Genomic DNA, 922,746 nt, shown 5'->3' on the forward strand with positions numbered 1-922,746 from the left:
GAGAAATCAAAAGTAATGGAGCTAACGCCGCACGCGATTATCTCCATAAGCACGCAGCCGGGAAACTTTCCGCCCCAGTCTTATCGGAGGGGACGTCATGAAACGCTCCCTCCTGATCTCCGGCTTTATCGCCACGGTCGTCACCGCCTTCGCCGCGGCTGGCATGTCATCCGGTGAGCTAGACCTACCCGGCCTGAACCAGCGCATCGACAACATCGACGCCCGCACCACCAACAACGAGCAGGACATCGTGAAGCTCCAGAAGTCCACGCAGACGGCCCCGGCCGAGCATATAGATGTGCCAGTGGTTCAGACAGCAGCTCCGACTGTGGCCCCTGTGCAAGCTACGGAAATTTCCGTAGCATCCCCTTCCCCAGCTACTCCGGCTCCTACGCCAGAGCCGACCCCTTGCGTTGCTCCAGTGATATCGAACGCACCAGGCATCACCATCACCGTCATCGGTGGAGGCTGCCAGTGAGGATTCGATATCGAATGAACCGCTACAGGATCCCCTTATCCTGGTGGCGATACATCCTCTCTAGCAGCACGCGAGGAAACATCATCATTCGGTTCGGTCCCAGTTGGCATCTTTGGATATTCATCAAATAAGCAGGAGCTCACACATGGGCAGCAAGCGTCGGAAATTCATCAAGATAGACCAGGTCGAGTCATATGCCACCGTTGGCCGGCTAGGCATCGGAGATCCCATCGTCCTGGTCTGCGGCGACATCGAAGTCACCGTCACCGTAAACAAGCTCGCGCGCTCTCGCCGATTGCCTGAAGAGGAGGCACGGTAGTGAGAAAGCGCTCCGCCTATCTGCCAGGCAACAAGGTACTGCCGGAAACCAAAGGCGCCTTCACTGAGGCGGCCGAGCAATTGGGCATGACGTCGACGATGATGCGGCTCTTCGCGACAGCGCAGAGGTTCGGCCATATCAAGACTTCGCACGGCAAGCTAAGCGAGGTGATTGAGCGGGAGATGAAGCGGTAATGGAACACCTGGTACCCACCCTCGATACCTGTAAGAAGCTCAAGGCGGCCGGATTCCCGCAAGAAGTGGTGTACTCCTACGGCAGTCTGCTGAGTGAGGAAATTGGATTGCTCACCAAAGCTGCATATGAAACCTATGTAGGCGTCGACTCTGACGGCACGGTTGGATGCCAAGAGTGTGAAGGCGAGGACAAAGGGCGTGACCAGCTAGTCGCCGCTCCCACCGCCCAGGAGATAGCCGACCACCTGAATGGCGGATCAGCTTTTCAGCTGTACTCACAAGGAGACGAAGAACTCGGCTATAACGGCATGCCAACCTATGCCACTGAATGCGGCGGTGAAGCAGCCATAGCCACCACCATGGCTGAAGCCCTCGCCCTGCTGTGGCTGAAACTGCAGGAGACGAAGTAGTGGGATTCGAGCCGAACTACGAGCCCATCCAACTCCTACCCGGCCAGGTGGTCTACAACGACCCGGACGGCTTACTCCAGGCACAAAAAGAGGAGCAGCCGAAGAAGACTGCTCCTCGTAAGCGGAAGCTGGATTCATTGTCAGATTGGCCAGGCTTCAAGGCGGTGAAACGATGACCCCGCTCGTGGAGTGGTGGTCAAAAAGGCCGATTTAGCGCCGAGCTGCCCCCGTCACCACAGCAATCAGCCCCACCGCAATCAGCACGCAAATCATAGACAGGACGAAGGCCCACACCGGAGTCTGAGAGCTGGCCGCCACGCCTGCTGAAGCAATCAGGCCCACAATCAGGCCGACCAGGATTCCACGCCTACGATCCATCACGCACACCTCATCGGGAAGCCCCACAAAGAGTTCAGGTAGATTCTCAGTCTATTCGGGCAGTAGCCGTTTGTAGCGATGTAGAACGCCGCCAAAGTGAGAATGAAGGCGGAGAACGGGCAGACCCAGCCAGCCGTTTGCAGGCAGATAGTCCCGGCCACCGCCGCCGCATAGCCGGAAGTCACAGCGCCCTGGTCTGTCCGGTCCAGGTCGACATATCCGCCGAGCCACCAGTAGTCGGGATCGAGCCCCCCGACGGAGACCGTGGGAACCATTTGAGGAACGGCAGCCTGGGCGATAGCAGCAGAGCCGGCCGTCAGACCCAGGGCGAGTAACACCACCAAAAGTATTTTTTTCACCATGAATTGAGCGTGGCACCGCGGGATATATGAGGGCAAAAAAAGAAATCAGGGCTGGAGCCTAAATAAGTTCCAACCCTGATTCTTTATTTTGAAGCTGGGGAGTTGCGGTCCTAGTCTGATATCAGCCGATACCAGCTAGACGTGCGCACCTTTTTCCTGGCTGGTATCGGCCTTAGCTCGCGGCCTGGTACTTCTCGATAATGTCTTGCTGGATACGGCCACGGGTGTTCACGCTGTAACCGTTTTCGATCGCCCAGAGCCGAACAGCCTTGGTATCAAGGCCGGACCCACTGGACTTGCGACCAGCGGGCCGACCGCGGCCACCGGAAGTCTTACGAGCAGCTTGGGTAAAGCGCTGCAGGGCTTCGCGGAGCTCATTGGCATGTTCGTCGTTGAGGTCAATCTCGTATTCTGCGTTGTCCAATGAGAAGCGGATCGTTTCGCTGGCTTCCGATCCGTCTATATCGTCCGAAAGAATCACTACTGTCTTTTGTGCCATGCATAAAAGACTATCACTTGGAGGGCAGCTTAATTACGACTACTTCCTCTGACGAACCTCGGCGGAATCCAAATCGGTCAGCGCTCGAACTGCACCGTTGACGATCCTTTTGGAGGGGTGGTCCTTTTTCAATTTCCCGTACTTATCTAGGTCGATGTTCCCAACATCTTCGGCGAGCTTGTTGATGATCTGGGTATCTAGGTTTGCCGCGGCAATCTTTGTTCTGGACTCGGCAGCTATAACCTGGCTCCCATGCCAACTGTTCTTTATCTCAATCAACTTGGGAATCAGTCGTCCAAAGCGGGCGAGGACATTGGCTGTGACGTAAGTGACCAGCAGAGTGATCTCAAGGGGACTGTGGAGGGATACGGATTCCACGGTGATTTTCGCTCCGCGTTTCAGTCCAAATGGAGTCCATTTACCCGCGCCGGCACGGATCGAGTAGGACCCGTGTCCGCGGACCGACGAAGTTATGACCTGTCGGCGTGCGACACCCCGTCCGCGTAAGCTCCCTGCGGCGCGTCGGGCGGGGTTGGCTGGTACAGGGCGCCCGTTCAGGATTGCGCGGGGGCTGACAAGCAGCTTCACCAGTGAATCTACGTCCTGTATCCGGGTCGCCAGCTGCACGGGTGTGTAGTCGCGCGATACAAACTTCAGACGCACTTCAATCTCGGTATCCGAAACAGCCGTGGGCGCTAAAGTAGTGCCGCCAGCAGACTCGCTCATGTTCTCCCCGTCCCAATATCTACTTCCGACCACAGTAGTAGTCACGGCAGGGGAATACCGACATCTGAGATGGGGCGCGTCACGGTCCTATTGCTCTTATTGCACACCGCTCTCATAATCAGGTCACAATGGCCAGACCCACCAAATACACGAAATCCTTGGCGAAGAAGGCGCAAGCTTATCTAGATAGCTGTGTCGATACTCATGAGGTAGTGCGGTCAGGCAGCCGACTCGCGGTCCGCAAAATCGTCAAGGTTCCCACGGTGGAGGGCTTGGCCCTAGCTCTCAACATCAGTCGCGACACCGTATACGCCTGGGCCCAGGACAAGACCAGGCCTGAGTTTTCCGACACCTTAGAGAGACTGCAGGCAGTCCAGGCTGACCGTCTCATCCAAGGTGGTCTCGGCAGTGAATACAAGGACTCCATCGTCAAGCTCATCCTGTCCGCCAAGCATGCCTACATCCCCAAGACGGAAACCAGGGAAGTCGACGACTGGGACGATCTAATGAATCGTGCTGAGGAAATAGACGATGCCGACCCTGACACCGAAACAAGCACAGACTCTAACTAGGGCCATCCGCAAAAGCCCGAAGTTCTTCCTCCGTGATTATCTGGGGGCAGATCCCTGGCCGATGCAGATCAGCATCATTCAGAGTGTCCGCGATAACCGCGTCACGACCGTCCGCTCCTGCCACGGTATCGGCAAGTCTTGGATAGCCGCACGTACCGCCGCCTGGTTCCTTATGGCCTATCCGAATTCGGTAGTCGTAACCACGGCGCCGACTGGCCGCCAGGTGAAAGAGATCCTCTGGCGCGAGTTCCGCGTGGCCGCCAAGAAAGCCAGATACAAGTTCCCCGGTAAGACGCTTACCACCCAGCACGAAATCAGCGACAAGTGGTACGCCATCGGGGTGTCAGCCAAAGACCCGGACAACTTCCAGGGCTTCCATGCTGACCACATCCTCGTCATCGTGGATGAGGCGGCCGGCGTGAACGAACCTATCTTCGAAGCGGTGGACGCCCTGGTCACCAGTGCCAACGCCCGCGTACTCTACATCGGCAACCCGACCAGCGTCGGCGGCACGTTCTACGATTCCCATCGCAGCCACTTGGCGAGCAAGCTGCACGTCTCCTGTTGGATAACGCCCAACTTCACTGAGAACGGCATAGCGCGTTGTGAGGCCATCGACTGCAAGCAGCCGAACCATCCGGCGGAAGCGGTGGTGGAGGCCATCGAGAGCGGCCGAGAACAGTCCCCAGAGTGGAAGACTCCGCGTCCTCACCTGGTGTCAGTGCGCTGGGTGTACGAGCGCATCTTTAAGTGGGGCATCGGCACACCGCTGTGGGACAGCCGCGTCGAGGGGGAGTTCCCGAAGTCAGGCACGCGCGCCCTCATCGCTTTGAACCTGGTGGAGGCGGCCATGTCCGACGAGCGGCATGCTGAGGTGAAAGTCGGCCCTTCGCGCTTTGGTGTCGACTCCGCCGGCGGCGGCGATATGAGTGCCATCTACCACCGCCGTGGCCAGAAAGGCGAGAGCATCCGCGCCTGGCTGACGCCGGACACCACTGTCATCAACGACGAGATTGAGAAGCTCAATCCAACTGACCACGAGACCCAGGTAAAGATTGAAGCCATGGGCCTGGGCATCCCGATTTACAACACAGCCGCGCGCAAGGTCCGAGAGAATCCCCACTGGCTGCACAAGATCATCGCCGTCAATACCTCCAATCCGCCGACCGTCAAAGACCCAGGGCCGGGGGAGTACGAGTTCGCCAACCTTCGCGCTGAGATGTGGTGGAGCGTGTCGCGCTTGTTTATCAACGGCGACATCGCCATCCCCGACGACGAGGAACTGAAGGTCGAGCTGTCGGCCGTGGAGTGGTATCTAAAGAACGGCAAGATTCACGTGGAAGACAAGAAGGAACTACGCAAGCGCATCGGCCGCTCACCTGACCGTGGTGACGCGTTAGTCATTTCCTATGCCCCCGTCGAAGGCGGCAATAACGTGCTCGTCCTGGATAAACCGGAAACCAAACGCCTGGCTCCTGAGACATACACAAGTGGGTTGCTAGGAAAGCAGTTCTAGTCTCATAATGCGAGCAATGGATGAAGCCAACAAAAGCATAGAGGCAGCTGCCAAGAAAAGTACCGCGCAATATCGGGAGCTTGGCGAATCCGGGACTTTAGTTTTTAGTGGCATTATCACCGGCGAGGAATACAGCCCGGATCTGATGGGGCATAAGGCCGCCGTCGTCTATGACCGCATGCGGCGCAGTGACGCCACGGTCCGCTCCAGTCTGCAGGCGGTGTTCCTCCCCATCATGCAGGCCGAATGGACCTTCGAAGCAGCCAGCGAGGATGCCGCCGACGTGGAGATGGCCGAGTTCTGCAATGAGAACTTCTTCACCATCCTGGACTGGCACGGCTTCCTGTCCGAAGCATTGACGTATCTACCGTTCGGGTACGCCGTCTTCGAGATGGTCCTCGAGCTGCGCCCGGTGAACGGCAAGGAGCGCATCGTCCTATCCAAGCTGGCCTTCCGCAAACAGAAGAGTATCTACCGCTGGAGTTCGGACAAGTTCGGCGCCGGCATCACCCAGATGCTAGCCAATGGCGATTCGCCGGAGACGCCGTTGGAGAAGCTCGTCATCTTCACCAACCAGAAGGAAGGCGAAAACTACGAGGGCATCAGCGTGCTGCGCTCGTCCTATCAGAACTGGTTCATCAAGAGCGCGCTGTACCAAATAGATTCCGTCGCTCATGAGCGCCACGGCCTAGGTGTCATCGATATCGTGGAGCCTGCCCAGGCTGACGATACCGACCGCCAGATGCTTATCCGAGCAGCCCGCGCCTTGCGCGCCAACGAGCAGTCTTACATCAACCACAAGGCTGGTTGGGATATCGGCTTTATGGATATGAAGTCACAGACCCTGCGCGACATGATGCCGAGCATCAACCATCACGATCGGCAAATCAGTAAGAACGTCCTGGCTCAGTTCCTGGAGCTGGGCGCCAGTAGTGGCAGCGGCAGCCGTTCGCTCAGCGAAGACCTCACAAGCTTCTTTACCCTTGCCGAGAAGGCTACGGCTCAGACCATCATTGACACGCTCGCCCGTACGGCCATCAAGACGCTGGTCGACCTTAACTTCACCACCGACAAATATCCCAAGCTCAAGGCCAACGGCCTGGACGACGAAGCGCTGCCGGTGTTCTCGGAGGCCCTATCTAAGTTGTCCGCGGCCGGCGCAATCACGATGGACGACGACATTGAGAACCGGTCACGGGCGGCCATTGGCGTGAAGCCGCTGCCCAAGGATCACGTCCGCGAAAAGCCAGCTGCCAAACCTAACCCTGAAAATCCGATGGACCCTGATTCCAAGACGAATATCAAAGACGTGCCGGACGAGAAGGCGAAAAAGAAGGTTAGCGCCGAGGCGAAGATCCGCAAGGCACGCCAGTTGTATCAGGAGTTGGACGAGGCACTCGATGAACAGCGAGCTGCTTGACGCCAGGGAAGAACTCGGCCGCGTCATCCGAGCATCGGAGGAATGGGAGAACACTTACCGGAAGAACCCTGCGATATTCGAACGCCTGCTTCGCGCTGAACGCCGTCTGGAGCGCCACACGCTGGTCTATTTGCGTGGGCTGGCAGAACGGGCGCCTGCTTTGGTTCGCTGGCAGTACGTGCCCTTACACATTGCGTCAGAAGACCCGCTGGTGGATGACAGCGACCGAGTGCGGGAAATCGAAGCGACGATATTCATCGCCTTGGTACTGCAGGACATCGGCGACCTGTACGCCGTCGGCATGGATGCGGCCTTCGAAATCTATGAGACGCCAGTCAGCATTGACCGCCTAACGGAGCTGCGCCTCGACGCCGCCCGCGATCACGTCGGCCGGCTGATCAAGGACATCACCGACACCAATCTCAGGCTCATCCGGAAGTCAATAGAGACCAGCATCGCCATGGGGGAGTCCGTCAGCGATAGCGTGAACCGGGTGCAGCGCATCATCCGCAATCACGTGCGCGCCGAGATGATCGCCAGGACGGAAACAGTGAATGCGTATCAGAGCGGCCTGATGGTCTTCGGATATGAGACCGGGGCTGAGTCGAAGACGTGGCTAGCGAAGCAAGCCGGCGCCTGCCGCATCTGCGCTCCGCTGCATGGTGTCACCGTACCCCTCGACCAGGCATTTCAAACTCTAATTGGACCGAAGCTGCGGCCCACAGCGCATCCGCGATGCCGCTGCGATATGCGGCTGAATTATCCGAAATAGTTGACAGGTTATTTAAGTAGCCCCAATACTAAAAATAAGAACGCCGGTGAAGCGACGTCCTCTATAACCATAATAGGGATAACACTTCATTGTCACAACACGCTCACCTTTACCGGGCGATAGCAATCAAAGCCGATTCCAGCGGCAATTTACCGACTGAGATTCAATTACTCACTCCTGGCAACTGGAAAACTCCCTGGCATGGTGACTTCGAAATCACCCAGGCCGACATCTCGCAGTTTGCAGCCAACTTTGCCGCTGGCATCTCCCGCGTCAACAAGACCTCTCCGCTGCCCATCAACTACGACCACTCTTCGGGCGCGGCAGCTGGCTGGATACACGGTCTCGAAGACCGCGGCGCCGATGGTTTGTGGGGGACCGGCATCGAGTGGACCCCGAGCGGCGCCCAGAAGGTTCGTGACCACGAGTACGCCTTCTTTTCACCTGAGTTCAATACCCGAGACCTGATGTACGAAGACCCAGAAGAGGCGGGCACTCGCGTTCCAAACGTGCTGAGCGCCGCCGCATTAACCAATAGCCCCTTATTCAAAAAGCTAAAGCCGGTGATGGCGAGCGAGGGGGGAAGTAAAGGAGAAGACCGTATGAAGTTAGAAGACGTACGTAAGAAGGCATTGGCCGATCTCGACGACGCCGAGAAGAAATTTCTCGCAGAACACAAAGACGAACTGACGGTGGAGGAGCGCAAGTCCTTCGACGTTCAGACGGACGCCGATAAGGCTGCCGAGCAGGAAGCTGCCGATAAGGCTGCTGCCGACAAAGAGGCCGAAGAAAAAGCTGCCGCTGAGAAGGTTGAGGCCAGCGCCAAGACCGTCACTATCAACGCTAGCGACCTGGCCAAGCTTAAGGCCGACGCTGCTCGTGGTGTAGAGGCTGCCGAGAAGCTTGCCCGGACTGAGGCCAGCTCATTCGTGAGCGAACACATCGCCCGCGGCGCTATCAAGAGCGGCCAGAAAGATGAGGCCGTCGAGATCCTCTTGGCTTCCTCACCGAAGCAGCGCGAGAACCTCGAGAAGTTCTTGAAGGGCCTGCCCGAGAACAAGCTCATCACCGCCGGCGAGATGGGTGGTGGCGGAGACGGGGGCACCGACAGCCAGACCGCTGCGGACGAGCTGGACAAGCTCACGAGCGACTACGCCGCCGAGAAGAAGATCAGCTACGCCCAGGCACTGCAGCACGTTGCGAGCGCCAAGCCAGAGCTTTACGCGGCTGCCAACAAAGTAACCGGTAAAGGAGATCAAGAATAATGGCTAAGTTCATCGAGGGGAATCACTTCAGCGCACCTGCTGCCGCTGACCTGTCCGCCCTGCAATACAAGGTCGTCAAGCTCAACTCGAGCGGCAACGTCGTCGCGGCCACCGCGGCTACCGATGTCCTCCTGGGCGTGCTCGACAACACCCCAGTCAGTGGTGAGCTGGCAAGCGTCTGGCTCCGCACATCGAACGGCACCTTCAAGGTGAAGCTCGGTGGAACGGTGGCTGTCGGCGACGCCGTCACCAGCAACGGCAGCTCGGTCGGTATCGCCACCACCACGGCTGGCAATCAGATTCTTGGCTACGCGGTTCAGGCCGGCGTTAGCGGCGACATCATAGAAGTAATGCCTTCAACGGCGAAGTACTAGGAGAAAGGTTAAATGCCTCAATTAAAAGATCTACGACGTAATCCGGTACTCACCAACGTATCGAAAGCTTGGAAGAACGATCAGCTCAGTTTCATCGCTGACCGCGTATTCCCAACCCTGCCGGTCGACGAAGACAGTGGCTACTACTACGTCTACGACAAGACCAACCTGAAGAACGTGGATTCCCGCATTGCTCCCAATAGCAAAGCGCTGACTCCCGAGATTGAATACAACCTGACGAAGACCGCCTTTGGTCCTCTAGAGAAGCGCAAGCTGAAGGTGTTCGTCGATGAAGACGAACTCAAGCGCAGCAAGCCCCCGTTGGATGCCCGTGTCGACGCCACCGAGATCCTGACCGAATCGTTCATGATCAACAAGGAAGCCAACGCCGCCGCCCTGCTGAACAACACCAGCATCATCACCCAGAACACGACCCTGTCGGGCACGAGCCAGTGGAGCGACTTCGGTAACTCCAACCCGTTCAGCGACATCGTCGCCGGTATCACCGCCATCAAGCAGAACGGCTTGAAGCTGCCGAACACCCTTGTCATGAGCTGGGAAGTCTGGGCCGTCATTCAGAACCATCCCGATTTCCTGGAGCGCATCAAGTACACCCAGACTGGCGTACTGACCACCCAGGCGTTGGCTGGCCTGCTTGGCATTCCGAACATCGTCATTGGCATGGCTGCTGTGAACAGCGGCAAAGAAGGTCAGAGCGACTCCTTGGCACCCATCTGGGGCAAGAACGTCTGGCTCATGAATATCAACGCGACTCCAGGCATCAAACAGCTGAGCGCGGGTTACACCCTGCAGCTGACCGATGGCCGCGGCGTTGATAACTACGTCTCGAACGACCCATCCGGCGAGTTCGTCCGCATCAGCGACTTCTACCTGCAGTACATAATGGCGTCGGAGCTGGTCTACGGCATCTACGCTGCAGTGGCTTAAGGAGAAAACCTCATGGGACTCCTAGGCAAACGATATGGACGGATAGCGGGTGAGCCAGGCGTAGTCAGCGTGGCCACCAGCTTCGAAACCGGTGAGCAGGCGGCGGTGAAGGTGTTCTTCCCCTTCCCGGTCCGCATCACCAAGATCCGCGGCATCGTCACTAAGGCGATTGCCGCGACGGACACCGGGACAATCACCGGCGCCAATGCTACGGGTGCCTCGACTGGCGGCGTATTGACCGCGGCTATCAGCGCGGCGCTGAACACCGAGTACTCGGCCACCCCGACCACCAACAACACGGTAGCCGCTGACTCGTACTACAAGCTCACCGCCGCCAAAACCACGGCCGGCGGCAAGATGAACGTAACTCTTGAATATGTGAGGGCCTAAGAATGCGAATCGAAGTAACCAAACACAATAACGTCAGGCACAACGAAGTCCTGTACGTGGCCGGCTCAGTGTTCGAGGCTGATGATGAGTCGGCCAAAGCGCTGGTCGAAGCTGGCGCTGCAGTAGTGGTCGCCGAAGAAGAAGTAGAGGAAGTCGCTGAAGCTACAGAGGAGCCCGCTGAGGCATCCGAAGAAGCGGAAGAGACTGAGACTGCACCCGAAGCGGAAAAGCCTGCTGAAGCGGCTAAGGAGGCGCCGAAAAAGCCGGCCGCTCCTAAAAAGAAGTCAGCGCGAAAAGCGTAATCCGACACGCTTCAACTGAGGTTCAATAATAGAAGCCGCCCAGATGGGCGGCTTCTATATTACTGGACTAGGCGATTCCCATAGCTGCTCGAATTCTCAGGCAAACAGGGCTTAGGGCGGCGCTCAGGTTTCCGTCTGTCCGCCGGCCTGCGTAGTCCAGCGCAGTCACGCCGTTCAAGTCGCTAGGGAGGTGGATTTGATCCTCACGAGACTTGACCATGAATGTCTTTGCCCGCCCTAAAAGTCCTGTGAAGAGTCCTAGCTCAAAGATTAGGTTGTCTCTGGCGACGGGCGCTGTGCTGTCACGCATGGTGAGGATATCGTCAGCGGTAAGTACGATGACAGCGCAATCAAAGGACACCGCGCTCTCCACGAGTGTCTCTATGGTCGTCATAGACGGTTGGAACAGGTTCTGGTTCCAAACGGTGCATTCGGCAACGTAGTCGAGGTTAGCCTGGATTTGCTCCGCCACGGGCAACCCCTCGGCAGAAGAACCGATAAATATCCTGGGCCTGGGGTTCGCAAGTGGTTCAACCGGTTCCCTTGGCTCCGTCGCACCAGACGATATCGCCAAGACTGCCGCCTGAAGCTCGTTGAGTCTGCCTGAAAGGGATCTCACCTCACCGAGGATTTCGGACAGGACTGCCTCTGTCGGCTTGTCGGTGCGCGTGCCGATCAGTTTGAGCTTTCCCTCGGACTTGAAGTTCAGCGAGGGTAGGGCCGTAGCTAGCTCCTCCTCCAGCTTTGGAGACCAAATGCCCAGCAGCCGATCTAGCTTGGTCTGATTGAGCGGATCATCGGAAAGCTCGTTGAGCAGAGTGACCAACGAGCGAATTCCTGGACTATCTAGTGCGACAGCGCGATTTGAGGGGAATGACCGGCCCAGTTCATTAGGAGAGAAATCTATACATACCGGCATGATCAGCGGCCCGGCTTCTTGCAAAGCGTAATACTCATCCCGAAATGATTCGGAGAGCATGTTTTGGCGCGTCAGACACAGCAAGACAGCCGATGCATCCTGAAGATTTTGTTGGATCTCGTGAGCCACGAGATGGCCGGGGCGCGCATCCGTGGACGCTAGCCAAGGCTCTATCGACTGGAGTACTTGCGGTATCCAGTTGCGGAGTGCCTGAGCTGCATGTTGGCTGACCTCGCCTGACCAGCTGATGAAGACCTTCATAAGGACGAGAATACAGCGATTCACTTGCCCTTAGTGTTCCGTCCTCGGCGGATTCCTATTCGCTATTGCTAAGGAATGAGCAGTGGCCCATAGTAAAAGCAGAATTTACAAGGCAATAAATCAATGGCCAGCGCCCTATATCCGCCCTTCAAACAAAGTCTGCTTTCGCAAAACCCGTCCGTCGATTTGGACACCGACACAATCAAAGTCGCACTGGTCAACGTTTCAACGGATTACACCTACTCCGCTGCCCACCAGTACAAGTCGAGCGTGACCAGCTACTCCGGTACGACGGACCAGACGCTCACCAGCCCAACCGTAGCCTTGGGCGTCTTCGATGCGGCGGATTCCACGTTCACCTCAGTAGCCATATCCGGTGCCAAGACGGTTCAGGCCTTGGTCGTCTACAAAGACACCGGCTCCGCTGCCACCTCGCCCCTGATTGCCTACATTGACGGCTTTACGGCGATTACTCCTAACGGCGGCAACATCACGGTGACTTGGGACAACGGCGCAGCTAAAATCTTCGCGCTGTAAGTCATGTCATTTCTCACTGGCACAAATACTGAACTCATCTACGCCAACACCGCCGCTGGTACAGCTAAGGCTTCGTTCACATCGGAAGTCGCTATCAACGATGTCGCCGGTATGGGCGCACAAGCCTCGCTGCCGCCGTTCTTCTTCTCATCCAGCCCAACTACCACGGGGAAGGGGTTCGCAATCGTGGCCCGTGGCATCCTAAGCTCCACCGCCACCCCAACTTACACGTTCACTCTCCGTCTGGGTGCGGCCGGTTCAACTACTGCCGCCATCATCCTCGGAAGTGCTGCTCTAACCACCGGTTCCGGCGTGACCAACCAAGTTTGGGAGTTCACCGGTGAGTTCTTCATCCAAGCTCCTGCTGGGGCAGCCGGTGCCAACACGACCGGCCGTGGTACGGGAATGCTAAAGAGTCCTGGCATCGCCAGCCCATTCATGGCAGCCCTCTTTGGTGGAGCAGCCTCTCCTGGAACCGTGGCGACCATCGACACCTCGATAACCAACTACTTCAACTTCAACGTCACCTGTAGCGCCTCAAGTGCTTCCAATAGCATCCAGTTGCAGCAGCTCGAAATCTTCGGACTCAACTAAGCCAGGGAGGTAAGCTCTCATGGCATTCGTTCAGTCAGCAAAATACGCAACTCCGGGCGGGGGAGGATCTACTGGTAATGCCGTACTGGGAGCTTCACCAACACCGGGGAACTACCTAGTTGCCAGCTACATCTTCTGGAATTCGCTGACCCCGACCACTCCGACCGGCTTCACGGTTCTTGACCAATACAACACCACCAACGGTGGAGCGGTTGGCATCAAAACCTACTACCGAGTCGTGCAAGCAGGCGATTCCGCCACCATCGCGGCCACCATGTCTGCTTCCGACGATTGGAGCTTCGTAGTTGCTGAGTTCTCCGGTATCGGTGGAGTAGAGAGCTACGTCAACCACACTCAAGCCCTCGGAACGGCGACAACGCTGGCCTCTTCGGCCGTCACGCCGACTCACCTAAATGACCAATTCCTCGCCATCTTCGGCCAACAAGCCGGAACGGTAAATGGCGCAACTGATTCTCTGCCGGCGGGATGGACAATCGACCAGACGGCTCGTTCAGACTTCAACTCCGGCATCATCGGACACAAAGATAGCCTGACATCGGATACCACCACGGCCATCAGCGTAATTGATACGACCACCGCCCAGGGTGGCACCCGCGATAAGGGCAGCACGATAATCGTCCTTTACCCGACAGTAATGACCGGAGCTTACATCCCTGCTCGTATCCCTAACCGCAAAGTCGGTCCAATGGCACTCCGGCGCAAGTGGCGACAGCCGAGTTGGCAGAGCTACGCCATGTCTGACTCTGCGCAGAGTATTAGCCCGACAGGGATACCTTCAACTGCCGCCATCGGTTCTCCGGCAGTCTCGCCAGGTGCTGTTGACATTTCGGCTGCCGCCATTGGTGCATCCGCTAGCTTCGGCACCCCCACAGTTTCACCCGGTCCAGTAGCTATCACTGTCACCGGCATAGCTTCTACAGCGCTGATGGGAAGTCCTGCGGTATCTCCAGGACCTGTCAATATTTCAGCCTCGGGAAATGGTTCGGCCCTCTCACTAGGTAGCCCGACACTTTCGCCCGGCGCAGTCTCGGTACCTCCGACCGGAGTAGCTTCCACAGCGGCTGTTGGTGCGCCTACTTTGAGTCCTGGAAGTGTTGCAATCTCCACGACCGGTGTCGCTAGCGGTTCAGCGGTCGGGACGCCGGTACTCACGCCAGGTGCTAGTGACGTTTCGCCGACGGGTGTGGCATCAACAGTGACGATTGGTTCACCAACGCTTTCACCTGGGGCCGCCAGCGCCAGCCCAGCGGGGGTGGGTTCAACGGCTTCAATCGGAAGTCCCAGCCTTAGTTCGGCGGCCACCCTGCAGCCAACATCCATTGATTCCACTGCCGCGCTTGGTTCGCCCACTCTTACCAGTAGCGCGAGCCTGATTCCGAGCGGCATTGCATCCACATTGTCACTCGGTTCCCCCACGGTTGCATTGGTGGACAGTTTGGTCGTCACCCCCAGCGGAATAGTCTCGACAGCGGCGATCGGTTCACCGACTTTGGTGCCTGGCCCGGCCGCTGTAACTCCTGCGGGTATCGCCAGCACTGCCACCATCGGCAGTGCAAGTCTTGAACCTGGCGGAGTGACCATTGCTGCGACTGGCATATTGTCCACTGCCTCGATCGGTACACCTACATTGATAGCGGGCGATGTAAACCTGGCTTTGACCGGTATTGAGAGTTCTCTGGGCATCGGTTCAGCGATACTTACTTTGGCTGGAGGATTCCAGGCTGAGGCAGACATAACAATCTTGCCCGTCGAGGACTACGGCGCTGTGACGGCAGTCAACGAAGCGGCCACGAGCTTGGGGATGGGAGATGATCCCACTGTCACCCGCCTCGGCGGCGATGACGTGACGGTCCTTTAGGACCGCCGCTTTTCCTCCCGGCTTTGTGGTGGATCGGCCTGGAGCGCAGCAGCGAGCTCCTCTGGAGAGTTTGCCGGCAAGAGCGCCTTACCGGCCCGTCGTTCGCACCCGGGAGTATTTGGAGCCACCACCAAAAAAACCTCGAGGTCGCCTTGCTTTGGCCGGTAGGAACCCATGTACTGCCTATCGTCTACGAACCAATTGAGGTTTATCCGATAGGGCGGTGTCTTCTTGTGAAGCTTGAACCAGGCGTCCAGCACCGTTTCGGCAGTCGTTCGCGCGGATCGTGACGCCTCTTTTAACTCTCTCGCCGCATTTCGCTCAGCATGTTGGCGGTCTAGCTCCCGATGGATCATTCCTATCGCTCTGGAATTGTTATCGATCACCTCGTTGTGTTCCTCCCGGTCGGGGTTACTCCAGTGGAGTTTGTCCCGCTCCCGCCGCCGCTCCCTCATAATCTGCTCGCTACTATGCTTCATCTCGTGTAGCTCCGCGATAGTTCTGCCCCGTAAGTAGTCGTCGCTATAGAGATCCATGCTCGAGTTCACCTTCTGCTCTAGCAGCTTCCCCAGCCCGCCGCGGTGTAGAGCAATCGTACGGAGAACAGGTGGACGGCTCTAGTACTCTTGGCCAGTGGATGATTTTTGGGGATGGATCAACGCCCAGTTCGGCAACATACTCGGTGTCTTAGGCTTAGTCACGGGCTTCTGGTTCTACTGGCTCTCGCGCAAGCCGAAGCGCTTCGGTTGGCAGACGATCAGCAAGACCAAGATCATGGCCCACCAGAGCGAAGTGCTGCCGCTGCAGGTGATGTATGCGGGGAGAGAAGTTACTAGTCCCAACATTCTCGTTGTGCGTATTGGAAATACAGGCAAGGCCGTAATCCATGCGGCTGACTTCGACGGTCCGGTCAAGATTACGTTCGGAATAAGTACCCTCCTATCCTTCACATTCAGCTCATCGGATGAGGGAATCAGCGTGGCTGTCGAGCAGGATCTCAACTCCCTTGCCTGCAAGCTATCGATGCTGAACCCAGGCGAGTGGGTGGAATTTCAATTTGTGACGGACGGCCCACTGGAGGTCCCGGAGGTTCATGCCCGGGTCGCAGGCCAAAATGGTCCGACCCCGAATATGTCTGATTTGCGGAGAAGGACGTGGCAGCCCGTAGTTTACTCAGGACTAGCCTTGGCATTCACTGGGATACTCCTGACCATCGTAATGGGTAGGTTTTTTGAAGTGGGCTGGGGCTGGATTTCACTAAGCGGCATTGGGCTTGGCTTATTGGTATGGGCGGCCAGTCGCGTCGATGTAAGTTCCGGCTGGGCTAAGACACCTAAAGCTGGAAAACGCATAAACTCTTAGTAATACGTTCCGTTCGGTGCTTTAATAAAAACATATGAGTACTACCCTACAAGCTGATTCATTTGCACCGGCCAACATAAAAGAGCGGGCCGTTCTTGATGCAGATGTAGCTGTAGCGGCAACTTCTCTCACTCTCAAGTCCAATCAAGGACTGGCGGTAGGGGATTTCCTGTATCTAGGCGCTCTTAACCAGGAAGGCTGCGAGAAAGGTGTCATCCAGTCACTCAGCGGGGCCACCGGTGTAACCCTGATCGCAGGCGTGGGATTCGCCCACAAGCGATTTGAGCCGGTTACAGCCGTTCTAGGCGACCAAGTGCATTTCTATCGGGCGGCCAACGTGGACGGCACTGTGCCGGCCGACAGTGCTTTTGCGGGCATCCTGACACCGGCTGACATCGACCCGGACCAGCCGTCGACATATCGGGTGGATTCCACGGGTGGTTCCGGCTATTGGTACAAGGTCACCTATTACAGCTCGACGGCGGCCGCTGATGCCACTGACCTGGCAGCGGCCACGGCTGTCCGCGGCGCCGACTACGCCCACTACGCATCCTTGAATGAAATCCGTGGCCGTGCCGGATTCGGCAAGAACCTCAATCTGCTCGACTCCACAATCGATTCCTGCAGGCGCGCAGCTGAATCGGAGATAAACGGAGCATTGGCTGGCAAGTACACCATCCCGTTTGACAAGCCTGTTCCCGAATTGATTCGTCATATCGCCACTGACCTAGCCGCTGGCTTCCTGCTGCTCGATCAGTACGGCACGCTCAGCGATGGCTCGACCAAGGACGGCGCTGCTCGAGTGAAGGATGCCAGGGCGCAGCTCCTGCAGATCCAGACCGGCGCCACTTCCGTCGTGACGGTGGACGGCAGCTCCCTGGCACAGGCAACTACTTCGGCCTCCAGCAATCTCTATGACGAGACCACGGACAGCGGTATCACGGGCGGTGACGACGAGCGCATCTTCCGCATGAGTGACTTAGGGAGCCGCTTCTAAATGGGCCTCAACATGAAAATCGAAATCACCGGCGACAAAGCGACGATGGATCGCCTGGCTGCAATGGGCGACAGTTTGGAGCGCATGCCGGATGCCATGCGGGAGACCGGCACCTACCTAAGGGAGTTCTTTTCTGGTGAGGTATTCGCCTCCCACGGTGGAGCAATCGGTATGGCCTGGCCCCGGCTCAGTCCTCGCACTGAAGCCGAGAAGGCTCGTGAATTTCCCGGCCGGCCGATGCTCGTTCGTACCGGGCTGATGCAGCGCTCGTTCCGCTCATCGTTCACGGACAGCTCGGTCCGCGTCCGCAACACTGCGCCCTACTTCAAGTACCACCAGTCCGATCTGCCGCGGACCAAGTTGCCGCCGCCGGGCAATGATGGAGCTGGATGAGGCCCGGCAGCGGGTCATCGCCAACATCGTCCGCAGGGCTGTCCAACGTAAGCTGGCGGCGCTGTAGATGTACGAGACAGCTACCCAGCGCATCGTTCGCTTCCTCAAGGACCTGTACCCGAATGAGCCGTTCAAAGCGGTCTACGACGGCGACCCCATCCTCATCGCTAAGTCCAATCTGCCGGCGCTTGCCGTGCAATTCCTAGGTAACCGAAACTCCAGCGGCCCGACCGGGACTGATCGGGTGGAGAGCGAAACCATAGTCATCAAAGTCATCCTCGACGAGGAGGACGACTGGGGTGCCAGTGAAGAACAGGAGCTGACGCAGGCGCGCATCCGGAACCTCGTGGAAGCCCGTGACGTTAGTGGCAACTACCTGCCCCAGAGCATCAAGGGCGCGCTGCGTAGCAAGCTCAGCTTGGAAGGGGCAGCCCTCGATGCCGACATGCAATTTGAGCTGGGCTCATTAGCGCGGCCGAATGACACCATTACTGCTGAAGGCCACCTGACAATTACCGTCAGTTATTTGGTCGGCATTCCTAATCGCTCTTGACCTTATTCAGGAAGCGCTAAATACTGAGATTATGAAGACGTTGTACAAGTATAAAAATCAATCGAAGGAGGTTTTGATACTTGTAGGATTTGGCGTTCTCAAGCCGGGCGAATTCATCACATCGTCCGTACAAATTGAGAATCCCAACCTCAAAGAATTAACAAAGGACATCACCAGTGGCTCTTAGCGATCAAGGATATGCGGCTTTTAAGAAACAGACGGCTGCAGCCACCGCGGTAGTTCCCGATACCTTCGTACCCCTGTACGACGAGACCCTGACAACGAACCTCAACCTGGATGACGACACTCCCATCGTCGGTTCCAAGTTCGCCCGCCTCCAGTCCCTCCAGGGCCAGCGGGACCATGGCGGCGATCTGACGGTCATGGCCGAGCCGAACACCACAGCTCAGCTTCTCGACATGCTGCTGACCCGTGGTTCAGTTACCGGTTCCAACCCGTACACCTGGCCCTTCACACTGGGCTTCACAGACCCAAACTCATACACCCTCGATATTTCCAACGGCGTCACGGTCTCCCGCTACTGGGGTGTCCAGGCTTCGAAGATTTCGCCGGTATTCGCGAAGAACGAGATGCAGCACAAGGTTTCCGTCAGCGCCCTCGGTTCGTTCCTCGGCCGCGAAATCGCCAGCATCTCCACTATTACGCTCACCCTCAAAACCGACTACGACCCCACGCCAACAGCGGGTCTGGTTGTCGGCGACCTGGTAGCCATTTGGAAGGCCTCAGACGGCACTCTGACGTCGTTCACTATCTCCAGCCTTACTGCCACCACCGTCGTACTGAACTCCACCGCCGCGGCCTTTGCAGCTGGTGACATGCTCGTTCTGCGGCCGGCTACTGCATCGCTACCTGCCCTATATGCCACCCCGTTCTCCTGGGCTCGTACTCAGTTCTGCTTCGGGGCTACTGCTGCGGCAGCCCTATCTGCCACTCATACGGCACTAGAGCAGGGCTCGACCTGGACCGTTCTGCATGACTTCAAAGACGACAAGGGTGAGAAGCGCTCCGGCGGCTTGGACCCAGTTGCACTGCTGCGCAAGCGCGGCGACCTGGACATCAAACTCACCAAGATATTCAGCGGCCCGGATGAAGCGAAGAACTTTACCGGAATCAAAAAGGTTGCTCTCGTCATCCGCTGTTACGCAGCGGCCTCCAATGGCACCACCTACGAGCTACGCATCACCATGAACAACCTGAAGCTCATCAAGGGCGGTGATAAGCCCAAGCTCAAGGTAGGGGAGTGGGAGTACTACGAGCTGGAGTACCACCCCGATTACGACACGTCGGATGCTTCGGCCTGGGACTTGAAGGTCATTAACGCGATTGCTGCTACTTAGAACTAATTAGGAACCATCCCCATGAGCAAGCCAGAGTTCGTCCTTCGGGAAACTATTGAGTTTACGACCCCATATACCAAGAAGCCCGTAGTCATGCGCGGGTACTTCAGTGGCGCCCAGTTAGAAGAGATCGAAGAAGCTCTGACCGTTGATGCCGACCGTGACGGCGAGACGCTCAGCTTCAAGCTGACCGCCATGAAGGCCGCCGGCGCCAAGGCCATGGAGCTGGCGCTTATCAGCGTGGACGAGAAGACAGAGGGCTTGCTGGAGCTCGTCCGCAATCTGCCTGGCCCGGATTACCGCTACATCGTCCAAAGGGTCAAGGGAGTCCGCGACTCAAGCGATATCGTCCCAAAAGACTAGCCCAGCTTGGGGCCGAATACGTCAGATTCATTGAGGCCCGTGCAAAAGGTGAAGCGGCTGAACGGAGCCCGATATTCTCCGTTCTCGATATCTGCGAAGCCTACGGCTGGACAATTCAGGAATATGCCGCACAGCCCCCGTGGTTTTTGCAGCTTATTGCGATTAAGATGGGCATAGATAAGAGCAATAGAAATTAGTGGCATCCAATCCCGAAGTCAAAATTGTAATCAGTGCCCAAGACAATGCCAGCCGGGCGATTTCCGGTGTTTCTAACTCCATCCAAGCCTTAGCGGGCTCCGTCATCGCCCAGCAGGCCATCTCTACTCTCACAAGTCAGTTCGACGCCGCTGTCGAAGCGTCAAACCGTATGCGCAACTCCCTGGTAGGCGTTACGAGCGTAGCCAACGCTTTTGGCCAGGATTCGGAGAAGACGCGTGAGGCCGCCAAGTCACTGGCCAGCGACGGCTTAGAGTCCGTTAGCGAGGCTGCCACTCAGCTGAAGAACCTGCTATCCAGCGGCTTTAGCCTGGACCAGGCCATCCAGATCATCGACCGCTTCAAGGACACCGCGGCGTTCGGCCGGCAGAGCGCCCTTGGCTTTGGTGAGGCGGTGTCCGGCGCCACTGAAGGTATCAAGAACGGCAACTCAATTCTGTCGGATAACGCCGGCCTGACAAAGAACCTGTCAGTCATGTTGGAAGAGGCGGGCTTCAGCGCCCAGGACTTATCCCGCGCATCCTCTAACGCCACCATCCGGCAGGCGTTGTTCAACGGCATCATGCGGGAGAGCGCACCACAGCTCGGTGACGCGACCAGACTGTCGAATGAATACTCCGGCGCACAGTCCCGTCTTTCCACGGCCGTCTTCAACACGCAGGCGCGCTTGGGCGACCTCCTGAAGCTCGGCCTCGGACCATTGACTTCCGGGACAGCGAACTTCATCGGCACGCATCAACAGGCCATCGTCTCGTTCGCCGGAGCAGCTGGTGCCGCCATCGCTTTCGGCGCCACCCTGCTGGGGCTCGCATCTGTCGTGCGGTTCGTGACGCTGGTAATGGGCGGGCCGCTGGCATTGGTGCTGACGGCGATTTCCGCCATAGCTGGCGTAATTACTTTTGGTGCGTTCGCGAAGCTCCAAGATCAGATGCTCGGCACGGGGCAACAGTTCGATGCCAGCGCAGGCCAGATCAAGAACTCAGCCGGCGGCCTCGATAGCGCCGGCAAGAAGGCGCAGGACTTGGCCGAAAAGCTCAAAGACATCGATGAGAACGTGGTGAAGGCAAATCGCGATTTCGCCCAGTCCCTAGCGGACATCCTGAAGAACCATGACAACACCATCAGCGACCTGAACAAGCAAGCGACGGAGGAGAAGAACGCATTCGCCAGAGCGCAAGAGGACAAAGCGGACAGCTTCAAGCAGTCGCAAGACGAAATGGCCCGCCGCCATGAAGAGCAGGTGCGCCAAATCGAGCGGGACCTGGCTGAGGAAAACGTCAAAGGGCGCTTTGCCGACCAGCGGCGCATTCAGGACCTTCAGTTGCGTCTTGCCCAAGAAAATGAAGACTACGACCACAGCACGTCCGAGAAGAAAACGCAGTACGAGAAAGACACCGCCAACGCCGCTGAACAGCACGCCAAGAAGCTGACGGAGCTGCAGACGAAACTCGATACGGAAAAGTCGTTCCTCCAGCGCCACTCAGCGGATCTGCAAGGTATCCGGGCTGCGGATGCCCTTGACGAGATTCAGAAGTTGAAACAAAGCCACGCTGACCAGTTGCGGTCGTTCGAAGACCAGCGGCAAAAGGTCGTTCAGAGCTCCCAGCAAGCCGCGAACGGTATTGCCAACGCCTACAGCGGCATTCCTTCGCAGGTCAACGCAAGTGCCTTCTCCGGACTCGGAGACCGCTTAGGCAAAGACATGGGTAGGGCATTGAAGGATGCCTTCCTGCACTCAGCAGCCGACTTCTTCAACAACATCGGAAACGCGGTTGGCCACTGGGTGCTCGACAACAGCGGGCTAGACAAGCTGCCGCAGGGCTGGGCGCGGCCGCTCATGCACAGTCTCGGAGTCCCTGGCTTTGCCGGTGGTGTTGAGAACTTCCAAGGTGGCCTGGCCTACGTCCACCAAGGTGAGGTACTCGTCAACATGGCCCGGGGCACTTCGGTGATTCCGGCCCGGCAGGTGCAGGCCGCGGTTGGCCAAGGCGGCGGAGGACACACCTTCAACATCACCAACAACAACTACAACCAGGTGGACGTCAGCGGGGTGACGGACGAGATTATGTGGGGCCTGCGAGTTGCTTAGTACTTTCAACATCGACACGCTCCAGATTCATGGCGGCAGCCAAAGCAGCTACATCCTCACCGATGTCACGGGCCTGGACGCACCGGACATCCGGCTGAGCTCCTACGAGAATCCGGGTGAGGACGGGTTGACCGTCAGCACTCAACGCTACGGTGGCCGCCTGCTCACCCTTCCTGGCGTTGTTCAGGGTTCCGACGTTGCCACGTATCTAGCGGCCCGTCGGGCTTTGTCCTACGCCTGTCGAGTGCGGCACGACAGCTTCGGACTAGTGAGCGGCATACCGCTGACGTTCACGACCTTAGACGGCGCCAGCTACAGCGTGACGGGATATATCAAGCCACCGTTGCGCATGAGTGGACCGCATCCGACATGGGCGCCTTTCCAAATCAGCTTCCTCTGCCCAGACCCTGCCATCTATGGCACGACTTTACTGACTACCGGACAGGTCAGTGTGGCTACCGGCGGCGGTTTCACATTCCCGGCTACATTCCCAATCACGTTCACCACTGGCACCGGCGGTTCCGGAACGCTCAACAACACGGGCACGATGGACACTTGGCCGCTCATCTATCTGCGCGGCGCAATGCAGAACCCTCGTATCTACTCCGTGCAGCGGGGGGCCGCCCTGAAGCTCAACTACACGACGACCAATGCCAGCGACCTCATCGTCATCAACATGCGCAACAAGACCATCATGCTCAACGGTTCGGTGAATCTGCTGCAGTACCGGGACTCGGCTGACCGCGCCTGGTTCTCCCTCCCACCGGACGTGAACACTATCCTGTTCGGGACGACGTCGTCGGGTGATACCGGCACGATGGAGGCGACGGCGTACCCGGCGTACCAGAGCATATGAGGCCGTCAGACTGGTCTATCGAGCTGTGGACGAATGGCATCCAAACGGCCGACTTGGGCGGCCGGGCCAAGGGGCGCCGCATCAAGGAATCGCGCAATGAGTCGGACGACATCAGCTGGGCTCTCGACCTCAATGAGCTGAAGCGCTACTGCCGCAGCATCGGCACCACGCCAGGCAATCTCATCCAAGATGGCATCACCGAAGTCAGAGTGAAGAAGTACGAGAACTACATGGCGGGCGGCACCATCGTCCATACCCAGAAGGTGCGTAATGCCCAGTCAGAAGTACTCAGCATCCGGGCCCGCGGCTTTTTCGATCTCCTAGCTGACCGATACACGTCGGGCCTCCGCACTTTTACGGATGTGGAGCGGACCACAATCCCTTGGACCCTGATCGATGAGTCGCAGTCTCAAGGCGCCCTGTGGAACTTCGGCATTACCCAAGGGCTGGTTGCGCCTTCCCTGGGCGTCTATAGCCGGCAGTATCAGAACACGCGGCTCAAGGACGCGATTCAAGACCTGACGAAGCTGCAGACCGCCTTCGATGTGAAATTGATGGCCGACAAGACGTTTAACGTCTACGCCCAATTGGGCTCGCTGCGACCCGACATCGTCTTTGAGTACCCGGGCAACTGCAAAGAGCTCACCACTGATAGCGACGCCACCAACCTGGCGAACATGCTGTACCTGCTGGGTAGCGGCATCGGGCAGCAGTCACTACTTCAGCTGGATCTCCCTGATGCGAATTCCCAGATCGATTACAAGGTGCGTGAGAAGCCGCTGGTCCTCTCGGACATCCTGGATAGCGGAACTCTCAATGACTACGGCCTGTCGTATCTGGCCGCCTGGGCTCGAGCCTTTGAGATACCGAAGGTCAAGTACGACGGACGAAGAGGACCGGCGGTCTCGGATTACATTGTCGGCGATTACGTCAGCGTGCGCGAGACCGACGACCCGGACACCCAGCTCAGCGGCCTGTTCCGGGTTGAATCGCGGGAGATAGTCATTGACGATAACGACAACGAAGACGTAACCGTGGAGTTTGGTCGATGATAAACCGCACAACGCAGACTCATGAGACTGAACTTATCCGACGCCTCCCGGCGGCGGAGCGCAGCATCCGAGACCTCAAGAATAAGCAGCTTATCGGGGCCGATAGTTTGCCTGTCGTCAAATCCACTGACATCAGCATCACGACGGTCTACACGGCCGGAATGGCCGGGGGAGTCGTGTTCAATATCTACGCCGACGTAAAGCGCCTCTATTTGTCGGAAGTGCGGGTAACTTTCTTCCTCGATAACGACAACAACGATGCCTACGCCTGGCCGTACGGAGCTAGCATCACGCCAAGTATGTTCCAAGCCAGTCAATTCTATGACTGGAACCGCAGTGATGAACTCGGAGCGGGCAATAAGAGCTACGTCTTCTTCATGAAGAACACCGACACAGTCTCGCACACGGTCTATATGCACTCGCAGCTAATCTACCCATCACAAGAATTGATAGTCTAGGAGGTATATGAATATAAAACGCACAATTGTAGATACTAAGAACGGACCAGCCTTGGTCCAGCAAATCCCTGGTATTAGCATTCAAATAATCGGAGCTGTGTCCGAGGCTGAAGTAGACCCTACCGATGCGGACTGGAAAGATATGCATAAAAAGTTAAAGACAGGAAAGCTTGATTTTGCTACAGTCAAAAAAGAACATGGCATAACCGAGGTACAAAGCAATTAGCACTTACGCGGTCGGCGGCGGAAAGATTGACCAAGAAGGCTTTCTAAAGGCGATTCTTTTGGTGTTCCGGCCAGGCCAGTCGCAGGGGCTGAACCTCACGCAGCGGGCGGCCGGCGCCAACATGAGCGTCGACGTAAACCTCAACGGCTCCTATGCTGGTGGGCTCTTGGCTACCAGTGCCAACGTCCCCTACTTCGGCTGGATTGACGCGGTCACTAACTGCACCGTTTCCGCCTCGAGCCCGTCGAATCCCCGCATCGATACCGTGGTGGCGTGGGTGGATATCTCGGCTCTGAGTTCCGGCGTCACAAATAACGTTGGCGCCTTCAAGTTCACGGCTGTTGCCGGCACGGCGGCCGCCAGCCCTGTAGCCCCCAATTCTGCCGCCATCCAGACTGCCATTGGCGCCGGCAATCCTTACCTGACTCTCGGCAACTTGGCCATCGCCACCTCGGCAGCTTCGGTAGTCAATGCCAACATCACAGATACGCGCGTACCGTCAGCCCTGGCCGTGCCTCGTTTGTACGGCGGCTCAAGCAATACACTCGGCCATCTTGTGCCAAACCAGGCAGACGGCACCGTGGTGACAACGACGGACACGGGGAGCGTGAGCACGGCGATGCTGGCCGACAGTGGTGTAACGGCTGCGAAGCTGGCCACTAGTGCAATCACACTCGGATATGCACAGATAACTACCAACTTCACGACGGCGAGTACCAGTGCTGTCCAAGCGACAGGGTTGACCGTCACAGTAGCGGTTCCTGCCGGGGGTCGCAAGGTGAAAATTACCGTCTTTTCCGATACAACCTACTGCACCACAGCCGGCGGCTTGGTCACTATGTCAGTTTGGGACGGTGTCGTAGGGTCCGGTACTTTACTTTCGAGAACGGTGACTTACGCTCCAACTAGCAATACAGGAGCCCCAGCCACTGCAATGGCCGTTGTCACTCCTTCGGCTGGCTCAAAAACTTACAACGTGGGACTGTCAACGTCCACGGGGACAGGCGGCATTGAAGCGCTTGCTACAGCTCCAGCTTTCATTCTGGTGGAAGCGATTTAGGCAACCTCGATGGACAGTCCTTCTTCCCTCGCCCTTATCGGAATAGTCGGAACGGTCGTCGCTGGCCTGTTCAAGCTGGTCACGGACACCATCAAGGCCAACACTATAGCCGTGAAAGAAATGGCTGACTCCAGCCGGAAGATCGCGGAGGCTACCGAAAAGGGCAACCGGGAAGCTAAAGAGCGCAACGGCCACCTGGGTGAGCAAAACGTCCAGATAACCCAGTTGATTGTCGGCCAGACGGACGTGCTCAGCGACATCAAGGAAAGCAGCCAAACTACTGCCGACACCACCGCCCGTGTGGAGAAGGTACTCCGAGATTCCGCTAAAACCCTCACCCAAACGGAGACCGACAAGAGCGAGGCAGCCGAGACGGTAAAAGACACCTTGGCGCAGAAATAGCCACTTGTAATTACTAGCCCAAGCTACATACTGAAATTACATAAGAGGATTCAACCAATGTTTGGGCGCCGCCGCAAGAAAGATCAAGAAGCCCTCATAAATGAAATACTTCGTGTGCAGCGGCTCCAGGGCGACGCCCATTCCGCCATCATGAACCAACAGGCCGCGATGATTACCCGGGTCGATAAGGGCTTTGAGGAAATCCACAAGCGCATCTCGTTCAATACCCGTTTGAAACCATAAATAGGAGACCCCATGCGTGAAGAATTATCTCGCCGAAGCTATCGACCTGACAGGGGATAGCTACCTCAACCCCGTTCCAGCCGTATACGACAACGGCCAGCACCCCCGCAACATCAACCAGATAACTTCGATCTCAATCCATCACGACGCCAGCTTCCGAGAGCATGACTACGATTCAGTGGCCCGCTATCACTCCGAAGCCGCCGGCCATTACAGCCGGCTAGGACCGGGCCTCCAGTACCACTACAAGATTGACAATGTGGGCCAGATATTTCAGATCCGCCCGCTGACGACGTGGCTGTACTCTGTCGGTTCCTTTGAGAACGTGACGACCATGGCCATATGCCTAGACGGCAACTTTGAGTTCCAGCAGCCCACCCGTGAGCAGTTGGAGGCGCTGTACCAACTCATCGAGAACCTGTGCACGCAGCATCCGGAGTTTCCCGCCACCTGGCCGGACGTCCGTTCGCACAATGACTTCAGCGCGACAGCCTGCTCTGGCGCCAACTTGCGTGACCGTATCCTCCCCATCCAAGACCAGGTTTCTGCTCAGGCTCAGCTTCTAAACGTAGGCGAGTACGACTGGCCCACCTACCAGCCGGGCTACCAAGTTCCCACGCCGCCGCCTCCCGCAGTTGCCGTACCGGTAAAGACTCCAGATCCCATTGTTCCCGCCTCAACCGTTCCTACGCCTCCTGTCGTCCCCGCTACGCCGCCTCCGATTGTCGAGCCGGACAAACAGACACCTTGCGCATCAGAGGCACCTTCACCGGCTCCTACGCAGCCCACAACTCCCAATTGGATGCAGCAGCTGCGTGACTTCTTCGGCACCACCCAAGGAAGGACGGTTCTGGGCGTCCTCGCCACTGGCATCGCACCAGCCCTCATGTACCTTCAACACTTCCAGACTGACAACGCCCTATTGGCTGCTGCCGTCCTCGCCGCCGTGACTTTGCTGAATACCGTCAAAGACGCGCTCAACCCTAACGTCCCGAATAAATAAGGAGGCTCCCATGGCCCTATCGCAGGAAGACATCAACCGCGTAAACGAAGAAATCAAAGCCAACGGTCTGTATAAGGCCTTCAAGCTGGTGTTTGATATTCTCAGCCGTCCGCTAATCGCACTTCTCAATAGCCCCAAAGTAAAGGCGCTAGTCGACAAGTTGTTTTCGCGCTAAAGTCGAAAGTGGAGTTCAGTGTAAGTGCAGGTACTAGCCCTGGCAGAAATGCCGGGGCTTTTTTGTTGCCCTTTTAACAAAAGCGGATTCGGTTCATAGTAAGGGCGTCCCACCCGCACATTGAAAGCTAGGAGCTGATAAATGGACCCTACTGAAACCCTCAGGCAACTCCGCCAATGTATTGCCAACGAACCGGATAATACCGAGCGGATCATCGAGCTTTTCGAAGCGCTCGATACGTGGATCACCCGCGGCGGATTCCTGCCGGCCCAATGGTCTGCCACCGCCCGCGGCGGCTGGTAATTCCCCTCCCAAACAAACGGGGGAATTGAAACCCCCATCTCAAGCGGCGCTTCCGTGCGCCCAAAAACAGATAGGTACTGTCATGGCCCACGAAGTAGAAAACATGATGTCCGTACGGGAAACCCCTTGGCACGGGCTCGGCAACGTCCTTCCCGCCTACCCGAAGTCCAAGCAAGAGCTGCTGGAAGCGGCCGGCCTGGACTGGGAAGTGGGGGAGTTGCCCGTTGAAGTTCCCCTGCCTAACGGTCAGCGCCTCATGGCCCTTGACAAGAAGGGCATCGTCCGGCTCTCGGATAACACGCTGCTGTCCATCATGGGCGGCACGTACACCCCGATTCAGCCGGCGCAATTGGTGGACTTCGCGTTCACCCTGCTCGACGTGACGCAAAACGAGTTCGAACAAGCCGAAGGTGAACCGCCCATCCTGTTTGAAACAGCGATGAGCCTCTCCGGCGGACGGGTAAATACCCTGATGGCGAAAGTGCCGAAGAGCATCCAAATCGGCGGCAACGACCCCATCAACCTTTACCTGGGTTTCGTGAATTCTCACGACGGGAGCCTGCGCTTCGGTGTCCATGCGACCCCCATCCGGGAAGTCTGCATGAATACCCTGAACCTCGGTCTCAAAGCCGCGGTCCAGTCCTGGAGCGTCAAGCACACTGCTTCGGCACTCAACTCCATCGATGAGGCCCGGCGGACGCTGAACCTCACCTGGAAGTACGCCGACGAGTTCGAGTCCGAGATGAACGACCTGCTCGACCAGGACTTCACCAAGCGCCAGTTTGAGGACATGGTCCGCAAACTCTTCCCGAAGACCGCCAAGGAAACTGCCCCGTTCTCACGGGACCAGTACGCCATGATCGGCCTGCTGGAATCGTCACCGACTATCGATGACGGCCTTCGCTACACCAAGTACGGCGCACTCAACGCTGTAACGGAGTTCCACGATTGGAACACCCGCTACAACGAGGGCGACGTTTCCATGGAGGAAAAGCGGACTCTCAATGTCCTGTTCGGACGGGCCAAGCAGGCCGCCGACAAGACCTTTGGATATCTTGCCTAAAACCTTCATCTACCTTGCCCGTCATGGCCTAACTTTTTGATTGAAAGGGGTGAGCATCGATGGCCGATGACTCAGAAGTACTGGAATGGGTTTCCCCTCGCAGACAGCGGGAAATCGACAACCAGGCAGCGTTTATGCGCTACCTCCTGGAACGTGAAGACGTTCCCGCAGAAGGGGGTGAGAAACGATGAACGATTACGTTCCTCGGCCCCACGAAGCCTACGACTCACACTGGGTCATCAAGCGCGACCTCTCGAACATAATCGAGAAGTTGCGGCAGAAAGAGCCCACCACTGAGAATCGGGAATCCCTCGCAATTTACGAGGAGATTCTGCAAAGGTTCTCCACCTAACAACGCCCGCCCCCAGCGATATGGGGGTTTTAACTTGTGTTAAATTGAAATCATAAGAGATTTCATCTATGCCAAAGTCGCCGGCCGAATTAGAAGAAGCTGTGATGCTGAAGATTGCGGCTCACCTGCAAGAGAATTGGCCTAATGCCGTAGCTCACGTCGATTACGGTTCCGGCCTGAAGATGACCATGCGACAGGCTAAGCGACAGAAAGCGCTAAACCCGCGCCGTGGACACCCAGACCTCGTTATCTACGAAGTTCGCGGCAGCTTCATCGGTCTAGCTGTCGAATTGAAGCGGGATGGCGTGAATATCTATAAGCGGGATAAGACGACTCCGACCACCGAACACATCGCTGAGCAGCGGGACTACTTGAGGCTGCTATCTGCCCGTGGTTGGTACACGGCCTTCGCGGTCGGCGCTCCTGACTGCCTGCAACTCATCGACGACTATTTGTCGGGCAAACTTCAACCAGAAAACGACCAAGACTAGCCCGACTTTCTAATCTAGTTTCCCCCTAATCAGCATTCTTTCCTAACCAGAAAACGAACTGACGGCAAGGGCCTCTCCGGGGCCTCATTAGAGCATGGATAATACACTCTACGAGGCCACAGTTGCCTACACCGCCGATAGCAATTTGCCCTTTCATCACCTGCCATGGGACAAGGTTCGCCTTGACCCCGCCAAAGGTCGACGTATTGCCGATGCTTTTGATGAAGCGCCGCGGGAACTGACGCACTTTGCCAAAGTCTCCTACGCGGCATTCCGAAAGGGCATTAGAAGGCAATACGACTACCTGACGCGGATACTCAGCTACGACGTGGAAGTGGTCGATTACGATCCCTACAAGGAATCTGCCGAACTGTTTGCCGACTTGGCACAGTACAAGCTCAGGGTCTTTTCCACCGAAGCGTCTGACAATCCGCACCCACTGTTGAGCAACAAAGATCACGACGCTTTCAGGGCCGTCCACGACGCCTTCGGACACGGTGCAATCCAGGCTTCATTCGGTCCCAATGGCGAAGAAGCGGCCTGGCTGAAGCACTCTCAAATGTTCTCACCTCTAGCAAGGCCAGCACTGACCACAGAAACCCGCGGCCACACCTGCGTCTTTTTCTTCAAGAACGGCGGGCGGTACTTCTCCCGGAATCGAGCCATACTCTTACCCCGCGAGTTTTGGCCATGACGCCAGACTCGCCCAGGAGGGGGCGAGGGCTCTCCGACGCTCCTGCTCTCTCACCGGCCCGACTCGCCAAGATCGCCCGGCTCCTCAATCTGTCCGCAGAACCATCTCGTAGTAGTCAGGGTCAAACCGCTTCGGAGCTGAAAAATCGCGTTTGCAATCAATCAGTACGCAGGATAATTACGTAATAGTAGGGGTCGAATTTTTTGGGAGCCGTCACGGGTTTCGGATACACCTTTACCGCCTGAACCACCTCAAACAGAATTCCCCGCTTCTGAGGCAGCGTGAGTCCCGCCCACTTCTGCCTCACCCCAGCGCCGACCGGAGCTTTCATAGTCTGGCGGCGCTTTTCTTGTGCCCGCTCACCCTTGAGGCCATTCAGCACGGCTTCCTTGCGTGCCTGGGCCGTGAAGAACACGGCGTCGGAGATTCGGCCGGCCGTCCATTCGTCAATCAGGGCGGACAGAGACTGCTCCGCGTCCGCAATCTCTCTGTCGAGCGCGTTGTCGTCTGATGCACGTCCGACAGGTTCAAGGCTTTGCCGTTCCAGATACTTCAGCAATTCTTCCTCGATGTACTCATCCAGCGCCCTGGCCTTGCGTCTGGTCCGGCCGCACCCTCGATCGTTGGGGCAGCGGTACTCCGGTACTCCCTTGGCAACAGCCCCGCTCATCCTCGTTCCGCAAGGACATGCCAGCAGCCCGCTAAGGAGGTACTTCCGATCTACCCGGCCACCGTTGGCTTGACGGCTTTTGTCTGTCAGCAGGCTCGTTAGCTGCTCTCAGGTATCCACCGAGACTATGGGCTCCCAGATAGCTTTCACCGGCGAACCATCTTCACCGATGAGGACCGACCCTTTGTAGGAGCGCAGTCCGGCGATGCGGGGATTGAGCAGGATCGAGCGCAGCACCGTCCGGTTCCACTTCGTACTCTTGCCCGGCGTCGGGTACTGGCCGTCGATTGACTTGCAGATACCTATCAGCGTCTCGCCGAGAAGAATCCGCTTGGCCGCGTCTTGGATAACCGCCGCTTCCTCCGGCACCACCGTTACGTTGTCCCGCTCGTATCCATAGGGCCGGGCACCACCACCGGCTACTTTGCCTTGCTGAGCACGTTGCAGTTGAGCCCTGGCGACGCGGCGGGCTGTATCGGCGGAGCTCTTATTCGCCACGTTCACTAGGAGCCGAGCCAGGAAGCGGCCGTCCGCGGTGGACAGGTCTATCTCCCCGGACACGGTCGCGAAGACCAGTCTACGTTTGCTTTCATACAGGTCGATGAGCCGTTCCAGCTGCTTGGGCTGACGGGCGATTCGATCCACGTCGTAGCAGGCGACGCCATGAATGGTTCCGGCTTCCAGGTCAGTCAGCAGCTCTTCCCAGGCCGGCCGATCCACCGACCTTTTATAGGCGCTGAGGTTTTCATCGGCGTAGACTTTGGCCACTTCCCAGCCCAGGCGCTTGCACAGGGCGGTGGAGTCGTGGCGCTGGCGTTCGATCCCCAGGCCTGTGCCTTCATCGTCCAAGCTGATCCGCAGGTACACGCCGACCTTCATATCCCAAGGCTACGGCTAGGGCACCTAAACAGATAGTGGTCTGGCGCAAGGAACACGGGCCCTTCAAAGCAGTGGAGGAACTTGATGCCATTGACGGCGTCGGCCCAAAGATGCTTGAGGCCCTGCTCCCGCTGTTGACCATATGAGGCGAAGGGAAGATGCGGTGGCGATGTCGAGGACCTGGCGCTGTTATGCGTAGCCGGACACCGGGGACGCGGTCCAGCCCGTGGAGCCGGTACGTAGAGTCAGCCGTCCGGGGGTATGCGACGCCACCGGATGGTGTTGGGCGCCTGGGATCGGGGGAGGCCGCGCATGGGGCCCGCGGGGCTACGGGACAGGAGCCCGCGGCGGCGGGCAGGCTGGGCTTCCGGACCTTGCCTCGGGGCCGTGGCCCCAGCGGATTCATACGGAAGCACTGGACTGCGCAGTCCGCCCGCTTTGCCGCCGGCAACAAGAAGGCGCGGGACGCAGATTCTGTGGAGGAAGCACCGCGACGGCGGACCGACATACGGCTGGCACTGCCTGCGGCCTTCGTCTGGGGTGCATCGATTGCAGGGCTCTGGCTGCCTCCCATTGCACTGGCGGCCCTGTGCTGCATATTGCTGGTGCTTGCGGCCATGCTGCTGCACAGGACCCGGCGGAACAGGACCTGGCGGATCCGCAGGATGAGGTCAGTAACTGGAGGCCCGCGGAAACCTGCGCGGCGGAGTTTCCTTACCACCACAGCGGTTGCGCTCCTGCTGGCAGCCACTGCGGCAGCGCACTCGGCGGTTGCGTCCAGCCAGCGTCATGAAGGCCCGCTGGCGGCTGCGGTCGCGTCAGGCAGGTCCGTGGTGGCGGTAGTGGAAGTGGCAGGAACGCCCCGGGCCTTGAACCCGCCGAACCAGGCTGGTACGCCCTCGCGCTGGTCGATCGCTGTATGGACCCGGGACGTCAGTACAGGAGGCGTCCTGCTGCGCACCCGGGCCCAACTCTTGATAACAGGCGGCGGCGCCTGGGGAACTGTGGTGCCCGGACAACTGGTCCGCGCAACGGGGAAGCTCCGGTCTCCGGACCCCGGGCGGGAGGAAGCAGGCATCCTGACGGCGTCCTCGGGGCCGGGAAAACCCACCGATTCGCCGTTCCTGCAGGAATCAGCGAAGGAACTGAGGGAACGCTTTGTCTCAGCAGCCTCGTTCCTCGCCCCGGATCCGAGGGGCCTGCTTCCCGGAATGGTCACCGGGGACACCAGCGCGCTGGATGAGGGCCTGGAGAGTGCAATGAAAACTGTAGGTATGACCCATTTGACCGCTGTCAGCGGCCAGACCGCATGAGCTCCGTGGCACAAAAGTTGACATAGGAGGTGGGTACCAAAATCCCTGGAATGACGCGGGTTCTGGCCCTTGTCCGGACGTCTTTGCGGCACGGAACGACCCATCTCATTAGTAACGTTGGTGCCTTCATGTCACGCCGTGCCGGGCGAGGGAAGGAGTCCGGCGACGTCCATGCTGCATGGGATTTAGGACCGCGCCAGGGTGATTCTCGTTTAAGTCAGCCCGTCGACCGTGTAGGGCTTCTTGAAGAAGGTCGCGGCGTCCTCACAGGCCAGCGCACGGTAGAACTCGCCTGCCTTCCGGCTCGCTAGAGAGATATAGGCAGCGCCTTGCTCCCGCGCCCACGACTCGGCTTCATCCATCAAAGCCTGCCCTACACCCTCTCGTCGCACTTGCTCGGCCACCATTACTTCTTCAATCCAGCCAACCGGTCCGTTTGCAAGAAATGTGGCTCGACAATGGGCGAGAAGGTAGCCAGCGACGGACCCGTCACGCTGTTAGACCAACTCGGATCACTCTGTTTTCATTCCTGATAGAGCCTATTATTGCCGGCTGAAGCCGCATATAGCGCTTCCAAAAGGCCGAGGGCGGTTTGTGCGCAGGTGCCGATCGGGGTTTTAGATCAGTAGAAGTCGGCTGCAGTGGGAGGCGCAGCGCGGCGCAGCGGTTCGTCCCCGGGATAGGGCAGAACGAGGATCTGGCAAAAGAAAGCAGCCCTCAGGTCGGCATTGCGGTAGTGGCTGATGACGGCTTTGTGAGGATCAACTCCGATTTTAGGGTGCCGCCTCACTGCGGCTACGGCCCCTTTGAGGTAGCTTTCAGCCCTCTTGATCCTCGTATGTTCAGCACTCGTAATCCTCGTATAATTCGCACCGTCGGTTTCGCGGAGTGCCAACCATGCTTCAGCGCTGCCGTAGTTGATGTTTGTCTTTCGGATACGTTCAACGACGGAGCTGACGTACTCTGCAACGACGGCGTCGTCGCCTCCTTGGTGCTGGACGCCTTCGAGGAGGAGACGTTTCGCGTGAGAACCGTACGGGTGGACTTCGGCCGAATCGTCGATTTTGAACAGGGCGACACTTGTCTCCGCAGCTTCTTCGATCGCCGCTCGTGTGAAGCCTGACGTCGAGTAGAAGACATGATTTCTGAGCTGGGGCCGTGTCCCGCGCAGTTGGCGTATTTGTGGTGAACCGACAGGATTCGCCTGCATTTTCACCTGGGCCACGGCCTCAGGATGTTCGACGTCGATGCCGCGGTCCGACACGCCGCCGGTGAGTCGGGCACCGAAGAACCCGAGCGGTCCTGACATGTGCCAGAGGGCCACATCTTCGGCGCTGTGCCAGTCGCCGAGGAGCCGGGCCGGCCAACCGGACTCCGGGGATGGAATTTGCTCTGATGCTCCGAGCTGGGGCGGAAGCGGTGCCAAGGAGCTGTTAGGCAGCCGCAGTATTGATTCGCCGAAGCCCTCAGTGTCGAACCGCTCGGATGCAAGTTCGTCTGTATAAGCGACAAGGTCCCGGCCGTCGGGGAAACTGAAATAAGTCTCCACCGCATATTCCGCCTTTTCCCCGCTCACCCTCAAAGTCCACTTTGGACCCTGCAAGACATCGGCTTGCTGCCCCAGGCCAGTCACGATCCAGGAGTCAAACGTCCTGGCAGCGAATCTTGCTTTACGCGGGAGAGCCCCCTTGCGCCGCTTGGGGAAGCCAGAGGTGACGACTGCAGGGGCGAATATTTCGACATGCTCTCCGGAACGAATGGCCGCGAGGATCTGCCATGCGTCAGATCTGTCAACTGGCACGTTATGGGGGCTCTTCAGATATTCAGCCCACGCCCACATTGTGCGCGGATCTATTTCGAGGAGATGAGCGGCGTCCTCGCGCGACTTGGCCACCCTAGCCTCCTGCACCTTGACGTCGTTTAATAAGCGCTCGTGCACCTTGACGAGGTCTGCATGGAAGCGGGATAGCAGCTCGCGTCGCACATCGGCCGTTTCTTCGCCGACTTCACCTAAGGGATCCTGGTTCGGTGCCGCCTGTATGGACGGTTGCTGTGGCGTCTCATCGGTATCCGTAGCCGGCTGTACCCATGCAGACTCAAGAAGTTGCTCCAATTCGTGATCCCAGTCATCGACTCCTTCGGCATGCCTACGGCGCTTCCGGGCGCGGAGTTCTTCGATCGCGGGGTCCACTTGAGGTTCGGATGCTGTTGCCGGAGCGTCCGTTGCCGAGGGTTCAGCGTGAAAGGGCCTGATCTTTGGGACGACCAGCTTGGTAGCGTGCCATAGCCCGATGGCCAGGAATTTGACCGCAACCCAGAACATCAGGCGGGGTAGAACGAAGACAAGGTACTTGACGACTCCGACGGCGCGCTCACGGGCGTAGTGGCGGGGCCGTCGCCGGATTCCGTCTGTCATTTTCCCCCACCTATGTTGGACCAGTCCCAGTGTCCACCTCACCGCACTACGGAGTCATGAGTATCCAGTACTCGAAAATCCTGCGGCTTCTCTTCGCTTGCAGTGCTACGCGTTACTTGCCGAGGATTGTGCAAAGTACTCGGCTGCGGCCCCGACATTCTCTTCTTTCAGGATGGCTTGTAGTTCCATGAAGTCCCCTATGGCTTCAATGCGCGGACTATGACCCTGACTGACCCTGGGACGTCGCTGGGTAGTCAGTCTGAATGGCGAACCCCAATCTCGGAGTGGTGTTTCGTGACCCACTTTGCCATCCGCTCGCTCCGTTTTTCGATGAACGCCAGCACGTTCTCCCTGTATTCGATGTACTCGTGGGTTGTGGCCGGTGTTCCGGAACGCTTGAACTTGTTTGGCTTCAGGAAGTACTCGATTTCCTGGTAGTCGGAGCCGGGCTCTATGAGGTCTTGAAAGTGGAAGAAGTCCACGAACTCCTTGAACCCTTGCTCCCGCTGCCCGAAGAGTTCGAAAAAGTCCTTGTAGGCGGTGGTGACATCGGCGAGGGGGCTGTCTGGTTCTCCTGTGTAGTGACGCCGAATGCATTCGAGGGTGAGGTCCATGCGGTCAGCGATGAGCAGGCGCGCCCCTCGTGCCCTGTTCATGGTCCAGTAGTCCCTAGCTCGGACCGGCCAGATCATCGCACTGCCGATGGTGTAAGGCGGGTTGAGGTAACGAGCCCGCTGCTCATCATCCAGGCCCGTTATGGCGTCGGCCAGGGCCCTGGACCTCGGCCTCTTCTTCTTCTCCCATTTGGTGTAGGAGCTGGTGATAGCGTCGCTGCCGTAGCAATACCTGTCTGTATTGGCGTCCGTGAAGATGAGGTACTCGCGCTGTCTGGTTGTCACCTTCGGGGCGAAAACATCTCCGGACGGCAGTTCCTTGCTCCACAGCAGTTCGTGGTCCCACCGGAGCAACTGACTGCCACCATCCGGGTCGGGTTTGGTCCTTGGTGTGTCCGTCTTGTAGTCGAACGAAGTGTCGAAGACGCGTGGCAGATGCTTCTGCGGGTATTTCGGATACCTCAAGATTCCCCCAAAAACCAGAGTGATGAGACGCGTTCATCGTACGGGAGACAGGATCTCACCGCACTGGTTTGCAAGGCTTTTAGATTTGGCTGACGACGCCAGGAGCACGGCCCCATCGCCCGCGCCCGAGGAGCGGTCCCGACCCATCCCGTAGCATTGCTGCCAGTTGACCAGCAAGGGGGAGGAAGCAGCGTTATGCAGTACGTCGTCCTACAGGTGATCCTCAAAGAGAAACTGTGGGGAACAGGTTCAGGCAACCTGACCTCCCTGGAGAAGGCCATCAACGATCAGGCCGCGAAGGGCTACCGACTCCACACCATCACCACCGCGAGCAGCGGGAGCAAGGGAATGATTGGCGGCGGTGACCGCATCCAGGCAACGATGGTGTTCGAGCGCCTCGGATAATTGCAGATGCGAAACGATCTCGCGATGGCTGGATAGCCGGCTCCCGCATGCGACAGTTCGCTGACCGGGATGCCCGCAGTGCCCGCCCACGATGGACTGGCACCATCGCCTGGATCCTGCTCGTCCTCGCCTCGATGGTCCTGATTGGCTACGGGATCGCGCGCGCCAACTGGCATATCTGGTTGCCAAGTCCGGCCGAGCAGGAAGAGGTCTGGATCGGTAGTCGCTACATCCTGGCCGGCTGCGCACTCTCCCTCGCGGCCGGTGCCTGGTCGCACCTCCGCGGCAATCCCGTATGGGTGACGGTGTGCGTGGCACTGCCGGGGATCCTCGTGGGCTGGGCGGCTTGGGTGAACCCCTACAATCTGATGCGTCACCTGGCCGCCCTAGTGGCATTCCCGCTCGCTCTGGGCGGGGTCGTCGGGGTCATCCGGGTTCGCGGCCACCGGCAAGGACTAGTCAGTATCGGCCGGGAGCCGCACATAGGATGAACCGGTGACAGACGAACCCACAAAGCGCCGCTTCCTGACAGTCGAGCAGGCAGCCGAAGAGCTCAACGTGAAGTCGAGCCTCATCCGGGGCCTGATCAGCAGTGGAGAGGTGCGCGCAATTCAGGTCGGCGGGAGGGGGCTGTGGCGCATCGGCCTCCAGGATCTGGAAGACTACATCGCCGAAGCGTACCGGCGCACAGCCTCACACATTGCCGCTGGGGATCTCCCGGACGACGGGGAACAGGACAGCCAGTAGCCGTTTACTGGTGCGGCCTGATGATCAGGGTAGCGACCTGGGGTTCGTTCAGGTCCGGGCTGGTGACGTTCAGGAGGTAGTCGTATTCGCCGTCTGTTCCTTTGGAATTGCAGGCGGTTGTGGGGCCGATGGCGTTTGACTGCCGCTGGCAGATCTGGCTCGTTTTCATCTCAAAGCCAACCTTGGAGACAACCTCTGATACCTCTGCGGCGGTGAGCTCTTTGCCCGTGTTCCATCGCCGGTAGAAGCTGGGGCACGGGTTGGTACTGATGCAAAGGAACCGCTCCGGCCGGACAGTCTCGGCCTCCACCTGCCAGTTCAAGGGAATCGCGAAACGCTCTACACGCGAGAGCATGTTGGCAGTGACTCTGTCCTCGGCGGACCGGACCAGAAAATGCCCGGTGACTCCAAGAACCAGGATCACAGCCAGGACCAGCCCGGTTCTGAGCTTCACTGGATCCTCCCAATCCGTCCATGTCCCGCCAGCCTAGCCCTGGAGTATCTTCTCAGGGCCACTCCCGAAGAACTCAGGATCTTCGAGTCAGAATGGCTTGTGAGACAACTTGGTTACACGCGAGTCAGCACTTCCTGGTCGGCTGTTCGCACCTCGTCTGGCCCTGCCCTGCCGCCATCCCGGGATTATCTCGTCAAGCTTGGTCTTTTTTGCCGGATCCAGCTTGCCAGCGCGGTCGTTGATGCGCTGGACGTGCAGCCACACGCCCAGTACCCGTTCTGACTGGTCGTTTGTTTTGTTATGCCGGGGCCAATCGTTGTCAGCGGCCCGGTACGAGGCGACCTCAGCCAGCCGCTGCGTCCAGCGCGCTTCGTCGTCAGCCTGTTTTGCCGATGGTTTCCGCCAGTCAGGGATCACGTCCAGGGCGTCAGCGTAGGCAGGGGAGAGGGTGCCCTGCGCTGCGTCCTTACGGCGTCGATGCAGCCAGACCGCCAGTGCCTTTTCGCGGGCCGAGTGGCTGAAGATTGGCAACCTGCCTCCGGTGTTGTAGAAAGCGATGACGTCTTCCAAATTCCGCTGGCCAGCTGCTGTCAGACGCGGGAGTGCGGCGGGAAGCGCCGCCTGATGCTCAGCCCTGATGCGGGGATCCAGCTTGGCGGCAATGGCCAGGTGGTATCTGACCGTGGTTTCAGCGACGCCGGCGACCGCGGCGATTTTCGGCGTGGGAATGCCTTGCCGGTACATCAGCACCCACTCAGTATCGGGCGCGGTGCGCTTCGTCTGGGTCATTTGCTTGCCAGTGTCATCACCGCAGGGGGTCGTCCTTGGACCGTCAAGCCTGCTTCAGCTCAGCGATCCGCAGCCGGAGGAACACGATGATGAGGACCAGGGCGTATGCCGCCAGTCCGGCCAGCGCGATCGTCAAGATCGCGTACAGCACACCAATAACACCGAAGGCTGGACTTGAATTCACTGGTTCCCCCAATTGTCGTAAGCCCTAGGCTATGCGAACCAGTCCTTGTTTTGTTGGACTCGCGTAGTGCCCTGGAAGGGCCGGGAATTGGCAGAAGTCATCGCATGCTCAAAGCTATATGCTTCTACCTGATCCCATGCGGTCCGTGTGGGCTCCAGCCGTCGAGAAACGGCACAAGGTCTTCATCGCGATAGTCTGCCAGGACGGGAACCTCGATGGGGCGGAGCAGGGGATCCTTGGCGTCGATGTAGTCGCGGGCCCATGCCAGCCAGGCAATCCCGCGATTGACCAGCTCTACATCCCGTTCTGAGGACACTCTCGCCTCCAGTGCAGCCACGTACTTGCGCAGCATGCCGGCTTCTGCCCAAGCGTCCGCCTGAATCTTCAGCTGCTGGGCCTTGTGGTGGTCCTGGATCCGTATACGAGCGCGCGCCATGGCTGCTTCCCATCGCCGCTGCTTTTCTTCCTCCTTGAGGCGTGCTTGCTCGCGCTTCCACTCGTTTTCCAGATGCTGAATTTCGATCTCGCGAAGGATGGCCGGCAGGGCGCTGTCGAGTTGCTGTCGCTTGCCGTCGCGAAACCGTTCTCGGCGACCGTTGGTTGAGTATTTTTGTGTCAACTCCAGTTGGAGCCTCGCCGTGGATACGAAATCGGGGTTGATGACCAGCGTCCAGGACTGGTTGCGGGAGTTGTATTTGGGGATGTATGGCCTTGCGGATCCGCCGTTCGGGGGGAGCTCCCGCATTACCAATGGCACGGTGGTTGAGCCGACCGTGATGGCGACGTCGCCATCGAGAGTTGTGGTGCCGCGGGAGTTGGTGCGTTTGTGGCTCGACGGCAGCGTGACCTCGTAGCCGCGAGCAGTACCTTCCGTGGCCAGCGCGTGCAGCAGTTTGGCTGCACGCGCGACGTGCTCCTTCGACACCCCCTTCGTGCCGTCGCGGAACGCTTTGGCGACCGGGTGATATTTGCCCACCGAGTCCGGAATCGGGACCGGACGCTCGTCGACATCATCGGGGAAATGACGCGCCCACCGTGCCTCGTACTTTGGGCTCTGCCACGACCCGGCGCTCGTTATCTCGAGCTTGTAGCCTTTCGGGCGCAGAGCTGACTTCATGACGTCACGGATCAGGGCATCGTTGGCTGCGCGGTGCGAATATCCGCCCTCCACCTCAAGGACGCCGTCAGCGGCAGTGAGCTTCTGTATAAATTTGCCCGCTTCAGATTCGTGGGTGTGGTTGTTGCTATCGGAGTCATCGATACCCTCGAGGAGTTCCACACCCAGCTGGGTAATTTTGGCGGTCCAGGTCGGCCCCTTGCCGGTAATGGTGATGTATCGATCGTCCGCCAAGGCTCGGGCCGATATCCGATGTGAGTAGCCTTCGAAGATGCCACCCGGAGAGCCGTCATTGACCCATTTCAAGACTTGGGACTGTAAAACGCTGAGCGGCTTAGGGTGCTGTGGCAAGGGAATGTCCAATCGGAGTCGGTCCATGGCTTCATAACAACGTCCAGAACCAATGATCGACTCAGTCGTCAATGAATGCGTTATTTGGTAGAGCGTGAGAATTGCCTGCTCAGCCGTTGGATCCTTTTGAGCTGTCGCAATGATGCGTAGAACCCTAACCAGTCACGGATCCGGGGTTTGGTCACACCAAGTTCGGAGACGGGATGGTAGTAATCGCGGTCATTCGGACCGAACGGCTCGGGCTTCCCTTCGCGGTAGGTGATGTAGTCGCAGGGCCGTCGGCCAGGTGCTAAGTGGCGCACGAAGAAGATCGCCGAGCCGTCGTACTCGTCCCCCTCTGGCGCGATGTCTTCTATCCATTTCCATGGGATATGACCAATTTGGGCCACGTTCGGGGCGGGACGATCTGTTCTCGTGAGAGTGCGGTGCCCTCGGTCGTCGTAGTAGCTCTCTATTCCGGACAGGATGACTTCCACTCCGTTGTGAACGATCTCGATTAGTTCCGAGCTTGAAAACATCCCGCCGCGCCAGGTCACCTTGTTGCTGCCGTCATACCCGCGTTCGTACAGCGCCGCGTTCATTACGATGATTTTGCTGTTCAAACCTTCAGTGCGGATCGGCTTCAGGACGTCCCACGCCTTGCTCTCCAGTTCACGGACTCGTTCACGTTGCTGGCGGAAGGACAACTGACGGCCTATGTGAAATATGGCTAGTGTGACGCCGAGCGAAGCCACAGAGATGGAGAGAGAGACGAAATCTACCCAGGAATAGTCACCAGTCACTGTGTAAGTGTACGGAGCGTAGTTCGCAGGCATCAGGCCTAGGACGACCAAATGGAAGGCTAAACGCTTGCGTGTGGTCGTTTCGCAAACGCGTGGCCCCAAGCCGAACCGGGAATCCAGCGCGCCGATCGGCGGATCTCCGATCTGGTTCGTAGGCTTAGATCGTGCCTACTTACGACTGGCCGCTGATTCAGCAGCGAAGTGGTGACTCCATCGAGTCGCTTATTGCAACGCTCCTTCGTCGTGAATACAACGACGTGCGGCAGACTAAGCCTTCACAAGGTGATGGCGGGATTGACATTCTCCGCCTAACAGCTGATGGGCTCGAGGTTTGGCAGGTCAAAGGCTTCACCACAGCGATGACAGACAAGCGGTTCCGCCATGTCAAAGAGTCTTGGAAACGTTTCGTGGACGTTCATGTCACACCGGGTGAACAGCGAATTGTCCGCTACCATCTGGTCACGCCGTGGACACCTACCGAGGAGCGCGTCGCTCAGCTCGAAGAGCTCACTATGGAAGCGGGGTTCCTTTGCCAGTGGGACAGTGATGCCTTCATCGCGGGTCTGGCAGACCGCTATCCCGAGACCATGAATCGGTTCACTTACGGCGAAGCGGTGTTGGAACAGTTCGTTAGCCAGAAGGCCATGCTCGCGTCCTCGCCGGTCGAAAGAGGCGAGTCGGTGAAGATGCTCGATGCCATAGAGGCCCGGCAGGATGCCGTTGATGCCCTCCGCGACACAATCCACGACAACTACCGGATCGAGCACGGTACCCGAACAGTAGCCAACAGCCAGGAAATCCCCTTGCCGTTCGATGATGACCCCGCGGTTTTTCACCATATGACCTACCTCGGAGATTCCCGCTGGAAATACGAATCCGTTGTGCCGCGCACGCCAAACGCTGCTGAGATTGACCCCATCAGCATGGATGTCGAGTTTCTGACGACTCCCGGGACACCCGAGTACGATGCAGTACGGGCATGGGAAGAGTGGGGTACTCCGTTCCAGGACGTGCGGGTGAGGACAACAACAACTGGTGGACCATTTGCTCACGCCGAGCCGGTGGAGTCGGTCGTGTCCATCATCGAGAAACGGCGTGTCGATGCGCCCCAGCTCTATCTGCGATGCGTTGCGAGCAACGGCCAGCGTCGATTCCGGATGGCATTGGTCGTCGCCTCGCAAACAGTTGGTACACAAACAGGCTGGCTGCGGCTAGTCCTCGACACACCGGAACGTACGCTCAACTTCGAGCTTCGTTTCAAACAAGGGGAAGGCACAGAAGCGAAGGCTGGGATGGGAAACGTTGACGGACGTGATCCAGAGACCGTCTGCGACGAGCTCGAGATGCTGGTTGGTATCCACGAAAGCGACGTCATCTCAGTGGAGACTGCCACCGGGGATCCGCTTCTTCGAGCGCATGGCACCGTTTTACCCACGGCACTGGATGCCCTGTACCTTCCTGTCGCTCGCCACCTCACTTCGCTGCAAGTTCGCACAGCTCCCGCATTTGTCATGCCATCGATCGACGAGATCACCGATGGTCAGTTCCGGCACCTCGCGCTCCTTGCAACCATCTATGACGGCATTCCTCATAGCTGGAGCTGGACGGAACTCAGGTTCCAGGTTCCAGAGGACGATACCGAGGCAGAATCCATTAGGACCGTAGTCATCGACGCTATCGCCGGTCGCGGGACCATAGTGCAGGTGGAGACACCGGTCTTCACCTTGGGGAACCGGACCTACACGATCGATCATCCCCTCGCCAGTACTACACATTCGGTTCAGCTTGAACCAGGCGTCGATCCCGCAACGCTAAAATCCGGGGACACATTCCGGCTCTTGCCCGGGACGGACGACTCGGTCGCAACGGCAAAGGTTGTCGATTGGACGCCCGGGAGCATCCAGTTCAACTAGTTCCCAGCGAATCGTTGCGTGAACAGGTGGACGGGCGACGCCCGGTAGGGTCGGAGGCAGAGAATCACCCACTCGGCGAATTCGTCGAGTGTGAAGCCTTGTTGGCGCAAGGAGGCCATGGATGGCGCGTATCGAGTGGACAGCACTGAGCGGTGATGAAGTCGAGACCGTCGTCTCGATGCTCATATTCAACGAGCATCCGAGGGCATCACGCATTCGCCCGTCGCGGGGCGACTTCGGTATTGACGTACTCGTCCCGCACGCTGAAAGTAGTTCGTCCTCGGATGTGTATCAGATCAAGAAGTTCGCCACGAACTTGAGTTCTAATCAAAAGAGTCAAATCGAGGACTCACTTCAGCGTGTATTGGTGGGACTGCTGCGCCGTGATATTGCTCTTGCTGACTGGTACTTAGTTATGCCTCTTGACCCGACCATTGAGAACGCACTCGACTGGTTCGCGGAGATGCCCGACGCTGTTATCGCTCGGATGTCCGTCGATGAGAAGCTTGCGCTATCAGCGGAGGAGATTGCGAAGATTCAGGCTTGGCGTCGGGCACCTGGGCGGATCATCGAGTGGAAGGGCTTAACCTACTGCGAAAACCTTGCAAGCAAGTTCTGGTTCGTAGCGGACTACTACCTCCACGGTGGAAGCGAGCGAATCAAGAGCGCTGTGGCTGAGGTCGCGAAGATACTCCAGCGCGACGTAACCCTGCCCGATGCGGGCACCGATGCGGCCAGCTCATCGATAATCGAACCCGGAGAACTACGTGAACATCTTGGCCGATTGAGCCGCGTGCTGGACGGTGACCCCCACTTCCGGTACGGGGTCAGCGTCGACCCGGCAGCGCCGCAGCTGCATCATGAACCGGGGCTCCTAGCAGCAGCTCAGGATATTGCGCCTGACGGCACGTGCATCACGTTCCGCATCTATGAACGGTTCGCGGAGGCCGTGAACGAGCGGCCGATCCCGATCAAGGTGAGGTTTCAATTTGAACCGGGTAGTGCCGAGCAACAGGCATTCGAGGAATGGCGCAAGTACGGCAAGCCGTTGACAGCCGACGTCGCCGTCGACTCAGACCTTCCGGGAGGGCTCGGGGGTTCTTTCGAAAACGCGACCGCGAGCATTTCAGCTGCTGGTGGTGGGGCAAAGGGCGAGACTCGATATCGGATTGTCTCTCCGGAGGGGACGGCGGTTGCCGAACTCCGGTTCGCGGTGACATCCACCAGGGGACTGGACGGCGCAGGCGTATATGTCAAAGGACATGACACCTCCGGCACAGTGTCGATCGAAGGGCATTTCGATGCAAACGATCGGTCCGGCAAGATCGAGTTCTCGTTCAGTGACACAGCGGGCCGGGAAGTAACAGAGGTCGCCGACGCAGTCGAGTTTGTCGCAAATCTCTCGCAGCCGAACAGGCTCCAAATCGCGGGCAAATACGGACCGTTCCAGGACCTCCATGACACCCCGGAAGTTGAAGCACCGCTCCCACCGTTCGTTGCGAGGTACATCACTGCCCTCGCTGCGCTCCAACCCCATACGGCAACGCCGATTGTGGTGCCCGACCTGGCAACGGTTACCGGGAAGTTCGCTCAACGCGTGCTAACGGCAGCGAAGCTTCTCGACGGGCAGACGATCGTCGGCACGTGGAAGCCGTTCGAGTTCGAGATCAACGGCGATGCCTCGATCGATACCAACGGTCATTACCAGTTAGCGACGATCGATGCATTGACTGTGGAAGTTGGCAACCAAACGCTGACACTCGGAGCTACCCAGAACACGCTCCTTTCCGCAAAACTGACGGATCTCGGAGACGGACGGCTTCGCGCGGAGCCGCACCTGAACGATACAGGTCAGCAGACTTTCGCTCCCGGCGAGCCGATTCCGCCCGCTGGCCGTGCACCGGTTCGCTCTCGTCCAACACCCGAGGAATAAGACTGATCATCCTTGAATAGACCCGGTCGCCGGGTTCGCACCTGACGGTTGGGTCCCATGAGGCTGTCTCAGGAGGCCGGATCTCGGCTCTTCGCACTTCCGTTGCACTCCACGTGAAGACTGCTATGTGGTCTGCCGCCTGTCTGTGTCCGGGAATTCACGGAGCGTGGCTGCTATGGCCCTGACGGCGGCCGGGTCTTCCGCCCAGGATTGGCCTGTCCGGGTACAGGCGTGGAAGCTGGTCACTTTCGAATGTTTGGCTGCCTCAGCGAGTTCGTCCCATGCGCATCGCAGATCCTCCGGGAGTTCCGGCGGCAAGGGCTCATTCGGGGCCGCCGGGGCTTCGGGAGCGCTCACTTTAGGAGCCGTGGTTGCAGCTTTTCGCTGAAAGAGGTTTCTGAGGCCCATTTCTGTCTCCCTTCTGACGACGGGGAGCACATGGCCAGGCTTCATGAAGGCTTCCGGCAGACAGCGGCGCAGTCATTGATCCCCCCAATAGTCGAGCTTCCATTCTGATCGGCCCAACAGCTTAGTGTTTATCACTCTTGGGCAACTGGATGCTCGCAGGGCTCGCACCGCTCCGGGCGTCCGCTTCGCGGCCGGCTGTTGGGTCCAGGGCACCCGTCGCAGAGCTCCGGACCCGTGGCCCTGTTGTGTCTGGGCTGTTTTTGGCTGCTGTCGTTATTGAATGCAGGCCTCAGCGGGACCAACTGAGAATGTCCAGGATGCGCAAGTCGCTCAGGTCCGACAGCCTATTGATGTCAGCATCCTGATTGGCCAGGTCTTGCCGAAGCTTCGCGAGGGCGTCTTTGTTAGCGACGACGTCGTTGCGGATGGCACCCCAATACATGCGCTTGAAACCGCGTTGTTCGTAGTGTTTCGCCGCAGCCAGCGCCGGGGCTCGGTAGAGCTCCATCAGACGTGAATCCAGGATGGGGAATAGGTGCGGGCGCTTGAAGTGTAGAACCTTGGAGGCTTTGGCCCAACTCACTCCGTGAATGTCTGTGATGAGGGAGTAGAGCTTTTGCATCGCATCGTACTGTCCCTCCTCAATGGCTGGGTCGGCGTCTTCGATTCGGGCGGTAGACGCGACTGCTGCCCAGTTCTCCCTCCAACTCGTGGATCGCTTTTCCAATTCGGACTGCTCCGCACGAGTGAACCGTGAGTGAATAACTCGTGTTGTCCAAATCTCGTCCGCGGTGAGAATGTTCGGATCGCCTTTGTCGCCAAAGTCGTATTTGAGCAGCGTGCCTGCGTACCGCCTGCTGTATTCCGTTAGCGTTTTGAGTGGCCCAGCAATAGTGTGGCCGGCGATGTTGATATTGGTGGTCGTCATTGTCACTCGTTTCTGGTGCCTGAAGCGGCCTAGCCATGTGTTGGACCCATTGTGGCTCAGACCCATGCGTTATGACGGCGGACACTTCTCCGCCAGTGAAAGTACGTGCGTTTGGATGTCTAGGCCTCATTCCTTCCAGCTCAGCGCTTGGGCGGGAGGTCCTTGATGTCCTCGTGCGCAGTCCAGATCCGGCTGAGCACCATGAGAACGTTCATAATGAGGTGGACGACAAGCCCCACGAGTATGCCTACCCAAAGCGGCTCGAGGGCTGTATCTGGTTTCTGCGTGGCGGCGGCTGAGGCTAAGAGAACAACGAGAACCAGCCCCGTGATCACAGTCCAGGCCGCGTTGGTCATCAGTTCGTCAACGGTCCGGGCAAGCTGCTGCTCGGGACGAATCTTCTCGTCGCGTCGGATCTTGACGCTGAAATTGAACACATTGACCAAGAGCGCAACGAGCAAGCCGGAGAACACCGACGCCCCGGTCAGTAGACTGCCCACCGAATACACCGCCGGACCCCAGACTGCTGACAGCACTCCGATGCCGATCGGAAGTCCTACGAACGCAAGAATGTCGCGGGCGACAACTTTCCGGCTATAGCCAGTAAACGTGCCGAACTGGGCTCTTGCGATTTCGATGAGGTTGATCTTGTTGCTCATGCTGGTCAGCCATCGATGCGAAGCCGGGTCAGTTGAGCGCCGATGATATCGCGAGCCACACTCCGGAACGACTCATCACCTGGCCGTACGTTGCTGTTGGCTTCGATTTCCCAGGCGAACCGCGGCCAGTCGTCGCCGATGTGAATCGTCCGGCGACGCTTGTCCTTTTCGACAACGACTCTGGTTTCTTCAATATCCCCTTCGTCCACGGCGACGCTTAGGACCTGATTGGCGGGAAGGCGCCCGTCTGATCGGAGCTGATCCAGCCAGCGCCGAGGAAGTACGTCGCCGCGGCGGTCTGGGCGGATGTCATAAAGTTCCTTCGTCGGGCGGCCAGCTCGATTACCTTCGGCGGGCTTGCGCGCGACGAACGTCAATTCGCGGAGGTTGGCCCCATCGAGGAACTCATTCCATGCATCGGCATCCTCGACATAGTCAATTTCGAGGCGATAGCCGTCATGACGCGAACCGAACCATTTCTTGAAGTCGGAGGTCAGCACACCGGACGAGCTCAGACGCCCAATCTGCTCATGGGCGATATAGCTGAAGGATCCGTTCAACGGCACACGATGGAGCAGACGCAGGGCATCGCTGGCCACTTCATTGCCGGCGATACTTCCTGTCTGGGAGCCTGTGTTGGAGTCACGGACGCGGCGTGAGTTTCCGAAGTGACCGTAGTCGAGCTCGCATTCCACCTCGCGCTTGGTTGCGCGCAATTTCTTGGACTCAACAGTGAGGAACCGCTCTCGGTGTCGCACGCCTCCGGAGCTCCGGATTCCATCTACGTACACATCCCATTCAGTCAGTAGGTCGTTGGACTCCGGCCCGAAATTTGACGGGTGGACTTCCTGATCTGTCTGGTTGTGAACTATGCGGACCTGGAGAAGTCCGATGGTGTGCTGCGGCATGCGTCCCCTTGTTTGAGACCGTCCTCGGTGCTTAAGGAACGGTCTGATGTGCTGCCACCCCCACGTGCGGAAGGAATGACACTACTCACATTAGTGGGCGCCACCGACAGGAAGTCCCCGATGGCGACCAGACCATAACCAAGGAGATCATCCACATACTGCATTTCTGCCTCCGGAACCGGGACGCATCCACACAGACGATGGTTCCATGCCCCGAAGAGAACAAGATGTCGCCGCGCTTCCTGACCATCGATCAGGTAGCGAGGGCGCTCCACATCGGCCAACCCTTGGTAGCGGCCTGGTGGCGAGCGGCGAACTGCGTGGCTTTCAGTTGGGCGGAAAGTATGGCGGATTGGCGCGCTAGCGCCGTCGAGGACTACATCTCCATGGTGCACCGTCACCGTCTCACTGCTGAACGGTTGGCAGCCGGTGAGCTCCTGGACTGAAGTCCTGAGAGCCGATTCCGTCCTCCAGCCCTGGCACCTGGATAATCATCCCATGCCAAGTTCCTGTGCCTTCTGCGGCTCCACGCAGCCGCTGACCCGTGAGCATGTTTTTGGCCAGTGGGTGAGCAAGATTGGTCTTGACCTCAGCCCCGCCATGCACCACGCGGGTGCGTTGAATGGCTTGCCTCGGGACATGGGGGACCAGCCTCCCTATCGGCTGCAGGTGAAGAAGTTCTGTGCACCCTGCAACAACGGGTGGATGAGCCAGCTGGAAAATGCCGCCCAGCGTGTCCTCACTCCGTTTATCCTCGGTAAGCCTGGAACGATTGCGGTCGAAGATCAAGCTGTGATAGCCATGTGGGCGCAGAAGACCGCCCTCACGGCGATGCTCGTATCCAGTGAGAAGCAGCGCGATGAGGGATACGGCCTTGCGCCATCCGAGTACATCGCTTTGTACGAACAGCGGGAACGGATGCAACCCCTTGATGCCAGCCAGATTTGGGTCGGCAAGTACGTAGGGGACAGATGGTTTTTCCGGCGTGCGGGTGACACCGATGGTCGTACATGTGCCGGGGAGCCCGGAACCAGATGTACCGCAAGGGCATGCTCTCACCATCGTGCTCGGTCAGCTCGTCATCCAGGGGCTACGGTTCACGTCGCCGGCTTTGGAAGTGAATGTGACGACCGAGCTGCAGATGCCGCAACTATGGCCAAGCGGCGCGGCGCTGCAATGGCCGGGCGGACAACCCTGCACTGAGGAATCGTTCCTCCGTTTCGCCGACGGGAAGATGATCAGATCTACGGTCGAACATTTGGAGTTGCATCCATGGCGTCCAGCGGTTGATGTGGCGCAGAGCATGCTCGTGGAGGACCAGGTTAAGGTCCCCGCGATGTGTAGGAAACACGTCGTCTCCTATCCGGCAGCCTTGCTCAGGGAAGCGATGAGGGGAAGATTCTACGCATTCCTAAGGGAATGCGAATGTGGGGTCACGTATCTGATTCAGACTGACTCCGATCGCTCCCGGTTCAGGGCCCACGACACCGCCGCGCTCGAGATATACGCGAATCTGCCGGGGGAAGAGCGATTGATTCAGAACCATGCAGGGAATTTCGTCTGTAAAAGGCTGCCTGCCGATGCCGATGCAGCCATAGCACTTGCAGCATCGCGGCGGTAAGCGTCGTGGTCTTGGGCGCCGGTTCATCGCCGAGAAGTAGGTGCAGGGAAAATTCAGCTGAATCGATGGCTGACGGAGCCGGGGTTCGATGGCAGACCACATTTTCGCACAGATCATCAGGAGCCATCTTCAAGGTCGGCCTTCGGATCCTGTATATGATCACTACGGGTGAGCCCTTGGCCCATGCAACGCCAAGGCACAGTAGCACCGACCGCGGGGAGCGGAGGTGTAGTCCCGATAGTCGCATGACTGAGGGTTATTTTTGGGGGCAGTTGAAATGATGTTCGGGGAAGGGTTGTTCGCCAACGGCCGGCCTGAGTACGAAAAGGAACTCGGAGCGGGCATCACTGAGGCGAAAGTGCTGATCACGGTCAAGGCCGCTCCACAGCCCTCGGCTAACCACGGTGACACTGTTTGCGTGGCAGGTCTCAGACTTGCGGAAGGTGGCCCGGAATGGATTCGTCTTTACCCGATCCCCTTCCGCTATCTCGAGGCCGACGCGAAATTCAAGAAGTACGACATCGTGAAACTAAGGGTCACACCAGCGTCCAAAGATCGACGACCCGAGAGCTACACCCCGATCCTTGACTCTTTGACCATCGACTCCCACCTTGAGCCCTGGAAGCCACGGCACCCACACGTTGATCCGCTCATCGGTGCGTTCAACACCTGCGAACTCAACGCCCGCGCCTTGAATGGATCGGCCGGCCCATCCCTGGCTGCAGTAGTTCCCGCGGACATCGACAAGCTGGAATTACGACTTTTCGACGGGTGGACCTCGGAACAACAAGCCAAGATGGAAGCGCATCTGCACCAAGACACACTCTTTGGACCCAAGACGGACAAATCGATCCTGTCCCCGCCGCGATTTGAAGGTCATTATCGCTACCGCTGCACTGGCAGGATTTGCAAAGGACACCGGCAAGGTCTGCTGGATTGGGAGTTCACTGAACTTCAGCGGAGGCACGCGGGGGACACTGATGAAGCAGCCAAAGCGGCAATCCAAAAGAGATTCCTCGATCAACTGTGCGCTCCGGCCCGCGGTCCGGCGTTCTTCTTGGGCAACCAGCTGAAAGACCCCAGGCGTTCGGTGTCTTGGGCGTTTACGCAGCAGGGGCCCGTTAGCTCCCGACTAGAGCCGCCAGGCGTTCTTTTACGCGAGCGAGAACGTATTTGCGGTGGCAGCACAGCTCACTGGCCTCAAAGCACAGCACGGCCACACGCTGCCCCGCGGCAAGGTCGGTGAGCTCAATAATCTTTTCTGCAGCAACTTCGCCGTCAAGCAGAGACTCGAAACGCTCGCCCGCAACCTTTGCAGCCGCAGTGCCCGGAGCCCAGAAACCTTCACGGTTGTCTTTGGGATTCCCTAACGCCGGCATGTGCCTGTAGCCGACGCCGGCCTCGGCTAGTGCTCCGCTCAGCGCCCTCTTTGAGAAGCCTTTTTTCCTTGAGATCGGGTTCAGCCGAACGTCCACGACCGTCCCGATTTTCCAAGCCGTCAGTTCCTCAAGGAACAACGCAATGTCCTTCCCTTCGTAACCAACACCGATGACGCCGCTCGTTTCAGTCCACATGGTTTCATTCTTGCACGTGGGCAAACTCGGCCGACGTCGAACCCTGCCCCGGTGCTACTCGATGCAGGCGCCCTGTGTCAGCGGACCCGGCACGAACTTGCGTTCCCTTGGGCTTCAGGTGGTTTCCAGCCTTGCCGCAGCCTCTACCGGGCGGTTAATGCCAGGCCCGGCCGCACCAGCAACGGCCCTCCTTGTGCTCCCGGATGACAAGGTCGCGTTCCCATATGTGGAAAACGGAAGCAATTGCAGCCTGCGGGCGCGCGCTAACGATGGAAACGTGCCATCGACCGCGCGGGAGACAATTGGCGGCGCACCTGTTGACGGCGGCCTCCGCCGGAGACGGGTAATCGTGACCGAATTCGAGCCCGCGTCTCACGGGAGGATAATCCATGCGCCCGATTGCTCGTCCGTCTGACGGACGCTGGTTGGTTGAGCGAGCACCGTACGACCTGGCCCATGCCGACCCACCTCGTTCTTGAACGTTCGTCAATCAAGCTCCTCTCCCATGGTCTCTCGCAAGGTCGCTATCGTCCTCCGGTCAAGCTCGGCCCCGCGACTTGGTCGCCGTGCCAGGGGGCCTATTGAATGCAGAGAACCTTGCCTGAACAAGGAAAACACGGGCCTAAACCGACCCACCCCCTGCCTTAACATTCACTGGCCAGACCGCATGAGCTCCGTGGCACCCAAGTCGATATCGGAGGTGGGTACCAAAAACCCCGGAATGACGCGGGTTCTGGCCCATGTCCGGACGTCTTTGCGGCACGGGAACGACCCATCTCATTAGTAACGTTGGTGCCTTCATGTCACGCCGTGCCGGGCGTGAGGGAATGAGTCCGGCGACGTCCTTGCTGCATGGGATTTAAGACCTCGCCAGGGTGTTTCTCGTTTAAGTCAGCCCGTCGACCGTGTAGGGGTTGGCTGCTGCTCAGCGAGTTGTGACGGGCAATCGAACTGGTCGCACGAGACGCAGTCCAGGTCCTCGAGCATGGCGAGACTCTCGCGCTGCCCGTCGACGACAAATGACCGAGCCTGAGGCGGGTGGAATACGAGCGGGGTTGTTGTCGAACTGAAGGCGTGTGACGTCGCTTGGGCCACCCGGTTTTCACTGTGGCAAAGGGACGAATACTGGCGCGAACAAGCCAACGGGGACTACGAACAAGCCCATAGGTTATGCGGAGGAGTATCCCTCTGCGTCGGCACTCCACAACTCTGTGGCTTCGTCTAAGGCGAGGCTGGACTGTTCGGACGAGACCGCAAAATTGCATTCCAACCGTTGCTCTGCCCAGTTGAAATTCAGTGACCAGGCTGAAGGGGCGACTGTTTGCTCAAACCAGTAGGTGATGGTCCATAAGGCGTTGTGACCCTCGTGAGTGACAATCTCCCCTGGGATTCCCTCTTTGCCTTCCTGCTTCAATGTCAGCTGCGGTCCGGAAGCTGGCCTATTCCGCAGATAGGACTCTGACTGCGTGCCGATTTCACGTTGCTTTTCGAGGGACAAGGGTCCTCGGAACCGAGCGCTGACCTGTGCAAGCAACCCGAATGGATAGATCTCGCCGTAGTCCAAGGTGCAAGCCACGCCACTGGAATCGATGAGACCCTGTCCGGCAACTAAGCCTGGCAGCCAATGTTGTGGTCTTACCGGCACGTTGATCTCCTGCTACTCGCGCTCATCATACCTGCTCTGATGCCCCTGCACATGACTAAACAGTGTCCTGATGGGCTCACTTTAGTCGCTGGGACTGTCTGAATAACGGTGTGTGGGCTCCGGCCTGATCCGAAAGGAGACGGCCGTGTCAGAGTCCACGACCGCAATGACAGAGGTGATGATCGATCCTGTGACGGGAGAGATCATCGATCAGAAGGAGCTTGCGGAGCAGTTGCTCGCGCAGGCCGAGGAACAGGGCATGAGCCTGGTAGGCCCCGGCGGACTGCTGACCCAGCTCACGAGGAACGTGCTCGAGACTGCGCTGGAAGCGGAACTGACCGAGCACCTCGGCCACGAGCATGGCCAGACACCTATCGCAGGCAACATGCGCAACGGCACCGAACAAAGACCGTGCTGACCGAGATCGGCCCGGTCGAGATCGAGGTGCCCCGGGACCGGGACGGCTCGTTCGAGCCGGTGATCGTGCCCAAGCGGAAACGGCGTCTGGACGGGATCGATCAAATCGTGCTCTCGCTCTCTGCCCGCGGGCTGACCACTGGGGAAATCGCCGCGCACTTCGATGAGGTCTACGGAGCCAAGGTCTCTAAAGACACCATCAGCCGCATCACGGAGAAGGTCGCCGGGGAACTGGCCGAATGGTCAGCCCGGCCTTTGGATCCGGTCTATCCGGTGCTCTTCGTTGACGCGGTCGTGGTCAAGGTCCGTGACGGGCAGGTGCGCAACACCCCGTTCTACGTGGTCATGGGAGTCACTACCAACGGGGAAACGGGGATTCTGGGGATCTGGGCCGGCGACGGTGGCGAGGGTGCACGGTTCTGGCTGCAGGTATTCTCCGAGCTGAAGAACCGGGGCGTGGAAGATGTGTTGATCGCCGTCTGCGACGGACTCAAGGGCCTGCCGGAGGCGATCACGACCACGTGGGAGCGAACGGTCGTGCAGCAGTGCATCGTGCATCTGATCCGCAACAGTTTCCGCTACGCCGGACGCCAACACCGCGACGGCATCGTCAGGGCACTCAAACCGGTCTACACGGCCCCATCGGAGCAAGCGGCGAAGGACCGGTTCGCCGAGTTCACCGCCGAATGGGGCAAGCGATATCCCGCAATCGTCCGGCTCTGGGAGTCCTCCTGGGCTGAATTCGTGCCCTTCCTGGAGTACGACGTGGAGATCCGGCGGGTGATCTGCACAACGAACGCGATCGAGTCGATCAACGCACGCTACCGGAGGGCTGTGAGGGCCCGCGGGCACTTTCCGAACGAAACCGCTGCCCTGAAATGCCTTTATCTCGTCACCAGATCTCTTGATCCCACCGGCGGGGGCCGGGCACGCTGGGTGATGAGGTGGAAGCCCGCGCTAAACGCGTTCGCTATTACCTTCGCCGGCCGGTTCGAGAGAATCGCTCAATAATGAAACCGGCCGGAGCTTACACACCGTTTATCGGACAGTCCCTAGTCGCTGGACGGCGAGGCAAGCATGATTTAGCCAGTCCCGATTGGGGAACCTTGGGACGAACGCCTTGGGAGGCCTCGGCACCCCACACGGGGGTGTCTGCACCTGATATGTAGGCGTTCCTTGTCAAGAGGGCAAGGTTGAGCGGTCCAGGCCTGGGTTGTCTTGGACCGCTCTTTTGGTGTCCGTTTCCCCTGTGTGGTCCGTTTGGCTGGCGCGTCATGATCGACGGGAGGCGCTGTCATGCTTATATGCGCGGGTTGCGGTCAATGGCGCTGTCGGCGGCGCTCGGCTTGCAGTACGGGTTGGTCGCGGGTGCCGCGAAGTGGATTTTCTGGGTGTAAGGCTCGAAAGAAGACTTGGTTGCTGTCGTCGATCTCGACGATGATGCTGTGATGGCGCGGATGCTTACCCAGCGGAAGGGCATGTAAGCAGTAAGCGAGGGGGCTCCTGGATCGCGGCGTACAATTCATTGCCTTCCTGTGCATGAACGACCGACTGTCTTTCGGCAGCTACTAGGCGCTGTCCGAGGCGGGCCTGCGAATACCGGAAGACGTGGCTGTGGTCTCGTTCGACAAGCAGCGCCGTCTCGCCTGTGATGACTCACACGGCCCGTGCAGTCTCGGGCACCTTCATCGCACGCAGCGGCATGAAACCGAGCGGGTGAGTGGCCCACTTCGCAGTAAACGTAGAGGTCGATGCATCGAGTACAAGGTGAAGGCGATGTGGAGTCTCAAGGAAGATCACGTCGGCGGCAAGCCTGCCTGCCGAACTGGTTGCATCGCCTGAGGCAATCCAGCCGGCACTGGCCGCTGTAACTCCGGCGACGCCCCACGTTCCAATGCCGGGAAAGATGCCGAGACGGTCATCGCCGTCTACGAGTGTCAGCGACCAGGGGGACCCATTCACTGCCGTGTCCATATCGATGCGATTAAGACTCGGATGATCGTTGCCGGCGGCAGCAGCGTACGACCGTGAATCTAGGGGTGGGATCGCCTGGGCGTTGGTCAGGGGAGGAAGGCTCGCAGTCGCCAGTCGTTGCCGGAGGGCTGCGTCTGCAGATGCGTCTGTGGCAGATGTCTCGTCGCCACTGAAGGCCGGAAGGAGGTGTTCCCAAGCAAGGTCGAGGACCTTCTGCATGTCCATGCTCTGCCCGGTGAGGGCGAGCACGACATCGTATTCGGGCAGTACAACGCAGAACTGGCCGTAGGCGCCGTCGCCGCGGTAGCCGTGCCTGGCCATCCAGAACTGGAATCCATAGCCCTTGCTCCAGTCTGGGTCGTCCTGAGCCGACGTCGCCACCTTGACGGTGGTGGCCTGGTCGATCCAACTGGTGGAGAGAATCTGCTTTCCATTCCATATACCGCGCTGCAAATAGAGTTGTCCGAGGCGGGCAATGGCGTCGGTGTCTGCGAACATCCCGCTGTAGCCCTGCTCGCGCCCGGAGTCATCCTGCAGCCACCCAACGTCGCCGACACCCAGCGGATCGAACAATCGTGAGCGCAAGTACTCGCTCGGTCGCTTCCCAGTCACTCTCTGCACGATGGCCGCCACGGTATAGGTGGATGGCTGGTTGTAGGCGAAGACCGTTCCGGGATCGCTTTCGAGCGGGGTCATCAAGAAACCACGGACGAGGTTGGTTGGGTCGATCGCCAGCGCCCGCTCCATCGTGTCCTCGTGGTGGCCTCCGGCCATTGCCAAGGCGTGCCGCACCAGAATCGAGCGAGCACGGGCGTCCGTGACCTCGCCATCCAACTCTGGAAAGTAGCTGATCACTGTGTCGTCGAGATCGATAAGTCCCTCATCGACGGCGAAGCCCGCCGCGGTGGACGTGAAGCTCTTGCTAAGCGAGTACAAGAGGCGCGCCCGCTCAGCTGTGTATGGGTCCCACCATCCCTCAGCGATAACGGCTCCTCCTCGCAGCAGCATGATGCTGTGCGGTTCAACACCGTCAGCCTTTTCCATTCCATCGAGGAAGGCGAGCACACCTGTCGCATCGACATTGAGTTCTGACGGCGTACGCCGTGGGAGTGATGGGTTCATGCTTCTGTTCTCCTTGCATAGTGCTCAGGTCTGCCGGTCATGGCGTGGACGTGTGACGGCACTGCGGTCCCACGGTGGCGAGAATTTGGATGGTTCGTTCTGCTTCGGGAAGTTCCGACCCATGCCCAGCTCAGTGGCTCTTTGAATCCGCCCAAGCCGGCGGGGCCATCCCCACCGGTACGAGACATGAATCCTGGCAAGGGTCGGAGCCGTTAGCGCGCGCCGTATCCCAGGGATGTGGATGAACTCCGAGAAGCACTCTTCCAGGGTTTTGGCGGGGAGGCCGGTTTCCCCGCGGGAAGTTCCGGAAGCTTCCTTCGAACAAACAACCCCCGCAACCCTTTGCCTTGGCTTGTTCTTCCCGAAGACACTCAATTTAGGAGCACCTCACTGGTTGGCATAAACGCAGCGAGTCCGACGGTTACTGCCAACTAGGAGGCTTCGCCGTTGATGTGCGCTGTCGGTCAGCTGTCTTCCTCAGGCCTTAAATCCATGGCGAGCCAGGCAAATGCCTCAGAAAGGGACGTAAACAGTCTCGCCGTACCGCTGGGCCGCACTTTGCTCACGTAAAAATACGCTGTTGCCCAGTCGACGGGTGAACAAGCGACTATAGCCAGCCGAGTAACGGGCAACGCTCCTGCAGCCACCGCTTCATGCACCCGGTAGTTCACCGTTCGTACACCGCATAGCTCAATAAGCAGAAAATGGACAGCGTCTGCCCTTACTTGCGCGACGCTTGCCATCGCGGCTGTGACATTTTCTTCAGTAACCTCTGGAGCACGCCACTGCAGGTGAATGACACCGCCAGAGACCATGACATGGTTCTGATTCTCAACCTGCTGAATAGGAATGCTTCTCCAAAGGGCAATTTCACTCACATGAACTAAACGGAAAGACGGGGGAGGTCCTTGCCGCCGTCAATGACAGCCAGCAAGGTGCCGGCGGGATGGCCGGGAGGCTGCTGGCGAAAGACATCGGCGAGCCCGCAGGATGCCGCCCTTAGACGTGCATTAGCACCGGGAGGCACTAGACAGACAGCGAGCGAGGTACACACCCACGCATCGCGTCACCGTCTCGACCGGGCCAGCAATTGGAGGTCGTGAGTGTTACACCGTCGCTGACACGTCGATCGAGCATTCGCCCATCGGTCTGGGTTTCCCGCTGTCCAATCCAGGGAACCCTGTACTGCAAGATGCCGCCCGCCATCTAGGTCAGACCGGCGGCTCAGGGTCGTATTGGATTCCCCGACGGACTTCGCGGGCACGGTCAGGACCGGCGAGTCGCCGTACTAAGTGCAGGGTCATATCAATGCCTGCACTTACGCCTGCACTCGTGATCAAGTCGCCGTCGTCAACGTACCTGTCCTGCGTCCTCAAGCTGATTGTCGGATCCAGTTCCGCGAGTAGAGCGACATCATTCCAGTAGGTCGTGGCAGGACGGTTCTCTAGCAATCCAGCGGCAGCGTAAACGAGCGCACCAGAGCAAACGCTCGTCATCAGCGGGGTCTTGACTCGCTGCCGTTGCACCCAATCAAGATGTCCGGTGTCCCTCATCAATATACGGGTGCCGGGACCGCCGGGATGCAGGAATACGTCATAGTGAGGAGCATCGGCAAAAGAGTGATGTGCGCCCAACGTGAGTCCCTTGGAGGCAAGCACGTGCTTCCCGTCCTTCGACACCGTGGATACTCCAAACCCATCTTCGGGAAATCTTTTAGTCCAGTGCGATAGGACTTCCCAGGGGCCGACAGCATCGAGCTCTTCGACGCCGTCGAAGAGGAAAATTCCTATGTGCCGTGTCATTGTGGGTCCGCCTTAGTCATCATGCAGCCAACGATGTCATAGCTTTTCCGGCCCTGTAATGGGCAGAAACGCCTAATGACGAAAGTATTCTGCTGATTGCCTTGACGACGCTTGCGGGCAAACCGAGCGACGCACCATGCCCAATATGCCCGGCCCTGACGCCTTTTTCAGTGGCCGCGAACATCCCACGCTGAACCGCAGCCTGTAGCGGCATGCCGTCGCACGTGGGGACATCAGAGTTCTGCATAGGCTCGGACAGGGAAGGTTCCGAAATTCTTGATTTTCGGTGGTGCGGCCGTGAAGCGTGCCCCTTGCTCGGGTACGTTTCCGAGGTTCGTGAGGTGCTCGACTATGTGAATACCTGCAGCGAGCAAAAGCGTGTGGGCCGGCCTTTCACCGCTGGAATCCTTGTCGTCGATGTTTAGTGAGTCGATCCCAACGAGTGCAGCCCCCTCCTGGACCAGATGCCGTGCACCGTCTTCCGTGAGAAAAGGTGCGCCAACCCCATACTTCGGTGTGCCGAAAAGACGATCCCAGCCGGTATAGAAGAGGACTGCTGCGCCCTTCAGGTCCCTATTCTGAAGCAAGGCAGAGGTTATGCCCCTTCCGGACTCGAATGGAACATGGATCACCTCCGCTCGAAGGCCTACCAGGGTCTCCAAGTCTAAGGAGGCCAAGTCTCCTCCAGTTGCGAAGCAATGGAACGGACTATCCAAATACGTGCCCGTATTGCCGATCATGGAGATCGTATCCAAGGTGAATTCCGTTCCAGGGGCGAATCGGGAGGGCGAATCCGCTCTGGAAAGGTAGGACTGAAATGTTGGGGCAGGAAGGCCCGGATAGGTGATGACGCCTTCTGCAATGGTGTGGCTCAAATCCACGATACGTCGGGTGTTCTTCGAAGCTGTCTGACGGGAGATTTCCATACGTACGACCCTGTCAGGCGGGTTGAAGAAAAAGAATGGGCAGAATTGCTGCGTATCGAAACTATTCTGCCAAATTGTCTCCTTCACCTGTACAGTGATGGCCATGCACAACGTCGTGGCTCTGGCATTGCCGGGAGTAGTGGCCTTCGATCTCGCCATACCCGCCCAGGTATTCGGCCACCCAGACGAGCGGGAGCGGTATTCATTCAGGGTGTGCGCCGCAGAGCCTGGTCTCGTTTCCACGACGACAGGCTACGCCATCCAAATAACCCATGGTCTTAACCTCCTTCGCGCTGCCGACACGGTGGTTGTTCCGGGTTTCAGTCCGTTGGACGACCCTCCGGAGAAGGTGAGTAATGCGCTGCGTCAGGCCAGTCGTCGTGGAGCGCGAATCGTTTCCGTTTGCACGGGTGCGTTCGCTCTGGCAGCCGCAGGACTCCTGGATGGAAAACGCGCCACAACTCACTGGCGGAATGCTGAACGGCTGGCCGCGATGTATCCGTCGACGACCGTCGATGCCGGCGTGCTCTACGTAGATGGGGGCGGAGTTAGTACCAGCGCTGGTGTTGCCGCTGGCATAGATCTTTGCCTCCACCTGGTCAGAAACGATTTCGGAACCGAGGCTGCCAACAGAATTGCCCGCCGCATGGTAGTTGCGCCCCACAGGGAAGGCGGACAGGCTCAGTTCATCGACAATCCTGTCGCTGCCCCGATCGGACTCTTCGGAGCGACCTGCGTGTGGGCTCAGAAGAACCTCTCCAAGCCCATATCGGTCGCAGATTTGGCTGATCATGCCGGATGGGCACCCAGCACGTTTGCCCGCCGGTTCCTGGCGGAAGCGGGCGTGACACCGCTGAAGTGGCTAACCGGGCAACGAATGGCGGAGGCCCGAAGACTCCTTGAAACTAGTGACCTGACCGTCGAAGCCATTGCCCACCGTTGTGGCCTCGGGACTTCGACGAACATGCGGCTGCATTTCATGCGCGAACTTTCAATGACTCCCACCAACTACCGACGACTGTACCGTCCGAATCCGGCCCGCGTCCGACCTTAGTCCCGCCGGTGCTGTCCGCGCGGAAGTTGCCCGTACTTGATTCATGGCCATTACCGCCACCTCCTCAGCCTCGAGAAGGCCCAACTGTCCTCGGCCTTGAGAAAAGATGGCCTTGGTGTCCCAGACTATGGTCCATAATGCGCATGGATGACCTCTTGTCAATTCGTGCGATATTGACAAACGTCGAGTCTGCTCGCTTGTCGTAAACGGGATGCCGGTGGTGACATCGTGTCCACGCCGTGTCCAACAAACCTGGGGCACCGCCATCCGTATGTAGTCGGCCCCTTTACGGTGGAATGTATTCGGTGGGTGCACGACTAAATCAAACAGGTCCCCTGCAGTTCAGAGTTCCCCCGCTCCAAGCTCAATTTTCGCTGGTTCTGCCCCGGTTGTATAAGCCGCGGCAGCCCGGTGAAGGGCAGCGGATACGGCCAATATAGCAGGGCGTCGACGGGAGGCTTCCCGGGCTGCGAGAAGAATCTTCCGGTTCTGCATTCCGGAGGTGGGGAACCGGCGAATCGTGGTCGACGCACCGACGAGTGAGAGTCCGGGAAGGACAGCGACGGCCAGTCCGGCCTCGACAAACCGCAAGTGAACTGAAACATCTTCGGAGGAGCAGATAACCTTGGGCTCGAAGCCCGCCTTCCGGCAGTGGTTAGTTAGCCATGCCCGGGAAGCCGAGTCTACGGTCTCCACCGCCCAGCGGGCATCCGCCAGCTGAGCGATCAAATCCTGGCCCGGGTCCAGGCCTCCGGCGATGGCCGCGTCCATGACGAGCCATAGTGAATCGTCCATGATCGTAGTGACCGCGATCCCCGGCAGGGTCGGCAGGGGCAGGCCGGGGAAAGATTCGGCGATAACAAGATCGTATTCGGAGGAGGCCAGAGAAGGCAGGGTGGCCTCCGGTTCACCTTGCTCAAACTCGACGGTCAGCTGCGGGTGCAGGCGGCGCAGTTCCGTCAGGGCGTCGGGAATTATCGTCAGCGCCGCGGACTGGAAGGCTGCGACCTTGACCACGCCCAGCGGCTGGGTCATGGAGGTGGACACGTCCGCCTCTGCCCTTTCGAGTAGGTCCAGGATCTGCTCGGCGTGGGCGACGAGGATCAGCCCCTGCGGGGTCAGCTGCAGACGGCGCCCGGAAGGCTCGACAAGGGGGACGCCAATTTCCTTTTCCAGTAGACGGACCTGCTGCGACACAGCTGACGTACTGTAAGACAACGCGGCGGCCACAGCAGAGAGCGTCTTACGGTGATGCAACTCCAGCAAGACCTTGAGCCGGACTACGTTCAGCACTTCTGTCCTCTCCGCCGCCTTAATTTAGAGACTATGCCCTGGTCACGGAAACTCTACGATAATCTCCACCTCGACTGGTGCATCCAAAGGCAGTTCCGCTACGCCAACGGCCGAGCGGGCGTGCTCGCCGCGGGTCCCGAACAGCGCCAGCAGCAGCTCGCTGGCGCCGTTGACCACGGCGGGCTGGCCGTTGAAGCCTGGGGCAGAGGCGACGAACCCGGTGACTTTGAGAATCCGGGCATGGTCCAGGTCGCCCAGGCCTCCTGCCGCGGCCAGCGCGTTCAGAACGCACGTCCTCGCAAGGTCGGCCGCCGTCTCAACGGAGACTTGCGATCCAACCTTGCCCCCGGTCGCCATCTTCCCCTCGAGGAGGGGGAGCTGTCCCGAAGTGTAGACGATGTTTCCGGCCCGGGCGGCCGGTATGTACGGAGCGGCGGAGGCGGGTACTTCAGGGAGTTCCAACCCGAGTTCGGCGAGTCGTCCCCGGAGTGCTCTATGGGACAGGGAGGTGGTCTGGGCAGTCATTAATATCCTTCGAAGGTGTGGTTAGAGGCAGAAATCGGCGGCAGTGTCGGCAAGGATTTGGCTGACCCTCTTCAATGAAGCAAGGTCGACCCATTCCGTGGCGGCGTGGGCCCCGCCGCCGTCTACGCCGAAGAGGAGCCCGGGAATCCCGGCTTCGAGCATGAGGGCAGCATCGGTCCAGAACGCCTCGCCCCGGAGGGGGGCGGGATGCCCAGTGACGGCCCCCGCAGCGGCGGCTACCGCACGGACAATGGGGGAGTCGGAAGGGACCTCGAATGCTTGGCGTTCCAAGCCCGCGGCCAGTGTGTAACTGAAGTCGGGGTCGGATGCCGCGATGGCATCGAGGATGTGCCGCAACTCAGCCTCTACGGCTGCGGCATTTTCCCCCGGCACCGTGCGTCGTTCGAGCGAGACGGTACAAGCTGCAGGGTAGCTGGAGAGCTCTTCCCCGCCGCGGATGAGCGAGGCATGGATGCTCCCCGTCCCTAGAACCGGGTGAGCGGGTCCCCTAAGCAACGCGTGGCTGAGTTCCTCAAGACCGGTAAGGAATCTTCCGGCCTTTGCAATGGCATCGATTCCCAGATCAGGGCGGGAACCGTGGGCGGCAGTACCTTGGATGGTGACATCGAACCATACGAATCCACGGTGGGCGATGACGATGTCCTCATGCGTGGGTTCGGAGACGATCGCGGCATCGGCCCTGAAATGCCGGAGGACCTCCTCAGTGCCGGCGCTGCCGAATTCCTCATCGGCCACGAGGGCAAGGATGATGTCGCCCGAATGCTGGCGGGTCGCCGCATCTGCGGCGGCGACCATCATCGCTGCAATCCCAGCCTTCATATCGAAAGTCCCGCGGCCATACATGCGTCCGGCCTCCAGCCGGGGCTCAAGTGGATCCCCGTCATAGCCTGCAAGAGTGACGGTGTCGAGGTGGCCGTTGAACATCAGGCTCTTGCCTCCGCCCGTGCCCGCCGCGACGGCAACGATGGAGGGGCGCCCGAACACGGCTTCGAGACGGGTCACGATGAAACCCCGTTTCTCCAGCCAGGTGGCAGTGAAGGCGGCAAGGGCTGTTTCTCCAGCCGCACCGGGAACAAGGTCCGGGTTTACGGAATTGATCCTAACGAGTTGCTGCAGGAGCGCTACCGGGTCCTCCAGCGCGCAGGGCAAGGTTTCGGTCTTCACTTTTTTCGATGCTTCCATGGGGAGTAAACCTTTCATCGGAGCGGATTCGCGGCCAAGCCTTCGGTACTGACCAGGACAATCACAGAAGTTTCGTGGAGGCTCATCTGCTGTCGCCGTTCCGGACTCGCCAAGGCGGATCGCACGCCGGCCAAGGTCGCAGCACCGCATGGGCCGACGTCCTGCCCCAAGCGCCGCAGATCCAGGACTGCTTGGCGACAGTCGGCCTCGGAGACGCTGACAGCGGCATCTATCCCTGCCATGAGCGCCGGCCAACCCAGCTCCGAAGGCGTGCCGCAATTGAGCCCTGACATGATGGACGGGTAAGAGGTATCCACCACTACCGGTTTTCCCGCTTGCAGGGACTGCGCTATGCAAGCGGCCGTATTGGGCTCGGTACTCAGCAGTGCCGGGGCCGCATTTCCGGCGCTTCGGTAGTGCTCCACCAGTGCCTGAGCGAGGGAACCGACACCCACAGGGCAGACGACCAGATCCGGACCGGTCGCGTGTTGCTCTTGGAGTGCGTCGTCGATCTCGCCGAACAATGTGCCGTATCCGTCAACAATCCATTGCGGGACCTCCATATAGCCTTGCCAAGCGGTGTCCTGAATCAGTACATCGAACGCTTCGCCCTCCGTGGATTCGGCCGCTAGGGTGACGACGTTGTCGTAGGTAATGTCGGTTTCAATCAGGGCTGCGCCTTCACTCCGGATGCCATCTATAGCGGACGAGCTGAGTCCAGCCGGAATGTAGATCCGCGCTGACAAACCCAACAAACCTGCCATTCGGGCCACTGCACGGCCGTGGTTGCCATCCGTGGCCGACACGAGCACCGGCAATTCTGCAACCCCCACGCTGGTACGGATGAATTCCTTGAGCCGGGGGACAGTCATGCCATCGGGGTCCAAGTTGTAGCGCTGGCACAATGCCCTGCAAACCGCCCACGACGCCCCAAGAATCTTGAAGGCGGGCAGACCCAACCTGTTGGATTCATCCTTAAGCAGGACGCGGGCCACCCCAAGCTCATTGGCGAGCGAAGGCAGATCAACAAGGGGTGTAGGCGTGTACCCGTGAAGACTGCGGTGAAATGACAAGGCAGATTCAGGCGTTGCCGTTTGCCAGGAGCGGGCGGAGGGATTCGAGTACCAATAGCTGGTCTGCGGAAGAAGCATGCACCCATCCTCCGACAAAGAAATGCAAACTAAAAGTGATGATTTGTGGCCTATTCCCTCCATTTTTTCTTCAAGGTGATTGTCTACCTTTGCTTAAAGTTGATGGCCACATTTGACCGCTTTTTGTTTATTTCTTCCTGAGGGAGACTTGATGCGGTGACGGGCCCCAGGGCGCGGTCAGCTTTCAGATGCTGGGCCGGGCCACGCTAGGTCCGGGCCAGTCCAAAGCCGGGCCTCCAATGACGACACTTGGCCCATACGCCATAACATCTAGGAGCAACCAACGGATGCGAAAAAACCATATCCCCGACCACATAGCGTGGACCGGCGCCCTGCACAACGGGACGCGTCCTGTACCTTCCGAACTTTTCACTCCGCCGAGGCGCGGCTTTCCAGTTTCGGAATTCCAAGAGCGATTGGCGCGCGCGCAGCTGTTGATGACACAGGCCGGCTTGGACGCACTGCTAATCACGACAGAAGCTGAATTCCGCTATTTCACGGGCTTCCTGTCGCAGTTCTGGCAAAGCCCGACTCGCCCGTGGTTCCTTCTGGTACCAGCCAACGGGCGGCCAACAGCAGTGGTTCCGGGAATCGGATACCCCCCGGTGGCGGAGACTTGGATCGATGACGTCCGGTCCTGGACTTCACCGCAGCCCGAGGACGAAGGCGTCTCGTTGCTTGCCGCGACCATGCACGAAATTCTGGGAGATCGCTCCCGGGTGGGCGTGCCGATGGGCCCCGAAACGACGTTGCGCATGCCGCTGGCGGACTACAACCGGCTCTGCGGCATGCTGCAGGGCTTCAGTTTCCACGATGCCACCGACATCGTGAAGTCCCTGCGGATGGTCAAATCAGAGGCGGAAATCGAAAAGATTGCCCACGTCTGCCGCATCGCTTCCGATGTCTTCGACTTGATTCCCGGCATCGCGGCTGCCGGGCAGCCACTCATCGAAACCTTTCGTGCAGTCAAGATTGAGCTGTTGAAGCGGGGCGCGGACGATGTTCCATATCTTGTTGGTGCGGCTGCCCCCGGGGGATACGACAATGTCATCTCCCCTCCGGGAGACCGTCCGTTGACCGAAGGTGACGTGCTGATGATCGACACGGGCACGGTCTACGACGGCTACTTCTGCGATTTTGATCGCAACTATGCAATTGGCTCGGCTGACCGCGCGTCGGCCCATGCATACTCCACACTCTTCGAGGCCACCAATGCTGCCCTGGACATTGCCCGTCCCGGCGTGACGTCTGGCGATCTCTTCCGCGCGATGCAAAACGTCATTGTCGGGAACGGTTACGCCTGTGGAAATGTTGGGCGTCTAGGTCATGGGCTCGGCATGCACCTGACCGAATGGCCTTCGCACACCAATACGGATGAGACGGTCCTCCTTCCTGGCATGGTACTGACTCTTGAACCCTCATTGGACATAAATCCCGGCCAGGGCATGGTACACGAGGAAAACTTCGTGCTTCGCGAAAATGGGCCCCAGCTCTTGAGTCGCCGCGCCCCTGAGCAACTTCCTGAGGTGCATTGAGATAGCCGGATCCTTTTTCGCACCTCTCTTGCCAGCGCAGCGGGACGCCGCGCATCCCTATGGGCAAAGAGGCCCCTTTCAGGATCGCGCCCATAACAGCCACAGTATCCCTTAGCTCCGGCCTACTAGGAGAACTCCATGACCATCCCGCACCGCGCCGGGCTTGAAAACTTTCCACCCTACCGCCAGGGAAAGGCACCCACCGGCATCGACGGCCTGAAGGCTTTCAAACTCTCCTCCAACGAGAATCCATACCCGCCACTGCCGTCCGTAACTGCGGCAGTGATTGATGCCGTGGCAAACATAAATCTCTACCCGGAAATCGCCGCCGAGGATCTCACCCACGCCATCGCCCACCGATGGGCGGTCTCACCGGAGAACATTGCACTCGGCGCCGGATCCGTTGAAGTCGCCAGTCAAATCATCCACGCCATAACAAACCCGGGCGACAAGGTGATGTTCCCCTGGCGATCCTTTGAGGCGTACCCGCTTCTGGCGACCGTGGCCGGCGCGACACCGCAGCCCATTCCGCTGGCAGCCGATGGCAGTCACGATCTGGCCGCAATGGCGGCAGCTGTCACCCGAAAAACCAAAGTCATCTTCATTTGCAACCCGAACAACCCCACCGGCTCAGTACTCAGCGCAACTGCAGTTGAAACCTTCGTCCAGTCCATACCTTCGGATGTCGTTGTCGTGCTTGACGAGGCCTATGTCCACTTCAATTGCGACCCTGCTACGGCCGTGGGCGTCGACATGTTCCGCAAATACCCCAACGTCGCAGTTCTGCACACCTTCTCCAAGGCATACGGGCTCGCCGGGCTGCGCCTTGGCTATGCCATCGCGGCACCGGACCTGATCACCACCCTTCGAAAAGTCGCTGTCCCGTTTGCCGTCACGGCACTGGCCCAACAGGCCGGGGTGGCATCCCTGCAAGCCGAAAACGAGCTTCAGGAGCGGATCGACATCCTCGTCACCGAACGCCGACGCGTGCACGCTGCCTTGCTGGACGCCGGACTACCCGTCCTGCAATCCGAGGCCAACTTCCTGTGGCTCGACAGCCGGGACCGGACCGGCGCCCTGACCGCCCTATTTGAAGAGAACGCCCTGTCTGTGCGCGCCTTTCCAGAAGAAGGCATCCGTATCACTATCGGTACTCCCGAAGCCAATAACAGGATTCTGGACGTAGCCCGACAGGCAGCCGCCGTGCTGGCCCGACAGCCCTGACCTTAAGGAACCCACATGACCGACCACCTGAATGTCTCCGATATCGTCGCCAATGTCTGCGCACAGCATACTGAGGCCGTATTCGGCCTGATGGGCAACGGCAACGCTTTTTTTACCGCCAACCTCACCGCCCGCGGCCTGCCGTATATCAGCGCGAGGCACGAAGCCGGGACGGTAGCGATGGCGGACGCCTACTACCGGGCATCTGGCAAGGTTGCTGTCGCCACAGTTACTTACGGTGCCGGTTTCACCAACTCACTGACTGCCCTTACGGAGGCCGCAAAGGCACGAATCCCGATGGTGGTTGTCGTGGGGGAGGCCCCGACTTCCGGTCCCCGGCCGTGGGACATAGACCAGCTGATGGTCGCCCAAGGCCTCGGAATTTTGACCCTGACGGTCGCAGCAGACAACGCTTTACGTGTTTCTGAAGAGGCATGGTTACTGGCTCGGCGTGAACGGTGCCCCGTGATCCTGTCCATTCCTTATGACATCTCCAGTGAGATCGCCGGGCCACAGGAACCGGCGAGACAGCAGCAACATGCCGCCCGCGCAACAGCCAATCTCGAATTGGTTGAGGACGTCGCGGCACTGCTTAACCGGTCCAAGCGGCCCTTGATCATGGCCGGCAACGGTGCCGTTATATCCGGGGCGGGGGAGGACCTGGTGAAATTGGGTGACAAAATCGGTGCCCTGTTTGCCACCTCCGTTATGGCACGCAACTACCTCAACACCCCGTGGGACCTTGGCATTGCAGGAGGCTTTGCAAGGACAGCTCCGCTGCACATCATGCGCTCAGCTGACCTTGTGCTCGTGGCCGGCGCAAGCCTCAACGCCTTTCAAACGCGCTATGGCTCCCTTTTTGCAGAGGATGCCGAGGTTATTCAGATTGACGAACTCGATGCTCCTACCAATCCTCGGGTTACCTGCTTCATCCAGGCCGACGCTACCTTAGTGGCGAAGTCCCTCACAGCGGCAGTCACCCCCGTCAACGATGGTTGGCGGATTCTGCACCCTGAAGTAGTCACACCCTCCTTCTCACACGAACAGCCTGCGGACGAATTCGCGGGCGACGGACGCCTTAATCCCCGCGCAGTCGCACAACAGCTGGACTCACTTCTGCCCACGGACCGCACCATAGTCCAGGACGGCGGCCACTTCTGCGGCTGGATCCCCATGTACTGCCAAGCACCTGACCCACGGGGCCTAATGATGATCGGCACGGCCTTTCAATCCATCGGTTTGGGTATCCCGGCAGCAGTCGGGGCAGCAGTGGCTCGTCCAGACCGGACTACGGTACTGGTTGCAGGGGACGGCGGGGCCCTGATGGCTCTTGCTGACCTTGAATCAGCTATTCGCGCTATCCCAAGCGGAGTGATGGTCGTTTTCAATGACGCCGCTTACGGAGCCGAAGTCCATCAGTACGCGGCACGCGGGCTCGACGATACTGCCATGCAAATACCAGAAGTGGACTTCAGCGCCATCGGTCTGGCGATGGGCGCTAAAGGTGTGAAAATGCGCTCATTTGCCGACCTCCAAGTGCTGAAACAATGGCTCGCTGCCGGCGCTGAGGGCCTATTCGTGCTTGACGTGGCCATTACACAGAGCGAAGTCGCCGACTACATGCGCGAAAGTATGGCGCCCATCTTGGCCGCACAAGCGTTTGCCGGTCAATGATGACTTTGCCTGTGATGCGACGCAGACGCCTCCAAACGACCCAATCCTTTGCCCTCCGGACGAACCGACCTCAGGCGTCGCGTCCATGAAAACGCCCGAAAGCGAGCACCATGTGAGCGGGATAGACGTTATGCCCCAACAACGAGTAAAGGGCACGACGGGCACTGCAGTGTTTAGCAGTGACAAGAGCCTGCATGAGGTCGGACCCGCCTTGCAGGGTTTTCCGTCTGCCCAGGATGGCTGCGATGACGACTGCCACTACTGCCAGGGGCCGGAAACGGACTGAGAATCGGTCCGCCCCGTCGTCCTGACCGGCGCGACTTTGCGTGTCTCAACGAGGAACAAACCACTATGAAGTCTTACCGATGTGACGTCTGGAGCCGCGTAGTAGGCGCTGATGTCGAAATTCACAAAAACGGCCAAGTTGTCCGTGCGGGAATCGTCGAAACTGTGATGCCGGACGACACCATTCTCTGGATGGCTACCGACCACAACGGAAACCGGGCACTCTTCGAAGCAGCAGAAGGATACGAAGTCTGGGCGGATCCCCACGACCTGCTAGACCAGCTCTACACGTTGATTAGCTCTCAGCAGCTTCCGACCACGCTGGTGTCCGACACCGACCTCTTCAACCCGTGAGACAGAGCGGACTAACAAGAATCTAACCAAAGCACCATACCCACAGAGATGAGAAAGAACAGTGATAGCGAAGTCCTCTTCAGGCCAGACACCCCAACACATCCCGGGAGTCATCTTCTACGACCCGCTATGCGACAGAATTGACGACATCGGAGACGAAGGCTTTGAACCAAAACTCGACTATGTCCCACAGCCCAAGGGTTATGAAAAGTCCGACCGCAGGCAACTGCAGCGCCGCAAAGCGTTAGAAGCCGTTTCGCGCGACTTAGCAATCCTTGCTTCGAGGGAAGGTGTCCGCCTCCGCTGAATTGGCGTCGCACCGTCCCACTTTATGCGCTTGCGGCCTACGCCAGCTTCTGACCTTAGGAAACTCCAGATTCGCCATGGAACGGGAGTTCTCGCAGCTACTTCTACTCCCGTTGTTTAATCGCCGATAATGGAGATTTCGTTTAGCTGATGCGCGACACTACCGAAGACGGCCACGGGATAGTATCCGCGTATGACGACGGATGCCACCGACGACGGCGTTGCACGCATCCTGGCCCGCTCGCAGGTCCTCAAGCTGCGGCCTGGCAGTGTCCCTGCCCGAGGCCTTGTCCGTGAAGACTCGGGCCAGAACCTGGCCTTCGAGCTGGCGTTTTTCGTTCTGATCCAGCGTGCTGACGCGCACGTACCCGATCCGCTGCCCACCCACCTGCGCCTCCCCCTCGTCCTGTCAGGTTGAGTTTTAGGTCTGTTCCAAAAGAAGGTCAAGACTTCCGGACGTCACTCGTCAGGTGGGGATGTACCTCAATTGGTGCAGATTACGGACAGTTGCAGCAAGGTTGAGCGAACTGTTGTAGCTGGCAAGATTCAGGCTGCAGTGGAAGCTGCGTGAGTATATTCCTCAGGCTGAGCTCCGTAGCCAGGTTGTCCAAGGGTGTTTGTTTCAGCGCGGGTTACCTTGTAGTGGAATCCAACGCGTTCTTCGTCGGCCCAGGCCTGGTAGAAGTCGGCTTTCTCGAAGAGTCGTCGGCCCTCGACTGTTGAGTGGATCCACAAGACCCGTCCATCGTCGGTGACGTCATCCACGATTCCGCTGCAGATTATGCTGCCCCGTTGCCGGATTTCAACGCTGGCACCGCTGAGGGTGCACCAGTCATCAATGCGCCGATGTGTCATGTCAGTACTCCGATTCCCAAGGTTTGCCCACCGTGAAGCCTTCTTGGAAGTGGTCGGATGGGTCGAGGACTAGTTGGTTTGGTGAGGTGATCCAGGCGCGGCCGGAATGGCTGGGATGACCGCGTCGTACGGGCCGAGCCCTGTTGTGCATTCAACGTGGGCATCAAACTGGCTCTTCACAGTTCATGGTGAACGTTCTGCCGTGAGGGATGTTCATGCCGCGGTGCTGGCGGCACTGCGCAACAGGATACGCGTTTTGTATTTACGTGCGTTGGTGAATCCCCGGCCTGTCCTTTTTGTGTGCTTGATCGCGGTGTTGTTGGCTTCCACTTTCGCGGTTGTTGCACCGGTGACGATGAGGACTTCGATCTCTTCCACCATCGACTGACCGCGGCCGTAAGCACTTTAGCCAGTTCGGGCCGGACCGGGTACCACCACCCACTGTCGGGGCGGTGCTCGCCGGTGCGGACGGCGGTTTTCTCCGCGGAATAGGGGGCGAGATCCTCGGGGCGTCGGCGTTTCATCGGAACTCCTGAAGGCGCGTCTATTGGCTGCAGTGTTCCCACCGTATTCGCGCAGCCCCCGTCGGCACAGCTGTACATCTGTCGAAAGGACGCTTGCTTCTGCGCCAAATGTAGTGGCTCTACTCGTCCCGGAACTACTACCTTTGGTGGCAAGCCGCTCGCGGCATCCCATCGTCATTTACTGAAAGCGAGAAGAAGCGTGTCCGTAAACCAGGAACTGCCCGTGCTGTCCCACTGGATCGGCGGAGCCAAATCCCTCTCATCGGGAGATCGCACCGCTCCCGTCTTCGACCCGGCCCGCGGCCTTGAGACTAAGCGCGTCGCGCTGGCCAACGCCTCGGACATCGAAGCTGCGATTTCCTCGGCGCAGAAGGCTTTCCCGGCCTGGCGTGATCTGTCCATCACCAAACGCCAGCAGATCCTTTTCCGCTTCCGCGAGCTCTTGAATGAACGCAAGGGCGAACTTGCGCAGATCATCACCGCCGAGCACGGCAAGGTCGTTTCTGACGCTCTGGGTGAAATTACCCGTGGCCAGGAAGTCGTCGAACTCGCAACCGGTTTCCCGCACCTGATCAAGGGTGAGCACTCAGAAAACGTCTCCAGCGGTGTGGACGTCTACTCCACCAAGTCACCGCTTGGCGTCGTGGGCATCATCAGCCCGTTCAACTTCCCGGCCATGGTGCCGCTGTGGTTCCTCCCGATCGCCATCGCCGCCGGCAACACGGTGGTCCTGAAGCCGAGCGAGAAGGACCCGACGGCGGCCAACTGGCTCGCTGAGCTGTTCACCGAGGCGGGCCTGCCTGACGGTGTGTTCAACGTGCTCCACGGCGACAAGGAAGCCGTGGACGGGCTCCTGGAGCACCCGGACGTCAAAGCCATCTCCTTCGTTGGTTCCACCCCGATCGCCCAGTACATCTACGAGACAGCAGCCAGGAACGGAAAGCGCGTCCAGGCACTGGGAGGGGCCAAGAACCACATGCTGGTCCTGCCCGACGCGGATCTTGAGCTCACTGCCGACGCCGCCATCAACGCCGGCTTCGGTTCCGCCGGCGAACGCTGCATGGCCATCAGCGTGGTGGTCGCCGTGGAGCCCGTCGCCGACGAACTGATCGAGAAGATCACCTCCCGGATGGCAACGCTGCGGGTCGGCGACGGTCGCCGCAACTGTGACATGGGACCGCTGGTCACCCGCGAGCACCGCGACAAAGTGGCGGCCTACATCGATGTCGCACTGGAAGACGGTGCCCAGGTCGTGGTGGACGGCCGCGGCATCAACGTCGACGGTGACGAGAACGGCTTCTGGCTGGGCCCGACGCTGATCGATGACGTCCCCGTCACCTCACGCGTCTACAAGGAGGAAATCTTCGGCCCGATGCTGTCCGTGGTCCGCGTCCGCAGCTACGAGGAGGGCCTGAACCTGATCAACTCCGGCGCCTATGGCAACGGCACCGCAATCTTCACCAACGACGGCGGCGCCGCCCGCCGCTTCCAGAACGAGGTGGAGGTGGGCATGGTGGGCATCAACGTCCCCATCCCCGTACCCGTGGCCTATTATTCCTTCGGCGGGTTCAAGGACTCGATCTTCGGCAGCTCCAAGGCGTATGGCCTGCAGGGCTTCCAGTTCTTCACCCGCGAGAAGGCCATCACCTCACGCTGGCTGGACCCCAGCCACGGCGGCATCAACCTCGGCTTCCCCCAGAACTGATAGAGCGTGGGGGAAAACCCTGCAGGATGTGAGAGTGCGTTGGGATAGGGCTGCCCCTTCCCAACGTTCTCTCACTTAACGTCGCTTTTCCCCAACCCTCTCGCAGATCCTGCGTGCTTTTTGCTAACGCTCCTCCAGGAACTGCACCGCGGCGAAGAGTTCCAGGCGGTCGCTCATGCCGTCCAGGTTCAGGCCAAGGATCCTGCCGGCGGCGTCTATCCTGTTGCGCAGGGTATGCCGGTGGACGCCCAGGCGCCGTGCGGTCTTGTCCCAAACGCAGTTGTTGGCGAACCATTCGCGGACAGTCTCCAGCAGTTCAGTCTGCTCGGCGGCGTCGTGCGCAATCAGTGGCTGCAGGAGCCTCCGGGCCACCGGCCCTGCCTTCTCTTCGCGCAGCAAACCCAGCATCCCGCCGTCGGACAGTTCAGGGAATGCGACGACGGCGCGGCCCAACTCCGCGGCACGGAGCACCGCCCGCGTCGCCTCCTCGAGGGCATCCGCCAGGCCACTCATGGCGGTTTCCGCCGAGACACCGCACACTGCACCGTGGCGCTTGAGCAGTTCCAGGACCTTGTCCTGGTGGGCCTGTGCCGTGAGGACTACCAGCAGTTCACCGCGCACAGCGTAGAAGACCGCACCGCGGTAATCATCGGACAGGAGCTCCAGGGCTTCGAGCAGGTTCGGCGCAGGACTCTCCTGACGTGTTGCCGTCACCAGCAGAGGCTCCCGCGGCAGCTGGCCCCATACTTGCCTCGCCGTCCGAATGGCGACGTCGGTGCTGCCTGCCAGCAGCTGCTCAAAAACGCCGGCGCGGAGGTGCCTGCGGGCAGTATCGAGGGTGCGTGCCTGCTCCAAGGCAAGGCTGGCCAGGCCAATCACGCTGTTGACGATGTCCGCCCTCGCGGGATCCAGGGGTTCGATGGCGCCCAAAACCAGGGCTCCCCGAAGACTGCCCTTACGTCCGAGGGTTTGGAGGGTCACCGACTGGCCCTCGATCTCCAGGTGTGAGGCCGAACGCGTGCCAAGGTCCAGTGCATCCCGTACGCGCTGGCTAACGTGGGCGGCGATGTTTGCTGGAACGGGGCGGTTCCGCGGCATCCGGACATAGTTCCCTGCCGCGTCATACAGGGCCACCCAGCTGTGCAGTTGCCGTTCAAGTTCGCCCAGGATGGACGTCAGGCCGTCGGGCCGGAGCGCTGCACGGGAAATGGCGCGTTGCGCCTGCAGCGACCACTCCGCCCGGGCGTGCTCTTCCCGCGCGAGGTAGTCCGCCACCCTGCGGATAATGGCGATGAACGGCGTGCGGTCCGGAACCTCCAACAAGGGCAGGCCCTGATTCCGGCACGCCTCCTCGAGTCCCGGCGGCAACGTCCCGTGGATGACCTGAGTCGCGAAGCCAAGGCCCACGATGCCGTGATCCACCAACCGGCGCACATACTCCTCGTACCCTTGGCCGTTCGGCACCTCCTGCGGCCCGCCCTCGGGCGCCCGTTCCGCCGTCGTCGTTCCGGCCCCATCACCACCCACAACGGCCACGGGGAACTGCGTGCCATCCGTGAGCAGCAGCTGGCCCGGGTCCAGGAACGGGGTAGGGTCCTCAAGGTCAGAGCTGTGCACCCAGCTGACCGGTTCTTCGAGCCGTTGGGCGCCAAGGTCGGGCACAACGAGCCGAAGCTTCAGCGACCGGCTGCGGAGGAGGATGTTCAGGCTGGGTGGCATCGGGAACCCCAAGATGTGAAAACGTCGAACAGGACTGGACTGATTGTACAAACGTATACGGCGATTCGACCCCCTTGGACCGGATGATGAAGGAACTTCCCAATCCATCCACCGAGAGGAACCGTCATGGTCGCCAGCCCGGCAATCCTGGACTCAGCAATCGATAACGCAGGCCTCAGCAACGCCGACGTCGTTGCCCTCGACCGGGCGAACGTCTTCCATTCCTGGTCTGCGCAGAAGTCCCTCAACCCCCTGGCGATCGCCGGCGGCTCCGGCAGCACCGTCTGGGACCACGACGGCAACACCTTCCTGGACTTCTCCAGCCAGTTGGTCAACACCAACATCGGCCACCAGCACCCGAAAGTCATCGCCGCCATCGCCCAGCAGGCAACAAGCCTGGCAACCGTGGCTCCGGCACACGCCAACCACGTGCGGGCGACGGCAGCAGCCAAGATCCTGTCCCACGCGCCCGCCAACATGGACAAGGTGTTCTTCACCAACGGCGGCGCAGACGCCAATGAGAATGCCATTCGGATGGCACGCCTGCACACCGGCCGCGACAAAGTCATCTCCCGCTATCGCTCCTATCACGGCAATACCGGCGCCGCGATTGCAGCGACGGGGGACTGGCGCCGCATCCCCAACGAATACTCCCGCGGCCACATCCACGTCTTCGGCCCGTACCTCTACCGCTCAGAGTTCTGGGCGGAGACGCCTAAGCAGGAAACCGAACGGGCACTGCACCACCTGCGCCGCGTGATCCAGGCCGAAGGACCCCAGTCGGTCGCAGCTGTCCTCCTCGAAACCGTCCCTGGCACCGCTGGCATCCTGGTCCCCACGCCCGGCTACCTCGAAGGCGTGCGGGCGCTGTGTGACGAGTACGGGATCATGATGATCCTCGACGAGGTCATGGCCGGCTTTGGCCGCACCGGAGACTGGTTCGCCTTCGACGCCTTTGACGTGACCCCGGACCTGATCACCTTCGCCAAAGGCGTCAACTCGGGCTACGTCCCGGTGGGTGGCGTCATCATCTCCGGCGACATTGCAGCCACCTTCGACGAACGCGTCTTCCCGGGCGGCTTGACCTATTCAGGACACCCAATCGCGGCAGCTTCCATCGTCGCCTCCATCGAGGCGTTCGAGGAAGAGGACATAGTGGGCAACGCCGCACGAATTGGCCGGGGCCACCTGGAGCCGGGCCTGAACGCACTTGCTGAAAAGCACAGCGTCATTGGCGAGGTCCGGGGACGGGGTGTCTTCTGGGCGCTGGAGCTCGTACAGGACCGGACCACCCGCACCCCTGTCGCCGCCGAATACATGGGACGGCTGAAAGCGGAACTGTTTGGCCGTGGACTGCTGCCGTTCATCGCTGAAAACCGCGTCCACGTCGTACCGCCGGCCGTCGTCACCGCCGAAGAAGTGGCCCAGGCACTGACGATCTACGATCAGGCACTTACCGCCGCCAGCGCTTGAGCGCCCCGCACAAGTTGAACTCGTAAATCCGCCGCCGGGCGGGTGTCGCGGCAATTCACTTGCCCACCAGGTGCCGGACGGGCGATGCACAAATTGCGCCGAAAGTGCAGCATGATGCACTTCATGGATGCGAGTACGACTGCTCTTGCGGCGATCGGTGGCCGGTGCGGCAGGAACGACAGTCGCGACGCTTGACGCTCGACCAGCTTGCAGATGCCGCAGGGGTGAGCCGCCGCATGCTGATCAATGTCGAACAGGGTGCGGCGAACCCCAGTGCGGGTAGTTGCTGCGGCTGAGCGATGAGGGGTATCGGGCTGCCTGCGTTGGTCGAAATGCCCCGCCCCAGTCCTGTGACGTCACCCGACGCGGTGAAGGTGCTGCCCTTTGGAGTTCCGATACCGGTGGCCGCGGCCTGCTTGTCGCCGGGACTAAACCACCCAACGTGGTCGAGCTGTGGGACTGGACGATGGGCGCCGGGGATAGTCGCGAGAGCGAGGCACATCCAGCGGGGACCAAGGAGCTGCTGCAGGTCCAGGACGGATCTGTCTCCATTGTGGTTGGCGGTGAGACGTTCGTCCTCGATACCGGAGACGCTGTCTCATTACCCGGCGACGTGAACACGCGTACGGCTCCGTGGGCAAGAAACCGGCTCGGTTCTCCTTGGCAGTTTTTGAACCGGGCGTCGGTTCAGGACACAGGGCAGAGGCGACCGATGCGTGACTTTGACGCGCTTCAGGAGTTCTTGGGCGACGCGTGGGTTGACACCGCTGTCTTCGCACTTCGGCCGGACTACCAGCGCTGTTCATCCTCGACGCACTCCAAGCCCATTCCAAGAAGGAAACTGACATGCGCGCACCAAGAAGAATCTATAGGGCCTTTAGGCGCTTCATCCCTTCCGCCCTCACGGGTTCTCGTGCACCGATGGCGGATCCTGGAACAGGGTTCATCTTTTTCAGCTTCCTGCAAATCAGGACGACGTTCACTTGTCCCGATGCTCACGGGTGAGCCCGAAGGGCACGGCATCACTAAGGGCACCGTGAAGGAATCCCATGGTGGGTTTCCTTTCGGGGGTGGGTTGTTGGTTCAGGCGTCGATCGGCTGTCGTGCGCGGGAGCGCGCGCCGGCTGGTGGCGGGTTTCCTGCCTGGCTTTTGAAGGAGCGCAGGCGGAGGCTGTTGGTCACGACGAAGACGCTGGAGAAGGCCATCGCGGCTCCGGCGAGCATCGGGTTGAGCAAGCCGAGAGCGGCCAACGGGATCGCGGCCACGTTGTAGGCGAAAGCCCAGAACAGGTTGGTCTTGATCGTGCCGAGGGTTTTGCGGGAGAGCCGGATCGCATCGGCGGCCGCGCGCAGGTCACCACGGACCAGGGTGAGGTCCGCGGCCTCGATGGCCACGTCGGTGCCGGTACCCATGGCCAGGCCCAGGTCGGCCTGGGCCAGGGCCGCAGCGTCGTTGACGCCGTCCCCGACCATGGCCACGACTTTGCCTTGCTTCTGCAGGTCCTTGACAACACGGAGCTTGTCCTGCGGCATGACTTCGGCGATGACCTGGTCGATCCCTACCTGGGCGGCGACCTGTTCGGCGACGATCTGGTGATCACCGGTCAGCAGTATCGGAGTCAGGCCCAGGGCGCGGAACTGTGCGACGGCTTCGGCGCTGGTTTCCTTGATCGCGTCAGCGACGGTGAGCACTCCGCGGACCTGTCCGTCCCAGGCTACGACCACGGCGGTCTCCCGGGCGGATTCGGCCTGCACTTTGGCACGGGCGAGGTCTGGGGGCATGGTCAGGGACCAGTCCTTGAGCATGGATTCTCGTCCAACGATGACCAAGTGCCCATCGACCACGCCCTGCACGCCGCGTCCTTCGATGTTCTTGAAGGACTCCGGGACGGGCAGGTCGCCCACGCGTTGGGTGGCGCCGCGGGCGATGGCCTGGGCGATGGGGTGCTCGGAAGCGTCCTCGAGTGCTCCGGCGACGCGGAGGAGTTCGTTCGTGTCGACGCCCGGTGCGGTGTGCACGCCCTGGAGGGTCATCTTGCCGGTGGTTATGGTTCCGGTCTTGTCCAGCAGGATGGTGTCGACCTTGCGGGTGGATTCGAGCACTTCCGGGCCCTTGATCAGGATGCCCAGCTGGGCCCCTCGGCCGGTGCCCACCAGCAGGGCGGTGGGGGTGGCCAGGCCCAGGGCGCAGGGGCAGGCGATGATCAGGACGGCCACGGCGGCGGTGAATGCCGCTGTGATGGGGAATCCCGCGCCGAGCCATGCGGCAAGTGTGGCAGTTGCGATGGCGATCACGATGGGTACGAACACTCCGGAGATCCGGTCGGCCAGCCGCTGGACTTCGGCCTTGCCGGACTGGGCGTTCTCCACGAGCTGGGCCATCTGCGCCAGCTGGGTATCTGAACCGACCCGGGTGGCTCGGATGAGCAGGCGGCCGCCGGAGTTGACGGCGGCCCCCGTCACCGTGTCCCCTGCACCGACTTCCACCGGCACGGGCTCGCCCGTGAGCATGGATTCATCAACGGCGCTGCGGCCGCTGACAACGACGCCGTCGGTGGCGATTTTCTCGCCGGGACGGACGATGAACTCATCACCGACCGACAGCTGGTCGGTGGGGATGCGGATCTCGGCGCCGTCGCGCAGCACGGCCACGTCCTTGGCGCCCAGTTCCAGCAGGGCGCGCAGGGCAGCCCCTGCATGACGCTTGGAGCGCTTTTCAAAGTAGCGTCCAGCCAGGATGAACAGGATCACCCCCGCGGCGACCTCCAGGTAGATGTTGCCCGCGCCGTCGGTGGGAGCCACGGTCAGTTCGAAGGGGTGTGTCATGCCCGGTGTCCCGGCGGTGCCGAGAAACAGTGCGTAGAGCGACCAGAAGAATGCCGCGGTGGTGCCCATGGAGATCAGGGTGTCCATGGTCGCGGTGCCGTGGCGAAGGTTGGTGTAAGCGGCTTTGTGGAACGGCCATCCGGCCCAGAGGATCACCGGCGCGGCCATCGCCAGGGATAGCCACTGCCAGTAGTTGAACTGCAGGGCCGGGATCATCGCCATCGCGATGACCGGTATCGTGAGCACGGCGCTGCCGATCAGACGGTGCTTCAGGGACAGCAGTTCCGTGTCAGGAAGGTCCTCCGTGTCCCCCTGTCGCTGGTCCTTCTGCGCAATGGGCAGGGCTGCGGTGTAACCGGTCTTCTCCACCTCAGCGACCAGGGCCTGAGGATCATATCCGGCAGGGGCGGTGATACGTGCCTTCTCGGTAGCGTAGTTCACCGAAGCGATGACGCCATCGAGCTTATTGAGCTTGCGTTCGATCCGGTTGGCGCACGAAGCGCAGGTCATCCCGCCGATCTCAAGTTCGATGTCGATGCCCGGCGCCTGCTGAAAGGCCGCGGTTTCAGACATTGGATACTTCTTTCTCCCGGTGCGGGGCCCGGCGTGTCACGCCGGGTCCCCTCGGGGATGGTAGGGGGTGGGTCAGTGACCGCCATGCCCGTCGTCAGCTGCGCTGTCGGCGGTGGGGTGGGTCTCGGGGGTGACTGTTGCGGAAGGTTCCGATGCTGCCGCCGGGGCTGGGGCTGAACCGGTGGTGTCCAGGACGAACCCTGCGGAATGGACTTGCCCGTCAACCTGAAAATCGAAGTAGAGGTAGTAGCGGCCAGGGGTCGGAGCGGTGGTTGCGAATTTTACTTCGGGCCCTGAGACTTCGCCGTGGACCGGTTCAGCACCTTCAGGGTGGGTGTGCAGGTAGGCCAGATCTCCCGAACGCAGCGCCACCAAGTGCCCGTAGGCACCCAGGTAGGGCTCCAGGCTGGTCACCGGCTGACCGTCGCGGCTGACACTGACCGTCAGAGCAGCGGCTGACCCAGCCGCCAGGTCACCGTTCAGGGAGACCTTGAACCCGTCTACTTCATCAGCGGTCGACACTTCCAAGGAGGCGGGCTCGAAGGGCCCGGCCACATCTACTGTGCGGGTCAGCGTCAGGCCCTCACCGGCTCCGGCCGGCACAACGTCGGCGTAAACCCGGTACGTTCCGGCCGCATCCCACTCCCACGGCAACGACCAGCGCCCGGCCTCGTCCATCACCGGGTGCACGTGACGGTAATGGCTCCCGTCAGAACGCACCACAATCAGGTGGATCTGCTTTTCATGTGAAATCTCGAACTCGGTGACCGGCGACCCGTCCGGGCCGGTAATCGTAAATGCCAGCTCCCCGGCCGTCCCAATAGCCGCCGGTGCCGCAATCTCCCGCAGCAGGTACCCGGCCCGTTCCGCGGTTACGCCCTGCGCTGACGGGCCGGTAGTGGCCTTACTGGCGGAGGTACCCGGGGTGGATTGTCCCGCGTGCCCGCCGCTAGCGTGTCCGCCCGTGGAACCTTCCGCGGACTGCGTCCTTTCGGTGACCGTCTGCTCCGGCCCTTCGGCTCCTGCCGCGGACTGCTCCCAAGCGGTTACCGTCTGCTCCGGCACTACGGCTCCGGCCGCTGCGAAGGCACCAGTGAACACCACGGCAAGTCCCAGCGCGTAAGCGCCCAATCGTCCGGCTGCATTCACGCCGCCCGCACCCACTGGTAGCCGGCTGCCTGAACAGCGGCGATGACAGCCGCGTCGTGAATTGTTTCGCTGCCGGTGACTACGAGCTTGCCGGTCCGGTAGCTAACATCCACGGACTCGACGCCGTGGACCTCCCGGACTTCTTCGCGGATGGACAGCTCGCAGTGTCCGCAGATCATTCCGGTAACTTGAAATTCAGTGGTCTTCATCGTGTGTGTTGCCTTTCAATAAACCTAGAGAGGTATCTGCCTACCTGCTGGGGTACTGGTGCCGTATGGACTCCAGCAGGCTAAGAAATAGGAATCGGAGATGGGTAGCTCCGAAGCATTGACTGGAGCGGCGAGGCCCTGCAGTTGCCCCAGTGACGGATGCCTTTCAGATGAACGACGCCCTCCTATGACACGGGGATGGATTCGTTTGACGCAGGCGTATAGGCCCGCCGTCTCGATATCGCAAACGCAGCGACTATTGCTCCGGCCAGGGCGAGGATTTTTTGCGAGGGCCATCGTGACGACGCATCGAGCTCGGGCTTTGAACTGTCCCCTGAGGGCTTACTCACCTCTATCCCTCGGTCAATCGTCTTGGCGGGGTGAGCCGAGCAGGGATCCTGACTCATTTACAGTATCCCCAATTCGATCCAGCGGGTTGTCGGTCACGAAGCGTTTGATACCTAGTGAGAGCAGGAATGACGGGCGGCAACCGTCGCCATGGACGATCTCGGGAAACAAGTCCTTGGCGCTCTCTGGACGTGGGTGTTTCTCCAGGACTTCACGCGCGGTCGCCGACGGGATGCGATGCGCGCCGAAGCCAAAGAAATCCAGTGCAGGGCCAAGCGAGAGCAACCTGGCCTCGTCACCGTGGATCCTTGCATCGACTCTGGGGTTGAGGTGGAGGCTGATTGCGTCAGCGACAATATCCCGTCGTTGTGGAGCCCATCCCCGTTCCGTCAGAAACGTCCGGGCCGCCAGGGCGCCGACCACAGAGAAATCCCCGTCCGCCGCCGCCGGGCTGTATCGATCGGCGAGCCCGAGGTCATGCAGTATGCACGAAACGAACACGAGTTCCGGATCTGCACGCCGGCCCTCATACTGCCCCAGCATCCAAGACCAATACCAGCTCCGTTGGCAATGAAGGAGAAGCCTCAAGTCGTAGACTTCGGTGGCAAATTCAAGAGCAGCCCGTGCCTCGATCGAGTCGACGACCGGCACCGACTTAAGGTCCACACGGCCTAGAGCGGCGCCGCGCAAGCCACTCCGTACTGCGAACCGCTCGAGTCCTGCGGTGACTTGAGAGGCGGCGACGTCTGCAATCAAGCGGATGCGCTCGGTGTTCGACAACCGGGCTGATTGCTCGGCCCAAGCGAGCGTGCCCATTCGTGGGGTTCGTGACATTCGTTGTCCTGTCCAATCGGTGAGTTTGGAACTTGAAGGTTCCAGGTGAATCCCTGTGAGCCGTTCCGGGAATCATGCCGCCTGTTTGTTGGCGGCGTCGTCGGGGTTCAGGTTCTGTGTCGAGAGCATTCCGGCGTCGGCGTCGGCGACCATGGCTGACGCCGTGACGTTTTTGGAAGGCTTCCAGGACGGGGATGAGGGTGGTCGTTTCTGCCTTGTTGCCCTCGAACACCCCAGGGCAGTGATAGCGACAACGCCAGCTATTTTGCGCGTGCGTCGGAATGGCCAGTGGCGCTTTGGATGGTCTGTAAGCGAACTCATTGCTACTCCTAGTACAAGAGCGGGCCAATACCCGGCATTGGTAAATTGCAGTGGTTATTTCGATCCCAAGTTGCCCTTAAGGACCCGTGCACCCTCTGGTAAGCAAACGAAGAAGTCTGGTTGCTGGACAGGTGCGAATGACACGATGAGCCATTGGCCGCTGTAGAACTCAACGTATGAGTCTGAGGAGCACCTTGCGTAAGCCTCTTCACGAGTCATGATCTTCACCTCGGAATCTAATAATGTGAACCGCTGAATGATTTGTTTGTCCTGGGCATGGGTGCTGGGGACACTTCCAAAGCTACGGATGCGCGTGGTGACACAACATCACCACAATTGGTGAATGAGGTGGTGATTCGAATGGGATTCACATTTCTGGTGACGAATTCGTAGGTTCTTATCTACGCGGCCAAGCCCCGATCAGTCCGACAACGCTGATCGTTCCGCAATCTTCACGGCTCTGAGGGAATGAGCAAGGTTTTCCCACGGGTCGTTTCAACCGTGTGATCGACCACGTACCGCGGCATTCTGGACAAGAGCCCACTCGGTCCGAACTTCCGGACCTCGGCGATGGTGCTCTATCGGCGTCACAGCGCTCCAGTTCGAGAATGAGGATGAGGACGCGCTGCACACTAACTCCGCCACCACCACTCTCGTGCGACCATCGGCCACAGCAAAACCGATGTAGACAGCGCGCAGACGACGGCGAGACCGAGAGCGTAAACAGTGGCGGGTCGGAGCCATGAGAACGCGGGACGACGCGGCTTGCCCCACGGCGATGACCACGCCCCAGATGACGGCCCACGTCGGCACACTCGCCGGCATGCGGCCACTTCCCGGGCGTTCAAGAGAGGACATGTGTATCTGCCTTCTTGTCATCGACGTTTTGATAGCCGGGATCGGCTGTCAGCTACAAATTCTGGGTGATCAGTTCGCTGAGCTGACGGGCGTCCTCGCCCACGAAACCCAGAAGGGCCGATCCACGATTCCGCTGCCAAGGTCGGCCGATCGTGAACAAGCCACGCATCGGCGTCACGCCTCCGTCGGTGACGAGGGTGTGTGAGCTGTCCAATGCTCCCGACACGTCGATCCAACGATCGTCGGTGACATAACCAGTAGCCCAAATCACCGAGTCGGGACGAACGACCGCGCCGTCGGCGAAGCTCACCGTGGCGGCGTCAGCACCCAATGCACCCGGATGAAGCACGACGCCCGCGTTCCGAAGCTGTCGACGGGTCGTACCAATGATCGGCTCCGATCTCCTGAGGTAGCGACCGATGGGAGAGGTTGGGCGTGCCTTCACGATGCCGGTCTTGTCGAACCACCAGTATAGATTTCGGCCGAGTACCTTCTGCGGTAACGTTCGTGCTCGCGTGCGCTCGCCCAGATGCACGCGCTTACCCGCGCTCGCCAACTCCAACGCGATCTGGAGGCCGGCGTTTCCGCCTCCCACCACGACGACTTCTTCACCGTGGATCTGGGCTGCGTTCCGGTAGGACTCCGAGTGGAGTTGCTGGATGTGCTCCTCGAGAGCGACCGCGAATGGCGGTACGCACGGTGTTGCGAATGGGCCGGTGGCGATCACCACTCGGTCGGCGGGCTCGATCGTCCCGCCGACGTCGACGAGAAAGGTGTCGCCGTCGTGCTGAACGCGCTCGACGAGCGAGCTGAACCGGACATTCAGATTGTGGGCTTGCGCGTAGCCGGCGAGGTAGTGACTGACCTCGTCCTTCGTCGGATGGCTCCACGGGTCCGTGGACGGGAACTGTGAGCCGGGCAGGCCAGAGTATCGAGCCGGAGTAAACAACCTCAGGGAGTCCCAGCGCTGTGACCACTGCGATCCCGGCCGATCATGGGCGTCAAGGATGACGTAGTCCACGCCCGCGGCCTGCAGGTAGTGCCCGATCGCGAGACCCGCCTGACCGCCACCGACAACGATGACCCGGCCGTTCACGACCGACCCTTGCCGCCGGCCAGGGGCTTCGGATCGTACTGAATCTCCCAGCCCGACGCAACGAGCGGCGTGGACGGCCCCTGGGATGGGGCACCTTCCTGTAGGAATTGCGTGATCTTCTCGGCCATGGCCTTTGATTGTGTCCAGTGCAGGTAATGATTGCCCTCGAGCTCGACGATTTCGTGGCGGCTGACGTTCTTGAGCTGGTCCTTGTGCGAGTCCAGCCAGCCGGACGCCGAAGCCACGTTGTCACTGGCGATGAAGTGAAGAACGGGCAGATCCTCCGGGTAGCGCACGTCGCGGAGTGCCGCGGCGTTGCTGGCGACGTGAGCGGCTTCGTCGTGAACGGTAGCGTTGCCGAAGTTCCAGCTTGTCATCTGCCGCATGCGCTCTATTTCGGATGGGGTGTAGTCGTCGCTTTTCGGGGCCACCACGCTGGGCGCGGCCCAGACCACGGTTCGGACGAAGCCGATTGTGGACAGTATCCCGGTGATATTGGGGCCGCCGTTGTTAGCCGTGGCTTCCTTCTCGAGCTGGGCGTTGGGCACACTGGAGTCGATGCCGATCACGGCGGCTACTTCGCTGGGGTACCGGTTGGCGTAGTCGAGTGTGTACAAGCCCCCGAGCGAGTGTGCAGCCAGGACGTATGGTTCCTTGAGATCGAGTGACGAGAGGGCCTCGTGCAGCTCAGTGCTGATGTTCTTCGCGGTTCGCTCACGTGCGGTCAAGTCGCTGTAGCCGTATCCGAAGCCCTCGACGACGATCACGTCGTAAGCATCGAGTTCCCTGATCAAAGGGGCGAAGTCCAGGCCCGGAGCTACCGTGGAAAAGCCGCTGAGCAGGACCAGGGGTTGTCCGCCTTTGGTGCCGGCCCGAACGACGTTCAGTGCGCCTCCCGCGACCTCCACCAGTTCACCGTACTGGGCAGTGCTCGACCTCTCCTGCTGTTCCAGGACCGCGTTGGCCGTTGTGGATGCAAGCGTGATTCCCAGCGCGGTGAGTGCGATGACACCAATCACCTTGCGGGTGCGATGGAATGGCCAGAGACGCTTTCCAGGTGTTCCTTCTGTTGCGGGCTGTGATGGCTTACGAGTGACTTGCGGCATGGGATTGTGTCCAGAGGGTTGGGGATGTTCGGATGAAGGAAGGGTCCGTGGGGACCCGGTCAGTGGGGCACGGCGGGATACGCCGTGCCCCACTGGGTGACTATGCCGCGGCTTCCGCCGTGACCGGTTCGTGCGCTACGACTGCAGTGGGTCGCAAGGCAATAGCGGCGACGGCTGCCCCGATGAGGGCCAGAATTGCCGCTCCGATGAAGGCGGCGGAGTAGCCGTCTGTGAGCGCCACTGCATCACCGGTTGGACCAGTGAAGCCGGCCGCTACCGCAGTCAGGGCGGCGAGGCCTATGGCTGAACCGATCTGGTAGCTGGTGTTCACGAGTCCGGCGGCGACGCCGGTCTCTTCTGGCCGTGCGCTTGAGATGGCGGTTGTCAACGAGGGGATGAAGGCGAGCGCCATTCCCAGCGCGGCGAGGAGGGACGCCGGGAGAACATCAATCCAGTAGCTGCCGTTTGGCCGCACGAGTGCCAACCAGACGAGGCCGGCGCTCAGAACGAGAAGGCCGCTGACGATCATGGGTTTCGACCCGAATCGGGCCTGGAGTCGAGGGGCGAGGGCGATCATACCGACCACGATCAAGGCGGTCATCGGCAGCAGTGCGGCACCGGATGCGAATGCTCCGGCGCCCAGAACCTGCTGGAGGTAGAGGTTCAGGAAGAACCACATTGGAATCCATGCTGCCCCGAGGAACACCTGTGCCAGGTTCGCTGCGCCGAGCTGAGGCGCTCGGAAGATGCTGAGGCGGAGGAGGGGTTGCCGGCTGCGCGACTGCATCACGAAGAACAGCAGTAGCAGCCCGGTGCCCCCGATCACAGCGATCAAGGTCTCGGCGGCTACCCACCCGGCTTCTGGTGCGCGAACGATTCCGTAGACGAGCGCGGTGAGGCCAACGGTGGCTGTTATCGCTCCGGCAACGTCGATGGAGCCGCTTCGTGCCGCCGGTATGGCCGGCAGCGCGAAGAATGCCCCGATGGTCACCAGGACGGCGATGGGGATCGTGATGTAGAACACCCAGGGCCAACTGGCGTATTCGGTGAGCACTCCGCCGAGGAACACGCCCGTTACTCCGCCGATCGGCGCGGCTGCTCCGTAGATCGCGAAGGCTTTCGGGAGGTCACGAGTTCCTCCGAAGAGAGTCATGAGTAGTGTCAGCGCGGCGGGGGCGATCAGCGCGGCACCCACGCCTTGCACAGCCCGGCCCGCGATTTCAACGCCGACCGTGCCTGCGACTCCTGCGAGGACGGAGCCGACAAGAAGTGCCGCCCAGCCTGCGATGAAGACCTTGCGCGCGCCGAAGAGGTCGGAAAGTCGGCCTCCGAGCAGGAGCAGCCCGCCGAAGGCCACCACATAAGCGTTGAAGACCCAGGACAACGACTCGGGGGTGAACCCGAGTTCGCGCTGGATGTCCGGTAAGGCGACGCCGATGATCGACGTGTCCATGATCACCACGAACTGCGCGGCGGCGATGAGGGCCAGGCCCAACCACCGTCGCCGGGTAGGGCGGTCTGTAAGCGAACTCATTGTTACTCCTTGCATAAGGGCCGAATGAAAATACATGGTCGGGGTACACCGCATACCCCCTAGGGGTATTGTCGTCAAACAAAGATGTGGTGTACCGGCGTGCCGTGTCCCTGGTCGGAACAGTCGATCGCCCGAGGGAAGTGAGTCCATCCGGCCTCGGCTGCGTGGTGCGGGTCGGATGGTGGTCGTCACGTCGTTTTCGCCAGTGTGTTGGCGGACGCAACTTTCTATTGGGTTGACAGCAAGGTACAAGGACATGTGATGAGCACGCATCCCCACATGTGGTGATAAGCGTGGCAATGCTCCATCAGTCTGGCGTGGCCTGAGTAAGCCGCTCTCGTAGGCGATGATCACGAGCTGGGCCCGATCGGGGGCACCGTCTCATCTGGGGTTTTGCAGGTGCGTTCGCAATGCGGCCTCAGCGCGCTCCTCGATCAGACGCTTCGACGACGGGCACTAGAGGCCTCCAGCCTGAATATGCAGACAAGGGCAGGAGCGTTCACAACGGCCTTTCGGGGGAACCTGCCCCTCTATACTGGGGGTATGCTGACGCCTGTGCTGGCTACGAAGCTCTTTGTTCCGGCACCGCGCCCACAGATTACTTCCCGGCCCCGCCTGTTTAAGCGCCTCACCGATGACTTGAGCGCGAGCCGGAAGTTGTCACTCGTGTGCGCCCCTGCGGGCTTCGGCAAAAGCACTCTGCTCAGCGAATGGATCACCCAGCGCAGACGGCAGCACCCCGACGTATGTATTGCCTGGCTGTCCCTCGACGCGCACGATAACGACCCCTCACGCTTTCTTGCCTACGTTGTTGCTGCGCTGCAGGGCGTGGACCCGGAAATAGGCGCTGAGATCACGGGCCTGAGGCACAGCGGCCAGGTCCTGGCGGTGGAACCGGCGCTGACGTCCCTGATCAATGACATAGCGCGGTCCGGGAAAGAGTTCATCCTCGTGCTGGATGACTACCACGTGATTGAAGAACGACAGGTTCATGAAGCCCTCGCGTTTCTTCTTGACCATCTGCCGCCACAGTTGCACCTGGTCATCGCCACAAGATCGGATCCGCCGCTGTCGCTGGCCCGTTTACGGAGCCGGGGTGAGCTAACCGAGTTTCGGGCCGCCGACCTGCGCTTCACATTTGACGAAGCGGCTGATTTCCTCAACCAGGTTATGAATCTGGGTCTTTCAGTGGACGACATCGCTGCTCTCGAGACCCGGACCGAGGGGTGGATCGCGGGGCTTCAGCTGGCCGGGGTGTCGCTACGGGAGCATGGGGACGTCTCCGGGTTCATCAAGGCTTTCACGGGAAGCCATCGCTTCGTCATCGACTATCTGGTGGAGGAGGTGTTGCAGCGCCAGTCAGCCGAAGTCCGCAATTTCCTGCTGACCACAGCTCTCCTGGACCACATGACAGGAGGTCTGTGTGAGGCACTCACAGGTGTGGGTGGAGGCCAGGGCATGCTTGAGGCGCTGGAGCGGGACAATCTGTTCGTTATGCCGCTGGATGATCGGCGGCAGTGGTATCGCTATCATCATTTGTTCGCTGAAGTCCTGCGTGGACGGGCATTACAGGAACTGCCCGGCCGTATGCCTGAGCTGCATCGACTGGCAAGCGAATGGTATGAACAGAATGACCTGACAGAGGACGCGGTTCACCATGCATTGGCGGCCGAGGACTTTGAACGGGCCGCCGACCTGATCGAAGCGGTTCTGCCGACACTGCGCCGGACCCGACAGGATGGAATGATGCTGGCCTGGCTGACGGCCCTTCCTGACGAGGTGGTCCGTACCCGCCCCCTGCTCAGCGTCTTCTACGCATGGCGCATGCTCGTCTCCGGCGACCTCGACACCGTCGAGCCCTGGCTTCGGGCCGCTGAACAGGGACTGGAAGCCGCAACAGCAGACAGTGAGGTACCGGCAAACTCCGCCTCGGCATCAGGCCGAGGGCAAGAGCTCCGAATGCTGCCCTCCACCATCGCCATGTACCGAGCCTCACTGGCTCAGGCCAGGGGCGACGTTTCCGCCACCGCCCGACACGCACGACAGGCATTTGAACTCGCCCGGCCGGAAGACCATTTCGCCCGTGGGGCCGCAGCAGCGTTTCTGGGGTTGGCTTCCTGGGCACAAGGCGACGTTGAAACGGCTGTCGGCACCTTCTCGGATGCGGTCGCGAGCCTCCATGAAGCGGGAAACCTCACCGATGAGCTCAGCAGCACCATCCTGCTGGCGGACATGCAGGTCGCACTGGGGCAGCTCCAGGAAGCGCGAAAGCTTTACGAAAGGGCCCTTGGCTATGCCGCCGCCCAAGGGGAACCGGCGCCCCGTGCCACTGCTGAGCTGCACGTGGGCTACAGCGAGCTCTGCCGTGAATTTGGCGACCTGGAGAGCGCAGTCCGGCATCTTCAAACAAGTAAAGAGCTGGGCCGGCAAGTCACTCCCCTGACGGAGCACTCTTACCGGTGGTTCGTTGCGATGGCAGGCGTGAGGGAATCCGAGGGGGACATGGCCGGGGCCATTGAGTCCCTTGACCAGGCCCAACTCCTGTATCTGCGTGGCTTTTTCCCGGAGGTGCGCCCAATCCCGGCATTGAAGGCGCGTATGGCGGTCAGGCAGGGGCGACTGTCAGAGGGCTGGGAGTGGGCACGTAGCCGCGACCTGTTGCCGGTGGGGGAGCTGAGCTACCTGCGGGAATTTGAGCATCTCACCCTGGCGCGTCTTCTCATTTCCCAATTCAGGGTCCTACCGGCAGAGAAAACGATTCAGGAGGCGGCGGACCTGCTCATGCGCCTGCTCGAAGCGGCGGAGGCAGCCGGACGCAAAGGAAGCATATACGAGGTCCTCGTGCTGCAGGCCCTCGCGCTGGAGGCCCAGGGCCAACGCGCACTGGCGCTGGTGCCCCTGGAACGTGCCCTGGTGGAAGCCGGACCGGAGGGTTACGTCCGCCTCTTTCTTGATGAAGGCCCGCCCCTGGCGCCGCTGCTGGCTGAGGCAGCAGGCAAGGGCCCAGCCCTTCCCCACACCGCCCTGCTTCTCCAATCCTTGGAACCCGGGAAATCTCAAACGGTCATCAGGAGGACTCCTACACCTCAGCTGGAGGACCTCAGCAAGCGCGAGCTGGAGGTACTGAGGTTACTTGGCACGTCATTGAGCGGACCGGAGATCGCCCGCCAGCTCTTTGTCTCGGTCAACACCCTGCGCACCCACACCAAACGCATCTTCACCAAGCTCGAGGTCAACAACCGGCGGGAAGCGGTGCGCCATGGCAAGGAACAGGGCCTACTTTGAGGGCCCCGGCAGCCCTCGGAGAGTCACCACACCTATCACCACGGATGGTGACGCGGAGTCACCACACGCCCCGGTAGCTTCAGGTTGTCGGGGCATCCGCTCCGGGCCAACCAAACCAGAGAGCGCGGACCATGAGCATCACACCGAGCAAACTTATCCAGGCCGCCGGTATATCCGCCCTGCTGGCCGGGCTCCTATACATTCTCAGGCAACCACTGCATCCAACAGATGAGGTGTCCGAAGTTTATGGCCTCGCCTGGCTGATCGTAGGGTACATGACCCTGTGCATGTCAGTCCTGGGACTGGCCGGCGTGACAGGCATCTACCTCCGACAGGTCAAGGAAACCGGGCTGCTTGGACTGATCGGGTACCTCATGTTCGGTGCATGGTTCGTGCTGTTGACCGCCTTCACCTTCGCCCAAACGCTCATCCTGCCGCCACTGGCTCCTGAAGCACCCCAGTTCGTGGACAGCTTCCTGGGAATCTTCAGCGGCTCCGGCGGCGAGGTAAGCCTGGGCGCTTTGGAATCACTGCCCCTGGTCTCAGCCGTGCTCTATATTCCAGGCGGCCTCATATTCGGCGTCGCCATCTACCGTGCCCGGATCCTTTCCCGTTGGGGCGCTGGCGTCCTGATCGCCGGAATGGCCCTCACGCCTCTTGCCTCAATCTTCCCGCACACCGCCGGCAGTGCCTTCGCCGTACCGGTGGGCCTGGCGATGATGTGGCTCGGCTATTCCCTCTGGTCTGAAGGACGTGCAAACGCAGGCCGCCAACTGGGCCAGGAAAGCCACCGGCCCTCCCACGCTCCTGCCAACTGAAACCAATACAGACCCCGTGACGAAGTACCAGGACAACGTCCTCGGGCATTTGATGCGCATCAAGCCACCTCGCTCAGAGCGTCTCTCTCGGCAGGAGCTCAATCATGTTAACGTCCCGCCCGCATCGGTGGGACGGTAGCCGCCTTCGAAAGGGGATGAACGACATGCCAGCAGAACACCATCGACCCGGGCAGTACCAACTACGCATCGGAGGACACCTCGACAGTTCTTGGACCGATTGGTTCGAAGGCATGGTCCTCACACAAGAAAACGATGGAACAACCAGCCTGTGCGGACCCGTCGCCGATCAGGCAGCGCTGCACGGCCTGCTCGCAAAAGTTCGGGACATCGGCGCGACGTTGATAGCCGTGAATTTCCTGGAGGACCCAAGCCCGCAGAACAAAACCACCAAAATCTAGCACTGGGCCTGCAGCGGCCACAGCACCGTTTCCAACCAACGGCCTTGCAGCAGGAGGCAACACACTCCTTGTCCTCACCCGAGCCCAACCCCACCACCCAGTGTCCAATCAGGAGGCAATCCCGACGCTACAAGTGCGGCAAGTCCTGACCGGCTTCGCGGCCTAGCCCGACTGAAACCCGTTCATCACCCAGGTCAGTAGAGACCTCAATATCCGCCCACAACTGAGTATCAGAATCCTCTCCCCTCCTTCTACACGCATTATTTGCGCACAACCCTTTAGATAAGGCTTCAAATGTCATCAAAAATCGAAGTACTCCTACCGGCAGCACTCATCAGGATCTTTGCCTTCGCAGGATTTATCTCAGCAGCAATACTGTTGGTCAACGCGGCAAAGAGGGCAGGAATCATTCCCACATCACCTTTCACCCAGCTCGCTGCACCGATCGCTCAAATTGCCGCCATCGGACTGGTGATCGGGATGTATCTGTTGATTTCCCGCAAGGCCGGGACCTTGGCAACCTTAGGTGCAGTTATCTCCGTAACATCGCTAGCCGGCCTCGTCGGGGTCGAGTTTGTCCTCAACCTCGTCTTTCCCTACATTGGCCAAGATGTAATTGCCGTCCTGCGTTCAGGTCCCTTGGGTATCGCCCTGACAGTGGTATCGATGCTTTTCCTGCTCGGTACCGTGATCTTCATGCTCACGCTGTGGCGCACTTCAAGCGCTCCGAAAGGCGCCATAATCCTATACGCGGCGAGTTCACTTCCCATCGCCCTGCGAACGGTATTTCCGGAAACCGTGCTGCAGCTAGGGCTCGTTGGTTTGGCCGTAGCCGCCGCTTTCCTTGCAACCTGGATGCTACGCAGCATTCCTCGTGCAACAGCCGACGAGGTCGCAGCCAGGGCACAGGCAACACGGTGACTGCACCCTAGCTAGCCGTAACTGCCCGAAGTGCCCCGCCGACTCTTTGCGGTCGGCGGGGCGCGTCTCTCTGGACCAGAACGCGCTGAGAAAGCCGCTACCCGCCGTTTTCCAAGAGGTAAGGTCCCGCGAATTGCCCTGTTGCGTGCGGGCTTTCTCTTTGTGGCGCTCGGCTCACAGCTACGTGATGGCCCCTGCTGATTTTGGCTCGGCACCTTGGCGCTGCCGCTGTGGCTCGCCGGTGAGCTCAACGACGCCACCGCCACCGCTGCGATCAACTGCTCTCTTGTTGTTATCGTCCTCCTCATCCTTCCCTGGCAATCCCTGGTCCGGCAGTACGTGACCAGGCCGCGTGACCGCTGCCTGCCCCAGACCCGCTGACACTCGCACCCGCCCCCTCATCAGGAGACCAATCATCATGATTACCACTGACCACGGAACGAGGAAGGCACCTCTGGTGTCCCACCGGAAGACCTCGCTGGCCGCCGGCGTGCTTTACCTCCTCACATTCGTGTCCATCCCTACCTTCTTCCTTTATGACCGTGTAAAGACCGACGCTGGATACATCGGCGGTCCGGGCCCGGACGCCCTTGTCATCGTCGGCGGGCTGTTGGAGGTCATCGTCGCCCTGGCCTGCATCGGCACCGGCGTCGCGCTGTATCCGGTGGTGAAGCGGCAGAACGAAGGGGTCGCACTCGGGTTCGTCGGGGCGCGGATCCTGGAGGCAGGTGCAATTTTCGCTGGGGTCGTGGCACTCATGTCGATCGTCACCCTCCGCCAGGCCGGCGCCGGAGAGGATGCGCTCATCACCGGTCAGGCGCTGCTGGCCCAGCATGCCTGGACCACGCTGCTTGGACAAGGCCTGATACCTGCGTTCAACGCACTGCTTCTCGGCTCGCTCATGTACAGGTCCCGTCTGCTGCCCCGGATACTGCCTGTCTTCGGATTCATCGGGGCGCCGCTGCTTATCGCCGGGGCGGTCGGCACGCTCTTTGGCCTGTGGGGTCCGGTGTCGCCCTTGGCCGGATTCGGCGCCCTGTTCCTGGCCATTTGGGAGTTCGGGATGGGCATCTGGCTGGTCGCCAGGGGATTCAACCCCGCCGCCGCCAAACTCACCGCGACAGGTACCGGCACGAGCGGCGGGATTCGGCTATGAAAGCCGCCGTGTACCGCCGCTTCGGCAGCCCGGACGTGGTCCTGCTCGATGATCAGCCCAAACCCACCCCGCGGCGCGGCGAACTGCTGGTTAGGGTCCAGGCAACGACTGTCAGCGCCGCTGACTACCGGGCCCGGACCAAACACGTTCCACAAGGGCTGAAGCTTCTCAGCTCGGTCACCCTCGGGATTATCACCCCGCGCACCCCGGTCCTAGGCATGGACGCACCGTTCTACGCCACAGTCGGCTTCGTCGCCGCAACAATTCTTGCAGTACTCCTCGTTGCAGGAGCAGACCTCCATGCCTGACCGCGACTCCAGTACGTACGCTGCACCCGGCATGGGCTCACGCGCGAAACAGCGCATCACTTTGCTCGTACTTATCGCGGCACAGTTCGTGGTGATGCTCGACACAGCAGTGGTGAATGTCGCGCTCCCCTCTATCCAGGGGGATCTGGGACTCACGCAAACCGGTGTCGCCTGGGTGGTGAATGCCTACTTCCTGAGCTTCGGCGGCTTCCTGCTGTTGTCCGGCCGGGCGGCTGACCTTTTCGGCAGCCGCCGGATGTTTATGCTGGGGTCAGCGCTATTCACAGCCACGACCCTGATGGCCGGGTTAGCGCCCAACGAAGCTATCCTGGTGATCGCGCGAGCACTCCAAGGGATCAGCGCAGCGATCCTGAGTCCGGCCGGGCTCTCTATCGTTCTGGTGGGTTTTCAGGGGGCCGAGCGAGCGAAAGCCATGGGCGCTTGGGGTGCAGCATCAGCCGCGGGAGGCGCGATCGGTGTCTCTGCCGGCGGTCTGGTGACAGCCGCACTGGGCTGGCAATGGGTGTTCTTTCTCACCGTTCCGATCACCCTGCTGACCTTCGTGGTCGCTCCGCTACTCTTCGATGCCCCCTCGGCAATGAGGACTGACCGCCGCTTTGACGCGTGGGGAGCGGCATCCATCACAGGGGGCGCGCTCTCCCTCATCTACGCGACACTATCGGTCGCCGAGCGCGGATGGCTCTCGACCGAAACCATCGGCGGCGGAATGGTCGGTGTTGCCCTACTCGGCGCGTTCATAGCCATCGAGCGCCGGGCCGCTGACCCAATCGTTCCGCTGCAGTTGTTCCGAGAGCGGACTGTATCGGCAGGTGTAATCGTCGGGCTCCTGGGAGGAGCCGCGCGGGTGTCGACGTTCTATCTCAGCGCCCTTTACCTGCAGCAAGCGCTTGCCTTCAGTCCCGGCGTTGCCGGGTTCGCGATGGTTCCGACGTCAGTAGCCGGATTCTTGGTTTCGCTCCTACTGCTTCCTCGTATCGTCAAACGGTTAGGCGCAGGACAAACGCTCGTGCTGGGGCTGGTGCTATTGGCGTGCGGGCATTTCTGGCTCGCACACACTCATCCCGGCGCCGGATACTGGTTCGACGTCCTGCCCGGGCTCCTCCTGGCCGCGGCAGGAGTGGCCCTCAGCTTCACACCATCGACGATGGTGATTGCCGCAGGCATCCCGGCCACGCTCACCGGGCTGGCGTCGGGATTGGCGAACGCCAGTTCGCAAATCGGCGGCGCGTTCGGCATCGCAGCCTTCAGCGCCATTGCTGCGATCACCACGCAGGCGGGCGGACTTGCCACCGGGTTCCATTACGCCTTCATCGCCGCAGGAGTCATTGCATCGGTCGCCGCAATCGTCGCGTTCGAATACCTGCGGCCGGGATCAGGCGCGACCCATCCTCGGGTTAGAGGGATTAGAACGGCACGATCTATAACAAAAGGAAAAGAACCAAATGAGTGATACCTGGTTTACCGTTGAAACAAATGACAAAAAGATATTCTCGATGGACGAGGTAAAGGTTTCCTTTAGGAAGGATCCGCAAGTTGGAAGAGTGTGGTCTATGTCCCAGGCTCAGCTGGCCGATCTTCAGAGCGCCATCGATGCCTACTCCGGGATGAACTGAGTAGCCAACGCTCCATTTCCACTTCTGCCAGGCACCACGCCAACACGTTTCCTAACGCTGGTAACGGTTAGTTCAAGGCGTGAGGATCCAACCAGGGTTAACCTACAGCACGCCTAACCTAATGTAAGAAGGTGTGGTTGAGTGGAGCATGGCTTCACTCATCGAGGATTATGCGTTGCTATCGGACCTTCAGACGGGGCCACTCATATCCCGGGATGGCAGTGTGGACTGGCTCTGTTTCCCGCGCTTCGACTCACCGTCGGTGTTTAGCCGAATCCTGGGCACCGAAGAGCATGGCCGCTGGCTGTTGGCGCCCAGCGAAGCCGGCGCTGCCGTTGTCGATCGGCACTATATTGACTCGACATTTGTGCTACAAACCATCTGGAAGACCGGCAGCGGATCCGTCCAGGTCACCGATTTTATGCCGCTGGGCGACAGCGGATCATCCCTTGTCCGCCGGGTTACCGGATTGGAAGGAAGCGTTGAAATGCGCCAGGACCTTCGGATCCGCCCAGGATATTCAACGGTCTTGCCCTGGATGAGTCGTGTACGCGACAACGCGCAGACGGCGGCGCCAGTCCTGTTGGCCCTGGCCGGTCCTGATGCTCTCGCACTGAGGGGACCTCATCTTCCGCATGCCCAGGCGCACGGGCACGAAGGAGAATTCCTCATTTCGAAAGGCGAGCAGCTTGACTTCGAACTAACGTGGTTCCACTCGCACCGCCCCCTGCCGGCAGCGACTGACGTTGATGTCGCCCTCGAAGAAGCCACTGACTATTGGAGCCGCTGGGGAAGTCACTGCAGGCAGGACGGGGCCTATGGGGGCGCGGTAAAACGTTCGTTGTTGGTACTGCGGGCCCTGACGCATTTTGAAACGGGCGGCATCGTCGCAGCGCCCACCACGTCCCTTCCTGAGGATTTCGGCGGGCCGCGGAACTGGGACTACCGGTACTGCTGGCTGCGTGATGCGGCTCTGACACTGGAGTCGATGCTGACCCATGGCTATGAAACGGAGGCGCTTCAGTGGCGCAACTGGCTCCTTCGGGCACTGGCCGGCGATCCTGAGCAAATGCAGATCATGTACGGGGTCGGGGGAGAGCGGGAACTCCCTGAACGCGAGCTCAACCACCTGCCTGGCTACGCGGACTCTAAGCCTGTGCGCATTGGAAACGCTGCTGTAACGCAGTTCCAGGCTGATGTTGTCGGTGAAGTGATGGTGGCATTGGAAAGACTGCGGATGGCCGGAGGCAAAGAAGACCATTTCTCCTGGGCCCTTCAGAAGGCACTCTTGGGATTCGTCGAAAAACACATCGATGACAAGGACTTCGGCCTGTGGGAAATGCGCGGTGCCGCACAATACTTCACCCACTCCCGGGTAATGATGTGGGCCGCCTTCAACAGCGGGATCCGCGCCATACAGATCCACGGACTATCTGGCGATGCCACAAAGTGGGAGAAGCTCCGGGACCGGTTACGTGAAGAGATCATGCGCGAGGGCTTCAACCCGAGCATCAATTCCTTTACGCAGACCTATGGCGGAACGCAGACTGATGCGGCTCTGCTCGTTATGCCCCAGGTCGGTTTTCTCCCCTACAACGACAAGCATATGCTTGGCACAGTCACACGGCTGGAACAGGAACTCCTGACCGACGACGGCCTGCTGCTGCGCTATCGGACAGAGAGCGGCGTTGACGGCCTGGAACCGGGTGAACATCCTTTCCTGGCCTGCTCCTTCTGGCTTGTGGAGCAGTACGCGCGTACAGGCCGGCAGGCCGAGGCGATGGTCTTGATGGACAGGCTCGTGGGGTTTGCCAACGAGCTTGGTCTGCTGAGCGAGGAGTACGCAACGGCAGAGGACCGGATGGCGGGGAACTTTCCGCAGGCCTTCTCGCACTTGACCCTTGTCAGGGCGGCCGATGCCATGCATGGGGTTGACCGCCTCAGTCTGGCCACCACCGCTGAAATTCTAGGCGGACAAGAGGAATCAAGTTCAGGATGAAACCGGCTACGGTAATGTTGGGTCGGCGCCACACCGTCAACACTCCTAAACCTTCGCCCTCAGCGCACGACTTCCGCGGCCGCCTTCAAGGCTCACACGCAAAATCCTCCTCCCACGCGAGAACGATCCACGCGACGAAGTGGACGACAGTTGGGAAGAAAGGTTGGTTAGACTCTCGCAGCCGTTTCTCGCGACAGCTTTACACGCCGGGATTGACCGTGACCACGGTTCGCGCGTTTTGAGTGAGATGCCCGAGACACGACACTGTTCTGGAGTTCAAGGGCCTGCCAATATCCTGCTGCTTGTCAGCTTGCGATCACTTGACCACTTGAGCAAGCTGCTGGACAGCATTAATGGACGATTCCCGGATGCCGCGATGATCTGAGCAAGTTCGGTGTCGGCTGCTTCGATCTCCTCGGGCGCGCTGGCGAGCAAGCTCTTGAGCTGAATCTGGACCATGGTGCGGGCTTTGATCGCACGTTCAGCTGAGCGAGCGGGAACTCGAGGCGCTCCGGCTTCTCGTCTCTTCCCTGAGCGGACCTGAGGTTCCCCGGCAGTTGTATGTCTCAATCAACACACCCGGGAGCCATATTCGGCACATCTTCGAAAAGCTCCAGGTGAACAGCCCGGCGGAGCCAGTTCGCCGTACGCGAGTACGGGTTCCTCTGAACCAATCAATTTCATCCGAGAATCACCACCCCGGTCACCATAGGTGGTGATGCCCTGTCACTACGGGTATCCGTAGCTTTGGAAGTGTCCCCGTCAGCGGTTCACATTATTAGATTCCGAGGTGAAGATCATGACTCGTGAAGAGGCTTACGCAAGGTGCTCCTCGGACTCATACGTTGAGTTCTACAGCGGCCAATGGCTCGTCGTGCCGTTCGCACCTGTCCAGCAACCAAACTTCTTCGTTTGCTTACCGGAGGGTGCACGAGTCCATAAGGGGTACTGGGGATCAAGATAGCCACTGCAATCAACCAATGCCGGGTATTGGCCCGGCTCTTGTACTAGGAGTAGCAAATGAGTTCGCTTACAGACCACGGAAAGCGTCGAAAGGAGCACAGCATGGCTGCGTCGACGATTGCAGTGAAGAACCTGGCCAAGTCATACGGGCGGGGACCGACTCGTTTTGCCGCGCTTCGCGGCGTTTCAGTGAAGGCCCGCACCGGCGGTTCCCTCGCCATCGTGGGGAAGAGTGGATCAGGGAAGTCCACACTGATGCATCTGATGGCACTCCTCGACAAACCGTCGGAAGGCACGGTGCACGTGCTCGGCCGGGACACCACAACGCTCAGTACGTCCGACCTCAACGTCATGCGCAATGAGACGTTCGGTTTTGTCTTTCAGCAGTTTTTCCTTGTCCCCGGCGCCACGGTGCTGGAAAACGTGACGCTGCCGCTCTCCATCGCTGGAATCGGTGCCGGCGAACGGCGACGTCGCGGTATGGCGGTGCTTGAGCAGCTCGAGATGAGTGACAAGGCCAGCAACAGGGCAACGGACCTGTCCGGCGGACAGAAGCAGCGCGTCGCAATTGCACGCGCCTTGATCAACAATCCCTCGGTCATCTTCGCGGATGAGCCCACTGGAAACTTGGACTCCGCAACTGGGGCGATCGTCGAGGACATCCTCTTCTCGCTCAACCGTGAACGCGGCATCACCCTGGTGATAGTCACCCACGACGAGGACCTAGCCGCGCGCTGCGACCGCCAAGTCCACCTCCGCGACGGCCTCATCGTCAACGCTACGGAGATGGCAGCATGAGGGCCATCGATATCGTGCGTTCAGCAATTCGGGCGACGTTCCGTTCACGACTGCGCACCTTGCTCACCGTCATCGCTATCTTCATCGGAGCATTCACCCTGACCATCACAAATGGGTTGGGCACCGGAATCAACGCATATATCGACGACACCGTCGCAAGCATCGGGGCGGACGACGTCCTGACGGTCAGCAAGACACCCGACAACGTAACTGACGGCGGCATCCGTGAGTACAATCCCGACCTGGTGGCCAGCGGCCCCCACGACGAAGTTGAGGCGCTGACGCCGACCGATATCGAAAAACTACGTGGAGTGGATGGCGTCGAAAGCGCTGATCCCCAATTGCCGGTCGCGGTGGATTCGATCACCTACGACGGTGGGAAGGCCTACGAGTTCAACATGGGAAGCTCCGTTCCCGGGAAGGCCTTGCAGCTCGCTGCCGGCAGGCAGTTGGATGCCGACAGCAACGCGTTCGAACTGGCCCTCCCAGTTGCCTATGTCGATCCCCTGGGATTCTCGGACGCGAAAGACGCGATCGACAAAGAGGTGGCCCTGGCTATCACCGATGCCGACGGCACCCAGTCGATCGTGACTGCGGTCATTGTCGGAGTCGCAGAGAGAAGCCTCGGTGGAGGCGACGGTTCCGGAGCGGCAAACGACGCGCTGACCACCGAGCTGGATAAGGTGCAGAGCATCGGCGTGAGCCAATCCGATCGGGAAAGGCACGCCCAGGCGACGGTGGTCTTCGACATCCAGAGCACTCCCGCGGAGGTCGAGAAGCTGCGTGACGCGCTGACGGAGCTCGGTTACGACTCTAAGACAGTCGACGACGAGCTCGGCGCGTTCAAGAGCGTTATCGAAGGCATCATCCTCACTCTCAACGCCTTCAGCGTCATCGCTCTCCTCGCCGCGGGCTTCGGGGTCGTCAACACCCTCCTCACCAGCGTGCAGGAACGCACCAGGGAGATCGGCTTGATGAAGGCAACGGGGCTCAGCAGCCGCAAGGTCTTCGGACTGTTCAGCACCGAGGCATTGTTCCTCGGCTTCCTAGGTAGCGCGCTCGGCTCGCTCGGCGGGATCATCATCGGCAATGCGGTAAGCGGCACGCTGGCGACCAGCTTGCTGGGTGACCTTCCGGGGCTGACGCTCATCGCGTTCACTCCCGTGTCGGTGCTGAGCGTCATCGTGCTGGTGATGGGTATCGCGTTCCTCGCGGGCACCCTGCCGGCCGTTAGAGCCGCTCGCCAGAACCCGATCGACGCCCTCCGGTACGAATAGTGGGATCTGGCCTGTTTGCATAGGCAGCCAATGAAGGAGCGGTGGTGACCATTCGGTCGCCACCGCTCCTCACTCCTGGCTAGCCGACTGACACGGGGTTTCGGTCCTCGTGCACGGCCTTCCGCAACGAGGCGCTCACCTCGGGCCGGAGGTCGAGCAAACTCACGACAGTCAAAGGCTCTGGGGTTGGAACGTCGATAGTCGCGGACAGAAGGTATGCGGTTAGTCGCCAGCTCATGGCGGTGTGCGCCTTCCCTGGTTTTTCGCAGTAATTCATCGCAGAGGTAGTCCGCACACGCAAGGAGCTTGATTCCGCCTGCGACCGATATGGGCTTGGAGAGGTTCTTCTGAGCCCACACGCAGGTCGCTCCGAAGAGTCCGATCGGGGCAGCGACAGGATTGTCGATGAACTGAGCCTGTCCGCCTTCCCTGTGGGGCGCCACTACCATGCGGCGGGCAATTCTGTTGGCAGCCTCGGTTCCGAAATCGTTTCTGACCAGGTGGAGGCAAAGATCTATGCCAGCGGCTGGGGCGGCAAGCACCTCGTAACGCGGGAATTCCCTCTGTCATAAGATTCGTCCCGTGCTGATGCGCGCGGCTGGTCGTCGAGTCCGCCGAAACTGTCCAGTCGCTCGGACTGGTGCGTCCGCTTCAGGCCAAAGCTTCGCGTGCAGCCGGTCCCACATCCTGTCGGAGGCGAAACGGCGACGCTTCCGGACCGGTTGCCGCGGACCGAACTCAGCAGGCAAGTCACCGCCGGGCAATGCCGCAGCGGTGCCGGTAAAAGATGCCTTCAACGACTTGGCGGTGCCCGCGGAAGGAGCCGCCCCTTCGTCCGTCGCGCATCCCGAGCAAAGAAGGTTTCGATCATCGGGGGTCTCCCTTGAGTGCGCGACCAGGGAACGCGTCCGTCAGCATGAGACCGCCCCGCACAACGGCTGTACCGCCGACGAAGAGATGGCGCACACCGACGGAGGGACGGGTGGAATCGAAGTAACTTGCTGTGTCGGAGAACCGCTCCGGCTCGATCACGACGATGTCGGCGTCCGCACCGATACCGATGTGGCCCTTGGCCCGTGCGCCGGATGCTGCATCATCAAGAACGCGCGCCGGCAAGTAGGAACAGCGCCGGAACGCCTCGAGCCAGCTCCAAGCGCCGGTCTCACGCACCATCATGCGAATCGAACGGGCAAACGTTCCTGACGTGCGAGGGTGGGTGGCGCCGCCGGCCGGTAGCGGCCATTGAAGCGATTCGCGAACCTCGCCGGCCCACTTGACGGGCATGGCATCGCTCGCGACGATGGCATCAGGAAAGGCCAGGGCGCTCTGAAGCAGGGCCAGGTCGCTCGGATCCTCTTCGTTGAGGAACGCGACTATGCACTCGGCGGCCGGGTCGGTGCGGCGAATTTCGCTCAGGCGCGCGGCATCCACGACCCGTTCACCAGTGGTGACGATCGTGATGTCGCTCGGCTTGATGCCCCAGGTGCCGAGGCGTTCCGGAGCGAGGAAGAATGCGCCGACCGCGGTGCTGCCCGCGCCATAGGGGTAGGTCTCCACGGTGACGCGGTTTCCCTCGGCCTTAGAGCGTTCGAGCATGCCGAGCACACGGTCAATGTGGCGGCGGGAGGTGCTGTTGACGTGGCAGTGGTGCATGGCCGCGCCGGTCTCGGCCGCGGCAATCATGATCTCTGCAGAGCCGTCGATCGGTGTCGTCGGGTCGGCCTCGATCAGTTCACGCACGTGGGTGAATGTGGGAGCGTTCGCTGCGGCAGCGAGACGCGCGACCGCAAGGAACTCCGCCGGATCGGTGCGCGGCGCATAGCCGAGCAGGATGCCGATTCCGATAGCGCCGTCTGCGATCTCTGTCTCGAGCTGCGCGAGCCAGGTGTTCAACTCACGAGGGCTCGAACCGCGCTGCCACTCTGGTTTGGCGAGTAAGCCGAGGGCGTTGTGCACATCGGCGACCGGTGCCTCGCCTAGGTGAGCAAAGGCGCGCGCCTGCGCCCAGGAGGCCGAAAAGCCGTAGTTGAGGGGGCGGCCCTCGCGGGCGGCATTGGCAAACGCCGCAGTGACGGGTGCCAGCCCAGCTTCGAGGTCAAGTGCCGTCGTGACTCCGTCCATCGCCTGCAGGCGCTGCCCGGCGATAGAATGAACGTGGCTGTGGAGGTCCACGAAGCCCGGGCCGACTATGCATCCGCTGACGTCGATGACCACGGCCCCCTCGGTCTCGGCAGGGGAGAGCTGGGCCCCTGCTGCAACTACACGGCCGTTCTCCATGAGGAGATCGCCGATGTCGTCGTGTCCGGTGCCGGGGTCGATGACCCGCCCGCCCTTCAGAAGTGTGCGCATTTAGCCAGCATGGCAGATCTCGGATGCGTGCCAATTGGCCATGCCGACGATCTTCACCCGGTGACATCGTCGGATTGACCCACACCGAGCCGTGCTGCGCCGGGCATACTCTCCAACAACCGAGAAACGAGAAAGGCTAGACCCATACGACATACAGATGACTTTGCCATTTTGGTCACTGCGACAGACCGCGCCAGCCTGGAACGCCGGCTTGACGAAGCCGTGGCCGTAGCCAGGATCACGGCAATGCGTGAACAACGTCGGGGAATTCTCGTGACGCGCCACGGTCCAGACTCCTTCACCGTAGCCCTCAGCGCCGAGGTCCCGTTTGGCCTGACCCGGGATCATCAGGACTGGCGGTGGCCATGCGCTTGATCGAGTACCAGTAGGTCAGGTAGTAGATGATCCCGGGGGCTCGCTCTCAGCGACGGCTACCTCTTCATGCTGCAGCCCCAGTGCCTCGCCGATACGGATTCCGGACTCCCAGAGCAGCACTAACAGAAACCAGCCCCGGAACCTTGTGCACGCATGCACGGGGCAGGCGTGTGTGCGCAATCGTCTGCAGAACATACGCCTCGGAGGTGAATATGATGCTCCTATGGCTATCAAACCTTCGTGATGGCCTGCGTTTCTAGCCACTCGAGGTAGCGGTTACGGAGGTCGGTGTCCCGGGACGTGCCGGCTTCAATACGTCGGACGGCTACTGGCCAGACCCCCAAGTACTGTGCTGCGGCGACCAGTGTCCGGTCTGCGTCGAGTCGTCGTTGGCGAAGGTCGTGACTGGTGTCCACCGCTTCCTTAGGGCGTCTGAGTGTGCGAAATACTTCGCGTGCGATGTATCGGTTGAGGCAGCGGATGATCTCCTTTGGTCTTCCCTTCGCTCACGCGTTTAGCGACGTAAGAGCGGGTGCGTGGATCGTTGGCCATTCATGCCAGAGCGATGTAGTGAAGGGCAGCGTTCGCTGCTCTGTCGCCGGCTCGGGAGAGCCTAAGACTGCTCCTTGGGAGTGCCCAAAAAGCCATGCGTGAAGCCAAACCTGACGCTATCCGGGCCCCCGGCTGACGTCGGGTTTCCAACTGGACGAACGCCTTTGGCCGCAAGCAAGGTCCTTCGCACTTTTCGAGTCTGGTCCCGCTATTATTCGAGGCCGCGTAAGGTCTCCTAACTTTAAGCGGGCCGCTTAAACAGCGCTGTTCAGAAGGCGCGGATAGTTAGAAATTGAATATGCGCGCTTACCAGTAGTTGCTCGCCCTATCGGGTCGGGTCGAGGCTGCCTTGTGGAGTGAGGCGCGCCCATGATTGCCGTGCTTTACAGGGCCGCCACCGAGCGATTCTGTCCCAGCTACGTCAGCCAACTGCTCCACGCTGCCAACATCGGCGGAATGATCCTGTCACGTCTCATGGGACGGACGCTATGCCCGTTCAGCTGAGCGAGCGGGAACTCGAGGTGCTCCGGCTTCTCGACTTTTCCCTGAGCGGGCCGGGAGGTTTCCCGGCAGTTGTATCTCTCAGTCAACACACCCGGGAGCCATATTCGGCACATCTTCGAAAAGCTCCAGGTGAACAGCCCGGCGGAGCCAGTTCGCCGTACGCGAGTACGGGTTCCTCTGAACCAATCAATTTCATCCGAGAATCACCACCCCGGTCACCATAGGTGGTGATGCCCTGTCACTACGGGTATCCGTAGCTTTGGAAGTGTCCCCGTCAGCGGTTCACATTATTAGATTCCGAGGTGAAGATCATGACTCGTGAAGAGGCTTACGCAAGGTGCTCCTCGGACTCATACGTTGAGTTCTACAGCGGCCAATGGCTCGTCGTGCCGTTCGCACCTGTCCAGCAACCAAACTTCTTCATTTGCTTACCCAAGGGTGCCCGGAGTCTTTAACAGGAACCTGGAATCGAAATAGCCTCAGCAATTTACCAATGCCGGGTATTGGCCCGGCTCTTGTACTAGGAGTAGCAATGAGTTCGCTTACAGACCATACAAAGCGTCGCTGGCCATTCCGTCGCACGCGCAAAATAGTTGGCGTTGTCGCTATCACTGCGCTGGGCATAACGCTTGCATCCACAGCGGCCAACGCGTTCCTGGAACAGCAGGAGAGGTCGAGCACCGCCCAGTACGGTGAACTGGTGGAGGTCGCGGGAGGCTCGCTGAACGTGGTTCGGGCCGGCACCGAACGTGGACAGCCTTTGGTCCTGCTCAGCGGGCTGGGTACGGTAGCTCCGGCGCTGGACTTCGCCCCTTTGATCAGGGAACTCGTTGCTTACGACGTCATCGTCGTGGAGGGGTTCGGGCACGGCTACAGCGACTTGAGCGCACATGATCGGACCGTAGAGAATATCAGCACTGAGCTCCACGAGGCCCTCTCCACACTCGACATAGGGAAGCCATACGTTTTGGCTGGACACTCGATCGCTGGCTTCTACACGCTGGACTATGCGAACCGGTACCCGGGCGAAGTATCCGCCGTGATCGGCATCGACCCCAGCGTGCCCACTACCCAGATCGAGGAGCAATCCGCAGCTGGTGGCGGCATCAATTTCATTGGGATATTGTCCGCAATTGGCCTGGTGCGAACCGTGGTCACGTTCAATCCCGGCGTGGCGGAGCCCACAAGCGACGACTTCACCACAACCGAATTGGAACGCATACGGCAAATGACAATCTGGAACTATGGCAACGCGGCAGCCGCCGACGAAAACGCCCATGTCGCCAGCAATGCAGCAGCACTCCGCGGAGTGACCTACCCGGAGAACTTGCCCGTTCTTCACTTCCTCGCCAGTGACAGCGTGGCCACCTTTCCCGACTGGCTCGAGTCGCACAAGAACCAGCTTGAGAACGTCAACCGCCACGAAATCGTCGAGCTCAAGGGCCAGCATAACCTGCACTGGACGCAGTCAAGGGCCATCGCTACGAAGATCACACAATTCCTTCAGGACAGCGCCCCATCTCAAGCGTCGTCCACACCCCTTACTGCCCGCCCGTGAAAATACAGGGATGAGGCGTGTCACTGATGTCAGACAGTCGGTTGGTTTTGGGGGTCAGGGCATGTCTTCCAAATCCGAGGCTTGCTGACTGAAATGCCTGAACGGTACCGAGAACTTCTGTTTTGAATGATGATCAGTGGTCGCGGATCGAGCCGTTGCTGCCGAGCTCAGACCCGACGCATCTAACGCCTAACGCGCCACCTGGTGCGATCGAACCAAGCTGCACACAAGTATCGTCGGTTGCTACCACTTTTTGGTGCGGCCGCATAAATAGACTCAGCGAAATCGCATTTCTCAACGAGAGAGGAACGTTCATGGTGGAATCACTGTCACAGATCGGTGCTTGGGTCGAGGAAAAGCTGCCCTACCTTATCGCCAATTACCAGGTACCCGCCGCATCCGTGGCGATTCTCAGTGATGGCGACGTGGTCCGGACCGCGGCAGGCATCTTGAACAAAGCGAGCGGTGTTGAGGCCACGACCGACTCGGTCTTCCAGATCGGTTCCATCACCAAGGTCTGGACAACCTCGCTCGTCATGCAGCTTGTCGATGAGGGACTCGTCGACCTCGAGGCACCCGTTCGCCGCTATGTCAAGGACTTCGTCATCGCCGACGAGGCCGCCGCGGCGAGGATCACCGTTCGTCAGCTCCTGAGCCACCTCTCCGGTTTCGAGGGCGACATGTTCACGGCCACGACCGAGGGCGAAGACGCCGTCGAGAAGTTCATGCCGATCCTCGCCGATGTGCCACAGCACTTCGAGCCCGGCGAAATGTTCTCATACAACAACGCAGCCTTCTCGGTTCTGGGCCGCATCGTCGAGCTTGTTCGTGGCAAGCATTATGAGGCTTGCCTGCGCGAACACCTCATCGACCCGCTGCAGCTCAAGCACGCGGCCACGGGAGCGGGCGAGGCAATCATGTTCCGTGCGGCGCTTGGTCACATCAGCCCGACCGAGGACGCCGCCCCGGAGCCGGCACAGGTCTGGTCAGTTTTGCGTTCGAACTCTCCGTCCGGATCCATCTTCGCTATGAGCGCGAGCAACCTCATCGCCTTCGCAAAGATGCACATCGACGGCGGAGTTGGCCCGGATGGCAATCAGATCCTGAGCGCGGAAAGCGTTAAAGCAATGCAGGAACAGCAGGTCAAGCTTCCGGAGCTCGGTCTCATGGGCGACAGCTGGGGTCTTGGCTGGGGGCTCTTCAATTGGGAGGGCGGCCTCGTCATCGGCCACGACGGAGGAACAATCGGGCAGAGGGCTTTCCTCCGCGTGATCCCTGGGCAGAAGGCCGCGATTGCGGTGCTGACAAACGGCGGCGACGTTATTGGCCTTTACAAGGAGCTCATCTCCCCGGTCATCAACCGCCTCACTGGCATTGTCGTGCCGGAGCTTCCCACCCCCGCCAACGACGTCCACGCCATCGATACCTCGCGCTTCGTCGGCACCTACAGCTCACGGGTCGCGGACTCCCACGTCACCCAGGACGCAGAGGGGCGGATCTGGCTCGAACACAAGACGAAGGGAGTCATCGCCGAGCCTATCCCGCAGCAGCCCCCGGTCGAGCTGGTGCATTGGAAGGGAGACACCCTCATCCCGCGTAACGCCCTTCACGGAATGCACACACCGCACGCCTTCGTGGGCAACGACGGCAACGGCAACGCGCTGTACCTGCACACTGGTCGCGCCTATCGGCGGGTGTCGGCATGACCGCTGCCACTCGCGGTTGATCACCTCCAGGCAACTTTCCTCCTAACTCGATCCGCACACATCCCATCTCACACACGACCAGCTAAAGGAATCTCATGCGTTCGATTACCCCACTCGCCGCCCTCGTTGGGGCGGCAGCACTCACTCTCACGGCCTGTACCGTGCCCGGCGATTCCGACAAAGACGTCGGCAGCAAGGAGCTTGCCGTCGACGGCACATTCACGATCTCAATGGGCTCCGACCCGGGAACCCTCGATCCCATGATCACCACGGGTGGTATCGCGCGCGAAATCGACCGCTTCCTCTATTCGCGCCTCGTCGAGGTAGGGAATGACGGCACCATCCTTTCCGGGCTCGCGAGCAAGTGGGAGGCGGTCGATACCACCAACGCCAACTTCACCCTGCGCAACGACGCCACCTGCGCTGACGGCACCGCGATCACCGCGTCAATGCTCGCGGATAACATCAACTTCATCGTGGACCCGAAGAACGGCTCACCCCTCGTCGGGCTAAGCGTACAAGCCGGCACCGTCGCGACGGGCGACGACGCCACCGGCGTACTGAGCGTGAAGAGCGGCGCGCCCGACGCCTTCCTGCTCGAAAACGTTGGCAGCATGTACATGGTGTGCGGGCCGGCTCTCGCCGACGCGGATGCGCTCGCCAAGGGTGAAGGCGCGACCGGTATGTTCACGATGACCGAGATCGCCCCGAACTCGCAGTACACCCTGACCCGGCGCAAGGAGTTCGTTTGGGGCCCCGGCGACTGGGACCCGAAGCAGGCTGGCATCCCCGCGAAGGTCGTGTTCAAGGTGATTCCGAATGAGACCACTGCGGCTAATCTGCTGCTTTCCGGCGAGCTGAACGCCGCAGAGGTTTTGGGGCCCGATTCCGAGCGGCTGCGCGCCAAGAAGCTGTTCTCCAGTGAGCTTAATACTGTTTTGGGCGTGATCTACTACAACCAGAACCCAAAGAAAGTGCTTTCTGATGAGGCACTTCGCATTGCCCTCACCCGGGGCCTGAACCTCGACAAGCTGCGCGAGGTTCTCACGAGCGGCAGCGGCACCGCGGCGACCAGCGTCATCGCCAACGCGCCGAACCCCTGCCGTGCCGACGTGGCGGCGGCCAACATCCCGGCATTCGATGTGAAAGCCGCAGCCGACGCACTCGATTCCGCCGGTTGGAAGCTCGGATCGGACGGCATACGGGAGAAGGACGGAGTGAAGCTCTCACTCACCGTCATCCACCCCCCGTTTGTTTCCCAGACCTTCGACCCCACCGCAGAGCTGCTCCAGTCGATGTGGAAAGAGATTGGCGTTGAGACGACCCTTAAGGGTATCGATTCCAACGGCATTGGCGAGACGCTCTTCGGTACCGGCGACTGGGACGTTTCACTCATCCCAGTCAGCGTTGGCCTGCCCAGCATGATGGTGCCATTCCTCTCCGGCAAAACCGTCCCGGACGGCACAAACTTCGCCTCCATCAATAACGCCGAATACATCGCCGCCGCGACTTCTGCCGCGACGAAGCCGGGCCAAGAAGGCTGTGACGACTGGTCGGACGCTGAGGCAGCACTGATCGCCGCGGCAAACGTCATCCCGTTCGCGAAGTCGGTTGTGCCAGTGTTCGGCAACAAGGCGGAGTTCGTTCGTACCGACAGCCTCGATCCCACGTCAATTCGTCTGTTCAAATAACTCGAGAAGTTAGGTAGCCCCATGACCAGCACCACAGCCGAAACGGTGGCGGCACCCGCCCCCGCATCACGAGCAGGAATCAGCCCCTGGCTGACCTTCGTGGTGCGACGCGGCGGACAGTTCATCGTCTCGCTGTGGGTGCTGATCACGGCGGCTTTCCTCATGATCCACCTCGTGCCCGGCGACCCCGTTCGCGCGGCACTCGGCATGAACGCACCAGCCGAGCTGGTCGAGGCCCGGCGCGCAGCGCTCGGTCTCGACCAGCCGCTGATCGTGCAATACGTGAACTACTTCGCCAATCTCTTCACCGGCAATCTCGGGGTTTCCACCATCACCAACGAGCCGGTCGCCCACATTATCGCGACACGGTTCCCTGCCACTCTGCAGCTTGCCCTGCTCGCCTGCCTCCTCGTTCTCCTCGTCGCCCTTCCGCTCGGCGTGACGATGGCCGTGGTGACCCGCGGCGGCCGCAGACGCGGGCTCGAACTCACCTTCGCCGTCATCTGTGTCGTGTTCGCCGCAATCCCCGAGTTCCTCCTCGGTGTCGGGCTCGTCTACATCTTCGCGGTCAACCTCGATTGGTTCCCGATCGCGGGCAACGACAGTCCGTTAGCGCTGGTCTTACCCGTTGTCGCCCTGGCCGTCGGGCCAATCGCTGTCTTCGCGCGCATCATCCGCGTCGAGGTCCTCAGCGTCCTCAGCCAAGACTTCGTTCGCACCGCCCGCGCCAAACGCCTGGCGCCGCGCAAGATCTATATCCGCCACGCAGTCCCCAACGCCATGACGGCGACGCTCACGCTCAGCGGCCTCCTCCTCAGCGGCATGGTCGCGGGCACCGTGCTGGTCGAAAACATCTTCGCTTGGCCCGGCCTCGGCACCATGATCGTGCAGTCCATCCAGTCCAAGGACTACCCCGTGGTGCAGGCCGTCGTGCTCGTCTACGGCATCGGTGTACTCCTCGTCAACCTCGTGATCGATATCGTGCTTGCCCTTCTCGATCCGCGCTCTACAATTCGGGAGTCCTAATGCCCACTCGTCTGAAGTGGCTTTCCATCGTCCGTAGCCCGGTCGGGGCCACCGCCACGTTTCTCGTCCTCCTCGTTGCCCTGGTCGCGATCTTTGCCCCAGTGGTCTGGGGCGCACAGGCCGAGGCCATCGACACCTCTGGCACGCAGCAGGGCCCAAGCGCTGAACACCTCCTGGGAACGGATGCGCTGGGGCGCGACGTTCTCGCCCGCGTGATGGTTGCTACCCAGCTCTCGGTCGCACTCGCGGTCATCGCAGTCGTCATCGGCGTCACCGTCGGAACCTTGCTCGGTACGGCGCCATCCGTGCTCCCGCGTCGGGCAGGACGTCTCGTCGTCGGCATTGTCAACATTGCCGTCGCCTTCCCGGGCCTGCTGCTCGCGCTGTTCTTCGCTGCGATCTTCGGCGCCGGCACGACCGGGGCCGTGCTCGCCCTCGGTTTTGCCATGGCCCCGAGCTTTGCCCGCCTCACCCAGACCATGTCTGCCGCGATCGCCGGCCGTGACTTCATCTCTGCCGCACGCGCCGCCGGCGTCTCGCGTCTGCGCGTGCTCATCCGGCACGTACTGCCAAACATTGCCGAGCCTCTCATCGTCAACGCGACCGTTGCCGCCGGCGGTGCGCTACTGGCCTTCGCCGGCCTGTCCTTTCTCGGTATCGGCGTACAGCTTCCCGCCTACGACTGGGGCAAGCTGCTCAGCGAGGGACTCAACCGCATCTACATCAACCCCGCCGCAGCCTTCGGCCCGGCCGTCGCCGTCATCGTTGCCGGCCTCGCGTTCAACCTGCTCGGCGAGAGCGCAGCATCCGTTGCCGGTGGCCGCGTCGCCATCGGCCGTCGGAGGCTCCCGCTGCCGCGGCCCACTACCCGTGCGGTTCCCACCGTTTCTCCTGTTTCCGTCGGCACGATCCTGAGCATCGAGAATCTCCGCGTCTCGTACCCAACACATAACGGTCTGGTGTACCCCGTTCGCGGAGTGAGCTTCGAGGTCAGGGAGGGTGAGGCGCTGGGAGTGGTCGGCGAATCCGGTTCGGGCAAGAGCCTGACCGCGCTGGCCGCCTCCCGACTCATTGAGCCACCGGGCGTCGTGGACGCCGATCGACTCGAGTTCAACGGCATCCAGATCCTCACCGCGCCGGAGAAGACCGTTCGTGGGCTGCTCGGCACGTCACTCGCAATGGTGTTTCAGGATCCAATGACCTCGTTCAACCCCACCCGGCGCATCGGCAGCCAACTCGCCGAGGCCGCACAGGAACACCAGGGCATGAGCAAGAAGGATGCGTTGAAGCGCGCCGTCAATCGGCTTCAGGCGGTGCGCGTGCCCGCGGCCGCCCGGCGCGCCGAACAGTACCCGCACGAGTTCTCCGGCGGGATGCGACAGCGCGCGATGATCGCGATGGGCCTCATGAACAGCCCCAAGCTGATCATCGCCGACGAACCGACCACGGCCCTCGATGTCACGGTACAGCGCCAGGTTCTTCGGCTCCTCGAGCGGGTGCGCACCGACACGAACGCGGCAATCCTGCTGATCAGCCACGACATTGCCGTCGTCTCGCAAAGCTGCGAACGGGTGCTTGTCATGTACGCCGGCCGCATCGTCGAAGATCTTCCGACGGCGGACCTCTACACGGGTGCACGCCACCCCTATACCCGCGCTCTGCTTGAGGTCGTGCCCGATCTCGACACCGACCGCGAACGGCCCCTCGGTGTGATTCCCGGCCGCCCGCCGGCACCCGGCGAGGTGCCGCTCGGATGCGCCTTCGCCGCTCGTTGCCCTCTGGCGACGGCACGGTGTCGCGAATCGGACCCCGAGCTGGAGATCCACAGCGATAAGCACCGGGTCGCCTGCTGGAACCCCGTAGAGGGCGATACTCGCGTGACACTGCCGGAACCAAGCATAGGAGGCACGCGATGAGCGAGCTACGTTTTTGATCATGTCAGCGTGAGATACGGGTCCCGTAGCACGGGCATGACCGCCGTCGATGACGTCTCGCTGACCATCCCCTCCGGTTCGGTCGTCGGACTCGTCGGCGAATCAGGCTCGGGCAAGTCGACGCTCGCCCGCGCGGCCATCGGACTCGCCCCTGTCACGGGCGGCACGATCACGCTCGACGGTATCGATGTCCTGAAACTGCGGCGCCGGCATCCAATTCAGATGGTCTTTCAGGACCCGTTCTCCTCGCTCGATCCACGGATGACGATCGGCGAGTCTATCGCCGAGATGATCCCGCGCGGCACGTTTTCCTCAGCCGCGGCTAAGCGCGCCGAGGTCGGGCGCTTGCTGGAGCTTGTCAACCTTGACCCCGACCGTGCTGGCTCGCTCCCGGGTGCTCTCTCGGGCGGCCAGCGTCAGCGCATTGGCCTTGCTCGGGCGCTCGCCGCACGACCCGAGGTCATCATCGCCGATGAGATCACGTCGGCGCTTGACGTCTCGGTGCAGGGCTCGGTTCTGAACCTCGTGCGCACTGTCTGCGCCGAGCTGGAGCTCACGATGTTATTCATCTCGCACAACCTCTCGGTCGTGCGCTATCTGAGCGACTACATCGCCGTGATGTACCTCGGCCACATCGTCGAGTTCGGACCGGTCGATGAGGTGCTGAACAACGCCAAGCACCCGTATACCCGCGAGCTGCTCGCATCCGTGCCGACCCGCCACGGCAACCTTCTTGCCGTTGATCCGGCCGCTCCGTTGGACGTCGAACCCGCAGACCCCCATCACCCGCCGAGCGGTTGCCGCTTCAACCCCCGTTGCCCGATTGGGCCTCTCGTCCACCCCGAGCGTCAGATCTGCGTGCAGAGCTCGCCACCGCTTCCCACGACGCCGTTGCACGCCGCGGCCTGCCACTTCGCCGAGCTCACAAGCTCCTCGAGCGTGTACCCCGACCTTTCGAACCCGCTTGTTAACAGCATCCGCTCCAGCTAAACCCCGCACAACGTAGCCCATTGAACAGGAGACCCACGCGATGACACAACAACGTGTAAGCATTGATAACCTCATTGCCACGCAGCTTCCAGAGCAGCCCGCTCTGTCGCCGGACGGCGGCAGCATCGCTTATGTTCTGGAGACCACCAACCGCGCCCAAGACCGCGACGAACGCACCCCAGTTCGCAAGAAGGCTCTCAACGCCGCGCACTGGCAGCAGCGACTGAGCGAGCTGGCCGCCGCCCACAAAGTTCCTGGGGCCACGCTCGGCATCCTGCGCCTCGGCGAGGAGCCTGTCCTCGCGAGCCACGGCGTTCTCAACATCAACACCGGTGTCGAGACCACCGAGGACTCCGTCTTCCAGATTGGCTCGATCTCGAAGGTCTGGACGGCGACCGTCATCATGCAGCTCGTCGACGAGGGCAAGCTCGACCTCGATGCTCCGATCATCGACGTGGTCCCCGAGTTCCGGGTTGCCGACGCCGAGGTGAGCAAGTCGGTGACAATGCGCCACCTGCTCACCCACACCAGCGGCATAGACGGTGACGTTTTCACCGACGCCGGCCGTGGCGACGACTGCCTCGAAAAGTACGTCGATGCCCTCTCCAAGGTCAAGCAGAACCACCCCATCGGGGCGACCTTCTCGTACTGCAACTCTGGCTTCGCACTCATGGGCCGCGTGATCGAGAAGCTCACCGGTCTCAGCTGGGATGACGCCCTTCGCGATCGCCTGTTCAAACCGCTCGGCCTCAAGCACACCGTGACGCTGCCAGAGGAGGCTCTGCTTCACCGTGCCGCCGCCGGCCACGTGGGCGCCGATGAGAACGGCCCCATTCTCGCTCCGATGTGGTCGATCCCCCGTTCGCTTGGCCCCGCCGGAATCATCAATGCCAGCGCGGCAGACGTGCTCGAGTTCGCCCGCATGCATATCCAGGCCGGGCTCGCAGCCGACGGCACGCGCATTCTCTCGGCGGAGAGCGCCGAGCTCATGACCACGCACCAGACCGACGTTCCCGACCCGTACGTGCTCGGCGATTCCTGGGGGCTCGGCTGGATCCGCTTCGGCTGGGGCGGAAAGCGCCTCTACGGTCACGACGGCAACACGATTGGCCAGGCCGCCTTCCTGCGCATCCTGCCAGAAGATGGCATCGCCGTGACGCTGCTCACCAACGGCGGCAACACACGCGATCTGTACATCGAGCTCTACAACGAGATATTCGGCGAGCTGGCCGAGATTTCGATTCCGGGATCGTTCGGCCCGCCAGCCGAGCCGTACACGGGCGACATGTCGCCGTACCTCGGTACCTACGAGCGCTCCAGCGTCGTCCTGGAGGTCTTTAAGAAGGAGGAGGCCGTGCGTATGCGCAGGACCGTGAGCGGCGTCGTCGCCGAATCTATGCCGAATCCCGTCGAAGAGTACGCCCTCACCCCGGTGAGCGATGGCCTATTCGCGCTGCGGGCGCCCGGCACTCAGGGGTGGCTCTCGCTGGTTTTCTACGCACTGCCGACGGGCGAGCAGTACGTGCATTTCGGTGTACGGGCAGCGCCCAGGGTGGCGCAGTGAACTTCGACACCAAGGGGATGCTCGAAGACCTGCGTACGGTCGTCGAACGCGAGTCGCCCTCCGCAGACCTGGCTGCGATCGCCCGCAGCGCGGACACGATCACCGAGCTCGGGGAACGGCTGCTCGGCTGCTTCCCCGAGCGGATCGTGATCGAGGGGCGCACCCACCTGCGCTGGCGCTTCGGCGCCCCCAGGGTTCTCGTACTCTGCCACCACGACACGGTCTGGCCGATCGGATCGCTCATCGAGCATCCGTTCGAGATCAACGGCGACGTGCTGTGCGGGCCGGGCTCCTTCGATATGAAGGCGGGACTCGTGATGGCGCTCCATGCCATTGCGGCCCTTCCGAACCGCGATGGCGTGAGCCTCCTGGTAACCGGCGACGAGGAGCTCGGTTCGCCCAGCTCCCGGCAGCTCATCGAAGACGAGGCCCTCGGATGCGTCGCCGCCCTCGTTCTCGAGGGATCGGCCGACGGTGGCGCCCTCAAGGTTGCCCGCAAGGGTGTCTCACTCTACGAGGTCGCAGTGCAGGGGCGGGCGGCGCACGCCGGTCTCGAGCCCGAGCGGGGTGTCAACGCTTCGATCGAGGCCGCGCACCAGATCCTTGCCGTCGCAAGCCTCGGCGACGCGGAACTCGGCACGACGGTCACACCGACATTGCTAAGCTCCGGCACGACAACAAACACCGTCCCGGCCGCATCCAGCTTCGCCGTTGACGTGCGCGTGCGCACACTCGCCGAGCAAAAAAGAGTGGACACCGCAATGCGCGCGCTCGCGGCGACGTTACCCGGTGCCGTGCTGAACATCACCGGTGGGGTGAACCGTCCGCCACTCGAGGAATCGGCCGCGCTGGAATTGTTCGCCCGCGCCAGCCGGTTGGCTGAGAAGCTCGGGCTCGGCCGCCTCGAGAGCGCCTCGGTCGGCGGAGCCTCCGATGGCAACTTCACGGCCGGGATCGGCGTTCCAACGCTCGACGGGCTCGGCGCAGTGGGCGGTGGTGCGCACGCGAGCAATGAACACGCGCTCGTTGGCGCATGGATCGAACGTACTGGCCTCGTCCACGCGCTCATCGCCGAGCTCATACACGAGTTTGTTCAGACGGATCCCGCCGCATCGGTATCGGCACGATGACCACCCTGAGCGCCATCGGCACAAGCGAAGACCTCGTCGAGGACGCCCGTCAGGCGGCGCGGGCCGCGGCGGACTCTTCGGGCATCACGATCCGTCTGCTGCACCAGGTCGAGGAATTCTCCGAGGTAGTGGCGCTCTTCGCGCGCATTTGGACCTCGGATGTCACTCAGGGGCCGGTCAATACGGAAACCCTGCGGGCAATTTCCAAGGCGGGAAGCTATCTCGCTGGCGCCTTCGACGGCGACAAACTGGTCGGTGCGGGCATGGGGTTCTTTGCCGCACCCTCGCAGCAGGCACTGCACAGCCATATCGCGGGCGTCGACGGTCGAATGCGTGGCCGCAATGTCGGCTTCGCGATCAAGGCGCACCAGCGTGCTTGGGCGTTGGGCGAGGGCATCCATGAGATCTCGTGGACCTTCGACCCGCTCATCAGTCGCAACGCCCACTTCAACCTCGTGAAGCTCGGCGCCCGCGCGAGCAAATACCACCGCAACTACTACGGGCAGATGAGCGATGTTCTAAACGGTGGCGATGACACCGATAGGTTACTCGTGAGGTGGGACCTGCTCTCGGCGAGCGTGGCCGCAGCCTGCCACGGAAAGCCCGCGACTCTCGAGTCGAGCGCACACCGGGCCGACGACGCCCAGACGCTGCTCGAACCCTCGGCGCACGACGAGCCGACCGTGCGGAAAACCGATGCGGCGCTCGTGCTTGTTCGCCTCCCAAATGACATCGAGGCGCTCCGCCGCAGTCGGCCGGAGACCGCTTCGCGCTGGCGGTCCGCCCTGCGCGACAGCCTGGGTGCGCTCATGGATGATGGTGGGCGTGTGCTCGGATTCGATTCCTCGCGCCGCTATGTTATCGACACCCAAGCGCCGTACCGTCCGCCCGTAGTGTCGGAGGCATGCTGATGACAGTGACGACGCGGCCCCGCTCAAGCCTTGGCCGGGTGCTCGAAGACCTCGGAACGACCCTTGTTGAGCTCGTCTGCGGAAACGCGGAGGGCCAAAAGCAGATCGAGACGGTCATCATCCACGACTCCCTCGACGAGGCGATCCCCTCACACGGTGCGCTCGTGCTAGGCGTTGGGATGCGCGACACCGAGGAGATCGTCGAGCTGCTCACAACACTCGCCACGCAAGACGCCGCCGGCCTCGTGCTCCGTGCGCCAGTGAGTGCAGACCCGGCGATCATACGCGCGTCCGAAGAATCCGGCATTCCCGTGCTCGCGCTGACCCGCGGTGCATCCTGGGCCCAACTCACATCGATGCTGCACTCGCTCATCGCGGAGGGCGATGTCGGCGAGAGCGGACCACAAGGCCTCGGTGGAATGCCCGCCGGTGACCTCTTCTCGCTCGCCAATGCAATTTCGACACTTCTCAATGCCCCCGTCACGATCGAGGACCGCAACTCCCGAGTCGTCGCCTTCTCCGGCAAGCAAGACGAAGCCGATCCCGGCCGCGTCGAGACAATCCTCGGCCGTCAGGTTCCCGAGCGCTACATGCGCCAGATGGAACAGCGCGGTGTGTTCCGCGAGCTGTATCGCAGCACCGACCCCATCCAGGTCGCTCCCGTCGACGTCGACGCCCAAGTGGCCTCCTACCCTCGTGTGGCGCTCGCTGTGCGTGCGGGCGACGAGATTCTCGGCTCCATTTGGGTTGCGGTGCGCGAACCAATGCCGGAAGACCGGATCGAGGCGCTCAAGGATGCCGCGAAGCTCGTCGCGCTGCAAATGCTGCGGATACGCGTCGGCGCCGACGTTGAACGCAGGCTGCGGGCCGATCTACTTGCCACGGTGCTTGAGGGCGGGTCGGGCGCGGCCGATGCCGCGTCACGGTTGCGCCTCACCGATCACCGCTATGTTGTGCTTGCGCTCGCTGCCGCAGAATCCGAAGAGGACGAGGAGGGCGGGGCCGCACATGCGCGTCTTCTCGCCGCACGGCAACGCATCGCCGACGCCCTCTCGATGCACCTGGGCGCGGTATACCCCCGCTCGGCCGCCGCTCTCATCGGCAACATCGTCTACGGTGTTGTCAGCGTTCGCCCGAATCAGGCGGATGCCGACCGACGCACCGCACGAGTTGCCAAAGAATTCCTCGCGCGCATCGGCGGCGACCAGCGCCTGCTGCTCGGTATCGGCACAATCGCCGACGACCATGCGGCACTACCCACTTCCCGCGTCAGCGCGGATCGCGCCCTGCGCGTGCTTCAACTCGGCCGGTCGAATGCGCAGGTCGTGATCTTCGACGATGTGCAGGTTGAAGCGCTTCTCGTCGAACTCGGAGATCTTGCCGCCACCCGCGGCGACCGCCCGACCGGCCCGATCGCGCGGCTGCTTGAGCACGACCGGGCACGCAACGCACAACTTGTTGAAACTCTCCGCGCCTGGCTAGATGCCTTCGGCGACGTTAGTGCGGCGTCCGCGCTCATGTACACCCACACGAACACCTTCCGCCATCGCCTACGCCGGCTCTCCGCCATTGGAAAGATCGACTTGAGCGACCCGGAAGCGCGCTTCGCAGCCATGATCCAGTTGCGCCTACTCACCTTCGGGGAGCGCTCGCTGTAGCGGTCTGAGCTCACCGTGGGGCGACCGTCACGATCGCTGTCGTCACCTCGGCGAGCACCGCAGGGATCGGTTCGACGCCAATGCCCGCCCCGCTCGGGATCCGGATCTGGCCGTCTTCGATGCCGAAGGGTTCGGTGATGTCCTGCTTGTAGAAGCGGTCGGATGCCGAGATGTCTCCGGGCAAGGTGAACCCGGGCAGGCCGGCGAGTGCCGCATTCGCCGCCCGGCCGAGGCCGGTCTCGAGCATCCCGCCGCACCACACAGCGATCCCATTGGCAACGGCGACGTCGTGAATGCGTTTGGCTTCAAGGTATCCACCAACGCGTCCGGGCTTGATGTTGATAATTGCTGCGGCTCCCATGGCGATGGCGTCGGCGGCAGCGGCGGCAGAGACAATCGACTCGTCGAGGCACACCGGTGTCGAGATTTCACGGGCGAGGAGGGCGTGCTGTCGCAGATCGTCCTCAGCAAGCGGCTGCTCGATCAGCAGCAAGTTGAAGGGATCGAGCTTGCGCAAGTGCGGGGCGTCGACGAGCCGGTAGGCGGTATTCGCGTCTACCTGCAACGGGATATCGCCAAAGCGCTCGCGCACTGCACGGATCGGCTCGATGTCCCAGCCTGGCTGGATCTTGAGCTTGATGCGCACGTAGCCCTGGTCGACATAGCCGCCTACCGCAGAAAGCAGATCCGGGATCGATTTCTGTATTCCGACCGAAACGCCGGACGGGACCGCGTCGACGGTCGCGCCGAAATAGGAGGCGAAGGAGATATCCGTCACCCGCAGCTGGGCATCGAGGATCGCCATCTCGAGCGCGGCCTTCGCCATGCGGTGGCCAACGATGTGCTCAAGCACGTGGCCGACAAGCTCGGCAGTGAGCGCCCTGCCCGCATCCTGCCAGGTGTAGAGCGCCGGAATCAGGAAGCGCTGCAACACCTCGCGCGCGCCATCGAGGTACTCGGGCGAGTACACGGGCTCGTCGAGAACCACACACTCGCCCCAGCCGGTCACCTCACGGCCATTGTGCTCGGCCGCGACCTTGACGAGCAGCGGTGCGCGCGAGGTTTGGGTGCTGAACGAGGTGGTGAATGGCGACACGAGAGGCAGGGTGATATCGATGAGGTCAATGCTGAGAATGCGCACGTGTGGGGTCCTTTCGAGAATGTAGTGGCCGCGGCGGGCGAAGTCGGTGACCTGCCAACCGTCGTTCAATCTGGCGAGATGGCGGTCTCGGCAGGCACGACGAAGCGCGCGATATCTTCGAGCTCAAGTGGGCGGTTCGTAAAGGCGTTGCTCGTCACGGTGAGTCCCTTCTCATTTCGCTCATGGCGGTGACCACTGGTGTCTTGTCCCTCTACATTCCACGCTCCACCGCCCCCGCAGGTCGTCCGATTCGCACAAAGCTGAAGCCCTATTTGGTTGCTCTGACTCACGCGCGGTGAGGTGTGTCGCCGCAATAATGAGGTTCTATGAGCGCTTGCCGCCCATCGAGACGAAGACGTCCACCTCGTTGCGCTCCAACGCATCCATCGACTCCACTGCGTCGTAGGCGTGGTGCCGGGGGAGGTGATGCCGTCCTTGTTGATGGACTCAAGGAGCCATTCCTCGGGTTTTTTCCAGATGCCCATGGTCCGGTCGCCTTGCCCGACCTAAAGAAAGAGCGAAAATGTCCATTGCCACCTCAATAATCACTGTCAGGGTCGAGGACCCGATTTCACGAGACCGACAACTAGAGCGGGCCACTTCCCTACTCCGTGAGAAATCAACTGGGTACGGCATTCTCGTCACCAGGGTCGACTACACAACATTTACGATCGCCCTCAGCCCCGAAGTCGCTTACGGCCAAACCCGGGAAATCGATTTTTTGTGAAGAAGTCCTGATGCCGGTAGCGATTTGGAGGCCACGTCACGGCAACGCAAGAGGATGACCCCCAAAGCAGAACAGCGATGCGATGACGCCGGAAAACATCCCCTGCTGATCTGGACAGGCCTCGGCCCCGGGGACATCGTGTCACTGCAAACGTTGGGGAACCGGGGCCTTGTCGGAACAGTGGAGCAAAGGACTAAAAACGGCCTCATTATTTGGATCAGGGATGACCTAAATGAAAGAAAACTCTTCCACTTTCGTGACTGCCAATCCATCGTCTTGATCGCGCCTATTTCGCGCCGATCGCAATGATTTCGCCAACCCGAAAGCGGCAATAGTCATGGCCTCGGCTGTTGATGCTTAGTTACCCGTGTCCGGCGGAGGCCGCCGTCAAGTATTTTCCGGTAGACAATGCGCCGACTAGACGTCACTCAGCCGCGAAATTCTACTGACCGGAATCGGGTGCGGCTCTCGGGGCATTACCAACCGTCCGCGCTCTGTTGGCGGGATGCAGGTGGCGCGTACAGCTGCTTCTTGAAGCTTTCTCGCGCGGCTTCCGCGGGGGAGAGGCGCTCACGACACCGGGCCCACCTGGCCACCAGATCCCGGCTATGTACCGAATATTGTAGCTGTCACGGGTGGTTGTGGGGGGGGAGTTTGGGACAACTTATAGGACAGTCAGGTTACGCGGGATTCCGCGGATGCCGAGCAGTGGGGGACTGACCCACCGAAACTTCCCCACAACCAAGGAACTGAGACAGCTGATTCCTCATTGCCCGTGGTACTTCGGTAATCGGAGTATCGGCTGTTGTCGCGGCGTGGTCAGCTCTCGGTGTTGCTGTAGCTGCGGCCGATGGCAATTTCGACGCTCCCGGCCCGGTGGGCCGCGAGGAGCTCCTCGGCCATCCTGGTTCGGAGCTGTCCTTTTTTGGTGTGGGCGTTGTTTTCGCGTTCCTCGGTCAGTGGGCGTCCGTTGGGGCGGCCGTACATGTAGACGTTTTCCATGCTGACCAGTCGTGCGCCTTCGGCCTCGGCTGCGGCGAGCACTCCGGACTGAAGGGCGGGGAACTGTGCGTTCCATTCCTGGTAGGGAGGGTTCATCGTCTGATAGATGACCGCGGCACCGCGGGCGGCACGGGCGGCGAAGGTCGGGTCGGTGGCGTCTCCGGCAGTGACTTCCACGTCCTCGGGGACGGCGGCTTTGCCGGAGCGGTTGACCAGGCGGACGGTGCGGCCCCGCCGGCGGAGTGCGTCGAAGGTGGCGAGTCCGATTGCTCCGGTACCGAAGATGACGTGCAGGTCCGAATTCATGAGGAGGCCTTTGCGGTTGCGGCGATTGGGGAGGTTTTGGTGGGCTTGATGGACGGAAAGGTGGGAGGCAGGCTGTTCAGGAGGAGTCCACTGATGGCGGTGACGACCAGGGCTCCGCTGGCACCGAAGATGATGAACTGCTGATCGACCGCGATCTTGGCCAATGTCGTGACGGTCCAGCCGACGCCCCAGAGTGCAGGCATGGCGGCTGCCCAGATCCAGCGGCGACGGCCAAGGGCGGGCGGCAGGGCAAGAGCCTGGGCGAGGCCGAGGATGAGGCCGTTCAGGATTCCCATCAGGGCCAGATCTGGCAGTGATGTGCGGTAATCCACGGCCGCGGCGGCGAGAGCAAGTCCTGCGCTCATTCCGATAGCGGTTGCCGGTATCCAGGTTTGGGGCTTGAGCCGGCGGCTGCTGGTCAGGGCTTGGCCGGCGCCGATGATGAGTCCAGCGATGGCCCCACCCGAAATCGCGGACAGCGGGCTGTCGATGCGGCCTGTGATTATGGTCCCGACGAATCCGCCGACTGGCAGTGCCAGGAAGCTGGTGGTCCACAGCAGCCAAGCGCGGATCGGGGTTGGGGTGGTCTTCATGTGTTCCCTGTTTCTTAATTCTGTACACCGTACAAACTGTACGATGTACAAATAGTGTACGGTGTACAGAAGAATGTCAAGAGAGGACACGCATGACTACACGAGCCCGCAGCTCCAGGCCGGGGCCCCGCCGGATCCTGACCGAAACAGAAATCATGGACGCCGCACTCGCCCTGCTTGACGAGGGGGGCGTGAATGCCGCGTCGGTGCGGGGGATTGCAGCCAGGGTGGGGGTGGCTCCAAATGCCGTATACACGTACTTCCCCGACAAAGCGGCGGTCGTAAAGGCTATTGTTGAGCACCTGCTGGGACAGGTCGATCTTGCCGTTTTCTCCGATCGCGGTGTGCCTTGGCGCCAGCGGATCGAGTCTCTGGCACTCGATCTGCGGGAGCGCCTGACCGCGCACCCGGGGGCCGTGAACCTGATGATCGGCGGGCCCATGGACGGACGCCGGGCGCTGGCGTTGAACGAACACCTTATGGAAACGCTGCAGGATTCCGGGCTGGACGCTAAGGAGTCGGCCCGTGCGTCTTACCTGCTGATCGTGTACGTGTTCGGTTCAATAGCCCTGGAAGCGGCAGAGCTCGGTGACGGAGGCAGTATTTCGTCGGAGGCTGAGCGGATCGCCACCCGCTATGAGGGCTTTTCGGCGATACCCGACGATGAGTATCCGCTGTCCGCCGCCGCGGCAAAGATCATGGCCACCTATGTCTCCACCGAACAGTACAGATGGGGACTCCACAAAGTGCTGGATGGCATTGCAGGAGGGGCGCGCGCAGGCCGGTTGATCTGATCCGGATTCCTTCGTCGCGGCACCTCGTGGGCCGCACGCCCTCGTGACGCGGTTACTTTACGCGGAGACGCGGATGCGCTCCACCAAGGACTGTCCGGCTTTCAAGTTCTATGGGGTCCGATCGCCTGTAGTGGAACAGCCAGCGCCCGGAACGAGGACCGCGCTGTTTCGTCCCGGAACGGCGGGGGCAGCGGCTTATGCGTCTTCGCTACCTGAGCACGCCTGTCTCCCAACGTCTCTTGATGGATGTCGCCGATGGACCCGTCGGGCCGGCAGATGAGTGCACGAGGGCCCTGGAATTGACCAGGGCCCCTCGGTCCTTTGATTAGATGTCTTTGTCTGCGTTCCATAGGGGAGTGCGACGCTTAGATGCAATGCTCTCTCAATGTTCACCGGTAGGCGACTTGTCTCGGGGCAGGACTTCGTGCTGACACGGTTGGGAAAGCTATGACAGCTGGCTTGTCGGGACTACGTGGGGAGTCCGGGGCGTGCGGCTGGGTCCAGTGGTCCCTGGTCCAGACGGAAGGGCGGGTAGTCGTCGCGCATGAGTGCGGTGTAGGTGATGGTTCTGTAGATCCATCGGTTGATGCCCATGATCAGGTTGAAGAGTCCGAGGCGGTAGACGCCCGTGAACAGCAGGATCACTGCGGTGATGAAGACGAGCAAGCCCAGGAGAGACATCCCGTTGGTGCCGCCCTCGGTTGAGGAGCTCCATATGCTGCCGGTGAGCACACCGACAATGAGCAGGTGCGGCAGGGCAAGGAGCCAGGACTTGACCAGTACCCGCCAGTGGGAGAGCTTTTCGGCATAGTCCACTTCGAATGTGGCCGGATAGTCTGTGTGCGCAAGTGTGAAGGGCGGGTAGTGATCGGTGCCGAGCACGCCATTGGCGTAGAAGGCAACGCGCCAGTTCCAGCGCATGACGCCGACCGTGAATTGGAAGAGCGAGGCGGGGTAGCGGCCGGTAAACAGGATGGCGACTCCTGCGGCGACGGTTACCACTACGAATGCAATCCCTAGGAAGGCGAGTACGAAGTAGTGGGGAATGGCCAGAAGCCATTTAACGAGCCACATCCAACGTGTGAGATGGGGATCCAGCTGTCCCTCAAGGCGTGCAGGGTAACTTCCTCCGGCTCCGTGGGTTCCCTGCCGGAATGAGGAGAGCATTCTCCTCCCGAGTCCCGCGGCCCCGACGATGATGAGGGCGAGCCCGGCCACGAGCATGGAAAGCCCTACCAGGACCCCGGAGTTGGCGAAGACCGCAAGAGAGCCGGCGGTGAGCAAGTCTCCCATGATCAGAACGAACATGTGGGCCGCACTCATTTTCTCGGGCGGCGGGTTGGATTGTGCGAAGGTTTCGGCTGGGGTGGTATTCATCAGTGTTGATCCTGGGTTTCTGTCTATTTGACGGGATTGATTCGATGTCGCTCGGTGTAAGGAAGGGGCAAGCGGGTTCAGGCTTGTTCCTGAGTTGGCTTTAACGGTGCATCCCTCTGGGGAGGGAGGTGTGTCGGCAAAGATGCCTCGTGGCTTTCAGATGGTGATGACAGTTCTAGTTGGCACGGCCGCGCCGTTTCTTTGTGGTCAATTCGTGTGGTTGTTCAGGTGCTGGTCAATCCGGTTAGCACGGCGCTGACGTTCCAGAGCCGTTCGGCCGAGGCCTCGTCGTAACTGTCCTTTGAGGATTTCCGCGGTTTGCCCTTGGCGAAGAAGCCGCCGCTGATTCCTTCCAGGGCGGGGGAGGAACTCAGTTGAATTGAGGTGGCAGCACCCCGCGCCTCGGTGAGCATGAAGGGCCTCAGTATGGGGACGAACAGCCGCTGTGCGCCACCGGGGTCCTCGGCTCCGAAGCCTGTGCTCACCATTCCAGGATGTAGGGCATTGGCGGTGACTGAGGTGCCTTGGAGCCTTCTGGCCAGCTCGTAGGTGAACAGGAGGTTCGCCAGCTTGGACTGGTTATAGGCTCGGGCGCCGGAATAGTTACGTTCCCCCTGGAGGTCATTGAAGTCGATTCTTCCCATGGCCTGGGCGTTTGATGAGACGGTGACTACACGGGCCGGTGCGCTTTGCTGCAGCCGGTCTAGGAGCAGGTTGGTGAGCAGGAACGGTGCGAGATGGTTCAGGGCGAAGGTGTGCTCGAGCCCTTCTGCCGTGGCATGCCGGGTGTTCCAGTACCCGCCGACGTTGTTTACCAGCACATCGATCCGGGAGAGGCTGCCCAGCATCTCGTCGGCAAGCCGCCGCAGCTGAGCTTGGGAGGATAGGTCGGCGACGAAGACGTCCACCTGACCGCCACCTGCTGCACGGATCTGCCGTGCCGTTTCCTCTGTGCGTTCGATGTCCCGGCCGGTGATAGCCAGGTTGGCTCCCATCATGGCAAGGCCCATTGCGGTCGCCTTGCCGATGCCTCCGGTGGCACCGGTGACGACCACTGTCATTCCCTGCATTGACCTGATGTTCTTGCGTTTCATTATCGTGCTCGTTCCGGGCGGGGATGGCTGGGGTTGGTGTAACTGTTGAATGTTTCTGCGAGGGCTTGGTTCAGGGGAGTGGCTGGGACGCCGAGCCTTGTGGTGATTTTGCTGCTGTCGACGATGAAGGGTTCTTCTAACTGGTACTGCATTTCAAGGAGTTCCTTCACCACCAGGCTGGTGAGGGTCAGGGCACGCAGGAGAAGTGGCGGGACGGTGCAGTGCTGTCCGACCTGGGTCCAGAGCCGTGTTCGCAAGAAAAGGCACCCGACCTTCAGGCCTGCTCCGCTATAGAGATGACAATCTTTCCGCGGGCGTGTTCTTCGGCGAAGTACCGGATGGCCTCCGGGGCGTCGCGGAGTTTGTAGGTACGGTCGATCGCCGGCGTGACCTCGCCGGATTCAATGAGATGGCGCAGCTCATCCAGAACCTCGGTGCCTAACTTCGGCGAGAAGATGCGCAGGTTCTGGCTCACGAACGGTGACAGCGCCAGCGCGCTGATGATGCGGCCCATTGGACCAAATACGGCGCTGCCGGTGCCACTGGACAGGACGAGTGTGCCGGTGCGGGTCAAGGCGCGCCTTAGCTGGGTCAGTGAATGGTTGCCGATCAGGTCGAGGATGACATCGTAGCGGCGCCCGCTCGCGGTGAAATCCTCCTTGGTGTAGTCAATGACGTCGACGGCTCCGAGCGACCGGACCAGTTCTGTATTTCTCGTGCTGGATACGCCGGTGACGTCTGCTCCGAGGGCTTTGGCAATCTGCACCGCATAAGTCCCGACACCGCCAGAGGCTCCGTTGATGAGTACGGTTTGTCCGGACCGAAGTTCTCCTCCATCACGAAGCGCTTGCAGCGCCGTCCTCGCCGCCAGTGGGACGGTTGCCGCCTGCTCGAACGTGAGATTCGCCGGCTTCAGCGCCAGATGTGTGGCGGGGACGATTGCGTATTCGGCGAAAGCACCAGCCTCGACTTCCGCGAACACGTGGTCTCCCAGGCGGAACTGTGTCACGTTCTTGCCTACTGCCTCGACCTGACCGGCCAGATCCTTACCTCTAATGCTCTGCTTCGGTGACCGCCACCCGAAGGCCAGGCGTGCGATTAGCGGGCGGCCGGAGGTGTAAACCCAGTCCGCGTGGTTGACTCCAGCAGCACGCACTCGGATGAGCACCTCGTCCTCGCCGATCATTGGTGCTGGTACGTCTGCGAGGCGCAGCACATCGGGCGAGCCGTACCGTGTCTGCAGAATCGCTTTCATCATTGTGGTTGCCGGTGCGGTCGCCTGCTGACGTGCGGTCGTCGGAGGGCTGGTGTTTTTCATGATTCGGTGCCTTTCGGTCTGTTGGGTGTGCGGTTTTTTTGGGGGGCGGGAAGCTGACTCGGGCCAGTTCTTGTGAAGCCGTCCAAACGCGGTCGGGCTTGGCGGGTTCGGATGCGGCGCTCGAGGGGGCGACCACGGGTTAGGCAGTCGCCAGCACGGGGTTACGCCCCTCGAACGCTTCTCGCTGGAAGCCCTTGATGAGCAGCCACAGGGGCAGTGCGAGCTCGAAGAAGAAGCCGGGCATCGTGAGATAGAGGCCGATCTCGACCCCGAACAGCTCGGCGATGGTTCCAGCGACGTGGCTCGTGTACCCGATCAGGCCCGAAACGGCGAGCCATCGTGGGACCAGCCGGGTCTTGAACAGCAGCGCGCATAGGAAAATTGCGCCGACGCCGAGCGTCATCTGGCCGACCTGGTAGGCCATGCCGTTCAACTCGACCAGGATCGTGCCTAGGGTCGCGGCGCCGGGCTCACCGGCGCGTTCAGACAGCGGGACGAGCATGAGGACCGCGAGGGCGCCGATGCTCAGAAAAACTACCTGTGTGATCAGGGCAGCGAAGTACGTCAAGGCGGTCCGTTTGCTGTGGCGCTCCAGGATCGGAAAGAAGAGAACTGCCTTGGCGATGTCAACCGCTGTGTTGAGGAGCATGAGGAAGGCTCCAAGGGCGAGCAGCGTTTGAAGCGGGGCAATTGTGTTCAGGAAGTCCGGGCCGTGGACCAGAGAGGCGACGACGGACGAGCCGCTTCCGTAGACGAGGAAGCCGGCCAAGAACAGCCCTCCGAGAATCCGTGAGTGCTTCATGCGGGAGCCGGACAGCTCGCTCGGAGGCGGATCTGCTGGACGGGGGGAGGCGATCGCAGTGGGGGAAGATGTTGCCTGGTTCATCAGATGTCCTTGCGGGTTGGAAGTGACTGTGTATCCAGCGTGCCCGTCATCCTTTACCCGTCGAATCCGGGTAAGTACGTAGCCGGCACTGAAAACCTGGGGCAGTCAGGCCCGATTTGCGTACCCGCTCGGTGTTTCCCGGGATACGGTGCCGTTGCCGCGGGGTGAGTCTGGGACTATGAGTTATTTTTTGGTCGAGATTCCGGTCCCCCAGTCCGACAGGGTCGATGTTGGCCGTGCGATGCGGACCCTCCGAGTGGCTCAGTCGAGGCTGTGGGAGAGAGCGGTCGCCGTTCGCCCTCTGCTGGCCGGAGTGACAGACCAGGAGGGTTGGATGGTCTTCCTGATGGAGGCGGTGACCATTGAAGCGGTGCGCAGTCTCGTATCGCTGGCCTTGCTACCTGCCGGGCGGATCCGCGAGATTCTTTACGTGGCGTTGCCGGGCGCCGGCTGCAGCCTTTCAGGCGACCGGGGGCCGAAACCAGGCACCGATCTTGCTCCTCGAGTTGATGCCGAGCTTGTTGAGGATGTTGTAGATATGCGTTTCCACGGTTCGTTCGGAGACGAATAGGCGGCTGGCGATCTCTTTGTTGGTTAGTCCCTCCGCCGCGAGCTCGGCGATTTGCCGCTCTCGCTTGCTGAGGGGATCGGCCGTCTTGGGTGTGGGGCCGGCGGCGCGGGCCGCCTTTGTTCCAAGTGCGAGTGCCAGGGCGGCGTCATTGTCGAGTTGGGTGCCTTCGCGCAAAGCTCGCGAGTATCGTTCATTGCCGAGTTGAGCGTTCGCAAGCTTCGTGGCCTGCTCCACGAGGGGGCGGATAAAGGGGCTGACGCGGTATCCGCCTTGCATTCGCAGCATGTCAGTGGCCCCTAGAAGCTTGGCGGAGCGTTCCGATTGGCCTGCCATCGAGGCGTTGGCTGCCAGAGCCTGCAACCTGAGCACCAGACCGGGACGATCGTCGAGGAGAATGGTGGTTTTCAGCGCCTCGATCAGGGCCGATTCCGCCTCGGCATAGTCCCCGAGCATCATAGAGGCCACTCCTGCGCTGGTGAGGTGGGTGCTGAGCATGTAGATCTCATGTACGCGCCTACATAGCTCTGCGGCGGCCAGTCCCACCTCGCGCATCCGAACGAAGTCGCCGTCCATTGACGCGATCAGCGCCTCGGATTGGGCTGCGGCGATGTGCGCGATGTCGTTGCCTAGCGCGTCGGCGAGCTCGTGTGCCTCAACTGAGGCACGCCGGGCTGAGGGGAGGTCTGCGTTCATGACGTGCAACGCCGACTCCATTGCCAGAATCCGCACGAGTAGAACATCGTCGCCTCCACCGCGTGCGATTCGGGCGGCTTCAGCCGCCGCCTCCAGGCCCGCCGAGTGGTCACCCTGGGCCACGGCGAGGTAGCTTCGGACGAACAAAGCGCGACCCCTTGCGCTCTCGTCGCTGGCTGGCGCTTCCAGGAGGAGGTCGATCCAGTGGACGCCCTCGCTTACCGCTCGGTTCGTCCAGTACCGGCCCAGGCCGGTCGTCATCTTGAGGCCAACTTCGGCATAGCTGGGGTCTGTCAAGCAAAACCCGAGTGCCCCTCGGATGTTCTCCGCCTCGGCATCGAGTGCCTCGAGGAACGCAAGCGTGGTTTCGTCATCCACTTCGCGGCCGTCCGAGTCAGCTCGGCGGCACATCTCGGCAAAAAACGATAGGTGCGCGTGGCGGGCGAGGCGCTCCTCGCCGGCCTCGCGGAGCCGCATTAAGGCGAAATGGCGCATTGTCTCGTGGAGACGGTAGCGGGCCTGTCTGCCGGTTCGTTCGACGTTGATGAAGGAACGGTCGACGAGAGCGGTGAGAGCATCAAGAACATCTGGCGAGGGGGGCGGCCCGGCAACGCAGACGCGCTCGGCGGCGTCCAACGTGAACGAAGCCGGGAAGACGGACAGGCGTCGCAGCACCATTCGCTCCTCGGAGCCGAGGAGGTCGTGGCTCCAGGCTATCGTTGCCTCGAGCGTTTGCTGACGGGCTGGCCCCGCGGCACTGCCGCCGCTGAGCAGACGGAATGGGTCGCTTAGCCGTCCGAGCAGTTGCTCCACGCCCAGCGTGCGAAGCCGCCCCGCGGCAAGCTCGATGGCCAGCGGGATGCCGTCGAGCTGCCGAGCGAGTTCGACGATGTCCGCAACGTTGTTCTCGGTCAGCCTGAGGTCCGCGCCCGACGCGCCCGCGCGCTCGAGAAGGAGAGCAATCGCCTCAGACTGTGCCGCGCGTTCAGGGACCAGGGGCTCATCGGATTTCGGTAGCGACAGAGGGTCGATGGTCACGACCCGTTCTCCGGCAATTCGGAGAGGTTGCCTGCTGGTCGCGAGAATTCTCAGCTTGGGTGCTTCACGGAGTAGAGAATCAGCAAGCACGGCGCACGCGTCTACCAAGTGTTCGCAGTTGTCCAAGACTAGGAGCATCTCCTTATCCGCGATGTGGTCGCTGAGCCGTGACAGCGGCCAACGGTCCGATTCATCGCGAAGCCCCACCGAGGTCATCACCGCCTGAGGGACGAGCTTCCCGTCATGGAGTCCAGCAAGTTCGGCGAGCCAGACCCCATCGGCGACTCCCCGCTCCAGGTCGGCCGCTGTTCGCAATGCGATGCGTGTCTTGCCCACACCACCCGGTCCGACGAGTGTAACCAGGCGGGAAGAGGCAAGGTTGGTTTTGACCTCCTGTAGTTGGCGCCGCCTTCCGATGAAGCTGCTGATCTCTGCCGGCAGGTTGCCTCGGCGGCGCTGTCGGGCGTCGCGGCTAGCTCGTTTTGAGGAACCTGCCACGTTCCCCAACCGGAGCCCTTGGGCCGCCTTAGCCAGATCCCCCGCTGAGGTGGGGCGGTCCGACGGATTCTTCGCCATGCAGGAGAGCACGAAGTTGCGCACCGCTGCCGGTACCTGCGAGGGCAGATCAGGCGGGGTCTCGTTCATGTGCGCCAGCGCGATCGCGACTGGCGATAGGCCGGTGAACGGGCGCCGCCCGGCAAGGGCCTCGTAGGCCACGATGCCGAGAGAGTAGATGTCCGTTGCCGGCGAAGCAGGGCGGCCGCTCACCTGCTCCGGGGAGATGTATTCCACGGTGCCCATCACTTGTCCGGCAGATGTCAGAGGCACCTGGTCGGTGAGGCGAGCGATCCCGAAGTCTGTGATCTTCACTCGACCGCCAGGAGTGATGAGGAGGTTTCCCGGTTTGATATCACGGTGCGTGAGCCCTGCTGCATGCGCGGCCTGCAAGGCGGACGCGGTTTGCGCGACGATGTCGAGCACCCGGTCAGTAGGGAGGGATGACTCCCGATTGAGAACCGCGGCCAGCGTCTCGCCGGGCACCAGCTCCATGACGAGGTACGCGGTGTTCTCCAGCTCGCCATAGTCATGGACGATGGCTATGCCCTCATGATTCACCAAGGCGGCGTTCCGCGCCTCCACGCGAAAACGCTCGAGGAAGCCTGGAGTGCCGACGTATTCGTCTTTGAGGATTTTGACCGCGACTGTGCGGCCGATGAGTAAGTCAGACGCCTCCCACACATCTCCCATGCCACCAACCGCGACATGCTTCGATAGCTGGTAGCGGTCACTCAGAACAAGGCCAGCAGTCAGCCTCATCGAGTCAGCACCGACTTAGCCAGGCCACGCAGGGCGAGCACCAGTCATAAGATGTCTGCTGACCATCGCTGTCGGACACCGGTCTCCTTGCAGATTCGTTGGAGCGAGTCCCTTCTGAGCCGATGGGAGCATCCTCAACAGCTCGACTGGCGAGGTCACAGCCTTTGCTTCCAAGCCCAATGTTCCCGCTACACGACTGGAAAGACAACAGCCAGAACAAGCAACGGGATAGCCTGCCCCTCGGAGGCCGATGCACAACCAACGGGCAACGGTGGCGTCACGGGCGCAGGGGTTAGCGGCAAAACTTACGCTCATTTAGGCACCCCAGGCAAGTTCTAGGGCTAGCGCCTAAGGATCGAGGCGACACGAGGCAATCACCTACGTGATTCTCCCATCTAACTGGAGCAGAGACTAACTGGTATGCACGGATGTTGGTGAGCCGGGAGTAGATGACCTCAAAGATGACACTGCTGTCCGAACGCCTAGTGCCGAGCCTGTCTTCCCACCCCCATCCCGTTAAGCTTGTGTTATGTCCGGGGATACGATCGGCTGGCTTGAGCGTGACGCTGCAGAGCGGAAAGTGCTAATCAACGCAGCAGAAGAGAGCTATGTGCGTGAGTTGCTGCCAGCTAGCTTCGTGATTACGAAGGACGGGAAGCAGGAAGACGAACCGGCGCTCCCGCTTACAACTGCTCGCAGCACGCTTGTTCGATTGATCATGATCACCACCGGGCTGGTTGGTACGTACATGGCAGTCGGCATGCTCTTTGGCCTCTGGGGTCCGGTATCGCCGCTGGCCGGATTCGGTGCCCTGGTCCTGGCCATCTGGGAGTTCGGGATGGGCATCTGGCTGGTCCTCAGGGGATTCAACCACGACGCCGTCGCCAGGCTCACTGCAACAGGTACCGGCACGGGCGGGGGAACGGTGCGATGAAAGCTGCCGTGTACCGCCGCTTCGGCGGCCCGGACGTGGTCCGGCTCGAGGAACAGCCCAAACCCACCCCGCGGCGCGGCGAGCTGCTGGTCAAGGTCCAGGCAACCACTGTCAGCGCCGCCGACTACCGGGCCCGGACCAAACACGTTCCAAAAGGGCTGAAGCTTCTCAGCTCGCTCACCCTCGGGTTTATCACCCCGCGCATCCCGGTCCTGGGCATGGACATCGCCGGCATCGTCGAATCAGTCGGTCCCGACGTCGCCCGCTTCAAGCCCCGCGACGAGGTGATCGCGATGCTGGGCGGGACATTTGGCGGCCACGCCGAATACGTCACCGTTCCCCAAGACGGGGCCGTTACAGCAAAGCCGGCGAACCTGACGTTCGAGGAATCCGCGGCGCTGGTCTTCGGCGGGATCACCGCCCAGGCGTTCCTCGGCAGGACCGGCATAGGTCCGGGGACGGCGGTGATTGTCAACGGGGCCTCGGGCGCCGTCGGGACCGCAGCCGTGCAGCTCGCAAACCTCGCAGGTGCCCACGTCACGGCAGTGTGCAGCGGCGTCAACGCTGACATGGTCCGTTCCCTTGGCGCCGGGACGGTTATCGACTACACCAAGGAAGACTTCACCCAGGCAGCGGCTGCCTACGACGTCATCGTGGACTGTGTCGGCAACGTACCATTCCGGCGATTGCAGCCGCTGATCAAGCCCGGGGGAGCCCTGCTGTCTGTCACTGCCGACCTCATCGGGGTTCTGGCCGCAGGTCTGCGCTCACGCCGGACCGGGACGCACATCACCGCCGGCAACGTCCCGTTCACCGCTGCTGACCTCGCCCGAATCGCACAGCTGGCAGAGGCAGGACAATTCCGCCCCGTCATCGACCGCGCCTTCGACCTCACCGACATCGCCCAGGCACACCGGCACGTCAGCACAGGCCGGAAAAGAGGCAACGTCGTCGTGCGAGTCGCTGTTCCATCCACGCGCCAGTCGTCGGGCGAAATCAGGTAACGCCTTTCCATTCTGGCAGCCCTCAAAGTGCCGTGAACCTATACTTAGCTCTCACGACCAGGATCTAGACAAGGCAGAGAAGACAGCAACAGGCGGACCCCACACTTTTCCAGACCGCCTTAACCACGGAGGACGCACATGACAGACCTTGCCCAAGGCATCGAGCAGTTCGCCGTGACTCAGAAGCTCACCCTGATGGTGAACCGGTACGAAATACGTTCCGTGGCCGGAGACGGGCAGCCTGGGCACCTGCTCGCCGTCGCCCAGCAGAAGCGGGCCGCTTTCAAAGAGCAGGTGACCTTCTACCAGGACGAGTCAAGGACCCTAGCGCTTTTCTCCTTTAAGGCCCGGCAACGCCTCGACCTCGGCGCCACATATGACGTGCTGGACGCTGGTGGACAACCGATCGGCAGCTTCCGAAAAGACTTCGGCAAGTCGCTGCTGCGGTCGACCTGGCACCTGGAAGCCTCCGGAGTCACAGTCACCGGAAGCGAACGCAGCCTCGGCGTCGCCATCGGCCGGCGCATATGGGAAGCGACACCCCTCGGAGACGCCATCCCTTCGCCCTTCCGCTTCCACTTCGACTTTGTCGACCCGAACGGAGAAGTGCTCATGACATCAGAACGGGGACGGTCCCTGCGCGACCGGTACCTGATCACCCTCCCAGGCGCACGACTCGACGGCCGGGTTGCGGCGGCGATGGCGGTCGCGCTGGATGCTCTCCAGTCCCGATAGAGCCGCACCGGCGCCCGATCAGAGAAGACTCCGCCTCCACCTGTTGCCTCATGTCAATAGGTCCGGGAACCGTGAGTCGTTGCCTCAGGGCGAATGTTTCCCTAGACTCCAGACAGGGATGGCAGGGGAGGCGGAATGACTGACGACCAGAGGACCGCGCGGATCTTCGGAGTCCTGTTCATCATCACGTTCCTCACCTCGATTCCTGCGGCGCTTCTGTTTGCGCCGGTTCTCGAAGACCCTGCTGGCTACTTCGCGGGTGGCGGGAGCGACACGCAGATCTATCTGGCCGCATTCCTGGAGTTTCTGCTGATCATCTCGAACGTCGGAACAGCCGTCGTTCTCTACCCGATCGCGATGCGCCGCTACAAGACGCTCGCGATATCCTTCGTCGCCGCTCGAATCATGGAGAGTGTTTTCATTGCATCTGGGATCCTGTTCGTGCTCGCGATCGTCGCCCTGCGCCACGAGGCTCCCGAGGCAGCCGACGTCGCTGTCTCATTAGCAGCGCTGAAGGACTTGTCCTTCTTATTCGGCCCAGGACTTATCGTCCCCATCGGGAACGGCCTGATACTCGGCTACCTGATGTACCGCTCTGGCCTCGTCCCGCGACGCATGGCCTGGTTCGGTCTCATCGGAGGGCCACTTCTCCTGATTGGGCAGCTTGGCGTGCTCTTCGACTTGTGGGAGGCAGGAAGCGCGGCGCGCGTCCTTGTCGTGCCGGAGGCCATCTGGGAGCTATTCGTCGGCTTCTACTGCGCTTTCCGGGGGTTCAGGCGGGATAGTCCGATCCTTTCCAGCGAGCCATGACTCTCGAGCCCACACCGGGTTCACGCAGCCCGCGGTCGACCGATGCCCTCCCCAGGCGGTGGCAACGGCTGCTCGCTCTGTCCGGCTTCGCGTTCGCAGTACTCCTCCTCCTCGGTTGGTTCCTGAGCGGTGGCAACACACCGGACTACACGGCCACCGACGAGGACTGGAGGACTTGGGCGGGCGAGGTTGGGCCGAGGAGCGGCATCGGTGCGTCCCTCATCCTTTTTGGAGGCGTCGCGTTCTTGTACTTCGTGGCGACCATTCGAAGCACACTGGGGAGCGCGGAGCCGACGGTTCGCTGGTCCGGGACGCTAGGTTACGCCGCGTTCGGGGGGGCTCTCGTTGGCATCGCGGGCATCGGGATGGCCCTCGTTAACGTCGCATCCGCGACCAGTAGGGGTGCCGACGCGGATCCGGTCGCCATTAGAGCGGTGGCAGCCGCGTCCGCCGGCCCGTACCTGGTTGCCGCGATGGGCTTTGCCGCCTTCCTAGGCGCCGTCGGACTGTCGACACTGCGAAGCGGTTCCTTCCCCCGTTGGACCGGAGTCGTGGCACTAGTCGGGGCGGTCGCTTTCCTCATCACGTTCTTGACGGCCGTCGTAGGCCTCGGTAAAGACAGCGTGTTCGGGTACGGCTTTCTTCCTGGCATCCTGGCACTGGTGGTCTGGTCGATGGCCACGAGTATTGCTGAATACCGTGCAGTGCCGCCCTCCACACGCGGGCCCGCCCCACGAGAAGCCGAGGGGTAGACCGACCCCGAGACGAGAGAGCACGCGTCATGTCAGTGCCCGGCGTCGGAGAAGCCATTCTGCACAAGGTGCTCCTCCACGACAGGAACAATTCCGTAGGGCAACCCTCGCCGAGGACCTCGGCGGCGGCAGTGCACTCAAAGCGCTCGTGATCGAGGCCATCAACGAGGGCCTGCGCACACACCGAGAGCGACGTTAGCGCATCGCGGAGGACCGCCCCCAGCTGCTGCAGATCCTCCGTGCCCGGCAACGCCAGGGCGGAGGCAGTAGCTGACACGACTCTGCTTGAAGTCCGCCAGGTGATGGCGAGTGGACTACCGGCGCGGACTCTCCGGCTCTCCTGTGTAGTGTTAGCTGGCAGCCTCGAGCCTCTGCGGACTTCTGGTCGGTCTTCCTGAAGCACGTGGCTAGCCTCGAGCCGCCCACCCATCTCATGTTTCAACATTTGTCGGTCGGTCTTCTAACAGGTGGGCTCCCGCAAGGACCTGATCGCCGCCCGCTCACTACCGGACGATGGGCTTGATCGTCACGCCAGTTCCATCGTTGGATAGCACGAAGACGCCGTTGACCAGCGAAAACGCAGTACCAAGGCCACCCACCTCCTAAAACAACTTTCACTGGCGTGACCACAAGACCTCCGTGCCACCAAAGTTGATATAGGAGGTGGGTACCAAAATCCCCGGGATTACGCGGGTTTCGGCCTATTTGTGCACATCTTTGTGGCACAGCAAAGACCCACCTCATTAGTAACGTTGGTGCCCTCTTTTCCGGCCGTCGCGGGCGTGAGGGAATGAGCTCGGAGGCGTCCTTGCTGCATGCGATTGAGGACCTCGCCAGGGTGTTTTTCGTCTAATCCAGCCCATCGACCGTGTAGGGGTGGCTGGGGCTCATCGAGTTGTGACGGGCAATCGAACTGGTCGCACGAGACGCAGTCCAGGTCCTCGAGCGTGGTGAGATCCTTTCGCTGCGCGCGGGCCGCGACTAAGAGGGGTTGGGGGCGGATTCGTTGATCTCGAAGCTGAGTTGGTCCTCGACGAGCCGGCCATCGTAGGCCTGGGCTTTGGTGGTCGGGGAGCACGGTACTGCCTCCGGCCCTTCGTGTCCCGCAGGTGGGGCACGTGAGGTACCACTCGTCCGAGCCATGTATCTTGATCATTCGGCCGACGTTCTCGTCACGGGAAGGGCACCACGCTTTCAGGTCCTCTTCTTTCTGGGGGATCGCTTCTTTTCTTCCTACGATGTCCAGGTCGTCGCTGTTGCTCATGGACACGAGCTATGCAGGACCCCTGACAATCAATTCTTGTCGGTGCGAGGCGGCAGGATAGTGGTCATGCCGTCGTTTCCGATCCGATCCGCTGCACCAGAAAAGGCTGTCCCTCCTGGCCGGATCGGATATGACCTGGACACGGACGTTTTGCTGTTGCATAAGATTCAGACGATCAGACGCGCCCCCAGTCGGAAAGGCTCGCCCGGTGCGAGTGGCGCGGATGCGCTTGGGGTTGACCACGACGTCCCGGAGCGTGTCCGGGTCGGCGTTGAACGGAGCGAACTCGGGGGAGTCCACCGAGCCCCAGTGGTGCGGGAGCAAGTCCGCGTCGGGATAGGCATTGGCCATCTCGACCGCGCCGTCGAAGGTGAAGTGCCACTCACTGTCTGAGAAGTCGAACAGTAGCGCGTCCGGAGTCGGCATGGTCAGATGGTGTTCGCGGATCAACCGTGAATCCCCTGGTGCCCAGATCACGCCGTCAAGGGTTTCGATCCAGAAGCCACACGAGTCCTCATCATGAAAGGTACGCTGCCCCGGCTGGGGCGCGGCATTCTGCCAGGCATGGTCGGCCGGCGTGACCGTGACCCGGACCCCACCGACGGAGAAGGCATCGCCGATACCGTGGCCATCGGCGGGCATGCCACGCTCGTGCATCAGATCGGAGACGTAGCGGGTCGAGTGGAACCGCTGGGTGACTTCATTCAGGGCCGTACATGTCGGCACGCCGAAGTGGTCATTGTTCGCGTGAGTGACCAGGATCCCATCGAGTCGGGGGACGTCTGCCGCTTGCAGCGGGAAGTCGATGAGCACGGATGTCGAAGTCCTGGAGTAGCGGGTCGAAGGCCAGCAACGTTCCTCGTGCGTTGATCAGAAATCCGGCCATACCGAGCCAGTAAAGGACGGTGCCGTGTGGGTCGTCGAAGGCCTCGGCCCGAATCGGCACCGTTGGCGGGGCCATGGCCTGCCCGCGGGGGCTGCGCCGGATCGGTGTGCGCGGATCGTTCATTAAGTCTCCTTGGGACAATTCTGGGGTGCAGCGGGTGCTTCTCCGATCGAGTCGGGGAGTGGGCACACGCCGATTTGCTAACGAAGCGAACAGCCCCCTGTACAGGCCCGAGAACGGCAAAGCGCTCCAGCGATGGAAGACCCGCTGGCAGGAATCACGCGACTTTATCCTGGAGCATCATCGACTGCCTGCGACCAGGGCCGCGGGAGCGCAGGAGGCACGGTCGGCTTCTTAGGTCGTGTCTGTTAATTGTGTACTCGGTGGAATGTGACCACCGCGGTGAGTAGCACGCCGCCGAGGAATGTGGTCGCCTACTTGTCGTAGCGGGTTGCGATTCCGCGCCAGTGTTTGAGGCGGTTGAAGCCGCGCTCAACGGTATTGCGTTCCTTATAGGTTGACGGATCGAAGGCTGGGGGCCTGCCTCCGGCCGAGCCTTTGGCCTTCCGTCGTTCGATTTGATCTGAGCGCTCCGGGATGGTGTGCCTGATCCGGCGGGAGCGTAGCTCGCTGCGCGTCGAGGGATGGGAATAGGCCTTGTCGGCCAGTAGCCGGAACTGCGTGCCGTGTTGGATCTTGTGCGCGTCCAGCAGTGGCAACAGTTGCGGATTATCACCGGCCTGGCCGGGAGTCAGCAACATCGTGACCGGCGCGCACGCCCGGTCGGTGAGAGCGTGGATTTTCGTTGTCAGTCCGCCTCTGGAGCGTCCGATCGCGTGGTCAGCCGGCTCGTTGAGCAGAAACTTGTAACTCGACCGTGCCCCCTGTGTGGTCCGGATCGACCTTCAGCTTCGGCGCTCCGGCTGCATGCTGATGTGCCCGAACACTCGTCGAATCAACGGAGAGCAATGACTCCAACTCCATGCCTGCGCCCCGGTTGCCGCCTTCACCGCAGCGAACATCCGCTCGTAGCATCCGTCGGCAGACCAGCGCCGGTGCCGTTCCCACACCGACTGCCAGGCACCGAACTCAACCGGCAGATCACGCCACGGCGACCCGGTGCGAAAGCGCCAGCAAATGCCCTCCAACGTCAAACGGTGATCATTCCACGGACGCCCCCGCCGGCCCTGTGCCGTCGCGAGAACGGGCTCAAGCACCGCCCACAATTATCTGAAACCACATTCGAACGAACCATCCATCCAGCCTCGAACATCGGACGCCGAATATTTAGCAGACACGCCCTAGTCCACCGTTCAGCGCCAGAAAGCATCGCGCGGCCTTCTTGTGCAGGCTCAGCTTGAGTTGTTGGACCAGCTTCCCGGTTGGCGACGATCGGCGCGAGCCCACGAGGAAGCACAGCGTTGGAACTCACGGCTGACTGAGGTCGCTGCGCTCTTTGCCATCGCACAGCGTCTGCCGAGCCTGCACGAACCCCAAGATGAGACCGAGCGCGTGCTCAGCGCCTGGATCCACTCGCAACGGCAAGGACTCAAGGCAGGCTCACTGTCCAAGGACAAGGTGGCCCTGCTCGATGAATTGGTACCGGAGAGGCGTAAGGATCAGCGCCGCCGCGAAGCAATGGCGCAAAGGGAATGGCGTCCCCAAGGATGATCACGCAGGTAGGTCGATACTTGGACCGCGCCGGCCAACTCAAAGAAGACACGCGTTGGTGAAAGCTTCAACGGCGTAATTCCGGTCTATGTACGTGATCTCGCCAAGGAGCATGAGTTTAGTGTCGTATCGGCCATGTAACGTGCTCAACATGAGTACTGAGCATCCTGAGGAACACCCGCGCGACGCAACGGTGACGGACGATTCGCCAGGAATTGACACGGAAGATGCGACTAGCGGATCTGAGGGTCAGAAGTGGGATCTCTTCTCGATTCATTCGCTACGGCCAGCATTCGACCCCGCGAGCCATGAGCTGTACGTCCAATACCTCAAAGGCGAACTCGACAAGCCCGCTCGCAAGGCGAAGCGCCACAGTGAGGAAGCAGAGGTTGAAGAACTGCGGCCGTGCAACATCGCGCTGACCGGCAGCTACGGCTCTGGCAAAAGCAGTATCTTGAGCAAGGTTGTTGAAGACTTCAGCGGTCGCCTGGTGAGTGTTTCGTTGTCGACGCTCGGAAACGAGGAAGTCGCTACACGTGACGATTCGGCGAAGAAGGACCCGTTGGCAACGCCGGCGATAACGAACGCCATCCAGAAGGAGATCGTCAAGCAACTACTGTATCGAGAGAAGCCATCTAGCGTTCCTGGGTCTCGATATCGACGGATCGAAGGCTTTCGGCGAGGGCGTGCATTTGGGTTTTCGGCCCTGCTTGCCTCAGCTCTCACGGCGATCGCACTGTTGACCGGAGCGACCTCCAAGGTTCAGTCAATCTTCGACAACGCCTTATGGCCGGCCATACTCATCTATGCCGGTGTCTTCATGCTCGTGCTCGCGATGGCGCAGGGATTGCAGGCGCTCTTGCACAACAGGGTATGGATCGAGAAGCTCACGTCCGGACCGGCCTCCATCTCGCTCACCGACAATACGGGCAGCTTCTTCGACCAGTACCTCGACGAGCTCGTCTACTTCTTCGAAGCGAATCCCTACGACGTCGTCGTCTTCGAGGACATCGACCGCTTCAACGACCCCTACATCTTCGAGACGCTGCGCGAATTAAATACGTTGCTCAACAACTCAAAGCAGATCGCTCCCAAGCGAATCACGTTCGTGTATGCCATCAAGGACAGCATCTTTGAACAGCTTGGGAAGATATCGATCAACGGCGTCAAGCTGTCCGCGCAAGAGATTCAGCAACTGGCCGTTACCAACCGGACTAAATTCTTCGATGTTGTCATCCCGGTCGTTCCCTTTATTAGCCATCGTAATGCGCGCGACTTGATTGCAAAGGAGATGAAGTCGTCCGGCTTTGAGATCGGAAAGCCGCTTCTCGATATCTTGTCCGCGTATCTGGTGGACATGCGACTGATCAAGAACATCCACAACGAGTTCGGCATCTTCGCTCAAAAAATCCTCGCGCCCGGTCACCTGGACGAGCTCCAGCCGCAACCGTTGTTCGCAATGATCGTCTACAAGAATCTCAGCATGACGGACTTCGAGAAGGTCAAAGAGGGTACGAGCCGTCTCGACGACGTTTGGACAGATTTTCGGAAGCTAGTCAACACTCAGATTGCTTCTGCGGAGCAGGAAGCTCGCCTTGCGCGCTCGAGGAAGCGGAAGCTTGAACTGATCGAGTCTCGCGCAGAAATACTTGGTAACGGACTCGAAGAGTATATGGACAGGTTGCTGCGATCCGCGGGTCAGTCCTTGGACAAGGCGAGCTTCACACTGTCGACCGCCATCACCTTGGCTCAGATTCGTGAATCCGCCTTCTGGAAATCGTGGCTTGAGGACGAATCACTCGCGCTCAAGCTCGAGTATCAAATCAATGTTCAGGTCCAGTATTATCAGGATCGGGTCAAGTTTCAGCTCAATATCACGTTGGACGACCTCCGCAAGGAACTCAACGATTCACTGAATCTCGAAGAGTGGGAAACAGCAGATGCAAGAATGCTGCAGAATACTATCGATAAGTCCATTGAGCTGCGGGAATTCTTAAAAACAGCGACGATGCAGCAACTAGCTGAGCGACACGACATCGTCCTCGATTCCGATCATGGAATCGAATCTTTCTCTGCTATCGCCGAGCGGCACCTCGGTAAGGGGCTGACCCTTGATCTGATCAAAGCCGGTTATATCGACAGAAACTTCAGCTTGTACGTCTCCCTCTACTACGACGACACCGTGACAGCCCAAGCTAGGAACTTCATCCTTCATTCAGTCGATTCGGGCACAGTGGACATTAACGCCGAGATCGGAACCGGACCACAGATCGCAGCAATGCTTGACGAAGTTGGCGACGGGATCTTCAACGAGCGAAGCATTTACAATATCCAGTTGCTCGACCACCTCTTAGCGAGCGGAGATGCGAGACTCGATCGCTCGATGCCGCTGATCGGCGGAGACCGCGAAGAAGATTTCGCGATACGAACTGCCTACTTCGCGAGCGGTCATGAGCAGGCGGCACTTGTCGAACGCCTCGCGCCAAGTTGGACAGGCATTCTCGAGTTCTTGGTTACTGACGAGTCTGTCGCTGAGGGAGAGCGATCTGATCTTCTTGACATCGCCTTCTCTGTGTTGTCCGCCAAGCACCACTACTTGACGTCGCCAGTGGTCAGAGACTTCATCCAGTCGAACTATTTGGAGGTGAAGGCCCTGGTCGGTGGACGCGACGTCATCTCCCTCGAAACAGTGGTTGCAGTCCTGAAGGACGCAAGCGTTACATTCGCTTCTCTCTCTTCCTTGTCGGCGGTGCTTCGACCGTTGGCTGTCGAGAGCTCGCTGTATGAGATGACCGATGCGAACCTGACGGCAGCGATTGATGGCGAGACCAATCTCGCACTGGACATTCTCCGCTCGGCCAGCGAGAACGTCTTCGAATACGCGGCAGACAATCTCTCGAGCTATCTGGACATTCAAGCGAACTCGGAGTCAACCAATCACACAATCGCGAGCCATAAGAATTTCACTGAAATCCTCAACAGGCTGGCGAACAAGAACCTGGATGAGGTGCTGAAGGTCGCCGAAAGGTCCTCGGGAGTCATCGTCAACACGATCGCGAACCTGAACGAGAAGCTCTGGCCCATCGTCGCACAGACAGGAAAGCTTGCGCCAAATTACAGCAATGTGGCGAGCTACATCGATAAGCGAGGCAGCATCGACATGCAGCTTGCCGCAACGCTGAGGTCCGCCGATGAAATCACCAAACTCGAATCAGTCGATGAGTCGAACAAGATCAGCTTGGCGCTGACGCTGCTCACAACCAATCAGTTGAATTATGAAAAGCGGGTGCAACTTGCAGTGAGCCTCGGGCTCCAAGCCCCATTGCCGATAGAGGACCTTGACCTTGGTGGTGAAGACGTGGGGATGGCTGGCGCAGTCTTGGCCGCAGGCCTGGTCGAGGATTCGGCTAGAGCGTTTGCGGAGCTCGCCACAGCTTCTTGGCCGGTGAAGAGTTCTTACATTCAGTCGTCAGAAGATTTTGTTGACTACGTCCGGTCGCTCGATTTCTCTGCGGATGACTTTGCTTCCCTTGCGGAGGACAAGAGCATCTCAGATGAGATCAAGAAAACAATAGTGCTCAATCTGAGTGACTTTGAATCGTCAACGGGACGAATGGCGCTCAATGAACTGGCCCGCTTCGCTTTGTCAAAAGCCCTCACAGTGGGAGCTGCGAATCTACTTGTAATGGCCTCCGCCGGCGTCGACGCGAGCTCCATTGTGCAGCTGATCGCGCTCGAAATTGATTCGCTGGTGCTTGACGACGTGCTTGCAATTATGCACCTCATGCCAGAGAGATACCGAAAGCTGGCCACAAACGGCGGTCACACGAAGCTCCCGTTTACTCAGGCAAACCTCAAGCTAGCGGATCGTCTTGTGGCTGTCCGTCAGGTGAGCAGTCGTGAGACCAACCCGACCGGTTCGGAGTTCAGAGTCAACCTCCGACGCGGATAGGGTGTGGCCAGCCTTCAAGGACCGGCAGATGCTTCAGAACTCCGTGACGGCCGCAGTTGACTAGAGGAAACCGTTCCCGGCGACCGTTGGTTGAGTATTTTTGTGTCAACTCCAGTTGGAGCCGCCCCGTTGATACGAAGTCGGTGTTGTTTACCAGCGTCCAGGACTGGTTGCGGGAATTGTATTTGGAGATGTATGGCCTTGCGGATCCGCCGTTCGGTGGGAGTTCCGGCATTTCCAACGGAACGGTGGTTGAGCCGATCGTGATGGCGGTGTCGCCATCCAAGGTTGTGGGTCTCCGAGTGTCGGTGCGTTTGTGGCTCGACGGGAGCGTGACTTCGTAACCGCGGGCTGTGCTTTCCGTGGCCAGTCCGTGCAGCAGTTTGGCTGCCCGGGCGACGTGCTCTTTGGACACAGCCTTTGTGCTGTCTCGGAACACTTTGGCGACCGGGTGATATTTTCCCACTGAGTCGGGAATCGGGACCGGGCGCTCGTGGACATCATCAGGGAAATGACGCGCCCAGCGTGCCTCGTACTTTGGGCTCTGCCACGATCCGACGCTCGTTATCTCGAGCTTCTAGCCTTTCGGGCGCAGTGCTGACTTCATAACTCCACGGATCAGGGCATCGTTCACTGCCGTGGCGAGTTCGTCGATCTCGCGCTCCCGGCCCGGGCGCTGGACATCGGACAGGGCCTCAATCCCGCCCTCTACATACCAGATTGCGCCACTTCAAAACCGTGGGTGCCGAAAACCCGGTCATCTTCTCGATCTGGACATTCGGCATCCCGTCGGCAGCCAACAACACCGTGCGCGCACGCAGGGCCACTGTCGCAGTGGATGCTTTCCCACGAGTCAGCGCCTCCAGGACTCCTCGGTCCCCGTCACGCAATTCCAATGCCCTTGCCCGATAAACCATGGATCAAGTCTGACAAACACTCAGACCCAAAGGAATCAACGACACGCTACACTAGGGCGTGGCCGGCGGCGTCAGTGCAACGTCGATGGCGGACTCGACGGCGTCGCGGTGCTCATCGTTCAGTTGGACAAGAAGCGCCAAGGCACGGTATATCAAGCAACGGCCTACGCCGTGCCCTTCATCGCAGCAGTCGCGGCCGGCGAAGTTCCGGACGGGCTCCGCGTCCCTCTTGTGGCGCTCCTGGGCGACACCGCAATCGGAGGGAGCTGCAAAGCATCCTCACGGGTCTCATGCGGGCTCGTTCGAAGACCACGTAGACGTCCTCGTCACGGAATCGCTCTGCCGCGTCGATGGAACGACTGTCTTCGATCCGAACGCCCAGGCTTGCGGCGCTGGTCAACGCTATTCAGTGAGTGATCCTTCCTGGGGGCTGCCCGACGTGCATCACGGACGAGGCGCAACGCCGGCATCTCCCGGAGGGTCTTGGCGAAGGCGTCGAGCTCGTGTCCTCGGGCGGTGACCCGTTTCCCTCACCGGGGCGGGGTAGAGGATCGTGCCGGCAGGTGGTGCATTTCGTGCCAGCGCGCCTCGACCTGGCCAGATCGACCAGCGCTATCCTCTGGGGTATGGTCACGTACGCCGAGATGGGGGCAGATCCTCCTACGCAGATCTGGCAAGCACTCAGAGCGCTCAGGTCACAGAAGCCAGGGGCCGCGTCAAAGGGTGACCGACTCGCAACTTTCGATGCCGCATTGGAACAGGCTGAACAGCTGTTTATGGCGGCTGTTCAGGCCGGCACTGCCACTCAGCCGATTTTGCTTTTCTATGGCCTATCGCAGATGGGGAGAGCCATCGCGGCCGCATCTCCACGCCTGTCGAACAAGGAGTACAGCCTGACTGGGCACGGCATTAGCGACGGCGGACAGCTGCAGGGGGCTGCCGAGCAAGGTCTCGCCCAACTCATGATCTGCGGCGAGAAGCGAGGAGCGTTTCCAGGTGTCGCAAGAGCCCTCGACGCGTCTCCGATTTCGAAGGCAGTTCCGCTCGGCGATCTGTGGGACTTGTTGCCTTACGCCGAGAGGTTCCCCCTTCCTCATAGAGGAAACCTCAAAAGACTCGATTTGGTCCCCGCGAGTCCGTATGGCGGCGGTTTTGAAGGTGACGAGCGCGTTGAGCTACAGCTACTGCCGCCCGATCTTCAGATGAGCGTCGAGGACCCCAATGTTGTTCCCGGGGAGATTGTCGATAAGGAATGGCAACTCCTGAGGGACTTCCTCGAGAACTACCCGACGCTCAAAGGATGGCAGACGCCGGGCAACATCCAGAGGGTCCCTTACGGTCATGGGATGTCGAACTCACATGGTCGATGGCTGAGCCTTTCGCTGTCCTTTGCACGGCCAGCGGATGGTGTGGAACCTGCTTCAATCCCAGATCGCGCGCCGGCATACCACGGTGCACAGTATGTGTACCCATCTCTCGATGACGGCGGCCAACCAGCCCATCCCTTCATGCTGTGGTGGGCAGTCCTTTATCCGCTCTCACGTCTGGCCCGGTACTACCCGAACGTGTGGATGAAGCTGACCTCCATATCGAACAACCCCCACGCGGCACCAATTGAGTTCATCCTCCGCGAGGCGATCAGGGCAGTCCCCGAGCTGGCACTTCGGGCGCTGAAGCGCTTGTCATGAAAGATCGAGGCTGGCGGTCGGAGCAGGGGGTGGATCCTTAAGCTAAGAGCGTCCGAGAAAGCCAGCCGTCAAATGTAAGAATGCATCATGAGCACTGACGCTGTCATCACTCCAGAAAAGCTTCGATCGGGTGATTCTATTACGATCAAGATTCGTGGAGCCATGGAATTTGCTGGTCAAGCGGTATCCATTGAATTGTGGGCGGCAGACTCGATCGAGATCTCTTGGATAGCAACAGTCCCCTCGAAGCTTGACTCGAAGGGCGATGTCGATCAGCCGTTCGACGGTGTGCAAGTGGCCCGCGAGACTGCGATTTGGGTGAACGCTCTTATTGGCGAGCAGTCAAGTCACGGCTTCGAGCTCGTCGAACCCAGCATTGTCGATTCGTCGGCGCTCAGTGGACCGGAGCGGTCAAGCGAGTCCATGGCGAGAATCGCTAAGGAGCGACTTGAGCGATATGACCATGCGATCGGCGATCGGCAATCCCCAAATGCGCGAGAGCATCGCCTCACCTACGCGATGGACAACGTGCTGCTGAGCACTCAGATGCATTTACCAGGGGTTACTATTCGTCCGATTGATTCGCTGCCTAATGGCTCCGAGGAGCGTCGTCTCCTCGAGCGGGCTGTTGAGCTGGCCGGATGGCACACCACTGTCCCCGAAGATCGCTGGTCACAAGAATTTGGACGCCAGCACCCGTGGCTTGCCATCACTTTTCCCAGGGTGTGGGCCGTCGATTTTCTAGAAGCGGAACTATTGACAAGACAAGTTCGTGATCGAATCCTCGGGCTCTTGGCACTCAGCCGCGGATCTCATGGAAGGCCGGTCGGAGTAGTCATCGAAACACGCGAAGCCGATGATCGAGTGAGTTCCAAAATTCGATTAGAGCTGCCTCGCTATCGGGGAAACCTCGCGGGCGGTGAGTTTGCGGGCGAGAGCCAAACGGCGCTTCTCATTCAAGCCGCAGCCCTAGAGACAGATCCGCTTCTTCAACTGTGCGTTGACCTATTTGGAGAAGCCACAGCCGAAGCCGCGCCCGACGCCAAATACTTCCGCTTGTGGTCAGTCTTGGAGACGCTGGCCACAAGTAGAGTGGCCGGCGGCGTGAGGGTTGCGCTGCCCGATGGTTCATTCTGGGAGAACGGAGCGACGACCGATCAGGCAGCTCCGCGCGTCTACGAATTCATCAACTCGAAGATGGCAGGCATCGAGGTGAGCAGCCTGGTCCACCCTGCGCCTGATCTTCACACTGCAGTCCGAGCCTGGTATGGACGGCGAAATGCGACGGCTCATTCAGGGAGATTCGATCGGTCTGATCCCGGCAATGCAAGGCCAACGGCATTCGCTTATACGGTCCTTACCCCGGATACCGAATATGGGGTCAAGGATCCGTGGCTCGATGCGATGACTCGAACGGTTCAAATGGTTCTGCAGAAGGAGGCTCACGCTATCGGTGAGGACCTCATCTGACACTCCGCTTTGTGTCCGTAAGCCAGTGACCCGCTTTGGAAAAGACGTGGATCTGACCTGGCATGTCGATCCTTCGCCCCTCGCAGCAATTCATTGGATCAGACGCATTCACCGTCTGGAGACGGGGCCGCAACCGGTCAGTTTCAAGGGCACAGTGCGACATCCTGCTTTTCGTCAACAAGCGTCTCGCCCGGGTTGGGCGTGCCCGTATCCCGGCTCCGGCAGAAGGCGTGTCCGTGCCCCAGGTGATGCGGGGTTACGCTATTGCCGCAAGGCTGCCTATGTGCGCCCACCCATTCGTGCATAGCCACCTCCCTTTTGAACGATATCTGGCGAATAATGTGCGGAGGTCGATATGGGTGCTTAATCTGCCACTGGAAGGTATCACCGCATTTCAGAAGGAGATTTTGTACCCTTTGACAGCTTTTATCTCTGGGTGCTTCTCAGCCTCCAGACGACCCAACCAACTACTGATTGTTGGCGATGCACACGCACCGGCGCTGTGCCCACCGGATGCACCCAGGCCGATGATCAGCTCAGCCCGTTATCAGGATGCCGAGCGACGCCAGGGTGCATCCGGATCGGCCAGGGTCTCCAGCATGAGCTGGCACCAGACCTGCGCCGCTCCGACGACCAGGCGGGCGTGCCGCGGGCGCACCTACCGCGGCACCTCCTCGGCTCCGTGGTCGATGCCGACGTTGTTCCTGAGTTCGGTCACGCTCTGGGTGAGGGTGACGAGAGACTGCAGGGCTTGGCGGAGCGCTTTGTCTTCGTCGCTGACCGACTTGGCTGCCAGGCCGAGTGATTCCTGTGCGGCGTTGACGAGGGCAGGTACCTTCGCTGCGCGGGTGTAACTCTTCCCGCGAGCGGTGAGCACGCATTTGGCGGTTGACTCGATCAGCGCCTTGGCGGTGCTCACCGCGAGCCGAGGATCCGTGTCGACGCTGTCGCCGAGCCTGCGGAGGTGGTCCTGGATGGATTGCGGATCGGGCAGGGCGTTGAGCGCGTGCTCGGTCAGCTGTGCTCCGACCCGTCCAAGTCGCACCACGCCGGTGGCTTCGTCGACCTCGAAGCCGTCCTCGCGCAGGATCCGGCACCACTTGTCCCGCAAGCCGTCGTTGGTGCCCCAACTGGCCGCACTGTCGTTGAAAATTTTCTGCAGCACGTCGCTGAAGACGGCCGTCAATCGCTGTACATCGGCGGAGCCGTTCAAATCGAGCGTCGCGAGGTGCCGGCGCATTCGCTCCCGTCGAACGCTCTCGTCGTTTTCGCGGGGCTGCGGCGGACCGAGCACGATGCCCCGATCATCGAACAGAGCGTCGATCTGGCGCAGCGGCATAGCGGTCAGTTCGTCCGAGAGCAACCGCATAACTCGTGGGGTGAATGTTCCCATGTCCGTCTACTTCGTCTCATCTGAGTCGTAGTTCGACACGTGCTCTGACCTCGTCGTCGATCGTCCGACCAGTGTATTTCTGGACATGCGCGGGGCACTCTCGACGGCAGTCTCGTCGTCCTCGGCGATCCACCCAACCTGTCGCGAGCCCAGTCCTGCGGCGATTGCGGTGGCTGTCTCGCGCCAGCTGGTGAGCGCGGTGATTGCCAGGCAGGGCTGATGTGTCGCAAAGGATGCCCGCGCAGCGTCGATCAGATCCCGAGCACATTCGTCCCGGTCCTCGGCTCTTAGCGCGTACATCCATGGGAACCGGCTGGCCATGTGCTCGGTCAGGGGGCCGTCCTCAAGCGCAGCAGCGAGAAGCAGTGCGGCGATGTTCAGGAGCTCTGCCCGGGCATCGGCTTCGTGCTGAGACATGAGCACCAGTGACTCGCCGTCGCGGCGAGTCACCGTGACAGGGTGGTCCTCCGCCTCCGCGAAAACCTCGGCTGAGTGCTTGCTCAAGTCCGAGGACCGCCTAGTGGCCGCGGGTCGGCCAGCAACGAGAGTCATGCCTGCATCGTATTCGGAACGTGTTCGGAAGTCGCGGGTTGGGTCGCTGCAGCGCGTAACTTCGGAGCGGATGGCGCTCATCTCCGACGCCCATGCCTCGCTTCGATGAATCGCATCTGCGCCCGGACGTCGCCGTGCGGGCGTGGGCTCGATGGCGTGGCGGAGGAGGACCTCGTTACTGGTCGGGGACCAGGGACGGGCAAGGAGGAAGTCGATGAGCTCGGTGACCTCCTCGGGCTTCACGGTGGTGGAGTCATAGCAGAACGTAGTCGATAGGGGAGGACCCATTTCGTGCCTCTAGAGGCAAGTCAGCGCTGCCCCGCGCTCGTACGTTCGAGGTACTCCGTAGTCCAGTGGTTGAGGAACAGTCCTCGGTCGTCTTTGGAATGCCACAGCTTGTGAATCGTCGGCTGGGAGAGAATTGAACGGCGCAATGGCTCCAGCGCATCGGCGACGATCTGCCCGAGGTGGCCGAGGATCTGGACCTGGCCCGTCGCGTGCCCCAAGAGCATCGGGGACATGGTGCTCAAGGTTGGCTCGCCGGGCTCCTTCGGTATGCCGAAGTGAACTCCACCCTCGACGTGCGAGTAGTAGCGAATCACGCTCTTTACCGTGAGATCGTTGCCTTCGGCAACGCCGATGACGGTCCTGAGAAATTGCTTGAGGGTCATCGGCGACGCGTCCGGTCCGCCGACGATTTTCTCGTCTCCGATCCCGAAATAGCGCGTCAAGCCGTCGCCCGCAAGTCTGTCCTCTAGGTCGTTCCACGAATGGATGCGGAATTGCACCGGCACTTCTCGCCTCGCGGCACGTACCTTATGGAGCAGCGGCGCGTCATCGATCAGGAGCTTGCGCAGCAATGGCGCGATGCCCAGCAGCTCGTACCGTGTGCGCATCGCCGGATCCTGGCACCTGCGACGGATGTCGTCGACGGTCTCCACAAACAGCCACTCGGCAAGGATCATCTGCTCGCCGATGTCCCACGCCATCAGCTGGCAGCCTGTTCGTCGGAGGCCAATGGTACGTGCGCTGAGCCAATTGCGAGGGTGAGCTCCTGCATCGATTCGCCCTTCACCTGCCTCGTTGCCACGTATAGCTCCTCTCCACTGACCTCAGTATCGCACCACCCACGGCGTGTAGGTCCGCCTCGATGTTCCGCCTGACAGAGCCCGGCCGCCAGCGCTCGGAGAGCATCCGACGAAGCGTGCACAGCTGTCCTGAATGACCCACCTCATGAAAGATCTTTGGTGACCATTCATTGGCCTTCCCAGCTCACCGGTCGAATAGAGAATGAATAGGGGTGGCGTTGCTGAACTGGTTTCACCAGCGCTGGAGGAACGAAATCTCAGAGGCGGTTTCCCCTGTGACCAGGGGAAACAGCCAATATGAGCTACCCACCTCGTCTTTTAACATTCACTGGGGCCAACTGCAGCCTGGTGCTCGGCGCCCTGCTGCTGGCCTGCCGGCGGCTCCGCCTGCCCCGGGTGCCTGCGGCGGCACTGGCGGTGGCAGGCCTTGGACTGTTTGTCCTCCTGGTGGGTCCGGACGCAAGTGTCCTGCGCGCAGCCCTGATGGGAGCCGTGGCAGTGGCTTCCCTGGCGGGTGGACGTACCGGCCGGGGGCTGAGCTTCCTGTGCCTGGCCGTGATCGGCCTGTTGCTGGCGGACCCGGGGCTGGCGTCGAGTTTCGGTTTCCTCCTGTCGGTGCTGGCCACGTTGGGGATCATCATCCTCGGCCGGCACATCATGGATTGGATACCGGCACCGATACCGCGCTGGGCGGCGGCCGCGGTTGCAGTTCCCTTGTCCGCGCAACTGCTGTGTGGGCCGGTGACCGTGGTGCTTCAGCCACAGTTTTCAACGTACTCGCTGCTGGCCAACGTCCTGGCCTCACCGCTCGTGGCACCCGTGACACTGCTGGGAACAGCTGCCGTTCCCCTCGCGGTGCTGGTCCCGTGGGCGGGAACTGCCCTGATCGCTGTGGCAGGCACCTTCAGTGCCGGAGTTGCAGCGACGGCGAGACTTGCGGCGCAACTTCCGGGTGCGGCCCTTCCATGGCCCGAAGGCGTTCCCGGACTGCTGACCATGCTGTTCCTGTCCGTGCTGACATACGGGGCTTTATGGGCGGCAGCCCGCCCACACCGGCTCCGCCGCGGAATCAGCGCAGCCCACGGGCAGACCGTTGCCATGATTGAACGGCTGGAGGGATACGCGGCCCGTACACTGCGAAAAGTTTGCGGCCCGCCGCTGCCCGGGCTGGGCCGGGGATCGCGTCAGGTCGGCCGCGGTGCCGGCTTGGACCGGGCCCCGGGACATGGCAGGCTGGGATACTCCACCAAAATTTCCGGAAGGAAGCCCCGATGGCCGCTGCGCAGAAGCGTGCAACCCGTTCCCCGGCATCGAACGGCCCCACCTGGCGGGACGTAACTCCAGCCGGCGTGGTCCTGGTGGGCGGTCCGGAAGAGTACCTGGGCATCAGGGCCATGGACCGCGTCCGCGCCCAGGTGCGGGCAGCTACCCCTGATGTCGAAGTGAGCCGCATCAATGCCTCGTCCTACGAGGCCGGGACCTTGCTGATGCAAGTCAGCCCCTCCCTCTTCGGCGAAAGCAAACTCATCGAGGTCGAAGCAGTTGAAGCGATGAACGACGCTTTCCTGGCGGACGCGCTGGCCTATCTCGCCCACCCGGAGCCCGATGCTGTCCTGGTGCTGCGCCACGGCGGGGGAGCCCGCGGCAAGAAACTGCTCGACGCCATCAAAAAAGGCGGCTGGCCGGTAGTGGACTGCCAGCCCCTGAAAAAGGACGCGGACAAAGTGGCGTTCGTGGCGGCCGAGTTCAAGGCCGGGGGACGGCGGATCGAGCCGGACGCGGTGCAGGCCCTGGTCAACGCCGTCGGGGCGAATCTCTCCGAGCTGGCGGCAGCCTGCAGCCAGCTCATCGCCGACGCCGGCACCACGGTCACCACTGACATCGTGGACCGTTACTACGGCGGCCGGATCGAGGCAACGGCCTTCAAGGTGGCAGATGCCGCCATGGCAGGAAACGGCCCGCTGGCACTGTCCACCCTCCGCCACGCACTGGCGACGGGAGCAGATCCCGTTCCACTGGTCGCCGCCCTGGCGGCCAAGCTCCGGACCGTGGCCCGCGTGGCCGGCGCTTCCGGTTCCTCGGCGCAGATCGCGGCAGAACTCGGGATGCAGCCATGGCTGGTGGAACAGGCACAGCGCGATGTCCGGCGATGGACGCCGGAAGGCCTGGTGCGCTCTATCCAGGCGACGGCTGAGGCCGACGCCCAGGTCAAGGGATTGGCCAGGGACCCCGTGTATGCGGTGGAACATGCAGTGCGGATCATTGCGATGTCAGTCCAGGGCAGGTAGGCCGCCAGTACCTCGCCGGGAGGAACTTCCGGAGCGGTCGGTATTCAGGTATAGGGTCGGCGTTATGGCGTTGCGACTTGTTCAAGTGAACTTCAAAGCGGGGGATGACTCAGCGCTCGGCCGGTTCTGGGCGGACGCGCTCGGCTGGGGCGTATCCAGCGAAGGGCCCGGCGTGACCAACGTGGAACCGCTGGGCTTCGTCTGGCCGGACCCCGCGGCCGTCTGTGTCGACGTGGTCAGCGTCCCTGATCCGAAGACGGTGAAGTACAAGGCGCACCTGGACCTGAACAGCACCTCCGCAGCCCATCAAGCCGAGCTGGTGGCGCACCTGCTGCAACTCGGGGCGACGCCCGCGGGCGTGGGCCAGCCCGATGTGCCCTGGACCGTGCTGGCAGATCCGGAGGGCAACCTTTTCCGCGTCCTGGAGCCCCGCTCGGTCTACCGGGACACCGGACCGATCGCCGCCGTGGTGGTCAGTTGCAGGGATCCACAGGCGATGCTCCGGTTCTGGGGCGGAGCAATGGACTGGACCCTGCATGAGGCAACCGACCACTTTGCCAGGCTTCGTTCATCCATGGGCGTGGGGCCGTATCTTGAGTTTCATCGCCAGCCGGCAGGAGATCCCGGATGGGGCCGGGTCCACCTGGACCTGATGCCGTACCCCGGCGATGATCAGGCAGCGGAGGTGGACCGGCTGCGAACGCTGGGTGCCACACATGCGGACGTGGGCCAGGGCAACGTGCCGTGGGTGTGCCTGGCCGACCCGGAAGGCAACGATTTCTGCGTCCTTACCCCGGGCTGATTGACTGCGGGCGCGGAGCCCCCTGCAAAAAGATAGATCGCCGTTAAAGATGTGTGGCCGGTACCAAGCGGTACCGGCCACAACCATCAGTTCAAGCGAACTGGAAACCTTACAGTGCGTTGACCTTCTTGGAGATCGCCGACTTGCGGTTCGCTGCGTTGTTCTTGTGCAGAACACCCTTGCTAACAGCCTTGTCCAGCTTGCGGCTGGCAGCAACCAGGGCCGTAGCAGCGGCATCCTTGTCCGAGGACTCAACGGCAGTGTTGACGGCGCGGATGGCCGTCTTCAGCTCGGACTTGACTGCATTGTTGCGCAGGCGTGCCTTCTCGTTGGTGAGGATGCGCTTCTTCTGGGACTTGATATTCGCCACGTGTGAACTCTCTTTTTAATGCGGAAATGGTCTAGAGGGCTTTCAGATTGGCCATTGACTGAGCGGCGTGGGGATACCTATGGCGGCCAACCATCAGTGGCCGTCGACCTGCACGGACACACAGCTATAAAGAATAGCAGGTCAGGCGCGGGGCTGGCCATTTTGCATAGGCTGGTCCCAGCCGTGTCGCCGCCGGAGTGCTGCTGCCACCTTTTCAAAACGCTTCCGGTCCAGCACTGAGCCTTCCCTGCGGACACTGTTCGGGTGCAACTGCACGATGCGGTCCACCCGAGCCTCACTAGGGCGTCCCTGCCGGTCCCAGGCGCCAGGTCCAAGGTCCACGTAGTCCTTTGTTGCTGCCGACGCCGGCACGCGGTCTTTGCTGGTCAGCATGAGTCCCAGCAGGTAGCCGCCGCTTCTGCCCACCACGAGTACCGGCCGGTCCTTGCCCCGGCTGAAGTCCTCCTCGTACGGGACCCAGGCCCACACCACTTCGCCCGGATCAGGTGCACCATCCGGTTGGGGCGCGTAGCGGACAGAAAGGCTGCCCCGATAATCGCCCGGATACAGGTTGTCGGGGCGCTGACCGCCCTGATCCGTCGGGGGGATGGAGTTGCTCCGGCCGGGCCTGCCGCTCCGGGCCGGGCGGCCCCCGCCCGCAGGTTTGCTTGTGCCGGCTTTTCGAAGGATGCGCAGGCCGGCTTTGACGGCGCTTGCGAGTGAATGGAGGTTGATGGCCATCCCGCAACCCTATCCCCGGCGGCCTCCCCGCCGGGGGAACGTCAACAGGCCCGGAAATGCGGTGGCAGGGGCCTGGACGTGGGACACTGGAGGTTCCAAGATGTGCGGCTGACCGCTGGGGCCTTCGTTGTGCCCCGCTGGCGGAACCGCGTGAATGCCAACAGTAAGGACCCTGCGTGTCTCCCATGGCCCGCACCGCCCCGGTGCCCGCCGCGACAGATCCGGCTATTATTCGGAACTTCTGCATCATCGCGCACATTGACCACGGTAAGTCCACCCTGGCGGACCGCATGCTGCAGTTCACCGGGGTCGTCCAAAGCCGCGACATGAAGGCCCAGTACCTGGACCGCATGGACATCGAACGCGAGCGCGGCATCACCATCAAGTCCCAGGCTGTCCGTATGCCCTGGGAACTCGACGGCACCAGCTACGCGCTGAACATGATCGACACGCCCGGCCACGTGGACTTCACCTACGAGGTCTCCCGCTCCCTGGCGGCCTGCGAAGGCGCAATCCTGCTGGTTGACGCAGCGCAGGGCATAGAGGCCCAGACGCTCGCCAACCTGTACCTGGCGATGGAAAACAATCTCACCATCATTCCGGTCCTGAACAAGATCGACCTCCCGGCGGCCCAGCCCGAGAAGTACGCGGCAGAACTTGCCAGCCTGATCGGTGGAGACCCCGAGGACGTGCTCCGCGTTTCGGGGAAGACCGGAATGGGCGTTGAAGCGCTGCTGGACAAGATCGTCCGCGACCTGCCCGCCCCGGAGGGCGACGCAAATGCTCCTGCCCGCGCCATGATCTTCGACTCCGTCTATGACACCTACCGCGGTGTGGTCACCTACGTGCGCGTTGTGGATGGCATGCTGCACCCGCGCGAACGCATCCAGATGATGTCCACACGGGCCACGCACGAACTCCTCGAGATCGGGGTAAGCTCCCCGGAGCCCACCCCCTCCAAGGGCCTGGGCGTTGGCGAAGTGGGCTACCTCATCACGGGCGTTAAGGATGTCCGGCTGTCCAAGGTCGGTGATACCGTCACCAACCTTGCCAAACCGGCTGCTGACTCGCTGCCCGGCTATGCCGATGCCAAGCCGATGGTCTTCTCCGGACTGTATCCCCTGGACGGCACTGACTACCCGGTGCTTCGCGATGCACTGGAGAAGCTGATGCTCAACGACGCCGCGCTGGTATATGAGCCGGAAACGTCCGCTGCACTGGGCTTCGGGTTCCGCGTGGGCTTCCTCGGACTGCTCCACCTGGAAATCACGCGTGAACGGCTCGAACGCGAATACAACCTGGACCTCATCTCCACCGCACCCAACGTGGAATACGAAGTAACGCTGGAAGACAAAAAGGTGGTCCACGTGACCAACCCCAGCGAGTACCCTTCCGGCAAAATCTCCGAGGTCCGCGAGCCGATGGTGTCCGCCACCATCCTGGCACCGAACGAATTCGTCGGCGCCATTATGGAACTGTGCCAGAGCCGCCGCGGTGTTATGGGCGGCATGGACTACCTGTCCGAGGACAGGGTGGAAATCCGGTACCGCCTGCCGCTGGCCGAGATCGTCTTCGACTTCTTCGACATCCTGAAGTCCAAGACCCGCGGCTACGGCTCGCTGGACTGGAAGGCCGACGGCGACCAGGTGGCCGACCTCGTCAAGGTGGACATCATGCTCCAAGGCGAGCAGGTGGATGCTTTCTCCGCAATCACCCACCGCGACAAGGCGTACTCCTACGGCGTCATGATGACCACCAAGCTGCGCGAGCTCATTCCGCGCCAGCAGTTCGAGGTGCCCATCCAGGCTGCCATCGGCTCCAGGATCATCGCCCGCGAAAGCATCCGCGCCATCCGCAAGGACGTCCTGGCCAAATGCTACGGCGGCGACATCTCCCGCAAGCGCAAGCTGCTGGAGAAGCAGAAGGAAGGCAAGAAGCGCATGAAGATGGTGGGCCGCGTGGAGGTCCCCCAGGAAGCGTTCATTGCCGCCCTCACCACCGACGAGTCCAAGGACAAGGCCAAGAAGTAGTGAACACCGCGTCCGGCAACACCGGAGGCCACCGCAATGCCTAGTACTCTTCCCCTCGGCGACCCGGCGCCGTCGGACGGCCTGCTGCCTGCCCAGGCAGCGGACGGCGCGGCGGAGCGGGCGTTCGGGCTGTACGTCCACATACCGTTCTGTGCCGTGCGCTGCGGCTATTGCGACTTCAACACCTACACCGCAACGGAACTGGGCGGCGGCGCCTCTCAGGATGCCTACGCCCAGACTGCCGCCTCGGAGGTGACGCTGGCAGCGAAGGTCCTCCCGGCGTCGGGCCTTCCTCCCCGAAAACTGAGCACGGTGTTCTTCGGCGGCGGCACGCCCACGCTGCTGCCCGCCGCAGACCTGGCCCTGATCCTCCGCCGGGCCATCGACCAGTGGGGCATCGAAGATGGCGCCGAGGTCACCACGGAGGCCAATCCCGATTCGGTGACGCCGGAATCCCTCGCGGTCCTGAAAGAGGCCGGGTTCACCAGGGTCTCCTTCGGTATGCAGTCCGCCGTGCCGCACGTCCTGAAAGTCCTGGACCGGACGCACACCCCAAGCCGCGTTCCAGAGGTGGTCCGCTGGGCACGGGAAGCGGGACTGTCGGTCAGCCTGGACCTGATTTACGGGACGCCGGGGGAGTCGCTCGCTGACTGGCGCCACTCGCTGGAAACCGCGCTGTCCTACGAGCCCGACCACATCAGCGCCTATGCGCTGATTATTGAGGACGGCACCAAGCTTGCCGCCCAGATCCGCCGTGGTGAAGTTCCCGGTATTGACGACGACGATCACGCCGACAAGTACGAGCTGGCCGATCAGCTGATCACCGAAGCCGGCCTGGGCTGGTACGAGGTCAGCAACTGGGCCCGAACGCCGGATCAGGCCTGCCGCCACAATCTCGCCTACTGGCGCGGGGATGACTGGTGGGGGATCGGGCCCGGTGCGCACTCGCACGTGGGCGGCGTCCGCTGGTGGAACGTCAAACACCCCACAGCCTATGCAGGCCGGCTGGCCCAGGGCCTCTCGCCGGCCGCCGGCCGGGAAACGCTTGACCCGGAAACCCGGAACGTGGAGCGGGTGATGCTTGAGGCACGGCTGCAGTCAGGCCTGGCTGTCTCGGCCCTCGGTGCCGACGGCAGGCACGAAGTGGCCGGCCTGATCGCGGACGGCCTGGTGGAGCCGGCGGCAGCCTTCCGGGGCCGGCTGGTCCTCACGCTCAAGGGCAGGCTGCTTGCCGATGCGGTGGTGCGCCGGGTTCTCCCGGACTAACCCCCGGGCCCAGCCTGGTCGAGGCTGCGTGCCGGTGGTTGGGCCCACGCTGGCAGGGGTCCCTGGCCGAAGCGAAGCGAGGCTGCGTGCCGGTGGTTGGGCCCACGCTGGCAGGGGTCCCTGGCCGAAGCGAAGCGAGGCTGCGTGCCGGTGGTTGGGCCCACGCTGGCAGGGTTCCCTGGCCGAAGCGAAGCAAGGCTGCGTGCCGGTGGTTGGGCCCACGCTGGCAGGGTTCCCTGGCCGAAGCGAAGCAAGGCTGCGTGCCGGTGGTTGGGCCCACGCTGGCAGGGTTCCCTGGCCGAAGCGAAGCGAGGCTAGGGTGCCAGTGGGGACTACTTGATCCAGCGGAGGTTGTACTGGTAGCGGTGCGGCTGGCCGCGGTTCACGTGGATTCCGGCCGCCACCGAGAAGCATGTCAGGGCAATCCAGATCAGGGTTGCGATGACGGCGAAGATGTTGCCCACAACCGGCACAAACACCAGGATGTTGGCAACCACGGCGGCAATGGTTGGGGGCAGGCTGAAGTTCAGCGCCTCCTTGGACTCCTGCGCGGTGAAAGGGCCCCGGTCACGGAAGATCAGGTAGATCAGGAGTGCAGGGACGCAGCCCAGGATCCCGCCGAAGTGCGAGAGCGTAGCCCACTGCCTGTCTTCGCTGGCCGTCAGGGGCAGCGCATTCGCGGGGACGCCATGGTACTCCGAACGGCCCTGGCCGCCCTGGCTGTCCCTGTGATCTTGTGCGTTTTCCGCCACAGTCTGTTCCTTCGAAAGTGCAATGCTGCTGAGTAAGAATGCCAATATCTGCTGAGGCACTGCCAGAAGCAGACACCGCGGTACCAAGAATACTTGGTGAAGCCGCCCCCGCCGACGTCCGCCCGTTGGATCCTGTCAGCTCAGGGGACAGTGAGGAAGTCGATCACTTCCTCCACCCTGCCCAGCAGGGATGCTTCCAGATCCGCGTAGGTGCGCACGGCGCCCAGCAGTTTCTGCCAGCCCAGCCCGATGTCTTCCTTGGTGGCGTGCGGCCAGCCGAATGCCTTGAGGATACCGGTCTTCCAGTCCTGCCCGCGCGGCACTTCAGGCCACTTCCCAATGCCCAGGACGGCCGGACGGATCGCCTGCCAGACGTCGACGTAGGGGTGGCCAACAATGAGGACGTTTCCCGCGGCGCCGGGGGAGGCCATCACGGCGTCCGCGATGCGCGACTCCTTCGAATCGGGCACCAAATGGTCCACAAGCACGCCCAGGCGCCGTCCGGGACCGGGCCTGAAACCGGCAACGGCCGCCGCCAGGTCATCAATGCCGTGCAGGGGTTCGACGACGATGCCCTCCACCCGAAGGTCGTCGCCCCATACCTTCTCCACCAGTTCGGCGTCGTGCTTTCCTTCCACCCAGATGCGGCTCGCCTTGGCCACCTGTGCCCGTTGGCCCGCCACCCGCACCGAACCGGATGCCGTCCTCCCGCCGGCCGGGCCGCCGGTCTGGGCTTGCTTGGGCGCCGGTGGCATCAGCCGGATGGCCTGGCCTTCCAGGAGGAAACCGAAACCCAGCCGGAAGGACCTGGACTTGCCCCGGCGGTCCTCCAGGGCCACCACGTGCATGCCGCCTGATTTTTCCACCCGCGTCACTGCGCCAACCCAGCCGGACTGGACTTCCTCCAGGACCATTCCGCGCTCCACCGGCACTTCGGGCAGTTGCGAGCGTGCGGGCGCCGTCAGGTCCTGGGCTCCCCAGTTCTGGTATTGCATGGATGAACTCCGCTTCGTGCTGGATCCGGACCCGGAATTTCGCCCGGAGCGGTACCAATGCTAACAACGGGGCGAGTCATAATAGACTGTTAGCACTTAGGCATGTCGAGTGCTAACCCCTGTGAGGTACGGTGCGGGCGGAACGGCTGCCCTGATCCCTGGATGGAGGTGGAGTGTGAGCGAACCGCGCAAGCTTGAAGTACTGCGGGCCATCGTGGAGGACTATGTCCACTCGCGCGAGCCCGTCGGGTCCAAGGCCCTGGTGGAACGGCACCATCTTGGTGTCTCCAGCGCCACCATTCGCAATGATATGGCTGCACTTGAGGACGAAGGGCTGATCACCGCCCCGCACACGAGCGCAGGCCGCATTCCCACGGACAAGGGCTACCGGCTCTTTGTGGACCAGATTTCCGCGGTCAAGCCGCTGTCCCAGGCCGAACGCCGGGCCATCCAGTCCCTGCTGGAAGGGGCAGACGACCTCGACGACGTCCTGGAGCGCACCGTCCGGTTGCTGTCCCAGCTGACCAACCAGGTGGCAGTGGTCCAGTATCCGCACCTCAACCGCGCCCTGGTCCGGCATATCGAATTCGTCCTCCTGGCACCGCGGAAGGTGCTGGTGGTGCTGATCGCCAACAGCGGCAAGGTGGAGCAGCGTGTCATCGACGTCGGGCAGGACCTCGGCGACGACGTCCTCGGTGCCTTACGCACGCACTTCCTGGCTTCCCTCGGCGGGACTGCCCTGAGCCAGCTGACGCAGTCGCTGCCCACAGTAGTGTCCGGCGTCGCCCCCGCACAGCGGCAGGCAGCCCAGGCATTGGCGCACGGACTGGAAGCCCTGGCCCACAGCAGCCGTGAGGACCGCATGGTGATGGCCGGGACAGCCAACCTTGCCCGTTCCAACGTGGATTTTCCGCTCAGCATCGGCCCCGTGCTGGAGGCGCTGGAGGAACAGGTGGTGATGCTGCGGCTCCTGAGCGAGATGGCGCAGGACCACCGTGGGGTGGCCGTCAGCATCGGCCGCGAGAACCCGTACGACGGTCTGGCCGAGGCATCGGTGGTGGCCACCGGTTACGGGCCGGACAGCGTCGCGAAGATTGGCATCCTGGGCCCCACGAGGATGGACTACCCCACCACCATGGCCGCGGTCAGGGCCGTCGCCCGGTACCTGTCACGGATTTTGGGTCCCTGACCCGCCCCGTCCGGCGACCAGGCACGAACAGTAGCGCCCGCAGTACAGCTGCAGGCAAAACAACAAGGAAGAGATACGAACTTTGAGCAGCCACTACGAAGTCCTTGGAGTCTCACCGGATGCAACCGGGGAAGAGATCAAGAAGGCCTACCGCAAGCTGGCCCGCACCCTTCACCCGGACGTTAACCCCGGTGAAGATGTAGCAGACCGCTTCAAGGCCGTGACCCACGCCTACGAAGTTCTCTCCGATCCCCAGAAGCGCCGGGTGTACGACACCACCGGCAACGAGAACGGTACGGACAACGGGTTCGGCGGCGGAGCGTACGCCGGCCAGGGCTTCGCCTTCCAGGACATCTTCGATACGTTCTTTGGCGCCGGCGGTTCCTCCGGGCCTGCATCGCGTGTCCGGCGCGGCCAGGACGCCCTCATCAGCGTCCGGATCGAACTTCGCGACGCCGTTTTCGGCGTCAACAGGAAGCTCGAAGTGGATACGGCAGTGGTCTGCCCAACTTGCGAAGGCTCGTGCTGCAGGCCGGGCACCCACCCCGAGCGCTGCGACATCTGCGGCGGCAGCGGCCAGGTCCAGCGGGCGGTCCGGTCCATCCTGGGCCAGGTCATGACCGCCGCCCCGTGCGGCACCTGCGAAGGCTTCGGCACCGTCATCAAGGACCCCTGCAACGAGTGCAGCGGGCAGGGCCGCATCCGCAGCCGGCGTTCGCTGACCATCAAGGTTCCCGCCGGCGTTGCCACGGGCACCCGCATCCAGCTCTCCGGCCAGGGCGAGGCCGGTCCTGCCGGCGGCCCCGCCGGAGACCTGTACGTTGAAATCCGGGTCAACAACGATGCCACCTATGTCCGGGAGGGCGACGACCTGCACGCCACCCTGAACATCCCCATGACCGCAGCCGCGCTGGGAACAGACGTCACCCTGGAAACCTTCGACGGTCCCCAGGAGATCGATGTCAAGGCAGGAACGCAGTCCGGGGAAATCATCACCTTGCGCGGGCTGGGTGTGACCCACCTGCGCGGTTACGGCCGTGGTGACTTGAAGGTCCATCTGCAGGTGGAGACGCCGGCGAAGCTGGACGCGGCGCAGGAGGACCTGCTGCGCCAGCTCGCCAGGTTGCGCGGCGAGCAGATCACGGAGGGCAAGCTGGCCGCCAGCGGCGGTATGTTCGCCAAGCTCCGGGACCGGTTCGGTAACCTGTAGCGGTGAGCAACCCCGTCTTTTTCACGGCGTCCGGGTCCTTGGACCAGATGGCACCCGAAGGACGTTTTGTCCTTGAGGGACCTGAGGCCCGGCACGCAGTGACCGTCAAACGGCTGGCTCCCGGCGAGCCCGTGGACATCGTGGACGGCGCCGGCACCCGAATGAGCGGGAAAGTGCTGGCAGCCTCCCCGTCCGGGCTCGAGGTCGAATGCACAGCCGTGGTGGTTGAGGAGCGGCCCGGCGTCAGGCTGGTGCTGGTCCAGGCCCTTGCCAAGGGCGACCGGGATGAGCTGGCCATCGAAACCGCCACCGAACTGGGGATCGACGCCGTTATACCGTGGCAGTCCGAAAGGTCCATCGTGCGCTGGAAGGGGGACCGGGCGGCCAAGGCCCATGCAAAGTGGCAGTCTGTAGTTACCGCGGCTGCCAAACAGGCCCGGCGGGCCTGGATCCCCGAGGTGCGTGCCGCCGTCGACACTGCCGGTCTCGCTGCTGCTGCCGGGGCGGCCGACCTCGCCGTTATCCTGCACGAGGACGCCGTGCGTCCACTGCGGGTGGTCCTGGAATCGTGGCTCTCGACTGATGCTGCAGAAGGGCCGCGGGAAATATTCCTGATTGTCGGCCCCGAAGGGGGCATCAGCCAGCGCGAGGTGACAAAACTGTGCGGCCAGGGAGCCGTGACTGCCCTGCTGGGACACCATGTGCTGCGCTCATCAACCGCCGGTCCGGCCGCCGTCGTGCTTGCCAGCGATGTCCTGGGCCGCTGGGCGGCGCCCGCAGCCTGAACGGCCACGGCTCACCGTACTTTGAATCCCCGGGTATCTTCGGTGCCGTTTTGCTGGCCATCGGGGTTGGACGTTTGCCCGACCCGGAGCTCGTAGTCGCCGGAGGGCAGGGTCAGGGCCAGCGTAAAGACTCCCGCCTGGGCAGGGTCCGCCGCGGCGGTTGTCTCGCCGGTCAGGAATGGTGTCTTGTTCCCGTTCTCCTCCAACCGTAGGATCTGCCAGCGGAGCTTGCCGCCCGCGGCCGTGCTCCGGCCGGTGATCTTGACGCTGCCGTCCGCCACCTCGACGTTTTCCTGCGGGTCGATGATCCACACCGGAGCCACGAGCCCGGCCGTGCGGGCCATGAGGGACCCCAGCTGCACGTGGTTGAACGCCACGTAATCTGTGTGCCCGTCCACCAGGATGCGCACGCGAATCTGCTGGCCGGAGTCAATCAGGCCGGAACTCGCCGCAGCCGCGGTGGCCGTATAGACCAGCTGCTGGATGGCCCGTGCCGCCATATCGGCGTCCAGGTTGCTGTTGAAGGCGTCCTCCGACACGTCAACGGTGATGACGTCCTTGCCGGAAATCGAGGTTGCCAGCTGTTTGGGGTTCTGCCACGGTGTGAAGAAATCCGGGTCCAGGGGCTTTTCGGACATCATGGCGCGCAGGGCCCGCGTCACGGGATTTTCCTGCTCGGGAACATCCCTGAACTCGCGGTACAGGAACACGTTGCTGTTGCTGCGGCCAATCCAGTAGACCGGCGCCTTGTTGGAGGACTGTGTTGTTTCCAGCGGCGCACTGGTGGACGGTGCGCCAGACACGCCGCCCGTGGCGGCGGGGCTGGAGGCAAGGGCGCCCGTGGGCGATGGCCCCGGTTCAGCGATACAGCCGGTGAGGACAGGGACGGCGGCAAGGAGCCCGGCAAGAACCATTGAACGGGCGCCGTTCAGTGATCTTCCGGCCCGGCGGGGCCCTGCGCTTTCCGGCAACGTGATTGCCTGTCCTTTCCTGGTTGGATTGGCTGATCCCCGGTCAGCCTGGATGCTTCCTTGGCACCCTGGATTTCCAGCATTACACAGCGCCGGCGGGCAAAAGCCGCCGGATGCGCCCAGCGGCGCAACTGCAACGTGAACGATATGAGGCCGATATGAAGTTGATACCTAATGACGGACGGCCGGAACCGGTATTGCTGCCATTGCCTGGCACCGGTCCTGGTATCGGGCCTGGGCTGCCCGCTGGCGTAAGATGGAAGGTACCGCTGAGACGCAACGGGGACAGCCCGCCGCCGATCAGCCAGCAGCTACTCTTACGAGATCGAGGGGATCACGGGCCCGCGGGCCAACACCATGACTGAATCAGCTAACGGAAAGCGCAGGCTTGTCACCGGCGAAGGCGCCGCAGGGGAATTTCCCCACACACTCCCTGGCGTCCGCACCGAAGTGGTCCTCTTCGACAGCTCAGACCAGATGGTTCAATCCCTCGGCAGCCATGATGAAGCGCTGCGGTTCATTGAAGAACAGTTCCCCGACGTGAACTTCCACGTCCGCGGCAACGAGCTTTCCATCAGCGGACCGGCTACGGACGTGCCACGGATCATGCGGCTCCTCCACGAGGTCCGGGGACTGGTGGCACGCGGAACCGTCATCAGCCCGGCAGTACTGCAGCAACTCGTAGCACTGCTCCGAACCCAGTCCTTGCAGAACCCGGTGGACGTGCTGACCCATGACATCCTGTCCAGCCGCGGCAAAACGATCCGCCCCAAGACGCTGAACCAAAAGAACTACGTTGACGCCATCGACGCCAACACCGTAATTTTCGGGATCGGTCCGGCCGGCACCGGCAAGACCTACCTCGCCATGGCCAAGGCCGTCCAGGCCCTGCAGCAAAAAGAGGTCAGCCGCATCATCCTGACCCGCCCCGCAGTGGAAGCAGGGGAGCGGCTTGGCTTCCTCCCCGGCACCTTGAGCGACAAAATCGATCCGTACCTGCGTCCGCTGTATGACGCCCTGCACGACATGATGGACCCGGAGTCGATTCCGAGGCTCATGGCAGCAGGAACCATTGAGGTGGCGCCACTGGCCTACATGCGCGGCCGCACCCTCAATGACGCCTTCATCATCCTCGACGAGGCCCAAAACACCACGCCGGAGCAGATGAAGATGTTCCTCACCAGGCTGGGATTCGGGTCCAAGATGGTGGTCACGGGCGATATCACCCAGGTGGACCTGCCGTTCGGCACGCGCTCCGGGCTGCGGATCGTGGAGGAAATCCTGCATGGCATTGACGATGTGAACTTCTCCGTCCTGGACGCCGCAGACGTGGTCCGCCACCGGCTGGTGGGCGACATCGTTAACGCCTACAGCATCTGGGACGACGCCCAGCGGAACAGGATGAAGCATTCGGCAAGCCGGGAAAAACGGGGGGAACGCGCGTGAGCATCGAGGTGAACAACGAGTCCGGCATCCAGGTGGACGAATCTGAACTCGTTGCGCTGTCCAGGTACATCTTCGAGCAGTTGTACATCCACCCGCAGGCCGAACTGTCCATCCTCCTTGTGGACGAGCCAGCCATGGAGAAGCTTCACATCGAACTGATGGACGAGCCCGGCGCCACGGACGTCCTGTCAGTGCCCATGGACGAGCTGACCCCGGGGACTCCGGACCGGCCCACGCCACAGGGCATGCTCGGGGACATCGCCGTTTGCCCGCAGGTGGCCAAGGTCCAGGCCAAGAATGCCGGCCACTCGCTGCAGGATGAAATGCTGTTGCTGACCACGCACGGCATCCTGCACCTGTTGGGCTACGACCATGCTGAACCTGAGGAGAAGGCCGAGATGTTCGGCCTCCAGCGCGAACTCCTGTCCGGCTTCACCGGCAAAGAAGCGCCCGCCGAGACTATCCAGTGACGCCTTTGCTCCTCGTCGCGATGGCCCTGGCTTTCCTGGGTATTGCGGCAGTACTGACCGCGGCCGAAGCCGCCTTCAATTTCCTCCCGCGCCACGATGCGGAAGAAGCGCTCCTGAAAAGCCGCGGCACCGCCATGCGGCGGATCCTGGCCCAGCCGGTTGCCCATATCCGGGCCCTGCGGTTCTGGCGCATCTGGTTCGAGATGGCCTCGGCGGTTGCCGTCGCCGTCCTCCTTTACAGCCTGCTGGACAACATGTGGCTTGCGGGCCTGGCTGCCACTGGCATCATGGCCCTGCTGGGATTCGTTATTGTGGGCGTCTCACCGCGCCAGCTCGGCAGGCTGCATTCGGCTGCCGTGGTGCGGTTCACCGCGCCCATGATCCGCTTCCTCACCTGGGTCCTGGGACCCATCCCGGGCTGGCTCGTGACGGTGGGAAGCGCGGCGGCCCCCGGTGCGCCCACCGGTGATGAGGCGTTCTTCAGCGAGCAGGAATTCCGCGAGCTGGTGGACCGGGCCAGCGAATCGGACATGATCGAGGACACCGAGGCGGAGATGATCCAGTCCGTCTTCGACTTCGGCGACACCCTGGTCCGGGCCGTTATGGTGCCCCGGACCGACATCCTCAGTGTTGAAGCGGGCTCCAGCCTCCGCCGGGCCATGTCACTCTTCCTCCGTTCGGGATACTCCAGGATGCCGGTGATCGGCGAAGACACCGACCATATCCTGGGCATTGTCTACCTCAAGGACGTGGCGGCCGTCCTCCATGAGCTGGCACCGGATGAGGAACCGCCTCTGGTGGATTCCCTGGTCCGTGAAGTCCGGTATGTTCCAGAATCAAAGCCGGTCAGCGACCTGCTCCGGGAGCTGCAGAAAGAATCCACGCACGTAGCCATCGTGATTGACGAATACGGCGGCACCGCCGGACTCGTCACCCTTGAGGACCTGATTGAGGAAATCGTGGGCGAAATCGTGGACGAGTACGACACCGAAAGTGCCGAGGCCGTGGAGCTCGACGACGGCTCCTACCGCGTCAGCGCCCGGATGAGCATTGACGACCTCGGCGAGCTTTTTGACATCGAGCTCGACGACGACGAAGTGGACACCGTGGGCGGCCTCCTGGCCAAAGCGCTGGGGCGCGTGCCCATCGTCGGCAGCCATGTGGAAGTGGACGGGGTGTCGCTGCGCGCCGACCGGCTCGAAGGACGCCGGAACCGCGTCAGCCACATCATTGCGGCGCCCGTTCCAAAAGTAGACACTGACCTTGAAGACCTCTTCCAAGAGGCGGAAGCAACCCAGCAGGGAGTTCCACGTGAGCAAGAAAAATAAGGCCGCCGGCGAAGAGGATTTCGGCGGTTTCCGCGCAGGGTTTTCGGTCCTGGTGGGCCGTCCCAATGCCGGAAAATCCACCCTGACCAACGCACTGGTGGGCAAGAAGGTGGCCATTACCTCCGCCAAGCCCCAAACCACCCGCCACACTATCCGCGGCATCGTCCACCGGGAGGACGCGCAGCTGATCCTGGTGGACACCCCCGGCCTGCACCGGCCCCGCACCCTGCTCGGCAAGCGCCTGAACGATCTTGTGGCCGACACCCTGGCCGAGGTGGACGCCATTGGCTTCTGCCTTCCCGCCAACGAAAAAATCGGCCCGGGCGACAAATTCATCGCGGCCCAGCTCGCCGCCGTCGGCCGCAAGCCCGTCATCGCCATTGTCACCAAGGCGGACCTGGTGGACAGGCAGGCCCTGACGGAACAGCTCCTGGCCGTGGCCGCGCTCGGACGCGAAGTGCTGGGGGAGGAAGGCTGGAAGGATATCGTTCCGGTGTCCGCCACGGACGGCTTCCAGGTGGAAACCGTCGCCGACGTGCTGATCAGCCACATGCCGCCGTCGCCCCCGCTCTACCCCGATGGGGAGCTGACCGATGAACCGGAAGCAGTGATGGTCGCCGAGCTCATCCGGGAAGCGGCGCTGGAAGGGGTCCGGGACGAGTTGCCGCACTCGCTTGCGGTGGTTGTGGAAGAGATCGTTCCCCGGGAGGACCGTCCGGACGATAACCCCCTCCTGGACGTGCGCGTGAACCTCTACGTGGAGCGCCCGTCGCAGAAGGCCATCATCATTGGCAAAGGCGGCAGCCGGCTGCGCGAAGTGGGCACCAACGCACGCAAGGGAATCGAGGCGCTCCTGGGGACGCGCATCTACCTGGACCTGCATGTAAAAGTTGCCAAGGACTGGCAGCGGGACCCGAAACAGCTGGTCAAGCTGGGCTTCTGAGCCCTCCTGCCGGCGCCGCAAGGGCAGCCCGGCAATTTCCCAGACTGGACCACTAAAATGGACCGGATTCAGAATCTAGAGGAAGGTTCATTACGTGGGGCGAGGCCGCGAAATGCGCGATAACGGAGCTGACGTGTCAGCCGGGGGACCAAGGTCCAGGCACGCGGAAGACGGCACCGTTGGAGCCGCGCGCCACCTGGGCCCCGAGCGGGGAATGCCGGTGTGGTTGAAGATCGTCACAGGCATTCTGTCGCTGGCGATGATCGGCGCCCTTGCGTTTGCCGGATTCTGGTTCGTGCGGCTGCAAAGCAATATTTCCAAAGCTCCGCTGAACGCAGGCGGGGGCAGTACTGACGGTCCGGTGAGTGACGCCACCGGGCGGATGCAGATCCTGATCCTGGGCTCGGACACCCGCGACGGCCTGAACGGCGAGTACGGCACCTCTGATGATTCAAAGGGCTATGGCAAGTCCGACGTCATGATGTTGATGGATATCTCCGAGGACAACAAGCGCGTCAGCGTGATCAGCTTTCCGCGCGACCTCCTGGTTGACATTCCGGAGTGCAAGGACGAGAAGACCAAGCAGACCTTCCCTGCCCGCAGTGGTGTGATGATCAATGAGGCCATGGGTGAGGCGGGCATCGGCTGCGCGGTGGACACCGTCAACAAGTTGACCGGGTTGACTGTGGACCACTTCATGATGGCGGACTTCAACGCGGTGAAGGAACTGTCCAATGCCGTGGGAGGTGTGGACGTCTGCATCAGCGACGCCGTCTACGACCCCGATTCGCGGCTTCGGCTGCCCAAGGGAACCTCAGCCGTCCAGGGTGAAATGGCGCTTGCCTTCCTGCGCACCCGCCATGCATTTGCCGACGGCGGCGACCTCGGCCGCATCAAGGCGCAGCAAGGCTTCCTTTCTTCGCTCACCCGGAAAATCAAGGATGAAGGAACGCTGTCCGATCCCGGCAGGATGCTGAAGATCGCCGACGTCGTCACCCAAAACCTGACCGTGGACGAGGGACTGGCTTCGGTTCCCACGCTGCTGACCATCGGCAACCGGCTCAAGGACATCGATATCAGCAAGGTAGCCTTCGTGGCCGTTCCCACCACGCCGGCGCTTGTTGACCCGAACAGGCTCCAGATTGCCGAACCGGCCGGCTCGCAGCTGTTCTCCGCCCTGCAACGGGACATCGACCTGACAGACCCGACGGCGCCCACCACACCTGCACCCAGCGAGACGCCCTCAGCAGCTCCGTCGGAGACGGCCACCCCGCTCCCGCCCTACGACAAGGCGGTCCAGCCTGTCACTGTGGCCAATGGCAGCGGCCTTCCCGGCCGCGCCCAGGAGATCGTCCAGGCCCTGGTCTCCGGCGGGTTCACCCAGACCGGACGGTTTGAGGCAGTGGCCGTGGACCAGTCCGTGGTCTACTACGGGACCGGCTTCGAGGACGTAGCCGCCGACGTCGCCGCCCAGCTGGGGATACCCGCGGCACAGATCCTGCCCGCTCCGGCAGTATCGGGTGTCCAGGTTTACCTCGGCACCGACTTCACCTCGGGTACCACCTATGGTGCGAACGTGGCGCTGCCCGATGACATTGTCAACCAGACCGCCGGCGATGCCACCTGCCAGCAGGCCAACCCGATGCTGATCGTCAACAACTAGCCGGCATCGGATGCAGGCCTGGACGAACCCGCACTAAAAAGTCGGGGCCCGCCAATGGCGGGCCCCGATTTTCTTAATGACTACCAGATGCTGACGCGCTCCCCGGGGGCCATCCACATGCCGTCCTGGTCAGTCACGTCGAACGCTTCGTGGAAGGCGTCCAGGTTCCTGGCGATGGCGTTGGTCCGGAACTCGTTGGGGGAGTGCGGGTCCGTGGCCAGCCGGCGGATCGCCTCCTCGCTCCGGATGACCTGCCGCCAGCCAGCGGCCCAGGAAGCAAAAAAACGTTGCTGCCCGGTGAGGCCGTCCAGGACCTCGGGCTCCTTGCCGTCAAGGCTGATCAGGTAGGCCTTGTAGGCAATGGCCAGGCCGGCAAGGTCGCCGATGTTCTCGCCAAGCGTGAGCCGGCCATTGACGTTATGCCCGGGCGCGGCATAGGGGGAAAGGGCGTCATACTGGGCAACCAGCTTCGCAGTCAGCTGCTCGAAGGCCTTGCGGTCCTCTTCGGTCCACCAGTTCCGAAGCGCCCCGCCGCCGTCGAACTGGGACCCCTGGTCATCGAATCCGTGGCCGATCTCATGACCGATGACCGCCCCAATGCCGCCGTAGTTGACGGCATCGTCAGCGTCGGCGGTGAAGAACGGCGGCTGCAGGATCGCGGCCGGGAACACAATCTCGTTCATCATCGGGTGGTAGTACGCGTTGACGGTCTGCGGGGTCATCAGCCACTTGTTGCGGTCCACAGGCTTGCCCACCTCGTCCAGGTGCCGGTTAACGTCGGCATTGTGGGCGCGTTCCACGTTGCCCAGGAGATCAGCCGGGTCGATCTCCACGGCGGAGTAGTCAATCCATTCCTCCGGGTAGCCGATCTTTGCGCGGAACCCTTCCAGTTTCCGCAGCGCCTCCGCCTTGGTGGCCTCACCCATCCAGCCCACGGCGGTGATGCTCTGCCGGTAGGCCTCAATCAGGTTGCCAACAAGGGTCTGCATCCGCGCCTTGTGGGTTTCCGGGAAGTGCCGGGCAACATAGATCTGCCCAACGGCTTCGCCGAGGGCACCCTCCACCACGCCCACGCCGCGCTTCCAGCGGTCCTTGTTCCGCGGCGTTCCGCTGATAGTGGTCCCGTAGAACGCGAAGTTGGCATCGACGAAAGCCGAGGACAGGTAGGGTGCGGCCGCACTGACCACGCGCATGGCAAGCCATTCCTGCCAATGGGCCAAAGGCTCGGACTCGAGGAGCCCGGCGGCGCCGTCGAAGAACGGCGGAGTGCTCACCACAATCTCCTGCCGCTTCGCCTCATCGATGCCGGCGGCTTCGAACCAGATGGACAGCAGCGGGAACATTGCCGAGGCCTCGTCTGCCGTCTTCAGGTTGTAGGTCTTCTGCGGATCCCGCAGCGTCACGTTGTCCCAGTGATGTGAGGCCAGCTTTGTTTCCAGCTCCACCACCCGTGCGGCGGCGGCACCGGCATCCGGCACCTCCGCCAGATCCAGCATCCTGCGTACATGTGCCTCGTAGGCGGTGACCATCGCCGAGAACTTTTCATCCCGGTAGTAGGACTCGTCCGGCAACCCGAGGCCGCCCTGTCCCGTGTAGAGGAGGACGCGGTCCGGGTTCCCTGCATCCGGTGCCGGGTAGATGTAGAAAAGTCCGCCAACATCTGCCCGGAACAGGCGGCCGGCAAGGGACACAAGGTCCGCCACGGACGTGGTGGCAAAAACGTCGGCCAGGCGCTGGCGGATCGGTTCCATCCCCTTGGCCTCTGCGGCTGCTTCGTCCATGAAGCTGCTGTAGAGCCCGCCTACTTTCCGTTCGATGCCGCTGGCGTCCGCGCCCTTCGCTGCGGCTTCCTCGATAATGTCGCGGACGGCGATCTCCGATCCGTCGCGCAGCGCGGTGAAAGTTCCTTCGAGGGGCCGGTCATCGGGAATCTCGGTGGCCTTGAGCCAGGCCCCGTTCACGTGCTGGTAGAGGTCATCCTGCGGCCGGACGGTGTTATCAAAGGTGGACAGGTCGATCCCCGAAATGGGCACGGAAGCTCCTTCTGACGAAGAGCCGCGGCCAGCTGGATACCGGGCGGCGTCTGCATGGTGGACGTAACGGACGGTAGTGCCCTTTCATCTTACGCATGCGTGCTACCCTCAAAAGGTGCGTGCAGAGCTTCTTCTTCTTAGCTGCCGCGGCGAGGCCTCAGACGCGATCTAGCGCAAGGCCCACCCTCGCTGCGGAGTTTGTGTTGCCCGGCCACCCTTTCAAAGAAGAACCACAGAAAAGGCCCCGATAGTAATGCGAAACGCACAGAAGCCCTCCGGAATGCCCGCCCACCGCTACACGCCGTTCCAGGACCAGATCAAAGTTGAGCTGCCGGACCGCACCTGGCCGGACAAGATCATCACCAAGGCTCCGCGCTGGTGCGCAGTGGACCTGCGCGACGGCAACCAGGCCCTGATCGATCCGATGAGCCCGGCCCGCAAGATGAAGATGTTCGACCTGCTGGTCCGGATGGGCTACAAAGAGATCGAAGTCGGCTTCCCCTCCGCCTCCCAGACGGACTTCGACTTTGTCCGCCAGCTCATCGAGGGCAACCACATCCCGGACGACGTCACCATCCAGGTCCTGACCCAGGCCCGCGAGCACCTGATCGAGCGGACCTATGAGTCCCTGGTGGGGGCCAAGCAGGCCATTGTCCACCTCTACAACTCCACTTCAGTGCTGCAGCGCCGGGTGGTGTTCAACCAGGACGAGGACGGAATCCTGGACATCGCGCTCCAGGGCGCCCGCCTGTGCAAGAAGTACGAGGAAACCCTCGCGGACACACACGTGACCTACGAGTACTCCCCGGAATCCTTCACCGGCACCGAGCTGGAGTACGCCGTGCGCGTCTGCAACGCCGTCGCCGATGTCTTTGAAGCCTCCGCTGACCGCCAGGTCATCATCAACCTGCCCGCCACCGTGGAAATGGCCACCCCCAACGTTTACGCCGATTCCATCGAGTGGATGAGCCGCCACCTGCACCCGCGGGAGGGAATCATCCTCTCCCTGCATCCGCACAATGACCGCGGGACGGGCGTCGCGGCAGCCGAACTGGGGTACATGGCCGGTGCGGACCGGATTGAAGGCTGCCTCTTCGGCAACGGTGAGCGGACCGGCAACGTGGACTTGGTCACCCTGGGCCTGAACCTCTTTGTCCAGGGCATCGACCCCATGATCGACTTCTCCAACATCGACGACGTCCGCCGGACCGTGGAGTACTGCAACCAGCTGCCCGTCCCCGAGCGTTCCCCCTACGGCGGCGACCTGGTGTTCACTGCGTTCTCCGGATCGCACCAGGACGCCATCAAGAAGGGCTTCGAGGCCCTGGAGCGCGATGCAGCCGCCGCCGGCAAGGACGTGGCCGACTTCACCTGGCAGGTTCCGTACCTGCCCGTGGACCCCAAGGACCTGGGCCGCAGCTACGAAGCCGTCATCAGGGTCAACTCCCAGTCCGGCAAGGGCGGCGTGGCCTACCTGCTCAAGAACGAGCACAGCCTGGACCTGCCGCGGCGCGCCCAGATCGAATTCTCCGGCGTGATCCAGAAGCGCACGGACACCGTGGGCGGCGAAGTCAGCGGCGCCCAGCTGTGGCAGGTCTTCCAGGACGAGTACCTGCCGTCCGGGAAAACCGACGGGCAGTGGGGGCGCTACTCCCTGGGCGGGGTCAAGACAGAAACAGATGACGACGGCGGCATGACGCTTCACGCCTCCCTCACCGTGGACGGTGTGCAGACCCAGCGAACGGGCACCGGCAACGGTCCCATCGCCGCGCTGCTGAGCATCCTGCGCGAGGACGGCGTGGACGTCCGGGTGCTGGACTACAGCGAGCACGCCCTCTCTGAAGGCGGAAACGCCATGGCCGCCGCCTACGTGGAATGCGCCGTGGGGGAACGCGTCCTGTGGGGTGTAGGTATTGACGCGAACACCAGCATGTCCTCCCTCAAAGCCGTGATCTCAGCGGTCAACCGCGCCATCCGGGACGCCCAGGGCTGATTCCGGACATTGTGCCGCCGGGTAATGCCCGGCGGCACAATGGCAGGGCCTTCGCTCCTGTCCGGGAGCGGCGCGGAAGCCGCACCGCAAAGAAATGGGAAGATAAGGCGTGGCCCAACACTCTTTCGCCTCCCGCGCGTACCGGGACGACGCCGTCGTCCTCCGTACCCACAAACTGGGCGAGGCGGACCGCATCATCACGCTCCTGACCAAACATCATGGCCAGGTCCGCGCCGTTGCCAAAGGCGTCCGGCGGACCAGCAGCCGGTTCGGCGCCCGCCTCGAGCCCTTTATGGTGGCGGACCTGCAGCTTGTGTCCGGGAAGAGCCTGGACATCGTCACCCAGGCGGTTGCCAAAGGGGCCTACGGCGGAAGCATCGCCGCAGACTATGGCCGGTATACCGTTGCCGCCGCCATGACGGAGACCGCCGAAAAACTCACCGACGTCGATGGCGAATCGGGAACCGCACAGTACAACCTGCTGGTCGGGGCACTGGCTTCGCTCAGCCGGGACGAACATGCCGCCGGGCTGATTTTGGACTCCTACCTGCTCCGGGCCCTCGCCACCGGCGGCTGGGCGCCGAGCTTCACGGACTGTGCCCGCTGCGGGCAGGCTGGGCCCCACAACGCCTTTTCGGCGCCCTTGGGCGGCATGGTCTGTGCCGGGTGCCGCCCGCCGGGCTCGCCGGCGCCCGCCCCGGAAACGGTGGTGTTGCTGGCCGCGCTCCTGACCGGAGACTGGGCAACGGCAGACGCCTCACTGCCGGTACACCGCAAGGAAACAGCCGGCCTGGTGGCCGCTTACCTGCAATGGCATCTTGAACGAGTACTGAAGTCCCTCAAACATGTGGAGCGCAGCTGACAGTGGCCCTGGGAAAAAAGAACAACGCAGCCCCGAAGCGGAGCCACCCCGTGGTTGCGCCCTACCCGCATCCCTCCGGCGCCGTAGCGCCGTCCATCCCGTCAGAGTTCATTCCGCGCCACGTGGCCATTGTGATGGACGGCAATGGCCGCTGGGCCAACCAGCGGGGGCTGCCTCGAATCGAAGGGCACAAAGCCGGCGAGCCGGCGCTTCTGGATGTGATGGCCGGGGCCATCGAACTGGGCATCGAGTACGTCAGCGTTTACGCCTTTTCCACCGAAAACTGGCGGCGTTCCCCTGAAGAGGTGCGCTTCCTGATGGGATTTAACAAGGACGTGCTACGGCGGCAGCGTAACCAGCTCGATGAATGGGGCGTCCGGGTCCGCTGGTCCGGCCGTCGGCCGCGGCTGTGGGGCTCAGTCATCCGCGAACTCGAAGAAGCAGAACAGTTCACGGCGGGCAACAGCACGTGTACGTTGACCATGTGTGTTAATTACGGCGGCCGGGCGGAGATCACGGACGCTGTCTCCGCCATCGCCGCGGACGTTGCAGCGGGCAGGCTCAAGCCCGGCGCCATCACCGAGCGCACCATCCAGAAGTACCTTGACGAGCCCGACCTCCCCGACGTGGACCTTTTCCTGCGGAGCTCCGGAGAACAGCGGCTGTCCAACTTCATGCTCTGGCAGTCCGCCTACGCCGAGTTTGTGTTTATGGACACCCTGTGGCCCGACGTCGACCGCCGGACCCTGTGGGGTGCGGTGGAAGACTACGCCCGCCGGGACCGCCGGTACGGCGGCGCCGTTGACGCTGCCGGCCCGGCACGAGACGCCACACAGTAGGGGATCCGGCGCAGGTCACGCTTCCACTTTCACGCCGTGCCGCCGTAGGCGACGAGCCAGCGCGCCAGCCTCGCGTAGGCGTCGGCGCGGACGGCAGCGGGGGAGAGGAACACATCGTGCAGGGCGCCGTCGATCCTTTCAACCGTGACCGTGCGGCCCAGGGTGAGGGCCCGGGCGGCAATAACGTTGACGTCAAGCACCGCGTCCGTCCGCCGCATCTCCTCCGACCAGAAGAGGCCATTGGCGCTTCCGCGGGACAACAGCACCAGCACCGGGACCTCGAGGTTAAGGCCGCGTGCCACCTTCGCGTGGCCGGCGAGCACGGCGCTGAGCCAACCCGCCCGGACCGGAAACGCCATGGGCGGACGGTACTGGTCATCCAGCGCCCATTCGCCCTCCGCCGAGCTGCTGATGGTGCGCCAGTAGAAGCCGCGCGGCGGCAGGCGCAGCACCGCCTCCGGACGGAATCTTGCCACCGGCCCCACCATGCCGTAGGCCGCGCGCCGGACCAGGGCGCTCCCATGCATCTCCAGCCACGGGCTGTTCAGGACCAGCTGCGAGACGGCCCCGGGGTGCCTGCTCGCCCACAGTGCCGCAACCAGCCCGCCCGTCGAATGGCCCATCAGGGTCAGCGGGGCGGCAGCGCCCTCCTGGCCGATGAGCCGGTATGCCGTCTCAATTTCAGCGTCATAGTTGATCAGGTCGGACACATATCCGCCTGGTGATCCGGGGCGCAGGCTGCGTCCGTGGTTGTGCATATCCAGGGCGTAAAAGTCGTAGCCTGCGGAGGACCAGAAACGGGCCAGGTCAACGTTGAAGAAGTAGTCGCTCCAGCCGTGCAGGAAGAGGACGGCCCTCCGGCGCGCGGTGGATCCGCCGGACTCCTGCTGGCCTGATTCCTGGTGGGCGGGCCGGAACCGGACCAGCGTGGCCATCCGCTCCATCCCGTCGTCCCCGACGGCGGAAAAGGCATAGGATTCGAACTCCTCGCCCAGGATATCCCGCTGCCATTCCATGGCTTTATGCTAATCCGCCTTCCAGTTCCTCCTGCCTTGTCCGGCCCGGTCCGTGGAGATCCCGGTCCGTCTCGGGGCCGCTCCGTTTGGTATGGCGCCAACAAGACGGAAAACTAGGAAGCATGCGCGTTTACCCCACATTCTTCAGGCTGGCCTTTTCATGGATGGACGCCGAGCGCGCCCACAAGATCGGATTCAAGGGCATCAGGCTCGCGCACCGCTCTGGAGCGGGGAAAGTCCTGGCGAAACTGACAGCGCCGGCACCATCGCTTCAGACAACGGCGTTTGGCATCACCTTTCCCTCGCCCTTTGGCCTTGCCGCGGGCTTCGACAAGGAAGGCCATGGCATTGAAGCCCTCACTGAGCTCGGCTTCGGCCATGTCGAGGTGGGAACCATCACCGGCCAGGCCCAGCCCGGCAACGAAAAGCCGCGCCTGTTCCGCCTGATTGAGGACCGCGCCGTCATTAACCGGATGGGATTCAACAACGACGGCGCCACCGCCGTGGCCCCGCGGCTGAAGGCGGCGCGTGCGGCACTTCAGCACAGGCACCCCTCTGTGCGCCCCGTCATTGGCGTCAATATCGGCAAGACCAAGGTGGTGGAACTGGCAGACGCCGTGGAGGACTACCTGGTGAGCGCGCGCAGCCTCGCGCCCGCTGCGGATTACCTGGTGGTCAACGTCAGTTCGCCCAACACGCCCGGGCTGCGGCTCCTGCAGGATGTGGAGAGCCTCCGGCCGCTGCTCACCGCGGTGGGAGAAGAAGCGGACCGTGCGGCCGGCCGCCACGTTCCCCTGCTGGTGAAGATCGCGCCCGACCTGAGCGATGAGGACATCGACGACGTCGCCCGGCTTGCGCTGGACCTGAAGCTGGACGGCATCATCGCCACCAACACCACCATTGCCCGCACCGGGCTGGCTTCCCCGGTGGAACAGGTGGAAAAGTGCGGTGCCGGCGGGCTGTCCGGCGCACCGCTGAAACAGCGCTCACTCGATGTACTGCGGCGGCTGAAGAAGGTCACCGGAGATTCCCTGACTCTGGTGGCAGTAGGCGGTGTGGAAACTGCCCAGGATGTCCAGGACAGGCTGGACGCCGGCGCAACCCTGGTGCAGGGCTACACGGCCTTCCTGTATGAAGGACCCTTCTGGGCTGCCCGCATCAACAGGCAGTTGGCGAAGAGCCGCACGGCCTAGCTGTATTAGTAGTCTTAAACAGACAACCCCGGCGGTCGTCCCGCCGGGGTTGTCTTTTGTTCTGTCTGGTGCCTGTTCCGCCCGGAGTGTTTAGGCCGGGTACTGCCCGCGCTTAACCAGGGGCTTGGGCAGCCGGAGCTTGCGGAACTGCAGTGAGCGCATGGAGCCGTACCAAACGGTGCCGCGTTCCACCTCGCCGAACTTTTCGGCCAGCCGCTTGCGGAGCTTGCGGGAGAGGATGAACACGTCCACGAAGACGGCCAGGAACATCACCCAGAAACCACCCAGCACATAGATCATCATGTCGCTGGACGCCGGCACCACCAAGGACACCAGGACAAACACCAGGGCGCCGAACATCAGGTATTCGCCCAGGCTGAACCGTGCATCCACGTAGTCACGGGCGAACCTCTTCTGCGGCCCCTTGTCCCGGAGCGGGAGGAACTTCTCGTCCCCGGTGTCCAGCGCCTGGCGCATCTTGAGGCGCTGGTCCTGGATAGCCTGGCGCTCGGCAGCCTTCGAGGCTTTGCGGTCCTCGGGCACCAGCGGGCGCCTGCGGGCCGCTTCCTGCGCCTTGCGCGTTGGGGTGGGGGCGCCCTTGCCGGTTACGCCGCCCTGCCGCGCCGCAGCATCCGCAGCCTGCTGGTCAATTAATTCCTGCGCCGAGGGCGCTTCCTTTTTACGTCCGAACACCTGAACAGAATACCTTGCGGGAGGGTGCCGGATTCCGGGGTCTTCGCATGCCTGCGGCAACGGCCAGTGTGACGGGGGTAATGTTTTTCCATGACTTCACCCTCACCGGAGACCCCGGTCAGTTTTGTCGGAGCCCAACCGGCCGGTTCCGGATCCGCCGCGGCTACGGAAGACCTCCGGGCCGCCATAGACCGCTCCTTTGACCAGACCCTCGTCCGCCTCAAGGAACTCGTGGCGATTCCCGGTATCGCCTGGCCCAGTTTTGACAGGTCGCCCCTTGAACGGAGTGCGGAAGCCGTAGCGGTGCTGCTGCGGGATTCCGGGCTCGAAGACGTTCAAATCCTCCTCTGTGACAAACCGGACGGCACTCCCGGCGGCCCCGCCGTCGTTGCCCGCCGTCCTGCCGCGGAAGGCAAGCCCACCATCCTGCTGTACGCGCACCACGACGTCCAGCCCGCGGGCGACGAATCGCTGTGGGAGCCGGAGCCGTTCACGGCAGTGGAGAAGGACGGCCGCCTGTATGGCCGTGGCGCAGCGGACGACAAGGCCGGCATTATGGCCCACATCGCCGCATATGCGGCAGTCTCCGAGGTCGTCGGCGCGGAGCTTGGCCTGGGCATCACCTTCTTTATCGAGGGTGAAGAGGAAGCCGGCTCACCCACGTTCAGGCCTTTCCTGGAGGCGAACCGGGAACTCCTCCGTGCCGACGTCATCGTCGTTGCAGATTCCAGCAACTGGAAGGTGGGCGTACCCGCCCTGACAACAAGCCTCCGGGGGCTGGTGGACGGAACCATTGAAGTCCAGGTCCTGGAGCACGCCGTGCACTCGGGGATGTTCGGCGGCCCGGTGCTGGATGCCCCCACGCTGCTGGCACGCCTGATTGCCACCCTCCATGACGACGACGGCAACGTCGCCATCCCTGGGCTTGTCGCCACTGATAACACCTCGGTGGATTTCCCCGAGGCCGACTACCGGGCTGATGCTTCAGTGCTCGACGGCGTCCGCCTCGCCGGCACGGGCAGCATCGCCTCACGCCTCTGGACCAAGCCGGCACTGTCAATCATCGGATTCGACGCGCCGGCCGTGGATGTAGCGTCCAATACGCTGCTGCCCAGGGCGCGGGCGAAGTTCAGCCTGCGGCTGGCACCCGGGCAGTCGCCGGAAGAAGCCATGGAGGCAGTCCGCAGGCACGTTGAGTCCAACGCTCCCTTCGGCGCGAAGGTCACCTTCACTCCGGGGGAGAGCGGCAACCCGTTCCAGACGGACACCTCCTCAGCTGCCGCAGCACTGGCGATGTGGGCGCTGGGGGAGGCATGGGGCGTGCCGGCCGTGGAGACGGGAATCGGTGGTTCCATCCCGTTCATAGCCGACCTTACGGAGCTTTACCCTGACGTCCAGATCCTGGTGACGGGTGTGGAAGACCCGGACTCGCGCGCCCACAGCGCCAATGAGTCCCTGCATCTTGGGGACTTCCGGAAAGCCATCCTCGCCGAAGCGCTCCTGCTGACACGGTTGAACAGCGGCGGGCTCTAGGAACCAGCGGTCCTGGCCAGGCTCCACGGGAACAAGAGCGGCCCTTGCATGGTTACGTCAGGAGTTAGAGCTACACGTGCGTCCCGCGTAGCATGTAGCTATAGCCCATACCGTATCCGTAGGGGCAGGCCACCGTTAGCGCGGGGCCGCCAGACCGTCCTAAGAAGGTAGGCCAATGAGCACCGCAACCAATGAGAACAGCACCGAGACCACCAGCGCTGCCACTGATGAGCTGCCCGTCCACGAGGTCAAGCTGACCGACGTCGCCGCAGGCAAGGTCCGCAGCCTCCTTGAACAGGAAGGCCGCACGGACCTCCGTCTCCGCGTCGCCGTGCAGCCCGGCGGCTGCTCAGGGCTGATTTACCAGCTCTACTTCGACGAGCGCCTCCTCGACGGAGATGCCGTCCGCGACTACGACGGCGTTGAAGTAGTGGTGGACAAGATGAGCGTGCCGTACCTCAGCGGCGCCAGCATTGACTTCGAGGACACCATCTCGAAGCAGGGCTTCACCATCGACAACCCGAACGCCGGTGGCTCCTGCGCCTGTGGAGATTCGTTCCACTAGAACCGGTTGTTTCGCCTGGTGCCGGCGCCGTGGCCTCCCGCATTCAACACTGCGGGAGCCACGGCGCCGACATGTGGGCGAAACGCCCGGGGGAGCGGTAAGCTCTACACCGAGTAGTAAAACTTTTAGTGTGCCCGCGGCGCCGATGGCTGCCCGGACAACAGCAACAAGTAGGAAGGGCCGTCTGTGAGTTCGCAGAACCGAACCGGCAGCCGACGCAAAACGATCACCACGATCACAAGCTTGGCAATTGCCGGCGCGTTGGTTTTGACCGGATGTTCGCCAGAGGTAGAGAAGGGGTGGCTGCCCACAGAACGTGGCACCACCAGCAACAGCGACCGCATCATGGACCTCTGGGTCAACTCATGGATTGCCGCCCTTGCTGTGGGCATCATTACCTGGGGATTGATCGTCTGGTGCCTCGTCGCCTACCGGCGCCGCAAGGGCACCGTCGGGTTCCCGCGGCAGACCAGCTTCAACCTTCCCCTGGAAGTCTTTTACCTGACCATCCCGCTGTTTATGGTCCTGGTGTTCTTCTACTTCACCGACCGCGACCAGCAGGCCATTGATGACCGCTCGCAGCCGGCCGACGTCGTTGTTGACGTCCGCGGCAAGCAGTGGGCCTGGGACTTCAACTACAAGTCCGGCGACGTCATCGAAGAAGACGTCCACGAGGCCGGCGTCCAGGCGCACCTCACCGGCAACACGATCGACAAGGAACAGCTCCCCACGCTGTACTTGCCCGTCAACAAGTCCGTTGACCTCGAGCTCAACGCACGCGACGTGATCCACTCCTTCTGGGTTCCCGCCTTCCTGCAGAAGCGCGACATGATCCCCGGCAAGACCAACTACATCCGGTTTACCCCCACTAAAGAGGGCACCTACGACGGCAAGTGCGCCGAACTCTGCGGCGAGTACCACTCCGAGATGCTGTTCCGCGTCAAGGTGGTGTCGGAAGCTGAATTCCAGGCACACATGGAAGAGCTCAAGGCAGCCGGCAACACGGGCCTCCTCGGTGTGGAATACGACCGCAACCCGAACCTGAACGAAATTAAGTAAGGGGAGCGACGTGGCTACGTACACTCAATCCGCACCCACCGGAGCCCTCACAGCTCCCGTGGTTCCCAAATCCAAGGGACGCATCGTCGTCAACTGGATCACCTCCACCGACCACAAAACCATCGGGTACATGTACCTGATCGCGTCGTTTGTGTTCTTCTGCCTCGGCGGTGTCATGGCACTGCTGATCCGTGCCGAACTGTTCGAACCGGGTATGCAGATCCTGCAGACCAAAGAGCAGTACAACCAGCTGTTCACCATGCACGGCACCGTGATGCTGCTGATGTTTGCCACCCCGCTCTTTGCCGGCTTCGCGAACGTGATCATGCCCCTGCAGATCGGTGCACCCGACGTCGCCTTCCCGCGACTGAACGCGCTGGCTTTCTGGTTCTTCCTTTTCGGCTCCACCATCGCGGTGTCCGGCTTCATCACCCCGCAGGGTGCCGCTTCCTTCGGCTGGTTCGCCTACGCGCCGCTGTCCAACACCACCTTCAGCCCCGGTATCGGTGGCGACCTGTGGGTATTCGGCCTTGCACTGTCCGGCTTCGGCACCATCCTCGGCGCGGTCAACTTCATCACCACCATCATCTGCATGCGCGCCCCGGGCATGACCATGTGGCGGATGCCGATCTTCACCTGGAACACCCTGGTCACTGCCATCCTGGTGCTCATGGCGTTCCCGCCGCTGGCCGCCGCGCTGTTCGCACTCGGTGCTGACCGCCGCTTCGGCGCACACATCTTCGACCCCGAAAACGGCGGTGCAGTCCTCTGGCAGCACCTGTTCTGGTTCTTCGGCCACCCCGAGGTGTACATCATCGCGCTGCCGTTCTTCGGCATCGTCTCGGAGATCTTCCCGGTCTTCAGCCGCAAGCCGATCTTCGGCTACAAGGGCCTGGTCTATGCAACGATCGCCATCGCTGCCCTGTCCGTGACCGTGTGGGCACACCACATGTACGTCACCGGCGCAGTGCTGCTGCCGTTCTTCGCGTTTATGACCATGCTCATCGCGGTTCCCACCGGTGTGAAGTTCTTCAACTGGATCGGCACCATGTGGCGGGGGTCCCTGACCTTCGAAACCCCGATGCTCTGGAGCATCGGCTTCCTCATCACCTTCCTCTTCGGCGGCCTCACCGGCATCATCCTGGCCTCCCCGCCGCTGGACTTCCACGTCTCCGACTCCTACTTCGTGGTGGCGCACTTCCACTACGTGGTGTTCGGCACCGTGGTGTTCGCGATGTTCGCAGGGTTCTACTTCTGGTGGCCCAAGTGGACCGGCAAGATGCTCAACGAACGCCTGGGCAAGATCCACTTTTGGCTCCTGTTCCTTGGCTTCCACGGCACCTTCCTCATCCAGCACTGGCTGGGTGTTGAGGGTATGCCCCGCCGTTACGCGGACTACCTGGTGGAGGACAACTTCACCTGGATGAACCAGTTCTCCACCGTGGCCTCGTTTGTCCTGGGCGCGTCGCTGATCCCGTTCTTCTGGAACGTCTACATCACCTGGCGCAGCGCCGAAAAGGTGCAGGTGGACGATCCCTGGGGCTTCGGCGCTTCCCTCGAGTGGGCCACATCCTGCCCGCCGCCGCGGCACAACTTCACCTCCCTGCCCCGGATCCGCTCCGAGCGTCCCGCCCTCGACCTGCACCACCCCGAGCTTCGACAGGTCCACACCGCCGAGTCGCCGGCTCCCGCAGCCCAGGTTCTCGGTAACGCCGACCAGAAGGACACTGCACAGTGAAAATCGAATCATGGATCTTTGGTTCCGGAGTCTTCTTCTTCGTACCGGTTTCGCTGGTCTACGGGTTCCTCACCAACTGGGGTGAGTGGGTCGGTATCCTTGGCATCCTCCTGGTCGGCGGCCTCGCCGGCATGATCGGCGGATACCTCGGCTTCACCGGCAAGCGTGTTGGCATGCGTCCGGAGGACCGCACCGACGCCGAGATCCACGAGGGCGCCGGTGAACAGGGCCACTTCAGCCCGTGGAGCTGGTGGCCCCTGGTCCTGGGCATCGCCTGCGCCACGGGGTTCCTTGGCCTGGCAGTCGGCTTCTGGATCGTCTTCATTGCCGCCGGCCTGGCCCTCGTAGCGCTTATTGGCTGGGTTTACGAATACAGCCGCGGCGACCACGCCCACTAGGCACAAAGAATAAACAACGACGGCGGGCCTCACCTCTCAGGTGAGGCCCGCCGTCGTTGTTTAATCATTTTGGCTTGCTCTTCCTCTGGAGTGCATGCCGGGGCAACCCAGGAAGAGCGCCGGAACCGCGCTACCCGGCTCCCTGCGACTCCAGCAGCGTGCCAAGGGTCCGGAGGGCGTTCAGTGCTTCTTCGCGCCTCAGGGGGCCGTCGAGGGCCGAATCCGGGATGTTGAGCTCCACCTCGCAACCGTGATGGAAGTCAGCCGTCATCACCTGCAGCAGAGACCGGGCGTCAACGTCTGTGATACCCGGCTTGGAGATGGTCACTGGCAACCCGGTTTCGGTAACTGCCCGGACGAAAACGGCGGCCGGACGTGCATGCAGTCCGATCGAGGCTGTGACCACGGCCTTCTGAGTTGGCAACGGGACTCCTTCTTTATGACGGCCCCATCCGTCTGGTATCGAAATTTTCCTGTCCAATATAGCGGCACTCTCTCGTGCTCAGCGAAATACGCCAGTACCATGGCGCGCGGTGGTCTAGACCTGTCCTAAAATGGCTAGGTGATCCTCAACCAAAGGGCAAAGGCCCGTGGCCGGTAGTGCGGCAGCCATCGCCGGTGAGATTGACCGGACCAGCGGTACGGCCATCTACGTTCAGCTGCGTGAAATCCTTCGGACCTATATCGTCGAATCGTGCCGGCCGGGATCGGCGCTGCCCTCCGAGCGCGACCTGGCGGAGCGCTTTGGCCTCGCCAGGATGACGGTACGGCAGGCGATTGATGCCCTGGTGGGCGAAGAGGTGATCGAGCGGGTGGTAGGGCTGGGCACCTTCGTGCGCAGGCCAAAGCTGGACCTGCAGGTCAAGCTCACCTCGTACAGCGAAGAGATGCAGCGCCGCGGCATGGTCCCGGCCGCCAAAGTCCTCAGCTTCGAACAGATTGGGGCCAGCGCATTCCTCGCACGCGAGCTCCAGCTGGACGAGGGAACCCCGCTGGTCCGTTTCCGGCGCCTTCTGCTGGCAGATGGTGAGCCCATGAGCGTCGACGAGAACTTCATCCCGGCCCACCGGGTTCCCGGCCTGCTCGATGGAGAGCCGCCCACATCGCTGTACAACGTGCTCAGTGAACAGTATGGCCTGGTGATGGAGTGGGGGGAGGACATGATTGAGGCCACGGCTGCTTCACCCTCCACCGCACGCTTGCTCAATGTCGAGGTCGGTGCACCCTTGCTGAAGATCCAGCGCCATGCATTCGTGGCCCGCACCATGGTGGACTACTCGGTCTCGTACTACCGGGCCGACCGATACAAGCTGTGGGTTCCGTTGCAGCGCCCCGGTGCACGCCGGTCCCGAAGCCACTGAAGCTGCTCTGCGGCGGTTTCGGGGCGCTGCGCGGGGCCTCACGTCTACGCACAGTGCATGTTGCAACTGCACACAGAGAAGGCCCGGTCCTAACGGACCGGGCCTTCTCTGTGTGCAGAATGACTGGGCCTAGTGGCTCAGGCTCTTGGCTTCCTCGGGTGCTTCAACTGCCGCATGGCCATGGCCGTGGGCAGCTTCCAGCTCAGCCGGGGTGGCCGGGGCAACACGGTCCTCGAAGAACCAGCGGGAGAGGAAGGCGCGGCGCTTCTCCTTGCGCGTCACCACACCGTGTTCGTTCGGAACAGCGGGGAGGACCTCAGGAGATTCGAAGCCCACCAGCTTGTAACGCTTGTACTCGTCCAGCGGCGCGTGTACCTCGATGAACTCGCCGTGCGGGAGGCGGACAATGCGTCCGGTCTCCCGGCCGTGGAGGGCGATCTCGCGGTCCTTGCGCTGCAGGGCCAGGGCCACGCGCTTGGCGACCACGAAACCGATGATCGGCCCGATGAAGAACAGCGCCCGCAGCCAGTACGTCACGTCGTTGAGCGAGACGTGGAAGTGGGTGGCGATGAGGTCGGAACCGGCCGCAGCCCACATCACGCAGTACCAGATGAAGCCGGCAACACCGATGGCAGTACGGGTCGGTGCGTTGCGCGGACGGTCCAGCACGTGGTGCTCGCGGTCGTCCTTGGTGATCCAGCGCTCAATCCACGGGTACATAAACATGACCGTGAACAGGATGCCGGCCGGCACAAGGGCCGGAAGCAGGACATTGAAGGTGAATACGAAGCCGAACCAGTTCTGCTCTACTTGCCAGTCACCCAAAGTGCCGGGCATCAGGCGCAGCGCGCCGTCAACAAATCCGATGTACCAGTCAGGCTGGGTACCGGCGGACACCGGGGAGGGGTCGTACGGACCGTAGTTCCAGATCGGGTTGATCGTGAAGAAACCGGCCATCAGGGCCAGCACGCCGAAGACGATGAAGAAGAATCCACCGGCCTTCGCTGCGTAAACAGGGCCCAGGGGATAGCCGACAACGTTATTGTCGTTGCGTCCCGGGCCGGGGTACTGGGTGTGCTTGTGGACGACCACCATAAACAGGTGCAGGACGATCATCAGCAGGATCAGTGCCGGGACAAGCAGGATGTGCAGCATGTACAGGCGGCCGATGATGGCAGTGCCCGGGAATTCTCCACCGAAGAGGAAGAACGAGATGTAAGTTCCCACGACCGGGATGGACTTGATCACGCCGTCGATGATGCGCAGGCCGTTTCCGGACAGCAGGTCATCGGGGAGGGAGTAGCCGGTGAAGCCGGCTGCCATGGCCAGGATGAGCAGCACGCTGCCCACCACCCAGTTCATCTCACGGGGCCTGCGGAAGGCGCCGGTGAAGAAGACGCGGAGCATGTGCACGGCGATGGAAGCGACGAACAGCAGTGCTGCCCAGTGGTGTACCTGGCGCATGAACAGGCCGCCGCGGACGTCGAAGGAGATGTCCAGGGATGAGCTGTAGGCCACTGACATCTCAACGCCCTTGAGGGGCACGTACGAACCGTCGTAGTGCGTCTCCGCCATGGACGGGTCGAAGAAGAATGTCAGGAAGGTGCCGGACAGCAGCAGGATGACAAAGGAGTACAGGGCCACTTCGCCGAACATAAAGGACCAGTGGTCGGGGAAGACCTTGCGGCCGAATTCGCGGAGGATTCCGGAACCGCCAACACGTGAATCGACGAAGTCGGTGAACCGGCCTGTCTTGGTTTTGGCGACGAAAGCGGGCTCAGCTGTTGATGCTGCGCTCATGCATATCACGCTCCCAGTAACTTGGTCCTACAGGTTCTTTGAAGTCGCTGGTGGCGACCAGGTAGCCTTCGTCGTCAACTGCGATGGGCAGCTGGGGGAGAGGCCGGCTGGCGGGGCCGAAGATCACCTTGCACTCCTGAGTGAGGTCAAAGGTGGACTGGTGGCACGGGCACAGCAGGTGGTGCGTCTGCTGCTCGTACAGAGCAACGGGGCAACCGACGTGGGTGCAGATCTTGGAGTATGCAACGATGCCGTTGTAACCCCAGTCCTCGCGGCCCTCGGAAGGGTTCAGGGAAGCCGGATCCAGGCGCATGAGCAGCACAACGGCCTTGGCCTTTTCGTTGAGCTTGCCCTCGTGGAGTTCGTTCAGGCCTTCCGGAATGACGTGGAAGGCTGAGCCGATGGTGACGTCGGAAGCCTTGATGGGTGTTCCGTCGGGGTCCCGGGCGAGGCGCTTGAGCTTTCCGTCCGCGGGGGCCCACATGGTGTGGGCGAGCTTATTGTCGGGACGCGGACCGAGGTCGCCGAAAAGGGCGACTGCGGGCAGCGGAGCCAACGCAACGGCACCGAGGAGGGTGTTGCGGATCAGCGGGCGGCGCTTGATGCCCGTCTCTTCCACGATGTCGTCAACGATCCGGACGGCGGCCCGGCGGTCCTCCTCGTAGCGGATCGCGTGACGCTCTTCGGAGACTTCGTGGTCCGGCATCAGGGCCTTGGCCCAGTGCACGATGCCGGTTCCGATGCCCAGCATCGCAAACGCGGTACCGATACCCAGCAGCATGTTCTGGAGCCGGATGGATTCGATCGTTGATTCACCGGCCCCCAGATCGATGGCGAAGTACGCCACCAGGAAGATCAGGGTGCCAACAACAGAAATGCCAAATAGTAAGGCGACCTGCCGTTCTGCCCGCTTTGCGGCCTTCGGGTCCGTGTCAGCCAGGCGCAAACGGTGCGGAGGAATTCCAGGATCCTGGAACTTCTCCACCTCATTCTGACCAGCCGTAGCTACGGTGCCCGAGTGGTTCGGACTGCCGTCACTATGGTTGCCCATAATTCGCCTCATCCTTCTCTCGTCCCGGCGGATGCCGGGTTAGTTTCTAATATCAAGCTGCTGACTCGTCAGCAGAAGTTTTGGTGTTCCGGGGAAGTGCTAGGACGTCCGGGAAGTCAGCCAGATGGTGAAAGCAATGATGACGCCGAGGCCTGCAACCCAGACGAACAGGCCCTCAGCCACGGGGCCCAGCGATCCCAGGTCAGCGCCGCCGGGGGAGCCGCTGGTTTCGATCTGCTTGAGGAAGGTGATGACATCGCGCTTGCCCTCAGGGGTGATGTTGGAATCGCTGAAGACCGGCATGTTCTGCGGACCGGTGACCATTGCCTCATAGATGTGCTTGCCCGAAACATCGGCCAGGGCAGGAGCGAACTTACCGCGGGTGAGCGCACCGCCGGCAGCAGCCGCGTTGTGGCACATGGCGCAGTTGGTACGGAAGAGTTCGCCACCGGCGGCTGCGTCACCCTTCTTGTCCAACATGCTTTCCTCAGGAAGAGCCGGGCCGGCGCCCAGGGAGGCGACGTAGGCTGCAAGCTGGTGGGTCTGTTCGTCGTTGAACTGAACAGGCTTCTCCAGCGCCTGGGGTCCGTTCATCTGCATGGGCATGCGGCCGGTACCAACCTGGAAGTCGACAGCAGCAGCCCCGACGCCCACGAGCGACGGACCATCCTTGGAACCGCTGGCGCCCATGCCGTGGCAGGTGGCGCAGTTGGCGGCGAAAAGCTTTCCGCCTTCCTCGACGTCACTTGTGCTGTACGTGGTGGTGGAAGCCTTGGCCTCGTTGACGGTGGTGGCCACGGCGTACAGCCCGCCAGTGATGAGGAGGCCCATCAGTAGGAGGGCAATGACTGCCAGTGGGTGTCGCCGCTTTTGCGAGAGTGCCTTCACGTGGTGGTTCCTTTATTCGATCCTGGGCGGGCTCCGGGAGCCGCTACCTGAAATTCTGCCTCTTGTAGAAAAAGAATCAAAGCTGGCTACTTGAGGACGTAGATGACCAGGAAGAGGCCGATCCAGACGACATCCACAAAGTGCCAGTAGTACGAGGTGACAATCGCTGACGTGGCTTCGAAGTGCCCGAACTTCTTCGCGGCGAAGGACCGGCCCATGATCAGGAGGAAGGCAACAAGCCCGCCGATCACGTGGAGGCCGTGGAAGCCGGTGGTCATGTAGAAGGCCGAACCGTAGGCGTTGGAGGAGAGCGAAACGTGCTCGGAAACCAGCATCGCGTATTCAGTGGCCTGGCCGGCGACGAAGAACGCACCCATCAGGAATGTGAGGGTGAACCATTCGTTCATTCCCCAGCGGGCGAACTGGAAAGCCCCGCCTGTTTTGCGCGGCTGCAGCCGCTCGGCGGCGAAGACACCCATCTGGCAAGTAAAGGAACTGGCCACGAGGACGATCGTGTTGACGAGCGCAAAGGGGAAGTTGAGCTTGGCTGTCTCCTCGGCCCACATCTCGCCGCTGGTGGAGCGGAGCGTGAAGTACATGGCAAAGAGACCGGCGAAGAACATCAACTCGCTGGAGAGCCACACTACGGTTCCAACGGAAACCATATTGGGGCGGTTCAGCGTGGGGTGCGCCGGGGTACTGGGGGCATGGGTCGCAGATGTCACATAGACATTATGTCTGTAAAACTCCGTGCTGCCCAACGCAAACCGGCTTTTCGGGGGACTTTTTCTACAAAGACGCGAAATCGCCCGGAAAAGTTCCCTTGACGGTTCACATTGGTCAGCCGCGGCTATCCCTCGATAGCATCAGCAAGTGACTTCACAGGCATCTGCAGCATTGGCGGACAACACGTGGCCCCGGCTGATTTCGGCCCTGATCAACGGCAAGGACCTCACTGCGGACAGCACCGCGTGGGCCATGGACACCATCATGTCCGGGGAAGCGACATCAGCCCAGATCGCGGGATTCCTGGTTGCCCTTAGCGCCAAGGGCGAAACCGTCGAAGAGCTCTCAGGCCTCGTGGACGCCATGCTGGCCCACGCTAATCCGGTGTCGATTTCCGGCGAAAAGCTGGACATCGTTGGTACCGGTGGTGACCAACTCAACACCGTAAACATTTCCACCATGGCCGCCCTGGTTGCTGCCGGGGCCGGCGCCAAAGTGGTCAAGCACGGCAACCGCGCGGCGTCGTCGTCGTCGGGGTCAGCGGATGTGCTGGAGGCTTTGGGAGTCCGGCTGGACCTGTCCATCGACCAGGTGGCCCGCAACGCCGAGGTGGCCGGAATCACCTTCTGTTTCGCGCAGGTGTTCCATCCGTCTTTCCGTCATACGGCCGTGCCGCGGAAGGAACTGGCTATTCCTACTGCCTTCAATTTCCTGGGTCCGCTGACCAACCCTGCCCGGGTTCAGGCGTCGGCAGTGGGCGTAGCCAACGCCAGGATGGCGCCCCTGGTGGCCGGTGTCCTGGCCCAGCGGGGGAGCCGGGGCCTGGTATTCCGTGGCAATGACGGCCTGGACGAACTCACTACCACCGGCCCCTCTACCGTGTGGGAAATCCGCAACGGTACCGTGGTGGAGCAGTTGTTCTCTCCGGAGGACCTCGGGATCAGGCTAGCCACCGTGGAACAGCTCCGCGGCGGCGATGCCCAGGCGAATGCTGGCGTAGTCCGCGAAGTGCTCGCGGGCAAGGAGGGGCCCGCCCGGGACGCCGTCCTCCTCAACGCAGCTGCCGGCCTGGTGGCATTTGATACCGGCGCGGAAGGTCCCCTGCTCGAACGCATGCGGACTGCCTATGCGCGGGCAGCTGAATCCATTGCGTCCGGGGCCGCAGCCGCGGTGCTGGAGAAATGGGTGTCGCTCAGCCGTTCCTGACGGTTCGGGCCCTCTACTCGAAACCGAGGGCGAACGCTGCGTCCAGGTCGTGCTGGGAGTAGGCGCGGAATGCGATATGCGTGGTGGTGTGGACCACTGCGGGAACCTTGGAGAGCCGGTCCGCAATGACATCGGCAAGGTCCTCGTGCTGCCGTACCCGTGCGACCGCGATCAGGTCCCATTCACCCGTCACTGAATAAACCTCGCTGATGCCCTCGATTGCTGAGATCTCTTCGGCAGTTTCAGGAATGCGGGCAGCGTCGGTCTTGATCAGAACGAATGCGGTGATCACGTTTAATCCTTTCGGATCTGTTGCGCCGTAGCAGGGCCCGGCAGGCTTCTCGGTGCTGCCAGCCTATTACATCCCGGTCCGGACCCGGCGGGATCATCAGTGCCCTGTGTCAGTTCTTCCGGAACCGCCGTGCTCCTGCCCATGCCAGGCGCCAGCCAACCAGCAGCAGCCCCAGGTTCAGCAAGGCAACGATGATGAACGGCAGTACCACCGTTTGGTTTGTGAGGAGGCGGAGTACCATGCCGCCGGCCAGGGCCCCGAGCCAGACTGACAGGCCCGCCCGGCGCACGGCCAGCGGGTTGCGCCAGGCTTTGGAGGCCAGCCAGCCCAGGGCCGCTCCCGCCAGGAAGGGCCACGCGGTCAGGAATACGCCGGCCACCACATCGCCCCGTTGGTGTGCGTCCCGGCCCACGGCAGCAAACACCAGGATCAGGACGGCGTCCGTGATGGCTGCGGCTGCAATCCGCCGCAGGGAAAGGGACGGAACCGGCCGTTGAATTGAAGGGGTCATGATTTCGAGCCTAGCAATTCAATGTGCTGCCCGTTTGCCGTCCGACGCCACCCCTTGTACCTGCCCCCGCAACTGGGCAGGATGGACAAATCCGGGCGTCGGGAAGGGCGGGACATGCGGTTGATCCAGGTAGCGCAGCACGCAGGCGACCTCGAGCGGGCGGCCGGCTTCTATTCGGAACTGCTCGCCGTCCAGCCCACAGCAGTGTTCGACCCGCCCGGCCTGGTGTTCTTCGACCTCGACGGCCTGCGGCTGTTGCTGGAGCGGGAAGCCCCGCGGGCGCTGCTCTACCTCGAGGTTCCCGATGTGAGGAGGTCTGTGGCCGAGCTTAAGGGCAGGGGAGTCGAAGTCTTGGCAGATGCGCACATCATCTTCAGCCACAGTGACGGGCTGCTGGGGCCGGCCGGCACGGATGAGTGGATGGCCTTCATCAGGGACAGCGAGGGCAATACCTTGGGGCTTGTCAGCCAGCTTCCCGCGCAGGGGGCAGCACAGGACCCGGAGCGTACCTGAGTGCGTTGTGCCTTTCGGGTACCGCCACTAGGCTCAAGCCGGAAGGGAGCAACCTATGCCACGCACCATTGGAACCTGTCTGTGGTTCGAGAACGAGGCGGAACAGGCAGCCGAGTTCTACACCTCGGTTTTTGATAACTCCAAGATCCTGAATGTCTCACGTCTCGAAGGTGCGCCGGGCCCCGAAGGGCAAGCCGTCGCCGTCGAATTCGAGCTGGAAGGACGCACCTTCACCGCGCTGAACGGTGCGCGTGGCGCCGTTTTTACCGAAGCTGTTTCATTTATGGTCGACTGCGAGGACCAGGAAACGGTGGACCGCTATTGGTCAGCCCTGACCGACGGCGGCAGCGAAAGCCAGTGCGGCTGGCTCAAGGACCGCTTCGGGGTTTCCTGGCAGGTCATTCCGTCCGTGCTTACCTCGCTGATCGCCGGGACGGATCCACTCGGTTCCCGGCGGGCGATGCAGGCGATGCTGGGGATGCGGAAGCTGGACATCGCGGAGCTGAAGAAGGCTTACGACGGCTGAGGCCCCTGAGTTACCAGCGTTCGCCGGCTGCATCCGGGGTGAAGTGCAGGGCTGGGGGATAGCATCGGTGCTGATGAACAAACCGCTGTGGATCTGCTGCCTCGTGGGCGCCGCCGTCGGAATAGCCGTGGGCCTGGCTGTCTTTGACAGCCCGTTCATTGGTTTCGCGCTGGGACTGGGCCTCGGGGCGGTGCTGGCTGCGGGCATTGGCCAGCGGCACTAGGACCGCAGGGAAACGCGCCTGCGAATACGTCCTTGGGGAAGCGGGCGCCGCTTCAGGTGTTACTTGACATAATGTAGATTATCGGCACTTTGCCAAGGAGCTTCGAAAGGGGTCGGGCGCCTAATCCGGGCACGCCGGTTCCGGCCCTCGCAAATGCGCTCCCGCCCACAAATCCGCAGGTCATCATTGTCTTATCCGAAGTGCTCGTTAAGAATGAACCAATGACGGTCTATGTGCGATCCCTTGAAACAGCTGTCCCGAAGACCATGCTGATCCAGACCCAAGCCCGCGACGTGTTCGCGGCCCAGCCAGGTTTGACCAGGCTTGGTTCGCGGCTGGTCAATACCTGCTTTGACTCGGCCGCCATCGACACCCGTTTCACCGCCGTTGAGGAACTCACCAACGATTTCCGCTCCGACAACCCGCAGTTCTACGATCCGGCCACCGGCCTGTTGCTGAACCCCAGCACTAAGGTCCGCAACGAGATCTTCGGCCGTGAGGCCACCAAGCTCTTTGTGGACGCTGCCCGTGCCGCCGTCGCAGCCGCCCCTGAACTCGATTTACTTGACATAACTCATCTCATTACCGTCTCGTGCACCGGCTTCTTCAATCCCGGACCTGATTACAAGATTGTCCGCGAACTCGGCCTGGATCCGGCCGTGCAGCGCTACCACCTCGGATTTATGGGCTGCTACGCGGCATTCCCGGCGCTGCGGGCAGCGAAACTGTTTTGCGAAGCGGATCCGAACGCGGTGGTGCTGGTGGTCTGCGCCGAACTCTGCTCCCTGCACGTCCGCACGTCCAATGATCCAGACACGATCATGGGCTCGGCCCTGTTCGCCGATGGTGCCGCGGCCGCCGTCGTCACAGCCCGCACCGGCGCTGAGGAACAGTCGCTGCTCCAGCTGGACCACTTCGAAACCGTCCTCACGCCGGTCGGCGAGGACTCCATGGCCTGGAACATCGGCGACCACGGGTTTGAAATGGTGCTGGGAAATTACGTGCCGCACATCATCGATGACCACATCGTGGGCGCCCTGCAGCCCCTCCTGGCCAAGGATCCGGAACTGGTAGCACTCCCCTACGCGTCCATCCGCCACTGGGCCATCCACCCCGGCGGCCGCAGCATCCTGGATAAGGTCCAGTCCCGGCTCGGCCTCACCGACGAGCAGCTGGTCCCTGCGCGCGAGACACTGCGCAACTACGGGAACATGAGCAGCTCCACGGTGCTGTTTGTGCTCAAACACATCCTGGAACAGGCTCCCGAAGACGGCGACGAACGGATCTGCTCCATGGCCTTCGGTCCCGGGCTCACAGTGGAGACAGGACTGTTTACCAAGCTGCGGCAAGCACGTGCCGGAAGGCACCCGGACCCGGTGACCGGGCACGCGGCGGCGGAAGTGCCGGTCGCCTGAGACCGGTGGACGTCCTGATGCGGCGGCGGGCCGCCGATGCCGTGGAACTGATGGACCTGCCGGACTGCGACCCCCGGCTCCTGGACAACACCTACCGCCAGTTCGGGCTTGTCAACCGGATGCTGTCCGGCTGGCGGAAGCTGTACATCCGGGAACTTCGGCCGGCGCTGGAGAAAAGCGCCGCTCCCGCCCGGCTGCTGGATATCGGCTCCGGCGGCGGCGACCTGGCCTGCCAACTCGCGGAATGGGCCCGCCGCGACGGATTGGCGCTGCGGATCACCGGCATTGACCCGGACGCCCGGGCGGCCGCCTTCGCCCGCAGGCGTCCCGCGCTGGACGGGGTTGAATTCCGGCAGGCGCACAGCTCAGACCTGGTCCGGGAAGGTATCAGCTTCGACTTCGTCATCTCCAACCACGTGCTCCACCATCTCCCGGCCGCCGATCTGCAACAGCTCCTCTCTGACTCCGCGGCGCTGGCCAGCCGGAAAGTCCTCCACAACGACCTCCGCCGCAGCGCCGCCGCCTACGCGCTCTTCTGGGCCGCGGCCCTGCCGTTCCGCCAGTCCTACATCCGCGTTGACGGCCTGACCTCCATCCGCAGGAGCTACACGCCAGCGGAATTGTCGGCAGTCGCCCCGCCGGGCTGGATAGTGGAACCGGCCGCGGCCTTCCACCAGGTTCTCGCCCTGCACAGGAACTGACATGGCAACGGACGTCCTCATTATTGGCGGGGGCCCTGTCGGATTGTTCCTCGCAGCTCTGTTGCTCCAGGACGGCGCCAGCGTCAGGGTGCTTGAACAGCGGCACACGAGGAACCTGCACACCCGCGCGATCGGCATCCACCCGCCCGCCCTAGAGGCGTTGCACCAGGTGGGGATTGCCGGGTCCGCAGTCGAGGACGGGGTCCAGATCCGGGAGGGGATGGCGGTCAGCGGCGGGAAGACCGTTGGCACCATGTCCTTTGGCGGAGTCTCCGATGCGTTCCCGTTTGTGCTGGCACTGCCCCAGTACCGTACCGAGGAGCTCCTGGAGGAGCGTGTCCGCCAGCTTGACGGCGAGTCGATCGTGCGGGGCGTGCGGGCCACGGAAGTTACGGACGACGGCGGCCAGGTCACCGTTGTTGGGCAGGCCGGCGGACCGGAAAGGTGTCATGAGGTGAAGTTCGGCGCGTCCCTCGTGGTGGCGGCCGACGGCGCGCGGTCCCAGGTGCGCAGTCTTCTGGACATTCCACTGGACAGCAGGAGCTACCCCGACCACTACCTGATGGGCGATTTCCAGGATCCGGGGCTCCATGGCGAAAGAGCCGTTTTGTTCCTTGAGCCCGGCGGAATCGTTGAGTCATTCCCCTTGCCCGGGGGTATCCGGCGGTGGGTGGTGCGGCTGGGCCGTCCCGCCGGCAGCGCCGGTCCAGTCCAGCTGGCAGAGCTGGTGCGGGAACGTACCGGGATCCTTCCGGACGCGCGGACCAGCACCATGCTGAGCGCCTTCAGCGTCCGGTCCGCCCTCACCCGCAAGATGGCCGCGGGACGGGTTGTCCTGATCGGAGACGCAGCACACGAGATCAGCCCTATCGGCGGCCAGGGCATGAACCTCGGCTGGCTGGATGCCCAGGCCCTCTCCCCCATCATCCTGGCGTCGTTGGCGGGCGGCCGGAAGGACTCGACGGACCGGCAGTTCGAGGAGTTCGACGCCTGCCGGCGTCAGGCGGCGATAGTGGCCAGGCGCCAGTCCGAAATCAACATGATGCTGGGCCGGCCGCTGCCGGAGCCCCTGCTGGCCCTGCGGAACCTGGGAATCCGCGCCGCTGCTGCCAGCCCGGCCGTCAATCTCTGGGTTGCCCGGCGCTTCACCATGCAGTCACTGGCACGCGGCCGGCTCCCCAGCAGCGCCTACCGGTAGTAGCAGTCGTAACTGTCCTGGCTGACAATCAACCCCTCGCGCACCTCAAAGACGGAGGACGTCCTGGCCCGGATGGTTTCACCCCGGTCCCAGTAGCGGAGGTCCATCGCAGCCGTCGCAGACCAGTCGGCTTCGACAGCCACGCGGCCGCCCTCACAGGTGGTCCGCCGGATGACAAACTCCTGGTGGGACACGACGTCGGAGCTTTGGTCCGCTCCCTGCAGGACTTCGGTCAGTGTCCGGGTGGACCCCTCGGGCGCCAGGAGGTGCGGAGCTTCCACCAGCACAAACGAGTCAGCAAGGAAAGGCCGGATTCCGGCCGCTCCCCCGCCTGCTTCAAGGACGCGGATGAACCCCAGGACGCTATCCAGGGGTGAGGTTTGCGGTGCAGGCTCGTGCTGCGGGAAAGGGTCAGGCATGGGATAGACACTAGCTGAGCGTGCCTCTGGCAGGGGGCCACTAGGCTTTGCTCATGAGCCAGAGCACGCCCGGGACAGACCTCACTGCCGAACAAATCCGCGAAACCGTGGAGCAGATCCTCGCCCCCGGGACGCTTCCGCCCATAGTGCAGGCCGGCCACCCCGCCCTCCGCCAGCGCGCCGCAGCATTTGACGGGCAGCTCTCCGGCGAGCTGCTGACCAGGCTGATCAACGTCATGCGCGAGGTGATGCACCAGGCGCCCGGTGTGGGCCTCGCAGCGCCGCAGCTCGGGATTCCCCTGCAGCTGGCCGTCCTCGAGGATCAGTACGACGTCGATCCCGAAGCCGCTGCCCTTCGGAACCGGAGCCCGCTGGAGTTCCTGGCCGTCGTGAACCCCCGCTATACACCGCTTGGCCCCGGGTTCGCCTCTTTTTATGAAGGTTGCCTGTCGCTCAACGGCCTGCAGGCTGTGGTTGCCCGCCACGAACAAGTACTGCTCGAATTCCAGACCCCGGACGGAGCGGCCGCGCGGCGGGAGTTTTCCGGCTGGCAGGCCCGGATTGTGCAGCATGAGACGGACCACCTGAATGGTGTGCTGTACGTGGACCGTGCCCAGTTGCGGTCGCTCAGCAGCAACGCCGAATATGCGGCACATTGGGCGGAAGCAGGCATCAGCAGGGCCCAGCAGGGGCTGGGTTTCGACGCAGGTCCGGCCGGCATCAGCCGCAGCTGACCCTCCCGCCCCCAGCAGCGCCGAAGTAGGGGCGGCAGCAGCGCCATAAGATGGATCCCATGCCCTCCACCACGGACCTGCCGCTGCTGTGCCCGGTGTGCTCCCATCCCCTGGACCTTCTGGCAGCGGATACGGGCCAGGGCCGCCTGGCCTGCCCTTCCGGCCACAGTTTCGATGCCGCGCGGCAGGGATACTTCAACCTGCTGGTGGGTAAGGGGACGGCCTTCGAGGCCGACTCGGCCGCCATGGTCCAGGCCCGCGCCGACTTTCTGGGGAACGGCCATTACGGGCCCCTCGCGGATGCGGTGGCAGCCGCCGTCGTGCCCTTCCTCCCGGCGGGCGGCGCTGCGGTCCTGGATTCGGGAACGGGGACGGGACACTACCTTCGGACCCTGCTCGATACTGCGTCAGCCCGGGGCCGGAATGTCACTGCCCTTGGCCTGGACATCTCGAAGTTCGCGCTCCGCCGTGCCGCGCGGCTCAATCCGGAAGCTGTGAACCTGGTCTGCGACATCTGGCAGCCCCTACCGCTGGCAGACGAGGCCGTGGATGCCGTCACCGTGATCTTTGCCCCGCGCAACGCTGCAGAATTTGCCCGCGTACTGCGGCCGTCCGGGCGGCTGGTGGTGGTGACGCCCAGGACCGGGCACCTGGCCTCCCTCGCAGCGGTGGCCGGCATGCTGGGCATCGAGGAGGGCAAGGAAGCCCGGCTCGCCGAAGCAATGGGCGGCCATTTCGACGCCGAAACAACCTTCGACGTCGACATTCCGTTGGCGCTGACCCGGCAGGAAGCCGCGGACCTTGCGTTTATGGGGCCGGCAGGTCACCACCTGGACAGGGCGGCCCTTCTGGCCCGCCTTGGAAGTCTCCCGGAGCCGATCACCGCGGACGCGAAGTTCCAGCTGATGGTCTTCCGCCCCAGGAAGCACGCTGCCGGGTAACGAGTTGGCCACTATCGTCCGGCCACAACTATGAGCCTGCCCACACCTGAGCGGGCGGCACTAAGATTGAAGGACAGTTACTGGCGGGTGCGCGTCCGCGGCTCCCCGTAGCAAAGGGGGAGAACTTGTTCGAATGGCTCGGGGAAAACTGGTGGGCACTGTGGCTCACGGCTTTCCTGGCGTTTGCAGTGATCGAGATGATCACGCTTGACCTGTTTTTCATCATGCTTGGCGGGGGAACCCTGGCCGCCCTCGTGGCCGACTTCGCGGGCGCAGACCTGTGGCTGCAGATCGTGGTGTTCTGCGTGGTGTCACTGCTGATGATCGCCTTCGTCCGGCCCGTGGCCCTGTCCCACCTGAAGAAGGGCCCGTCGGACCAGCGGACCAACGTGGACCGGCTGATCGGTGAACAGGCGCTGGTGATGGAGCCTGTGACCTCGGACAGCGGGCTGGTCAAAATCGGCGGTGACATCTGGACTGCCCGTTCTGCCGGCGGGGTCCTTGCCGCCGGTCAAAAAGTTGTGGTCTCCGCGATCGACGGGGCCACAGCAGTGGTGTCGGCCCCGACCAGTTCCGCGGCCAGTCCAGATACAGCCTGATCAATTGGGGAACAAGGAGATGTATGGATAACGCCGGAGGTACTGCATTGGCCATTGTGCTGGTAGTCCTGATCGTGTTTGTGATAATCGTGCTGGTCCGTTCGGTGCGGATCATTCCGCAGGCGCGCGCGGGCGTGGTGGAACGGCTGGGCAAGTACCAGCGCACGTTGAACCCGGGACTCACCATCCTGATTCCGTTTGTGGACCGGCTCCTGCCGTTGCTGGACCTGCGCGAACAGGTGGTGTCATTCCCGCCGCAGCCGGTCATCACAGAGGACAACCTGGTGGTTTCCATCGACACCGTGGTGTACTTCCAGGTCACGGACCCACGCGCCGCCACCTACGAAATCGCCAACTACATCCAGGCGGTGGAGCAGCTGACCACCACAACCCTGCGCAACGTGGTGGGTGGCCTGAACCTGGAAGAGGCACTCACCTCGCGTGACCAGATCAACGGGCAGTTGCGCGGTGTGCTGGATGAAGCCACCGGCCGTTGGGGCATCCGCGTTTCCCGGGTGGAGCTGAAGGCCATTGACCCGCCCCACTCCATCCAGGACTCGATGGAGAAGCAGATGCGAGCGGAACGGGACCGGCGTGCAGCCATCCTGACCGCCGAGGGTACCAAGCAGTCTGCCATCCTGACGGCCGAGGGCCAGCGGCAGGCGTCCATCCTTGCCGCGGAAGGCGATGCCAAAGCGGCCATCCTCCGTGCCGACGGTGAGGCCCAGGCCATCCAAAAGGTCTTTGACGCCATCCACAAGGGCAACCCGGACCAGAAACTGCTGGCGTACCAATACCTGCAGACCCTTCCGAAGCTGGCGGAGGGTTCCTCGAACAAGCTGTGGATCATCCCCAGTGAAGTCGGCGAAGCCCTCAAGGGCATCGGCAGTGCCCTGGGTGGAACCACCCCCGAGACCGGGGTGGCCGGCCTGTTCGATGAGGTGGGAGCCAAGCCCTCCGAGCCCTAGGACGTGCATTGCCAGGCAATGGAGGGGATCCGCACTTCAGCGCGGATCCCGCCATTTTGGCTGGCATGGCATGGCACCCGTATAATTGGGTATTTGTCTGGCAGGACTAGATCCGCTGGAACAACCAAGCTTCGCAATGCGTTGAATCTAAGGATGCAGCACAGTGCACAAAGTAGTCCGGAGGCGCTTGGCGCCGCCGGCTAACGCGGGTTTCTTTACCGCGAACCGACCAGAGGGAGAAATCATGAGCGATCGCAGCCTGCGGGGCATGCGCCTAGGCGCGCAGAGCATGGAGACCGAGTCCGGAGTCGAGCCGGCTCCGCGCCAGCGCGTCGAATACCGGTGCGAAGACGGCGAGCAGGTCTTTGTCACCTTCTCCTCCGAAGCGGAGATTCCTCCGGTATGGGTTTCCAAGACCGGCAAGGAAGCGCTCCTGGTTGACGGCGAACGCCCGGACACCAGCAATGATAAAGCTGTCCGTACACACTGGGACATGCTGCTGGAACGCCGCTCCCTGCCGGAACTGGAGCAGATCCTCGAGGACCGCCTCACCATCCTGCGTGAACGCCGTGGAGAACGCCGCTCCGCGTAACACCCCGAAAACAGCAAATGGGCCGTCCCGCACACTGTGCGGGACGGCCCATTTGTTTTAGTACGGCTTGGCTACCGCCGTGCCTTCGCCTTGCGGGTGAGGGTGTTCCAGCGGGCCTGGAGTCCCCATTTGGTGACGTTGATCATGGCTTCGACCACGATGTTGCCGCTCATTTTGGAGGCGCCGAGTTCGCGCTCAACGAAGGTGATGGGGCGTTCCTCAATCCGCAGCCCCATCCGGGACACCCGCCAGGCGAGGTCCACCTGGAAGCCGTAGCCCACCGAGTCCACCTGGTCCAGGTTCAGCTTTTCCAGCGTGGTCCTGCGGAAGGCGCGGTAGCCGCCGGTAACATCCTTGATCTTCAGGCCCAGCATCAGCCGGGCGTAGGTGCTGCCCACCCGGGAGATGGCCTGCCGGTAGAGGGGCCAGTTCACCACGCTACCGCCGGGGACCCAGCGCGAACCCATGGCCAGGTCAGCGCCCTGGTCAATAGCTTCCAGCAGCTGGGGCAACTGTTCGGGCTGGTGGGAACCATCGGCGTCCATTTCCACCAGCACGTCGTATCCGGCGTCCAGGCCCCACTTGAAACCGGCGATGTAGGCGGCACCCAGGCCTTCCTTGCCCTTGCGGTGCAGGACATGGACCTGGGAGTCCTCGGCGGCGATCCCGTCGGCGAGCTGGCCGGTGCCATCTGGGCTGTTGTCATCCACTACCAGCACGTCCGAGGCCGGGACGGCTGCACGGAGCCGCTGCAGTGTGATGGGCAGCGATTCCAGCTCGTTGTAGGTAGGGATGATCGTAAGGACGCGCACAGAGAGCCTTCCTGGTGGGAGCAGTCGGTGCGCCCGCTGGCCGCGAAACCGGCGGCGGGCGCAGCTACCCATTATAGGGCGCCGGACAAACGGGTCAGGAACGCAGGGCTGGACTGGAGTACAGCTCCATGCCGTCGCGCACCGTCTGCAGGCATACCGGATCCGTACCGGTATCCAGCGCCGGCAGCAGGGGTGTCCGCGCCCGCGGGTCGGTGCTCCACGACTGGACCCGGCCATCAGCCACCTGGACCATCAGTTCCTCAACCTCCCAGACGGCGAAGCTCGCCGGAGCACCAGGTACCAACTGGCCCGCCATCGGGTTGGTATACCTGGCCGCCCGCCATCCGGCCCGGGTGTGGCCCAGGAACGCCGCACGCGCAGAGATCCGTTGTTCCTCGTTGTGGTGTTCCAGGCAGGCCCGGACGCTGGACCATGGGCGCAATGGTGTCACCGGGCTGTCACTGCCGAAGCAGACCGGAACACCTGCCGAGTACAGGCTCGCAAAGGGGTTCATGGTTTTGCTCCGCTCCCCCAGCCGCTTCTCGTAAAGACCACCGGAACCACCCCAGGCAGCATCAAAAGCAGGCTGGGCACTGACGGTCACTGAGAAGCGCGCCAAAGTTTCCACCGAGGCGGCGTCAACCATTTCCACATGTTCGAACCGGTGGCCGGCAGCCCTGACCCGCTGCTCCCCCACCTCGCCGGCCGCGAGTTCCAGCGCCTTCAGGGCAGCGTCCAGTCCGGCGTCACCAATAATGTGGAACCCGCCCTGGATACCGGCCAGCGAGCATGCCGCCAGATGGGCTGCCGCCTCCTCGACGCTAAGGTACAGGCTGCCGGTTTCACCGCCGGCGTCAGTGTAGCCGGACCTCAGGGCTGCGGTTCGGGACCCGATGGAGCCATCGATATTGAGGTCGCCTGCCAGGCCGCGGACACCTGGGCCCAGCTGGTCAAGGATCGAGCGGGCGTGTTCTTCGGACGACGCCAGCTCGCCCCAGTACGGAAGAACTTCAGGGGTTGGGCTGCCCTCACCCTCGAGGTTGTTCCAGGTCCGGGCCACCCGGAGGTCCTCAGCGCCGCCAATGTGCGGAGCGCCCATCTCCACCAAGGCCACGTAGCCGTGGGATGCGGCCTCCGCCAGCGCACGTTCCTGATGCCTGCGGAGGACGTCGTCGGGGAGCCGGCGCGTTGCTTGCCGGGCAGCTGCGTGAGCTGCGCGGGTGACCCGTGCGCCGCCGTCGTACCCGTCAAGGCCGTGAAGGGCGGCGGCGCCCGCCAACGACGGTGATACCAGCGCGGAGTGCACGTCCACCCGGGAGAGGTAGACAGGCCGTCCCCCCGAAGCGCGTTCCAGTTCCTCCGCGCTCGGCAGCGCAGCATCAACCCAGGTGGTGTCATCCCAGCCGTGGCCAAGGACAGGACCGTCACCCGGGGCTGCGGCCACCGAATCCAGGAGTTCCCTGGCCGAGGAAACGCCCTGCAGCACCAGGGAGTCCAGGGCCATGCCGGTCTCCGTCAGGTGTATATGGGAGTCAATGAATCCCGGCGCCACCAGGGCCCCGCGGAGGTCGATGATTTCCATGGAGTTGTCGGCGATGGAGGATGCCGCCTGCTCCGACCCCACCCAGGCCACCGTGTCACCGTCCACCAGCATGGCCGTGGCGAAGGGGTCGGCTGCCGTGTAGACGGATCCGTTGCGGTAGAGCACTGGTCGAGACTTCTGGCCCGATTCGGGCTGTGGTGCAGGGCTGGGCATGGGAAGGCGAACTCCTAAGGGTCAGTGGGCCGGCCGGCAGCCGGCAGGGAAATCAGAGGCAAGCGGAAATCAGAGGACAGACGAATATGCCACGACGCCGCGGCGGATGAGTGAGATGGCATCCGAACAGAGGCGGGCCAGGCGGGGTTCGAGGCCGGGGATCTTCGCGAGCTGGTCCAGCAGGTCAACCACCTGTTTCACCCACCGCACAAAGTCTCCGGCGGCGAGGTCAGTCCCGCTGAGAACGTCCTGCAAATGCCGGCCGCGGGCCCACTTGTAGAGCGGCCACACGAGGCCCAGCTCCGGCTCGCCGGTCAGTGGCAGTTTGTTGTCCTCTTCCACGTCCTCCAGTGCGGACCATTCCCTGACCACGATGTCCACAGAAGTCTCCAGGGAGATGCTGGGCATCCGGGGCCGGAGACCCCGGTCCTCGCGCTTGGCCTGGTACACCAGGACGCTGGCAAGGGCAGCGACTTCAACGGCATCGAGGTCATGGAAGGCACCCAGCCGCAGGGACTGTGAGATCAGCAGGTCCTTTTCGCCGTAAATCCGGCGCAAGCGCTGGCCATCCGGGCTGATGATCAGCTGACCGTCACCGGCGGGTTCCAGGTAACCATAGGAGGACAGCACATCGCAGACACGGTCAAACGTCTTGGCGATGGTGTTGGTGCGGCCCTGGATCTGCCGGACCAGCCCGTCGGTTTCGCGCCGGAGCTTCCACCAGCGTTCTGACCAGCGGGCGTGGTCCTCGCGTTCGCTGCAGCCGTGGCAGGGGTGCGCGCGGAGCGCACGGCGGAGTTCTGCGATGCGCTTTTCCTGGTTGGGCAGGGCGGTGGCGAGGCCAAAATCGTTGTTGCGGTTGTTGCCCGGGGCGGGCGGGCGGTTCTCCCGCAGCGCGTTCCGCGCCGAGGATGCCAGGTCCCGCCGCGACTTGGGAACTTTGGCGTTGAAAGACTTGGGGATCCGGATGCGGGTGACCGGTGAGATGGGCCCCTCCAGGTCATCGTTGCCGATCCGGCGCAACTGGTTGTCCAGTGTCAGCACGGCAGGCCGCGGCTCCCGGCTGCTGTGGTCCGAGCTGAGCACAATGGCCGGCCCGGGCGCCCTTCCACCGGGGACATTGACCACGTCGCCGGGAAGCAGACGGGCCAGCGAATCATCGTTGAGCGATTTGCGCGCGCGTGACTTGGTCCGCGAGGTGACGTTTTCGGCGTCGGACAATTCACGGCGCAACCTGGCGTACTCGGTGAAGTCCCCAAGGTGGCAGGTCATCGACTTGGCGTACCCGGCCAGCGATTCCTCCCGGCTGCGGACCTGCTTTGCCAGGCCAACCACCGACCGGTCCGCCTGGAACTGGGCGAAGGAGGATTCCAGGATCTCGCGCGCCCTGGCCCGGCCGAACTGGGCCAGGAGGTTGATGCTCATGTTGTAGGTGGGGCGGAAACTGGAGTTCAGCGGGTAGGTGCGCCGGGATGCCAGGCCCGCAACCGCCGTCGGATCCGTCCCCGGCTGCCAGAGCACCACAGCGTGGCCTTCGATGTCGATGCCGCGCCGTCCGGCGCGCCCCGTCAGCTGGGTGTACTCCCCCGCTGTGATGTCCACGTGCGCTTCACCGTTGAATTTGTCCAGCTTCTCGAGCACCACCGATCGGGCCGGCATGTTGACGCCCAGGGCCAGGGTTTCGGTGGCGAAGACCGCCTTCACAAGTCCGTCGGCGAAGAGTTTCTCCACCACTTCCTTGAACGTGGGGAGCATGCCGGCGTGGTGGGCGGCGAAACCGCGCAGCAGCCCGTCACGCCAGGTCCAGAAACCGAGGACGTCCAGGTCATCCGGCGGGATGTCATGGCCGGCCTCGTCAACGCGCTGGGCGATGATCCGCTGTTCTTTCTCTGTGGTCAGCCACAGGCCCGAGCCCACGCATTGGGCCACGGCGGCATCACACCCGGCGCGGGAAAAGATGAAGGTAATCGCGGGCAGCAGGTCCATCTTGTCCAGGCTCGCGATCACCTGGGGCCGGCTGGCGGGGCGCACACCGCGCTCGTCGCCGCCGCGGCCGGGCCGCTCGTTCCCGCGCCGGCCGCGCTGTCCCCGGCCGGCGGGGCCGGACCTTGCGCGGAAACCCTGCATGCTTTCGCTTCTGGCTACGGTCAGGAGGTCCGGGTTTACATCGAAGCCGCGCCCCCTGGGGTTGTCATTCCTGACGTCCCGGGCCGTTGCTTCCCCGGCCAGTGCCCCGGCCTCAGCGTCGACCGGCGGGGCGATCTCGTCGAATGTGGTTTCCCCGGCGAAGAGATCCATGATCTGCCGGCCCACCATTACGTGCTGCCACAGCGGCACCGGCCGGTGTTCAGAAACAATGATGTCCGTGTCGCCACGGACGGTATCCAGCCAGGCACCGAACTCCTCGGCGTTGGAAACGGTGGCACTGAGGGAGGCCACCTGTACCTCGCTGGGCAGGTGGATGATGACCTCTTCCCAGACGGCGCCGCGGAAACGGTCAGCCAGGTAGTGCACCTCATCCATCACCACGTAACCCAGGTCATCCAGGGTGGCCGAATCCGCGTAGAGCATGTTCCGCAGGACTTCGGTGGTCATTACCACCACAGGAGCGTCGCCGTTGATGCTGGTGTCCCCGGTCAGCAGGCCCACCTTCCCGGCGCCGTACTTTTCGGTCAGCTCGGTGAACTTCTGGTTGCTGAGCGCCTTGATGGGTGTGGTGTAAAAGGCTTTTAGGCCGCGCTGCAAGGCCAGGTAGATGGCGAACTCGCCAACAATTGTTTTACCGGCGCCGGTGGGCGCCGCCACCAGGACTCCCCTGCCCTCCTGCAATGACTTGCACGCCTGGCGCTGGAAATCATCCAGTTCAAAGTCCAGGGTCCTGATGAAGGAGCCTAAATAGGTGGCTGCTTCTGCCCTTCGTTCAGCACTGGCGCGGTATCTTTCGGCGGGAGAAAGCTCCTCTGGATCGCTGGGTCCGGCGGAGGTTGGACCAGTGGAGAACGGCCCGGTATTGGAGGACATATACCAAGCCTAACGGGCGCCTAGAGGTTCTTCAGCTCACTGCCCGGGGTGGCGATGTCAGCTGTTGCCTCGGTCTCGGCCATCCGCTTCGCTTGGCGGCGTTCACGGCGTTTGTCATTCATCAGGCAGATGCCGATGGCGGCGAAAAAGAGCACCAGAAGTGGACCGGCCAACATAAACATTGAAATCGCGTCCGCCCCCGGGGCGGCGATGGCGGCAAGGACGAATACCAGGAACACCGTGATGCGCCAGGCCTGGAGGATGGTGCGGCCGGAGATGATGCCGGCCATGTTAATGCCTACCAGAACCACGGGCACCAGGAAGGCGACACCCAGAACCAGCACCATCCGGGTCACGAACTCAATGTACGTCCGGGCATCAATGACGCTGGAGGAACCCTCCGGCGTGAACTGGGTCAGGGCATGGACAACCTGGGGCACCACAATCCAGCCGGCATAGATGCCTGCCAGGAACAGCGGGACCGCAGCCGCCATGTAGCCCAGCGTGTAGCGTCGCTCCTTGGATGTCAGGCCCGGGGTGATAAAGGCCCAAAGCTGGTAGATCCAGATCGGGCTGGAAATGACCACGCCGATAAGCAGTGACATTTGGAGCTTGAAATCAAACGGGGACGCAATGCTGCCGAAGTTGATGGCAGCAAGCCCGCCGGTCTGCTCCGATATACGGGTGACCGGCTCGGCCAGTGCCTTCAGCAGCGGATCGTAAAGTATCCAGCCTCCGATGCCGCCTATGACGACGCCAATAGCCGACTTGATCAGCCGGTTCTTCAGCTCTTTGAGGTGGTCCCAAAGAGCCATGCGCCCTTCGGGGTTGGCTTTACGGGACCGCGACAGTGCCACTGGGGTCAGGCGCGGTTCGACGGCGGAACGTCAGTGCCGTCTGTCGGCTCGCCGGGCTTCGCCTTGGGGTGGTTGACGATGGTGCCTTCCACCGGGCCTGATGCATCGGTGGTGTCCGTCTTGCCGTCGTTCTTCATTTCCTTGACCTCGGATTTGATGATCCGCATGGACTGGCCAAGGCTGCGCGCCATGGCCGGAAGCTTGGGGGCGGCGAAGAGAAGCAAAGCGACGATGATAATAATAACGATGGGCCAGGGGCCTTCAAAGAGTCTTCCCACGGGAATTCCTTTCCTCTAAATACATCCTACTTCTATGTGAAGTCGAGATCGCCGAGGGCCTGCGGCTGGCCCCGGTCCGTCTTGCGCTGCACCCGCCGAAGGCGGCGCTGTTCCCGGCGGGACGACTTGGATGCCTCGTAATCATGTCGCATGACGGCGGGCGAGGCAAAAACGGCGGAGCCAGGCTGCGGCCCGGCAGGGCCGGGGCTGGCGGCGGGTTCTTCACTGGGGGCGATGTGCTCCAACTTTTCTCCGGCCGCACTAAGGTCCTTGACGGTCGCCATGAACTGGCGGAACAGCCGGATGCCCAGCAGGACATAAAAAAGGAGCGACAGCGCAACAAGCGCCACCCATATCAGGATCCAGGATCACCAAGGCATGCTGAGAAGTCTAGCCGCCGTACCTGGCCAGGGAGGCCGCAAGCCAGTTTCTGGCCGCGTCCGCCAGGTCAGCCGGAGCCAGGATGCGGGCCGAACCGCCGTGCTGGGCCACGAACATCGGCAGCCAGTCGGTGTTGCCGAAGCGGATTTCGGCCACCAGCCCGCCGTCGTCGAGCTCGGCCGTGCGCTCCGCGTAGTAGTCGTCCGCGAGCCCCCTCCCCTGCCGGGTGAGCTGGACGGTCACCACCGTATCGTCGTCCCTGGGCGTGAAAAGCTTCGCCGGGACGCCCTCTGAAGGCTTGGTTGCGGCGGAGATGGGCAGGCCGTTGGGGTGGAGATCCTGAACCCGGTCCAGCCTGAAATTCCGCACGTCTTCCACTGAGTGGCAGTAGGCCTCGAAGTACCAGATGTTGTCCAGCGAGTACAGTCGCAGCGGATCAACGTCCCGCTCAGACACCGTGTCCCGCTGCGGGGACAAGTACGTCAGGCGCAGCTGGGCCCGGGACTCTATGGCCTGCCTGACGGTGGCATGCGTCGCTGCCTCCGCGGGTGCTACTTCCGGGCCCGCCACCGAAGCCGCCCGAAGCCCTTCCTCGCCGGCGGCCGCCAGCAGTTTGAGGGTCACCGATTCCAGGGCGCCGCCCTCTGCCACCCCCGGCAGCCCATTCAGTGATTCCAGCCCGGTCAGGAGGGCACAGGCTTCCTCCACCGTGAAGCGGACCGGCTTCTTCAGGTCCAGATCCTGGGTGATGTAGACGTGGTCGTTTTCCCACTGGATGTCGAGCAGATCGTCGGGGTAACCCTCCGGGAGCCCTGAACAGATGAGGATTTGCAGATCATCCTCCAGCTCCTTCCTGCTGATGCCGAAATGCTCCGCAACGTCCTGGATGTGCAGGCCCTGGTGGTGCACCAGGAAGGGCACCAGCTCCAGCATGCGCTTGAGCTGGTCCTCGGAGGTGCGTACACGCACAGGCCGGGCAGGTGCCGCAGCAAACCGGAAGGCGGGAGCCGGCGCGTTGCTGAAGTCGGCAGCTGCGCGGAGCCGGCGCCGGACGGCGTCGGCCAGTTCGGCTGGAGCCACGGCAAGGGCATCGGGTCCGTAGGAGGCAAGCTCTTCCGCTAGGCTCTCCGGATCCCTGTATTGCAGGCTGAACCGGTCGTAGCCTGGCTCAGGCCGGGGCAAGGGTCCGTATTCCTGAAGGGTCGCCTGTGCCGCATCCTCCATTGCCACACCGCGTCGCCGCAGTGCCAGGAGGCGTCCTGCGCGGACGTCCACGACGGCGGTGCGGAGCGGCAGTTCGGGCAGGCGTTCCAGTTCCTGGCGGATATTGAAGTCGCGCGGAGGGTTGAACTGCTCGCGTTCGAGGGTTGCCACCGCGCTGGTGAAGCGGGAGAGCCGGAATTGGCGGGGCGCTTTCCTGGCGCGGTCATAACCCATGAGGTACCAGTGGCCGAAGCGGCTTCCCAGGCCCCAGGGCTCCACCGTCCGTTGTTCTTCGCTGCCCGTACTGCCCGCGAGGTAGGTGAACGCGACGGGATGCCTGGCGTGCATGGCCGCAAGGAGGTCGTCAAAGGCCTGGCCTGCGGGCTTGATGCGCGGCTGGACCCCGGGGGGCAGTTGGACGTCTGCGGCTGCACCGGACGCCTGCAGCTTCCGCAACGCGCTCTGGGCTGCGGCGCCGAGCGCCGCACGTTCCCAGAGCTGGGAGGCCAGGAGCAGGACGGTCCACTCTTCGGGGCCCAGTTCCACGTCCGGAAGACGGTTGGACTCCTTGCCGATCCGGTACCGGGTGGTTGCGGGATCATCCTCGCTCCAGCCCAGGTCCGTCAGGGTCTCCACGTCAAAGCCGAACTTGCGAAGATCGGCTTTGTCCCGCTCGAACATCCGGCCAAAGGACGCTTCGTTGCCGGGAATGGCGCGGTAGACCGTGTTCCGCAGTTCGCTGCGGCGCAGGCCGTACTTTGTATTGAGCAGCGCGATCAGCAGGTTAAGGAGGCGTTCAGTACGGGATGCGGACACTCTGGTTACGTTACTAAACTCCGCGCCGGAACGCAGGAAGCGCGGCAGCAACAGGACAGCTGGGTCCTGTTGCCGCCGCGCTTCGAGAAGTTCGGGGAGTCTGGGGTCAGCGCACTGCTACCAGGTCAACCACGAAGATCAGGGCTTCATTGGGCTTGATGGCTCCACCGGCGCCACGGGAACCGTAGGCAAGCTCGGAGGGGATTTCAAGCCGACGGCGGCCGCCCACCTTCATGCCCAGCAGGCCCTGGTCCCAGCCCTGGATAACCTGGCCAACGCCTACCCTGAAGTCCAGCGGAGCGCCGCGGCCCCAGGAAGCGTCGAATTCCTCGCCGGTGGACCAGGCGACGCCCACATAGTGCGTTGAGACGGTGTCCCCGGCCTGGGCTTCACGGCCGTCCCCCTCAATGAGGTCGGTGATAACGAGTTCCGTGGGGACATCTCCTTCGGGAAAATCGATCTCGGGCTTCTGGCGGTCAAAGTCCCGTTGTCCAAATGACATGGTTGCTCCTAGGTGTCTGGCAGATGGTGTGCTGCTGTTGGATGCCGCGGCGAAGGCCGGGCCTGTTGCCATTGTTGCTACTTGGCTCCGAGGATGTCCACTACGAAGACAAGGTCGCCCTTGGCCTCGCCCTGGCCTGCCTCGCCGTAAGCCAGGTCCTTGGGGATGACCAGCAGGACGCGGGAGCCCACGGTCTTGCCGGCCAGGCCCTGGGTCCAGCCCTTGATCACGCCGGTGAGCGGGAAAGTTGCCGGCTCGCCACGGTCAAAGCTGGAGTCGAACTTGGTTCCGCCTGCCAGGGTGACCCCGACGTAGTTCACGGTCAGGGTGTCGGTTTCCTTAACCGTGGCGCCGGTGCCCTTGATCAGGTCCTGGGAGACCAGGGCAGTGGGAGCAGCAACGCCTTCCACCGAGATCTCGGGGACGCCGTCCTTTTCAGTGACGGTGGGCAGGCCTGCGGGCGGGGTGACTGTTTCACCTTCGGGCTTCTCCAGTGCAGGGGTCACGTCTGTTGCAGAAAGAATTTTGATAATCAGCAGCTGCGTGGGCTGGGCTGCAGGAGACGGGGCGGGGCTGGCGCCGTCAGAGGGGCTGGGGGCAGTTGCGCCCTGCTGGCCGGGCACAGCCAGTGCAAGGCTGGAACCTACCTTCGCGCCAACGAACGCGTTGTAGATGACCTCGCTGCCGGTCTTCAGTTCCTCGTTCAGTTCGAGCGGTTCGGGCTTGCTGGCGAATGTATCCTCCAGCGTGGACCCGTCGCTGCCGTTCAGGGCGAGGATTGAGATGTTGGCGATCTGGTTGGCCTTCACTGGTTCGCCGCTGCCCTCGGTGACCACCTTGATGGTGGGATCAGCAACTTCCAGCGGCTTGTCGAATTCCACGCCAGGGGCCTTTTTGTCCCCGTTGTCAGTCAGTTTGAGGGAGTCGAACTTCGCAGTCTCGCCAGCAGACTTGCTGGTGGGTTCCGGCCCTGCCGAAGAACCGCCGCAGGCGGTCAACAGCAGCAGAGCGGGAAGAAGGATTGCTAGTAGTCGGCGCACGTAAGAAAACTTTCGTCGGGGCAGGATGGAGGCGGCGAACCGCACCTGAGCGGGCAGCACCGCGGAAGGGCCCGATTAAAGGCCCTATCCAGAATAGCCCCCGAACCTGAGTGTCAGCCCATAGAGTCCAGAAGAGCGTCCACCCGGTCATCGACACTGCGGAACGGATCCTTGCACAGGATGGTCTGGTGGGCCCGGTCATTCAGTTTCAGGTGCACCCAGTCCACGGTGTAGTCCCGGCCCAGTTCCTGGGCCCGGCGGACGAAATCACCACGAAGTTTCGCCCGCGTTGTTTGCGGGGGTGCGTCCACGGCATCCTTGATGACGGTATCGTCCACGATCCGCCGCACTGCCCCCCGGGACTGCAGCAGGTAATACAGACCCCGGCTGCGGGAAATGTCATGGTAGGTGAGGTCCAGCTGGGCTATGCGCGGGGCGTCCAGGCCCAGCCCGTGGCGTTCGCGGTAATTGTCCATTAGCTTCTTCTTGATGGCCCAGTCGATCTCCGTGTCAATGCCGCGGGTGTCACCGCTTTCGATGGCCTTCAGGGTCCGCTCCCACAGGTCAAGGATCAAGGGAACATGCGGGTTGTGCGCGCCGTGCTCTTTGACGAACGCCGTCACTTTGGTCAGGTATTCCTGCTGGATCTCCAATGCCGTCAGTTGGCGCCCGTTGGCTAGCCGGACCAATGCCCGGCCGCTGAGGTCGTGGGAGATTTCACGGATGCTCCGGATGGGGTTTTCCATCCGCATGTCCCGCATGATCACCCCGGCCTCGATCATGCGCAGGACCAGATCCACCGTGCCCACTTTCATCAGAGCCGTGGCTTCGGACATGTTCGAGTCGCCGACAATAACGTGCAGCCGCCGGTAGAACTCGGCGTCCGCGTGCGGCTCGTCCCTGGTATTGATGATGGGCCGTGACCGTGTGGTGGCCGATGACACCCCTTCCCAGATATGGTCCGCGCGCTGGGAAAAGGCGAAGGTGGCCCCATGCGGGGTCTTGAGGATCTTCCCCGCCCCGGCAATAAGCTGCCGCGTAACCAGGAAGGGAATCAGGATCTCGGCGAGCCTGGAGAATTCCCCGCGGCGCGGAATCAGGTAGTTCTCGTGGCTGCCGTAGGAGTTCCCTGCCGAGTCCGTGTTGTTCTTGAAAAGGTAGACCGTGCCGTTGAAGCCCTCTGCCGCGAGCCGTGCCTGGGCCTCGTCCACCAGGTCATCGAGGATCAGTTCTCCAGCGCGGTCATGGGCGATCAACTGTGCGAGGTCGTCACACTCGGCTGTGGCATATTCGGGGTGGGACCCTACATCCAGGTAAAGCCGTGAGCCGTTTGTGAGGAAGACGTTGGATGACCGGCCCCAGCTGACCACTTTGCGGAAGAGGTACCGGGCCACCTCCTCCGGGGCAAGAGGCCTCGAGTCGGGGCTGGAATACGAAATCCCGAATTCCGTTTCGATACCGAAGATTCTCTTGTCCATGGTTCCTCCTAGGCCAGCAGTGCAGTGATATCCGCGTCGTCAAGCCGGCGGAAAGCGCGCCGTGAACCGCGTGAACTCTCCGACTGCCTGTCCAGGACGGCAACTTCCACCGCCGTGGCCGGCAATGCCTTCGGCTGGGCATCAGACTCGGTGGCCGGGACGAGGGCCGCCATGGCCAGCCGGAGGGCATCGGCAAAGCTGAGCGAACTGCGCCAGCCCTCATCGATGGCTGACGACACCTTGTCCGCCTGTCCGCCCATCACTACGAACTGGTGTTCGTCCGCGATGGAACCATCGAAAGTCAGCCGGTAGAGATGGTCCTCAGCCTGCGTGGGACCTACCTCCGCTACTGCCAGTTCCACCTCGAAGGGCTTCTGTTCTGCGGTGAACACGGCGCCCAGGCTTTGTGCGTAAACACTGGCCAGCCCGCGGGCGGTGACGTCCTCGCGGTCATAGGAATAGCCGCGGACATCGGCATACCGCACGCCGGCCTGCCGGAGGCTTTCGAATTCGTTGTATTTTCCGACGGCGGCGAATGCGATTTTGTCGTAAATTTCGCCGATCTTGTGCAGGGATGGCGAGGGGTTCTCGGCTACCAGCGCGATGCCGTCCGCGCAGCTGATCACTGCGACAGAGCGGCCGCGGGCGATGCCCTTCCGTGCGAAATCCGCACGGTCCTTCATCAGCTGCTCAGGTGATACATAAAACTGTTGTGTCATTCTCAGGCCTCCCGCCCAGCGTTGGTGCGGGATTCGATGACGTTGGTAGCCGCGGCAGCGAGCTCGTTCTCTGCCACCCGCCGCGCACCCGTCCTGTCGACGGTGTAAACCACTGGCCACAGCTTCCGGACGGTGTCCGGGCCGCCGGTGGCGGAATCGTCGTCGGCCGCATCGTAGAGGGCTTCGACGGCGACGGCGACGGCTTCGGCCTCGTTCAGGTTGGGCCGCCACAGCTTCTTCAGGGCGCCCCGGGCAAAGACCGAACCCGAGCCCACCGTATGGTGCTCGTGCTCTTCGTACCTGCCGCCCGTGACGTCGTAGGAGAAAAGCCTCCCGACTCCGGCACTGGTGTCGAAGCCGGCGAAGAGCGGCACTACGGCGAGCCCCTGCAGGGCCAGGGGCAGATTGCCGCGGATCATTGCTCCCAGCCGGTTGGCTTTGCCTTCAAGGCTGAGCAGCGTCCCCTCGATCTTCTCGTAGTGTTCGAGTTCCACCTGGAACAGGCGGGTGAGGTCTATGGCGATGCCGGCAGTGCCGGCGATCCCCAGGACGGAGTAACGGTCCGCGGGGAAGACTTTTTCAATGTGCCTGCTGGCAATCACGTTGCCCATGGTGGCCCGCCGGTCCCCCGCCATCAGCACACCGCCGGCATAGCTCAACGCGACGATGGTGGTGGCATGCGGCACCTGCAGCGGAGCGGCGCCGGGCGCAGCCGCCTGGAGTCCCCTGTTATAAGGCAGGAGCTCGGGCCGGTCCCGTTGCAGATGTTCGGTGAAGGACGAGGTGGCGTTGGCGGCTACCCGGTTGGCGGTTGATTCCTGCACTCATGCACTCCTTGAACGTAGTTCTTCAACGTCGGTACAGATTCCGGCCGGCCGCGGCTTCCGCCACCCTCCGGTCCGGGTTACTGGCCGCCTTTTTGGACGAAGGCGCGCACGAACTCCTCGGCGTTGGATTCCAGCACTCCATCGATTTCGTCGAGAAGGTCATCGACGCCTTCGGTGGCTGCTGATGCCTGTGCTTCGGGCGGCGCCGGGGGTGCCTCGGGGATGTCCTCGTCGACCTGGGTGTCGCGCGATTGCGGCTGCTGCTGCTCCTGGCCTGCCATTGTTACCTCTCCCTTTCCTGTCGTCAGATCCGGCGGATCTTCCGATATGCCCATCCTGCCACGAAGCGGTCCGTCCGGCGCGGTTTATGCCGCAGGCGGAGCGGTGCTGTGTCCCAGCAGCTCTCCGAGGAACGGGCCCGCTTCCCGGTAGCGTTCGAACAACGCTCCGGTCAAACCTTTGGTTCCTTTCAACGGTTCCCGGGTGGGCACGCGCTGGAGCCTGCCGTAGCCCGGGACGTCGAAGATGACGGAGTCCCAGCTGGCCCCCACCACGTCCTTGCCGAAGCTGCTTACGCACTTCCCCCGGAAGAACGCGCGGGTGTCCGACGGCGGCTCTGCCACCGCCGCTGCTATGGCCGCGTCGTCGACGATCCTGTCCATGCGGTTCCTGGCCAGGAGACGGTAGTAGAGGCCTTTCTCGGGCCTGATGTCCGCCCATTGGAGGTCGATCAGCCCCAGCCTGGCATCGTTCCACTGAAGTCCGTCGCGGTCGCGGTAACCCTCCAGGAGGGAGAGCTTGGCAACCCATTCCACGGAGCTGGCGGCAGCCGCCCGGTCGTTGTCCAGCTGGGTGAGCACCATGGCCCAGCGGTCCAATACGTCGTGTGTGTGCCCGTCACCGTCCAGGGCGTCGCCCACGCCGGTGTCCTGCGCCAGCTTGGCCGCTGCCTCGTGGTACATCCATTGCAGGTCCATGGCAGTAACCCGCCTGCCGTCCATGAGCCGGACGGTGGCGGTCAGGGAGGTATCGTGGCTGATGGCCTGTAGGGCGGAGACGGGTTCGTGGACCTCGATCTTCGGTGCAAGACCTGCCTCGATCAGGCTGAGGACCAGGGAAGTGGTCCCGAATTTAAGGTAGTTGGAGACCTGGCTGAGGTTGGCGTCGCCAATGATCACGTGCAGGCGCCGGTACTTGTCCGCGGTCGCGTGCGGCTCGTCCCTGGTGTTGATAATGGGACGCCGGATGGTGGTTTCCAGGCCCACTTCGGCTTCGAAGAAGTCGGCCCGCTGGCTGATTTGGTAACCCGGGGCGGATGCATCCTGGCCAATCCCTACCCGGCCGGATCCACAAAGGATCTGCCGGCTGACGAAAAAGGGCGTCAGGCCCCGGACGATGTCTCCAAAGGGTACCGACCGTGGCATGAGGTAGTTCTCGTGCGAGCCGTAGGACACGGACTTATTGTCCGTGTTGTTTTTGTACAGGTTCACCGGCGGCAGGTCGGGGTCTGCCGCCAGTCGCCTTACCGTGGCCAGGGCAACGAGGTCTCCCGCCGCGTCCCAGGTGACGGCGTCCCGCGGGTTGGTCACCTCGGGGCTTGAGTACTCGGGGTGTGCGTGGTCCACGTACAGCCTGGCCCCGTTGCCGAGGACCATGTTCATGAGGAGCGTGCCGGACTCGTCCTGCCCGTCGAGCTCCAGCTCCTCCCGGCCGTAGGCCAGTGCCACCGCTTCCGCATCCAGTACCGGTGGCTGGTCAGTGAGTTGGCTGGGGTGCGCGGAGGCCCTGTCCACAGTCCAGCCGCGGGCGTCGTGCAGGGGCTCTTCGTCCGTATAGTCCCACCGCGTTTCCGCCCCGCCGGCGGCACGCTGGCGTGTTACCTGGGCATACGCCTGCACTACGCGGGCGCTCATCATGGTGGCGTTGGCAGACGGGGCGGACGGGGCATGGATGCCGTATTCGGTTTCTGCTCCCATGACACGCATGGCCCCGCCCACGGGGAGGGCGCCCCCGGCGGCGGGTTCCTGCGCTGCCGTCATAGATACTGCCCTGTGGTTGGCATTGTTTCGATCGACTTTCCTGGCTCCTGGCCCGCCTTGCCCTGGACGATGGTGCGGATGTAAGTGATCCGCTCGCCCTTCTTGCCCGAGATACGTGCCCAGTCGTCCGGATTCGTGGTGTTGGGCATATCTTCGTGCTCGCGGAATTCGTCCACCACGGCACGGAGCAGGTGCTCGATCCGAAGCCCCTTCTGGTGGGTGGTGAGGAGGTCCTTGATAGCGTACTTCTTGGCCCGGTCCACCACGTTCTGGACCACGGCGCCGGAGTTGAAGTCCTTGAAGTACAGCATTTCGGTATCACCGTTGGCGTACGTGACTTCCAGGAATTCATTGGACTTGTCCGTGGAGTACATGGCTTCCACGGTGCGCTGGACCATGGCGTCCACTGTGGCCTGGACGTCGCCGTTGTGCTCGGCGAGGTCGGACTCGTGGAACGGCAGGTCCGTGGTGATGTACTTGTTAAAGATGTCAGCGGCCGCCTCGGCATCCGGACGGTGGATCTTGACCTTGACGTCCAGCCGGCCGGGCCGAAGGATGGCGGGGTCGATCATGTCCTCGCGGTTGGACGCACCAATGACGATGACGTTGTCCAGCCGCTCAACGCCGTCGATCTCGCTCAGCAGCTGGGGCACGATGGTTGTTTCGACGTCGGAGGAAATCCCCGTGCCGCGCGTGCGGAACAGCGAATCCATCTCGTCGAAAAACACCACGACGGGGCTGCCGTCGGACGCCTTCTCCCGTGCGCGGGAAAAGATGAGGCGGATGTGCCGTTCGGTTTCGCCCACGTACTTGTCCAGGAGTTCGGGGCCCTTGATGTTCAGGAAGTAGCTCTTGAGGTCCACGTTTCCCGAGCGCTCTGCCGCGCGGGCGGCCAGCGAATTGGCCACCGCCTTGGCAATGAGGGTCTTCCCGCAGCCGGGAGGGCCGTAGAGCAGGATGCCCTTGGGCGCCTTCAGCCCGTGTTCCCGGTAAAGGTCAGGGTGCAGGAACGGCAGTTCCACGGCGTCGCGGATCTGCTCGATCTGCGGCCCGAGCCCGCCGATATCCTCGTACGTGATGTCCGGGACCTCTTCGAGGACCAGGTTCTCCACCTCGGACCGGGGCACTTTCTCCAGCGCGTACCCGGTCCTGGAGTCGATCGAGAGGGCATCGCCCACGCGGAGCTTTTCGGCCAGGAGCGCTCCGGACAGCCGGACCACCCGCTCTTCGTCGGCCCGTCCCACCACGAGGACGCGGTCGGCGCCGAGCATTTCCTTCAGGGTGGCCAGTTCACCTGCGCGCTCATAGCCAAGCCCGGCCACGACGAGCAGTGCTTCGTTGAGCAGGACTTCCTGGCCCACCGCCAGCTGGTTGATGTTCACCAGCGGGCTGATGCCCACCCGCATCTTCCGGCCGGCATTAAAGATGTCCACCGATTCTTCAGTGGCAGCCTGCCCGCTGTTGCCCGGAGAGGGCTGGCGCCGCGGGTTCAGCTGGAGAATGGTGCCAAAGCTGTAGGGAGGTTGTCCTTCCTGGTCCAACGCGTTCTTCAGCCGGAGAATCTCGGCTTTCGCGGCTTCAAGCATGGTGACCAGCTTGGTATTGTTCTGCGTTGCCGCGGCCAACTGCCGGTCGATGTGCCTGAGCTTGTCCCGGAGGATGTTGACCTGGCGGTCGGCAACCGAGAGGTCGTTGGCGGCAGACTGCTCTGCCGGTGTACGTCCGGAGTCCTGGTTTGGCGTCTCCATGATGTATCAGCCCCTTCCTGCGCTTCTATTAAGACCTTAGCCCCAAGATGGCAGGTAGGGATGGAGACTCCCGAAATATGGACTAGATCTTGATCTAAGGCGTGTCCACGACGTTCGTGCCCGCAATGGCGTCCCTGGCGGCGCGCCGGAGCTTCTTGTCTGAGACCAGCCGCTCCCCTACCGCTCCGGGTGTCCAGGCATTGACATCCTCTTCGTTGAAGTCCGTCTTCGAAGGGCGGCGCTTGACGGAGATGCCCGTGACGCCGTCGGCCAGCCGGCGTGTGACCAACAGGAATCCGGTGTGGGCCACCATCCGGTGATCCGGGCGGACGGCGAGTCCCTCGAGGTGCCAGCCGCGAACCATGGACTCCCAGGCATCGGGTTCGGTGAACCGGCCATCGGCGCGGATGGCCTCGGCTGTCCGGGACAGTTGGGTGACGGTGGCCACATAGTTGATCCAGACGCCGCCCGGCGCGAGGACCGTTGCCACGGCGTCCAGGCATTCCCAGGGAGCGAGCATATCCAGGACCACACGGTCCACCGAGCCGGGCTCCTCTGTCCGGACAACTTCCTCCTGGAAGTCACCAAGGGTGATCTGCCACGCCGGGTGGGGGCCGCCGAAGATGGTCTCGACGTTTCCGCGGGCGATGTCCGCGAATTCTTCACGCCGTTCGAAGGAGTGCAGGTACCCGTTGTCGCCAACGGCCCTGAGCAGTGAGATGGACAGGGCGCCGGAGCCCACTCCCGCCTCCACTACCCTTGCGCCGGGAAAGATGTCCGCCATGGTGATGATCTGGCCGGCATCTTTGGGATAGACAACGGCAGCGCCGCGGGGCATGGAGAGGACGAAGTCCGAGAGCAGCGGGCGCAGCGTCTGGTACTGCTGGCCAACGTTGTTCACCACAACGGAGCCGTCCACCTTGCCGATGATGTCATCGTGGTTCAGGAATCCGCGGTGGGTGTGGAAGGCGCCGCCACGTTCAAGGGTGACGGTGTTCATCCGGCCGCGCTCGTCCGTCAGCTGGACGCGTTCTCCTTCACGGAAGGGGCCGCGGCGGCGGGCAGCTCCCACCGGCTGCGAGGCTCCGGGGCCAACACCGGGTTGGGCTGCCGCGGCGGCTTCGTTGACGGCAGTTTCGCTGCTCATGATTTTCCTCGCTCCTGTAAAACTGTTGCGCCCCCGCGCGAACGTCGGTGAAGACGTCAGGCTGTGGCGGCGGCAATGCACTGCCGGCAGGTAACTCTACCGGTTCCTGCCCTGCGGGTGCCCATCCGGACGCGGACGCCTGCCGGTAATGGCGGCCAGTACCGCTTCCTGCGAGAGCAGCCCCGTCACCTTGCCGTTGTGGTCAACGACGGCGTAGTCGCGGCCTTCGAGCTGGGACAGGAACTGCAGGAGTTCCTGCCCTTTCGACCATTCGGGCACGTAGGCTCCGGCGGCCAGGGCGTAGGACACCGCAGTAAGTGGCGTGGTTCCGGCAGCTGCGGGCGGAACGGATTGCAGCGCGGCTGGATCCACAACGCCCTCCGGGCGCCCGTCCCCGCCGCAGACCACTACAGCGGTGGATGACGGCGCTCCCATCCGGAGCGCGTCCTGGACTGACGCCGTGGCTGGCAGTCCGACAGCCGGCGTCGACAATCCTGCCGCACTGACCAGGTGCAGCCGTCCCCGCAGGGTTCCCTGCTGAATGGCCGCCGAGGCACCCATCCACAGGAATCCGGCCACCAGGATGGTAATCATCAGGTTGCCGAAGTCGGGTGAATCGCCGGCCAGCAGAGGGCGGAGGATGAACCAGTAGCCGAGCAGGACCACGATCAGGCGGCCACCCCAGCCTGCCGCCACCGTGCCCTTGGCCTGGCTGCCGGTGGCCTTCCACACGACCGACTCCACCAGCCGGCCGCCGTCCAGGGGCAGCCCGGGAAGGACGTTGAAGACGCCAAGGACGAAGTTGGACCACATAAAGATGTTCATAAGCATCTCAGCGACACTGCCCAGACTGTCGGAGTCATGCACCAGCCAGGCGCCGGCGGCCAGGACAAAGTTGGCGGCAGGGCCGGCCAGTGCCACCAGGACGGAACGTCCCGGAGTGGCTGTGAAGCTGTCGAACTGGGTGTGCCCGCCCCACAGATTGAGCACAATCTTTTGTGTGGGCCAGCCGTAGATTCTGGCCGTCAGGGCATGGGCGAGTTCGTGGACCAGGACCGAGATCAGCAGCAGCACGGCATAGGCGAACGCGACGACGTATGCGCTGGCGCCGAGCGCCGGGTTGCTCCGGTCAAGGACCGGCCCGAAAACAATCACCGTGAACGCGGCGATGATGAACCAGGAATAGGCCAGGACCACCGGAACGCCGGCAATCCGTCCCAGAGGGATGCCCTCACGGCGGACCGGAGTAGCCGTCTCAGTCATGGACAGCCCCCGGAGCCCCGGCCCCTTCCAGTGTTGCCGGTTCGTGCAGGGCAGGCTCGTACCCGGTGGATTCCTTTGGGAGGGAACGGGCCAGGAGCAGGTCCTCCAGATCGGCCAGGGACCGGCCGGCCAGGGAATCCCAAAGGATGTAGCGTTCGTCTTCAGGCAGCGGGACGATATGGGGAATGGCAACGGTGGCCACGCCGGAGGCCACTGCTGCCGCTACGCCCGGCGTTGAATCTTCAAGTGCAACGCAGTGCCTCAGGGAAAGGTCCGGATCGGATTCCTGGAGCTGTTCCACTGCCTTCAGGTAGGCCTCGGGGTGCGGTTTGCCCTGCGCCACCGAATCCCCGGTGACCACCACCTCGAAGTACGGGCGGGGAAGGCTGGCCACCACTTCACGGGCCAGGGGTCCCTCGGACATCGTGACAAGCGCGCACCTCACGCCCGCCTGGTGCAGGTCTTCCAACAGTTCCCGGGCACCCGGGCGCCAGGGCACCTGCTGCCGGACGCTCGCCACCACTTCGGCCGTCAGCGTGTCGATAATCTGCCGTATGCCCAGATCAACGCCGGCCTGCTGGAGGAGGCCGGCCGAGAATGTCAGCGACTGGCCCACCAGCTGCATGGCCTGTTCATGGGACCAGGTTCCGCCGTGGGCTTCAACCAGTGCGTGCTCGGCTGCGATCCAATAGGGCTCGGTGTCCACTATGGTGCCGTCCATGTCCCATAGGACGGCTCTCAGGGGGGAAGGTGTGGCTGGCTGTCGCATCCATCCAGTCTACGGGGACAGCCTGAACGGGAGCTGGGGCTACGCCTTGGGCGAATACGGGACTCGTTGCTGCCGTTTATGGCGCGAACAGTGCATTTTTCGGCGCTTCATTCAATGCAACACCCTGCTCCTTGGACGTAGGGTGAAGAAATGAATAGCTTCGAGGGAGACACCACCGACCCGGGGGCAGGGCCAGCCCGCGAACGGTTCCTGCAGCCTGTGCCTGACGGACAGCGCGTGACAGTGATGCTTGCCGCCTTTGAAGGCTGGAATGATGCCGGCGAGGCCGCAAGCGACTCGCTGCGGTACCTGAACAAGCTTTGGGGCGGCAAGAAGGTGGCGTCCATCGACGCCGACGAGTACTACGATTTCCAGTTCACGCGCCCCACCATCCGCAGGAACGCTGCCGGCGAACGCAAGATCAAGTGGCCCTCCACGCGCATCTACAAAGCCAGCGCACCCAATTCCAACGTGGACGTCATCTTCGTCCAGGGCACCGAGCCGTCCTATAAATGGCGCGCGTACACGGCCGAACTCCTGGTCCATGCCGAAGCACTGAACGTTGACTACGTCATCCTGGTGGGCGCCCTGCTGGCGGACGTTCCGCACAGCCGGCCCATTCCCGTAAGTACCTCCTCCGACGATGGGCCGCTGCGCGAACGCATGAACCTGGAAGCGTCACAGTATGAGGGGCCGGTGGGAATCGTGGGAGTCCTCTCCGAGGTTTCTCTGCTGGCCGGCATCCCCACGGTCTCGCTGTGGGCGGCGGTTCCGCACTACGTTGCACAGGCTCCTTCACCGAAGGCACAGCTGGCACTCCTCCACCGTATTGAGGAGCTGCTCCAGGTGCCGCTGGACACGCACGAACTGGCGGAGGAAGCCGACGCCTGGGAGCGCGGCGTGGACGAACTGGCCACCGAGGATCCGGAAATCGCAGCCTATGTACGGCAGCTCGAAGAGGCGAAGGACACGGCTGATCTTCCCGAAGCAACCGGCGAGTCCATAGCCCGCGAGTTCGAACGCTACCTCAAACGGCGGGGCCAGGACCGGCCCTAGCCGGTACAGTCCCGCGGGAGGCCCTCAGCCTGCCTCCGGACCTGCCCTTGGGCGGGTGCGGAGGCAGCTCCTTTAGAGGCGGATGCCGAGGAGGGCGTCGACGGCGTCCCGCACCAATACCTGGTCCTCGCCGCTGGCCGGGGTTCCGCCGGCGTTCGCCTGTTCAGCCCAACGGGAGACAGCCGCAACAGCCTCCGGAGCGTTGAGGTCGGCAGCCAGGGCTGCGCGCATTTCCGTGATCAGGGCGGATGCCGAGCCGGCGGGGGCATGGGCCAGCGCCTGGCGCCACGCGGCCAGGTCTGCTTTCGCGGCTTCGAATCCTTCTTCGGTCCAGGACCAGTCCGAACGGTAGTGGTGGGCGAGGATGGCCAGGCGGATGGCGGCCGGGTCCTCCCCTGCCGCCCGGAGCTTAGAGACCAGGACCAGGTTGCCCTTGGACTTGCTCATCTTCTCGCCGTCCAGCCCCACCATGCCGGCGTGGGCGTAGTGCTTTGCGAGCGGAACACCGGCCAGTGAATAGGCGTGGCCCGCTCCCATCTCGTGGTGCGGGAAAATCAGGTCGGAGCCGCCGCCCTGCACGGTGAAGGGCGAGGGCAGGTACTTCTGGGCGATCACGGTGCACTCGATGTGCCAGCCTGGACGCCCGGCTCCGAGGCTGCCGCCAAGCCAGCTCGGCTCGCCTTCGCGCGCCACGCGCCACAGCAGCGGGTCCAATGCCTGCCGCTTGCCGGAGCGGCCGGGATCCCCGCCGCGTTCGGCGAAAAGCTCCAGCATTTCGCTTTCGGCCAGCCCGGAGATCGAACCCAGGGTCCAGGCGTCCGGCGACACGGACTGCTTGCCGGCTGCTTCGACGTCGTAATAGACATCGCCGTCAGGCTCGCCGTTGGTGCCCTGCACCTTGTAAGCCAGCCCGAGGCTGACCAGGCGCTCTACCTCCGGAACGATCAGGGAGATGGATTCGACGGCGCCGATGTAGTGGTCAGGAGCGAGGACGTTCAGCGCCTCCATGTCCGTCTGGAAGAGCTCGATCTGGCCGGCCGCAAGGTCCCGCCAGTCCACACCGGTTGCCGTGGCGCGTTCCAGCAGCGGATCATCCACGTCCGTGACGTTCTGGACGTAGGACACGGGGTGGCCGGCGTCCCGCCAGGCCCGGTTCAGGAGGTCGAACGCGACGTAGCTGGCGGCATGCCCCATGTGCGTGGCGTCGTAGGGGGTGATGCCGCAAACGTACATGGACGGCTGCCCGTCCGGTTCCAAGGCCACCTCGCGCCCTAAAGCGGTGTCGAACAACCGGATGGCAGGCATGCTGCCGGGCACGTCAGGAACAGGGCGGGAGATCCAGGATTTCACACGCCAAGCCTAGTGCTAGGCGCTGATGACATTGAAACCGAGAAGCAGGTACAGGGCGAGGCCCAGGAAGATCCGGTACCAGACAAACAGGCGGTAGCTGCGGGTGGAGACGAATTTCAGGAACCAGCCGATGATGACGTAGCCCACCACGAGGGCGATGACGGTGGCAAGGGCTGTTTCCGGCAGGCCGTAAGGGCCCGTGATGCCTTCTTTGGACACTGTTTTGTACAGCTGGAAGAGTCCGCTGCCAAAAACGGCCGGAATGGCCAGTAGGAAGGAGTAGCGCGCGGCGGCTTCACGGGTGTAGCCCATCAGGAGGCCGGCGGTGATGGTGCCGCCGGACCGGGATACGCCGGGGATCAGGGCCATGGCCTGCGCGAAGCCAAAGAGGATGCCGTGCTTGTACGTGAGATGGTTCAGGTCGCGCTTCTGCTTGCCAACGGCGTCCGCAACAGCCAGGATCAGGCCGAACACAATCAGCATGGTGGCCACGATCCACATGCTGCGGAGGACCGATTCGATCTGGTCCTGGAACAGCAGGCCCAGGACGATGATGGGGAGGCTGCCCAGGATGACCAGCCAGCCCATCCGGGCGTCCGGGTCCTGCCGGGATACTTTTCCGGTGAGTGAGCCTGCCCACGCCTTGACGATCCGGACAATGTCCCGCCAGAAGTAAATGAGCACCGCGGTTTCGGTTCCGAGCTGGGTGATGGCGGTGAAAGCTGCGCCGGGATCCGCGGCGTTGGGCAGGAACTGCCCCACAATTCTCAGGTGCGCACTCGATGAAATAGGTAGAAATTCGGTCAGTCCCTGCACAAGGCCCAGCAGGGCCGCCTCAAACCAGTTCACGCTAAGACCCTACGGCATGGCAGTACCGGTTCTGCCCGTAAGCTTGCTGCTATGCAGCAGCGTTTCGTCGGCAACAGTGGATTGCGAGTTTCCGCCCTTTCCCTAGGCACCATGTCCTGGGCCGGCGAGACGGACGAACAGGACGCTTCGGAACTGCTGCGTACTTTCCTGAAGGCGGGCGGCCGGCACGTGGACACTGCGGCGTCCTACGCCGACGGGCGCTCTGAGGCGATGATCGGTTCCCTGCTGGGCGACGTGGTGGCCCGCACAGAGGTTTCCATCTCCACCAAAGCGGGAATGACGACGCCGGATGGCCGGCGGGGCGTGGACACATCACGTAATGCAATGCTCAGCGGCCTTGAGGCCAGTCTGGCCAGGCTTGGCACCGATTATGTTGATGTTTGGTTCGCGCAGGCGTGGGACAGCAATGTGCCGTTGGACGAGACGCTGTCCGCTTTGGAGTTCGCGGTGCGGACGGGCCGGGCCCGCTACGCCGGAGTTTCGAATTTCAACGGCTGGCAGACTGCCAAGGCAGCGGCCGTTGCAGGGTTTCCGCTGGTGGCTGCACAGGCTGAATATTCTTTCCTGCAGCGGACGCCGGAGGTGGAGCTTATCCCGGCCATCGAGGATGCCGGGTTGGGCCTCATGGCCTGGGCGCCGCTGGGGCGCGGCGTGCTCACCGGCAAGTATCGCGGCAGTATTCCCACCGGCTCCCGCGGTGCCTCGGCGGCCGCAGCCGGTTACGTTGAGCCTTACCTTGACGGCAAAGCATCCAGGACGGTTGACGCCGTATGCATGGCAGCGAAGGGGCTGGGGCGGACCCCGCAGGATGTCTCCTTGAGCTGGCTGCTATCGCAGCACGGGGTGTCCACCGCGATAGTGGGGCCCCGCACGCCTGCGCAGCTGAAGGAGATCCTGGATGCGCAGCTGACACCGCTGCCGCCGGAGATTGCCTGCGCCCTGGAAGACGCTTCAGCGCTCAACTAGGGCTTCGACCGTGGTGCGGCTTTTGTTTTAGAGGTTCCGGTCCTCGACGATTTCCAGGTCCTCGTCATCGACGACGCTCTCTTCATCCTCTTCGTCCTCGTCATCAAAGACCTGGAGCGGGGTGACCTCGTTGTAGGCCTCGTAGAGGGCGTCCTCATAGACTTCGAAGGCATCGGCAACAGCAAAAAACGCCGCCTCTACGGAGGGATCTCCATCTCCGCGGCGGTTCGATGCTGCTATAAGGTGTTCTTCCAAAGCGGTGGTCAAGGACTGAAGCGCGACACGCGGATCGATGCTCATGACTTCACGTTAGCCGGAAAAGGACGAAAATGGAGAGCAAATGAAGGAACAATTTCTCACCAGCTCGGTCCAGCGGGAACGGGACTATGCGAAGCAGTACGAGTACCTCGTACTGACGGTGAGCCCTGTGGATTCACTGCATGAGGCACGCCGCCGCCTGGTGGAGCATTCCGAATACGGCAAGTGGGAGCTCGAGCGCAGCAAGCTGTACCTGGGCGGCGGGAGGCGGTTCTGGCTCCGCCGCCGGGTCATGCAGGTCCAGCGGACCGTCTAGGACATAAGAGGTCCAGCGGACCCGTCCACCTCCTACTCCTCCAGCGGGCCCAGCCAGGCGTTGGCCACCGTGTTGTGGGCCGATTCGTCGTCGGACGGGTGGAACATCCCCGCCAGGACGTCCCGGTACAGCCGCTCGAGCTCGGAGCCGCGGAAGTAGCTTGACCCCCCGCTGACCCGGATGGCCAGGTCCACCACACGGCGTGCCGTTTCCGTTGCGTTAACCTTCAGGCCGACGAGCTTGGGGAACCACTGCGGGCCGTGGTCGGCAAGGTTGTCGACGTCGGCGGTCACCGAAGCCAGCTGCGGGTAGAGGTTGTCCATGGCCATCGCCGCTTCGGCGACCTTCCAGCGGATGTCCGGGTCCTGCGCGTAGCTGCGTCCGTTGTTCTTGAACGAGGTACGCCGTTTGACGGCCTCCACGCCCAGGGTGAGGGCCCGCTCCCCCACGCCGGTGTAGACGGCGGCCAGCAGTGTTTCGAAGCACGCGAAGATGGCGAAGATCAGCGGATCCCGGTTGGGACCCACGGGAAGCTTGCGGAAAATCCGGTCTGCCGGGACTTCAACGCCCTCCAGGACAGTGGTGCCCGACTGGCTGGCGCGCATCCCGAGCGTGTCCCAGTCGTCAAGGATCCGGTAGCCCGGCGTTTCCCGGGTAATGAACCCGTGGACCAGCTCGCCGTCGCCGTCCCTGCCGGACGGGTTCTTCCCGAAGATCCCCAGCCTGGTCCAGGCCGGTGAGAGGCTGGTGAAGATCTTGGTTCCGGTGAAGGCATAGCCGCCGCCGGGACGCGGCTCGGCCGCCGTGCGGGAGTCGAAGAGGACAGAATCGTTGCCCGCTTCGGAGTTGCCGAACGCGAAGACTTCGCCTGCGGCCGCTTCGTTGAGCACGAAATCAAGGGAAGCGTCCCCGCGTGCGGCGAGGACCTGCGCGACGCCGGTCCACACCAGGTGCATGTTCACCGCCAGGGCGGTGGCGGGGGCAGCCGTTGCCAGCCTTCGCTGGCACTGCGCCGCCGCCGCGAGACCAAGGCCCTTCCCGCCGTCGTCCGCGGGGACAAAAAGCTTCAGGTATCCGGCCTCCACAAGCTCCTGCAGGTCCTCGTGGAAGAAGGCGTTGTCCCGGTCGTATCCGGCGGCCCGGCCGCGGATCCGCTCCAGCAGTTCGTCGGGCAGGATGTCTTCCGGGGTCATGTGCACCTGCTCAGTAGTTGGTGAGCAGGGTGTTGAGTACCCTGGCCCCGAACTTGAGTGAGTCCGCAGGGACGCGCTCGTCCACGCCGTGGAACATGCCCGTGAAATCCAGTTCGTCCGGGAGCATCAGCGGTGCGAAGCCGTAGCCGGTGATACCGAGCCGGCTGAGGGACTTGTTGTCCGTGCCGCCGGAGAGCGTGTACGGCAGGACCTTCGCGCCCGGGTCTTCCGAATGCAGGGCGTCAATCATGGAGTCCACCAGGTTGCCGGCGAACGGGACCTCAAGGGACACGTCGTTATGGACGTAGCTGACGTCCACCCCGGTTCCCGCGAGTTCCCGCACGATTTCCAGGACGTGCTCCTGCTGGCCCGGCAGGGTGCGGCAGTCGATGAGTGCCTCAGCTGATTCCGGGATGACGTTGTGCTTGTAGCCGCCTTTGAGCAGCGTGGGGTTGGTGGTGTTCTGCAGGGTGGCTCCCACGAAACGTGCCACCGTTCCCAGTTGGTCCAGCAGGAGGTCCGGATTGTCGGCGTCGAACTCCACGCCCGTGAGTTCGGTCACGCCGTCCAGGAACTGCCGGGTGGTGGGGGTCAGTTCGATGGGCCACTTGTATTCGCCGATCCGCGTTACCGCTGCCGCCAGGCGGGTGACGGCGTTGTCCGTGTTGATCTGGGAGCCGTGGCCGGCCCGGCCGTGCGCCACCAGGCGCAGCCAGGAGATGCCCTTTTCCGCGGTCTGGAGAAGGTAGGTGCGCTGGCCGCCGATGGTTGCCGAGAAGCCACCCACTTCGGAGATGGCCTCCGTGGCGCCCTCGAAGAGTTCCGGGCGCTTGTCCACTGCGTACCGTGCGCCCAAAGCCCCGCCGGCTTCCTCATCCGCGAAGAAGGCGAAGATGATGTCCCGCTTGGGCTTTTTGCCCGTCCTGGCGAAGCTCCGCAGGACCGAAAGGATCATGGCGTCCATGTCCTTCATGTCGACGGCGCCGCGGCCCCAGATGAGCCCGTCCTTCAGTTCGGCCCCGAACGGGTCCACGGACCACTGGTCCCGGAGCGCGGGCACCACGTCGAGGTGGCCGTGCACCACCAGGGCGCTGGCGGAGGGGTCCTCGCCGGCCATCCTGGTCACCACGTTCGCCCGCCCGGGAGCAGACTCAAAGATCTCGGCCTCCAGGCCGACCTCTTCGATGAGCCCGGCTGCATACTCAGCTGCTGCCCGCTCCCCCGGCCCGGACCCGTCGCCGTAGTTTGAGGTGTCTATCCGGATGAGCTCCTGGCAGATCCGGACAACTTCATCCTCGGGCAGGACATCAGGCATATGAAAGCTCCTCACTGGGAATGACGGGTGGGCATGCGCTGGTTCGCTGCCCTCAGCCTACCTATGTGGCCCGATTCGTTGTTCCCGGAAAGTCGTGTTAGAGTTTTTCTCGCTGCTTCGGAGAGACGCGAAACGCTGAAAGGCGGAATCGGTTCCCGGAATACCACCTGCGCGGGTGGCGGAATGGCAGACGCGCTAGCTTGAGGTGCTAGTCCTCGAAAGGGGGTGGGGGTTCAAGTCCCCCTCCGCGCACAAACGGAAGCCCCGGAAAATCAGTGATTTTCCGGGGCTTCTTTGTGTCTTCACTATCTGCACTTTGGCTCTGCACTCACAGCTGGAGTGAGATCCGCCACTCCTTTAACGGAGGTGACGCCGGACGCCACGGCGCACCCTCGAATGCAGAGTCCCAGGGGCTGTCTGAGGTGGCCTTTAGGCTGGATGAGTGAACAGCACACCGTCGCCAGGCCCCGTCCATGTCACTTTGGACAGCGGACCGGCCGAGTGGTGGCAGATCGTTGCCGCACTGGGTCCGCTGGCCGTGGTGCTCGGCGCCTTGCTGGCCGCCTTTATTGGCTGGAATACACTTCGGCAGCGGACCATCGCGGACGATCGGGCCCTGCGGCAAAAAGCCGAAGCGGACAGCCGTTCCGAATGGTGGCGCAGGGCCCAGTGGGCCCTGGAAGCCTCGGTGGACAACAAACCCGAAAAACAAGACATCGGCCTCGCTGTGCTGGAGCTGCTCAGCACCAGCAATCTCGCCGGGCCGGAAGAGGCTCAAATCATTGCGGAAGCCTGGACGCGTCCACTGGCCAACGGAGAGGCCACACTGGACCTGTTGCCTCCGTTGCCGGACAATGAAGTGGACGAGGACCTGAAGGAGGATCGATGAGTGCAGTAGCGGAAAAGAAAACGTCCGACGGCGAGCAGAAACCTTACGTCTCCCCCGCACAGGAACGCGTCATCGTTAGAGCCGCCCGTCTTCGACTCTCAACTGATAAGAAGCAAGGCCTCGAGTCCCCCGCATGGGTCAAGAAAATCGCCAAGCGCCCGCTGTAACGTAGACGGCCTCCTGGAGGAGTTCTTCGTGCCGCTGCGTTCCTTGCCTTCTTGAGCTTGAACTATCCCTGCTGGCCCATTCCAGGGTGGACGCGCACAAACTCGATCTTGTTCCCCGAGCCCGTTTTCTTCCGGGGTGACCGCTGGAAGCCTTTGGCATCGAGGTGGTTCTGGGCGCGGTATTCAGCCAAAGCGTCGTCGTAGGCCCGGTTGAGCCGGCGGCCCGGGAACTCTTCGGTAGCGCCATCGGCGAAGATGACGGTGATATTGAGATTCTCCGGGAAGTGCCGGTTCATCCGGATGAAACCGTCGGCGTCCTGCTGGAGCTTGATCAAGGTGGTCCGCTTTCGTCGTGGAGGCTTCCAGTGTCCCGCGTTTTCCCGTTCCGGCAAGCACCGCGCCGCCCGCCGGTACGCACAAAGCGACGGCGGGAGTCGGGTGACAAGCCGGATCCCGCCGTCGAACTCCTTGCCTCCGGACTGGAGAACCTACATCAGAAGCGCCCTGTAAGGCTCGCTCGACAGGTCGCCAGCTGACCACGGCGCCGTAGAACGGACGTTGGGCATGTGGCCCCGGCCATCAGCCAGCACCATGCAGACGGTGGCAATGAGGACCCTCCTGGCTGCCCGGCACGGCGGCTAGGCCGGCCGTACTGCAGGTGGCCCATGTTCAGTCAAGGGTGGAACATGGCATCCATGAATAATGCGGACGGTCAGGGCCGGAAACCGGGCCACGTGGTGCTGCTGGGTGATTCCATCTTCGACAACGGCGCCTACGTTAATGGCGGCCCGGACGTGGTCACCCAGCTGCGGCGGGAACTGCCAGGCTGGAAATGCTCCCTCCTGGCGATCGACGGGGACGTCATCACCGGCGTCGTGCGCCAGCTTGCCCGCCTGCCTGCAGATGCGAGCCACCTCGTGGTGAGCGCCGGTGGAAACGACGCGCTCGGCTACGCCCCGCTGTTGCAGGAGCAACCCGCCTCACTTGCCGGGGCGCTGCTCCTGCTGGGTGCGGCAAGGGACAGGTTCCACGCCGACTACCGGGCCATGCTGTCTGCCGTCGTGGCGCAGGGACTGCCGACGGCGGTATGCACCATCTACGACACACCTTCCTCCGAGCCGAACCAGAAGGTCATCAAGGCGGCGCTGGCCCTTTTCAACGATTCCATCACCAGGGCTGCCTTCTCGCGGGGAGCAGCACTGATAGACCTGCGGCTCATCTGCAGCCAGGACGCGGACTATGCGAACCCCATCGAGCCGTCGGCCCAGGGCGGACACAAGATAGCGCAGGCCATCGCCACACTGGTCCGGCTTGCCCACGCCGGCCCGCATTCCGTTGTCATAGCGCAATGACCGTTGCCGGCATCAATGAGGGTGCAGGATGCGCGGATGCTTGCCTCGCTGTGCAAGCCGGGACCCGCCAGCCACCGGACGGTACCTGATCCTGCGCTTTTCGGCCCGGTCCGCTCTCCGTTCCTGGCGCCGGGCCTTCCGCTCCGGCCGGTCAATGCCGGACAGGATTGTGAAAGTGACCACGACCCAGAGCAAGGCGGTGAACAACACCAAGGCAATCCCGAACTCAATGCCCATAGCCTCATTTTAGGGGTTCCCTGCCCCAAACAAGAGGGCCCGTACATGCCAGGCTGGCGTGACGCTGGCTTTCCTACAGCACACCCAACTCCCGCGCCGCCGCGAGGACGTCCTGGACGGTAACCGCCAGCAATGCGGGGTCGGGTTGGTCCGCGAAGGTGTCGCCACGCCTCAGCTCGGCACGCGTCAGCACCACATGCGGCCCCGGGGGCGGACCCCAGATTTCGGGTGGAGCCGGGCCAAACAGCACCACTGACGGAGTCCCGTACGCGGATGCCAGGTGGGCCGCTCCGGTATCCGCCGAGATCACAAGGCGTGCTGCTGCGATGGTGGCTGCAAATTCGGCCAGCCCCAGCCGCCCCGCCAGCACCACGTCCTCTGCAAGACCGGACCGGCGGCAGACGTCCAAGGCACGCTCCCGTTCGCCGCTCCCGCCCGTGAAGACGACGTTGTGCCCCGCTGCGGCGAGAGTGGAGGCGACTGCCGCGAAGCGGTCGGCGGGCCAGAGGCGGCTGCCGTAGGCCGCTCCCACGTGCAGAACGGTGGCGGCAGGAACCGGGCTGGGCACATGGGGTCGATTCAGGTGGATATCCAAGGGATCAGCTTCGATGCCGTGCCACTCCAGGAGCCTGACCCAGCGTTCCCTTTCGTGCAGTTCCGCGCGCCAGGGCGGGCCATCCCGGTACTGGCTCCGGTGCCCTATTGTCTGCCTGGCCTGCAGGGCCTCGATCCTGTCCTGGCTCTCCGGCCCGCTGCCGTGCAGGTTCACGGCCACATCCACTACGCCGGGTTCCATGGCCAACGGCTCATCAAGGCCGTGGGTGGGGAAAAGCTCATAGCCACCCACCAGGCCCAGTGCCTCGGACAACCATCCCTGGGCCGCATACCGCAGCCTGTGCTCCGGGAATGTCCTCCGGAGGGCCTTGAGTGCCGGAACCGCGACGAGCAGGTCCCCGAGTTTGAGCGCCCGGAGGACCAGGAGCTCAGGCTTGCCATCCTGCACTCCATTGGACGCCACAGCCGGTCCAGTTCCCGGGTTCCTCATACGCCCAGCCCGCCCAGGTCTGTTTCCGCCAGGCTGCGGACGTCCTCATGCACATCGCGAACGGCCACTCCGGCCACCACGGAATCGTCATGCGGGCATCGTGGTGCCGTCCAGCCCACCTGTGTGACATCAATCCCGCATGTCGGGCAGGCAGTCACCCAGGAGGCGTGGAGGCGGTGAAGGCTCCTGCCAAGCGCCCCGGCGTTGATGACATTGCCAGCCCAAAAGATTCCCACCGTGGGCACACCAAGGGCCTGCGCCAGGTGCCGCGGGCCGCTGTCATTTCCCACCACCACCGCTGCCCTGGCCATGAGCGCCACCAGCCCTGCCATGTCCAGCTCTCCTGCGACGGACCGGACTTGTCCGGAATCGGCCAGTTCCACGATGCGCCCGCCAAGTTCCCGCTCGCTCTTGTCCCCCACAACGACCACCTTAAATCCGTCTGCGGCGCAGGCCGCAGCCAATTCGGCGAACCGCTCAACGGGCCAACGACGGCGGGGATCGGTAGCGCCGGGATGCATCACCACCAAAGGCTGGCTACCGTCGTCGGCCGTTCCGGATAAGGCACCCAGCCCTTCGGCCGGCGCGAGCCGGGCCTCAAGGTCAACCGGAAACGCGCCGGCGAAACCCGCCACTTCAAGGGCCCGCAGCGGTTCATGCTGGTAGTAGAGGTACGGAACTGTTCGCTCCAGGCTCGCCGCATCCGGTGTGCGGGTTCCCACCGTGTGCCGGGCGCCCAGCCGGAGCAGGAAAGGGTTCGAGTACCGTCCCCCGCCGTGGAGCTGGACCGCCAGGTCGAAGCGGCGCGCACGCATTTCCTGGAAAAACCGGTCCAGTTCTTCCTCGTTTTCCTCGCCGGGCCGGACGCCTTCGGAAAAAGGCAGGACACAGACTTCGTCCACCGGGCTTTTCGTCGCACCTATCAGTGCCTTGTGTGCCGGAGTGCCAAGAAGCGTTATGGAAGCCTCCGGATAAGCCGCTTTCAGCGCGGCCATGGCGGGGATGGCAAAAATGAGGTCACCCAGCCCGCCGCCGCGCAGGACCGCAATCCTGTACACTGCATCGAACTTCTCAAGGACGGGGCCAACACCCATACCGGCCCGTCCGGCACCACCGAATTCTGCAGTCAGCTGCTCCACATATACCCCTTCGACTCAAGCCGGGGCCGCTCCTTTTCCTGCGGCCTCCCCTGCCCCTGCGGCCGGAACAGCACAACGAAACGCTGCGCCGGCCTTCCTCTGAACCTGTACCCAGGCGGCGGTCAATATACTCCGGCTATTGGGGAATACCCGGATGATGCTGTACGTTTCATACGCGACAGACGAACCAAAGAAAAGAGAAGCACCCAAAGTGGCAACCGATTACGATGAACTGCGTTCCGACGTCAAGGAATCGCAGGACAACTCACTCGAGCAGCTCCAGTCAGCCAATGCTCCCGACGCACGCAGCGTGGTGCTTGAGCTGGACGAAGCTGACGGCCTGGACGGTGCGGGCGTACCCGGCGGCGAATTCGTCGCCGAGGAGCTCGTGGTGCAGGTCATTCCGCAGGCGGACGACGAATTCACCTGCTACTCATGCTTCCTGGTCCGTCACCGCTCGCAGATTGCGCGCCAGAAGGACGGCCACAGCTACTGCACCGAGTGCGAGGGCTGACCAGGCGGTCATGTGGAGCGGCGGATTCAGCCATTCCCTCAACTAAGCAAGAGGCACGTCCCATTGGGAGACGTGCCTCTAGGCTTTAAGTGAGCTTCCGCCGCACGATTTGGCTGACTTCCTTGCCGTCGAAGCGCCCCGCCACCTCCGCCGTCACAGGTTTCATGACTTCGCCCATCTGGCGGGGTGTCAGTTCACGGCCCGCGTCGCGCAGCCTGGCAATTACCTTATCCACGATCCCTTCGACTTCCTCCTGCGACAGCGGTTGGGGCAGATAGGACTCTATGACTTCCGCCTCGGCGATCTCCGCCGCGGCACGGTCCGCCTGGCCCGCTTCCGTGTAGATTCCCGCCGTTTCGCGGCGCTTCGCAGCTTCCTTCTGCAGCAGGGACGTCACCTGCAGGTCATCAAGCTGCACCGGAGTCTTACCCGATTTCTCACGGGTCTCGATTTCGCCCAGGACGTTCCGGACGGTGGTGAGCGCCGTCTTGTTGCGCTCCTTCATGTGGATGACCACGTCGGCCTGCAGCCGTTCTTTCAGTGATGACACGGTTTTCCTCTGTTCCTTGTTGCCTGTCGGCCCTTGTTCGCGGGGCGGCGGGGTACTGCGGCCGCACCCAGCCATCCCTAGTACCGTAGGGGCTTATGCCCGAAAAAGCCCGCACCTCCCCGGACCGCACCCCGTGAGCCTCCCCAGTGACTTCTGGGCCCCGGTGCTCAGCGCGTTCAGACAGACGGATATCCCCACCATCAGCGTCACGGAGTTGCTGCTGGTTGTATCCATCGCCACTGCGTTGGCCATCCCCCGCCGGTCCTGGAGGTATGTGGGCCTGCTCTCTACCGCCACCCACGAACTGGGACACGCCTTTGCCGCTGTAACGAGCGGACAGCGGCTCTCCGGAATCCGGCTCAGGCTTGACCATTCCGGAACCACCACCACCTACAGCCGGAGCAGGCTCGCCACCGTTTGGTCCTGCTTCTGGGGCTACCCCACGCCTGCAGTGATTGGTGCCGCCTTCGTTTGGTGTGGTTTCAATGGCTGGGGGCCGGCCGCCGTCGCGGCCAGCGCCGTTGTCCTGGCCGCCACACTGATGTTCCTTCGCAACGCTGCGGGCTTCCTTATTACCACCGGAGCCATCCTTGGCTGCGCCGCGCTGATTCTCCTGGTTCCGGCAGCATTCGTGGGCCACGTCGCCGTCATCCTGGGCCTGGTACTCCTGATTGGTGCGGTGCGGGACCTTGGCAGACTCACGCATGTCCACCTGCGCAGGAGGGACAGGCTTGCCACGTCCGACGCCTATTTGCTGTACCGGGCAACGGCAGTGCCTTCCGGCATATGGATCCTCATGTTTCTGGTCCTTGTAGCCGCATCCTGGCTGGCAGCCTGGCAGCCAATCTCAGCAATCCTGCCGCCGGGCGCATAGGCTGGATTTATGAGCCAGGAAACGGAAAGCGCCCGGCAGCGGGCAGGCGGCAAACCCGCTGATTACAGCACGCGCGGCTCCTACGTCACGGGCGGAGCCGAGTTCAACCGAGACACCAACTACATCGAGGACCGCATCACCGCGGACGGCAGGACGGGACCTAACGGGGAACCTGGCTGGCCGGTTGAGGCTGGACGGTACCGCCTCATCGCCGCGAGGGCCTGCCCCTGGGCCAACAGAACCGTGATTGTCCGCAGGCTCCTGGGACTGGAGGATGCCATCTCCCTCGGCCAGCCCGGCCCTACGCACGATGCCCGGTCCTGGACCTTTGACCTTGACCCCGGCGGAGTGGACCCTGTCCTGGGCATCACACGCCTGCAGGAGGCCTTTTTCAAGCGGTTCCCGGGCTACCCGCGAGGTATCACTGTCCCGGCGATCGTCGACGTGGCCACCGGTGAAGTGGTGACCAACAACTTCCCGCAGATCACGCTGGACTTTTCCACGGAATGGACCAGGTTCCACCGTCCCGGCGCACCTCTGCTGTACCCCGAGCACCTTCGGGACGAGATCGACGAGGTCAATAAGCGCGTGTTTACCGAGGTCAACAACGGCGTCTACCGCTGCGGCTTCGCCGGTTCCCAGCAAGCATATGACTCTGCCTATGAACGGCTCTGGGCCGCGATGGACTGGCTGGAGGACCGCCTGTCCGGCCAGCGCTACCTGGTGGGCGACACCATCACCGAAGCGGACGTGCGGCTGTTCACCACCCTGGCCCGCTTCGACGCCGTTTACCACGGCCACTTCAAGTGCAACCGTCAAAAACTCAGTGAGATGCCCGCATTGTGGGGATACGCCCGGGACCTTTTCCAGACGCCGGGATTTGGGGACACCATCGACTTCGTGCAGATCAAGCAGCACTACTACATCGTGCACGAGGACATCAATCCCACCGGGATCGTTCCCGCCGGTCCTGCCCTTGGCGGCTGGCTTGAGCCCCACGGCCGCGAGGCCCTGGGCGGCAGGCCCTTTGGTGACGGAACACCGCCTGGCCCGGTGAAACCGGGTGAAGAAGTTGCACCGGGGCACGGCGCGACGCTGTAAGGGAAAGCGCTTGCTCGCCTAGACTGGTCGGATGCAAACTTCTCATGGTTTTGTAGCGCCCGGTTTCGAAAATGTCCTGGAGCTGTTCGAATCGTTCCTGGCCGAGGACTCGAATTACAGTGCACAGGTGGCCGCGTACCGGAACGGCTCGCAGGTGCTACAGCTGGCGGGCGGCCCGGATATGGACCAGCAAACCATCACGGGCGCCTACTCCTGCTCCAAGGGAGTGGCGGCCATGGTGATCGCACTCCTGGTCCAGGACGGCCTCCTGGACCTCGACGCTCCCGTGACCAAGTACTGGCCTGAGTTTGGAGTGCACGGCAAGGACCGGCTCCTGGTGCGGCAGGCGTTGTCCCACCAGGCCGGCCTGGTGGGTGTGGAGGGCGGGTTCGCCCTGGATGAGTTCACCACTGCCGATGCTGCTGCCCGGCTGGCGGCGGCGCGTCCCTCCTGGCAGCCCGGCCGGCAATTCGGCTATCACGCCCTGACCATCGGGATCATCATGGAGGAACTGTGCCGCCGGACTGCCGGAGAATCCCTGCAAGGCATCTATGAACGGCGGATCCGGACACCGCTGGGCATCGATTTCTTCCTTGGCCTGCCCGCTGAGCTGGAGCCCCGGTACCGGGACGTCCTCTATACCGCCGATGCCGAAGGGCCATGGGTGGATCCACTCAGCCTGGAAGGCTTGAACAGCAACGCGCCGGTCAGCACCATCATGGAACTGCCCAATATCCGCAGCGTCCGGAGTGCAGGCATGGCTGCGGCCGGCGGGGTGGGCTCGGCGGAGGGGCTGGCCCGGCTTTACGCTGCGGCCACCACCGGAATTGACGGCACCGGGGCTTTCCTCACTCCTCAAACGCTGGACGTGATGTCCCAGGAGCAGGTGTGGGGCCTGGACCGCTCATCGGGTCTGGACAACGCCTTCGCCGTGGTGTTTATGAAACCGCATCCGTCCCGGGACTTCGGCAGCCACCGCGCCTTTGGCCACGAGGGTGCCAACGCCGCGCTCGGGTTCGCCGACCCCGCCTACGGCCTCGGTTTCGGCTACGTTCCCCGCCGTGCGGAGGACGGGCGGACGCCCGGAAAGGCGCACCAGCTGGCAGCTGCCGTACGCCGTTCGGCTGCTGTTTCCTCCTGAACGGGTGGCTCCGGCCGGTTTGGCTGCGGCCCTGACCTGCGCCTTTGTGGTTGCGGACAAGGCGCCCTAGTGTGGGGCGGATGGTCAAATCTCAAGCACGACCGGCAATCCGGTGGGCCGGGGGGACCCGATTATTAAGGCAGGCGGTGGACGGACTGTCCGGCGCCTTCGCCGCGCAGCGCCTGCAGTTGGCAGCGAAAGCGGCATTGGCCGCCGGGCTGGCGTTCCTCATTGCCCCGCTGATGCCGGGCAGCGCGTCCCACTATGCCTACTACGCGCCCCTGGGAGCCTTGGTGGCCATGTACCACAACGTGGCGGGTTCGGTCCGGCAGGGCGTGCAGGCCCTCACCGGATTGGCCGTGGGCATCGGCCTCGCCGTGGTCCTGGTGAACATCGCGGACCCGTCACCATTGACTGTGGCCATTTTTATGGGGATAGGGGTGCTGCTGGGCGGCTTGCCGGGCCTCGGTTCGGGCAGTGATTGGATTCCGACGGCGGCCCTGCTGGTCCTGCTGGTGGGCGGAAGCAATGCCGACGACTTTTCCTTCGGCTACCTGGTGCAGATGGGCGCCGGCGTCGCAGTGGGGATTGCCGTCAACTTCCTGGTCTTTCCCCCGCTCCACCTCAAAGCTGCAGCGGCCAGCCTGGACGACCTCCGTCTCGCGCTGGGCCGGCAGATGACGGATATGGGCACCGCGCTCAAGGAAGAGTGGCCGCCCGAGCACGAGGAATGGTCCCGCCGTTCCGACGAGCTGGCATCGGCCACGCGCTCGGTCCGGCATCTCGTCAAGGAGGCTGACGCCAGCCGAAGGGCGAACCCGCGGCGCAAGCTCCACCCCCGTGACATCGACCGTGACTATCGCAACCTTCGCCAACTGGAAAGGGTCTCGTTCCACGTCCAGGACATGACGGACGTACTGTCCGACGTGATCTGGGAAAGCGATGTGCCATATACCGTCCCATTGGAGGACAACACTCCGCTGGCGAACGCCATCATTGCTACCGGGGAGCTGCTGTGTTCCTTCAGCAACGAAGATGAGGACCGGCAGGCGGAGCGTTTCACGGCCGCCAAGTCGGCGGTGGAAGCATGCATGGCAACCACCGCCGCCAGGGAGCTGGACCAGGGCGCCGTGCCTGCGTCCGAATCGATCCTCCTCAGCCTGCACCGGATCCTGCGTTCCGTCCCCCCGGGAACTGAGGCTCCGGCGTCGTAAGACTACGGACTAGAGCATGGCAACGGAGCCGCTGAAATGCCGGCGGCCCGACCGGGGGTTCCAGGCGGTGAAGTCGGAACGCTCCCATGTTCCGGCACTTCCTTGAAGGGAGCTGATATCCAGGGCGACCCGGCAGGGAAGGAACACCGGCGCCTCAAAGTCCACCTCCCAGGTAAAGGAATCCCCGCGGACGGCACCGACGTCGGCGAGGGCCCGGGAAGCCAGGTACATACCATGGGCCATGGAGCGGCGCATCCCCAGAGCCTTCGCCGAGAGCACGCTGAGGTGGATGGGGTTGAAGTCGCCGGACACGGCTGCGTACGCCCTGCCGGTATCAACCCCCAGCTGCCACAGTGCTGTGGGATCGGGTGCCTTGAAGTCAGCACGCGCCGGCACCGGCGAGGGTTTGTCGATTCCGGGCAGGAAGACCCCCTTGGCGAGATAGGTCGAAACACCGCGCCAGCAGATGTCCGGGGACCCTGTCCGGCGCACTTCGCTGACCACATCCACCTGCGTGCCGGCACGGTGCCCGCGCAGGTTCTCCACATGGGCAGTGATGTCCAGTAAGTCCGTGAAAAGCAGCGGAGAGCGTTGTTCCACACTGTTCCGGAGGTGGATCATGCCCAGCAGCGGAAGCGGAAAGTCGTCCCTGTTCATCACGCTTATGGCGAGGGGGAACGAGAGGGCGTGGATAAAGCCGGCCGGCAGGACGTCGCTGGCGGATTCGCCAACGAGGTGCTGGTAGGCAGTGAGGTTGCCGACATCCACGCTCGCCCCGCGGACCTCGTGGCTTTCGGCCGGCAGGTCAGAGCCGTCATGGGTCCCGAGCAGCCGCCGCCGCGCAGCCTGGGCTGCGGCGTTGACGTACAGCTTCGACAGCGATGGCATCTCACCGAGGATGACCGGCTGCGGGGGCGTCATGCCCCCACCAGGTTTTGTCCGCAGACCCGAAGGACCTCGCCGTTGATGCCGCCGGCGGCGTTACTGGCGAGGAACGCGATGGTCTCCGCGACATCGGTTGGCTGCCCACCCTGCTGCAGGGAGTTCAGGCGGCGGCCCATCTCCCGCAGGGCGAAGGGAATCCGGGCCGTCATTTCCGTTTCAATGAAGCCCGGAGCCACGGCGTTGATGGTGCCCCCGTAGGCGGCGATCAGTGGCGCGGTTGCCCTGACCATTCCCATCACGCCTCCCTTGGAGGCCGCGTAGTTTGTTTGGCCGCGGTTGCCGGCAATGCCGCTCGTGGACGCCACGGAGACTATCCGGGGTGACGAGCGGAAGTTTCCTGATGCGAGCAGAGCCTCGTTGATCCGGAGCTGCGCGGCGATATTGACCTCGATCACTGACCTCCAGCGGGATTCGTCCATGTTGGCAAGGAGCTTGTCCCTGGTGATGCCCGCATTATGGACCATGATGTCGAGGCGCCCGTGCCGCTGCGCGGCGTGCTCCAGGATCCGCTGCCCGGCGTCGTCCCTGCTGATGTCCAGCTGGAGGGCGGTGCCCTTGACCTCGTTGGCCACCTCCGCAAGATGGTCGCCGGCTGCAGGGATGTCCACCAGTACCAACGTGGCCCCATCGCGGTGCAGGGTCCTGGCGATGGCTGCACCGATGCCCCGGGCTGCTCCGGTGACGACGGCGATCCTTCCTTCCAGCGGCTTCTCAATGTTGCGGGGCGGTTCTCCCGCCGTGGTGGATACCTTGAGGAATTGTCCATCCACAAAGGCGGACCGGCCCGAGAGGAAGAACCTTAGTGCCGCCAGCGTACTGGGGCTTGTTGTCTCCACCTCCGGCGCCAGGAGCAGGCCATTGCCGGTGGCGCCGGCGCGCAGTTCCTTCGCAAGGGAGCGCAGAAACCCGTCCACCCCCTGCCGTGCGGCGGCCTGGGCTGGTGTGGCTGCGTCCGACGCCGGCCGGGATATTGTGATGGCCCTCCCTCCGGGGCCAAGGTCCCGGAGGGAGGCGGCGACGGCAAGGATGGGTTTTCCGAGGTCTTCGGGGCGTGCCACTTCGTCCAGGACCAGGAGGATGGCCCCGAGCTTTTCCCGCGGAACCGCGTGCCTCCTGACGTCGAGGTCCCACGCCAGCAGTTCGGCGGCCAGTTTGTCGGCGCCGGGGGTGTCCCCCTGGACCAGGATTGGCCCGGTGATCAGCGGTTGCCCGGGCTGGTACCGGCGCAGGACGGCGGGCTGGGGCAGCCCCAGCTTCCTGGCAACGTTCCGGCCCAGGCCCTGGTTTACGAGTTGCGCATACGTGTCAGTCATCCAGTGCCCCTACAGTGATTCGAGAATTGCGGCAACACCCAGTCCACCGGCAGCGCATACCGAGACCAGGCCCCGGACGGGGCGGCCCTCGGCACTGGCCTTGGCGTGGAGCGTCTTGGCAAGGGAGGCGACAATCCTGCCGCCTGTCGCGGCGAACGGATGGCCGGCGGCGAGCGAGGAACCGTTGACGTTCAACCGTGACCGGTCAATTTTGCCGAAAGCGCCGTCCAGGCCCAGCCGGGTACGCCCGAATTCCTCGTCCTCCCATGCCGCGAGCATGCTGAGGACGGTGGAGGCGAAAGCTTCGTGGATCTCGAAAAAGTCGATGTCCGCCAGGGTAAGTCCCTGCCGGGCGAGCAGCCTCGGTACGGCGAATACCGGGGCCATCAGCAGGCCGTCCTTGCCGTGGACAAAATCCACGGCGGCCGCTTCGGCGTCCACGACCGCGGCAAGCTTGGGCAGGTCCCGGGCGTCAGCCCACTCCTCGGAGGCCAGCAGCACGGTGGAGGCACCATCGGTCAGCGGAGTGGAGTTGCCTGCTGTCATCGTCGCGTCGGCGCCGAGGTTCTTCCCGAAGACCGGCTTCAGGCCGGCGAGCTTGTCCAGCGAGGTGTCAGGACGGAGGTTTCCGTCGCGGGTCAGGCCCCGGTAAGGGGTGATGAGGTCATCGAAGAACCCGGCATCGTAAGCCGATCCGAGGTTCCGGTGGCTGTCGAGTGCCAGTTCGTCCTGGGCCTCACGGGAGACCTTCCACTGCGAGGTGGTGAGCGCCTGGTGCTCCCCCATGGAAAGACCTGTCCGGGGCTCGGAGGTGCCGGGGGCCAGCGGGGCGAGGTCCTTGGGCCTCAGCCGGCTGAGGATCTGAAGCCGCTGCGGAATGCTTTTGGCCCGGCTGAGGTCGAGGATGACTTCGCGCAGGCCTTCGCTGACCACCACGGGCGCGTCCGATGCGGAGTCCACTCCGCCCGCGATTCCCGACTCGATCTGGCCCAGTTTGATCTTGTTGGAGAGGCCCACCACGGTTTCGAGCCCCGTGGCACATGCCTGCTGAAGGTCGTACGCGGGTGTTTCGGGTGACAAGGCAGAACCCAGGACTGCTTCCCGCGTGAGGTTGAAGTCCCGGGAGTGCTTCAGCACAGCCCCCGCGGCCACTTCTCCGATCCGCTCGTCCTGCAGCCCAAAGCGTGCAACCAGCCCGTCCAGCGCCGCCGTCAGCATGTCCTGGTTCGAGGACTTGGCGTATGCCCCACCGGCCCGGGCGAACGGGATCCTGTTGCCGCCAACGATGACTGCCCTGCGGAGCCGTGGGTCGGAGGCTGCGGCGGGAGTGCCGGATTCGGGTCCGGTAGTGGTCTGTCCGTCAATGGACATGGGTATCTCCTCGGGTCACGTGCGGTTACCGATACCCAGCGTACCTGATACGCTGGGTATCGTGAACATCCAGCAAACCGGCTCCTTACCCGTGTCCGCCGCCGTCGGCGGTGACGGCCGCTCGTCCCGTTGGCAGAGCCACCGGGAGGAACGGCGCCGGGAGCTGATCAAGGCAGCACGCCGGGCCGTGCACGCACTGGGCAGCGACGCCTCAATGGAGGACATCGCAACGGCCGCCGGTACGTCGAAGTCTGTGTTCTACCGGTATTTCGGTGACAAGGCAGGACTCCAGCAGGCCGTGGGCGAGGTTGTCCTCAGCCAGATGCAGCGTCGGATCCGGGAGGCCGCGCAGAGCGCAGATACTCCGCGGGAAGGTTTGCTGGCCATGGTCACTGCCTACCTGCAGATGGCCAGCACCAGTCCCAACGTCTACACCTTTGTGACCCGTCCGGCCGCCGACGCGGACACCGCCCAGGACCCGGGAGCGGGATCTGCCGCCCTGGGGCACTTTTTTGACTCCGTCGCCGAAATGATTGCCGCACCCATGCGCTCCCATTTGGGTGACGGCAAGGAAGCCGTCATCGGCTACTGGCCCAAAGCCGCCATCGGTATGGTCCGGAACGCGGGCGAGCAGTGGCTCACCACCCCTGCTTCCCCTGCCAAGCCGGGGCAGGAAGCGATGGCGCGGCAGATCACCGACTGGCTCTGCGTCGGCATCGCACCGGAGCTGATATCCGCAGGGACATGAACACCCTCTGCAGCGGCAACAATCAGCACCACCACCTCTGTCAGCACCAACGAAGGACTCGACATGACTGAATTAGTGGACCGTCCCGCCGGAAGAAGGCAGCGCCCCGCCACGCGGGCAGCTGCCGCCAACAGGACAGCCGACGCCCGGCCCGCCGGCGTCGACGTCGCTGCCCTGGGAGAGCAGCTCCTGGGCAAGTGGGCCGAAACCCGGCGCCAGGCCAGGGACCTTGCCGCACGTCCTGAGCTTCACAAGATCGAGGGGTTAACGCACACTGAGCACCGTGCCCGGGTATCCGCGCAGCTGAAGTACCTGGTGGAGAACGAGGCCGTGCACCGTGCCTTCCCGGAGTCGCTGGGCGGATCCGACGACCACGGCGGAAACATTGCAGGCTTCGAGGAACTGGTGGTGGCGGACCCGTCGCTGCAGATCAAGGCAGGTGTCCAGTGGGGGCTCTTCGGTTCCGCGGTGATGCACCTGGGGACTGTAGAGCACCACGCAAAGTGGCTTCCGGGAATCATGAGCCTGGAGATCCCGGGCTGCTTCGCCATGACCGAAACCGGACATGGCTCGGATGTAGCAAGCATTGCCACCACCGCCACCTACGATCCCGCCACCGAGGAGTTCGTGGTGCAGACGCCGTTCCGCGCTGCGTGGAAGGACTACATCGGCAACGCCGCCATTGACGGCCTGGGTGCGGTGGTGTTCGCCCAGTTGATCACACGGGGCGTCAACCATGGGGTCCACGCGTTCTATGTGGACCTCCGGGACCCGGAAACCAAGGAGTTCCTGCCCGGCATCGGCGGCGAGGACGACGGCATCAAGGGCGGACTCAACGGCATAGACAACGGCCGGCTGCACTTCACCAGCGTGCGTATCCCCCGGACCAACCTGCTCAACCGTTACGGAAACGTCGATGTTGACGGCACCTACAGCTCCCCCATCGCCAGCCCGGGCCGCCGCTTTTTCACCATGCTGGGAACCCTGGTGCAAGGCCGGGTGTCCCTCGATGGTGCCGCGGTGGCAGCCTCCAAGGTGGCGCTGAAGGCAGCCATCCGGTACGCCACCGAGCGCCGGCAGTTCAACGCATCCTCCCACACCGAAGAGGAAGTACTCCTGGACTACCAGCGCCACCAGAAACGCCTGTTCACCAGGCTGGCCACCACCTACGCAGCCAGTTTTGCCCACGAGCAGCTGTTGCAGAAGTTCGACGACGTCTTCTCCGGCGCGCACGACACCGACGAAGACCGCCAGGACCTGGAAACGCTCGCCGCCGCACTGAAGCCGCTCAGCACCTGGCACGCCCTGGACACGCTGCAGGAATGCCGGGAAGCCTGCGGCGGCGCCGGCTTCCTGATCGAGAACCGCTTCGCATCGCTGCGGGCGGACCTGGACGTCTACGCAACCTTCGAAGGCGACAACACAGTTCTGCTGCAACTCGTGGCCAAACGGCTCCTGGCCGACTATGCGAAGGAATTCCGCAGCGTCGACTTCGGCGTGCTGGCCCGGTACGTGGTGGGCCAGGCCACAGGGGCCGCCATTCACCGGACCGGCTTGCGGCAGGTAGCGCAGTTCGTCGCTGACACCGGATCAGTGCAGAAGGCGGCCATCGCCCTCCGCGATGAGGAAGGCCAGCGGGCGCTGCTTACCGACCGGGTGCAAGCCATGGTGGCTGAGGCCGCAACCGCACTCAAGGGAACCGGCCGGATGTCGCAGGAGAAAGGCGCCGCGCTGTTCAACCGGCACCAGAACGAACTGATCGACGCCGCGCAGGCCCATGCCGAGCTGCTCCAGTGGGAGGCCTTCACCGATGCCCTCAGGGACGTAAAGGACCCCGGCACTCGGATTGTCCTGACCTGGTTGCGGGACCTGTTCGGCCTGTCCCTGATCGAGAAGAACCTCTCCTGGTACCTCATGAACGGCCGGCTCTCCATGCAGCGGGGCCGGACGGTGGGTGAGTACATCAACCGTCTGCTGGTGAAAATCCGCCCGCACGCAGTGGACCTCGTGGACGCCTTCGGCTACGGCGAAGACCACGTGCGCGCTGCCATCGCCACCGGCGCCGAGAAGGAGCGGCAGGACCAGGCGCGGGCCTACCTTCGCGGCCAACGGGCCAGCGGCAAGGCGCCGGTGGACGAGAAGGTCCTGCTGGCGCGGACCGCCGGCCACCGGAACTAACCGTCCCGCAACAGCAATTACGACGACGGCGCCGCCCACCTCACAAGGTGGGCGGCGCCGTCGTCGTTAAGGGGTTCGGGAACGTCAGCTCTGTGCCGGCAGGACGGACCGGTACACCTCGAGGGTGGTTTCGGTGATGGATTCCCAGGAGAAGTGTTCCTCGGCGCGCTTCCGGCCGGCCTGCCCCATGGCGCGGGCGCGGTCGGGGTCGGAGACAACCTCCGTGAGGGCCGCAGCAAATTCCGTGACGAACTTCTCCGGATCAAGGGGTGTCCCCGTGCCGTCGGTTACCTGCTCCAGGTCCACGAGCAGGCCGGTCTGGCCGTGCTCCACCACCTCGGGGATGCCGCCGGTGGCGCTGGCCACTACAGCGGCGCCACAGGCCATGGCCTCCAGGTTCACGATGCCCAGCGGCTCGTAGATGGAAGGGCAGGCGAAGGCGGTGGCATGGCTGAGCACCTGGATCAGTTCATGGCGGGGAAGCATGCGCTCGATGAGCACGACGCCGGTGCGTTCGCGCTGCAGGTCCTCAATCAAGCGGGCCGTCTCTGCGGCAAGCTCCGGAGTGTCGGCAGCGCCCAGGCACAGGACCAGCTGGACGTCGGCGGGAAGCTTTGCTGCCGCCCGCAGGAGGTACGGGACGCCCTTCTGGCGGGTGTTCCTGCCCACAAAGACCACGCTGGGCTTGTCCGGGTCGATGCCCAGGGCACGGACGGCGTCGTCATTCTCGTCGCGCTGCCACAGCTCAACGTCGATGCCGTTGTGGACCACGCGGACCTTGGCCGGATCAACGTCCGGGTAGCTGCGCAGGATGTCCTGCCGCATGCCCTCCGAGACGGCGATGATGGCGGCCGCTGCCTCGTAGGCGGTCTTTTCCACCCAGGAAGACAGTGCGTAACCGCCGCCCAGCTGCTCCGCCTTCCAGGGGCGCAGCGGCTCCAGGCTGTGGGCACTGAGCACGTGCGGAATGCCGTGGAGCAGGGACGCGAGGTGCCCGGCCATGTTGGCGTACCAAGTGTGCGAATGGACAAGGTCCGCGCCTTCGATGTCCGGGACGATCCGCAGGTCCACCCCCAGCGTCTGCACGGCGGCATTGGCCGAGCCGAGGTCCTCCGGCACCGCGTAGGAGGACACCGCCGCCCCATGATAGTCGGCGTCGCGCGGAGCCCCAAATGCACGAACCTGCAGGTCAACGTGCTTACTAAGCACCCTGCTCAATTCGGCTACGTGGACCCCGGCGCCACCATAGATTTCAGGCGGAAACTCTTTAGTCACAATGTCTATTCGCACAAGACCCAAGGTAGTCCTTCACGCATAACTGTTCTAGTGTGAAGGAGTCCGGGCATGCCGGACTGTCTTGGGGAGTTACGAAGGCGTACAGGAGCGATCATTATGCCGTTGAACAAAAGAGTCCTGGCCATTGTCCTCGCGGGCGGCGAGGGAAACAGGCTGATGCCACTGACGGCAGACCGCGCGAAACCGGCGGTACCCTTCGCCGGAAGTTACCGGCTGATCGACTTCGCCCTGTCCAACCTGGTGAATTCCCGCTACCTGCAGATCGTTGTGCTCACCCAGTACAAGTCGCACAGCCTGGACCGCCACATCTCTGAGACCTGGCGCATGTCCACGCAGCTTGGCAACTACGTGGCTTCGGTTCCGGCCCAGCAGCGTGTGGGCAAGAGCTGGTTCCTGGGCAGCGCCAACGCCATCTACCAGTCCCTCAACCTCATTCACGACGCCAACCCGGACATCGTTGTGGTGGTCGGCGCTGACCACGTTTATCGTATGGACTTCGCGCAGATGGTGGCCCAGCACGTGAACAGCGGGGCAAAGGCAACGGTCGCCGCAGTGCGGCAGCCCCTTCACATGGCCGACCAGTTCGGCGTGATCGAAGTGGACCAGAACGATCCTCAGAAGATCGCCGCCTTCGTGGAGAAGCCGTCCAGCACCCCAGGCCTGGCCGCGGACCCGTCCCAGTTCCTGGCCTCCATGGGCAACTATGTCTTTGACGCCGACGCCCTGGTAGCGGCTCTCCACGTGGACGCCGAACGTCTGGACACCAAGCACGACATGGGCGGGGACATCATCCCGTACTTCGTGAACCAGGGCGAGGCCGGCGTCTACGACTTCACGCTGAACGACATCCCCGGCTCCACCGAACGGGACCGCACCTACTGGCGCGACGTAGGCACCATCGACTCCTTCTATGACGCCCACATGGACCTCATCTCCCCCCTTCCGGTCTTCAACCTCTACAACTCCGAGTGGCCCATCTACACCCGGCAGAGCATTTCCCCGCCGGCCAAGTTCGTCCGGGGCCAGAACAACACTGTTGGCACCGCGCTGGACTCGATCGTTTCCAGCGGCGTGGTGATCTCCGGCGCAGTGGTGGAAGGCTCGGTCCTGTCCAATGACGTCTTTGTGGGTACCAGTGCCCGCGTCATCGACTCCGTCCTGATGGACAAGGTGTATGTCGGCGAGGGCGCCGTGATCCACCGGGCCATCCTGGACAAGAACGTCAAGGTGCCTGCAGGTGCGGCAATCGGACTGGATCCCGACCTGGACCGTGCCCGCGGCTACAAGGTCACCGAATCCGGTATCACCGTGCTGGCCAAGGGCCAGGAAGTTCCGGAACCCGGTGACGAGGAGCGGAAGCTGGCGGCCGCGAACCTGCACCTGGTACCGAATGCCGTAAAGGCCGCCGCCGAGCAGTACCCCGAGGTCCGTGAGTCGGTGGACAAGGTTGCCAAGACGCACGCCGCGGCGGCAGCGGAAGCAGTGCCGGGAGTACGTATTTCCTGAACCGTTCCGCGTGGGCACTCCCCCGGCGGTCCCTGCGCAGTGGGGGCCGCGGGGAGTTCCAGGCTGTAAAATCAGTACAATGAGCTCCCCCGATCTGACGCCTGAGGAAATCCAGGCATGCCTCAAGGTCCTCGACACGATCCACGCCTATGACGAGGAGCACCCGGACTACGTCTCGGTGCGGCGCGCCACCGGCAAGATGTTCAAGGCCGTCAAGAGGCACCGGCGGGTCACCAAACGGGACCTCATCTCCGAGGCAGACCGGGCAGTCATTGCCCTGACGGCCACCGCGGCGCCGGACCGGATCGACGACGAAACCCGCGGCAACAAGCTGGCGCCCTCCACAACCGGCAAGGTGGCCGGCCACCTCATCAGGTCCCGCCCTTGTTACATCTGCAAGCAGCACTACACCCAGGTGGATGCTTTCTACCACCAGCTGTGCCCTGAGTGCGCCACCTTCAACCACGCCAAGCGCGACGCCCGCACCGACCTGACCGGCCGCCGCGCGCTGCTCACCGGCGGACGTGCCAAGATCGGGATGTACATCGCCCTCCGGCTGCTCAGGGACGGTGCACACACCACTATTACCACCCGGTTCCCCAAGGATGCCGCGCGCCGGTTCGCCGCCATGGAGGACAGCGGTGAGTGGCTGCACCGGCTCCGGATCGTGGGCATCGATCTGCGCGACCCGGCCCAGGTCATGGCCCTGACGGACTCACTGAACGAGGCGGGCCCGCTGGATATCATCATCAACAACGCGGCCCAAACGGTGCGCCGGTCCGGCAATGCGTACAAGCCGCTGGTCGATGCCGAGGACGAGCCGCTGCCGGCGGCCCTCGAGCAGGCCAACGGCGGCCCCGAGCTGGTGACCTTCGGCCACGCACACGACAAGCACCCCCTGGCCCTGGCCAGCAGCGTCACCGAGCACCCGGTGCTCGCCGGGGATGCCATCACCTCGCTGGCGCTGTCCACCGGGTCGGCTTCGCTGGAGCGGATCGCTTCGGGAACAGCGATCGACGCCGGCGGCCTGGTGCCGGACCTGGCCACCATCAACAGCTGGACCCAGGTGGTGGACGAAGTGGATCCGCTGGAGATGCTCGAGGTCCAGCTCTGCAACGTCACGGCCCCGTTCCTGCTGGTCAGCCGGCTGCGGCCGGCGATGAAACAGTCCACGGCGCGGCGGAAGTACATCGTGAATGTCTCCGCTATGGAGGGCCAGTTCTCCCGCGCCTACAAGGGACCCGGCCACCCACATACGAACATGGCCAAAGCTGCGCTGAACATGATGACCCGGACCAGCGCGCAGGAGATGCTGGAAACCGACGGCATCCTCATGACCGCCGTGGACACTGGCTGGATCACGGACGAACGTCCCCACTTCACCAAGGTCCGGCTCATGGAAGAGGGCTTCCACGCGCCCCTGGACCTGGTGGACGGAGCCGCGCGCGTCTACGACCCCATCGTGATGGGCGAGAACGGCGAGGACCAGTACGGGGTGTTCCTCAAGGACTACAAGCCCAGCCCCTGGTAGGCGTATGCTCAGCGGCATGAGCCGCGAGACTTCCCCTGACGTACAGAATCTGGAACACCACGAGTGCTGGGCCATGCTGCGGACGGTCTCCGTGGGCAGGCTCGCGGTCCTTGCTGACGGGCGCCCGGACATCTTCCCTGTCAACTACACAGTGGACGGCGGAACGCTCGTCTTCCGCACCGGCGAGGGCACCAAGCTGGCCGGCTCCTCGAAGGGTGCCGCCGTGGCTTTGGAAGCGGACGGCGTGGATCCCGACACCGGGCTGGCCTGGAGCGTGGTGGCCAAGGGCACGGCCGACGTCGTTACCGGCACCGAACAGATTATGGAAACCACCCAGCTGTACCTCTTCCCCTGGCAGGCGGGGAAGAAGGACGCGTTCGTCCGGATCACGCCGGACAGCATCACCGGCCGGCGGTTCAAAGTCACCGAACCGCTCACCTGGTGGACCCAGCTCAGCGGCGCAGCCAAAGCATCACCGGAGTAACCCGCCTCGTAAGCGTGCCGGTCAGGCGAGCTGGGTGATCTCCACGCTGACGCTCAACGCCGATCCGCCGCCGCCGGACAGGATGCCCTTCAGCGGGGGCACGTCACGGTAGTCCCTGCCCCGGGCCACGGTGACATGGAAATCGCCGGCAGGCTTGTGGTTGGTGGGGTCCCAGCTCCGCCAGTCCCCGTCCCACCACTCCAGCCAGGCGTGGGACTGCCCGGCCACTGTTTCGCCAATGCCCGCACTGGAGCGCGGGTGAAGGTACCCGGACACGTACCGGGCGGGAATGCCGCAGCTGCGCAGCGCCCCGATGGCGAGGTGGGCCAGGTCCTGGCACACGCCCTTGCGCTGGCCCCAGGCTTCCTCCGCGTTCGTGGTGACGGCGGTGGAACCGGACATGTACGTCATCTCGCCGCGCATCCACTCAAACACCGCCATGGCAGCCTCGTGCGGGTTCTTGCCTTCGACTACGCCGGGAATGATGCCCAAAACCTCATCCCCGGGTCCGCTCAGCCGTGACTGCGGCAGCCAGTCGCTGAAGGTGTTGAGTGTCTCGGCTGAAGCCAGGACATCCCAGCCCGCAATGTCGGACTCAGAAGGGATCTTTCCGGCGCGGTGCACCTCCACGGTGATGTTGGAGACGACCTCGAGGTGCTCGTGCGGCATCTGCATGTCGAACGCAGTGACCCTGGTCCCCCAGTAGTCCCGGTAGGTGCTGACGGCGGCCTGCGACGGCGACACCTTGACCACCGATTCCAGCACTACCTGCTGCGAGTCGGTGAGCGGCGTCATCCGGGCCTCGTTGTAGGACAGGGTGACGCGTTTGTTGTACTTGTATGCCGTCTTGTGAACGATGCTCAGCCGGGTCATGAAACTTCTCCCACCCAGGCCAGTTCGTCCGCCTGATTGAAGTACTTACGGGAAATGGCGTCCGAGGCCTGGGACACTGCCTTCTGCACCCGCTCCATGTGCTCGGGCAGCTCGGACATCAGGTCGTCGGTGCGGTGGAACTCAAGGAAGGTCCGGGCCTGGCCCACGATGCGGCGGGCGTCGTTGATGAAACCCACCCTCTGGGCAGAGGGATCAAGTTTTGCCAGGCACTCGTCGGCGTCGCGGAGCGCGTAGACGATGGACCGCGGGAACAAACGGTCCAGCAGCAGGAATTCTGCCGCATGCTGGTCACCGAAGGCTGCCCGCCGGGTGCGCAGGAAGGACTCATAGGCGCCGGCACAGCGGAGCATGTTCACCCAGGACATACCCGCGGACAGGACGTCGCGGGTGGAAAGCATGCGCGCGGTCATGTCGGCCCGCTCCAGCGAGCGTCCCAGAACGAGGAACAGCCAGCTCTCGTCATGGCTCACCGTGGTGTCGGCCAGGCCGCTGACCATGGCGGTGCGTTCGAGGGTCCAGTTGCAGAACCGGTAGGTGCCCACCACGTCCTTGCGGTGCTGGCTCAGCCCGTAGTAGGTGGTGTTCAGGCTCTCCCACAGGCCGGACGAAACGGTTTCCCTGGCGCGGCGTGCGTTCTCACGGGCAGCGCCGAGGGAGCCGGCGATGGAGGTGGCACTGGTTTTGTCATAGGCCAGGGCGTGGAGCAGCTCCGGCAGGCCGAAGTCCTCGCTTTGCGGGCGCGCGCCCATTACCGCCAGGAGCTCCTGGGCCACGCTCTTGCGTTCCTCCATGGGGAGGTGGTTCAGGCGTTCCAGGTGGACGTCAAGGATACGGGCGGTGCCATCGGCCCGCTCCACATACCGGCCAATCCAGAAAAGGGACTCGGCTATACGGCTAAGCATTCGCGGTTACCTCCTGCGGGCCCGAAACTGTAAAAGAAACCAGCCCGACGGCGGACGGGCTCACTGCTGCTGCTCCGACTGGCGGTCGCGCCAGTTACTCTCCACGGGCCACACGGACACGCGTTCGCGGACGGAGATGGAGGGCCTCGGCACGGTTTCCACCGGCACCTGGGGCGAATCCGCCAGGACCCAGGTGTCCTTGGAACCGCCGCCCTGGCTGGAGTTCACGATCAGGGACCCTTCCTTCAGCGCCACGCGGGTCAGGCCGCCGGGAAGAACCCAGACGTTGTCGCCGTCGTTCACTGCGAAAGGCCGCAGGTCCACGTGTCGGGGGCCGAATTTGTCGCCGCTCAGCGTGGGCACCGTGGAAAGCTGCAGGACGGGCTGCGCAATCCAGCCGCGGGGGTCGGCGATGACCCGCTGGCGCAGGGCGTCGAGCTCGTCCTTGGAGGCGTCCGGGCCGATCACCAGGCCCTTGCCCCCGGACCCGTCCACCGGCTTGACCACCAGTTCGGAGAGGTTGTCCAGCGTGTACTCCCGCGCTTCCTTTTCCTCGAGGCGGTAGGTGTCCACGTTGGCGATAATGGGCTCCTCACTGAGGTAATAGCGGATCAGGTCAGGGACGTAACTGTAAACCAGTTTGTCGTCGGCAACGCCATTACCCACGGCGTTGGCGATGGTCACCCCGCCAGCCCTGGCCGCGTTCACGAGGCCGGGGCAACCGAGCATGGAATCCGCCCGGAACTGCAGCGGATCCAGGAAGTCGTCGTCGATCCGCTTGTAAATCACGTCCACACGCTGCTCGCCGGCCGTGGTGCGCATGTACACGCGGTTGCCGCGGCAGATAAGGTCGCGGCCTTCCACCAGTTCAACACCCATCAGGCCGGCAAGCAGCGTGTGCTCAAAGTAGGCGCTGTTGAACACGCCGGGAGTGAGCACGACGACGGTGGGATCGTCCACGCCGGCGGGTGCGGTTTTGCGCAGGGCTGAGAGGAGCCGGCGGGGGTATTCCTCCACCGGCCGGATGAGCTGCTGCCCGAAGGCTTCGGGCAGGCCCTTAGCCATGGCACGCCGGTTCTCCAGGACGTAGCTCACGCCGGAGGGCACGCGCACGTTATCCTCCAGGACGCGGAACGTTCCGGCGGCATCGCGGACCACGTCAATGCCCGAGATGTGCACGCGGACACCGCCGGCCGGCTCAAAGCCGTGCACCTGGCGGTGGAAGTGCGCGCTGGTGGTCACCAGCTGCCGCGGGATCACGCCGTCGGACACCACGGTCATCTTGTCGTACACGTCGTTGAGGAAGGCCTCGAGCGCGCGCACGCGCTGCGCGACGCCGCGTTCCAGCACATCCCATTCCGCCGCGGGGATGACGCGCGGGACGATGTCCAGCGGGAACGGGCGCTCCTCGCCGGCGAAATCAAAAGTGACGCCACGGTCCAGGAAGGTGCGGGCCATCGAGTCGGCGCGTGCGCTGACATCGGCGAGTGAGAGCTTGCGAAGGGCGTCCGCTACTTGCCCATAGGAGCCCCGGGCCTGCTGCCCGGGGGCAAACATCTCGTCGTAGGCTCCGTTCCGGCCGGCGGCCACGGAGTAATCCTGGAATAGGTCTGACATGTCCACAAGCCAACCATCTTTTTGTTTCGAATTCATTACTGCCATCCATTCTGGCGTGTTGGCGCAGGCCGCCTGGTTCGTGGATTCAGGAACTTTTCCGGCACAGTAGGTGAGTGCCAGTCAGCAGAAGCCTCCCAGCCCCGGGCCCGGGCCTCCCCGAACATGCTGACCGGCTGATCCCGGGGCTGGCCACGGCGGCCCTTGCGCTGGCTGTTGCCTTCCTCGTGCACCGCCTGGTTCCCGCGCTTCCGGCCATGACGCTGGCCGTGGTTTTGGGCGTCCTCGCAGCCAACCTGCCCGCGGCCGGGGTCTGGACCGCCGGAAGGGCCCGCCCCGGGCTGGACTTCGCCGGAAAACACCTGATGCGCGGCGGCATCGTCCTGCTGGGGCTGAAGGTGAGCGTCATGGACGTGCTGGGGCTGGGCTGGCTTGCCTTGGTCCTGATTGCCGGGGTGGTCGCCGCCAGTTTCGGCGGCACCTACCTGATCTCCCGGCTGTTCCGTCTTCCGCCCGTGACCTCGCTCCTGGTGGCGACCGGGTTCTCGATTTGTGGTGCTTCAGCCATCGGAGCCATGGCCGCGGTGCGCCGGATCCGGCACGTGGACACCGTCCTTCCGGTGGCGCTGGTGACGCTGTGCGGGACGCTTGCCATCGGCGTCCTGCCCTTGCTGGTCCACCCTCTTCAGCTTTCCGCGCCCGCGTTTGGGGCCTGGACGGGCGCGTCCGTTCACGACGTTGGCCAAGTGGTGGCCACGGCGCAAACTGCGGGAACGGCAGCACTGGGCATCGCCGTGGTGGTTAAACTCACCCGGGTGCTGCTGCTGGCGCCCGTGACAGCCATAGCCGGAGCACACCACCGACAGGCCATGCGGTCCGGCCCCGACAACGATGCTCAGGCGAAGCTGCCGCCCGTGGTCCCATTGTTCGTCCTGGGCTTCATGGCCATGGTGGGCCTGCGTTCCACAGAGTGGCTGGGCGCCGGGTGGCTGGAGGCAGGGGCGGCGCTGCAGGACATCCTGCTCGGTGCCGCGCTGTTCGGTCTGGGCTCGGCGGTGCGGATCCGCACCCTGATGCTCACCGGCGGACGCGCGCTCCTGGCAGCCCTTGCATCCTGGCTCCTGATTGCCCTCCTGGGGCTGGCGGCCGCCCTGCTGATCACTGCGTGATATTGGCCACCCGCCCCGTGATTAGATAGCTGGGTGTCACATGAGAATCTGCAGCGCGATGAAGCTGCCGCCCGGTCAGCCCTGATCAACACCACCAGCTATGACGTTTCGCTGGACGTGCGGCAGGCACCGGACCCGGACGTGGCCGGCTATCCCACCAGCAGCGTGATCAACTTCACCGCCGAGCCCGGTGCCTCAACGTTCCTGGACTTCATCGGCAGCGAGGTGCACAGCGTGGTCCTGAACGGCAAGGGCCTTCGCGTGGATGAGGTGGTGGACGGCGCCAGGATCAGGCTGGAGAAGCTGCAGGCCGAGAACCAGGTCACCGTTACCGGAACTGCCCTCTACAGCCGCTCCGGTGAGGGAATGCACCGGTTCGTGGACCCTGCCGATGGGCAGTGCTACCTCTACACCCAGTACGAGCCGGCCGACGCCCGCCGGGTTTTCGCCAACTTTGAACAGCCCGACCTCAAAGCCACCTACACCTTCCATGTCATGGCGCCCGCGGACTGGCACGTCGTCTCCAACGGGGCGGAGGTTAACCGCACCCTGCTCACGGACGGTTCCGCCACGGCCCGCTGGGACTTCGCCGCCACAGAGCCCATGTCCACCTACATCACCACCGTGCTGGCCGGGCCGTACTTCAAGGCCGAGGACCGCTGGCAGGCAACGCTCGACGACGGGACCTCCCTGGACGTCCCGCTCGCCCTGTACTGCCGCGCCTCTATGGCCGGTTCATTCGACACCGATGAGCTGTTCCGGCTTACCAAAAAAGGCCTGGACTTCTTCAACCGGCTCTTCGACTACCCCTACCCGTGGGGCAAATACGACCAGGCCTTCGTGCCCGAATACAACCTCGGCGCCATGGAGAACCCCGGCCTGGTGACGTTCACCGAAAGCTACGTCTTCACCTCCCGTGCCACCGATGCCCAGTACCAGGCGCGGGCCAACACCCTGATGCACGAGATGGCGCACATGTGGTTCGGCGACCTGGTGACCATGCAGTGGTGGGACGACCTGTGGCTCAAGGAATCCTTCGCCGACTACATGGGCACCCTGGGTGTAGACCGCGCTACGGACTGGGACACCGCCTGGGTCAATTTCGCCAACAAACGCAAGGCCTGGGCCTACGTCCAGGACCAGCTGCCCACCACCCATCCCATCGTGGCGGACATCCCGGACCTGGAAGCCGCCAAGCAGAACTTCGACGGAATCACTTACGCCAAGGGCGCCTCGGTGCTGAAGCAGCTGGTGGCCTACGTGGGATTCGAATCCTTTATCGCCGGCTCTCGTGAATACTTCCGCAAGCACGCCTACGGAAACACGTCCCTGGCCGATCTGCTGGCCGCACTGAGCACCGCTTCCGGGCGGGATCTCGCGGGCTGGGCGAAGCAGTGGCTGCAGACCTCGGGGATCTCCACGCTGTCCCTGGACTTCGCGGCCGGTGACAAGGTAAGGGACGACGACGGCGCCCCCGGCCGGGTGGCCATCGTCCAGGAAGCGACGGACCCGGTGACGGGACGCGAAGAGCTGCGGCCGCACCGCCTGCGCGTGGGCTCCTATGATTTTGACGGCGACGGCGCGCTGGTGCGGACCGGAAGTTTCGAAACGGACGTGGCCGGTGCACGGACGGAACTCCCCCAGCTCGCCGGCCAGCGGCGGCCCGCCCTCCTGCTTGTCAACGATGATGACCTCACCTATGCCAAGGTCCGGCTGGACCCTGCATCCGAAGCAACCGTGCGGGCATCGCTGGACCGGATTACCGATCCCATGGCCCGGGCCCTCTGCTGGACGGCGTTGTGGAACTCCGCCCGGGACGGAGAGAGGCCCGCTTCGGGGTACGTGGACGCTGTTGCCGCTTTCGGCCCGGCTGAAACCGGGATCGGGGTGCTGCTGAACATCCTCGAGAACGCGGGCACCGCCGTCGAACGCTACACCCCGGCCCGGGAACGCGTTGCCGTGCGGGCGTCCTTCCTGGCCACCGCGGAGGATGACATGGACCGGGCAAAACCGGGCTCGGACCAGCAGCTTGCCTGGGCGCGGACGCTCGCCACCTTCAGCAGGCATGACAGCTCCATGCTGCCCCGGCTGAGGGGTTTGTTGGATGGGACAGCGCCCGTGGAAGGCCTGTCGGTGGATGCTGAACTGCGCTGGCACATGTGGCATGCCATGGCTGCAAACTGCCAGGCAACGGTGGCTGAGCTGGACGCCGAACTGGCCCGCGACACCACGGCATCAGGACGCGCCGGCCACGCCACGGCCCTCGCCGCCCGGCCCGATCCGGACGTCAAAGCCGCGGCATGGAACGCCGCAGTGCACGGGAACGAACTCTCCAATCAGCTGCTGTCCGCCACGATCTCGGGTTTCATGACAGCGCCGGCGAACCTGCTGGAGCCCTATGTGGAACCGTACTTTGAGTGCCTGCGCAGTGTGTGGGAGGGGCGGAGCATCGAGATCGCGAGCCGGATTGTCCGCGGCCTTTTCCCGCTGGCCCAGGACTTGGCGGAAGGCACGGAGCCGGTGGACCATCCGGTCATTCGGCGGACGGACGAGTGGCTGGAATCCAATGCGGACGCTCCCCGTGCTCTGTGCAGGATCATCATCGAGCAGCGCAGCCACTTGCTGCGGGCACTCACCGCACAGGCATCCCGGTAACAGTCTTTTGTACCGCGCTGCGCAGTGAAGCCTGTGCTCGCTGCGCAGGGGCAGTCCGTGCCCAGCGAACCTGTGCGTCAGTGCGCAGCCGCGCTGGACTCACGGCACCCGGTGGAGCCATTCGTCGGTTCCGAACTTTGCAGCCACGCGTTCGCGGGCCGTGGCCAGCTCAGCCTCGGTCAGCTCCGAGGGCGTGGCGCTGTACCGCTCGGCGAAGACTTCCATCATGGCCGCGATGATGTCCGGGCGGGCCAGGCCGGTCTGGCGGCGGAGCGGGTCCACCCGTTTCTTGGCGCTGCGGGTGCCCTTGTCCGAGAGCTTTTCCTTGCCGATGCGCAGCACTTCCACCATCTTGTCGGCGTCGATGTCGTAGCTCATGGTCACGTGGTGCAGCATGCCGCCGTTGGCCAGGCGCTTCTGGGCAGCCCCGCCGATTTTGCCCTGGTCCGTGGCGATATCGTTCAGCGGGACGTAGAAGGCGGTGATGCCCAGTTTCTCCAGCGCGGCCATGACCCAGGCGTCGAGGAACGGGTAGGAGTCGGCGAAGCTCAGGCCGTCCACCAGGGTCTGCGGCAGGTACAGCGAGTACGTGATGCAGTTGCCCGCCTCCATAAACATCGCTCCCCCGCCGCTGATCCGGCGGACCACTTTGATGCCGTGCTTGGCCACTCCGTCCGGGTCCACCTCGTTGCGGTAGGACTGGAAGCTGCCGATCACCGTGGACGGTTCCTGCCAGTCCCAGAAACGGAGCGTCGGATTGCGGCGGCCGGCGCCCACCTCTTCGGTGAGCACTTCGTCCAGCGCGACGTTGATTTCCGTGGGCAGGACCGTGGGCGCGATGAGGTTCCAGTGGTGGTCCGCCCAGGATGTGGCCCTGGCCAGTGCGCGGCGGACTGCGATGGCGACGGCGTCGGCAGAGAAGCCGAACAGGGCCGCATTGGGAGGCAGTGAAGCGGTGACGACGGCGGCAAGCTCGGACGCCGTCATACCTTCCGGCAGTCCCGTGAGGCCGCGGTTGATGTCCAGGAGTGCCTCGTCCGGCTCAAGGAAAAAATCACCGCTGACGGAGACGTTGGCCAGCAGGCCGTCCGTGACGTCCAGGTCCACCACCACCAGCTTGCCGCCGGGGACTTTGTACTCGCCGTGCCGGCGGGAAGCGGAATCAGCTGCTGGGGATGGCGTAGCGGTCATGGCTTCCATCCTGCCCCAGAAAGGCGGCCCGGCGCCAAGCCGATGCGGCCCCTGCAGACGTTAACGCGAAAAGCCCGCACCGTTGCCGGTGCGGGCTTCCCTGGCAAGCTTGGGCGAAGTGAATTTACTTCTTGCCGCCGAAGCCCTTGAAGCGAGCGTTGAAGCGCTCGACGCGGCCTGCGGAGTCCATGATGCGCTGCTTGCCCGTGTAGAACGGGTGGGACTCGGAGGAGATTTCGACGTCGATGACCGGGTAGGTGTTGCCGTCTTCCCACTCGATGGTCTTCGAGGAAGACACGGTGGACTTGGTCAGGAACTTGACGCCGGAAGCCAGGTCGTTGAAAACAACAGCTTCGTACTTCGGGTGGATATCAGACTTCATAATGGGACCTTTGTTCGCACAACTGGATTTTGCCAGTTGCCAGGTATGAATGGGATGGCCGCGTTCCGCGCCGAAAGACTCGGGACGGCCAGCTACCAATAATAGCGGATAAGCACGGTGCCAGCGAACCGGGCAAGGCCCCGCGCCGGAGCTTAATTCCGGAGCTCGTCGCGTGGCCGCAGCTCCCAGAACGCCACGGCCGAGGCGGCAGCCACATTGAGCGAATCCACCCCGTTGCGCATGGGGATTTTGATCGCGAGGTCGACGGCCGCAAGTGTCTCTGCGCTCATGCCTGCGCCTTCGGTGCCGAGCACCAGGGCCAGTTTCTCCGGATTCTGCGCGGCCACCTTGTCCACGTCCTGCGCATCATCGGTCAGCTCCAGGGCCGCGACGGTGAAGCCGTGGTCCTTGAGCAGGTGCAGGTCCTGCGGCCAGCTGTTGAGCCGTGCCCAGGGCACCTGGAAAACGGTGCCCATGCTCACGCGGACACTTCTGCGATAGAGGGGATCGCCGCAGCGGGGCGACACCAGGACGGCGTCGATGTCCAAAGCGGCGGCCGACCGGAAGATCGCCCCCACATTGGTGTGGTCCACGATGTCCTCCAGCACGGCCACGCGGCGGGCGCCGGCGAGCAGTTCGGGCAACGGCACCGGGGCGGGACGCTGCATGGCCGCCATGGCGCCGCGGTGGAGATGGAAGCCGGTAATCTCCTCCAGTAGGGCGGCGCTGCCGATAAACGCGGGTACGTCCGGGTACGCCCGGAGGATGTCCTGGAGATCGTCCAGCCACTTTTCCGCCAGGAAGAACGAGCGCGGCTGGTGCCCGGCTGCCAGCGCACGGCGGAGCACCCGCGAGGATTCTGCAATGTACATGCCCTCGGCGGGCTCCCGGAGCTTGCGCAGGTGCACGTCCGTGAGCTGGGTGTAGTCGGTCACGCGGGGATCCGCGGCGGACTCGAGATAGTGGATTGTCACCGGGAGATTATTTCAGCAGATTGGCGGTCATGAATCCCAGGGCCACCAGCCCCAGGACGAAGATCACCCCGCGCAGCACTGTGGGGGAAAGCCTGCGTCCTACCTTGGCGCCCAGGAGGCCGCCGATGCTTGAGCTGACGGCGATCAGCAGCACAACGAGCCAGTTGATCCGGTCGAACGCGAACAGCAGGTAGGAGATGGCGGCCACCAGGTTCACGCCGAGCACCAGGATGTTTTTCATGGCATTGGCGTTTTGGATGGTGCCGGTGAGGAAGACGCCAAGGATGCCCACCAGCAGGATCCCCTGGGCAGCCACGAAGTAGCCGCCGTAAACCCCGGCAAGGTAGACCAGCACCACCAGGAGGACAGCGTGCCGTTTGTCCCGCACCGCGTGTTCCGGGTTCTCCTCGCGGTTGCGTACCCAGGCCTGCATGCGCGGCTGGAATACCACCATCAGCAGGGCGAGTACCAGCAGGACCGGGGCCACGTAGTGGAAGACCTTTTCCGGCAGGTGCAGGAGCAGCCAGGCGCCGGAGATGCCGCCCAGCAGGGACGCCGGCAGCAGCCGCATCAGTTGCCGGCCGCGGCCCTTCAGCTCCCGGCGGTAGCCGAACGCTCCGGCAGCCGTCCCGAAAACGAGGCCCATCGCATTGCTCATTGAGGCAACAACGGGTGTGACCCCCAGGGCGATGAGGACGGGGAACGTTACCAGGGTGCCGGAGCCCACCACGGCGTTGATAGTGCCGGCCCAGAGGCCGGCGATGGACACAAAGATGCTGCTGAGGAGATCCAAGGTGCTACGGTGCCGCTGTTAGCGGCGGGCGACGGCGGTGTACCGGCCGGCGTTCTCAGTCACATCGAGGTCCAGGCCGAACGTTTCACTGAGGTTTTCCGCCGTCAGTACCTCAGTGATCGGGCCCGCGGCCACCACGCCACCGTCGCGCAGCAGCATGGCATGCGTGAAGCCCGGCGGAACTTCTTCAAGGTGGTGGGTGACGAGCACCATGGCGGGTGCGGCCTCGTCGCGGGCGAGTTCTCCCAGCTTGTGGACGAGTTCCTCACGGCCGCCGAGGTCCAGGCCGGCGGCCGGTTCATCCAGCAGCAGCAGTTCAGGATCGGTCATCAGGGCGCGGGCGATCTGGACACGCTTGCGCTCCCCCTCGGACAACGTTGCGAAGGTCCGGTTCAGGAGGGGGCCCATCCCCCAGTCGTTGAGGAGGCGGAAAGCCCGCCGTTCGTCGTCGCGCTCGTACCCCTCGCGCCAGCGGCCCGTCACGCCATAGGCGGCGGTGACCACCACGTTAAGGACGTTCTCGTGCTCGGGAATCTGGGTGGCGAGGGCGGCTGAGGAAAGCCCGATGCGGGGGCGGAGTTCGAAGACGTCAACCCGGCCCAGAATCTCATCAAGGATCCCTGCCGTGCCGCTGCTGGGGTGCATACGCGCGGCAGCAATCTGGAGGAGTGTGGTCTTGCCAGCGCCGTTAGGGCCGAGGATCACCCAGCGTTCGCCGTCGTTGACCTGCCAGTCGACTTTGTCCAGCAGGGTCTTTTTACCGCGGACAACGCTGACGGAGTCCAGTTCCAGAACATCACTCATAGGAGTAGACACTAGGACAAAAAACATGGCGACTGATAACTGGTGTGACCAGCCCGACAACACAAATTCAGGCCGCCAAAACCGTTGGCCGATCGCGCAGCCGCACTTAGAGTGTTGGCCATGGCTATCGCACGCTTTCCCGTGGTTGTTCTCGATTGTCCTGACCCGAAAATACTCGCGGAATTTTATGCCGCCCTGCTCGACTGGAAGATCGAAGAGGGTGAGGACTGGTGGTCTGTCAAAGCCGATCACGGCGATGCCCTGAGTTTCCAGAAGGTGGACTCCTACACGCCGCCGCAATGGCCAGGCCAGGACGTGCCGCAGCAGATGCACCTCGACGTTGTGGTGGACGACCTCGACACCGCGGAAACAGAGGTGCTCAAACTTGGTGCCACCAAGCACGAATACCAGCCGGGAACAACCTTCCGGGTGTTCCTTGACCCGGCCGGCCACCCGTTCTGCCTTTGCCTGAGCTAGCGTCTTCAGCTGCCCCCAGGACGCAATGAATTCAAGGGACCGCACCCCCGCTCGCTAAGATTGCAGGCATGACTTCGAACGTGACTGCGGTCAGCTATGGCTTGAATGTGACCCCTACCGGGCTGGAGCAGCTGCGTTCCGTCCTCACCACCAGTGGCGCCAAGGTGCTCTCGGAAAACAGCCTCGGTGACGAGCGCTATCAGGTCAGCGTGGCCGGACTCGAGCTTCCCGACGCAACGGCGGCCGGCCTGGCCGGGCTGCGCCGTGCGGTGGCCGAGGCCTCGATCAGCGGATTCGATACCGCCTTGGTTCCGAACGGCCTCCGCTCAGCCGAACGCAAGCTCCTGATCATGGACGTTGATTCCACCCTGATCCAGCAGGAGGTCATCGAACTCCTCGCCGCCTACGCCGGCAAGCGCGAGGAGGTGGCCGCTGTGACCGAAGCTGCCATGCGCGGGGAACTGGACTTCACCCAAAGCCTCCACGCACGGGTGCAGGTGCTCGCCGGGCTGCCGGCCGACGTCGTCCATTCCGTCCGCGGGGAAGTGAAACTCAGCGAAGGTGCCGCCGAGCTCGTGGCCGCCTTCAGGGCTGCAGGGCACGTGGTGGCCGTGGTGTCCGGCGGATTCAACCAGATCCTGGAGCCCATTGCCGGTGAGCTGGGCCTGGACTACTGGCAGGCGAACGAACTGGAGATCGTTGACGGCGCCCTGACGGGCAAGGTGCTCGGCGCCGTAGTGGACCGCGCCGCGAAGGAAAAGTACCTGCGTGAGTGGGCGGCGGCCGAAGGTATCGCCATGGAGCACACGGTGGCCGTGGGCGACGGCGCCAATGACTTGGACATGCTCGGCGCGGCCGGGATCGGCATCGCTTTCAATGCCAAGCCAGCGGTGCGCGCCGTCGCCGATGCCGCAATCAACATGCCGTACCTGGATGCAGTCCGCCACGTGGCCGGGGTCTGATTTCTTTAGTGCTTTAACCGCGAAATGACAGTTCGCGGCAGTGTCCGGAAGGAACATTGCCGCGAACTGTCATCTCGCCTTGTGTGAAGCCTAGCTGGCGGGCTGGGCGCCCTTGCCGAAGTAGTCGGCACCGCCGGCGTATTCGGTGTGGCCGGATTCGACGTCGGCCGTGACCATGCTGGCTACTACCTCCGCGAACTCCTCAACCGAGTACAGCTTGCCGGCTTCAGCCCGCCGCGCCTCGATAGCACCGGGGGTGGAGCGGTCCAGGAGCGTCGCCGTGACGGTGCCCTCGATCATGTCGCCGGACACCACCACCAGGCTGATGCCCTTTTCGGCCAGGTCCGGGATGAGGTCGCGCAGGGCGTCCTCTCCGGCGCGCTTGCTGCGGGCCACGGGCTCGTAGGCCTCCATGGTGGGCACGGTGTTGATGAAATGGGCCTGGTGGCTGGTGACGAACACCACGCGGGAGCCTTCCTTCATCAGCGGCACAGCGGCGTTGAGCATGTTGATCTGTGCATCGCGGTTCAGCTTGAGGGCGTAGTCCTCACCCATGCCGGTCTCCATGCCGCCGGACGCGTTCAGTACCAGGATGTCCAGGGACCCGAAGTTTTCCATGGCAGCGGAGGCCAGGGCCTGCACGCCTTCCTGGGTGGTGAGGTCCGCGCCCACGGCGACGGCGCGGCCGCCGGCAGCTTCAATCCCCTGCACCACCTTGTTGGCACGCGGAGCCTTCTGGCGGTAGTTGACCACCACGGCGGCACCCTGGCCGGCGAGGTTCTTGGCTACGTCAGCGCCGATGCCGCGGGATGATCCGGTGACGATGGCGGTCTTGTTGTCGAGCAGTCCCATACGAGCTCCCTTTGTTCGAAACGTCTAAATCGCTGATGGTCTGCTGTCCATCATGCCAGTGGGTGTAAGTGATTCGCTTGTGCGACCTCCACAAAGAAGCACCCCGCACCTAGTGTGCTGAAAGGCTCAGTGGCCCATGCCCAGGCCGCCGTCAACGGGAATGACGGCGCCGGAGATGTAGGCTGCCTCGTCGCTGGAGATCCAGCGGACCACGTTGGCTACTTCGCTGGCCTCGGCAAAACGGCCGGCGGGGATGCTGGACAGGTAGTCCTTCTGGGTGGCTTCGGGGAGCTCGGCGGTCATGTCCGTGTTGATGAAGCCCGGAGCCACCACATTGGCCGTGATGCCCCGCGAGCCCAGCTCACGGGTCAGGGATCGGGCAACGCCCACCAGGCCCGCCTTGGAAGCGGAGTAGTTGATCTGCCCGGGGGCGCCGTACAGGCCGGACACGGAGGAGATCAGGACAACGCGGCCCTTGCGGAGGCGGATCATGCCCTTCGAGGCCCGCTTGATGACGCGGAAGGCGCCGGTGAGGTTGGTGTCGATGACGGACGTGAAGTCGTCTTCGCTCATGCGCAGCAGCAGGGTGTCCTTGGTGATGCCGGCGTTGGCCACCAGCACCTCCACAGGACCGTGGGCAGCTTCCACCTCTTTGAAGGCCGCGTCCACGGAGGCCTCATCGGTGACGTCGGCCTTGACGCCGAGGATTCCCTCGGGGAGCTTCGATTCGCTGCGGTAGGTCACCGCCACCTTGTCGCCATTGGCCAGGAAAGCTTCAGCGATGGCGAGCCCGATGCCGCGGTTTCCGCCGGTGATCAGGACGCTGCGGGGGGCGGTGGCTGCTTCAGTCATGTAGGGGCTCCGGATTTCTGCGGCATGATGCACCGCGGTGGAAGGGGGTGATTTTGGCTGACTTTGATCTTAGCGCGCGGCCCCGGCAAAGGTTTGGGCGCCACTGCCGATGGTGAGAGAATTGATGCAAGCCTTTGGAGCGTGATCAGCCACCGTGACCCTTGAAAACCATGCGGGACAATCCGCGGCCGGAGAACCCGGGCGGTTCTCTGGCGATTCGGAAGTCCACAGCATCACGGAAGCTGCGGGTGCGCATTCTGAGGACATGCACCAGCGCATGGTGAAGTACGCGCTGGCCATGGGCATCCGCATGGTGTGCCTGATCATGATCTTTGTGGTGGATGGCTGGTTTAAGATTGTGATGGTTGCCGGAGCGGTCTTCCTGCCGTGGATAGCCGTGGTCATCGCGAACGGCAACGACAAGGCGGAGGGGCACAGCGACCTGCTGCTGGACTCCGCGCCGCTTGCGGAAATAGAAAGCCCGCCTGCGCCGTCAGCCGACGACGGGCATGGCAGCGAGGTTCTGCAGGGCGAGCTGATCAACGACGACGACGAAACACCAACTGAGCAGGAGCGGAGGGCATCATGAGTATTTTCGACTTCGCTGCGGGAACCGATCCCGTGATGGGTGAATCTGCCGCCGTCTGCTCCCGTAAGGCATGCCGGTCCCAGGCCTCGTGGCAGCTCCTGTGGAACAACCCGAAGATCCACACCCCGGAGCGCCGCAAGACTTGGCTTGCTTGTGGAGACCACCGCGATTGGCTTGAGGATTACCTTCAAACACGTGGGCTGTGGAAGGAAACCGTGCCGCTCGAGGACGGCCGGGTATTCGGCGCCCTGGAGCAGGACAGCTGAATGTACCGGTTCCTCTTTTCCAGCAAATGGCTGGGTTATCTCCTGCTGGCCGCAATCTTCGCCTCCGCCTGTGTTTTCCTGGGCCGCTGGCAGATGGACCGGCGGGCCGAGACCCTGGCCGAGATCAACCGAGTGGTCACCAACTACTCGGCAGCGCCGGTCCCCTTTGCGGATATCCGGGAAGAGTTCAGTCAGCTGGACCCTGCCAGGGAGTGGACGCAGGTGGAGCTGAAAGGCTCATACCTTGTGGACGGGCAGCGCATCGTCCGGAACCGGCCCTTGAACGGCCAGCCCGGCTACGAAGTGGTGGTCCCGTTCCGGCTGACCAGCGGTGAAACCGTGGTCATCGACCGCGGATGGCTGCCCATCGGCAACAACAATCCAGGCAGCCCCGATTCAGTGCCGGCACCCCCTGCAGGGGACGTGACCGCCGTCGTGCGGTTGAAGCATCCTGAGCCTGAACTGCAGCGCGGCGCGCCGGAAGGGCAGCTGGCGTCCATTGACCTCGCGGCCTATTCCGCGCAGCTCGGCTATCCCCTGCTGACGGGTGCCTACGGGCAGCTCGCCTCAGAGACGCCACCCGCTGCAGAAATGCCCATGGCGTTCCCGAAGCCATCCACCGAGGAAGGCACGCACCTGTCCTACTCACTCCAGTGGTTCGCGTTCGGCGTGCTGATGTTCGTCGGCTTTGGTTATGCCGCCCGCCAGCAGGCGCGGAACGCCGCCATTGACGCCGAGGACGACGACGAGTCCCCCGAGGGTGCCCTGCACTCGGCTGCCGCGGCAGCCCGCCGTCGTCCGTCCCCGCCCCGGAAACGGAAGAAGGCGACCGCCGAAGAAGAGGAAGACGCGCTCCTGGACGCGCAGGGTTACTGACTCATGGCCGAGTACGACGGCGGGCCGGTCAGCCGAGTGCGCTGTGCATTGGTCCGCTCCGGTGTGGGCGACACTGTGCGGACCTTTCCGGCCGGAGTCCCGACAGCGGCCGCGGCGGCGGAGGCGTTGGAATGCGACCTCGCCGCAATCACGAACAGCCTGGTCTTCGACCTCAACGGGGCTCCCCTCCTGATTCTGGCAAGCGGTGCAGCACGGGTGGATACTCCACTGGTGGCAGGGCACTTGGGTGAAGGCAGAATCCGCCGCGCCTCACCTGAGTTCGTCTTGCGGCACACCGGCCAGGCGGTAGGCGGGGTGGCACCGGTGGGGCACCCGCAAAAGATCAGGACGCTCCTTGACGTGAGCCTGCAGGAGCACAAACTCCTCTGGGCCGGAGCCGGAGACCATAACTCAATGTTCAGCATCACTTACAACGAGCTGCGCAGCATCACGAACGCCCAGGAACTTCGCGTTCGCTGACGCAATAGCCTACGCGGGCACTCGTAACGGCGTGTTCAGTGAACTCCCGGACCGCCACTGGAGCTAACCGCTCCAGCTTGGTAGCTTCAACGCATGGCCATCAAACTTGAGAACGTCGGTATCGCCGTTCGCGACCTCGAAGCAGCCATCGCCTTTTTCACCGACCTCGGGCTCACGGTTGTCGGCCGCGACACGGTCAGTGGCAAGTGGACCGACATTGCCGTCGGACTGGATGGCAACCACGCCAAGATTGCGATGCTCCAGACCCCGGACGGTCATGGCCAGCTGGAGCTCTTCGAATACATCCATCCCCAGGCGATCGAATCGGAGCCAACCCGTCCGAACGACATCGGCATGCACCGCGTGGCCTTCTCGGTGGACGACATCGACGACGCCCTTGAGATAGCCGCCAGGCACGGGTGCCATCCGCTGCGGGGCGTGGCCACGTACGGCGACATCTACAAACTCACATACCTCCGGGGTCCCAGCGGCATCCTGGTGATGCTCGCGGAGAAACTCAAGAAAGACTGATGCCCGCAGCGCCACTGCGGTCGTTGGCGCCTAAGCCAGCGTGATCAGGTCCAGGTAGTCTTCGTTCCAGTGGTCCTCGACGCCGTCGGGCAGCAGGACAACGCGCTCCGGGTTGAGCGCCTCCACTGCCCCTTCATCGTGGCTGACCAGGACCACGGCGCCGCTGTAGTTCTTCAGGGCGCCCAGGATCTCGGCACGGCTGGCAGGGTCCAGGTTGTTGGTGGGCTCGTCCAGGAGCAGCACGTTGGCGCTGGAAGCGACGATGGTTGCTAGGGCGAGGCGGGTCTTCTCACCGCCGGAGAGGACGCCGGCCGGCTTGTCCACGTCGTCGCCGGAGAACAGGAACGAGCCAAGGATGCCGCGGACTTCGGCGTCCTTCATATCGGGGGCCGCCGAACGCATGTTTTCCAGGACCGTGCGGTCCACGTCGAGTGTCTCGTGTTCCTGGGCGTAGTAGCCCACCTTGAGGCCGTGCCCGGCAATGACGTCACCCGTGTCAGGTGTGTCCACGCCTGCCAGCATCCGCAGCAGAGTGGTCTTGCCGGCACCGTTGAGGCCAAGTATGACCACCTTGGAGCCGCGGTCGATGGCAAGGTCCACATCCGTGAAAATCTCAAGCGAACCGTAGGACTTGCTGAGCCCTTCGGCAGTGAGCGGGGTCTTGCCGCACGGCGAAGGATCCGGGAAGCGCAGTGCTGCCACGCGGTCCTGCTCGCGGACGGCTTCAAGACCGCTGAGGAGGCGCTCGGCACGCTTGGCCATGTTCTGTGCAGCGACTGCCTTGGTGGCCTTGGCACGCATCTTGTTGGCCTGGTCCATCAGGACCTGGGCCTTCTTTTCGGCGTTGGCGCGTTCGCGCTTGCGGGCGCGCTCGTCGGTTTCGCGCTGGGTGAGGTAGCGCTTCCAGTCCATGTTGTAGAAGTCGATCTGCGCGCGGTTGGCGTCAAGCAGGAAGACCTTATTAACGGTAGCTTCGAGCAGTTCCGTGTCGTGACTGATGACGATCAGTCCGCCCTGATGGTTTTTCAGGAAGTCCCGCAGCCAGGCGATGGAATCGGCGTCGAGGTGGTTGGTGGGCTCGTCCAGGAGCATGGTCTCGGCATCCGAGTACAGAATCCGGGCCAACTCCACACGGCGGCGCTGGCCACCGGACAGGGTCTTGAGGGGCTGGTTCAGGAGGCGGTCCGGCAGCGCGAGGTTAGAGCAGATCGCGGCGGCCTCGGCCTCGGCGGCATAACCGCCGGCCGCCAGGAACTCGGACTCAAGCCGGTCGTAGCGGTTCATGGCCTTGCGCTGGACAGCAGCGTCCTCGCTGGCCATTTCGTCATGGGCCTGGCGGAGCTTTCCGACGGCGATGTCCAGGCCGCGGACTGACAGGATTCTGTCGCGTGCCAACTGTTCCATATCCGGTGTGCGCGGGTCCTGGGGCAGGTAGCCGATCTCACCGCTGCGGGTCACCTTGCCGGCAGCGGGCAGCCCCTCCCCTGCAAGAACACGGGTAAGGGTGGTTTTACCGGCACCGTTGCGGCCCACCAGGCCGATCTTGTCTCCCTTGTCGATGCGGAAGCTCACCTGGTCCATCAGGAGCCGGGCGCCGGCACGCAGTTCAAGATCCTGGACAGTAATCACAGCAGGTAAAGCCTTTCACAGCAGGGATTAGCCGCAGCCCAAAGCATCTGTGGTGGGCGTGGGCGGCAATGGCCGACAGAACGGCCCACCCAAGTCTATCGTCCAACAGCCCTTATACCGGTACTTGGAGACTGGTTTCACGAAAGGAACACCCAGGATCCGGACGATGACCGTGGCCGCCTCGTGAAAGCGTACGGATGCATGCAACGCTGGGTGCATGCATCTGGAGGTGTTGCCCACGCTCACGATTCCGGCGTCGGAACTCGGCTGGCGGTTTTCGCGTGCGTCCGGACCAGGCGGGCAACACGTCAACACCACAGACACCCGCGTCGAGCTCTCGTGGAACGTCAGGGACTCGTCGGCGGTTTCCGAGAGCCAGCGGCTGATCCTGCTTTCGCGTCTCAGTCAACGCCTGGTCGACGGGGTGATCACGGTGACTGCGTCCGAGGAGCGCTCCCAGCTGCGCAATCGTGAGATTGCCATGGTGAAGCTTGCCAATGTTGTGGCAGGAGCCCTTGTTCCGGCTGCGCCCGAGCGCCGGGCAACCAAACCAACCCGTGGCTCGGCCCGCCGCCGCCTGTCAGCCAAGAAGCAGCGGTCAACAACGAAGCAGCAACGCAGGCGGCCAACCGCGGAATAGGCGACGACGTGGCCTGATCCACAAATACCGGTACAACTCACCGGCACCGCCGGCTTGTATGAGAACGTTGACGATTCCCGAGGGGTGTACACAATCCAGATGCAGGTGCGGAACCCGCTCCTTGGTTTCCTTTTCGGATACCGCGGCGGGTTCACCTGCACCTTTCCTGCCCTTTCCGCCGGAGGAGTCCCCAAGCACCTGAAGCCAGTGCGGGAAGAAAGCCGTGAATAGGCCGTGGGCTTAACCGGGCTGGGCGACTTCAGCGGCTTGGAAGAATGGAGGCATGGAATTCAACCGGCTGCTGCAGATCCGGCGCATCTATGCGCAGCCTGCCGCGCTGGAGCTTCCCCGGGGCAAGGAGATCGTCGAACGCTGGCCTGACGCCGAGGTAATTCCTGTTGAGAACCACTGGAACATCCCGGAGGTACATGGGGATGAAACGAACGTGCCGCGGTGGTCACGGATCAAAACTGAGGCGCTGGTCCTCGGGGTCAAGAAAGCGCTGGCCGTCAAACCTAATGGCAGGTCCGCCGACTTCATCGCGCCCTCAACCGCGAACGGCTGCGCCATGGCCTGCGCCTACTGCTACGTCCCCCGGCACAAGGGCTACAGCAACCCCGTGACGGTGTTTGCGAACATCGACCAGATTGCCCGCACCCTTGAACGGCATGCCACCCGCCAGGGCATAAAGCTCGAGCCCAACCAGTGCGACCCTGAGCTGTGGGTCTACGACATCGGTGAAAACAGCGACTGTTCCGTGGATGCGCTCATCAGCGACGATGTGCGGGATCTTGTCACGCTCTTCCGTGACCTGCCCACCGCCAAGCTGTCCTTTGCCACGAAGTACGTAAACCCGGCAATGCTGGACTGGGATCACGGCGGGCACACCAGGATCCGCTTCTCCCTCATGCCCGCTGACCTGGCAAAATCAATTGACGTCCGGACCTCCCCGGTGACCGAACGCATGGCCGCCATCAACGATTTCGTTGATGCCGGGTACGAAGTGCATGTGAACTTCTCGCCCGTTGTCATTACCGACACCTGGGTCAAGGATTGGGAGGGGCTGCTGCGCCAGCTCGACGCCACCCTGACGCCCGCTGCCAAGGTCCAGCTCGCGGCAGAGGTGATCTTCCTGACGCACAACGAGCGCCTCCATGAGGTCAACCTGGGATGGCACCCGCAGGCCGAGCAGGTGCTGTGGCGTCCGGACCTGCAGGAATCCAAGGTCTCATCCAACGGCTTCACTAATGTCCGTTACCGTTCAGGAACGAAAGCCCGTTACGTGCGGCAACTCACCGCCCTCATTGAGGAGATCGCTCCTTACTGCCGCGTCCGCTACGCCTTCTGAAACTCAGAGGTTAGCGGCGCCGTCGTGGGGGCCTCACATGCAAGTTAACTGCCTTGGCCCTGATCGCCGTCGGACTGGCCCTGGCCGGAGTAGCTCCGCCTAAAATCTTTCCCGGGCATTCCTGTACGCCGCGGTAAACTGGACCATCATGATCGGTGCCCGTACCCGTCTTCTGGCCTGGCTCATTGTCCTGGCGGGCTTTATCGCGGGCTGCACACCCACTGTTGGCCTTGACGCCGCAGCGACGGAACAGCCGACGGCGGCCGCCCCGGCGACTGCGGCGGCCACCGAAGCCGCCGCCGTCCCTCAGCAGGTCCCCACAGTTGACGCCCCGGCGCCGGTTGCCGCCCCGGTTGCTGTCCCCCAGCCGTTTGCCCTCAACCTGTACCAGGAGGGCGACTTCGTTCCGCAGTACACCTTCGACTGGTGTGTTGCAGCGAGCATCCAGATGGCGCATAACCTCGTCGACGACACGGGGGGTGGGAGCTGGAGCGACGCCGGCCAGCAGGGTGAGCTGTGGGAGATGGCCCGGGCGCATTCATCCAACTCATTCAACGGAGCCAATCCGTTCGGTTGGGCGCAGGTCCTCACCGAGGTGGGGATGGGGCCGTACTCCGTGGTCAGCATTCCCGACTACGGGGACGTCCTGCAGACCGCGGCGCGGGCGATGACCGAGACGGGCCGGCCCGTTGGGCTCGTTATGTGGAGCGGCCGCCACGCCTGGGTGATGAGTGGTTTTGAGTCGGTCGGCGATCCGGCCCAGTTCCCGGAGTTCTCGGTCACCGGCATCCGCGTCCAGGATCCGCTGTATCCATACGGCAGTGGACAGTGGGGCCCCTCCCCTGAACCCAACAGCCTGCTCACCCCGGAACAGTTGGCCACGCAGTTTGTGGTCCGCGAGCCACGCCGCTGGAGCAGCGAACTCCCAGCCGGCTACCTGCTGGTGCTGCCGCAGGCCCAGGGCTGAACTACCCCCTCCAGGATCAGGGGAAGTTCCCGTTCGGACGTGCCGTCGGGCAGCTCCTGGACACCCGATGTTCAATGCCCTGGCGCGGGTATATCCTTCAACGCATGAACGAGCATGCGGTTCCGCGCGAGGCTGGCGGTTATCTGTTTGAGTTCAGAGGAAAGCAGCCGCTGCGTGATACAGCGCGATGGGCAGCCGGTGTCTGTCTGTCCGGTGCCGGGGTGGCAATCGTGTTCATAGGGATCGCCTCCCAGTCTTTGCTTTCCGTGCCCTTGGGAATTGCGGCAGCGGTTCTCGGCGCCCTGGTGCTCCTAGTGCATGCATTCAGCGCGAACAAAGCCAGGCCCTTCGACGCTCCTGCCCATGCGGGAAAGCACCGTGTCATGAAAGCAGGCAAAGTGAGGGAGGAAGAGTCGGTGGCCACCCAGCTTGCCCTCATAGCAGACCTCTACTCGCGGGGTGCTCTTACCCGGGACGAGTTTGTGGCGGCCAAACGCCGGACACTAGATATCTGAGCCAAGGCTCCCCGCAACTCTGCAGCGGCATGTCAGCCGCTCGTCAACCACGCCCTGGGCGGTGTGCGGCCCATCACCTGAACGCAGCTAGCTTTCCGGGTCGTAACCAAATTCGCGGAGTTCCTGGGAGCAACGGCAGGCCACTGCGATCTTTCCGGCCCACTGCACAGCGTCGTCTCGCGTGGGCAGCTCAAGTACGCAGAATCCACCCTTGACCCTGGAGCCCGGATAGATCTCGGTGCTCACCGACCCGTCGGCGGAGACCAGCACCGGATCGACTTCCTCGTTGATCCCACCGCCGAATACGTAGACTCCGGCGTCCTTCGCCTCCTGGATCACCGCGTGTGAGTCAGCGGAGACGACTGGGAACTCCTCGTCAGTGAGGACCATGGCCTCACTTGGGAAGGAAATGAGGTATTTCGTCATGCCGGGATCCTGCCACGTGGAGCGCCGGCACGGCAATGGTCCGGGAGAACGGGAGTTGGTCGATGTTCAAAGGATTCGCTCATACATGCGGTGGTCCTGCCACAGGCCGGCTATTCGAAGGTAGGCATGGGCCGTGCCGTAGGCCTCGAAGCCGTTCTTCTCAAGCACCCTTTGGGAGGAGACATTGTGGACCAGAGTTGCGGCTTCGAGCCGGTGCAGACCGAGGCCGTCCCTTGCGACCTTTATGGCAGCGCCGACCGCCGCAGTCATGAGGCCTGTTCCTTGGGCCGTTTGAGCGAGCCAGTAGCCTACGTGGGCGTTTTGGAAGGCACCACGCACGATCGAACTGAGGGTCAGCAGACCGACTATGCTGCCCTTTGCAGACAGCACCATGGGAAGCGCTGTCCCCGCATCGAGCTCGGCCCGGTGTCGTTCAATCACCTCTCCCTGACCCTCCAGTGTGTAGAACTCCTCGGGCCTGATCGGCTCCCACGGAGCCAGGTAAGCCCGGTTTGCTTGAACCGCCGCTGCCAGCCCCGCGGCATCCGACACCTGGACTGGGCGCAGCACAATGCCATCAGCAAGCTCACAGGAAAAGTCCACCCGCCCACACTACCGATCAACCAGAGCTCGCCGGCGGTGCCCGACAAGATACGCCGCATCCAGGCCGTGGCATGGGCAGGCGGATGCGGCAACACCAGCCTGAAGGGCTATGGCCCACATCCCGCGTCGGCTCATGTGATGCAATACTCTGACCATGGCCGTCTTCTTCGAGTGCACAACGCGGACAAACAGGCAGCAATCCGAGTTGTTTGACCTTGCCCGAAGCATCGATGTCCACAAGAACTCAATGGCAAAGTCCCGTGAAGAAGCCGTCGCCGGCGTGACGAGCGGTCTGATCTCTTTGAATGAGGAAGTGACGTGGCGAGCTTGGCACTTTGGCATACCGTTGCAGATGACCAACCGGATTACCGAGATGCACTCACCTGATTATTTCGTGGATGAGCAGGTCAAAGGCCCGTTTCGCAGGTTCCGGCACGTTCACGAGTTCCGACAGGATTCAGAAGGAACGATGATGGTGGACCGCATTGAATTCTCGGCACCATTCGGACTCTTGGGACGACTGGTGGAGAAATTGGTGTTGGCCCAATACCTTCAGAACCTGATCGAGACGCGAAATCAGCATCTTGCGCGGATGACCCCGTAGAGGAATAGAACAAGATGGCGGTAATGCTGGCCAGTTGTGCCCAGCCATCAGCCGCCACCCCCAGCTTTAGTAGGCCCCCTACAAAATGGGAGCTATAGCACCCCGGTAACGTCGGCAGTACATTAGATTCCGCTTGTACAACCCCGACAGGACCCCCATGAGCAACACCGACACAGCCGTCACAAACACCCCTCAGGCAAGGCGCCGCTGGAACGCCACCGACCTCGGCCTGATTGCCGTCTTCGCCGCCCTCGTCGCCGGCGCCGCGCTTGTGCCCGGCCTCGCCGTCAACGGCTTCGGCGTCCCCATCACGTTCCAGACCCTCGCCGTGATGCTTACCGGTTTGGTCCTTGGCCCCGGACGGGGCTTCGCCGCCGTCGGCCTCTACACCCTCCTGGGCCTCGCGGGCCTTCCCATCTTCAGCCAGGGCCGCAGCGGCCTGGGCATCCTCGCCGGACCGTCCGCAGGCTACATCATTGCCTTCCCCATCGCCGCACTGGTGGTCGGTTGGCTCGCCACCATGGTGATCCGCCGGACCACCAGAACCCGCGCCCTGTGGCTCTTCCTGTCCGCCACGGTCACCAGCGTGGTGGTGGTGCACTCGCTCGGCGTCGCCGGAATCGCCCTGAACACCAAGGCCACCCTGGGCCAGGCCTTCCTCAGCGACCTGGTGTTTTACCCGGGCGACATCATCAAGAACATCCTCGCCGCGGTCATCGCCGTCGCCCTCCACCGCGCCTTCCCGGACATCCTGGTACGCCGCGTCCGCCGCACCACCGTCAAGACCACCACCACCCAGACCACCAAGGCCTAGGATTTTCCGCATGCCCGCAGTGACCTTTGACCAGGTAACGGTCGCCGTCGAAACTGATGACTCACCGGAGCCCAAAGTCCTCCTTGCCGCAATCGACCTCCGCCTCACGGAAGAGCGCGTCGGCGTCATCGGCGCCAACGGCTCGGGGAAATCCACCCTCCTGCGCCTGGTCAACGGCCTCGTCCAGCCAACCTCGGGCACTGTAGCGGTCGACGGCGACGATACAGTCGGTGCCGTCCGCAGGGTCCGCAGGAACGTGGGCTTCGTTTTCACCGATCCCCTGTCCCAGCTGGTGATGCCCACCGGCCGGGAGGATGTGGAACTCTCCCTCCGCCGCTCGGTGAAGAACGGCACCGAGCGGCGGAGCCAGGCCGAAGCGGCGCTGCGGCGCCTGGGCCTCCTGCACCTGGCGGACCAGAGCATCTACGAGCTTTCCGGCGGCGAACGGCAGCTGATGGCCCTCGCCGCCGTGCTGGCGGTCAGCCCCAAAGTCCTGGTACTCGACGAGCCCTCCACCCTCCTGGACCTCCGCAACCGCGAACTCCTTCGCAGGACGATGGCCGGGCTGGACCAGCAGATCATCATGTCCACCCACGACCTTGACCTCGCACTGGAGATGGACCGTGTGCTGGTCATTGAACAAGGCAAAGTCGCGTTCGACGGCGCCCCTGCCGAGGCCGTGGCCGCCTACCGCACCCTCTGCACCGACGGCCTGCACACCACAGAACCGAGTCCGCGGTGAGAGGACATGGCTTCCTCCTCGCCAACTACGTGCCCGGGAACTCCCTGGTCCACCGGACACCGCTGGCCCTGAAGTTCCTCCTGGTCTTCGCTTGCGGCCTCGCCTCGTTCATCATCCAGGACTGGCTCATCTCGACGGCGGTACTCGCTGTACTCTCCGGCCTTTTCCTGCTCACGGGTGCCGGCCTGAAACGGCTCTGGCGCGCCGTCCGCCCGCTGGCTGCGGTGTTGCTGGTAATTGGGCTCTTCCAGTGGTGGCAGCTCGGCGCACCCGCGGCGGCGCGGATCGTCCTTAACATTCTGGTCTGCGTGGTGGCGGCATCGCTGCTCACCGCAACCACCCCGGTCCAAAAGCTCCTGGACGGCGTGGTCAAGGCAGCAAGCCCCTTCAAGAGATTCGGCGCCGACCCCGAACGGTTTGCCCTGACCATCGGGATCATGCTGCGCAGCATCCCCTACATCGCGGGCACCTTCGCTGACGTCCGCGATTCCGCCCGGGCACGGGGACTCGAGCGCAACCCCCGGGCACTGATCCTGCCCGTATTCATCACGTCCGTGGCCTTCGCCCGGCAGACTGGCGAAGCACTCGCCGCCCGCGGTTTGGGCGACGCGGAGGACTAAAAAGCCGGAAGAAGCGGCTAGAAGCGCTCGTACTGCAGCAACGCCGCGGTTCCCATACCGCCGGCGATGCTGATCATGGCCAATGCAAGGCTTCCAGGCGTTCCGTTCCTGCGCGCCTGGGCGAACAGCCGCGTCACGAGGACAGCGCCCGAGGCACCGTACGCGTGCCCTAGAGCCAGCGCGCCGCCGTCGAGGTTTACCCGGCCAGGATCAATCCCCAGTTCGTCGAGGCAGGCCAGCGTCTGCGACGCGAACGCCTCATTGAACTCCACCAGATCCAGCTCGTCCGCAGTCACCCCTGCAGCCGTCAGTACGCCCCGCGCCGCAACGGCCGCACCAATGCCGAGCACCTCCGGTTCCACCCCGGCGGTGCCGGTGCCGAGCACCAGCAAACCGTCGGGCACCCCCAAGTCCCGGGCCCGCTGCAGGGAAGTAATGACGACGGCGGAGGCGGCGTCCGCATCGAAGCAGGAGTTTCCGGCGGTGACAGTTCCCCCGTCCACGAAGGCGGGCGGGAACCGCGCCATCACCGCGGGACCCAGCCCGCGGCGCGGGCCATCATCCACAGCAACGGTTCCTGCACCCTTCCCCAGCGGGACCAGTTCGTCGTCGAAGTATCCTGCCCCAGCTGCCGCGAGGGCCTTTTGGTGGCTCAGCAGCGCAAACCCATCCTGCCGGTCCCGGCTGATGCCGAACTTTTGTGCCACAGTTTCAGCGGCCACACCCATGTCCGGGTCGCCAAAGGCCTCCGGGACAAACTGCGCGCGCGGGTAGAACTCCGGCCCGCCGTCGTCCTTTCGATGCGCCCGCAGCGGTGCGGTACTGGTGCTCTCCACTCCCCCGGCCAGGTACAGGGGATTGCCGCCGGCCGCCACCAGCCCGGAAGCGAGGACGATCGCGTCCAGGCCGGAACCGCACTGGCGGTCCACCGTGAGGCCGGGCACGCTGACGGGCAGGCCGGCTTCCAGCAGGGCAAGCCGTGCCACATTTCCGCCGCCACCCACGGCATTGCCGATCACCACGTCGGTAATATCACCGGGCTGGATCCCGGGGAAAGCCGTCAACTCGCGCAGGACGGGCGCGAGGAGCTCATGGGCGCGGAGTGTCCGCAAAGCACCGTTCGTCCGGCAGACCGGAGTGCGCCGTGCCGCGATGATCACGGGCTGGCGGCCGGACGGCAAGAGCTCAGGCGCCAAGGCTGTGGATCCTGGGATCTCCCGCGCTGATCCAGTCCAGCAGCAGGTTCCGGCTGACTTTGCCACGGTCCGTGGTGGGCAATTCTGTGACTGCATAGTACTGGAGGGGCCACTTGTCGCGGGCCAGGATGGTTTCCAGCCCCGCCTTCAACTGGGTGGCGGTAACAGCTCCGGCGGACGGAACAATTGCGGCCACCACCCGCTGGCCCCGCAGGTCGTCCGGCATGCCGGCTGCCATCGCCGCAGCCACGCCGGGCACGGCCGCCAGAGCCAGTTCCACTTCATGCGGGTACACGTTCTTGCCGGCCGTAAGGATCATGTCAGCCCGGCGGCCCAGGATATGCAGTTCCCCCGCTTCCAGGTAGCCCTGGTCCCCCACCGTGAACCAGCCGCCAAAGGATCTGAGGGCCTGCCCGTCATCGCCCCACAGGTAGCCGTTGCTGACCATCCCGCTGCGCACACAGATGTTGCCCGAGGCTCCCTCCGGAAGCGTTTGGCCCGAATCGTTGAGGATCCTGACGTCCACTCCCGGGAAAGGCCGCCCAATGCCCGTCCCTCCCATAGCCGCAGTTTCCCCGGCGGGCAGGCCCGCCCCCGAGACAAAGCTCAGCTCGGAGGCGCCGTAGTACTCGAAAATGGTGGCGTTGGGCGCCCAGCGCCGGGCAGCTTCCAGGGTGCGGGCGTCGAGCTTGGATCCGGCACATATGATGGTGCGCACACCGGAGGCGTCCACGCATCCGGTCAATCCACGTTCGCTGAGCATCCTCAGCATGGTGGGCACCAGCACCAGCCGGGTGACCCGGTCGTATGTGATGGCCGCGTGGACATCGCCCACATCGAACGTTTCAAGGGTCTGGAATTCTGAACCTGCATAGAGGCATTCGGACAATGCGTACAGGTTCAGGCTCGCCGCCAGTGGGCCCGGCGCAAGCGTTACATCGTCCTGGGCCAGCCCGAAGAATTCGATGGAAGCTTCGAAGGACTCCTGCCAGGATCGCCGTGACCTCGTGAAGGCCTTGGGGACCGAGGTGGTGCCGGACGTGAGGCCAACCAGGAAGGTGGCCTCCGGCCCGCCGTCGGCCAGCTCATCCTCCGCGGACACGGCCGCCGGCCGGGCTGACGATTCAACCCGGCGGGCAATGTCCTCCTGCAGCGGGGCCGGCCAGGCGGGATCAAGGACGGCGCACTGGCGCCCGCCGGCAACCGCGGCGGCGAACCTGGCCACGAACCCGGCCGAGTTCGCCTCGCACAGTGACGTGACCGCTTTAGTGTCCGGAACCAGGGCGGCAGCGGCATCGCGGAGCCCCGCCCAGGTGAAGCGCTGACCGGCAACGACGACGGCGGTGTCGTGCGGCCGCTCTTCGGCCCAGCGCTGGATGTGGTTGAGGAAAGGCATCAGATCAACTTTACCGGCGGGCACCGGTTGAAGTCCGGACCCGCGGGTATTGTGACTTTATGAGCTTCAACGACAATGTGCAGCTGGATCCGTCACAAGTCCAGGACCGGCGCGGCGGTGGCCGTGGGGTGTTGGTTGGCGGTGGCATTGGCGGCGGGCTCCTCCTGCTCATCGCCACGCTCCTGGGCGTAAATCCCCAGTTGCTCGAGGGCCTGACCGGCGCGGGGCAGGAGCCACAAAGCCAAGGTACGGCTCCTGCATGCGAAACCGGGGCCGACGCCGACGCCCGGGTGGACTGCCGTATCACGGGAACAGTGAACAGCCTGAACGCGTTCTGGCCCGGCTACCTGCAGCAGTACAACGTGCAATACCCGCGGCCTGAGGCCGTGATCTTTACCGGGGGCACCAACACCGGTTGCGGTGCTGCCACCTCCGAGGTGGGCCCTTTCTACTGCCCCACTGACACCACCGCCTACTTCGATCCCGGCTTTTTCCAGGAACTGGTGGACCGGTTTGGTTCCTCCGGTGGCCCGCTCGCGCAGGAGTATGTTGTGGCCCACGAATTCGGGCACCACATCCAAAACGTCCTCGGCAACCTGGACCGCGCCCAGCAGGATCCGCAGGGACCGGAATCCGGCGCTGTCCGCACCGAGCTGCAGGCTGACTGCTACGCGGGGCTCTGGGCCAAATACGCGTCAACCACCCCGAATCCGAACACTGGCCAGCCCTACCTTGAACCGCTGACCCAGCAGGACATCAACGACGCCCTCTCGGCCGCTTCAGCCGTTGGCGATGACCGGATCCAGCAGGCGGCCACGGGTCGTGTTTCCCCCGAAGGCTGGACGCACGGGTCCAGTGAACAGCGGCAGCGGTGGTTTGCCCAGGGCTACCAAACGGGCGACATCAACCAGTGCGACACCTTCTCGGCTCCCCGACTCTAAGTGCTTCCCCGGGTGGGGAGAACACGACGACGGCGGGTTCACCTTTCCTGGGAAAGGTGACCCGCCGTCGTCGTACTTTATTTAGATGTTGAAGCCGAGGGCCCGCATCTGGTCCTTGCCGTCGTCGGTGATCCGCTCCGGACCCCATGGCGGCATCCAGACCCAGTTCAGGCGCCAGTCGTCAACCACGCCGTCCAGGGCCTTGCCCACCTGCTCCTCGAGGACATCGGTGAGCGGGCATGCGGCCGTGGTCAGGGTCATGTCGATCAGCAGCGCGCCGTCGTCATCGGAATACTTCAGCCCGTACAGCAGGCCGAGGTCCACCACGTTCACGCCGAGCTCAGGATCGATCACATCCTTGAGCGCTTCTTCAACGTCCTCCAGGCTGGTGCGGGACGCGTTGATTTCGGTCATGGCGAAGTCCTAACTAGGCCTGTGCAGCGACAGGTGCGGCGGCAGCGCCGGCACCCTTGGCGTAGCGGTCGTAACCTTCTTCTTCCAGGCGGTCGGCGAGCTCGGGGCCGCCTTCCTCAACAACCTGGCCGTCCACGAACACGTGCACGAAGTCAGGCTTGATGTAGCGCAGGATGCGCGTGTAGTGCGTGATGAGCAGCGTGCCCATGTTGCCATCGGCGTGGGCGCGGTTGACGCCCTCGGAGACAACCTTCAGCGCGTCGACGTCCAGGCCGGAGTCGGTCTCGTCCAGGACGGCGAACTTGGGCTTGAAGAGTTCGAGCTGAAGGATCTCCACACGCTTCTTTTCGCCGCCGGAGAAGCCTTCGTTGACGTTGCGCTGGGCGAAGTCAGCGTCGATGCGCAGCTGCTCCATGGCTGCCTTGACGTCCTTGGTCCAGGTGCGCAGCTTGGGGGCTTCGCCGTCGATGGCCGTCTTGGCGGTGCGCAGGAAGTTGGTCATGCTCACCCCGGGAACCTCCACCGGGTACTGCATGGCCAGGAAGACGCCGGCGCGGGCGCGCTCGTCGACGCTCATTTCCAGTACGTCTTCGCCGTCCAGCGTGATGGAGCCGCTGGTGACGTTGTAGCGCGGGTGGCCTGCGATGGTGGAGGCCAGCGTGGACTTGCCGGAACCGTTGGGGCCCATGATGGCGTGGGTCTCGCCGGTCCGGATGGTCAGGCTGACGCCCTTCAGGATTTCCTTGGTGCCCTGTTCCGTCTCAATGCTGACGTGCAGGTCCTTGATCTCAAGAGTAGACATGTGTCTTGTTCTCCTCTGCACCGTGCCTGGCGGCGGCGGTGCGGTCTCTGTCTGGAAGTTGGTTCGTAATTCTGTGGAGCTAGCTGAAGTTGGGGGCTTCGGCGCCGTTGAGGACGCTGGTGAAGTCCACGTAGACCTCATCGCCCCGGATCTCGACGGCGAAGACGGGCACGGGATCATAGGCCGGCAGCTGCAGCGGTTCGCCGGTGCGCAGATCGAACTGGGAACCGTGGCCCCAGCACTCGATGGCGCAGCCCTCCACTTCGCCTTCGGACAGTGAGATGTCCGCGTGCGAGCAGGTGTCGCCGATGGCATGGATCTCCCCCATGGAGTCCTTGACGATGGCCACAGGGTAGTCGTCGATCAGGATCCGCAGCGCCTGCTTCAGCTGGATTTCATCCACCTTGCAGACAAGCTCGCCCTTTGGCTGGTCAGTCATTTGTAAACCCGTGCTCCGTGCCTTCTAGTTGTCCGTCAGTGCGAGTTCGTGTTCAACAGCGTCGGTCAGCCGCTCCTCGATGGAGGGGACCTTGATCTGCTGGATGATCTCATTGAGGAAGCCGCGGACCACCAGACGGCGGGCAACATCCTCGGGGATGCCGCGGGCCATCAGGTAGAACAGGTGCTCGTCATCCATGCGGCCGGTGGCGCTGGCGTGGCCTGCACCCTCGATCAGGCCGGTCTCGATTTCGAGGTTGGGCACGGAGTCGGCGCGGGCGCCGTCAGTGAGCAGCAGGTTGCGGTTGGCCTCGTAGGTGTCGGTGCCTTCAGCTTCCTTGCGGATGAGGACGTCGCCCACCCAGACCGCGTGGGCGTTGCGGCCCTGCAGTGCGCCCTTGTAGAGCACGTTGGACTTGCAGTTGGCCACTGCGTGGTCCACGAAGAGGCGCTGCTCCAGGTGCTGGCCGGCGTCGGCGAAGTACAGGCCGAACATTTCGGCCTCGCCGCCGGGGGCGGTGAAGCGGGCCGACGGCGTGACGCGGACCAGGTCGCCGCCCAGGCTCACCATAACGTGCTTGAGCTTGGCGTCGCGGCCGATCTTTGCCTGCTGCGAGGAGGCGTGGACGGCGTCGTCGTTCCATTCCTGGAGCGTGATAACCGTCAGGTTGGCGCCGTCTTCGACGATGATCTCCACGTTCTCCGAAACTACGGCGGAGCCCTTATGGTTCAGGACCACAACTGCCTTGGAGAACTTTTCGGCGACGATCACCAGGTGCTGGGCGGCGGCCTCCAGGGAGGTGCCTTCGATGTCGACGCTGATCTCCGTCGTCGCCTCGAACTCGGACGGGATGGTCACCACGGTTGCCCCGGCGAAGTTCTCCCAGGCGTTGGCGGACACGCGGTCCTCGGGGATGCCGGCGGTACCGATGCGATTGTCATCGCGGCCGACGCTCTCAACAGTGACCTGCTCGGGACCGTTGACCACCACGGTGGGTGCCGCGCCGGACAGGACCTCGGAGTGCAGCCCGCGGAGGCGCTTGAGCGGGGTGAAGCGCCAGTCTTCCTCCATGCCGGTGAGCGGCTTGAAGTCGGCCAGCTTGTAGGACGTGAGGCGTCCGGCGCGGGAGCTGTCCGGGATGCCGACGCCGCCGCCATGGGAGTGGCTCTTGGCAGAATCCCCGGCAAGCGGTGCCTTGGTGCCCGCGTTGATGGGTGAGAGGCTCTCGCCTTCTTCGGTGAAGCCGTTGATGAACGGCTGGGCTGAGGGCGCGCCGATACGTGCCTTTTCAGTAGTGATTTCAGTCATCGTTATCCGACGGACCCTTCCATCTGCAGTTCAATCAGGCGGTTCAGCTCAAGTGCGTACTCCATGGGGAGCTCGCGGGCAATCGGCTCGATGAAGCCGCGGACGATCATCGCCATGGCTTCGTCTTCGCGCATGCCGCGGGACATCAGGTAGAAGAGCTGTTCTTCGCTGACCCGGGAAACAGTTGCTTCGTGGCCCATCACAACGTCGTCCTCGCGGATGTCGATGTAGGGGTAGGTGTCCGAACGGCTGATGGTGTCCACCAGCAGCGCGTCACAACGGACCGTGTTGGCGGAGTGCTTGGCGCCTTCACGAACCTGGACCAGGCCGCGGTAGGCTGCACGGCCGCCGCCGCGGGCCACCGACTTGGAAATGATGGAGCTCTTGGTGTTCGGCGCGATGTGGACCATCTTGGAGCCGGTGTCCTGGTGCTGGCCTTCGCCGGCGAACGCGATGGACAGGGTCTCGCCCTTGGCGTGCTCACCCACCAGGTACACGGCCGGGTACTTCATGGTGACCTTGGAACCGATGTTGCCATCGACCCATTCCATGGTGGCGCCCTCTTCGCAGATGGCACGCTTGGTCACCAGGTTGTACACGTTGTTGGACCAGTTCTGGATGGTGGTGTAGCGGACGCGGGCGCCCTTCTTCACGATGATTTCCACCACGGCGGAGTGCAGCGAGTCCGAGGTGTAGATGGGCGCGGTGCAGCCTTCGATGTAGTGGACGTAGGAGTCCTCGTCGGCGATGATGAGCGTGCGCTCGAACTGGCCCATGTTTTCCGTGTTGATGCGGAAGTATGCCTGCAGCGGGATATCCACGTGGACACCCTTGGGCACGTACACGAACGATCCGCCGGACCACACGGCCGTGTTCAGCGAGGCAAACTTGTTGTCGCCTACCGGAATGATGGTGCCGAAGTACTCCTGGAAGATCTCCGGGTGTTCCTTCAGGGCGGTGTCGGTGTCCAGGAAGATGACACCCTGCCTCTCAAGGTCCTCACGCAGCTGGTGGTAGACGACCTCTGACTCGTACTGGGCGGCGACACCGGAAACCAGTCGCTGCTTTTCGGCTTCGGGGATGCCCAGCTTGTCGTAGGTGTTCTTGATGTCCTCGGGGAGGTCTTCCCAGGTGGCTGCCTGCTTCTCGGTGGAGCGGACAAAGTACTTGATGTTGTCGAAGTCGATGCCGGACAGGTCCGCGCCCCAGGTGGGCATGGGCTTGCGGTCGAAGTACTTCAGGCCCTTGAGGCGCAGGTCGAGCATCCATTCCGGTTCGCTCTTCTTCGCCGAAATGTCCCGGACTACCTCTTCGTTGAGCCCACGGCGTGCGTTGGCGCCGGCGTCGTTCTTGTCGGCCCATCCGTACTCGTAGGTGCCGATGCCGTGGAGCTCGGGATTCTTTTCCAGAATCTCCGAGATCACAGTGTTTTCGGCTACCGCTTTCTCTGATAGTTGGTCCGTCATCACGGCCTTTCTTGCTGCTGGTTGGTTACTTCATTCAGGCTGGCGGGGGCTGCCGGGAGCTTTGTGGGCGCCTGGGCAGACAGCCGGCCTGTAGGAATATGGGTGGTGCAGACGTGCCCGCCGCGCGCCAGGGTGGAAAGCCGGCGCACGTCCACGCCAACGAGCCTCGAGAACACTTCGGTCTCCACATCGCAGAAAACGGGGAACCGGGCGGCGAGCTGCTGGATGGGGCAGTGGCCCTGGCACAGCTGGACGCTGGAGAGGGCCGCCGGGAGCGGGGCCTTGGCCTCGATGGAGGCTGCGGATGCGACGAAATTATCACGGCTCAGTGCCTCGGCCAGCGCCCTGGCACGGTCGGTGACGTCCGGACCGGCCTTTTCGATTTCCGGCGCGTAGCGGCGCTCCATCTCCGAGAAGCGTTCGACGGCGAAGGCGCGCACGGCGTCCGGGCCCGCCATTTTCTGGAGCTGCTGGAGGGCCAAAGCGGCGATATCAAGGTAGTCGTTGCCGAGGCTGGACTGGCCCTGGGAGCTGAGGACGTAGCGGCGTGCGGGACGGCCAGCGCCCGCACCTGACCGGGCCACGCGCTTGACTTCGATCACACCGGCCCGTGACAAATGGTCCAGGTGGCGCCGTACGGCCGCGGGCGTGAAACCAAGCAGGTCCCCGAGCTCGGCGGCGCTGACAGGTCCGTGCTCCAGGACGGCGGACAGGACCCGGTCCCTGGTGCGCTCATCGGCGTCAGCCAGCGGACCGGCGGCCGGACGGCCGCGGTCTGCGGGAGCCTCGGAGGCTCCCTGCCCGGCAAAGGGCACAGCAGTAGCGTTGCTCATGGAATACACAACACAATGTTGTCCTAATTTAGTCCCGCATTCCAGTAAGGACAGGCTGACCTGCCCGGGGCACCGTACAGCCCGCGGAAAATACTACATCCCGTAGAATACTGGGGTGCGATCCCCCCAGTCCCCGGTTCTGTCCATCAGCGGGCTCATTAAGGATGTTGGCCCGCTTGCCAGCCTGGACGGAAAAATGCTCCGGGTGGTGAGCGGCGTCTCCCTTGTGGCCGAGCGTGGCCAGGTGACAGCACTGCTTGGCGCCAACGGCGCCGGAAAAACCACTACACTCGAGTGCGCCCAAGGCCTCCAAAAGCGCAGCGGCGGCACCATCTCGCTCCTGGGCCAGGACCCTGCCTCGGCCGGGGCGGACCTTCGCTCCCGCGTAGGTGTGATGCTCCAGGACGGCGGGCTGCCGCCGTCGTCCAGGCCCGTTCCGCTGCTGCGGCACATCGCGGGACTCTACGAAACACCGTGGCCTGTGGACGACCTAATCCAGCGCCTGGGCATTGATACCTTCAGCCGCACCACCGTCCGCCGCCTGTCCGGGGGGCAGAAGCAGCGCCTCGCGCTGGCCGCCGCGCTGATCGGCAGGCCGGAAGTACTGTTCCTTGACGAGCCCAGCGCCGGCCTGGACCCGCAGTCCCGCCAGTTGGTGTTTGACCTCATCACAGAACTCCGGGACGCCGGGATGGGGATCATCCTCACTACGCACCTTATGGACGACGCCCAGCGCCTGGCTGACTTTGTTTACATCATCGACGGCGGCCGGAACGTCGCCGAGGGCACCGTGCAGGAACTGCTCCGGCGCAATCCCGGAGTGGAGGCCGGCGCGGAACACATCCGCACCCTGGAGTTCGAGGCAGCTCCGGGTTTGGATTTCGACGGCGTCCTCCCGGCTGGCATTGCCGTGTCCGAGGCCCGTGCAGGAAGTTACTCCGTCACAGGGAGCCTTACCCCGGCCCACCTGGCAGCCCTGGCCCGGTGGTGGGAAGCGCATAACATCATGCCCGCTTCGATGAGCCTGCAGGCGCGTAGCCTTGAAGACGTCTTTCTGGATATCTCGGGAAAGGACATCCGATGAACGGGACAGCCTCCGGCGCCGCTTCCGCTGATGCCGGCAGTGCACCGATGGCCGCGCTGGGCGGAGTGTCCGGATCCCAGCGGCCTGCCTCGTTGCTGCAGCGGGTGCTGCTGCAGGGCAGATACGAGGCCCTTGCCATGCTCCGCAACGGCGAGCAACTCATCCTGGCGGTGGTGTTGCCGCTCCTGGCATTGGTTGGCCTGACCGTGACGCCGTTCCTCGACGGGATGGGCGGCAGCCGCGTCGATGTTGCCGTACCGGGCATCCTGGCGCTGTGCGCCATGTCCACCGCGTTCACCGGCCAGGGCATCGCCACCGGCTTCGACCGCCGCTACGGCGTCCTCCGCTTCCTGTCCACCACACCATTGGGCCGCGCTGGACTGATCGCCGGCAAGGCACTTTCGGTCCTCGCCGTGCTCTGCCTCCAGGTCGCCGTCGTCAGTGCAGTGGCTTTTGCCCTGGGCTGGCGGCCCGAGGCAGCCGGCTGGCTGCCTGGCCTGTTTCTCCTGGCTCTGGGTGCCGCTGCTTTTACCGCGCTGGGTCTGCTGGTGGCCGGGACGGTCCGGCCGGAAGCGACACTGGCCATCACCAACCTGCTGTGGATCCTCCTGGGCGCCTTGGGGGGAATTGTCATCCCGGCCGAACGGCTGCCCGCCGGCCCGCAGTCAGTGGTGCACTTCCTGCCTTCCGGCGCCCTGGGTGAATCCCTGCGCGAAGCTTTCCTCAGTGGCACGCTCAACGGCGCCGCCGCCCTTATCCTGCTGCTTTGGGCCGTCATCGCCGGGGCAGCTGCCATCCGTTGGTTCAAGTGGAATTGAGATATCCGTGAGCACGGCGTCACGCCTCCCCCAGTTCGTAAACCGCCTGTCATCCCGGCTGCCGCGCACCGTGGACGTCAGGGTGCGGCGCCTTGCCGTTGCTTCGCTCATTGGGCAGACCCTCCTGGTGGTAACCGGCGGGGCCGTTCGGCTGACGGCGTCCGGCCTTGGCTGCCCCACATGGCCGCGCTGTACCGACACCTCCCTGGTGAACACTCCCGAGATGGGCATCCACGGCTTCATCGAATTCGGCAACCGGCTCCTTACGTTTGCCCTGGCAGCCGTGGCCGCCCTGATGCTGGTTTATCTTTGGAACCTGCGCAAAGAGCGGCGCGATCTCTTCCTGCTGGCCCTTGGCCTCCTGGCCAGCATCCCGGCGCAGGCCATTATCGGCGGCATCACGGTGCTCACGAACCTTAATCCCTGGGTGGTGGGCCTGCACTTCCTGGTGTCGATGGCGCTGGTGGTGTTTGCCACGCTGCTGGTCAACCGGTCCTTCGGCCGGACTGGCCGGTTCCTGGCCGCCCGGCACCCGGCACTGCCGGGGATCATGCGGCCGGTGACGGCCGCCGTCGCACTCTTTTCAGCTATTGCCGTAATGCTCGGGGTGGTGGTCACGGGAGCAGGACCGCACGCCGGCGACGCCGATGCTCCCCGCAACGGCCTGGACTGGGACCTGTTCTCCCACATCCACGCCGTGCCCGCGTACCTGGTGACTGCGGGAACCGCCGTCGCACTGGCGCTCGTGATCCTGCGCCGGATCCCGGGGCCCTTCCGGACCGCGGTGCTGGGACTCCTTGGCGTGACCGTCCTGCAGGCGATCATCGGTTTCACCCAGTACTACAACGGCATTCCGGCCCTCCTGGTGGCTGCCCACATGCTCGGCGCCGCGCTGCTGATGGTGGCCTCAACCAACGCCTGGGATCTCGCCAAAGCCAGCCCGGTGGAGTAGTTTCGCGCCGCAATAAAGAATGCCCCCGGTTCGGTTCGAACCGGGGGCATTGCTGCGCTAGCCGCAGATGTAAGCCTTGACAGTCACCGGATAAGCACCGGCGCAGCAGCTTTTGCGGCAGCCTGGGCAGGATCGAGGAACCGGATACCGCCCGGCTCCACCAGCAGCACGCGGGCCGTGGCGATGTCATAGAACAGGCCGGTTGCCTGCACCCTGCCGGCGGCGAGTGCAGGGCCAACCGCAGGGTGGCGCTCCAGCTTGCGCAACTGGACGGCGACATTCACCATGGCCAATTGGTCCACCTGGTTGTAGCCGGCAGCCCCGGCGGCCAGCGCCACGGGATGGTGGGCAAGTTCGCGGTAGCTGGGCCGCGCGTGGTTGAGCCAGGCATCGAAGCCCGCGCCGAGCGGAGCGTTGCCGTTCCCCGTGGCGTCCTCGATCAGTGCTTTCATCGCACCGCAGTTGGAGTGCCCGCCGATGACGATCGAATGCACGTTGAGGCCCTTGACCGCGAAGGACAGGGCCGAGTCGATCGAGGCATCCTGGCCTTCGTGGCACACCACGTTGCCGATGTTCCGCAGGGTCAGGAGATCGCCCGGGCCGCTGCTGGTGATCAGGTTGGGGTTGACCCGGGAATCCACGCAGGCAACGAACAACGTGTCCGGATCCTGGCCGTCCGTTAGGTCCTGCACCAGGGGCTTGACTTGGTCGGCGAAGCGCCGGTGGTATTTGTTAATCCCCTGCAGGAGAGACCCGAGCGGACCGTCCTCATGACCGGCTGAATCCACCACTCCATTTCCTGACGGACCGGCGGACTGCCAGGACGTCCTGGGCGGAAGCGGAAATTCCCGGGCTTCCTGCCGCTGTGGGGTCCGGTGTGCCGCGTCCTGGAAGAGGGTGTTTCCGTGTTCTTCAAGGCGGACGGAACCGCCGGCCGCTTCGTGCTGCTTCTGCCAGGCGATCAGGGCTTCGCGGAAGGCGTGGTCTACATAGTCTGCGTTCAGTTCCACCACAACGGCCGTTCCCTCGGGAACCGGGTGGAGGATGTGGTTCAGCCGCGGCAAGGCGAAGAAGCTGCATGACCCGGCGATGGTGACCCGCCAGAGGTCCGACGGCGAGACTGGCTGGTGTGCGTGGATTGCCACGCGGAGCACGCGCCACAGCACGCTGGCCGCGGCCAGCGCCAGCCCGATCATGACGCCTTCGAGGAGATTCAGGAACACCACGCAAAGGAGGGTCACCACATAGATCAGGAGGTCGCCCGTGCGCAGGCTGGTGCGGATATCGGCAACCTTGATGAGGCGGGCGCCAATGACCACCAGCAGGCCGGCCAGTACGGACAGCGGAATCAGCTGGATCAGTCCGGCGAAGATAGCAGAGAAGGCCAGGACCCATACGCCATGCAGGACCGCAGATGCGCAGCTGGCGGCGCCGGCCTCCACGTTCGTGGCGCTACGGACAATCACCCCGGTCACCGGCAGGCCGCCCAGGGAACCGGAAACGATATTGGCCGCTCCCTGGCCCACGAGCTCGCGGTTGAGGTTGGTGCGCGCCCCGGTGTGCATCTTGTCGACGGCAACCGCGGAAAGCAGCGACTCGATGCTGGCGATCAGGGCCATGGAGATGACGGCGAAGGCGACGGCACGCCAGTTGCCCTCGGGCAGCTGCGGCAACGCAACGGCATCGAAAATGGAGCCTTCAAAGGAGATGCGCTGGACGGCCGGGGCGAAAGCAACCGAAAGCGCGGTGCCGGCAGCGACGGCGGCCAACGGCCCGGGAATGCGGCGAACTGCTGCTGGAAGATACTTCCAGCCCAGGAGGATGCCGACCACGGTAAGCCCCAGCAGGGCTGCGTGCAGCTCGACGTTGATAATGGCCGCGGGCAGCGCGCCCAGGTTCTCCAGCGCCGAGCCGGCCGGTTCGGCGCCCAGCAGAACCTGGATCTGCTGCAGGATGATGGTGATGCCGATGCCGGCGAGCATCGCCTTCACCACCACGGGCGAGACGGCCAGCGCGGCACGTCCCACGCGGCTGATGCCCAGCAGCAGCTGGACGACGCCGGCCGCAGCGGTGATGGCGCAGGTCACCTGCCAGCCGAACTCCTGGACCAGCCCGGCCACAACGACGGTGAGTCCGGCAGCGGGTCCGCTTACCTGGAGCGGGGATCCGCCCAAGCTGCCGGCAATGATGCCGCCAATGGCGGCTGCGATCAGCCCCGCCATGATGGGCGCCCCGGATGCTGCGGCTATGCCAAGGGAAAGCGGAAGGGCAACAAGGAACACCACCAGAGAGGCCGGGATATCGTTGCCGAGATGCTTGAGGAAGCCGGGCCGCCGGAATCTACTGGCGCCCTTTCCTGGGGCTGGCGGGCTGTGGACAGCAGTGGGGACGGTGGATGGATCGGGCGCCTGTGCCATGGATTTCCTTTGCTCGCGGGCAGGATCCATCCCACAGTAACCAGACCATCACAGTCGCTGACATGAAACGTGACGGATATGACAAACTTGTCAACCTGTTGAAAACAGTACGACTATTCGGGGAACTTGATGGGAGTGCTGGTCGTTGCGATCCGGCAAAACAGCGCGCCAGGCAAGGGGAGGAGGCGCGAATGAGTGCGCGTTGGGGGCCGGCGTGGTTAAAAGACGCCGGTGGTTGAGCCTGTCGAAATCAGGGTTTCGACAGGCTCAACCACCGGAGCGAGGACCGTGTACCGTCAGCCGGCCATGACCGCCTGGCCGATGAACGGGTCAACCGCCAGGGCGATGAAGAGCAGGGTGAGGTAGCTGATGGAGCCGTGGAAGACCTTCATGGCGCGCTTGTCCGAGATGTCCTCGCGCTGGGCCCGGTTATAGAGGGAGTGTGATTCGTACAGGAACCATGCGCCGGCCAGGACAGCCGTGACGGTGTAGACCCAGCCTGCTCCGCCTGCGGGAACCATGAGCAACGAGCATGCAACCATGGCCCACGCATAGAGGACCACCTGGACCGAGACCACCTTGGCGCCGGCGATGGCGCCGAGCATGGGGACGTTGGCGTTGCGGTAGTCCTCGCCATACCGCATGGACAGCGGCCAGTAATGCGGTGGGGTCCAGAGGAAGATCACCATAAAGAGGATCACGGCGGGCCATTCCACCGAGTTGGTGACGGCGGCCCAGGCGATCAGGACGGGAAAGCAGCCGGCCGCGCCGCCCCACACGATGTTCTGCGCGGTGCGCCGCTTGAGAATGATCGTGTAGATCACCACATAGAAGAAGATGGCGCCCAGTCCGAGCCAGGCGGACAGCGGGTTGGCCCCGAACCACAGGATGGCGATGGCGGCCGCCCCGAGGAGCCACGAGAAGACCAGGGCTTCACGAGGAGTGACCTCACCGGTAACCAGCGGCCGGTTCTCGGTGCGGTGCATCAGCTTGTCGATGTCGCGGTCGATGTAGCAGTTGAAGGCTCCTGCGCTGCCTGCGGCGAACGCACCGCCCACCAGGGTGGCCAGGATCAGCCCGATGGAGGGAAAGCCGCGCTCGGCATAGATCATGGTGGGCAGGGTACTGACCAGCAGCAGTTCGATCACGCGGGGCTTGGTGAGGGCGAGATACGCCTTTGCTTTACGGGCAATCCCGGCGCTTGTCCGGGATGCGTTCAGCGGCGTATCTGTTGTGCTCACGGTGGCAGTCACCCGTTCTGTTGGCAGTTCTGTCTGGCTGTCCAGCTGTGTCGTGCGGCCCTGCCCGTCCGGGCGCCGGCGGAACCATTATCAGGTGATCCGCGCGCCGTGGCCGGGAGTCCCCGGGCGGCCATAAAGGTCTGCAACCCGGCGCTGGCCTCCAAATATCATACCGTGCCGCTCCCCTCCCAACGGTCCGTCATGCAGCCGCGGCAATCGTCCCGGAATTGGTGCTGGTGATTGCGCGCGCACCGATTCGAGCAGATTAACTCAACCTCACTTCAGGAGGATTCATATAAGCGGAAATTGCGTCCACAACGTGAGATTTGGGCCGCCCGGAGAATGGAATCGAGCTAAGCTGTCAAACAGATCAGCACGCAGCAGGAAGCAGTGGAAAACGCATTCCCGGTCTGGCCAGTGGCTGAATGAAAGATCAACGTTTCGATGGTGAACGGCTGGTACACACCGCAGCGGGCGCCACACGGCGCGCCTTCAAACGGACCCGGTGTACCGCCTGCCATCAGCATAGAGAGGGGCCCGGTTTTCGTGCCACATTTGGAAGAGCAAGAACTGTCTTGGACCAACCTGGACCAGCGCGCGGTGGATACCATCCGCGTTCTGGCCGCAGACGCGGTGGAGAAGGTGGGCAACGGCCACCCCGGAACCGCCATGAGCCTGGCGCCGGCCGCGTACCTTCTCTTCCAGAAGCTGATGCGCCACGATCCGCGCAACCCGGAGTGGCTGGGACGTGACCGTTTTGTCCTGTCCCCGGGCCACACCTCCCTCACCCTCTACATCCAGCTGTTCCTTTCCGGTTACGGCCTGGAGCTGAAGGACCTCGAGGCGCTGCGGACCTGGGGTTCACTGACCCCGGGCCACCCTGAGTACAAGCACACCGCGGGTGTGGAGATCACCACCGGCCCGCTGGGCCAGGGCCTGGCGTCCTCGGTTGGCTTCGCGTACTCCCAGCGCCGCCAGCGCGGACTGTTCGACGCCGACGCCGCCCCGGGGACCAGCCCGTTCGACCACACCATCTGGGTGATTGCTTCCGACGGCGACCTGCAGGAAGGCGTCACGTCCGAGGCGTCCTCGCTGGCCGGCCACCAGGAACTGGGCAACCTTGTTGTTGTCTACGACGAGAACCACATCTCCATCGAGGACGACACCGACATCGCCTTCACCGAAGATGTCCTGAAGCGCTACGAGGCTTACGGCTGGCACGTCCAGCGTGTGGACTGGACCAAGACCGGCGAATACAAGGAAGACGTGCAGGAGCTCTACTCCGCGCTCCTAGCGGCCAAGGCTGAAACGTCCAAGCCCTCCATCGTTTCGCTGCGCACCATCATCGGCTACCCGGCCCCCAAGAAGCAGAACACGGGCAAGATCCACGGCTCTGCCCTCGGTGCCGAGGAAGTCGCAGCGCTTAAAGAGGTCCTGGGCTTCGATCCCGCCAAGTCCTTTGACGTGGACCAGGACGTCCTGGCCCACGCCCGCGCCGTGGTGGACCGCGGTGCCGCCGCCCGCAAGGAATGGGAAGAGTCCTTCAACGCCTGGCAGGCAGCCAACCCCGAGGGCGCGGCCCTGCTGCAGCGCATCGAGGCCAAGGAACTTCCCGAAGGCCTGGACGCCGCGCTTCCGGTCTTCCCCGCCGGCAAGGACGTCTCAACCCGCGCCGCATCCGGCAAGGTCCTGAACGCACTGGGCCCGGTCCTGCCCGAACTGTGGGGCGGTTCCGCCGACCTCGCCGAGTCCAACAACACCACCATCGAAGGCTCGCCGTCGTTCGTTCCCGCCTCCAAGCAGACGGACGCCTGGAAGGGCAACCCCTACGGCCGGGTCCTGCACTTCGGTATCCGCGAACACGCCGCGGCCTCGATCGTGAACGGCATCAGCCTGCACGGCCGGACCCGCGCGTTCTCGGGCACGTTCCTGATCTTCAGTGACTACCAGCGCCCCGCGATCCGCCTCGGCGCCCTGATGGGTGTCCCGTCCCTGTACGTCTGGACGCACGACTCCATCGGACTGGGCGAAGACGGCCCCACCCACCAGCCGGTGGAGCAGCTTGCCTCGCTGCGCGCCATCGTGGGCCTGGACGTGGTCCGGCCCGGTGACGCCAACGAAGTGGCTGTTGCCTGGAAGACCATGCTGGAGAACCACGGCAACCCCGCCGGCATTGTGCTGACCCGCCAGAACATCCCCACCTGGGAGCGCGGCGAAGGCCAGGCCGACGGCGACACCTTCGGTTCCGTTGCCGGCGTCGCCAAGGGCGGGTACGTCCTGGCCGAAGCGGCCAAGGACGGTGCCACCGTTCCGGCCGACGTGATCCTGATCGCCACCGGGTCCGAGGTCCAGCTGGCCGTCCAGGCCCGCGAAGCCCTGCAGGCCGAAGGCATCGCCGCCCGCGTCGTCTCCATGCCGTGCGTTGAATGGTTCAACAAGCAGGACGCCGCCTACCGCGAGTCCGTGCTGCCCGCGGCCGTCAAGGCCCGCGTATCCGTTGAAGCAGGACTTGCCTTGGGCTGGAAGGAATTCGTCGGCGACGCCGGCCGTTCCGTCAGCCTAGAGCACTACGGCGCTTCCGCCGACTACAAGCGCCTCTTCCAGGAGTTCGGCATCACCGCGGAAGCAGTTGCTGCCGCTGCCAAAGACTCCCTCGCCGCCGCCCAGGCCTAATAACCGATTTCTGAGGAGATAAACACTATGACTACTCCCACACAGCAGCTCTCCGAGGCCGGAGTTTCCATCTGGCTCGATGACCTTTCCCGCGGACGCCTCGAAACCGGCACCCTGCGCAAGCTCATCGAAGAGAAGAACGTGGTTGGCGTGACCACCAACCCGTCCATCTTCCACGCCGCCATCACGGCCGGCACGGATTACGACGCCACCATCGCCGCCCAGGCAGCAGCCGGGGCCAGCGTCGAGGACACCATCTTCGAGATCACCACCACCGACGTCGCCGACGCCTGCGATCTCTTCGCCCCCGTGGCAGCAGCCACCAAGGGCGTTGACGGCCGCGTGTCCATCGAAGTTGACCCGCGCCTGGCCTGGGACACCGCCGGCACCATCGCCGAAGCGAAGCACCTCTACAAGAAGGTCAACAAGGACAACGTCCACATCAAGATCCCGGCCACGCTTGAAGGTCTGGAGGCAATCACCGCCACCCTGGCCGAGGGCATCAGCGTCAACGTGACGCTGATCTTCTCGCTGGAGCGCTACCGCGCCGTCATCAACGCCTTCCAGGCCGGCCTGGAGCAGGCCAAGGAAAACGGCCACGATCTTTCAAAGATCCACTCCGTGGCATCCTTCTTCGTTTCCCGCGTGGACACCGAGATCGACAAGCGCCTGGACGCCATCGGCACCGATGAAGCCAAGGCCCTCAAGGGCAAGGCCGGCGTCGCCAACGCCCGCCTCGCCTACCAGGTCTACGAAGAGCTCTTCGCCACCGAGCGCTGGGCCCTGCTGGCCGAAGCCGGTGCACTCCCCCAGCGCCCGCTGTGGGCCTCCACCGGTGTCAAGGACCCGGCCTACCCGGACACCCTCTACGTCACCGAGCTCGTTGCCCCCGGCGTGGTGAACACCATGCCCGAGAAGACGCTGGACGCCACGTTCGACCACGGCGTGGTCACCGGCGACACCATCACCGGCAACTACGCCGAAGCCAACGCCACCCTCGACGCGCTCGAGAAGCTCGGCATCTCCTACAACGACGTCGTCGCAATCCTCGAATCAGAAGGCCTGGACAAGTTCGTGGCCAGCTGGAAGGAACTGCTCGGCGACGTCGAGGGCGCCCTGGCCTCTGCACGGAAGGCTTCCTAACCAACAATGAGCACACTCAGCTACGAAGCCACCGGTGCCGCACAGCAGGCACTCGAACAGCACCTTCCCGCACTGGTGGAGGACCGGATCGCCACCCGGATCTTCGCGAAGGACCACACCCTGTGGGGTCCCGACGCCGAGTCCGAGTCCGCGATCCGCCTCGGCTGGGTTGAGGCGGCCACCGTCTCGCAGCCGCAGGTGTTGGAGATCCTGGAACTGCGCGACGCCCTCCGGGCCGAGGGGGTGAACCGCATCGTGCTTTGCGGCATGGGCGGATCCTCGCTGGCTCCGGAGGTCATCGCCGGAACCGCCGGCGTCGAGCTGACTGTGCTGGACAGCACAGACCCGGACCAGGTCCGTGCTGCCCTGGCGGACCGGTTGGAAGAGACCGCCATCGTGGTCTCCTCCAAGTCCGGTTCCACCGTTGAGACTGATTCCCAGCGGCGGGTTTTCGAAAAGGCGTTCAACGACGCCGGGATCGATGCCGCGAGCCGGATCATCATCGTCACCGACCCGGGCTCCCCGCTGGACAAGGCTTCCCGCGAGGCTGGCTACCGGGCCGTCTTCAACGCCGACCCCAACGTGGGCGGCCGCTTCTCCGCGCTGACCGCGTTCGGCCTGGTGCCTTCGGGCTTAGCCGGCGTGGACATCCAGGCGTTCCTGGATGAGGCCGAGGAAGCTGCCGAGGTCCTCAATGAGGATGCTCCCGAGAACATCGGCTTGGCACTGGGAACCGCGCTGGGCGGGACCAGCCCGCTGCGCAACAAGATCGTCATCGCCGAGGACGGTTCGGGCATTGTGGGCTTCGCCGACTGGGCTGAGCAGCTGATCGCGGAGTCCACGGGCAAGCTGGGCACCGGCGTCCTGCCGGTGGTGGCGGGCCCTTCTTCACCTGAGGTGACCTCGGGCGCGCCGGATGTCCTGGTGGTGCGGCTGGTGGCCGCGGATGCCGACGTCGAACTCGGTGAGAACCAGGTTGCCATCGCCGGCGGCCTGGCCGCGCAGATGATGGTCTGGGAGTTCGCCACGGCCGTGGCCGGGCGCCTGCTGGGGATCAACCCGTTCGACCAGCCGGACGTGGAGGCCGCCAAGGTGGCCGCCCGCGGCCTGCTGGATGCGCAGCCCGAGCCCACGCCGGCAGCTTTCGTTGATGGTGCCATCGAGGTCCGCGGCGGCGACTGGCTGGGCGATGCTGCCACCGCAGAGGGCGCGGTCAAGGCGCTGCTGGACACGCTTGAGGCGGACAGCTACCTCAGTGTCCAGGCCTACTTTGACCGGCTGGCGTTCGCGCAGCTGGAAGGCGTCCGCGACGAGCTCGCGGCCGTCACCGGCCGTCCCGTGACGTTCGGGTGGGGACCCCGGTTCCTGCACTCCACCGGCCAGTTCCACAAGGGCGGCCCTGCAATCGGCGTATTCCTGCAGGTCACCGCTGCTTCGGCGGAGGACCTTGCCATCCCGGAGCGTCCTTTCACCTTCGGGAAACTTATAGCCGCGCAGGCTGCGGGCGATGCCCAGGTCCTCAGCGATCACGGACGTCCCGTGCTCCGCCTGCACCTGACGAACCGGGCTGCCGGTGTGGCACAGTTGCAGGACATCATTGCTGCGCTGTCCGCCAGGTCAGCCTCCGTCACCGAAAGCTAAGGCACAAAAGCAACATGCCAGAAACTGAATACGGCAGGTCGCCCGGGACGCGTCCCGGCAAAACGCTGCGCAATCCGCTCCGGGACCCCCGCGACCGCCGTTTGAACCGGATCGCTGGTCCGTCCTCGTTGGTGCTCTTCGGAGTCACCGGCGACCTGGCCCGCAAGAAGCTCATGCCCGCCGTGTATGACCTCGCCAACCGCGGGCTGCTGCCGCCGAGCTTTGCCTTGGTGGGCTTTGGGCGGCGGGAGTGGACTGATGAGGATTTCGCCAGCCAGGTGAAGGCTTCCGTCCAGGCCTACGCGCGCACACCGTTTGATGAAGCGGTGTGGAACCAGCTGTCCGAGGGCATCCGTTTTGTCCAGGGCGAGTTCGACGACGACGGCGCGTTTGAGCGTCTGGGTGAGACCATCAAGGAACTCGATGATGTCCGTGGCACCCGCGGGAACCACGCGTTCTATTTGTCGATCCCGCCGAAGGCGTTCGAGCAGGTCTGCCGGCAGCTGTCCAAGCACGGCCTGGCGCAGGCCGAGGGGGACAAGTGGCGGCGCGTGGTGATCGAGAAGCCGTTCGGGCACGACCTTGAGTCGGCCCGGAAGCTGAACGACATCGTGGAATCGGTGTTCCCGCAGGATGCCGTGTTCCGGATCGATCACTACCTGGGCAAGGAAACGGTCCAGAATATCCTCGCGCTGCGGTTCGCGAACCAGCTGTTCGAGCCGTTGTGGAACGCGAACTACGTGGACCATGTCCAGATCACCATGGCCGAGGACATCGGCACCGGCGGCCGGGCAGGGTATTACGACGGCGTCGGCGCCGCGAGGGACGTGATCCAGAACCACCTGCTCCAGTTGCTGGCGCTGACCGCGATGGAGGAGCCCATCTCCTTCAACGCCGATGACCTGCGCGCGGAGAAGGAAAAGGTCCTCGCCGCCGTCAAGCTCCCCGAGGACCTGTCCACGCACTCCGCGCGGGGCCAGTTCACCGGCGGCTGGCAGGGCGGCGAACAGGTCCAGGGCTACCTGGAGGAAGAGGGCATCCCGGCCGATTCCACCACCGAAACGTTCGCAGCGATCCGGGTGGACATCCACACCCGCCGCTGGTCCGGTGTACCGTTCTACCTGCGCGCCGGCAAGCGCCTGGGCCGGCGCGTGACCGAGATCGCGGTGGTGTTCAAGCGTGCACCCAACCTGTTGTTCCGTGACCACGGGGAGGATGACTTCGGCCAGAACGCCGTGGTGATCCGGGTCCAGCCCGACGAGGGCGTGACCATCCGGTTCGGGTCCAAGGTCCCGGGCACGCAGATGGAAGTCCGGGACGTGACGATGGACTTCGGCTACGGCCACTCGTTCACCGAGTCCAGCCCCGAGGCGTATGAGCGGCTGATCCTGGACGTGCTCCTGGGCGAGCCGCCGTTGTTCCCGCGGCATGAGGAAGTGGAGCTGTCCTGGAAGATCCTTGACCCGTTCGAGGACTACTGGGCCACCCTGGACGAACAGCCCGAACCCTACGCCCCCGGCTCCTGGGGCCCGGCCAGTGCCGATGAGCTGCTGGCCCGCGACGGAAGAACCTGGAGAAGGCCATGATTGTAGACCTGCCGGACACCACCACCTCCAACGTTTCCAAGAAGCTCATGGCCCTGCGTGAGCAGGGCGGCGTGATCGCCCTGGGCCGGGTGCTCACCCTCGTGGTGGTCACCAAGTCCGGTCTTGAGGAGGAAGCGATCGAGGCGGCCAACGATGCCAGCCGGGAACACCCCTGCCGGATCATCGTCCTGGCCGACGCCGGAGCGGACGCCGAGGACCGGCTGGATGCCCAGATCCGGGTGGGCGGTGACGCCGGCGCCTCCGAGGTGATCGTGCTGCGCGGCTACGGCCAGCTCGCCCACGAGTCCGAGTCCCTCGTGGCCGCGCTGCTCCTGCCGGACGCGCCGATCGTGGCCTGGTGGCCGCACGGCGCCCCGGAGAACGCGTGCGAAACCTCCATCGGGCGGATCGCGCACCGCCGGATCACCGACTCCGCCAACGAACCGGACCCACAGGCGGCATTGGCGCGGATCCATAAAACCTACCGGGCCGGCGACACGGACCTGGCCTGGACCCGCCTGACCAACTGGCGGATCCAGCTCGCGGCGGCCCTCGACGAAGTGGACTCCTCGCCGGTGACTGCTGTCGCCGTCGAGGGTGCCTCGGACTCCCCGTCCACCATCCTCCTCGCGGCGTGGCTCACCCTCGCCCTGGAAGCACCGGTGACCATCGTGGCGGACCCCGCCGGGACGGGCATCCGGCGCGTCCGGCTGTCCCGCCCCGGCGGCGACGTCCAGCTCTTCCGCCCGGGACTGTCCGTGGCCGAGCTGACCCAGCCGGGCCAGCCCGCCCAGCGGATCACGCTGCCGCGGCGCAGCCTCCGCGACTGCCTGGCCGAGGAGCTGCGACGCCTGGACCCGGACGAAGTCTTCGGCGAAGTGATTACTATGGGACTGCCACGAACCAATCTAAGGAGCGTCCGACCCAGTGAGCGTTGAGCCAAGAGTAAGCATCCATCCTGATTCGTCGGTGCTGATGGCAGCCATTGCGGCCCGCCTGATTACCAAGCTTGTTGATGTGCAGGACAAGTACGGTGAAGCTACCGTGGTGCTGACCGGCGGCACGGTGGGCATTGGCACGCTGAAGGCTGTTGCTGACTCTCCGGCTGCTCCCGCAGTCAACTGGTCGAAGGTCAATTTCTGGTGGGGAGACGAGCGGTTCGTCGCCTCAACCGATGCTGACCGCAACACCAGGCAGGCGTACGATGCGTTGCTCGCGCACATCCCGGTAGACCCTGAGCGGATCCACGAGCCTGGTTCCTCGGACCACTTCGACAGCCCGGAGGAGGCCGCGGAGGACTACGCGCGCCGCCTGCGGGAGGCGGCGGCTGAAGAGCACGCGGCCGACATGTCCGATGACCGGCCGGAGGAGCCCTCCGCGCTCCCCCGCCTGGACGTTGTCCTGCTGGGTGTGGGACCGGACGCGCACATCGCGTCACTCTTCCCCGAGCAGGCCGGCATCCGGGAGAAAACCCGCACGGTGGTGGGCGTCCGCAATTCGCCCAAGCCACCGCCCCTGCGCGTGTCCCTCACGCTGCCGGCGATCAATACGGCTGCCGAGGTTTGGATGGTGGTGGCCGGCGAGGACAAGGCCGGCGCTGTGGGGCTGGCCTTGGCCGGCGCCAATCCCGTCCAGGTTCCGGCTGCCGGTCCGCGTGGTACGTCGCGGACCCTGTGGCTTATCGACGAAAACGCCGCCTCACGCGTCCCGCATCAGCTCGTCCGGAAGGACGCTGCGGGCGCGTAGCTTTTCCAGCGCTCCAGCCAGGAGGTCTTCGGCGTCCTGGCTGGAGCGCCGCTCTTTAACGTATTCCAGGTGGCTCTTGTAGCCGTCCTCGAGGATGTCCGTGTCGGCAAGCGCCACGCCGTCCCGGGCTGCAGCCGTCCCGCAGCGCCGGCAGTCCCACACCACCGGGATCTGCTCCTCGGGGAGTTTCAGGAAGACCAGCTGCGTTTCGTGTCCTTTCGCGCACAGGTACGAGATGCGTATGCGGGGAAGCTCATTCCTTTGGGCCCCCGTCTCCAGGCTGGTCCCTGTTCCCGCCGTTGCACCCGCGCGGGTGCCCCGGAAACCTGATGTTGGATGAATCATCGAGACTCCTGCCTGTGTTAAACAGAACTGTGGCTGCCGGAGAACCGACAGCCACAGTTTAGTTCGCGGACCGGCGCCGCGGCAGTGCCCGCGCCGAACCTTTTAGGCAGGAATCAGGAGTCGCCGCTGCCGGTGAAGCGCATGATCAGTCCCAGGGCGATGATCACGATGCCCCAAGTAACGCCGAGGATGATGGTGAACCGGTTCAGGTTGCGCTCTGCCACGCCTGAGGAGCTCAAGCCAGAACTCATGCCGCCACCGAACATGTCGGACAGTCCCCCGCCCCGTCCTTTGTGGAGGAGGATCAGCAACGTCAGCAGGAGGCTGGTGATGCCAAGGAGGATCTGCAGAATGACATGAAGAACGTCCACGACGGCCTTTCAGAAAGTTGGAATGACGGGAGTGTGCGCGGCGGGACGGACTAGTCCGTCACCAGGTGACTCTCGAACCTGACAATATTAGCAAACTCGGCCGGATCGAGGCTTGCGCCGCCTACCAGCAGGCCGTCTACATCGCGTTCCTTCAGGATGGCGGCGGCGTTGTTGGCCTTGACCGAACCGCCGTACAGGAGGCGCGTCTTGGCAGCAGTTGCGGCATCGAACAGGGACTCAAGCTCGGCGCGGATGGCGGCGCACATTTCCTGTGCGTCCGCCGGTCCTGCAACCTCGCCCGTTCCGATGGCCCACACGGGCTCGTAGGCCACCACCAGTTCGGCGGCCTGCTCGGGGCTCAGCCCGGCGACACCGGCGCGGAGCTGGGCAAGGGTGTGCTCGACGTGCGTTCCGGCCTGGCGGATCTCCAGGCCTTCGCCCACGCAGAGCACGGGAACGAGGTTGTGCTTGAAGGCAGCCTTGACCTTGGCATTGAGGACGTCGTCAGACTCGTTGTGGATGGTCCGCCGCTCACTGTGGCCCACCAGGACGTACTTGCAGCCCAGCTTGTTCAGGAACTGGCCGGAGATGTCACCGGTGTAGGCGCCGGAATCGAACTGGGAAAGGTCCTGGCCGCCGTAGGCAACATCCAGGTCGTCGCCCTGGACCAGGGTCTGCACGCCGCGGAGATCGGTGAACGGGGGGAAGACAGCAACCTCCACCCGGCTGTAGTCGTGCTTGGCATCCGAGAGGGTCCAGGCAAGTTTCTGCAGGAGGGTGATGCCCTGGACGTGGTCCATGTTCATTTTCCAGTTGCCCGCGATGAAGGGCTTGCGGTCAAAAGCGCCGTTCGTTGACGATGTCACGTGTTCTCCAAAAAAGTCTGAATAAGTGTTCGGCCGGCAGGCTGCCGCGAGGCAACCTGCCGGCCGGAGGACGTCCGGTACTGGTACCGGACACTGTTGCTACCGGACGCTGTTATTACCGGACACTGTTGCTACCGGTTCAGGACGCTGAGCCCCGGGAGTTCCTTGCCTTCGAGGTATTCCAGGCTGGCACCGCCACCGGTGGAAATGTGGCCGAACTGGTCATCGGCGAACCCGAGGGTGCGGACTGCGGCGGCTGAGTCGCCACCTCCCACAACGGTGAAGGCTCCGGTTTCGGTGAGGGCCTGCGCGATGGCTCGGGTACCGGCGGAGAACGCCTCGAATTCGAAGACACCCATGGGCCCGTTCCAGAAGACGGTCTTGGCACCCTTGATCCGCTCGGCGAAAGCGGCTGCCGAGTCGGGTCCGATGTCCAGGCCGATGCCCTGCTCACCGAAGCTGCTGCCCTCGATGGCGTCGGCGGCAACGGTCTCGTGGACGGCGTCGGCGGCGAACTTCTCCGCCACCACCACGTCCGTGGGCACCACAAATTCGGTGCCGGCGTCCGCTGCGCGCTTCAGGTAGTCCTGGACTTCGGGGATCTGGTCTTCTTCCAGCAGGCTGGAGCCAACCTTGTGCCCGGCCGCGGCAAGGAACGTGAACAGCATGCCGCCGCCCACCAGGATGGTGTCTGCCTTGCCGAGCAGGTTGTCGATAACGGCCAGCTTGTCCGAGACCTTGGACCCGCCGAGCACCACCACGTAGGGGCGCTGGGTGTCCGCGGTGAGCTTGCGCAGGACCTCCACCTCGGTATGAACGAGGTCGCCGAGGTACGACGGCAGCCGGGTGGCGACGTCGTAGACGCTTGCGTGCTTGCGGTGCACGGCACCGAAGGCGTCGTCCACGTAGGCTCCGATATCACCTGTCAGGGCCACCAGCTCGTCAGCGAAGGCGCCGCGCTCGGCGTCGTCCTTGCTGGTTTCGCGGGCATCGAAGCGCACGTTCTCCAGGACCAGCACTTCACCGTCCTGGAGGGAGGAAGCAGCTTCCTTGGCGGAGCTGCCCACGGTGTCTGCGGCCAGCGTGACCTTGAAGCCGGCCAGTTCAGCCAGGCGGGTCACTGCAGGGCGCAGGGAGTACTTTTCCTCCGGGGCGCCCTTGGGGCGGCCGAGGTGGGCTGTTACCAGCACGCGGGCACCGGCGTCCGTGAGCTTTCGCAGGACTGGCAGTGAGGCCTTGATCCGGCCGTCGTCAGTCACTGTAGAGCCGTCGAGCGGCACATTCAGGTCACTTCGAACCAGAATGTACCGCCCGCGGACACCTTCAGCGATCAGTTCGTTGAGGGTGTTAGATGTCATGTGTCTAACCCTAGCCCAGCTTGGACGCGACAAGCTCCGTAAGGTCAACGAGCCGGTTGGAGTAGCCCCATTCGTTGTCGTACCAGGAAACAACCTTGACCTGGTTGCCGATCACCTTGGTGAGGCCGGAGTCGAAGATGGACGAGGCGGGGTCGCCGACGATGTCGGAGGAGACGATGGGCTCGTCCGTGTAGGTCAGGAAGCCCTGCAGTTCCTCGGATTCGGCGGCGCGCTTGAGGGCGGCGTTGACTTCCTCCACGGTGGTCTCGCGGGAGACGGTGACGGTGAGGTCGGTGGCGGAGCCGGTGGGGACGGGAACGCGGATGGCGTAGCCGTCCAGCTTGCCCTTGAGCTCGGGCAGGACCAGGCCGATAGCCTTGGCGGCACCCGTGGACGTGGGGACCATGTTGACGGCTGCGGCGCGTGCACGGCGCAGGTCCTTGTGCGGGCCGTCCTGCAGGTTCTGGTCTGCGGTGTAGGCGTGGACGGTGGTCATGAGGCCGCGCTCGATGCCGAACTCGTCGTTGACCACCTTGGCCAGCGGGCCAAGGCAGTTGGTGGTGCAGGACGCGTTGGAGATGATGTGGTGCGTCGCGTTGTCGTAAAGGTTGTGGTTAACACCCATCACGATGGTGATGTCCTCATCCGATGCCGGGGCGGAGATCAGGACCTTCTTGGCGCCGGCGTCGATGTGCTTCTGCGCATCGGCGGCCTTGGTGAAGAAGCCGGTGGATTCGATCACGATGTCCACGCCCAGCTCGCCCCACGGGAGGTTGGCGGGATCGCGCTCTGCCAGGACCTTGACGACGTTGCCGTTGACGACGATGTTGCCGTCCTTGACCTCGATGGTTTCCTTCAGGCGGCCGCCTACGGAGTCGTACTTGAACAGGTGGGCGAGGGCCTCCGGGCTGGTGAGGTCGTTGACTGCAACGATCTCCAGGTCCGCGCCCTGTGCCAGGGCTGCGCGGAAGTAGTTGCGGCCAATACGGCCAAAGCCGTTGATACCAATACGGGTCGTCACTTTTTCAGTCTCCTTGGTGCTTTGAGAAGCACAACTAGTTGAGCGGGCGTTCAAGCCAACTAACAGATCCCGCACGCCATTGGGCAGAGATGATTTACAGATGGAGGGCGACCAGCCTCATTGCTGAAGGCTAACCGCCTTCCGTGACCTATCTTACGTTTAACTGGGTCCGCCCCCGCAAGTGCGGGGGCGGACGGTCCACATTGCGGTTGGTTTAAGTCCGAATGTGAAGTTTGTTACAGGCGCGTGCAGCGCTGATCACTACGGGAGCGTGATGAGCCCCGTGGCGTTGGTGCGTGCAGCCTCGAAGCGCTTGGCGACATCGGCCCAGTTCACGATGTTCCAGAAGGCCTTGACGTAGTCGGCCTTGACGTTGACGTAGTCCAGGTAGAAGGCGTGCTCCCACATGTCCAGCATCAGCAGCGGGGTGGTGCCCAGTGCGGTGTTGCCCTGCTGGTCGTACAGCTGCTCGATGACCAGGTTCCCGCCGATGGGCTCGTAGGCCAGGAAGCCCCAGCCGGAACCCTGCAGGCCGAGTGCGGCTGCGGAGAACTGGGCACGGAAGGCATCGAAGGAACCGAAAGCGTCATCGATGGCCGCGGCCAGCTCGCCTTCGGGCTTGTCGCCGCCGTCCGGGGAGAGGTTGTTCCAGAAGACGGAGTGGTTCACGTGCCCGCCGGTGTGGAACGCGAGGTCCTTCGAGAGCCGGTTGATGTTCGCGAAGTCGCCCTTCTCACGGGCTTCGGCCAGCTGGGCCAGGGCGTTGTTGGCGCCGGCCACGTAAGCGGCGTGGTGCTTGCTGTGGTGCAGCTCCATGATCCGCGCTGAAATGTGCGGCTCCAGGGCAGCGTAGTCGTAGCTGAGTTCAGGCAGTACGTACTCGGTCACAAAATCCTCCATCATCGTGGACACTCGGTCCGGTTGGTACATCTCGGATTGTGCATCCGGGCATCTGGCACCCGGAATCTTTTTGATTCTATGGGCCTGTTACTCGTCCAGCATTTCAGGCGTCACATTGGCGTCGGTTCCGGGGATGCCCAGGTCAAGGGCACGTTTGTCCGCCATGGCAAGCAGCCGCCGGATCCTTCCCGCGATGGCGTCCTTGGTCATCACCGGATCCGCCAGGCGGCCCAGTTCGTCCAGGCTGGCCTGCTTGTGCGCCACCCGCAGTTCGCCGGCGTACTTCAGGTGCTCGGGGACGTCGTCGCCAAGGATTTCCAGCGCCCTGTCCACGCGCGCGCCGGCGGCCACGGCGGCCTGGGCTGAACGGCGCAGGTTGGCGTCGTCGAAGTTGGCGAGCCGGTTGGCCGTTGCCCGGACTTCCTTGCGCATCCGGCGCTCCTCCCACACCATCAGGGCGTCGTGGGCACCCATGCGGGTAAGGAGGGCTGCGATGGTGTCGCCGTCCCGGATGACCACGCGGTCCACTCCCCTGACCTCGCGTGCCTTCGCCTGGATGTCAAGCCGGCGGGCCGCGCCAACCAGTGCCAGCGCCGATTCCGGGCCGGGGCAGGTGACCTCCAGCGAGGAGGACCGCCCGGGCTCCGTGAGCGAGCCGTGGGCCAGGAACGCGCCGCGCCAGACCGCTTCGGCATCGGCTGCGGATCCGTTGACGACGGCGGAGGGCAGCCCCCGCACGGGGCGGCCGCGGCCGTCGAGGAGACCCGTCTGCCGGGCCAGCGCCTCGCCGTCGCGCACCACCCGGACCACGTAGCGGCTGGCGCGCCGCAGTCCCCCGGCCGAGACGACGATGATTTCGCTTTGGTGTCCGTAAACTTCTGCGATGGCCGCGCGCAGGCGGCGGGCCGTGGAGGCCAGGTCCACTTCGGCTTCGATCACGATCCGGCCGGAGATGATGTGGAGCCCGCCGGCGAAGCGCAGCATTGCTGAGACTTCCGCCTTCCGGACTGATGACTTCTTGATGTCCAGACGGGAAAGTTCTTCCTTGACTGATGCTGTCAGTGCCATGGCACCTTCCTAACTGTTCCCGAAAATGTCGTGGTACGCCGTGGCCAGACGGAGGGGGTCATGGACGGGGCGGCGGCCCGACGCCCCTACTTTACCCAAGACCACCTCGGCTCCGATCATCGCGGCGGCCTTCTCGAACTCCGGCAGGTCGGGAACCGAGGCGGGGTCGGCCAGGACAACATCAACGCTGAAGTCCGGGGCGTAGCGCCGCAGGACGTGGAGGTGGTCGGCGGCCGTCATGCCCGAGGTTTCCTTTGTGTCCGTGGCCAGGTTCATGGTCAGGAGGCGTTTGGCCGGGGTGTGGCACAGCGCCTGGCGCATCTCGGGGAGCAGCAGGTGCGGCAGGACGGACGTGTACCAGGAGCCGGGGCCCAGGATCACCCAGTCCGCCAGTTCGATGGCCGAAAGTGCTTCAACGCAGGCGGGGGCCGCTTCGGGCAGCAGCCGCACCGCTTCCAGGGACCCTGCAACGGCGCAGCGCGCCTGGCCGTGGATCGTCTGGAGCTGCGAGGTGCCGTCCGCCGCGGTGACCCGGACATCGCCTTCGATGGTCAACGGCTCGGTGGACATGGGCAGGACCTGGCCGCGGGCACCGAGCAGCGCCCCCGCCCACCGCAGCCCCGCGACTGCGTCACCGAGCAGTTCCCACAGGGTGACAATCAGCAGGTTGCCGGTTGCGTGGTCGTCCAGGGAGCCGCCCGGTCCCTTGCCAGGACGGAAGCGGTGCTGCATCACATCCCGCCACGTGCGGCCCCAGTCCGTGTCGTCGCACAAGGCGGACAAGGCCATCCGCAGATCCCCGGGCGGGAGGACGCCGTACTCGTCGCGCAGACGTCCTGAAGATCCGCCGTCGTCCGCTACCGTGACGATCGCGGTGAGCTCGCTGGTGAGCAGGCGCAGCGCCGAGAGGGAGGCCGACAGGCCGTGGCCGCCGCCGAGTGCAACAACATTGCGCCCTTTGTCCTGCTGGTTGGACGCCGTTCCGGCAGGCGGAACCAGCGGCAGGGCCCCGGTGAACAGCGACATTACTCGCGGCCCAGGTCCCGGTGCGTGGTGGTCACGGTGACCCGCGGGAACTGGGCCAGCTTCTTGGACAGTTCGACGGCGACCGCCACCGAACGGTGTTTCCCGCCGGTGCAGCCCACGGCGATGGTGGCATAGTGCTTGTTCTCGCGGCGGTAGCCGTCCAGGACCGGTTCCAGCGCCATCACGTAGCGGTCCACAAAGTTCTTGACACCTTCGGCTTCGAGGACGTAGTCGCTGACGTCCTTGTCCAGGCCGGTGTGCGGGCGCAGCTGGGGCACCCAGTGCGGGTTGGGAATGAACCTGACGTCCGCCACATAGTTGGCATCGACTGGCAGCCCGTACTTGAAGCCGAAGCTCATGATGTTCAGCCGCAGGGCCACGGGGCCGGTCTCGCTGAAGAGCTCCGTGATGGCGGTGGCCAGGCCGTGGACGTTGTAGCCCGACGTGTCCAGCACGACGTCGGAGCTGTCGCGAAGTTCCTGCAGCAGCTCCCGTTCGGCAGCGATGCCGTCGAGGATCCGGCCGCCGCCCTGGAGCGGATGGGGCCGGCGGCCCTGCTCGAAGCGGCGGACCAGCACGTTGTCGCTGGCGTCAAGGAAGAGGACGCGGAAGGTGACGCCGCTGGCCGCCAGTGCTCCCAGCGCCGCTCGGATGTCCGCGAAAAGACCCTTGCTGCGCACGTCGATGACCACGGCCAGCCGCGGAATGGACTGCGGGGCGTGCGAGACAAGCTCGGCAAGCGTGCCCAGCATCTGGGGCGGCAGGTTCTCCACGACATACCAGCCGTGGTCCTCCAGCGCGTCAGCAGCCGTGCTCCGCCCCGCTCCGGACATCCCGGTGACCACCAGCAGTTCCGCTTCGAGCGGCTTGACGGGCTGCATCCCGTCTTCGCCTGCTCCGGATTCCGCCGTTGTGTCTGCCATTAAGTCCGCCCCGTTTCTTCAGTTGCCTGGTGGGGGCGGCCCGCGTTGGCCCGCACCCCTCCCCAACCCTAGCTAAGAATCGGTGGAGTCCGCTAAGTTTGAGCGGACGTGGCCGGATTTTGGTTAATCCTCTTGAGTTTTGCGCATTCCGGCGTGCCGGTGGCCTCCGTCAGCCCTCGATGACTTCACCGGTGGTCATGTTGATGGCCGGCACCGGCGATGCTTCCGGTCCGCTTCCCGAGAAGTGGTTCACGATGGCGCTGGCCAGGGCAGGACCGATGCCCTTCGCTTCCGAGAGTTCGGCCGCCGACGCTGCCTTGACGCCTTTGACCGATCCGAAGTGCGCCAGGAGTGCCTTCCGTTTGGAGGCGCCCAGTCCCGGCACGCCATCCAGGGCGGAAACGGTCATGGCCTTTCCACGCTTTTGCCGGTGGAAGGAGATGGCGAACCTGTGGGCCTCGTCGCGGATCCGCTGCAGCAGGTACAGGCCCTGGGACGTCCGGGGCAGGATCACGGGGAAGTCGCTGTCCGGCAGCCAGACTTCCTCCAGCCGTTTGGCCAGGCCCACCACGTACACGTCATCAATTCCGAGGTCTTCGAGTGCGCGTGCCGCCGCATTGACCTGGGGCTTGCCGCCGTCCACCACCACGAGGTTGGGCGGATAGGCGAACTTGGCCCGGGGAGCCGGTGTGGTGGTGTCCAGCAGGGCGCTGTCCTCCCGGACGGCTGCCTGCAACGGTTCTGTCTGGCCGGGTTCTGCCTGGACCAGTTCCGTCGCTGCAGCGTCTGCGTCGTCGGATGCCTCGCCGGCGTTGAGGACGGATTCGTCCACCTGGGCCGACTTGTCCTTCAGGTAGTGCCGGAACCGTCGGGTCAGGACGTCATGCATGGCTGCAGTGTCATCGGACGCCGCGGCCCCGGTGATGGAAAACTTCCGGTAATCGGACTTCTTGGGCAGCCCGTCCTCCACCACCACCATGGAGGCCACCACGTTGGTGCCCTGCACGTGCGATACGTCAAAGCATTCGATGCGCAGCAGCGGCACGGGCAGGTCCAGGGCCTCCTGGAGTTCCTGCAGCGCCTGGGACCTGACGGTGAGATCACCCGCTCGGCGGGTCTTGTGGAGCTTGAGGGCATGTTCGGCGTTTTCGCGGACCGTGGACATCAGCGCGGCTTTGTCCCCGCGTTGCGGCACCCGGATGTCCACCTTGGCGCCGCGCATTCCGCTGAGCCATACCGTGAGCTCCGCCTCATTGCTGGGCGCGACGGGCACCAGCACTTCCCGTGGCAGCCTCCCATGGCTCTGGTCCTCATCCCCGTACACCTGCTGCAGGAGGTGCTCCACTAAATCGGGAGTGGTGGAATCCTCCACCTTCTCCACCACCCAGCCACGCTGGCCGCGGATCCGGCCGCCCCGAACATGGAATACCTGGACGGCGGCTTCCAGTTCGTCTTCGTGCAGGGCAAAGACGTCTGCGTCGGTGTCTTCTGCGAGGACCACCGCGTTGCGCTCGAAGACCTTTCGAAGCGCGCTGATGTCATCGCGCAGCCGTGCCGCCCGCTCGTAGTTCAGCTCGGACACGGCTTCGGCCATCTGCTTTTCCAGTTTGCTGATAAAGCGTTTGGCTTCACCGCCCATAAAAGCGCAGAAATCCTCCGCGAGGGCCCTGTGGTCATCGGGCGAAATCCTGCTGACGCAGGGCGCGGCGCACTTATCGATGTAGCCCAGCAGGCAGGGCCGGCCGCTGGCCTCTGCGCGCTTGAACACGCCCGCGCTGCAGCTGCGGACCGGAAAGACGCGGAGGAGGGTGTCCATGGTTTCCCGGATGGCACCGGCGGTGTACGGACCGAAGTAGCGCGTGCCCTTTTTCTTGTCTCCGCGCATCACCTGCACCCGGGGATACTTTTCGCCCATGGTCACGGCAAGGTAGGGGTAGGTCTTGTCGTCCCGGAAGACAACGTTGAACCGGGGCTTGAATTCCTTGATCCACGTATATTCCAGCTGCAGCGACTCCAGCTCGCTGCCCACCACTGTCCATTCCACACTGCTGGCCGCATGGACCATGGCATAGGTCTTGGGCAGGAGCCCGGCCGGGTTGGCGAAGTACGAGTTCAACCGGGACCGGAGGCTTTTGGCCTTGCCCACGTAGATGACCCGTCCGTTCGGGTCACGGAACCGGTACACCCCGGGATTGGTGGGGATCTCGCCCGTTTGGGGCCGGTAACTTGCTGGATTTGCCACCTATCCAGTCTACTGAGGCACGCAGGGTGCAATCGCCTGCAGGGCCCGGGAGGTTGTGCCGGGCACGCACGGCCGGCACCTCCGGAGGACCGCTAATCGGCGATTTTGCTTTGGTTGTAGCTGGCGGAGCGTTCCTGGCCGCTGAGTTCGGCGATGGCGTCCATAACGCGGTCCGTGACCTCCCTGCGGGCCGGAAGCGAATGGTCCGGCCCGGTCTTGTCGAAGTACAGCGGCTCCCCCACCTTCATGATGAAGTGCTGCGGCCTGACCCCCTTTTCACCGGCCCGCTGCAGGTTTTCGGTCCCGATCAGGCCCACCGGGATCACGGGCGCCCCTGTGGTCAGTGCCAGCCAGCCCACGCCAGTTCGGCCGCGGTAGAGGATGCCGTCACGGGAACGGGTGCCTTCAGGGTAGATTCCGATTCCCCTGCCGGATTCGAGGATGTCCATCAGGGTCTTGAGCGCCTGGACGCTGGCGGCCTGTTCGCCGCGCTCCACCGGAATGGAACCCACGGATTCGAAGAAGGCCTTCATGACCTTGCCTTTGACGCCGCGGGTGGTGAAGTACTCGGCCTTGGCGAAGAATGCCACGGGCCGGGGCATCAGCGCCTGGACGATGACGCTGTCAAAGAACGACAGGTGGTTGGGTGCCACAATGAAGGGCCCGTCGGCGGGCACATTCTCGATGCCGACGACGGTGGGCCGGCAGGTGCCCGCAATCAGGCTCCGCGTGGTCCAGCGGACTGCTTCAAACATTTCCATCGTTGGTCACCTCGCTCATGGCGGCCGCGTGGACGGACTCAAGACGGTTGATGGTGGTCACCAGCTCGTCCGTGGTGGCCACCACGGCAACGGCTCCGGCATTTTCCAGTTCGCTGTCCGGGGCAAAACCCCAGGCAACGCCAATGCAGTCCAGGCCGTTTGCCAGGGCACCTGCAACGTCCTGTGCCCGGTCCCCAACCATCAGGGCATGCTGCGTGCCAAGGTCCTTCAGCGCGGCGGCGATGATCTCCGTCTTGCCCACCGGAACCCCGTCTACTGCGGACTCGTCATCCGCTGAGCCGTGGATGGCCTGGAACAGTCCGTCGATTCCGTGGTGCCCCAGGACGGTGCGGGCCAGGCCCTGGGGTTTCTGCGTGGCCACGGCCACCGGCCGGCCCGCCGCCGCAAATGACTCCAGGATTTCGCGGATACCCGGGTACAGGCGGCTCTGGCCGATGCCGGTAGCCACGTAGTACTCGCGGTAGCGGCGGATCACCTCGTCGAGCAGATCCGCCGGAACCTGGGCCACGTTCAGCAGCGAGTCGCTCAACTTCGGGCCGATCATCGCTTCGAGCAGGTCCTGGCCGGGAACCGGAAGCCCCAGCGCCTGAAGGGCTGCAGCTATTCCATCGGTTATTCCGCCGGCCGGATCGACAAGAGTGCCGTCCAGGTCAAAGATCACGGGCACTGTTGTTTGAGTCACCGGGTTAGTTTCTCACGACAGCACTGATGCCTGAAACTCGCATTCCCGACACGGAATATTTCCCCTGCCAGGCTGGCTGCCTACGGCAGGATCTCAGCGAGGAAGGCCGCCGTGTGGCTGGTGGTTGACTTCGAGATCTGTTCCGGCGTGCCGGCAGCAACAATCTGGCCCCCGCCTGAACCGCCGTCCGGCCCGAGATCCACAACCCAGTCGGCGCTCTTGATGACATCCAGGTTGTGCTCGATGGTGATCACCGTGTTGCCCTTGTCCACCAGGCCCTGCAGCACCATCAGCAGCTTGCGGATGTCCTCGAAGTGCAGGCCCGTGGTGGGCTCATCCAGGACGTAGACGCTGCGGCCGTTGGACCGCTTCTGCAGTTCGGCCGCCAGTTTGACGCGCTGTGCCTCGCCGCCGGACAACGTGGTGGCAGGCTGGCCCAACCGGACATAGCCAAGTCCCACGTCCACGAGGGTGTTCAGGTGGCGCGCGATCGGAGAAAACGCCGCAAAGAACTCGGCGCCCTCCTCGATGGGCATGTTCAGGACATCCGCGATGGTTTTGCCCTTGTAGTGGACTTCCAGCGTTTCGCGGTTGTAGCGGGCGCCGTGGCACACCTCGCAGGGCACGTAGACATCCGGCAGGAAGTTCATCTCGATCTTCAGCGTGCCGTCACCGGAACATGCCTCGCACCGCCCGCCCTTGACGTTGAAGGAGAAGCGTCCGGGAAGGTAACCGCGGACCTTCGCTTCTGTGGTTTCCGCGAAGAGCTTGCGGATGTTGTCAAAGACGCCGGTGTAGGTGGCCGGGTTTGAGCGCGGAGTCCGGCCGATGGGGCTCTGGTCAACGTGCACCACCTTGTCCAGGTGTTCCAGGCCCTGGACCGTTTTATGCCGGCCGGCAACCTGCTTGGCACCATTGAGCTTGTTGGCCAGCACCTTGTACAGGATTTCGTTGACCAGGGTGGACTTCCCTGACCCGCTGACGCCGGTGACGGCGGTGAAGAGACCGAGCGGGAAGGCGGCGTCGACGTTGAGGAGGTTGTTCTCCCGGGCGCCAACCACCTTCAGCTCACGTTTCTTGTCATACTTCCGGCGTTTCTTGGGGACCTCGATCTTCTTGCGCCCGGACAGGTAGTCCCCCGTCAGCGAAGCGGTGTTCTCGAGCAGCTCTTTGTAGGACCCGGAGTGGACCACCTGGCCGCCGTGTTCGCCGGCGCCCGGTCCAATGTCCACCACCCAGTCAGCCACGTGGATGGTGTCTTCGTCGTGTTCCACCACAATGAGTGTGTTGCCCATGTCGCGCAGCCTGGTCAGGGTGTCGATCAGGCGGCGGTTGTCCCGCTGATGCAGCCCGATGGACGGTTCATCCAGCACATACAGGACACCCACCAGCCCGGAACCGATCTGGGTGGCCAGCCGGATACGCTGGGCCTCGCCGCCGGACAGCGTGGCGGAGGGCCGTTCGAGGTTCAGGTATTCCAGCCCGACGTCCAGCAGGAAGGTCAGGCGTGCCTGGATCTCCTTCAACACCTGATGTGCGATCTGCGCTTCGCGGCCGGTCAGCACCAGGTTGTTCAGGAAGTCGGCGCAGTCCCGCATGGGAAGGGCGGCGACGTCGGCAATGGACTTCCCGTTGATGAGCACCGACAGGGACGCAGGATTGAGGCGGGCGCCGTTGCAGGCAGGGCAGGGGATCTGCCGCATGTACTCTTCGTAGCGGTCGCGGGCCCACTCGGAGTCCGTCTCGCCGTGCTTCCGGTGTACGTATTGGATGGCACCTTCGAAGCCGGTGCTGTATTTCCGTTCCCGGCCGAACCGGTTCTTGTACTGCACCACCACCTTGTGGTCCTTGCCGTGCAGCACTGTCTGCCGGACATCACTGCCCAGCTTCTCCCACGGCGTATCCATGGAGAACCCGAGTTCCTTCGCGAGGCCTTCGAGGAGCCTGTTCCAGTATTCGGTGGTGGCCGTGCCCAGGGACCAGGGAGCGATGGCGCCCTCAGCCAGCGAAAGCTCGGGGTTGGGAACGATCAGTTCCTCGTCCACCTCGAGCTTGGTGCCGATGCCGCTGCAGGCTGCGCAGGCGCCGAAGGGGTTGTTGAAGGAAAAGGACCTGGGCTCGATTTCGTCGATGGCCAACGGATGTTCGTTGGGGCACGCCAGGTTCTCGGAGAAGGCCCGGAGCCGGTGCGGATCATCGGCTTCCAGGTCCACGAATTCGGCGAGGACCCTGCCCTCGGCGAGGCCCAGGGCAGTTTCGATGGAGTCGGTGAGCCGCTGGCTGATGCCTTCCTTGACCACCAGCCGGTCCACCACTACTTCGATGGTGTGCTTGAACTGCTTTCCCAGCTTGGGTGGATCGTTGAGCTGGACCAGGTTGCCGTCCACCCGGGCACGGGAGTAGCCCTTCGCGGTGAGTTCCTTGAAGAGGTCGACAAACTCCCCCTTCCGGCCGCGCACTACGGGGGCGAGGACCTGGAAACGGGTGCCCTCGTCCAGTTCCAGCAACTGGTCCACAATCTGCTGCGGCGTCTGCTTGGCTACCGGCTCACCGCAGACAGGGCAGTGCGGCCGGCCCACGCGGGCCCACAGCAGGCGCATGTAGTCATAGATCTCGGTGATGGTTCCCACTGTGGAGCGGGGGTTCTTGCTGGTGGACTTCTGGTCGATGGAGACGGCCGGGGAGAGCCCCTCGATGAAGTCGACATCCGGCTTGTCCACCTGGCCCAGGAACTGGCGGGCGTACGCGGAGAGCGATTCCACGTAGCGGCGCTGGCCTTCGGCGAAGATGGTGTCGAAGGCGAGGGATGATTTGCCGGAGCCGGACAGCCCGGTGAAGACGATCATGGCGTCGCGCGGCAGGTCCAGGTCAACGTTGCGCAGGTTGTGCTCCCGCGCCCCCTTCACCACAAGGCGGGACAGGTCCGGACGCTTGGGCGCTGCGGACGGGGCGAGCGAAACTTCAACGGATTGGAGGTCAGATTCTTCAGCTACGGCTTTAGGCACCCACTAATGCTAATCGAAAACTTCTTCGAACACCCACGCGGGGATCCTCAGGTGCCGTCGTAGGCTGCAGCGAGCAGCTGCACGGCCTCTGCAAAGGAGGCGCCTTGGGCTTTCGCGGCTGCCGCGTACTCGGCAGCCGCGGCGGACAGGCCGCCGAGCCGTTCGTCCCTGGCGCACACCACGGTGCCGTTCCTCCCCCGGGTGGCCACGACGCCGGCCGCCTCCAGTTCCTTATACGCCCTCGCCACCGTATGGGGTGCCACATCCAGCTGCTCCGCCAGCGCCCTGACCGCGGGCAGCCGGGTGCCCGGCGGCAGCTTCCCGCCGTCGGCCAGATGGATCACCTGGAGCCGCAGCTGCTCGAACAGCGGCACCGAACTGGCTGCATTCGGCTTCCACGTCCCCGGGAAGCCCCCGGCTGTCAAAGTCCGGCCTCGAGCGCGCTGCTGCGTCCCGCCTGCAGGGCGAACTGTGCGTTGTAGAGGCGTGTGTAGTAGCTGTTCGCAACGAGCAGCTCCTGGTGGGTGCCTTGCTCGACGATCCGTCCGTGGTCCATGACCAGAATTAGATCAGCGTCGCGCACTGTGGACAAACGGTGGGCGATCACGAAGCTGGTCCGGCCACGGCGCAACCGGTTCATCGCCTGGCGGATCAGCAGCTCCGTCCGGGAGTCCACCGAACTTGTTGCCTCGTCGAGGATTTGGATGGAACGGCCCGCAAGCTGTGCCCGGGCGATGGTGATCAGCTGCCGCTGGCCCTGGCTGAGCCCGTCACCGCCGTTTTCCAGGACTGTGTCATACCCCTGCGGCAGCGACCTGACGAAGCGGTCCACATAGCTGGCCTCGGCTGCGGCCAGGATGTCCGCCTCGGTAGCTCCAGGCCTGCCGTAGGCGAGGTTTTCCCGGATGGTGCCGGCGAAAAGCCACGCATCCTGGAGGACCACGCCGAAACGCTCCCTCAGGCGGTTTCGGGGAACAGCGGCGATATCCCTTCCGTCGATGGTGATCCGGCCGGAATCCGGTTCACAAAAACGCAGGAGGAGGTTGATCACGGTGCTTTTGCCTGCCCCCGTGTGCCCAACAATCGCTACCGTCCGGCCCGGGTCCACGCTGAAGGACAGATTGCGCACCGCTGGCGCTGCTCCAGGGTATCCGAACGTCACATTGTCAAAGACGATGCGGCCTTCATGATCCCCGGCATTTGGAGCAACAGGCGCACCTGCGGCCGGGGACGGCGCATCGTGTGGCTCCTCGCGGGTATCGAGCAGGGCGAAGACCCGGGCCGCGGAAGCCGCGCAGGATTGCATGAGGTTGAGCATGCCGCCAATCTGGCCAACGGGCTGGGTGAAGAGCCTGCTGAACTGGATAAAAGCCTGGATGCCGCCGATGGTCATGGCGCCGGCGATCACCTGGAGGGCACCCACCACCGCAACGGCGATGTAGCTGAGGTTGGACATCAAGGCCATCAGCGGTTGAACAACCCCTGCCGAATACTGCGCCCGGGTAGCTGCCCGGGCCAGCCGCTCATTGCTCCGGGCCACCACGTCTGCCGCCTGCGCCTGCCGCCCGAAGGCTTTGATGACCTCATGGCCCGTAATGAATTCCTCCATGTGCGCATTCAGCTGGCCCGTTTCCATCCATTGCTTCTCGAACTGGGCTTGCGATTTCCGGGCCACCTGCACAGTGAGCAGGGTGGACAGCGGCACGGTGGCAATCGCAATGGCTGCCAGCAGTGGCGAGATCCACAGCATCATGGCCAGCGAGCCACACAGCATCAGGACGGACATGATGAGCTGTGTGAGGAGCTGGTTCAGGGCCTGGGTGATGTTGTCGATATCGTTCGTGGCGCGGCTGAGGACATCGCCCCTGGACCGCTCCCCGAAGTAACTGGCCGGGAGCCGGTGCAGTTTTCCCTCTACCGCCTCCCGGAGTCCATACATCAAGCCCTGTACCGAGCGGGCGGAGAGTGCCCCCTGGATCCAGTTGAACAGGGAGGCGCCGGCGTACATAAGTGCCACGGTTCCCAGGATGAGCGCCAGCGCAGCCTGGTCCAGGTTCCCGTGGAGTACGCCGTCCACTACAAGGTCGGTGGCGTCGCCCAGGTATTTCGGCGCGGCCACATTAAGCCCGGCGAATGCGCAGGTGGCCGCGACTGCGCCCAGCATGTGACGCCGGAAAGGCCGGAGCAGCCCAAGGAGCCTGCGGGCGGTGGGCCAGAACCTGGCCGCCGGGTCCCCGGCTTCCGTAGTCACTGCCGGCCGTCCAGGGCAAGCTGCGATTCCGCTATTTCCCGGTACGTGGCCGATGTCTCCAGCAACTCCTGGTGCGTTCCCTGCGCTACCACCCGCCCGCCGTCGAGCACCAGGATGAGCCCGGCGCCTTCCACGGCGGAAATCCTTTCCGCTACAACAATCACCGTGGCCGATGCCAACGTTGACTGGAGAGCCTGCCTGAGCCGGGTATCGGTGTCGTAGTCCAGTGCTGAGAAGCTGTCGTCGAACAGGTACAGCGGAGCGTTGCGCAGGAGCGCACGGGCAATGCACAACCGCTGCCTCTGGCCGCCGGAAAGGTTGGTGCCGCCCTGGCCCAGCGGAGTGGCGAGCCCCAGCGGCAGGTCCCGCATAAAACGCATGGTCTGGGCGGTCTCCAGGACGTCCCAGAGTTCCGCGTCCGTGGCGTCCGGTTTAGCCATTCGAAGGTTGTCGCCGATAGTGCCTGTGAAGAGGTGGGACCGCTGTGGAACAACCGCCATGGATGCCCGCAGGCTGTCCAGCGACACCGCCTTGATGTCCACCCCGCCCAGGCTGATGCGTCCTGCAGTGGAATCAAGGAAGCGCGGAATGAGGTTGAGGAGGGTGGACTTTCCGCTGCCGGTTGAACCCACGATTGCCGTTATGGTGCCCGGACGGGCGGTAAAGCTGATGTCGGTCAGGACCGGAGCCTCGGCTCCCGGGTAGGAGAAGCCAACGTGGCTGAACTCCAGTGTGGCCGGCCCCAGCGGGTCCGTTGCCAGGGGAAGCGGCTGCAGGAGCGGCGGGGAAAGGGACTCGGGGTTCTCTGGTTGGCGTACTGATGGCTCAGTATCCAGGACCGCGCTGATCCGCTCGGCACTGACGGATGCGCGGGGCGCTGTCATCAGGACGTACATGGACATCATGATGGCGAGCAGGATCTGCAGGATGTAGGCGATAAAGGCCGTAAGGGCGCCGATGTTCATCTCGCCCGCCTGGATTCTGTGCCCGCCGAACCACACCACGGCCACTGAAGAGATGTTCACCACGAGCATGACCATCGGGAGCATGCCTGCAACCAGCAGCGCAGATGAGAGGTTGTTGGCGGTGAGGCTGCTGTTGACCCGGGCGAAGCGCCGGGTTTCATGGTCCTGGCGGACAAAGGAGCGGATCACCGCGGCGCCGATGATCTGCTCCCGAAGGATGCCGCCGGCGCGGTCCAGCAGTTCCTGGCCGTCGCGGTACAGCGGGATCAGCCGCCGGACAATGAGGTACATGATCAGCAGGAGCAGGGGCACGATAACGATCACCACTGATGACAACGCCACATCCTGCTGCAGCGCCATGGCCACTCCGCCCACCCCCATCGCCGGCCCGGCCACCAGCATGGTGAACACCAGTACAGCGAAGGCCTGGATCTGCTGGGTGTCGTTGGTGGCCCGGGTAGTCAGGCTCTGGGTTCCGAAGACGGCAACATCCTGGGAGGAAAGCGACTGGATTTTGGCAAAAATCTCACCACGGAGCTGTTGGCCCATCTTCATGGCGACCAGGGCAGCAAGGTAGCCGGCTGCTATGGCGGCCGCCGCCTGCAGGACGGCGATCACTGCCATCACCATTCCCAGGCGCGAGATGACTGCGGTGTTGCCGGCCACGATGCCGTCGTCGACGATCGCCGCATTCACCGTTGGCAGCAGGAGGTTGGCTGCGGCCTGCACCAGTTGCAGGAGAACGATGGCCGCGATCCGGGCTTTGTACCCGTCCAGCAGCCGCCTCATCAGAGCGATCAGCACCACACCTCCACGGTGATTGGGTTGCCTGGAAGGGCGGCGGGCGGCCACCCCACTCAGCCAACCCCGCAATTGTAAGGCATATCACTTACTTCCTTTGTCATATCACGTGACCAGCCTGTGGAGAACGTCCAGCGAATGGACTTTCACCCGCTATTCCTTGCGCCCTACCGCAAAGATCCGGCGGAAGGGAAACACTGTGCCGTGGACGCCAGGCGGATACGTCTCCCGCAGCAGTGCGCCGTATTCTGCTTCGAAAGCTGCGCCGTCTTCGAGTGAGAGGACTGCCAGGACCGGCCGAAGCGCTGTGCCCCGCACCCACTCCAGTACAGGATCCTGGCCGGGCAGCACCTGCTGGTAGGTGGTCTCCCACGCATCGGCCGTGAATCCGGCGTCGAGCAGGATCCCCAGGTACTCCGCAGGCTCACCCACGGACTCGCCGCCCCGCAGCACTCCCCGCAGCTTCGGTTCCCAGCGGGGTGAGCCGGCCAGCCCGCGCATCAATGCATGTGAGGGGGCATTGAAGTTGCCGGGAACCTGCATGGCAAACCAGGAACCCGGATGAAGGGTGGCCAGCCACTTCCGCATCATGTCCTGGTGGCCCGGCACCCACTGCAGGGCCGCGTTGCTCACCACCACGTCCGCTTCGTCCGATGGAATCCAGTCGGCGATATCCATCAGCTCAAAGCGCAGGGACGGCGTGCTGTCCGCAACCGCCGCGGCTTTGGCCAGCATCTCGGCCGAGGAGTCCAAGCCTACGACGTCGGCCGCGGGCCAGCGCTCGGCGAGTGTGGCGGTGAGGTTTCCCGGTCCGCACCCCAGGTCCACCACCTGTACGGGCCGGTCTGCGTGGACCCTGCCGGTGAGGTCAAAGAATGGGCGGTTCCGGTAATCGCCGAACTGCACGTACTTTGCCGGATCCCATTTCATGCTTTCCTCCACTTTCGGGTGCCGCAGGTATCGGGAAGCCTAACCCGATCGGAACGGATTTCCGGGCGCGCCGGGGCACTAAGCTGGAAAACAATGAAACTCGTTGACCAGCTGCCCGAAGTCTCCGCCCGGGACCTGCCCGCGTCCGCCGTCGATCCTGATGCCCTGTACTCCCTGTTCCTGGAATGGACGCAGAGCCGGGGGCTGGACCTCTATCCCGCGCAGGACGAGGCCGTTATGGAGCTGGCTACCGGGGCGAACGTGATCCTTGCTACCCCGACAGGCTCCGGAAAGTCGCTGGTGGCCATCGCCGCACACTTCCAGGCGATGGCCCAGGGCCGGCGCAGCTACTACACCGCGCCCATCAAGGCGCTTGTCTCGGAAAAGTTCTTTGCGCTGTGCGAGATATTCGGGGCCGAAAATGTGGGGATGATTACCGGCGATTCGGGCGTCAACCAGGACGCGCCCATCATCTGCTGCACTGCCGAAATCCTGGCCAACACCGCCCTCCGGGAAGGCGCGGCCGCGGAACTGGGATCCGTAATCATGGACGAGTTCCACTTCTACTCGGACCCGCAGCGCGGCTGGGCCTGGCAGGTGCCCCTGCTGGAACTCCCCCAGGCCCAGTTCCTCCTGATGTCCGCCACGCTGGGGGACGTCAGCCGGTTCGAAAAAGGCCTGACGGACCTGACCGGGCGTCCCACCACCACGGTGAGCTCGGCGGAACGGCCCATCCCGCTGCATTACTACTACCACGAGATTCCCGTGCACGAGACGCTGGAAGAGCTGCTGTCCACCCGGCAGGTTCCGGTTTACGTAGTGCACTTCAGCCAGATTGAAGCGATAGACCGCGCCCAGACGCTGATGAGCATCAACGTGTGCACGCGCGAAGAGAAGGACAAAATCGCGGAGCTGATCGCCAACTTCCGCTTCGCTGCCGGCTTCGGCAAGACCCTTAACCGGCTGGTCCGGCATGGCATCGGCGTGCACCACGCCGGAATGCTTCCCAAATACCGCCGCCTGGTGGAGCAGCTGGCCCAGGCCGGGCTGCTGAAAGTCATCTGCGGGACGGACACGTTGGGGGTGGGCATTAACGTGCCCATCCGCACCGTGGTCCTGACGGCCTTGAGCAAGTACGACGGCGTCCGCACCCGGTTGCTGAATCCGCGTGAGTTCCACCAGATCGCCGGCCGCGCCGGACGGGCCGGCTACGACACCGCGGGCACGGTGGTGGTGCAGGCTCCTGAGCACGTCATCGAAAACGTGAAGGCAATGGCCAAGGCCACCGCCAAGTTCGGCGACGACCAGCGGAAGCTGCGGCAGGTGGTGAAAAAGAAGCCGCCAGAGGGTTTTGTGTCCTGGGGCGAGCCTACGTTCAAGCGCTTGGTTGAATCCGTGCCGGATCCATTGAGCTCCAGCTTCACAGTGACACATGCCATGCTGATGAACCTGATGGAGCGGCCCGGTGACCCGTTCGCGGCGGCGCGCCGCCTGTTGACGGAAAACCACGAATCAAGGTCATCCCAGCTGCAGCTGATGAAGAAAGCGCTGGGAATCTACCGAGAGCTCCTGGCCGCCGAAGTGGTGGAGCGGATTCCCGCCGGGCAGCAGGGGCCGGACGGCCGCACCGTCCGCCTCACCGTCCATCTGCAACCCAACTTCGCCCTCAACCAGCCGCTGTCCCCCTTCGCGCTCGCCGCACTGGAGCTGCTCGACCCGGAGTCGCCGTCGTACGCCCTGGACGTGGTGTCCGTGATCGAGGCGACGCTTGAGAAGCCGCGCCAGATCCTGTCCGCGCAGCAGAAGAAGGCCCGCGGCGAGGCTATCGCGGCCATGAAGGCAGACGGCATTGAGTACGACCAGCGGATGGCCATGCTCGACGAGGTGACGTATCCGCAGCCGCTGGCAGACATCCTGGGCGAAGCGTTCGACGTGTACCGCAAGGCTGCCCCATGGGTAGGCGACTTTGAGCTGGCTCCCAAGTCAGTGGTGCGGGACATGTACGAACGTGCCATGAATTTTGGCGAGTTCGTACAGTTCTATGGGCTGGCCCGCTCGGAAGGCATCGTGCTGCGCTACCTCGCCGATGCTTTCAAGGCGCTGCGGCAGACAGTGCCGCAGGACATGCTGCGCGATGACCTGGAAGATCTCATTGCCTGGCTGGGCGAGCTGGTCCGGCAGGTCGATTCGAGCCTCCTGGATGAGTGGGAGGAACTGACCTCGGGTGCGGCTCCCACCCCGCACGATGCACCGCCGCCTCCCCCGCCGTCGCTCACGTCCAATATCCGGGCCTTCCGGGTCATGGTGCGCAACGAAATGTTCCGCCGGGTGGAGCTGTTCGCGGACGAAGACGCGGAAGCCCTGGGCGAACTGGACGGCGCTGCCGGGTGGGAAGCCGGGCGCTGGGAGGACGCCCTGGACGACTACTTCGACGAGCACAACGACATCGGCACCGGTCCGGACGCCCGCGGCCCCGGGCTGCTGATCATCACCGAGGAACCCGGCGTGTGGAAGGTCCGGCAGATCTTTGACGACCCCGCCGGGAACCATGACTGGGGCATTTCCGCGGAAGTGGACCTGGACGAATCGAACGAAACCGGGACAGCGGTCATCCGGGTGACGGATGTCAACCGGCTCTGACCGCCCGCAGTGTCTCTACAGAGCCCCCGCCGGCACAGGCGCTGCTCCTGACTGCGCTGCCTGACTGCACCGGCACAGGTGGCGGCGGTAAGCTCGAACAATGAGTGTAATCCGCCCTGCAACCCCGCACGACGTCCCCGCGATCCTCCGCATGATCCACGAACTGGCGCACTACGAGAAGGAACCGGACGCAGTCCGGAACACTCCGGAAATGCTGCAAGAGGTTCTCTTCGGCGACAACCCGAGGGTCTTCGCCGCGATGGCGGAAAATGACAACGGGGACGTGCGCGGTTTCGCCCTATGGTTCCTGAACTACTCCACCTGGGAAGGTGTGCACGGGATCTACCTGGAGGACCTCTACGTCAGCCCGGAGGCCCGCGGCGAGGGGCACGGCAAGGCGCTGCTGCAGCATCTGGCCGGCATCGCCGTCGAGAACGGCTACGCGAGGGTGGAGTGGAGCGTCCTGGACTGGAACGAGCCCTCCATCAACTTCTACCGGCGATTGGGTGCCCGGCCGATGGACGGCTGGTCCACCTTCCGGCTCACCGGCGAGGCGCTGGAGCAGTTCGGCAGCGCTGTTCCCGCCACCGCCAATGGCTAGCGGACATGACTGAGGCACGCGTGGCAGGACGCCCGCCCTTCGGACGCCTCGGCTCCGGGACCAGTAACATCCGGCACGAGATCAGGGCCCGGCACGAGTTCCGCGGCCTGCGTACTGTGGAGCACTACTTCACTGTGCCCCTGGACCATTTCGGCTCCTCCGGCAGCTCCGAAACGATTACCGTCTTCGCCCGTGAGTACGTTTCCGCTGCCCACACCATGGAAGAAGCCGCGCGATTGCCGTGGCTGTTGTTCCTGCAGGGCGGTCCGGGCGGCCGCGGCAACAGGTTCGGTTCCCTGGGCGGCTGGAGCAAGGCCGCCGGCAAGGAATTCCGCATCCTGATGCTGGACCAGCGGGGCACCGGGCTGTCCACTCCCCTTGACCGGAACACGCTGCCCCTCCGGGGGTCCGCGCTGGAGCAGGCTGCCTACCTGGAACATTTCCGCGCGGACTCGATTGTTGCCGACGCCGAACTGATCCGCGCTGCCCTGGGCTCACCGCCCTGGACTGTCTATGGGCAGAGCTACGGCGGCTTTTGCGCGCTCACCTACCTCTCCTTTGTTCCGGAGGGCCTGCGGCAGGCATTGATCACCGGCGGCCTCGCGCCGCTCGCGGGTCCGGCGGACGATGTGTACCGGGCGACGTTCAAGCGGGTGCGGGCACGGAACGCGGAGTACTTCACGTGGTACCCGGAGGACCGGGCCACCGTTGACAGGATCGCGCAGCACTTGCGGACCGTCCAGGAGCTCCTGCCCGACGGCGGCCCGCTCACCGTAGAGCGCTTCCAAATGGTGGGCGCCTTCCTGGGCGGCAACACCCGGGTGGACAGCCTCCACTACCTGCTGGAAGATGCGTTCGCTTGCTCTTCCGGCGGAGCCCGGCTAACGGATTCTTTCCTGGAGCAGGTACAGGGCATCGTCTCGCGCCGCTCCAACCCGCTCTATGCCCTCATGCACGAGTCCATCTACGGGCAGGGTGAAGCCACGCACTGGTCGGCGTGGCGGATACTGCGCGAGTTCCCCGAGTTCCAGCCGGATGCGGACCCGCTGCTGCTCACGGGCGAAATGGTCTATCCGTGGTACTTCGACCAGGACCCTGCCCTGCGCCCGCTGCGCGAAGTCGCCGAACTGCTGGCGGCCAAGCCGGACTGGAAACCGCTGTACGATGCCGGCCGGCTTGCCGCCAACACCGTGCCTGTCGCCGCCGCCGTCTACTCGGACGACATCTATGTGGACCGCAACCTCTCCCTGAAGACTGCCGCGGCGGTCCGCGGGCTGCAGGTCTGGGAAACGCCGGACTTCCACCATGACGGGATCGCCGACGACGGTGAGGGCATTTTCAACCGATTGATGGGAATGGTGCGCGGAGTCCGGGGGTGAGCCGCGGCGGGGCCGGTGGGCGCATTAGGGAGTCAGAGACTCCCGCCGCCGCGCCGCCCGTGTGACCATGGCGGCGCCGAGCACCGTGGCTCCTATTGCCGCACCGGCCATGTTCAGCCCCAGGTAGCCGGCCTGGCTGAGGACCAGGCCGGACGCGGCACCGCCCACCGCACCCGCGGCCCCCATCAGCATGTCGGAAACGCCCTGGACCACCACGCGGGACTCCTGGCCAACGCTCTCGGCAAGCAGGGTTGACCCGGAAATGGTGGACGCGGACCAACCCACGCCCAACAGGACCAGCCCCACCGCCACCGCCGTGGTGGAGTCCTGGCCGAATCCGGCAACGGCGACGGCCGTGATCATTGTCGCGAAGCCGATCATGATGGTCTCAGGTCTGCCGGCCTTGTCTGTCAGCCACCCCATCACGGGCGACAGCGCGAACATCCCGGCGATATGAAGGGAAATGGTGAAGCCGATGATCACCAGGACGTCGCCAGTGGCAGCATGGCCGGCGTGGCCAGGGCCGGCCAGAAGTTCCTGCAGATGAAGCGGCGTCATGGACATCACGCCCACCATCACCCCGTGCGCTCCCACCAGGGCGGCCACCGCCAGCAGGGCTGCCCGGGATGCGCGGATGGCCCGCATCCCCCGGACCAGTGACCCGGGTGCCCGGGCCTGCAGGGCTGCCGGCTGGTTGACGGGGTGGCCGGCGGGGTTGGCGGCCGGCTGGCCTGCGGGCTGGTTCAGTGATGGCACGGCGGCGAGTTCCCGGGCCAGCAGCAGGGGGTCCGGCCGAAGGCCGAAAAAGAGCAAGACGACGGCGAGCAGGAGTCCGGCGGCCGAGATCACAAAGGGACCCGCGACAGGAGGGAGGCCAAGGGCCTGGCCCACTGCGGCCCCGGGCTGGATCAGGTTGGGTCCGGTGACGGCTCCGACTGTCACGGCCCACACGACGGCGGACAATGCCCGGCCGCGGTGTTCGGCGTCCGCGAGGTCGACGGCGGCGAAGCGCGCCTGCAGGCTGGCGGCGGTGCCGATCCCTATGCCGGCTGCACCGAGGATGAGCAGGACGAAGAGGCCCGTGACAACGGACAGGACCATCAGCAGCGCGCCGGCCATGGCGGCCGACAGTCCAGCCACTTGGCCAATGCGGCGTCCCCGCCGGTCAGCCAGCGCGGCCAGGGGCAGGGCAGCCAGGGCAGCGCCGAGGGTCATGACGGTGGCGACGGCGCCGGCCCACGCACTGGAACCGGAGAGCTCCACGGCAAGGATGGACCCGATGGACACTGTGGCGCCGGTCCCGATCCCGCCAAACACCTGGGCTGCACTCAGCAGCACCACGGTGCGCCGCTGCACCTGGCGGACTCCGCTTTCGGTCATCAAAGTGCCGGCCATGATCCGAGCATAGACCCCGGCGGTTCCGTCTTGGAGTGTTTTTTAAGCAAGTAATCCCGGCCGCGGGGGCGGCCGGGACTACTCGTCTTTACAGTTGCAGAGCCTAACTAGTCGACGTCGCTGTGGCTCTTCCGGACGTCTTCCTCGAGGCGGGGATCGAGATGGGATTCCTTGGCCTTGGAGCTGAGGAGGCTGGCCACCACGGCGATCAGGATGGTACCAACGATGACTGCCAGGGACACGAAGGTGGGGATCTCAGGAGCCCACTCGATGTGCTTGCCACCGTTGATGAACGGCAGTTCGTTGACGTGCATGGCGTGCAGGACCAGCTTGACGCCGATGAACGCCAGGATGAAGGACAGTGCGTGCTTCAGGTAGATCAGGCGGTTCATCAGTCCACCCAGCAGGAAGTACAGCTGGCGCAGGCCCATCAGGGCGAAGAGGTTGGCCGTGAACACAATGAACGGGCTCTGGGTGAGACCGAAGATGGCGGGGATGGAGTCGACGGCGAAGAGCAGGTCGGTCATGCCGATGGTGATGAACACGATGACCATGGGGGTGAAGACCTTCTTGCCGTTCACCACGGTGCGGAGCTTGCCGCCGTCGTACTTCTCCGACATCGGGATGATCTTGCGGATCTTCGCGATGAGCGGGTTTTCCCGGTCCTCTTCGTCTTCGCCCTCATCCTGGGCCTGCTTCCAGGCGGTCCAGAGGAGGAAGGCGCCGAAGATGTAGAACACCCAGCTGAACTGTTCGATGACGATGGCGCCGAGCAGGATGAAGATGCCGCGCAGGATCAGGGCAATGATGATGCCCACCATCAGCACTTCCTGCTGGTACTTCCGGGGCACCGAGAACCTGGCCATGATGATGATGAAGACAAACAGGTTGTCGATGCTGAGGCTGTATTCAGTCACCCAGCCGGCGACGAACTGGCCGCCGTATTCCGGTCCGGTAAAGGCAAACATGGCGCCGGCGAACGCCAAGGCCAGGGAGACGTAGAACGCCACCCACAAGCCGGCTTCCTTCATGGAGGGTTCGTGGGGGCGGCGGACCACCAGGAGAAGGTCAATCAGGAGGATGAGGCCGAGGACGACAAAGGAGCCGACCTCGAACCAGACGGGCAAATCGAGCACAGGGTAGCCTTTCGCAGGGTACAGAGATGCGTTGTAAGTCTCTCCGGCCTGCCTGTGCACTTGGTGCTGAAGTGGCGGCCCGCTACGCCCGGCGGGGCAACCATGCCCTGCGTGTTGACGATCGTAGCGCTTGGGATACTCCCCTACGTGACGTTAACTGTACCCCAGGCGGCTGCCAGCCGCTCCCGGCTGCGTGTTTTGCGTCAGGCGTGTCCGGCGGCCTGCATCTGGCGCAGTTCCTTCTTCAGCTCGCTGACTTCGTCCCTGATGCGTGCCGCCACCTCGAACTGCAGCTCTGCTGCCGCCCCGTGCATCTGCTCGGTGAGTTGCTCGATGAGGCCCACCAGGTCCTCGGCGGGAGCCGCGGCGAGGCCGTCGGAACGCACCTGGGCGGCACCCTTGGCTGCGGCCTTGCGCTTGCCGCCCTTGGCCAGGCGGTTGTTGTTGAGCAGTTCCTGGGTGTCCGCGTCCTCCCGGGCCAGCTGGTCGGTGATGTCGGCGATCTTTTTCCGCAGCGGCTGCGGGTCCACACCGTTCTCTTTGTTGTAGGCCACCTGGATGGCGCGGCGCCGGTTGGTTTCGTCAATAGCGTTGGCCATGGAATCGGTGATCCGGTCCGCATACATGTGGACCTGGCCGGACACGTTGCGGGCTGCACGGCCGATGGTCTGGATCAGGGACGTGGAGGACCGGAGGAAGCCTTCCTTGTCCGCGTCCAGGATGCTGACCAGCGAGACTTCCGGCAGGTCAAGGCCTTCACGGAGCAGGTTGATGCCCACCAGCACGTCAAAGCTGCCCATGCGCAGTTCACGCAGCAGCTCCACCCGCCGCAGGGTATCGACGTCGGAGTGCAGGTATTCCACCTTGATGCCGTGCCCCAGGAGGTAGTCCGTGAGGTCCTCGGCCATGCGCTTGGTCAGCGTGGTGACCAGGACGCGTTCGTCCTTCTCCACCCTGGTCCTGATCTCTCCGAGGAGGTCGTCGATCTGGCCCTTGGTGGGTTTGACGATGACCTCGGGATCGATCAGGCCGGTGGGACGGATGATCTGCTGGACGTAGCCGTCGGCCTTGCCCAGCTCGTACTTGCCCGGGGTCGCGGAAAGGTAGACAGTCTGCCCGATGCGCTCCAGGAACTCGTCCCATTTCAGCGGCCGGTTGTCCATGGCGGAGGGAAGCCGGAAGCCGTGGTCCACCAGGGTGCGCTTGCGGGACATATCCCCTTCGTACATGGCCCCGATCTGCGGGATGGTCACGTGGGATTCGTCCACCACCAGCAGGAAGTCGTCCGGGAAGTAGTCGATGAGGCAGTGGGGGGCCGTGCCGCCGGCCCGCCCGTCGATGTGGCGTGAATAGTTTTCGATGCCGTTGCAGAAGCCCATCTGCTGCATCATTTCCAGGTCATAGGTGGTGCGCATCCGCAGGCGCTGCGCCTCCACGAGCTTGTTCTGTCCCTCCAGCACTGCCAGCCGGCTGGCCAGTTCGTCCTCAATGGACTTGATGGCGCGGGTCATCCGCTCCGGACCGGCCACATAATGCGAGGCCGGGAAGACGTACATCTCGGTCTCTTCCCGGATAACCTCGCCCGTGACGGGGTGCAGGGTGTAGATGTTCTCCACTTCGTCCCCGAAGAACTCGATCCGCAGGGCCAGTTCCTCGTACATGGGAATGATCTCGACTGTGTCCCCGCGCACCCGGAACGTACCGCGGTGGAAGTCCATGTCGTTGCGGGCGTACTGCATGGAAACGAACTTGCGCAGCAGCGCATCCCGGTTCATTTCCTGGCCCCTGCGCAGCGTGACCATGCCCGCGATGTACTCTTCGGGCGTGCCGAGGCCGTAGATGCAGGACACGGTGGCCACCACAATGACGTCCCGCCGGGTCAGGAGGGCGTTAGTTGCTGAGTGGCGAAGCCGCTCCACTTCCTCGTTGATGGAGGAGTCCTTCTCGATGAAGGTGTCCGTTTGCGGAACATAGGCTTCGGGCTGGTAGTAGTCGTAGTAGGAGACGAAGTACTCCACCGCGTTGTTGGGCAGCAGCTCCCGGAACTCGTTGGCCAGCTGCGCGGCGAGGGTCTTGTTCTGCACCATCACCAGGGTGGGGCGCTGGACCTGCTCGATCAGCCAGGCAGTGGTGGCGCTCTTGCCGGTACCGGTGGCGCCGAGCAGCACCACGTCCTTTTCACCGTTATTGATGCGCTCCGTCAGCTCCGCGATGGCGGCGGGCTGGTCGCCTGCCGGCTTGAACTCGCTGATCACCTCGAAGGGCGCTACTACACGATTGATCTCCTGCGCAAGGCTCATGGATCTAATCTACAACCGGGCACCGACACTGGAAGGGCCAGTCCGTTACGGGCGAACAAGCAGGGCAGGTCCAGGGCAAGGGTTCGACGACGGCGGGCCGGGACGGTGCCCGGGTTTCAGGACGTGTACGACGGCGGCTGCCAGCCGGAGGCTTTGGCCCACCGTTCCAGGGCTTCTTCGGCTGCGGTGAACCAGTCTTCCTTCGCCTCGGCGTAACCTGCCGTGGACCGGTCACCGGAGTGAGCGGCCGCCAGCCGTCGCTTCAGCGCAAGATATTCCGCGGCGGCTGCCGGTTCGGCGCGGAGCCAGTCCCGGAAGCACAGGGCGAAACGCCAGCCCGCGGAGCCCAGGGCCCGGATGTGGAGGTTCACGTCCCGCCCGGGGTCGGCGTTGACGTGGAAGCGCTTTTGCCAGTCTTCGCGGCTTGGGTGGCTGGGTTTGGGGGTGTCGGCGGTGATGCCGGGAACCACGGGGAACCCGGCGGCGGCCAGCGCGGGAGCCAGGGCATCGGCGGCATGAATGCCGGGCACGGTCAGCTGCAGGTCGATGACGTCCTTGGCCTCCAGACCGGGAACCGACGTGGAACCGATATGGTCCAGCCGCGCCGCGTCCCGCTGCTCCACGGGAAGGGCCTTGGCAATCCGGCTCATGAGCCGCTGGGCCTGCTGAGCCCACAGCGGATCCGAGGGCACCAGGACAGGTCCTCCGTGCCGTTTGGCGCGCGCTCCCGCCGCCAGGTTGCCGGCAAAGGGCACTAACCTCTGATCCCAGAGCCGGTCCACCTGGTCCACCAGGTCCTGCAGGCTGCCGGAGTTATGCAGGACGAGGTCGGCGGCGGCAAGCCGGTCCTCGCGGCTTGCCTGGGCCGCCATCCGTGAACGGGCAGTCTCCGCCGTCATCCCGCGGTGTTCCAGCATCCGCTGCAGCCTGATGTCCTCCGGCGCGTCCACCACCACAACGAGATGGAAGTCGCTGCCCTGCCCGGTCTCAACGAGGAGCGGAATATCCTGCACTACCACGGCGTCGTCATGCGCTGCCGCGACGATGGCCGCAGCGCGTGACCGGACCAGCGGATGGACGATCCCGTTCAGGACCGCCAGGCGCTCCGGGCTGCCGAACACCGCCTCGCCGAGCCTGGCGCGATTGAGGCGCCCGCCGCCGTCAAGCATCCCGCCGCCAAACTCGGCGACGATCCGTTGGAGGCCTTCGGTGCCGGGCTCCACCACTTCCCTCGCCAGCGCATCAGCATCCACCAGTACGGCACCGCGCTCCTTGAGCCGCGCCGCAGCGACTGACTTCCCTGATGCGATTCCGCCCGTCAACCCGATTTTCAGCACTCCACCACCTTATTCCCCACCGCTCCCCTGACCTCGCTCCGCTCGCCCAGGGAACCCTCGCGGCGTGGGCCCAACTAGACTTGGGCGGGTGCAAGAGAAAGAGAGCCGGGCCGCCAGCTACACCACGCTGGCTCCCGGCCCGGATTTCCGCCATGAGATTGAGATCAAACGCTCCCGGTTCATCACTGTCCTGCGCCGGGCCGGCACGGAAGAAACAGCCAGGGACGTGGTGGCAGGCCTCCGCCGGGAATTCCACGACGCCCGGCACCACTGCTCAGCCTTCATCATCGGCCCGGACCGGGACATCCAGCGCTCAAGCGACGACGGCGAACCGTCCGGGACGGCAGGCATCCCCATGCTTGAGGCGCTGGCCAAAAGGGAAACGGCACCCGGGGTGGCCGACCTCAGCGACGTCAGTGCCGTCGTCGTGCGCTACTTCGGCGGAGTCCTGCTGGGAGCCGGCGGCCTGGTCCGCGCGTACTCGGAGTCCGTTTCCTCGGCTCTGGCGCTGGTGCCCCTGGTGCGCCGGAGCCGGCTGCGGATCTGCGCAGCCGACGTACCGCATGCTGCTGCCGGCCGGCTGGAAAACGACCTCCGCGCCGCCGGCTTCGTGATGGCCGAAACAAGCTACACAGCCCGGCACACAGTCCTGCGCCTGGCCGTACCGGATGACGCTGCGGCCATCGCCGGCGCCGCGGAACGGCTGCAGCTATTGACGGCCGGAAAAACCGTCCTGACCCCCGAAGGAACGGAATGGGTGGATGCCCCGCTCCCTTGACGTGTCCCTCGCGGATGTGGATGAAACAGTCCTGGAGCAACTCCTGGAACTGGCCAAGCGCGACGCCTCCCCGGACGAGGTGGCTCCCCCGCTGGGCGGACCGGGCTGGAACCTGGAAAGGACAGCATGGTTCTTCAGCTACCACCGGGCCGCCGCACAGGGCCTCGACGGGGAAGCCGGCGAAAAAACCTGGGTCATCCTTGCCGGTGGCAGCCCCGCCGGTTCCATCCGGCTTAAACGTGTCGCTACCGGCAACGGCCGGAAAAGCGCGGAAACGGGGATCTGGCTGGGCAGAAGCTTCCGGTCCCGTGGCATCGGAAGTGCAGCCCTCCGCCTTGTCCTGGCCGAAGCGCGCCGGGCCGGATTGGCGGAAGTGACCGCCCGCACCCTGGCCGGGAACATTGGCGCACAGCGCCTCCTGACGGCGGCGGGGGCAGTGCTGACGTACGACGACGCCGGAACTGTACACGCCGTCGTCGTCCTCTAGGGAACCCCGCTGACCGGATTGCGCAACGTATGTGCCCTGGCTGGACTGCTGGCCCCCTAACAGCAGGCAGCACGGCGGCCCCGGCCAACAAAAGTTACGCATTTGGGTTCCGTATGCCGACGAAGGCCGTTAAAACAACAGACCCCCTGCCCGAAGGCAGGGGGTCCATTGTGTCAGCCCGGAAAGGGCCGGTGGCAATTAGTTGCCGGTCAGCTTCTCGCGGAGAGCAGCAAGTGCCTCGTCCGAAGCCAGGGTGCCGGCACCGGTGTCGGCGGCAGCAGGCTCGGAGGAGTAGCTGGTGGTGCCGGAATCGCTGTCACCGGACGTTGCAGCTGCAGCGTCGTCGGCAGCGTGCTGGGCAACCTGCTTCTTGTGTGCTTCCCAGCGGGTCTGGGCGTCAGCGTACTGCTGCTCCCAGGCGGCGCGCTGGTTCTCGTAGCCCTCGAGCCATTCGTTGGACTCGGGATCGAAGCCCTCGGGGTACTTGTAGTTGCCCTCTTCGTCGTACTCTGCGGCCATGCCGTAGAGAGCCGGATCGAATTCGGTGCTGTCGGCGTCGACGCCCTCGTTGGCCTGCTTGAGGGAGAGGGAGATACGGCGGCGCTCGAGGTCGATGTCGATGACCTTGACGAACAGCTCGTCGCCAACGGAGACAACCTGCTCTGCCAGCTCCACGTGGCGGACAGCCAGCTCGGAGATGTGGACCAGGCCTTCGATGCCGTCTTCGACGCGGACGAACGCACCGAACGGAACGAGCTTGGTGACCTTACCCGGAACAACCTGGCCGAGGGCGTGGGTGCGGGCGAAGGTCTGCCACGGGTCTTCCTGCGTAGCCTTGAGCGACAGGGAGACACGCTCGCGGTCCAGGTCCACCTCGAGAACCTCGACGGTGACTTCCTGGCCAACTTCGACAACCTCGGACGGGTGGTCGATGTGCTTCCAGGACAGCTCGGAAACGTGAACCAGGCCGTCTACGCCGCCCAGGTCCACGAAGGCACCGAAGTTGACGATGGAGGAAACGACGCCGGGACGGACCTGGCCCTTTTCCAGCTTGTTGAGGAACGTGGAGCGGACCTCGGACTGGGTCTGCTCGAGCCATGCACGGCGGGACAGGACCACGTTGTTGCGGTTCTTGTCCAGCTCGATGATCTTGGCTTCGATCTGCTGGCCGATGTACGGAGCCAGGTCGCGCACACGGCGCATCTCGACGAGGGATGCGGGCAGGAAGCCGCGCAGGCCGATGTCGAGGATAAGACCACCCTTGACGACCTCGATGACGGTACCGGTGACAACACCGTCTTCTTCCTTGACCTTCTCGATGTCGCCCCAGGCACGCTCGTACTGAGCGCGCTTCTTGGAGAGGATCAGGCGGCCTTCTTTGTCTTCCTTGGTGAGCACCAGGGCTTCGACCTGATCGCCAACGGAGACAACGTCTCCGGGATCAACGTCGTGCTTGATGGAAAGCTCGCGGGAGGGGATGACACCTTCGGTCTTGTAACCGATGTCGAGCAGAACTTCGTCGCGGTCGACCTTGACGACGGTACCTTCGACGAGATCTCCGTCGTTGAAGTACTTGATGGTCGCGTCGACTGCTGCGAGGAAGTCCTCAGCGGTACCGATGTCGTTAATGGCGACTACGGGGGTACCGGGCTTCTCGGTGGAGGTGATGGTCATGTAGTAGGGGCTCCGTTGTGGATAGTTAGTCGGTCAGGTGACCACCACTTCCGGGTACTGACCTGGAGGCGGAGCGCGGCGGATTGCCGGGTCATCCTGATTGCGTGGCGTTCAAATGCGAACCAAAGCGATGCACACGTAACACACGCCCGTTTATTCTAGTCGCTGCCCGCAACACGGGTCAAAAGCGGCCGTGCTGCTTCCCGGGTGTGGGAGTCAGAAGTGCGTCAGGCAGTGCGTGGACCGTTCGACGCCGAACATCTGGCGGGCCGTCAGCGCCGAGCCCGGCGAGTTCTCCCCGATGCGTCCTGCCGCTGCCAGCGTGACCGGGCATACGGCGCCCAGGTAGATGGAGGACAGGGCGGAGATGTCCAGGGACAGGTCCGCCGCGGCACCTTCCGGAAGGCGTTCGACGGCGGCCTGGCCGCCGACGACGTCGAGGGCGAACGTTCCCGCCGTGAGGCCGAGGGGGTCGTTGACTTCGAGGACCAGCCGGCCGTCTGCCGGGTAGTGCCTGGCTTCCAGCGCCTGGGCGGCGTCCAGGATGCGAAGCCACAGCATGTCCCGGCTGTCCGAGGAAACGATGCAACGGGGGTCGGTCAGCGCCCAGGCCAGCGGGTCATCCAGTGGCGCTTCGGACCAGGAGACCCGCTCCACGAGATCGATGGCGCCGAGGAACTGCCAGAGTTCGAGGTAGGCACTGTTTCCGGCCGCCACGAGGTCAACCACTTCCACCGTGTAGGGCTCAGTGTCCCAGCCAAGGAATTTATAGGACACGTAGCCATCGGGAATTCCGTCAGCTGAATAGTGCAGGGCCACCTTGATGGCAGGATCCTCCTTGCCTTCCCGGCCAAGGGAACCCGATGCCAGCTGCCGGTACCAGTCCTGCCGGCTGATGGAGCCGGGCGTGAGCCGGTGCACGCGGCCGAAGATTTCCGGCGCGAGTTCCAGCAGTACCTTGGGATCTGCGATCTCAACATTGCCCACGGGCTGGTGCCTCACACTGAACCGGGCCGTGGTGTCCACATGGACCTTGCGTTCGAAGCTGGCCACGCCGTACCCGAAGCGGCCGTAGATGGTTCCTTCCGAGGCGGTCAGGGCGGCCATGGCAACGCCGTCTTCTTTGGCCAGGCGCAGGTCCTCGCTCATCATCCGGCGCAGCAGGCCGCGCCGGCGGTGCGAGGTGCGGACGGTCACTGCCGTAACGAGCTGGCTTTCCAGCATGCGGCCAAAGCCGATGTTGAGGCTTTTCCGGAAGGTGGCAAAGGTGGCCACGGGAACGTCCGCGGGCAGCGACGCCTGTGCCACCTCTCCCGTCTGGTAGGCCCCGGTCAGCACCCGGCCGTCGGCTTCGTAGGTGGTGAGCGCCTTTGCCACGTGCTCGGGTGTCCGCGTGGATTCGTGGAAACCGAAGGCCACGGCCCGGACCCACGTGGCAGCTTCGTCATAGCCGTCGTTGCCTTCGGACACCGCAGGGAAGCGCCGGATCTCATAGTTACCGCTCAGTTCAGCCACCCGCCCGAGCCTAGCCAATAATTCCCCGGACCCGCCAGCAGCGACACACGTCCGCGGGAGGTTTGAGCTGGCGGACGCCGGTGGCGCAGGAAGATCCGCGGTCTTCCTGCGCCACCGGTCGGCGTCGGGATTTCTAGTGCCCGGCGTCGTACCAGCTGGGCCCAACACCGATCTGGACCTCCAGCGGAACGCTCAGGTCCGCGGCTGCGGCCATCTGATCGGTGACCAGCTTCTCCACTGCTTCCCGCTCCCCTGCGGCCACTTCCAGGACCAGTTCGTCGTGGACCTGCAGCAGCATCCGGGACTTCAGTCCCTGGGACTGAAGCTCCCCATGCACGCCGAGCATGGCCCGTTTGATGATGTCCGCGGCCGAGCCCTGGATGGGGCTGTTCAGCGCGATCCTTTCGGCGTTTTCCCGGAGCTGCCGGTCAGTGCTGGTGAGATCGGGCAGGTACCGCCGGCGTCCCTCGATGGTCGCCGTGTAACCGTCCACGCGGGCCTGGTCCACCACGCCCCGCAGGTAGTCGCGGACCGCGCCGAACCGGTCGAAGTAGTCCTTCATCAGGGTGCGGGCCTCGTCCACGGAAATCTCCAGCTGCTTGGACAGGCCGAACGAGGTCAGCCCGTAGGCCAGGCCGTAGGACATGGCCTTCACCTTGGAGCGCATGGCGCTGGTGACTTCCTCGGTGGGCACGTGGAAGATGTTCGAGCCCACGAAGCGGTGCAGGTCCTCACCGTCCTTGTACGCCTGGATCAGGCCCGCATCCCCGGAGAGATGGGCCATGATGCGCATTTCGATCTGGGAGTAATCCGCGGAGAGCAGGCACTCGTAGCCGTCGCTGACCACAAAAATCCCGCGGACGCGCCGGCCTTCCTCACTGCGGATGGGGATGTTCTGGAGGTTCGGGTTGTTGGACGAGATCCGCCCCGTTGCCGCCACGTTCTGGGCGTACGTGGTATGGATCCGGGCGTCCTCGGCCACCGACTTCTTCAACGACTCCAGCATCTGCCGCAGCTTGGCAGCCTCACGGTGGGCCATGAGCTGGACCAGGAACTCGTGGCCGGTTTTCTCCAGGAGATTCTTCAGGGAGGCGGCATCGGTGGTGTAGCCGGACTTGATCTTTTTGGTCTTGGGCAGCTGGAGTTCCTCGAACAGCACTGTCTGCAGTTGCTTGGGCGACCCGAGGTTCACCTCGTGGCCGATCGCGGCGAACGCCTGTTCCTGGGCGTTGTCGATGACCCTTGCAAGGTCTGCAATCTGCTCGTCCATCCGGGCCATATCGATCCCGATGCCCGCCAGCTCCATGTCGGCCAGCACACGGCTGACCGGGAGTTCGAGCGTGGAGAGCAGTTCCTCGGCCCGGCGCTCCTTCAGTTCCGCTTCAAAGAACCTGCTCAGTTCAAGGACGACGGCGGCGGCCTGCACCAGCGCGCCGGCGGCGGCTTCGTCGTCGCCGTCGAAGGACAACTCCAGCTGGCCCGCCTTAGCGGTGGCAGCCGGGATGCCGACGTTGAGGTGGTGCTGGGCGAGTTCGGCGAGCTCGTAGGTGCGCCGGTCCGGCTCGATGAGGTAACCGGAAATGGAGGTGTCGTCCACTACCCCGTCCAGCTCCAGCCCCCGGGAAGTCAGGGCTTTCAGCGCGGCCTTGAACCCGTGCATCACCTTGGGCGACTCGGGGTCACGCAGCCAGCCGGCAAGGACGTTTTCGGCATCTGCCTCCTGGGCGGCGAGGTCGATGTACGCGGCGGCGCCGTCGCGGACGATGGCCAGCCCGGCAGCGTCCTCGCCGATCCTTCCGGGAACCAGGTCCACGGCGAGGGCGGACCGCTGGCCGGCGCCCGCCGCCAGGAAAGCGTTCAGTTCCGCAGCGCCCGACGGCGTGATGAAGTCAGGCGTTTCGATGCTGGCGCGCTCGGGGGCGGGGGTGTCGTCGTCGCCATAGAGGGCGAAGAGGCGGCCGCGGATGGCTTTGAACTCGAGTTGGTCGAACAGATCCTCAAGGGCTGCCTGGTCGGGTCGGGGCTGGTACAGGTCATCGAGGGTGACGGGCAGTTCCAGGTCTGCGTGGAGCCTGTTCAGGCGGCGGTTCCGCTTGACCGCTTCCACGTTCTCGCGCAGCGCGTCGCCCACCTTGCCGCCGATGGCGTCGAGGTTTTCCAGTACGCCCTCAAGGCCGCCGTAGAGGTTGATCCACTTGGCGGCCGTCTTGGGTCCCACGCCGGGCACGCCCGGAAGGTTGTCCGCCGTCTCCCCCACCAGCGCTGCGAGGTCGGAGTAGCGGGCCGGGCTGACGAAGTATTTTGCCTCAATGGCGGCGGCGTCCATTTTGGGGATGTCGCTGACGCCCTTCTTCGGGTAAAGGACAAACACGTTGTCCGTGATCAGCTGGAACGCGTCGCGGTCGCCGGTGACCAGCAGGACTTCGAAGCCGGCCTGATCGCCCATGGCGGCAAGGGTGGCCAGGATGTCGTCCGCCTCGTAGCCGGGCATCTTGATCGTCTTGATGCCCCAGGCCTCCATGACCTGGCCGATGAGGTCGATCTGGTTGTTCATCTCGCGGGGCGTCTCGTTGCGGCCGCCCTTGTAGTCGCTGTAGTCGGCCTTGCGGTGGGTGGTCTCATCCGAGACGTCGAAGGCAACGGCGATGTGTGTGGGCTGCTGTTCCTTGATCAGGTTGATCAGCATGGACGTGAAGCCGTGGATGGCGTTGGTGTGCTGCCCGTTGGCAGTGGAAAACTTGTCGGCAGGCAGGGCGAAAAAGGCGCGGAAAGCCATGGAGTGGCCGTCCAGCACCAGCAGCCGCGGCTGGCCCGTCATGGGGACAACGGGGGCGGCAGTTGCTGACACCGATCCGCCGGCCTCCGCCGGGCCCTTCTCCTGAACTGCATCGTCCTCTATTGCAATGTCCTGAAGGGCGGTTGAGCCCTGCGGGGCGTTGTGGTCCTGGAGGACGTCGGACGGGAAGGGGGCCGGTTTGGTTGTTTCACTCACAGGTGCCAGCCTAGTTGCCATGATGGACAATTTCACGCCCGGCCCCTACGCGGGGGAGCTTACTGCCGCTGGAGTCCCGGAGCACCTGCACCGCTGGCTTGGCCAATTCGGGATTGGCGCACTGGTGGTGAAAATGGGCATCCATTTCCTGGAGATGAGCCCTGAGCGGACGGTGGCCACCATGCCGGTGGAGGGCAACACCCAGGTGGCCGGAATGCTTCACGGCGGCGCGCACGTGGTGCTGGCGGAAACGCTCGGATCATTTTCGGCAGGCATGCACGCAGGGCCCGGCCGCCATGCCGTTGGCATTGAGGTCAGTGCCACCCACCATCGTTCCATCTCCGGCGGGACGGTAACAGGTACCTGTACGGCCATCCACTTGGGCCGAACGCTTGCTACGCACGAGATCGTTATGACGGATGAGCAGGGCCGGCGGCTGTCCACGGCCCGCATCACCAACATGATCCGGGACAACGCCGCCCCCGCGCAGGATTAGGCCGGGCGCCAGGAGGTGGTGGTGCGCCTTAGGGGCCGTCTGCCTTGCCGTTGCCGTTCAGCAGGTACCGCAACTCAATGATGCCGCTCCCCATGGCGCGGGATGCAGTCAACTCAAGCGGCGGCGTCGGGCCTGACAGTGGCAAGAGGCGCTTGCCGTTACCCAGGACCACCGGGATCACCGAGAGGATGAGTTCATCCAGCAGGCCGGCCTCGGCAAACTGGGCAGCGAGGTCTCCGCCGCCCACCAACCAGATGTTCCGGCTTCCGGCGTCCGCCGTGAAGTCCGCCATAAACTCGCTGACGTCCCCGCGCACGAACGTGATGTCCGCGCCCGCAGGTGCTGTGTGCTCATGCCGGGTGAAGACGTAGCAGGGTGTGCCCGGGTACGGCCAGTTGCCCGGCTCGTGCTTCATGAGCCAGGCGTAGGTGCCGCCGCCCATCACAATGCAGCCCACGCCTGCCATAAAGGCTTCGTAGCTTTCCATGCCGCCTTCGAAGCCGTCGAACTGCAGGAGCCAGCCAAGGTCGTCGGTGGGGGTGGCAATGAATCCGTCGAGGGATGCGGCTACGAAATACTGGATCCGTGACATGCCACAAGACTAGCGACCGGCCCCGCACTGGCCAATGGCTGGTGCGCCTGCAAAGCGGCGGAACCGGCTGGCGTGCGGTTCCCCCAGGGGCTAGCGGGAGAAGTAGGGAATGATCAGGTAGAGCCCGACGAGCACTGCCAGCCCGCACAGGCCGAAGCACACATAGGCAAGGGACCTTTTGAGGCCCGGCGAGGCCTGCTGGGCGTCACCGGCAATGGCGGTGAGCCGAACGCCGAGGGAGTAGAGGACCACCACAGTTACTGCGGCAACCAGGGTGGCACCGGCCACGGTCAGCAGTTCCAACCACTTCATCGCTGGGCATCCTTCGTTGTGGTGGCTTCGGCCTCTGCCTCAGCCGGAGGTTCTGTGGTGGCCGCGGCTTCCGCCTCGGCTTTCGACTTGGCTTTCGCTTTGGCCTTCGCCTTGGCATCTGCGCGGGCGCGGGCCATAGCCTTCTTCTTGGCGAAGCGGACGGCCTGGCCGGCTTCCTCAACTTCGACAGCGTTGTGGTGGCCCACGGCGGACTTTCGCGAGTAGAAGAACATAAAGAGCACCGCTGCCGTGCCGGCGATGGCGGCAATCAGTACGCCCACCACCCCGGTCTTGACGAGCAGCGCTGTGAGCGCGCCGACGATCCCGGCAGCGGGAAGGGTAAAGAGCCAGCCGAGGGCGATCTTGCCCACCATGTTCCAGCGGACCGTGGTTCCCCTGCGGCCCATGCCGGAGCCGATCACGGAGCCGGACGCAACCTGGGTGGTGGAAAGGGCAAAACCCAGGTGCGAGGACGCGAGGATGGCGGAAGCGGTGCTGGTTTCTGCGGCGAAGCCCTGCGCGGGCTTGACCTCAGTGAGGCCCGAACCCATGGTCCGGATGATGCGCCAACCGCCGGCGTAGGTGCCGATGGCGATGGCAAGGGCGCAGGCTGCGATCACCCAGAGCTGGGGGCCGGAGCCGGGGGTCTGGGTGCCGGCGGCAATAAGCACCAGCGTGATGATACCCATCGTCTTCTGGGCATCGTTCGTGCCGTGGGCCAGGGCCACCAGGCTGGAGGTGAAGATTTGTCCCGTGCGGAAGCCGCCGCGCTTCTGCGTCAGCTTGGTCCCCGTTTCGGGGTCCTGGCGGGCCGTCAGTGCGTAAGCCAGGCGGGTGCAGACGTAGGCAACAGCTCCTGCGATGACCGGAGCGAAGATTGCCGGCAGGATCACCTTCTGCAGCAGGGTCTCAAGATTGATGGAGTTGAACCCGATGCCGGCGATGGCCGCGCCGATCAGGCCGCCGAACAGCGCATGGGATGAACTCGACGGCAGGCCCTTCAGCCAGGTGATCATGTTCCACAGGATGGCCCCCATCAGGCCCGCGAAGATGATATCCGGCGTGATCTGCACACCATCGGAGCCTTCACGGATGATCCCGCCGGAGACCGTTTTCGCCACCTCCGTGGAAAGGAAGGCTCCCACCAGGTTCAGGATTGCTGCGAGGGTCACGGCTGTCTTCGGCTTGATCGCACCGGTTGCAATGGGCGTGGCCATGGCATTCGCGGTGTCGTGGAAACCGTTCGTGAAGTCGAAAAATAGTGCCAGTGCGATGACCAGCGCCACCATAAAGGTGATATCCACCTGTTGCCCAATCTGCAGAGTCGACGTTCAGCAGTTTCTTTCCCCCGGCTGCCTTGCACAGCATAATTCACCAGCTGTTCGCTTGGAATGACCTGCGGCGTTAAGTCAGCCGGCGTGAAACCTTATCGATCGTACGCGTCCGGGGCAGGAGGTCAAAACAAAGGCCGACCGAGGAAGGAACGCAGCGCATCCAGTTCCGACGGCGAAATCCCGCGCCGGGGATCCGGTGAAACAGCCAGCAGCCTGTGACCCAAAATCCGGACCCAGGCCTGGGCTTCGGCCTCATAGGCGAGCTGGTCGTCCACCCAGGCGACGGCGTCGGGCGAGGTTCGTTCCACATCGTCCTGGATGGCGTCGAGCTTCCACCAGCCGGGACCGCTTCCGGCCCCTTCGGCGGTCAGGTGCGGCCAACGGGCGCCGTTCAGGCCAATCGCCGGACAGAGGTATTGGGGGGCGAGCTCCTCCCAGCTGGTCAGCCAGACGCACCGCAGTTCCGCCGTGGCAGCCAGGCTGTTCAGTCCCGCCACTAGTTCGGGCGCGAACGCCACCGGCAGGAGGCCGGCATCTGCATGCCGCCATGCCGTTCCCCACCCGTTGCTCCCTGCCGCACCAAACGGACAGAGGACGCCGTCCACGTCGAGATACAGCGTGCGTAGGGCCATGGTTCCTCGCCGGGATCTTAGCGGTGCTGCGGGTCCCAGGGCCGCACGGCGGGCTCGATCATGGGCGAGATCTTGTCCTCCAGGGCTGCCAGGGCGACATCCGGCAACACAATGAGCCCGTCCAGTTCACGGCGCGCCCGCTTGTAGGCCGCCTGCCGTTCGGCCGGGGTTGCGGCATGGTCCTCTGCGATCTTGAGCAGCTGCCGGGCGGTGGCCAGCCGCTCACGTTCCGGCCCCGTGAACTTGCTGTCTTTGAGGCGTCTGGCCTCCCGCTCAGCGACGTCCAGGGCCACACTGAAATCGTCAACGGCTTTCCGGTACGCCTCAACCCGGGAAGGAGCAGTCATGTCCGCCGCTGAAGGGGGCCTGAGGCCGTCGGCTTCCCGTTTGGCGCGCAGAAACGCGACGGTGAGCGGCTCACGGACATCAGTCATCAGTGGAAAGTCAATGAGCTTGCCCACATCGAGCTCGTACTCCAGCCAGCGTTTGTTGGTGGCACCGTGGGCGGCCATCAGCGATTCGACGTCAGCCACGGAGGCTTTCTCCGCCGCATGCACCTGGTTCCGGAGCTTATAAAGCTCCACTTTCCGCTGGTGCCGCCGGTCGCCGGCCTTGCGCCACGAATTTGCCCAGTGGCCGGCGAGGGCGCTCATGGGAAAAACAAGCCACCATTTGTCCGAGAGGAAATCGAAGAGGGACTCCACGCGTCCATCGTCGCACTGCGTGGCGTCCCTCCTCAAGGAAACAGGGCCGGGCCTGCCCGGCCGCCGGGTTACGAGGCCCCGGCTGCCTGCTGGTTGTTGACGTTCACAAGCCAGGACACCCCGTACTTGTCGGTGCACATGCCGAAGATGTCACCCCAGGGTGCCTGCTCCATGGGGACTGTCACGGTGCCGCCCCCGCCGCTGAGCTTGTCGTAGTAACCTCGCAGTTCTCCCTCATCTTCACCGCTGAGGGAAATGGAGATGGACGAGCCCGGACTGAACTCCATGCTGTTCGGGGTGTCGGCACCCATCAGTACCAGGCCCTGCGTGGTGGTCAGCATCCCGTGCATGATTTTTTCGGCTTCAGCCGGGTCCTCGCTGGCTTGAAACTCACCAAACGTGCTGAGCGTCAGCTCGCCGCCGAAAACGGACTGGTAGAAGTTCATGGCCTCCCGCGCGTTCTCGCGGAAGCTGAGGTAGGGGTTGAGTGTGGTGGGCATGGCTGGATCTCCTTGAGTTTGAACTGAAAGGAATGGAACCAGACAACATCCTGCCGCACCAGGCAGGCCTCTGGGTAGGGGCAGGACTGCCCCCCTTTGGCCGAATTCAGGGAACGAAGCGGTATCCGATTCCGGGTTCGGTCAGCAGGTGGCGGGGATTGCCGGGGTCGGCTTCAAGTTTCCTGCGCAGCTGCGCCATGTAGACCCGCAGATAGTTGGCTTCCTTCTGATAGGCAGGCCCCCAGGCGTGCGCCAGCAGTTGCTGCTGTGTGACGAGGCTTTTCGGATTCCGCACCAGGATTTCGAGGATGTTCCACTCAGTGGGCGTGAGCCGCACAGCGTTTCCGTCGCGAAGCACCTGCCGGTGAACGAGGTCCACTGAAAATCCGGACGATGCCACCACCGGGGCTGACTCCGGACCAGGTATCCGCCGCATGAGGGCCCGAAGCCGTGCCAGGAGCTCGTCCAGTCCGAACGGCTTGGTGATGTAATCATCGGCACCGGCGTCCAGCGCTCCCACCTTGTCCGATGAGCCGTGCCGCGCCGACAGGACCAGCACCGGGACGGAACTCCAACGGCGAAGATTGCCAAGGACGTCTGCGCCGTCCATGTCCGGCAGTCCGAGGTCCAGGACTACAATATCGGGTACGTTGTGGCCTGCAGCGGCGAGGGCAGACGCTCCGTCCTCCGCGACAGCAACGTCATAGCCATGCGCCGCCAGCGTGATGCGCAGCGCCTTCAGCAAGTGGGGGTCGTCATCAACCACGAGGATTTTCGCACCCTGGTGCGGCGCGGCCTCCTGCTCCGTGGGCTCATGCCGTGCGGCCTTCTGGAGTCCGTCCTTCTGGTGTCCGGGTCCTGCCGGGGACGGTCCTGTCACGTCCGCACCGTCCCAGCGCCTGGAACCGTCTCTGCATTCGGGGCATTGCTGCCGCTGCCGGGGCTGCCGGTGGAAAGCGGCAGCCGGATAATCATCGTCAGCCCTCCCCCTGGAGTCCCCTCGGCCGTAAGGGTCCCCCGCATGGCCTGGACGAAGCCTTGGGCTACGGCCAGTCCGAGGCCCAGGCCGCTGGCCTGGGGCAGGTCGTCAAGCCGCTGGAACGGCCTGAACATGTCAAGCACCTTCCGCTCGGGTACGCCCGGACCATGATCAACGATGCGCAGTTCGCCGCAGGGATGCCCCTCAGGGGTCACACCACCCAGCCCGTCCGCCGTCGTGGTTATCGACACTCCCGAACCCGGGGCATGCTTGAGTGCGTTCTCAAGGATGTTGGCAATGACCCGTTCCAGCAGCCCGCGGTCCGCTTCCACCGGGGGAAGGTTGGCCGGCAGCGCCACCGCCACGGCACCCTCCGGAAGCCCGCGCAAGGCCGCATCAATTGCCTCGCTCCACCTGACCGGGCCCAGCAGCGGCTCCACCGAACGGGCGGTGATCCGCGACATGTCCAGCAGGTTCCCCACCAGCGAATCGAGCCGGTCACTGCACGCATCTATGGTCTCCAGCAGCTCCCGCTGCTCAACCGGCGTATAGGCAACGCCATGTTGCAGGAGCCCGCCGGCCGCGAGTTTGATTCCGGCCAGCGGGGTACGCAGGTCGTGTGAGACGGCCTGCAGGATGGCCGTGCGCATGGTGTTGCCTTCTGCAAGGCGCAGGATTTCGTGCCGGCTGGCCTCCAGCTGCCGGCGTTCCAGTTGGGCTTTGACATGGACCGCGAAGGCGCCGAGCAGCCTCCGCCCCGCCGCTGGCACCTCCCTGCCGAACAGGACCAGCCACGTCACAGGGTCCACCTGGACGGTAGTGGTGCCCGGAAGGCCGCGGAGGTCCTGGGCTCCGTCCTGCCAGCCGGAAATATCACCGGCTCCCGCCAGGAGGAGCGGCGTGCGCCCGGATTCCTGACCCTTCGGATCCCGATGCCCGGCCGCGGGGAGGTTGCTGACGACGGCTGCCCCGGAGGCACCGAAGGCATCGAGGGCTTCAGCGAGCAGGCCGTGGAGGGTGTCCTCGGACCGGGATGCCCCCAAGGCGAGATCACCCAGGGTGGCGGCTTCGGCTTGCGCCCGGGACGCTTCCTTTGAACGCCGGGCTGATCCATCCACCACGCCGGCCACCGCCACCGAGACGCCGACAAATACCGCCAGCGAGAGCAGATCCTGGGGGTCGTGGATGGCGAGGTCGCCTAGGGGCGGAGTGGAAAAGTAGTTCACCAGCAGGCTGCTCCAGAGAGCACCCGCAACCGCCGGCCACAATCCGCCCACCAGGGCCACGGCCACGGCGCCCGTCAGCTGAATAAGCACTGCGGTAGCCACACTGTGCTCGAACATGGCCAGGAGGAGCTGCAACAAAGGCGGAAGAACCGCGGCGAGGGCAAACCCGAACCCCGTCCGCGCCCGGCCCAGTTCCGGCCGCCTCCCCCGGCTGCCGGAGTACCGGACCAGTGGCACCACCTGGACGTCAATGTCCGCCGCCTCCCGCACCACTTTGGTGTCCACGCCCAGGCTGAAGGGGGCCCGGACCCGGTGACGGCGGGACTGGCCCACCAGGATGTGGGAGGCCCCTGCAGAGCGGGCGAATTCCACGAGGGCGGCGGCGGCATCGGATGCCGATACCGTGTGATAGCTGCCACCCAGGTCTGCGACCAGGCGGCGCTGGGCTTCGAGTGCCTGCGGGGACTCCCCCCGGGTCCCGGCCGGGGTGCGCACGTGGACGGCGAGCAGTTCACCGCCAACGCCCCGGTGGAGAAGCCTCGCGGCGCGGCGCACCAGGAGTTCCCCGTCGTCGTCGCCCTGGAGGCCCACGACGATCCGTTCCATAGCCATGCGCCACATTCTGCCACCCTGTCCGGCCCCCGGGTGCCGCGCGCTCCGCCCGCATTGCATGCAGCGGGCGCTTCAATGGTGCGGCGGCACGGCGCGGGAACGTAGGCTCGGGTACATGGCCAGATACTTTGACGTTCATCCGCAGGATCCGCAGCCCCGGGCCATCGCCCAGGCAGTACGCATGGTGCTCGACGGCGGGCTGATCGCCTATCCCACGGACTCCTGCTACGCGTTGGGGGCCCAGCTGGGCAACAAGGACGCCCTGGACCGGATCAGGAGCATCCGCAGCCTGGACGACAAGCACCATTTCACCCTGGTCTGCAAGGATTTCGCCCAGCTGGGGCAGTTCGTGAACATTGGCAACGACGTCTTCCGCAGCATCAAATCCGTGACGCCCGGGAGCTACACCTTTATCCTGCCGGCCACCAAAGAGGTTCCGCGGCGGCTCCTGCACCCCAAAAAGAAAACAGTAGGAGTCAGGATCCCGGACAACAGGGTGGTGCAGGCGCTGCTGGCTGAACTCGGTGAGCCCCTGCTTTCAAGCACGCTGCTGCTGCCGGACGAGGAAGACCCGCTGACCCAGGGTTGGGAGATCAAGGAGCGGCTGGACCACTTGGTGGACGCGGTGATCGATGCCGGCGACTGCGGGGCTGAGCCCACCACCGTTGTGGATTTCTCCAGTGGTCTGGCTGAGGTGGTCCGGCGCGGTACCGGAGACCCCGCACGCTTCGAATAGGCCGTCAGTCCTGCTTCCGGGCGCGGCTGGGCTGCACCCGGGGCGGCTCGCCGGGCATTTTGGGGTAATCCGGCGGGAATGGCATCTCCTCGAGCCCGGCCTTAAGGTCCCGCTCCCACCACTTGAGAAGCGTGTCGATGGTGCCCGATGTGCTGTGCATGTCCGCCCACGGGTCGCCCACGGTTTTGAGCCGGTCCGGCACGGTCAGGATGGTGAAGTCCTTCGGGTCAGCGGTCTCCAGCTCGTCCCAGGTGATCGGGCAGGAGACCGAAGCGTGCGGCAGCGCACGCGGGCTGTAGGCGCCGGCGATGGTGCGGTCACGGTTGGCCTGGTTGAAGTCCAGGAAGACCCGCTTCCCCCGTTCTTCCTTCCACCACGCGGTGGTGACCTGCTCCGGCATCCGGCGCTCCACTTCCCGGGCGGCGGCAATGACGGCATGCCGCACATCGAGGAACTCCCGCGTGGGCTCGATGGGCGCGTAGACGTGCAGCCCGCGGTTGCCGGAGGTTTTGATGAAGCAGGTCAGGCCGGCCTCGGCCAGGACCTCCTTCATCACCAGCGCCGCGGGGACGGCGTCCCCAAAGTCTGTGCCCGGCTGCGGGTCCAAATCGATCCGCAGCTGGTCCGGGTTGTCAGTATTCGCGGTCCGGGAGGGCCAGGGGTGGAAGACCACCGTGTTCATCTGGACAGCCCACACGGCTGCGGCGGGCTCGTCCAGGATCAGCATCGGATGCGTGCGGGCGCTGGGAAAAACCACCTTCTGCGTCCTGATGAAGTCCGGCGTCCCCTTGGGCGGGTTCTTTGAGAAGAACATCTCGCCATTGACGTTGTCCGAGTACCTCTGCAGGGCCACCGGCCGGTCCCCGTTGGCCGCGATGAAGGCTTCTCCCATGTCGCAGATGTAGCGCGCCAGGTCCAGTTTGGTGAGCCCCAGGTCCGGCCAAAGGACGCGGCTGGGGCTGGAAATGCGCATCTCACGGCCGCCGTCGGGGCCCGGAACGGTAATGGTGGTCTGTTCGCTCGCCATGGGGACAACGTACACCCCGGCTGCGGAAACGGGACAGATTTCCGCCCCCGGTCCGGCATGATGGAGGGATGCCAGCCCCGGAAGTTCCCCTGACCGTTACGGTGGGCGACACCACCGTCACCGCAGCTTATGCCCGCCCCGACAATCCTTCCGCCACGTTGGTGGTTGCCCACGGCGCCGGCGCCGGGATGGAGCATCCGTTCCTCACGGGGTTCACGGCGGCACTGAACGGGTTGGGCGTGGCGACGCTGCGCTTCAACTTCCCCTACCGGGAAGCCGGAAGGAAGTTCCCGGACCGGCCGCCAGTGGCCATCGCGGCGTGGCGTGCTGCCATGGCCGCTGCTGCCGGGCAGGCAGGGAAGCATCAGGACGCGGGCCCCCTCTGGGCGGCCGGTAAATCCTTTGGCGGCCGGATGGCGTCCATGGCCGTAGCGGACGGTATGGACGCTGCCGGGCTCGTCTACCTGGGTTATCCCCTGCATCCGCCGGGCAAGCCGGAGAAGCTGCGGGACGAACATCTGTACGGGCTGGCCGCTCCCATGCTGTTCCTGCAAGGCAGCCGGGACACATTCGCCACTCCGGAACTCCTGGCCGACGTGGTGTCACGCATCGGCCCCAATGCTGTCCTTCAATGGGTGGAGGGCGGCGACCACTCCTTCGCTGTCGCCGGCACCAAGCGCCCCGCCGCTGAGGTGGGTGCTTCGCTGGCCCAGCCCGTGGCCGCATTTATCCGGGACAAGTCCCCGTCAATGCAGTCCTGATCCAGTATGTACTGGGCCCGTCCTCAGACCGGCTCAAAGGGACTTACGCTGCGGCCTCCTCGTGCCACCAGCCTTCCCAGGCGGCGGAGGTCAGGCGGCCTTCCGGGAACTCGCTGGTTCCGTCTGCGCCGTTCTGGGACCGGCCGTCCTCGAAGCGGCGGCCGTCGAGCAAAAGGTTGAGGCTGTTCAAGAGAAACATTTTTGCGTCCTTCCATGTCTGATGTGGACCACGCTGTCCAGGTAGGAAAGAGCCTAACGGGGGCATGTTTCAGCCCATCGACCAAACGTTTCGGCTGTGTATCTTTGTTCTCACGGAGCCTGAAAACGCCGGCAAGGCGTTCCCGGAACGCAGCTATTGACGCGGTTTGACGCGTGCGGTGGCGGTGGCCGCCCAGGGATCCTCGGGCCAGGGGTGCTTGGGGTAGCGCCCGCGCATTTCAGCCCGGACCTGGGCGTAGGGGCCCGACCAGAAGGATGTGAGATCGTCGGTGACGGCCAGGGGGCGCCGGGCCGGCGACAGCAGGTGGAACAGGACCGGCACGCGGCCGCCCAGGAGCCGGGGTGTTTCCGCCCACCCGAAGCACTCCTGCAACTTGACGGCCACCACCGGGCGGCCGGTGTGATCCGCGACCTCCGGGTACTCGATCCTGATCCGCGACCCGCTGGGCACCTCAAGCCACTCCGGCGCGAGGTCATCAAGTTGCGCGGCCTCCGGCCAGGGCAGCAGCCGCCGGAGCGGGTTAGCCAGGTCGATGGAGCGTGCGGCCGCTCCGCCGGCGAGGGCTTCCAGCTCCGGACCGAGCCACTCCTCGAGCCGCAGCAACAGGGCCTGGTCCGAGACCTCCGGCCACGGACCGCCCAGGCCGTGGTGCAGGAAGGCGAGCCGACGGCGGAGCGCGTCTGCCGCCGTCGACCATTCCAGGGCGCCGAGTCCTTCCTTTTTTAAAGCCTTCGCGACGGCCACGCGCCCCTCGGCCGGCGACGGCCGGACCGGGGTGGACGACAGGACGATCGCTCCGAGGCGCCGGACCTTCCGGGCGGACACGCGGCCGCCGGCAAACCGTGCTTCGACGGCGTCGGTCAGGAGGTGTCCGGCCGCGGCTTCGGCGAGGTCAGGCATCAGCGGTGCGGCCGACCGGATCACGGCGCCGGTACCGGCGGCATCCCTGCCATCGGCACGGGTTACTTCCGCCACGGCCAGCCACTCGTGACCGGACAGGGAGCTGCCGGCGGGCAGCCCGGCGCGGGTTCCGGAGGTCAGGAGGTAGCGGTTGGGCGGGTCGCCGTCCACGCGGCGTGCCACCCGGTCCGGGAAGGCAAGTGCGACGACGGCTCCCACCACTGCGCTGCCGGTCACCGGTGACGGCAGGACGGGCGAAGCGGAGAGCGGACCGCGCTGCGCCAGGGCAGCAAGCCGGCGGGTGTCTTCTGCCCAGCGCCGGGCAGCTGCGCCCTTTTCGTCACGGAGCTGTGACAGGAGGCGGGTGAGGTCTGCCCCGGGGGCCCGGTGGTCAGCCGAGACCAGGGCCACTGCCTCCGCCGCGGCCAGCTGACCGGCGGCCGCCGCTCCGTCAAGCAGCGCCCGGCCGAGCCTGGGATCGGCCGGAATGCTGGCCAGCAGCCGGCCCGCGCCGGTGATGTGGCCGTCATGCGCCACGGCGCCCAGTTCGCGGAGCACCTCCATCGCGTGGTCCATGGCCTGCCCCGGCGGCTGGTCCGGCAGCGCGAGGCCTTCACCGCGGGGAGAGCCCCAGGCAGAGAGCAGCAGCGCGGCGCCGGTGAGGTCCGCCACCCTGATTTCCGGCGTGACGTGGGCAGGGGCTGCGCCGTAGGCCTGCTGGTCGTAGCAGCGCACCACGCGCCCCGGCCCCTGGCGGGCCGCACGTCCCGCCCGTTGATCGGCAGAGGCGCGGGAGCAGGAAACCGTGACCAGCCCGCTCATGCCCCGCCCGGCGTCGCGGCGGGGCTCGCGGGTCAGGCCGGAGTCAATGACCAGCCGGACACCGGGAACAGTGAGGGAGGACTCGGCCAGATCGGTGGAGACAATTATCCGGGCCTTGCCGCCGGGCAACCGGCCGGAAACCGCCAGGTCCTGTTCAGCGGCTGTCACCTGGCCATGGAGTTCCAGGACGTTAACGGTGGTGCCCAGCTGCCGCCGAAGGTCGGCTGCGACCCGCGAAACCTCCCTCGCACCGGGGAGGAAAACGAGGGCGTCCGTGGAACCGTCCCCGCTGAGGGCCAGGGTGAACTCCTCCGCGGCCGTCCAGGCCACGTGCTCCAGGAAGGCCGGCGTCACTCCCCTGCCGTCGAGCCGTGGCCCGGGCGCGGGCCGCCAGTCGGTGTGAAGGGTGTGGAGCACTGACGCGCAGTCCACTACGGGAGCCGGCGCCCCGCCGTCGTCCGCGCTGCCGCCGCTGTTGGAAAAAAGTGCAGCAAACCGGGGAGCGTCCACGGTTGCGGACATGGCGACGACGGTGAGGTCACCGCGCAGCTCCCGGACCTCGGCGAGCATGCCCACCAGCAGGTCCGTTTCCATGCCGCGTTCGTGGACCTCGTCGAGGACCACCGCTGCCGTGCCCTCAAGGCCGGGGTCGGCCAACAAGCGGCGCAACAGGATGCCGGGCGTGACGAATTCGACGACGGTTTCCTGGCCCGCCTGCCGCTCGCCGCGCACAGAGTAGCCAATCCGGCCCCCCAGAGCGCTGCCGTCCAGCACGGCGAGGCGCCTTGCGGCCGCCCGGGCAGCAACGCGGCGGGGCTGGGTAACCACGATCCGCCCGCTGCCGTGTGCCACGAGGTTTGCAAGCAGCGGCGGGACGAGCGTGGTCTTGCCGGTGCCCGGCGGCGCCTGTATAACTGCTGCCGGTCCTACCCCGCCACTCAGGGCCCGGGTGAGGGCAGGCAATGATTCCGCAAATGCCAAGCCGGCACCAATGGTCCCGAGATCGAAGGGTTTGGCCGCCAACGGCTGCTGCTGCCTGCCCGAAGAAGTCATTCGTCCATTGTGCCCGGAACCGGGGCTAGGGTTTTCCCTTGCCTTTACCCTTTGTTTCCTTGGCTGGATCCGGCTGAGCTGGTTCTTGTTGGACCGGCGCCGGCACCGGCGCGGGCACCGGCGCGGGCACCGGTACGACGACCGGTTGTTCGGGCGCCGGCGCCGGTTCCACGGTTGCATCGGGTGGGGGCGGCTCGGATGCTGTTACCGCAGGAACTTCGGGTGCGGGGGCAGACGCTGCCGCAAGCTGGCCAGTGATGTCCGCCCGCACGTCTTCGACTGCGGCTTCGATTCCGCGGTAACGGGACAAGGAGATCAGGCCCTGGCCGGCGGCGTCGTTCAGGTCCTTCTCCAGGGCCTCAAGTGCGGCGAGGGCGCCGTCCATCCTGTTTTCTGCTGCCGCCTGGCTGATGTTCAGGACCCTGACCTGCAGGCCCCGAAGTGTCCCGGCATCAGAATCCGGGGGCCTCAGGAGCGGAGAGGCGGCATACAGAACCACGGCAAGGCAGGCGGCACCAGCCAGGGCGGCGGCCGCGCGCCACAGGCCGGAGTTTTTCCGGCCGGGCCGGCCACCACTGCCGGCGGCCAATGCCGGAGCCTCAGGCGGCATGCCGGCCCCGCAGCGGAATCATCGCCGCAGGCCGTGCAGGAAGCGCGGTTACTGGGGCGGTGGCTTCACGGGCAGCGGTTGCTTGGAAAGCAGGTGTTTGGGCGATTGCTGCCGGGGCCAGCGCCGCCGGCCGGGCCGGCAGGACGCTGACCGGCGCCGTGTACACAGGAGCCTCAGCAACGTCGGCGGCCGCCCGCCGTGCCAGCAGCCGCTTGACCGCGACGCGCAGCAGGATGGCGATCGACTGCCCGAGGCCCAGCCCCAGGAGCACGTGGCCTGCAAGATACTGGCCCCCGTGGCCGGCAGCACCAAAGGGAGCGCTGAGGGCGGCGGCTGCACCGGCTGCTGCGACCACCAATGCCGAAGCGGCAGCGAAAACTGTACCCATGGCCTACTCCTGTCTCAATTAATCAGCAGGCTTACTAGTATTGGTCAGCAAGCTTACTACCTGATTGCGGCGAAGCAAGCATTGATGCCGAGGGGGTGGGAGCCCGCCGGGAGGTGCATTGCTCAGGGTCTGGACGGTAGTACTCCACCTCTGGACAGCAATAATCAGTAGGCTTAGCATTTTTGTCATCAGCTGGTTCTGCGGGCCGCCAATCAAGAGCCAGGTCCCGAGGGGCCACCCGAACAGGCCGTCGACGCGGCACCACATCAGGAAGGAGCGATCATGGCAACGGCACGGGAAATCATGACCGGGGGCGTGGAGTGCGTGGGTGAGAACGAGACCCTGGAAGCGGCCGCACGGAAGATGAAGGACCTCGATGTGGGCTCACTGCCCATCTGCGGCGAAGACAACCGGCTCAAGGGCATGCTGACGGACAGGGACATCGTGGTTAAGTGCCTGGCGGAGGGCGGGGATCCGCGGACTGCCACGGCGGGTCAGTTCGGTGAAGGCAAGCCCGTGACCATCGGAGCCGACGATTCCATCGAGGAGGCCATCAGGACCATGCAGGACCACCAGGTCCGGAGGTTGCCGGTCATTGACGGGCATGACCTGGTGGGCGTCCTCAGCCAGGGCGACATTGCGAAAAACTACCCGGAGGACCGGGTGGGCGAACTGGTGGCATTCATTTCCTATTGATTCCGGCGCTGCAGAATTTGCGGCCGCCGGAAATCCACAAGGAATCAACCAATATCAGCAGGTTGCCGCTCCGCAATTTCAGCGGGCCGGCACTTGCTTTTCCCATGTGAACCCCTCTGTGGCAGCCAGGTCCATCCCGCCGTAGACAGCGGTGGCCGCCGCGGCGAATCGGATCCCGTGGGCGAGGTCCAGGACCTCCGCGTCGACCTTTGCCACATTGACATCGTAGAGGGCAATTTCTCCCGCCGATCCCCTGATCAGCGCCGCATACGCCAGCGGTGTGCCCACACGCGCAAAACCTTCTCCAGGAATCTTTGATGCATCTGCATCCAAATGGCGGCCGGCGCCGGTAGTAGGTGTGTCAGCAAAACCGCCCGCCCGGCGGGCCGAAGAAGGAGAAATCATGCGCACCAGCATTTTTGCATCAGGAGCAGTGGCAGTAGCGGCGGCACTGGCTTTCGCCGGCCCCGCCCAGGCTGCCGAGGGGGACGCCCAGCTCTCCGTCCTGCACGGGGTTCCCGGGCTGACGGTGGACGTGTGGGTCAACGGCGAACGGACGCTGGACGACTTCACGCCCGGCACCCTGGCCGGCCCCCTGGCACTTCCGGCAGGAAACTACGCTCTTGCCATCACCGCCTCTGATGCCGCAGACGCGTCCGCCGCAGTGATCGGCCCGGTCAACGTGACCCTTGCCGCCAACGGCAACTACACTGCTGTGGCCGACCTGGACGGCGCAGGGAAGCCCACGGCCAACCTGTTCACCAACGACGTCTCGGCGATTGCGGCCGGCAAAGGCAAGCTGACGGTGCGGCACGCAGCTGCAGCGCCCGCCGTCGACGTCCTGGCTGCCGGGTCCGCAGTCATCTCCAACCTGGTAAACCCGAACGAGCAGATGCTCACGCTGGACCCGGGCACCATCCCGGCTGCAGTGGCGGCGGCCGGAACCACCCAACCTGTTATCGGGCCCGCTGATGTCACGGTGGCCGAGGGCACGCACACCATTGTGTACGCCTGGGGCAGCCTGGCGGACAAGAACCTGCAGCTTGCCGTGCAGACCATCGAGGGCCTGCATTCGGCTCCGGGAGCAGTTCCGGGCGGGCGTTCAGGTGCGGCCGATGAAGGTGTCACCGGACAGGCCATGGCAGTGGCCGGGTTCGGGGCAGCAGGCATCGCGCTCGTGCTCGGCGCCGTGGCTGCTTCCCGCACCGCGGCCCTGCGCAAGGCCGGCCGGAAGTAGCTGACTGACATGGAAAGCACGACGGCGGCGCCCCGGTTCCGGAGGCACCTGACGTTCCGGCCCTGGCAGCGCGGGAGGCCACGGTGAAACTTGCCACAACTGGCCGTTCCGTCCGCGCGCGGGCGGGGGCCGTCGTCGTCCTTGCCGCAACCCTCCTGTCCGGTTGCGGCACGGCAGAACCAACCACGCCGGAGGCTGTCCCGTCCGGGGCAGCCTCTGCGTCAGCCCGTGCCGCAGCACCCCCGACCACGCCGGCTCCTGATCCCGCAACCCGGCCGCCCGCCACCGTGCCGGACGTTCCCCTCCGCCAGGCCACTGCCGCCCCCGCTGCTCCCCGCGACCCGGCACCCCGCTTCCTCACCGTGGAGGGCACCAGCATCAGCATGGAGATCGTGGACGTGGGCGCTTCGCCGGACGGGGCGATGGAAATTCCGGAATCCGTCAATCAGGCAGGCTGGTACCGGTATGGACCTGCACCGGGCGCAGTGGCTGGGGCAGCCGTCATCGCCGCGCACGTGGACACCACGTCGGACCGGGCGCCTTTTTCCCAATTAAGGCGCCTGCCGGCGGGAACCCTCATCACCGTTGAGCGCTACGGCGCTCCCTCGCTGGACTACCGGGTGCGTTCCGTTGAGCTGATGGCCAAGGACAGGTTCGACGGCGGTTCCCTCTTCCGCCGTGACGGCCCGCACCAGCTCAGGCTTGTGACGTGCGGCGGCCGGTGGCTGGACGAGAGACAGGACTACAGTGACAATGTCATTGTCACTGCGGAACCTGAATGAGCCGCGAGTCAGCCCTGACACTCATTGCCGAGGAGGGGAAGGAGGCCGGTTTGGCATCTTCTGGCCAGCCGTCTTCCAGCGACGAGCAGCAAAGTGGCGGTGCGGAGCAGCGGCCGTCCGCCGGCAGCACCTGGAACCCGCAACTCGACCACTCGTTCTCGGCAGGGGATGAGAAGGCGCTGGCAGAGGCCTACCGCCAGTTCTCCCCGCTTGTGTATACCCTGGCCCTCCGGGCGCTGCGGAACCGCAGTGCAGCGGACGATGTCACCCAGGAAGTGTTCATCCGGGTATGGAGGTCCCGGGCCGCGTTCGATCCGCACAAAGCGGCGCTCCCGGCCTGGATTGTCGGCGTCACGCGGAACGCCATCTCCGATGCGCTCGCCGCCTCGGCCCGGGAATCCCGCAAGGTGCTGGCGGCAGTGGAATTGCAGCCCGAGGCAGAGGCATCCTCCATCGAGATCCTGGCGGACCGTCTGCTCCTGGACGGCGAGCTGGCCCGGCTCGGCGAACCCCAAGGCTCCATCATGCGCCTGGCCTTTTACGATGACCTGACCCACGACCAGATTTCACGGAAACTCAACCTTCCCCTTGGTACGGTCAAGAGTCACATCCGCCGCAGCCTTAGCCACCTGAGACACCGATTGGAGGTGGATCATGCAGCACCTTGACCCTGAAGCCCTGAGCCTGTTCGCCCTGGACGAGCCGATGGACGCCGGGAGCGCCGACCACCTCCGCTCCTGCCCCGAGTGCACCGCCGAGGTTGCCGCGCTGCGGCGCGCCGTCAACGCCGCCAGGACCGTCCCGGACACCGGCGGCCTGGAGGCCCCCGGCGCAAATGTCTGGGAAGCCATCCACCGGCAGCTTAGGCTCACGGACGAGGTGGCCGCGGATCCGCTGGGCCCTGCCCGCGGCCAGGATGCTGCCGAGGGGAAATCCCCATCCGAAGAACCGCGGCCGGCAGCACGGCCGGCGGAAAAGCCCGGCAGCAAGGTGACCTGGCTGCGCCGGCCGGTGACATGGCTGGCAGCGGCTGCGGCCGCCGTCGTCATTGCTGCCGGAGTGGTGGTGGCCGTCAACCGCACATCCCCGCCGGTGACCCTCGCCTCGGCCCAGCTGGAACCGCTGGCCCGTTTCACAGCCACTGGTTCGGCAACGGTTACCGAGTCCGGCGACGGCTCACGGAGCATCGAAGTGAGACTTAATAAAGCAGAAGCCGGCGGGTACCAGGAAGTCTGGCTGATTGCCCCCGATCTGTCCCGCCTGGTCAGCCTCGGAATCATGAACTCATCGTCCGGCCGCTTCGACGTACCGGCCGGCCTTGACCTTTCCAGCTACCCCATCGTGGACGTCTCCGACGAGCCGCTGGACGGCAATCCGGCACACTCCAGCGTCAGCATCGTCCGGGGTACGCTCAGCTCCTGAAGACCGGCACCCCAACCGTGGCCAGTCCGGCGCGGGGCGTCAGCGGCCCGCCGCGGCCAGGTTGCCGGGCAGGGGATCATGCCGGAGGTAGTGCCGGCTGAACGTTCCGGTGCCCGCGGTCAAAGCACGTAGCTCCACCGCGTATTTCAGCAGCTCCTGGTCCGGCACTTCCGCCGTGATTTCGGTCCGGTCCCCGCCGGATGACGACGTCCCGGTGAGCCGCCCGCGGCGCCCGGAGAGATCGCTCATGACTGTCCCCACATGCTCGTCCGGAACGCTAAGCACCACCGACGAGACAGGCTCGAGCAGCTGGATGCTCCCCGCGGCGGCGGCCTCCCTCAGGGCCAGAGCACCGGCCGCCTGGAACGCTGCGTCGGAGGAATCAACACTGTGTGCTTTGCCGCCCACCAGGGTCACGCGAAGGTCCACCACGGGAAAGCCGGAGGCAACGCCTCGCTGCATCTGCGCCCGGACACCTTTTTCCACTGACGAAATGAACGTTCCGGGGATAACCCCGCCCACTGTCTTGTCGACGAACTCGAAGCCTGCGCCCCTGGCCAGCGGTTCCACCTCGATGTCGCACACCGCGTACTGGCCGTGGCCGCCGGACTGCTTGACGTGCCGGCCGTGCCCGGCCGCCGGGGTGGCGAAGGTTTCCCGCAACGGCGTCACCACGTCCACAGTGTGCAGCTTCACGCCCTGGTCGCGGAGCCGGTCCAGCACCACTTCGGCATGCGCCTCCCCCATGCACCAGAGGATCAGCTGGTGGGTTTCGGCGTTCCGTTCCACCCTCAGCGTCGGGTCTCCGGCGGCCACCTTTCCCAGGCTGCGGGCGAGGGCGTCCTCGTCGCTGTGGGAATCGGCTTCGATGGCCACCGGCATCAGCGGCTCCGGCATCTCCCAGGGAGCCAGCAGCAGCGGCTGGTCCTTCGCGGAAATCGTGTCCCCGGTCTCGGCGGTGCCCAGTTTCGCCACCGCCGCAATGTCACCGGCGACACAAAAAGGGACGGGCCGGAGAGTGGATCCCAGCGGTGAGTAGAGGTGCGTGAGCCGTTCGTCGGTGTCATGGTCCTGGTGCCCCCGGTCCGCCAGCCCGTGCCCGCTCACATGGACGGGGGTGTCCCCGCTCAGGGTGCCCGAGAAGACCCGGACCAGGCAGACCCGGCCCAGGAATGCATCCACGGTGGTGCGGACAACCTCCGCTGCGAGCGGCCCGGCAGGGTCGCAGGCAAGGGCCCGGACCGGAGAGCCGGACAGGTCGGTGGCCCGGGGCAGGCTGCGCTCCGGTGGAGATGGAAACGCCTTCGTCAGGAGCTCCAGCAGCTCGGCGGTTCCCAGCCCGGTCATCGCCGAGGCGGGCACAGCCGGGAAGAAGGACCCGCGGGCGACGGCGGTTTCCAGGTCAGGGATGAGGACGCCGGCATCAATGTCCTCACCGCCAAGGTAGCGGTCCATCAGCGTCTCGTCTTCGCTTTCGGCGATGATTCCCTCGATCAGCTCCGCCCGGGAAGACTCCGCGGCCGCCAATTCCCCCGGTTCCGCCGCCCGCGCCGCCGGGCCGGAACCTTCCGCCGGATACTCGAACACCGTCCCGGTCAGCAGGCCATGGAGGCCGGAGACCTCCGCGCCGGCCCGGACCGGAACGTACAACGGCAGCACAGTGTCGCCGAACGCTTCGCGACAGGCGGCCAGGACGCCGTCGTAATCCGCCCGGGGATGGTCCAGCCGGGTGATGACCACCGCGCGGGGCATGCCCAGGTACTGGCACTCCTGCCAGATGGCGGTGGTGCCCGCATCCACCCCGTCCACGGCCGAGACGGCGAACAGGACGGCGTCCGCGGCGCGAAGGCCCGCGCGGAGTTCGCCGATGAAGTCCGGATAGCCGGGCGTATCGAGGAGGTTGACCTTGATGCCCGCCACGGGCAGCGGCACCACGGACAGCGCCACGGAGCGCTGCTGGTGGATGGCGGCGGGATCGGAGTCGCTCACGGTGGTCCCGTCAACCACAGAACCTTTCCGGGTGATCATGCCGTTGGCTTCCAGCAGCGCCTCGATGAGGGTGGTTTTGCCGGCGCCGGAACGGCCCACAAGCGCCACGTTCCGGACCAGGGCAGGATCCCTGGGCGTGATGCCGGCGGAGCCGTTGCCCTGGCGTCCTTCCGGCCCGCCCCGGCCTGCTGCGTCCTTGCCTTTCACCGACATCGGAACCTCCTGGCGTCCTTGCCTGGTTGTACTGGCTGCTGCTCTTACTTGCTGCGCGCCTTGCGGGTTGCGGCGTCATTCGCCTTTTGCAGCGCTTTGACGAGTTCTTCTTTGTCCATGCTGGAACGGCCGCTGATGTCCAGTTCCCGGGCCCGCTCCATCAGGTGCTTCTTGGAGGCATTGGCGTCCACGCCGCCCGCAGTGGGCTCATTCGAACCAAGTCCCTTTTCCGCCCGCTCATCCGAAGGCCCGCGCTTCTCCTTGGGCTCCCAATGGTCGCCGACCTTTTCGTAGCTGTGCTTCAGGGAAGCGTAGGCGGCACGCGCGGCACGGCTTTCGTCGTTGTCATAGGACTCCATGGCGGAGTCGTAGGTTTTGGCGAACGTGTCCTGCGCCTTCTGGTCCGACCGTTGCAGGGTTGAGGGAAGCTCGTCCTTGCGGGCGTGATCGTTCTTTCCCGTCTTCGGCATGGCACTCACCTAACTTTCGTCAGCAGGACTGATCATGCGGAACACACCCAGCTTAGCCACGCCCTGCTTTGCTTGTCTGCTGCCCGGCCCGGCCGCAACCTGTGACCGGGAAAGTGCCTCAACGGGGCTCCGGCCATTGATCCGGGTCATAACCGTAAAGACGCGGCGGACGGGGTGGCTGCCCGGTGTCAGCAGGCGCTTCCTCCCGGCCGGCTGCTTCGGATTCCTCCTGCTGCGGTGCCTCGTCATCCCCTGCGTCAGCGGGGCCGCGTTTCTTCCCGCCGTCATTTCTGCCAGTACCGCGCCTGTGCGGGCTGTCAGCCATAGCCACTCCAATCCCCCGTTGAAGAGGTCCGGCTGCTTGAACCATTGAAGCCACCCTAGCGGCAGGGTATCCACCCTGAGATGTCACTTTTGCTCAAGAAATAGGCAGTTTTCCGCACTCCAGCCAGGCACCCACCCAGGGCCACGCGGAGGCCTTCAGGCCGGCCGGGTCCGGTCCAGTGCATCGATGAGGCGGCGGACAGAGCCGCCCAGGTTCCAGTCCACGGCGAGGCGTTCCAGTTCGGTGCGGGCTTCGCCCGTGACGGGGTGCAGCCGGGCGCCTGCCTCCTCCAGGCTGGGCAGCTCGAGGTCCCGGACAAGGCGTACGACGGCGGGCGCGGCCTTGAGGTAGTCCGCGGCGGCTTCCAGCTTGGCCCGGACCGGTGATGATAGGCCGCTGCCGTCTTCCGCAGCCGCCTCGAGCAGGTTGTCGAGGCTTCCGTACTTCAACAACAGCGATGCCGCCGTCTTTTCACCTATTCCCGCGACACCGGGCAGTCCGTCGGAGGCGTCGCCACGGAGGGTGGCGTAATCGGCATATTGCTGGGGCAGCACGCGGTACTTTCCCACCACCATTTCTTCGGTCATCACATCCAGGTTCCGCATGCCGCGGGCGGTGTAGATGACCCGCACCTGTCGGGAGTCATCGCACACCTGGAAAAGGTCGCGGTCCCCCGTGACCACATCCACCGGGATGCCGGCATGGCTGGCGTAGGTGCCCACCACGTCGTCGGCCTCGTGGTCCGGCGCCCCGACAATCGCGATGCCGGCCATGCCCAGTACCGTGCGGATCATGGGCAGCTGGGCCTCAAGCGCGCCGGGCACCACCTCCACGTCCGGAGCGCCGGCCTTTACTTGTGCCACCCTGTGGGCCTTGTAGGTGGGGAGCAGATCCACCCGCCATTGCGGCCGCCAGTCGTCATCCCAGCAGGCAATGAGGTGGGTGGCGCCGTAATCGGTGGTGAGCCGGGCAATCATGTCCAGCAGGCCCCGGACGGCGTTGACGGGTGTCCCGTCCGGGCGGCGGATGGAATCGGGCAAGCCGTAGAAGGCACGGAAGTACAGCGAGGCGGTGTCCAGCAGCATCAGGCGGTCAGGCATACCCTGATCCTGACACGGAAAACGGCCTTCCGGGGCAGGATGCGCGGGCCGCCACGCCGCCGGCCAGCCCTTGCGCGGCTGGGAACATCGGGCACAATGTGCTTCATGGGGCGTTGGAGCGAGGACAGGGTGGCCGGCGCCGCGCCCGATGCCGCCTCCCTGGCCGCCGCCCGCAAACTCGCCCGCCCAGGGCCCTGGTCCGAGACGGGCAGCAATGACGTGCTGGTGTGGGGCAAATGCCAGGGCAGCGGCAAGACCCCCTACCAGGTGAGTGTTGACCTTGCCGCCCCTGCCTACCGGTGTTCCTGCCCCAGCCGGAAGTTTCCCTGCAAGCACGCGCTCGCCCTCCTCCTGCTGTGGTCCCGGGGTGAAGCGGCCGACGCCGGAACGGAGGCTGCGGGATTCGCCCGGGAGTGGGCGGAACAGCGCGCCGACCGGGCCACGGTGCGGGAACGGCGCCAGTCCGAACAGCCGGCCGATCCGGCGGCACAGGCGAAAAGGCTTGCCGACCGGCTCGCGCTCATGGACGCCGGCATCGCGGACTTTTCCCGGTGGCTGGCCGACCTGGTGCGGACGGGCATGGCCTCCGCCCGGACTCAGCCGTATTCCTGGTGGGACGGTGTGGCCGCCCGCCTGGTGGATGCCCAGCTCCCGGGCCTGGCTGAACAGGTGCGCACCATGGGTTCGGACATCCACGCCCGCAGCGATTGGACGGATCACGTCCTCTACCGTGCAGGCAGGTGGTGGGCACTCACCAAAGCCTGGCGCATGCGGGACCACCTGACCCCCGACGAGCTTGCCGATCTCCGCGTTGCCATCGGCTGGCCCGTTCCTGCCTCCGAAGTCGAGGGAGCGGAGGCATTGCCGGGCCCCTGGCTGGTCCTCGGCGCCCACCGCAGCGACGACGGACGGCTCCAGCAACAGCGGACGTGGCTGCGCGGTCCGGACGGAACGGTGGTGGTCCTCCTGGATTTCGCTGCCCGGAGCGAGCCACTCGCAACGCCCCAACTTGCTGGCGCACTGTTGGACGCCACAGTGGCCCGGTACCCGGGATCGGCGCCCCAGCGGGCGCTGTTCACCGGCGGTGTGGGCACGGCAGGCATGGCCCAGACTCTGGGCGAGGGAAGCAGTATCCGCCAGGCACTCAATGCCGAATCAGCCGCTGTCGCCTCGTCCCCGTGGCGGGAGCGCCATCCGGTGCTGCTGGCCGGAGTGCGCGTCTGCACGGGCGGCTCCGGGTGGCTCCGGGACGAAGCCGGTGACGCCCTTCCCCTGGTCGATGCGCCCCTTGACTCCCTGCTCGCCCTCACAGGCGGCCACCCGGTAGATGTTTTTGGTGAGCTGGAGGAGGGCCGCGTGCGGCCGCTGTCCGCCGTGGTCGGCAACACGGTGGTGACGCCATGACCTGGCTGGCCGAACTCCGTGCTGCCGCCCTGGTGGGAACAGCCCGGCACCCCGCGCCTTGCCCGCCCGCAGAGCTGGGCGTCCGCCCGCCGGAGGGTCCCAGCGCCGAGGAATCACTCCTGGACCAGGCCGCGCTCGCCGACGCCGTCACACGCGCCGCCCGGCAACCCCGACGCCTGGATGATGCCGGCTTGGCCGAGCCGGCGCCCCCGGACCACTGCCCACAGGCCACAGGTGAGGCCGCCCGGCTGCTGGACCTCCTGCTCACCCAGCCGCCGGTGGGGCCGGAGCTGCGCACCCAACTGGTAACGGACTGGCTGAAGTTGGCCGCAGCTTCCGGAGTACGGGTTCCCCACAGCCTCCTGCCGCCCCTTCTCGCCGTGGCCGGCACCAGACCATCCGTCGCGGAGCATCTGCACCCGGCCATCGGAACGCGCGGCCGGTGGCTGCAGGGCATGCTTGAGAGTGACCAAGGGGCCAGCGCTTCCGCGGCCCGAGACGGGCAATCTTCTGAAACCGGCGACTGGGCAGAGCTTGCGGGTACGGACGCCACCGCAGAACTCGAACGGCTCCGCCGCATCCACCCCGCCACCGCCCGCACACTGCTTGGCGGGCATTGGGACAACCTCACCGCCCGGGAGCGCGCCGCCCACCTCGCCACGTTCGCCACCAACCTCGGATCTGACGACGAGGAACTGCTGGAGCGGGCCCTCCACGACAAAGCCAAAGGCGTACGCGACACCGCGGCGGCGTTGCTCGACCGGCTGCCGGACAGCGCCCGCGCAGCACGCATGGCCGCCCGACTCCGCCCCCTGCTCCGGCTCAACGGCATGCTGCGCAAACACCTCGAGGTCGGGCTGCCGCCGGAACCCGACGCTGCCGCGATCCGGGATGGCATCCCCGCACGCCCCCGCAACGGCGAACCCGACCGGCTGGCCCGGCTCGACACCATTATCCGCGGTGCCCCGCTCGATACCTGGACGTCGGCAACCGGCCGCGGCCCGGCGTCGTCCATTGCGTTGCTCAAGGGTGAAACCCGCATCCTGGCCGCCATCGCGTCCACCGCTGCCCAGCGGGCCGACCTCGAGTGGGTGCGTGCATTGCTGGAGGATCGCTTTGAGCCGCGCCTGCTGGCCTGCCTGCCACCGCCTGAACGCGAGGAGAGGCTGGTGCGGTACCTCCGCAGCGGCGCGGTCCAGGCCTTCGCGCTGGTCGAACCCCTGCGGGACCTGCCCCGGCCCTGGGGACCCGAACTGGCCGCCACAGTACTGGAGCAGATCACCGCCAAAAGCGGCGGCCAGCTGGCGGTCATGTTGGCAGGGATCCTTCCCGCGGCACTTCCGCCAGAGGCTGCCGGGCAGTGCCGGCAACTCCTGGAGCGTTCCGACGACGACGCCGCCCGGCGCCGTGTGCTCCGCGACGCCGTGCAATACCAATCGTTCCGACAATCCCTGACGGAGGCTTTTTTATGACCGATGCCCAGCCCGCCCAGGACGTTCTCCGCGCCCACGCCGAAACCGCCTACGCGGAGGAACTCGCGGCCCTGGCCGCCGCCGACGACCGGCCCCGGCCGCCCAGCTGGCGGCTGTCCCCCTGGGCAGTCACCACCTACATCCTCGGCGGCACCCTGGCCAACGGTGTGGTGGTCACGCCCAAGTACCTCGGGTCGGAGCGGCTCGTGGAAATCGCCGTGGCGTCACTGGCCACGGACCGGGCCCTGCTCCTGCTCGGGGTGCCAGGCACGGCCAAAACCTGGCTGGGCGAACATTTGGCGGCGGCCATCTCGGGAACTTCCACCCTGGTAGTGCAGGGCACCGCGGGCACGCCGGAAGAGGCACTGCGCTACGGCTGGAACTATGCCCGGCTGCTCGCAGACGGGCCGTCCCGGGCGGCACTGGTTCCGGGGCCGGTGATGCGCGCCATGGAATCCGGAAGCCTGGTCCGGGTGGAGGAACTGACCAGGATCCCCTCCGACGTCCAGGACTCACTCATTACCATCCTCAGCGAAAAGAGCCTGCCCATTCCGGAACTCAATGAAGAGGTGCAGGCCCGCAAGGGGTTCAACGTCATCGCCACGGCAAACAACAGGGACAAGGGCGTCAACGACCTCTCCTCCGCGCTGCGGCGGCGCTTCAATACTGTGGTGCTGCCGCTGCCGGACAGCATGGAGCAGGAGGTGGAGATCGTCACCACCCGCGTCCGCAGCCTGGGGGCGTCCCTGGAACTGCCGGCCGATCTGGCAGCGCTCTCCGAAGTCCGGCGGGTGGTGACGGTGATGCGCGAACTCCGGACCGGCGTTACGCAGGACCAGCGCACCACCATCAAGTCGCCGTCTGCCACGCTGTCCACCGCTGAAGCCATCTCGGTGATGACCAACGGCCTCTCCCTCGCCGCCCACTTCGGCGACGGGACCGTCCGGGCGCAGGACGTGGCGGCCAGCCTGGTGGGCGCCGTGGTCAAGGATCCCGTGCAGGACCGGGTGATCTGGCAGGAATACCTGGAAACGGTGGTGCGGAACCGGCCGGAGTGGAAGGACCTGTACCGGGCCTGCCGCGACCTCGAATCATCGAACTGAACCCGGCTCCTGCAACCATGACAGACGTGCACGTCCTCGGGATCCGGCACCATGGACCCGGATCGGCGCACTCCGTAGCCGAGGCGCTCGCCGCCCTCCGGCCTGACCTGGTGCTGGTGGAGGGTCCGCCGGAACTGGACCAGGTGATTCCCCTGCTCAGCGATCCGGAGATGCTCCCGCCGGTGGCGGGACTGATCTATGTTCCGGATGAGCCGCGGCTGGCTTCCTTTTACCCGATGGCCAGCTTTTCTCCGGAATGGGTGGCCATCCGCTGGGCGCTGTCCACGGGCGCGCAGGTGCGCGCCATTGACCTGCCCGCGGCGCATACGTTCGCGCTTCAGCAGGCAGGTGGCGTCCCGCCCTCAGGCGAGGCGCCGGCAGAGGAGGAGCCGCTTTTGGCGGACGACGGCGGCCCCTCCTCCGCGGATTCCCGCCCCTACCGGCCGGACGCCATCGGGATCCTCGCCCGCGCCGCCGGGTACAGCGATGCCGAGCGCTGGTGGGAGGACGCCGTGGAGCACCGCCACAGCGACCCGGTGGAGCGGTTCGAGGCGCTGACTGAAGCGATTGCCGAAATCCGGGCTGCCGATGACCGGCCGTCCCATCATCCTGATGTGCTGGAAAACAACCGGCGGGAAGCGTCGATGCGGCGGCTGCTCCGGGCTGCCCTCCGCGAGGGGCACGCGCGGATTGCAGTGGTGTGCGGCGCCTACCATGCACCGGCACTGGTGCCCGCCCATTTTCCCCCGGCCGCCGCCGACAATAAGGTGCTGGCCGGCCTGCCCAAAACGAAGATCGCCGTGACGTGGGTGCCGTGGACCTCGGGGCGGCTTAGCCTGGCCAGCGGGTACGGCGCCGGCGTCACCGCGCCCGGCTGGTATCAGCACCTGTTCACGCACTGGATGGGGAAGGATCCGGGCACGGATGTGTCCACCACCTGGCTGGTCCGGGTTGCGCGTGCGTTGCGCGGCGAGCACCTGGACGCATCAACGGCATCGGTGGTGGAGGCAACAAGGATGGCGGACGCGCTCGCCGCAGTCCGCGGCCGGCCCAGCCCGGGACTGGCAGAACTTGACGACGCCGCCCAGGCGGTGCTGTGCGACGGGTCGCCGCTGCCGCTGGCCCTGGTGCACGGTGAGCTGACCGTGGGGCTCGAGCTGGGCAGCGTGCCTGATTCCGCGCCCACCGTCCCCCTCGCCGCAGATCTTGCCGCCACCCAGCGCCGGCTGCGGTGGAAGCCGAGCGCCATGGAGGAAGTCCTGGCCCTGGACCTGCGCAAGCCCGGCCAGCTGGCCCGCTCCGTGCTGCTGCACCGGCTGGCGCTGCTTGGGGTGGACTGGGGTACTCCGGCTGAAACGGGCAGGACCCTGGGCACATTCAAAGAGGCGTGGACCCTGCAGTGGAAGCCGGAGCTCGCCATCGCCGTGGTGGAGGCCGGCCGGTACGGCACCACCGTGGCCGCCGCTGCCTCCGCCTATGTTGCCGAGCGCGCCCGGGAAGACGGCACCTTGGGAAGCCTGAGCGAATTGCTCGCGAACTGCCTCCTCGCCGACCTGCCCGAGGGCATCGGTGCCGTGGTCTCTGTCCTCGCCGAGCGGACTGCCCTGCAGCAGGACGTCGCCCCGCTCCTGGAAACAATCGCGCCCCTGGCCCGCACCTGCCGGTACGGCAATGTGCGCGGTGTGGACGTGACGGGGGTACGGAAGATCCTGGACACTACGGTGGTGCGGGCCTGCGTAGGCCTGCCGACGGCGTGCGCAGGCCTGGACGATGAAGCCGCGGAGGTGATGCGGCGCGCCATCGACTCCGCACAGCAGGGGCTGTCCCTGGTGCCGGACCTTCCCCTGGATGACTGGCACAGGGCCCTGTCCGCCGTCGCAGGCTCGGATCTGATCCACGGAGCGGTGGCGGGACGGGCAACCCGGCTGCTGCTGGATGCGGGACTGATTGAAGCGGACGAGGTTGCCGCACGGCTCAGCCGCCGGCTCTCCGTTGCCACCCCCGCGAGGGAAGCCGCGGCCTGGCTCGATGGCATGGTCTCCGGCGACGCAACGCTGCTGATCTACGATCCGCGGCTCCTGCAGCTGGTGGACGGCTGGGTGGCCGGCGTGGACGACGAGACCTTCGATGATGTCCTGCCGCTCCTGCGCAGGACGTTTTCGGCGTTCAGCCAGCCCGAACGGCGGGAGATCGGCGAACAAGTGACACGCATTGGCGGCAGCGTCCACGCCGGAAACGAAGATCACCCGGACCTGGCGGCGGCGGACCCCGCGGTCCGGACCATGGCCCGATACCTCGGATGGGAGGTGGTGGCGTGACGGAGCGCGATAACAGCAGCCGCGGCCGCCTGGCCCGCTGGCGGCTGGTGCTTGGCGGGCACGGGGCCGATGGCATCAGTGACGGCCAAGGCAACAGGGTGGAGCTTTCGGCCGCCGACGTCCGGCGCGACCAGGCCCTGGAGGAGTTATACGGCGAGGACCAGCGCCGCCGCGGCGGCCTTGGTGCCTCCAGCCCCCGCGTGTCGCGCTGGCTGGGCGACATCCGCGGGTACTTCCCGTCCAGCGTGGTGCAGGTGATGCAGGCGGACGCCATGGAACGGCTGGGCCTGCGGCAGCTGCTCCTCGAGCCGGAGATGCTCCGGACTGTACAGCCCGACGTCGGCCTTGTCAGTACGCTGATCGGCCTGGGCCGGGTCATTCCCGGGCATTCCCGCGAGACGGCCAGGGCGGTGGTCCGCCAGGTGACCAATGAGTTGGAGGAGCGGCTGCGTGCCAGGACCATCCAGGCGGTCACCGGTGCGCTGAACCGGGCCGCGCGGACCAGGCGGCCGCGGCACCAGGACATCGACTGGAACAGGACCATCGCAGCCAACCTCAAGCACTACCAGCCCGAATACAAGACTATCGTGCCCGAGCGGCTGGTGGGGCACGCCCGGCGCAGCACCCAGATCCAGCGTGAGATCATCCTGTGCATCGACCAGTCCGGCTCCATGGCCGAGTCGGTGGTGTACTCCAGTGTGTTCGGGGCAGTGCTCAGCTCCCTGCGCTCGGTGCGCACCCGGCTGGTGGCCTTCGACACCGAAGTGGTGGACCTGACCGATGAGCTGGACGATCCGGTGGATGTGCTGTTCGGGGTGCAGCTGGGCGGCGGCACGGACATCAACCGCGCCCTGGCGTATTGCCAGGACCGGATCACCCAGCCCACCGAGACCATCCTGGTGCTCATCAGTGACCTCTACGAAGGCGGCATCGCCGAGGAGATGCTGCGGCGGGCCGCCAGCATCGTGGGGTCCGGCACCACCATGATCGCGCTGCTGGCCCTCAGTGACAGCGGTCACCCGTCCTTCGATGCCAACCACGCCGCAGCCCTCGCCGGGATCGGGGTTCCGGCATTCGCCTGCACCCCCGACCTGTTCCCCGACTTGATGGCAGCGGCGATCGAACGACGGGATGTGGGCGAATGGGCCGCAGCGCACGACATCCCCGCGACGCACGGGCCGTGACTGGCGGAGATCCTGCACGAACAGCCGGTTGTAACACAGCAGGTCCGCCAGTGCCCGTCCTGGCACCACCTCTGGCACAGCGGGCGGATCGGGACGAGAATGGCCTCGTGTTCCGTGCTATCCGCAGCCGGGACAGCGAACCCATGAACGCTGCCGCCCGAAAGATCCAGCGCATCTACCTGACGTTGACGCTGGGCAATACCCTTGCCGCCTCCTTCATCTGGGGCGTCAACACGCTGTTCCTGCTGGACGCCGGCCTGACCAACTTCGAGGCTTTCGCCGCCAACGCATTCTTCACCGCCGGGATGGTGATTTTCGAGGTCCCCACGGGGATTGTGGCTGACGGCTGGGGCCGCCGGGCGTCGTTCCTTCTGGGCACCGTAACCCTGGCAGGCTCCACCTATCTCTACTACCTGCTGTGGCAGTTCTCCGCCCCATTTCCGCTGTGGGCCGTGGTGTCGGTGCTGTTGGGGCTGGGCTTCACCTTCTTCTCGGGCGCCGTGGAGGCGTGGCTCGTCGACGCACTGCGCTACTCCGGCTACGAGGGCGGTCTGGAGCCGGTATTCGGGCGGGGGCAGATGGTCTCGGGCGTGGCGATGCTCGCCGGTTCGGTAGCCGGCGGCGTGATCGCCCAGGCCACCAGCCTCGGCGTGCCGTTCCTGGTGCGGGTGGGCGTGCTGCTGGCCATGTTCGCTGTGGCCTTCGGCCTGATGCACGACGTCGGGTTCACGCCTGAGCGCTCCACGCACCCCCTCAAGGCGACCCGCGCTGTCCTGACCGCCTCCATCGATAATGGCCTGAAAATCCCGCCCGTGCGGTACGTGATGCTGGCCGCCCCGTTCAATGCCGGCGTCGGAATCTATGTCTTCTATGCACTGCAGCCGTTCCTGCTGGAACTCTACGGCGACCCGCGCGCCTACTCCGTGGCTGGCCTCGCGGCGGCCATCGTGGCCGGTGCCCAGGTGGTGGGCGGCTGGCTGGCGCCGTATGCCAGGAGGCTGTTCCACAAACGAACGTCGGTGCTGATCCTCAGCGGCAGCATCAGTGCGGTGCTCCTGCTGGTGCTCGGCTTCACCCGGGTTTTCTGGCCGGCCCTGGTCCTGCTGACGCTCTGGGCAGTCGTCGACTCGGCCGCTATGCCCGTGCGGCAGGCGTACGTGAACGACATGATCCCGTCGAAGCAGCGGGCCACGGTGCTCAGCTTCGGCTCCCTGATGGGGTCCAGCGGCGGCGTGGTGGCGCAACCGTTGCTCGGCCGGAGCGCTGACCTGTACGGCTATCCGGCGTCACTGGCCCTGGCCGGAGTCTTCCAGAGCCTGGCGGTTCCGTTCCTGGTGGCCAGCCGGCGCCAGGGTGCTCCGGCGGACCGGGCCAGTGCACCGGCAGCGCCCTCGGACCAGGGGCCGGCCCAGGATTCCCGCGCCTGACACGGTGGGTATAGTTGTTCGTCTCCAGACGAGGAAGGCCGCCGCATGATCGAGATCCTGACCCCCAGCGAAGTTATCCGGGCAAGGGAAACAGGAGCCCTCGTCGCCGACATCCTTCAGGCAATGAAGAGCCGCGCCACGGTGGGTACCAACCTCCTGGACATCAACCGGTGGGCCGGGGAAATGATCATCAGCGCCGGAGCGTCATCCTGCTACATCGACTACGAGCCGTCCTTTGGCCGCGGTCCGTTCGGCCACTACATTTGCACAGCGGTCAACGATGCCGTGCTGCACGGGAAGCCCTACGACTACACACTGGCCGACGGCGACCTGCTCACCCTTGATCTCGCCGTCATCAAGGGCGGCGTGGCTGCGGACTCCGCCATCAGTTTCGTTGTGGGCGATGCCAAGCCCCTGGAAAGCATCAACCTGATTGATGCGACCGAACGCGCGCTGTACGCGGGGATTGCAGTTGCCGGGCCCGGAGCCCGGATCGGCGACATCTCCCACGCCATCGGTTCCGTCCTGAGCGAGGCGGGCTACCCCATCAACACCCAGTTCGGCGGCCACGGCATCGGATCAACCATGCACCAGGACCCGCACGTCCCCAACACCGGGCGGCCGGGCCGCGGGTACACGCTGCGTCCGGGCCTGCTGCTGGCGCTGGAGCCCTGGGTGATGGCGGACACCGCGGAACTCGTCACCGATGCTGACGGGTGGACCCTCCGCAGCGCCACCGGATGCCTTACGGCGCACAGTGAGCACACCATCGCGATCACCGAGGACGGTGCCGAGATCCTCACCCTTCCCACCCAGGCCGGGCAGTAAGGCGTGCAGTAAGACAGTCAGCGGTCCCAGGACGTCCAGTCGGCGTCGTCGAACGCCTGTCCGCGGAAATGCGCGCGCAGGTACTCCCCTACCACCGCAGCACCCAGGCCGCCGACGTCGGGCGCCACCACCCTTGCCCCCACCCGGCGGGCCATGCGCTGCACGAACCGCTCAAGGCTGGGATCGTTGCCCAGGCGGAAAAACGTGGTCTGGGTGCCGCCGCGCCCCAGGCGGTCGAGCTCGGCCACCGTGACCCGGATGGTTTCCGGGTCCGAGGGCCAGCAGAACCACGGCTCGCCGTCCGGCAGCAGGTGGGCGGTGGGTTCACCGTCGGTCACCAGCAGGAGGACGTGCTGCATTGACGGATGCCGGCGGAAGAAGCGGCCGGCCAGCAGCAGGCCGTGGTGCAGGTTGGTGCCTTGCTCCCGCCGCGACGGCAGTGCCGTCAGCTCGGCGATGTCCATGGACCGGGCATAGCGCCCGAACGTGATCAGCTCCAGCCGGTCGCCGCGGAAGCGGGTGGAGATCAGGTGGTGCAGGGCCAGGGCAGTACGCTTCATCGGCACCCAGCGCCCCTCCGCGACCATGGAGAAGGAGACATCAACCAGCAGGACAACGGCGGCCTGGGTACGTGCCTCGGTCTCACTGACTTCGATGTCGGCGGCGGTGAGGCGCAGTCCCTGGGCCGGGTTGCCGCCGTCTGCCACCGTGCGGTGGATAGCGTTGGTCATGGTGCGGGTGACGTCCCAGGGCTCGGCGTCCCCGAACTCCCAGAGGCGGCTGGAACCGGTCTGCTCGCCGGCGGCACCGGCCGTGCGCGTGTCCCGGCGCCCCTGCCGGCCGGACAGCTGCTTCGCGGTGTCCCGCAACAGGGACCTGCCCAGTTGCCGCATGGCCTGCGGGGAGAGCCGCAGGTCGCCGTCACTTCCCTTGCGCAGGTAGCCGCCGTCCTGCATGGCCCGTTCGATCTCGGCCAGGGTGCGGGCCGTCACGGCGGCGTTCTGCCCGAGCTGGCGGGCCAGGGCATCGAGATCCAGGTCGTCCAGGTTGGATCCGTTGTAGGACTGGGACAGCTGGTCGGCGAGTCCGTCCAGTTCGGCGATGTCCTGGAGCACGCCCGTGCCGTCGCCCAGTCCCAGGCCTTCCTGGCCCTCGAACCGCTCCGAGCCGGCCCAGTCCTCGCCCGGCCGCAGGGCACGCAGGCTGTCATCGAGCTGGTCGAGCTGGGCCATCAGTTCCGGCGAGCCGAAAGCCTGGGCGGAGAGCCGCATCAGCTCCTCGCGCTGCTCGGGGGACATCGACTGCAGGAGGCGCTGGGCGGCGGCGGCCCGCTTGGCAAGGGCGTCGATCAGCTCCTCAACCGATTGCGGGTTCTCCGGGAAGAAGTCGCCGTGCTTTGCCATAAAGTCCTGGAAGTCCTGGTCCGTATCCTCGCCACGCCGGTGTTTGTCCAGCAGCCCGTTGAGGTCCCGCAGCATCCCTGCCACGGCTGCCTTGTCCTCGTCCGTGGCGTTTTCGAGTGCCTGCTTCATGCCGACGAACCTCTGGTCCAGGACTTCGCGGCCCAGCAGATCCTTGATCCGCTCGTAGGCTTCCCGGGCGGTCCCCGACTGCCAGTCATAGGAGGCCAGTTCGTTCACCGCCGCCGCCGTGGACTGCGGAAGATTCTGCAGCTGCATCTGCCGGAAGGCCCGGTCAGTGTCATCCATCATCGCGTCGCGAGCAAGCTGCTTGCGTTCCTCCAGCACGGCGGTCTCGAGGAGCTTCTGTACTTCGTCGAGGGTTCCGTCCAGCCGGTGCCGGCCCAAAAGTTCGTTGCGGCGCTGCTGGACCCGCCGGGCGAGATCGTCCAGGCCTTCCCGGTCCCGGCCGCCGCGGCGCAGGAACTCCTGCAGCGCATGCCGGGGCGAGTAGCCGGCCATCACGTCCTCGGCGACGGCGTCCAGCGCCTCGGCAAGGTCAACCGGCGGCGCGAGCGGATCCGGCCCGCCCGTGTACCGGCCGTACCTGGCGGAGTGGTTGTGGCTGGCCATGACGCCTCCTGTTCCGGCCGCCTGCTCCTGGCTGTACTGCTTCCAGCCCGGCTAGCCGTAGATGGTTTCCTCGTCGTCGGATTCCTTGGAGATCCGGCGGGCGAGGTACAAGCCTTCCAGGGCAAGTTCGATGGCGGCGGCGCGCTGCCCCTGGTTCTTCGCTCCCAGGCGCCCGCTGATCTGGTCGTATAGTCCCGAGCCGTTCAGTGAGGGCAGGTTGCCCAGGAACTCTTCCGCCGTGACATGGTCCCCGGTGGTCACTGTCCGGTGGCCGTCCAGCGCGGCCACCAGGGGGGCCATGTCGATGCCCTGGAAGTGGGCCCGTACCGCTTCGGCAGTGGCCGTGCGCAGGAGGTGGTCGAGGACTGCCTGTTCCCGGCCTTCCTCTCCTGATTCAAATTCAATCTTTCCGGTGAGGACGTCCACCGCGGTGCCGAGGTCCACGATCCGCGCTACGGCTTCGCCTTCCCCGCGCACGCTGGCCCGGCGCAGTGCAGCCGCCGCCACCGTTTCGGCGCCGGCGATCGCGAACCGCGCTGAGACGCCCGAGGTCTGGTTGATCGCCGGTGACTGCCGGAGCGCCCGGGTGTAGCGGGCCAGGATTTCGAGGATGACCGGCGGGACATCGGCCACCAGCTGCCCCTCCTGCCGGATCACCGAGACCTCGTCGTCCAGCTCAAGGGGGTAGTGCGTGCGGATTTCGGCGCCGAAGCGGTCCTTCAGCGGCGTGATGATCCGGCCGCGGTTGGTGTAGTCCTCGGGGTTGGCGGAGGCGACAACGAGGACATCCAGGGGCAGCCGCAGCACGTAGCCGCGGATCTGGATGTCGCGTTCCTCCATCACATTGAGCATTGACACCTGGATCCGCTCGGCGAGGTCCGGCAGTTCGTTGATGGCGATGATCCCGCGGTTGGAGCGCGGCACCAGGCCGTAGTGGATGGTCTCCGGATCGCCCAGGCGGCGGCCTTCGGCGACGCGCATCGGGTCCACGTCCCCGATGAGGTCCGCGACTGAGGTGTCCGGGGTGGCAAGCTTCTCCACGTACCGCTCGGAGCGGTGGCGCCACGCCACCCGCATCCGGTCTCCTTCAGTGAGGGCGCGGGCCCGGGACTGCCCGGTGATCGGCTCGTAGGGGTGCTCGTTCAGTTCCGAATCCTCGATCACGGGAGACCATTCGTCCAGCAACCCCGCGAGCGTGCGCAGGAGCCGCGTCTTGCCCTGCCCGCGCTCGCCGAGCAGGACCACATCGTGGCCGGCGATCAGGGCGCGCTCCAGCTGGGGAATGACGGTGCGGCTGAAGCCGTACAGCCCGGGCCAGGGATCGCGGCCTTCGGCGAGCGCGGCGAGCAGGTTGTCGCGGATTTCGTGGCGCAGGTCTTTCTGGACATGCCCGGCTGCACGCAATTCACCAACAGTGAAGATTTCGGGTCGATCAGTCACCACTCCACGGTAGCCCCAGGCCTGCCGGGAATCGAGGAAATCCCCAAATAAGGGCTAGCCGCTCCCAGTGGCCCTCAAGAGAGCCGCCCGGGGTCCCCGGGCGAGCGAAGCGAGCTTGGGGCAGGCGGCGAACGTTAAGCTGATTGTTGATGACTGCCCAGAGCACCCTGATTCTCCTGATCCGCCATGGGGAGACGCCAACCACCGGGAAGGTGCTGCCGGGCCGTGCGCCGGGACTGCACTTGAGTGAGCGGGGCCGGGCCCAGGCCGAACGGGTGTCGGAGCGCCTCGCGGGCTTGCCCGTCGCCGTCATCTACTCCTCGCCCCTGGAGCGGACCAGCGAGACGGCGGCTCCTTCCGCCACCAGCACCGGCTTGCCGCTGAATCACGACGACGGGCTGATCGAATGCGATTTTGGGGACTGGACGGGCGCGCCGCTCGCCGAACTCGCGGCCCTGCCGCAGTGGCAGGGAGTGCAGCACAGTCCCTCAACGTTCCGTTTTCCCGACGGGGAAAGCTTCACGCAGATGCAGGCGCGGATGATTGGCGCACTCGAGGCGCTGCGCGCAGCCCACCCGGGCGCCGTCGTCGTATGTTTCTCCCATGCCGATCCCATCAAAGCGGCAGTGGCGCACGCCATGGGCACACACCTGGACCTGTTCCAGCGGATCATGATCAGCCCGGGATCGGTGTCTGCCATCGAGTATATGGACGGTCGTCCGCCAGCAGTGCTGATGGTGAATTCGACCTCGGAGCCACTGAGCGGGCTGAGGGCGCCGTGAGAACCCGAGGTACAAACCAAGGGGATGGCCGGTGCCCGGGCAGGAACTGACGCTGCTGGGGGAAGGCCGGGTGGACCTCATCGCACGCATCCCCCGCAGCAGCAACGCCACCTTCCTGGTCCGGGTCTCCTGCGGCGGGGACTCCTCCCATGCGGTGTACAAACCGGAGTCCGGGGAACGGCCTTTGTCCGACTTCGAGCCCGGGCTGTACAGGCGCGAGCGCGCTGCGTACCTGCTGAGCGAATACCTGCAGTGGGGCCTGGTGCCGCCCACGGTGATCCGCCATGACCCACCCCTGGGTGTCGGCTCGCTGCAGTGGTTTGTGGCCTGTGACTACCGGGAGCACTACTTCACGTTGTACGAGGACGCGCCCCAAACCCACGGCGACCTGGCCCGGATTGCGCTGTTTGATTTCGTCAGCAACAACACGGACCGAAAAAGCGGACATGTGCTGCGGGGCCACGACGGCCGCGTGTGGGGCATCGACCACGGGTTGTGCTTTTCGGCGGACTTCAAGCTGCGCACCGTCATCTGGGACTTTGCCGGGGACCCGGTCCCGGACGCCCTGCTGGAGGACATCGCGCCGCTCGCTGAGGAAGTTCCTTCCAACGTGGCGGAGCTGCTGGACCCTGCGGAGGTCCGTGCGCTGCGGCGCCGGGTTCAGCGCATATTGAGCAGTGGCGTCCTGCCGGCTGACCCCACAGGCATGCGCTACCCGTGGCCGCTGGTGTAGGTCGATTCAGCCATGCACTCCACAGCCAGGAACTGGCAGCCCGCAGACCATATGTCCGAGCCGGCCCCCGGTGTCCATCACGTCCAGGGCCCGGCGTCCAACTGGGTGGTGGTCCGCGACCCAACGGGATTTATGCTCATCGACACCGGCTACCCCTCGGACCGATCACTCGTCCTGGCGTCCATCCGCCACCTGGGACTGGAGCCCGCCGAAGCCCGGGCCGTACTCATCACCCACGGGCACGTGGACCACACCGGCTCCGCAGCCTACTTCGCCAGCACCTACGGGACGCCGGTCCTCTCTGCACCGGAAGAGCTGGCCCACGTCCAGGGCAAGGAAAAGCACCAGGTCACGTTCGGCCAGGTCATGGTCCGTGCCTGGCGCCCGCGCGTTTTCCGCTGGCTGATCCACGTCATCCGGTCCGGGGCCCTGACGGCACAGCCGGGAACGCAGGCCCGTGCCTGGGACGAGGAGACGCTCCGGAACCTGCCAGGCCGTCCCGAAGCCATCCCGGTGCCGGGACACACACCGGGAAATGCCGCGATCCACCTGCCGACGGCGGGAGCCATCGCCGTCGGGGACTGCTTCGTCAGCGGCCATCCGCTGAGCCGGAAGACCGGACCGCAGATGCTCCACCCTATGTACCAGTCGGACCCGGCCGCGGCCCTCGAAACTGCGCACCGCCTGGCCGGCGTCGCCGTTTCCGTAATACTTCCCGGCCACGGTCCGGCACTGCACATGCCCTTGGCAGACGCCGTCGCGGCCCTCCGCGGCTAGGGTTGTTACCCGAGGGAGTTTAGTGCGGATCAGCCCGGAATCCGGTTAATCAGCACTAACCCAGCGCGCCGCGGGCTGCTACACAGCGTCCTGGACGGCGCCGGTGTCCGTGGGGGCAGCGCGGTGGTCCACGGCAGCCGTCAGTTCATCGATCCTTTCGAGCGCGGAGTTGAGCCGCTGGACCGTTGCCCACAGGACGGGCTGCCCATCACGGATCTCCTCGAGGGTGGCGCCGGCGGACCGCAAGGTGGCGAGGTCGAAACTGACGTTGGTGCGGGCCCCCGTCACTGCTGCCCTCAGGGCGCCGAAGGCGACGACGACATCGGCAATGAGCGCCGGATTCCCGTTGGCGGCAAGCCAGCCAAGGTCTTCAATGGCTTCGACGGCGTGGTCGCCCAGCACTGCCGATGCTTGGGCAGCGTTCACCGACGCCTGCCGGATGGCATCGTCACGTTGCGGCCCCGGTTCGAGGCGGAACGCGGCGCCAAACGCTTCGGAAGCGGCAGCATCGCCGTCGGCAAGTTCCAGCGCGGTCCGGCGCAGCGTGCGCGCCCGCCCGTGGACGTCCGCCAATTCCTTCCGCTGCTCTTCGCCGGGTTCGGTGTAGCCGGCCACCATGGAGGTCAGCGACGCGGCGATGGCAAGCATCACGCCCGTCCCGGCACCACCTCCCGGCGATCCCTTGGACTCTGCCAGTGCCCGGGTCCATGCTTCAACAGTCGAATCGTGGGTTGTCACCGCTTCAGTTTCAGCCATGGCACCCATTGTCCCCACATTTTTGGCCGAACCCGGGCAAGCCGCTCAACCTTTCCGTTCCGCCCTGTACGCCCGGGGACTGACGCCGTGCAGCCGCCGGAACTGCCGGGAGAAGTAGAACTGGTCAGTCAGACCCACCTCACGCCCCACCTCGGCCACTGCCAGCTCGGTGGTGTCCAGCAGGAGCCGCGCCCGGGCCATCTTCAGCGCTGTATGGTGGGCCAGCACTCCCCCGCCCGTCGCCTCCCGGAACATTTTGCTCAGCTGCGACGACGATACGCCCACCAGGGACGCCAGGTCAGGCAGCCGGATGGCGCCGTCCACCCGGTCCTCCAGGAACTTCATCGCCCGCTGCAGCGCAGTGCCCTGGGCGGGGACGCGACGGTCCACCGCCAGGGTAGCCAGCAGCTTCCACGCCATCCCGGCTGTCGCCACCAGGCGGGCCGGCGACTGGTCCTGTTCCAAGGCCGTGATGATCTCGTCCAGCATTGCCGTCAGCCGGTCCACGGCGATCAGTGGAATGATCGGCCGGTCCGGACGGACGCCTGATTCTTCGACCAGTTCGGCAGCATCGGAGCCGCGGACGTGGCACCACCAGATGGTCCAGGGGTCGTCCCGGGAGGCACCGTATGCATGCGCCTCCCCCGTACCGCCGGGAAGTACGACGGCGGTGCCCTTGCCGACGTCGAACCGGGCACCTCGTGTTTCCACCCACCCGCTTCCCGCGACGCAGAGGATGACGATGGTTTCCTGCGCGCCCCCGGGACGGTAACGGCCGTGGGCCTCAGCGACGGGGAAAACCCCGGCGTCGGTGACCAGCAGCCGGCGGGTGACGGGACGGGCGAGTGCTTCGCGTACCAGCGGCCGCGGCACCACCACCAGCCGCTGGTTCCGGAACCCCGTTGCCCGCTCCACGCCCGCTCCTTACGTCACCAAAATGTCCATACTATGGCGGACAGGACCCACTCAGGCAGGCACCTCCTGCCACGCGGTCCAGTGGATCAGTTCCACGCTGTCCAAGGCCGCCAGGTCGCCATCAGCATCATTCCGCCTTTGTTGGGCCGCCTGCGGGACACCCACCTTCGCGTCCTTGGGGAGCGGCAGGATTTGAAGCAGGATCTCGGCGCCGTGGCGGATTCCGGCGTCGTGCGTTTCGATGACCCAGGGGGAACCGTCCCAGAAGCGGTCGGCAACCACTGTGCCGTCAACGAGCAGCCTGGCGACGTCTCCGGCCCAGGCGATCTCCAGCTCTGCGTGCCCCTCTCCTGCCGGGAAGGGCGCAGTCAGCTCAAACCTGTAGATCTCGGCGCATTCCTCCATATCGCTGTCGGCGGGAGCGGCCGCCCGGCCGGCAAGCGAGCCGAAGGAACCGGGGACGGGCGCGCCGGCCCGGATGCGTTCGGCGGTAAGGGATCGGCGCCCTGTTTCCGCTTCAGCCGCGGATGTCCGCACCTCCTCGAACCGGCGGGACTCTGTGGCGTACCGCCGGACCGAAGTTGACCCCGGCGACCTTCCGGCCAGGAGTCCGTCCCCGCCAGCCCAGAGCGGGTCGGCCGACAGGACCAGCTGCCTTCCGCCCCTTGTATCCAGGACCCAGGCCTGATCCGCCAGTTCAGCCGGCAGGACCAGGATCTTCAGCTCACTGTCGGAGGACCGGGCCGTCAGGGTGGCTGGCGTGGTGGGATCGGTGGCGTAGGCGTTGCCGCCCAGGGCGGTAGCCGGACCCTCAAGGACTGTTCCTTCAGGGAAGCAGAGCTGCGGTTCGATGCCAGCTTCGGCTGACAGGACCAAAGTCGGTGCCGATTCAGGCCCGAGCAGGGTGAGCGGCGATGCCGTGGCCCAGCAGAGCCGGACTCCGGCAATGTCGAGGTTGACCGGCCACGCGGCAATGGTGCCGACGGGGATGGAGACAGGCTGTTGGGGAAATGTCACGCCTTCTTCACCCAGTGACAGGCTGAACTGCGCGCCGGCGTGATCCGGCAGCGGGACGTGGGGCTGGTGCCAGGTGATGAACACGAACCCGGCCTCCCCATCCGAGCGCAGCGCCCAGCGGAGCGTCTCCGAGTCCTCCACACCGGCGGGCACCTGGTCCGGCAGCGTGGACGGCATCGGGGCGAGCCGGTCGCCGAACGCAGCCAGGAACGCGTGCTGGGTGCGCAGCACTGCAAAGCTGGGTGCGGGCCTGCCGGAAGCGCCGATGGGGGCGTGGAAATCGTAATCGAACACCGGAAGATCGTTCGGGTAGCCGGTGGCCTGGGATTCCTGCAGGCCGCCGGGCGGATTGGTTCCGCCCGTGAACATGTAATAGCCCTGCCAGCCGGAGCCGCTGCCGATCTTGTTGTTGGCTACCGCCGCCACGTCCTTGCCCGTGGGCCACGGCCGGCGCTGGTACGCCGTGGCCATGCCGCCGGTCAACTCGCAGGTGGCGGGCGGGTAGAGGGCCGACGGCGACCGGGGCGGCTCTGCCTCACTGCCGGTGAAATGTCCGCGGAGGTCGGCGCCGATGCCGGGGTCATCCCACTGGTGGCTGAAGAAGTAGTGCTCCCGGAACGTCGGGTCCCAGGGCGCATGGGCGTCCACCCAGAAGCCGTCACCGTACCCTCCGAAGACCGGCAGGACCTCCTCCTCCGGGATGGCGGCACCGCCCCAGGCAGTGGCCGTCCAGATCGGCGCGCTCAGCCCGGCTGCCCGGGCCAGTTTCTTCAGCTCAGTAATGTGGTCGGGCTGGTCATAGAGTTCGTTTTCCAACTGGATCCCGATGACGTTGCTCTCCGGGCCGGTCAGCCCCCGCAGTTCCCTGCCGAGGCGGTTGAACCAGCGCTCCACCATGGCCAGGTAGGCGGGGTCGTTCGTGCGGTGATCGACAGCGGCTGCCTGGACCCAGTCGGGGAAACCGCCGTTGCGGACCTCGCCGTGGCACCAGGGCCCGATCCTCAGGACAACGTCCAACTCCAGGGCGGCGCACAGGCGGACAAAGGCCGCAACATCAAGGTTGCCGTCGAAGCGGGCCTCACCTTCGGTCCGTTCGTGGTGGATCCAGAACACATAGCAGGCCACCACCGTGATGCCCCCGGCCTTCATCAGCCGCAGCCGGTCTTCCCAGCGGCCGCGGGGCAGCCGGCTGAAGTGGATTTCGCCGGAAACCGGCACGGCGGGACGGCCGTCCACTTCGATGTAATGGCTGGTGACCCGCCATCTGCTGTGCTGATCCTCGGTATTGCTCATCGGCGGGAGCCGCAGGGCCCGCTCGGGGGGCCGGTGGGTGGCCTTCAGTAGTTCGAGGGTGGTTTGTTCGGGAGGCATGTGGGCAGTCTTTCAGGTCGCGGGGGCGGTCAGGATGAGGTTGTTGATGCCCTTGCAGCGGCGCCAGTTTCCGCGATGGACTGGCACAACAGCGTCCGGCGGACTGCGGCACGTGTTCAAGCAACCCGGATCAAAGCCTATGCAGTTCGCCCGGCCGTTCCCATGGCAAATGTAGGCAGATTATATGGACGATCGTGCAGGGCTACATTCCGACGACACTGGTCATGGCCTTGCCGCCGCGCGGGCGTCCCGTGTGGTGGTGCGGATGCGATACAGGCTGGTAGTTGCCGTGATGTAAAGGTCCTGGCCGTCCGGGCCTCCGAAGCACAGGTTCGATACCGTCTCGGGCACGGCAATGATTTCCAAGAGTTCAAAGGATGGCGAATAGATTCGCACGGCGGGGCCGGCAGAGGTCCAGATTCTGCCTTGGACATCCACGCGCAACCCGTCAGCGGGATGGCCTTCCTCGAGCTCGAGAATGGTTCCGCTGCGGCGGCAGATACCGCCGCGCACCTCGTATGAGACCACCCGCAGCGGTACCCCGTGGCCAGGGCCGGCCGTGTCCGCGACGTACAGGATCGACTCATCCGGTGAGAAGGCCAGACCGTTGGGGTACACGAGGTCCGTGATGACTGCAGTAAGGGTTTCAGAAGCAGGCTCGAGCCGGAAAACGTAGCAGCCGCCGTATTCCTGCTCTCCTTCGTGCCCTTCCTTTGTGCCGGGAAGGATCCCGTACGGCGGATCCGTGAACCAGATGCTCGCATCCCTCGCCACCACGACGTCGTTGGGTGAGTTCAATCGACTGCCTTGGAACGAATCAACCAGTCCGGTCACCGCTCCCCCGCTGTCACGCTCCACCCGGCGGCGCCCGTGGCTGCATTGGATTACGCTGCCGTCGCTGCCGAGGGTTCGGCCATTGGTGAATTCAACCCCCAGTGCGTATTCACCGGTCGTCCCTGTCGCGGGGTCGAACTCGAGGATGCGGTCGTTCGGGATATCGCTCCAACGGACCGTCCGTGAGGATGGCACCCACAAAGGACCCTCAGCCCATATGGAGCCCGTGAACAGGCACGCCAGTTTGCCAGTGGTAAATTCAGCACCCATTCGGATCAGGCCGGACCCTGGCCCGGCGGCCCCGTGAGCACGGCAGGGACGTATTCGAGCAATTGCAGCCGGCCGTCGAAGGTCCGGCTCTCCACCATCTCCAATAAGACGTCGGGGTAGCCGTCGTAAATCCGTTCGCTGCCCGTCCGGCCCGTAATCACCGGGAAGACCACCAGCCGGAACCTGTCCACGAGGCCGGCTGCCAGCAGGGAACGGCACAGGCTCAGGCTACCGAGGGTGCTCATCGGCCCGGTTCCGGTCCGCTTCATCTCCGCGACTGCGTCCACCGCGTCTCCAGCCACCAACTGCGAGTTCGGCCAGGTCAAGGGGGCCTTCAGGGTGGAGGAGAAGACTACTTTGGGGACGGCGGCCAGGCCGGCGAGGCTGGCACCCTCGTTCTCGGAAAATCCAGAGTCCCCCGCCGCGGCTTCCCCGGACATGCCGGACATCAGGCGGTAGGTATTGGCGCCCATCAGGAAGGTGTAGTTCTTTTTCCCTTCCTCCTCGAGCCAGGCCAGGTACTCCGGGCCCTCCAGGCCCCACCAGCCGGGCCATCCCTCGGCAGAGGCATAACCATCCAGTGAAATGATCAGGTCCACCATCAGGTCTGCTGCCGGCGTTTTTGTCCTTGCCTGGCTCATGGCCGTCTCCTCGTTGAATCTGCGGATCCCGGAGCGGCAGCCACGCCTTCCGGGCAGCAGGATCCGGTGCGGGTCATGCTATCCCCGGGATGCCGCCGGGTCTACCCGTCCGCCGGCCTGCGTGAGAGCATACGGGCATGCCAGCCATACAGCGCATCCGTCCCGAAGGGCTCGTTGCAAGCCCTGCCTTCAGCCATGTTGCTGTTGTCCCGCCGGGCGCCACCACCATTTATGTGGGCGGCCAGAACTCCGTGGACGCCACCGGATCGCTCGTTGGCGGGAGCGACGTCGCCGCGCAGTCCGCCCGCGCGTTCGAGAACGCGAAGACCGCCCTCGCTGCCGCCGGCGCAGGCATCGGCGATGTTGTGCAGTGGACGGTGCTGTTCGTCAACGGCGCCGACATCGCTGCCGGATACCGGGCCATCGCGGCCGGGCTGGCGTCCGACGAGCCGGCCCTGGTGACCGCTGCCCTCGTGGCCGGGCTTGGTGTTCCCGGCGCACTTGTGGAAATCAGCGCAGTCGCTGCCGTGCTCCCGGACACGGCGCCCTAGCAAGGCGGGGAGCCTGGTACGAAGAAGGGCAGGCGCGGCTGTGCCTACTCGAAGCGAACGGGGTCCCACTCCAGGATCCGCGGAATGGCGAGGCCTTCCACAACGAACGGATCGTCGGCGATGAACCGCTCGGCATCCTCGCGCGAGGTGAAAAGCCCCATGGAAGAGCCGGCCGGGTCCGGTGTCAGGAACGGGCCCAGAGCCAGCAGGCCGCCGCCATTGGCGCGGAATGCTTCGAAGTAAGCCTGGTGGCGGGGGTATGTCTCGAGGACGCGTGCCCGGTCGGTACCATCACTGAGGCTGTAAATAACGATGGATTCCATGCGCAGATCCTACCTGCCGCCTGCCCAAGGGGCGCTGGGAGCAATCCCTTCCAGCCGCCGTCGGACGCCACTAGCATGGCCGTTAGCCCGTCCCCCTCCCGACCACCACAGCCACCATCCAAGGAAGCAATGAGTACCGTCACCTGCGATCTCACCGTATCCGTCGACGGCTTCCTCGCCGGCCCCAACCAGACCCCGGAAAATCCCCTGGGCGAGGGTGGAGAGGAGCTGCACCGGTGGCAGTTCGAGGAGCCCGCTGCCAACGTCAAAGAGCTGGAGGGCATCCTCTCCGCGGGGGCCTACGTTATGGGCCGCAACATGTTCGCGGGCCCCGGGGCAGGTCCCTGGGACAAGGACTGGCGTGGCTGGTGGGGCGAAGAACCGCCCTATCACGCCCCCGTTTTTGTGCTCACGCATCATCCGCGGCCTCCCCTGAAAATGGAGGGCGGCACAACGTTCTATTTCGTTGAGGACGGGATCGAACCGGCACTGGCGCAGGCGCGGGAGGCCGCGGCCGGCAAGGACGTGGCCATAGCCGGTGGCGCGGAAACTGTCCGCCAATATCTGTCCGCCGGCCTGATCGATGAGTTGCGGCTCCATATCTCGCCGCTTCTCCTTGGAGCCGGCGAGCGGCTCCTGGACGGCGTCCGGAACCTCAAGCTTGAGCCAACAGAAGTCAGTGGCACACCCCTGGTGACGCACATCCGCTACCGGTGCGGATCAGGCAGCTGAAGCGTGCCTGCGGCTCTTGACCCGCATGGGGCCAGGCGTATACCAAGAGGGTCATAGCGCTGGCCCTCGCTGGGACTCGAGACGGAGCTGGCTGCCATGTGGTCTCTGAGAGAGTCTGGAATTGTCATGGGTAGCGATCGATTTGACGTACTCCGCGAACAGGTCCGCGGGCAGGTCATTGAAGAGGACGACGCCGAGTATGACGCGGCACGCCGCGTGTACAACGGCATGATCGACCGCCGCCCCGCGGCGGTGCTGCGGGTGTCCCAGGTGGCGGACGTGATGGCCGCCGTCCGCTTTGCGCGCGGTCTCGATATTGAGGTTGCCTTGCGGGGCGGCGGTCACAGCGCACCTGGTTTTGGGACGGTCGACGGCGGCCTGGTCCTCGATTTGTCGGCCCGCCGTGGAGTCCGTGTTGATCCTGCCGCGAGGACTGCGAGAGTGGAGCCGGGCGCCACGTGGGCTGATTACAACCATGCGACACATGCGTTCGGGCTCGCGAGCACGGGTGGCCTCGTCGGCTCCACCGGCGTGGCAGGCCTCACCCTGGGCGGCGGCATAGGCTACCTAGCCCGCAAGTACGGCCTGGCGTGCGACAACCTGGTCTCGGCTGACGTGGTGCTTGCAGACGGATCGGCCGGTAGCCGTGATCGTCGGCATGTGGACGGGCGATCTTGACGCCGGACCTGCGCACTGGCAGGCCATGCTCGACGCCGGGCCGGCGCTGGGGAGCTTCTTCGCACCGATGCCCTACCCGGCACTGAACATCATGTTCGACGGGCTTAATGCCCCAGGCCTGCAGGGCTACTGGAAGACGGTTTTCCTGCGGACCCTCAGCGACGATGCGCTCCGCACCGCCGTCGAATTCGCCCCGGGAATTCCCAGCGTCCATTCGGCCAACCACTTCTATCCCCTTGACGGGGCAGTGCAGCGGGTGGCCCCTGAGGCCACCGCTTTTGCCTACGGGATGTGAACTTCGCGCCGGTGATTGCCGCACAATGGCCAGAGCCTGCGGAGAATGAAAAGAACATCGCCTGGGTCCGCGACTACTGGGCAGCGCTCCACGAGTATTCCGCGCCTGGCGGCTACATCAACTTCCAGGATGCCGACGACCAGTCCAGGATCGAGGACACACTCGGGTCCAACTATCCGCGGCTCGCCGGGCTCAAGGCCAAGTACGATCCGGACAACTTCTTCCACATCAACCAGAACATCAAACCCGCTGCACCTGCCGCAGGCGGTGTCCCGTCACCGGCGCCGGTGGTGCTGCTGACACCCCCGCCGGCGGACTCGGCACCGGCGGACGCGGCACCGCCGCAGGCCTCCCCGCCCGAGGCAGCTCCCACCGCGTAGGAAACGCCTGGCGCCCCTGTATCAGCGGCCAGAGCCGCCTCAGGGGCGTTCCGCCGTCGTGGTCTGGACGTGCTGGCTGCTAGCTCTGCCCGTGCGGAACGCGCAGGGTGCCGTACCGCTCCATGCGGTGCCAGCGCAGGTGTACGCCGGCCAGTGCCGTGACCACTGCCTGGATGACCACGAGGTACATCAGCTGCCGGTAGACGAACTGCTGCAGCGGAAGGTTCCAGAGCGGCCGGAGCCGCTCGTTGTCGAGCCGGAACGCGTAAGCGGCCATCAGGAACTGGACGGCCAGGAAGACGAACCAGAGCACGGCAATCCGGAGTGGATCGAGGAAGATCAGGCCGTAGACAGCAAAAACATCCACCACGGGGGCGAACAGGGGAAGCAGCACCTGCAGGACCAGCAGGTAGCCCAGTCCGCGCCGGCCCAGCTTGCCGGCCGCGCCTCCCTGCACCACCGCGCCCCGGTGCTTCCACATGGCCTGCAGGGTGCCGTAGCACCAGCGGTAGCGCTGTTTCCACAGCGCTGCGAGACTGGCGGGCGCCTCGGTCCAGGCACGGGCGTCGTCCTTGTACACAACGCGCCAGCCGTCGCGGCACAGTGACATGGTCAGGTCGGTGTCCTCGGCGAGCGTGTCGTCGCTGACTCCACCCACCCGGAGGAGGGCGTCACGGCGGAAAGCACCGATAGCGCCGGGCACGGTGGGCATGCATTCGGCGACGTCGAACAGCCTGCGGTCCAGGTTGAAGCCGACGACGTACTCAATGTGCTGCCAGGCGCCCAGGATGCCGCCGCGGTTAGCGACCTTTGTGTTCCCCGAAATGGCACCCACCCGCGGGTCGGAGAAGGGCTGGATGAGGGCGTGGACCGTATCCGGTTCGAAGACGGTGTCGCCGTCCACCATCACCACGAGTTCATGGCTGGCCGCGTGCAGCCCGGCGTTCAGGGCGGAGGGTTTGCCGCCGTTCTCCTTCCGGATTACGGTGACGCCGGGCAGTCCGAGCGCGTCCACGATATCGGCCGTCCCGTCGGTTGAACCGTCGTCCACCACGATGATCTCCACCGGATGGGTGGAGGCCACAATGGACCGGACTGCTGCCTCGATGCCGGCCGATTCGTTGTATGCGGGCACGATCACCGTCACCGGCTCCGTAATTTCCGGCCGGACCATCACGTCCACCCGGCGCCGGCCACGGCCGGCAGCCGCGATCCGGCGTGCTGCGCGGCTATGGCGGGCGGCAAAGAAAACCACGAGGACGGCGCGGATGAAAGTCACGACGCCGGCCGCAACGAGGGCCCATGAGATGGCCGTGACCACGAAGTCGCTCAGCCGGATACCCCACAGGAAGGCCGTCCCGCTGACCTCCTCCATGGAGGAAGCCGGCCGCGTGCTGTCAATGCCCATTGAGTCACCCACGGTGGTGACCCGGAAGCCTTCGTCCTCGAACTTCATCAGTGCGGAATCAAGGGCGGCGACGGTCTGCTCCCGGTCTCCTCCGCCGTCGTGCATCAGGGCCACCTGCCCCTGCGCACCTGTTGGGTCAAGGTTGTCCTCGATCGCTGCGGCGCCCGGAAGCCGCCAGTCCTCGCTGTCCATACTGCTCAGCACCGTGAGGTAACCCTGGTCCGCCAGGCCTTGCATTGCGGACCATGTGCCATTGGTCAGCGCCGCATTGCCGGAACTGTAGGGCGGACGCAGCAGTGACGCGGCCTCGCCCGTGATACCCACGATCACGTCCTGGGCACCCTGCACCTCGAGCTGGCTGCGCCACGTTCCGGCGGTGCCGAGGTCGGCGTGGGTGAGTGTATGGACGCCGATCTCGTGGCCTTCAGCCACAATGCGGCGCAAGAGGTCGGGATTGTCAGCCGCCGCGGACCCGACCACGAAGAAGGTTGCATGGACCTGGTGTCTCCGGAGGACGTCGAGGATCCTCGGCGTCCAGACGGGGTCCGGGCCGTCGTCGAAGGTCAGTGCCACGGTCCGCTCCGGAGGACTGGCCGCACGCACGGCCCCGCCCCGCGAATCCACCACAGGACCGCCTTGGGATACGGCCTTCAGGACATCACTGGCAGGTGCGCCTGCCGGTACGGAGTCATAGCCCACCCGGCCAAGGTGGTGCATGTACCCCTGTACCACCAGGGCAAGGCCCAAGGCCAGAAGTGTGGCCAGAAGGACCAGCCAGTGAGCGCGGACATTTGCGGGGCGGGGGCTTTTGGTGGGGACAGCGCCTTTGCTGCGTACGCCGGTTTCGCTGGGGCGGGACATACTCACGGGTGCGCCGGGGTGGAGGGCCGTGTTGCCCGGCCCGGAGCCAACTCGTTGGCGCCCGGCGCCGTGCCGCTCATTCCGGGATCCGTTGGCCGGGCGCCGTGCTCCGGCTCATCCGCGGGTGCGGCCGGGACAGCCGCCGGCACAGCAGCGGCGCTGACCGGCGGTGCTGCAGGGACAGCCTGAGGGGCCGCCGCCGGAACCTGAAGCGCGGAGGGCGCAGCCGGGACGGCTGCCGGGCCTTCTGCACCCTGGGGAGCACCGGCGTCGGCAGCGGGCGCCGGCGGGGAAGACGGTACGCTGCCGGTCCCCACGGCGGCGGGGAAGGGCAGGTAGGGTGCGGCTACGTTGGGACCGCCGATGAGGGCAACCAGGAGAAGGGCGACGTACCCTGCCACGATTCCGAGGGCGCCCAGGCCCGCAAGCTTGAGCCGCCGCAGCCGCCGGCCTGAGGAATCAACAAAAACAGGACCACGTGGCGACGTCTCATCAGGGGCATTCATCGAGCACCAACCTTAGAGGACGAGCATTCTTCACCCAACTTGATGATTCCTTCCGAAACGGCGGAGAGTGCCAATCCACGGACAGTTTTTGCCGCGCAGACCGGCCCCGGAAGGATCCGCAGAGCCGGCCGGCCGGCCGCCTTGGCGCTGTTAAGCTGCTATGGCGCCGCCGCTGACCATGGCTGTAGCTTTGGAATACTTTCCTTCGAACCAGCCGAGGTGCCGGAGGTACCGCCGATGCAGCCCTTGTCCACGTCATTGGTTCTGATCGCCTTGCTGGCTGTTGCAGCGCCCCTTGCTGCCCGTTTCCTGGACCGGGTGCTCAGGGTGCCCGTCGTGGTGTTCGAAATTATCCTCGGAATCGTGCTGGGCCCCAGTCTGCTGGGTTGGATACAGTCCACGCAGTTCACTGACACCCTGGCGGATTTCGGGCTGGCCATGCTCTTCTTCGTTGCCGGCAACGAGATCGATTTCGCCGCAATCCGCGGCCGGCCTGCCAACCGTGCGGCGGCGGGCTGGGTTATCTCATTGGCGGCCGGCATTGGTGCCGGGCTTGTCCTGGCACCAGGGCCGGAGGCCGCCGTGATCATCGGCGTGGCATTGTGTTCCACCGCCCTCGGCACGCTTCTGCCGATCCTGCGCGACGCCGGCGAGTCAAAGTCCCCGATGGGTATCACGGTGGCGGCGTTGGGTGCAGTCGGCGAATTCGGTCCGCTGGTTGCGGTCTCGCTGTTCTTCAGCGGAAGGGAACTGGGACCGGCCACAGCGGTGCTTCTCGGATTCGTCCTGTTGACCGGCCTGGCGATCTTTCTGGCCTCCCGCGCTCGGCATTCACTGCTCCACTCCCAGGTCACCAGGACCCTGCATACCAGCGGCCAGTTCGCCGTCCGGTCCATCATGTTCATCCTGAGTGTTCTGGTTGTCCTCAGTATGGTGCTGGGGCTGGACATGCTGCTGGGTGCCTTCGCCGCGGGCGTCCTTTGGAAGGTTGCGATCGCCCGGGCTTCCGAACACGACCGGCACGTCATCGAGATGAAGATCGACGCCATTGCCTTCGGATTCCTGGTGCCGGTCTTCTTCATCGATACCGGCATCGACTTTGAGCTGAACGCGCTGACCAGCAGCCCGGCAGCCCTTGCTCTGGTCCCCCTGTTCCTTGTAATCCTGCTCGTCATCCGCGGGCTGCCGTCCCTGCTGGCCGCTCCGCCGAAATCCACTCCTGGCGACAAACGGGCCATCGTCCTGTTCGCGGCCACAGGCCTGCCGATTATTGTCGCCGTGACCGGCATTGGCCGGGACGAAGGGCTGATCACCAGCGGAACCGCTTCGGCGCTTGTGGGAGCAGGAATGCTGTCCGTGCTCCTGTTTCCGTTGCTTGCACTCCGGCAGCACCAGCGCAGCCAGCCAGGAACCCAGCGTCCCCCAGTGCCGACACGCTGATCCAATATGCTTCCTGACCGCGGCTCTTCCCTGACTGACTGCGCGGCATAACCAGAACTACGGTCTGCTCATCCCTGCGTGCCCGCCCCTGCCCTTGACATACATTACTGACTATACTCACAATTGAGGGGGATCAAATATCGAAAGGTCAGCCATGAAAGCTTTTGTCGTTACCAAGTACGGAGAGCCGCTGCGTGAAGCGGACGTCGCGGAGCCGGCTATGGGGGAAAGGGACGTGCTCGTCCAGGTGCGGGCCGCGGGCTTGAACCAGCTGGATGAGAAGATCCGGCTTGGTGAGTTCAAGCAGATCCTCCCCTACAAGCTCCAGTTAATCCTCGGCAATGACGTGGCCGGTACGGTCATCCGCGTCGGGGCAAAGGTCACCGGGTTCAAACCCGGTGACGAGGTCTACGGCCGGCCCGACAAGGACCGCATCGGCACGTTCGCGGAGCGCATCGCCGTCGCCGAGGATGACCTGGCCCTCAAGCCCGTATCGGCAAGCATGGCAGAGGCCGGCTCGCTGCCGCTGGTGGCACTCACCGCATGGCAGGCCCTCATTGAGCACGGCAATGTGCGGCCCGGGCAGAAGGTCCTCATTCACGCAGGTGCCGGCGGGGTGGGCTCTATCGCTATCCAGCTCGCTAAGCACCTCGGGGCGACTGTTGCCACCACCGCCAGCGGCTCGAACGCGGATTTCCTCCGGGAGCTCGGGGCTGACGTGGTAATTGACTACCGCACCGAGGATTTTGAGGAACACCTCAGCGGGTATGACCTTGTTCTCGACAGCCTCGGCGGGGAGAACCTCGAAAAGTCCCTGCGCGTCCTCAAGTCAGGCGGGAAGGCGATTGGGATTTCCGGTCCGCCGGATCCGGAGTTCGCCCGCGATGCCGGCCTGAATCCTGTCCTGCGCCTGGCGGTCACAGCACTCAGCAGCAAAATCAGGCGGCAGGCCAAGAAGCTCGGAGTCAGCTATGAGTTCCTGTTCATGCGTGCCAGCGGGGCCCAACTGCGCCAAATCGCCGCGTTGGTCGACGACGGGACGCTGCGCCCCGTCGTCGGAAAGGTTTTCGATTTCGCCCAAACTCCAGAGGCGTTGCAGTCCCTGGCCGACGGCGGCATCCGCGGCAAAGCGGTGCTGACCCTCAACCACTGAACCGCCACTGATTCAGCAGGCCACGTTGCCAGAACCAATTAGGAGAAAAATCGCTCATGGACACCACCGATCCCGCAAGGGAGTCCCCAGTCACCTCGTACGCGGAAGCAGCTACCCGCACTATCACCGCAGGAGGAGTCACCTACGCCTACCGCGAGCTGGGGCCCAAAGGCGGTATCCCCGTTGTCTTCTTCGTGCACCTAGCTGCAAGCTTGGACAACTGGGACCCCCGCATCATTGACCCCATCGCGAAAAACCGGCACGTCATCACTTTCAACCAGCGTGGCGTGGGCGCCTCCACCGGGGAAGTTCCCGGCACCATCGAGGAGATGGCCGATGATGCTTACGCATTTATCGAGGCCATGGGGTTCGACAAGATTGATGTCTTCTCCTTCTCCATGGGCGGCATGATCGCCCAGGACCTCACACTTAAGCACCCAGGGCTGGTCCGCAAGCTTGTGCTGACCGGAACCGGGCCGCGTGGAGGCAAGGACATGGACAAGGTGGTCGCCGTTACTTACTGGGACATTTTTCGCGCGGTCTTGACGCGTTCAGACCCCAAGGAGTTCCTGTTCTTTAACCGCAACGCTACGGGAAGGCCCGCCGCGAAGGCATTCATCAAGCGCCTCCAGGAGCGCGCGAACCACCGGGACAAGCCAATCAGCACCAGAGCATTCCAGACGCAGCTGAAGGCAATCCAGCGGTTCGGCCGGGCCGTTCCCTCGGACCTGTCGAAGCTCACCGTCCCCACCCTCATTGCCAACGGAGACCATGACCGCATGGTGCCGTCGGTCCTCTCGGAGGATCTGCACCGGCGGATCAAGGGATCCGAACTGGTGATCTACCCCGACTCCGGGCATGGCGGCATCTTTCAGTACCATGCACAATTCGGCCCGGTGGCAGCTAAATTCCTGGCTGCGGCAGACGGGCCGGTTGACTGACGAGGGGGTCGCGCAAGGCGTTATACTCATAACTGAGCCCAGTCAGTTAATCCGGAAGGAAGCCGCATGTCTGTTGCGTCCCAGCCACCCGGACGGCGCGAGCGGAACAAGCAGCAAAAACTTGAGCGCATCACAGCCGCCGCCAGCGAGTTGTTTGCCGAGCATGGCGTCGAGGATGTCACGACGCAACAGATCGCCGACAAGGCGGACATTGGCACCGGGACTTTGTTCCTTTACGCCAAAACCAAAGGAGAACTCCTCCTGCTTGTGCAGAACGCCCATTACGCCGAGGCTCTGGAGCGGGGCAGGGCCGACGCGGAAACCCAAACGGATGCGCTGGATGCGGCTTTGGCCATTGTGCGGCCGATCGTGGAATGCAACCGCGTCCAGATCGGCAACGGGCGGATTTACTTGCGGGAGATGGTCTTCGGAGACCCGACGGAGCCGCACCACGGCCAGGCACTTTCCATCGTTGCTGAAACCGAGGAAGCCATTGCCGCCGTCCTGGGCAGGCATCATGTGGTCAGTGACGGCGACGCCGCCAAGATGGCGCGCATCGTCAGCGCAATCATGTTCCTCAGCATGGCCGCGAGCGTGAACGCCGGCCTGAGCGTCGAGGAAATCGTCCAGGACATCCGGGGCCAGCTAAGCCTGCTGATATCCCGCTAAACCACAGACTGGCCGGTGCACCAGACAGCAGTCAGAACGTGGTGGCATCGATTACGAAGCGGTACTGGACATCACTTGCCAGCACCCGTTCGTAGGCCTGGTTGATGCAGCTGGCAGGGATGACCTCCACCTCGGCACCCAGTTTATGGGCGGCGCAGAAGTCCAACATTTCCTGGGTTTGCCTGATTCCTCCCATCTTTGAACCGCTGAGGTTGCGGCGCATAGAAATGAGGGACCAAGCCCGTTGACTCAACGGTTTCGAGGGCAGCCCCACGAGCACCAGGGTGCCGTCCAACGCCACCATGGAGAGATAAGCATCCACGTCGATGTCTGCCGAGACGGTGTTGATGACGAGGTCAAATTTGCCCTGAAGATCGGTGAAGGTGGCGGGATCGGACGTAGCATGAAAGTGGTTGGCGCCGAACCGGAGCGCATCCGCCTGCTTTTTGGGGGATTGGCTGAGGACTGTTACATCGGCACCCATTGCGGCCGCAATCTTCACGCCCAGGTGTCCCAGTCCGCCCATGCCAACGATTGCTATGCGCGTCCCCGGCCCGGTGTTCCTGTTGCGCAGCGGTGAGTACACAGTGATCCCCGCACACAACAGCGGGGCCGCAGTCTCGAGGGTGATTCTGTCCGGGATCCGGAGTACATAATTCTCGTCCACCACGATGGAGGTGCTGTACCCGCCCGCGGTGGGCCGGCCGTCACTGCCAGTCGAGTTGTACGTGCTTGTGGCGCCCCTCAAGCAGTACTGCTCCTCCCCCTCCCGGCAGTGCACGCATTCACGGCAGGAATCAACGAAACAGCCCACACCAACACGGTCCCCTACCGCATGCCTCGTGACCTTGCGCCCCACGGCTTCTACGACTCCGGTGACCTCATGGCCGGCAACCAGAGGATAGGTCACACCTGCCCAGTCGCCCCGCACTGCATGGATGTCAGAGTGGCAAATTCCTGTGTACCGGATGGAAATCCGCACGTCGAACTCACCCGGATCCCGCCGTTCCACGGTTCCGGGCTCAAGGGCCGAAGTAGGAGAAGTAGCTATGAATGCCTTGACGATAGTAGGCATGGCACCTTTCGGATTGTTCAGGGAACCGGGACGAACCCGAGGCTTTTGTCCACGACGTTGTGCAGCGGATCGCCGTTGCGGTAGCGCTTCAGGTTTGCTACGAACAGCTCCCCAAGATCATCGAGGTAATTTTCTGTGTCGCCGCTCATGTGGGGGGTCAGGATGACGTTCTCCATGCTCCATAACGGGTGTTCCTCGGGCAGCGGTTCCGGGTGGACCACATCGAGGGCCGCGCCGGCAATGGACCCGGAGGTCAGGGCTTCCATGAGCGCGTCCGTCTGGACCAGTTCACCGCGTCCAACGTTGATGAGGTGCGCGCCGGGTTTCATTGATGCCAGGACATCAGCGCCCACCAGTCCCCTGGTGTCTTCCGTCAGCGGAGCTGCCAGCACCAGGTAGTCAAAGGGATGAACGATGGTGGCCAGATCCTTTGAAGAACTGATTTGGTCGAAATGCCCGTCTCCCGGACGGCTGCTGCGGCCGGCGCCGCTGACCTGCAGGCCCGCGGCGCGGAACAGGGATGCGATTTCCCTGCCAATGGAACCCGTACCCACCACCAGGGCGCGCTGGCCCTGGATTTTCCGGGTTACCCTGTGCTGCCACCGCCGCTGTTGCTGAAGCGTCAGTGAGCCCCGTGAGTCCTTGGCGATGTCCAGGACAAAGCCCAGCGCAAACTCCGCGATAGCGCGGCTGAGGACTCCCCGCGAATTTGTATAGAGCACGTCGCTTCGGATCAGTTCGTCGAACAACAACTGGCTGACGCCCGCTGCTGAAACGTGGACCCACTTTAGTGACCCAGCTGCAGCCCAGTTCTCCCGCAGCGCCGGGGAAAACGAATGCCACTGGTACAGGACATCCGCTCCGTCCAGGACCTTGGCCAGCCCGTCTGCCCTAGTCAGGCGGACCTCCGCCAGCTCCTCTATCTCCGCCAGGCGGGGCGGCAGCGCCTCACGGTACAGCACGGCGACGACGGGCCGCTGGGTCTGGCCTGACATAGTCACGACGGCGCTGCTGCCGCCGCCGGCGCAGATGGCATGCCTGAGATGAGCAGGTCAGCCTCGGCGGGTAGCTCGATGGCGTCTATCGCGGCCAGAACCGCGGCCGTGAACTCCGAGGTCGATGATGGTCCTCCCACATCACGGGTGCCAAGGCCCTCCCGGAGGGCGGACTCGAAGGCCTCCTGGAGGTGTCTGGCCGCCACCGGGAAGCCCAGGTGATCGAGCATCATCGCTCCGGACCACATCTGGCCCACCGGGTTTGCCAGTCCCTTACCCGCAATGTCCGGCGCGGAACCGTGGACCGGTTCGAAGAGGGAAGGATAATCTCCTTCCGGATTCAGGTTTGCGCTGGGAGCCACGCCGATGGAACCGGTGACGGAGCTGCCCAGGTCCGAAAGGATGTCACCGAGCAGGTTGGAGGCCACAATGACATCGAGGGTCCAGGGCTTCAGGACGAGGTGCGCAGCCAATGCGTCCACGAGCTCACTGGTCAGCGTCACTCCGGGGTACAGCCGGGTGGTCTCCTCCACCACCTCGTCCCAGAACGGCATGGTATGGATGATGCCGTTGCTCTTGGTGGCGGAGGTCAGGCGGCCCTTCCGGGTGGCTGCCAGCGAGGCGGCAAAATGGGCGGCCCGGGATACTCCCAGGCGGGTGAAGATGGTTTCCTGGACCGCAGCTTCGTGCGGCAGGCCGCGGTACACCCGGCCACCCACCTCCGAGTATTCTCCTTCGTTGTTCTCACGAACAATGAGGATGTCGATCGGCTCCGTCGACGCCAGGGGCGACCTCACGCCGTCGAGCGTTTTCACAGGACGGAGGTTGATGTACTGCCGGAATTCGCGCCGGATGGGGATCAGGAGGCCCCAAAGAGATTCAGCATCGGGGACGTCCGGCGAACCTACGGCGCCGAGGAAGATGGCGTCGTGCAGCGCCAGCTGCTCCAACCCGTCCAGGGGCATCATTCGCCCATGGCGGGAGTAGTAGTCCGATCCCCAGCCGAAATACGTGAACTCCAGGCTCAAGGAGTGGATCCCGGCGATCCGCTCAAGGCATTCGATGGCGGCCGGGACTACTTCCTTGCCAATGCCGTCGCCCGCGATCACCGCGATTTTGTGGGTGGTCATGATGCATTCCGTTCTGAAGTGCGCGTCAGCCGCTGCCAGCCGGTGCCCGGCGCGGCCAGTTTGATGATGGTGCTTTTCGGTTCTGTCATCTCACGAACGGCATGCTTCACGCCCTCACGCCCAACCCCGGACTTCTTAAAGCCGCCGAAGGGCATCGAGTCGATCCGGACGTCGCTGGTTTCGTTGATCACCACGGCCCCTACGTGGAGCTTGTCGGCTATTGCCAACGCCATGTCGATGGATTCCGTGAAGACCCCGGCCTGGAGTCCGTACTCAGAGTCATTGGCCGCCTGTATTGCGTCGGAGACCTGGATGAAAGGCGCGATGCTGACCACTGGCCCAAACACTTCTTCGCGGATGATCCGGGCGTCTGACGGCACGTCCGTGAGGACGGTGGGCTGGTAGAACGCGTTCCGGCGCTGCCCGCCCACATGGACCCTGGCCCCGGCTTTCCAGGCCTCGTCCACCCACTCCTCCACCCGGCGCGCCTCAGCTTCGCTGATGAGGGGACCTACGTCGGTGGAACGCTCGAACTTCGCGCCGGTGCGGAGCGCCCGGGTCCCCAACACCACCTTTTCGAGTACCTGTTCGAACAGGGAAATGTGGACGTAGACACGTTGGACTGAGAGGCAGTTTTGTCCGGCCACTCCGAATGCCCCCGCCACGATCGCCGCAGCCGCCTTGTCAGGTTCGGCGTCGGCGCACACGATGGTTGCGTTGTTGCCTCCCAGCTCCGAGAGGATCTTCTTGGCTCCGGCGGCGGCAGCGATGCGGTCGGCGGTCCGGGGTCCCCCAGTGAACGAGATTAGGTCTACCTGCGGGTCGGATACGATCGCCCCGGATACCCCCGGGCCCGAGACTATGGCGGCCAGGCGGCCGGTTGGGACGCCTGCTTCCAGCAGCAGCTCAATGAACGCAAGCCCGGTCAGCGGCGTGCGGCCTGACGGTTTAAGGACGACGCCGTTGCCTCCAATGAGTGCCGGGCCCAGCTTGTGCGCCACGAGATTGAGCGGATCGTTGAAGGGCGTGATGGCCGCGATGATTCCCACCGGTTTGCGGGTGTACCAGCCGATCTTGTCCGCTCCTGCCATGCTGTCCTCAAAGGAAAGGGTCTCACCGGCTAGCTCGCTTGAGGCAGCGGCGGAAAGACGCAGGGTTTCAATGCACCGGAGTACCTCTCGTTCGGCCTCCCTGATGGTTTTGCTGCTCTCTGCGGCGATGATCTCCGAAAACCGTACGGACTGTTCCGAAAGGAGAACCGCGGCCCGTTCCAGGGCTTCCCTGCGCTCCCGAAGGGGCCAGGCCTCCTCCTGGAGGCTGCGGTGCAGGTGGGCAACGGCCCGGCGCACATCCTGTGCGGAGGAAGAGCACACCGTACCGAGGAGTACACCGTCCTCAGGATCCCGGATTTCCAAGTTCCTGTCCGCTGTTTGCCAGCGGCCCTCAAAAAACGCTCCCCCGGGGAGTTCGGCGGCTTTTGCCCGCCTAAACGCGGTTTCCCGCCCGGTATTCGGGCAGGCTCCAGCCACGCTTGTCACTGAGCTCATGGGAACCTTTTCCTTGGTTAGCTGAACCGGTCGATGATTTTTGCGGCCGCGCCGATGAAGGGCAGGAACCATGGCGGGCCGAAGTGGCCGGGCACGGGCGGGTTCTTGAGGTCTTCCCACACGTTCGCCTGCTTGTCCCCGGCCATGTAGTGCGCCATCTTCTTGCCCATGTGGGCGGCCATCTGGACGCCGTGGCCGCTGTAGCACAGTGAATAGAACAAGCCATCATGCAGCCCCGCGTGCACCATCTGGTCCATGGAGAGGTCAACCAGCCCGCCCCAGATATAGTCCACCTTCACTTTGGCCAGGTAGGGGAAAAGTTCGGTCATTGCCTTATGCAGGATTTCTGCACTCTTGACGTCCGAATCCGGGCTGGACAAGGCGAACCGGGCCCGGCCGCCGAACAGCAGCCTGTTGTCCGGGGTGATCCGGAAGTAGTAGGTCAGCATCTTGCTGTCAGAGGCCTGGCGCCTATTGGGGAGGATGCGGTTGACAACCTCCTCCGGTAACGGCTCGGTGCAGATGATGAAACTGCCCACCGGGATCACGCGGCGCTGGAGCCACGGGGTGAGGTTGCCCGTGTAACCGCTGGTGGCCACCAGAACCTGCTTGGCACGGGTAATACCGCGGATGGTGTGCACGTCGTGGACGGTCCCCGAGATCTTTTTCAACTCCGTGACCGCTGCGTTCTCACAGATATCGGCTCCGTTGTCTGCAGCCACCTCGGCGAGCCCGTGGACGAACTTCCCCACATGGAGCCCTGCACCCAGCGGATCCATCATGGCCCCCTGGTAAAAGTCCGTTCCAATTTCAGAGTGGATATCGGACTTGGGGATGACATTTACGTGGTGATCCACGAGGTTCGCGAGCAACTCCTGCGACTTCAGGAAACCGTCATAGTGGGACTTGTGGAAGGCCAGCGAGAGCTTGCCGAACCGCTTGAAGTCGCAGTCGATGCCATTATCGTGCACCAGCTTCTCAATGGTTTCGATGGCGTCGTTGTATTCACGGAACATCTCGACGGCGCGGGGCGCCCCGTACCGCTTGACCGCGGTGCTAAAGCCGATGGCCAGCCCGGTGGTTGCCATACCCCCGTTGCGGCCTGATGCACCCCAGCCCACGGTGTGACGCTCGAAGACAGCAACGCTGGCACCTTGCTTGGCGAACTCAACTGCTGCCGAGAGCCCGGTAAAGCCGGCACCGATAATCGCAACATCGACGTTTTCCGGGACCGGAGTGCGCCGGTAGTCGCCGGAAGGTTCGGCAGTGTCCAGCCAATAGGGAACAAGTTTCATGGTGTGACCTTTCGCCTCGAAGTCTTCTAGAGACCCAGGTGCTTGTTGATCTCGTCAAGGGACTCAACAGTGTTGTAGTCATAGCCCCCGGTAATGGGGTCGTAGCCGCGGTCCAGCAGCCAAAGGTTACGGAAGCCCATGTCGTGCATCGGATGCATGTCGTACCGGGTGTGCGAGGAGATGTGCAGGAACTCCTCCGGCTTGGCATTCAGGGTGTCCAGCATGTACTCGAAGGCCTGGTAGCGCGGCTTGTAGGCCTGGGCCTGCTCAGCGGTCAAAACGGCGTGGAAGTCTGCACCGAGCTTGGGAATGCTGATATCCAGGAAGCTGGTGTCAGCGTTGGACAGAGCCACCAGCTTGTAGTTGTCCCCCATGAGCTTCAGTGGGGCCGGCACGTCGTCGTGGGCAACCCAGCCGCGGACGGCGTCAGCAAACTCTGCGCCCGCACCAGGGGTCGGACCGATGCCCCACCGCCTGCATACCCGGTCAAAGGAATCCTGAAGGATCTGCTCGTAGGGCTTGTAGTCGCCAAGGACCTCGTCGAAGCGGTACCCGCGGAACTGCTTTTTGAAGGCAGGCCACTGCTCTTCAGGCAGGCGCCCATTAAGCAGTCGCCGGGTGGTGGGATCGATGTCGAAGTTGATCAGCGTGCCGTAGACATCGAAGGAGATGTACTTCGGACGGAAGTGGCTCTCTGCCATGGGGTATCCGTTCTTTTCGGGAGATGGAGGATGGTCGCCGCGCCTGGGTGGGGAGATTCGGGCAAGCGCGCCGTGAGTTGGAAGTCGCTGCCGGCAGGCGGGTAAGTGCCTGTGCAATAAGACGACTCTAGGTGCGGAAATTGTCAATTGTCAACAGTTTGGTGCGTGCGCTTCCGTGAGCATCGGAAGTGAACACTGGTGATAAAAAAGATTTCGTCAATTGTTGACAATCTACGCTTTTGGGGGTTGCATTGCCTTAGATGACGGAGAGATCCGGATCACATTCCAAGCCAAAAACTCCTCCCTCCCGGCGAACTCGCCAGTTGACAACCCCTCGAAGGGAAGCACAATGAAGACTTTGAAAAAGGCCCAGACTGCCGCCGCAGGCCTTGCCGTATTGCTCACGCTCAGTGCGTGCGGTGGAACAGCCAGCAGCTCATCCACGGATGCAAGCAAGACCTCCAACACGGCCGACATTTCTGAGGGTGTCCAGCCTGACCAGGCCGCCGTCGCGTTGCTGCCGCAGTCCGTTAAGGACAAGGGTGAGCTGTCAGTGGCTATGGACCTTCACTACCCGCCAACAACCTTCCTCGCCGAGGACAACACCACCGCGATCGGACTAAACCCGGATATCGCCCGGCTGATTGCGAAGAAGCTGGGCCTGAAGGTGACGTTCGTGGACACGAAGTTCGACACCATCATTCCCGGCCTCGACGGCGGCCGCTTCGACTTCACCGCCACCACCATGTCCAAGACCGACGAGCGGCTCCAGGTTCTGGACATGATCGACTACTTCAAGGCCGGCAACTCGGTGGCCGTGGCGGCGGGAAACCCGCTGAAGCTCACCGTTGAGACCTTGTGCGGGAAGAGTATTGCCGTCACCCAGGGCTCAACAGGCCAGCTTAAGCGCCTTCCGGCCCTGAGCGAGCAGACCTGCACCTCCAAAGGCCAGCCGGAGATCAACGCCGTGACGCTGCCGAATGTCCAGGAGGCCCTGACACAGCTGCATTCCAAGCGGATAGACGGGATCCTGTATGACACCACCGCACTCGGCTGGGCCGCAAAGCAGCAGCCGGATTCCTTCACCATCCTGGGCCGTGTCAATGTGGGCTCCAGCGACCTGACCGCCGTCGGCCTGAAGAAGGGCTCGGCCCTCACGCCCGCCCTTCAGGCAGCGGTCCAGTCCGTCCTTGAATCCCCCGAATACAAGGAGTCCCTCGAGACCTGGGGTCTTGATTCCGGTGCCATCACCGACGCCAAGCTGAACTAGTGGGTTCACAAATGAAGCAAGCAATTATTGAAAGAAGCGAACCGGCAATGAATGGGATCGATTCAGCGCTCAAGCCGCGGCTTCGTCGGCGAAGCACGTTTGAGTATGTGGCGTGGGTGGCATGCATCCTGCTTGGCTTGGGAATCCTGGTTTCCGTATCGACGAATCCGAACTTCAAGTGGGGCGTGGTGGCGAAGTACTTCACCCACGAGTCGATTCTCCGGGGCCTGATGCTTACGCTCTTCCTCACGGTTGCGAGTATGGTCCTGGGCACGCTGCTGGGTCTTGTGATGGCCATCATGCGGGCCTCGAGCATCAAGCCGATCGCTGCGACAGCCGGGGTGTACATTACGTTGTTCCGCGGCACCCCGGTCCTGGTCCAGTTGATCTTCTGGTTCAACATCGCCGCCCTCTACCCGAACCTGACCATCGGGATCCCCTTCACGGACATCAGCACCGCGATCGATGTGAACGCCCTGATGGCACCGATCACCGCGGCATTGATCGGGTTGACCCTGAACGAGGCCGCCTATATGGCCGAGATCATCCGCGGCGGGTTCTCCGCGGTGGGCAAGGGCCAGCTCGAGGCAGCGGACTCGCTGGGTATGAGCGCGTCAATGAAGATGCGCAAGGTCATCATTCCCCAGGCGATGCCCTCGATCATCCCCGCCACCGGCAACCAGGTCATCGGCATGTTCAAGGAAACCTCGCTGGTCTCCGTCCTGGGCGTGGCCGAGCTGCTCCAAAGCGCCCAGCTGATCTATGCCCGCACCTACGAGACCATCCCGCTGCTGATTGTTGCGAGCCTCTGGTACCTCGTGATGACCCTGGTCCTGAGCTACCCGCAGTCCCAGCTTGAGAAGAAATACTCGCATACCTCCGCCCGGGTCCCCCGCAAGGCCAGGAAGGTTGTCTTGACTGCACCGGAAGGAATCGCACGATGAGCAACGACGGCACCATCCATGCCCGACGGATCCGGAAATCCTTCGGACCCAAAACCGTTCTCCACGACATCGACCTCGACATTGCCAGCGGCGAGATCTGCTGCATCATCGGCCCCAGCGGCTCCGGCAAATCCACCGTCCTGCGCTGCATCAACGGCCTGGAAACCGTCGACTCCGGGGTCCTGAAAGTCAATGGCGACGATTTCGGCTACTACGAAACCGACAACGCCTACCACGCCCTGCCGCCCAAAAAGCTCGCCGAACAGCGCACCAAGGTGGGCATGGTCTTCCAGCAGTTCAACCTCTTCCCCAACATGACTGCCCGCGAAAACGTCATGGCCGGCCCCGTCCTGGTCAAACGAGCGGACAAAAAACAAACGACTAAACGCGCGGACGAACTGCTCGCCAGCGTCGGGCTTGGCAACTTCGGCGACTACTATCCCGCCCAGCTCTCCGGCGGACAACAGCAGCGCGTCGCGATTGCCCGATCCCTGGCCATGGACCCCGAAATCATCCTCTTCGACGAACCCACCTCCGCCCTGGACCCCGAAAAAGTCGGCGAAGTCCTCGCCGTCATGCAGGACCTGGCCAAGAAGGGCATGACCATGGTGGTGGTCACCCACGAAATGGGCTTCGCCCGCGAAGTAGCCGACTCCCTGATCTTCATGGACGACGGCTACGTCGTCGAACGCGGCGACGCCCGCGAAGTCCTCTCCAACCCGCAGGAACCCCGCACCCAGGCCTTCCTGAAACAGGTCCTCTAAACCATGGACGGAAAACTCGCCGTCATCGGCCTGGGCAGTATCGGATCCATGGCCCTCTGGCAAGCCTCCCGCCTGACCGACTCCGTCACCGGATTCGAAGCCTACTCCCCCGCCCACGCCAGGAGCGCCGTGGGCGGCGACACCCGACTGTTCCGCATGATCTACCGCGGCAACCCCGGCTACTACCCCATCCTGAAACGCTCCGCCGGACTCTGGGCCGAACTTGAAGCCGAAACCGGCCAGGGCATCCTCACCCGCTGCGGCGGACTGTCCATCGGCACCCAAGATGGCGCCTACCTCAGCGCCCTGCTCGAAACCACCCGAACCAACAACGCCGAGCACCACATCCTCACCCACAAAGACATGACCAAGCGCTACCCCCAGCACAACCTCCGGGCCAACGACATCGCCGTCTACGACCCCAATGCCGGCGCCCTGCGCACTGACCGCGCCGTCACAGCCGCCATCACCGCGGCCCAAGCGAACGGCGCAACCGTCCACACCAACACCCCCATCACCAGCATCGAAGAAGCCAACGATGGCGTAACCATCACCTCCGGCGGCAAGTCCTGGACCTACGAAAACATCATCATCGCCTCGGGCGGCTGGTCACAGCGCCTTATGCCCGACAGCCTCAAAACCCACGTCCACACACGGCGTATCTTCCTCACCTGGTTCCTCGCCCGCGACCCGGCACAATTCACCCCGGACAGGTTTCCCGTCTTCAGCAGGATTTATGAGGACAGATCCATGTACGGCGCCCCCGCAGTCGATGGAACCACCGTCAAAGCAACCCTCGACGGACGCGGTGCACCGACCCCCGACGCCGCCAACGTGCCCAGGGAACTCACCGACGCGGAAATCAGTGAAACCACCGAAACCGTCACAGAGTTCTTCCCCGGACTCCACCCATCCATCGTCCGCTCCGACGCCTTCCCGGACCTCTTCACCTCCGACACCCAACCCCTGCTCGGCTTCCTTAACAACTCCCGCAGGATCTACTCGGCCACTGGATTCTCCGGCGCCGGATTCAAAATGGCCTCAGGCTATGGGGAAATCGCCGCGCACGAAGCTCTTGGCAAGCGGTGGATCGACGGCTTGGACTTCGTCCGGCCCCAGAGGTTTCAGGACTAGGCGCTCCTAACTCCTCAAACGCAACACGCAATAGTACATTGTTGACAATCTACAGTTATCAGGAAAGTATAAAGCCATGGCAACACTCAGCCCCATCCTGAAGCAGGCGACGCCCGTGGTGGTCGATCACGCGTCCGGCAGCTGGATCCACGCCACCGACGGCAAGAAGTATCTGGATTTCACCACCGGGATTGGGGTCACCAGCACCGGCCACTGCCACCCGGATGTGGTGGCCGCAGCCCGTGAGCAAGTGGGCAAGATTATCCACGCCCAGTACACCACCGTGATGCACAAGCCGTTGCTGGAACTCACCGAACTCCTGGGCGGGGTACTGCCCCAAGGACTGGACAGTGTCTTCTACGCCACTTCGGGCTCAGAAGCCGTCGAGGCGTCCATCCGGCTGGCCCGGATGGCCACCGGCCGGCCAAACATCATCTCCTTCCACGGTGGATTCCACGGCCGCACCGTCGCTGCGGCTTCATTGACCACGGCGGGCAGCAAGTTCCGCTCCGGGTTCTCCCCCCTGATGGGAGGGGTGCACGTCGCCCCATACCCGCACTGGTACCGCTACGGCTGGGATGAAGCAACCGCCGTCGAATTCGCCCTGAAAGAACTCGATCACCTCCTTCTCACCATCAGCACCCCGGACGATACCGCCGGGTTCATCATCGAGCCTGTCCTGGGCGACGGCGGATACATCCCCACCCCGGTCGCTTTCCTCCAGGGCCTGCGCGAACGCGCAGACAAGCACGGAATCGTACTCATCCTCGACGAAGTGCAGGCCGGCGTGGGCCGCACCGGCAAGTTCTGGGGCCACAACTGGGCCGGGATCCGTCCCGACGTGGTAATCACGGCCAAGGGCCTTGCCAGCGGCTTCCCGATCTCAGCGATCGCCGCCCCTGCCGACCTGATGGCCAAGGCCTGGCCCGGTTCCCAAGGCGGCACTTATGGCGGAAACGCTGTCGCCGCAGCAGCCGGCGTCGCCACCCTCGGTGTTATCCAGCGCGAAAACCTCGTAGAAAACGCACTGCTGCGCGGCGACGAACTGCGCACCGGGCTCGATGCCCTGCAGGCGGAATTCGCCGGGATCGGCAACGTCCGCGGACGGGGCCTCATGCAGGGCGTCGAATTCACCGCGGCGGATAACACCCCGGATGCGGCTACGGCACTGGCCGTCCAGCAGGCTGCAGTCAAGGAGGAACTCCTGCTCCTCACGTGCGGTCCTCACGGCAACGTCATCCGCCTTATCCCCGCCCTGAACGTCACCTCCGACGAAATCCAGTCGGGCATCACCAGATTCAGCCAGGCACTCAAAGCGGCAACCTCCTAGCCCCCTGATCCTTGAAAGAGCGACCATGACCCCCTCCTTTGATCCCAGCACTCTCCAGACCGATTTGTTTATCGACGGCGCCTGGCAAAAAGCCTCGAGTTCAGCTACCTTCCCGGTGGAAAACCCGGCTACGAATGAAATCATCGCCCACGTCGCGGACGGGGGCCCGGAAGACGCCGCACGGGCCATCGACGCCGCTGGCCGTGCCCAGGCAGCATGGGGCAAGTCCACTCCTCGGGAACGGGCCGACATCCTGCGGCGCGCTTTCGACCTGGTTATTGCCAATACCGACCGGCTCGCGGCCATCATGACCGCCGAAATGGGCAAGCCCCTTGCAGAAGCAAAAGGCGAGGTGGCCTACGGCGCCGACATGCTCCGGTGGTTCGCCGAAGAAGCGGTCCGTGTCGGCGGCGACAGCACTACATCGGTGGACGGCAATACCCGCATACTCATCACCAAGGAACCGGTGGGCCCCGCAGTGCTGGTCACCCCCTGGAATTTCCCGCTCGCCATGGGCGCCCGCAAAATCGCCCCGGCCGTCGCAGCCGGCTGCACCATGGTCTTCAAACCGGCGGAACTCACACCGTTGACGTCCCTGGCTCTGGTCGCCATTTTCAAGGAAGCCGGACTTCCCGACGGCGTATTGAACGTTGTTACCACGTCGAGCGCTTCCAGCGTGGTGCGGACGTGGACGGACAGCGGCATCGCCCGCAAAATCAGCTTCACCGGCTCCACTGAAGTGGGCAAAGTCCTCCTGCGGCAAGCTGCCGACAACGTCATGCGGTCCTCGATGGAGCTTGGCGGGAACGCCCCGTTCATCGTGCTGGCCGATGCGGACGTCGAAAAGGCCGTGGACGGGGCCATGAAAGCGAAAATGCGGAACATGGGCGAAGCCTGCACAGCCGCAAACCGCTTCTTCGTCCACCGTTCGGTTGTGGCTGAATTTGGTGAGAAGTTCGCCAAAAAGATGTCAGAATTGCAGACAGGCAACGGCGCCTTGGCCGGCACCGATGTTGGGCCGCTGATCGAGCAGAAGGGGCTGGACAAGGTCGAAAGCCTGGTTGCCGATGCTGTCTCCAAGGGTGCACGGGTACTGACGGGCGGAAGCCGTCCGGAAGGCCCCGGCTACTTCTACTCCCCCACCGTCCTGGTGGACGTGGCACCGGAATCCGAGCTGATGAGCACCGAAATCTTCGGCCCGGTCGCTGCTATCACGGCCTTCGACAGCGAGGACGAGGTCCTCCGCCTGGCCAACGATACCGTCTGGGGCCTGGTGGGGTACGTGTTCACCGAGAGCCTGGATAAAGCGATGCGGTTCTCGCGGGACCTGGAAGTCGGAATGGTCGGACTGAACACCGGCCTGGTTTCCAACCCGGCGGCTCCGTTTGGCGGCGTCAAGCAATCCGGACTCGGACGCGAAGGCGGAAAAATAGGGATTGAAGAATTCCTTGAGTATAAATACACCGCACTGGCGGTCTGACAGTTTCAAATTGCCGAAGCATGAAATGAGGGGATGTCAATGGCGGCACCGGAGGGAATGTTCGTACTGGAGGGCCGGCCCACGGCGCAGCTGATTGCTGACCAGTTGCGTGAGCTTATTGTCCAGGGCGCGTTCAGGCCTGGACAGCAGGTCAACGAATCTGCGTTGGCCAGCCAGCTCAGCACGTCACGGGGTCCACTCCGTGAAGCACTTCAGCGGCTGTGCCAGGAGGGCATCCTGGTGAGCAAACGCAACCGCGGGGTCTTTGTGCTGGAGCTTTCCGGCGAAGACGTCAAAGAGATCTACGCGGTGCGTGAGGCCGTGGAACTGGCGGCCGCCAATACCCTCCTGGACTCCGCGCCGGAGCAGGTCACGGATACCTGCCGGGAGCTTAAGGGCATCATCAGAAACATGGCTAAACAGGTTGCGGCATCGGACTGGCAGGCGATTGCCCGTCTCGACATGCAATTCCATACCGCCTTTGTTTCAGGCACCGGAAATACCCGCCTGATCCGCATCTATCAGACCCTTGCAGCGGAATCCCGGATGTGTATCTTGAGCCTTGAGGTCGCCTATCCCCGCATTGATGTGCTGGTGCAGGAACACCAGACGCTCCTGGACTTGCTGGAGGCCCGCGACCGGAGCGGTCTCCAACAGGCCATCAAACGCCATATGCAAAAGGCCGTAGAGGACCTGACTTCCCCACCGGAAGCCTCCGAAATAACGGGTAAAAGACGATTTCTCCAATAGCGGAATCGCCAGCGCAGGGAGGGCCCGGTTCATCCGAACTGGGCCCTTTTTACGCTGCTCGTTTTGGAGAAATACATAATTCAAAGCGTAATTTTGCCGTCGACGCCAACTACTGTAACAGGGAGAAACTCCATGAAACTTGTCAGGAAGAACAGCATGGAAAGCCCCGCCGGGGCTGCCAGCAGTAGGCGCGGGCAGCGGGTTTCCTTGTGGAAGGCCCTGGCACTTGGGGATGTGGTTTCCCTGACGCTTCACGGCTTCGAGCACTACAGGGGCACGGTGGATGACCGAACTGAAGATGGAGGTATCATCTGGGTCATTGACCGCATCGGGGAGCGGCGCCTTTTCCATATTGATGACGGCTTTGACCTCTTTGTTGCAACGCAGGGTGACGGAGTCCCTAGCCCCTAGTCCCGGCAGCCTTGCAAGAGTAGCCTCAGTGTGACGATGCAGCGGGACAAGGGCCCGGAACCATGTCCAGGACCGGCGGTGGCTCGTACTTGGGAGTGATCAAGTGGCTGGATGGAACGCTGATACGGCGGCCGGTCCCCTCGGTGCCGGGACGGTCACTCTGGTGGAAGGAACATCCTTCTGCATCTCATTGCCCAACGGGGATATTTATCCGGACCAGCCGCACGGAATGTTCTTTCAGGACACCCGGATACTCTCTCTCTGGGCCCTCTCCGTCAACGGGCAAGCTGCGGAGCCCTTGACCGCGCAGACGAAAGAGCCGTACCGGGCCGTCTTCGCCGCCCGCATCACGAGGTCCGATGGATACGCGGACACTCCGCTGATCGTGGAACGGATGCGCGAAGTAGGCGTTGGAATGGTCGAGCACGTCACCGTGCTCAACTACTCAAAGGAACCGGTGGAGTGCACGGTCACAATCGACGCCGGATCAGATTTCGCAGATGTCTTTGAAGTCAAGGAAGCACGGGTCCAAAGGCAGTGGGAAGAATCCCGGGAAGTGAATCAGAACGCCTTGACCATACGGGCCCGATGGCAGGATATCCGCAAGTCCGTCGTCGTAAGTTCTGACGTTGCCGAAGCAACTGCCCGTGGCTTTGCCTGCCAAACCACCATCCCGGCACGCGGCCACTGGAGTGTGACCCTTACCGTGGCGCCCGGCAGCGAGGGGACGGCGCCCGCGGCGCCTGTTGTACGTCCTGCCGTCGGTGAATTGTCCCGCAGCGACCGCCGGCGCCAGGAATGGGTGGCCAAGATTCCCGTACTGCATATGGGTAACCACTCCATCGAAAAGACGCTTCGGCGCAGCTATGACGATCTTGGCGCCCTCCGCATCGAGGATCCCGCCCACCCTGACAGGGTTGTGGTGGCGGCCGGTGCGCCCTGGTTTATGACCTTGTTCGGGCGTGACTCGTTGTGGGCCTCAGAGATGGCTATGCCGGTTGATCCGTCACTGGCCCTGGGCACGCTGCAAACGCTGGCTGACCGGCAGGGCAGGGTGGTTGACCCGGTGAGCGAGGAGGAACCGGGAAAAATCCTGCATGAGGTCAGGTTGGACGTCTCCAGTGGCCTGGCGCTGGGTGGCAAGTCCGTCTACTACGGAAGCATCGACGCTACTCCCCTGTTCGTGGTGGTCCTGGGTTCGGTCAGCCGGTGGGGTTTCGCCAAGGACACGATCACCGCCTTGCTGCCTCATGCGGACAGGGCCCTGGACTGGATCCGGGATTACGGGGACAGGGATGGCGATGGTTTCGTTGAGTATGAGCGACTTAACCCTCGCGGGCTGATCAATCAGGGCTGGAAGGACTCGTGGGACGGGATCAACTTTGCGGACGGCAGGCTGGCAGAGCCGCCGATCGCGCTCTGTGAGGTCCAGGCGTACGTTTATGACGCGTACATGGCCCGGGCATGGATGGCTTACGACGTCGGTGACGCACCTTTAGCGTCCGAACTCGCCGACCGGGCGGCGCAGTTGAAAGCCCGGTTCAATGAGCAGTTCTGGATGCCGGACCGTGGGTACTACGCCATCGCCTTGGACGGCAACAAACGGCAGGTTGACGCTTGCGCCTCCAACATGGGCCACTGCCTGTGGGTAGGGCTCGTGGACGACGACAAAGCGCCGTTGGTGGCCGAGCGTCTGATGTCCCCCGAGATGTTCAGCGGTTGGGGCGTCCGCACCCTGGGTACTGACATGGGTGCCTACAACCCGGCCAGCTACCATAACGGTTCCGTTTGGCCGCATGACAATGCCGTCATCGCAGCAGGCCTGATGCGGTACGGGTTTGTGGCGGAAGCTCAAAGGATATCCACTGCACTTCTTGAAGCCGCCGAGTACTCCGAAGGCCGGCTCCCTGAACTCTTCTGTGGTTTCAGCAGGGAGCAGTACAGCGAGCCAGTGCCGTATCCCACCGCGTGCTCCCCCCAGGCCTGGGCCGCGACCTCACCCATCCAACTTGTCACGAGCCTGATGAGGTACGACGCCCACGTATCCCGCGGCGGGTTCTGGATGGACCCAGCCCTGCCGCCCTCCTACGGCGACCTGCACATTACCAACGCGCCGATGGCAGGAGGCCGGGTAACCATCGATATCGCCAATTCCGTGCCGACCGTGCAGGGGCTTCCGGAAGGCATGTCATTCCATCAGGGACACCGGCCATGGCTGACTGAACTCGTGGAGCAGGCCGGGTTGCGGAAAAAGGGCTAGTCGCCTCGGGTGACGCTCAAGTTCTGCACTACCCGCATCGCGCTGCCCACCAGAGTGCCGACCACGTCAGAGGCTGCTCTGAAGTCGCCGGGATGGCTCCTCGCCATGAGACCCTCGCTGACATGCGGGTGTTGGACATCGTCAGATCCTTCTTGGGTAGTGGCATTGCCTATGAGTCGTTGGAGGCGAAAAAGGTGCTGAGCTGGGTCGTCACAGAGTCCAGGGAGGTAAGGACGACGGGTCCGCCGGCCCGGTCCTGGCTGTGCTCGCTGACCCGGACCATGGACGCGTGGGCGAGAACGACGACGTCGCACTCCGCAGCCAGTTCTGGAAAGCGGCCGGCACCAACCTGTCATGCATCGCCCGGTCAGCTGCGCGCAGGGCGGGGGGCCGTAGCAGGATATTGCACCGGGGTCTGGTCTTTGCACTTTGTTGGAATCCGCCCGTTCCGGGGATTTGATGGGGTGAACAGTTCTTCCATGAGGTGTCCGAACAAATTCTCGTAGCGAACGGCATGCAAAAACTGCTCCCCAGAAGTCGGAATTGAATTCTCAGTCCAACTTCCGGGGGCAGTTCTGCGCAGTCCTTGGCACGGTGCCCGTGGGTTTCGACTTGCTGTTTTTCGGATTACTCAGTCGTGGCGGGAACATCCGCCACGACCCACATCTTTCGGAGTGTTTCGTGGATGGTCCAGTGACCTTCCCAGCCCGCGGGGGTCACAAACAGGGTACCGGGTCCGACATCGAAGCTGTTGCCGTCCGGCTCAGTTATGGTTCCGCGCCCGCTCAGGATCTGGCAGATCTCGTCGTAGCCGGGACGGGTGCTTTTGAACTCTCCGGGAGTTACTTCCCAGATGCCGGTCTTCAGGCCGTCTCTGTTCCAAAGACGGAAGGACGCTTCGGTTTGCCCGGGCTGGATCGCGGTTTCCTTGAGGTTGTGCTCCCCGGACTTGCGGTTGTTGCATCGCTCATGACGGTCGCCTTGACCATAGTTACTCCTTCTTGGGCTGCGCCCTGTACGTATGTGTCCTGTCTCATTGAAGGACACTGCAGCATCCTATCAATTGTCAACAATTGACGATAGCCCATCGGGATACCCCCCAGTTTCCCTTAGAGATGACTCGGCCACCTTCCCATCCCACTGCTGGCGGACCATGCAGGGCATGGTTTCCGAAGCTGCGGCTGAATAACCAGGCTTCCTTGTCTTTTGCTTGGCCAGGGAGTTACTCCGGGTTTCGCCACGACCGGTGCAAACTGTATACCTGTTATACAGTTTCGCGGTGACCATCAATGAAGCTCTAACAGTTGCCGACGCTGTCCGTACCCGGCTTGAACGCAGCCTCCTGGCCGGAGAGTACCCAGCGGGAGCACAGGTGAAAGACAGCCACGTGGCAGAAAAGTTGGGCGTGGCGAGGCCAACTGCCCGCGTTGCTGTGCAGGGACTCATCGCGGACGGGTTCCTGGAGCGTGAAACGGGACGAAGCGCAAGGGTCCGCCGTTTCTCCACCCAGGACGTCGCCGATATCTTCCGCGTGCGCCGGCTTATCGAATTTGAGGCGGTCCGCTCAGTCTGCCAGGGCGCCAATACGGAGCAGATCAGGGCATCCTTGGTGAGGTTTACGGAAGTCAGGGACGACCAGGATTGGGCAACGGCGGCACAAGCTGACATGGCCTTTCATACGGCAGTCGTAGCAGCTGCTGACTCACCGCGGCTCAGCAGGCTCTTCCAGACGATTTCCACGGAGATCCGCCTGCTGATGGCACTCCTTCATCCCCGGTATGTCCGGGTATCCCCGCTGCACGATGAACACACCAGGCTCCTGGATGCCCTGATCGCGGGCAAGCCCGACGAAGCATTGCAGCTGTGGGCGGCCCATTTGAACGACGCCGAGGCATTCCTGAGAACCAGAATGGCGGAAGAACCCGCCCGGGAGCACTAATCGGCACAGCCGCCGGCTCCCGGCCATAAGCGGTCTTCCGCACGCGCTCCCCAGAAATGGCTCTCGATTTTCAACCAGACCGTTCCATGAAAACCCCAGTGGAAAGCACACCATGCATTCAAAGCTCATCGCCCCGGAACGTGCACCAATCCTGGAAAAGCTTCAGGTCGTGGGTGTGCCCGTGGAAGCCACAGGTCACCGGCTGGCAGCATACTCCTACGATGCGTCCAATTACCGGATTCCGCCCCTTGGTGTGGTCTTCCCGCGCAGCGTCGAGGACGTCGTCGCCGTCATGGCAGCGTGCCGGGAAACCAATGCCGCCCTGATAAGCCGCGGCGGAGGGACGTCCATGGCTGGCAACGCCATCGGCCCCGGCATCGTGCTGGACTTCTCGCGGCACATGAACCGGATCATCACCATCGACGAGATGGCAGGAACGGCAGACGTCGAAGCAGGAGTTGTGCTGGCCCGGCTCACCCGCGAAACCGAACAGGCAACTGGCGGAAGCCTCACGTTCGCCCCCGACCCGTCCTCAAAGAACCGTGCCACCATCGGCGGCGCCATCGGCAATGACGCCTGCGGCAACCACTCGGTCCGCTATGGACGAACCTCCGACCACGTCCACGAAATCGACGTCGTCACCACCGATGGAGCCCTCCTTACCGCATCGGACAAAGGCATCAGGGCCACCAATCCGTCCGATGCTTTCTCCGTTTCCCGCGCGTTCGAATTGGGCGAGGACTTCAAAAAGCTCGCCCAGGACAACTTGGCTGCTTTCCGTCGTGAACTGGGCCGCATCCAGCGCCAGGTTTCCGGCTACCACCTTGCCAACCTGCTGCCGGAGAACGGCCTGAATATTGCCAGGGCGCTGGTTGGCACCGAAGGAACCTGCGCCGTCGTCGTCCGCGCCCGCATGAAACTTGTCCCCAAGCCATCCAGCGCACTGCTGGTCTGCCTCGGCTACGCCGACGTCGTCGATGCCGCCAAGGACATCAAAACCATACTTGAGTTTTCACCGGCAGCAGTCGAGGGCATCGATGAGGCCATCGTGGACACCATGCGGCTGCGCCGCGGAGACGATTCCGTCCTGGGGCTTCCCCGGGGCAGGGCGTTCCTGTACGTGGATCTCGACGGTGACGACCCGGCCGAAGTGGCCCGCCAGGCAGCCCTGCTGCTGGAGAGACTGGCGGGGAACGGCCGCCTGGTGGACGGGTGCGCCGTTCCGGATACTACCGAACGCGCTATGTTGTGGCGCGTGCGGGAGGACGGCGCAGGCCTGTCATCAAGGCCCGCCAGTGGCGGCGAGTCCCTGGCCGGCTGGGAGGACTCCGCCGTTGCCCCGGAAAACCTGGCAGCCTACCTGGCCGAGTTCCGGACGCTCCTGGACGAGTATGAGCTCACGGGGATCATGTACGGACACTTTGGTGCGGGATGTATGCACATCCGCATCACGTACGATCTGCGCACAGAAGAAGGCCGCAACGTGTTCCGCAAGTTCACGCAGGCCGCCGCCGAACTTGTTGTCCGCCATGGAGGCTCCCTCTCTGGCGAACACGGCGACGGACGTGCCCGCTCAGCGCTGCTTTCGCAGATGTACTCCCCCGCCATGCTCGCCGCGTTCGAGGAATACCGCAGGCTGTGGGATGAGGCTGGGATCCTGAATCCGGGTTCGATCACCGATGCCGATCCGTTTGATGCCAACCTGGCCCTCGACGGTGTTCCCGAGCGTGAGTGGAGGACACACTTCGAGCTCCGGCCCGTCGAGGCAGCCGCGGCCGGAGCCGACCCCTGGGTCCATGCCGTCCAGGCGTGCATCGGCGTCGGGAGATGCCGTTCAGACTCCGGTGGGGTGATGTGCCCCAGCTTCCGCGCCACAGGGGACGAGAAAGACTCAACTCGTGGACGCTCCAGGGTGCTCCAGGACATGGTCCGGGGTGCCCGGACCGTCGACGAAGGCTGGAAGTCCGAGGATGTCCGCGAGGCATTGGATCTGTGCCTGGCGTGCAAGGCCTGCTCGAACGACTGTCCTGCAGGCGTCGACATGGCCAGCTACAAATCGGAGTTCTTCTCGCACTACTTCGAGGGGAAATTGCGGCCCATGTCGCACTTCTCCCTTGGCTGGTTGCCACGGTGGCTCAAAATCACCACGCTGATCAGCCCGCTGGTGAACCTTGTACTGGCCAGCCCGCTCGGCAACCTCGTGGCTGCTGCCGGTGGCCTCACCACCGAGCGGAAGATGCCGAAGTTTGCTTCCCGGAAGATGCTTCGTGGCACCCTTGCCCCCTACAGCACACCGACGAAGGCGGCCGACGCCGTGCTGTTCGTTGATTCGTTCACCAAGGGTTTCAGGCCTGAAGTGGCCGGGGCTGCTGCGCGGGTCATGGAAAGCACGGGAAGGCAGGTCGGCTGCGAATCCGACGTCTGCTGCGGGCTGACCTGGATCTCCACGGGTCAACTCGACACCGCAAAGAAGCTCATGGGTAAGGCCGTCGCGAAGCTCGACGACGGCAGCGACGCACCGATCGTCGTTATCGAACCGAGCTGCGCCGCCGCCTTGAAGAAGGATGCACCGGAACTGCTCGGCACCGAGGCCGCCGAACGCGTATCCCACCGGATCCGCAGCTTCGCCGAAGCCGTGAAGGAATGGGTCGACGCAGGGTGGACGCCACCGGTCGTACCCACGGACGTGACTGTGCAGACGCACTGCCACGAGTACTCAACCTTCGGGGCCACCGTACAGCGCAAGGCACTCGCCGCCCTCGGCGTCGCCAATGTCACCGAGGCGACCGGCTGCTGCGGGGTCGCCGGGAACTTCGGCTTCGAAGCCAACCATTACGACATCTCCATGAAGGTGGCGGAACAGGCGCTGGTTCCTGCCCTCGCCAAAACCGCCCAGGACACCCCGGTCCTCGCTGACGGCTTCAGCTGCGCGATGCAGGTCAAGCAACTGGAACCGGAGCGCAAGAGCCTTCACCTTGCCGAACTCCTTGATCCGCGGAACACTGTCCCCTAGGACATTGCGGGACCTGTCGGACCGCGTTCATGACCACATCAGGCAGTACGAAGCAGGGCAGATTCATATGGTGGTTGCAACGCTCTGATTGAAGGAGCGTTTGATGCCGAAGTTGTTCGCTGCTCATGTTCGTGATGATTTTCTCGACCTGGTGTGCTCGGGCATGTCGGTCAGTGCTGCTGCCCGGCGTGTCGGGGCCTCGCGCGGGACCGCGAAGAAGTGGTGGGGCGAATCTGGTCAGATGACGCTGAATATCTCTGTTGTTGGTGGTCTGGCCGATCCTGTCCCGTCCTCTGGTGGACCTTGCGGGCGGGCGTTGAGCGAAGCCGAGAGGGGGATGATCCAGATGGGCCGGCTGACCGGGATGAGTTACCGGGAGATCGGTGAAGCGATCGGCCGGGACAAATCAGTGGTCTGGCGGGAGGTGAAGCGTAACTGCGACGGCGAAGGCAGGTACAACGCCTTGGTCGCGCACGCGAAGGCGCATCAGGCACGGCGCCGGCCCAAGCCCTTCAAGCTCGTCGAGGACGAGGATCTGTGCCGGCTGATCGCGGTATGGATGGACGACGGGTGGAGCCCGAAGCTGATCGCCTCGATGCTGGCGTTCTACTTCGCCGATGACAAGACTATGCAGGTGAGCCACGAGACCATCTACCAGGCACTGTACGTCCAGACCCGCGGGAAACTGCGGGCGGACCTGTCCGAGAACCTCAGCCTCAAACGTAAAGAACGCGTCCCTCACACCGCCGACCGGCGCAAGAGCAGCCCCTACAAAGAGGCGTTCAAAATCAGCGAACGCCCCGCAGAGGTCCAGGACCGGGCCATCCCCGGACATTGGGAAGGGGACCTGATCATCGGCTCGGACGGGACCGCGATCGGCACCCTCGTCGAACGCTCGACCCGGTTCACCATCCTGCTGCACCTGCCCGGGGACCACACCGCAGAAACCGTCGCCGCGGCGATGATCCGGGAGATGGCCCAACTCCCGGACCACCTGCGCCGCTCCATCACCTGGGACCGCGGGACAGAACTGGCCGGCTACGCAAAGATCCAGACCGCCCTCGAGACCACCCTTTACTTCTGCGACCCGCACTCACCCTGGCAGCGGGGCACCAACGAGAACACCAACCGGCTCCTGCGCTTCTGGTTCGAGAAAGGCTCCGACCTCTCAGTCCACACCCCCGAAGACCTCAACCGGATCGCAGCAAAGCTCAACCGCCGGCCCCGACCCACCCTGAACCTCGATACCCCAGCCAACCGGCTGAACCAGCTGCTGCAAGCGGCATAACCACCACGCGTTGCTCCCACCACTTGACTTTGCCCAGGCAGTTCCAAGGACAAGAAGAGCGAATGCTGGATGTTCACCGCCTCACGCTGCTGAGGGAAGTCAAACTGCACGGCAGCATGAGCGCAGCAGCGCGTGAACTCGCGTACAGCCATTCCGCTATTTCCCAGCAGCTGGGGGTCCTGGAGAAGGAAACTGGAGTGATCCTGCTGGAGAAGGTCGGGCGGAACGTCAAACTCACGCCGGCCGGCGAGGAGCTGGTGCGGAACACCGAAGCGATCCTGGCCGCCATTGAGCGTGCGGAGTCGGATTTGGCGTCCTCACATCAGCGGGCCCAAGGCACAGTGACAGTCGCTGCGTTCGCAACCATCAGTCGCAGCGTTATGCCTACCGCTATGGCTCAGCTGGCCCGAAAGTTTCCAGGACTGGACGTGCGTCTACGTCGCGAGGAACCGGAAACCGCTGTTTTGCAGCTCATGTCACGGCACGTTGATGCCGTGGTGACGGACGCTTTTCCCGGCACGCAAGGGGCTCCCGACGGCGGCATCCACACGACTGTGATTGGTCAGGACCCCATTCGGGGGTATCTGCCTCATGGCGTGGCCTTTGAGGACTTCGATCAGCTCCGCAGCGCGCGCTGGGTTGTGGAGCCCCTGAGCGCGGCGTCCACGCAGTGGGCCTTGCGAGTATGCCGGGAGCGGGGAATCGAGCCTGTCATTGCACACGTATCATCCGACGTCCTCTTCCACCTCAGGATGGTCGAACATGGGCTTGCGGCCGCATTCCTGCCTGACATGGTGGTGCGGGAGGCGGGCAGTGACGTGATCCCGAGTTCCTGGCTTCCCGCCGACCAGCATCGAAGCATCCAGTTTCTGGTGCGGGCCGGCTCAGAGCACAGCGCGGCTCTGGTGGCAGTACGGGAGGCCATACTCCATGCCTTCCAGCAGAACTCGGACCTGTAAACAGCCCTTACATATAAGTGTCAAAAAGATTCGCTTTTATTTACCGGTTTGGGTAGCTACATTGACTTTGTGCCGTCGCTCTAGCTGGCACGCAGACGACGACGGTGCCCGGGCCGGCAGCTCATCCTCCCAGAGTTTGGGTCCCACGTTCGAGTTGGGCTAGATCGCCCAGCCCCTCCGCGGCATCACCATGCAGGCTGGCCTCCAGCATCAGCTACCTGGACTCAAGCTATTTGTCACGGCCAGCGAGCCAGCCACTACCGAAAGAGAGAACCGATGAGCCTCACAACAAACGTCGCTACACCGCTGATTACTGCGGACGCCGGCAGCCTCCGGCACGCGGATGAAGTCATCCAATCCATCGGACTGCCCAGCCAGGGCATCGCCGTACAGGACCCTGCCACCGCCGAGACTATAGCCCATGTCCCTGACAATGATGTCGAGGCTGCACTGGAAGCTGTTGCGAAGGCCGACGCGGCCGGAGCCGACTGGGCGAACACCACCCTTCGTCAGCGCGCGGACGTGCTGCACGCTTGGTATGGCAAGCTCGTCGCCCACACCGAAGACCTCGCACACCTGATCTCGCGCGAAATGGGCAAGCCCCTGGCCGAGGCCCGCGGCGAGGTCAAGTACGGCACCGACTTCGTCCGCTGGTACGCAGAGGAGGCCGTGCGGCCCGCAGGAAACTTCCGGGACACCCCGGACGGCGGCGCGAGCCTGCTGACCCGCCGCTCCCCCGTTGGCCTGGCGGTACTGATCACGCCCTGGAACTTCCCGCTGGCCATGGCCACCCGGAAGATCGCACCGGCGCTGGCGGCCGGATGCCCCGTCGTGATCAAGCCGGCGACCCTCACTCCCCTGACGACGTATTTTGCCGTCCAGCTCGCCATCGAAGCCGGCGTGCCCGAAGAGCTGATCCAGGTCATCACCACCTCCAAGTCAGGGGCCTTCAGCGAAGCCGTCCTGCTCGACCCCAGGGTCCGGAAGGTATCGTTCACCGGGTCGACCCCCGTCGGCCGACAGCTCCTGAAGCTGGCCTCCCAGAACGTGCTCCGCAGCTCCATGGAACTCGGCGGCAACGCACCGCTGATCGTCTTCAACGACGCTGATCTTCAGCGCGCGGTGGAGGGAACCTTCGCCGCGAAGCTGCGCAACGGCGGGCAGTCCTGCATTGGCGCCAACCGTATCTACGTCCAGGACGGAATAGCCGATGACTTCGTCGCGGCGCTCACCGAACGCTTTGCCCGGGTCGCGGTCGGAAGCGGCCTCGGACAGCAGACCGGGCTTGGTGCACTGATCGATGACCGCGCGGTAGCCCAGATGCAGGCCTACACCGATAACGCGGTGAGCCTGGGCGCCACCCTGCTCACCGGCGGTCACGGATACGACTCGGCAGGCAACTTCTTCGCCCCCACCGTCCTGGACCACGTCACCGAAGACTCCGACGTGGCCCAGTCCGAGATCTTCGGCCCCATCGCCGCCATCCAGCGGTTCAGCTCAGAAGACGAAGCCGTCACGCGGGCCAATGCTACAGAATTCGGCCTCGCCGGCTACGTGTTCACCGAAAACCTCGACCGCGCCCTTAACGTCGCCGATCGCCTCGAGACCGGAATCGTGGGCATCAACCAAGGCGTACCGTCCAACGCCGGCGCCCCGTTCGGCGGCATCAAGCAGTCGGGCCTCGGACGCGAAGGAAGCGCCGAAGGCCTCGAGGAATATGAGAACATCCGCTTCTACAACATGGCGCGACGCGCCACTGTTTAGCGATCACACCATCGTTGAGACCGTCGCCAGATGTTGGCGCCGGCCTCAAGGATGCGTAGTGACGGATGTTCGGACCGGGTGCGCCCGCTTCCGCTGACCATCCTGGCCGCCAAATACGCAAAGTGCAGCTTCGGGAAGAGCAAATGAAGAGTCCACCATTTAACTCGTTGGTCCACAGGTCTACAGTTCAATAGCCCTTACGCTAAAGGGATGGTTGAGCAGATAAAGATAGTCCATTCATCTACGGTGCAACAGGTCGCGGATGGTCTCACAGCCATGATCCTCAGCGGTGGTCTCAAGCCCGGTGAACGTGTCAGGGAAAGTGTCATCGCCGACGACCTGGGACTTTCCAGGAACACCATCCGCGAAGCCGTGCGCATTGTTCAAGCGGGAGGCCTCATCCGCCACCGAGCGAATCAGGGGGCGGTCGTTTGGGATCCCACCGATGCCGAGATCATGGACGCTTACAACGCGCGTTACCACTTGGAGACTACGGCCGCGCGGAGCATCTCCGAAAACACCTCCATGGATGAGGTCCACGCAGCCATGGAGGAGTTCCGGGAAGTCTTGAAGAGTGGAGATCCATTCCAGATCGTCGAGAAGGACCTCGCCGTGCACAGCGCTATCATCGGCCTTCTCGGCAGCCAGAAGTTGAGGTCCTTCTATCAGCAACTGGTGACCGAACTGAGGTACTTCATGTTCGTGCTTTCCATCGAGCATCACGAGTACGAAGATCCGGACACACTCGAAACCGAGCACCAGGCCATAGTTGACGCGCTTGACTCCCGCGATCCTGTCCTGGCGGAAAAAATCGTGTCAGATACCATCATCCAATATCGTGAATCAATCCGGCAGATCGTAGCAGAACGACACGGAGCCAGCTAAGCAACCTAGCAGCCATCTTCAAGGCTTTGGCCGACGCGTTTTCGTGGACTTCGACGCCGATCGGTGGGGTGGTGTCAAATGGCTGGTGCACGCTGGCCGCGGTAACGACGGGTCCTAACGCCCTGCAGCCATCGCAGAGCAAGCAGCCGGCGGTGGTGGAATCAGTTATTCCAGTTGATCATGTGCCGTAGATTGCGGCTGGGATGTAGAGAGTAAATCAGTCTTGCGAGCTCCGGCAGCACCGTGTCATACTCGGAAGTGTAGAACTGTTGAACAGTAGAACAACCCGCACCCCAAGTGCGACAGCCTACTGACGCAGATTATGGAAGCCCCTTCAGCGGCAGGAGCCTAGGAGATGAAAATCAGTACTGACTCTGAATTTATTGAGGCGGTGGCAGCTGAGAGCGGGCTCCTGGCAGGGCAGTCCCAGCTTGCTCACTCAACTGTTTTAGGTCTGCTGGAAGGCGCCTACGGCCTGAAGGGGCTGCTTGTGCGCATTCCCACCGAGAAGGATGAGACTTTCCGGCTCAGGGATGGTGAAGAAACCTATCTTGTGAAGGTTTCACCGCCGGATGAGGATCCGGTGATCGTGCACCTTCAGACCGCCTGCATGGAGCATTTGGAGGCTACTGCCCCTGAGCTTCCGGTCCAGCGTATGGTCAGGAGCCTGACCGGTGATCCGCAGGTCCTTCTCCCGTCCCCTGAAGGGCTGTTTGACCGGGTACTTCGGGTGATGCGGTATATGCCCGGGGATCTGCTGGCCGGCCAGGACGCCTCGGCCGGCCAGCTGCAGCTGGTCGGGTCAAGCCTTGCCCGTGTAGGCCTTGCGTTGCAGAATTTCGATCATGCCCGCGCGGACCGGTTGCTCCTGTGGGACCTGAAGCACTTTCACCGGATGCGGCCGCTGCTGGACTACGTCGATGAGCAGCACGAACGCTCCCTGGCCGAAGACATTTTCGACCGCTTCGATCAGAAGGTGGTCCCGCTGCTGGGTTCCCTGACCGCCCAGGTTGTCCACGGAGATTTCAGTCCCTTCAATGTCCTGATCGACCCGGAGAGGCCGGACTACGTGGCCGGGATCATCGACTTTGGCGACGTCGTGCGCACTCCAGTGATCTTCGACCTCAGTGTCATCATGGCCAACCTGCTGGGAACAGATGCATCCAGCCCCTGGAAACACGCATTGCACGTCATGGACGGCTATCTGAACATCCGCCCGCTGCCCGACCAGGAGCTGGAAGCCCTGTTCATCTCAGCCCAGGCCCGCCTGCTTCTGCGCGCCCTGATCACACAGTGGCGGGCAAGCCATTTGCCGCAAAGACGCGATTATCTGCTCTCCCACTCCAAACCGGACTGGGACCGCCTGGCCGCAACCGCAGCCGCCCCCACCCCACAGCCCGCACCCACTCTGAACCACAACGCACCCTCAATCACATCCACCTGAACCAGACTCGCTAGCCTTCAAGGAGAAAATCATGGGCAACACTCCCCAGACCGTCCGCAAGCCTTCCCAGGCCATGATCAATGGCTTTGATCCGAACCGACTCGATGAGCTCCCGGATCAGATGCAGAAGAGCATCCGACGGCGGGACCAGAGCCTGGGACCAAGTTACCGGCTCTTCTATGACACCCCGATCGAAGTCGTCCGCGGCAAGGGTGTGACGTTGTTTGACCCGGAGGGAAACGAGTATCTGGACGTTTACAACAACGTCCCCTCGGTGGGCCACGCCCACCCGAAGGTTATCGCGGCTGTCCACGAACAGATGCAGATTCTGAACACCAACACGCGCTACGTCCAGGAATCCATCCTCGATTACTCTGAGCAACTCCTGTCCACGTTCCCGGCCGAGCTTGGCAATATCATGTTCACCTGCACCGGATCCGAAGCCAATGACCTCGCCATGCGCGTGGCCAAATACGTCACCGGAAGCCAGGGCATCATCGTCACTGCCGGCGCGTACCACGGCCTGACCGCGGAAGTTTCGTCCTTCTCGCCGTCCCTGGGCATCGGAGTTCCGCTGGGTGCGAACGTGCGCGTCATCGACGCCCCCGACGCCCTGCGGCACTCCTCGGATCAAGGCTCCATGGAAGATCACCTGCGCAACCAGGTGCGGGCAGCTATCGCCGACCTCCACCGGCACGGCATCGGGCTGGCGGCCTTCATCGCCGACAGCATCTTCTCCTCCGACGGTGTTTTCGCCGGCCCGGCAGGGTTCCTGCGCCCGATCATCGAGGAAGTACACGCCGCCGGCGGGCTGTACATCGCTGATGAAGTCCAGCCCGGCTTTGGCCGTACCGGAGCCGAATGGTGGGGCTTCCAGCGCCACGGAATCGTTCCGGACATCGTGACCATCGGCAAGCCGATGGGTAACGGCATACCCGTCGCTGCAGCCATCTTCAAACCCGAACTGCTGGTCGAGTTCGGGAAGAACATCCGCTACTTCAACACCTTCGGCGGAAACTCCGTAGCCATCGCCGCCGCCCAGGCCGTCCTGGACGTGATCCGCGAGGAATCACTGATAGAGAACGCCCGCAAGGTGGGCGACAAAATCATCACCGGACTCAAAGACCTCTCCCAAGGCCTGGACCAGGTCGCTGAAGTCCGCGGAAGTGGCTTCTTCATCGGCGTCGACCTCGTCACCGACCGGACCACACTCACACCCGACGGGCAAGCCGCCGCCCGGATCGTCAACTCCCTCCGGGAAGACCGGATCCTCATCTCGGCCTGCGGCGCCCAAGGCAACGTCCTCAAACTCCGCCCTCCCATGCCCTTCTCCAGCACCGACGCCGACCACCTGCTCGAAGGAATGAATCGCGCCTTCAAAACACTCCGCTAAAAGCAAACCGGTACCCCGGGATTGATCACAGCAAGAGGCAGTGCCCTCCACCTGAAGGCACTCCCTCTTGCGGTCGAAGCCAGGACTCACGTCTTTTTCCCGAACCGCACGGAAGATCGGAAGAGAAGTCACGACAAGCCGCTAGCTTTCCACGCTGGGACAGAACTATGTGCCTGCCCCGAGGCATTGGACGACAACAGAATAGGCCGTGGCTGTCTAGCAACTTGCCCTACTGTTCCTGTAAAGCGGGTGTGGGAAAACGACCGTGTTTGAGGGACAAGCGGTGGACGTGGCAGCTCACATGGAAGTGGCAGTGACCCGCGTCGGGACCATGGGCGCAAAGGTTCTTTGGCGACTCCGCCATCGTGGCATGGTTGCGACAGGATCCGAAACCTATACCCCCGGCCATTCGAAAGCGCAGCCGGCACGGGAACCGCCTCGGTACAGCGCCCGAGAAACAGCTATCGACTACGAGGTATTTCACGCTGAGCAACTTGCCGCCCGCTATCCTCAGTTCAAAATGCAGGACGGCGATCTGGCGACTCGATGTCCATGGAGGTTCCATGCGCCCCGAGTTAACAGTGGCGACACAACCGACCGCAGGAAACAGCATTTCGACCGGGCAATTCGCCCTTTCCTGCGAACTGAGCTGCGCGTATTGCTACAGCATTCCCGGCCGACTACACGGCAATGAAAATAGGTCCCGGAAACTCACAGCATCTTCAGGTTAATGACCCAGACACCGTCGGGCGGGTAGTCCGGCCTCAAGAACTGGCACATTCCAGGAGAAGATTTCGCGCTGCCTCCCGGCCTTGACCTCAACCCCATGCGGACGGACACGTGCCCTCCAGACCTGCCCAGCAACACGCTGCGAACGGATCGCTTCGCATCGAAACATGGATAACGTCATCGTGCTTTCAGGATTCTCCGAACACGGATTCAAGATGTGCCCAGCCATCGGAGAAGCCGCTGCCCATCTTGCCCTGGACGAGCTTTCACCCCTGAATATTGGCTTCTTGGGGAATCCCGAGTTTGACGCGAAGGGCAACTGGAAGGACATCTGTCAGCCCACCCTGAGATCGCGAAGGTTCGCGGTCTTCAACAATCAACGATTCGTTGACAACCTACCTGCGCGCAGAGTATCGTCGACAATCGACAGCACGTCTCAACGCTTCGTCGACAATCGACGAGCGGCAATAATTGGAGGATCACATGGCATTCGAATTCGAAACCAAACCGAAGTTCGTGACGTTCGACATGAACGGAACGCTGATCAAGTTCGCTATCAGCGACGCGCTGCGTCAGGTTCTGGGCGACCGGCTGCCGGCCGAGCTCGCCGAAGACTACCTGCAGGCCTGCAAGGCGTACCGCATCGACGAGTGCATGGGCGAGTACAAGCCATTCCGCGAGATCGTTGCCAACTCCATGGAACGCGCCTCGCGCAGGCTCGGCATTGAGTACCGCGAGGCCGATGCTCAGGCTGTTTACGAGATCGTCCCCACCTGGGGCCCGTACCCCGGCGTCACCGAGGCACTGAACCGGCTGGCTGAAGAAATCCCGCTGGTCATCATCACGAACAGCGATACCGCGGATGCTGCGCGCCTTTCGGCCAACCTCAAGGCCCCATTCGACGTCGTCATCAGCGCAGAGGAGATGGGCACCTACAAGCCGCGGCTCGGTGCGTTTGAGTACATGTTCGAGAAGCTGGGCGTGACACCGGATGAGATCGTGCACGTCTCCGCGAGCCCGATGTATGACCACCGCTCCGCGGCCATCATGGGCATCAAGAACAAGGTGTATGTCGACCGGGGCTTCGAGCACGACGAACACTGGCTCGGCTACGAGCGGATCACCGACATTGCCGACCTCCCCGTCCTCTTCGGCCTGCCGCGTCCCGCTGGCTCCTGACAGAGGCCAGAGACAAGATGAGCGTCACCAAGGCCGACTCGGCTGTGGATCGGCTCCAGGCTCTTGGTCTGGAGCTTCCCAACCTCGCTGACAACGCGTACTACGTGGACCACCGGGCGGTGGACTCCAGCATCCACATCGCAGGCCAGCTGCCTTACAAGGACGGTGTGCTGCTGGGCCAGGGCGTCGTGGGCCGGGACGTAGACCTGGAGACGGCGCAGGAGCTCGCGCGCCATTGCGTGTTGAACTGCCTGGCCGCCGCCGTGCAGGCCGTGGGCGACCTGGACCGGGTCCGGACCGTGCAGATGCTGGTCTTCGTGGCCAGCGGGCCGGACTTCGGTCTGCAGTCAAAGGTTGCCAACGCTGCCAGTGAACTGCTCATCAAAGTGTTGGGTGAGAACGGGCGGCACGCCCGGACCGCGATCGGTGTCGCCGGGCTGCCGCTGAACACTCCGGTCGAGATCCAGATGATCTGCACGGCCGTTTAGCCAGGGGCACGGCGGCGGTCCTACGGCGGCAGTGCTGGGGCGGTGGTGGTGTGCGGGACCCGCTGATGCGGGTTCCGCACATTCTGCATCCGGGAAAGCCGGCACCGCTGCCCTCGATCATTCATAGACAGAATTAGAAGGAGTACAGCGTGAACCGCATTCAACGAGCCCTGGATGTTCTCCTCGAGCGGATCGACACCCCCGCGCCGATCGTGCTGGCCGACGTGATGCAGGAGAACATCGACCGGATGCAGGCCTTCGCCGCCCGGAACAACCTGGACGTACGCCCACACGTCAAGACGCACAAGTGCGTGGAAATCGGCCGGCGCCAGGTCAAGGCCGGGGCGGTTGGAATCACCGCGGGCAACGTGGGTGAGGCCCAGGTCTTCGCCGCGTCCGGGTTCAACGACATCTTCATCGCCTACCCGATCTGGGCCGCCGGAACGAAAGGGCCGCGGATCCGCAAGCTGGCCGAGAGCACCCGGCTGCGGGTCGGCGTCGACAACGTCGCGGCGATCAATGCCCTCGCCGACGCGATGGGGGACGAAGCCGGACTGCTGCAGGTTGTCATTGAGGTCGATTGTGGTGCCCGCCGTTCCGGGGCTGCTCCCGAAGCCGCAGGGGACCTCGCCCTGGCCGCACGAAAGCGCGGCCTGGTCCCGGTGGGGGTCTTCACTTATCCGGGTCACGGCAGCGCCGGTCCTAATGCCCGCAAGGGTGCTGCGAAGGACCAGGATGCCGCGCTCACCACCGCCGTACGCAGCCTCAGCGCAGTGGGGATCACTCCAGAGGTGGTCAGCGCAGGTTCCACACCCACCGTGGAGTTCGCCACCAACAGCGTGATCACCGAGATTCGGCCCGGCGAGTACGTGTTCAATGACCTGAACAACACCCGGCTCGGGGCCTGCACCGAGGATCAGATCGCGTTGTTCGTCGCCGGGACGGTGGTCAGCGACTGGGTCCCCGATCAGGTCATCCTCGACATCGGCACCAAAGCCCTCGGCCGTGAAGGCAGCCCCGAGATCGGCTTCGGCGCCATCGCCGGCACTACCGCTGTGCTGTCCAAGCTCAACGAATACCACGGATTCCTCCCCCTGACTGACGGGGACTTCCGCCCGGGCGTCGGGACCGTGCTCCCGGTGGTCCCCAACCATGTATGCCCGGTCGTCGTGAACTTCGAGGAGTACATCGTCACCGACAGCACGGGCACAAGGCTGGAACGATGGCCTGTCGACGCCCGCGGATTCCTCAACTGACCGATCCGGACCGATCGCCCCCGGACCAATCACACGGGACGGGACGTCCGTCCCCAGCCCGCAACCCAAGCAACATACTCACAATGGAGTGACTGACATGAGACTTGATAAGACCACGGCCCTGGTCACCGGGGCCAACAGCGGAATCGGGCAGGCAGTATGTTCCCACTTCCGGAACGAAGGCGCCCGGCTGCTGCTCACCGGCCGCAAGGAGCAACTCGACAGCGCCCAGCCGGAGGACCTCTACGTCCCCGGAGACCTCAACGACGAGGCGTTCGTCGAAAGCCTGGCCCGGCAGGCCGCCGAATCCTTCGGCACCGTGGACGTCGTCGTCCTTAACCACGGCCTGCAGGTCAGTGGCCCGCTGACGGAGATGGCCTACGAGGACGCGAGGAACGTGCTGCACAGCAACCTGCTCAGCTCCTTCCTGGTGTTGAAGCACTTCGCGCCGCTGATGCCCGCTGCCGGCGGCTCGTTCGTGCTTGTCAGCTCACGGCTGGGGATTGTCGGCAAGCCCGATGAAGTCCTGTACTCCGCAGCCAAGGGCGGCCTGATCATGCTCGCCAAAGGCGCCGCGATCGAATGGGCGTCGCGCAACATCCGCGTCAACGTCGTTGCACCGGGGCTGACAGCGACCCCGATCATCGAAGCGTCGTTCCAGCGCAGGGAAGACCCAGAGGCCTACCGCGCCCAGCGCGAGGGCCAAATCCCGCTCCAGCGCCTGGCCACCCCCGAAGAGATCGCCGATGCGATCCTCTTCATGGCGTCCCCGGAATCTTCCTACATCACCGGCGCGGTCCTGCCCGTCGACGGCGGATACACTGCCGCCTAAAGCACCAACGTGGGCGGTGACACATCGGATGCCGGCAAGGCTCCCGCGTGGTGGCCCCGCCGTCCTATTAGCTCAGCGGTTCCCAGACAAAGAAGGACACTATGACAGCCCTTGCGGCAACACCCCGAAATGGAGATCTCGGCTTCTGGATGGCCGGCCTCGCGGACAGCAGGCCCACGTACCCCCGCTTTAGCGGTCAGGACTCTGTAGACCTGGCGATTATCGGCGGCGGTTACACAGGCCTGTGGGCCGCGTACTTCGCCAAAAAACTCGAACCGTCGCTCAAGGTCGCGGTATTTGAGGCAGAGCAGATTGGCTACGGCGCCTCCGGACGGAACGGCGGCTGGCTTTCAGCAATGCCCCCTGGAAACCGGGCCACCTTCGCCCGCGCGTCCGGAGGCGGGCTGGACGCCAGCATCGCACTGCAGCAGGAGTTTGTCGCCGGCGTCGATGCCGTCCTGGACGTTCTCCAGGTCGAGGGCATCGATGCGGACCAGCGCAAGGGCGGCGCGTTGGTCGCAGCCCACACCAAGGCGGGGCTGGGCCGGCTCGTGACCAGGCGTGACACCGATTGGAAGTACGGCCTGACCGAAGACGATGTCCATCTGCTCGACCGGAACGAATTCCAAAGCGAAATCAACATCTCCACCGTCCACGGCGGGCTGTTCTACAAACACTGTGCCCGCATTCATCCGGCGAAACTCGCCTACGGCCTCGGTGCCACCCTGGCCTCCATGGGGGTGAGCATCTACGAAGGCAGCCGCGTCGACAGCATCGACAGCAAGGTCCTTACCCTGGCCAACGGACGCGTCTCCGCGGCAAAGGCGTTCATCTGTACGGAAGGCTATTCTGGACAGCTGCTTGGCAGCAGGACGCTTGTACCCATCAATTCCTCGATGATCGTGACCAAGCCGCTGTCCGACGAGGCATGGCAGCAGATCGGCTGGAACGGGCCGCAGTGCCTTAACGACTCCGCGCACACTTTCATTTATTCGCAGCGAACAGCGGACGGCCGGATCGCTATCGGCGGCCGCGGAGCGCCCTACCGCTACGGCTCAGGCACGGGGGGCACCGGTTCAACGCCCCAGTCCACCATTGACCTGATCTCTACAAAGCTTCGCTCCTTCTTCCCCGGTATCCCCTTCGAAGTGGATCACGCCTGGTCCGGAGTCCTCGGGGTTACCCGTGACTGGAACGGCGGCGTGCACTGGGACCAGGCATCCGGGATCGGATCGTCCACCGGCTACGCGGGACACGGCGTCACGGCAGCCTACGTCGGCGGCAGGACACTCGCGGAGCTCGCCTTCGAACAAAAAACAGCACGGACAACACTCCCCTGGGTCGGCTACCGGTCACGGAAGTGGGAACCCGAGCCCCTCCGCTGGCTCGGTGTCCACGGCATGTACCGGCTCTTTGGACTTGCTGACCAATGGGAAGAACGCAGGGACTCCACCAAGACCTCACTCCTGGCCAAATTCGGCAGCAGGCTCGCCGGACTGCACGAATAGTCCGTCCACAGAAAACTTTTCACCTGAACCTCTTTGAAGGGAAGCACCATGAAGACGATGAATAAAATCCAAACGGCGGCCGCGGGGCTTGCTGTCCTGTTGGCGCTGAGCGCCTGTGGCGGCGCGGCTACGGGCACCTCGGCAACGGATATTCCCAAGACGCAGAATACCCGTGACGTTTCCGAGGGCGTCCAGCCGGATGAGGCCGCGGTGGCTTTGCTGCCCGAGTCCTACAAGTCCAAGGGCGAACTGACCGTGGCGATGGATCTGAGCTCCCCGCCGATGACGTTCCTCGCTGAGGACAACAGCACCGCGATCGGAGTGAACCCTGACCTCGCCCGACTGGTGGCGAAGAAGCTGGGGCTGAAGCTGAAGTTTGAGAACACGGCGTTCGACACGATCATTCCCGGTATCGACGGCGGCCGGTATGACTTCACCGCCACCACGATGTCCGCCACGGAAGAGCGGCTGAAGGTCATGGACATGATCAACTACCTCAAGGGCGGCTCGGCCGTCGCGGTAGCCAAGGACAACCCGTTAGAGCTGACCAACGACACGCTCTGCGGCAAGAACATCGCCGTGACGAAGGGCTCCACCCAGCAACTCAAGCACCTGCCAAACGTCTCGAAGTGGACCTGCGAGGAAAAGGGCCAGCCAGCCATCAACGCCATCACTCTGCCCAACATCCAGGAAGCCCTGACCCAGCTGGACTCCAAGCGGATAGACGGCGTGTTCTACGACGCCAGCGCCCTGGCTTGGGCCAACGCGCAGCAGCCGGACCACTTCACCATCCTGGAGCCGCGGATGGATACCCGCACGAACACCAACGTCGCGATGGGCCTGAAGAAGGGCTCTGCGCTGACGCCGGCCCTGCAGGCAGCGATCCAGTCGGTGCTGGAAACCCCGGAATACAAGGAGTCCCTGGAGTACTGGGGCCTGGGCGAATCGGCCATTACTCAAGCCGCGATCCGCTAGTGGGTGATCCGATGGTGAAAACGATTCCGCAGGGAAGTGGGACGGCGGTGGCCGGGCTGGATTCAGCGCTCAAGCCCCGGCTGAAGCGGCGCGGCACTTTTGAGTACGTTGCCTGGGTGCTGTGCAGCCTGATCGGCATCGGCATCCTGTTCTCCGTCTCGACCAACCCCAACTTCAAATGGGGCGTCGTTGCCCAATACTTCACGCATGAATCCATCCTGCGCGGGCTGATGCTCACACTCTTCCTGACCTTTGCCAGCATGGCCCTGGGAACCCTGCTGGGCCTGGGCCTGGCGATCATGCGCGGCTCGAGCATCAAGCCGATCGCTGCTACGGCCGGGGTCTACATCACGATTTTTCGTGGCACCCCGGTTCTGGTGCAGCTGATCTTCTGGTTCAACGTTGCTGCGTTGTACCCGGACCTGTTCATCGGGATCCCGTTCACGGACATCGGCACCGCGATCGATGTGAACGCCCTAATGGCCCCTATCACCGCAGCCCTGATCGGCCTGACCCTGAACGAGGGCGCCTACATGGCCGAGATTGTCCGAGGCGGGTTCTCCTCGGTCGGCAAGGGCCAGATCGAGGCCGCCGACTCCCTGGGCATGAGCGGGTCGATGAAGATGCGCAAGGTCATCATTCCCCAGGCGATGCCCTCGATCATCCCGGCGACCGGCAACCAGGTCATCGGCATGTTCAAAGGCACCTCCCTGGTCAGCGTGCTCGGCGTTGCCGAACTGCTTCAAAGCGCGCAGCTGATCTACGCCCGCACCTACGAGACCATCCCGCTGCTGCTCGTGGCCAGCCTCTGGTACCTCGTGATGACCCTGCTGCTGAGCTACCCCCAGTCGAAGCTCGAACAGAAATACTCCCGCGCAACCTCCCGGCTGCCCCGCAAAGCCAGACCCGTTGTGCTGACCGACCCTGAAGGCGCTGCACGATGAGTAACGACGGAACCATCCTTGCCCGCAAGATCCGAAAGTCCTTCGGACCCAAAACAGTCCTCAAAGACATCAACCTGGAGATCGCCAGCGGCGAGATTTGCTGCATCATCGGCCCCAGCGGCTCCGGTAAATCCACTATCCTGCGCTGCATTAACGGCCTGGAAACCGTCGACTCCGGAGTCCTGAAAGTCAACGGCGAGGACTTCGGCTACTACGAAACCGAGACCGCGTACCACGCCCTGCCGCCGAAGAAACTCGCCGAACAGCGCACCAGGGTGGGCATGGTCTTCCAGTCCTTCAACCTCTTCCCCAACATGACCGCGAACGAAAACATCATGTCCGGACCCGTCCTGGTCAAAGGCGCTGACAAAAATCAAGCCCTCAAACAAGCCCACGAACTGCTCGCCGGCGTCGGGCTTGGCAACTTCGGCGACTACTATCCCGCCCAGCTCTCCGGCGGACAACAGCAGCGCGTCGCGATCGCCCGATCCCTGGCCATGGACCCCGAAATCATCCTCTTCGACGAACCCACCTCCGCCCTGGACCCCGAAAAAGTCGGCGAAGTCCTCGCCGTCATGAAAGACCTCGCCAAGAAGGGCATGACCATGGTGGTGGTCACCCACGAAATGGGCTTCGCCCGCGAAGTAGCCGACTCGCTGATCTTCATGGACGACGGCTACATCGTCGAACGCGGCGACGCCCGCGAAGTCCTCGCCAACCCGCAGGAACCCCGCACCCAGGCCTTCCTGAAACAGGTCCTCTAAGCCATGGACGGAAAACTCGCCGTCATCGGCCTGGGCAGCATCGGATCCATGGCCCTCTGGCAAGCCACCCGCCTGACTGACTCCGTCGCCGGATTCGAGGCCCACGTACCCGCCCATGCGCGCAGCGCCGTCGGCGGCGACACCCGGCTCTTCCGCATGATCTACCGCGGCAACCCCGATCTCTACCCCATCCTGGAACGCTCCCGCGATCTCTGGGCCGAACTTGAAGCCGAAACCGGCCAGGACATCCTCAGCCGCACCGGCGGACTGTCCATCGGCACCCAAGACGGCGCCTACCTCAGCGCCCTGCTCGAAACCACCAACACCAACGGCGCGGACCACGAAATCCTCAGCCGCGAAGAGATGGCCCAACGCTACCCCCAGCACAACCTCCGCCCGGGCGACATCGCCGTCTTTGACCCGCACGCCGGCGCCCTGCGCACCGACCGCGCCGTCACAGCCGCCATCACCGCGGCCCAAGCGAACGGCGCAACCATCCACACCAACACCCCCATCACCAGCATCGAAGAAACCGCCGACGGCGTCCTCATCACCTCCGGGGAGAAGACTTGGACCTTCGACAACGTCATCGTCTCCTCTGGCGGCTGGTCCCAACAGTTGATGCCCGACTATCTCAGAGGAGCAACCCAAACCAAACGGCTCATCCTGACCTGGTTCGTCGCAAAGGACGCAGCAGAGTTCTCACCCGAAAAGTTCCCCGTCTTCAGCCGGGTGCAGGAGGGCCGCTCCATGTATGGCGCACCCGCGGTCGACGGCGCCACAGTCAAGGCAACCCTTGACGGCCGCGGCAGGCCAACACCCAACCCCGACGCCGTGCCCAGGGAACTGACCTCCGCGGAAATAACCGAGACCACCGAAACCGTCACCGAGTTCTTCCCCGGACTCCACCCATCCATCGTCCGCTCCGACGCCTTCCCGGACCTCTTCACTTCCGATGGGCAGCCTCTGATCGGGCACTTCAATGAAGGCAGCAGAATCTACGTTGCCACCGGCTTCTCCGGAGGCGGCTTCAAAAACGCCACCGGCTACGGCCAAATCGCGGCACAGGAAGCCCTCGGCAAACGAGCCGTCGGGAACCTGGACTTCGTACGCCCACAACGATTCAAAAGCAGCTCGATTGGCAACCACTCCTACCTTTTGAAAGCGTGACATGAGCTCCTCATTTGACCCGGGAGGTCTTCACACCGAACTGTTCATCGATGGCGTCTGGCAGAAGGCCGCCAGCGGCGCCACTTTCCGGGTGGAGAATCCGGCCACCCATGAGGTCATCGCCCACGTCGCAGACGGTGGCCCTGAGGACACGGCCCGGGCCATTCAGGCTGCGGGCCGCGCCCAGGCTGCCTGGGCGAAGTCCACACCCCGCGAACGTGCCGATATTCTGCGCCGCGCCTTCGAGTTGGTCGTGGCCAACACCGACCGGCTCGCAGCCATCATGACAGCGGAGATGGGCAAACCCCTGGCCGAAGCACGGGGCGAGGTGGCCTACGGTGCCGAAATGCTCCGCTGGTTCTCCGAAGAAGCCGTTCGCATCGGTGGTGACCATACCGCCTCCGTGGACGGCAACATCCGGATCATGATAACCAAGGAACCCGTGGGTCCCTGCGTGCTGGTCACCCCCTGGAACTTCCCGCTGGCCATGGGCGCCCGCAAGATCGCCCCAGCCATTGCCGCCGGTTGCACCATGGTCTTCAAACCCGCCGAACTGACGCCCCTGACATCCCTCGCCCTGGTACAGCTCTTCCGGGAGGCAGGCTTGCCCGACGGCGTCCTGAACGTCGTCACCACTACCAGCGCCGCCAGCGTGGTGGAGAACTGGACCAGCAGCGGCATTGCCCGCAAGATCAGCTTCACCGGATCCACCCAGGTAGGCAAGATCCTGCTGCGCCAGGCCGCAGACAACGTCATGCGCTCCTCGATTGAACTGGGCGGAAACGCCCCGTTCATCGTCCTGGCCGACGCAGACATTGAAAAGGCAGCCGACGGCGCCATGAAAGCCAAAATGCGGAACATGGGTGAAGCCTGCACCGCGGCGAACCGCTTCTTCGTGCACCGGTCCGTCGTCGGGGAATTCAGCGATAAGTTCGCCTAGAAGATCTCCGAACTGCAGGTCGGTAACGGCGCCCTGCCCGGGACCGAAGTCGGTCCCCTGATCGAGCAGAAGGGCCTGGACAAGGTCGAAAGCCTCGTGGCCGACGCCGTGTCCAAGGGCGCACGGGTCCTCACTGGCGGCACCCGCCCCGAAGGTCCGGGCTACTTCTACACTCCCACCGTCCTGACCGACGTGCCCCTGAACGCCGACCTAATGAGCACTGAGATCTTCGGACCGGTAGCAGCAATCACCCACTTCGACAGCGAAGACGAAGTCCTCCGCGTCGCCAACAACACCCAACGGGGCCTCGTGGGCTACGTCTTAACCGAAAACATGGGCAAGGCCCTGCGATTCTCCCAAGAACTCGAAGTCGGAATGGTCGGCATTAACACCGGGTTGTCTCCAACCCGGCCGCACCATTCGGCGGCATTAAGCAGTCCGGACTGGGACGCGAAGGCGGCAAAATCGGCATCGAAGAATTCCTCGAGTACAAATACACCGCGATAGCGGTCTAGACAATATGCAGAACGGCGAAGCGGGAGATGAATGGGATGTCATTGGTGCCATCGGAACGACATCTTGGAGCAGTAGCACTGCAGCGGTTGTGCGAGGAGAATTCCTCGTCAGCCGGCGCAACTATGGTGTTTCGTCCTGGAAGTAAGAACGCATGGTCTAAGGGAGATCTACGAGGTTCGTGAGTCCGTCGAATCTGCCGCCGCCCGCAGGCTGTTGGATTTCTCCTAACCGCAGCACCATTCTCCAGCGGGGCCGCGACGATAAGGGCAGACCGTTAGGACGTCCTTGACCGCGGTATAATCGACAATCGACAGAGGGGGCCTCATGGGCAGCAAGTTTCAGTGGCACGAACAGCGGACCACTACGCCTGACGGCGTGTACCGTGTGCTTCGTACAGCCATCCTGGATGGAACCGTGCCTCCGGGGGAACAGCTGCGCGAGACGCATATTGCCACCGATCTCGGGATCAGCCGGTCCCCCCTGCGTGAGGCGCTCACCCGGCTTGAAGAGGAAGGGCTGGTCGTGAAGATCCCCTTCAAGGGATCGTTTGTTGTGGAAGTAAGCGCCCGCGACGTCGCCGAGATCGCATCGATTCGCATGCTTGTCGAGCCTTACGCTGCTGAGCTCTCGGCCGCAACGTTGCGCGGTCCTGAGCGGCTTCGGTTGAAGCAGACAATCGAGGAACTATACAGGGCCACGGACACCAACGATATCCCGGCAAGCATCGACGCCCACCTCCGCTTCCACAGGCTCTTCTACGAATTCTCGGGAAACGCCGCCTTGCAGGCTCTGTGGAACGGTTGGGAGAACAAGTTGCGGCTCTATTTCGCCGTCGACCATCCTACATACAGTGACCTCCACGAAATCGCCGTTGAGCACGAGAGACTGGCCGAGCTTGCTTTGGCGGGTGACATCGATTCTTTCCGTCAGGAGATGGAGAGCCAGTTCCACAATGCGCTCAGCGGGGAAGAAGATCTCAAAGCAACGTAATACACGCCCCCGGTGTAGCAGCGAAGAACAAACGACAGTCGGCGCAACCGGAGATGGTCAACCAATACCTCCGCAACGCCAAACTGGGTTTAAAGCGTTCGACTGCAGCCGAGCACGCGCTCGGTGACCTCCTCGATGCTGCCCATGCCATCGACCTGGGTCAGGATGCCGCGCCGTGCATACTGATCCACAACGGCGCTGGTTTGCTCATGGTAGAGGTCCAGGCGGTGGCGGATGACGGCCTCATTGTCGTCGGAGCGGCCGGTTTCCTTCGCCCGGTCAAGCAGGCGGTCAATGAGTTCGTCATTGCCTGCCGTCAGCTGCAGTACGGTATCGAGCTCCTGGCCGCCTTCGGCGAGGATCTGGTCCAGGTAGTCCGCCTGCGCGACGTCCGCGGATAGCCGTCCAGCATAAAGCCGTGGTCCACGTCGGGTCCGCTGAGGCGGTTACGCACCTCTTGTTGGTGACGCTGTCCGGAACGAAGTCGCCAGCGTCCATGTACTTCCTGGCTTCCAGGCCAAGACGGGTCTGGCCCTGCACATTGGCACGGAAAATCTCACCTGTGGAAATGGCAACCACGCCAAGACGGGCTGAAATCCGCTCCGCCTGGGTTCCCTTGCCGGATCCGGGTGGTCCAATGATCAACATCCTCGTCATAACAAAATGCACCTTGGAACTCTTAGTCGTTCTGCCGCCGGGTCACTCAGCAGAGCCCCGCAGGGCCCTGACGAAGTGCTCAGGCCAGGGCTGGGCAGCCGCGGCTCCCGCCGGGACGTACGCCGTGGTGACCGTGCCGAAAGCCGCCACCGTACCGAAGTCGGGATGGGCGCCGTCGGGAGCAAAGGTAGATTCGCCCCGGACCTCGAAACCCATGGTCAGCGAGGTCCGGCCAAGCGCGTTGATTTTCACCGTTGCCCTCACGCGCTGGCCGAACCACAGCTTTGCCTTGTAATTGACCACCTGCTGGACACGGGGCGCGCAAGGAAAGTATTCGGGCAGCCGCAAGCTGCGGAACAGTTCCGCCTCTGCCGCCTCCACCCACCGCAGGATGGCGGAATTGTGCTGGTGTCCCGAGGCATCGGTATCCACCCACTCCACTGTCCGCTCAACGCTTGCCTCCGGAAACGGCGTGCCCGGGCCTGCAGCACGCGCCGTGGAGGCACTCCCCCGTATGTCAGCGTGATCCATGATTCTCCTAGCGGGCGCCGATTCCGGCGACCTCTTCGTCAGTGTCGCCGTCGGCAGCATTCGAAGGAACCAGCGGTTCGGCCAGCGGCTTGGGAATCATCGCTACCGCCGCGGCGGCAAGCACCGCGATTCCGGCGAAGATCGCGAAGTTGGCCTCGAACGGCAGTTTGGAACCGGCGATCCAGCCGCCGATCAAGGGGCCGGAGATGGCGCCCAGCCTGGCGAAGCTCAGGGCCCATCCTGTGGCGGTGCCACGGATCTTGGCGGGGTAGTAGTCGGCGATGTAGCCGGTCAGGACCAGGGACGTGGAGATGGACCCGATGCCGGCGAAGGCGACGAACAGCAGGTTGACCACCATGGTGTTCGGGAAGACCAGCAGCATGATGCCCAGGCCGCCCAGGATGTAGAACACCACGAGGATGAGCTTCTTGCCGTACTTGTCTGCGGCTCGGCCCAGGAGCAGGCCGCCGATGGCGGAAGCAAGGCTGAAGACCAGCAGGAAGGTCAGTGATGAGCCCAGGTCGTAGCCGGCCTTCTTCATGATGCTCGGCAGCCAGGTGTTCAGGCCGTAGACGAGGAGCAGGCCGCAGAAGAGCGAGATCCAGAAGAAGACGGTGGAGCGCAGGTACTTGCGGGAGAACATGGTGGTGATGGTCTTCCACCACGGTTCCGCCACTGCCCCGGAGGTGGCCGGCGCAGGCGCAGCCACTGGCGTGTAATCGGCTATGTTGAGCTTGGCGGCCAGGGCTTTCGCCTCGGATCTGCGTCCCTTGGTCTCGAGGTAATCGAGCGATTCGGGGAGTAGTTTCCAGATGATTGGGAGCAGCACGATCGGTGCGGCGCCGATCGCGATCACCGCCCGCCAGCCGCCCAAGGGCAGGACGAACATTGCAGCCAGGGCGGCAGCCACGATGCCCAGCGAGTACCCGGAGTACATAAGGCCATAGTTGAAAGAGCGCTTGTTGGGAGCCGAGTATTCGATGGTCAGCGCAGCTGCCACGGGAATGATGCCGCCCATGCCCAGGCCGCCGATCAGGCGGAAGAGTCCGAACAGTTCCGGGGTGGGCGCCCAAGCTGCCCCGGCCTGGGTCAGCGTAAAGATGGCCATGGAGGCCAGCAGCATCTTCTTCCGGCCCACGAGGTCGCTGAGGGTGCCTATGAAGAGAGCGCCGATCAGCATGCCTACCAGTGCGTACGATCCCAGCCCGCCAAGGGCGAGTGGACTGAGGTTCCATTCTTTGTACTCGGCCAGCGCCGGTAGGACGGCGCCGAGGACGCCGACGTCGTAGCCTTCGGCCAGGATGGCCAGCCAGCAGCAGAAGAGGACGAGTCCGGTGGTGCGGGAGGGGACTTTCCAGTCCGTCACAGGTGCGTTTGCCATGGCTACTTCACCAGGACCGGTGTCGAGGAGGAAGCGGGGGTCCAGCGAAGATGTGGGTTGGTGGTTTCAGCATCTGGTTCCTTCAATAGGGACAAGCGGGGACGTACAGCATCGGTGCGGGAGCTTGGCGGCTTGCGGCGGCCCGCGCGGAATTGCGGGATCCATGTGGCGCCCGGGCCCTGGTAGCCCTGGTCCGCCGCTGCGTGCAGGGTCCACTGGGGGTCGTACAGGTGGGTGCGGCCCAGGGCGATGAGGTCGGCGCGGCCTGCGAGGAGGATGGAGTTGACGTCGTCGTAGCTGGAGATGGCGCCGACGGCGATCACTGCCGCGCCTGCCGGTGCGGCCACTTCCTGGCGGATGCGGTCAGCGAACGGGGTTTGGTAGCTGCGGCCGAAGGCCGGCTTTTCCTCCTTGGCCACCTGGCCGGTGGAGACGTCCAGGCCGGCTGCGCCGTGGGCTACGAAGGCCCGGGCGATTTCGATGGAATCGTCGGAGGTGTTGCCGCCCTCGATCCAGTCCGTTGCCGAGATGCGCACCGTCACTGGCTTGTCCGCCGGCCAGGCTGCGCGGACGGCGTCGAAGACCTCCAGGGGGAACCGCAGCCGGTTCTCCAGGTTGCCGCCGTACTCGTCGGTCCGGCGGTTGGAAACCGGCGAGAGGAATGAGGACAGCAGGTAGCCGTGGGCTGCATGGACTTCGAGCAGGTCGAATCCGGCTTCCTCGGCCCGCAACGTGGCGGCGACGAACTCCTCTTTGATCGAGTCCATCCCGGCGCGGTCCAGCTCCAGGGGAACCTGGTTCCGCGGGCCGTAGGCGAGGGCGGAGGGACCAACGGCCTGCCAGTTTCCGGCCTCCAGAGGTTCGTCGATGCCTACCCACATGAGCTTGGTGGAGCCCTTGCGGCCCGAGTGGCCGATCTGGGCGCCGATCTTGGCGGTGGACTGGCTGTGGACGAAGTCCACGATTTCCTTCCAGCTGTCCAGCTGGTCGTCGGTGTAAAGGCCGGTGCAGCCGGGGGTGATCCGGCCCGCTTCGGAGACACACACCATTTCGGTCATCACCAGGGCCGCACCGCCCAGGGCCTTGGATCCGAGGTGAACTTTGTGAAAGTCGCCGGGGATACCGTCAACGGCGGAGTACATGTCCATGGGAGAGACCACCACGCGGTTCTTCAGTTCCAGCCCGCCGATGCGGAAGGGCTGGAACATGGCCGGCGCGACCTGTGTCAGGCCCTGAGATTCGGCAAAATTCCGCTCCACGGCCGCGGCGAACTCCGGGTCGCGAAGGCGCAGATTCTCCTGGGTGATGCGGCGGCTGCGGGTCAGCAGGTTGAAGGCGAACTGTGTGGGGTCCTGGTCCTTGTACTGGCCGATCCGCTCGAACCATTCAAGGGATGCCTGGGCAGCACGCTGGGTGGAGGCCACCACAGGACGCCGTTCGGCCTCGTAGGCGGCAAGTGCAGATTCGACGTCAGTATGTTCATGCAGGCAGGCGGCCAAGGCCAGCGAGTCCTCCATGGCCAGTTTGGTGCCTGAACCGATGGAGAAGTGTGCCGTGTGGGCAGCGTCCCCAATGAGGACAATGTTGCCCTTGCTCCAGCTCTGATTGCGGACGGTGTTGAAGTTCAGCCATTTGGAGTTGTTGGCGAGGACTTCGTAACCCTCCAGCTCCTCAGCGAAAATTTCACGGATCTTGGCGATCGCCTTCTCGTCAGAGACACCTGGCGGGAAGACTTCATTCGCGGTTTCGTCGAAGCCGGCGGCGCGCCACACGTCCTCGTGCATCTCAACGATGAACGTGGAACCCTCGTCCGAGTACGGGTAGCCGTGGATCTGCATGACGCCCCACTCGGTCTCTTTCACAAAGAACTTGAAGGCCTCAAAGACTTGGTCCGTGCCGAGCCACATGAACTTGTTGGTGCGCGGATCCAGGTCAGGGCCAAAGGCATCGGCGTACTTTGTCCTGATCTGCGAGTTGACGCCGTCCGCGGCCAAGACCAGATCGTAGTTGGCTTCGAGCTCTTCAATGGCAGGGGCCAAGGTCTGGAAGCGCAGGTCAACGTTGAGCTCCGCGCAGCGGCGCTGAAGCAGCTCCAACAGTTCCTTGCGGCTCATGGCAGCGAAACCCTGGCCGCCCACGCTGATCATTTTCCCGCCGAAGTGGATGTCGATGTCAGCCCAGCGGGCGAAACGACGGCTCATGTAATCGGCCACAACGGGGTCAGCGTTGCCGATCCCGCCCAGGGTTTCGTCGGAAAAGACGACGCCGAAGCCGAAGGTGTCTCTCGCAGCGTTCCGTTCCCAGAGCGTGATCTCGTGGGCCGGGTCCAGCTGTTTCATCAGTGCTGCGAAGTACAGGCCGCCCGGGCCGCCTCCAACAATTGCGATTTTCATGGTTCTGCTCCTTCTCACGCCTGGCTCTGGCCGGCGGGGGTGAGTTCTTGGGTTTCGTCCGCGATGGAGTCGCGGAGTTTGAAGTGCTGCAGTTTGCCGCTGGGGTTGCGCGGCAGCTCGGTGACGAAGCGGATGTCCCGCGGGTACTTGTAGGGCGCGATGGTCGCTTTCACGAAGTCCTGGATTTCCTTGCGCTTGCCGGCGTCGCCGATGACGCCGTCGCGCAGCACCACGAAGGCGCACACCACACTGCCCCGCTCGGGGTCGGGGCGGCCAATTACGGCGTTTTCGACCACATCGGGATGCTGGTCGATGGCCGCTTCCACCTCGGGAGCGCCGATGTTGTAGCCGGAGGAGACGATCATGTTGTCCGACCGGGCCTGGTACGTGAAGTAGCCGTCCTCGTCCATGACGAAGGTGTCACCTGTGACGTTCCAGCCGCTGACCACATAGTTTGCTTGCCGTGCGTCATCGAGGTAGCGGCAGCCGGTGGGACCGATGACTGCAAGGCGGCCGCTCTGTCCAGGCCCGACCTCATTGCCTTCGCCGTCAAGGATGGTGGCCCGGTAGCCCGGGACAGCCCGGCCTGTGGTACCGGGACGGATGTCATCCCCCGCCGCGGAAATAAAAACGTGCAGCAGCTCCGTGGAACCGATTCCGTTGATCAGTCGCAGTCCGGTTGCCTCGTGGACAGCCTCCCACGTCTCCTTGGACAGATGCTCGCCCGCGGAAACGGCAATCCGCAGGCCGCGGAGCAGGTCGCCTCGCCCCTCCTTGAGAATGGCACGGTATGCAGTGGGGGCAGTGAAGAGAACGGTAGCCCCGGCAACTGCAGCATGTTCGGCGAGCTCCACCGGTCCAGCCCTTTCAGTGAGCAGAGATGATGCGCCGAACCGTAAGGGAAAGACCACGAGTCCGCCCAGCCCGAAAGTAAAGGCCAGGGGCGGTGAACCCGCAAAGACGTCGTCCGCGGTGGGTTGCAGGATGTGCCGGGCGAAGGTGTCGGCATTGGCCAGGATGTCCCGGTGGAAGTGCATGGTCACCTTCGGCGCGCCGGTGGTGCCCGAGGTCGGTCCCAAGAGCGCGACGTCGTCGGCTGCGGTATCCACAGCCGTGAACCGCCCGCTTTTAGAAGCACAGCGCAAAGTGAGGTCGCCGTCATCATCGCTTCCGTAGGGCAGGACGGAGACGTCCTCCCCTGCCGCCAGGGCGAGCTCGGCAATGAAGCGGTGATCCGAGATGGCAACGACGGGTTTGGTGAGCTGGATCAGGGAAGCGACTTCGGCGGAGCGCAGCATGGGCATGGTGGTCACCACGACTGCCCCGGCCTTCAGTACACCCAGCCAGGCGGCGACAATCCACGGATTGTTGGGACCGCGGAGCAGCACGCGGTTCCCGGGCACCACACCGAGGTCTTCCGTGAGGACCTGGGCTACCTGGTTGGCGCGCTTTTGAAGTTCCCCGTAGGTCCAGACGGGACCGCCCGGGGTTCGCAGCGCGGGCCGGTCCGCGCCGTGCTCGGCGACGGCACTGTCGATGAGCGCAACGGCGGCGTTAAGCCGTTCAGGGTACTGGAGTTCTGGAAGGGTGAATTCGAGCGCCGGCCAGGTGTCGGCGGGCGGCAGGTGGTCGCGGGTGAACGTGTCCACGTGGGCCGATGGCGTCATGCTCATGGCCGTTCCTTTCAGTGGTGCGCCGGTGAGGCTGATGGTTGGGTGTATGAGGGGGGTCAGGCGCCTGGGCGGATCATGCCCTCTTGGGCGACGGTGGCAAGGAGCCGTCCCTGGCGGTCAAAGAAGCGGCCCATGGCCAGGCCCCTGTTGCTTTGGCCGGACACGGCCTCCTGGGCGTAAAGGATCCATTCGTCCGCACGGCCGTCGCGGTGGAACCACATGGAGTGGTCCAGGCTGGCGGTGGCGAGTCCGGGGCTGGACCAGTGGAGTCCGTTGACCCTCAGGAGCGGTTCGAGGATGGTGTAGTCGCAGACATAGGCAAGGGCGGAGCGGTGGAGGTCTGCGTCGTCCGGCAGGGCGTCGAAGGCCTTGACCCAGATGGCCTGCTGGGCCACGGGGCCGCCCTCGAGCTCAACGTAGACAGGTCCCGGGACATGCCGCATGTCGAAGCTGCGCCCGGCGGACCAGTAGTTGGCGGCCGGCCCTTCGGCTCCCGCCAGGCTTTCAGCTGCGCTGCGCAACGAGTCAGGTTCGACGGCGGCGGGAACTTCAGGCTGGAAGTCCGGGCCGTCCTCGGGAACCTGGAACGAACCCATCGCGGCGTAGACAGCCTTGCCGTTCTGGAATCCACGCACTGTCCGGGTGGAGTACCCCCGGCCGTCACGCAGGCGCTCCACTTCGTAGCGGATGGTTGCCCCGACGTCGACCGGCCGCATGAAGTAGCTGTGCATTGAGTGCAGCGCCCTGTCTTCATCGACTGAGCGCATCATGGCCGCTGCCGCCTGGGCCACCATGTCCCCGCCGTAGGCCTTCGGCCAGGGTACGTACTGGGTAGTGGCCTCATAGGCCTCGTCGTAAACCTCGGCCGGAGCGGGCGTCAGCTCCATGGCCCGCAGGAACGTCTCCGAGGTGAGGGTGCCCGTGATCATCGCGGTCAGGCCCTGCGGTAGCCGGCGAGGGTCTCGTCGGCCACGTCGTCGAGGTTGACCACCAGGTTCTCCGGGGTGCGGGCGGTCAGCCAGACGAGCTCCTCGGTGACGGACATGTTTGCCTCCACATGGGGCATGAACGGCGGGACGAAGACCCAGTCGCCGGCCTTCATGTCGAGGAATTCCTGGAAGTGTTCCCCGAAGTAGATCCGGCCGTGGCCGCGCAGCACGTAGCCGCCGGTTTCAGCCTCGCCGTGGTGGTGCGGAAGGGAGCGGTACCCGGGGGTGTTGGACACCTGGCCGAACCAGATCTTAGTGGCAGGGGTGTGCTGGATGCTGACGCCCGAGACGCGGATGCAGTCCCCTGACTGGGCCGTGTTGGTGTCCTCGTGCCCGGCCCGGGTCACCACGGGGACCACCTTGCCGTCGGCCTGGGCATAGATGGAGTTGTCGCCTTCGAGGCGGTAATCGGTGGCTGTCTGGTTCATTGCGGTCACTCCTTGGTTGATGTTGGACGGATGCGGACGACGTTTTCAAGGCGTCCGATTCCGGTGATTTCGGTGGTGAGCACGTCGCCGTCGTTCAGGAACCGGGGCGGTGTCATGCCCATGCCCACTCCTCCGGGCGTTCCTGTCAGGACGAGGTCCCCGGGGCGCAGGGTGGTGAACTGGGAGATGTAGGAAAGCAGTTTTGCCGGGCCGAACACCAGGGTGCCGGTGTTGCCTTTTTGGACGACGTCGCCGTTGACATAGCCAACGACGTCGAAGGTTTCGCCGGCCTCGTCTGCCGTGATCAGGACGGGTCCCACCGGGGTGGTGGCGTCGAATGCCTTGCCCTGGAACCACTGCAGTGTCCGGTTTTGCCAGTCGCGCATGGAGACGTCATTGGCGACCGTATAGCCGGCTATTGCCGCTGCTGCCCCGTCCTCGTCGGCCCGGAACAGTTCTGAACCGACGACGACGGCCAGCTCGGCTTCCCAGTCGACGCGGTCGCTTCCGTGGACCTCGATGGTGTCGGCCGCTCCCACCAGGGTGTCCGCGTACTTGGCGAACAGGGTGGGGTACAGGGGAAGTTCCCTGCCCATCTCCTGGATGTGGTCCGCGTAGTTCAGTCCGCAGCAGATGACCTTGCCGGCGCGGGGAAGAAGGGGGGCGTAGTCAGCGTCCGCCGCTTCAATCACCACCGGCTTCTCTGCACCAGCGGCCTCGCGGACCACATCCCGCCAGTCCGCCCGGGCCAGCAGTTCCCCGACGTCGGAGGCCGGGAGCGCAAGGTAGGCGTCGGCACCCGTGGCGAGTGCCGCCGTCGTTCCCTGTCCGGCTGTGCGCAAGGTGGCGAGTTTCATTGATTCTGTCCCTTCGAGATGATGTGTCGACTTTTTTACGATCGTCACATATGCTCAACGTAGCACGGCGGAATTGATCTGCACAGAGCCTTTCCGGAACTTTTTCAGAAGCCACACAGCAGGAGGAACAGCATGGGCCACAAGACGGTCAACCCGGAATCCCTTCCCAAACCGTCCGGGTTCGCGCACGGGATTCTCGCCGGGAATACGGTGTTCCTGGGCGGCCAGACGGCGCTGGACAAGGACATGAAGATCGTCCCCGGCGGGATCGTGGAGCAGTTTACGCAGGCGTTCTCGAACGTCCTCACCACACTCCGCGAGGCCGGCGGCCAGCCCGACGACCTGGTCAACGTGACCATCTTCCTCACGGACGTGGAGGACTACATGGCCCATGGACGCGAAATTGGCCGGATCTGGCGTGATATGGCGGGTTCGCAATACCCGGCCATGGCAGGCATCGGCGTCACCCGCCTGTGGCAGGAAGAGGCGTTGATCGAGATCCAGGCCATCGCCGTCATCAGCGAACGCTGACCCGGGAAAGCAAAAGAGGATCCGGCCGGCCAAGCGGCCGGCCGGATCCTCTTGCGGTTCCCGGGCTTCTTGTTTTCTAGGCTGCTTCCGCTTCCTCCACCAGGGACATGGCGTACAGCTCTGCGAGCGGAGCGATCAGGCGGTGCACGCTGAAGAAGATCCGGCGCGCCTCGGGCCCCTGCCAGCCCGGCGGCAGGTACTCCAGAGGCAGGCCGGGGTCGCGGTAGGGCAAGCGCCGCCATAGGGTCAGCATGGGCACGTAGTAGCGGAAAGCGTCCCGGCGAAGCTCCTCCGAGGAAGAGGCCAGCGCCTTGTCGGGGTCATCCCCCACCAGCGCCGTCCAGTCCTCCAGCGATCCGCCGTACGTGTCCATGAACTCGGAGATCTGCGACTCCAGGGCCTCCAGGTCCCACCATTGGGCCACCTTCGCCCGCATGTCTGATTCCGCTGAGTAGTCGCCGGTGAAAAACTCCACGTACTCGTCCAGCCCCCGGGATTCGAGCCGCTTCCTTGCGCCCTCACGCACTCCGGAGGGAGCGATCCAGACGCCCGCCCCCATGGAACCAAAACCCAGCCTGGTCAGCTCGGTGCGCAACTGGTGCCGCCGGTCCCGCATCGACTCCGGTACGGAAAAGATGGCCAGGACCCACGGGGCTCCGGTGGCTGCGCGGTAGGGGGCGAAGATGCGTTCATCGCCCTCACTCACCAGCTTCAGTGAACGCTCGGAGAGCTCGTACCTGGCCACTCCCCCGCTCTTGACGCTCGTCAGGACGCCTTTGGCCTTCAGCCGCGAAACGGCCGAGCGGACGCCGGGCGCATCGTGGCCCAGCTCGCCCAGCATCTGGATCAGCACCGAAATGGGAAGCTGGCCGCCGCCGCGGCGCCCGTAGAGACCGTAGATCGTCAGGATGAGCTGCTGCTGGGGCAGGGAAGGAACAGGCACAGCAAGCATTCGGCCGGGTCTCGATTCTGTCAGGGTCACAGTCCTTCCAAGCATATTTCACAGACGAGGCAGTCCATTCAGTGGCCTTTAAACGCTTCCGCCAGCCACCACGCACCGCCGTCGGAAGCTATGCGGGCATCAATGACCAGGGGTGCTTCGCGGGAGCCTGCCAGCCATTCCGAGACCCCGGCAAGGTCTCCCACCGTACGGACCGTGAGCGCGGCAGCGCCATATCCGCGGGCGATCGAGGCGATGTCCACCTGCGGGAACCGCACGACGTCCAGGTCCTCGTCATCCGCGTCGAAGTGATGGACTTCCGCGCCATAGGCGGAGTCGTTGTAGACGATGGCAACCAGCGGGATTCGCTCGCGGACCAGCGTCTCCAGTTCGGAGATGGCCATCAGGAAACCTCCGTCGCCTGCTCCCAGGACGGGCAGCCGGTCAGGCCGGGCCTTGGCAGCACCAATAGCCGTGTAGAGACCAAGGCCGATCGATTGGAAGGCCTGGGTGAAGCAGAATCCGAACTCGTCCGGAACGGACAGGTAGGTGCTGGGATAGCCCATGAAGTTGCCGGAATCGATGGATACGATGCGTTCCGGCGGCAGGATGCGGTCCAGTTCCCGGCTCAGCACGCGGGGATCGATGGTCTCCGCGGTGGACAAATCTTCTGTTGGCTCGGTGTTCCACCGCGCATGGGCTGCGATGCGTTCCGCCATTTCCGGGCTCCGGAGGCCTACCTGGGCGTGGCCGAGGGACCGGAGCCTGGCCAGCACAGCCGCCGCCGTTTCGGCGCTGTCGCCCAGCACTCCCAGGTCGATGGGGCGGTTGGCTCCAAGGGCCCGGTCCTCAAGATCCACCTGCACTACTTTCGCGGTGGCGCTGATGAGTGAACCGTGGCGCATTGTCCACATGTTCAGGGCGCATCCCCACCCGACGATCAGGTCGGCTTCAGAAATGGTTGCCGCGGTGAAAGGAGAGGAAAAACCGCCCGATATGCCCAGGTTGAACGGGTCACCTTGGAACAGGCCGTGCGCTACGGCGGATGTTGCCACAAGTGCCCCCGCAGCCTCCGCCAGCGCGGCGATTTGAGGTCCAGCCGTACGGCCGCCGCGGCCGGCCACAAAGACCGGCCGCCGGGCGTTACGGAGAAGCTCTGCCAGCTCGTCAACAGCCGCATGCGATGGTGCGAACAGCTGCGGCGGTGCCAGCGGTCCCGCTGCCAGGTTCCCATCCGGCACGGGTGCCGCCTGGATATCAGTAGGCAGCGACAGCACCACCGTCCTGCGCTCATTGACTGCCGTCCGGTACGCCCGAACAGTGTCAGCCACTGCGCTTTGCGGTGAATGGATCCGCTCAGCCACTGCACCAACACTCCGGGCCAGCGCATCCTGGTCAATCCTGAAGTTGGACCCCACGGCGGACGCGGCCGTGTCCGCCGTGAGCACGATCACGGGTGTGCGGCTCTTGGCAGCTTCGCCGATGCCGGTCACCGCATTGGTCAGCCCACAGCCTTGGTGGGTGGAGACGACGCCCACTTTTCCGGACATGCGCCCATAGGCGTCGGCCATGGTGGCAGCGCCTCCTTCATGGCGGGCTGCCGTATAGGGCACGCCGGCCCGGCGCAGCGCATTGGTCACCACGAAGTTCCCGCTGCCCACCACGCCGAAAACGTGCCCGACGCCGAGTTGGGCCAGCGTGTATCCGACGAGTTCGCTGATACTTCCGGCCTCAGGACGAGCCGAATCGTGTTGTTTAACCACGTCGCTGCCTCCCAACCTGCTGGTGATAACAGTCATTGTCTCTTCTCCTTTGGGACAACGCGCGTGACGCGCAGCCGGCGTCGTCATTGGTGCTGGCGGGATCCCGCGCATGGGACGATCGTATAGCTAAAATTTTACGGCCGTCAAGTATTTGAAACAGCTACGCTCAAAGAACAGGGCTTGCTGGCCGTACTGCTGCGGGGGCCATCAGGAGATCGCGGCCGATTTCCTCGCCCACTTCGCGGAGTTTCCGGGCAAACAGGTCTGCATTGGGGGCCAGTGGCCTGTCCGCATGGAGCAGGATGCCAACCTGCTGGGCGAGCCCGGCGAGGTGCAGCTCGAGCATCTGCAGGCCGGGTTCCGCTACTGCCATCGACTCCGGCATCAGGGCAAGGAAACCGGCCTCGGCCACGAGCGTGCGCAGGGTGGCCGGGGTTCCGGATTCCACCCGCTGAATGGGAGGAGCCAGGCCTGCAGTGCGGAAGTTCTCCTCGAGTTCGTCGCGCAATGGCGTGTTTGCCAGCGGCACTACCCAGGGGTACCCGACGAGGTCCTTTAGTGAGGCTTCCGAAAGGGCGTGCACGGGGTGGCCGACTGCGGCAACAACCCGGAATTCCTCCCGGTATAACGGGACAAGCCGCAATCGGGAGGTGCTGGGATGGTCCGTAACCCGGCCTACGAGAAGGTCCAGGTCGCCGCTGCCCAGCTCCTGGATGAGGGCTTCGGGCGGCGCCTCGCGCAGGAGGACCTCCACCCGGGGCCTATCGGCAGTGAATCGGGCCACAGCCCGCGGCAGCAGCAGGTTTGCGCCAGTAACGTGGGCGCCAACGCGCACCACGCCGGCTTCCGGGTCCGTGAGCTCATCCACCCGCCGGCGCAGGGTACCCACGTGGCCCACAATTGCCTTGGCATGTTCAAGGCATACCTGCCCTGCAGGTGTGGGTACCATGCGGCGGCCGGTCCGCTCGAACAGCGGCGCACCGACGGCCTGCTCGGCTTCACGTAATGCCCTGCTCAACGCTGGCTGTGTCAGATACAGTTCTTCGGCGGCACGGACCAGGCTGCCGTGTTCTGCAATGGCAAGCACAATCACAAGGTGGCGCAGCTTCAGGTGGGTGGTCAGCAGCGCCCGCAGGTCCATGTCCTCATCCTACTGGCGTACTTCCCCTCTCCCCTGCCGGGAGTGGTACCCCGGCAAGGGAGACAACCGGCTGCGATCCTCCAGCGGATCAGCGGGCCGCTGCCGCAGCTGCCGCAGCTGCCTGGCGGGGAAACGCAACCTCCCGGTCCCACTGCGAAGCCTCACGGCCGGCCGCCTTGAGGACCTGCTTGCGTACCTTTCCGTTCTCGGTCTGCGGCAGGTGGTCAACCACCCGGAGGAAGCGCGGGATGGCGAACGACGCCAGCCGCGGAATGCAGAACTCGCACACTTCGGCGAAATCGACAGGTTCACGAAGGACCAGCGCAGCCATGACCTCGTCCTCACCCAGCTCCGAGTCAACCGCGTACACCGCAACGTCCTGGACGGCCGGATGCTGCCGGAGCACCTGCTCCACTTCAACCGAGGAGATGTTCTCCCCCCGCCGGCGGATAACGTCCTTGATTCGGTCAACGAAGCGCACCCACCCGTCCTCGTCGAGGACAACCCGGTCTCCGCTGTGGAACCACAAGTCCTGCCAGGCTTTGGTAGTGGCTTCGGGCATTGCATGGTAGCCGGTGGCCATGGCGTGCGGCTGGTCGCTGCGGATCAGCAACTCGCCCGGGACGCCGTCGGGAACGGGCACGCCGTCGGCGTCCACCACACGGATGGAGAAGCCCGGCCGTACTTTGCCCACGTAGCCTGGGCGCCACTGAGCCGGAGTTGATCCGATTACCGAATTCGTTTCGGTGGAGCCGTATCCGTCCAGCAGCAGCACGCCGAACCGTTCACGGAAGGGTTCCATAAGCCGGGCCGGCGTGGCAGGCGAGAGCGCCAGACGGATCCGGTGGTCCCGTTCGCCGGGCCCCGCTTCCTTGCCGGCAAGTATGCCCACCATTGCGCCGAGAAGGTAGGTCACCGTCGCCCCCGCCGAGGAGGCATCCGACCAAAAGCGCGTTGCGGAGAACCGCGGGCCCAGGACGTATTCACCCCCGCATTCGACGGCCTGCATAAACGCATTGAGTGCGTTTGTGTGAAACAGCGGTAAACACGTGTACAGCACGTCCTCGGGGCCGAGCCCCAGCTGGTCGGACATATTCACGGCCCACCAGTAGAACTGGCCCTGGGGGCACAGGACACCTTTCGAGACTCCTGTGGTTCCTGACGTGTAAAGGATGGCCGCGGTCTCGGCCGGAGCAGCATCCACTGGTTCGACAGCAGCAGCCGTTTCCGGCATGGGCAGGACTGCAAAGGGTGCCGGCAGATCCGGGGCGGGTCCGTCGATGACCCATGCTTCCCGAAGGTTCTCCGGAGCCACGGCCGCAAGGTGCGGCAACTGCTCCACTTCTGCCACCACCAGTACGGCCTGGGAGTTTTCCAGCACGTGCCTCAACTGTTCACCCCGGCTGGCGGTGTTCACTGGAACTGCGACGGCGCCGATCCAGGCACAGCCAAGGATGAAGTCGAGCAGCTCAGGCCTGTTCGAGGACATCAGTGCCACCGTCTGGCCGCGCTGGATGCCGGCGCGCCGGAGTATGCCGCCCGTAGATGCGGCGGCCTCCACCATTGCCTGGCTGTCACGGCTCACCTTGCCGCAGCGGAACAGCGGTGACGAGGGAGCCTTCCTCGCCCGCTCGAGGAGCATCTGGGGGATAGTCAGGGGACGCTGCGGCCGTTCGGCAAGTGTGGGGCTCATGGCTGATCCTCATTCAGGTTCGAGGGGACGGGTATAAAGGCTGTGACGCCGGATGCGGCGTGGGGGTCGTTGGTGAGGGGCACATCCTGGCCCGGTTGCGCGCCAGATCCTGTCAGGCGGGCGATAACACGCAGCCCGCCGTCGATGCTCAAGGTTGCCAGGACGCTTCCGTCGGGAAGGGCGGTGGTCTGCTCGACAGTTCCCTGCCCTACTGCAACTGTTGAGAAACTGTCCCCGCCGCACACCGGACAGAAGAGGCGGTCCGGGAAGAGGCGGCTGCGGCAATTCCGGCATTCCTGCACCAGGGCGCTCATTGTGCCGCCTCCAGGACGGTCATGGTGGCGCAGGCACCGTAGCGGTACAGGACCATGCCGTATCCGCTGACCACGGCATGGCGGACGGAAACTTGCCGCGTCCCTGCAGTGCCCATCAGCTGCCGGGCTGCCTCAACAAGCCCGTGCATACCGCCGGCTGCTCCTGCCTGTCCTGCCGAGAGCTGGCCTCCGGAGGTGTTTACCGGCAGCTCGCGGGTGGCAATGCGACGCTTGATGAAATTCGCGGGATCGTCCTCTGCCGGCAGCAAACCAAGGTCAGCTAGCTGGGCCACCACCATGGCAGGGTAATCGTCGTAGACGCAGGCGAGCCCTAGGTCGCCAGGGCCTATCCCGGACTCTTCCCACCCGGCGGAGGCGCAGGTACGCAGGCCGGTTTCCAGCCCGTCACCGGCCTGCTGTTCGGCGTTGTAGGACGCGCGGACCGTGAGCACCTTTGCCCGCGGTGAGCCGCTGCCCGGGTCAGCCACGAGGACAACCGCGTCAGCGCCGGTCACCGGGGGTACGCAGTCGTAGCGGCCCAACGGTGTGGCGACCATCGGCGCGCTTAGGTATTCATCCATGGTGAGGGCTTTCCGATAGACAGCGTCGGGATTTCCTGCAGCCCACTCACGCTGCGCGATGGCGATGTGTCCGTAGTCTTCACGGGTGAGCCCGAGGGTCTCCATCTGGCGGGTGGTAAGCATTGCAAACAGGGCGTTCGGGCCCTTCATGGGCAATGGCGCGAGGTGGTCCTCCGTGGCCCGGTTATAGCTGGCCACCAGCTGCGAGAAGGCCGGTCCGTCCATCAGGTCTCCTGCTGCAAGGACGATGACCTTGGCATCACCGGCTTCGATCGCCCGCACCGCGTGCTGGAGCATGCCGCCGGCGCTGGCCCCGCCGTTCGTATCCTGCATCAGCCAGGTCAGGCGAAGTCCCATGCGCCAGGCCAGGTCAATGGCGTGGTCGGGGTTGAGAGTGAAGCTGGAGACAGCGAAGCCGTCCACGTCTGCGGGATTGAGGCTGGCCTCATTCAAGGCGTTCCGGACAGCACGGGCGATGACCTGGGATGTGTTCGTCCCTGGGGCCGGATGCCGGGTGTAAGGCGACTGCCCTGTTCCGATAATGGAGACCGTCACGTCGGGTCCTCTCTGGGTGGCTGTGATCAGGGAGCAAAGACGTGCTGCCGCTAAGACAGGACTTGTGCGGGCTGCCCGGTTTCGAGGTGCTGGCGGTTGTGCTTTTTGCGGCCGGCAGCAGCCACTGCAACCAGGGTCACCAGCACCATGCCAATGAGGTACAGCGACACAGGGACGGAGGAGTTGTAGTTCAGCAGCAAAGCCGTGGCGATCAAGGGCGCGAACCCGCCGGCGAATACGGCTGCGACTTCGTGGGCAATGGCCATGCCGGAGTACCGGACTTCGGCGGAGAACAGTTCATGGAAGAATGCCGGCTGCGTTCCGATCATGGCACCGTGGCAAACACCGTTGGCAATAAGGAACGCAAGGATCACCACGGCCGGGGTATGGGCATCGATCATTGCAAAGAACGGGAAGGCCATCAGGCCCATGCCCACGGCACCAAAGGCGTACACGGGGCGCCGGCCGATCCGGTCAGAGAGGTATCCGAAGAAGATGTAGGTGCCGAAGGATACGAGCATGGATACGGCCACGGCCAACAGCAGAAGGCCCTTGTCCACTCCCACGTGGACGCCGTAGACGATGGAGAATGAAAGGAAGACGTAGGAACCGCCGTTTTCGGCGACGCGCAGGCCCATGGCAACCAGGATTTCGCGGGGATGGGCGCGCAGTGCATCCAGGGCGGCCAGGCGGTGCTGGGGACGGGTTTCGCGGGCTTCAGTGAACTCTTTGGACTCGGGAAGCTTGAAGCGGATGTACGCGCCGACACCGAGCAGAACCACACTCACGATGAACGGCAGGCGCCAACCCCATGCCAGGAACTGGGGTTCGGGCATCAATTGGGCCAGGAAGAAGGCCAGTGAGGAGAGCACAAACCCGAGCGAGATTCCGCCCTGGCTGAATGCCGCGAGCATGCCCCGGCGGGAGGTGTTGGCGTTCTCGCTGATCAGCAGAACACCGCCGCCCCATTCGCCGCCGGCAGCGATGCCTTGCAGGATTCGAAGCGCGATAAGCAGCGCCGGGGCCAAGAGTCCCACCTGCGCGTAGGTGGGGAGCAATCCCATGAGCGCTGTACTGATTCCCATAATGGAAAGGGTCAGCACCAGCGAACGCTTGCGTCCCAGCCTGTCGCCGATGTGCCCGAAGATGATTCCGCCCAGGGGGCGGGCGGCGAACCCGACGGCGAAGCCGGCGAATGCGGCCATCGTGCCTACCAGCGGGTCCGTATCAGCGGGGAAGAAGAGCCGGCCAAAGACGACTGCCGATGCCGTCGCGTACAGGAAGAAGTCGTACCACTCGAGGGCATTGCCTACCAGTGAGGCGACAACGTACCGGCGGACGCCGGGACGTTGTCCCGGCAAGGTGGTCTGTGGGTGGGACATTGTTGCTCCTAGTGCCAAAGTCGGTGAGTGTGACGGGGATTACGTTTATTGATCTCAGTCTCCCTCCCGCAATGGAGGCCGTCGAATGCCGAAATCGCCAGGGCCTATGCGTGTTCGGGTATGCCTGCCAAAGAGATGGCAGGAGGTGTTCCGGACCTCGGCAAGGTGGTGCTAACGTCGCAGCAATTGGCCCTGGGTGTCTGCCACGGGCAGTCACCAAACGCACGCCGGCCATACCCGGCGGGTGAAAATCCGGAGGAGCTCGCATGGAACTAAGCGCTGTGAATGATGCACGCCAGACAGGACTGGCAAGCCTGCTTGCAGACCTAGCCACTGGACGGACTGAACTGGTGGACCTCACCACCCCGCTCTCGGCGGCAACCCCCACCCTGGAGTTGCCGGAGCCGTTCGCCAATCTCATCGATTTCTCGCTCGAGGAAGTCTCCGCCTACAACGCGCCGGGACCTTACTGGAAGCACCACAACATCCATACCGGTGAGCACATCGGCACCCATGTGGACGCCCCCATACACTGGGCCACGGGGCGGGACGGCAAGGACGTTGCGCAGATCGATCCGGCCCGCCTGCTTGGTCCCGCGGTTGTTTTGGACGTCAGGGCCGAGGCCGCGGCGGACCCGGATTTCTTAGTGGACATCCACCATATCCGCGCGTGGGAGTCGGAGCACGGAGCGTTGCCGAAGGGCGGCTGGCTTCTGGTGCGGACGGGATGGGACAGCCGCTCCCAGGACAGGGAAAGCTTCCTCAACAAGGATGAGCAGGGCCACCCGCACTCCCCCGGGTTCACCGTCGAATGCGCGCAGTGGATCGGCGAAGAATCCCCACTGTCCGGTGTCGGCGTTGAAACGGTGGGCATTGACGCCGGTGCCGCCGGCGGGCAGCAGCCTCCTTTCCCGGCCCATCACTTCCTGTTGGGAAATGACAAGTACGGCGTCACTTCGCTTCGGAACCTGGCGCAGCTGCCGCCGGTAGGCGCAGCGCTCATCGTGGCTCCGTTGCCGATTGTCGGTGGAACCGGGAGCCCGGCGCGGGTATTCGCCCTGGTTGACGCCTGACAGAACGCATTTCCAGAAGACAGATAAATAGAAAGAAGCCCGCCAGCAATTGCTGGCAGGCTTCTTTTGCCTCCGCCTCCCCTGTGGTTGTTTTTACACGGCGGGCGTGCCCACCATTAATGGGTGGGAATGAAGTACGGGCGGCACCGGCTCGCGTTCGCTTTGTGCCTGCTGATCCCCCTGGGCGGAACGGCGGGCTGCGTCTATGAATACCCCGATTCCTTGCCTGCTCAGGCGCCCGCTCAGGGGCGAGTGCATGAGCCAACCGTAGAGCCTGCACCGGACATGGGGTCCCCGAAACCGTACAGCGATCCTCAGGTCCTGGAGCAGGAGGCCGTGAACTACGCCCAGCTGGACCGGCTCCTCGCAGCATCGCCGGAGCCAGTCCTTCTTTCCGAGGTGGGCCCGCTGGACGGCCCACTCAGGGGATTTGGCAATACCGGGAAGGTGCCGGCGGCCGGGCGGTACACCGTCACTGCGGCCTGCGTTGGTGCTTCCGGGGCGAAGGTGGCCGTGGGGCAGGAGCACCCGGGCGCCCCCTTCCGCCCGCTGGAGCTCGCCCTGGATTGCGCCGGCCCCACGTCCCAGGTCATTGCACTTCAGCAGGGGTACGTATTCGCGCATCTCTCCCTGCCCGCCCCGGGCGATACGCCGTGGACGGGTGCGGTTGGCGGTGTCCGGGTGGGCGCTGCCCCTACAGAGTGACAGTCAGGGGTTCGGTCCTGGCAGCGCACGAGGCCCGTTGCAAACCTGACGGGTGCGCCACCCGGTTGTTCCGGCCCGTATCGTCGCACCAGTCCAGGGCGTAGGGAACAGCCTCCACCGATGCCTCCCCTGCGGACGTCTGTTGCGGGAGGACGAACCGGAAACTGAATCCGCCGGCGTCGTTCATCGGGGCAGTTTCCTTGATGACATTCTGGCCGGCTGCATCGGTAACCGTGACCTGAATGAGGGCGTCCTGGCCGTAGCGGGGATTACAGAGCGCGTCGTCGGCGCCAACCGCGACGATGTCGCCGGGCTTCGCAGATGAAGGGCTCACGGCGTAGTCGGGCGGGAAACACGGCGGTTCGTCCTGCCAGGAGGCCCGGCAAGCGGATGAAGCCGCAACGAGAAAAACGCCAATTGCCGCTACCAGGATTGCCCTCTGACAAATCTGGGCCGCCCCACCGGTTCGGAGTCGCATGGGCTCATTATCGAGGGTGTTGACGGCAGGTAGTCCTGTCGCCGGGAGTTTTCTTGCATAGTTTTACTGGAGCAGTCGTCCTCGTCACCGGAGCAAACGGCGGCATCGGAACGAACTTCGTCCACCACGCGCTCGCCCGCGGCGCCAGCAAGGTTTACGCCACCGCCCGGAACCCCCGGACCTGGGATGACGAGCGGATTGTGCCCCTCACATTGGATGTCACAGATCCCGCCTCAATCCAGGCAGCAACCGAGGCCGCCCGGGACGTCACTGTGTTGATCAACAACGCCGGAGCCGCTGTGGCCAGCGCGGGGATCCTCACCCACACTGCTGAGGAAATCCGGACCAACGTGGAGACGAACTTCCTCGGCCCGCTGTTCCTCGCCCGCGCCTTCGCACCGGTCCTGTCGGCGAAGGACGAATCGGCCATCATCGACATCCACTCGGCCATGAGCTGGTACGCCGTAGGCGGCATTTACAGTGCCACCAAAGCAGCCCTCTGGTCAGCCACCAACTCCTTGCGCCTGGAACTCGCCCCCGCGGGGGTCCACGTGGTGGGCGTCCACGTCGGATATGTCGACACTGCCATGGCCGCCAAGGCCACCGATCCCAAGATGGAACCGGCCCACCTCGTACGCATCGTTTTGGATGCGGTCGAAGCCGGCGAGTACGAGGTACTCGCCGACGAGACATCCGCGCAGCTCAAGGCCGGACTCAGCGCCCCGATCGAGGTGATGTACCCACAGCTGGATGCCACGAACGTGTAGAAATTCCTGGTCGCCGTACCAGCCCCTCTTCCTAACCGGCGGGCACGACTCACATGCTAGGCTGCCCGGAACCCCACGCGGCTGTATGAAGGCCGCGCTCACTCAGGAGGTACGCAATGCCGGACACCACCTGCCACATGTCAATCTCGCTGGACGGCTTTGTCGCCGGGCCGGACCAGAGCCGGGAGAACCCGCTGGGCAGGCGGGGGCTGGAGCTGCACGGCTGGCACATCGGCGACCCGCGGGCCAACGATGCCGACAAGGTCGCGAACGGGTGGCTTATGCGTCCGCGGGGAGCGTATGTGATGGGTCGGAATATGTTCGGCCCCGTCCGCGGGGACTGGGACGAGGAATGGAGCGGCTGGTGGGGAGCCGAACCCCCGTACCACGCGCCGGTGTTCGTACTGACCCATCACGCGCACGAGCCGATCCAGATGACCGGCGGGACGACCTTCCACTTCGTGACTGAAGGGTTCGATGCGGCCTACGCAGCAGCCCGCGAGGCTGCCGGGGACAATGGCGTCGATATCGCCGGTGGGGCCTCGACCGTCCGGCAGGCACTCATCGCCGGCGTGGTGGACGAGCTCACCCTCGACATCGCCCCGGTCCTGCTCGGCTCGGGCGAGCGCATCTTCGACGGCGTGGAATCCTTCGACTTCGCACCCACCGAGGTGCTTCACTCACCCCTGGCTACCCACATCCGCTATCGGCGCGTCAATTAACCATGTAGTCGGAACCAGTACCTGGCAGTCTCCATGCGGTGGGAACTGCACCCGGTTCGACGAGGCCGAGCCGCGAATCAGCCCGAGCTCGACATCGTGGAGGAACTGGCCCAGGTAGCGCAATGGGCCGGGGTCACGCTCTTCGAGCTCGCCATCGCGTTCGTCATCAACCACCGGGGCGTCACGTCAGCCGTTGTGGGACCGCGCACCATGGAACAGCTGGAGTCCGGCTTCCCTCCCAACGCCAATGCGGCATGAGCCAGGTCGTTCTCGCCTCACACGAGTTAGCTATGCTAAATCGAGAGGCAAGGGGATCGGGATGGGCAAACGTAAAGCGACAGCACTGGATGTGGCGCGACGGGCAGGGGTGTCCCGCAGCGCAGTCTCGCTGGTGCTGAACGGCAGGGCGAACGGCAACGTCACTGCCGAACGCCAGGAGCGCGTGCTCCGCGCCGCGGCGGAACTGGATTACACGCCCAACTCCGTTGCCCTCAGCCTGCGCAACCAGCAGACATCAACGATTGGCATCATTACGGATGACATCGTCACCAGCCCATTCGCCGGCCGGCTGATCAGCGGCGCCTCACGCACTGCCCTGGCCCGCGGGTACATGGTCCTGGTAGTCGATTCAGAACATGACACGGCCCGCGAAAGCTCCGCGGCGCAACAACTTGTGCACCGGCAGGTAGACGGAATCATGTACGCCACCGGCAGCCTGCGCGAAATTACCGCCCCGCCGGCGATGCTCACCCTGCCGGCAGTTCTGGCCAATTGCACGGATGCCGGCTTCCAGCTCGAGTCGGTCATTCCGGCAGAGGTTGACGGCGGGCGCGCCGCAGCACAGCTGCTGATTGACCTGGGCCACCGCCGCATCACCCTGTTGACCGGAACTCTCAGCTCGCCTGCCGCCCCGCAACGCGAACAGGGTTACCGTGAGGCCATGGAACAGGCGGGGCTAGGCCTGGAACAACAGCACGTGCACATGACTGGATGGGACATCGACGAGGGCTACCGGGCCGCTTCCTCCGTCCTGGTCGCCAGCGACCGGCCGACGGCGATCATTTGCTCCAACGACAGGGTTGCCACCGGCGTTTTGCTGTACGCCGCTGCCGCGGGGCTGCGCGTACCGCAGGACCTCTCGGTGGTGGGCTACGACGACCAACAGAACCTCGCTGCCAACCTTGTTCCCGCCCTGACCACGGTGGCACTTCCGCACGCCGAAATCGGGGCAGCGGCCATGTCCATGCTGTTGGATGCTGTAGAAGGAAAAGCCCCGGCAGCTGGGAAACCGGAATCAGGCACGCTCCACATGCCCTGCCGGATCATCCCGCGGGCATCCACCGGAACGGTACCGGCCGGCTAACCTGGCGGGACATTTCCCAGCCATCTGGCTGCTGAAACCTCGGGACGGGGACGACCTGTTCGGCCCGCGGCCGGGAACGCACTGTTCAACCTGTGACTCTGGAGATCATCCTTGCTATACGAACCCCTTGACGACGACATAACGATACTTGACACGTGTTAGGTGCCCATCTAACCTACTTAACACGTGTTAGGAGGAACCGACAATGACGTCTGAAAAGCCACCGGGCGAAACAAACCCCTCGTACGCGCCGCGGCCGGGCAGCAGGCTTTCACAGCTCACGCGGCGTTCCATGCTGGGCCTTACCGGCCTGGCCGTTGCGGGAGCCACGGTGGGCGCCTGGCCGCGGCTGACCGGGAGTGACATTCCGGGGCGCGGGAGCAAGGCCCTGAACATCGCCATCCTTGGAACGGCGGCGGATGCGTCCGCCCGCCAGGGTCTGGTGAACGCCTTTACCGCCGCCCACCCTGATATTCCGGTCCGCCTGCAGGCTATTCAGGGCGCGGACTGGAAGGATTTCTTTTCCAAGATCCTCACCATGGCCGCCGCCGGAACACCGCCGGACGTTGTCTACGTAGCCACCGAAGGCGCCCAACTGTTCGCCGATAAGCTCGCCGAGCCGCTGGATGACTATGTTCGCCGCGACGCTGCGGACATGGGCGACTACTTCGATGACGTTCATCCGAGCCTGCTGGAAGCCTTCATGTACCAAGGCAACCTCTACCAGCTTCCCCTGGACTGGAACGCAGCGAACATGTACCTGAATACCACCACCTTCGCCCAGGCCGGGCTCGACCGGCCCAGGGACGATTGGACGCAGGACGACTTCAGTGCCACCCTTCGCGCCCTGCGGAAAGCACGCCCGGCCGACTTCACCCCGTACTACTGGACCAACCGGCTTTTCGGCGGAGTAGTGCCCTGGCTCTACGCCAACGACACCAGCTTCCTGACCGAAACCAAGGCTCCCGGTGGGGACTGGCTTTGGGACCGTTTTTACCCGAACGACTCCGCCCGGGCGACCCGCGGCGGCGGCTATCAATGGCTGGCTCCGAACGCGGAAGACGGGCGGGTTATCGAGACCTTCGAGTACCTGCGCGAGCTCGTCGCCGAAGGACTGGGCGTGCGTCCCGAATCCGGGGGCGGCAACGCCCTGGTTGGCCTGTTCGGCAACAACCGTATCGGCACCACGCCTGCAGGCGGCTACTGGGCGCAGGGCCTGCACGAGGCCGGAATGACAGCCGACCAGTTTGACGTCCAGTTCTTCCCCCGTTGGCGGACGCAGCGGCATCAGTTCGGTGCCGCCGGCTACGCGATCATGCGCACGGCCAAAGACAAGGACGCCGCGTGGGAATGGGTCAAGTTCTGCTCCAGCCGCGAAGCGATGCAGTTGGCCATTCCCAAGCCGAACACCACTCCCACCCGCCGTTCGATGGTCAACGAGTCCTTTTACGCGACCACCGGACCCAGGCATTGGAAAGTCTTCTACGACACCCTCGACAGGTTCCCCACCTCCGGCCCCATTCCCGCTCCGCCCCAGCAGGCCGCCGTCGAAACTGCCCTGATGAAAAACGTTTCCACCGCCGTCAGCGGCAGCTCCGCTGATGTTAAGGCCGCGATGGGCACCCTGCAGCGCGATCTCGAACTGGCCCTGAGGAGGAACTCATGACCACCCCTTCCACCGCTCCACACCAAACCGTGCAACCAGCCGCCGCGCGCCGCTCGTTCGTCGAGCGATGGCTGGCCATGATCTTCCTTGCTCCCACGGTGCTCGGGATGGCCCTGTTCACTTTTCTGCCGATCATCGGCTCGCTGGTGCTTGCCTTTTTCCGCTGGGACATCATTTCGGCCCCCCAGTTCGTCGGTTTCGCCAACTTCGCCTCCCTGGCCGAGGACCCCACTGTCCGCGTGTCCTTTCTAAACACCATCGTGTTCGTCATTGTCGCGGTGGTGCTTCAACTGGGCATCGCCCTTGGCCTGGCCTCCATGCTGCAGGCCAGAATGCCTTCCTGGCTGAGGGTTTTCCTTCGTTCCACCTTCTTCTTCCCCCTGGTCCTTTCCGCCGCGTCGGTGTCCATCTTCATGCGGTACATGTTCAACGAACAGTTCGGCGTAGTGAACTGGCTCCTGTCCCTGGCCGGCATTCCCGCAGTGCCATGGCTGACCAGTCCCGTGGCATCCGCAGCCGTGGTGGTCCTGGTCTACGTATGGCAGAACTTCGGGTTCTCCTTTCTTCTCTTCCTCGGCGCCTTGACCAACATTCCCAAGGAACTCCACGAGGCCGCGAACCTGGACGGCGCCACAGGCTGGAAACAGTTCAGCAATGTCACTCTTCCGCTGATCAGTCCCACGGTGCTCGTCGCCTCCGTGATGGCAATCATCAGTGCGCTGCAGGTCTTCGACCAGCCCTACGTCCTGACCAACGGCGGGCCAGGTGATTCCACCCGCACCGCCGTCATGGTCATCTTCGAATCGGCCTTCCAGCAACTCGAGTTCGGGGAAGCCTCGGCCATCGGCCTGATACTCACCGTGCTCATCCTTGCCGTCACCGCACTGCAATTCCGCCTCAGCCGCCGCTTCGTCTTCTACCAGTGAGGTCCCTCATGTCCAGCCAGACCCTGCACACGGGGACCGACAAGCATTCCGGTTCCATCACAGGCAAACCTTCCACGCCTAAGCGCTACCGCAACACCCGCCTGCCGGCTGCCGGAACCGTCGGCAGGTACACCGCACTGGCCGTGGCGGCCGCTCTGACCCTCGGGCCCGTCCTGTGGACCCTGTCCACCTCCTTGCGGACGCCGTCGGAATCCTTCAACCTGCCACCGTCCTTCCTGCCCATCAACCCGGACTTCACCGCTTACCAAGAGGTGTTCAAGCAGATCAACGTGGGCCTCCTGGTCCTGAACAGCGCGCTGGTGACCGGGCTGATCGCGCTTGGCCAGATGGCTTCGGCCACCCTTGCCGGCTATGCCTTCGCCCGTCTGGACTTCCGCGGCAAGAAGGCCATCTTCTCGCTGGTGCTGGCCACCATGATGGTCCCGGTGCAGGTCACGATCGTCCCGGTGTTTATGCTCATTCGAGGGATGGGCCTGTCCGACACCCTGCTGGCCCTGATCCTGCCGGCCATACCCACGGCCTTCGGCACCTTCCTGATGCGCCAATATTTCCTGGGCCTGCCAAACGACTTCGCAGAAGCGGCCGCCCTGGACGGCGCCGGACCATGGCGGATCTTCCGTTCTGTCTACGTCCCGCTGGCGGTCCCCGGCATGGCAATCGTCGGGATCCTGGCCTTCAATTTCCACTGGAACGAATTCTTCCGGCCGCTGATCCTCACCATCAGCGAACAGAACTTCACCCTCCCCCTCGGGCTGGTCACACTCCAAGGCAACCTCGGCACCGGGAGCATATCCGTGGTCCTCGCCGGCGTGATCCTGTCCATGCTGCCCGCACTGGTCGTCTTTATCTTCGGCCAGCGAACCCTACGCGAAGGCCTCACGGCCGGCGCGAGCAAATAACACAAACCCTCAAAAGGAACCTCGTGGATACACTTACTTCGACTCACACGGCAGCCACAGCAGGCAGCTACCGCCCGGTCCTGCACTACACCGCAAAAGACACCTGGCTCAACGATCCCAACGGCCTGATTTTTCATGAAGGCGTCTATCACCTCTACTACCAGAACAACCCGCTGGGTAACGTATGGGGGAACATGTCCTGGGGCCACGCCACCTCTACCGACCTGCTGACCTGGACCGAGCACCCCGTCGCTATCGCCTGCGACGAGAACGAAGACATCTTTTCCGGCAGCATCGTCTATGACCGTCACAACACCAGCGGATTCGGCAGCGGTTCCCTTGCCCCGCTCGTGGCGGTCTACACCAGCGCCTTCAAACCGGGCTCCGTACATGAGGGCGTCCAGGCCCAGTCCCTCGCCTACAGCCTGGACGGGGGCTATTCCTGGACAAAACACACAAGCAACCCCGTTCTGACCCGCGGGTCCGCCGAGTTCCGCGACCCCAAAGTCTTTTGGTACGACGGCGACGCGGGCAGTTACTGGGTGATGGTCGCCGTCGAAGCCACAGACTTCCAGGTGGTCCTCTACAAATCCCAGGACCTGAAGAGCTGGGAACTGCTGAGCACCTTCGGTCCCGCAAACGCCACCGGCGGCGTCTGGGAATGCCCCGACCTGTTTCCGCTGCCCGTGGACGGCGATCCGGAAAACCTCAAGTGGGTCCTTACCGTCAACCTCAATCCCGGCGGGCCCAACAACGGCTCAGCCGGCCAATACTTCATCGGCAACTTCGACGGAACCACGTTCGCCTCCGCCAGCACGGTAACTGAAGGCACCCAGGACCTCGACCGGCTGGCCGAATACCTTTGGCTGGACTGGGGCCGGGACTACTACGCCGCTGTCTCCTTCAGCGACGCCCCGGACAACCGCCGCCTCATGATCGGCTGGATGAACAACTGGGAGTACGCCAACCACATCCCCACCACACCCTGGCGCAGTCCCATGAGCCTCGCCCGCGAAATTTCACTACAGACAAGGAACGGAAAACTGTGCCTGGTCCAGCAGCCGGCGGGTGACTGGGCTGGGCTGGCCGACCAGGAGCCATTCTCCCTTTCTGGAGCCACCATCCACGAGGGCGTGCAGGTTCTGGCCGGTGCGGCCGGCACGGTCCACTGCATTGATGTCAGCTTCACCCCCGGAAGCGCAGAGGAATTTGGCCTCATCCTGCGCGGGGACGGCGTCAACGGAACCCGAGTGGGAATCCGCCCCGATGAAGGAACCCTGGTGGTGGACCGGCGGGAATCCGGGCGGACAGATTTCCACGCAACGTTCGCCTCCATCGACACCGCTCCCGTCCCGGTGAAGCAGGGGACCTACGACCTCACCATCTTCGTGGACCGCTGCTCTGCTGAAGTCTTTGCCCAAGACGGCCAGGTGACCATGACCGAACTGATCTTCCCTTCCGAGAGCAGCACCGACCTCGCCGTTTACGCCCTCGGCGGCACGGCAACTATCAGCAGCATCAAGGTCACTCAGCTCGTCTAGGGCGGCACCTACGGCAAGGAAAATGGACATGCACACCAATGGCAAGCCGAACCCTCCCCGGCAGGTGTTGGACGTCGTCGTTATCGGCGAAGCCCTGATCGACGTCGTCACCACGCCAGAAGGCACCATCGAACACCCCGGCGGGTCGCCGGCCAATGTCGCCTACGGCCTGGCCCGGCTGGGAGTCAGCACCGGGCTGCTCACTTCCCTGGGCACTGACCACCGCGGTGATGAACTCGAGGAGCACCTCGCGGGCGCCGGGGTGATGCTCTTGCCCGGCTCCCGCTCACTGGAGAAAACGTCGACGGCGACCGCCACCATCGCCAGTGACGGCTCGGCGGGCTACGCCTTCGACATCGCCTGGGATGTCGAACCGCCGGACCTTGCGCACACCCCGCCCATGGTCCTTCACACCGGGTCGATCGCAAGTTTCCTGTCACCGGGCGCCGGCAAGGTCAAGGCAATCCTCCAGCACCTCCAGGACGCGTGCACCATCACCTACGACCCCAACATCAGGCCGGCGCTGCTCGGAACCCACGCCGAAGCACGCTGCACTTTCGAGGAACTGGTGCACCTCACCAACGTTGTCAAACTCAGCGATGAGGACGCCGCGTGGCTCTACCCGGAAAAGGCCTTGGAGGAAACCGCATCGCACCTCCTGGGGCTGGGAACAGAGCTCGCTGTCATCACCAGGGGCTCATCAGGCTCGTTGCTCGCCACTCCCTCCGCCTCCCTCAGCATCCCTGCCATGAAGACCCCTGTTGTTGACACCATCGGCGCCGGCGATTCATACATGTCTGCCCTGATCCTGGGGCTACTTACCCGCCGAGCCGGCGGCCTCGCGCCTTCTGTCCTTGACCAGCTGGGGTGCACGGCGGCCGCTGCCGCCGCGATCACCGTATCCCGGGCCGGCGCCCGGCCCCCCCACTGAAGACGAACTCCGCGCAAAACTTCAGCTGCCTTCACACGCGTAGCCAAGCTTCCATTGCGGCCGCCCCGGATGCGCTGCTGCACCGATCCGGTAGCCAAAAAGGTCCCTTGACAGAGACCAGTAACGCGCGTAACCTAAATCACAAGTAACGCGCGTTACCTGACCCAGTACCAAAAAACACCGGAGCATTCAATGGCGAAGACCACCACCTCGACCCCTGCCGGGGCTGCGCGGCAGCGGGGTGTCACCATGAATGATGTCGCCAAACACGCCGGCGTTTCCCGGACCGCCGTCTCGTTCGTGCTGAGCAACCGCGAAAATGCCAGCATCTCCGAGGAGACCCGCGCCCGGATCAACGAAGCTGTCCAGGCCTTGGGCTACCGCCCGAATGCCGGGGCACGGGCGCTGGCATCCCAGCGCAGTGATTGGTACGGGATCGTCACCGAGATCGTGACGGCACCGTTCGCCGTCGACATCATCAAAGGTGCCCAGGACCAAGCCTGGCTGGACCGCAGGTTCCTGCTCATCGCGCCCTCCGACCAGGCCGATGCCGTAGGACCCAACCAGGGCCTGGAAGATGCCGCCATTGAGAAGCTGCTGGAACAACGTGTGGAAGGCCTGCTCTATGCAGCCACGTACCACCGGGGCGTGCACGTTCCTGACAGCGCCAATGAGGTACCCACCGTCCTGATTAACTGCTTCGATGCGGACGGAAGGCTGCCCTCGATCGTCCCCGACGAGCGTGCGGGCGGCCGCGTCGCCGTCGAACGCTTACTCCAGGCCGGCCACCACCGGATCGGAGTGATCAACCTGGACCCGGATATTCCGGCAGCAGTCGGCCGTTTGGCGGGTGCCCGCGAAGCACTTGCCGAGGCCGGGCTGAAGCTGGACCCGCATCTCGTGGTGCCCGGGCATGCAACGGCGGACGGCGGATACGAGGCTGCGTGCCAAATCCTGGACCGCTACACGGAAAAGGACAGGCCAACCGCGCTGTTCTGCCTCAACGACCGCATGGCGATGGGCGCTTACGACGCCATTAAGGAACGGGGCCTGACCATCCCCGGAGACATCGCCGTGATTGGCTTCGACAACCAGGAACTGATTGCGGCCTACCTTAGGCCCAAGCTGACCACGGTTGCGTTGCCGTTCGAAAAAATGGGCGCCCTGGGAGTCCAGACGCTCGCAGCTCTGACAGCAGGACAGCCGATAACTGCCGACCAGCAATTAGTCGGCTGTCCGCTGCTAGAACGCTCTTCGGTCTGACCGCGAAATCAAAAACGAAGAGCAACCCCTCCCCCACCCCTTCACCTTGCCGATGAAGATAGGAAAGAGATAACCATCATGACACAACCCCGATTCCTGAGGGCTGCCCGCATGACCGCGGCCGGCCTGGCGGTAGGCGCACTGCTGCTGACTGGCTGTGCAGCCAACAAGCCCGGCGGCACCGACGCCGCAGCGAACGCCAGTGCCTTTCTCACCATTCCGCGTGAGGACATGGGCACGTTCGTGCAGAACTTCAACCCGTTCGCGCCCGCCGTCAACCCGATGGTCCAGCAGTCCATTTACGAGTCGCTGCTGATCTTCAACCCGGCCAAGGGTGACACGGTGCCGTGGCTCGCTACTGACTGGAAAGCAGCCGACGACGGCAAGTCCATCACCTTCACCCTCCGGGACGGCGTGAAGTGGTCTGACGGCCAGCCCCTCGTGGCCGAGGACGTCGCCTACACCTTCGAGCTCCAGAAGAAGATTAAGGGTGGTTACGACTACCTGGACACCGTTGCCGCCGAAGGGACCAACAAGGTCACCTTCAACTTCAACAAGCCATGGTCCCCGGCCCTTTACGACGTCGGACAGCTCAGCATCCTGCCCAAGCACATCTGGTCCGCCCTCGCTGATCCGGACAAGGACGCCAACGCCAAGCCCGTCGGCACCGGCCCCTACACCGAGGTTGACAGTTTCCAGGCCCAGTCCTTCGTGCTGAAGAAGAACCCCAACTACTGGCAGCCGGAAAAGCAAAAGATCGCAGGCATCAAGATGCTCGCCTTTGCCGGGAACGACGGCGCCAACCTCGCAGCCGTGAATGGCGACGTGGACTGGGCCCCGCAGTACATCCCGAACATCGAAAAGACGTTCATCTCCAAGGACAAAGACCACCGCCACTACTGGTTCCCTGCCACGGGCTCCATGATCAACTGGCAGCTCAACACCACCAAGGCCCCCTTCAACGATGTTGATGTCCGCAAGGCCCTGAGCATGGCCGTAGACCGGGAGCAGGTCACCAAGATCGGCATGAGCGGCTACGCCAAGCCCGCAGACTGCACCGGACTCTCCGGCAGCTACGAGACCTGGAAAAACGACGCAGTCAAGGACAACTGCACCTGGACCAAGCTGGACGTCCAAAAAGCCAACGAGCTGCTGGACAAGGCGGGCTACCCGAAGGGTGCTGACGGCAAGCGTACGCTCAAGGACGGCAAGCCCTTCGAATTCGAGATCTCCGTGGGCGCGACTTCTTCTGACTGGCTGTCGGTGGCGAATGTGATCGCGCAGAACCTGGCAGAAGTCGGCGTCACAGTCAAAGTGGAGTCCCCGGACTGGGCTGCTGTGGTTGCCGGCTACGAAACCGGCGACTTCGACTCCGGCATCGTCTGGAGCGCCAACGACCCCAGCCCGTACAAGTACTTCAACAACTCCATGGGCACAACCACGGTCAAGCCCGTCGGAACCAAGACATTCGACAACTACCACCGCTTCGGCGATCCCCAAGCCGACGCCCTGCTGGCAGAGTTCGCTGCAGAGGCGGACGAGTCCAAGCAGAAAGACATCGCCAACAAGCTGCAAGAAGAGTACAACGACGCCGCACCCCTGGTGCCGCTCTTCTCCGGCCCGGAATGGGGCGCCTTCAATGACACCCGCTTCACCGGCTGGCCCACCGAGGACAACCCTTACGCCACCCTCTCGGTGAGGTCGCCCACCACAGTGCTCGTTCTGACCACGCTGGAACCGCGCAAGTAAACGCAGCGGGCCGCCCCGGGCGGACCCCCACACTGCACGCCCGGCGGGCAACCAACCCCGCCGGGCGTGCCCCAAACACTCCACAATTCCCGAATGGAGGGAAACCGTGCGCTTCATCCTGCGCCGCCTGGGTTTCTACCTGATCGCCTTCTGGGCATCCATCACCCTGAATTTCCTGCTCCCGCGGTTCATGCCCGGGGACCCCGTCTCCCGTATGTTCGCCCGCTCCCAGGACAGAATGCAGCCCGAACAGATCGAGGCCCTGCGCAAACTGCTCGGCGTTGACGACCGGCCCCTCCTGGAGCAATACACTGACTACCTTCACAACATCTTCACCGGGCAAATGGGCGTCTCCATCTCACGTTTCCCCACCCCGGTCACCGAGGTCATCTCATCCCAGATCGGCTGGACCCTCCTGCTCGGCGGAACCGCACTGGTGATTGCCGCCGTCGCGGGTAACCTGCTGGGCATCCTGGCCGCCTGGCGGCGCGGCGGCGCGATCGACTCCGCACTCCCCCCGCTGCTCGTGTTCATTGGCTCGTTCCCGTACTTCTGGCTGGCGATGGGTGCCCTGTACCTGTTCGGCGTGGTGCTGAACTGGTTCCCCATCCGCCACGCCTTCACCGATGGTTTGGAGCCCGGGTTTACGTGGGAGTTCATCGGCGACGCCGGCGCCCACCTGGTGCTTCCGGCGCTGACCATCGTGCTGGTTTCCGTCGGCGGCTGGATGCTGGGCATGCGGAACACCATGATCGCCACCAACTCCGAGGACTACATCACCATGGCCGAAGCCAAGGGACTCCGCCCGGGCCGCATCATGCTCCGCTACGCAGCACGGAACGCCATGCTGCCATCGGTCACGAGCTTCGGCATGGGCCTGGGATTCGTAGTGGGCGGTGCGCTGCTCACCGAGGTGGTGTTCGCCTACCCCGGCGTCGGCTATCAACTCCTCAACGCGGTCCAGGGCCTCGACTACCCCCTCATGCAGGGCCTGTTCCTGACCATTACCGCAGCCGTGCTGCTGGCCAACTTCCTGGTGGACATCCTCTACGTCCGCCTCGACCCGCGCGTGCGCAGCAACTAGGGGGACCAATCATGACAACCGCACTTCTGAAGCAGCCAACTCAAACCCTGGCTGTCCGCAAGCCCAACCGCAGCTTCGTCCACGGCCTCCTCAGCAACAAGAAAGCCCTGACGGGCATGGCCGTGATGCTCGTCTTCATCGCACTGGCCCTGCTGGCACCGGTGCTTTTCCCCGGCGACCCGTCGCGGATCACCGCCATGGCCTCCCTGGAACCATCAGCCGAGCACTGGCTGGGAACTACAGCCAAGGGACAGGACGTCCTCGCACTGACCGTCCACGGCTCCCGGAGTTCCCTGTTCGTCGGGCTGACAGTGGGCTTCGCGTCCACCTTCATCGGCATCCTGGTGGGCCTTGCCTCAGCCTACTTCGGCAAGTTCATCGACGAAGCACTTTCCCTGGCAACCAACGTCTTCCTGCTCCTTCCCGGCCTGCCGCTGCTGGTCATCCTGGCCGCATTCCTGCCTCCGGGCCTGGGCACCGTAATTCTGGTCCTCGTCGTCACCGGCTGGGCGGGCTCAGCACGCGTCCTGCGCTCACAGGCCCTGTCCATCCGCTCCAAAGACTTTGTGGCCGCCGCGGTCGTGTCCGGCGAACGGGCCGGCCGGATCATGTTCCGCGAAATCCTGCCCAACATGGCCTCGATCGTTATGGGCACCCTGCTGGCCTGTGTCATCTACGGCATCGGCGCACAAGCGGGCCTGGAGTTCCTGGGCCTGGGTGATGTCAGCACGGTCTCCTGGGGCAACAACCTCTTCTGGGCCGGCAACGAAGGCGCCCTGCTCACCGGCAGCTGGTGGGTTTTCATCCCCTCAGGTGTCTGCATCGCGCTGGTCGCCTTCGCGCTCGCCCTGATCAACTACGCCGTGGACGAGGTCACCAACCCGCGGCTCCGGAAGATCAAAACCCCGAAAAATACCGAACGGAGCGCCTCCAAATGACCATCTCCCAAGTCTCCTTCGGCTCCCACGAACCCGTCCTGGACGTCAAGGACCTCACCGTCAAGTACATCGGCGACACCCGCTCCACTACCGCCGTCGACCGCGTTTCCTTCAGCATTGGCACCGGCGAGGTGTTCGGCCTCGCAGGAGAGTCCGGCTGCGGGAAGTCCACCATCGCCAACTCGATCATGCGGCTCCTGAAGGACCCCGCCAAGATCGCAGGCGGCAGCATTTCCTTCGGCGGCAAGGACGTCCTGGCCATGAGCGCGGAGGAGCTGCGGCGCTTCCGCTGGCAGGACGTGGCCATGGTCTTCCAATCAGCCATGAACTCACTCAACCCCGTGCTGACCATCGGCGAACAGATCGTGGACATCTTCACCACCCACGCCGGCTACTCGCGCAAGGAATCCCTGCGGCGGGCGGGCGAACTGCTCGAACTCGTGAGGATCGACCCCGCGCGCCTCAAGTCCTACCCGCACCAGCTCTCGGGCGGGATGCGCCAACGGGCTGTCATAGCCATGGCGGTGGCGCTGAAGCCGTCGCTGCTGATCCTGGACGAACCCACCACCGCGCTGGATGTGGTGGTGCAGCAGGAGATCATGGCGCAAATCAAGGAACTCCAGCGCGAGCTCGGGTTCTCGGTCCTCTTCATCACGCACGATATGTCCCTCATGGTGGAACTCTCGCACCGCATGGCCGTGATGTACGGCGGCAGGATCGTGGAGACCGCGAAGGCACAGGACGTTTACGCAACCCCCCGCCACCCCTACACCCAGGCACTGATGGGCGCGTTCCCGCCGCTCACCGGCCCGCGTGTGCCGCTCACGGGGCTGCCGGACGGCGTGAAGTTCCGCAATATCCCGGACCTCACCGAGGCGGCTCCCGGCCACTTCGTGGCTCCGGTTGGTGCCGACGCTTCAGCGATCGATTCCGCAAACCTGGCAGGAGCCGCACGATGAGCCACTCCCTGACGTCCCCCGCGGCTGCTTCCACCGCCAGCACCCCCGCCCTTGAAATTCGTGGCCTGGGCAAGTCCTTCCCCATTGGCGGGCTGTTCTCCCGCGGATCGGTCCGCGCCCTGCACGGTGTGGACCTGACCCTTGGCCGCGGCGAGATCGTGGCGCTCGTGGGCGAATCCGGTTCCGGCAAGAGCACCCTGGCCCGCTGTGTTGCCCGGCTCGAGAAGCCGAGCTCCGGCGCGATCCTGATCGACGGCGTCGACATCCTCAAGCGCGACCGTTTCCAAGCCTCCCGGGCGTTCCGCTCGCAATTGCAGATGGTCTTCCAGGACCCCTTCGGTTCCCTGAACCCGGCCCACAGGATCGAGCATTTCCTGCGTCGTTCGTTGGCGATCCACGGGAAGGGTGGCGGTTCCGAAGAGGAGACCCAGCGGCGGCTCGAAAAACTGATGACCACTGTTGGCCTGCAGGCTGACATGCTGAATTCATATCCGCACGAGCTCTCCGGCGGCCAGCGCCAGCGCGTTGCGATTGCCCGGGCCCTCGCTGTGGAACCGCAGGTCATCCTGGCCGACGAACCCACCTCCATGCTCGATGTTTCCGTCCGGATCGGCGTGCTGAACCTGATGCGCAAACTACGCGACGAGCAGGGCATCTCCATGCTCTACATCACCCACGACCTCGCGTCCGCCCGCTACCTGGCGGACCGGACGGCGGTCATGTTCGCCGGGGAACTCGTTGAGGAAGGAGAGTCCCTGGACCTGCTGTCAAACCCCGCGCACCCCTACACCCAACTTCTGGTTTCGGCTGTGCCGGATCCAGCCCGGGCGGGCTCTTACGACCCCGTCCGCCGCGCGGAACTGAGGCAAGCGGTGATGGCTTCGACGCAATGCGCTTACGACGGCGACCCAAACCAGGCTTGTTCGGCCGACGAACCCGTGCGCCATCAGGTGGGGGACCCCGAAAACCGCCACTGGGTGCGCTGCCACCTCTACCGGCCCTGGGCTGGTGCCGACGGCCATGCCCTGGCGGGCGAACCGGCGCAACCCAACTTCCCGGCGTCGAACGCCCAAGAAAAGGCCTCCGCATGACTGGATTGACCCACCCGCTCGCCACCGTTCCCCAGGATGAGTTGGTTGCCCGCGCCGAGGCCGATCCCCTCCGGCCACGCTTCCACTTCGTGTCGCCAGCCGGCTGGCTCAACGACCCCAACGGCGTCAGCCAGTGGAACGGGACGTACCACCTCTTCTACCAGTACAACCCGGAGGGCGCTTTCCACCACCGCATCCAGTGGGGCCATGCCACCAGCACTGATCTCGTCACCTGGACGGACCAGCCGGTTGCCTTGGAACCGTCCGCCGGACCCGACGCCGAGGGCTGTTGGTCCGGGGTATTGGTGAACGACGGCGGCACGCCCACCCTGGTGTATTCGGGGCGCTTCGAAGGCAAGGAGCTGCCCTGCGTCGCCGTAGGATCCCCGGACCTGTTGAGCTGGACAAAGGACCCCGGAAACCCCGTGATCGCAGCACCCCCGGCTGGAGTAGACATCACCGCGTACCGTGATCACTGCGTCTGGCGTGAAGGAACGAAGTGGCGGCAGTTGGTGGGGTCAGGCATTCGTCAGCACGGCGGTACGGCGTTTTTGTACGAGTCCTCCGATCTGCGGCAATGGGACTACATCGGGCCGTTGTTCATCGGCGATGCCTCACAAGGCGATCCTGCGGACAATGACTGGACGGGGACCATGTGGGAATGCGTGGAACTGTTCCGGGCGGGACAAGGTTCGCTGGGGTCCATACCCTCAGACGGCTCGCCGGATGTGCTCGTCTTCTCCGCGTGGAACGACGGCGACACCCGCCACCCGCTGTACTGGACCGGCCGATACGCCGGCGACACCTTTGAGGCCGCGGCGCTGCACCGACTCGACTACGGCGGCCGGTTCTTCTACGCACCGCAGTCGTTCCAGGATGAGTCCGGCCGGCGGGTCATGTTCGGTTGGATGCAGGAAGGCCGAACCGACGCCGCAATGGTGGAGGCCGGCTGGTCAGGGGTCATGAGCCTGCCGCGGACGGTCACGGTGGCGGACGACGGTGCTCTCCGCTTCGCGCCCGTACCTGAAATCAAGAAGCTGCGCCGTGAGCACACCAGTTTGCCCGGACAGGTGCTGACCGGCACATCAGGGCCCTTGGAACCCGGTGTGTCCGGCAACCAACTCGACCTCGAACTGGACTTCCAACTGGCACCGGGCGCTCTGCTGCGGCTAGGTGTACTCGGCTCCACCGACAGGGGCACCTCCGGCAGCCCCAACGAGGAGACGGTCATCGAGCTGCGCAGGGCCTCTGACGGCACCAACACTGGCACGCTTCGCCTGGACCGCACGCGGAGCAGCCTCGATCCAACCGTTGACGTGGACGACAAGTCCGGACCCGTCCCCATGCCCGAAGGGCAAGTGCACCTGCGGGTCATCCTGGACCGGTCCGCCGTCGAAATTTTCGCCAACGGAGTCCCGCTCACAGCGCGCGTCTACCCCACCCTGGGCGGGGAACACGTCAGCCTTGCCGCCGAAGGAACGGTACGTATACTCGCCCTCGACGCCTGGACCATGGCCACCATCCATGAGGGTACACGGACCCTCATCCCCTGACGCGCGGGGCCAATACATCAAAGCCCACTTACACAGCAGCATCGAGGCTGCCCAAAAACACGAAGGAACTCATGGAAGATTCACCCACGGTCTCTCGTCGTTCACTCCTTACCGGAAGCGGAGCGGCGGCACTCACCGGATCGCTCGCACTGTCAGCAGCTTTCGCCGAACCCGTCGCAGCCGTACCAACCAAGACTGCTGACCCCGGATCACATGGCTCAACGTCAAAAGGATCACGCCGGATGCGCCCCACCTATCACTTCAGCGTCCCCGACAACTGGAAGAATGACCCCCAGCGCCCCATCTACATCGACGGGGAATATCACTACTACTACCTGTACAACGCTGACTACCTGCGGGGCGGCGGAGGAACGTCATGGCGCCGCGCGACGACCACCGACCATGTGGTGTTCACTGACCGTGGCGTCGCGATCCCGAAGTTCAGCGACGGCAACGGCGACTGCTGGTCAGGATCCCTTGTGGTCGACGAGCAGAACACCGCCGGATATGGCGAGGGTGCGGTGATCGCCCTAGTGACGCAGGCCCCCGAAGGCCGCCAGGGCCAGTACCTCTGGTACTCGGCCGACCGCGGACGCTCGTTCCAGGCCGGCGGTTCAGCCCCGGTGCTGCCGAACCCCGGAGTGCAGGACTTCCGCGATCCCAAAGTGATCTGGGACGCTGACCGCCAGCAGTGGTTCATGGTGAACGCCGAGGGGCAAAAACTCGGCTTCTACACATCCGCCGACCTGCGGTCCTGGCGTCGGGTCGGCGAGTTTTTGCGTACTGAGCTGGGGGTGCTGGAATGCCCTGACATCTTCCGCATGACCGCTGACGACGGCACCTCCCATTGGATCCTCGGCACGAGCGCCAACGGCAAAGGCCGCGGCCTGCCCGCGACCTACGCGTACTGGACGGGTGCCTTCGACGGGACATCGTTCACGCCCGATCGGCCCGAGCCCGAATGGCTCGACTACGGCTTCGACTTTTATGGAGCAGTCACCTACCCACATCACGACGCGACGGGCGCGGAAGATGAGACCCTCCGCCGGGCAATCGGCTGGGCGAACTTCTGGGACTACCCCCACAACACGCCAACCCTGGAGACGGACGCCTACAACGGCGATGACATGATCGTGCGCGACCTCGGCCTCAAACACACGGACGGTGTGTACCACCTGGTCTCCGCCCCCACGTCGGCGCTGGAAAATCATGTGAAGCGTGACCACATCCTGGGCGACATAGTTGTCAGCGGCACGCACGATCTCGACGTCCGCGCCGCCGCTTACGACCTGACCTGCGAACTCGTGTGGGACCCTGCTTCCGCACCCGCCAACGTGGGTTTTGAGCTGTGCCGCCCACAGGGCGGCGGCAGGCACGTTGCCGCCGGTGTCTTCTTGGGAGGCCCCTTCGCCTACGTCAACAGACGGCCAACGATCAATCCAACCGGCGGCCAAACCCAGACTCCGGTCGACCCGTCGGCAGGACGGCTCACCCTCCGCATCCTCGTTGACCTCACGAGCGTGGAGATGTTCGTCGGCGACGGACGGGTGGTGCACTCACACCGGGTATTTCCGCTGGAGGGCGACAACGGAATCCGCCTCTACGCTCATGAAGGAGCCGCCACTTTCCGCAACCTGACCATTCGCGAAATCGACGCAACGCATTAGTCCAAGCGCCAACGGTCCGGCAGGGCGCCTGCAATTGCACCATGTACGAGCCAGTTCCGTTGCCGCAGGCAAATATCACCCCTGCTCTGGACTCTTTGGCCGGGCCCAACCAGACTGTCTACAACAGCTGGCCCGGGGAGCCGGAATTGACGCATTTTGACCTCCAACGTTGGACGGCTGGGTTTTATCGGAGCCTTACGCGATGCCTGTTCCACTCCTTGAAAGGATTTGGTCATGCCGGACTTCTCACCGTTCTTTCCGCTTCTTGCCACGATTCTGGGGGTGCTGTTCGCCATCGCCGTTATTTGGGTGGCAACAAAGCTGATGTGGAAGGTGGCTGAGCCCAACGAGGCCCTGATCATTTCCGGGCTGACCCGCGGAACCCTTGAAACCCGGGCGGGGATGGATTTCAAGATTGTCACGGGGAAGGGTGCGCTCGTCCTTCCGGGCCTCCAAACAGTAAGGGCTTTGTCGCTCACGCTGAATGAAACTGAGCTGAAGGTCTCCTGTGTTACGTCCCAGGGCATCCAGGTGATCGTGGAGGGCGTGGTTATCTACAAGATCGGCGACGCACCGCCGTTTATCGCCAATGCGGCACGGCGGTTCCTTGGCCAGCAGCCCAAGATGGAAAGCCAGGTGTACAACGTGTTTGAGGGCCACCTGCGCTCCATCATCGGCAGCATGACCATGGAGGAGATCATCCGGGAACGGGACAAGCTCGGTTCCCAGGTCCGGAGCGCCAGCGGTGTGGAGATGGAAAAACTCGGGCTTGTGGTGGATTCGCTGCAGATCAAGGACCTGCAGGATCCCACGGGATACATCGAAAACATCGCAAAACCGCATATAGCCCAAGTGAAGATGGAGGCACGCATCGCCGAGGCCACCCGCAACCGTGAGGCGGCAGAGAAGGAAGCAGAAGCGGCGGCCCTGATCGCGGACGCACAAAGCGTTTCAGCGATCAGGCAGTCGGTAGCGCAGGCGAACGCCGAACGCGCCAAGGCGAATGCCGCCCAGGCCGGCCCGCTGGCCGATGCCACCGCGAGGCAACAGGTGGTGGTCCAGGAAACCGAAGTGGCCAAGCTTGAGGCGGACCGCGAAGAGCAGAAGCTCCAAACGATCGTGAGGAAACCGGCCGATGCAAAGGCCTACGCCACGCGAACCGAAGCGGAGGGCAAGAAGGCGGCGGACATCAGCGGCGCCGAGGCTCTGGCACGCCGTACAGAGCTTGAAGCCCAGGCCAACGCCCGCCGGACGGAACTCCTGGCCCAGGCAAACGCCACCGCAGCGGCTGCCACCGCCGGGGCCACCAAGGTCACCGGTGAGGCGGAAGCCGCGGCAACCAAGGCCAAAGGTGATGCTGCGGCCTCCGCCATCAAGGCAAAGGCGCTGGCTGAGGCGGACGGCATCAAGGCGCGGGCTGAGGCCCTGGGGACCAACCAGGACGCCGTGATTTCGCAGCAGCTCGCCGAGAACATGCCGGCCATCATTGCCGCAGCGGCCGAGCCGTTCTCCCACGTGGGCCAGATGACCGTCCTGAATGGCGGCGACGGCGTCAATAAAATGCTCGGCGGGATACTTGCCCAGGCGGGCGGATACCTTCCCGCTCTTGCCTCGGCGCTCAAGAACGGCAAGGACCCCAAGCGGACGCCCCCGGCTCCCGGCGCCTAGGGACAAAAGGATGCACCGGGAAGTTGACCGGAGCCTGACCGGGAAGGTCGGGCGGGTAACCGGGCGCATTGGGCCCGGCACTATTGGCGAAGTAATGCTGCCGTACCTCGGCGGCACCATGGCTTTCCACGCCCACCCCTTCGACAAGACGAGCGTCTTCGCCGTGGGTGATGAGGTGCTGGTGATCTACTTCGAGCCTCCGCAGACGGTATACGTGGATGAACTGCCTGACGTGTTGAGGCACTGGGAATGATTGCGCGCAGGTCGCACCGCACGCTTTGCGACGTGCGGAAATGGAGAGCTTGGGCATCAGAGGCCTAAATCCAGAACTGCTTTTTCAGTAACGCACGTTCGTCACCGAGCTGATGCGCAACTGGGCTAAATTGGAATGCTTTCACCCCTAGTTATTCGAGAACCCACGAAGGACTATCCGCGTATGGCGTTAACTGAAGACACCGAGCCTGCCAAAGAGCCCGAGAAGCAAACTACACCGGGGCTCAAACACGATCCGCAATCCCTGCCCGGCCTTGTCGAGACCTTGGGTCATCTCGAAAAAATCATCAAATTCATCCTCACATCCATGGCAGGGTCCCCACTGAAAGTTAACCTGTCTTCGGAATTTCATGCTTTACGACGAATGCTTGACGATGCCCGCGTGATGCGAAGGACCATCAGTGACGCATAAGCCATTATCGAAAGGAATGCGCCTCTGGCCGACAAATTTCCTGATGACTCGGCGACTTGGCGGAGCCAAGCGAAACCGCTCTCTCCCAAACAGCCCGCCTACCTTGCCGCCCTGGCGGAGAGTCACTCGGCCGCCACCGGACTAACCTCATACGCGGAGACCATGGCCGACCTTACGGCGCAGCCCCCTCACGTGGAGTATGCCTTACAGCAGAAGAGCATCCGAGCAGAGCTGGACGCTGCTATGGGCCGGCCATGTACCGCATGCGGGGTTGGGTCCGGGAAACCCTGCAGATCGAAAACTGGGAAAGAAACCTCAATTCACAAAGCCCGCTGGTCCTAAGCAATCTTCCACATAGCGAGCGGGGAGGCAGCTTGTCGGCAGACAAAAGGCGCAACCACGCTGGCGACGGTAGCCCATTTGTGAAGCGTGGATCGCGTTGTCCGAGGTTGACCGTATGGCCGGCGAATGATGCCTACCGTTTGAGCTTTTTAAACCCGAGGCCTTGGCATGAAGGAAGGGCCGGCCAACTCCGATCCTGCCCCCCTGCCACCCCATGTCGGAAATGCTTCCGACATCGCATACGGCATGCTCTCTCTCGCGTCAGTCGAGGCTAAATACGTAACCGGTGAGGAAACCCGCTAATCATCTGCCAACTGCGGTAGCTGGAGCAGCCTTTGCAAACGGAAAAAGTTGCCGTGATATTAGGCGGTACTGTTCCGGGTCGGCGCCTGATCGTTCTCGCGGTCTTCCAGGGCTCCCGTCGCTGCAGCTGTGAGGCTGTTGGCGATGTGAACCCTGGCAAGTTCAGCCGCGCCCGCCCCATCCTGGGCAACGATGAGTTCAAGGATCTGGTGGTGCTGGTTCAGGTCAATCGTTCGGGGCTCATCGCCGGACGGCAGTTCGAGTCCGATACGCCGGTAGCGGTCAGATTTGTCCCACAGGTCATCAAGAAGCTTGATCATCGTGGTGTTGTGGGACGCGCTGTAGACGGCGCGGTGGAAATCGCGGTGAGCCGTGATGGCGTCCTCGCCCCAGACCCGAGTGACCGGCAGCAGCTTTTCCGCAGCTATCCGGATGGCCTCAATGTCAGCGTCGGTCCGGCGGTACGCGGCCAATTCGGTCGCTGACGGTTCCAGCGACAGACGGACCTCCAGCAGTTCCCGGGCCTCGGCAGCGCTCATGTCAGCCACGCGGGAGTCGCGGTGGGTGTCCATGATGATCAGGCCCTCACTGGAGAGCCGGCGGATCGCTTCACGCAGGGGGGTGATGCTCATCTGCATATTGTCAGCGAGTTCGTACTGGGAGATGCGCGACCCCGGGGCCAGGCTCCCGGAGAGGATCAGTTGGCGAAGTTCGCTGTACGCCAGACTGCCTTTACTCGAAAAGACGTTCCTGGTGTCCATCGCTGCTCCGCTTCTCTTTTGGGAAAGTGGCATCCCAGTTCCTCGTCTGGAACATCTTATAAGAATTTCGCTCCGCTAGCTTGTGCTGCCCGTCACTGATCCCCTACGCTTGAGTCAAGGTCTTATAAGATATTCGCGCGAGCGCCACTCCCCTCCCTTTTCGAGGAACAGGCTTGGCGCTGGTCTTATAAGAAATAAGATCCCAGCGAAGAGAGACTCAAAGATGAAAATCGTTTCCGCCCACGTAGGTACCATTCCCATCAGCTCGTCGATCCGCAATGCCTTCATCGACTTCACCAAGATGGACTGCACGATCATCGCGCTGGTGAGCGATGTTTTTGTCGACGGAAAGCCCTTGGTGGGCTATGGATTCAACTCCAACGGCCGCTACAACGCGACTGCCATCCTGGAAGAGCGCATTCTCCCCCGCCTGCTCGACGCACCGTCGGAGGACCTTCTCGATGAGGACGGCCAGCTCTCACCGGAAAAGGCGTGGGACCTGATGATGTCCAATGAGAAGCCCGGTGGCCATGGTGAGCGCTCGGTCGCCGTCGGCGTTGCCGACATGGCACTGCACGACCTCGCCGCCAAAATCGCCGGCGTACCGCTCTACCGCTGGATCTCGGACCACTACGGCGACGGCAACCCGGACAAGGACGTCTTCGTCTACGCCGCCGGCGGTTACTACGCGCCGGGCAAGTCGCTGGAGGACCTGCAGAACGAAATGCGGGGGTTCCTGGCCAAGGGCTACAACGTGGTCAAGATGAAGATCGGCGGCGCCGACCTCGCCGAAGACCTCCGCCGCGTCGAAGCTGTCCTCGAGGTCCTCAACGGCGACGGCTCCCGCCTCATGGTCGACGTCAACGGCAAGTTCGACCTGGAAACCGCCCTTGAATACGGCAAAGCCATCGACCAGTACGGGCTGTTCTGGTACGAGGAAGTCGGCGACCCGCTGGACTACGCCCTGAACGCCACCCTCTCGGAGCACTACAGGAACCCGATCGCCACAGGAGAGAACCTGTTCTCCCTCCAGGATGCCCGGAACCTGATCCGCTATGGCGGCATGCGCCCGGACCGCGACTTCATCCAGGTCGACCCTGCCCTCAGCTACGGGCTGACCGAATACCGCCGGATCCAGGACATGCTCGCCCAGCACGGCTGGTCTTCCCGCCGCTGCATCCCGCACGGCGGACACCAGTTCTCCCTGCACATCGCCGCCGCCCTCAAACTCGGCGGCAACGAGTCCTACCCGGGCGAGTTCCAGCCCACCGGCGGCTTCACCGACGACGCTGTCATCGTCAACAGCCGCGTAGCCCCCGGCGAGCTTCCGGGCATCGGCCTGGAAGGCAAGGCCGAGTTCTACAAGGTCCTGCGCGGGCTGCACGAGTAAGACCAGCTTTTCGTGCCCGGTCCCGGGGCAGCACCACTGCCCGGGACCGGACCTTTCCTCCCACCCCAAGTCTGACGTGCAAAGGAGCACCCTAGATGTCGTCCCACACTGTTAAGAACCCGCAGCATTCCTCCCCGGCGCGGCAGCGCTCCAGGTTCGGGCGCCTGCTGCGCGAACTCTGGTTCCAAGTTGTCCTGGGCGCCGTCCTGGGCATCGCCGTCGGCTTCCTCCTGCCCTCCGTCGGCAAGCAGCTCACACCCCTCAGTGACTGGTTCATCGCCCTGGTGAAAATGATCGTCATCCCCGTGGTGTTCTGCGTCGTTTCCCTGGGAATCGCCTCCATGGACAGCCTTCGCAAGGCCGGCCGCATCGGAGTGAAGGCGCTGGGCTACTTCATCGTCCTGTCACTGGTATCCATGCTCATCGGCCTGGTGGTCGCCAACGTCTTCAAACCCGGCGGAGGTATGAACATCGACCCGGACAAGCTGGACGCCAGCAAGGTCCCCGCCGCCGCCGGCAAGGGTTTCGACGGCCTCGAATTCGTCAACAACATCATTCCCGAATCGCTGTTCGGTGCGCTGACCGGGCACACGATCATCGCCGCCCTCATGGTCTCCATCCTGTTCGGCGCCGCGATGAACGTCTCCGGAGAATCCGGTAAGTTCCTCACCAAAGGCATCCAGGCCCTCTCCGTGGTGATCTTCAAGATCGTCGGCTGGGTCATGCGTCTCGCCCCGATCGGCACCTTCGGCGCCCTGGCCGCCGTCGTGGCAAACTACGGCACCCAAAGCCTGCAGCAACTGGGCATCCTCGTCCTGCTGTTCACCGCCACCTGCATCGTCTACGTCCTCGTCATCCTCGGCACGATCGCCCGCGCCTGCGGAATGAACATTTTCACCGTTATGCGCTACTTCAAGGCCGAGCTCCTGATCGCCCTGAGCACCTGCTCCAGCGAGGCCGTCCTGCCGCAGCTGATCAAGAAACTCGAAAACATGGGTGTCGGCAAGTCCACCGTCGGCATCGTCATCCCCTCCGGGTTCTCCTTCAACCTCGACGGATCCGCCGTCTACCTCACCATGGCCTCAGTGTTCCTGGCCCAGGCCGTGGGCATGGACCTCTCCTGGGAACAGCAACTGGTCATGGTCGGCGTCATGATGCTCACCAGCAAGGGCACGGCCGGTATCGCCGGCGGCGCGTTCATCGTCCTGGCCAGCACCCTGAGCTCCGTCGGCGGCATCCCGCTCGCTGCCCTCGCCCTCATCGTCGGCATCGACCGCCTCCTGAACGAAGGCCGGGTGTTCATCAACGTCCTCGGAAACGCGATGGCCGCCGTCGTCATCGGTAAATGGGAAAAGGACTTCGACCCCGAGCAGGCCCGAAAGGCCCTGCACGCCTCCGGACAGAAGAAGAACCAGCTCGAGGCGAGAACGCCTGAGCCGGTGGAAGCCGATACTGTCGACGCCCACTAAACAATGTCAGGGCCGCCGTGCACCGCGGCGGCCCTGACACGTGCGCACCTCACACGGGAGCTCCCCCCGCCACACCATCGACGAGGAACACCATGGCCCTTCGCATACTGATCACCACCGATTACCTCCATCCTGGGGATGGCGTCGACCAACTGCTGCGCGATCATGGTTTGGAACCCGTCTACTCGCCATTTCGAGGCCCGCGGCCCTATGAGGAACGCCGCGCACTGTTCGACGGCATATCCGGAGCGATCCTCGCCAGCGAACCGGTCACCGCCGTCATGCTCGCACATGCGGCGTCGCTCAAAGTCATCGCGCGCAGCGGGGTCGGGTACGACTCCATCGACATCCAGGCCGCGACCGCACAAGGAATCAGGGTCTGCAACGCTCCCGGGACCAACCACCACTCAGTCGCCGAACTCACCATCGGGCTGATCATCATGGCGGCGCGCCGCCTCTCCGAGGTCACCACCGCCGTCCGCCAGGGAGGCTGGCCCCGCGACGCCGGCCATGAATTGCGGGGCTCTACCCTCGGCATCATCGGCTACGGTCCCAGCGGACGCGCCACCGCAAACCTGGGCGCCGCCCTGGGCATGAATGTCCTGGCCAGCACCCGCCACCCCGACCCGGACAACACCGCAATACAGTTCACCGGTCTCGACACCGTCATCCGGAATGCTGACTACCTCTCCCTGCATACCCGTGCAGGCCAGCACACCGGCCCGCTCATTGACGCGCCCCGGCTGGAAGCGATGAAACCCACCGCCGTCCTCATCAACACGGCCCGCGGCTCACTCGTGGATGAAGAAGCCTTGGCCAAAGCAATAGCCGACGGCACCATCGCCGGGGCTGCGCTGGACGTGCTCCAGAGCGAACCCCTGCCCGACGACAGCCCCCTCCGGGGCCTGGACAACGTGCTCATCACCTCCCACCTCGCTGGCCAGACAGCCCAAGCCCGGACCCGGGCCGGCCTGGCAGCGGCCCAGGCCGTCATCGACGTCCTCGAAAACCGCAAACCGGCACACCCGGCCGACCGCTGACCCGAAAACCGCGAACAGATAAAGAAGGATCCCTGATGTCGAAACCACACCGCATCGCAGTCATTCCCGGCGACGGAATCGGCACCGAAGTGCTGCCCGAAGGACTGCGCGTCCTGGACGCCGCAGCCTCAACCTTCGACCTCAACCTCGAATACGAGCACCTGGACTACGCCTCCGCGGACTACTACACCCGGCACGGCAAAATGCTCCCCGACGGATGGTTCGACCAGTTGAACCAATTCGACTCCATCTTCTTCGGCGCCGTCGGGTGGCCTGACGTCGTCCCCGGCCACATCTCGCTGTGGGGCAGCCTCCTGCAGTTCCGCCGTCACTTTGACCAGTACGTCAACCTCCGCCCGGTCAAGCTCCTGCCAGGCGTTCCCAGCCCCCTGGCCGGACGTGCCCCGGGCGACGTCGACTTCTACGTCGTGCGCGAAAATACCGAAGGCGAATACTCCAGCATCGGCGGGAAGATCTTCGAGGGCACCGACCGCGAAACCGTGGTCCAGGAAACCGTCATGACCCGCACCGGCGTGGACCGCATCCTCAAATACGCCTTCGACCTGGCGCAAAGCCGCCCCAAGAAGCACCTGACCTCAGCCACCAAGAGCAACGGCATCTCCATCACCATGCCCTACTGGGACGAACGCGTGCAGGCCATGGCCGCTGCTTACCCCGGGGTCGATGTGGACAAGTACCACATCGATATCCTCGCGGCGAACTTCGTCATGCACCCGGACTGGTTCGACGTCGTGGTGGCCAGCAACCTCTTCGGTGACATCCTCTCCGACCTCGGACCGGCTTGCACCGGAACCATCGGCACCGCCCCCAGCGGCAATATCAACCCCGAACGAAAGTTCCCCAGCCTTTTCGAACCGGTCCACGGCTCCGCCCCCGACATCGCCGGCAAAGGCATCGCCAACCCCGTCGGGCAAATCTGGTGCGCCGCTATGATGCTGGATCACCTGGGCGAAGCCGAAGCAGCCGCCGCCATCACCACCGCGATGGAAAACGTGCTCGCCCGCGGACCCGAAACTCTAACACCCGACATGGGCGGCAAGGCCACCACCGAAGAACTGGGCAAAGCGGTGGCCTCGGCGCTTACCGCACCGTGACCGCACCTGTCACCGCAGCGTATTCCGTCGCCTTGTCACGAACTTGTTGAATGTAGGCCTCGGATTGGTTGTAGGCATAGATCGCGGCGGTCCAACCTTCCGCGGTTGTGATGTCACGGCCGCGGGCACACAGATAGGTCGCCGCGCTGAGGGCCGCATCGTCAATATTGAACGGATCCGCCGCTCCATCCCCGTTTCCGTCCCGCCCTACGAGCTGCCAGGTGGAAGGAATAAACTGCATGGGCCCCACCGCACGGTCCCAGCGGGCATCCCCGTCCAGGGCACCCCCGTCGGTGTCGGCGATAGCGGCGAATCCGGCACCGTCAAGGACCGGGCCCACTACCGGACGGCTCACCTGCCCCGCAGCGGTCAGGCTGCCGCCACCATACGTCCCGTGTGCTGTCTCAACGAAACCGAGGGCCGCAACAGTGTTCCAACCGATCCCGCACATCGGAGCAGCAGCATCTACTGTCTCCGCCGCAGCAACGTACGCGCGCAGCGCGCGTTCTGGGATCCCGGTTTGCCCGGCCGCCCGAACAACCCAGTCGGTATCCGGATTTCTGGTGACGTTCACGGCCGTGGTCATGCCGGAGGAAAGCATCTCGAGCTCAGCGCTGGCTCGCGGTGGTGGAGAAAAGGCAGGACGTGGGTCCGCGCCACGCTGCCCAAGCACCCAGGACAAGGCAGCGGTAGTGACACAAACCGCAAACAGGACAAGGACCGCGAGGCGTCTGAGACCGAGCACCGACTAATCAAACCATCCAAAGGTGCCCGCCGTTGGCAAGAGTAAGTTCCTGCATCAGGTGATCTCCGCGCGTGCTGGTGCCGGCTGAGCCGTTACTACCTGCGTTTTCGGATCGTGTTCGACGGCCGACATTCCGGCCACGATCACTGCAGCCCGCTCCCATGGCCGGTCTTCAAGCAGGAAGGGAATTTCTTCTTCTTCCCACTCCCTGTGCAACTCTTCTTCTTCCTGCCCATCTCGAGCCCTGAGTCGCCGTCGGGCTTCAACGTTGTCGCATTGCACCCAAATCGAAGCGTCGATGAGATGGGAGAGCGCTCGGCGTGATGACCCGCTCCCCTCCACCCACACCACCGAACGCCCGGCGGGTACAGCTATGGCACCTGGACGTTCTCGGGCCACCCAGCCCGGCGGACGATAGTGGACTGCCTCACCTTTAACCAGTGGTTCGAGGACGCCGTCACGGAGTTGATCGGCCCAGTCAAAAAACGAGAGATGCCACGCTACATCGTCCGTGTGGACGGCTGCTGAGTCCGGAACTTGAGCCAGTAGGTGCTCAACGAGGGTGGTCTTGCCTGACCCGCTCCGTCCATCTACCGCTACAATCCAGGGCCGGTTCGGACGGTGCCGTGCTGCCGGCAGCAGCCTCCGCACGAGACCCTCCAGCGACTCGGCTTGCCAAGGTCCCGCATCGGGTTCGCCGACTTCCGGTTCAATATCCATTGATTACCTCAACCCCCAATATCGGATCCGCCCAAAGCTGCCTAGTCTCGAGTTTCGAGAATCGCCCTGCTTAGCGCAAGATCTACTTCGAGGCCACGGCTCCTGCTATCGCCACGCTTTTCCGCGGGAGGAAATCACCTGAGAAAGTGATATTGGGGGTCTTCTTTCCAGGCGCGATGGTCTGTGCGCCGGACATTCAGTGGCTGTAGAAAGCGTTCACCGGACAGGATCAGCTGAAGCGCGCAGAAGCAAAACAGTTTTCGGTGCCCACCTGCAGGCACCCTCACCAAGATGGGCGAGATTACCTCGGACCTGAGCGTCTTCGAGAACCTTCCGGACGATGTCGAGATGACAATCGCCCGGGACCAATAGGTAACAGGAGCAACAGGGCAAGACGGCGGCGGGAGCGCACGCCGCCGGCACCGCCATCCGAACGGCATTTCAGATAACGCTCAAACACGAAAACCGTAGGCAGCTGCTGCAGTTAGCTCCTACCGTCAAAGGGCCTGCAGGCGTAGCGTCGTTTGCATTGGAGTAAGGCAGCGATCGACGGCGGGCCCGTACTCGGGCAGCCTCGCCACCTTCTTGAACCGTCAAAAAGGAGACCGGGATGGCTGGATGGAATGCTGACACGGCTGCCGGGCCGGTGGGGGCCGGCACTGTCACTTTGGTGGAGGGGCCTTCCTTCTGCATTTCGTCAGCGAATGGAGACATCCACCCGGAACATCCGCATGGCGTTTTCCATGAGGACACCCGCATCCTGTCGCGCTGGAACCTGACAGTCAACGGGCAGGTCCTGGAGCCGTTGACAGCCTCAACGCAGGAACCCTACCGGGCCTTGTTCATTGGCCGTGTTCCCCGTTCCGATGGTTACGCGGACAGCCCCATGATTGTTGAAAGACTGAGGGAAGTCGGCGCCGGCATCCGTGAGGAGATCACCATCCGGAACTACTCCTCGGAGGCCGCTGATTGCAGGGTCTCCCTCACTGTTGAATCGGACTTCGCGGATCTTTTTGAAGTGAAAGAGGCGCGCGTCGAACGGCACTGGGCACAATCCCGCCACCCGGAAAGCGACTCCCTGACCATCAGGGGCGCCTGGCAGGACGTCCGGAAGGCCGTCGTCGTCAACGCCGGCGGCGCGGAGGTGACCACCGAGGGCGTGACGTACCGGGCGGTCATCCCGGCGCACGGACAGTGGAGCACCCTTCTCACGGTGGTGCCGACCACCAACGGCGCCCGACCGGGGTCGTTCGTCCGTCCGTTGAGCGGTGAGCTATCCCCCAGCGACCGCCGCCGCCAGGAATGGGTAGCAAAGATTCCGAAACTGCACATCGGAAACCGTTCCATCGAGCGGACCCTCCGGCGCAGCTACGATGACTTGGGCGCGCTTCGCATCGAGGATCCCGCGCATCCGGAGCGGATCGTCGTGGCCGCCGGTGCGCCGTGGTTCATGACCCTTTTTGGCCGGGACGCGCTGTGGGCATCCGAAATGGCACTGCCCGTGGACCCTTCCCTGGCACTTGGCACACTGCAGACGCTGGCCGACCGCCAAGGCACCGTGGTGGATCCCATGAGCGAGGAGGAACCCGGGAAAATCCTGCACGAAGTCAGGCTCGGGGTTTCCGGCGGGCTGGCACTGGGTGGAAAATCCGCCTACTACGGCAGCGTCGACGCCACTCCACAATTCGTGATGGCCGTAGCCTCAGTGAGCCGTTGGGGCTTTGCCAAGGACATCATCGCTGCGCTGCTGCCCCACGCAGACCGCGCACTGGACTGGATCAGGGAATATGGCGACAAGGACGGCGACGGATTCGTCGAATACAAGCGCCTCAACGATTCCGGCCTTATCAACCAAGGCTGGAAGGACTCGTGGGACGGCATCAACTTCGCAGACGGCCGGCTCGCCGAACCCCCTATCGCCCTCTGCGAAGCCCAGGCGCTGGCCTACAGCGCATTCTTGTCCCGGGCATGGATGGCATTCGACGCCGGCGACGAGGCTTTGGCCGCCCAGCTCACCGGTGAAGCAGCCCAGTTGAAGAAGAGGTTCAACGAAGAGTTCTGGATGCCTGAGCGCGGCTACTTCGCCATCGCCCTCGACGGCGAAAAACGGCAGGTCGACGCCTGCGCGTCCAACATGGGACAGTGCCTGTGGCACGGCATCGTGGACGAGGACAAGGTACCGCAGGTAGCGGAACGGCTCATGTCCCCCGAGATGTTCAGCGGCTGGGGCGTTCGAACCCTCGCCAGCGACATGGGCGCCTACAATCCCGCCAGCTACCATAACGGCTCGGTCTGGCCGCACGACAACGCCATCATTGCCGCCGGGCTCATGCGCTACGGCTTCGTGGATGAGGCGCAGCGAATCGCCACCGCCCTGTTCGAGGCGGCCGACTACACCGATGGCCGCCTCCCCGAACTCTTCTGCGGGTTCAGCCGTGACCAGATCGCCGAGCCCGTCCCTTATCCCACTGCATGCTCGCCACAGGCCTGGGCAGCCACCACCCCGATCATGCTGGTGACGAGCCTGATGCGGTACGACGCCCATATCTCCCGCGGCGGCCTCTGGATGGACCCGGCACTTCCCGAATCATACGGCGACGTCCACATCACCAACGCGCCGATGGCCGGAGGCCGGATCACCATCGACATCAAAGGGTCCGAACCCTCCGTGCAGGGGCTGCCCGAAGGCATAGCATTCCATCGTGACCACCGCCCCTGGTTGACGGAGCTGATCAAACAGGCCGGGCTGTAAACCTCCACCAGTCGCCTTTAATGCTGTAGACGCCCCGGCATCCGCATGTCCGCTCGGGTTGCTGTCTAGCCGCAAAGGCGGGTCATGGTGGGCTCATAGCGCGGGATGGCAAGGAACGACGACGGCGGCCCAGTTGTCGGTGCCGACGTCACCATACGCGCGCTCGCCTAGGAAGGCCAGCCATCGTGCCGCTGCTCCTGCCATAAGACATGAAAACAGGTGGGTTGACTTCTAAATCTATATAGCTAGACTTAGCACATGGAGAACTTAGGGCGTGTCACGCCCGCCACCGCGCTGGTCCTGGAGGCCCTGCTGTCAGCCGACACTGTGTGGGGGCTGCAGATCGTGAAGGACGTCGGCAAGAAACCCGGCACCGTCTATCCAATTTTGGACCGACTTGAAGTTGCCGGGTGGATCCGGGGCGAATGGGACTCCACCCAGGATCGCAAAGGGCCGCGCCGGCGCTACTACCGGCTGTTGGCTGAAGCCCGGCCCCTGGCACAGGGCTACGTGAACACGCATCGGGCCAGGGTCCGGACGACTGCCACCAAGCCCGCGCCCGCAACGCTCGAGGGCCAGTGGCAAGGGGCGTGAGGTTCACTGAGGCCGTCCTTGCTGTGGCCGTGGCCTTGACCCCGGTCCGACTCAGAGAAGTCCGCGAGGAACAGTGGCGGGCCGACCTGCGTGATGGGCCGGTCATCGGCATCTCCGCGAAGTCGCTGCTGTTCGGAGCACTGTGCTCATCGGCGACGGCAAGGACCTACGAGTTGCTTCATCGCGGCGGCATTCTGCTGTCGCACATCAAAAAGGGGGAAAAGATGAAACGAGTACTGGGCATAGCCGGTGCGGCTGCCGTCCTGGTCGGCGGCGCCGTCGTCGGCCTTCAAGCAGGCTACTCCAATGAACCACCATCGGCTCGAACGCCTGTGGCAGATCGTCCCATCGCCGGCTATGAAGGGTGGTGGAACTCCACCCCTGTGCACGGAAGCGCGGAAGGCCTTCCGGAAGAAACGGTGACCGTCAACACCCGTACCGGCAAAATTGTCGATGCATTCAACAGGGCGAAGAACAGCACGCTGATTTCGGATGTTGACTATCACCTTGTCCCCGACCCAGCCTGGCCGGCCAACTCCATCGTTATCATCGACACCACGACTGGCATGGTCATCGAGGACTTCCTGATCGACGAGCGGGGCGTCCCCCTTGATGGAAGCGGACGGCCACTCGACGCCACCGCAGGGTAGGAATCTCCCGATGTGGCAGGACCGCCCCCGTAGACGTTTGCCGCGGTCTGCGTCGTGGTCATCGCCCTGACGCCTGATGGTATTTGGTCTCTCCCAGGTGCCGGTGATCGAGCTGCTGCCTTGGTCTGTCGCGGCGTACCTGCTGATCGGGGCCTGTATCTTCAGTTCAGCTGGCAAGGTCCCTCCGCTGCGCGCAGGCCTGCTGCCCGGCGCCCTGCTCGTCCTGGTGGCCCTAGATGATTAAGTCCTATTGGATTAGTGGTCGTAGGCGATGAGTGAGCGTTTGCGGGGCGCGTTGATGCGCCAGTTGTGCCAGATGCCGGCGGCGAGGGCGAGGAGTCTGGCGGCTACCCGGGCGTAGACGCCTGCCATGGTCCGTCCGCCGTGGTCTTCGAGGCCGAGTTGGCCTTTGAGGGTGTCGAAGACGGATTCGATCCATTGCCGGATGCCGCCGAGTTTGCCGAATCGGGGCTTCTCGTCCTTGCGGTCCGGGCGGATCAGGTGCGCGTGGAGGTCCTCGGTGATGAACCGTTCGAAGTCGCGGCCGGCGAAACCTTTGTCCCCGAGGATGACCTGCCCGGCGCTGATGAGGTGGTGGTCGTGTTCGAGCAGGGCCTGGGTGACCTCGCGTTCACCGATCTTCGGATTAGCCAGTCCCCAGATCACGGGCATGCCGTCGGGGGTGCTGATCAGGTAGAGACGCAGGCCCCAGAAGAACCGGGAATGGGAGGCGCAGTAGCCGTAGCCGGCGTGTCCGGACAGGTCGGAGCGTTTGACGGTTTCCCGGGACATGCCGCACGGCACGGGGGTGGAATCGACCAGGCGCAGGACCTCATGCCAGGACGGGGTGTCCCGTGCCAGGGCGGTGATGGCTGCTGCGATTACCGGGCCCGCGGCCCGGAGTCGCTTGGTGTAGCCGGATTGGTGCGGGATGCCGGGGAACATGCCGGACAGGTGGATCCGGGAGTATCTGATCCACCTGGTCTCCGAGGAGAAGCCGAGCAGGTGCTGTGCCACGGCCAGGCAGAGCAGCTCGGCGTCGCTCAGAACCGGTTTGCGGCCCGGCCGCCGGTCCCTGGACACACCAAGGTCCGGCAGCACATGGTCATCCAAATAGACGTAAAGTGTGGTCAGGAGAGTGTTTAGCTGAGTGTTCACAAACCCGGCTTAACACTCTCCGCCCTACTTTAAAAGCTCCCGCGCCCACAACAGCAATAGGACTTACTCATCTAGTGGGTCTCGGTTTCTGGTGTTCCCGCGCCGGAAGGGGCTTGCAGATCACCGTGGATTCACGACGACGGGGCGGCCACGGCGGGGCTGATGACCACGTTTTGCGCCTGAGGGCACCGCCGTCGATCTCCCGTGCTGGCTCTCGACCACGGGACGGTGCAAATTCCGGCTCTGATGATGCGGAGTTGCGTCCGAGAATCGAAGCGGCATCGTCCTAGACTTTCGGCATGCACCCCTTAGTAGCAATCGGCCTGGTGTTCCTCGCCGCGATTGCCTGGATGGTCACCATCCTGACGATGCTGATTGTTCTGGTCAAAGGCCGGCGCCGGGCGCCAGCCGAAGTCGGACGCGCAGTCCAAAGTGTGGAGATCCAAAGCTCGGATGAACGGGCGGCTTAGACATAACTTGGTGTCACCGAGCAAGCCCCGCTCCTCGAGCAGGTCGTAGACAAGATTCAAGGTGAGATCCACGAGTTCATGGATCTCCGCCTCCACCGCTGGAGCCGTCACAGCTCCATGGGGCTCCCGGCGCTGACAGTATCGCGGACGAGGGCGGGCGTGTCCTGGATTACGACCAAAGGGTGTTGATACTGGTGCGGCCAACCCCACCCCGGCCCGGAATTGAGTACTACAGTGGATGCATGGCTCCCAGCCGGCATCCGCTCGACGACCTGCGCGAAACCATCGGCCATCTGGCTGATCAGCTCAAGCTGCCCACTTCGGAGCGCGTCGACGACCTGGTCGGCGATCTCATCGGTGCGAGGCCCGGGCCCGCCCGCCCGCTGTCCGAGGTGCAGGCCGAGCTCGACGCGCTGGTCGGACTGGAGACCGTGAAAGAACAGGTGCGGGCCCTCGTCGCGCTGCTCCAGGTCCAGGCCCGCCGTAAGGCGCACGGCCTGCCAGAGGTGGCCACATCACAGCACCTGGTGTTCCTCGGAAACCCGGGCACGGGCAAGACCACCGTGGCGCGGCTCCTGGCCGAGATGTACCGTGCGGTCGGTCTGCTGCAGAAAGGCCACCTGGTCGAGGTCGACCGCTCGGGCCTGGTGGGGCAATACGTCGGTGCGACCGCTATCAAGACGGACCGGGTGATCCGGCGTGCGCTGGACGGCGTCCTGTTCATCGACGAGGCCTACGCGCTGGCACCGGAGGACGGACGGATGGACTTTGGCCCCGAGGCGATCGAGGTCCTGCTCAAGCGGATGGAGGACCACCGTCACCGCCTGGTCGTGATCGTGGCCGGGTACCCGCGGCTGATGGAGTCCTTCTTGCTTTCGAACCCCGGACTGCGCTCCCGGTTCGCCCGCGAGATCACGTTCCCCGACTACTCCGTCGACGCACTCCAGACGATCTTCCAGCAGATGCTGGCCCAGCACGAGTACATACTGGAGCCGGGTGCCGACCAGGTGCTGCGCCGCATCTTCACCGGGCTCCACGCGGGCGAAGACTCCGGCAACGCACGGTTCGCGCGCACACTGTTCGAACAGGCGCTCAACCGCCAGGCGCTGCGGCTGTCGCTCGACAATGAACAAAGTCTCGACGCGCTCGATCGTGAGGCCGTCATGACGCTCACCGCGGACGACATTGTCGAGGCCGCGCTGGCCTTGGGCGAGGAGCCGGAGCCGGAACCGACGCCGGAACCGGAACCGGAGCAGCCACGTTGGTGGCGCTGGTTGGTCTGACCGGATCCGCGGCGGGTCTCAGGCGAATGGTGGCGGAGTATCTCGCCCCACCCGACTAGGTCAGCCCATGGGGTCCGGACCTCCGACCCCCTTGGTCATCAATGAAGACCTGGACCGCCACGACATGCGCCTCCGTCAGCCCTTGGTCCGGGCTCGGTTTCTCCAGGAGGACTGGCTTGCCGTAGTTGTGGGCCCATTCGTGCACGTCCGGCCCGAGGACGTCGTCGATCCACACGACCGCGTCCCAGTCCGCCTCCCCCGCGGCCTCCATCCGGTCCAGCCACCGTGCGATGGACCGGAGCTTCGGAGTCGGCCTATCAACGTCGCTGTCCTTCATCGCCAGGGTCACGCGCAGCGGCTCAACTTCGAGCTGCAGTTGCGCCTCCAGTCCGGCCAGGACATCCGCGGGTGAGGTCGACACCCAGGCGATCCGGCCTTTGGTAGCGAGCCGCCGCACGAGCGCCACTTTCCCGTCCGACAGTTGCGGGTCCGGGCTGTCGCCGTCACCGCGGCGGACCTTCGGGTTTAGCACTCCGTCGATGTCGAGAAGGATGATCGGCTTCATACGAGCAAGCTACATGGTCGGCACGGCGTTGACTACACACACACCCGTGCCGGGCCGCCGCCCCGCCGCTACAGTGTCAGCGTGACCAAAGCTGCACTTCTCCTGGCCGGCACTGCCACCGCAGTCATCGTTTCTGCTGCAGCGGGCGCTTCCCTCCACATCGCACGCACTCTCATCACCCCTGCCGGTGAACGGCCCGAGCGGATCCGCATCCTGGCAGCAGACGACGCCACAGTGACGTTGTACGCAGACGAGGACACCCTCTCCCCCGGCGTGTTCAGCCTCTATTGGGGCAACCGGGCGGGCCATGCCAGGATCGGCCGAATCCTCTCCCGTGAACCGGCAGCAGGCACGGTCACCCGTGCTGTGGAGAAGGTCTACGCCGGCGTTCTGGAGGCAGGCACCTCAGGCTACTGGTCCGGGTACACCTACCCGACACCTGAGGAGGCAGGATTGCCCAGCAGCGACGTCTGGCTGCCAGGGCCGGCCCCCGCATGGCTTGTCCCTGGCGATGACGCCCGGCGATGGGTCATCCATATCCACGGTTTGGGCGGCCGCCGCGCCACTGGCGTTCGGACCGCCCCGCTCTTCAACCGCCTTGGATACACCCAACTCCTGATTTCCTTTGCCGGTGACGGTGATGCGCCGGCCACTACCGACGGCAAACACCACCTCGGCCATACTGAGATCGATGACGTCCATGCAGCCATCGGCTACGCTGCCAGCCGCGGAGCAGACTCCATCATCCTCTCGGGCTGGTCAATGGGAGCCGCCATGGCCCTGGCTGCCGCGCACACGTCACCGCAGAAGGATCGCATCGACGGACTTGTCCTCACCGCTCCCGTCCTGGACTGGGACAGCACTTTGTCCTTCAACACGGCGGCGGCACGACTCCCCGTATTTCTGTCCGGAACGGCATTGTGGATCCTCCGCGGACCCCTGTACCGGCTGGCCGGGCTGAACCAACCCCTGAAACTGAATGACCTGGACTTCACCTCCATAGAGCCCGAAGTCCCGGTTCTCGTCCTGCACAGCAACGCCGACACGAGCACACCGATCAGCGTCAGCGCCAAGTACGCCGCACTCCACCCTGACAGCGTGACACTTGTCCGGTTCCCTGCCGGCCGGCACACCCAGGAATGGAACACCGACCCCGGACTGTGGGAGAGGTCAGTGGAGCACTGGCTGCCGCAGTAGGCACGAACGCCGTTCCATTGAACCTGGTTAGGCTGGTGTCTCGATGACCACCAAGGTCACCGGCGGCCGATGTGCGCCGCTGCTGCCACTCGACTAAAGCTGGTCAAGCGGCGCACGAGCCTCCTCGCAGGATAAGGGAGTGCCGCCAGCAATCAACCGCAGCCCTGTAGGATCGTCGCGATTGCGTCGCGCTCGGCTTGAGTGACCCAGAGACGGTATTTCGCCTTAACAGCAGTTTGGCGGGCGACGTACTCACATCGGAAAGCTTTGTTCGGGGGAAGCCATGTAGCTGCATCTCTGTCACCTTTGGCCCCATTGGTCGGGCCGTCGGCGGCCATGAGATTCAGCGGGTCGTTGGCGAGTTCCTTGCGCTGGTCAGCGTTGAGCTGTTGCGCCCCCTTTTGCCAGGCATCGCTGAGGGGAACGATATGGTCGATCTGGACGTCGGAGCTGGTGTCCTGGCAGCGCGTGAAGGTAATCGTGGTGCCGGTGTACTTATCGGCCAGTGTTCCTGTCATGACCACACAGTTGTTGGTGCCTGGCTTGAAAGTTTCGCTCGTCAGGTCACGGGCCAGGATGTCGTTGCGGGTGTCGCAGCCGTTGCGGTCAACGTCAGCCCAAGCCGGTCCAAACTCATCGCGGGTATAGCCAGTCTTTGGCGCGCGACCCTTAACCGGAATGCTCTCCAGCTGAACGAGGGCGTCGGCGGCAGTTGCCTGATCTACCGTGCTCGAGGCACCGATGCCTGGAGAAGGGTCGATGATCTCAAGGGCGTTGGCTGCGGCGTCACAACCTACTAATGACCCAGCCAGCATCATCGCGGTGACGGCGGTCAGGACTTTGGCGGGAGAACAGGTGGTCTTCATGGTCCTTCTGGTTATAGGGCGTTGTTCCACGCTAGCTTCCACCATCATCTGCAGCAGGTAACCGAATCCGTGGTGCCTGCCACACGTCCGCGCCCTTGGAACTCTGCGGAAGTCCGCTTTAGTGCCACTGGTTGCCTCGCTGTTCAAACCATGGCCCTCACGGGGAACGTCACACTTACTCAACGCGCCGTAGCCAACCTGACTTGGGACCGAGTGGCAATGAGCCTTTCCTTCGTCACCGGACCACTGCCGGAGAGCGAGAAACCGGTGCTGCCGAGGGAGGATCTGGCTCAACTTTACGATTTCCAGCATGTGTTCCGAAGTGATAATGATCTGCACGGGACCTCCAAAGAACAGTGCAACTGTTCCAGTTAGAGGCATGCCCGAGCCGGAGCGAGATGGTGAACAAGGGCGCATGATTCCTGGATCAGCCAGGACGCGTGGTGTGACGAAGGTCGTGGATCTGCGGGTTCCGGGTCAGGCCGAGTGCCTGGGCAGTGCGAACCGCAGGTACCCAGCAGTGGTGCCAGTGGAGCTTGTGGATGATGCGCCCGCCCTGGGCGTCGTGACCGCAAGTTCCTTTCCTGGCCTGGTCGAAAGCAGCGGGATCAGCAGCCCACTCACGGCAGGATTCAACCCTATCGTCCGCTTACCGGCACGTGTTTTCGTCGCCCCGACGCGGTACTGGTTCTGCCCGCCCTGCTTCCAGGCCTTCCTGATCCCGGCGGTGGGCGGCTTGGAAGAGCAAATCCACCTCCGCCACCGTCAGCGCGGTGGCCGCACCAAAGCGGGTGCCGTTGGACGAGCACGATGTCGCCCGTGCGGAACTCTGTCTCGTCCGGGCCAGTCCGGGGACACGGCCCACGGCTTCGACGCCCAGCGCTGCCGGCGGTACACGATCCACGTCCCACCCGCCTGTATGGAGTAGAGCATCCCACGGGCCGATGCCTGTTGCGACCACGTCCAGGATAACGGCCTCGGGTGACGGGGTTGAGGAAGATCGAGGATCTCGGGTCCGTCATTCCCGGATCGAACACCAAGGCCGCTCATGATTTCTCCTTCTGAATTGACGAGTTTCAGGTCACGTTGTCGTTTTATGCGCCCGGTTCACGGGTCGCGCGGATCTCGGCAGTTTCTCGACCACGAGCTGGTACGAGTCGGCGACGAGCACATTCACCATGTCTCTATGGAGGCCCGGTCCGCCCGCTGCCGTGATCCAGTGCTTTTTGTCCATGTGGTAGCCGGCCGTTATCTCCGCGTACTGCTCACGTAGCACAAGAGCCTCCTCCGGATCGGCCTTGACGATCACCACTGGGTGCCCCGGCAGGTCGGTCATGAGCATGAAGACCTTGCCGCCCACCTTGTACGTTTCCCAATTCGGGCTGACACGGTGCTCTACTGTCACCTCCGGCAGCCCGCTTGCACGCTCGTTCGCTATAGCCTGCAGCTCTTGTCCCTCCAAGGTCGCTCAGCTCCTCTGCTGCTGTGTCGTCGATAGGTTCGTCACGGCCCGACCTGGCTGGGCGGTTCAGGCGAAGGTGAACAGACGCTCGGGCTCGAAACGGGAGACCGGGGTTTTATACTGCTTCGCCTCGTCGGGGTAGCCCAGCGCCAGTAGCACGGTGCTGGTGTGTCCGGTCTCGCGGATGTTGAAGGCCTTGTCGACGGTGACCGGGTCGAAGCCTTCAAGTGGCATCGCTTCGACGCCGAGCTCAGCGGCGGCCATCATCGTCAGACCCATCACCATATAGGTCTGCTTCTCCATCCAGTGGTACGTGTCTTTGTAGGTGAAGTTACGCAGATTCACGAAGTCGCGGGTCATGTACTCCCACCGCTCCTGCTTGGCCGGGTCCGGGAACCGGCCGTCAACCCGTTCTTTCGCGAACACCGATTTGAGGTGATGCTCGGGCACGTCCGCCCGCGTGGTCATGATGATCGTGTGCGAGGCGTTGAGGATCTTCTCCCCGTTGTCGGCGAAACGTTCGCCGAGGTTCGCGGCGAGCTTCTCCTTGCCCTCTCGCGTGGATAGGACGTAGAAGTGGTTGGGTTGGATGTTCGTCGACGTGGGCGCCGACCGCAGGAATTTCAGGAGCTGCTGAATCGTCTCCTCCGTGATGGTTTTGCCGCCGTCGAAATAGCGGCTCAGGTGCTTGTTCATGATCTTGTCGAGATCCATGGATGGTCTTCCTTCGTGATGGGAGAGATCGAGGTCGAATAAGGAATTGGTGTTACTCGGTGAGAATCAGCCGCGGCGGTTGAGCAGGGTGCCCATCCGCTCGAAGTCCATGCCTGTTGTTGCGTCCGCGAGGTCGCCGCGCAGGAGCGCCGTGACCGCGTCGTCGAGCGCGCCCATCGCGTGAGCGTAGAGCGCCGGGCCCAGGCTGATCCGGCACACGCCCACCGCGCGCAACTCGGCGACGGACCGCACAGCATCGGCCGGCGAGATGAGGACGTTGACCGGAGTCGGTGCAACCGCGGCAACGATCGCGCCCAGTGAATCCAGATCGGGCGGAAATGGCGCGAAGACTACGTCGGCCCCGACCTCGGCGAAGGCGGTGAGGCGCCGGATCGTGTCCTCGAGATCGGGGCGCCCCTGCAGGTAATTGTCCGTGCGCCCGGTGACTACAATGCGCCCCTTTGCCGCCGTGACGGCCGCACGCACCCGGGCGACGGCCTCATCGAAGTCGCGGATAGGCCGGTCGGGATCGCCGGACGTATCCTCGATCCCGATACCTGCCAGCCCGCTATCGACCGCAGCATTCACCGTTCCTGCCACGTCTTCGGGGGTATCTCCGTACCCGTCCTCGAAATCGCCGTTAACGGGTAGGCCCGTCAGGCGAGCGAGCAAGCCCGCATGCTCGAGATGCTCGCCGCGGCTGACGTGGTGCCGCCCGTCCAACCGGCCGAGCGACGCGGCGAGGGCAAAGGAAGATGTGGCGATCGCCTCGAAACCCGAATCGGCGAAGAGCTGCGCCGAGAGGCCATCCCACGCGTTCGGCATCACGAGTCCACCCTCGCGGGTGTGCAGGGCCATGAACCTCTCATACAGCTCGGAGCCGGACATTTAAGCTGACTCTGTCGTGTCGGCCGGGATGTCGATGACTGTCCGGTTGACGTTGTTGAGGTAGTTGGTGAGAAGGGACACCACCGCGGTGGTAACAATCGCCAGGACTTCCGCGTCGTTGTATCCAGCACCACGTACCGCTGCCAGGTCAGCATTACCCACCTGACCGCGGGTTTCGACCACCCGTTGCACGAAACGAGCCACCGCCGCACGACGCGGATCGGTGGAGCTGCCAGTGAGCGCGAGCTCGATGTCATCGCTCGCCATGCCCCCCAGCTTCGACGACGTGTATGTGTGCAGAGCCTGGCAATAATCGCAGTCATTGGCACGTGACACGGCCAGTGCGATCGTGTGCCGGGTCTTCGCGTCCAGGAGGCGCCCGACACTGCCCTGGAGAGACATCACGATCTCGAGCACGGCGGGGTTGGCCGCCAGCATGTTGAACATATCCGGAGCGAATCCGAAGTGCTTCCGGACTCCGTCGAGGATGCTCCTCGCCCCGGCGGGCACATCTTCAGGAGCAGGCGCGGTCAATCGGGACATTACTTGTAAACCTCCAGTTATCCATTCTGGACGATTTCGTCCATAAGGGAAGTGAATACCACTCAAAGTGGGTTGTCAAGCCCAATATGCTTGCTAAGGTTGTGGCATGGAGAGCAGCACGAACCCGGAGGCGCCGCAGAAACTCACCAACAAGGGCCAGTCGACGCGCACACGCATCCTGCGCCATGCCGCCGATCTGATCTACACGAAGGGCGTCCACACGACGAACAACCAGCTGCTCCGCACCGCCGCCGGCGTCAGCGGTTCCCAGCTCACCCACTACTTCCCGAACAAGGAGAGCCTCGTCCTGGGCGTCATCGACTGGCAGGCCAGCAGCATCCTCGAATTCCACCGCAGCCAACGCTTCGCGGGTTTCGACACCATCGACGCTTTTCAGGACTGGGCGGATTTCTATGTGCTCTCCGGGCGCCCATTCGAGGACGGCTGCAGCCTCGGTGCCCTCGCGAGCGAGATCGTCAAAACCGATCTCGACGTCCATGACGAGCTCGCACGCGTCTTCGAGGAGTGGAAAGACATCTTCCGAGGAGGACTTGAGCGGATGCAGCGGCTCGGCCGCATCAACTCGTCGGCCGACCCCGCGCGGCTTGCCCACATGTTCCTCGCCGCCTACCAGGGGGGCGCCCTCCTCGCTCAGATTACGGGCGACATCACACCGCTGCGAGAATCGCTATACACCGCCGTCGACCATCTGCGAACGTTTGCGACGAAACGCGACGACGCCCCCTGACGCGGCGTAGACCACGCCGCTTTAGCACGGGGCAGCCGGCCGAGCTTGTTGGTTTCACCCTTCGGTGAGGTCCTTCAGGGCGTCCGCCAAGACTTGGACCTCCACGCCACCAAGCAGGGGAACGTTGTGAATGAAGGCATCCAGTTCAAGGATCCCCGCGTTTCCTCCTAAAGCCCAGTATTGAAGCCAGAGCTCCATCACGGAGAGACGGCCAGCATCGATCAACGACCGGACTGCCGCCCTAAGATCGGGCTCCTTCATTTGGAGAGCGGAAGTGGAAGAGACTGAGACGGTTCAACTTCCTGCATCTTTGTGCGAGACAACCGGAGGCGATAGCTCTCACGGCCCAGTCTCCAACACGGGGCATATCTTTGACTTCCCCGATACGGGTTCACTCGCGTTCTTTTGGAAGGTCCGACTGCCGAACGGCATACCGGTAGGCATCCGCGTCAGTCTCCACCGCAAATCCAGCGAGGTCCACTTCAGAGGCTCGCTCGAACTCATCATTCAGGTGCACGACCGGAGCAAAATAGTCACCGCGGGAGGCCGGGCCCAAGAGCATATATGCCCACCAGGATGGGTGAAGACATCGCCGTAGTGAACCGAGTGCACTTGCGACACGTCGAACTCTCATCAGAAACATTTGGGTACCTCATTTTCGCTCAGTATTCCGCTTTCATTTCCTCGAAGTGCTCCATCCACGTTTGCTACCAACCCGTAGCGGACCGTATTTAGCCCCCTGGCTTGAGTCCTCCCACTGAAGTTGAGTGTGATCACTCCGGTTCCGAAATGCCATGTACAAGCACATTGCCCGTAACTGAATCCAATGCGCTCGAACACAAGACGGTGAGTCAAGCTACGTGAGATCAGCCTGAAAGGCATTGATTTTGTTGTCGGCGTTCTGGTCCTCTGACGAATGATGCTTGGGATAGGCGCCGGAGCCAGGGTGGACCTTGTCGATGAGATCGAGGTACTGCGTCTTACGTGCGATGAATTCGCCCACTACCGGGCAGATGATCGTTATCTTCTTTCCGCTCTCCCGTATTTCATCCAACACGCGGGCGATGAGCTCTGTCGCCACCCGATGGTTGCGGTAGGCAGGGCTGACCCAGGTTGAAAGGAGAACGATACGGCCGTCGACGAAACGATAGGTAAGTTCCCCAATCGCTTCGGCACCAAGAGCTGCGATCCACCGACCACGCTCCGCATCGTTGATTACGTCGAGTTCCCAACCCGACTCCCCCTCGTTGCGAGCCTCGTCTTGGAGGGCCGCGATGAGCGTTGCGTTCCGCTCCTGGCGGTGGGCTGCTTCGGTGTCAAGCTTAGTTGTCACGTTAAACTTTCTTTGGACTGATCGAGTAGTCCTGGGTCTAGGAGTGTTGCGACCGGCTGGTCACTCCTGGATGGGCGGCGTTGATGAGGTCTGCGTAGCCAGGGTTCCGCTTAATGAACGTTCGGACAATTGGGCACATGATCGTGACCGTTTTGCCCTGCGCGCGTACATCGTCGAGGACACGCCGTATCAGCTCGGTGGCCACACCTTGTTTGCGGTAGTCGGGGAACACTGAGGTAGCCAGAAGTACGAGTCTGTCGTTGCCGGCCGCTGTGTATGGAAGGCCAGCAATCTCAGTGTCACCAACAATCGCTTCGTAGATCCCGGATTTCTCGTCGTTGACCACATAGAAGTCGAAGGCGGGCGCATGGGGATCATCGAGGATTTCGTCGATGAGGACGGCCTGGTCTTGGCTAAGGGTTCCCTTCCCATCCGGATAACCGGCTTGATCTAGGTATTCAAAATCGTAGTGAGTTGGCTCAGCTGGTTCGGCCATGGACTTCCCTTTCGTTATTGTTCACTCTGATGGGGCTGTCCTCTACGGACGCACCTGGATGATCGTCTTCCCGTTCCGTCGCTCGGCAGGGTTGAGGTCACTGATTGCGTCCTCCATTTGGCCAATGTTGCCGATGTTCGTCCGCAGTCGTCCATCCCGGATTCGCCTGACAATCTCCCCCAGCTGGCGACGATCCGATTCGACAACGAAATCCACTGCCAGGCCATCCTTCGGGTGGGCTTCGACCGGCCCGGTGATGCTTACCAGGGTCCCACCGGGACGGATCAGGGACGCAGACTGCTTCTGGATGTCACCCCCGATCACGTCGAATACAAGGTCGACTTCGCCGATATCACGCAAGTTGTCGTTACTGAGGTCGACGAACTCGTGTGCTCCGAAGTCAAGGGTCTTTTGCCGGTCGGCAGTGCGTCCGGTCCCGATGACGTAGGCGCCGGTCTCGCGTGCAAGCTGAGTTACCATCGTCCCGACTGCTCCCGCCGCTCCGTGCACGAGGATGCTTTGCCCCGATTCGAGGCGGCCGTGGGCGAAAAGTCCCTGCCACGCGGTCAAGCCCGAGATTGGCAGGCTCGCGGCGACCGTGAAGTCCACATCGCCCGGCAACGGAGCAAGATTTCGTGCCTCAATTGCGACGTACTCCGCCAAGGTGCCGTCTCGATGCCAGTCCGAGATACCAAACACGCGTTGACCCACAGTCAGCCCCGTCGTGCCGTAACCGAGCGAGGTCACGACGCCGGCCAGTTCGTGGCCGAGGATGGAGGGTGCCCGATCTCGTCCGGCACGATCGGTCCAGGTTGAAGGCCAATCCACCTCTGTCGGGACGAATCCCGCAGCGTGAATCTCAACGATGACATCATTTATCGCTGCCGACGGCTGTGGCCGTTCCCCCACTCTCATCCCGGCTGTTCCAGCGGACTGATCCGTCACCACTACTGCTTTCATTACGAAGCTCCCTTTAGTTGATATGGGCCTACACGGCAGTTCTTCCGTTGTAGCTTTAGCGGCATTAATACTCCGCGTCTTACCGTGCAAGCCCCTAGAAATGTGACACTGCAACGCGGTCGGTGATACGACAGGCGCTGAGGGCATCGGAGTGTGCCGCGTACTTGCCTTGCGATACTCCTATTTAACGGACGATTGGGTCAACAGGCTGGCGCTGTTGGAAGCCCAAGTACCTTGGTGGATTCATGCAACGGAACTTATCTCGGCGGCGGTCTGCAATAGCTCAGCTGATCTTCCGCCGGAAAGAGCAGACGTTACTCAAGGAAGGTCATCAGGATCGATGACAATGTGCATGGCAGCTTCTTCGGCGGACGCACCTCCCCCGTCTATACCGATGTCGTTCGCCAGATAGTCTTCGGCGGGGTCGAAACTGTCAGGAAAAGCCCAGGTCAAGCGACCGGCCCGAACCGAACCAACCTGATCGTCTATTAGCTCTCCGTCGGTGTCAGTAGTGTCACCGATACCGTCTCCGAGAAATTCGCCTGTCTCCTCGGGGATTTCTCGTGCGAGCCTGTCGGACAGAGATTCATGGGATCGCGCTTCGCGCTCCGTAAAACCCCACGAGAGGTCAGCCGGCCGCCTGTCCAATGGCGAGTACCCGGTTTCCTCGATGTCATCGCCGAGCTCATCACCGTCCAGGCTCTCATCAGGTGGAAGTAGGCCAAAGTTCTCGGCTGAGTATTCAAAGAAGTTGCTGTCATTGCTGCTAGGCATCCGTTTGCCTCCCCTGTCGATTCCTTTGCTCGTTAGTGGCGCAAAGGCTGGGAGTCTTACAACAACGGAAGCCACAGCTGTAACCGAAGTAGTCGGCCGGGATGCAAGCGATCGGGCTCGTTGGTAAGACCGCGGAAAATCTCGACACTCATGGACACACAGTAGAGCGACACGAGAGACATAGGCGGATAAAGGGTTCGCTGGAGGAGTGTGGGAGGACATGCATTGTTGCGCACGAAAGAAAAAGTGACTGGCAGGACCGGTAGGCCTCCATGCATCCACAACACTGATGGCCGGCGCGGACAACGAAATCGGTATCGACATTGCAAGCCGCGGAGATGACTCTCGAAATCCACAGTCGACATCTCGCAGCCGAACTTGACGGCACAGATGTGACGGGCAACATCTACCAGCCAGGAGGAGTCGATTCTGATGTGCCAAGCCGCGATCCGCAACTCACCGGGGGCGCGGCCGCTTCGGCCGAAAACAGCCATTCAGACCACGTAATCACACCGCATGGATCCGCTTTGGCCCTCCTCGCCCATCTCTTTGGACGGGAGGGTAGCCGGACAGGGGCGGTATGGGAACTCAGGGACATGCCCGGTAAATAAACGCCATTCACCTGACAGGAAGACTGCTTAGATAAACATCAAGGAGATGACATGCCACGCAATGTGGAAGACTCGTTTGGTTGCACCAAGAAGGAGCAACACTGCATTAATGCTGTACAGGCAGTCATGAAGCGCCTTCCCGATACGGACGAAATCCTTATTTCCGATAACAGTGACGTTGGCATATACGAGGCAGTAATGGAGGGCGTAATTGTCGGTGGCATTGCGTACCGCAAAGTCGGCAACCTCGTTACACTTCTCGTGACATCCGTGTTTCCAGAGTTTAGAGGCAAGGGAATCCCCTCGAAGCTTCTCAGAGGTGTCTTGGACAAGATTCGCACTCGGGGCGAAACTCTCGCTGTGAAATGCCCATTCGCAGCAGAATTTATTGTTTCTCACGCCGAGTACGCCGACCTGCTCGATACGGTTCATGCTCGGCGTCACCCAACGCGTGACCCCACCTCAGATCGAGCAGGGCTATATAAAATCGATAAGTTATATTAAGGAGAAAAACAATGGCAGTCGTCGAACTTACGGACGAAAGTTTCGAGACCACCCTCAAGGATAACGACATTGTCCTCGTTGACTTTTGGGCCCCCTGGTGCGGTCCTTGCCGGCAATTTGCCCCGATTTTCGAAAAATCCGCAGAAGATAATCCCGATATAGTTCACGGGAAGCTGGATACGGAGGTAGCGCAGCGCGTTGCGGCGGCAGCGGGGATCTCGGCGATTCCGACACTGATGGCGTTCCGTCAGGGTGTCATCGTTTTCAACCAGGCAGGCGCCCTGCCTACCGCTGCTCTGGCTCAGGTTGTAGAGGGTGTCAGGAACCTGGACTTGCGCGATGTCCGAACTAAAGTCCCCGCTCCTAACAGTGCCGGAACACGGGAATACTGATCCAACTGAGCTTGGGCGTGTTGATTCTGTGAACGTCCCGGTGAGGACGTTCGCAGACGACGCAGTTGACGCCAGCATTGACACCGATCCTCTCGGTGTTGTTGCTAGACGACTTCACTTGGTTCGCGAGAGAGAAGGCTGAGATGTGCGATTGAGACATCAAGAGCGGTCGCCATTGGCGTGACATCCCGTGACGTCTGAGCCAGCAAATACCCCCCTTGAAGAGCTGCGATGAATCCTGTGGCGAGTTGATCGATGTCGGCGTCCTGGGGGATGAGTCCATCCTGTTGGAAGCGGCGAAGGAGATCCGCGAAAAGTTCTTCCCAAGCAGTGAAGAGCTCGTGGAGCTTCTTACGGGCAATTGCGTCCTGGTCGGCGACCTCGTTCGCTAACGAACCCAAGGAACACCCGTATTTACCCTCGTGCAGGGCATTCGTTTCGACTACCGCATCTCTCCAGCGCCGTAAGCCAGCGAACGTTCTAACGTTGCCCAGCCGCTCCCGTTCGCCAGCGATCCGGCGCTCCCCCACGAAGTCTATTACTGCTCGCACCAGGGCGGGCTTATCTTCAAAGTGGCGGTATAACTGTGACTTGCTGACCTTGCTCACTAAAGCGACATCATCCAGGGTGGTTCCACCGACTCCGCGTACGCGTATCAGGTCAGCTGCGGTCGTGACGATTCGAGACCGTGTCTTCTCGCCACGTACAGTCAAACGTCCTGCCACGGCTTTCTGAAAGTTCTCCTCCACAAAGCCATTTTACGTCCGGGGAGCTTTCCTGGCGTTGTCGACGCGATAAGCGGTCCTACGCCGAGGGCGATCCCCCGTACGCACCCCAAGTTCGGTTGTGGTTTTCCTGGCGTCCCCGCGAGGACCCTGACTTCCTCAGATCTTTCCAGAGGAGCGAGCAAAACCTCGAAAGTTCATGGCGGGGCACGAGTGTAACGAACGTGAGACCAGCATCCCGCTCCAGACCAGAGCATTCCACGTGGCCGGATGAAAGCAGGGAACTCTTGAGGAAGCAGTGAAAACTATGCTGTCCCTCATCAGTTCGCGGCCTTGACCGGACCATGTTTTCCGCTTGCCGACTTTCCGGAGGGTTGATTCGATGGCATCCAAGTACGCGTCGGATGCGCGAGAGCCTCGCCGTTTCGATCGCCGTGGGCCGGTAGTTTGAACGGTCCTGTACATCTAAGTCCGAGTTGTTAGCTTTTCCGATCTTAGTTTCCTCGAGAGAAGAATCATTTCCTCAGCGAGTGATGCTGGAATCAACGACGCAGCAGCGCGGCAGAAACAAAGTCTTCGGTAAAACCGTGACGTTTCCAATAACGACCGGCACGTTCACTGAACTGAGAATAGAATCACCGGCAAAGGAATTTACGGCCGCATTTAAAAGGCCGGTAAAATTGTTCACCTGGGATCAAAAGAGTCCTGCGGAAAAGGGACAAATATGATAGTACAGTCCTAACGAACAATAAGTGCCCAAGGGTCGGTGAGAGAAGTCAAGAACATGCACCCAGTGCGTCGAAAGTCAGCCAGCGCATTCTGTAAGCGCCGCCGACGTTAGCCCATCCAGGTGCAGATAGCTGAAATCTGGGAAAGCTCGCGCTACCTGGCGTTTCAACCGGTCCACATCGGAAACCGAGCATGGAACGCGAAGTCACGCCGCGCCCGTAGTGCCGGGTCGTCCTCGTAGCTTCGTCTGAAGCGACAATGTCCAGCCGTCGCTGTCATTCATGGAATCCGCCGATTTCCGATGGTCTAAGCCAGCGGAGCCCTTGTGCGCTGAAAGACTTCCGCCCCGCGTGTTCCATGATGACCATGAGGACGTGGCCGCACCTTCGGCAGCGTGCAACGAAACCCATCGGCATGCCATAAACCATGGACTGGCCTAGTACTGCGATATCCTCACAAAACTGACATTGACCTTGGCTTGACGTCAGGTCGAATCCGAAAATATCACTGGTTGGCCCTGCAAGAACATTCCCGTCGAGGTTGTCCATCAATTGCCGCCGAATCGTTCAGTGCGAATATTCTCAGCCGAATGCCCAAGCTCAACAAGGCCGCTGGATACGGCTTCGACAAATCCTGTGGGACCGCAAATGTAAATGAGTGGTACTTGTTCCGGTGGCAGCGTTTCCACTCTCAGGTCCTCAGCTGTGAGTCGACCGGCAGCGCGAGACCAGCCCGGCGGGACGGCACGGCTGTAGTGCCAGGTAGTGGGTGACGTGGACGAATGCCGAAGTAGTTCATCGCGGAAGAATGCGTCATCTGGAGTTCGAATCGAATAGAGAAGCCGCATAGGCGCCAAGCTTCCCGAGTCGGTGTGCGCACGCATCATCGCCAGCAGGGGAACAACCCCGGAGCCGCCGGCGACTAGCTGGACGGGTTTGCACTGGTCGGGTCGCCACACGAACCAACCGCCAAGCGGTCCACGCAGCTCGACCCGATCACCGAGTTCGAGATCGTCGACTAGGAATGGAGACACTTCGCCGTCTGGAAGTCGGTCGATAGCGAGCTCAATTTCTTCACCGGCGCCGACACTGGCGATAGAGTACGAGCGAACAGCCTGGTAACCGTCCGGCGCAGTTAGTCGGACATCGACGTGCTGGCCTGCCGCATTCCCCGTCCAGCCCGGAACGGCGAAGGTGATACTCCGAGCAGACTCGGTTAAGGGGTGCGCATTCACGAGGCTGCCGGTAAACCAGCCCATGGCGGTCCGTGTCACGCGTAACGTTCTTCCCGCCACGGATCTCCGTGTAGGTTGTAGCCGTTCCGCTCCCAAAACCCTGGAGCGTTCTTGTCCTGCATGACAAGTCCGCGCACCCATTTGGCGCTCTTCCAGAAATACAGGTGGGGAATCAAGAGACGTGCTGGCCCCCCGTGTTCCGGAGCGAGCTTCTTACCGTCGTACTCGTGGGCGATCCATGCCCGCCCAGCGAGGACTTCCTCGAGGGGAAGATTTGTGGTGTAGCCGCCGTATGAATGGGCCATCACGAACTCGAACCCCGTCTCGACACCATCGAACAAAGTATCCAGTGAAACGCCTCTCCAGCCGGTGCCCAGTTTCGACCAACTGGTTACGCAGTGGATGTCGACGGTAATGTCCTCCGACGGGAGAGCCATAAACTGGGCCCAATTCCACCGACGGGTCTTTCCCGTTTCAGTACGAATGGTGAACTCCCAGTCGTCTGCAGCAATCGACGGAGTCGGGCCTGCTGACAACACCGGGAATGAGTCCGTCAAAAACTGGCCGGGCGGCAGAGAGGGATTGTCATACCGGTGGCGTTGACCTCCGAAAACTGCCATTCGGGGGCCTCCTTCCATAAATTGTTCTCGTGGATTTCTTAGCTTCCACAACGGCTAGCGAGCGTCTGTGGTCTGGCTCTCTCGATGCGGGAGCTTCCACTCAGGTCGGACGTAGTGGCATGTGTAGCCCGCCGGGTACTTTTGCAGATAGTCCTGGTGTACGTCCTCTGCTTCCCAAAAGTGACCAGCCGGCGCTACTTCGGTTACGACCTTCCCAGGCCAAAGCCCTGACGCGTCTACGTCCTGGATGGTTTCCAGCGCCATCTGCCTCTGTTCGTCGCTGGTATAGAAAATTGCGGAGCGGTAGCTGCGGCCCACGTCGTTACCCTGTCGATCGAGTGTGGAGGGATTGTGGATCTGGAAGAAAAACTCGAGTAACTCCCGGAAGGTAATTTGGTCCGGATCAAAAACGATTTCAACGCTTTCAGCGTGGTCCCCATGGTTGCGGTACGTTGCGTCCTGCGTAGTTCCTCCGGAATACCCGGCGAGGGTGGAGATGACACCGGGCTTCTTTCGAAGCAATTCCTGGGCACCCCAGAAGCAACCGCTTGCCAGGATCACACGGTCGCGGCTCACGAGGCTACGTCCGAGGCGAAGAGGTCGCGGAACTGTCCGTACCCCGAGGCCTGAAGCTGATCCACCGGAACGAAACGCAAGGCCGCAGAGTTGATGCAGTAGCGCAACCCTCCCTGGTCAATCGGACCGTCATCGAATAGATGCCCCAAATGACTCTCGCCGTGCTTGGACCGTACCTCAGTTCGCACCATGCCATGGCTATTGTCCTTATTCAGGACGATGTTGTCGCGGTCAATCGGCACGGTGAAGCTGGGCCATCCCGTACCGCTATTGAACTTGTTGATGGACGCGAACAACGGCTCGCCGGAGACGATATCGACATACAGGCCGGCATCACGGTTGTCCCAGAATTCGTTTCGGAATGCAGGCTCGGTCGCGGCTTCCTGCGTAACTTTGTATTGATCGGGCGTGAGTTGGGAAATTTTTTCCGGCTCTTTGCGGTAATCCATGTCGGGCATTTAGATCTTTCCTTCTATTGATAGCTACTGGTGCTTACTCAGGCTTCTGGGCCAAGTACACGCCTGGCTTCTGGGTGAAGGGCGCTACTGGTGCGCGCCAGCGCTGAACGGACGGAGCCTCGGCAGGTACCGTCCTTCTGAAACAGCTCCCCCGGGGACGTCGATGAAGCGGACACCGATGACTTCATCCTTGGCGTCCACAATCCAGCAGACGTCATAGGTCGCACAGTAGGTCGGGGGCCAGAAGGACCAGAACTGCCCCTGATCATTCACCCCCCACTTTCCGTATGTGCGGTTCCCGTTCTCGGTGTAGGTCGTGATACCGCCAGGAGTGAACACCTGGGTGGCCTCACCGGAATAGGCTAGGGGTGCTCTTGTCACGGCGTCCGCTATTTCGCCCGCGTCGATTCGGTCGCCATTTCTGACCGTAGGTCTGTCGGTTTTAGACACTGAATTCCTCCCCCTTCATAGCGTTTAGCCCTCGGCACTGCAGGCGACGCAGGTGCTCCATCACGCTTCTGATGCGCGCCCACCACGCGAGCCTCGTCGGCGTATGCAGTTTGAGGCAAGTGATTAATTCGTGCGGGGCCCCGTGCCGTGCACGATCGTTCCGTTGATTCCGTCAGGGTAGAAACCTCCGGCAGCTCCCGCCTGGGCGTCGAGGTAGACGATGTTAAGGATCTCTGCTGGTGTGCGGCCGAATGCCCGCCCGTGTTCGTCGGTTGGAATCAGGTTGGCTTCGTCCCTGGTGCCGAGGTCTTGATCATCCTCTGCTGGCCCGCTGACGGCATTCCTAACTGTGGAAAGCTTTCGCACAGCATCAAACACTGATTCGTCCACAAGTCCTTCGTTGTACAGGGAAGCCCTAATGATCCCCGCGTGGTAAGCCTCTGTGGCGAGAAGGCCCGCTGCTGCGTCAAGGTAGGTCTTATTGGAGATGAATGGCGCTGCCCCCTTGAAAGCGGTAACTCCCACATCTTCGAAGAGAAAGGCGGCGAAGAGGAAGTTACGGTCGTTCGCGTACGGGTCGAAGATCTCGCCGGGCTTGACCAAGCCTGCAGCGGTCGCTGCAGCAGTGAAACTGTGATCGAGAGATATGCGTGGACGCGCTACGGCTGCGCTGCCTAGTGCGTCGCGGAGGAACACGACGTGGGCGCGTTCATCCATGGCGATTTCTCGGGCGATGTTCTTGACCAAGGGACTCTGAAAGTGAACTTGTCGGCCGCCTGACACCGGTCCCGGCGTTCCCGTTCCGCCCACCAAATCGTCGGGTAGACCCTGTCCCGTTGCGCCGCGTAAGTAGAACTCGGCTTCAAGGTACTCCAGGCTGAGAGCAAAGTTCAGGATTGAACTGTCGCTTGGCCCGCCATCGCTGTTTTTGACCGGCGGCGAGCCGGTCTGCGCCTCCACAACCATGTCGGTCAGTTGGGCTCGGTCCGTTTGCGTCTCTGCACTGGCGCTTATGACGTCACTGATAAAGCGGTTCTCAGACATCCTGGCTCCTGCCGTTCGATGGCTCCGGCCGCCCGGGAGGCTGGCCGACGTGCTCCCGAATCTGTCATCGGACACACTTCTATTCCTACCCTAACGGGACTAAATCGTCCAGTAGTTTTTCCCCATTGATCACGAAGCGTCTGATCATGAACGGACAGCGCATCCTTGGAAGCCTCGGCGCTTCGGGCGTGAGTAAGCCTAGGGTCGTGACTCGCGATGTGAGGCTGTAGCCCAATCACCCTTGCCCTGATGCCCCGCCTCGTTCTATTGTGGACGTAATCGTTCTCTATTCTTCGAGAAGCGACCGAGCTCTATCGGGACCAACCGCCCATCCAACTCGATGACGGCACACGCAGAGCCCCACCTCACTTGCAGAACAGCTTGCGCCAGATTTGACCACGCAATGGGCCGCGGCGCACTCACCGAATTGGATACATCAACATGGACATTGACTCCACAACGTTGCTCACGGCGCTCCTCGCTGGCAGTGCTAACCGTGAAACCGCGTTAGCACGTCTCCATGAAATGATGCTGAGGATCGCCACTCATCTGGCATACCGGCGCGGGCCCGCATTCAGAGTCAGCGGGCCAGAACTTGATGACCTTGCACATCAGGCCGCCAACGATGCCATGGTCTCGCTTCTGGGAAAGCTCGATACCTTCCGCGGAGAAAGTCGATTCACGACGTGGGCATATCGCTTTGTGGCGCTGGAGGTCTCCAACAAGCTCAGCCGCCACTTTTGGCGGACCCCTTCGGCGTCCCTTGATGTTGAGGAATACGAGCGGCTACCCGCCGTGATCACAGAAGACCCACTCGAGCAGACACAGCACAGGGAACTTAGTGCCGCTGTGCGTAGGGCCCTGACTGAGACCTTGACAGATCACCAGCGTCGACTCTTCGTCGCAATCGTGATCGATGGAGTTCCCATAAACACCATGGCTGCTCAGTCGGGATCGAATAGGGGCGCTATTTACAAGACTGTATTTGACGCACGCCGCAAAATTCGCGCCTATCTGGCTAGCAACGGATACCTGGCCGATGAGCCTGTCGCTGCCCGAGCTACTGACTAATGTTCGGAGTAGGCACTTCACGAGACGGGGTCGACCGATGTGTGCTGCTCCGGCGGGGCGATGAACCCGTGCAGCAGGTCCGCGAAGGGGATCTTCATCATCAATCTCCTCATGGACTTCCCGTACGGGTCCCGCGGCGACCTCCACGGCGGCAACGATGCGTTCGATGCCGCCGGCGGTCCTGATCAGGCCTTGAACGCCCTGGCACCAGCCATCCCGCAATTTTCTTATTGAGCTCATAGGTTCCAAAGCAGATTCGAGGCAGCAGTAAGACGGAGCCGCAGATCGACACTAACCGCCTGGAAGTCAAAAGTGCTTTGCTGGCACCACCTTGGACGTGTCCAGGCGTAAGAAGAGCTATCGACCGGCAAGGAGCCGCCCGTGAAAACCAGTCCATTTTCGAACAGCCCAATTCGATTCTAAGCAAGCGGACGTGCCCCCCACAGTGTTGCATGAGGGGTTCCGCTGAGGATGCATAGGGCAATATTCGGGCCTTAGTTGAAAACCGCACGTTTTCTTCAGAACGGCCCTACGGTTCGGCCCATCAGCGGGCCCGCTATTCGAATCCATAGCAACATCACTCTGATCCAAAGCCTGGCCACCGACGCCGAGCTGACGTCTCCCAGAAGGGCGAAGGCTTCCGCTGTGACTCAGCCCGCGTAGTCGCTCCAAGTGTCCGTGTGGCCTCAGAGGCAGCAGAATTCTTGGTCGAAGTGAACCAGTCTGCCCGGCAGAGAGCTCAAGTGACCAAAATTGATGATTCAGAACGTCAGGAAGGTGCCTTATGGCTACGGTTCCGGTAATCCCTGGCGCGGGACAGGACAGGCGTCTCCGGTTGGCCTTCATATCGTCGGTGATATCGCTGGTGGCCGGATTTGCGGCGGTCGGTTCTACGATCCCACTGTTCAACCTCTACCGCGCACAGGATGGGTTTACAAACGCTGATATTTCAATGGCGGTCGTCTCCTACTCGGCCGCCACACTCATAACACTTTTAGTGCTGGGGCGAGTGTCCGGTCATCTGGGCCGACGGCCAACCTCGATTGCCGGGATGATCCTGCTCTTGCTGGCTTGTCTGCTACTGCTGGAAGTGCACGACGTCGGTGTCCTGATCTTCTGTCGGGTGCTGATGGGTTTTGGCGCCGGACTCGCCAGTAGCAGCCTAAGTGCCTACATAATCGACACGGCGCCCGGTCACCCGGCCTGGTTAGCATCGGTTGCCTCCAGCCAGACGATCATGCTCGGCCTGGCCGTCGGTACTGTCGTCTCCGGTGCCTTGGTCCAGTTCGGACCGTGGCCGCGCCAACTCATCTTCATAGTGGTCATAGCCCTCCTCCTGGTCTCTGTGGCATTGATCGCTATCAGCCCCGAAACTGTGAATCGGAGGCCAGGTGCCTGGCGGTCATTGAGACCGCGTGTCCATGTGCCCGCACGAGTCGGGGGGCAGCTCCCGAGCGCGGCAGCTATACTCTTGGCCACGTGGGCAGCCGGAGCCTTCTATCAAGCCTTTGTACCGGCACTGGTAGAAGATCAACTGCATACCAGTAGCGCACTCATCGTCGGAGTGGTGTTCGCCGCCTATATGGGGTCCAGTGTTTTAGGCGCTCCCCTTAATAGCAGATTTAGCGCCGCAACCGCCCAGCGCATCGGTATGGTTAGTTTCTTTGTTGGGATGATAGGCGTTGTCGCGGCAATCGCCACGGGCACCCTGATGCTGTTCATCGCTGCGACTCTCGTCGCCGGCGCCTCTCAAGGCGTCGCCATCAGCGCCACCACCCGCAACCTGCTTCATGGCAGCAACCTGGCCGACAGGGCCCCAACCTTCAGCGTCATTTACCTGCTCAGCTATAGTGGCGCAACAATTCCTGCACTCGTTGCAGGACACCTTTCCGATAGTTTCTCAATTCCGCAGATTGCCCTTGGCTACAGCGCATTTGCTTTTGTCGCCACCGTGCTCGCTCTCGTCGTGGCACGAAACCCCAACTTCGGGCACGAGCGGGAACATCTGCCCAGTTGAGTGTCCACGCAAGGGCGCCATTCAGTGCCGTTGTCCTTCCTCCCGGCGTGCCCCCGTCGGTTGGGCTGAGGTTCAAGTTTCTTGTTTCAGCCATCAGTACCCTGATACCGGCCCACTGGTCAGCAGTACCGGCACAACGCTTTGCTCCCCCGCCCTGCCGTATCCGTCTTCTAGGACCCCTTACTGTGCTGCAAGAGAGGCACGAACGCAAGGTCGAGCGCGGCGTTGAGAGGTCGAGGATCTTCTGCCAGCTGACTAAGGGTTCCTCCCCCATGAAGCGCCGCCAGAATCAATAGAGCAGTTTTCCGGGTGTCGGCACGGGCGTTCGTGCCCGCCTCTGGCGAACACGGAATACTACCCCTGGCGCCGCTCTGCAGCAGGCGATCCAACGTTTCGGCGATTAGCTCGCACCACCCGTCAAGGAAATCGACCCGATCACGTCCTCCCCGACGCTCCCGCAACACCAACGTGTACGACGACTGAGGGTTCATCAGTTCCTCGACGAGGTCTTTTCGCCAGCTGTTAAGCGTCTCACTGTCAGTGACTTCCAACAGACGCACTCTTTCGAGCGATAAAACCTCAGCGAAACACAGCCTCATTCATCCTCCCAGACAGTGGCAGATCGAACACTTATCCCGCCCAAATAGTGGACGACTTCGTCCTTATAGTACCGGCAATAGTGAGAGTTCACCGGCACATCGTGCGTCGCTGGCCGGTCGAACGGACGTAAACGTCCCTTATACCGTGTACTGAAGTGTTCAATACCCCGGGTCTGCGAGCCCGCCACGATGTTTACGGCACCGGTCAGGTTCGTCGACTGCAAGCGGGCCTGGAAAAGAGGGACTGGCCTATCTGGATTCGGCTGACAGAACCCGCCTCGCTGAGCCGTATCGGCACACGGGAGATGCCTGCTAGAAACCCTTGCCTATCCAGATTGTTGATGCTGTCAGCGATGGTCGAAAAGTGAGCCACTTCGCGGGCGCCGGAATCCAGCAGTCGTGCACCAATTTATGGTTCTACCGCGGATGAAGACAGTCTAGCCAGACGTCCTGTAGGACTCTGCCAATCTAGGCTCTCCGTGGGCGGCGGTTGGGTTCAGCAGCGATTTGGAGAGGTGTTCTGGGCTGTGGACACTCAAGTGCCCTTCGGGAAGTACTACCGGAGGCCGCCATTGGTGTTCTCGTTCGAACCGCGCTGCCAGGGACTGGCGGGGTGTGGCCATGCCGCCATCGGGTGCCCGAACTACGGATCAGGCCGGACCCTCACACACCGTTTTTCTTACAGTCCCGGGACGTATGCGGGCACGTTGCCGACGTCGTTGGCAAGGGCTAAACGAGGCATCCCATGTGGCCGCTTGCCTTCGCGTTACTCAGTCCCCTTCAGCGATGCTTCTCATCGCTTTCCACCCGTGGGTCACTCCACCGCCGGCACGCAGGGCGGTAGCAACCGTGACGGTTTCCGCTATGTCGGCTTTGGAGGCTCCTGCGGTGACGGCGCGCTTGGTGTGATCCTCGATACAGAAGGAGCATTGTGTGGTGAGCGCGACACCTACTGCGATGAGTTCCCGGACGAGGGGGTCAAGGACGCCGGTCTTCTTGCCGAAAACCGCCTTGTCGAACGCGAAGAACGCGGAGACCATCTCCGGCGCGCTTTCCTTCAGATCCTTCATGTACTGGGCATCTGCCTGGTGACCATGCATGAGTTAGCCTTTCGTTGCGTAGCGGGTACTGCTATTTGCCGGTGTTGTGGGCGGGCGGTGACCGTAAGGGCGCCCGTGAATGCAGCGGCGGGCCTGCCGACTTTTCGGTTCCTGCTAGTGGCTCGGCTCGTGGATTGCAGCCACAGCGGACTTGTGATCGGCTTGTGCCGTTGCTTTGGAGGGCAGGGTGGTGGCGGCCAGTATTCCTGCTGCTGCGAGCATGCCGGCGACGGTGAGTGCGCTGCCGTACCCGATGACCAGTTGAGGGGCCGCTGTTGCGCCGGGTTCGGGCGTCCCGGTGACGGTTGCGGCGATGCCAGCCAGAACCGCCAGTCCCAGGGCCACCCCGATTTGCTGGGCGGAGTTGAGCAGTGCGGAAGCAATGCCGGCCTCGTGGGATGCCGTGTTGTAGACCGCGGCCTGGGTCAGGGCAATGACGCCGAGGCCGAACCCGAGGGCGAGGAAGAACATGGCCGGGGCAAGGTGCAGCCAGTAGCTCGTGTCTACCTGGATGAAGGAGAACCAGAAGGCTGCAGCGGCGCTGAGCACAGCGCCCCCTGCTGCGATGACGCGCGGAGCCACCTTGTTGAGCAGTTTGGGGGCGGCGCCGGCTCCGACGATTATCCCGGCGGCGAAAGGGAGCCAGCCCGCGCCGGTTTGCAGGGGGCTGTAGTGCTGTACCTGCTGGAGGTAAAGGGTGATCACATAGAAGGTGCCCATCGGGCCGACGGCCAGCAACAGCATGGACGCGTAGGCGCCGGCGCGGCCGCGGTCCCGGAACAAGCTCAGTGGGACCAGCGGTGTGCTGCTGCGTGCTTGCGTAGCGATGAACGCTGCGAGCAGCACCAGTGCGGCGCCGAGGAGCCCGAGCCCGATCGGGTCGGTGAAACCATCTTCACCAAAGCGGGTGATGGCATACACCAGGGCAACCATGCCGCTGGTTCCCAGCACTGCGCCCCTGACGTCAAGGCTGCCCGGGTGACGCTCGGCTTCAACAAGCGTGCGGCTGCCGAGCAGCACCAGGATCCCGATGGGAATGTTGATGAAGAAGACCCACCGCCAGCCCAGGGTGCCAGTCAACACGCCACCGAGGAGCAGACCGATCACGATCCCGAGTCCCGACATCGCGCCGTACAGCCCGAGGGCGGCGTCCCGCGTCTTGCGCTCGGCGAAGGTTGTGGCGATCAAGGCCAGGGCATTCGGTGCGACCAGCGCCGCCCCCAGCCCCTGGACGGCCCGGGCGCCTATGAGCGCCCCGCTGTTCAGGCCGAGACCGCCGACCAGTGACGCAAGCACGAAGATCACCAGGCCCGCCTGCAGGGCACGCCGGCGCCCGTAGAGGTCGCCGATCCGCCCGCCCAGGAGCAGCAGGGCACCGAACGCAAGGATGTAGGCGTTCACGATCCAGGGCAAATGCACGGCGTCGATCCCGAGTTCCTGCTGGATGCTCGGCAACGCGATATTCACGATCGAGTCGTCCAGTACCAGCATCAGCTGCGCGGTGGCTATCACCAGCAGCGGTATCAAATCCCGCCGCTGTCCTGTTTTCTCTGTCACAACATTTCCTTCAAAATTTGGGGAGGCAGCGCGGGGGCCCGCAGTGACTTTCGTCTGCTCGCGCATCCCGCATGGGTGCCGACTCATTAGGTTTGGGACAAGCTGCCGCCGCAGCGAAGGGTGCACAGGGCCCCGTTACCGCTTGGCGGTGCTGCCCTGGCCGGAGCCTCGTCCGTCGCCGTGACCGGGGCAGCTTGTCGGGTTGCAGCACGTCTGTGCCCCACGGCCTGGCCGCTGCCGGGCCACGGGAATTGATGGCCCGGCACGGTGTTTCGGCCCTCAAGTCCTCGAGCAAAAGGGAGAACGCGATTCCGCACGGTTGGCAACAGGGGAACCGCGGCGTACTACCGGCTCAGTTGCTGATAACGGAGTAACCGGCAGAAGTAACGGCCTCACGGACAGCGACACTGTTGGCTCGACCGCTGACAACCAGACGGGAACGGCCGCCGGGAACGAGCTCAACAGAGGCAGATTCCATGTCCTCAAGTGCCGAGACAGCCTTCTCAACAGTCTGGACACAGTGCCCGCAGGTTAGACCTTCAACAGTGAACTCAACGCCGTCGGCGGCAACGCGCGAGGAGGAGGGTTCGGATGAGCAGCAGCCGCACCCCCCAGCCGACCGGGCGAGAGGCAGTTCAGTGCGCTTTTCAGATTCAAACACGCCAGTTTCCATTCCTTGACGAAGCATCAATGGGTGCTGGGGTTGACGGCTGTAAGGGCGGGTGCAGGGCACCGGCCGGGACAAACCATGTCGCTGACAACACCCCAAATATACCCCCTAGGGGTATGATAGGCAAGTGCGTCCGAACAGAAGCTTGAGGTGCTCCGACGAAGCACTCCTGAATGCTCATGAACGCTTCGCGCTTCGTGGTGTAAGGTCCGTCGCGAAGGTCCGCGCTCCCCATGACCCAAGGCTATTCCTTAGGCAGCGGCGATTCTCGTCGTTGTTCATCGGCTGTTTGTGAGACGGGGACCACCGAGGTCATTCACTCGGCCTGTACGTCCAGCTTGGGCACACCCCCCAATCTGACATTCAGACAGGAGCCCCGGAGCCGTTCAGGAGGGGGTGCGATTTTCCTTTTCCTGACGATCGTTGAGAGAGCTCTTGGACCCCAACCTGACGCTTCCCAATGTTTGGGCCAGATCGTGTTGTCCCTGCTGGCCAAACGTCCCGGGCATGAGATTCCGTTCGGAAGGCAGGCAAGAAGGCCGCAAATCATCGCGTGACCGATCAGAAGAGCCGCCCCTCAGCTTTGGGGGCAGCAAGGGATAACTGCTGTCAGGTCCGCAACAAAACCTGCCAGTACGCCCTATAGTTCCAACGTGTCAAGCTTTGTAACACTCAGCGGCGAAAAAGCCTCTGACCCGCGGAAACACTGTGCCCGAGGTGGGACTCGAACTGCCTTCCAGGCCTTGTAAACACCGGGAACCTGCGAGAACACGCGGAATACGAGCCAGTCCAACCCATGTGCGACCCGCTTCGAGGGCGAAAGTGTGGATATTGTGCACACCTCATTTGCCCCTGAAATGGCTCCCACAGCCCAGGCCGGCGGGCCCGCCCCGGTATGCCTGGGCGGATCAAATGGCTGGTGCCCCAACGTCCTCCAGCACTGACCTGTCGAAAAACGGATCTCGCACGTTGCCTCGAAGAACACAGGAACTACTGATGTGCTCGGGTCTTTGGACGTTTCGTAGATCTCAGCCGCACTCCCATGCTTCCTGGCAATCGTTCCAACCAGCTCGGTACCGCGAACCCGAACAGTTCGATATTTGTAGCTCACGGTGACCCCTTCGTCGGCTAGGGCACACCCTACCCCTGAGGGCGCCGCTTCGGTGGGTTGGCTCCTATGGCACCAACACCATTAGTGGCGGCGGCTCGGATCGCTCCATCGGCGCCATTACGACGTGGTTTTTGAGGCGGAACGGTCCGAGATCAAACGGGTCGAAGATCGAAGGCACTATATCTCTCCAAATTGGGACGAAATTCGCATAACCCTGCGCCCACCTCTCAACGAAAAGGGCTTGCCCAAGTGCGGGTACAGGGTTCCCACGGTTACCGTGATGGCAAGGCTCGGGGGCTTTAGACTCAGTTGCAATCTGCATCTCAGCTACTGGATTGCGTCTTGCAATTTAGCTATCATAAAATTATGCGCAAGCACCTCGGTCCTGATTCCGCATGCTCGGTCGCGCGCAGCCTTGACCTGCTGGGTGATAAGTGGATGTTGCTGATCGTGCGCGAGGCCTTGGTGTCGGGAACAACCCGTTTTTCTGACTTCAAGGAAGCGCTTGGAATTGCACCGAATATCCTCGCAAATCGCCTTGACACGTTGGTTGAGGAAGGCCTTATGGAGCGCCACTCCTACAGAGAACGTGGTGCTCGCGAGAGGAGCGAGTATGCGCTCACTGAAGCAGGGAAAGCACTAAATGTGGTAATTGCAGGACTCGCCACGTGGGGGCGCGCGAAACGGCCCCGGGAGGGGGGCAACTCCCCCGCGTTCACCGTTGGCGCAACAGGTGAAATTGCGGAATTGGCTTTTGTTACTGCCGATGGACGACGGGTATCCCCTGAGTGTCTCGTTTCCACTCGCGTTCCTGACGTTCCTGAGTAGCGCAATCTCTGAAGGCTCCGGGAAAACTCTACTAGGCGCGTCCTGGCAGCGAGCAGCTTGGATCGGGAATTGTTCGTACTCGATCTAAGGCACATTCTGTTTGCGGAACTAATACTTCCCGATTTATTTCTTTTCCCTAAGTGACCTATGTCCATAGTCTATTGTTCGCTGCCGTTTTCACTCTTTACCCAGAATGGAAGCGACAAGGCTTTTCGTAGAAGGTAAAGCTTGCGATCACTCCTGCGGCGGCAGGTCAGCACTCAACGCCCGGGACCCACTGGCGGTCGAGCCGCCATGGCCCCGCGCCTTGCCGCCATGAAAGAAGTGGTTAGCAACCATCGCAGCATATGACCTGCCCGCCCCCGCCCTGACAGGAACCCGGCCCTGCCGACCATGGACCGGTACCGGCTGATCCAGCGCACAGGTTCGCGAGTTCCGCAGTCGTAGGCTAGAGGGCCAAGCGGAGGGCCGGTCATGACAGTCTCGAGGAGGTGATGAGCAGTTGTCTGCCGGATCAGGGCCAAACCGACGATGTTGATGAGGCCGGATGCTTGGGCTTTGAGGAGACGGTCGATTGAGCCGTGAGGGCCCGGACCTGCTTTTCCAGTTCCTGGCAGTGCTTCACCAAAAGGCGCAGCGCACGGCCGGTTCGTTCTTCTGAAATGAAGATGGCCGCGGGGGTACTTGGCGGTCCGTTTACCGCAGTAGCTGCCCGTGCATTCAAACAAAAGACCCGTAGTCGCCGGGAACGGCGGTGCCTTTCAAAAGGCTCTTCAAGACCACCCATTGTGACAGCACGCTTGTGGATCTGGCGTCGCCGAGCATGCAAGCGTAGCGTCATTGGACAACAAAAGAGGGCGTCGAGCACCGTATGGAATGTAGATCGCCGGGCGGCTTGGTGCCAATAGTCAAGGTATTCCTTTGGAGGGGCCGAGATGAGCGGGTGGAATGCGGACACTGCAGCCGGGCCGCTGGGGGCTGGCAGTGTGACATTAGTGGATGGTTCATCGTTCTGCATTTCCTCTCCGAACGGGGATATACATCCAGAGCATCCCCATGGGGTTTTCTTAGAGGACATCCGCGTCCTCTCCCGCTGGGAGCTAACGGTAGACGGGGCACCGTTGGAGCCGCTGGCGGCGAAAGCGAAGGAGCCATACCGGGGCCTGTTTGCCGGGCGGGTACTGCGCTCTGATGGGTACGCGGACAGCCCGTTGATCGTGGAACGCCTCCGCGAGTTGGGTGCCGGTATTCAGGAGCAGGTTACGCTCCGGAACTACTCCCCCACACCGGTGGAGTGCGTCGTTTCCCTCAAGGTTGAGGCGGACTTCGCGGACCTTTTCGAGGTGAAAGATGCTCGCATCCAGCGGCACTGGGAGGAGTCCCGCGAGGCGGTGGGCGACGTCCTCAACATCCGGGCCGCTTGGCGGGACGTCCGCAAGGGCATCGCAATAACGGCCAGCGGTGCCGACTTCGCACACGAGGCCCTGACGTATCGGCCAATTGTGGCGCCACACGGTGAATGGAGCACCACGCTGAGCGTGACACCCACATTTGAGGGCACGAGCCCGGTGGTGTCACCAATTCGCCAGGCCGCGGGCCAACTGTCGCCGCGTGACCGCCGTCGGCAAGAGTGGGTGAAGAAGATTCCCGTCTTGCAGACGGGGAACGCTTCCATCGAACGCACTCTGCGACGCAGCTATGACGACTTGGGAGCGCTCCGGATCGAAGATCCGGAGCATCCTGAGCGGATCGTAGTGGCTGCGGGGGCGCCTTGGTTCATGGCATTGTTCGGGCGGGACTCGCTGTGGGCGTCTCTCATGGCGCTGTCAGTGGACCCTTCCCTGGCCCTTGGTACTATCCAGACGCTGGCTGACCGTCAGGGAAGCGTCACGGATGCTATGAGCGAAGAAGAGCCGGGCAAGATCCTGCACGAGGTCCGGCTCGATGTCTCTACCGGGTTGGCGTTAGGTGGCAAGTCCGCTTACTTCGGCAGCGTTGACGCCACCCCCCTCTTCGTAATGCTGCTGGGGGAAGTCAGCCGCTGGGGCTTCGCCAAAGACACCATCGATGCGCTGCTGCCCCATGCTGACCGCGCGCTGGCTTGGATCCAAGATTACGGGGATCGCGACGGTGACGGATTTGTAGAGTATGAGCGGCTGAACGACCGGGGGCTGATCAATCAGGGCTGGAAGGACTCCTGGGACGGCATCAATTTTGCAGACGGCAGGATGGCAGAGCCGCCAATCGCGTTGTGTGAGGTTCAGGCCTACGTCTATGCCGCGTACCTTGCCCGTTCCTGGATGGCCTACGACTCAGGGGACGTGGACTTGGCGATCGAGCTTCGAGACCGCGCCGCGCTGCTGAAACGGCATTTCAACGAACAGTTCTGGCTACCTGAGCGCGGCTACTACGCCATTGCGCTGGACCGCCACAAGCAGCCTGTGGATGCCTGCGCGTCCAATATGGGACAGTGCCTGCTGTTCGGAATCATAGATGAAGACAAGGCGCCGCTGGTTGCCGAGCGTCTGATGTCTCCGGAGATGTTCAGCGGCTGGGGCGTGCGGACCCTTGCGAGCGACATGGGCGCGTACAACCCTGCAAGCTACCACAACGGATCGGTTTGGCCCCACGATAATGCCATTATTGCCGCCGGATTGTTGCGCTATGGCTTCGTGGAGCAGGCCCAGCTGATCTCCACTGCCCTGCTGGAGGCGGCCGACTATTCGACAGGACGATTGCCCGAATTGTTCTGTGGCTTCAGCCGCGAGCACTTCGATGAGCCAGTGCCTTATCCCACGGCCTGCTCGCCGCAGGCCTGGGCTGCGACTACTCCAATCATGTTGATAAAGAGTCTGATGGGTTATTATCCGGATGTTGCCCTCGGTGGCTTGTGGATGGATCCAGCCCTTCCGGAATCCTACGGCGACCTGCACATCACCAACGCTCCGATGGCCGAGGGCCGGATCACGATCGACATCAAAGGTTCCACCACGACTATTAATGGGTTGCCAAAGGGCATGTCGTTTCATACTGGACCCCGACCTTGGATGGCTGACTTAGTGGAACAGGCCAGAATGCGCAGAAAGATTTGACCGCGACCATGCCGAAACTCACGTGGTCCCCAGGACGACGCAACCCTCATCCGCAACCCGAGGGGTTGAAAGGCACGCCCTACTTACTATTGTTGGGCGGCTCGTGTCCCGCGGATCCGCCGCCCTGACTTTGACCCGTCCCTTTATCTACAGCCAAATGGGTCGTCAGTGGTTTGAATTGCAGCCTGTCCGTCGGGCGGACCGACTCGTCGGGCATCGTTGAGGGCACAACACATCAAACCAAAAAGAGACTCCTCCGAACCTAACAAATCAGGAGGCCACGAGGATTGGAGGCATCTGCGACTGAAGGACAAGCCAGTGGGTTTCCAGAGCCAGTAAGGGCCCGGGTTTCTAGGGTGTGGCTTCACTCACGACGTGCTTGTAGAGCACCGCGCGGAGCGGCGCGCTGGGGCTTTGATGGCTTTCCACAGCCCAAACTGTGTAGCCGTCCGTTCGGTAATGAGCCGACGGTCCCACTGACCTACAAGCCAAAAGGCAGACCCGTCGGGCATAACGGTGTCCACCAGTCCGACGGTGGGGCAAGATCTTCCGTTGCTCACTGTAACGATCGAATGGCGCTTCAGGTCGTCCCATCCCGTCAAGGGGTTGCCCAGCAAGAGGGTTGCGTCAGCCGAGCGGTCAACCAAAAAGTACCGGAGCTCGCCCTCCAGATAGCCTTGAACCACTTCGGTCATGCTCGTTCGGCCCCGACAATCAGTTTGGTCGTGAGCTGATGGTGTGCAGTTCAGCATTCCACCCCGATGCAACTAGATCCATAAAGTCCTTATAGGACGGCGTGGAGTAATAGTCAGCGTAACGCAGGGCAACAGCTGACGTTGGCGGAGTGTCCTGATCAAGCGTTTGCACTACAACTCACCTCCATTGATTACTAGTGCCTGTGTTGATATAAAAAAAGACTAACGGTAAGATACGTTACGGTCAATAGATGTAACGTATTGTTGATATCGCAAAGCCCTTGACTGCGGGAGAGTTCTTGAAGCTTCTCCCTCTAGAAATCCAGTTACGGAACGAGTCCTAGACAGCCTTGAGCGGGATGGATACCAGTTCTTGGAGTTCTTCGAGGGTGCAGCCGAAGGTTTCGCGGACCTGGACTCCGTCGGGGCCGGTGAGCAAGACGGCTTTGTCGGTGTAGACGCGGGTGACGCAGCCGACGCCGGTGAGCGGGTAGGTGCAGGTTTCCACGATCTTGGAGGCACCTTCGCGGGTGAGCAGGGTCATCATCACGAACACGTCCTTCGCACCGGTGGCGAGGTCCATGGCACCGCCGACGGCGGGGATGGCCCCGGGTGCCCCGGTGTGCCAGTTGGCGAGGTCGCCGGTGGCAGAGACCTGGAACGCGCCCAGCACGCAGATGTCCAGGTGCCCGCCGCGCATGATCGCGAACGAGTCGGCGTGGTGGAAGTAGGACGCACCCGGGAGTTCGGTGACCGGGATCTTGCCGGCGTTGATGAGGTCCCCGTCGATCTGCTCCCCCTCGGCGGCGGGTCCCATGCCGAGCATCCCGTTCTCCGTGTGGAGGGTGATGTTCTGTTCCTCGGTGAGGTAGTTGGACACCAGGGTGGGCTGGCCGATGCCGAGGTTCACGAACGATCCCGGGGCGATGTCCTTGGCCACGAGGCGGGCCAGGTCATCCCGGCCCAGGGGCGTGGCGGAGGTCTGGAGGGATGTTGCAGTGGTCATCTCAAGCCACCTTCTCGCTAGTGCCGGCGGTGCTGCCCGGGACCGCCGGGACGCGGACAACCGTGTTGACGTAGATTCCGGGGGTCACCACGTTTTCCGGGTCCAGCGCCCCGGTCGGGACGATTTCGGAGACCTGGACGATGGTCTGCTTCGCGGCGGCGGCCATGATGGGCCCGAAGTTCCGGGCGGTCTTGCTGTAGACGAGGTTTCCCTTGCCGTCGGCCTTGAGTGCCTTGATCAGGGCGACGTCGGCGTGGATGGGCGTTTCGAAGACCTGGCCGTGGCCGTCGATGATCCGGGTTTCCTTGCCTTCGGCGAGCATGGTGCCGTAGCCGGTGGGGGTGAAGAACCCGCCGATCCCGGCCCCGGCGGCGCGGATGCGTTCGGCGAGGTTGCCCTGCGGGACGAGCTCGAGTTCGATCTCGCCGGCCTTGTACTTGGCGTCGAAGTGCCAGGAATCGGACTGCCGCGGGAAGGAGCAGATCATCTTCTTCACCCGGCCCTCCTTGATCAGCAGCGCCAGGCCCTGATCGCCCTGGCCGGCGTTGTTGTTCACCACCGTCAGGTCCCTGGCCCCGCATTCGAGCAGCGCGTCGATCAGTTCGAACGGCTGCCCGGCGTTGCCGAACCCGCCGATCATCACGGTGGAGCCGTCCTTGATGCCGGCCACGGCCTCCCGGACCGAATCTACAAAGTTCAGCATTCCCCTACGCCTTTCCTGCGCTGTTGCCGGAAGCAGTTACGTTTTCCAGGACCACGGCCAGGCCCTGGCCCACACCGATGCAGATCGCCGCGACGCCCCACCGTTCCCCGGAGGCCTGCAGGGACCGGGCCAGGGTGCCCAGGATCCGGGTGCCGGAGGCGCCGAGCGGGTGGCCCATCGCGATGGCGCCGCCGTGCCGGTTCACCATGGCGGGGTCGATGCCCCAGGCGTTGATGCAGGCCAGCGACTGCGCGGCGAACGCTTCGTTAAGTTCGACGGCGCCCACCTGGTCCCAGCCGATGCCCGCCTTCGCCAATGCTTTGTTCGCCGCCTCCACCGGTGCGAACCCGAAGTACTGCGGATCATTACCGTGCGCACCACGCCCGGCAATACGGGCCAGGGGCTCCAGGCCCAGCAGCCCGGCGGCGGCCTCGGATCCCACCCAGGCCGCGGAGGCGCCGTCGGACAACGGGGACGCGTTGCCGGCGGTGACCGTGCCTCCCACCTCGGCGCCCTCCGGCTCGGAACGGAACACCGTCTTCAGGGCCGCGAGTTTCTCCGCGGTGGAACCGGGGCGGATGCCCTCGTCCCGGACCAGGTCAGTTCCCGGCACCGGTGCCACGAGGTTGTCGTAGAAGCCCTCGTCCCACGCTGCCGCGGAGAGGTTGTGGGAATCAGCGGCGAATTCGTCCTGCGCCTGCCGGGACACACCGTACTTTTCGCGCAGCCGTTCGGTGGCCTCGCCCAGGGAGATGGTCCACTCCTTGGGCATCGCCTTGTTCACCAGCCGCCAGCCCAGGGTGGTGGAGGCCAGCGTCATGTCCCCGGCCGGGTAGGGCTTTTCCGTCTTCGGCAGCACCCAAGGCGCTCGGGACATCGACTCGGCCCCGCCCACCAGCATCAGGTCGGCGTCGCCGGCGTTGATCTGGCGCGAAGCGATAATTGCAGCATCCAGCGAGGACCCGCAGAGCCGGTTAACCGTGGTCCCCGGAATCGACACCGGAAGGCCCGCCAAAAGCGTTCCCATCCGGGCAATGTTGCGGTTCTCCTCGCCGGCGCCGTTGGCGTTGCCGAACACCACCTCATCAATCCGCTCCGGGTCCAGCCCGGGAGCGCGCTTTACGGACTCCTTGATCACGTGGGCGGCAAGGTCGTCCGGGCGGACGGCGGCAAGGCCGGAACCGAACTTGCCAAACGGGGTGCGCACGGCGTCGTACACAAAAGCCTGGTTCATGAGGTTGTATCCATTTCTCGAAAGACCTGCTGGGCGGTTTTGAAGGCGGTGTTCGCGGACGGGACGCCGCAGTAGATGGCGGTCTGGAGCAGGATTTCCTTGATCTCGTCCCTGCTCAGGCCGTTGGTAAGGGCCGCGCGGATGTGCATCGCCAGCTCTTCCCAGTGCCCGTGCGCCACCATCGCCGTGATGGTCACGGCGGACCGCATCTGCCGGGTCAGGCCCGGCCGGGTCCAGATGCCACCCCACGCGATCCGCGTGATCATGTCCTGGAAGTCCTCGGTGAACCCATCCTTGTTGGCATTGGCCCGGTCCACGTGCGCATCGCCCAGGACTTCGCGGCGGACCACCATGCCGCCGTCGTAAATCTCCTGGCTGCTGGCGCCGGGCTGGACCACGCCGTGCCGCTCCGTCCCGCTCACTTGGCCGCCTCCCGTGATTCGGCCCAGGCCAGGAGCCCGCGCATCAGCTCCGCCAGGTGGGCGGGCGCCTCGGCGGGGGCAAGGTGGGCCACTCCCTCGAGCGTGACGGCGGTGGCGGTGCCGCCGCCCGCGGTGATCCCGGCCGCCACTTCCTCAGCCATCGACGGCGTGGCCACGCCATCCAGCGCCCCGGCAATAACCTGCGTGGGGACGCGGATGGCGCCGAGTTCGTCGCGCACGTCAAAGGCCGCCAGGGCCTCGCAGCAGAAGGCGTAACTGAAGCGGTCGGCGTCACGCAGGGCATGCAGGAGCCTGCTGCTCAGCTCAGGCTCACGGTCCATAAAACCAGGAGCGAACCAACGCTGGGCCGAACCCTGGATCATCACCGGCGTCCCCTGGTTCCGGACCGTTTCGGCGCGCTCCAGCCAACCCTCAGGGGTGCCCATCTTGGCCCCGCTGTTTTGAACGGAGAGGCTCTTGAGCCGCTCCCCGTGCTTGATGCCGAGCTGCAGGCCGGTGGCGCCGCCCAGGGAGACCCCCGCATAGTGGAACGCCTCGCCGGGGGCGATGGAATCCATAAGGCCCACCACGGCGTCCGCCAGCGCAGCCACGTCAAACGTCTCCGTCGCCGCGGGCGAGACACCATGGCCCGGCAGGTCCCAGGCCACCACGTCGTAGTCGGTCCCCAACAGCGAGGCGGCCCTGTTCCACAGGATCGAGGACGTGCCCAGGGACGGGCCCACCACCAGCAGGGGGTGCTCGCCCAAGGGCCGCTGGGGTGACAACAGCACTGCCTTCAGGACTGGTTTAGCCACGGGAAGCTCCATTCAACGCGGCGTAAGGGGAACGGAGTGCCCGTTGGGTTGGGAGGCACGCCGAGGATCCGCCGGCGGCTCAGGGTTACGTGCAGAAGAAGACTCGTTAGTGCCTTGCGGATGAAATGGCGTCGTGCTTCTGTCGCACCTCTTCTGTGGACAAGACTCCCTTCTCGGACAGGCAGCGCTGCCCGAGGAGCGCAGCGGCAGCGGTCGCGGCTCCCATTCGGCAGGGGACTTTTCTGAGCTGGCCGCGTCAGTCACTGGAAGTCCAGGAAGACTGTCTCGCCCTCACCCTGCAGGCGGATGTCAAAGGCCAGGCCGCCGTCGGAATCACGCCGGGCGATGAGCGTCTTGCGGCGCTCGGGCTCCAGCGAGGTGAGCAGGGGATCATTGGCCAGCGCCTCGGTGTCCTCCGGAAGGTAGATCCGGGTGAAGAGCCGGTTGGTCAGGCCGCGGGCAAAGATGGCCACGGAGATGAACGCCGCCGCACCTGGCTTGGTGGGACCCGGGTTGACGGTGGTGAAGGTGTACGCGCCGGAGTTTCCCACCGCGCCGCGGCCCCAGCCGGTGAAGGTGTAGCCGTCGCGGACCAGGGAACCCGTCTTCTGAACGATCCTGCCCTCGGCGTCGGGCTGCCAGATTTCCAGGATGGCATCCACAACGTCCTGGCCGGATCCGTCGTAGACCGTGCCCTGCAGGCGGATGGAGCCGGGTGAGCCGGGGGCCAGGAGTTCGTTGTCCTTTTCGTACGGCAGGGCGTAGCCGTAGAAGGGGCCCACCGTCTGGGCGGGGGTGGGTACCAGTTTGGTGCTCATCGTCTTACTCCTCGTCACTGTCTGCGCCCAGCGCCTCGTTTTCCGTCCAGGTCCGCTTGGGACCGGTCAGGACAATGTCCCAGTTGTAGCCCAGCGCCCACTCGGGTTCGGTGAGGCTGTGATCGTAGTTGGCCACGAGCCGGTCCCGGGCGTCCTGGTCAACGATGGTCTGGTAGATGGGGTCCAGCGGGAAGAGCTGGTCGCCGGGGAAGTACATCTGCGTGATGATGCGCTGGGTGAACTCGGTGCCGAACAGCGAGAAGTGGATGTGTGCCGGGCGCCAGGCATTGAGGTGGTTCTTCCAGGGGTAGGCGCCGGGCTTGATGGTGGTGAACCGGTACGAGCCGTCCGGCCCGGTGATGCAGCGGCCAATGCCTGTGAAGTTGGGGTCGATGGGGGCCGGGTGCTGGTCGCGCTTGTGGATGTAGCGGCCGGAGGCGTTGGCCTGCCAAATCTCCACCAACTGCCCGGCCACCGGGCGGCCGTCACCGTCCAGGACCTTGCCTGCCACAATGATCCGCTCGCCCTGCGGCTCGCCGTTGTGCTGGATGGTCAGGTCCGATTCCAGGGCGTGCACGTCCTGGTGGCCGAACGCCGGGGAGTACAGCTCGATGGTCTCCGGGTCAGTGTGATGCAGGCTCTTGGTGGGGTGCCGCAGGATGCTGCTGCGGTACGGCGGGTAGTCCAGCCGCGGCTGGGTCTCGGCAGGGCCCCCGTCCTTGAGGGCCCGCACGTAGGCATCGCCGATCGCGTTGATCTCAGCACTGAGATCAGCCTGTGTTTCCAAGGCAATTCCTTGTCCTCTAAGTGGCTGCGGCGCCGTCACCCGGCGCCGCAGCCGTCGTCCTGGTTGTTTGACCCCCGGGTCGTTGGGGTCTTGCGCGTTCTTCGTCTCGCGGCTGGTTCTTGGTGCCTGAGTGAAGTACCTATTGTTGGCTCATTGTTGGCTCGAAGCTGAGAGGGTGTTGCCGTTTTGCCCTGGTTCAGTGTGAAAGGTAACGAAGCTGTCAACGCATTCCCTCGTCGTTGCCAAGCGGTTCAACCTGTGCCGTGGGTCGGCATATCCAAGTGAGACTCCGCAGACGATTAGTTGGTCCTCCGGGATGCGCATGTGCAGACGCAGGACCGGATGGAAGTCAATGAATGAGGCCTGCGTGCAGGTATCCAGCCCGGAAGCACGCGCGGCCAGCATCAGTGACTGAAGGAAGAGACCCGCGTCGAGCAGACCTCCGCCCAGGGAACTACGCCCGATGGTGACAAAGATGCCAACAGGAGCTCCGAAGAAGTCGTAGTTGCGCCGATGATGCATCAATCGCGCTGGAGTATCCGTGGCTGATATCCCCAAGGTTTCGCGGTACAGAAGATCACCGAATTGCCTGCGACGGGACCTGAACGGTTCAATCCACTCGTCCGGCCGGGGCTGGTACGGATATTCGTTTTCGACGCGGTCCTGATTGTCATGAGCTTCCAGAAGCGCCGCGGTGAGGGCAGCTTTAGCCTCACCGGTGACAACGTGAACTTGCCAAGGCTGTGAATTTGAGTTGCTTGCAGCTCTGGCCGCGAGAGCAAGCAAACGCTCAACTTCCGTCTCCGGAACAGGGGTCGGAAGGAAGGCTCTGACGCTGCGTCTGCTGTTTATGGCATCCTCCACGCTCATAAAGGTGTCCCGCCGCCAGGGCACAAACCGCTTCACTGCGAGTGGATTCTTTTCAAGGTTTCGCATAGCACCCTAATGTCCTTCGTGGGGGATCAGCTCGGAGTGATGTCGTAGGAAATCCGTCCTGCCGGCAAAAAGAACAGCGCGATAACAGCCCCTCCTTTTGACTCTGGGTAATGGTGGCTCCCTGGCCCTGGAGCCGTCCAACCGGGCCCGGACCATCCGTTTGGACCCATCAGCCTGGCCTCCGCATCCAGCGGGACGACCAGATTCAGCTCACCGTAGGGGTGCTGGTGATACTGTCCCCGGAACGGCTCAACACTGTTCATATAGACGGCGGTGATGCTGAAGTAGTTCAGCACTTCGCTGGGTTCTGCGATGCGGCTGCGTCGGTAGTTCGGCCCGTCAATTTCTATGTTGGCGGCCCAGCCGTCCCTGACGCCCTCGGTGATCATCCGGGCAAGATCGTCATAAAGGGATGTCCCGGGCCCGTAGTTCGTATTTAGCCAGTTCTCCAATTCCCCGCCAGCGGTGCGGTTCTTCACTTCCGTGAGGAAGGGGATGCTGCGCTCGATCAGATCCTTGCTGGTGCTCATTTCCTTGCTCCTAAAGTTTGTTCCAGCACACGTTCGTGTGATGCCAGTAACGCTAGCGTTCGCTTACGTTACAGTCAATAGCTGTAACGTAAGCGCGGAGGAGTTTTTGTACGGGGCGAGGATCTTAGACGAGCCTCGTCGCCGGAATCGAGGGGTATGTTACGTTAAATGCCTGTAACGCAACGAGATGGAGGGGTTTCAGATGCCGAACGAGGTGCGTGACATTGATCGTGACGGGGAATCTGTAGCCGCATCCAAAGGCGGTCGCCCCCGAGATCCCGCGTTGGATGAAGCAATAATTCTGGCAACGCGCAAACGGCTTGTCCTGGACGGCTACTCGAGGATGGCGCTGGGCGACATTGCTGCCGACGCTGGAGTAACCAGACCCACGCTCTATCGGCGTTGGCCGGGAAAATTTGAGTTGGTGGTTGATGCCCTTGACTATGGCTTCAAGGCCCAGCGGGACACCTACCCCTCGCTGAACCTGGACGATCTGCCGGCCACCGAAGCGCTGACGGAGGCAGTACGCCGGCTTGACCCCGCGTATTTCAACCCGGACGCCATGGTCCTCATGGGCAATTTTATGGGTGAGACCATACGAACTCCGGAACTGCTTGCCATTGTCTGCGAGCACGCCGTGGAGCCCCGCGTCAACCTGATGGAGAGGGTGCTGAAAAGCCTGCAGGATCGAGGTGAGGTGCGGCGCGACATCGACACTCGCACTATCGCGAGCATGTGCTTCGGCAGCTACTTCGCAGCCTTCCTGCGGAACGATACGGAGCGCGCCGGGCTGGCGGAGAAAGTGGTAGCTGTGCTTTGGCCTGGCATAGCGGCAGAGACGAACAAAACGTAGCGGTGACCTGGCGTCCAGTGCCGGGTGCAGGACCTGGTTTCCCACCCGCCCAATGCCCCGGGGCACTGGGCGGGTGTTGAGGGGGCCGCTGCCGTCACCTCACCGATGTATCCGCCCGATGCGGAATACCGTGGTTCCCGCGAGGACCAGCACCAGGGCGATGGCGAAGAAAACTTCTCGTGCCGCTACTCCTTGTCCAAGAGCCGTTCCAACGAGCAGCGGTCCTGCGATACCTCCAAGCCGACCGACACCGAGGGCCCAGCCAACACCCGTCGACCGCATTGCGGGCGGATAGAGCAAGCTCGCCAGGGCGGTAACGCTCATCTGCCCTCCGGTTACACACGCGCCGCTAAGAAAAGCCACGATAAGGAGAAGAGTCGGTCCCCCGGCAATGACCAGGCCGAGGACTGCCACAAAAAGCGCTCCCATTAGGTAGACGAAGCCCAATGTACGGAATGGGCTGATCCGGTCCATGCACGGGCCTATGACTGTAGCGGCCACAATCCCTCCTATAGTCGTCAGGACCGTGGCAGCTATAACGATGGCCTGCGGCTGCCCGAAAGAGCCGACTATGGTGGGCAGCCAACTTTGAATCGCATAGAACGCCGCGAGATTTGCAGCGAACGCCACCCACAGCAGAACAGTACTGCCGAGCCAGCCGCGACTGAAGAGATCCGCAACACGTGAGGGGCGCTTTTTTGGCCCTTCCTCTGGGGGGGTCAGGATCAGGCCCTGAACTTGACTGCCGGACATGGGATCCAGCAGATGAAGCAACGATCGCGTTCGCTCGATGCCCCGGGGCCGTGACAAGAGGAATCTCGGCGATTCAGGAAGACTCTTGACCAGGAAGACCAGCAAAAGCAGCGGCACCACTCCCCCGATGACAAACATCATTCGCCAACCGAGTACTGGAATTACGAGCCCGGAAACTAACCCGGCTGCGACGAACCCGAGAGCCAGCCAGCAGTAGATGAACATGACAAAGCTTGAGCGTCGGCGCTTCGGCGCGTACTCGCTTGTCAGCGACACCAGACTTGGAATCACTGCACCCAGTCCCGCACCCGTAAGGCACCGTAGACCGATCAGATGCGCCGGTTCGGATGCCGCCGCCGTCAGGAGGCTCAAAACTCCGAAGAGGGCAGTGCAGCACACCACCAATCGCCGATGACCAACACGATTAGCCAGGGGTGAGAGGACCAAGTACCCCACCATGAGCCCCACAATCGCAGCGGAAAGGATTGGACCGAGGCTGGCCACTGGGATTCCCCATTCACGCGCAATTACCGGCGCTGCAAAACTAATCGCCTGTGTATCGAAACCATCGAGGAACATCACTGATCCGGACAGCGCAAGAACTACGTAGTGGAACCGCCCCACGGGACGGCTGTCAATAAATTCGCCGAGGGACAGGTCGGCAGCGCCTAGTGCCGACGGGCGGGTAATACCTGGAGACATGGTCGTTCACTTTCGAATAGGTTCACAGGGGCTGAAGGGCATTGGTGCACACCGGCTGAGATCGCAATGATCTGGATCACAACCTATAGGTGCTAAACGTTACAGTCAATAGTTGTAACTGATAGTTCCATTACAGACATTGACTGTAACCGAACTCACGGCTAGCCTTCTTGTATCCCGGGTGCATCAGCACCCAACCATGTGAAGAGGAGTCTTATGCGCGGCAACAAGTCGGTCACAGGCCTGATGGTCTTAGCAGCACAATCCACTTCGAAGGTTCAGCCTGCAGCTGATTCCGGTACCCCCCCGGTAGCACCTGCACGGCATGTATTTCCGGAGAATCGCGGAGGAACGAAATGACCGATCATGATGGAGCTCTGCTCCTGCTGAGGATCTGCTTTGGCGTAACCATGGCTGCCCACGGGTACAGCAAACTGTTTATGGGTGCCGGAATAGCCGGTGCCGGCAAGTGGTTCAGCAGCCTTGGCCTCCGCCCAGGCTCCTTTCATGCCTGGCTGGCAGCGCTGACAGAAATTGGTGCGGGCATCGCCCTGGCACTCGGACTTTTCACCCCCTTTGCATCCGCGGCGTTCGTCGCTCTGATGCTGGTTGCTGGTTGGACAGTTCACCGCAGTAAGGGATTTTTCATCGGCACAGGAGGGTGGGAATACACCTTCATCATGGCGGTGGGGGGCATCGCGATTGCTGTGGCCGGGCCCGGGCACATCAGCATGGACTGGGTTCTTTTCAGTAACGGCATCATTGCCGGATGGGCTGGACTAACGATCGCTGTCGCCGGAGGCCTACTTGCAGGAGTGGCACTGTTGGCGGGCTTTTACAGGCCGCAACAGCAACCTTCGTGAGAGAACAAGACAAAAGAGTCTGACGGCCAGTAGCCGCAACTTTCTCGGTCTGGCCTACCACATGCTTGTTGCGATCCGTGACGCAGAGGATGCCGTTTAGAGCACATTTCCTGTGCTGGTCGGCCTGGCGAGGACGACCGAGCTGCTGTCAACGACCTGCCGCTGGTTTACCCGGCAACCAACAGGATTTGTCTTGATCTGCTGGGCAGCACACGCACGCGACGTGAAAAGTGCGCAGGTGAGTAGTGCCTGAACCCTTGCCTGCGGGATTTCCCGCCCCCGGCAACATGCTGTATGCAGAGGTCCGGGCGAGTAGAGGATCAGGAGGGCCTCGTGACACTCGACGAATCAATAAGCACCGCATTGGTCGATGTCCTCGAAACAATGACGTCCACCGTCACGTTGCATTTGTTCTCTCCGACATCTTTGCTTTCTCCTTCAAAGAGGTTGGAGATTTCGTCGGCAGGTCTGACTCGCGGCGGTACGCCAGCTGGCAAGGTCAGGACGACGTCGTATCCGTTTTAAACGACGCTGCCCGGTTTAGCAGCAGGAATAGGCCACCGTGGTGAAGCCCTTCGGTGATGCATGGCGAAGTAGTGACTTGCGCCCCCTCGCCGGGTTAGTCAACCCCGCAGTGGTTCTTGTTCCGGCGTCGGCGGAGTCGTTCGGGCTGCACTGAACCTCGTCAACGCAGGCACCGGCACCGGCACCGGAACCTCACAAAAGCAGGACCTGTGTCGTCAACACTATGGAAAGAACGCCTCGACTTCTTCCCCTGGCTGGCCCGCACCGCGCCGCCCAACGCCAGTCCATACCCACGAAAGGCACATCATGGCAAAGGCCAACCGCGTCAATATCGGCAAACAGCACCCGGACAGCTACAAAACATTGATCACCTTATCGACCGAGGCAACCGAAGGCGCTGCTGCCGCTGGTCTGGATCCCTTGTTGGTGGAACTGGTGAAGATCCGAACTTCCCAGATCAACGGCTGTGCGTTTTGCCTCCGCATGCACACAAGGGACGCCCTGAAAAAGGGCGAGAGCACTGACCGGATCGCCGTCCTTCCTGCATGGGAAGAGACAAGCTACTTCACCAAGGAAGAACGTGCGGCCTTGCGTCTAACCGAGTCGATTACCAACATCTCGGCCGGGCACGTCAATGATGAGGACTACGAAGCCGCGGCATCAGCACTAACTCAGGAACAAATCTCCGCGGTGGCTTGGCTTTCAACCGTCATGAACGCCTTCAATCGCGTCGCCGTCACAAGCCGCTACGCCGTCGGCAGTCACTAAGATCCCCTGCGCTATGCCCGGCGCGGCCAGCCGCCGGCGTCGGGCTTGGCGCGACCATTTCAACGAGACCTGGAAAAGCATGAATACTGAAGAGAAAAGACTGACCACTGGCGTCCTTGTCATTGGTACAGGTGGTTCAGGCCTTCGCTCGGCAATTGAATTGGCCGAGCAGGGAGTTGATGTCCTGGCCGTAGGAAAGCGCCCCAAAGCGGATGCGCACACGGCGCTGGCTGCCGGCGGAATCAACGCGGCACTGGCAACGATGGATCCCGAGGACACCTGGCAACAGCATGCAGCGGACACAATCCGGGAAAGCTACCTCCTGGCAAACCCGCAGACAGTACAGATCGTTGCCCAAGGAGCCGAACGGGGAATTGCCGACCTGGAACGCTACGGGATGGAGTTCGCGTGAAGAAAATGGATCGATCTCACAGCGGTTCTTTGGCGCCCACACATTCCGACGTACCGCCTTTGCCGGAGACTACACTGGACTGGAAATACAACGCACACTGATCAGGCGGGCAGAACAACTTGGCGTTCCCATCCTGGACACCGTCTACATTACAAAGTTGCTCGTCCGGGACAATGCCGTTTTTGGAGCTTACGGGTTCGACCTGGACAACGGGACCCGGTACATCATCTATGCCGATGCGGTCATCCTGGCAGCAGGCGGACATAACAGGATATGGCGACGTTCTTCCTCCCGGCGGGACGAGAACACGGGTGATTCATTTCGGCTGGCGGTTGAAGCTGGAGGACGGATCAGGGACCCGGAGCTCGTTCAATTCCACCCGTCAGGGATTATTGAGCCGGAAAGTGCCGCCGGGACATTGGTTTCCGAGGCGGCCCGCGGGGAGGGCGGGATCCTCCGTAACGTTCTGGGTGAACGCTTCATGGAGCGCTACGACCCGGAACGGATGGAACTCTCCACCCGCGACCGCGTTGCACTGGCGGCCTACACGGAGATCAAGGAAGGTCGGGGTACAGTCAACGGCGGGGTCTGGCTGGATGTATCCCACCTTCCCCGCGAAGTCATCATGGAGCGCCTGCCGCGTGTCTATCAGACCCTGATGGAACTTCAGATGCTTGACATCACGAAGACGCCCATCGAGATAGCTCCAACGGCACATTACTCCATGGGCGGAGTTTGGGTCCGCCCTGAAGACCATAGAACAGATGTCGAAGGCCTTTACGCGATCGGAGAAGCAGCAAGCGGCCTTCACGGGGCTAACAGGCTGGGCGGAAACTCCCTTATCGAATTGCTTGTCTTCGGCCGGATCGTGGGACAAGCAGCAGCCGCGTATTCGAACGAACTCGAAACGCAGCACCGTTCACACGCGGCAGTGGGGGAAGCACGGTCCGAAGTTGATTCCCTCCTGCGTTCCCGTGGACAGGAAAATGTGCGGGAACTGCAGCGGGCTGTAAGGGATACGATGACTGAGCATGCTGGCGTCGTACGCAGTGAGGCAGGCCTACTTGCAGGCCTGCAGGAACTTAACGCGATTGAAAACCGAGCCCAAAATCTTGGGGTTCATCCTGACATCGCCGGCTACCAGGACCTCGCTCATGCCTTTGATCTCAAATCCTCGCTGCTTGCTGCCCGCGCCACCCTGGAGGCCGCGCTGGAGCGACGTGAGTCCCGCGGATGCCACAACCGCTCCGATTACCCTGACCAGGACGACGCCCTGCAAGTAAACCTCGTATGGTCCCCCGGAGCTCTGGAACACGAAGTCATCCCTCCTGTTCCAGCTGAGATCGCCCAGCTCATGAAAAAAGAGGTGTCAACAGCAGGAAAGCTGGGGAGTAAAACAAAAAAGGCCCTGAATTACCAAAGCTCGGTTACCTACACATTTACCTTCGGGACGTCGACTTCATCAAGAGCGAGGTGTGCCATGGCCACTGGTCGGGGTTGGTTGTCGTAACGTTTGGAGTCTCGCTTCGCCAGCGGCTCAGTCCGTTGGTAGAGCCTTACGCGGCTAGACAGGAGGTGATCTTGTGCGTCGGATAGCGTGCCACGATCATTGGTATCCGTCCGTTAATCAGACTGCAGCGGTAGCATGAAAAGCCATTAAGCAACTGCCAGGCTTCGCGGACGAGTTCTGCCTCTCTTTAGGATTTCCGCCCCGTGCCAAATCCACTCCCCCCGGCGGCTTGTTGAACTCCGCCCGCCCAGCAAGACTCTCGTCTTGGGCCGTCATGCAGGCGGAAGACCCGCCCCCAACCGTCCGGGGTCGCCTCGTCCGTGAACGCGGCTACGAACGCTGGCTGTCACCCAAGTTTGTCGTCTCCACGAACTGCTGCATGGAATCTTGCAGTGCCATTGTGCCCTCCGTTGATTTCCCTAGCCGTGGTGCATTCAATTGGACGGAAAGCCATGCCGGTGCCGCACAGGAACTGACAGGATTTGCGGTCACCGACACGGCTCTAGCCGGAGGCGCCCTGCCAGTACGGATTCCCGGAGGCTGGACCCTTTAGTTCAGGACCTGATCTGCCGCCCGGACTTCCATGAGGTCTTCCAGTCCGACACGGGCCAGGAATTCTTCGCGGATCCGGTCCGCCGTTGCCGAAACCTCTTCGGATCCATCGTTTGCGGGGCCGATGTGGACGCGGTAGGGTCGACCACCTTCAGGAAGGGCGACGATCCGTGCAACGTCCTCTGACACTTGGCTGGCGTGGGCATCGGCAGGTGCGAGGGCGGCGAGTCTTTCAGCCACACGGTTCATGAGCCCTTCATACCTGGTCTCGCAGCCCTGTTCACGCGCTGGGTGGACAACACGTTAACGTCATACAGGCTAGCGAACTGCCCGACGCTGAAGGCTTCAGCGGGCCCTGTCGTCATGTGGCCTGCGTTGTGCACCAGCACGTCTATGCGGCCCTGCTCGGCAATGACCTTATCGATCGCTGCTTGCACTTCGGGTGTCTGAGGTGACATCCATCTGGACGGCGCGAAGGTCGACGTTGTTCTGGCGGGGAGTACTCCACGGTTTGCGCTCCTTGGGGTGCGTTTCTCCCGTGAAAATCACGCATTCCGGCATAGACAATGTTGCCGGCGTCGGCCACGGCACGTGCGGTGAGTGCGCCGAAGCCGCTGCTGGCACCTGTAATGACGACAATTTGAGACATCTGATGTGCTTTATGTCGGAGTGGTTGTCGCTGCCTGAGTGGGGAATCAGGCCAGCCCGCCATTGGAGTAAATGGTTTTTCCGTTGATCCATCGGCCCGGGCCTGCGAGGAAAGCTACGGACTCGGCAATGTCCTGCGGCTGGCCAAGCCGTTCCAGCGGGGCTGCCTTGGAGAGCTGCGCCACGGTCTGGTCGTCCTTTCCGTTCATGAAAAGAGGAGTGGCTGTCGGGCCTGGCGCCACCGCGTTAACGGTGATGTCCTTGCCGCGGAGCTCGCGGGCCAAAATCAAGGTCATTCCCTCGACAGCGGCTTTGCTCGCAACATAAGCGCCGTAGCCGGGGAACTGTGTCTTGGTCACCGTAGTTGAGACATTGATAATTGCTCCACCTGCGCGCACACGCCGTGCAGCTTGCTGGGAGACTACGAAGGTGCCGCGGATGTTGGTTCGGTGCATCCGGTCCAAGTCGACCAGGTCAAAATCAACGATGGACCCAAGAATCATGATCCCCGCAGTGTTCACCACGACGTCGATGCCGCCAAGGGCCTCCTCTGTGGCTTCGAACGCTGCGATCATGGCACCTTCGTCCGCGACGTCACCACCAACGACGATTGCCTGTCCACCCGCGGCGGTGATGGAGTTGGCAAGGGTCTCGGCTGCTTCCTTGTTGCCGGCATAGTGGACGGCCACTGCGAAGCCGTCAGCGACAAGGCGCTCGACAACGGCGCGACCAATGCCCCCGGAACCGCCTGTGACAAGGGCTACTCGTTTTGTTTCGGTGTTCATTTCTTCTCCTAAAAACCTACATTTGGGCAGACTTATATTCGGACGCACCGAGTAGACCCGCGGCATGGCGCCTTGGGAGTGCGAAGTGGAGGGGTAGTGTCAGCCGCTGTTGCGGCGGTCCTGTATCCGTTTGAGCCAGTCAGACAAAAGCGCGGCCTCGGACCGGGTGAACAGTGCTTCAGTGGCTGGTTGTGCCAGGGCAGACCGGATGGTGGTTGCCGCAATGACCGGCGCCTGCTCCTCCCTGTTGACTTCGGCATCGACCAGCAGGGAGCGATACACCGTATCGCGCATAGTCGTGGAGATCTGCTTCTCCGGGTACTGGTCACTGCGCAGGAGCAACGACAAGGCAATTCCGCTATTCGCCGCCATGACGATCTTTGCCGCATCTTCAGGGGCGACCGTCAAGCGACCTTGGGCGGCGAGCCTTTCCAGATTGTCCTGCAGCAGACGCATCGCCTCCTGCCCGGCCTCTGCCGGCACCGACAATGAGGTACCGAAAAGGAGCCGGTAGGCATGAGGGTGGTCAAGGGCGAACGCCACATGGCTGTCCCAACCGCGGTAGAGATCATCCAAAGGGTCCCCGGACCTGTCTGCCGTACGCTTCATGCTCAGGTACTGATCCCAGACATGATCCACAACCGCGGACAACAACCCCTCCTTGTCACCAAAAAGCCTGTAAAGCACCGGCTGGCTGGTACCGGCAGCATCGCACACTGCCCGGGTGGAAATGTCCCCACTCGTGGATCCGGAAAGCAACTCTGAGGCCTTGTCCAATATCGTTGCTCTCATATCCATGTATCAATACTAACAGACCTCCGGATCATTGCGTTACTTATTTGATATCATTGATACCAAGGCGCCGTGACTATTTGGATCTGGGCACGCTCTGATGCGGTAGCCAAAGAGGCAGAAAGGCACCAAAGGCCGGGGCGGCGGATCCCCTTTAGACGGAAGGAGCCCGCCAATGGCAGTTGAGAACCATCCTTGCTACCGCCTACATCGACGCCTGCGAGTTCAGAGCCGGGGCCCGAGGACTATCCTCAGGGGCTCGCTTCGCCACCGAAAGGTAGGCCGAGACCGCGGCCGACGACCGAAGCCTTGGGTAGGACCAAAGGAGCCTGTATTGCGCAAACGGTACGCTCTTTGAGCTCTTCGAAGGATTAAGGGTCAACTGCTGACAATACGAGGATCAGTTGTCGAAAACCTTGCTCTATAGTTGCTGGGTGTAACCTGCAGGCGCGCTACGAAGCTTCGGCGCATGGACTCTGCACTGCCGAACCCCGCCGCACGGGCCGCTGCGGTGACGCTTTGACCTGTCTCGAGGAACGTCTTGGCATGTTCCAAGCGCATTTGTTCAATGAATCTACCCGGTGAGGTGCCCAACTCATTGGCAAAGAGTCGTGAAACCTGCCGTGGGCTCAAGCCCACCATAGCCCCCATGTAGTCGACACTCAGGTCCTGTGCCGGGTGGGCCGAAACGTGGTCGATGATCTCCCGCAACGGCCTGCTGCCAACGGGGTTCATTTTCAGGGGTGCGGAGAATTGTGACTGGTTGCCGGGACGTTGCATGAACAGCACCAGGTTCCTCGCCACGTTTCGAGCCAACCCGGCACCATGGTCCTGCTCCACCAAGGCCAGGGCAAGATCTATGCCCGCGGACACACCCGCTGAGGTGAATACACCTCGATCCTCCACAAAAAGTGCGTCTGGTTCGACAGCCACGTCCGGGTACGAGCGGGATAAAACCTGCGCGTGCCGCCAATGCGTCGTAGCCCGGCGCCCGGACAAAACGCCGGCAGAGGCCAGCACGAACGCGCCGGTGCAGATCGATACCGTCCTTCGCACCTGGGGATGCAGGAGCCTCGCCGCTGCCACGAGCCCGTCGGGTATCGGTTTTCCCACTAAGTTATCGCCGCCCGGCACCACGAGGGTGTCGATCTGTGTCTCCAGATCTACGGCTCCCTCAACGTCCAGCCGCGTTCCAATCGATGTCAGGACGGGGGCTCCGGCAGCCGACACATAAGCCAGCCTGTAGTCCGCCCCGAACATGTTCGCCTCGGCGAACACTTCGGCAGGTCCGGACACGTCCAGGAGTTTCACACCGTCAAAGACGACAAAGACGACATTCAATGAATTGGCCATGCCCACCTCCGCTTGTAAATACCAGGCGTCCCGTTGGCAATCACGGTCCGCGCCCCCACGTCCTCGAACGTTCCGGGGCACAGGCGGCAACTCTAATGCTGCTGCCCGTGGCCCGGTTTGTCACCGCCCAACGTCACAGGAGGCGTCGACGTAGGGCATAACACTATTCAGACCAGTCATTGCCCAAAATGATCCGGACAAAATCTTCGCGCTGGAAGGACGGATCGAAGTGACTGATCACGTCATCGTTCATGGTTCCGAAGGTTGTTTCCGGGCGGTCCTTCATGCCTTCGTAAAAGGCTTCCAGAATGCGCTGTTTGAACTGCGGACGCGGGTGGGCGCGGACGACTTCCTGGCGGCCCTCGTCGCTGATCTTGTCCAGGCGCAGTCCCAGAACGTCAGTCTCAACACCGAGGGTCACCACCGCCACCTCAGGGGCAAGTGACATAGGTATTTCGGGGGTGGTGTGAAGGGCAATGCCCAGCCAGACATTCCGGGCGTCCTGTTCGGAACGACCATGCTCACGCAAGAAGTCATAGGCGGCTTCTGCGCCATCGACTTCAAAGCGTCGGTCCGCAGTCCTGTATTTCGGCGTCAACCCCAAGTCGTGGAACATTCCACCTACGTAGGCGAGTTCCGGGTCAGGCTGCAGACCCATGGCCTTCGCCTGGAGCATTCCCCACAGAAAAACCCTGCGGGAGTGGTTGAAAATGGTCGGGTCTGCTGCCTGCCGCACTAGGGCCGTAGCTTCGCGTGTCAGCTTCGTGTCGGGGACTACGATCCCGCCGATTGTTTCAGTCATCACTGTTCCTTACCGTATGAATTAGCCAGAACCCACTGGCGCCCCTCCAGAATCCCGTGTCAGGGCCGCGCGCAACACTGTCAGGAAAGACGTCTTTCCCACAGATCCGGACATATCGCTCCAAGGACCCATAGTTTTCTGTTAGATCAACGGCGCCTTAGGAAGCGAGCCCCCATATTTCGGCGACGGGACCGAGCTCGGGTTCTCGCTGTGTGTTTTCATTCAGTGAGAGACATTGCCTCGGGGGCTCCGGACTGTGATCTGACTAGCCCAACCGATCGAGTAGGTTGTTCAGGCTGACGGATCCTGTTTCCGATGGCGGCGGCGCCCACAGGGCGCACCGGGCCAACGATGTCCGCTTCACCGTATTGCCGTGATTATGGGCAAGCATGGAGACCGTGTCCAGTTGAAGGTCATCTGTGAAGAGCTCCGTTTTCAGCAGTCGATGCTCGGCATGCAACCGGCCTTAGCTTCAAAAGGAATCCGCGGCAGTTCTTGCTGAACTCTTCGCTGATGGAATAGACGCGGGAGCCCTGCACCAGGACTATTTGATTAGAACTTGTGCGGTTTCAGCTCGTCGGGCGGTGCGGAAACGGCGCTGATAGGTAGCCGGAGTCATTCCCAATTCGCGGGCAAAGACCCTTCGCAGGCTTTCGTAGCTGGGAAAGCCTGCACGTTCAGCCGCTTGCGTCGCCGTATACCCTTGGTCCAAAAGGGCCTTCGCGATGTCGCAACGTATGGACTCGACGTACCTGGCTGGCGTCGTCGACAACTCATCCTGGAACAGGCGACTGAGATGCCGGGGGCTGAGATTCAAATGCCCAGCCAGATCTGCAAGTGAATGGCTTGCCGATGGATCAGCTGTTACGAGGTCTACGACTCGTCGCAGCGCCGGAGTACGGGGAGGCGAACCCTGCAAAGGGGCCGAAAACTGGGACTGGCCGCCGGCCCTTTGCAGATAAACCACCAGAGCGCGCGCAACTTCCCGAGTGAGGTCTGCCCCATGGTCCTCTTCGACAAGCGCTAATGCCAGGTCAATACCCGCTGTTACTCCCGCTGACGTGTATATCGATCCGTCACGGACGTATATCGAGTCTGGCTCCACATGTACTTTCGGGTGGCGGGCGGCCAGCTTATGTGCAACCTTCCAGTGCGTTGTTGCGCGCCTGCCGTCCAATAGGCCTGTAGCAGCGAGGATAAAAGCACCGGTACAAATTGAGGCAACGCGCTGGGCCCGCGGGGAAAGGGCGGCGACAGTGCTGACCAAGCCGGGCGACAGGGCGGTGCTCGGATATATGTCGCCCCCTGGGATGAGGAGGGTGCGGGGCCCAGGCATAAAGCTCACGCCGCCCTCGACGGCAAGTCCGATACCAGTCGAGGTTGTAACGGCCGAACCGGTTGGAGACAGCAATGCTATCCGGTAGTCAGCTCCGAGCCGGTTCGCTTCTGCGAATACGTCTGCAGGGCCGGCAACGTCGAGGAGCTTCACGCCGTCGTACACCAAAATCGCGACCAGATGACTGCCGGGGGTCTTTCTTCTATCCGGCTTGGACATGTCCTTATATGGGTGGTTCATGGCTTGACAGAGGCGGTACTGGGAAGCGGTCCACTGGCAATGTGGTAATCGGACCTTTGGTTCGGTCCTACCCTTACAAGCGAAAGTGAGCACGTCATGTCTGAAATTATCGCAGGGGTCCTGATCCCCGAGAGTTCGGCGGTCACAGAGGCCACTCGCTTCATTGAAGAAACCACCAACCCGCTTCTGTTCCACCACTCACGCCGCGTCTTTTTGTTTGGCTCAATCCAGGCTCGAGCCAAAGGCCTGGCGCCTGACCCTGAGCTTCTTTACGTGGCATCGCTCTTTCATGACACGGGCCTGCTGACGCCATTCTCGGGAACTGAGCAGCGCTTTGAAATCGATGGTGCCGACCATGCGCGGGCATTCCTTCTCGGTCATGGCTTCTCCTCACGGGATGCCGAAGTAGTCTGGAACGCGATCGCCCTGCACACCACGCCAGGCATCCCTGGGCGCATGGGACCTGAAGTAGCTGCCACGAATCTTGGAGTTTTGACTGACGCTATTGGACTCGGCCTGCAGGATCTTGACCCAGGCGTCGTGGAGGAGATAACGGCAGTACACCCCCGAGGCGATTTCAAGAACGAGTTTCTGCAAGCATTCCATGAAGGACTCAAGCACCGCCCAGACACTACGTATGGCACCATCAACGCAGACATTCTTGAACACTTCGAACCCGGCTTCCGCCGTACCAGCATGGTCGAACGCATTATCGGCTCACACTGGCCTTCGTAAAAAGCCCCTGAGCATGCACATGCGAGACAAGGAAAAGCCTGGTGACAGGCAAGTGAGCCCTAAGACAGCTTTCGCCATCCTCGCGGTCGCCACCGTGGCCCTCATGGCGACCGCCAGTGCCCCGTCACCGATTTACCCCATCTACCAAGAACGATGGCATTTTTCCACGACGCTGTTGACCGTTATCTTCACCGTGTATGTCGCCGGGCTACTTGGTGCACTGCTCACCGTAGGGTCTCTTAGCGACCACATTGGTCGACGACCTGTACTGGTCGCCGCCTTCTTGGTGGCAGCCACCAGTACAGCGCTTTTTTGGACAGCCAACGGTCCGGCAGCTCTCATTACCGCCAGGCTCGCCCAAGGCGTCGCCTCCGGGACAGCGATGAGCGCCTTGGCGGCCGGCCTGCTGGACTTCGCACCGCGAGCACGCCCCCATTTGGGTGCGACCTTGACGGCCGTAGGGACGAGCCTGGGCATGGCAACCGGAGCTGGCGCTGTTGGGCTCCTCAGCCAGTGGACTCCCCGCCCGGACTTCTACGTTTTTCCAGTGCTCACGCTGATGTTCCTCGGACTGGCTGCTGTTTCCTGTCTACTCCCCCAAGCCAGAGTACGCCGCGTGCCGGCGTGGGCGGCTGTCAGACCCAGACTTCGGCTCGAGACCCATGCCCGGCCACAGTTCTGGGCCAGTGTTCCCAGCACAATAGCAGGATGGGCGGCCACCGGTTTGTTCCTGGCACTCGTTCCCTCCCTGGTCCGCGAGGAGCTTCATCTGAAGTTCGCATCGGCAGGGGGACTGACGATCGCAGTGCTCTACATTGCCGTAACGGTCGGAGGCATCTGGTCGACCCACCGAAGCGCTCGTGGCGCTGTAATCCTGGGGGCGGCACTCATGACCGGCGGCGCGGCCACACTGGCCCTCTCGCTGGAGATGGACTCAATCCAAGAATTTGCTGCCGGATCCTTCGCAGTCGGTTTAGGCATCGGTCTGACATTCAACGGCAACCTTAGATCTATCGGTAACGTCACCGCTCCGGCCAGGCGGTCACAGACATTTACTATCATTTACATCCTCAGCTATGCATCCTTGAGCATCCCCACGCTGGCAGCGGGCATCGTCGCTCCCTCATGGGGTCTGGAGGTAACAAGCCATGCATTCATCGGCTTCGTCGGAACCCTCTCGGCCGGCGCCCTCGCCTGCGCAGTTCTCTTTCCCCTTACACGGAAGAGCAACTCTCCGACTTGATGACACGGAAGACCAATGGAACGAATCGACTCTTCCCTGTCAGGGTCAGTCTCAGTTGCTTTACCCAACCCCTCCCCAGAACAACGGAGAACGCCAGTGTCAACACCATTCATAGCCGTATCAACCGACAATGAATCGTCGTCATCGCTGAAGGCCGTTTCCCAGGCACGACATCCTTGGTCCGCTTTTGTCGGCCCCGACATCAGCCGTCCTAAGTCTGCCAAACGATCACTTCAGGGCCTCCTGGCAATGGACCGGCGCCGACTTTCGGGTTGCTAGGGGGCTTGATTGTGGAACCAAGCCAGAAAAATGGTGGGCTCTGGGATGTTGAGGTCGAACGTCGTCGTCTGCTCGGGTTGGCCTACCGCATGCTTGGTACGATCAGTGACGCCGAGGACGCCGTTCAGGAAGCATTCCTTCGCTGGTACCGGCTTGACGAGGCCGAGCGAGCAACCGTGACTAACCCGGCTGGTTGGTTTACCCGGGTAGCCAGCAGGATTTGCCTTGACGTGCTTGGCAGTGCACGGGCCCGTCGTGAAAAGTATGTGGGTGAGTGGCTGCCCGAACCCTTGCCATCCGGTTACCTTCCGGCCGCACGAAAGACGCCGGACTTTGGATCAGACCGGGAGGGGGATCCGCTAGGTCGGGTTACGCTGGACGAGTCGGTGAGCACGGCGCTGCTCGTTGTCCTCGAGACCATGACGCCTGCCGAACGGGTTGCATTCGTTCTGCACGACATCTTTGCTTTCTCCTTCGAAGAGATCGGAAACATCGTAGGCAGATCACCCGCGGCGGCAAGGAAGCTCGCAAGTTCCGCAAGGCGCCGCATCGGATCCGAACGGCACAAACCAGTTGATAGGCAGGAGCATGCGCGAGTACTGAACGCATTTGGTAATGCTTGCCGACGCGGTGATTTACAAGCCCTGACCGGGTTACTCGATCCGGCCGTGGTCCTTCGTTCCGACGGTGGCGGAGTTGTTCGTGCCGCTATAAACCCCATTACAGGTCCCTCCAAGGTCGGGCGCTTCATTCTCGGCGTGCTGAAAAAACAGGCCGGCGTGCATGTTCAAACGATTACAACTGTCGAGGGGCCAGCGTTGGCTCTAATGCACCACACCGCGGTTACGGGGATTGTCAACGTGTCGGTTGACGGTGGATGTGTACTCAGGATTTGGATTCAGTGGAACCCGGAAAAATTGTCCAGCTGGCCGAGACAGACTACGGGGACCTCATAAATAGCACCAGCATCGTGGCCGCCTGCCCCCGCCCCCCCTTCGCTATTCGCAACGGTCCGCCCGTACATTTCAAGGGCGATTTCAGGGCAGCGGACGACTAGGGATTTTGCTGTCAGCACGCCAACTTGATGTCCGGCAGCAAGGAAATGAGCTTCAGAATAGGGCCGGGACGGCTGTTCCTGCACATCAACAGCGGTCAGTCTCAGAATCGTACCTGACAGCCGAGCCACTAATAGCTTGTCCCGCCGCGACTGGGGACCGCCTAGCCCTCGCACTCGACACAGTTTGAGTGGCCGTTGCTCTCCCGCGCCAGCTGGGACCGGTGCCGGACGAGGAAACAGGAGTAGCAGGTGAACTCGGAACTCGTCGGCGGCTTGGGGAATTACCTGCACGATGAGCTCGTCTGAGATGATTTCGCCGCCTGGTGTCAGCCCTTCATTCAGGGCATCAGCTTCGTCCAATTCGGTAACGACGCTGCGGAAGACCTGTGAGGAACCCTGCTGCAGAACTGGATAGCTAAAGGTCGCTGCTGATGTTGGCAAGTACTGGTCCTACGCTGTCAAAGGGCACCCGCAGTTTGACTGCGATGTGGAGAACGCCGATGAAGACGAAGCCGAACATCGAAGCACGCTCCGGCATGTTCTGGGCGTCGGGCGTCATGGTAGGTTCTCCATCCTTCCTGCGGTGTCCAGAGCCGGTCACCCATCTGATTCTGCCCTTGGCAGACCCGAGCATGTTCTGATTAGGTCTGCCAATTCGTCCACATTTACACCAATACTCTCGTGGTAGGGCTGCGCGGTTAATTAACAGGCAAAGGCAGGTCAGTTCGCCCGCCAACATCACTGCCAGCATGCGGCCGATGCCGCGGCCACCTCCCGTCACAACTCCATGCCGACCGTTCAAATCCATCAAAAGTCTCGTTAGGATCTGCCAGTACTAACCAGTTGCCAGCAGAAACGGCGAGTCCGCTAGCATTTTCGTCGTCCCGCTGACGAAGTTCCCGCCGCTTTGTGAAGAAATTGCTGAGCCTGCGTCACGTAGTGGATAGCACGGAGTTGGTGCGGTGCAAGCCGTATCTCGAACCCCGAGGCCTTATCAATAAGTACCCTTTCCCTCGGGCCATCCTGGGCGATCCATGCGATCTTGCCGTCTGCCGTAGCAGCATCGACGTAACCGCGCCGAAACAAGGTGCCACAGAGAAGCACTTCGACTTCCACACCGGGCAATTTCGTCCAGTCATAGAACGGGTAAGACGCCAGGGGCCCTACATGGGGAATGTCCGTCATTTCCCTAGGATTCGGCTTCACACCTAGAGAACGGGCGGGGGCGACTATCGGCATGACTGGGTTCAATCCCCCCATACCGCGCCTCCCGTAGTCCAGAGCGTCTGGTGCTGAACCTAGTTCTTATGGCATCACCATAGAATCGACTCATGGCAGCCGACAATTTGCAGGGACCGCCACCGCTTCTGGTTCTGGCGAAGATAAGTGACATTTTGGATTCCTTTTCGTTGGTCCGTCCTGAGCTGACGCTGGCTCAGATTCGGGAGTCAACTGGTCTTCCAACCTCTACGGTCCAAAGGCTGGTGGGTAACCTTGTGGCTCACGGCTTCATTGACAGGGTTGATGACAGGTACAGGGTCGGTGTAAAGATGTCCTACTGGGCTGCCCCGGCGTCCCATGGAGTCGAGCTCATAGAAATTATCAAGCCGGTCCTTCAGGAGCTCCGGGACAAGTTGGGCGAAACTGTCTGCTTTTTCCAGACGTCCATGGAGTACCGTGTGTGCGTCGCCATGGCCGAGACACGTCACATGCTTCGCCGCGACATGGCTGTGGGAAGGATCCTGCCCCTGCATGCCGGATCGGCTGGCAGGGTTCTGCTGGCATGGGACCCTGAGGTTGCCGGCAGGGTACTGTCAGCCCGCTTGGATCAGCTCACGGAAAGCACCATCACCGACACGGAGTCGCTTAAGGCTGCGATCAAGCAGACGCGTGCTGACGGGTACGCGCTGACTACGGGGGAACGGGAGTCGGGTGCCAGCGGGTTGTCCGCCCCGGTGTTTAACCCGCAGGCGGACCTTGTTGGGGCGCTGACGATCATGGGTCCCACGCTCCGGATGCCGTTGGAGGTGTGCGAGCAGTGGGTGGATGATCTGCTGGAGGGCGCAGAACGGATCACCCGTATGATCGGCGGGCGCTTGCCCTCGGCAAGCGCCCTTCCGCAGGCTTTGAAGGTCAGCTCGGCATAACCCACTGGAATGCCGCTGCTTTGGAGCGGGCTCCCAGTGCTGACTTGGACCTGTTGTCCTCCTGCAGTTCGCTGGTGATTGATTCGCCCAACCGGACGAGGTCAGCGAAGTTTTCCGGGTACAGCCAGTCCGGGCGGAGGCCGAAGAGCAGGTCCTCGGTGGACGTGTTTCCGGAGGCGCCGGGGGCGAAGGGGCATCCGCCTAGCCCGCCGAGTGCACCGTCGATGGTGGTGGCGCCGGCGTCCAGGGCCGCTATGGCGTTGGCGACCCCCATCCCCCAAGTGTCGTGTCCGTGGAAAACGATGCCCAGGTCAGGCGCCGCGGCCTTCACTTTGCCTATCAAGGCGTTGACTTGCTCCGGCACGGCATGCCCCAAAGTGTCGCAGATGACGACATCACTGACACCGTTGCCCCTTGGGTCTTCCACAAGCTTCAGTACCCGGCCAGGGTCGATGCCACCTTCAAAGGGACAGGTAAATGAAGTGGCCAGGCACAACTGGAGAGTGGCGCCTGCTTCGCGGGCGTGCTCCAGTGCCTGGGGCAGGGCTGCCATGCTCGCCTCTGTCGACCGGCCTATGTTGGCTTGGTTATGGGCGTCTGAAACGCTGAGGCAGTACTGCATGTTCACGGCTCCGGCCGCCGCGGCCTTTTCAACGTGGCGGGGCGTCGCTACCCAGATCCAGCACTTTTCCAGTTCCTCGGAAGTCAGGGCGCTGATGAGCTCCAGGGTGTTGGCCATCGGCGGTACCAGGTCCGGGCGGGCCATCGAACCGATTTCTATGGCCGGTACCCCTGCCGCCAGTAACGACCGGACAATGCCCGCTTTGCGTTCCGTGGAGAGCATGCCACCGGTGAGTTGAAGCCCGTCGCGCAGCGTCACGTCCCTGAGCTGAAAGTCATTCTTGGTGTTCATACTGTTTCCAATTCCATTTTGGCTATCAGCGCTTCCGCCTGCTCCACGGTTTTTCCAAGTACCCGTTGAAGAACGTCCTTTGTATCCGCGCCCAGGTCCGGGCCGAGGTTCCTGATCGGCAAGGACTGTCCACCGATGACGGGGATGATTCCAGGGAACGCAACGTTGGACAGTGTCTCATCCCCTGTGGAGACGTCGAATCTTTGAATCATGTTCCGTGCGGCGTACTGGTCATCGGCGACGATGTCGGCTGCGGTGTAGATCGGGCCCGCGGGCACACCGGCGGAGTCGAGGACGGCGAGGGCTTGCTTAGTGGTGAGGTTCTTCGCCCACTGACCGATGGCATGGTCCAGTTCATCCCGCCGTTCCCATCGGTCTGCGTTGGTCTGAAGCCCCGGGTCCTCGCCCAGGTCAGGGCGGCCGATGACGTCCATGTAGCGCCTGAAGATGGCGTCACCGTTGCCGGCGACGACGATGCTTCCGTCGATGCACAGATAAGCGTTCGAGGGGGCGATTCCCTCCATCCGCCCGCCGGTCCGCTGGCGCTGGATTCCAAAGGCCGTGTGGTCCGGAATCAGTGACTCCGTGACCGAAAGCATGGCTTCGTTCAGGGCGATGTCCATCATGCGGTGGTTCAAGGGTACGGGGGTTTTTCCGCGCTTGACCTCGCGTTCGAAGAGTGCCATGACGGACCCAAAGGCCGCGTACAGCCCGGCGATGGTGTCGCCGATGGAAACGCCGACCCGGACAGGTGGACGGTCCGGGTCGCCGACAAGTTCACGGAAGCCTCCGAAAGCCTCGGCAACAGCGGCGAACCCTGGACGTGAAGCCATAGGCCCGGTCTGACCGAACGCGGAAATCCGCGTCAGGATCAGATCAGGGTTCGCCTCGTTCAGCACCTCCGGCCCCGGACCCCACTTCTCCAGAGTGCCAGGGCGGAAGTTCTCCAGAACGATGTCCGAGGCTGCGGCCAGTTCCAGGACCAACTGGCGTCCTTCCTCGGTTCGCAGGTCGATCACGACTGACTTCTTGTTCCGGTTGATGGTCCGGTAAAGCATCGAAGTGTCCCCAGCATAGAGCCGCCAGTTTCGAAGTTCGTCCCCGGTACGCGGGCGTTCAACCTTGATGACTTCCGCCCCGAAGTCGGCCAGCATGCGCCCTGCTGTGGGCGCGGCGATGTAGTTGCCCAGCTCCAGAACGCGCACACCCTGAAGCGGGGCCACGGCGGTGTTGATAGTCATTACTTGTGTTCCTTTTTAGATAAAGATGCTGAGTACGAGGGTGAAACCGAGGGCGACTACGGATGCCACGGAGACGCCCAAAGTGCAGCTCTTTAGTGTGCCGCGGGTCGTTTGGCCGAGCATGGATTGCAGCAACCAGAACGTGTTGGACGTGACGTGAACAATGAAGAGTGAGCCTGCGCCGGCGGCCAGTGCCAGCAGGACGGGGTTGATTCCAAGCGCCGGAGCGATCGGGGCAAGCAGCCCAGCAGCCGTGATAGCCGAAATCGATACTGAGCCGACAGCGATGTGGAGCACCGCAGCAATGGCCCAGACCACCAGGAGCGGGGCAACAGAGGATGCCGTGAAGTACTTCCCCAAAATCTCGCCCATTCCGCTGGTTGCGACCATCGCGGCGAGAGCGCCGCCGGCCCCGGTCAGGATCAGAATCTGCCCGGATTCCTTGAAGCCATTGGCGACGGCTGCCTCGACGCGCTTGGTGCCGATGGTCAGGCGAGCCACCAGACTTGTTCCCAGGAGGCCGATCAGCAGGGCCACTACCGGTGTTGAGAGGAAACCGGTGATTTCCATGGTGATGCCGGCCATTTTGAGAAATGCGCCGGAGGCGATCAACACCAGGGAAAGGAGCATGGGACCGAACATGATAAGCAGGCCCGGTTCGCGCCCCGTCTTTGTTTCAGGAGTACGCACGTCGTGGGGCAGCAGGCCAACCCTGCTCGACGTCAGCCCGGCCCCGGTACCCGTACTCTGAACGGAGGAGTGCGAAGACTTAGGCCCGGCTGATTCACCGTGCTCATGGCCATGCGCATGGACGTGCGTGTGGACAACCATCCCGTCGGTGTCTTCCAGTGCCGGTGATTCCGCAACGGCCTGTTCCTCGTCGGTATCTGTCTTCCACAGGCCCCGGTGGATGAAGAAGTTCATGATGATGATCGATACGACGATCGTGGGGATGATGACCAGAAGGCCGAAGATGAGCATTTCGCCCAGTGGTACCTGAAGGAGACCGGCCAAAGCAACGGTGGCAACGCCCGGGACCATGAGAACGATGCCGCACTCCAGGCTGATCGCCATGGCGGTCGCAATCTTCGCTGTGCCGTACTTGCCCAGCTTCGGCGCGATCCTGCGTGCCAGCGGTGCGCTCATCACCAGGAGGACATCAAGAAAAATCGACTGCAGCAGTGTGCCAATAGTCAGCCCAAGAGCGTAGGGAACTCCCTTCGGGCCAAAGACGTGGAGGAGTTTGTCCACAAGCTTGGAGATTGCGCCCATTTCATTGAGGATGGCCCCCATCAGGACGCCCCACGCAATGAGCAACCCGACCTTCGTCATGATGTCGCCGAAGCCAGTCATCAAGGTCTTCGTAGTGTCGGCCGCTCCCAAACCCGTCAGAAGGCCCAAGACGGCCGCTCCGATGACCAGTGACATTGCCGGGTTGAGGCGGAGTCGAAGGATCATCACAACGATCCCGACGATCACCGCCCCGGTGATGCTAAGTATTTGCCAATCTTCCATGAGAAATCCTCCATTGGATCCATGTAGGGTCCGTAAGCCAAGTCACAGTACTACAATATGAGCATGAACTCACAATGTGAGTCAAGGTAGCGAACCCGCAGCAGATTTCCATCGACAAAAGGGGGGGCGGGGGCACAAGGAGCAGGCGCGTATCCACAACGGCGTTAGGGCTGACAAATTGGCCCCTCGTGCAAGTGGCCCTGGCCGAAAGTCCATGCGGGGACGGTGCATGGATTAGCCGTTTTACGGGGTGTCGTTGACGCGAAATCCAGCAGGGGAATGCCTGCCTCCAGGGAGGAGCTATCTTCAGGGCGCCCAGGACGCCGAACAGGGATACATGGGCCGCTGGGGAGGGGAAGGGGCGGCAAGGAGCTTCGCCTCCGGCACTAATTCGTAACAGGTCATCGGACCGAGTTGCCTGCCCGTTTAGATAACATCCAGAATCGGCTTGGCCACCCGCGCGCTTCCAGCAAACTTCAGGAGCCAATGCTTGAGGTAACCGCCACGAGTGGTAGGTTAGCGGCGTTTATGAACGCGGGATTGGCCTTGAACGGGAACGTGCAGGGAAGGATAGGGAGCTTCGTTGGCTAGGGGGCGAGTTCCTGGGTGATTCCGAAAGGAACTTTCTCGGAAAGCTCCGCCGTGTAGGTATTGGGCCCAAGGCGCGTTACCAAGATCCCGCAAGATCCTGTGGTTGTCGCGACAGCCTGCAGTTCCTTTACTGCCGCCTCGAGTCGTTCTTCAAGAATTTCCCTTGTGACCGCATGGATATGGATGGCATTAACGCTGTCGGCCTGCATAGCGCCCTTTCTAGGATGGTGGGAGGAGAGAAGCGGAATTCGGGGTAGGGGTGGCGTCGCTGAACGGTGGTCGGCAGCCGAGTAGGAGTAGGGTGTTCAATTCGCCACCTGGGTTTCAAGCCCTCTGCCTGTCATGCTTCATCTGAAGTGCTCAACCGAGAGGGCTGGCGTGCACGCGGGGTGATATTCGCAGGTCTGGCGTTGCGCTTGCCTTGGGATGCGGCAGCTTCCGTCGAGGCAGCACGCTGGGGTGGTTTCAAACCCTGGATTGGTCACCACCGCGCTTGTCGAGCACCGGCAGAAGAGGTTCGCCGAGGTTTTGACGACCCTCCACGGCCCAAACCGTGCAACCGTCAGTCCGGTGAATAAGCCGACGGTTCCATTGAGCTTTGAGCCAGAAGGCCGATCCGTCGGGCATCACGGCGTCCACCTGCCCAAGGACGGGCGGGTCTATTCCGTTGCTGACCGCGACGTGTGTATGCAGCTGCAGCTCCTCCCATTCCAGAACGGGGTTACCCAGCAAGAGCACGGATTCAGCTGGGCGGTCCACCCAGAAGAATCGCGGTTCGCCCTCCCAGTGGCTTTGCATTACTACCGCCATTCTCGATCGACTCGGCTATAGGTCTGCGTGGCTGATGCGATGAATGTCACCATTCCAGCCCGAGGCAACGAGGTCCATAAAGTCCTTCAGCGAGAGCACTGGAGTAGTAGTCGGCGTAACGTAAAGCACCCTTTGGCGTTTCAGTGACACGCAAAATGGACATCTCCACTGCAGGCCCCTCCTGAGCTTGGCACCCAACTCGCCCAAGGTTCGTGGCTGACATCCGTTTTCCGAATGAGTTTCTTCGGCGTGTTCATTTCGGTCATCTCCATCGATTTCCACTGCTCGCATCGTGATGAAAACACTACGCCGGGCTTACGTTACAGTCAATGGATGTAACTTTAGTGCTACGGCGAGTCTTCCCTAACCGATGTCGCCGAGGGTTGTGTTGACAGTTGCTACTTTCTCAATGCTTGGTCCCATGTGCGCCCGTCGAGGGGCAAGAAATACGGCCGCCCCCCCTAAAACCCCTCAGGGTCCAGATGAAGGTTCACGAACGGGCGAGAAATCCTTCCCCGGCGCTGCACCAGCCGTGACCGTATACTGCAGATCGAGGGTCCTGAGCCGAAACCGCGCGACAACTTTTACCGAAAACCACCACTCCAGGTAGCCCGAAGTTGCGCCGAACAGCCCAGAGGCTGCATGGAGGCCGATCACTTCGCGAGCTTGCGAACCCTGAGTCGTATGCTGACTTACATGAGAATCGGGGAGCTTTCCGAGCGTACAGGGGTATCGAAGCGTTTACTGCGCTACTACGAGGAGAAGGGTCTGGTGGTACCTGCACGGTCCTATAACGGTTATCGCGAATACCAGGAATCACATGTCGACATCGTGTTGCAGATTAAGGGACTGCTTGAGGCAGGACTGCCGACCCGAATCATCGAACAACTCATGCCGTGCTTGATCCAGCCCCAAACTATTTATGTTCCCAGTGTCACGCCCGAGATGGTCGATACGCTGAAACTCGAGCAGGCGCGCTTATCCGAACGGATTGATTGCCTGGTCCGCCACAGGGATGCCGTCGGCAACTACCTCGATAAGGTCCTGGCGTTGAAGCCCGCGGACAGTGGAAGCGTTCACGCTTCACATGCAGTCATGACTTAGAGCGGCAAGGCTCAACAGGAGGGCAGATCGGCGTCCACGCTCCTGCAGGCGAGAACAAACATCAGGAGGGCAAGTCTCTCCCCCACCACGGTCATGGTTATTCAACTTTATGCGGGCACGGGGTCAGGCTATTTGCAGCGAATGCCGTATGCAACGCTTAGTGGCGAGAATTAGCCCTGAGGGGCACCCCGCAATAGCGGGGTGCCGCAGGTTCCCCGCAATAGCGGGGTGCCGCAGGTTCCCCGCAATAGCGGGGTGCCGCAGGTTCAGTGACCGGGCGAGGCCAGATTCCATCGGCTGGTCTTTACGCGCCAACCAGCTTGCGTCTTGAGGGGAAGCCGCTGCCGCGGGCCACCATGACTGTCGCGCTGGCTGGAATAAGAAGGACGAGTACAGACCAGGGGAAGGACCCAGCGCCTGGCCCCAGAAGGAGAAGGCCTCCGACGGCACCACCCAGCGCGAGGGCCGTGTTCCATAGCGTGACCAGCAGAGCTTGTGCGGTGTCTGCCGCGCCACCTGCCGCATCGCCCAAGGCGGTCTGCAATAGGGTGGCCATGCCGCCAAAACCGATCCCCCACATCACCGCTGCGAGGTAGACGATTGCATGACTCCCCCCCAAGTGTGGCCATGAAAATGGCGGCTAGGGCAAACAAAACGGTGCCCACGATAGTCAAAGTGCGTAGTCGATGGTGAATGTACGTGCCGACGAAAAAGATGCTCACCACCGAGGACGTACCGAACACAAATAACACAACGGCTACAGAGTCGCTCATCCCGAATTGGGCGAGAAACGGCGAGATGTACGTGTAGAGGATGGTATGCGCCAAAACGACCGTAAGAACGACGAAGAGGACAGGCGTCACACCGGGTACCCGCATGGTCTGCGCGACTGACACCCGATGCTGCCGAGGTTGTCCCGGAAAATCAGGCACCGTGAAGCTGAGCCACGCCAACACCACTAGCGCAAAGGCCGTCATGGCGAGGAATGAGATCCGCCAGCCGAGCGCTTGGCCGAACGCGGTCCCTGCCGGCACGCCCAGAGCGAGAGCGAGCGGCGTCCCGGCCATCGCCACTGCGATCGCTTTGCCGTGTTGCGCACTTGGAACCATCCGCCTCGCGTAATTCGCCATCATCGCCCAGACAAGTCCGCCGGACACGCCTGCGATGAACCTGCTAGCCATCGTCAACGCATATTCATCCGAAAGGGCCGTGATTGTGTTCGCGACAATAAACCCCGCCATCGCGGCCAGCAGCAAGCGCTTTCGCCTCCAAGCTGAGGTGGCTGCGGACAGCGGGACGGCAGCAACCGCGGAACCTATTGCATAAATCGTCACAGACTGTCCCATTACGGATTCAGTCACCTGAAGATCCCCACTCATTTCGGGGAGTATGCCACCTGGCAGCGCCTCAGTTAGAACGGTGATGAAGGATGCTGCGGCCATTGCCGACAGTCCACTTAGAGGGAGCCCTGGGCTCAAGTTCTTTCTCATGCGGCCAGTATCAAACCTTCACATTAGTGGCAAGGTCAAAAAGCTCCGGTAATCGCGTATCCGTATGTGGTGAAAGTTGAGTTGCAGATCAGTAGTCAGCGCTGCTAGCGTCAGGATCAGAGGGGGCGGAAGAGGACCCGCAATCTGCGTATTCTTGACCATCAACCGGGAGAAATTTTACGTAGCCTGCGCACGCCACGCAGTAAGAGCGGCCATTGCTTGCCGCGCCAGCTGGCACCGGTACCGGACGAGAACAGGAAAAGTGCAGGCGACTCGTCCTAGGTTTGGGGGTGGCATATGCCCAATAACCTCATCAGAGGCGTTTCGCGGCTGGGTCTAAGCCCTCATCGAGGTGCCGGCTTCGTCCAACTCAATGACAGGCTACGGCCGTCAGCTGCGCTTGCAGACTGCAGTGTCGGTAACGGTGGAAAAGTGAGCCATTGTGACGGCGGCGAAATGGCTCACTTTTCTACCGTCACCGACAGTGACGATCTACAGCTGCGGGTCCTCACCTGCGTCAGGTCAGTCACACCCAAGGCTGACACTCGGCTCTTTGTGAGAGGAACAACCGGGATTGATCTATTTTCTAACTAGCAGTCAGTGTGCGCCCGCGGCCCGCCGACAATTTCTCAAAGGTGAGCGACCAGGCAACCAGTACGAAACGGGTCGCGGGCACGACTACTGCAGTGGCCCTGGGACCAACCGGCAAAATTCAACTCCGTGGCGGCGGTGCTACGGGGAGATCTCCAGCGGTGCTGAGGGCTTCACGCAGCTGTGCTGCGCGCGGGTCAGCAAGACTCACCGGTTCCGAGGTCAGTTGGAGGTTCTTCTGTCTCATTTCTGGGTTGCTTCGCTTCTAATTGTTGGTTCGCTTGGAGACATATTCAGGCCTAAAAGTGCGTACGGCAAAGAGGTTGCACTTGTCGCTGCTCCTTACCGGCGTGCGGCTGTATCAGCCAATCGGGAATCGTTCGATTTTACTGCTGGTGCTCTATCGGGAGACCGGTTCCTTGGCTTGGAGGAGGCTGAATTCCCCGCGGCGGGGCATGCCTTCCCAGTCGCCGGGAACGAGGCAGGCGAAAGCACCTGTCCTGACGGCGGTGAGTAGCCGGTCGGCCACCTCCAGGCCGGAGAGGAGCTCAGCGATGTATCCGGCTACGAACGCGTCACCGGCGCCGACCGTGTCCACAGCGCTGATGGGAACGGCGGGTTGCCTGTATTCGGTGCCGTCGATCAGGGCATAGCTCCCGGCCGCGCCGAGCTTGATGATGACCTGGGCAGGACCGAGGTCGCTGATCCGCTGGGCCAGCTGCGCAGGTGTTCCGTCCCCGACAGCAAGTGCTGCTTCCTCCTCCCCCGCGAACACGACGTCGCAGTCTGTGAGGATGCGGCGGTAGTACTTCCCCGCGGCGTCCGGGGGCCACAAGGCGGACCGGTAGTTCAGGTCGAAGGAGACCAGGGAGTCTGAACTGCGGGCAGTGGCGATGGCGTACTCAACAGCTTCTGCGGCTGAGACAGAGAGGGCGGGCGTTATCCCTGTGAGGTGCAGCAGGCGGGCCGTCGCGATGGCTGTGGCCGGAACGTCCTGCGGGCTGAGCCTGGAACCGGCGCTGTTGTGCCGGTAGTACCAGACTTTTTGCGTCTCGTTTGTCCGTCGTTCCTTGATCATCAGCCCGGTGGGGGCATCCGGGTCGCGGACGGCTGCGAGATGGAGTCCTTCGCCGCGCAGTTCCCGCAGGACGACGTCTCCGAGGCTGTCTGCGCCGACGCGGCCGGCCCACGTCACCGGTACCCCCAGGCGTTGGAGGGCGATGGCGAAGTTGCTTTCAGCCCCGCCGATGCCCAGGCTGAGTGCGGCGTTGTGTGAAAGCGGCCCGAGGGCTTCGGCTTTCATCAGGGCCATTGTTTCGCCTATGGTGACGACCTCGGAAGCTTCCTGCTGGCCGTTGCCGGTATTCATGGCCGGTCCTCGTTTCCCTTGGGCTGTCGGGCGGATGTCGCGGCGCGAATTGTGTCTGTCAGGTCTCGGGCCCGTTTCGTCAGTTGTTGTGGGTCGCCTCCAAGGAAGGCGTCCTGGAGCAGGGGCCCTCCCATGCTCACTGCCAGTGCACCGGCGCTGATCCATGCCGGTGCGTCTTCCAGCGTTACTCCCCCGCTGGGTACGATTTGCAGGTCCGGGAACGGCCCCCGCAGCTGGGCGATGTAGCCGGGGCCCACGACCGATGCGGGAAATATCTTCACCGCGGTCGCCCCCGCGTTCCATCCCGTCAGCAGTTCGGTGGGGGTGAGCCCTCCGGGGTAGACCGGGATGTTGGCTGCCGTGCTGGTGATGATGATGGCGGGGTCCGTTGTGGGTGTGACCAGGAAGGCGGCCCCGGAATCGAGGGCGAGCCTGGCTTGGGCTTTCGTGGTGATGGTCCCGATGCCGAGTTCGGCCTCCGCGCCGTACGCCTGGAGCAGGTCTGGCATGGCATCGAAAACGCCGGCACTGCTCAACGTCAGTTCAATAGACCGAATCCCACCCTTCACGAGGGCCTCAATCACCGGGGCGTATTCTTTGGCGTGCTTGGCCCGCAGGACCGCAACGATCGGGGTGCTCGTCAGGACTGCTGATGGTGCTGGGCGCTGCAGGGTTGCGCTCATCGGGCCATCCATCCGCCGTCAACGGGAAGCACAGTGCCGTGGATGTAGTCAGCAGCGCTGGAAGCCAGGAAGACAACGGCCCCGGAAATGTCCTCGGCGGCACCCCACCTGCCTGCGGGAATGCGCGCTGAGATTTGGTCCCGACGCTCATCATCTTCCAGCAAGGCGGCATTCATATCGGTGGCAAAGTAGCCAGGTGCGATGGCATTGACGTTGATGCCGCGCCCGGCCCATTCGTTGCACAGGGCCTTGGTCAGCTGGGCCACCGCGCCCTTGGAGGCTGCGTAGGCGGGCACCCGGTAGCCTCCCTGGAACGAGAGCAGTGAAGCGAGGTTGATCATTTTTCCGTACCCCCGGCGCAGCATGTCGGGGGCAAAACCCTGGCAGAGCTGGAACACGGCGCGGGTGTTCACGTTCATGACGGCGTCGAAATCCGTGAGCGGAAAATCGGTGGAGTCGTGGCGGATTTGGGTGCCGGCATTGTTGACCAGGATGTCCACCGACCCGGCTTCGAGGGTGTTGTTGATGGCGGCGGCAATGGAAGCCTCACTGTCCAGGTCGAGCATGACGTGGGTGATGGTCCTGCCCTGTTCCTGGGCCAGTGTTGCCAGCGCGGAGGGAATGCTGCCGCGTTGGAGTGCGATGACGTCGGCTCCGGCCTGCAGCAGCCCGGCAGCAATTTGTGCGCCTATTCCTCTGGATGCACCGGTGACGGCTGCTGTCCGGCCGGTCAGATCAAACGGGTTGGTCTCTGTCATAGTGAGTCCTCCTGGGCGGGCCGGGGGAATGGTTCAGATGATGGTGGGCCGACCATTGTTTTCACTGCTGCGCCTGCTGCCATGGCGTTCTCGAATGCGAGTTCGGCCTGTTCGAGGGGGAAGATGTCGACGGGGAGCCGGCCCAGGCCCAGTGCGTTGCTTTCGATGAGTTCAACGGCCCGTTCGATGTCGGCCCGGGTGTAGACCCGCACGCCGAGGACAGTGTTCTCAGCGAAGGTCAGGGCCTGCAGATCGACCTTGGCGGGGGATTTGTAGACCCCGACCAGGACAATGGTGCCCATGACCCGGACGGTGCCGGCGATTTCGGCGGCGACGCTGGGGTGGGCGGCGGAATCAAAGACAATGTCCGCGCCATTCCCCCCGGTCATGAGGCGGATGGTTTGGGCGGGGCTGGCCCCGTCCGGGACGGTATCGAATCCGAGCTGGGCTGCCAGCCGCAGGCGATCGGCGCTGGGCTCGGCAATCAGGACTTTAGCCGCGCCCTCCTGCCGGGCTACCAAGGCGGTCAGGATGCCGATGGGCCCTGCTCCGTAAATGAGCACGCTTTCCCCGCCGGACAGGCCGGAGCGTTTAACGGCATGGACGGCAACGGCGAGGGGTTCGGCCAGCGCCACTTGGGAGACGGGCACCGTTTTCTTGACCGGGATCAGGGCGTTCGCGGGAAGCGCGACGAACTCGGCCAGGGAACCTGGTACGTCGATGCCGTAGAGCTGCAGGTTCTTGCACACGTGCGTGTTGCCCTGGGTGCACGACAGGCACGTGCCGCAGGAGATCAGGGGCTCGACTGTTACCCTGCTGCCGGCACGTGGTCCGGTAGAGGCGGGGACTTCTACGATGCCGGTGATTTCGTGCCCCATGATCAGCGGTGTCCGGGCCCGGGGATGGGTTCCGCGGAGGATCGAAAAATCAGTCCCACAGAGCCCCGTCAGTTCCACCCTGACCAGAGCGTAACCCTCGGGTAGCGCGGGGAGGGGAACGTCGCGGTGGGCAATGGTGTCCGGGCCGGTGAGAACAGCGGCCTTCATGGCGGCCGCTTCCTTCACATCTCCTGCCCCCTGTGTGGGGGCTGGTTGCAGGTTCATACCAGTACTTTCGGGTTGAGGATGTTTCGGGGTGTGCGGCCGGCGCAGACTTCGATGACGTTTTCGAGCGTGCGGCGTTTGAGCTCGCCGTAGGATTCCTCGCTGTACCATGCCGCGTGGGGGGTCAGTACCGTGTTTTCCAGGGCCAGCAGCGGGCTGGTGGAGGGCAGGGGTTCTTCTTCGAAAACGTCCAGGCCGGCACCGTAGAGATGCCCGGAGGCCAGCGCCGCGGCAAGGGCTCCGGTGTCGACGACGGCGCCGCGGCAAGTGTTGATCAGCACGGCCCCGGTTTTCATGCGGGAGAGGCTGTCGGCGTTGATCAGGTGGTGGGTGCCCGGGTTCAGCGGCACGTGCAGGGAGACCACGTCGGCGCGGGACAGGAGTTCGTCAAACGTCACGACTTTGACTCCGTCCCGGGTTACCGTGCCGGGGGCCAGCGCAGGGTCGGATCCTATGATGGTGTATCCGAGACCTTTTGCTTTTTGTGCCGTCGCTGATCCGATCAGGCCCAGGCCAACCACGCCGAAAATGCGGGTGTTGACCCGGTGCAGGGGACGGACGGGAGCCATGTCATGGATACCGCGCCGGACGTCCCGGTCCATCCTGGCCGTGCCCCGGGCCAAGGTCAGTGCCAGGGCAACGGCATGGTCGCTGACGTCCTCGGTGCCGTAGTCCGGGACGTTGCAGACCGCGACCCCCCGCAGGGTGGCAGCGTGGACGTCGACGGTGTCGACGCCGACCCCGTACCGGCTGATTGCCTTCAGCCCGGGCAGGGCGTCCAGGACTCGTGCTGTGATGGGTGCGTACTGCACTACCAGCGCCGCGGCACCGGCTGCGGCGGCGATGACATCGTCTTCCGAGTGGCATTGGGCGAGGACGAGTTCGATGCCGTGTTCGCGTGCCAGGTCCTGCTCCGTGGAGATGGAGTCGTGGTCGCAGTCAGTGATGAGGATTTTGGGGGCGGGCATTGTCATACCTCGTACTCAACGGCTTGGTTGTGGGCCTGCTCAGGGTCTTTTGCGCCGGCGATGGGCGGTTTGACGAGGATCAGCGCGACTGCGCCGAGGATGGCCAGTGTCGCGGCCAGTCCGAACGCTGCGGTCCAGGATCCCAGGTTTTGGATGAGGAAACCGGTTACGATGGGGGCGATGATGCCGGCAAGATTGGCGCAGAAGTGCACGAAGCCGGTCACGCCCCCGAGGCGGGCCGGGTGGACGAAGTCACGGACGATCGCAAAGAACTGCACGTTGGCCAAGTACAGCAGCAGCAGCACGACGGAGAAGAGCCCGACGGCAAGGCCGAGGGAATTCACCGCCGCCAGCGGCAGGCACAGGGCACCGCTGAGTGCCAGGAAGATACCGGTGGTCCATTTCCGTACCCGGAAAGGTGCTCCGGAGCGGCGGGCGAGCCGGTCCGAAAGAATCCCGCCGAGCGCGGTTCCGATCGAGCCCGCAACCCATGGCAAGGACCCTGCCCAGGCCAGGCTTGAGAGGTTGATGTGCTGGGTCTGGACCAGGTAGAGGGGGTACCAGGAGAGGAACATGAACAGCAACCAGCTGAAGCCAAAGAAGGCCAAGGCATTGGCGATGACGGCGGGCTGGCGGAGGTAGAAACGCAGCGGCGGGACGTTTTCGGTGGTCAGTTCCCGGGTCTGGTCGTCCACAGTCGTGATCAGTGCCAGCTCCTCGGCGCTGATCCGGGGGTGATCAGAGGGCTTGTCCCGAAGAATCCAGTACCAGCCGGCTGCGATAACCAGGCCGATCGCGCCCAGGACGATAAAGGGGATGCGCCAGTTGTTATTGGACAGCACCAGCAGCCCGGTGACGACCGGGATGCCCAGGGCGGCGCCCAAGGGGTTGGCGGCGAACGTCAATCCCATCGCGGTGGCATATTCGCGCTTAGGGAACCAGTTGGCCATGGTGCGGGCGGTGACGGCGCCCTGCGGTCCTTCGCCGGCACCGAACAGTAGCCGCTGGATGAAGAACGTGGCGAAGTTGAAGCACAAAGCCGTCAGTGCTGTGCACAAGGACCACCAGGCCGCGGCAAGGGCCATCGTCTTCCTCGGTCCGTACTTGTCCGCCAGCGCGCCGCCGGCGAAACACGCGGGGGCATACGTGAAAGCAAACGCGCCAAGGATGATGCCCATGGTTCCGGTGCTGAGTCCGAATTCACTGATGATCAGCGGGGCGGCAACACCGAGGGCGGCCCGGTCCCCGTAGTTCAGCATCAGGACCGCGGCGTTGGCCCCAAGGACCCGCCACCGGATCCCCCGCTGGGGTTTACGTGCCGGCTTGGCCGGCACTTTGGTTACAGCGCTCATGAACGGACCCCTTCCAGGGCGGTGAAGTCAAGGTCGACGCCGTGGCCGGCGCGTTCGGGAGCTATCGCGAACCCGTCTTCTATCCGCATCGGGTTCATCAGATAGTTATCCAGCCCGAATCCGTGGGCTTCCATGTAGCTGCGGTTCGGTGCCGCAGCGAGGGCTTGGACGGTCAGGTCATGTACCCCGTGCGAAGTGACCGGCAGGTTGTGTGCTTCTGCCAGCGAGCAGATTTTCCGGAACGTCGTGTAGCCGCCGCAGTTACTCACGTCCGGTTCGGGGAAGGACAGGGCGCCGGCACTTATGGCCTGCTGGAATTCGTAGAGGGTGTGCAGGTTCTCCCCGCCGGCGATCGGCTGGCCTCCGTCACGAAGGATCCGCACATAACCGGCCAGATCATCCGGGATCGTTGGTTCTTCTATCCAAACCAGGTTGTATTGCGCCAGTGCCCGGGCCGCGCGGATCGCCTCGTCAGCGCTCCACTTCATATTCGCGTCCACCATCAGCGGGAACGTGTCCCCCAGGTGGGCCCGCATGGCCGCTACGCGTTCGAGGTCCTCGACCAGGTTCGGCCGGCCGACCTTCATCTTGATGGCACGGAAGCCCTCCGCCTGGAACCGGTCGGCCTGCTTCAGCAGATCCGCCGTGCTGAGTTCCAGATCGATGCCCCCGGCGTAGACCGGAACCTTCGGGTCGTATCCGCCAAAGAGCCGCCACAACGGCTCGCCCAGGCGGCGCCCCTTCAAATCCCACAACGCGATATCGATGGCGGAAATGGCTGAGGTCGCGTGGCCACCGCGCCCGGCATAGTGCAGCGTCCACCACAGGTCCTGCCAAAGCTTCTCCGTCTGGTCCGCGTCCTGGCCCTGAAGCTTGGGGGCAAGGTAGCGCTCGATCATCACGGCGACGGCAGCCCCGCCGTCGTTGACCGTGTAGGTGTAACCGAGCCCGACGGCACCATCACTGTCAGTGACCCTCACGGTGATGAGTTCGAAGTCCAGCATCACGCCATGAGTGCTGTCCGTCAGTGCCTGAGCCAGAGGGATTCTGTACAAGTCAGTTTGGATACGTTCAATCTTCGCCAAGGTTCCTCCTTGAACTTTGAAAAGGGGCGGGAGAACCGGCGGGTGGGAACAAGGTCCCGAAAAAACCCTTTAGAAAACCGGTTTTCTTGATGGGTTTCACGGTAATATGAAGGAATGGCAGCTGTCAAGGGTCCGGTGGGATCCATCACCGCTGAGGAGGATCTGCGGTGACTGTTGCGTGGAAGTGAGCGAATTGGGGGAGGATCTAGGGATGAAGTCGGCACAAGGCACACGGAGAAGACTGGTGGATGTTGCCGAGCTGGCCGGAGTGACGAAGTCCGTCGCGTCCAGGGTCCTCAACAACGACGCGACCTTGTCGGTGCGGGAAGAAACCCGCCTCAGGGTCCTGGAATCGGCCAAACAGCTGGGCTATCAACCGCACGCCGGCGCCCAGGCCCTGGCCGGGTCACGGACCAAGGCCCTGGCGTTACTGCTTCCGGACCTGACAAATCCTGTCTACTCACGCATAACCCGCGGGGCCTACCTGCAGGCCAAGGCAAGAGGCTATGCGATGCTGTTGGCCGAGGACACCATCGATGAAGGTGTCGATGAACAATTCGCCGATCTGGTGGCCTCCGGACGAGTCGACGGATTGCTCATTGCCTCCGCCCGCCCAGGCCATCCCCTGCTGGAGAAATTGCCAAAGACCCAGATCCCGTACCTGTTCGTCAACCGTCCGGTAGCCGGCTCCGGCCGGAACGTCACCATGGATCTTGAAGCCGCCAGCGCGTGCGCGGTCCAACACTTACAAGATCTGGGACATCGATGCATCGGCCACGTCTCAGGTCCGGAGTCGTTGGGCTTTGGACAGGGCCGGTTCACCGGCTTCCTTCAGGCAGCTAAGAAGGCAGGGATACAGGATCCCGCGATCGCGGCCGGGGAATTCAGCGAAAAGGGCGGCTATGACGCTACCCTCCGCCTGATGAAAGAACATCCCGACCTCACCGCCATCTATACCAGCACCTTGAATCAGGCGATCGGGACGCTCCACGCGCTCCACGAGAAAGAGGTGCCTGTACCCGGGCAAGTGTCTGTCATTTCTTATGACGATCTTCCCTTGGCGGAATATCTGCAACCACCCCTGACAACGATCGCCATGCCCTTGGTCGAGCTTGGTAAAGCCGCCGTGGACGTGCTGTGTGACCAGCTGGCTGGCGGTGAGCCCTGCGACCTGACAATCCCCTCCATTCCGGAGGTGGTGGTGCGCAAATCGACAGCCCGCATGCGTTAGCCCACCCAGTGAAGCTGGCGTTGCACCAAAATGGACGGAACAGAGCCATCCAGCGCAACGTGTCCGTGTCCGGGCATGGCCAGGTGGACGGAATCACCATAATCTGCCAGAACACGTGGCGGGTAGACGAAGCGGGGGCGCGCTACAGGGCTACCTGAGGCGTTATCGGCGCAGACGCCGCGTCCTTATAAATGCGGCAGGTGACTCAGCACCGCCCAGTCGACCCCCGGGAGTTTGCGTCTGGGTGTATCGCGATGAAGTCTCGAATTTTTCAACCTTCCCTATAGGAGTTACTTGGTGCCCCTGGCTGGTATCGTTACCAATAGCCTGCCTGCCCACTGAACAGGAATCCTATGCCTCTCACGCTCCACGCTGCACAAGGCCCTTCGATAGCGTCTGCCTCCCAGCCGCTTCACGGCTTGGAACCCGGCCCTGTTCTGAGGTACCACGTAGAGGGTGAGGCAGATTTGACGATGCTTCGCGTACCCCTCCCGATCAGTGTCGGCGAGGGTGCGACGATCGCCGCGTCCAGCGAGTTGCGCTACGACGTATTTCCCCTGCTCGACTCTGAGCGGGAGGACATCCGTGACGCCTATCTGGCGACCGCGGTCGCTATCGACCTGGTCTTCAGTGACGGCACGACACTTTCCAGCCTGGATGCAGTGGATCAGCACTCTGTCGCGGTAGCGCCGGTCGACCAGTACGAGTCGAAGACGCTTCAGGCAGCGCAGTGGAACCGCAAACGTGTGTCCCTCGATGCAGCGGTGGGCAAACAACTGGAACGAGCAGAGATCGTGGTCGCAACCCGCCCATCATCAGACGGAATCTCCGATTTCGAAGGCTTCGTTGGCAAAGTAGCGATCGAGCCCACACCCGCCATGCCGACGGAACCGATCGATTGGGTTCGAACAACCCGGGGATCCCATTCCTCTTTCACCTATTCACGCGGTAATACCGTACCTCTCGTCGCAGTGCCGCATGGTGGCGTTTTTGGCACTCCTATGACGGACGCACGTACAACTGGGTGGACTTACACCTACGCTGCCCACAACGGCAGCGATGGTCGTCCCGCCCTGCAGGCACTGTCCACGTCCCACATTCCAAGCCCATGGATTCAGGACCGCGGCGTTTTCCAGATCATGCCTTCCCGTGGTGATGAGCCCGTCTTCGACGCTGGCAAGAGAGCGCTGGGATTCGACCATCGTTCGGAGATCGACCGCCCTCACCGCTATGCCGTGGAACTGGACGGGGGACTCCAGGCGGAAATCACAGCCGGCAAGTGGTCTGTCTTCGTGCGATTAACGTTCCCCGGCAGCACAGGTTGGTTTGTTGTTGACCAGGTCGACGAGAACGGGCATCTGGAACTCCCTACTCCCTCCGGCTCCCCCGTTATGACCGGATTTGTGGACGGTTCCGACGAAAGCCCACGGATGTTTGTCAGGGCAACCATTGACCGGCCAGTGCTCGAAGTCCGCCGGGACGGCAACTCCAAGGTGCGGGGCGCCGTACGAGTCAGTCTCGACGAAACCCGGAGTGTGACCATCGCGATCGGCACCTCTTTTCTGAGTACTGCTCAAGCTGGCCGCAACCTGGCCTTCGATCTGGACAACGCGGGGGTGGACGACTCGAGGCGTGAGGGTACCTTTGATGCCATCGCCGCGTTTGCAGCCTGTCAATGGAACGAAAGGCTTGCGATCGTCGAGGTGGATGGAGCAACTGCAGACCAGCGCACCACCGTAGCATCCTCGCTCTACCGGCTGTTTCTCTACCCCAACACGGCATCAGAGAATGTCGGAAGCCATGTGCTGTCGCATTACCGTTATGCCAGCCCTTTCCACGCGCCGGAATCTCCGCACACACCGTTCGAAACAGGGCTCCGTGTCGTGGACGGACCCCTCACCGTCAACAACGGATTCTGGGACACCTACCGGACGGTCTGGCCGGCATTGGACCTTCTTCGCCCCGACGATGCGGGAGAACTGCTGGAGGGATTTGTGCAGCACTACAGGGATGGCGGCTGGACAAGCAGGTGGACCGCTCCTGGACCGATCGACAACATGACTGGAACCACAAGCGATGTCATCTTCGCAGACGCGATTACAGCCGGTGTCCCAGGGCTCCATGCTCTCGATGCTTACGATTCCGCACTCCATAATGCAACGGTCGTATCCCCCGACCCCCGGGTAGGGAGGAAGGGAGTGCGGTCCCAGACCTTCCGCGGCTACACCGACACCCGTGTCCCGGAAGGAATGTCGTGGACGATAGACTCCGCGATCAATGATTTCGGAATCTCCCAGCTCGCCGTCCACCTCCTTAAGGCACTTCCGCCAGGTCATCCACGACTTGAGGGCTTGGCAGCCGACGCCGAATACTACTCGGCCCGCGCCGCCCGCTACGCAATAGTCTTCGACCAGCGGATTGGTTTCTTCCAAGGCCGGAACGATGACGGTACATGGCGAGTCCCTGCTACCCGGGACTACGACCCCGCTCAGTGGGGTCATGACTACACGGAGACCAACGGGTGGGGAACCGCATTCACGGCCCCGCATGACGGTGCGGGCCTTGCCACGCTTCATGGCGGGCCAGCCGCCCTCGAGAAACAGCTGGACCTTTTCTTTGCCACCCCGGAAACCGGGCGCGAGAACGTCAGAGGCAGCTATGACATCACCATCCACGAGATGGCCGAGGCCCGAGATGTCCGTATGGGGATGCTGGGACTATCGAACCAACCAGCACACCATATCCCCTTCATGTACGCATTCACGGGCGCCCACCACAAGACGCAGGCAATAGTCAGCGAGGCACTTCGCCGCCTCTTCCTCGGCTCAGAAATCGGCCAAGGGTACCCAGGGGACGAAGACAACGGCGAAATGAGCGCCTGGTACCTCTTCGCCGCACTCGGGTTGTACCCGCTGGTTCCCGTTTCGGGCCGGTTTGTGCTTACCACTCCGCTGTTCCCCGAAGCACGCGTGCAACTACCACTCGGAGACATCCTCACCATACGTCGCGAAGGGAACCCAAACGATGACTACATCGCGGAGGTGACTATCGACGGAGAACGATGGCAGCAAATTGAGATCCCACGTGAGCGACTGCTGGAAGGCCCAACGATCGTCGTCACCACCTCATCCGAACCCACCGCATGGGCATCGCACACCACGCCAACGGCACACACCGCACCAGGCGCATGTCCCCGCATGAGGCTCGATACGACGTCGCCAGTGTTAGCGGCCGGAGGAGCTGCAACGACGACGGCGACCTCCGGCGTCGCAGCCAACGTCTTCGACGATACAGGCGACAGCACTCTAATACTTGAAGCGGGAGACTCGATTTGCTACACGTTCATCCAGAGCACTCCGGTCAACCTTTACACCGTGACCTCTGCCGTGGGCACCGAAGCGTCGTGGCGCCTCGAAGGTTCCGAGGCAGCATCAGGCGACAACTGGCAGCGCCTTGACGAGCAGATAAATGCAGAGTTTATGTGGCCAGGCCAAACACGCCCATTCCTCGCCACGCCCGCCAAGACGGCCGTTGCCGGTGTCAGGCGTATACGGCTCGTCGCCACGACTCCTCTCCATTTGATCCAAATCGAGACCCTTGCAGATAAATAGCGAAACTGTTCGTCTTGCAATGTCGTATGTGACGTCTACCGACAGCAGCCGGTCGTGCAGTTCACGCTGACTTCAGTCTCACTTTCCAACTGTGCGAAACGTACTCACAGCTGGTAACGATACCAATTATTTATCCTTCACGTCTGGTAACGCTACCAAAGCTGTGCCAAAGTGAACATCAATGCAGTGGAGCGGCGTTTAGCCGGCTCTCCGCACATGAGAGGACAGAAGCCGATGAAGCCTCAAAAAATTCGCGCAAGGAGTCGCATTGCCTGTACATAAGCAGCTTGGAACCCAGATCTGGCTGGAACGTGATTCGTCCAAGGAGGAAACACGAACATTGGTGGCGCGCGCCGCCGAGGTTGGCTTCGGACAGCTGCGGATCTTCCTCATCTGGCCGTGGATCCAGGGCGAATCTCCGGACCGTTGGAACTTTGATCTCTTCGACGACGTCTTCGATGCCGCCGCCGGACACGGGATAACGATCAAGGCCACGCTTACTGCGAATTCAGGTCCCTGGTGGCTTGGCACGGGCTCAGTGCTGCATTCCCAGACCATGACCCTGGATTCGGCGTTTCGGGGGCACATGGAGGCGTATATCGCCGCATGCGTCAAGCGCTACGCCGAACATCCGGCGCTTGGCCAGTGGATTCTGTGGAATGAACCAATGAACCCTCCGGAGAACCCGTGGGGTGACACATTGGTCACTGATGAAGCCCGGGTTTTGTGGCCGGAAGTCCTTCGGGAGCAGTACGGGGATGACATCGGCCTTTTGAACAAGAGGTGGCGAACCGGTTATGCAGCATTTGATGAGGTGCCGCTGCCCGATGACGTCATGCATCCGGCCCACAGGAAGAACACGTGGCGGTCCTACGGGCCGATTCTTAGTGACTACGTCCTTCGTTCCAGAACCATTGAGAATGAACTTGCCTGGGTGGCTAAACAGGTCCGTGCACACGACAGCAAAACTCCGTTGTGTGCCAACCCTTGTCAGTCGTTGTATAACCATGCCGAGGCCGGATACAACCTACAGAACATCGCTAAGACGGTGGATGTCCTTGGCGCAACCTTCCACGCGCCTTGGAGCTTCGGCTTTGCACAACGGGACACTCATACTCCTCTGGTCATTGCAGGCACGACCCTTCTGCAAAACGTGCCAGGAAAGCACGGGGTCGAGGTTACCGAAGCTCAGACGGGAAACACTCACTACGCCGGCCATACCCCTCTCGGTGTATCGCACTCCCAGATCGCCGCCACGTATCTGGCCCCGTTGCTCGCCGGCGCCCAGTCGGTCACCGGATGGTGCTTCAATACCAGGGCGCAGGACTTTGAAGCCGGCGAATGGGGCCTGCTGGACGACGATGACCAGATCGGGGACCGGGCGCGGGCGGTTACCCGGGTCGCGAAATGCCTTGAACGGTTGGAAACAGCGGCCGGTGACTGGACAGCAGCAGCACCACGAGCCGTAGTGTTGACTTCCGAGCAGTCCCAGGCGGTGGAATTCGCATTCTCTCAGATGGGTGTTGGCTCCTTTAACCGCGGCGCTGATGCAGCACCACAAGCCGCCGCCCTCCTCACCGCTGAATTGCTTCGATCCGGCATCCAGGCCGGAATGATGCCGATTTCGGGCCTGGACGACGAAACAGGCGCAGACGTCATCATCGCCTCTCACCTCGCCGCGTGGAGCACAGACTTCGGCAAGCAGCTACTCGGCCTCGCCCACGACGGCGCCACAGTAGTGGTTGACGGGCTTAGCGGCCAGTTTGATCTGGATGCAAAGTTGCACCGTCCCTGGCCGGGCGGCATGGCCGGTACTGTAGGCGCCCGGAGCCGCGGACTGGAAACAGCACATGACGGAACCACTAAATACCCTGCCCAGCTGTTCGGCCAGGCCGTAGGGTACTTCGCTGGCGTGCGCGATGAGCTCGAATTTACCGACGATCTCTGGACTCCGCTGGAAGAGCCCCTCTTCGCCAAGGACGGGAAGCCTGTTGCGTGGGAACGCCCCTGGGGCGCCGGAAGACTGATTCTCGTTGCCGCGTCCCTGGCCAACACCATCCTGGACGCGGATGCCGGAAGGTCCGGCGTCAACGCAATCCTTCGCCACGCGACGAGCTCGATATCCCGGCCGTGCCGTCCCCTCAGTGCCCACACCACCCTTCTGACAATCAATGGGGAGAACGGTCCTGCCTGGGGCGTCTTCGCCCCGGCAACAAGCGACCGCCAGGGCAGGCAGGTTCAGCTTCAGCTGCCGCCCGGAAGGTATCTGGACATTTGGGCGGAAGCCGAACACACGGTGGGACCAGACGGTCTGCTTAAACTCCAGGCTCCCGACGGGATCGCCCTCATAACCGAACTTCAATGAGCCCGACCCAGGGCGACCCCTCCAGCTGTCACAAGTAGTACCCACGCACAAGGACAAGTAGGAAGAAAACCATGAAATTCTCACGCAGACTGGCTGGTGCAGCAGCGACGCTGCTGCTGGCAACGGCAGGAATGACAGGCTGTTCAACGGGCGGTTCATCCACGGGATCGGCCGAGGGAGAGACCATCAATGTCCTCGGCTATCAGCCGATTCCGCAGACGATCTTGGACGACTTCAAGAACAAAACAGGCATCACTGTAAAACTCGACCAACAGGGCGGCGGCGACTTTGCCCAGATCCTCCAGTCCCGGGTCTCGGCAAAGGCCGACATCGACGTCCTGAACGTCCGGGCCGGCGCTGAATTTAATAAGTACGCCAAGGCAAACACCTTTGAGGACCTGACGGGCCAGGCCTTTCTGAACAATGTTGATGACATTGGTCTGAAGCCAGGCGAAGTGGATGGCAAAACGTTCGGCTACTCGCAGAGCTCGTACGTCACCGGCGTCTTTTACAACAAGGACATGTTCGAAAAGCTCGGGATCGACGTTCCCAAGAGCTGGGATGAACTCACGACGGCGGCGGCCAAGATCAAGGCGGCCGGAACCGCGCCGTTCGTTTTCACGGCCGCGGATGCCTGGACTAACCAGTACTTCTACCACAACGCGGTTGCCATCTATGCCCAGGAACACCCCAGCTTCATGGAGGATCTGGCCACAGGGAAAGCAAAGTGGCAGGACAACAATCTCTTCACCAGGCAGGTGCAGCGATTCCAGGACCTGGTCAAGAAGGACTACTTCGTTCCCGGTGCCAACAGCCTGCCCGGTCAGGAAGGCCAGAACGTGTTTGCCTCCGGTAAAGCTGCGATGTACCTGATGGGAACGTGGACGCTGTCCAGCCTGACCCCCCAGGGGTTCGAGATGGGCATGTTCCCGCTGCCCATCAACGAGCCGGGGCAGCCGCCGGCCGTTGCCTCTTCCCTCTCCGATAACATGTACAGCGTCACCTCGTGGTCGAAGAAGAAGGACGCCGCCGAGAAATTCCTTGACTTCTTGACGCAGAAGGAATCGGCCATTGCGTACTCCGAAGCGAACAAGAATGCCAGCACCATCAAGGGCGCGGTTGGCAATTTCTCGCCATACCAAGCTGACAGCGACGCGCTCACCAAGGCCGCGGCACCGTACCCGACGAACATTGGGCCGTCCGTGAACGGCACCGGGCCAAGCATCCTCGGTGAGATTATCGCCGGTACCGCCAGTGCGGACGACGCCGTCAAGAAGTTCCAGGCACTGCAGGACGACGACAACCAGACCGACTACAACACCCCCTAATGACACGCTCAACAATGGACGCCGGTCCAGCCGCGAGCCGCAAGGGCCCTGCGCCCCTGCGGCTCCGGGAGCGGACCAGGTTCGAATGGTCCTTCGCGCTTCTCGCCCTGCCCGCGTTGGTAATCTACCTCGGCTTCTTGATCGGACCCGTCGTCGCCGGGTTTTACTTCTCCTTCACGCGTTGGGACGGGATCAATCCGCCAAAGTGGATCGGTCTTGATAACTTCGTGAAGATGGCCGGAGACCGGAAGTATGCGGCGGCGCTCGTGCATACACTGATCTTCACCGTCGTCATCGTGGCGGGTCAGGTCGGCGTGGGGCTCGGGTTGGCTCTGCTACTGAACCGGGCAAGACGTGGGGTCGCCTTCATGCGGGGCGTCTTCTTCGCGCCGGCGCTGATGAGCACCGCTGTGATTGCTTTGATCTGGGGTTTTATGTACAGCCCCGCTGTGGGGCTTGTGGGTAAGTTCGCCGAAGCCGCTGGCCTTGGCGACACCTTTCTCAGGGACGTGCTGGGCAACCAACAAAGCGCGCTCCTGGGTGTGAGCATCGTGGTCATCTGGCAGTTCGCTGGATACATGATGATCATCTTCCTCGCCGGGCTCAAGAACATACCGCAGGAGGTCTATGAAGCTGCCGCTATTGACGGCGCGGCTGGTGCACGTCAGTTCAGGTCCATTACCTGGCCGCTGCTTGCCCCTTCTGTATCCATCGCTGTTCTGATCTCGCTGGCGGGAAACCTGAAGCTCTTCGATCAGGTGTATCTGATGACTGGAGGCGGGCCGGCCGGAGCCACTGAAACGGTTGGCACACTGATTTACCAAACCGCCTTCCTGAACTCCAACTACGGCTATTCCGTGGCCCAATCGGTGGTCCTTACCGTGATCATTGTGCTGGTCGTATTGGCCCAGCGCTGGCTAACTTCGAGGAGAATGCAGGAATGACGGTATTAACCGCACCAAGGGTCAAGGCCCGTCGGCCTCTCCGCTCTGTCCTCGTTTTCCTGGTGCTGATGCTGGCGCTCTGTGCTGTCATCTTCCCGACCGCGCTGATGCTCTTGACATCCCTGAAATCCCAAGCCGAGGTGTATGCAAACCCTGTCGCGTTGCCGGGAGAGCTGCAATGGGGAAACTTCGCACGAGCGTGGACGGTCGGTGACGTCCCGCTGAGGGCCCGTAACAGCCTGGTTGTGACGATCGCCAGCGTTTTGCTTAGCTCTATCGTCGGGGCAGGGGCAGGCTACGTATGTGCGCGCATTAAACCCCGGCGACTGGGCATCCTTCTGACTGGATTGTTCGCCTTCGGGCTTTTCATCCCGGTGCAGAGCGGCCTGGTCCCGCTCTTCGTTGAAATGCAGGCACTCGGACTGCTCGGGACTGTCCTGCCGATGATCATCGTGAATGCCGCCCTGCAGCTTCCCCTGTCGGTGGTCATCTTTGCGGCATTCTTTGCTGCCCTGCCGATGGAGGTGGAGGAATCTGCCTCCATCGACGGAGCCGGCAGGCTCCGCACCTTGTTTGCCATTGTCATGCCCCTGGCACGGCCGGCCGTGGCCACCAACATCATTTTGGGAACCGTAACGGTCTGGAACGACTACTTTGTGTCATTGCTGTTCAGCACCGACCCGTCAATCCAAACACTCCCCGTTGGACTGGCGTCTTTCAAGGTTGCCTACACCACCGACTGGCCCGCAACACTTGCCTACACTTCCATGGTCGCGCTGCCCGTATTCATCCTGTACATCTTCCTGCAGCGCTACATCACCGAGGGTGTGACAGCAGGCTCAGTGAAATAGATGAACTTCGTCAGTAGCGATGGATAGTTACAGCGACCCGGACATCACGCGGCTCGGCTGGGACAGATCCGGCAAGCCGGTCAAAGAGCAGCCGAGCGGCCTGCTCTCCCAGTTCCTTCGGATCATGCGACATGACAACCAGCGGGACCTGCAGCAAGTCGGCGAGTTCGACGTCATCGAAACAGGCCAACGCCGGAACAGGAAAGCCTGGGTGAGCGTTCCGGTACTCGCAAATGGCCCGGAGCGCACCCACCGTAATCCGGTTGTTGCTCGAGAAGAAGGCTGTAGGAGGGTCGGCAGCGTTCAGGAGCCGTGCGACTTCACTTTGTGCGGTGGGAGCATCCCTGCAGGGAACCTGCAGCACTTCTTCCTGAGCGATTCCCGCGATCGACAGCGCTGTGGAAAAGCCGTGCAACCGGCGGCGAGTGGTGGAAATGCCCGCGGCGTCCCCCAAGAAGGCTATTCGCGTGTGTCCGTCATCAAGTAAGCACTGGGTGCCGGACCGTGCGCCTTCGATGTCATCGACGAGAACTGTGTCGGCAGCCAGGCCGTCGATGGTGCGCGAGGCCAGTACCAGAGGCACATGGGCCAGGCGATTGGAGCCCGGAAGTTCAAGACCATTCCCTGCCGGAACCAGAATTACGCCTTCAATCTGGCGGGCAGCGAAATCCGTGAGCAGCTCGCGCTCCCGGCCCGGGTCCTCCCCGGTATTGCCCACCACTATCTGCCGGCCATATTCCTCTGCAATGCCCTCAATACCCAACGCAAATTCGCCGTAATACGGATTCCCGATGTTTGTAACCACGATGCCCACCAAGCCCGAAGGGCGTCCAAGGCGGATGTTACGGGCACTATGATTTCGCCAGTAACCGAGCTCCTGCACCGCCTTAAACACGCGCTCCTGGACCTCGGGACGGACGTTCAACCCACCGGACATTGTTCGAGACACCGTCATCGGGCTCACACCGGCTCTGACGGCAACATCCCGCACGGTCGGCGCTGACGATGATGGCACGCTGCTTGCCTCTCGCAATTGCCGCTCCTTACGTGATGGCTGCGTCCGGGTAACGCTACTATCCGCACTTTTTGTAACAAGAATATCAATCAAAGAGGACTTTCACCCATGACACTTCACTTAGACCCCGGAGCTGAGCCCGGCTCTGCCTTTCCCGCTCTGGAGATCGGCGGGACCCATGTCACGGCTGCCCTCGTTAAGGCCGAGCCTCGCTGGGAAGTTCTGTCAGGCACAGTTAAGCGCCTCCATCTCGATGCCCATGGCGCGGTCGATGACATCGTGGCTACGCTAAGTGAGGCAGCCATCAACCTGGGGGATGCTCATAACAACAATTGGGGCGTCGCCCTGCCTGGCCCCTTTGATTACGAGAGCGGGATTGCACGCTACCACGACGTGAGAAAATTCGACCAGCTCCGGGACCATGACCTCCGTAACTCATTGGCACAGCGCTTGCACCCACAAACTCTCGCCTTCCTTAACGACGCTGACGCCTTTGGAATCGGCGAATACGCCATCGGAACAGCGGGAAGCCACAAGCGCGCCGTGTGCCTAACGCTCGGCACTGGAATCGGTTCGAGCTTTCTAGACAATGGCGCACCTGTCAAGACGGGCTCCTCCGTTCCCCCGGACGGGTCGGCCTACCTTCTGGAACATAACGGAGTGCCGCTGGAAGATCATGTCTCCAGGCGCGCCATCCGGACGGCCTACGCCACTGCAACGGGCATTAACCCTGCCGAGGATCCGAGCCGAATTCCTGACGTCAGGGAGATCGCTCAGGCAGCCCGCACCGGCCACGCCACTGCCTCCCGCGTTCTCCACGAAGCATTTTCAGCCCTCGGCGTGGCGCTGGCCCGTTACCTTGAATCGTTCGAGGCAGAAACGCTCATCGTGGGAGGTTCCATGGCCCAGTCATGGGATCTCGTGGAGCCCGCCATTCGCAGCGGCATTGCTAAGGCCAGGCCGCCGCTCAGCGAGCTCCCGCTCACCCAAGCCAAACGCGCCGAAGAGGCCAGCCTCATCGGCGCCGCGAACTGGACCGCGCGCACCATCCTGCAAGGGGGACCTGCAGGGAATTAGAGCAGAAAGAGCCACGCCGGCCAGTTCTCCAGGCCTCCTTATCCGGGCGGAAGAGCAAACATCGGCGAAGGCCAGTTGCCCCTCTGACCTCTCCACCACAACACAATTCACCTCCGGCAGAACCGGGAACCGTTGTGCCAGCCAGAATTAGGCAGGAGAAAGTGCACCATAGGTTGGGAAGGGCGTGCGGTCCGTGCTCGCGGCCGAAGTCCTGCTTGCAACGCGATTGCGGATGTCGCCCCAGACGTCCTTGCCCAGCTTCCGGGGTGGAGGGAACCAGGCTGTGTAGGCAGCACTGGGCAGCTGAGCGCTGGCGTAACCCTGCCCGAGCCTTTCTGACCTCTCCCTAACGCTCGGTGTCGTGGCAGTACCAGCCCCAACCCCGGGGCTGCCGTGATCTTGCCGAACGTAACGGCAGAAGTGTTGTAAAAAATGCAACGGTCCATTGCGCTCTTTGCACCATTGATTGACAGTTGTTTTGTGAATGAGAGTCAAGACACAGGACCTGCGAAGATGTTGGCAATCTTTGAGGCCTTGTCCCACACGAGCCAAGAGGGCAACCTCGGGCTGACGGTTTCGGGTCTTGCTCGAGCCCTGGCGCGTGACAAGTCGAGTGTCTCACGGCAATTGAAGCCGCTGGTGGACTTGGGCTTGGTGGAGCGCGACGCGACGGGGCTGCACCGTCTCGGGTGGAAGCTTTTCGCTGTTGCTGCCCAGGCCGGGGATCAGCGCTTGCTTCTCCTGGCTCCGCCCGTGATGCGACAACTTGCGACCCTGCTCGGCGAGCGGGTCCACCTGAGCATTCGGCGAAACGAGGACGTTTTTACCATCGTTTCTGAGGGACCCCAACAGGTCATAGAGGCAAACGTATGGGTGGGTCGGGCCGTACCTATCTGGTGCACTTCTTCGGGGCGGGCACTGCTGTTTGATCACACTTCCGACGAGATCCACGCTCTGATTGAGAAGACCTTCAGCAAGGGGCCCGGTTCACAAGCACCCACAAGCGTCGACGAAGTCGTGGCCCGGGTGGAGAACGCCCGCCTGCAGGGCTATGCCTTGGTTGTTGACGAGTTCGAAGATGGCCTTTCCGGGGCAGCAGCGCCTGTCCGCGATGTTCACGGCCGAATCATCGCGGCTATCAACATTTCCGCCCCCTCATTCCGTATCGCCGACAACCTAACCCACGTGGGCCGCCAGATTGCCCAGGCAGCGACGTATCTCAGTCGCTCCCTATCTTCCCCTCCCGCTCGATCCAAGGACAATCACCATGCCCAGAATGGACCCAACACCGACCTCAGAAGGACTTCATGAACTTCTTTGACTACGTCGACGAAAACCAGGCGCGAATCAGTTTCCTGCTCATCCAACACATTGAAGTGGTCATGATTTCAGTGATGCTCGCGACGGTGCTCAGCCTCATCATCGCCGTAGCCACGGAGACTCTGCCTCAGGTGCGCAAGGTCGCGCTCTCTGTGGCTGGAACCATCTTGACCATTCCTTCCTTTGCCCTTTTCGGTCTCATGATTCCGTTGTTCGGGCTCGGAGTCGTGCCCACTGTGCTGGCGCTGACCGTCTACGCGGTGTTCCCGATTCTTCGCAACGCAGTAACGGGTTTCGAAACCGTAGACGAGGGAGTGATTGATGCGGCCCGCGGCATGGGCATGGGCTCCTGGCAGCGCCTCTGGCGCATTCGCGTCCCGCTGGCCTGGCCTGTCATTTTGAACGGCATCCGGGTAGCGACGATCATGGTGGTCGCCATCGCTGCCATCGGCGCGGCCGTACGCGGCCCTGGTCTTGGCGAACTCATTTTTAGGGGCCTGTCGCGCATCGGCGGAGCAAACGCCCTGAATGAGGCCCTCGCGGGTGTCGTAGCGATCGTGGCCGTCGCAGCGATCCTTGACCTTCTCTTCATCTTTCTTGGCCGCATCTCAACACCGAGAGGTCTAAAACTACATGTCTAACGCCCAGCTCGCCGCCACCGGTTACACGGATGCCATGATTCGGCTGATCAGTGTCTCCAAGCACTACGAAGGTGCGCCCGCCCCGTCGGTTGCACCACTCTCCATGGAAATCAAGCGCGGCGAGTTCATCTGCCTGGTCGGCCCCTCCGGCTGCGGAAAGACGACCACACTGCGAATGATGAATCGGCTCGTTGAGCCATCGGGGGGAGAAATCTGGATCGATGGCCAGAACGTCACGCACGCCAACCCTGATGAGTTGCGCCGACACATCGGTTACGTAATCCAGCAGGTTGGTCTCCTGCCCCACATGACTATCGAACAGAACATCGGGCTGGTTCCATCCATGCTCGGCTGGGACAAAAAGAAGATTGCTGCCCGTGTGGAAGAACTGCTGGAGCTGGTGGGGTTGGACCCCCACAGCTACCGGTCCCGCTACCCGAAGCAACTCTCGGGAGGCCAGCAGCAACGCGTCGGTGTGGCACGTGCCTTGGCTGCCGACCCGCCGGTGATGCTCATGGATGAACCCTTCGGCGCTATCGACCCGATTACACGTGACCGCCTGCAGGGGGAATTCCTGCAACTTCAGCAGCGCATCCGCAAAACTATCGTCTTCGTCACGCACGACATCGACGAAGCACTGCGGCTCGGGGACCGGATCGCCATTTTCGCTGAAGGCTCCCGGCTGGCGCAGTTCGCGACTCCCCTGGAAATCCTGACCAACCCTGCTGATGACTTCGTCCGCTCCTTCATCGGTGAAGGAGCTGCGTTGCGCCGGCTGTCGCTGCTCCGCATCGGTGACCTGCAGGTCCCGCCCAGTTCGGACCTGCGGCCGGCTGAACTGACGGTGCAGCGCACTGATACGGTCGCCGCTGTGCTGGAGAAGATGCTCGAGCATGGGGCAGAGCGGGTGCAGGTGAACGGAGGAGAGACTCTGACGGTGCAGGACATGCTCCTGGCAACGGCGCAGGCGAAGCAAGGGGCAGTCCAGTGACAGCCTCGGCGACCCGGCTAACGGCAACAGTACGACGCCCCAGACCAAGGAGCTATTCCGGATGGATCATGCCGGCAATCGCGGTGCTCCTCGTAGTGGGGACACTGGTTTACATCGCGACCGCTGATCTTGACACCATTGAAGCCCGTGCACTGGCCCCCGATGTCATTTTGGAGAAGGCGTACCAGCATGTCCTGTTGGTCGTCATATCCACGGTCACGGTTGTTGCAATAGGTGTGCCTGTCGGTATCCTGCTGAGCCGGCCTTGGGCCAAGTACTTCCGGGCCCCCGTGCTTGCCATCGCGAATGCAGGCCAGGCCATCCCATCCATCGGGATCCTGGTTCTCCTGGCCCTGCTCTTCGGCGTCGGGTTCAACATGGCCGTCATAGCGCTCGTAATCTATGCTCTGCTGCCCATCCTGCGGAACACGATCATAGGACTGCAACAGGTCTCACCCTTCATCATCGACGCGGCCAAAGGCATGGGCATGAACGCGCGGAGGATTCTCTTCACCGTCGAGGTGCCGCTCGCAGTTCCGGTCATGCTGGCCGGTATCCGGGTGTCGTTGATCCTGAACGTGGGTGTAGCCACGCTCGCCACCTACACCAACGCGGGTGGTCTGGGGGACCTGATTGAGCGCGGGATCGTGTTCTACCGCATGCCCATTCTGCTCACCGGCTGCCTTCTCACTATCGCACTGGCTCTGCTGGTCGACTCACTGGCTGGATTCATTGAAAATCGCCTTCGCCCAAAGGGCGTCTAAGCTCTCCCCCCTCTAGATAAGGATTCCCCCCAATGCGCAACAAGACTATTTTCGCCGTCGCCATTGCTGCCGGCATATTGCTCTCCGGCTGCAGCCTCGGAGAAGCTCCGCCGAGCGGAGTCACGGGCGGCTCCCTCGCGAAGGACAGCAACCTAGAGGGCGTTAAGCTCGCTGTCGGCGGCAAGGAATTCACTGAGCAGCTGGTGCTGTGTGAGGTCGCCGCCCAGGCACTGGAATCGACAGGTGCCGAAGTCCGCCGCAGCTGCGGGCTTTCCGGTACCAGCAGCGTCCGTTCCGCTCTTACCAGCGGTGACATCGACCTTTACTGGGAGTACACCGGTACAGGCTGGATCACCCACCTGGGACAAACCGAGCCCATGGCAGACCCGCAAAAGCTCTACGAAGCAGTAGCCAAACAGGATGAAGCGAAAAACTCGGTCACCTGGTTGAAGCCGTCGCAGGCCAACAACACCTACGCCGTCGCAATCAGCCACGAAAAAGCGGCAGAGCTCCATGTGAAAACGATGTCCGACTACGCTGCCCTCGCCACCAATGATCCCGCCGCAGCAGGCTTCTGCGGCGCGGCCGAATTCTTTGGCCGCAACGATGGGTGGCCTGGTGTCGAAAATGCCTACGGATTCAAGCTGCCCCGCAACAACGTTTCCGAGCTCGCCGCCGGTGCCGTATACAACTCCATTGACAAGGCAGCCCCGTGCAATTTCGGTGAGGTGTTCGCCACCGATGGCCGCATTGAAGCGCTCGGCCTCACCGTCCTTGAGGATGACAAAAACTACTTCACCCCGTACAACCCCGCAGTAAGCATTCGCACCGAGGTCATCAAGGCAAATCCCGCAGTAGGCGACGTCCTGGGCAAAGTAGCCGAGGCCCTTACTGACGAAACACTGCGCCAGCTCAACGCCAAGGTCGACGTGGACGGAAAGACCCCGGAGGAAACCGCGAAGACCTGGCTCAGCGAGAAGGGCTTCATCGGTGCCTGACACCCCGACCCCGGACGCCTCACCCCTCAAAGTGCGGCTGCTGCAAACTGACCCATCATTAGGGGACGTTTCCGGCAACCTGGAACACCTGAACCACCTGGTGCGGGCCGCTTCGGACTTTGACCTGGTGACCACTGCAGAGCTGGCCACCCACGGTTACCATCTAGGACAAGTCCCAGACGCCCAGCCCATCAACGCCAACGACGAACGCCTGCTCCGGCTCGGAAGCTACGGCCCGGCAGCGCTGGTCGGCTTTGCCGAAGCGGACCGCCACCACACCTTCAACAGCGCGGCCCTGATCACCAACAACCAAGTCCAGGTACAACGCAAAATGTACCTGCCGACCTACCGGGCATGGGAGGAACGCAAACACTTCCGCCCCGGCGGCAGACTGCACTGCTACGACCTGCCCAAGGCCCGGATCTCAACCCTGATCTGCAACGACGCATGGCAGCCGCCCATGCCCTGGCTGGCGGGCCACGCAGGGGCCGAAGTCCTGGTCATCCCGGTGAACAGTGTCACCAGCAACGTGGGGCTGCCGACCGACCAGGCTTGGGACCTCATCCTCCGCCACGCGGCCGTCACCACACAGGCCTTTGTCCTCTTCATCAACCGGGTTGGGCGGGAAAACGGTAACGATTTCTGGGGCGGCTCCCGCGTCATCCACCCCTCGGGCGAGGTCATGGCACAGCTGGGCCAGGAACCCGGCGAACTGGACTGCGAACTGGACCTGGGAGAACTTCGCGCTCTGCGCAGACAGTGGCCACTTCTGCAAGAAAGCAGGGCTGACCTTATCGCCCGTGAAGCAGCACGACTGGCTCAGGAGGAGGAACTCTAGTGTTCGACAGCCACGTGCACGCCGGACCCGACGTCCTGGACCGCATCGGCGATGACCACGACATCAGCCACATGTACGCTGCCGCGGACTTCTCCGGCTTCGTGCTGAAAGCCCACTACGAATCGACAGTGGGGCGCGCCCACGCAGCAGCCCGCGCTACCGGCAAAGCCGTCTACGGCGGGTTGGCCCTCAATCAGCACTGCGAGGGCGTCAATCCATCGGCAGTCGCAGCGGCTCTCGGCGCGGGAGGCCGGGTCATCTGGATGCCCACAGCCGATGCCCACACCCAGCACACCGCCGACCTTCCCCGGCTGTGCCAGCACGAACCCCGAATAGGAACCCGGACGTACGCCATTCCCCCCGTCAACACCAAAGCCACAGAGGCCACCGAAACCGTGCTGGCCCTCATCGCAGACCATGACGCGGTGCTCGCTACCGGGCACCTCAGCGGAGACGAATGCCGATGGCTCAGCGAAAGAGCCCGACACTACGGAATCAACCGGCTGATGTTCACCCACCCTTCCTACACCGTCCCGGGCCTCCAACCGGATGCAATCCGCACACTCGTGGAGGGCGGAGGCTACGCAGAAATCACCACCTACCAGCTGCTGCACCAGCCAGGCTGCACCCCAGCCATGCTGGCCCGCGCCGCCCAAGCCGCCGGGGACCGGCTGATCCTTTCCTCAGACGCCGGCCAACCCACTTCCCCTCCCCCGCCCGAAGCACTCATGCTCCTCGTTGACACGCTCAGCGCCGAAGGCCTCGACCGTCGATGGCTGGAAGCCGCAGCCTCCATAACTCCCGAATCGCTGTTCTCGCCCAACTAGCGAGCTCCGGAAGGAGACCAGGCCACGCTGCTAGAGGCTCCTTACAACCTGGACTTCCCCGGCAACCCGCCACCACAATCTCACAGCTGAACCAGCCCTGCCCCTGCCGGATCCGGCTGCCTGTGTACCCGCCCAACAGTCGAAAGGCCCTCGGCACAGAAGAATCAGTCCAAACCATCACCTGAGTAACAAACACCAGACAACAGCGCATACAAGCCATACCGCTGAACCACCCAGAAAACCGAGGAAAATCATGATTGAGAAAAAGACAACATTCTTCAGCGAAAGCAGCCGTCTTCAGGCCAGCATCTACTACCCGGACGACCTCTCCCAGACCGGTCCCAGCCCTGCGATCATCGTGAACTCCGGATACCAGGGCTTCAACAACTTCTACCCGAAGTTGTTCGCCGAGAATCTGACCGCGCGCGGATACATCTGCCTTGGCTTTGACTACCGCGGCATGGCCGACAGCGAGGGCCCCAAAGGCACCGTGCTGATCGAACAGCAGGTCGAAGACGTCAGGAACGCCATCACCTTCATGCAGGCCCAGGAAGAGGTCGACAATTCCCAAATCGGGCTCATCGGCTGGGGTATGGGTGCGGCGAACGTCGTTTTGGCCGGGGAAAAGGCAAAGAACGTCGCCGGAGTTGCAGCGCTGAACGGCTTCTACGACGGGGAGCGTTGGCTGAAGTCCATCCACACCTACGATGAATGGACCAAGATCCTCGACGAGGTCCGGGAAGACCGCACCCGCCGGGTCCTCGAAGGCGAGTCCAAGCTCGCCGACACGTTCCATCACTACCCGCTGGACCCGGCGACCAAGGACTACGTCGGCAAGGAACTTGAACAGGTCTACGGTTTCGGGCACCCCACCCGACTGCAGTTCACCGAATCCATCATCGACACCAAGGTGGAGCGGGCGGTCCAGTACCTGTCGCCGACGCCGCTGTTCATCGCCCACGGCGAAAACAACACGCTGCACCCTTTCGAGGAAGCTGCCTCGCTGTATGAAGCGGCAGAATCCCCGAAGACGCTCTACACCGTGAAGGGTCGGCACAACGACTTCATGTACGGCGACCACCCCGAATTCATCGAGATGTGCGACCGGCTCCAGGAATTCTTCGACCAGGCCTTCGCAACCAGCGCGGCACCTGCACGGATCACCTCCGCCTGACGTGACATTGGGATCTGTCGGCCCTGCGGGGCCGGCAGGTACCATCACCCTCCCCCAATTCACTCCAGCAGCCCTTAAGCCAGCTCACGGGCTGTCCGCCTACAACGGGGCCAACAGGCTCCGAGGCTGGCACAGAAGCACACTAAGACGGGAACCATGATCGACATCCGAGACGACCTCACCACTCGCGCCGCCTACGTCTCCGACGCGTCCATCTACCGCAGGCTCCCGGCAGCAGTCGTCGAACCGCGCAACGCCGAGGAAGTCCGGGAAGCGCTGGCCTTAGCGCAGAGTCGCGGCTGGTCGGTCATCTCCCGTGGCGGAGGAACATCCGTCGCGGGCAACGCCATCGGCGAGGGCCTCATCATCGACACTTCCAGGCACTTCAACCGGATCAAATCCATTGACCCGGAAACCATGACCGCCGTCATCGAACCGGGCGTAGTGTGCGACCAACTGCGGGACGCTGCCTCGGAATTCGGCCTCACCTACGGGCCAGACCCGTCCACCCACTCCCGATGCACAATAGGCGGAATGGTCGCGAACAACGCCTGCGGATCCCACTCCGTGGCCTGGGGCACCAGCGCAGACAACCTCGTAGCCGTCAAGGTCATGCTGGGGGACGGAAGCGAAATCGAACTCGGCAAGGGCTTCACCTCCGAACCGAAAATCACCCTTGCACTCACCGCGCTGCGCGACCGACACCTTGCAATGCTTCGCACGGAACTTGGCCAGTTCCCCCGCCAAGTCTCTGGATACGGCCTGCACTACCTGCTCAGCGAACACGGCTTCGACACCGCCAAAGCCTTCGCCGGAACGGAGGGCACCTGCGGAGTCATCACAGAGCTCACCGTTAAACTTGTCCGCAAGCCCGCACACACCGCCTTGGCAGTCCTCGGGTTCGAAGACGTCTTCGCCGCCGCGGCCGCGGCCCCCAAGCTTCGAATCGCACACGTGTACACCATTGAAGGCATGGGAGCAGACCTCATCCAGGCCCTCCAAACCAGGCCAGGCAGGGAAACAGCCGGATCAGAACTGCCCGCAGGCGGAGGCTGGCTCTACTGCGAAGTCGGAGCCGACACCCTCCAGGAGGCCGAAACACGTGCCCTTGAACTGCCCGGTCTGATATCCGAGAAGGTCGTCGACTCCATCGTCGTGCCTGAAGGTCCCCTCGCAAAAGCCCTCTGGAACATCCGCGAAGCAGGCGCCGGCATCGTCACCCGCCTGCCTGAGGGCGGAGAAGCCTGGCCCGGCTGGGAAGACTCAGCCGTCCCTCCCCACCGTTTTGGCGAGTACCTGCGTGACCTCTACGACCTGATGGACGAAAGCGACCTGTCCGGCATCCCCTTCGGCCACTTCGGCGAAGGATGCGTCCACATCCGAATCTCCTTCGACTTCAGCAGCGACGCCGGCGTCGCCGCCTACCGGGAATTCATCGAAAAAGCCGCAGAACTCGTCCGCCGCTACGGAGGCTCCGTTTCCGGCGAACACGGTGACGGCCGGGCCCGCTCCGAACTATTGGCAACCATCTACACACCCGAAGCCCTGACATCATTTAGCGAGTTCAAGAACATCTTCGATCTGGAAGGCTTCTTCAACCCTGGTGTCCTGGTAAACCCGGAACCTGTTGACCAAGGGATCCGCCCCGGCCCGGGAGCGCGCACCTTCGAACTGACACCCGTCCACGCCTTTACCCGGGACGAAGGTTCCTTCGCCAACGCTGTGAACCGTTGTGTCGGTGTTGGTGCCTGCCGCTCTGATGTGGGTGCCATGTGCCCGTCTTTCCAGGCAACCAAAGACGAAGTCCATTCAACCCGGGGCCGCGCCCGGTCACTCGCGGAGATGCTCAGGGGCGAAAGCATCACTGACGGATGGAAATCGAAGGAAACCCTCGAAGCCCTTGACCTGTGCCTTTCTTGCAAGGCCTGCGCCACGGAATGCCCCGTCAACGTCGACATGGCCACCTACAAAGCGGAATTCCTCCATCACCACTATCGCCACGGACTGTTTTCGTTCATCGGAAAAAACCGGCGGCCCATGGCCCAATTCACCATGGGCTGGATGCCTTACCTCATGCGCATCACCGAACGCATCCCTTTCGCCTTCCGCCTCATCAACCTCCTAGAGTCCTTCCGACCAATCGAAGAACTGACCAAACGACTGGGTGGCATCGAGACGAAGCGGCGAATGATCACCTTTGCCCCGCAACCGCTGACGGCATGGTTCCGCCGCCGGCGCTCATCATCAGCAGAAGTCGACGATACCCGTGAATCCGTAGTCCTCTGGCCGGACACCTTCACTAACTTCTCAGCCGACGCGCCCGGGAAAGCAGCAGTCGACGTCCTGGAAGCAATGGGATACCGCGTTCTCATGCCAATGGGCAATGTCTGCTGCGGTCTTACGTGGCACTCCACAGGGCAGTTGGACATGACCAAAAAGGTCCTGCGAGACACCCTCGATGTAATGGAACCGCTGTTACGTGCGGGATATCCGGTGATCGGCTTAGAGCCATCGTGCACCGTCATGCTGCAAGAGGAAATTACTGAACTGCTGCCGGATGACGACCGCGCTGCACTCGTTTCGCAACTCACTCAGACCCTTGGGTCGTTCGCCGCCCAGCACCTCCAAGACGGCAAGCCCTGGCCATTCGGGAAACTATCCAGCGATGCGGGCCGTCCTGCTGAAGCGCTGTGTCAGGTGCATTGCCATCAAAAGTCAGCCCTTGGATATGAACCGGAACTTAATGTCATGGAAAAACTCGGCGTAAACACCACTGTCATCGGGGGAGGCTGCTGTGGGTTGGCTGGCAACTGGGGCTTCGAACCAGGCCACTACGACATCTCCCAGACTCTCGGTGAGCGGGAACTGTTCCCCGCCATCCGAAACGCTGCGGACGGCACCATCGTTCTCGCAGACGGATTCTCTTGCCGCACTCAAATCGCGCAGGGAACCTCCGCCGACGGAGTGCACCTCGCCCAGATCATGCTCCAAGCCCTAAACCGGACAGACGAGTGACTCTTTGCCGCCTTATCCACCACACGATCGGCAAGCCCTCCGGGCACCGCAAGTGGGCTGAACCCGGTACTCACTCTACAGCCGCGACTTCGACAAACTCCTCCGCGTCGCGGAGTAGATCGAGCTCGGCCTGATGGGCTTCAACGCCTGCCTCATCTCCAACGCAGCCGCCCCTTCGGCGGCGTCAAATAATCCGGTCTCGGCCGCGAAGGCGGCGCCGAAGGCATCGGTGAATACACCACCACCCAATACATCGGCATCAACGACCCCTAAGCTACATAACGTTTCCAGCGCAAGCCTTGGCCTAATGCAGTACACACACTGACCGGTACGACTCCGACGCCACCACCGTGCCCGGGCACTGACTCTGGGCGTATCTCAAAAGACCTTTCCATGACGACAGATGCCCCATTATCAGTGACGAACGCTCCATTGACCGAAGCGGGCGGCGCGCTCCTACACCGGATCTGTGCGAAGACGATCGCTTCTTTTGCACAGCACTCGAGACCGATTGACCGCAGTTTCTCACCTGTGACCAATGCTTGTTCTTTAGCACGCCCACGGGCCAGTTGCCTTTCAATAAAGGCTTTTGTGCAGAACTGGCACTCACCGATCCGCTCACCCGCCTACTGCAGAACCGGGCATCCTCGGGATCGACACATCAAGTTGAAACACCCCAATCTGACGTCAGGCAGGAGCCCGCAGCCGTTCAGGAGGGGGTGGTTTTCCTTTTCCTGACGGTGGTTGAGAGAGTTCTTGGACCCCAACCTGAGGCTTCCCGATGCTTGGGCCAGATGGGAATGTCGCTGGTACCCAAAGCCCCGGGCATCAGTTTCCACTCGAAAGGCAGAGGCAGGATGGCTGAACGTCTTCCCGTGCACGATCAGAAGGAGCCGCCGATCAGGGCCCAGCAGGGATGACGGCTGTCAGGCCCGCAACGGAACCTGCTCACGCCCTAAATTTCCAAAGTGTCAAGCTTTGTACACACTAAACGGCCAAGAAGCTTCTGACCTGCGGAAACACTGTGCCGGAGGTGGGACTCGAACTACCTTCCAGGCCTTGCAGACACTGGGAACGCGCGGAAACATGCGGAATCCACGACGGTTCGAGGGCTGTACGTCCCGGTCCGAAGCCGAGTCTGTGGACAGTGTCCACACATCATTTCCGTCACTTTAGAGTTTCCGGACCAACGACGGCACCCCCAGCGGCAGGATGCGGTCCCCGGTCCTGATAGGTTTTGCCCAGCTCGAAGAACGGCCGCGGCTTCAACAATCCGGCAACCACGAAACGCCATGAAAGCACCAGACCTACGTTCGCCTGCTGGCCAGCTTCCAGGAGCTTCTTGGTCGCTGCCACCTCCTTTGAGCCATCCGTTGAACCGGCCTGCACCGCTTTCAAGGACGACGCGTCAGGAAACCGCCGAGCCGGCAAGCTCCCGAACCCGTTAGCTAGCGCCTGATGAGATGCTTGCCAATCAGCCCGCCGCTGGCTTCAAGTGAGACATCACCGGCGGCGACCCCGACGACGAGATCAAATGCCGCATCGGTGCTGAAGTCATGCCGGTAACCGTTGATCCAGAGCATCAAAACCATCAGTGTCCACGCTGTGCGTTTGTTGCCGTCGATCAGCGGGTGGAAGCGCGCCACCGACTCCATCAAGGCCGCCGCCTTCATCGCCAACTGCGGATAAGCTTCCACACCCATGACTGTCGTTGCCGGACGCGCCAGAGCCGCGGCCAGCAGACCGATATCCCGGATACGGAACCCGAACCGGTCAACGACCTGCAACGCGTCTTCAATCTCGAGGTACTCGGTCACGCATCCTCAAGGCGCGTCAAAAGCTCGGCGTCATGGCTCATCACGAAATCCAGACCCTCACCGATCTCGCGAGTGCGCCGGTGACGCTGGAGCACCAACTCCGCACCCTGCAGCAGCAAAGCCGACTTCGAGGTGTGCGCCTCGGCGGCAAGTTGGTCCAGACGACGATCGAGATCGTCCGGGACACGCAGATTCATAGCCATGCACTAATGGTACCAAACCAGTACCAGGCGGCGTTTAGGGTAACTCGCTACATCTCTTCGCGGCGTGCCCGAACCGGTATCCCTAGGCCGGTCAACTGGCTGGTGCCCCAACATCCTCCAGCACTGACCTGTCGAAAAAACGGATCTCCCCCGTTGCCGCGAAGAACACAGGAACTACCGATGTGCTCAGGTCTTTAGACGTTTCGTAGATCTCAGCCGCACCCCCGTGCTTCCTCGCAACCGTTCCAACCAGCTCGGTACCGCGAACCCGAACAGTTCGATATTTGTAGCTCACCGTGACCCCTTCGTCGGCTAGGGCACACCCTACCCCCTGCCGCTTCGAGGAGGGTTGGCTCGCCATCGCAACATGTTCAATTTTCCGGACGCCGCCGTGCCGCGGCCGGTTGGTTTCAGCCAGGCGCGTGGAGTCGATGCCGCCAATTGCCGCCGCGGTGTTAGGTGCATCGACACCGTCATCGATGATTCCGGGTCCGACGCAGCCTCCCCCGGCGCTGACTACTCGACGACTGCTCATTACAGACGCACCTTAGGTGTGAACTCACGCAGCACCCGGGTCTCGATGAGTTCCTGCGGCGTTCTCACAGCAGCGTAGTCGGGCTTCACAGGCTGCCACGGCTGTCACGTGCTTGAAGTACCGGACGTGTCCGCGGCCATTGCGCTGCTGATGAAGGTCCCCTGCGGAGCCGCCGGACTGCCGCGGCTCCGCCCGGGGACTCTAAACGGTCGTGACGCTGACCGCGCGCTTCGTCGCCGTTACGACTCCGCTTGGAATATCGCCACGGAGGACCGCGTCGAAGTTCTGCCACACGGTCGCGATGCGGCGCTGAACGTTTTCCCAGCCGACGCCTGCCATGTGGGGCGTGCAGACCACCTGTTCCATGTTCAGCAGCTCACTGGCGGTGTTCAGTGGCTCCTTCTCGTAGACATCAAGTCCGGCTCCTGCAATGCGTCCCTCGCGCAGGAACTCGATGAGAGCGTCCTGGTCCACGACTTCGCCGCGGCCGACATTGACGAGAACGCCGCTGCGCTTCATCAGGGCAAGTTCGTCCCGCCCGACCAGCTTGTTCGATTGCGCGTTCAAGGGAAGACTTAGGCAGACGACGTCGGATACCGCCATGAGCTCTTCCAACGGCACGGTGCGGGCCGGGATCAGTTCCGACACGGTCAACGGGATCTCCGCGTTGTCGTAGAAGACCACATTGGCGCCGAAGCCGTGGTGGACGATCTTGCCGATCCAGCGTCCGATATTTCCCAGTCCGACTATGCCGACTGTTTTGTTGTACAGCTCCGAGTAGGACGTCTCATCCAGGTCTTCGCGCCATTTTCCGTCGCGCAGCAGCTGTGTAGAGGCTGGAATCCGCCGCATTACCGTCAGCATCAACGTCAGTGCGTGTTCCGCAACAGAGATGGAGTGGGTCTTCATTTGCGCAACCGGAACGCCGAGTTCGTCCAGGACGGCAACCGGAAGCTGCCCATAGCCGGAGCTCATGTATTGAATAAACTGCACGTTCCTGGCGGCGCGGAATACCTCTTCGGGAACATCGACGCCGGAAATGAGGAAATCGGCGTCTTCGGCTTCGCGGCAAATTTCCGCGAGATCAGCCGATAGCGGCATCACTTTCATGGTAAAACCCTCTGGCGTCGATTCCAGAATACGGTCGATGTAGTCGTTCAGTGGGTTTACGAACAAAACCTTGTATGTCATTGGTGCATCTTTCTTAGTCGGTGTCAGACGTCATGGCCGCGGCGGGTATGCCGGGCCGCCTGCCCGTCAGCTATGCCGGCAAAGCGTTGAGGATGGTCTCCAGAACTTCCTGGGTGTCGGCTGTCCCGCCCAGATCACGCGCCAGGGGTCCCGTCAGGAGTGCCGACTCGACCGCGGTTTGGATGTTCTGTGCTGCCTGAGTGCAGAGGTCATCTCCATGGCGTTCGCCCAGCCACTCCAGCATCATCGAGGCCGAGAGGATCATCGCGGTCGGGTTCGCGATGCCCTTGCCAGCGATGTCGGGCGCACTTCCGTGTGAGGGCTGAAACACGCCGCGTGTGAGGCTGACGTCGGCAGAAGGCGCGACGCCGAGACCGCCGACGAGGCCAGCGGCGATCTCGGAAAGGATGTCGCCGAAGATATTTTCTGAGACGACTACGTCGTACCGTTCCGGGTCGGTCACCATGTACATCGACCCGGCATCGATGTAGTACTTTGCACTTCCGATATCGGAGTTTTTAGCCGCGACCTCGTCGAAAACCTTCTCCATCAAAACGTTGCTGCGCAGAGCATTTGATTTGTGCAGCAGCGTTACGTGTCCGGGAGTGCCCCGCTTGCGACGCGCCCGCGCCTGTGAAAACGCGACGTCGAAGAGCTTCTCGCACGTGGCCCGGGTGATGGTCATACGATCACTCGCAGTCTCGTCGCTGGGCTCATGATGATCGGCCAGGCCAGCGAACATCCCTTCGGACGTTTCGCGGATGACGAGCATGTCGACGTTCTTCGCCTTGACAGGGCTCTCGACTCCCGGGAAAAGCCGAACCGGCCGTAGGCTTGAGAAGAGCCCGTAGTGGGCCCGCATTTCAACCTGGGCGCCCAGTTCAAGGCCCTCGGGTCCGCGCACGTCCGGCAGCCCCATCGCACCGAACAGAACAGCGTCTTTCTTGCCGATCTCATCCATATCGACCGCAGTGATCTTTCGTCCGGTACGCCGGTACAGGTCTGCGCTGAAGTCGTAGGACGTGTAGTTCAGCTTCAGCCCGTAGCGTCCTTCGCATTCCTTTAGTACCGACAGAGCCGCGTCGACCACTTCAGTTCCGATTCCGTCTCCGGGAATGACAGCGATGTCATAGTGAGTCATTGGTCTTCCTGCCTTGCTAAGTGCGCGCGCTCCCGCGCCGAGTATCCGCCCCAGGACAGGAAGCCGCGCCTACGCGGATGCCTTGTCCCCATGAGCTTTCCCATGTGGTGAGAGGCTTTATTTGCTAAGTGGGAAGACGTTAGCAGAAGATGACTTGGCTCACAAGGCAAATTCGGCCGATCGAGCTGCACTTTCTTGTTGCGCGGATCACAATCCGCTGCTACTGTCTATCCGCTCGATGACAAGCTTCTCCCACACAGTGAGAATCACGTCGAATTGCATTCCATGACGCAGGCAGGACAGACATGACGCAGCAACTTCACCTTGAGGGGAACTCCCTCCCGCTCCAAGGCATCCGCGTGCTGGAGCTCGGCAGCTTTATCGCCGGACCGTTCGCAACTCGCATTTTTGGTGATTTCGGAGCTGAAGTTATCAAAATCGAGAAGCCCCACGGCGGCGATGAGTTGCGCGACTGGCGCAAGACCCGGGGAACGACCTCCATGCTGTTCCGTACCATCGGCCGGAACAAGAAATCCGTTGCCTTGGACCTGCGTTCCGAGGGCGGGCTTAAGGCAGTCAAGAAGATCGCCGCCCACTGCGACGTGGTGATCGAAAACTTCCGTCCCGGAACCCTTGAAAAGTGGGGTCTGGGCCCGGATGTCCTTCAAGAACTTAACCCCGACATCGTCATGGTCCGGATCTCCGGCTACGGCCAAACCGGCCCCTACAAGAACCGCGCCGGGTTCGGCAGCTCCGCAGAGTCCTTCGCAGGTTTGCGCTACGTCACCGGCGAGCCGGACCGGCCTGCAGGGCGTGCGGCGGCCAGCCTGGGCGATACCGTCGCCGGACTGTACGGGGTGATCGGCGCCCTGATGCTCATGCTCCAGAAAGCCCGCGGGCAGAAGACCGACACCTCCCAGGTAGTCGACGTCGCACTTTACGAAGGGGTCTTCAGCCTCCTCGAATCACTCGTCCCTGACTACGACGCCTACGGCATGGTCAGGAAGCGCACCGGCGGCGCCCTGCCCGGTGTCGTCCCCACCGGCTCCTACCTTTGCGGCGACGACCTCGAGGTCGTCATCGGGGGCAACTCAAACTCCGTGTTCGTCCGGCTCATGCGGGCGATCGGCCGGGACGACCTGGCCGAGGACGAAACACTCCTTACTACCCAAGGCCGCGGTGCCCGCGAGGAAGAGCTGAACGGCGCCATCTCCGCCTGGACCGGCAGCATGCCCCTGGCTGAGGTCCTGGACAAGCTGGACGACGCCGGCGTCCCCGCCGGCCCCGTCTACGACGCGCCGAGCATCGTTGTGGACAAGCACTACCTGGCCCGCGACATGATCCAGACCCACGAGGTGGTCATCGAAAACGAACCCGAGCTGATCCGCTTCCCCGGCGTTGTTCCCAAGATCCCCGGCCATCAGGGCCAGGTCAACTGGGTTGGCCCGGAACTGGGCGAACACACCCAGGAGGTCCTCCAGGAACTCGCAGAGATGAACGCTGACGAGATCAATGACCTCGGACTGCAGGAGGTGCGCTGAATGAAGGTGGACATCACCGACGTTTTCCTGCGCGATGGCCTGCAGGACGAACCGGTCATCGTCTCCACTGCCCACAAGCTGGAAATAGCCCAGGCCCTCATTGCCGCTGGAATCAAACGCATCGAAGCCGCGTCGTTCGTAAACCCGAAACGAGTTCCACAGATGGCCGACGCCGCCGACGTCATCTCCTCACTGCCTGTGGTGAACGGCGTCACCTACACCAGCCTTGCCCTTAATGGGAAGGGCATCGAACGGGCCGTCGAGGCCGGCGCCACAGACATCCAGGTGGTCACATCCGCTAGCCAGGCGCACAGCACTGCTAATGCCGGGCAAGCCATCGAGGACGCTCTCGCCGGCATCGCCGCTTCCGTTGCCCGGTACCCGGAAACCCGTTTCTTCGCGGGCATTTCCACTGCCTTTACCTGCCCCTTCGAGGGCAGCATCGACCCCGAGTACCTGCTCCGCGTGGTCCGGGCCTTCTCGGACATGGGGATCAGGGACGTCGGCCTGGCCGACACCCTGGGCACCACGCCCACCGAACAGGTGCTTGCCAGCCTGAACCACGTCCGCGACGCCGAACCGGATCTGAAGTACTGCCTCCACCTGCACAACGCCCACCACCAGGCATTGGCAACAGCGGGCGCTGCCGTAAGTGCCGGCGTCGTCCGCTTTGACGCCGCGCTGGGCGGATACGGCGGATGCCCCTTCGCGCCCGGCGCCCACGGCAACATCGCAACGGAAGAGCTGGTCCGCTACCTGCACGATGCCGGCCACGAGACAGGCATCGACGAGGACCGCCTGGCCGACGCCGTACGCCTTGCCCGCGACGTGGTAGCGCAGTCCCCCGCCGCGCTGCTGGACCCGGCGCGCTAAAAACTCCCGACCGGCTCCCCCTGCTCAACCACACAACGCTTCACTGATTCCTACACAAACAGGTCCCACCCACCATTTCCGGAGACGATGATGTCAACAAACCCAGGAACCACGGAAACCACCAACGAACCAACGGATGACGCCATGAGCGAGATAAGCCCCGGCCCCGCCGGCGGTATCGGACACCCCGTCACCGAAACTGTCGGCGCCCGGCCGGGCACCCACTACCCTGGCCGCTTAGGATTCAAAATCGCCAGCGTCCCTGCTCCCCTCTACCTCACCCTGGCGGGCCTCGTCCTCGCAGCCGCCATCACCGGCAACCTTCCCGACACCATGGTGGTCGGATTTGCCGCAACCATCCTGCTCGGTGGGCTGTTCATCTGGATCGGTAATCTGTTCCCGGTAGTCCGGGACTTCGGGCTGCCGACCGTCCTGTGTACCTTCGCACCCGCCACGCTGGCTTTCTTCGGCTTGATGCCCGAGAACCTGGTCACCGTTGTACAGAACTTCACCGACGGCCATGGCTTCCTGGACTTCTTCGTCGTCGGCATTATCGCCGGCGCCATCCTTGGCATGCCACGGGCACTCCTGCTCAAGGCAGGACCGCGCTTCGCAGTACCCATCATCGGTTGCCTTATCGCTACCTTCGTCCTGGTCGGGCTCCTGGCGTCCGTGACCGGGTTTGGATTCATCGAAGGCATTCTCTTCATCGCAGCCCCCATCATGGCTGGCGGCCTTGGGGTGGGTGCCCTGCCGATGTCCGAAATGTACGCCGCGAAAACCGGCGGCGACTCCGCGGCCTTCATGGGTGACCTGATGTCAGCCGTCGTCATGGCCAACGTCGTCTGCATCCTCATCGCCGGAATCTATAACGGACTGGGCAAGCGGAAAAAGCAGCTCTTCGTCGGCTTCAACGGCCACGGCCAGCTCCTGCGAATCAAGGGCCGGTCCGACGAACTCACCGTTCCCCCGAAGCGGGACACATCCTCCTTCATCGCCCTGGGCAAAGGCCTGCTTATTGCCGGCAGCCTCTTTGTCTTCGGCGAACTCATCGCAGCCCTCCTTCCGGCGGCCTGCACCCCTACGCCTGGGCCATCATCGCGGCCGCTGTCGTCAAAGTCTTCGGGTTGCTCCCCCAGGACGTAGAAGACTCCGCCGCCGACTGGGGCGACCTGATCGGCACCGTCCTCGTTCCCGCACTCCTGGTCGGCGTCAGCCTCACCTACATCGACATCACCGAAGTACTCGCCTCGCTGAGCAACCCGCTGTTCATCCTCCTGACCATCTCCACCGTTGTCATCGCCACCCTGACCTCCGGCATCCTGGGATGGCTGGTCAAGTTCAACTTCGTCGAAGCATCCATCACCCCGGGCCTGGTCATGGCAGACACCGGCGGCAGCGGTGACGTTGCAGTTCTCAGCGCGGCAAACCGCCTGCACCTCATGCCGTTCGCAGCCCTGACCAACCGGCTCGGCGGAGCGCTGGTCCTGTTCGTGACGTCGCTGATCGTCCCGTTCCTCGCCTAACAGCAGGAATCGACGGCGGCGGCCCGGCACGAAGCCGGGCGCCGCCGTCGCCGGCCGGCAACATGAAGGACCACCCTGACAGACAACGTCCTGGCCATCACCGGCCGCACCCCCTCAATCGCCTCCGGTGCCTGGGTGGCTCAGACAGCGACCGTGCTTGCCCAGCAACCATTTGGTATGAACGCGACGACCGTATCGGGCCGTTACTTTGGTCGCTTCCCCCTTACCCGGAAGGGATTCAGCACTGCGGCCGAACGCTTCCACCTTCACCGAACTCACACGCAAGCACGGCGACGCAGCACCGGTTTCTGTTACCCCCTGAAGCTGTCCTGCCGACCCACCTAGGAATGAGAAAAGCCATGACGAGTACCAGCACCCACGTTCTGCCCGGCGGGACAGCGGCCCTGCCGGATGAAGGTCACGTGGCCGCGATCGTCGCCGACGTGGTCGCGGAGCGCGCAGGGCACCTGTTCGGCATTATGGGCAACGGCAACGTCCACCTCATCAGCCGACTAACGCGCCGAGGCTGCCCCTTCACCTCCGCACGCCACGAGTCAGCCACGGTCGCCATGGCTGACGCCTACTACCGGGCAACCGGAAATATTGCAGCAGCGACCACAACCTACGGCGCCGGCTTCACCAACGCCTATACCACCCTCGCCGAAGCCCGGATAGCCCGGATCCCGCTGGTCCTGGTAGTGGGCGACGCGCCCTCCACCGGCGCCCGGCCCTTCGACATCGACCAAGCCAAAGCGGCGGAAGCTGCAGGCGTGCTCACCCTTGTCGCCGGCCCCGGCAACGCAGAAGCCATCACCCACCGCGCCTTCGACCTCGCCCTGCAGAGCGTCCAGCCCGTGGTGCTGGCCGTCCCTTACGACCTGGCTACGGCCCCGCCCTCTGCGCCCCAGACCCTCGAACCGATGCCCGCCAAACCAGCCTGGCCCGCCGATACCGGCGAACTCGACCGGGTGGCTGAGCTCCTCGTTGCCGGCAAGCGGCCGCTGATCCTGGGCGGGCGGGGCATGCTCCTGACCGACGCCGTGGCTCCCCTTCTCCAGCTCGGGGATCGGCTCGGCGCGCTCTTCATGACCTCGCTTATGGCAGCCAACGCGTTCAACAGCTCCTGGGACCTGGGCATCGCAGGCGGTTTCACAAGACTTCACCGCCTGGACATCGCCCGCCAGGCAGACGTGGTCTTGGTCGTGGGTGCAAGCCAAAACCTGTTCCAAACCCGCTATGGCACCTTGTTCCCCAGGGACACGAAGATCATCCGGATCGATAACGAACCGGACCCGGGTAACCTGCCGTCCGCGGAGTACATTCGGGCGGACATCCTCCCATTCGTCGAAGGCCTGCTGGAACGCGTGACCGCGGCCACGACAACAACGTGGCGGGACAATGCTCCCGAAGTAGGAAGCCAGGAGTTCCGATCGTTCCTGCCAAGTGAAAACCCCGAGGAGTTTGGTCCCGACGGCCGGCTGAACCCTCGGGCTGTCGTCGCCGCTTTGGAGCATATTTTGCCGGCTGAGCGCTCCGTAGTGATGGACGGCGGGCATTTTATGGGCTGGGCACCCATGTATCTGTCCGTCCCGGACCCGCATGGCATGATCCTCGTAGGCACCGCGTTCCAGTCGATCGGCCTCGGGTTCGGGTCCGCTGCGGGCGTTTCCGTGGCCCGCCCCGACCGCACCACCGTGCTGGTTACTGGTGATGGCGGCGGATTGATGGGCCTCGCGGACTTCGAGACCTTTCTCCGTGCCACCCGCAAAGGAGTGGTAGTGGTGCTAAACGACTCCGCGTACGGTGCAGAGCTGCACCAGTATGCCGTGAAGGGGCTGCATGACCAGGCGATGCTCATCGACGAAGTGGACTTCGCCGCCGTCGGCCGCGCCCTCGGTGCCGATGGAATCAAGGCAAACACCCTGGCGGACCTGGACCAGCTTCAGGACTGGCTGACCACCAACGACGAAGGCGTCTTCGTCCTCGACGTAGCCATCTCCCAGAAAGTCGTGGCCGAATGGATGGTCGAGTCCGTGGCCACCAAGGGTTAGCCGAGCGTCATAGGCTTCTCATATGCCGTCTCCTGAAACCAACGGAAGCAACCGCACCCTCGAGCGCGCCGCATCGATCCTTGATGCCGTGGGCCGGTCCGCCGTGTCAGCCAGTGAGCTGTCACGGCAGACCGGCCTTTCGGTGTCCACGGCGCACCGACTCGCGCTGCAACTGGCTGACTACGGGTTCCTCCGCCGCACCGATGCCGGCACCTTCCGATTGGGCGACCGGTTCGTCCGCTCAGCGCTGGAAAACGCCGGGATGCCAGTTCTCCGCGAACTGCGGGACCGGACCGGCGAAACGGCGCAACTGTGGGTGCGACGGGGAGATGAGCGCGTGTGCCTGCTCAGCGCCGACAGCCAGCACGAACTCCGCGCGATTATGCCTCCAGGCTCAAGGCTGCCCCTCCCCCAAGGATCCAGCGGCAGACTGCTGGCAGCCGAGGATGACGCCCTTGTCGAGTTGGCTGCAGTTGGCTGGATTGAGTCAATCGGTATTCGAACACCAGGACTGGGATCGGTAAGCGCCCCGGTACAAACCGACGAGGGAATCGTCGCCGCGGTCTGCCTTGCCATGCCACTGGCCCGCGTCATCGCATCTCCCGGTAAGGACCATGGTGACAAAGTCATTGAAGCAGCGCAGAGGATTGCGCAGGCTCTGCAGCAAAGGATCTAGTAGCGGCTGCCCCGGCGAGGACAAATTTCGGCAAGACCGCCCACGTGCCGCGGGAAGAAGGAAACCCGTTAAAGAGGGCTTGTCTTCAGTTGTTGAGCAGGCATTTCGGGGCAACACGGATAGCTGCACTGAGGCCCGCAACAAAAACCTGCCCGACAACCTACAGCTCCAAAGTGTCAAGCCTTGTACACACTAAACGGCGAAAAAGCCTCTGACCTGCGGAAACACTGTGCCCGAGGTGGGACTCGAACCCACACACCTTTCGATACCGCATTTTGAGTGCGGCGCGTCTGCCAATTCCGCCACTCGGGCGCGGATTACACGAAGCAAAAGGCTACGCCCACAGCTGATTGTGAGCAACGCGATCGCTTCACGTACGCGGAATTACTCTACATGCAGATAGGCTGAATTCCAGAATCGCGCCGCCGACGCCGCAACCGACCATGAAGATCAAGTACTGGACCGGGCGCACACCTAAGATAGTGATGTCCCCGCCGTACCTTTCCAAGGAGATCCCGTGACTGAACAGACGGAGTCAAAACCATCGTCCCAGCCGGCGCGCCGCGTCGTTGTGGCCGAGGATGAAACCCTCATCCGCCTCGACATCATCGAAATCCTGCGCGGCGAAGGCTATGACGTCATCGGCGAAGCAGACAACGGCGAGAAGGCCGTCCAGCTGGCCGAGGAACTGAAGCCGGACCTGGTCCTGATGGACGTCAAGATGCCCGTCATGGATGGCATCTCCGCAGCCGAGAAAATCGTCAAGGCCCGCATCGCCCCCGTGGTCCTGCTGACCGCCTTCAGCCAGAAGGAACTCGTGGAGCGCGCCCGCGACGCCGGCGCCATGGCCTACGTGGTGAAGCCCTTCACCCCCGCAGACCTCATTCCGGCCCTGGAAATCGCGCTCTCCCGCCATGAGGAGATCAAGGCACTCGAAAGCGAGGTCTCCGACCTTCAAGAGCAGTTCGCCACCCGCAAGCTCGTGGAGCGCGCCAAGAGCCTGCTGACCACCAAGATGGGCCTGACGGAACCGGAAGCCTTCCGCTGGATCCAGAAGACCTCCATGGACCGCCGCCTGAGCATGCGCGAAGTGGCCGAAACCATCATCAACCAAGTCAACTAGCCGCTGGATTGGGCCTGTCGAATTCCACGGGATTTCGGCAGGCCAATCACCAGAGACCAAACCAAAAAAGGACCCCCGCCAAATGAACTGGTCCCCGATAGTTGGACTGGCCAAATAAGATCCTAAGCCGCGAGGGCCTGGGCACGGTATTGCACCGGGCTCAGGCCCTCAAGCTTTGTCGAGATCCGTTCGGTGTTGTACCAGTGGATGTACTCGTGCAGAGCTGCTTCCAGTGCTTCAACGGTGAGGAACCGGACGTGATGGAAGAGTTCTTCCTTGAGGTGTCCGAAGAAGTTCTCCATCACGGCGTTGTCGTAGCAGTTGCCCTTGCGGGACATCGACTGGACCGCGCCGGCGCCGGTCAGCAGCCCGCGCCAAGAGGTGTGCTGATACTGAAATCCCTGGTCTGAATGCACGAGCGGGTTTTGGCCGTCGTCGAGCAACGCCAGGGCAGCACGGAGTGAACTGTTGGTCAGCTCCAGGTTTGGCGATAAGCCAACGGAGTAGGAGATGATTTGCCGGTCGAAGAGGTCCATGACCGGTGAGAGGTAGAGCTTCCGGTCACTGACGCTGAATTCCGTCAGGTCGGTGACCCACTTCTGGTTTGGGGCGGTGGCGTCGAACTCACGGTCCAGCAGGTTCGGGGCAATTCTGCCCTGTTCTCCCTTGTAGGAGTTGTAGCGCTTCTTCCGCCTGACTTTACAGAACAGCCGAAGGACGCCCATCAGCTTCAGCACGGTTTTCTTAGCAACCTTCCACCCCTTCTTGAGCAGTTCGCTGTGCACGCGGCGGTGCCCGTACCTACCATGACTCCACTTGAAGATGTCCAGGATGGAAGACTTGAGTTCTTCTTGCGGGTCAGGGGCCGCGAGCCGGGCCTGGTGATAGAAAAACGTGGATCGGGCAAGACCCGACACCTGAAGCAGAACCGAAAGAGGGAAATCAGCCTTGAGGGCGATGAGAGCCTGAACCTTCACCGTTGTTTTTGAGCCCTCAAGGCCCGTAATTTTCCCAGATAAGCCACTTCCGCCCGCAACCGCTCGTTCTCCCGCCGCAAGCGCTCCAGCTCGGATATCTCCACCGGAGGTGGGGCGTCGGGTTTCCGAGGTCTACCTTTAGGCTTCGGGCGCAAGGCTTCCGCGCCTTCGCGACGATAGACCTGCGCCCACGTCCTCAGGAGCACCGGCGAGGACAAACCAGCCTCCACTGCCAGGTCCGTCGCGCTCTCACCCGCGAGGAACCGTTCCACCAACGCGAGCTTGAAATCGAACGAGTACGACCGTTTCGTCGGTTTGGTCACCAGCGCTCCTTCACCATGGATCTTCCACCGCCGATGAAGCCTCTTGACGGGCCAGCGGGACACGCCCAGCAAGGTGGCTGTCGCCGTATCCGCAAAGCCTCTCTCAAACCACGCTACAGCGGCCTGGCGCTGATCCTCGGTTAACGAACTGTTTGCACGCAAAACTGCTCCCCAGCGTTGTAACTGAATTTCTCAGTCCAACTTCTGGGGAGCAGTTCAAACCGGCGGGGGTCCTTTTCCGTGTCAGAAAGCCTAGGCCTTCTTCTTTCGTTCCGGCCAGGGGCCGAGCTTTTCCTTGTTGCTGGCGACTTCACCGGCGCGCGTGGAGTCGGCCAGGTCGCCTACCTTGTGCACCTTCAGCGAGTTCGTGGAACCGGCTTTTCCGGGAGGGGAACCGGCGGCGATGACCACCAGGTCACCGTCCTCAACCAGTCCCATCTCCATGAGGCTGCGGTCCACCTGTGCGGTCATGGCGTCAGTGTGGTCAACCATCTGCACCAGCACCGGCTGGATGCCCCAGGTCAGCGCCAGCTGGTTCCAGACCTGCTCCACCGGAGTAAAGGCGAAGACCGGCTTGATCGGCCGCAGGCGGGACAGGCGGCGGGCTGAGTCGCCGGACTGGGTGAACGCACAGATGTACTTGGCGTCCAGCTGGTCGGCGATTTCGACGGCGGCACGGGTGATGGCGCCACCGCGGGTCTTGGGCTTGGTACCCAGCGGGGGGACGCGCTCCAGGCCGTGAACCTCGGTGGATTCGATGATCCGGGCCATGACCTTGACGGTTTCGATCGGGTACTTGCCCACGCTGGTCTCGCCGGAGAGCATCACAGCGTCAGCACCATCAAGCACAGCGTTGGCACAGTCAGATGCCTCGGCGCGGGTGGGGCGCGGGTTGTCGATCATGGATTCCAGCACCTGGGTTGCCACGATGACCGGTTTGGCCCAGCGGCGGGCCAGTTCGATGGCGCGCTTCTGCACGATCGGCACTTCCTCCAGCGGAAGCTCCACACCAAGGTCGCCACGGGCCACCATGATGGCATCGAAGGCGTCGATGATCTCGGGCAGCTGCTCCACGGCCTGCGGCTTTTCGATCTTGGCGATCACCGGCACGCGGCGGCCTTCTTCGTCCATGATCTCGTGGACGCGCCGGATGTCGGAGGCGTCGCGCACGAAGGACAGTGCCACCAGGTCAACACCGCGGCGCATGGCCCAGCGGAGGTCGTCCTCATCCTTTTCGCTCAGCGCGGGGACGTTGACAGCCACACCCGGAAGGTTGATGCCCTTGTTGTTGGACACCATGCCGCCCACGGTCACTTCGGCGACCACCTTGACGTCGTCGACGGCCGTGGCGCGCAGGGCCACCTTGCCGTCGTCGATCAGCAGCGCGTCCCCCACGTTGACGTCCTCGGTGAGGCTCTTCAGCGTGGTGGAGCAGATGTCCTTGGTGCCGGGAACGTCCTCGGTGGTGATGGTGAAGGTGTCACCCACGGCAAGGGCGTGCGGGCCGTCCACGAACCGGCCCAGGCGGATTTTGGGTCCCTGGAGGTCGGCCATGATGGCCACAGCCTTGCCAAGATCGGCGGCTGCCTTCCGGACGTTTTCGTAGGTGTTGTCATGCACGGTGTAGTCGCCGTGGCTCATGTTCATACGAGCAACGTCAACACCGGCTTCCAGCACCGCGAGGGTGTTTTCATAGCTGGCAATTGCCGGGCCGAACGTAGCCACAATTTTAGCGCGTCTCATATACCTACCCTATTGGTCTCTTGCATTGGTTAAGTTGTCGAAGAGGTGAACCCTCGGTGCAGCTCTAGAGGACGGCGATGGCCCGGTCGGTAGGCGCCACAGGAGCCGGCAGGATGGTGCTGCCCATCAGGTACTTGTCCACGGCTGCGGCGGCGGCGCGTCCTTCGGCGATGGCCCACACGATGAGGGACTGTCCGCGGCCAGCGTCGCCGGCCACGAAGACACCCTCGGTGTTGGTCATGTAGTAGCCGTCGCGGGACACGTTGCCGCGGCCGTCGAACTCGGCATGCACTTGTTCGGTGATGCCCGCAGGCTCCGCACCGGTGAAGCCCAGGGACAGGAACACCAGGTCAGCGGGGATGATCCGTTCGGTGCCGGCCTTGGGCAGGCGCTTGCCGTCCACGAATTCCGTCTCGGCAACCTTGACGCCGGTCAGCTTGCCGTTTTCGCCCACGAACTCCACGGTGGAGGCAAGGTAGGTCCGCTCGCCGCCTTCCTCATGAGCGCTGGCAACTTCGAACAGCGTGGGGAACGTCGGCCAGGGCTGGTGGCTGGCACGCTCGGCCGGCGGCTGCTTGCCGATGGCAAGGGTGGTCACCGAAGCAGCGCCGTGGCGGTGGGCGGTACCCAGGCAGTCCGCACCGGTATCGCCGCCGCCCAGGATCACCACGTGCTTGCCCTGCGCATGGATCTGGTTCTCCACCTGCTCCCCCGCAACAGCGCGGTTGGCCGGCACCAGGTAATCCATGGCGAAGTGCACGCCGTCGAAGTCGCGGCCCGGGATGGGCAGGTCGCGCGGGACGGTGGCACCGGTGCAGACCACGACGGCGTCATAGCGCCTGCGCAACTGCTCCCAGGTCACGTCCGTGCCCACGTTCACACCGGTACGGAAGCGGGTACCTTCCGACTTCATCTGCTCGATGCGGCGGTCAACCTGCTCTTTTTCCATCTTGAAATCGGGGATGCCGTACCGCAGCAGGCCGCCGATCTTGTCGTCCCGCTCGTACACGGCAACGGTGTGGCCCACCCGGGTCAGCTGCTGCGCCACGGCCAACCCGGCAGGGCCGGAGCCGACGACGGCAACGGTCTTTCCGGTCAGGCGTGCCGGCGGCAGGGGGCTGACCCAGCCGTTGTCCCAGGCTTCGTCGATGATGGAAACTTCCACCTGCTTGATGGTCACGGCGGGCTGGTTGATGCCCAGCACGCAGGACGCCTCGCACGGAGCGGGGCACAAACGGCCGGTGAACTCCGGGAAGTTGTTGGTGGCGTGCAGGCGCTCGATCGCTTCCTCGCCCTTGTCCCGCCACATGAGGTCGTTCCACTCGGGAATGAGGTTCCCCAGCGGGCAGCCCTGGTGGCAGAAGGGGACGCCACAGTCCATGCAGCGTCCGGCCTGCGCCTTCAGCGTGCCCTTTTCCTGCGCCTCGTACACTTCCTTCCAGTCCATGATGCGGACCGGAACGGGACGGCGCGGCTGGGTTTCGCGCTGACGTACTTTCAAAAATCCGCGTGGATCAGCCACCGGTTACCTCCAGGATTCGAGACCACACTTCTTCGCCGTCGGGGTCCAGGCCCTCTTCAATAGCGTCGAGGCGGGTTTGCAGCACGGCCGCGTAGTCCCGCGGCAGCACCTTGGTAATGCGGGCAGCGGTGTCATCGAAGTTCTCGAGGAGGCGCGCCGCCAGCTGGGAGTCAGTTTCTTCAACGTGCTTGACCAGGAGTCCATGCACGATGTCGCGGTCCTCGGCGTCCAGCTCGCGGAGCTGGAGTTCACCGGACTGCAGGGCGTCCTTGTTGACCTTGGCAGTGTCCAGGTCCAGGACGTAGGCGGTGCCGCCGGACATGCCGGCACCGAAGTTGCGTCCGGTGCGGCCGATGATCAGCGTCTGGCCGCCGGTCATGTACTCGCAGCCGTGGTCGCCGATGCCTTCGACGACAGCGGTGGCACCCGAGTTGCGGACCAGGAAGCGTTCGCCCACCTGTCCGCGCAGGAACATCTCGCCGCTGGTGGCGCCGTAGCCGATCACGTTGCCGGCGATGACGTTCGTCTCGGCCTTGAACACGTTGGTGCGGTCCGGCCGGACGATGATGCGGCCGCCGGAAAGGCCCTTGCCCACGTAGTCGTTCGAGTCGCCGAACAGCCGCAGGGTGATACCTGCGGGCAGGAAGGCGCCCAGGGACTGGCCGGCGGTACCGCTCAGGGTGACATCGATGGTGTCCGTGGCCAGGACGTCCGTGCCGAACGTCTTGGTGACCACGTGCCCCAGCATGGTGCCCACGGAACGGTCCGTGTTGATCACGTCTACGGAGATCTTCACCGGGCTGCGGTCCGTCAGGGCCTCAGTGGCCATGGTGATGAGCCGCTGGTCGAAGTGCTTGTCCAGCTCGTGGTTCTGGCCGGTCATGTTCCGCAGCGGGGCGTCGTCGTCGAACTCCAGCCCGTGCAGGATGGGATCCAGGTCCAGGCCGTCGGCCTTCCAGTGGTTGATCGCCTCGCGGGCATCCAGTACCTCGGCGTGGCCGATGGCCTCTTCCAGGCTGCGGAAGCCCAGCTCGGCCAGGATCTCGCGGACTTCCTCGGCAAGGAACTCGAAGAAGTTGACCACGAACTCCGGCTTGCCGCTGAAGCGTGCCCGCAGTTCCGGGTTCTGGGTGGCAACACCCACGGGGCAGGTGTCCAGGTGGCAGACGCGCATCATGATGCAGCCTTCCACCACCAGCGGTGCGGTGGCGAAACCGAACTCTTCGCCGCCGAGCAGCGCGGCGATGACCACGTCGCGGCCGGTCTTCAGCTGGCCGTCAACCTGCACTACCACGCGGTCGCGCAGGCCGTTGAGCATCAGCGTCTGCTGGGTCTCGGCCAGGCCAAGCTCCCACGGGACACCGGCGTGCTTGAGCGAGTTCAGCGGCGAGGCGCCGGTTCCGCCGTCGTGCCCGGAAACGAGTACGACGTCGGCCTTCGCCTTGGTCACGCCGGACGCCACAGTGCCGATCCCGACTTCCGAGACGAGCTTGACGTGCACGCGGGCCGAGGGGTTGGCGCGCTTGGCATCGTAGATCAGCTGCGCCAGGTCCTCGATCGAGTAGATGTCGTGGTGCGGGGGCGGGGAGATGAGTCCGACGCCGGGGGTCGAGTGCCGGGTCCGGGCCACCCACGGGTAGACCTTCTGCGCCATCAGCTGGCCGCCTTCGCCGGGCTTTGCGCCCTGCGCCATCTTGATCTGGATGTCGTCGGCGTTGGTCAGGTACAGGCTGGTGACGCCGAAGCGGCCCGAGGCGATCTGCTTGACGGCGGACCGGCGCTTGGGGTCGAGCAGGCGGTCCACATCCTCGCCGCCTTCACCGGTGTTGGACTTGCCGCCCAGCTGGTTCATGGCGATAGCCAGCGTCTCGTGGGCCTCCTGGGAGATGGAGCCGTAGCTCATCGCACCGGTGGAGAACCGCTTGACGATGCTGGAGACAGGCTCCACTTCCTCGAGCGGAACTGGCGGGCGCTCGTTCTTGAACTTGAGCAGGCCGCGGAGGGTCATCAGGTTGGTGGACTGGTCGTCCACGCCCCTGGTGTAGGCCTTGAAGATGTCGTAGCGGCGCTCACGCGTGGCGTGCTGCAGCCGGAAGACCGTCTCCGGGTTGAACAGGTGCGGCTCGCCGTCGCGGCGCCACTGGTACTCGCCGCCGCCCAGGAGCGGGCGGTGGGGCTGCTCGATGCCGCCCTCGGGGTAGGCCATCTGGTGGCGTGCGGAAACTTCGGCCGCGATGACGTCCAGGCCCACGCCGCCCAGCTGGGAATGCGTGCCGGCGAAGAATTCGTCCACCAGCTCCTGTCCCAGGCCAAGTGCCTCGAACGTCTGCGCGCCGGTGTAGGACGCCACGGTGGAGATGCCCATCTTGGACATGATCTTCAGGACGCCCTTGCCCAGGCCCTTAATGAGGTTGTAGACGCCGTCCTGCGGGGTGACGCCGGTGACGTCGCCGGCAGCAATCAGCTGCTCCACGGATTCCATGGCCAGGTACGGGTTGACGGCGGATGCGCCGTAACCGATCAGGACTGCAACGTGGTGCGTCTCGCGGACGTCGCCGGCCTCGACCACCAGGGCGGTCTTGGTGCGGTTGGCGCTGCGGAGCAGGTGGTGGTGGACGGCACTGACCAGCAGCAGGGACGGGATGGGCGCCCACTGCGCGTTGGAGTCGCGGTCGGACAGCACGATGTACTGCACGCCGCGGTTGATGGCGCCGGAAACCTGCTCGCAGATTTCCGTGAGCCGGGCGCGGAGCGCGTTCTCGCCGCCTTCGGGGCGGTACAGGCCACGGACCTTCATGGCCACGCGGTTGCCGTCTGCGTCCTCGATGTTGGCGATCTTGGCGAGCTGGTCGTTGTTGATCACCGGGAACGGCAACTGGACCTGGGGCTGGCGTACCTGCTTGGTGTCCAGGAGGTTGCCGTTGGGGCCGATGGCACAGGTCAGCGACGTGACGAGTTCTTCACGGATGGCGTCCAGCGGCGGGTTGGTCACCTGCGCGAAGGACTGCACGAAGTAGTCAAAGAGCAGCCGGGGGCGCTTGGACAGTACGGCCACCGGAGTGTCCGAGCCCATGGCACCGAGGGGTTCGGCGCCGGTGCGGGCCATCGGGCCCAGCAGGATCTTCAGTTCCTCGGTGGTGTAGCCGAAGGTCCGCTGGCGGATGTTCACGGACGCAGCCGTGTGGACCACGTGCTCACGCTCGGGAAGCTCGTTGAGGTCGATCAGGTTGTCCTTGACCCACTCCGCCCACGGGTTGGCGGCGGCAACTTCGGCCTTGACCTCTTCGTCGTCAATGATGCGGCCGGCTTCGGTGTCCACCAGGAACATCTTGCCCGGGGACACGCGGCCCTTCTTGACCACCTTGGAGGGTTCGACGTCGATCACGCCCACCTCGGAGGCGAAGACGATCAGGCCGTCTTCGGTGATCCAGAAGCGGCCGGGGCGCAGGCCGTTGCGGTCAAGGGTGGCGCCCACGAGGTTGCCGTCAGTGAAGGAAACAGCTGCGGGGCCGTCCCACGGCTCCATCAGCAGGGAGTGGTACTCGTAGAACGCACGCCGTGCCGGATCCATGGTGGCGTGGTTTTCCCAGGCCTCGGGGATCATCATCATGATCGAGTGCGTGATGGGGCGGCCGGAGAGCCAGAGCAGCTCGGCTACCTCATCGAAGGACGCGGAGTCGGAGGCACCCGGGGTGCAGATGGGGTACAGCTCTTCCGGCGAGTCACCCAGCAGCGGGTTGGCGAGCTGGGACTGGCGGGCGCGCATCCAGTTCCGGTTGCCCTTGACGGTGTTGATCTCACCGTTGTGGGCGATGGTGCGGAACGGCTGGGCCAGCGGCCAGGACGGGAAGGTGTTGGTGGAGAAGCGGGAGTGGACGATCGCCAGCTTGGTCTTGAACCGCTTGTCCGAGAGGTCCGGGTAGAACGGCTCCAGCTGGGCGGTGGTGAGCATGCCCTTGTAGACGATGGTCCGCGAGGACAGCGACGGGAAGTACACGCCGAACTTGTTCTGGGCACGCTTGCGGATGCGCCAGGCGCGCGAGTCCAGTTCGTTGCGGTCCAGTTCCTCGCCGGTGGCGGATGCCAGGAAGGGCTGGGAGAAGTAGGGCATGCAGGCACGCGCCATGGCACCGACGAGGTCGGCCACAATGGGCACCTCGCGCCAGCCGAGGACCTTCAGGCCCTCGTCAGCCGCAAGGCCTTCGATTCCGGCTTTCGCGGCGTCGGCTTCGCGCTGCTCGGCGGGAAGGAACGCCGTACCAGCCACGTACTGGCCCGGTGCAGGAAGTTCGAACTCGGTGACCGCACGGAAGAACTCATCCGGGATCTGCATGAGGAGGCCTGCGCCGTCACCGGTGCCTTCGTCCGCACCCACGGCACCGCGGTGCTCGAGGTTGCGCAGGGCGGTGAGGGCAGCGTCCACGATGTCGTAGCCGGGTTCGCCGCGGAGGGTGGCGATAATCGCAAGACCGCAGGCGTCCTTCTCCTGCTCGGGGTTGTACAACCCGCTGGCCTCCGGCAAGGCCGCAAAGCGCTTGAACGGCGACATGGCAGTCTCAGGCTGATCCGGTTCAGACCAGCTGGGAGTGTGAAGAGTTTGGGTCATGGGAGACGTCCTTCCTCCTGATCGTGCGTATGGAAGGGACACCGTTGGCCCCACTCGTCGGGCGCCGCTCACATGGGCACAACAAAGTGTTACTTACTGGAAATTGTAGGTCAGCCCGGCCTGCTGAACTAACGGTTACGCAGGCCCCTGCCCAGGGCTTCATCTGACAGCAACTCTATGCTGTACAGATTGGGCCCCATGCCACGACACTGTGGTTTTCGGGAGCTTCGAGCGGTGGCTCTGCTGCCCTTTGGGCCGGCGGTTTACTTGCTGGTGCCGGCCTCCGGTGCGGCTCCTGTGGCTGAACTGCCGGAATGTCCGGCAGCCGTTGCATCCTGTCCCGGCTTGACGCCGGCCGGTGCTGCCGAGGCCTCTTCCGCGGGGACGGAATCGGGCCTGGAACCGCTCTGGTTATCAGGGAGATTATCACGCCATTCACTATCTGAGACAACAGGGTCCGTATCACGGACCGAATCGCCAGTGCCTGTTACGGCTTCCCCGCCTTGTTTTTCTGCAGGTTCCCGGCCCGGCAGGTAGGGGCTGTCGGCGTCCGCCCGCTTCTTCAATCCCAGCAGGATGAACGCCGCCAGTGCGGCCAGGAAAACGAAGATGCTGGTCCAGACATTCAGCCGGGTGGTGATGCCGAACAGCGAGATCTGCTCGGCATCGTCGATGCGCATGGCTTCAATCCAGACCCGGCCCAGGGTGTAGTACATGGCGTAGAGCCAGAACAGCCTGCTGCGGCGGAAGTTGAACTTCCGGTCCAGGGCAAGCAGGATGACGACGCCGGCCAGGTTCCACAGCGATTCGTACAGGAACGTAGGGTGGAACAGGGTGTCCGCGGCCACTCCGGCGGGGAAGTTGGGGTTGTCAGCGTCGATCTGCAGCCCCCACGGCAGGGTGGTGGGCCCGCCGAAAAGTTCCTGGTTGAAGTAGTTGCCCCAACGGCCCACGGCCTGGGCGAGCAGCAGCCCGGGGGCGGCGGCGTCGAGGAAGGCGCTGAGCTTGACGCCGCTGCGGCGGCAGCCGATCCACGCACCCACCACGCCAAGGACCACGGCGCCCCAGATGCCCAGGCCGCCGCGCTGGATCTGCGGGATCAGGGAGAGGTCGCCGGTGCCGTCAAAGCCGGGGCCGAAGTAGGCGTCCGGCGACGACACCACGTGGTAGAGCCGGCCGCCGATGATGCCGAACGGGATGGCCCAGACCACGATGTCCCAGACGCTGCCTTCAGGCGCGCCGCGCTTGGCCCAGCGGACCGACGTGAGCCACAGGCCCACCACGATGCCGGCCAGGATGCACAGGGCGTAGGCGTGGATGCGCAGCGTTCCCCATGGCAGGGGAATATCGAACCCGGACCAGTCCGGGCTGGGAATACTGGCCGGCACCAGGGCCGCCGCCTGAAGGAGCGTCTGCATGGATCAGGCTTCTTCCCTGGTCAGGCCGGTTTCCCTGGCCAGTCCCGTGCTCAGGTCCTTGGTGAGGGCAGCCACGGCGTCCACGCCGCCGTCGCGGATGGCGGCCACCAGCGCGGTGCCCACGATCACGCCTTCTGCGTAGGCCGCGATCTCGCGGACCTGTTCGGCATTGGAGACGCCCAGCCCAACACACACGCGCTCGGCGCCGGCAGCATGCGCTGCAGCCACCACATCATTGGCAGCCGTGCTCACGGACGTCCGGGCGCCCGTGACACCCATGATGGACACGGCGTACACGAAGCCGCGGCTTGCATCCACGGTGCGCTGCATGCGCTCAGTGGTGGAGGACGGCGCCACCAGGAACACGCGGTCCAGGCCGTACTTGTCCGAGGCTTCCATCCACTCGGCTGCCTCGTCCGGGATGAGGTCCGGGGTGATGAGGCCGGCGCCGCCCGCTTCGGCCAGGCGCCGGGAGAACTCGTCCACTCCCATCCGGATCACCGGATTCCAATAGGTCATCACCAGGACGGCGGCATCGGTTTTGCTGGTGATGCCTGCCACCACGTCAAAGACCTGGCGCACGTGGAAGCCCTTGGCCAGGGCCTCGGTGGTGGCAGCCTGGATCACCTGGCCGTCCATCACGGGGTCCGAGTACGGGATGCCGATCTCGATGAGGTCGGCGCCGTTCTCCGCAAGGGCGATACCGGCGGCGATGGTCTCCTCCACGCTGGGGTAGCCGGCGGGAAGGTAGCCGATGAGGGCGGCCCGGCCTTCGGCGCGTGCCTTGTCAATGGCCGCGGCCGACTTGCTGGTGGTCTGTGCAGTGCTCACAGCTGCTCCCCCTCTTTGCCGATTTCGGACTCGGCGGAATTCTTGTCCAACAGATCGAACCATTCGGCTGCGGTGGCAACGTCCTTGTCCCCGCGGCCGGAAAGGTTCACGATCACGATCTTGTCCTGTGCGGTGCCGCCGGCGCCGGCGGCTTCAGCAGCGAGCCGCTGCCCCACCTTGATGGCCCCGGCCAGGGCGTGCGAGGACTCGATGGCGGGGATGATGCCTTCGGTGCGGCACAGGAGGCGGAAGGCCTCCATGGCCTCGGCGTCCGTGATGGGTTCGTAACTGACCCGGCCGATATCCGCGAGGTAGGAGTGCTCGGGGCCGACGCCGGGGTAGTCGAGGCCGGCGGAGATGGAGTGGGACTCGATGGTCTGGCCGTCGTCATCCTGCATGAGGTACGAGCGGGCGCCGTGCAGGACGCCCGGCTTGCCCAGCGTGATGGTGGCCGCGTGGCGGCCCGTTTCCACGCCGTCGCCGCCCGCTTCGAACCCGTAGATCTTCACGGACGGGTCGTCCAGGAAGCCGTGGAAGATGCCGATGGCGTTGGAGCCGCCGCCGATGCAGGCGCAGACCGCATCCGGGAGACGGCCCTCCTGGTCCAGGATCTGGGCGCGTGCTTCCTCGCCGATCACCTCGTGGAAGTAGCGGACCATCGCCGGGAACGGGTGGGCGCCGGCGGCGGTGCCCAGGAGGTAGTGGGTGTTGTCAACGTTGGCCACCCAGTCGCGCAGGGCGTCGTTGATGGCGTCCTTAAGAGTCTGCGAGCCGCTGGTCACGGGGATGACGGTGGCACCCAGGAGCTCCATCCGGGCAACGTTCAGTGCCTGGCGGCGGCAGTCTTCGGCGCCCATGTACACCACGCACTCCAGCCCCATCAGGGCGGCTGCGGTGGCGCTGGCAACGCCGTGCTGGCCCGCGCCGGTTTCGGCGATCACACGGGTCTTGCCCATACGCTTGGCAAGCAGCGCCTGGCCCAGGACGTTGTTGATCTTGTGCGAACCGGTGTGGTTCAGGTCCTCGCGCTTGAGGAAGATCCGGACTCCGCCGGCGTGCTCCGAGAAGCGCTTGGCTTCGGTCAGCAGCGACGGCCGGCCGGAGTAGTTTTTGTTCAGATCTGCCACCTGGGCGCGGAAGTCGGGATCGTCCTTGGCCTTGTCGAACGTCTCTTCGAGCTCGTCCAGGGCGGCAATGAGGGACTCGGGCATCCAACGCCCCCCGTAGCTGCCGAAGTACGGCCCCGGGGCGTGTTTCAGGGAGCCGCCCTGCAGGAATGCTTCCGCGGCGTTGTTGTCAGCGTTTCCTGAGGGTGCGTCGGCCATCAGTCCCGTCCTGTTCCAGTTGATCGTTCGGTAAGTTGTGGTGTTCCCGCTGGTGGGCCGGAACAAAACCGCGGGCGGCAGGCAGCCCCTGTCCACGCTGCCGGGGCCAGGGGCGCTGCGTCAGCCTCGGGCGGCGATGGCGGCGGCACCTGCCGCCGTGAACTCGGCAATCCGCTCGAGCGGGGTCGAGTGGCTCACCAGGGCCTCCCCCACCAGGATTGCGTTGGCGCCGCTGGCGGCGTAGTGCGTCACGTCATCCTCGCCGCGAACGCCGGATTCGGCAACCACGAGGGCCTCAGCCGGAATCAGGCCCGCCAGGGACGCGAAAACGGAACGGTCGACGTCGAGCGTCTTCAGGTTGCGCACGTTCACTCCGATGATGCGCGCCTGGGCGGCGACCGCACGCTCGATTTCCTCTTCGGTGTGCGTTTCCACGAGCACGTTCATGCCCAGTTCCCGGCTCAGTGCCGAGAATTCGTTCAGCTGCGTATCGGAGAGCGCGGCCACGATCAGCAGGATGAGGTCCGCGCCGTGTGCCCGGGCCTCCCAGATCTGGTACTCGTCGAGGGTGAAGTCCTTGCGCAGCAAGGGCACGTCCACCGCGGCGCGCACGGCGTCAAGGTCCGCCAGGGACCCGTTGAAGCGGCGCTGTTCGGTGAGGACGCTGATGACGGAGGCACCGCCGTCGGCATACTGCCGGGCAAGTGACGCGGGATCGCCAATGGCTGCAAGGTCGCCTTTGGAAGGGCTGCGGCGCTTGATCTCCGCGATGACTTTCAGCTGGTCACGTGACGGGGAGGTTCCGCCGAGTGCGGCCCAGGCGTCGCGGGCGGGTGCTGTGCCCTGGGCACGGTCCTTCAGTTCAGCCAGGGAAACGAGGCGTTTCCGCGCGTCCATATCCTCCCTGACACCGGCGTTGATGTCATCGAGAACAGTTGCCATCAGTGGCCGGAGTTCTTCAGCTTGCTGCCTTCGACGCCGTAGCCTGCCTTGCGCATGATGTAGCCGAGGATGAGGCCGAGGACCATCACGGCGGCACCGGCGATGAAGATGGGCGTGCTGGCGATCACGAAGGCGATTGACGCGATGAGGGCACCCACCAGCATCACAATGACGCAGGTCCAGGCCGCGGGGCTGTTGCCGTGGCCGAGTTCCTGGCTGTGGTCAATGGCGCCGGGGGCAACCGTGCGGGTGCCTGACTTGGAAACGGACGCAGGTGCTTTGCTCATGGAAAATCTCCTCAGGGTGGATACTGCTTACATTCTGCCATTTTTTGGCTGCCCGCCGCGTATTGCGCAGCCGGGCTGGGCGGGCCGGGGCAGCCCGTGGCCTGTTTACGTGGGATCGTCGCCGCGGGAGAGCCGGTCCCAGCTGTCGATTTCGTCAACCGGTCCCGACGAGGCAGCGGTTCCGCCGGTGGCAGGCGCGTCATATTTGGTACGGGTTTTCCAGTGCCGGCTGGCCGGAATGATGAGCAGCGCGGCCAGGGCCAGCAGGCAGCCGGCCACGACGGCCAGGACCGGGAAAGCCGTGACGGCCACTTGAGCCTGGCTCCCGGTGACGCCGGTGGCTGCGGCGATGGCACCCTGGGCAGCCGCCAGCGGGTCAGCCAGGACGGTGGCGGCAGCGGCGACGATCCCGGCCGAGGCCAGGAGGATGATGGCGGTGATGATCCACCGGGCGATCCTGCCTGCGATGGCCGCTGCCAGCCCGCCGGCGAGGGCCACGAGGGCCAGCGCGGTGACAGCAGTGGCAGCCTTGCTGCCCTGGACATCCAGCGCCGTCTGGGCCGCACCGGACTGGCCCACCTGGTTGGGGTCCAGCGTGACAGTCATCCACGTCTGGGTGGTGGTGCCGAATACTGCAAGGGCCAGGACGGCCACCAGCAGCACCAGCGTGGACTTGCGGGCCCAGGCCGGTGTGGCCGCCCGCTTTGTTGATGTCCCGGGCTGTTCCGCTGCCGGTTCGGCGTTCCGGGGGACACCAGGCATCAGGAGTCCGTCCCGCCGGGTCCAGCGCCTTCAGAATCCGCGGAAATGGAGTCTGCAGTGATGTTCTGCAGCGAACTTGCCGTGTGCACGGCGCGCAACGGGGCGGCGGCCTTGTTCACGGTTTCGAGGGCCTCGGTGGGGTTCACGGAATCGGCCACGATGCCGCCGCCGGCCTGGACATAGGCCCGGCCTTCGCGCAGCAGTGCGGAGCGGATGGCGATGGCCATGTCCATGTCACCGGCGAAGTCGAGGTAGCCCACCACTCCCCCGTAGATGCCCCGGCGGTGCGGTTCCAGCTCGTCGAGGAGCCGCAGGGCGCGGGGTTTCGGGGCACCGGAGAGTGTGCCGGCCGGGAAGGTGGCCTTCAGCACGTCGTAGGCTTTGGCCTGTGGCAAGAGCCGGCCCACCACGGTGGAGACCAGGTGCATGATGTGGCTGAAGCGCTCCACCTCCATGAACTGCGTGACATCCACCGTTCCCGCGACGCACACCTTGGACAGGTCATTGCGGGAGAGGTCCACCAGCATCAGGTGTTCGGCGCGTTCTTTTTGGTCCGCGAGCAGTTCCTCGGCCAGGGCCTTGTCCGCTTCCACCGTTTTGCCGCGCGGGCGGGACCCCGCGATGGGGTGGGTGATGACCTCTTCACCGGTCACCGTGACCAGTGCCTCGGGCGAGGACCCGACGATCGAGTATTCCCGGCCATCCGCGTCCTCAAGGCTGAAGATGTACATGTACGGGCTGGGGTTGGTGTTGCGCAGAACCCGGTAGACGTCCAGGGCCGAGGCCTCGCACTCCATTTCGAAGCGGCGGGAAATCACCACCTGGAACACTTCGCCGTCGACGATTGCTTCCTTGCCGCGGTCAAGGGCGGCCAGGTACTCGGCTTCGTCCCAGCGTTCCTGGACACTGGCGGCAAAGTCCAGCGCGGCCGGGGCCAGCACCGAGACGGGCTGGGCAACGGGAGTGCTGACTTTGGTGAGCAGCGCTTTGACCCGGGCGACGGCGTCGTGCCAGGCCTCGTCCACGCGTTCGGAACTGTCATCGAAGTTGATGGCGTTGGCGATCAGCAACACGGTGCCGTCCACGTTGTCGTGGACGGCCATGTCCGTGACGAGGTTCAGCGCCATCTCCGGCAGTTGCAGATCGTCCTCGGGCGGGCTCACAAGCCGTTCCCAGTGCCGAACAGTTTCCCAGCCAAGGAAACCCACCAGGCCGGAGGTGAACGGCGGCAAGCCCTCAAACCTGTCGGTGCGCAGGGCTTCGATGGTGTCGCGGATGGCGTCCACCGGGCTCCCGCCCACGGGGACGCCCACCGGGGGCTCCCCCAGCCAGTGGGCGTTGCCGTCTTTAGTGGTCAAGGTAGCCCGGGACCGGGCGCCGATGAAGGAGTAGCGGGACCATGCCCCGCCCACGGCAGCGGACTCCATCAGGAACGTTCCGGGCTGGCCCTGGGCGAGCTTCCGGTACAGGCCGATGGGTGTTTCAGCATCGGCAAGTACTTTGAGCCGGACGGGGATGACCCGGCTGTGGCCGGCCAGTTCCCGGAACTCTTCGAGGCTTGGGCTGATGGTTCCAAGGTCCTGCATGGCTATGCTGTTCCGCCTGTTCTCGTCGGGGCCGGTTCTGGTTCTGGTGGCGCCGGTGCCTTATGGGGCCTGCGCCGGTACCTGTTGCTGGTGCTTGCAGGGAGTGGCCCACCCTGCCCTGCCTGCCGCAGGTTGCCTGCGTCGGTGGAAGAGATTCAGAGTGCCTGGCCTGTGGTGACTGCCAGGTCCCTGCCGTCGAAGCAGGTGCGGGTGCCGGTGTGGCATGCGGCGCCCACCTGGTCCACGCGGACCAGCAGTGCGTCGCCGTCGCAGTCCATGGCCACGGACTTGACCCACTGCACGTGCCCGGACGTGTCTCCCTTGCGCCAGTACTCCTGGCGGGAGCGGGAGTAGAAGGTGACGCGCCCCGTGGTCATGGTGCGGTGCAGCGCTTCGTCATCCATCCACCCCAGCATCAGGACCTCGTTGGTGTCGTACTGCTGCACCACGGCGGCCACCAGTCCTGCGCTGTCCCGCTTCAGCGCCGCGGCCAGCTCAGACGGCAGCGGACTGTCCGCGGGCGCAGCTGCCGGAGTCCCTGCAGGACCCGGCGAAGGTGTTGCGGGCAGGGTGGAAGCAAGGGTGGGGACGGGGGCGGGCTGCTCAGACATCAGGTCAAGTCTAGTGCCTTTGCCGTGCCCGGAATCGTGTGTGAACAACGGCACGCCAGCACCGGTGGCCGCGCTGCCCAACTGCGCGGGTGTCGTGCTAGTTTCACAAGTGATGCATTTCGTCGACCCGTCCCGAGAAGTCCTGGCCGAGACCCTGCTTGCGGCCGGCCCTGACGCGCCCACACTCTGCAAAGGCTGGCGCACCAGGGACCTTGCCGCGCACCTGTACCTGCGTGAGCGCAAAGCCGCTGTGGGGCTCGGGCTGATCATCAAGCGCCTGGCCAAGGCATCGGACCAGGCCACAGCCAAGCTGGCAGCAAAGCTGACCACGCCCGAGGCATACACGGGACTCGTGAACACGTTCCGGGCCGGCCCGCCGGCGCTGTCCCCGATGAACATCAAGGCACTGGACGAAAGCTCCAACCTGATCGAATACTTCGTGCACACCGAGGACGTCCGCCGCGCAGTGGACCGTTGGGCACCGAGGGCACTGGATGAGGCGTATTCGGAAGCACTGTGGGATGAGCTGGTGAAGCGTGCAGCCATCCTGTACCGGGGCGTCGACCTCGGCATTGTGCTGGTGCGGCCCTCGGGCCCGCGGCACGTGGCCAAGCGCGCCCCTGTTTCGGTGGCCATCGTGGGCGAGCCGGGCGAACTGCTGATGCACGCCCACGGCCGCACGCGCCATGCGCTCGTCACCTTCGAAGGCCAGCCGGACGCCGTCGCGCTCCTCCAGTCAGCCGAAGTAGGGCTCTAACCAGTCCGTTTGATTGAGCCCGCAAGTCCGTTGATTGAGCCTGTCGAAATCAGGTTTCGACAAGCTCAACCACCGGCGGCAGCTCAGCCACCGGTGGCAGGCTCAACCAGCAGTTGTTAGCGGACTTCGAAGCCTGCTTCGCGGATCGCCTTTTTGACCTGGGACATCATGTCGTCCGGGCCCCAGTGGAAGATCGATGCGGCCAGGACGGCGTCAGCGCCGGCGGCGACGGCAGGCGGGAAGTGTGCCGGCTCCCCTGCACCGCCGGACGCGATGATGGGGACCTTGACGGCGGCCCGGACCAGCTTGATGAGTTCGAGGTCGAACCCGTCCTTGGTACCGTCGGCGTCGATGGAGTTGAGCAGGATCTCCCCCACGCCGCGTTCGGCAGCTTCCTTGGCCCAGGCAATGGCGTCAATACCGGTGCCGGTGCGTCCGCCGTGGGTGGTCACTTCAAAGCCCGACGGCGTGGGCTGGGATCCGGGGCGGGTGCGGCGGGCGTCCACGGACAGGACGAGGACCTGGGAACCGAAGTGCCGGGTGATTTCGTCGATGACGTCGGGCCGGGCAACGGCTGCGGTGTTGATGGAGGCTTTGTCCGCGCCGAAGCGGAGCAGCTTGTCCACCTCGGCCACGCCTCGCACGCCGCCGCCGACGCACAGGGGAATGAACACTTCCTCGGCAGTCCGGCGGACCACGTCAAAGGTCGTTTCCCGGTTGCCCGAAGACGCCGTGACGTCGAGGAACGTCAGTTCGTCAGCACCTGCGTTGTCGTACCGGTGGGCGAGCTCCACGGGATCCCCGGCGTCGCGGAGGCCCTCGAAGTTAACGCCTTTGACGACGCGCCCGGCGTCCACGTCAAGGCAGGGAATGACGCGTACGGCTACTGCCATGGGAAACTCCTGGGAATTCTGGGGTGGATGCTGGCGCCGGATCCGGTGTGCGGAATCAGATGCGGCAGGCGTGGATGCTGCTGACCAGGATGGCGCGGGCACCGAGGTCGTACAGCTCATCCATGATCCGGTTGGTTTCCCGCTTGGGCACCATGGAGCGGACGGCCACCCAGTCCGAGTCACGCAGCGGCGAGACCGTGGGCGATTCCAGGCCGGGGGTCAGCGAGGCGGCCTGTTCCACGAGTTCCTTGCGGATGTCGTAGTCCATCAGGACGTACTGGCGCGCCACCAGTACACCCTGCAGGCGGCGGATCAGCACCTCGATCTCTTTGGCGGTACCGTTCGCGGCACCGCCTGCGCCGGTGCGCCGGATCAGGACGGCCTCGGACTTGAGGATGGGCTCGCCGAAGATTTCCATCCCGGCGGCCTTGAGCGTGTTGCCGGTTTCCACGACGTCGGCGATGGCGTCCGCGACGCCGAGGCGGACCGAGGATTCAACGGCGCCGTCGAGGCGGACCACCTTGGCCTTGATGCCGCGTTCGGCGAGGTAGCCTCGCAGCAGGCCGTCATAGCTGGTGGCCAGGCGCTTGCCTTCCAGCTCCTCAACCTTGGCGAAATCCCCCACCGGACCGGCGAAGCGGAACGTGGAGGCGGCGAAACCTAACGGAAGCAGCTCCTCTGCCTCCACCTCGGCGTCCAGCAGCAAATCGCGGCCGGTGATGCCGACGTCGAGCGTTCCCTGGCCCACGTACACGGCGATGTCGCGGGGGCGGAGGAAGAAGAACTCGATGTCGTTGTCCGGGTCCACCATCACCAGCTCGCGGGAATCGCGGCGCTGGCGGTATCCGGCTTCGGAGAGCATCGCGGAGGCGGCTTCGGACAGGGATCCCTTGTTCGGGACGGCTACTCGCAGCATGGGGAAAGTCTTTCTGGATGTGGAATTGTCTATGGGTTCAAGCAATGCAGGCCACGGCAGGCACGGGCGCCAGATGGCGCGCCGGACCGGTGGCTACAGATGCTTGTAGACGTCTTCCAGGGTCAGGCCTTTGGCGAGCATCAGAACCTGCAGGTGGTACAGCAGCTGGGAGATTTCCTCGGCCGCCGCTTCATCGGATTCATATTCGGCAGCCATCCATACTTCGGCTGCTTCTTCAACAACTTTTTTGCCGATGCCGTGGACACCGGAGTCCAATTCAGCGACGGTGCGGGAGCCTTCCGGGCGGGCGGCTGCCTTCTCGCTGAGCTCAGCGAACAGCGTCTCGAAATTCTTCACGCCCTCCAGCCTACTTGCTGCGGCCCAAAGGACGCTTGTTGGGCCGTTGCATGACGGGCGGCGTGTGAGTGAACACACACCGCCCGCCATCCAGCGGGCCCTTACCGCTACTGCTGGCTGCGGTACTGCTTGAGCACGACGGCGGTGGCCAGGGCCGCGGTGACGGCCTCATGGCCTTTGTCTTCCTTCGAGCCGGGGAGGCCGGCACGGTCCAGGCCCTGCTGTTCCGTATCGCAGGTCAGGACGCCAAAGCCCACGGGGACGCCCGTGCGCACACTCACGTCGGTGAGTCCCGACGTCGCTGCCTGGCAAACGTACTCAAAGTGCGGCGTGCCGCCGCGGATCACGACGCCGAGGGCCACCACGGCGTCGAAGTGCGGTGCGAGGCGGGCCGCTGCCACCGGCAGTTCAAAGCTGCCCGGAACCCGCAGGACGGTGGGCTCGGCGATGCCGGCGTCCTTGGCGGCACGCAGGGCACCGTCCAGGAGCCCGTCCATGATCTGGGTGTGCCAGCTGGCCGCGACGATGGCCAGCTTGAGCTGGGATGTTTCCGCCGGGTTGAGGGTGGTGAGGTCGATGTCGGGGGCGCCGTGTCCGCTCATAGGTTCGTACTGTTCCGTTCATTGTGGTGGGGCAGCAAGGTGTGCTGTTCAGTCTTGTTCGTGGTCAAAGGAAGTGTCGGGGCTGGTGACCGGCACCACGCCGCCCACGTGGTCGCCCAGGACCAGGCGGTGTTCCATGCGGTCCTTTTTGGTCTGCAGGTACCGGATGTTTTGGTCGCGGGAGGGCACCTCAGTGGGGACCATTTCCACCACCTTGACGCCGGCCTTGGCCAGCCTGTTCTGCTTGTCCGGGTTGTTGCTCAGGAGCCGCACCTCGTGCAGCCCCATCTCGGCCAGCACCTGGGCGGCCGCTTTGTAGCAGCGGGCGTCCACGGGCAGGCCAAGCTGCTCGTTCGCCTCCACCGTGTCAAAGCCGGCTTCCTGAAGCGCGTAGGCCTTGATCTTGTTGGCCAGGCCGATGCCCCTGCCTTCCTGCCCGCGCAGGTACAGCAACGTGCCGCCGTGCTCGCGGATCATTTCCAGGGCGTACGCCAACTGTTCGCCGCAGTCGCAGCGGTAGGAACCAAAAACATCCCCGGTGAGGCACTCGGAGTGCAGCCGGACCAGGGGCGCTTTCCCGTCCTTGGGCGGGTTCGGCGAACTCACTGCCAAGTGCTCGTGGCCGGTGACAAGGTCGGTCCACGCCTGGGCCACAAAGTCTCCGAAGGCGGTGGGAAGCTGCACGATGGGACCGCCGCTGACCGGATGGGTAACGCTTCCGTTGCCTGAGTCCGAGTGGTGATGGCCATGCACTGATTCGGCCTTGTGGTGGCCATTGCCAGAATCAGGGTGGTGGCCGTTGCCCGAAGCTCCGGAAGCCGTCATCGTATCTCCTCTTCTTCGCCCGCGCGTGCTGCCCGGGTGTTACCGTCCGATGTGCCCTCCGCGTCGAGGTAGGCCACCAGGTCCTGGATCGAAATCAGGGGGCATCCGTGTTCAGCAGCGAAGGCACGGAGCCCGTCCAGCCGCATCATTTCGCCGTCGTCATACACTACTTCAGCGATCACAGCCACAGGTTCCAGGCCGGCCAGGCGGCAAAGGTCCACTGCGGCTTCGGTGTGGCCGGGACGTTCCTGCACACCACCGTCAACCGCACGCAGCGGGAAAATATGCCCGGGGCGCGTCACGGACGCCGGTCCCGACTGCGGATCGGCGAGCACCCTGGCCGTGAGAGCCCGGTCCGTGGCGGAAATTCCGGTGCTCACGCCCGTGGCCGCATCGCAGGAAACTGTGTAGGCGGTGCCCTTCGCGTCCTGGTTGACTTCCACCATGGGAGGCAGTGCCAGGGCATCGGCGCGTGCTCCGGACAGCGGGACGCAGATGACGCCGGAGCTGTACCTGATAGTCCAGCCCATCAGCGCCGGCGTGGCGGCCTGGGCGGCGAAAATTATGTCGCCTTCGTTTTCCCGGTCCTCGTTGTCCACGGCCAGCACGGGCCTACCGGCGGCGATTGCCTCCACCGCCTCCTCGATGGTGCTCAGCCGCACCGCAGTGTCTTCCTGGGGGCGGGAGTGGGCAGCGGTGCCCACCTCGGGTTCGACTCGGACGGCGGCGTTCATCGTGTTCCTCCTTCAACAGCGGCGGGCGCTGCCGTGTTGAACGCCAGCAGGCGTTCGGTGTACTTGGCCAGCACGTCAACTTCCAGGTTCACCCGGCTGCCGGCGACTTTGGTACCAAGACCGGTTTCAGCCAGGGTGGTGGGGATCAGTCCCACTTCGAACCAGGGTTCCTGCTCTGCGGCGGGGCTGACGGCGGTTACGGTGAGGGAAACGCCGTCGATGGCAATCGAGCCCTTTTCCGCGATGTAGCGGGCGAGGTTCGCAGGGACGCCGAAGCGGAGCCGGTCCCAGTTGCCCAGCGGCTCGCGTTCAAGCAGCACGCCGACGCCGTCCACGTGGCCCTGCACCACATGTCCGTCGAGCCGTCCGCCGGCGGGAACGCAGCGTTCAAGGTTGACCGGGTCGCCCGGTGCAAGTTGGCCGATGGTGCTGCGGACCAGAGTCTCGCCCATCACGTCAACGCTGAAGTCCTTGCCGTCGATTTCAGTGGCAGTCAGGCAAACGCCGTTGACGGCGATGGATCCGCCCAGGGCGAGTCCCTCGGTGGTGCCGGGTGCGTGCAGCCGGAGAGTGGCGCTGGCGTCGCCCTCCTTTTCCACGGACAGGACGTGCCCCTGCTCGGCAATAATTCCGGTAAACATCAGTAGCCTCCCTGGGCTTGCTCCGCGGTGGCGCGGGACGGTTGTGGGTCGAGGGCAACAGTGCGTTGCGGTCGGAGATGGAGTCTTAGGTCACGGCCCAGCGTCCTGACGGCGCCGCCGTCGGATGCATCCCAGTCCCAATGCTGGGCGTCAGCGAGGGTGGTGATCCCCAAGCCGGTGAGGGCAGGAGTTCCGGAACCGAGCAGTGTGGGCGCCAGGTAAACAATGAGTTCGTCCACCAGCCCGGCCGCGAGGAAGGCACTGAGTATCCGCGATCCGCCCTCGACCATCAGGTGGCGGATGCCGCTGCCGTACAGGCTGGACATGGCTTCGCGCGGGTCGCGGGTGGGCAGGTGCAGCATCAGGCCGTCGCTTCCGTGGACGGCGGCGTCCGCCGGAATGTCGCGCAACCCCATAACAGCTCGCACGGGTTGTTTGGTGGCCGGGGTGCCGGCAGCGTCCCTCGCAGTAAGGCGCGGGTTGTCCACCAGCACGGTCTGCGTACCAACGAGGATTGCGTCAATCCGCCCGCGGATGGCGTGGTTGTCGGCGAGGGATTCCGGGCAGGAAATCCACTGGCTGGTGCCGTCCTCGGCAGCGATGCGGCTGTCCAGGGTCTGGGCGATATGCAGGGTGACGAACGGACGTTTTGCCGCCACCGCCTCAAACCATTGCCGGTTCAGGTCCAGCGCTTCACCGGCACCAAGTCCGGCGCGGACGCGGACACCCGCCTGCCGAAGGGTGGCAGCGCCACCCGCTGCCGGATCATGCGGATCGTCCACTGCATAGACGACGTCAGTGATGCCGGCGTCGATGATCGCCTGCGCGCAGGGACCTGTGCGGCCGATGTGGTTGCAGGGCTCCAAGGTGACCAGCATGGTGCAGCCGGCAAGATCGATTCCGGCAGCAGCTGCCTGAGCGATGGCGTCCACCTCGGCGTGGGCTGTTCCGGCGCCGCGGTGGAATCCGGTCACCAGTTCGCGCCCTTCAGGATCTACGACGACGGCACCCACCAGGGGATTCGCACCGCGGGGACCGTTGAGGGCAGCCTTCAGGGCGGTTGCCATGGCGGTGGTTTCAGCAGCAGTAAAGGCCGTGACCACCCCCGCCGTCACGCGGCGGCCTCGATGGATGGGCCGGCAGGCATGCCGGCAGCAGGAATAGTGGCCTCAAAGAGCCATCGCAAACGGTTCATGATGCTTGTGTCGTTCCTTCCCTCTCGAACCGCGATGGCTCCGGGGGTATACGACAGCAGAACGCCGCGGCGTCCCAAGACGCCGCAGAAACAGCTGTACGTGCTTCTCTCATCCAGACTTTAACTGTCGGTACCGGAATTCCACCGGTTCAACCGTCTGCCGGTGTCCTCCCGAAGGAAACCACCGGCTCGCGGGTCGCGGACTGTCACCGCCGGTTCGGACTTACACCGACCCCGGAGCACGTATGTGTGTTGCTATTGTGCCATAACGGCAGAGGGCTCCCTGTTATTCCGCCGCGGAACGTAACGTTTCGCTGCCTGTCTGCCGCAACCGGTCAATCGCGGCGGCGGGGTCATCGGCACCGTATACCGCGGACCCCGCCACGAAGACGTTTGCCCCGGCCTCGGCTGCGCGGGTGATGGTGTCCTCGGTGATGCCGCCGTCCACCTGGATGGCCACGCCGATACCGGAACCGTCGATGGCTTTCCTGGCGCGCCGGATTTTCGGCAGGGTCACGTCCAGGAAGGCCTGTCCACCGAAGCCGGGCTCGACGGTCATGATCAGCAGCATGTCCAGCTCGGACAGCATGTCCAGATACGGCTCCACGGGTGTTCCCGGGCGCAGCGCCATGCCTGCCTTCGAACCCCTCGCCCGCAGTTCGCGTGCCAGCTTGATCGGGGCGATCGCAGCCTCGGCGTGGAAGGTGACCGACGCCAGGCCGGCATCCGCGAATCCCGGCGCCCAGCGGTCGGCGTCGGCAATCATCAGGTGCGCATCCAGGGGCACGGGGCTCACTGCCTGGATCCGCTCCACCACCGGCAGGCCAATGGTGAGGTTGGGCACGAAGTGGTTGTCCATCACGTCCACGTGCACCGCGTCCGCGTTGCTGATGCGCTTGAGCTCCGCCTCAAGGTTGACGAAGTCGGCAGAGAGGATGCTCGGGTTGATGCAGCATTGCGTCACGGGTGTACCTTTCACGGTGCAGGATTCCAGGGAGTCGGTGCTTGTTGCGGAGTGCTTGGGGAATCAGGGCTGTTGCCGGGTCAGTTCTTCTACAGATCAGGGCTTTTTCCGGATCAGGGCAAGGAACATGGCGTCGGTGCCGTGGACGTGGGGCCACAGCTGGGCGGTGGACTCGTGCCCTGCGCCAAGGTTCCCGGTCAGGCTCACACTGTCCAGGACCTGCCCGGCCTCCAGCAGTTCCAGGTCATCGCGTTTGCGAAGTGCATCGCTGACCACGGCTGTGGTTTCGGCCGGGTGGGGCGAGCATGTTACATAGGCCACCACGCCGCCGGGGCGGACAGCAGCCAGTGCGGAGGCGAGCAGTTCACGCTGCAGCGGGCCGAGGTCGGCCAGGTCCTTGGGCGTGCGGCGCCAGCGGGACTCCGGCCGCCGCCGAAGCGCGCCCAGGCCACTGCACGGGACGTCAACGAGTACCCGGTCAAACGATTCGGGCTTTTCTGTGCCCACGTCGCGGCCGTCGCCGGTCCTGACCTGCCATGTGTCCCGGGGCACGGCGGACAGCGCCTGGCTGACCAGCTTGGCCCGGTGGGGTGCCGGTTCATTGGCCAGCAGGGTGGCGCCCCTCTGGTTCGCCAGCGCACCGAGCAAAGCGGCCTTGCCGCCCGGGCCTGCGCACAGGTCCAGCCATGCTTCGCCGTCGTTCGGGATCTCGGCCCCGGAAGCGCCGGGCATGCCGTCACCACGGTGCCCAATAAGGTTAACCGCGGCCATGGCCCGTGCCACCAGCTGTGAGCCGACGTCCTGAACCCTGGTGCTGCCCTCCCTTACTGAGGCAAGCCGGCCAAGGTCCCCGCCGCTGGAGAGCGCGGAGCCTTCCACCAGTTCACCGGGAGCGGCTCCGTTTTCAAGGGCTTCATCGAGGCTTCCGATGCCGGGCAGGGCCACCAGGTTGACCACCGGTGCGGCGTTATCGGCTTCCAGGAGGTCGTTGATTTCCGAGGCCGGACGCCCATGCGCCACCAGCGACTGGCGCATGGCACGGACGATCCATTCGGGATGCGCGTGGCGGAGGGACGCCACCTTGGTCTCGTCTGTTTCGCCGCCGGTCAACAACTCCAGCCATTCCTCGAGGGTGTTGGCTGCAACTTTGCGGAGGACGGCATTGATGAGGGCTGAGGGTCCCGCGCCGATGACGGCGCGGGCCAGGCCCACGGTTTGGTCCAGCGCTGCGTGCGCGGGAACACGCATGGCCAGCAGTTGGTGGACACCAAGCCGGAGGGCGTCCAGGATGGCCGGGTCCAGCTGGTCCAGGGGGCGGTCCACGCAGCGGGCCAGGATGGCGTCGTACGTTCCCTGGCCGCGAAGGGCGCCGTAGCTGAGTTCGGTGGCGAACCCGGCATCCCGCTTGTCCAGTCCGTGCTGCCGGATCCGTGCCGGCAGCACGAGGTTGGCATAGGCGTCCTCGGCGGCTACGGCCCGGAGGACTTCGAAGGCTACCAGCCGGGCAGGATCAGCCCGGCGCGTCCGCTGGGACGGCGCGTTGTCGGTGAAGCTGCGCTGGGTGGCCCGGTTCCGTTCCCGGCCCTTGGCGTTGCGGTTGCTGGAATCGCGCGGCCCGCCGTTACCACGGCCGCTTCCGCGCTGGCCGCCGCCGGAGCCGCCGCGCTGGCCGCCTGAGCTGCCGCCGCCGGTTCTTCCACGGCCGCCTTGGTTGTCGCCGGAACCGCTCATTCGAACACCACGCTTTCAAGGGAAGCCATGCCGCGTGCCCAGTCAGCAGCGGCCATCATCTTTTTGCCGGCGGGCTGGACCCTGGTCAGCTCCACGGCGTGCGAACCAGTACCCACCAGCACGCTCTTGTCCTGGATGGACACGGCACCGGGCGCCAGCTGTGAAACGTCAGGCCGGAGCCGGACGGGTTCCAGCTTGATCCGCTGGCCCGCCAGCACCGTCCACGCTCCCGGTTCCGGAGTGACTCCCCGCGCCTGCCGTCCGATCGCCAGGGCCGGGTGCTTCCAGTCCAGGCGGCCGTCGTCGAGGGTCAGCTTGGGTGCCAGGGAGACCTCACCGGACTGAGGCACGGCGGCGGCCTTGCCGGCGTCAATGGCCGAGAGTGTCTGGGCCAACAGCACGGCCCCACTGCGGGACAACCGCTCAAGGAGCTCTCCGGCGGTATCTTCAGGCCCCACCGTTTCCGTCAGGGTTCCGAACAACGGTCCGGTGTCCAGGCCCTCCTCCAACTGGAAGGTCACAGCGCCGGTGATGTCATCACCGGCCATCACGGCGCGCTGCACGGGGGCAGCACCGCGCCAGGAGGGAAGGAGGGAGAAATGCAGGTTGATCCACCCGTGCCGCGGGATGCCAAGCGCCGCCGGCGGGACCAGCCCGCCGTAGGCCACAATTGCGGCGACGTCCGGACTGGCCGCCGAAATCCTGGCGATGGTTTCATCGTTGATCCGGGCCGCGTGGATCACCTCGATCCCCAGCTCGGCTGCCCGGGCGGCCACCGGCGAAGGGGTCAGCACACGCTTCCGGCCAATCGGCGCATCCGGCCGGGTAAGGACGGCAACGACGTCGAAACCTGCTTCGACGAGCGCATTAAGGGACGGGACAGCGACGGCGGGGGTTCCCGCGAAAAGGACCCTCACCCGTTGGTACCAGCCGCGCCTGCACCGAAGCTGGACCCGGACGTTACGCCGCCAAAGCTCGAGCCCCCGAAACTCGAGCCGACTGTCTTGGCGCGTTTCGCCGTCGTCTTTTCCGTGATGGCGTCGTAGTTGGCGTTGCGGATGGAACGCAGGGCAGCCTTGCGGTCCTCCCCTTCCAGCCTGTCGGTGTAGAGGATGCCGTCCAGGTGGTCGTTCTCGTGCTGGAAGCAGCGTGCCAGCATACCCTCACCCTCGACGGTGACGGGGTTGCCGTGCATATCGACGCCGGTGACGCGGGTGGCGCGGTAACGCTTTACCGGGAAACCCAGGCCCGGGATGGAGAGGCAGCCTTCCACGTGGTCCGGCTGGAAGTCCTCGCTGTTTTCCAGCACAGGGTTGATGATGTGCCCTTCCACGCCGTCGATGCGGTAGGTGAACACGCGCTTGCTGACGCCGATTTGAGGCGCGGCGAGGCCGGCGCCGTCTACGTCTTCCATGGTCTCGGTCATGTCCGCCACCAGCTTGGCCAGCTCAGGCCCGAAATCCGTCACAGGATCGGCAACTGTGCGGAGCACAGGATCACCGATGATGCGGATATTCAGAATAGCCATGCGCTGTTTGTCCTTACGGTAGGCGGCAAAGGGGACCAATCCAGTTTAGGCGCAGAGAACTCCAGGGCTGTCCGTGCGCCTGCGTCCTAGGCAGGCTGTACCTGCGCGAGAGGCGGAGGGGCGATGGGCAGGAGCGCCGTGCCCGCTGAAATGGTGTCCGCGGACAGCTCCCAGACACGCCGCAGGGCGCAGAACTTCCACCAGTGGTGCTTAAGGACGTCGGGGTTGGCGCGGACGGGGCGGACCTCGGTCTCGCCGATGGCCACCGCCAGCAGGACCGGGTTTTCGCCATACTTCCACGGCTCCCAGGTCCCCGCTTCCGGATCCACCAGGCTCTCCTCCGCCTTCATGCCGGCCACCAGCTGCATCACTACTTTGTCGTCCAGCGGCTTGACCAGGCCGTCACGGGTGGTGCCCTTGGTTTTGTAGTCGATGAGGCAGATCCGGCCGTTGATCCGTGCCACGAGGTCCAGGGTTCCGGCATACCCCACGGAGTTGTTCCAGACGGTGATCTCGGGGGCGATGGGTTCAACCTGGAAAAGCTCCCACCATTCGTCGAACCGGACGGCGAAGGCTTCTTCGCCGTTGGCTGCCAGGGCCTCGCGCGCCTCTTTCATGCCGTGGGGACGGCCCAGGGCCCGCAGGGCCACCTGCTCGCAGTAGAAATGCACGCGGTCCCCGCGCTTGGCGGCCTCGTCCCGGTAGGTTTCCGCTGCCTTGGCCGCTCGATTTACTGCCTGCTTGATTTTGGCGGGACTTCCCAGGCAGTCGGCCAGCAGCGGATCCTTGGCCAGGCTGCTGGCGCCCATATATCCGAACCAACCATCAAGCCCGTGCGGCTGCTGGCCGATCACTGTGGTGATGGACGGTACTGAGAAGTGCTCGGAGGTGGACCGGGCGTACATCCGACCGTATTCCGCGGCATGGGCAAGAAGTGGAGCTGTCATAAGAAAAACTCTTTCACAAGGGGCTGACAGAATGTCCGCACGCACAAAAAAGGTCCGTTTCCGCTGCTGATGAGCGGAAACGGACCATATGCGGTGGGCGATACTGGGTTCGAACCAGTGACCTCTTCGGTGTGAACGAAGCGCGCTACCACTGCGCCAATCGCCCTGATGCATTTGAATGTTAGCGGACCTTGCCGCCATTTCGGAAATCGGCCGGAAGCGGCACCACTGCAGGCACTCAACTGGACCGGTGAAGCAGCACACGGAAGCGAAGGACTCGGGCGACGCGCCTCCCACCCAGCCCCTTCCACAACGGCAGCCCCTCCCGCAAAGGCCCGCGCCGCCTTCGCGAATTACACGCCTGTAACTTGGAAAAATCCGCGCTGTTGCTGGGAAGCAGGGCCATTGCGTCTTTCCCGGCGGGAGGCGATTTGGAGAATCCCCGAACCTCCTATATTGTTTTTACTCGTTGGAAAGCGAGGAAATGCCGGGAACGGCAGCGAATCTGCCCTCCAAAATGCGGACGTAGCTCAGCTGGTAGAGCACCACCTTGCCAAGGTGGATGTCGCGAGTTCGAATCTCGTCGTCCGCTCGCAGGACACTGTCACGGCAAAGGTTCTTATGAATCGGCGCTAACACGGTGGGTTGGCCGAGAGGCGAGGCAGCGGCCTGCAAAGCCGTATACACGGGTTCGAATCCCGTACCCACCTCGGTGAAAACCATGGTTTTTCGGATTACCTCCGAATGAACATGGGCGATTGGCGCAGCGGTAGCGCGCTTCCCTGACACGGAAGAGGTCACTGGTTCGATCCCAGTATCGCCCACTGGCAAGGCAACTTGCCCGCAGTACCGCCGGTTTACCGGTTCATCCTGCACACGCGGACGTAGCTCAGCTGGTAGAGCACCACCTTGCCAAGGTGGATGTCGCGAGTTCGAATCTCGTCGTCCGCTCTCTTACTTCCCATAAACCCATACGCCGGTCTTCCGGTTCCGGGCGATTGGCGCAGCGGTAGCGCGCTTCCCTGACACGGAAGAGGTCACTGGTTCGATCCCAGTATCGCCCACATTCAGCAGCTCCCCGGAGCTGCCTTTTTTATGCCCTGACTGGCCCCGGATGTTCTTGTATCCGCTCCGGGCGAACGCCCAAAGCCCCTGATTTCCTTGGCACGCCTCCCCCGGCAGGGCTAGGATCGAAGGCGCGAGGAGCGACCTGGCTCCGCGATTGAAGGGAGGTGCTCGTGGGACTGATTGACGATCTAAAGGGCAAGGCTCAAGGTCTCATCCGCGGCAACGAGCAGGCCATCAAGAACGGCATCACCAAGGCCGGCGATTTAGTGGACACCAAGACCGGAGGCAAGTACTCGGGTCACGTCAACAAGATTCAGGGTGGCGCTTCCAAGCTCATTGACAAGAACGGAACCCCAGGCACGGCACCTGCCGCTGAGCAGGTCCCGCCGGTCAACCCGGTTCCGCCGGTTGACAAGGCTCCGTAAACAGGATCTGGCCAGGGCTTTGCCCTAGTACGTCAACGGGGTGCGGGTCCCGCCGGGAGGCGGCACCCGCACCCTTGGCGTTTAAGGACATGCCACAGGTCCTCGGCGCTTGTACGCCGCTGACCGATTGAAGGCTAATGAAGCAGTCCCGGTAACCTGCCCGTATGGCGAAGTCCCCCGCATCCCTCAACACCCACCGGCCCGGCAGGCAATCCACACTGGATTCCAGGCCCGTTGTGGCAGGAATCGTCACCGCGCTGGTGGGCTTTACCTCGTCTTTCGCCGTGGTCCTGTCCGGGCTGAAGTCAGTGGGGGCCGACCCTGCACAGGCCGCCTCCGGACTGTTGGCACTCACCGCGGCCGTGGGAGTGGGCGTGCTGTGGCTTTCCTGGCGGTCAAAAGTGCCGGTGACCCTCGCGTGGTCCACTCCCGGGGCCGCGTTGCTGGCAACGTCAGGAACGGTCGACGGCGGGTGGCCGGCCGCCGTCGGCGCCTTCCTTGCCGCGGGGATACTGATTGCCATGACCGGCCTGGTCCCAGCCCTGGGCCGGCTGATGGCCAAGATCCCGGCAACCCTGGCGCAGGCGATGCTTGCCGGCGTGCTGCTGCAGCTCTGCCTGGCGCCGTTCAAAGCCTTGGGCGATGTGCCCCTGTTCATAGCCCCGGTCATTGCCTGCTGGCTGGTGATGATGAAGTTCGCGCCCCGCTGGGCCGTGCCCGCGGCGCTGCTGGTGGCCTTGGTGGTGATTGGTGTTTCCCTGGCGGCCGGGGGCACGTCCCTGGACGGGACGGGGATTTTTCCTGCCTTCAACTGGACCACCCCCACGTTCAGCCTGCAGGCGGTGGCGGGCATCGCCCTGCCGCTTTTTGTGGTGACCATGGCATCCCAGAACGTTCCCGGGGTGGCAGTGCTTCGGTCGTTCGGCTACGAAACCCCCTGGCGGGCGTCCATGCTGGTGACCGGGGCCGGGACTGCCCTGGCAGCCCCTTTCGGCGCCCACGCCGTCAACCTCGCCGCACTGAGCGCGGCACTGGCAGCAGGTGAGGAGGCGGGGCCGGACCGGAACAGGCGGTGGGTTGCGGGCTTTACGTCCGGGCTTGCCTACCTTGTGCTGGCTGCGTTCTCCGCAGCCCTGGTGACCCTGGTGGCGGCTGCACCGCCAGGCATGCTCGAAGCAGTGGCCGGCCTGGCGCTCCTGGGCACCCTGGCAACTTCCATCTCGGCGGCCCTGGCGGACCCGGAGGAAAGGATAGCCCCGGCCGTCACTTTTCTGATGGCAGCCTCCGGACTGGGCTTTGCCGGCGTCGGCTCCGCGTTTTGGGCGCTGGCCATCGGCCTGGCAGTGCGGGCGGTACTAAATCCGCGCCGGCCACGGGCTTCGAGCTAGGACGGTTCGTGGTTCTGGCCTTCGCGGGCCAGTGCTGTGAGGCGGGAGACGGCGCGGAAGTACTTCTTCATATAGCCGCCGGTCATCATTTCCTCGGTGAACAGCTTGTCGAACGGAACGCCGCTGGCCAGGATGGGCACATCCTTGTCATAGAGCCGGTCAGCCAGCACCACAAAGCGCAGCGCCACCGCCTGCTCGGTAATGGTTCCCACGTTCCGCCACACCACGCCATCGATGCCGTCGATCAGCTGGCGGTAGCGGCTGGGGTGCACGCCGGCGAGGTGGGCGATCAGGGTGCTGAACTCATCCTGCGCCACCGTCCTGCCATCGAACTCGGCTTTCATGTGGGCGGACAGTTCACTGTTCTTCAGGGGCGCCGGGGCTGCCGGAAGCCCGCGGTGGCGGAAGTCCTCGCCGTCAATGCGGACCACGTCGAACTGGTCGGCAAGCACCTGGATTTCGCGCTGGAAGTCCACTGCTGCGAACCTGCCGTCGCCCAGTGACCCGGGCAGGGTGTTGGATGTGGCTGCAAGCTTCACACCGGCGTCCGCGAGTTCACGCATCAGCCGCGACATCAGCACGGTATCGCCCGGATCGTCGAGCTCGAATTCGTCGATGCAGACGAGTTTGTAGCCGCTGAGCGCCTCCACAGTCTTGCGGAAGGAGAGGGCCCCCACCAGGTTGGTGTATTCCACGAACGTGCCGAAGGCCTTGGGCCCGGGCGAGGCGTGCCAGAGAGAGGCGAGCAAGTGGGTCTTGCCCACGCCGAAGCCGCCGTCAAGATAGATACCGGCGCGGGACGTGTCCTTTTTGCCGAACAGTTTCTTGAACAGGCCACCTCCGTCACCGGATCCAACGCCCTCGGCAAAACCCTGCAGGGCGCGTACGGCGTGTGCCTGGCTGGGCTGCTTGGGATCGGGGCGGTAGCTTGCAAACGACACCTGGCCGAACCGCGGCGAAGGATAGAAACCCTTGAGGAGCTCATCCACCGATACCGACGGGGTTCGGGCGGCAAGCTGTTCGATCTGTACCAAGGTGGTCCGTTCTGCTGGTGGTTGGTCCCCAGAAAGGATACCGGCAATGCACCGCGGCTCCCGGTGGCTCCGGCCACACTTGGCGGATGCGTGATGAAGGCAACATTTCGTCCTGTTAACGGAATACGGACATCACTTGGGGCGCTGGCTAGTGTGGGAGCAGGTCCCAACACCGGCGCCATTCCAGATCCAGCTGTCCTCCCGTGTCCTCAATGAAAGGCCAACGTTATGCCGTACCCCGTTGAACAGAACGAGAAATTCGCTGCCTACGCCCACCCCGAGCGCCTCGTCTCCACTGGGTGGCTCGCCGCCGCCGTGGAAAACGGTGCCGTTGCCAGCGGCCAGCTGGTAGTAGTGGAGTCCGACGAGGACGTACTCCTCTACGAGACGGGGCACATCCCCGGCGCCGTGAAGATTGACTGGCACACCGACCTGAATGACGAAGTGACCCGCGACTACGTGGACGGGGCCGCCTTTGCGGAACTGGCGGCGTCGAAGGGCATCTCCCGCGACAGCACCGTGGTGATCTACGGTGACAAGTCCAACTGGTGGGCCGCCTACGCGCTGTGGGTCTTCACCCTCTTCGGACACCGGGATGTGCGGCTGCTCGACGGCGGCCGGGACAAGTGGATCGCCGAGGGCAGGGAACTGACCACTGAGAGGCCTGCACCGGCCCGGGGCGACTACCCGGTTGTTGAGCGCGACGATGCTCCGATCCGTGCTTTCAAGGAAGATGTGCTGGCCCACCTGGGCAAGCCCTTGATCGACGTCCGCTCCCCCGAGGAATACACCGGCCAGCGCACCCACATGCCGGCCTACCCCGAGGAGGGCGCGCTGCGCGGCGGCCACATTCCTACTGCTGCCTCCATTCCCTGGGCCCGGGCGGCGGCGCCGGACGGAACTTTCCGCAGCCGTGAGGAACTCGACGCCCTCTACCTGGGCGAGGCCGGCCTGTCCGAAGGCGACGACGTTGTGGCTTATTGCCGCATCGGCGAGCGTTCCAGCCACACCTGGTTCGCCCTGAAGTACCTCCTGGGCTTCGAATCCGTCCGCAACTACGACGGTTCGTGGACCGAGTGGGGCAACGCCGTGCGCGTGCCCATCGTCAAGGGCGCCGAGCGCGGATCCTTTCCCGTCGCCGTCGGAGCCTGACGCCGCCTCCCGTTTGGATCCTGCGTAAACTTGGAATGATGACTACTCAAGCACTGCCCACCGCCCTTGCGGCCATTGTGGACGACTTCCAGGCCCTGACGGAGCCCGAGCGGCTGCAACTGCTGCTCGAGTTCTCGCAGGGACTTCCGGAACTCCCCGATCGCCTGAAGGACCATCCCGAACTGCTCGAACAGGTGGTGGAATGCCAGTCCCCGCTGTTCCTGACCATCGAGACGGAAAAGGGCGCCGGCCCGGCCGGCGCCGTGCGGCTCTTCTTTAAAGCGCCGGCAGAGGCTCCCACCACGCGCGGTTTTGCCGGCGTCCTGCACGAAGGTCTGGACGGGCTGTCCGCCGAGGAAATCCTCTCGGTCCCGGATGACATGCCGGAACTGCTGGGCCTGACCCGCGCCATCACGCCGCTGCGGATGCGCGGAATGACGGCGATGCTGGGAAGGATCAAGCGCAAGGTTGCCGCTTCCACGGCCGTGCGCTCCTAGCCGTCCGCCCGGAACCGATGGCACGAAAAAATACATCACAGGGAACTCCGGCCACCGCCGTACTGGCGGCAGCCGGGGTTCCCTTTGTGCTGCATCCCTACGATCACGATCCCGCCACCGCAAGTTACGGCGCAGAAGCTGCCCAAGCGCTGGGCATCGAACCTGCAAAAGTCTTCAAAACGCTGATGGTGGAGGTGGAAGGCAGGCTGGCGGTGGGGATCGTGCCGGTCAGCGGCACACTCGACCTCAAAGCGTTCGCAGCCGCCATGGGAGCCAAGAAGGCGGCAATGGCCGATCCCGCCGCCGCCCAGCGACGCACCGGATACGTCCTTGGCGGCATCTCCCCGCTCGGCCAGCGGCTTCCCTCCCCTACAGTCCTGGACCACAGCGCCCTGGCGCTGGAGACGCTCCTGGTGTCGGGCGGCAAGCGCGGCCTGGACATCGAGTTGGCACCCACGGACCTGATCCGCCTCACCGCCGCCGTCACGGCACCCATCAGCTCGCTGTCGTAGGCGTTTAAGAGCTGCCTCAAGGGCCCATCCACGTGCTGCAGGCCTATAATCGTTACACCGCTGAATTGCTGCAGGAGCAGCAACGGTAGGAAAGGTCACGGTCACCGTGGTCACAAATCCATTCAGGCATGCTGCGCATGAATCCCACGAGGGTACAAAAAAGCGCCCACACCGTTCCTGGCTACAGCGCGAGGATGCTGGTATCAGCCACGGCAAGAGCAGCCTTTTCTTCATCGCCCACGAAAACCCGTCTCCCCCGTCGGTGACGTGCCTTCAAGGACACGAGGTCCTGCCGGGAGAAAACACCTGCAGCCAGGGCCACCCGATCGGCTAACGCTCGTCGGATCAATACCACCAGCGACTTCTAGGCGCGTTCCCCACCCAGTGCAGCGTCGCGTCCATGCCTGGCTGCACCCGGATTCAGGCGGGGCGCCAGCTGTTTCCGCAGCCACGCCTTGACCACGCGTTCCCAGCGCTCCGGATCAACATTCCACTCTTTGGTATGCCGGGCATGGTTGAAGGCCTCGAAGGTGACCATTTCCGGATTGCGTTCTGCCAACAGAGCGGACGGGCCGTAGGGCACGTACTCATCGTCCACGCTGTGGATGATCAAGGTGGGCGTGCGTAGTTCAACTGCCCGCGACACCCAGTCCATCGCCTTGAGGTCCACCGGTGCTGACAGTCCGGTGAGCCGCCGTCCCAGCGGGTGCCCCAGCATGAGTTGCCCGTACCGCCCCACCAGTGACGGAATCTTGTTCAGCTGGGCGTGGTGGGCCAGTACGGTCACCCAGTCAATGACCGGCGCATCCAGCACCATGGCCCGGATCAGGTTCCGGTAGCGGGACAGATCCGCAGTCTGCAGGCAGATGGCGCCGCCCATTGACCAGCCGAACAGCACAATCTCCTCGGCCCCGTTCGCCAGGGCATACTCGATGGCGGCTTCGATATCGCGCCACTCGGTGGACCCGAGGCCGTAACGACCGTCGTCGGCGGACGGCGCCAGCCCGTCATTGCGATACGACACCACCAGACTGGTCAGCCCCAGCTCGAGGGCGGGTCCAACGGCGCGCAGGGCCTCCTGCCGCGTGGCACCCCTGCCATGGACCATCACCGCCCAGGTCCGTGCCGTCCCGCCCGCGCGGACCAGCCAGGCGGGTGCCTGCCCGCGGTCCACGTCGATCATGACCTCTTCGGCAGGGATTCCGACGGCGGCCGGGTCCGGGTAGAGGGCCCCGCTCCACCAGCCCCAGCGGGCCTTGCTGAGGTCCCCTGCGTACACCGCTTCTACCTCTCGGGACACGGTGCGCTCAGCCGGAGAGTAGGAGACGATTCGGCCGATCCGGGCGTGCCCCTTGCCGCCGTCGAAAAAGAACCCGTACACCCCGTCCACGGTGGTGTCCTCATTTGCTGCCATGATCACCTGCTGCCCGTGGCCGTCCCGGGTCACGGCCAGTACTTCCTGGTTCGCCGCCCGCTGGCGGGCGGGGGTGATGACCCGGCGGGCAAAGTACACGGCGAGCGCTGAAGACCCTGTGGCCAGCAGCCCCGCGAGCGCGCCGCCGCCGATAGCGCCGCCGATGGCCCATTTGGTCCGCAGCGACAGGCCGGTGCCGGAATCCTTGGTACTCAGGAGGGGTGCGGGGCTGCTGCGCTGGAAAAGTGCCATGGAACTATTCTTACCGCCCCGGCACCGGCAGGCCGTATTTGCCACCCGAGGGCGCAGTTGGCCCGGCACTTTCCCCAACCCGGCACATCGCTGAACCAGTGCGGCTGCACCTTGCGCGGGACTAGGCTAAGGCCATGAGTGATCCCATCGTCATCCTGACCGAAGAACCCCTGGGCGCGGACGACCGCCTGAACATCGAGCGTCTTGTGGACGGAGGAGACACCCGGCTCCTGGTCCTGGTGCCTGCGAACACCGAACGCCACCTGTTGGTGGACTTCCTTGAGAACCTTTCCATGCTGGACATCGCCAAGGCTTTCCGCGAACTGACATCCAACGCCCCGGATCCTGCCACCGAGCGGGCGCAGGCGGCGGAGACCCTCGCGGTGTCGCTGGCAGCGCTGGCGGGCCTCGGCGCCGGCGTCACGGGAGAAGTAGTCGACGGCGGCGCGGTGCAGGGCCTGGTAGCCAAGGTCAAGGAAAGCGGTGCTTCCCAGGCCGTGGTGGTCACCAGGCCGCACGCCGTGGCGGATACGTTCCACACTGACTGGGCGAACAAGGCCCAGGACCAACTGGGCCTCCCCGTCCTGCACCTGTACGCAGGTTCGGGATTTATCGGCGACTCCTGAGCGTTGACAAGGCTATGAGCATCTTCGGAAACAACATCCTGGGAAAGAACATCTTCGGAAACAAGGACGCAGGTCCGGCTCCCGAGTCCCCCGCCGCCGAGCCCAGCGTCCAGAAGACCGACGCCGAATGGCGTCAGGAGCTCACGCCGGAGGAATACCATGTACTCCGCCAGGCTGGCACCGAGCGACCCTTCACCGGGGAATACTGGGACACCCATACCGCCGGCGTCTACCAGTGCCGGGCGTGCGGCGCTGAACTGTTCACCAGCAATGAGAAATTTGATTCCCACTGCGGGTGGCCTTCCTTCTTTGCGCCTCTGGCAGAAGGCACGGTCCGCTACATCCACGACCGCACTCTTGGCATGGAGCGGGTGGAGGTGCGCTGCGCTACCTGTGATTCCCACCTGGGACACGTGTTCGACGGCGAGGGTTACCCCACCCCCACGGACCAGCGGTACTGCATCAATTCCGTCTCGCTGAAGCTCGTTCCGCGCGAAGAACCGCAGGACGGCGGCCCCGAACCGGAGGCCTGACATCAGGAAGAGCTGGACCTTCTCGCTGTTCTACAGCTGGAAGCAAAAGGTTTTCTTAGGCTAGGCCGCTTTTCAGATTAGTCCTGCTGGTTGCTTGTTACGCTCGCAATAGGTAGCAAGCAACCAGAAAGGCGCCGACGATGACCGAAACACTGATCACCGCTTCCACCCGGATTTCCGCTGAAAACCAGGACTGGACCAGGCTCAAGGCGGCCGCCACGGCCATCCAGGCGCTCCAGGTGAAGGACGGCTCCATTCCCGACCCGGCAAACCATGCTGAGGCATCGCTCTACGTCAGCAGCATCGTTGACGCGGTGGGCGCCCTGGCCCCCGCCTTCCCGCATGATGCGGATTACTTGGATGCCGTTTGCGCGGATTTCGCCGCCTGGGAAGCGAAGGGCTTCACCATTCCCGACTTCCTGTCCTCGCTGCTCGCCTTCCAGCCCCAGGAACAGCGCCAGGACGGCCTCCAGCATCTGGTGGTCTTCCCCATGTACACGCAAAACGGGAGCAGCAACAGGCTGGTTGAGGCCGTGCTGATTGAAGTGATCTGGCCGGAGTTTATCGCCGGGCTCGAAGCCGGGGAGTACTCGAACAAACTGTTCGTTCCCATCCGCTTCCTCGACTTTACGGCCGGCTACGAGACCAACTCCGCTGTACTGTTCCCGGAGACAGTGGCCGTCAGCGAAACCCCCACCTTCACCTGGGGGGCGATTTTCGCTGACCGGGAAGCCGCCCGCTTCCGCCGCGTCCTCAAGGCAGCCGCGGAAACCACCCGCCTGGAACTCCCTGAAGGAGCGGCAGAACTCCTCGCTGACCAGGATCTGTCAGAGGCCACCTTTGTGATGTGGGACCTCATCCACGACCGCACCCACATGCGCGGCGACCTTCCCTTCGATCCCTTTATGATCAAGCAGCGGATGCCGTACTTCCTGTACTCGCTCGAGGAACTGCGCTGCGACCTGACCGCCTTCCGCGAGTCGGTGCGGATCGAGAAGGACGACGACGCCGACCCGGAGGCACGCCGCCACGCCAAGCTCGTGCAGTACGCCATCATCTTCGACCGGATCTTCCGCTTCGCGATCACCGGCAGCCGTGTCCGCAATTACGACGGACTCGGCGGCCAGCTGCTGTTCGCCTGGCTGCACCAGCAGCACGTCCTGCACTGGACGGACACGCGGCTCGCCATCGACTGGGACGAAGTGGCCGATGCCGTCATCGCCTTGGGAGCAAGCATCGATGAGCTGTACTGGCGTTCCATCGACCGGCCGAAGACCGCCCACTGGCTCGCGGCATACAAGCTCATCTCCGCTACCGTTACTCCTAACCCGGCATCAGCCTGGGCTAAGGGACCGGAAGGGCTGGCACTGGCTGGTCCGCCGCGCGGCCTGACGGACCAGGTGCTTGACGACGAGTTCCCGCTGTCCATGTTCTACGAAGCATTGGAGAAGAAGATGCGCCCCGTGATCGAATCCACCGCCGGAATCACTGGAGCCTCCGCACTGTGACGGAGGAACCGGCAACAGCTCAAACAGCGCCGGCGGCGCCTGCCTCGAACGTACCCCGCCTGAACATCCTGGTGACCGGCGGCAGCGGCGCTTCCGGCATCGCCGTCGCACGGGCGCTGCACGACGCCGGCCACCGCGTGATCACCGTGGGTTCGGACCAGGCGAGGATTGAGGCGGCAGCGCAGCAGGCAGGCGACGGCGTCACGGGCCTTGTGTGCGACCTTGCCGCTTTGGCGGACGTGAGGCAGTTGAGGAAGGACCTCAGCGCAACCGGAGGAACCGGGAACGATGTCACTGTGGATGCCGTGATCCACCTGGTGGGCGGCTGGCGCGGAGCCAAAGGCATCGCCGACCAGACCGATGAAGACTGGGACTTCCTGGAGCGCGGCGCCATCACCACACTCCGGAACGTGTCGCGGGTGTTCTACGACGATATCGCTGCATCGCGCCGTGGCCGGTTCGCCATGGTGTCCTCCACCGCCGTGGAAAAACCGGCAGCGGCTACGGCCAGCTATGTCGCCGCCAAAGCCGCCGCCGAAGCCTGGACCATGGCCATGGCGGACGGCTTCCGCCGGGCGGCCACTGACAATCCAGGCGCGGACACTGGCACAGGACCGGCCGCCGTCGTCCTCGTGGTCAAAGCCCTGGTGGATGACGCGATGCGCCGCAGCCACCCCGAACGCAGCTTCCCCGGCGCCACGGACGTGGACGACCTTGCCCGCGCCGTCGTCGGACTCTTCGAAGCATCCGCGGACCAGCTGAACGGCACCCGGCTCCGGCTGGCACCCTGACGGCACAGCCCGGGACTGAACTTAGACTGAAAGCGTGACCAAAGCCATGACCACAACAGCAGAAACTGCAGCCGGGATCCGGCTGCACGATCCCAACGTCCGCGGGTTCGCCTCGGACAACTATTCCGGCGTCCATCCGGAAGTCCTCGCAGCGCTGGCCGCCGCCAATGACGGCCACCAGGTGTCCTACGGCGAAGACGAGTACACCGCCAGGCTGCAGGAAGTGCTGGAAGGCCACTTCGGCCCCGGCATCGAGAGCTTCCCGGTCTTCAACGGCACCGGCGCCAATGTCCTGTCCCTGCAGTCGCTGCTTCCGCGCTGGGGTGCTGTGGTGTGCGCCTCGACCGCCCACATCAACATGGATGAAAACGGCGCGCCGGAACGTATCGGCGGCATCAAGCTCCTGCACGTCCCCACCCCGGACGGCAAGCTCACGCCTGAACTGATCGACCGTGAGGCCTGGGGCTGGGGCGACGAGCATCGCGCCCAGCCACTCGCCGTCTCCATCACCCAGACCACTGAACTGGGCACCTGCTACACCCCCGAAGAAGTCCAGGCCATCGCCGACCATGTACATGCCAAGGGCATGAAACTCCACATGGACGGTGCGCGGCTCGCGAACGCCGCCGCCCACCTCCAGGTCCCGCTGCGGGCATTCACCCGCGACGCGGGCGTGGACATCCTTTCCTTCGGCGGGACCAAGAACGGGCTGCTGTTCGGTGAAGTGGTGGTTGCACTGAACCCGGAGGCTGCGCACGGGCTGGTGTACCTGCGCAAGATGAACATGCAGCTGGCGTCCAAGATGCGCTTTATGTCCGCGCAATTCATCGCCCTCCTGGAGGGCGACCTCTGGCTGCGCTCCGCCTCGCATGCCAATGCTATGGCAGCCAGGCTGCGCGCCGCCGTCGACACCATTGACGGGGTGCAGCCCACGCAGAAAACCGAGTCCAACGGCGTCTTTGCCATCCTTCCCGAGGGCGTGGCAGACCGGCTGCGGCAGTCCTTCCGTTTCTATGACTGGGACGAGGCGGCCCGGGAGGTGCGCTGGATGTGTTCGTTCGATACCACCGAGGAGGATATCGATGCCTTTGCCGATGCCATCAGGCATGAGCTCCGCGTTGACCGGAGCGGGTCGGCCAGCTAGTCGCACGGCGACGGCGAGCCTTCCCGCCGTCCCCGGCCCGGTTGCGTAACCTGCGAAGGTGAACGCACTTGACCAGGTTCCCCCGGAATTTCTCCACGCCTTGGGAACCCTCAGGAAAGCCCGGTGCCGCGGGGAGCTCCGCCTTGCGGAGATCCCCGCTCCGGCACGCCTGGCACCCTTTGCCGTAGCGCTGGGCGCGGAGGTCCTCGCACCAGGGCCAATTACAGCCGCCACTCCCCTGCACGGTCCGGCCGCCATGGCGCTGGCTGCTGCCTCAGGAACAGCGGACGACGCCGAGACAGAGTTGGCCACGGGGCGTTTTATCCTGCTCCACGACCCGGAAGGCTCGGCGGTGTGGGACGGCGAGTTCCGCATCGTCACCTATATCCGGGCGCAGCTCGAACCGGAGATGGGAAACGACGAAATGCTGGGAACGGTGGCCTGGACCTGGCTGGTGGAGGCGCTCGAAAACCACAAGGCCCCCTACCGTGCCGCCGGCGGCACGGCCACCCGGGTCCTCTCCGAGAGTTTTGGAACCCTTGCGGACAGGCCGGGGTCCATCGACATCGAACTCCGCGCCTCCTGGACTCCCGCCACCTCCGATGTCACCGCCCACCTCGAAGCCTGGTCCGATATGGTGTGCACCTTCGCCGGCCTTCCGCCGCTTCCGGACGGCGTCACCCCGCTGCCCCAGCGGCGCCGGAACTAGCGCCCCTGGCGTGCGGCGAATCCCGGACGAGCGCCCGGCGGGGATTCCGGCGGCAGCCCGGAACCGGCCGGCCGGTAAACTAAAGGCATCATGACCCCTAACATTCCGGAAAACACCACGGCCGGCGTCCCGGCTGCTGATACCGCACCCCACATCACGGTGGAGGGCTTTGACGCCCCCATCCCCCAGATCATTGAACTCGATTCGCCCCGCGACGGCGTTCCGCTGGTCATCGAAACGCAAGCCGGGCTGGAGCGGTGCGCAGCCGCCATCGCCGCCGGTACCGGACCGGCCGGCGTGGACGCCGAACGCGCCTCCGGCTTCCGCTACGGACAGCGCGCGTTCCTGGTCCAGATCCGCCGCGAAGGTGCCGGGACCTGGCTGATCGACCCCGAACCCTTCGACAACCTGGACATCATCAACGAAGCCCTCCGCGGCGTGGAGTGGATCCTGCACGCCGCCAGCCAGGACCTGCCCTGCCTGCACGAGCTGGGCATGTGGCCGGACAAGCTCTTTGACACCGAACTCGCCGCCCGGCTGGCGGGCCTGCCCCGGGTGGGACTCGCCGCCGTCATCGAACAACTGCTGGGTTTCGGACTCGCGAAAGAGCATTCTGCGGCAGACTGGTCCACCAGGCCCCTTCCCGAGCCGTGGCTGCGGTACGCCGCCCTGGACGTTGAGGTCCTTACCGAACTGCGGGAAGAACTCATCGAGCTCCTGGAAGCGGACGGCAAGCTGGAGTATGCGGAACAGGAGTTCGCCGCGATCCTGGCTGCAGGACTGCCTCCCGCCCGCGTCGACCCGTGGCGGAAAACCTCCGGCCTGCACCAGATCCGTGACCGGCGGCAGCTGGCGGCTGTCCGGGAGCTGTGGCTGGAACGCGATTCCCTGGCCCAGAAGCGCGACGTGGCGCCGGGCCGGCTCATCCCGGACTCTGCCCTGGTTGCCGCAGCCAAGGCCATGCCGTCTACTGTGCCCCAGCTGCTGGGGACCAAGGGCTTCCACGGCCGTGCAGCCCAGCGCGAAGCTCCCCGCTGGCTGCGCTGCATTGCCACGGCCCGGGATCTGGAAGAACTCCCGCCGCTGCACCTGGCCACCAATGCCCCGCCGCCTCCCAGGGTCTGGGCTGACCGGGACCCGGAAGCTGCCGCACGGCTCGCCACAGCAAGGCCCCTGCTGCAGGAGAAGGCTGACCAGCTGAAGCTCCCGCTGGAGAACCTCCTGACCCCGGATTACTTGCGCCGCGTAGCGTGGCGGCCCCCGGCGGAGACCAGTCAGTCCTCCATCGCAGCCGAGCTCCGGGCCTTGGGTGCGCGCGAGTGGCAGGTGGAACTGGCGGCGCCCCTGATTGCCGACGCGTTCCTTCGTCCGCAGCCGCTGCCGGCCAAGGAACCCAAGCCGGACGTGGCCGCAGCCGGATAGCAGCCCCGGCCCCGGCCACCGGCTCCCACACCAAATCCCCCCGGACGCTCTCTCACTTGATGTGTGAAAATTGCCAGCGCTCTCTCACTTTCTTGAGGAAAGTGAGAGAGCGCTGGCCAAAAAGGCACAGTAAGTGAGAGAGCGTCCCTTGGTGAGGGGCCTTGCCGGGTAAGTTACTGACGAGTAACATCGAGAGCATTGCTGCTTGGCTGCTGTCGAATACCGGCATGCACCGGCGCCTACGTCTCGATGAGGAGTTTCACGTGAGCACAGCCCGCAACAGCGGAGAGCGCAGCGGCGCACCCGCGCGCACTGTCCGGGACGTCGTTTTTGTAGACGGCCTGCGCACCCCCTTTGGCCGGGCGGGAGAAAAAGGCATTTACGCCGGAACCCGTGCCGACGACCTGATAGTGAAATGCATCCGCGAACTGCTGCGCCGAAACCCGTCGCTCCCGCCGGAACGCGTTGACGAAGTGGCCATCGCAGCCACCACCCAGACCGGTGACCAGGGCTTGACGCTGGGCCGGACCGCCGCCCTGCTGGCGGGACTCCCCAGGACCGTGCCCGGCTTTGCCATCGACCGGATGTGCGCGGGCGCCATGACCGCCGTCACCGCCACCGCCGGCGGCATCGGCTTCGGCGCCTACGACGTGGTGATCGCCGGCGGGGTGGAGCATATGGGCAACCACCCGATGGGCTCGGGCGCAGACCCCAATCCGCGGTTCATGTCAGAACGGCTGGTGGACCCGGCAGCGCTGAACATGGGCAACACTGCGGAGAACCTCCATGACCGTTTCCCTTCCATTACCAAGGACCGGACCGACGCCTACGCCGTGGCGTCACAAACCAAATTTGATGAAGCCCGGCGCAACGGCCGGATCCAGCCGGACCTGGTTCCGGTGGCAACCCTGAAGCCGGGCCAGGGCTGGTCCCTCAACACCGTTGATGAACCGCCACGGCCCGGCACTACGGTGGAAGACCTGGCAGCGCTTCGAACGCCGTTCCGTCCGCACGGGCGCGTCACCGCCGGAAATGCCGCGGGCCTGAATGACGGCGCAACCGCCGCCATCCTGGCATCCGCCGATGCTGCTGCCGAACTGGGACTGCCGGTCCGGATGCGGCTGGTCAGCTACGCCTATGCGGGAGTCGAGCCTGAAGTAATGGGCATCGGCCCCGTCCCCGCCACAGAAAAGGCGCTAAGAAACGCCGGGCTGTCCATCAACGAGATCGGCCTGTTCGAAATCAATGAAGCCTTTGCCGTCCAGGTGCTGAGCTTCCTCGACCACTTCGGCATTGCCGACGACGATCCCCGCGTCAACCGCTACGGCGGTGCCATCGCGGTGGGCCATCCCCTCGCATCCTCCGGTGTGCGGCTGATGAACCAGCTGGCCCGCCAATTTGAGGAGGATCATTCCGTGCGGTACGGCATCACCACCATGTGCGTAGGGTTGGGGATGGGAGCCACAGTGATCTGGGAGAACCCGCACCACGCCGATTACAGCGGAATCCTGCCAGGATCATCCGAAGCCGGGACCGTCAACGCCGAAACCGTTTCCGAAGGAGCCGCATGAGCGCCGCACATTTCACCAAGCTTGCCGATCTGTTCCCGCACGAGACCGTGACGCACTCCTATGTCCAGGACATCGAGCTGCCCGCGCATGCCGGCAAGTCCAGCCCCGGCACGTTCGCCCTCATCACGCTGGACAACGGCCTGGACCACACCAAGCCCACCACCCTGGGTCCGAACACCCTGGTGGAGCTGGGCACGGTGCTTGAGGAACTCCGGGAGCGAGCCAGTCGCGGCGAGATCGTCGGTGTGGGCGTGACCGGCAAGCCCTACTTCCTGGTGGCCGGAGCGGACCTCTCCGCCGTCAAGAACCTGGAAGAGCGCGAGCACGGACTCTGGATGGCACAGCTGGGCCACGACGTGTACGGCACGCTCGCCAACCTCGGCGTGCCCAGCTTCGCCTTCATCAACGGCGCAGCGCTGGGCGGCGGCCTTGAGGTTGCCCTGCAGTCCACCTACCGCACGGTATCCACCGGCGCGGGTGCGCTGGCCCTGCCGGAGGCCTACCTCGGCCTGGTTCCGGGCTGGGGCGGCGTCTACGTCCTGCCGCGCCTCATCGGCCCGCAGAACGCGGTCAAGGTCATGATCGAGAACGCGCTCAGCAACAACCGGACGCTCACCGGCCCGCAGGCCTTCGCACTCGGAATTGCCGACGCCATGTTCGAACCGGCGGACTTCCTCGAGCAGTCCCTTGCCTGGGCCGGGAAAGTCATCTCCGGTGAGGTGACGGCGAAACGTCCCAACGCCGTCGACCCCGCTGATCCGGAAACGGCCGCGCGCTGGTCGGCAGCGGTGGCGGCCGGCCGGGCACTGGTGGAAGCGAAGACCTCCAATGCGGCCCCTGCTCCCGGCAAGGTCCTGGACATCCTGGAAGCCAACCGGACCATGACCCAGGCTGAGTCCGCGGCACTTGAGTGCGAAACGCTCGCCGAACTCATGCAGACCGACGAATTCCGCGCCACCGTATACGCCTTCCTGGACCTGGTCCAGAAGCGGTCCAAGCGCCCGGCCGGCGCCCCTGACCGCAAGCTGGCCCGTCCGGTGACAAAAGTGGGGGTGGTGGGCGCTGGCCTGATGGCCAGCCAGCTCGCGCTGGTGTTCGCACGCCAGCTGAAAGTGCCCGTGGTGATGACTGACATCGACCAGGCCAGGGTGGACAAAGGCGTGGGCTACGTCCACGCCGAAGTGGACAAGCTGCTGGCCAAGCAGCGCATCAGCCAGGATGCCGCCAACCGCACCAAGGCGCTGGTGACCGGTTCCGTATCGAAGGATGTTTTCGCCGACGCGGACTTTGTGATCGAAGCGGTCTTTGAAGAGCTGAACGTCAAAAAGCAGGTGTTCGCCGAACTGGAGCGGATCGTCACCCCGGAATGCATCCTGGCCACCAACACCTCATCGTTGTCTGTCACGGCCATGGCGGAGGACCTGCAGCATCCCGAACGGCTGGTGGGCTTCCACTTCTTCAACCCCGTGGCCGTGATGCCGTTGCTGGAGATCGTCCGCGCCCCGCGGACCGATGACGCCGTGCTGGCCACCGCCTTTGAACTGGCCAAGGCCCTGAAGAAGACCGGGGTGCTGGTCAAGGACGCGGCCGCTTTTGTGGTCAACCGCATCCTGTTGCGGCTGATGGGTGAGGTGACCGCGGCCTTCGATGAAGGCACACCCGCCGAGGTGGCCGATAACGCCCTCCGCCCCATGGGCCTGCCGATGACGCCCTTCACTCTCGGCGCGATGGTGGGCCTCCCCGTGGCACAGCACGTCCAGGAGTCACTCCATGCAGCCTTCGGAGATCGCTTCACTGTGTCCGCCAACCTGCAAAAACTGATCGACAACGGCGTCAAGGGCCTGTGGGCTCCCGGGCCTGACGGCGGCCAGGTGATCCCGGAATCCACTCTGTCCCTGATGTCCTTTGGCACGAACCCTTCCACCGCCGAGGAGGTGTTGCGCCGCACCCAGGACGCCCTCGCAGAGGAGATCGGCCTGATGCTGGCAGAAGGGGTGGTGGAGGGCCCCGAAGACATCGACCTCTGCCTGATCCTCGGCGCCGGCTGGCCGCTGTTCCTTGGCGGCATCACCCCCTACCTTGACCGGGTGGGAGCCTCAGAACGGGTCAACGGCAATCGCTTCCTGCCGCCAGGTGTGGCCTCCCGCAACGCAGCGGGCAACCCGGCGAGGGTGTAAAAGCGCCTAAAGGCCAGCGCCTCAGCTGAAGCATCGCGCACAAAGGGCTCCGTCCGGTTCCTCCGGACGGAGCCCTTTGTGTTTGTTGCCCCCTCATCCCCGGCCGGGGTCAGAGCGGTGCCAGCCGCCCGCCGTCGAGCGTTAACAGGCGGTCAGCCACCGAGCGCGCGTAGGGCACGTCATGGGTGACCAGGACGACGGCGGCACCACCCGCCGCTGCTGCGTTCCTCACCGCTGCGTCCAGCAGCCGGAGCCCGTCGCCGTCCAGTGCCACCGTGGGCTCGTCCAGGGCCAGGACCGCCGGCCTGCGGGCGAGAACCGTCGCCAGGGCAAGCAACCGCTGCCGGGACGCCGGCAGCTCCACGGGATGGGCGTCCGCAGACTCGGCCAACCCGACGGCAGCCAACGCAGCCCCGGTCCTGCCCTCCGCTTCGCTGGCGCCGAACCGCCGGTCGAGGCCGAACCGCACCTCCCGGGCGGCCGTCCGTTCGAACAACTGGTGGCGCGGGTGCTGGAACAGCAGGCCCACAGCTGCCGCCACCTCGCCCACGGGCCGGCCGGCAATGTCCTCGCCGTGCACCAGGACGGTGCCGGAGGTGGGCCGCAGCAGCCCGTTCAGGTGCCGCAGGAAGGTCGATTTCCCCGCCCCGTTCGGTCCCGTGACGGCAACGATCTCCCCGGGCATGAGTTCGAGGTCGACGCCCAGGAGCACCTGTTCCGGCTTTTCCCCCGCTGCCCCGCCGGCGCTTGGCCGGCCCTTCCTGCCTTTCGCCGCCTTGTCCGGGTACCCGAAAGCCACGTCACACAGCTCCAGGACGGGGGCCGAAGCGTGCGCTGGGTGCGGAGGCCAGCGCTGGCGCTGCGGCGGGGTCTCCGGCCAAGTTTCAAGCCCACTGGCGCCGGTCCAACGGATGACTGCCGGCAGCCGTCCGGGCGCTGCGGTGAGCTCAGGCGGCGCGCCGCTGGCCGTCACCGTGCCGCCTTCAAGGACAATCCAGCGTTCCGCAGCGAGGAGCGCTTCCTCCACGGCCTGGCTGAGGATCACGACGGCGGTCCCCTGCCTTAGGAGCGGGCCCAGCAGGTTTGTCAGTTCATCCGCCCCGGCTGCATCCAGGGACGCGAAGGGCTCATCCATGATGAGCACGTCGGGTTCTGCAATCACGGCGCACCCGATGGCAAGGCGCCGCAGCTGCCCGCCGGAGAGTGTGTCCGGGTGGCGGTCCAGCAGCCCGCGAAGGCCAAGCAGAACGGCCGTCCGTTCCACCGCGGCCTTCATGGCCAACCGTTCCGTACCGGCATTTTCCAGGCCGAACGCCAGTTCTTCGGCGACGGTGGCCCGGACCGTGGACAGGATGGCCGAGGCGTCCTGCGGAACGAAACCCACCCGCCGGCCCCACTGTGCGGGGTTGATGCGCGGATCTGTTGCCTCGCCCTGGAACTGCAGCTTGGTTCCAGCAAGCGTCAGGCACCCTTGCAGCCGTCCCCCCGGCCCTGGCGGAAGCCAGCCTGCCAGGAGCCGTCCAAGGGTGGTTTTGCCGCTGCCGGACGGTCCCAGGATTGCTGTAAATGTTCCGGGCTCGAAGGAGATGTGCACGTCGCGGAGGACCGGCGCGTCGTCGTCATGGAACGCGAAGCTCCTGATGCCGGCACCAAGGACAATGTTGGATTCCACCTAGGCGCCCGCCTGCCACAACCGGGCAGCCACCACTGCGGCGGCGGCCAGCACCAGGACGAGCCGCAGGAACCGCTCCCACGGCCGGTCCGGCACGTCGCGGTAGCTGGTCCGCGGCCCGCCGCTGCCGAAACCACGGGCGTCAAGGGCTGCGGCGCGGGTTGCGGCGTCCTCCACCAAAGCGGACACGAGCGGCACTGCCTGCAGCCGGAACGCCGCGGCCCGTGCCAGGATGCCGCGCCGGATCACCAGCCCCCGTGCTTCCTGGGCCTGGCGGATGCGCTCCAGCCGGGAGGTGATGGCCGGCAGCAGGGTGAGGGTGGATGCCAGCACGAAGGCAAACCGCCCGTGCACCCCTTTGGCCGATAACGCCGCCACCAGGTCCGGAACGCTCACGCTGAAGGAGAACACCAGCAGTGCCAGGACCGCGGCGGAAAGCTGGGCCGCCCGCTGGACTGCGAAGGAGAGCCCCTCGGAAGTTGCGCGCGCCGGTCCCCACTCGGCCAGCACGGTACGGCCCTCCGGGAAAAACAGTCCATGCAGCACCAGCAGTGACAAGCACAGCGGAACCAGAATGGCAGCTGCCGCAGGTAGGAGCCTGCGGAACGTACCGGCCCAGGCCGCGAGGCCCGCTGCGGCCGCGATCACGGCGAGCGACAGCGGCAGGTACGCTGCCGCCGTCGTAATTATCGCCGTACTGCCGGCAGCCGCCAGGGAGGTCAGCGGATGTAATCGCATCAGGAGGCGGTCAGGAGCCCTGTTCCGGAGCCTTGCCGGCCAGCACGCGATGCCGCCGGACAAACGGGAACTGCAGGCTCGCACGGCGGGGCAGGGCGTAGATAAGCAAGGCCACGGCGGCGAACACGATGGCTTTGTCCATGGGATCGGAGATCAGGGCCTGCTTGGTGATGGCTGCCAGGAGGCTGTCCCCCATGGAGCGGAAGGCGCTGACGATCGCACCCGTGGCCAGACCGGAGGTGCCGCCGAAGACGAAGGCGGCCACCGGGGCGGAGACCACTCCGCCGATGATGCCGGTGACGAATCCCGCCACGGGCGCCAGGTAGAAGCGGCGGAAAAGGCCGTAGCGGGCGGCAAGGCCGGCGAGGCAGCCGATCAGCGCGGCCCCGGCGGCGAAGGGCAGCACGGTGGGGTTGAAAAAGGACCAGACGATGCTGCTCAGTGCGCCGGTTGCCGCACCGGCCGCCGGGCCGGCGAGGACCGCTATCAGTACGGTGCCGATCGCATCGAGGTAGAACGGCACCAGGGTGCTGCCCACAAACTGGCCGAGGACGATGTTAAGCACCAGCGCCACCGGAATCAGCACAAGCGTGGACGTCGGCAGGGTGGGCAGGACGGCCACGATGAGCAGGATGGCGCCCGCCAGGAAACCTGACAGTGCGATCAGGGCGGAGGCGCTTCCGGGTCCGCCGGTAATGTCCGCGGGCTGGTTGAGGACCAGGTAGATGTAGGTGCCGGCGATGGCCAGTGCACCGAGGATTTCCAGCAGCCGGCGTTTGCGGGCGGCGGCCGGTGACGTGGACGGCAACGTCAGGGAGTGCGATGACATGGAGTTCCTTCAGGGTGCGCACGGACGGCCCGGGAAGCCCGGGCCGGATGGAACGCTGCTTATGTCACCTCGGCAGCAGCCGGCAGGCAGTCAGCGCCTGTCCGGTCCGCGGACAATTCTACCGCGGGGCGGCCTTCGGTGGTTGAGCCTGTCGAAACCCCGGGCAGGGTTTCGACAGGCTCAACCACCGGGAATGCAGCCTCAACCACCGGGAATGCAGGTTCAACCATCAGGGATCGAGGCTCACCAGCGGTGCGTTCTCACCCCATGCGGCGTGCCAGGCTTCCGACGGCGGACACCAGCTCCCGGAAGGCAGCTTCCGGATTGTTGGCGGACACCACGCGGGCGTTCGGCGGTACTCCCCAGAGGCCGCGGAAGTCGGCCACGGTGGTGCCCATGAGCATTTTTGAACCGGTTTCCACGTCAACGGTGGCCGTTCGGGCTACAAAGTCCAGGGTGCCCGCGGCGACGCCTGCCGCGAAGTAGTCGTGGACGTGGGCCAGGTAGCCCTGGTCATAGTGGCGGTGGAACTCGAAATAGAACCGCAGGGCGTCGGACAAGTGCCGCACCAGGGTGTTGTCCGAGGTGCTGCGCTGGCCCTCCGGCTGTTCGGGAAGGACCAGTTCGGGAACTGTTGCGCCGGCAGCCTCCGCCAGGCGCCGGACATGGTCCGGGTGCAGTTCCATCCGTTCGGTGGTGTCCAGGGAGCAAACGATAGGGAGCTTTTCCAGCGGCCGGCCCTGGAAGGCGGCGTAGACCTCCTTGGCTGCGTGCGGGTCAACGTGGGTGTTCCACTCGGCGGTGGGAGTGGTATTGCCCTGGTGGTAGAAGCTGCCGCCCATAATGACCACCTTCGCCAGCAGCTCGGGCAGCCGCGGTTCCTCCCGCAGGGCCAGCGCGAAGTTGGTCAGCGGAGCGGTGATCAGGGCGGTGAGCTCCCCGGGCCGGGCGCGGGCGTGCTCGACCCAGAGGTCTACAGCGTTCCGCCCGGAGACAGCGCCTTCGGGGTCCGGCAGGACCGCGTATCCGATGCCTTGCGGACCGTGGGTCTCGGGGGTTGTCAGCAGGGGTATGGACAGCGGTTCGCGGGCGCCAATGGCTACTTCAACCCCCGGGCGGCCGCACAGCTCCAGCAGTGCCAGGGTGTTCCGCGCCACCTGCTCCGCGTCCACGTTTCCGGGGGTGGCGGTGACGGAGACGAACTCCGTGTCCGGCAGGGCGGCAAGGTAGGCGAGGGCCAGGGCGTCGTCGATGCCCGTGTCCACGTCCAGCAGGAAGGCGGTCATGCCCGTGCCCTAGAAGAGGGCCACCTTGGGCGCTGCGGGGAAGATACTGTCGAGCTCCGCGAGGTCCTCTTCCGAGGGGATCCAGTCAGCCGCTTCGGCGTTCTGCCGCACTTGTTCCGGCCGGGTGGCCCCGGCGATGACGCTGGCAACAGAGGGCTGGGCTGCCAGCCAGGAGAATGCCACCTGGATTTCGCTCAGGCCGCGTTCTTTCGCGAAGCTGCTGAACCTGCCCAGCTGGTCCCAGTCGGCGTCGTGGACCATGTTCTTGCGCGTGTGGCTGAGCCGCGAGCCGTCCGGCGCATGGCCCGGCGCGTATTTGCCGGTCAGCAGCCCGTTGGCCAGGGGGAAGTACGGCAGGACGCCCAGGCCAAACTCCTCGGCGGCCGGGGTGACTTCCAGCTCAGCCCGCCGGTCCAGGAGGTTGTAGTGGTTCTGGGTGGAGATGAAGCGTGCACCCCCGAGTTCACGGGCAACGTACTCCGCCTGCGCTATCTGCCACCCCGCCCTGTTGGAGTGGCCGATGTAGCGGACCTTGCCGCTGGCGACCAGGGTGTCCAGGGCGGACAGGGTTTCGTCGATGGGGGTCAGCGGATCCGGCGTATGGAACTGGTACAGGTCGACCCATTCCGTGCCCAGCCGGCGCAGCGAGGCTTCCACCGCCTGGAGGATGTAGCGGCGGGAACCGCGGGCACCGAAGTCCGGGCCGCTGGCGCCTTTCATGTCCATGCCGAACTTTGTAGCAACCACCACGTCGGCCCGCCGGCTGCCGAGCGCCTTCCCGAGCATCGTTTCGCTGAGCCCGGGTTCCCTGCCGTAGGTATCGGCGACGTCGAACAGGATGATTCCGGCGTCCACCGCGGCGTTGACCACGGCGTCGGTGGCCTCCTGGGACTCGGTCGGGGTGTTGGCCCGGCCAAGGTTGTTGCAGCCCAGTCCAACCGTGGAAACGGTCAGGCCGGACTTTCCAACGCGGCGGTAGGTGGTCACGGAAACTCCTAAAGGCTGAAGGTGTTGGCGGGCTTTGCTGAGTGCTTGAGCTTGAAGTTCTGTGGGTCGCTGTGCGGGGCTGCGCCGATGCTGAGCTTGGTGAAGTCCAGGTCCTCGTTCCGGGCACACACCTTGATGGCGTTGACGGCTTTGTTGACCTCGGGGCAGAGGCAGAAGATGTTGAGTTTGAAGTCCGTGAATTCGGAGCGTTCCACCGTGCCGAGCCCCCGCCAGGCGAGGTGGCTGATCAGGGCGTCCTTGGCCTTTTCCTCCAGGTAGCGGTCCCGCTCGGTACCTTCCCTGGTCTTGAGGGCGAACTGGGCCACTATCCAGAACTGCTCGTCCTCCGGGATCTCGGCGTAGCCGTCCTCCGCGCACTGGACCGCAAAAGCGTCCAGGAGTCCTTCGGCGGCCGCAGCATCCGGCACGTCGGTTTCCTCGGTTTTGCTCTGGTGGCCCACCACACCGTAGTTCATCACGAACTGCTCGTAGTCCTCATCGAACCAGGCCTCCCGGAAGTGGAGCGTTCCTTCGTCGTCGCGCTTGTACACCCTGACAATTCCGCTCATAACCGTCCCTTTGTAAACCATTCAACGTCGGTACCGTCGAAGGGTGCCTGCTCCGCCTTCACGGCCTGGTAAAGCTGTCCGGCAGAAGCCTCGAGGGATTCCACCAGGGCTGCCGGGTAGTCCATGGCCACGCGGTGTTCGGCGAACTCGTCCTCGTCGTCGATGAACACGCCCCGGTCTGCTGTCCGCACCACGTCCAGGTCCATGTCGATGACATGGAATTCCGCGACGGTGGGACGGATGGGGTTCCATTCGTGCGCCACGGCCAGGTCGATGTAGATCCGTACGCCGCCGGGATGTGCGTCGTCGTAAAACGTGGCCACCCAGTCGCCGTCGCGGGGTATCAGGAGGACCGCGTCTGACTTTGTGTAGAACGCGGCACCGGGCCGGGAGCAGAATTCGTTGGTTCCCTGGAAGATCCACCAGCCGTGCCGGTCCTCGCCCAGGTAGCGTCCGGGGACAACCCAGTGCGCTTTGCCGTTCCATTTGCGGTTGCGGGCAACCACCAGGTGGCCCGGTTCAAGCCCTTGGGGCTCCCGGGCGGGCCCGGGATGCCTTTCTCCTGCAGGCTCCCCCACAACGCCCGGATACTTCAGTAGGTCCTCTCCCCTCACAGGATCGGAAGGCTGCCGGTGGTGGGATGCTGCTGGCCCGGCAGGGGACGCGCAAAGGGAACCTTTGTCCCCAGGACCTGGGCTACGACGTCGTGCGTAATCTGCTGGGCCGTGAGGCCCACGCGTTCCAGGACCTGGTTGCGGGTGCCGTGGTCGAGGAACTCGACCGGCAGGCCCACCTCGTTCAGGGCCGTGTCCACACCGGCGGCGCGCATTTCCTGGCGGATGCGGGAGCCCACACCACCGGCGCGGACGCCGTCCTCGATGCAGATCACCAGGCGGTGGTGCGATGCCAGCGCGATGATGGACCGCGGGACCGGAAGCACCCAGCGAGGGTCCACGACGGTGGTGCTGATGCCCTGCGCGCCGAGCCGGTTGGAAACATCCAGCGCCAGCTCGGACATGGCGCCCACGGAGATGATCAGTACGTCGTTCTCGGTGGAGCCGGAGGGCCGCCGGGAGAGGACGTCCACGCCGTCGCTGAGGCGTTCGAGCGCCTCCACTTCGGCACCGACTGACCCCTTGGAGAAGCGGACCACCGTAGGGGCGTCGCTGATGGCTACGGCTTCGCGGAGTTCCTCGCGCAGCCTGCTGGCATCGCGGGGTGCCGCCAGGTGCAGGCCGGGGACAATCTGGACCATGGACATGTCCCACATGCCGTGGTGGCTGGCACCGTCCGGGCCGGTGACGCCGGCGCGGTCCAGCACGATGGTGACGCCTGCCTTGTGCAGGGCCACGTCCATCAGGAGCTGGTCGAAGGCGCGGTTAAGGAAGGTTGCGTAGACGGCTACCACAGGGTGGAGCCCGCCGAAGGCCATGCCGGCTGCGGAGGTGAGGGCGTGCTGTTCGGCAATGCCGACGTCAATGACCCGCTCGGGGTGCCGGGCGGCGAACTTGTGCAGGCCCACGGGGATAAGCATGGCGCCGGTGATGCCCACAACGTCTTTGCGCTCATCGGCGATGGCGGCGATTTCGTCAGCGAAGACGGAGGTCCAGGATTTGGCGCCGGCGGTGCCGGTGGGCTCGCCTGTCTCGGGGTCGATGATGCCCACGGCGTGGAACTGGTCCGCCTCGTGGGCCCGGGCCGGTGCGTACCCGTGTCCCTTTTCGGTCATGGCATGGACGATGACCGGTCCGGCGTAGTTCCTGGCTGTGGACAGAGCGTGCTCCATGGCCTGGAGGTTGTGGCCGTCCACCGGGCCGATGTATTTCATGCCGAGGTCCTCGAACATGCCCTGCGGGGCCCACCAGTCCTTGATGCCCTTCTTCATGGCATGCAGGCTCTTGTAGGTGAACTGGCCCACGGGTCCGCCGTTTTGCAGCTTCTTCTTCCACCAGTCCAGCGCGCGCTCGTAGGCGGGGGTGGCGCGGAAGGAATCGATGGTGGGGCGCAGGGAGGCCAGGTAGTCGGCGAAGCCGCCCACCGTGGGGGCGTAGGACCTGCCGTTGTCATTAACGACTATGACCACGCGGCGCCGCTTGTCCGCTGCGATGTTGTTGATGGCTTCCCAGGCCATACCGCCGGTCAATGCGCCATCCCCCACCACCGCGACGACGTGCCGGTGGCCTTCACCGGTTAGCTGCCGGGCGCGGGAAATGCCGTCTGCCCAGGACAGTGACGAGGAGGCGTGGGAGCTTTCCACGATGTCGTGGTCGGACTCGGCCCGGGAGGGGTAGCCGGAGAGGCCGCCTTCCTGGCGGAGGGTGCTGAAGTCCTGGCGGCCGGTCAGCAGTTTGTGGACGTAGGACTGGTGCCCGGTGTCAAAAACGATGCTGTCGCGGGGGGAATCGAAGATGCGGTGCACGGCCAGCGTGAGTTCCACTACGCCGAGGTTTGGCCCCAGGTGGCCGCCCGTTTGGGAGACGTTAGTGATCAGGAAGTCCCTGATCTCCGAAGCCAGCTGGTTCAGCTGTTCTTCGGTCAACTTGTTCAGGTCCTGCGGATTCCGGATGGTGTCCAAGATTCCCAATGACCCCTCCTTCGGGTGGTAGACGTGCCGCTTAACTCTAACGCCTCGGCTCAAAGGCAAAGCTCACTGCAAAGCCGAAGCCCCGGCTGGTCGGTGACCGGCCGGGGCTTCGGGAGGTGCTGCCTGCTGGACAGAACCCGCTAGTTTGCGGAGATCTGGCGCAGGACGTACTGCAGGATGCCGCCGTTGCGGTAGTAATCCGCTTCACCGGGGGTGTCGATGCGCAGCACGGCGTCGAACGTCTTTGCAGATCCGTCTTCGGCGATGGCCGTGACCTTCAGGGTCTTCGGCGTGGTGCCCTCGTTCAGGGCGGTGACGCCTTCAACGGAGAACGTTTCCGTGCCGCTCAGGCCCAGGGTCGCCGCGGATTCGCCGGCCGGGAACTGCAGCGGCAGGACGCCCATGCCGATCAGGTTGGAGCGGTGGATGCGCTCGTAGCTCTCGGCGATGACAGCCTTGACACCCAGCAGGGCGGTACCCTTGGCAGCCCAGTCACGGGATGAGCCGGAACCGTATTCCTTGCCGGCCAGGACCACCAGCGGGGTGCCGGCTGCCTGGTAGTTCTGCGCAGCGTCGTAGACGTAGGCCTGCGGGCCGCCTTCCTGGGTGAAGTCGCGGGTGAAGCCGCCTTCGACGCCGTCCAGGATCTGGTTCTTGATGCGGATGTTCGCGAACGTTCCGCGGATCATCACCTCGTGGTTGCCACGGCGGGAACCGTAGGAGTTGAAGTCCTTGCGCTCCACGCCGTTAGCCAGCAGGTACTGTCCGGCGGGGGTGTCGGACTTGAAGGAACCGGCCGGGGAGATGTGGTCGGTGGTGACCGAGTCGCCCAGCTTCAGGAGCACGCGGGCGCCCGTGATGTCCTTGACCGGCTCCGGCTGTGCCTTCATGCCCTCGAAGTACGGGGGCTTCCGGACGTACGTGGAATTCGGATCCCAGGCGAAGGTGTCACCGGCGGGGGTATCGAGTGCCTTCCAGCGGTCGTCGCCGTCGAAGACGCCCTCGTAGCCCTTGGCAAACATTTCCTTGTCGATCGAGGAGTCGATGACCTGCTGGACCTCAACCGGGTTGGGCCAGATGTCCTTCAGGAAGACGTCGTTGCCGGCCTGGTCCTGGCCCAGTGCGTCGGTTTCGAAGTCGAAGTCCATGGAACCGGCCAGGGCGTACGCGATGACCAGCGGCGGGGACGCCAGGTAGTTCATCTTGACGTCCGGGTTGATGCGGCCTTCGAAGTTGCGGTTGCCCGAGAGGACAGCTGCGACGGCGAGGTCGTTGGCCTGGATAGCTTCCGAGACTTCGGTTTCCAGCGGACCGGAGTTGCCGATGCAGGTGGCGCAGCCGTAGCCCACGATGTAGAAGCCAAGCTTCTCCAGGTACGGGGTCAGGCCGGACTTCTCGTAGTAGTCCGTGACAACCTTGGAGCCGGGCGCAACGGACGTCTTGACCCACGGCTTGGACGTGAGGCCCTTGTCCACGGCGTTGCGTGCCAGGACCGCGGCGGCCAGCATGACCGAGGGGTTGGACGTGTTGGTGCAGGAGGTGATGGAGGCGATGGTGACTGCACCGTGGTCCAGTTCGAATTCGCGTCCGTCAGCCATCTTCACGGGCACCGGGTTGGTGATGCGGCCCGCTCCCCCGTGCCCTGCCGAGTACTTCGGGGGCTCGCGGTCAGTGTCGGAGACGTGGGTCGCGCCGCTGGTGAAGGAGGGCGAGTCGGAGGCCGGGAAGGTCTCCTCGAGCGATTCGTCCAAGGTACCGGCGTCGGCATCGTGCGAGACGTAGTTCTTCAGGTCGTGGCGGAACTCGTCCTTGGCCTCGGTGAGTTCGATGCGGTCCTGCGGGCGCTTGGGGCCGGCGATGGACGGAACAACCGTGGACAGGTCCAGTTCCAGGTACTCCGAGAACTTGATGTCGCGGGAGGCATCGTGCCAGAGGCCCTGTTCCTTCGCGTAGGCCTCGACGAGCGCAACGTTCTGATCGGAGCGGCCGGTGAGGCGCAGGTAGTCCAGGGTGACGTCGTCGATCGGGAACATGGCTGCCGTGGAACCGAATTCCGGGCTCATGTTGCCAATGGTGGCGCGGTTGGCCAGCGGCACAGCGGCGACGCCTTCGCCGTAGAACTCCACAAACTTGCCCACCACGCCGTGCTTGCGCAGCATTTCGGTGATGGTCAGCACCACGTCGGTTGCCGTGGCGCCGGCCGGGATGCTGCCGCTGAGCTTGAAGCCCACAACGCGCGGGATCAGCATGGAAACGGGCTGGCCGAGCATGGCGGCCTCGGCTTCAATGCCGCCGACGCCCCAGCCGAGCACGCCCAGGCCGTTGACCATGGTGGTGTGCGAGTCGGTACCGACGCAGGTGTCGGGGTAAGCGCGCACCACGCCGTCAATTTCGCGGGTCATCACGGTGCGGGCCAGGTACTCGATGTTGACCTGGTGCACGATGCCGGTTCCCGGCGGGACCACCTTGAAGTCATCGAATGCCGTCTGGCCCCAGCGCAGGAACTGGTAACGCTCCCCATTGCGCTGGTATTCGATCTCCATGTTGCGCTCCAGTGCGCCGGAGTTACCGAAGGCATCGATCTGGACCGAGTGGTCAATGACCATTTCGGCAGGTGCCAGCGGGTTGACCCGCTTGGGGTCGCCGCCCAGTTCCTTGACCGCTTCGCGCATCGTCGCCAGGTCAACCACGCAGGGAACGCCGGTGAAGTCCTGCATGATCACGCGTGCCGGCGTGAACTGGATTTCTGTATCGGGCTGGGCGTTTGGATCCCAGCCTGCCAAGGCGCGGACGTGATCGGCAGTGATGTTCGCGCCGTCCTCGGTCCTCAACAGGTTTTCAAGCAATACCTTGAGGCTGAACGGAAGGTTTTCTGCACCTTCAACGGAGTTCAACCGGAAAATTTCGTACTCGGTTCCGGCTACATTAAGTTTGCCTTTTGAACCGAAGCTGTCCACAGTGCTCATCGCAGGACTCCTCTCGCAACAGTTTCATCTTTGTCGCGCGGTTGACCGCCTGCTAGTTAGGAGGCCCTAACTATATTCAGGGCCTGAAAATTGCACACGGCCGGCCGTGGATACGGAGCGCGACGTGGGACTACTACCGCCATAGTAGTCGAAATACGAAGCGGCCTCAGGGACCAGGAGTCAGCAAGGCAACCGTCTCGAGGTGATGCGTGTGGGGGTAGAGGTCGAAGGCCCGGAGGGCCTTGAGCTCCCAGCCGGCCTGCCGGAAGTACCCCACGTCACGGGCGAACGACGCCGGGTCGCAGGACACGTAGGCAATGGCGCGCGGGTGCGAGGCAACAAGCTGCCCCACCACCGCTTTCCCGGCGCCTGCCCTGGGCGGGTCCAGGATCAGGGCATCGAAATCCCGCGGCTTCTGGCGCAGGACACGCTCCACCCGTCCCTGGATGATCTCCACGTGTGGCGCGGCGTGCAGGTTCTTTCGCGCATCCCGGCTGGTGCCGGGGGCGCCTTCAACGGACAGGACGGAGCCGGTTTCGCCCACTGCATCGGCGAGGACCGCCGTGAAAAGGCCGGCTCCGGCATACAGGTCCGCCACGACGGCGCCGGGATGCAGGAATCCGCCGCCCTGAAGGAATTCTGTGACAGCCCCCACAAGTGTCCCGGGCGCGTCGCGGTGGATCTGCCAGAACCCGGCACCGGTCACCCGGTAGTCGTGGCCGGCCGCTGATTCCTGGACCCACAGCCTTCCGCGAACCCGCTCAGCGGCCTCCGTCAGGGGATCAAAAGCCGCCACGGAAACGTCGTCAGGAAGTTGGGCTGCGATGGCGCTGAGCCGTTTCGGCTTGGTGCCCTCCGCGGGGGCCAGCAGCACCAGCGGGCGCGAGCCGTTGGCCGGCGCAGCCACCTCCACCCGGTCCACGCCCTGCAGGTCGACGTCCCACAGGCGCAGGTTGTTAATGGCATCGGTGACCAGCGGCATCTCCCCCACGGGGATGATGTGGCCGGACCGGTGGGCGTGCATGCCCAGTTTGCCGCCGGGGGTGACCGAGAAGCTCGCCCGAGTCCGCCACCCTAGGCCGCTGCCGCCGTCGGACGCCTCCCCCACAGCCTCCACGGACGTGCCTGCCCAGCTGCCCGGCAACTGCTCGACGCCGGCGAGCCGCTTGAGCTGTTCAGTGAGCACGTCTGCCTTGAGGCGGCGCTGGCGGGCCAGTGCGATGTGGCCGAACTCGGCTCCGCCCACCGGTGGATGGCCGTGCCCCCAGGCGCGGCGTGAATCCGCCGGGTGCCAGAAATGATCCACCCGGTCCGGCGAGGCTTCAAGGACGTCCACAACATCAGCCCGCCAGAACTTGGCCTTTTCGTCGGCGTCGGTGAGCCTGGCCCGCACCTTCTCGCCGGGGATGGCGTGGCGGACAAAAATGACGCGGCCCTCGTGCCTGGCCACGCAGTGGCCGCCATGGGCAACGGGCCCGACGTCGAGCACTACTTCACTGCCGGTCTCTCCCGTGGGTGCCGGCTGGGTTTGTGTCTTTGCGGTCATTGCACGTCCTGCAGGTTCTTCGCTTCTTCGGATGATTTGAGCTGCCACGGAACGCTGGCCACCATCACGCCGGGCTCAAAGTGCAGCCGGGTCTTGATGCGCAGGGCGGTCTGGTTATGGACCAGTTGCTCCCACCACTTACCCACCACGTACTCGGGGATGTACACCACCACGAGGTCCCGGGGCGAATCCCGCCGCATCTGTTTGACGTACTCCATGATGGGCGTGACGGTCTCCCGGTAGGGGCTGGCCAGCACCGTCAGCGGCACCGGAATGTCCAGCTTCTCCCAGTCAGCCACTGTGTGTGCCGTCTCCTCGGGATCGATGTCCACAGTGATGGCGTCCAGCCTCGATGGCCGGGAAGCCCGTGCGTAAGCCAAGGCCCGGAGTACGGGTTTGCGGACGTGGGACACCAGCAGGACGGCATGGACGCGGGTGGGCAGGGCGCGCGGTGAGGAATCCGCGTCCACTGCCAGTTCCCTGGCCACGTTGTCATAGTGCGCCCGGATGCTCCACATGATCAGGAAAAGGACGAACATGGCGAGGAGCGCGATCCAGGCGCCCTGTTCGAACTTGGTAATGAGCACGATCACCAGCACCAGGGCGGTCATGCCGAAGCCCACGGTGTTGATGGCGCGGGACTTCGCCATCCGGCGCCGCACTGCCTTGTCCTTGGCCAGTTTCAGTTCCCTGCCCCAGTGCCGGATCATGCCCAGCTGGCTGGCGGTGAAGGAAATGAAGACGCCCACGATGTACAGCTGGATGAGTTTTGTGACATCGGCGTTGAACGCGATGATCAGCACCAGGGCGCCGGCGGCGAGGGCCAGGACGCCGTTGCTGAAGGCGAGCCGGTCGCCCCTGGTGCGGAGCTGGCGCGGAAGGTAGCCGTCCTGGGCGAGGATGGAGCCCAGGACCGGGAAGCCGTTGAAGGCGGTGTTGGAGGCGAAGACCAGGATGACGCCGGTGGCGGCCACTACGATGTAGAACGGGATGGACCCGGGGCCGAAAATGGTCTGGGCGATCTGGCTGATGGCCGGGTTCTGGATGTAGTTCTCGGGCAGCGGCTCTCCGTTGAGCAGGAACTCCCTGGCCGGGTCCAGCACAATATGGACTTTGGTGGCGTTGGCCAGGTAGATGATTCCCGCCAGCATGGCTGCGCCGATAACACCCAGCAGCAGCAGCGTAGTGGCAGCGTTTTTGCTCTTGGGGACTTTGAAATTCGGGACGCCGTTGCTGATGGCCTCCACGCCCGTGAGTGCCGCGGCGCCGGAAGAGAAGGCGCGCAGGAGGAGGAACGCCCCGGCCAGTCCCACCAGCCCTTCATCGAAGCCCGGAGCGGGAACGATGGTGAACGCCGCGGACGGTGCTTCCCCCAGCTGCCCGGTGGTTGCCTGGAAAATACCTACAGCGGTCATGCCGAAAATGGATGCCATAAAGATGTAGGTGGGAACCGCGAACACGCTGCCGGCTTCCTTGATGCCGCGCAGGTTGACCAGGGCGAGGATGACGACGCCGATCGTGGCAATCGTGGCCTGCCGGCCATGCAGGGACGGGATCGCCGTGGTCAGGTACGCGGCCGCCGAGGACATGGACACCGCGACGGTCAGGACGTAGTCCACCAGCAGGGCCGATGCCACGGTGAGGCCGGCGAACTTGCCCAGGTTCTCGTTGGCAATTTCGTAGTCACCGCCGCCGGAAGGGTACGCGTGGACATTCTGCCGGTAGGAGGCCACCACCGTCAGCAGCACCACCATCACGGCCAGGCCCACCCACGGTGAGAACGCCACGGCACTGACCCCGGCCAGGGCCAGGGTCAGCAGGATTTCGTCCGGCGCATATGCAACCGAGGACAGCGCGTCCGACGCGAAAATCGGAAGTGCGATCTTTTTCGGAAGCAGGGTGTGGGCCATCCGGTCGTTCCGGAACGGCCGTCCCACCAGCACGCGCTTGACCGCGTTGAATATTGTCAGCACCCCACAAAGCTAGTCTGATTCCCGGGCTGTGTCATGACGGCCGGTGAACAGCGGCATTCCGGGCCCTGACGGTAGAGTTCTAGCGGCAGGAAGAATGGGAAAGAACAAGAGGAGATACTGGTGGCGCATTTCGTTATCATGGGATGTGGCCGGGTGGGGGCCACGCTGGCGCACACCCTTGAAGATGCCGGGCATTCCGTGGCCATCATCGACCAGGACGACCGCGCTTTCCGCAGGCTCCGCCAAGGCTTTACGGGCCGCAAGGTCACCGGAGTGGGCTTCGACCGGGACACCCTCAAGCAGGCCGGCGTCGCCGAAGCGTACGCCTTCGCCGCAGTCTCCAGTGGTGACAATTCCAATATCCTGGCCACCCGCGTGGCCCGCGAGACCTTCCACGTTCCCCATGTCGTGGCCAGGATCTACGATCCCGGCCGGGCGGAAATCTACCAGCGCCTGGGAATTCCCACCGTGGCGGCCGTCCGTTGGAGCGCGGACCAGGTGCTGCGGCGCATCCTTCCCGAACAGCACCTGGCTGGCGATTTCCGGGAGCCTTCGGGACGCCTGGTGCTGGCCGAACTGGACCTCGACGCCGGCTGGATCGGCCACCGGATCAGCAGCATCGAAAAGGCGGCCGGCATCCGCGTCGCCTACCTCACCCGCTTCGGCGAAGGATTGCTTCCCGATGCCGGTACTGCCTACCAGGACGGCGACACCGTCCACGCCATGCTGCAGGTTGACCGCAGCGCCCAGGTCGCCCAGATCCTCGCCAAAGCACCCGCCAAGGAGTACCAGTGAAAGTTGTGATTGTGGGTGCCGGCAGTGTCGGGTCGTCCATCGCCCGGGAACTCCTGGCGCACAAGCACGAAATCCTGCTGATCGACCTCAAGCCAGAGGTCATTGGGCGCAGCGGGCTACGCGGCGCCCACTGGCTGGTGGGTGACGCCTGCGAGCTGAGTACGCTGCAGGGCGCCAAGGTGGAGGACGCTGACGTGGTGGTGTCGGCAACCGGTGATGACAAAGTCAACCTGGTGGTGTCCCTCCTGGCAAAAACTGAATTTGGTGTTGGCCGCACCGTGGGCCGGGTGAACAATCCCAAGAACGACTGGATGTTCAATGATTCCTGGGGCGTGGATGTTGCTGTCAATACTCCCCAGCTCATGACAGCGCTGGTGGAGGAAGCTGTGGAGATTGGCGACCTTGTCCGGCTGCTGACCCTCCAGACCGGAGTGTCCTCACTGGTGGAATTCACCGTCCCGCACGATTCGCACGTCATCGGCAGTACGGTGGGCGACATCCAGTGGCCCGAGGACTCCACCCTGGTGGCCATCCTGAGGGATCATGCACCGATTACGCCGAGCCGCGACGACGTTATTGACGGCGGCGACGAACTGTTCTTTGTCACCACCATCGCCGCGGAAGACGAGCTGCGTGCCCTGCTCTCCCCTGATTCCGCGGAACCACCGCGTCCGCGGGTCGACGCCGGCACGGGCCACGCAGAGCAGCAGAGCCCGGAGGACGACGGGTTTGACGGCTAGTCTGTTCGACGGCTAGTCGCGGGCTGCTGCGTCCGTTGGGGCCGCGCCGTCCTCTGTGCCGGCGCTTACCGGTGCCGGCCTGGTGATGAGCCAGGCCACCCAGATGCCCAGGATGTAGAGCGGAGCGCCCATTATGAGCCTGGTAGTGGCGAGGGCGGCCAGTCCTTCCGGCCCCAGGAGATAGAGCGGGACCTGCACCACAAGCCGGAGCACCAGGACGGCAACGATGATCCAGGTGCCAAGCCGGTAGGCCTTGAGCCGTGCGGGGTCCTTGCGCCAGTCCAGGCCCTCGTTGCGGATGAACCCGAAGAGCAGCCCGGCCACCGGCCACTTGACCAGGATCGAGATCGCCATGGCCACGATGTAGGCCGCGTTGGTGAAAAAGCCCGGCAGGTAGAAGTCCTCAGCCTTGCCGGTGGTGTTGGCCAGCCAGGCGGAAATGCCCACGCCCACCACACCTGCCAATGCCTGCGTCAGGGGGCGCCGCTGCACCAGCCGGACCACGGTGAACACTGCGGCGGCGGCCAAAGCGGCCACGAGTGAAACAGTGAGGTCCTGGCTGATGGTGTACGCCACGAGGAACACCAGGCCCGGCAGGATACTTTCAGCAATACCCTGGATTCCGCCCGCGCTGCGCAGCACGTCCACACGTCCGTCATGCGTCCGATGCAGCCCCGCCTTCGCCGCGTATTCGGCGGCAAGTCCTGCCATCGGCGACGGCGTCTCTCCCTCGCCAGATACCCGCCCCTCTTCCGGTTTTGCCTGGCCGGCCGGCTGTCCGTCGTATCGAGGTCCAGTGGAAGGGTCGGGATTGGGCACGGTCATTCATTCTCCTGGCGGGACAGTATTTCATAACGTGGGTTGAACATTGTGGGCAGGCCCTGCACCGGCGAGAGCATTCCTTCGAGCCGCACCTCGGTGCCGGCGTCGATACCCGGTACCCGCCGACGTCCCAGCCACACCACCCGGAGCCTGGCAGGGCGTCCGGCCGCGGCGCCGGTTGTGCGATGGCGGGCATCGGCGTCGGAAACTATGGCGCTGAACTCCGCGGTTTGGTCGGTCGGAACGTACGTCACGGATTCGATCCACCCGCGGCACACCACGCGTCCCTTAACCGGCAACTGGCTGAGGGGAACATCTCCACTTTCGCCAAGCGGGGCTCCCCCTGATGCGATATCAGCCAATCTGGGTGATTTCAGGACCACGTTCAGGTTCCTGCATTGATGGTTCCGGACGTGCTGGTGCGCCTGGCGGCGGCGTCGCGGTGGCGTCCTTGGGCAGGCGCAGCTGCAGCAGGTCGCGCGGCGGCATGGGATTGTCTCCGCGGATCACCACCACTTGCCGGAACAGAGCTTCGAGGGGTTCCGCGGCGGGCCGTTCCAGTGCTGCGGCACCGCCCAGGACGCCGCGCAGGAACCAGCGCGGGCCGTCCACGCCAATGAAGCGGGCCACCCGGTAGCCCTGGCTGCCGTCCGGCAGGCCTGCGGGCAGTTTTGCCACGAGCTCGGTGCCGAAGGGACCCACGATCTCCTCTACCTGGCCGCCCTGGACGCCGACGGACTGGCCGATCTGTTCCCGGATCTCGTCCCAGAGGCCCTCGCTCTTGGGAGCGGCGAAGGCCTGGAGCTGGAGGCTGGAACCGTTCAGGTCCATGGTGACCGCGACGACGCGCTGCGTCGCTTCTTCCACCTCGAGCCTGAGCTGGAGCCCTTCACTGGGGGTGATCAGGAGCGCACCCAGGTCAACGTAGCCGTCACGGCTGCTGATTTCGGACTCATCGAATGGGCCGTCCGCTCGGTGTCCGGAACTGTCCTTCGCCTCCTGCGCGGTCTCCGCGGAAGGCAGCAGTTCATCCGGTTCGGCTGCTTGTTCCTTCTTAGCTTTCCTGCCGAGCCCAAAGACCATTTGGGTGTCTCCTTAGTTGATTGCCGGGCTGGCCCGTGGGGGTCCCGCCGTGGTGCTTTATGGCCGTCCGGGAGGAAGATTCCCGACCTGAGGAACGGCTGAGGGAAGAAAAAGGTTCAGGCGCCCGGCATGTTGAAACCGCCGGTGGACCCGAATCCCCCTGCGCCACGCACGGATCCGCTCAACTCGTTGACAGCGACGAACTGCGCGTACTCAACACGCTGAATGACCATCTGGGCAATTCTATCGCCGCGGCGCAGCTCAATGCTCTGCGTCGCATCGGTGTTCAGCAGGGTGACGGAGATTTCGCCGCGGTAGCCCGCATCCACAGTTCCCGGAGCGTTCACGATGGTGAGGCCATGCTTGGTGGCCAGGCCTGAGCGGGGGTGGATCAGCGCAACGAAGCCATCGGGGAGGGCGATGGCCACTCCCGTGGGGACGAGTTTCCGCTCCCCCGGCTTCAAGACAACATCCACCCGCGCACGGAGGTCCGCACCGGCGTCGCCCGGGTGGGCATAGGACGGTGCTTCCAGCTCCGGGTCGAGCATCTTCAGCTGGACCTGCAGGGTGGGAGCGCCGGCGGCGGCCGGAACCGCGGGACCGGCGGCGGCCTCGTCAGGGAACGTGTCTACTGTGGCGGGATGATCAGTCACAGTCACTCACTCTAACCCGCGCCCCCAAATCAGTCCTAGGTCTACTGCGTGAGGCCACGGGACCGGGCGGCCCGCGCACGCCGCGGGTCCCGGCGCTGGAACGGTTTCAGCCAAGGTGAAATAGCCGGGCAAAAATGGAAAGCTTGGCTCATGCCCGAAACAAGCTCCCCTGCGCCCGTGCCCGAGAAACCTTCCCCCGGGGCGCCGGTGATCTATCGGGAGAAGCTGTGGCCCAACATGTGGATCTGGATCATCTCAGCCGGTGTGGCGGGGGCCGGCATCCTGATGTTCGCGCCCATCAGCATGACAGCGGGATACACGGCCGCAGCGGTGCTCTTCGCAATCATCGCCGTCCTCCTGGTCCTGTCCACCCCGGCCATTGTGGTGACTGACGATTCGCTGACCGTGGGCCGAGCCACCATCGAGCGGCGCTTTGTGGGGGCAGTGGAGGCCTTCCGGAAAGAGGACGCCACGGCAGAACGCGGAACCCGGCTTAACGGATTGGCGTATCTATGCATCCGGGGCTGGATTGACCCCGTGGTCAAGATCCAGATCACGGACCCGTCGGACCAGACGCCGTATTGGCTGACCTCCACCCGGCATCCGGACAAACTGACGGTGGCCTTGGCACGGAGATAATCCGAACTGCCGTCCCGGACGCATAAAGCGATCCTGGCTGCAGGGGCCAGTCCCGCCGTCGTAATGCCTGCGCCAATTTCGCCGTATCCCTCTTCCTTTTGCCAGCCTGCAAGTGCCATTCATGACGCCGCAGCTGCCGCCTTTGTGCCCGCCGGGGAACACCTGTGGCTTCGCTGGCTGCAGCGCCGCCAGCACAGCAGGCAGCCGGAATATCGCGGCGCGCCCTGCCCCTTGACACAAAACGGCTTCACAGGGTGGCAGAGTTTCGATTGATAGTAATGCCAGGGTGGAGGATTTGTATGCAGGATCTACGGCTTGTAGGCGTACACGACGACGGGACGCATCTCCTGTTGAGCGGGGCCGGCGGCGAGATGTTCCAGCTGCCGATCGATGAAGCGCTGAGGACCGCAAGCAGGCCTGCTCCCAGGCCTGCTGCCGAGCGGCCCGCCATTCCGCTGTCCCCGAGGGACATCCAGGCCCGCATCCGGGCAGGGGCCACCGCTGCGGAGGTGGCCGAGCTGTCCGGCTTGCCGCTGGCCAAGGTGGAACGCTATGAGGGGCCCGTATTGGCCGAACGCGAGTACGTGGCCCAGCAGGCACGGAAGGTGGAAGTGGCCTCCCCTTCGCCCGGCCATGACATCTACCGGTCCGCGTTCGGTGATACTCCGGCCACCTTGGATGACATGGTCGCCCACAGGCTTTCTGCCCATGGCATCGACCCCTCCTCCGTGGAGTGGGATTCCTGGCGGCGCCAGGATGGCACGTGGACAGTATCGGCCAGTTTCGAGGCAAACACCGGTGGAAAAGCCGGGATCGGTGAAGAACCACCGGCGCTCTGGACGTTCAGTCCCACCCGGAAGTCGCTGCATAATGCCAACCGCTGGGCCCAGCAGCTCAGCGAGCTCGAGCCACTGGACGGTCCCGTTCCGGCCCGAAGGCTCTCTGCCGTCTCCGACCGCCCCTTCGACTTTGAAACCGACGCTGATTCCGCCCGCCAAACCCCGGGCGCCGAAGGCCAACCCGACGGCAAGGAATCGGATGGCCTCCTTGATATGCTGCGCTCCCGGCGGGGCCAGCGGCTGGGTGTGGACGAGGACTCTGACGACGCCCTGGCGCTGCTGCTGACCCATGGTGTCCCCGCTGCCCATCCCAGGCCGTCGGAGGTCGTCCCCGAGGCTGAGGAGCACGCCGACGAGTCGCCGGAAGACACGCCCGAAACTCCAGCCGCCCAGGCCAACTCCTTCACCCGGCGACGGGATGCCAGGCCATCCATGTTGTCGCGGCTAAGCCTCATACCTCCGCACCGGGAGGCTACGGAGGATGCTCTCAAACTGCACGACGGCGTAAGCACCCAGACACGCGAAATCACCATTGTGGCGTCGCCCCAGCGGCCCTCGGGCGGCATTCACGGGCAGGGTTCTGTGGACGAAGGCAGCCGGGAGGCTACCAGCCATGAGGCTGATGGCAGCGCCGGAGGCGGTAGCCATATCCCTTCCAGTGGCGCAGGCCTCAACGAGTTGCTGGGCAACAACCCTCGGCGTCCGGCTCCGCGGACCGATGACAGTTCCCCCGCTACCGGCCAACTCCCGGAAACCGGCGCACCCGAACGGCAGCCGGGCAGGCCCAAGCGCTCCAGCGTTCCGTCCTGGGACGAGATTGTGTTCGGTACGCGCAGCGAGTAGGCGGTTGTCTCGGCAGGGCAGCAAGGCCTTGTCAGGCTCGGGGCGTCCGCGCTGCCCCTGGGACCCAACGCACACTCGACACTTGACCCGTACGCCCCTGCCTCCTCAGGCAAACTCGATCCCGGCCACCATCGGTTCCGGTCTCCTTCAAACTCCACAGCTTCAACCACCACGGAGCCCTTCACGATGGTTCAGGTGACGCCAGCGTTTGCCTCACGCGCCATCTCCGGGAAGAGGTCTTCCGGGATCGGGTCCTTCGGCGGACTGCCTCCCGACAGGAACCAGTCCGCAAACGTCTCTTCGGGAATCTCGTCTCGCAAATCTTCATCAGCGGCAGGTGAGTAGCACGGCGGTGGCCATTTCTCCGACGGGTCACTGGATGGTGGCCACAGCTCTGACGGGTCATCGGGCGGCTCCCACAGGTCCAGGAGGTCGTCAAAGGCGAGGATGCTTTCCGGCACGGCTGTGTCTGGCCAGTGTGGTGGTTCCCAGTCCTGATATTCGCTTTTATAGTGCCGTCCGGTGGGTGAGGTCCAGCCGGGTGGTTCGGTTTTGCTGGCCGGGGTGGGTTTCCAGCCGCTGGTGTGGCGAAGCTTGTGATGTTTCCGGCAGGGTTGTCCCAGGTTCGATACCCCGGTGCTGCCGCCCTCATGCCAGGCCAGGATATGGTCAGCCTCATTGTCTAGGGATGGGTTGTTGCAGCCGGGGAAGGGGCATTTGCCGTCCCGCAGCCTGAGCCAGTTCCGCATCGCCTTGCTCACCCGGTAGCTGGTGCGGCCGATCTCCAGCGGCGCCCCATCCCGCGGATCCACCAGAACCCGGTAGAACGAGGCGGCCCCATCTGCGACGAGCCTGCGTGCCATCGAAGGCGGGATGGGTCCGAACCCGTCCAGCATCGCCGGCTCATCAGTCAGGCCCATCAGGGAGCAGACCGGCACGGTGACCAGCACCTGCGCCCGGATCGGTGATCCTAAACCGGGCGCTGTTCCTGAAGTGGTTCCATCACCTTGGCGGGGACCATCCGGTTCGCCGTCCCCGGCACTGTTGCCGCCGCCGGTACTGTCAGCACCGTTGCTGACACTGCTTGCGCTGATTTCATCGCCAGCTCCGCGGTCGCCGCCGGTACCCACGTCGTTGGCGGTGTTGCCGGCTGTGGTGCCGGTGGTGAGGAGGCCTTCGGTGAAGGTGTCTGCTTTGAGCTCGGGCAGGCTGCGGGTTTCGGTGGGGCCTTGCTTTCCGCGGGCGATGGCGCTGAGCCTGTTCCAGATTGCCGAGGCCTGGTCCGCTGGCAGGAGCGCGGCGACCCAGGCCATCCCGTCGTTGTCCGGCCAGTACTCCACCCGCCGGTCCGCCACACTCCTGGCGTGGCGTTTCTCCAGGCTTTCGGGGTGGTGGCGTTCCCGCCAGTCCCGGGCCCGGGCCTTGAACCGGTACGCCGGCATTTCCCCGATTGGACACCCGCGTGCCGCGCCCGGGGCGTCCGGGTCCAGGAAATGCGCCTCCAACGCCGCCGCCGCAGCAGGGTCCAGGCAGGAGGTCTGCTCGACCATGGTCCGGGCATGGGCCCAAGACATCGTCCCGGCCTGCAACGCCGCCAACGCCCTGGGCAACGACGTGGTCAGGGCGTGGGATTCAGCCAGCAACGCCCCCGCGGCCCGGTCACCGATCGCCAGCGCGCACCCGACCTCAGCCACCAGGCTCCTCTCCTGCGCCGAAGCCTCATAAGGAGAGGAAGCCGGACCATTCAATGCCTTCGTACCTTGGGCGACCACCGTCACGGCCAGTGCCTTCACCGCCGCGATCTTCGCCTCCGACCGACCCACCGCCGCCAGAACATCCACCGCCGCATCAGCCAACCGCTGCAACGGATCATCATCAGGCCCGCCAGGGACAGCGCCCTCGGAAACAATCGGGCAAGAGCGGTCAGTATGTTGGCCTCCCAGCGCCGTCATAAAGGCAGCCACCGAAGCATCAACCGCTCCCTCAGCCTCCACCACCGCCGGATCCGTTTCCATACCTCCATCTTCGTACGGGGGTACGACAAAACCGGGTGCCTCCGAACGCGCAGCGGCGGCACCAGAGGCTTCCGCCACCTGGACCACCACAGGATCCGTTTCCATGTCCCTATCCTCTTGCGAGGCTCCGACATTTTGGGGCGCAAAAGTCGGTTCCCAGGAGAACCATGGAAAGTTTCTTGCACGTCCTGCCAAAGGGAGCCGATCGAAAGCGCCCATCGGACTGGGTAGGAACCCACACACAAGGGCACCCCCGTGCGGATTCGGATGCCCCGGCGCCGGAGTGCGGCAACCCCACCCAGTGCCGAAGCGTTGCAGCCCGCACCCGGCGCGCGCGGAGACTCAGGCCGGGACTAAGCCCCTGATACCCCGGTTCCGCCTGACCCCCGCCACAAGCAGGCATCAACTTCGAAGGGCAGCAGCGGGTCCTGCTGGCCCATCAAACTGGCCCCATGGGCTGTGACGCGCCGCATGTAGTGCCGGCGGCAGAGCGTCTCGTACCCCACAACGGGAACATGGTCCACGGCGGGCGTTCCAGCGCCGGAGTCCATGGCCATGTCCACATCGCCCACCACCACCTGGGCACCCTCGGTGACCATCACGCCGTCGACCGTCCTGGCATTGTGCGTGGCACGGCGGCCGCACCAGCACAGCGCCTCCACCTGCAAGACCTGCACCCGGTCCGCCAGTTCCACGAGCCGCTGGGAGCCGGGAAACAGTCTGGTGCGGAAGTCTGCGGTGATGCCGAACGCGAAAACATCCACATCGATCTCGTCCACCACCTTCGCCAGCTGTTCCACCTGCTCCGGCGTGTAGAACTGGGCCTCGTCACAAATCAGGTAGTCGATTCGCTGCCCCTGGGTGCGGCGCAGCATGACTTCCTCCCAGAAGTCCGTACTGTCCAGCACCTCCACGGCATCTGTCTGCAGGCCCAGGCGGCTGGAGATCCGTGATTCTCCGGCGCGGTCGTTACGGCTGAACCGTACGCCGCCGCGTCCCCGGGCCCGGTGGTTGTGGTCCATCTGCAGGGCCAGGGTGGATTTTCCACAGTCCATGGTGCCGGAGAAAAAGACGAGTTCAGCCACGCCTGGAGCTCCTGCCGCCGGCTGTGAAGCAGAGCAGCGGGACCTCCCGCTCGGCCCTGGTCAAAGAACCGTGCTGGCCCACCACTTCCATGGCGGCAGGACGGACACGGCGGGTGTCGTACAGTGCCAGGGGATCCCGTGCAGCGATCATCACGTCACCGATCCTGCCTTCGACGGCGGGACGAACCGTACCGAAGAGGCCCGCAGCAATTGCGTCCGCCCTGGTGAAGGCCCAGATCCGGTCACCGAAACGTGCCCGCCACGCGGCGAGCAGGCGGTCCCGGACGTCCGGGCCGGTTCCGTTTTCCAGGTAAAGGTGGACCATCCTCGGTTCACCGGCCGTGTGCCGGACCCCTTCCAGCAGCGCAGGTTCGGCCGAGTAGTCAATCCGTTGCTGCTCGGGGACATCCAGCATGCCGTGGTCCGCCGTGAGCAGGATAGTGGTGCCCGCGGGCAGGGTATTGCTCAGGCGCTTGACGGTAGCGTCGAGCTCTTCGAGCTGATGTTCCCATTGCTCGGACTGGCAGCCGTAGCGGTGCCCGGCCTTGTCCAGCTCGTTCACGTAGAAGTACATCAGCGACGGGCCCGCGGAGGCCATGGCTTCGGCTGCGGAGGCCGTGCGGGCATGCGAAGTGACTCCGGAAATATGCCGGCCGCCCCGCAGGGCGGCGCGGGTCATGGGCGAATCCGCGAACTGGGGCAGGCTGACAGTGGTGACATCCACATGCTCCGCAGCCCGCTCCAGCACCGTGGGAAAGGGCTGCCAGGCGGCCGGGTCGACGCCGGGATCCCAGTTCCCCAGAAGGTTGACCACCTTGTCCTGGCGCGGATCGAGGACGTCATAGCCCACCATGCCGTGCTGGCCCGGAGCCTGGCCGGTGCCGAAGCTTGACAGGGCAGCTGCGGTGGTGGACGGGAAGGCGGAATCAAGCCAGACGGGAACTTCACCTTGCCCGGCCTGCATCACGGAACGCAGGAACGGAGTGTGGGCCGATTTCTGCTTCATCAGGTTCCGGCCCAGCCCGTCCGCGAGGACCACGCACACCCGTGAGGCAGCCGGAAGGCCGAGCGTGTTGGCGAACCCGTCCAGGCCCAGGCTTGCCGCGGAGCTGGTCAGCACCTCGGCAATGGAGCGCTGCCCGTAGGCAGGAGCCGGCGGCATCAGGAACTCAAGGCCTGGCCCGGCGGGAGGAACGATGTCAGTCGGCTGGCGGTCTTCGGGCATCAGCGCTGCTGGTGCCCGCGGCTGAGGCGGTTGCCGAACACGCCCGCACGCGGCCGCGGCGGCATGGACTGGACGTGCGGCTGCGGGGCAGGCGAACCGGTGTTCACGGCACGGAGCGCCCGGGCAAACAGCTTGGCGTCCTGGACGGCCTGCAGCCCGTCGGCCTCGGCACTGATGCGCAGCACAATGTCTTCCTGCGCAATGGTGCCGCTGTAGCCATGGTCCGCTTCGCACTGGGGGTCGCCGCAGCTGGCCGGCCCCATGTCCAGCCGCTGGCCGCCGGACCACGCGATGGACAGCGTGACTTCACGGACGGGGTCCGAGGGCTTGTAGTTCTGCGGCTGCGAGTACATGTAGCTAAGCACCACGGACCGGATCTGGGCCACGGGGACGGACTCGGTGGAAATCTGGGCCACGATCTGTTCGCCGGCATCATCAAGCTGCTGGTCATCCACATGCGTGATGACCAGCATGTCCGCGGTCAACACCAGAACCGTAATGTGGCGGCGGACTTCGGCGCGGTCAAAGTGGGTCTCCAGGTGCACCAGGTGCGCCACGCAGTCGCGGCCGTCCAGGGCGTCGTCCACAACATCTGCCACGAGGCGGGGGTAGAAGCCGGCCTTCTGCAGGGCGCCTTCGAGGCTCTGGCCTTGTGCGGTGTGGCTGTGTGAGCTGTGGTGGCGGACTGCCTGGGTTTCGTTGCCGGGCGTTTCGGGCGCCGAAGCGGGAGGCTGTGAGCTCATTACCCCATTTTCACAGATCGGCCGGACTCTTGCTAACCGCGTCAGCCCAGCATGGCCCGGCGCGCGCTGTCCGTGCGCTGGGCGGGGTTGCCGATCCGAATGTCTGCGGCAAGTATTGTCAAACCCCCGGTCCCGCACAGAACGGGGTTGAATTCCACCAGGGCGATTTCGGGGTGGTTGTCCTTCAACCAGGCGAGCCGGCCGGCCAGGTCCTCGAGCGCAGCCACATCCACCGCCGGCAGGCCCTGGTAACCGAACAGCTTCCGCGAAGCACGCGGGCCGCGGATGAAGTCGTCCACGTCGGCCGCGGACAATGGCGGCACCCGGTGCGACCAGTCGTCCAGCAGGTTCACGGCGTCCCCGGCGAGCCCGAACGAGATGACCGGCCCCAGCAGCGGATCCTCGATGGCCCGGAACGTGCACGCCTGGCCAACAGGGGCCATGCTCTGCACTTCCAGTGCGGGGTCGCCGTAGTTGGAGAGTACCCGCCGCATCTGCAGCACGTTCTGGCGCAGCGACTCCGCATCCTGAATGTCCAAACGCACTCCGCCGAGGTCAAGCCGGTGCCGCAGGGCAGGATCGGTGGTCTTCAACACCACCGGCCAGCCCAGCGCTTCGGCCGCCTCAACCGCCTCGTCGGGAGTATCAAAGCCCACGGAAGGCAGCACCGTGATGCCGTAGTGGCCCAGCAGGGACGCGGCCGCAGCAGGATCCAGGCGTTTGAGCTGCTCGCCCTTGACGTCCCCCAGCAGGGCTTCGAGTTCAGACCGCGCGAGCTCCGGACTGCAGCCGTCCGGCTCCACAAAATGGCCCTGGTCCCGGGACACCCATTCCGAGTACCTGGCCACAGCCGCGAGCGCGGCCACTGCAGCACCGGGATTGGAGAAGCAAGGCACGGCGCGTTCCGGGGCACCCACCATTCCCTCCACGTAAATCGACGCGTCCAGTATCCCGGTGAACGCCGCCACCACGGGCTTGCCGGCTATGGCCGAGCACTCGGCCAGTACTTCGGCGATGCTGTCCACGGTCAGTCCGCGCGCGGGCAGGAGCGCGGCCACCGCGGAGTGGACATTGTCCTGCTCCAGCACCTTGAGCAGGCTGGCCCTGAGCGCGGGAAGGGCAACTGACTGCCCTGCGTCGAGATCCACGCCCGTCACCAGTTCTTCGACGGTGAGCCCCTGGGAGGAGGCGCTGTCCGCCACCACATTGCCCAACGCGTGCGAGTTGCTGAAGATTGCCAGCCCCGGCCCCAGGGGAAGGGGCTGGCCGGACACCACCTGCGCCACGTCCATCAGCTGCTCGATGGTTTCCACCCGGATCACACCGGACTGGCGCAGCATGGCGTCCAGTGCCCCGGAAGGCGCCTGCGTGGTCCGGACGGCATGCCCCGGCGGCAGCCGCAGCCCCATGGCATCGGACTTCGCCACAATCACCGGGCGGGTCCGGGCCAGCCGCCGTGCGAGCCGGGAAAACTTGCGCGGGTTGCCAATCGATTCAAGGTAAAGGCCGACGGCGGCCGTGTCGGGATCGTCTTCCCAGTACTGCATCATGTCGTTGCCCGAAACATCGGCCCGGTTCCCTGCGGACAGGAACGTCGACAATCCCAGCCGGCGCCGGCTTGAGGCGGCGTAGAGCGAGACACCAATCGCCGCTGATTGGCTGAACAGGCCCAGTCCCCCGCGCAGCGGGAGCGTAGGCGCCATGGATGCGTTCAAGGACACGTCCGGGTTGGTGTTCACGATGCCCAGGGAGGCCGGGCCAATCACGCGCATGCCGCTGGCCCTGGCCTGACGCACGAGGTCACGCTGGCGCAGAAGGCCGCGTTCGCCGTCGTCCGCGAAGCCTGCGGACGCGACCACTAGCCCCCTGACGCCCGCGGCTGCGCAGTCCGACACCACGGCGGGCACTTCCTCATAGGGCACGGCCACCACGGCGAGCTGGACGGGCTCCGGAACCTCGGACAGCTTGCCGAAGGACAGCATGCCGGCAAGTTCCAGCGCTTCGGGGTTGATCGCGTAGACCGGGCCGCGGAACCCGCCTTCGATGATGTGCTCCAGCAGCTGGTATCCCACTGTGCCCCATTTGCGGCTGGCACCGATGACGGCAATGGACGACGGCGTCAGCAGGTCCCGCACGCTCCTCGCCTCAGCACGGTGCTCGCGGGATTCCATCACTGCCCGCGACTTCTCAGTGGGATCGATGTTGAACTCGAGGCTCACGACACCGTCGTCAAAATGCCGCCGGACGTCGTACCCGGCGTCGGAGAACACCATCAGCATTTTCCGGTTCTCCGGTAGCACCTCGGCGCTGAACCGCCGGATCCCGTTTTCGTGGGCCGCGGCGGCAAGGTGTTCCAGCAGGATGGAGCCGATCCCCCGCCCCTGGTGGGCGTCGGAAATGTTGAATGCCACCTCCGCCTCGGTGGGGTCATCGAGCCGGTCATACCGGCCGATGCCAACAATTTCGCCGCGGATGGTGATCACAAAAGCCACCCGGTCTTTGTAGTCAACCTCCGTGAAGCGCTTAAGCTCTTTACTGGACAACCTGGCTTTGAACGCGAAGAAGCGCATGTAGATTGAGTCCTGCGACTGCCCGATATGGAAGGCCTGGACGGCATCGGCGTCGGACGGGTGGATTGGCCTCAGGTGGGCCGTTCCGCCGTCCCGCAGTACGACATCGGCTTCCCAATGTTCCGGATATTCGCCGTCCCCGGGCTGATCCACCATAGGCTTAGCCTAGCCAAAAACTATGGCAGCACACCCCCGTTCGCTGCTCAGTACCCAGAAGGATTTACCAACCCCCATGGCCCGCCGCCAAAGTTCAGCCCCTCCCGTGGACAACACCCCCTACACGGAGAACATCGTTGATATCGATGTCACCTCCGAGATGGAGGGCTCCTTCCTCGAGTACGCGTATTCGGTGATCTACTCGCGGGCGCTTCCGGACGCCCGGGACGGCCTGAAACCCGTGCAGCGGCGCATCCTCTACATGATGAGTGACATGGGGCTGCGCCCCGACCGGGGCCACGTCAAGAGCGCGCGCGTGGTGGGCGAGGTCATGGGCAAGCTGCACCCGCACGGCGACACCGCCATCTACGACGCCATGGTGCGCATGGCCCAGGACTTCTCCCTGCGGCTGCCGCTGATCGACGGGCACGGCAACTTCGGATCGCTCGACGACGGCCCGGCGGCCCCGCGCTACACCGAGGCCCGGATGGCTGCCGCCGCCCTTACCCTCACCGATCACCTCGATGAGGACGTGGTGGACTTTGTCCCCAACTACGACAACCAGCTGACCCAGCCGGAAGTCCTGCCCGCCGCGTTCCCCAACCTGCTGGTCAACGGCGCCACGGGCATCGCCGTCGGCATGGCCACCAACATGGCCCCGCACAACCTGGTGGAAGTCATCTCCGCCGCCCGGCACCTGATCGCCAACCCGGACGCCACCCTGGATGACCTCATGCGGTTCGTCCCCGGCCCGGACCTGCCCAGCGGCGGCCGGATCGTGGGGCTGGACGGCATCCGCGATGCCTACGCCACCGGACGCGGATCCTTCAAGACCCGCGCCAAGGTGGAGGTCGAACAGCTGTCGGCACGCCGGACCGGACTGGTGGTCACTGAACTCCCCTACATGGTGGGCCCCGAAAAGGTCATTGAAAAGATCAAGGACGCCGTCAACGCCAAGAAGCTGACCGGCATCAGCGACATCGTTGACCTGACGGACCGCAAGCACGGGCTGCGGCTGGTCATCGAACTCAAGAACGGCTTCAACCCCAACGCCGTGCTCCAGCAGCTCTACCGCTACTCGCCGATGGAGGATTCCTTCGGCATCAACAACGTGACCCTGGTAGATGGCCAGCCGCAGACCCTGGGCCTGGTGCAGCTGCTGACTGTCTACGTGAACCACCGGATCGACGTGGTGCGCCGCCGCACCGTGTACCGGCTGGGCAAGAAGAAGGACCGCCTCCACCTGGTGGAGGGCCTGCTCATCGCCATCGTGGACATCGACGAGGTCATCCAGATCATCCGGTCCTCGGACGAGGCCGCAGCCGCCCGCGCCCGCCTGATGTCCATTTACGACCTCACCGAAATCCAGGCGAACTACATCCTGGAACTGCGCCTCCGCCAGCTGACCAAGTACTCCCGGATCGAGCTGGAGAAGGAACAGGACGAGCTGCGCCGCGAAATCGCCGAACTGGAAGCCATCCTCGCCTCGGACGAGCGGCTGCGCACCCTGGTCTCGGACGAACTCGGCGCCATCGCCGAAGAGCACGGGACCCCGCGCCGCACCCTCCTGCTCGAGTCCGAAGCCGTCTCGCCTACCGTGGCCGCCGAACTCGCGGCCCCGGGCAAGAAGGGCAAGGCCGTACCGCTGGCACTGGAGATTGCCGACGATCCCTGCTGGGCCATCCTCACCGCCTCCGGACAGATCGCCCGCACCAGCAACCAGGAGCCCCTCGTAGAAGCCGGGCCCCGGAGCAAGCACGATGTGTTTACCTCCGTAGTAAAGTCGTCGGCACGCGGCGAGATCGCCGCTGTTACCTCATCCGGGCGCATGCTCCGCCTGCAGGTGATGGACATGCCGGTTCTGCCCCCTGTTTCGGGCCTGCCCAACCTTGCCGGCGGTGTCCCGGCGAAGGACTTCATCACCCTGCAGAAGGGTGAATCCCTGGTGGCCTTCGCCCGGCTGGATGAAGTCCTGGCCATCGGCACCGCGCAGGGCGTAGTGAAGCGGGTCCAGCCGGACTACCCCCTGAACCGCGAGGACTGGGAAATCATTTCGCTCAAGGACAAGGACTTCGTGGTGGGCGTGGCGCCTGCCGGCGAGGACGACGCCGAACTGGTGTTCCTGACCAGCCAGGCCCAGCTGCTCAAGTTCGGGGCTGCTGCAGTACGGTCACAGGGCCGGACGGCCGGTGGAATGGCCGGCATAAAACTCGCCCCGGGTGACAAGGTCTTGTTCTTTGGCGCCATCCACCCCAAGGATGAAGCGGCCGTGGTGGTGACCATCGCAGGCACCACCGGCGCGCTCCCCGGAACGGCTCCGGGCACCGCCAAGGTGACGGCGTTCTCCGAATACCCGGCCAAGGGACGCGCCACGGCGGGCGTCCGGGCGCACCGTTTCCTGAAGGGCGAGGACACCCTCCTGCTGGCCTGGGCCGGCCATGGCCCGGCCAAGGCGTCGTCCGCTGCCGGGGTGGCGCGGTCCCTTCCCCAGGAGCACGGCCGGCGCGACGGTTCGGGTGTCCCACTATCGCAGCCGGTGGATGTGGTGGGGCCTGCCATGGCCTGGGCCGATCCCGCTTAGACTGCTTCCATGCCTATCGTTCCTGATGAAAAGGACTGGACCTGGGTCCTGACCCGTCCCTGCCCGGAATGCTCGTTCGACGCCTCCACCACCACGCCTTCCACGGTGCCCGGGACAATCGAAAGCATGCTGCCGCGCTGGCGCGCAGTTCTTCGCCGGCCGAACGTGGCCGAGCGTCCGGATGACCAGACGTGGTCAGCGCTGGAGTACGCCTGCCACGTCCGGGACGTGTTCAGCCTGTTTGACCAGCGGCTGAACCTCATGCTGGATTCAGACGACGCCCGGTTCGAGAACTGGGACCAGGACCAGACGGCCATCGACAAGGACTACCCCAACGCCGATCCGGCCGTTGTCAGCGCCGAACTGACGGCTGAAGGCAAGCAGGCCGCCGAGTCCTTTGCCGCCGTCCGGGAGTCGGAATGGGGCCGCAAAGGGCTGCGCAGCAACGGCGCCCAATTCACGGTCTTGACGCTGTCCCAGTACTTCCTGCACGACGTTGTCCACCACCTTCACGACGTGGACGGCTGATCCCCCGCATAGGACGGCACCAGGTTTCCGCCGGCGGTTCCTGAACCCGGGTTCTCTGAACGCTGGCCCTCTGAAACGGCCGCCAGCACCAGGCGGGCATCCTCGGGCCGGATATCTGCCGGGTTGTGTGTCACCAGCACCACGGTGCGGTGGCGCAGCCCCTGCCGCAGGTCCGCCAGCATGGCCCGGGCCGACTCCGCATCCAGGTGAGCGGTGGGCTCATCCAACAGGATCACCTCGGCCCCGGTCATCAGGGTGCGGGCCACCGCCAGGCGCTGGCGCTCGCCGCCGCTGAGGAATGCCCCGCCCGGCCCGATCCTGGTATCCAGGCCTGCCGGCAACCGCTCCAGGAGGCCCGTGAGGCCTACCGAGGCGAGCACCTCCAGCAGTTGAGCATCCGCCGGCTGTTTGTCGTCCGTTGCTTCGTTGCCGGGCTTGCCCAGCAGGAGGTTTCCGCGGATCGTCGAATCAAACAGGTGCGCTTCCTGCGGGCACCACGCGGGCCGGCCGGTCACACCGATCCGCCCTGCGGCCACGGGAAGGAATCCCAGCAGGACTGACAGCAGGGTGGACTTTCCCGATCCCGACGGGCCGGTCACGGCCAACCACCGCCCCGGTTCAGCCACGGCATCCAGGCCGAAAAACACTGGTGCACCGCCTGGCCAGGCCGCTGACAGGCTGGCCAGTTCGACGCCGGGACGGCCGCCCGGGCGGGCAGGAACAGTCTGAAGTCCATCACCCTCGCTCCTGCCGGGCGCATCGTCCAGGGCACCCGACTCCGCGACCCGCTCCATCACTGTCCGCAGCGCCGGGAACTGGCGTACCGCCGTCGTCATCGCCGCGAATGGTTCCACCAGCGCGAGGAGCAGCAGGACCACCACCGCTGCAGTTTCCGGGGCAAGCTGGCCCGCGAGCACGGCCGGGCCCGAGAGCCACGCGGCGCCCAGCGCTGCGGCTGCGCAGGCGGCAGTCGTGAGGGCCTGGCCCAGGCCATCCGCCCAGGCTGACCGCTGGGAAGCCTTAGTGGCGGTGCGGTCCTGGGCGCGGAGGCCATCCAGGACGCTTGGAGCTGCGCCGTTAGCGTGCAGGTCAGCACGGGCGTCAAGGGCTGCCGCCACACGCCGCAGGACACCGGCGCGGAGGAGCTGCTCGCTGGTGGCGGATTTGCGGTCGCCCCAGAGTGCTGCTGCGGGGGCGAGCAGGAGGCTCACCACGCAGGCACCGAGCACGGCCGGAAGCGCGGCGGGCACCAGCAGCGACGTGGTGGCCAGGGCCAGCACAGAAACCGACAGCGCCGTGACCGGCGGCAGGACCACCCGCGGCAGGAGATCGCGGACGGTGTCGACGTCGTCAATCACCGTTCCCAGGACGTTGCCGCCCTGAAGCAGGCGCCGCAGCGGCAGCGCGCGCCGGCTCAGCGACTCCCAGAGCCGGCCCCGGAGCCGGGTCAGCGCCGAGAACACGGCGTCGTGCAGGAGAAGCCGTTCGCAGTACCGCAGCACCGCCCGGCCGATCCCGAAGAACCGCACGCCAACAATCGCGGTCAGCAGGTACAGGATGGGCGGCTGCCCGGCGGCACGGATAATAAGCCAGCCGGACAGGCCGGACAGGGCGACGGCGAAGATTGCCGCCAGGGTGCCCACGACGGCCGCACCCGCGGCCTTGCCCCGCACGGGCGCCAGGAGTGCGGACAGCAGGCGCACGGCGCCGGGTCGGCTGGGTTTGGTTTGGGTGGCGCCGGGCCGGGCGTTGCCCTCGTTGTGCGCCAGGGGTTCCGCTGCATCCGGCCGGGCTTCCATGGAGGCCGCCATGCTGCTGCTCGAAGCCGCCGCGGGGCCGGTCTGCGCGGCTGCCGCAGGAGCCGGGGATGTGAGGCCGCTTCCGGCCACGGGCACGAGGTGTTCGGCGAGCGCCCGCGTACGTTCCTCGTGGGCTACCAGGATGACCGTCACCTGCCCGCGGAGGTTCCTGATGGTGTCTTCCACCAGCATCGCCGACTCGCCGTCCAGATGCGCAGTGGGTTCATCCAGCAGGAGCACCGTGGCGCCGGCCTCGATCCGGGCCAGACCGCGGGCCAGCGCCACGCGGCGCAGTTCGCCGGGGCTGAGCTCCGCCGGGTGCTTGCCGGCAAGGTGGGCGGCCGCCGCCCGCGCCAGGCAGACTCGGGCTGCTGCCTCGGCGGCGTGGCGGCGGGGACGGTTGGCCTCTGTGCCCGTTTTACCGGACAGGTACAGTACAACCTCGTCGAGGACCGTTTCCGCCACCATCACCGGGTGCTGCGGCACCCACGCGATATCGTGCCGGTCCAGGCCGGAGATGGTGCCGCTGACAGTGGTACCTGCTCCATGCCCGATGGTCCCCGCCAGGACACCCAGGACCGTGCTCTTGCCGGCTCCGCTGGGGCCGTCCACGGCGGTGATCCGGCTTTGCGGGGCTGTGAAGGTGAGCGGGCCGACGGCGGGCTGCGGCCTTCCGTCATAACTCACCGTGAGTGCCGTGACGGTGATGGGAGCACCAGGCCTGCCGGCGCGGGCGGCGGGAAGCGGCTGCGGCTCGGGCGCTTCTGTGACGGCGGTGGTTTCGGCGAGCGCCACCCTGCCGTCGTCGCTGGCATGGTGGGCGGTGCCAAGCTCGCGCAGCGGCAGGTAACAGTCGGGTGCCAGGATCAGGGCCAGCAGTCCGGCTTCCAGCGGCATGTCGCCGTGCACCAGCCGCACGCCGATGAACACGGCCACGACGGCAACAGAGATGGTGGCGATCAGTTCCAGCGCCAGGGCCGAGAGGAACGCGGTCCGCAAAGTTCCCATGGTGCGGGACCGGTATTCCTCCGAAATCTCCTCCAGCGCTTTGCGCTGGGCGGAGGCACGTCCCAGGCCCACCAGCACGGGAAGCCCCTTGGCGAGCTCCAGCATGTGGGTGGAGAGCCGGGCAAGGGCGGCCTGGGCCTCGCGGACGTTGTCCTCCGTGTAGCGGCCTATCAGCACCATAAACAGCGGGACAAGCGGAACGGTCAGGACTACCACTACCGCGCTGACCCAGTCCGCAAACAGGATCCGGGCACCCACCAGCAGCGGGACGGCCGCGCAGTTCACCAATGCAGGCAGGAACTGCGTGTAGTAGCTGTCCAGCGCGTCCAGTCCGCGGGTGGCCAGCACGGCCAGTCCGCCGTCGGCCGGTCCCGTGCCCCGGACGCCGTTGCGCAGCGCCCGGTCCAGCAGCCCGGCGCGGAGTTCCTCCTTGATGCCCAGTGCTGCCCGGCGCGCAGCAACTGCCTGACCCCATACGGTCACCGACCGGAGAACCACGCCGGCCATGCCGACGGCGATCTGCTCCGCCCACGCCGGGTTCCCCGCCACCAGGCCGGCGAGCACCGACGCCACCGCCTGGCCGATCAGCACCAGGGACAGCGCCTTGAGGGCGGCGAGGAGTCCCAGCCAGTAGATGGCGGAACGGGTGGCGGGGCCGGCCGGGAAGGTGGGTCGCATGTCAGCCTTTGTTGGTGAATGCCTTGGAGGCGATTGCCGGCAGGAAGCTGTGGGCTTCCGGGATGTGCGCGGCGCTGACACGCTTCCGGAAGACCCAGTAGGTCCAAGCCTGGTAGGCGATGACCAGAGGGAGTCCGAAGGCTGCCACAACACTCATAAGGCCCAGGGTGTAGTCCGAGGATGAAGCGTTGGAAATGGTGAGGTCAAAGGCCTCATTGAGGGTGGAGGGCAGCACCACCGGGAACGCCGCCCCGAAGATTGACGCCGAGCCCAGGGCCAGGAACGCCCCCAGTGCCACGAATGCCTTTCCCTCCGCACCTTTCCGGGCCGTTGACCAGGCCGCGGCTGCAGCGGCTACCGCCAGCAGGACCAGCGCCCAGGTCCAGGGCTTTCCTTCGAGGACCTGCACCGTCACCGCCCACGCCGCGATGGGCAGGAGCAGGACGGGGAGCAGCCGGACAAACCATGTGCGGGCACGGTGGCGCACTTCGCCGTCGGTCTTGAGGGCAAGGAAGGCCAGGGCGTGAACCAGTGCGAAGCCGACGACGGCGAGTCCGCCGAGGACCGCGTAGCCGTTGAACCAGGCGAACGGGCCGCCCTCGCGGTCGCCGTTGGCATTCAGGGGAAGGCCGGTGGTGGTCAGGGCAAGCGCTGCGCCCACGCCGAAGGCCGCGAAGAAGGAGCCCAGGGCAATGGCCCAGTCCCACCGGGCCCGCCACTGCTCGGTGTCCACCTTGCCGCGGTACTCGAAGGCCACGGCACGGAAGATCAGTGCCACCAGGACCACCAGCAGCGGCAGGTACAGGGCGGAGAACAGCGAGGCGTACCAGAGCGGGAAGGCTGCGAAGGTGGCACCGCCCGCGGTCAGGAGCCACACCTCGTTGCCGTCCCACACCGGGCCCACAGTATTGAGCAGGACGCGGCGTTCGGTGTTGTTCCGGGCAAACAGCTTCATCAGCATGCCCACGCCCAGGTCAAAGCCTTCCAGGAAGAGATATCCGGTCCACAGCACTGCGATGGCGATGAACCAGATGGTTGGCAGCAGTTCCATTCTTGTTTCCTCTGCTCGTGGCGGGGACTAGTAGGCGAAGGCCAGGACGTCGTCGGCCGGTTTGCCGCCCGGGCCACCAGGGCCGGGGGTGGCGTCTTCGTTTTCGTCCACCGGGGCATGGACGAGCTCCGGCATCGCGGACACCACGCCGCCCCGGATGTACTTGACCAGCAGCTTGACCTCCACCACCAGCAGGACGGCGTAGATGGCGGTCAGGGTGACCAGCGACGCCATGAGTTCACCGGCGGAGACACCGGGCGACACCGCGGCGGCGGTGAACATAAACACCTGGTCAATGCCGCTGGGGTCCGGATTGGGTGCCACCACGAACGGCTGGCGGCCCATCTCGGTGAAGATCCAGCCGGCGGCGTTGGCGCCGAAGGGGGCGAGGATCCCGAAGACGGCAAGCCGCATCAGCCACCGGGACTCCGGGACGGTGCCCTTCCGGGTCAGCCAGAGGGCCACCAGGGCTGCCAGGGCCGCAAGGCCGCCGAAGCCGATCATCATGCGGAAGCCCCAGTAGGTGACCTCCATGACGGGAAGGTAGTCGATTTCCTGGCCGGCCCGCTCGCCATAGATCGGGTTGTCCGGAAGGTGCGTACCGTACTTTTCCTTGTATTCGGGCAGCAGGCTGTTGACGCCCTGGATTTCGGTGGTGAAATCGCCCTTGGCCAGGTAGGAGAGGATGCCGGGAACCTCGATCAGGGCCACGATGTCGTCGCAGTTCTGGGAGCCAATGTTGCCGATGCTCAGGACCGAGAAGCCGGTGCCGTCATGGCATGCTGCTTCGGCGGCGGCCATTTTCATGGGCTGCTGTTCGAACATGAGCTTGCCCTGGAGGTCCCCGGTGAGGGCCGTTCCGGCAAAGGAGATCATGGCCACCACGGCACCGATCCGCAGGGACCGGAGCCAGACCTTGTGGTCGTTCCGGTCTCGGCCGGGAATATCTTCTGCTTCGCCTGCAATGACCTTGCCGTCGGCACCCACGGTGTCCACGCCGTCGCGCCGCCTCCGCCAGAGGTGGTACCAGGCGATGCCGAGCAGGAAGCCGCCGGCCACGGCGAGTGCGCCGAAGAGCGTGTGCGGTACCGCAACGAGGGCGGTGTTGTTGGTGAAGACTGCCCAGGCGTCGGTCATGACCGGCCGGCCATCGATCATCTCGACGCCGACGGGGTGCTGCATCCAGCTGTTGGCCACGATGATGAAGTACGCCGAGAACACGGAGCCTACGACGGCGATCCAGAGGCAGGCCAGGTGGATGACCGGTTTGAGCTGCTTCCAGCCGAAGATCCACAGGCCCAGGAAGGTGGACTCCACAAAGAAGGCCAGCAGCGCCTCCAGTGCCAGCGGCGCCCCGAAGACATCCCCCACAAACCGGCTGTACTCGCTCCAGGCCATGCCGAACTGGAACTCCTGGACGATGCCGGTGGCCACGCCCATGATGAAGTTGATCAGGAAGAGCTTTCCCCAGAATTTGGTCATCCGGAGGTATTCGGGCTTTCCGGTGCGGTGCCAGATGGTCTGGATAACGGCCACCACCAGGCCCAGACCGATGGTGAGCGGAACCATCATGAAGTGATAGACGGTGGTGATGCCGAATTGCCAGCGTGCGATTTCCAGAGCGTCCAAAGCGTCCATGGCGGTCCCTACTGTCCGGGCGAAAGTTTTCTACGTTCTGTAGAAACTCTAACTTCTACAAAGTGTAGAACATGGCCGGCGGCACTGTAAAAACGGGCTGCGGCTCGCTCGCGCCTGCAGTGTGGCCGTGACCGGGTTGTGTTCTACTCAATGTAGAAAGTGAAACGGAATCGGGGTAAATTGGATTCTGTAGTAGTAGCAAAACGCATGATGTCACCGCTGTCCATGGCAGCGGTGCGGGGAAACAAAGGAAAAGTGCAAATGGCTAGTCTTGGTGAACTGGAACGGGCAGTGATGGACCTGCTCTGGGCGGGCCATGAAGCAGCCACCGCCAACACGTTGCGGGATCGGCTGGCACAGACGTCAGCGGGGCAGGACGGCAGTGCCGGCCATGAAGGCAAGGAACTGGCCGTTACCACCGTGCTCACCGTTTTGTCCCGGCTCGAGAAGAAGGGCCTGGTGGAACGCGAACGCGGAACCCGCCCGCACCGCTACCAGGCAGTATCCAGCCGTGAGGACCATACGGCTGAGCTGATGCACGAAGTACTGGGGTCAGCCCCGGACCGTGAGGCCGTGCTGGCACGCTTCATTGGTTCCGTTTCCGAAGGTGAAGCCGAGACTCTGCGCAAACTGCTTGGCCACATCTAGCGGACCATGTTCTGGGCCTCATACCTGCTGGCGGTCCTTGCGATAGTCCTGGCGTGGCCGGTGCCTATCCTCCTTTCGCGTGCGCAGTGGCCCGCGCGGTCCCCTTTCACGGCCATGGTGCTCTGGCAGGCCATCGCCCTTGCCGGTGGCCTGTCCATGATCGGCGCCATGCTGGTGTATGGCCTGGAGCCTATCGGCGACAACCTGATCGCAGGCCTTCGGGCCCTTGCAGGCATGGTTCTCTTCAACGCGCCCACTACGGACCTGGGCTTTTGGCATATCTTCGCGCTCTCCGCCGCCGCGCTGCTGACGGCGCATCTGGTGTTTACCCTGCTGCTGACGTACTACAAGATCGAGCGGCAGCGGCGGCGGCACCGCGAACTTCTCGCGCTCCTGGCCTCCCCGTCCGCCGAAGGAGCCGGGACGCTGGTCATCAGCCATGATTCGCCGGTGGCTTATTGCCTTCCCGGCGGGGCGCGCTCCGTGACGGTGTTGTCCGACGGCCTGATGGCGGCCCTTGAGCCGGCCGAACTCCGCGCCGTGCTGATCCACGAAAATGCGCACCTGAGCCAGCGGCACCATCTGCTCCTGTGGGCGTTCGCCGCCTGGCGGCAGGCGCTCCCCTGGCTTCCCACCACCCGTCTTGCGCAGGAGTCTGTCAACTCCCTGATCGAAATGCTGGCCGACGACGTCGCGCTCAAAACCGAAAGCAAAGCCACGCTCATCAAGGCCATTGCCATCGTTGCCAGCGGATCCGCCAGGACGCCGGGCGAAGCAGAACTTGAGTCCGGTCCGGCCGGACTGTCCTCGTCGGGGTTGTCCTTGGCAGGGCTCGACCCGGCGGCAGCCGCCGGCGCGGACTCGGCCCGCACAACGGCCTCCCGGGTCAGCCGGCTGCTCTCCCCCCAGCCGCAACTGCCGGCCCCGGTCCGCAGCCTGGTCCTGGCCGGCTGCGTACTCCTGCTGGCGCTGCCTACAGCCCTGCTGGTGGTGCCGGGCCTGTTCGGCTGAGTCCCGTCGTCGTACGCCCTGCCGCACTTACCGGTGGTTGAGCTTGTCACCTGCCGGTGGTTGAGCTTGTCGAAACCCGGGTTTCGACAAGTTCAACCATCGGTGAAAAAGGTCAGGCATCGATGCGCTCCCGGTCCAGGCTGGAGGCGCCGGCGATAATAAAGTCCTTGCGCGGCGAGACGTCCGAGCCCATCAGCAGGTCAAAGATTTCCTCCGCCTGCTTCGCGTTCTCGATACCCACCTTCCGCAGCGTGCGGTGGCGCGGGTCCATGGTGGTCTCGGCCAGCTGCTCGGCGTCCATCTCGCCCAGGCCCTTGTAGCGCTGGATGGGCTCCTTGTAGCGCTTGCCCTCTTTGGCCAGCCGGGCCAGCAGCACGTGCAGTTCCGCCTCCGAGTAGGTGTAGATCATTTCGTTGGCCTTCTGGCCGGCGTTGATGACTTCCACACGGTGCAGCGGGGGGACGGCGGCGAAAACACGGCCCTCTTCGATCATGGGTCGCATGTAGCGGAAGAAAAGCGTCAGGAGCAGCGTGCGGATGTGCGCGCCGTCCACGTCCGCGTCCGTCATCAGGATGACCTTGCCGTAGCGGGCGGCACTGATGTCGAAGCTGCGGCCGGAGCCTGCACCCACTACCTGGATGAGGGCGGCGCACTCGGCGTTGGAGAGCATGTCGCCCACCGATGCCTTCTGGACGTTGAGGATCTTGCCGCGGATGGGCAGCAGAGCCTGGAAGTCCGAGGACCGGGCCAGCTTGGCGGTTCCCAGCGCCGAGTCGCCTTCCACGATGAACAGTTCGGAACGTTCGACGTCGTCCGTGCGGCAGTCAGCAAGCTTGGTGGGCATCGAGGAAGTTTCCAGCGCGTTCTTGCGCCGTTGGGTTTCCTTGTGCACCCGGGCCGAGATGCGGGACTTCATCTCGCTGACGATTTTTTCCAGGAGCAGGGCCGACTGGGACTTGTCATTTTTGTTGGCGGAGTTGATCTTCGCGGTGATTTCACGCTCCACCACCTTGGACACGATGGCGCGCACGGCTGAGGTGCCCAGGATTTCCTTGGTCTGGCCTTCGAACTGGGGTTCGGCCAGGCGCACCGTCAGGACGGCGGTGAGGCCGGCGAAGATGTCGTCCTTTTCGATTTTGTCGTTGCCGGCCTTGAGCTTGCGGGCGTTGGTTTCCACGGCTTTGCGGAAGGTCTTAACCAGTGCCTGCTCAAAGCCGGACTGGTGGGTTCCTCCCTTGGGAGTGGAAATGATGTTGACGAAGCTTCGGACCGTGCTGTCGTAGCCGATTCCCCAGCGGAGCGCCACATCGACTTCACAGTCGCGTTCCACCTCGGCCAGCTGGCTGTGCCCGCGTTCATCCAGCACTGGAACGGTCTCTTTGAACTTGCCCGAGCCGTGCAGCCGCCAGACGTCGGTGACCGCAGGATCAGCTGCAAGGAACTCAACAAATTCGGAGATGCCGCCGTCGTGATGGAAGACCTCCTCGTGCGGGCCGGCTTCGCCGGGCGTTCCCGGGACCTTCCGCTCATCACGCACGGTGAGCTTGAGGCCGGGCACCAGGAAGGACGTCTGCCGGGCCCGGGCGGCGAGTTCGTCGTAGGAGAACTTTGCGTCCGGGGTGAAGATCTGCCGGTCTGCCCAGTAGCGGATCCTTGTGCCGGTGACACCGCGCTTGGCCTTGCCCACAACGTCCAGGACCGAATCGTCCACAAACGGGGTGAAGGGCGCGGCCGGGTCGATCTTGGATCCCACGTCCTTGAAGCGGCCGGGTTCGCCCCGGCGGAAGGACATCTTGTAAGTTTTGCCGCCGCGGTCCACCTCGACGTCGAGGCGTGAGGATAAGGCGTTGACCACGGACGCGCCCACGCCGTGCAGGCCGCCTGAGGCGGTGTAGGAGCCGCCGCCGAACTTTCCGCCGGCGTGGAGCTTGGTGAAGACCACTTCGACGCCGGTCAGCCCGGTTTTTGGTTCCTTGTCGATGGGGATGCCGCGGCCGTCGTCGTGAATCTCCACGGAGTTGTCGGCATGCAGGATGATCTTGATGTCGTGGCCGAACCCAGCCAGTGCCTCGTCAACGGAGTTGTCGATGATTTCCCAGAGGCAGTGCATCAACCCGCGGGAGTCGGTGGAACCGATGTACATGCCGGGGCGCTTGCGGACGGCTTCGAGGCCCTCCAGGACAGACAGGTGCCGGGCGGTGTAATCAGAACTTGGTGCCACCGGTGGTGAACTCCTTAAGGGATGGAACAGCGGGCTGGGGATCGCTCTCTCTAGGGTAGTCGGCCGGACCTTGGACCGCCGACTGCCACACTTGGCGGGGCCTGTGCCCCGCGCCACTTGGCGCTTTTTGAAGGGGACTGTGCAGATCTTGACCAACTCTTGCGGATACGCGGACAGCGAACTTGCCCCATCCTTGCGATGGTTTTGTTACGAATACTGGTTATATAGACGTACAGATCTACTAAGGAGGCCGACATGACAACAGCAGTGGCAGACCGCACACTCAACGCACTCGACCGGTGCGACCGTTGCGGAGCCCAGGCATATGTGCGGGTTGTACTCGAGTCCTCCGGCGGTGAGCTGCTGTTCTGCGGCCACCACGCCCGTGCAGTCGAGGCGACGCTCAAGCCGTTGAGCTCCGACTGGCACGATGAGACGGGCAAGCTGCACGAGAAGGCTGCCGTAGAAATCGACTAGCCCACCCGAAGCAGTTGGGACCCCGCCGGAAGGTGGGGTCCCTCTTCGTTTAAGCGGCCGCCCGGTGCGGAACATCCGCGGCGCCTGCTTACTAAACAAAACGGCCCGCCTGCTGCGGCACCCCAGGAGGGGCACGGCAGCCGGCGGGCTGCTGTTACTGACTTGCTGGTCCTAGTCCAGGTAGTCCCGCAGGACCTGCGACCGCGAGGGGTGGCGCAGTTTGGACATGGTCTTGGATTCGATCTGGCGGATCCGCTCACGCGTGACGCCGTAGACCTTGCCGATTTCGTCTAAAGTCTTCGGCTGTCCGTCGGTCAGGCCGAACCGCATCGCAACAACGCCGGCCTCGCGCTCGGACAGGGTGTCCAGGACGGAGTGGAGCTGTTCCTGAAGGAGGGTGAAGCTCACGGCATCGGCCGGGACCACGGCCTCGGAGTCCTCGATAAGGTCGCCGAACTCGGAATCGCCGTCCTCGCCCAGGGGCGTGTGCAGTGAGATGGGCTCGCGGCCGTACTTCTGGACTTCGACCACCTTTTCGGGCGTCATGTCCAGTTCGAGGGCCAGCTCTTCAGGCGTCGGTTCGCGGCCGAGGTCCTGCAGCATCTGGCGCTGGACACGGGCCAGCTTGTTGATGACTTCCACCATGTGCACGGGGATGCGGATGGTGCGCGCCTGGTCCGCCATGGCGCGGGTGATCGCCTGGCGGATCCACCAGGTGGCGTACGTGGAGAACTTGAAGCCCTTGGTGTAATCGAACTTCTCCACGGCGCGGATGAGGCCCAGGTTGCCTTCCTGGATCAGGTCCAGGAACAGCATGCCGCGTCCGGTGTACCGCTTGGCCAGTGACACCACCAGGCGCAGGTTGGCCTCAAGCAGGTGGTTCTTGGCCCGCTTGCCGTCGTGGATGATGAATTCAAGCTCGCGCTTGTACTTGGGGTCCATGGACCCGTCGTCCGCGTTGATCTTCTCTTCGGCAAACAGGCCGGCTTCGATCCGGAGCGCAAGGTCTACTTCCTGCTCGGCGTTGAGCAGTGCGACCTTACCGATCTGCTTCAGGTAGTCCTTGACGGGGTCGGCGGTGGCACCGGCCGACATGACCTGCTGGACAGGTGCGTCGTCGTCGTCGGCGTCAGAGTAGACGAAGCCCTTGCCCGATCCGGCAGCACCCTTCACGGGGTCGGCTTCGGCGTCCTCTTCAACAACGTCGGGGCCTTCGAGGATGATGTCGTCGAGGTCTTCCTCAACTTCTTCTACGTCATCGTCGGCGTCAGACGCCGATTTGCCGGCTGCCTCAGCGGCGGCCTTCGCGCCGGGCTTGGGGCCGCGCTTTTTGGGCTCACGCTTGCCGTCCGCACCAGCTTCACCGGCAGAAGCCTTGTTGGCTGCCCGAGTGGCGGCCCGCTTGGCGTTTGTCGCAGCCTGCTTCTGCTCAGCGGACAGTTCGTCCTGGGCGGCGGGGTCCTTCTTCGTGGAAGACGGGGTCACAGAAAACCTTTCTAGCGGTGGTCTGTGGAATCACCATACGGGCAACACCACTATGACCCTGTCAAGTCCGTGGTGGAAACCAAGCGCCACCACGGCCGGCAGAGTCTATAAATAGAACTGCCGGAGCGGCTGTAATGTTCCCCGAAAGGACCATTTACAGGCACTTGATACACGGACCCAACCGGGTCTCGGCAACCATTGTCTCACGTTTCCCCGAATAGGACCTCCCCATGGTCCGTCTGCCTGGCCAACAGGCCAGGGAACAATGGGCTTCAGGCGGCATCCGGGCCGAATTTCTGCCAGGCTGCCTCCTTCCGGGCCGCCCAACCCGCACAAAGTACCGCGGCGCACCAGCTCCAGCAGCAGTTCGGCCAGCCGGTAGCCGGAGTCGATCTCCAGCGCTTCCTCGAAATACGCAGCGGCGTACGAGCCGCGCCCGCGGCACCAGGCAATCCAGCCTCTTCCCGTTAGTGCGGCCGCAGCCGGCGCCCCGCCCGGGAGGGCCAGCTGCCCCAGGACCAAATCGAGCGCGTCCATGCTCAGCCACTGCGGGACTGGCGGCTCATGCCCCATGAGGACATCACCGTAACCGGGAGTCCCCAGTTGTTGTCCCGTTCTTAGCGGGGTGTCAGGGGCCGGGAGTCCCCCGGTTGATGATGGAGCCCCGGCTGGATCGGTCTCCGCCGGCTCGGTCCCGGATGAAACAACGTCCGTAAAAACCACGGGTTCAGGTCCCGGCTGCTCATCAAAGTTTCCGAACTCTTCAGCTCCGGCTGCGGCAGCTGCTTGTCCGGCCGCCGCCATCACCAGGACAGCGTCGCGCCAGGCAGGCACCAGCAGCGAGGCCCGCAGGAAGGCGTCCCGCTCCACCAGCGGCTGGCCCAACTCCTCCGGCACGCCCGCGAGCAAGCCGGTCCAGACGGCCAGCACCGCGTCAAACTGCGCCCGGCTCCGCCGCCGGCAGTCGAGCCGGGCTGCCCAGGCAGCCTCGGCCTCCAGAACAGCTGCACGGTACAGGCTGGGGACAGTTCGTGGTTGCCGTTCCTCCGGTGGCGGCCCCACGCTGCTTCCACGGAACACCATTTCCGTGTTGAGCAGGCTGTCCCGGATCTGTTCCAGGGGCCGCCCCGGCAGCGGGCAGCACGCGGGATCCGTGCACCAGGCGTCCCGCCAGTAGCGGTCCCCCACGTACCAGGCCTCCTTCACGGGCATTCGGGCTCCTGACAGCGCCGCTTCAAGGCTGAACAGCAGCCCGTCATAGCATCCCGGCCCGGACAGCCAGCCGTTGTTGGTAAAAAGAGCCAGCAGGGTGCCGTCGGCGTGCTCGTCTGCCGCCAGGTACCCGGCCACCGTGTTGGCGAATGCAGCCGGGTCAGCCAGCACCGCCGGCCCCGGAAGATCCAGCCGGAGGGTTGCACCCAGCCTCTTGCCCTGCAGCGTCATGGCCACCAGGCTGTTGGCCGGCCAGTAACCCAACGAGTGCGGAATGAAGCCCAGGATGTCTTCCGGGCCGCGGACTGTAAGGCGCTCTGGATATGTCATGGTTCCAGCTTTCGCCCTGCGGCGGAAACCTCAGAAGGACCAGGCGCGGCTATGTGGATAACGGCCCACCACCCCGGCCGATGAGCCGAAAACCCGGCCTGTGCGGGACTAGTCGTCCGCCGCTGCCGCCTTGCTGCGCCGGGCCAGGTTTTCCCGGCGCTGGCGGGCCAGGGCACTGCGGAGGGGCGGTACCACAACGCCCTGCGCCGCCATCTGCCGCCGGACCTTGCGCCGGCATACCAGCATGGCCACAACGCCGAAACCAAGCAGCACGAACTGGACACTGAGGGCAATCCGGAACGGAGCCAGCCCGTACAGCTCTCCATTGGAGAACCCGCTGGCGTACAGCACGTCCAGCACCAGGCCGATGAGGAAGATGGCAACGAGCGCGGCGATGAAGCCCCCCACGTTGACAATGCCGGTGGCCGTCCCGATCCGGTGGGCCGGGTTGAAGGTCCGCGCAAAGTCGAAGCCGATCATCGAGCCCGGGCCGCCGATAGCAAGCACCATGACCAGGCCGGCCAGAAGCCACAGCGGCGAACGCCCCGGCGTCAGCAGGACAGCGGCCCAGGCCCCGGCAGTAGCGGCGGCTATCAGGAGGACCATGGTGGAACGCCGCAGCGGGTGGCGGGAGACAAAGCGTCCGATAAAGGGGCCTACCGCCATGGCGGCCGCCACGTACAGTGCCATCAGGGCGGCAACCGTTCCGGCGTCCAGGCCTTGTCCGGATATCAGGAAAGGGTAGCCCCATGTCATCGCAAAAACGGTGCCGCTGAACTGGATGGTGAAGTGGCTCCACAGACCCAGCCGCGTCCCAGGCTGGCGCCACGCGCGGGCCAGCGAGGCGCCGGTGGCTTTCAGGCCCTGCTGCGCCTCCGGCCGGGCGGTGCCGGGCGGCACATCCTGCAGGAGCAGAACCACCAGGACGACGGCGAGTCCGGACATCCCGGCCAGCATCAGGAACGCCGGGCTCCAGCCGGCACAGTGTAGGACGAACGCGAACGGGAGGACACTGAACAGCTGTCCCAACTGCCCGGACATCCCGGTCAGCTGCGTGACCAGCGGGACCCGGGCGGGAGCGAACCAGAGCGGAATCAGCCGGATCACCGAAATGAAGGTCATGGCGTCCCCGGCACCCACCAGGACGCGGCCTGCCACGCCGCCGGGGATGCTGTCGGCGAAGGCCAGCTGAAGCTGGCCGAGGCCCATCAGCACGGCACCACCGGCGATCATGGCGCGGGACCCGAAGCGGTCCACCAGCAGCCCCACCGGTATCTGGAGTCCGGCGTAGACAAGGAGCTGGAGGACGGTGAAGAACGAGATCGCGGCGGCACTGGCATGGAAGCGTTCCGTAGCTTCCAAACCCACTACCCCGAAGGAGGTGCGCTGGCAAACGGCCACGAGGTACCCGAAGATTCCAATGGTCCAGATCAGCCAGGCTCGGGGTGCAGTCACGTCTTCATTATGCCCGGACAGCCCGGCAGGCCCGGAGCGCAGCGCGTTCCGGTGCCGGCCCGGGCCTCAATCCGCCCTCTAGTGGCTGGGATTTTCGCGGGCGAGGTAGGCCTCGACAGCGGCACCGAGGACATCAGCATTGGGCAGTTCGTCATTTTCGTCCGCCAGGAGCGAGCGGCGGACAGTTCCCTCGGCCTTTTCGTCGTACCGGGATTCAAGCCGGGACACCACCTGCTGGACTTCCTCGGAGGCGTCGATCTGCTCGGCGATCTGGCGGCTGACCTCACGGCCGGCTTCGCGGAGCCGGTCCGAGGGAAGCATCAGGGAGGTGGCGGCACCCAGGTACTCCAGTCCTGCGACGGCGGCCGTGGGGTATTCGGCCTCGGCCAGGTAGTGCGGCACGTGGATAACGTAGCCGGCCACGTTGCGGCCTGCCTCCACGAGGCGAAGTTCAAGGATGTGCCCCACGGCCGCGGGCACTTCCACGGTGGGCTTCCACACCGAGATGCCCTCGATGAGCTCCGGCCGGTTGCCGTGGACCGTGACGCCCACCGGGCGGGTATGCGGAACGGGCATGGGGATTGAGTGGATCCAGGTGACCAGGTTGACCTCGAGTTTTTCCACAATGCCCACTACTGCGCGGGCAAACCGTTCCCACTGCAGGTCCGGTTCGAAGCCGGCCAGCAGCAGGAAGGGGCTGCCCAGGCCGTCCACGAGCCGGTAGAGGGCGAGCCGGGGTTCCTGGTAGTCCTGCAGGTGGTCCTCGACAAAGGTCAGGTGCGGCCTGCGGGAGCGGTAATCGATCAGCTGGTCGGCGTCGAAGACGGCAACGGGCTGGGCGTCGAGCGAGTCCAGCAGTTCGGCATTGATCTGCTTCACCACCTGCCCGGCGTCGGCGAATCCGGTGAAGCCCATCACCAGGTTCAGCCCCTTGAGCTCCGGGCTGTGGAACAGCTCAATGTTGCTTGCATAAAGCGCGTCGGGGTCCAGCAGGGAGCCGGAGATCCGTTCAAGCACGGCGTGTTCCTTTCATGGGTGCGGGTGGACATCCTCTACAACGCCCCGGGACAGCCGCGCATTCCTGCGGCTGGTGTGGCGCACATCTCAGGAAATTCACCGGCTCAGGCGGGGACGGGCTACGATCGGAACTGGCCTGCCAGACAGGCTTGCAGACACCCGGGCTGCGTCCCGAACGACGGCAATCCGGGCATCCATGGCAGAGCGCCGAACATGCATCCCTGCTTCGAACATCTCGCGAGAATTGAGGACTGATCCCTGTGGTCAAGAATACTGAAATCAACCTTAGTACCCTCACCAGGGACCTGAAGAAGAGCCCCAGTGACGCAGTGGTCATCGGCGTGGGGAAGGGCACTGACGGTCCGGTGCTCCTGGACAACCCGCTGACGGCCAAGAGTGCCGAGGCCCTGGCCGACTCCCTCAAGTCGCTGGGCATCACGGGCGCCGCTGACCAGATCGTCCGCCTTCCCGGCCTCCCGGAAACGGGTGCCGGAATTCTGGTCCTCGCCGGCACAGGCAGCGTCGCGGCCGGAAAGCCGCTTACGGAAGAAGCACTCCGCCGCGCTGCGGGCTCCGCGGTCCGCCAGCTTGCCGGCCTCGCCACGGTTGTCCTGGCACTTCCGACGGCGTCCGTCGCCGATGTCGCGGCCGTCGCCGAAGGTGCCGCGCTGGGCGCCTATTCCTTCACCGAATTCCGGTCCTCCACGGACGGGCTGAAGGACCCGGTCAAAAATGCCGTCATCTTCACGGACCTGGCTGCCAACGACGGCGTCAATTCGGCGCTTAAGCGTGCCGGGCTGCTGGGCAAAGCCGTAAACGCCACCCGGTCACTGGTGAACCAACCGCCCAGCCACCTCTACCCGGAGACGTTCGCCGAGGCAGCAAAGGACCTGGCCAAGGGCCTGCCCGTCAAAGTCACGGTGTGGGATGAGAAGCGGCTGGAAAAGGAAGGCTTCGGCGGCATCATGGGCGTCGGCAAAGGCTCGGCCCGCCAGCCCCGCCTGGTCAAGGTCGAATACTCCCCGGCCAAGGCAACCTCGAAGATCGCCCTCGTCGGCAAGGGCATCACGTTCGACACCGGCGGCATATCCATCAAGCCGGCCCTCGGCATGGGCGACATGAAAAGCGACATGGCCGGCGCCGCCGTCGTCCTTAACACTGTCCTGGCCCTCGCCGGACTGGGCCTGCCGGTCAAGGCGACCGCGTGGCTCTGCATTGCAGAGAACATGCCGTCCGGTGCGGCGTCCCGCCCGGCCGACGTGCTCACCATGTTCGGCGGCAAAACCGTTGAGGTCCTGAACACCGACGCCGAGGGCCGCCTGGTGATGGCCGACGGCATCGTGGCCGCCAGCCGCGAATATCCGGACGCCATCATCGACGTCGCCACACTCACCGGTGCACAGCTGATCGCCCTGGGCAACCGCACCGCCGGAGTGATGGGTTCGGACAGCGTCACGGGCCCCCTGAAGGCCGCGGCGGACCGCGCAGGGGAACTCGTCTGGCCCATGCCGCTGCCCGAGGAACTGCGCCCCAGCCTCGATTCACAGGTCGCTGACCTGGCCAACATCGGCGAACGCCACGGCGGCATGATGACTGCGGCCGTTTTCCTGCGCGAATTCGTGGGTAAGGGCAAGGACGGGGAACAGATCCCCTGGGCCCACATCGACATCGCCGGGCCTTCCTTCAACAACGGAAGCCCCTACGGCTACACCCACAAGCAGGGAACGGGCTGCACGGTCCGGACCCTGGTGGCCTATGTAGAGGACATCCTGGCAGCAGCCGCCTGAGGCCAACGGGCAGCCGGAGACCGGTAACTGCGCCCTGCGGCACGGGAATGTTCCCTTCGCCGCAGGGCCGCGTGACACTCGACACAAGCGCTCCACAAACGCGGCGCCAAGGTGGAGCATGGATAAGTGGTTCGCTAAGGTGAACCACGGTAGTCACAAATGCAAGAGAACAGGCACGCTGACATAATCACGGCAGTGCAAGTTCCAAGACCAGATGATGCGCGGAAGAACGCGTCATCGTTCACGCGAGGGAGCGTTTAAGTGGCCGATCAGGCAACTGCGCAAGAATTCGACATCCTGGTACTCGGTGGAGGCAGCGGTGGATACGCCGCCGCCCTGCGGGCCGTACAGCTTGGCCTGACCGTCGGCCTCGTGGAGAAGGCAAAGCTGGGCGGCACCTGCCTCCACAACGGCTGTATCCCCACCAAGGCGCTGCTGCACTCTGCAGAGCTCGCCGACCACGCCCGTGACTCCGCCAAGTACGGCGTGAACGTCACCCTCGACAGCATCGACATCACCGCTGTCAACGCGTACAAGGACGGCATCATCGCCGGCAAGTACAAGGGCCTCCAGGGCCTCATCAAGTCCAAGGGCATCACCGTCATCGAAGGTGAGGGCAAGCTCCAGGGCACCGACACCGTGGTGGTGAACGGCACCGCCTACAAGGGCAAGAACATCGTCCTGGCCACCGGCTCGTACTCCCGCACCCTCCCGGGACTGGAAATCGGCGGCAAGGTCATCACCTCCGACCAGGCCCTGACCATGGACTACATCCCCAAGAGCGCCATCATCCTGGGCGGCGGCGTGATCGGCGTCGAGTTCGCTTCCGTGTGGAAGTCCTTCGGCGTGGACGTCACCATCGTGGAGGGCCTGCCCTCGCTGGTCCCCAACGAGGACGCCACCATCGTGAAGAACTTCGAGCGTGCCTTCAAGAAGCGTGGCATCAAGTTCTCCACCGGCATCTTCTTCCAGGGCGTCGAGCAGAACAACGACGGCGTCAAGGTCACCCTGGTGGATGGCAAGACCTTCGAAGCTGACCTGCTCCTCGTCGCGGTCGGCCGCGGCCCGGTCACCGCCAACCTGGGCTACGAGGAAGCCGGCATCACCATCGACCGCGGCTTCGTCATCACCAACGAGCGCCTGCACACCGGCGTCGGCAACATCTACGCCGTCGGCGACATCGTCCCCGGCGTCCAGCTCGCGCACCGCGGCTACCAGCAGGGCATCTTCGTGGCCGAGGAAATCGCCGGCCTCAAGCCGGTAATCGTCGAGGACATCAACATCCCCAAGGTCACCTACTCCGAACCTGAAATCGCCACCGTGGGCTACACCGAAAAGGCAGCCAAGGAGAAGTTCGGCGAGGACCAGGTCCAGACCCAGGAATACAACCTCGCCGGCAACGGCAAGAGCTCCATCCTGGGCACCTCCGGACTGGTCAAGCTGGTCCGCCAGAAGGACGGCCCCGTGGTGGGCGTCCACATGATCGGCGCCCGCATGGGCGAGCAGGTGGGCGAAGCCCAGCTGATCGTGAACTGGGAAGCATACCCCGAGGATGTGGCGCAGCTGGTGCACGCCCACCCCACCCAGAACGAGTCCCTGGGCGAAGCCCACCTGGCACTCGCGGGCAAGCCCCTTCACGGCTAGTCTCCCCCCAGCACCAAAGGGCCTGGTGCACCCGGCACTCAATGCCGGGTGCATTAGGCTGGCCAACAAGGCAGCAATCATCCGCACTAAAGATCAATAAGGAGAACGGGGACGACATGTCTGAATCCGTTAACTTGCCCGCCCTCGGTGAGAGCGTCACCGAAGGAACCGTCACCCGCTGGCTCAAGCAGGTAGGTGACCGGGTAGAGGTGGACGAGCCGCTGCTCGAAGTCTCCACCGACAAAGTAGACACTGAAATCCCCTCTCCTGTAGCTGGCGTGATTGAGGAAATCCTGGTTGCCGAGGACGAGACTGCCGAGGTTGGCGCTCCCCTGGTCCGCATCGGCGACGGCTCCGGCGGCGGCGCCGCCGCTGCACCCGCCGAGGAAGCTCCCGCACAGGAAGCACCCGCTGCCGCCCCCGCCGAAGAAACCCCGGCACAGGAAGCACCCGCACAGTCTGCCCCTGCCCAGGAAGCACCGGCAGCCCCGGCAGCCGGCGGCGGCGAAGGCCACGAGGTCACCCTCCCGGCCCTGGGTGAAAGCGTCACCGAAGGCACCGTCACCCGCTGGCTGAAGGCCGTGGGCGATTCCGTTGAGGTTGACGAGCCCCTGCTGGAAGTTTCCACCGACAAGGTGGACACCGAAATCCCGTCCCCCGTTGCCGGCACGCTGCAGGAAATCCGCGTCAACGAGGACGAAACCGCAGAGGTCGGTTCCGTCCTGGCCGTCATCGGCTCCGGTGCAGCCGCTGCCCCCGCCGAAGCGCCCGCCGCCCCCGCACCGGCCCAGGAAGCACCGGCACAGGAAGCACCCAAGGCTGAAGCGCCGAAGGCCGAAGCACCTGCCCCGCAGGCCGCTCCCGCACCGGCCGCCGCGCCTGCTCCGGCAGCAGCGCCGGCACCCGCCGCAGCGCCGGCACCCGCCGCAGCACCTGCGGCAGCCGAGGCAGCATCCTCAAACGGCGGATCCGAGTCCGGCTACGTCACTCCCCTGGTCCGCAAGCTGGCCAACCAGCACGGCGTGGACATTGCCTCGCTCTCGGGCACCGGCGTAGGTGGACGCATCCGCAAGCAGGACGTCATCGCAGCCGCCGAGGCCAAGGCCGCACCGGCCGCAGCTCCGGCAGCGGCACCGGCCGCATCTGCTCCCGCAGCGTCCAACGCCGCAGTTTCCTCGCTGCGCGGCACCACGCAGAAGGCACCGCGCATCCGCCAGGTCATCGCCCGCCGCATGCGCGAATCCCTGGAGATCTCCACCCAGCTGACGCAGGTCCACGAGGTGGACATGACCAAGGTGGCCAAGCTCCGTGCCCGCGCCAAGGACTCGTTCCAGGCGCAGAACGGCGTCAAGCTGACCTTCCTGCCGTTCATCGCCAAGGCAGTTGCCGAGGCCCTCAAGCAGCACCCCAAGCTCAACGCTGCCTACGACGAGGCCAAGCAGGAAATCACCTACCACAACGCCGAGCACCTGGCCATTGCCGTGGACACGGACAAGGGCCTTCTGGTTCCGGTCATTTCCGACGCCGGCAACCTGAACCTCGCCGGACTGGCCGGCAAGATCGCCGACGTTGCCAGCCGCACCCGCGACGGTAAGATCGGCCCGGACGAGCTGTCCGGCGGTACCTTCAGCATCACCAACATCGGTTCGGTCGGGGCCCTGTTCGACACCCCGATCATCAACCAGCCGCAGGTGGGCATCCTGGGCACCGGCGCCATCGTCAAGCGCGCCGTGGTGGTTGCCGACGAGAACGGTGACGACTCGATCGCCATCCGCTCCATGATGTACCTGTCACTGACGTACGACCACCGCCTGGTGGACGGCGCGGACGCCGGCCGGTTCCTCCAGACCCTGAAGGCACGCCTTGAAGAAGGCGCCTTCGAAGCGGACCTGGGGCTGTAACAGGCCAACAACGTACGCACGGCGGTGCAGGCAGCGGTGGGAAACCAGCGCAAGGCCTGTGCCGCCGCCGGCGTTTAACTACTACAAGCTGTAGAACCTCTGGCTACACTGGTCCCATGAACATCGTTTATAACATTGTGGTTTTCCTGCACATCGTCGGCGCCGCCATGATCGTGGGCATCTGGATCGGCCAGATGAAAAACCCCACCGTCCACCCCCGCCAGTTCGACGGCGCCATGCTCCAGCTGCTCACCGGTGTTGCCCTGATGGGCCTGATCCCGGCCCTGGACATGGACGCCAACTACGTCAAGCTTGGCATCAAGTTCGCCATCGCCCTCGCCGTTGGCGTGCTGGCCTTCATCGGCCGCCGCAAGTACAAGAACAACGAGCCCGTCAGCAAGGGTCTGGCACATGCTGTGGGCGGCCTGGCACTGCTGAATGTGGCCATTGCCACCATCTGGCAGTAAGCGGCTTTATCTATACCGTACGACGGCGATGCTCCCTTTCTGCGGGGCGTCGCCGTCGTACTTTTTAGGGCCATGGTCACAATCCTCTGACAGCGGACAACCCGTGCACCCGGGGTGCTGAATCCATAGGATGGGTAGCGGCGGGGTCCTGGCAGCAGCCTGCCCCGGTTCGAATCGATTTGAGGAGTGGTTATGGCAGCAACACGCACCGCGCACACCGTATGGAACGGCGACCTGATGACGGGTTCCGGAAACACCACGCTGGACAGCTCCGGCCTTGGTACCTACGAGGTCACGTGGAAGGCCCGCACCGAGGCTGCCGGCGGCAAGACCAGCCCGGAAGAACTCATTGCGGCAGCCCACTCGGCCTGTTTCTCCATGGCCTTCAGCCACGCACTTGCCCAGGCCGGACATTCCCCGGAGGAAGTCAATACCAAGGCTGATGTCACCTTCGTACCGGGCACCGGCATCACCGGAAGCCACCTGACCATGTCCGCACGGATCCCCGGCATCTCCGAGGACGAGTTCCAGAAGATCGCAGCAGAAGCAAAGGTTGGTTGCCCCGTCTCCGGCGCCCTCGCCAGCATCGACATCACCCTGGACGCCACGCTGCAGTCCTAGGACCCTCCCCAGGCAAAACAAAGGGCCCTGCCCGGACGGAAGATTTTCCGGCCGGGCAGGGCCTTTTCGTTGGCCTTTGCGGCTAGGGCTGCCGGCTTCCCGGCCGGCGGGCCGGTAGCGGAGCCGGACGGAGCCGGCGGTAGCCCTCGCGGGCCGGCGGGCGGTCGGTGGGAAGCTCCTGCACCATTTCCTTCAATGCACCGATGCCGTATTCAAGCTGCGGATCCCGGCCGGCCGCGTAGGCGTGCGGCGGGTACGCCACTTCGATGTCCGGGTCCACGCCGTAGTTCTCAACGCCCCAGCCCACGCCGCCGCTGAACCAGTTGGCATACCGCGGCTGCGTGACCCCAGTGCCGTCGGCCAGGGCGAACCTGTTGTCGATGCCCACAACTCCGCCCCAGGTGCGGGTTCCGATCACAGGTCCAATGCCGCGGAGCTTGGACACCTGGGTGATGATGTCGCCGTCGGAACCGGCAAATTCATCGGCGAGGATGATGACGGGCCCGCGCGGGGCATGGTGCGGGTAGGTCCGCGGCTTTTCTCCGCGCGGCATGCTCCAGCCGGTGACTTTACGGCCGATCAGTTCGGCCACCAGCTGGGAGGTGTGCCCGCCGCGGTTGCGCCGCACGTCCACGATGAGCCCGTCCAGGGCCGTTTCGGTGTCGAGGTCGCGGTGGAGCTGGGCCCAGCCGTTGGCCATCATGTCCGGGATGTGCAGGTACCCGAACGTTCCGCCGGACGCCTCACGCACGGTCCGCCGGTTCGATGCCACCCACTCCTGGTACCGCAGGCGCTCCTCATCCTTCACCGGAACGACGGCGACCCGCCGCTGCGTGCCGGCACGTTCTCCGTGGGCGGCGCCGTTGAGCAGTGTCAGTTCCACGGCGCGGCCCGCGGCTCCGACCAGTTGCATGGCCGGGGTGACGGAGCCGGACAGCGGAACGCCGTCGATGGCCAGCAGGATGTCGCCTGCCTTGGCGCCCACGCCGGGCCGGGTCAGCGGAGACGTTGCCAGCGGGTCCGAGGACTCGCCGGCAAGGATCCGGGTGATTTCCCAGCCGGCCGGGGTGAGCGAAAGGTCCGCGCCCAGGCGCCCCTGGCCGTGGCTGCCGTTTTCGGTGACGGGCGCCGGCTTGACGTACGCGTGGGAGGTTCCCAGTTCGCCGTGCAGCTCCCACAGCAGGTCCACCAGGTCATCGTGCGATCCCAGGCGGTCCACCAGGGGGCGGTAGCGCTTGTGGATGGACTCCCAGTCCTGCCCGGCCATGTCCTCAGCCCAGAAGAAGTCGCGCTGCAGCCGCCAGGCCTCGTCGAAGGCCTGGCCCCAGACGCGGAGCGGTTCCATCATTACCCGGACCCGGCCCAGGTCCACCTTGACCAGGTCGCCGGATTCCTCGTCCACCTTTTTGTCCGCCGGGACCACCGTGACCTTCTTCTCGGAGATCAGCACCACTTTGCTGCAGTCGCCGGAGAGCCGGAAACTGTCCAAAGACTCCACCAGGGTGGTCTGCTTCCGGCGGGCGAGGTCGAAACGGGACAGGCTGGGGCGTGCGTCCTTGTCCTCCTGGCTGGCTTTGCCGTCACCGGTTACCCCGGCGAGGGCCCAGTCGAGCCACAGCAAAGCGCCGTCGGCCGCCTTTAGTGACGTGTAGTTGCCCTGCGGCACGGGGACGCCGATAACGCGGTGGGCCAGGCCCTCAGCATCCACGATGACCTCGGGAGCGGCCGCATCATCCTGCTTCGGCTCAGCCTTTGCCGCCTCGGCCTCACCGGCGTCCGGATCCACAGAAGGACCAAAGGGCGACGGCGTATCTGCAGCCAGCGCCACGAGGTAGGGCTTGATGGGGCTGGGGAAGGAGAGGTCGAAGGAGTGCCCGTCGTAGACGGGGTCGAAGCTGCGGTTGGACAGGAAGGCCAGGAACTTCCCGTCCGGAGTGAAGGCGGGAGACGTGTCCCGGAACCGGCCGTCAGTGACGTCCACCGGGCTGGCCCCCGGATCAGCAACCTTTGCCAGCCGGAGCCGGCTGCGCGAACCGAAAGAGGTGACCGGCTCGGACCATACCAGCCACTCGGAGTCCGTGGACCAGGCGAGGTCCGAAACGGTGCCTTCGCCGATGCTGGCCACCAGGGTCAGTTCGCCGGTCCGCGTATCGGCCGCATAAACCTCGCCGAATGATGTGCCCAGCGCAAGCCAGTTGCCGTCCGGGCTTGCCTCCAGCGAACTGGTCCGGGTGGGGCGCGGAAAACTGATGCGCAGCGTTTCGGCCTGCACAGGTGGCCCGGCCGTCGCGTTCCCAGGCGAAGACGCTTCCTCCGGAGCAACGTCTGCCTGCTGGTCGTCCCGGACGGCGGTCTGTGCTGTGTTCGCGGCCAGGACTGCAGCGCCGGCAGCAGGGACCGGCTGCGGCAAAGGCGCGTGCTCCTCGTCGCGGCCCTGCGCCGGGGCGGCTGCCCCAGCGTCCGGAGGTCCGGCGGGTGTGGCTGCGGAGGGTGCGGCGGCGGTGCCGGGGACGGGCCCGGCAATATCCTTGATGAACAGCGCTTCGACGCCGTCATGATCGGCGACGTAGGCCAGCCGTCCGTTGTTCAGCGGCCTCGGCAGGCGCGCGCGGACCCCTGGTGTAGCTTCAATGATGCGCGATGGACCGTCTTTGTGGCGGAGCCAGGAGATGGTGCCGTGGGCTTCCACCGCACTGGCCGAGCCGGCAGCGTCCGGGACTGCCTCGCCTAAGTGTTTGGCTGTATTAAGCAGTGCCGGCCGCCTCGACTGCGAGGCTGACCCCAAAGTGATGTCCAGCCGCACCGCGTCGGCCCCGAGCCCGGAAAGCATCCACAGCTCACCCGCAGACTCGAAGACGATCCGCTTGCCGTCCGTGCTGGCGTGGCGGACATAGAAGTCCTCGTGGTCCGTGTGGCGCTGCAGGTCTTTTCCGTTGGGCAGCACCGAATACAGGTTGCCGTAACCCTCGTGGTCAGACAGGAACGCAATCCGCCCGTCCACCCACATGGGGTCGGCGAGGTTGCCGTCCAGGTCCGGCAGCAGGCGCTCAAACTCACCGTTGCCGTCGTTGTCGATCCAGAGCTTTCCTGCAGTGCCTCCGCGGTAGCGCTTCCACCAGGCGGGCTCGCGGGACAACACGCTGCCCAGCACTACGGGCCGCTCATCGCCAACCTCGGGGCCGAAGGCCACCGACTCCACCGGGCCGAACGGCAGTTCTTCCGCCCAGCCGCCGTCGAGCGGAACGCTGTAGGCGTGTGTGTGCCTGCTTTCGGCCTGCCGGAACGCGCTGGTGACAACCACTGAGCCGCTGGCGGTGAAGCCTTTGACTTTGGTGGTGCTGTGGCCAAAGTACGTCAGCTGCCGGTAGTCCCCGCCGTCCACTGCCGCGGACACTACCTCCGGCGCCGTTCCCTGCACCACCGTCCACACCAGCCGCTGCCCGTCGGGGGTGAAACGGGGGTTGCGGGCAGGCAGCTGGAGCGAGGAGACACGCCATGCGCGGCCGCCGTCCAGGGGTGCAATCCACACGTCGTCCTCGGCCACGAAGGTGACCAGATCGCCGTGAAGGTGCGGGTAACGGAAGTAGCTCGAAGAGGTCATCGTTCGATCATAGTCATCCCCCACGCGGCGCCGTTGGAGGTGCCGGTGTGGCAGCCGTGGTGTGATGGACAGCATGCGCATAGTCATCGCCGGGGCCTCCGGGCTGATCGGAACCCACATGTCCGCAACCTTCCGTGGGGCCGGCCACCAGGTGATTTCCCTGGTGCGGCGCGAAGCCTCCTCGGCGGCGGAAGTTCAGTGGAACCCGGCCGCCGGGGAACTGGACCCCAAGGCACTGGAAGGCGCTGACGCCGTCGTTAATCTTTCCGGTGCCGGTATTGGGGACAGGCCGTGGACGCGAAAACGTGTCGCGGAGCTCTTCAGCTCCCGGCTGGATCCCACCCGGACCCTTACCAACGCCATGCGCCGGCTGGATTCCCCGCCGCCGGTGTTTATCAGCCAGTCCGGCGCCAATTACTACGGTGATGCAGGCAATACCGTGCTTCGCGAAGATGCCCCGCAAGGTGCCGGAACCTTGGCCCGGATCTGTGGTGAGTGGGAGACCGCGGCGGCCGCCGCTCCCCCCGGTGTACGGGTAGTCACTCCGCGCACGGGGGTGGTGCTCAGCCGTAAGGGAGGAGCCCTGGGCAGGCTGCTGCCGCTGATCCGGCTCGGCTTGGGCGGCCCGCTGGGAAACGGCCGACAGTACTGGCCCTGGGTCACCCTGCCGGATGTTTCCGAGGCTTTCCTCTTCCTGCTGGAATCGGACGTCAGCGGACCGGTCAACCTGTGTGCGCCCGAGCAAACCGACGTGAACGCCCTGATTGCTGCTTTGGCCCGCGTCCTGCACCGCCCTGCAGCCCTGCGGGTGCCGGCTCCGGTGCTGCGGTTAGTCATGCGCGACCTGGCCGACGAGCTGCTGCTTGGCAGCCAGCGCCTGGAGCCCGCCCGCCTGTTGGCTGCCGGATTCGCCTGGCAGCAACCGACGCTCGCCGAGGCGGCTCAGTGGGTGGCCGGCAAGGACTAGGGGCTTCCCGTCGCGGGCAGGTCAAGGGCCCGGAAGGATTTCGCTGACCCGCCACTTGCCGTCAACTGACACGAGCACTACGCGCAGCCGCTGCTCCGCGCCGGCAGCCCCCACCGCGACAACGGCACCCTGGGCGTCCTTCTCCTCGTAGGCGGACGAGGCGGACGTTACGGCCATCACTGCACTGGCTGATGTTGCGCCTTCCTCTGCCTGCACCTGCGACAGGGCGGTGGAGAAACCCGCAAGGGTGTGGCCTGATGCCCGTAGGCGCTCGGCAATCCGCCGGTCTGCTGCTGCCGCACCTGAACCCGGCTGGTTCACTTCGTCCAGCAGTTCCAGCCTGCCGGAACTGAAGGCCAGGGACCTCAGCGAAGACAGTCCCTGGACTGCCACTCCGGGATCCAGTGAACCCGCCTGCAGCCGCGCGGCGTCGGCCGGGTCCTGCCGCTGCGACGCCTCGACAGGAGGCGTTTCCGGGTAGGCACCCGCGGTTCCGGCGCTTTGGCCGGCGGGCGGTGAATCCGGTCCTGCTGCTGTGAGCCCCGCGCCAACAAGCCACCACGCACACACCGCCGCGGAAACGGCTGCGGCGGCCACAGCGCCCCGCCGCAGCGGTCCCCTGCGTTCCGCCTGAGCGTGCCGGGCCCTGCCCCGGACCCTGGCAGGCCGGCTCTTCCCCGGGTTCAGCGCGGCCTGGTTGTTCCGCTGGTTCCGTGTGGGCTTGCCCTTCCGCTTGTCCAGCGCGGGCTTGCCTATTCCCTGGTCCCGCGCGATCTGGTCCTTCCGCTGGGCCCCGGAGGCCTGGCTGGGCGGGGCCTGGACTGTCGTGGACACGGTGGAGTTCGACGCCGGGAACGGCAGCTTCTGCGGGGCGGGGAACCAACCGGCCCACGTCGATGTTGCCAGCCGGCGCCGCAAGCCACCGAGCTTCTCGCGCAGTCTGCTGGGCGATGCCTGTGCGTGCAGTCGCGTCACCAGTTTAGGAAGGACTGTGGGATGGACTGCAGACGCGAGGTCAAGAGGCAGCGGCGAAGCGCTTCGGTAGATGGCGGTCCCTAATGCTGCTGCCGTGGGCCGGAGCCGCCGGTCTTCGGTAAGCCCGGACTCCAGGGCCGCGGCGAGTTCCCTGGGGACCTCCGGGACCAGGAGCGTCAGCGGCGGACGGTCCGCCGTGCGTTGCGGAGGAGCCCCCGTGAGGCAGAACCAGCCCAGGGCGGCAGCCGAATAGACGTCGCGTTCGGGTTGCAGGCCCGCCCTTACGGCGTCTACGGGTGCCGGGTCCATAAAACCAGGCGTGCCCCGGCCAGGAGCGGAAGCAGGATCGCCGAGCATCCGGGCGATGCCGACATCGGACAGCATCGGCTTCCCCTGGCCCGTAAACAGGACGTTGCCGGGCGAGACGTCGGCATGCGTGAACCCCTTGCTGTGCAGGTATCCGAGCACCTGTGCGATGGGCGTCAACACCGTAACCGTCTCACCGACGCTCAACCTGCCCCGTGCCGCCACCAGCCCACCGAGCGAGCCGGCGGGTGCGTAGTCCATGATCAGGCCGGCGGTACTGTCAGGCCCGTCTTCGACCCTCACGGCGCTATGGGCCTTAATGAGGTGGGGATGGTCCAGCACTGACAGGATGCGGATCTCGCGGCGGATCCCCTCTTCGGTCATCGCTTCCCCGCGTGCTGCCCGCCGTGCGGGCCGGCGGAGGCACTTCAGGGCAAACTCACGGCCAGTCCGTTCCTCCATGACCAACCAGACTGAAGAGCTGCCACCATGGCCGAGCAACCGCCCCACCGCATACCCGGGGACACCCGGGTCCTGCAATTTCTCCATAACCTATGTCTAGCCGAATCCGGAACCCCGTGCAGAAGTTATCCACAGGCAGGCGCCGGCCTGCTCCAAGGGCTTTTCCGGCCGATGGGGGCTGGCTCACTGCCCGGGGTGAGCTTCAGCACTAAACCAGGCCTGCGGCCTCCCAAGGTCTAAGCTGGATCCCATGACTCTTGAGTTTTCACAGCTGGGTCTTGCTCCGGACTTTGTGGACTACACCCGCGGTTGGGCCATTCAGAGCGAACTCCATGACGACGTCGTCGCCGGCAAGGCCCCCAGCACTGTCCTTCTCCTGGAACACGCGCCGGTCTACACGGCCGGCAAACGGACCGAGGACCATGAGCGGCCCTTTGACGGTACCCCCGTTGTCCCGGTGGACCGCGGCGGCAAACTCACCTGGCACGGCCCGGGCCAGCTGGTGGGGTACCCCATCATCAAGCTGAAGAACCGCGCCGGCATCCGTGATTATGTGGAACGCCTCGAGTCCGTGATCATCGCCGTCCTCGCCGACTATGGCATCGAGGCTGTCCGGATCAAAGGCCGTGCCGGGGTCTGGCTCACGGCAGACGAAAAAGGCCCGGACAGGAAGATCGCAGCCATCGGTATCCGCGTCCACGAAGGCGTCACCATGCACGGCTTCGCCATCAACTGCAACAACGATCTCACCCCGTACTCGCAGATCATCGCGTGCGGCATCACCGATGCGGGCGTGACCACCATCGCCCAGGAAACCGGTTATGACGTTGCCCCGGCCGACCTCGTTTCCCGGGTTATCGAAGAACTGCGCAAGAATGAAGACGCCCTGGTCGCTACCCCCGAAGGAGCTCTACTGTGACATTGGCACCTGAAGGCCGGAAGCTTTTGCGCGTTGAACAGCGTAACTCTGCTGTTCCGGTGGAGCGCAAGCCGGAGTGGATTAAGGCCAAGGTCCAGATGGGCCCGGAGTTCGTCCAGCTCAAGAACCTGGTGAAGAAGGAAGGCCTGCACACGGTCTGCGAAGAGGCCGGTTGTCCCAACATCTTCGAATGCTGGGAGGACAAGGAAGCCACGTTCCTGATCGGCGGGTCCGAGTGCACCCGGCGGTGTGATTTCTGCCAGATCGATACCGGCAAGCCCTCCCCGGTAGACATGTTCGAACCCACCAAGGTGGCCCGGTCCGTGCAGGCCATGCAGCTGCGCTACGCCACCGTCACCGGTGTGGCCCGCGACGACCTCGAGGACGAGGGCGTGTGGCTGTACGCCGAAACGGTCCGGAAGATCCATGAACTGAACCCCGGCACCGGGGTGGAGCTGCTGATCCCGGACTTCTCCGGCAAACCCGAGCACATCGCCGCGATCTGCGACTCCAAGCCCGAGGTGTTCGCGCACAACGTCGAGACCGTGCCGCGGATTTTCAAGCGGATCCGGCCGGCGTTCCGGTACGAGCGGTCCCTGGATGTGATCACGCAGGGCCGGAGCCTGGGCATGGTGACCAAGTCCAACCTGATCCTGGGCATGGGCGAAACCCGCGAGGAGATTTCCGAAGCGCTGCGGGACCTGCATGAGGCCGGGTGTGACCTGATCACCATTACCCAGTACCTGCGCCCGAGTGAGCGGCACCTGCCCGTGGACCGGTGGGTCAAGCCGCAGGAATTCGTGGACCTGCAGGACGAGGCCACCGAGCTGGGCTTCCTGGGCGTGATGTCCGGCCCGCTGGTCCGTTCCTCCTACCGCGCCGGCCGGCTCTGGGCCACCGCCATGCGGAAGAAAGGCCGGGACATCCCCGCCGAACTCGCCCACATCGCCGAGGGCATCCAGGACTCCGGGACCACCCGCCAGGAAGCCAGCTCACTGCTCGCCGCGCATTCCTGACACCAACCATCCCAGACGCCGAAAGACAACACCCCGAAGGGCCGGCACCGGAGAACTCCGGTGCCGGCCCTTCGGCTTTGGTCACGTAGAATTGAGGCACTATGGCGAAATCCCCTGATTCCAGCAATCCCACTCCTGCGGGCTCGAGCGCAGTGAAGCGCGGCCTCTTCTCCCGCAAGCCGAAAGAAGCGAAGGTCAAGAAGCCCAGCCGGCTCAAGCAGATCGGCGAGGTCTTTAACATGACCCGCCGCCACGACCCCATGGTCCCGTGGCTGATGCTGCTGGTTTTCCTCGGTGTTGTGGCCGTCAGCTTCCTGGTGGGCTTCTGGCTGGAGAACTGGATTACCGGCCTCATCATCGGCATCCCGCTGGGCCTGCTCGGTGCCACGCTGATCCTGTCGCGCCGCGCCGAGCGCGCCGCCTTCGCCCAGATCGAGAACCAGCCGGGCGCCTCCGGCGCCGCGCTGGGAACGCTCCGCCGCGGCTGGATCACCGAGGACCAGCCCGTTGCCGTCAACCCCCGCACGCAGGACGCCGTGTTCCGCGCCATTGGCCGTCCCGGCGTCGTGCTGGTCAGTGAAGGGCCCAGCCACCGCGTGAAGCCGTTGCTGGACGCAGAACGCAAGCGCCTTGCCCGGATCCTGCCCAACGTCACCGTCCACGTCATTGAAAGCGGACGCGGCGAGGGCCAGGTGCCCATCAGCCAGGTGGCAAAGAAAATGGGCAAAATGAAGAACGAACTGACCAAGCTCGAAGTCAATGCGGTCTCCAAGCGGATCGCTTCGCTGGGCACCCGGCTCCCCATTCCCAAGGGCATCGACCCCTACAAGGCCCGCCCCAACCGCGGACGCTAGGCCAAAAGCCCCGGTACCGGCTACCTGCCGGTACCGGGGCTTTTTAGTGCACCAATACTGCCAGGAGGACAGGACACCGTGAACCACAGCAATCTGACAGAGGACCAGCCGGACGTCCAGGTCAACGACGTCCAAGGCAACGAGGCCCAAGTCACAGAGGAACAGGCACGCCCGGGCAACGCCGCAACGCCCGTCAAAACCCTGGCGCTGCGCGCCTTCCGGATCTTCGCCATCGCTGAAGCCTTCAGCTGGGCCGCGCTACTGATCGGCATGTACTTCAAGTGGATTGCCGGCACCACAGAAATTGGCGTGCAGGTGGCCGGCCCCATCCACGGAGCCCTGTTCGTTGGCTACGGGATCACGGCGCTGGCACTTTGGCGGCTCCAGCGCTGGCCCTTTGTGGTGGCGCTTTTTGCCGGGATATCGGCGGTCTTCCCCTTCGCAACCCTCTGGTTCGAGCGCTGGGCCGGCAGGCGGGGACACCTTTCCACGGGCGGGTCGGAAGCTCCCAGGGAAACCAGCCGGGCCTGAAGCCCGCGGATCCTACCGGCGCAGCAGGAGCGTGTTCATCGCCTTGTCATGGAGGCCGCGATGGTCGGGATCGAAAATCACGGCAGGGATCACCAGGCACAGCAGCAGAGACCTCACCAAGGCAGCGAGCGGTCCCGGAGCTCCCCCGCCGGGCCGCACCACGTGGATGCCCATGGCACGGTGCCCGATGCTGTAGCCGAGCGTGCCTACCAGGAGGATCTGCTCGACGGCGAAAATGGCCAGGTTTGCCCAGGCGTCGCCGCCAAAAGCGAAGTTGCTGATCAAGAGCGCGATGCCCCAGTCGATCATGAGCGCAACAATCCGGCGGCCGGCCCGTGCGATGGAACCGGGCCCGGATTCCGGCAGGCCAAGCCGCTCACCCGGATACCTGGATATGCCGGAGGTGTCGGGGCCGGTGAGCCAGGAACCGAGGTCTTTGCGATCTACCACCGTCCAAGTTTACCCGCGTTCATCCGCCCACAGTGTGGATGCGGTTAGACCACACTGTGGACGGCCAGTAGCGTTGCCATATCAGGGCATTCTGTAACCTGCCCGAAACAATACGGACACGGACGGGAAATGCCCCATCCATAGGCTGTTAGCAGTTTCAAGCGAATCCCCCGGCAGGGTGCACATCAGCAGGGAAACCTTGTGGTCTCCCTGCCTTTGGATTGCGTTGGATCAGATGGCTGTCACGCCAGATATTTACATATGCGTTAGGAGCATAGATGTTCAAGACTGCGGACGAAGTCCTCAAGTTCATCAAGGACGAAGATATTAAGTTCGTCGATATCCGCTTCACCGATCTCCCGGGTGTCCAGCAGCACTTTAACGTCCCGGCCAAAAGCGTTGATGCCGACTTCTTCATCAACGGCCAGCTCTTCGACGGATCCTCCATCCGCGGCTTCCAGGGCATCGCCGAGTCCGACATGCAGCTGATCCCGGACGTCACCACCGCGTTCCTGGACACCTTCCGCATGGAAAAGACCCTCGCGCTGAACTTCTCCATCGTCAACCCCCGCACGGGCGATCCCTACCACCGCGACCCCCGCGGCGTGGCTGAGAAGGCCGAGGCCTACCTGGCCTCCACCGGCATCGCGGACACCGCATTCTTCGCTCCCGAAGCAGAGTTCTTCGTCTTCGACAACGTCCAGTACCAGTCCTCCCCGCAGGGCAGCTTCTACAAGATCGATTCCGAGGAAGCACACTGGAACACCGGCCGCGAGGAAGAAGGCGGAAACCTCGGTTACAAGACCCCCGTCAAGGGCGGTTACTTCCCGGTCTCCCCCACCGACAAGCAGGCCGACCTGCGCGACGCCATGTGCGTCGCCCTGGACGAAGCCGGCCTTGAGGTCGAGCGCAGCCACCACGAAGTTGGATCTGCCGGCCAGGCCGAGATCAACTACAAGTTCACCACCCTGACGCACGCTGCCGATGACCTGCAGAAGTTCAAGTACGTCATCAAGAACACCGCAGATGCCTGGGGCAAGTCCGTTACCTTCATGCCCAAGCCGGTCTTCGGTGACAACGGCTCCGGTATGCACTGCCACCAGTCGCTGTGGAACGGCGGCGAGCCGCTGTTCTACGACGAGAAGGGCTATGCCGGCCTGTCCGACACCGCCCGCTGGTACATCGGCGGCCTGCTCAAGCACGCCTCCGCCGTCCTGGCCTTCACCAACCCGACGGTGAACTCCTACCGCCGCCTGGTCAAGGGCTTCGAAGCCCCGGTCAACATGGTCTACTCGCAGGGCAACCGCTCCGCCGGTATCCGTATCCCCATCACGGGCACCAACCCCAAGGCCAAGCGCATCGAGTTCCGCGCACCGGACCCCTCCTCCAACCCGTACCTGGCATTCGCTGCCCAGCTGATGGCCGGCATCGACGGCATCCGCAACCGCATCGAGCCGCCGGCACCCATCGACAAGGACCTCTACGAGCTCCCCGCTGAAGAAGCCAAGGACATCCCCAAGGCTCCGGGCACGCTTGAGGAAGCATTGGAGGCCCTGGCCGAGGACAACGAGTTCCTGCAGGCCGGCGGTGTCTTCACCCAGGACCTGATCGACACCTGGATCGAGTACAAGTACGAATACGAGATCCGCCCGCTGTCGCTGCGTCCGAACCCCTACGAGTTCGAGCTCTACTACGGCGTCTAGTCATGTCATGCGGCTGATCGCGGGCATAGTCCGCCAATAATCCGCAAGGACCTTTTATACAGGAAAGGCCGGCTTCAAGGTTTCCCCCTTGAGGCCGGCCTGACTGCTTTCCGGATCCGCCATGAAATGCTGTGCGGTCCCCCCGCGCCGCGTCAACGGGCCGGCTGCGCTTCCTCTTCGCTGCCGGTAACAGATGGCTGTACGGCCACCCTGGTGAACCCCGTTGGCAGGTCGGCGTCACTTGACGCGAGGATGACAGTGGTGCGCTCCGCTACGTCCACGTCACTGATGTCCGCGTTGTAGAGGTCATCAGCCTCACGCTTCAACCCGGCGCCTTGTGCCTCGTCGAGGCGTTTGCCATCCATGGACCACTTGAAGTCGTAACTGAAGGTGGGTGCCCAGCTATGGAGGGCATCGGCGACACTGGTGAACGTGGCTTGCCGTCCTTCTGGACTGGAGGCGCTCACCATGTACAGATTCACTGGTGCCGTGCCGGTGCGGTTGTCCACGTCCGCCACGAGGTATGAAACGGGCGCTGCTCCGACCTTGACCCGGTAGGCCTCGATTGCCGCTACAGCAGGGTCCGTCACAGGTGCCGGCAGCGTAAAACTAATATGGGCGCCCGAGGCCGTAGTGAGCTCGTACAGTCCTGCCGGCAACGCCCCTGGCGCCACGGCGGATGATGGAGCCGCGCTTGGTCCAGCCTTGCCAGCCGCCGGGCCGCCTTGCACGGGCGCCGGCGCCGAACACGCTGCGAGCAATAAGACAACAGCCGGTGCGGCGGTCCTGATCTGCTTCATGGCTTCCCAAACTATGTTTGCAGCCCCCAGAGCTATCTATATGTAGCCCCCAGCATAGGGGCCCGGCGAACACTGTGGAAGTGCCGGGCGGGGCGGTATCCAGGGAACCAGGAGCAAATTCCCGTAGGTGGGAATCCGGCTCCAGACGTGCTGAGACCGGGAGCCGGATCCCCTGGCGAATGTCCCCCGAGACGAAGACTAAATGAAGCCTTCCCCCCAACAAGGTTTGAAGAACACTGCCAGTCCACATGATGTGCCAATCCGGGACCGAGTGCAACGCCGGGCTGTCCGGTTACGGCCGGCGGACCGCAGCAAACGCCCGGTACAGGGTTCGTTGGGGGCCTGAGGACCCGCCCAGGTACTGGCCGCGGTCCTCGAATCCGGCGCGGCGGTAGGCGGCCAGGCCCGCCGGATTGGCTTCGTTGACGGAGAGGACGACGCCGGCCTCCCCGGTCTGGTGCCGGCTGCTGAGTTTCTCCGCAGCCGCCGCAGCGGCAGCCGCCCCCCGCGGACCGTAACCTTTGCCCTGCTGCCGCCGGTCGATGAGGAAGCCGCGCAGCAGCCAGGCGGAATCGTCGTCGGGCCAGCCGGCAAGCCTGGCTGCCCCTGCCTGCAGCGTGAGCACCCCCACGGCCTGGCCATTGGCTTCAATCACGTACGGACGGCGCGACTCCTCAGCCAGGCCGGCCAGGGCCATCCGCAGCGGATCGCCAACAAACTTCTCCTGCCCGGGCAAGAGTTCGAGTCCGGCCACGGCCTCCAGCTGGATGGCCCGGGCGTCGTCGTCGATATCCCGGAGTGAAATCAGCCAGACGCCCCCACCCGTTCCGTTCAGGACTGTTGGCCGGCGGATTCGCCGCCCACGGTGGCTTCGGCGGGCGCTCCTGCCGGATCCATCCAGAAGACCTCCCAGAGGTGTCCGTCAGGGTCCTGGAAGCTGTGGTTGTACATAAAGCCGTAGTCGTGGGGATCCTCGGACGCAGAGCCGCCGTTGGCCAGTGCGGTGCGCACTGCCTCATCCACGGCTTTCCGGCTGTCCACGGAATAGGCGATGATCGCTTCCGCCGAGCCCGTGTTGTCCGCGACATCCTTCTTGGTAAAGGTCTTGAAATAGTTCTGCACCAGCAGCATCACGTACGCGTTCTCGTTGACCACCATGCAGGTGGCGTTCTCGTCCGTGAAGTCCGGGTTGAAGGTGAAGCCGAGGGAACTGAAGAAGTCCACTGAGCGCTTAAGATCCTGGACGGGCAGGTTAAGGAAGAGTTGGTTAGCCATGGGCTCAACGTAGCACCGGGCCCTGACAACTGTCAGCCGCGCGCTATGGGCGGTTCACGGTTACTGGCCGTAAAAGACCCGTTCGAAGACGGCACGGGCCCGCCGGCTGACCCGCAGGTAGTCCTCCTCCAGGGCCGCTGCATGGCCTGGTTCGTAGCCGCACCAGCGTGCCACGGCTTCCAGGTCGCGACGCGAGGACGGCAGCAGGTCCGAGGCCTTGCCGCTCCAGATGACGTTGGCGGACCTGATCCGGCTGGCCAAACGCCAGGCAGCCGCCAGGAGGTCGGCATCGTCGCGCGCCAGCAGGCCCAGTTGGGTTGCCTCCTGGAGCGCACCCACGGTTGAGGTGGTGCGCAACTGCGGGTGTTTGCCCGCATGCTGCAGCTGCAGCAGCTGGACCAGCCATTCGACGTCGCTGAGCCCGCCGCGGCCCAGCTTGAGGTGCCGGGCAGGATCCGCCCCCCGGGGCAGGCGTTCGGACTCCACCCGTGCTTTGATCCGCCTGATTTCGCGTACGTCCTGTTCGGTTACGGACTCCGGGTAGCGGATGGGATCGATGAGTTCGAGGAAGTCCGCAGCCAGGGTGTCGTCGCCGGCCATGGGCCTGGCACGCAGCAGGGCCTGGGCCTCCCAGATAAGGGACCAGCGGCGGTAGTACTCGGCGTAGGAATCAAGGGAGCGCACCATCGCTCCGTTCTTGCCCTCGGGGCGCAGGTCCGCGTCCACCTGAAGGACGCGTTCGGCCATGATGGCCGGCTTCAGCGGCTGGGTGAGGAGGCTTGAGACCTTGGCCACGATCCGCGAGGCCTGCTCCTGCGCTTCTTCCTCGGAGAAGCCCGGCAGCGCCCGGTGTACGTACATCACATCGGCGTCGGACCCGTAGCCGATCTCGCGCCCGCCCTGCCGGCCCATGGCAACCACCAGGACAGCGGTTTTCAGTGGCCCCTTGGCTGAGACGATTCCTTCGGCCACGCGCAGTGCGCCCAGCACCGCGGCCCTGTCGGTGTCCGCCAGTGCGGCTCCCACGCGATCCTGGTCCAGGAGTCCGGCGGAGTCGGCGATGGCGATCCGCAGCGTCTCGCGCCGCCGGATCAGCCGGATCAGCCGCATGGCACTTTCCGGATCAGCGTGGCGGGACATCTTGGAGGTGATCTCCTGCCACTGTGCCTCAAAGGTGACCGGCACCAGGTCCTTGTCATGGCCAAGCCAGGCCACTGATTCCGGGGACACTTCCAGCAGGTCGGCGATCAGCCGCGAGTTGGCCAGCACATGGCACAACCGCTCGGCGGCGGCCTTCGAGTCCCGGAGCATGCCCAGGTACCAGTGGGTGGTGCCCAGGGCTTCGCTGACCCGGCGGAAGGCGAGGAGGCCGCCGTCGGGATCCACACCTTCGGCCAGCCAGTCCAGGAGAATGGGCAGCAGCTGCCGCTGCAGTGCGGCCCGGCGGCTCACGCCGGCCGTGAGGGCCTCGATGTGGCGCATGGCACCTTTCGGGTCCCGGTAACCGAGGGCGGCGAGCCGGCCCTGGGCAGCTTCGGGCGTCAGCTTGGCGTCCTCGCTGCTGAGCTTGGCCGCCGTGTTGAGCAGGGGCCGGTAGAAGATCCGCTCATGGAGCTCACGCACCGAGCGCTTGGTCTTCTGCCAGGCAGCGAGCAGGGCGTCCGGGTGCGGGCGTTCACTGGAAAACGGGCCGAGCACCGCCTTGGCAAGTGCACGCAGTGCCGGTTCGCCCACCGGCATGAGGTGGGTCCTGCGCAGCTGGAAGAGCTGGATGCGGTGCTCCAGGAGCCGCAGGTACCGGTAGGCGTTGTCGAAGGCTGCCGCATCGGCACGCCCAATGTAGCCGCCCGCGGAGAGGGCGGCAATGGCGGACGTGGTGTCGCGCCGGCGGAGCGATTCATCGGATTTGCCGTGCACCAGCTGGAGCAGCTGGACGGTGAATTCAACGTCCCGCAGTCCGCCACGGCCCAGTTTGATCTGCCGCTGCTCCTCCGCAGGCGGGATGTGTTCGGTGACGCGGCGGCGCATCGCCTGGACTGATTCTACAAAGCCGTCGCGGCTGGCCGAGCTCCAGATCAGCGGCGTGATGGCCTCTTCATATTGTTGGCCAAGGGCTGCGTCACCGGCGATGGTGCGGGCCTTCAGCAGTGCCTGGAACTCCCAACTCTCCGCCCACCGCGCGTAGTACGTCTGGTGTGAGGCAAGGGTCCGGACCAGGGGCCCGGATTTACCCTCCGGCCGCAGGTTCGCGTCCACCTCCCAGAGCCCGGGTTCGCGGGCCACCGATGAGATTGCCCGGGAGATTCCGCTGGCCAGGGCCGTGCCGATGGTCGCAGCGGCAGCGTCGTCAAGGCTGCCCCGTTCCACCACATAGATAACATCGACGTCGGAAATATAGTTGAGCTCACGGGCCCCGCATTTGCCCATGCCAATAACAGCCAGGCCGACGTCGGCCACGTCCGCGGCGCTGAACTGGCCGGCAGCTTCGGCGCGCGAGACGGCGAGGGCGGCCTCAATGGCGGCGCCGGCGAGGTCGGCGAGCTCACCGCCCACCGACGGCATGAAGTCCAGCGGGTCCGCGGCGCACAGGTCCTTAACTGCCAGGTCCACAACGCCCCTGCGGTAGGCCGTCCGAAGGGCCGCATAGGCGTCGGTTCCGGTGGTTGCGGCCACCGGCCGCGCGGCCCGGGGATCGGCGCCCACGGACTGCAACAGGGTGGCGCGAAGCTCCTGCGGATCGGCCGGCAGCGGTTCAGGGCTGGGGCGCACTTCAAAGGCGGACAGGTGTTCGGGGTGTCGGATCAGGAACTCCCCCAGCGCCTCGGACGCTCCCAGGACGCGATACAGCGGCTCACTGGTCTCGGGGTCAGCGGCCGCAAGCTCCCGAAGGGCGGGATGCTTTTCGATCAGGCGGACCAGGGACTGCAGGGCTGTATCCGGGCTGGCGGACATTTGGAGCCCGGCAAAGAGCCTGTCTTCGTCCAGTCCTTCGAGCTCGCGGGCAGCGAGGAACCGCTCGCCCTTCTCGAGATCGCTGAAGCCGGCGGAGATCAGGCGCCGTGCGAGGCTCACCATCGCTCCCTAGAGGATGCCCAGGTTGCGCTGCAGTTCGTAGGGCGTGACCTGGAGGCGGTAGTCCTGCCACTCGGCGCGCTTGTTGCGCAGGAAGTGTTCGAAGACCTGCTCACCCAGGATCTGCGGCATCAGCTCCGAATCCTCCATGGACCTGATGGCGTCATGCAGGCTCGCGGGAAGGGGGTCATGGCCCATGGCGCGGCGTTCGGCCGAACTCAGCGACCAGACGTCGTCCTCGGCAGCGGCCGGCAGGTCGTAGCCCTCTTCGATGCCCTTGAGGCCGGCGCCCAGCAGGACGGCGTAGGCAAGGTAGGGGTTGGCTGCCGAATCGATGCCGCGGTATTCGATCCGCGCGGACTGGCCCTTGCCCGGCTTGTACAGCGGAACGCGGACCAGCGCGGAACGGTTGTTGTGTCCCCAGCTCAGGTAGCTCGGGGCCTCGCCGCCGCCCCAGAGGCGCTTGTAGGAGTTCACGAACTGGTTGGTGACGGCCGTGAATTCAGGGGCGTGCTTGAGGATGCCGGCAATGAACTGGCGGGCGGTCTTGGACAGCTGGAACTCCGCGCCGGCCTCGTAGAAGGCGTTGGTGTCGCCCTCGAACAAGGAGAAGTGCGTGTGCATGCCGGAGCCGGGGTGTGCGGTGAAGGGTTTGGGCATAAACGTGGCGTACGTTCCCTGCTGGAGCGCCACTTCCTTGATCACGGTGCGGAACGTCATGATGTTGTCCGCAGTCTGCAGCGCATCGGCGTACCGGAGGTCGATTTCGTTTTGGCCCGGTCCGGCCTCGTGGTGGCTGAACTCCACGGAGATTCCCACGGATTCCAGCATGGTCACGGCGGTCCGGCGGAAATCCTGCGCTACGCCGCCCGGTACGTGGTCAAAGTAGCCGCCCTCATCGACGGGCACGGGAGCCCCGTCCGGTCCCGGCTCCTGCGACTTGAGGAGGTAGAACTCGATCTCGGGGTGGGTGTAGCAGGTGAACCCCATGTCCGCCGCTTTGGCCAGGGTGCGCTTGAGGACGTTGCGGGGATCCGCGGCAGAGGGCTCGCCGTCAGGGGTGAGAATGTCGCAGAACATGCGCGAGGTCTGCTCGGTTTCGCCGCGCCACGGCAGGATCTGGAAGGTGGAGGGGTCCGGCTGCGCCAGCATGTCGGATTCGAAAACCCGGGCGAGCCCTTCAATGGCTGAACCATCGAAACCGAGGCCTTCCTCGAAGGCGCCCTCAACTTCGGCGGGCGCCAGGGCCACGGACTTGAGTGAACCCACGACGTCGGTGAACCACAGGCGCACGAAACGTACGTCGCGCTCTTCGATAGTGCGCAGGACAAACTCTTGCTGGCGGTCCATGATGGCCTCTTCTGTCGGTCAACGTCCATGCCCCGGTCCGCAGAGGAGGAAGCCGGAAAGCAGTTCACCAACACTGTACTAAGCAATTGGCGGCGATGCTGGAGCCGGCGGGGCGCGTAACGCAGCATTAACACACCGAACCTGACGCGCACGGGCCACACCACCGGCGTTGCGGGCAGGCTCCCCCCGCCCGTATGACGCGAATCACCCGGGAGGTTCCCGCCGCCGCTGGTAAGGACTGCAGGTGCGGCACTACGCTCATGCCATGGCCACAAGCAACAGCTCCGATTCCAGCGTGCCCGCCGACGTTCCCGCCCCCTATGGCAACGGGCCTGCGCAGGGCGGCCCGGCGGCCTCTGCCCAGAGGCCGGCAAGGGTCCGGATCCACCACCTGCAGCAGGCCAAGGATGCCGGCACGAAGTTCGCCATGCTGACTGCCTATGAGCAGTACACGTCAGAAATCTTCGACGCCGCCGGCATCGAGGTGCTCCTGGTAGGAGACTCCGCGTCCAACAACGTCTTCGGCAACGAAACCAGCCTTCCGGTGACCGTGGACGAACTGCTTCCCCTGTGCCGGGCTGTGGCGCGTTCCGCCAAGCGCGCGCTGGTGGTGGCCGATCTGCCGTTCGGCAGCTACGAGGTCTCGCCGGAGCAGGCTGTCGCCGCGGGTGTGAGGTTCCTGAAGGAGGGCCTCGCGCATGCGGTCAAGATCGAGGGCGGCAAATATTATGCCCCCACTGTCCGGGCCATGGTGCAGGCCGGGATCCCCGTCATGGCCCACATCGGCTTCACGCCGCAGAGCGAGCACGCGCTGGGCGGGTACCGCGTGCAGGGCCGCGGTGACGATGCCCAGAGGTTGATTGACGACGCCGTCGCGCTGGCTGAGGCGGGCGCCTTCAGCGTGCTGATGGAAATGGTTCCTGCCGAGACTGCGGCGGCGGTGGACGCGGCTGTCAAGGTCCCCACCGTCGGCATCGGCGCCGGTAAGGAAACCACCGGCCAGGTGCTCGTGTGGCAGGACATGGCCGGCCTCCGGGGCGGCAGGATGGCCAAATTCGTCAAGCAGTACGCGGACCTGCGCACTACGCTGCTTGATGCAGCCGCAGCGTATGGTGAGGACGTACGGTCAGGCCAGTTCCCGGGGCCCGACCACACTTTCTAGAAACGCCGGCCCAAGGAAGCAGGACGTTGGGTGACGGCCCGGCAAAGCCCTCAGTCGTCGTCGTCCTGCTTGTCCCACGCCTCATTGCGCGCGCGGACCTTTTCCAGTGCGTGCTCGGCTTCTTCCCTGGTTTTGTAGGGGCCGATCAGCTGGCTCCAGTCCGAGAGCCGGTCTTCCTCCACCTCGTGGGTCTTGATGTTGTACCAGTACTCGGTCATCGCTCTTCCCCGTTCCGCCGGCAGGAAGCTGCGGCGTGACGCGCGTAACTTAAATTCTTACGCGGCACGGACGCGGCTCCCGGTTGTTAGGCCTTCTGTGGTGCCTTATATGATCAATCTATGCCTTCCCTTGCCTCGACTGCACCCATCGGCACCCTCACCCCGGGAACCGTGAGCCCGCAGCGTCCAGTACCGGCGTCCATCCCCCGCCCGGAGTATGTCGGCAAGCCGGCGCCCGCCAAATTCACCGGCTCCGAGGTCAAGTCCGCAGAGACGATCGAGAAGATCCGGGTGGCCGCCAAAATCGCCGCACAGGCGATCGTCGAGGTGGGCAAGCACATCGAACCCGGCGTCACCACGGACCACCTGGACAAGGTGGGCCACGAGTTCCTCCTTGACCACCACGCCTATCCCTCCACCCTGGGGTACCGGGGATTTCCGAAGTCCCTGTGTTCGTCCGTGAACGAGGTCATCTGCCACGGCATTCCGGACACCACAGTGGTCCAGGACGGCGACATCATCAATATCGATATCACCGCCTTTATCGGCGGCGTCCACGGGGACACCAACTACACCTTCCTCGTGGGCGATGTTGACGAGGAGTCGCGCCTCCTGGTGGAACGGACGCAGGAATCCTTGAACCGGGCCATCAAGGCGGTTGCCCCCGGGCGGGAAATCAACGTGATCGGCCGTGCCATCCAGTCCTACGCCAAGCGCTTCGGCTACGGCGTGGTCCGGGATTTCACGGGGCACGGCGTTGGTGAAGCGTTCCACACCGGGCTGATCATCCCGCATTATGATGCCGCCCCCGCATACAACACCGTCATCGAAGCCGGGATGGTGTTCACCATTGAACCGATGCTCACGCTGGGGACGGTGGAATGGGACATGTGGGCCGATGACTGGACGGTGGTGACCAAGGACCGCAAGCGCACCGCCCAGTTTGAGCACACCCTGCTGGTCACAGATTCCGGCGCCGAGATCCTCACGCTGCCCTGACCGGCCGGCACCGGCGCCGGGCGCGATGCAATGCCGCCGCCGGTGACAGCACCACCGCTGCTGAACAGCAGCCACAGCAGACTTAACAACAACCGGGCCGGCTGCCCGCCGCCCCTACCTTGCCCGCCCCTGCCACGAACGGAAAACCCATTGGCCAAGAAGGACGAGAAGTCGCACAAGAACGCCCCGCTGATCGGCATCGACATCGGAGGCACGGGAATCAAGGGCGGCATCGTCGACCTGAAAAAGGGCAAGCTCCTGGGTGATCGGTTCCGTGTACCCACCCCGCAGCCGGCCACTCCTGAGGCAGTAGCCGAGGCGGTGGCGCTGGTGGTCTCCGAGCTCTCCGCCCGTCCCGAGGCGCCCGCCGCCGGCTCCCCCGTGGGCGTAACGTTCCCCGGGATCATCCAGCACGGCGTGGTCCACTCCGCAGCCAATGTGGACAAAGCCTGGCTCAACACGGACATCGATGGCCTCCTGACCGAGCGCCTGGGCCGTCCAGTGGAGGTCATTAACGACGCCGACGCCGCCGGGCTCGCCGAAGCCCGCTACGGTGCCGGTGCCGGGGTTTCCGGCACCGTGCTGGTGATTACCTTGGGCACCGGCATCGGCTCTGCCTTTATCTTCAACGGCAAGCTGGTACCGAACGCCGAACTCGGCCACCTGGAGATTGACGGCCATGACGCCGAGACCAAGGCCTCCGCCGTTGCCCGGGAACGCGACGGGCTGTCCTGGGACGAATACAGTGTCCTGCTGCAGCGCTACTTCTCCCATGTCGAGTTCCTGTTCTCCCCCGAACTGTTCATCGTGGGCGGCGGCATCTCCAAGCGCGCCGACGAGTACCTTCCCAACCTCAAGCTCCGTACGCCCATCGTTCCGGCGGTCCTGCGCAACGAGGCCGGCATTGTGGGGGCCGCCATCGAAATCGCCCTGAAGCACAAGCTCGCCAAGTAGAAGGCGCCCCTGCATGCACGAATGCCCCTTCCGTTCGGAAGGGGCATTGGTGCGTGCAAAGTGATGCCGGTGGTGGCTGCGGCTTCCCCTCCACTGCCACCACCGGAGATGAGGGCGAGCCGTTTAGAGCGGGCTCTTTTCGGTGGTTTTGGCGGCCTTTGCGGCGGTGCCCTTGGCGTCGTCTTCGGCTTCCTGACGGAGCAGGGCGATGGCCGTCTCAAAGTCTTCGAGGGATTCAAAGGCCTGATACACACTGGCGAACCGCAGGTAGGCAACCTTGTCCAGCTTCTGCAACGGCCCGAGGATCACGAGCCCCACCTCGTGGGCGTCGATTTCGGCCGCACCGGAGGAGCGGATCTGCTCTTCGACTTCCTGTGCCAGCAGCGCGAGGTCGTCCTCGCTGACCGGCCGGCCCTGACAGGCCTTGCGGACGCCATTGATGACTTTGCTGCGGCTGAAGGGCTCCCCCACGCCGGACCGCTTGATCACCGACAGGCTGGTGGTTTCCACGGTGGTGAACCTGCGGCCGCACTCGGGGCACTGGCGGCGGCGGCGGATGGCCGAGCCGTCGTCGGCCATCCGGCTGTCCACCACGCGGGAATCGGGGTTGCGGCAGAACGGACAATACATGGCGTCCCTTCCTTCGCTTGATCCGTAGCGTGTCTTGATCTGTGGCATGTGCAGGGGTATCTCGACACCCTGCAGCGGTATCAGTTTACGTCCGCCCGTACCCTAATAACAAGCCTGTAACTACTACATGTAGTAGTCCCCACCACTACATGTCGGCGGACGAGGCCCCCTGCTGTCCCGGGAACCGCGCGGTGACAGCTTCCCCGTGGGCGGGCAGGTCTTCCGCGCCGGACAGGCTCACAATGTGGGCGCTGACCTCCGCCAGCGCCTCACGGCTGTAGTTCACCACCTGGATTGCACGCAGGAAAGTGGTGACGTTCAGGCCGGACGAAAAGGCAGCAGTACCGCTGGTAGGCAGCACGTGGTTGGACCCTGCGCAGTAGTCCCCCAGGGACACCGGGCTGTAGTCGCCAACAAAGATGGCCCCCGCATTGCGGATCCTCCCGGCCACGGCAGCTGCGTCCCGGGTCATGATCTCCAGGTGCTCGGCGGCGTACGCGTCACATGCTGCAATGCCCTGCTCGAGGTTATCCACCAGGACAACGCCGGATTGGGGTCCGGAGAGGGCTTCGCGGACGCGGGCCGCGTGCTTGGTGACGGCGGCCTGCAGGTCCAGCTCTGCGCGGACAGCGGCGGCGAGGTCCTCCGAGTCGGTAATCAGCACCGATGCTGCCTTGGGGTCGTGCTCGGCCTGGCTGATGAGGTCCGCGGCAACCAGGGCCGGCTGCGCGGTGGAGTCTGCCAGGATGGCGATCTCCGTGGTCCCCGCCTCGGAATCGATACCCACCACGCCCTTCACCAGCCGCTTGGCCGTTGCCACAAAGATGTTGCCCGGGCCAGTCACCACGTCCACCGGTTCCAGCGCAGGGCCGGACTCAGCAGCGGGCACCCCGTAGGCGAACGCGGCAACTGCCTGCGCCCCGCCGATGGCGTACACCTCGGTGATGCCCAGAAGCGCTGCGGCGGCAAGGATGGTGGGGTGCGGAAGCCCTCCGAACTCCTTCTGCGGAGGCGACGCAAGCGCAATGGACTCCACGCCTGCCGCGAGGGCAGGGACCACGTTCATGATCACCGAGGACGGATAGACCGCCAGGCCGCCGGGAACATAGAGGCCCACCCGCGCCACGGGCACCCAGTTCTGGCTCACCAGGGCGCCGTCGCCCAGTTGGACGTCAACGTTGCGCGGCTTCTGGCCCTCGGCAAAACGGCGTGCCCGGCTGATGGATTCCTCCAGCGCCCGGCGCACCACCGGATCCAGCTGCTCCAAGGCGGCTGACAGGGCCTCCTGCGGGACCAGCGGATGGTCCTGTTCCACGCCGTCGAAGCGGAGGGCCAGCTCGGTCAGGGCTTCGAAGCCCCGCTGCCGAACGGCCGAAATGATGTCGAGGACCTTTTCTTCAGCGTCGGCCACAGTCTGGCCCTGGGCACGCGGCACGGTGGCGCGGAGTGCCGCAAGGGTCAGGTTCCGGCCCCGGAGGTCAACGGTGCGGAAGCTCACGGTGGCAGCGGCAGGGACGGCGGGGAACTCCGAAGAAATGGTCACCACATTATTTTACGGGCTCAACCGCAGCGTGCCGCGCCTCCTCCGGGCCGTCGTCGTCCTTCTTGCCCAGGAGGTGCATCAACTCCAGCACAAACACGGAGACGGCAGTGGCTGCCGGCCACAGCAGCAGCACCGGCAGGGCGCGCAACGAGAAAGCGATACTCGCGTTGGCGGTGGCGTCGACGGCCGGGCCGAATAGCCGCGCGGACAACACCCCCGCCTGCCACGCCAGGACTGCGCCGCACAGGCCACCGGCAAGCCCCATGAGGAGGCTTGCCTGCGGATCCTGGCGCTTCTTGTCGGCCAGGAAGACTGCCAGCAGGCACCCGGCGAAGACCAGCAGCCCGGCCAACGTCAGGTCCCTTGGCAGCCAGACCTGGGGGTGGGCGCCGTCGGCAAAGGCGGGGTCCCGGGTGATCAGGTTGAGGCCTCCCGGTGCCAGCAGCCACCAGAGGATCCCCGCCGGTATGCCGGCCACCGCCGGCAGCACCAGCATGGCCCAGGGCAGCCGCGGACGTGCCCGTCCGGTCCGTTGTGTCATGCAACAAACCTTAACAGTTGTTCCGGCGGCTTAACTCCCGGACGTGGAGCTTGAAGAGATTCCGCGCCTGCCGGGCAGGCCAATAGAGTTGAACGAGAGCATCAGGCCATCCATTACCAGGAGTTCCACGTGACCGAATCTGAGGCGCCCTTCGAGCGGACGTTCAAGGAGATGTTTCGGCGCCATGCGGCCGGCGTCGCCATCATCACGGTCAATTACCAGGACCGCCCGTTTGGATTCACCGCCACGTCCGTGGCTTCCCTGTCCGCGCAGCCACCGCGCTTTACGTTCAACATGGCCCGCAGCTCCGGGTCCTGGCCTGCCGTGGCCAACACCACTTATATCGGCGTCCACATGCTCGGCCTCGAGAACCAGGCGCTGGCAGACCGTTTTGCCCGCGGCACCAACCGCTTTGAGGGCGACCACTGGGAAGTAGGGCCGCACGGCGTGCCCGTACTGAAGGACGTGGCCGGCTGGCTGATCGGCGAGGTGCAGATGCGCCTCTCATTCGAGAACAACGCCGTGGTGGTGGTCCAGGTGGTTGACGGCCAGGTGGGCGGCGAGGGTTCTCCCCTGCTGTACCACGGCGGGGCGTACGGACAGCCCGTGCCGCTGGACTACGAAATCTAGCTTCCCCCTCAGCGGAGGACGACGGCGGGACGCACCGCCCGCCGTCGTCCCCTGCTTTCTCAGGCGTCCAGGCAGGCCGGGCCCAGCAGGACCTTCAGGTCACCAAACAGGGACGGACTGGGGTTCACCCGGAGGTGGACCGGCAGGCCCATGATCTCCGTGCGGGTATCGCCCTGCAGGTGCAGGCGCACCTCCGAATTGCCGCGGTGGGTCCGGAGCACATCACCGAGCTCCGTGACCACAGCTTCGGTGGCCTTGTGCGTGGGCATGGTGATCACCAATGGCCCGCCCAGGCCTTCGCTCAGGTCCGGGACGGAAAGCTCCATGCAGTTCAGGGTGATGGCGCCGTCGTCGCGCTTCTGCAGTCGCCCCTTGACCACCACGATCAGGTCCTCGGCTAGTACTGAGGCAATGGGTCCGTAGACCTGGCCGAAGAACATCACTTCCATCGAACCGCCCAGGTCCTCCACCTCCGCCCGGGCGTAGGCGTTGCCGCTGGCCTTCGCAATGCGCCGGCTCAGGGACGTGATCATCCCGGCAATGGTGATGATGGCGCCGTCCTGCGGGCCGTCCTCCCCCAGGACTGACGTGATGCTCATTTCGGCGTGCTGGCTGAGCACACCCTCGAGGCCCTGCAGGGGGTGGTCCGAGACGTAGAGGCCCAGCATGTCCCGTTCAAAGGAGAGTTTGTCCTTTTTCTCCCATTCAGGCAGGTCCGGGATTTCGATGCTCAGCGACGATTCCGACTCGGCTTCCTCGAAGCCGGCGAAGAGGTCGAACTGGCCGATCGCTTCGTTCCGCTTGAGCGTGATGACTGAGTCAATGGCTTCTTCGTGGATCATGGCCAGGGCGCGGCGGTGGTGGCCCAGGGAGTCGAAGGCGCCGGACTTGATCAGCGACTCGATGGTGCGCTTGTTGCACACCACGGCCGGAACCTTCATCAGGTAGTCCTTGAAGGAGGTAAAGGCGCCCTCACTCTCCCGGGCCGCCACCATGGCTTCCACCGCGTTGACGCCGACGTTGCGGATGGCACCCATGCCGAAGCGGATGTCGTTGCCCACCGGGGTGAAGTTCAGGGCGGACTCATTGACGTCCGGCGGGAGCACGGTGATGCCCATGCGCCGGCATTCGTTGAGGTAGATCGCGGACTTGTCCTTGTCGTCGCCCACGGACGTGAGCAGCGCGGCCATGTATTCGGGGGCGTAGTGGGCCTTGAGGTACGCGGTCCAGTAGGAGATCACGCCGTAGGCGGCCGAGTGGGCCTTGTTAAAGGCGTAGTCGGAGAAGGGCAGCAGAATATCCCACAGGGTCTTCACGGCCTCCATGGAGTAGCCGTTGTCCTGCATGCCCTGGGAGAAGCCCGCGAACTGCTTGTCCAGCTCGGATTTCTTCTTTTTGCCCATGGCGCGGCGGAGGATGTCTGCCTGGCCCAGCGAGTACCCGGCCAGCTTCTGAGCCACGGCCATCACCTGTTCCTGGTACACGATCAGGCCATAGGTTCCGCCGAGGATCTCCTTGAGGGGTTCCTCCAGTTCCGGGTGGATGGGGATGACTTCCTGGATCCCGTTCTTGCGCAGCGCGTAGTCCGTGTGGGCGTTGGCGCCCATGGGGCCCGGCCGGTAGAGCGCCAGGACAGCGGAGATGTCCTCGAAGTTGTCAGGCTTCATGAGCTTGAGCAGGGACCGCATGGGACCGCCGTCGAGCTGGAAGACACCCAGGGTGTCGCCGCGGGCCAGGAGTTCGTAGGACGGTGCATCGTCCAGCTCAAGGTTTTCCAGGTCCAGGTCGATGCCCCGGTTCATCTTGATGTTCTCGAGGGCGTCGGAAATGATCGTCAGGTTCCGCAGGCCCAGGAAGTCCATCTTGATCAGGCCCAGGCCCTCGGAAGTCGGGTAGTCGAACTGAGTGATCACCTGGCCGTCCTGGAAACGGCGCATGATCGGGATGACGTCGATAATCGGATCCGAGGACATGATCACACCGGCGGCGTGGACGCCCCACTGGCGTTTCAGCCCCTCGATGCCCAGTGCTGTCTCGAACACCTTGGCCGCTTCCGGATCGGTGCTGATCAGCTGCCGGAAGTCCCCGGCCTCGCCGTAGCGCTTCGCCTCCGGGTTCTGGATGTCCGCGAGCGGGATGTCCTTGGCCATCACGGCCGGCGGCAGCGCCTTGGTCAGCTGTTCGCCCATGCTGAAGGGGTAGCCCAGCACCCGGGAGGAGTCCTTGAGCGCCTGTTTGGTCTTGATGGTGCCGTACGTGACGATCATCGCAACACGCTCGTCGCCGTACTTCCGAGTGACGTAGTCGATAACCTCGGAGCGGCGGCGGTCATCGAAGTCGACGTCGAAGTCGGGCATCGAGACGCGGTCGGGGTTGAGGAAGCGTTCGAAGATCAGGCCGTGCCGCAGGGGATCCAAGTCAGTGATGCGCATGGCGTACGCCACCATGGAGCCGGCACCGGAACCACGGCCGGGACCCACGCGGATGCCGTTGTTCTTGGCCCAGTTGATGAAGTCGGCCACCACCAGGAAGTAGCCCGGGAAGCCCATCGAGGTGATGACGCCCAGTTCATAGTCCGCCTGCTTGCGGACCTCGTCCGGGATTCCGGCTGGATACCGGTACTGCAGCCCCTTGTCCACTTCCTTGACCAGCCAGGAGGTCTCGTCCTCCCCCGGCGGGCAGGGAAAGCGTGGCATGTAGTTGGCATCCGTATTAAAGGACACTTCACAGCGTTCAGCGATGAGAAGGGTGTTGTCGCAGGCTTCCGGGTGGTCGCGGAAAAGCTCGCGCATCTCCTGCGGCGACTTCAGGTAGTAGCCGCTGCCGGAGAACGCAAACCTGGAGCCGCCGTTGTCGTAGGTGGGCTCGAGGAGGGTTGAGCCGGACTGGATGGCCAGGAGGGCCTCGTGGGCTTTGGCATCGTGCTCATGCGTGTAGTGGAGGTCGTTGGTGGCCACGAGGGGAAGGTTCAGTTCCTTCGCCAGCCGCAGCAGGTCACCGGTGACGCGCCGCTCGATGTCCAGGCCGTGGTCCATCAGCTCGCAGAAGTAGTTGTCGGCACCGAAGATGTCGCGGAACTCCGCGGCGGCTTCCAGCGCTTCGCGGTACTGGCCCAGGCGGAGGCGCGTCTGTACTTCCCCTGACGGGCAGCCCGTGGTGGCTATCAATCCCTCGGAATACGTGTTGAGCAGTTCCCGGTCCAAGCGGGGCCACTTGCCGAAGACGGAGTCCAGCGATGCGATCGATGAGGCGCGGAAGAGGTTCCGCATCCCCACGTTGTTGTAGCTGAGCAGGGTCATGTGGGTATACGAACCGCCGCCGGAAACGTCGTCCTTGCGCTGGGACTCCTCGCCCCAGCGCACGCGTCCCTTGTCTGTGCGGGCGGTACCCGGTGTTACATACGCTTCGACGCCGATGATGGGCTTGATGCCCTTGTCCGTGGCCTTCCGCCAGAAATCGAAGGCGCCGAAAAGGTATCCGTGGTCAGTAGTGGCAAGTGCCGGCATGCCCAGGCGTTCGGTTTCATCGAACAGCTCACCCAGGCGGGCCGCTCCATCCAGCATGGAGTACTCGGTGTGGGTGTGCAGGTGGACGAACGAATCATTGCTGGAAGTCACCGCACTATTCTAAGCGCCGGCCGGGCAGGGGTCCGTCAGGCCCGCCCGGACTCCAGCACTTCCAGGGCAAACGCCAGGTCCTGCGGGTAGTCGCTGACAACCCGCACGGACTCCCCCGTGACGGGGTGCTCAAAGCCGAGTTCCCGGGCGTGCAGCCACTGGCGGGTCAGCCCCAATGTGGCCGCGAGCCGGGGATCGGCACCGTACGTGAGGTCACCGGCGCAGGGGTGGCGCAGTGCGGAGAAGTGCACCCGGATCTGGTGGGTGCGGCCGGTCTCCAGATGCACTTCCACCAGGCTTGCCTTGCCGAAGGCTTCCACCACCTCGTAGTGCGTGACGGACGGCCGGCCGTCCTCAATGACGGCGAACCGCCAGTCATGGCCGGGGTGCCTGCCGATGGGAGCGTCGATGGTGCCCACCAGCGGATCGGGCAGGCCCTGCACCACGGCGTGGTAGACCTTGTCCACGGTGCGCTCCTTGAACGCCCGCTTCAGGGCTGTGTAGGCGCGTTCGGACTTGGCCACCACCATCGCCCCTGACGTGCCGACGTCCAGCCGGTGCACAATGCCGGCCCGCTCGGGTGAGCCTGAGGTGGAGATGCGGTAGCCTGCGCCGGCGAGGCCTCCCACAACAGTGGGCCCCACCCAGCCCGGGGAGGGATGGGCGGCGACGCCCACTGGTTTATCGACGACGACGAAATCATCGTCGTCCAGCAGGATCTTCAGGCCTTCCACAACTTCCTCCACGACTTCCAGGGGGTCACGCCGTTCCGGCAGGCTCACCTGGAGGACGTCTCCGGCCACCAGTTTGGCCGACTTGCCCAGTGCTTTGCCTTTGCTGAGGATATGGCCCTCAGCGATCAGGGTTGCCGCCAGGGAGCGCGAAATCCCCAGGAGCGCGGCGACGCCCGCATCAGCGCGGGAACCGCCGAACTGTTCGGCGACGACAACGCGCTCAAGCATCGGCGGACTTTTCCCTGCCGGCCGTCAGCCGGGTTCCATCAATGGAAATGCCGCGCAACGTCAGGATACAGATGACCGCGACGGCGGACACCACCGCTGAGTCGGCGATATTGAAGATCGCGAAGTTCGGCAGTTGGATGAAGTCGACCACGTGGCCCATGCCGAAGGACGGCTGCCGGAAGAGCCGGTCCGTCAGGTTGCCCAGCGCGCCGCCCAGCAGCAGGCCCAGCGCGAGGGACCACCAGATGGAGCCGAGCTTGCGGACCTGGAACAGTATGGCGATAGCCACCGCGGCCATGATGATGGAGAACACCCAGGTGACGTTTTCCCCGATGGAAAACGCCGCCCCCGAGTTCCGGATGAAGTACCAGTGCAGCAAGGGCGGCAGTACCGGGATCCGCTCCCCTTCCACCATGGAGGAGGTGACCCAGAGCTTGGTCAGCTGGTCCAGCACATAGGCAAAAACTGCGAACCCCGCAAAGAGGGACAGCAGCACGGCGCGGCGGGGCCGTGGCGAGGGCGGTACAGGGCGTGCGGCGTCGGCGGCAAGTTCGTCAGTCATGGTGCTTTCATTCGTAAAACCGGTGTCAATGCCAAAAGCCGGTGGCCGAGGAATCCTCAGCCACCGGCTTTCAGAATACGTGCTTGACAGACTAGTTGGCTTCGCTGACTTCCGGCGTAGCCACTGAACCGCGGGCATCGAGGTCGCGCAGCTGGCCTTCAATGTAGGCCTTCAGGCGTGAACGGTAGTCGCGCTCGAAGCCGCGCAGCTGCTCCACCTTGCGCTCGAGCACCGAACGCTGCTGCTCCAGGGCGCCGAGGATCTTGCGGGACTTCTCCTGTGCGTCGTTGACCAGGCTGCTGGCTTCGATCTGCGCCTCGGCGATGATCTTGTCCTTCTGCGCCTGGCCGTCTGCGACGTGGCGGTCGTGCATCTGCTGTGCCATCGCGAGCAGCCCGGCAGCGGATTCGGCTGAAGCCGTGGCGGCGGCCGGTGCGGCGGCAACAGGAGCGGCAGCTGCCGGGGCGGCCTGCTGGACTTCCTTCTTCTTGCGCTCTTCGGCGGCCTTGGCTTCTGCTTCGGCCTTCTCGCGGGCTTCGTCCTTGTCGGACTTGACGGGCGCGGGAACCTTCTCCACCACGGGTGCGGCAACGGTGCTGGCAGGAACGCTGGAACCGGCTTCGGCGAGCTTCTTGCGAAGTTCGTCGTTTTCCTGGTTCAGGCGGCGGAGTTCGACGACGATTTCGTCCAGGAAGTCATCAACCTCGTCCTGGTCGTAGCCTTCGCGGAACTTGGTCGGCTGAAAGCGCTTGTTGACAACGTCTTCTGGCGTCAAAGCCATCTGGTCACCTCACTGGTCTAAGTAGTCAGTAGGCCTTCCGGCCGTCAAAACTACGGTACCTAAAGTTGGTCTTGTTCCTCTAATTCAACACTGCGGTGTCAAACACGAGTTTTTCTTACATGGCATTCGTGGTTCCCGGCGGGTTCCATCCCTGCCCTGCAGGTCTATCCGGTAAATCAAGCGAGGCTTCTGGTGATCCCCATGGCAATACTGACTCCAATGAACAGGACCAGGAAGCCCAGGTCCAGCGAGATGCCGCCCAGGCGCAGCGGCGGGATCAGCCGCCGCAGTCCGTTCAGCGGCGGATCGGTGATGGAGTACACGGCGTGCGCCGCCACCAGTGCGGCTCCCCGGGGTCGCCATTCCCGGGCAAACATCTGGACCCAGTCAAACACCAGGCGAATGATCAGGGCGACAAAGAACAGCAGGAGTGCGAGATAGACAAGCCCGAAAACAATTCCCATGACTTACTTCATATCTCCATGTCCCTTGTGGATACCGCGGTGCACTGCGGTAGTGTCTCGTCTATTTCAGCACAGATGCCAGGCAGGTGTGTCCCTGCCTGGCATCTGTGTCAGCCCGTTGCTCAGCTTTGGTTGAAGAAGCTGGCCGTAGTTTCACTGGCCTTTTTGTCGTCGCCGATGACCTCCACGTAGGACGGCGAGAGCAGGAAGACCTTATTGGTCACCCGCTCAATGCTTCCGCGGAGGCCAAAAACAAGGCCGGCAGAGAAGTCCACCAGGCGCTTGGCGTCAGCCTCACCCATGTCCGTAACGTTCATGATGACGGGGATGCCGTCACGGAAGCTTTCACCGATGAGTTTGGCATCGTTGTAGGAACGCGGGTGGATAGTGGTGATCTGGCGGAGACCGGTGGCCTCCTCGCGGCTCGAGGCCGCGCGCTTGATGGGGGTCACTGGGGCGCGGTATTCCTCTTCGGGGGTGTAGGACGATTCGCGGCTGACCTCGCGGACGGGTGCAGGGGCACGGCGCTCCTCACGGTCAACTTCCATCGTTTCGTCCTCATCCTTACGTGTGGTCTGTTGCTCGGACTCGTAGTGTTCATCGCCGTCGGCGAGCCCAAGATAGATCATTGTCTTGCGCAGAGCGCCGGCCATGGTCGACTCCTAATCGTGTCCGTAAGCGGGCCGCCCAATGGCTTGACAGCACTGGAGTCCCCCGCCCATCACTTCCAATAGCACCGACGCTACCCCACAGCGGGACGCGATCCGAGAATATCGGAGCCGATTCTCAGGTGTGTCGCTCCGAACGCGACGGCCGCTTCCAGGTCCTGGCTCATGCCGGCGGATATGGCTGTGGCGGCGGGATGCTCCGTGACCAGCCGGGCCGAGACCCGGGCGAGTTTTTCGAAGGCGGCTTCCGGCGGGGCACCCAGCGGGGCCACGGCCATGACCCCGGCCAATTCGAGGCCCGCGGAGATTGCTATCCGTTCAGCCAGCGGCAGCACTTCCTCGGGAGCGGCGCCGCCGCGGTGCGCTCCGGCGTCGTCCTCGAGGCTGACCTGGATAAAACAGTCCAGCGGCGCCCGCCCCGTGGCGTCCCGCTCGGCCTGCGCCGCCCTGGCGAGCGCGTCCACGAGCTGGGGCCGGTCCACAGAGTGTACGGCGGCGGCGTACCGAAGCACGGATTTGGCCTTCTTGCTTTGCAGCTGGCCAACGAAGTGCCAGGTAAGGCCACAGTCCGCCAGCTCAAGCGCCTTCGCCGACGCCTCCTGGTCGCGGTTCTCGCCGACGTCGGTCACACCCAGCGCCGCGAGCCGCCTGATGTCCCCGGCAGGGTGGAACTTCGTCACCACAATCAGGGTGGGAAGAATTCCTTCCCGGCCTGCGGCGGCCGCCGCCGTCCCGATGCGCTGCCGTACCGCGGCCAGCCGCGTTCCGAGTTCGCGGGAGCGCGCGTCACCGCCTGCCAAGGCCTCAGTCATGGCACCAGATCAGGCCCGCGAAGCGGCCCGTGTTGCTGTTCCGGCGGTAGGAGAACAGGGAGGGCGTCTCCAGGGTGCAGGGGCCGCTGTATTCAACACTGACGCCTGCCTGTTCCAGCTGGCTGCGGGCACCCGCCGGCAGGTCCAGGCCGGGGGTGCCCCAGGACGTGGTGGTACGTGCAGCGGGGACAACGGTGGAAACCTCGTCCTGCAGCCCGGCGGGCACCTCATAGCAGTTGCCGCAGATCGAAGGTCCCAGCCATGCGCGGATACCGCCGGCACCAAGGGACTTCATCCTGTCCAGGGCGGCCGGAATCACCCCGTTGGCGATGCCGGGACGGCCTGCATGGACCGCGGCGAGGACTGGTCCGTCCGGCGACTCCCCGGTGAGCAGGACAGGGATGCAGTCCGCAACCATCACCGCCAGCGGGACGCCGCGCGAAACCATGGCGTCAGCTTCCGGCGCAGGCGAATCCCCGCCCATAACCGCCACCGTATTGCCGTGCACCTGGTTCATGAACCGCAGCCCCTGGGGCGCTGCGCCGATAGCCCGTTCCAGGTCCCCGCGCCGCCGGCTTACCGCACCGGGATCGTCACCCACGTGCAGCGCCAGGTTTCCGGCTTCAGCATTGGTAAAGGCGATGGAGACACCGGGCCGGACTTGGGCACGCCACTGGAACAAGCCGGCCCCTACTTCAGGAAGTCGGGGACATCCAGGTCATCCGAGTGGCTGCCGGTGAGGTCCGGCTCCACTACGGAAGGGAGGTCGACGTCGAAGCCTGAGTCAGCCGGGACCGCTGACGGGCGCTGCTGGCCCCAGTTGCTGAGCCCAGCTGCACCCACTCCAGCGTGGATGGGCTGGACGCTGGCCTGGTGGCTGCCTGCGGAAGGCGCCTGGGCAGGCGCCGGGGCAGTTGCAGGAACGGCCGGCCGCTGGGGAGCGGTCTGGGGCTGGGACTGGTCCATCGAGGGCGAGGTGGCCTTGACGTCGTCGAACCCGGCGGCGATGACCGTCACGCGGGCTTCGTCGCCCAGGGCGTCGTCGATGACGGCGCCGAAGATGATGTTGGCCTCCGGGTGTGCCACCTCCTGGACCAGGCGCGCAGCTTCGTTGATCTCGAAGAGGCCAAGGTCCGAACCACCCTGGATGGACAGCAGCACGCCGTGCGCGCCGTCGATGGAGGCTTCCAGCAGCGGCGAGGCGATGGCGAGCTCGGCTGCTTTGACGGCCCGGTCTTCGCCACGGGCGGAGCCGATGCCCATCAGCGCCGAACCGGCGCCCTGCATGACGGACTTGACGTCGGCAAAGTCAAGGTTGATCAGGCCGGGGGTGGTGATGAGGTCGGTGATGCCCTGGACGCCGGAGAGCAGCACCTGGTCAGCGGAACGGAAGGCATCCAGGACGGAGACATTGCGGTCGCTGATGGAGAGGAGGCGGTCGTTGGGGATCACGATCAGGGTGTCCACTTCGTCGCGCAGGGCGTCGATGCCGGCTTCGGCGGAACCGGCGCGGCGGCGGCCTTCGAAGGTGAACGGACGCGTCACCACACCGATAGTCAGGGCGCCCAGGGAACGGGCGATGCGGGCGACGACCGGAGCGCCGCCGGTGCCGGTTCCGCCACCTTCGCCTGCGGTGACGAACACCATGTCGGCGCCACGCAGGACTTCCTCGATCTCGTCGGCGTGGTCCTCTGCAGCCTGCTTGCCCACCTCGGGGTTGGCACCCGCTCCAAGGCCGCGGGTCAGCTCGCGCCCCACGTCAAGCTTGACGTCGGCATCGCTCATCAGCAGGGCCTGGGCGTCGGTGTTGATGGCGATGAATTCAACACCTCGGAGGCCGACCTCGATCATGCGGTTGACTGCGTTCACGCCACCGCCGCCGATGCCGACGACTTTGATGACGGCCAAGTAATTCTGCGGAGCTGCCACGTTACGTGTCCCTTGTTCGTGTCTTATTGCTAAATCTGATGAAGAGCTTAATGCCTGCAACCTTAACCTTCGAGTTGAAGGTTATAGTTATGTCAAGTAACTCATGTCTGTGACGGTATTTCCTCTGGTTCACACATTCAATAACCGGCTCCGCGTGTCGGATTAATACCGGAAAGAAAGCGTGTCAGCGGGTCACCGGGTGCCGGGGCACACTGACGTCGTACACCTTGACCGGGTTCTTTGGATCCACCGGAGCCTTGAGCAGGGCGGCCAGGACCTTGGCTTTGAGTTCCTTCTCGCCGGCGTTGCCCCAGACGATGGTCTGGCCGTCTACCAGCTTGAGTTCCACCGCGTCCACGGACTGGGCCGAGGCGTTGGAGAGCTTGGCCAGCACATCCGGCGGCAAGGCGGCCAGCACCTCGGCGGTAGCCCGGAAAAGGTCCTTCCCGATGGTACCCGCACCGCCGTCAATGACGGGCAGCGATACCGACGCCGGGTCGTCCGTTGATGCCAGCTGCACGCCTTCCACGTCAACCAGCTGGTACTGCTCCCCCTGCTTGACCAGCGCCACCGGCACGCGTTCGCGGACGGCTACGGCAAGGCCCGACGGCGGACGCGCCTCTGCGGAGACGGACTTCACCTGAACCAGCGGCGCCAGGAGGCGCCCTACTTCCTCGTCGGTGACCTGCGGCAGCGGCTTGCCGTGCAGTGGTTCCAGCGCGGCTTCCACCTGGGCAGGGGTTAACAGGTGCGTCCCGGAGACGGAGATGGTCCGCACAGCCAGGGCGGGGGTAAAGACTGCGGCGGCAATGAGCCCGGCCACCACGGCAACCAGGATGGCTGCCACCACCAGGATGTTCCTCTTCCGCCGCTTCCCCTTGGGCTCCGGAAAGGCCAGGACCTTCCCGGCCCGGTCGGAAGCCTGTACGTTCCCGCCCGCAGCGTCCCGGGCGGGCGCGCCCGTTGCCGGCCCGTCCTTTTTCAGTCGGTCCGCTACCCGTACGCCGAAGCCTGCTTTGCCGGCTTCCCCGGCTTTCCCGGCCTTTTGGGCAGGCTGCGGCGCGGGCTCGGGGACAGGCCGCGATGCCGAGATGACGTCCTGGCTGCCCTGCTCGTCAGGGACCGGCTGGCCGGGGCGTAGGTCGGCCTTCCCATGCCGTCGGACGGCGGACGTGTAGGTGGGACGGCGGGAACTAGGCACGCAGGGCCTCTACGATCTGGGGCCCGTATGCCGTCACGTCACCGGCACCTGCGGTGAGGATGATGTCGCCCTCAGCAGCGGCGCCGGTAAGGGCCGCCACGGCGTCGGAGGCCGGAACCAGCCGCCCGCCGTCGTCCAGGTAGTCCGCGATGAGCTGGCTGGTGACGCCGGGAATCGGATCCTCGCGCGCGGGGTAGATGTCCAGCACCCAGGCAGTATCGGCGAGGTTGAGGGCTTCGGCGAACTCCTTGGCGAATTCCCGGGTCCGTGAGAAAAGGTGGGGCTGGAAGAGCACATGCACCTTGTTGTCCCCCGCCACGGACCGGGCCGCGGCCAGGGCCGCACGGACTTCGGTGGGATGGTGGGCGTAGTCGTCGAAGACGCGGACGCCGCGCGCCTGGCCCTTCAGTTCAAAGCGGCGTGCAGCCCCGGAGAACTGCGCCAGGGCAGCGGCTGCCACAGCCGGCTCCACTCCCAGCTCCAGTGCAACGGCAAAAGCGGCGGCCGCGTTCAGGGCGTTGTGCCGGCCCGGCACCTGCAAATCAAGCTGGAAACGGCCGGACAGTGCGGACACGGCAACGTCGCCCGGGCCGCCGTCGTGCAGTTTCAGCTCCGCTTCCGCACCGGTGCCGTAAAGGAGCACTCGGGTGTTGCCGCGCTCCCGCGTCCGCTGCGCCAGGGCCAAGGCTCCGGGATCGTCCGCACAGGCCACCAGGACGCCGTCGGCCGGCAGCAGGGCGCTGAACCGGTCAAAGGACTCGTAGACAGCTTCGGCAGTGCCGTAGTAGTCCAGGTGGTCGGGTTCGACGTTGGTGACCACGGCGATTTTCGGCCGGTAGTTAAGGAATGAGCCGTCCGATTCGTCCGCCTCGGCCACAAAGATCCCGGACGTTCCGTGGGCGGCGTTGACGCCCAGCGCCGGGACGTTGGCGCCGATGGCAAAGGACGGATCGAGGCCGGCACCCTGCAGCAGGACGGCCACCATGGAGGTGGTGGTGGACTTGCCGTGGGTTCCGGCTACGGTCACCACAATGTCCTCCCCCATGGTGGCGGCGAGGGCCTGGGAACGGTGCAGCACCGGCAGGCCTGCTTCCCTTGCTGCAAGCAGCTCCGGATTGTCCGCGCGGATGGCGGAACCAGCCACCACGGTCTGGGCATCCGCAAGGTTGGCAGCGTCATAGCCAACGGCGATGCGCGCTCCGGCGGCCGCGAGGTCCGCCATCACGGGCAGGTCCTTGGCATCAGAACCGCTGACGGGAACGCCGCGGGCCACCATGATCCTGGCGACGGCGGACATGCCCACTCCGCCGATCCCAACGAAGTGGACCCTGCCCAGCGAGGCCAGGGTGGGGATGCCGTGACTCATGTCGATACCGCTTCCAGGACAAGACCAGCCATGCGCTGATCGGCGTTTCGAATACCAAGCCGGTAGGAGTTGGCTGCCATGGTGGCAAGCCGGGATTCATCGGTGACCAGCGGGATAAGTTCCCGGCCCACCCAACCGGGCGTGAAGTCCCGGTCCGCCACGAGCAAGGCGCCGCCGGCGGCCACCAGTCCGGCGGCATTCAGCGCCTGTTCGCCGTTGCCGATGGGCAGCGGCACCAGGACGGCCGGCACGCCGGCGGCGGCAACCTCGCAGACGGTGGCGGCACCGGAGCGGGCCAGCAGGACGTCTGCCGCTGCGTAGGCGAGCTCCATGCCATCGATGTATTCCACCTGCCGGTAGCCGTCGGCAGCCAGTGGCCTGCCGCCGTCGTCCTGGACCGACTTGCCGCGGCCGGTGACGTGCAGGGTCTGGACACCGGCCCCGGCCAACTGCCCGAGGGCGGCGGAGATGGTCCTGTTGATGCTTTGCGCTCCCGACGATCCGCCGGTGACGATCAGCGTGGGTTTGGCGGGGTCCAGTCCCAGTGTTTCCCGGGCTGAGGCGCGCGCCGCCGCCCGGTCCAGATGGGAGATTTCGGTACGCATGGGCATGCCGACGGGCACGGCGCCCCGCAGCGGGGTCGTGTCGAAGGCCACGGCAACGCGCTTGGTAAAGAGCGCCCCTACCCGGTTGGCCAGGCCGGGACGGATGTTGGCCTCGTGGATCACGATCGGAATGCCACGCTTCCGCGCAGCCAGGTACATGGGAGTGCAGACGTATCCCCCCACACCCACCAGCACGTCGGCGGCCGCGTTGTCCAGGATGGCGCCGGCCTGCCGGACGGCACCGGCAAGGCGCCCGGGCAGGCGAAGGAGGTCGGCGGAAGGTTTTCGGGGGAAGGGAACACGGTCGATCGTGGCCAGCTCAACCCCGGCGGCGGGAACCAGCCTGGTTTCCATTCCGGCGGGAGTGCCGACAGCGAGGATCGCGGCTCCGGGGGCGGCATCCCGGATGGCTGCCGCGATGGCCAGGAGCGGACTGATGTGGCCTGCGGTTCCGCCGCCCGCCAGGACGATGGATGGATTAGTAGAGGTCATCTGGTGTCAGGCACGCTTTCTTGCAGTCTTTTTGGTGGCGGCGGTGGCCCGCCCCGGTTTTGCCTTGAACTTCAGCATCCGTTTGGGCCGGATGGCGGGAGCCATCTGCTCCCGGGCCAGCGAGAGCACCACTCCGATGGCGCAGAGGGACATCAGCAGCGCGGAGCCGCCGTAGGAAATGAAGGGCAGCGGCACGCCGATGACGGGCATCAGGCCGGTCACCACCGACATGTTGACCGTGGCCTGGCCCAGCAGCCACACCATGATGGTGCCGGCCAGCACGCGGTGGAACATGTCCTCCTGTGCCACCACCACGCGGTAGATGGCGGCTCCCAGGATGGCGAAAAGGATCAGGACGACGACGGTGCCCACCAGGCCGAGTTCCTCGCCAATGATGGCGAAGATGAAGTCGTTGTGGGCTTCGGGGATCCAGCTGTACTTTTGCCGGCTTTGCCCCAGTCCCACTCCGAACCAGCCTCCCGACGCGAGTCCATACAGGCCGTTCGTTGCCTGGTAGTTGGCATCGATGCCGTCGGCGCAGGACTGTCCGGTCCACCAGGAGGTGATGCGGCACATGCGGTTTGAGCTGGTGACGGCCATAACGGCCGTACCGGCGGCGGCCACCAGGCCTGCGATGCCGAAGAGATACAGGGGTGCCCCGGCAAAGAACAGGGCGGCGGCCGTGATCATCATGATGATCATGGCGGTTCCGAGGTCGTTGCCCACCAGGACCAGGCCAACGATGATGATCGCCATGGGGACGGCAGGAATCGCCACGTGCTGCCAGCGGCTGATCAGGCGGCCTTTCCTGGCCAGGACGGTGGCCATCCAAAGTGCGAGTGCCAGCTTGGACGCTTCGGACGGCTGGAACGTGATGCCGCCGAGGTCGATCCAGTTTTTGTTGCCGTTGACCTCCGCGCCCACAACCTGGACCAGCCCCAGCAGGACCACTGCGGCGATGATCGCCAGCCAGGCGAGCCGTTTGAGCCACACCACGTTGATGCGGGACAGCACAAACATGGTGAAGATGCCGATCGCGGCAAACACACCCTGCTTCAGCGCGTCACCGTAAGGCGACTTGCCGGCCGCAATGGACTCCACGCTGGAGGCGGAGAGCACCATCATGATCCCGATCGCCGTCAGCGCCAGGGTTGAGCCGAGGATGAGGTAGTAGGTGGAGCCGTTCTTGGAGGTTCCCGTTCCTTCCAGTGCCGACCAGAATTTCCGGTAGGCCGCCTTGATGCGGACAGGGACGGAGGCTGGGCGTTGCGCCGGTGCTGCCGAGGAGCCGGAGCCTGGCTTGCCGGCCTGCCGTTTGTCGGGCTGGGGCCGGGTGGGCGTGCTGACCATTGTTACTCCTCGCCGGTCTGGGCCTGCCCTTCCACCAGCTCGCGGACAGCTTCGATGAAAGTGTCACCACGGTGAGCATAGGAAGAGAACTGATCCATGGAAGCAGCTGCCGGAGCCATCAGCACAGTATCGCCGGATTCAGCGACCTGTGCTGCTGACGCAACGGCGTTGGCCATCACCGTTTCGCCGGAGGAACCGGCCTGGACGGGGCCGGCTGTTGCGGCAGTCTGCACCTCTTCAGTTTCACCCGTGCCCGGGATGATCACCGGGACATCCGGCGCGTGTCGCTGGAGGGCATCGCGGAGGTCAGCTGTATCGCTTCCGATGAGCACCACGGCTTTGAGCCGTTGGACGTGCTCGCGGATCAGGTCGTCGTAAGTGACCCCCTTGGACAGGCCGCCGGCAATCCAGATGACATTGCTGAAGGTGGCCAGCGACGCGGATGCCGCATGCGGGTTGGTGGCTTTGGAGTCGTTGACCCACAGCACCCCGTTGTGGCGGGCCACTGGCTGGATGCGGTGGTCACCCGGGATGTAGTCCTGGATTCCCTTGCGCACCGCCTGGGCGTCAACGCCATAGGCGCGTACCAGTCCTGCCGCAGCCAGCGCATTGGCCACCATGTGCCGGGGTGCGAAGGCACCGAGGTCCCCCATGGATGCAAGTTCTGCGGCGCTGTCCTTGCGCTCGGCGATGAACGCCCGGTCCACCAGGAGGCCTTCCACCACGCCGAGCATGCTGATGGCGGGAGTGACGGTGGTGAAACCGACGGCACGGCAGCCTTCCACGACGTCGGCGTTTTCCACCATGCGCTCGGTTTCGATCTGCTCGGCGTTGTAGATGCAGGCCTTCTGGGTCTGCTCGTAGACCTTGGCCTTGTCCGCCAGGTAGGAATCGTAGGAGCCGTGCCAGTCCACGTGGTCTTCGGCGACATTCAGGCACACGCTGGCCACCGGGGACAGTGAGTGCGCCCAGTGCAGCTGGAAGCTGGAGAGTTCGACGGCGAAGACGTCGTAATCCACAGGGTCGCGGAGGGCGTCGAGGATGGGTGTGCCCACATTGCCCACGGCGATGGCTTTCAGTCCGGCCGCCCTGAGCATGGATTCGGTGAGCCCCACCGTGGTGGTCTTGCCGTTCGTTCCGGTAATCGCGAGCCAGTCGGCCGTCTTGCGGCCCTCCCGGACGCGTACCCGCCAGGCGAGTTCCACATCGCCCCATACGGGAATGTGCGCCCGCGCGGCGGCAGCAAGGAGCGCCTGGTCAGGGCGCCAGCCTGGTGAGGTGACAATCAGTTCCGGCAGTTCGCCGTCGATCTTCGGGATGCGGCTCACCGTATCCTCGCCCAGCAGGACATCGGCCGCGCCAACGATCTTCAGGGTTTCAGCGTGGGCCTTGGCGGTGTCGGATGTCGCAGCGTCGACCACCACCACCCGGGCGCCCAGTTCGATGAGGGTATCGGCGGCGGCAAAACCGGATACGCCGATGCCGGTCACTACAACGCGGAGGCCGGACCAGTCCGAGTCCCAGCTGGTGAGGTCCTTGAGGCGCGGGGAAACGGTCACAGCAGCACAACCCATTCTGCGTAGAAGATGCCCAGGCCCACGGCCACGAAAAGCCCGCCGAGGATCCAGAACCGGACCACCACCGTGACTTCCGCCCACCCCTTCAGTTCGAAGTGGTGCTGCAGCGGCGCCATCTTGAAGACGCGTTTGCCGCCGGTGGCCTTGAAGTAACCCACCTGGATGATGACGGACAGGGTGATCAGGACAAACAGGCCGCCGATGATGCCCAGCAGCAGCTCGGTCCGGGACAGGATGGCGAAGCCGGCGATGGCCCCGCCGATGGCCAGCGAGCCGGTGTCGCCCATAAAGATCTTTGCCGGTGAAGTGTTCCACCACAGGAAGCCCACCAGGGCCGCGCTCATGATGGCTGCCAGCAGGGCAAGGTCCAGCGGGTCCCGGACCGAGTAGCAGCCGCTGCCGGCCTGCCGCGGCGATCCGCAGGCCTGGTTGCTTTGCCAGATTCCCATCAGCGTATATGCGCCAAAGACCATGACTGATGCACCCGCGGCGAGCCCGTCGAGGCCGTCGGTGAGGTTGACGCCGTTGGTTGCGGCGGTGACGATCAGGTTGGACCACACCACAAAGAGGATGGCCCCGAGGACGGTCCCACCGAAAGCAAGGTCCAGCCACGGCAGGTCACGGACCAGGGAAATCTTGGTGGAGGCCGGGGTGGCACCGGCGCCATTGGGAAAGTTCAGCGCGAGCACTGCGAAGATAATTCCGACCGCACCCTGCAGGATCAGCTTTGCCTTGGCATTGAGGCCGAGGCTGCGCTGGCGGGAGATCTTGATGAAGTCATCCAGGAAGCCCACCAGCCCCATACCCACCATCAGGAACAGCAGGATAAGGGCCGATGCGGAAGGGCCGGAGGAGTCCGGGTTCACCATCATCATGATGAGGTGGGTGAGTCCGTAGCTCAGCAGTACGGCTGCCACCACCACGGTTCCGCCCATGGTGGGCGTGCCGCGCTTGGTGTGGTGTGAGGTGGGACCGTCATCCCGGATGAACTGGCCGTAGCCACGGCGCACCAGCAGGCGGATAAAGAGCGGCGTCCCCACCAGGGCGAACAGGAGGGCCAGGCCGGCGCCGATCAAAAGTGCAATCACAGCGGAGTGCTCCTTTCATCGGCGGATTGGGGGGTCAGTGGGGGTAATGCTATCCGATCGCCCAAATGGCGAAGTCCCACGCTGTTCGAGGATTTGAACAGCACCAGGTCGCCAGGTTCGAGCTCTGCGTTCAGCACGTCGTAGGCTTCATCAACGGTTTCCGCGAAGAGGCATTCATCGCCCCAGGAGCCCTCCTGGACGGCGGAGACATAGAGGGCCCGGGCTTCCCGGCCCACCACCAGCAGGCGGGAGATGTTCAGCCGCACCACCTGCGTACCCACGGCGGTGTGTTCCCTGATGGAGTCCTCGCCGAGTTCGAGCATGGCGCCCAGCACGGCCCAGGTGCGGCGGCCGCGGCCGAGATCTGCCAGGGTACGCAGCGCGGCGCGCATGGATTCGGGATTGGCGTTGTAGGCGTCATTGATAATGGTGACGCCGTCTTCCCGCTCAGTGCGTTCCATCCGCCAGCGGCTCGCTGCGGTCTGGCTGCTGAGGGAGGACGCGATGTCCTGCCCCGAAACCCCGGCGGCCCAGGCTGCTCCGGCGGCGGCCAGGAGGTTGCCCATATGGTGCGCGCCGATGAGGCGGCTGCTGACGTGCAGGCCGTTTTCGCCGTCGGGCAGCTGGAGATCGAATTCGGGGTTGCCGTCCGCGTTGGTGTCGGGGTTCAGTGCCAGCACGGCTGCGCCAGCGCGGCCTTCCGCGGAGAACCCGAGCACCTTTGCCGCGGTGCGTGAGCGCATCGCGGCCACGCGGTCGTCGTCGAGATTGATAATGGCGGTGCCATCAGCAGCAAGCGCCTCCACCAGCTCACCCTTGGCCAGGGCGATGTTTGCCACTCCCCCGAACTCGCCGGCATGGGCGGTTCCAACGGCCAGTACGACGCCGATATCGGGCCTGACCATGTCCGCGAGGTAGCGGATGTGCCCGATCCCGGTGGCGCCCATCTCAATGACGAGGTACCGGGTATCGGTTCCGGCACGAAAGACAGTGAGCGGCACGCCCACCTCACCGTTATAGGAGCCCTGCGGCGCGACAGTCTGTCCCTGCGTCGACAGGATGCCGGCGAGGAGGTCCTTGGTGGTGGTTTTCCCGGCCGAACCGGTGATTCCCACAACTGTCAGTTCGCTGCCCTGTTCGGCGCGGGCGGCGCGGATCCTGCGCACGGCTTCAGCAGCCAGGGCGCCCATGGCCAGCACGGCATCCGGAACGAGCACCGAGGGGTAAGCCGTCCCATCTGCATCGGCGACAGGACGCTCCAGCAAAGCCAGACTGGCACCGGCGGAAAATGCGGCGGCAACAAAGTCATGGCCGTCAGCATGCTCGCCGGGCTTTGCGACGTAGAGCGAACCGGGCGTGGCATCGCGTGAGTCCGTCACCACCGAAAGGGGCGTGATTCCGGGATCGGCGTCCAGGCGCCCGTTAGTGATTTCGGCGATCTCCGCCGCAGTAAAAGCAATCATCTCGGTCTAGGACTCTATCCGGTCGGCTTGGAGAACGTTGAATCCCCTGGCTGTCAAGGCGCTGCGCAGCTCTACCCTGTCGTCCAGGGCATGGTTGACGCCTTTGACTTCCTGCCACACCTCGTGGCCGCGGCCGGCCACCAGGATGGTGTCCTGCGGGCGGGCCAGATCAACGGCACGGCGGATGGCGTCGGCACGCGGGAAAACTTCCAGGATGTCGCAGGGCAGGGAGTCTTTTTCCTGGGATTCCCGGGCTCCGGCCAGGACATCGGCGCGGATGGCGGCCGGGTCTTCGTCGTGGGGATCGTCATCGGTGATGATGACGACGTCGGCAAGCCGGGCGGCGATGGCGCCCATGGCCGGGCGTTTACCCTGGTCACGCTGCCCGGTGGCGCCGAACACCACGATGAGGCGGGAGTCCGGCAATGGGGACCGTACCGCTTCCAGCGCCCTGGCGAGTGCATCGGTGTTGTGGGCAAAGTCAACAATCGCGGCGGGCTCCGTTGACACCAGCTGCATCCGTCCGGGCACCGCAACTGTGAACGGGTCGGACCCGTCCAGTGCCGCCTGCAAGGTTGCGGTGTCTACTCCTGCTGCCAGGACCATAACTGCCGCCAGCGCCGCGTTGGCCACGTTGAAGCTGCCGGGCAGGCCGGTATGGATGCGGAGCTCCGCGCCGTCGGGACCGCCCAGCGTGAAGTCCGTGCCGAGCCCGCGCGCGGCGGTTCCCGTGACGGTCCAGTCCGCTGGCGCCCCGGTGGTGCTGAGGGTGGTGACCGGCACCCTGGTGCTGCCGGCAAGCTGCCGGCCCCATTCGTCGTCGACCGTTACTACCGCCGCGCGGGCGCGCCCCGGGGTAAACAGCTCCGCCTTGGTGGCGAAGTAGTCCTCCATGGTCAGGTGCAGGTCCAGGTGGTCCTGGGTGAGGTTGGTGAAGCCGGCAACATCGAACAGCACCCCGTCCACCCGCTGGAAGGAGATGGCATGGGAGGAGACCTCCATCGCAGCGGCTGCAAGCCCCCGTTCGCGCATCAGGGCGAGCAGTGCATGGACGTCGGTGGATTCCGGCGTGGTGAGGAGGCTGGGAATTGGATCCCCGCCGGCGTGGATCTCGATGGTGCCGATCAGCCCGGTGCTGCGGCCGAGGGCGCGAAGCAACGAGTTGATGAAGTAGGTGGTGGTGGTCTTCCCGTTGGTGCCCGTGACGCCAAACAATTGTGGCTGGCCGGCAGCTGACTGGCTGCGGTAGATCAGGGCGGACAGCGGGCCCACCACGTTCCGTGGCGACTCCACGATCATCACGGGTACCGGTGTCTCGGCGGGCGCCAGCAGCCTGGCGCCTGCCTCGTCAGTCAGCACGGCAGCAGCTCCTGCTTCAACAGCCTGCGGCACGAAGTCTGCGCCGTGGCGCGTGGCGCCCGGCAGGGCGACATAAAGGTCCCCCGGCTCCACAGTCCGTGAGTTCAAGGAAATTCCGGTGACTTCCACCTCAGCTGCCGGGCCAGGAACTGCAACATCGATGGCTTCGCCAATGCTTGCCAGCCGTACCGGCTCCACCCGTGAGGGGCGGAAGCGGCCTTGGCCGGCCGGTCCCTCCGGGACGGCGCGGTTGTCGGGCGGGTTGATCTCTGACAAGGAATCTCCGATGGTGCTAGTCGTGCCCGGCATGGGTGGGCCGGTAGTGGTGCTCTAAGCGGGGCTGCTACTTGGCAAACTGGGGCAGCCTGGCCGGTTCACCCGTGGACGGCTGGACGTTGTAGGTCCGCAGTGCCTGGCTCATGACCGACCGGAAGACCGGCCCGTTGGTAATCCCGTAGATGCTGCCCTTGGGCCGCTGGAGTACCACCTCCACAATAAACCGCGGATCATCCATCGGTGCCATCCCCACCATGGAGGCGGTGTAGCCGCAGAAGCCCGACTTGCCGTCGTCGCACGGTGATTCCGAGGTGCCCGTCTTTGCACCCACCCGGTAGCCGTCGATCCCTGCGTCCTTGATCTGGCCTTCGGTGACGGCACTTTCCAGGATGTCCTGGACCTGCTGGGCCGTGTGCTCCGAGACCACCTGCGTGGATGGTGCGGCCGGGACCTTTTCCTCGGTACCGTCCGGGGAGACATAGGAATCGATCAGGCGGGGCTGGAGCATCACGCCGTTGTTGGCCACGGACTGGAACGCCCTCACAGTCTGCAGGGTGGACTGCGAAACGCCCTGCCCGAACAATACGGTGTACTCTTGGCGCCCGTCCCACTGCTCCCAGGGTGTGAGGATGCCGGAAGCAGTTGCGGGCAGCCCAATGTCCGGGGCCTCGCCGATGCCGAACTTCTTTAGCCAGTTATAGCGCTGTTCCTTGCTCAGCTCCTGGCCGGCCATGACGGTGCCGGTGTTCATGGAGTAGCCCAGGATGCCGGCGAGGGTGCGCTTTTCAGTGCCGTGGGAAAAGGAGTCGCTGAAGGTCTGGCCGTTGACCGTATAAGACGGCGGCAGAGTGTACTCGCTGAGGGGGTTGGCTTTGCCTTCCTCGATCAGCGCCGCTGCCGTAAGCATTTTTTCGACGGACCCTGGCTCATAGGCGGCGGTGACCGCACGGACGCCGCGGTCCTTGGCAGCCACCCGGCCCGGATCGTTGGGATCCGGGGCGTTGGTATCGGCCATAGCCACCAGGTTTCCGGTTTTGACGTCCATCACGATGATGACGCCCCACTCGGCACTGAGCTTGTCAGTCTGGCTTTGGATGGCCTGCTGGGCGAAATACTGCAGGTCCGAGTTGATGGTGAGTTTGACGTCCTTGCCGTCCTGCGGCGGTGTCAGCTCGTCCATGCCCACCGGGATGCGCAGGCCATCGGCGCCGATCTCGAAGAGGCGTTTGCCGTCCGTGCCCTTGAGCAGCCCGTCCTGGGTCTGTTCAATGCCGGCCAGGCCGGTGGTGCCGTCCTGCAGGAAGCCGATGATGCCGCCGGCCACGGAGCCGTTGGGATAGACCCGTTTGCTGACGCCTTCCGTAACGATCCCAGGAATCTGGAGCCTGGAGATGCGGTCCTCGATGTCGGGCTTCACGTCCTTGGCCACGATGTAATAGGGCTGCTGCCCGGTAACGGCGTCGCGGATGTCGTCCTTCTCCATGCCCAGGGCCGCTGCAAGCTCGGTCAGGCCCTGGTCGCGGCTGACGTCCACCAGCTTTTCCTTGCCGTCCACGGTTTCCAGGCGCTTGAAGTTCTCCGTTTTGGTGTTGACCCGCTGGTCCACCACCACGTTGTAGCGGATCACGCTGTTGGCCAGCACTGTGCCATTGGAATCCAGGATGCTGCCCCGCTCCGCAGGCAGTACGGTCTGCTTCATCCTGCTGTTGAGCGCCGCTTCGGCCATTCCCCCCACGTCAAGCCCCTGGACGAGGAAGAGTTTTCCGCCCACCACCAGCAGGAGCGAGAGCATGATCCCCAGGCCAAGCCGGAGGCGTTTGGTGGCGTTGGGAACCTTGCTGCTTCTTGCCTTGCCGGTCCTCTGCGCCACCGTGATATTCCTTGCTGCTCGACCTTGTTGCCTGTCAGACCTGCCGTGTTACTGCCCGGGCACTTTCTGCTCGGGGGCGGGAACCGACCCACCATGAAGTTCCACAGGCGGCACTGCCGCGGCTGCCGGCACCTGGGCTGCTGCTTCCGGTGCAGCGCCGGCCGGGGTGCCTGACGTGGCACCCGTTGTGCCGGTTGTGCTGCCGGGGGAAGCAGCGGCCGGGGCCGCCGGGGTGTCTTCCACGGGCTTCCGGGCTTCGAGGGGCCCGCTCTTGCTTGCCGGGGGCACCACGGTGAGCTGGCCGGCGACTGCCGGCGCCGGGATCACTGCGCCGGCGGGGCCGTCCTTGACGGCCGGCGTTGCCTTGCCGGTCACCGACAGGGTGGACAGGTCGATCTGGCCCTTAACAGTGGATGGCACCATTCCGAGCTTTGTGGCCTGCGCTGCAAGGTTCTGCGGTGCTTCGAAGTTCTGCACCTGCTGGGTGAGGTCCTGGTTCTGTTTGGTCAGGGTGCTCTGCGTGGCGCGCAATTCCACCAGCTGGTACTGGGCCGTGGAAACCGAGATGTTCAGCACCAGCACGGCGATCAGGGCCAAGGCAAGCATGCCGAAGCACAGCACCACAAAAGGCGCACGGCGTTTGCGGGGAACGGTCCGGACCACGGAGAGTGGTGTCCGGCTCCTCCGGGGCGCTTCAGGCGATCCGGCAGGGAGGTGCTTGGCCGCCGTACCGGAGACGACGGGAAAGTTCTTCACGGCAGCGGTGCTCATTCAGCTCTCCTGGCTCGAATTCGTTCCACAGCGCGGAGCCTGGCTGAGGCAGCGCGGGGGTTTTCGGCGATTTCGACGGCGGTTGGCACCTCGGTGCCTTTGGTCAGGGTTTTCAGTTCGGGTTTGTGTTCCTCCAGCTCCACCGGGAAGCCAAGCGGAGCGGAGGACTTCGATCGGGCCTGGAAGACTCCCTTGACGATCTTGTCCTCCAGGGAGTGGTAGGACATCACAACGATGCGGCCCCCCAGTGCTGTGGCATCCACAGCGGCGGGCACCGCCCGTTCCAGCACTTCGAGTTCCTCGTTGACCTCTATCCGCAAAGCCTGGAACGTCCGCTTGGCCGGGTGTCCGCCGGACTTGGCAGCACCGGCCGGAACAACCGAGCGGATCTGCTCCACGAGCTCGCCGGTGGTGGTGAACGGTTTGGCGGCGCGGGCGGCAACGATTCTGTTGGCGATCCGGCCGGCGAACTTTTCCTCGCCCCACTTGCGGATAATCCGGACCAGTTCCTCTTCGCTGTAGGTATTCACCACGTCGGCTGCCGTCTGGCCGCGGCTGGTGTCCATCCGCATGTCCAGCGGGGCGTCGAAGGAGTAGGCGAAACCACGCTCACGCTCGTCGAGCTGGAGCGAGGAAACGCCGAGGTCCATCAGGATCCCATGCACTTCCGTGACGCCGAGGTCTGCCAGGACATCTTCGATCTCGTCATAGACGGCATGCACGAGATCGGTCCGGGCTGCAAAGGTCGTCAGCCGTTCACCGGCCAGGGCAAGGGCTTCTTCATCGCGGTCGATCCCGATCAGGTGCAGGTCGGGGAAGCGCTGCAGCATGGCCTCGGAGTGGCCTCCCATGCCCAGGGTGGCGTCAATGGCCACCGGAGTTTCACCACGGCTCCTGGCTGCCTCGAATCCGGGCGCCAACAAATTGATGCACCGGTCCCGAAGGACCGGTACATGGCGTTCGGACGTGGGCTTCGGTTGATCGTTCATGCCTCGTCCTTTCTCGCCGTCGCTGTCACCTGGATGTTTCTTGACCCGGATCCCCATCCGCGCCTACCGTCCTGCCCGCCTGGCTCCGGGGAAGTTGAGCCAGGTTGGCCGGCTGATGGGCCGGCTGGAGATCCCAACCAAGAAGCTGTCCGCTGTCCCTGCCCGGTCACAAAATGCCCGGGATGGGGTCATCGGTTTCAGAGAAGGCCGTTTCCTTCTCTGCGAGGTATTCGTTCCAAGCCTGGGCGTCCCAGATCTCGGCGCGGGTTCCGGCACCGATCACGGCCAGTTCCCTCCCGAGTCCTGCGTATTCCCGGAGCGCCGGTGGAATGGTCACGCGCCCCTGCTTGTCAGGTACCTCGTCCGAGGCTCCAGAGAGAAAGACGCGGATATAGTCCCGCGCCTGCTTTGAGGAGATTGGCGCCTCCCGCATTTGCTCGTGGACCCGGGCAAATTCCTTCTCGCTGAAGACGTAGATGCAACGTTCCTGGCCCCTGGTAAGGACCAGTCCGCTGGCAAGTTCCTCACGGAACTTCGCGGGGAGAATGATCCGGCCCTTTTCATCAAGACGCGGCGAATGTGTGCCCAGAAACACTGGCCCACCGCCTGTCCGATGTCAGGAACTGCACATCCCCTGTGTTGCAACCACCCTCTTATGTCCTCCACATTACTCCACTTTCCCCCACAGTCAACGCGAATGGGCGCTCCCGACATGCAATCTTTGGGACTGGCGCCCCGAAATGGCGCGGAATTCTGCCGGTGGTGGGAAGTGGAGGACTTTTCCTGCACTGGCGTTAAATTTCGTGCGCTGCCAGGCCGCCATTCGGGCCGCTTTTGCCGTGCGGCCGATATGGCGCTCAAAAGACCTGCCTTAAACGCAAAAGACCCGCCGGAGCGGGTCTATTTGCGGCTCTCCCCTATTTGGGGGGGAGCAAAGTGGGGCGGTGTGGGTCCTGCCCTGCCGGCTGGATGGATCAGGGCTCTCCCCTGCGCCTCTCGTCCCAACGTTCCTCGAGGCTGCTCATAAAGGAACTGCGCTGCTTGCCGGCTTTGCCGCTGCCGGACTTCGAGCCCTTGGTGCCCGACGAGCTGCTGCGCATTGTGGCGAAATACACGCCCCCGCCCATCACAATAAAGCCGAGGACACCAACGAGGATGTTCTGCAGGGTGACGCCGACGAGCAACAGGAAGACGCCGGCCAGCGCACAGAGGACGCCGATCACGACATGTCTTGTCGACCACGAACGTCCGGGGTCCGACCCCATGGAATTCGCGAATTTTGGATCATCCTCGTGAAGCTGCTTCTCCAGCTGCTCGAGCAGCTTCTGTTCGTGCTCCGACAGCGGCATCACGACCTCCTTTTGTAGGCCAACGTCCGGGCTGGTCCCAGCCACTACTTCTGATCCAATAACGTCTGGTATGCCTTGGTGGTTCCCGTACCCGCCGCCTGTGGCGGTAAACGAAAACCAGGCATGCAGACCGGGAGCGGAAGCATGTCCAAGAGAGTCCGGCAGTAAGTCCAGTCACTCAAAAACTTTGTATTTATAAGGATAGTTTGTTGAGGGCTGTTCTGAAAGACGGCAATGACTTTCGCCGACGCACCGGGCGGGCTGATTCGAGGCCTAAAACCAGACCATAAGCCGGCCCTTTTCCGGGCCTTTAGTCAGTACCGCTTCCGGGCTCGAGCAGCCGGGCGGGAAGAACGGATTTGCTGCCGAATTTGCGGGCTACCTGGTCAAGGGCGTGCTCGGCGGACCGCCAGTTGTCATCACGCCGGTCGATGCTGAGCTGGAGTGAGGTGGTGGCTGCATCTTCGAGTTGTTCGGCCCGCACACCCACCAGCCTCACGGTCATTGGCCGGTCCACGGATTCGAGGAGTTGCAGCGCAACTGCGTAGATGAGCTGGGCGCTGTCCACGGGTGTTTGGAGAGTCCTGCTGCGTGTGATGGTCGAGAAATCGGCGAAGCGCAGCTTCAGCGCGATGGTGCGGGCCACCATTCCCGAGCTCCGCAGGCGCCCTGCCGTACGATGGGCGAGGCGGAGCAGCTCCCGGTGGAGGAGGGCATCGTCAGCTGTGTCCACCGCAAAGGTCTCCTCGGCGCCTATGCTCTTTTCCAGCCGCACCGGAGTGACGGGACGCGGGTCCTGTCCCCAGGCCAGCCGGTACACATGTTCTCCCGTTGCACCCAGCATCTTCCGCAGCGAGGAGACGGGGGTGGCGGCCACGTCAGCCACGGTCCGGATGCCCATCCTGGAAAGGACCTCAGCCGTCTTGGCGCCGATGCCCCAGAGTGCGCCCACTGGCAGGCTATGGAGGTAGGGCACCGTCTGGTCCGGGCCGATGAGCAGCAGCCCGTCCGGCTTGCAGCGGGTGGACGCAATTTTGGCCACGAACTTTGTCTCCGCAATCCCCACCGAGGCGGTAATGCCCAGCTCCGCCGCCACGCGGCGGCGGATCAGTTCGCCAATGGCCCGTGGCGGACCCAGCCGGCGAATGGCGCCTGTTACATCAAGGAACGCCTCGTCCACGCTGAGCGGCTCAACGAGTTCGGTCACGGATTCGAAGATTGCCATCAGCTGCGCCGACACTTCGTAGTACACCTTATGACGTGGCTCGATGATCACCGCCTGCGGGCACATCCGCATTGCCACAGCCATGGGCATGGCTGACTTCACGCCAAAAGCCCTTGCTTCGTAGGAGGCCGACAGGACCACTGAGCGTTCCGCCGGGAAGCCGACTATGACGGGCTTCCCGCGCAGGTCCGGCCGCGTACGCAGTTCCACGGAGACGAAAAAGGCGTCCATATCCACATGCATGATGCACTTGGGCCTGCGGGCCCGGAGGCCTGCTGTGGCCGGCTCATTCGTCCCATCAGGTCCCACGGCTGTAATCCTATCGTTTTGTACTGACTAAACTGGAGGCTGAATCCGGCATCAACCCCAGGAGGAAAGTCCCTGTGACGGTCATTGGAAACCTGAAGCCAGCAGCCCTGGCCGCTTTCGCTGCCGCGGCAGTATTGGCCCTGGCTGCCTGCAGCCCAACACCGTCAGGAACTCCTGGTCCCACCGCCTCCGCGTCCTCGCCGGAAGCAGCCACGTCAACCGCCACGGCCTCTGCCAGCCCTTCCGCCTCACCCAACACCTCCGCCACTGTAGGAGCCGTCGTCGAGGGCTTCCCCCAGCAGCTCCTGCCCCTCATGCCCGGCGCCACCGTGGTGTCCAGCAGCTTCGACAGGGCGTCGGCGCCTGCCACCGCCGCGCTGGTTGCCACCATCAGCTCGCCCACTGCCTCCGTCCTGGATTTCTACACGAAGGAGCTTGAGGCGCGCGGCTTCAAAGCTGTTCCGGGTGAAGCAGTGGGGGCTGTTGCCTCGAAGGACTTTGTCCGGGGCGAGAACGAGACTGTTAACCTGTCCGCGGTCGAAGCGGCAGGCGTTGTGACCTTCACTATCGGCGCCAACGTGGCAGCTGAGTCAGCCAAGTGACGGCGGCGGAGCAGCTAAGGAACGAACAGGCCGCCTTTGTGGCGGCCGTAGCCGGCGAACTGACCGATTTCCTCACCTCCCGGCAGTCTGTTATGACAGCAATCTCCCCGGACATCGAGCCCATCATGGGCTCCATCTCCAATCTGGTCACTGGCGGCAAACGTCTCCGGGCGCTGATGTGCTACTGGGGCTGGCGGGGCGCGGGCGGCGAATCCAGCGCGCAGCAGGTTGTGACGGCGGGAGCGGCCCTGGAACTGTTCCAGGCGGCCGCACTGATCCACGACGACATCATTGACCGCTCCGATACCCGGCGGGGCGGCCCCAGCGTCCACCGCCGCTTCAGCCAGCTCCACGGCACCCATGGCTGGGCGCTGGACAGTGAACGTTTCGGGCAGGCGGCAGCAATCCTCACCGGCGACCTCTGCCTGTCTTTCAGCGAGGAAGCCTTCACGGACATTGGAGAACGTGCGGCGGCAGGCAGCCGGGCGCGGCTGATCTTCAACCTCATGCGCGCCGAGGTTATGGCCGGGCAATACCTGGACATCCTGGAAGAGGTTGCCGGACCCGTCCGCGACCGGGCCGGTGCCGTCAGCCGCGCCCAGTCCATCATCCGGTTCAAGTCGGCCAAATACTCCACGGAGCACCCCCTGGCGTTGGGTGGCGCCCTCGCGGGTGCCTCAAACGAACTTCTCCGCGGCTATTCGGCGTTTGCCCTGCCCCTGGGCGAGGCCTTCCAACTCCGAGACGACGTGCTGGGTGTTTTCGGCGATCCGCTCACCACCGGCAAGCCCGCCGGGGACGATCTGAGGGAGGGCAAGCGCACGGTACTGGTGGCGCTGGCCCTTGACCAGGCCTCGGCAGCCGAATCCGCCTTTATCGATGCCCGGCTGGGCAGCCCGGATCTCACGGACGAGGATATCCATGAGATCCGGCGGATTATCGAAGAGTCAGGTGCCTTGCAGGCCACCGAGGTCCTGATCAGTGAATTTGGCGAAGCGGCATTCGACGCCCTTGAGACGCTTCCCTTGGACGACCTGCCCAAAACCGCATTGCGGAGGCTCGCCGAAGCAACGGTCAGCCGGGCCTCCTGATTCCCGGTTTCAGGACGGGTAATTACCAGGCCAGGGTTTGCGCCCTGCGCCGGATTTCAGTTTTGCGGCCTTCCCGCAATGCGTCGATAGGCCGTCCCCGCAACGATTCATCAGGCGTAAAAAGCCAAATGATGAGGTCCTCGTCGGAGTAGCCCGCGTCTGCCAGTACAACAATGGTGCCTTTAAGGCTGTCCACCACTTGGCCGTCCTGAATGAATTCGGCCGGGACTGAACGGATTTTACGCTCGCCCACCCGCAAAGCGGCCAATGCCCGGTCTTCCAGCAGGCTATGGACTTTGGTGATGGAAACGTCCAACAAACGTGCGACGTCGGGCAGGGGCAACCATTCGCCCACAAGGTTTTCAACATTACTCACGGATCAAGGTTGCCACGATGCCGCCGTACCGCCTAGTCGGGACATAATGCAGGGCCCCCTGACCTGCGGACACTCCCGAAATTCCGCTATGCCGGGAATGCCGGAATTCTTGTGCTAATCGGGAATCCGTGAGAGATTCACATACATCACATTCGTAACAGTATTAACAGCAGTAACAGTAGTATCGGAATAACAGCGGCATCCCCGCCCGCGCCCGCAGTTGAGAAGAGGATTCCTTCCCATGACGATGTCCCGCTCGCCAAAGCAGCCCCCGAAGCCGAGCCTGCCCATGATTGCCGCCACAACAGCGGCGCTGCCAGCGGTCGTATTGTCGTCTCTAGCCCTCGCGCAGCCCGCCGCTGCCCAGCAGCCCGCACATCCCGTCCCGGCCACCCTCGCTGCGGCCATGAAGGCCCAGGCGGCCCAGGCAACGGCAGCCGTCATCCCGGCGTCGTCTGTTTCCACCAGCATCCCTGCCGCCTTCAAGCCGGCACAGCCGGCCCCGCCGGCCGAATACACCATTGCCCGGGGTGACACCATCAGTGCCATCGCGGGCAGGTTCGGGCTGAACACGGGCGAAATCCTGAAGCTGAACAACCTCCAGGCCAACACGATCATTTACCCGGGACAGAAGATCAAACTCACGGGCTCCGGTGATGCGCCCGCGGCCCCTGCTGCCGCACCGTCCCCCGCCGCTGCCACGAGTGCGGGGACGGGCGCCACCTACACGGTGAAGCCCGGCGACACGCTGGGGGCCATCGCCGCGAGGCACAACGTGAGCCTGGCAGACGTGTTCGCCTGGAACAACCTCAATATGCGGTCCATCATCCACCCCGGGCAGAAAGTGAAAGTCGGCGCAGGTGATGCTGCCACGGCTCCCGCACCGGCGGCACCGCCTGCGGCGCTGGCAAACGCCTCCGCCGCACCGGCCGCCCCCGCCCCGGCAACAGGTTCCTACACCGTCAAGGCCGGGGACACCTTGTGGGCCATCGCGTCCCGGCATGGCGTCAAGCTTTCGGAGCTCCTCTCCGCCAACCAGTTGGGAATGTCCTCAGTAATCCACCCGGGCAACAAACTGGTAATCCCGGGCGCTGGGGGCCAGCCGGCACCCCAGCCGGCGGCCTCCGTGACGCCGTTGGTGCCCAGTTCCTTCCTCGGGTTCAGCTACCCCGCGGCCGTGGTGAGCTCAGCCAACGAAAACAAGGCACTCCTGAACGCTTCCCCTGTCCCCACCCGGGAAGAGATGCGGGGCATTGTCGCGGACACTGCCCGGGCGATGGGCGTCGAGCCCTCGCTTGCGCTAGCCTTCGCCCACCAGGAATCAGGGTTCAACCAGCGCGCAGTCTCCCCCGCCAACGCGATCGGGACCATGCAGGTCATTCCCAGCTCGGGCCAATGGGCCTCGGACCTGGTGGGCCGCAAGCTGAACCTCCTGGATCCACATGACAACGCAACTGCCGGCGTGGCGATCATCCGCCAGCTCCTGGCCACCAGCAAGGACCAGGACACAGCCATCGCCGGCTATTACCAGGGCCAGTACTCGGTGAGCAAGTACGGCATGTACGACGACACCAAAACGTACGTCGAAGCCATCAAGGCACACCAAAAGAACTTCGGCTGACGCCGCTGCCCCGCGAACGGGGGGCGGCGAAGGGACATCGGCACGGGTCCGGACCAGTATCGGTTCGGACCCGTTTCATTGCTGGATTACGATCGTAGGGTGACGGAACACGTGTCAGACCCGATGGTAGGAACCCTGGTGGACAACCGGTATGCCATCCGGTCCAGGCTGGCGCGGGGCGGAATGTCCACCGTTTACGTGGCAACAGACCAGCGGCTTGAGCGGGATGTGGCCCTGAAAGTACTGCACCCGCACCTGTCCGCGGATGAAAGCTTCCTGGGCAGGTTGGGCCGTGAAGCGAAGGCCGCGGCCAGGCTGTCACACCCGCACGTGGTGGGGGTGCTGGACCAGGGCACAGACCACCACACGGCTTACCTGGTGATGGAGTACATCAAGGGCCACACGCTGCGGGATGTGATCAACAGCAAGGGGGCACTTCCGCCCAGGCTGGCCCTGGCGCTGATCGACCCCGTGGTGGAAGGCCTCGGCGCCGCCCACGCCGCAGGATTCATCCACCGCGACGTCAAGCCCGAAAACGTCCTGATAGCTGACGACGGCAGGATCAAGATCGGCGACTTCGGGCTGGCACGCGCTGTCACCACATCCACCTCGACGGGAGCCCTGCTCGGCACCGTCGCATACCTTTCGCCGGAACTGGTCCTTGGCAAACCCGCAGACGCCCGGAGCGACGTCTACTCGGTGGGCATCATGCTTTATGAAATGCTGACCGGCCAGCAGCCGTTCACCGGCGAGGTCCCCATCCAGGTGGCGTACCAGCACGTGAACGGGACTGTCGGTCCGCCGTCGGCCGTGGTCCCTGGTCTGGCAGCGGAAGTGGACGAACTGGTGCAGTGGTGCACGGCTAACGATCCCGAGAACCGGCCGATCGACGGCAATGCGCTGCTGCAGGAACTGCGGCATATCAGGACCAACCTCACCGACCGGGAACTGGACCTGCAACCGCCCGCGGCCGGTGCCGCGGCATCCCAAAACCACACAGAAGTCATAGCCCGCACCAACAATCCGACAAGCGTTATGCCTTTTGGCCAGCCCCCGGCATCACCTCACGGCCCTCCGCACTCCCAGGCCGGTCCACGCGCCGGTCAGGAAGCACCCCCGGCTGTCTCCGGCGCGCGGCACAACCTCACTCCCCCGGACTCCGACGAGCAGGTATGGCATCCCGCGCCTGGTGCCGCCTTGACCAAACGGGCACAGCGGAAGGCCGATAAGGAAGACGAGAGGGCCCGCGCACGGGCTGCTGCTGTCCCGGCGCGGAACCTGCGCGAAGGCAGCGCGCGGCGCCGCGGGATCCTGTGGGTTGTGGTGCTGGTCATAGCCGCGCTGCTGGCCACCGGCGCGGGCTGGTTCTTCGGCATGGGCCCGGGTTCTGCAGCCGCCATCCCGGCTGTAGCCAACAAAACGGTGGCCGAAGCCCAGGGGCTCCTCAGCAAAGCCGGGTTCCAGTCCACTACCAGCGACGTCTTCGACGATGACGTGCCCAGCGGCCTGGTGGTGGGGACGGAGCCGCCGGCCGGGTCGGAGATCCGGAAATTCCAGCCGGTCTCGCTGTTTGTCTCCAAGGGACCGCAACTGTTCCCGCTTCCCAAGCTGACGGGCAGCACCCTTGAGGAAGCCAAGACCGGCCTCAGCACGGCGGAAATGGCTTTGGGAGAGGTCACGGAGCAGTTCAGCGAAACGGCAGCGGCAGGTGTTGTCCTCTCCCAGGACCCCGCCCCCGGAACGCCAGCACGGCATGGCACCCCTGTCCGGCTCGTTGTATCCAAAGGCCCCGAGCCCATTCCGGTACCCAACGTTGTGGGCCTGGAGGAGGACAAAGCCGTGGACGCCATCGAATCCGCCGGGCTGAAGGCTGACGTGACCCGCGAGGAAGTCTTCGACAAAAACATCCCCGAGGGCGCAGTGGTGAGCCAGCAACCTGCCAACGGCACACTCACCCGCGGAGGCACAGTAACACTGACCATCTCCAAGGGTCCGCGCATGGTGGAAGTGCCGAGCTACATCGGCAAGCAGGCGGCAGAGGCCAGGAGGGCCCTTGAAGGCCTGGGCTTCCAGGTCAAGGTAAATAACATCCTGGGCGGCTTCTTCGGCACAGTCCGCGACCAGGATCCGGTGAACACCAAGGTGCCCGAAGGCTCAGTCATCACCTTGACGGTGGTGTAGGCGGACCGGCCGCCCGCACCACCCTCAAGGGCATCAGCGCTTGGCGAGGGCTCCGGCCACCAGGAAAGCCATCTCCAGCGACTGCATGTGGTTCAGCCGCGGATCGCACACCGACTCATAGCGGTCCAGGAAAGCCTCCTGGTCGATCGGGTCAGCCCCGCCGAGGCATTCTGCAACGTCATCGCCCGTCATTTCCACGTGCAGGCCGCCGGGAACGGTGCCCAGGGCGTGGTGCACCTCAAAGAAGCCGCGCACTTCGTCGATGACGTCGTCGAAATTGCGGGTCTTGTAGCCGTTCGGGGACGTGACCGTGTTCCCGTGCATGGGGTCGGTCACCCAGAGCACCTGCGCGCCCGAGGCAGTGACCTTCTCGACGACGGCCGGCAGCTTCTCGCGGATGTTGCCGGCGCCCATGCGGGTAATAAAGGTCAGGCGGCCCGGTTCGCGGTCCGGGTCCAGCTTGTCGATCAGGCGGAGGGCGTCATCCCCGGTAGTGGACGGGCCCAGCTTCACGCCGATGGGGTTCCGCACACGGGACAGGAAATCAACGTGGGCGTGGTCCAGTTCGCGGGTCCGCTCACCGATCCAGAGGAAGTGGGCGGAGGTGTCGTAGGGGAAGCCGGTCCGGGAGTCGATCCGGGTGAGGGCACGCTCGTAGTCCAGCAGCAGTGCCTCGTGGCTGGCGAAGAATTCAACGCGCTTCAGCGCTTCGAAGTCAGCCCCGCAGGATGCCATGAACTTGATGGCCCTGTCGATGTCCCGTGCCAGGGATTCGTAGCGGGCGTGCGCCGGGTTCTCCGTAAAGCCCTTGTTCCACTGGTGCACCGAACGCAGGTCCGCGAACCCGCCCTGGGTGAAGGCCCGGATGAGGTTCAGGGTGGAAGCAGAGGTATGGTAGGCCCGCAGCATGCGCGCGGCGTCGTGGCCGCGGGACTCGGGGGTGAAGTCGTAGCCGTTGACGATGTCGCCGCGGTAGGCGGGGAGCGTCACGCCGTCGCGGGTCTCGTCGTTGGACGAGCGCGGCTTGGCAAACTGGCCGGCCATCCGGCCCATCTTGATGACGGGCATGGCCGCACCGTAGGTCAGGACCACTGCCATCTGGAGGATGGTTTTGACGCGGGCGCTGATCTTGTCCGCGGTGGCTGCTTCGAAGGTCTCTGCGCAGTCACCGCCCTGGAGCAGGAATGCCTTACCCTGGGCAGCGGCGGCCAGCCGTTCGCGCAGGACGTCAACCTCGCCGGCAAACACCAGCGGAGGAAGGGCGGAAAGTTCCTTCACCGAGGCATCAAACACCTCCCGGTCCTGCCAGCTGGGCTGCTGGGAAATGGGAAGGTCCCGCCAGTTATCGAGTCCCGGATAGTTGGCCGCCCCGCTCTGGGCGGTACTGGACAGCGAGAAGGCAGGTTTTGCAGATAGCTCAGTCACTATCTAAGACTAACGGCAGCGCAGGCCGCCGGACACCGCGCCCGTCACGCGTCCTGGACAAGGCGTCACAGACCCGGCCCGGGAATCCACCGGCACGCGCGGGGCGCACCAGGCAGCCGCGCGGCCTGCTCAGATGGCGGCGGCAGCACCGCCGTCGTCCTGCTGCTTGCCTTCCTCCGGCACCTGGCCCCCGGCCGCGCCTTTGCCGGGCACGTCCTGGCCGTGCCCGGCGGGCATCGGCGGCGCGGGTGGCTCTGCGGCCGCAACCGGGTCAGCGGGCTTTCCCGCCAGCCGCAGCTTCACCACTGCGGCATATTCGTCCACGTATTCCTGGCCTGAGAGCCGCATCAGCTCGAACATGATCTGGTCCGTCACCTGCCTCTGGACAAAGCGGTCATCGGCCTGGTCCCGGTACTTGGCGAAGTCCAGTGGTTCGCCGAAGATCATGCCGATCCTGCGGATGTTCGGGAGCCGCTTACCGATCGGCTGCACCTTGTCCGTGCCGATCATGGCCACCGGAATCACAGGCACCCCGGCTTTGAGCGCCAGCCGGGCCACGCCCACCTTTCCCCGGTAGAGGCGCGCATCGGGACTGCGGGTGCCTTCGGGGTAGATGCCCAGCAGCCCGCCGTGCGAAAGCACCTCCATCCCGGCGGTCAGCGATGCCTCAGATGCGGCACCGCCGGACCGGTCCATGGGCAGCTGGTTGGTGAGCCGGAAGAACATCGCGGTCAGCCTGCCTTTGATCCCAGTGCCGGTGAAGTACTCGGATTTGGCCAGGAACACCACCGGCCGGCGGACCATCAGCGGCATAAAAATCGAATCGGAAAACGAGAGATGGTTCGAAGCGATGATTGCTGCGCCCTCGGCAGGAATGTTATCCAGTCCCTTAACCCAGGGACGGAAAAGCAGCTTCAGCACCGGACCGAGGAAGACCCTTTTCATGACCCAATAGAACACGTGCGAAACCCCTCCGAAGGCAGCCTTCACGCCCGGCATCGGGCCTGGTCAGCAGTTCAATGAAACCCTACTCTAGTGAGATTTGTCCGGAACAGTGACACGATGGAGTCATGAGCGAAAGCAGCATCCCGTCAGGTCCTGCCGCTTTCAGCTATCCCGGCCATGGGGCCAACGCCAGGATTGGCATCGCCATCTGCCATGGCTTCACCGGCAGCCCGCTGAGTGTCCTGCCGTGGGCGCAACACCTCGCCTCCCAGGGCTACGCGGTGACCGTTCCCCTGCTGCCCGGCCACGGCACGGACTGGCGCGAGCTTTCCCGGACCAGGTGGAACGAGTGGTACAGCAGTTTCGAAACCGCCTACCTGGACCTGGCCGAAAGCACCGACACATGCTTTGTTGCCGGCCTGTCCATGGGCGGAGCAATCGCCCTGCTCACCGCCTCCCGGCACGCAGTGGCAGGCGTTTCGGTGGTCAACCCCGGCCTCAGCTTCTACGACCGGCGGGTCCGCGTCATTGGCGTACTCAAGTATTTCCAGAAAACCACCGTGCCCATCCAGGAGGAGCAGGCAACGGCCGTTGCTACCGAGGACGGGGACTATTCGCGCACGCCCCTCTCCGCTGTCCACGAATTGAAGAAACTGTTCGGCGCAGCCATCCGCGGGCTGACCCGCATCAGCGCACCGGTGCAGGTGTTCAAGTCCGATACGGACACAGTGGTGCCGCCCACCTCGGTGGCCGTGCTGCGGCACCGCCTGGGCTCCCGCCTCACGGAGGTAGTGGGCCTTGCCAGCAGCGGCCATGTAGCTACGCTGGATGTGGACGCGCCCGAGATCTTCACGAAATCCAGCGCTTTTTTCCAAACCCACGCCCGTCAAAGCACCTCAATGGAGACCCCATGACCTCCAGTCCGGACCATAGCCCTTTCAGCAGTCCGTTCAGCGGCGACGGTCCCAGGATCGGCGTGGTCCTCTCGCATGGGTTCACCGGGAGTCCCCATGGCCTGCGCTCCTGGGCGCACGCATTCGCCGCCGCAGGTTTTGCCGTCCGGATGCCCCTGCTCCCCGGACACGGCACCAGCTGGCAGGAACTGGCGCGGACCCGGTGGCAGCAGTGGCACGGTGTCCTCGACGACGCATACCTGGAGCTGGACGCGGACTGCGACTACGTCTTCTCCGCCGGGCTGAGCATGGGCGGAGCACTCGCCCTGCGCATCGCCGCTACCCGCCCGGTGGCCGGAGTGCTCCTGGTGAACCCGGGGCTGGTGATCGACGACCCCCGGGCGCCGCTTGCAGGGATCCTCAAGCTCGTCATGAAAAGCACGCCGGCCATCGCGAACGACATCCTCAAGGAAGGCATGGACGAGGGAGCGTACCCCCGCACTCCGGTAGCCGCCGCCCACGAGCTGAACAAGATGTTCAAGGACACCATCCGGATCCTGCCGAGGGTTACGGCGCCCGTCCGCGCCTACCGTTCCACCATCGACCACGTGGTGTCCGATGCCAGCATCATGGCACTCCGGCGCGGCCTCACGCACGCACACCTTGAGCTTGTCCGGCTGGAAAACAGCTACCATGTGGCCACCATGGACAACGATGCGGAGCAGATTTTCCAGGGTTCCGTGGACTTTATCCGCAGCGTGGTCCCCGCTGCCGGTCCTGCATCCGCCATCCCTGCCCCGTCCGGCCAGGAGGCTTCCCATGAACAGGCCTGACCCCGGATCACCGGACCAGGGCGCCAACCAGGATGACGCCGTCTGGCTTGACTTGGTGGCCCGGCTGGAAGGAAAGCCCACCGCCGAACCAGCCCAATCCGGTGAAACTGCAACAGGGCAGTCCCCCGGTACGCCTGCCGCGGCTGGAGGGGCACCGACCTTCCGGGACTTCGATCCCTTGGGCCTTGCCGGAGCCGCGCCCGCTGAACTGTCTGCCGCCGAACGCCAGGAAGCCTCCGCCGCCAGCCGGGACACCGATGCCGCTGGCCGCAGCGCGGGCGGGCCCCGTGACTACGATGCGATTGAGAACGGGGGCGAGTTCGTCCCCGAGGAGCCACCGAGCCTGGCCGGAACCGACCCGCTGACCATGCTGGCATGGCTTGCAGCGGTGGGCGGGCCCATAGCGCTGTTGTTGTCGGCCATGTTCTGGCGCTCCGCGCCGCTGCTGGCCATTGTGGGCATCGTTGCGGTGTTTGTCCTCGGAACCGTGTACCTGATCATGAAGCTTCCGCAGGAAAAAGACGACAACGACGACGGCGCCCGGGTTTAGCCCCGGGCGTTGCGTTACTTCAGCCGCGCAGCCTGCTGCTGACCCTGGAGAGGTCCGCCGCGCCGATGAGGCCGGCGTTCGGTCCCAGGGCCGCCAACTCGATTCCGGCGGCGGGCCGGAAGCCCCTGCCTGTCAGATTCCGCGCAAACGCCTTCCGGGCAGGTTCCACGAGGAGGTCCCCGGCCGAACACAGGCCGCCGCCAATAACGAACAGGCCGGGATCCAGGGCCGCCGCCAGGTTGGCAAGCCCCAGCCCAAGCCACTCGCCCACTTCGTCCAGAAGTTCACGTGAAGCGGCGTCCCCGGCAAGGGCAAGTTCGGTGACAACGGCACCGGTAATCGTTTCGGAATGTCCGCCCACGGCCGCCAGGAGCTCCTGCGCCACCGGACCGTTCGCCCGCGCCAGGATCCGGGCCTCCCTTCCCAGCGCATTTCCGGAGGCGTACTGCTCCCAGCACCCCCGGTTGCCGCACTCGCACCTGTGCCCGCCCGGCATGATGATCTGGTGGCCGAACTCGCCGGCCACACCAAACCTGCCCCGCTCCACCCGGCCATCCATCACCATGGCGCCACCGATTCCCGTGCCCAGGGTGATGCACACCAGCCGGTCTTCACCCTGCCCGGCACCAAAGCGCCATTCCGCCCAGGCCGCGGCGTCGGCGTCGTTCGCCAGCAGGACTGGACGGCGCAACAGTTTTTGGAGATTCTCGCGCAACGGTTCGTTCCGCCAGGCCAGGTGCGGGCTGAAAAGCACAGTGCCGCCGTCGAGATCCATCCAGCCGGCCGCACCGATTCCCACGGACCAGATCCGGTGTCCGCGGCCCAGCTCTTCGACGAGCTCGACAATGACGCTCTCTACTGCCCGCGGATCCGTCCCGGGCGTTGAACGGCGGGCCTCGCTGAGGATCCTGCCCTCGGCGTCCACCACGCCCGCAGCGACCTTGGTTCCGCCAATGTCGATGCCGATGGCCAGGCCCCGCCGCCCCAGGCGCAGGTGCTCGCGGAAGCTCTCGCCATGCCGCATCCTTGCCCCGCCGCGGGCTGACCGCTGCCTCCAGGGAACGGGTCGTCGCAGGGGGCCGGCCTGTTCGCCGGGAGGCGGTGCATACATAGTCAACCATTCTAGGCCGGTGGCCTCCCGGGCAGGCAGGTGCCGGCCAGCATGTCCAGTCAGCAGACTGGGCCCCGGGCATTGACGACTAAGTTACCGACGAGTAACTTAGAATCCTGCATGGCCCGGTAGAGGCGTACTAGTCTTTAGGCATACCCTGCCCGGGTCTTCGGATATCAAAGGAGCTATAGTGCGCGAATTCAGTGTTCCGCCTCTTGTTGTTGTCCCACCGGAAACCAACATCACGGACCTGGTACTGCGGCAGGCCGCCAAGCCCAGCAACCCTTCACTGTTTTCGCGACTGGACTCCGCCGGATCCTGGCAGGACATTTCCGCCACGGACTTCCTCGCCGATGTCACCGCCCTCGCCAAGGGCCTGATGGCCAGCGGCGTGGCCGCCGGAGACCGGGTGGGGATTATGTCCCGGACGCGGTACGAGTGGGCGTTGGTGGACTTCGCCATATGGTTTGCCGGCGGTGTTTCGGTACCGATCTATGAGACCTCCTCCCCCTCGCAGGTGGCCTGGAACCTCGGTGACTCCGGTGCCGTGGCAGCCTTCGGCGAGGCCGCCCACCACGAGGACGTGATCCGCCAGGCCGTCAATGCCGAGGGACTCACTTCCCTCCAGCACGTGTGGCAGCTGGAAGGCCGCGGCCTCGACCCGCTCCGGGAGGCCGGCCGGGATGTCAGCGACGCGGACCTGGAAGCGCGCCGCGCCTCCGCCGGCCTGGCCGACGTCGCGACCATCATTTACACCTCGGGCACCACCGGACGCCCCAAAGGCTGCGAACTCACACACGGGAACTTCGTGGAACTCTCGGAGAACGCGCTGGCCATTATCGGCGAGATCGTCCACGAAAACGCCAAAACCATCATGTTCCTGCCGCTGGCGCACGTGTTCGCCCGTTTCATCTCCGTCCTGGCCATGGCAGCCGGAACCACCGTGGCCCATACCCCGGACATCAAGAACCTCCTCTCGGACCTGCAGAGCTACGAGCCCACCTTCATACTGGCCGTGCCGCGGGTGTTCGAAAAGGTATACAACTCGGCGCTGACCAAGGCGGAGGACGGCGGCAAGGGAGCCATCTTCCACCGGGCCGCCGAGACGGCCATCGCCTTCTCGAAGGCACGCCAGAACGGGCGGGTGGGGCTGGGACTTAAGCTTCGCCACGCCCTCTTCGACAAGCTGGTGTACGGCAAGCTGCGGGCTGCGATGGGTGGACACGTTGCCCATGCGGTATCCGGCGGCGGGCCGCTGGGCGAACGCCTGGGCCATTTCTTCCAGGGCATCGGCCTGCAGGTGCTTGAAGGGTACGGCCTCACCGAAACCACTGCCCCCATCTCCGTCAACACTCCGTCGCTGATCAAGATCGGCTCCGTGGGCAAGCCGCTGCCGGGGAACGCCGTCAGGATCGCCGAGGACGGCGAGATCCTTGCCAAGGGCGTCTGCGTCATGCGCGGCTACTACAAGCGCGAAGACCTCACCGGAGACACGTTCGACGGCGACTGGTTCCGCACGGGCGACGTCGGCCGCCTCGACGAGGATGGTTTCGTATGGATCACCGGGCGCAAGAAGGAGATCATCGTCACCGCAGGCGGCAAGAACGTGATCCCTGCGCTGCTCGAAGACCAGATCCGTGCCGACGCCCTGGTCTCCCAGGTCCTGGTGGTCGGAGACAACCGGCCCTTCATCGGGGCTTTGGTCACCCTGGACCAGGAAGCCCTGCCCGGCTGGCTGCAGCGCCACGGCCTCCCTGCCACCACATCCCTGGACGAGGCGGCCAACAACCCCGTGGTCAAGGCCGCGGTCCAGGACCTGATCACCGCAGCGAACGCTTCCGTCTCGCAGGCCGAAGCGATCAAGTCCTTCCGGATCGTGCCGGCCGACTTCACCGAGGCCTCCGGCCACCTGACCCCATCCATGAAGGTCAAGCGCGCCCAGGTCATGAAAGACTTCGAGACCGTCATCGAAGAAATGTACGCAGCACCGCGCGCCTGACGCCCGCGGGCGAGGCAGCCCCGGTCCTCTGCGTGCCGGCCTCCACGGGGGCAGGCACCGGTCCGGCAGCGTGCGTAAAAGGGGCCCCGCGCCCCTGCCCGCCGCGCAGCGGCCTCGGCAGGGCGCGGGGAATAGCACGCAGAGGATCGGGGCCTGCCTCTACCACTGCCGCAAATGCAACGAGAGGGTCCTCCTGACGGGGGACCCTCTCGTTGTATGTGGCGCTAACTCGGCGGCTTTACTGCTCCACTACCAGCAGCAGGTCTCCGCCCTCTACCTGCTCCACCGAGGAGATGGCGAGCCGGGAAACCTTGCCGGCTACCGGCGTCGTGATGGAGGCCTCCATCTTCATTGCCTCAATGGTTGCCACGGTGTCACCGGCGTTGACCTCATCACCGGGCTTGACGGTGACGGTGACGGCACCGGCGAACGGCGCTGCCACGTGGCCGGGCTGGTTGGGGTCGGCCTTCTCGGCGGCCTTGACGTTGCTGACAACTGAACGGTCGCGGACCACCACGGGACGGGACTGGCCGTTCAGGGTGCACATAACCGTGCGCATGCCCTTTTCGTCAGGCTCGGACACGGCTTCCAGTGACGCGATCAGCCGGACGCCCTTCTCGAGCTGGATCTCGTGCTCCTTGCCCCGCTGCAGGCCGTACAGGTAGTCGCGGGTGTCCAGCACCGAGATGTTGCCGTAGGTTTCCACGCTCTTGAGGTAGTCCTTGGTGGGTCCGTCGAAGAGCAGCCTGTTCAGGGTGTGCTGGCGGGTCTTCGAATCGGACTTCAGTGCAGCGCTGTCTTCGGCGCTGAGCTCGGCGTCCCGGACCTTCACGCTCCGGCCCTGGAGGGCCTTGGTTCGGAAAGGCTCGGGCCAGCCGCCCGGAGGGTCGCCCAGTTCGCCGGACAGGAATCCGATGACCGAATCGGGGATGTCGTAGTTCTGCGGGTTCTCGTTGAAGTCTGCCGGGTCCGCGTTCAGGCCTACCAGGTGGAGTGCGAGGTCGCCCACAACCTTCGAAGACGGCGTCACCTTGACCAGCCGGCCCAGGATGCGGTCCGCGGCGGTATACATGTCCTCGATCGCTTCGAAGCGCTCCCCGAGGCCCAGTGCCATGGCCTGCTGGCGGAGGTTCGAGAGCTGCCCGCCCGGGATCTCGTGCTGGTACACGCGTCCGGTGGGGCCCGGAAGGCCTGACTCGAACGGTGCGTAGACGCGGCGGACAGCCTCCCAGTAAGGCTCCAGCGAGCTGACGGCCTCCAGGCTGAGCCCGGTGTCCCGCGGGGTGTGTGCCAGGGCCGCCACCAGGGCGGACGCTGACGGCTGGCTGGTGGTTCCCGCCAGCGATGCCGAGGCGACGTCCACGGCATCCACACCGGCATCCACGGCAGCCAGCAGGGTGGCCAGCTGGCCTCCTGCGGTGTCGTGGGTGTGCAGGTGCACCGGAAGGTCGAAGCGTTCCCGGAGTGCTGAGACCAGTTTCGCAGCTGCCGCGGGGCGGAGCAGGCCGGCCATGTCCTTGATCGCCAGGATGTGGGCTCCGGCGTCAACGATCCTCTGCGCGAGCTCCAGGTAGTAGTCCAGAGTGTAGAGCTTCTCGTTGGGGTCCAGCATGTCACCCGTGTAGCAGAGGGCAACTTCAGCCACGGCAGTTCCGGTGGCCCGGACTGCACGGATGGCCGGTGCCATCTGGTTGACATCGTTCAAGGCATCGAAGATCCGGAAGATATCGATGCCGGTCGCAGCGGCCTCATTGACGAAGGCTTCGGTGACCTCTTCGGGGTAGGGCGTGTACCCCACGGTGTTGCGGCCGCGCAGCAGCATCTGCAGGCAGACGTTCGGAAGCGCCTGGCGCAGGGCAGCAAGCCGGTCCCACGGGTCTTCGCCGAGGAACCGCAGGGCAACGTCATAGGTGGCGCCGCCCCAGGCTTCAACGGACAGCAGCTGCGGCAGGAGCGCGGTCACTGCGGGGCCGGCCGCGACGAGGTCCCGGGTCCGGACGCGGGTGGCAAGCAGGGACTGGTGTGCGTCGCGGAAAGTGGTGTCCGTGACGGCCACCGCGTTCTGCTCGCGGAGTGCCCTGGCGAAGCCTTCCGGTCCCAGTTCCAGGAGCTTCTGGCGTGAGCCCGGAGCAGCCTGCTGGTCCTTGACGGACGGGAGTTTGCTGGCGGGGTTCGAGTGGACGGTCAGCTCACCGTTGGGCTTGTTGACCGTGACGTCGGCCAGCCAGGTGAGGAGCTTGGTGCCGCGGTCTGCAGAGACGCGGGCCTTGAGCAGTTCCGGGCGCTCGTCGATGAAGGACGTGGCCACATCACCGGCAATGAAGTCGGGATCGTCAAGCACTGCCTGCAGGAAGGAGATGTTGGTGGAGACGCCGCGGATCCGGAATTCGGCGAGGGCACGTCGTGCGCGGGCCACGGCTGCCGGGTAGTCCCTGCCGCGGCAGGTGAGCTTGACCAGCATGGAGTCGAAGTGCGGGCTGATTTCGGCACCGGAGTAGACGGTGCCGCCGTCGAGCCGTACACCCGCACCGCCCGCCGAGCGGTAGCCGGTGATCTTTCCGACGTCGGGACGGAAACCGTTGGCCGGGTCTTCGGTGGTGATGCGGCTCTGCAGCGCGGCACCGCGCAGCTTGACGGTGTCCTGGGAGAGGCCAAGATCAGCCAGGGTCTCTCCTGCGGCGATGCGCATCTGCGCCTGGACGAGGTCGACGTCGGTGACCTCTTCGGTGACAGTGTGCTCCACCTGGATGCGCGGGTTCATCTCAATGAAGACGTGCTGGCCCGCGCGCTCACCCACGGTGTCCACCAGGAACTCGACAGTTCCGGCGTTGACGTAGTTCAGGGCTTTGGCGAATTTGACGGCGTCCCGGTAGAGGGCCTGCCGGATCCCCTCGTCCAGGTTGGGCGCCGGCGCGATCTCGATGACTTTCTGGTGGCGGCGCTGGATGGAGCAGTCCCGTTCGAAGAGATGCATCACGTTGCCCTCGGCGTCGGCGAGGATCTGCACTTCGATGTGCCGCGGGCGCAGTACGGCCTGCTCGAGGAACATGGTGGGATCGCCGAATGCCGCATCTGCCTCGCGCATTGCGGACTGCAATGCCTCGGGCAGGGCTTCGCGGGTGTCCACCCGGCGCATGCCGCGTCCGCCGCCGCCGGCCACGGCCTTGGCGAAGATGGGGAAGCCGATTTCATCGGCCGCCGCCAGGAGTTCGTCCAGGTCCTTCGACGGAGCGCTGGACTTGAGGACCGGAACACCCGCGTCACGGGCGGCCTTCAGTGCCGCCACTTTGTTGCCTGCAAGTTCCAGCACTTCAGCCGGAGGGCCAACGAAGGTGATGCCCGCGTCCTTGGCCGCTCGGGCCAGGTCCGGGTTTTCGGAGAGGAACCCGTAGCCGGGGTAGATGGCGTCCGCGCCGGATTCCCTGGCAACCCGCACTATTTCTGCAACGTCCAGGTACGCACGGACGGGGTGGCCCTCTTCGCCAATCAGGTAGGCCTCGTCCGCCTTCTGGCGGTGGATCGAGTTCCTGTCTTCCTGTGGGAAAACGGCAACGGTCTTGGCGCCCAGCTCGTAGCCGGCGCGGAAGGCCCTGATCGCGATTTCGCCGCGGTTGGCCACCAGAACTTTGGAAAACATACTTCTCCTGCATCATTGCGGGTGGATCGGTGAGTGGTCACAGTGTCTAGGACCTACAAGGACAAACACAAATCTTTGTGGCCACCGTCACAGATTTCCCCGTCATGTCCTGAACCCTTTCGCCGGGCCGGGGGCAAACCGCCTCCAACAGCACAGTCCGTGCCATGCCGACGCCCCATAAAGCAGGATTCGCCGATGCATCCACATATGATGAGTAGGGCGGCAGGACCGTCCGGCTTCGGCGCTGCCGGAGCAAACATTACCCCCAACACGGCATCCGGCGTTAGGTTTTGGTCTCTCAAGTGCAAGTAGTCAGCATCAGCAGCCTCAAGGGTGGAGTCGGCAAGACTTCCGTGACCACAGGATTGGCGTCCGCCGCACTTGCCGCAGGTGTCCGCACACTGGTGGTGGACCTTGATCCCCATGCAGACGCGACCACCGCCTTGGGCGTCCAGCCGGGCGACCAGCTGGATATTGGCAGGATGCTCAAGAACCCCCGCCGCGCTAAGCTCGCAGAAAACGTTGCGGGCAGCAGCTGGGCGGGGCTGGCCCAGTCCAACGGTTCCGGCCCCGCAGTCCTGGACGTCGCCGTCGGCTCTGCCTACACAGGAATCTACGACCGCCCCGACCTCAGCCGCCGCGACCTTCGCCGGCTGTCTTCGGTGCTGGCCGGAGCCGAAGACTACCAGCTGGTCCTGATTGACTGCCCGCCGTCGCTCAACGGCCTCACGCGCATGGCCTGGTCTGCCAGCGAAAAGGTGGCACTCGTCGCCGAGCCGGGGTTGTTCTCCGTGGCCGGTACCGAGCGGACCATGCGGGCCATCCAGCTTTTCCGGCAGGAATTTGCGCCCAACCTTTCTCCAGCCGGCATCATCGCCAACCGCGTTCGGTCCGGCTCCTCGGAGCACAGCTACCGGCTGGCCGAGATGGAGTCGATGTTCGGCGACCTCCTGTTAAGCCCCAGGATCCCGGAGCAGGCCAACTGGCAGCAAATCCAGGGCGCAGCGCACCCCGTACACCACTGGCCGGGAGACTCCGCCAAGTCCGCCGCCGCACTGTTTGACGAGCTGCTGGCGAACCTGATGACAGTAGGCAGCGGCCTGCGCAGCCGCGCCCGGTAAAGCCAGCTAAACAGCAGAAGCCGCCCCCCCGTAGGGAGGGCGGCTTCTGCTGTTTAAACTGTCAGCTGATCTTGCGCGCGGCCCGCCGCTTGCTCAATTCGTCGTCCGGAAAGGACTGCTCAGCAGCGTGCTCGCTCGGAAGCGATGCCAGGCTGCCTTCCACTTCGCGCCAGACACGCCCAACCGCGATGCCGAATACGCCCTGCCCACCCTGCACGAGGTCGATCACCTCGTCCGCCGAGGTGCACTCGTATACGCTGGCGCCATCGCTCATCAGGGTGATCTGGGCGAGGTCTTCCACACCGCGCTCACGCAGGTGCTCTACAGCCGTGCGGATCTGCTGCAGTGAGACACCGGTATCCAGCAGTCGTTTGACCACCTTCAGCACCAGGATGTCGCGGAAGCCGTACAGACGCTGGGACCCCGAGCCGGCGGCGCCGCGGACAGCGGGTTCAACCAGCCCGGTGCGTGCCCAGTAGTCCAGCTGGCGGTAGGTGATGCCTGCAGCCTTGCAGGCGGTGGGGCCGCGGTATCCGGCATCCTCGTCCAGAACGGGAAGGTCTTCGGTGAACAGGAGGCCCTGGGCACCGCTCGCGGGCATAGCAACACCAGCCGTGGGCTGCTTCAGCCCGCCTGCTTCGCCTTTGGGACTCACCTGGATCCTCCTTGTCATAAGCCCCCCGTGAACAACTGCAACGGCAGGAACAGGTACGAAGACCATGCCTGTAATTTCCGCGGGGCGCACCTTCCAGTGTGACCTGCGCGGCTGCCGTAAGCAATGGGAACTTGATACTTTGACGTTAGGCCTGCAGGGACCCAAGGTCAAAGACGTTGGCCGGTTGAAAGAGGCGTGTCGAAACTTTCATCCTCAACTTTAACCTTAACGTGACCTTAGCCGTCGAAATCCTCGGGTTCCACATCGTCCAGGAACTCACGGAAGCGGCGCAGTTCGCGCTCCTCGTCCACGGAGGGGCCGGGTTCCGCGTCCTCCCCCTCATCGTGCTCGGTGATCCGCACGCCGGCTTCGTCCATGACCGAGTCTGCGCACCAGATGCGGCATTTGGCACGAAGGGCGATGGCGAGTGCATCGGACGCCCGCGAGCTGACGGTGGTGCCGTTCTCAAACTGAAGCTGGCCATAGAAGATGTTGTCCTCCACTGCAACGATGTTGACGCTGACCACGGAATGGCCCAGCGATTCAACAACGTCCACGAGGAGATCATGTGTCATCGGCCGTGGCGGAACCACACCCTGCTGGGCCAGGGCGATGGCGCTTGCCTCCGGGGTGCCGATCCAGATGGGTACGTGGCGTTCGCCGTGCATCTCCCGCAGGAGGACCAGTGGCTGGTTGGAAGGCAGTTCGATCCGAACCCCTACAATCTCGACTTCAATCATCAGATGTCCATGCGTGAGATGTGGTCCTGCACCAAGGCCCGGTGCAGGGTGAGGCAAAGGTCGCTGATTTCGCGGGCCGCCTCCGCCGCGCGCGCCTGGGACGCGGCGTCCTTGCGCGAGGCAAGGGGCGCCACTGCACGTTCCACCAGCCCGAACTCCCGTTCGGCTGCTGCCTGGAAGGGTCGGAGGTGGCGCGGTTCAAGCCCGTGGCTTTCCAGCTGCACGCACGCCCGGGCCACCTGGAGGGCGTGCTCGTCAAATTGTCCGTTCGAGTGGCTGATCAGGCCGAAGCTCAGCAGGGCCTGCAGCAGCGGGACACTGGCGCCGGACTCCGTCCGTAACTGTTCCTCGCTGAGCTTGCGTCCGCGGCTCTGCAGTTCCGCGGCCAGTTCATCGGACACAACCCGCGGCGAAACCACGACGCCGGGCGGCAGGATTTCCGGGCGTTCTCCCCTGTCTATGGCGTCAAGATAGTCCTTGATGACTTTCAGGGGCAGGTACTGGTCCCGCTGCAAAGCCAGGACAAAGCGCAGCCGCTCCACATCGCCGTCGGAATACTGGCGGTAACCGGCGGGGGTGCGCCGCGGGTTGATCAGCCCCTTTTCCTCAAGGAACCGGATTTTCGACGCGGTCATGCCCGGGAAGTCGCCGCTGAGCTGGGCGAGGACTTCGCCGATGTTCAGGACCTGCGGTCCCCGGCGTTCCGGTTGTGCCATTGCCACAGGCAGCGGTCCCCGGATCAGCCGCGGCCTGCAGCGCTGGCAGGGCTCAGGTAGAAGGTGAGGCGGAACTTGCCGATCTGGACTTCGCTGCCGGACTTGAGCTCCACGCTGTCAACGCGGTCGTGGTTGACGTAGGTACCGTTCAGGCTGTTCTTGTCCACCACTTCGAAGCTCCGCGCAGTGCGCCGGAATTCCACGTGGCGGCGGGAAACGGTGACGTCGTCGAGGAATATGTCGGCATCAGGGTGGCGGCCGGCGGTGGTGACGTCAGAATCCAGCAGGAAGCGGGCACCGGCATTCGGGCCGCTGTGCGCAACGAGGAGCGCGGACCCCGCGGGCAGTGCCTCGACTGAGCTGCGCTCATCGGATGACAGCTTGGGTGCAATGGTGGGTTCATCGGTCACCGGGGTGAGGTGGATCGAGGTGGTCTCCGACGCCCTAGCCGCACCATTGCCGTATTCCCCATCGGCAGGGTTGTGTGTGTGGCCAGCCATGGACTCCTCCTCTTCGACTATGCGGCTCTCACGCCGGCATTCAGCTTTTTTACCCTCCGCACCTGCCCTGCAGGTCCGGAACCGGCTTCCGATCCGGCCGCTGACGTGCGAAGACGTTCCGCCTTCACGTCCGGCCGAACCGGATGTACCGGTTAGGTTTCAGCCTACCTGTTGTTCGTACTCGGATGCACTGAGCAATGACTCGACGGCGTCCGGTTCGGCCAGTTTGACTTCGATGAGCCAGCCGTCGCCGTAGGGATCGGTGTTGATCAGGGCCGAATCAGTGTCCAGGGAATCGTTGCGGGCAACTATTTCGCCGCTGACCGGCGCGTAGATGTCGCTGACACTCTTGGTGGACTCAACCTCGCCCACTACTTCGTTCGCCTTAACCTTTGTCCCAACTTCGGGCATTTGGGCGTACACAACGTCCCCTAGTGCGTCCTGGGCGAAGTCGGTGATGCCCACCCTTACCACGCCGTCGGCGTTGGGGGCAGAGACCCACTCATGTTCGGCGGTGTAGGACAGGTCTTCGGGAATGTTGCTCATCAGGGGCCTTTCATCGGGTCGAACACCAATGTCAACGGGGCCCAAACAGGCCGCCGCTGAAAGTATAGGCACAAGTGCCGGGGCGTTCGCGGACGATTCTGACAAGATGGGACCCATGACCGCACGCACTGTTCCCGCACCCGGGGAAGCCGCAGGGTAAGTCATGCCCGAACTTCCCGAGGTGGCCGGCCTGGCCGAATTTCTTCACGATCATCTGCAGGGAACGTCGGTGACCAAAGTGCAGATCGTTTCCTTCGCGGTACTCAAGACAGCTGATCCGCCGTTCAACGCCCTCGAGGGAAGGACGGTGACCGGAGTGAGGCGATTTGGCAAGTTCGTCAGCATCGACACCGGAGGAATTTCCCTGGTATTCCATCTGGCTCGGGCCGGCTGGGTGCGGTTCACGGATTCCCCCACGGATGCGCAACTGCGGATGGGCAAGGGACACATCGCTGCCCGCTTCACGTTTAGCGGCGCGGATGGTGCCCGCGGCATCGACCTCACCGAGGCTGGAACCAAGAAGAGCCTGGCCGTCTACGTGGTGCGGGATCCCCAGGAGGTTCCGGGGATCGCCACGCTGGGACCGGATCCGTTCACCGAGGCGTTCGACGCCGACATGCTGGCGGAGATCCTCGCCGGCAGCTCGCAGCAGATCAAGGGGCTCCTGAGGAGCCAGAGCGTGATCGCCGGCATCGGCAACGCCTACAGCGACGAGATCCTGCACGCGGCGCGGATTTCACCCTTTGCCACCGCCAAGTCGCTGGACCGCGGGACGGTCCAGGTGCTCTACGACTCCATCCACAGCGTCCTGGGCACAGCCCTGGCCGAGGCATGCGGCAAGCCGCCCAAGGACCTGAAGGACGTCAAGCGCAGCCACATGCGGGTCCATGCCCGGACAGGCCAGCCGTGTCCTGTCTGCGGGGACACCGTCCGCGAGGTCTCCTTCGCCGATACGGCGCTGCAGTACTGCCCCACCTGCCAGACGAAGGGCAAGATCCTGGCCGACCGCAGAACCTCGAAGTTCCTTAAATAAGGGCGGGTTCCCCGGAAGACACCCGCATCCGGACAAATCCACCGCGAACGCCTGGGTGTTGCGTCCGGAAGAGGGTGCGAAGCCATGGTTAGCGGCTTAGCGGGTTGGGGTTTGCGGCCAAAAGGGCAACAAAAAAGTGGAAGCACCGGATTTCTCCGGTGCTTCCACTTTTTTTGGTCGGGCTGACAGGATTTGAACCTGCGACCCCTTGACCCCCAGTCAAGTGCGCTACCAAGCTGCGCTACAGCCCGTTAGTTCCGCCGTTCTCCGCTGCGCTTCATCCGCGGGCTGACCCGCGGTTTCCACCAGCAGTCCGGCCGAACCACCTAGAAGAGCTTACACGATCCCGGAGGGTGCCAGTGACACTTTCCGCCGATTCCAAGCCGGGTGTGTCGCAATTAACGCTTCTTGCCCCGCTTTTCCCGCACCCGCATGCTGACCTCGATGGGCGTGCCCTCGAAGCCAAAGGTTTCCCGCAGCCGGCGGGTGATGAAGCGGCGGTATCCGGGATCCAGGAAACCGGTGGTGAACAGCACGAACTTCGGCGGCCGGCTGGAGGCCTGGGTGCCGAAGAGGATGCGCGGCTGCTTGCCGCCGCGGACCGGGTGCGGGTGGGCGGCCACGAGTTCGCCCAGGAAGGCGTTCAGGCGGCCGGTGGCAATGCGCTTGTCCCAGCTTTCCAGCGCCACATCCAGGGCCGGAACCAGCCGGTCCTTGTGCCACCCGGTTTTCGCCGAGATATTGACGCGGGGAGCCCAGTTCACATGGGCCAGGTCCTGTTCGATCTCGCGCTCCAGGTACCGCCGGCGTTCGTCGTCGAGCAGGTCCCACTTGTTGAACGCCAGCACCAGAGCCCGGCCCGATTCAATGGCGAGCTGCAGGATCCGGACGTCCTGCTCGCTGAGGACCTCGTCCACGGCGAGGAGCACGACGGCGACCTCCGCCTTTTCGAGCGCTGACTGCGTCCGCAGGGAGGCGTAGAAGTCCGCGCCCTGGGCCATGTGCTGGCGGCGGCGGATGCCTGCCGTGTCCACGAAGCGCCACGTCCGGCCACCGAGCTCAATGAATTCGTCCACCGGGTCCCGCGTGGTTCCGGCGGTGTTGTCCACCACCACGCGCTCGGTGCCGGCAAGCTTGTTCAGCAGCGAGGACTTGCCCACGTTGGGACGGCCGATCAGCGCGATGCGGCGGGGGCCGCCGGAGCGTTCCAGGCCCTCAATGGTGGAGAACTCGGGCAGCACGTCCATCACATGGTCCAGGAGGTCGGCTACGCCCCGGCCGTGCAGGGCGGACACGGGGTAGGGCTCGCCGAAGCCGAGGCCCCACAGTGCAGCGGAGTCCGCTTCCTGCGCGAAGTCGTCAACCTTGTTGGCCACCATGATGACGGGCTTCTTGCTGCGGCGCAGCATCTTCATCACGCCTTCGTCGGTGGCGGTGGCGCCCACGGCGGAGTCGACGACGAAAAGGACTGCGTCTGCGAGTTCTACCGCCATCTCGGCCTGCTCGGCCACCCGGGCGTGGATGCCCCGGGCGTCGTGTTCCCAGCCGCCGGTGTCCACCAGCGTGAAGTTGCGGCCGTTCCAGTGGGCGGAGTACATCACGCGGTCGCGGGTGACGCCGGGGGTGTCTTCAACCACTGCTTCGCGGCGGCCCAGGATGCGGTTCACCAGGGTGGACTTGCCCACGTTGGGGCGGCCGATAATGGCCAGGACGGGATCCAGCTTGACGGGGCCGTCATAATCTTCGTCGCCGAAGTCGCCGCTGAGGAGCGCGGCATCGTCCTCGTCAAGGTCGTAGTCCTCAAGGCCCGCCCGGAGGGACGCCGCACGAAGCTCGGCTTCGTCGTCGTCAATTGCCGCCAGCCGCTCGGCAACCTGGTCGGTGCCTGCCGGAGTGTATTCGTCGTCGCCGGCGCCTGGGTGGCCGGAGGTCTGGGTGGTGTCGCTCATTGCACTGTCCTTAGTGGTCATCTGCCGGCGTCCCGGCTACTGCTTGAAGTCTTTGTGAATTGCCGGCCGCCGGCAGTGGCTGCCCGGTGAGCTGGATGGAATCCTGCACATGCCCTGACAGTGCGGCGCGGATCTCCAGCGCCGCCCTGTCCATTGAAGCACGGCCGCTTTCGCCGGCCCGGCGGGTCAACGTCAGCGCATTGCCGAAGCTGACATGGAACCGCCTGCCCGGCCGTGGTACGGAATCGAGGTGTTCGTCCCCTTTGCGGGTTCCGAGGATCGCGACCGGCACCACAGGGGCGCCGGAGTTCAGTGCCAGCCAGGCCACGCCGCCGTTGATGTCTTCCGCGGCCCCGCTCCCCCGCGTGCCCTCAGGAAGAATCCCGACGCAACGGCCGGCGTCGAGCACTTTCCGGCAGCGCTGCAACGCGGCGCGGTCTCCCGAACGGTCCACCGGCAGCTGCCCGGAGGCGGTGAGGACCCGGCCCAGGAAGCCGGTGAACATTTCCTGTTTCACCAGGATGTGCATGGGCCGCGGGGAGGCGCCGAACATGACCGGCCCGTCCAGGAAGCTGATGTGGTTGGCGGCAAAAATCACCGGCCCGCCGGTGGGGACGTTATCCCGCCCGGTGACGGACGTCCGGTACAACAGGTGGTCCAGGATCCAGCCCACCGGCCTGCTCCAAGCCATGGTCCAGCCGGGCGGAATCTCCGGCCTGCCACGGTCCATGGCGGGCTGGTTGATGGCCGGCTCAGTCACGGTTCAGGACCTTGGTCACAATCACCAGGGCTGCGGCAACTGTCTGGTCGAAGTCGAGGTCCGAGGAGTCCAGGGTGACCACTCCCGAGGCGGCCTGCGTGAAGTTGACCACCGTGGAGTCCTTGGCGTCGCGGTGGGTCACCTGCGCGGCCAGCTGTTCGGCGTTCTGCGTTCCGCCAAGCTGGATGCCGCGGCGGCGAAGCCGGGCTTCCTCGCTGGCTGTGAGCAGCATCCGCACCTCTGCGCCGGGCGCGACGACGGTGGTAATGTCCCTGCCTTCCACCACCATGCGGCGGTGGTGCTTTTCAATCAGGGCGCGCTGCCGCCGGATGAGCTCCGTCCTGGCGCCAAGGGTGGTGGCCACGGCACTGACTGCCGAAGAGATGGCGGGTTCCCGGATGGCGTCGGTGACGTCGACGCCGTCAACGCGGACGAACTCCTCGTTGGGGCTGGTGCTCAGTTCCAGGACAAGGTCGCGGGAGGCCTGCTCCACGGAAGCGGCGTCGTCGAGGTCAATGCCGTTGGTGACGCAGTGCCAGGTGAGTGCACGGTACATTGCACCGGTATCCAGGTAGGCGAGGCGGAGCCTCCGTGCCACTTCCTTGCTGACGCTGGACTTGCCCGAGCCGGACGGCCCGTCGATGGCAACCACCAGTGGCCTGCCGACGCGGAGCGCCGGCAGGGTGTCAAGAAGTTCCTGTGTCATTACTGAAGTACCCGCCATCCGCGGTCGTTTAATGCTTCGATCAGGTGGTCATGCTTGTTGGGCAACACTGACAATTCCACCATGCCCACGTTCTGTCCGGACGAATGGTCCAGCCGCAAGTCCTCAACGTTGACGCCGATTTCACCGATTTCAGTCAGGAGCTGCGCGATCTGGCCCGGCTTGTCATCCACCAGGACGGTGAGCCAGGAGTACGCCTGCGGAGGCCCGCCGTGCTTGCCCGGAATCCGGGCCTGTCCGGCATTGCCTTCGCTGATCAGCTGAGCGAGGTCCAGGCGGGCACCCGGAGCCGCGGGCTGTTCCAGCGTTCCGATCAGCCGGTTCAGGTCCTCGCGCACGCCGTAAAGGATCTCCACCACCTTGGCCGCATTGCCGCCCAGGATCTGCACCCAAAGGGTGGGATCGCTGGCAGCAATCCGGGTAACGTCCCGCAGGCCGTTGCCCGCAAGGGAGAGCGCGTGCAGCGGCGTGCCCTGAAGCCGGCTGGCCAAAAGCGACGACATCACCTGGGGCAGGTGCGAGACCAGGGCCACCGCTTCATCGTGTTCATCAGCGGTGAACTGGGAGACGACTGCTCCGAGGTCGGCAGCCAGCGAGCGGGCCACCTGGAGTGCGGCACCTGAAGTCTCTTCAGACGGGCACACCACCCACGGCATCGACGTGAAGAGCTCACCACGGGCGGCTACCGGGCCGGATTTCTCACGTCCGGCCATGGGGTGGGTGCCCACGTAACGTGACAGGTCCACGCCGCGGCTGCGCAGTGCCGAGAGGATCCCCGCCTTGACGCTGGCGATGTCCACCACTACCGATTCCGGGTAGTCAGCCAGCGCCTTCGCCACAACATCGGCCGTGACATCCGGCGGGGCGGCAACAACCACCAGCTGCGGCGTCTCCCCTGTCAACGCAGCCAAGGGCTGCCCCGCCCCGATGTCCACCGCAACCGCTTGATTGGTGGGCGAGGGATCGGAGAGGTATACCGGAACCCCGCGGCCGCGCAAACCCAACCCGATGCTCGTCCCCAGCAGCCCTGTGCCAAGGACCACCACCGGACCGTCCAGGTGCCCGCGGCCCTGGCTCTGGAAAGCGGACATGGTCAGAGTCCTACGGATGCCAGCAGGTGGCCGACTTCCTGCTTGCCAAGGTTGCGGATGCTTCCCTGGCGCTGGTCGGCCAGGCCGATGGGTCCCACCTTGACGCGGACCAGCCGCAGGACCGGGAATCCGACGGCGTCGAACAGGCGGCGGACGATCCGGTTCTTGCCGGAGTGCAGCACTACCTCGATCAGCACGTGCCCGGGGGTGGAGTCCACCAGCTTGAAGGAATCGACGTTCGCAAAACCGTCCTCCAGTTCCACACCCTGCTTGAGCTGGGTACCGATCCCCTGCGGGAACGGGCCGCGGACCTGGACGAGGTACGTCTTGGGAACCTCGTAGGACGGGTGGGTCAGGCGGTTGGCCAACTCGCCGTCGTTCGTCAGCAGGAGCAGCCCCTCGGTGGCGACGTCCAGCCGGCCCACGTGGAAGAGCCGTTCGCCGTGCTGGTTCCGGAGGAAATCGCTGATGCAGGGCCGGCCCTCGGGGTCCTCCATGGTGGAGACGACGCCCTTGGGCTTGTTGAACACCATGTAGACCATGTTTTCGTCCAGCTGGATCCGGATGCCGTCCACGTGGATGACGGCGGTTTTCGGATCGACGCGGACACCGAGTTCGGTAACCACCTGGCCGTCCACTTCCACCCGGCCTTCTGCAATCATCTCTTCGCAGACGCGCCGCGAGGCCACCCCGGCGGACGCCATCACTTTTTGCAGGCGCACGCCGTCGGCATCGTGGAGTTCGGACTGGGGAACGACGCCGCGCGGGCCCTTCTTGCGTGACGGCTTGCGGATCGGCCCGAGGTTCTGGCCGAAGCGTTCGCTGCCGAAGGCGCGTGAGGCGGCTGCCCCCGGGGCGCCGGTCCGCGGCTTCTGCTTAGGTGCCCCTGGTGTGCCGGGTGCCTTCTTGGCTCCGGGCTTGCGCGCGGCAGGCTTCCGGGAAGAAGGCTTGGCAGCCCTTGGTTCCGGGGCTCCCCCGCCTGTCCGGGCTTCCGGCGCCTGGTCCGGATCGATGAAGCGCTCCTCGCGCGGCTTGGGTGCGCGGTGCGGGCGGTCGCTGCCGAATCCGGTGCCGCGCTTGGCTGAACCGCCGCGGAAGCCGCCGGCTGAAGTGCCGCCCTGGGAGCTGCTGCGTCCCGGTGTGTTCTTGTGCCCGGAGCTGTTGCGTCCCGAACTGTTACGTGGTGAACCCTGGCGTCCCGCCTGTGTCATGACCCGTCCTTCGATATGTTGGCCGGCAAGGTGTCCACAGACAACCCTAGCCAGCCGCGCAGAAATTATCTGCCCTTGTAAATACTCGTGCTGCAGCCAGGGATGGTCCCTGCCTACGTTGTTTCGGCGTCGTAAAACTCCGCGATCCCGTCCAGCCCCGGGAGGTGCGGGGACAGCTGCGGCAGCTCGGCCACTGAACTGATTCCCATCCGTTCCAGGAAGTACGACGTGGTCCGGTAGAGGATGGCGCCGGACTCGGGATCCGTTCCCGTGTCCTCGATCAGCCCGCGCTGGGCGAGTGTCCGTACGACGGAGTCGACATTAACTCCCCTGATTGCGGACACCCTGGCCCTGGAGACCGGCTGGCGGTAAGCGATCACCGCGAGCGTTTCCAGGGCGGCCTGGGTGAGCCTGGCCGTCTGCCCCTCCAGCACGTATTTGCCCACGATATGGGCGAAATCAGCACGGGAGTAGATCCGCCAGCCGCCGGCGACTTTCCGCAATTCAAAACCCCGGGGGCTGGAGCCGAAACCAGCTGGGCTGGCTGAATCCATATCCGGGGCGTTAACAGTATAGCCGCTATACTCCCGCTGGAGTTCTGCCAGCAGGGCGCCCACCGCATCAACGGTCAGCTCCAGGCCCGCGGCCAGCTCCTCTTCTGTAGCGGGCTCGTCGATGACCATCAGCACGGCCTCGAGGGCCGCTTTGGCACCGCCGGGAAGGCTGTTGACGTCCGGCTCCCCCTGCGCTGCGTCCTCTGTTGGTTGCTGGGTCACAACTGCTCCTCAAATTCCTCGCTCAGGTTTTCCGCGGACCAGTCCCCGCTGCCGGCCGTCCAGTGCACGGCCAGGTCCCCCAGGGGCGAGAGCTGGTCGAAGGACACTGCCTTATCCCTGAACAGTTCCAGGAGGGCGAGGAACCTGGCCACCACCATCAGGGTGGAGTCGGCGTCAGCGATCAGGGTACGGAACGTCAGCGGCGACTCCAGCTGTAGCCGCAGCCCCACGATTTCAGCCTGCTCCTTGACGCTCACGGTACCGCCGTGAAGGTGGGCCAGCCCCACTTCCGTGGGCGGTGGAGCCTTCGGCCGCATGGCCGCCTCCGCCAAACGGGCGAACTGTTCGGGCGTATGTTTCCAAACCAGTTCGGGGAGCATCGCGGCGAAGTGTCCTTCCAGCGGCACCTGCCGGGGAAAGCGCCGGGCCTCCTGGTGGAGGGTTTCACCAAGGATGCCGGCCACCTGCTTGAAGGCTTTGTACTGCAGCAGGCGGGCGAAGAGCAGATCCCTGGCTTCCAGCAGCGCAATGTCTTCGTCATTGTCCACCTCGCCGGCAGGCAGGAGCCGGGCAGCTTTGAGGTCCAGGAGCGTCGCGGCGATCACCAGGAATTCGCTGGCCTCGTCCAGGGCCCACTCTTCGCCCAGCTTCTGCAGGTTGCGGATGTACTTGATGAACTCATCGGTCACGGTGGCGATGGCCACCTCGGTGATGTCCAGCTGGTGTTTGGCGATCAGCCCCAGGAGGAGGTCGAACGGACCCGTGAAGTTGGCCAGCCGCACCTCAAAGCCGGGCTTGGTTTCGGCCACGGCGTGGTTAGGGTGCGCCACCGCGCGAAATCAGTTCCTTGGCCAGCCTGCGGTAAGCATCGGCCCCCACGTGAGTGGCGGCGTAGCTGGTGATGGGTTCCGCGGCCACGGTGGCGTCGGCGAACTTGATGGAGCGCTTGATGACGGTTTCGAAGACCTTGTCCCCGAAGGCCTCCACCAGGCGGGCGATCACTTCGCGGCTATGCAGCGTGCGGGCGTCGTACATGGTGGCCAGCACCCCGTCCACCTGCAGGCGGGGGTTGAGCCGGTCCTGGACTTTGTCGATGGTTTCCACCAGCAGCGCCACGGCACGGAGGGCAAAGAATTCGCAGATCAGCGGGATGATCACGCCATGTGCCGCGGTCAAGGCGTTAACGGTCAGGAGGCCAAGGGATGGCTGGCAGTCGATGAGGACGACGTCGTAGTCGTCTTCGACTTTCTTGAGCGCACGGTCCAGCACCTGCTCGCGCGCCACCTCGTTGACCAGCTGCACTTCGGCTGCCGAGAGGTCGATGTTTGCCGGCAGCAGATCAACGTTCTCCACACCGGTCTGGTGGATGGCGTCCCGGATGTTGACCTTGCGGTCCATCAGGACGTTGTAGACGGTGAGGTCCAGTTCGTGGGGGTTGACGCCAAGGCCGGCGGACAGGGCGCCCTGGGGATCGAAGTCCACCAGGAGCACGCGGCGGCCGTATTCAGCCAGCGCTGCCGCGAGGTTGATGGTGGAGGTGGTCTTGCCGACGCCGCCTTTTTGGTTGACCATGGCGATGACGCGGGCCGGACCGTGGGAGGACAGCGGCGCGGGTTCCGGGAACTCGCGGTATGGGCGCCCGGTGGGCCCCATCACCGCGTCTTCCAGGTCGAATTCCGTGCCCTCCAGAGTTGCTGAACCCTGTTCGCTGCTCACGTATCTATCCACACTTTCGATGACGGTGATTTCCTGCCGCTGGATGGCCAGCAACGCTCCTGCTTCTTCCCAAGGTTACAGCGCCCGACACGGTATTCGAGGCAACTTGACTTTCCGCGGATGTTGAGCCTTTACCCTCTAGCTGAGGTCGAAGGTTCTCGCCTCTCCGGCACACGAAACTGCCCCCGCAGCAGAGGCTGCGAGGGCAGTTTTGAGGTTAGCGAAGGGCGGAGGCTAGGGGGTGGAAACCGCTCGGGTGGCGTCTTCCTTGGGTGCCATCTCGCCGTGGTGGTGGGCCAGCATGGTTGCCTCGTCGAAGGGTTCCTCGCCCGAGAGAACGCGGCCAACCTGGTCGCCGTCGATTTCTTTCACCCAGGTGCCGATCAGGACCGTTGCCACGGCGTTGCCCGTGAAGTTGGTCAGGGCGCGGGCTTCGGACATAAACCGGTCGATGCCGACGATCATGCCCACGCCGCCCAGCAGTTCGGGCTTGTGTGCCTGCAGGCCGGCAGCGAGGGTGGCCAGGCCTGCGCCGGTGACGCCGGCTGCACCCTTGGAGGCGATGATCATGAAGACCAGCAGCGAGATCTGCGCGCCGAGGTCCAGCGGGGTGCCCATGGCGTTGGCGACGAAGAGGGATGCCATGGTCAGGTAGATGGCCGTGCCGTCAAGGTTGAAGGAGTAGCCGGTGGGGACCGTGACGCCGACGACCGGCTTGGAGACGCCGAGGTGTTCCATCTTGGCGATCAGGCGGGGCAGCGCGGCTTCGGAGGATGAGGTGGAGAAGATGAGCAGGTATTCGCGGGCCAGGTACCTCATCAGCTTGAAGATGTTGACGCCCGACACCACCTGCAGAAGGCCACCGAGAATGACCACGATGAACAGGGCGCAGGTGATGTAGAAGGCAATCATCAGGGTGAACATGCTCACGATGGCCTGGAAGCCGGTAGCTCCCACGACGGCGGCGATGGCACCGAAGGCACCAACGGGGGCCAGCCACATGATCATGATCAGGATGCGGAAAACAAGGACCTGTCCGTGGCTGATGGCCCTAAGGATGGGGGCACCCTGCGGACCCATCTTCTGCAGTGCGAAGCCAACCAGGATAGCAGCGAACAAAGTCGGCAGGACGGGGATGTCACCGGGAATGATTCCGAGCAGGAAGTCCACGGTGCTGTCCGTGGCGGCCTTCTTGTTGGGATCGTAGGGGGTGAGCTTGAGGCCCTCGCCCGGGTGGATGATGTTGCCTACCACCAGGCCGATGGCCAGGGCGAAGGTGGACATGATGACGAAGTAGAGCAGCGCCAGGCCGCCTACCTTGCCAACCGTGGCTGCCTTGGCGATGGAGCCGATGCCCAGGACGATGGTGCAGAAGATGATGGGGGCGATCATCATCTTGATGAGCTTGATGAATCCGTCGCCGAGCGGCTTGAGGGATTTGCCCACCTCGGGGAACAGCAGGCCGACGACGGCGCCCAGGATGACGGCGACGATGACGGCAATGTAGAGGTAATGCGATTTGTCCAGGCCCTTGCGCGGCGTCTTCACGCTGTCAAGCGACTCTCCTCGTTGAGAAGCCATGATGTGTCTCCTTTGGATAATCTGGTAGACGCTGCGGCACAGTCTCTGGGCTCACCACGTCCTCCGGTGTGATATCCATCATTGGACAGGTGGTGACCCAGCTCACCGTTGCGTTCATATTGGTCGTGACGCAGTTCGGCCAGGGCGAAGTTAATCGGTTGGGGAAAGGTACAGATGATCCACCGCTGGAGTATCGCCCGCCGGCTCTTTGTGGCGAACCTGCTGATTGTGGTGTCCTTCATCGCGATCGTGGGCACCGCCACGTTCATCGACGCCCGCGACCGGACGTATGAGGAAGCCGGGCGCCGGATGACCGGCGTTGCTGCCGCGATCGCCGCCAATCCCCTGGTCCTCCAGGCTGCGGACACCACCAATCCCTCGGCTTTGCTGCAGCCCTACGCCCTCAATGTGATGGCGGGGTCGGGCGCCGACTTCGTGACGATCATGGCGCCGGACCGGACGCGCTGGACGCATCCGCGCAACGAGGAACTCGGCAGACCTTACATCGGGTCCATTGATGCCGCACTGCGCGGTGAAACGTTCACCGAGGTTACCGCCGGAACACTGGGACCCTCGGTGCGCACCATAGCGCCGGTGAAGGATGCTGCCGGGAACGTCAAAGCACTGGTGGCCGCTGGCGTCACGGTCCGGAGCGTGGACGTTGCCCTCTCCGGCCGGCTGCCCGCCCTCGTCGCCATCGGACTGGCCCTGCTGGTGGGCGGTTCGCTGGCCTCGTGGCTGCTGGGCCGGTACCTCCGGCGAGTCACGCGCGGCTGGGGACCTGAGCAGTTGGCCCAGCTTTTCGCCTACTACGAGTCGGTGCTGCATTCGGTGCGGGAGGGACTGATCCTGATCGACACCAAGGGCCACGTGGTGATGTACAACGACCAGGCGGCCGAACTGCTGGGCCTGGACAGTCCCGGCAGCAAGGACCCCACCCGGCCGCCGTCACTGTCCGAGCTGCCCCTTGATGAAGGGCTCCGGACACTGTTCGAGTCGGGGCGCAGCGCCAAGGACGAGATTGTCCTGACCGGCTCACGCATCCTGGTGGTGAACCAGGGACCTGCAAAGGGGCCCGAGGTGTCCGCCAGCCGCGGCAAGACCCCCGTCTACGGAACAGTGGCAACCCTGCGGGACCGGACGGAAATCGAAGCCCTCGGCAGCGAGCTGGAAACCATGCGCACGCTCTCTGACGCACTCCGCGCGCAGACCCACGAGCACGCTAACCGGCTGCACACCATGGTTTCGCTGCTGGAGCTGGGGCGCACGCAGGAGGCCCTGTCCTTCGCAACGAAGGACCTCGAACTCAGTCAGCAGCTGACAGATGACATGGTCAGTTCGTTGGATGAGCCTGTGCTTGGTGCCCTGGTGATGGGCAAGGTGGCCGAGGCGCACGAACGGGGCGTGCAGCTGGACGTGGCCGCGCTTGGCTCGGCGAGCGTGGCGGGGATTGCCGTGCAGGACCTGGTAACCATCCTTGGCAACCTGCTGGACAATGCCATGGATGCGGCGGCCGACGGACCGGCCCCGCGGCAGGTGGAGCTGACGGTGGAGGCCGACGAGGAAGGCCTGGATATCACCGTGCACGATTCGGGCCCCGCCATCGAGCCCACTGCCGCGGAAAACCTGCTCCGGCATGGCTTCAGCACCAAACCGGCAGGCCAGGGCGGACGGGGCATCGGCCTCGCGCTGGTCCGCCAGGCTGTGCACCGACTGGGGGGTACCCTGACAATCAATGGCCGGCGTGGTGCCAAGTTCGAAGTTTTCCTCCCCGCCGCGGCGCCGGCAAAGAAGGAGCACCAACCGTGAGCAACATCCGGGTCCTCGTGGTGGAGGATGAGGCTATCGCAGCTGCCGCACACGCAGCTTACGTAGGGCGGCTGGCGGGCTTCGAGCTGGCCGGCACTGCCCCGGACGGACAGTCCGCCCTGCGGCTGCTCAACGAGTTCGCCGCGGCCGGCAACCCGGTGGAACTCGTCCTGCTGGACATGAACCTTCCCGACCTCCACGGCCTGGATATCGCCCGCCGCATGCGGGCGTCCGGGATCCTGGCCGACATCATCGCCATCACCGCCGTCCGCGAACTGGCCATCGTGCGCAGCGCCGTGGCCATCGGCGTGGTCCAGTACCTGATTAAGCCGTTCACCTACGCCACCTTCGCGGACAAACTGGAGAGTTACCGCCAGTTCCGGCAGCAGCTGGCAGGCCCGCCTGGGGGTTCCGGAAAGGCTGGAGCTTCCCAGACGGACGTGGACCAGGCGTTCGCCAGCCTTCGGGCCCCCTCCGAACTGCCTTTGCCGAAGGGGCTTTCGGTGTCAACCCTGGCGTCGGTCCAGGAGTTTATGAAGGAGCAGCAGGGTGCTGTATCCGCCACGGAAGTCATGGACGCCCTGGGCATGTCCCGCGTCACGGCCCGCCGCTACCTGGAGTACCTCGCTGACGCCGGAACCGTATCCAGGACTGCGCGCTACGGCACTCCAGGCCGGCCGGAAAACGAATACCGGTGGGCAGCACGGTGATTGCTCGTACCAGCCTCCGGTGATTGAGCCTGACAGCGCCCGGTGCTGGAGCCTGGCAGCGCCCGGTGATTGTGCCAGTCGACGTCCGGTGATTGAGCGTGGCGGCGTCCGGTGATTGAGCCTGGCGGCGTCCGGTGATTGAGTCAGGCAAAATCCCACTCCGGAATATGTATACACTCAGTGCTTTTGTCCGCAAGACATAGCCGTCCTGCTGCTTTTTCGGCTTTCCTTGTATACACTGGCTGGACCAACGAAGGGACAACCAGTGCGAGCCAGCGACCGCGCCTACACGGCGCTCCGCGATGACATCGTCCAGTGGCGGCTCCAGCCGGGCACCTTGCTGGCCGAGGTGGAACAGGCGGAGCGGCTTGGCGTCTCACGCACTCCACTCCGGGAGGCGCTGGGCCGCCTGGCTGCAGAAGGGCTGACGACGGCGGCGGGCGGCCGCGGCGTCGTCGTCACCGACATCTCGCTGGAGGATATCGACGAACTGTTCGAACTGCGCGAGACGCTCGAAGGCAAGGCTGCGGCGCTGGCGGCGCAACGGGGCGATGCCGGAACCTTCCGGAAACTTGAGGCGGATTTCCGGGCGGCTCCTTCGCTGATCAGCAACAGCGCACCCGCTTTGGAGGACTACTACCTGCTGGTGGAACGGCTGGACTCTGCCATCGACACCGCCATCTCCAATTCCTACCTTGCGCAGGCGATGCGGAGCCTCCGGGTCCACCTGGTCCGCATCCGCCGCATGGCGGCCGACGATGCCGCGCGGCTGAGAGCCGCGGCAGCCGAACATGCCGCCATCGCAGAGGCCATCGCCATCGGCAACCCGGGACTGGCGCAGGCGGCCACCACCCTGCATCTGCACCGCAGCCTGTCCCACATCAAAGCAACCCACACACCCCGCTAGAAGGAGCCCCATGGTCAAGGAACACCACGTCCGCGTCCACAAGAGCGAAGAGAACCTCCCCCGCGAAGACCAGCTGGCGCACAAAATCGCCAGGGTTGCCGCCGACCCCGTGGAGGTCACTGACGACGTCACGGAGATGGTGATCAACCGGATCATCGACAACGCCTCGGTGGCCATCGCGTCGCTGAACCGGGCCCCGATCGTGGCCGCCCGCGCGCAGACACTCACCCATCGGCCCAGTACGGGTGGCAAGGGTGCGAAGGTTTTCGGGATCGGCGAACGGGTCTCCCCCGAATGGGCGGCCTGGGCCAACGGAGTGGCGGTGCGGGAGCTGGATTATCACGACACTTTCCTTGCTGCGGACTACTCCCACCCCGGCGACAACATCCCGCCCATCCTCGCCGTCGCCCAGCATGTGGGTTCCAGCGGCCGGGACCTGATCCGCGGGATTGCCACCGGGTATGAGATCCAGGTGAACCTGGTGAAGGCGATCTGCCTGCACAAGCACAAGATCGACCACGTCGCCCATCTTGGTCCGTCCGCCGCGGCCGGCATCGGCACCCTGCTGGGCCTGGACGTCGAGACGATCTTCCAGTCCGTCGGCCAGGCCCTGCACACCACCACCGCAACGCGGCAGTCGCGCAAGGGCGAGATCTCCACGTGGAAGGCCCACGCCCCCGCGTTCGCCGGGAAGATGGCGGTAGAGGCAGCCGACCGGGCGATGCGCGGGCAGACGTCCCCGGTGCCGATCTACGAAGGCGAAGACGGGGTGATCGCCTGGCTGCTGGACGGCCCGGACGCCTCCTACATGGTTCCCTTGCCGGAAGCGGGCGAGGCCAAGCGGGCCATCCTGGACACCTACACGAAGGAACATTCGGCCGAGTACCAGGCCCAGGCCTGGATCGATTTGGCCCGGAAACTGAACCGTGAGCACCCCGAAGCCACCGACCCGGCCAACGTGAAGTCAGTGCTGATCAAGACGAGCCACCACACCCACTACGTGATCGGCTCGGGCGCCAACGACCCCCAGAAGTACGACCCCACCGCCTCGAGGGAGACCCTGGACCACTCCATCCCGTACATCTTCACCGTCGCGCTGCAGGACGGCGCCTGGCACCACGTGGACTCCTACTCCCCCGAACGCGCCGCCCGCCCGGACACCGTGGACCTCTGGCAGAAAGTATCCACCGAGGAAGACCCGGAATGGACCCGCCGCTACCACTCCCTGGACATCAACGAAAAAGCCTTCGGCGGCTCCGTGGAAATCACCCTCACCGACGGCACTGTCATCACCGATGAGATCGCCGTCGCCGACGCCCACCCCCTCGGTGCCCGGCCCTTCGGCCGGGAGCAGTACATCCACAAGTTCCGCACCCTCGCCGCCGGGCTCGTGGAGGAAGCCGAGATCGAACGGTTCCTCGCCGCCGTCGAACGCCTCCCCGAACTCCCCGCAGGGGAACTGGACCAGCTGAACATCACCGCCGCCCCCGGCCTCATCAACCTCGGCGCCGCACCCAAGGGACTCTTCTAGATGCTCTACTCCAAAGTCACCCCCGAACAGAAACGCATCCGGTTCCGCGAACTCCTGGCCTCCGGGGCCATCGCGCAGTTCCCGGGTGCGTTCAACCCGCTCTCGGCCCGGCTGATCGAGGAGAAGGGCTTCGCCGGGGTCTATATTTCCGGTGCGGTCCTGGCCAACGACCTCGGCCTGCCCGACATCGGCCTGACCACCCTCACCGAAGTCGCCACCAGGGCAGGGCAGATCGCCCGCATGACGGACCTGCCCGCCATCGTGGACGCCGATACCGGTTTCGGCGAACCCATGAACGTGGCCCGCACCGTCCAGGAAATCGAAAACGCCGGCCTGGCAGGGCTGCACATCGAGGACCAGTTCAACCCCAAACGCTGCGGCCACCTCGACGGCAAAAACGTCGTGGACCTGGAGACGGCAACCAAACGCATCCGCGCCGCGGCCGACGCCCGCCGTGACCCCAACTTCCTCATCATGGCCCGCACCGACATCCGCGCCGTGGAAGGACTGAAAGCCGCACAGGACCGTGCCAAAGCCCTCGTGGACGCAGGGGCTGACGCCATCTTCCCCGAAGCCATGGCAACATTGGAAGAATTCCAGGCCATCCGTGACGCCGTCGAAGTGCCCATCCTGGCCAACATGACCGAATTCGGCAAAAGCGACCTCTTCACCGTGGACCAGCTCCAGAGCGTCGGAGTGAACATGGTGATATATCCGGTGACCCTTCTCCGTAGTGCCATGGGCGCTGCCGAGCGTACGCTGGAATCGATTAGGGCTCAGGGTACGCAGGAGGCGCAGGTCGGCAGCATGCTGACCCGCGCACGCCTCTACGATCTCGTTGACTACGAAGGCTACAACCGCTTCGACAGCGGAGTGTTCAATTTCCGGGTCCCCGGGGAGTAGGAAAGCTGCACCGGGTACCGCCGGTGCAACAGGCGACAGGAACGAAGGAGTTTCAGCATGGCTGAAGTGGACATCAAAAAGGGCCTAGACGGCGTCGTGGTGGATTACACGTCCGTCTCGAAGGTCAACCCGGACACCAACTCCCTGCTGTACAGGGGCTACCCCGTCCAGGAGCTGGCGGCCAGGTGCAGCTTCGAGGAGGTGGCCTACCTGCTCTGGAACGGCGAGCTGCCCAGCCAGGAGCAACTGACGGAGTTTACTGCACGCGAGCGGGCCGGCCGGGCCCTGGATCCGGTGGTCAAGCAGGTGATCGATGCGCTGCCGGAGACGTCCCACCCCATGGATGTGTGCCGGACGGCGGCGTCGGTGATGGGCGCCCGGCACCCCCTGGCCGAGGATGCGTCGCGCGAAGCGAACATGGCCAAAGCCATCGACCTGTTTGCTGCCATGCCGGCCGTAGTGGCATACGACCAGCGGCGCCGGCACGGGCAGGGCGTCGTCGAGCCGCGTGAGGACCTTGGCTATTCGGCGAACTTCCTTTGGATGACCTTCGGCGAGGAACAGGTGCCGGAGGTGGTGGAGGCGTTCAACGTGTCAATGATCCTCTATGCGGAGCACTCCTTTAACGCGTCCACGTTCACCGCCCGCGTCATCACTTCCACCCTGTCGGATCTCCATTCGGCGGTCACCGGTGCCATTGGCGCCTTGAAAGGGCCTCTGCACGGGGGCGCCAACGAAGCCGTGATGCACACGTTCGACGAGATCGGCATCCGCCCGCAGGAGTCCCTTGAGGAAGCGGCAGCCCGGGCCAAGGCATGGATGGAAAACGCGCTGGCGCAGAAAAAGAAGGTGATGGGGTTTGGCCACCGCGTCTACAAGCACGGCGACTCCCGCGTGCCCACCATGAAGGCCGCCCTGGACAAGATGATCGCCCACTACGGCCGCCCCGAACTCTTGGGCCTCTACAACGGCCTGGAGCAGGCCATGGAAGAAGCAAAGGCCATCAAGCCCAATCTTGACTACCCGGCGGGCCCCACCTACCACCTCATGGGATTCGACACAGCAACATTTACTCCCCTGTTTGTGGCCAGCCGCATCACCGGGTGGACGGCACACATCATGGAGCAGTTGGACGCCAACTCGCTGATCCGCCCGCTGAGCGAGTACGTCGGCCCGGAGGAGCGGCACGTTCCGTAGGGCGGTCTTTCACTGAAAGTTCGACGGCGGCCTGGTCACCTTGAGGTGACCCGCGCCGCCGTCGGCAATTAAAGGGGGCGGCAGCCGTTCAAGGCTGGAGGCCTAGGGCAGGAGGCTTTCCGAGGACGCAACGCCTTCGTTGTCGCTGTCCATGGTGACCACGATATTGACCCTGCCGCCTTCCAGGACCACCGGCAGCCAGTGATCGGCGTCCTGCCACATCCGTTCCACCGGCAACGTGTCCACGCGGAACCACTCGGGGAGGATCTCGTCGCTTTCCACCGGTTCACCCTGCCATGTCCGGGCAGTAAAGAGGCGCGTGTGCATGTCCCAGGCAGGACGGGCCGGGAAGACGAACTGCACCACGCCCGCGTCTGCGAGGTCCTCCTGGCGAACCACCACGCCGGTTTCCTCCCGGACCTCACGGACCACGGCCTGGGCGTCAGTCTCGCCGTGTTCCACGTGCCCACCGATCCCCACTACCTTGCCAAGGCCAAAGCCGGTCCGCTTGAGTCCCAGCAGCACCTCCGGGCCCGAATCCCCGTCACGGAGCAGGAAACAGAGAGTAACCCGTGCTGCAGTCATACGCCCAAGCCTATGGGGTCCGGGAGTTGTCCGCGAAGAAGCGCCAGGAGGCGTCCGGATATGCCAAGCTCTACCTGTGACTCCCGAATCTGCCCACGGGATACGGCCGGCCCGCATCTCGGCCGTCGACGCCCGCCTGCCGGAGTGGCTGGTGCGCAGCCCCTTGTACTGGGGCTGGGCCTGGGCCTGTTTCTGGACACTGCTGATCGTGGTGGACGAATTCGTGGACCTGGCCGGCTGGACATGGTACGTGCTGGTGGCCGCGGCTGCACTGCCCACGCTGCTCAGCACCCTTGCCGTGCTCCACGTGACTCCCCGGCAGCAGGTGAAGGCCGCCCGGGAATCGGTGCTGGGCCTGTTCTTCGTGCGCTTCCTGGCGCTCGTTGCGGCATTTCTGGTGTGGGCCATCTCGGTAGTGCTGAGTGCGTCCATCTCCACCACCATCCAGGCCCTGGCAGGTGATTCAGAGCGCGAAGTGACCGCCCTGGGTTTCAATCTAATGGCAGCCCTGGTCCCGCTGGTGGTGGCCGTCCTGTGGCTGGCGTTTGTTGCCCGCTGCGCCTGGTTCCTGCGGCGGCTTCGCGGCTGGCGACAGGTCCCCACGTTTTCGCGGGTACCGAAATCGTTCCTCCGCGGCCGCCCGCGCCTGCGCCAGGTTGTCATCGGTTTGGCGCATCCGGGTCTGATGTTGCTGGCAGGCATGGGCACGTCCGTGTTGGCTTTCCTGCTGGGCCCGGTGGAATTGACCATCGAGGCGCTGCTCTAGATCCCCGAAGGGCAATCCAACGGGCAGCTCAGGGCTGTTCCGGCGCAGCTTTAGCCGAGCGCCCGCGGGTGTGCTGCCGCGTAGATTTCCCGAAGTGTGTCCGCAGTGACCAGTGTGTATACCTGCGTGGTGGTTACTGAGGCGTGGCCCAGCAGTTCCTGGACCACCCGGACGTCCGCGCCGCCTTCGAGCAGGTGCGTGGCGAAGGAGTGCCGGAGGGTGTGCGGCGAAACATCCTTGGTGATGTTGGCCTTCTCGGCGGCCGCTTTGAGGATTGTCCACGCACTCTGCCGGCTGATCCGGCCGCCGCGCGCATTCAGGAACAAGGCCGGCGTGCCCTTGCCCTTGGCCGCCAGCAGGGGGCGGCCGCGGACCAGGTAGGCGTCCAGGGCCCTGGCTCCGTAGGACCCCAGCGGCACCAGACGCTCCTTGGAGCCCTTGCCGAAGAGCCGCACAATGGCAGGTCCGCTTTCCGCCTCCTGGAGGGAGATGTCGTCCACGTCCAGGCCCACGGCTTCGCTGATCCGGGCCCCGGTGGAGTAGAGGAACTCCAGCAGGGCGCGGTCCCGCAGTCCAGTGGCAGTATCGGTGCCGGCCGCCTCCAGGATCCTGGTGACCTCGTCCACGCTGATGGCCTTCGGCAACCGCTTCCCGGGCATCGGCGGGTGGACGTCGCTGGCAGGGTCGGCAGGGGTGAATCCTTCGAGGGCCCAGAACTTGTGCAGGCCCCTCACGGCCACCACCGTCCTCGCCGCGGACCGCACGCCCAGGGCAGTGCCGCCGTCGGACCCGTCCGACAAAGCACGGACGTATCCTGTGACGTGATGGCGCGTAATGTCCTCCGGGCGGATGCAGCCGGCAGCCGCAAGGTAACGGGAGTACCGGGCCAGGTCCCGGCGGTACGCTGCAAGGGTGTTGGCCGCCAGCCCGCGTTCCACCCCCATGTGCTGGAGGTAGTCGGTGATGGCGCGGTCTATGGCAGTGGGGGCCGCTGCCGGGAGGGTCTTCGCCTCCCCGGCCGGAAGTGCCGTCTCAGCCGAAGGACCAGGGGCCATCAGCGCTGGCTGGGGTGCTCGGGCCAGGGCGCGTCCGCCGGCCGAAGCCCGGTAAATCCGTCAGCGCGGGCGGCAGCCGCGGCAAGGATCCCGACGACGGCGGACGGGTTGTGCAGGCGGCCGGCCAGCACGGACTCCACGGCGTCATCCAGGTTGATCCAGTGGAACTCGATTTCGGCTTCCTCGTCCGTCCGCTCGTGGCGCTCATGGTGCGGAACCTCGGTGAGTTCACGGGCCAGGTAGATTCGAATGGCCTCACTGGAGGAACCCGGTGAGTTGAAGACGTCGGCCAGGACGTTCCATGTGCCGGCGGCAAGGTCCGCCTCTTCGGCGAGTTCGCGGGCCGCGCCCACCTGGAAGTCCTCGCCCTCCACGTCCAGCAGCCCGGCCGGGATCTCCCACAGATCCATGCCCACGGGGTGCCGGTATTGCTTGAGGAGGAGGACCTCGCCGTCGCTGTTCATGGGGAGGATAGCAACGGCGCCGGGGTGGTCAATGTAGTCCCTGGTGAGTGCCTCGCCGCTGTCCTGCAGCTGGAAGGTATCGCTGACTACATCCCAGATCCGGCCTTCGTAGACCTTCTCAGTGGACAAAAGACGGCGCGGGCTCGGTGCATCCGAAACCTTTACTACATGGGTGGCTTCGTGTGTACCGGGCATCGCGCCGTCCTTTATGTCGTGCTGAACTACTTAGCGGCTACCGTACCGGACGGCGCGGCCTCGGCAGCACCGGTGCCCGGAACGGCGGCCGTGTCGGCGCCCTCCTGGTGGTCCAGTGCCGCCTTCACCAGGCCGGCGAACAGCGGGTGCGGCCGGGTGGGGCGCGAGCTCAGTTCGGGGTGTGCCTGGGTGGCCACGTAGTACGGGTGGACGTCCGCGGGCAGCTCAACGAACTCCACGAGCTTGCCGTCCGGGGACGTGCCGGAGAAGACGAGCCCCTCGGCCGCAATCTGGTCGCGGTACTTGTTGTTCACTTCGTAGCGGTGGCGGTGGCGTTCGCTGACGGTGGTCTTGCCGTAGGTTTCGGCGATAACCGAACCGGCGTCGAGCTTGGCTTCGTACAGGCCCAGGCGCATGGTGCCGCCGAGGTCGCCGCCGCCTTCCACAAACTCCAGCTGCTCTTCCATGGTGGCGATGACGGGGTATTTGGAATCGGGCTCGAATTCGCTGGAGGACGCACCTTCCAGCCCCACCACGTTGCGGGCGTACTCGATGACCATGCACTGCAGGCCCAGGCAGAGTCCCAGGACCGGCAGTTTGGTTTCGCGGGCGAACTTCAGTGCGCCCAGCTTGCCCTCGAGCCCGCGGATGCCGAAGCCGCCCGGGACGCAGATGGCGTTGACGCCGTCGAGTGCCTTGATGGCGCCTTCGCGGGTTTCGCATTCGTCCGAGGGGACCCAGCGGATCTTGACCTTGGTGTCGTTCGCGAACCCGCCGGCGCGCAGGGCTTCGGTGACCGAAAGGTAGGCGTCCGGCAGGTCGATGTACTTGCCAACGAGCGCGATTTCCACGTGGTGCTTGGGGTTGTGTACAGCTTCAAGGAGTTTGTCCCAGCTGGTCCAGTCCACGTCCTTGAAGGGAAGGTCCAGGGCGCGCACGATGTAGGAGTCCAGCCCCTGGGAGTGCAGGGTCTTGGGGATGTCATAGATGCTGGGGGCATCGGCGGCATTGACCACGGCGTCGATGTCGACGTCGCACATCCGGCCGATCTTTTCGCGCATCGCCTCGGGCACTTCGCGGTCCGAGCGGATGACGATCGCTTCGGGCTGGATGCCGATGGAGCGCAGCGCGGCGACGGAGTGCTGGGTGGGCTTGGTCTTCAGTTCCTGGGACGGCCCGATGTATGGAACCAGCGAGACGTGCAGGAAGAAGACGTTGGTCCGGCCGATGTCCTGGCGGACCTGGCGGGCCGACTCGAGGAACGGCTGGGATTCGATGTCGCCTACGGTGCCGCCGATTTCGGTGATGATGACGTCCGGGGCGTTCTTGCCTTCGGCTGGCAGGCGCATGCGGCGCTTGATCTCATCGGTGATGTGCGGGATGACCTGCACGGTGTCGCCGAGGTATTCGCCGCGGCGTTCCTTCGCGATCACAGTGGAGTACACCTGGCCGGTGGTCACGTTGGCCGAGCCTTCGAGGTTTTCGTCGAGGAAGCGCTCGTAGTGTCCGATGTCCAGGTCCGTCTCGGCACCGTCGTCCGTGACGAAGACTTCACCGTGCTGGAAGGGGTTCATCGTGCCCGGATCCACGTTCAGGTAGGGATCGAGCTTCTGCATAGTTACAGACAGGCCGCGTGCCCGCAGCAGATGACCGAGGCTCGATGCCGTCAGTCCCTTACCGAGCGAGGACGCCACACCACCGGTTACGAAGATGTGTTTGGTCGTCTTGGACGAGCCCGGGAACCGGGAATTTACACGGGAATTTGATCGCTGCACCACGGAATTCGAGCCTATCATCAAATGAGCCTTCCACGGGTCCGGTAACTGTTTCCCCAAATGATCAAGTCTGCTGGTCCGGCCGTCCGGGAGGCAAGGGGCCGCCCGTTGTCCGGATGCCTCCCCGGGCTGTGTCAGGCCCGCTGTGGCAGCAGTTTCGCGTCGTCCAGCAGCTCCTGCGCGTGCGCCTGCGCGGACTCCGAGTCCTCCTGGCCGGCCAGCATACGGGCCAGTTCGCGGACCCGCTCGGGACCGTCGAGGAGGCGGACATCACTTGACGTGAACCCGGTGGCTGTTTTGCCGTCGGCCCCCCTGACCGAAGTTTTGGTGACGGTGATGTGCTGGTCGGCAAAGGCTGCCACCTGGGGCAGATGCGTGACCACCAGCACCTGCACGTGCCGGGCCAGCATGGCCAGTCGTCGGCCAATTTCGACGGCGGCACGTCCGCCCACGCCTGCGTCCACCTCGTCAAAGACGAAAGTGGGGACGGGATCCACGGCAGCCAGCACCACTTCGATGGCCAGCATGACCCGCGAGAGTTCACCGCCGGACGCCCCTTTGCCCAGCGGCCTGGCCGGCGCGCCGGAGTGCGGCTGCAGCAGGAAGCTGATCTCGTCCGCACCATGCGCCCCCAGCAGGCCCGTGGGCTCGAGGTTGATCACCAGGGTTGCGTCGGCCATGGCCAGGGCCTTGAGCTCGGCACTGACCCGGGCGGAAAGTTCCTTGGCGGCCTTGGCCCTGATCTTGCTGATGGCGGCCGCCTGCTTCTGCAGGTCCGCCTCCGCCTTTGCCACTTCCGCGTCCAGCGTTTCGATCCGGGTTGAATCGTCCTGCAGTTCATCGAAGCGCACGCGGGCTTTTTCCGCCCACTCAAGCACTTCGTCGATGGACGGGGCGTACTTGCGGATCAGCTTGGCAAGGACGGCCCGCCGCTCCTCGATTTCTGCGAGGCGTTCGGGCCCCTCCGTGTCCAGGCTGGCCTGGTAGCTGGCGAGGTCGGTAGCGATGTCGTTCAGGAGGAAGCCCACTTCGGCCAGGCGGGCTGCTGCCGAGCCCAGTTCGGCGTCGTGCTCGGCCACATGCTCCAGCGTCCGCTTGGCGGCGTCCACCAGCGTGGTGGCGTCGCCCGCTTCACCGAAGTCCTCAGCGATCAGCGCCTGGTGGGCTGTGCTCGCCGCGATCCGCAGCTCCTCCACGTTGGCGAGCTTCACCGCCTCCGCCTTCAGGAGCTCGTCCTCCCCCGGCTGCGGATCCACGTCATCGATTTCGGCGAGGGCGGTCTCCAGGGATTCGGCTTCCCGGAGCCGGTCCCGGGCAGCACTGCGCAGGCTGTCCAGTTCGGCCTGGCTCGCCTTCCAGTGGTTGTACAGCTCCTGGTAGGCGGACAGCGGACCCGCCAGGGCGTCCCCTGCGAACTTGTCCAGTGCACCGCGCTGTGCCACGGCGCCCTTGAGCCGGATCTGGTCCGACTGGCCATGGACCACCACCAGGGTCTCGCCGATCTCGGCGAGGACACCCACAGGGGCGGCCCTGCCGCCCAGGAAAGCACGGCTGCGTCCGTCCGCACCCAGGCGGCGGGCGAGGATCAGCTCCGCGCCGCCGTCGAACTCTTCAGCCTCCGCACCCGCCTCCAGGGCACGCTCAATGGCGGGATGGCCGGCGTCGAGCTTCAGCACAGCCTCGGCAGTTGCACTTTTGGCGCCGCTCCGGACGGCACCGGCATCAGAGCGGGCGCCCAGCAGGAGGCCGACGGCGGTGACCACCATGGTTTTGCCGGCGCCGGTCTCACCGGTCACCACACTCAGCCCGGGGCCCAGCGGCAGTGTTGCGTCGGTGATGACGCCCAGATCGCGGATTCTCAGTTCTTCAAGCATGGTTCACTTTGCGGTTGAGGGATCGGGATCGATGTCCGGCTGCCCGCTGCCCGGCACCTGCAGCGGCGGCATGGGACGGGGCGTCCGGACGATGGGAATGGGCCCTGTATGGATCGCGTCAGCCTTGGGGACAGGGCCGCGCCACCCGTGGATGGGCAGTTCAAACTTGCGCACCAGCCGGGCCGAGAAGGGTGTCTGGTGGGTGCGGGCCAGCCGTACAGGGGTGGCTGATTTGGTGACCTCCACACGGGCGCCCGGGGGCAGGTCGACGGATCGCCGGCCGTCACACCAGAGGACGCCCTGGGCATCCGTCCGGCCCAGGACTTCCACGGCAAGGCGTGAGCGCGGGGAGACCACCAGCGGCTTCGCGAAGAGCGCATGGGCGCTGATGGGGACGATAACCAGGGCCTCCACCTCCGGCCAGACCACCGGTCCGCCGGCAGAAAACGCGTAGGCGGTTGAACCGGTGGGCGTGGCCAGCACAATGCCGTCGCAGCCGAAGGTGGTCAGCGGGCGCTGGTCCACCTCGGTGACCACCTCAAGCATGCGTTCCCGGTTGGCCTTTTCGATCGCTGCCTCATTCAACGCCCAGGTGTGCCAGATCTTCTGTCCGCGGACCCAGACCTGGACGTCGATGGTCATGCGCTCTTCCACCGTGTACTCCCGGCTGGCGATCCATTCAACGGTCTGGGCGAGGTCCGCCCGCTCGCTCTCAGCAAGGAAGCCCACATGGCCCAGGTTCACACCCAGCAGGGGCACATCCACTTCCCGGACCAGCTCTGCCGCGCGGAGGATGGTGCCGTCGCCGCCCAGGACCATCACCAGTTCGACGTCGGGCAATTGGACGTGGTCGTGGAGCACTTCCACGGGCTGGGCCAGGTGGCCAAAGAAGCGTTCCATGTCCGCCAGTTCCGAGTCCTGCATCACCGGGACAATGCCGGAGGCGTGCAGCAAGGCGCAGGCCTCCCAGGCGGCCTTCAGTGATTCCTCGCGGCCGGTGTGGGCGAGGACCAATACGCGCCTGCTCATCAGGTTCCGCTCTCTAGTGGTTGTGCCAGATAGTTCCGAGCAAGGCAGCGGTGGCTGCGTCTCGCTCTTCGATCTTAGGCAACTCTTGGCTCATCCTGCGCTTTATCCACAGGAAGTATTCGACGTTTCCGTCCTGGCCGGGCAGCGGGCTCTGCGCGAGGCCGCGCAGGTCGAGGCCGGCATCGAGGGCTGCACGGGCCACTTTCTCCACCGCCATCCGCCGCTCCCGTTCGGAGGTCACCACCCCCGTACGTCCCAGGCGGTCCTTGCCGATCTCGAACTGCGGCTTCACCATCAGCACCAAATCACCGCCGGGTTGGGTGCATCCCGCCAGCGGCTGGACCACGAGGGTCAGCGAAATAAAGGAAAGGTCAGCCACTGTGAGCGCCGCAGGGCCGCCGATATCCCCGGGCGACATATAGCGGACGTTAAGTCCCTCGTGGACTTCCACGCGGGGATCTTCCCGCAGCCGGGGCACCAGCTGGCCGTGCCCGACGTCGACCGCCACCACGTGCGCGGCCCCCCGCCGCAGCAGCACATCAGTAAAGCCCCCGGTGGAGGCCCCGGCGTCAAGGCACCGTTTGCCCGCGGGCAGTACCTCGGGAAAGGCCTCCAGGGCGCCGGCCAGTTTGTGCCCGGCACGGCTCACATAGGTGTCCTGCCCGTCGTGCTGGACCACCAGGTCCTTATCCTCACCGACCTGCAGTGATGCCTTGCCAAGCACCTGGCCCGCAGAGCTGACTTTGCCTTCGGCGATCAGCGATGCCGCGTGGGTGCGGGACCTGGCAAGGCCACGGGCCACCAGGGCCTGGTCGAGCCGCAGCGGCATCAGGCGCCACCGTCCGAGGGGCGGTTGATGGCGGGGTCCCCGCTTGAGGGGTCCGTGTCCAGGGCTGCCCGCAGGTTGTCATGCAGTGCGTTATAGACCTCTTCGTGGTCTGCCACGGGGATCCCAGGCATTCCGTCCAGGGGTGCCAGGGCCTGCTTGACCAGCGGGTCCATCACGTCGGCCTGGCTGCCCAGCGGCCAGTCCGGGGAAGGCTGGGCTGCTGCGGATTCGTCAGTGGGGCTCAGCTCAGTCATCCAACCAGTCTAGTGATCCAGCCAGGCCAGTTTCGGTTCCTGTGCCGTGGAGGCATCCGGAGTGGCCGCCCACCAGGCGGCGCAGGCTGCCCGCCAGGCGTCGAGGCTGTCCTGGCTGCCAATGACGCCCACGGCGCCGTTGGCCACGCGAGCGGTGGCTTCTCCGCACGCGTAAGTGCCGTCGTCGTGCGTCACCTCGGGGTAGGGGCTGTACAGCTCCGTCAGGTCATTGATGATGTAGTTGGGCCGCTCGGCGGCGCGGGCAGCAAGGATTGTTTTCCGGGTGTCGACGCCGGTCAGGACAGCCACGGTGGCAAAGCCGGCGTTGTTGCCGCCCAGGATGTCCGTGTCCAGCCGGTCCCCCACCACCAGCGGGCGCTCTGCTCCAAGCCGCTTGGCGGCGGAGTGGAACAGCGGGGCTTCAGGTTTTCCGGCAACGCGGGGCGTCTGGCCCGTGGCGGCGGTAACAGCGGCCACCAGCGTCCCGTTTCCGGGCGCGATGCCGCGGGCCTGGGGGATGGACATGTCCGTGTTGGTGGCAACCCACACTGTTCCGGCTGCCACAACGTAGGAGGCCTCGGCGAGTTCCTTCCAGCCGATGGCCGGATTGAAGCCCTGGACCACCGCCACTGGATTCTCGTCCTGGCTGTACACCGGCACCAGGCCCACGAGTTCGATTTCCTGGGCAAGTGCCGGGCTGCCAGTAATAAGCACCCGGGAACCCGGGGGCAGCTCGGAGGCGAGCAGCTCCGCGGCGGCCTGTGAGGAGCTGACCACCTGGTCATCGGCCGCCGGTGCGCCGAGCTCTCGGAGGTGGGCCGCGACCTGTGCCGGGGTCCGCGATGCGTTGTTGGTCACGTAACCCAGGCCAACTCCGAGGCCTTCCAGCTGAAGGAGTGATTCCACCGCACCGGGGATGGCGTGCGGGCCCGCATACACCACGCCGTCCAGGTCCGCCAGGAGTGCATCGAACCGGGAGATCAGGCTTGCTTCAGTCATCCGTCTTAGTCTTCCCGGCGATCCTGGTGGCCCTGGTGGTCCTCCGGAGCGTTGCCGGCCGGCAGGTCCTCCCCGTCGTGGCCCAGCTCGTCGTGGCCCAGCTCGTCGGGCTCCACCGAGTCCTCGTCTGACTCGGCGTCGTCTGCAACGAAGTAGTCCGCTTCCTGATCATCGATGCTGGCATCCACGGCTTCTTCAGCTGCAGGCGTTTCTGCTGCCTCGGTTGTGGCTGCCCCGATTGTGGCGGGGGCATCAGCGGCGGTGGATGACGTTGCCGCTGCACCGGAAGCACCGGCGGCGCCGGACGCGGTGGAGGCGGTGGAGGCGCGGTCAAGGAGGCGCCGGCGCTCGGCTTCCTCGCGGGCCTCTTCTTCCTCGTCCCAGCCCAGGTCGATGATGTCGGGTTCTTCGTCAACGCCAAGGCCCAATGCGTTTTCAGCCACTACGGCCTGCTTCTGCCACTTGTCCGCCTCAGTGGTCCGGCCCACGGCAGCCAGTGCGTCAGCGTAGGCGCGGAAGAGGCGGGGGCTGTAGGAGAAGGCGCGGTTGATGTCCAGCTGCGGGATCTCCAACTCGGCAACGGCGGCATCCAGCTGGCCAAGGTCGGTGCGTGCACCCGCGGCCACGATGGCAAGTTCAACCTTGCCGGGAGCGTCCAGGTCCTGGGCTTCCTCGGACCGGACCACATCGAGCGCACGGTCGGGGCGGCCAAGCCCACGTTCGCAGTCGGCCATGACGGGCAGGTGCACGTTGGAGCCGCTGATCCTGCGGTATGTCCGGAATTCACGAAGTGCCTCGCCGTAGTGGCCCGCTGCATAGGCCGTGAGGCCCACGGCTTCGCGGACAGCAGCCAGCCTGCCACCGCGCCGGCTGGCGGCCAGGGCGTGCTGGAAGGCCAACTCCGGCTCGTCGTCGATCAGCCGGCCGGCCATCACCAGGTGGCGGGCGACCCATTCGGCGCTGTTGGCCTCAAGGGTTTTAATCTGGTGCTGGGTGGCGCGGTCAAGTTCGTTGCCCGTAACATCGTCGTCGATCTGGGGGGACCGTTCCCGGTCAGGGCGGTTGGCGCTGCGGAGGTCGCGCACGTTGGGTACGCGGACCGGGCGTTCTTCCTGGCGGTCGCGGCCGAAGGTGCGGGGAGCACCGTCACGGCTGTCGTTGCGGCTCGGACCGCGGTCGAAGCTGCGCGGTGCGCGGCGTTCTTCCTGGCGGTCACCGCGGTTGGGACGGTCATTGCGGTCGCCAAACGGCTTGCGGTTCTCTCCTCCGCCAAAGCCTCGGCGGTCACCTTCGCCCTCCCGGCGCGGACGGTCACCAAACGAACGGTTTTCCCGATCGCCATACGGCTTCCGGTCGCGGTCACCAAAGGGCTTACGCTCGCGGTCACCAAAGGGCTTACGCTCGCGGTCACCGAACGGCTTACGCTCGCCACCACTGAAGCCACGGCGTTCGCCATCGCCATCACGGCGCGGACGATCACCAAACGAACGGTTCTCCCGATCGCCATACGGCTTACGGTCGCCGTCGCCGAACGGCTTACGATCGCGGTCACCGAACGGCTTACGCTCGCCACCACTGAAGCCACGGCGTTCGCCATCGCCATCACGGCGCGGACGATCACCAAACGAACGGTTCTCCCGATCGCCATACGGCTTACGGTCGTCGTCGCCGAACGGCTTACGATCACGGTCGCCGAAGGGCTTGCGCTCACCACCACCGAAACCACGGCGGTCACCCTCACCATCACGGCGCGGACGATCTCCAAAAGGCTTCTTGTCACGGTCGCCGAAGGGCTTGCGCTCTCCCCCGCCCGCTGCACGCTTGGAGGGATCATTGTTGTCCCGGCCGGGCCGGGAGCGGAATCCGCGGGGTTCGCCGCCGGAGTTGTTGTGTCCGCGGAACCCGCCGCGGTCATTCCCGCCGCGGTTGCCGCCATTGTGCTCAGCCATGTGGATTCCTCCTGTTGTGAGCCGACCACTGGCGCAACTGCAGCCGCTCGTATCCGTGTTTCGTTTTCCTACGCAACCCGAAATCAAGCGCTTCGAAGTCCGTACATCTTCATCAATTCTAGTGGAGTTGCTTCGCGGGGCAGGACAGGGCAACCATCAGGCAACGGGATCGTGGCCATCTTCACACCCAACGCACCATCACCTCCTGCAGGTCTCCCACGGACGCTCCATCACGTCCTGCGGGTTTTGAGCCAACGCTCCATCAGTTCCTGCGGCTTCCGGCGCGTCGCTCCATCACTTCCGGTTGGGGTTTGACGGCCGTGCTCCCCGGGGCGGAGTGCGGGAGGTCTCCCCCTTCGAGGCGCGGGAGGTGATGGAGGGTTTCCCAATCCCGTGCGGGAGGTGATGGAGGGTTTCCCAATCCCGTGCGGGAGGTGATGGAGGGTTTTTCGAATCCTGTGCGGGGGGTGATGGGGCGTCCGCCGGTTCAGTGCAGGACGTGATGGGGCGTTGCGGTATCAGTTATCGTCGTTTTGAAGGCCGGTTGGGGACTGTATCTGATAGCTCAGCGGGTTTTGGTGGTTAAAGCAGAGTAGGGCCCTGACGTCTTTTGTCAGGGCCCTACTTCTTCAATTTATGTCCGGCGGTGACCTACTCTCCCACACCCTCCCGGGTGCAGTACCATCGGCGCTGTGGGTCTTAGCTTCCGGGTTCGGAATGGGACCGGGCGTTTCCCCCACGCTATGACCGCCGTAACCCTTCTACCCGTTCCCCCAGGGCTTTGCGCCGTGGTGGGTGGGAAATCTTTGTGGTTACAACATGCTCTCCTTGTTAGGCAGAGCTGTGGTGTTGTTATGTAGTTTTGTGTTTTTGTTCCCTGCAACAAACGTGTTTGGTTTGTTGTTTGGGAACCACATAGTGGACGCAAGCAGTCTTGTTTATCTTTTTACCCGCCCCGGGTGCAAACGCTTTTGAATCCGTTTGCGGGGTGGGTGTGTGGTGTAAGTTATCGGCCTATTAGTACCGGTCAGCTTCACGAGTCGTTAGTCCTCGCTTCCACATCCGGCCTATCAACCCAGTGGTCTGGCTGGGGGCCTCTCACACACAAGGTGTATGGAAATCTCATCTTGAAGCGAGCTTCCCGCTTAGATGCTTTCAGCGGTTATCCCATCCGAACGTAGCTAATCAGCGGTGCACTTGGCAGTACAACTGACACACCAGAGGTTCGTCCGTCCCGGTCCTCTCGTACTAAGGACAGCCCTTCTCAAATTTCCTGCGCGCGCAGCGGATAGGGACCGAACTGTCTCACGACGTTCTAAACCCAGCTCGCGTACCGCTTTAATGGGCGAACAGCCCAACCCTTGGGACCTACTCCAGCCCCAGGATGCGACGAGCCGACATCGAGGTGCCAAACCATGCCGTCGATATGGACTCTTGGGCAAGATCAGCCTGTTATCCCCGAGGTACCTTTTATCCGTTGAGCGACGGCCATTCCACAATGTACCGCCGGATCACTAGTCCCGACTTTCGTCCCTGCTCGAGATGTCTCTCTCACAGTCAAGCTCCCTTGTGCACTTACACTCGACACCTGATTGCCAACCAGGCTGAGGGAACCTTTGGGCGCCTCCGTTACTTTTTAGGAGGCAACCGCCCCAGTTAAACTACCCATCAGGCACTGTCCCTGACCCGGATTACGGGCCGAAGTTAGATGTCCAAAGTGACCAGAGTGGTATTTCAACGATGACTCCACCCGAACTGGCGTCCGGGCTTCAACGTCTCCCACCTATCCTACACAAGCCACTCCGAACACCAATACCAAACTATAGTAAAGGTCTCGGGGTCTTTCCGTCCTGCTGCGCGTAACGAGCATCTTTACTCGTACTGCAATTTCGCCGAGTTTATGGTTGAGACAGCGGGGAAGTCGTTACTCCATTCGTGCAGGTCGGAACTTACCCGACAAGGAATTTCGCTACCTTAGGATGGTTATAGTTACCACCGCCGTTTACTGGGGCTTAAATTCTCAGCTTCGCCGTGAGGCTAACCGGTCCTCTTAACCTTCCAGCACCGGGCAGGAGTCAGTCCGTATACATCGTCTTGCGACTTCGCACGGACCTGTGTTTTTAGTAAACAGTCGCTTCCCCCTGGTCTCTGCGGCCCCGATCCCCTCCCGGACGCGTAGTCCGTTCAAGGTTGGGGCCCCCCTTCTCCCGAAGTTACGGGGGCATTTTGCCGAGTTCCTTAACCATAATTCTCTCGATCGCCTTAGTATTCTCTACCTGATCACCTGTGTCGGTTTGGGGTACGGGCGGCTAAAACCTCGCGTCGATGCTTTTCTCGGCAGCATAGGATCACCAAATCCCCCCAAACGGGGGTCCCATCAGATCTCAGGCATCATGAACAGCGGATTTGCCTACCGTTCGCCCTACATCCTTAGACCGGGACAACCATCGCCCGGCTCGGCTACCTTCCTGCGTCACACCTGTTAATACGCTTGCCTCCCAGGATCAGGTCCTGCGCTCCACCAAAACCCTTCACCCACAAGGGGTGTCGGGCAGGTCTCGGGCAGTTAGTATCCCCTGTTCAGCATGGGCGGTTTTTCGCCGGTACGGGAATATCAACCCGTTGTCCATCGACTACGCCTGTCGGCCTCGCCTTAGGTCCCGACTTACCCAGGGCAGATTAGCTTGACCCTGGAACCCTTGATCATTCGGCGGACGGGTTTCTCACCCGTCTTTCGCTACTCATGCCTGCATTCTCACTCGTGTAGGCTCCACCGCTGGTTTACACCGCGACTTCACTGCCCACACGACGCTCCCCTACCCATCCAAACGCCTGAACCACAAGGGCTTAGCTAATATTTGAATGCCACAACTTCGGCGGTGTACTTGAGCCCCGCTACATTGTCGGCGCGGAATCACTTGACCAGTGAGCTATTACGCACTCTTTTAAGGATGGCTGCTTCTAAGCCAACCTCCTGGTTGTCTGAGCAACTCCACATCCTTTCCCACTTAGCACACGCTTAGGGGCCTTAGTTGGTGGTCTGGGCTGTTTCCCTCTCGACTATGAAGCTTATCCCCCACAGTCTCACTGCTGCGCTCTCACTTACCGGCATTCGGAGTTTGGCTGACGTCAGTAACCTTGTAGGGCCCATTAGCCATCCAGTAGCTCTACCTCCAGCAAGAAACACGCAACGCTGCACCTAAATGCATTTCGGGGAGAACCAGCTATCACGAAGTTTGATTGGCCTTTCACCCCTACCCACAGCTCATCCCCTCCATTTTCAACTGAAGTGGGTTCGGTCCTCCACGACGTCTTACCGTCGCTTCAACCTGGCCATGGGTAGATCACTTCGCTTCGGGTCTAGATCACGCCACTGCAACGCCCTATTCAGACTCGCTTTCGCTACGGCTTCCCCACACGGGTTAACCTCGCGACGTAACACTAACTCGCAGGCTCATTCTTCAAAAGGCACGCCGTCACAACTACTAAGGTTGCTCCGACGGATTGTAAGCACACGGTTTCAGGTACTGTTTCACTCCCCTCCCGGGGTACTTTTCACCTTTCCCTCACGGTACTGGTCCGCTATCGGTCATTAGGGAGTATTTAGGCTTATCAGGTGGTCCTGACAGATTCACACGGGATTTCTCGGGCCCCGTGCTACTTGGGATACTCTCCAGGCGGTACACAACATTACGGTTACGGGGCTCACACCCTCTCTGGCCGGCCTTTCAAGACCGTTCACCTATGCCTGCACATCACACCCCACTGTCCCGGCAGAGACAGAACGGAAAGTCCCACAACCCCGACCATGCAACGCCCGCCGGCTATCACACATGGAACGGTTTAGCCTGATCCGCGTTCGCTCGCCACTACTAACGGAATCACTATTGTTTTCTCTTCCTGCGGGTACTGAGATGTTTCACTTCCCCGCGTTCCCTCCACGCACCCTATGTGTTCAGATGCGGGTCACCAGGCAACTCGCGCCCCTGGCGGGGTTTCCCCATTCGGACACCCTGGGATCACAGTCCGGTTATCGACTCCCCCAGGCTTATCGCAGATTCCTACGTCCTTCTTCGGCTCCTAATGCCAAGGCATCCACCGTGTGCTCTTAAAAACTTGACCACAAAAGATCAAAAAACTAATTCACGAGAGAACCACGAAAACCAACCACACCCCAACACCCCAAAAAGAGGTGCCAACAGCGCAGCCAGATCCAGGTTCATATTCTTGGAAATTGCTTCTTATAAAAGATGCTCGCGTCCACTATGTAGTTCTCAAACAACAACCCCAAACCACACACCCCACACACACAACATGCATGACCGGTGCAGCCAGGAAAACCAGAAACAAACAAACCCGGAAAACCACCACGACCAAAACCGCAGCAACCCCCGGCCCTGTTGCCTCAGGACCCAACAGTGTGCCAAACACTAAACCACCCAACCCCGCTCCCGCACCGTTCCAGGACACCCAAAGGCATCCGTACTAGACAAGGAGAAGAACAAGCAGCCGCTATTTGTTGATATTCCACCCTTGAGCACCCGCCGCAGAACTTGCGTCTGCGCAACGGGCATATACTCCTGACAAACCCCCACCACCACATACGCGGCAGCAAATGATCTGTAGGTGCTCCTTAGAAAGGAGGTGATCCAGCCGCACCTTCCGGTACGGCTACCTTGTTACGACTTAGTCCCAATCGCCAGTCCCACCTTCGACAGCTCCCTCCCACAAGGGGTTAGGCCACCGGCTTCGGGTGTTACCAACTTTCGTGACTTGACGGGCGGTGTGTACAAGGCCCGGGAACGTATTCACCGCAGCGTTGCTGATCTGCGATTACTAGCGACTCCGACTTCATGGGGTCGAGTTGCAGACCCCAATCCGAACTGAGACCGGCTTTTTGGGATTAGCTCCACCTCACAGTATCGCAACCCTTTGTACCGGCCATTGTAGCATGCGTGAAGCCCAAGACATAAGGGGCATGATGATTTGACGTCGTCCCCACCTTCCTCCGAGTTGACCCCGGCAGTCTCCTATGAGTCCCCACCATCACGTGCTGGCAACATAGAACGAGGGTTGCGCTCGTTGCGGGACTTAACCCAACATCTCACGACACGAGCTGACGACAACCATGCACCACCTGTAAACCGACCGCAAGCGGGGCACCTGTTTCCAGGCGTTTCCGGTTCATGTCAAGCCTTGGTAAGGTTCTTCGCGTTGCATCGAATTAATCCGCATGCTCCGCCGCTTGTGCGGGCCCCCGTCAATTCCTTTGAGTTTTAGCCTTGCGGCCGTACTCCCCAGGCGGGGCACTTAATGCGTTAGCTACGGCGCGGAAAACGTGGAATGTCCCCCACACCTAGTGCCCAACGTTTACGGCATGGACTACCAGGGTATCTAATCCTGTTCGCTCCCCATGCTTTCGCTCCTCAGCGTCAGTTAATGCCCAGAGACCTGCCTTCGCCATCGGTGTTCCTCCTGATATCTGCGCATTTCACCGCTACACCAGGAATTCCAGTCTCCCCTACATCACTCTAGTCTGCCCGTACCCACCGCAGATCCGGAGTTGAGCCCCGGACTTTCACGGCAGACGCGACAAACCGCCTACGAGCTCTTTACGCCCAATAATTCCGGATAACGCTTGCGCCCTACGTATTACCGCGGCTGCTGGCACGTAGTTAGCCGGCGCTTCTTCTGCAGGTACCGTCACTTTCGCTTCTTCCCTACTGAAAGAGGTTTACAACCCGAAGGCCGTCATCCCTCACGCGGCGTCGCTGCATCAGGCTTTCGCCCATTGTGCAATATTCCCCACTGCTGCCTCCCGTAGGAGTCTGGGCCGTGTCTCAGTCCCAGTGTGGCCGGTCACCCTCTCAGGCCGGCTACCCGTCGTCGCCTTGGTAAGCCATTACCTCACCAACAAGCTGATAGGCCGCGAGTCCATCCAAAACCACAAAAAGCTTTCCACCAACCACCATGCGATGATCAGTCATATCCGGTATTAGACCCAGTTTCCCAGGCTTATCCCAGAGTTAAGGGCAGGTTACTCACGTGTTACTCACCCGTTCGCCACTAATCCCCGGTGCAAGCACCGGATCATCGTTCGACTTGCATGTGTTAAGCACGCCGCCAGCGTTCATCCTGAGCCAGGATCAAACTCTCCGTTGAAGTAAAACAAAAACGAACACAACCAAGAAACCACGGGAAAACGCGGAAACCAGGCTGCAAAATTTGAAACCAGCTGTAAAAACCAGACCCACCCACAGGGGCGGACAAGCCCGGTCAATTCAACCAATCACTAAAACAATTGGTATCAACAAACTTGGCACACTATTGAGTTCTCAAACAACAGACACATTCGAATATTCCCGAAACAATTCAACTAAATGAATTTCTTTTTCGTATTTCTTCGCTGCGATGTTTCAATCTTATTTCATTCATTTTCACTTTGCAAATCCGGTTGTTTTCCCGGAATTCACTCGGTGGAATGAATCCGCCCAGCAAAAAGCGAAGCAATTTCTCCAATCCGCGCTTTGCGCGGCCAAGAATTGCTTCTTATTTGTTGGGGTTAGCCGCCACTCGGCGGTGGCGACTCAGAAAACAATACACGCCCCTCCGCGGGCGTGCAAATCGCCTGCGGAGGAGCGTGCAAAGTGTGCGGCTATGGGCTAGGGAACCAGTACTTCCACGGTGGCCAGGTTCTTTTTGCCCCTGCGCAGGAGCAGGTACTGCCCGTGCAGGAGTTCAGACTCTGAGATGACTGCTTCGGGGTCGAGCACCTTCTCGTTGTTTACGTAGGCTCCGCCCTCACCAACGGTGCGGCGGGCAGCGGACTTGCTGTCCGAAAGCCCGGAGGCAACCAGCAGGTCAACGATTCCCAGCGCGTCCACCTGCACAGTGGTGGAAGGGAGTTCTGAAGTCGCCGCCTGGAGCGTCTGCTTGTCCAGTGCGGACAGGTCACCGTTCCCAAACAGCGCAGCCGAAGCGGCGATGACCTTTTCCGTAGCCTCAACCCCATGGACCAGGGCCGTGACTTCGAAGGCAAGCTTCCGCTGGCCTTCACGTGCGAAGGGGCGTTCGGCCACGGCTGCCGCAATCTCTTCGATCTCGGCCCGGGTCAGGAAGGTGAACACCTTGAGCCGGTCCACAACGTCCGCATCTGCGGTGTTGAGCCAGAACTGGTAAAAGGCGTACGGGCTGCACATGCCGGCGTCGAGCCAGATGGCGTTACCCTCACTCTTGCCGAACTTGGTGCCGTCAGAGTTAGTGATCAAGGGCGTTCCCAGGGCGTGGACGCTCTTGCCCTCCACCTTGCGGATCAGCTCGGTGCCGCTGGTGAGGTTGCCCCACTGGTCCGAACCGCCGGTCTGCAGCATGCAGCCGTAATCCCGGAAAAGCTGCAAGTAGTCCATACCCTGCAGGATCTGGTAGCTGAACTCGGTGTAGCTGATGCCCTCGTCTGAGTTCAGCCGCGAGGCCACGGCGTCCTTGCGCAGCATGGTGCCCACCCGGAAGTGCTTGCCCACCTCACGCAGGAAGTCAATGGCGCTCAGCGGTGCGGTCCAGTCCAGGTTATTGACCATGCGGGCCGCGTTGTCCCCATCAAAACTGAGGAACCGGCTCACCTGCGCCTGAAGGTAGCCCACCCATTCCGCCACCGTGTCCTTGGTGTTCAGCGTGCGCTCGGCCGTGGGGCGGGGGTCGCCGATCAGGCCCGTGGAACCGCCCACGAGCCCGAGGGGTTTGTGGCCGGCCAGCTGCAGCCGCCGCATCACCAGCAGCTGCACCAGGTTGCCCAGGTGGAGGCTCGGCGCAGTGGGATCGAAGCCGCAATAGTACGTGACCGGTCCACCGGCGAGGAGCTTTTCCAGCTCAGCCTCGTCAGTGGAGACGTGGACCAGGCCACGCCACTTCAGTTCCTGCCAAACATTGGCAAAAGTGGGATCGTTCTGTTGCGATTCGAGGCTGCTGATTTCTGGCACGCCTTCTAAGTTAGCAGTATTACCGGGCGCCGGCGCCTGAACAGAGGCACCGGCGCCCGCCCCGCCGTGCGGGACAAAAAGCGACGAGACAAAAGCGACGGGACAACAAACAGAGGGTCAGCGCTTGATGCCGGCCGGGACAGGCTCGGCAGCAATCAGCCGCAGCCGCTGCGTGGCGCGGGTCATGGCCACGTACAGGTCCCCCACCTTGCCATGCTCGTGGTTCAGCATCGTGGCAGGCTCAAGCACCACAACGCCGTCGAACTCCAGGCCCTTGGCTTCGCGGGGACTGATCACCACAATGTCCTGCTCGTAGCTGCCGGCACCGGTGCCGACGCGGCGCCCATGTACGGCACGCAGGGCCGCAGTGGCCTCCGGCAGAAGGTGACCGTCGGCGATGACGGCAAGCAGGCCGCCGTCGAGCGCTTCCAGTTCCTCCGGCAGGACCTCCACCAGGCGGCTGACCACCTGGCCGGGCTCCACCTCATCGATGACGGGCGACCAGCGCCCTTCCCGCACGGCCTTGGGCGCGGACACCACAAGCCCCGCGGCGTTGGCCATGCGGACCGCCGCCTCGGCAATCTGGGAGGGGGTGCGGTAGTTGACCGTCAGCTCTTCCAGCTGCCAGCGGTCCCCGAACATCGGGGCAAGCGCGCCCTGCCATGAGTTGGCACCGGCCACGGAACTGGTCTGCGCAATATCCCCCACGATGGTGAAGGACTTCAAGGGACAGCGGCGGACCAGCAGGCGCCACTGCATGGGCGACAACTCCTGCGCCTCGTCCACCACAATGTGCCCAAATGCCCAGGTGCGGTCGCTGGTGGCACGCTCGGCAGCCGTCAGGCGCGCTTCCTGTTCCTGGTTCTGCTCGGCCAGCTCCTCCGCGGACATCAGCGGGTCCACTCCTGCGGCCTCCATGTTGACCAGCGTCTGCTTGGCGTTGGCGAGGTCGCGGGCGCGGTCGTGCTCCTGCTGTGCCAGGCCGCGGCCAGCCGCCGGGTCCAGCTCGCCCAGGAGCTCGGCGGCTTCGTCCAGGAGCGGAACATCAGACTCAGTCCACGGCGCATCGGCCGGACGCAGCAGCAGGGCCCGCCCAGCGGGGCTCATGTCCGGAGTGCAGAACTCAAGGAGCGCGGGCTTGCTGAAGAGCTCTGAAATCAGCTTTTCGGGCGTCATGGGCATCCAGCAGAGGTTGAGGGCAATGCGTACGTCACGTGCGGTGCGGACGTCCTCGGCCAGGTAGGAGCGGTCGGCGTTGTTGCCGATGTTGCCCGCTTCCACCAGGTCGGTCATCTGTTCTGTCAGTTCGCGCAGCAGGATCTTGACGAACGTCACGCGGGCCTCGTTGTGCGGCTTGCCCGTGGAACGGGCACGTTCGCGGGCACGCCGGACCTGGCGCGGGGTCAGCACCAGCTTGCGGCCGTCCACCTCCAGGATCCGGTTCTCCGCGGGAATGCGCTGGCGGTTGGCCACAGCGTTGGCCACCACCGTGGCCATGTCCAGGCGGCCCTTGATGGCAGCGACGTCGGCGTCGGGTTCCGGGACGGCGCTGATGCCGGGCATCAGCCGCCCCAGGCTGGCCATCACCACGCCGGTCTCGCCGAGGGAGGGCAGCACCCTTTCGATGTACTTCATAAACGACGACGACGGGCCCACCAGCAGCACGCCGGCGGACTTCAGGCGGTCACGGTGGGTGTACAGCAGATAGGCGGCACGGTGCAGCGCGACCGCGGTCTTGCCCGTGCCGGGCCCGCCCTGGACCACTACGGCGCCCGAAATGGAGGACCGGATGATGCGGTCCTGTTCGGACTGGATCGTGCTCACGATGTCCGACATGCGGCCGGTGCGTTTGGAATTCAGGGCCGCGAGCAGGGCACCTTCACCCTGCAGGGACTCGTCGTCGGACAGCATGTCGGCGTCAAGGACGTCATCTTCGATGGCTTTGACTTCGCGGCCCTGCAGGATCAGGTGCCGGCGGCGGCGGACGCCTTGCCGGTCAAAGGCCGTGGCCTGGTAGAAGTGCCCGGCTTCGGGCGCGCGCCAGTCCACCATGAGCCGCTGCAGGTCCTCGGTGGTGAGGCCAATGCGGCCGATGTACTGCGCCTCCCCGGAGTCCAGGTCCAGGCGGCCGAACACCAGCCGGTCATCCACCGCATCCAGCTGCGCCAGGCGGTCCTCATACAAGGCCGCGAAGGCGTCACGCTCGGAAACGTTCTGCATGGTGCCCACAGCCCCTGCCCGCCGGACCTGCGCAAGCTGCTTGCGCTTTTCCTCGCGGAGCTCCTCCAGCCGGGCATACAGCCCGGCAACATAGTCCCGTTCGTGGGCCAAATCGGCGTCGAGCATTTAACGTTCCCCTATCGCAAAAGACAGACCGTCCATTCTACAACCATTTCCGTTAACGCAGGTGTTGCCTGGCCTGCCTGGGTTTCGCTGCCTTGTATTTGGAAACGGTGGGATCGCCGCCGATCCAGAACCGCCAGGAGTAGTCGTCCGATCCGCCGGCGCCGGAGACGCCCACCCGTGGGCCGGAGCTCACGTGGCCGGCGGGATGCTCGGGGAGCGCCAGCCCGAACGGGGGCGCCAATGCATCCCGGCCGCTGTACGCCGTGGTCAGGCCCAGTGCCTTGGCCAGCCGCGCCGGCCCGCTGGCGAGGTCGGCAGGATTTTTCGAGGTGGCACGGCGGTGCCGGGCGAGTTCCACACCCTCCACAATCTCCCCGGCGCGCAGCAGCAGGGCGGAGGCCACCCCTTCCGGCCCGCACACAACGTTCGTGCAGTGGTGCATCCCATACGTGAAGTACACGTACAGGTGCCCGGCCGGGCCGAACATCGGGGCATTCCGGGGAGTGGGACCGCGGTAGGTGTGCGAACCGGGATCCGGATGCAGGGAATCCTCCGGGCCGAGATAGGCCTCCACTTCGGTGAGGCGGACGGACACCCGGCCCTCCCTCGACTCGTGGGTCAGGACGGCACCCAGCAGCATCGGGGCCAGTTCGCGGGCGTCGCCGGACAGGAACTCCCGCAGCCCTTCCGGATCCGGCGAGGGGCTTTTGCTCATGGCCAGACTCTATCCAAAACCAGCAGCGATACGCGGAGCAACGCAAAGAAACAGCGCCACGGCCATGTCCGATTTCCGCTAGCTGCGGCCCCGCCAGGCTGGCAGGATGGAGGAATGGATTTCTGGCAGCGCTACCGGGCAATTGATGCCCGGGACACCCGGTTCGATGGGCAGTTCTTTACTGCCGTGCGGACCACGGGCATCTATTGCCGCCCGTCGTGTCCGGCCAGGACGCCCAAAGCCGCGAACGTCACCTTCTACGAAACCTCGGCCGCAGCCCACGATGCCGGCTACCGGGCCTGCAAGCGCTGCCTCCCCGAGGCTGTTCCCAGCACCCCGGCGTGGAACGTCCGCCAGGACATTGCAGGGCGGGCCATGCGGCTGATCAACGACGGCGTGGTCAACCGCGACGGCGTGGACGGCCTGGCCGCCCGGCTTGGCTATTCCTCCCGGCAACTGAACCGCATCCTGAGCCAGGAACTGGGCGCCGGTCCCCTCTCACTCGCACGGGCCGGGCGGGCGCAGACGGCCCGCACCCTGCTGGTCTCCACCTCGATGAAGCTCGCCGATGTCGCGTTCGCGGCCGGCTTCAGCAGCGTCCGGCAGTTCAACGAAACCATGCTGGAGGTCTTCGACATGACCCCCACCGCCCTCCGCGCCGCCCGGCACTCCAAAGCAACCGGCGGCTCCACCGCCCTGACCCTCAGCCTTCCCTACCGCGAGCCATTCGACCCCGGCATCTTCACGTTCCTGGCTGTTCGGGCCATCCCCGGAATCGAGGCAGGATCAGCGTCCTCCTATGCGCGCACTCTCCGGCTGCCGCAGGGCGACGCACGCTTTCGAATCGAGTACGACGCCGATGCCCCGGGGCGGCCGCTGACCCTCACCATCGGCGCGGTGGACCTTCGCGACCTGCCGGCCCTGCTCAGCCGCGTCCGGCGGCTGTTCGACCTGGACGCTGATCCGGTGGCGATCGACAGTGCGCTGGCAGCGGACCGCCGGCTCTCCGCCTCAGTGGCTGCCGCGCCGGGTGTCAGGATGCCTGGCGCCCTGGACCCCGCCGAAATGCTTGTCCGGGCGATGATCGGACAGCAGATCACCGTCGCGGCGGCGCGGACGGCACTTACCCAGCTGGCCGCCGTCGGACGTTCCAGCCAAAGCCCCGGCGATGGCCTGGACCGGATGTTTCCCACGTCTGCTGAAATAGCAGCGGACGGCCACGCCCTCCTGCGGGGCCCCAGGAAACGAGCGGATTCCCTCCGGACGGCCGCCGCCGCCCTCGCGGAGGGCACCCTGGATTTCGGTTACGGCGACGACGTAGCCAGCCTGGGTGCGAAGCTGCTGCCCCTGCCCGGAGTGGGACCATGGACGGTGGGGTACCTCGCGATGCGGGTCCTCGGCGCCCCGGATATCTTCCTGGCCAACGATGCGGCGGTGCGGAACGGGGTCAGGGCCCTGGACCAAGGAGTTGCCGCGGCAGCCGATGGGACTGGCACCGCCAGCCCAGACTTCCGCGAGGTCAGTCCCTGGCGCTCGTACGCCACCATGCACTTGTGGCGGGCAGCAGCCCAGACCGCAGCCGCCTCCCGCCGGGGCGGCACCACACAGTCTGCCGGTGCAGGCACCGGAACAGCAGAGAAAGCGAAACCATGAAGGCCCAGTTGCTTCAGTTGTCCACGCCGGACGGCCCGTTCACCATCCTGGCCCGGGACGGGGCGGTCCTCTCAAGCGGGTGGACCGACAAGCCCGGCGATTTGACCGGGCAGATCCATCCGTCGCTGCGGCCGGCCACCATTGAACTGGTCACCGAATTGGACGGCATCTCCGCCGCAGTGGAGGCGTTCTACGCAGGCGATCCGGCGCCGGCGATGCGCGTGCCTGTGCTGCAGAAGTCAGGGCCGTTCCGCGCCCACGCCTGGGACGTGCTGCGCCTTGTCCAGCCGGGATCTCCGGTGACGTACACCGAGTATGCGGAGCTGGCGGGCAACCCCAAAGCCGTCCGGGCGGCCGCCAGCGCTTGCGCGTTCAACGCCGCAGCACTGTTTGTCCCTTGCCACCGCGTCATCCGGACAGACGGTTCGCTGGGCGGCTTCCGGTGGGGACTGCCCATCAAGGAGAGCCTCCTGGCCCGCGAGGCCGCCTGACAGGTCCTATCGCCGGCGTTAGAGCTCCCTTTGCGCCATCAGTTTTGGTCCCCAAAGCAGGGTTTTAGGGACCAAAACTGATAGCGCAACCAGAATCGGAGCCGCTACTTGGAGGTTGGGGTTCCGGCTGGCCACGGCAGGAGTTCGGGCAGGTCGACGCCGTCGGCCGCCGCGGAGGCGCGCAGGCTCCCCAGGGTGGGTTCGCGGCCGGCCAGCCAGGCCGCGATGTCCGTGATCATGCCGCTGACCACAGTGGACCGGTTCCCGCTGCCGATGGCCACCGGAGGCAGTCCGAGCGGCTGCAGCACCAGCTTCTCCTCTGCCGGGACGCGGGCCGCGAGGAAATCGAACAGGTGCTCACAGAAAGGCTTGCTCCAGGTTTCCGGTCCCCTGCCCGTCTGCAGGTCCGCGTTGTGGATGACGAGTTCGCGCCACAGCGCGAGGCCGCCGTCCAGGACCACTCCCCCGCGGTAGGAGATGGGCGCCCACCAGCCCGTCTGGTGAGCGGACGAGTCCTTGACGCCGGGCAGTACATCAAATGCCCGCAGCACCCGATCCAACGCGGCAGTCAGGTCCGCACGGTGGGTAGCGGCATCGTGGCCTGCGGCCATGTCGATCGCCTTGTTCCGGCCCGCCATGCCGCCGTCGTACAGCTCAATGGTTTCGCCGCGCGCGGCGTACTCAAGCTGCCGGGCCATCGCGTTGGAGATCCCGGCCAGGTGGGCCAGGACGTGGCCCCTCGTCCAGCCGGGAAGCGCGGAAGGCGCCCCGACGTCCGCGTCACTGAGTTTGGCAACATCGACGGCGACATTATCGGCAGCCTGATGGAGTGCGGCGAGCAGGAGTTCGGGTTCGGGAGCTGTCATGGCGCTCATCCTAGCCGGGAAGGGCGCCGTCCGGGCCAAGACGGTGCCGGACGTGCTGGCCGTCGTTGCTGGCCTGCCAAAACTCGATTTCGGCGGGCCGGAGGGCGTAGAGCTGCCAGTTGGGGTTTTCACTGCCGTCAGCCCGCGGCCGCTCCGCCCAGTCCCGGGCCGAAGCCTCGGCGGACAGTTCCGCCACGGGCCCTGCCACCCGGACCTGCCTGCCCTGCGAGGCCCAGTAGAAGTTCATGGCGGCGCTGGGTTCCGCCGCGAGCTCCCGGCCCTTCCGGGACGTGCGGGACGTGGCGAAATGCCAGCCGTCGTCGTCAATGTTCTTCAGGATCAGCATCCTCGACGACGGCTGCTGCCCGCCGCCGGAACCAGTGCCAATCGTGGCGAGGCTGAAGGCGTGCGGCTGCTGCTCCCCCGCGGCCAGGGCCTCGTCCAGCCATTGTTTGAACAGTTCGGTGGGGTCCTGCGGCGCCTTGTCCGGATCGAAGCCGGGAAGCTCCGCCGGGAAGTCGGGAAGGGTGCGAAGGAACTTGCGGAACGTTTCGCTCATGGAGCCAGCCTAACGAAAGCAGGTTTCGACAGGTTCAACCAACGGCGGTGGTTGAGCCTGTCGAAACCCAAGGCTCCTACCCTGCGTACTCCCGCACGCCGTCGAGCTCGGCTTCCAGCGCGGCCAGCTGGCGTTCGACGGCGGCCGGTGCCGTTCCGCCCTGGGAGTTGCGGCTGTTCAGCGAACCCTCCGTGGACAGGACAGTGCGGACCTCCGGCGTGAGATGCTCCGAGATGGCGGCATACTCCTCGTCGGTCAAGTCCCACAGCTCTACGCCGCGGGATTCCGCCTGCTTGACGGCCGCGCCGGAGAGTTCGTGCGCCTCGCGGAACGGGACGCCCTGGCGGACCAGCCACTCGGCGATGTCGGTGGCAAGGGCAAAACCCTGCGGTGCCAGCGATTCCATCCGTTCAGTGTTGAACGTCAGGGTGGCGATCATGCCGGACACGGCCGGGAGCAGGAGCTCGAGGGTGTCGGCGGCGTCGAACACCGGCTCCTTGTCCTCCTGCAGGTCGCGGTTGTACGCCAGCGGCAGGCCCTTGAGCGTGGCCAGCAGCCCGGTCAGGTTGCCGATCAGGCGCCCCGCCTTGCCGCGGGCCAGCTCCGCCACGTCCGGGTTCTTCTTCTGCGGCATGATGGACGATCCCGTGGAGTAGGAATCGTGCAGCGTCACAAACGAGAACTCCTTGGTGGCCCAGAGGATGACTTCCTCCGAGATCCGGGACAAGTCCACACCGATCATGGAGCACACCCAGGCGAACTCGGCGAAGACGTCGCGGGAAGCGGTGCCGTCGATAGAGTTGTGGGCCGCGGAGAAGAAGCCCAGGTCCGCCGCAACCGCCTCGGGATCAAGCCCCAGGGAGGAGCCTGCCAGGGCGCCTGACCCATAGGGCGAGACGCCGGCGCGCTTGTCCCAGTCCTGGAGGCGCTGCACGTCGCGCAGCAGCGCCCAGGCGTGGGCCAGCAAATGGTGGCTGAGCAGGACCGGCTGGGCGTGCTGCAGGTGGGTGCGGCCCGGCATGGCCACGCCGTGGTGGGCCTTGGCCTGCTCCACCAGCGCGTCCACCGTGGCCAGGACACCGCGGGCGATAATCCGGGCATGGTCGCGCAGGAACATCCGGCCCAGCGTGGCCACCTGGTCGTTCCGCGACCGGCCGGCACGGAGCTTGCCGCCCAGCTGGGTCCCGGCACGCTCGATCAGGCCGCGCTCCAGCGAGCCGTGCACGTCCTCGTCGGACTCCGCCGGCACATAGGCGCCCGAAGCCACGTCCTCGTCCAGCCGGGTGAGGGCTGCGAGCATGCCCTCCAGCTCGGCGTCGTCCAGCAGGCCGGCCTTGTGCAGCACCCGGGCGTGGGCCTTGGATCCGGCGATGTCGTACCGCGCGAGCCGCCAGTCAAAGTGCGTGGATTTGCTCAGCGCCGCCAGGGCGTCGGCGGGGCCGCCGGCGAACCGGCCGCCCCACAGCGCGCCGGTGTTCGTGGAGCCGGTGGTTGAGCTTGTCGAAACCCGGGTTTCGACAAGCTCAACCACCGGGTTATCCCCGGGCGTCGAATTCTGCTCAACCACAGGGGCTACTTTCCCGCGACCCGGATGTCGCGGCCGGAGGCAACCTTGGCGGACATGCCCCACAGCTCGATGAAGCCACGGGCCATGGACTGGTCGAAGGTGTCGCCGGTGTCGTAGGTGGCCAGGGAGAAGTCGTACAGCGAGGTGTCGGAGCGGCGGCCGTTGACGATGGCCTGGCCGCCGTGGAGCACCATGCGGATGTCGCCGGAGACGTACTTCTGGGTGTCGTCGATGAAAGCGTCCAGGGAATGCTTGAGCGGCGAGAACCACTGGCCGTCGTAGACCAGCTCGGCCCAGCGCTGGCCAACGGTGGCCTTGAAGCGGGCCTGCTCACGCTCGATGGTGATGTCCTCGAGGTGCTTGTGGGCGGTGATCAGCGCCATGGCGCCGGGGGCCTCGTAAATTTCGCGGGACTTGATGCCCACCAGGCGGTCCTCGACGACGTCGATCCGGCCCACACCCTGGGCGCCGGCGCGGCGGTTGAGTTCCTTGATGGCCTGCAGCGGGGTGACCTTCACGCCGTCGATCGCTACCGGAATGCCGGCCTCGAAGGAGATGGTGACCTCATCCGGTGCCGGCGGGAACTCCGGGGTGGCGGTGTAGTCGTAGATGTCCTTGGTGGGGGCGTTCCAGATGTCCTCGAGGTAGCCGGTCTCCACGGCGCGGCCCCAGACGTTCTGGTCAATGGAGTACGGGTTCTTCTTGGTGGTCTCAATGGGCAGGCCCTTTTCCTCGGCGAAGGCGATGGCCTTGTCGCGGGTGAGGGCGAGGTCGCGGACCGGTGCGATGCACTTCAGGTCCGGGCCGAGGGTCTGGATGCCCACTTCGAAGCGGACCTGGTCATTGCCCTTGCCCGTGCAGCCGTGCGCAACGGTGGTGGCACCGAATTCGCGGGCGGCCTTGACCAGGTGCTTGACGATGACCGGGCGGGAGATGGCGGACACCAGCGGGTAGTGCCCCTGGTAGAGGGCGTTGGCCTTCAGGGTGGGCATGGCGTATTCGTTGGCGAATTCGTCGGAGGCGTCGGCCACGTAGGCTTCGACGGCGCCGCAGCCCAGGGCACGCTGGCGGATGGTCTCGAGGGACTCGCCGCCCTGTCCAACGTCAACCGCCACGGCGATGACCTCGGCTCCGGTGGCTTCACCGATCCAGCCGATGGCTACTGAGGTGTCCAGGCCGCCGGAGTAGGCCAGCACGATGCGTTCAGTCACTTCAAATGCTCCTTGTGGTTGGGGATTGCAGATATTGTCTTCAAGCTTATTGCCCGGCCTCTTCGGCCAGTTGCAGGAACCTGGCGGCGAGGTCCTGGCCGCCGTTGGGGTCCCGGGAGACCAGCAGCACGGTGTCGTCCCCGGCGATCGTCCCCAAAATGGACGGCATCACCGAGTGGTCGATGGCCAGGGCCAGGAAATTGGCGGCTCCGGGCGGCGTGCGGAGCACGGCGATATTGGCCGAGGCCTCCGCGGTGACCAGGAGTTCGCTGCAGAGCCGTGCCAGCCGGGCGTCCAGGATTTCCTGGCTCACTCCGCTCTTGGCGGCCCGCTCGCCGCCCTCGCCGGGGACGGCGTACACCAGCACGCCTTCCTTGCCGCGGACCCGGACCGCGCCCAGTTCCACGAGGTCGCGGGACAGGGTGGCCTGGGTGACCTGCACGCCGTCGTCCGCGAGCAGGGCCGCCAGCTCCGCCTGGGACCGCACGGATTCACCCGTAAGGATGGCCGTGATGCGTGCCTGGCGGGCTGTTTTGGTGGCCGGGCTGGAGCCCGGCACCGCCGGTTGGGCGGACACTAGAACGTGCTCTCCCCGGTGCCTTCGACGGGAGCGAGGCCCTCCACGAAGGCCAGGCCGGACCGGTGCATCAGCCAGGCCATCAGGGCCTTCTGGGCGTGGAGCCGGTTTTCGGCTTCGTCCCAGACGATGGACTGCGGGCCGTCGATCACGCCCGCCGAAATTTCATAACCGCGGTAGGCAGGGAGGCAGTGAAGCACGACGGCGTCTTCCGCGGCGTATGCCATGGCCTCCTCATCCACGGAGTACTCGCGGAAGAGCTGCAGCCGCGCCTCCTTTTCGGCTTCCTGGCCCATGGATACCCACGTGTCTGTTGCGACGACGTCGGCCCCTTTGAGGGCCGCCGCGGCATCGGTGGTGATCAGTACTGAACCGCCGGTCTGGGCGGCGCGCTCCTCGGCTTCGGCCACCACCTCATCTGCCGGGAGGTACCCTTCGGGCCCGGCGATGCGGACGTGCATGCCGGCCGTGACGCCGGCCAGGAGGTAGGAGTTGGCCATGTTGTTCGCGGCGTCCCCGAGGTAGCTCATGGTGAGGCCCTTGAGTTCGCCTTTGTGTTCCTTCACGGCCAGCAGGTCCGCGAGCAGCTGGCAGGGGTGGTAATCATCGCACAGGGCGTTGATCACCGGCACCGTGGAGTTTTCCGCCATCGCCACCAGGCCGGCGTGCGGGCCGGTCCGCCACACGATGGTGGACACCATCCGTTCCAGGACCTTGGCGGTGTCCTCCACGGACTCCTTGTGGCCGATCTGGGCTTCGCCGGGATTGATGATCAGGGCGTTGCCGCCCATGTCCGCGATGCCGGTGGCAAACGAGACCCGGGTCCGGGTGGAGGTCTTGTCGAAGATCACGGCAACGGTCTTGCGGCCGCTTCCCGCGGCAGCGAACGGCTGGACGCTGTACGGATCGGCCTTCATGCGGACGGCAAGGTCCAGGACCTCCGCCTGCTCGGCAGGGCTGAGGTCTGTGTCCTTGAGGAAGTGCCGGGTGGTGCCGGTGGCTGTTGTCACTGGGCGTCCTTAGCTGCTTGGAGGATGGCCGGGAAGGCGGCGAGGAAGGTGTCTGCCTGCGCTGTGGTGAGGACCAGCGGCGGCGCCAGGCGAATGGTGCGCGGACCGGGGCTGTTGACGATGAAGCCGGCGTCAAGGCCCGCCTGCACCACGGCCGGGGCCACGTCCGCGTCCAGGTCGAAGCCAATGAGCAGGCCTTCGCCCCGGACATCGGTGACGCCCGGGATGGCTACCAGCGCGGAACGCAGGTGCTCCCCCACCGCCGCCACGTTGGCCAGGACATCCTGGCTTTCGATGGCATGCAGGGTGGCCAAAGCAGCCGCCGTGGCCACGGGGTTGCCGCCGAAGGTGGTGCCGTGCTGGCCCGCGCTTAATAACGACGACGTCCCGTCACCAAACGTGACGAGCGCACCGATCGGGAAGCCGCCGCCCAGGCCCTTTGCCAGGGTGACAGCGTCCGGCATGATCCCGGCGTCCTCACTGGCCAGCCATTTGCCCGTACGGCCGATGCCGGTCTGCACCTCGTCAAGGATGAGCAACGCCCCCACACGGGCCGTCAGCTCCCGCGCAGCCTGCAGGTATCCGGGCGGCAGGGGACGGACCCCGGCCTCGCCCTGGATGGGCTCCAGGAACACTGCGGCCACGGTTTCGTCAACGGCCGCTTTGAGCGCTTCGACGTCCCCGAACGGGATGTGCACCACACCGCCGGGCAGCGGCTCGAACGGCGCGCGGTAGGCCTCTTTTGCCGTCAGCGCCAGGGCGCCCATGGTCCGGCCGTGGAAGGCACCTTCGAGTGCAATGATTTTGGTCCGCTTCGTCCCGCTGCCCCCGGAATTGCGGCGGGCCAGCTTGAAGGCAGCCTCGTTGGCCTCGGTTCCTGAGTTGGTGAAAAACACCTTGGAACCGGCTGGCGCGTTGCTGAGGGCCAGGAGCTTTTCGGCCAGCGCAATCTGGGTGGGGCTGGTGAAAAAGTTCGACACGTGGCCCAGCGTGGCCAGCTGGCTGGAGATGACCGACGTGACGAACGGGTTGGCGTGGCCCAGTGCATTGACCGCAATCCCGCCGAGCAGGTCCAGGTATTCCTTGCCGTCAGCGTCCCACACAAGGCAGCCGGCACCGCGGACCAGCACGCGCTGCGGCGTCCCGAACACGCCCATCAGCGAGGTGGAGTAGCGGGCCAGCCACTCGGATCCGGCGTGGCCCGTGGTTTCCACGAGCTCAGTCACCGGGGTTTCGACAGGCTCAACCACCGGGGTTTGCTGGATGTTCTTCATCCGTTGATCTCCTCATCGGGAACCACCTGGGTGCCGATTCCCGCCGTCGTGAATGTTTCCAGAAGCATGGAGTGGGGCAGGCGCCCGTCCACGATGTGCGCACGTTCCACTCCCTCATCTATGGCCTTGAGGCAGGCGGCCATCTTGGGGATCATGCCCGATTCGAGTTTGGGCAGCATGTCCCGCAGCTCGGAGGCCGTCAGCGAGGAAATCAGCGAAGACTTGTCCGGCCAGTTGGCATAGAGGCCTTCAACGTCCGTCAGGATGACCAGTTTGGAGGCGCCCAGCGCCGAGGCGACGGCCGCAGCAGCGGTGTCGGCGTTAACATTGAGGACCTGGCCCGTGGGCTGGAAGCGCGCAGTGCCGGCCACGCCGTCGCCGCCGTCAACGATCTCCGGGGCAACGGTGGAGATCACCGGGATCCGGCCGGCCTCAAGAATGTCCACAATGCCTGCCGGGTCGACGCCGACCACCTCGCCTACCAGCCCGAGGTCCACTTCTTCGCCGTTCACCACAGTCCCGGTCCGGACAGCGCGCAGCAGTCCGCCGTCTTCCCCGGACATGCCCACAGCATAGGGCCCGTGGGAGTTGATCAGGCCCACCAGTTCGCGTCCCACCTGGCCGGTGAGGACCATGCGGACCACGTCCATGGCCTCGGGGGTGGTGACGCGCAGCCCGCCCTTGAACTCGGATTCAATGCCCAGCCGGCCCAGCATGGAGTTGATCTGCGGACCGCCGCCATGAACCACCACCGGGTGGATGCCCACGTGGTGGAGGAAAACGATGTCCTCGGCGAAGGCGCGGCGCAGCTCGTCGTTGACCATGGCGTTGCCGCCGTACTTGACCACCATGATGGAACCGGCGAACCGCTGGATCCAAGGCAGGGCCTCAATCAGGGTGGCGGCCTTGTCCTGCGCATCGGACATGGTGGTGGTTTCACGCGTCTGGGTGTTCATGCTGTCACTTTCCGCAACGGTTTTTCCGGGGGCGCGGCTCCTAGCTGGAGTAGGCGCTGTTCTCGTGCACGTAGTCGTGGGTGAGGTCGTTCGTCCAGATGGTGGCCTCGGCGCCGCCTGCCTGCAGGTCGATTTCCACGAGCACTTCGCGGGGCTCCAGGTCCACAAGGGCCCGGTCATCGCCGATGCTGCCGTTGCGGCAAATCTGGATTCCGTTCATGGAGACGTTGAGCTGGTCCGGCTCGAAAGCGGCGTCAGTAGTACCCACAGCGGACAGCACCCGCCCCCAGTTCGGATCCTTGCCGAAGATGGCGGCCTTGAAAAGGTTCGACCGGGCCACGGACCGGCTGACGGTTTCGGCGTCGGCCTCGCTTGCCGCGTTGAAGGTACGGATGGCGATGTCGTGGCTGGCACCCTCGGCGTCACCAATGAGCTTGCGGGCAAGCTCGGCGCACACCTGGGTGAGGCCGGCGCCGAAAACCTCGGCGGACGGCACGGCGCCGGAGGCGCCGGAGGCCAGGAGCACCACGGTGTCGTTGGTGGACATGCAGCCGTCGGAGTCCGCGCGGTCGAAGGTGACTCGCGTGGCATCGCGCAGGACGACGTCGAGCATTTCCTGCTCCACTACCGCATCCGTGGTGAGGACCACCAGCATGGTGGCCAGGCCGGGCGCCAGCATGCCGGCACCCTTGGCAATGCCGCCGATGCTGAATTCCTGGCCGTCCGCGTCGGTGCCGATGAACAGCGCCGCTTTGGGGACCGAGTCGGTAGTCATGATGGCGGTGGCAGCGTCCGGTCCCCCGTCGGTGCTGAGGGCCTTGGCGGCTGCCTCAACGCCGGGAAGGATCTTGTCCATGGGCAACTGCTCACCGATCAGGCCGGTGGAGCAGACGAATACGTCGGTGGCTGAGATACCCAGTACTTCGGCGACTTTTTCGGCCGTGCTGTGGGTGTTCTGGAAGCCGGTGGGCCCTGTGCAGGCGTTGGCGCCGCCGGAGTTCAGGATCACGGCGTCCACCCGGCCATCGGAGACCACCTGGCGGGACCAGTGGACCGGGGCCGCAGCCACACGGTTGCTGGTGAACACCGCGGCAGCAGCTTTGGCGGGACCGTCGTTGACCACCAGGGCAAGGTCCGGGTTGCCGGAGGCCTTCAGCCCGGCGGTGACGCCGGCGGCCCGGAAGCCAAGGGGTGCGGTAACGGTCACGGGGCTACTCCCTGCAGGTCAAGGCCGGCGGTTTCCGCCAGGCCGAGTGCGATGTTCATGGACTGCACGGCGCCGCCGGCGGTCCCTTTGGTGAGGTTGTCGATGACACAGGTGACAATAACGCGGCCGGTGTGCGCGTCAAAGGCAATCTGCATGGCTGCGTGGTTGGACCCCTGGACGGCCTTGGTGGCGGGCCACTGGCCTTCGGGCAGTACGTGCACAAACGGTTCGTCGTCGTACGCGTCGGTCCAGGCCTGGCGCAGCTGTTCGGCCGTAGTGCCGGGCTTAACCCTGGCAGTGGCGGTGGTGAGGATCCCGCGGCTCATGGGCGCGAGTGTGGGGGTGAAGGAAACAGTCACTTGCTCCCCCGCCGCATTGGACAGGCCCTGTTCGATTTCGGGGGTGTGCCGGTGTCCCCCGCCCACACCGTAGGGGCTCATGGAGCCCATGACCTCGGAGCCGATCAGGTTCACTTTTGCTGCCTTGCCCGCGCCGGAGGTGCCTGAGGCGGAAACGATGACGACGTCGTCGGGCTCGAGGAGGTGCGCGGCGAACCCTGGCGTGAGGGCCAGCAGGGCCGACGTCGGGTAGCAGCCCGGCACGGCGATGCGGCTGGCGCCTTTGAGGGCTTCACGCTGTCCCGGCAGTTCCGGCAGGCCGTAGGGCCAGGTTCCGGCATGGGCTGAACCGTAGAACTTTTCCCAGGCTGCCGGGTCCTCCAGGCGGTGGTCGGCGCCGGCGTCGATCACCACCGTCCCTTTCGGAAGCTGGGCAGCAATCCCGGCGGAGGCGCCGTGCGGCAGTGCGAGGAAGACCACGTCGTGGCCGGAGAGGTTCTCCACGGTGGTGTCCTCCAGGATGCGGCTGGACAATCCGTGCAGGTGGGGCTGCAACTCGCCGAGGCGCGAACCGGCATTGCTGTGCGCTGTGATGGCCCCGATGGTCACATCCGGGTGGCCCGCGAGGAGGCGGAGTACCTCTCCGCCGGCGTAGCCGCTGGCGCCTGAGACTGCAACAGAAATAGTCATGGTTCCCACCTTACAGCAAAAGTATTCACTAGGCTCGATATTTATGCATGCGACCGCGCTCCTCCCTCAGACTTAACCGCCGAAGGCCTGCCGTATCCTGAGTAGAGGGTGATCCTGACCATGCAGTCCGAATGTCGGCTGCAATGTTGCCCGTAACAGTCACGAGGCGTCTTTGACCACCACCCTACCCACTTCTGTCCGCCGTGGCCCGCGTGTCCGGCAGCCGAACGCCGTAGTCCTGAGCTACTCCGAACTCTTGAAAGCCGTCAAAGCGGAAGGGCTGCTGGAACGGCGGGTGGGTTTCTACGCCACCCTGTTCTCGGTCCTGGTCCTCCTCATGGCAGCCGCGTGGTTCGGCTTCGCCCTGATCGGGGACAGCTGGTTCCAGCTCCTGATTGCGGCCGCCGTTGGCGTCCTCTGCACGCAGCTCAGCTTTCTGGCCCACGAGGCCGGCCACCGGCAGATCTTTGCCTCACGGCGCGCCAACGACTGGTCTGCGCGCCTGCTGGCCACGTCCGTGGCGGGGATCAGTTATTCCTGGTGGGAACAAAAGCACGGCGCGCACCACAACCACCCCAATGTGGTTTCCAAGGACCCGGACATCGCCACCGGCGCGATCGCCTTCCACGCCGAGGGCGCTGCCACCAGGCAGGGCCCTCTGTCCTTCCTGACCAGGAAACAGGGCTGGTTCTTCTTTCCCCTGCTCCTGCTCGTTGGGCTGGGCCTGCAGATAGATTCCGTGCGCTTCATTGTGCGCAGGGCAAAGGTGACGCACCGCTGGGTGGAGATTCCCATCCTCGCCGTCCGGCTGGCCCTGCTCCCGGTCCTGGCTTTCACCTTCCTGCCGCCGGGCATGGCGGCCGCTTTCATCGGCGTCCAACTGGCGGTCTTCGGTTTTTACATGGGGGCCTCCTTTGCCCCCAACCACAAGGGCATGCCTGTCCTGCCTGCGGACAGCAGGGTGGACTTCTTCAGCCGGCAGGTCCTGACCTCACGGAACATTTCCGGCGGCCGTTTTATGGACATCCTGCTGGGCGGGCTGAACCGCCAGGCTGAACACCACCTCTTCCCGGACATGGCACGGCCCCAGCTGGACCGGGCGGCCGCCATCGTTCGTGAGTATTGCAGCAAGCACCAGGTTCCCTATACCGAGACCACTTTGCTGCAGTCCTACGGCATCATCGTCCGCTACCTCAACCAGGTGGGGCTTGCGGCAGGACGCCACTTCGAGTGCCCCATGGCAACGGTTACGCGCCGCTACTGAACAGCCCCGCCTTGACGCAGGTGGAGCCTAGGATGGGTGAACCGGGCCAGGAAATCCCCGCCCGTGGAAGGAATCCCATGACGCACGCAATCGTCGCCGGGCAAGCCGGCGGTCCCGAAGTCCTCTCCTACACCCCGGTTGAGCGCCCTGTTCCCGGTCCCGGGCAGCTGCTGGTCAAGGTGGCCGCTGCCGGAGTGAATTTCATCGACACCTACAAGCGCAGCGGCGTGTACAAGGTCCAGTATCCTTTCACCCCCGGCGCCGAGGCTGCCGGAACCGTGGAGGAGGTGGGTGAGGGCGTCACAGCCTTTGTTTCCGGTGACCGTGTTGCCACCGCCGAAGGCCAGGACTGCTATGCGGGCTATGCCCTGGTGGAGGCTGACAAAGCACTGCCTGTGCCTGACGGCCTTGATGATTTCACCGCCGCCGCCCTTCCGCTGCAGGGCCTGACGGCGCACTACCTGATCAACTCCACCTTCAAGGTGGAGGCCGGCCATAACGTCCTGCTGCACGCCGGCGCCGGCGGAGTGGGGCTCCTGCTGATCCAGCTCCTGAAGGCAAAGGGCGCCCGGGTGATCACCACCGTGTCCACCGACGAAAAGGAAGCCCTCGCCCTCGACGCCGGGGCGGACCATGTCCTGCGCTACGACGGCTTCGCTGATCGGGTCAAGGACCTCACGGACGGCCGCGGCGTGGACGTTGCCTACGACGGCGTGGGCAAGGATACTTTCGACGGCTCCCTCGCCTCCCTGCGCGTGCGCGGCATGCTGGCGCTCTTCGGGGCAGCCTCCGGCCCGGTCCCGCCGGTGGATCCGCAGCGCCTCAACGCCGGCGGATCGCTGTTCCTCACCAGGCCCACCATGGCCCATTACCTGCAGGACGCAGCGGAACGGCGCTGGCGGTCGGATGAGATTTTCGCGGCAGCAGCCAACGGAAGCTTGAAGGTCCGGGTCGGCGCCCGCTACCCGCTGTCCCAGGCGGGCCAGGCGCACCGCGACCTTGAGGGCCGGAAGACCACCGGAAAGGTCCTCCTGGTCCCCTAGCAAGGTGGCTTCGCCACAGCGCAAAAGTCCCCGCAACCATGATGGTTGCGGGGACTTCTGTTGTTGCGGGCTGCCTGCGCTTAGCGCTGCACCGCGCCGAACCGCTCGGCGGCCAGGGCAACGGCGCTTTCACGCGCTGCCGATGCCTCGTCCGCGGTCAGGGTGCGGTCGTCGGCCCGGAACCGGAGTCCGAAGGCCAGCGATTTCTTGCCGTCCTCGATTCCCTTGCCGGCGTAGACGTCAAAGAGTGCAACGTCTTCCAGGAGTTCGCCGGCACCTTCGCGGAGGGCCGCCAGTACCTCATCGGCCGGGACGTCCGCAGGAACCACCAGCGCCACGTCCTGGGTGGCGACAGGGAAGGACGAGATATGGCGGGCCACAATGACGTCCGGGGCAGCGTCGAACAGTGCGTCGGCGCTGAGCTCCAGGGCCACGGACTGGGCCGGCATGTCCGATGCCGCCAGCAGCTTGGGGTGCAGCTCGCCGGCGTAGCCCACCACTTCGCCGGTGCGCAGCGAGAGCCGGGCCGTCCGGCCGGGGTGGAATGCCTGGTGGCTGCCCTGGCTGACTACGATCTCAACGCCCAGGACGTCGCCGGCGATCCGGGCGATGTCCAGGGCATCAGCCCAGTCCCACACACGCGGAGCGTGCGCGGCGGCGGCCGGCGAATCATGCCCGGTGAGGACCACCGCGAGGTGGAACGGCTGGGCGGGGACGCCGTCGTACAGGGCATCCAGTACGTCATCCGAGGGTTTGGCGCCCAGCGGCGGGATGGATGGGGTACCCATCTTCTCAGCAGGCAGGAACACCAGGCCCGACTCGAAGAGCGCCAGGTCGCGGAAGCCGCGCGAGTGGTTCCGCTTGGCCACCTCGATGAGCCCGGGCAGGATGGAGGTCCGCAGGAAGCCCTGCTCCTCGCTGATCGGGTTGGCCAGCTTGACCGCCGTCCGGCCCGCACCCTGTTCGGCCACGCCGAAGGTATCGTTCGCGGCTTTGGACACAAACGGGTAGGACAGGACCTCGGTGAGGCCCGCATCGGCCAGTGCCTGGATGAGGCGCCGGCGCTGCTGCTGCACGCGGGTCAGGCCGCGGCCGGGAGGGGCCACAGGCAGCGTCGCGGGAATCTTGTCGTAGCCCACCAGGCGGGCGATCTCCTCGGAGAGGTCCTCCTTGGTCTCCAGGTCGTGCCGCCAGCTGGGCGCAGTGACGCTCCAGCCGCCGTCGTTCTTCACCACGGCCGCGCCCAGGTCCTCAAGGGAGGTGACGATCTGCTCCTCAGTGAAGTCGATGCCGATCCGGGCGGCAGCAAACTCTGCCGGGAGATCGATGGTCACGGTGTCCGGGGCGGTTCCGACGTCGGTTCCTGCCTCGTCTGCCGTGCCGCCGGCGAGCTCCACGAGAAGGTCCACCACGCGCTGGGCGGCGATGCCGGCCACCTGCCAGTCAACGCCGCGCTCGAAGCGCTTGGACGCTTCGGACGGCAGCTTGTGGCGGCGGCGGGAACGGGAGATGGACACCTCGTCGAAGTGCGCGGCCTCCACCAGGATGTTCGACGTCGTTCCGCCCACCTCGGTGTCCGCCCCGCCCATCACGCCGGCGATGCCGATGGCACCGGAGTCGTCCGTGATCAGCAGGTCCTCGGGGTCAAGGGTGCGTACCTTGTCATCGAGGGTGGTGATCTTCTCCCCCGCCGCGGCCCGGCGCACCACAATGTCCCCGGACAGCTTGTCCAGGTCGTAGCAGTGCGTGGGCTGGCCAAGTTCCAGCATCACGTAGTTGGAGATGTCCACCGGCAGGGAGATGGAGCGGATGCCGGCCAGCCGAAGCCTGGACACCATCCACTGCGGGGTGGGCCTGGTGGCGTCCACGCCGCGGACCGTCCGGGCAACGAACCGGTCGCAGCCCGGCTTGCCGTAGATCGGGGCATCGTCATTGAGCTTGACGCCGTAACCGCCGGAAAGCGCCGCGGGGGCCTGCACCCGGCCGGCCGGGTCCGTGAAGGTGGTCCCGGTGGCGTGCGCGTACTCGCGGGCAACACCACGGATGGAGAAGGCGTAACCGCGGTCCGGCGTGACGTTGATTTCAGCCGCTTCGTCGTAGAGGCCCAGAAGCTTCATGGCGTCGGTGCCCACCTCGGGATCCAGCCCGATGCGGGACAGCACCAGGATGCCGTCGTGGTCCTCGCCGATGCCCAGTTCGCGGACGGAGGCGATCATGCCGGCGGAGAGGTGGCCGTAGGTCTTGCGCGCGGAGATATGGAAGTCACCCGGCAGCACGGCGCCCGGCAGCGTGACCACCACTTTGTCGCCCTCAACGAAGTTGTGGGCGCCGCAGATGATGCCCTGCACGCCGGAGGGGTCGATGCCCTTGCCGGTAAGCGTCTGCTCCTGCCCCTCGGGGACAACGCGGACCTGGCACCAGTTGATGGTCTTGCCGTTGGTCTGCGGTTCCTTGACCAGGCTCAGGACCTGGCCCACCACAATGGGACCCTTCAGGGTGTCCGTGGGACGGTGGACGTCTTCTTCCTCAAAGCCCACCTTGACCAGTTCGCCCATCACGTCTTCGGCCGTTGCTCCGGCCGGTACCTCCGCGAATTCACGCAGCCAGGAAATTGGGATACGCACTGTTAGATCTCCATCCCGAAGTGCTCGCTGAAACGTACATCGCCTTCGATCATGTCGCGCATGTCGCCGACCTCGTTGCGGAACATCAGGGTCCGCTCGATGCCCATGCCGAAGGCAAAACCTGAATAGATGTCCGGGTCGATGCCCGCGGCGCGGAGCACGTTGGGGTTGACCATGCCGCAGCCGCCCCACTCGATCCAGCGTGGTCCGCCCTTGGCGCCCGGGTGGAAGATATCCAGCTCGGCGGAGGGTTCGGTGAACGGGAAGTAGTTGGGACGCAGCCGGATCTGGGCTTCGTCGCCGAACATCTGCCGCGCGAAGTGCTCAAGGGTGCCGCGCAGGTCCGCCATGCTGAGCTTCCTGTCGATGGCCAGGCCTTCGAACTGGTGGAACACGGGAGTGTGCGTGGCATCGAGTTCGTCTGTGCGGAACACCTTGCCCGGGCACAACACGTAGATGGGCAGTTCGCGTTCCAGCATGGAGCGGACCTGCACCGGGGACGTGTGCGTGCGCATCAGCAGGTGGGCCTCGGGCGGCTCCACGAAGAAGGTATCCTGCATTTCGCGGGCCGGGTGGTCCGGCTTGAAGTTCAGGGCATCGAAGTTGAACCACTCCGATTCAACCTCGGGCCCCTCGGCGATTTCCCAGCCCATGCCCACGAAGATGTCAGCGACGCGGTCCTGCAGGGTGGACAGGGGGTGCCGGGCACCGGCACGACGGCGGCGGGGCGCGGCAGTGACGTCAACGGTCTCTTCGAGGAGGATCCGGGCGTCGTTTTCGGCTTCCAGCTCTGCCGTGCGGTCCGCGAGCGCCTTGTTAACCCGGCCGCGCGACGCGCCCATAAGCTTTCCGGCGATGGCCTTCTGGTCCTTGGGCAACTTGCCGATTTCACGGTTGGCGAGGCTCAGCGGCGACTTTTCACCGGTGTGCGCGAGCCTCACCGCCTTCAGCTCGTCAAGGGTGGCCGCGCCGGCGATGGCGGCGGTGGCCTGGTCTACAGCGGCAGTAATGGCGGCTTCATCCGTGGGGTTCGGGATGGCGGCGCCCGGCAAAGTTTCAGTCATCTACTGTTCTTAGCTACGAGTCGTGGCTGCCGGCGGGCATCTCCGGTTTCCCGGCAGCGCGTCCGCTGGCAGGTCATGGATGAATGCCCTCAAATTCAGTTCATTCAATGACCAGGTCAGGGCATACCGGAAAATCCGGCCGCCACTGCCCTCCAGTCTAATTGAACCGTCCGGCTACCATGGCCTCATGACACCACGGAAGCCTTCGGAGCTTCGGCGGCCGCTGACCGGACCGCAGGTGCTGCGGCTGCTGGCGAACGCTGCCAACGGCAGCACGGTCCTGGGGCTCGCCGTGGCTGCGTTGTCCCGGACGGATGTCGGCCGGGGCCCCCGCGGGCTCATCATCGCCGGCGGGTACCGGTGGCGGCTGCCGTTTGCCGGTGCGTTTACGTTGGGCAACGTTGTCCTGTGCCGCTGCGCTGCCCCTGATTTGCTCGCCCGCCCGGAGCTGCTGGCCCATGAGGAAAAGCACTGTTCCCAGTACGCCTGGTGCTTTGGCGCCCCCTTCCTTCCGCTCTATTTCCTGGCTGCCGGGTGGTCAGTGCTTCGGACCGGAAATCCCGGAACAGGCAACTTCTTCGAGCGGCACGCTGGCCTTGTTGCCGGCGGATACCCGGTCCACGGGACACCGCCCCGGGGCATCCGCCTGCCGGGGATGACCCGCCCTTCCGAAACGGAGGCGTGACCCATGCCGGGCGAAGCCCCACATCCACCCGGGGTGAGCAGCCGCGATGGGGCGGGCACCGCCGTCGGGCAGGCCGGTCATCAGTCCGACGGCGATTCTTCCACCGGCACAGTCAGCGTCACCGGAACCGGCTCGGCCGAAGCAGCGCCTGACCTGCTGGTGGTGTCCATCGGGGTGGAATGCCGTGCCGGCTCCGTGGCGGCGGCGTGGCAGCGGGCAGGCAGCACTTCCGACGCCGTGGCGTCAACGTTCCGCCGCCACGGCGTTGCCGGTGCGGACATCAGGACAACTGGCCTCAACGTCCGGGCGGACCTCGTGTGGCGCGAAGGCGAAGGCCAGTCCGTGACCGGATACGTCGCCACGAGCACCCTCACCGTAAGGCTGCGGACGCCCGGTTCAGCCTCCGCCGTTATTTCCGACGCGGTGGAGGCCGGCGGCAACGACGTCCGGCTCAACGGCCTTGAACTGACTTTTGCGGACGACGCCGAGGTCCGGGCGCGTGCGCGGGAAGCGGCGTGGCTTGACGCTCTCCGCTCGGCCGAGCAGTTTGCCCGCCTCGCCTCCGCCCGGCTGGGCCGGGTTCTTTCCATCACGGACAACGTCACGCCACATGCGCCGGTGCCCCTCCCCCGGATGCAGCGTGCATCCTCGGTGGAGGCCCTGGCGGTGGAAGCCGGGGAAACAGCAGTGGATATGGACATCAGGGTGGTTTGGGAGCTCAAGCCGCTGGGTTGATTGGCTGCCCGGCGCCTGCGTGGTTGCTTGACTTAAGTTCGAACATACATTCGAATAGATTCCATGAGATGGGACGCCCAAGCATTGATGCCGCCGCCGGCCGGAGCAGCTGCGGACGGCGCCTCACCCGCGCTCCTGCCCTTGGCCGGGCTGGTCCGGTCCGTTACAACTCCTGAGTTCGCCGGCATCACCTTCCACGAGGTCACCGCCAAATCGGTGCTCAACAAGGTACCGGCCGGTTCGCGTATGCCATTCGAATGGACCATCAACCCTTACCGGGGGTGCAGCCACGCCTGCGTGTACTGCTTCGCCAGGAAAACCCACACGTACCTCGATTTCGACGCCGGGCAGGACTTCGACAGCCAGGTGGTGGTCAAGGTCAACGCGGCGGAGGTGCTCCGGAAGGAACTGGCCAAGCCGTCCTGGGGCCGCCACCAGGTAGCCCTGGGCACCAACACCGATCCGTACCAGCGGGCCGAGGGCCGCTACCGCTTGATGCCCGGGATCATCACAGCACTGGCGGAGTCGGGCACTCCGCTGTCCATCCTCACCAAGGGCACCCTCCTGGCCAGGGACATTCCGTTGCTGAAGAGCGTCGCCACCCAGGTGCCGGTGGGCCTGGGAATCTCCCTTGCCATGACTAACGAGGCGTTGTCCGAAGCCATCGAACCGGGCACTCCGGGACCCCGCGCGCGGCTCAAGCTGGTCTCCCGGCTGCGCGAGGCGGGGCTGCCCTGCGGTGTTATGGCCATGCCCATTCTGCCCTGGCTCACGGACGGCGACGAAGCCCTGGATTCGCTTTTCTCCTCGCTCGCTGCGGCCGGGGCCACCGGTGTGACTGCCGGCGCCCTCTATTTGAAGCCGGGAGGCACCAGGGAGTGGTTTATGAAGTGGATCGCAGCCCATCATCCGGAGCTGGCGGGCCGCTACGGCCGGCTCTATGGCGCAGGCTCCTACGCCTCCAAGGAATACCGGGCCTGGCTCGGCGGCAGGATCCGCTATTTCAAGGCCCGTCACGGCTTCTCTGATTCCTCCGGATTCAGCCACCGGGACCTCGACGATCCCCGCAACGAAGAAGCGGAGTACCCGGCGGGCATTATCCCGGCCGGCATTCCCCCAGCGGCAGCTGACACCCCAACCCCTGCGACGCAGGCCACCCTTTTTTAGCGGGCCGGCTACTGTCAGCGCGTGCCCGCTGCCGGCACTTCGAGTGCCGCCAGCAACTCCCTGACGATCGGGAAGTCGGCCGGAATCCAGGGCAGGCCAAGGACCTCATCCTGGTCGGCCAGTGACACCCATCGAAGTTCGTCGTGGTCCTCAAGGGGCTGCGGCTCGCCTGCCAGGATCTCTGCGAACCAGACACGCATGCTGGCCCGCTCATTCAGCGGCCAACCGGTGGGAGAGTCCGCCGGAAGTTCAGAGCCGAGGCGCACCCCGATCCCCAGCTCCTCGCCCAGCTCCCGGCAGAGCGCCGACTCAGGCTCTTCGCCGGGCTCAACCTTGCCGCCGGGGAACTCCCACAGGCCGGCCAGCTTCTCAGGAGCACTGCGGCGGGCCACGAGCAGCAGGGAAGGTTCCGCGAGGCGGTCCACTACGGCTCCGCCCACCACCTGTATCAGTCCAGTCACCGCCCCATTCTATGAGGGACAATGGGAAGGCCCGGGCACTCATTCCGCTTTCCCGGGAATACCTGCACCTTCCCGGGGGTTGTCCCCGTGGTCCAGGCCCTATCCAGCCCCACTGCCGTGGCTGCAGCCCACTTGTATCCCCAGCACCTCGAAAAGCAGGCACATGAGCAGCGTCATTCAGTCGCCCACGGCAACCAGCACCGCCTCCCCCAATATCGCGATAGCCATCATCGCGCTGGCGATGGGCGGGGTGGGAATCGGGGTCACAGAGTTCACCATGATGGGCCTGCTGAAGGAAGTGGAACAGGGCCTTACCATCAGCACCCCGGAAGCCGGGCACCTCATCTCCGCTTATGCGCTGGGTGTGGTGGTGGGCGCACCGCTGCTGGCCGCCGTCGGCGCTAAACTTCCGCGCAAAAACCTGGCCCTCGGCCTGATGCTGTTCTTCACCGTCGCCAACCTGGCCTCTTTCCTGGCCCCCGATTACGGCTCCATGCTGGTTTCACGGTTCGCGGCCGGGCTGCCGCACGGTGCATTCTTTGGTGTTGCCGCCGTCATCGCCGCCTCGCTGGTGCCGCCCACCCGGCGTGGATGGGCGATCTCCATGGTGATGGCGGGGCTGAGCATTTCCAACGTTATCGGCGTCCCGGCGGCAACCTGGGTGGGACAAACCTACGGCTGGCGCCTGCTCTTCATCCTGGTAGGTGCGCTGGGAATGCTCACACTGGTGCTGATCTGGCGGTTTGTTCCCTTCCACAAGGCCCATCCGGACGCGAGCATCCGCCGTGAACTCCGGGCGCTCAAGCGGCTCCAGGTCTGGCTCGCCATCCTGATCGGCATCGTGGGCTTTGGCGGCTTCTTCGCCACCTACACGTACATTTCCCACACCATGACTCACGTAGCCGGCCTCCCCTCGTCGATGATTCCACTGGTGGTGGCTTTGTACGGGCTGGGCATGGTGGCCGGCAACGTGCTGGGCGGCAGGATTGCGGACAAGTCCGTGATGGGAACCCTTTACAGTGTGCTGCCGGCCATCGCTGTGGCCCTGGTGGTGTACGCCATCGCCGCCCACTGGCCGTGGTCAGCCCTGGTGATGGTGTTTGTGGTGGGCGCGGCCGGGTCCATGCTGATACCGGCCCTGCAGACCCGGCTCCTGGACACCTCCCCCGACGCACCCTCGCTGGCCTCGTCATTGAACCATGCCGCCTTGAACGTGGCCAACGCGCTCGGAGCATTCCTGGGCGGCGTGGTGATTGCCTGGGGTTGGGGCTATGTTGCCCCCGCGCTGGTGGGCGCCTGTCTGGCCGTCCTGGGTCTCGGCGTTGCCGTTGCCAGTGGCATGCTGGAACGGAAAAAACCGCTGGCCGCCTCCTGAAAAGGCGGCCAGCGGCGGGCTGGCTTAGTGATGTTTCTGACGGGCAGTTGTCAGGGCCTCGGTGCCGCGGCGGCAGGCTGATGGCCGGCGCCAGCGGCATCTGAACGGTGCAGGTCAGGCTCCAGGTAAATCACCCTGGCGATAGGCACCGCTGTCCGGATGCGTGATTCTGCACTGTCGATTTCCCTGGCGATCTCCTCGCCGGTGGCATTGCGGTTGATGGCGATCTTGGCCGCCACCAGCAGTTCCTCCGGTCCCAAGTGAAGTGTCTTGAGGTGGATGATCCGGCTGCCGTCAGCCTCGATGGCCTGTGCAATCCGTTCCACGTCATCCCTGGAAGCTGATTCCCCCAGGAGCAGGGACTTTGTCTCCAACGCCAGAATCACGGCAATCGCCACGAGCAGCAGGCCGATCATGGCCGTGCCCGCCGCGTCCCAGAGACCGTCGCCGGTAACAAGCGTCATGCTGACGCCGATCAGCGCGAACACCAGGCCCAGGAGCGCACCCAGGTCTTCAAGCAGGATGACGGGCAGCTCAGGCTGTTTGGCACTGCGCACAAACTTGGCCCAGGACTGCTGTCCGCGGAGATGGTTCGATTCCTTGATGGCAGTCCGGAACGAGAACGATTCGGCAACGATCGCCCCCACCAGCACCGCCAGGGGAACCCACCAGAAGTCGCCCTCGATGGCGTGCGGGTGCTGAAACTTCTCCCACGCCTCATACAGGGCAAAGAGGCCGCCCACGCTGAACAGCACGATGGAAACGATGAAGGCGTAGATATAACGCTCCCGGCCATAACCGAACGGGTGTTCGGGGCTGGCAGCCCGTTGTGCCTTCTTGCCGCCCACCAGCAGGAGGATCTGGTTGCCCGAGTCCGCCACGGAGTGGATGGCTTCGGCGAGCATCGACGACGAGCGCGTCAGGAAGTACGCAACAAACTTCAGGAGGGCGATGGTCAGGTTGGCAGCCAGAGCCGCAATAATCGCCTTTGTACCGCCACTTGCAGCCAAGGGGCTTCACCTCTTTTACGGTTTTTGGAACACTACGGAATTTGCGGACCCGGACCCCGGCTCCGCCCATAGTTACCGTACCCGCCCCAACAGCCGGCATGCACCCGCGACAGGCCCTAAGCCTGCTGACAAGCAAAGGACCCTATGTTAGCTTGAAGCTCATCGGGAGGGTTTATCCCGGTCACAATAAGGAGGAGACATGGGTTTTCTTGCTTGGATTATTCTGGGCCTCATCGTGGGGGCCATCGTTAAAGCCGTAATGCCCGGCAGGGTAGGCGGCGGTTGGGTCACCAGCCTGGTTCTGGGCGTGGTAGGCGCAATAGTAGGCGGCTGGATCGGCAGCCTGCTCTTTAATAAAGGCGATCTGGCCTTCTTCGATCTCGGCACGTGGATTCTCGCCATCGTAGGCGGCCTGGTGGTCGCCGGCATCTACGGTGCCATCACCGGACGCGGCAAGGCAACACGCGCGCCCTGAGTTCCAGGTAAATCTTCATTCTCCACTCAAGCGTGGGCTCCGGTAATCCGGAGCCCACGCTGCCGTTAATGCCGCAGTTCAATTAGCCGGCACGGCTGCCGGGAGGTGCTGGGAGCGGGCGCTGGCATAGAGGCAGACTGTGGCGGCCGTGCCGAGGTTGAGGCTTTCCGCCGCCCCATACACGGGCACCGCCACACGGTGGTCGGCCAGGTCCAGCTCGGCCTGGGACAGCCCTTGCGCCTCGTTGCCGAACAGCCAGGCCGTGGGTTTTTCCAGGTCATAAGCTGACCGGGTGCTGTCCCCCGTGAGCCGGCGCCGGGCATTTCCGTCCTGCAGTGCGTCAAGGTTGAGGGAACCATAGCCGTCCGCTGCGAGGATGCCGATCCCCCGGGCCCGGCACGCCTCGGCCAGTTCAGTTACATCGGCACCCAGCACCACGGGCAGGTGGAACAGGGAACCGGCCGTGGACCGGACCGCCTTGGGATTGTAGATGTCTACGCTGGAGCCGGTGAGGATGACTGCATCTGCTCCCGCTGAGTCAGCCGCCCGCAGAACCGTTCCGGCATTCCCCGGATCCCGGACCTGGCAAAGAACGGCAATGAGGCGCGGACCGGCGTCGAGCACTTCCTCCAGCGCGACGTCGATGAACCGGCAGACGGCAATGATGCCCTGGGGGTTGACCGTGTCCGCCATGGCCGCCAGGACGTCGTCGGTAGCCAACCGCGCATTGGTTCCCTCGGCAAGTTCCTCGAATTCAGGAAACCGGTCCAGGCAGGCGGCACTGGCAAAAACCTCGGTAACCACGCCCGGGGCTCCGTCGGTGAGGCGCTGCTGGTGCAGCTTCAAGGCTTCGCGGACCGCCTGCGGGCCTTCCGCCAGGAACTGTCCGCGCTTTAAGCGGGCCGGGCGCCCTGCAAGTTTTGCCACATCCCGCACCCGATCTGCTCGGGGGTTGGAGAGTGGTAAATCCTGCGGGCGCCCGGTGTCGTTCATACAGGAAACTTTAGTGGCTAGTGCCACCAGTTCCTGAACTGTCCCGTTGCGGGGTGCAGCGTTGCTACGCAACAACCTTCTTGGCGGAGGTGTCGGCGGGCAGCGAGTCCTTGGCAACCTGGACCAGTGCGGCGAACGCGTTGGCGTCGGAGACAGCCAGTTCGGCCAGCATGCGGCGGTCAACCTCGACCTCAGCGGCCTTCAGGCCCTGGATCAGGCGGTTGTAGGTGAGGCCGTTGGCGCGGGATGCAGCGTTGATGCGCTGGATCCACAGGCGGCGGAAGTCGCCCTTCTTCTTCTTGCGGTCGCCGTAGCTGTACACAAACGAGTGCAGCAGCTGCTCTTTGGCCTTGCGGTACAGGCGTGAACGCTGTCCACGGTAGCCCTTTGCGCGTTCAAGGATAACCCGGCGCTTCTTGTGGGCGTTGACCGCCCTCTTCACACGTGCCACGTGCGTACTCCTTCGAAATTCTGGTCCCAAGCATCTACTGCCGGATGTCCGGCGGCCTGAGAAGGCTTTTTGGCAGGTGACTTACACCAGGTGGTGGTCAGTCAAGAACTTGGAAATTAGATGCCGAGCATCTTCCGGATGACCTTGGCGTCGCCCTTGAAGACGATCTTGTCGCCGGCGAGGCGGCGGGTCAGCCTGGAGGACTTGTGCTCGAGGTAGTGGCGGCGGTTGGCCTGCTGGCGGCGCAGCTTGCCGCTGCCGGTCAGCTTGAAGCGCTTCTTAGCACCACTGTGGGTCTTCATCTTCGGCATGGGAACCGATCTCCTTACGTGTCCGCAGGCGAGGCCTGCAGTTCTATCGCGCAGCTGCCCCTGGGGGCGGCGTGCTGGTTGCTGACTGCCGGAGGGCGACCCCCGGCAGCTGTGAACTAAGTGGTCTTCTTACCGGCCGGCTTCGGCACTGCCTTGGGGGCAGGGCGGGCAGCGGGCTTGGGTGCAGCGGGCCTGGCCACCGGCTTCGGCGGAGCAGGAACTGCTGCGGGCTTCGGCGCCGCCGCTGCCGGCTTGGCAGCTTCGGGCTTCTCCGCAGCCGGCTGGGGCGCCGGTGCAACGGCCTTAGGGGCCTCCTGCTTCGGAGCTTCCTGCTTCGGCGCTGCAGCCTTAGGGGCCTCCTGCTTCGGAGCTTCCTGCTTCGGAGCAGCGGCCTTGGGGGCCTCCTGCTTCGGAGCTTCCTGCTTCGGAGCAGCGGCCTTGGGAGCTTCGGCTGCCTTGGCCGGAGCTTCTTCAGCAGCAGGCTCGACGGCGGGAGCCGCTTCCTGCGCCGGAGCTTCCGGAGCTGCTTCCGGTTCCGTCGAGACGGTGAAACCCTCGGGCAGCAGGTCCGCGAGGGACTGCGTCAGGGGGGCCTGGTCGTCGCCGGAAACGTCGACACGGCCGGATGCCTTGGCTTCGTTCTGTGCTTTTGCTTCAGCCCGCTGCGTTGCACGGCGTGCTTCAGCCTTGGCTTCTGCCTTGTTCTTCAGAGGGCCGACCACCATGACCATGTTGCGGCCGTCGATGCGGGGGCTGGATTCCACCACACCTACCTCAGCAACGTCATCGGCGAAACGCTGGAGCAGGCGAATGCCCATTTCCGGACGCTGCTGTTCGCGGCCGCGGAACTGGATCATGGCCTTGACCTTGTCCCCGGCGCCGAGGAAGCGCAGTGCGTGCCCGCGCTTTGTCTCGTAGTCGTGGGTGTCGATCTTCAGGCGGAAACGGATCTCCTTCAGAACAGTGTTCGTCTGGTTCTTCCGTGCTTCACGTGCCTTGACCGCGGCCTCGTACTTGTACTTGCCGAAGTCCATCAGCTTGCACACCGGAGGCTTCGCCTGAGGTGCAACTTCAACGAGATCAAGGTCGGACTCGGCGGCCAGACGCAGGGCATCCTCAATACGGACGATTCCTACCTGTTCACCTGCAGGGCCGACCAGCCGCACCTCGGGGACGCGGATACGCTCATTGATTCTTGGCTCGCTAATGTTAAAGCTCCTGTGTTGTTGTGGGATCCCGGCAAATAGAGAAGGCCCCCAATTGCCGGAGCAATCGAAGGCCTCGAGGACTGGTTGCGCGTCCCATATGGCACGCAATGTTCGATGCGGCGTGCGCCGGAACCAAACCAACCAGGTACCCGGCAACCTTGCATTCCATCAAACTTGCGGAACAGCGGCTGACGCGGGTGGGAGAGAACTCCGCTTGCAAACTGACTGCCATTCTACAGAAAAAATTCCCTGCAACGCTGGCGTTGCCGGGAACCTTAGGTCGTTTCGCGAACGATCTCTGAAATAACGACATCCAGTCGGTCTGTGTCAAGCTTACCAGTATGAGCACCCCAGACAGTAATTCATACGTTTTCGAGCCTGCCGCGGATGGGGCCGGTGCCGCCGCCGACGTCTCGCAGCAGATCCGTGATATTTCCGAAGTGCCGGCCATTGAGGTCATCACCACCGCCGCCGTCCACCTGATGAGCGCCGCCGCCGTCAAGCTTGGCCTGGCCGCCGAAGAGAACGCGCAGGAGCTCAAGGACCTGGACGAGGCCCGCAAACTGATCACGGCGCTGGCCGGCCTGGTCACCGCCGCAGCCCCTGAGATCGGTTCCCAGCACGCCGGACCGTTGCGTGACGGCCTGCGGTCCCTCCAGCTGGCCTTCCGCGAAGAGTCGCTGATCCCCGACGCCCCGGGCAAGGGCCCAGGCGAGAAGTACACCGGCGCAGTCAACTAAGGCATAACTTCCCCGGCAGTTCCCGACGGCGGGCCGACCTTCCAAAGGTTGGCCCGCCGTCGCGCGTTAACCCTGCAGTTTTTGTCCAGATATGCGGGCTTGAGCGTCCCTCATATCTGGACAAAAACTCCTCTCCTACGCCGTGATGTTGTTCCTCCGGCGCCGGCGCTGGAGGGCCAGCCCCACCAGGCACAGGGCCACGCCCGCGGCGCCCACCGAAATAAAACCTCCGGACGGGCCCACCTGGTCGATAAAGACACCGGCCAGCGGAGCCCCGAGGGCCACACCGGCCGTTAGCGCGGAGCCGTACCAGCCCATGGCCTCGCCGCGCCGCTCCTCCTCCACGAGTTCCGCCACCTTCTCGGATGCTGACGAGAGTACCGGGGCGCAGAGGAGCCCAGGCAGGATAGCAACGAGGGCGAGGGTCCAGGTGTCGTGGGCGAACCCCATGGGGATGGTCAGGGCGGCCATGCCCAGGAGCAGGACGATCGGCGAGATGGGCCGGTGCATGGCACCGTAGATGAGCCCGCCCACCACGGAGGCCGCGCACCAGAACAGGAAGACGATACCGATTTCGGCCTGGTGCCCACCGGTTTCGAGCGCTGCCACAATGCCCACGTCGGTACCGCTGAGGACCATTCCCGCGCCGGCCGCCACGGCGAAGAGTGCAGCCACGGTGGCCGTAAACCACGTGAAGTTGCGCGCCACCTTCTCCCTGAGTCCGGCGCTGCGGGCAGTGTGGGCAGCAGCCGGGGCCAGGTCCGCGGCAGCCTCCTGCAGGTGGGCGGGGGCGGTGGAAACGACGGCGGCCTCGGCCGCGCGCTGCTGGTCCGCCTCGCAGTCGACAGCGGTTGTGGCGCTGCGGGTGGGCGGGTTGAACCACATCAGGAACAAGCCGGCCAGGGACGTGGATACGCCCACAATGGTCAGGCCCGCCACACTGAAGCCGCTGGTGGCCACAATGGCTCCCGCGGCGGGGCCGATCATAAACACCACTTCGGTGGTGATCGCGTCGAGGGCGAACGCAGTGCGGCGCTGGTCGCCGTCGGCCAGCACGCCCAAGGACTGGCGCACCACGCTGAAGATGGGCAGCGTGAGGAGTCCGCCCACGAAGACCAACGGCAGGAGCCACTCGTACGGCACATGCGGAACAACGGACCAGATCACGGTCTCGGAGACAACCGAGGGGATGAGGGCCTTGCGCAGGCCCACTGTATCCACCCGGCGCCCCCGCCAAGGCGCACCCAGGGCGATGCCGATGGTCATCACGGCGGCGGCTGTACCCGCGGCAGCGTATCCCTGGCCCAGGGTGAGGACGATGTGCAGGGTCAGCAGCACACCGGCTGCCGAGTGCGGAATGCGGGCGATCATGCCCACAAGGAGTAGCCGCCTGATGGGCCGCACGGCGAGCAACTCCCGGTAGAGAGCGAAATTCACGAAAAGAATCCTTCGGTCTGCCGCAGCCGACCGGGGATCCCCCTCCTCGCCGCAGCTAGTGGACAGCGCGCCGCAGTTTCACCTCGATGGAGTCGACCCGCTCCCCAAACAATACATTCCGGGACCACTGGGCCTGGAGTCCTGCCACCAGTTCCTGCACGGCGGCCGCGTCCAGGCCGTCCTCCAGGTAGAGGACCACCTGCAGCTCGGGACCGGCGCCTCCGCCGGGGAGGACGGCCCCGTCAGCGGTGCGGGCTGCCACTCCCCTGCCCGGCAGGAGCTCCAGGCTCCGCACGGCGGGGAAGCCGGCCGTAGCCTCCCGCATCTGGCGGGCGAGGGCGTCATCCGTGTAGGAGGGGATCCAGTCCTGCTGCTGGGCCAACGCCCAGAGGGCGGGCCGCCGGACCACAAACGTGACGGTCGAACCCGGGTCAAGGACCAGCAGTTCCGCCCCTTCCGCCACGGCCGAAAGGGCCGCGCGTGCGGCGTAGACCGCTACTGGCCGCGCCTCCGGGTGCCACGCGCTCAGTGCCTCGGCGGATGTGAACGCCGGCATGGCGGTCCGGCCATCGGCAGCTTTGAGGGTCACCAGGGCCATGTCCGCCTGCTTGTCGGCGTGCAGTCCGTCCTGGCCTTCGGCTTCTTCGGCGAGCTGGGCAACGATGGGAATAAAGACCCGGGCGGTGGCGAGGGAGGCAACCACGGCGGCCTCGTCCCCGTGTCCAGCCTGCAGGGCCGCGACGGCGCTGAGGTAACCGGCGTCGGCCAGTCCGTCGTCGTCCTCAAAATTGTGGATCTTGGCATTCTCCCCGGCCAGGCTCCGCCCCGCCCAGGGCTGGCCGGCAGAGTCGGTGGCACCCCCGGCACCGGCCAGCGCTGCTGCGATGTGGCCGGGGAGGTGGCGTTGCGGAGAGGTGCCGGATCCGGGTTCGGTGCTGGACATGGCGTTGCCTGGGGCCTGGCGCGGCTGGCTAGCGGCGGCCGGCGACGTCGAGGGCCTCGGGCAGGGTGAAGGCGCCGGCGTACAAGGCCTTGCCCACGATGGCTCCTTCAACCCCCAGCGGCACCAGGGAACGCAGGACCTTAAGATCGTCGAGGCTGGAAATACCGCCGGAGGCCACCACGGGCTTGCCGGTCTTTTCGACCATTTGGCGGAGCAGTTCCACGTTAGGTCCCTGCAGGGTCCCGTCCTTGGTCACGTCGGTGACCACGTAGCGCGAGCACCCCGCCTCTTCGAGCCGGCCGAGCACGTCCCAGAGGTCCCCGCCTTCCTTGGTCCAGCCGCGGCCGGCCAAGGTGGTTCCGCGGACATCGAGGCCGACGGCGATCTTGTCACCGAAGCGTTCGATGGCCCGCTGGGTCCATTCGGGATTTTCCAGCGCTGCCGTACCGAGGTTGACGCGCGCAACGCCCAGGTCCAGGGCGGCTTCGAGTGTTGCGTCGTCGCGGAGGCCGCCGGAGAGTTCCACCTTGATGTCCAGCCTGCCCACCACTTCGCGCAGCAGCTCCGCGTTGGAGCCGCGGCCAAAGGCGGCATCCAGGTCCACCAGATGGACCCACTCGGCACCCTGCTGCTGCCAGTTCAGTGCCGCTTCCAGCGGGGTTCCGTAGCTTGTTTCGCTGCCCGCTTCGCCCTGGACGAGCCGGACGGCCTGGCCGTTGACGACGTCGACGGCGGGCAGCAGTTCAAGGACCGGCAGGTCTGTAGCGGTGTTCATCAAAAATCCTCGAAAGTTGGGGGGAAACGGGGCAAGGTATGGCTAGTTGGCCGGCAGCGTCAGCAGATAGGCGGCCAGCAGTGCCATGCCCGCCAGGACGTAGAAGGAAACCTGGGTCCAGAGCGGTTTGTGCTGCTGCCGAAACGAGATGCCGCCGCCGATGAGCAGGCCGGCGAGTCCCATCAGCAGGACCGACCACACTAGGCGTCGCCGCCGGCAGGAGTTTCGGCATCTGGCGCCGGGTTGCCTGCCATGGGGGAGCTTGCGCCTGCATTGCCTGCCTCAGCCGGGCGGCGCAGGGCGTCCACCCAGTTGCGCAGGAGCTGCGCGCCGGCGTCGCCGGACTTTTCCGGGTGGAACTGGGTGGCGCAGAGCGGGCCATTCTCGACGGCGGCGATGAACGGGGCGCCATGCTCGGACCAGGTGACCAGGGGCGGGGCCATCCGGGGCTGGATGACATCGAAGTTCCATTCCTGCACCCCATAGGAGTGCACGAAGTAGAACCGCTCGTTTTCGACGCCGGCAAAGAGCTTTGAGCCCTCCGGCACCTTGACGGTGTTCCAGCCCATGTGCGGAACAACATCTGCGGGAAGGAGCTCCACCTTGCCGGGCCATTCACCGATGCCTTCGGCCTCGGTGCCGTGTTCCACACCGGCTTCGAACAGCACCTGAAGGCCTACGCAGATACCCAGGACCGGGCGGCCGCCGGCGACGCGGCGGCCGATGAGGCGAATGCCGTCCACGGCCTTGAGCTCACGCATGACGGTTTCAAAAGCGCCGACGCCGGGAACCACCAGGCCGTCAGCGTTCAGGACATCCTCGGGCTTGGAGCTGAGGATTACCTCCGCGCCCGCGCGCTCCAGGGCACGGACTGCAGAGCGAACGTTTCCCGAACCGTAGTCGAGAACAGTGACGGTGGGTTTCCCCTCCGGCGACGGCAGCTTCTGTGAGGCTGACGGATCGATAATTGCGCCGTCGCGCAGGACCTGGCCGCTCACAGCGCACCCTTGGTGGAGGGAATGCCTTCGACGCGGGGATCGGACTCAACGGCAGCGCGAAGGGCACGTGCGAATGCCTTGAACTGGGCTTCGACGATGTGGTGCGGATCCCTGCCCGCGATCACGTTCATGTGCAGGCAGATCCCGGCGTGCAGCGTTATCGCTTCAAAGACGTGGCGGGTCAGCGAGCCGGTGAAGTGGCCGCCAATCAGGTGGTACTCCTGGCCGGCAGGTTCCCCGCCGTGCACCAGGTACGGGCGGCCGGAGACGTCAACTACGGCGTGGGCCAGCGCCTCATCCAGGGGCACGGTGGCCTCACCGAAGCGGCGGATTCCCGCCTTGTTGCCCAGGGCCGTGCGCAGAACCTCACCAAAGGTGATGGCTACATCCTCCACAGTGTGGTGGACGTCGATGTGGGTGTCCCCGGTCGCCTTCACCGTCAGGTCGATGAGGGAGTGCTTGCACAGCGCGGTGAGCATGTGGTCGTAGAACGGCACTGACGTGTCGATGTCCGAGACGCCGGTACCGTCGAGGTTGATCTCCACGAGCACAGAGGACTCGCTGGTGGCACGCTCCATGCGCGCCGTCCTGGCCGCAGTGGATCCGGTGGAACTCATGGTCAAGTGTCCTTTGGGAAGAAGGAGTGGTTCAGGGCGTCCAGCGCCAATACTTCCAGTCTAGGCGGGAAGCGTGGCCTGGCCGGCAAGGATGCTTTCCAGCGACGTGAGGAAGGCTGTGGTTTCAGCCTCAGTGCCGGCAGTGACGCGAAGATGGCCCGGGATCCCGACGTCGCGGATCAGCACACCTGCGTCGAGCAGCTCCTGCCAGACCTGGTGCGGGTTCTCGAGCCCGCCAAAGAACACGTAATTGGAGTCCGAGGCGGCGGGCTTCAGGCCCATCCTCGTCAGCTCTGCCACGATCCGGTCGCGCTGTTCCTTGATGTCCTCAACGTCGGCCATCAGGGCCTCGCGGTGCTGAAGGGCTGCCAGCGCGGTGGCCTGAGTGATGGCGGAAAGGTGGTACGGCAGCCGGACCAGGCGCAGGGCATCGGTGACCTCGGGGGCTGCGGCCATGTAACCGAGGCGCGCCCCGGCAAGGGCAAATGCCTTGCTCATGGTGCGCGAAACAATCAGCCGTTCACGGCCGGGCAGGAGGGTGAGGGCACTCGGCGTGCCGTCATGCGCGAACTCGTGGTACGCCTCGTCCACGATGACAATCGTCTGGCTGGCTTCGCCGGCCTCGTACACGGCCTCCACCACGTCGAGCCCCAGGCCGGTTCCGGTGGGGTTGTTCGGAGAGCAGAGGAAAACAATATTGGGCTGCAGTTCCTTGACCTGCAGGGCGGCCGATTCGGCGCTGAGGCCGTAGCCCTCCGCCCGGTCACCCACGATGTATTCAGTGTCCGTGCCGCTGGCCAGCAGCGGGTACATGGAGTACGTGGGGGGGAAGCCCAGCGCGGTGCGGCCGGGTCCGCCGAAGGCCTGAAGGATCTGCTGGAGTACCTCGTTGGAGCCGTTGGCCGCCCAGACGTTCGACTCATCAAGTCCATGCCCCAGGTACTCCGCCAGGGCCTTGCGCAACTCGGTGAATTCCCGGTCGGGGTAGCGGTTGAGGCCTGCGGCAGCTTCCGTCACGGCGGCACTGATGGCTGCGCGGACGTCCGCGGGCACCCCGTGGGTGTTCTCATTGACGTTGAGGAGGATGGGGACATCCAGCTGGGGCGCGCCGTAGGGGGTCAGCCCACGAAGGTTGCTGCGGAGGGGGAGCCGGTTCAGGCGCTCTAGCTGGTCATTCACCTGAACAGTTTAGTGCCCGTGCAGGAGACCGGAAAATGTGACGGTGCCCTGTTCGCGCTCAGCGTGCAGCTAGCGCGTGGGCACGTACAGCTGCTGCCCGGGGTGCACCGCTCCGGCGCTCAGGTTGTTGAGCTGCACGATGTCCGCCACGACGTCGCGCGCATCCCGCTCCGGGTCAACGGTTCCGGCAATGGCCCACAGCGACTGGCCCGGCTGCACGGTGACGGTGACCGTGGGGGTAATGGAAAGGTCTGCGGCGGAATCCGAGGCCTTGGCCGGCGAGTTGAAGAAGCCTGCCAGGGAGAGCAGCAGAGCCGCCAGCAGGACCAGGGGGATGCCGATCAGAACCACCTTCCCCCGGCGGGTGAGCCGCAGCGGCGGCTGGGGCGCGGGACGGTCCGACTGCCGGCGGGCCCCCTGCGACAGAAGTTGATGCACCGAAAGAAGCTGCGGACGTGAACCCTGTGAAGCAGATGTAGCTGACATGAACTGAGCCCTCCTGGACCTGACTGTGCTGCCCGATGTCCTTCCCAGCGGCCCCCGATGCGCCCGGAACTGATCCGGATCTTCGAGTGGCTTCAAGCGGAGTAGAACAAATGTTCGAACTTTGCTTTCTCTGTTTTAGCACTTATCGACGAATAATGTCGAGACTCGCTAGAACAAATGTTTGAAAATGCCCTGTGGCTGGCCTAGCTTTGAAGACAAGAACAACCACCTCTGAAGTTGATCAGCAGGGTCTGACAATTGCGGCGGCTACTCCGGGTCCGGGCCGAAATGCCGGGGCAAGATGAAAGGCATTGGCGAATATGGCAGCAGCAGCCGCCGGGGGCAGGGCAACCTCCCAACCGAAGAAGACCGCCAAGGGCCTGACGCCGCGGCAGAAGAAGATCCTCGAAACCATTCAGCGCTCGGTCAATGACAACGGCTATCCGCCGTCCATGCGGGAAATCGGCGATACCGTGGGGCTGGCGAGCCTCTCCAGCGTCACCCACCAGCTGTCGCAGCTGGAAAAACTCGGCTACCTCCGCCGCGACCCGAAAAGGCCCCGCGCCATGGAGGTGCTGATGCCCCTGACCCTGGACGGGGGTGCCCCCAAGCCTGCATCGGAGCCGTCCGCCCTTTTGCCGGGCACCAGCGCAACAGTGACCCAGCTTCCCACCGCCATGGACACCGCCATGGTTCCCCTAGTGGGCCGGATCGCCGCCGGCGGTCCCATCCTTGCCGACCAGGTGGTGGAGGATGTCCTGGCGCTCCCCCGCCAGCTTGTGGGCCAGGGGGAACTGTTTATGTTGAAGGTGGCCGGCGATTCCATGGTGGACGCCGCGATCTGCGACGGCGACTGGGTGGTGGTGCGGCGCCAGGCAGACGCCGCCAACGGTGATATCGTCGCGGCGCTCCTGGACGACGAAGCCACGGTCAAGACCTTCCGCCAGCGTGACGGCCACACGTGGCTGTTGCCGCAGAACACCCAGTACGAACCCATCCTGGGCGACCACGCCACCATCATGGGCAAGGTCGTCTCTGTTCTCCGCTCGCTCTAGGCAGCGGCATCAGCCGTTTGCCGGCAGCGCGAAGGCGCTGCCGGCATTGTGAAGGTGCTGCCGTCAGGCGTTCTCCCCTGCCAGCCGTTCAAGGGCCGCGATCGCCGTCTTCCGTTCTGTAGTGGGCCAGAAGGGCGGCAGGGCCCCGCGAAGGAATCCGGCGTACCGTTCGGTGGCCAGCCTGGAATCCAGCACTGCCACCACGCCCTTGTCCCCGGTGGACCGGATCAGGCGTCCGGCGCCCTGGGCCAGGCGGATCGCAGCGTGGGTGGCCGAGACGGACATAAAGCCGTTGCCACCCGCCTGCGCCACAGCACGGGACCGTGCAGTCATCAGGGGGTCGTCCGGCCGCGGGAATGGAATCCGGTCGATGACCACCAGCCGGCAGGACCCGCCCGGAACATCCACGCCCTGCCACAGCGACATGGTGCCGAACAGGCAGGTATCGGGTTCGTCCGCGAACTGCTTCACCAGCGCCGTCATGGTGGAGTCGCCCTGGCAGAGGATGGTCATCCCCAGCTTCGGCCGCAGCGCGTCGGCTGCTTCCTCCGCTGCCCGCCGCGACGAAAACAGGCAGAGCGCACCGCCGTTGGACGCACGGATGAGTGATTCGAGTTCGACCAGTGCCTCCGGGGAGACTCCGCGGCCGGGCTTGGGAAGGTGGCCTGCGACGTAGAGGATGCCCTGTTTGGGGTAGTCGAAGGGCGACCCCACATCAACACCGGTCCAGCTGGGTGCGCCCTCGCCTACGAGGCCCAAGCCGCCCGCTGCGGGCTCAAAGGCCGAACCGATGGCCAGGGTTGCCGAGGTCAGCACCACGGTATGCCCCGCGAACAGGCCTTCACGCAGCCGCCCGGCTACGGACAACGGAGCAATGTTGATCAGCGCAGGAGCCGTGTCATCGGGCTGCGAATATCCCTGTTGCGGGTCAAAGGAGCTGGCGCGGGAGAACCACACCACTTCCCTGTTCTCGCGAGCTGCCAGGAGGCGTTCGCAAAGTTCCAGGATGAGCATCAGCCGGGAGCGCGCAAGCTGCCGCCCGCCGTCGGCCGTTGTACTGCTGTCCCCCTTGGAATCAGACAGTGCGGCCCGGCAGGCCTCACGCAGCTGGTCCACGCAGTCCAGCTGCTCATCGTTCAGGCCGTTCGGCAGCAGCCCGTTGGCAACGCCCGTCAGGGCCAACTCCAGGTTCGCGGCGGCGGCATTGAGCGCGTCCACGGTGATGGCCGTGTGCTTGCGGGCGCCCGCCGCGGCGGCGTGGACCATGGCCACCGAAAGCTGCCCGGAGACAGCGCCCGTCACCCTGTCCTGGAGTTCATGGGCCTCGTCGACTACCACCACGTCATACTCAGGCAGTACGGCCAGTCCTTCGAAGGCGCTGACCGCGAGCATGGCATGGTTGGTGACCACAACGTCGGCTTCGGCGGCATTCTGGCGGGCCAGTTCGCTGAAGCATTCCGCCGCCATGGGGCATTTCTGCGCTCCCAGGCATTCCATGGACGTGACCGAGACCTGCCGCCAGGCGCGGTCCGTGACGCCGGGCAGGAGCTCATCCCGGTCGCCGGTGGTGGTCTTCTCCGCCCACTCCCGCAGCCGGACCACTTCCTTGCCCAGCTGGGAGGAAGGACCGCCTACGGCCGCCGCAAAGTGCGGGACGCTGGTGTCCTCCCCCAGGGAGAACAATTGGCCCTCGGCGGGCTCCTCGGAGGGGAAACCGCCTTCGAGCTTGTGCAGGCACACGTAGTTGGACCTGCCCTTGACCAGTGCCACCTTGACGGGCCGGTCCAGGGCGGGGGTGATGGTTTTCAGGAGCCGGGGCAGGTCCCTGCCCACGATCTGGGTCTGCAGGGCAAGCGTTGCAGTGGACACCAGGGCCGGCTTGTCGCTTTCCAGGGCATGCGCGATCAGGGGTATCAGGTATGCCAGCGACTTTCCCGTGCCAGTGCCTGCCTGGACGAGGAGATGGTCGCCTGTTTCGATGGCCCGGGCCACCTGCCTGGCCATCTCGTGCTGGCCGCTGCGGCTTTGCCCGCCCATGCCCGCAACCGCCCGGTCGAGCAGCTCAATCACGAACTGCTCGCCGGGCGTGGTTGTGGCTTCGTCAGCCACCGCCTCAGTCATGGGTGACGAAGGATTCCAGTTCAGCCGCGAGGCCTTCCCGGACTTTGACTACTGCCCGCGTACCGGCTTCATCGTGGTCGACGCTGATGATCTCGGCGTCCGATTCGTGCAGCTTGCTGACCAGGTCTCCCCGGTCGTACGGGATCAGCAGGTCAAGCTTGACGGACGGCCGCGGGATGGCCTCGCTGATGGCCTGCAGCAACTCGGGAATGCCTTCCCCCGTGCGGGCCGAAACCACAACGTGCCGCGGTTCGCGCTGCTTGAGCCGTTCCACCACAAATGGATCCGCGGCGTCAGCCTTGTTCAGCACGATGATTTCGGGCACCTTGCGGGCGTCCACTTCGCTGAAGACCTTGCGGACTGCCGCAATCTGGCCCTCAGGGTCCGGGTGCGAAACATCCACCACGTGGAGGATCAGGTCAGAGTCCGCCACTTCCTCCAGCGTGGAGCGGAAGGCCTCCACCAGCTGCGTGGGCAGCGACCGGACAAAACCGACCGTATCGGCCAGCGTGTAGCCGAGGCCGTCAGCGGTTTCGGCCTTCCGGACCGTGGGATCCAAGGTGGCGAACAACGCGTTCTCCACCAGCACCCCGGCGTCCGTCAGGCGGTTCAGCAGCGAGGACTTGCCGGCGTTGGTGTACCCGGCAATGGCCACCGAGGGCACCTCATTACGACGGCGGTTGGCGCGTTTGGTCTCACGGGCCGGCTTCATCGCGGCGATTTCCCGCCGCAGCTTGGCCATCCGAGTGCGGATCCTCCGGCGGTCCAGTTCGATCTTGGTTTCACCAGGACCACGCGAACCCATACCGGCCGCGGCGCCACCTACCTGGCCACCGGCCTGGCGGGACATCGACTCGCCCCAGCCGCGCAGGCGCGGCAGCAGGTACTCGAGCTGCGCCAGCTCCACCTGGGCCTTGCCTTCCCGGCTCTTGGCGTGCTGGGCGAAAATGTCCAGGATCAGCGCCGTCCGGTCGATCACCTTGACCTTGACGATGTCCTCAAGGCCACGCCGCTGGGACGGCGCCAGTTCGGCGTCCACCACCACGGTATCGGCGCCGGTGGACAACACGATGTCCTTCAGTTCCAGCGCCTTTCCTGAGCCCAGGAACGTTCCCGGGTCCGGCTTGTCGCGGCGCTGCACCAGGCCGTCGAGGACCTCGGAGCCGGCGGTTTCGGCCAGGGCGGCGAGCTCGCGCAGCGAGTTTTCCGCATCGGCGAGGGTGCCCTCAGACCACAGGCCTGCAAGGACTACCCGTTCCAGCCGCAGCTGCCGGTATTCGACTTCGGTGACGTCTTCGAGTTCGGTGGACAGGCCTGCCGTGCGGCGCAGGGCGCGGCGTTCCTCGAGATCCTGCTGGTCGCCGTCGTAGCTTGTATGTTCTTCATCCAGGCGGGAAATTGCCTGGGCTTTGCCCAGTACCGCTTTGCCGTCCCCGCGCGGCGTTGCGCCTGGCGTGCTGACGGTCTTGGCCGGTACGTCCTTGGAGAGAATCCGGTCGATCACGGCCTGGATTTCCTCAGGGCTCATGTCCTGGGCGGCTGGATCGGATCCGGTGTTGGGCTGGCTGGTCATGGTCTCCTTTGAAGGTTCGGCATTTCCAGAATAGTGCCGATTGCTGGTGATTGGGGAAGTATTCGCGCTGGGCTGACGGCCTGCGGTCATGGAGTTCTCCTGGTTTGTCCCGCCGGGCGGCAAGCAGCCCGGCGCGTGGGGGGCCGCCTTCCGGAGGCGGCATGGAGGGAGGTGCCGGAGCAGCGGCGAAAGGGGCAGCAGGAGGCTGACTTTCGAGTATTGTCCGGCGGCCGGAGCAAACGCGTGGGCGTGGTCCGGTGCACATGTGCGGAAGGCGGAAATGCCTGCATCGCTGTGGGACAGTTTCTTCGGGACGGGCGTGGCCCGTGCCGGCTACTCGAAGATCAGGAACATGCCTTCTACCCTAACAGAGCCGCCCCATGTGCAGTTTCCCATTACGCTGCAAGGGGAACTACTCTGGCCAGTTATGGAGTCCGCTCACTATTTCAGTTCATCCCCCGCCGGCCCGTTTACCCGCAAGCCGCTCACGGTGGAACTGGCAGGGGAAACACGCAGGCTGCAGACTTCAAGCGGCATCTTCAGCCCGGACGGCATCGACAAGGGAACTGCAGTGCTCCTCGCCGAGGTCCCTGCTCCGTCGCCCACCGGCAACCTGCTGGACATCGGCTGCGGCTGGGGTCCGATTGCGCTGACCATGGCCCTCCGGGCGCCGCATGCGCAGGTTTATGCGGTGGATGTGAATGAACGCTGCATCGCCTTGACCAACGAGAACGCGGCGGCACTGGGGCTGTCCAACGTTGTGGCCGGCACACCCGATGCCGTGGATCCCGAGGTGCGTTTCGACACTATCTGGTCCAATCCGCCCATCCGGGTCGGCAAGGACGAACTGCACTCCCTGCTGAAGCTGTGGCTGCCCCGGCTGGCTCCGGGTGGCACGGCTTGGTTGGTGGTGCAAAAGAACCTCGGCTCGGACTCACTGCAGCGCTGGCTCGCGGCGGAACTCGATGATTCCTTTGCCGTGACCCGGGAGTCGACGTCCAAGTCGTTCCGGATCCTGAAGGTCAGGAAAGCATCCCTGATGCCACAATAACGGCGGGCCCGCTGAGCTCCACGTGTTCATGGCCGCCGGGGCCGGCGAAGAACTTCACGCCCACCACTCCTCCGGGGACATGCACGCGCCATGTGTCCGGCGCTTCCGCTCCTGCCCAGTGCCGGATGGCCACAGCGGCGGCGCACGCGCCCGTACCGCAGGACTGGGTCTCCCCCACGCCGCGTTCGTGGACGCGCATGGTGATGGAGCCGACGCCGTCGTGGACCAGGGGTTCGGAGGGAACAACGAACTCCACGTTGGTGCCGTTGGCGGGCACCGGGTCCACCACAGGGGCGGTGTACAGCCGGGTCCCTGCCAGTTCCGAGAGTTCGGCCAGTGCAACTACGGTGTGCGGGTTGCCCATGCTCACGGACAGCGCGGGCCGCGGAACTTCCAGCCCGTCGGCGGTTACGAGTGAATCCATGGCTTTGGCTGTGGCCTCTCCGGGGAAGATAAACTCCCATGGCCCCATGTCGACGGCGTAATCCCCGCCTGTCCGCACTACTGTTTTGGCGCCGGCGCGGGTGCCGATGGTGAGTGCACCGCCGTCGGGCAGATCAACCAGGCCCTCCGTGCGCAGGAAGTGCACAAAAACGCGGACGCCATTGCCGCACATTTCCGACAGGGATCCGTCCCCGTTGCGGTAGTCCATAAACCATTCGGCGTCAGGGGCGGCGGCCAGAAGTTCCCGGCCCTCCGGAAGGAAGCGGGACGGGACGGCCCGGATCAGGCCGTCGCCGCCGATGCCGCGGTGCCGGTCACACAGGGCTGCCACCTGCTCAGCCGCTATGGTGTGTTCGCCCTCCGGGTCGGCCACGAGGACAAAATCGTTGCCGGTGCCGTGCCCCTTGGAAAAACGGAGTCCGCCCAGCGTGTGGAAGGCGTGCTCGGCTGACTCGGCAAGGGTTGCATCCATGGTGTCAAGGGTACCGGCCGGGAAGGGCAGGCCCGAAACCGCGAGTTTTTGTCCAGATACGCTGGCTTCCGGCGGCTGGAACCCTGCATACGTGGACGAAAACTCTTGTTGAGCAGAGCCCGTTAGCTGCAGAGCGCGGCCGCGCGGGAGGTCAACGCGGGATCCTGCCAGTCCAGCCAGTTGATGCGCGGATCGGCGCGGAACCAGGTGAGCTGGCGCCGGGCGAACTGCCGGGTGGCCACAATGGTTTCTTCGGCCGCCTCGGGGACTGTTGCTGCGCCGTCGAGCACCTGCAGGAACTGCGCATAGCCCAGGGCACGGGGTGCTGTTTTACCCCGCCTCAGGCCTTGGGCCTCCAGCCGCTCCACCTCGGCGAGCAGCCCGTTGTCCACCATCCGGTGCACGCGAAGGGCCAGCCGTTCGCGCAACTGGTCCCGGTCAACGCTGAGCCCGATCTGCACGGCAGGCTGGAAGTACTCCCGCTGGGGCATAAAGGAACTGAACGGACGGCCTGAGAGCTGGTGGACCTCCAGCGCGCGGATGATGCGCCTGTTGTCGGAGAGCCGGCCGGCGGACACAGGATCCACGGCCTGGAGCCGGGCGAGCAGCGCCTCCACACCATGGGCTGCCAAATCATTCTCAAGCTGCTCCCGCACCGCGGGGTCAGTTCCAGGAAATTCCAGGACGTCCAGCGCGGCCCGTACGTACAGGCCGGAACCGCCGGCAAGAATGGCGCGTTTTCCCCGTGAGTGGATATCCCTGATGGCTGCCCGCGCCTGTTCCTGGAACTGGGAGACGCTGGCCTCCTGGGTCACATCCAGGATGTCCAGGAGATGGTGCGGTACTCCCCTGCGTTCGGCCAGGCTGATTTTCGCTGTGCCGATGTCCATGCCGCGGTAGAACTGCATGGCATCGGCGTTGATGACTTCGCCATCGAGTTCGAGCGCCAGGTTGACGGCAAGGTCTGACTTGCCTGAGCCGGTGGGACCGACGACGGCGATAACAGGCCGGGCGCCCACCGTCAGCGGGTGCGCACAGGCAGCGAGGGCATGCCGAGCGAAACACCGGTCCGGCCATTACCGGTACCCGGGGCGGGAACGCCGCAGGAATCGGCCTGCGACCGGTCCCAGGCGTCGCCGGCGCGGGACCGGCGAAGGCTGTAGTCCTCAAGCGTTGGGTCGGCCACGAGGTGGAAGGCGGCAGCCTCCGTGATGGTGACCGTGACGAGGTCGCCCGGACGCGGTGCCGGCGCGCCGTCGGGTACGGAAAAGTGCACCAGGCGCTGGTCCCGGGACCGGCCGGAGAGGCGGTGGGTTTCCCCTGCCTTGCGGCCCGACTGTGCCGTGACCATGACCTCCACCCTGCGGCCGAGCTGCTTCCGGTTCTCCTCGGCGGCGATGCGGTCCTGCAGGGCAGTGAGCCGTTCGAACCGCTCCTGCACCACTGCTTTGGGCAGCTGGTCCGGCAAGTCAGCAGCAGGGGTCCCCGGGCGCTTGGAGTACTGGAAGGTGAAAGCTGTGGCGAAACGGGACTTTTCCACAACGTCCAGGGTGGCCTGGAAGTCTTCTTCGGTTTCACCCGGGAATCCGACGATGATGTCCGTGGAGATGGCGGCGTGGGGGATCTTCTCCCGGACCTTGTCCAGGATGCCAAGGAACTTCGTGGACCGGTAGGAACGCTTCATGTCGCGAAGGACTTTGTCGGAGCCCGACTGCAGGGGCATGTGCAGCTGCGGCATGACGTTCGGTGTTTCGGCCATGGCGTCGATGACGTCATCCGTGAAGGCGGCCGGATGGGGGCTGGTGAAACGCACCCGTTCGAGTCCCTCAATGTCGCCGCAGGCACGCAGGAGTTTGGAGAAGGCCTGCCGGTCGCCGAACTCCACGCCGTAGGAATTCACGTTCTGGCCCAGGAGGGTGACTTCGATGGCGCCGTCGTCAACCAGGGCCTGGATCTCCGCGAGGATGTCGCCGGGGCGGCGGTCCTTCTCCTTGCCGCGCAGGGCCGGAACGATGCAGAACGTGCAGGTGTTGTTGCAGCCCACCGAAATGGAGACCCAGCCCGAGTACACGGAGTCGCGCTTGGTGGGAAGTGTGGACGGGAAAACGTCCAGGGACTCCAGGATTTCCAGCTGGGCTTCGTGGTTGTGCCGGGCCCGTTCCAGCAGGGCGGGCAGGGCACCGACGTTGTGGGTGCCAAACACGGCGTCCACCCAGGGCGCCTTCTTCAGGATGGTTTCGCGGTCCTTCTGCGCCAGGCAGCCGCCCACCGCGATCTGCATTCCCGGGTTGGCGGCCTTCACGGGGGCGAGGATGCCGAGGTTGCCGTAGAGCTTGTTGTCGGCGTTTTCCCGCACCGCGCACGTGTTGAAGACCACGACGTCGGCCTGCCCGCCGTCCACGGGCACGTAGCCTGCGTTTTCAAGCATTCCCGCCATACGCTCGGAATCGTGCACGTTCATTTGGCAGCCGAAGGTACGAACCTCGTAGGTGCGTGGCTTCTGGCCGCCGGTTTCCCAAGCGGCGTCTGGGTGCGCCGCAGCACTGGGATCCGAAGAGGCGTTGGTGCCGGAAAGGGGGGAAGGAATGGTCAAACTCACCTGTTAAGGGTAACGGGTGAAAGCTCAGGCGTCAGAAGGCGCCTGTTGGTCAAGAACCTCGGAGACAATCCGGAAGGCCTGCGATGGCTGGTAACCCTTTCGCGCCAGCATGGACGCCAGCCGGCGCGTGATTTTGTCCCGCTCCGCCCGATCCGCCAAATCGGTGCCAGGCCGGAGCTTCCGCTCCACCAGGCTCCTCGCGGCGGCCTCTTCATCGGCGTCCGAGATCTGCTCCAGGGCCGCCGCTGCGGTTTCCTGGTCCACGCCCTTTTCCGCTAGCTCCCGCCGGAGCGCACCCTTCGCGAGTTTGCGGGTTTGCGACCGGTTCCGTACCCACATGTCGGCGAAATCGGCGTCGTTGATGAGGCGTGCTTCCTCAAACTTATCCAGGACTTCCTCGGCAACGTGCTCCGGGATGTTCCGCTCGGCAAGCTTGCGGGCCAGTTGAAGCCTGCTTTTCGCCGAGGCCGTCAGCTGCCGGTAAACGATATTGCGGGCAACGGAAAAGGGGTCGGGCTCAGCGTCCTCCGCCACGGGAGAGCCGGCGTCCGGCCCGTCCTGGAAAGCATCAGTAAAGGAGGCGCGCCGCCCACCGGTCCCGGACCGGCGGGGACGCGCACTGTCAGTACCGCTCAACGGTTAGAACCCGTCAACGGCTTTCAGCTTCGGGGAGTCCTTCGACTCGGCCTCCGCCGGCTTCACGCCAACGCCGAGCTTTTCCTTGATCAGGCGCTCCAGCTCAGCGGCCAACTCCGGATTGTCGCGGAGGAACCGGCGCGAGTTTTCCATACCCTGGCCCAGCTGGTCTCCATCGTAGGTGAACCAGGAGCCGGACTTCTTGATGATTCCGTGCTCAACACCCATATCGATGATGCCGCCCTCGCGGGAGATGCCCTGGCCATAGATGATGTCGAACTCGGCCACCTTGAAGGGCGGGGCCATCTTGTTTTTGACGATCTTGGCCTTGGTACGGTTACCGACCGAATCCGCGCCTTCCTTGAGGGTCTGGATGCGGCGGACGTCGATACGGATGGATGCGTAGAACTTCAGGGCCTTACCACCGGTGGTGGTTTCGGGGGAACCGAAGAAGACGCCGATCTTCTCACGGAGCTGGTTGATGAAGATCGCCGTGGTTTTGGTCTGGCTCAGGCGGCCGGTGATCTTACGCAGGGCCTGGCTCATCAGTCGGGCCTGGAGGCCCACGTGGCTGTCGCCCATGTCGCCCTCGATTTCCGCGCGGGGCACCAGGGCGGCAACGGAGTCGATGACGATGACATCCAGGGAGCCTGAACCGACCAGCATGTCCATGATTTCCAGGGCCTGCTCACCGGTGTCCGGCTGGGAGACCAGGAGAGCGTCCGTGTCCACGCCCAGCTTGGCGGCGTACTCCGGGTCCAGGGCGTGCTCGGCGTCGATGAAGGCGGCAATGCCGCCCAGGCGCTGGGCGTTGGCCACGGCGTGCAGTGCCACGGTGGTTTTACCGGAGGATTCCGGACCGTAGATCTCCACCACGCGGCCGCGGGGAAGGCCCCCAATTCCCAGTGCCACGTCCAGGGCAATGGAACCGGTGGGGATGACCTCGATGGGGGCCCGGACTTCGTCGCCGAGCCGCATGACTGAGCCTTTGCCGAACTGCTTGTCGATCTGGGCCAGCGCTGCTTCGAGCGCTTTTGCACGATCCGGGGCTGCCGCCATGGTTCACACCTCTAATGCTTTCTCGCTTTGGAGTGGCCTCAGCGGCCGTTTATTGGTCATCTCTGACGCTAATGGGACCCACTGACATTCCGGCCTGAGGACGGCGGCTATGTGGATAACCCGCTAGGAAAAGCATAGCTTTACCCGAACAGGTATTCGAACAATAGTCCGGCGTGTCCCAAAGGATTGGGCCTATTCGACGCGGGGCTTGATGTCCCGGCCAAGCCGGCGCTCGGCGGGAACGTCCTGGACATCACAGACCGCCAGCCAGACCTTGCGGGGCTCAACTCCGGCAGCCAGCGCCTGGTCCGCGGTGCGGCCGCCCACCCCGGCGAGGACAAGGGTGCTGCTGAGGACCCGCGAGTAGCCGGCGCCAAATTCATCATCCATAAGTCGCCAATAATCGCTGATTCGCACCTGTTGAGTCTCTCATGATCCCGGACCCTAGAATTGTTGCCATGAGCAACTCCCCTGCCGCCCCGACCCCCGCTGGCCGCGACGACGATGACCTGGTGGACGCGGCCCTGCAGAACGTGGAACACCAGATCAGCGTCTTCTGGCGGCGCGCACGGGCCGTCTCCAACCAGCTCTCCCGCCAGGTCCATCCGGACATGGAGCCGGCTGCATACGGACTGCTGACGGTGATACGGCGGGAGGGCCCCATCCGGCTCACGGACCTTGCCATGAACATCGGCGTGGGCAAGCCGTCCGTCAGCCGCCAGATCGCGTTCCTTGAAAGCATTGGGCTGGTTTCGAAGGAAGCCGACCCGCTGGACGGACGAGCCCAGGCTATCCGGCTCACTCCCAAGGGCGAGGAGAAGATGCACCAGGTCCAGGACGCGCGCCGTGAGGTCTTTCGGGAGCGGCTCGGTGAATGGCCGGTAGAGGACCTGCAGGAACTTGCCCGGTTTATGGCCAAGCTCAATGCCACCTATGAGCGTGACGGTTTCCCGCACGATATCTAGGTCCAAACCACATACACGCGGGGCAGGCACAGGCTTGGCGCCGCTTCCCGGAAAAGTGCCGGGAAACACGAAAAGCCCCGGCGGAGTGCCGGGGGCTTCGCGTGCAGGATTCCACCGTGTGGTGGATCAGTCCTTACCGGGCGCCGGAGAGGAGCCCGGTTGAAAGTTCATCGTTGAGTTCGTTGTTAAGATCGCGCTCAAGGTCGCGTCCGTAACGCTGGGAGAATTCCTGCGGTACGGTGTCCGGGACAGCTACGCCTTCGGCTACTGCTACGCGGTCACTGACCTCCCGGAGCATGCTGGACAACGGGACATCCAGGGCCGAGCAGATTGAGGACAGAAGCTCGGAAGACGCTTCCTTCTGACCACGCTCCACCTCGCTGAGGTAACCCAGGGAGACACGGGCGCTGTGCGAAACCTCACGGAGCGTACGCCCCTGACGCTGGCGAACATCGCGCAGGACATCACCGATTTCGTGACGAAGTACCACCATCTTGCGCTCCTTCTGTTCGCTCTTAGCCTGATCGGCGAGGCCCACATCCTTCCAGCGGACAACGCCGTTCACGGATACGGGCTGCTTTACCATCTGTATCGCCTTGCTCCTCGTTCAGTCCGGTTCGCCGTGAAGCGAACCGTTGGTGTTTTCATCCTAGGCGCCTCCGCTCTCCGGAAGCGACACAATGTAATAACTAATCGGTACCGGCTTTTGTTCCCGCCAACTTTACAGCCGGGTAACTTCAGGAAGCCAGGGCTTCGATCAACCGTTCCAGCGCAGCCCCGCAGGCCTGGCCCCGGATCTCTGCCCGGCTCCCTGAAAACACATACTCGAAGGCGTTTGTTCCCGCAGCCGTCGCAACGCCGACATACACCGTTCCCACCGGTTTACCGTCGTGCGCTTCCGGCCCCGCAACACCAGTGGTGGAGACGCCAATATCGGCGCCAAGGGCCGTACGTGCCCCTGCAGCCATAGCGGCAGCAACGTCATAATCAACGGACCCGGCACTGGCCAGCAGTTCCGCGGACACCTTCAGCATGTCCGCCTTGACGGAGTTCTGGTAGGCCACCACGCCGCCCTGCAGCATTCCGGAGGCGCCGGGTGTGTCAGCCAGGACTGCGGACACCATGCCGGCAGTCAGCGATTCCGCTGTTGCCACTGTTCGCTTGAGCTCCATGGCTTGCCGGACTGCCTGCTCAGCCAGGTGGTGAAGCGAGAGATGCTGCTGGTTGGTCATACCGTCTCCTGCCCGCTGGTGGTTCCCTGGACTTTGCCCTTGGCGCGCAGGCGCATAGCCTCAACGACATATTCGACGCCGGTCCAGACAGTGATGGCCACGGCCACCATCATGACGGCGAACGCCACCCAGGTGAGCCACGGCGCAATGGCGCCCAGCGGGAGCAGGTACAGGAAGATGGCTGCCGTCTGGACAACGGTTTTGAGTTTGCCTCCGCGCGAGGCGGGGATGACGCCGTAGCGGATGACGAAGAAGCGCAGGGCGGTCACGCCCCATTCGCGCACCAGGATCACCAGGGTGGCCCACCAGGGCAGTTCGCCGAGCACGGACAGCATCACCAGGGCGGAACCAATGAGCAGCTTGTCCGCGATGGGGTCGGCGATCTTACCGAAGTCGGTCACGAGGTTCCGGCTCCTGGCGATGTCGCCGTCGAGCTTGTCTGTGTAAATCGCGACGGCGAACGCGGCCGCCGCGGCCCAGCGCCAGGGCCCGGACTGGCTGTGGAGTCCGGGCGCGTCGGCGATCAGGAACCAGACGAAGAACGGCACCAACGCGATGCGGAGCATGGTCAGGACATTGGGAAGGTTCCAGACCCCGGCACGGCTGGAGCCGGCGGCGGTTGCATCGGTGCTAGTCACCTTTCTAGGCTACAGTCTCCGGCCTAGCGCCCCGTGAGGGACCAGGCGTCCTCGGAGCCGTCCTCGTCGTCGTACCCGCCCGGCGGGGAGTCGGAGCCATCGTAATATTCCACGTTCTGTTTCCTCTGGTCCAGGTCAGTGGCCACCAGGTCTTCGGCGTACCCGCCCTGGGCGATGTTCGCGTTGGCGTTGTCGCTGAGCGCAGCCGTCTGCGCGTCCGGTGCGGCCGGTGCCTCCTGGCCCTTCATGGCGGCCAGGACCGGGGCAAGGTCGTCCGGTTTCACCAGGACGTCGCGGGCCTTCGAGCCTTCCGAGGGGCCCACCACTCCCCTTGATTCGAGCAGGTCCATGAGGCGGCCGGCCTTCGCGAAGCCCACGCGCAGCTTGCGCTGCAGCATGGACGTGGAGCCGAACTGCGTGGTGACCACCAGTTCGGTGGCCTGCAGCAGCACCTCGAGGTCGTCCCCGATGTCGTCGTCGATCTGCTTCTTGGGCGCCTCCGCCGCGACGTCGTCACGGTAGCTGGCCTGGAGCTGTCCCTTGACGTGCTCCACCACCTTGTGGATTTCAGACTCTGTGACCCAGGCGCCCTGGACGCGCATGGCCTTGGAAGCGCCCATGGGCAGGAAGAGCGCGTCACCCTGGCCGATGAGTTTTTCGGCACCGGGCTGGTCCAGGACCACGCGGGAGTCCGTGACAGAGGAGGTGGCGAACGCCATCCTGGAGGGAACGTTGGCCTTGATCAGGCCGGTCACCACGTCCACCGACGGCCGCTGGGTTGCCAGGACGAGGTGGATGCCGGCGGCACGTGCCAGCTGTGTGATGCGGACGATGGAGTCTTCGACGTCGCGCGGGGCCACCATCATGAGGTCGGCGAGTTCGTCCACGATCACCAGCAGGTAGGGGTATGGGCGGATAACGCGCTTGGAATCCACCGGCGGCTGGACCTTGCCGGCACGCACGGCCTTGTTGAAGTCGTCAATGTGCTTGAAGCCGTAATTGGCGAGGTCGTCGTAGCGCGCATCCATCTCCCGGACCACCCACTGGAGCGCTTCGGCGGCTTTCTTGGGGTTGGTGATGATGGGCGTGATGAGGTGCGGGACGCCTTCATACGCGGTAAGTTCCACACGCTTCGGGTCCACCATGACCATCCGCACCTCGTCCGGGGTGGCGCGCATCAGGATGGACGTGATCATGGAGTTCACGAAGGAGGACTTACCGGCACCGGTGGCGCCGGCCACCAGCAGGTGGGGCATCTTGGCCAGGTTGGCCACCACGTAGCCGCCCTCAACGTCCTTGCCCACGCCCATCACCATCGGGTGATCGGTGCGGCGGGCGTTCTGGCTGCGGAGCACATCACCCAGGGACACGGTCTCGCGGTCCGTGTTGGGGATCTCGATACCGATGGCGGACTTGCCCGGTATGGGGCTGAGGATCCGCACGTCGCTGGACGCGACGGCATAGGAAATGTTCTTGGACAGCGCGGTAACCCGCTCCACCTTGGTTCCCGGCGCCAGTTCGATCTCGTAGCGGGTGACGGTGGGCCCGCGGCTGAAGCCCGTCACGGTGGCATCGACATTGAACTGCTGCAGGGTGTCCGTCAGGGCGGCGACGACGGCGTCATTGGCTTCCGTGCGCTCCTTCGGGATGGAGCCGGGCGTGAGGTAGTCCGACGCCGGGAGCGTGTACGTCACGTCGCCGGCGAGGGACAACTGCTCGGTGCGCTGCGGGATGGGAACGGGCGGCGGTGCGGGAGCCACCGGGTTGGAGGGGACGGTAGGTGCGGCAACCGGCTTAGGACCGGCAGCTGCCATCCCGGGAGTGACCATGGGGATGGCTTCGGTGGCGTTGTCCTGGCCGGCCGCTGCGCTGCCGAGGCCCTGCGCGGCTTTGATCTTTTCGACGGCGATCTCCGCCTGGGTGGGACGGCGGACACCGGGGGCCGGACGCGGCGGCTCCGGCTCGTCGTCGTCAATGACGGCATGCTCGAAGGCTTCGTCGCCCACATACCCTTCCAGGCCGGCGTCGGACTCCTCATCCTTGCCGAAGAAGCGGCGCTTCTTCTTTTTGGGTGCCGCAGGCGGCGTCCGCTCAAGGTAGCTGCGGTCGTGGCGGTTCCCGTCCTCCTCCTGCAGGTCGATGCCCATCAGGTGCTCGTAAGCGCCGCGCAGCCGCCGCGGGATGGCACCGAACGGCGTTGCGGTGATGATGAGCAGCGACACAAACGCCAGCAGCCCGTAAAGCACCAGCGGCACGGCCGGATGGATCGCGGCCAGAGGCGAGGCCCCGAGGAAGCCCAGCATCCCGCCGGCCTGGCGCAGCCCGTCAAAGCCCTGGGCGACAGTGGGCTGTCCGCCCAGGACGTGGGCCAGGCCGCAGCCGGCAAACGTCATGATGAGGAAGCCGATGCCCACCCGGTTGTTGCCCCGCCCGTCGGAGGGCTGGCGGAAGAGCCGGAAGGAGCAAACAAAGAGCATCAGCGGAAGCAGCAGCGACATCCAGCCGAACGTCCCGTTCACCACGCTGTAGACGGCGTCCGGGAACCAGCCGGTGAGGCCCCACCAGGCGAAGGTGGCGATGAAGATGCCCAGGGCAAGGTTGAACAGGGCTGCGCCGTCGCGGCGTTCGTCGGCCGGGAGGTCGCTGACGTCATGGCCGATGCGCCGCACTCCCCCGCCCACGAGATGGCCGATGCCCAGCCATGCTCCGCCTACTACCCGCAGCAGCCAGGGCTGGTGCTGTTCGACGGCGGGAAGCTGGCGTGTCCTGGCCGTACCGGAACTCCCGGCCCGTCCGGACCTGGCCGGAGATTTTGCTGCCGTGGTGCTGGAACCGCGGCCGCCGGCTTTGCTGCCGGAGCTGGCCTTGCTGGATCCATTGGGCGCGGAAGTAGTACGAGTGGCCATACTAGCCACGGTACCGGAACCGGGCCGGTTTCCCGGGGATTTGGAGCCTGCGGCCACCCTGAATCAACGGAGGGGGCAAGACTCCTTAAACATCTCCGGCCCGCACTCCTGATGCAGAGTACGGGCCGAAGCCAGTGCGGGGCCTGTTAGGCCTCGAGCACCACGGGGATGATCATTGGCTTGCGGCGGAGCTTGCGGTTGACCCAGGTGCCCACTACCCGGCGGACCACCTGCTGGAGTTGATGGCTGGTGTGGTCCGCGTGGTTCAGGACGGCTTCTTCCAGCGCAGCGTTGATCTTGGGGACGATGTCATCGAACACGGAATCGTCCTCTGCCACACCGCGGGCGTGGATTTCCGGTCCGGAGACTACTTTGCCGGTGGTCCGGTTGATGACGGTGATGATGGAGATGAAGCCCTCATCGCCGAGAATGCGACGGTCCTTGAGGTCGGCGTCGGTGATTTCTCCCACGCTGGATCCGTCCACATAGACGAAGCCCACTTCAACCTGTCCCACCACATCGGCGCGGTGGTCCTTCAGGTCGATCACGGTGCCGTTGTCTGCCAGGATCACGCTCGCTTCCGGAACACCGGACTCGATGGCGATCTTGCCGTTGGCAATCAGGTGCCGGGTCTCGCCGTGCACGGGCATGGCGTTGAGCGGCTCAAGAATGTTGTAGCAGTACAGGAGTTCACCGGCCGCGGCATGGCCCGAGACGTGGACCTTGGCGTTGCCCTTGTGGATGACATCGGCGCCCAGTTTCAGCAGGCCATTGATGATGCGGAAGACGGCGTTTTCGTTGCCGGGAATAAGGCTGGAGGCCAGGATGACGGTGTCGCCGTCGCCCACCACCACGCGGTGGTCCCCGTTGGCCATCCGGGACAGCGCCGCCATCGGTTCACCCTGGGAGCCGGTGGACATGAGCACCACCCGGTTGTCCGGCAGGTTGTCGATGTTCTTGATGTCCACGATCAGGCCCGGCGGAACATCCAGGTATCCCAATTTTTCCGCGATAGCCATGTTCCGGACCATGGAACGGCCAACGAACGCCACCTTGCGGTTGTGCTTGGCGGCCGCGTCCAGGACCTGCTGGACCCGGTGGACGTGCGAGGAGAAGGACGCCACGATGATGCGCTTGGTGGCCTGGCCGAAGAGGCGCTCCAGTGTGGGGCCGATTTCCTTTTCCGCGGTGGTGAAGCCCGGGACATCCGCGTTGGTGGAGTCCGACATAAAGAGGTCCACGCCCTCTTCGCCGAGCTTGGCGAAGTGCCGGAGGTCGGTGATGCGGCCGTCGAGCGGAAGCTGGTCCATTTTGAAGTCGCCGGTGTGCAGCACGGTACCGCCTGCGGTGCGGATGAAGACGGCCAGGGCGTCAGGAATCGAGTGGTTCACCGCCACGAATTCACACTCGAAGGGGCCGAACTTCTCGACCTGGCCCTCTTCCACGGTGAGTGTGTAGGGCCGGATGCGGTGTTCCTGCAACTTCGCCTCAATCAGGGCAAGGGTCAGTTGCGAGCCCACCAGCGGGATGTCGTTGCGGAGCCGCAGCAGGTACGGGACAGCTCCGATGTGGTCCTCGTGGCCGTGGGTCAGGACGACGGCGACGATGTCATCCAGCCGGTTCTCGATGTAGGAGAAGTCAGGGAGGATCAAGTCGACGCCGGGCTGGGTTTCCTCAGGGAAGAGGACGCCGCAGTCAACGATCAGCAGTTTGCCGTCGATTTCGAACACGGCCATGTTCCGGCCGATCTCCCCCAGCCCGCCGAGCGGGACGATCCGCAACGTGCCGTTGGGCAGGCGGGGCGGGGTGACAAGGCCGGTCAGGGCGATTTGGGTCATATTGCACTACTTTCCAGGCGGAAGGGCGTGCCGGTCTTAGCTTTCAGGAAAAGACCAGCCCCGCTTCCGCCAAATCCCCGCGGATGATTTCGATCTCGGCTTCGTCCGGCTCCACGAGGGGCAAACGGACAATCGAGTTGGGCAGGACTCCCTGCCATTTAAGAATCTGTTTGGCCGCCACTGCACCCTGGACACGGGTCATGGTTGCACGCACTACCGGCTGGAGTTCGAAGTTGATCTTCCGGGCGGTGCCGAGGTCGTTGGCATTCACGGCGTCAATGAGTTCGCGGAAGCGGCGGGTGGCCACGTGTGTGGTGACGCCCACCAGGCCGACGGCGCCCAGCGCCATCCAGGGCAGGGTCAGTCCGTCATCACCGGAGTAGAAGAGCAGGTCCGTCTCGCTCATAACGCGGGTGGCGGCCACGAAGTCGGCCTTGGCGTCCTTCACCGCGACGATGTTGGGGTGCTGCGCCAGCCGGATCATGGTGTCGGGTTCGATGGCGATGGAGGACCGGCCGGGAATGTCATAGAGCATCACGGGCACGTCGGCGGCCGAGGCGATGGTCTCGAAGTGCGCGCGGAGGCCGGACTGGCTGGGCTTGTTGTAGTAAGGGGTCACCAGCAGGATGCCGTCGACGCCGAGCGCTGCGGCCTGCTGGGAAAGGTGCACCGAGTGCGCGGTGTCGTTAGTGCCGGTACCGGCGATGACCGCGGCACGGCCGCCCACGGCTTCCTTGACGGCCCGGAACATGCCGAGGTTCTCTTCGTCGGTGAGGGTGGAGGTTTCACCCGTGGTTCCGGTGACCACCAGCCCGTCGCAGCCGTCGTCGACGAGCTTGGTGGCCAGTTCCGCTGCCTGCTGGTAATCAACTGAACCGTCCTTGGCGAACGGCGTAACCATCGCGGTCAGGAGGGTACCGAGGGCAGGGATGTGCGCGGAAGTGTCAGCCATGGAAAAAACGTTACCCTGTCCACCGCTGGTTAGGACAATAGGACGGGCGTGATGCACGTCAAATAGGGGTTTCCGGGATGCCCGGGGCCAGTGCTTTGGCCGTTCACCTCCGGAATTTGTTGAGGCGGCCGCGCTGCAGGACGGCTGAAACGATTTCAGTGCCGGTTCCCGAGGCCTGCTTCAGGGGAAGACCGTCCGGGCCCCAGACGCCGCTGAGGCCGCATGATTCGCCCAGCGGGCTGCTGCCGCCGAGGTTCGCCAGCGCCGTGAACATCCGGTTGTCCATGGCGCGGGCACCAAGGTGGAGGGCAAGGCGGTGTTCCTCGTCTTTGGTGTAGAGGGCGGACACACAATAGAGGTCGGCGCCGGCAGCCGCGGAATCACCGGAATGCGAGGGCACGGAGGCATCCAGGCAGATCGCCAGCGCAGTCTTCCACCCGTCCACCTCTATATGCGTGGCCCCCTCCCCGGGCGTGAAGAGTTCGAGCTCATCCCCGTGGAGGTGGGTCTTGAAGGCCGTCTCGGTACTGCCATCAGGGTGGACGGCAAGCGATGCCAGCCGTGGGGTGCCATCGGCCTCCCGAAGGGCCGCCCCTATGACGGCGGTAATCCCCGTCCTGCGGCAGATCTCCCGGACATCCGCGAGCCGGTGATCATCCGGCGCAAGCCACGACTCAGGGCGGTCGAGGAGATCCAGCCGGTAGCCGGTCAGGGAAAGCTCGGGGAAGACCACCAGGCGGGCGCCATGGTCATCAGCGTCCTCGATAAGGCGCACGTGCTCCTCAGCGTTGGCCGGGATGCCTCCATCCAGCGGGCGGTACTGAATGACGGAGACAGGAAGGGTGTCAGTCACGCCTCCATCCTAGGCATGCGGACGGTCGGCCCTGCATGAGGGCGGGTGGGCGGCCCAACCCCGCTTCCCGGCGGGCGCTGCGCGCATTTGTTATCACCCCGGTGGCCGCGCCACCGCCTTTTCTCCCGCTGCTTTTCTCCGGCTGCAGCTAAACAGGCCCCGGGTGGCAATACCTGCCCACCGCTGCCCGGCGGAGCCCTTCCGCCCATGTGGCCAGGCGCTGGGCGGCCCGTACGTAGTGGAACAGTTCCATGGGCGTCAGGGCGTCGATGTCTGTCTCGGCCAACCGGCGGGCCAGTTCAGCGCCCTCCGGCTGTGCGGAGAGGCTGATGCCCTCCTGCTCCCACTGGATATCCTGGGACGTCTTCCCGGTCACCAGTTGGCGGAAGAGGTAATCGACCACGCCGGGGCTCATGGCCTTCAGCGGCCCGTCATGGCGTGATTCCGAAGCCGGGGCTCCGGAGGCTGGAGCACCGAATGATGAGACTCCGAATGATGGAGCACCGGACGATGGGACTCCGGATGATGGCGTTTGCATGCGCTTCATAGTATTCGAACATATATTCGAATTCAAGAGCTGTTTGACAGCCGGCCACAGGCGGGTGTGAGACGATCTGGACATGACCTCCCGTAATGCCGCCGCTTCCACCAGGACGTCTCCCGGACAGTCCGCCCCGGCCAGGCTTCACGGTATAGACGCGGCGCGCGGGCTGGCTTTGCTGGGAATGATGGCCACCCACCTGCTTCCCACCTTCGAGTCGAACGCCAACCTCACCCCAACCTGGATCGGCCTGACCTTTTCTGGCCGGGCGGCTGCCCTGTTCGCGGTCCTGGCTGGAGTGGGGCTTGCCCTATCCACGGGAAAGCACAAGCCGCTGCAGGGTCCTGAGCTGTCCGGCGCCCGCCGCGGCGTGGCGCTGCGCGCCCTGGTGATTGCCGCCGTCGGACTCTCCCTGGGTGGCCTGGAAGTAAACCTGGCCATCATCCTGGTCCATTACGCAGTCCTGTTCCTGTGCGTACTGCCGTTCCTGGGCCTGCGGCTGAAGGCGCTTTGCGCCTGGGCAGCCGGCTGGATTCTGGTGTCCCCGGTGCTGGCGTACCTGCTGCGTCCGTGGCTGCTCGCCGCGAACCCGCCGCTCAAGCTGGGGCACAACCCGTCCTGGGAGGACCTCTCCATACCGGGAAGGCTGCTGGCCGACGTCTTCCTGACAGGCTATTACCCCGTCTTCCAGTGGCTGTCCTACCTCCTGGTGGGGCTCGTCGTCGGCCGCCTGATGCTGCACAAAGCGCTGGTGCCCTGGGTGCTGCTGGTGGGCGGAACCCTCATTGCCGTCCTGGCCAAATCACTGGGCACTGCGGCGATGGAGGACTGGGGCGGCCGTGCGGCGCTGGAGAAGGTACTGAACTCCCCCGGCTATCCGCTGGGCAGCGTTCTGCAGGTCAACCTGACCGGCATCCCGCAGGAGGGTTCGTGGTGGTGGCTGGCATCCGCGGCACCCCACTCGGCAACCACCCTGGACCTGCTGCACACGTCAGCGGTGGCCGCAGCAGTCATCGGGGCGTTCCTGCTGTTGGGCAGGCTGGCCGATTGGGTGGCCCTGGACCTGCTGCTGGCCCTCCGGGGCGCGGGCGCCATGACCCTTACCCTGTACTCCGTCCACGTGTGGGTGGTTTCGGCGTTCTACCTCAAGCCGATGCCGGAGGGCTGGAACGAAGACGCCATGTATTTCGCCCACGCTGCCTCCGCGGTGATCATTGGCATGGTGTTTGTGCTGCTCAAATGGCGCGGGCCGCTGGAATGGCTGGGGCACGCGGCGAACCAGTTGGGGCGTGGCGGGGTAAAAGCCGTCCGTTAAGCCGGAACGTTGCCCCGGAAGAGTTTAACGGCATCACGCATGGAAGCGCGGGCACGCTTCCGGTCGCCGGCGGCGTCGTAGGCACAGCTCAGCCGGAACCAGGAACGCCAGTCCCCCGGGGCCGCTTCAGCTTCCGCCCGGTACTTCTCGAATTCGGCGTCGGCGGCGGACCGGACGATGCGGCCGGCCGGCGTCCGGGGCAGCTCGTCCACGGGGAGTCCGCCTTCAGCCTCGAGGACTTTGGCCATCTGCTCGGTGCGGGCACCGAACATCAGTTCGCGAATCAGCGCCCAGGCGCCGATCACGGGCAGCACCAGGTAGGCTGCGCCGATGGCTACGGCTGCAGGATTGCTGTCCGTCAGCAGCAGGACCGAACGCTGGAAGGACACCACCAGGTAAAAGACCAGAAGCAGCGTGACGGCGCCCACCCAGATCTTGGTGCGGTTCTTCCGGAAGCCAGCAACGAGCCCGGCCACGGCTACAGCCCCAGGTCCAGGTAGCCGTCCAAACCAACCGTGAGTCCGGGGTGGGCGGCAACGTTGCGCAGGCCAAGGAGCACGCCGGGCATAAAGGAGGCGCGGTCGAAGGAATCGTGGCGCAGGGTCAGCTGCTCGCCGGCGCTGCCGAGGAGGACTTCCTGGTGGGCCACCAGGCCGCGGAGGCGAACACTGTGGACGCGGACACCGTCAACCTCGCAGCCGCGGGCACCGGCGAGTTCGCTGGTGGTGGCATCGGGGCTTGGCGAAACGTTGGCAGCGGCGCGTTCGGCGGCGATGAGCTGGGCGGTGCGGACGGCGGTACCGGATGGCGCATCCACCTTGTCCGGGTGGTGCAGTTCGATGATTTCCACCGACTCAAAGTACTTGGACGCCTTCGCAACGAAAGCGGAGGCAAGGACTGAGCCAAGGGCAAAGTTGGGGGCGATCAGCACACCGGTTTCGGGCTGGCCGGCCAGTAGGTCTTTCAGGGCGGCCAGGCGCGCGGCGTCCCAGCCGGTGGTGCCCACCACGGCGTGGATGCCGTGTTCGACGGCGAAGCGGACGTTCGCTTCTGTGCTTTCCGGCACAGTAAGGTCCACCACAAACCGGGCACCTGCTGCCGTGATCTGGTCCAGCGAGTCCCCGCGGCCCAGGGCTGCGACCAGCTTCATGTCCGGCGCGGCTTCGATGGCTTTTACGGCTTCGGCGCCCATGCGCCCGTTCGCGCCCAGCACGGCAACGGGCAAGGGCACGGAGAGATGTTCGGTCATGCCGTTAAGCCTACCGGCGGCTTTGAGGCATGCAGGAACCGCCGAGTGTGCGTTACCTCGCATGAGCCGGTCCGGATTGGACGGAACAGGGTCAGTTGCCCGCGCCCACCCATTCCACGGTTCCGTCGGTGAAAAACTGTTCCTTCCAGATGGGAACCTGCTCCTTGATCCGGTCCACCAGTTCGGAGCACACGGCAAAGGCCTGGCCGCGGTGGGCGGCGGACACGGCACATACCAGGGCGGGGTCGCCGATTTCCAGCATGCCGATCCGGTGCGCGGCCCAGATCCGCACTGGCTGGGAAGACCCGCCACCTGCGCCAGCGGAACGGCCAGCTGCCGATTGTTCAGCGACCAGCTGCGCTACGACGTCGGTCATCACCTGGTGTGCCGTGGGGTGCGCACTGTAGCTGAGGCGCTCAACCGGCTTGCCGCCGTCGTGGTTGCGCACCACGCCGCTGAAGCTGACCACCGCACCCGCAGTGTCGCTCTCTACCGCCGCGATGGCCTGGTCAACGGAGATGGGCTCTGCGCTCAGGACCGCGTTGACTACCTCGAATGCCATTTCAGTGCCCATGTCCGCCTTCCAGCTGGTCGCAGAGGTGCCCGATCACCGGGTCCAGGACGGTCAGTCCGTCCATGACCCCCTTCGGTGATCCGGGCAGGTTGATGATGAAAGTATGGCCCGCAGCGCCCGCGTAGCCACGGCTCAGGGCCGCCAGCGGGGTCTTCGCGGCCCCGGCCCGGCGGATCGCTTCCATGATGCCGGGAATCTCGCGGTCCAGGAGTGGCAGGGTGACGTCCGGCGTACGGTCGTCCGGGCTGAGTCCCGTTCCGCCGCTGGTGATCACGACGGCGGGCCGCTGGGTGAGGAGGGCACGGATCGCAGCGCCCACGGGCTCGCCATCGGGCACCACCATGGCGGGGAACACGTCGAAGCCGTGTTCGGTCAGCCAGTCGCTGATCACGGGGCCGGTTTCGTCGTCGTAAATCCCTGCGGCGGCCCGGGTGGAGGCGATCACGACGCCGGCCTTCCGGCCCTGTACGTCGCCGTGGCGGTGCGGCTCGGGGGCGCTAAGGGTGCTCGAGGTGCTCACAGTGTCCAGTCCCCGCTTTTGCCGCCGCTCTTGGCCAGGACCTTGATGTCGTTCAGCACGGCGTGCTTGTCCACGGCCTTGATCATGTCGTAGACGCTCAGCGCAGCGACGGAAACTGCGGTAAGGGCTTCCATCTCCACGCCAGTAACCCCGCGGGTCTTCACGGTGGCCAGGATCGACACGGATTCCGGGGCGAGGTCAAAGTCCACCGTAACTTTGGACAGCGGAAGCGGATGGCAGAGCGGAATCAGTTCGGGGGTTTTTTTGGCAGCCATGATTCCAGCCACGCGCGCCACGGCGAGCGCGTCCCCTTTAGGCAGTCCGCCGGAGCCGAGCAGCGCCATGACCTCTGCGGTGGTGCGGACCGTGGCGGTGGCGGTGGCCTCGCGGGTGGTTTCGGCTTTGGCGGAGACGTCCACCATCTGGGCGCTGCCGTCCTGGCGCAGGTGCGTCAGCGCGGCCGGGGATTCTTCTGCATTCACAGCATCCATACTTCCACCTCTGCGCCTGCCCCGAGTTCGGCCACTCCCTGTGGGACGTGAACCAGCACATTCGAACCGGCCAGCGCATGCATCAGATGTGAACTTTCACCGCCCTGCAGCTCAACCGTACCGTCAGGTTGCAACGTTCCGCGGCGGACCTGGTGCTTGTTTTCGGGAGACGCGAGGGGTTGTCCGAGGCGGGCGCGAAGAGGCAGGCGGGGCGCGGGAGTGCCGAGCAGGCGGCCCAGCACAGGGCGCAGGAACATTTCAAAGGACACCAGGCAGCTGACGGGGTTCCCGGGGAATCCCAGGAACGGCCGCCCCTCGAAAGTGCCAAGTCCCTGCGGACCGCCCGGCTGCATGGCCACGTGCAGGAACTCCACCGGCTGGTCTTCCATGGCCTGCCGGACCACCTCGTAAACACCCTTGCTGACCCCACCGGTGGTAACGATGAGATCCACCGCCGCTCCCTCGGCGCGAAGCAAGTCACGAAGCTTTCCCGGGTTGTCTGTGACGATACCCGCCCGGCGCACGTCCAGCCCTGCCTGCCGCATGGCAGCTTCCAGGAGCGTGCCGTTGGAGTCGTAGATCTTTCCGGCGGGGAGGTCCTGGCCGGGTTCCACCACTTCGTCACCGGTGGTGACGAGCAGGACCGTCACGGCCCGGTAGACGGTCACTTCCGGGATGCCCAACGCGGCCAGCAGCCCCAGCTGGGCCGGGCCAAGGAAGGTACCCGCTGCCAGGGCGGTTTGGCCGGCCCGCACGTCGCTGCCGGTTCCCCGCACATAAGTGCCGGGCGCTGCCGCAGGCAGCTTCACCGTTGCTTGTTCCGTTGCCTGTTCGGCGGACGGCAGGAAACGGTCCGGAACGGCCCGCTCAATGGGGACGACGGCGTCGGCCCCCTCCGGGAGCATGGCTCCGGTCATGATCGGGGCGGCTGTGCCGGGCTGGAGGGCGTCCGGACTGGCACCGGCGGGAACGGGAGGCACCACGCGCAGCTCGCCGCCGTCGTCGTGCAGGTCAGTGGAACGGATGGCATAGCCGTCCATCTGCGAGTTGGCGAAGGGCGGCAGGCTGATGGGGGCAGTGACGTCACTGACCAGGCCCCGGCCAAGTGCCTCGCCCAGGGGAAGCACTTCGGTGCGGCCGGGTGACCGGAGCGGCTGCAGCAGTTGGGCGACGGCGGCCGCGTGCTCGGCCACGGACCGCGCCTGGTGCCGGTGGTGCTTTTCCTGGTGCGGTGCTTGCTGGGACGTTCCAGACTGTGACGTCCCGGACAGCGACGTTCCATGCGGTTGCGGGCTGGTCATGGTTCCGCCTTCGGTAGCCATCAGGGTTGCACGTCCACTCTAATCGTGTGGAACCCGGTGGCTCCGTCCGGGGCCGGCGGCCTGCGTTGTTCGTCCTGGGCCCGGCCCGCCAGATCCGTTGCGCGGACCTGGACTTCGTACTGGCCTTCTGCCAACTCCAGGCCCAGCTTCCATTGGTACCAGGTGTCCACCGAGATGCCTTCGGCCAGCTCTGCCGGCTGCCACTCGCCCCGGTTCACGCGGAGCTCCACCTTCCCGATCCCGGTGTGCTGCGCCCACGCCACGCCACCGAACATCACGGTTCCGGCCTTCACTCCACGGCCATCGCGCGGGACATCGATCCTGGACGACGTTTTGATGGGTCCACGCTCAGACCAGCCGCGGGGAGTCCAGTAAGCGACGTCGTCGGCAAACCGGGCGACCTTCAGCTCAGTGACCCATTTGGTGGCGGACACATAGCCATAGAGACCAGGGACCACCAGCCGGACGGGAAATCCGTGCTCCAGGGGCAAGGGCTCGCCGTTCATGCCGACAGCAAGCAGCGCATCCCGGTTGTCGGTGAGGACCTCGAGCGGCGTGCCGGCGGTCCAACCGTCCGTGCTCCTTGAGAGCACCATGTCCGCGCCGGGTTGTGGCCCGGCGAGTGCCAGCAATTCGCGGACGGGCCAGCCAAGCCAGCGCGCATTGCCGATCAGGTCCCCACCCACTTCATTGGACACGCAGGCGATGGTCACGTGGCGTTCGATCAGGGGTTTGGCCAGGAGGTCGGCGAAGGACAGCTCAACTTCCCTGTCCACCATCCCGGTGACTTTGAGGACCCAGGTATCCGGATCGAGGGCAGGAACGGTGAGTGCGGTGTCGATGCGATAGAAGTCAGGGTTGGGCGTGACCAAGGGCTGCATTCCGTCCACGCCGGCTTCGGCTCCGGACGGGACAGGCGGCGCCGCTGAGGCGGGTACCGGCAGAGCCACGCGGCTCCTTGCTTCGCTGGCGGCTGCTGCAGCGCCGCGCCAGAGCGATGCCAGCGCCCCGCCAATAGCGGTGAACGCAGCTCCGCCTGCCAGCGCCTGGAGGAAACGACGGCGGGCCGGCGCGGCATCCGCCTCGGGCGCGTGCTCACTGCCCGCCCACTCCTGCAGCCGGCGGATCAGGAACCTGAGCAGCGCACCGGCAATGACGGCGGTGATTACCGGCAAGGCCGTTGCATTGAAGCTGGCTTGGGCCCGGGTCAGGACGGCTGCCAGCCCCACCAGCCCAAAGAGGCCAACAATGGCGATGCCGGCAAAGCGGCGGCGGTCCTCAACTATTCCCGCCATCGCGGCCAGTGCAGCAATGACCAGGGCCATGCCAGCCAGGAGTGCCAGCTTGTCGGCCGTCCCGAACAGCGCCACAGCCCAGTCCTTCACACCGGGTGGAACGGCATCGATGACTGCGCCGCCAACCGCGGTCATGGGGGACAGCGCCGGGCTGAAAATACCGGCCAGAAGTTCTCCAAGCACCACCGCGCTGCCCACCGCAACGGCACCAGCTGCGGCCGCCAGCCACACGCGGTGCGCCTGCCACGATCCCCTCCGCAGGGAGGGCTCCCACCGCGGCGGCCGCACTGGACCTGACCCGTGCGGCAGCGACGCTGCCGGGCGCCTGGGAAGCCGCGTCGCGCCGTCGTGCGCTGCATGCTGTGGCTGGGAGCTGTTCACACCTACAGCTTAGGTTCGCCTGCCACCCGCGGCGCCGGTGGTGAGCTGCAGATTCTGCCGTGCCCGCCCGCACGGTCACGGTGTGATGCAGAGCCCATTGTGGCGTAGCCTGAATTCATGAGTGTCCAGCTAGGCATACCCCTGCCACGGGAAGATGCGGGGGCAGCGCTGCCCTCCGTACCCGGTGCGCGCCCCGCCGATGCTCCGGCGGGGCTGGCCGACCGGTATGGCCGGCGCGCCACGGACATGAGGCTTTCCCTGACGGACAAATGCAACCTTCGCTGCACCTATTGCATGCCTGCCGAGGGCCTTGAGTGGCTCGCGAAGCAGGCAGTGATGTCGGCGGAGGAGATCGTGCGGATCGTGCGGATCGGCGTTGAGCAGCTGGGCGTTCGCGAGCTGAGGCTTACCGGGGGCGAACCACTGGTGCGGCACGACCTCGTGGACATCATCGCTTCGCTCCGCAGCAATCATCCCGATCTGCCCATCTCCATGACCACCAACGGCGTGGGCCTGGCAAAGAAGGCGGCCGCGTTGAAGGCGGCCGGCCTGACCCGGATCAATGTGTCCCTGGACTCCCTGCACGAGGAGACCTTCACCAAGCTGACCCGGCGGCCGTTCCTGGACCAGGTGCTGGCTGGCGTGGACGCGGCCTGGGCTGCAGGGCTTGGTCCAGTCAAGCTCAACGCGGTCCTCATGCGCGGCATCAACGACGCCGAGGCGCCATCACTGCTGGCATGGGCGCTGGACCGAGGCTACGAGTTGCGGTTCATCGAGCAGATGCCGCTTGATGCTGACCATGGCTGGACGCGGCGGAACATGATCACGGCTGCGGAGATCCGCTCACTGCTGTCGGGTGACTATGTCTTGAGCCCGGATCCGCGCGCCCGCGACGGCGCCCCGGCGGAACGCTTTGAAGTTCGACGCCGGGTGGCCGGGTCTGATTCCGGCCCGCTGCTGGGGACCGTGGGCATCATTGCCTCTGTGACTGAACCTTTCTGTTCGGACTGCCGGAGGACCAGGATCACGGCCGAGGGCAAGATCATGAGCTGCCTGTTCTCGCGCGAGGAATTCGACCTGCTGGGCCTGCTGCGCTCGGGCGCCAGCGACGACGCCCTCGCCCGGCGGTGGCAGGACGCCATGTGGGTCAAACCAAAAGCTCACGGAATGGACCACGTAGGACTTGACGCTCCGGACTTCGTCCAGCCGGACCGCAGCATGAGCGCCATCGGGGGCTGAAACATTTGAACGTACGATATTTCGCTGCCGCACGCGCTGCGGCAGGCGTGGAGGAAGAGCGCTTCGAGCTGGCGACGGGCGCCACTGTTGCCGACCTGCTGGACGCTGTGCTTTCAGTAGAGCGGCCCGAGCCACCTGCCGGAACCCCGCCGCTGGCCCGTCTCCTGTCGAGGAGCAGTTTCCTGCTTAATGAGGTGGCCGTGCGGGACCACGCTGTTGTCCTGAAGGCCGACGACGTAGTGGACGTGCTTCCTCCGTTCGCTGGGGGCTAAGAGTACTTTCCTCGCAGTGGTTCGCCGGGGCCGGAATGTCAGTGCGTCGATGGATGATGCTGCTATGGGAAACGGCACGGGAAGCTCGGAGATCAACGCGGACGCGCTGCTTCCCGCCGCGCCAGTCTGGCCGTTAGACGATGCCCGTCGGAATGTCAGTGCCTCGATGGATGATGTTCATATGGGAAACGGAGCGGGACCGGCAGCAGTGATGGAGGGCATTCATGCTTCCGTTGCACGGCTTGATGCGTTGTTCCTCGAAGATGCCCGGCTTGAAGCTGACGCCGGCGCCGATGCCGATGCCGATGCCGATGGCAGTGACGGCACTGTTGTGGATGTGCTGCCGCGCCGGTACGAGATCCGGTTGGAGCGGATGGCGGTAACGAAGCAGCTGGAAGCCCAGATCTCCGCCGTCAAAGCCCGGGACGCATCCGAGGCCATCGAGATCCAGCACGCGATGACCCCGCCGGAAGCACCCGTCCATGAGCGGACTTACGCGGAGATGTCAGCGGTGGAGGAAATCGCCGGGGTCCTGACCATCAGCTCCGCCGCCGCCGGAGCACTCATCACCCAATCCCGCCAGCTCACCGCCCTGCCGCCGGCCATGGACGCCCTTTCGGCCGGGACCATCTCTTGGATGCACGCCAAAATCATCGCCGAGGAAACCGACAGCCTCAGCCCCACGGGAGCGGCCGCCCTCGTGGCCCATGTCCTGAACCCCAACCCGGCCCGCGGAGCCGCCGCCGGCGACCTGGTCCCCGGACGCTTCCGGTCCCGGGCCCGTAACTGGCGCGAACGCCACCACCCCGAATCCCTCGAGAAACGCCACACCAAAAGCGCCGCGGACCGGCGGATGGAATGCACCCCGGACCGCGACGGCATGGCCTGGCTCTCCCTCTACCTCCCCGCACACCAGGTCTCAGCCATCTGGAACCGGACCACCGCCCTCGCCCGCGGCCTCCAAAGCCCCGACGAACCCCGGACCATCACCCAACTCCGCCCCGACATCGCCGCCAGCCTGCTCCTCAGCGCCGGCCCAGCCCTCACCCGCACCACCGGACCCAGCACAGGACAAAACACCACAAGCGAAGGAAACCCGGGGGAAGGCAACCCCGGCCAAGGCAACACGGCTGCAGGCAAGTCCAGTGAAAGCCACACGCACAAAGCCGAAGACGGCGCCCGTGACGCGATCGGTCTGGCTGCCCTGGCCACTGCCGACCAGCACCAGGATCCTGCTGCCAGCACAGGCGCCTCCGACGAGGGTGTCCCTGCTGGCACCGCAGAGCACGAGGGCAGCGGCACCACCCGGTCCAGCGAAATAGGCAACGTCCGGGTCCCCAGGGCCGACGTTCTAGTCACCGTCCCGATGGTCGCCCTGCTCGGCCTCACCGACGAACCGGCACACCTGGACGGTTTTGGTCCGATCCCGGCGTCCATGGCCCGCAAACTCCTCGCCAACGGAGCCACCTCCTTCTACCGCGTCCTCGTCGACCCCCGCGACGGGGCACCACTGGAAATTGGCCGCACCAACTACCGCCTCACCAAAGCCATGAAAAAAGCACTCCAGGTCAGAGACGGAAAATGCACCTTCCCCGGCTGTAACAACCCATCCCTGGACAACGAGATAGACCACCTTCAAGCCTGGCAGGATGGCGGCAACACCGGGATCAGCAACCTGGCCCAACTGTGCCCCAAACACCACCACCTCAAACACAACAGCCTCTGGGAACCCACACCAGCCACCAAGACCGAACCACCCGGCTGGACCTCACCCACCGGCCGACACTACAAAGCCGAACAACCCGATCGGGAACCACCCCAATGGCCACCCGGCCTACTGACCCGCGCAACCGACACGGCCGGATTCCTGACGCCTGCGCAAGATCCACCCGCAACGGAAGCACCTGGATCCATGGTCTCCCTGGACGTCGACTCACCCTTTGAAGAGCCAGTCGATGACAACCTTGAAGATCCCCACGACTTCTCGCCCGACGATCCCATCTGGGACGACTTCTACGCCCACCCGCCAAAACTGCCCAAAGACCCGCTCAAAGAGTGGCAGCGGAAACGAGAGTGGGACATGGTCAACTCCTGAAGCCGCCGGCAATCGGGAGTCGCCTGAAGTCCGACGCTGTTCTGGAGTCCGAACCTGCTCTGAAAACGTCAGCTCCGCTGGAACGAGGAGGTCATAAACGGGACGTAGGCAGAGCCCGTCCCGTCGGCCACTCCCGCTTCCTCGTGCATCCCGCTGTCCCCCGTGGCCTTGTCGCCACGGGTACGAAGCTCCGTCACATGCGTCAGCACGTCGCCATCCACCCGCAATGTATGGCGGGTCCAACCGGCACCGCCGCGGCGCTCCACGCGCAGGGCTCCGTTGTGCCATGTGCAGCGGGCCGCAGCCGCCGGTGCCGGGCCCGCGTTGTCTACGTAGTACCAGAAAACGTCCTGGTGATCCGGATCGACAGTGAAAATTCCGTGGCCTTCGAAGTGCGTCCCGTCCGGTTCCCGGTGGCTATAACTCTGCACCACCGCCGATCCGCCAGCTACCGGCGTGTACGTCACCTCGGCATCGACTGTCCGTTCAGGCCCCCAGGCACCGGAGGCGAACCGGGTGCTCCCGCGCCAGTGGCCCAGGAATCCTGCCAGGGCCCGCGGGGCGCGGCCGGACGGAGTCCGTTCCACATCCCTCACCTCCAGAGCTAAGCCCTTGCCCGGTTACCGGCCAGGTCCTGCCGTTCCCGCTAAATCAAGCCGTTCCTGCTGAATCAAGCCGTTGGTGCCAAATCCAGCTGTTGGTGCCAAATCCAGCTGTTCCGGCCCGGTCCGCCGTTTGCCTGGTTAGAGCCCGAAAGTCTCGGTCTCTTCAAAGGGTCCCACAACAGTCACAGTCCGGGGTGCCGCAGCCAGCTCCGCCGCAAGGTCCTGGACCTGCTCGGCCGTCACAGCCTTGATGAGCCGCAGCGTTTCGTCGATGTCCTGGTACTCACCAGAGACGAGTTCGGCCCGGCCCAGCCGGGACATCCGCGAGCCCGTGTCCTCGAGGGCCAGCACGATGCCGCCACCGAGCTGGCCTACGGCCTTGCGGAGCTCGTCGTCGGAAATTCCATGCTCGGCAAGCTTCTCCAACTCGATGGCCAGCAGGTCCAGGACCTGGCGCACTTTCGAGGGGGTGCATCCGGCGTACATGCCGAAGTACCCGGCATCGGCGTAGGAGGACGCGAAGGAATACGTGGAGTAAACGAGGCCGCGCTTCTCTCGGATCTCCTGGAACAGGCGCGAGGACATGCCTCCACCCAGTACGGCGTTCAGGACGCTCATGACATAGCGGCGTTCGTCGGTGGCAACGATGGTGGGGCAGCCCATGATGATGTTCGCCTGCTCCACCGCCCGCTTGACCACGTGGAGACCTGCGGTCCCGGTGATCAGGGCCCGGTCCGTGGAACGACGGTCGACGGGCGCGGCGTCTGCCTTCAGTGACCATCCCGCAGACTCGAGGGCATCTACCACAAGGTTGCAGACGACGTCGTGCTCCAGGCCCCCGGCAGCGGTGATCACCAGTTCATCGGGCCGGTAATACCGCTGATAGTGTTCCCACACGGAGTCGCGGGCCACAGCCTTAATGGCATCGGGCGTGCCGCCGATGGGCCGGCCCAGGGGGTGGTTGCCGAGTACGGCTGAGACAAAGTGTTCGTGTGCGACGTCGGTGGGGTCGTCGCTGTCCATCGCGATTTCCTCAAGGATGACGTCCCGTTCCTGCTCCATCTCCGCAGGGTCCAGCACCGCCCCGGTGATCATGTCCGCAATGACGTCGATGGCCATGGGCAGGTCGGAGTCCAGCACGCGGGCGAAGTAGCAGGTGCTTTCCTTGGCAGTTGCTGCGTTCGATTCACCGCCTACCTCGTCAAAGGCGGAAGCGATTTCAAGGGCAGTCCGGCGCTTTGTCCCTTTGAACAGGAGATGCTCCAGGAAATGCGTGGATCCGTGCTGTCCGGGAGCCTCGTCCCGGGAACCCACACCAACCCAGAAACCGATGGTCGCAGACCGCTGCCCCGGCATAGCCTCCGTCAGGACCCGCACTCCCCCGGGCAGCACGGAACGCCGGACCTCGGAGCCGCCGTCGGAACCGTGGACCAGGGTGTCGCCGCGGTGGTTCTGCTCAAGCGGCAGGGGTACAACAGTCATTGAGGCCTTTCAAAAGGGGCAGCCGGGATCTGGCTGCCATCGTAACAGCGGCGGGGCCGGTGGATCATCCACCGGCCCCGCCGATTCATGCAAGTACTGCGGGTTTAGCCCGCAAGCCGGAGCTGTTAGACGTCAGCGCCTTCAGCAGGTTCGGTGGTGTGGGCGCGCTCGGTCTCCACCTCGGCGCCTTCTTCCTCGGCAACCACCGGGGCCAGCGAGAGCTTTCCGCGGTCGTCGATCTTGGTGATCTCCACCTGGACCTTCTGGCCCACCGAGACAACGTCGTCGACGTTGTCCACGCGCTTGCCGTTGGCCAGCTTGCGCAGCTCGGAGATGTGCAGGAGGCCGTCCTTGCCCGGGGTCAGCGACACGAAGGCACCGAAGGTGGTGGTCTTGACGACCGTTCCCAGGTAACGCTCGCCGATTTCCGGGACCTGCGGGTTCGCGATGGCGTTGATGGCGGAGCGTGCTGCTTCTGCAGACGGGCCGTTGGTAGCGCCAATGTAGACGGTGCCGTCGTCCTCGATGGAGATGTCGGCGCCGGTGTCTTCCTGGATCTGGTTGATCATCTTGCCCTTGGGGCCGATGACCTCGCCGATCTTGTCCACGGGGATCTTCACGGCGATGACGCGCGGTGCGAACTCGGAGAGCTCGTCCGGGGTGTCAATGGCCGAGTTGATGACCTCGAGGATGTGCAAGCGGGCTTCGCGGGCCTGCTTCAGGGCCGCTGCCAGCACTGAGGCGGGAATACCGTCGAGCTTGGTGTCCAGCTGAATGGCCGTGACGAACTCCGAGGTACCGGCAACCTTGAAGTCCATGTCGCCGAAGGCATCTTCAGCGCCAAGGATGTCGGTCAGGGCTGCGTAGCGGGTCTGGCCGTCCACCTGGTCGGAGACCAGGCCCATGGCGATACCGGCGACGGCGGCCTTCAGGGGCACACCGGCGTTCAGCATCGACAGGGTGGAGGCGCAGACGGAACCCATCGACGTCGAACCGTTGGAGCTGAGAGCCTCAGAAACCTGGCGGATGGCGTACGGGAATTCTTCACGGGACGGCAGGACCGGCACGAGTGCTCGCTCAGCCAGGGCCCCATGGCCGATTTCGCGGCGCTTGGGCGAGCCCACGCGGCCGGTCTCACCGGTGGAGTACGGCGGGAAGTTGTAGTTGTGCATGTACCGCTTGGTCTTCACCGGCGACAGCGAGTCGATCTGCTGTTCCATCTTGAGCATGTTCAGTGTGGTGACACCCATGATCTGGGTTTCGCCGCGCTCGAAGATGGCTGAACCGTGAACGCGGGGCAGAACCTCGACCTCGGCGGTGAGCTGGCGGATGTCCGTCAGGCCACGGCCGTCAATGCGGATCTGGTCCTTGAGGATGCGCTGGCGCACAACCTGCTTGGTGACCGAGCGGAATGCTGCGGACAGCTCCTTCTCCCGGCCATCGAACTGGGCGCTCAGGGAAGCGGTAACTTCGTCCTTCAGCGCGTCCGAAGCGTCGTTGCGCTCCGTCTTGTCCGCGATCTGGAAGATTGCAGCCAGCTTGTCGGCGGCAGCGGCTTCAACAGCGGCGTAAACGTCGTCCTCGTAGTCCAGGAAGACCGGGAACTCAACGGTGGGCTTGGCTGCGCGGGCAGCCAGGTCCGCCTGGGCGTCGCAGAGTGCCTTGATGAACGGCTTGGCAGCCTCGAGGCCCTCGGAAACAACCTCTTCGGTGGGGGCGGTGGCGCCCTGTTCCTTGATGAGGTTCCAGGAGTTGTCGGTTGCTTCGGCTTCAACCATCATGATGGCGACGTCGTCACCTGCAACGCGGCCGGCTACCACCATGTTGAAGACGGAGTTTTCCAGCTGGGAGTGCTTGGGGAAAGCAACCCACTGTGATCCGTTTTCGTCGGCGACCAGGGCAACGCGGACGCCGCCGATGGGGCCGGAGAACGGCAGGCCGGAAAGCTGGGTGGACATCGAGGAAGCGTTGATGGCCACCACGTCGTAGAGCTCGTCCGGGTTGATGGCCAGGACGGTCACTACGATCTGGACCTCGTTGCGCAGGCCCTTGACGAAGGCGGGGCGCAGCGGGCGGTCCATCAGGCGGCAGGCCAGGATGGCTTCGGTGGACGGGCGTCCTTCACGGCGGAAGAACGAGCCCGGGATGCGGCCGGCAGCGTACATGCGCTCTTCGACGTCGACCGTCAGCGGGAAGAAGTCAAAGCCTTCACGCGGGTGCTTGCCGGCAGTAGTTGCGGACAGCAGTGCGGTGTCATCGTCGATGTACACCATGGCTGCGCCGGCTGCCTGCATGGCAAGGCGGCCGGTTTCGAAGCGGATTACGCGCTTGCCGAAACGGCCATTGTCAATGACTGCTTCCGAGAACTGGATTTCGGGACCCTCCAAGAGAGTCACCTCCGTTTCTGTTTGACGGAAGTCCAGCCGCATCAACCCGGCCAGCATCTGTCTACTGGCCCTGCACCCGGTCATCGATCGAGACCCACGGGCCGCCGGCTTCTGTCAACGAAGCCGTTCCCGGGGATCACTACCGAGGACCGCGAATGCGTGATGCGGTTGATCCTCCTGTTTAATTTTTCATTTGAAGAGGGCGGCCCGTTCCTCGATGGAAAGGGCCGCCCCTAAGTCCGACTAGCGGCGCAGGCCGAGGCGCTCGATGAGCGAACGGTAGCGGGCGATGTCGGTCTTCTTGAGGTAGCTCAGCATGCGCTTGCGACGACCAACCATGGCCAGCAGACCGCGCTGGGTGTGGTAATCGTGCTTGTGCTCCTTCATGTGCTCAGTCAGATCCTTGATCCGCTGGGTCAGGACTGCAACCTGGACCTCCGGTGAACCGGTGTCGCCTTCTACGGTTGCGTATTCCTTGATGATGGACTGCTTTACAGCGGCGTCAAGTGCCACAATAACTCCTAGGGATGTGCCGTGAGGGCCCAGGTCAGAAACTCACTGCCGGGTCTGCCGCTTGCAGCCGGACCAGGAATCTCCCAATTGGAAATCCCGGGCAGTGCTGCATGCAACAGGAGCCAGCCGCCACGGACTGCAGCCGGATCCATCGTCCAGTTTACCGGCCCCGTCCCAATCTTGTCGAAACAGGGCCCGTCAGCCGTGGCAGTCTGAGTGTCAGCGCAGCAGCCGGTCGCGGATCGCCGCAATCCCGTGCAGGACTTCCTCGAAGCTGGTGCTCAGCGGCGACAGCCCCACGCGGATGCCGTGCGGGGCGCGGAAGTCGGGGATCACGTCGTCATCCCACAGCGCCGCCACCGTCTCCTTGCTGAAGGCGGGATGGTCCAGGGTGATGTGGCTGCCCCGCTCCCCCGTTCCCCGCGGCGTGGCAAGCTCCACACCCAACGGGGCCAGCAAGGCATCGAAGACCTCGATGGCGAAGGTGGTCAACTGTACGGACTTCTCCCGAATGGCAGCCATGCTTGCCTCTTCGATGAGGTCCAGCGTGCCGCGCATGGCGAGCATCCCGAAAATTGCGGGCGTCCCGCTGAGGAACCCGCGGATGCCGGGGGCAGGCTCATACCCGGCCGCCATCTCGAACGCATCCTTGCGCCCCATCCACCCCCAAATGGGCTGGTTGAGCGAGGCAAGGTGGCGCTGGTTGACGTAGGCGAACGCGGGCGACCCCGGCCCGCCGTTGAGGTACTTGTACGTGCAGCCGGCAGCAAAGTCCACGCCGGCACCGTCCAGGTCCAGCTCCACCGACCCCGCGGAATGGCACAGGTCCCACACAACGAGCGCACCGGCGTCGTGCACTGCTTGGGTGATGGCCGGCAGGTCTGCCAAATGGCCGGAACGGTAGGCGATGTGGCTCAAAAGTACGACGGCGGTGCGCGGCCCCGCCGCCTGGCGCACCTGGTCAGCGGTCACCCCGGCGGCAGGATCGGTTTCGATCCAGCGGAGCGTCAGGCCTTCCTCGAGGGCGATGCCCTCGACAAGGTAGCGGTCAGTGGGGAAGTTTTCGGTGTCCAGTACCAGCTCGTTCCGGTCCGGGTCGGAAACGGCGGCGAGGGCTGCGCGGATGAGTTTGTACAGGACCACGGTGGTGGAATCGGCGATGATGGTCTGCCCGGGAGCCGCGCCGAGCACTGCCCGGCCCAGCTGGTCGCCGATGGCCTGCGGCAGCTCCAGCCATTCCTCGTCCCAGCCGCGGATCAAGCGGCCGCCCCAGCCGTCCCGGATGAAAGCGCCGATGTCCTCGACCGTCCGCTTCAGCGGCCGGCCCAGCGAGTTCCCGTCCAGGTAGGACAACGGGGTGTCAGTGCCGATGAAGAGGTTCCTGTAGTGCGCCAGCGGGTCCTGCCGGTCCAGCCCGGCAGCGCGCTGCTTCAGGGATGCGTCCGCGCTTTCTGCGTTTCCTGCCACGGGCTGCTGCTGGATGCTCATTGACCGATCTCCGTCCTGACCGCGAATAATTCCGGGAAAAACGTCAGTTCCAGTGCCTTCTGCAGGAATGCGGCACCGCTGGACCCGCCCGTCCCCGACTTCATGCCGATGGTCCGCTGCACAGTGCGCAGGTGCCGGAACCGCCACAACTGGAAGTTGTCCTCCAGGTCCACCAGTTCCTCGCAGGCCTCGTAGGCAGCCCAGTTGTCGGCAGCGTTTTCGTAAATGTGCTTGAACAGCGGAACGAGTTCAGGAGTGAATTCGTGGGCCTGGGTGACGTCCCGTTTCAGCACGGACCCGGGAACATCAAAGCCCTGCCGCGCCAGGTAGGCCAGGAATTCGTCGTAGATGCTGGGCGCATTGAGCAATTGCTCCAGCATGGCGTAGGCGTCGGGATCGGATTCGAAGACCGACAGCATCTTGCCGTTCTTGTTGCCGAGGATGAACTCCACGGCGCGGTACTGGCTGGACTGGAATCCCGAGGCATGGCCCAGGAAACCGCGGAACTGCGAATACTCGGTTGGCGTCAATGTTGCCAGCACGGACCACTGTTCGGTGAGGGTTTTCTGGATGTGCTTGACCCGGGCGATGCCCTTGAGCGCCGAACCAAGGTCGTCGGCCCGGAGCCACGCCGCGGTGCTGCGCAGCTCATGCAGTACCAGCTTCAGCCACAGCTCGGTGGTCTGGTGCTGGATGATGAACAGCAATTCGTCATGGTGTTCCGGCCGGCTGACCGGGTGTTGCGCGCTGAGCAGGGTTGGCAGCTGCAGGTAGGAGGCGTAGCTCATCCTCGAGCTGAAATCGCGGACAATACCTTCGTCCAGTTTCCTGGTGTTCTTCTCAACGGACACGGTGCTGCCTTTCGCTCCTGCGCTTGTTGCCTGCGGCTTGGCTGGAATTCCAGCCTGTGCTTGGCGTGCGGACGGTCAGCGCCTGGCCAGGAGGTCGTGGGCCTGGACCACGTCCAGGCGCATCTGGTCCACCAGCGCCTCAGGCCCACGATAAGCCACCATGCCCCGGAGCCGGGCCACAAATTCAACAACTACTGTCTGGCCGTACAGATCGAAGTCTTCCACCGCTTCATGCGGGCGGTCGATCACGTGTGCTTCCACCTGCCGGCTCACGCCGTCGAACGTGGGATTGGATCCCACGGAGATGGCAGCGGGCCACCGTGTCCCGGCCTGGTCCACCAGCCAGCCGGCGTAGATGCCGTCGGCGGGGATGAGTCCGCTGGCATTGGAGGAGAGGTTGGCGGTGGGAAATCCGAGGGCGCGGCCGCGGGCAGCACCGTGGACCACTTCGCCGCGCATCCGGTGGGAACGGCCCAGCACCGCGGCCGCGGTGGCCACGTCCCCTTCCTGAAGGGCTTCGCGTACCCAGGTGGAGGAGCAGCGGCGGTCAGTGCCGTCGTCGTTATGCAGGGGGTAGCCCTCTGAGCCGAACTCGCTGATCACCTGGACGTCGAAGCCGAACTTCCCGCCCAGGGCCTTCATGGTGTCCAGGTCACCGGAATTGCCGCGGCCGAACCGGGCGTCATGGCCGATCACCACGTGGCTGGCGTGCAGGCAGTCCACCAGGAACTGCTCAACGAACTCTTCGGCAGTGAGGCTGGCGAGGTCCAGCGAGTACTTCATCACCAGGATGGCGTCCAAACCCAGCTCCCCCAGCGCCTCAAGCTTGTCCTCAAGGCCCATGATCAGTTCAGGCGCGGACTCAGGGCGGTGGATGAGGGCCGGGTGGGGATCAAAGGTGACTGCCACGGATTTGGACCGGGTGAGCCTGGCGGTCCGGATCAGTTCGGACAGCACCTGCTGGTGGCCGCGGTGGACGCCGTCGAAGTTGCCGAAGGTGACAACAGATGGGCCGAAGTCCGCCGGGACCTCGGACGGATCGTTCCAGATGTAGACCATCACCCTCGCCTTTAACTGCGTGCAAGTATCAACGTTCAGGACCTTACCGGCCACCGAACTCTCTAAAGATTACCCGCACTCAGCGGTGCGGTTTTGCCAAGGGCCGGCTCCGGGGATCCGGCCTTTGGCGGTCAAGCGTTCCGTGAGGGCCGGCGGCGGTACAGCCACACCAGGCCCAGGATGGGCAGCAGCAACGGGATGAATCCGTAGCCACGGCCAAACAGCGACCATACGGTCTCATGCGGGAACTGGACGGAGTCAAACACACTCAGGGCGCCCACCACCAGCACGCCCACCAGTTCCACCAGGACCGCGGCGACAGAGACCTTGAACCATGTGCTGCCGGCCTTGGCCAGGGACACCGTGGCCACCACGTACACCAGTGCGGCGAAGGCGGACAGCAGGTAGGCCAGCGGCGCCTCGGAAAACTTGGTGAGGATCTGGTATCCGGCGCGCGCGGTGGCTGAAATGGCGAAGACCGCGTAGACCGCGATCAGCAACCGTCCCGGCCCGGTGTTGCGGGTGTTCTTTGCGCCCGCGGTGCTGGTGGCTGCGCCCCTGGCAGGGGCTGCGGAGTTCTGGTTTTTCACGTTTGGTGCTTCTTCTTCCACTTCAGTACCAGATCTGGTTCATTCGGGCGGCCATCACCAGTGCGGTGACGCCAACAGCGGCCAGGACAAAGTTGCTCCACCGGGTCCGTTCCAGGATGGACCAGTAGACGGCGGCCGGCGGCAGGAGCATGGCGGTGGCGAGGTAGCCCCAGAACTCCCAGGCCTCCCCCGCGATGGGCTCGCCGGCAATGACCCGCACGATGGATCCCACCAGGTACACCAGCAGTGCCACCTCAACTGCCGCCACCGAGAGGATGGTGACGTCGTTCGGGGCTTTCTTCAAGATGCCGGCCACCAGGCAGGTCCCGGTGGAGATCAAACCCACCACCAGAATGATGTAGAAGTACGCGTCCACGCTCAGGCCGCCCCGGAAGTGCCGGTGCCCGGCCCGTCGGAGTTGCCCGGCCCGTCGGTGGTGCCCGGCCTGTCGGAGTTGCCCGGCCCGTTTGAGGGTCCGCCGGTCCCGGGCGCGAACACCAACACGGGTTTAGCGAAGCTGCCGGCGTCGGCCAGCAGTGCCACCAGGCTTCCGTCCGGGGCGAAGGCGGCGGCGGGATGTTCGGCAGTGGCTGCGGCTGAACTGCCGGGGGCGGCGCCGGCAGCGATCCGCCGGCCGAAGGAGATCTCCGTGGTTTCCTCGGGGCTGAGTTCGCGGTTGGGCATCAGCGCCCGGGCGGCGTCGGCCATGTCGAGGACGTTGAGCTCTTCGGCAAGCTCTTCGAGGGTGCGCGCCTGCTCCAGGGAGTAAGGCCCCACGTGCGTGCGCCGCAGGGCTGTGAGGTGTCCCCCGACGCCCAGTGCGTTGCCGAGGTCGCGGGCCAGCGCACGGATATAGGTCCCCGACGAGCATTCAACGGTGACGTCCAGATCCACCACGTCCGCCGCAGCGTCCCTGCTGATGCTGTGCACTTCGAACCGGTGGATGATGACCGGGCGTGACGCGAGCTTGACCTCTTCCCCGGAGCGGACGCGGGCATAGGCACGTTCGCCGTTGACCTTGATGGCGCTGACGCTGCTCGGCACCTGCTGGATCTGACCGGTAAGGGCGGCAACGCCGTCGTGAATTGCCTGCTCAGCCACCTCCGCAGTGGAAGCCGTGGCAGTCACTTCACCTTCGGCGTCGTCCGTCACGGTGGACTGTCCAAGGCGGATGGTGGCGGTGTACGTCTTGGAGGTGCCAACAATGTAGGTGAGCAGGCGGGTGGCTTTGTTGATGCCCACCACCAGGACGCCCGTGGCCATGGGATCGAGGGTGCCGGCGTGCCCTACTTTCCGGGTACCGGCGATGCGCCGCATCCGGCCAACCACATCATGGCTGGTCCATCCCTGCGGTTTGTCCACTATCACCAGTCCAGAAAGCACGCTTCCCAGTATATCGGCGCTGGTCCCGGCCCCGGCCCACACTCTGCGGGTCCTGCAGGCGGCTGAACCCTGCAGCCGGAGTTGTCCTGTAGGGAGCCGGTTAGGATGGCAGGCATGCCTGAGCTTGCCGCCCATGTCCGCGACGTGCCCGTCAACCAGATCCGCGAGATCACTGAGGCTGCGTGGCGCACCCCCGGCGCCCTGGTCCTCAGCATTGGCGAGCCCGGGTTCCCGCTCCCCCGCCACATCCTCGACGCCGGCATCGCCTGCCTGGACCGGGACGAAACCAACTACACGCCCAATGCGGGCATTCCGGCGTTGCGCGAGGCGTTTGCGGCGCGCTTCCGGGAACGCATGGGCACCGGCCACAACAACAGCATCGGTGCCGACCGGGTGTACGTGGTGGCGGGCGCGCAGCAGGGTCTGCACCTTGCCATGAGCCTGCTGCTCTCCCCCGGCGACGAGATCCTGATACCCAACCCGGGCTACCCCACGTTTGCCATGACCAGCCGGCTCCTGAACGCCGTCCCGGTGGGCTACCCGCTCTACCCGGAGCACGGATTCCAACCCAGGACCGAAGATATCGAGGCGCTCATCACGGACCGGACCCGGGTGTTGGTCCTGAATTCCCCGTCCAATCCGCTGGGCGCGGTCCTCGGGGAAGACCTTACGAGGGAACTTGTTGAGCTGGCGCGGCGCCACGATCTGTGGGTGATCTCGGACGAGTGCTACGAGGCGTTCACCTACGACGTGCCGCACGTGAGTCCGGCAAGGTTCGACGGCGGACTGTCGGGCGACGCGCGTGTCTTCACGTCCCTGACGCTGTCCAAGACGTACGGCCTCACGGGGCTTCGGATCGGCGCCCTGGTCTGCCCGCCAGGGCTGGAGCAGAAGATGAACAACGTGATGGAGTCGATCGTCTCGTGCGTGGCATCGCCGTCACAGTACGCAGCAGTCGCAGCCCTTACCGGACCCCACGATTACGTCCGGCACGCGCACGAACACTACCGGGCCAACCGGGACGCCGCGTCTGCCGTGCTGGATGCCAAGGGCATTCCCTATTTGAAGGCCGACGGCGCGTTCTACCTCTGGGCGGACGTCTCGCATGTGAGCGGCGGCGACGTCCGGGCATGGGTCCGGCGCTTCCTTGCCGAGTCCGGCGTTGCCCTCGCGCCCGGGACGGCTTTTGGTTCCATTGGCGAGGGTTGGGTGCGGATTGCGTTGTGCGGCAAGCGGGAGGAACTGCTGGAGGGCGTGTCCAGGCTTCCCGAACGGGTATGACGCAGGTATTCAGCGACTCTAACAGTTTCCTGTTAGCGCCGCGTTCCAGCCAGCGCACCATCCAGCCAGGTGCGGAGCACTTCCGCCGGTGCCGCTCCCGCCTGCCGGGCGGCCACCTTTCCGTCAACGATCACCATCAGCGTGGGGATGGCCTGCACGTCGAACCGCCGGGACAGGCCCGGACTCTTGTCCACATCGACCTTGACCAGCTTGACGGCCCCCTCGCGCTCGCGGGCCAGCTTGTCCAGGACCGGGCTCACCATGCGGCACGGCCCGCACCAGTCAGCCCAGAAATCCACCAGCACCGGAACGGGCGATTGTTCGGCCACCGTGCCGAAATCGGCGTCGCCGGCGTCTACGATCCAGGGCAATCCGCCGTGGCAATTGCCGCAGCGTGGCCGCCCCGCCGCATTGGCCGGGACCCGGTTGGTTTTACCGCAGTGGGGACACTTGATGAGGGATGCGTCCATGCCTAGTAGTCCTTCCTGCTTTTGTGCGCGCCCCAAGCAAGGAACGGGGCGTCCGACGCCGGCACATCGCCCCTGCTGACCGGCAGCAGTTCGGGACGTGCACCGGAGAAGTAGTCGTAGAAGATGGCATCATCAAAGCCGGCGGACGCGGCGCCATAGCGGTCCGCCGCGAAGTAGACACGGTCAATCCTTGCCCAGAGAGCCGACGCCAGGCACAGCGGACACGGCTCGCAGCTGGTGTAGAGGACTGCCCCGCGCAGGTCAAAGTTCCGAATGGCGGCAGCTGCCGTGCGAATGGCCACCACTTCGGCGTGGGCGGTGGGATCGTTGTCGCGGGTGACCCGGTTGACGCCCTCGTGCACTTGCCCGTCCTTGGTCACCACCAGGGCCCCGAAGGGACCGCCGCCGTCGGCAACGTTTCGGGTGGCAAGGGCCACGGCCCTTTCGAGGTAATGGTTTGCAGCGCCCTGGTCCGCTTGGTTCATAGCTCGATCCTAGCCAAAGGGGTTGGTATTAGGGGACGAAATAGGGGGCGGATTAGGGGGCAGCTCCCCGGCAACTACCCGTGGGTACAGGCCTAGTCTTAGGCCGGGAGTTCCCTGCCCGTCCTCCCGTCCACTCCATTCCCCGGCTCCCAAGGCCAAAAATCACGGAGTACCCAATGAAGATAAAGTTTCCAGTCGCCGCGTGTATTGCTGCCGCGGCATTAGTCCTGCCCGCCGGGCCTGCCGCTGCGGGATCCAGTGACGAACCGACGCCGCGCACGCGGGCCGAGGGCCTGGCAGCACCTTTGAGCCTGGCCGTGGATGCGGAGGAATCGATCCTCGTCACCCAGAATTTTGCTGGCCTCCTTAGCCGCGTCAACGACGACCGCACCACTACTACCCTCTATCAGGCCAAGGAGGGTTGGGACGTTGGGGGCGTCGAGATGCGGCACGGAACCACGTACTTCGTGGAGAGCGTGGGCGCAGGGGTCGGCATCCCCGAGAATCTCCAAGGCAACCTGAAGTCCATTGACGACGACGGAGATGTCCGGACCATCGCGGACCTGGCCAACTACGAACGCAAGCACAACCCCGACGGTGATCAGCATTACGGCTTCGGCGACGACGTCTCAGACGAATGCCTGAAAGACTGGCCCGAGTTCCCGCCCGCCCGTTACGAGGGGACGGTGGATTCGCATCCCTACGGTGTGGCAATACGCAGTGGCAAGGCGTATGTGGCTGACGCGGGCGCCAACGCCATTCTGGAAGTCGACCTCGAGAGCGGCCACATTTCCACATTGGCAGTACTGCCTCCGCGGCGCACGGTTATTCCCGAAAGCGCTGCCCGTCCAGAGGCGGAGGGTGGCCTTGGTGTGCCGGCCTGCGTTGCTGGTGAAAAGTACGCTTTCGAGCCCGTTCCCACGGACGTGGAGGTTGGCCCTGACGGCTGGCTGTATGTGACGTCACTGCCCGGCGGCCCGGAAAGCCCGGAGTTGGGTGCACGCGGCGCGATATTCAAGGTCAACCGGTGGACCGGTGAGACAAAGCTCTGGGTTGACGACATCCTGACACCCACCGGCCTCGCCATCGCGGACAATGGCGATATCTATGTGGCTTCGCTCTTCGGCGGCAACATCCTGAAGTTCAGCTGCTGGGGAGACCACCGGTCTGAGTTCGTGACAGTAAACCAGCCGGCCGCCGTCGAATTCCAGGACGGACACCTGTACGCCACGGTTGACGCGCTGTCCGGCGCACCGGCGGGCCCGGGGGCGCCTCCTCCAGCAGGGCCATTTGCCGGCAAAGTGGTCCGGATCCATGTCGACTAGCCACTGACAGCAGTCTTGCGGGAAACGGAAGGCCCGGACCATATGGTCCGGGCCTTCTGCTGCCTTGCCTTCGTTGCTACTTGTGGCCGTCTTCGTCGAGTTCCTCGGCATCGGTGAGGTCGAGGTCCTCCTCGTCGAAGTCGTCTTCGTCGATGTCCACATCGCCGGACGCATCGGTCTTGTAGGGATCAGGGTCCCCGGCATGCCGGGCCTGCGCCGCGAGGGCGGCCACCTCGGCGTCACGCTTCTTGGCCTCGCGGAGCAACTCCTCGAGGTTGGAGGCGATGACGGGGATCTCGTCGGAGATGAATTCAAGGGTGGGCGTCAACCGTATGGTGAGGTTGCGCCCCACTTCCTGGCGCAGCACACCCTTGGCCTTCTCCAGGCCCTTGGCAGCGTCAGCCTGGACAGCCTGGTCGCCAAGAACGGTGTAGTACACAGTGGCATGCTGCAAATCATTGGTCACCCGGGCATCAGTAACAGTAATGCCCTCCAGCCGGGGATCCTTAACCTTCCGGCCCAGGGCCTCAGCAACAACAACCTTAATCCGCTGCGCCAACTTGGCAGCACGTGCCGGATCAGCCATGAACAACTCCTATAAGAAGAAAAAATTTGGGACGTACGACGGCGGCAGTGGGCCGACGTCGAGCGTTTCAGTTATGTGCCACGTGCCAGGGTCTAGTTGCCACGCACTTCAGGCGAGCCAGCGACGGACCTGCGTTGGATCTTTTCCGGCGGCCTGGGAGTGGCATCGGGCCTGTCGGAGCCGGGCGGATTGCGATCGAAGATCGTAAGCCGTCCGGCGAAGGGGCGGGGCCGCCGGAAAAATCCAACGGCCCCGCACCTTCGCACTGCTGAGTCGCCTGCAGGCAGAGCCAGCTTAGACGCGCGGCTTCTCACGCATCTCGAAGGTCTCGATGATGTCGCCTTCGGTGATGTCGTTGTAGGACCCAAGACCGATACCACACTCGAAGTCCGTGCGGACCTCGGTGGCGTCGTCCTTGAAGCGCTTGAGCGTCTCAACGGTGAGGTTGTCACCGATGATCTTGCCGTCGCGGCTGATGCGGGCCTTGGTGTTGCGGCGGATGATGCCCGAGCGGACGATCGAGCCGGCGATGTTTCCGAACTTGGAGGAACGGAAGACTTCGCGGACCTCGGCGGTGCCCAGCTGGAATTCTTCGTATTCCGGCTTGAGCATGCCCTTGAGCGCCATCTCGATGTCATCGATTGCGGAGTAGATGACGGAGTAGAAGCGCATGTCCACGCCTTCGCGGTCTGCCAGTTCGGCAACCCGCTCGGCGGGCTTGACGTTGAAGCCGATGATGACGGCGCTGTCCACTGTTGCCAGGTTGACGTCGTTCTGCGTGATGGCACCAACACCGCGGTGGATGACGCGCAGCTGCACGCCTTCGCCAACGTCGATCTTGAGCAGGGCGTCTTCGAGGGCTTCCACGGCACCGGACACGTCACCCTTGAGGATGAGGTTGAGGGTGTCGATCTTGCCTTCGGCCACGGCCTGGTCGAAGTCTTCGAGGCTGATGCGCTTGCGGCGCTTGGCCAGGGCTGCGTTGCGGTCGGCGGCTTCACGCTTCTCGGCGATCTGGCGGGCGGTGCGCTCGTCAGCGGTCACGAAGAAGGTGTCACCTGCACGCGGGACGTTGGACAGACCCAGCACCTGGACGGGGCGGGACGGGCCGGCCTCGGTCAGGGCGCTGCCGTCGTCGTCGAACATCGCACGGACGCGGCCGTGGGCCGTGCCTGCCACGATGGTGTCGCCGACGCGCAGGGTGCCGGACTGCACCAGGACGGTGGCCACGGAACCGCGGCCCTTGTCCAGGTTGGCTTCGATGGCGATACCGCGGGCGTCCTTGTTCGGGTTGGCGCGCATGTCCAGGGCAGCGTCCGCGGTGAGCAGGACTGCCTCGAGCAGCTCGTCGATGTTGAGGTTCTGGCGGGCAGAGACCTCCACGAACATGGTGTCGCCACCGTATTCTTCGGGAACCAGGCCGTACTCGGTCAGCTGGCCGCGGACCTTGTCCGGGTTGGCGCCTTCCTTGTCGATCTTGTTCACGGCCACCACGATGGGCACGTTGGCCGCCTGGGCGTGGTTGAGGGCTTCAACGGTCTGGGGCATAACGCCGTCGTCCGCTGCGACCACCAGGATGGCGATGTCGGTGACCTTCGCACCACGGGCACGCATGGCGGTGAACGCCTCGTGGCCCGGGGTATCGATGAAGGTGATCTTGCGATCGTCGCCTTCGTGGGTGTGCGTGACCTGGTAGGCACCGATGTGCTGCGTGATGCCGCCGTGCTCGCCCGCCATAACGTCGGACTTGCGGATGGCATCGAGCAGGCGGGTCTTACCGTGGTCAACGTGGCCCATGACGGTGACTACCGGAGGACGTGCCTCGAGGTCTTCATCGCCTTCGGCTTCCAGTTCGGCTTCGAAGTCGATGTCGAAGCCGGAGAGCAGCTCGCGCTCCTCGTCCTCCGGGGACACAACCTGGAGCTTGTAGCCGAGCTCTTCACCCAGCAGCGCGAAGGTTTCCTCGTCCAGCGACTGGGTTGCCGTTGCCATTTCACCGAGGTGGAACAGCACGGTCACCAGCGCGGCGGGGTTTGCCTCGATCTTGTCGGCGAAGTCCGTGATGGACGAGCCGCGCCGCAGGCGGATGACAGTGTTGCCGTCGCCGCGGGGTACGCTCACGCCACCCAGCGACGGTGCGCTCATCTGCTCAAGTTCCTGGCGCTTTGCGCGCTTCGACTTGCGCTGCTTGCCACGTCCGGCGCCGCCCTTGCCGAAGGCACCCTGGGTGCCGCCGCGTCCGCGGCCGCCCTTGCCAAAGCCGCCACCGGCGGGAGCTCCGCCGCCGCCACCGGGACCACCGGTTCCGGGAGCGCCACCCGGGCGTCCGGGACCACGGCCACCGGCACCCGGACGTCCTGCACCGGCCGGAGCCGGGCGTTCAGTACGGTTGGGCATCATGCCCGGAGTGGGACGGTTTCCACCGGCACCACCGGGACGGGGTGCACCCGGGCGCGGGCCGCCGGCGCCAGCCGCGGGACGCGGCCCACCGGCGCCTGCTGCGGGACGGGGACCACCGGGACGGGGTCCACCGGCACCTGCCGCGGGACGCGGACCACCGGGACGGTCGCCGTCGGTACGGCCTCCACCCGGACGGGGCATACCCTGCGAGGTAGCGAACGGGTTGTTACCCGGACGGGGAGCACGCTCTCCGTCGCCGCCGCGGCCGCCGCGGGGCATGCCCTGCGAGGTGGCGAACGGGTTGTTGCCCGGACGGGGACCGCCGGGACGGGGAGCAGAGCTGCCTGCCGAACCGCCCTGTCCGCCGGAGCGGGTGGGGGCAGCGGGAGTTTCGGCCTTGGGAGCCGGCCGGGCACCGGGCTTTGCGCCGGTGGACGGAGCAGTGCTGTTGGAAGCGGCGGGGGCCGCCGGAGCTGCGGGCCGGCTGGCAGCAGGTGCCGCCGGAGCCGACGCAGCAGGCTGGGCCGGTGCTGCCGGTGCTGCCGGAGCGGCGGGGGCGGGTGCCTGTGCCGCGGGAGCCGGAGCCTTGGGGGCTGCCGGGCCGGGAGCCGGAGTTGAAGGACGTGCTTCTGCGGCCGGGGCGGGCGCCTTGGGCGCGGCAGCCGGTGCTGAGGCCTTGGCAGCAGCGTCGGGGAAGGCGTTGCGCAGTTTACGCACAACGGGGGCCTCAATGGTGGAAGAGGCGGAGCGAACAAATTCGCCCAGTTCCTGCAGTTTTGTCACTGCATCTTTGGAAGTAATACCGAGCTCTTTGGCGAGCTCATGTACGCGGACCTTGGCCACATTTCTCCTGTCTCGGTCCGCACCGAGCCAGGCACGAACCGTCTACTTCTTACTGCGGACCCCAGCCGCGAATACAGCGGAAGGGCCCATTGCAGAGCGCAACAAAGTTGTCATCGTTACGCACTCATCGCTGGGAACTCATCGGGTTTCCATCAGATTTCTGACCCGCTTTCAGGTTGGACGGTTGGTGTTGCAGTTGCCGTGGTGCCTGCAACGTTCGTTTCCGACTTGATCCAGTGTTCGACTGCGGCAGTTCCGGTTGCGCCCGCAAGGGCACGTCCGAAAGCCCGCCGTTTGATCGCCAGAGCCAGGCACGATTCGCTGGGGTGCAACCAAGCACCCCGGCCAGCCAGCCGGCGTCGTTCATCCACCAGGACAGCGGCAGAGCCGTTGCCTTCGGCGACGAGCCGGAGCAATTCAGACCGCAGGCCCTTCTTCCGGCATCCGATGCAGGTACGCTCCGGTTGATTCCCGGTGGAAAGCTCTGCCACGGTCATCTTCCTGACATTCATATCTGCTGGCCCGGGAATGCCTGGCTTCCGCTGAGTCAGTGGAAGGGGCATGCTCGGGGCACACGGCTGCCGGCCGTTGGGCGCGGCCTTTTCTATTCTAGCCCCTCCGGGCCGTTCTGCCCGAAACCGTATAGCAGTCCCGGCGTGGCCGCCCCGGTGAGGGCTCGTTCAGTTTTCGCGCGGAGCGGCGGCGTCGGAAACGATATCTATGCGCCAGCCGGTCAGCTTGGCCGCGAGGCGGGCGTTCTGGCCCTCCTTGCCGATGGCCAGGGAAAGCTGGTAATCGGGAACCACCACGCGGGCCGAACGGGTGGCCTCATCAGTGATAGTGACCGAATTCACCCTCGACGGCGACAGGGCGCTGGCGATGAAGGTGGCCGGATTCTCGCTGAAGTCGACGATGTCGATCTTTTCGTCGTTCAGTTCCGTCATCACGGCCCGCACGCGGGAGCCCATTTCACCGATGCAGGCACCCTTGGCGTTGATGCCGGGGATGTTGGCCTTGACGGCGATCTTGGTGCGGTGGCCGGCTTCCCGGGCCAGCGCAACGATCTCCACGGAGCGGTCGGCAATCTCGGGTACTTCCAGTTCAAAGAGCTTCCGGACGAGCCCCGGGTGGGACCGGGACAGTGTGACGGAGGGGCCCTTGGAGCCGCGGTGCACATCGATCACCAGGGCACGCAGGCGGTTGCCGTGGAGGTACTTTTCCCCCGGCACCTGTTCGGGCGGCGGCAGGAGCGCTTCGACAGTGCCAAGGTTGACCTGCACCATGTGCGGGTTGTGGCCCTGCTGAATAGTACCGGCCACAAGTTCGCCTTCACGGCCCTTGAATTCGCCGAGGACGTTGTCGTCCTCAACGTCGCGGAGGCGCTGCAGGATGATCTGCCGCGCAGTGCTGGCGGCGATACGGCCGAAGCCCTCCGGCGTGTGCTCGAACTCGCCGATGGGGGCGCCGTCGTCGTCAATCTCCACCGCCCAGATGGTCACGTGACCGCTCTTGCGGTCAAGCTCCGCGCGGGCCTTCTCGAAGGCGCCGGGCGACTTGTGGTAGGCCACCAGGAGCGCCTGCTCGATGGTGGGGATCAGGAGGTCCAGCGGAATTTCACGCTCACGCTCCAGAAGTCTCAGTGCGCTCATGTCAATATCCATCAGGCCTCCTCAGAAGGTCCATTGTGTTCAGGTTCCAGACCATCCTCGTGGAGGTGGCTGAATTCGATCTCGACTTTTCCGTTGCGGATCCTGTCGAAAGGAAGCTTGATGGGATCGCCCTGCCTGGGTTTCATTCCCTTTTTGACGGCGATCTCGGGGACGATGGTCACGCCGGAGGCGTCCACCGCCTGGATGCGGCCCGTGATGTTGTCGCCCTGGAGGACGTTGACTTTCACCATGCGCCCCTTGGCGCGGTGCCAGTGGCGCGGCTCCGTCAGGGGCCGGCCGACGCCCGGCGAAGAGACCTCAAGATCGTAGGGACGGCCGTCGTCACCGGGATCATTGTCCAAAACATCGGAGAGCACCTTGGAGATGTCGGCGATGACATCAAGGCTGACTCCGCCGGTCTCTTCCTGCGGCAGATCCACCACTACGTGGACCACGCGGTGGGATCCGGGGATGACGGCCACGTCCTCCAAGTACAGGCGGTTGGCCTGGACCGAGGGTTCAAGGAGCGCCCTGAGCCGTGCAGCTTCCGGATTGTGCGCGGCCTCAGCCTTACCCGTTCCGGTATGGTCTGATGAAGCTGTGGCTTCTGCATTGCTCACGATGCCGGCCGCCTCCCTATAGATGATGTTGTGTGTACTAGCGTAGCTATTTTACCGGTTCATTGGAGCACGGGGATTCCCCCGCGACGTGGCACCATGGTCTGTTGTGAAAGACGACAACCAGGAAAACCGCCCGCGGATGCGCTATTTCCGGTATGCCGTTTTTTCGCTCGCAGCCCTTCTGGTGGTCACCCTGGGCTTCGCTTTTTTCCCCGCTGAACCGCCCGCTCCTGCGGAACCGCCTTTCTCGGAGCAGGCCCGCGCAGCCGCCCTGTACGAGGCGCTGGAGCTGCGGTCCGCAGCGTTGGAGCTGGCCGCTGCGGACCCCGGAAGTACCGCCGGTGCTCCGGCGGAGGAGTCGATGACCCAGGTTGTGACGTTGCTGACCATCCAGGCCCGGGCACTGCTGCTGCCCGGAAGCCAAGCTTCCGCGGAGGCATTCGGGCCAACTTCTGCGCCGGCGTCAACGGCCGGGGTCCCGCCAGCCGCCGCTCCCCCCTCCCCCAGTCCTCGTGCCGCCGCGAGTGTTGCGGAGTTTGCCGCCCGCCTCGCCGCCAGTGGCCTGCAACGCCTCAACGATGCGGAAACGGCCGACGGCGGTATGGCACGCTTGCTCGCTGGCGCCGGCACAGCGCAACTCCTCACCGCAGAACGGCTCGGCGCGGCAGCCTCGCTCGAGACAGAAGCGCGAGAGACAGAACGTCAAGGCGCCACGGCCCCTGCGTGCCCGGCCATGTCCTCCGCTCCTGACTCCGCCTCCACCTCCCCTCCCGCTGGAATGGCCAGTTTGGGAGCCGCCCTCGCCGCCGCCGCCGGTGCCGAACTGGAGACGGCGTACGGCTACCAGGCAGCACTCACGCGCCTTCCCCCTGAAGCCGTCCGTCCGGCGTCGGAATTCCTGGCGCAGCACCAGGACCTCGCCGGCCAGGCCGAAGAATATGGGCGAACGCATTGCGGGACACTGCCCCCGCAGCCGCCGGGATATGTCCTGGACCAGGGGTTCCTCGATTCTCCGGCGGCCGGACTTGCCGGCCTGGAAGCGGACACGTTGCCGCTGTACGGCGACGTTGTGGCGCTGGCTGAGGGAGCCACGCGCGCTTGGGCACTAGCGGGCCTCCAGGACGCCGCGCGGAGGGCGCACTACTGGGGTGCCGGCGCAGGCCCTGTGCCGGGCCTGGTGCTGGATGAAGGGCAGCTTCCGCCGCTGCCGCAGTGATCCAGGGGTTCTCCTCCGCTGCAGGCCGTGCTGGCAGGCAGGCGCGCCGGATGGTTTGCTGTAGGGATGGACACAGCGGGTGCATCCTCCTTCCATGACAATGAACCGCACCGCAATGACCTGGCACAGCGCCTCAATTGGCTGCGCGCCGGTGTGCTGGGCGCCAATGACGGGATCGTATCCGTGGCAGCGATCGTGGTGGGTGTTGCCGGAGCAACCGCTGCCTCCGGCCCGATCCTGGCCGCAGGCGCGGCCGGCCTTGTGGGCGGCGCTGTATCCATGGCGCTGGGCGAGTACGTCTCGGTGAGCAGCCAAAGCGACAGCCAAAAGGCCCTCATCGAGAAGGAACGCCGCGAGCTGGCCGAAGAACCGGAAGTGGAGCTCGCGGAACTCACGGCGATCTACCAGGCAAAGGGCCTGAGTGAGGAAACGGCAGGACGGGTGGCCGCGGAATTGACCGCGCACGACGCCCTGGCCGCGCACCTGTCCGCGGAGCTCAACATTGACGAGGCGGATATCGTCAGCCCCTGGCATGCCGCTTTTGCTTCGGCGGTGTCCTTTGTGATCGGGGCAGCGCTGCCCCTGGCCGCCATCCTGCTTCCGCCGCCGGAGGTCCGGGTTCCGGTCACGTTCCTCGCCGTGCTCCTGGCATTGGCACTGACGGGTGCACTCGGCGCTCGGATCGGCGGCGGCTCCAGGTTCCGCGCCGCCGTGCGGGTGGTGGCAGGCGGAGCGCTCGCCCTCGCCGCCACCTTCACCATAGGGAACCTACTGGGGGCCACGGGCGTGGTCTGAAGGGGATCTGCGGTACGTGCCGCACCAGTGGACTTAGGCTGGAACTGATGAGCCAGCCAGCGGTAGTACCCATCCCTCCGGACCTCACTGCCCGCTACACCCGCAGCAGTGCCGGACGCGCCTGGCTCGCGTCCCTGCCGGACCTCATCCAGGGCCGCCTGGACAACTGGCAGCTGACCCCGGACCTGCGTCCCGGCGCCCTGCCCTGGAACGGCCACGGCGGCATCGTGATCCCGGTGCGCCAGCAGGACGGCTCCCCGGCGGCCCTCAAAATCGCCTTTCCGCATGACGAAGCACGGGTTGAGCGGCACGCCCTGGCCCTCTGGCAGGGCCAGGGCGCGGTAGCGCTGCTTGCCTCCCACGCCGGCACCTGCGCCATGCTCCTGGAACGGCTCGACGGCGAACGCTCGCTCGCCACCGTGCCCATGGAGGAAGCGGTGGTGGTATGGGCCGGCCTGGTGCGGCAGCTGAGCGTCACGCCCGACGACCGGCCGGAGTGGTTTGAGTTCGAGCACATCGCCGCCCGCGCGGAGCAGTGGAGCGATGACCTGCCCGCGGACTGGGAACAGCTGGGACGCCCTTTCCCCCGATGGCTCCTCGAGGCCGCCCTGGAGGTGTGCCAGACCCGGGGTGCGGTGGGACGGCGGTCGGCCCGCGACGTTCTCGTCCATACCGACCTGCATTACCTCAACGTCCTGGCCCGCCCGGCCGGCCCTGGCCGGCATGCGCTTCCGACGGCGGCCGGTTACGCCGCCATCGATCCCCAGCCGATGATCGGGGATCCCGAGTTCGCCGTGGCACCGCTGTTATGGAACCGCCTGTCGGATTTGCCGTTGGACAACCCTGCCGCCGGCCTGCGACGGCGCTGCGCCGGGTTCAGTTCCGCGGCGGGCCTGGACCCCGAGGTGGCCAGGCAGTGGGGAATTGCCCGGGAGGTGGCGAATGCCCTGGGGTATGCAGGCAAACCGGATCATCGCGGGGACCTGGCCCGCTCCCTCTGGGTAGCCAGCACCCTCGCCGGCAGGACCCTGGACGGGCTGCCTCCGGCCCACCGCCTGCCGGAGCCCGGCGAAGCGGTGGGCGCCCGCTGAAGGGGTACCGGCAGTTGTTTAATCGTGCCGGTGATCAGGTACTGCGGACTGCGGCAAGGGCGGATCCGACCGCAGCAACGGCAGTGGCCACCTCTTCTTCCGCCGTCTGCCAGTTGCTCACGGAAACACGCAGGATGTCCCGGTCCTGCCAGCGGGAGCCGGACATCCACACCTTTCCGTCCTCGATAATGCGCGCCGTCACCGCACGGGTGGTGGCATCGTCCCCAAACGCCACGCTCACCTGGGTGTACTCGACGTCGTTGAGCACCTCCACGCCGTCCAGGGCTCCCAGCCCCGCCGCGATCTCCGATGCGGCGGCCGCCAGCCCCTGCACCTGGGCTGCCACGCCGTCACGGCCCAGGCTCTTCAGTGCCGCCCACACCGGCACGCCTCGGGCGCGGCGGGACAACTCGGGGACTTTCTCGAACGGATCTCCGGGCCCTTCGGCGTCGTGGATCAGGTAGCTCGTGTGCAGGCCCATCGCGGACCGGAGGGCTGACGCGTCCCGGACGACGGCGATGCCGCAGTCGTACGGCACGTTCAGGGTCTTGTGCGCGTCAGTCCCCCACGAATCGGCGTCCTCGCAGCCGCGGGTCAGGTGGCGAAGCTCCGGCGCTGCCGCAGCCCAGAGGCCGAAAGCGCCGTCGACGTGGACCCAGGCGCCATGCTGCCTGGCAATGCGGATGGCTTCCGGGAAGGGGTCAAAAGCGCCGGAATGGAGGTTCCCTGCCTGCAGGCACACGAGGGCCGGCCCGGTCCCTTCAGACAGTGCAGCTTCCAGTGCCGCCGGAATCAAACGTCCCTGGGGGTCTGCGTCCACCACTACCGGCCTGCCGAGCCCCAGGTACCGGAGGCCGAGGTCCACGGTGTCGTGCCGCTCCCTGCCAACGAAACACCGGATCCGGGGTGCACCGCTGAGCCCGTCGCGGTCCAGGTCCCAGCCGGCGTCGGCGAGGAGCCGCCACCGCCCCGCTGCCATCCCAGTGAAGTTGGCCATCGTGGCACCGGTGACGAAGCCGACGTCGGAAGCTTCTGGCAGCCCCAGCAATTCCAGCAGCCAGGTGCCGGCGCATTCCTCGATGGCCGCCATGGCCGGGGTGGCGTAGCGGAGGCCGGCGTTCTGGTCCCAGGCGCTGACCAGCCAGTCTGCAGCAAGCGCAGAGGGCAAGGTTCCGCCGATGACCCAACCGAAGAAGCGGCCGGACGGCATGGCCATCAGCCCGGGCTCGGCTGTCCGGGCAAGGAGGTCTACGACGTCCGCTGCGGGCATGCCCGAGGCTGGCAATGCCCCGCCGAACGCCCCGGTGAGGTCGTGGGCCGGCAGGAGGGGGCCGACGTGACGGTCTGGAAGGCTTCGAAGCCAGGCCGCGGCATGGCCCGCCGCTGCGGATAAAGCACTGGAGTACTCATCGTCACCGTGGGGCATACCTGCATGCTACGCCCGGCTCCCGATAGCCACGAGAGCCTTGTCCTACCCTTGTCCGGCGAAGTTTTCCTGCCAGACGTCGTAGCCGAGCTTGATGATGAGCGCAGCCACCACCACCAGGAAGACCACGCGGACAAACTTGCTGCCCTGCGCCACCGCCGTCCGTGCACCGAGGTATCCGCCGGCCATATTGGCAGCGCCCAGGAGCAGGCCCAAGGCCCACAGGATGGAGCCGTGCGGCAGGAAGAAGAGCAGCGCCCCCGCGTTGGTTGCCATGTTCACGATCTTGGCCTTGGCACTGGCTTCCAGGAACGCGTACCCCATCGCCGAGACCAGGGCGATGACCAGGAAGGATCCGGTACCCGGACCAATCAGGCCGTCGTAGAAGCCGATCACGGCGCCGATCAGGCACGCCACCACGTAGTGTTTGTGGCCGTCGTGCCGCAGCGCCGTGATGTGGCCGGCGTCCGGTTTTAACGCCGTGAAGAGCGCCACCGCCACGAGCGCGGCAACGATGATGGGTTTGAACACGCTGGACGGCAAGTTGGCAGCCAGCACTGCGCCACCGAAGCTTCCCGCCAGGGCAATAACGGCCATCGGCAAGGCCGTCCGGAGGTCCGGCCCCACCCGCCGATAGTACGTAACGGCGCTGGTGGCGGTACCAAAGATTGACCCCATCTTGTTTGTTGCCAGCGCCTGGACCGGCGTAATGCCCGGCACCAGCAGCAGGGCCGGGAGCTGGATCAGCCCGCCCCCGCCCACCACGGCATCCACCCAGCCGGCAGCGAATCCGGCCACCACGATCAGGACCAGCGTTGTCAGCTCGATGGATTCAAACCCGGGGAGCACGTCCGGGATCAGGAGGCGCGGACGGCGTTGACCACATAGTCAACTGCCTTGTCCACGGCAATGTTCTCCGCTTCGCCGCTGCGGCGGTCCTTGATCTCCACCACGCCGTCCACCAGGCCCCTGCCGACGGCGAGGATGGTGGGGACGCCCACAAGCTCTGCGTCGCCGAATTTGACGCCCGGCGAGACCTTGGGCCGGTCGTCGAGCAGGACATCGAGGCCTGCGGCTTCCAGGTCCGCTGCCAGCCGCTCTGCGGTGGCGAAGATGTCCTCGCCCTTGCCCACGGCCACGACATGGACGTCCGCGGGGGCAACCGCACGTGGCCAGACCAGGCCCTTGGTGTCATGGTTGGATTCGGCCAACGCCGCCACGGCGCGGGTGACGCCCACGCCGTAGGAACCCATAGTCACGGTGACCTGCTTGCCGTTCTGGTCCAGGACCTTCAGTTCCAGGGCTTCGGCGTACTTCCGGCCCAGCTGGAAGATGTGGCCCATTTCGATGCCGCGGGCCGTTTCCAGCGGTCCGGACCCGTCCGGGGCGGGATCGCCTTCGCGGACGTCGGTGCATTCGATGACGCCGTCCCAAGTGAAGTCCCGGCCGGCCACGAGCCCGAACACGTGCTTGCCGGCTTCATTGGCGCCGGTAATCCAGGCGGTCCCGCTGACGACACGGGGATCCACCAGGTACAGCAGCTTCGTGGCGCTTTCGGCGCCCAGCAGCGGTTCGTCCAGCGTCAGGCCGGGCCCAAGGTAGCCCTTGACGATCAGCGGCTGCTTCTTGAGGTCATCGTCATTCGCGGCCTCCAGTCCGATCTCACCGGCGATGGGCAGGAAGGATCCGATGTTCGCTTCGACGCGCTTCAGGTCCACCCCGCGGTCGCCGGGCAGGCCGATCACCACGAGCTGGCGTTCCCCGGTGGGCAGGGTGACGGCGAGGACGACATTCTTGAGCGTGTCCGCACCGGTCCAGGCGCCGCCGTCTGCCTCCGAGCGGGGGGCTATCTGGTTGGCGGCGGCCACCAGAGTTTCGATGGTGGGAGTGTCAGGGGTGTCCAGCACCTCGGCAGCGGGGGCGCCGGTGTAGTCGATGTCCGCCGGCACCACGGTGGTCACGGCCTCAACGTTGGCAGCGTAGCCGCCGGCGGACCGGACGAAGGTGTCCTCGCCGATATCCGTGGGGTGCAGGAACTCTTCGCTCTTGGACCCGCCCATGGCACCGGCAGTGGCCGTGACCGGGATGACTTCCAGGCCGAGGCGCTCGAAGATCCGCAGGTAGGCGCCGCGGTGGGCGGCGTAGCTGGCGTCCAGGCCGGCGTCGTCCACATCGAAGGAGTAGGAGTCCTTCATGATGAATTCGCGGCCGCGCAGCAGGCCTGCCCGGGGGCGCGCCTCATCGCGGTACTTGTTCTGGATCTGGTACAGGCTCAGCGGGAGGTCCTTGTACGAGGAGTAGAGGTCCTTGACCAGCAGCGTGAACATTTCCTCGTGCGTTGGGGCCAGCAGGTAGTCCGCGCCTTTGCGGTCCTGGAGGCGGAACAGTCCTTCACCGTATTCAGTCCAGCGGTTGGTGGCCTCATAGGGTTCACGCGGAAGGAGCGCAGGGAAGTGGACTTCCTGGGCGCCGATGTTCGCCATTTCCTCACGGATGATGGCCTCGACTTTGCGCAGGACGCTGAGCCCCAGCGGGAGCCAGGTGTAGATCCCGGGAGCGGCACGGCGGATGTAGCCCGCACGGACCAGGAGCCGGTGGCTGGCCACCTCGGCGTCGACGGGATCTTCACGCAGCGTGCGCAGGAAAAGCTGGGACAGTCTTGTAACCACGGGTGGATATCCGTTTCTGGGGAAGTGCTGGATCAGCAGGGGCCGGACAAATTCGTCTGGGTACTAATCTACCGGCACCGGGCACCTGGCCCCGACTCCCCCGGCAGATCCTGCGCCATGGCCGAAGACCCGGCCACGGCGGAGGCAGTAGAGCCACGCCCGGGAATACAAAGCCCCTGGCCCCCCTCGAGGCTGGTCATTGCATCCGGGCGTGGCTCAACGCCGTTATCGCCTAAGTACTGGTGAGGACTGGTGAGACCGCCCACGCCACTCCAGCGCAGCTAGTTCGAACCTAAGTGATGGCTCACACATTTATCAAGTGCTTTTCCATTCAAAGCGTTGATTACCTGCAGGTCCGGGCTTAGGTTTAATTCATCAGGTGATGAATTATTGGTCTTCGGGCCCGGCACCTGCAGTTCAGCGGAGGCGGGACATGTCACGTTCGGCAGCGGAAATTACAGGAAGAACGCACGACGGCGGTGCGGTGGCGGCCAGCGGCCTGACGGTTGTGCGGGGACGGGTTCCCGTCCTGCGCGAGCTGGACTTCGCCATTCCAACCGGACAAATCACCGGCCTGCTGGGTCCCTCGGGAAGCGGAAAAACCACGCTGATGCGGGCCGTCGTAGGGGTGCAGCGCATTACCTCAGGCTCGGTGCGGGTCCTGGGGCAGCCGGCCGGCAGCAGTGGCCTGCGGCACCAGGTGGGATACGTGACCCAGTCCCCCAGCGTCTACCCTGACCTCACCGTGGAGGGCAACGTACGCTACTTCGGCGCCATGCACCACAAAGGGGCGGCAGAGGCAGCGGAGGCGATTGCCGCCGTCGGACTTGAACCCCAGGCGCGGCAGAAAACCGATGACCTGTCCGGCGGCCAGCTCAGCCGGGTATCCCTCGCCTGCGCACTGGTGGCCCGTCCGCGCCTCCTGGTGCTGGACGAACCGACCGTGGGACTGGACCCAGTGCTCCGCGCGGACCTCTGGGGCCGGTTCCGCACCATGGCCGCCCAAGGGACTACCTTGCTTGTATCAAGCCATGTCATGGAGGAAGCCAGCCACTGCAAGTCCCTGCTCCTCCTGCGGGAAGGCCTGCTCCTCGCCCAGCTGACGCCGGCGGAACTGAGCCGGCGCGGACACAGCGCTGACCTTGAAAGGGCGTTCCTGCACATCATCCAGGAAGCAGGCGAAGAACGCGGTCCCGCTGCCCAGGACCGGACAGCACAAGACCCAAGAGCACAGGACCGGACAGCACCGGATGGGAGCGTGCGGTAATGGACTTCCTGATGATGCTGGCAACAACCCGCCGGGTGCTGGAGCAGTTGCGGCATGACCGCCGCAGCATCGCCTTGATACTGGTGGTCCCGGCATTGCTGCTGACCGCGGTTTACTTCCTCTTCGAGAATGAGGCCCTGCCGCCCGGGGCGCCGCGCACGTTCGACCGCGTGGGGCTGATGATGCTCGCCATTTTCCCGTTTGTGGTGATGTTCCTGGTCACCTCCATCACGATGCTGCGTGAGCGGACCTCGGGAACGCTGGAGCGGCTGCTCACCACCCCTGTCCATAAGGGGGACCTGCTCTTCGGCTATGGCCTGGCGTTTTCCATCATGGCCGCGCTGCAGTCATTGGTGGCTACTGCCGTGGCGTACTGGGTATTCGATCTCGATATCGAGGGCCCGCCCGGCTTCGTGGTCCTGATCGCCGTGATCAACGCCGTCCTGGGGGTGGCCCTTGGCCTGCTGTGTTCGGCGTTTGCCCGGACCGAGTTCCAGGCCGTCCAGTTCATGCCGGTGGTCGTGGTACCGCAAATCCTCCTCTGCGGCCTGTTCGTGGCGCGGGACCGCATGAACGATACCCTCGAGGCGATCTCGAATGTTCTTCCCCTCACGTTCTCCGTGGACGCCCTGCAGGAAATTGCCGCCAATCCCGAGGCCACCGAACAGATGTGGCAGGACGCAGCCATCATGGGAGCCATCGTGCTGGGAGTGCTGGTGCTGGCCTCCCTGACGCTGCGGAGGCGGACTGCGTGACCCTGCCGGAGGGCAACGCCTTTTCTGGGGGGAACGTCCAGCCGGAGGGTAGTTCGGTGCGGCAAGGCAGTTCCGGTGATCCCCCGGCGGCAAGGCGGGGACGGCGCGGCGGATCCACGGCGTCCAGGGAACGGATCCTGGACAGCGCCCGTCGGTTGTTCGCAGAACACGGTTTCGAGGGCACCAGCCTGCGGCAGGTGGCCCGCGCGGCGGGTGTGGATCCTGCCATGGTGCACCATTTCTTCACCGGTAAGGATGAGCTCTTCGCCCTGAGTGTGGAACTCCCTGCCGATCCGGAAGAGGTACTGGCCGGAGTTTCGTCCGCCCGCCCGGAGCAGCGCGGAGAGTTGATCGTCCGCGCCGTCCTTCGCCTCTGGGAAAGCCCGGCCCAGCCAAGCCTGGTGGCCTTCCTGCGGGGCACCCTTGGCTCAAAGGCCCGGACGGCGCTCCTCCGGGAGATGGTGACGCGGGCTGTCCTTGGCCGGATCGTTGCAGGGGTGCCGGGACCGCCCCAGGAAGTTGCCTTGCGCGCAGACCTGGTGGCCACGCAGATGGTGGGACTCATGATGGCCCGCTACGTGGTGCGGCTGGAACCCCTCGCATCGGCCGCACCGGAGGACCTCGTCAGGCTCGTCGCCCCTAATGTGCAGCGGTACCTGACGGGCGAACTTACTTAGGCCGGACCTATTCGACGAGTGCGGCAGCGGTATCAAGCAGAGCGCCGGCACGCCACGCAGCATCGGCCTCACTTTCACCGCCTGATGCGACGGCGGTGAGCAGCACTCCGCGCTCAACAGCCAGGGCGGTGATCATGGACTGCACGCGGCCATCGGGAAGCTGGGTGTCCGTTCTGTAGGCGACGGTATTGGACATTCCTCCCACCCCATCCATGGGCGTGATGGAAACCGCGACGTCCACCCCTGACGATGTCATGGTCATGTTGGCGCACTGCCCCAGCTGAAGCGGTTGATCCGCAACCCTTGCGAGTGCGGCCTCGTCCAGGCCTGAGGTAAGAGACACCGCCGTAGCCGCGCCGGTGGCCGGATCCGTGCTTTGACCCAGCGCCATCGCAGCATCGCCCACCTGGGGCACAGTGCTGGACACGGCCAACTCCTTGCATTCGGCCGGGGAAACCTCGATGGCGGCGATCAAAGCCCGGGTCTGGTCCAGGATGTCGGTAAGGTCGCCGCCCGCCAGGACTGAGAGCTTCCTGCCTTCGGAGTCCTCAAGCTGCTGGAGGATTCCGGCGAGCTCCGTGGACGTGTAGGCCTTGGCTTCCGGAGTAGGCGTGGGTGCAGGCGTCGTGGCAGGTGGCGTGCTGCCGGTCTTCAGGCTTTCCGGTGCCGGCGGTGCACTGGACGGCGGTGCACTGGCTTGGGGTTCGGCAGGGCCGGCGCAGGATGAGATTGCCGTGCCGAGAATGATGGCAGCCCCAAGCGCGCGCAGCACGGATGTCTTCATGTGTTCCCCCAATGACTTATCTGCAAGCAACCGCCCGCTAGAAAAGAACAGTAGCGAAAGTGCCCACCTGGCGGAAGCCGACCCGCTCGTAGGTGGCTCGTGCCCGCAGGTTGAAGCCATTGACGTAGAGGCTGGTAATGGGTGCGACTCTCCGGGCGTGCTCCACCACGGCGGCCATGTACCCGGCACTCAAGCCCTGGCCGCGGTAAAGCGGGTTCATCCAGACACCTTGGATCTGGGTGACCTCGGCCGTGACGGCGCCCAGTTCGGCCTTGAACACCACCTCGCGGGCGTGGTTCAGGTGGACCAGGGAATGCCCTTGGCGAATGAGCCCTTCCACCCGCCGGCTATAGAACTCCCGGCCCCCCAGGAAGGGCGAATATCCCACTTCTTCCTCGAACATTGCGGCGCAGGCAGGCAGGATGCGGTCAAAGTCCGCAAGGTTTCCCGGCTCAAGGCCGGGGTTTGGCTTGATCACCGGCGGGCCCTCGATGGTCATGAGGGGCTGTTCCGCGCGGACTTCGTGGGCCCGATGGCCGCGTGCCAGGAGTTCCGCGTGCAGCGCCAGGACCGCCTCGGCCGGGCCAAAGGCCGAGGCGTAGCGGCGGCCGGATGTGTTGGCCACTTCCGCGACCACCCCTGCCAACTCGGGGTCCAGCTGGACCGGAACCAGGTTCGCCCCTGCCCAGCACGCACCCACCAGGACGCCGTCGTCGAAAACACCGATCACGCCGGCGCCGCCGCTGGTGGGCGCGGCAGTGCCGGCGGCACGCAAATGCGCGAGGATAAAGACATTGGTGACCGGATCCTGCTGCGCCAGCATCCGGAGCGCAGCAGTATCCGTGCCGTCCAACGTGCGGACGGAAAGTCCCGGAGGGTCGGGGACCTCCTTACGAGACGCTAACCACGGGGCTACCCTTGACAGCATCTTCGCCATCGGCCTCCCCCATCTCTTCCGCGATACGCATGGCCTCTTCGATCAGTGTCTCAACAATTTGACTCTCGGGCACAGTCTTGATGACTTCACCCTTCACAAAGATCTGGCCCTTGCCGTTGCCGGAAGCAACGCCAAGATCTGCCTCACGGGCTTCACCGGGACCGTTGACCACGCAGCCCATCACGGCCACGCGCAGCGGGATCTCCATGCCTTCCAGGCCAGCGGTCACCTGCTCAGCAAGGGTGTACACGTCCACCTGCGCCCGGCCGCAGGACGGGCAGGAGACAATCTCCAGTTTCCGGGGACGCAGGTTGAGGGACTGGAGAATCTGGTTGCCCACCTTGATTTCCTCCACCGGCGGGGCGGAGAGCGAAACCCGGATGGTGTCGCCGATGCCACGGGACAGGAGAGCCCCGAAGGCCGTGGCTGACTTAATGGTTCCCTGGAACGCGGGCCCGGCCTCGGTCACACCGAGGTGAAGCGGCCAGTCGCCCTTCTCCGCCAGCATCTCGTAGGCAGCCACCATCACCACGGGGTCGTTGTGCTTCACGGAGATCTTGAAGTCGTGGAAGCCGTGCTCTTCGAACAGTGATGCTTCCCATACAGCAGACTCCACCAGCGCTTCAGGGGTGGCCTTGCCGTATTTCTTGAGGATGCCGGGCTCCAGCGAGCCTGCGTTCACCCCGATGCGGATGGAAGTGCCGTGATCGCGGGCGGCCGCCGCGATTTCCTTAACCTGGTCATCAAACTTACGGATGTTTCCGGGGTTCACGCGCACCGCCGCGCAGCCCGCTTCGATGGCGGCGAAGACGTATTTCGGCTGGAAGTGGATGTCCGCGATCACCGGGATCTGGGACTTCTTGGCGATGATGGGCAGCGCTTCGGCGTCATCGGCTGACGGGCAGGCGACGCGCACGATGTCACAACCGGAGGCCGTGAGTTCCGCGATCTGCTGCAGGGTCGCGTTGATGTCGGTGGTGGGCGTGGTGGTCATGGACTGCACGCTGATGGGGAAATCAGAACCCACCCCCACAGAACCGACCTTGATCTGGCGGGTCTTCCGGCGGGGGGCAAGGACGGGCGGCGGTGCCGCAGGCATTCCCAGGCTGACCGAGGTCACGTGGACTCCTAAAAGTTTAAAAGGTGGGCGGCTAGGCGGTGAGGCCGGCCAGCATGCCGGTAATGGGAGACCACTCCGTGATGCGCGTTCCGGCGATAACTCCGGCGGCCGCAAAGGGGTCCTGCTTGAGGATCGAGTTCAGGGCAGCCTCGTCTGCGGCCTTGAAGATCAGCAGCGCTCCCGCCCCGTCACCGTAGGGCCCGCTTGCCAGGATGGCACCGTCCTGCGCCAGGCCGGCGGTCCATTCGCGGTGCGCCGGACGGGCTTCACTGCGGGCTTCGGTGGAATCGGCGGCGTAAACGTACTCAACGGCAAAAACTGTCATACGGCTACCCTATCGCCCTGCCTGCCGTTGCACGCATCCGGACAGCCGAACAGGATTCTTCCCACACCGCAGCGGCCCTGGACCACAAGACAGGTGTTCCCAGGGCATGTCCCAGGACATGCCCTGTGCGACGAGGTCCTAGGACAGGAACAGGACTTTGACTGCTGCTGCTGTTCCGGCCGCCCAGAGCATGGAGGTCAGGGTTCCAATGATGAAGCGTTCGGCCGCCACCGGCGTTTCCTTCAGCTCGGCGAACCGGCCGAGGCCCTTGATGGCCACGATGTAGGCGATGGCCACCGGCTGGCCGGTCAGGATGGCCAGGCAAACCCCCAGCCTTTCAAGGACTCCGATGATCGCCCCGCCGCGCAGGATGCGCTGGGTTGGCACCGGCGGCCCGGAAGCGGGGCCGGCCGACGGCGGGACGTCCGGTGGCGCCGTCAGCTCACCGTCCACGCTTTGGGTTTCCGCGTGCGGGGCATCAACGGTGACGTCTGCGGACGGATCCTCCGCTGCCCTACTGGCCTCTTCTGCTGCTTTGGCGGCATCTGCCCTATCGTCGATCGTCCGGGCGAGCCGGAACACCAGGGCCGTCACCGGCCAGCCGGCGAGGCCAGCCACCACCAGCGCGGCGGTAATCCAGACGGCAGTCACGTGTCTCCTTCGTTCCGGGGCGGGGCTGTTTCGGGCGGGGCTGTTTCGGGCGGGGCTGTTTCGGGCGGGGCTGTTTCGGACCGGGCTGTCTCGGGCGGGGCCAGCTCGGTCGCGGCTGGTTCGGCCCGGGCTGGCCCAGTACCGGCAATGCGGCTCCGCGCGTACTCCAGGAGCATGGCTGCTGCCGGCCTGGCTGCCCATTCTTCCTGCCAGCCCGAGCGAAGCACGGCACGGCTCACCGATTGCTCCGTTATTCCCAACTCCCGGGCCACTTGTTTCTGGCTGCCGTGTTTGCCGTCGCCGGCCCGCACGGCGCGGAGTCGGTCCACTACGCGCCACTGGGCCCCCGTCCGTTCCTGCACAAGGCGTCCGATCAACCGGAGCACCGCCTGGGCGTTGGCACCTGCCATGGCACCTTCCTTGGTTTGGTTCGGGATTTCCTTCCCGCGGCCCATCATCCCTGCGACCACTGACAGCGGCACCTGGCCTGCAGCAGTCTTCGCCAGTTCCACGGCTTTTCGCGCGGCCACAAACCCGCTTCCGGACCCTTCGCGGGGGCTGCCTCCCGGAGCCATCTGCACCACCCCGATACCAATCCCCACGTACCAGTTCCCGGTCCGGAGGGCATGCAGCGCCACATCCACCACCTCGTCGGGCCGGTCCACCACGCCTTGGAGTTCGTCGCCCACCGAACGTTCAAACCGTGCGGAGGTGAGGCCCTGCAGCTCGGCTATCAACTCCGGCACGCGATCGACATCCGAAGTGCTGCCCCGCTGGTCAATGGTCAGTACGTACATGCACTAACCGTATGCAGCTGATCCACAATAATCAATCATAAATAGCTGATTATTCGACATCAGCCAATCTAGGCTGATACACGGGACTCAGCCCTGAGGCCATTCCCAGTCTGCATGCCACGAATATCAGCCGAAGAGGTTTACCGGCTTCACGATGTCCGCATAGATGAGGAGTGCGCTCATGCCCATCAGCAACGCTGCCACGACATAAGTCACCGGGAGGAGCTTGGCGATATCAAAAGCTCCCGGGTCAGGCTTCCCGAACAGTTTGGCCACCCGGCGTCGGGCACCTTCGTACAGCGCCCCGGCCACGTGGCCGCCGTCGAGAGGCAACAGCGGAACCAGGTTGAAGACCGCCAGCGCAAAGTTAAGCCCGGCCAGCAGACCGATCAGGGTGGCCACCCGCGACTGGACGGGGATCTCCTCCATGGCAGCCACTTCACCGGCCACCCTGCCGACGCCCACCACGCTGATGGGGCCGTTGGGGTCGCGCGGTTCCTCGCTGAACGCAGCCTTCGCCACGCCCACCACCCGCGCCGGGAGGTTGAAGATCACGCCCGCCACCTGCTTGATGTTCTCCCCCGCCATGGGCAGAACGGACGACGCCGGCTGCGGCACCAGTTCCGTCTGCGCACCAATGCCCAGGAAGCCGACGTCCTGGTACAGGAGGTTGCCGGCGTCGTCCGTTGCCTGCCGGCCGTCCACTCCGATGATGGGCCGGGCGGACAGCACGGGGGTCACGGTGGTGGACACCGGCGAGCCGTCCCGTTCAACTGTGATGGCCACCTCACGGCCGGCGGAGGCACGGATCCACTCGGTCAACTGGTCCCAGCTGGTGACGGTCTTGCCGTCGAAGGAGGTTACTGTATCGTTCGGTTCCAGGCCGGCAGCGGCCGCGGGAGTCAGCTGGCAGTCGGCCGAATCCGGGTCCACTGTTTCACCGGCCGCCACCTGGCACTTGGAGACGTCGGAGATGGTGGTGGTGGCCGTGGCGAAGCCGAACCCCATCAGCAGGACGGCCGTCAGGATGACGCCGAGGACCATGTTCATGGCCGGACCGCCCAGCATCACGATGATCTTTTTCCACACTGGAAGCCGGTAAAAGACGCGGTTTTCGTCGCCCGGGCCCACTTCCTCGTGCGCCATCGAGCGGGCTTCCGTGGCCAGGGTCTGGAACATTCCGGTGCTGGAGGGACGGACCGTCCCGTCCTCTTTGTTGGGCGGGTACATGCCGATCATGGACACGTAGCCGCCCAGCGGGATGGCCTTCACGCCGTACTCGGTTTCGCCTTTCCGCCTCGACCAGAGGGTGGGGCCAAAGCCGATCATGTACTTGGTGACCCGGACCTTGAAGAGCTTGGCGGGCAGGAGGTGGCCCACTTCGTGGAGCGCGATGGAGGCCGCGATGCCGATGGCCACAAAAACGACACCGAGGACAAAGAGGAGAACGGGGGTCATGGAGGTGCTTGCTGCTTCCTAGAGACTGCTGACTGCTAAACGTTCATGGGCGCGCGCACGTGCCCAGCTCTCAGCATCCAGTACGGATTCCACTGTCAGCCCGGAGGAACCTGTGTGTTCGCCGAGAACGGCTGCGATGGTGTCCACGATGTCCGTGAACCGGATGCGGCCGGCATGGAACGCCGTGACCGCTTCCTCGTTGGCGGCATTGAAGACTGCCGGGAACGTGCTGCCCTGCTTGGCGGCGTCCTTCGCAAGGTCCACCGCAGGGAACGCCGCAACGTCCAGGGGCTCGAAGGTCCAGGTGGCGGCCTGGGTCCAGTCACAGGCCGCGGCCGCTTTGGGGACCCTGTCCGGCCAGCCCAGCCCCAGGGCTATGGGAAGGCGCATGTCCGGCGGCGAGGCCTGCGCAATGATGGATCCGTCGACGAATTGCACCATGGAGTGCACCACGGACTGGGGATGGACCACCACGTCGATCCGGTCCAGCGGCACATCGAAGAGCAGGTGGGCCTCGATGACTTCCAGCCCTTTGTTGACGAGGGTGGCGGAGTTGGTGGTGACCATGACCCCCATGTCCCACGTGGGGTGGGCAAGCGCCTCCTGCGGCGTGACGTCGTGGAGCTCCTCCCGGTTCCGGCCCCGGAAAGGGCCGCCGGATGCCGTGAGGATCAGTCTCTCCACCTCGCCGGCCGAACCCGAACGCAGGCACTGGGCGATGGCCGAATGCTCCGAATCCACGGGGACAATCTGGCCTTCACGGGCCGCCGCCTTGACGAGTTCTCCGCCCACGATCAGGGATTCCTTGTTGGCCAGGGCTAGTGTGGCACCGGATTTCAGCGCCGCGAGCGTCGGCGCAAGTCCGATTGATCCGGTGATGCCGTTGAGCACCACGTCAGCTTCCACCTCCGCGATCCTGGTGGACGCGTCCGGCCCGGCAATGATTTCCGGCCGGTAACCATGCTTCCCCGCTGCGGCGGCCGCTTCGGCCACGAGCGTTTCCAGTTTACCGGCGTCTCCGCCGGCAATGCCGATGGCGCCGGCACCGGTGTGCACGGCCTGGCGGGCCAGGAGTTCGAGGTTGCCTCCCCCGGCGCTGAGCGCCACCACCTCGAAAAGGTGCGGGGCGCCGTCGACGACATCAATCGCCTGGGTGCCGATGGAGCCGGTGGATCCGAGGAGGGCGATCTTGCGTGGCTGCATCCGTTAAGTATCGCGCACCATCCCAGGCCCGCCGCGCCTTGACCCAGCGCTCCGTGGCCCAGTGCTCCGTGGCCCAGTGCTCCTTGACCACAGGACGGCCGGGCGTAGCGTGGATTGCGTGGACTGGCTCTCCTGGTTTGACGCCCCGGAATACGAGTTCGCCCGACAGGTGCTGCAGCGCGGGGTGGCAGCACTGTATCTTGTTGCGTTCCTGTCCTCCCTGAACCAGTTCCCGGCCTTGCTGGGTGAGCGGGGGCTTCTGCCGGTACCGGAGTACCTGGCCGGGTTCAGCTGTCTGCGCCGGCCCACCCTTTTCCGCTGGCGCTATTCGGACCGGCTGCTGCGCTGGGTGTGCGCCGCAGGTCTGGTGATATCCGCCCTGCTCGTTGCCGGCATCCCGCAGGCGGGGCCGCCGTGGGTCCCGCTGCTGGCTTTCCTGGCCCTGTGGCTGCTCTACATGTCCATCGTGAACGTGGGCCAGACGTTCTACGGCTTCGGCTGGGAGATGCTCCTGCTGGAGGCGGGATTCACGGTGGCGTTCCTGGGTTCAGACCAGACCGATCCCCCGCGCACCATCCTGATCCTGATCGTGTGGCTCGTGTTCCGGCTCGAATTCGGCGCGGGCATGATCAAGATCCGCGGCGGCAGGGAATGGCGGGACCTCACCGCCCTCTACTACCACCATGAGACGCAGCCGATGCCCGGACCCCTGAGCCGGCAGGCACACCTGCTGCCCAAGCCCCTCCACAAGGTGGAAGTGCTGGGCAACCATTTCGCCCAGCTGGTGGTGCCCTTCTTCCTGTTCGCGCCCCAGCCCGTTGCCAGCGTGGCAGCCACGGTGGTCATCCTCACGCAGCTATGGCTTGTGGCCACCGGGAATTTCGCCTGGCTGAACTGGATTGCCATTGTGCTGGCCTTCGCCGCGGTGAGCGATCCGGTGGCCCACGCTGTGTTCCCGGTGATCCCGCTGGACTGGCACGGTACCGCGGACCGGGAGACCCCGCTGTGGTGGCTGGCCATCACGCTGGCCGCCACCTTGCTGCTGCTGGTCCTCAGCTACTGGCCGCTGCGCAACCTGTTCTCCAGGCGCCAGTTGATGAATGCCAGCTTCAACCGGTGGCAGCTGGCCAACACCTACGGTGCGTTCGGATCAGTGACGAAGCAGCGCATTGAGATCGTGGTGGAAGGAACGCTGGACAACGTTCCGGACGACTCCTCGGACTGGCGCGAGTACGGCTTCAAGGGCAAGCCCGGGGACCTTAGGCGGGTGCCCCGGCAGTGGGCGCCCTACCACCTGCGGCTGGACTGGCTGATGTGGTTCCTTCCGTTGCGGACAGTCCACGAGGAGTGGTTTTACGCCTTCCTGGGCAAGCTGCTGGAGGCGGACCCCCAGACGCTGCGGCTGCTCCAGCATGACCCGCTCGACGGCGAGGCCCCGCACCTGGTGCGCGTGCGCAGCTACCACTACCGGTTCTCCACCCGGAAAGAGTTCCGCGATACGGGAAACCGTTGGGTCCGGACGCTGGTCTACGAACCGATTCCGCCCGTATCGCTGCGGGGCTCGAGCGGGCGGAGGCGCTAGACGCGCTCGCCTTTACGTCGAAGGATCGACTCAGCGTGCTTGAGGATAGGCCCGTCGACCATCTGGCCCTTGTATTGGAAGACGCCCTGTCCCGCAGCTGCCGCGGCCTGCAGCAATTCTGTTGCAGCGGAGACTTCGGCTTCGGATGGTGCGTACGCTTCCCGGACCCCGGCGGCCTGGCTGGGGTGGATGCAGGCCTTGGAGCTGAATCCGGAGGCGACGGCGTCGGCCGCTTCCGCGGCCAGTCCGGCAAGGTCCGGAATGTTGGTGTAGACGGCGTCCACGGCCTCCTTGCCAAACGCCCTGGCGGCGATGAGGACTGTGGAACGGGCGTGCAGCGCAACGGCCCGGTAGCCGCCGTCGTCCGTCCTGCTGGAGGTCCCGCCCAAAGATGCCAGCAGGTCCTCGGCGCCCCACATCAGCGCCACCACGTTCGGGGCGGCTGCGATGGCGGGAGCGTTCAGGACACCGGCGGCCGTTTCGCACAGGGCGATCACCTGGTACCCGGCCAGGGCTTCCAGCTGCATGGCGTTCTCGGCCTTGGCGAGCATCACCGTGCGGTACGGCGTGTGGGCCAGGCAGTGCAGGTCCTTCTCGAACTCCTCCGTGCCTGCGGGGTTGAGCCGGATAATGGTCCGGCTGGGATCCAGCTCGGGTACATCGCCGGCGGCTCCGAGCTGGGCCAGGATGGCACCGCGCGCACGTTGCTTGTCCGCCGGGGACACGGCATCCTCGAGATCGAGGATCACAGCGTCCGCGCGGGTGGCGGCCTTCTGGTAGCGCTCCGGCCGGTCAGCAGGGCAAAAAAGCAGGGCGGGGCCCATCACAAAGGTCATACCGGTATTGTGCCCCCTTCGCCGCCAAGCTGCTGCCGGTGCGCATCCCGGGTCCACATCAGGCAGCTGCGAGTGGCCAGTGCCACCACTGTGCCGTCCTGGTTGCGGCCGGTGTGTTCCATGGTGACGATGCCTTGGCCCGGCCGCGATGCGGAGAGCCGCTTTCCGCTGATGACTGTCTCGGTATAGAGGGTATCGCCGTGGTACAGAGGATGTGGGAAGGAGACGTCAGTCAGGCCGAGCTGGGCGATGATGGTCCCCTGGGTCAGTTGCGACACGGACTGGCCCACCATCGTGGCCAGCGTGAACATCGAGTTGACCAGCCGCTGGCCGAACGGCTGCCCGGCGCTCCAGGCCGCGTCGAGGTGCAGTGCCTGGGTGTTCATGGTGAGGGTGGTGAACAGGACGTTGTCTGCTTCGGTGACAGTGCGGCCTGGCCGGTGGGCGTACAGCACCCCTTCTTCCAGCTCATCGAAGTACAGGCCGCGCTGCTCGATGACGCGCTGCTCCCCCGGGCTGGAACCGGTGGTTGGGTCCTCTGGATCTTTCCCGTCCGTCATACGGTCAGTTCCCGGTCTTCTTCGAAAAGCTCTGCGCCGGTGGCTGCGGCCACTTCCTCAACCGATACGTTGGGCGCCAGTTCCCTCAGCACCAGCCGGGAGCCTGAATCGTCCGCTACAACATCGATGACCGCCAGGTCGGTGATGATCCGGTCCACACAGCCCTTGCCGGTCACGGGCAGCGAGCACTGCTTGACGATTTTGGGGTTCCCGTTCCGGTCAACGTGTTCCATCATTACAATGACCTTCTTGGCGCCGAACACCAGGTCCATGGCCCCACCCATTCCCTTGACCATCTTTCCCGGAATCATCCAGTTTGCGAGGTCGCCGTTCTGGGCCACCTCCATGGCGCCCAGAACGGCCACATCCACGTGGCCGCCGCGGATCATGCCGAAAGATGTGGCGGAATCGAAGAACGCCGCCCCCTTGTTGACCGTGACAGTTTCCTTGCCCGCGTTGATCAGGTCCGGATCAACAGCATCCTCCGCAGGATAAGGGCCGACGCCGAGGATTCCGTTTTCGGAATGCAGCACCACTTCAACGCCGTCAGGGATGTAGTTGGGGATCAGGGTTGGCATGCCGATCCCCAGGTTGACGTACTGGCCATTGCTCAGTTCGCGGGCCACCCGGGCGGCCAGTTCATTCCTGGTCCAGCCTTTGGCGCCGGTCCCGTCTGCTGCCATCTCATGCTGCTGGGCCGCCCGGCGGTACTCAGGGCGGACCCCTTCGGGCCGCGGGGCGTAGGGGCTGTTCGGGTCCATGGCTAGGCTCCTGCCTGCGGGTTGCTGCCGGTCTGGGTGGATGCGTTGGCGTGGCTGCCGTTCCCGGCCGGCGGAGCCAGGGAAACTGTCCGTTTCTCGATGCGTTTCTCGGCATTCGCGGCCAGGACCACCCGCTGCACGAAGATTCCGGGGGTGTGGATGTGTTCGGGGTCCAGCTGACCCGGCTCCACGAGTTCCTCCACCTCGGCAATGGTGATGCGGCCGGCCATGGCACACAGCGGGTTGAAGTTCATGGCGGTGGCGTGGAACACCAGGTTTCCGTGCCGGTCGCCCTTCCATGCGTGGACCAGCCCGAAGTCCGGCGCCAAAGCCTCTTCCAGCACGTAGTCAACCCCGGCGAAGGAGCGCACCTCCTTTGGTGCGGACGCGATCGCTACCCCGCCTTCGGCGTCGTACTTTTGCGGCAGGCCGCCCTCGGACACCTGGGTACCTACGCCGGCCTTGGTGTAGAAAGCCGGGATGCCGGCGCCGCCGGCGCGGAGTTTTTCGGCCAGCGTTCCCTGCGGCGTCAGAACCACCTCCAGTTCACCGGCCAGGTATTGCCGCGCGAACTCCTTGTTCTCGCCCACATAGGAGCTGATGGTGCGGCGGATCCGGCCGTCGCGCAGCAGGATGCCCAGGCCCCAGTCGTCCACGCCGCAGTTGTTGCTGACCGTTTCCAACTCCGAGGTTCCGGCCTTGTGCAGCGCGTCAATGAGGGTGACAGGGATTCCGCACAAACCGAAACCGCCCACGGCCAGTGAAGCGCCGTCCGGAATGTCCGCCACGGCTTCCTCCGCGGAGGCAACAACCTTGTTAATCATCGATGATCCTTTCAGGCCGGCTACAGTCCCTGCTCGTACAAACCCCGGTTGCTACAGACCGAGTTCGCGGGCGATCAGCATCAGCTGGACCTCCGTGGTGCCCTCCCCCACTTCAAGGATCTTGGAGTCGCGGTAGTGGCGCGCCACGGTGAACTCGTTGATGAAGCCATAGCCGCCGAACACCTGGGTGGCATCCCGCGCATTGTCCATGGCCGCCTCGCCTGCGACCATCTTAGCGATGGCCGCCTGGGTCTTGAACGGCTTCCCGGCAAGCATGCGGGAGGCCGCATCGTAGTAGGCCAGGCGGGCAGTGTGGGCCCTTGCCTCCATGCGGGCGATCTTGAATGAGATGGCCTGGTACTTGCCGATCTGGTGTCCAAAGGCACTGCGTTCCTTGGCGTACTTGACCGACAGATCCACGCAGCCCTGGGCCGCACCAGTGGCCAGGGCTGCGATGGCGATCCGGCCCTCGTCCAGGATGGAGAGGAAGTTGGCGTAACCGCGGCCTTCCGCCCCCAGCAGGTTTGCTTCCGGAACGCGGACGTCCTTCAGGGTGAGCGGGTGGGTGTCCGAGGCGTTCCAGCCCACTTTGTTGTACGGCTTCTCCGCCTTGAAGCCGGGTG

845 protein-coding genes, 9 tRNA genes, 3 rRNA genes, 13 pseudogenes and 1 riboswitch (1 of these 871 running past the window's edge) are annotated in these 922,746 nt (G+C 64.0%); of the genes and pseudogenes, 389 read left to right on the forward strand and 481 right to left on the reverse strand.

Annotated elements, in window-relative coordinates; all coding sequences use genetic code 11:
* Nucleotides 1-97 precede the first annotated feature (97 nt).
* The 4 genes from QF038_RS09150 (at nt 98) to QF038_RS09165 (ending at nt 1,401) form a co-directional block, all read left to right on the forward strand.
* Nucleotides 98-478 carry a hypothetical protein gene (locus QF038_RS09150; RefSeq protein ID WP_307609848.1) on the forward strand — a complete coding sequence of 127 codons (381 nt, stop codon included), beginning with the start codon at nt 98-100 and terminating at the stop codon, nt 476-478.
* Nucleotides 479-623: 145 nt separating this feature from the next.
* Nucleotides 624-797 carry a hypothetical protein gene (locus QF038_RS09155; RefSeq protein ID WP_307609849.1) on the forward strand — a complete coding sequence of 58 codons (174 nt, stop codon included), beginning with the start codon at nt 624-626 and terminating at the stop codon, nt 795-797.
* Nucleotides 797-991 carry a hypothetical protein gene (locus QF038_RS09160; protein ID WP_307609850.1) on the forward strand — a complete coding sequence of 65 codons (195 nt, stop codon included), beginning with the start codon at nt 797-799 and terminating at the stop codon, nt 989-991. Before QF038_RS09155 ends, QF038_RS09160 begins: the two co-directional genes overlap by 1 nt.
* Entirely contained in the window at nt 991-1,401 is a 411-nt protein-coding gene (locus QF038_RS09165) for a hypothetical protein (protein ID WP_307609851.1), read from the forward strand. The genes QF038_RS09160 and QF038_RS09165 overlap by 1 nt, the downstream gene beginning before the upstream one ends.
* A 377-nt stretch (nt 1,402-1,778) precedes the next feature.
* Here the strand turns inward: QF038_RS09165 and QF038_RS09170 are convergent, their stop codons facing one another.
* From QF038_RS09170 to QF038_RS09180, 3 genes are all read right to left on the reverse strand, one after another.
* Nucleotides 1,779-2,141 (reverse strand): hypothetical protein, encoded by a 363-nt coding sequence (locus QF038_RS09170; RefSeq protein ID WP_307609852.1) that lies wholly within the window; start codon nt 2,139-2,141, stop codon nt 1,779-1,781.
* A 172-nt stretch (nt 2,142-2,313) separates the two neighbouring features.
* Nucleotides 2,314-2,640: an Lsr2 family protein gene (locus QF038_RS09175; protein WP_307609853.1), complete on the reverse strand. Its 327-nt coding sequence runs from the start codon at nt 2,638-2,640 to the stop codon at nt 2,314-2,316.
* Between the two features lie 39 nt (nt 2,641-2,679).
* A complete protein-coding gene (locus tag QF038_RS09180) occupies nt 2,680-3,366 on the reverse strand; it encodes a hypothetical protein (RefSeq protein ID WP_307609854.1) in 687 nt (228 codons plus the stop codon).
* A 128-nt stretch (nt 3,367-3,494) separates the two neighbouring features.
* On the opposite strand from QF038_RS09180, the gene QF038_RS09185 reads away from it, so the two are divergent.
* The 9 genes from QF038_RS09185 (at nt 3,495) to QF038_RS09225 (ending at nt 10,925) form a co-directional block, all read left to right on the forward strand.
* Nucleotides 3,495-3,938: a terminase small subunit gene (locus QF038_RS09185; RefSeq protein WP_307609855.1), complete on the forward strand. Its 444-nt coding sequence runs from the start codon at nt 3,495-3,497 to the stop codon at nt 3,936-3,938.
* The gene (locus QF038_RS09190) at nt 3,898-5,454 is read left to right on the forward strand and encodes a terminase large subunit domain-containing protein (RefSeq protein ID WP_307609856.1); all 1,557 of its coding nucleotides are present in this window, start codon (nt 3,898-3,900) and stop codon (nt 5,452-5,454) included. The genes QF038_RS09185 and QF038_RS09190 overlap by 41 nt, the downstream gene beginning before the upstream one ends.
* 16 nt (nt 5,455-5,470) lie before the next feature.
* On the forward strand, nt 5,471-6,874 hold the full coding sequence (locus QF038_RS09195; protein WP_307609857.1) for a DUF935 family protein: 1,404 nt from the start codon (nt 5,471-5,473) through the stop codon (nt 6,872-6,874).
* Nucleotides 6,855-7,646: a phage minor head protein gene (locus QF038_RS09200; RefSeq protein WP_307609858.1), complete on the forward strand. Its 792-nt coding sequence runs from the start codon at nt 6,855-6,857 to the stop codon at nt 7,644-7,646. The genes QF038_RS09195 and QF038_RS09200 overlap by 20 nt, the downstream gene beginning before the upstream one ends.
* An 89-nt stretch (nt 7,647-7,735) precedes the next feature.
* The gene (locus tag QF038_RS09205) at nt 7,736-8,911 is read left to right on the forward strand and encodes a phage protease (RefSeq protein ID WP_307609859.1); all 1,176 of its coding nucleotides are present in this window, start codon (nt 7,736-7,738) and stop codon (nt 8,909-8,911) included.
* The gene (locus QF038_RS09210) at nt 8,911-9,285 is read left to right on the forward strand and encodes a hypothetical protein (RefSeq protein ID WP_307609860.1); all 375 of its coding nucleotides are present in this window, start codon (nt 8,911-8,913) and stop codon (nt 9,283-9,285) included. Before QF038_RS09205 ends, QF038_RS09210 begins: the two co-directional genes overlap by 1 nt.
* Before the next feature lie 12 nt (nt 9,286-9,297).
* Complete coding sequence (locus QF038_RS09215; RefSeq protein ID WP_307609861.1) at nt 9,298-10,233, forward strand: hypothetical protein; 936 nt, start codon at nt 9,298-9,300, stop codon at nt 10,231-10,233.
* A 12-nt stretch (nt 10,234-10,245) separates the two neighbouring features.
* The gene (locus tag QF038_RS09220; protein ID WP_307609862.1) at nt 10,246-10,623 is read left to right on the forward strand and encodes a hypothetical protein; all 378 of its coding nucleotides are present in this window, start codon (nt 10,246-10,248) and stop codon (nt 10,621-10,623) included.
* Between the two features lie 2 nt (nt 10,624-10,625).
* The gene (locus tag QF038_RS09225; protein ID WP_307609863.1) at nt 10,626-10,925 is read left to right on the forward strand and encodes a hypothetical protein; all 300 of its coding nucleotides are present in this window, start codon (nt 10,626-10,628) and stop codon (nt 10,923-10,925) included.
* A gap of 67 nt (nt 10,926-10,992) precedes the next feature.
* On the opposite strand, the gene QF038_RS09230 is transcribed toward QF038_RS09225, so the two are convergent.
* Nucleotides 10,993-12,105 carry a TIR domain-containing protein gene (locus QF038_RS09230; RefSeq protein WP_307609865.1) on the reverse strand — a complete coding sequence of 371 codons (1,113 nt, stop codon included), beginning with the start codon at nt 12,103-12,105 and terminating at the stop codon, nt 10,993-10,995.
* A gap of 186 nt (nt 12,106-12,291) precedes the next feature.
* Here QF038_RS09230 and QF038_RS09235 point away from each other — a divergent pair, with 186 nt between their 5' ends.
* The 3 genes from QF038_RS09235 to QF038_RS09245 are packed head-to-tail and all read left to right on the forward strand — an operon-like array spanning nt 12,292 to nt 15,115.
* A complete protein-coding gene (locus QF038_RS09235) occupies nt 12,292-12,642 on the forward strand; it encodes a hypothetical protein (protein WP_307609866.1) in 351 nt (116 codons plus the stop codon).
* A 3-nt stretch (nt 12,643-12,645) separates the two neighbouring features.
* Nucleotides 12,646-13,236 carry a hypothetical protein gene (locus QF038_RS09240; protein WP_307609867.1) on the forward strand — a complete coding sequence of 197 codons (591 nt, stop codon included), beginning with the start codon at nt 12,646-12,648 and terminating at the stop codon, nt 13,234-13,236.
* A 19-nt stretch (nt 13,237-13,255) separates the two neighbouring features.
* Nucleotides 13,256-15,115 carry a hypothetical protein gene (locus tag QF038_RS09245; protein ID WP_307609868.1) on the forward strand — a complete coding sequence of 620 codons (1,860 nt, stop codon included), beginning with the start codon at nt 13,256-13,258 and terminating at the stop codon, nt 15,113-15,115.
* On the opposite strand, the gene QF038_RS09250 is transcribed toward QF038_RS09245, so the two are convergent.
* On the reverse strand, nt 15,112-15,651 hold the full coding sequence (locus tag QF038_RS09250; RefSeq protein WP_307609869.1) for a hypothetical protein: 540 nt from the start codon (nt 15,649-15,651) through the stop codon (nt 15,112-15,114). The two genes, QF038_RS09245 and QF038_RS09250, sit on opposite strands and share 4 nt — an antisense overlap.
* A 97-nt stretch (nt 15,652-15,748) precedes the next feature.
* Here QF038_RS09250 and QF038_RS09255 point away from each other — a divergent pair, with 97 nt between their 5' ends.
* From QF038_RS09255 to QF038_RS09280, 6 genes are all read left to right on the forward strand, one after another.
* Complete coding sequence (locus QF038_RS09255; protein WP_307609870.1) at nt 15,749-16,477, forward strand: hypothetical protein; 729 nt, start codon at nt 15,749-15,751, stop codon at nt 16,475-16,477.
* Nucleotides 16,478-16,511: 34 nt separating this feature from the next.
* Nucleotides 16,512-17,474 (forward strand): phage protein Gp36 family protein, encoded by a 963-nt coding sequence (locus tag QF038_RS09260; protein WP_307609871.1) that lies wholly within the window; start codon nt 16,512-16,514, stop codon nt 17,472-17,474.
* A complete protein-coding gene (locus QF038_RS09265) occupies nt 17,475-17,867 on the forward strand; it encodes a hypothetical protein (RefSeq protein WP_307609872.1) in 393 nt (130 codons plus the stop codon).
* Between the two features lie 67 nt (nt 17,868-17,934).
* Nucleotides 17,935-18,420 (forward strand): hypothetical protein, encoded by a 486-nt coding sequence (locus QF038_RS09270; protein ID WP_307609873.1) that lies wholly within the window; start codon nt 17,935-17,937, stop codon nt 18,418-18,420.
* A 176-nt stretch (nt 18,421-18,596) separates the two neighbouring features.
* The gene (locus QF038_RS09275; RefSeq protein ID WP_307609874.1) at nt 18,597-19,778 is read left to right on the forward strand and encodes a hypothetical protein; all 1,182 of its coding nucleotides are present in this window, start codon (nt 18,597-18,599) and stop codon (nt 19,776-19,778) included.
* 21 nt (nt 19,779-19,799) lie between these two features.
* Nucleotides 19,800-20,141 carry a hypothetical protein gene (locus QF038_RS09280; protein ID WP_307609875.1) on the forward strand — a complete coding sequence of 114 codons (342 nt, stop codon included), beginning with the start codon at nt 19,800-19,802 and terminating at the stop codon, nt 20,139-20,141.
* A gap of 162 nt (nt 20,142-20,303) precedes the next feature.
* On the opposite strand, the gene QF038_RS22310 is transcribed toward QF038_RS09280, so the two are convergent.
* Nucleotides 20,304-20,360, reverse strand: coding sequence for a hypothetical protein (locus tag QF038_RS22310; RefSeq protein ID WP_373461635.1), 57 nt, complete (start codon nt 20,358-20,360; stop codon nt 20,304-20,306).
* Here QF038_RS22310 and QF038_RS09285 point away from each other — a divergent pair.
* From QF038_RS09285 to QF038_RS09355, 15 genes are all read left to right on the forward strand, one after another.
* Entirely contained in the window at nt 20,338-22,446 is a 2,109-nt protein-coding gene (locus QF038_RS09285) for a hypothetical protein (protein ID WP_307609876.1), read from the forward strand. The genes QF038_RS22310 and QF038_RS09285 overlap by 23 nt on opposite strands.
* On the forward strand, nt 22,439-23,302 hold the full coding sequence (locus QF038_RS09290) for a phage tail domain-containing protein (RefSeq protein WP_307609877.1): 864 nt from the start codon (nt 22,439-22,441) through the stop codon (nt 23,300-23,302). Before QF038_RS09285 ends, QF038_RS09290 begins: the two co-directional genes overlap by 8 nt.
* Nucleotides 23,299-24,354 (forward strand): hypothetical protein, encoded by a 1,056-nt coding sequence (locus QF038_RS09295; RefSeq protein ID WP_307609878.1) that lies wholly within the window; start codon nt 23,299-23,301, stop codon nt 24,352-24,354. Before QF038_RS09290 ends, QF038_RS09295 begins: the two co-directional genes overlap by 4 nt.
* A complete protein-coding gene (locus tag QF038_RS09300; protein ID WP_307609879.1) occupies nt 24,351-24,812 on the forward strand; it encodes a hypothetical protein in 462 nt (153 codons plus the stop codon). The genes QF038_RS09295 and QF038_RS09300 overlap by 4 nt, the downstream gene beginning before the upstream one ends.
* 7 nt (nt 24,813-24,819) lie before the next feature.
* Nucleotides 24,820-25,038, forward strand: a complete 219-nt coding sequence (locus QF038_RS09305; RefSeq protein WP_307609880.1) for a hypothetical protein — start codon at nt 24,820-24,822, stop codon at nt 25,036-25,038.
* Between the two features lie 121 nt (nt 25,039-25,159).
* Nucleotides 25,160-26,098: a hypothetical protein gene (locus tag QF038_RS09310; protein ID WP_307609881.1), complete on the forward strand. Its 939-nt coding sequence runs from the start codon at nt 25,160-25,162 to the stop codon at nt 26,096-26,098.
* 9 nt (nt 26,099-26,107) lie between these two features.
* Nucleotides 26,108-26,500, forward strand: coding sequence for a hypothetical protein (locus tag QF038_RS09315; protein WP_307609882.1), 393 nt, complete (start codon nt 26,108-26,110; stop codon nt 26,498-26,500).
* A gap of 57 nt (nt 26,501-26,557) precedes the next feature.
* On the forward strand, nt 26,558-26,743 hold the full coding sequence (locus QF038_RS09320; RefSeq protein WP_307609883.1) for a hypothetical protein: 186 nt from the start codon (nt 26,558-26,560) through the stop codon (nt 26,741-26,743).
* 16 nt (nt 26,744-26,759) lie between these two features.
* Nucleotides 26,760-27,746: a peptidoglycan recognition family protein gene (locus tag QF038_RS09325; protein WP_307609884.1), complete on the forward strand. Its 987-nt coding sequence runs from the start codon at nt 26,760-26,762 to the stop codon at nt 27,744-27,746.
* 10 nt (nt 27,747-27,756) lie between these two features.
* Entirely contained in the window at nt 27,757-27,921 is a 165-nt protein-coding gene (locus tag QF038_RS09330) for a hypothetical protein (protein ID WP_307609885.1), read from the forward strand.
* A gap of 141 nt (nt 27,922-28,062) precedes the next feature.
* Nucleotides 28,063-28,224, forward strand: a complete 162-nt coding sequence (locus QF038_RS09335) for a hypothetical protein (protein WP_307609886.1) — start codon at nt 28,063-28,065, stop codon at nt 28,222-28,224.
* An 82-nt stretch (nt 28,225-28,306) separates the two neighbouring features.
* Nucleotides 28,307-29,287 (forward strand): DUF932 domain-containing protein, encoded by a 981-nt coding sequence (locus QF038_RS09340; protein ID WP_307609887.1) that lies wholly within the window; start codon nt 28,307-28,309, stop codon nt 29,285-29,287.
* A gap of 59 nt (nt 29,288-29,346) precedes the next feature.
* Nucleotides 29,347-29,478, forward strand: coding sequence for a hypothetical protein (locus QF038_RS09345; protein WP_307609888.1), 132 nt, complete (start codon nt 29,347-29,349; stop codon nt 29,476-29,478).
* Nucleotides 29,479-29,707: 229 nt separating this feature from the next.
* Entirely contained in the window at nt 29,708-30,130 is a 423-nt protein-coding gene (locus QF038_RS09350) for a hypothetical protein (protein WP_307609889.1), read from the forward strand.
* Nucleotides 30,131-30,224: 94 nt separating this feature from the next.
* The gene (locus QF038_RS09355) at nt 30,225-30,824 is read left to right on the forward strand and encodes a hypothetical protein (protein ID WP_307609890.1); all 600 of its coding nucleotides are present in this window, start codon (nt 30,225-30,227) and stop codon (nt 30,822-30,824) included.
* A gap of 157 nt (nt 30,825-30,981) precedes the next feature.
* Here the strand turns inward: QF038_RS09355 and QF038_RS09360 are convergent, their stop codons facing one another.
* Nucleotides 30,982-31,587 carry a zinc ribbon domain-containing protein gene (locus QF038_RS09360; RefSeq protein ID WP_373461636.1) on the reverse strand — a complete coding sequence of 202 codons (606 nt, stop codon included), beginning with the start codon at nt 31,585-31,587 and terminating at the stop codon, nt 30,982-30,984.
* A 15-nt stretch (nt 31,588-31,602) separates the two neighbouring features.
* Entirely contained in the window at nt 31,603-32,373 is a 771-nt protein-coding gene (locus QF038_RS09365) for a recombinase family protein (protein WP_307609892.1), read from the reverse strand.
* Nucleotides 32,374-32,408: 35 nt separating this feature from the next.
* Here QF038_RS09365 and QF038_RS09370 point away from each other — a divergent pair, with 35 nt between their 5' ends.
* Together QF038_RS09370 and QF038_RS09375 are read left to right on the forward strand one after the other, a co-directional pair.
* Entirely contained in the window at nt 32,409-32,519 is a 111-nt protein-coding gene (locus QF038_RS09370; RefSeq protein ID WP_307609893.1) for a helix-hairpin-helix domain-containing protein, read from the forward strand.
* A 330-nt stretch (nt 32,520-32,849) separates the two neighbouring features.
* Nucleotides 32,850-33,686: a DUF4131 domain-containing protein gene (locus QF038_RS09375; protein ID WP_307609894.1), complete on the forward strand. Its 837-nt coding sequence runs from the start codon at nt 32,850-32,852 to the stop codon at nt 33,684-33,686.
* A gap of 212 nt (nt 33,687-33,898) precedes the next feature.
* Here QF038_RS09375 and QF038_RS09380 read toward each other — a convergent pair.
* The 3 genes and pseudogenes from QF038_RS09380 to QF038_RS09390 all read right to left on the reverse strand — a co-directional run.
* Nucleotides 33,899-34,165, reverse strand: a pseudogene (locus QF038_RS09380) (GNAT family N-acetyltransferase); the annotation flags it as partial.
* Between the two features lie 143 nt (nt 34,166-34,308).
* Nucleotides 34,309-36,102 (reverse strand): restriction endonuclease, encoded by a 1,794-nt coding sequence (locus QF038_RS09385; RefSeq protein WP_307609895.1) that lies wholly within the window; start codon nt 36,100-36,102, stop codon nt 34,309-34,311.
* Between the two features lie 254 nt (nt 36,103-36,356).
* Nucleotides 36,357-37,181, reverse strand: coding sequence for a hypothetical protein (locus QF038_RS09390; RefSeq protein WP_307609896.1), 825 nt, complete (start codon nt 37,179-37,181; stop codon nt 36,357-36,359).
* Between the two features lie 195 nt (nt 37,182-37,376).
* Between QF038_RS09390 and QF038_RS09395 the strand changes: the two genes are divergently transcribed.
* From QF038_RS09395 to QF038_RS09405, 3 genes are read left to right on the forward strand one after another with little or no spacing between them, the layout of a single operon-like run.
* Nucleotides 37,377-37,586 carry a DUF4177 domain-containing protein gene (locus QF038_RS09395; protein ID WP_306905780.1) on the forward strand — a complete coding sequence of 70 codons (210 nt, stop codon included), beginning with the start codon at nt 37,377-37,379 and terminating at the stop codon, nt 37,584-37,586.
* Nucleotides 37,587-37,633: 47 nt separating this feature from the next.
* Nucleotides 37,634-38,077 (forward strand): hypothetical protein, encoded by a 444-nt coding sequence (locus QF038_RS09400; RefSeq protein WP_307609897.1) that lies wholly within the window; start codon nt 37,634-37,636, stop codon nt 38,075-38,077.
* 4 nt (nt 38,078-38,081) lie between these two features.
* Complete coding sequence (locus QF038_RS09405) at nt 38,082-38,333, forward strand: helix-turn-helix domain-containing protein (protein WP_307609898.1); 252 nt, start codon at nt 38,082-38,084, stop codon at nt 38,331-38,333.
* 4 nt (nt 38,334-38,337) lie between these two features.
* Here QF038_RS09405 and QF038_RS09410 read toward each other — a convergent pair whose 3' ends face one another.
* From QF038_RS09410 to QF038_RS09430, 5 genes are all read right to left on the reverse strand, one after another.
* Nucleotides 38,338-38,787, reverse strand: coding sequence for a hypothetical protein (locus QF038_RS09410; RefSeq protein WP_307609899.1), 450 nt, complete (start codon nt 38,785-38,787; stop codon nt 38,338-38,340).
* Nucleotides 38,788-38,874: 87 nt separating this feature from the next.
* Nucleotides 38,875-39,576 (reverse strand): helicase associated domain-containing protein, encoded by a 702-nt coding sequence (locus QF038_RS09415; protein WP_307609900.1) that lies wholly within the window; start codon nt 39,574-39,576, stop codon nt 38,875-38,877.
* Between the two features lie 43 nt (nt 39,577-39,619).
* Nucleotides 39,620-39,760 (reverse strand): hypothetical protein, encoded by a 141-nt coding sequence (locus tag QF038_RS09420; RefSeq protein WP_307609901.1) that lies wholly within the window; start codon nt 39,758-39,760, stop codon nt 39,620-39,622.
* A 124-nt stretch (nt 39,761-39,884) separates the two neighbouring features.
* The gene (locus QF038_RS09425; RefSeq protein WP_307609902.1) at nt 39,885-41,183 is read right to left on the reverse strand and encodes a hypothetical protein; all 1,299 of its coding nucleotides are present in this window, start codon (nt 41,181-41,183) and stop codon (nt 39,885-39,887) included.
* A gap of 125 nt (nt 41,184-41,308) precedes the next feature.
* On the reverse strand, nt 41,309-42,010 hold the full coding sequence (locus QF038_RS09430; protein ID WP_307609904.1) for a hypothetical protein: 702 nt from the start codon (nt 42,008-42,010) through the stop codon (nt 41,309-41,311).
* Nucleotides 42,011-42,174: 164 nt separating this feature from the next.
* Here QF038_RS09430 and QF038_RS09435 point away from each other — a divergent pair, with 164 nt between their 5' ends.
* Nucleotides 42,175-43,923 (forward strand): hypothetical protein, encoded by a 1,749-nt coding sequence (locus tag QF038_RS09435; protein ID WP_307609905.1) that lies wholly within the window; start codon nt 42,175-42,177, stop codon nt 43,921-43,923.
* Between the two features lie 121 nt (nt 43,924-44,044).
* Nucleotides 44,045-45,856, forward strand: a complete 1,812-nt coding sequence (locus QF038_RS09440) for a hypothetical protein (protein WP_307609906.1) — start codon at nt 44,045-44,047, stop codon at nt 45,854-45,856.
* A gap of 697 nt (nt 45,857-46,553) precedes the next feature.
* On the opposite strand, the gene QF038_RS09445 is transcribed toward QF038_RS09440, so the two are convergent.
* The 3 genes from QF038_RS09445 to QF038_RS09455 all read right to left on the reverse strand — a co-directional run bounded on the left by QF038_RS09445 (nt 46,554) and on the right by QF038_RS09455 (nt 48,759).
* Nucleotides 46,554-47,192 carry a DUF6308 family protein gene (locus QF038_RS09445; protein WP_307609907.1) on the reverse strand — a complete coding sequence of 213 codons (639 nt, stop codon included), beginning with the start codon at nt 47,190-47,192 and terminating at the stop codon, nt 46,554-46,556.
* A 140-nt stretch (nt 47,193-47,332) separates the two neighbouring features.
* Entirely contained in the window at nt 47,333-47,851 is a 519-nt protein-coding gene (locus tag QF038_RS09450) for a hypothetical protein (protein WP_307609908.1), read from the reverse strand.
* A 5-nt stretch (nt 47,852-47,856) separates the two neighbouring features.
* On the reverse strand, nt 47,857-48,759 hold the full coding sequence (locus tag QF038_RS09455; protein ID WP_307609909.1) for a hypothetical protein: 903 nt from the start codon (nt 48,757-48,759) through the stop codon (nt 47,857-47,859).
* Nucleotides 48,760-49,882: 1,123 nt separating this feature from the next.
* On the opposite strand from QF038_RS09455, the gene QF038_RS09460 reads away from it, so the two are divergent.
* Entirely contained in the window at nt 49,883-50,380 is a 498-nt protein-coding gene (locus QF038_RS09460) for a hypothetical protein (RefSeq protein ID WP_307609910.1), read from the forward strand.
* 1,121 nt (nt 50,381-51,501) lie between these two features.
* Here the strand turns inward: QF038_RS09460 and QF038_RS09465 are convergent.
* Nucleotides 51,502-51,954 (reverse strand): DUF488 family protein, encoded by a 453-nt coding sequence (locus tag QF038_RS09465; RefSeq protein WP_307609911.1) that lies wholly within the window; start codon nt 51,952-51,954, stop codon nt 51,502-51,504.
* Nucleotides 51,955-53,777: 1,823 nt separating this feature from the next.
* Here QF038_RS09465 and QF038_RS09470 point away from each other — a divergent pair.
* Nucleotides 53,778-55,027, forward strand: a pseudogene (locus QF038_RS09470) (IS256 family transposase).
* 645 nt (nt 55,028-55,672) lie between these two features.
* Here the strand turns inward: QF038_RS09470 and QF038_RS09475 are convergent.
* The 4 genes from QF038_RS09475 to QF038_RS09490 form a co-directional block, all read right to left on the reverse strand.
* A complete protein-coding gene (locus tag QF038_RS09475; protein WP_307609912.1) occupies nt 55,673-57,112 on the reverse strand; it encodes a serine hydrolase in 1,440 nt (479 codons plus the stop codon).
* 464 nt (nt 57,113-57,576) lie between these two features.
* The gene (locus QF038_RS09480; RefSeq protein WP_307609913.1) at nt 57,577-57,990 is read right to left on the reverse strand and encodes a hypothetical protein; all 414 of its coding nucleotides are present in this window, start codon (nt 57,988-57,990) and stop codon (nt 57,577-57,579) included.
* 333 nt (nt 57,991-58,323) lie between these two features.
* On the reverse strand, nt 58,324-58,914 hold the full coding sequence (locus tag QF038_RS09485) for a DJ-1/PfpI family protein (RefSeq protein WP_307609914.1): 591 nt from the start codon (nt 58,912-58,914) through the stop codon (nt 58,324-58,326).
* 233 nt (nt 58,915-59,147) lie between these two features.
* Entirely contained in the window at nt 59,148-59,945 is a 798-nt protein-coding gene (locus tag QF038_RS09490) for a cyclase family protein (RefSeq protein WP_307609915.1), read from the reverse strand.
* On the opposite strand from QF038_RS09490, the gene QF038_RS09495 reads away from it, so the two are divergent.
* The gene (locus QF038_RS09495) at nt 59,944-60,894 is read left to right on the forward strand and encodes a helix-turn-helix domain-containing protein (RefSeq protein ID WP_307609916.1); all 951 of its coding nucleotides are present in this window, start codon (nt 59,944-59,946) and stop codon (nt 60,892-60,894) included. The two genes, QF038_RS09490 and QF038_RS09495, sit on opposite strands and share 2 nt — an antisense overlap.
* Before the next feature lie 342 nt (nt 60,895-61,236).
* Here the strand turns inward: QF038_RS09495 and QF038_RS09500 are convergent, their stop codons facing one another.
* From QF038_RS09500 to QF038_RS09515, 4 genes are read right to left on the reverse strand one after another with little or no spacing between them, the layout of a single operon-like run.
* On the reverse strand, nt 61,237-62,187 hold the full coding sequence (locus QF038_RS09500; RefSeq protein ID WP_307609917.1) for a LysR substrate-binding domain-containing protein: 951 nt from the start codon (nt 62,185-62,187) through the stop codon (nt 61,237-61,239).
* 42 nt (nt 62,188-62,229) lie between these two features.
* Nucleotides 62,230-62,712: a RidA family protein gene (locus tag QF038_RS09505; RefSeq protein WP_307609918.1), complete on the reverse strand. Its 483-nt coding sequence runs from the start codon at nt 62,710-62,712 to the stop codon at nt 62,230-62,232.
* Nucleotides 62,713-62,733: 21 nt separating this feature from the next.
* Nucleotides 62,734-63,915: an ArgE/DapE family deacylase gene (locus QF038_RS09510; protein WP_307609919.1), complete on the reverse strand. Its 1,182-nt coding sequence runs from the start codon at nt 63,913-63,915 to the stop codon at nt 62,734-62,736.
* A 14-nt stretch (nt 63,916-63,929) separates the two neighbouring features.
* On the reverse strand, nt 63,930-65,066 hold the full coding sequence (locus tag QF038_RS09515) for a diaminopropionate ammonia-lyase (protein ID WP_307609920.1): 1,137 nt from the start codon (nt 65,064-65,066) through the stop codon (nt 63,930-63,932).
* A 287-nt stretch (nt 65,067-65,353) separates the two neighbouring features.
* Between QF038_RS09515 and QF038_RS09520 the strand changes: the two genes are divergently transcribed.
* The 4 genes from QF038_RS09520 to QF038_RS09535 all read left to right on the forward strand — a co-directional run bounded on the left by QF038_RS09520 (nt 65,354) and on the right by QF038_RS09535 (nt 70,138).
* Nucleotides 65,354-66,601 carry a Xaa-Pro peptidase family protein gene (locus QF038_RS09520; RefSeq protein WP_307609921.1) on the forward strand — a complete coding sequence of 416 codons (1,248 nt, stop codon included), beginning with the start codon at nt 65,354-65,356 and terminating at the stop codon, nt 66,599-66,601.
* 138 nt (nt 66,602-66,739) lie between these two features.
* Nucleotides 66,740-67,825 (forward strand): histidinol-phosphate transaminase, encoded by a 1,086-nt coding sequence (gene hisC / locus QF038_RS09525; protein ID WP_307609922.1) that lies wholly within the window; start codon nt 66,740-66,742, stop codon nt 67,823-67,825.
* A 15-nt stretch (nt 67,826-67,840) separates the two neighbouring features.
* A complete protein-coding gene (locus QF038_RS09530; protein WP_307609923.1) occupies nt 67,841-69,499 on the forward strand; it encodes a thiamine pyrophosphate-binding protein in 1,659 nt (552 codons plus the stop codon).
* Between the two features lie 351 nt (nt 69,500-69,850).
* Nucleotides 69,851-70,138 (forward strand): hypothetical protein, encoded by a 288-nt coding sequence (locus QF038_RS09535; protein ID WP_307609924.1) that lies wholly within the window; start codon nt 69,851-69,853, stop codon nt 70,136-70,138.
* A gap of 550 nt (nt 70,139-70,688) precedes the next feature.
* Here the strand turns inward: QF038_RS09535 and QF038_RS09540 are convergent.
* The 3 genes and pseudogenes from QF038_RS09540 to QF038_RS09550 all read right to left on the reverse strand — a co-directional run.
* Nucleotides 70,689-70,832: pseudogene (locus QF038_RS09540) on the reverse strand (recombinase family protein); the annotation flags it as partial.
* Between the two features lie 158 nt (nt 70,833-70,990).
* Nucleotides 70,991-71,299, reverse strand: a complete 309-nt coding sequence (locus tag QF038_RS09545) for a hypothetical protein (protein WP_307609925.1) — start codon at nt 71,297-71,299, stop codon at nt 70,991-70,993.
* A gap of 213 nt (nt 71,300-71,512) precedes the next feature.
* The gene (locus QF038_RS09550; RefSeq protein WP_307609926.1) at nt 71,513-71,680 is read right to left on the reverse strand and encodes a transposase; all 168 of its coding nucleotides are present in this window, start codon (nt 71,678-71,680) and stop codon (nt 71,513-71,515) included.
* A gap of 342 nt (nt 71,681-72,022) precedes the next feature.
* Between QF038_RS09550 and QF038_RS09555 the strand changes: the two genes are divergently transcribed.
* Nucleotides 72,023-73,528 carry a CoA-acylating methylmalonate-semialdehyde dehydrogenase gene (locus QF038_RS09555; protein ID WP_307609927.1) on the forward strand — a complete coding sequence of 502 codons (1,506 nt, stop codon included), beginning with the start codon at nt 72,023-72,025 and terminating at the stop codon, nt 73,526-73,528.
* A gap of 123 nt (nt 73,529-73,651) precedes the next feature.
* Here QF038_RS09555 and QF038_RS09560 read toward each other — a convergent pair whose 3' ends face one another.
* Entirely contained in the window at nt 73,652-75,247 is a 1,596-nt protein-coding gene (locus QF038_RS09560; RefSeq protein ID WP_307609928.1) for a PucR family transcriptional regulator, read from the reverse strand.
* A gap of 126 nt (nt 75,248-75,373) precedes the next feature.
* Here QF038_RS09560 and QF038_RS09565 point away from each other — a divergent pair, with 126 nt between their 5' ends.
* Together QF038_RS09565 and QF038_RS09570 are read left to right on the forward strand one after the other, a co-directional pair.
* On the forward strand, nt 75,374-76,720 hold the full coding sequence (locus QF038_RS09565; protein ID WP_307609929.1) for an aspartate aminotransferase family protein: 1,347 nt from the start codon (nt 75,374-75,376) through the stop codon (nt 76,718-76,720).
* Between the two features lie 164 nt (nt 76,721-76,884).
* Entirely contained in the window at nt 76,885-77,016 is a 132-nt protein-coding gene (locus QF038_RS09570) for a helix-turn-helix transcriptional regulator (RefSeq protein WP_307613439.1), read from the forward strand.
* A 787-nt stretch (nt 77,017-77,803) separates the two neighbouring features.
* Here QF038_RS09570 and QF038_RS09575 read toward each other — a convergent pair.
* The 7 genes from QF038_RS09575 to QF038_RS09605 all read right to left on the reverse strand — a co-directional run bounded on the left by QF038_RS09575 (nt 77,804) and on the right by QF038_RS09605 (nt 87,574).
* Complete coding sequence (locus QF038_RS09575; RefSeq protein ID WP_307609930.1) at nt 77,804-80,119, reverse strand: cation-translocating P-type ATPase; 2,316 nt, start codon at nt 80,117-80,119, stop codon at nt 77,804-77,806.
* A 72-nt stretch (nt 80,120-80,191) separates the two neighbouring features.
* Nucleotides 80,192-81,268, reverse strand: a complete 1,077-nt coding sequence (locus QF038_RS09580; RefSeq protein ID WP_307609931.1) for a heavy-metal-associated domain-containing protein — start codon at nt 81,266-81,268, stop codon at nt 80,192-80,194.
* Nucleotides 81,265-81,477 carry a heavy-metal-associated domain-containing protein gene (locus QF038_RS09585; RefSeq protein WP_307609932.1) on the reverse strand — a complete coding sequence of 71 codons (213 nt, stop codon included), beginning with the start codon at nt 81,475-81,477 and terminating at the stop codon, nt 81,265-81,267. The genes QF038_RS09580 and QF038_RS09585 overlap by 4 nt, the downstream gene beginning before the upstream one ends.
* 363 nt (nt 81,478-81,840) lie before the next feature.
* Complete coding sequence (locus QF038_RS09590; protein WP_307609933.1) at nt 81,841-82,641, reverse strand: HD domain-containing protein; 801 nt, start codon at nt 82,639-82,641, stop codon at nt 81,841-81,843.
* A 1,249-nt stretch (nt 82,642-83,890) separates the two neighbouring features.
* On the reverse strand, nt 83,891-84,934 hold the full coding sequence (locus tag QF038_RS09595) for an NAD(P)/FAD-dependent oxidoreductase (RefSeq protein WP_307609934.1): 1,044 nt from the start codon (nt 84,932-84,934) through the stop codon (nt 83,891-83,893).
* Nucleotides 84,931-85,953 carry an alpha/beta fold hydrolase gene (locus QF038_RS09600; protein WP_307609935.1) on the reverse strand — a complete coding sequence of 341 codons (1,023 nt, stop codon included), beginning with the start codon at nt 85,951-85,953 and terminating at the stop codon, nt 84,931-84,933. The genes QF038_RS09595 and QF038_RS09600 overlap by 4 nt, the downstream gene beginning before the upstream one ends.
* Nucleotides 85,954-86,140: 187 nt before the next feature.
* Entirely contained in the window at nt 86,141-87,574 is a 1,434-nt protein-coding gene (locus QF038_RS09605) for an MFS transporter (protein WP_307609936.1), read from the reverse strand.
* Between the two features lie 543 nt (nt 87,575-88,117).
* Between QF038_RS09605 and QF038_RS09610 the strand changes: the two genes are divergently transcribed.
* The 10 genes from QF038_RS09610 to QF038_RS09655 all read left to right on the forward strand — a co-directional run bounded on the left by QF038_RS09610 (nt 88,118) and on the right by QF038_RS09655 (nt 98,114).
* Nucleotides 88,118-90,859, forward strand: coding sequence for a LuxR C-terminal-related transcriptional regulator (locus QF038_RS09610; protein ID WP_307609937.1), 2,742 nt, complete (start codon nt 88,118-88,120; stop codon nt 90,857-90,859).
* A gap of 131 nt (nt 90,860-90,990) precedes the next feature.
* A complete protein-coding gene (locus QF038_RS09615; RefSeq protein WP_307609938.1) occupies nt 90,991-91,677 on the forward strand; it encodes a hypothetical protein in 687 nt (228 codons plus the stop codon).
* Nucleotides 91,678-91,841: 164 nt separating this feature from the next.
* Complete coding sequence (locus QF038_RS09620) at nt 91,842-92,096, forward strand: hypothetical protein (protein ID WP_307609939.1); 255 nt, start codon at nt 91,842-91,844, stop codon at nt 92,094-92,096.
* A 294-nt stretch (nt 92,097-92,390) separates the two neighbouring features.
* On the forward strand, nt 92,391-93,017 hold the full coding sequence (locus tag QF038_RS09625; RefSeq protein ID WP_307609940.1) for a hypothetical protein: 627 nt from the start codon (nt 92,391-92,393) through the stop codon (nt 93,015-93,017).
* A gap of 216 nt (nt 93,018-93,233) precedes the next feature.
* Entirely contained in the window at nt 93,234-93,398 is a 165-nt protein-coding gene (locus QF038_RS09630; protein ID WP_307609941.1) for a hypothetical protein, read from the forward strand.
* A gap of 37 nt (nt 93,399-93,435) precedes the next feature.
* The gene (locus QF038_RS09635; protein ID WP_307609942.1) at nt 93,436-94,173 is read left to right on the forward strand and encodes a DUF4386 domain-containing protein; all 738 of its coding nucleotides are present in this window, start codon (nt 93,436-93,438) and stop codon (nt 94,171-94,173) included.
* A complete protein-coding gene (locus QF038_RS09640) occupies nt 94,170-94,481 on the forward strand; it encodes a hypothetical protein (protein WP_307609943.1) in 312 nt (103 codons plus the stop codon). Before QF038_RS09635 ends, QF038_RS09640 begins: the two co-directional genes overlap by 4 nt.
* Nucleotides 94,474-95,952, forward strand: coding sequence for an MFS transporter (locus QF038_RS09645; RefSeq protein ID WP_307609944.1), 1,479 nt, complete (start codon nt 94,474-94,476; stop codon nt 95,950-95,952). Before QF038_RS09640 ends, QF038_RS09645 begins: the two co-directional genes overlap by 8 nt.
* Nucleotides 95,945-96,115, forward strand: a complete 171-nt coding sequence (locus QF038_RS09650; RefSeq protein WP_307609945.1) for a hypothetical protein — start codon at nt 95,945-95,947, stop codon at nt 96,113-96,115. The genes QF038_RS09645 and QF038_RS09650 overlap by 8 nt, the downstream gene beginning before the upstream one ends.
* Nucleotides 96,116-96,263: 148 nt before the next feature.
* Complete coding sequence (locus QF038_RS09655) at nt 96,264-98,114, forward strand: glycoside hydrolase family 15 protein (protein WP_307609946.1); 1,851 nt, start codon at nt 96,264-96,266, stop codon at nt 98,112-98,114.
* A 276-nt stretch (nt 98,115-98,390) separates the two neighbouring features.
* Here the strand turns inward: QF038_RS09655 and QF038_RS09660 are convergent, their stop codons facing one another.
* On the reverse strand, nt 98,391-98,573 hold the full coding sequence (locus QF038_RS09660; protein WP_307609947.1) for a hypothetical protein: 183 nt from the start codon (nt 98,571-98,573) through the stop codon (nt 98,391-98,393).
* A gap of 26 nt (nt 98,574-98,599) precedes the next feature.
* On the opposite strand from QF038_RS09660, the gene QF038_RS22315 reads away from it, so the two are divergent.
* From QF038_RS22315 to QF038_RS09670, 3 genes are all read left to right on the forward strand, one after another.
* Nucleotides 98,600-98,833: a response regulator transcription factor gene (locus QF038_RS22315; protein WP_373461637.1), complete on the forward strand. Its 234-nt coding sequence runs from the start codon at nt 98,600-98,602 to the stop codon at nt 98,831-98,833.
* Nucleotides 98,834-99,179: 346 nt separating this feature from the next.
* The gene (locus QF038_RS09665) at nt 99,180-99,875 is read left to right on the forward strand and encodes an ABC transporter ATP-binding protein (protein WP_307609948.1); all 696 of its coding nucleotides are present in this window, start codon (nt 99,180-99,182) and stop codon (nt 99,873-99,875) included.
* The gene (locus QF038_RS09670) at nt 99,872-101,152 is read left to right on the forward strand and encodes an ABC transporter permease (RefSeq protein ID WP_307609949.1); all 1,281 of its coding nucleotides are present in this window, start codon (nt 99,872-99,874) and stop codon (nt 101,150-101,152) included. Before QF038_RS09665 ends, QF038_RS09670 begins: the two co-directional genes overlap by 4 nt.
* Before the next feature lie 867 nt (nt 101,153-102,019).
* On the opposite strand, the gene QF038_RS09675 is transcribed toward QF038_RS09670, so the two are convergent.
* Both QF038_RS09675 and QF038_RS09680 read right to left on the reverse strand, forming a co-directional pair.
* Entirely contained in the window at nt 102,020-103,501 is a 1,482-nt protein-coding gene (locus tag QF038_RS09675; RefSeq protein WP_307609950.1) for an amidohydrolase family protein, read from the reverse strand.
* Between the two features lie 605 nt (nt 103,502-104,106).
* Nucleotides 104,107-104,292 (reverse strand): hypothetical protein, encoded by a 186-nt coding sequence (locus tag QF038_RS09680; RefSeq protein ID WP_307609951.1) that lies wholly within the window; start codon nt 104,290-104,292, stop codon nt 104,107-104,109.
* A gap of 1,172 nt (nt 104,293-105,464) precedes the next feature.
* On the opposite strand from QF038_RS09680, the gene QF038_RS09685 reads away from it, so the two are divergent.
* The 10 genes from QF038_RS09685 to QF038_RS09730 all read left to right on the forward strand — a co-directional run bounded on the left by QF038_RS09685 (nt 105,465) and on the right by QF038_RS09730 (nt 119,100).
* Nucleotides 105,465-106,490 (forward strand): alpha/beta fold hydrolase, encoded by a 1,026-nt coding sequence (locus tag QF038_RS09685; RefSeq protein WP_307609952.1) that lies wholly within the window; start codon nt 105,465-105,467, stop codon nt 106,488-106,490.
* Nucleotides 106,491-106,804: 314 nt separating this feature from the next.
* Nucleotides 106,805-108,196 (forward strand): serine hydrolase, encoded by a 1,392-nt coding sequence (locus QF038_RS09690; protein WP_307609953.1) that lies wholly within the window; start codon nt 106,805-106,807, stop codon nt 108,194-108,196.
* Nucleotides 108,197-108,291: 95 nt separating this feature from the next.
* Complete coding sequence (locus tag QF038_RS09695; protein ID WP_307609954.1) at nt 108,292-109,887, forward strand: ABC transporter substrate-binding protein; 1,596 nt, start codon at nt 108,292-108,294, stop codon at nt 109,885-109,887.
* A 21-nt stretch (nt 109,888-109,908) separates the two neighbouring features.
* Nucleotides 109,909-110,913 (forward strand): ABC transporter permease, encoded by a 1,005-nt coding sequence (locus tag QF038_RS09700; protein ID WP_307609955.1) that lies wholly within the window; start codon nt 109,909-109,911, stop codon nt 110,911-110,913.
* On the forward strand, nt 110,913-112,829 hold the full coding sequence (locus tag QF038_RS09705) for a dipeptide/oligopeptide/nickel ABC transporter permease/ATP-binding protein (RefSeq protein ID WP_307609956.1): 1,917 nt from the start codon (nt 110,913-110,915) through the stop codon (nt 112,827-112,829). The genes QF038_RS09700 and QF038_RS09705 overlap by 1 nt, the downstream gene beginning before the upstream one ends.
* Nucleotides 112,830-112,883: 54 nt before the next feature.
* Nucleotides 112,884-113,837, forward strand: coding sequence for an ABC transporter ATP-binding protein (locus QF038_RS09710; RefSeq protein ID WP_307609957.1), 954 nt, complete (start codon nt 112,884-112,886; stop codon nt 113,835-113,837).
* 40 nt (nt 113,838-113,877) lie between these two features.
* Nucleotides 113,878-115,401, forward strand: a complete 1,524-nt coding sequence (locus tag QF038_RS09715) for a serine hydrolase (RefSeq protein WP_307609959.1) — start codon at nt 113,878-113,880, stop codon at nt 115,399-115,401.
* A complete protein-coding gene (locus QF038_RS09720; RefSeq protein ID WP_307609960.1) occupies nt 115,398-116,531 on the forward strand; it encodes a M20 family metallopeptidase in 1,134 nt (377 codons plus the stop codon). The genes QF038_RS09715 and QF038_RS09720 overlap by 4 nt, the downstream gene beginning before the upstream one ends.
* Nucleotides 116,528-117,442, forward strand: coding sequence for a hypothetical protein (locus QF038_RS09725; RefSeq protein ID WP_307609961.1), 915 nt, complete (start codon nt 116,528-116,530; stop codon nt 117,440-117,442). The genes QF038_RS09720 and QF038_RS09725 overlap by 4 nt, the downstream gene beginning before the upstream one ends.
* Nucleotides 117,436-119,100: a CdaR family transcriptional regulator gene (locus QF038_RS09730; protein ID WP_307609962.1), complete on the forward strand. Its 1,665-nt coding sequence runs from the start codon at nt 117,436-117,438 to the stop codon at nt 119,098-119,100. The genes QF038_RS09725 and QF038_RS09730 overlap by 7 nt, the downstream gene beginning before the upstream one ends.
* A 10-nt stretch (nt 119,101-119,110) precedes the next feature.
* Here the strand turns inward: QF038_RS09730 and menC are convergent, their stop codons facing one another.
* The 3 genes from menC to QF038_RS09745 all read right to left on the reverse strand — a co-directional run bounded on the left by menC (nt 119,111) and on the right by QF038_RS09745 (nt 122,869).
* Nucleotides 119,111-120,241, reverse strand: coding sequence for an o-succinylbenzoate synthase (gene menC, locus QF038_RS09735; protein ID WP_307609963.1), 1,131 nt, complete (start codon nt 120,239-120,241; stop codon nt 119,111-119,113).
* 1,546 nt (nt 120,242-121,787) lie between these two features.
* The gene (locus tag QF038_RS09740; RefSeq protein ID WP_307609964.1) at nt 121,788-122,276 is read right to left on the reverse strand and encodes an NAD(P)H-binding protein; all 489 of its coding nucleotides are present in this window, start codon (nt 122,274-122,276) and stop codon (nt 121,788-121,790) included.
* Nucleotides 122,273-122,869: a hypothetical protein gene (locus QF038_RS09745; protein WP_307609965.1), complete on the reverse strand. Its 597-nt coding sequence runs from the start codon at nt 122,867-122,869 to the stop codon at nt 122,273-122,275. The genes QF038_RS09740 and QF038_RS09745 overlap by 4 nt, the downstream gene beginning before the upstream one ends.
* Before the next feature lie 92 nt (nt 122,870-122,961).
* Here QF038_RS09745 and QF038_RS09750 point away from each other — a divergent pair, with 92 nt between their 5' ends.
* The gene (locus tag QF038_RS09750) at nt 122,962-123,663 is read left to right on the forward strand and encodes a TetR/AcrR family transcriptional regulator (RefSeq protein ID WP_307609966.1); all 702 of its coding nucleotides are present in this window, start codon (nt 122,962-122,964) and stop codon (nt 123,661-123,663) included.
* Between the two features lie 468 nt (nt 123,664-124,131).
* On the opposite strand, the gene QF038_RS09755 is transcribed toward QF038_RS09750, so the two are convergent.
* From QF038_RS09755 to QF038_RS09785, 7 genes and pseudogenes are all read right to left on the reverse strand, one after another.
* Nucleotides 124,132-125,040, reverse strand: coding sequence for a DUF4389 domain-containing protein (locus QF038_RS09755; RefSeq protein ID WP_307609967.1), 909 nt, complete (start codon nt 125,038-125,040; stop codon nt 124,132-124,134).
* A 224-nt stretch (nt 125,041-125,264) separates the two neighbouring features.
* Nucleotides 125,265-126,110, reverse strand: coding sequence for an SDR family oxidoreductase (locus QF038_RS09760; protein WP_307609968.1), 846 nt, complete (start codon nt 126,108-126,110; stop codon nt 125,265-125,267).
* A 23-nt stretch (nt 126,111-126,133) separates the two neighbouring features.
* A complete protein-coding gene (locus tag QF038_RS09765) occupies nt 126,134-126,391 on the reverse strand; it encodes a hypothetical protein (RefSeq protein ID WP_307609969.1) in 258 nt (85 codons plus the stop codon).
* A 17-nt stretch (nt 126,392-126,408) separates the two neighbouring features.
* A complete protein-coding gene (locus tag QF038_RS09770) occupies nt 126,409-127,452 on the reverse strand; it encodes an NAD(P)-dependent alcohol dehydrogenase (RefSeq protein WP_307609970.1) in 1,044 nt (347 codons plus the stop codon).
* A gap of 139 nt (nt 127,453-127,591) precedes the next feature.
* Nucleotides 127,592-128,338, reverse strand: coding sequence for a DUF4386 domain-containing protein (locus QF038_RS09775; protein ID WP_307609971.1), 747 nt, complete (start codon nt 128,336-128,338; stop codon nt 127,592-127,594).
* A 460-nt stretch (nt 128,339-128,798) separates the two neighbouring features.
* On the reverse strand, nt 128,799-130,856 hold the full coding sequence (locus QF038_RS09780) for a LuxR C-terminal-related transcriptional regulator (protein WP_307613440.1): 2,058 nt from the start codon (nt 130,854-130,856) through the stop codon (nt 128,799-128,801).
* 267 nt (nt 130,857-131,123) lie between these two features.
* Nucleotides 131,124-131,957, reverse strand: a pseudogene (locus QF038_RS09785) (serine/threonine-protein kinase); the annotation flags it as partial.
* Between the two features lie 529 nt (nt 131,958-132,486).
* On the opposite strand from QF038_RS09785, the gene QF038_RS09790 reads away from it, so the two are divergent.
* From QF038_RS09790 to QF038_RS09810, 5 genes are all read left to right on the forward strand, one after another.
* On the forward strand, nt 132,487-132,891 hold the full coding sequence (locus tag QF038_RS09790) for a hypothetical protein (protein WP_307609972.1): 405 nt from the start codon (nt 132,487-132,489) through the stop codon (nt 132,889-132,891).
* Nucleotides 132,888-133,895 carry an NAD(P)-dependent alcohol dehydrogenase gene (locus QF038_RS09795; protein WP_307609973.1) on the forward strand — a complete coding sequence of 336 codons (1,008 nt, stop codon included), beginning with the start codon at nt 132,888-132,890 and terminating at the stop codon, nt 133,893-133,895. Before QF038_RS09790 ends, QF038_RS09795 begins: the two co-directional genes overlap by 4 nt.
* A gap of 138 nt (nt 133,896-134,033) precedes the next feature.
* A complete protein-coding gene (locus QF038_RS09800; protein ID WP_307609974.1) occupies nt 134,034-134,630 on the forward strand; it encodes a hypothetical protein in 597 nt (198 codons plus the stop codon).
* 135 nt (nt 134,631-134,765) lie between these two features.
* Nucleotides 134,766-135,440: a DUF4386 domain-containing protein gene (locus tag QF038_RS09805; RefSeq protein ID WP_307609975.1), complete on the forward strand. Its 675-nt coding sequence runs from the start codon at nt 134,766-134,768 to the stop codon at nt 135,438-135,440.
* Nucleotides 135,437-136,192 carry a hypothetical protein gene (locus tag QF038_RS09810; protein ID WP_307609976.1) on the forward strand — a complete coding sequence of 252 codons (756 nt, stop codon included), beginning with the start codon at nt 135,437-135,439 and terminating at the stop codon, nt 136,190-136,192. Before QF038_RS09805 ends, QF038_RS09810 begins: the two co-directional genes overlap by 4 nt.
* Before the next feature lie 1,273 nt (nt 136,193-137,465).
* On the opposite strand, the gene QF038_RS09815 is transcribed toward QF038_RS09810, so the two are convergent.
* A complete protein-coding gene (locus QF038_RS09815) occupies nt 137,466-138,269 on the reverse strand; it encodes an MBL fold metallo-hydrolase (RefSeq protein WP_307609977.1) in 804 nt (267 codons plus the stop codon).
* A 510-nt stretch (nt 138,270-138,779) separates the two neighbouring features.
* Nucleotides 138,780-139,597 (reverse strand): annotated as a pseudogene (locus QF038_RS09820) (IS5 family transposase); the annotation flags it as partial.
* Between the two features lie 110 nt (nt 139,598-139,707).
* On the opposite strand from QF038_RS09820, the gene QF038_RS09825 reads away from it, so the two are divergent.
* The 4 genes from QF038_RS09825 to QF038_RS09840 all read left to right on the forward strand — a co-directional run bounded on the left by QF038_RS09825 (nt 139,708) and on the right by QF038_RS09840 (nt 148,040).
* Entirely contained in the window at nt 139,708-140,013 is a 306-nt protein-coding gene (locus QF038_RS09825; protein WP_307609978.1) for a helicase associated domain-containing protein, read from the forward strand.
* Between the two features lie 151 nt (nt 140,014-140,164).
* Nucleotides 140,165-143,965, forward strand: a complete 3,801-nt coding sequence (locus QF038_RS09830) for a hypothetical protein (protein ID WP_307609979.1) — start codon at nt 140,165-140,167, stop codon at nt 143,963-143,965.
* Between the two features lie 1,543 nt (nt 143,966-145,508).
* Nucleotides 145,509-146,570 (forward strand): YaaC family protein, encoded by a 1,062-nt coding sequence (locus QF038_RS09835; protein ID WP_307609980.1) that lies wholly within the window; start codon nt 145,509-145,511, stop codon nt 146,568-146,570.
* 87 nt (nt 146,571-146,657) lie between these two features.
* Nucleotides 146,658-148,040 (forward strand): hypothetical protein, encoded by a 1,383-nt coding sequence (locus tag QF038_RS09840; RefSeq protein ID WP_307609981.1) that lies wholly within the window; start codon nt 146,658-146,660, stop codon nt 148,038-148,040.
* A gap of 658 nt (nt 148,041-148,698) precedes the next feature.
* On the opposite strand, the gene QF038_RS09845 is transcribed toward QF038_RS09840, so the two are convergent.
* From QF038_RS09845 to QF038_RS09855, 3 genes and pseudogenes are all read right to left on the reverse strand, one after another.
* Complete coding sequence (locus QF038_RS09845; protein WP_307609982.1) at nt 148,699-149,433, reverse strand: abortive infection family protein; 735 nt, start codon at nt 149,431-149,433, stop codon at nt 148,699-148,701.
* 111 nt (nt 149,434-149,544) lie between these two features.
* Nucleotides 149,545-149,985: pseudogene (locus QF038_RS22320) on the reverse strand (prevent-host-death protein); the annotation flags it as partial.
* Nucleotides 149,986-150,293: 308 nt separating this feature from the next.
* Nucleotides 150,294-150,974, reverse strand: coding sequence for a hypothetical protein (locus tag QF038_RS09855; RefSeq protein ID WP_307609984.1), 681 nt, complete (start codon nt 150,972-150,974; stop codon nt 150,294-150,296).
* Between the two features lie 396 nt (nt 150,975-151,370).
* Here QF038_RS09855 and QF038_RS09860 point away from each other — a divergent pair, with 396 nt between their 5' ends.
* The 3 genes from QF038_RS09860 to QF038_RS09870 all read left to right on the forward strand — a co-directional run bounded on the left by QF038_RS09860 (nt 151,371) and on the right by QF038_RS09870 (nt 154,163).
* Nucleotides 151,371-152,411: a ComEC/Rec2 family competence protein gene (locus QF038_RS09860; RefSeq protein ID WP_307609985.1), complete on the forward strand. Its 1,041-nt coding sequence runs from the start codon at nt 151,371-151,373 to the stop codon at nt 152,409-152,411.
* Entirely contained in the window at nt 152,345-153,361 is a 1,017-nt protein-coding gene (gene holA / locus QF038_RS09865) for a DNA polymerase III subunit delta (RefSeq protein WP_307609986.1), read from the forward strand. The genes QF038_RS09860 and holA overlap by 67 nt, the downstream gene beginning before the upstream one ends.
* A 64-nt stretch (nt 153,362-153,425) precedes the next feature.
* Complete coding sequence (locus QF038_RS09870) at nt 153,426-154,163, forward strand: VOC family protein (RefSeq protein WP_307609987.1); 738 nt, start codon at nt 153,426-153,428, stop codon at nt 154,161-154,163.
* A gap of 109 nt (nt 154,164-154,272) precedes the next feature.
* Here the strand turns inward: QF038_RS09870 and rpsT are convergent, their stop codons facing one another.
* On the reverse strand, nt 154,273-154,533 hold the full coding sequence (rpsT, locus tag QF038_RS09875) for a 30S ribosomal protein S20 (protein ID WP_091419918.1): 261 nt from the start codon (nt 154,531-154,533) through the stop codon (nt 154,273-154,275).
* 141 nt (nt 154,534-154,674) lie between these two features.
* Nucleotides 154,675-155,274 carry a type II toxin-antitoxin system PemK/MazF family toxin gene (locus tag QF038_RS09880; protein ID WP_307609988.1) on the reverse strand — a complete coding sequence of 200 codons (600 nt, stop codon included), beginning with the start codon at nt 155,272-155,274 and terminating at the stop codon, nt 154,675-154,677.
* 176 nt (nt 155,275-155,450) lie between these two features.
* Here QF038_RS09880 and lepA point away from each other — a divergent pair, with 176 nt between their 5' ends.
* Entirely contained in the window at nt 155,451-157,304 is a 1,854-nt protein-coding gene (gene lepA / locus QF038_RS09885; protein ID WP_170850802.1) for a translation elongation factor 4, read from the forward strand.
* A gap of 36 nt (nt 157,305-157,340) precedes the next feature.
* The gene (hemW, locus tag QF038_RS09890; RefSeq protein ID WP_307609989.1) at nt 157,341-158,570 is read left to right on the forward strand and encodes a radical SAM family heme chaperone HemW; all 1,230 of its coding nucleotides are present in this window, start codon (nt 157,341-157,343) and stop codon (nt 158,568-158,570) included.
* Nucleotides 158,571-158,902: 332 nt separating this feature from the next.
* Here the strand turns inward: hemW and QF038_RS09895 are convergent, their stop codons facing one another.
* Nucleotides 158,903-159,322, reverse strand: coding sequence for a DUF4870 domain-containing protein (locus QF038_RS09895; RefSeq protein ID WP_307609990.1), 420 nt, complete (start codon nt 159,320-159,322; stop codon nt 158,903-158,905).
* 140 nt (nt 159,323-159,462) lie between these two features.
* On the reverse strand, nt 159,463-160,317 hold the full coding sequence (locus QF038_RS09900; protein WP_307609991.1) for a DUF3097 domain-containing protein: 855 nt from the start codon (nt 160,315-160,317) through the stop codon (nt 159,463-159,465).
* Between the two features lie 175 nt (nt 160,318-160,492).
* Between QF038_RS09900 and hrcA the strand changes: the two genes are divergently transcribed.
* The 3 genes from hrcA (at nt 160,493) to QF038_RS09915 (ending at nt 163,501) form a co-directional block, all read left to right on the forward strand.
* The gene (hrcA, locus tag QF038_RS09905; RefSeq protein ID WP_307609992.1) at nt 160,493-161,506 is read left to right on the forward strand and encodes a heat-inducible transcriptional repressor HrcA; all 1,014 of its coding nucleotides are present in this window, start codon (nt 160,493-160,495) and stop codon (nt 161,504-161,506) included.
* 82 nt (nt 161,507-161,588) lie between these two features.
* Entirely contained in the window at nt 161,589-162,716 is a 1,128-nt protein-coding gene (gene dnaJ, locus QF038_RS09910) for a molecular chaperone DnaJ (protein WP_091419930.1), read from the forward strand.
* Between the two features lie 2 nt (nt 162,717-162,718).
* Complete coding sequence (locus QF038_RS09915) at nt 162,719-163,501, forward strand: 16S rRNA (uracil(1498)-N(3))-methyltransferase (RefSeq protein ID WP_307609993.1); 783 nt, start codon at nt 162,719-162,721, stop codon at nt 163,499-163,501.
* An 11-nt stretch (nt 163,502-163,512) separates the two neighbouring features.
* On the opposite strand, the gene QF038_RS09920 is transcribed toward QF038_RS09915, so the two are convergent.
* A complete protein-coding gene (locus tag QF038_RS09920; protein ID WP_307609994.1) occupies nt 163,513-164,415 on the reverse strand; it encodes a GerMN domain-containing protein in 903 nt (300 codons plus the stop codon).
* A gap of 414 nt (nt 164,416-164,829) precedes the next feature.
* Between QF038_RS09920 and QF038_RS09925 the strand changes: the two genes are divergently transcribed.
* The 5 genes from QF038_RS09925 to QF038_RS09945 all read left to right on the forward strand — a co-directional run bounded on the left by QF038_RS09925 (nt 164,830) and on the right by QF038_RS09945 (nt 170,322).
* Nucleotides 164,830-165,918: a PhoH family protein gene (locus QF038_RS09925; protein WP_307609995.1), complete on the forward strand. Its 1,089-nt coding sequence runs from the start codon at nt 164,830-164,832 to the stop codon at nt 165,916-165,918.
* Nucleotides 165,915-166,388 (forward strand): rRNA maturation RNase YbeY, encoded by a 474-nt coding sequence (gene ybeY / locus QF038_RS09930; RefSeq protein WP_307609996.1) that lies wholly within the window; start codon nt 165,915-165,917, stop codon nt 166,386-166,388. The genes QF038_RS09925 and ybeY overlap by 4 nt, the downstream gene beginning before the upstream one ends.
* Nucleotides 166,385-167,716, forward strand: coding sequence for a hemolysin family protein (locus tag QF038_RS09935; protein WP_307609997.1), 1,332 nt, complete (start codon nt 166,385-166,387; stop codon nt 167,714-167,716). Before ybeY ends, QF038_RS09935 begins: the two co-directional genes overlap by 4 nt.
* Nucleotides 167,700-168,659 (forward strand): GTPase Era, encoded by a 960-nt coding sequence (gene era / locus QF038_RS09940; protein ID WP_091419940.1) that lies wholly within the window; start codon nt 167,700-167,702, stop codon nt 168,657-168,659. Before QF038_RS09935 ends, era begins: the two co-directional genes overlap by 17 nt.
* A 112-nt stretch (nt 168,660-168,771) precedes the next feature.
* A complete protein-coding gene (locus QF038_RS09945; RefSeq protein ID WP_307609998.1) occupies nt 168,772-170,322 on the forward strand; it encodes an LCP family protein in 1,551 nt (516 codons plus the stop codon).
* A gap of 80 nt (nt 170,323-170,402) precedes the next feature.
* Here QF038_RS09945 and QF038_RS09950 read toward each other — a convergent pair whose 3' ends face one another.
* Nucleotides 170,403-172,355, reverse strand: a complete 1,953-nt coding sequence (locus QF038_RS09950) for a M13 family metallopeptidase (RefSeq protein WP_307609999.1) — start codon at nt 172,353-172,355, stop codon at nt 170,403-170,405.
* Between the two features lie 253 nt (nt 172,356-172,608).
* Between QF038_RS09950 and leuA the strand changes: the two genes are divergently transcribed.
* The 3 genes from leuA (at nt 172,609) to QF038_RS09965 (ending at nt 176,049) form a co-directional block, all read left to right on the forward strand.
* Nucleotides 172,609-174,348, forward strand: a complete 1,740-nt coding sequence (gene leuA / locus QF038_RS09955; protein ID WP_307610000.1) for a 2-isopropylmalate synthase — start codon at nt 172,609-172,611, stop codon at nt 174,346-174,348.
* A 109-nt stretch (nt 174,349-174,457) separates the two neighbouring features.
* Complete coding sequence (recO, locus tag QF038_RS09960; RefSeq protein WP_307610001.1) at nt 174,458-175,210, forward strand: DNA repair protein RecO; 753 nt, start codon at nt 174,458-174,460, stop codon at nt 175,208-175,210.
* A 2-nt stretch (nt 175,211-175,212) separates the two neighbouring features.
* Nucleotides 175,213-176,049 (forward strand): isoprenyl transferase, encoded by an 837-nt coding sequence (locus QF038_RS09965; protein ID WP_307610002.1) that lies wholly within the window; start codon nt 175,213-175,215, stop codon nt 176,047-176,049.
* 29 nt (nt 176,050-176,078) lie between these two features.
* Here the strand turns inward: QF038_RS09965 and QF038_RS09970 are convergent, their stop codons facing one another.
* The gene (locus tag QF038_RS09970) at nt 176,079-177,065 is read right to left on the reverse strand and encodes an alpha/beta hydrolase (protein ID WP_307610003.1); all 987 of its coding nucleotides are present in this window, start codon (nt 177,063-177,065) and stop codon (nt 176,079-176,081) included.
* Nucleotides 177,066-177,187: 122 nt separating this feature from the next.
* Here QF038_RS09970 and QF038_RS09975 point away from each other — a divergent pair, with 122 nt between their 5' ends.
* On the forward strand, nt 177,188-178,258 hold the full coding sequence (locus tag QF038_RS09975) for a quinone-dependent dihydroorotate dehydrogenase (protein WP_307610004.1): 1,071 nt from the start codon (nt 177,188-177,190) through the stop codon (nt 178,256-178,258).
* A 90-nt stretch (nt 178,259-178,348) separates the two neighbouring features.
* Here QF038_RS09975 and QF038_RS09980 read toward each other — a convergent pair whose 3' ends face one another.
* Nucleotides 178,349-178,951, reverse strand: coding sequence for a DUF3043 domain-containing protein (locus QF038_RS09980; protein ID WP_307610005.1), 603 nt, complete (start codon nt 178,949-178,951; stop codon nt 178,349-178,351).
* A 90-nt stretch (nt 178,952-179,041) separates the two neighbouring features.
* Here QF038_RS09980 and QF038_RS09985 point away from each other — a divergent pair, with 90 nt between their 5' ends.
* The 5 genes from QF038_RS09985 to QF038_RS10005 all read left to right on the forward strand — a co-directional run bounded on the left by QF038_RS09985 (nt 179,042) and on the right by QF038_RS10005 (nt 184,244).
* Complete coding sequence (locus QF038_RS09985) at nt 179,042-180,484, forward strand: dipeptidase (RefSeq protein WP_307610007.1); 1,443 nt, start codon at nt 179,042-179,044, stop codon at nt 180,482-180,484.
* Nucleotides 180,485-180,659: 175 nt separating this feature from the next.
* Entirely contained in the window at nt 180,660-181,049 is a 390-nt protein-coding gene (locus QF038_RS09990) for an iron-sulfur cluster assembly accessory protein (protein WP_307610008.1), read from the forward strand.
* A 186-nt stretch (nt 181,050-181,235) separates the two neighbouring features.
* Nucleotides 181,236-182,108 carry a cytochrome c oxidase subunit II gene (coxB, locus tag QF038_RS09995; protein WP_307610009.1) on the forward strand — a complete coding sequence of 291 codons (873 nt, stop codon included), beginning with the start codon at nt 181,236-181,238 and terminating at the stop codon, nt 182,106-182,108.
* 10 nt (nt 182,109-182,118) lie between these two features.
* Nucleotides 182,119-183,846, forward strand: a complete 1,728-nt coding sequence (ctaD, locus tag QF038_RS10000) for a cytochrome c oxidase subunit I (RefSeq protein WP_307610010.1) — start codon at nt 182,119-182,121, stop codon at nt 183,844-183,846.
* Nucleotides 183,843-184,244, forward strand: a complete 402-nt coding sequence (locus tag QF038_RS10005) for a cytochrome c oxidase subunit 4 (RefSeq protein ID WP_307610011.1) — start codon at nt 183,843-183,845, stop codon at nt 184,242-184,244. Before ctaD ends, QF038_RS10005 begins: the two co-directional genes overlap by 4 nt.
* 130 nt (nt 184,245-184,374) lie before the next feature.
* Here the strand turns inward: QF038_RS10005 and QF038_RS10010 are convergent, their stop codons facing one another.
* Nucleotides 184,375-184,668, reverse strand: a complete 294-nt coding sequence (locus QF038_RS10010) for an HPr family phosphocarrier protein (protein ID WP_307610012.1) — start codon at nt 184,666-184,668, stop codon at nt 184,375-184,377.
* Nucleotides 184,669-184,834: 166 nt separating this feature from the next.
* Here QF038_RS10010 and QF038_RS10015 point away from each other — a divergent pair, with 166 nt between their 5' ends.
* Nucleotides 184,835-185,605: a GntR family transcriptional regulator gene (locus QF038_RS10015; RefSeq protein WP_050055221.1), complete on the forward strand. Its 771-nt coding sequence runs from the start codon at nt 184,835-184,837 to the stop codon at nt 185,603-185,605.
* 129 nt (nt 185,606-185,734) lie between these two features.
* Here the strand turns inward: QF038_RS10015 and QF038_RS10020 are convergent, their stop codons facing one another.
* The 4 genes from QF038_RS10020 to QF038_RS10035 form a co-directional block, all read right to left on the reverse strand.
* Nucleotides 185,735-187,405 (reverse strand): cytochrome bc complex cytochrome b subunit, encoded by a 1,671-nt coding sequence (locus QF038_RS10020; protein WP_307610013.1) that lies wholly within the window; start codon nt 187,403-187,405, stop codon nt 185,735-185,737.
* Entirely contained in the window at nt 187,383-188,456 is a 1,074-nt protein-coding gene (locus QF038_RS10025; protein WP_091419967.1) for a ubiquinol-cytochrome c reductase iron-sulfur subunit, read from the reverse strand. Before QF038_RS10025 ends, QF038_RS10020 begins: the two co-directional genes overlap by 23 nt.
* Before the next feature lie 99 nt (nt 188,457-188,555).
* Nucleotides 188,556-189,344 carry a cytochrome c gene (locus QF038_RS10030; protein WP_307610014.1) on the reverse strand — a complete coding sequence of 263 codons (789 nt, stop codon included), beginning with the start codon at nt 189,342-189,344 and terminating at the stop codon, nt 188,556-188,558.
* Nucleotides 189,345-189,430: 86 nt separating this feature from the next.
* Entirely contained in the window at nt 189,431-190,105 is a 675-nt protein-coding gene (locus QF038_RS10035) for a heme-copper oxidase subunit III (protein ID WP_255470745.1), read from the reverse strand.
* Between the two features lie 112 nt (nt 190,106-190,217).
* Between QF038_RS10035 and trpD the strand changes: the two genes are divergently transcribed.
* A complete protein-coding gene (gene trpD / locus QF038_RS10040) occupies nt 190,218-191,276 on the forward strand; it encodes an anthranilate phosphoribosyltransferase (RefSeq protein WP_307610015.1) in 1,059 nt (352 codons plus the stop codon).
* Between the two features lie 13 nt (nt 191,277-191,289).
* On the opposite strand, the gene QF038_RS10045 is transcribed toward trpD, so the two are convergent.
* Nucleotides 191,290-191,568, reverse strand: coding sequence for an Lrp/AsnC family transcriptional regulator (locus tag QF038_RS10045; protein ID WP_091419975.1), 279 nt, complete (start codon nt 191,566-191,568; stop codon nt 191,290-191,292).
* 109 nt (nt 191,569-191,677) lie between these two features.
* Entirely contained in the window at nt 191,678-192,079 is a 402-nt protein-coding gene (locus tag QF038_RS10050) for a DUF3054 domain-containing protein (protein WP_307610016.1), read from the reverse strand.
* A 114-nt stretch (nt 192,080-192,193) separates the two neighbouring features.
* On the opposite strand from QF038_RS10050, the gene QF038_RS10055 reads away from it, so the two are divergent.
* The 6 genes from QF038_RS10055 to QF038_RS10080 all read left to right on the forward strand — a co-directional run bounded on the left by QF038_RS10055 (nt 192,194) and on the right by QF038_RS10080 (nt 196,655).
* Nucleotides 192,194-192,592 carry a VOC family protein gene (locus QF038_RS10055; RefSeq protein WP_307610017.1) on the forward strand — a complete coding sequence of 133 codons (399 nt, stop codon included), beginning with the start codon at nt 192,194-192,196 and terminating at the stop codon, nt 192,590-192,592.
* Nucleotides 192,593-192,647: 55 nt separating this feature from the next.
* Nucleotides 192,648-193,118: a VOC family protein gene (locus tag QF038_RS10060; protein WP_307610018.1), complete on the forward strand. Its 471-nt coding sequence runs from the start codon at nt 192,648-192,650 to the stop codon at nt 193,116-193,118.
* 73 nt (nt 193,119-193,191) lie between these two features.
* Nucleotides 193,192-193,341: a hypothetical protein gene (locus QF038_RS10065; protein WP_307610019.1), complete on the forward strand. Its 150-nt coding sequence runs from the start codon at nt 193,192-193,194 to the stop codon at nt 193,339-193,341.
* A 221-nt stretch (nt 193,342-193,562) separates the two neighbouring features.
* Entirely contained in the window at nt 193,563-194,756 is a 1,194-nt protein-coding gene (locus tag QF038_RS10070) for a type III polyketide synthase (RefSeq protein ID WP_307610020.1), read from the forward strand.
* 17 nt (nt 194,757-194,773) lie between these two features.
* On the forward strand, nt 194,774-195,457 hold the full coding sequence (locus QF038_RS10075; protein ID WP_307613441.1) for a methyltransferase domain-containing protein: 684 nt from the start codon (nt 194,774-194,776) through the stop codon (nt 195,455-195,457).
* A gap of 1 nt (nt 195,458) precedes the next feature.
* Complete coding sequence (locus QF038_RS10080) at nt 195,459-196,655, forward strand: NAD(P)/FAD-dependent oxidoreductase (RefSeq protein WP_307610021.1); 1,197 nt, start codon at nt 195,459-195,461, stop codon at nt 196,653-196,655.
* Here QF038_RS10080 and QF038_RS10085 read toward each other — a convergent pair.
* Nucleotides 196,646-197,074 carry a nuclear transport factor 2 family protein gene (locus tag QF038_RS10085; RefSeq protein ID WP_307610022.1) on the reverse strand — a complete coding sequence of 143 codons (429 nt, stop codon included), beginning with the start codon at nt 197,072-197,074 and terminating at the stop codon, nt 196,646-196,648. The genes QF038_RS10080 and QF038_RS10085 overlap by 10 nt on opposite strands.
* Before the next feature lie 53 nt (nt 197,075-197,127).
* Here QF038_RS10085 and QF038_RS10090 point away from each other — a divergent pair, with 53 nt between their 5' ends.
* The 5 genes from QF038_RS10090 to QF038_RS10110 all read left to right on the forward strand — a co-directional run bounded on the left by QF038_RS10090 (nt 197,128) and on the right by QF038_RS10110 (nt 200,908).
* On the forward strand, nt 197,128-197,808 hold the full coding sequence (locus QF038_RS10090; protein ID WP_307610023.1) for a peptide deformylase: 681 nt from the start codon (nt 197,128-197,130) through the stop codon (nt 197,806-197,808).
* A gap of 59 nt (nt 197,809-197,867) precedes the next feature.
* Nucleotides 197,868-198,749: a putative RNA methyltransferase gene (locus QF038_RS10095; RefSeq protein WP_307610024.1), complete on the forward strand. Its 882-nt coding sequence runs from the start codon at nt 197,868-197,870 to the stop codon at nt 198,747-198,749.
* 125 nt (nt 198,750-198,874) lie between these two features.
* Entirely contained in the window at nt 198,875-199,348 is a 474-nt protein-coding gene (locus tag QF038_RS10100) for an NfeD family protein (RefSeq protein WP_307610025.1), read from the forward strand.
* A gap of 23 nt (nt 199,349-199,371) precedes the next feature.
* Nucleotides 199,372-200,316 (forward strand): SPFH domain-containing protein, encoded by a 945-nt coding sequence (locus QF038_RS10105; RefSeq protein WP_307610026.1) that lies wholly within the window; start codon nt 199,372-199,374, stop codon nt 200,314-200,316.
* A gap of 244 nt (nt 200,317-200,560) precedes the next feature.
* The gene (locus QF038_RS10110; RefSeq protein ID WP_013600997.1) at nt 200,561-200,908 is read left to right on the forward strand and encodes an RNA polymerase-binding protein RbpA; all 348 of its coding nucleotides are present in this window, start codon (nt 200,561-200,563) and stop codon (nt 200,906-200,908) included.
* Nucleotides 200,909-200,979: 71 nt separating this feature from the next.
* On the opposite strand, the gene QF038_RS10115 is transcribed toward QF038_RS10110, so the two are convergent.
* The 18 genes from QF038_RS10115 to QF038_RS10200 form a co-directional block, all read right to left on the reverse strand.
* Nucleotides 200,980-201,720, reverse strand: coding sequence for a polyprenol monophosphomannose synthase (locus QF038_RS10115; RefSeq protein WP_307610027.1), 741 nt, complete (start codon nt 201,718-201,720; stop codon nt 200,980-200,982).
* Nucleotides 201,721-201,814: 94 nt separating this feature from the next.
* Nucleotides 201,815-203,476, reverse strand: coding sequence for an amidohydrolase (locus QF038_RS10120; protein WP_307610028.1), 1,662 nt, complete (start codon nt 203,474-203,476; stop codon nt 201,815-201,817).
* A gap of 69 nt (nt 203,477-203,545) precedes the next feature.
* Nucleotides 203,546-206,497 carry an RNA helicase gene (locus QF038_RS10125; RefSeq protein ID WP_307610029.1) on the reverse strand — a complete coding sequence of 984 codons (2,952 nt, stop codon included), beginning with the start codon at nt 206,495-206,497 and terminating at the stop codon, nt 203,546-203,548.
* A 20-nt stretch (nt 206,498-206,517) separates the two neighbouring features.
* Nucleotides 206,518-207,312 carry a twin-arginine translocase subunit TatC gene (tatC, locus tag QF038_RS10130; RefSeq protein WP_307610031.1) on the reverse strand — a complete coding sequence of 265 codons (795 nt, stop codon included), beginning with the start codon at nt 207,310-207,312 and terminating at the stop codon, nt 206,518-206,520.
* 47 nt (nt 207,313-207,359) lie between these two features.
* On the reverse strand, nt 207,360-207,632 hold the full coding sequence (gene tatA / locus QF038_RS10135) for a Sec-independent protein translocase subunit TatA (protein ID WP_307610032.1): 273 nt from the start codon (nt 207,630-207,632) through the stop codon (nt 207,360-207,362).
* Between the two features lie 32 nt (nt 207,633-207,664).
* Entirely contained in the window at nt 207,665-207,994 is a 330-nt protein-coding gene (locus QF038_RS10140; protein ID WP_307613442.1) for a hypothetical protein, read from the reverse strand.
* A gap of 28 nt (nt 207,995-208,022) precedes the next feature.
* Nucleotides 208,023-210,032, reverse strand: a complete 2,010-nt coding sequence (locus tag QF038_RS10145) for a YafY family protein (RefSeq protein WP_307610033.1) — start codon at nt 210,030-210,032, stop codon at nt 208,023-208,025.
* Nucleotides 210,033-210,138: 106 nt separating this feature from the next.
* Nucleotides 210,139-210,534, reverse strand: coding sequence for an FKBP-type peptidyl-prolyl cis-trans isomerase (locus tag QF038_RS10150; RefSeq protein WP_091418899.1), 396 nt, complete (start codon nt 210,532-210,534; stop codon nt 210,139-210,141).
* 77 nt (nt 210,535-210,611) lie between these two features.
* Nucleotides 210,612-211,574 carry an FKBP-type peptidyl-prolyl cis-trans isomerase gene (locus QF038_RS10155; RefSeq protein WP_307610034.1) on the reverse strand — a complete coding sequence of 321 codons (963 nt, stop codon included), beginning with the start codon at nt 211,572-211,574 and terminating at the stop codon, nt 210,612-210,614.
* 113 nt (nt 211,575-211,687) lie between these two features.
* Complete coding sequence (pafA, locus tag QF038_RS10160; RefSeq protein ID WP_091418897.1) at nt 211,688-213,052, reverse strand: Pup--protein ligase; 1,365 nt, start codon at nt 213,050-213,052, stop codon at nt 211,688-211,690.
* Nucleotides 213,053-213,060: 8 nt separating this feature from the next.
* Nucleotides 213,061-213,771 carry a proteasome subunit alpha gene (gene prcA, locus QF038_RS10165; protein WP_091418895.1) on the reverse strand — a complete coding sequence of 237 codons (711 nt, stop codon included), beginning with the start codon at nt 213,769-213,771 and terminating at the stop codon, nt 213,061-213,063.
* Between the two features lie 2 nt (nt 213,772-213,773).
* Nucleotides 213,774-214,595: a proteasome subunit beta gene (gene prcB, locus QF038_RS10170; protein ID WP_307610035.1), complete on the reverse strand. Its 822-nt coding sequence runs from the start codon at nt 214,593-214,595 to the stop codon at nt 213,774-213,776.
* Nucleotides 214,596-214,675: 80 nt separating this feature from the next.
* A complete protein-coding gene (locus QF038_RS10175; protein WP_050055252.1) occupies nt 214,676-214,879 on the reverse strand; it encodes a ubiquitin-like protein Pup in 204 nt (67 codons plus the stop codon).
* Between the two features lie 84 nt (nt 214,880-214,963).
* Complete coding sequence (gene dop / locus QF038_RS10180) at nt 214,964-216,637, reverse strand: depupylase/deamidase Dop (protein WP_307610036.1); 1,674 nt, start codon at nt 216,635-216,637, stop codon at nt 214,964-214,966.
* On the reverse strand, nt 216,634-218,385 hold the full coding sequence (gene arc / locus QF038_RS10185) for a proteasome ATPase (RefSeq protein ID WP_091418888.1): 1,752 nt from the start codon (nt 218,383-218,385) through the stop codon (nt 216,634-216,636). The genes dop and arc overlap by 4 nt, the downstream gene beginning before the upstream one ends.
* Before the next feature lie 94 nt (nt 218,386-218,479).
* Nucleotides 218,480-219,532 carry a tRNA (adenine-N1)-methyltransferase gene (locus QF038_RS10190; RefSeq protein ID WP_307610037.1) on the reverse strand — a complete coding sequence of 351 codons (1,053 nt, stop codon included), beginning with the start codon at nt 219,530-219,532 and terminating at the stop codon, nt 218,480-218,482.
* Between the two features lie 96 nt (nt 219,533-219,628).
* Entirely contained in the window at nt 219,629-220,795 is a 1,167-nt protein-coding gene (locus QF038_RS10195; protein ID WP_307610038.1) for a site-2 protease family protein, read from the reverse strand.
* Nucleotides 220,788-221,564, reverse strand: coding sequence for an HAD family phosphatase (locus QF038_RS10200; protein ID WP_307610039.1), 777 nt, complete (start codon nt 221,562-221,564; stop codon nt 220,788-220,790). Before QF038_RS10200 ends, QF038_RS10195 begins: the two co-directional genes overlap by 8 nt.
* A 150-nt stretch (nt 221,565-221,714) precedes the next feature.
* Between QF038_RS10200 and QF038_RS10205 the strand changes: the two genes are divergently transcribed.
* Nucleotides 221,715-222,620, forward strand: a complete 906-nt coding sequence (locus QF038_RS10205; protein WP_142058814.1) for a PAC2 family protein — start codon at nt 221,715-221,717, stop codon at nt 222,618-222,620.
* A gap of 72 nt (nt 222,621-222,692) precedes the next feature.
* On the opposite strand, the gene mshC is transcribed toward QF038_RS10205, so the two are convergent.
* On the reverse strand, nt 222,693-223,970 hold the full coding sequence (mshC, locus tag QF038_RS10210) for a cysteine--1-D-myo-inosityl 2-amino-2-deoxy-alpha-D-glucopyranoside ligase (RefSeq protein ID WP_307610040.1): 1,278 nt from the start codon (nt 223,968-223,970) through the stop codon (nt 222,693-222,695).
* Between the two features lie 15 nt (nt 223,971-223,985).
* Nucleotides 223,986-224,819, reverse strand: coding sequence for an undecaprenyl-diphosphate phosphatase (locus tag QF038_RS10215; protein WP_307610041.1), 834 nt, complete (start codon nt 224,817-224,819; stop codon nt 223,986-223,988).
* A gap of 51 nt (nt 224,820-224,870) precedes the next feature.
* Here QF038_RS10215 and QF038_RS10220 point away from each other — a divergent pair, with 51 nt between their 5' ends.
* Complete coding sequence (locus tag QF038_RS10220) at nt 224,871-225,806, forward strand: aldo/keto reductase (RefSeq protein ID WP_307610042.1); 936 nt, start codon at nt 224,871-224,873, stop codon at nt 225,804-225,806.
* Between the two features lie 27 nt (nt 225,807-225,833).
* On the opposite strand, the gene QF038_RS10225 is transcribed toward QF038_RS10220, so the two are convergent.
* A complete protein-coding gene (locus QF038_RS10225; RefSeq protein WP_307610043.1) occupies nt 225,834-226,106 on the reverse strand; it encodes a hypothetical protein in 273 nt (90 codons plus the stop codon).
* A gap of 40 nt (nt 226,107-226,146) precedes the next feature.
* Between QF038_RS10225 and QF038_RS10230 the strand changes: the two genes are divergently transcribed.
* The gene (locus QF038_RS10230; protein ID WP_050055262.1) at nt 226,147-226,380 is read left to right on the forward strand and encodes a DUF5703 family protein; all 234 of its coding nucleotides are present in this window, start codon (nt 226,147-226,149) and stop codon (nt 226,378-226,380) included.
* 32 nt (nt 226,381-226,412) lie between these two features.
* Here the strand turns inward: QF038_RS10230 and QF038_RS10235 are convergent, their stop codons facing one another.
* Nucleotides 226,413-227,573: an acyl-CoA dehydrogenase family protein gene (locus QF038_RS10235; protein WP_307610044.1), complete on the reverse strand. Its 1,161-nt coding sequence runs from the start codon at nt 227,571-227,573 to the stop codon at nt 226,413-226,415.
* Between the two features lie 10 nt (nt 227,574-227,583).
* The gene (locus tag QF038_RS10240) at nt 227,584-228,888 is read right to left on the reverse strand and encodes a M20/M25/M40 family metallo-hydrolase (protein WP_091418871.1); all 1,305 of its coding nucleotides are present in this window, start codon (nt 228,886-228,888) and stop codon (nt 227,584-227,586) included.
* 169 nt (nt 228,889-229,057) lie between these two features.
* Between QF038_RS10240 and QF038_RS10245 the strand changes: the two genes are divergently transcribed.
* The 3 genes from QF038_RS10245 (at nt 229,058) to QF038_RS10255 (ending at nt 229,944) form a co-directional block, all read left to right on the forward strand.
* Nucleotides 229,058-229,140, forward strand: a tRNA-Leu gene (locus tag QF038_RS10245).
* 190 nt (nt 229,141-229,330) lie between these two features.
* Nucleotides 229,331-229,777, forward strand: coding sequence for a hypothetical protein (locus QF038_RS10250; protein ID WP_307610045.1), 447 nt, complete (start codon nt 229,331-229,333; stop codon nt 229,775-229,777).
* Nucleotides 229,774-229,944, forward strand: a complete 171-nt coding sequence (locus QF038_RS10255; protein ID WP_161799570.1) for a hypothetical protein — start codon at nt 229,774-229,776, stop codon at nt 229,942-229,944. Before QF038_RS10250 ends, QF038_RS10255 begins: the two co-directional genes overlap by 4 nt.
* Nucleotides 229,945-230,006: 62 nt before the next feature.
* Here QF038_RS10255 and QF038_RS10260 read toward each other — a convergent pair whose 3' ends face one another.
* Nucleotides 230,007-230,279 carry a hypothetical protein gene (locus QF038_RS10260; RefSeq protein ID WP_307610046.1) on the reverse strand — a complete coding sequence of 91 codons (273 nt, stop codon included), beginning with the start codon at nt 230,277-230,279 and terminating at the stop codon, nt 230,007-230,009.
* Between the two features lie 351 nt (nt 230,280-230,630).
* Here QF038_RS10260 and QF038_RS10265 point away from each other — a divergent pair, with 351 nt between their 5' ends.
* Entirely contained in the window at nt 230,631-231,296 is a 666-nt protein-coding gene (locus tag QF038_RS10265; protein WP_307610047.1) for an SGNH/GDSL hydrolase family protein, read from the forward strand.
* Nucleotides 231,297-231,308: 12 nt separating this feature from the next.
* Here QF038_RS10265 and QF038_RS10270 read toward each other — a convergent pair whose 3' ends face one another.
* The 3 genes from QF038_RS10270 to QF038_RS10280 all read right to left on the reverse strand — a co-directional run bounded on the left by QF038_RS10270 (nt 231,309) and on the right by QF038_RS10280 (nt 233,717).
* Complete coding sequence (locus QF038_RS10270) at nt 231,309-231,533, reverse strand: hypothetical protein (protein WP_307610048.1); 225 nt, start codon at nt 231,531-231,533, stop codon at nt 231,309-231,311.
* A 73-nt stretch (nt 231,534-231,606) separates the two neighbouring features.
* Complete coding sequence (locus QF038_RS10275) at nt 231,607-232,578, reverse strand: glycosyltransferase family 9 protein (protein ID WP_307610049.1); 972 nt, start codon at nt 232,576-232,578, stop codon at nt 231,607-231,609.
* Nucleotides 232,575-233,717: a glycosyltransferase family 9 protein gene (locus QF038_RS10280; RefSeq protein ID WP_307610050.1), complete on the reverse strand. Its 1,143-nt coding sequence runs from the start codon at nt 233,715-233,717 to the stop codon at nt 232,575-232,577. The genes QF038_RS10275 and QF038_RS10280 overlap by 4 nt, the downstream gene beginning before the upstream one ends.
* 211 nt (nt 233,718-233,928) lie before the next feature.
* Between QF038_RS10280 and QF038_RS10285 the strand changes: the two genes are divergently transcribed.
* Nucleotides 233,929-234,231, forward strand: a complete 303-nt coding sequence (locus tag QF038_RS10285) for a DUF4193 domain-containing protein (protein WP_009358564.1) — start codon at nt 233,929-233,931, stop codon at nt 234,229-234,231.
* 85 nt (nt 234,232-234,316) lie between these two features.
* Here QF038_RS10285 and QF038_RS10290 read toward each other — a convergent pair whose 3' ends face one another.
* Nucleotides 234,317-234,781, reverse strand: coding sequence for a GatB/YqeY domain-containing protein (locus QF038_RS10290; RefSeq protein ID WP_307610051.1), 465 nt, complete (start codon nt 234,779-234,781; stop codon nt 234,317-234,319).
* A gap of 133 nt (nt 234,782-234,914) precedes the next feature.
* Here QF038_RS10290 and QF038_RS10295 point away from each other — a divergent pair, with 133 nt between their 5' ends.
* The 4 genes from QF038_RS10295 (at nt 234,915) to QF038_RS10310 (ending at nt 239,111) form a co-directional block, all read left to right on the forward strand.
* Nucleotides 234,915-235,655, forward strand: a complete 741-nt coding sequence (locus QF038_RS10295) for a M50 family metallopeptidase (RefSeq protein ID WP_307610052.1) — start codon at nt 234,915-234,917, stop codon at nt 235,653-235,655.
* Nucleotides 235,656-235,664: 9 nt separating this feature from the next.
* Complete coding sequence (locus QF038_RS10300; protein WP_307610053.1) at nt 235,665-236,756, forward strand: glutathione S-transferase family protein; 1,092 nt, start codon at nt 235,665-235,667, stop codon at nt 236,754-236,756.
* A gap of 31 nt (nt 236,757-236,787) precedes the next feature.
* Nucleotides 236,788-237,897 (forward strand): serine hydrolase domain-containing protein, encoded by a 1,110-nt coding sequence (locus tag QF038_RS10305; RefSeq protein WP_307610054.1) that lies wholly within the window; start codon nt 236,788-236,790, stop codon nt 237,895-237,897.
* Between the two features lie 146 nt (nt 237,898-238,043).
* Nucleotides 238,044-239,111, forward strand: a complete 1,068-nt coding sequence (locus QF038_RS10310) for an aromatic acid exporter family protein (protein ID WP_307610055.1) — start codon at nt 238,044-238,046, stop codon at nt 239,109-239,111.
* Nucleotides 239,112-239,120: 9 nt separating this feature from the next.
* Here the strand turns inward: QF038_RS10310 and QF038_RS10315 are convergent, their stop codons facing one another.
* From QF038_RS10315 to QF038_RS10325, 3 genes are read right to left on the reverse strand one after another with little or no spacing between them, the layout of a single operon-like run.
* On the reverse strand, nt 239,121-240,032 hold the full coding sequence (locus QF038_RS10315) for a MaoC/PaaZ C-terminal domain-containing protein (RefSeq protein WP_307610056.1): 912 nt from the start codon (nt 240,030-240,032) through the stop codon (nt 239,121-239,123).
* Nucleotides 240,029-241,369, reverse strand: coding sequence for a 3-oxoacyl-ACP reductase (locus tag QF038_RS10320; protein ID WP_307610057.1), 1,341 nt, complete (start codon nt 241,367-241,369; stop codon nt 240,029-240,031). Before QF038_RS10320 ends, QF038_RS10315 begins: the two co-directional genes overlap by 4 nt.
* Nucleotides 241,370-241,378: 9 nt before the next feature.
* Nucleotides 241,379-242,740 carry an acetyl-CoA C-acetyltransferase gene (locus QF038_RS10325; RefSeq protein ID WP_307610058.1) on the reverse strand — a complete coding sequence of 454 codons (1,362 nt, stop codon included), beginning with the start codon at nt 242,738-242,740 and terminating at the stop codon, nt 241,379-241,381.
* Here QF038_RS10325 and QF038_RS10330 point away from each other — a divergent pair.
* The gene (locus QF038_RS10330; protein WP_307610059.1) at nt 242,739-243,488 is read left to right on the forward strand and encodes a TetR/AcrR family transcriptional regulator; all 750 of its coding nucleotides are present in this window, start codon (nt 242,739-242,741) and stop codon (nt 243,486-243,488) included. The two genes, QF038_RS10325 and QF038_RS10330, sit on opposite strands and share 2 nt — an antisense overlap.
* Before the next feature lie 63 nt (nt 243,489-243,551).
* Nucleotides 243,552-245,666, forward strand: coding sequence for an acyl-CoA dehydrogenase (locus QF038_RS10335; RefSeq protein ID WP_307610060.1), 2,115 nt, complete (start codon nt 243,552-243,554; stop codon nt 245,664-245,666).
* An 84-nt stretch (nt 245,667-245,750) separates the two neighbouring features.
* Here the strand turns inward: QF038_RS10335 and glgA are convergent, their stop codons facing one another.
* Nucleotides 245,751-246,956 (reverse strand): glycogen synthase, encoded by a 1,206-nt coding sequence (gene glgA / locus QF038_RS10340; RefSeq protein ID WP_307610061.1) that lies wholly within the window; start codon nt 246,954-246,956, stop codon nt 245,751-245,753.
* Between the two features lie 102 nt (nt 246,957-247,058).
* On the opposite strand from glgA, the gene glgC reads away from it, so the two are divergent.
* The 3 genes from glgC to QF038_RS10355 all read left to right on the forward strand — a co-directional run bounded on the left by glgC (nt 247,059) and on the right by QF038_RS10355 (nt 250,483).
* Complete coding sequence (gene glgC / locus QF038_RS10345; protein ID WP_373461554.1) at nt 247,059-248,468, forward strand: glucose-1-phosphate adenylyltransferase; 1,410 nt, start codon at nt 247,059-247,061, stop codon at nt 248,466-248,468.
* Nucleotides 248,469-248,547: 79 nt separating this feature from the next.
* Nucleotides 248,548-249,999 carry an SDR family NAD(P)-dependent oxidoreductase gene (locus tag QF038_RS10350; RefSeq protein WP_307610062.1) on the forward strand — a complete coding sequence of 484 codons (1,452 nt, stop codon included), beginning with the start codon at nt 248,548-248,550 and terminating at the stop codon, nt 249,997-249,999.
* Nucleotides 250,000-250,015: 16 nt separating this feature from the next.
* Nucleotides 250,016-250,483, forward strand: coding sequence for a pyridoxamine 5'-phosphate oxidase family protein (locus QF038_RS10355; protein ID WP_307610063.1), 468 nt, complete (start codon nt 250,016-250,018; stop codon nt 250,481-250,483).
* Between the two features lie 21 nt (nt 250,484-250,504).
* On the opposite strand, the gene QF038_RS10360 is transcribed toward QF038_RS10355, so the two are convergent.
* Genes QF038_RS10360 through QF038_RS10370 form a run of 3 tightly spaced genes read right to left on the reverse strand, consistent with a single transcriptional unit; the run spans nt 250,505 to nt 253,896 of the window.
* Nucleotides 250,505-251,356 carry a transglutaminase family protein gene (locus QF038_RS10360; protein ID WP_307610064.1) on the reverse strand — a complete coding sequence of 284 codons (852 nt, stop codon included), beginning with the start codon at nt 251,354-251,356 and terminating at the stop codon, nt 250,505-250,507.
* On the reverse strand, nt 251,353-252,279 hold the full coding sequence (locus QF038_RS10365) for an alpha-E domain-containing protein (protein ID WP_013600945.1): 927 nt from the start codon (nt 252,277-252,279) through the stop codon (nt 251,353-251,355). Before QF038_RS10365 ends, QF038_RS10360 begins: the two co-directional genes overlap by 4 nt.
* Nucleotides 252,280-252,339: 60 nt before the next feature.
* On the reverse strand, nt 252,340-253,896 hold the full coding sequence (locus QF038_RS10370; protein ID WP_307610065.1) for a circularly permuted type 2 ATP-grasp protein: 1,557 nt from the start codon (nt 253,894-253,896) through the stop codon (nt 252,340-252,342).
* A gap of 113 nt (nt 253,897-254,009) precedes the next feature.
* Between QF038_RS10370 and QF038_RS10375 the strand changes: the two genes are divergently transcribed.
* Nucleotides 254,010-255,062, forward strand: coding sequence for a YeiH family protein (locus QF038_RS10375; RefSeq protein WP_307610066.1), 1,053 nt, complete (start codon nt 254,010-254,012; stop codon nt 255,060-255,062).
* 33 nt (nt 255,063-255,095) lie between these two features.
* Nucleotides 255,096-257,717 carry an aminopeptidase N gene (gene pepN, locus QF038_RS10380; RefSeq protein ID WP_307610067.1) on the forward strand — a complete coding sequence of 874 codons (2,622 nt, stop codon included), beginning with the start codon at nt 255,096-255,098 and terminating at the stop codon, nt 257,715-257,717.
* A gap of 99 nt (nt 257,718-257,816) precedes the next feature.
* Here pepN and QF038_RS10385 read toward each other — a convergent pair whose 3' ends face one another.
* From QF038_RS10385 to QF038_RS10405, 5 genes are all read right to left on the reverse strand, one after another.
* Nucleotides 257,817-258,908 carry a biotin/lipoate A/B protein ligase family protein gene (locus tag QF038_RS10385; RefSeq protein WP_307610068.1) on the reverse strand — a complete coding sequence of 364 codons (1,092 nt, stop codon included), beginning with the start codon at nt 258,906-258,908 and terminating at the stop codon, nt 257,817-257,819.
* A gap of 124 nt (nt 258,909-259,032) precedes the next feature.
* Nucleotides 259,033-259,290: a type B 50S ribosomal protein L31 gene (locus QF038_RS10390; protein WP_009358283.1), complete on the reverse strand. Its 258-nt coding sequence runs from the start codon at nt 259,288-259,290 to the stop codon at nt 259,033-259,035.
* A 152-nt stretch (nt 259,291-259,442) separates the two neighbouring features.
* Nucleotides 259,443-260,264, reverse strand: a complete 822-nt coding sequence (locus tag QF038_RS10395; RefSeq protein WP_307610069.1) for an RNA methyltransferase — start codon at nt 260,262-260,264, stop codon at nt 259,443-259,445.
* A 7-nt stretch (nt 260,265-260,271) separates the two neighbouring features.
* Nucleotides 260,272-261,057, reverse strand: a complete 786-nt coding sequence (locus QF038_RS10400; protein ID WP_307610070.1) for a sulfite exporter TauE/SafE family protein — start codon at nt 261,055-261,057, stop codon at nt 260,272-260,274.
* Nucleotides 261,058-261,075: 18 nt separating this feature from the next.
* A complete protein-coding gene (locus QF038_RS10405; protein ID WP_050055299.1) occupies nt 261,076-261,861 on the reverse strand; it encodes an ABC transporter ATP-binding protein in 786 nt (261 codons plus the stop codon).
* A gap of 120 nt (nt 261,862-261,981) precedes the next feature.
* On the opposite strand from QF038_RS10405, the gene QF038_RS10410 reads away from it, so the two are divergent.
* Both QF038_RS10410 and serB read left to right on the forward strand, forming a co-directional pair.
* Nucleotides 261,982-262,338 carry a VOC family protein gene (locus QF038_RS10410; protein ID WP_307610071.1) on the forward strand — a complete coding sequence of 119 codons (357 nt, stop codon included), beginning with the start codon at nt 261,982-261,984 and terminating at the stop codon, nt 262,336-262,338.
* Nucleotides 262,339-262,406: 68 nt separating this feature from the next.
* A complete protein-coding gene (serB, locus tag QF038_RS10415) occupies nt 262,407-263,300 on the forward strand; it encodes a phosphoserine phosphatase SerB (protein WP_307610072.1) in 894 nt (297 codons plus the stop codon).
* 90 nt (nt 263,301-263,390) lie between these two features.
* Here serB and QF038_RS10420 read toward each other — a convergent pair whose 3' ends face one another.
* Nucleotides 263,391-264,152, reverse strand: coding sequence for an SDR family oxidoreductase (locus tag QF038_RS10420; RefSeq protein ID WP_307610073.1), 762 nt, complete (start codon nt 264,150-264,152; stop codon nt 263,391-263,393).
* Between the two features lie 126 nt (nt 264,153-264,278).
* Complete coding sequence (locus QF038_RS10425; RefSeq protein ID WP_307610074.1) at nt 264,279-265,004, reverse strand: beta-ketoacyl-ACP reductase; 726 nt, start codon at nt 265,002-265,004, stop codon at nt 264,279-264,281.
* Nucleotides 265,005-265,158: 154 nt separating this feature from the next.
* Here QF038_RS10425 and QF038_RS10430 point away from each other — a divergent pair, with 154 nt between their 5' ends.
* From QF038_RS10430 to QF038_RS10450, 5 genes are all read left to right on the forward strand, one after another.
* Nucleotides 265,159-265,593: a DUF3099 domain-containing protein gene (locus tag QF038_RS10430; RefSeq protein ID WP_307610075.1), complete on the forward strand. Its 435-nt coding sequence runs from the start codon at nt 265,159-265,161 to the stop codon at nt 265,591-265,593.
* Nucleotides 265,590-265,859, forward strand: a complete 270-nt coding sequence (locus QF038_RS10435; protein WP_307610076.1) for a hypothetical protein — start codon at nt 265,590-265,592, stop codon at nt 265,857-265,859. The genes QF038_RS10430 and QF038_RS10435 overlap by 4 nt, the downstream gene beginning before the upstream one ends.
* Nucleotides 265,860-266,735 carry an SURF1 family protein gene (locus QF038_RS10440; protein WP_307610077.1) on the forward strand — a complete coding sequence of 292 codons (876 nt, stop codon included), beginning with the start codon at nt 265,860-265,862 and terminating at the stop codon, nt 266,733-266,735. It begins immediately after the preceding gene.
* Between the two features lie 3 nt (nt 266,736-266,738).
* Nucleotides 266,739-267,215, forward strand: coding sequence for a YbaK/EbsC family protein (locus tag QF038_RS10445; RefSeq protein ID WP_307610078.1), 477 nt, complete (start codon nt 266,739-266,741; stop codon nt 267,213-267,215).
* 93 nt (nt 267,216-267,308) lie between these two features.
* Entirely contained in the window at nt 267,309-267,746 is a 438-nt protein-coding gene (locus tag QF038_RS10450; protein WP_307610079.1) for a VOC family protein, read from the forward strand.
* 30 nt (nt 267,747-267,776) lie between these two features.
* Here the strand turns inward: QF038_RS10450 and QF038_RS10455 are convergent, their stop codons facing one another.
* A complete protein-coding gene (locus QF038_RS10455) occupies nt 267,777-269,375 on the reverse strand; it encodes an ABC-F family ATP-binding cassette domain-containing protein (protein WP_091418804.1) in 1,599 nt (532 codons plus the stop codon).
* A 217-nt stretch (nt 269,376-269,592) separates the two neighbouring features.
* Here QF038_RS10455 and arfB point away from each other — a divergent pair, with 217 nt between their 5' ends.
* From arfB to QF038_RS10480, 5 genes are all read left to right on the forward strand, one after another.
* The gene (gene arfB, locus QF038_RS10460; RefSeq protein WP_307610080.1) at nt 269,593-270,015 is read left to right on the forward strand and encodes an alternative ribosome rescue aminoacyl-tRNA hydrolase ArfB; all 423 of its coding nucleotides are present in this window, start codon (nt 269,593-269,595) and stop codon (nt 270,013-270,015) included.
* 24 nt (nt 270,016-270,039) lie between these two features.
* Nucleotides 270,040-270,246 (forward strand): DUF4166 domain-containing protein, encoded by a 207-nt coding sequence (locus QF038_RS10465; protein ID WP_307613444.1) that lies wholly within the window; start codon nt 270,040-270,042, stop codon nt 270,244-270,246.
* A gap of 52 nt (nt 270,247-270,298) precedes the next feature.
* A complete protein-coding gene (locus QF038_RS10470; RefSeq protein ID WP_307610081.1) occupies nt 270,299-271,363 on the forward strand; it encodes a spore photoproduct lyase family protein in 1,065 nt (354 codons plus the stop codon).
* A gap of 148 nt (nt 271,364-271,511) precedes the next feature.
* Nucleotides 271,512-272,330 carry a hypothetical protein gene (locus QF038_RS10475; protein WP_307610082.1) on the forward strand — a complete coding sequence of 273 codons (819 nt, stop codon included), beginning with the start codon at nt 271,512-271,514 and terminating at the stop codon, nt 272,328-272,330.
* A 104-nt stretch (nt 272,331-272,434) separates the two neighbouring features.
* The gene (locus QF038_RS10480) at nt 272,435-272,845 is read left to right on the forward strand and encodes a hypothetical protein (protein WP_307610083.1); all 411 of its coding nucleotides are present in this window, start codon (nt 272,435-272,437) and stop codon (nt 272,843-272,845) included.
* Between the two features lie 87 nt (nt 272,846-272,932).
* On the opposite strand, the gene QF038_RS10485 is transcribed toward QF038_RS10480, so the two are convergent.
* Entirely contained in the window at nt 272,933-273,271 is a 339-nt protein-coding gene (locus tag QF038_RS10485; RefSeq protein WP_307610084.1) for a YciI family protein, read from the reverse strand.
* Nucleotides 273,272-273,337: 66 nt separating this feature from the next.
* Entirely contained in the window at nt 273,338-273,874 is a 537-nt protein-coding gene (locus QF038_RS10490) for a GNAT family N-acetyltransferase (protein ID WP_307610085.1), read from the reverse strand.
* 154 nt (nt 273,875-274,028) lie between these two features.
* On the opposite strand from QF038_RS10490, the gene QF038_RS10495 reads away from it, so the two are divergent.
* The 4 genes from QF038_RS10495 (at nt 274,029) to QF038_RS10510 (ending at nt 276,654) form a co-directional block, all read left to right on the forward strand.
* Nucleotides 274,029-274,478 (forward strand): SRPBCC family protein, encoded by a 450-nt coding sequence (locus QF038_RS10495; protein WP_307610086.1) that lies wholly within the window; start codon nt 274,029-274,031, stop codon nt 274,476-274,478.
* 157 nt (nt 274,479-274,635) lie between these two features.
* Entirely contained in the window at nt 274,636-275,292 is a 657-nt protein-coding gene (locus QF038_RS10500; RefSeq protein WP_307610087.1) for a biotin transporter BioY, read from the forward strand.
* Nucleotides 275,293-275,302: 10 nt separating this feature from the next.
* Nucleotides 275,303-276,034, forward strand: coding sequence for an energy-coupling factor ABC transporter ATP-binding protein (locus QF038_RS10505; protein WP_307610088.1), 732 nt, complete (start codon nt 275,303-275,305; stop codon nt 276,032-276,034).
* Nucleotides 276,031-276,654, forward strand: coding sequence for an energy-coupling factor transporter transmembrane protein EcfT (locus QF038_RS10510; protein ID WP_307610089.1), 624 nt, complete (start codon nt 276,031-276,033; stop codon nt 276,652-276,654). The genes QF038_RS10505 and QF038_RS10510 overlap by 4 nt, the downstream gene beginning before the upstream one ends.
* 17 nt (nt 276,655-276,671) lie before the next feature.
* Here QF038_RS10510 and QF038_RS10515 read toward each other — a convergent pair whose 3' ends face one another.
* Both QF038_RS10515 and QF038_RS10520 read right to left on the reverse strand, forming a co-directional pair.
* Nucleotides 276,672-277,850: a thiolase family protein gene (locus tag QF038_RS10515; protein ID WP_307610090.1), complete on the reverse strand. Its 1,179-nt coding sequence runs from the start codon at nt 277,848-277,850 to the stop codon at nt 276,672-276,674.
* On the reverse strand, nt 277,840-279,246 hold the full coding sequence (locus QF038_RS10520; RefSeq protein WP_307610091.1) for a class I adenylate-forming enzyme family protein: 1,407 nt from the start codon (nt 279,244-279,246) through the stop codon (nt 277,840-277,842). Before QF038_RS10520 ends, QF038_RS10515 begins: the two co-directional genes overlap by 11 nt.
* Before the next feature lie 59 nt (nt 279,247-279,305).
* On the opposite strand from QF038_RS10520, the gene QF038_RS10525 reads away from it, so the two are divergent.
* Nucleotides 279,306-280,187, forward strand: a complete 882-nt coding sequence (locus QF038_RS10525; RefSeq protein WP_307610092.1) for a neutral zinc metallopeptidase — start codon at nt 279,306-279,308, stop codon at nt 280,185-280,187.
* A gap of 81 nt (nt 280,188-280,268) precedes the next feature.
* On the opposite strand, the gene QF038_RS10530 is transcribed toward QF038_RS10525, so the two are convergent.
* The 6 genes from QF038_RS10530 to QF038_RS10555 form a co-directional block, all read right to left on the reverse strand.
* Entirely contained in the window at nt 280,269-280,601 is a 333-nt protein-coding gene (locus QF038_RS10530) for a metal-sulfur cluster assembly factor (protein WP_091418789.1), read from the reverse strand.
* A gap of 13 nt (nt 280,602-280,614) precedes the next feature.
* Nucleotides 280,615-281,403, reverse strand: coding sequence for a Fe-S cluster assembly ATPase SufC (gene sufC / locus QF038_RS10535; protein WP_307610093.1), 789 nt, complete (start codon nt 281,401-281,403; stop codon nt 280,615-280,617).
* Nucleotides 281,404-281,482: 79 nt separating this feature from the next.
* Nucleotides 281,483-281,842: a non-heme iron oxygenase ferredoxin subunit gene (locus tag QF038_RS10540; protein WP_091418787.1), complete on the reverse strand. Its 360-nt coding sequence runs from the start codon at nt 281,840-281,842 to the stop codon at nt 281,483-281,485.
* Between the two features lie 24 nt (nt 281,843-281,866).
* Nucleotides 281,867-283,150 carry a Fe-S cluster assembly protein SufD gene (sufD, locus tag QF038_RS10545; RefSeq protein ID WP_307610094.1) on the reverse strand — a complete coding sequence of 428 codons (1,284 nt, stop codon included), beginning with the start codon at nt 283,148-283,150 and terminating at the stop codon, nt 281,867-281,869.
* Between the two features lie 2 nt (nt 283,151-283,152).
* On the reverse strand, nt 283,153-284,616 hold the full coding sequence (gene sufB, locus QF038_RS10550) for a Fe-S cluster assembly protein SufB (RefSeq protein WP_091418785.1): 1,464 nt from the start codon (nt 284,614-284,616) through the stop codon (nt 283,153-283,155).
* Nucleotides 284,616-285,449: a metalloregulator ArsR/SmtB family transcription factor gene (locus tag QF038_RS10555; protein ID WP_307610096.1), complete on the reverse strand. Its 834-nt coding sequence runs from the start codon at nt 285,447-285,449 to the stop codon at nt 284,616-284,618. The genes sufB and QF038_RS10555 overlap by 1 nt, the downstream gene beginning before the upstream one ends.
* 115 nt (nt 285,450-285,564) lie before the next feature.
* On the opposite strand from QF038_RS10555, the gene QF038_RS10560 reads away from it, so the two are divergent.
* From QF038_RS10560 to QF038_RS10570, 3 genes are read left to right on the forward strand one after another with little or no spacing between them, the layout of a single operon-like run.
* On the forward strand, nt 285,565-286,533 hold the full coding sequence (locus QF038_RS10560) for an ABC transporter ATP-binding protein (RefSeq protein WP_307610097.1): 969 nt from the start codon (nt 285,565-285,567) through the stop codon (nt 286,531-286,533).
* A 47-nt stretch (nt 286,534-286,580) separates the two neighbouring features.
* Nucleotides 286,581-287,351, forward strand: a complete 771-nt coding sequence (locus QF038_RS10565) for an ABC transporter permease (protein WP_307613445.1) — start codon at nt 286,581-286,583, stop codon at nt 287,349-287,351.
* 7 nt (nt 287,352-287,358) lie between these two features.
* Nucleotides 287,359-288,303 carry a heme A synthase gene (locus QF038_RS10570; protein WP_307610098.1) on the forward strand — a complete coding sequence of 315 codons (945 nt, stop codon included), beginning with the start codon at nt 287,359-287,361 and terminating at the stop codon, nt 288,301-288,303.
* A gap of 83 nt (nt 288,304-288,386) precedes the next feature.
* Here QF038_RS10570 and QF038_RS10575 read toward each other — a convergent pair whose 3' ends face one another.
* Nucleotides 288,387-290,720, reverse strand: coding sequence for a bifunctional SulP family inorganic anion transporter/carbonic anhydrase (locus QF038_RS10575; RefSeq protein ID WP_307610099.1), 2,334 nt, complete (start codon nt 290,718-290,720; stop codon nt 288,387-288,389).
* 296 nt (nt 290,721-291,016) lie between these two features.
* Nucleotides 291,017-291,973: a heme o synthase gene (locus tag QF038_RS10580; RefSeq protein ID WP_091418936.1), complete on the reverse strand. Its 957-nt coding sequence runs from the start codon at nt 291,971-291,973 to the stop codon at nt 291,017-291,019.
* Between the two features lie 543 nt (nt 291,974-292,516).
* Between QF038_RS10580 and tkt the strand changes: the two genes are divergently transcribed.
* From tkt to pgl, 6 genes are read left to right on the forward strand one after another with little or no spacing between them, the layout of a single operon-like run.
* Nucleotides 292,517-294,634 carry a transketolase gene (tkt, locus tag QF038_RS10585; protein ID WP_307613446.1) on the forward strand — a complete coding sequence of 706 codons (2,118 nt, stop codon included), beginning with the start codon at nt 292,517-292,519 and terminating at the stop codon, nt 294,632-294,634.
* Between the two features lie 27 nt (nt 294,635-294,661).
* Nucleotides 294,662-295,777 (forward strand): transaldolase, encoded by a 1,116-nt coding sequence (tal, locus tag QF038_RS10590; protein ID WP_307610100.1) that lies wholly within the window; start codon nt 294,662-294,664, stop codon nt 295,775-295,777.
* 6 nt (nt 295,778-295,783) lie between these two features.
* Entirely contained in the window at nt 295,784-297,418 is a 1,635-nt protein-coding gene (locus QF038_RS10595) for a glucose-6-phosphate isomerase (RefSeq protein WP_307610101.1), read from the forward strand.
* 14 nt (nt 297,419-297,432) lie between these two features.
* A complete protein-coding gene (gene zwf / locus QF038_RS10600; RefSeq protein WP_307610102.1) occupies nt 297,433-299,004 on the forward strand; it encodes a glucose-6-phosphate dehydrogenase in 1,572 nt (523 codons plus the stop codon).
* A complete protein-coding gene (locus QF038_RS10605; RefSeq protein WP_307610103.1) occupies nt 299,001-299,942 on the forward strand; it encodes a glucose-6-phosphate dehydrogenase assembly protein OpcA in 942 nt (313 codons plus the stop codon). The genes zwf and QF038_RS10605 overlap by 4 nt, the downstream gene beginning before the upstream one ends.
* Nucleotides 299,932-300,750: a 6-phosphogluconolactonase gene (gene pgl / locus QF038_RS10610; protein ID WP_307610104.1), complete on the forward strand. Its 819-nt coding sequence runs from the start codon at nt 299,932-299,934 to the stop codon at nt 300,748-300,750. Before QF038_RS10605 ends, pgl begins: the two co-directional genes overlap by 11 nt.
* Here the strand turns inward: pgl and QF038_RS10615 are convergent.
* From QF038_RS10615 to QF038_RS10695, 17 genes are all read right to left on the reverse strand, one after another.
* Entirely contained in the window at nt 300,703-301,095 is a 393-nt protein-coding gene (locus QF038_RS10615; protein ID WP_307610105.1) for an RNA polymerase-binding protein RbpA, read from the reverse strand. The genes pgl and QF038_RS10615 overlap by 48 nt on opposite strands.
* A gap of 113 nt (nt 301,096-301,208) precedes the next feature.
* Nucleotides 301,209-301,466 (reverse strand): preprotein translocase subunit SecG, encoded by a 258-nt coding sequence (secG, locus tag QF038_RS10620; RefSeq protein ID WP_050055341.1) that lies wholly within the window; start codon nt 301,464-301,466, stop codon nt 301,209-301,211.
* 50 nt (nt 301,467-301,516) lie between these two features.
* Entirely contained in the window at nt 301,517-302,332 is an 816-nt protein-coding gene (gene tpiA, locus QF038_RS10625; RefSeq protein ID WP_307610106.1) for a triose-phosphate isomerase, read from the reverse strand.
* A gap of 131 nt (nt 302,333-302,463) precedes the next feature.
* Nucleotides 302,464-303,690 (reverse strand): phosphoglycerate kinase, encoded by a 1,227-nt coding sequence (gene pgk / locus QF038_RS10630; RefSeq protein ID WP_307610107.1) that lies wholly within the window; start codon nt 303,688-303,690, stop codon nt 302,464-302,466.
* Nucleotides 303,691-303,700: 10 nt separating this feature from the next.
* Entirely contained in the window at nt 303,701-304,711 is a 1,011-nt protein-coding gene (gene gap, locus QF038_RS10635; protein ID WP_050055344.1) for a type I glyceraldehyde-3-phosphate dehydrogenase, read from the reverse strand.
* A gap of 261 nt (nt 304,712-304,972) precedes the next feature.
* Nucleotides 304,973-305,599 (reverse strand): superoxide dismutase, encoded by a 627-nt coding sequence (locus tag QF038_RS10640; RefSeq protein WP_307610108.1) that lies wholly within the window; start codon nt 305,597-305,599, stop codon nt 304,973-304,975.
* 99 nt (nt 305,600-305,698) lie between these two features.
* Nucleotides 305,699-306,679 (reverse strand): DNA-binding protein WhiA, encoded by a 981-nt coding sequence (gene whiA / locus QF038_RS10645; protein ID WP_050055346.1) that lies wholly within the window; start codon nt 306,677-306,679, stop codon nt 305,699-305,701.
* Between the two features lie 9 nt (nt 306,680-306,688).
* A complete protein-coding gene (gene yvcK / locus QF038_RS10650; RefSeq protein ID WP_307610109.1) occupies nt 306,689-307,705 on the reverse strand; it encodes a uridine diphosphate-N-acetylglucosamine-binding protein YvcK in 1,017 nt (338 codons plus the stop codon).
* Complete coding sequence (gene rapZ / locus QF038_RS10655) at nt 307,705-308,628, reverse strand: RNase adapter RapZ (RefSeq protein ID WP_050055348.1); 924 nt, start codon at nt 308,626-308,628, stop codon at nt 307,705-307,707. Before rapZ ends, yvcK begins: the two co-directional genes overlap by 1 nt.
* Nucleotides 308,629-308,797: 169 nt before the next feature.
* Nucleotides 308,798-310,870 carry an excinuclease ABC subunit UvrC gene (gene uvrC / locus QF038_RS10660; protein ID WP_307610110.1) on the reverse strand — a complete coding sequence of 691 codons (2,073 nt, stop codon included), beginning with the start codon at nt 310,868-310,870 and terminating at the stop codon, nt 308,798-308,800.
* A gap of 92 nt (nt 310,871-310,962) precedes the next feature.
* The gene (locus tag QF038_RS10665; RefSeq protein ID WP_307610111.1) at nt 310,963-311,631 is read right to left on the reverse strand and encodes a 1-acyl-sn-glycerol-3-phosphate acyltransferase; all 669 of its coding nucleotides are present in this window, start codon (nt 311,629-311,631) and stop codon (nt 310,963-310,965) included.
* Complete coding sequence (locus tag QF038_RS10670; protein WP_307610112.1) at nt 311,618-312,334, reverse strand: HAD hydrolase-like protein; 717 nt, start codon at nt 312,332-312,334, stop codon at nt 311,618-311,620. The genes QF038_RS10665 and QF038_RS10670 overlap by 14 nt, the downstream gene beginning before the upstream one ends.
* Nucleotides 312,335-312,414: 80 nt before the next feature.
* Nucleotides 312,415-315,339 carry an excinuclease ABC subunit UvrA gene (gene uvrA, locus QF038_RS10675; protein ID WP_307610113.1) on the reverse strand — a complete coding sequence of 975 codons (2,925 nt, stop codon included), beginning with the start codon at nt 315,337-315,339 and terminating at the stop codon, nt 312,415-312,417.
* 47 nt (nt 315,340-315,386) lie between these two features.
* The gene (locus QF038_RS10680) at nt 315,387-315,764 is read right to left on the reverse strand and encodes a GntR family transcriptional regulator (RefSeq protein ID WP_307610114.1); all 378 of its coding nucleotides are present in this window, start codon (nt 315,762-315,764) and stop codon (nt 315,387-315,389) included.
* Entirely contained in the window at nt 315,761-317,503 is a 1,743-nt protein-coding gene (locus QF038_RS10685) for an ABC transporter ATP-binding protein (protein ID WP_307613447.1), read from the reverse strand. Before QF038_RS10685 ends, QF038_RS10680 begins: the two co-directional genes overlap by 4 nt.
* An 83-nt stretch (nt 317,504-317,586) precedes the next feature.
* Nucleotides 317,587-319,344 carry an ABC transporter ATP-binding protein gene (locus QF038_RS10690; protein ID WP_307613448.1) on the reverse strand — a complete coding sequence of 586 codons (1,758 nt, stop codon included), beginning with the start codon at nt 319,342-319,344 and terminating at the stop codon, nt 317,587-317,589.
* Nucleotides 319,345-319,509: 165 nt separating this feature from the next.
* Entirely contained in the window at nt 319,510-320,286 is a 777-nt protein-coding gene (locus QF038_RS10695) for a trans-aconitate 2-methyltransferase (protein ID WP_307610115.1), read from the reverse strand.
* Between the two features lie 93 nt (nt 320,287-320,379).
* Here QF038_RS10695 and QF038_RS10700 point away from each other — a divergent pair, with 93 nt between their 5' ends.
* From QF038_RS10700 to QF038_RS10710, 3 genes are all read left to right on the forward strand, one after another.
* Nucleotides 320,380-322,926 carry an RNA helicase gene (locus QF038_RS10700; RefSeq protein WP_307610116.1) on the forward strand — a complete coding sequence of 849 codons (2,547 nt, stop codon included), beginning with the start codon at nt 320,380-320,382 and terminating at the stop codon, nt 322,924-322,926.
* Nucleotides 322,927-323,026: 100 nt separating this feature from the next.
* A complete protein-coding gene (locus QF038_RS10705) occupies nt 323,027-323,527 on the forward strand; it encodes a GNAT family N-acetyltransferase (protein WP_091418762.1) in 501 nt (166 codons plus the stop codon).
* A gap of 5 nt (nt 323,528-323,532) precedes the next feature.
* Nucleotides 323,533-324,906 carry an alpha/beta fold hydrolase gene (locus QF038_RS10710; protein ID WP_307610117.1) on the forward strand — a complete coding sequence of 458 codons (1,374 nt, stop codon included), beginning with the start codon at nt 323,533-323,535 and terminating at the stop codon, nt 324,904-324,906.
* A 24-nt stretch (nt 324,907-324,930) separates the two neighbouring features.
* On the opposite strand, the gene QF038_RS10715 is transcribed toward QF038_RS10710, so the two are convergent.
* From QF038_RS10715 to coaE, 4 genes are all read right to left on the reverse strand, one after another.
* Nucleotides 324,931-326,301: an MFS transporter gene (locus tag QF038_RS10715; protein ID WP_307610118.1), complete on the reverse strand. Its 1,371-nt coding sequence runs from the start codon at nt 326,299-326,301 to the stop codon at nt 324,931-324,933.
* Between the two features lie 107 nt (nt 326,302-326,408).
* Nucleotides 326,409-327,437, reverse strand: coding sequence for a TerC family protein (locus QF038_RS10720; protein WP_307610119.1), 1,029 nt, complete (start codon nt 327,435-327,437; stop codon nt 326,409-326,411).
* 203 nt (nt 327,438-327,640) lie between these two features.
* A complete protein-coding gene (uvrB, locus tag QF038_RS10725; protein ID WP_307610120.1) occupies nt 327,641-329,737 on the reverse strand; it encodes an excinuclease ABC subunit UvrB in 2,097 nt (698 codons plus the stop codon).
* Nucleotides 329,738-329,853: 116 nt separating this feature from the next.
* Nucleotides 329,854-331,074, reverse strand: a complete 1,221-nt coding sequence (coaE, locus tag QF038_RS10730; protein ID WP_307610121.1) for a dephospho-CoA kinase — start codon at nt 331,072-331,074, stop codon at nt 329,854-329,856.
* Nucleotides 331,075-331,162: 88 nt separating this feature from the next.
* Between coaE and QF038_RS10735 the strand changes: the two genes are divergently transcribed.
* Together QF038_RS10735 and QF038_RS10740 are read left to right on the forward strand one after the other, a co-directional pair.
* Nucleotides 331,163-331,852 carry a YigZ family protein gene (locus QF038_RS10735; RefSeq protein WP_307610122.1) on the forward strand — a complete coding sequence of 230 codons (690 nt, stop codon included), beginning with the start codon at nt 331,163-331,165 and terminating at the stop codon, nt 331,850-331,852.
* A complete protein-coding gene (locus QF038_RS10740; RefSeq protein ID WP_307610123.1) occupies nt 331,836-332,339 on the forward strand; it encodes a GNAT family N-acetyltransferase in 504 nt (167 codons plus the stop codon). The genes QF038_RS10735 and QF038_RS10740 overlap by 17 nt, the downstream gene beginning before the upstream one ends.
* Before the next feature lie 198 nt (nt 332,340-332,537).
* Here the strand turns inward: QF038_RS10740 and rpsA are convergent, their stop codons facing one another.
* The 3 genes from rpsA to polA form a co-directional block, all read right to left on the reverse strand.
* On the reverse strand, nt 332,538-334,013 hold the full coding sequence (rpsA, locus tag QF038_RS10745) for a 30S ribosomal protein S1 (protein WP_307610124.1): 1,476 nt from the start codon (nt 334,011-334,013) through the stop codon (nt 332,538-332,540).
* Nucleotides 334,014-334,229: 216 nt separating this feature from the next.
* Entirely contained in the window at nt 334,230-335,528 is a 1,299-nt protein-coding gene (locus QF038_RS10750) for a GNAT family N-acetyltransferase (protein ID WP_307610125.1), read from the reverse strand.
* Nucleotides 335,529-335,661: 133 nt separating this feature from the next.
* Entirely contained in the window at nt 335,662-338,346 is a 2,685-nt protein-coding gene (polA, locus tag QF038_RS10755; RefSeq protein WP_307613449.1) for a DNA polymerase I, read from the reverse strand.
* 193 nt (nt 338,347-338,539) lie between these two features.
* Between polA and QF038_RS10760 the strand changes: the two genes are divergently transcribed.
* Nucleotides 338,540-339,016, forward strand: coding sequence for a hotdog fold thioesterase (locus QF038_RS10760; RefSeq protein ID WP_307610126.1), 477 nt, complete (start codon nt 338,540-338,542; stop codon nt 339,014-339,016).
* 28 nt (nt 339,017-339,044) lie between these two features.
* Here the strand turns inward: QF038_RS10760 and QF038_RS10765 are convergent, their stop codons facing one another.
* The 8 genes from QF038_RS10765 to QF038_RS10800 form a co-directional block, all read right to left on the reverse strand.
* Nucleotides 339,045-339,608, reverse strand: a complete 564-nt coding sequence (locus QF038_RS10765) for a dihydrofolate reductase family protein (protein WP_307610127.1) — start codon at nt 339,606-339,608, stop codon at nt 339,045-339,047.
* A gap of 90 nt (nt 339,609-339,698) precedes the next feature.
* Nucleotides 339,699-339,920 (reverse strand): hypothetical protein, encoded by a 222-nt coding sequence (locus QF038_RS10770; protein ID WP_307610128.1) that lies wholly within the window; start codon nt 339,918-339,920, stop codon nt 339,699-339,701.
* The gene (locus QF038_RS10775) at nt 339,917-341,224 is read right to left on the reverse strand and encodes an inorganic phosphate transporter (RefSeq protein WP_307610129.1); all 1,308 of its coding nucleotides are present in this window, start codon (nt 341,222-341,224) and stop codon (nt 339,917-339,919) included. Before QF038_RS10775 ends, QF038_RS10770 begins: the two co-directional genes overlap by 4 nt.
* 152 nt (nt 341,225-341,376) lie before the next feature.
* On the reverse strand, nt 341,377-341,886 hold the full coding sequence (locus tag QF038_RS10780) for an HAD domain-containing protein (protein WP_307610130.1): 510 nt from the start codon (nt 341,884-341,886) through the stop codon (nt 341,377-341,379).
* A gap of 17 nt (nt 341,887-341,903) precedes the next feature.
* Nucleotides 341,904-342,590, reverse strand: coding sequence for a hypothetical protein (locus tag QF038_RS10785; RefSeq protein ID WP_307610131.1), 687 nt, complete (start codon nt 342,588-342,590; stop codon nt 341,904-341,906).
* Between the two features lie 68 nt (nt 342,591-342,658).
* Nucleotides 342,659-343,090 carry a VOC family protein gene (locus QF038_RS10790; RefSeq protein ID WP_307610132.1) on the reverse strand — a complete coding sequence of 144 codons (432 nt, stop codon included), beginning with the start codon at nt 343,088-343,090 and terminating at the stop codon, nt 342,659-342,661.
* Between the two features lie 106 nt (nt 343,091-343,196).
* Nucleotides 343,197-343,862, reverse strand: coding sequence for a response regulator (locus QF038_RS10795; protein WP_307613450.1), 666 nt, complete (start codon nt 343,860-343,862; stop codon nt 343,197-343,199).
* A 104-nt stretch (nt 343,863-343,966) separates the two neighbouring features.
* Nucleotides 343,967-345,907 carry a DUF4118 domain-containing protein gene (locus QF038_RS10800; protein ID WP_307610133.1) on the reverse strand — a complete coding sequence of 647 codons (1,941 nt, stop codon included), beginning with the start codon at nt 345,905-345,907 and terminating at the stop codon, nt 343,967-343,969.
* A 115-nt stretch (nt 345,908-346,022) separates the two neighbouring features.
* Here QF038_RS10800 and QF038_RS10805 point away from each other — a divergent pair, with 115 nt between their 5' ends.
* Complete coding sequence (locus tag QF038_RS10805) at nt 346,023-346,643, forward strand: L-threonylcarbamoyladenylate synthase (RefSeq protein WP_307610134.1); 621 nt, start codon at nt 346,023-346,025, stop codon at nt 346,641-346,643.
* Nucleotides 346,644-346,647: 4 nt separating this feature from the next.
* On the opposite strand, the gene ligD is transcribed toward QF038_RS10805, so the two are convergent.
* A complete protein-coding gene (ligD, locus tag QF038_RS10810) occupies nt 346,648-347,670 on the reverse strand; it encodes a non-homologous end-joining DNA ligase (RefSeq protein WP_307610135.1) in 1,023 nt (340 codons plus the stop codon).
* A gap of 68 nt (nt 347,671-347,738) precedes the next feature.
* On the opposite strand from ligD, the gene QF038_RS10815 reads away from it, so the two are divergent.
* Nucleotides 347,739-348,431, forward strand: a complete 693-nt coding sequence (locus QF038_RS10815; protein WP_307610136.1) for an alpha/beta family hydrolase — start codon at nt 347,739-347,741, stop codon at nt 348,429-348,431.
* 43 nt (nt 348,432-348,474) lie between these two features.
* Here the strand turns inward: QF038_RS10815 and QF038_RS10820 are convergent, their stop codons facing one another.
* From QF038_RS10820 to QF038_RS10835, 4 genes are all read right to left on the reverse strand, one after another.
* A complete protein-coding gene (locus QF038_RS10820; RefSeq protein ID WP_307610137.1) occupies nt 348,475-348,630 on the reverse strand; it encodes a hypothetical protein in 156 nt (51 codons plus the stop codon).
* A 153-nt stretch (nt 348,631-348,783) separates the two neighbouring features.
* Complete coding sequence (gene hrpB / locus QF038_RS10825) at nt 348,784-351,426, reverse strand: ATP-dependent helicase HrpB (protein ID WP_307610138.1); 2,643 nt, start codon at nt 351,424-351,426, stop codon at nt 348,784-348,786.
* Between the two features lie 25 nt (nt 351,427-351,451).
* Complete coding sequence (locus QF038_RS10830; protein ID WP_307610139.1) at nt 351,452-352,036, reverse strand: hypothetical protein; 585 nt, start codon at nt 352,034-352,036, stop codon at nt 351,452-351,454.
* Nucleotides 352,026-352,424: a hypothetical protein gene (locus QF038_RS10835; protein WP_307610140.1), complete on the reverse strand. Its 399-nt coding sequence runs from the start codon at nt 352,422-352,424 to the stop codon at nt 352,026-352,028. Before QF038_RS10835 ends, QF038_RS10830 begins: the two co-directional genes overlap by 11 nt.
* A gap of 282 nt (nt 352,425-352,706) precedes the next feature.
* Here QF038_RS10835 and QF038_RS10840 point away from each other — a divergent pair, with 282 nt between their 5' ends.
* Complete coding sequence (locus tag QF038_RS10840) at nt 352,707-353,120, forward strand: CBS domain-containing protein (protein ID WP_307610142.1); 414 nt, start codon at nt 352,707-352,709, stop codon at nt 353,118-353,120.
* 78 nt (nt 353,121-353,198) lie between these two features.
* On the opposite strand, the gene QF038_RS10845 is transcribed toward QF038_RS10840, so the two are convergent.
* A complete protein-coding gene (locus tag QF038_RS10845; RefSeq protein ID WP_307610143.1) occupies nt 353,199-353,408 on the reverse strand; it encodes a hypothetical protein in 210 nt (69 codons plus the stop codon).
* A 115-nt stretch (nt 353,409-353,523) separates the two neighbouring features.
* Between QF038_RS10845 and QF038_RS10850 the strand changes: the two genes are divergently transcribed.
* The 4 genes from QF038_RS10850 to QF038_RS10865 all read left to right on the forward strand — a co-directional run bounded on the left by QF038_RS10850 (nt 353,524) and on the right by QF038_RS10865 (nt 356,561).
* The gene (locus QF038_RS10850) at nt 353,524-354,357 is read left to right on the forward strand and encodes a DUF4397 domain-containing protein (protein ID WP_307610144.1); all 834 of its coding nucleotides are present in this window, start codon (nt 353,524-353,526) and stop codon (nt 354,355-354,357) included.
* An 83-nt stretch (nt 354,358-354,440) separates the two neighbouring features.
* Nucleotides 354,441-355,139, forward strand: a complete 699-nt coding sequence (locus QF038_RS10855; RefSeq protein ID WP_307610145.1) for a class F sortase — start codon at nt 354,441-354,443, stop codon at nt 355,137-355,139.
* Between the two features lie 14 nt (nt 355,140-355,153).
* A complete protein-coding gene (locus tag QF038_RS10860) occupies nt 355,154-355,807 on the forward strand; it encodes an RNA polymerase sigma factor (protein ID WP_373461638.1) in 654 nt (217 codons plus the stop codon).
* Entirely contained in the window at nt 355,794-356,561 is a 768-nt protein-coding gene (locus QF038_RS10865; protein WP_307610147.1) for an anti-sigma factor, read from the forward strand. Before QF038_RS10860 ends, QF038_RS10865 begins: the two co-directional genes overlap by 14 nt.
* 39 nt (nt 356,562-356,600) lie before the next feature.
* Here QF038_RS10865 and QF038_RS10870 read toward each other — a convergent pair whose 3' ends face one another.
* The 3 genes from QF038_RS10870 to QF038_RS10880 form a co-directional block, all read right to left on the reverse strand.
* Nucleotides 356,601-358,763, reverse strand: coding sequence for an elongation factor G-like protein EF-G2 (locus tag QF038_RS10870; protein WP_307610148.1), 2,163 nt, complete (start codon nt 358,761-358,763; stop codon nt 356,601-356,603).
* Between the two features lie 44 nt (nt 358,764-358,807).
* Nucleotides 358,808-359,233, reverse strand: coding sequence for a ChaB family protein (locus QF038_RS10875; protein WP_307610149.1), 426 nt, complete (start codon nt 359,231-359,233; stop codon nt 358,808-358,810).
* 480 nt (nt 359,234-359,713) lie between these two features.
* Nucleotides 359,714-360,658: a 5'-3' exonuclease gene (locus QF038_RS10880; RefSeq protein WP_307610150.1), complete on the reverse strand. Its 945-nt coding sequence runs from the start codon at nt 360,656-360,658 to the stop codon at nt 359,714-359,716.
* A gap of 105 nt (nt 360,659-360,763) precedes the next feature.
* Here QF038_RS10880 and QF038_RS10885 point away from each other — a divergent pair, with 105 nt between their 5' ends.
* The 7 genes from QF038_RS10885 to map (QF038_RS10915) all read left to right on the forward strand — a co-directional run bounded on the left by QF038_RS10885 (nt 360,764) and on the right by map (QF038_RS10915) (nt 370,394).
* A complete protein-coding gene (locus tag QF038_RS10885) occupies nt 360,764-362,062 on the forward strand; it encodes an SWIM zinc finger domain-containing protein (RefSeq protein WP_307610151.1) in 1,299 nt (432 codons plus the stop codon).
* The gene (locus QF038_RS10890; protein ID WP_307610152.1) at nt 362,059-363,534 is read left to right on the forward strand and encodes a DUF5691 domain-containing protein; all 1,476 of its coding nucleotides are present in this window, start codon (nt 362,059-362,061) and stop codon (nt 363,532-363,534) included. The genes QF038_RS10885 and QF038_RS10890 overlap by 4 nt, the downstream gene beginning before the upstream one ends.
* Nucleotides 363,531-364,637 (forward strand): AAA family ATPase, encoded by a 1,107-nt coding sequence (locus tag QF038_RS10895; protein ID WP_307610153.1) that lies wholly within the window; start codon nt 363,531-363,533, stop codon nt 364,635-364,637. Before QF038_RS10890 ends, QF038_RS10895 begins: the two co-directional genes overlap by 4 nt.
* 17 nt (nt 364,638-364,654) lie before the next feature.
* Nucleotides 364,655-366,955 (forward strand): DUF5682 family protein, encoded by a 2,301-nt coding sequence (locus tag QF038_RS10900; protein WP_307610154.1) that lies wholly within the window; start codon nt 364,655-364,657, stop codon nt 366,953-366,955.
* Complete coding sequence (locus QF038_RS10905) at nt 366,952-368,139, forward strand: VWA domain-containing protein (RefSeq protein ID WP_307610155.1); 1,188 nt, start codon at nt 366,952-366,954, stop codon at nt 368,137-368,139. The genes QF038_RS10900 and QF038_RS10905 overlap by 4 nt, the downstream gene beginning before the upstream one ends.
* A 143-nt stretch (nt 368,140-368,282) precedes the next feature.
* Nucleotides 368,283-369,566, forward strand: coding sequence for an MFS transporter (locus QF038_RS10910; RefSeq protein WP_307613451.1), 1,284 nt, complete (start codon nt 368,283-368,285; stop codon nt 369,564-369,566).
* Between the two features lie 45 nt (nt 369,567-369,611).
* Complete coding sequence (gene map, locus QF038_RS10915) at nt 369,612-370,394, forward strand: type I methionyl aminopeptidase (RefSeq protein ID WP_307610156.1); 783 nt, start codon at nt 369,612-369,614, stop codon at nt 370,392-370,394.
* Between the two features lie 17 nt (nt 370,395-370,411).
* On the opposite strand, the gene QF038_RS10920 is transcribed toward map (QF038_RS10915), so the two are convergent.
* Together QF038_RS10920 and QF038_RS10925 are read right to left on the reverse strand one after the other, a co-directional pair.
* The gene (locus tag QF038_RS10920; protein WP_307610157.1) at nt 370,412-372,427 is read right to left on the reverse strand and encodes a VWA domain-containing protein; all 2,016 of its coding nucleotides are present in this window, start codon (nt 372,425-372,427) and stop codon (nt 370,412-370,414) included.
* Between the two features lie 51 nt (nt 372,428-372,478).
* On the reverse strand, nt 372,479-373,867 hold the full coding sequence (locus QF038_RS10925; RefSeq protein WP_307610158.1) for a sigma 54-interacting transcriptional regulator: 1,389 nt from the start codon (nt 373,865-373,867) through the stop codon (nt 372,479-372,481).
* Nucleotides 373,868-374,016: 149 nt separating this feature from the next.
* Between QF038_RS10925 and QF038_RS10930 the strand changes: the two genes are divergently transcribed.
* From QF038_RS10930 to QF038_RS10940, 3 genes are read left to right on the forward strand one after another with little or no spacing between them, the layout of a single operon-like run.
* Nucleotides 374,017-374,649 (forward strand): MSMEG_4193 family putative phosphomutase, encoded by a 633-nt coding sequence (locus QF038_RS10930; protein WP_307610159.1) that lies wholly within the window; start codon nt 374,017-374,019, stop codon nt 374,647-374,649.
* Between the two features lie 31 nt (nt 374,650-374,680).
* The gene (locus QF038_RS10935) at nt 374,681-375,382 is read left to right on the forward strand and encodes an SCO1664 family protein (protein WP_307610160.1); all 702 of its coding nucleotides are present in this window, start codon (nt 374,681-374,683) and stop codon (nt 375,380-375,382) included.
* Between the two features lie 12 nt (nt 375,383-375,394).
* Nucleotides 375,395-376,159, forward strand: coding sequence for an MBL fold metallo-hydrolase (locus tag QF038_RS10940; protein ID WP_307610161.1), 765 nt, complete (start codon nt 375,395-375,397; stop codon nt 376,157-376,159).
* A 78-nt stretch (nt 376,160-376,237) separates the two neighbouring features.
* On the opposite strand, the gene QF038_RS10945 is transcribed toward QF038_RS10940, so the two are convergent.
* The 5 genes from QF038_RS10945 to QF038_RS10965 form a co-directional block, all read right to left on the reverse strand.
* Nucleotides 376,238-376,915, reverse strand: coding sequence for a cyclodeaminase/cyclohydrolase family protein (locus QF038_RS10945; protein WP_307610162.1), 678 nt, complete (start codon nt 376,913-376,915; stop codon nt 376,238-376,240).
* Nucleotides 376,916-376,960: 45 nt separating this feature from the next.
* Entirely contained in the window at nt 376,961-377,830 is an 870-nt protein-coding gene (locus QF038_RS10950) for an AraC family transcriptional regulator (RefSeq protein WP_307610163.1), read from the reverse strand.
* A gap of 51 nt (nt 377,831-377,881) precedes the next feature.
* The gene (locus tag QF038_RS10955; protein ID WP_307610164.1) at nt 377,882-380,218 is read right to left on the reverse strand and encodes a beta-galactosidase; all 2,337 of its coding nucleotides are present in this window, start codon (nt 380,216-380,218) and stop codon (nt 377,882-377,884) included.
* Between the two features lie 222 nt (nt 380,219-380,440).
* Complete coding sequence (locus QF038_RS10960; protein ID WP_307610165.1) at nt 380,441-381,322, reverse strand: SMP-30/gluconolactonase/LRE family protein; 882 nt, start codon at nt 381,320-381,322, stop codon at nt 380,441-380,443.
* A 5-nt stretch (nt 381,323-381,327) separates the two neighbouring features.
* Nucleotides 381,328-381,963 carry a dihydrofolate reductase family protein gene (locus QF038_RS10965; protein WP_307610166.1) on the reverse strand — a complete coding sequence of 212 codons (636 nt, stop codon included), beginning with the start codon at nt 381,961-381,963 and terminating at the stop codon, nt 381,328-381,330.
* A gap of 137 nt (nt 381,964-382,100) precedes the next feature.
* Between QF038_RS10965 and QF038_RS10970 the strand changes: the two genes are divergently transcribed.
* Nucleotides 382,101-382,514 (forward strand): RidA family protein, encoded by a 414-nt coding sequence (locus QF038_RS10970; RefSeq protein ID WP_307610167.1) that lies wholly within the window; start codon nt 382,101-382,103, stop codon nt 382,512-382,514.
* Nucleotides 382,515-382,558: 44 nt separating this feature from the next.
* Here the strand turns inward: QF038_RS10970 and QF038_RS10975 are convergent, their stop codons facing one another.
* Complete coding sequence (locus QF038_RS10975) at nt 382,559-382,837, reverse strand: YciI family protein (RefSeq protein ID WP_307610168.1); 279 nt, start codon at nt 382,835-382,837, stop codon at nt 382,559-382,561.
* A gap of 129 nt (nt 382,838-382,966) precedes the next feature.
* On the opposite strand from QF038_RS10975, the gene QF038_RS10980 reads away from it, so the two are divergent.
* The 4 genes from QF038_RS10980 to QF038_RS10995 all read left to right on the forward strand — a co-directional run bounded on the left by QF038_RS10980 (nt 382,967) and on the right by QF038_RS10995 (nt 384,922).
* A complete protein-coding gene (locus QF038_RS10980) occupies nt 382,967-383,569 on the forward strand; it encodes a dihydrofolate reductase family protein (RefSeq protein ID WP_307610169.1) in 603 nt (200 codons plus the stop codon).
* 126 nt (nt 383,570-383,695) lie between these two features.
* Nucleotides 383,696-384,247, forward strand: a complete 552-nt coding sequence (locus QF038_RS10985; RefSeq protein WP_307610170.1) for an FAD-binding oxidoreductase — start codon at nt 383,696-383,698, stop codon at nt 384,245-384,247.
* Nucleotides 384,216-384,542 (forward strand): hypothetical protein, encoded by a 327-nt coding sequence (locus QF038_RS10990; RefSeq protein WP_307610171.1) that lies wholly within the window; start codon nt 384,216-384,218, stop codon nt 384,540-384,542. Before QF038_RS10985 ends, QF038_RS10990 begins: the two co-directional genes overlap by 32 nt.
* A complete protein-coding gene (locus QF038_RS10995; RefSeq protein ID WP_307610172.1) occupies nt 384,539-384,922 on the forward strand; it encodes a BBE domain-containing protein in 384 nt (127 codons plus the stop codon). The genes QF038_RS10990 and QF038_RS10995 overlap by 4 nt, the downstream gene beginning before the upstream one ends.
* A gap of 79 nt (nt 384,923-385,001) precedes the next feature.
* On the opposite strand, the gene QF038_RS11000 is transcribed toward QF038_RS10995, so the two are convergent.
* Both QF038_RS11000 and QF038_RS11005 read right to left on the reverse strand, forming a co-directional pair.
* Entirely contained in the window at nt 385,002-387,191 is a 2,190-nt protein-coding gene (locus tag QF038_RS11000) for a bifunctional polysaccharide deacetylase/glycosyltransferase family 2 protein (protein WP_307613452.1), read from the reverse strand.
* Between the two features lie 2 nt (nt 387,192-387,193).
* A complete protein-coding gene (locus tag QF038_RS11005; RefSeq protein WP_307610173.1) occupies nt 387,194-387,697 on the reverse strand; it encodes a hypothetical protein in 504 nt (167 codons plus the stop codon).
* A gap of 237 nt (nt 387,698-387,934) precedes the next feature.
* On the opposite strand from QF038_RS11005, the gene QF038_RS11010 reads away from it, so the two are divergent.
* The 4 genes from QF038_RS11010 (at nt 387,935) to QF038_RS11025 (ending at nt 391,900) form a co-directional block, all read left to right on the forward strand.
* Nucleotides 387,935-389,137: a cation:proton antiporter gene (locus QF038_RS11010; protein ID WP_307610174.1), complete on the forward strand. Its 1,203-nt coding sequence runs from the start codon at nt 387,935-387,937 to the stop codon at nt 389,135-389,137.
* Nucleotides 389,138-389,291: 154 nt separating this feature from the next.
* On the forward strand, nt 389,292-390,290 hold the full coding sequence (locus tag QF038_RS11015) for an NADP-dependent oxidoreductase (protein ID WP_307610175.1): 999 nt from the start codon (nt 389,292-389,294) through the stop codon (nt 390,288-390,290).
* 56 nt (nt 390,291-390,346) lie between these two features.
* Nucleotides 390,347-391,231 (forward strand): alpha/beta fold hydrolase, encoded by an 885-nt coding sequence (locus QF038_RS11020; RefSeq protein WP_307610176.1) that lies wholly within the window; start codon nt 390,347-390,349, stop codon nt 391,229-391,231.
* A 66-nt stretch (nt 391,232-391,297) separates the two neighbouring features.
* Nucleotides 391,298-391,900, forward strand: a complete 603-nt coding sequence (locus tag QF038_RS11025) for a TetR/AcrR family transcriptional regulator (RefSeq protein ID WP_307610177.1) — start codon at nt 391,298-391,300, stop codon at nt 391,898-391,900.
* A 31-nt stretch (nt 391,901-391,931) separates the two neighbouring features.
* On the opposite strand, the gene QF038_RS11030 is transcribed toward QF038_RS11025, so the two are convergent.
* Genes QF038_RS11030 through QF038_RS11055 form a run of 6 tightly spaced genes read right to left on the reverse strand, consistent with a single transcriptional unit; the run spans nt 391,932 to nt 398,643 of the window.
* Nucleotides 391,932-392,975 (reverse strand): NAD(P)-dependent alcohol dehydrogenase, encoded by a 1,044-nt coding sequence (locus QF038_RS11030; protein ID WP_307610178.1) that lies wholly within the window; start codon nt 392,973-392,975, stop codon nt 391,932-391,934.
* Between the two features lie 17 nt (nt 392,976-392,992).
* Nucleotides 392,993-393,970, reverse strand: a complete 978-nt coding sequence (locus QF038_RS11035) for a D-2-hydroxyacid dehydrogenase (protein WP_307613453.1) — start codon at nt 393,968-393,970, stop codon at nt 392,993-392,995.
* A gap of 2 nt (nt 393,971-393,972) precedes the next feature.
* The gene (locus QF038_RS11040) at nt 393,973-395,100 is read right to left on the reverse strand and encodes a tartrate dehydrogenase (RefSeq protein WP_307610179.1); all 1,128 of its coding nucleotides are present in this window, start codon (nt 395,098-395,100) and stop codon (nt 393,973-393,975) included.
* Nucleotides 395,097-396,647, reverse strand: coding sequence for an aldehyde dehydrogenase family protein (locus QF038_RS11045; protein ID WP_307610180.1), 1,551 nt, complete (start codon nt 396,645-396,647; stop codon nt 395,097-395,099). The genes QF038_RS11040 and QF038_RS11045 overlap by 4 nt, the downstream gene beginning before the upstream one ends.
* Before the next feature lie 17 nt (nt 396,648-396,664).
* Nucleotides 396,665-397,942: an FAD-binding oxidoreductase gene (locus QF038_RS11050; protein WP_307610181.1), complete on the reverse strand. Its 1,278-nt coding sequence runs from the start codon at nt 397,940-397,942 to the stop codon at nt 396,665-396,667.
* A 26-nt stretch (nt 397,943-397,968) separates the two neighbouring features.
* Nucleotides 397,969-398,643 (reverse strand): haloacid dehalogenase type II, encoded by a 675-nt coding sequence (locus QF038_RS11055; RefSeq protein ID WP_307610182.1) that lies wholly within the window; start codon nt 398,641-398,643, stop codon nt 397,969-397,971.
* A 349-nt stretch (nt 398,644-398,992) separates the two neighbouring features.
* On the opposite strand from QF038_RS11055, the gene QF038_RS11060 reads away from it, so the two are divergent.
* The 9 genes from QF038_RS11060 (at nt 398,993) to QF038_RS11100 (ending at nt 408,986) form a co-directional block, all read left to right on the forward strand.
* A complete protein-coding gene (locus QF038_RS11060) occupies nt 398,993-399,913 on the forward strand; it encodes an ABC transporter substrate-binding protein (protein WP_307610183.1) in 921 nt (306 codons plus the stop codon).
* Between the two features lie 47 nt (nt 399,914-399,960).
* Nucleotides 399,961-400,857, forward strand: coding sequence for an amino acid ABC transporter permease (locus QF038_RS11065; RefSeq protein ID WP_307610184.1), 897 nt, complete (start codon nt 399,961-399,963; stop codon nt 400,855-400,857).
* Complete coding sequence (locus tag QF038_RS11070; protein ID WP_307610185.1) at nt 400,854-401,621, forward strand: amino acid ABC transporter ATP-binding protein; 768 nt, start codon at nt 400,854-400,856, stop codon at nt 401,619-401,621. Before QF038_RS11065 ends, QF038_RS11070 begins: the two co-directional genes overlap by 4 nt.
* Before the next feature lie 3 nt (nt 401,622-401,624).
* Nucleotides 401,625-402,755 (forward strand): N-methyl-L-tryptophan oxidase, encoded by a 1,131-nt coding sequence (gene solA / locus QF038_RS11075; RefSeq protein WP_307610186.1) that lies wholly within the window; start codon nt 401,625-401,627, stop codon nt 402,753-402,755.
* Between the two features lie 76 nt (nt 402,756-402,831).
* On the forward strand, nt 402,832-404,085 hold the full coding sequence (locus QF038_RS11080) for an aspartate aminotransferase family protein (protein ID WP_307610187.1): 1,254 nt from the start codon (nt 402,832-402,834) through the stop codon (nt 404,083-404,085).
* Nucleotides 404,086-404,110: 25 nt separating this feature from the next.
* Nucleotides 404,111-405,565, forward strand: a complete 1,455-nt coding sequence (locus QF038_RS11085; protein WP_307610188.1) for an NAD-dependent succinate-semialdehyde dehydrogenase — start codon at nt 404,111-404,113, stop codon at nt 405,563-405,565.
* 39 nt (nt 405,566-405,604) lie between these two features.
* Nucleotides 405,605-406,315 carry a GntR family transcriptional regulator gene (locus QF038_RS11090; protein ID WP_307610189.1) on the forward strand — a complete coding sequence of 237 codons (711 nt, stop codon included), beginning with the start codon at nt 405,605-405,607 and terminating at the stop codon, nt 406,313-406,315.
* 132 nt (nt 406,316-406,447) lie between these two features.
* Nucleotides 406,448-406,726, forward strand: coding sequence for a hypothetical protein (locus tag QF038_RS11095; protein WP_307610190.1), 279 nt, complete (start codon nt 406,448-406,450; stop codon nt 406,724-406,726).
* A 103-nt stretch (nt 406,727-406,829) separates the two neighbouring features.
* Entirely contained in the window at nt 406,830-408,986 is a 2,157-nt protein-coding gene (locus QF038_RS11100) for a glycogen debranching N-terminal domain-containing protein (protein ID WP_307610191.1), read from the forward strand.
* 627 nt (nt 408,987-409,613) lie between these two features.
* Here QF038_RS11100 and QF038_RS11105 read toward each other — a convergent pair.
* Nucleotides 409,614-410,033: a cupin domain-containing protein gene (locus QF038_RS11105; RefSeq protein WP_307610192.1), complete on the reverse strand. Its 420-nt coding sequence runs from the start codon at nt 410,031-410,033 to the stop codon at nt 409,614-409,616.
* Between the two features lie 232 nt (nt 410,034-410,265).
* On the opposite strand from QF038_RS11105, the gene QF038_RS11110 reads away from it, so the two are divergent.
* From QF038_RS11110 to QF038_RS11200, 19 genes and pseudogenes are all read left to right on the forward strand, one after another.
* Nucleotides 410,266-410,925, forward strand: a complete 660-nt coding sequence (locus tag QF038_RS11110) for a GntR family transcriptional regulator (RefSeq protein WP_307610193.1) — start codon at nt 410,266-410,268, stop codon at nt 410,923-410,925.
* Nucleotides 410,926-411,037: 112 nt separating this feature from the next.
* Complete coding sequence (locus QF038_RS11115; protein WP_307610194.1) at nt 411,038-413,938, forward strand: FAD-binding and (Fe-S)-binding domain-containing protein; 2,901 nt, start codon at nt 411,038-411,040, stop codon at nt 413,936-413,938.
* Nucleotides 413,939-414,041: 103 nt separating this feature from the next.
* Nucleotides 414,042-415,226 (forward strand): IS30 family transposase, encoded by a 1,185-nt coding sequence (locus tag QF038_RS11120; RefSeq protein ID WP_307610195.1) that lies wholly within the window; start codon nt 414,042-414,044, stop codon nt 415,224-415,226.
* A 62-nt stretch (nt 415,227-415,288) separates the two neighbouring features.
* Nucleotides 415,289-416,185: a LysR family transcriptional regulator gene (locus QF038_RS11125; RefSeq protein WP_307610196.1), complete on the forward strand. Its 897-nt coding sequence runs from the start codon at nt 415,289-415,291 to the stop codon at nt 416,183-416,185.
* Between the two features lie 276 nt (nt 416,186-416,461).
* Nucleotides 416,462-417,949, forward strand: coding sequence for an NAD-dependent succinate-semialdehyde dehydrogenase (locus tag QF038_RS11130; protein ID WP_307610197.1), 1,488 nt, complete (start codon nt 416,462-416,464; stop codon nt 417,947-417,949).
* 210 nt (nt 417,950-418,159) lie between these two features.
* On the forward strand, nt 418,160-418,834 hold the full coding sequence (locus QF038_RS11135; protein WP_307610198.1) for a GntR family transcriptional regulator: 675 nt from the start codon (nt 418,160-418,162) through the stop codon (nt 418,832-418,834).
* 355 nt (nt 418,835-419,189) lie between these two features.
* On the forward strand, nt 419,190-420,278 hold the full coding sequence (locus QF038_RS11140; protein WP_307610199.1) for a phosphotransferase: 1,089 nt from the start codon (nt 419,190-419,192) through the stop codon (nt 420,276-420,278).
* A gap of 31 nt (nt 420,279-420,309) precedes the next feature.
* Nucleotides 420,310-421,671 (forward strand): aspartate aminotransferase family protein, encoded by a 1,362-nt coding sequence (locus tag QF038_RS11145; protein ID WP_307610200.1) that lies wholly within the window; start codon nt 420,310-420,312, stop codon nt 421,669-421,671.
* 1,212 nt (nt 421,672-422,883) lie between these two features.
* Nucleotides 422,884-423,579, forward strand: a complete 696-nt coding sequence (locus QF038_RS11150; protein ID WP_307610201.1) for a haloacid dehalogenase type II — start codon at nt 422,884-422,886, stop codon at nt 423,577-423,579.
* 17 nt (nt 423,580-423,596) lie between these two features.
* A complete protein-coding gene (locus tag QF038_RS11155) occupies nt 423,597-424,067 on the forward strand; it encodes a RidA family protein (protein WP_307610202.1) in 471 nt (156 codons plus the stop codon).
* A 149-nt stretch (nt 424,068-424,216) separates the two neighbouring features.
* Nucleotides 424,217-425,323: an alanine racemase gene (locus QF038_RS11160; RefSeq protein WP_307610203.1), complete on the forward strand. Its 1,107-nt coding sequence runs from the start codon at nt 424,217-424,219 to the stop codon at nt 425,321-425,323.
* A 97-nt stretch (nt 425,324-425,420) separates the two neighbouring features.
* Entirely contained in the window at nt 425,421-426,155 is a 735-nt protein-coding gene (locus QF038_RS11165; RefSeq protein ID WP_307610204.1) for an SDR family NAD(P)-dependent oxidoreductase, read from the forward strand.
* A 101-nt stretch (nt 426,156-426,256) separates the two neighbouring features.
* Nucleotides 426,257-427,663 carry an FAD-binding oxidoreductase gene (locus QF038_RS11170; RefSeq protein WP_307610205.1) on the forward strand — a complete coding sequence of 469 codons (1,407 nt, stop codon included), beginning with the start codon at nt 426,257-426,259 and terminating at the stop codon, nt 427,661-427,663.
* Nucleotides 427,664-427,711: 48 nt separating this feature from the next.
* Entirely contained in the window at nt 427,712-428,638 is a 927-nt protein-coding gene (locus QF038_RS11175; protein ID WP_307610206.1) for an ABC transporter substrate-binding protein, read from the forward strand.
* 11 nt (nt 428,639-428,649) lie between these two features.
* Complete coding sequence (locus tag QF038_RS11180; protein WP_307610207.1) at nt 428,650-429,582, forward strand: amino acid ABC transporter permease; 933 nt, start codon at nt 428,650-428,652, stop codon at nt 429,580-429,582.
* Nucleotides 429,579-430,346, forward strand: coding sequence for an amino acid ABC transporter ATP-binding protein (locus QF038_RS11185; RefSeq protein ID WP_307610208.1), 768 nt, complete (start codon nt 429,579-429,581; stop codon nt 430,344-430,346). The genes QF038_RS11180 and QF038_RS11185 overlap by 4 nt, the downstream gene beginning before the upstream one ends.
* A gap of 3 nt (nt 430,347-430,349) precedes the next feature.
* Nucleotides 430,350-431,516, forward strand: coding sequence for an N-methyl-L-tryptophan oxidase (solA, locus tag QF038_RS11190; protein WP_307610209.1), 1,167 nt, complete (start codon nt 430,350-430,352; stop codon nt 431,514-431,516).
* Between the two features lies 1 nt (nt 431,517).
* Nucleotides 431,518-432,971, forward strand: a pseudogene (locus tag QF038_RS11195) (NAD-dependent succinate-semialdehyde dehydrogenase).
* Nucleotides 432,972-433,296: 325 nt separating this feature from the next.
* Nucleotides 433,297-433,962 carry a GntR family transcriptional regulator gene (locus QF038_RS11200; RefSeq protein WP_307610210.1) on the forward strand — a complete coding sequence of 222 codons (666 nt, stop codon included), beginning with the start codon at nt 433,297-433,299 and terminating at the stop codon, nt 433,960-433,962.
* A gap of 89 nt (nt 433,963-434,051) precedes the next feature.
* Here the strand turns inward: QF038_RS11200 and QF038_RS11205 are convergent.
* The 8 genes and pseudogenes from QF038_RS11205 to QF038_RS11240 all read right to left on the reverse strand — a co-directional run bounded on the left by QF038_RS11205 (nt 434,052) and on the right by QF038_RS11240 (nt 442,871).
* Nucleotides 434,052-434,619 (reverse strand): annotated as a pseudogene (locus QF038_RS11205) (adenylate kinase).
* A gap of 42 nt (nt 434,620-434,661) precedes the next feature.
* On the reverse strand, nt 434,662-435,150 hold the full coding sequence (locus tag QF038_RS11210; protein WP_307610211.1) for a thioesterase family protein: 489 nt from the start codon (nt 435,148-435,150) through the stop codon (nt 434,662-434,664).
* Between the two features lie 7 nt (nt 435,151-435,157).
* Complete coding sequence (locus QF038_RS11215) at nt 435,158-436,531, reverse strand: MFS transporter (protein ID WP_307610212.1); 1,374 nt, start codon at nt 436,529-436,531, stop codon at nt 435,158-435,160.
* Nucleotides 436,532-436,533: 2 nt separating this feature from the next.
* On the reverse strand, nt 436,534-438,924 hold the full coding sequence (locus QF038_RS11220; RefSeq protein WP_307610213.1) for a bifunctional salicylyl-CoA 5-hydroxylase/oxidoreductase: 2,391 nt from the start codon (nt 438,922-438,924) through the stop codon (nt 436,534-436,536).
* A gap of 14 nt (nt 438,925-438,938) precedes the next feature.
* On the reverse strand, nt 438,939-440,597 hold the full coding sequence (locus tag QF038_RS11225; protein WP_307610214.1) for an AMP-binding protein: 1,659 nt from the start codon (nt 440,595-440,597) through the stop codon (nt 438,939-438,941).
* A 56-nt stretch (nt 440,598-440,653) separates the two neighbouring features.
* Entirely contained in the window at nt 440,654-441,526 is an 873-nt protein-coding gene (locus QF038_RS11230) for an acyl-CoA thioesterase II (RefSeq protein WP_307610215.1), read from the reverse strand.
* A gap of 5 nt (nt 441,527-441,531) precedes the next feature.
* Complete coding sequence (locus QF038_RS11235) at nt 441,532-442,014, reverse strand: cupin domain-containing protein (protein WP_307610216.1); 483 nt, start codon at nt 442,012-442,014, stop codon at nt 441,532-441,534.
* Nucleotides 442,015-442,019: 5 nt separating this feature from the next.
* Entirely contained in the window at nt 442,020-442,871 is an 852-nt protein-coding gene (locus QF038_RS11240) for a fumarylacetoacetate hydrolase family protein (RefSeq protein WP_307610217.1), read from the reverse strand.
* Nucleotides 442,872-443,003: 132 nt separating this feature from the next.
* On the opposite strand from QF038_RS11240, the gene QF038_RS11245 reads away from it, so the two are divergent.
* Nucleotides 443,004-443,402: a RidA family protein gene (locus tag QF038_RS11245; RefSeq protein WP_307610218.1), complete on the forward strand. Its 399-nt coding sequence runs from the start codon at nt 443,004-443,006 to the stop codon at nt 443,400-443,402.
* A 76-nt stretch (nt 443,403-443,478) separates the two neighbouring features.
* Here the strand turns inward: QF038_RS11245 and QF038_RS11250 are convergent, their stop codons facing one another.
* From QF038_RS11250 to QF038_RS11280, 7 genes are all read right to left on the reverse strand, one after another.
* The gene (locus tag QF038_RS11250; RefSeq protein ID WP_307610219.1) at nt 443,479-444,354 is read right to left on the reverse strand and encodes a PaaX family transcriptional regulator C-terminal domain-containing protein; all 876 of its coding nucleotides are present in this window, start codon (nt 444,352-444,354) and stop codon (nt 443,479-443,481) included.
* A 68-nt stretch (nt 444,355-444,422) separates the two neighbouring features.
* Entirely contained in the window at nt 444,423-446,141 is a 1,719-nt protein-coding gene (locus tag QF038_RS11255; RefSeq protein WP_307610220.1) for a thiamine pyrophosphate-binding protein, read from the reverse strand.
* A 130-nt stretch (nt 446,142-446,271) separates the two neighbouring features.
* Entirely contained in the window at nt 446,272-447,246 is a 975-nt protein-coding gene (locus tag QF038_RS11260; protein ID WP_307610221.1) for a LysR substrate-binding domain-containing protein, read from the reverse strand.
* An 88-nt stretch (nt 447,247-447,334) separates the two neighbouring features.
* A complete protein-coding gene (locus QF038_RS11265) occupies nt 447,335-448,939 on the reverse strand; it encodes an ATP-dependent acyl-CoA ligase (RefSeq protein WP_307610222.1) in 1,605 nt (534 codons plus the stop codon).
* Nucleotides 448,936-449,253: a zinc ribbon domain-containing protein gene (locus QF038_RS11270; RefSeq protein ID WP_307610223.1), complete on the reverse strand. Its 318-nt coding sequence runs from the start codon at nt 449,251-449,253 to the stop codon at nt 448,936-448,938. Before QF038_RS11270 ends, QF038_RS11265 begins: the two co-directional genes overlap by 4 nt.
* Nucleotides 449,250-450,389 carry a thiolase family protein gene (locus QF038_RS11275; protein WP_307610224.1) on the reverse strand — a complete coding sequence of 380 codons (1,140 nt, stop codon included), beginning with the start codon at nt 450,387-450,389 and terminating at the stop codon, nt 449,250-449,252. The genes QF038_RS11270 and QF038_RS11275 overlap by 4 nt, the downstream gene beginning before the upstream one ends.
* Before the next feature lie 50 nt (nt 450,390-450,439).
* Nucleotides 450,440-451,771: an MFS transporter gene (locus QF038_RS11280; RefSeq protein ID WP_307610225.1), complete on the reverse strand. Its 1,332-nt coding sequence runs from the start codon at nt 451,769-451,771 to the stop codon at nt 450,440-450,442.
* 266 nt (nt 451,772-452,037) lie between these two features.
* Between QF038_RS11280 and QF038_RS11285 the strand changes: the two genes are divergently transcribed.
* Together QF038_RS11285 and QF038_RS11290 are read left to right on the forward strand one after the other, a co-directional pair.
* Nucleotides 452,038-452,844 carry a cyclase family protein gene (locus QF038_RS11285; RefSeq protein WP_307610226.1) on the forward strand — a complete coding sequence of 269 codons (807 nt, stop codon included), beginning with the start codon at nt 452,038-452,040 and terminating at the stop codon, nt 452,842-452,844.
* 285 nt (nt 452,845-453,129) lie between these two features.
* Nucleotides 453,130-453,549 carry a hypothetical protein gene (locus QF038_RS11290; RefSeq protein WP_307610227.1) on the forward strand — a complete coding sequence of 140 codons (420 nt, stop codon included), beginning with the start codon at nt 453,130-453,132 and terminating at the stop codon, nt 453,547-453,549.
* Here the strand turns inward: QF038_RS11290 and QF038_RS11295 are convergent.
* Nucleotides 453,539-453,883, reverse strand: coding sequence for a hypothetical protein (locus QF038_RS11295; RefSeq protein ID WP_307610228.1), 345 nt, complete (start codon nt 453,881-453,883; stop codon nt 453,539-453,541). The genes QF038_RS11290 and QF038_RS11295 overlap by 11 nt on opposite strands.
* Before the next feature lie 197 nt (nt 453,884-454,080).
* Here QF038_RS11295 and QF038_RS11300 point away from each other — a divergent pair, with 197 nt between their 5' ends.
* The 20 genes and pseudogenes from QF038_RS11300 to QF038_RS11395 all read left to right on the forward strand — a co-directional run bounded on the left by QF038_RS11300 (nt 454,081) and on the right by QF038_RS11395 (nt 475,520).
* On the forward strand, nt 454,081-454,794 hold the full coding sequence (locus QF038_RS11300; protein ID WP_307610229.1) for an SDR family oxidoreductase: 714 nt from the start codon (nt 454,081-454,083) through the stop codon (nt 454,792-454,794).
* A gap of 116 nt (nt 454,795-454,910) precedes the next feature.
* On the forward strand, nt 454,911-455,516 hold the full coding sequence (locus QF038_RS11305; RefSeq protein WP_307610230.1) for a dihydrofolate reductase family protein: 606 nt from the start codon (nt 454,911-454,913) through the stop codon (nt 455,514-455,516).
* 72 nt (nt 455,517-455,588) lie between these two features.
* Nucleotides 455,589-455,753, forward strand: a pseudogene (locus QF038_RS11310) (aldo/keto reductase); the annotation flags it as partial.
* A gap of 82 nt (nt 455,754-455,835) precedes the next feature.
* Complete coding sequence (locus QF038_RS11315; RefSeq protein ID WP_307610232.1) at nt 455,836-456,879, forward strand: LacI family DNA-binding transcriptional regulator; 1,044 nt, start codon at nt 455,836-455,838, stop codon at nt 456,877-456,879.
* Nucleotides 456,880-457,084: 205 nt separating this feature from the next.
* Complete coding sequence (locus QF038_RS11320; RefSeq protein WP_307610233.1) at nt 457,085-458,545, forward strand: extracellular solute-binding protein; 1,461 nt, start codon at nt 457,085-457,087, stop codon at nt 458,543-458,545.
* Nucleotides 458,542-459,471: a carbohydrate ABC transporter permease gene (locus QF038_RS11325; RefSeq protein WP_307610234.1), complete on the forward strand. Its 930-nt coding sequence runs from the start codon at nt 458,542-458,544 to the stop codon at nt 459,469-459,471. Before QF038_RS11320 ends, QF038_RS11325 begins: the two co-directional genes overlap by 4 nt.
* A gap of 8 nt (nt 459,472-459,479) precedes the next feature.
* On the forward strand, nt 459,480-460,391 hold the full coding sequence (locus QF038_RS11330) for a carbohydrate ABC transporter permease (RefSeq protein WP_307610235.1): 912 nt from the start codon (nt 459,480-459,482) through the stop codon (nt 460,389-460,391).
* A 23-nt stretch (nt 460,392-460,414) separates the two neighbouring features.
* Nucleotides 460,415-461,932: a glycoside hydrolase family 32 protein gene (locus QF038_RS11335; protein ID WP_307610236.1), complete on the forward strand. Its 1,518-nt coding sequence runs from the start codon at nt 460,415-460,417 to the stop codon at nt 461,930-461,932.
* Between the two features lie 28 nt (nt 461,933-461,960).
* Nucleotides 461,961-462,863 carry a carbohydrate kinase gene (locus QF038_RS11340; protein WP_307610237.1) on the forward strand — a complete coding sequence of 301 codons (903 nt, stop codon included), beginning with the start codon at nt 461,961-461,963 and terminating at the stop codon, nt 462,861-462,863.
* Between the two features lie 192 nt (nt 462,864-463,055).
* On the forward strand, nt 463,056-464,126 hold the full coding sequence (locus QF038_RS11345) for a LacI family DNA-binding transcriptional regulator (RefSeq protein WP_307610238.1): 1,071 nt from the start codon (nt 463,056-463,058) through the stop codon (nt 464,124-464,126).
* A 78-nt stretch (nt 464,127-464,204) separates the two neighbouring features.
* Complete coding sequence (locus tag QF038_RS11350; protein ID WP_307610239.1) at nt 464,205-465,875, forward strand: ABC transporter substrate-binding protein; 1,671 nt, start codon at nt 464,205-464,207, stop codon at nt 465,873-465,875.
* 106 nt (nt 465,876-465,981) lie between these two features.
* Nucleotides 465,982-466,959 carry an ABC transporter permease gene (locus QF038_RS11355; protein ID WP_307610240.1) on the forward strand — a complete coding sequence of 326 codons (978 nt, stop codon included), beginning with the start codon at nt 465,982-465,984 and terminating at the stop codon, nt 466,957-466,959.
* Nucleotides 466,960-466,970: 11 nt separating this feature from the next.
* Nucleotides 466,971-467,897: an ABC transporter permease gene (locus tag QF038_RS11360; protein WP_307610241.1), complete on the forward strand. Its 927-nt coding sequence runs from the start codon at nt 466,971-466,973 to the stop codon at nt 467,895-467,897.
* On the forward strand, nt 467,894-468,856 hold the full coding sequence (locus QF038_RS11365) for an ABC transporter ATP-binding protein (RefSeq protein ID WP_307610242.1): 963 nt from the start codon (nt 467,894-467,896) through the stop codon (nt 468,854-468,856). The genes QF038_RS11360 and QF038_RS11365 overlap by 4 nt, the downstream gene beginning before the upstream one ends.
* Entirely contained in the window at nt 468,853-469,947 is a 1,095-nt protein-coding gene (locus QF038_RS11370; protein ID WP_307610243.1) for an ABC transporter ATP-binding protein, read from the forward strand. The genes QF038_RS11365 and QF038_RS11370 overlap by 4 nt, the downstream gene beginning before the upstream one ends.
* Nucleotides 469,944-471,500 (forward strand): glycoside hydrolase family 32 protein, encoded by a 1,557-nt coding sequence (locus QF038_RS11375; RefSeq protein ID WP_307610244.1) that lies wholly within the window; start codon nt 469,944-469,946, stop codon nt 471,498-471,500. The genes QF038_RS11370 and QF038_RS11375 overlap by 4 nt, the downstream gene beginning before the upstream one ends.
* Nucleotides 471,501-471,571: 71 nt before the next feature.
* A complete protein-coding gene (locus tag QF038_RS11380; RefSeq protein ID WP_373461556.1) occupies nt 471,572-473,167 on the forward strand; it encodes a glycoside hydrolase family 32 protein in 1,596 nt (531 codons plus the stop codon).
* Between the two features lie 234 nt (nt 473,168-473,401).
* A complete protein-coding gene (locus QF038_RS11385) occupies nt 473,402-474,835 on the forward strand; it encodes a flotillin family protein (protein ID WP_307610245.1) in 1,434 nt (477 codons plus the stop codon).
* A 10-nt stretch (nt 474,836-474,845) separates the two neighbouring features.
* Nucleotides 474,846-475,088: a hypothetical protein gene (locus QF038_RS11390; protein WP_307610246.1), complete on the forward strand. Its 243-nt coding sequence runs from the start codon at nt 474,846-474,848 to the stop codon at nt 475,086-475,088.
* 183 nt (nt 475,089-475,271) lie between these two features.
* Nucleotides 475,272-475,520, forward strand: a complete 249-nt coding sequence (locus tag QF038_RS11395) for a hypothetical protein (protein ID WP_307610247.1) — start codon at nt 475,272-475,274, stop codon at nt 475,518-475,520.
* 704 nt (nt 475,521-476,224) lie between these two features.
* Here the strand turns inward: QF038_RS11395 and QF038_RS11400 are convergent.
* The gene (locus QF038_RS11400; protein WP_307610248.1) at nt 476,225-476,959 is read right to left on the reverse strand and encodes a GntR family transcriptional regulator; all 735 of its coding nucleotides are present in this window, start codon (nt 476,957-476,959) and stop codon (nt 476,225-476,227) included.
* Between the two features lie 190 nt (nt 476,960-477,149).
* Here QF038_RS11400 and QF038_RS11405 point away from each other — a divergent pair, with 190 nt between their 5' ends.
* The 4 genes from QF038_RS11405 to QF038_RS11420 all read left to right on the forward strand — a co-directional run bounded on the left by QF038_RS11405 (nt 477,150) and on the right by QF038_RS11420 (nt 481,940).
* A complete protein-coding gene (locus tag QF038_RS11405) occupies nt 477,150-478,316 on the forward strand; it encodes a mandelate racemase/muconate lactonizing enzyme family protein (RefSeq protein ID WP_307610249.1) in 1,167 nt (388 codons plus the stop codon).
* A gap of 95 nt (nt 478,317-478,411) precedes the next feature.
* Nucleotides 478,412-479,785: a cation:dicarboxylate symporter family transporter gene (locus QF038_RS11410; protein WP_307610250.1), complete on the forward strand. Its 1,374-nt coding sequence runs from the start codon at nt 478,412-478,414 to the stop codon at nt 479,783-479,785.
* 92 nt (nt 479,786-479,877) lie between these two features.
* Nucleotides 479,878-480,825: a phosphoglycerate dehydrogenase gene (locus QF038_RS11415; protein ID WP_307610251.1), complete on the forward strand. Its 948-nt coding sequence runs from the start codon at nt 479,878-479,880 to the stop codon at nt 480,823-480,825.
* Nucleotides 480,826-480,860: 35 nt separating this feature from the next.
* Nucleotides 480,861-481,940, forward strand: a complete 1,080-nt coding sequence (locus QF038_RS11420; RefSeq protein ID WP_307610252.1) for a tartrate dehydrogenase — start codon at nt 480,861-480,863, stop codon at nt 481,938-481,940.
* Here QF038_RS11420 and QF038_RS11425 read toward each other — a convergent pair.
* The gene (locus QF038_RS11425) at nt 481,927-482,526 is read right to left on the reverse strand and encodes a lytic transglycosylase domain-containing protein (protein ID WP_307610253.1); all 600 of its coding nucleotides are present in this window, start codon (nt 482,524-482,526) and stop codon (nt 481,927-481,929) included. The genes QF038_RS11420 and QF038_RS11425 overlap by 14 nt on opposite strands.
* Nucleotides 482,527-482,739: 213 nt before the next feature.
* Nucleotides 482,740-483,405 (reverse strand): uridine kinase, encoded by a 666-nt coding sequence (locus tag QF038_RS11430; protein ID WP_307610254.1) that lies wholly within the window; start codon nt 483,403-483,405, stop codon nt 482,740-482,742.
* Between the two features lie 610 nt (nt 483,406-484,015).
* On the opposite strand from QF038_RS11430, the gene QF038_RS11435 reads away from it, so the two are divergent.
* The 4 genes from QF038_RS11435 to QF038_RS11450 all read left to right on the forward strand — a co-directional run bounded on the left by QF038_RS11435 (nt 484,016) and on the right by QF038_RS11450 (nt 487,645).
* Nucleotides 484,016-486,157: a glycogen debranching N-terminal domain-containing protein gene (locus QF038_RS11435; protein WP_307610255.1), complete on the forward strand. Its 2,142-nt coding sequence runs from the start codon at nt 484,016-484,018 to the stop codon at nt 486,155-486,157.
* Nucleotides 486,158-486,415: 258 nt separating this feature from the next.
* Nucleotides 486,416-486,751 (forward strand): PadR family transcriptional regulator, encoded by a 336-nt coding sequence (locus tag QF038_RS11440; protein ID WP_307610256.1) that lies wholly within the window; start codon nt 486,416-486,418, stop codon nt 486,749-486,751.
* A complete protein-coding gene (locus QF038_RS11445; RefSeq protein WP_307610257.1) occupies nt 486,748-487,401 on the forward strand; it encodes a hypothetical protein in 654 nt (217 codons plus the stop codon). Before QF038_RS11440 ends, QF038_RS11445 begins: the two co-directional genes overlap by 4 nt.
* Before the next feature lie 76 nt (nt 487,402-487,477).
* Nucleotides 487,478-487,645: a hypothetical protein gene (locus QF038_RS11450; RefSeq protein ID WP_307610258.1), complete on the forward strand. Its 168-nt coding sequence runs from the start codon at nt 487,478-487,480 to the stop codon at nt 487,643-487,645.
* A gap of 11 nt (nt 487,646-487,656) precedes the next feature.
* Here the strand turns inward: QF038_RS11450 and QF038_RS11455 are convergent, their stop codons facing one another.
* Nucleotides 487,657-488,559, reverse strand: coding sequence for an IS982 family transposase (locus QF038_RS11455; RefSeq protein WP_307610259.1), 903 nt, complete (start codon nt 488,557-488,559; stop codon nt 487,657-487,659).
* 299 nt (nt 488,560-488,858) lie between these two features.
* Between QF038_RS11455 and QF038_RS11460 the strand changes: the two genes are divergently transcribed.
* Both QF038_RS11460 and QF038_RS11465 read left to right on the forward strand, forming a co-directional pair.
* Nucleotides 488,859-489,029 carry a hypothetical protein gene (locus QF038_RS11460; RefSeq protein ID WP_307610260.1) on the forward strand — a complete coding sequence of 57 codons (171 nt, stop codon included), beginning with the start codon at nt 488,859-488,861 and terminating at the stop codon, nt 489,027-489,029.
* Between the two features lie 242 nt (nt 489,030-489,271).
* Entirely contained in the window at nt 489,272-490,312 is a 1,041-nt protein-coding gene (locus QF038_RS11465; RefSeq protein WP_307610261.1) for an AAA family ATPase, read from the forward strand.
* A 55-nt stretch (nt 490,313-490,367) separates the two neighbouring features.
* Here the strand turns inward: QF038_RS11465 and QF038_RS11470 are convergent, their stop codons facing one another.
* Nucleotides 490,368-490,877: an HAD domain-containing protein gene (locus tag QF038_RS11470; RefSeq protein WP_307610262.1), complete on the reverse strand. Its 510-nt coding sequence runs from the start codon at nt 490,875-490,877 to the stop codon at nt 490,368-490,370.
* A gap of 81 nt (nt 490,878-490,958) precedes the next feature.
* Here QF038_RS11470 and QF038_RS11475 point away from each other — a divergent pair, with 81 nt between their 5' ends.
* Nucleotides 490,959-492,074, forward strand: coding sequence for a S9 family peptidase (locus QF038_RS11475; RefSeq protein ID WP_307610263.1), 1,116 nt, complete (start codon nt 490,959-490,961; stop codon nt 492,072-492,074).
* A gap of 152 nt (nt 492,075-492,226) precedes the next feature.
* Here the strand turns inward: QF038_RS11475 and QF038_RS11480 are convergent, their stop codons facing one another.
* The 6 genes from QF038_RS11480 to QF038_RS11505 form a co-directional block, all read right to left on the reverse strand.
* Nucleotides 492,227-492,940, reverse strand: coding sequence for an HNH endonuclease family protein (locus QF038_RS11480; protein WP_307610264.1), 714 nt, complete (start codon nt 492,938-492,940; stop codon nt 492,227-492,229).
* 649 nt (nt 492,941-493,589) lie between these two features.
* Entirely contained in the window at nt 493,590-493,844 is a 255-nt protein-coding gene (locus tag QF038_RS11485) for a hypothetical protein (RefSeq protein ID WP_307610265.1), read from the reverse strand.
* A gap of 177 nt (nt 493,845-494,021) precedes the next feature.
* The gene (locus QF038_RS11490; RefSeq protein ID WP_307610266.1) at nt 494,022-494,402 is read right to left on the reverse strand and encodes an MmcQ/YjbR family DNA-binding protein; all 381 of its coding nucleotides are present in this window, start codon (nt 494,400-494,402) and stop codon (nt 494,022-494,024) included.
* A gap of 66 nt (nt 494,403-494,468) precedes the next feature.
* Nucleotides 494,469-495,116 carry a nitroreductase family protein gene (locus QF038_RS11495; RefSeq protein ID WP_307610267.1) on the reverse strand — a complete coding sequence of 216 codons (648 nt, stop codon included), beginning with the start codon at nt 495,114-495,116 and terminating at the stop codon, nt 494,469-494,471.
* 66 nt (nt 495,117-495,182) lie between these two features.
* Nucleotides 495,183-496,004, reverse strand: a complete 822-nt coding sequence (locus QF038_RS11500; RefSeq protein WP_307610268.1) for an isocitrate lyase/phosphoenolpyruvate mutase family protein — start codon at nt 496,002-496,004, stop codon at nt 495,183-495,185.
* Entirely contained in the window at nt 496,005-496,547 is a 543-nt protein-coding gene (locus tag QF038_RS11505; RefSeq protein WP_307610269.1) for a carboxymuconolactone decarboxylase family protein, read from the reverse strand. It lies immediately after the preceding gene.
* A 106-nt stretch (nt 496,548-496,653) separates the two neighbouring features.
* Here QF038_RS11505 and QF038_RS11510 point away from each other — a divergent pair, with 106 nt between their 5' ends.
* Nucleotides 496,654-497,295: a TetR/AcrR family transcriptional regulator gene (locus QF038_RS11510; protein ID WP_307610270.1), complete on the forward strand. Its 642-nt coding sequence runs from the start codon at nt 496,654-496,656 to the stop codon at nt 497,293-497,295.
* Nucleotides 497,296-497,349: 54 nt separating this feature from the next.
* Here QF038_RS11510 and QF038_RS11515 read toward each other — a convergent pair whose 3' ends face one another.
* The 5 genes from QF038_RS11515 to QF038_RS11535 all read right to left on the reverse strand — a co-directional run bounded on the left by QF038_RS11515 (nt 497,350) and on the right by QF038_RS11535 (nt 500,858).
* Complete coding sequence (locus QF038_RS11515) at nt 497,350-497,556, reverse strand: hypothetical protein (protein WP_307610271.1); 207 nt, start codon at nt 497,554-497,556, stop codon at nt 497,350-497,352.
* Nucleotides 497,557-498,151: 595 nt separating this feature from the next.
* On the reverse strand, nt 498,152-498,628 hold the full coding sequence (locus QF038_RS11520) for a GNAT family N-acetyltransferase (RefSeq protein WP_307610272.1): 477 nt from the start codon (nt 498,626-498,628) through the stop codon (nt 498,152-498,154).
* Nucleotides 498,629-498,665: 37 nt separating this feature from the next.
* A complete protein-coding gene (locus QF038_RS11525) occupies nt 498,666-499,124 on the reverse strand; it encodes a GNAT family N-acetyltransferase (RefSeq protein ID WP_307610273.1) in 459 nt (152 codons plus the stop codon).
* A 42-nt stretch (nt 499,125-499,166) separates the two neighbouring features.
* Complete coding sequence (locus QF038_RS11530) at nt 499,167-500,084, reverse strand: NADP-dependent oxidoreductase (RefSeq protein WP_307610274.1); 918 nt, start codon at nt 500,082-500,084, stop codon at nt 499,167-499,169.
* A 318-nt stretch (nt 500,085-500,402) separates the two neighbouring features.
* Nucleotides 500,403-500,858, reverse strand: coding sequence for a DUF5709 domain-containing protein (locus QF038_RS11535; RefSeq protein WP_307610275.1), 456 nt, complete (start codon nt 500,856-500,858; stop codon nt 500,403-500,405).
* 662 nt (nt 500,859-501,520) lie between these two features.
* Here QF038_RS11535 and QF038_RS11540 point away from each other — a divergent pair.
* Together QF038_RS11540 and trxA (QF038_RS11545) are read left to right on the forward strand one after the other, a co-directional pair.
* The gene (locus QF038_RS11540; RefSeq protein WP_307610276.1) at nt 501,521-501,973 is read left to right on the forward strand and encodes a GNAT family N-acetyltransferase; all 453 of its coding nucleotides are present in this window, start codon (nt 501,521-501,523) and stop codon (nt 501,971-501,973) included.
* 11 nt (nt 501,974-501,984) lie between these two features.
* A complete protein-coding gene (gene trxA / locus QF038_RS11545; RefSeq protein WP_307610277.1) occupies nt 501,985-502,365 on the forward strand; it encodes a thioredoxin in 381 nt (126 codons plus the stop codon).
* Nucleotides 502,366-502,469: 104 nt separating this feature from the next.
* On the opposite strand, the gene QF038_RS11550 is transcribed toward trxA (QF038_RS11545), so the two are convergent.
* The 8 genes from QF038_RS11550 to QF038_RS11580 all read right to left on the reverse strand — a co-directional run bounded on the left by QF038_RS11550 (nt 502,470) and on the right by QF038_RS11580 (nt 508,201).
* The gene (locus tag QF038_RS11550; RefSeq protein ID WP_307610278.1) at nt 502,470-503,114 is read right to left on the reverse strand and encodes a TetR/AcrR family transcriptional regulator; all 645 of its coding nucleotides are present in this window, start codon (nt 503,112-503,114) and stop codon (nt 502,470-502,472) included.
* Between the two features lie 980 nt (nt 503,115-504,094).
* The gene (locus QF038_RS22325; RefSeq protein ID WP_373461557.1) at nt 504,095-504,367 is read right to left on the reverse strand and encodes a DUF6510 family protein; all 273 of its coding nucleotides are present in this window, start codon (nt 504,365-504,367) and stop codon (nt 504,095-504,097) included.
* Nucleotides 504,367-505,092, reverse strand: a complete 726-nt coding sequence (locus tag QF038_RS11555; RefSeq protein ID WP_307610279.1) for a ferredoxin reductase — start codon at nt 505,090-505,092, stop codon at nt 504,367-504,369. Before QF038_RS11555 ends, QF038_RS22325 begins: the two co-directional genes overlap by 1 nt.
* Entirely contained in the window at nt 505,089-505,673 is a 585-nt protein-coding gene (locus QF038_RS11560) for a sulfite oxidase-like oxidoreductase (RefSeq protein ID WP_307610280.1), read from the reverse strand. The genes QF038_RS11555 and QF038_RS11560 overlap by 4 nt, the downstream gene beginning before the upstream one ends.
* Nucleotides 505,674-505,727: 54 nt before the next feature.
* Nucleotides 505,728-506,249 carry a peptide-methionine (S)-S-oxide reductase MsrA gene (msrA, locus tag QF038_RS11565; RefSeq protein WP_307610281.1) on the reverse strand — a complete coding sequence of 174 codons (522 nt, stop codon included), beginning with the start codon at nt 506,247-506,249 and terminating at the stop codon, nt 505,728-505,730.
* Nucleotides 506,246-506,707, reverse strand: a complete 462-nt coding sequence (gene msrB, locus QF038_RS11570) for a peptide-methionine (R)-S-oxide reductase MsrB (RefSeq protein ID WP_307610282.1) — start codon at nt 506,705-506,707, stop codon at nt 506,246-506,248. The genes msrA and msrB (QF038_RS11570) overlap by 4 nt, the downstream gene beginning before the upstream one ends.
* 84 nt (nt 506,708-506,791) lie before the next feature.
* The gene (locus QF038_RS11575; protein WP_307610283.1) at nt 506,792-507,157 is read right to left on the reverse strand and encodes a hypothetical protein; all 366 of its coding nucleotides are present in this window, start codon (nt 507,155-507,157) and stop codon (nt 506,792-506,794) included.
* A 123-nt stretch (nt 507,158-507,280) separates the two neighbouring features.
* On the reverse strand, nt 507,281-508,201 hold the full coding sequence (locus tag QF038_RS11580; protein ID WP_307610284.1) for a ferritin-like domain-containing protein: 921 nt from the start codon (nt 508,199-508,201) through the stop codon (nt 507,281-507,283).
* 441 nt (nt 508,202-508,642) lie between these two features.
* Between QF038_RS11580 and QF038_RS11585 the strand changes: the two genes are divergently transcribed.
* The 3 genes from QF038_RS11585 to QF038_RS11595 all read left to right on the forward strand — a co-directional run bounded on the left by QF038_RS11585 (nt 508,643) and on the right by QF038_RS11595 (nt 511,289).
* Nucleotides 508,643-509,272: a sigma-70 family RNA polymerase sigma factor gene (locus QF038_RS11585; protein WP_307610285.1), complete on the forward strand. Its 630-nt coding sequence runs from the start codon at nt 508,643-508,645 to the stop codon at nt 509,270-509,272.
* 111 nt (nt 509,273-509,383) lie between these two features.
* A complete protein-coding gene (locus QF038_RS11590; protein ID WP_307610286.1) occupies nt 509,384-509,506 on the forward strand; it encodes a hypothetical protein in 123 nt (40 codons plus the stop codon).
* A 601-nt stretch (nt 509,507-510,107) separates the two neighbouring features.
* Complete coding sequence (locus QF038_RS11595) at nt 510,108-511,289, forward strand: MFS transporter (protein WP_307610287.1); 1,182 nt, start codon at nt 510,108-510,110, stop codon at nt 511,287-511,289.
* Between the two features lie 170 nt (nt 511,290-511,459).
* Here QF038_RS11595 and QF038_RS11600 read toward each other — a convergent pair whose 3' ends face one another.
* The 5 genes and pseudogenes from QF038_RS11600 to QF038_RS22335 form a co-directional block, all read right to left on the reverse strand.
* Nucleotides 511,460-511,840: a hypothetical protein gene (locus tag QF038_RS11600; RefSeq protein WP_307610288.1), complete on the reverse strand. Its 381-nt coding sequence runs from the start codon at nt 511,838-511,840 to the stop codon at nt 511,460-511,462.
* 457 nt (nt 511,841-512,297) lie between these two features.
* Nucleotides 512,298-512,501, reverse strand: a pseudogene (locus tag QF038_RS22330) (IS30 family transposase); the annotation flags it as partial.
* Nucleotides 512,502-512,658: 157 nt separating this feature from the next.
* The gene (locus tag QF038_RS11605) at nt 512,659-512,988 is read right to left on the reverse strand and encodes a carboxymuconolactone decarboxylase family protein (protein ID WP_307610289.1); all 330 of its coding nucleotides are present in this window, start codon (nt 512,986-512,988) and stop codon (nt 512,659-512,661) included.
* A 114-nt stretch (nt 512,989-513,102) separates the two neighbouring features.
* Nucleotides 513,103-514,545 (reverse strand): MFS transporter, encoded by a 1,443-nt coding sequence (locus QF038_RS11610; protein WP_307610290.1) that lies wholly within the window; start codon nt 514,543-514,545, stop codon nt 513,103-513,105.
* A gap of 352 nt (nt 514,546-514,897) precedes the next feature.
* On the reverse strand, nt 514,898-515,233 hold the full coding sequence (locus QF038_RS22335) for a heavy-metal-associated domain-containing protein (RefSeq protein ID WP_373461558.1): 336 nt from the start codon (nt 515,231-515,233) through the stop codon (nt 514,898-514,900).
* Nucleotides 515,234-516,692: 1,459 nt separating this feature from the next.
* On the opposite strand from QF038_RS22335, the gene QF038_RS11615 reads away from it, so the two are divergent.
* Both QF038_RS11615 and QF038_RS11620 read left to right on the forward strand, forming a co-directional pair.
* Entirely contained in the window at nt 516,693-517,154 is a 462-nt protein-coding gene (locus QF038_RS11615) for a helix-turn-helix domain-containing protein (protein WP_307610291.1), read from the forward strand.
* A 935-nt stretch (nt 517,155-518,089) separates the two neighbouring features.
* The gene (locus tag QF038_RS11620) at nt 518,090-520,246 is read left to right on the forward strand and encodes a glycogen debranching N-terminal domain-containing protein (protein WP_307610292.1); all 2,157 of its coding nucleotides are present in this window, start codon (nt 518,090-518,092) and stop codon (nt 520,244-520,246) included.
* Between the two features lie 1,035 nt (nt 520,247-521,281).
* On the opposite strand, the gene QF038_RS11625 is transcribed toward QF038_RS11620, so the two are convergent.
* From QF038_RS11625 to QF038_RS11665, 9 genes are all read right to left on the reverse strand, one after another.
* A complete protein-coding gene (locus tag QF038_RS11625) occupies nt 521,282-521,947 on the reverse strand; it encodes a 3-oxoacid CoA-transferase subunit B (RefSeq protein WP_307610293.1) in 666 nt (221 codons plus the stop codon).
* Between the two features lies 1 nt (nt 521,948).
* The gene (locus QF038_RS11630) at nt 521,949-522,650 is read right to left on the reverse strand and encodes a 3-oxoacid CoA-transferase subunit A (RefSeq protein WP_307610294.1); all 702 of its coding nucleotides are present in this window, start codon (nt 522,648-522,650) and stop codon (nt 521,949-521,951) included.
* A gap of 4 nt (nt 522,651-522,654) precedes the next feature.
* Nucleotides 522,655-523,884, reverse strand: coding sequence for a thiolase family protein (locus QF038_RS11635; RefSeq protein ID WP_307610295.1), 1,230 nt, complete (start codon nt 523,882-523,884; stop codon nt 522,655-522,657).
* Nucleotides 523,881-524,306, reverse strand: a complete 426-nt coding sequence (gene pcaC, locus QF038_RS11640) for a 4-carboxymuconolactone decarboxylase (protein WP_307610296.1) — start codon at nt 524,304-524,306, stop codon at nt 523,881-523,883. The genes QF038_RS11635 and pcaC overlap by 4 nt, the downstream gene beginning before the upstream one ends.
* Nucleotides 524,303-525,121: an alpha/beta fold hydrolase gene (locus QF038_RS11645; protein WP_307610297.1), complete on the reverse strand. Its 819-nt coding sequence runs from the start codon at nt 525,119-525,121 to the stop codon at nt 524,303-524,305. The genes pcaC and QF038_RS11645 overlap by 4 nt, the downstream gene beginning before the upstream one ends.
* A 260-nt stretch (nt 525,122-525,381) precedes the next feature.
* Nucleotides 525,382-525,939 (reverse strand): protocatechuate 3,4-dioxygenase subunit alpha, encoded by a 558-nt coding sequence (gene pcaG / locus QF038_RS11650; protein ID WP_307610298.1) that lies wholly within the window; start codon nt 525,937-525,939, stop codon nt 525,382-525,384.
* Between the two features lie 4 nt (nt 525,940-525,943).
* On the reverse strand, nt 525,944-526,777 hold the full coding sequence (gene pcaH, locus QF038_RS11655) for a protocatechuate 3,4-dioxygenase subunit beta (protein ID WP_307613455.1): 834 nt from the start codon (nt 526,775-526,777) through the stop codon (nt 525,944-525,946).
* A gap of 99 nt (nt 526,778-526,876) precedes the next feature.
* Complete coding sequence (locus tag QF038_RS11660) at nt 526,877-527,662, reverse strand: nitroreductase (RefSeq protein ID WP_307610299.1); 786 nt, start codon at nt 527,660-527,662, stop codon at nt 526,877-526,879.
* A 26-nt stretch (nt 527,663-527,688) separates the two neighbouring features.
* On the reverse strand, nt 527,689-528,192 hold the full coding sequence (locus QF038_RS11665) for a DUF4863 family protein (RefSeq protein ID WP_307610300.1): 504 nt from the start codon (nt 528,190-528,192) through the stop codon (nt 527,689-527,691).
* A gap of 283 nt (nt 528,193-528,475) precedes the next feature.
* Between QF038_RS11665 and QF038_RS11670 the strand changes: the two genes are divergently transcribed.
* Entirely contained in the window at nt 528,476-529,045 is a 570-nt protein-coding gene (locus QF038_RS11670) for a TetR/AcrR family transcriptional regulator (RefSeq protein WP_307610301.1), read from the forward strand.
* 99 nt (nt 529,046-529,144) lie between these two features.
* Here QF038_RS11670 and QF038_RS11675 read toward each other — a convergent pair whose 3' ends face one another.
* Nucleotides 529,145-530,500: an MFS transporter gene (locus QF038_RS11675; protein WP_307610302.1), complete on the reverse strand. Its 1,356-nt coding sequence runs from the start codon at nt 530,498-530,500 to the stop codon at nt 529,145-529,147.
* Between the two features lie 356 nt (nt 530,501-530,856).
* Here QF038_RS11675 and QF038_RS11680 point away from each other — a divergent pair, with 356 nt between their 5' ends.
* The 3 genes and pseudogenes from QF038_RS11680 to QF038_RS11690 all read left to right on the forward strand — a co-directional run.
* Nucleotides 530,857-531,363: a DoxX family protein gene (locus tag QF038_RS11680; RefSeq protein WP_307610303.1), complete on the forward strand. Its 507-nt coding sequence runs from the start codon at nt 530,857-530,859 to the stop codon at nt 531,361-531,363.
* A gap of 831 nt (nt 531,364-532,194) precedes the next feature.
* The gene (locus QF038_RS11685) at nt 532,195-532,656 is read left to right on the forward strand and encodes a carboxymuconolactone decarboxylase family protein (RefSeq protein ID WP_307610304.1); all 462 of its coding nucleotides are present in this window, start codon (nt 532,195-532,197) and stop codon (nt 532,654-532,656) included.
* Between the two features lie 79 nt (nt 532,657-532,735).
* Nucleotides 532,736-534,455 (forward strand): annotated as a pseudogene (locus QF038_RS11690) (FAD-dependent oxidoreductase); the annotation flags it as partial.
* A gap of 672 nt (nt 534,456-535,127) precedes the next feature.
* Here QF038_RS11690 and QF038_RS11695 read toward each other — a convergent pair.
* The 7 genes from QF038_RS11695 to QF038_RS11725 form a co-directional block, all read right to left on the reverse strand.
* On the reverse strand, nt 535,128-535,379 hold the full coding sequence (locus QF038_RS11695) for a hypothetical protein (RefSeq protein WP_307610305.1): 252 nt from the start codon (nt 535,377-535,379) through the stop codon (nt 535,128-535,130).
* Complete coding sequence (locus QF038_RS11700; RefSeq protein WP_307610306.1) at nt 535,376-535,567, reverse strand: SDR family NAD(P)-dependent oxidoreductase; 192 nt, start codon at nt 535,565-535,567, stop codon at nt 535,376-535,378. The genes QF038_RS11695 and QF038_RS11700 overlap by 4 nt, the downstream gene beginning before the upstream one ends.
* Nucleotides 535,568-535,825: 258 nt before the next feature.
* Complete coding sequence (locus QF038_RS11705) at nt 535,826-536,563, reverse strand: SDR family oxidoreductase (RefSeq protein ID WP_307610307.1); 738 nt, start codon at nt 536,561-536,563, stop codon at nt 535,826-535,828.
* A gap of 99 nt (nt 536,564-536,662) precedes the next feature.
* A complete protein-coding gene (locus tag QF038_RS11710) occupies nt 536,663-537,361 on the reverse strand; it encodes a TetR/AcrR family transcriptional regulator (protein WP_307610308.1) in 699 nt (232 codons plus the stop codon).
* Between the two features lie 372 nt (nt 537,362-537,733).
* Complete coding sequence (locus QF038_RS11715) at nt 537,734-538,708, reverse strand: GlxA family transcriptional regulator (protein ID WP_307610309.1); 975 nt, start codon at nt 538,706-538,708, stop codon at nt 537,734-537,736.
* A gap of 163 nt (nt 538,709-538,871) precedes the next feature.
* The gene (locus QF038_RS11720; RefSeq protein ID WP_307610310.1) at nt 538,872-539,510 is read right to left on the reverse strand and encodes an HD domain-containing protein; all 639 of its coding nucleotides are present in this window, start codon (nt 539,508-539,510) and stop codon (nt 538,872-538,874) included.
* A 544-nt stretch (nt 539,511-540,054) separates the two neighbouring features.
* The gene (locus tag QF038_RS11725; protein WP_307610311.1) at nt 540,055-541,086 is read right to left on the reverse strand and encodes a GlxA family transcriptional regulator; all 1,032 of its coding nucleotides are present in this window, start codon (nt 541,084-541,086) and stop codon (nt 540,055-540,057) included.
* A 96-nt stretch (nt 541,087-541,182) separates the two neighbouring features.
* On the opposite strand from QF038_RS11725, the gene QF038_RS11730 reads away from it, so the two are divergent.
* The 3 genes from QF038_RS11730 (at nt 541,183) to sigJ (ending at nt 544,299) form a co-directional block, all read left to right on the forward strand.
* On the forward strand, nt 541,183-541,821 hold the full coding sequence (locus QF038_RS11730; protein ID WP_307610312.1) for an HD domain-containing protein: 639 nt from the start codon (nt 541,183-541,185) through the stop codon (nt 541,819-541,821).
* A 52-nt stretch (nt 541,822-541,873) separates the two neighbouring features.
* A complete protein-coding gene (locus QF038_RS11735) occupies nt 541,874-543,064 on the forward strand; it encodes an MFS transporter (protein WP_307610313.1) in 1,191 nt (396 codons plus the stop codon).
* Nucleotides 543,065-543,354: 290 nt separating this feature from the next.
* Nucleotides 543,355-544,299 carry an RNA polymerase sigma factor SigJ gene (gene sigJ, locus QF038_RS11740; RefSeq protein WP_307613456.1) on the forward strand — a complete coding sequence of 315 codons (945 nt, stop codon included), beginning with the start codon at nt 543,355-543,357 and terminating at the stop codon, nt 544,297-544,299.
* A gap of 262 nt (nt 544,300-544,561) precedes the next feature.
* Here the strand turns inward: sigJ and QF038_RS11745 are convergent.
* Together QF038_RS11745 and QF038_RS11750 are read right to left on the reverse strand one after the other, a co-directional pair.
* Nucleotides 544,562-544,841, reverse strand: a pseudogene (locus tag QF038_RS11745) (DUF4193 family protein).
* Nucleotides 544,816-544,959 (reverse strand): hypothetical protein, encoded by a 144-nt coding sequence (locus QF038_RS11750; protein ID WP_307610314.1) that lies wholly within the window; start codon nt 544,957-544,959, stop codon nt 544,816-544,818. The pseudogene QF038_RS11745 and the gene QF038_RS11750 overlap by 26 nt, the downstream one beginning before the upstream one ends.
* 772 nt (nt 544,960-545,731) lie before the next feature.
* Between QF038_RS11750 and QF038_RS11755 the strand changes: the two genes are divergently transcribed.
* The gene (locus tag QF038_RS11755) at nt 545,732-546,547 is read left to right on the forward strand and encodes an IclR family transcriptional regulator (RefSeq protein WP_307610315.1); all 816 of its coding nucleotides are present in this window, start codon (nt 545,732-545,734) and stop codon (nt 546,545-546,547) included.
* On the opposite strand, the gene QF038_RS11760 is transcribed toward QF038_RS11755, so the two are convergent.
* From QF038_RS11760 to QF038_RS11780, 5 genes are all read right to left on the reverse strand, one after another.
* Nucleotides 546,534-547,460: a hydroxymethylglutaryl-CoA lyase gene (locus QF038_RS11760; RefSeq protein WP_307610316.1), complete on the reverse strand. Its 927-nt coding sequence runs from the start codon at nt 547,458-547,460 to the stop codon at nt 546,534-546,536. The two genes, QF038_RS11755 and QF038_RS11760, sit on opposite strands and share 14 nt — an antisense overlap.
* Complete coding sequence (locus QF038_RS11765; RefSeq protein WP_307610317.1) at nt 547,457-548,701, reverse strand: CaiB/BaiF CoA-transferase family protein; 1,245 nt, start codon at nt 548,699-548,701, stop codon at nt 547,457-547,459. Before QF038_RS11765 ends, QF038_RS11760 begins: the two co-directional genes overlap by 4 nt.
* 15 nt (nt 548,702-548,716) lie before the next feature.
* The gene (locus tag QF038_RS11770) at nt 548,717-550,216 is read right to left on the reverse strand and encodes a GntP family permease (RefSeq protein ID WP_307610318.1); all 1,500 of its coding nucleotides are present in this window, start codon (nt 550,214-550,216) and stop codon (nt 548,717-548,719) included.
* Nucleotides 550,217-550,803: 587 nt separating this feature from the next.
* The gene (locus tag QF038_RS11775; protein WP_307610319.1) at nt 550,804-551,016 is read right to left on the reverse strand and encodes a hypothetical protein; all 213 of its coding nucleotides are present in this window, start codon (nt 551,014-551,016) and stop codon (nt 550,804-550,806) included.
* 256 nt (nt 551,017-551,272) lie between these two features.
* Nucleotides 551,273-551,605, reverse strand: a complete 333-nt coding sequence (locus QF038_RS11780) for a hypothetical protein (RefSeq protein ID WP_307610320.1) — start codon at nt 551,603-551,605, stop codon at nt 551,273-551,275.
* A 708-nt stretch (nt 551,606-552,313) separates the two neighbouring features.
* On the opposite strand from QF038_RS11780, the gene QF038_RS11785 reads away from it, so the two are divergent.
* Complete coding sequence (locus QF038_RS11785) at nt 552,314-552,721, forward strand: MerR family transcriptional regulator (RefSeq protein WP_307610321.1); 408 nt, start codon at nt 552,314-552,316, stop codon at nt 552,719-552,721.
* Between the two features lie 266 nt (nt 552,722-552,987).
* On the opposite strand, the gene QF038_RS22340 is transcribed toward QF038_RS11785, so the two are convergent.
* The 8 genes from QF038_RS22340 to QF038_RS11820 all read right to left on the reverse strand — a co-directional run bounded on the left by QF038_RS22340 (nt 552,988) and on the right by QF038_RS11820 (nt 562,090).
* Nucleotides 552,988-554,211, reverse strand: a complete 1,224-nt coding sequence (locus QF038_RS22340; protein WP_373461559.1) for an MFS transporter — start codon at nt 554,209-554,211, stop codon at nt 552,988-552,990.
* Between the two features lie 991 nt (nt 554,212-555,202).
* Entirely contained in the window at nt 555,203-556,171 is a 969-nt protein-coding gene (locus QF038_RS11790) for a sugar kinase (RefSeq protein ID WP_307610322.1), read from the reverse strand.
* The gene (locus QF038_RS11795; RefSeq protein WP_307610323.1) at nt 556,168-556,854 is read right to left on the reverse strand and encodes a bifunctional 4-hydroxy-2-oxoglutarate aldolase/2-dehydro-3-deoxy-phosphogluconate aldolase; all 687 of its coding nucleotides are present in this window, start codon (nt 556,852-556,854) and stop codon (nt 556,168-556,170) included. The genes QF038_RS11790 and QF038_RS11795 overlap by 4 nt, the downstream gene beginning before the upstream one ends.
* Nucleotides 556,851-557,612 carry an SDR family oxidoreductase gene (locus QF038_RS11800; RefSeq protein WP_307610324.1) on the reverse strand — a complete coding sequence of 254 codons (762 nt, stop codon included), beginning with the start codon at nt 557,610-557,612 and terminating at the stop codon, nt 556,851-556,853. Before QF038_RS11800 ends, QF038_RS11795 begins: the two co-directional genes overlap by 4 nt.
* The gene (locus tag QF038_RS11805; RefSeq protein ID WP_307610325.1) at nt 557,609-558,715 is read right to left on the reverse strand and encodes a zinc-binding dehydrogenase; all 1,107 of its coding nucleotides are present in this window, start codon (nt 558,713-558,715) and stop codon (nt 557,609-557,611) included. The genes QF038_RS11800 and QF038_RS11805 overlap by 4 nt, the downstream gene beginning before the upstream one ends.
* Nucleotides 558,712-559,683: a C-terminal binding protein gene (locus tag QF038_RS11810; protein WP_307610326.1), complete on the reverse strand. Its 972-nt coding sequence runs from the start codon at nt 559,681-559,683 to the stop codon at nt 558,712-558,714. The genes QF038_RS11805 and QF038_RS11810 overlap by 4 nt, the downstream gene beginning before the upstream one ends.
* 2 nt (nt 559,684-559,685) lie before the next feature.
* Nucleotides 559,686-561,035, reverse strand: coding sequence for an MFS transporter (locus tag QF038_RS11815; protein WP_307610327.1), 1,350 nt, complete (start codon nt 561,033-561,035; stop codon nt 559,686-559,688).
* Entirely contained in the window at nt 561,032-562,090 is a 1,059-nt protein-coding gene (locus tag QF038_RS11820) for a mandelate racemase/muconate lactonizing enzyme family protein (RefSeq protein ID WP_307610328.1), read from the reverse strand. Before QF038_RS11820 ends, QF038_RS11815 begins: the two co-directional genes overlap by 4 nt.
* A gap of 241 nt (nt 562,091-562,331) precedes the next feature.
* On the opposite strand from QF038_RS11820, the gene QF038_RS11825 reads away from it, so the two are divergent.
* The 6 genes from QF038_RS11825 to QF038_RS11850 all read left to right on the forward strand — a co-directional run bounded on the left by QF038_RS11825 (nt 562,332) and on the right by QF038_RS11850 (nt 572,450).
* Complete coding sequence (locus QF038_RS11825) at nt 562,332-563,351, forward strand: LacI family DNA-binding transcriptional regulator (protein ID WP_307610329.1); 1,020 nt, start codon at nt 562,332-562,334, stop codon at nt 563,349-563,351.
* Nucleotides 563,352-563,824: 473 nt separating this feature from the next.
* Entirely contained in the window at nt 563,825-566,962 is a 3,138-nt protein-coding gene (locus QF038_RS11830; RefSeq protein WP_307610330.1) for a GH92 family glycosyl hydrolase, read from the forward strand.
* A 268-nt stretch (nt 566,963-567,230) separates the two neighbouring features.
* Nucleotides 567,231-569,327 carry a beta-galactosidase gene (locus QF038_RS11835; RefSeq protein WP_307610331.1) on the forward strand — a complete coding sequence of 699 codons (2,097 nt, stop codon included), beginning with the start codon at nt 567,231-567,233 and terminating at the stop codon, nt 569,325-569,327.
* Nucleotides 569,328-569,398: 71 nt separating this feature from the next.
* Nucleotides 569,399-570,655 carry an ABC transporter substrate-binding protein gene (locus QF038_RS11840; protein ID WP_307610332.1) on the forward strand — a complete coding sequence of 419 codons (1,257 nt, stop codon included), beginning with the start codon at nt 569,399-569,401 and terminating at the stop codon, nt 570,653-570,655.
* 14 nt (nt 570,656-570,669) lie between these two features.
* Nucleotides 570,670-571,599 carry a carbohydrate ABC transporter permease gene (locus tag QF038_RS11845; protein WP_307610333.1) on the forward strand — a complete coding sequence of 310 codons (930 nt, stop codon included), beginning with the start codon at nt 570,670-570,672 and terminating at the stop codon, nt 571,597-571,599.
* The gene (locus QF038_RS11850; RefSeq protein ID WP_307610334.1) at nt 571,596-572,450 is read left to right on the forward strand and encodes a carbohydrate ABC transporter permease; all 855 of its coding nucleotides are present in this window, start codon (nt 571,596-571,598) and stop codon (nt 572,448-572,450) included. Before QF038_RS11845 ends, QF038_RS11850 begins: the two co-directional genes overlap by 4 nt.
* A gap of 10 nt (nt 572,451-572,460) precedes the next feature.
* On the opposite strand, the gene QF038_RS11855 is transcribed toward QF038_RS11850, so the two are convergent.
* The gene (locus tag QF038_RS11855) at nt 572,461-573,483 is read right to left on the reverse strand and encodes a LacI family DNA-binding transcriptional regulator (RefSeq protein ID WP_307610335.1); all 1,023 of its coding nucleotides are present in this window, start codon (nt 573,481-573,483) and stop codon (nt 572,461-572,463) included.
* A gap of 90 nt (nt 573,484-573,573) precedes the next feature.
* Here QF038_RS11855 and QF038_RS11860 point away from each other — a divergent pair, with 90 nt between their 5' ends.
* The 11 genes and pseudogenes from QF038_RS11860 to QF038_RS11910 form a co-directional block, all read left to right on the forward strand.
* On the forward strand, nt 573,574-574,542 hold the full coding sequence (locus tag QF038_RS11860) for an ROK family protein (RefSeq protein WP_307610336.1): 969 nt from the start codon (nt 573,574-573,576) through the stop codon (nt 574,540-574,542).
* A gap of 513 nt (nt 574,543-575,055) precedes the next feature.
* Nucleotides 575,056-575,853, forward strand: coding sequence for an IclR family transcriptional regulator (locus QF038_RS11865; RefSeq protein WP_307610337.1), 798 nt, complete (start codon nt 575,056-575,058; stop codon nt 575,851-575,853).
* Nucleotides 575,850-576,503, forward strand: coding sequence for an ABC transporter permease (locus tag QF038_RS11870; RefSeq protein ID WP_307610338.1), 654 nt, complete (start codon nt 575,850-575,852; stop codon nt 576,501-576,503). The genes QF038_RS11865 and QF038_RS11870 overlap by 4 nt, the downstream gene beginning before the upstream one ends.
* Entirely contained in the window at nt 576,496-577,494 is a 999-nt protein-coding gene (locus tag QF038_RS11875) for an ABC transporter ATP-binding protein (RefSeq protein WP_307610339.1), read from the forward strand. Before QF038_RS11870 ends, QF038_RS11875 begins: the two co-directional genes overlap by 8 nt.
* 68 nt (nt 577,495-577,562) lie before the next feature.
* Nucleotides 577,563-578,258 (forward strand): ABC transporter permease, encoded by a 696-nt coding sequence (locus QF038_RS11880; RefSeq protein WP_307610340.1) that lies wholly within the window; start codon nt 577,563-577,565, stop codon nt 578,256-578,258.
* 32 nt (nt 578,259-578,290) lie between these two features.
* The gene (locus QF038_RS11885; protein ID WP_307610341.1) at nt 578,291-579,256 is read left to right on the forward strand and encodes a glycine betaine ABC transporter substrate-binding protein; all 966 of its coding nucleotides are present in this window, start codon (nt 578,291-578,293) and stop codon (nt 579,254-579,256) included.
* Nucleotides 579,249-580,094, forward strand: coding sequence for a nitrilase-related carbon-nitrogen hydrolase (locus QF038_RS11890; RefSeq protein WP_307610342.1), 846 nt, complete (start codon nt 579,249-579,251; stop codon nt 580,092-580,094). Before QF038_RS11885 ends, QF038_RS11890 begins: the two co-directional genes overlap by 8 nt.
* The gene (locus QF038_RS11895; RefSeq protein WP_307610343.1) at nt 580,094-580,921 is read left to right on the forward strand and encodes a DUF6282 family protein; all 828 of its coding nucleotides are present in this window, start codon (nt 580,094-580,096) and stop codon (nt 580,919-580,921) included. The genes QF038_RS11890 and QF038_RS11895 overlap by 1 nt, the downstream gene beginning before the upstream one ends.
* A 253-nt stretch (nt 580,922-581,174) precedes the next feature.
* Nucleotides 581,175-582,095 carry an alpha/beta hydrolase gene (locus tag QF038_RS11900; RefSeq protein ID WP_307610344.1) on the forward strand — a complete coding sequence of 307 codons (921 nt, stop codon included), beginning with the start codon at nt 581,175-581,177 and terminating at the stop codon, nt 582,093-582,095.
* Nucleotides 582,096-582,251: 156 nt separating this feature from the next.
* Nucleotides 582,252-585,110 carry an FAD-binding and (Fe-S)-binding domain-containing protein gene (locus tag QF038_RS11905; RefSeq protein ID WP_307610345.1) on the forward strand — a complete coding sequence of 953 codons (2,859 nt, stop codon included), beginning with the start codon at nt 582,252-582,254 and terminating at the stop codon, nt 585,108-585,110.
* A 73-nt stretch (nt 585,111-585,183) separates the two neighbouring features.
* Nucleotides 585,184-585,383 (forward strand): annotated as a pseudogene (locus tag QF038_RS11910) (aldehyde dehydrogenase family protein); the annotation flags it as partial.
* 1,175 nt (nt 585,384-586,558) lie between these two features.
* Here QF038_RS11910 and QF038_RS11915 read toward each other — a convergent pair.
* The 5 genes from QF038_RS11915 to QF038_RS11935 form a co-directional block, all read right to left on the reverse strand.
* Entirely contained in the window at nt 586,559-586,927 is a 369-nt protein-coding gene (locus tag QF038_RS11915; protein ID WP_307610346.1) for a type II toxin-antitoxin system death-on-curing family toxin, read from the reverse strand.
* Nucleotides 586,924-587,130, reverse strand: a complete 207-nt coding sequence (locus QF038_RS11920) for a ribbon-helix-helix protein, CopG family (protein WP_307610347.1) — start codon at nt 587,128-587,130, stop codon at nt 586,924-586,926. Before QF038_RS11920 ends, QF038_RS11915 begins: the two co-directional genes overlap by 4 nt.
* Nucleotides 587,131-587,221: 91 nt before the next feature.
* Nucleotides 587,222-587,665 carry a hypothetical protein gene (locus tag QF038_RS11925; protein WP_307610348.1) on the reverse strand — a complete coding sequence of 148 codons (444 nt, stop codon included), beginning with the start codon at nt 587,663-587,665 and terminating at the stop codon, nt 587,222-587,224.
* Between the two features lie 201 nt (nt 587,666-587,866).
* Nucleotides 587,867-588,856, reverse strand: a complete 990-nt coding sequence (locus tag QF038_RS11930; protein WP_307610349.1) for a D-isomer specific 2-hydroxyacid dehydrogenase family protein — start codon at nt 588,854-588,856, stop codon at nt 587,867-587,869.
* Between the two features lie 70 nt (nt 588,857-588,926).
* Nucleotides 588,927-589,997: an isocitrate/isopropylmalate dehydrogenase family protein gene (locus QF038_RS11935; RefSeq protein ID WP_307610350.1), complete on the reverse strand. Its 1,071-nt coding sequence runs from the start codon at nt 589,995-589,997 to the stop codon at nt 588,927-588,929.
* Between the two features lie 305 nt (nt 589,998-590,302).
* Here QF038_RS11935 and QF038_RS11940 point away from each other — a divergent pair, with 305 nt between their 5' ends.
* The 6 genes from QF038_RS11940 to QF038_RS11965 all read left to right on the forward strand — a co-directional run bounded on the left by QF038_RS11940 (nt 590,303) and on the right by QF038_RS11965 (nt 596,664).
* Nucleotides 590,303-591,538 (forward strand): CaiB/BaiF CoA-transferase family protein, encoded by a 1,236-nt coding sequence (locus QF038_RS11940; RefSeq protein WP_307610351.1) that lies wholly within the window; start codon nt 590,303-590,305, stop codon nt 591,536-591,538.
* Complete coding sequence (locus QF038_RS11945; protein WP_307610352.1) at nt 591,539-592,411, forward strand: hydroxymethylglutaryl-CoA lyase; 873 nt, start codon at nt 591,539-591,541, stop codon at nt 592,409-592,411. It begins immediately after the preceding gene.
* A 90-nt stretch (nt 592,412-592,501) separates the two neighbouring features.
* Entirely contained in the window at nt 592,502-593,557 is a 1,056-nt protein-coding gene (locus QF038_RS11950) for a 2-hydroxycarboxylate transporter family protein (protein WP_307610354.1), read from the forward strand.
* A complete protein-coding gene (locus QF038_RS11955) occupies nt 593,539-593,937 on the forward strand; it encodes a 2-hydroxycarboxylate transporter family protein (RefSeq protein ID WP_307610355.1) in 399 nt (132 codons plus the stop codon). The genes QF038_RS11950 and QF038_RS11955 overlap by 19 nt, the downstream gene beginning before the upstream one ends.
* Nucleotides 593,938-594,296: 359 nt before the next feature.
* A complete protein-coding gene (locus QF038_RS11960) occupies nt 594,297-595,988 on the forward strand; it encodes a thiamine pyrophosphate-binding protein (RefSeq protein WP_307610356.1) in 1,692 nt (563 codons plus the stop codon).
* A gap of 22 nt (nt 595,989-596,010) precedes the next feature.
* Nucleotides 596,011-596,664: an IclR family transcriptional regulator gene (locus QF038_RS11965; protein WP_307610357.1), complete on the forward strand. Its 654-nt coding sequence runs from the start codon at nt 596,011-596,013 to the stop codon at nt 596,662-596,664.
* A 230-nt stretch (nt 596,665-596,894) separates the two neighbouring features.
* On the opposite strand, the gene QF038_RS11970 is transcribed toward QF038_RS11965, so the two are convergent.
* Nucleotides 596,895-596,976 (reverse strand) — tRNA-Leu (locus QF038_RS11970).
* A gap of 205 nt (nt 596,977-597,181) precedes the next feature.
* Between QF038_RS11970 and QF038_RS11975 the strand changes: the two genes are divergently transcribed.
* Nucleotides 597,182-597,787, forward strand: a complete 606-nt coding sequence (locus QF038_RS11975) for an ANTAR domain-containing response regulator (RefSeq protein WP_120691251.1) — start codon at nt 597,182-597,184, stop codon at nt 597,785-597,787.
* 122 nt (nt 597,788-597,909) lie between these two features.
* On the opposite strand, the gene QF038_RS11980 is transcribed toward QF038_RS11975, so the two are convergent.
* The 13 genes from QF038_RS11980 to hisI form a co-directional block, all read right to left on the reverse strand.
* Nucleotides 597,910-598,764 carry an IS3 family transposase gene (locus tag QF038_RS11980; RefSeq protein WP_307609274.1) on the reverse strand — a complete coding sequence of 285 codons (855 nt, stop codon included), beginning with the start codon at nt 598,762-598,764 and terminating at the stop codon, nt 597,910-597,912.
* The gene (locus tag QF038_RS11985; RefSeq protein ID WP_307609275.1) at nt 598,761-599,087 is read right to left on the reverse strand and encodes a helix-turn-helix domain-containing protein; all 327 of its coding nucleotides are present in this window, start codon (nt 599,085-599,087) and stop codon (nt 598,761-598,763) included. The genes QF038_RS11980 and QF038_RS11985 overlap by 4 nt, the downstream gene beginning before the upstream one ends.
* A 252-nt stretch (nt 599,088-599,339) precedes the next feature.
* Nucleotides 599,340-600,830 carry a pyruvate kinase gene (gene pyk / locus QF038_RS11990; protein ID WP_307610358.1) on the reverse strand — a complete coding sequence of 497 codons (1,491 nt, stop codon included), beginning with the start codon at nt 600,828-600,830 and terminating at the stop codon, nt 599,340-599,342.
* Nucleotides 600,831-600,894: 64 nt separating this feature from the next.
* Nucleotides 600,895-602,352 (reverse strand): glutamate synthase subunit beta, encoded by a 1,458-nt coding sequence (locus tag QF038_RS11995; RefSeq protein WP_307610359.1) that lies wholly within the window; start codon nt 602,350-602,352, stop codon nt 600,895-600,897.
* Nucleotides 602,345-606,958: a glutamate synthase large subunit gene (gene gltB, locus QF038_RS12000; RefSeq protein ID WP_307610360.1), complete on the reverse strand. Its 4,614-nt coding sequence runs from the start codon at nt 606,956-606,958 to the stop codon at nt 602,345-602,347. The genes QF038_RS11995 and gltB overlap by 8 nt, the downstream gene beginning before the upstream one ends.
* A gap of 263 nt (nt 606,959-607,221) precedes the next feature.
* Nucleotides 607,222-608,376, reverse strand: a complete 1,155-nt coding sequence (gene lgt / locus QF038_RS12005) for a prolipoprotein diacylglyceryl transferase (protein WP_307610361.1) — start codon at nt 608,374-608,376, stop codon at nt 607,222-607,224.
* Between the two features lie 3 nt (nt 608,377-608,379).
* Nucleotides 608,380-609,207 carry a tryptophan synthase subunit alpha gene (gene trpA / locus QF038_RS12010; RefSeq protein ID WP_307610362.1) on the reverse strand — a complete coding sequence of 276 codons (828 nt, stop codon included), beginning with the start codon at nt 609,205-609,207 and terminating at the stop codon, nt 608,380-608,382.
* Nucleotides 609,204-610,532, reverse strand: coding sequence for a tryptophan synthase subunit beta (gene trpB, locus QF038_RS12015; protein ID WP_307610363.1), 1,329 nt, complete (start codon nt 610,530-610,532; stop codon nt 609,204-609,206). Before trpB ends, trpA begins: the two co-directional genes overlap by 4 nt.
* A gap of 120 nt (nt 610,533-610,652) precedes the next feature.
* Nucleotides 610,653-611,474, reverse strand: coding sequence for an indole-3-glycerol phosphate synthase TrpC (gene trpC / locus QF038_RS12020; protein WP_307610364.1), 822 nt, complete (start codon nt 611,472-611,474; stop codon nt 610,653-610,655).
* Entirely contained in the window at nt 611,474-611,761 is a 288-nt protein-coding gene (locus QF038_RS12025) for an HGxxPAAW family protein (protein WP_307610365.1), read from the reverse strand. Before QF038_RS12025 ends, trpC begins: the two co-directional genes overlap by 1 nt.
* Nucleotides 611,762-611,866: 105 nt before the next feature.
* Nucleotides 611,867-612,523, reverse strand: coding sequence for a Trp biosynthesis-associated membrane protein (locus tag QF038_RS12030; protein WP_307610366.1), 657 nt, complete (start codon nt 612,521-612,523; stop codon nt 611,867-611,869).
* A complete protein-coding gene (locus QF038_RS12035) occupies nt 612,523-614,109 on the reverse strand; it encodes an anthranilate synthase component I (protein WP_307610367.1) in 1,587 nt (528 codons plus the stop codon). The genes QF038_RS12030 and QF038_RS12035 overlap by 1 nt, the downstream gene beginning before the upstream one ends.
* A gap of 155 nt (nt 614,110-614,264) precedes the next feature.
* Nucleotides 614,265-614,720, reverse strand: coding sequence for a phosphoribosyl-AMP cyclohydrolase (gene hisI, locus QF038_RS12040; protein ID WP_307610368.1), 456 nt, complete (start codon nt 614,718-614,720; stop codon nt 614,265-614,267).
* Between the two features lie 112 nt (nt 614,721-614,832).
* On the opposite strand from hisI, the gene QF038_RS12045 reads away from it, so the two are divergent.
* Nucleotides 614,833-615,477 (forward strand): TIGR03085 family metal-binding protein, encoded by a 645-nt coding sequence (locus tag QF038_RS12045; protein WP_091420259.1) that lies wholly within the window; start codon nt 614,833-614,835, stop codon nt 615,475-615,477.
* Between the two features lie 116 nt (nt 615,478-615,593).
* Here the strand turns inward: QF038_RS12045 and hisF are convergent, their stop codons facing one another.
* From hisF to QF038_RS12115, 14 genes are all read right to left on the reverse strand, one after another.
* Nucleotides 615,594-616,370, reverse strand: a complete 777-nt coding sequence (gene hisF, locus QF038_RS12050; RefSeq protein ID WP_142058190.1) for an imidazole glycerol phosphate synthase subunit HisF — start codon at nt 616,368-616,370, stop codon at nt 615,594-615,596.
* 55 nt (nt 616,371-616,425) lie between these two features.
* Nucleotides 616,426-617,286: an ATP phosphoribosyltransferase gene (gene hisG / locus QF038_RS12055; protein WP_307610369.1), complete on the reverse strand. Its 861-nt coding sequence runs from the start codon at nt 617,284-617,286 to the stop codon at nt 616,426-616,428.
* Between the two features lie 93 nt (nt 617,287-617,379).
* Entirely contained in the window at nt 617,380-617,643 is a 264-nt protein-coding gene (locus QF038_RS12060; RefSeq protein ID WP_050055439.1) for a phosphoribosyl-ATP diphosphatase, read from the reverse strand.
* A 107-nt stretch (nt 617,644-617,750) separates the two neighbouring features.
* Entirely contained in the window at nt 617,751-618,245 is a 495-nt protein-coding gene (gene ribH, locus QF038_RS12065) for a 6,7-dimethyl-8-ribityllumazine synthase (protein ID WP_307610371.1), read from the reverse strand.
* A gap of 48 nt (nt 618,246-618,293) precedes the next feature.
* Nucleotides 618,294-619,070: a GTP cyclohydrolase II gene (gene ribA, locus QF038_RS12070; protein WP_307610372.1), complete on the reverse strand. Its 777-nt coding sequence runs from the start codon at nt 619,068-619,070 to the stop codon at nt 618,294-618,296.
* Nucleotides 619,067-619,804, reverse strand: coding sequence for a 3,4-dihydroxy-2-butanone-4-phosphate synthase (gene ribB, locus QF038_RS12075; protein ID WP_307610373.1), 738 nt, complete (start codon nt 619,802-619,804; stop codon nt 619,067-619,069). Before ribB ends, ribA begins: the two co-directional genes overlap by 4 nt.
* On the reverse strand, nt 619,801-620,445 hold the full coding sequence (locus QF038_RS12080; protein ID WP_307610374.1) for a riboflavin synthase: 645 nt from the start codon (nt 620,443-620,445) through the stop codon (nt 619,801-619,803). The genes ribB and QF038_RS12080 overlap by 4 nt, the downstream gene beginning before the upstream one ends.
* Nucleotides 620,445-621,512 (reverse strand): bifunctional diaminohydroxyphosphoribosylaminopyrimidine deaminase/5-amino-6-(5-phosphoribosylamino)uracil reductase RibD, encoded by a 1,068-nt coding sequence (ribD, locus tag QF038_RS12085; protein WP_307613457.1) that lies wholly within the window; start codon nt 621,510-621,512, stop codon nt 620,445-620,447. Before ribD ends, QF038_RS12080 begins: the two co-directional genes overlap by 1 nt.
* A gap of 224 nt (nt 621,513-621,736) precedes the next feature.
* A riboswitch (FMN riboswitch) is annotated at nt 621,737-621,887 on the reverse strand.
* 39 nt (nt 621,888-621,926) lie between these two features.
* Complete coding sequence (gene rpe / locus QF038_RS12090) at nt 621,927-622,604, reverse strand: ribulose-phosphate 3-epimerase (RefSeq protein ID WP_307613458.1); 678 nt, start codon at nt 622,602-622,604, stop codon at nt 621,927-621,929.
* 96 nt (nt 622,605-622,700) lie between these two features.
* Nucleotides 622,701-624,335 carry an RsmB/NOP family class I SAM-dependent RNA methyltransferase gene (locus QF038_RS12095; protein ID WP_307610375.1) on the reverse strand — a complete coding sequence of 545 codons (1,635 nt, stop codon included), beginning with the start codon at nt 624,333-624,335 and terminating at the stop codon, nt 622,701-622,703.
* Nucleotides 624,332-625,252: a methionyl-tRNA formyltransferase gene (fmt, locus tag QF038_RS12100; protein ID WP_307610376.1), complete on the reverse strand. Its 921-nt coding sequence runs from the start codon at nt 625,250-625,252 to the stop codon at nt 624,332-624,334. Before fmt ends, QF038_RS12095 begins: the two co-directional genes overlap by 4 nt.
* Complete coding sequence (def, locus tag QF038_RS12105; RefSeq protein ID WP_307610377.1) at nt 625,249-625,863, reverse strand: peptide deformylase; 615 nt, start codon at nt 625,861-625,863, stop codon at nt 625,249-625,251. Before def ends, fmt begins: the two co-directional genes overlap by 4 nt.
* 86 nt (nt 625,864-625,949) lie before the next feature.
* A complete protein-coding gene (locus QF038_RS12110) occupies nt 625,950-626,810 on the reverse strand; it encodes a cytochrome (RefSeq protein WP_307610378.1) in 861 nt (286 codons plus the stop codon).
* Nucleotides 626,811-626,904: 94 nt separating this feature from the next.
* Nucleotides 626,905-626,976 (reverse strand) — tRNA-Val (locus tag QF038_RS12115).
* Between the two features lie 353 nt (nt 626,977-627,329).
* Here QF038_RS12115 and QF038_RS12120 point away from each other — a divergent pair.
* From QF038_RS12120 to QF038_RS12150, 7 genes are all read left to right on the forward strand, one after another.
* A tRNA-Gly gene (locus QF038_RS12120) sits at nt 627,330-627,402 on the forward strand.
* Nucleotides 627,403-627,449: 47 nt separating this feature from the next.
* Nucleotides 627,450-627,520, forward strand: a tRNA-Cys gene (locus QF038_RS12125).
* 42 nt (nt 627,521-627,562) lie between these two features.
* A tRNA-Val gene (locus tag QF038_RS12130) sits at nt 627,563-627,634 on the forward strand.
* 54 nt (nt 627,635-627,688) lie between these two features.
* Nucleotides 627,689-627,761: transfer RNA gene (locus tag QF038_RS12135), tRNA-Gly, on the forward strand.
* 41 nt (nt 627,762-627,802) lie between these two features.
* Nucleotides 627,803-627,874, forward strand: a tRNA-Val gene (locus QF038_RS12140).
* 174 nt (nt 627,875-628,048) lie between these two features.
* Complete coding sequence (locus tag QF038_RS12145; protein ID WP_307610379.1) at nt 628,049-628,303, forward strand: antitoxin; 255 nt, start codon at nt 628,049-628,051, stop codon at nt 628,301-628,303.
* A 164-nt stretch (nt 628,304-628,467) separates the two neighbouring features.
* Complete coding sequence (locus QF038_RS12150; RefSeq protein ID WP_307610380.1) at nt 628,468-629,691, forward strand: benzoate/H(+) symporter BenE family transporter; 1,224 nt, start codon at nt 628,468-628,470, stop codon at nt 629,689-629,691.
* On the opposite strand, the gene zapE is transcribed toward QF038_RS12150, so the two are convergent.
* Nucleotides 629,688-630,725 (reverse strand): cell division protein ZapE, encoded by a 1,038-nt coding sequence (gene zapE / locus QF038_RS12155; RefSeq protein ID WP_307610381.1) that lies wholly within the window; start codon nt 630,723-630,725, stop codon nt 629,688-629,690. The genes QF038_RS12150 and zapE overlap by 4 nt on opposite strands.
* A gap of 228 nt (nt 630,726-630,953) precedes the next feature.
* Here zapE and QF038_RS12160 point away from each other — a divergent pair, with 228 nt between their 5' ends.
* From QF038_RS12160 to ybaK, 3 genes are read left to right on the forward strand one after another with little or no spacing between them, the layout of a single operon-like run.
* Nucleotides 630,954-631,877: a sulfurtransferase gene (locus tag QF038_RS12160; protein WP_307610382.1), complete on the forward strand. Its 924-nt coding sequence runs from the start codon at nt 630,954-630,956 to the stop codon at nt 631,875-631,877.
* Nucleotides 631,878-631,915: 38 nt separating this feature from the next.
* Nucleotides 631,916-632,374 (forward strand): SufE family protein, encoded by a 459-nt coding sequence (locus tag QF038_RS12165; RefSeq protein WP_307610383.1) that lies wholly within the window; start codon nt 631,916-631,918, stop codon nt 632,372-632,374.
* Nucleotides 632,375-632,391: 17 nt separating this feature from the next.
* Nucleotides 632,392-632,886, forward strand: coding sequence for a Cys-tRNA(Pro) deacylase (gene ybaK / locus QF038_RS12170; RefSeq protein WP_307610384.1), 495 nt, complete (start codon nt 632,392-632,394; stop codon nt 632,884-632,886).
* 364 nt (nt 632,887-633,250) lie between these two features.
* Here the strand turns inward: ybaK and QF038_RS12175 are convergent, their stop codons facing one another.
* Complete coding sequence (locus QF038_RS12175) at nt 633,251-634,552, reverse strand: S9 family peptidase (protein WP_307610385.1); 1,302 nt, start codon at nt 634,550-634,552, stop codon at nt 633,251-633,253.
* 134 nt (nt 634,553-634,686) lie between these two features.
* On the opposite strand from QF038_RS12175, the gene QF038_RS12180 reads away from it, so the two are divergent.
* The 9 genes from QF038_RS12180 to QF038_RS12220 all read left to right on the forward strand — a co-directional run bounded on the left by QF038_RS12180 (nt 634,687) and on the right by QF038_RS12220 (nt 645,033).
* Nucleotides 634,687-635,178, forward strand: coding sequence for a hypothetical protein (locus QF038_RS12180; protein WP_307610386.1), 492 nt, complete (start codon nt 634,687-634,689; stop codon nt 635,176-635,178).
* Between the two features lie 14 nt (nt 635,179-635,192).
* Nucleotides 635,193-635,711, forward strand: coding sequence for a peptide-methionine (R)-S-oxide reductase MsrB (gene msrB, locus QF038_RS12185; protein ID WP_307610387.1), 519 nt, complete (start codon nt 635,193-635,195; stop codon nt 635,709-635,711).
* Between the two features lie 140 nt (nt 635,712-635,851).
* Nucleotides 635,852-637,219, forward strand: a complete 1,368-nt coding sequence (locus QF038_RS12190; protein ID WP_307610388.1) for a DUF6421 family protein — start codon at nt 635,852-635,854, stop codon at nt 637,217-637,219.
* A gap of 59 nt (nt 637,220-637,278) precedes the next feature.
* On the forward strand, nt 637,279-638,010 hold the full coding sequence (locus QF038_RS12195; protein ID WP_307613459.1) for an SDR family oxidoreductase: 732 nt from the start codon (nt 637,279-637,281) through the stop codon (nt 638,008-638,010).
* A gap of 46 nt (nt 638,011-638,056) precedes the next feature.
* Nucleotides 638,057-639,154, forward strand: coding sequence for a low specificity L-threonine aldolase (locus tag QF038_RS12200; RefSeq protein WP_307613460.1), 1,098 nt, complete (start codon nt 638,057-638,059; stop codon nt 639,152-639,154).
* Between the two features lie 58 nt (nt 639,155-639,212).
* On the forward strand, nt 639,213-639,863 hold the full coding sequence (locus QF038_RS12205) for a DUF3000 domain-containing protein (RefSeq protein ID WP_307610389.1): 651 nt from the start codon (nt 639,213-639,215) through the stop codon (nt 639,861-639,863).
* 90 nt (nt 639,864-639,953) lie between these two features.
* Nucleotides 639,954-641,285: an HRDC domain-containing protein gene (locus QF038_RS12210; RefSeq protein ID WP_307610390.1), complete on the forward strand. Its 1,332-nt coding sequence runs from the start codon at nt 639,954-639,956 to the stop codon at nt 641,283-641,285.
* A gap of 263 nt (nt 641,286-641,548) precedes the next feature.
* Nucleotides 641,549-642,856 (forward strand): acetyl-CoA C-acyltransferase, encoded by a 1,308-nt coding sequence (locus QF038_RS12215; protein ID WP_307610391.1) that lies wholly within the window; start codon nt 641,549-641,551, stop codon nt 642,854-642,856.
* The gene (locus QF038_RS12220) at nt 642,853-645,033 is read left to right on the forward strand and encodes a 3-hydroxyacyl-CoA dehydrogenase NAD-binding domain-containing protein (protein ID WP_307610392.1); all 2,181 of its coding nucleotides are present in this window, start codon (nt 642,853-642,855) and stop codon (nt 645,031-645,033) included. The genes QF038_RS12215 and QF038_RS12220 overlap by 4 nt, the downstream gene beginning before the upstream one ends.
* Nucleotides 645,034-645,142: 109 nt before the next feature.
* Here the strand turns inward: QF038_RS12220 and QF038_RS12225 are convergent, their stop codons facing one another.
* The 12 genes from QF038_RS12225 to QF038_RS12280 form a co-directional block, all read right to left on the reverse strand.
* Nucleotides 645,143-646,705 carry an ABC transporter ATP-binding protein gene (locus QF038_RS12225; RefSeq protein WP_307610393.1) on the reverse strand — a complete coding sequence of 521 codons (1,563 nt, stop codon included), beginning with the start codon at nt 646,703-646,705 and terminating at the stop codon, nt 645,143-645,145.
* Nucleotides 646,706-647,443 (reverse strand): energy-coupling factor transporter transmembrane component T, encoded by a 738-nt coding sequence (locus tag QF038_RS12230; RefSeq protein WP_307610394.1) that lies wholly within the window; start codon nt 647,441-647,443, stop codon nt 646,706-646,708.
* A 10-nt stretch (nt 647,444-647,453) separates the two neighbouring features.
* The gene (locus QF038_RS12235; protein ID WP_307610395.1) at nt 647,454-648,272 is read right to left on the reverse strand and encodes an ECF transporter S component; all 819 of its coding nucleotides are present in this window, start codon (nt 648,270-648,272) and stop codon (nt 647,454-647,456) included.
* A 59-nt stretch (nt 648,273-648,331) separates the two neighbouring features.
* Nucleotides 648,332-648,502: a hypothetical protein gene (locus QF038_RS12240; protein WP_307610396.1), complete on the reverse strand. Its 171-nt coding sequence runs from the start codon at nt 648,500-648,502 to the stop codon at nt 648,332-648,334.
* Nucleotides 648,503-648,532: 30 nt separating this feature from the next.
* The gene (locus tag QF038_RS12245; RefSeq protein WP_307610397.1) at nt 648,533-649,558 is read right to left on the reverse strand and encodes a nucleoside hydrolase; all 1,026 of its coding nucleotides are present in this window, start codon (nt 649,556-649,558) and stop codon (nt 648,533-648,535) included.
* 9 nt (nt 649,559-649,567) lie between these two features.
* Entirely contained in the window at nt 649,568-650,545 is a 978-nt protein-coding gene (locus QF038_RS12250) for an aldo/keto reductase (RefSeq protein ID WP_307610398.1), read from the reverse strand.
* Between the two features lie 8 nt (nt 650,546-650,553).
* Nucleotides 650,554-651,114, reverse strand: coding sequence for a hypothetical protein (locus tag QF038_RS12255; protein WP_307610399.1), 561 nt, complete (start codon nt 651,112-651,114; stop codon nt 650,554-650,556).
* A complete protein-coding gene (locus tag QF038_RS12260; protein WP_307610400.1) occupies nt 651,111-651,728 on the reverse strand; it encodes a DUF402 domain-containing protein in 618 nt (205 codons plus the stop codon). The genes QF038_RS12255 and QF038_RS12260 overlap by 4 nt, the downstream gene beginning before the upstream one ends.
* Complete coding sequence (dxs, locus tag QF038_RS12265) at nt 651,725-653,698, reverse strand: 1-deoxy-D-xylulose-5-phosphate synthase (protein ID WP_307610401.1); 1,974 nt, start codon at nt 653,696-653,698, stop codon at nt 651,725-651,727. Before dxs ends, QF038_RS12260 begins: the two co-directional genes overlap by 4 nt.
* 140 nt (nt 653,699-653,838) lie before the next feature.
* Nucleotides 653,839-656,664, reverse strand: a complete 2,826-nt coding sequence (locus QF038_RS12270; protein ID WP_307610402.1) for an aconitate hydratase — start codon at nt 656,662-656,664, stop codon at nt 653,839-653,841.
* Nucleotides 656,665-656,830: 166 nt separating this feature from the next.
* The gene (locus QF038_RS12275; protein WP_307610403.1) at nt 656,831-658,210 is read right to left on the reverse strand and encodes a class I SAM-dependent RNA methyltransferase; all 1,380 of its coding nucleotides are present in this window, start codon (nt 658,208-658,210) and stop codon (nt 656,831-656,833) included.
* Entirely contained in the window at nt 658,207-660,183 is a 1,977-nt protein-coding gene (locus QF038_RS12280; protein ID WP_307610404.1) for an APC family permease, read from the reverse strand. The genes QF038_RS12275 and QF038_RS12280 overlap by 4 nt, the downstream gene beginning before the upstream one ends.
* Before the next feature lie 120 nt (nt 660,184-660,303).
* Here QF038_RS12280 and QF038_RS12285 point away from each other — a divergent pair, with 120 nt between their 5' ends.
* Together QF038_RS12285 and QF038_RS12290 are read left to right on the forward strand one after the other, a co-directional pair.
* Nucleotides 660,304-660,978 (forward strand): TrkA family potassium uptake protein, encoded by a 675-nt coding sequence (locus QF038_RS12285; protein WP_307610405.1) that lies wholly within the window; start codon nt 660,304-660,306, stop codon nt 660,976-660,978.
* The gene (locus QF038_RS12290) at nt 660,975-661,718 is read left to right on the forward strand and encodes a TrkA family potassium uptake protein (protein WP_307610406.1); all 744 of its coding nucleotides are present in this window, start codon (nt 660,975-660,977) and stop codon (nt 661,716-661,718) included. Before QF038_RS12285 ends, QF038_RS12290 begins: the two co-directional genes overlap by 4 nt.
* 12 nt (nt 661,719-661,730) lie before the next feature.
* Here the strand turns inward: QF038_RS12290 and QF038_RS12295 are convergent, their stop codons facing one another.
* From QF038_RS12295 to dut, 4 genes are all read right to left on the reverse strand, one after another.
* Nucleotides 661,731-662,543 (reverse strand): DUF3159 domain-containing protein, encoded by an 813-nt coding sequence (locus QF038_RS12295; RefSeq protein ID WP_307610407.1) that lies wholly within the window; start codon nt 662,541-662,543, stop codon nt 661,731-661,733.
* Nucleotides 662,540-662,893 (reverse strand): hypothetical protein, encoded by a 354-nt coding sequence (locus QF038_RS12300; RefSeq protein ID WP_373461639.1) that lies wholly within the window; start codon nt 662,891-662,893, stop codon nt 662,540-662,542. The genes QF038_RS12295 and QF038_RS12300 overlap by 4 nt, the downstream gene beginning before the upstream one ends.
* Nucleotide 662,894: 1 nt before the next feature.
* Nucleotides 662,895-663,623 carry a DUF3710 domain-containing protein gene (locus tag QF038_RS12305; protein ID WP_307610409.1) on the reverse strand — a complete coding sequence of 243 codons (729 nt, stop codon included), beginning with the start codon at nt 663,621-663,623 and terminating at the stop codon, nt 662,895-662,897.
* Nucleotides 663,624-663,739: 116 nt separating this feature from the next.
* Nucleotides 663,740-664,276 carry a dUTP diphosphatase gene (gene dut, locus QF038_RS12310; RefSeq protein ID WP_307610410.1) on the reverse strand — a complete coding sequence of 179 codons (537 nt, stop codon included), beginning with the start codon at nt 664,274-664,276 and terminating at the stop codon, nt 663,740-663,742.
* 150 nt (nt 664,277-664,426) lie between these two features.
* Here dut and QF038_RS12315 point away from each other — a divergent pair, with 150 nt between their 5' ends.
* Entirely contained in the window at nt 664,427-664,915 is a 489-nt protein-coding gene (locus QF038_RS12315; protein WP_307610411.1) for a DUF3093 domain-containing protein, read from the forward strand.
* Between the two features lie 299 nt (nt 664,916-665,214).
* Nucleotides 665,215-666,597 (forward strand): septation protein SepH, encoded by a 1,383-nt coding sequence (gene sepH / locus QF038_RS12320; RefSeq protein ID WP_307610412.1) that lies wholly within the window; start codon nt 665,215-665,217, stop codon nt 666,595-666,597.
* 191 nt (nt 666,598-666,788) lie between these two features.
* Here sepH and QF038_RS12325 read toward each other — a convergent pair whose 3' ends face one another.
* The 5 genes from QF038_RS12325 to QF038_RS12345 all read right to left on the reverse strand — a co-directional run bounded on the left by QF038_RS12325 (nt 666,789) and on the right by QF038_RS12345 (nt 674,391).
* Complete coding sequence (locus QF038_RS12325; RefSeq protein ID WP_307613461.1) at nt 666,789-668,612, reverse strand: HNH endonuclease signature motif containing protein; 1,824 nt, start codon at nt 668,610-668,612, stop codon at nt 666,789-666,791.
* 353 nt (nt 668,613-668,965) lie between these two features.
* Nucleotides 668,966-669,697 carry a thymidine kinase gene (locus tag QF038_RS12330; RefSeq protein ID WP_307610413.1) on the reverse strand — a complete coding sequence of 244 codons (732 nt, stop codon included), beginning with the start codon at nt 669,695-669,697 and terminating at the stop codon, nt 668,966-668,968.
* Nucleotides 669,690-670,922, reverse strand: coding sequence for an alkaline phosphatase family protein (locus QF038_RS12335; RefSeq protein ID WP_373461562.1), 1,233 nt, complete (start codon nt 670,920-670,922; stop codon nt 669,690-669,692). Before QF038_RS12335 ends, QF038_RS12330 begins: the two co-directional genes overlap by 8 nt.
* On the reverse strand, nt 670,922-671,665 hold the full coding sequence (locus QF038_RS12340; protein WP_050055478.1) for a DUF5998 family protein: 744 nt from the start codon (nt 671,663-671,665) through the stop codon (nt 670,922-670,924). Before QF038_RS12340 ends, QF038_RS12335 begins: the two co-directional genes overlap by 1 nt.
* A 41-nt stretch (nt 671,666-671,706) precedes the next feature.
* Nucleotides 671,707-674,391, reverse strand: a complete 2,685-nt coding sequence (locus tag QF038_RS12345) for a bifunctional GNAT family N-acetyltransferase/acetate--CoA ligase family protein (protein ID WP_307610414.1) — start codon at nt 674,389-674,391, stop codon at nt 671,707-671,709.
* Nucleotides 674,392-674,467: 76 nt separating this feature from the next.
* Between QF038_RS12345 and QF038_RS12350 the strand changes: the two genes are divergently transcribed.
* Both QF038_RS12350 and QF038_RS12355 read left to right on the forward strand, forming a co-directional pair.
* Nucleotides 674,468-676,972: a DNA topoisomerase (ATP-hydrolyzing) subunit A gene (locus tag QF038_RS12350; protein ID WP_307613463.1), complete on the forward strand. Its 2,505-nt coding sequence runs from the start codon at nt 674,468-674,470 to the stop codon at nt 676,970-676,972.
* Nucleotides 676,973-676,981: 9 nt separating this feature from the next.
* Nucleotides 676,982-677,500: a DinB family protein gene (locus tag QF038_RS12355; RefSeq protein WP_307610415.1), complete on the forward strand. Its 519-nt coding sequence runs from the start codon at nt 676,982-676,984 to the stop codon at nt 677,498-677,500.
* On the opposite strand, the gene cydD is transcribed toward QF038_RS12355, so the two are convergent.
* The 3 genes from cydD to QF038_RS12370 are packed head-to-tail and all read right to left on the reverse strand — an operon-like array spanning nt 677,482 to nt 683,665.
* Entirely contained in the window at nt 677,482-680,985 is a 3,504-nt protein-coding gene (cydD, locus tag QF038_RS12360) for a thiol reductant ABC exporter subunit CydD (protein ID WP_307610416.1), read from the reverse strand. The two genes, QF038_RS12355 and cydD, sit on opposite strands and share 19 nt — an antisense overlap.
* 1 nt (nt 680,986) lies before the next feature.
* A complete protein-coding gene (cydB, locus tag QF038_RS12365) occupies nt 680,987-682,036 on the reverse strand; it encodes a cytochrome d ubiquinol oxidase subunit II (RefSeq protein ID WP_307610417.1) in 1,050 nt (349 codons plus the stop codon).
* Between the two features lie 27 nt (nt 682,037-682,063).
* Nucleotides 682,064-683,665: a cytochrome ubiquinol oxidase subunit I gene (locus tag QF038_RS12370; protein ID WP_307613464.1), complete on the reverse strand. Its 1,602-nt coding sequence runs from the start codon at nt 683,663-683,665 to the stop codon at nt 682,064-682,066.
* 270 nt (nt 683,666-683,935) lie between these two features.
* Here QF038_RS12370 and QF038_RS12375 point away from each other — a divergent pair, with 270 nt between their 5' ends.
* Both QF038_RS12375 and QF038_RS12380 read left to right on the forward strand, forming a co-directional pair.
* A complete protein-coding gene (locus QF038_RS12375) occupies nt 683,936-684,322 on the forward strand; it encodes a BlaI/MecI/CopY family transcriptional regulator (protein WP_050055484.1) in 387 nt (128 codons plus the stop codon).
* 6 nt (nt 684,323-684,328) lie between these two features.
* The gene (locus tag QF038_RS12380; RefSeq protein ID WP_307610419.1) at nt 684,329-685,333 is read left to right on the forward strand and encodes a M56 family metallopeptidase; all 1,005 of its coding nucleotides are present in this window, start codon (nt 684,329-684,331) and stop codon (nt 685,331-685,333) included.
* Between the two features lie 112 nt (nt 685,334-685,445).
* Here the strand turns inward: QF038_RS12380 and QF038_RS12385 are convergent, their stop codons facing one another.
* Nucleotides 685,446-687,554, reverse strand: coding sequence for a type IIA DNA topoisomerase subunit B (locus QF038_RS12385; protein ID WP_307610420.1), 2,109 nt, complete (start codon nt 687,552-687,554; stop codon nt 685,446-685,448).
* 255 nt (nt 687,555-687,809) lie between these two features.
* On the opposite strand from QF038_RS12385, the gene QF038_RS12390 reads away from it, so the two are divergent.
* Nucleotides 687,810-688,031, forward strand: coding sequence for a hypothetical protein (locus tag QF038_RS12390; RefSeq protein ID WP_013600696.1), 222 nt, complete (start codon nt 687,810-687,812; stop codon nt 688,029-688,031).
* Nucleotides 688,032-688,202: 171 nt separating this feature from the next.
* On the opposite strand, the gene QF038_RS12395 is transcribed toward QF038_RS12390, so the two are convergent.
* From QF038_RS12395 to QF038_RS12410, 4 genes are all read right to left on the reverse strand, one after another.
* The gene (locus QF038_RS12395) at nt 688,203-689,516 is read right to left on the reverse strand and encodes an RNA polymerase sigma factor (RefSeq protein ID WP_142058091.1); all 1,314 of its coding nucleotides are present in this window, start codon (nt 689,514-689,516) and stop codon (nt 688,203-688,205) included.
* A gap of 105 nt (nt 689,517-689,621) precedes the next feature.
* Entirely contained in the window at nt 689,622-691,058 is a 1,437-nt protein-coding gene (locus tag QF038_RS12400) for a DUF4192 domain-containing protein (protein WP_307610421.1), read from the reverse strand.
* 108 nt (nt 691,059-691,166) lie between these two features.
* On the reverse strand, nt 691,167-692,513 hold the full coding sequence (locus QF038_RS12405) for a nitrate/nitrite transporter (protein WP_307610422.1): 1,347 nt from the start codon (nt 692,511-692,513) through the stop codon (nt 691,167-691,169).
* Between the two features lie 78 nt (nt 692,514-692,591).
* Nucleotides 692,592-693,530 (reverse strand): proteasome assembly chaperone family protein, encoded by a 939-nt coding sequence (locus QF038_RS12410; protein ID WP_307610423.1) that lies wholly within the window; start codon nt 693,528-693,530, stop codon nt 692,592-692,594.
* 260 nt (nt 693,531-693,790) lie between these two features.
* On the opposite strand from QF038_RS12410, the gene QF038_RS12415 reads away from it, so the two are divergent.
* The 5 genes from QF038_RS12415 (at nt 693,791) to QF038_RS12435 (ending at nt 699,950) form a co-directional block, all read left to right on the forward strand.
* Nucleotides 693,791-695,317: a leucyl aminopeptidase gene (locus QF038_RS12415; RefSeq protein WP_307610424.1), complete on the forward strand. Its 1,527-nt coding sequence runs from the start codon at nt 693,791-693,793 to the stop codon at nt 695,315-695,317.
* 261 nt (nt 695,318-695,578) lie between these two features.
* Nucleotides 695,579-696,961, forward strand: coding sequence for a dihydrolipoyl dehydrogenase (lpdA, locus tag QF038_RS12420; RefSeq protein ID WP_307610425.1), 1,383 nt, complete (start codon nt 695,579-695,581; stop codon nt 696,959-696,961).
* Nucleotides 696,962-697,077: 116 nt separating this feature from the next.
* Entirely contained in the window at nt 697,078-698,862 is a 1,785-nt protein-coding gene (gene sucB, locus QF038_RS12425; RefSeq protein WP_307610426.1) for a 2-oxoglutarate dehydrogenase, E2 component, dihydrolipoamide succinyltransferase, read from the forward strand.
* 116 nt (nt 698,863-698,978) lie between these two features.
* Nucleotides 698,979-699,329 (forward strand): hypothetical protein, encoded by a 351-nt coding sequence (locus tag QF038_RS12430; RefSeq protein ID WP_307610427.1) that lies wholly within the window; start codon nt 698,979-698,981, stop codon nt 699,327-699,329.
* A 192-nt stretch (nt 699,330-699,521) separates the two neighbouring features.
* Nucleotides 699,522-699,950: an OsmC family protein gene (locus tag QF038_RS12435; RefSeq protein ID WP_142058077.1), complete on the forward strand. Its 429-nt coding sequence runs from the start codon at nt 699,522-699,524 to the stop codon at nt 699,948-699,950.
* 82 nt (nt 699,951-700,032) lie between these two features.
* Here QF038_RS12435 and QF038_RS12440 read toward each other — a convergent pair whose 3' ends face one another.
* Nucleotides 700,033-703,551, reverse strand: coding sequence for a S41 family peptidase (locus tag QF038_RS12440; protein WP_307610428.1), 3,519 nt, complete (start codon nt 703,549-703,551; stop codon nt 700,033-700,035).
* 73 nt (nt 703,552-703,624) lie between these two features.
* Between QF038_RS12440 and QF038_RS12445 the strand changes: the two genes are divergently transcribed.
* Nucleotides 703,625-704,518 carry a TIGR01777 family oxidoreductase gene (locus tag QF038_RS12445; protein WP_307610429.1) on the forward strand — a complete coding sequence of 298 codons (894 nt, stop codon included), beginning with the start codon at nt 703,625-703,627 and terminating at the stop codon, nt 704,516-704,518.
* A gap of 21 nt (nt 704,519-704,539) precedes the next feature.
* Here the strand turns inward: QF038_RS12445 and QF038_RS12450 are convergent, their stop codons facing one another.
* Complete coding sequence (locus QF038_RS12450; protein WP_307610430.1) at nt 704,540-706,348, reverse strand: serine/threonine-protein kinase; 1,809 nt, start codon at nt 706,346-706,348, stop codon at nt 704,540-704,542.
* A gap of 163 nt (nt 706,349-706,511) precedes the next feature.
* Between QF038_RS12450 and lipB the strand changes: the two genes are divergently transcribed.
* The 4 genes from lipB (at nt 706,512) to QF038_RS12470 (ending at nt 709,581) form a co-directional block, all read left to right on the forward strand.
* A complete protein-coding gene (gene lipB / locus QF038_RS12455; protein WP_307610431.1) occupies nt 706,512-707,180 on the forward strand; it encodes a lipoyl(octanoyl) transferase LipB in 669 nt (222 codons plus the stop codon).
* Nucleotides 707,177-708,196: a lipoyl synthase gene (lipA, locus tag QF038_RS12460; protein ID WP_307610432.1), complete on the forward strand. Its 1,020-nt coding sequence runs from the start codon at nt 707,177-707,179 to the stop codon at nt 708,194-708,196. The genes lipB and lipA overlap by 4 nt, the downstream gene beginning before the upstream one ends.
* 101 nt (nt 708,197-708,297) lie before the next feature.
* A complete protein-coding gene (locus QF038_RS12465) occupies nt 708,298-709,050 on the forward strand; it encodes a DUF4191 domain-containing protein (protein WP_091421905.1) in 753 nt (250 codons plus the stop codon).
* 201 nt (nt 709,051-709,251) lie between these two features.
* Nucleotides 709,252-709,581, forward strand: a complete 330-nt coding sequence (locus QF038_RS12470) for a DUF3817 domain-containing protein (protein ID WP_307613465.1) — start codon at nt 709,252-709,254, stop codon at nt 709,579-709,581.
* 12 nt (nt 709,582-709,593) lie between these two features.
* Here the strand turns inward: QF038_RS12470 and QF038_RS12475 are convergent, their stop codons facing one another.
* On the reverse strand, nt 709,594-710,031 hold the full coding sequence (locus QF038_RS12475) for an RDD family protein (protein ID WP_307610433.1): 438 nt from the start codon (nt 710,029-710,031) through the stop codon (nt 709,594-709,596).
* Between the two features lie 278 nt (nt 710,032-710,309).
* Between QF038_RS12475 and glnA (QF038_RS12480) the strand changes: the two genes are divergently transcribed.
* The gene (gene glnA, locus QF038_RS12480) at nt 710,310-711,734 is read left to right on the forward strand and encodes a type I glutamate--ammonia ligase (protein WP_307610434.1); all 1,425 of its coding nucleotides are present in this window, start codon (nt 710,310-710,312) and stop codon (nt 711,732-711,734) included.
* A 152-nt stretch (nt 711,735-711,886) separates the two neighbouring features.
* On the opposite strand, the gene QF038_RS12485 is transcribed toward glnA (QF038_RS12480), so the two are convergent.
* The 5 genes from QF038_RS12485 to glnA (QF038_RS12505) form a co-directional block, all read right to left on the reverse strand.
* A complete protein-coding gene (locus QF038_RS12485) occupies nt 711,887-712,324 on the reverse strand; it encodes a hypothetical protein (protein WP_307610435.1) in 438 nt (145 codons plus the stop codon).
* Between the two features lie 502 nt (nt 712,325-712,826).
* Complete coding sequence (locus tag QF038_RS12490) at nt 712,827-713,387, reverse strand: GNAT family N-acetyltransferase (protein ID WP_373461641.1); 561 nt, start codon at nt 713,385-713,387, stop codon at nt 712,827-712,829.
* Nucleotides 713,366-713,809, reverse strand: a complete 444-nt coding sequence (locus QF038_RS12495; protein WP_307610436.1) for a VOC family protein — start codon at nt 713,807-713,809, stop codon at nt 713,366-713,368. The genes QF038_RS12490 and QF038_RS12495 overlap by 22 nt, the downstream gene beginning before the upstream one ends.
* A gap of 60 nt (nt 713,810-713,869) precedes the next feature.
* Nucleotides 713,870-716,881: a bifunctional [glutamine synthetase] adenylyltransferase/[glutamine synthetase]-adenylyl-L-tyrosine phosphorylase gene (locus QF038_RS12500; protein WP_307610437.1), complete on the reverse strand. Its 3,012-nt coding sequence runs from the start codon at nt 716,879-716,881 to the stop codon at nt 713,870-713,872.
* 9 nt (nt 716,882-716,890) lie between these two features.
* Nucleotides 716,891-718,231 carry a type I glutamate--ammonia ligase gene (gene glnA, locus QF038_RS12505; RefSeq protein WP_091421917.1) on the reverse strand — a complete coding sequence of 447 codons (1,341 nt, stop codon included), beginning with the start codon at nt 718,229-718,231 and terminating at the stop codon, nt 716,891-716,893.
* Between the two features lie 265 nt (nt 718,232-718,496).
* Between glnA (QF038_RS12505) and panB the strand changes: the two genes are divergently transcribed.
* On the forward strand, nt 718,497-719,393 hold the full coding sequence (gene panB / locus QF038_RS12510; protein WP_307610438.1) for a 3-methyl-2-oxobutanoate hydroxymethyltransferase: 897 nt from the start codon (nt 718,497-718,499) through the stop codon (nt 719,391-719,393).
* Nucleotides 719,394-719,443: 50 nt separating this feature from the next.
* On the opposite strand, the gene QF038_RS12515 is transcribed toward panB, so the two are convergent.
* Nucleotides 719,444-719,611, reverse strand: coding sequence for an SPOR domain-containing protein (locus tag QF038_RS12515; protein WP_139205017.1), 168 nt, complete (start codon nt 719,609-719,611; stop codon nt 719,444-719,446).
* 120 nt (nt 719,612-719,731) lie between these two features.
* On the opposite strand from QF038_RS12515, the gene map (QF038_RS12520) reads away from it, so the two are divergent.
* Nucleotides 719,732-720,610: a type I methionyl aminopeptidase gene (gene map / locus QF038_RS12520; protein ID WP_307610439.1), complete on the forward strand. Its 879-nt coding sequence runs from the start codon at nt 719,732-719,734 to the stop codon at nt 720,608-720,610.
* 150 nt (nt 720,611-720,760) lie between these two features.
* A complete protein-coding gene (gene ppgK / locus QF038_RS12525) occupies nt 720,761-721,564 on the forward strand; it encodes a polyphosphate--glucose phosphotransferase (RefSeq protein ID WP_307610440.1) in 804 nt (267 codons plus the stop codon).
* A gap of 123 nt (nt 721,565-721,687) precedes the next feature.
* Here ppgK and nrdR read toward each other — a convergent pair whose 3' ends face one another.
* From nrdR to QF038_RS12540, 3 genes are all read right to left on the reverse strand, one after another.
* The gene (nrdR, locus tag QF038_RS12530; RefSeq protein ID WP_307613467.1) at nt 721,688-722,194 is read right to left on the reverse strand and encodes a transcriptional regulator NrdR; all 507 of its coding nucleotides are present in this window, start codon (nt 722,192-722,194) and stop codon (nt 721,688-721,690) included.
* A 145-nt stretch (nt 722,195-722,339) separates the two neighbouring features.
* A complete protein-coding gene (gene hisD / locus QF038_RS12535) occupies nt 722,340-723,737 on the reverse strand; it encodes a histidinol dehydrogenase (RefSeq protein ID WP_307610441.1) in 1,398 nt (465 codons plus the stop codon).
* Nucleotides 723,738-723,741: 4 nt separating this feature from the next.
* A complete protein-coding gene (locus QF038_RS12540; RefSeq protein ID WP_307610442.1) occupies nt 723,742-724,278 on the reverse strand; it encodes a hypothetical protein in 537 nt (178 codons plus the stop codon).
* 129 nt (nt 724,279-724,407) lie between these two features.
* Here QF038_RS12540 and QF038_RS12545 point away from each other — a divergent pair, with 129 nt between their 5' ends.
* On the forward strand, nt 724,408-724,908 hold the full coding sequence (locus tag QF038_RS12545; RefSeq protein ID WP_142058004.1) for a flavin reductase family protein: 501 nt from the start codon (nt 724,408-724,410) through the stop codon (nt 724,906-724,908).
* Nucleotides 724,909-724,967: 59 nt separating this feature from the next.
* Here the strand turns inward: QF038_RS12545 and dnaE are convergent, their stop codons facing one another.
* The 23 genes from dnaE to dinB form a co-directional block, all read right to left on the reverse strand.
* On the reverse strand, nt 724,968-728,525 hold the full coding sequence (dnaE, locus tag QF038_RS12550; protein WP_307610443.1) for a DNA polymerase III subunit alpha: 3,558 nt from the start codon (nt 728,523-728,525) through the stop codon (nt 724,968-724,970).
* Between the two features lie 35 nt (nt 728,526-728,560).
* Nucleotides 728,561-729,487 (reverse strand): RluA family pseudouridine synthase, encoded by a 927-nt coding sequence (locus tag QF038_RS12555; protein ID WP_307610444.1) that lies wholly within the window; start codon nt 729,485-729,487, stop codon nt 728,561-728,563.
* Nucleotides 729,480-730,049 carry a signal peptidase II gene (lspA, locus tag QF038_RS12560; RefSeq protein WP_307610445.1) on the reverse strand — a complete coding sequence of 190 codons (570 nt, stop codon included), beginning with the start codon at nt 730,047-730,049 and terminating at the stop codon, nt 729,480-729,482. Before lspA ends, QF038_RS12555 begins: the two co-directional genes overlap by 8 nt.
* A 91-nt stretch (nt 730,050-730,140) precedes the next feature.
* Complete coding sequence (locus QF038_RS12565; RefSeq protein ID WP_307610446.1) at nt 730,141-730,830, reverse strand: DivIVA domain-containing protein; 690 nt, start codon at nt 730,828-730,830, stop codon at nt 730,141-730,143.
* Nucleotides 730,831-731,006: 176 nt separating this feature from the next.
* Nucleotides 731,007-731,294 carry a YggT family protein gene (locus QF038_RS12570; protein ID WP_307610447.1) on the reverse strand — a complete coding sequence of 96 codons (288 nt, stop codon included), beginning with the start codon at nt 731,292-731,294 and terminating at the stop codon, nt 731,007-731,009.
* Nucleotides 731,295-731,416: 122 nt separating this feature from the next.
* Nucleotides 731,417-731,947 (reverse strand): cell division protein SepF, encoded by a 531-nt coding sequence (locus QF038_RS12575; protein ID WP_091421951.1) that lies wholly within the window; start codon nt 731,945-731,947, stop codon nt 731,417-731,419.
* Nucleotides 731,948-732,036: 89 nt separating this feature from the next.
* The gene (locus QF038_RS12580; RefSeq protein ID WP_307610448.1) at nt 732,037-732,774 is read right to left on the reverse strand and encodes a YggS family pyridoxal phosphate-dependent enzyme; all 738 of its coding nucleotides are present in this window, start codon (nt 732,772-732,774) and stop codon (nt 732,037-732,039) included.
* The gene (locus QF038_RS12585) at nt 732,767-733,456 is read right to left on the reverse strand and encodes a polyphenol oxidase family protein (RefSeq protein WP_307610449.1); all 690 of its coding nucleotides are present in this window, start codon (nt 733,454-733,456) and stop codon (nt 732,767-732,769) included. Before QF038_RS12585 ends, QF038_RS12580 begins: the two co-directional genes overlap by 8 nt.
* Before the next feature lie 8 nt (nt 733,457-733,464).
* Nucleotides 733,465-734,703 (reverse strand): cell division protein FtsZ, encoded by a 1,239-nt coding sequence (gene ftsZ / locus QF038_RS12590; protein WP_307610450.1) that lies wholly within the window; start codon nt 734,701-734,703, stop codon nt 733,465-733,467.
* Between the two features lie 184 nt (nt 734,704-734,887).
* Nucleotides 734,888-735,904, reverse strand: a complete 1,017-nt coding sequence (locus QF038_RS12595) for a cell division protein FtsQ/DivIB (RefSeq protein WP_307610451.1) — start codon at nt 735,902-735,904, stop codon at nt 734,888-734,890.
* Nucleotides 735,897-737,270, reverse strand: a complete 1,374-nt coding sequence (gene murC / locus QF038_RS12600) for a UDP-N-acetylmuramate--L-alanine ligase (RefSeq protein WP_307610452.1) — start codon at nt 737,268-737,270, stop codon at nt 735,897-735,899. Before murC ends, QF038_RS12595 begins: the two co-directional genes overlap by 8 nt.
* On the reverse strand, nt 737,267-738,367 hold the full coding sequence (murG, locus tag QF038_RS12605; RefSeq protein ID WP_307610453.1) for an undecaprenyldiphospho-muramoylpentapeptide beta-N-acetylglucosaminyltransferase: 1,101 nt from the start codon (nt 738,365-738,367) through the stop codon (nt 737,267-737,269). The genes murC and murG overlap by 4 nt, the downstream gene beginning before the upstream one ends.
* Nucleotides 738,368-738,373: 6 nt before the next feature.
* On the reverse strand, nt 738,374-739,717 hold the full coding sequence (gene ftsW / locus QF038_RS12610; RefSeq protein WP_307610454.1) for a putative lipid II flippase FtsW: 1,344 nt from the start codon (nt 739,715-739,717) through the stop codon (nt 738,374-738,376).
* Nucleotides 739,718-739,719: 2 nt separating this feature from the next.
* The gene (gene murD, locus QF038_RS12615) at nt 739,720-741,291 is read right to left on the reverse strand and encodes a UDP-N-acetylmuramoyl-L-alanine--D-glutamate ligase (protein ID WP_307610455.1); all 1,572 of its coding nucleotides are present in this window, start codon (nt 741,289-741,291) and stop codon (nt 739,720-739,722) included.
* Nucleotides 741,273-742,382, reverse strand: a complete 1,110-nt coding sequence (mraY, locus tag QF038_RS12620; protein ID WP_091421972.1) for a phospho-N-acetylmuramoyl-pentapeptide-transferase — start codon at nt 742,380-742,382, stop codon at nt 741,273-741,275. The genes murD and mraY overlap by 19 nt, the downstream gene beginning before the upstream one ends.
* Complete coding sequence (gene murF / locus QF038_RS12625) at nt 742,379-743,845, reverse strand: UDP-N-acetylmuramoyl-tripeptide--D-alanyl-D-alanine ligase (protein ID WP_307610456.1); 1,467 nt, start codon at nt 743,843-743,845, stop codon at nt 742,379-742,381. The genes mraY and murF overlap by 4 nt, the downstream gene beginning before the upstream one ends.
* Before the next feature lie 6 nt (nt 743,846-743,851).
* On the reverse strand, nt 743,852-745,480 hold the full coding sequence (locus tag QF038_RS12630; protein ID WP_307610457.1) for a UDP-N-acetylmuramoyl-L-alanyl-D-glutamate--2,6-diaminopimelate ligase: 1,629 nt from the start codon (nt 745,478-745,480) through the stop codon (nt 743,852-743,854).
* Nucleotides 745,481-745,547: 67 nt separating this feature from the next.
* Entirely contained in the window at nt 745,548-747,350 is a 1,803-nt protein-coding gene (locus tag QF038_RS12635; RefSeq protein ID WP_307610458.1) for a penicillin-binding protein 2, read from the reverse strand.
* Nucleotides 747,351-747,398: 48 nt separating this feature from the next.
* The gene (locus tag QF038_RS12640; RefSeq protein WP_307610459.1) at nt 747,399-748,121 is read right to left on the reverse strand and encodes a hypothetical protein; all 723 of its coding nucleotides are present in this window, start codon (nt 748,119-748,121) and stop codon (nt 747,399-747,401) included.
* On the reverse strand, nt 748,118-749,110 hold the full coding sequence (rsmH, locus tag QF038_RS12645; protein WP_307610460.1) for a 16S rRNA (cytosine(1402)-N(4))-methyltransferase RsmH: 993 nt from the start codon (nt 749,108-749,110) through the stop codon (nt 748,118-748,120). The genes QF038_RS12640 and rsmH overlap by 4 nt, the downstream gene beginning before the upstream one ends.
* 166 nt (nt 749,111-749,276) lie before the next feature.
* Nucleotides 749,277-749,705, reverse strand: coding sequence for a division/cell wall cluster transcriptional repressor MraZ (gene mraZ / locus QF038_RS12650; protein WP_018763545.1), 429 nt, complete (start codon nt 749,703-749,705; stop codon nt 749,277-749,279).
* A gap of 379 nt (nt 749,706-750,084) precedes the next feature.
* Nucleotides 750,085-750,459 (reverse strand): DUF3040 domain-containing protein, encoded by a 375-nt coding sequence (locus QF038_RS12655; protein WP_307610461.1) that lies wholly within the window; start codon nt 750,457-750,459, stop codon nt 750,085-750,087.
* A gap of 310 nt (nt 750,460-750,769) precedes the next feature.
* Nucleotides 750,770-751,993 (reverse strand): DNA polymerase IV, encoded by a 1,224-nt coding sequence (dinB, locus tag QF038_RS12660; protein ID WP_307610462.1) that lies wholly within the window; start codon nt 751,991-751,993, stop codon nt 750,770-750,772.
* A gap of 74 nt (nt 751,994-752,067) precedes the next feature.
* Between dinB and QF038_RS12665 the strand changes: the two genes are divergently transcribed.
* Nucleotides 752,068-752,595 carry a hypothetical protein gene (locus QF038_RS12665; RefSeq protein ID WP_307610463.1) on the forward strand — a complete coding sequence of 176 codons (528 nt, stop codon included), beginning with the start codon at nt 752,068-752,070 and terminating at the stop codon, nt 752,593-752,595.
* Nucleotides 752,592-753,686 carry a polyprenyl synthetase family protein gene (locus QF038_RS12670; protein WP_307610464.1) on the forward strand — a complete coding sequence of 365 codons (1,095 nt, stop codon included), beginning with the start codon at nt 752,592-752,594 and terminating at the stop codon, nt 753,684-753,686. Before QF038_RS12665 ends, QF038_RS12670 begins: the two co-directional genes overlap by 4 nt.
* 22 nt (nt 753,687-753,708) lie before the next feature.
* Here QF038_RS12670 and QF038_RS12675 read toward each other — a convergent pair whose 3' ends face one another.
* On the reverse strand, nt 753,709-754,062 hold the full coding sequence (locus tag QF038_RS12675) for an Rv2175c family DNA-binding protein (RefSeq protein WP_170850858.1): 354 nt from the start codon (nt 754,060-754,062) through the stop codon (nt 753,709-753,711).
* 241 nt (nt 754,063-754,303) lie between these two features.
* On the opposite strand from QF038_RS12675, the gene QF038_RS12680 reads away from it, so the two are divergent.
* Together QF038_RS12680 and pknB are read left to right on the forward strand one after the other, a co-directional pair.
* Entirely contained in the window at nt 754,304-755,683 is a 1,380-nt protein-coding gene (locus tag QF038_RS12680) for a LysM peptidoglycan-binding domain-containing protein (RefSeq protein WP_307610465.1), read from the forward strand.
* 123 nt (nt 755,684-755,806) lie between these two features.
* Complete coding sequence (pknB, locus tag QF038_RS12685) at nt 755,807-757,864, forward strand: Stk1 family PASTA domain-containing Ser/Thr kinase (protein ID WP_307613468.1); 2,058 nt, start codon at nt 755,807-755,809, stop codon at nt 757,862-757,864.
* 33 nt (nt 757,865-757,897) lie between these two features.
* Here pknB and QF038_RS12690 read toward each other — a convergent pair whose 3' ends face one another.
* Nucleotides 757,898-759,289 (reverse strand): class II 3-deoxy-7-phosphoheptulonate synthase, encoded by a 1,392-nt coding sequence (locus QF038_RS12690; RefSeq protein WP_307610466.1) that lies wholly within the window; start codon nt 759,287-759,289, stop codon nt 757,898-757,900.
* A gap of 129 nt (nt 759,290-759,418) precedes the next feature.
* Nucleotides 759,419-760,249, reverse strand: coding sequence for a 1-acyl-sn-glycerol-3-phosphate acyltransferase (locus QF038_RS12695; RefSeq protein ID WP_307610467.1), 831 nt, complete (start codon nt 760,247-760,249; stop codon nt 759,419-759,421).
* Between the two features lie 110 nt (nt 760,250-760,359).
* On the opposite strand from QF038_RS12695, the gene QF038_RS12700 reads away from it, so the two are divergent.
* From QF038_RS12700 to QF038_RS12710, 3 genes are read left to right on the forward strand one after another with little or no spacing between them, the layout of a single operon-like run.
* Nucleotides 760,360-761,148, forward strand: a complete 789-nt coding sequence (locus QF038_RS12700; RefSeq protein ID WP_307610468.1) for a carboxylesterase — start codon at nt 760,360-760,362, stop codon at nt 761,146-761,148.
* Nucleotides 761,145-761,960, forward strand: coding sequence for a carboxylesterase (locus QF038_RS12705; protein WP_307610469.1), 816 nt, complete (start codon nt 761,145-761,147; stop codon nt 761,958-761,960). Before QF038_RS12700 ends, QF038_RS12705 begins: the two co-directional genes overlap by 4 nt.
* Nucleotides 761,947-762,510, forward strand: a complete 564-nt coding sequence (locus QF038_RS12710; protein ID WP_307610470.1) for a hypothetical protein — start codon at nt 761,947-761,949, stop codon at nt 762,508-762,510. Before QF038_RS12705 ends, QF038_RS12710 begins: the two co-directional genes overlap by 14 nt.
* Before the next feature lie 19 nt (nt 762,511-762,529).
* Here the strand turns inward: QF038_RS12710 and QF038_RS12715 are convergent, their stop codons facing one another.
* Nucleotides 762,530-763,621: an ROK family glucokinase gene (locus tag QF038_RS12715; protein ID WP_373461566.1), complete on the reverse strand. Its 1,092-nt coding sequence runs from the start codon at nt 763,619-763,621 to the stop codon at nt 762,530-762,532.
* A 190-nt stretch (nt 763,622-763,811) separates the two neighbouring features.
* Between QF038_RS12715 and QF038_RS12720 the strand changes: the two genes are divergently transcribed.
* Nucleotides 763,812-765,620: a long-chain fatty acid--CoA ligase gene (locus QF038_RS12720; RefSeq protein WP_307610471.1), complete on the forward strand. Its 1,809-nt coding sequence runs from the start codon at nt 763,812-763,814 to the stop codon at nt 765,618-765,620.
* Between the two features lie 238 nt (nt 765,621-765,858).
* Here QF038_RS12720 and QF038_RS12725 read toward each other — a convergent pair whose 3' ends face one another.
* Nucleotides 765,859-769,257 (reverse strand): pyruvate carboxylase, encoded by a 3,399-nt coding sequence (locus QF038_RS12725; RefSeq protein WP_307610472.1) that lies wholly within the window; start codon nt 769,255-769,257, stop codon nt 765,859-765,861.
* Between the two features lie 302 nt (nt 769,258-769,559).
* Between QF038_RS12725 and QF038_RS12730 the strand changes: the two genes are divergently transcribed.
* Entirely contained in the window at nt 769,560-770,378 is an 819-nt protein-coding gene (locus QF038_RS12730; protein WP_307610473.1) for a ParA family protein, read from the forward strand.
* Nucleotides 770,379-770,439: 61 nt separating this feature from the next.
* Here the strand turns inward: QF038_RS12730 and QF038_RS12735 are convergent, their stop codons facing one another.
* From QF038_RS12735 to gcvH, 5 genes are all read right to left on the reverse strand, one after another.
* Nucleotides 770,440-771,033: a MerR family transcriptional regulator gene (locus tag QF038_RS12735; RefSeq protein WP_306632926.1), complete on the reverse strand. Its 594-nt coding sequence runs from the start codon at nt 771,031-771,033 to the stop codon at nt 770,440-770,442.
* Between the two features lie 236 nt (nt 771,034-771,269).
* A complete protein-coding gene (locus QF038_RS12740; protein ID WP_050055549.1) occupies nt 771,270-771,773 on the reverse strand; it encodes a bifunctional nuclease family protein in 504 nt (167 codons plus the stop codon).
* Nucleotides 771,773-772,489 (reverse strand): MerR family transcriptional regulator, encoded by a 717-nt coding sequence (locus QF038_RS12745; RefSeq protein WP_307610474.1) that lies wholly within the window; start codon nt 772,487-772,489, stop codon nt 771,773-771,775. The genes QF038_RS12740 and QF038_RS12745 overlap by 1 nt, the downstream gene beginning before the upstream one ends.
* Nucleotides 772,490-772,512: 23 nt before the next feature.
* Entirely contained in the window at nt 772,513-772,989 is a 477-nt protein-coding gene (locus tag QF038_RS12750) for an FHA domain-containing protein (protein WP_091422025.1), read from the reverse strand.
* Nucleotides 772,990-773,148: 159 nt separating this feature from the next.
* The gene (gcvH, locus tag QF038_RS12755) at nt 773,149-773,535 is read right to left on the reverse strand and encodes a glycine cleavage system protein GcvH (RefSeq protein WP_307610475.1); all 387 of its coding nucleotides are present in this window, start codon (nt 773,533-773,535) and stop codon (nt 773,149-773,151) included.
* A gap of 163 nt (nt 773,536-773,698) precedes the next feature.
* Here gcvH and QF038_RS12760 point away from each other — a divergent pair, with 163 nt between their 5' ends.
* Nucleotides 773,699-774,568 (forward strand): Fpg/Nei family DNA glycosylase, encoded by an 870-nt coding sequence (locus QF038_RS12760; protein WP_307610476.1) that lies wholly within the window; start codon nt 773,699-773,701, stop codon nt 774,566-774,568.
* A 174-nt stretch (nt 774,569-774,742) separates the two neighbouring features.
* On the opposite strand, the gene QF038_RS12765 is transcribed toward QF038_RS12760, so the two are convergent.
* The 10 genes from QF038_RS12765 to QF038_RS12810 all read right to left on the reverse strand — a co-directional run bounded on the left by QF038_RS12765 (nt 774,743) and on the right by QF038_RS12810 (nt 784,376).
* Nucleotides 774,743-774,819, reverse strand: a tRNA-Pro gene (locus QF038_RS12765).
* 147 nt (nt 774,820-774,966) lie between these two features.
* Entirely contained in the window at nt 774,967-776,517 is a 1,551-nt protein-coding gene (gene der, locus QF038_RS12770) for a ribosome biogenesis GTPase Der (protein WP_142063798.1), read from the reverse strand.
* Between the two features lie 10 nt (nt 776,518-776,527).
* Complete coding sequence (locus QF038_RS12775; RefSeq protein WP_373461642.1) at nt 776,528-777,208, reverse strand: lysophospholipid acyltransferase family protein; 681 nt, start codon at nt 777,206-777,208, stop codon at nt 776,528-776,530.
* Nucleotides 777,209-777,269: 61 nt separating this feature from the next.
* Entirely contained in the window at nt 777,270-777,983 is a 714-nt protein-coding gene (gene cmk / locus QF038_RS12780; RefSeq protein WP_307610477.1) for a (d)CMP kinase, read from the reverse strand.
* Nucleotides 777,983-779,092, reverse strand: coding sequence for a prephenate dehydrogenase (locus tag QF038_RS12785; protein ID WP_307610478.1), 1,110 nt, complete (start codon nt 779,090-779,092; stop codon nt 777,983-777,985). Before QF038_RS12785 ends, cmk begins: the two co-directional genes overlap by 1 nt.
* A gap of 2 nt (nt 779,093-779,094) precedes the next feature.
* On the reverse strand, nt 779,095-780,303 hold the full coding sequence (locus tag QF038_RS12790) for a pseudouridine synthase (protein ID WP_307610479.1): 1,209 nt from the start codon (nt 780,301-780,303) through the stop codon (nt 779,095-779,097).
* 113 nt (nt 780,304-780,416) lie between these two features.
* Nucleotides 780,417-781,079, reverse strand: a complete 663-nt coding sequence (locus tag QF038_RS12795) for an SMC-Scp complex subunit ScpB (RefSeq protein WP_307610480.1) — start codon at nt 781,077-781,079, stop codon at nt 780,417-780,419.
* A complete protein-coding gene (locus tag QF038_RS12800; RefSeq protein ID WP_307613471.1) occupies nt 781,076-781,888 on the reverse strand; it encodes a ScpA family protein in 813 nt (270 codons plus the stop codon). Before QF038_RS12800 ends, QF038_RS12795 begins: the two co-directional genes overlap by 4 nt.
* Nucleotides 781,889-781,895: 7 nt before the next feature.
* Nucleotides 781,896-782,795 carry a ParA family protein gene (locus QF038_RS12805; protein ID WP_307610481.1) on the reverse strand — a complete coding sequence of 300 codons (900 nt, stop codon included), beginning with the start codon at nt 782,793-782,795 and terminating at the stop codon, nt 781,896-781,898.
* Between the two features lie 234 nt (nt 782,796-783,029).
* Nucleotides 783,030-784,376, reverse strand: coding sequence for a cation:dicarboxylate symporter family transporter (locus QF038_RS12810; protein ID WP_307610482.1), 1,347 nt, complete (start codon nt 784,374-784,376; stop codon nt 783,030-783,032).
* Between the two features lie 174 nt (nt 784,377-784,550).
* On the opposite strand from QF038_RS12810, the gene QF038_RS12815 reads away from it, so the two are divergent.
* The 6 genes from QF038_RS12815 to QF038_RS12840 all read left to right on the forward strand — a co-directional run bounded on the left by QF038_RS12815 (nt 784,551) and on the right by QF038_RS12840 (nt 791,433).
* Entirely contained in the window at nt 784,551-786,185 is a 1,635-nt protein-coding gene (locus tag QF038_RS12815) for a sensor histidine kinase (protein WP_307610483.1), read from the forward strand.
* Nucleotides 786,182-786,895: a response regulator gene (locus QF038_RS12820; protein WP_307610484.1), complete on the forward strand. Its 714-nt coding sequence runs from the start codon at nt 786,182-786,184 to the stop codon at nt 786,893-786,895. Before QF038_RS12815 ends, QF038_RS12820 begins: the two co-directional genes overlap by 4 nt.
* A gap of 265 nt (nt 786,896-787,160) precedes the next feature.
* Complete coding sequence (locus tag QF038_RS12825) at nt 787,161-787,802, forward strand: GntR family transcriptional regulator (RefSeq protein ID WP_307610485.1); 642 nt, start codon at nt 787,161-787,163, stop codon at nt 787,800-787,802.
* Between the two features lie 10 nt (nt 787,803-787,812).
* The gene (locus QF038_RS12830; protein ID WP_307610486.1) at nt 787,813-789,333 is read left to right on the forward strand and encodes an MmgE/PrpD family protein; all 1,521 of its coding nucleotides are present in this window, start codon (nt 787,813-787,815) and stop codon (nt 789,331-789,333) included.
* Entirely contained in the window at nt 789,334-790,236 is a 903-nt protein-coding gene (gene prpB, locus QF038_RS12835; RefSeq protein WP_307610487.1) for a methylisocitrate lyase, read from the forward strand.
* 57 nt (nt 790,237-790,293) lie between these two features.
* Nucleotides 790,294-791,433: a bifunctional 2-methylcitrate synthase/citrate synthase gene (locus tag QF038_RS12840; protein ID WP_307610488.1), complete on the forward strand. Its 1,140-nt coding sequence runs from the start codon at nt 790,294-790,296 to the stop codon at nt 791,431-791,433.
* 102 nt (nt 791,434-791,535) lie between these two features.
* On the opposite strand, the gene QF038_RS12845 is transcribed toward QF038_RS12840, so the two are convergent.
* Nucleotides 791,536-792,018, reverse strand: coding sequence for an 8-oxo-dGTP diphosphatase (locus QF038_RS12845; RefSeq protein WP_307610489.1), 483 nt, complete (start codon nt 792,016-792,018; stop codon nt 791,536-791,538).
* Nucleotides 792,019-792,094: 76 nt separating this feature from the next.
* On the opposite strand from QF038_RS12845, the gene QF038_RS12850 reads away from it, so the two are divergent.
* A complete protein-coding gene (locus QF038_RS12850; protein WP_307610490.1) occupies nt 792,095-792,784 on the forward strand; it encodes a hypothetical protein in 690 nt (229 codons plus the stop codon).
* A gap of 50 nt (nt 792,785-792,834) precedes the next feature.
* On the opposite strand, the gene xerD is transcribed toward QF038_RS12850, so the two are convergent.
* From xerD to QF038_RS12925, 15 genes are all read right to left on the reverse strand, one after another.
* Nucleotides 792,835-793,839: a site-specific tyrosine recombinase XerD gene (xerD, locus tag QF038_RS12855; RefSeq protein ID WP_307610491.1), complete on the reverse strand. Its 1,005-nt coding sequence runs from the start codon at nt 793,837-793,839 to the stop codon at nt 792,835-792,837.
* Complete coding sequence (locus QF038_RS12860; RefSeq protein WP_307610492.1) at nt 793,839-794,498, reverse strand: NUDIX hydrolase; 660 nt, start codon at nt 794,496-794,498, stop codon at nt 793,839-793,841. Before QF038_RS12860 ends, xerD begins: the two co-directional genes overlap by 1 nt.
* Before the next feature lie 26 nt (nt 794,499-794,524).
* Nucleotides 794,525-796,294 (reverse strand): CTP synthase, encoded by a 1,770-nt coding sequence (locus QF038_RS12865; RefSeq protein WP_307610493.1) that lies wholly within the window; start codon nt 796,292-796,294, stop codon nt 794,525-794,527.
* A gap of 113 nt (nt 796,295-796,407) precedes the next feature.
* On the reverse strand, nt 796,408-798,147 hold the full coding sequence (gene recN / locus QF038_RS12870; RefSeq protein WP_307610494.1) for a DNA repair protein RecN: 1,740 nt from the start codon (nt 798,145-798,147) through the stop codon (nt 796,408-796,410).
* Between the two features lie 3 nt (nt 798,148-798,150).
* Nucleotides 798,151-799,176: an NAD kinase gene (locus QF038_RS12875; RefSeq protein WP_091422076.1), complete on the reverse strand. Its 1,026-nt coding sequence runs from the start codon at nt 799,174-799,176 to the stop codon at nt 798,151-798,153.
* A gap of 13 nt (nt 799,177-799,189) precedes the next feature.
* Entirely contained in the window at nt 799,190-800,005 is an 816-nt protein-coding gene (locus QF038_RS12880) for a TlyA family RNA methyltransferase (protein ID WP_307610496.1), read from the reverse strand.
* Nucleotides 800,005-800,259 (reverse strand): hypothetical protein, encoded by a 255-nt coding sequence (locus QF038_RS12885; RefSeq protein ID WP_307610497.1) that lies wholly within the window; start codon nt 800,257-800,259, stop codon nt 800,005-800,007. Before QF038_RS12885 ends, QF038_RS12880 begins: the two co-directional genes overlap by 1 nt.
* Nucleotides 800,260-800,268: 9 nt before the next feature.
* Nucleotides 800,269-801,258, reverse strand: coding sequence for an HAD-IIA family hydrolase (locus QF038_RS12890; RefSeq protein ID WP_307610498.1), 990 nt, complete (start codon nt 801,256-801,258; stop codon nt 800,269-800,271).
* Between the two features lie 5 nt (nt 801,259-801,263).
* Nucleotides 801,264-803,207 carry a hypothetical protein gene (locus QF038_RS12895; RefSeq protein ID WP_307610499.1) on the reverse strand — a complete coding sequence of 648 codons (1,944 nt, stop codon included), beginning with the start codon at nt 803,205-803,207 and terminating at the stop codon, nt 801,264-801,266.
* Nucleotides 803,208-803,845: 638 nt separating this feature from the next.
* A 5S ribosomal RNA gene (rrf, locus tag QF038_RS12900) occupies nt 803,846-803,962 on the reverse strand.
* 241 nt (nt 803,963-804,203) lie between these two features.
* Nucleotides 804,204-807,329 (reverse strand): 23S ribosomal RNA (locus tag QF038_RS12905).
* Nucleotides 807,330-807,844: 515 nt separating this feature from the next.
* Nucleotides 807,845-809,369, reverse strand: a 16S ribosomal RNA gene (locus tag QF038_RS12910).
* Together the 16S, 23S and 5S rRNA genes form the textbook arrangement of a ribosomal RNA operon.
* 500 nt (nt 809,370-809,869) lie before the next feature.
* Nucleotides 809,870-811,183 (reverse strand): tyrosine--tRNA ligase, encoded by a 1,314-nt coding sequence (tyrS, locus tag QF038_RS12915; protein WP_307610500.1) that lies wholly within the window; start codon nt 811,181-811,183, stop codon nt 809,870-809,872.
* Between the two features lie 117 nt (nt 811,184-811,300).
* Nucleotides 811,301-813,529, reverse strand: coding sequence for an AAA family ATPase (locus QF038_RS12920; protein ID WP_307610501.1), 2,229 nt, complete (start codon nt 813,527-813,529; stop codon nt 811,301-811,303).
* 52 nt (nt 813,530-813,581) lie between these two features.
* Nucleotides 813,582-814,244 carry a DNA-3-methyladenine glycosylase gene (locus QF038_RS12925; RefSeq protein ID WP_307610502.1) on the reverse strand — a complete coding sequence of 221 codons (663 nt, stop codon included), beginning with the start codon at nt 814,242-814,244 and terminating at the stop codon, nt 813,582-813,584.
* 114 nt (nt 814,245-814,358) lie between these two features.
* On the opposite strand from QF038_RS12925, the gene QF038_RS12930 reads away from it, so the two are divergent.
* Together QF038_RS12930 and QF038_RS12935 are read left to right on the forward strand one after the other, a co-directional pair.
* Nucleotides 814,359-815,897 carry a DNA-3-methyladenine glycosylase 2 family protein gene (locus QF038_RS12930; protein WP_307610503.1) on the forward strand — a complete coding sequence of 513 codons (1,539 nt, stop codon included), beginning with the start codon at nt 814,359-814,361 and terminating at the stop codon, nt 815,895-815,897.
* Nucleotides 815,894-816,388 carry a methylated-DNA--[protein]-cysteine S-methyltransferase gene (locus tag QF038_RS12935; RefSeq protein ID WP_307610504.1) on the forward strand — a complete coding sequence of 165 codons (495 nt, stop codon included), beginning with the start codon at nt 815,894-815,896 and terminating at the stop codon, nt 816,386-816,388. Before QF038_RS12930 ends, QF038_RS12935 begins: the two co-directional genes overlap by 4 nt.
* Nucleotides 816,389-816,492: 104 nt before the next feature.
* On the opposite strand, the gene QF038_RS12940 is transcribed toward QF038_RS12935, so the two are convergent.
* The 10 genes from QF038_RS12940 to argC all read right to left on the reverse strand — a co-directional run bounded on the left by QF038_RS12940 (nt 816,493) and on the right by argC (nt 826,643).
* A complete protein-coding gene (locus QF038_RS12940) occupies nt 816,493-817,254 on the reverse strand; it encodes a maleylpyruvate isomerase family mycothiol-dependent enzyme (protein WP_307610505.1) in 762 nt (253 codons plus the stop codon).
* Nucleotides 817,255-817,264: 10 nt separating this feature from the next.
* Nucleotides 817,265-817,813, reverse strand: a complete 549-nt coding sequence (locus tag QF038_RS12945; RefSeq protein ID WP_307610506.1) for a pyridoxal 5'-phosphate synthase — start codon at nt 817,811-817,813, stop codon at nt 817,265-817,267.
* 76 nt (nt 817,814-817,889) lie between these two features.
* Nucleotides 817,890-819,344, reverse strand: a complete 1,455-nt coding sequence (gene argH, locus QF038_RS12950) for an argininosuccinate lyase (RefSeq protein WP_307613472.1) — start codon at nt 819,342-819,344, stop codon at nt 817,890-817,892.
* A gap of 41 nt (nt 819,345-819,385) precedes the next feature.
* A complete protein-coding gene (locus QF038_RS12955) occupies nt 819,386-820,591 on the reverse strand; it encodes an argininosuccinate synthase (protein ID WP_307610507.1) in 1,206 nt (401 codons plus the stop codon).
* A 46-nt stretch (nt 820,592-820,637) separates the two neighbouring features.
* Nucleotides 820,638-821,168 (reverse strand): arginine repressor, encoded by a 531-nt coding sequence (locus tag QF038_RS12960; RefSeq protein ID WP_091418014.1) that lies wholly within the window; start codon nt 821,166-821,168, stop codon nt 820,638-820,640.
* Nucleotides 821,168-822,178: an ornithine carbamoyltransferase gene (argF, locus tag QF038_RS12965; protein ID WP_307610508.1), complete on the reverse strand. Its 1,011-nt coding sequence runs from the start codon at nt 822,176-822,178 to the stop codon at nt 821,168-821,170. The genes QF038_RS12960 and argF overlap by 1 nt, the downstream gene beginning before the upstream one ends.
* Nucleotides 822,175-823,452, reverse strand: coding sequence for an acetylornithine transaminase (locus QF038_RS12970; RefSeq protein WP_307610509.1), 1,278 nt, complete (start codon nt 823,450-823,452; stop codon nt 822,175-822,177). The genes argF and QF038_RS12970 overlap by 4 nt, the downstream gene beginning before the upstream one ends.
* Complete coding sequence (gene argB, locus QF038_RS12975; RefSeq protein WP_307610510.1) at nt 823,449-824,408, reverse strand: acetylglutamate kinase; 960 nt, start codon at nt 824,406-824,408, stop codon at nt 823,449-823,451. Before argB ends, QF038_RS12970 begins: the two co-directional genes overlap by 4 nt.
* Before the next feature lie 40 nt (nt 824,409-824,448).
* A complete protein-coding gene (argJ, locus tag QF038_RS12980; protein WP_307610511.1) occupies nt 824,449-825,615 on the reverse strand; it encodes a bifunctional glutamate N-acetyltransferase/amino-acid acetyltransferase ArgJ in 1,167 nt (388 codons plus the stop codon).
* Entirely contained in the window at nt 825,612-826,643 is a 1,032-nt protein-coding gene (argC, locus tag QF038_RS12985) for an N-acetyl-gamma-glutamyl-phosphate reductase (RefSeq protein ID WP_307610512.1), read from the reverse strand. Before argC ends, argJ begins: the two co-directional genes overlap by 4 nt.
* Nucleotides 826,644-826,815: 172 nt before the next feature.
* On the opposite strand from argC, the gene QF038_RS12990 reads away from it, so the two are divergent.
* Together QF038_RS12990 and QF038_RS12995 are read left to right on the forward strand one after the other, a co-directional pair.
* Nucleotides 826,816-827,907: an acyl-CoA desaturase gene (locus QF038_RS12990; protein WP_307610513.1), complete on the forward strand. Its 1,092-nt coding sequence runs from the start codon at nt 826,816-826,818 to the stop codon at nt 827,905-827,907.
* A 77-nt stretch (nt 827,908-827,984) separates the two neighbouring features.
* Entirely contained in the window at nt 827,985-828,950 is a 966-nt protein-coding gene (locus tag QF038_RS12995; protein WP_307610514.1) for a quinone oxidoreductase, read from the forward strand.
* Nucleotides 828,951-829,030: 80 nt separating this feature from the next.
* Here the strand turns inward: QF038_RS12995 and pheT are convergent, their stop codons facing one another.
* Both pheT and pheS read right to left on the reverse strand, forming a co-directional pair.
* Entirely contained in the window at nt 829,031-831,574 is a 2,544-nt protein-coding gene (gene pheT / locus QF038_RS13000) for a phenylalanine--tRNA ligase subunit beta (RefSeq protein ID WP_307610515.1), read from the reverse strand.
* A 2-nt stretch (nt 831,575-831,576) separates the two neighbouring features.
* On the reverse strand, nt 831,577-832,638 hold the full coding sequence (pheS, locus tag QF038_RS13005; protein WP_307610516.1) for a phenylalanine--tRNA ligase subunit alpha: 1,062 nt from the start codon (nt 832,636-832,638) through the stop codon (nt 831,577-831,579).
* Between the two features lie 187 nt (nt 832,639-832,825).
* Between pheS and QF038_RS13010 the strand changes: the two genes are divergently transcribed.
* The 3 genes from QF038_RS13010 to QF038_RS13020 all read left to right on the forward strand — a co-directional run bounded on the left by QF038_RS13010 (nt 832,826) and on the right by QF038_RS13020 (nt 835,225).
* Nucleotides 832,826-833,323 carry a hypothetical protein gene (locus tag QF038_RS13010; protein ID WP_307610517.1) on the forward strand — a complete coding sequence of 166 codons (498 nt, stop codon included), beginning with the start codon at nt 832,826-832,828 and terminating at the stop codon, nt 833,321-833,323.
* A 33-nt stretch (nt 833,324-833,356) separates the two neighbouring features.
* A complete protein-coding gene (locus QF038_RS13015) occupies nt 833,357-834,058 on the forward strand; it encodes an SIMPL domain-containing protein (RefSeq protein WP_307610518.1) in 702 nt (233 codons plus the stop codon).
* A gap of 63 nt (nt 834,059-834,121) precedes the next feature.
* Nucleotides 834,122-835,225, forward strand: a complete 1,104-nt coding sequence (locus QF038_RS13020; protein WP_307610519.1) for an Rv2578c family radical SAM protein — start codon at nt 834,122-834,124, stop codon at nt 835,223-835,225.
* A gap of 14 nt (nt 835,226-835,239) precedes the next feature.
* Here QF038_RS13020 and QF038_RS13025 read toward each other — a convergent pair whose 3' ends face one another.
* Nucleotides 835,240-835,686 carry a (deoxy)nucleoside triphosphate pyrophosphohydrolase gene (locus tag QF038_RS13025; protein ID WP_307610520.1) on the reverse strand — a complete coding sequence of 149 codons (447 nt, stop codon included), beginning with the start codon at nt 835,684-835,686 and terminating at the stop codon, nt 835,240-835,242.
* Between the two features lie 163 nt (nt 835,687-835,849).
* Here QF038_RS13025 and QF038_RS13030 point away from each other — a divergent pair, with 163 nt between their 5' ends.
* Nucleotides 835,850-837,061: an MFS transporter gene (locus QF038_RS13030; protein WP_307610521.1), complete on the forward strand. Its 1,212-nt coding sequence runs from the start codon at nt 835,850-835,852 to the stop codon at nt 837,059-837,061.
* 50 nt (nt 837,062-837,111) lie between these two features.
* Here the strand turns inward: QF038_RS13030 and QF038_RS13035 are convergent, their stop codons facing one another.
* On the reverse strand, nt 837,112-838,071 hold the full coding sequence (locus QF038_RS13035; protein WP_307610522.1) for a cation diffusion facilitator family transporter: 960 nt from the start codon (nt 838,069-838,071) through the stop codon (nt 837,112-837,114).
* A gap of 199 nt (nt 838,072-838,270) precedes the next feature.
* On the opposite strand from QF038_RS13035, the gene QF038_RS13040 reads away from it, so the two are divergent.
* Nucleotides 838,271-838,546 (forward strand): GlsB/YeaQ/YmgE family stress response membrane protein, encoded by a 276-nt coding sequence (locus tag QF038_RS13040; protein WP_066274925.1) that lies wholly within the window; start codon nt 838,271-838,273, stop codon nt 838,544-838,546.
* A 78-nt stretch (nt 838,547-838,624) separates the two neighbouring features.
* Here the strand turns inward: QF038_RS13040 and QF038_RS13045 are convergent, their stop codons facing one another.
* The 4 genes from QF038_RS13045 to infC all read right to left on the reverse strand — a co-directional run bounded on the left by QF038_RS13045 (nt 838,625) and on the right by infC (nt 841,467).
* Nucleotides 838,625-839,539: an RNA methyltransferase gene (locus QF038_RS13045; protein ID WP_307610523.1), complete on the reverse strand. Its 915-nt coding sequence runs from the start codon at nt 839,537-839,539 to the stop codon at nt 838,625-838,627.
* 64 nt (nt 839,540-839,603) lie between these two features.
* A complete protein-coding gene (gene rplT, locus QF038_RS13050; protein ID WP_050055645.1) occupies nt 839,604-839,990 on the reverse strand; it encodes a 50S ribosomal protein L20 in 387 nt (128 codons plus the stop codon).
* Nucleotides 839,991-840,106: 116 nt separating this feature from the next.
* On the reverse strand, nt 840,107-840,301 hold the full coding sequence (rpmI, locus tag QF038_RS13055) for a 50S ribosomal protein L35 (RefSeq protein WP_009358635.1): 195 nt from the start codon (nt 840,299-840,301) through the stop codon (nt 840,107-840,109).
* 116 nt (nt 840,302-840,417) lie between these two features.
* Nucleotides 840,418-841,467 carry a translation initiation factor IF-3 gene (gene infC, locus QF038_RS13060; protein ID WP_373461569.1) on the reverse strand — a complete coding sequence of 350 codons (1,050 nt, stop codon included), beginning with the start codon at nt 841,465-841,467 and terminating at the stop codon, nt 840,418-840,420.
* Between the two features lie 383 nt (nt 841,468-841,850).
* On the opposite strand from infC, the gene QF038_RS13065 reads away from it, so the two are divergent.
* Nucleotides 841,851-842,249 (forward strand): DUF1844 domain-containing protein, encoded by a 399-nt coding sequence (locus QF038_RS13065; RefSeq protein WP_091418049.1) that lies wholly within the window; start codon nt 841,851-841,853, stop codon nt 842,247-842,249.
* A 135-nt stretch (nt 842,250-842,384) separates the two neighbouring features.
* Here QF038_RS13065 and QF038_RS13070 read toward each other — a convergent pair whose 3' ends face one another.
* From QF038_RS13070 to QF038_RS13105, 8 genes are all read right to left on the reverse strand, one after another.
* Nucleotides 842,385-843,686, reverse strand: coding sequence for an MFS transporter (locus tag QF038_RS13070; protein WP_307610524.1), 1,302 nt, complete (start codon nt 843,684-843,686; stop codon nt 842,385-842,387).
* 55 nt (nt 843,687-843,741) lie between these two features.
* Nucleotides 843,742-844,629, reverse strand: a complete 888-nt coding sequence (locus QF038_RS13075) for an SseB family protein (RefSeq protein WP_307610525.1) — start codon at nt 844,627-844,629, stop codon at nt 843,742-843,744.
* 28 nt (nt 844,630-844,657) lie between these two features.
* Nucleotides 844,658-845,404, reverse strand: coding sequence for a bifunctional 1-(5-phosphoribosyl)-5-((5-phosphoribosylamino)methylideneamino)imidazole-4-carboxamide isomerase/phosphoribosylanthranilate isomerase PriA (priA, locus tag QF038_RS13080; protein ID WP_142062651.1), 747 nt, complete (start codon nt 845,402-845,404; stop codon nt 844,658-844,660).
* A gap of 42 nt (nt 845,405-845,446) precedes the next feature.
* Nucleotides 845,447-845,587, reverse strand: coding sequence for a hypothetical protein (locus tag QF038_RS13085; protein ID WP_167344677.1), 141 nt, complete (start codon nt 845,585-845,587; stop codon nt 845,447-845,449).
* A gap of 17 nt (nt 845,588-845,604) precedes the next feature.
* Nucleotides 845,605-846,402 carry an imidazole glycerol phosphate synthase subunit HisH gene (gene hisH, locus QF038_RS13090; protein ID WP_307610526.1) on the reverse strand — a complete coding sequence of 266 codons (798 nt, stop codon included), beginning with the start codon at nt 846,400-846,402 and terminating at the stop codon, nt 845,605-845,607.
* A complete protein-coding gene (hisB, locus tag QF038_RS13095) occupies nt 846,399-847,019 on the reverse strand; it encodes an imidazoleglycerol-phosphate dehydratase HisB (RefSeq protein ID WP_050055651.1) in 621 nt (206 codons plus the stop codon). The genes hisH and hisB overlap by 4 nt, the downstream gene beginning before the upstream one ends.
* 60 nt (nt 847,020-847,079) lie before the next feature.
* Nucleotides 847,080-848,198: a histidinol-phosphate transaminase gene (locus tag QF038_RS13100; RefSeq protein ID WP_307610527.1), complete on the reverse strand. Its 1,119-nt coding sequence runs from the start codon at nt 848,196-848,198 to the stop codon at nt 847,080-847,082.
* Nucleotides 848,199-848,267: 69 nt separating this feature from the next.
* Nucleotides 848,268-848,636, reverse strand: a complete 369-nt coding sequence (locus QF038_RS13105) for a LysM peptidoglycan-binding domain-containing protein (protein WP_307610528.1) — start codon at nt 848,634-848,636, stop codon at nt 848,268-848,270.
* Nucleotides 848,637-849,004: 368 nt separating this feature from the next.
* Between QF038_RS13105 and lexA the strand changes: the two genes are divergently transcribed.
* Nucleotides 849,005-849,739, forward strand: a complete 735-nt coding sequence (lexA, locus tag QF038_RS13110) for a transcriptional repressor LexA (protein ID WP_091418067.1) — start codon at nt 849,005-849,007, stop codon at nt 849,737-849,739.
* Between the two features lie 63 nt (nt 849,740-849,802).
* Here the strand turns inward: lexA and QF038_RS13115 are convergent, their stop codons facing one another.
* On the reverse strand, nt 849,803-851,860 hold the full coding sequence (locus QF038_RS13115) for an ATP-dependent DNA helicase (RefSeq protein WP_307610529.1): 2,058 nt from the start codon (nt 851,858-851,860) through the stop codon (nt 849,803-849,805).
* Nucleotides 851,853-853,433, reverse strand: a complete 1,581-nt coding sequence (hflX, locus tag QF038_RS13120; RefSeq protein WP_307610530.1) for a GTPase HflX — start codon at nt 853,431-853,433, stop codon at nt 851,853-851,855. The genes QF038_RS13115 and hflX overlap by 8 nt, the downstream gene beginning before the upstream one ends.
* A gap of 427 nt (nt 853,434-853,860) precedes the next feature.
* Here hflX and QF038_RS13125 point away from each other — a divergent pair, with 427 nt between their 5' ends.
* A complete protein-coding gene (locus QF038_RS13125) occupies nt 853,861-854,484 on the forward strand; it encodes a class I SAM-dependent methyltransferase (protein WP_307610531.1) in 624 nt (207 codons plus the stop codon).
* Here the strand turns inward: QF038_RS13125 and dapF are convergent.
* From dapF to QF038_RS13155, 6 genes are all read right to left on the reverse strand, one after another.
* Nucleotides 854,456-855,400 (reverse strand): diaminopimelate epimerase, encoded by a 945-nt coding sequence (dapF, locus tag QF038_RS13130; RefSeq protein WP_307610532.1) that lies wholly within the window; start codon nt 855,398-855,400, stop codon nt 854,456-854,458. The genes QF038_RS13125 and dapF overlap by 29 nt on opposite strands.
* Before the next feature lie 122 nt (nt 855,401-855,522).
* Nucleotides 855,523-856,419: a tRNA (adenosine(37)-N6)-dimethylallyltransferase MiaA gene (gene miaA, locus QF038_RS13135; RefSeq protein ID WP_307610533.1), complete on the reverse strand. Its 897-nt coding sequence runs from the start codon at nt 856,417-856,419 to the stop codon at nt 855,523-855,525.
* A 2-nt stretch (nt 856,420-856,421) separates the two neighbouring features.
* Nucleotides 856,422-857,999 carry a tRNA (N6-isopentenyl adenosine(37)-C2)-methylthiotransferase MiaB gene (gene miaB / locus QF038_RS13140; RefSeq protein WP_307610534.1) on the reverse strand — a complete coding sequence of 526 codons (1,578 nt, stop codon included), beginning with the start codon at nt 857,997-857,999 and terminating at the stop codon, nt 856,422-856,424.
* A 24-nt stretch (nt 858,000-858,023) separates the two neighbouring features.
* Nucleotides 858,024-858,533, reverse strand: coding sequence for a regulatory protein RecX (locus tag QF038_RS13145; protein WP_307613474.1), 510 nt, complete (start codon nt 858,531-858,533; stop codon nt 858,024-858,026).
* Between the two features lie 105 nt (nt 858,534-858,638).
* Nucleotides 858,639-859,694 carry a recombinase RecA gene (gene recA, locus QF038_RS13150; protein WP_091418086.1) on the reverse strand — a complete coding sequence of 352 codons (1,056 nt, stop codon included), beginning with the start codon at nt 859,692-859,694 and terminating at the stop codon, nt 858,639-858,641.
* A gap of 192 nt (nt 859,695-859,886) precedes the next feature.
* Nucleotides 859,887-860,111 carry a DUF3046 domain-containing protein gene (locus QF038_RS13155; protein ID WP_307610535.1) on the reverse strand — a complete coding sequence of 75 codons (225 nt, stop codon included), beginning with the start codon at nt 860,109-860,111 and terminating at the stop codon, nt 859,887-859,889.
* A 41-nt stretch (nt 860,112-860,152) separates the two neighbouring features.
* On the opposite strand from QF038_RS13155, the gene QF038_RS13160 reads away from it, so the two are divergent.
* Nucleotides 860,153-860,659 (forward strand): MarR family winged helix-turn-helix transcriptional regulator, encoded by a 507-nt coding sequence (locus QF038_RS13160; RefSeq protein ID WP_307610536.1) that lies wholly within the window; start codon nt 860,153-860,155, stop codon nt 860,657-860,659.
* 133 nt (nt 860,660-860,792) lie between these two features.
* Here QF038_RS13160 and QF038_RS13165 read toward each other — a convergent pair whose 3' ends face one another.
* The 8 genes from QF038_RS13165 to QF038_RS13200 all read right to left on the reverse strand — a co-directional run bounded on the left by QF038_RS13165 (nt 860,793) and on the right by QF038_RS13200 (nt 869,493).
* Complete coding sequence (locus tag QF038_RS13165; RefSeq protein WP_050055661.1) at nt 860,793-861,245, reverse strand: helix-turn-helix domain-containing protein; 453 nt, start codon at nt 861,243-861,245, stop codon at nt 860,793-860,795.
* Between the two features lie 151 nt (nt 861,246-861,396).
* The gene (locus QF038_RS13170; RefSeq protein ID WP_307610537.1) at nt 861,397-861,891 is read right to left on the reverse strand and encodes a CinA family protein; all 495 of its coding nucleotides are present in this window, start codon (nt 861,889-861,891) and stop codon (nt 861,397-861,399) included.
* Complete coding sequence (pgsA, locus tag QF038_RS13175) at nt 861,888-862,529, reverse strand: CDP-diacylglycerol--glycerol-3-phosphate 3-phosphatidyltransferase (RefSeq protein WP_307610538.1); 642 nt, start codon at nt 862,527-862,529, stop codon at nt 861,888-861,890. The genes QF038_RS13170 and pgsA overlap by 4 nt, the downstream gene beginning before the upstream one ends.
* Before the next feature lie 23 nt (nt 862,530-862,552).
* Nucleotides 862,553-865,435 carry a DNA translocase FtsK gene (locus tag QF038_RS13180; RefSeq protein WP_307610539.1) on the reverse strand — a complete coding sequence of 961 codons (2,883 nt, stop codon included), beginning with the start codon at nt 865,433-865,435 and terminating at the stop codon, nt 862,553-862,555.
* 146 nt (nt 865,436-865,581) lie between these two features.
* On the reverse strand, nt 865,582-867,273 hold the full coding sequence (locus QF038_RS13185) for a ribonuclease J (RefSeq protein WP_307610540.1): 1,692 nt from the start codon (nt 867,271-867,273) through the stop codon (nt 865,582-865,584).
* Between the two features lie 43 nt (nt 867,274-867,316).
* A complete protein-coding gene (gene dapA / locus QF038_RS13190; RefSeq protein WP_307610541.1) occupies nt 867,317-868,225 on the reverse strand; it encodes a 4-hydroxy-tetrahydrodipicolinate synthase in 909 nt (302 codons plus the stop codon).
* Between the two features lie 103 nt (nt 868,226-868,328).
* Nucleotides 868,329-869,078 (reverse strand): carbon-nitrogen hydrolase family protein, encoded by a 750-nt coding sequence (locus tag QF038_RS13195; RefSeq protein WP_307610542.1) that lies wholly within the window; start codon nt 869,076-869,078, stop codon nt 868,329-868,331.
* 148 nt (nt 869,079-869,226) lie between these two features.
* Nucleotides 869,227-869,493, reverse strand: a complete 267-nt coding sequence (locus QF038_RS13200) for a hypothetical protein (protein ID WP_307610543.1) — start codon at nt 869,491-869,493, stop codon at nt 869,227-869,229.
* 205 nt (nt 869,494-869,698) lie between these two features.
* On the opposite strand from QF038_RS13200, the gene QF038_RS13205 reads away from it, so the two are divergent.
* Entirely contained in the window at nt 869,699-870,934 is a 1,236-nt protein-coding gene (locus tag QF038_RS13205; RefSeq protein WP_307610544.1) for a heparan-alpha-glucosaminide N-acetyltransferase domain-containing protein, read from the forward strand.
* On the opposite strand, the gene QF038_RS13210 is transcribed toward QF038_RS13205, so the two are convergent.
* The 7 genes from QF038_RS13210 to QF038_RS13240 form a co-directional block, all read right to left on the reverse strand.
* Entirely contained in the window at nt 870,931-871,410 is a 480-nt protein-coding gene (locus tag QF038_RS13210) for a hypothetical protein (RefSeq protein WP_307610545.1), read from the reverse strand. The genes QF038_RS13205 and QF038_RS13210 overlap by 4 nt on opposite strands.
* A gap of 2 nt (nt 871,411-871,412) precedes the next feature.
* Complete coding sequence (gene dapB, locus QF038_RS13215; RefSeq protein ID WP_307610546.1) at nt 871,413-872,183, reverse strand: 4-hydroxy-tetrahydrodipicolinate reductase; 771 nt, start codon at nt 872,181-872,183, stop codon at nt 871,413-871,415.
* A 91-nt stretch (nt 872,184-872,274) separates the two neighbouring features.
* Nucleotides 872,275-872,757 carry a molybdenum cofactor biosynthesis protein MoaE gene (locus QF038_RS13220; RefSeq protein WP_307610547.1) on the reverse strand — a complete coding sequence of 161 codons (483 nt, stop codon included), beginning with the start codon at nt 872,755-872,757 and terminating at the stop codon, nt 872,275-872,277.
* Nucleotides 872,747-873,277, reverse strand: coding sequence for a MogA/MoaB family molybdenum cofactor biosynthesis protein (locus QF038_RS13225; RefSeq protein WP_307610548.1), 531 nt, complete (start codon nt 873,275-873,277; stop codon nt 872,747-872,749). Before QF038_RS13225 ends, QF038_RS13220 begins: the two co-directional genes overlap by 11 nt.
* Nucleotides 873,274-873,768 carry a cyclic pyranopterin monophosphate synthase MoaC gene (gene moaC / locus QF038_RS13230; protein ID WP_307610549.1) on the reverse strand — a complete coding sequence of 165 codons (495 nt, stop codon included), beginning with the start codon at nt 873,766-873,768 and terminating at the stop codon, nt 873,274-873,276. The genes QF038_RS13225 and moaC overlap by 4 nt, the downstream gene beginning before the upstream one ends.
* On the reverse strand, nt 873,756-875,069 hold the full coding sequence (gene glp, locus QF038_RS13235) for a gephyrin-like molybdotransferase Glp (RefSeq protein WP_307610550.1): 1,314 nt from the start codon (nt 875,067-875,069) through the stop codon (nt 873,756-873,758). The genes moaC and glp overlap by 13 nt, the downstream gene beginning before the upstream one ends.
* A gap of 20 nt (nt 875,070-875,089) precedes the next feature.
* Nucleotides 875,090-876,616 carry a molybdopterin-dependent oxidoreductase gene (locus tag QF038_RS13240; RefSeq protein WP_373461643.1) on the reverse strand — a complete coding sequence of 509 codons (1,527 nt, stop codon included), beginning with the start codon at nt 876,614-876,616 and terminating at the stop codon, nt 875,090-875,092.
* Between the two features lie 267 nt (nt 876,617-876,883).
* Here QF038_RS13240 and moaA point away from each other — a divergent pair, with 267 nt between their 5' ends.
* From moaA to QF038_RS13255, 3 genes are all read left to right on the forward strand, one after another.
* Nucleotides 876,884-878,005: a GTP 3',8-cyclase MoaA gene (gene moaA / locus QF038_RS13245; protein WP_307610551.1), complete on the forward strand. Its 1,122-nt coding sequence runs from the start codon at nt 876,884-876,886 to the stop codon at nt 878,003-878,005.
* Between the two features lie 5 nt (nt 878,006-878,010).
* Entirely contained in the window at nt 878,011-878,277 is a 267-nt protein-coding gene (locus QF038_RS13250) for a MoaD/ThiS family protein (protein ID WP_307610552.1), read from the forward strand.
* Between the two features lie 181 nt (nt 878,278-878,458).
* Nucleotides 878,459-880,372 carry an HNH endonuclease signature motif containing protein gene (locus tag QF038_RS13255; RefSeq protein ID WP_307610553.1) on the forward strand — a complete coding sequence of 638 codons (1,914 nt, stop codon included), beginning with the start codon at nt 878,459-878,461 and terminating at the stop codon, nt 880,370-880,372.
* Nucleotides 880,373-880,440: 68 nt separating this feature from the next.
* On the opposite strand, the gene QF038_RS13260 is transcribed toward QF038_RS13255, so the two are convergent.
* The 10 genes from QF038_RS13260 to truB all read right to left on the reverse strand — a co-directional run bounded on the left by QF038_RS13260 (nt 880,441) and on the right by truB (nt 890,730).
* The gene (locus QF038_RS13260) at nt 880,441-880,959 is read right to left on the reverse strand and encodes a DUF1579 family protein (protein WP_307610554.1); all 519 of its coding nucleotides are present in this window, start codon (nt 880,957-880,959) and stop codon (nt 880,441-880,443) included.
* Between the two features lie 156 nt (nt 880,960-881,115).
* Nucleotides 881,116-882,459: a pitrilysin family protein gene (locus tag QF038_RS13265; RefSeq protein ID WP_307610555.1), complete on the reverse strand. Its 1,344-nt coding sequence runs from the start codon at nt 882,457-882,459 to the stop codon at nt 881,116-881,118.
* Between the two features lie 125 nt (nt 882,460-882,584).
* Nucleotides 882,585-884,846, reverse strand: a complete 2,262-nt coding sequence (locus QF038_RS13270) for a polyribonucleotide nucleotidyltransferase (RefSeq protein ID WP_307613476.1) — start codon at nt 884,844-884,846, stop codon at nt 882,585-882,587.
* 243 nt (nt 884,847-885,089) lie between these two features.
* The gene (gene rpsO / locus QF038_RS13275; RefSeq protein WP_056338389.1) at nt 885,090-885,359 is read right to left on the reverse strand and encodes a 30S ribosomal protein S15; all 270 of its coding nucleotides are present in this window, start codon (nt 885,357-885,359) and stop codon (nt 885,090-885,092) included.
* Nucleotides 885,360-885,578: 219 nt separating this feature from the next.
* The gene (gene kynU / locus QF038_RS13280; protein ID WP_307610556.1) at nt 885,579-886,847 is read right to left on the reverse strand and encodes a kynureninase; all 1,269 of its coding nucleotides are present in this window, start codon (nt 886,845-886,847) and stop codon (nt 885,579-885,581) included.
* Nucleotides 886,844-887,698 (reverse strand): tryptophan 2,3-dioxygenase, encoded by an 855-nt coding sequence (gene kynA, locus QF038_RS13285; RefSeq protein ID WP_307610557.1) that lies wholly within the window; start codon nt 887,696-887,698, stop codon nt 886,844-886,846. The genes kynU and kynA overlap by 4 nt, the downstream gene beginning before the upstream one ends.
* A 75-nt stretch (nt 887,699-887,773) precedes the next feature.
* Nucleotides 887,774-888,757, reverse strand: a complete 984-nt coding sequence (locus QF038_RS13290; protein WP_307610558.1) for a bifunctional riboflavin kinase/FAD synthetase — start codon at nt 888,755-888,757, stop codon at nt 887,774-887,776.
* Nucleotides 888,758-888,888: 131 nt separating this feature from the next.
* Entirely contained in the window at nt 888,889-889,347 is a 459-nt protein-coding gene (locus QF038_RS13295) for a hypothetical protein (protein ID WP_307610559.1), read from the reverse strand.
* 22 nt (nt 889,348-889,369) lie between these two features.
* Nucleotides 889,370-889,723, reverse strand: coding sequence for a hypothetical protein (locus tag QF038_RS13300; RefSeq protein ID WP_307610560.1), 354 nt, complete (start codon nt 889,721-889,723; stop codon nt 889,370-889,372).
* Between the two features lie 2 nt (nt 889,724-889,725).
* Nucleotides 889,726-890,730, reverse strand: coding sequence for a tRNA pseudouridine(55) synthase TruB (truB, locus tag QF038_RS13305; protein ID WP_307610561.1), 1,005 nt, complete (start codon nt 890,728-890,730; stop codon nt 889,726-889,728).
* Between the two features lie 114 nt (nt 890,731-890,844).
* Here truB and QF038_RS13310 point away from each other — a divergent pair, with 114 nt between their 5' ends.
* Complete coding sequence (locus QF038_RS13310) at nt 890,845-892,011, forward strand: pyridoxal phosphate-dependent aminotransferase (RefSeq protein ID WP_307610562.1); 1,167 nt, start codon at nt 890,845-890,847, stop codon at nt 892,009-892,011.
* A 32-nt stretch (nt 892,012-892,043) separates the two neighbouring features.
* Here QF038_RS13310 and trxA (QF038_RS13315) read toward each other — a convergent pair whose 3' ends face one another.
* Nucleotides 892,044-892,481, reverse strand: a complete 438-nt coding sequence (trxA, locus tag QF038_RS13315) for a thioredoxin (RefSeq protein ID WP_307610563.1) — start codon at nt 892,479-892,481, stop codon at nt 892,044-892,046.
* 2 nt (nt 892,482-892,483) lie between these two features.
* The gene (locus tag QF038_RS13320; protein ID WP_307610564.1) at nt 892,484-892,966 is read right to left on the reverse strand and encodes a nucleoside deaminase; all 483 of its coding nucleotides are present in this window, start codon (nt 892,964-892,966) and stop codon (nt 892,484-892,486) included.
* A 176-nt stretch (nt 892,967-893,142) separates the two neighbouring features.
* Here QF038_RS13320 and QF038_RS13325 point away from each other — a divergent pair, with 176 nt between their 5' ends.
* Complete coding sequence (locus QF038_RS13325; RefSeq protein WP_307610565.1) at nt 893,143-894,291, forward strand: ScyD/ScyE family protein; 1,149 nt, start codon at nt 893,143-893,145, stop codon at nt 894,289-894,291.
* 76 nt (nt 894,292-894,367) lie between these two features.
* Here QF038_RS13325 and rbfA read toward each other — a convergent pair whose 3' ends face one another.
* From rbfA to rimP, 5 genes are all read right to left on the reverse strand, one after another.
* Nucleotides 894,368-894,877, reverse strand: a complete 510-nt coding sequence (gene rbfA / locus QF038_RS13330) for a 30S ribosome-binding factor RbfA (RefSeq protein ID WP_307610566.1) — start codon at nt 894,875-894,877, stop codon at nt 894,368-894,370.
* 294 nt (nt 894,878-895,171) lie between these two features.
* The gene (gene infB / locus QF038_RS13335; protein WP_307610567.1) at nt 895,172-898,120 is read right to left on the reverse strand and encodes a translation initiation factor IF-2; all 2,949 of its coding nucleotides are present in this window, start codon (nt 898,118-898,120) and stop codon (nt 895,172-895,174) included.
* Nucleotides 898,121-898,272: 152 nt separating this feature from the next.
* The gene (locus tag QF038_RS13340) at nt 898,273-898,683 is read right to left on the reverse strand and encodes a YlxR family protein (RefSeq protein WP_307610568.1); all 411 of its coding nucleotides are present in this window, start codon (nt 898,681-898,683) and stop codon (nt 898,273-898,275) included.
* Between the two features lie 117 nt (nt 898,684-898,800).
* Nucleotides 898,801-899,781: a transcription termination factor NusA gene (gene nusA / locus QF038_RS13345; RefSeq protein ID WP_050055699.1), complete on the reverse strand. Its 981-nt coding sequence runs from the start codon at nt 899,779-899,781 to the stop codon at nt 898,801-898,803.
* Nucleotides 899,781-900,389, reverse strand: coding sequence for a ribosome maturation factor RimP (gene rimP / locus QF038_RS13350; RefSeq protein ID WP_307610569.1), 609 nt, complete (start codon nt 900,387-900,389; stop codon nt 899,781-899,783). Before rimP ends, nusA begins: the two co-directional genes overlap by 1 nt.
* A gap of 106 nt (nt 900,390-900,495) precedes the next feature.
* Between rimP and QF038_RS13355 the strand changes: the two genes are divergently transcribed.
* From QF038_RS13355 to QF038_RS13365, 3 genes are all read left to right on the forward strand, one after another.
* On the forward strand, nt 900,496-901,605 hold the full coding sequence (locus QF038_RS13355) for a DUF4439 domain-containing protein (protein ID WP_307610570.1): 1,110 nt from the start codon (nt 900,496-900,498) through the stop codon (nt 901,603-901,605).
* A 66-nt stretch (nt 901,606-901,671) separates the two neighbouring features.
* Nucleotides 901,672-902,400: a VIT1/CCC1 transporter family protein gene (locus QF038_RS13360; RefSeq protein ID WP_307610571.1), complete on the forward strand. Its 729-nt coding sequence runs from the start codon at nt 901,672-901,674 to the stop codon at nt 902,398-902,400.
* Nucleotides 902,401-902,447: 47 nt separating this feature from the next.
* Complete coding sequence (locus tag QF038_RS13365; RefSeq protein WP_307610572.1) at nt 902,448-903,491, forward strand: aminoglycoside phosphotransferase family protein; 1,044 nt, start codon at nt 902,448-902,450, stop codon at nt 903,489-903,491.
* 34 nt (nt 903,492-903,525) lie between these two features.
* Here QF038_RS13365 and QF038_RS13370 read toward each other — a convergent pair whose 3' ends face one another.
* The 3 genes from QF038_RS13370 to QF038_RS13380 are packed head-to-tail and all read right to left on the reverse strand — an operon-like array spanning nt 903,526 to nt 907,586.
* The gene (locus QF038_RS13370) at nt 903,526-904,917 is read right to left on the reverse strand and encodes an aminotransferase class V-fold PLP-dependent enzyme (protein ID WP_307610573.1); all 1,392 of its coding nucleotides are present in this window, start codon (nt 904,915-904,917) and stop codon (nt 903,526-903,528) included.
* 45 nt (nt 904,918-904,962) lie between these two features.
* Nucleotides 904,963-905,766, reverse strand: a complete 804-nt coding sequence (locus tag QF038_RS13375; protein WP_307610574.1) for a TSUP family transporter — start codon at nt 905,764-905,766, stop codon at nt 904,963-904,965.
* A gap of 8 nt (nt 905,767-905,774) precedes the next feature.
* A complete protein-coding gene (locus tag QF038_RS13380; RefSeq protein WP_307610575.1) occupies nt 905,775-907,586 on the reverse strand; it encodes a proline--tRNA ligase in 1,812 nt (603 codons plus the stop codon).
* A 433-nt stretch (nt 907,587-908,019) separates the two neighbouring features.
* On the opposite strand from QF038_RS13380, the gene QF038_RS13385 reads away from it, so the two are divergent.
* From QF038_RS13385 to QF038_RS13395, 3 genes are read left to right on the forward strand one after another with little or no spacing between them, the layout of a single operon-like run.
* Nucleotides 908,020-908,853 (forward strand): ABC transporter ATP-binding protein, encoded by an 834-nt coding sequence (locus tag QF038_RS13385; RefSeq protein WP_307610576.1) that lies wholly within the window; start codon nt 908,020-908,022, stop codon nt 908,851-908,853.
* A gap of 11 nt (nt 908,854-908,864) precedes the next feature.
* Nucleotides 908,865-909,608: an ABC transporter permease gene (locus tag QF038_RS13390; RefSeq protein WP_373461644.1), complete on the forward strand. Its 744-nt coding sequence runs from the start codon at nt 908,865-908,867 to the stop codon at nt 909,606-909,608.
* A 56-nt stretch (nt 909,609-909,664) separates the two neighbouring features.
* Complete coding sequence (locus tag QF038_RS13395; RefSeq protein WP_307613477.1) at nt 909,665-910,285, forward strand: TetR family transcriptional regulator; 621 nt, start codon at nt 909,665-909,667, stop codon at nt 910,283-910,285.
* A 7-nt stretch (nt 910,286-910,292) separates the two neighbouring features.
* Here QF038_RS13395 and QF038_RS13400 read toward each other — a convergent pair whose 3' ends face one another.
* The 8 genes from QF038_RS13400 to dxr form a co-directional block, all read right to left on the reverse strand.
* On the reverse strand, nt 910,293-911,069 hold the full coding sequence (locus QF038_RS13400) for a hypothetical protein (protein ID WP_307610578.1): 777 nt from the start codon (nt 911,067-911,069) through the stop codon (nt 910,293-910,295).
* 37 nt (nt 911,070-911,106) lie between these two features.
* Entirely contained in the window at nt 911,107-911,997 is an 891-nt protein-coding gene (locus QF038_RS13405; protein ID WP_307613478.1) for a DUF4081 domain-containing GNAT family N-acetyltransferase, read from the reverse strand.
* Nucleotides 911,960-913,126, reverse strand: coding sequence for a flavodoxin-dependent (E)-4-hydroxy-3-methylbut-2-enyl-diphosphate synthase (ispG, locus tag QF038_RS13410; RefSeq protein WP_307610579.1), 1,167 nt, complete (start codon nt 913,124-913,126; stop codon nt 911,960-911,962). Before ispG ends, QF038_RS13405 begins: the two co-directional genes overlap by 38 nt.
* Nucleotides 913,127-913,157: 31 nt before the next feature.
* Entirely contained in the window at nt 913,158-913,451 is a 294-nt protein-coding gene (locus tag QF038_RS13415) for a YciI family protein (protein ID WP_091418170.1), read from the reverse strand.
* 138 nt (nt 913,452-913,589) lie between these two features.
* Nucleotides 913,590-914,102 carry a hypothetical protein gene (locus QF038_RS13420; RefSeq protein WP_307610580.1) on the reverse strand — a complete coding sequence of 171 codons (513 nt, stop codon included), beginning with the start codon at nt 914,100-914,102 and terminating at the stop codon, nt 913,590-913,592.
* Nucleotides 914,099-914,899, reverse strand: coding sequence for a MarR family transcriptional regulator (locus tag QF038_RS13425; RefSeq protein WP_373461570.1), 801 nt, complete (start codon nt 914,897-914,899; stop codon nt 914,099-914,101). The genes QF038_RS13420 and QF038_RS13425 overlap by 4 nt, the downstream gene beginning before the upstream one ends.
* Nucleotides 914,900-915,025: 126 nt before the next feature.
* Nucleotides 915,026-916,357, reverse strand: coding sequence for an RIP metalloprotease (locus tag QF038_RS13430; protein ID WP_307610581.1), 1,332 nt, complete (start codon nt 916,355-916,357; stop codon nt 915,026-915,028).
* Between the two features lie 18 nt (nt 916,358-916,375).
* On the reverse strand, nt 916,376-917,560 hold the full coding sequence (gene dxr, locus QF038_RS13435; RefSeq protein WP_307610582.1) for a 1-deoxy-D-xylulose-5-phosphate reductoisomerase: 1,185 nt from the start codon (nt 917,558-917,560) through the stop codon (nt 916,376-916,378).
* A 118-nt stretch (nt 917,561-917,678) separates the two neighbouring features.
* Here dxr and QF038_RS13440 point away from each other — a divergent pair, with 118 nt between their 5' ends.
* The gene (locus tag QF038_RS13440; RefSeq protein WP_307610583.1) at nt 917,679-919,142 is read left to right on the forward strand and encodes a lipase maturation factor family protein; all 1,464 of its coding nucleotides are present in this window, start codon (nt 917,679-917,681) and stop codon (nt 919,140-919,142) included.
* Here the strand turns inward: QF038_RS13440 and QF038_RS13445 are convergent.
* The 5 genes in view from QF038_RS13445 to QF038_RS13465 are tightly spaced (at most 51 nt apart) and all read right to left on the reverse strand, a layout consistent with a single transcriptional unit that may run on beyond the window.
* Nucleotides 919,139-919,978, reverse strand: a complete 840-nt coding sequence (locus QF038_RS13445; protein WP_307610584.1) for a CoA ester lyase — start codon at nt 919,976-919,978, stop codon at nt 919,139-919,141. The genes QF038_RS13440 and QF038_RS13445 overlap by 4 nt on opposite strands.
* The gene (locus QF038_RS13450) at nt 919,975-920,538 is read right to left on the reverse strand and encodes a MaoC family dehydratase (protein ID WP_307610585.1); all 564 of its coding nucleotides are present in this window, start codon (nt 920,536-920,538) and stop codon (nt 919,975-919,977) included. Before QF038_RS13450 ends, QF038_RS13445 begins: the two co-directional genes overlap by 4 nt.
* Nucleotides 920,535-921,299 (reverse strand): CoA transferase subunit B, encoded by a 765-nt coding sequence (locus QF038_RS13455; protein WP_307610586.1) that lies wholly within the window; start codon nt 921,297-921,299, stop codon nt 920,535-920,537. Before QF038_RS13455 ends, QF038_RS13450 begins: the two co-directional genes overlap by 4 nt.
* Nucleotides 921,300-921,301: 2 nt before the next feature.
* Nucleotides 921,302-922,123 (reverse strand): CoA transferase subunit A, encoded by an 822-nt coding sequence (locus QF038_RS13460; protein WP_307610587.1) that lies wholly within the window; start codon nt 922,121-922,123, stop codon nt 921,302-921,304.
* 51 nt (nt 922,124-922,174) lie between these two features.
* Nucleotides 922,175-922,746: the 3' portion of an acyl-CoA dehydrogenase family protein gene (locus QF038_RS13465; protein WP_307610588.1), read on the reverse strand. Its footprint extends 592 nt past the window's final position; only the last 572 of its 1,164 coding nucleotides appear in the window; its start codon lies off the right edge, out of view — the gene reads right to left on this strand; the stop codon is at nt 922,175-922,177.

Source organism: Pseudarthrobacter sp. W1I19, assembly GCF_030817835.1.
Classification (GTDB): domain Bacteria; phylum Actinomycetota; class Actinomycetes; order Actinomycetales; family Micrococcaceae; genus Arthrobacter.

Bases quoted from the DNA above. Each gene is read 5' to 3' on its own strand.
- QF038_RS09150 (WP_307609848.1), top strand. From the start codon at position 98: ATGAAACGCTCCCTCCTGATCTCCGGCTTTATCGCCACGGTCGTCACC.
- QF038_RS09155 (WP_307609849.1), top strand. From the start codon at position 624: ATGGGCAGCAAGCGTCGGAAATTCATCAAGATAGACCAGGTCGAGTCA.
- QF038_RS09165 (WP_307609851.1), top strand. From the start codon at position 991: ATGGAACACCTGGTACCCACCCTCGATACCTGTAAGAAGCTCAAGGCG.
- QF038_RS09170 (WP_307609852.1), bottom strand. From the start codon at position 2,141: ATGGTGAAAAAAATACTTTTGGTGGTGTTACTCGCCCTGGGTCTGACG.
- QF038_RS09175 (WP_307609853.1), bottom strand. From the start codon at position 2,640: ATGGCACAAAAGACAGTAGTGATTCTTTCGGACGATATAGACGGATCG.
- QF038_RS09180 (WP_307609854.1), bottom strand. From the start codon at position 3,366: ATGAGCGAGTCTGCTGGCGGCACTACTTTAGCGCCCACGGCTGTTTCG.
- QF038_RS09185 (WP_307609855.1), top strand. From the start codon at position 3,495: ATGGCCAGACCCACCAAATACACGAAATCCTTGGCGAAGAAGGCGCAA.
- QF038_RS09190 (WP_307609856.1), top strand. From the start codon at position 3,898: ATGCCGACCCTGACACCGAAACAAGCACAGACTCTAACTAGGGCCATC.
- QF038_RS09195 (WP_307609857.1), top strand. From the start codon at position 5,471: ATGGATGAAGCCAACAAAAGCATAGAGGCAGCTGCCAAGAAAAGTACC.
- QF038_RS09200 (WP_307609858.1), top strand. From the start codon at position 6,855: ATGAACAGCGAGCTGCTTGACGCCAGGGAAGAACTCGGCCGCGTCATC.
- QF038_RS09210 (WP_307609860.1), top strand. From the start codon at position 8,911: ATGGCTAAGTTCATCGAGGGGAATCACTTCAGCGCACCTGCTGCCGCT.
- QF038_RS09215 (WP_307609861.1), top strand. From the start codon at position 9,298: ATGCCTCAATTAAAAGATCTACGACGTAATCCGGTACTCACCAACGTA.
- QF038_RS09220 (WP_307609862.1), top strand. From the start codon at position 10,246: ATGGGACTCCTAGGCAAACGATATGGACGGATAGCGGGTGAGCCAGGC.
- QF038_RS09225 (WP_307609863.1), top strand. From the start codon at position 10,626: ATGCGAATCGAAGTAACCAAACACAATAACGTCAGGCACAACGAAGTC.
- QF038_RS09230 (WP_307609865.1), bottom strand. From the start codon at position 12,105: ATGAAGGTCTTCATCAGCTGGTCAGGCGAGGTCAGCCAACATGCAGCT.
- QF038_RS09240 (WP_307609867.1), top strand. From the start codon at position 12,646: ATGTCATTTCTCACTGGCACAAATACTGAACTCATCTACGCCAACACC.
- QF038_RS09245 (WP_307609868.1), top strand. From the start codon at position 13,256: ATGGCATTCGTTCAGTCAGCAAAATACGCAACTCCGGGCGGGGGAGGA.
- QF038_RS09250 (WP_307609869.1), bottom strand. From the start codon at position 15,651: ATGGATCTCTATAGCGACGACTACTTACGGGGCAGAACTATCGCGGAG.
- QF038_RS09260 (WP_307609871.1), top strand. From the start codon at position 16,512: ATGAGTACTACCCTACAAGCTGATTCATTTGCACCGGCCAACATAAAA.
- QF038_RS09265 (WP_307609872.1), top strand. From the start codon at position 17,475: ATGGGCCTCAACATGAAAATCGAAATCACCGGCGACAAAGCGACGATG.
- QF038_RS09270 (WP_307609873.1), top strand. From the start codon at position 17,935: ATGTACGAGACAGCTACCCAGCGCATCGTTCGCTTCCTCAAGGACCTG.
- QF038_RS09280 (WP_307609875.1), top strand. From the start codon at position 19,800: ATGAGCAAGCCAGAGTTCGTCCTTCGGGAAACTATTGAGTTTACGACC.
- QF038_RS09295 (WP_307609878.1), top strand. From the start codon at position 23,299: ATGAGGCCGTCAGACTGGTCTATCGAGCTGTGGACGAATGGCATCCAA.
- QF038_RS09300 (WP_307609879.1), top strand. From the start codon at position 24,351: ATGATAAACCGCACAACGCAGACTCATGAGACTGAACTTATCCGACGC.
- QF038_RS09305 (WP_307609880.1), top strand. From the start codon at position 24,820: ATGAATATAAAACGCACAATTGTAGATACTAAGAACGGACCAGCCTTG.
- QF038_RS09310 (WP_307609881.1), top strand. From the start codon at position 25,160: ATGAGCGTCGACGTAAACCTCAACGGCTCCTATGCTGGTGGGCTCTTG.
- QF038_RS09315 (WP_307609882.1), top strand. From the start codon at position 26,108: ATGGACAGTCCTTCTTCCCTCGCCCTTATCGGAATAGTCGGAACGGTC.
- QF038_RS09320 (WP_307609883.1), top strand. From the start codon at position 26,558: ATGTTTGGGCGCCGCCGCAAGAAAGATCAAGAAGCCCTCATAAATGAA.
- QF038_RS09330 (WP_307609885.1), top strand. From the start codon at position 27,757: ATGGCCCTATCGCAGGAAGACATCAACCGCGTAAACGAAGAAATCAAA.
- QF038_RS09335 (WP_307609886.1), top strand. From the start codon at position 28,063: ATGGACCCTACTGAAACCCTCAGGCAACTCCGCCAATGTATTGCCAAC.
- QF038_RS09340 (WP_307609887.1), top strand. From the start codon at position 28,307: ATGGCCCACGAAGTAGAAAACATGATGTCCGTACGGGAAACCCCTTGG.
- QF038_RS09345 (WP_307609888.1), top strand. From the start codon at position 29,347: ATGGCCGATGACTCAGAAGTACTGGAATGGGTTTCCCCTCGCAGACAG.
- QF038_RS09350 (WP_307609889.1), top strand. From the start codon at position 29,708: ATGCCAAAGTCGCCGGCCGAATTAGAAGAAGCTGTGATGCTGAAGATT.
- QF038_RS09355 (WP_307609890.1), top strand. From the start codon at position 30,225: ATGGATAATACACTCTACGAGGCCACAGTTGCCTACACCGCCGATAGC.
- QF038_RS09365 (WP_307609892.1), bottom strand. From the start codon at position 32,373: ATGAAGGTCGGCGTGTACCTGCGGATCAGCTTGGACGATGAAGGCACA.
- QF038_RS09385 (WP_307609895.1), bottom strand. From the start codon at position 36,102: ATGACAGACGGAATCCGGCGACGGCCCCGCCACTACGCCCGTGAGCGC.
- QF038_RS09395 (WP_306905780.1), top strand. From the start codon at position 37,377: ATGCAGTACGTCGTCCTACAGGTGATCCTCAAAGAGAAACTGTGGGGA.
- QF038_RS09400 (WP_307609897.1), top strand. From the start codon at position 37,634: ATGCGACAGTTCGCTGACCGGGATGCCCGCAGTGCCCGCCCACGATGG.
- QF038_RS09415 (WP_307609900.1), bottom strand. From the start codon at position 39,576: ATGACCCAGACGAAGCGCACCGCGCCCGATACTGAGTGGGTGCTGATG.
- QF038_RS09440 (WP_307609906.1), top strand. From the start codon at position 44,045: ATGGCGCGTATCGAGTGGACAGCACTGAGCGGTGATGAAGTCGAGACC.
- QF038_RS09445 (WP_307609907.1), bottom strand. From the start codon at position 47,192: ATGACGACCACCAATATCAACATCGCCGGCCACACTATTGCTGGGCCA.
- QF038_RS09450 (WP_307609908.1), bottom strand. From the start codon at position 47,851: ATGAGCAACAAGATCAACCTCATCGAAATCGCAAGAGCCCAGTTCGGC.
- QF038_RS09455 (WP_307609909.1), bottom strand. From the start codon at position 48,759: ATGCCGCAGCACACCATCGGACTTCTCCAGGTCCGCATAGTTCACAAC.
- QF038_RS09465 (WP_307609911.1), bottom strand. From the start codon at position 51,954: ATGTGGACTGAAACGAGCGGCGTCATCGGTGTTGGTTACGAAGGGAAG.
- QF038_RS09475 (WP_307609912.1), bottom strand. From the start codon at position 57,112: ATGAACCCATCACTCCCACGGCGTACGCCGTCAGAACTCAATGTCGAT.
- QF038_RS09485 (WP_307609914.1), bottom strand. From the start codon at position 58,914: ATGACACGGCACATAGGAATTTTCCTCTTCGACGGCGTCGAAGAGCTC.
- QF038_RS09495 (WP_307609916.1), top strand. From the start codon at position 59,944: ATGCACAACGTCGTGGCTCTGGCATTGCCGGGAGTAGTGGCCTTCGAT.
- QF038_RS09490 (WP_307609915.1), bottom strand. From the start codon at position 59,945: ATGGCCATCACTGTACAGGTGAAGGAGACAATTTGGCAGAATAGTTTC.
- QF038_RS09505 (WP_307609918.1), bottom strand. From the start codon at position 62,712: ATGACTGCCCAGACCACCTCCCTGTCCCATAGAGCACTCCGGGGACGA.
- QF038_RS09510 (WP_307609919.1), bottom strand. From the start codon at position 63,915: ATGGAAGCATCGAAAAAAGTGAAGACCGAAACCTTGCCCTGCGCGCTG.
- QF038_RS09515 (WP_307609920.1), bottom strand. From the start codon at position 65,066: ATGCTTCTTCCGCAGACCAGCTATTGGTACTCGAATCCCTCCGCCCGC.
- QF038_RS09520 (WP_307609921.1), top strand. From the start codon at position 65,354: ATGCGAAAAAACCATATCCCCGACCACATAGCGTGGACCGGCGCCCTG.
- hisC (WP_307609922.1), top strand. From the start codon at position 66,740: ATGACCATCCCGCACCGCGCCGGGCTTGAAAACTTTCCACCCTACCGC.
- QF038_RS09530 (WP_307609923.1), top strand. From the start codon at position 67,841: ATGACCGACCACCTGAATGTCTCCGATATCGTCGCCAATGTCTGCGCA.
- QF038_RS09535 (WP_307609924.1), top strand. From the start codon at position 69,851: ATGAAGTCTTACCGATGTGACGTCTGGAGCCGCGTAGTAGGCGCTGAT.
- QF038_RS09545 (WP_307609925.1), bottom strand. From the start codon at position 71,299: ATGACACATCGGCGCATTGATGACTGGTGCACCCTCAGCGGTGCCAGC.
- QF038_RS09550 (WP_307609926.1), bottom strand. From the start codon at position 71,680: ATGGTGGAAGAGATCGAAGTCCTCATCGTCACCGGTGCAACAACCGCG.
- QF038_RS09560 (WP_307609928.1), bottom strand. From the start codon at position 75,247: ATGCCACCCAGCCTGAACATCCTCCTCCGCAGCCGGTCGCTGAAGCTT.
- QF038_RS09565 (WP_307609929.1), top strand. From the start codon at position 75,374: ATGGTCGCCAGCCCGGCAATCCTGGACTCAGCAATCGATAACGCAGGC.
- QF038_RS09575 (WP_307609930.1), bottom strand. From the start codon at position 80,119: ATGTCTGAAACCGCGGCCTTTCAGCAGGCGCCGGGCATCGACATCGAA.
- QF038_RS09585 (WP_307609932.1), bottom strand. From the start codon at position 81,477: ATGAAGACCACTGAATTTCAAGTTACCGGAATGATCTGCGGACACTGC.
- QF038_RS09590 (WP_307609933.1), bottom strand. From the start codon at position 82,641: ATGGGCACGCTCGCTTGGGCCGAGCAATCAGCCCGGTTGTCGAACACC.
- QF038_RS09605 (WP_307609936.1), bottom strand. From the start codon at position 87,574: ATGAGTTCGCTTACAGACCGCCCTACCCGGCGACGGTGGTTGGGCCTG.
- QF038_RS09610 (WP_307609937.1), top strand. From the start codon at position 88,118: ATGCTGACGCCTGTGCTGGCTACGAAGCTCTTTGTTCCGGCACCGCGC.
- QF038_RS09615 (WP_307609938.1), top strand. From the start codon at position 90,991: ATGAGCATCACACCGAGCAAACTTATCCAGGCCGCCGGTATATCCGCC.
- QF038_RS09620 (WP_307609939.1), top strand. From the start codon at position 91,842: ATGCCAGCAGAACACCATCGACCCGGGCAGTACCAACTACGCATCGGA.
- QF038_RS09625 (WP_307609940.1), top strand. From the start codon at position 92,391: ATGTCATCAAAAATCGAAGTACTCCTACCGGCAGCACTCATCAGGATC.
- QF038_RS09635 (WP_307609942.1), top strand. From the start codon at position 93,436: ATGATTACCACTGACCACGGAACGAGGAAGGCACCTCTGGTGTCCCAC.
- QF038_RS09640 (WP_307609943.1), top strand. From the start codon at position 94,170: ATGAAAGCCGCCGTGTACCGCCGCTTCGGCAGCCCGGACGTGGTCCTG.
- QF038_RS09645 (WP_307609944.1), top strand. From the start codon at position 94,474: ATGCCTGACCGCGACTCCAGTACGTACGCTGCACCCGGCATGGGCTCA.
- QF038_RS09650 (WP_307609945.1), top strand. From the start codon at position 95,945: ATGAGTGATACCTGGTTTACCGTTGAAACAAATGACAAAAAGATATTC.
- QF038_RS09655 (WP_307609946.1), top strand. From the start codon at position 96,264: ATGGCTTCACTCATCGAGGATTATGCGTTGCTATCGGACCTTCAGACG.
- QF038_RS09660 (WP_307609947.1), bottom strand. From the start codon at position 98,573: ATGGTCCAGATTCAGCTCAAGAGCTTGCTCGCCAGCGCGCCCGAGGAG.
- QF038_RS09665 (WP_307609948.1), top strand. From the start codon at position 99,180: ATGGCTGCGTCGACGATTGCAGTGAAGAACCTGGCCAAGTCATACGGG.
- QF038_RS09670 (WP_307609949.1), top strand. From the start codon at position 99,872: ATGAGGGCCATCGATATCGTGCGTTCAGCAATTCGGGCGACGTTCCGT.
- QF038_RS09675 (WP_307609950.1), bottom strand. From the start codon at position 103,501: ATGCGCACACTTCTGAAGGGCGGGCGGGTCATCGACCCCGGCACCGGA.
- QF038_RS09685 (WP_307609952.1), top strand. From the start codon at position 105,465: ATGAGTTCGCTTACAGACCATACAAAGCGTCGCTGGCCATTCCGTCGC.
- QF038_RS09690 (WP_307609953.1), top strand. From the start codon at position 106,805: ATGGTGGAATCACTGTCACAGATCGGTGCTTGGGTCGAGGAAAAGCTG.
- QF038_RS09695 (WP_307609954.1), top strand. From the start codon at position 108,292: ATGCGTTCGATTACCCCACTCGCCGCCCTCGTTGGGGCGGCAGCACTC.
- QF038_RS09700 (WP_307609955.1), top strand. From the start codon at position 109,909: ATGACCAGCACCACAGCCGAAACGGTGGCGGCACCCGCCCCCGCATCA.
- QF038_RS09705 (WP_307609956.1), top strand. From the start codon at position 110,913: ATGCCCACTCGTCTGAAGTGGCTTTCCATCGTCCGTAGCCCGGTCGGG.
- QF038_RS09710 (WP_307609957.1), top strand. From the start codon at position 112,884: ATGACCGCCGTCGATGACGTCTCGCTGACCATCCCCTCCGGTTCGGTC.
- QF038_RS09715 (WP_307609959.1), top strand. From the start codon at position 113,878: ATGACACAACAACGTGTAAGCATTGATAACCTCATTGCCACGCAGCTT.
- QF038_RS09725 (WP_307609961.1), top strand. From the start codon at position 116,528: ATGACCACCCTGAGCGCCATCGGCACAAGCGAAGACCTCGTCGAGGAC.
- QF038_RS09730 (WP_307609962.1), top strand. From the start codon at position 117,436: ATGCTGATGACAGTGACGACGCGGCCCCGCTCAAGCCTTGGCCGGGTG.
- QF038_RS09740 (WP_307609964.1), bottom strand. From the start codon at position 122,276: ATGAATTCGGACCTGCACGTCATCTTCGGTACCGGAGCAATCGGACTC.
- QF038_RS09745 (WP_307609965.1), bottom strand. From the start codon at position 122,869: ATGAAGACCACCCCAACCCCGATCCGCGCTTGGCTGCTGTGGACCACC.
- QF038_RS09750 (WP_307609966.1), top strand. From the start codon at position 122,962: ATGACTACACGAGCCCGCAGCTCCAGGCCGGGGCCCCGCCGGATCCTG.
- QF038_RS09755 (WP_307609967.1), bottom strand. From the start codon at position 125,040: ATGAATACCACCCCAGCCGAAACCTTCGCACAATCCAACCCGCCGCCC.
- QF038_RS09760 (WP_307609968.1), bottom strand. From the start codon at position 126,110: ATGCAGGGAATGACAGTGGTCGTCACCGGTGCCACCGGAGGCATCGGC.
- QF038_RS09770 (WP_307609970.1), bottom strand. From the start codon at position 127,452: ATGAAAAACACCAGCCCTCCGACGACCGCACGTCAGCAGGCGACCGCA.
- QF038_RS09775 (WP_307609971.1), bottom strand. From the start codon at position 128,338: ATGAACCAGGCAACATCTTCCCCCACTGCGATCGCCTCCCCCCGTCCA.
- QF038_RS09780 (WP_307613440.1), bottom strand. From the start codon at position 130,856: ATGACCTCGGTGGGGCTTCGCGATGAATCGGACCGTTGGCCGCTGTCA.
- QF038_RS09790 (WP_307609972.1), top strand. From the start codon at position 132,487: ATGTCCGGGGATACGATCGGCTGGCTTGAGCGTGACGCTGCAGAGCGG.
- QF038_RS09795 (WP_307609973.1), top strand. From the start codon at position 132,888: ATGAAAGCTGCCGTGTACCGCCGCTTCGGCGGCCCGGACGTGGTCCGG.
- QF038_RS09800 (WP_307609974.1), top strand. From the start codon at position 134,034: ATGACAGACCTTGCCCAAGGCATCGAGCAGTTCGCCGTGACTCAGAAG.
- QF038_RS09805 (WP_307609975.1), top strand. From the start codon at position 134,766: ATGACTGACGACCAGAGGACCGCGCGGATCTTCGGAGTCCTGTTCATC.
- QF038_RS09810 (WP_307609976.1), top strand. From the start codon at position 135,437: ATGACTCTCGAGCCCACACCGGGTTCACGCAGCCCGCGGTCGACCGAT.
- QF038_RS09830 (WP_307609979.1), top strand. From the start codon at position 140,165: ATGAGTACTGAGCATCCTGAGGAACACCCGCGCGACGCAACGGTGACG.
- QF038_RS09835 (WP_307609980.1), top strand. From the start codon at position 145,509: ATGGTCACGTACGCCGAGATGGGGGCAGATCCTCCTACGCAGATCTGG.
- QF038_RS09840 (WP_307609981.1), top strand. From the start codon at position 146,658: ATGAGCACTGACGCTGTCATCACTCCAGAAAAGCTTCGATCGGGTGAT.
- QF038_RS09845 (WP_307609982.1), bottom strand. From the start codon at position 149,433: ATGGGAACATTCACCCCACGAGTTATGCGGTTGCTCTCGGACGAACTG.
- QF038_RS09855 (WP_307609984.1), bottom strand. From the start codon at position 150,974: ATGGCGTGGGACATCGGCGAGCAGATGATCCTTGCCGAGTGGCTGTTT.
- QF038_RS09860 (WP_307609985.1), top strand. From the start codon at position 151,371: ATGAGCTACCCACCTCGTCTTTTAACATTCACTGGGGCCAACTGCAGC.
- holA (WP_307609986.1), top strand. From the start codon at position 152,345: ATGGCCGCTGCGCAGAAGCGTGCAACCCGTTCCCCGGCATCGAACGGC.
- QF038_RS09870 (WP_307609987.1), top strand. From the start codon at position 153,426: ATGGCGTTGCGACTTGTTCAAGTGAACTTCAAAGCGGGGGATGACTCA.
- QF038_RS09880 (WP_307609988.1), bottom strand. From the start codon at position 155,274: ATGGCCATCAACCTCCATTCACTCGCAAGCGCCGTCAAAGCCGGCCTG.
- hemW (WP_307609989.1), top strand. From the start codon at position 157,341: ATGCCTAGTACTCTTCCCCTCGGCGACCCGGCGCCGTCGGACGGCCTG.
- QF038_RS09900 (WP_307609991.1), bottom strand. From the start codon at position 160,317: ATGCAATACCAGAACTGGGGAGCCCAGGACCTGACGGCGCCCGCACGC.
- QF038_RS09920 (WP_307609994.1), bottom strand. From the start codon at position 164,415: ATGGTTCTTGCCGGGCTCCTTGCCGCCGTCCCTGTCCTCACCGGCTGT.
- QF038_RS09925 (WP_307609995.1), top strand. From the start codon at position 164,830: ATGACTGAATCAGCTAACGGAAAGCGCAGGCTTGTCACCGGCGAAGGC.
- QF038_RS09945 (WP_307609998.1), top strand. From the start codon at position 168,772: ATGCGCGATAACGGAGCTGACGTGTCAGCCGGGGGACCAAGGTCCAGG.
- leuA (WP_307610000.1), top strand. From the start codon at position 172,609: ATGCGAAACGCACAGAAGCCCTCCGGAATGCCCGCCCACCGCTACACG.
- QF038_RS09970 (WP_307610003.1), bottom strand. From the start codon at position 177,065: ATGGAATGGCAGCGGGATATCCTGGGCGAGGAGTTCGAATCCTATGCC.
- QF038_RS09975 (WP_307610004.1), top strand. From the start codon at position 177,188: ATGCGCGTTTACCCCACATTCTTCAGGCTGGCCTTTTCATGGATGGAC.
- QF038_RS09985 (WP_307610007.1), top strand. From the start codon at position 179,042: ATGACTTCACCCTCACCGGAGACCCCGGTCAGTTTTGTCGGAGCCCAA.
- QF038_RS09990 (WP_307610008.1), top strand. From the start codon at position 180,660: ATGAGCACCGCAACCAATGAGAACAGCACCGAGACCACCAGCGCTGCC.
- QF038_RS10020 (WP_307610013.1), bottom strand. From the start codon at position 187,405: ATGAGCGCAGCATCAACAGCTGAGCCCGCTTTCGTCGCCAAAACCAAG.
- QF038_RS10025 (WP_091419967.1), bottom strand. From the start codon at position 188,456: ATGGGCAACCATAGTGACGGCAGTCCGAACCACTCGGGCACCGTAGCT.
- QF038_RS10050 (WP_307610016.1), bottom strand. From the start codon at position 192,079: ATGACCCCTTCAATTCAACGGCCGGTTCCGTCCCTTTCCCTGCGGCGG.
- QF038_RS10055 (WP_307610017.1), top strand. From the start codon at position 192,194: ATGCGGTTGATCCAGGTAGCGCAGCACGCAGGCGACCTCGAGCGGGCG.
- QF038_RS10060 (WP_307610018.1), top strand. From the start codon at position 192,648: ATGCCACGCACCATTGGAACCTGTCTGTGGTTCGAGAACGAGGCGGAA.
- QF038_RS10065 (WP_307610019.1), top strand. From the start codon at position 193,192: ATGAACAAACCGCTGTGGATCTGCTGCCTCGTGGGCGCCGCCGTCGGA.
- QF038_RS10070 (WP_307610020.1), top strand. From the start codon at position 193,563: ATGACGGTCTATGTGCGATCCCTTGAAACAGCTGTCCCGAAGACCATG.
- QF038_RS10075 (WP_307613441.1), top strand. From the start codon at position 194,774: ATGCGGCGGCGGGCCGCCGATGCCGTGGAACTGATGGACCTGCCGGAC.
- QF038_RS10080 (WP_307610021.1), top strand. From the start codon at position 195,459: ATGGCAACGGACGTCCTCATTATTGGCGGGGGCCCTGTCGGATTGTTC.
- QF038_RS10085 (WP_307610022.1), bottom strand. From the start codon at position 197,074: ATGCCTGACCCTTTCCCGCAGCACGAGCCTGCACCGCAAACCTCACCC.
- QF038_RS10090 (WP_307610023.1), top strand. From the start codon at position 197,128: ATGAGCCAGAGCACGCCCGGGACAGACCTCACTGCCGAACAAATCCGC.
- QF038_RS10095 (WP_307610024.1), top strand. From the start codon at position 197,868: ATGCCCTCCACCACGGACCTGCCGCTGCTGTGCCCGGTGTGCTCCCAT.
- QF038_RS10105 (WP_307610026.1), top strand. From the start codon at position 199,372: ATGGATAACGCCGGAGGTACTGCATTGGCCATTGTGCTGGTAGTCCTG.
- QF038_RS10110 (WP_013600997.1), top strand. From the start codon at position 200,561: ATGAGCGATCGCAGCCTGCGGGGCATGCGCCTAGGCGCGCAGAGCATG.
- QF038_RS10120 (WP_307610028.1), bottom strand. From the start codon at position 203,476: ATGCCCAGCCCTGCACCACAGCCCGAATCGGGCCAGAAGTCTCGACCA.
- QF038_RS10125 (WP_307610029.1), bottom strand. From the start codon at position 206,497: ATGTCCTCCAATACCGGGCCGTTCTCCACTGGTCCAACCTCCGCCGGA.
- tatC (WP_307610031.1), bottom strand. From the start codon at position 207,312: ATGGCTCTTTGGGACCACCTCAAAGAGCTGAAGAACCGGCTGATCAAG.
- QF038_RS10150 (WP_091418899.1), bottom strand. From the start codon at position 210,534: ATGTCATTTGGACAACGGGACTTTGACCGCCAGAAGCCCGAGATCGAT.
- pafA (WP_091418897.1), bottom strand. From the start codon at position 213,052: ATGGACAAGAGAATCTTCGGTATCGAAACGGAATTCGGGATTTCGTAT.
- prcA (WP_091418895.1), bottom strand. From the start codon at position 213,771: ATGACACAACAGTTTTATGTATCACCTGAGCAGCTGATGAAGGACCGT.
- QF038_RS10175 (WP_050055252.1), bottom strand. From the start codon at position 214,879: ATGGCAGGCCAGGAGCAGCAGCAGCCGCAATCGCGCGACACCCAGGTC.
- dop (WP_307610036.1), bottom strand. From the start codon at position 216,637: ATGACGGCAGCGCAGGAACCCGCCGCCGGGGGCGCCCTCCCCGTGGGC.
- arc (WP_091418888.1), bottom strand. From the start codon at position 218,385: ATGGAGACGCCAAACCAGGACTCCGGACGTACACCGGCAGAGCAGTCT.
- QF038_RS10190 (WP_307610037.1), bottom strand. From the start codon at position 219,532: ATGAGCAGCGAAACTGCCGTCAACGAAGCCGCCGCGGCAGCCCAACCC.
- QF038_RS10195 (WP_307610038.1), bottom strand. From the start codon at position 220,795: ATGACTGAGACGGCTACTCCGGTCCGCCGTGAGGGCATCCCTCTGGGA.
- QF038_RS10200 (WP_307610039.1), bottom strand. From the start codon at position 221,564: ATGCGACAGCCAGCCACACCTTCCCCCCTGAGAGCCGTCCTATGGGAC.
- QF038_RS10205 (WP_142058814.1), top strand. From the start codon at position 221,715: ATGAATAGCTTCGAGGGAGACACCACCGACCCGGGGGCAGGGCCAGCC.
- QF038_RS10220 (WP_307610042.1), top strand. From the start codon at position 224,871: ATGCAGCAGCGTTTCGTCGGCAACAGTGGATTGCGAGTTTCCGCCCTT.
- QF038_RS10225 (WP_307610043.1), bottom strand. From the start codon at position 226,106: ATGAGCATCGATCCGCGTGTCGCGCTTCAGTCCTTGACCACCGCTTTG.
- QF038_RS10230 (WP_050055262.1), top strand. From the start codon at position 226,147: ATGAAGGAACAATTTCTCACCAGCTCGGTCCAGCGGGAACGGGACTAT.
- QF038_RS10235 (WP_307610044.1), bottom strand. From the start codon at position 227,573: ATGACCCCGGAAGACATCCTGCCCGACGAACTGCTGGAGCGGATCCGC.
- QF038_RS10240 (WP_091418871.1), bottom strand. From the start codon at position 228,888: ATGCCTGATGTCCTGCCCGAGGATGAAGTTGTCCGGATCTGCCAGGAG.
- QF038_RS10255 (WP_161799570.1), top strand. From the start codon at position 229,774: ATGAGTGCAGTAGCGGAAAAGAAAACGTCCGACGGCGAGCAGAAACCT.
- QF038_RS10265 (WP_307610047.1), top strand. From the start codon at position 230,631: ATGGCATCCATGAATAATGCGGACGGTCAGGGCCGGAAACCGGGCCAC.
- QF038_RS10270 (WP_307610048.1), bottom strand. From the start codon at position 231,533: ATGGGCATTGAGTTCGGGATTGCCTTGGTGTTGTTCACCGCCTTGCTC.
- QF038_RS10275 (WP_307610049.1), bottom strand. From the start codon at position 232,578: ATGAGGAACCCGGGAACTGGACCGGCTGTGGCGTCCAATGGAGTGCAG.
- QF038_RS10300 (WP_307610053.1), top strand. From the start codon at position 235,665: ATGAGCCAGGAAACGGAAAGCGCCCGGCAGCGGGCAGGCGGCAAACCC.
- QF038_RS10305 (WP_307610054.1), top strand. From the start codon at position 236,788: ATGCAAACTTCTCATGGTTTTGTAGCGCCCGGTTTCGAAAATGTCCTG.
- QF038_RS10315 (WP_307610056.1), bottom strand. From the start codon at position 240,032: ATGACGCCCCCGCAGCCGGTCATCCTCGGTGAGATGCCATCGCTGTCG.
- QF038_RS10320 (WP_307610057.1), bottom strand. From the start codon at position 241,369: ATGACTGACACGTATGCGCAACTCGTAAACCAGGGCCTGGGCCGGAAC.
- QF038_RS10330 (WP_307610059.1), top strand. From the start codon at position 242,739: ATGGGTATCTCCTCGGGTCACGTGCGGTTACCGATACCCAGCGTACCT.
- QF038_RS10325 (WP_307610058.1), bottom strand. From the start codon at position 242,740: ATGTCCATTGACGGACAGACCACTACCGGACCCGAATCCGGCACTCCC.
- QF038_RS10335 (WP_307610060.1), top strand. From the start codon at position 243,552: ATGACTGAATTAGTGGACCGTCCCGCCGGAAGAAGGCAGCGCCCCGCC.
- glgC (WP_373461554.1), top strand. From the start codon at position 247,059: ATGCCGTTGAACAAAAGAGTCCTGGCCATTGTCCTCGCGGGCGGCGAG.
- QF038_RS10350 (WP_307610062.1), top strand. From the start codon at position 248,548: ATGAGCTCCCCCGATCTGACGCCTGAGGAAATCCAGGCATGCCTCAAG.
- QF038_RS10355 (WP_307610063.1), top strand. From the start codon at position 250,016: ATGAGCCGCGAGACTTCCCCTGACGTACAGAATCTGGAACACCACGAG.
- QF038_RS10360 (WP_307610064.1), bottom strand. From the start codon at position 251,356: ATGACCCGGCTGAGCATCGTTCACAAGACGGCATACAAGTACAACAAA.
- QF038_RS10365 (WP_013600945.1), bottom strand. From the start codon at position 252,279: ATGCTTAGCCGTATAGCCGAGTCCCTTTTCTGGATTGGCCGGTATGTG.
- QF038_RS10370 (WP_307610065.1), bottom strand. From the start codon at position 253,896: ATGTCAGACCTATTCCAGGATTACTCCGTGGCCGCCGGCCGGAACGGA.
- QF038_RS10385 (WP_307610068.1), bottom strand. From the start codon at position 258,908: ATGACCGCTACGCCATCCCCAGCAGCTGATTCCGCTTCCCGCCGGCAC.
- QF038_RS10390 (WP_009358283.1), bottom strand. From the start codon at position 259,290: ATGAAGTCTGATATCCACCCGAAGTACGAAGCTGTTGTTTTCAACGAC.
- QF038_RS10405 (WP_050055299.1), bottom strand. From the start codon at position 261,861: ATGAGTGATGTTCTGGAACTGGACTCCGTCAGCGTTGTCCGCGGTAAA.
- QF038_RS10410 (WP_307610071.1), top strand. From the start codon at position 261,982: ATGGCTATCGCACGCTTTCCCGTGGTTGTTCTCGATTGTCCTGACCCG.
- serB (WP_307610072.1), top strand. From the start codon at position 262,407: ATGACTTCGAACGTGACTGCGGTCAGCTATGGCTTGAATGTGACCCCT.
- QF038_RS10420 (WP_307610073.1), bottom strand. From the start codon at position 264,152: ATGGGACTGCTCGACAACAAGACCGCCATCGTCACCGGATCATCCCGC.
- QF038_RS10425 (WP_307610074.1), bottom strand. From the start codon at position 265,004: ATGACTGAAGCAGCCACCGCCCCCCGCAGCGTCCTGATCACCGGCGGA.
- QF038_RS10435 (WP_307610076.1), top strand. From the start codon at position 265,590: ATGAGTATTTTCGACTTCGCTGCGGGAACCGATCCCGTGATGGGTGAA.
- QF038_RS10440 (WP_307610077.1), top strand. From the start codon at position 265,860: ATGTACCGGTTCCTCTTTTCCAGCAAATGGCTGGGTTATCTCCTGCTG.
- QF038_RS10445 (WP_307610078.1), top strand. From the start codon at position 266,739: ATGGCCGAGTACGACGGCGGGCCGGTCAGCCGAGTGCGCTGTGCATTG.
- QF038_RS10450 (WP_307610079.1), top strand. From the start codon at position 267,309: ATGGCCATCAAACTTGAGAACGTCGGTATCGCCGTTCGCGACCTCGAA.
- arfB (WP_307610080.1), top strand. From the start codon at position 269,593: ATGCATCTGGAGGTGTTGCCCACGCTCACGATTCCGGCGTCGGAACTC.
- QF038_RS10470 (WP_307610081.1), top strand. From the start codon at position 270,299: ATGGAATTCAACCGGCTGCTGCAGATCCGGCGCATCTATGCGCAGCCT.
- QF038_RS10475 (WP_307610082.1), top strand. From the start codon at position 271,512: ATGATCGGTGCCCGTACCCGTCTTCTGGCCTGGCTCATTGTCCTGGCG.
- QF038_RS10480 (WP_307610083.1), top strand. From the start codon at position 272,435: ATGAACGAGCATGCGGTTCCGCGCGAGGCTGGCGGTTATCTGTTTGAG.
- QF038_RS10485 (WP_307610084.1), bottom strand. From the start codon at position 273,271: ATGACGAAATACCTCATTTCCTTCCCAAGTGAGGCCATGGTCCTCACT.
- QF038_RS10495 (WP_307610086.1), top strand. From the start codon at position 274,029: ATGGCCGTCTTCTTCGAGTGCACAACGCGGACAAACAGGCAGCAATCC.
- QF038_RS10500 (WP_307610087.1), top strand. From the start codon at position 274,636: ATGAGCAACACCGACACAGCCGTCACAAACACCCCTCAGGCAAGGCGC.
- QF038_RS10505 (WP_307610088.1), top strand. From the start codon at position 275,303: ATGCCCGCAGTGACCTTTGACCAGGTAACGGTCGCCGTCGAAACTGAT.
- QF038_RS10520 (WP_307610091.1), bottom strand. From the start codon at position 279,246: ATGCCTTTCCTCAACCACATCCAGCGCTGGGCCGAAGAGCGGCCGCAC.
- QF038_RS10525 (WP_307610092.1), top strand. From the start codon at position 279,306: ATGAGCTTCAACGACAATGTGCAGCTGGATCCGTCACAAGTCCAGGAC.
- QF038_RS10530 (WP_091418789.1), bottom strand. From the start codon at position 280,601: ATGACCGAAATCAACGCGTCCCGCACCAGCCTGGAGGACGTTGAAGAA.
- sufC (WP_307610093.1), bottom strand. From the start codon at position 281,403: ATGTCTACTCTTGAGATCAAGGACCTGCACGTCAGCATTGAGACGGAA.
- QF038_RS10540 (WP_091418787.1), bottom strand. From the start codon at position 281,842: ATGACTGACCAGCCAAAGGGCGAGCTTGTCTGCAAGGTGGATGAAATC.
- sufD (WP_307610094.1), bottom strand. From the start codon at position 283,150: ATGACTGAAATCACTACTGAAAAGGCACGTATCGGCGCGCCCTCAGCC.
- sufB (WP_091418785.1), bottom strand. From the start codon at position 284,616: ATGACGGACCAACTATCAGAGAAAGCGGTAGCCGAAAACACTGTGATC.
- QF038_RS10555 (WP_307610096.1), bottom strand. From the start codon at position 285,449: ATGAGCAACGCTACTGCTGTGCCCTTTGCCGGGCAGGGAGCCTCCGAG.
- QF038_RS10565 (WP_307613445.1), top strand. From the start codon at position 286,581: ATGGCCGCGCTGGGCGGAGTGTCCGGATCCCAGCGGCCTGCCTCGTTG.
- QF038_RS10575 (WP_307610099.1), bottom strand. From the start codon at position 290,720: ATGGCACAGGCGCCCGATCCATCCACCGTCCCCACTGCTGTCCACAGC.
- tal (WP_307610100.1), top strand. From the start codon at position 294,662: ATGACTACTCCCACACAGCAGCTCTCCGAGGCCGGAGTTTCCATCTGG.
- QF038_RS10595 (WP_307610101.1), top strand. From the start codon at position 295,784: ATGAGCACACTCAGCTACGAAGCCACCGGTGCCGCACAGCAGGCACTC.
- zwf (WP_307610102.1), top strand. From the start codon at position 297,433: ATGCCAGAAACTGAATACGGCAGGTCGCCCGGGACGCGTCCCGGCAAA.
- QF038_RS10605 (WP_307610103.1), top strand. From the start codon at position 299,001: ATGATTGTAGACCTGCCGGACACCACCACCTCCAACGTTTCCAAGAAG.
- QF038_RS10615 (WP_307610105.1), bottom strand. From the start codon at position 301,095: ATGATTCATCCAACATCAGGTTTCCGGGGCACCCGCGCGGGTGCAACG.
- pgk (WP_307610107.1), bottom strand. From the start codon at position 303,690: ATGACATCTAACACCCTCAACGAACTGATCGCTGAAGGTGTCCGCGGG.
- whiA (WP_050055346.1), bottom strand. From the start codon at position 306,679: ATGGCACTGACAGCATCAGTCAAGGAAGAACTTTCCCGTCTGGACATC.
- yvcK (WP_307610109.1), bottom strand. From the start codon at position 307,705: ATGTCGCTGTTCACCGGGGCCCTGCCGCTGGTTCCGCCTGCCGGAACG.
- rapZ (WP_050055348.1), bottom strand. From the start codon at position 308,628: ATGGCAGACACAACGGCGGAATCCGGAGCAGGCGAAGACGGGATGCAG.
- QF038_RS10665 (WP_307610111.1), bottom strand. From the start codon at position 311,631: ATGGAAATGTTTGAAGCAGTCCGCTGGACCACGCGGAGCCTGATTGCG.
- QF038_RS10685 (WP_307613447.1), bottom strand. From the start codon at position 317,503: ATGCTGGGCGCAGTCGCGGCCACCTGCGCATTCGCCGGGCTTAATGTG.
- QF038_RS10690 (WP_307613448.1), bottom strand. From the start codon at position 319,344: ATGAGGCGGCTGCTGGACGGGTACAAAGCCCGGATCGCGGCCATCGTT.
- QF038_RS10695 (WP_307610115.1), bottom strand. From the start codon at position 320,286: ATGAAATGGGATCCGGCAAAGTACGTGCAGTTCGGCGATTACCGGAAC.
- QF038_RS10700 (WP_307610116.1), top strand. From the start codon at position 320,380: ATGAAACTCGTTGACCAGCTGCCCGAAGTCTCCGCCCGGGACCTGCCC.
- QF038_RS10705 (WP_091418762.1), top strand. From the start codon at position 323,027: ATGAGTGTAATCCGCCCTGCAACCCCGCACGACGTCCCCGCGATCCTC.
- QF038_RS10710 (WP_307610117.1), top strand. From the start codon at position 323,533: ATGACTGAGGCACGCGTGGCAGGACGCCCGCCCTTCGGACGCCTCGGC.
- QF038_RS10715 (WP_307610118.1), bottom strand. From the start codon at position 326,301: ATGGCCGGCACTTTGATGACCGAAAGCGGAGTCCGCCAGGTGCAGCGG.
- uvrB (WP_307610120.1), bottom strand. From the start codon at position 329,737: ATGAGCCTTGCGCAGGAGATCAATCGTGTAGTAGCGCCCTTCGAGGTG.
- QF038_RS10740 (WP_307610123.1), top strand. From the start codon at position 331,836: ATGCCCCGCTCCCTTGACGTGTCCCTCGCGGATGTGGATGAAACAGTC.
- rpsA (WP_307610124.1), bottom strand. From the start codon at position 334,013: ATGACCATCACCTCCACCGAGAAGCCCGGTACCCCCGTAGTCGCCATT.
- polA (WP_307613449.1), bottom strand. From the start codon at position 338,346: ATGACGGGCCAGCCGCGGCTGCTGGTGCTGGACGGCCACTCCATGGCT.
- QF038_RS10760 (WP_307610126.1), top strand. From the start codon at position 338,540: ATGATGGACAATTTCACGCCCGGCCCCTACGCGGGGGAGCTTACTGCC.
- QF038_RS10765 (WP_307610127.1), bottom strand. From the start codon at position 339,608: ATGTCACGGATCCAGTATTTCGTAGCCGCATCCCTCGACGGATTCATT.
- QF038_RS10770 (WP_307610128.1), bottom strand. From the start codon at position 339,920: ATGAAGTGGTTGGAACTGCTGACCGTGGCCGGTGCCACCCTGGTTGCC.
- QF038_RS10780 (WP_307610130.1), bottom strand. From the start codon at position 341,886: ATGGCCCTACGCACGCTGTATCTCGACGTGGACGGCGTCCTCTGTCCG.
- QF038_RS10790 (WP_307610132.1), bottom strand. From the start codon at position 343,090: ATGCCCACCACACTCAACCCCTACCTCAGCTTCCGCGAGAACGCGCGG.
- QF038_RS10800 (WP_307610133.1), bottom strand. From the start codon at position 345,907: ATGGCTATGGAACGGATCGTCGTGGGCCTCCAGGGCGACGACGACGGG.
- QF038_RS10805 (WP_307610134.1), top strand. From the start codon at position 346,023: ATGGCCAGATACTTTGACGTTCATCCGCAGGATCCGCAGCCCCGGGCC.
- ligD (WP_307610135.1), bottom strand. From the start codon at position 347,670: ATGGCGAGCGAACAGACCACCATTACCGTTCCGGGCCCCGACGGCGGC.
- QF038_RS10815 (WP_307610136.1), top strand. From the start codon at position 347,739: ATGCCAGCCCCGGAAGTTCCCCTGACCGTTACGGTGGGCGACACCACC.
- QF038_RS10820 (WP_307610137.1), bottom strand. From the start codon at position 348,630: ATGTTTCTCTTGAACAGCCTCAACCTTTTGCTCGACGGCCGCCGCTTC.
- hrpB (WP_307610138.1), bottom strand. From the start codon at position 351,426: ATGACTTCTTCGGGCAGGCAGCAGCAGCCGTTGGCGGCCAAACCCTTC.
- QF038_RS10830 (WP_307610139.1), bottom strand. From the start codon at position 352,036: ATGCCGCCTGAGGCTCCGGCATTGGCCGCCGGCAGTGGTGGCCGGCCC.
- QF038_RS10835 (WP_307610140.1), bottom strand. From the start codon at position 352,424: ATGGGTACAGTTTTCGCTGCCGCTTCGGCATTGGTGGTCGCAGCAGCC.
- QF038_RS10840 (WP_307610142.1), top strand. From the start codon at position 352,707: ATGGCAACGGCACGGGAAATCATGACCGGGGGCGTGGAGTGCGTGGGT.
- QF038_RS10850 (WP_307610144.1), top strand. From the start codon at position 353,524: ATGCGCACCAGCATTTTTGCATCAGGAGCAGTGGCAGTAGCGGCGGCA.
- QF038_RS10865 (WP_307610147.1), top strand. From the start codon at position 355,794: ATGCAGCACCTTGACCCTGAAGCCCTGAGCCTGTTCGCCCTGGACGAG.
- QF038_RS10870 (WP_307610148.1), bottom strand. From the start codon at position 358,763: ATGTCGGTGAAAGGCAAGGACGCAGCAGGCCGGGGCGGGCCGGAAGGA.
- QF038_RS10875 (WP_307610149.1), bottom strand. From the start codon at position 359,233: ATGCCGAAGACGGGAAAGAACGATCACGCCCGCAAGGACGAGCTTCCC.
- QF038_RS10880 (WP_307610150.1), bottom strand. From the start codon at position 360,658: ATGCCTGACCGCCTGATGCTGCTGGACACCGCCTCGCTGTACTTCCGT.
- QF038_RS10885 (WP_307610151.1), top strand. From the start codon at position 360,764: ATGGGGCGTTGGAGCGAGGACAGGGTGGCCGGCGCCGCGCCCGATGCC.
- QF038_RS10890 (WP_307610152.1), top strand. From the start codon at position 362,059: ATGACCTGGCTGGCCGAACTCCGTGCTGCCGCCCTGGTGGGAACAGCC.
- QF038_RS10895 (WP_307610153.1), top strand. From the start codon at position 363,531: ATGACCGATGCCCAGCCCGCCCAGGACGTTCTCCGCGCCCACGCCGAA.
- QF038_RS10900 (WP_307610154.1), top strand. From the start codon at position 364,655: ATGACAGACGTGCACGTCCTCGGGATCCGGCACCATGGACCCGGATCG.
- QF038_RS10910 (WP_307613451.1), top strand. From the start codon at position 368,283: ATGAACGCTGCCGCCCGAAAGATCCAGCGCATCTACCTGACGTTGACG.
- map (WP_307610156.1), top strand. From the start codon at position 369,612: ATGATCGAGATCCTGACCCCCAGCGAAGTTATCCGGGCAAGGGAAACA.
- QF038_RS10920 (WP_307610157.1), bottom strand. From the start codon at position 372,427: ATGGCCAGCCACAACCACTCCGCCAGGTACGGCCGGTACACGGGCGGG.
- QF038_RS10930 (WP_307610159.1), top strand. From the start codon at position 374,017: ATGACTGCCCAGAGCACCCTGATTCTCCTGATCCGCCATGGGGAGACG.
- QF038_RS10940 (WP_307610161.1), top strand. From the start codon at position 375,395: ATGCACTCCACAGCCAGGAACTGGCAGCCCGCAGACCATATGTCCGAG.
- QF038_RS10945 (WP_307610162.1), bottom strand. From the start codon at position 376,915: ATGGCTGAAACTGAAGCGGTGACAACCCACGATTCGACTGTTGAAGCA.
- QF038_RS10955 (WP_307610164.1), bottom strand. From the start codon at position 380,218: ATGCCTCCCGAACAAACCACCCTCGAACTACTGAAGGCCACCCACCGG.
- QF038_RS10960 (WP_307610165.1), bottom strand. From the start codon at position 381,322: ATGGGTGCTGAATTTACCACTGGCAAACTGGCGTGCCTGTTCACGGGC.
- QF038_RS10965 (WP_307610166.1), bottom strand. From the start codon at position 381,963: ATGAGCCAGGCAAGGACAAAAACGCCGGCAGCAGACCTGATGGTGGAC.
- QF038_RS10970 (WP_307610167.1), top strand. From the start codon at position 382,101: ATGCCAGCCATACAGCGCATCCGTCCCGAAGGGCTCGTTGCAAGCCCT.
- QF038_RS10975 (WP_307610168.1), bottom strand. From the start codon at position 382,837: ATGGAATCCATCGTTATTTACAGCCTCAGTGATGGTACCGACCGGGCA.
- QF038_RS10980 (WP_307610169.1), top strand. From the start codon at position 382,967: ATGAGTACCGTCACCTGCGATCTCACCGTATCCGTCGACGGCTTCCTC.
- QF038_RS10985 (WP_307610170.1), top strand. From the start codon at position 383,696: ATGGGTAGCGATCGATTTGACGTACTCCGCGAACAGGTCCGCGGGCAG.
- QF038_RS11000 (WP_307613452.1), bottom strand. From the start codon at position 387,191: ATGTCCCGCCCCAGCGAAACCGGCGTACGCAGCAAAGGCGCTGTCCCC.
- QF038_RS11005 (WP_307610173.1), bottom strand. From the start codon at position 387,697: ATGAATGCCCCTGATGAGACGTCGCCACGTGGTCCTGTTTTTGTTGAT.
- QF038_RS11010 (WP_307610174.1), top strand. From the start codon at position 387,935: ATGCAGCCCTTGTCCACGTCATTGGTTCTGATCGCCTTGCTGGCTGTT.
- QF038_RS11015 (WP_307610175.1), top strand. From the start codon at position 389,292: ATGAAAGCTTTTGTCGTTACCAAGTACGGAGAGCCGCTGCGTGAAGCG.
- QF038_RS11020 (WP_307610176.1), top strand. From the start codon at position 390,347: ATGGACACCACCGATCCCGCAAGGGAGTCCCCAGTCACCTCGTACGCG.
- QF038_RS11025 (WP_307610177.1), top strand. From the start codon at position 391,298: ATGTCTGTTGCGTCCCAGCCACCCGGACGGCGCGAGCGGAACAAGCAG.
- QF038_RS11030 (WP_307610178.1), bottom strand. From the start codon at position 392,975: ATGCCTACTATCGTCAAGGCATTCATAGCTACTTCTCCTACTTCGGCC.
- QF038_RS11035 (WP_307613453.1), bottom strand. From the start codon at position 393,970: ATGTCAGGCCAGACCCAGCGGCCCGTCGTCGCCGTGCTGTACCGTGAG.
- QF038_RS11040 (WP_307610179.1), bottom strand. From the start codon at position 395,100: ATGACCACCCACAAAATCGCGGTGATCGCGGGCGACGGCATTGGCAAG.
- QF038_RS11045 (WP_307610180.1), bottom strand. From the start codon at position 396,647: ATGAGCTCAGTGACAAGCGTGGCTGGAGCCTGCCCGAATACCGGGCGG.
- QF038_RS11050 (WP_307610181.1), bottom strand. From the start codon at position 397,942: ATGAAACTTGTTCCCTATTGGCTGGACACTGCCGAACCTTCCGGCGAC.
- QF038_RS11055 (WP_307610182.1), bottom strand. From the start codon at position 398,643: ATGGCAGAGAGCCACTTCCGTCCGAAGTACATCTCCTTCGATGTCTAC.
- QF038_RS11060 (WP_307610183.1), top strand. From the start codon at position 398,993: ATGAAGACTTTGAAAAAGGCCCAGACTGCCGCCGCAGGCCTTGCCGTA.
- QF038_RS11065 (WP_307610184.1), top strand. From the start codon at position 399,961: ATGAATGGGATCGATTCAGCGCTCAAGCCGCGGCTTCGTCGGCGAAGC.
- QF038_RS11070 (WP_307610185.1), top strand. From the start codon at position 400,854: ATGAGCAACGACGGCACCATCCATGCCCGACGGATCCGGAAATCCTTC.
- solA (WP_307610186.1), top strand. From the start codon at position 401,625: ATGGACGGAAAACTCGCCGTCATCGGCCTGGGCAGTATCGGATCCATG.
- QF038_RS11080 (WP_307610187.1), top strand. From the start codon at position 402,832: ATGGCAACACTCAGCCCCATCCTGAAGCAGGCGACGCCCGTGGTGGTC.
- QF038_RS11085 (WP_307610188.1), top strand. From the start codon at position 404,111: ATGACCCCCTCCTTTGATCCCAGCACTCTCCAGACCGATTTGTTTATC.
- QF038_RS11090 (WP_307610189.1), top strand. From the start codon at position 405,605: ATGGCGGCACCGGAGGGAATGTTCGTACTGGAGGGCCGGCCCACGGCG.
- QF038_RS11095 (WP_307610190.1), top strand. From the start codon at position 406,448: ATGAAACTTGTCAGGAAGAACAGCATGGAAAGCCCCGCCGGGGCTGCC.
- QF038_RS11115 (WP_307610194.1), top strand. From the start codon at position 411,038: ATGCATTCAAAGCTCATCGCCCCGGAACGTGCACCAATCCTGGAAAAG.
- QF038_RS11120 (WP_307610195.1), top strand. From the start codon at position 414,042: ATGCCGAAGTTGTTCGCTGCTCATGTTCGTGATGATTTTCTCGACCTG.
- QF038_RS11125 (WP_307610196.1), top strand. From the start codon at position 415,289: ATGCTGGATGTTCACCGCCTCACGCTGCTGAGGGAAGTCAAACTGCAC.
- QF038_RS11130 (WP_307610197.1), top strand. From the start codon at position 416,462: ATGAGCCTCACAACAAACGTCGCTACACCGCTGATTACTGCGGACGCC.
- QF038_RS11135 (WP_307610198.1), top strand. From the start codon at position 418,160: ATGGTTGAGCAGATAAAGATAGTCCATTCATCTACGGTGCAACAGGTC.
- QF038_RS11140 (WP_307610199.1), top strand. From the start codon at position 419,190: ATGAAAATCAGTACTGACTCTGAATTTATTGAGGCGGTGGCAGCTGAG.
- QF038_RS11145 (WP_307610200.1), top strand. From the start codon at position 420,310: ATGGGCAACACTCCCCAGACCGTCCGCAAGCCTTCCCAGGCCATGATC.
- QF038_RS11150 (WP_307610201.1), top strand. From the start codon at position 422,884: ATGGCATTCGAATTCGAAACCAAACCGAAGTTCGTGACGTTCGACATG.
- QF038_RS11155 (WP_307610202.1), top strand. From the start codon at position 423,597: ATGAGCGTCACCAAGGCCGACTCGGCTGTGGATCGGCTCCAGGCTCTT.
- QF038_RS11165 (WP_307610204.1), top strand. From the start codon at position 425,421: ATGAGACTTGATAAGACCACGGCCCTGGTCACCGGGGCCAACAGCGGA.
- QF038_RS11170 (WP_307610205.1), top strand. From the start codon at position 426,257: ATGACAGCCCTTGCGGCAACACCCCGAAATGGAGATCTCGGCTTCTGG.
- QF038_RS11175 (WP_307610206.1), top strand. From the start codon at position 427,712: ATGAAGACGATGAATAAAATCCAAACGGCGGCCGCGGGGCTTGCTGTC.
- QF038_RS11180 (WP_307610207.1), top strand. From the start codon at position 428,650: ATGGTGAAAACGATTCCGCAGGGAAGTGGGACGGCGGTGGCCGGGCTG.
- QF038_RS11185 (WP_307610208.1), top strand. From the start codon at position 429,579: ATGAGTAACGACGGAACCATCCTTGCCCGCAAGATCCGAAAGTCCTTC.
- solA (WP_307610209.1), top strand. From the start codon at position 430,350: ATGGACGGAAAACTCGCCGTCATCGGCCTGGGCAGCATCGGATCCATG.
- QF038_RS11200 (WP_307610210.1), top strand. From the start codon at position 433,297: ATGGGCAGCAAGTTTCAGTGGCACGAACAGCGGACCACTACGCCTGAC.
- QF038_RS11210 (WP_307610211.1), bottom strand. From the start codon at position 435,150: ATGGATCACGCTGACATACGGGGGAGTGCCTCCACGGCGCGTGCTGCA.
- QF038_RS11215 (WP_307610212.1), bottom strand. From the start codon at position 436,531: ATGGCAAACGCACCTGTGACGGACTGGAAAGTCCCCTCCCGCACCACC.
- QF038_RS11220 (WP_307610213.1), bottom strand. From the start codon at position 438,924: ATGAAAATCGCAATTGTTGGAGGCGGCCCGGGCGGCCTGTACTTCGCA.
- QF038_RS11225 (WP_307610214.1), bottom strand. From the start codon at position 440,597: ATGAGCATGACGCCATCGGCCCACGTGGACACGTTCACCCGCGACCAC.
- QF038_RS11230 (WP_307610215.1), bottom strand. From the start codon at position 441,526: ATGATCACGGGCACCCTCACCTCGGAGACGTTCCTGCGGGCCATGGAG.
- QF038_RS11235 (WP_307610216.1), bottom strand. From the start codon at position 442,014: ATGAACCAGACAGCCACCGATTACCGCCTCGAAGGCGACAACTCCATC.
- QF038_RS11240 (WP_307610217.1), bottom strand. From the start codon at position 442,871: ATGAAACTCGCCACCTTGCGCACAGCCGGACAGGGAACGACGGCGGCA.
- QF038_RS11245 (WP_307610218.1), top strand. From the start codon at position 443,004: ATGGGCCACAAGACGGTCAACCCGGAATCCCTTCCCAAACCGTCCGGG.
- QF038_RS11250 (WP_307610219.1), bottom strand. From the start codon at position 444,354: ATGCTTGCTGTGCCTGTTCCTTCCCTGCCCCAGCAGCAGCTCATCCTG.
- QF038_RS11255 (WP_307610220.1), bottom strand. From the start codon at position 446,141: ATGACTGTTATCACCAGCAGGTTGGGAGGCAGCGACGTGGTTAAACAA.
- QF038_RS11260 (WP_307610221.1), bottom strand. From the start codon at position 447,246: ATGGACCTGCGGGCGCTGCTGACCACCCACCTGAAGCTGCGCCACCTT.
- QF038_RS11265 (WP_307610222.1), bottom strand. From the start codon at position 448,939: ATGAGCCCCACACTTGCCGAACGGCCGCAGCGTCCCCTGACTATCCCC.
- QF038_RS11270 (WP_307610223.1), bottom strand. From the start codon at position 449,253: ATGAGCGCCCTGGTGCAGGAATGCCGGAATTGCCGCAGCCGCCTCTTC.
- QF038_RS11280 (WP_307610225.1), bottom strand. From the start codon at position 451,771: ATGTCCCACCCACAGACCACCTTGCCGGGACAACGTCCCGGCGTCCGC.
- QF038_RS11285 (WP_307610226.1), top strand. From the start codon at position 452,038: ATGGAACTAAGCGCTGTGAATGATGCACGCCAGACAGGACTGGCAAGC.
- QF038_RS11290 (WP_307610227.1), top strand. From the start codon at position 453,130: ATGGGGTCCCCGAAACCGTACAGCGATCCTCAGGTCCTGGAGCAGGAG.
- QF038_RS11305 (WP_307610230.1), top strand. From the start codon at position 454,911: ATGCCGGACACCACCTGCCACATGTCAATCTCGCTGGACGGCTTTGTC.
- QF038_RS11315 (WP_307610232.1), top strand. From the start codon at position 455,836: ATGGGCAAACGTAAAGCGACAGCACTGGATGTGGCGCGACGGGCAGGG.
- QF038_RS11320 (WP_307610233.1), top strand. From the start codon at position 457,085: ATGACGTCTGAAAAGCCACCGGGCGAAACAAACCCCTCGTACGCGCCG.
- QF038_RS11325 (WP_307610234.1), top strand. From the start codon at position 458,542: ATGACCACCCCTTCCACCGCTCCACACCAAACCGTGCAACCAGCCGCC.
- QF038_RS11330 (WP_307610235.1), top strand. From the start codon at position 459,480: ATGTCCAGCCAGACCCTGCACACGGGGACCGACAAGCATTCCGGTTCC.
- QF038_RS11340 (WP_307610237.1), top strand. From the start codon at position 461,961: ATGCACACCAATGGCAAGCCGAACCCTCCCCGGCAGGTGTTGGACGTC.
- QF038_RS11345 (WP_307610238.1), top strand. From the start codon at position 463,056: ATGGCGAAGACCACCACCTCGACCCCTGCCGGGGCTGCGCGGCAGCGG.
- QF038_RS11350 (WP_307610239.1), top strand. From the start codon at position 464,205: ATGACACAACCCCGATTCCTGAGGGCTGCCCGCATGACCGCGGCCGGC.
- QF038_RS11360 (WP_307610241.1), top strand. From the start codon at position 466,971: ATGACAACCGCACTTCTGAAGCAGCCAACTCAAACCCTGGCTGTCCGC.
- QF038_RS11365 (WP_307610242.1), top strand. From the start codon at position 467,894: ATGACCATCTCCCAAGTCTCCTTCGGCTCCCACGAACCCGTCCTGGAC.
- QF038_RS11370 (WP_307610243.1), top strand. From the start codon at position 468,853: ATGAGCCACTCCCTGACGTCCCCCGCGGCTGCTTCCACCGCCAGCACC.
- QF038_RS11375 (WP_307610244.1), top strand. From the start codon at position 469,944: ATGACTGGATTGACCCACCCGCTCGCCACCGTTCCCCAGGATGAGTTG.
- QF038_RS11380 (WP_373461556.1), top strand. From the start codon at position 471,572: ATGGAAGATTCACCCACGGTCTCTCGTCGTTCACTCCTTACCGGAAGC.
- QF038_RS11385 (WP_307610245.1), top strand. From the start codon at position 473,402: ATGCCGGACTTCTCACCGTTCTTTCCGCTTCTTGCCACGATTCTGGGG.
- QF038_RS11390 (WP_307610246.1), top strand. From the start codon at position 474,846: ATGCACCGGGAAGTTGACCGGAGCCTGACCGGGAAGGTCGGGCGGGTA.
- QF038_RS11395 (WP_307610247.1), top strand. From the start codon at position 475,272: ATGGCGTTAACTGAAGACACCGAGCCTGCCAAAGAGCCCGAGAAGCAA.
- QF038_RS11400 (WP_307610248.1), bottom strand. From the start codon at position 476,959: ATGCCACTTTCCCAAAAGAGAAGCGGAGCAGCGATGGACACCAGGAAC.
- QF038_RS11405 (WP_307610249.1), top strand. From the start codon at position 477,150: ATGAAAATCGTTTCCGCCCACGTAGGTACCATTCCCATCAGCTCGTCG.
- QF038_RS11410 (WP_307610250.1), top strand. From the start codon at position 478,412: ATGTCGTCCCACACTGTTAAGAACCCGCAGCATTCCTCCCCGGCGCGG.
- QF038_RS11415 (WP_307610251.1), top strand. From the start codon at position 479,878: ATGGCCCTTCGCATACTGATCACCACCGATTACCTCCATCCTGGGGAT.
- QF038_RS11420 (WP_307610252.1), top strand. From the start codon at position 480,861: ATGTCGAAACCACACCGCATCGCAGTCATTCCCGGCGACGGAATCGGC.
- QF038_RS11425 (WP_307610253.1), bottom strand. From the start codon at position 482,526: ATGACCACGGCCGTGAACGTCACCAGAAATCCGGATACCGACTGGGTT.
- QF038_RS11430 (WP_307610254.1), bottom strand. From the start codon at position 483,405: ATGGATATTGAACCGGAAGTCGGCGAACCCGATGCGGGACCTTGGCAA.
- QF038_RS11435 (WP_307610255.1), top strand. From the start codon at position 484,016: ATGGCTGGATGGAATGCTGACACGGCTGCCGGGCCGGTGGGGGCCGGC.
- QF038_RS11440 (WP_307610256.1), top strand. From the start codon at position 486,416: ATGGAGAACTTAGGGCGTGTCACGCCCGCCACCGCGCTGGTCCTGGAG.
- QF038_RS11450 (WP_307610258.1), top strand. From the start codon at position 487,478: ATGGTATTTGGTCTCTCCCAGGTGCCGGTGATCGAGCTGCTGCCTTGG.
- QF038_RS11460 (WP_307610260.1), top strand. From the start codon at position 488,859: ATGCACCCCTTAGTAGCAATCGGCCTGGTGTTCCTCGCCGCGATTGCC.
- QF038_RS11465 (WP_307610261.1), top strand. From the start codon at position 489,272: ATGGCTCCCAGCCGGCATCCGCTCGACGACCTGCGCGAAACCATCGGC.
- QF038_RS11470 (WP_307610262.1), bottom strand. From the start codon at position 490,877: ATGAAGCCGATCATCCTTCTCGACATCGACGGAGTGCTAAACCCGAAG.
- QF038_RS11480 (WP_307610264.1), bottom strand. From the start codon at position 492,940: ATGAAGACCACCTGTTCTCCCGCCAAAGTCCTGACCGCCGTCACCGCG.
- QF038_RS11495 (WP_307610267.1), bottom strand. From the start codon at position 495,116: ATGGATCTCGACAAGATCATGAACAAGCACCTGAGCCGCTATTTCGAC.
- QF038_RS11500 (WP_307610268.1), bottom strand. From the start codon at position 496,004: ATGTCCGGCTCCGAGCTGTATGAGAGGTTCATGGCCCTGCACACCCGC.
- QF038_RS11505 (WP_307610269.1), bottom strand. From the start codon at position 496,547: ATGTCCCGATTGACCGCGCCTGCTCCTGAAGATGTGCCCGCCGGGGCG.
- QF038_RS11510 (WP_307610270.1), top strand. From the start codon at position 496,654: ATGGAGAGCAGCACGAACCCGGAGGCGCCGCAGAAACTCACCAACAAG.
- QF038_RS11515 (WP_307610271.1), bottom strand. From the start codon at position 497,556: ATGAAGGAGCCCGATCTTAGGGCGGCAGTCCGGTCGTTGATCGATGCT.
- QF038_RS11525 (WP_307610273.1), bottom strand. From the start codon at position 499,124: ATGGCCGAACCAGCTGAGCCAACTCACTACGATTTTGAATACCTAGAT.
- QF038_RS11530 (WP_307610274.1), bottom strand. From the start codon at position 500,084: ATGAAAGCAGTAGTGGTGACGGATCAGTCCGCTGGAACAGCCGGGATG.
- QF038_RS11535 (WP_307610275.1), bottom strand. From the start codon at position 500,858: ATGCCTAGCAGCAATGACAGCAACTTCTTTGAATACTCAGCCGAGAAC.
- QF038_RS11540 (WP_307610276.1), top strand. From the start codon at position 501,521: ATGCCACGCAATGTGGAAGACTCGTTTGGTTGCACCAAGAAGGAGCAA.
- trxA (WP_307610277.1), top strand. From the start codon at position 501,985: ATGGCAGTCGTCGAACTTACGGACGAAAGTTTCGAGACCACCCTCAAG.
- QF038_RS22325 (WP_373461557.1), bottom strand. From the start codon at position 504,367: ATGGACAACCTCGACGGGAATGTTCTTGCAGGGCCAACCAGTGATATT.
- QF038_RS11560 (WP_307610280.1), bottom strand. From the start codon at position 505,673: ATGGCAGTTTTCGGAGGTCAACGCCACCGGTATGACAATCCCTCTCTG.
- msrB (WP_307610282.1), bottom strand. From the start codon at position 506,707: ATGCCCGACATGGATTACCGCAAAGAGCCGGAAAAAATTTCCCAACTC.
- QF038_RS11580 (WP_307610284.1), bottom strand. From the start codon at position 508,201: ATGTCTGAGAACCGCTTTATCAGTGACGTCATAAGCGCCAGTGCAGAG.
- QF038_RS11585 (WP_307610285.1), top strand. From the start codon at position 508,643: ATGGACATTGACTCCACAACGTTGCTCACGGCGCTCCTCGCTGGCAGT.
- QF038_RS11590 (WP_307610286.1), top strand. From the start codon at position 509,384: ATGGACTTCCCGTACGGGTCCCGCGGCGACCTCCACGGCGGCAACGAT.
- QF038_RS11605 (WP_307610289.1), bottom strand. From the start codon at position 512,988: ATGCATGGTCACCAGGCAGATGCCCAGTACATGAAGGATCTGAAGGAA.
- QF038_RS22335 (WP_373461558.1), bottom strand. From the start codon at position 515,233: ATGCTTCGTCAAGGAATGGAAACTGGCGTGTTTGAATCTGAAAAGCGC.
- QF038_RS11615 (WP_307610291.1), top strand. From the start codon at position 516,693: ATGCGCAAGCACCTCGGTCCTGATTCCGCATGCTCGGTCGCGCGCAGC.
- QF038_RS11620 (WP_307610292.1), top strand. From the start codon at position 518,090: ATGAGCGGGTGGAATGCGGACACTGCAGCCGGGCCGCTGGGGGCTGGC.
- QF038_RS11625 (WP_307610293.1), bottom strand. From the start codon at position 521,947: ATGACCACTGCAACATCCCTCCAGACCTCCGCCACGCCCCTGGGCCGG.
- QF038_RS11630 (WP_307610294.1), bottom strand. From the start codon at position 522,650: ATGCTGAACTTTGTAGATTCGGTCCGGGAGGCCGTGGCCGGCATCAAG.
- QF038_RS11635 (WP_307610295.1), bottom strand. From the start codon at position 523,884: ATGAACCAGGCTTTTGTGTACGACGCCGTGCGCACCCCGTTTGGCAAG.
- pcaG (WP_307610298.1), bottom strand. From the start codon at position 525,939: ATGAGCACCAAACTGGTACCCACCCCCGCCCAGACGGTGGGCCCCTTC.
- QF038_RS11660 (WP_307610299.1), bottom strand. From the start codon at position 527,662: ATGCGAAACCTTGAAAAGAATCCACTCGCAGTGAAGCGGTTTGTGCCC.
- QF038_RS11665 (WP_307610300.1), bottom strand. From the start codon at position 528,192: ATGAGCACCAGCAAGGATCTGATCGAGCGCAGCATCCCCTTCCTCACG.
- QF038_RS11675 (WP_307610302.1), bottom strand. From the start codon at position 530,500: ATGTCTCCAGGTATTACCCGCCCGTCGGCACTAGGCGCTGCCGACCTG.
- QF038_RS11680 (WP_307610303.1), top strand. From the start codon at position 530,857: ATGACCGATCATGATGGAGCTCTGCTCCTGCTGAGGATCTGCTTTGGC.
- QF038_RS11685 (WP_307610304.1), top strand. From the start codon at position 532,195: ATGGCAAAGGCCAACCGCGTCAATATCGGCAAACAGCACCCGGACAGC.
- QF038_RS11695 (WP_307610305.1), bottom strand. From the start codon at position 535,379: ATGAACCGTGTGGCTGAAAGACTCGCCGCCCTCGCACCTGCCGATGCC.
- QF038_RS11705 (WP_307610307.1), bottom strand. From the start codon at position 536,563: ATGAACACCGAAACAAAACGAGTAGCCCTTGTCACAGGCGGTTCCGGG.
- QF038_RS11710 (WP_307610308.1), bottom strand. From the start codon at position 537,361: ATGGATATGAGAGCAACGATATTGGACAAGGCCTCAGAGTTGCTTTCC.
- QF038_RS11715 (WP_307610309.1), bottom strand. From the start codon at position 538,708: ATGGCCAATTCATTGAATGTCGTCTTTGTCGTCTTTGACGGTGTGAAA.
- QF038_RS11720 (WP_307610310.1), bottom strand. From the start codon at position 539,510: ATGACTGAAACAATCGGCGGGATCGTAGTCCCCGACACGAAGCTGACA.
- QF038_RS11725 (WP_307610311.1), bottom strand. From the start codon at position 541,086: ATGAACCACCCATATAAGGACATGTCCAAGCCGGATAGAAGAAAGACC.
- QF038_RS11730 (WP_307610312.1), top strand. From the start codon at position 541,183: ATGTCTGAAATTATCGCAGGGGTCCTGATCCCCGAGAGTTCGGCGGTC.
- QF038_RS11750 (WP_307610314.1), bottom strand. From the start codon at position 544,959: ATGACGCCCGACGCCCAGAACATGCCGGAGCGTGCTTCGATGTTCGGC.
- QF038_RS11755 (WP_307610315.1), top strand. From the start codon at position 545,732: ATGGCAGCCGACAATTTGCAGGGACCGCCACCGCTTCTGGTTCTGGCG.
- QF038_RS11760 (WP_307610316.1), bottom strand. From the start codon at position 547,460: ATGAACACCAAGAATGACTTTCAGCTCAGGGACGTGACGCTGCGCGAC.
- QF038_RS11765 (WP_307610317.1), bottom strand. From the start codon at position 548,701: ATGACTATCAACACCGCCGTGGCCCCGCTTCAGGGTGTGCGCGTTCTG.
- QF038_RS11770 (WP_307610318.1), bottom strand. From the start codon at position 550,216: ATGGAAGATTGGCAAATACTTAGCATCACCGGGGCGGTGATCGTCGGG.
- QF038_RS11775 (WP_307610319.1), bottom strand. From the start codon at position 551,016: ATGCAGGCCGACAGCGTTAATGCCATCCATATCCATGCGGTCACAAGG.
- QF038_RS11780 (WP_307610320.1), bottom strand. From the start codon at position 551,605: ATGCAAAGCCACTGGGAGGGCGAACCGCGATTCTTCTGGGTGGACCGC.
- QF038_RS11785 (WP_307610321.1), top strand. From the start codon at position 552,314: ATGAGAATCGGGGAGCTTTCCGAGCGTACAGGGGTATCGAAGCGTTTA.
- QF038_RS22340 (WP_373461559.1), bottom strand. From the start codon at position 554,211: ATGAGAAAGAACTTGAGCCCAGGGCTCCCTCTAAGTGGACTGTCGGCA.
- QF038_RS11790 (WP_307610322.1), bottom strand. From the start codon at position 556,171: ATGAATACCGGCAACGGCCAGCAGGAAGCTTCCGAGGTCGTCACCATA.
- QF038_RS11795 (WP_307610323.1), bottom strand. From the start codon at position 556,854: ATGAGCGCAACCCTGCAGCGCCCAGCACCATCAGCAGTCCTGACGAGC.
- QF038_RS11800 (WP_307610324.1), bottom strand. From the start codon at position 557,612: ATGACAGAGACCAACCCGTTTGATCTGACCGGCCGGACAGCAGCCGTC.
- QF038_RS11805 (WP_307610325.1), bottom strand. From the start codon at position 558,715: ATGAACCTGCAACCAGCCCCCACACAGGGGGCAGGAGATGTGAAGGAA.
- QF038_RS11810 (WP_307610326.1), bottom strand. From the start codon at position 559,683: ATGCCCGCCCCCAAAATCCTCATCACTGACTGCGACCACGACTCCATC.
- QF038_RS11815 (WP_307610327.1), bottom strand. From the start codon at position 561,035: ATGAGCGCTGTAACCAAAGTGCCGGCCAAGCCGGCACGTAAACCCCAG.
- QF038_RS11825 (WP_307610329.1), top strand. From the start codon at position 562,332: ATGAAGTCGGCACAAGGCACACGGAGAAGACTGGTGGATGTTGCCGAG.
- QF038_RS11830 (WP_307610330.1), top strand. From the start codon at position 563,825: ATGCTTCGCGTACCCCTCCCGATCAGTGTCGGCGAGGGTGCGACGATC.
- QF038_RS11840 (WP_307610332.1), top strand. From the start codon at position 569,399: ATGAAATTCTCACGCAGACTGGCTGGTGCAGCAGCGACGCTGCTGCTG.
- QF038_RS11845 (WP_307610333.1), top strand. From the start codon at position 570,670: ATGGACGCCGGTCCAGCCGCGAGCCGCAAGGGCCCTGCGCCCCTGCGG.
- QF038_RS11850 (WP_307610334.1), top strand. From the start codon at position 571,596: ATGACGGTATTAACCGCACCAAGGGTCAAGGCCCGTCGGCCTCTCCGC.
- QF038_RS11860 (WP_307610336.1), top strand. From the start codon at position 573,574: ATGACACTTCACTTAGACCCCGGAGCTGAGCCCGGCTCTGCCTTTCCC.
- QF038_RS11865 (WP_307610337.1), top strand. From the start codon at position 575,056: ATGTTGGCAATCTTTGAGGCCTTGTCCCACACGAGCCAAGAGGGCAAC.
- QF038_RS11870 (WP_307610338.1), top strand. From the start codon at position 575,850: ATGAACTTCTTTGACTACGTCGACGAAAACCAGGCGCGAATCAGTTTC.
- QF038_RS11875 (WP_307610339.1), top strand. From the start codon at position 576,496: ATGTCTAACGCCCAGCTCGCCGCCACCGGTTACACGGATGCCATGATT.
- QF038_RS11880 (WP_307610340.1), top strand. From the start codon at position 577,563: ATGCCGGCAATCGCGGTGCTCCTCGTAGTGGGGACACTGGTTTACATC.
- QF038_RS11885 (WP_307610341.1), top strand. From the start codon at position 578,291: ATGCGCAACAAGACTATTTTCGCCGTCGCCATTGCTGCCGGCATATTG.
- QF038_RS11900 (WP_307610344.1), top strand. From the start codon at position 581,175: ATGATTGAGAAAAAGACAACATTCTTCAGCGAAAGCAGCCGTCTTCAG.
- QF038_RS11905 (WP_307610345.1), top strand. From the start codon at position 582,252: ATGATCGACATCCGAGACGACCTCACCACTCGCGCCGCCTACGTCTCC.
- QF038_RS11920 (WP_307610347.1), bottom strand. From the start codon at position 587,130: ATGGCTATGAATCTGCGTGTCCCGGACGATCTCGATCGTCGTCTGGAC.
- QF038_RS11925 (WP_307610348.1), bottom strand. From the start codon at position 587,665: ATGAGCAGTCGTCGAGTAGTCAGCGCCGGGGGAGGCTGCGTCGGACCC.
- QF038_RS11930 (WP_307610349.1), bottom strand. From the start codon at position 588,856: ATGACATACAAGGTTTTGTTCGTAAACCCACTGAACGACTACATCGAC.
- QF038_RS11935 (WP_307610350.1), bottom strand. From the start codon at position 589,997: ATGACTCACTATGACATCGCTGTCATTCCCGGAGACGGAATCGGAACT.
- QF038_RS11940 (WP_307610351.1), top strand. From the start codon at position 590,303: ATGACGCAGCAACTTCACCTTGAGGGGAACTCCCTCCCGCTCCAAGGC.
- QF038_RS11945 (WP_307610352.1), top strand. From the start codon at position 591,539: ATGAAGGTGGACATCACCGACGTTTTCCTGCGCGATGGCCTGCAGGAC.
- QF038_RS11950 (WP_307610354.1), top strand. From the start codon at position 592,502: ATGTCAACAAACCCAGGAACCACGGAAACCACCAACGAACCAACGGAT.
- QF038_RS11960 (WP_307610356.1), top strand. From the start codon at position 594,297: ATGACGAGTACCAGCACCCACGTTCTGCCCGGCGGGACAGCGGCCCTG.
- QF038_RS11965 (WP_307610357.1), top strand. From the start codon at position 596,011: ATGCCGTCTCCTGAAACCAACGGAAGCAACCGCACCCTCGAGCGCGCC.
- pyk (WP_307610358.1), bottom strand. From the start codon at position 600,830: ATGAGACGCGCTAAAATTGTGGCTACGTTCGGCCCGGCAATTGCCAGC.
- gltB (WP_307610360.1), bottom strand. From the start codon at position 606,958: ATGACCCAAACTCTTCACACTCCCAGCTGGTCTGAACCGGATCAGCCT.
- lgt (WP_307610361.1), bottom strand. From the start codon at position 608,376: ATGCAGACGCTCCTTCAGGCGGCGGCCCTGGTGCCGGCCAGTATTCCC.
- trpB (WP_307610363.1), bottom strand. From the start codon at position 610,532: ATGGCCGACGCACCCTCAGGAAACGCTGACAACAACGCCGCGGAAGCA.
- trpC (WP_307610364.1), bottom strand. From the start codon at position 611,474: ATGGCAACTGTTCTCGATGACATCAACGCCGGTGTCAGGGAGGATATG.
- QF038_RS12025 (WP_307610365.1), bottom strand. From the start codon at position 611,761: ATGAGCAAAGCACCTGCGTCCGTTTCCAAGTCAGGCACCCGCACGGTT.
- QF038_RS12030 (WP_307610366.1), bottom strand. From the start codon at position 612,523: ATGCCTGGTGTCCCCCGGAACGCCGAACCGGCAGCGGAACAGCCCGGG.
- QF038_RS12035 (WP_307610367.1), bottom strand. From the start codon at position 614,109: ATGCAGGACCTTGGAACCATCAGCCCAAGCCTCGAAGAGTTCCGGGAA.
- hisI (WP_307610368.1), bottom strand. From the start codon at position 614,720: ATGTCTGAGCAGCCCGCCCCCGTCCCCACCCTTGCTTCCACCCTGCCC.
- QF038_RS12045 (WP_091420259.1), top strand. From the start codon at position 614,833: ATGCATTTCGTCGACCCGTCCCGAGAAGTCCTGGCCGAGACCCTGCTT.
- hisF (WP_142058190.1), bottom strand. From the start codon at position 616,370: ATGGCAGTAGCCGTACGCGTCATTCCCTGCCTTGACGTGGACGCCGGG.
- hisG (WP_307610369.1), bottom strand. From the start codon at position 617,286: ATGCTGCGAGTAGCCGTCCCGAACAAGGGATCCCTGTCCGAAGCCGCC.
- ribH (WP_307610371.1), bottom strand. From the start codon at position 618,245: ATGAGCGGACACGGCGCCCCCGACATCGACCTCACCACCCTCAACCCG.
- ribA (WP_307610372.1), bottom strand. From the start codon at position 619,070: ATGACGGCTTCCGGAGCTTCGGGCAACGGCCACCACCCTGATTCTGGC.
- ribB (WP_307610373.1), bottom strand. From the start codon at position 619,804: ATGAACGCCGCCGTCCGAGTCGAACCCGAGGTGGGCACCGCTGCCCAC.
- QF038_RS12080 (WP_307610374.1), bottom strand. From the start codon at position 620,445: ATGTTTACCGGAATTATTGCCGAGCAGGGGCACGTCCTGTCCGTGGAA.
- ribD (WP_307613457.1), bottom strand. From the start codon at position 621,512: ATGGCAACCGCCCTGAAGGCTGCCCTCAACGGTCCCCGCGGTGCGAAT.
- QF038_RS12095 (WP_307610375.1), bottom strand. From the start codon at position 624,335: ATGAGCGGTTCCGGCGACAACCAAGGCGGCCGTGGAAGAACCGGCGGC.
- def (WP_307610377.1), bottom strand. From the start codon at position 625,863: ATGGCTATTCTGAATATCCGCATCATCGGTGATCCTGTGCTCCGCACA.
- QF038_RS12110 (WP_307610378.1), bottom strand. From the start codon at position 626,810: ATGACAGCTCCACTTCTTGCCCATGCCGCGGAATACGGTCGGATGTAC.
- QF038_RS12150 (WP_307610380.1), top strand. From the start codon at position 628,468: ATGGCGAAGTCCCCCGCATCCCTCAACACCCACCGGCCCGGCAGGCAA.
- QF038_RS12160 (WP_307610382.1), top strand. From the start codon at position 630,954: ATGCCGTACCCCGTTGAACAGAACGAGAAATTCGCTGCCTACGCCCAC.
- QF038_RS12165 (WP_307610383.1), top strand. From the start codon at position 631,916: ATGACTACTCAAGCACTGCCCACCGCCCTTGCGGCCATTGTGGACGAC.
- ybaK (WP_307610384.1), top strand. From the start codon at position 632,392: ATGGCACGAAAAAATACATCACAGGGAACTCCGGCCACCGCCGTACTG.
- QF038_RS12175 (WP_307610385.1), bottom strand. From the start codon at position 634,552: ATGGCACTTTTCCAGCGCAGCAGCCCCGCACCCCTCCTGAGTACCAAG.
- QF038_RS12180 (WP_307610386.1), top strand. From the start codon at position 634,687: ATGAGTGATCCCATCGTCATCCTGACCGAAGAACCCCTGGGCGCGGAC.
- msrB (WP_307610387.1), top strand. From the start codon at position 635,193: ATGAGCATCTTCGGAAACAACATCCTGGGAAAGAACATCTTCGGAAAC.
- QF038_RS12190 (WP_307610388.1), top strand. From the start codon at position 635,852: ATGACCGAAACACTGATCACCGCTTCCACCCGGATTTCCGCTGAAAAC.
- QF038_RS12200 (WP_307613460.1), top strand. From the start codon at position 638,057: ATGACCACAACAGCAGAAACTGCAGCCGGGATCCGGCTGCACGATCCC.
- QF038_RS12210 (WP_307610390.1), top strand. From the start codon at position 639,954: ATGACCCCTAACATTCCGGAAAACACCACGGCCGGCGTCCCGGCTGCT.
- QF038_RS12220 (WP_307610392.1), top strand. From the start codon at position 642,853: ATGAGCGCCGCACATTTCACCAAGCTTGCCGATCTGTTCCCGCACGAG.
- QF038_RS12230 (WP_307610394.1), bottom strand. From the start codon at position 647,443: ATGCGATTACATCCGCTGACCTCCCTGGCGGCTGCCGGCAGTACGGCG.
- QF038_RS12235 (WP_307610395.1), bottom strand. From the start codon at position 648,272: ATGTCATCGCACTCCCTGACGTTGCCGTCCACGTCACCGGCCGCCGCC.
- QF038_RS12240 (WP_307610396.1), bottom strand. From the start codon at position 648,502: ATGGTTGAACCTGCATTCCCGGTGGTTGAGGCTGCATTCCCGGTGGTT.
- QF038_RS12245 (WP_307610397.1), bottom strand. From the start codon at position 649,558: ATGACCGCCTTCCTGCTGGACGTGGACACGGGCATCGACGACGCCCTG.
- QF038_RS12255 (WP_307610399.1), bottom strand. From the start codon at position 651,114: ATGAGCGGAATTGTCAGGGTGTACAAGCGCGACGACGAAGGAACGCTC.
- QF038_RS12270 (WP_307610402.1), bottom strand. From the start codon at position 656,664: ATGAGCACTGTGGACAGCTTCGGTTCAAAAGGCAAACTTAATGTAGCC.
- QF038_RS12275 (WP_307610403.1), bottom strand. From the start codon at position 658,210: ATGACCGCAAAGACACAAACCCAGCCGGCACCCACGGGAGAGACCGGC.
- QF038_RS12295 (WP_307610407.1), bottom strand. From the start codon at position 662,543: ATGACCGTGCCCAATCCCGACCCTTCCACTGGACCTCGATACGACGGA.
- QF038_RS12305 (WP_307610409.1), bottom strand. From the start codon at position 663,623: ATGGTCTTTGGGCTCGGCAGGAAAGCTAAGAAGGAACAAGCAGCCGAA.
- QF038_RS12315 (WP_307610411.1), top strand. From the start codon at position 664,427: ATGCCCGAAACAAGCTCCCCTGCGCCCGTGCCCGAGAAACCTTCCCCC.
- sepH (WP_307610412.1), top strand. From the start codon at position 665,215: ATGCAGGATCTACGGCTTGTAGGCGTACACGACGACGGGACGCATCTC.
- QF038_RS12325 (WP_307613461.1), bottom strand. From the start codon at position 668,612: ATGGAAACGGATCCGGCGGTGGTGGAGGCTGAGGGAGCGGTTGATGCT.
- QF038_RS12335 (WP_373461562.1), bottom strand. From the start codon at position 670,922: ATGCCCGAAGACCGCCAGCCGACTGACATCGTTCCTCCCGCCGGGCCA.
- QF038_RS12340 (WP_050055478.1), bottom strand. From the start codon at position 671,665: ATGAGCTCACAGCCTCCCGCTTCGGCGCCCGAAACGCCCGGCAACGAA.
- QF038_RS12345 (WP_307610414.1), bottom strand. From the start codon at position 674,391: ATGGTGGATCAGCCCGGGGACGGCGAATATCCGGAACATTGGGAAGCC.
- QF038_RS12350 (WP_307613463.1), top strand. From the start codon at position 674,468: ATGGCCCGCCGCCAAAGTTCAGCCCCTCCCGTGGACAACACCCCCTAC.
- QF038_RS12355 (WP_307610415.1), top strand. From the start codon at position 676,982: ATGCCTATCGTTCCTGATGAAAAGGACTGGACCTGGGTCCTGACCCGT.
- cydD (WP_307610416.1), bottom strand. From the start codon at position 680,985: ATGCGACCCACCTTCCCGGCCGGCCCCGCCACCCGTTCCGCCATCTAC.
- cydB (WP_307610417.1), bottom strand. From the start codon at position 682,036: ATGGAACTGCTGCCAACCATCTGGTTCATCGCCATCGCAGTGCTGTGG.
- QF038_RS12375 (WP_050055484.1), top strand. From the start codon at position 683,936: ATGGCTAGTCTTGGTGAACTGGAACGGGCAGTGATGGACCTGCTCTGG.
- QF038_RS12380 (WP_307610419.1), top strand. From the start codon at position 684,329: ATGTTCTGGGCCTCATACCTGCTGGCGGTCCTTGCGATAGTCCTGGCG.
- QF038_RS12390 (WP_013600696.1), top strand. From the start codon at position 687,810: ATGACAACAGCAGTGGCAGACCGCACACTCAACGCACTCGACCGGTGC.
- QF038_RS12400 (WP_307610421.1), bottom strand. From the start codon at position 691,058: ATGACATATCCAGAGCGCCTTACAGTCCGCGGCCCGGAAGACATCCTG.
- sucB (WP_307610426.1), top strand. From the start codon at position 697,078: ATGTCTGAATCCGTTAACTTGCCCGCCCTCGGTGAGAGCGTCACCGAA.
- QF038_RS12430 (WP_307610427.1), top strand. From the start codon at position 698,979: ATGAACATCGTTTATAACATTGTGGTTTTCCTGCACATCGTCGGCGCC.
- QF038_RS12435 (WP_142058077.1), top strand. From the start codon at position 699,522: ATGGCAGCAACACGCACCGCGCACACCGTATGGAACGGCGACCTGATG.
- QF038_RS12440 (WP_307610428.1), bottom strand. From the start codon at position 703,551: ATGACCTCTTCGAGCTACTTCCGTTACCCGCACCTTCACGGCGATCTG.
- QF038_RS12445 (WP_307610429.1), top strand. From the start codon at position 703,625: ATGCGCATAGTCATCGCCGGGGCCTCCGGGCTGATCGGAACCCACATG.
- QF038_RS12450 (WP_307610430.1), bottom strand. From the start codon at position 706,348: ATGGAGAAATTGCAGGACCCGGGTGTCCCCGGGTATGCGGTGGGGCGG.
- lipB (WP_307610431.1), top strand. From the start codon at position 706,512: ATGACTCTTGAGTTTTCACAGCTGGGTCTTGCTCCGGACTTTGTGGAC.
- QF038_RS12465 (WP_091421905.1), top strand. From the start codon at position 708,298: ATGGCGAAATCCCCTGATTCCAGCAATCCCACTCCTGCGGGCTCGAGC.
- glnA (WP_307610434.1), top strand. From the start codon at position 710,310: ATGTTCAAGACTGCGGACGAAGTCCTCAAGTTCATCAAGGACGAAGAT.
- QF038_RS12495 (WP_307610436.1), bottom strand. From the start codon at position 713,809: ATGGCTAACCAACTCTTCCTTAACCTGCCCGTCCAGGATCTTAAGCGC.
- glnA (WP_091421917.1), bottom strand. From the start codon at position 718,231: ATGGACCGCCAGCAAGAGTTTGTCCTGCGCACTATCGAAGAGCGCGAC.
- panB (WP_307610438.1), top strand. From the start codon at position 718,497: ATGGCCACAAGCAACAGCTCCGATTCCAGCGTGCCCGCCGACGTTCCC.
- QF038_RS12515 (WP_139205017.1), bottom strand. From the start codon at position 719,611: ATGACCGAGTACTGGTACAACATCAAGACCCACGAGGTGGAGGAAGAC.
- map (WP_307610439.1), top strand. From the start codon at position 719,732: ATGCCTTCCCTTGCCTCGACTGCACCCATCGGCACCCTCACCCCGGGA.
- nrdR (WP_307613467.1), bottom strand. From the start codon at position 722,194: ATGTATTGTCCGTTCTGCCGCAACCCCGATTCCCGCGTGGTGGACAGC.
- QF038_RS12540 (WP_307610442.1), bottom strand. From the start codon at position 724,278: ATGACACAACGGACCGGACGGGCACGTCCGCGGCTGCCCTGGGCCATG.
- QF038_RS12555 (WP_307610444.1), bottom strand. From the start codon at position 729,487: ATGCTTGAGCGCGTTGTCGTCGCCGAACAGTTCGGCGGTTCCCGCGCT.
- lspA (WP_307610445.1), bottom strand. From the start codon at position 730,049: ATGACTGACGAACTTGCCGCCGACGCCGCACGCCCTGTACCGCCCTCG.
- QF038_RS12565 (WP_307610446.1), bottom strand. From the start codon at position 730,830: ATGGCTTTGACGCCAGAAGACGTTGTCAACAAGCGCTTTCAGCCGACC.
- QF038_RS12570 (WP_307610447.1), bottom strand. From the start codon at position 731,294: ATGGGAATTGTTTTCGGGCTTGTCTATCTCGCACTCCTGCTGTTCTTT.
- QF038_RS12575 (WP_091421951.1), bottom strand. From the start codon at position 731,947: ATGGCCGGCGCTCTGCGCAAGACAATGATCTATCTTGGGCTCGCCGAC.
- QF038_RS12580 (WP_307610448.1), bottom strand. From the start codon at position 732,774: ATGACTGAGGCCTTGGCAGGCGGTGACGCGCGCTCCCGCGAACTCGGA.
- murC (WP_307610452.1), bottom strand. From the start codon at position 737,270: ATGAGTCACGGCATCCCCACCCTGGCCTCGCTGGGCAGGGTCCACTTC.
- murG (WP_307610453.1), bottom strand. From the start codon at position 738,367: ATGACCTCTACTAATCCATCCATCGTCCTGGCGGGCGGCGGAACCGCA.
- ftsW (WP_307610454.1), bottom strand. From the start codon at position 739,717: ATGGTCAGCACGCCCACCCGGCCCCAGCCCGACAAACGGCAGGCCGGC.
- murD (WP_307610455.1), bottom strand. From the start codon at position 741,291: ATGGGTTGTGCTGCTGTGACCGTTTCCCCGCGCCTCAAGGACCTCACC.
- murF (WP_307610456.1), bottom strand. From the start codon at position 743,845: ATGATTGCTTTTACTGCGGCGGAGATCGCCGAAATCACTAACGGGCGC.
- QF038_RS12640 (WP_307610459.1), bottom strand. From the start codon at position 748,121: ATGAGCACCGCTGCCGTGAAGAACTTTCCCGTCGTCTCCGGTACGGCG.
- rsmH (WP_307610460.1), bottom strand. From the start codon at position 749,110: ATGAACGATCAACCGAAGCCCACGTCCGAACGCCATGTACCGGTCCTT.
- QF038_RS12655 (WP_307610461.1), bottom strand. From the start codon at position 750,459: ATGCCGCTGTCGGAGCACGAACAGAAGCTGCTCGAGCAGCTGGAGAAG.
- QF038_RS12680 (WP_307610465.1), top strand. From the start codon at position 754,304: ATGACGATGTCCCGCTCGCCAAAGCAGCCCCCGAAGCCGAGCCTGCCC.
- pknB (WP_307613468.1), top strand. From the start codon at position 755,807: ATGGTAGGAACCCTGGTGGACAACCGGTATGCCATCCGGTCCAGGCTG.
- QF038_RS12700 (WP_307610468.1), top strand. From the start codon at position 760,360: ATGAGCGAAAGCAGCATCCCGTCAGGTCCTGCCGCTTTCAGCTATCCC.
- QF038_RS12705 (WP_307610469.1), top strand. From the start codon at position 761,145: ATGACCTCCAGTCCGGACCATAGCCCTTTCAGCAGTCCGTTCAGCGGC.
- QF038_RS12710 (WP_307610470.1), top strand. From the start codon at position 761,947: ATGAACAGGCCTGACCCCGGATCACCGGACCAGGGCGCCAACCAGGAT.
- QF038_RS12715 (WP_373461566.1), bottom strand. From the start codon at position 763,621: ATGTATGCACCGCCTCCCGGCGAACAGGCCGGCCCCCTGCGACGACCC.
- QF038_RS12725 (WP_307610472.1), bottom strand. From the start codon at position 769,257: ATGTTTTCCAAAGTTCTGGTGGCCAACCGCGGCGAAATCGCGATCAGG.
- QF038_RS12740 (WP_050055549.1), bottom strand. From the start codon at position 771,773: ATGATTGAAGTCGAGATTGTAGGGGTTCGGATCGAACTGCCTTCCAAC.
- QF038_RS12745 (WP_307610474.1), bottom strand. From the start codon at position 772,489: ATGGCACAACCGGAACGCCGGGGACCGCAGGTCCTGAACATCGGCGAA.
- QF038_RS12750 (WP_091422025.1), bottom strand. From the start codon at position 772,989: ATGGCTGGCCACACACACAACCCTGCCGATGGGGAATACGGCAATGGT.
- gcvH (WP_307610475.1), bottom strand. From the start codon at position 773,535: ATGAGCAACATTCCCGAAGACCTGTCCTACACCGCCGAACATGAGTGG.
- QF038_RS12760 (WP_307610476.1), top strand. From the start codon at position 773,699: ATGCCCGAACTTCCCGAGGTGGCCGGCCTGGCCGAATTTCTTCACGAT.
- der (WP_142063798.1), bottom strand. From the start codon at position 776,517: ATGAGCGACACCACCCAGACCTCCGGCCACCCAGGCGCCGGCGACGAC.
- QF038_RS12775 (WP_373461642.1), bottom strand. From the start codon at position 777,208: ATGGCTTGGAGCAGGCCGGTGGGCTGGATCCTGGACCACCTGTTGTAC.
- cmk (WP_307610477.1), bottom strand. From the start codon at position 777,983: ATGACACAGGAACTTCTTGACACCCTGCCGGCGCTCCGCGTCGGCAGG.
- QF038_RS12785 (WP_307610478.1), bottom strand. From the start codon at position 779,092: ATGTCCGCTTTCCAGAGCCAGGGCCGCGGGCACCTGGACGGTCCGGTG.
- QF038_RS12790 (WP_307610479.1), bottom strand. From the start codon at position 780,303: ATGACACAGGCGGGACGCCAGGGTTCACCACGTAACAGTTCGGGACGC.
- QF038_RS12810 (WP_307610482.1), bottom strand. From the start codon at position 784,376: ATGGCTTCTCAACGAGGAGAGTCGCTTGACAGCGTGAAGACGCCGCGC.
- QF038_RS12815 (WP_307610483.1), top strand. From the start codon at position 784,551: ATGATCCACCGCTGGAGTATCGCCCGCCGGCTCTTTGTGGCGAACCTG.
- QF038_RS12830 (WP_307610486.1), top strand. From the start codon at position 787,813: ATGGTCAAGGAACACCACGTCCGCGTCCACAAGAGCGAAGAGAACCTC.
- prpB (WP_307610487.1), top strand. From the start codon at position 789,334: ATGCTCTACTCCAAAGTCACCCCCGAACAGAAACGCATCCGGTTCCGC.
- QF038_RS12840 (WP_307610488.1), top strand. From the start codon at position 790,294: ATGGCTGAAGTGGACATCAAAAAGGGCCTAGACGGCGTCGTGGTGGAT.
- QF038_RS12845 (WP_307610489.1), bottom strand. From the start codon at position 792,018: ATGACTGCAGCACGGGTTACTCTCTGTTTCCTGCTCCGTGACGGGGAT.
- xerD (WP_307610491.1), bottom strand. From the start codon at position 793,839: ATGGCCCCTGGTCCTTCGGCTGAGACGGCACTTCCGGCCGGGGAGGCG.
- QF038_RS12860 (WP_307610492.1), bottom strand. From the start codon at position 794,498: ATGCCCGGTACACACGAAGCCACCCATGTAGTAAAGGTTTCGGATGCA.
- QF038_RS12865 (WP_307610493.1), bottom strand. From the start codon at position 796,294: ATGATAGGCTCGAATTCCGTGGTGCAGCGATCAAATTCCCGTGTAAAT.
- recN (WP_307610494.1), bottom strand. From the start codon at position 798,147: ATGCTTGAAGAACTGAGAATCCGCGATCTGGGCGTCATCACCGACGCA.
- QF038_RS12875 (WP_091422076.1), bottom strand. From the start codon at position 799,176: ATGAGCAGGCGCGTATTGGTCCTCGCCCACACCGGCCGCGAGGAATCA.
- QF038_RS12880 (WP_307610496.1), bottom strand. From the start codon at position 800,005: ATGCCGCTGCGGCTCGACCAGGCCCTGGTGGCCCGTGGCCTTGCCAGG.
- QF038_RS12885 (WP_307610497.1), bottom strand. From the start codon at position 800,259: ATGACTGAGCTGAGCCCCACTGACGAATCCGCAGCAGCCCAGCCTTCC.
- QF038_RS12890 (WP_307610498.1), bottom strand. From the start codon at position 801,258: ATGACTGAAGCAAGCCTGATCTCCCGGTTCGATGCACTCCTGGCGGAC.
- QF038_RS12895 (WP_307610499.1), bottom strand. From the start codon at position 803,207: ATGGCTGAGCACAATGGCGGCAACCGCGGCGGGAATGACCGCGGCGGG.
- QF038_RS12920 (WP_307610501.1), bottom strand. From the start codon at position 813,529: ATGCTCGACGCCGATTTGGCCCACGAACGGGACTATGTTGCCGGGCTG.
- QF038_RS12925 (WP_307610502.1), bottom strand. From the start codon at position 814,244: ATGAGCAAAAGCCCCTCGCCGGATCCGGAAGGGCTGCGGGAGTTCCTG.
- QF038_RS12930 (WP_307610503.1), top strand. From the start codon at position 814,359: ATGGATTTCTGGCAGCGCTACCGGGCAATTGATGCCCGGGACACCCGG.
- QF038_RS12935 (WP_307610504.1), top strand. From the start codon at position 815,894: ATGAAGGCCCAGTTGCTTCAGTTGTCCACGCCGGACGGCCCGTTCACC.
- QF038_RS12940 (WP_307610505.1), bottom strand. From the start codon at position 817,254: ATGACAGCTCCCGAACCCGAACTCCTGCTCGCCGCACTCCATCAGGCT.
- QF038_RS12945 (WP_307610506.1), bottom strand. From the start codon at position 817,813: ATGAGCGAAACGTTCCGCAAGTTCCTTCGCACCCTTCCCGACTTCCCG.
- QF038_RS12970 (WP_307610509.1), bottom strand. From the start codon at position 823,452: ATGAAGAACATCCAGCAAACCCCGGTGGTTGAGCCTGTCGAAACCCCG.
- argB (WP_307610510.1), bottom strand. From the start codon at position 824,408: ATGAACACCCAGACGCGTGAAACCACCACCATGTCCGATGCGCAGGAC.
- argC (WP_307610512.1), bottom strand. From the start codon at position 826,643: ATGACTATTTCTGTTGCAGTCTCAGGCGCCAGCGGCTACGCCGGCGGA.
- QF038_RS12995 (WP_307610514.1), top strand. From the start codon at position 827,985: ATGACGCACGCAATCGTCGCCGGGCAAGCCGGCGGTCCCGAAGTCCTC.
- pheS (WP_307610516.1), bottom strand. From the start codon at position 832,638: ATGACTGAAACTTTGCCGGGCGCCGCCATCCCGAACCCCACGGATGAA.
- QF038_RS13010 (WP_307610517.1), top strand. From the start codon at position 832,826: ATGACACCACGGAAGCCTTCGGAGCTTCGGCGGCCGCTGACCGGACCG.
- QF038_RS13020 (WP_307610519.1), top strand. From the start codon at position 834,122: ATGAGATGGGACGCCCAAGCATTGATGCCGCCGCCGGCCGGAGCAGCT.
- QF038_RS13030 (WP_307610521.1), top strand. From the start codon at position 835,850: ATGAGCAGCGTCATTCAGTCGCCCACGGCAACCAGCACCGCCTCCCCC.
- QF038_RS13040 (WP_066274925.1), top strand. From the start codon at position 838,271: ATGGGTTTTCTTGCTTGGATTATTCTGGGCCTCATCGTGGGGGCCATC.
- QF038_RS13045 (WP_307610523.1), bottom strand. From the start codon at position 839,539: ATGAACGACACCGGGCGCCCGCAGGATTTACCACTCTCCAACCCCCGA.
- rpmI (WP_009358635.1), bottom strand. From the start codon at position 840,301: ATGCCGAAGATGAAGACCCACAGTGGTGCTAAGAAGCGCTTCAAGCTG.
- QF038_RS13065 (WP_091418049.1), top strand. From the start codon at position 841,851: ATGAGCACCCCAGACAGTAATTCATACGTTTTCGAGCCTGCCGCGGAT.
- QF038_RS13075 (WP_307610525.1), bottom strand. From the start codon at position 844,629: ATGTCCAGCACCGAACCCGGATCCGGCACCTCTCCGCAACGCCACCTC.
- priA (WP_142062651.1), bottom strand. From the start codon at position 845,404: ATGAACACCGCTACAGACCTGCCGGTCCTTGAACTGCTGCCCGCCGTC.
- QF038_RS13085 (WP_167344677.1), bottom strand. From the start codon at position 845,587: ATGGGACTCGCCGGCCTGCTCATCGGCGGCGGCATCTCGTTTCGGCAG.
- hisB (WP_050055651.1), bottom strand. From the start codon at position 847,019: ATGAGTTCCACCGGATCCACTGCGGCCAGGACGGCGCGCATGGAGCGT.
- lexA (WP_091418067.1), top strand. From the start codon at position 849,005: ATGGCAGCAGCAGCCGCCGGGGGCAGGGCAACCTCCCAACCGAAGAAG.
- QF038_RS13115 (WP_307610529.1), bottom strand. From the start codon at position 851,860: ATGACTGAGGCGGTGGCTGACGAAGCCACAACCACGCCCGGCGAGCAG.
- hflX (WP_307610530.1), bottom strand. From the start codon at position 853,433: ATGACCAGCCAGCCCAACACCGGATCCGATCCAGCCGCCCAGGACATG.
- QF038_RS13125 (WP_307610531.1), top strand. From the start codon at position 853,861: ATGGAGTCCGCTCACTATTTCAGTTCATCCCCCGCCGGCCCGTTTACC.
- dapF (WP_307610532.1), bottom strand. From the start codon at position 855,400: ATGGATGCAACCCTTGCCGAGTCAGCCGAGCACGCCTTCCACACGCTG.
- recA (WP_091418086.1), bottom strand. From the start codon at position 859,694: ATGGCGGCAGCCCCGGATCGTGCAAAAGCGCTCGAAGCAGCGCTGGCC.
- QF038_RS13160 (WP_307610536.1), top strand. From the start codon at position 860,153: ATGAGCAACTCCCCTGCCGCCCCGACCCCCGCTGGCCGCGACGACGAT.
- QF038_RS13165 (WP_050055661.1), bottom strand. From the start codon at position 861,245: ATGGTAAAGCAGCCCGTATCCGTGAACGGCGTTGTCCGCTGGAAGGAT.
- QF038_RS13170 (WP_307610537.1), bottom strand. From the start codon at position 861,891: ATGACCAACCAGCAGCATCTCTCGCTTCACCACCTGGCTGAGCAGGCA.
- QF038_RS13180 (WP_307610539.1), bottom strand. From the start codon at position 865,435: ATGGCCACTCGTACTACTTCCGCGCCCAATGGATCCAGCAAGGCCAGC.
- QF038_RS13185 (WP_307610540.1), bottom strand. From the start codon at position 867,273: ATGACCCAAATCGCCCTGACCGGCCTTGTCACCCCGCCCCGCCTGCCC.
- dapA (WP_307610541.1), bottom strand. From the start codon at position 868,225: ATGGCTGACACTTCCGCGCACATCCCTGCCCTCGGTACCCTCCTGACC.
- QF038_RS13200 (WP_307610543.1), bottom strand. From the start codon at position 869,493: ATGAGCCCCGGCGTGGTCGATTACCTCTTCCGCCAACTGGTGACCGGG.
- QF038_RS13205 (WP_307610544.1), top strand. From the start codon at position 869,699: ATGACCTCCCGTAATGCCGCCGCTTCCACCAGGACGTCTCCCGGACAG.
- dapB (WP_307610546.1), bottom strand. From the start codon at position 872,183: ATGACCGAACATCTCTCCGTGCCCTTGCCCGTTGCCGTGCTGGGCGCG.
- QF038_RS13220 (WP_307610547.1), bottom strand. From the start codon at position 872,757: ATGGGCACTGAAATGGCATTCGAGGTAGTCAACGCGGTCCTGAGCGCA.
- moaC (WP_307610549.1), bottom strand. From the start codon at position 873,768: ATGGATGCTGTGAATGCAGAAGAATCCCCGGCCGCGCTGACGCACCTG.
- glp (WP_307610550.1), bottom strand. From the start codon at position 875,069: ATGACCAGCCCGCAACCGCATGGAACGTCGCTGTCCGGGACGTCACAG.
- moaA (WP_307610551.1), top strand. From the start codon at position 876,884: ATGAGTGTCCAGCTAGGCATACCCCTGCCACGGGAAGATGCGGGGGCA.
- QF038_RS13255 (WP_307610553.1), top strand. From the start codon at position 878,459: ATGGGAAACGGAGCGGGACCGGCAGCAGTGATGGAGGGCATTCATGCT.
- QF038_RS13265 (WP_307610555.1), bottom strand. From the start codon at position 882,459: ATGACTGTTGTACCCCTGCCGCTTGAGCAGAACCACCGCGGCGACACC.
- kynU (WP_307610556.1), bottom strand. From the start codon at position 886,847: ATGAGCATCCAGCAGCAGCCCGTGGCAGGAAACGCAGAAAGCGCGGAC.
- QF038_RS13290 (WP_307610558.1), bottom strand. From the start codon at position 888,757: ATGGTCTACATCTGGAACGATCCGTCCGAGGTCCCGGCGGACTTCGGC.
- QF038_RS13310 (WP_307610562.1), top strand. From the start codon at position 890,845: ATGCCTGAGCTTGCCGCCCATGTCCGCGACGTGCCCGTCAACCAGATC.
- trxA (WP_307610563.1), bottom strand. From the start codon at position 892,481: ATGGACGCATCCCTCATCAAGTGTCCCCACTGCGGTAAAACCAACCGG.
- QF038_RS13320 (WP_307610564.1), bottom strand. From the start codon at position 892,966: ATGAACCAAGCGGACCAGGGCGCTGCAAACCATTACCTCGAAAGGGCC.
- QF038_RS13325 (WP_307610565.1), top strand. From the start codon at position 893,143: ATGAAGATAAAGTTTCCAGTCGCCGCGTGTATTGCTGCCGCGGCATTA.
- rbfA (WP_307610566.1), bottom strand. From the start codon at position 894,877: ATGGCTGATCCGGCACGTGCTGCCAAGTTGGCGCAGCGGATTAAGGTT.
- QF038_RS13340 (WP_307610568.1), bottom strand. From the start codon at position 898,683: ATGCCCCTTCCACTGACTCAGCGGAAGCCAGGCATTCCCGGGCCAGCA.
- nusA (WP_050055699.1), bottom strand. From the start codon at position 899,781: ATGGATATTGACATGAGCGCACTGAGACTTCTGGAGCGTGAGCGTGAA.
- QF038_RS13360 (WP_307610571.1), top strand. From the start codon at position 901,672: ATGGACACAGCGGGTGCATCCTCCTTCCATGACAATGAACCGCACCGC.
- QF038_RS13365 (WP_307610572.1), top strand. From the start codon at position 902,448: ATGAGCCAGCCAGCGGTAGTACCCATCCCTCCGGACCTCACTGCCCGC.
- QF038_RS13370 (WP_307610573.1), bottom strand. From the start codon at position 904,917: ATGCCCCACGGTGACGATGAGTACTCCAGTGCTTTATCCGCAGCGGCG.
- QF038_RS13385 (WP_307610576.1), top strand. From the start codon at position 908,020: ATGTCACGTTCGGCAGCGGAAATTACAGGAAGAACGCACGACGGCGGT.
- QF038_RS13390 (WP_373461644.1), top strand. From the start codon at position 908,865: ATGATGCTGGCAACAACCCGCCGGGTGCTGGAGCAGTTGCGGCATGAC.
- QF038_RS13400 (WP_307610578.1), bottom strand. From the start codon at position 911,069: ATGAAGACATCCGTGCTGCGCGCGCTTGGGGCTGCCATCATTCTCGGC.
- QF038_RS13405 (WP_307613478.1), bottom strand. From the start codon at position 911,997: ATGCTGTCAAGGGTAGCCCCGTGGTTAGCGTCTCGTAAGGAGGTCCCC.
- QF038_RS13415 (WP_091418170.1), bottom strand. From the start codon at position 913,451: ATGACAGTTTTTGCCGTTGAGTACGTTTACGCCGCCGATTCCACCGAA.
- QF038_RS13425 (WP_373461570.1), bottom strand. From the start codon at position 914,899: ATGTACGTACTGACCATTGACCAGCGGGGCAGCACTTCGGATGTCGAT.
- QF038_RS13430 (WP_307610581.1), bottom strand. From the start codon at position 916,357: ATGACCCCCGTTCTCCTCTTTGTCCTCGGTGTCGTTTTTGTGGCCATC.
- dxr (WP_307610582.1), bottom strand. From the start codon at position 917,560: ATGCAGCCACGCAAGATCGCCCTCCTCGGATCCACCGGCTCCATCGGC.
- QF038_RS13445 (WP_307610584.1), bottom strand. From the start codon at position 919,978: ATGACCTTTGTGATGGGCCCCGCCCTGCTTTTTTGCCCTGCTGACCGG.
- QF038_RS13450 (WP_307610585.1), bottom strand. From the start codon at position 920,538: ATGACGGACGGGAAAGATCCAGAGGACCCAACCACCGGTTCCAGCCCG.
- QF038_RS13455 (WP_307610586.1), bottom strand. From the start codon at position 921,299: ATGGACCCGAACAGCCCCTACGCCCCGCGGCCCGAAGGGGTCCGCCCT.
- QF038_RS13460 (WP_307610587.1), bottom strand. From the start codon at position 922,123: ATGATTAACAAGGTTGTTGCCTCCGCGGAGGAAGCCGTGGCGGACATT.